785 protein-coding genes, 4 tRNA genes, 1 other RNA gene, 7 pseudogenes, 1 riboswitch and 3 other annotated features (1 of these 801 only partly in view) are annotated in these 922746 nt (G+C 38.4%); of the genes and pseudogenes, 177 read left to right on the forward strand and 620 right to left on the reverse strand.

Annotated elements, in window-relative coordinates:
* The 11 genes and pseudogenes from BR73_RS0119645 to BR73_RS0119695 form a co-directional block, all read right to left on the reverse strand.
* Positions 1 to 304 (reverse strand): annotated as a pseudogene (locus tag BR73_RS0119645) (Holliday junction resolvase RecU); the annotation flags it as partial.
* Positions 305 to 612: 308 nt separating this feature from the next.
* Positions 613 to 2430 (reverse strand): DUF927 domain-containing protein, encoded by a 1818-nt coding sequence (locus BR73_RS26850; protein ID WP_051685420.1) that lies wholly within the window; start codon positions 2428 to 2430, stop codon positions 613 to 615.
* Positions 2427 to 2906, reverse strand: coding sequence for a CHC2 zinc finger domain-containing protein (locus BR73_RS0119655; RefSeq protein WP_033166911.1), 480 nt, complete (start codon positions 2904 to 2906; stop codon positions 2427 to 2429). The genes BR73_RS26850 and BR73_RS0119655 overlap by 4 nt, the downstream gene beginning before the upstream one ends.
* 10 nt (positions 2907 to 2916) lie before the next feature.
* Positions 2917 to 3522: a hypothetical protein gene (locus BR73_RS0119660; protein WP_033166912.1), complete on the reverse strand. Its 606-nt coding sequence runs from the start codon at positions 3520 to 3522 to the stop codon at positions 2917 to 2919.
* A complete protein-coding gene (locus BR73_RS0119665; protein ID WP_033167673.1) occupies positions 3506 to 4159 on the reverse strand; it encodes an AAA family ATPase in 654 nt (217 codons plus the stop codon). The genes BR73_RS0119660 and BR73_RS0119665 overlap by 17 nt, the downstream gene beginning before the upstream one ends.
* Complete coding sequence (locus BR73_RS0119670) at positions 4159 to 4755, reverse strand: hypothetical protein (protein WP_033167674.1); 597 nt, start codon at positions 4753 to 4755, stop codon at positions 4159 to 4161. Before BR73_RS0119670 ends, BR73_RS0119665 begins: the two co-directional genes overlap by 1 nt.
* A 10-nt stretch (positions 4756 to 4765) precedes the next feature.
* Entirely contained in the window at positions 4766 to 5380 is a 615-nt protein-coding gene (locus BR73_RS0119675; protein ID WP_051685421.1) for a hypothetical protein, read from the reverse strand.
* 9 nt (positions 5381 to 5389) lie between these two features.
* Positions 5390 to 5890: a siphovirus Gp157 family protein gene (locus BR73_RS0119680; protein ID WP_033167675.1), complete on the reverse strand. Its 501-nt coding sequence runs from the start codon at positions 5888 to 5890 to the stop codon at positions 5390 to 5392.
* Positions 5891 to 5968: 78 nt separating this feature from the next.
* Positions 5969 to 6346: an AbrB/MazE/SpoVT family DNA-binding domain-containing protein gene (locus BR73_RS0119685; protein WP_051685422.1), complete on the reverse strand. Its 378-nt coding sequence runs from the start codon at positions 6344 to 6346 to the stop codon at positions 5969 to 5971.
* Positions 6347 to 6395: 49 nt separating this feature from the next.
* On the reverse strand, positions 6396 to 6692 hold the full coding sequence (locus tag BR73_RS0119690) for a hypothetical protein (RefSeq protein ID WP_033167676.1): 297 nt from the start codon (positions 6690 to 6692) through the stop codon (positions 6396 to 6398).
* A 105-nt stretch (positions 6693 to 6797) separates the two neighbouring features.
* Positions 6798 to 7037, reverse strand: a complete 240-nt coding sequence (locus tag BR73_RS0119695; protein ID WP_033167677.1) for a hypothetical protein — start codon at positions 7035 to 7037, stop codon at positions 6798 to 6800.
* Between the two features lie 267 nt (positions 7038 to 7304).
* Between BR73_RS0119695 and BR73_RS0119700 the strand changes: the two genes are divergently transcribed.
* Positions 7305 to 7658 carry a DUF2513 domain-containing protein gene (locus tag BR73_RS0119700; RefSeq protein ID WP_033167678.1) on the forward strand — a complete coding sequence of 118 codons (354 nt, stop codon included), beginning with the start codon at positions 7305 to 7307 and terminating at the stop codon, positions 7656 to 7658.
* Here the strand turns inward: BR73_RS0119700 and BR73_RS0119705 are convergent.
* The 5 genes from BR73_RS0119705 to BR73_RS0119715 are packed head-to-tail and all read right to left on the reverse strand — an operon-like array spanning position 7655 to position 9158.
* On the reverse strand, positions 7655 to 7906 hold the full coding sequence (locus BR73_RS0119705; RefSeq protein ID WP_033167679.1) for a hypothetical protein: 252 nt from the start codon (positions 7904 to 7906) through the stop codon (positions 7655 to 7657). The two genes, BR73_RS0119700 and BR73_RS0119705, sit on opposite strands and share 4 nt — an antisense overlap.
* 13 nt (positions 7907 to 7919) lie before the next feature.
* The gene (locus BR73_RS28860) at positions 7920 to 8081 is read right to left on the reverse strand and encodes a hypothetical protein (protein ID WP_156034855.1); all 162 of its coding nucleotides are present in this window, start codon (positions 8079 to 8081) and stop codon (positions 7920 to 7922) included.
* Positions 8082 to 8123: 42 nt separating this feature from the next.
* Positions 8124 to 8294, reverse strand: a complete 171-nt coding sequence (locus tag BR73_RS28865) for a hypothetical protein (protein WP_156034857.1) — start codon at positions 8292 to 8294, stop codon at positions 8124 to 8126.
* 58 nt (positions 8295 to 8352) lie between these two features.
* Positions 8353 to 8976 (reverse strand): BRO family protein, encoded by a 624-nt coding sequence (locus BR73_RS0119710; protein WP_207642003.1) that lies wholly within the window; start codon positions 8974 to 8976, stop codon positions 8353 to 8355.
* Positions 8973 to 9158 (reverse strand): helix-turn-helix domain-containing protein, encoded by a 186-nt coding sequence (locus tag BR73_RS0119715; protein ID WP_033167680.1) that lies wholly within the window; start codon positions 9156 to 9158, stop codon positions 8973 to 8975. Before BR73_RS0119715 ends, BR73_RS0119710 begins: the two co-directional genes overlap by 4 nt.
* Positions 9159 to 9376: 218 nt before the next feature.
* On the opposite strand from BR73_RS0119715, the gene BR73_RS27675 reads away from it, so the two are divergent.
* The 4 genes and pseudogenes from BR73_RS27675 to BR73_RS27685 all read left to right on the forward strand — a co-directional run.
* Positions 9377 to 10024: a helix-turn-helix transcriptional regulator gene (locus tag BR73_RS27675; protein ID WP_051685423.1), complete on the forward strand. Its 648-nt coding sequence runs from the start codon at positions 9377 to 9379 to the stop codon at positions 10022 to 10024.
* A 3-nt stretch (positions 10025 to 10027) separates the two neighbouring features.
* Positions 10028 to 10708 (forward strand): ImmA/IrrE family metallo-endopeptidase, encoded by a 681-nt coding sequence (locus tag BR73_RS27680; protein WP_051685424.1) that lies wholly within the window; start codon positions 10028 to 10030, stop codon positions 10706 to 10708.
* 19 nt (positions 10709 to 10727) lie between these two features.
* Positions 10728 to 12311, forward strand: a complete 1584-nt coding sequence (locus tag BR73_RS0119730; protein WP_033167681.1) for a recombinase family protein — start codon at positions 10728 to 10730, stop codon at positions 12309 to 12311.
* Between the two features lie 26 nt (positions 12312 to 12337).
* A pseudogene (locus BR73_RS27685) lies at positions 12338 to 13045 on the forward strand (asparagine synthase); the annotation flags it as partial.
* A 229-nt stretch (positions 13046 to 13274) separates the two neighbouring features.
* Here BR73_RS27685 and BR73_RS0119740 read toward each other — a convergent pair.
* The 8 genes from BR73_RS0119740 to BR73_RS0119775 all read right to left on the reverse strand — a co-directional run bounded on the left by BR73_RS0119740 (position 13275) and on the right by BR73_RS0119775 (position 26410).
* A complete protein-coding gene (locus BR73_RS0119740) occupies positions 13275 to 14972 on the reverse strand; it encodes a methyl-accepting chemotaxis protein (protein ID WP_051685426.1) in 1698 nt (565 codons plus the stop codon).
* A gap of 171 nt (positions 14973 to 15143) precedes the next feature.
* Entirely contained in the window at positions 15144 to 16067 is a 924-nt protein-coding gene (locus BR73_RS0119745) for a MetQ/NlpA family ABC transporter substrate-binding protein (RefSeq protein ID WP_033167682.1), read from the reverse strand.
* A gap of 3 nt (positions 16068 to 16070) precedes the next feature.
* The gene (locus BR73_RS0119750) at positions 16071 to 16718 is read right to left on the reverse strand and encodes a methionine ABC transporter permease (protein WP_033168741.1); all 648 of its coding nucleotides are present in this window, start codon (positions 16716 to 16718) and stop codon (positions 16071 to 16073) included.
* A 68-nt stretch (positions 16719 to 16786) separates the two neighbouring features.
* Complete coding sequence (locus BR73_RS0119755) at positions 16787 to 17602, reverse strand: ATP-binding cassette domain-containing protein (protein WP_051685427.1); 816 nt, start codon at positions 17600 to 17602, stop codon at positions 16787 to 16789.
* Between the two features lie 645 nt (positions 17603 to 18247).
* Positions 18248 to 21787: a pyruvate:ferredoxin (flavodoxin) oxidoreductase gene (gene nifJ / locus BR73_RS0119760; RefSeq protein ID WP_033167683.1), complete on the reverse strand. Its 3540-nt coding sequence runs from the start codon at positions 21785 to 21787 to the stop codon at positions 18248 to 18250.
* A gap of 51 nt (positions 21788 to 21838) precedes the next feature.
* Entirely contained in the window at positions 21839 to 22033 is a 195-nt protein-coding gene (locus BR73_RS0119765; RefSeq protein WP_033167684.1) for a DUF3787 domain-containing protein, read from the reverse strand.
* 276 nt (positions 22034 to 22309) lie between these two features.
* Positions 22310 to 25246, reverse strand: a complete 2937-nt coding sequence (locus tag BR73_RS0119770) for an ABC transporter substrate binding protein (RefSeq protein WP_051685428.1) — start codon at positions 25244 to 25246, stop codon at positions 22310 to 22312.
* A 405-nt stretch (positions 25247 to 25651) separates the two neighbouring features.
* Positions 25652 to 26410, reverse strand: a complete 759-nt coding sequence (locus BR73_RS0119775; protein WP_033168744.1) for a tRNA threonylcarbamoyladenosine dehydratase — start codon at positions 26408 to 26410, stop codon at positions 25652 to 25654.
* 1338 nt (positions 26411 to 27748) lie between these two features.
* Here BR73_RS0119775 and BR73_RS0119780 point away from each other — a divergent pair.
* Positions 27749 to 28201 (forward strand): VOC family protein, encoded by a 453-nt coding sequence (locus BR73_RS0119780; RefSeq protein ID WP_033167685.1) that lies wholly within the window; start codon positions 27749 to 27751, stop codon positions 28199 to 28201.
* Positions 28202 to 28864: 663 nt separating this feature from the next.
* On the opposite strand, the gene BR73_RS27690 is transcribed toward BR73_RS0119780, so the two are convergent.
* The 10 genes from BR73_RS27690 to mltG form a co-directional block, all read right to left on the reverse strand.
* Positions 28865 to 29488 carry a DUF3793 family protein gene (locus BR73_RS27690; RefSeq protein ID WP_051685429.1) on the reverse strand — a complete coding sequence of 208 codons (624 nt, stop codon included), beginning with the start codon at positions 29486 to 29488 and terminating at the stop codon, positions 28865 to 28867.
* Positions 29489 to 29664: 176 nt separating this feature from the next.
* Positions 29665 to 30192, reverse strand: coding sequence for a peptide-methionine (S)-S-oxide reductase MsrA (gene msrA / locus BR73_RS0119790; RefSeq protein ID WP_033168746.1), 528 nt, complete (start codon positions 30190 to 30192; stop codon positions 29665 to 29667).
* 94 nt (positions 30193 to 30286) lie between these two features.
* On the reverse strand, positions 30287 to 30979 hold the full coding sequence (locus tag BR73_RS0119795) for a GntR family transcriptional regulator (protein ID WP_033167686.1): 693 nt from the start codon (positions 30977 to 30979) through the stop codon (positions 30287 to 30289).
* Between the two features lie 9 nt (positions 30980 to 30988).
* Complete coding sequence (locus BR73_RS0119800; RefSeq protein ID WP_033168747.1) at positions 30989 to 32587, reverse strand: mannitol dehydrogenase family protein; 1599 nt, start codon at positions 32585 to 32587, stop codon at positions 30989 to 30991.
* A gap of 33 nt (positions 32588 to 32620) precedes the next feature.
* The gene (gene uxuA / locus BR73_RS0119805; protein ID WP_033167687.1) at positions 32621 to 33688 is read right to left on the reverse strand and encodes a mannonate dehydratase; all 1068 of its coding nucleotides are present in this window, start codon (positions 33686 to 33688) and stop codon (positions 32621 to 32623) included.
* Between the two features lie 187 nt (positions 33689 to 33875).
* Positions 33876 to 35255 carry an exosporium glycoprotein BclB-related protein gene (locus tag BR73_RS0119810; RefSeq protein ID WP_051685430.1) on the reverse strand — a complete coding sequence of 460 codons (1380 nt, stop codon included), beginning with the start codon at positions 35253 to 35255 and terminating at the stop codon, positions 33876 to 33878.
* Between the two features lie 175 nt (positions 35256 to 35430).
* Complete coding sequence (locus BR73_RS29680; protein ID WP_051685431.1) at positions 35431 to 37764, reverse strand: collagen-like protein; 2334 nt, start codon at positions 37762 to 37764, stop codon at positions 35431 to 35433.
* 125 nt (positions 37765 to 37889) lie between these two features.
* Positions 37890 to 39650, reverse strand: a complete 1761-nt coding sequence (locus tag BR73_RS0119820; RefSeq protein ID WP_033167688.1) for a methyl-accepting chemotaxis protein — start codon at positions 39648 to 39650, stop codon at positions 37890 to 37892.
* Positions 39651 to 39807: 157 nt separating this feature from the next.
* Positions 39808 to 40350: a DUF2318 domain-containing protein gene (locus BR73_RS0119825; RefSeq protein ID WP_051685432.1), complete on the reverse strand. Its 543-nt coding sequence runs from the start codon at positions 40348 to 40350 to the stop codon at positions 39808 to 39810.
* A gap of 56 nt (positions 40351 to 40406) precedes the next feature.
* Complete coding sequence (mltG, locus tag BR73_RS27695) at positions 40407 to 41750, reverse strand: endolytic transglycosylase MltG (RefSeq protein WP_051685433.1); 1344 nt, start codon at positions 41748 to 41750, stop codon at positions 40407 to 40409.
* A 191-nt stretch (positions 41751 to 41941) separates the two neighbouring features.
* Between mltG and BR73_RS0119835 the strand changes: the two genes are divergently transcribed.
* Complete coding sequence (locus BR73_RS0119835; RefSeq protein ID WP_347463477.1) at positions 41942 to 43105, forward strand: S8 family peptidase; 1164 nt, start codon at positions 41942 to 41944, stop codon at positions 43103 to 43105.
* Between the two features lie 252 nt (positions 43106 to 43357).
* Here the strand turns inward: BR73_RS0119835 and BR73_RS0119840 are convergent, their stop codons facing one another.
* From BR73_RS0119840 to BR73_RS0119855, 4 genes are all read right to left on the reverse strand, one after another.
* On the reverse strand, positions 43358 to 43912 hold the full coding sequence (locus BR73_RS0119840; RefSeq protein WP_033167689.1) for a rubrerythrin family protein: 555 nt from the start codon (positions 43910 to 43912) through the stop codon (positions 43358 to 43360).
* 219 nt (positions 43913 to 44131) lie between these two features.
* Positions 44132 to 44977, reverse strand: coding sequence for a 2-oxoacid:ferredoxin oxidoreductase subunit beta (locus BR73_RS0119845; protein ID WP_033167690.1), 846 nt, complete (start codon positions 44975 to 44977; stop codon positions 44132 to 44134).
* Position 44978: 1 nt separating this feature from the next.
* The gene (locus BR73_RS0119850) at positions 44979 to 46640 is read right to left on the reverse strand and encodes a 2-oxoacid:acceptor oxidoreductase subunit alpha (protein WP_033167691.1); all 1662 of its coding nucleotides are present in this window, start codon (positions 46638 to 46640) and stop codon (positions 44979 to 44981) included.
* Between the two features lie 324 nt (positions 46641 to 46964).
* Positions 46965 to 47483, reverse strand: a complete 519-nt coding sequence (locus tag BR73_RS0119855; RefSeq protein WP_242860734.1) for a hydrolase — start codon at positions 47481 to 47483, stop codon at positions 46965 to 46967.
* Between the two features lie 309 nt (positions 47484 to 47792).
* Here BR73_RS0119855 and BR73_RS0119860 point away from each other — a divergent pair, with 309 nt between their 5' ends.
* Entirely contained in the window at positions 47793 to 48002 is a 210-nt protein-coding gene (locus BR73_RS0119860; RefSeq protein WP_033167693.1) for a hypothetical protein, read from the forward strand.
* Between the two features lie 68 nt (positions 48003 to 48070).
* On the opposite strand, the gene BR73_RS0119865 is transcribed toward BR73_RS0119860, so the two are convergent.
* Complete coding sequence (locus tag BR73_RS0119865; RefSeq protein WP_033167694.1) at positions 48071 to 48304, reverse strand: hypothetical protein; 234 nt, start codon at positions 48302 to 48304, stop codon at positions 48071 to 48073.
* Between the two features lie 376 nt (positions 48305 to 48680).
* Here BR73_RS0119865 and aroC point away from each other — a divergent pair, with 376 nt between their 5' ends.
* From aroC to BR73_RS0119900, 7 genes are all read left to right on the forward strand, one after another.
* Entirely contained in the window at positions 48681 to 49781 is a 1101-nt protein-coding gene (gene aroC, locus BR73_RS0119870) for a chorismate synthase (RefSeq protein ID WP_033167695.1), read from the forward strand.
* 86 nt (positions 49782 to 49867) lie between these two features.
* Positions 49868 to 50407, forward strand: a complete 540-nt coding sequence (locus BR73_RS0119875) for a biotin transporter BioY (protein WP_033168753.1) — start codon at positions 49868 to 49870, stop codon at positions 50405 to 50407.
* 256 nt (positions 50408 to 50663) lie between these two features.
* A complete protein-coding gene (locus BR73_RS0119880; protein ID WP_033167696.1) occupies positions 50664 to 51203 on the forward strand; it encodes a cupin domain-containing protein in 540 nt (179 codons plus the stop codon).
* Positions 51204 to 51290: 87 nt separating this feature from the next.
* Positions 51291 to 52370 (forward strand): spermidine/putrescine ABC transporter ATP-binding protein, encoded by a 1080-nt coding sequence (potA, locus tag BR73_RS0119885; RefSeq protein ID WP_033167697.1) that lies wholly within the window; start codon positions 51291 to 51293, stop codon positions 52368 to 52370.
* Positions 52360 to 53175: an ABC transporter permease gene (locus BR73_RS0119890; RefSeq protein WP_033167698.1), complete on the forward strand. Its 816-nt coding sequence runs from the start codon at positions 52360 to 52362 to the stop codon at positions 53173 to 53175. The genes potA and BR73_RS0119890 overlap by 11 nt, the downstream gene beginning before the upstream one ends.
* Entirely contained in the window at positions 53172 to 53966 is a 795-nt protein-coding gene (locus BR73_RS0119895) for an ABC transporter permease (RefSeq protein WP_033167699.1), read from the forward strand. The genes BR73_RS0119890 and BR73_RS0119895 overlap by 4 nt, the downstream gene beginning before the upstream one ends.
* Before the next feature lie 146 nt (positions 53967 to 54112).
* Positions 54113 to 55192 carry an ABC transporter substrate-binding protein gene (locus BR73_RS0119900; protein ID WP_033167700.1) on the forward strand — a complete coding sequence of 360 codons (1080 nt, stop codon included), beginning with the start codon at positions 54113 to 54115 and terminating at the stop codon, positions 55190 to 55192.
* A 580-nt stretch (positions 55193 to 55772) separates the two neighbouring features.
* On the opposite strand, the gene BR73_RS0119905 is transcribed toward BR73_RS0119900, so the two are convergent.
* The 3 genes from BR73_RS0119905 to BR73_RS0119915 all read right to left on the reverse strand — a co-directional run bounded on the left by BR73_RS0119905 (position 55773) and on the right by BR73_RS0119915 (position 58964).
* Entirely contained in the window at positions 55773 to 56732 is a 960-nt protein-coding gene (locus tag BR73_RS0119905) for a D-2-hydroxyacid dehydrogenase (protein WP_033167701.1), read from the reverse strand.
* A 29-nt stretch (positions 56733 to 56761) separates the two neighbouring features.
* Positions 56762 to 57772, reverse strand: a complete 1011-nt coding sequence (gene trpS, locus BR73_RS0119910) for a tryptophan--tRNA ligase (RefSeq protein ID WP_033167702.1) — start codon at positions 57770 to 57772, stop codon at positions 56762 to 56764.
* Positions 57773 to 58048: 276 nt separating this feature from the next.
* Positions 58049 to 58298: a binding site (T-box leader), on the reverse strand.
* Positions 58299 to 58343: 45 nt separating this feature from the next.
* Positions 58344 to 58964 carry an HAD family hydrolase gene (locus BR73_RS0119915; protein ID WP_033167703.1) on the reverse strand — a complete coding sequence of 207 codons (621 nt, stop codon included), beginning with the start codon at positions 58962 to 58964 and terminating at the stop codon, positions 58344 to 58346.
* A gap of 261 nt (positions 58965 to 59225) precedes the next feature.
* On the opposite strand from BR73_RS0119915, the gene BR73_RS0119920 reads away from it, so the two are divergent.
* The 4 genes from BR73_RS0119920 (at position 59226) to BR73_RS0119935 (ending at position 62934) form a co-directional block, all read left to right on the forward strand.
* Complete coding sequence (locus tag BR73_RS0119920; protein ID WP_033167704.1) at positions 59226 to 59705, forward strand: S-ribosylhomocysteine lyase; 480 nt, start codon at positions 59226 to 59228, stop codon at positions 59703 to 59705.
* A 153-nt stretch (positions 59706 to 59858) separates the two neighbouring features.
* Positions 59859 to 61568 (forward strand): methyl-accepting chemotaxis protein, encoded by a 1710-nt coding sequence (locus BR73_RS0119925; RefSeq protein WP_033167705.1) that lies wholly within the window; start codon positions 59859 to 59861, stop codon positions 61566 to 61568.
* A 166-nt stretch (positions 61569 to 61734) separates the two neighbouring features.
* Positions 61735 to 62640, forward strand: a complete 906-nt coding sequence (locus tag BR73_RS0119930; RefSeq protein WP_156034859.1) for a hypothetical protein — start codon at positions 61735 to 61737, stop codon at positions 62638 to 62640.
* An 18-nt stretch (positions 62641 to 62658) separates the two neighbouring features.
* On the forward strand, positions 62659 to 62934 hold the full coding sequence (locus tag BR73_RS0119935) for a hypothetical protein (RefSeq protein ID WP_051685435.1): 276 nt from the start codon (positions 62659 to 62661) through the stop codon (positions 62932 to 62934).
* Between the two features lie 65 nt (positions 62935 to 62999).
* On the opposite strand, the gene BR73_RS0119940 is transcribed toward BR73_RS0119935, so the two are convergent.
* From BR73_RS0119940 to BR73_RS0119955, 4 genes are all read right to left on the reverse strand, one after another.
* Positions 63000 to 63500: a GNAT family N-acetyltransferase gene (locus BR73_RS0119940; protein WP_033167708.1), complete on the reverse strand. Its 501-nt coding sequence runs from the start codon at positions 63498 to 63500 to the stop codon at positions 63000 to 63002.
* A gap of 112 nt (positions 63501 to 63612) precedes the next feature.
* The gene (locus BR73_RS27700) at positions 63613 to 65187 is read right to left on the reverse strand and encodes a L,D-transpeptidase family protein (protein WP_051685436.1); all 1575 of its coding nucleotides are present in this window, start codon (positions 65185 to 65187) and stop codon (positions 63613 to 63615) included.
* Positions 65188 to 65368: 181 nt separating this feature from the next.
* Entirely contained in the window at positions 65369 to 67102 is a 1734-nt protein-coding gene (locus BR73_RS0119950) for an ABC transporter ATP-binding protein (RefSeq protein WP_033168755.1), read from the reverse strand.
* Between the two features lie 72 nt (positions 67103 to 67174).
* A complete protein-coding gene (locus tag BR73_RS0119955) occupies positions 67175 to 68929 on the reverse strand; it encodes an ABC transporter ATP-binding protein (RefSeq protein ID WP_033167709.1) in 1755 nt (584 codons plus the stop codon).
* Between the two features lie 581 nt (positions 68930 to 69510).
* On the opposite strand from BR73_RS0119955, the gene BR73_RS0119960 reads away from it, so the two are divergent.
* Together BR73_RS0119960 and BR73_RS0119965 are read left to right on the forward strand one after the other, a co-directional pair.
* Positions 69511 to 72312: a cation-translocating P-type ATPase gene (locus BR73_RS0119960; protein ID WP_033167710.1), complete on the forward strand. Its 2802-nt coding sequence runs from the start codon at positions 69511 to 69513 to the stop codon at positions 72310 to 72312.
* Between the two features lie 108 nt (positions 72313 to 72420).
* The gene (locus BR73_RS0119965; RefSeq protein ID WP_033167711.1) at positions 72421 to 72624 is read left to right on the forward strand and encodes a hypothetical protein; all 204 of its coding nucleotides are present in this window, start codon (positions 72421 to 72423) and stop codon (positions 72622 to 72624) included.
* A gap of 102 nt (positions 72625 to 72726) precedes the next feature.
* Here BR73_RS0119965 and eno read toward each other — a convergent pair whose 3' ends face one another.
* Positions 72727 to 74034 carry a phosphopyruvate hydratase gene (gene eno / locus BR73_RS0119970; protein ID WP_033167712.1) on the reverse strand — a complete coding sequence of 436 codons (1308 nt, stop codon included), beginning with the start codon at positions 74032 to 74034 and terminating at the stop codon, positions 72727 to 72729.
* A 358-nt stretch (positions 74035 to 74392) separates the two neighbouring features.
* Here eno and BR73_RS0119975 point away from each other — a divergent pair, with 358 nt between their 5' ends.
* Positions 74393 to 75901: a carboxypeptidase M32 gene (locus BR73_RS0119975; RefSeq protein ID WP_033167713.1), complete on the forward strand. Its 1509-nt coding sequence runs from the start codon at positions 74393 to 74395 to the stop codon at positions 75899 to 75901.
* A 497-nt stretch (positions 75902 to 76398) separates the two neighbouring features.
* Positions 76399 to 77775 (forward strand): argininosuccinate lyase, encoded by a 1377-nt coding sequence (gene argH / locus BR73_RS0119980; protein WP_033167714.1) that lies wholly within the window; start codon positions 76399 to 76401, stop codon positions 77773 to 77775.
* A 370-nt stretch (positions 77776 to 78145) separates the two neighbouring features.
* Here the strand turns inward: argH and BR73_RS0119985 are convergent, their stop codons facing one another.
* The 14 genes from BR73_RS0119985 to pgmB form a co-directional block, all read right to left on the reverse strand.
* On the reverse strand, positions 78146 to 78781 hold the full coding sequence (locus BR73_RS0119985; protein WP_033167715.1) for an SdpI family protein: 636 nt from the start codon (positions 78779 to 78781) through the stop codon (positions 78146 to 78148).
* A complete protein-coding gene (locus tag BR73_RS0119990) occupies positions 78774 to 79058 on the reverse strand; it encodes an autorepressor SdpR family transcription factor (RefSeq protein ID WP_033167716.1) in 285 nt (94 codons plus the stop codon). The genes BR73_RS0119985 and BR73_RS0119990 overlap by 8 nt, the downstream gene beginning before the upstream one ends.
* A gap of 117 nt (positions 79059 to 79175) precedes the next feature.
* Positions 79176 to 80780 (reverse strand): hypothetical protein, encoded by a 1605-nt coding sequence (locus BR73_RS0119995; protein ID WP_033167717.1) that lies wholly within the window; start codon positions 80778 to 80780, stop codon positions 79176 to 79178.
* A gap of 12 nt (positions 80781 to 80792) precedes the next feature.
* Complete coding sequence (locus BR73_RS0120000) at positions 80793 to 81503, reverse strand: ABC transporter ATP-binding protein (protein WP_033167718.1); 711 nt, start codon at positions 81501 to 81503, stop codon at positions 80793 to 80795.
* A 213-nt stretch (positions 81504 to 81716) separates the two neighbouring features.
* A complete protein-coding gene (locus BR73_RS0120005; RefSeq protein WP_051685437.1) occupies positions 81717 to 83030 on the reverse strand; it encodes a S8 family peptidase in 1314 nt (437 codons plus the stop codon).
* A 266-nt stretch (positions 83031 to 83296) separates the two neighbouring features.
* The gene (locus BR73_RS27705) at positions 83297 to 83632 is read right to left on the reverse strand and encodes a DUF1653 domain-containing protein (RefSeq protein WP_051685438.1); all 336 of its coding nucleotides are present in this window, start codon (positions 83630 to 83632) and stop codon (positions 83297 to 83299) included.
* Between the two features lie 183 nt (positions 83633 to 83815).
* The gene (locus BR73_RS27710; RefSeq protein WP_051685439.1) at positions 83816 to 85105 is read right to left on the reverse strand and encodes an LCP family protein; all 1290 of its coding nucleotides are present in this window, start codon (positions 85103 to 85105) and stop codon (positions 83816 to 83818) included.
* Positions 85106 to 85801: 696 nt separating this feature from the next.
* Positions 85802 to 86074, reverse strand: coding sequence for a metal-sensing transcriptional repressor (locus BR73_RS0120020; protein ID WP_033168759.1), 273 nt, complete (start codon positions 86072 to 86074; stop codon positions 85802 to 85804).
* Between the two features lie 13 nt (positions 86075 to 86087).
* On the reverse strand, positions 86088 to 86306 hold the full coding sequence (locus BR73_RS0120025; protein ID WP_242860735.1) for a cation transporter: 219 nt from the start codon (positions 86304 to 86306) through the stop codon (positions 86088 to 86090).
* Between the two features lie 211 nt (positions 86307 to 86517).
* Complete coding sequence (locus BR73_RS0120030; protein ID WP_033167720.1) at positions 86518 to 88800, reverse strand: heavy metal translocating P-type ATPase; 2283 nt, start codon at positions 88798 to 88800, stop codon at positions 86518 to 86520.
* Positions 88801 to 89230: 430 nt separating this feature from the next.
* Positions 89231 to 91288 (reverse strand): methyl-accepting chemotaxis protein, encoded by a 2058-nt coding sequence (locus BR73_RS0120035; RefSeq protein ID WP_033167721.1) that lies wholly within the window; start codon positions 91286 to 91288, stop codon positions 89231 to 89233.
* Positions 91289 to 91306: 18 nt separating this feature from the next.
* Positions 91307 to 91942 carry a discoidin domain-containing protein gene (locus BR73_RS0120040; RefSeq protein ID WP_033167722.1) on the reverse strand — a complete coding sequence of 212 codons (636 nt, stop codon included), beginning with the start codon at positions 91940 to 91942 and terminating at the stop codon, positions 91307 to 91309.
* 24 nt (positions 91943 to 91966) lie between these two features.
* Positions 91967 to 93529: a glycosyl hydrolase family 28 protein gene (locus tag BR73_RS0120045; RefSeq protein WP_033167723.1), complete on the reverse strand. Its 1563-nt coding sequence runs from the start codon at positions 93527 to 93529 to the stop codon at positions 91967 to 91969.
* Between the two features lie 448 nt (positions 93530 to 93977).
* Positions 93978 to 94628, reverse strand: coding sequence for a beta-phosphoglucomutase (pgmB, locus tag BR73_RS0120050; RefSeq protein WP_033167724.1), 651 nt, complete (start codon positions 94626 to 94628; stop codon positions 93978 to 93980).
* Between the two features lie 313 nt (positions 94629 to 94941).
* On the opposite strand from pgmB, the gene BR73_RS0120055 reads away from it, so the two are divergent.
* The gene (locus BR73_RS0120055; RefSeq protein ID WP_033168760.1) at positions 94942 to 95958 is read left to right on the forward strand and encodes a LacI family DNA-binding transcriptional regulator; all 1017 of its coding nucleotides are present in this window, start codon (positions 94942 to 94944) and stop codon (positions 95956 to 95958) included.
* A gap of 143 nt (positions 95959 to 96101) precedes the next feature.
* Here BR73_RS0120055 and BR73_RS0120060 read toward each other — a convergent pair whose 3' ends face one another.
* From BR73_RS0120060 to BR73_RS0120135, 16 genes are all read right to left on the reverse strand, one after another.
* Positions 96102 to 98273, reverse strand: a complete 2172-nt coding sequence (locus tag BR73_RS0120060; RefSeq protein ID WP_033167725.1) for a glycosyl hydrolase family 65 protein — start codon at positions 98271 to 98273, stop codon at positions 96102 to 96104.
* A 48-nt stretch (positions 98274 to 98321) separates the two neighbouring features.
* A complete protein-coding gene (locus BR73_RS0120065; protein WP_033167726.1) occupies positions 98322 to 100616 on the reverse strand; it encodes a glycosyl hydrolase family 65 protein in 2295 nt (764 codons plus the stop codon).
* A 3-nt stretch (positions 100617 to 100619) separates the two neighbouring features.
* Positions 100620 to 101498 (reverse strand): carbohydrate ABC transporter permease, encoded by an 879-nt coding sequence (locus tag BR73_RS0120070; protein WP_033167727.1) that lies wholly within the window; start codon positions 101496 to 101498, stop codon positions 100620 to 100622.
* An 11-nt stretch (positions 101499 to 101509) separates the two neighbouring features.
* A complete protein-coding gene (locus tag BR73_RS0120075) occupies positions 101510 to 102421 on the reverse strand; it encodes a sugar ABC transporter permease (protein ID WP_242860736.1) in 912 nt (303 codons plus the stop codon).
* Between the two features lie 91 nt (positions 102422 to 102512).
* Positions 102513 to 103988, reverse strand: a complete 1476-nt coding sequence (locus BR73_RS0120080) for an extracellular solute-binding protein (protein WP_033167728.1) — start codon at positions 103986 to 103988, stop codon at positions 102513 to 102515.
* A 349-nt stretch (positions 103989 to 104337) separates the two neighbouring features.
* Positions 104338 to 105168, reverse strand: a complete 831-nt coding sequence (locus tag BR73_RS0120085) for an undecaprenyl-diphosphate phosphatase (RefSeq protein ID WP_033167729.1) — start codon at positions 105166 to 105168, stop codon at positions 104338 to 104340.
* Positions 105169 to 105435: 267 nt separating this feature from the next.
* Complete coding sequence (locus BR73_RS26855; RefSeq protein WP_081848806.1) at positions 105436 to 107877, reverse strand: DNA internalization-related competence protein ComEC/Rec2; 2442 nt, start codon at positions 107875 to 107877, stop codon at positions 105436 to 105438.
* A 93-nt stretch (positions 107878 to 107970) separates the two neighbouring features.
* Positions 107971 to 109059, reverse strand: coding sequence for a GerMN domain-containing protein (locus tag BR73_RS0120095; RefSeq protein ID WP_033167730.1), 1089 nt, complete (start codon positions 109057 to 109059; stop codon positions 107971 to 107973).
* Between the two features lie 79 nt (positions 109060 to 109138).
* Positions 109139 to 110617, reverse strand: coding sequence for a HAMP domain-containing sensor histidine kinase (locus BR73_RS0120100; protein WP_051685440.1), 1479 nt, complete (start codon positions 110615 to 110617; stop codon positions 109139 to 109141).
* Complete coding sequence (locus tag BR73_RS0120105) at positions 110574 to 111260, reverse strand: response regulator transcription factor (RefSeq protein WP_033167732.1); 687 nt, start codon at positions 111258 to 111260, stop codon at positions 110574 to 110576. The genes BR73_RS0120100 and BR73_RS0120105 overlap by 44 nt, the downstream gene beginning before the upstream one ends.
* A gap of 42 nt (positions 111261 to 111302) precedes the next feature.
* On the reverse strand, positions 111303 to 112016 hold the full coding sequence (locus tag BR73_RS0120110) for a helix-hairpin-helix domain-containing protein (protein WP_051685441.1): 714 nt from the start codon (positions 112014 to 112016) through the stop codon (positions 111303 to 111305).
* Between the two features lie 135 nt (positions 112017 to 112151).
* Positions 112152 to 112592 (reverse strand): DMT family transporter, encoded by a 441-nt coding sequence (locus tag BR73_RS0120115; RefSeq protein ID WP_033167733.1) that lies wholly within the window; start codon positions 112590 to 112592, stop codon positions 112152 to 112154.
* 331 nt (positions 112593 to 112923) lie between these two features.
* Positions 112924 to 114102, reverse strand: a complete 1179-nt coding sequence (locus BR73_RS0120120; protein WP_081848807.1) for an aspartate aminotransferase family protein — start codon at positions 114100 to 114102, stop codon at positions 112924 to 112926.
* 289 nt (positions 114103 to 114391) lie between these two features.
* Complete coding sequence (argB, locus tag BR73_RS0120125; RefSeq protein WP_033167735.1) at positions 114392 to 115300, reverse strand: acetylglutamate kinase; 909 nt, start codon at positions 115298 to 115300, stop codon at positions 114392 to 114394.
* Positions 115301 to 115527: 227 nt separating this feature from the next.
* Positions 115528 to 116748 (reverse strand): bifunctional glutamate N-acetyltransferase/amino-acid acetyltransferase ArgJ, encoded by a 1221-nt coding sequence (argJ, locus tag BR73_RS0120130; protein WP_033168764.1) that lies wholly within the window; start codon positions 116746 to 116748, stop codon positions 115528 to 115530.
* Between the two features lie 194 nt (positions 116749 to 116942).
* Positions 116943 to 117545 carry a Maf family protein gene (locus tag BR73_RS0120135; protein WP_033167736.1) on the reverse strand — a complete coding sequence of 201 codons (603 nt, stop codon included), beginning with the start codon at positions 117543 to 117545 and terminating at the stop codon, positions 116943 to 116945.
* Between the two features lie 533 nt (positions 117546 to 118078).
* Between BR73_RS0120135 and BR73_RS0120140 the strand changes: the two genes are divergently transcribed.
* The 4 genes from BR73_RS0120140 to BR73_RS0120155 all read left to right on the forward strand — a co-directional run bounded on the left by BR73_RS0120140 (position 118079) and on the right by BR73_RS0120155 (position 121844).
* On the forward strand, positions 118079 to 119287 hold the full coding sequence (locus BR73_RS0120140; RefSeq protein WP_033167737.1) for an argininosuccinate synthase: 1209 nt from the start codon (positions 118079 to 118081) through the stop codon (positions 119285 to 119287).
* Between the two features lie 253 nt (positions 119288 to 119540).
* A complete protein-coding gene (locus tag BR73_RS0120145) occupies positions 119541 to 119861 on the forward strand; it encodes a putative heavy metal-binding protein (protein WP_033167738.1) in 321 nt (106 codons plus the stop codon).
* Positions 119862 to 120108: 247 nt separating this feature from the next.
* Complete coding sequence (locus tag BR73_RS0120150; protein WP_033167739.1) at positions 120109 to 121014, forward strand: diguanylate cyclase; 906 nt, start codon at positions 120109 to 120111, stop codon at positions 121012 to 121014.
* Between the two features lie 23 nt (positions 121015 to 121037).
* Positions 121038 to 121844: a Cof-type HAD-IIB family hydrolase gene (locus BR73_RS0120155; RefSeq protein WP_033167740.1), complete on the forward strand. Its 807-nt coding sequence runs from the start codon at positions 121038 to 121040 to the stop codon at positions 121842 to 121844.
* A 435-nt stretch (positions 121845 to 122279) separates the two neighbouring features.
* On the opposite strand, the gene pflA is transcribed toward BR73_RS0120155, so the two are convergent.
* The 4 genes from pflA to BR73_RS0120175 all read right to left on the reverse strand — a co-directional run bounded on the left by pflA (position 122280) and on the right by BR73_RS0120175 (position 127057).
* Positions 122280 to 123071, reverse strand: coding sequence for a pyruvate formate-lyase-activating protein (gene pflA / locus BR73_RS0120160; RefSeq protein ID WP_242860737.1), 792 nt, complete (start codon positions 123069 to 123071; stop codon positions 122280 to 122282).
* A 332-nt stretch (positions 123072 to 123403) separates the two neighbouring features.
* Positions 123404 to 125629, reverse strand: a complete 2226-nt coding sequence (pflB, locus tag BR73_RS0120165) for a formate C-acetyltransferase (protein WP_033167741.1) — start codon at positions 125627 to 125629, stop codon at positions 123404 to 123406.
* Positions 125630 to 125811: 182 nt separating this feature from the next.
* Entirely contained in the window at positions 125812 to 126534 is a 723-nt protein-coding gene (locus tag BR73_RS0120170) for an amino acid ABC transporter ATP-binding protein (RefSeq protein WP_033167742.1), read from the reverse strand.
* On the reverse strand, positions 126521 to 127057 hold the full coding sequence (locus BR73_RS0120175) for an amino acid ABC transporter permease (RefSeq protein WP_081848808.1): 537 nt from the start codon (positions 127055 to 127057) through the stop codon (positions 126521 to 126523). Before BR73_RS0120175 ends, BR73_RS0120170 begins: the two co-directional genes overlap by 14 nt.
* Positions 127058 to 127080: 23 nt before the next feature.
* Between BR73_RS0120175 and BR73_RS28435 the strand changes: the two genes are divergently transcribed.
* Positions 127081 to 128507, forward strand: a protein-coding gene (locus BR73_RS28435; RefSeq protein WP_242860624.1) for an IS3 family transposase whose coding sequence is annotated in 2 segments (ribosomal slippage) — positions 127081 to 127606 and positions 127606 to 128507 — 1428 coding nt in all. Because the reading frame shifts where the segments join, the coding sequence is not laid out codon by codon here.
* A 54-nt stretch (positions 128508 to 128561) separates the two neighbouring features.
* Here BR73_RS28435 and BR73_RS0120190 read toward each other — a convergent pair.
* The 3 genes from BR73_RS0120190 to BR73_RS0120200 all read right to left on the reverse strand — a co-directional run bounded on the left by BR73_RS0120190 (position 128562) and on the right by BR73_RS0120200 (position 130710).
* Positions 128562 to 128783, reverse strand: a complete 222-nt coding sequence (locus tag BR73_RS0120190) for a hypothetical protein (RefSeq protein WP_033167743.1) — start codon at positions 128781 to 128783, stop codon at positions 128562 to 128564.
* 252 nt (positions 128784 to 129035) lie between these two features.
* Complete coding sequence (locus BR73_RS0120195; protein WP_033167744.1) at positions 129036 to 129788, reverse strand: transporter substrate-binding domain-containing protein; 753 nt, start codon at positions 129786 to 129788, stop codon at positions 129036 to 129038.
* 289 nt (positions 129789 to 130077) lie between these two features.
* Complete coding sequence (locus BR73_RS0120200; RefSeq protein WP_033167745.1) at positions 130078 to 130710, reverse strand: histidine phosphatase family protein; 633 nt, start codon at positions 130708 to 130710, stop codon at positions 130078 to 130080.
* 429 nt (positions 130711 to 131139) lie between these two features.
* Between BR73_RS0120200 and BR73_RS29480 the strand changes: the two genes are divergently transcribed.
* Positions 131140 to 131781, forward strand: a complete 642-nt coding sequence (locus BR73_RS29480) for a hypothetical protein (RefSeq protein WP_033167746.1) — start codon at positions 131140 to 131142, stop codon at positions 131779 to 131781.
* Positions 131782 to 131971: 190 nt separating this feature from the next.
* Here the strand turns inward: BR73_RS29480 and rlmH are convergent, their stop codons facing one another.
* The 10 genes from rlmH to BR73_RS0120255 form a co-directional block, all read right to left on the reverse strand.
* Entirely contained in the window at positions 131972 to 132451 is a 480-nt protein-coding gene (gene rlmH, locus BR73_RS0120210) for a 23S rRNA (pseudouridine(1915)-N(3))-methyltransferase RlmH (protein ID WP_033167747.1), read from the reverse strand.
* A 21-nt stretch (positions 132452 to 132472) separates the two neighbouring features.
* Complete coding sequence (locus BR73_RS0120215; protein ID WP_033167748.1) at positions 132473 to 133048, reverse strand: histidine phosphatase family protein; 576 nt, start codon at positions 133046 to 133048, stop codon at positions 132473 to 132475.
* A 114-nt stretch (positions 133049 to 133162) separates the two neighbouring features.
* On the reverse strand, positions 133163 to 133588 hold the full coding sequence (locus tag BR73_RS0120220) for a threonine/serine exporter family protein (protein WP_347463478.1): 426 nt from the start codon (positions 133586 to 133588) through the stop codon (positions 133163 to 133165).
* Positions 133585 to 134361 (reverse strand): threonine/serine exporter family protein, encoded by a 777-nt coding sequence (locus BR73_RS0120225; RefSeq protein ID WP_033167749.1) that lies wholly within the window; start codon positions 134359 to 134361, stop codon positions 133585 to 133587. Before BR73_RS0120225 ends, BR73_RS0120220 begins: the two co-directional genes overlap by 4 nt.
* 207 nt (positions 134362 to 134568) lie before the next feature.
* The gene (locus tag BR73_RS0120230) at positions 134569 to 134907 is read right to left on the reverse strand and encodes a PH domain-containing protein (RefSeq protein ID WP_033167750.1); all 339 of its coding nucleotides are present in this window, start codon (positions 134905 to 134907) and stop codon (positions 134569 to 134571) included.
* A gap of 24 nt (positions 134908 to 134931) precedes the next feature.
* On the reverse strand, positions 134932 to 135684 hold the full coding sequence (locus tag BR73_RS0120235; RefSeq protein ID WP_033167751.1) for a DUF4352 domain-containing protein: 753 nt from the start codon (positions 135682 to 135684) through the stop codon (positions 134932 to 134934).
* 174 nt (positions 135685 to 135858) lie between these two features.
* Entirely contained in the window at positions 135859 to 137388 is a 1530-nt protein-coding gene (locus BR73_RS0120240; protein ID WP_081848893.1) for a HAMP domain-containing sensor histidine kinase, read from the reverse strand.
* Positions 137389 to 137434: 46 nt separating this feature from the next.
* Positions 137435 to 138109, reverse strand: coding sequence for a response regulator transcription factor (locus BR73_RS0120245; RefSeq protein WP_033167752.1), 675 nt, complete (start codon positions 138107 to 138109; stop codon positions 137435 to 137437).
* A 239-nt stretch (positions 138110 to 138348) separates the two neighbouring features.
* A complete protein-coding gene (locus tag BR73_RS0120250) occupies positions 138349 to 139074 on the reverse strand; it encodes a peptidylprolyl isomerase (RefSeq protein WP_081848809.1) in 726 nt (241 codons plus the stop codon).
* Between the two features lie 120 nt (positions 139075 to 139194).
* Positions 139195 to 139842, reverse strand: a complete 648-nt coding sequence (locus BR73_RS0120255; protein ID WP_033163886.1) for a flavodoxin family protein — start codon at positions 139840 to 139842, stop codon at positions 139195 to 139197.
* A gap of 270 nt (positions 139843 to 140112) precedes the next feature.
* On the opposite strand from BR73_RS0120255, the gene BR73_RS0120260 reads away from it, so the two are divergent.
* Both BR73_RS0120260 and BR73_RS0120265 read left to right on the forward strand, forming a co-directional pair.
* Positions 140113 to 141045 (forward strand): phosphodiester glycosidase family protein, encoded by a 933-nt coding sequence (locus BR73_RS0120260; RefSeq protein WP_051684851.1) that lies wholly within the window; start codon positions 140113 to 140115, stop codon positions 141043 to 141045.
* 222 nt (positions 141046 to 141267) lie between these two features.
* Positions 141268 to 142305, forward strand: coding sequence for a bifunctional glycosyltransferase family 2/GtrA family protein (locus tag BR73_RS0120265; protein WP_033167753.1), 1038 nt, complete (start codon positions 141268 to 141270; stop codon positions 142303 to 142305).
* Here the strand turns inward: BR73_RS0120265 and BR73_RS26860 are convergent.
* Positions 142302 to 142790: a DUF3783 domain-containing protein gene (locus BR73_RS26860; protein WP_035297802.1), complete on the reverse strand. Its 489-nt coding sequence runs from the start codon at positions 142788 to 142790 to the stop codon at positions 142302 to 142304. The genes BR73_RS0120265 and BR73_RS26860 overlap by 4 nt on opposite strands.
* Positions 142791 to 143043: 253 nt before the next feature.
* Between BR73_RS26860 and BR73_RS27715 the strand changes: the two genes are divergently transcribed.
* Positions 143044 to 143520, forward strand: a complete 477-nt coding sequence (locus BR73_RS27715; protein WP_051685442.1) for a peptidoglycan-binding domain-containing protein — start codon at positions 143044 to 143046, stop codon at positions 143518 to 143520.
* Between the two features lie 156 nt (positions 143521 to 143676).
* Here the strand turns inward: BR73_RS27715 and BR73_RS0120285 are convergent, their stop codons facing one another.
* On the reverse strand, positions 143677 to 144774 hold the full coding sequence (locus tag BR73_RS0120285) for a hypothetical protein (protein ID WP_033167754.1): 1098 nt from the start codon (positions 144772 to 144774) through the stop codon (positions 143677 to 143679).
* 192 nt (positions 144775 to 144966) lie between these two features.
* Between BR73_RS0120285 and BR73_RS29200 the strand changes: the two genes are divergently transcribed.
* From BR73_RS29200 to BR73_RS27720, 3 genes are all read left to right on the forward strand, one after another.
* Complete coding sequence (locus tag BR73_RS29200) at positions 144967 to 145548, forward strand: DUF3862 domain-containing protein (protein WP_197032707.1); 582 nt, start codon at positions 144967 to 144969, stop codon at positions 145546 to 145548.
* Between the two features lie 356 nt (positions 145549 to 145904).
* Positions 145905 to 146360, forward strand: coding sequence for a hypothetical protein (locus BR73_RS0120295; protein WP_033167755.1), 456 nt, complete (start codon positions 145905 to 145907; stop codon positions 146358 to 146360).
* 886 nt (positions 146361 to 147246) lie between these two features.
* A complete protein-coding gene (locus BR73_RS27720) occupies positions 147247 to 149217 on the forward strand; it encodes a S8 family peptidase (RefSeq protein ID WP_051685443.1) in 1971 nt (656 codons plus the stop codon).
* A gap of 356 nt (positions 149218 to 149573) precedes the next feature.
* Here BR73_RS27720 and ssrA read toward each other — a convergent pair.
* The 4 genes from ssrA to BR73_RS0120320 all read right to left on the reverse strand — a co-directional run bounded on the left by ssrA (position 149574) and on the right by BR73_RS0120320 (position 153782).
* Positions 149574 to 149934: a transfer-messenger RNA gene (gene ssrA / locus BR73_RS28440) on the reverse strand.
* 257 nt (positions 149935 to 150191) lie between these two features.
* The gene (locus BR73_RS0120310) at positions 150192 to 151166 is read right to left on the reverse strand and encodes a hypothetical protein (protein WP_051685444.1); all 975 of its coding nucleotides are present in this window, start codon (positions 151164 to 151166) and stop codon (positions 150192 to 150194) included.
* Positions 151167 to 151514: 348 nt separating this feature from the next.
* Positions 151515 to 153395, reverse strand: a complete 1881-nt coding sequence (locus tag BR73_RS27725) for an HD domain-containing phosphohydrolase (RefSeq protein WP_197032708.1) — start codon at positions 153393 to 153395, stop codon at positions 151515 to 151517.
* Between the two features lie 117 nt (positions 153396 to 153512).
* Complete coding sequence (locus BR73_RS0120320) at positions 153513 to 153782, reverse strand: hypothetical protein (protein ID WP_033167757.1); 270 nt, start codon at positions 153780 to 153782, stop codon at positions 153513 to 153515.
* Between the two features lie 446 nt (positions 153783 to 154228).
* Between BR73_RS0120320 and BR73_RS0120325 the strand changes: the two genes are divergently transcribed.
* Both BR73_RS0120325 and BR73_RS0120330 read left to right on the forward strand, forming a co-directional pair.
* The gene (locus BR73_RS0120325; protein WP_033167758.1) at positions 154229 to 154648 is read left to right on the forward strand and encodes a hypothetical protein; all 420 of its coding nucleotides are present in this window, start codon (positions 154229 to 154231) and stop codon (positions 154646 to 154648) included.
* 204 nt (positions 154649 to 154852) lie between these two features.
* Positions 154853 to 155194, forward strand: coding sequence for a hypothetical protein (locus BR73_RS0120330; RefSeq protein WP_033167759.1), 342 nt, complete (start codon positions 154853 to 154855; stop codon positions 155192 to 155194).
* Between the two features lie 259 nt (positions 155195 to 155453).
* Here BR73_RS0120330 and smpB read toward each other — a convergent pair whose 3' ends face one another.
* From smpB to BR73_RS0120415, 15 genes are all read right to left on the reverse strand, one after another.
* Positions 155454 to 155921 (reverse strand): SsrA-binding protein SmpB, encoded by a 468-nt coding sequence (gene smpB, locus BR73_RS0120340; protein ID WP_033167761.1) that lies wholly within the window; start codon positions 155919 to 155921, stop codon positions 155454 to 155456.
* A 134-nt stretch (positions 155922 to 156055) separates the two neighbouring features.
* The gene (gene rnr, locus BR73_RS0120345; RefSeq protein WP_033167762.1) at positions 156056 to 158182 is read right to left on the reverse strand and encodes a ribonuclease R; all 2127 of its coding nucleotides are present in this window, start codon (positions 158180 to 158182) and stop codon (positions 156056 to 156058) included.
* A 537-nt stretch (positions 158183 to 158719) separates the two neighbouring features.
* A complete protein-coding gene (gene secG / locus BR73_RS0120350; RefSeq protein ID WP_033167763.1) occupies positions 158720 to 158956 on the reverse strand; it encodes a preprotein translocase subunit SecG in 237 nt (78 codons plus the stop codon).
* Positions 158957 to 159044: 88 nt separating this feature from the next.
* Positions 159045 to 160589: a 2,3-bisphosphoglycerate-independent phosphoglycerate mutase gene (gene gpmI / locus BR73_RS0120355; protein ID WP_033167764.1), complete on the reverse strand. Its 1545-nt coding sequence runs from the start codon at positions 160587 to 160589 to the stop codon at positions 159045 to 159047.
* 200 nt (positions 160590 to 160789) lie between these two features.
* Positions 160790 to 161536: a triose-phosphate isomerase gene (gene tpiA, locus BR73_RS0120360; protein ID WP_033167765.1), complete on the reverse strand. Its 747-nt coding sequence runs from the start codon at positions 161534 to 161536 to the stop codon at positions 160790 to 160792.
* A gap of 105 nt (positions 161537 to 161641) precedes the next feature.
* Positions 161642 to 162838, reverse strand: a complete 1197-nt coding sequence (locus BR73_RS0120365) for a phosphoglycerate kinase (protein WP_033167766.1) — start codon at positions 162836 to 162838, stop codon at positions 161642 to 161644.
* Between the two features lie 239 nt (positions 162839 to 163077).
* The gene (gene gap, locus BR73_RS0120370) at positions 163078 to 164091 is read right to left on the reverse strand and encodes a type I glyceraldehyde-3-phosphate dehydrogenase (protein WP_033167767.1); all 1014 of its coding nucleotides are present in this window, start codon (positions 164089 to 164091) and stop codon (positions 163078 to 163080) included.
* A 416-nt stretch (positions 164092 to 164507) separates the two neighbouring features.
* Complete coding sequence (locus BR73_RS0120375) at positions 164508 to 164813, reverse strand: spore coat protein (RefSeq protein ID WP_081848811.1); 306 nt, start codon at positions 164811 to 164813, stop codon at positions 164508 to 164510.
* Positions 164814 to 164824: 11 nt separating this feature from the next.
* The gene (locus tag BR73_RS0120380; RefSeq protein WP_033167768.1) at positions 164825 to 165010 is read right to left on the reverse strand and encodes a hypothetical protein; all 186 of its coding nucleotides are present in this window, start codon (positions 165008 to 165010) and stop codon (positions 164825 to 164827) included.
* A gap of 181 nt (positions 165011 to 165191) precedes the next feature.
* The gene (gene glgA, locus BR73_RS0120385; protein WP_033167769.1) at positions 165192 to 166634 is read right to left on the reverse strand and encodes a glycogen synthase GlgA; all 1443 of its coding nucleotides are present in this window, start codon (positions 166632 to 166634) and stop codon (positions 165192 to 165194) included.
* A 214-nt stretch (positions 166635 to 166848) separates the two neighbouring features.
* Positions 166849 to 167652, reverse strand: coding sequence for a sporulation transcription factor Spo0A (spo0A, locus tag BR73_RS0120390; RefSeq protein ID WP_033167770.1), 804 nt, complete (start codon positions 167650 to 167652; stop codon positions 166849 to 166851).
* 481 nt (positions 167653 to 168133) lie between these two features.
* Entirely contained in the window at positions 168134 to 169423 is a 1290-nt protein-coding gene (spoIVB, locus tag BR73_RS0120395) for a SpoIVB peptidase (RefSeq protein ID WP_033167771.1), read from the reverse strand.
* Between the two features lie 370 nt (positions 169424 to 169793).
* Positions 169794 to 171476: a DNA repair protein RecN gene (gene recN, locus BR73_RS0120400; RefSeq protein WP_033167772.1), complete on the reverse strand. Its 1683-nt coding sequence runs from the start codon at positions 171474 to 171476 to the stop codon at positions 169794 to 169796.
* Between the two features lie 587 nt (positions 171477 to 172063).
* Entirely contained in the window at positions 172064 to 175921 is a 3858-nt protein-coding gene (locus BR73_RS27730; RefSeq protein ID WP_051685446.1) for an Ig-like domain-containing protein, read from the reverse strand.
* Positions 175922 to 176115: 194 nt separating this feature from the next.
* The gene (locus BR73_RS0120415) at positions 176116 to 176625 is read right to left on the reverse strand and encodes a YcxB family protein (protein WP_033167773.1); all 510 of its coding nucleotides are present in this window, start codon (positions 176623 to 176625) and stop codon (positions 176116 to 176118) included.
* 357 nt (positions 176626 to 176982) lie between these two features.
* Here BR73_RS0120415 and BR73_RS0120420 point away from each other — a divergent pair, with 357 nt between their 5' ends.
* Positions 176983 to 178272, forward strand: coding sequence for a LysM peptidoglycan-binding domain-containing protein (locus BR73_RS0120420; protein ID WP_033167774.1), 1290 nt, complete (start codon positions 176983 to 176985; stop codon positions 178270 to 178272).
* Between the two features lie 249 nt (positions 178273 to 178521).
* On the opposite strand, the gene BR73_RS0120425 is transcribed toward BR73_RS0120420, so the two are convergent.
* The 18 genes from BR73_RS0120425 to spoIIIAA all read right to left on the reverse strand — a co-directional run bounded on the left by BR73_RS0120425 (position 178522) and on the right by spoIIIAA (position 193364).
* Positions 178522 to 179250 (reverse strand): YebC/PmpR family DNA-binding transcriptional regulator, encoded by a 729-nt coding sequence (locus BR73_RS0120425; RefSeq protein ID WP_033167775.1) that lies wholly within the window; start codon positions 179248 to 179250, stop codon positions 178522 to 178524.
* 114 nt (positions 179251 to 179364) lie between these two features.
* Positions 179365 to 179826, reverse strand: coding sequence for an arginine repressor (gene argR, locus BR73_RS0120430; RefSeq protein ID WP_033167776.1), 462 nt, complete (start codon positions 179824 to 179826; stop codon positions 179365 to 179367).
* Positions 179823 to 180716, reverse strand: coding sequence for an NAD(+)/NADH kinase (locus tag BR73_RS0120435; RefSeq protein WP_033167777.1), 894 nt, complete (start codon positions 180714 to 180716; stop codon positions 179823 to 179825). Before BR73_RS0120435 ends, argR begins: the two co-directional genes overlap by 4 nt.
* 73 nt (positions 180717 to 180789) lie before the next feature.
* Positions 180790 to 181605, reverse strand: coding sequence for a TlyA family RNA methyltransferase (locus BR73_RS0120440; RefSeq protein ID WP_033167778.1), 816 nt, complete (start codon positions 181603 to 181605; stop codon positions 180790 to 180792).
* Between the two features lie 156 nt (positions 181606 to 181761).
* Positions 181762 to 183672: a 1-deoxy-D-xylulose-5-phosphate synthase gene (dxs, locus tag BR73_RS0120445; protein ID WP_081848813.1), complete on the reverse strand. Its 1911-nt coding sequence runs from the start codon at positions 183670 to 183672 to the stop codon at positions 181762 to 181764.
* A 33-nt stretch (positions 183673 to 183705) separates the two neighbouring features.
* On the reverse strand, positions 183706 to 184620 hold the full coding sequence (locus BR73_RS0120450; RefSeq protein WP_033167779.1) for a polyprenyl synthetase family protein: 915 nt from the start codon (positions 184618 to 184620) through the stop codon (positions 183706 to 183708).
* Positions 184621 to 184664: 44 nt separating this feature from the next.
* Entirely contained in the window at positions 184665 to 184949 is a 285-nt protein-coding gene (gene xseB / locus BR73_RS0120455; RefSeq protein ID WP_347463479.1) for an exodeoxyribonuclease VII small subunit, read from the reverse strand.
* A 138-nt stretch (positions 184950 to 185087) separates the two neighbouring features.
* A complete protein-coding gene (gene xseA, locus BR73_RS0120460) occupies positions 185088 to 186323 on the reverse strand; it encodes an exodeoxyribonuclease VII large subunit (protein WP_347463480.1) in 1236 nt (411 codons plus the stop codon).
* A 79-nt stretch (positions 186324 to 186402) separates the two neighbouring features.
* Positions 186403 to 186807, reverse strand: coding sequence for a transcription antitermination factor NusB (nusB, locus tag BR73_RS0120465; protein ID WP_033167781.1), 405 nt, complete (start codon positions 186805 to 186807; stop codon positions 186403 to 186405).
* A 96-nt stretch (positions 186808 to 186903) separates the two neighbouring features.
* Entirely contained in the window at positions 186904 to 187290 is a 387-nt protein-coding gene (locus BR73_RS0120470) for an Asp23/Gls24 family envelope stress response protein (RefSeq protein ID WP_033167782.1), read from the reverse strand.
* A 228-nt stretch (positions 187291 to 187518) separates the two neighbouring features.
* Positions 187519 to 188346 (reverse strand): SpoIIIAH-like family protein, encoded by an 828-nt coding sequence (locus tag BR73_RS0120475; protein WP_033167783.1) that lies wholly within the window; start codon positions 188344 to 188346, stop codon positions 187519 to 187521.
* 21 nt (positions 188347 to 188367) lie between these two features.
* Complete coding sequence (locus tag BR73_RS0120480) at positions 188368 to 188967, reverse strand: hypothetical protein (protein WP_033167784.1); 600 nt, start codon at positions 188965 to 188967, stop codon at positions 188368 to 188370.
* 160 nt (positions 188968 to 189127) lie between these two features.
* A complete protein-coding gene (locus BR73_RS0120485; RefSeq protein ID WP_033167785.1) occupies positions 189128 to 189766 on the reverse strand; it encodes a stage III sporulation protein AF in 639 nt (212 codons plus the stop codon).
* A 51-nt stretch (positions 189767 to 189817) separates the two neighbouring features.
* Positions 189818 to 190975 (reverse strand): stage III sporulation protein AE, encoded by a 1158-nt coding sequence (locus BR73_RS0120490; protein ID WP_051685447.1) that lies wholly within the window; start codon positions 190973 to 190975, stop codon positions 189818 to 189820.
* A gap of 33 nt (positions 190976 to 191008) precedes the next feature.
* Positions 191009 to 191392 carry a SpoIIIAC/SpoIIIAD family protein gene (locus BR73_RS0120495; protein WP_033167786.1) on the reverse strand — a complete coding sequence of 128 codons (384 nt, stop codon included), beginning with the start codon at positions 191390 to 191392 and terminating at the stop codon, positions 191009 to 191011.
* A 15-nt stretch (positions 191393 to 191407) separates the two neighbouring features.
* The gene (spoIIIAC, locus tag BR73_RS0120500) at positions 191408 to 191602 is read right to left on the reverse strand and encodes a stage III sporulation protein AC (protein WP_033167787.1); all 195 of its coding nucleotides are present in this window, start codon (positions 191600 to 191602) and stop codon (positions 191408 to 191410) included.
* 118 nt (positions 191603 to 191720) lie between these two features.
* Entirely contained in the window at positions 191721 to 192251 is a 531-nt protein-coding gene (locus BR73_RS0120505; protein ID WP_033167788.1) for a stage III sporulation protein AB, read from the reverse strand.
* Between the two features lie 147 nt (positions 192252 to 192398).
* Positions 192399 to 193364: a stage III sporulation protein AA gene (gene spoIIIAA, locus BR73_RS0120510; RefSeq protein WP_033167789.1), complete on the reverse strand. Its 966-nt coding sequence runs from the start codon at positions 193362 to 193364 to the stop codon at positions 192399 to 192401.
* A 382-nt stretch (positions 193365 to 193746) separates the two neighbouring features.
* On the opposite strand from spoIIIAA, the gene BR73_RS0120515 reads away from it, so the two are divergent.
* Positions 193747 to 194535, forward strand: a complete 789-nt coding sequence (locus tag BR73_RS0120515) for a shikimate dehydrogenase (RefSeq protein WP_033168783.1) — start codon at positions 193747 to 193749, stop codon at positions 194533 to 194535.
* Between the two features lie 236 nt (positions 194536 to 194771).
* Here BR73_RS0120515 and BR73_RS0120520 read toward each other — a convergent pair whose 3' ends face one another.
* The 6 genes from BR73_RS0120520 to leuB form a co-directional block, all read right to left on the reverse strand.
* The gene (locus tag BR73_RS0120520; RefSeq protein ID WP_033167790.1) at positions 194772 to 196373 is read right to left on the reverse strand and encodes an MBL fold metallo-hydrolase; all 1602 of its coding nucleotides are present in this window, start codon (positions 196371 to 196373) and stop codon (positions 194772 to 194774) included.
* A gap of 133 nt (positions 196374 to 196506) precedes the next feature.
* Positions 196507 to 197379, reverse strand: coding sequence for a DegV family protein (locus BR73_RS0120525; protein ID WP_033167791.1), 873 nt, complete (start codon positions 197377 to 197379; stop codon positions 196507 to 196509).
* Between the two features lie 396 nt (positions 197380 to 197775).
* Complete coding sequence (locus BR73_RS0120530) at positions 197776 to 199734, reverse strand: alpha-L-arabinofuranosidase C-terminal domain-containing protein (protein WP_051685448.1); 1959 nt, start codon at positions 199732 to 199734, stop codon at positions 197776 to 197778.
* A 399-nt stretch (positions 199735 to 200133) separates the two neighbouring features.
* Positions 200134 to 200616, reverse strand: a complete 483-nt coding sequence (leuD, locus tag BR73_RS0120535) for a 3-isopropylmalate dehydratase small subunit (protein ID WP_033167792.1) — start codon at positions 200614 to 200616, stop codon at positions 200134 to 200136.
* 57 nt (positions 200617 to 200673) lie between these two features.
* Positions 200674 to 201939, reverse strand: a complete 1266-nt coding sequence (gene leuC, locus BR73_RS0120540) for a 3-isopropylmalate dehydratase large subunit (RefSeq protein WP_033167793.1) — start codon at positions 201937 to 201939, stop codon at positions 200674 to 200676.
* A gap of 174 nt (positions 201940 to 202113) precedes the next feature.
* Positions 202114 to 203199 carry a 3-isopropylmalate dehydrogenase gene (gene leuB, locus BR73_RS0120545; protein ID WP_033167794.1) on the reverse strand — a complete coding sequence of 362 codons (1086 nt, stop codon included), beginning with the start codon at positions 203197 to 203199 and terminating at the stop codon, positions 202114 to 202116.
* 370 nt (positions 203200 to 203569) lie between these two features.
* Between leuB and BR73_RS0120550 the strand changes: the two genes are divergently transcribed.
* Both BR73_RS0120550 and BR73_RS0120555 read left to right on the forward strand, forming a co-directional pair.
* The gene (locus BR73_RS0120550) at positions 203570 to 204478 is read left to right on the forward strand and encodes a LysR family transcriptional regulator (protein WP_033167795.1); all 909 of its coding nucleotides are present in this window, start codon (positions 203570 to 203572) and stop codon (positions 204476 to 204478) included.
* A gap of 73 nt (positions 204479 to 204551) precedes the next feature.
* On the forward strand, positions 204552 to 205043 hold the full coding sequence (locus tag BR73_RS0120555; protein WP_033167796.1) for a hypothetical protein: 492 nt from the start codon (positions 204552 to 204554) through the stop codon (positions 205041 to 205043).
* A 138-nt stretch (positions 205044 to 205181) separates the two neighbouring features.
* Here BR73_RS0120555 and mutY read toward each other — a convergent pair whose 3' ends face one another.
* The 9 genes from mutY to BR73_RS0120600 all read right to left on the reverse strand — a co-directional run bounded on the left by mutY (position 205182) and on the right by BR73_RS0120600 (position 216066).
* A complete protein-coding gene (mutY, locus tag BR73_RS0120560) occupies positions 205182 to 206276 on the reverse strand; it encodes an A/G-specific adenine glycosylase (RefSeq protein WP_033167797.1) in 1095 nt (364 codons plus the stop codon).
* 160 nt (positions 206277 to 206436) lie between these two features.
* Positions 206437 to 207447: a ketol-acid reductoisomerase gene (gene ilvC / locus BR73_RS0120565; RefSeq protein WP_033167798.1), complete on the reverse strand. Its 1011-nt coding sequence runs from the start codon at positions 207445 to 207447 to the stop codon at positions 206437 to 206439.
* Positions 207448 to 207529: 82 nt separating this feature from the next.
* Positions 207530 to 208036, reverse strand: coding sequence for an acetolactate synthase small subunit (gene ilvN / locus BR73_RS0120570; protein ID WP_033167799.1), 507 nt, complete (start codon positions 208034 to 208036; stop codon positions 207530 to 207532).
* 208 nt (positions 208037 to 208244) lie between these two features.
* Complete coding sequence (locus BR73_RS0120575) at positions 208245 to 209207, reverse strand: glycosyltransferase family 2 protein (protein WP_197032709.1); 963 nt, start codon at positions 209205 to 209207, stop codon at positions 208245 to 208247.
* 116 nt (positions 209208 to 209323) lie between these two features.
* Entirely contained in the window at positions 209324 to 210328 is a 1005-nt protein-coding gene (locus tag BR73_RS0120580) for a glycosyltransferase family 2 protein (protein WP_033167800.1), read from the reverse strand.
* Positions 210329 to 210638: 310 nt separating this feature from the next.
* Entirely contained in the window at positions 210639 to 211913 is a 1275-nt protein-coding gene (locus tag BR73_RS0120585; RefSeq protein WP_033167801.1) for a trypsin-like peptidase domain-containing protein, read from the reverse strand.
* Positions 211914 to 212128: 215 nt separating this feature from the next.
* Entirely contained in the window at positions 212129 to 213256 is a 1128-nt protein-coding gene (gene pheA, locus BR73_RS0120590) for a prephenate dehydratase (protein ID WP_033167802.1), read from the reverse strand.
* 59 nt (positions 213257 to 213315) lie between these two features.
* Entirely contained in the window at positions 213316 to 214863 is a 1548-nt protein-coding gene (locus BR73_RS27735) for a Mur ligase family protein (protein ID WP_051685450.1), read from the reverse strand.
* Complete coding sequence (locus BR73_RS0120600) at positions 214864 to 216066, reverse strand: class I SAM-dependent rRNA methyltransferase (RefSeq protein WP_033167803.1); 1203 nt, start codon at positions 216064 to 216066, stop codon at positions 214864 to 214866.
* A gap of 684 nt (positions 216067 to 216750) precedes the next feature.
* Here BR73_RS0120600 and BR73_RS27740 point away from each other — a divergent pair.
* Positions 216751 to 217941 carry a GNAT family N-acetyltransferase gene (locus BR73_RS27740; RefSeq protein ID WP_051685451.1) on the forward strand — a complete coding sequence of 397 codons (1191 nt, stop codon included), beginning with the start codon at positions 216751 to 216753 and terminating at the stop codon, positions 217939 to 217941.
* Positions 217942 to 218061: 120 nt separating this feature from the next.
* Here BR73_RS27740 and BR73_RS0120610 read toward each other — a convergent pair whose 3' ends face one another.
* The 6 genes from BR73_RS0120610 to BR73_RS0120635 all read right to left on the reverse strand — a co-directional run bounded on the left by BR73_RS0120610 (position 218062) and on the right by BR73_RS0120635 (position 224454).
* On the reverse strand, positions 218062 to 218511 hold the full coding sequence (locus tag BR73_RS0120610; protein WP_033167804.1) for a hypothetical protein: 450 nt from the start codon (positions 218509 to 218511) through the stop codon (positions 218062 to 218064).
* Positions 218512 to 218586: 75 nt separating this feature from the next.
* A complete protein-coding gene (locus BR73_RS0120615; protein ID WP_033168788.1) occupies positions 218587 to 219360 on the reverse strand; it encodes a TIGR03915 family putative DNA repair protein in 774 nt (257 codons plus the stop codon).
* Positions 219361 to 219513: 153 nt separating this feature from the next.
* On the reverse strand, positions 219514 to 221031 hold the full coding sequence (locus tag BR73_RS0120620; protein ID WP_033167805.1) for a putative DNA modification/repair radical SAM protein: 1518 nt from the start codon (positions 221029 to 221031) through the stop codon (positions 219514 to 219516).
* Positions 221032 to 221116: 85 nt separating this feature from the next.
* The gene (locus tag BR73_RS0120625; RefSeq protein ID WP_156034863.1) at positions 221117 to 222268 is read right to left on the reverse strand and encodes an ABC transporter permease; all 1152 of its coding nucleotides are present in this window, start codon (positions 222266 to 222268) and stop codon (positions 221117 to 221119) included.
* Between the two features lie 25 nt (positions 222269 to 222293).
* Positions 222294 to 223409, reverse strand: coding sequence for an ABC transporter permease (locus BR73_RS0120630; protein ID WP_033167807.1), 1116 nt, complete (start codon positions 223407 to 223409; stop codon positions 222294 to 222296).
* A gap of 94 nt (positions 223410 to 223503) precedes the next feature.
* Positions 223504 to 224454 (reverse strand): ABC transporter ATP-binding protein, encoded by a 951-nt coding sequence (locus BR73_RS0120635; protein WP_242860738.1) that lies wholly within the window; start codon positions 224452 to 224454, stop codon positions 223504 to 223506.
* A gap of 145 nt (positions 224455 to 224599) precedes the next feature.
* On the opposite strand from BR73_RS0120635, the gene BR73_RS29485 reads away from it, so the two are divergent.
* A complete protein-coding gene (locus BR73_RS29485) occupies positions 224600 to 225697 on the forward strand; it encodes a histidine kinase (RefSeq protein WP_033167808.1) in 1098 nt (365 codons plus the stop codon).
* A gap of 60 nt (positions 225698 to 225757) precedes the next feature.
* Positions 225758 to 226381 carry a response regulator transcription factor gene (locus tag BR73_RS0120645; protein ID WP_033167809.1) on the forward strand — a complete coding sequence of 208 codons (624 nt, stop codon included), beginning with the start codon at positions 225758 to 225760 and terminating at the stop codon, positions 226379 to 226381.
* A gap of 416 nt (positions 226382 to 226797) precedes the next feature.
* Here the strand turns inward: BR73_RS0120645 and BR73_RS0120650 are convergent, their stop codons facing one another.
* From BR73_RS0120650 to BR73_RS0120700, 12 genes and pseudogenes are all read right to left on the reverse strand, one after another.
* A complete protein-coding gene (locus BR73_RS0120650; protein WP_033167810.1) occupies positions 226798 to 227139 on the reverse strand; it encodes a hypothetical protein in 342 nt (113 codons plus the stop codon).
* Positions 227140 to 227156: 17 nt separating this feature from the next.
* Positions 227157 to 227912: pseudogene (locus BR73_RS29490) on the reverse strand (oligopeptide/dipeptide ABC transporter ATP-binding protein); the annotation flags it as partial.
* Positions 227913 to 228410: 498 nt separating this feature from the next.
* Positions 228411 to 228707: pseudogene (locus tag BR73_RS29495) on the reverse strand (ATP-binding cassette domain-containing protein); the annotation flags it as partial.
* Entirely contained in the window at positions 228697 to 229692 is a 996-nt protein-coding gene (locus tag BR73_RS0120660) for an ABC transporter ATP-binding protein (protein ID WP_033167812.1), read from the reverse strand. The gene BR73_RS0120660 and the pseudogene BR73_RS29495, both read right to left, overlap by 11 nt.
* 11 nt (positions 229693 to 229703) lie before the next feature.
* Complete coding sequence (locus BR73_RS0120665) at positions 229704 to 231530, reverse strand: ABC transporter permease subunit (RefSeq protein WP_081848816.1); 1827 nt, start codon at positions 231528 to 231530, stop codon at positions 229704 to 229706.
* A 14-nt stretch (positions 231531 to 231544) separates the two neighbouring features.
* Positions 231545 to 232531 carry an ABC transporter permease gene (locus tag BR73_RS0120670; protein ID WP_033167813.1) on the reverse strand — a complete coding sequence of 329 codons (987 nt, stop codon included), beginning with the start codon at positions 232529 to 232531 and terminating at the stop codon, positions 231545 to 231547.
* Positions 232532 to 232787: 256 nt separating this feature from the next.
* Positions 232788 to 234710 (reverse strand): ABC transporter substrate-binding protein, encoded by a 1923-nt coding sequence (locus BR73_RS0120675; RefSeq protein WP_033167814.1) that lies wholly within the window; start codon positions 234708 to 234710, stop codon positions 232788 to 232790.
* An 830-nt stretch (positions 234711 to 235540) separates the two neighbouring features.
* Positions 235541 to 235738: a hypothetical protein gene (locus BR73_RS0120680; RefSeq protein ID WP_033167815.1), complete on the reverse strand. Its 198-nt coding sequence runs from the start codon at positions 235736 to 235738 to the stop codon at positions 235541 to 235543.
* Positions 235739 to 235964: 226 nt separating this feature from the next.
* Complete coding sequence (locus tag BR73_RS0120685; protein ID WP_033167816.1) at positions 235965 to 236174, reverse strand: cold-shock protein; 210 nt, start codon at positions 236172 to 236174, stop codon at positions 235965 to 235967.
* Between the two features lie 299 nt (positions 236175 to 236473).
* On the reverse strand, positions 236474 to 237757 hold the full coding sequence (locus tag BR73_RS0120690; protein WP_033167817.1) for a LysM peptidoglycan-binding domain-containing protein: 1284 nt from the start codon (positions 237755 to 237757) through the stop codon (positions 236474 to 236476).
* A 598-nt stretch (positions 237758 to 238355) separates the two neighbouring features.
* A tRNA-Thr gene (locus tag BR73_RS0120695) sits at positions 238356 to 238428 on the reverse strand.
* 10 nt (positions 238429 to 238438) lie between these two features.
* Positions 238439 to 238512: transfer RNA gene (locus BR73_RS0120700), tRNA-Pro, on the reverse strand.
* 160 nt (positions 238513 to 238672) lie between these two features.
* On the opposite strand from BR73_RS0120700, the gene BR73_RS0120705 reads away from it, so the two are divergent.
* A complete protein-coding gene (locus tag BR73_RS0120705) occupies positions 238673 to 239971 on the forward strand; it encodes a LysM peptidoglycan-binding domain-containing protein (protein WP_033167818.1) in 1299 nt (432 codons plus the stop codon).
* 9 nt (positions 239972 to 239980) lie between these two features.
* On the opposite strand, the gene BR73_RS0120710 is transcribed toward BR73_RS0120705, so the two are convergent.
* On the reverse strand, positions 239981 to 240913 hold the full coding sequence (locus tag BR73_RS0120710; protein ID WP_033167819.1) for a DegV family protein: 933 nt from the start codon (positions 240911 to 240913) through the stop codon (positions 239981 to 239983).
* A gap of 706 nt (positions 240914 to 241619) precedes the next feature.
* Between BR73_RS0120710 and BR73_RS0120715 the strand changes: the two genes are divergently transcribed.
* Both BR73_RS0120715 and BR73_RS0120720 read left to right on the forward strand, forming a co-directional pair.
* Complete coding sequence (locus tag BR73_RS0120715; RefSeq protein WP_081848819.1) at positions 241620 to 242312, forward strand: ATP-binding cassette domain-containing protein; 693 nt, start codon at positions 241620 to 241622, stop codon at positions 242310 to 242312.
* Complete coding sequence (locus BR73_RS0120720) at positions 242309 to 242557, forward strand: hypothetical protein (RefSeq protein ID WP_156034865.1); 249 nt, start codon at positions 242309 to 242311, stop codon at positions 242555 to 242557. The genes BR73_RS0120715 and BR73_RS0120720 overlap by 4 nt, the downstream gene beginning before the upstream one ends.
* Positions 242558 to 242689: 132 nt before the next feature.
* On the opposite strand, the gene BR73_RS0120725 is transcribed toward BR73_RS0120720, so the two are convergent.
* Positions 242690 to 242872 (reverse strand): hypothetical protein, encoded by a 183-nt coding sequence (locus BR73_RS0120725; RefSeq protein ID WP_156034867.1) that lies wholly within the window; start codon positions 242870 to 242872, stop codon positions 242690 to 242692.
* 415 nt (positions 242873 to 243287) lie between these two features.
* Between BR73_RS0120725 and BR73_RS0120730 the strand changes: the two genes are divergently transcribed.
* From BR73_RS0120730 to BR73_RS0120735, 3 genes are read left to right on the forward strand one after another with little or no spacing between them, the layout of a single operon-like run.
* On the forward strand, positions 243288 to 244904 hold the full coding sequence (locus tag BR73_RS0120730) for a recombinase family protein (RefSeq protein ID WP_033167822.1): 1617 nt from the start codon (positions 243288 to 243290) through the stop codon (positions 244902 to 244904).
* A 37-nt stretch (positions 244905 to 244941) separates the two neighbouring features.
* Positions 244942 to 245115 (forward strand): sulfonate/nitrate/taurine transporter ATP-binding protein, encoded by a 174-nt coding sequence (locus tag BR73_RS28445; RefSeq protein WP_081848820.1) that lies wholly within the window; start codon positions 244942 to 244944, stop codon positions 245113 to 245115.
* Complete coding sequence (locus BR73_RS0120735) at positions 245096 to 245908, forward strand: ABC transporter permease (protein WP_033167823.1); 813 nt, start codon at positions 245096 to 245098, stop codon at positions 245906 to 245908. Before BR73_RS28445 ends, BR73_RS0120735 begins: the two co-directional genes overlap by 20 nt.
* Here BR73_RS0120735 and BR73_RS0120740 read toward each other — a convergent pair.
* The 12 genes from BR73_RS0120740 to BR73_RS0120795 all read right to left on the reverse strand — a co-directional run bounded on the left by BR73_RS0120740 (position 245905) and on the right by BR73_RS0120795 (position 259439).
* Positions 245905 to 246663, reverse strand: coding sequence for an ABC transporter permease (locus tag BR73_RS0120740; RefSeq protein WP_033167824.1), 759 nt, complete (start codon positions 246661 to 246663; stop codon positions 245905 to 245907). The two genes, BR73_RS0120735 and BR73_RS0120740, sit on opposite strands and share 4 nt — an antisense overlap.
* 21 nt (positions 246664 to 246684) lie before the next feature.
* Positions 246685 to 247437 carry an ATP-binding cassette domain-containing protein gene (locus BR73_RS0120745; protein ID WP_033168792.1) on the reverse strand — a complete coding sequence of 251 codons (753 nt, stop codon included), beginning with the start codon at positions 247435 to 247437 and terminating at the stop codon, positions 246685 to 246687.
* A 101-nt stretch (positions 247438 to 247538) separates the two neighbouring features.
* A complete protein-coding gene (locus BR73_RS0120750) occupies positions 247539 to 248477 on the reverse strand; it encodes a MetQ/NlpA family ABC transporter substrate-binding protein (RefSeq protein WP_033167825.1) in 939 nt (312 codons plus the stop codon).
* Positions 248467 to 249060 carry a UbiX family flavin prenyltransferase gene (locus BR73_RS0120755; protein ID WP_033167826.1) on the reverse strand — a complete coding sequence of 198 codons (594 nt, stop codon included), beginning with the start codon at positions 249058 to 249060 and terminating at the stop codon, positions 248467 to 248469. The genes BR73_RS0120750 and BR73_RS0120755 overlap by 11 nt, the downstream gene beginning before the upstream one ends.
* 150 nt (positions 249061 to 249210) lie before the next feature.
* On the reverse strand, positions 249211 to 250092 hold the full coding sequence (locus tag BR73_RS0120760; protein WP_197032710.1) for a 4-hydroxybenzoate octaprenyltransferase: 882 nt from the start codon (positions 250090 to 250092) through the stop codon (positions 249211 to 249213).
* Positions 250079 to 251770, reverse strand: a complete 1692-nt coding sequence (locus tag BR73_RS0120765; RefSeq protein WP_033168794.1) for a menaquinone biosynthesis decarboxylase — start codon at positions 251768 to 251770, stop codon at positions 250079 to 250081. The genes BR73_RS0120760 and BR73_RS0120765 overlap by 14 nt, the downstream gene beginning before the upstream one ends.
* A 375-nt stretch (positions 251771 to 252145) precedes the next feature.
* On the reverse strand, positions 252146 to 252586 hold the full coding sequence (locus tag BR73_RS0120770; protein ID WP_033167827.1) for a hypothetical protein: 441 nt from the start codon (positions 252584 to 252586) through the stop codon (positions 252146 to 252148).
* Positions 252587 to 252872: 286 nt separating this feature from the next.
* The gene (locus tag BR73_RS27750; RefSeq protein ID WP_051685452.1) at positions 252873 to 253967 is read right to left on the reverse strand and encodes a hypothetical protein; all 1095 of its coding nucleotides are present in this window, start codon (positions 253965 to 253967) and stop codon (positions 252873 to 252875) included.
* Between the two features lie 995 nt (positions 253968 to 254962).
* Entirely contained in the window at positions 254963 to 255169 is a 207-nt protein-coding gene (locus BR73_RS0120780; protein WP_033167828.1) for a PC4/YdbC family ssDNA-binding protein, read from the reverse strand.
* Between the two features lie 211 nt (positions 255170 to 255380).
* Positions 255381 to 256217, reverse strand: coding sequence for a DegV family protein (locus BR73_RS0120785; protein ID WP_033167829.1), 837 nt, complete (start codon positions 256215 to 256217; stop codon positions 255381 to 255383).
* A 541-nt stretch (positions 256218 to 256758) separates the two neighbouring features.
* Positions 256759 to 258825: a molecular chaperone HtpG gene (gene htpG, locus BR73_RS0120790; RefSeq protein ID WP_347463683.1), complete on the reverse strand. Its 2067-nt coding sequence runs from the start codon at positions 258823 to 258825 to the stop codon at positions 256759 to 256761.
* A 116-nt stretch (positions 258826 to 258941) separates the two neighbouring features.
* Positions 258942 to 259439 carry a DUF5721 family protein gene (locus tag BR73_RS0120795; RefSeq protein WP_033167831.1) on the reverse strand — a complete coding sequence of 166 codons (498 nt, stop codon included), beginning with the start codon at positions 259437 to 259439 and terminating at the stop codon, positions 258942 to 258944.
* A 131-nt stretch (positions 259440 to 259570) separates the two neighbouring features.
* Here BR73_RS0120795 and BR73_RS0120800 point away from each other — a divergent pair, with 131 nt between their 5' ends.
* Entirely contained in the window at positions 259571 to 259756 is a 186-nt protein-coding gene (locus tag BR73_RS0120800) for a hypothetical protein (RefSeq protein WP_033167832.1), read from the forward strand.
* Between the two features lie 201 nt (positions 259757 to 259957).
* Here the strand turns inward: BR73_RS0120800 and BR73_RS0120805 are convergent, their stop codons facing one another.
* The gene (locus BR73_RS0120805) at positions 259958 to 261829 is read right to left on the reverse strand and encodes an alpha-amylase family glycosyl hydrolase (protein WP_051685453.1); all 1872 of its coding nucleotides are present in this window, start codon (positions 261827 to 261829) and stop codon (positions 259958 to 259960) included.
* 372 nt (positions 261830 to 262201) lie between these two features.
* Here BR73_RS0120805 and BR73_RS0120810 point away from each other — a divergent pair, with 372 nt between their 5' ends.
* A complete protein-coding gene (locus tag BR73_RS0120810) occupies positions 262202 to 262495 on the forward strand; it encodes a hypothetical protein (RefSeq protein WP_033167833.1) in 294 nt (97 codons plus the stop codon).
* A gap of 89 nt (positions 262496 to 262584) precedes the next feature.
* Here the strand turns inward: BR73_RS0120810 and BR73_RS0120815 are convergent, their stop codons facing one another.
* The 5 genes from BR73_RS0120815 to BR73_RS0120835 form a co-directional block, all read right to left on the reverse strand.
* Positions 262585 to 264378, reverse strand: a complete 1794-nt coding sequence (locus tag BR73_RS0120815; protein WP_033167834.1) for an ABC transporter ATP-binding protein — start codon at positions 264376 to 264378, stop codon at positions 262585 to 262587.
* Positions 264371 to 266194, reverse strand: a complete 1824-nt coding sequence (locus tag BR73_RS0120820) for an ABC transporter ATP-binding protein (protein WP_051685454.1) — start codon at positions 266192 to 266194, stop codon at positions 264371 to 264373. The genes BR73_RS0120815 and BR73_RS0120820 overlap by 8 nt, the downstream gene beginning before the upstream one ends.
* Positions 266194 to 267300: a metalloregulator ArsR/SmtB family transcription factor gene (locus tag BR73_RS0120825; RefSeq protein ID WP_033167835.1), complete on the reverse strand. Its 1107-nt coding sequence runs from the start codon at positions 267298 to 267300 to the stop codon at positions 266194 to 266196. Before BR73_RS0120825 ends, BR73_RS0120820 begins: the two co-directional genes overlap by 1 nt.
* Positions 267301 to 268028: 728 nt before the next feature.
* On the reverse strand, positions 268029 to 269243 hold the full coding sequence (locus tag BR73_RS0120830) for an ABC transporter permease subunit (RefSeq protein ID WP_033167836.1): 1215 nt from the start codon (positions 269241 to 269243) through the stop codon (positions 268029 to 268031).
* Positions 269243 to 270148: an ABC transporter ATP-binding protein gene (locus BR73_RS0120835; protein WP_033167837.1), complete on the reverse strand. Its 906-nt coding sequence runs from the start codon at positions 270146 to 270148 to the stop codon at positions 269243 to 269245. Before BR73_RS0120835 ends, BR73_RS0120830 begins: the two co-directional genes overlap by 1 nt.
* 495 nt (positions 270149 to 270643) lie before the next feature.
* On the opposite strand from BR73_RS0120835, the gene BR73_RS0120840 reads away from it, so the two are divergent.
* Positions 270644 to 272278 carry an ATP-binding cassette domain-containing protein gene (locus tag BR73_RS0120840; protein ID WP_033167838.1) on the forward strand — a complete coding sequence of 545 codons (1635 nt, stop codon included), beginning with the start codon at positions 270644 to 270646 and terminating at the stop codon, positions 272276 to 272278.
* A gap of 140 nt (positions 272279 to 272418) precedes the next feature.
* Here BR73_RS0120840 and BR73_RS0120845 read toward each other — a convergent pair whose 3' ends face one another.
* A complete protein-coding gene (locus BR73_RS0120845) occupies positions 272419 to 273009 on the reverse strand; it encodes a zinc dependent phospholipase C family protein (protein ID WP_033167839.1) in 591 nt (196 codons plus the stop codon).
* Positions 273010 to 273415: 406 nt separating this feature from the next.
* On the opposite strand from BR73_RS0120845, the gene BR73_RS0120850 reads away from it, so the two are divergent.
* Positions 273416 to 274780 carry a hemolysin family protein gene (locus tag BR73_RS0120850; protein WP_081848823.1) on the forward strand — a complete coding sequence of 455 codons (1365 nt, stop codon included), beginning with the start codon at positions 273416 to 273418 and terminating at the stop codon, positions 274778 to 274780.
* A gap of 29 nt (positions 274781 to 274809) precedes the next feature.
* Here BR73_RS0120850 and BR73_RS0120855 read toward each other — a convergent pair whose 3' ends face one another.
* The 18 genes from BR73_RS0120855 to BR73_RS0120935 all read right to left on the reverse strand — a co-directional run bounded on the left by BR73_RS0120855 (position 274810) and on the right by BR73_RS0120935 (position 290575).
* Positions 274810 to 275766, reverse strand: a complete 957-nt coding sequence (locus tag BR73_RS0120855) for a hypothetical protein (RefSeq protein ID WP_033167840.1) — start codon at positions 275764 to 275766, stop codon at positions 274810 to 274812.
* Positions 275753 to 276268, reverse strand: coding sequence for a hypothetical protein (locus BR73_RS0120860; RefSeq protein WP_033167841.1), 516 nt, complete (start codon positions 276266 to 276268; stop codon positions 275753 to 275755). Before BR73_RS0120860 ends, BR73_RS0120855 begins: the two co-directional genes overlap by 14 nt.
* Before the next feature lie 17 nt (positions 276269 to 276285).
* Complete coding sequence (locus BR73_RS0120865; protein ID WP_033167842.1) at positions 276286 to 276681, reverse strand: hypothetical protein; 396 nt, start codon at positions 276679 to 276681, stop codon at positions 276286 to 276288.
* A gap of 2 nt (positions 276682 to 276683) precedes the next feature.
* The gene (locus tag BR73_RS0120870) at positions 276684 to 277133 is read right to left on the reverse strand and encodes a hypothetical protein (RefSeq protein ID WP_033167843.1); all 450 of its coding nucleotides are present in this window, start codon (positions 277131 to 277133) and stop codon (positions 276684 to 276686) included.
* 162 nt (positions 277134 to 277295) lie between these two features.
* Positions 277296 to 277418 carry a hypothetical protein gene (locus BR73_RS29685; protein ID WP_278248543.1) on the reverse strand — a complete coding sequence of 41 codons (123 nt, stop codon included), beginning with the start codon at positions 277416 to 277418 and terminating at the stop codon, positions 277296 to 277298.
* A gap of 742 nt (positions 277419 to 278160) precedes the next feature.
* A complete protein-coding gene (locus tag BR73_RS0120875) occupies positions 278161 to 280185 on the reverse strand; it encodes a hypothetical protein (RefSeq protein WP_033167844.1) in 2025 nt (674 codons plus the stop codon).
* Positions 280178 to 282001, reverse strand: a complete 1824-nt coding sequence (locus tag BR73_RS0120880; protein WP_033167845.1) for an ATPase, T2SS/T4P/T4SS family — start codon at positions 281999 to 282001, stop codon at positions 280178 to 280180. The genes BR73_RS0120875 and BR73_RS0120880 overlap by 8 nt, the downstream gene beginning before the upstream one ends.
* Positions 281991 to 282806 carry a hypothetical protein gene (locus tag BR73_RS0120885; protein ID WP_033167846.1) on the reverse strand — a complete coding sequence of 272 codons (816 nt, stop codon included), beginning with the start codon at positions 282804 to 282806 and terminating at the stop codon, positions 281991 to 281993. Before BR73_RS0120885 ends, BR73_RS0120880 begins: the two co-directional genes overlap by 11 nt.
* Positions 282806 to 283462, reverse strand: a complete 657-nt coding sequence (locus tag BR73_RS0120890; RefSeq protein ID WP_033167847.1) for a hypothetical protein — start codon at positions 283460 to 283462, stop codon at positions 282806 to 282808. The genes BR73_RS0120885 and BR73_RS0120890 overlap by 1 nt, the downstream gene beginning before the upstream one ends.
* Positions 283452 to 284420: an SAF domain-containing protein gene (locus tag BR73_RS0120895; RefSeq protein ID WP_033167848.1), complete on the reverse strand. Its 969-nt coding sequence runs from the start codon at positions 284418 to 284420 to the stop codon at positions 283452 to 283454. Before BR73_RS0120895 ends, BR73_RS0120890 begins: the two co-directional genes overlap by 11 nt.
* Positions 284413 to 285342 carry a hypothetical protein gene (locus BR73_RS0120900; protein WP_033167849.1) on the reverse strand — a complete coding sequence of 310 codons (930 nt, stop codon included), beginning with the start codon at positions 285340 to 285342 and terminating at the stop codon, positions 284413 to 284415. Before BR73_RS0120900 ends, BR73_RS0120895 begins: the two co-directional genes overlap by 8 nt.
* 411 nt (positions 285343 to 285753) lie before the next feature.
* Positions 285754 to 285906, reverse strand: coding sequence for a hypothetical protein (locus tag BR73_RS29205; protein WP_033167850.1), 153 nt, complete (start codon positions 285904 to 285906; stop codon positions 285754 to 285756).
* A 52-nt stretch (positions 285907 to 285958) separates the two neighbouring features.
* Positions 285959 to 286636 (reverse strand): orotate phosphoribosyltransferase, encoded by a 678-nt coding sequence (gene pyrE, locus BR73_RS0120910; RefSeq protein WP_033167851.1) that lies wholly within the window; start codon positions 286634 to 286636, stop codon positions 285959 to 285961.
* Positions 286637 to 286772: 136 nt separating this feature from the next.
* The gene (locus tag BR73_RS0120915; protein WP_033167852.1) at positions 286773 to 287681 is read right to left on the reverse strand and encodes a dihydroorotate dehydrogenase; all 909 of its coding nucleotides are present in this window, start codon (positions 287679 to 287681) and stop codon (positions 286773 to 286775) included.
* 185 nt (positions 287682 to 287866) lie between these two features.
* A complete protein-coding gene (locus BR73_RS0120920; RefSeq protein ID WP_033167853.1) occupies positions 287867 to 288628 on the reverse strand; it encodes a dihydroorotate dehydrogenase electron transfer subunit in 762 nt (253 codons plus the stop codon).
* Between the two features lie 170 nt (positions 288629 to 288798).
* Positions 288799 to 289305 (reverse strand): GNAT family N-acetyltransferase, encoded by a 507-nt coding sequence (locus BR73_RS0120925; protein ID WP_051685455.1) that lies wholly within the window; start codon positions 289303 to 289305, stop codon positions 288799 to 288801.
* Positions 289306 to 289422: 117 nt separating this feature from the next.
* The gene (locus tag BR73_RS0120930; RefSeq protein ID WP_051685456.1) at positions 289423 to 289725 is read right to left on the reverse strand and encodes a DUF2087 domain-containing protein; all 303 of its coding nucleotides are present in this window, start codon (positions 289723 to 289725) and stop codon (positions 289423 to 289425) included.
* Positions 289726 to 289816: 91 nt separating this feature from the next.
* A complete protein-coding gene (locus tag BR73_RS0120935) occupies positions 289817 to 290575 on the reverse strand; it encodes a DUF2087 domain-containing protein (protein WP_033167854.1) in 759 nt (252 codons plus the stop codon).
* 600 nt (positions 290576 to 291175) lie between these two features.
* Between BR73_RS0120935 and BR73_RS0120940 the strand changes: the two genes are divergently transcribed.
* Positions 291176 to 291700, forward strand: a complete 525-nt coding sequence (locus BR73_RS0120940; RefSeq protein ID WP_033167855.1) for a peptidylprolyl isomerase — start codon at positions 291176 to 291178, stop codon at positions 291698 to 291700.
* A gap of 17 nt (positions 291701 to 291717) precedes the next feature.
* Positions 291718 to 293508, forward strand: coding sequence for an aminopeptidase P family protein (locus tag BR73_RS0120945; protein ID WP_033167856.1), 1791 nt, complete (start codon positions 291718 to 291720; stop codon positions 293506 to 293508).
* Between the two features lie 240 nt (positions 293509 to 293748).
* On the opposite strand, the gene BR73_RS0120950 is transcribed toward BR73_RS0120945, so the two are convergent.
* A complete protein-coding gene (locus tag BR73_RS0120950) occupies positions 293749 to 294138 on the reverse strand; it encodes an ATP-binding protein (protein WP_033167857.1) in 390 nt (129 codons plus the stop codon).
* 147 nt (positions 294139 to 294285) lie between these two features.
* Positions 294286 to 294549: a binding site (T-box leader), on the forward strand.
* Positions 294550 to 294701: 152 nt separating this feature from the next.
* Here BR73_RS0120950 and BR73_RS0120955 point away from each other — a divergent pair.
* From BR73_RS0120955 to BR73_RS0120965, 3 genes are all read left to right on the forward strand, one after another.
* Positions 294702 to 295838 carry a PLP-dependent aspartate aminotransferase family protein gene (locus tag BR73_RS0120955; protein WP_033167858.1) on the forward strand — a complete coding sequence of 379 codons (1137 nt, stop codon included), beginning with the start codon at positions 294702 to 294704 and terminating at the stop codon, positions 295836 to 295838.
* 123 nt (positions 295839 to 295961) lie between these two features.
* A complete protein-coding gene (locus BR73_RS0120960) occupies positions 295962 to 297137 on the forward strand; it encodes a MalY/PatB family protein (protein WP_033167859.1) in 1176 nt (391 codons plus the stop codon).
* Between the two features lie 251 nt (positions 297138 to 297388).
* The gene (locus tag BR73_RS0120965) at positions 297389 to 298027 is read left to right on the forward strand and encodes an alpha/beta hydrolase (protein ID WP_033167860.1); all 639 of its coding nucleotides are present in this window, start codon (positions 297389 to 297391) and stop codon (positions 298025 to 298027) included.
* Between the two features lie 477 nt (positions 298028 to 298504).
* Here BR73_RS0120965 and pyrF read toward each other — a convergent pair whose 3' ends face one another.
* Genes pyrF through BR73_RS0120980 form a run of 3 tightly spaced genes read right to left on the reverse strand, consistent with a single transcriptional unit; the run spans position 298505 to position 301145 of the window.
* On the reverse strand, positions 298505 to 299443 hold the full coding sequence (gene pyrF, locus BR73_RS0120970; RefSeq protein WP_033167861.1) for an orotidine-5'-phosphate decarboxylase: 939 nt from the start codon (positions 299441 to 299443) through the stop codon (positions 298505 to 298507).
* A 20-nt stretch (positions 299444 to 299463) separates the two neighbouring features.
* A complete protein-coding gene (locus tag BR73_RS0120975; RefSeq protein ID WP_033167862.1) occupies positions 299464 to 300738 on the reverse strand; it encodes a dihydroorotase in 1275 nt (424 codons plus the stop codon).
* An 11-nt stretch (positions 300739 to 300749) separates the two neighbouring features.
* Positions 300750 to 301145, reverse strand: coding sequence for an NUDIX domain-containing protein (locus BR73_RS0120980; RefSeq protein WP_033167863.1), 396 nt, complete (start codon positions 301143 to 301145; stop codon positions 300750 to 300752).
* Positions 301146 to 301329: 184 nt separating this feature from the next.
* Here BR73_RS0120980 and BR73_RS0120985 point away from each other — a divergent pair, with 184 nt between their 5' ends.
* Positions 301330 to 301527: a hypothetical protein gene (locus BR73_RS0120985; protein ID WP_033167864.1), complete on the forward strand. Its 198-nt coding sequence runs from the start codon at positions 301330 to 301332 to the stop codon at positions 301525 to 301527.
* Positions 301528 to 302101: 574 nt separating this feature from the next.
* On the opposite strand, the gene BR73_RS0120990 is transcribed toward BR73_RS0120985, so the two are convergent.
* From BR73_RS0120990 to BR73_RS0121010, 5 genes are all read right to left on the reverse strand, one after another.
* On the reverse strand, positions 302102 to 302758 hold the full coding sequence (locus BR73_RS0120990; protein ID WP_197032711.1) for a DUF3298 and DUF4163 domain-containing protein: 657 nt from the start codon (positions 302756 to 302758) through the stop codon (positions 302102 to 302104).
* Positions 302759 to 302806: 48 nt separating this feature from the next.
* Complete coding sequence (locus BR73_RS0120995; protein ID WP_033167865.1) at positions 302807 to 303649, reverse strand: sugar phosphate isomerase/epimerase family protein; 843 nt, start codon at positions 303647 to 303649, stop codon at positions 302807 to 302809.
* A 296-nt stretch (positions 303650 to 303945) separates the two neighbouring features.
* The gene (locus tag BR73_RS0121000; protein WP_033168802.1) at positions 303946 to 305016 is read right to left on the reverse strand and encodes a Gfo/Idh/MocA family oxidoreductase; all 1071 of its coding nucleotides are present in this window, start codon (positions 305014 to 305016) and stop codon (positions 303946 to 303948) included.
* On the reverse strand, positions 305009 to 306181 hold the full coding sequence (locus tag BR73_RS0121005) for a Gfo/Idh/MocA family oxidoreductase (RefSeq protein ID WP_033167866.1): 1173 nt from the start codon (positions 306179 to 306181) through the stop codon (positions 305009 to 305011). The genes BR73_RS0121000 and BR73_RS0121005 overlap by 8 nt, the downstream gene beginning before the upstream one ends.
* Positions 306182 to 306419: 238 nt before the next feature.
* Positions 306420 to 307178 carry a sugar phosphate isomerase/epimerase gene (locus BR73_RS0121010; protein ID WP_033167867.1) on the reverse strand — a complete coding sequence of 253 codons (759 nt, stop codon included), beginning with the start codon at positions 307176 to 307178 and terminating at the stop codon, positions 306420 to 306422.
* Between the two features lie 208 nt (positions 307179 to 307386).
* Here BR73_RS0121010 and BR73_RS0121015 point away from each other — a divergent pair, with 208 nt between their 5' ends.
* Together BR73_RS0121015 and BR73_RS27755 are read left to right on the forward strand one after the other, a co-directional pair.
* Entirely contained in the window at positions 307387 to 308229 is an 843-nt protein-coding gene (locus BR73_RS0121015) for an AraC family transcriptional regulator (protein ID WP_051685458.1), read from the forward strand.
* A 159-nt stretch (positions 308230 to 308388) separates the two neighbouring features.
* The gene (locus tag BR73_RS27755; RefSeq protein WP_197032712.1) at positions 308389 to 310185 is read left to right on the forward strand and encodes a glycosyltransferase family 2 protein; all 1797 of its coding nucleotides are present in this window, start codon (positions 308389 to 308391) and stop codon (positions 310183 to 310185) included.
* A 124-nt stretch (positions 310186 to 310309) separates the two neighbouring features.
* On the opposite strand, the gene BR73_RS0121025 is transcribed toward BR73_RS27755, so the two are convergent.
* From BR73_RS0121025 to BR73_RS0121050, 6 genes are all read right to left on the reverse strand, one after another.
* Positions 310310 to 310888 carry a hypothetical protein gene (locus BR73_RS0121025; protein ID WP_033167868.1) on the reverse strand — a complete coding sequence of 193 codons (579 nt, stop codon included), beginning with the start codon at positions 310886 to 310888 and terminating at the stop codon, positions 310310 to 310312.
* Positions 310889 to 310973: 85 nt separating this feature from the next.
* Positions 310974 to 311546 carry a dTDP-4-dehydrorhamnose 3,5-epimerase gene (gene rfbC / locus BR73_RS0121030; protein ID WP_033167869.1) on the reverse strand — a complete coding sequence of 191 codons (573 nt, stop codon included), beginning with the start codon at positions 311544 to 311546 and terminating at the stop codon, positions 310974 to 310976.
* Positions 311547 to 311810: 264 nt separating this feature from the next.
* Entirely contained in the window at positions 311811 to 312323 is a 513-nt protein-coding gene (locus BR73_RS0121035; protein WP_033167870.1) for an AAA family ATPase, read from the reverse strand.
* A gap of 292 nt (positions 312324 to 312615) precedes the next feature.
* Positions 312616 to 312888, reverse strand: a complete 273-nt coding sequence (locus BR73_RS0121040) for a CD3324 family protein (RefSeq protein ID WP_033167871.1) — start codon at positions 312886 to 312888, stop codon at positions 312616 to 312618.
* Between the two features lie 308 nt (positions 312889 to 313196).
* On the reverse strand, positions 313197 to 314933 hold the full coding sequence (locus BR73_RS0121045; protein ID WP_051685460.1) for a methyl-accepting chemotaxis protein: 1737 nt from the start codon (positions 314931 to 314933) through the stop codon (positions 313197 to 313199).
* A gap of 195 nt (positions 314934 to 315128) precedes the next feature.
* The gene (locus BR73_RS0121050) at positions 315129 to 315647 is read right to left on the reverse strand and encodes a hypothetical protein (RefSeq protein ID WP_033167872.1); all 519 of its coding nucleotides are present in this window, start codon (positions 315645 to 315647) and stop codon (positions 315129 to 315131) included.
* A gap of 466 nt (positions 315648 to 316113) precedes the next feature.
* On the opposite strand from BR73_RS0121050, the gene BR73_RS0121055 reads away from it, so the two are divergent.
* Entirely contained in the window at positions 316114 to 317082 is a 969-nt protein-coding gene (locus BR73_RS0121055; RefSeq protein ID WP_033167873.1) for a hypothetical protein, read from the forward strand.
* A 182-nt stretch (positions 317083 to 317264) separates the two neighbouring features.
* On the opposite strand, the gene BR73_RS0121060 is transcribed toward BR73_RS0121055, so the two are convergent.
* The gene (locus tag BR73_RS0121060; RefSeq protein ID WP_033167874.1) at positions 317265 to 318287 is read right to left on the reverse strand and encodes an acyltransferase; all 1023 of its coding nucleotides are present in this window, start codon (positions 318285 to 318287) and stop codon (positions 317265 to 317267) included.
* A 226-nt stretch (positions 318288 to 318513) separates the two neighbouring features.
* On the opposite strand from BR73_RS0121060, the gene BR73_RS26870 reads away from it, so the two are divergent.
* Complete coding sequence (locus BR73_RS26870; RefSeq protein ID WP_051685461.1) at positions 318514 to 318942, forward strand: hypothetical protein; 429 nt, start codon at positions 318514 to 318516, stop codon at positions 318940 to 318942.
* A gap of 642 nt (positions 318943 to 319584) precedes the next feature.
* Here BR73_RS26870 and BR73_RS0121070 read toward each other — a convergent pair.
* From BR73_RS0121070 to BR73_RS0121085, 4 genes are all read right to left on the reverse strand, one after another.
* Positions 319585 to 320457 (reverse strand): GyrI-like domain-containing protein, encoded by an 873-nt coding sequence (locus BR73_RS0121070; protein WP_033167875.1) that lies wholly within the window; start codon positions 320455 to 320457, stop codon positions 319585 to 319587.
* Positions 320458 to 321080: 623 nt separating this feature from the next.
* Positions 321081 to 321152 (reverse strand) — tRNA-Gly (locus tag BR73_RS0121075).
* A gap of 90 nt (positions 321153 to 321242) precedes the next feature.
* Positions 321243 to 321662 (reverse strand): hypothetical protein, encoded by a 420-nt coding sequence (locus tag BR73_RS0121080; protein WP_033167876.1) that lies wholly within the window; start codon positions 321660 to 321662, stop codon positions 321243 to 321245.
* Positions 321663 to 321809: 147 nt separating this feature from the next.
* A complete protein-coding gene (locus BR73_RS0121085; protein ID WP_033168806.1) occupies positions 321810 to 323021 on the reverse strand; it encodes an HDOD domain-containing protein in 1212 nt (403 codons plus the stop codon).
* Positions 323022 to 323790: 769 nt separating this feature from the next.
* On the opposite strand from BR73_RS0121085, the gene BR73_RS0121090 reads away from it, so the two are divergent.
* Positions 323791 to 324078 carry a hypothetical protein gene (locus tag BR73_RS0121090; RefSeq protein WP_033167877.1) on the forward strand — a complete coding sequence of 96 codons (288 nt, stop codon included), beginning with the start codon at positions 323791 to 323793 and terminating at the stop codon, positions 324076 to 324078.
* Between the two features lie 126 nt (positions 324079 to 324204).
* Here the strand turns inward: BR73_RS0121090 and BR73_RS0121095 are convergent, their stop codons facing one another.
* On the reverse strand, positions 324205 to 325032 hold the full coding sequence (locus BR73_RS0121095; protein WP_033167878.1) for an AraC family transcriptional regulator: 828 nt from the start codon (positions 325030 to 325032) through the stop codon (positions 324205 to 324207).
* Positions 325033 to 325424: 392 nt separating this feature from the next.
* On the opposite strand from BR73_RS0121095, the gene BR73_RS0121100 reads away from it, so the two are divergent.
* On the forward strand, positions 325425 to 327428 hold the full coding sequence (locus BR73_RS0121100; RefSeq protein WP_033167879.1) for a beta-galactosidase: 2004 nt from the start codon (positions 325425 to 325427) through the stop codon (positions 327426 to 327428).
* 197 nt (positions 327429 to 327625) lie between these two features.
* On the opposite strand, the gene BR73_RS0121105 is transcribed toward BR73_RS0121100, so the two are convergent.
* Positions 327626 to 328405, reverse strand: a complete 780-nt coding sequence (locus BR73_RS0121105; protein WP_033167880.1) for an AAC(3) family N-acetyltransferase — start codon at positions 328403 to 328405, stop codon at positions 327626 to 327628.
* 386 nt (positions 328406 to 328791) lie between these two features.
* Here BR73_RS0121105 and BR73_RS0121110 point away from each other — a divergent pair, with 386 nt between their 5' ends.
* A complete protein-coding gene (locus BR73_RS0121110) occupies positions 328792 to 329253 on the forward strand; it encodes a GyrI-like domain-containing protein (RefSeq protein WP_033167881.1) in 462 nt (153 codons plus the stop codon).
* A 59-nt stretch (positions 329254 to 329312) separates the two neighbouring features.
* Here BR73_RS0121110 and BR73_RS0121115 read toward each other — a convergent pair whose 3' ends face one another.
* Positions 329313 to 330140: an AraC family transcriptional regulator gene (locus BR73_RS0121115; protein ID WP_033167882.1), complete on the reverse strand. Its 828-nt coding sequence runs from the start codon at positions 330138 to 330140 to the stop codon at positions 329313 to 329315.
* Positions 330141 to 330545: 405 nt separating this feature from the next.
* Between BR73_RS0121115 and galE the strand changes: the two genes are divergently transcribed.
* A complete protein-coding gene (galE, locus tag BR73_RS0121120; protein WP_033167883.1) occupies positions 330546 to 331544 on the forward strand; it encodes a UDP-glucose 4-epimerase GalE in 999 nt (332 codons plus the stop codon).
* 233 nt (positions 331545 to 331777) lie between these two features.
* Here the strand turns inward: galE and BR73_RS0121125 are convergent, their stop codons facing one another.
* The 3 genes from BR73_RS0121125 to BR73_RS0121135 all read right to left on the reverse strand — a co-directional run bounded on the left by BR73_RS0121125 (position 331778) and on the right by BR73_RS0121135 (position 333748).
* Entirely contained in the window at positions 331778 to 332287 is a 510-nt protein-coding gene (locus BR73_RS0121125; protein ID WP_033167884.1) for a GNAT family N-acetyltransferase, read from the reverse strand.
* A gap of 90 nt (positions 332288 to 332377) precedes the next feature.
* A complete protein-coding gene (locus BR73_RS0121130; protein WP_033167885.1) occupies positions 332378 to 333139 on the reverse strand; it encodes a GH25 family lysozyme in 762 nt (253 codons plus the stop codon).
* 189 nt (positions 333140 to 333328) lie between these two features.
* Positions 333329 to 333748, reverse strand: a complete 420-nt coding sequence (locus BR73_RS0121135; protein WP_033167886.1) for a GNAT family N-acetyltransferase — start codon at positions 333746 to 333748, stop codon at positions 333329 to 333331.
* 280 nt (positions 333749 to 334028) lie between these two features.
* Here BR73_RS0121135 and BR73_RS0121140 point away from each other — a divergent pair, with 280 nt between their 5' ends.
* Both BR73_RS0121140 and BR73_RS0121145 read left to right on the forward strand, forming a co-directional pair.
* Positions 334029 to 334244 (forward strand): CsbD family protein, encoded by a 216-nt coding sequence (locus BR73_RS0121140; protein ID WP_033167887.1) that lies wholly within the window; start codon positions 334029 to 334031, stop codon positions 334242 to 334244.
* 44 nt (positions 334245 to 334288) lie between these two features.
* Positions 334289 to 334540 carry a GlsB/YeaQ/YmgE family stress response membrane protein gene (locus BR73_RS0121145; protein ID WP_033167888.1) on the forward strand — a complete coding sequence of 84 codons (252 nt, stop codon included), beginning with the start codon at positions 334289 to 334291 and terminating at the stop codon, positions 334538 to 334540.
* Between the two features lie 231 nt (positions 334541 to 334771).
* On the opposite strand, the gene BR73_RS0121150 is transcribed toward BR73_RS0121145, so the two are convergent.
* From BR73_RS0121150 to BR73_RS0121175, 7 genes are all read right to left on the reverse strand, one after another.
* The gene (locus BR73_RS0121150; protein WP_033167889.1) at positions 334772 to 335476 is read right to left on the reverse strand and encodes a CPBP family intramembrane glutamic endopeptidase; all 705 of its coding nucleotides are present in this window, start codon (positions 335474 to 335476) and stop codon (positions 334772 to 334774) included.
* A gap of 28 nt (positions 335477 to 335504) precedes the next feature.
* Positions 335505 to 336299: a helix-turn-helix transcriptional regulator gene (locus BR73_RS0121155; RefSeq protein ID WP_051685462.1), complete on the reverse strand. Its 795-nt coding sequence runs from the start codon at positions 336297 to 336299 to the stop codon at positions 335505 to 335507.
* Positions 336300 to 336618: 319 nt separating this feature from the next.
* Complete coding sequence (locus BR73_RS0121160; RefSeq protein WP_033167890.1) at positions 336619 to 337695, reverse strand: hypothetical protein; 1077 nt, start codon at positions 337693 to 337695, stop codon at positions 336619 to 336621.
* A gap of 109 nt (positions 337696 to 337804) precedes the next feature.
* Positions 337805 to 338605, reverse strand: coding sequence for a helix-turn-helix domain-containing protein (locus tag BR73_RS0121165; protein ID WP_033167891.1), 801 nt, complete (start codon positions 338603 to 338605; stop codon positions 337805 to 337807).
* 114 nt (positions 338606 to 338719) lie between these two features.
* On the reverse strand, positions 338720 to 339373 hold the full coding sequence (locus BR73_RS29500) for a peptide transporter (RefSeq protein WP_347463685.1): 654 nt from the start codon (positions 339371 to 339373) through the stop codon (positions 338720 to 338722).
* Positions 339304 to 339546 (reverse strand): hypothetical protein, encoded by a 243-nt coding sequence (locus BR73_RS29505; protein ID WP_278248544.1) that lies wholly within the window; start codon positions 339544 to 339546, stop codon positions 339304 to 339306. The genes BR73_RS29500 and BR73_RS29505 overlap by 70 nt, the downstream gene beginning before the upstream one ends.
* 159 nt (positions 339547 to 339705) lie before the next feature.
* Positions 339706 to 340563 carry a carbon-nitrogen hydrolase family protein gene (locus BR73_RS0121175; protein ID WP_033167892.1) on the reverse strand — a complete coding sequence of 286 codons (858 nt, stop codon included), beginning with the start codon at positions 340561 to 340563 and terminating at the stop codon, positions 339706 to 339708.
* Between the two features lie 296 nt (positions 340564 to 340859).
* On the opposite strand from BR73_RS0121175, the gene BR73_RS27760 reads away from it, so the two are divergent.
* Entirely contained in the window at positions 340860 to 341567 is a 708-nt protein-coding gene (locus BR73_RS27760; RefSeq protein ID WP_051685463.1) for a DUF5780 domain-containing protein, read from the forward strand.
* A 40-nt stretch (positions 341568 to 341607) separates the two neighbouring features.
* On the opposite strand, the gene BR73_RS28870 is transcribed toward BR73_RS27760, so the two are convergent.
* The 15 genes from BR73_RS28870 to BR73_RS0121245 form a co-directional block, all read right to left on the reverse strand.
* Positions 341608 to 341748: a hypothetical protein gene (locus BR73_RS28870; protein WP_156034871.1), complete on the reverse strand. Its 141-nt coding sequence runs from the start codon at positions 341746 to 341748 to the stop codon at positions 341608 to 341610.
* A 22-nt stretch (positions 341749 to 341770) separates the two neighbouring features.
* Positions 341771 to 342526, reverse strand: coding sequence for a hypothetical protein (locus tag BR73_RS0121185; RefSeq protein ID WP_033167893.1), 756 nt, complete (start codon positions 342524 to 342526; stop codon positions 341771 to 341773).
* A gap of 424 nt (positions 342527 to 342950) precedes the next feature.
* Positions 342951 to 344672: a S8 family peptidase gene (locus tag BR73_RS0121195; protein ID WP_033167895.1), complete on the reverse strand. Its 1722-nt coding sequence runs from the start codon at positions 344670 to 344672 to the stop codon at positions 342951 to 342953.
* 303 nt (positions 344673 to 344975) lie between these two features.
* Positions 344976 to 345494, reverse strand: coding sequence for an NUDIX hydrolase (locus BR73_RS0121200; protein WP_347463687.1), 519 nt, complete (start codon positions 345492 to 345494; stop codon positions 344976 to 344978).
* 226 nt (positions 345495 to 345720) lie between these two features.
* Complete coding sequence (locus tag BR73_RS0121205) at positions 345721 to 347925, reverse strand: DEAD/DEAH box helicase (protein WP_033167897.1); 2205 nt, start codon at positions 347923 to 347925, stop codon at positions 345721 to 345723.
* Positions 347925 to 349241 (reverse strand): ATP-binding protein, encoded by a 1317-nt coding sequence (locus BR73_RS0121210; RefSeq protein ID WP_156034873.1) that lies wholly within the window; start codon positions 349239 to 349241, stop codon positions 347925 to 347927. Before BR73_RS0121210 ends, BR73_RS0121205 begins: the two co-directional genes overlap by 1 nt.
* Positions 349242 to 349243: 2 nt before the next feature.
* Positions 349244 to 350947, reverse strand: coding sequence for a TerB N-terminal domain-containing protein (locus BR73_RS0121215; RefSeq protein ID WP_033167899.1), 1704 nt, complete (start codon positions 350945 to 350947; stop codon positions 349244 to 349246).
* 122 nt (positions 350948 to 351069) lie between these two features.
* Positions 351070 to 351630: an XRE family transcriptional regulator gene (locus BR73_RS27765; RefSeq protein ID WP_051685464.1), complete on the reverse strand. Its 561-nt coding sequence runs from the start codon at positions 351628 to 351630 to the stop codon at positions 351070 to 351072.
* A 382-nt stretch (positions 351631 to 352012) separates the two neighbouring features.
* A complete protein-coding gene (locus tag BR73_RS0121225; protein ID WP_033167900.1) occupies positions 352013 to 353317 on the reverse strand; it encodes an MFS transporter in 1305 nt (434 codons plus the stop codon).
* On the reverse strand, positions 353314 to 354606 hold the full coding sequence (locus BR73_RS0121230) for a radical SAM protein (RefSeq protein ID WP_033167901.1): 1293 nt from the start codon (positions 354604 to 354606) through the stop codon (positions 353314 to 353316). The genes BR73_RS0121225 and BR73_RS0121230 overlap by 4 nt, the downstream gene beginning before the upstream one ends.
* Positions 354607 to 354745: 139 nt before the next feature.
* Positions 354746 to 354874 (reverse strand): hypothetical protein, encoded by a 129-nt coding sequence (locus BR73_RS29690; RefSeq protein ID WP_278248545.1) that lies wholly within the window; start codon positions 354872 to 354874, stop codon positions 354746 to 354748.
* A 106-nt stretch (positions 354875 to 354980) separates the two neighbouring features.
* A complete protein-coding gene (locus tag BR73_RS28875) occupies positions 354981 to 355139 on the reverse strand; it encodes a hypothetical protein (RefSeq protein WP_156034875.1) in 159 nt (52 codons plus the stop codon).
* Positions 355136 to 355738 (reverse strand): hypothetical protein, encoded by a 603-nt coding sequence (locus BR73_RS0121235; protein ID WP_033167902.1) that lies wholly within the window; start codon positions 355736 to 355738, stop codon positions 355136 to 355138. The genes BR73_RS28875 and BR73_RS0121235 overlap by 4 nt, the downstream gene beginning before the upstream one ends.
* 16 nt (positions 355739 to 355754) lie before the next feature.
* Positions 355755 to 357023: a pitrilysin family protein gene (locus BR73_RS0121240; protein WP_033167903.1), complete on the reverse strand. Its 1269-nt coding sequence runs from the start codon at positions 357021 to 357023 to the stop codon at positions 355755 to 355757.
* Between the two features lie 423 nt (positions 357024 to 357446).
* Positions 357447 to 359210 (reverse strand): 5'-nucleotidase C-terminal domain-containing protein, encoded by a 1764-nt coding sequence (locus tag BR73_RS0121245; protein WP_051685465.1) that lies wholly within the window; start codon positions 359208 to 359210, stop codon positions 357447 to 357449.
* 544 nt (positions 359211 to 359754) lie between these two features.
* Between BR73_RS0121245 and BR73_RS0121250 the strand changes: the two genes are divergently transcribed.
* Entirely contained in the window at positions 359755 to 360642 is an 888-nt protein-coding gene (locus BR73_RS0121250; RefSeq protein WP_051685466.1) for a substrate-binding domain-containing protein, read from the forward strand.
* Between the two features lie 293 nt (positions 360643 to 360935).
* Here the strand turns inward: BR73_RS0121250 and BR73_RS0121255 are convergent, their stop codons facing one another.
* The 6 genes from BR73_RS0121255 to BR73_RS0121280 all read right to left on the reverse strand — a co-directional run bounded on the left by BR73_RS0121255 (position 360936) and on the right by BR73_RS0121280 (position 366553).
* The gene (locus tag BR73_RS0121255) at positions 360936 to 361766 is read right to left on the reverse strand and encodes a GNAT family N-acetyltransferase (protein WP_033167905.1); all 831 of its coding nucleotides are present in this window, start codon (positions 361764 to 361766) and stop codon (positions 360936 to 360938) included.
* A 65-nt stretch (positions 361767 to 361831) separates the two neighbouring features.
* On the reverse strand, positions 361832 to 362623 hold the full coding sequence (locus BR73_RS0121260) for a hypothetical protein (RefSeq protein ID WP_033167906.1): 792 nt from the start codon (positions 362621 to 362623) through the stop codon (positions 361832 to 361834).
* A gap of 169 nt (positions 362624 to 362792) precedes the next feature.
* Positions 362793 to 364223 (reverse strand): AraC family transcriptional regulator, encoded by a 1431-nt coding sequence (locus tag BR73_RS27770; protein ID WP_051685467.1) that lies wholly within the window; start codon positions 364221 to 364223, stop codon positions 362793 to 362795.
* 452 nt (positions 364224 to 364675) lie between these two features.
* Positions 364676 to 364747: transfer RNA gene (locus BR73_RS0121270), tRNA-Gly, on the reverse strand.
* Between the two features lie 133 nt (positions 364748 to 364880).
* Positions 364881 to 365645, reverse strand: coding sequence for a nitroreductase family protein (locus BR73_RS0121275; RefSeq protein WP_051685468.1), 765 nt, complete (start codon positions 365643 to 365645; stop codon positions 364881 to 364883).
* A gap of 17 nt (positions 365646 to 365662) precedes the next feature.
* The gene (locus tag BR73_RS0121280) at positions 365663 to 366553 is read right to left on the reverse strand and encodes an AraC family transcriptional regulator (protein ID WP_033167907.1); all 891 of its coding nucleotides are present in this window, start codon (positions 366551 to 366553) and stop codon (positions 365663 to 365665) included.
* Positions 366554 to 367026: 473 nt separating this feature from the next.
* On the opposite strand from BR73_RS0121280, the gene BR73_RS0121285 reads away from it, so the two are divergent.
* The 3 genes from BR73_RS0121285 to rsgA all read left to right on the forward strand — a co-directional run bounded on the left by BR73_RS0121285 (position 367027) and on the right by rsgA (position 372310).
* Positions 367027 to 368784: an ABC transporter ATP-binding protein gene (locus tag BR73_RS0121285; RefSeq protein ID WP_033167908.1), complete on the forward strand. Its 1758-nt coding sequence runs from the start codon at positions 367027 to 367029 to the stop codon at positions 368782 to 368784.
* Complete coding sequence (locus BR73_RS0121290) at positions 368784 to 370583, forward strand: ABC transporter ATP-binding protein (protein ID WP_033167909.1); 1800 nt, start codon at positions 368784 to 368786, stop codon at positions 370581 to 370583. Before BR73_RS0121285 ends, BR73_RS0121290 begins: the two co-directional genes overlap by 1 nt.
* A gap of 662 nt (positions 370584 to 371245) precedes the next feature.
* On the forward strand, positions 371246 to 372310 hold the full coding sequence (gene rsgA / locus BR73_RS0121295; protein WP_033167910.1) for a ribosome small subunit-dependent GTPase A: 1065 nt from the start codon (positions 371246 to 371248) through the stop codon (positions 372308 to 372310).
* Between the two features lie 616 nt (positions 372311 to 372926).
* Here rsgA and BR73_RS0121300 read toward each other — a convergent pair.
* The 3 genes from BR73_RS0121300 to BR73_RS0121310 form a co-directional block, all read right to left on the reverse strand.
* A complete protein-coding gene (locus BR73_RS0121300; protein ID WP_033167911.1) occupies positions 372927 to 373877 on the reverse strand; it encodes an L-lactate dehydrogenase in 951 nt (316 codons plus the stop codon).
* 30 nt (positions 373878 to 373907) lie between these two features.
* Entirely contained in the window at positions 373908 to 375911 is a 2004-nt protein-coding gene (locus BR73_RS0121305; RefSeq protein ID WP_033167912.1) for a diguanylate cyclase, read from the reverse strand.
* A gap of 265 nt (positions 375912 to 376176) precedes the next feature.
* Positions 376177 to 379983, reverse strand: a complete 3807-nt coding sequence (locus BR73_RS0121310) for a phosphoribosylformylglycinamidine synthase (RefSeq protein ID WP_033167913.1) — start codon at positions 379981 to 379983, stop codon at positions 376177 to 376179.
* Positions 379984 to 380432: 449 nt separating this feature from the next.
* Here BR73_RS0121310 and BR73_RS0121315 point away from each other — a divergent pair, with 449 nt between their 5' ends.
* Both BR73_RS0121315 and BR73_RS0121320 read left to right on the forward strand, forming a co-directional pair.
* On the forward strand, positions 380433 to 380927 hold the full coding sequence (locus tag BR73_RS0121315) for a sigma-70 family RNA polymerase sigma factor (RefSeq protein ID WP_033167914.1): 495 nt from the start codon (positions 380433 to 380435) through the stop codon (positions 380925 to 380927).
* A 141-nt stretch (positions 380928 to 381068) separates the two neighbouring features.
* Positions 381069 to 382049 carry a DUF3298 and DUF4163 domain-containing protein gene (locus tag BR73_RS0121320; protein ID WP_051685469.1) on the forward strand — a complete coding sequence of 327 codons (981 nt, stop codon included), beginning with the start codon at positions 381069 to 381071 and terminating at the stop codon, positions 382047 to 382049.
* Positions 382050 to 382493: 444 nt separating this feature from the next.
* Here the strand turns inward: BR73_RS0121320 and BR73_RS0121325 are convergent, their stop codons facing one another.
* The 6 genes from BR73_RS0121325 to BR73_RS0121350 form a co-directional block, all read right to left on the reverse strand.
* On the reverse strand, positions 382494 to 384224 hold the full coding sequence (locus BR73_RS0121325) for an ABC transporter ATP-binding protein (protein ID WP_033167915.1): 1731 nt from the start codon (positions 384222 to 384224) through the stop codon (positions 382494 to 382496).
* Position 384225: 1 nt separating this feature from the next.
* A complete protein-coding gene (locus BR73_RS0121330; protein ID WP_033167916.1) occupies positions 384226 to 385992 on the reverse strand; it encodes an ABC transporter ATP-binding protein in 1767 nt (588 codons plus the stop codon).
* A 292-nt stretch (positions 385993 to 386284) separates the two neighbouring features.
* Positions 386285 to 386905, reverse strand: a complete 621-nt coding sequence (locus tag BR73_RS0121335) for a TetR/AcrR family transcriptional regulator (RefSeq protein ID WP_033167917.1) — start codon at positions 386903 to 386905, stop codon at positions 386285 to 386287.
* A 370-nt stretch (positions 386906 to 387275) separates the two neighbouring features.
* Positions 387276 to 388571: an MFS transporter gene (locus BR73_RS0121340; protein WP_081848826.1), complete on the reverse strand. Its 1296-nt coding sequence runs from the start codon at positions 388569 to 388571 to the stop codon at positions 387276 to 387278.
* Positions 388568 to 389398 (reverse strand): zinc dependent phospholipase C family protein, encoded by an 831-nt coding sequence (locus BR73_RS0121345; protein ID WP_033167918.1) that lies wholly within the window; start codon positions 389396 to 389398, stop codon positions 388568 to 388570. Before BR73_RS0121345 ends, BR73_RS0121340 begins: the two co-directional genes overlap by 4 nt.
* 446 nt (positions 389399 to 389844) lie before the next feature.
* Complete coding sequence (locus BR73_RS0121350) at positions 389845 to 391245, reverse strand: PLP-dependent aminotransferase family protein (protein ID WP_242860740.1); 1401 nt, start codon at positions 391243 to 391245, stop codon at positions 389845 to 389847.
* Positions 391246 to 391312: 67 nt separating this feature from the next.
* Between BR73_RS0121350 and BR73_RS0121355 the strand changes: the two genes are divergently transcribed.
* Positions 391313 to 392563, forward strand: coding sequence for a diaminopimelate decarboxylase (locus BR73_RS0121355; protein ID WP_033167920.1), 1251 nt, complete (start codon positions 391313 to 391315; stop codon positions 392561 to 392563).
* Here BR73_RS0121355 and BR73_RS0121360 read toward each other — a convergent pair.
* The 4 genes from BR73_RS0121360 to BR73_RS0121375 form a co-directional block, all read right to left on the reverse strand.
* Positions 392560 to 393129: a GNAT family protein gene (locus BR73_RS0121360; RefSeq protein WP_033167921.1), complete on the reverse strand. Its 570-nt coding sequence runs from the start codon at positions 393127 to 393129 to the stop codon at positions 392560 to 392562. The genes BR73_RS0121355 and BR73_RS0121360 overlap by 4 nt on opposite strands.
* Before the next feature lie 91 nt (positions 393130 to 393220).
* On the reverse strand, positions 393221 to 393655 hold the full coding sequence (locus BR73_RS0121365) for a VOC family protein (protein ID WP_033167922.1): 435 nt from the start codon (positions 393653 to 393655) through the stop codon (positions 393221 to 393223).
* Positions 393656 to 393951: 296 nt separating this feature from the next.
* On the reverse strand, positions 393952 to 394503 hold the full coding sequence (locus BR73_RS0121370; RefSeq protein ID WP_033168815.1) for a GNAT family N-acetyltransferase: 552 nt from the start codon (positions 394501 to 394503) through the stop codon (positions 393952 to 393954).
* A 237-nt stretch (positions 394504 to 394740) separates the two neighbouring features.
* Positions 394741 to 396210 (reverse strand): alpha-L-fucosidase, encoded by a 1470-nt coding sequence (locus tag BR73_RS0121375; RefSeq protein WP_033167923.1) that lies wholly within the window; start codon positions 396208 to 396210, stop codon positions 394741 to 394743.
* Positions 396211 to 396352: 142 nt separating this feature from the next.
* Between BR73_RS0121375 and BR73_RS0121380 the strand changes: the two genes are divergently transcribed.
* Positions 396353 to 397222 carry an AraC family transcriptional regulator gene (locus BR73_RS0121380; RefSeq protein ID WP_033167924.1) on the forward strand — a complete coding sequence of 290 codons (870 nt, stop codon included), beginning with the start codon at positions 396353 to 396355 and terminating at the stop codon, positions 397220 to 397222.
* 70 nt (positions 397223 to 397292) lie between these two features.
* Here the strand turns inward: BR73_RS0121380 and BR73_RS0121385 are convergent, their stop codons facing one another.
* Positions 397293 to 397832: a nitroreductase family protein gene (locus BR73_RS0121385; protein ID WP_033167925.1), complete on the reverse strand. Its 540-nt coding sequence runs from the start codon at positions 397830 to 397832 to the stop codon at positions 397293 to 397295.
* A 217-nt stretch (positions 397833 to 398049) separates the two neighbouring features.
* Between BR73_RS0121385 and BR73_RS0121390 the strand changes: the two genes are divergently transcribed.
* Positions 398050 to 398439 (forward strand): helix-turn-helix domain-containing protein, encoded by a 390-nt coding sequence (locus tag BR73_RS0121390; RefSeq protein WP_033167926.1) that lies wholly within the window; start codon positions 398050 to 398052, stop codon positions 398437 to 398439.
* A gap of 62 nt (positions 398440 to 398501) precedes the next feature.
* Positions 398502 to 399068 carry a cysteine hydrolase family protein gene (locus BR73_RS0121395; protein ID WP_033167927.1) on the forward strand — a complete coding sequence of 189 codons (567 nt, stop codon included), beginning with the start codon at positions 398502 to 398504 and terminating at the stop codon, positions 399066 to 399068.
* A gap of 187 nt (positions 399069 to 399255) precedes the next feature.
* Here the strand turns inward: BR73_RS0121395 and BR73_RS0121400 are convergent, their stop codons facing one another.
* The 4 genes from BR73_RS0121400 to BR73_RS27775 all read right to left on the reverse strand — a co-directional run bounded on the left by BR73_RS0121400 (position 399256) and on the right by BR73_RS27775 (position 401800).
* Positions 399256 to 400425, reverse strand: a complete 1170-nt coding sequence (locus BR73_RS0121400; protein WP_033167928.1) for a pectin acetylesterase-family hydrolase — start codon at positions 400423 to 400425, stop codon at positions 399256 to 399258.
* An 84-nt stretch (positions 400426 to 400509) separates the two neighbouring features.
* Positions 400510 to 400941 (reverse strand): GNAT family N-acetyltransferase, encoded by a 432-nt coding sequence (locus BR73_RS0121405; protein ID WP_033167929.1) that lies wholly within the window; start codon positions 400939 to 400941, stop codon positions 400510 to 400512.
* Between the two features lie 83 nt (positions 400942 to 401024).
* Complete coding sequence (locus BR73_RS0121410; RefSeq protein WP_033167930.1) at positions 401025 to 401348, reverse strand: hypothetical protein; 324 nt, start codon at positions 401346 to 401348, stop codon at positions 401025 to 401027.
* A gap of 2 nt (positions 401349 to 401350) precedes the next feature.
* Complete coding sequence (locus BR73_RS27775) at positions 401351 to 401800, reverse strand: helix-turn-helix transcriptional regulator (RefSeq protein ID WP_051685470.1); 450 nt, start codon at positions 401798 to 401800, stop codon at positions 401351 to 401353.
* A gap of 379 nt (positions 401801 to 402179) precedes the next feature.
* On the opposite strand from BR73_RS27775, the gene BR73_RS0121420 reads away from it, so the two are divergent.
* Positions 402180 to 402563, forward strand: a complete 384-nt coding sequence (locus BR73_RS0121420) for a VOC family protein (RefSeq protein ID WP_033167931.1) — start codon at positions 402180 to 402182, stop codon at positions 402561 to 402563.
* A 59-nt stretch (positions 402564 to 402622) separates the two neighbouring features.
* On the opposite strand, the gene BR73_RS0121425 is transcribed toward BR73_RS0121420, so the two are convergent.
* Together BR73_RS0121425 and BR73_RS0121430 are read right to left on the reverse strand one after the other, a co-directional pair.
* Entirely contained in the window at positions 402623 to 403129 is a 507-nt protein-coding gene (locus tag BR73_RS0121425; protein ID WP_081848827.1) for a GNAT family protein, read from the reverse strand.
* 129 nt (positions 403130 to 403258) lie between these two features.
* A complete protein-coding gene (locus BR73_RS0121430) occupies positions 403259 to 405268 on the reverse strand; it encodes a bifunctional diguanylate cyclase/phosphodiesterase (protein WP_156034877.1) in 2010 nt (669 codons plus the stop codon).
* 273 nt (positions 405269 to 405541) lie between these two features.
* On the opposite strand from BR73_RS0121430, the gene BR73_RS0121435 reads away from it, so the two are divergent.
* Together BR73_RS0121435 and BR73_RS0121440 are read left to right on the forward strand one after the other, a co-directional pair.
* Positions 405542 to 406696, forward strand: a complete 1155-nt coding sequence (locus BR73_RS0121435) for a PLP-dependent aspartate aminotransferase family protein (protein ID WP_033167932.1) — start codon at positions 405542 to 405544, stop codon at positions 406694 to 406696.
* A gap of 429 nt (positions 406697 to 407125) precedes the next feature.
* Positions 407126 to 408037, forward strand: coding sequence for a cysteine synthase family protein (locus BR73_RS0121440; RefSeq protein WP_033167933.1), 912 nt, complete (start codon positions 407126 to 407128; stop codon positions 408035 to 408037).
* 190 nt (positions 408038 to 408227) lie between these two features.
* Here the strand turns inward: BR73_RS0121440 and BR73_RS0121445 are convergent, their stop codons facing one another.
* From BR73_RS0121445 to BR73_RS0121460, 4 genes are all read right to left on the reverse strand, one after another.
* Positions 408228 to 409280, reverse strand: a complete 1053-nt coding sequence (locus BR73_RS0121445) for a trifunctional transcriptional activator/DNA repair protein Ada/methylated-DNA--[protein]-cysteine S-methyltransferase (protein ID WP_033167934.1) — start codon at positions 409278 to 409280, stop codon at positions 408228 to 408230.
* Between the two features lie 178 nt (positions 409281 to 409458).
* Positions 409459 to 409791, reverse strand: coding sequence for a GIY-YIG nuclease family protein (locus BR73_RS0121450; RefSeq protein WP_033168819.1), 333 nt, complete (start codon positions 409789 to 409791; stop codon positions 409459 to 409461).
* A 20-nt stretch (positions 409792 to 409811) separates the two neighbouring features.
* Entirely contained in the window at positions 409812 to 410414 is a 603-nt protein-coding gene (locus BR73_RS0121455) for a helix-turn-helix domain-containing protein (RefSeq protein ID WP_033167935.1), read from the reverse strand.
* A 66-nt stretch (positions 410415 to 410480) separates the two neighbouring features.
* Positions 410481 to 411416 (reverse strand): helix-turn-helix domain-containing GNAT family N-acetyltransferase, encoded by a 936-nt coding sequence (locus tag BR73_RS0121460; protein WP_033167936.1) that lies wholly within the window; start codon positions 411414 to 411416, stop codon positions 410481 to 410483.
* Between the two features lie 168 nt (positions 411417 to 411584).
* Between BR73_RS0121460 and BR73_RS0121465 the strand changes: the two genes are divergently transcribed.
* Positions 411585 to 412685 (forward strand): DNA alkylation repair protein, encoded by a 1101-nt coding sequence (locus BR73_RS0121465; protein WP_033167937.1) that lies wholly within the window; start codon positions 411585 to 411587, stop codon positions 412683 to 412685.
* A gap of 54 nt (positions 412686 to 412739) precedes the next feature.
* Here BR73_RS0121465 and BR73_RS0121470 read toward each other — a convergent pair whose 3' ends face one another.
* The 3 genes from BR73_RS0121470 to BR73_RS0121480 all read right to left on the reverse strand — a co-directional run bounded on the left by BR73_RS0121470 (position 412740) and on the right by BR73_RS0121480 (position 415250).
* Positions 412740 to 413192, reverse strand: a complete 453-nt coding sequence (locus BR73_RS0121470) for a chemotaxis protein CheX (RefSeq protein ID WP_033167938.1) — start codon at positions 413190 to 413192, stop codon at positions 412740 to 412742.
* 4 nt (positions 413193 to 413196) lie between these two features.
* Positions 413197 to 413610 (reverse strand): hemerythrin family protein, encoded by a 414-nt coding sequence (locus tag BR73_RS0121475; RefSeq protein WP_033167939.1) that lies wholly within the window; start codon positions 413608 to 413610, stop codon positions 413197 to 413199.
* Positions 413611 to 413834: 224 nt separating this feature from the next.
* Complete coding sequence (locus tag BR73_RS0121480; RefSeq protein WP_033167940.1) at positions 413835 to 415250, reverse strand: PLP-dependent aminotransferase family protein; 1416 nt, start codon at positions 415248 to 415250, stop codon at positions 413835 to 413837.
* Positions 415251 to 415360: 110 nt separating this feature from the next.
* Between BR73_RS0121480 and BR73_RS0121485 the strand changes: the two genes are divergently transcribed.
* Positions 415361 to 416278 carry an EamA family transporter gene (locus BR73_RS0121485; RefSeq protein ID WP_033167941.1) on the forward strand — a complete coding sequence of 306 codons (918 nt, stop codon included), beginning with the start codon at positions 415361 to 415363 and terminating at the stop codon, positions 416276 to 416278.
* On the opposite strand, the gene BR73_RS0121490 is transcribed toward BR73_RS0121485, so the two are convergent.
* The 11 genes from BR73_RS0121490 to BR73_RS0121540 all read right to left on the reverse strand — a co-directional run bounded on the left by BR73_RS0121490 (position 416266) and on the right by BR73_RS0121540 (position 426525).
* Positions 416266 to 417162, reverse strand: a complete 897-nt coding sequence (locus BR73_RS0121490; RefSeq protein WP_033167942.1) for a GNAT family N-acetyltransferase — start codon at positions 417160 to 417162, stop codon at positions 416266 to 416268. The genes BR73_RS0121485 and BR73_RS0121490 overlap by 13 nt on opposite strands.
* A gap of 212 nt (positions 417163 to 417374) precedes the next feature.
* Complete coding sequence (locus BR73_RS0121495) at positions 417375 to 417827, reverse strand: GNAT family N-acetyltransferase (RefSeq protein ID WP_033167943.1); 453 nt, start codon at positions 417825 to 417827, stop codon at positions 417375 to 417377.
* Positions 417828 to 417871: 44 nt separating this feature from the next.
* Positions 417872 to 418408 carry a GNAT family N-acetyltransferase gene (locus tag BR73_RS0121500; protein ID WP_242860741.1) on the reverse strand — a complete coding sequence of 179 codons (537 nt, stop codon included), beginning with the start codon at positions 418406 to 418408 and terminating at the stop codon, positions 417872 to 417874.
* Positions 418409 to 418503: 95 nt separating this feature from the next.
* On the reverse strand, positions 418504 to 419337 hold the full coding sequence (locus BR73_RS27780; RefSeq protein ID WP_051685473.1) for a class I SAM-dependent methyltransferase: 834 nt from the start codon (positions 419335 to 419337) through the stop codon (positions 418504 to 418506).
* A gap of 367 nt (positions 419338 to 419704) precedes the next feature.
* Positions 419705 to 420511 carry an ABC transporter ATP-binding protein gene (locus tag BR73_RS0121510; RefSeq protein ID WP_033167944.1) on the reverse strand — a complete coding sequence of 269 codons (807 nt, stop codon included), beginning with the start codon at positions 420509 to 420511 and terminating at the stop codon, positions 419705 to 419707.
* Positions 420508 to 421536, reverse strand: coding sequence for an iron chelate uptake ABC transporter family permease subunit (locus BR73_RS0121515; RefSeq protein WP_033167945.1), 1029 nt, complete (start codon positions 421534 to 421536; stop codon positions 420508 to 420510). The genes BR73_RS0121510 and BR73_RS0121515 overlap by 4 nt, the downstream gene beginning before the upstream one ends.
* The gene (locus BR73_RS0121520) at positions 421533 to 422531 is read right to left on the reverse strand and encodes an iron ABC transporter permease (RefSeq protein WP_033167946.1); all 999 of its coding nucleotides are present in this window, start codon (positions 422529 to 422531) and stop codon (positions 421533 to 421535) included. Before BR73_RS0121520 ends, BR73_RS0121515 begins: the two co-directional genes overlap by 4 nt.
* On the reverse strand, positions 422528 to 423619 hold the full coding sequence (locus tag BR73_RS0121525) for an iron-siderophore ABC transporter substrate-binding protein (RefSeq protein WP_033167947.1): 1092 nt from the start codon (positions 423617 to 423619) through the stop codon (positions 422528 to 422530). The genes BR73_RS0121520 and BR73_RS0121525 overlap by 4 nt, the downstream gene beginning before the upstream one ends.
* Positions 423620 to 424034: 415 nt before the next feature.
* On the reverse strand, positions 424035 to 425183 hold the full coding sequence (locus BR73_RS0121530) for a hypothetical protein (protein ID WP_033167948.1): 1149 nt from the start codon (positions 425181 to 425183) through the stop codon (positions 424035 to 424037).
* 140 nt (positions 425184 to 425323) lie between these two features.
* On the reverse strand, positions 425324 to 425785 hold the full coding sequence (locus BR73_RS0121535) for a GNAT family N-acetyltransferase (protein ID WP_033167949.1): 462 nt from the start codon (positions 425783 to 425785) through the stop codon (positions 425324 to 425326).
* A 173-nt stretch (positions 425786 to 425958) separates the two neighbouring features.
* The gene (locus BR73_RS0121540) at positions 425959 to 426525 is read right to left on the reverse strand and encodes a rhomboid family intramembrane serine protease (protein ID WP_033167950.1); all 567 of its coding nucleotides are present in this window, start codon (positions 426523 to 426525) and stop codon (positions 425959 to 425961) included.
* A 242-nt stretch (positions 426526 to 426767) separates the two neighbouring features.
* Here BR73_RS0121540 and BR73_RS0121545 point away from each other — a divergent pair, with 242 nt between their 5' ends.
* The 6 genes from BR73_RS0121545 to BR73_RS0121570 all read left to right on the forward strand — a co-directional run bounded on the left by BR73_RS0121545 (position 426768) and on the right by BR73_RS0121570 (position 432666).
* Positions 426768 to 427184 carry an HTH domain-containing protein gene (locus tag BR73_RS0121545; RefSeq protein ID WP_033167951.1) on the forward strand — a complete coding sequence of 139 codons (417 nt, stop codon included), beginning with the start codon at positions 426768 to 426770 and terminating at the stop codon, positions 427182 to 427184.
* 11 nt (positions 427185 to 427195) lie between these two features.
* Positions 427196 to 428212, forward strand: a complete 1017-nt coding sequence (locus BR73_RS0121550) for an IS3 family transposase (protein WP_033166643.1) — start codon at positions 427196 to 427198, stop codon at positions 428210 to 428212.
* Between the two features lie 698 nt (positions 428213 to 428910).
* Entirely contained in the window at positions 428911 to 429843 is a 933-nt protein-coding gene (locus tag BR73_RS0121555; protein WP_033167952.1) for a zinc ABC transporter substrate-binding protein, read from the forward strand.
* 26 nt (positions 429844 to 429869) lie between these two features.
* Entirely contained in the window at positions 429870 to 430628 is a 759-nt protein-coding gene (locus BR73_RS0121560) for a metal ABC transporter ATP-binding protein (RefSeq protein WP_033167953.1), read from the forward strand.
* Positions 430629 to 430640: 12 nt separating this feature from the next.
* On the forward strand, positions 430641 to 431564 hold the full coding sequence (locus BR73_RS0121565; RefSeq protein WP_033167954.1) for an iron chelate uptake ABC transporter family permease subunit: 924 nt from the start codon (positions 430641 to 430643) through the stop codon (positions 431562 to 431564).
* Positions 431548 to 432666 carry a metal ABC transporter permease gene (locus tag BR73_RS0121570; protein WP_033167955.1) on the forward strand — a complete coding sequence of 373 codons (1119 nt, stop codon included), beginning with the start codon at positions 431548 to 431550 and terminating at the stop codon, positions 432664 to 432666. The genes BR73_RS0121565 and BR73_RS0121570 overlap by 17 nt, the downstream gene beginning before the upstream one ends.
* A 293-nt stretch (positions 432667 to 432959) precedes the next feature.
* Here BR73_RS0121570 and BR73_RS0121575 read toward each other — a convergent pair whose 3' ends face one another.
* Both BR73_RS0121575 and BR73_RS0121580 read right to left on the reverse strand, forming a co-directional pair.
* Positions 432960 to 436202: an ABC transporter permease gene (locus BR73_RS0121575; protein ID WP_242860742.1), complete on the reverse strand. Its 3243-nt coding sequence runs from the start codon at positions 436200 to 436202 to the stop codon at positions 432960 to 432962.
* A gap of 5 nt (positions 436203 to 436207) precedes the next feature.
* Positions 436208 to 436909: an ABC transporter ATP-binding protein gene (locus tag BR73_RS0121580; protein ID WP_033167956.1), complete on the reverse strand. Its 702-nt coding sequence runs from the start codon at positions 436907 to 436909 to the stop codon at positions 436208 to 436210.
* A gap of 170 nt (positions 436910 to 437079) precedes the next feature.
* Between BR73_RS0121580 and BR73_RS0121585 the strand changes: the two genes are divergently transcribed.
* A complete protein-coding gene (locus BR73_RS0121585) occupies positions 437080 to 437652 on the forward strand; it encodes a TetR-like C-terminal domain-containing protein (RefSeq protein ID WP_033167957.1) in 573 nt (190 codons plus the stop codon).
* A 121-nt stretch (positions 437653 to 437773) separates the two neighbouring features.
* Here BR73_RS0121585 and BR73_RS0121590 read toward each other — a convergent pair whose 3' ends face one another.
* Positions 437774 to 439144 (reverse strand): DEAD/DEAH box helicase, encoded by a 1371-nt coding sequence (locus BR73_RS0121590; RefSeq protein WP_033167958.1) that lies wholly within the window; start codon positions 439142 to 439144, stop codon positions 437774 to 437776.
* 346 nt (positions 439145 to 439490) lie between these two features.
* Here BR73_RS0121590 and rsmH point away from each other — a divergent pair, with 346 nt between their 5' ends.
* On the forward strand, positions 439491 to 440540 hold the full coding sequence (gene rsmH, locus BR73_RS0121595) for a 16S rRNA (cytosine(1402)-N(4))-methyltransferase RsmH (protein WP_033167959.1): 1050 nt from the start codon (positions 439491 to 439493) through the stop codon (positions 440538 to 440540).
* A 118-nt stretch (positions 440541 to 440658) separates the two neighbouring features.
* On the opposite strand, the gene BR73_RS0121600 is transcribed toward rsmH, so the two are convergent.
* The 5 genes from BR73_RS0121600 to BR73_RS0121620 form a co-directional block, all read right to left on the reverse strand.
* A complete protein-coding gene (locus BR73_RS0121600; protein ID WP_033167960.1) occupies positions 440659 to 442101 on the reverse strand; it encodes a DEAD/DEAH box helicase in 1443 nt (480 codons plus the stop codon).
* A gap of 67 nt (positions 442102 to 442168) precedes the next feature.
* Positions 442169 to 442399 (reverse strand): hypothetical protein, encoded by a 231-nt coding sequence (locus tag BR73_RS0121605; RefSeq protein WP_033167961.1) that lies wholly within the window; start codon positions 442397 to 442399, stop codon positions 442169 to 442171.
* Positions 442400 to 442730: 331 nt separating this feature from the next.
* On the reverse strand, positions 442731 to 443093 hold the full coding sequence (locus tag BR73_RS0121610; RefSeq protein ID WP_033167962.1) for a VOC family protein: 363 nt from the start codon (positions 443091 to 443093) through the stop codon (positions 442731 to 442733).
* A gap of 22 nt (positions 443094 to 443115) precedes the next feature.
* Entirely contained in the window at positions 443116 to 444261 is a 1146-nt protein-coding gene (locus BR73_RS0121615) for an MFS transporter (RefSeq protein ID WP_033167963.1), read from the reverse strand.
* A 22-nt stretch (positions 444262 to 444283) separates the two neighbouring features.
* The gene (locus tag BR73_RS0121620) at positions 444284 to 444727 is read right to left on the reverse strand and encodes a MarR family winged helix-turn-helix transcriptional regulator (RefSeq protein ID WP_033167964.1); all 444 of its coding nucleotides are present in this window, start codon (positions 444725 to 444727) and stop codon (positions 444284 to 444286) included.
* 204 nt (positions 444728 to 444931) lie between these two features.
* Between BR73_RS0121620 and BR73_RS0121625 the strand changes: the two genes are divergently transcribed.
* Entirely contained in the window at positions 444932 to 445906 is a 975-nt protein-coding gene (locus BR73_RS0121625) for a glycoside hydrolase family 43 protein (RefSeq protein WP_033167965.1), read from the forward strand.
* Between the two features lie 168 nt (positions 445907 to 446074).
* Here BR73_RS0121625 and BR73_RS0121630 read toward each other — a convergent pair whose 3' ends face one another.
* The 4 genes from BR73_RS0121630 to BR73_RS0121645 all read right to left on the reverse strand — a co-directional run bounded on the left by BR73_RS0121630 (position 446075) and on the right by BR73_RS0121645 (position 452130).
* On the reverse strand, positions 446075 to 448387 hold the full coding sequence (locus BR73_RS0121630; protein ID WP_051685612.1) for a glycoside hydrolase family 31 protein: 2313 nt from the start codon (positions 448385 to 448387) through the stop codon (positions 446075 to 446077).
* A gap of 277 nt (positions 448388 to 448664) precedes the next feature.
* Positions 448665 to 450260: an extracellular solute-binding protein gene (locus BR73_RS0121635; protein WP_051685474.1), complete on the reverse strand. Its 1596-nt coding sequence runs from the start codon at positions 450258 to 450260 to the stop codon at positions 448665 to 448667.
* 15 nt (positions 450261 to 450275) lie between these two features.
* On the reverse strand, positions 450276 to 451178 hold the full coding sequence (locus BR73_RS0121640) for a carbohydrate ABC transporter permease (RefSeq protein ID WP_197032713.1): 903 nt from the start codon (positions 451176 to 451178) through the stop codon (positions 450276 to 450278).
* Between the two features lie 13 nt (positions 451179 to 451191).
* A complete protein-coding gene (locus BR73_RS0121645; RefSeq protein ID WP_033167966.1) occupies positions 451192 to 452130 on the reverse strand; it encodes an ABC transporter permease subunit in 939 nt (312 codons plus the stop codon).
* A gap of 217 nt (positions 452131 to 452347) precedes the next feature.
* On the opposite strand from BR73_RS0121645, the gene BR73_RS27785 reads away from it, so the two are divergent.
* The gene (locus BR73_RS27785) at positions 452348 to 454042 is read left to right on the forward strand and encodes a histidine kinase (RefSeq protein ID WP_051685475.1); all 1695 of its coding nucleotides are present in this window, start codon (positions 452348 to 452350) and stop codon (positions 454040 to 454042) included.
* Positions 454043 to 454155: 113 nt separating this feature from the next.
* The gene (locus BR73_RS0121655) at positions 454156 to 455781 is read left to right on the forward strand and encodes a response regulator (protein WP_033167967.1); all 1626 of its coding nucleotides are present in this window, start codon (positions 454156 to 454158) and stop codon (positions 455779 to 455781) included.
* Positions 455782 to 455966: 185 nt separating this feature from the next.
* Here the strand turns inward: BR73_RS0121655 and BR73_RS0121660 are convergent, their stop codons facing one another.
* Positions 455967 to 456293 carry a helix-turn-helix domain-containing protein gene (locus tag BR73_RS0121660; protein WP_033167968.1) on the reverse strand — a complete coding sequence of 109 codons (327 nt, stop codon included), beginning with the start codon at positions 456291 to 456293 and terminating at the stop codon, positions 455967 to 455969.
* Between the two features lie 212 nt (positions 456294 to 456505).
* Here BR73_RS0121660 and BR73_RS0121665 point away from each other — a divergent pair, with 212 nt between their 5' ends.
* Together BR73_RS0121665 and BR73_RS0121670 are read left to right on the forward strand one after the other, a co-directional pair.
* A complete protein-coding gene (locus tag BR73_RS0121665) occupies positions 456506 to 456826 on the forward strand; it encodes a dimethylsulfonioproprionate lyase family protein (RefSeq protein ID WP_033167969.1) in 321 nt (106 codons plus the stop codon).
* 68 nt (positions 456827 to 456894) lie between these two features.
* Entirely contained in the window at positions 456895 to 457275 is a 381-nt protein-coding gene (locus tag BR73_RS0121670; RefSeq protein ID WP_033167970.1) for a VOC family protein, read from the forward strand.
* Here BR73_RS0121670 and BR73_RS0121675 read toward each other — a convergent pair.
* From BR73_RS0121675 to sigI, 6 genes are all read right to left on the reverse strand, one after another.
* Positions 457236 to 457742 carry an AraC family transcriptional regulator gene (locus BR73_RS0121675; protein WP_051685476.1) on the reverse strand — a complete coding sequence of 169 codons (507 nt, stop codon included), beginning with the start codon at positions 457740 to 457742 and terminating at the stop codon, positions 457236 to 457238. The genes BR73_RS0121670 and BR73_RS0121675 overlap by 40 nt on opposite strands.
* A gap of 130 nt (positions 457743 to 457872) precedes the next feature.
* Complete coding sequence (locus tag BR73_RS0121680; protein WP_033167971.1) at positions 457873 to 459270, reverse strand: FtsW/RodA/SpoVE family cell cycle protein; 1398 nt, start codon at positions 459268 to 459270, stop codon at positions 457873 to 457875.
* Positions 459257 to 459604: a helix-turn-helix transcriptional regulator gene (locus tag BR73_RS0121685; protein WP_033167972.1), complete on the reverse strand. Its 348-nt coding sequence runs from the start codon at positions 459602 to 459604 to the stop codon at positions 459257 to 459259. Before BR73_RS0121685 ends, BR73_RS0121680 begins: the two co-directional genes overlap by 14 nt.
* 428 nt (positions 459605 to 460032) lie before the next feature.
* Positions 460033 to 461043: a sensor domain-containing diguanylate cyclase gene (locus tag BR73_RS0121690; protein WP_033167973.1), complete on the reverse strand. Its 1011-nt coding sequence runs from the start codon at positions 461041 to 461043 to the stop codon at positions 460033 to 460035.
* 373 nt (positions 461044 to 461416) lie between these two features.
* Positions 461417 to 462949: an anti-sigma factor domain-containing protein gene (locus BR73_RS0121695; protein ID WP_033167974.1), complete on the reverse strand. Its 1533-nt coding sequence runs from the start codon at positions 462947 to 462949 to the stop codon at positions 461417 to 461419.
* Entirely contained in the window at positions 462946 to 463683 is a 738-nt protein-coding gene (sigI, locus tag BR73_RS0121700) for an RNA polymerase sigma-I factor (RefSeq protein WP_081848830.1), read from the reverse strand. The genes BR73_RS0121695 and sigI overlap by 4 nt, the downstream gene beginning before the upstream one ends.
* Before the next feature lie 246 nt (positions 463684 to 463929).
* Between sigI and BR73_RS28880 the strand changes: the two genes are divergently transcribed.
* Positions 463930 to 464082 (forward strand): hypothetical protein, encoded by a 153-nt coding sequence (locus BR73_RS28880; protein WP_156034879.1) that lies wholly within the window; start codon positions 463930 to 463932, stop codon positions 464080 to 464082.
* A 2-nt stretch (positions 464083 to 464084) separates the two neighbouring features.
* On the opposite strand, the gene BR73_RS0121705 is transcribed toward BR73_RS28880, so the two are convergent.
* The 11 genes from BR73_RS0121705 to BR73_RS0121755 form a co-directional block, all read right to left on the reverse strand.
* Complete coding sequence (locus tag BR73_RS0121705; RefSeq protein WP_156034881.1) at positions 464085 to 464693, reverse strand: hypothetical protein; 609 nt, start codon at positions 464691 to 464693, stop codon at positions 464085 to 464087.
* A 558-nt stretch (positions 464694 to 465251) separates the two neighbouring features.
* On the reverse strand, positions 465252 to 465599 hold the full coding sequence (locus BR73_RS0121715; RefSeq protein ID WP_051685478.1) for an MGMT family protein: 348 nt from the start codon (positions 465597 to 465599) through the stop codon (positions 465252 to 465254).
* A 133-nt stretch (positions 465600 to 465732) separates the two neighbouring features.
* Positions 465733 to 467094, reverse strand: a complete 1362-nt coding sequence (locus tag BR73_RS0121720; protein WP_156034883.1) for a hypothetical protein — start codon at positions 467092 to 467094, stop codon at positions 465733 to 465735.
* 32 nt (positions 467095 to 467126) lie between these two features.
* Positions 467127 to 468545, reverse strand: a complete 1419-nt coding sequence (locus BR73_RS0121725; RefSeq protein WP_051685479.1) for a dicarboxylate/amino acid:cation symporter — start codon at positions 468543 to 468545, stop codon at positions 467127 to 467129.
* A 150-nt stretch (positions 468546 to 468695) separates the two neighbouring features.
* Complete coding sequence (locus tag BR73_RS0121730) at positions 468696 to 470504, reverse strand: hypothetical protein (RefSeq protein ID WP_033167978.1); 1809 nt, start codon at positions 470502 to 470504, stop codon at positions 468696 to 468698.
* A gap of 635 nt (positions 470505 to 471139) precedes the next feature.
* On the reverse strand, positions 471140 to 471475 hold the full coding sequence (locus BR73_RS0121735) for a cupin domain-containing protein (RefSeq protein ID WP_033167979.1): 336 nt from the start codon (positions 471473 to 471475) through the stop codon (positions 471140 to 471142).
* A complete protein-coding gene (locus BR73_RS29695; protein WP_278248546.1) occupies positions 471468 to 471593 on the reverse strand; it encodes a hypothetical protein in 126 nt (41 codons plus the stop codon). The genes BR73_RS0121735 and BR73_RS29695 overlap by 8 nt, the downstream gene beginning before the upstream one ends.
* A 250-nt stretch (positions 471594 to 471843) precedes the next feature.
* Positions 471844 to 472428, reverse strand: a complete 585-nt coding sequence (locus BR73_RS0121740) for a hypothetical protein (RefSeq protein ID WP_033168831.1) — start codon at positions 472426 to 472428, stop codon at positions 471844 to 471846.
* 194 nt (positions 472429 to 472622) lie between these two features.
* Positions 472623 to 473009 carry a VOC family protein gene (locus BR73_RS0121745; RefSeq protein WP_033167980.1) on the reverse strand — a complete coding sequence of 129 codons (387 nt, stop codon included), beginning with the start codon at positions 473007 to 473009 and terminating at the stop codon, positions 472623 to 472625.
* A gap of 562 nt (positions 473010 to 473571) precedes the next feature.
* The gene (locus BR73_RS0121750; RefSeq protein ID WP_051685481.1) at positions 473572 to 475986 is read right to left on the reverse strand and encodes a hypothetical protein; all 2415 of its coding nucleotides are present in this window, start codon (positions 475984 to 475986) and stop codon (positions 473572 to 473574) included.
* 317 nt (positions 475987 to 476303) lie between these two features.
* Positions 476304 to 478364, reverse strand: a complete 2061-nt coding sequence (locus tag BR73_RS0121755; protein ID WP_033167981.1) for a glycoside hydrolase family 31 protein — start codon at positions 478362 to 478364, stop codon at positions 476304 to 476306.
* 299 nt (positions 478365 to 478663) lie between these two features.
* On the opposite strand from BR73_RS0121755, the gene BR73_RS0121760 reads away from it, so the two are divergent.
* On the forward strand, positions 478664 to 479536 hold the full coding sequence (locus BR73_RS0121760) for an AraC family transcriptional regulator (protein WP_033167982.1): 873 nt from the start codon (positions 478664 to 478666) through the stop codon (positions 479534 to 479536).
* A 79-nt stretch (positions 479537 to 479615) separates the two neighbouring features.
* Here BR73_RS0121760 and BR73_RS0121765 read toward each other — a convergent pair whose 3' ends face one another.
* From BR73_RS0121765 to BR73_RS0121780, 4 genes are all read right to left on the reverse strand, one after another.
* Positions 479616 to 480980, reverse strand: coding sequence for an FAD-binding oxidoreductase (locus tag BR73_RS0121765; protein ID WP_033167983.1), 1365 nt, complete (start codon positions 480978 to 480980; stop codon positions 479616 to 479618).
* 261 nt (positions 480981 to 481241) lie between these two features.
* The gene (locus BR73_RS0121770) at positions 481242 to 482366 is read right to left on the reverse strand and encodes a cysteine desulfurase family protein (RefSeq protein ID WP_033167984.1); all 1125 of its coding nucleotides are present in this window, start codon (positions 482364 to 482366) and stop codon (positions 481242 to 481244) included.
* A 115-nt stretch (positions 482367 to 482481) separates the two neighbouring features.
* Complete coding sequence (locus tag BR73_RS27790) at positions 482482 to 483156, reverse strand: NAD(P)H-dependent oxidoreductase (RefSeq protein ID WP_051685482.1); 675 nt, start codon at positions 483154 to 483156, stop codon at positions 482482 to 482484.
* Positions 483156 to 483725 (reverse strand): NAD(P)H-dependent oxidoreductase, encoded by a 570-nt coding sequence (locus BR73_RS0121780; protein WP_033167985.1) that lies wholly within the window; start codon positions 483723 to 483725, stop codon positions 483156 to 483158. Before BR73_RS0121780 ends, BR73_RS27790 begins: the two co-directional genes overlap by 1 nt.
* 141 nt (positions 483726 to 483866) lie before the next feature.
* On the opposite strand from BR73_RS0121780, the gene BR73_RS0121785 reads away from it, so the two are divergent.
* Positions 483867 to 484457 (forward strand): TetR/AcrR family transcriptional regulator, encoded by a 591-nt coding sequence (locus BR73_RS0121785; protein ID WP_033167986.1) that lies wholly within the window; start codon positions 483867 to 483869, stop codon positions 484455 to 484457.
* Between the two features lie 112 nt (positions 484458 to 484569).
* Here the strand turns inward: BR73_RS0121785 and BR73_RS0121790 are convergent, their stop codons facing one another.
* From BR73_RS0121790 to BR73_RS0121855, 14 genes are all read right to left on the reverse strand, one after another.
* Positions 484570 to 485814, reverse strand: a complete 1245-nt coding sequence (locus BR73_RS0121790; RefSeq protein WP_033167987.1) for an RICIN domain-containing protein — start codon at positions 485812 to 485814, stop codon at positions 484570 to 484572.
* A gap of 358 nt (positions 485815 to 486172) precedes the next feature.
* Positions 486173 to 486721, reverse strand: a complete 549-nt coding sequence (locus BR73_RS0121795; RefSeq protein ID WP_033167988.1) for an NAD(P)H-dependent oxidoreductase — start codon at positions 486719 to 486721, stop codon at positions 486173 to 486175.
* A 120-nt stretch (positions 486722 to 486841) separates the two neighbouring features.
* On the reverse strand, positions 486842 to 487255 hold the full coding sequence (locus BR73_RS0121800; RefSeq protein ID WP_033167989.1) for an Rrf2 family transcriptional regulator: 414 nt from the start codon (positions 487253 to 487255) through the stop codon (positions 486842 to 486844).
* 334 nt (positions 487256 to 487589) lie between these two features.
* A complete protein-coding gene (ltrA, locus tag BR73_RS0121805; RefSeq protein ID WP_035297454.1) occupies positions 487590 to 488870 on the reverse strand; it encodes a group II intron reverse transcriptase/maturase in 1281 nt (426 codons plus the stop codon).
* Between the two features lie 574 nt (positions 488871 to 489444).
* A complete protein-coding gene (locus tag BR73_RS0121810; RefSeq protein ID WP_033167990.1) occupies positions 489445 to 489837 on the reverse strand; it encodes a hypothetical protein in 393 nt (130 codons plus the stop codon).
* A gap of 109 nt (positions 489838 to 489946) precedes the next feature.
* Entirely contained in the window at positions 489947 to 490540 is a 594-nt protein-coding gene (locus BR73_RS0121815) for a DUF5105 domain-containing protein (RefSeq protein ID WP_033167991.1), read from the reverse strand.
* Between the two features lie 139 nt (positions 490541 to 490679).
* A complete protein-coding gene (locus BR73_RS0121820; RefSeq protein ID WP_033167992.1) occupies positions 490680 to 493289 on the reverse strand; it encodes a LuxR C-terminal-related transcriptional regulator in 2610 nt (869 codons plus the stop codon).
* Between the two features lie 324 nt (positions 493290 to 493613).
* A complete protein-coding gene (locus BR73_RS0121825; RefSeq protein WP_347463487.1) occupies positions 493614 to 494015 on the reverse strand; it encodes a MarR family transcriptional regulator in 402 nt (133 codons plus the stop codon).
* Positions 494016 to 494316: 301 nt separating this feature from the next.
* Entirely contained in the window at positions 494317 to 494949 is a 633-nt protein-coding gene (locus BR73_RS0121830) for a type 1 glutamine amidotransferase family protein (RefSeq protein WP_033167993.1), read from the reverse strand.
* Positions 494950 to 495116: 167 nt separating this feature from the next.
* On the reverse strand, positions 495117 to 496079 hold the full coding sequence (locus BR73_RS0121835) for a WYL domain-containing protein (RefSeq protein WP_033167994.1): 963 nt from the start codon (positions 496077 to 496079) through the stop codon (positions 495117 to 495119).
* 211 nt (positions 496080 to 496290) lie between these two features.
* The gene (locus BR73_RS0121840; RefSeq protein WP_033167995.1) at positions 496291 to 497658 is read right to left on the reverse strand and encodes an MATE family efflux transporter; all 1368 of its coding nucleotides are present in this window, start codon (positions 497656 to 497658) and stop codon (positions 496291 to 496293) included.
* Positions 497659 to 498238: 580 nt separating this feature from the next.
* Positions 498239 to 499249 carry a carbohydrate-binding protein gene (locus BR73_RS0121845; RefSeq protein ID WP_033167996.1) on the reverse strand — a complete coding sequence of 337 codons (1011 nt, stop codon included), beginning with the start codon at positions 499247 to 499249 and terminating at the stop codon, positions 498239 to 498241.
* Between the two features lie 257 nt (positions 499250 to 499506).
* The gene (locus BR73_RS0121850; protein ID WP_033167997.1) at positions 499507 to 500064 is read right to left on the reverse strand and encodes a sigma-70 family RNA polymerase sigma factor; all 558 of its coding nucleotides are present in this window, start codon (positions 500062 to 500064) and stop codon (positions 499507 to 499509) included.
* 246 nt (positions 500065 to 500310) lie between these two features.
* Complete coding sequence (locus tag BR73_RS0121855; protein WP_033167998.1) at positions 500311 to 501594, reverse strand: 4Fe-4S dicluster domain-containing protein; 1284 nt, start codon at positions 501592 to 501594, stop codon at positions 500311 to 500313.
* 1152 nt (positions 501595 to 502746) lie between these two features.
* Between BR73_RS0121855 and BR73_RS0121860 the strand changes: the two genes are divergently transcribed.
* Complete coding sequence (locus BR73_RS0121860; protein ID WP_033167999.1) at positions 502747 to 504423, forward strand: carbohydrate-binding domain-containing protein; 1677 nt, start codon at positions 502747 to 502749, stop codon at positions 504421 to 504423.
* Between the two features lie 197 nt (positions 504424 to 504620).
* On the opposite strand, the gene BR73_RS0121865 is transcribed toward BR73_RS0121860, so the two are convergent.
* The 10 genes from BR73_RS0121865 to BR73_RS0121910 form a co-directional block, all read right to left on the reverse strand.
* Positions 504621 to 505697 (reverse strand): glycosyltransferase family 2 protein, encoded by a 1077-nt coding sequence (locus tag BR73_RS0121865; RefSeq protein WP_033168000.1) that lies wholly within the window; start codon positions 505695 to 505697, stop codon positions 504621 to 504623.
* A 4-nt stretch (positions 505698 to 505701) separates the two neighbouring features.
* Positions 505702 to 509199, reverse strand: coding sequence for an amino acid adenylation domain-containing protein (locus BR73_RS27795; RefSeq protein ID WP_051685483.1), 3498 nt, complete (start codon positions 509197 to 509199; stop codon positions 505702 to 505704).
* 17 nt (positions 509200 to 509216) lie between these two features.
* A complete protein-coding gene (locus BR73_RS0121875) occupies positions 509217 to 510962 on the reverse strand; it encodes an ABC transporter ATP-binding protein (RefSeq protein ID WP_033168001.1) in 1746 nt (581 codons plus the stop codon).
* The gene (locus BR73_RS27800; protein WP_051685484.1) at positions 510949 to 512706 is read right to left on the reverse strand and encodes an ABC transporter ATP-binding protein; all 1758 of its coding nucleotides are present in this window, start codon (positions 512704 to 512706) and stop codon (positions 510949 to 510951) included. Before BR73_RS27800 ends, BR73_RS0121875 begins: the two co-directional genes overlap by 14 nt.
* A gap of 340 nt (positions 512707 to 513046) precedes the next feature.
* Positions 513047 to 513472, reverse strand: coding sequence for a hypothetical protein (locus tag BR73_RS0121885; RefSeq protein ID WP_033168002.1), 426 nt, complete (start codon positions 513470 to 513472; stop codon positions 513047 to 513049).
* On the reverse strand, positions 513473 to 514435 hold the full coding sequence (locus BR73_RS0121890; RefSeq protein ID WP_033168003.1) for a hypothetical protein: 963 nt from the start codon (positions 514433 to 514435) through the stop codon (positions 513473 to 513475). It lies immediately after the preceding gene.
* Between the two features lie 10 nt (positions 514436 to 514445).
* Positions 514446 to 515387, reverse strand: coding sequence for a BtrH N-terminal domain-containing protein (locus tag BR73_RS0121895; protein WP_033168004.1), 942 nt, complete (start codon positions 515385 to 515387; stop codon positions 514446 to 514448).
* Entirely contained in the window at positions 515384 to 516589 is a 1206-nt protein-coding gene (locus BR73_RS0121900) for a phenylacetate--CoA ligase family protein (RefSeq protein ID WP_033168005.1), read from the reverse strand. The genes BR73_RS0121895 and BR73_RS0121900 overlap by 4 nt, the downstream gene beginning before the upstream one ends.
* Positions 516583 to 516888 (reverse strand): acyl carrier protein, encoded by a 306-nt coding sequence (locus BR73_RS0121905; RefSeq protein WP_033168006.1) that lies wholly within the window; start codon positions 516886 to 516888, stop codon positions 516583 to 516585. Before BR73_RS0121905 ends, BR73_RS0121900 begins: the two co-directional genes overlap by 7 nt.
* A gap of 49 nt (positions 516889 to 516937) precedes the next feature.
* On the reverse strand, positions 516938 to 518443 hold the full coding sequence (locus BR73_RS0121910) for a class I adenylate-forming enzyme family protein (RefSeq protein ID WP_033168007.1): 1506 nt from the start codon (positions 518441 to 518443) through the stop codon (positions 516938 to 516940).
* A 635-nt stretch (positions 518444 to 519078) separates the two neighbouring features.
* Here BR73_RS0121910 and BR73_RS0121920 point away from each other — a divergent pair.
* Positions 519079 to 519657 (forward strand): hypothetical protein, encoded by a 579-nt coding sequence (locus tag BR73_RS0121920; RefSeq protein ID WP_033168009.1) that lies wholly within the window; start codon positions 519079 to 519081, stop codon positions 519655 to 519657.
* A gap of 166 nt (positions 519658 to 519823) precedes the next feature.
* On the opposite strand, the gene BR73_RS0121925 is transcribed toward BR73_RS0121920, so the two are convergent.
* The 6 genes from BR73_RS0121925 to BR73_RS0121945 form a co-directional block, all read right to left on the reverse strand.
* The gene (locus BR73_RS0121925) at positions 519824 to 520588 is read right to left on the reverse strand and encodes an ABC transporter permease (RefSeq protein ID WP_033168010.1); all 765 of its coding nucleotides are present in this window, start codon (positions 520586 to 520588) and stop codon (positions 519824 to 519826) included.
* Complete coding sequence (locus BR73_RS0121930; protein WP_033168011.1) at positions 520589 to 521350, reverse strand: ATP-binding cassette domain-containing protein; 762 nt, start codon at positions 521348 to 521350, stop codon at positions 520589 to 520591.
* Between the two features lie 264 nt (positions 521351 to 521614).
* Positions 521615 to 521803 (reverse strand): cysteine-rich KTR domain-containing protein, encoded by a 189-nt coding sequence (locus tag BR73_RS28450; protein ID WP_081848834.1) that lies wholly within the window; start codon positions 521801 to 521803, stop codon positions 521615 to 521617.
* A gap of 25 nt (positions 521804 to 521828) precedes the next feature.
* Positions 521829 to 522179 (reverse strand): DUF1048 domain-containing protein, encoded by a 351-nt coding sequence (locus BR73_RS0121935; RefSeq protein WP_033168012.1) that lies wholly within the window; start codon positions 522177 to 522179, stop codon positions 521829 to 521831.
* 132 nt (positions 522180 to 522311) lie between these two features.
* Entirely contained in the window at positions 522312 to 522659 is a 348-nt protein-coding gene (locus BR73_RS0121940; protein ID WP_033168013.1) for a DUF1048 domain-containing protein, read from the reverse strand.
* On the reverse strand, positions 522656 to 522982 hold the full coding sequence (locus BR73_RS0121945) for a PadR family transcriptional regulator (RefSeq protein WP_033168014.1): 327 nt from the start codon (positions 522980 to 522982) through the stop codon (positions 522656 to 522658). Before BR73_RS0121945 ends, BR73_RS0121940 begins: the two co-directional genes overlap by 4 nt.
* 804 nt (positions 522983 to 523786) lie before the next feature.
* On the opposite strand from BR73_RS0121945, the gene BR73_RS0121950 reads away from it, so the two are divergent.
* Together BR73_RS0121950 and BR73_RS0121955 are read left to right on the forward strand one after the other, a co-directional pair.
* Complete coding sequence (locus BR73_RS0121950; RefSeq protein ID WP_033168015.1) at positions 523787 to 524371, forward strand: TetR-like C-terminal domain-containing protein; 585 nt, start codon at positions 523787 to 523789, stop codon at positions 524369 to 524371.
* A 123-nt stretch (positions 524372 to 524494) separates the two neighbouring features.
* Positions 524495 to 526270 (forward strand): oleate hydratase, encoded by a 1776-nt coding sequence (locus BR73_RS0121955; RefSeq protein WP_033168016.1) that lies wholly within the window; start codon positions 524495 to 524497, stop codon positions 526268 to 526270.
* Between the two features lie 110 nt (positions 526271 to 526380).
* On the opposite strand, the gene BR73_RS0121960 is transcribed toward BR73_RS0121955, so the two are convergent.
* From BR73_RS0121960 to BR73_RS27815, 13 genes are all read right to left on the reverse strand, one after another.
* Positions 526381 to 527085, reverse strand: coding sequence for an SMI1/KNR4 family protein (locus tag BR73_RS0121960; RefSeq protein ID WP_033168017.1), 705 nt, complete (start codon positions 527083 to 527085; stop codon positions 526381 to 526383).
* A 42-nt stretch (positions 527086 to 527127) separates the two neighbouring features.
* Complete coding sequence (locus tag BR73_RS0121965) at positions 527128 to 527583, reverse strand: MarR family transcriptional regulator (protein WP_033168018.1); 456 nt, start codon at positions 527581 to 527583, stop codon at positions 527128 to 527130.
* Positions 527584 to 527654: 71 nt separating this feature from the next.
* The gene (locus BR73_RS0121970; RefSeq protein WP_033168019.1) at positions 527655 to 529091 is read right to left on the reverse strand and encodes a DHA2 family efflux MFS transporter permease subunit; all 1437 of its coding nucleotides are present in this window, start codon (positions 529089 to 529091) and stop codon (positions 527655 to 527657) included.
* 167 nt (positions 529092 to 529258) lie between these two features.
* On the reverse strand, positions 529259 to 529858 hold the full coding sequence (locus BR73_RS27805; RefSeq protein ID WP_051685485.1) for a MarR family transcriptional regulator: 600 nt from the start codon (positions 529856 to 529858) through the stop codon (positions 529259 to 529261).
* A 406-nt stretch (positions 529859 to 530264) separates the two neighbouring features.
* Entirely contained in the window at positions 530265 to 530717 is a 453-nt protein-coding gene (locus BR73_RS0121980; protein WP_033168020.1) for a chemotaxis protein CheX, read from the reverse strand.
* Between the two features lie 357 nt (positions 530718 to 531074).
* Positions 531075 to 532730 (reverse strand): chitobiase/beta-hexosaminidase C-terminal domain-containing protein, encoded by a 1656-nt coding sequence (locus tag BR73_RS28455; protein ID WP_033168021.1) that lies wholly within the window; start codon positions 532728 to 532730, stop codon positions 531075 to 531077.
* 76 nt (positions 532731 to 532806) lie between these two features.
* Positions 532807 to 534765, reverse strand: a complete 1959-nt coding sequence (locus BR73_RS0121990; protein ID WP_033168022.1) for a glycosyl hydrolase family 18 protein — start codon at positions 534763 to 534765, stop codon at positions 532807 to 532809.
* Between the two features lie 942 nt (positions 534766 to 535707).
* Positions 535708 to 538140 carry a hypothetical protein gene (locus BR73_RS0121995; protein ID WP_051685486.1) on the reverse strand — a complete coding sequence of 811 codons (2433 nt, stop codon included), beginning with the start codon at positions 538138 to 538140 and terminating at the stop codon, positions 535708 to 535710.
* 74 nt (positions 538141 to 538214) lie between these two features.
* Positions 538215 to 544331, reverse strand: a complete 6117-nt coding sequence (locus tag BR73_RS0122000; protein ID WP_033168023.1) for a glucoamylase family protein — start codon at positions 544329 to 544331, stop codon at positions 538215 to 538217.
* Positions 544332 to 544624: 293 nt separating this feature from the next.
* The gene (locus BR73_RS28885) at positions 544625 to 544786 is read right to left on the reverse strand and encodes a hypothetical protein (RefSeq protein WP_156034885.1); all 162 of its coding nucleotides are present in this window, start codon (positions 544784 to 544786) and stop codon (positions 544625 to 544627) included.
* A gap of 183 nt (positions 544787 to 544969) precedes the next feature.
* A complete protein-coding gene (locus BR73_RS0122005) occupies positions 544970 to 545977 on the reverse strand; it encodes a MerR family transcriptional regulator (protein WP_033168024.1) in 1008 nt (335 codons plus the stop codon).
* A gap of 104 nt (positions 545978 to 546081) precedes the next feature.
* Entirely contained in the window at positions 546082 to 546831 is a 750-nt protein-coding gene (arr, locus tag BR73_RS29820) for an NAD(+)--rifampin ADP-ribosyltransferase (RefSeq protein ID WP_033168025.1), read from the reverse strand.
* Positions 546832 to 547030: 199 nt separating this feature from the next.
* The gene (locus BR73_RS27815) at positions 547031 to 548359 is read right to left on the reverse strand and encodes an FRG domain-containing protein (protein WP_051685487.1); all 1329 of its coding nucleotides are present in this window, start codon (positions 548357 to 548359) and stop codon (positions 547031 to 547033) included.
* Positions 548360 to 549046: 687 nt separating this feature from the next.
* Here BR73_RS27815 and BR73_RS0122020 point away from each other — a divergent pair.
* Complete coding sequence (locus tag BR73_RS0122020) at positions 549047 to 549463, forward strand: HTH domain-containing protein (RefSeq protein WP_033164931.1); 417 nt, start codon at positions 549047 to 549049, stop codon at positions 549461 to 549463.
* 11 nt (positions 549464 to 549474) lie between these two features.
* Complete coding sequence (locus BR73_RS0122025; RefSeq protein ID WP_033166643.1) at positions 549475 to 550491, forward strand: IS3 family transposase; 1017 nt, start codon at positions 549475 to 549477, stop codon at positions 550489 to 550491.
* 323 nt (positions 550492 to 550814) lie between these two features.
* Here the strand turns inward: BR73_RS0122025 and BR73_RS27820 are convergent, their stop codons facing one another.
* From BR73_RS27820 to BR73_RS28460, 5 genes are all read right to left on the reverse strand, one after another.
* Positions 550815 to 552281 (reverse strand): AraC family transcriptional regulator, encoded by a 1467-nt coding sequence (locus BR73_RS27820; RefSeq protein WP_051685488.1) that lies wholly within the window; start codon positions 552279 to 552281, stop codon positions 550815 to 550817.
* 621 nt (positions 552282 to 552902) lie between these two features.
* Positions 552903 to 553439, reverse strand: coding sequence for a MerR family transcriptional regulator (locus tag BR73_RS0122035; protein WP_033168026.1), 537 nt, complete (start codon positions 553437 to 553439; stop codon positions 552903 to 552905).
* A 72-nt stretch (positions 553440 to 553511) separates the two neighbouring features.
* On the reverse strand, positions 553512 to 554732 hold the full coding sequence (locus tag BR73_RS0122040; RefSeq protein ID WP_033168027.1) for an MFS transporter: 1221 nt from the start codon (positions 554730 to 554732) through the stop codon (positions 553512 to 553514).
* Between the two features lie 155 nt (positions 554733 to 554887).
* Positions 554888 to 555814 carry an acetylxylan esterase gene (locus tag BR73_RS0122045; RefSeq protein WP_033168028.1) on the reverse strand — a complete coding sequence of 309 codons (927 nt, stop codon included), beginning with the start codon at positions 555812 to 555814 and terminating at the stop codon, positions 554888 to 554890.
* A gap of 48 nt (positions 555815 to 555862) precedes the next feature.
* Positions 555863 to 556582: a helix-turn-helix transcriptional regulator gene (locus tag BR73_RS28460; protein ID WP_081848837.1), complete on the reverse strand. Its 720-nt coding sequence runs from the start codon at positions 556580 to 556582 to the stop codon at positions 555863 to 555865.
* 201 nt (positions 556583 to 556783) lie between these two features.
* On the opposite strand from BR73_RS28460, the gene BR73_RS0122055 reads away from it, so the two are divergent.
* From BR73_RS0122055 to BR73_RS0122075, 5 genes are all read left to right on the forward strand, one after another.
* The gene (locus BR73_RS0122055) at positions 556784 to 557305 is read left to right on the forward strand and encodes a PadR family transcriptional regulator (RefSeq protein WP_033168029.1); all 522 of its coding nucleotides are present in this window, start codon (positions 556784 to 556786) and stop codon (positions 557303 to 557305) included.
* 71 nt (positions 557306 to 557376) lie between these two features.
* A complete protein-coding gene (locus tag BR73_RS0122060) occupies positions 557377 to 557961 on the forward strand; it encodes a flavodoxin family protein (protein ID WP_033168030.1) in 585 nt (194 codons plus the stop codon).
* Complete coding sequence (locus BR73_RS0122065; RefSeq protein WP_033168031.1) at positions 557958 to 558464, forward strand: flavodoxin family protein; 507 nt, start codon at positions 557958 to 557960, stop codon at positions 558462 to 558464. The genes BR73_RS0122060 and BR73_RS0122065 overlap by 4 nt, the downstream gene beginning before the upstream one ends.
* Positions 558461 to 559111 (forward strand): NAD(P)H-dependent oxidoreductase, encoded by a 651-nt coding sequence (locus BR73_RS0122070; RefSeq protein WP_033168032.1) that lies wholly within the window; start codon positions 558461 to 558463, stop codon positions 559109 to 559111. The genes BR73_RS0122065 and BR73_RS0122070 overlap by 4 nt, the downstream gene beginning before the upstream one ends.
* Positions 559108 to 559560, forward strand: a complete 453-nt coding sequence (locus BR73_RS0122075) for a DUF4345 domain-containing protein (RefSeq protein ID WP_033168033.1) — start codon at positions 559108 to 559110, stop codon at positions 559558 to 559560. Before BR73_RS0122070 ends, BR73_RS0122075 begins: the two co-directional genes overlap by 4 nt.
* Positions 559561 to 559923: 363 nt before the next feature.
* Here BR73_RS0122075 and BR73_RS0122080 read toward each other — a convergent pair whose 3' ends face one another.
* From BR73_RS0122080 to BR73_RS0122105, 6 genes are all read right to left on the reverse strand, one after another.
* Positions 559924 to 560781, reverse strand: coding sequence for a nitroreductase family protein (locus BR73_RS0122080; protein ID WP_033168034.1), 858 nt, complete (start codon positions 560779 to 560781; stop codon positions 559924 to 559926).
* A 354-nt stretch (positions 560782 to 561135) separates the two neighbouring features.
* Positions 561136 to 562137, reverse strand: a complete 1002-nt coding sequence (locus BR73_RS0122085; protein ID WP_033168035.1) for an NADP-dependent oxidoreductase — start codon at positions 562135 to 562137, stop codon at positions 561136 to 561138.
* Positions 562138 to 562511: 374 nt separating this feature from the next.
* Positions 562512 to 563321 (reverse strand): nitroreductase family protein, encoded by an 810-nt coding sequence (locus BR73_RS0122090; protein ID WP_033168036.1) that lies wholly within the window; start codon positions 563319 to 563321, stop codon positions 562512 to 562514.
* 647 nt (positions 563322 to 563968) lie between these two features.
* On the reverse strand, positions 563969 to 564547 hold the full coding sequence (locus tag BR73_RS0122095; protein ID WP_033168037.1) for a TetR/AcrR family transcriptional regulator: 579 nt from the start codon (positions 564545 to 564547) through the stop codon (positions 563969 to 563971).
* Positions 564548 to 565061: 514 nt separating this feature from the next.
* On the reverse strand, positions 565062 to 566462 hold the full coding sequence (locus BR73_RS27825) for an AraC family transcriptional regulator (RefSeq protein ID WP_051685489.1): 1401 nt from the start codon (positions 566460 to 566462) through the stop codon (positions 565062 to 565064).
* Positions 566463 to 566616: 154 nt separating this feature from the next.
* Positions 566617 to 567195 carry a TetR/AcrR family transcriptional regulator gene (locus BR73_RS0122105; RefSeq protein ID WP_033168038.1) on the reverse strand — a complete coding sequence of 193 codons (579 nt, stop codon included), beginning with the start codon at positions 567193 to 567195 and terminating at the stop codon, positions 566617 to 566619.
* Positions 567196 to 567348: 153 nt separating this feature from the next.
* On the opposite strand from BR73_RS0122105, the gene BR73_RS0122110 reads away from it, so the two are divergent.
* Positions 567349 to 568500, forward strand: a complete 1152-nt coding sequence (locus tag BR73_RS0122110; RefSeq protein WP_033168039.1) for an alpha/beta hydrolase — start codon at positions 567349 to 567351, stop codon at positions 568498 to 568500.
* Between the two features lie 374 nt (positions 568501 to 568874).
* Here the strand turns inward: BR73_RS0122110 and BR73_RS0122115 are convergent, their stop codons facing one another.
* The 8 genes from BR73_RS0122115 to fliB form a co-directional block, all read right to left on the reverse strand.
* Entirely contained in the window at positions 568875 to 569240 is a 366-nt protein-coding gene (locus tag BR73_RS0122115) for a rhodanese-like domain-containing protein (RefSeq protein ID WP_033168040.1), read from the reverse strand.
* Between the two features lie 3 nt (positions 569241 to 569243).
* A complete protein-coding gene (locus BR73_RS0122120; protein WP_033168041.1) occupies positions 569244 to 569768 on the reverse strand; it encodes a MarR family transcriptional regulator in 525 nt (174 codons plus the stop codon).
* Between the two features lie 355 nt (positions 569769 to 570123).
* The gene (locus BR73_RS0122125; RefSeq protein WP_033168042.1) at positions 570124 to 570879 is read right to left on the reverse strand and encodes an alpha/beta hydrolase-fold protein; all 756 of its coding nucleotides are present in this window, start codon (positions 570877 to 570879) and stop codon (positions 570124 to 570126) included.
* 113 nt (positions 570880 to 570992) lie between these two features.
* On the reverse strand, positions 570993 to 571304 hold the full coding sequence (locus BR73_RS0122130; RefSeq protein ID WP_033168043.1) for a hypothetical protein: 312 nt from the start codon (positions 571302 to 571304) through the stop codon (positions 570993 to 570995).
* Between the two features lie 537 nt (positions 571305 to 571841).
* Positions 571842 to 572414: a suppressor of fused domain protein gene (locus BR73_RS0122140; RefSeq protein ID WP_033168045.1), complete on the reverse strand. Its 573-nt coding sequence runs from the start codon at positions 572412 to 572414 to the stop codon at positions 571842 to 571844.
* A gap of 527 nt (positions 572415 to 572941) precedes the next feature.
* Positions 572942 to 573469 (reverse strand): hypothetical protein, encoded by a 528-nt coding sequence (locus BR73_RS0122145; RefSeq protein ID WP_033168046.1) that lies wholly within the window; start codon positions 573467 to 573469, stop codon positions 572942 to 572944.
* A 12-nt stretch (positions 573470 to 573481) separates the two neighbouring features.
* Positions 573482 to 574084 carry a TetR/AcrR family transcriptional regulator gene (locus tag BR73_RS0122150; protein WP_033168047.1) on the reverse strand — a complete coding sequence of 201 codons (603 nt, stop codon included), beginning with the start codon at positions 574082 to 574084 and terminating at the stop codon, positions 573482 to 573484.
* A 456-nt stretch (positions 574085 to 574540) separates the two neighbouring features.
* Positions 574541 to 575674 (reverse strand): flagellin lysine-N-methylase, encoded by a 1134-nt coding sequence (gene fliB / locus BR73_RS0122155; protein WP_051685490.1) that lies wholly within the window; start codon positions 575672 to 575674, stop codon positions 574541 to 574543.
* A 380-nt stretch (positions 575675 to 576054) separates the two neighbouring features.
* Here fliB and BR73_RS0122160 point away from each other — a divergent pair, with 380 nt between their 5' ends.
* Positions 576055 to 576936 (forward strand): hypothetical protein, encoded by an 882-nt coding sequence (locus tag BR73_RS0122160; RefSeq protein WP_033168048.1) that lies wholly within the window; start codon positions 576055 to 576057, stop codon positions 576934 to 576936.
* 174 nt (positions 576937 to 577110) lie between these two features.
* Here BR73_RS0122160 and rlmD read toward each other — a convergent pair whose 3' ends face one another.
* The 6 genes from rlmD to BR73_RS0122190 all read right to left on the reverse strand — a co-directional run bounded on the left by rlmD (position 577111) and on the right by BR73_RS0122190 (position 585575).
* Complete coding sequence (gene rlmD / locus BR73_RS28465) at positions 577111 to 578967, reverse strand: 23S rRNA (uracil(1939)-C(5))-methyltransferase RlmD (protein ID WP_081848839.1); 1857 nt, start codon at positions 578965 to 578967, stop codon at positions 577111 to 577113.
* 40 nt (positions 578968 to 579007) lie between these two features.
* Entirely contained in the window at positions 579008 to 579955 is a 948-nt protein-coding gene (locus BR73_RS0122170; protein ID WP_033168049.1) for a radical SAM protein, read from the reverse strand.
* Positions 579956 to 580385: 430 nt separating this feature from the next.
* Positions 580386 to 582947: a CoA-disulfide reductase gene (locus BR73_RS0122175; protein ID WP_033168050.1), complete on the reverse strand. Its 2562-nt coding sequence runs from the start codon at positions 582945 to 582947 to the stop codon at positions 580386 to 580388.
* Between the two features lie 474 nt (positions 582948 to 583421).
* Positions 583422 to 583718 (reverse strand): metalloregulator ArsR/SmtB family transcription factor, encoded by a 297-nt coding sequence (locus BR73_RS0122180; RefSeq protein ID WP_033168051.1) that lies wholly within the window; start codon positions 583716 to 583718, stop codon positions 583422 to 583424.
* A gap of 292 nt (positions 583719 to 584010) precedes the next feature.
* Entirely contained in the window at positions 584011 to 584754 is a 744-nt protein-coding gene (locus BR73_RS0122185; protein WP_033168052.1) for a nitroreductase family protein, read from the reverse strand.
* Positions 584755 to 584978: 224 nt separating this feature from the next.
* Positions 584979 to 585575 (reverse strand): class I SAM-dependent methyltransferase, encoded by a 597-nt coding sequence (locus BR73_RS0122190; RefSeq protein ID WP_033168053.1) that lies wholly within the window; start codon positions 585573 to 585575, stop codon positions 584979 to 584981.
* Positions 585576 to 585774: 199 nt separating this feature from the next.
* Here BR73_RS0122190 and BR73_RS0122195 point away from each other — a divergent pair, with 199 nt between their 5' ends.
* Both BR73_RS0122195 and BR73_RS0122200 read left to right on the forward strand, forming a co-directional pair.
* Positions 585775 to 586359: a hypothetical protein gene (locus BR73_RS0122195; RefSeq protein ID WP_033168054.1), complete on the forward strand. Its 585-nt coding sequence runs from the start codon at positions 585775 to 585777 to the stop codon at positions 586357 to 586359.
* Between the two features lie 134 nt (positions 586360 to 586493).
* A complete protein-coding gene (locus BR73_RS0122200; RefSeq protein WP_033168055.1) occupies positions 586494 to 586814 on the forward strand; it encodes a YerC/YecD family TrpR-related protein in 321 nt (106 codons plus the stop codon).
* 48 nt (positions 586815 to 586862) lie between these two features.
* On the opposite strand, the gene BR73_RS0122205 is transcribed toward BR73_RS0122200, so the two are convergent.
* Positions 586863 to 587471, reverse strand: a complete 609-nt coding sequence (locus BR73_RS0122205) for a DUF1836 domain-containing protein (protein ID WP_033168056.1) — start codon at positions 587469 to 587471, stop codon at positions 586863 to 586865.
* A 111-nt stretch (positions 587472 to 587582) separates the two neighbouring features.
* On the opposite strand from BR73_RS0122205, the gene BR73_RS0122210 reads away from it, so the two are divergent.
* From BR73_RS0122210 to BR73_RS0122225, 6 genes are all read left to right on the forward strand, one after another.
* Positions 587583 to 587801 (forward strand): DUF6774 domain-containing protein, encoded by a 219-nt coding sequence (locus BR73_RS0122210; RefSeq protein WP_033168057.1) that lies wholly within the window; start codon positions 587583 to 587585, stop codon positions 587799 to 587801.
* A gap of 206 nt (positions 587802 to 588007) precedes the next feature.
* Positions 588008 to 590305, forward strand: a complete 2298-nt coding sequence (locus tag BR73_RS0122215) for a UvrD-helicase domain-containing protein (RefSeq protein WP_033168058.1) — start codon at positions 588008 to 588010, stop codon at positions 590303 to 590305.
* A gap of 91 nt (positions 590306 to 590396) precedes the next feature.
* Positions 590397 to 590717, forward strand: coding sequence for a DUF4366 domain-containing protein (locus BR73_RS0122220; protein ID WP_347463488.1), 321 nt, complete (start codon positions 590397 to 590399; stop codon positions 590715 to 590717).
* A gap of 201 nt (positions 590718 to 590918) precedes the next feature.
* Positions 590919 to 591062: a hypothetical protein gene (locus BR73_RS28890; protein WP_156034893.1), complete on the forward strand. Its 144-nt coding sequence runs from the start codon at positions 590919 to 590921 to the stop codon at positions 591060 to 591062.
* 275 nt (positions 591063 to 591337) lie between these two features.
* Positions 591338 to 591478: a hypothetical protein gene (locus BR73_RS28895; protein ID WP_156034895.1), complete on the forward strand. Its 141-nt coding sequence runs from the start codon at positions 591338 to 591340 to the stop codon at positions 591476 to 591478.
* Positions 591479 to 591495: 17 nt separating this feature from the next.
* Positions 591496 to 592908 carry a PhoH family protein gene (locus tag BR73_RS0122225; protein WP_033168059.1) on the forward strand — a complete coding sequence of 471 codons (1413 nt, stop codon included), beginning with the start codon at positions 591496 to 591498 and terminating at the stop codon, positions 592906 to 592908.
* 15 nt (positions 592909 to 592923) lie between these two features.
* Here BR73_RS0122225 and BR73_RS0122230 read toward each other — a convergent pair whose 3' ends face one another.
* The 7 genes from BR73_RS0122230 to BR73_RS0122265 form a co-directional block, all read right to left on the reverse strand.
* Positions 592924 to 593580 (reverse strand): NAD(P)H-dependent oxidoreductase, encoded by a 657-nt coding sequence (locus BR73_RS0122230; protein ID WP_033168060.1) that lies wholly within the window; start codon positions 593578 to 593580, stop codon positions 592924 to 592926.
* Positions 593577 to 594116 (reverse strand): NAD(P)H-dependent oxidoreductase, encoded by a 540-nt coding sequence (locus BR73_RS0122235; RefSeq protein WP_033168061.1) that lies wholly within the window; start codon positions 594114 to 594116, stop codon positions 593577 to 593579. Before BR73_RS0122235 ends, BR73_RS0122230 begins: the two co-directional genes overlap by 4 nt.
* Before the next feature lie 28 nt (positions 594117 to 594144).
* The gene (locus BR73_RS0122240) at positions 594145 to 594531 is read right to left on the reverse strand and encodes an FMN-binding protein (protein WP_033168062.1); all 387 of its coding nucleotides are present in this window, start codon (positions 594529 to 594531) and stop codon (positions 594145 to 594147) included.
* Positions 594528 to 594953 (reverse strand): flavodoxin domain-containing protein, encoded by a 426-nt coding sequence (locus tag BR73_RS0122245; protein ID WP_033168063.1) that lies wholly within the window; start codon positions 594951 to 594953, stop codon positions 594528 to 594530. Before BR73_RS0122245 ends, BR73_RS0122240 begins: the two co-directional genes overlap by 4 nt.
* Positions 594950 to 595531, reverse strand: a complete 582-nt coding sequence (locus BR73_RS0122250; protein ID WP_033168064.1) for a TetR/AcrR family transcriptional regulator — start codon at positions 595529 to 595531, stop codon at positions 594950 to 594952. Before BR73_RS0122250 ends, BR73_RS0122245 begins: the two co-directional genes overlap by 4 nt.
* A 530-nt stretch (positions 595532 to 596061) precedes the next feature.
* Positions 596062 to 597273: an SH3 domain-containing C40 family peptidase gene (locus BR73_RS0122260; protein WP_051685491.1), complete on the reverse strand. Its 1212-nt coding sequence runs from the start codon at positions 597271 to 597273 to the stop codon at positions 596062 to 596064.
* Between the two features lie 331 nt (positions 597274 to 597604).
* Positions 597605 to 598768 carry an SH3 domain-containing C40 family peptidase gene (locus tag BR73_RS0122265; protein WP_051685492.1) on the reverse strand — a complete coding sequence of 388 codons (1164 nt, stop codon included), beginning with the start codon at positions 598766 to 598768 and terminating at the stop codon, positions 597605 to 597607.
* Positions 598769 to 599235: 467 nt separating this feature from the next.
* Between BR73_RS0122265 and BR73_RS0122270 the strand changes: the two genes are divergently transcribed.
* Positions 599236 to 600747, forward strand: a complete 1512-nt coding sequence (locus BR73_RS0122270) for an arylsulfotransferase family protein (protein WP_051685493.1) — start codon at positions 599236 to 599238, stop codon at positions 600745 to 600747.
* A gap of 242 nt (positions 600748 to 600989) precedes the next feature.
* On the opposite strand, the gene BR73_RS0122275 is transcribed toward BR73_RS0122270, so the two are convergent.
* The 14 genes from BR73_RS0122275 to BR73_RS0122345 form a co-directional block, all read right to left on the reverse strand.
* Positions 600990 to 601757 carry a SagB/ThcOx family dehydrogenase gene (locus BR73_RS0122275; RefSeq protein WP_033168066.1) on the reverse strand — a complete coding sequence of 256 codons (768 nt, stop codon included), beginning with the start codon at positions 601755 to 601757 and terminating at the stop codon, positions 600990 to 600992.
* A gap of 314 nt (positions 601758 to 602071) precedes the next feature.
* Entirely contained in the window at positions 602072 to 603064 is a 993-nt protein-coding gene (locus tag BR73_RS0122280; RefSeq protein WP_033168067.1) for an ABC transporter substrate-binding protein, read from the reverse strand.
* Between the two features lie 151 nt (positions 603065 to 603215).
* The gene (locus tag BR73_RS0122285) at positions 603216 to 604982 is read right to left on the reverse strand and encodes an ABC transporter ATP-binding protein (RefSeq protein WP_033168068.1); all 1767 of its coding nucleotides are present in this window, start codon (positions 604980 to 604982) and stop codon (positions 603216 to 603218) included.
* Entirely contained in the window at positions 604969 to 606771 is a 1803-nt protein-coding gene (locus BR73_RS0122290; protein ID WP_051685494.1) for an ABC transporter ATP-binding protein, read from the reverse strand. The genes BR73_RS0122285 and BR73_RS0122290 overlap by 14 nt, the downstream gene beginning before the upstream one ends.
* Before the next feature lie 155 nt (positions 606772 to 606926).
* Positions 606927 to 607931, reverse strand: coding sequence for a radical SAM protein (locus BR73_RS0122295; RefSeq protein WP_033168069.1), 1005 nt, complete (start codon positions 607929 to 607931; stop codon positions 606927 to 606929).
* Positions 607932 to 608207 (reverse strand): PqqD family protein, encoded by a 276-nt coding sequence (locus BR73_RS0122300; protein ID WP_033168070.1) that lies wholly within the window; start codon positions 608205 to 608207, stop codon positions 607932 to 607934. It lies immediately after the preceding gene.
* A gap of 862 nt (positions 608208 to 609069) precedes the next feature.
* On the reverse strand, positions 609070 to 609336 hold the full coding sequence (locus BR73_RS29825) for an ABC transporter substrate-binding protein (protein WP_051685495.1): 267 nt from the start codon (positions 609334 to 609336) through the stop codon (positions 609070 to 609072).
* Between the two features lie 722 nt (positions 609337 to 610058).
* Complete coding sequence (locus BR73_RS0122310) at positions 610059 to 610868, reverse strand: nucleoside phosphorylase (RefSeq protein ID WP_242860745.1); 810 nt, start codon at positions 610866 to 610868, stop codon at positions 610059 to 610061.
* A 596-nt stretch (positions 610869 to 611464) separates the two neighbouring features.
* Complete coding sequence (locus BR73_RS0122320; protein ID WP_033168072.1) at positions 611465 to 611779, reverse strand: hypothetical protein; 315 nt, start codon at positions 611777 to 611779, stop codon at positions 611465 to 611467.
* 239 nt (positions 611780 to 612018) lie between these two features.
* Entirely contained in the window at positions 612019 to 613551 is a 1533-nt protein-coding gene (locus BR73_RS0122325) for a DUF5605 domain-containing protein (RefSeq protein ID WP_081848844.1), read from the reverse strand.
* Between the two features lie 751 nt (positions 613552 to 614302).
* Positions 614303 to 615778 carry a cellulase family glycosylhydrolase gene (locus BR73_RS0122330; RefSeq protein ID WP_051685496.1) on the reverse strand — a complete coding sequence of 492 codons (1476 nt, stop codon included), beginning with the start codon at positions 615776 to 615778 and terminating at the stop codon, positions 614303 to 614305.
* A 609-nt stretch (positions 615779 to 616387) separates the two neighbouring features.
* Positions 616388 to 618058, reverse strand: a complete 1671-nt coding sequence (locus BR73_RS0122335; protein WP_033168073.1) for a hypothetical protein — start codon at positions 618056 to 618058, stop codon at positions 616388 to 616390.
* Between the two features lie 272 nt (positions 618059 to 618330).
* Complete coding sequence (locus BR73_RS0122340; protein ID WP_033168074.1) at positions 618331 to 619308, reverse strand: dipeptidase; 978 nt, start codon at positions 619306 to 619308, stop codon at positions 618331 to 618333.
* 191 nt (positions 619309 to 619499) lie between these two features.
* The gene (locus BR73_RS0122345; RefSeq protein ID WP_033168075.1) at positions 619500 to 620324 is read right to left on the reverse strand and encodes a C40 family peptidase; all 825 of its coding nucleotides are present in this window, start codon (positions 620322 to 620324) and stop codon (positions 619500 to 619502) included.
* Positions 620325 to 620554: 230 nt separating this feature from the next.
* Between BR73_RS0122345 and BR73_RS0122350 the strand changes: the two genes are divergently transcribed.
* On the forward strand, positions 620555 to 621121 hold the full coding sequence (locus tag BR73_RS0122350; protein WP_033168076.1) for a hydrolase: 567 nt from the start codon (positions 620555 to 620557) through the stop codon (positions 621119 to 621121).
* A 277-nt stretch (positions 621122 to 621398) separates the two neighbouring features.
* Here BR73_RS0122350 and BR73_RS0122355 read toward each other — a convergent pair whose 3' ends face one another.
* Positions 621399 to 624050 carry an alpha-L-rhamnosidase gene (locus BR73_RS0122355; RefSeq protein WP_033168077.1) on the reverse strand — a complete coding sequence of 884 codons (2652 nt, stop codon included), beginning with the start codon at positions 624048 to 624050 and terminating at the stop codon, positions 621399 to 621401.
* Between the two features lie 264 nt (positions 624051 to 624314).
* Here BR73_RS0122355 and BR73_RS0122360 point away from each other — a divergent pair, with 264 nt between their 5' ends.
* A complete protein-coding gene (locus BR73_RS0122360; protein WP_033168078.1) occupies positions 624315 to 625214 on the forward strand; it encodes an AraC family transcriptional regulator in 900 nt (299 codons plus the stop codon).
* 375 nt (positions 625215 to 625589) lie between these two features.
* Here BR73_RS0122360 and BR73_RS29515 read toward each other — a convergent pair whose 3' ends face one another.
* Both BR73_RS29515 and BR73_RS0122375 read right to left on the reverse strand, forming a co-directional pair.
* Complete coding sequence (locus BR73_RS29515) at positions 625590 to 627128, reverse strand: M23 family metallopeptidase (RefSeq protein ID WP_242860746.1); 1539 nt, start codon at positions 627126 to 627128, stop codon at positions 625590 to 625592.
* 203 nt (positions 627129 to 627331) lie between these two features.
* The gene (locus BR73_RS0122375; protein ID WP_347463489.1) at positions 627332 to 628666 is read right to left on the reverse strand and encodes an MATE family efflux transporter; all 1335 of its coding nucleotides are present in this window, start codon (positions 628664 to 628666) and stop codon (positions 627332 to 627334) included.
* Positions 628667 to 629186: 520 nt separating this feature from the next.
* Here BR73_RS0122375 and BR73_RS0122380 point away from each other — a divergent pair.
* Positions 629187 to 629957: a MerR family transcriptional regulator gene (locus BR73_RS0122380; RefSeq protein ID WP_033168079.1), complete on the forward strand. Its 771-nt coding sequence runs from the start codon at positions 629187 to 629189 to the stop codon at positions 629955 to 629957.
* A 121-nt stretch (positions 629958 to 630078) separates the two neighbouring features.
* On the opposite strand, the gene BR73_RS0122385 is transcribed toward BR73_RS0122380, so the two are convergent.
* The 6 genes from BR73_RS0122385 to BR73_RS0122405 form a co-directional block, all read right to left on the reverse strand.
* Complete coding sequence (locus BR73_RS0122385; protein WP_033168080.1) at positions 630079 to 630867, reverse strand: epoxyqueuosine reductase; 789 nt, start codon at positions 630865 to 630867, stop codon at positions 630079 to 630081.
* A 50-nt stretch (positions 630868 to 630917) separates the two neighbouring features.
* Positions 630918 to 631211: a hypothetical protein gene (locus BR73_RS0122390; protein ID WP_197032714.1), complete on the reverse strand. Its 294-nt coding sequence runs from the start codon at positions 631209 to 631211 to the stop codon at positions 630918 to 630920.
* Positions 631156 to 631314 (reverse strand): hypothetical protein, encoded by a 159-nt coding sequence (locus BR73_RS28900; RefSeq protein ID WP_156034901.1) that lies wholly within the window; start codon positions 631312 to 631314, stop codon positions 631156 to 631158. Before BR73_RS28900 ends, BR73_RS0122390 begins: the two co-directional genes overlap by 56 nt.
* A 226-nt stretch (positions 631315 to 631540) precedes the next feature.
* Positions 631541 to 633403, reverse strand: a complete 1863-nt coding sequence (locus BR73_RS0122395) for an ABC transporter ATP-binding protein (protein WP_033168082.1) — start codon at positions 633401 to 633403, stop codon at positions 631541 to 631543.
* The gene (locus tag BR73_RS0122400) at positions 633396 to 635636 is read right to left on the reverse strand and encodes an ABC transporter ATP-binding protein (RefSeq protein ID WP_033168083.1); all 2241 of its coding nucleotides are present in this window, start codon (positions 635634 to 635636) and stop codon (positions 633396 to 633398) included. Before BR73_RS0122400 ends, BR73_RS0122395 begins: the two co-directional genes overlap by 8 nt.
* 37 nt (positions 635637 to 635673) lie before the next feature.
* The gene (locus BR73_RS0122405) at positions 635674 to 636189 is read right to left on the reverse strand and encodes a MarR family transcriptional regulator (protein WP_033168084.1); all 516 of its coding nucleotides are present in this window, start codon (positions 636187 to 636189) and stop codon (positions 635674 to 635676) included.
* 346 nt (positions 636190 to 636535) lie between these two features.
* On the opposite strand from BR73_RS0122405, the gene BR73_RS0122410 reads away from it, so the two are divergent.
* On the forward strand, positions 636536 to 636736 hold the full coding sequence (locus BR73_RS0122410; protein WP_033168085.1) for a helix-turn-helix transcriptional regulator: 201 nt from the start codon (positions 636536 to 636538) through the stop codon (positions 636734 to 636736).
* A complete protein-coding gene (locus tag BR73_RS0122415) occupies positions 636733 to 637293 on the forward strand; it encodes a hypothetical protein (RefSeq protein WP_033168086.1) in 561 nt (186 codons plus the stop codon). The genes BR73_RS0122410 and BR73_RS0122415 overlap by 4 nt, the downstream gene beginning before the upstream one ends.
* A gap of 211 nt (positions 637294 to 637504) precedes the next feature.
* Here BR73_RS0122415 and BR73_RS0122420 read toward each other — a convergent pair whose 3' ends face one another.
* The 9 genes and pseudogenes from BR73_RS0122420 to BR73_RS0122455 all read right to left on the reverse strand — a co-directional run bounded on the left by BR73_RS0122420 (position 637505) and on the right by BR73_RS0122455 (position 647577).
* On the reverse strand, positions 637505 to 639994 hold the full coding sequence (locus BR73_RS0122420; RefSeq protein WP_033168087.1) for a homocysteine S-methyltransferase family protein: 2490 nt from the start codon (positions 639992 to 639994) through the stop codon (positions 637505 to 637507).
* 67 nt (positions 639995 to 640061) lie between these two features.
* Positions 640062 to 640463, reverse strand: a complete 402-nt coding sequence (locus BR73_RS0122425; protein ID WP_033168088.1) for a hypothetical protein — start codon at positions 640461 to 640463, stop codon at positions 640062 to 640064.
* 45 nt (positions 640464 to 640508) lie between these two features.
* A complete protein-coding gene (locus BR73_RS0122430; RefSeq protein ID WP_033168089.1) occupies positions 640509 to 642311 on the reverse strand; it encodes a bifunctional homocysteine S-methyltransferase/methylenetetrahydrofolate reductase in 1803 nt (600 codons plus the stop codon).
* Positions 642312 to 642697: 386 nt separating this feature from the next.
* Complete coding sequence (locus tag BR73_RS0122435) at positions 642698 to 643030, reverse strand: DUF2500 domain-containing protein (protein WP_051685615.1); 333 nt, start codon at positions 643028 to 643030, stop codon at positions 642698 to 642700.
* Between the two features lie 385 nt (positions 643031 to 643415).
* Positions 643416 to 643844 carry a hypothetical protein gene (locus tag BR73_RS0122440; RefSeq protein WP_033168091.1) on the reverse strand — a complete coding sequence of 143 codons (429 nt, stop codon included), beginning with the start codon at positions 643842 to 643844 and terminating at the stop codon, positions 643416 to 643418.
* Positions 643845 to 643922: 78 nt separating this feature from the next.
* Positions 643923 to 644525 (reverse strand): annotated as a pseudogene (locus tag BR73_RS0122445) (response regulator transcription factor); the annotation flags it as partial.
* Positions 644526 to 644789: 264 nt separating this feature from the next.
* Positions 644790 to 644933: a hypothetical protein gene (locus BR73_RS29210; protein ID WP_197032715.1), complete on the reverse strand. Its 144-nt coding sequence runs from the start codon at positions 644931 to 644933 to the stop codon at positions 644790 to 644792.
* Positions 644934 to 645470: 537 nt separating this feature from the next.
* Positions 645471 to 646682, reverse strand: coding sequence for a GNAT family N-acetyltransferase (locus tag BR73_RS0122450; protein WP_033168092.1), 1212 nt, complete (start codon positions 646680 to 646682; stop codon positions 645471 to 645473).
* Between the two features lie 82 nt (positions 646683 to 646764).
* Positions 646765 to 647577, reverse strand: a complete 813-nt coding sequence (locus tag BR73_RS0122455) for a MerR family transcriptional regulator (protein WP_033168093.1) — start codon at positions 647575 to 647577, stop codon at positions 646765 to 646767.
* A gap of 176 nt (positions 647578 to 647753) precedes the next feature.
* Between BR73_RS0122455 and BR73_RS0122460 the strand changes: the two genes are divergently transcribed.
* Complete coding sequence (locus BR73_RS0122460; protein ID WP_051685498.1) at positions 647754 to 648452, forward strand: YitT family protein; 699 nt, start codon at positions 647754 to 647756, stop codon at positions 648450 to 648452.
* 187 nt (positions 648453 to 648639) lie between these two features.
* Here the strand turns inward: BR73_RS0122460 and BR73_RS27835 are convergent, their stop codons facing one another.
* From BR73_RS27835 to thiW, 8 genes and pseudogenes are all read right to left on the reverse strand, one after another.
* Positions 648640 to 650061: a GDSL-type esterase/lipase family protein gene (locus BR73_RS27835; RefSeq protein WP_051685499.1), complete on the reverse strand. Its 1422-nt coding sequence runs from the start codon at positions 650059 to 650061 to the stop codon at positions 648640 to 648642.
* Between the two features lie 62 nt (positions 650062 to 650123).
* Positions 650124 to 651326: an MBOAT family O-acyltransferase gene (locus tag BR73_RS0122470; protein WP_347463496.1), complete on the reverse strand. Its 1203-nt coding sequence runs from the start codon at positions 651324 to 651326 to the stop codon at positions 650124 to 650126.
* A gap of 784 nt (positions 651327 to 652110) precedes the next feature.
* A pseudogene (locus BR73_RS29520) lies at positions 652111 to 652282 on the reverse strand (IS30 family transposase); the annotation flags it as partial.
* A gap of 2 nt (positions 652283 to 652284) precedes the next feature.
* Positions 652285 to 653070 carry a bifunctional hydroxymethylpyrimidine kinase/phosphomethylpyrimidine kinase gene (thiD, locus tag BR73_RS0122475; protein WP_033168095.1) on the reverse strand — a complete coding sequence of 262 codons (786 nt, stop codon included), beginning with the start codon at positions 653068 to 653070 and terminating at the stop codon, positions 652285 to 652287.
* A 32-nt stretch (positions 653071 to 653102) separates the two neighbouring features.
* A complete protein-coding gene (gene thiE, locus BR73_RS0122480; protein ID WP_033168096.1) occupies positions 653103 to 653747 on the reverse strand; it encodes a thiamine phosphate synthase in 645 nt (214 codons plus the stop codon).
* 3 nt (positions 653748 to 653750) lie between these two features.
* Positions 653751 to 654599 carry a hydroxyethylthiazole kinase gene (gene thiM, locus BR73_RS0122485; protein ID WP_051685500.1) on the reverse strand — a complete coding sequence of 283 codons (849 nt, stop codon included), beginning with the start codon at positions 654597 to 654599 and terminating at the stop codon, positions 653751 to 653753.
* A gap of 26 nt (positions 654600 to 654625) precedes the next feature.
* Positions 654626 to 655927, reverse strand: a complete 1302-nt coding sequence (gene thiC / locus BR73_RS0122490) for a phosphomethylpyrimidine synthase ThiC (RefSeq protein ID WP_033168097.1) — start codon at positions 655925 to 655927, stop codon at positions 654626 to 654628.
* Between the two features lie 30 nt (positions 655928 to 655957).
* On the reverse strand, positions 655958 to 656458 hold the full coding sequence (gene thiW, locus BR73_RS0122495) for an energy coupling factor transporter S component ThiW (protein WP_033168860.1): 501 nt from the start codon (positions 656456 to 656458) through the stop codon (positions 655958 to 655960).
* A 79-nt stretch (positions 656459 to 656537) separates the two neighbouring features.
* Positions 656538 to 656639, reverse strand: a riboswitch (TPP riboswitch).
* A gap of 214 nt (positions 656640 to 656853) precedes the next feature.
* Between thiW and BR73_RS0122500 the strand changes: the two genes are divergently transcribed.
* Complete coding sequence (locus BR73_RS0122500; RefSeq protein WP_033165108.1) at positions 656854 to 658227, forward strand: transposase; 1374 nt, start codon at positions 656854 to 656856, stop codon at positions 658225 to 658227.
* A gap of 192 nt (positions 658228 to 658419) precedes the next feature.
* On the opposite strand, the gene BR73_RS0122505 is transcribed toward BR73_RS0122500, so the two are convergent.
* From BR73_RS0122505 to BR73_RS0122550, 10 genes are all read right to left on the reverse strand, one after another.
* Positions 658420 to 659385, reverse strand: coding sequence for a helix-turn-helix transcriptional regulator (locus tag BR73_RS0122505; protein WP_033168098.1), 966 nt, complete (start codon positions 659383 to 659385; stop codon positions 658420 to 658422).
* A gap of 369 nt (positions 659386 to 659754) precedes the next feature.
* The gene (locus BR73_RS0122510) at positions 659755 to 660315 is read right to left on the reverse strand and encodes a histidine phosphatase family protein (protein WP_033168099.1); all 561 of its coding nucleotides are present in this window, start codon (positions 660313 to 660315) and stop codon (positions 659755 to 659757) included.
* A gap of 158 nt (positions 660316 to 660473) precedes the next feature.
* Positions 660474 to 660872 (reverse strand): hypothetical protein, encoded by a 399-nt coding sequence (locus tag BR73_RS0122515; protein ID WP_033168100.1) that lies wholly within the window; start codon positions 660870 to 660872, stop codon positions 660474 to 660476.
* 84 nt (positions 660873 to 660956) lie between these two features.
* On the reverse strand, positions 660957 to 662501 hold the full coding sequence (locus tag BR73_RS0122520) for a hypothetical protein (RefSeq protein ID WP_033168101.1): 1545 nt from the start codon (positions 662499 to 662501) through the stop codon (positions 660957 to 660959).
* Between the two features lie 353 nt (positions 662502 to 662854).
* Complete coding sequence (locus BR73_RS0122525; protein ID WP_033168102.1) at positions 662855 to 663865, reverse strand: GGGtGRT protein; 1011 nt, start codon at positions 663863 to 663865, stop codon at positions 662855 to 662857.
* A 19-nt stretch (positions 663866 to 663884) separates the two neighbouring features.
* The gene (locus tag BR73_RS0122530; RefSeq protein ID WP_033168103.1) at positions 663885 to 664577 is read right to left on the reverse strand and encodes a nitrogen fixation protein NifU; all 693 of its coding nucleotides are present in this window, start codon (positions 664575 to 664577) and stop codon (positions 663885 to 663887) included.
* A 282-nt stretch (positions 664578 to 664859) separates the two neighbouring features.
* Positions 664860 to 665453: a DNA-3-methyladenine glycosylase gene (locus BR73_RS0122535; RefSeq protein WP_033168104.1), complete on the reverse strand. Its 594-nt coding sequence runs from the start codon at positions 665451 to 665453 to the stop codon at positions 664860 to 664862.
* Between the two features lie 354 nt (positions 665454 to 665807).
* Positions 665808 to 666635: a carbohydrate ABC transporter permease gene (locus tag BR73_RS0122540; RefSeq protein WP_033168105.1), complete on the reverse strand. Its 828-nt coding sequence runs from the start codon at positions 666633 to 666635 to the stop codon at positions 665808 to 665810.
* Positions 666636 to 666646: 11 nt separating this feature from the next.
* Positions 666647 to 667534, reverse strand: a complete 888-nt coding sequence (locus BR73_RS0122545) for a sugar ABC transporter permease (RefSeq protein ID WP_033168106.1) — start codon at positions 667532 to 667534, stop codon at positions 666647 to 666649.
* Positions 667535 to 667825: 291 nt separating this feature from the next.
* Complete coding sequence (locus BR73_RS0122550) at positions 667826 to 669160, reverse strand: extracellular solute-binding protein (RefSeq protein WP_033168107.1); 1335 nt, start codon at positions 669158 to 669160, stop codon at positions 667826 to 667828.
* 511 nt (positions 669161 to 669671) lie between these two features.
* Here BR73_RS0122550 and BR73_RS0122555 point away from each other — a divergent pair.
* A complete protein-coding gene (locus BR73_RS0122555; protein WP_033168108.1) occupies positions 669672 to 670526 on the forward strand; it encodes an AraC family transcriptional regulator in 855 nt (284 codons plus the stop codon).
* Between the two features lie 12 nt (positions 670527 to 670538).
* On the opposite strand, the gene BR73_RS0122560 is transcribed toward BR73_RS0122555, so the two are convergent.
* Both BR73_RS0122560 and BR73_RS27840 read right to left on the reverse strand, forming a co-directional pair.
* On the reverse strand, positions 670539 to 671333 hold the full coding sequence (locus BR73_RS0122560; RefSeq protein ID WP_033168109.1) for a class I SAM-dependent methyltransferase: 795 nt from the start codon (positions 671331 to 671333) through the stop codon (positions 670539 to 670541).
* Positions 671334 to 671503: 170 nt separating this feature from the next.
* The gene (locus tag BR73_RS27840) at positions 671504 to 679258 is read right to left on the reverse strand and encodes an Ig-like domain-containing protein (protein WP_051685501.1); all 7755 of its coding nucleotides are present in this window, start codon (positions 679256 to 679258) and stop codon (positions 671504 to 671506) included.
* Positions 679259 to 679846: 588 nt separating this feature from the next.
* Here BR73_RS27840 and BR73_RS0122570 point away from each other — a divergent pair.
* A complete protein-coding gene (locus BR73_RS0122570; protein WP_033168110.1) occupies positions 679847 to 681586 on the forward strand; it encodes a cache domain-containing protein in 1740 nt (579 codons plus the stop codon).
* Between the two features lie 163 nt (positions 681587 to 681749).
* A complete protein-coding gene (locus tag BR73_RS0122575; protein WP_033168111.1) occupies positions 681750 to 682523 on the forward strand; it encodes a hypothetical protein in 774 nt (257 codons plus the stop codon).
* Positions 682524 to 682885: 362 nt separating this feature from the next.
* Here the strand turns inward: BR73_RS0122575 and BR73_RS0122580 are convergent, their stop codons facing one another.
* Both BR73_RS0122580 and BR73_RS0122585 read right to left on the reverse strand, forming a co-directional pair.
* Entirely contained in the window at positions 682886 to 683065 is a 180-nt protein-coding gene (locus tag BR73_RS0122580) for a 4Fe-4S dicluster domain-containing protein (protein WP_033168112.1), read from the reverse strand.
* 23 nt (positions 683066 to 683088) lie between these two features.
* The gene (locus BR73_RS0122585; RefSeq protein WP_033168113.1) at positions 683089 to 683460 is read right to left on the reverse strand and encodes a pyridoxamine 5'-phosphate oxidase family protein; all 372 of its coding nucleotides are present in this window, start codon (positions 683458 to 683460) and stop codon (positions 683089 to 683091) included.
* 375 nt (positions 683461 to 683835) lie between these two features.
* Here BR73_RS0122585 and BR73_RS0122590 point away from each other — a divergent pair, with 375 nt between their 5' ends.
* Entirely contained in the window at positions 683836 to 684339 is a 504-nt protein-coding gene (locus tag BR73_RS0122590; protein WP_033168114.1) for an Rrf2 family transcriptional regulator, read from the forward strand.
* Between the two features lie 57 nt (positions 684340 to 684396).
* On the opposite strand, the pseudogene BR73_RS0122595 reads toward BR73_RS0122590, so the two are convergent.
* The 3 genes and pseudogenes from BR73_RS0122595 to BR73_RS0122605 form a co-directional block, all read right to left on the reverse strand.
* Positions 684397 to 686262, reverse strand: a pseudogene (locus BR73_RS0122595) (thioredoxin domain-containing protein); the annotation flags it as partial.
* Between the two features lie 27 nt (positions 686263 to 686289).
* The gene (locus tag BR73_RS29830; protein ID WP_084719487.1) at positions 686290 to 686451 is read right to left on the reverse strand and encodes a DUF255 domain-containing protein; all 162 of its coding nucleotides are present in this window, start codon (positions 686449 to 686451) and stop codon (positions 686290 to 686292) included.
* A 397-nt stretch (positions 686452 to 686848) separates the two neighbouring features.
* Positions 686849 to 687697 (reverse strand): transglutaminase-like domain-containing protein, encoded by an 849-nt coding sequence (locus BR73_RS0122605; RefSeq protein ID WP_033168116.1) that lies wholly within the window; start codon positions 687695 to 687697, stop codon positions 686849 to 686851.
* A gap of 385 nt (positions 687698 to 688082) precedes the next feature.
* Between BR73_RS0122605 and BR73_RS0122610 the strand changes: the two genes are divergently transcribed.
* The 3 genes from BR73_RS0122610 to BR73_RS0122620 all read left to right on the forward strand — a co-directional run bounded on the left by BR73_RS0122610 (position 688083) and on the right by BR73_RS0122620 (position 690503).
* On the forward strand, positions 688083 to 688613 hold the full coding sequence (locus tag BR73_RS0122610) for a GNAT family N-acetyltransferase (RefSeq protein ID WP_051685502.1): 531 nt from the start codon (positions 688083 to 688085) through the stop codon (positions 688611 to 688613).
* A 516-nt stretch (positions 688614 to 689129) separates the two neighbouring features.
* Positions 689130 to 689642 (forward strand): GyrI-like domain-containing protein, encoded by a 513-nt coding sequence (locus BR73_RS0122615; RefSeq protein WP_033168117.1) that lies wholly within the window; start codon positions 689130 to 689132, stop codon positions 689640 to 689642.
* A 15-nt stretch (positions 689643 to 689657) separates the two neighbouring features.
* The gene (locus BR73_RS0122620; protein WP_051685503.1) at positions 689658 to 690503 is read left to right on the forward strand and encodes a GyrI-like domain-containing protein; all 846 of its coding nucleotides are present in this window, start codon (positions 689658 to 689660) and stop codon (positions 690501 to 690503) included.
* 92 nt (positions 690504 to 690595) lie between these two features.
* Here BR73_RS0122620 and BR73_RS0122625 read toward each other — a convergent pair whose 3' ends face one another.
* From BR73_RS0122625 to BR73_RS0122725, 22 genes are all read right to left on the reverse strand, one after another.
* Positions 690596 to 690862, reverse strand: coding sequence for a CD3324 family protein (locus tag BR73_RS0122625; RefSeq protein ID WP_033168118.1), 267 nt, complete (start codon positions 690860 to 690862; stop codon positions 690596 to 690598).
* A 223-nt stretch (positions 690863 to 691085) separates the two neighbouring features.
* A complete protein-coding gene (locus BR73_RS0122630) occupies positions 691086 to 691412 on the reverse strand; it encodes a glutaredoxin (protein ID WP_033168119.1) in 327 nt (108 codons plus the stop codon).
* A 71-nt stretch (positions 691413 to 691483) separates the two neighbouring features.
* Positions 691484 to 692278 carry a GNAT family N-acetyltransferase gene (locus tag BR73_RS0122635; protein ID WP_033168120.1) on the reverse strand — a complete coding sequence of 265 codons (795 nt, stop codon included), beginning with the start codon at positions 692276 to 692278 and terminating at the stop codon, positions 691484 to 691486.
* 373 nt (positions 692279 to 692651) lie between these two features.
* A complete protein-coding gene (locus BR73_RS0122640; protein WP_197032716.1) occupies positions 692652 to 693467 on the reverse strand; it encodes a metal ABC transporter permease in 816 nt (271 codons plus the stop codon).
* Positions 693464 to 694147 carry a metal ABC transporter ATP-binding protein gene (locus BR73_RS0122645; protein ID WP_033168865.1) on the reverse strand — a complete coding sequence of 228 codons (684 nt, stop codon included), beginning with the start codon at positions 694145 to 694147 and terminating at the stop codon, positions 693464 to 693466. Before BR73_RS0122645 ends, BR73_RS0122640 begins: the two co-directional genes overlap by 4 nt.
* A 240-nt stretch (positions 694148 to 694387) precedes the next feature.
* Complete coding sequence (locus BR73_RS0122650) at positions 694388 to 695365, reverse strand: metal ABC transporter substrate-binding protein (protein ID WP_033168122.1); 978 nt, start codon at positions 695363 to 695365, stop codon at positions 694388 to 694390.
* Between the two features lie 27 nt (positions 695366 to 695392).
* Positions 695393 to 695542, reverse strand: a complete 150-nt coding sequence (rpmG, locus tag BR73_RS0122655; protein WP_033168123.1) for a 50S ribosomal protein L33 — start codon at positions 695540 to 695542, stop codon at positions 695393 to 695395.
* Positions 695543 to 696465: 923 nt separating this feature from the next.
* Positions 696466 to 696699 carry an Imm74 family immunity protein gene (locus tag BR73_RS0122660; protein WP_033168124.1) on the reverse strand — a complete coding sequence of 78 codons (234 nt, stop codon included), beginning with the start codon at positions 696697 to 696699 and terminating at the stop codon, positions 696466 to 696468.
* Positions 696700 to 696822: 123 nt separating this feature from the next.
* Positions 696823 to 697266: a pre-toxin TG domain-containing protein gene (locus BR73_RS29525; protein ID WP_347463690.1), complete on the reverse strand. Its 444-nt coding sequence runs from the start codon at positions 697264 to 697266 to the stop codon at positions 696823 to 696825.
* Between the two features lie 11 nt (positions 697267 to 697277).
* Positions 697278 to 697421, reverse strand: coding sequence for a hypothetical protein (locus tag BR73_RS28910; protein ID WP_156034903.1), 144 nt, complete (start codon positions 697419 to 697421; stop codon positions 697278 to 697280).
* A gap of 435 nt (positions 697422 to 697856) precedes the next feature.
* Positions 697857 to 698330 carry a hypothetical protein gene (locus tag BR73_RS0122670; RefSeq protein ID WP_033168125.1) on the reverse strand — a complete coding sequence of 158 codons (474 nt, stop codon included), beginning with the start codon at positions 698328 to 698330 and terminating at the stop codon, positions 697857 to 697859.
* A gap of 12 nt (positions 698331 to 698342) precedes the next feature.
* The gene (locus BR73_RS27845) at positions 698343 to 699884 is read right to left on the reverse strand and encodes a pre-toxin TG domain-containing protein (protein ID WP_051685505.1); all 1542 of its coding nucleotides are present in this window, start codon (positions 699882 to 699884) and stop codon (positions 698343 to 698345) included.
* Positions 699878 to 700099 carry a hypothetical protein gene (locus BR73_RS0122680; RefSeq protein ID WP_033168126.1) on the reverse strand — a complete coding sequence of 74 codons (222 nt, stop codon included), beginning with the start codon at positions 700097 to 700099 and terminating at the stop codon, positions 699878 to 699880. Before BR73_RS0122680 ends, BR73_RS27845 begins: the two co-directional genes overlap by 7 nt.
* Positions 700071 to 700268, reverse strand: a complete 198-nt coding sequence (locus tag BR73_RS0122685; RefSeq protein WP_033168127.1) for a hypothetical protein — start codon at positions 700266 to 700268, stop codon at positions 700071 to 700073. Before BR73_RS0122685 ends, BR73_RS0122680 begins: the two co-directional genes overlap by 29 nt.
* A 424-nt stretch (positions 700269 to 700692) precedes the next feature.
* A complete protein-coding gene (locus tag BR73_RS0122690; RefSeq protein WP_033168128.1) occupies positions 700693 to 701220 on the reverse strand; it encodes a hypothetical protein in 528 nt (175 codons plus the stop codon).
* A 1-nt stretch (position 701221) separates the two neighbouring features.
* The gene (locus BR73_RS0122695) at positions 701222 to 701482 is read right to left on the reverse strand and encodes a hypothetical protein (protein ID WP_033168129.1); all 261 of its coding nucleotides are present in this window, start codon (positions 701480 to 701482) and stop codon (positions 701222 to 701224) included.
* Between the two features lie 21 nt (positions 701483 to 701503).
* Positions 701504 to 702928, reverse strand: coding sequence for a pre-toxin TG domain-containing protein (locus tag BR73_RS27850; protein ID WP_051685506.1), 1425 nt, complete (start codon positions 702926 to 702928; stop codon positions 701504 to 701506).
* The gene (locus BR73_RS0122705; protein ID WP_033168130.1) at positions 702922 to 703233 is read right to left on the reverse strand and encodes a hypothetical protein; all 312 of its coding nucleotides are present in this window, start codon (positions 703231 to 703233) and stop codon (positions 702922 to 702924) included. The genes BR73_RS27850 and BR73_RS0122705 overlap by 7 nt, the downstream gene beginning before the upstream one ends.
* The gene (locus tag BR73_RS0122710; RefSeq protein ID WP_033168131.1) at positions 703223 to 703867 is read right to left on the reverse strand and encodes a DUF5081 family protein; all 645 of its coding nucleotides are present in this window, start codon (positions 703865 to 703867) and stop codon (positions 703223 to 703225) included. The genes BR73_RS0122705 and BR73_RS0122710 overlap by 11 nt, the downstream gene beginning before the upstream one ends.
* A gap of 1 nt (position 703868) precedes the next feature.
* The gene (locus BR73_RS0122715) at positions 703869 to 704225 is read right to left on the reverse strand and encodes a hypothetical protein (RefSeq protein WP_033168132.1); all 357 of its coding nucleotides are present in this window, start codon (positions 704223 to 704225) and stop codon (positions 703869 to 703871) included.
* 34 nt (positions 704226 to 704259) lie between these two features.
* The gene (locus tag BR73_RS0122720) at positions 704260 to 704706 is read right to left on the reverse strand and encodes a hypothetical protein (protein WP_033168133.1); all 447 of its coding nucleotides are present in this window, start codon (positions 704704 to 704706) and stop codon (positions 704260 to 704262) included.
* A gap of 161 nt (positions 704707 to 704867) precedes the next feature.
* The gene (locus BR73_RS0122725) at positions 704868 to 705167 is read right to left on the reverse strand and encodes a WXG100 family type VII secretion target (RefSeq protein ID WP_033168134.1); all 300 of its coding nucleotides are present in this window, start codon (positions 705165 to 705167) and stop codon (positions 704868 to 704870) included.
* A gap of 305 nt (positions 705168 to 705472) precedes the next feature.
* Here BR73_RS0122725 and BR73_RS26890 point away from each other — a divergent pair, with 305 nt between their 5' ends.
* On the forward strand, positions 705473 to 705730 hold the full coding sequence (locus BR73_RS26890) for a hypothetical protein (RefSeq protein WP_033168135.1): 258 nt from the start codon (positions 705473 to 705475) through the stop codon (positions 705728 to 705730).
* 244 nt (positions 705731 to 705974) lie between these two features.
* Here BR73_RS26890 and BR73_RS0122735 read toward each other — a convergent pair whose 3' ends face one another.
* The 3 genes from BR73_RS0122735 to BR73_RS0122745 form a co-directional block, all read right to left on the reverse strand.
* Positions 705975 to 706841 (reverse strand): TIGR03943 family protein, encoded by an 867-nt coding sequence (locus BR73_RS0122735; protein WP_033168136.1) that lies wholly within the window; start codon positions 706839 to 706841, stop codon positions 705975 to 705977.
* A gap of 59 nt (positions 706842 to 706900) precedes the next feature.
* Positions 706901 to 708469, reverse strand: a complete 1569-nt coding sequence (locus BR73_RS0122740) for a permease (protein ID WP_033168137.1) — start codon at positions 708467 to 708469, stop codon at positions 706901 to 706903.
* A 69-nt stretch (positions 708470 to 708538) separates the two neighbouring features.
* A complete protein-coding gene (locus BR73_RS0122745; protein WP_033168138.1) occupies positions 708539 to 709522 on the reverse strand; it encodes a CobW family GTP-binding protein in 984 nt (327 codons plus the stop codon).
* A 922-nt stretch (positions 709523 to 710444) separates the two neighbouring features.
* Between BR73_RS0122745 and BR73_RS0122750 the strand changes: the two genes are divergently transcribed.
* From BR73_RS0122750 to BR73_RS0122765, 4 genes are all read left to right on the forward strand, one after another.
* Entirely contained in the window at positions 710445 to 710870 is a 426-nt protein-coding gene (locus BR73_RS0122750; protein WP_033168139.1) for a Fur family transcriptional regulator, read from the forward strand.
* A gap of 223 nt (positions 710871 to 711093) precedes the next feature.
* The gene (locus BR73_RS0122755; RefSeq protein WP_033168140.1) at positions 711094 to 711801 is read left to right on the forward strand and encodes a YjbE family putative metal transport protein; all 708 of its coding nucleotides are present in this window, start codon (positions 711094 to 711096) and stop codon (positions 711799 to 711801) included.
* Positions 711802 to 711899: 98 nt separating this feature from the next.
* Positions 711900 to 712103 (forward strand): hypothetical protein, encoded by a 204-nt coding sequence (locus BR73_RS0122760; RefSeq protein WP_033168141.1) that lies wholly within the window; start codon positions 711900 to 711902, stop codon positions 712101 to 712103.
* 615 nt (positions 712104 to 712718) lie between these two features.
* Positions 712719 to 713216, forward strand: a complete 498-nt coding sequence (locus BR73_RS0122765; RefSeq protein ID WP_033168142.1) for a GAF domain-containing protein — start codon at positions 712719 to 712721, stop codon at positions 713214 to 713216.
* A 468-nt stretch (positions 713217 to 713684) separates the two neighbouring features.
* On the opposite strand, the gene BR73_RS0122770 is transcribed toward BR73_RS0122765, so the two are convergent.
* The 3 genes from BR73_RS0122770 to BR73_RS0122780 all read right to left on the reverse strand — a co-directional run bounded on the left by BR73_RS0122770 (position 713685) and on the right by BR73_RS0122780 (position 718896).
* Positions 713685 to 714353, reverse strand: a complete 669-nt coding sequence (locus BR73_RS0122770; RefSeq protein ID WP_033168143.1) for a UDP-N-acetylglucosamine pyrophosphorylase — start codon at positions 714351 to 714353, stop codon at positions 713685 to 713687.
* 93 nt (positions 714354 to 714446) lie between these two features.
* Positions 714447 to 716549, reverse strand: a complete 2103-nt coding sequence (locus tag BR73_RS0122775) for a DNA topoisomerase (RefSeq protein ID WP_033168144.1) — start codon at positions 716547 to 716549, stop codon at positions 714447 to 714449.
* Positions 716550 to 717867: 1318 nt separating this feature from the next.
* On the reverse strand, positions 717868 to 718896 hold the full coding sequence (locus BR73_RS0122780) for a D-alanyl-D-alanine carboxypeptidase family protein (protein ID WP_051685507.1): 1029 nt from the start codon (positions 718894 to 718896) through the stop codon (positions 717868 to 717870).
* A 373-nt stretch (positions 718897 to 719269) separates the two neighbouring features.
* On the opposite strand from BR73_RS0122780, the gene BR73_RS0122785 reads away from it, so the two are divergent.
* The 4 genes from BR73_RS0122785 (at position 719270) to catA (ending at position 722848) form a co-directional block, all read left to right on the forward strand.
* Positions 719270 to 720154, forward strand: a complete 885-nt coding sequence (locus tag BR73_RS0122785) for a DegV family protein (protein WP_033168145.1) — start codon at positions 719270 to 719272, stop codon at positions 720152 to 720154.
* 416 nt (positions 720155 to 720570) lie between these two features.
* Positions 720571 to 721449 carry an AraC family transcriptional regulator gene (locus BR73_RS0122790; RefSeq protein ID WP_033168146.1) on the forward strand — a complete coding sequence of 293 codons (879 nt, stop codon included), beginning with the start codon at positions 720571 to 720573 and terminating at the stop codon, positions 721447 to 721449.
* 186 nt (positions 721450 to 721635) lie between these two features.
* A complete protein-coding gene (locus BR73_RS0122795; protein WP_033168147.1) occupies positions 721636 to 722064 on the forward strand; it encodes a GNAT family N-acetyltransferase in 429 nt (142 codons plus the stop codon).
* A gap of 136 nt (positions 722065 to 722200) precedes the next feature.
* A complete protein-coding gene (gene catA / locus BR73_RS0122800; protein WP_033168148.1) occupies positions 722201 to 722848 on the forward strand; it encodes a type A chloramphenicol O-acetyltransferase in 648 nt (215 codons plus the stop codon).
* 453 nt (positions 722849 to 723301) lie between these two features.
* On the opposite strand, the gene glyA is transcribed toward catA, so the two are convergent.
* Together glyA and BR73_RS0122810 are read right to left on the reverse strand one after the other, a co-directional pair.
* Positions 723302 to 724543, reverse strand: coding sequence for a serine hydroxymethyltransferase (glyA, locus tag BR73_RS0122805; protein WP_033168149.1), 1242 nt, complete (start codon positions 724541 to 724543; stop codon positions 723302 to 723304).
* Positions 724544 to 724707: 164 nt separating this feature from the next.
* On the reverse strand, positions 724708 to 725331 hold the full coding sequence (locus tag BR73_RS0122810) for a TetR/AcrR family transcriptional regulator (protein ID WP_033168150.1): 624 nt from the start codon (positions 725329 to 725331) through the stop codon (positions 724708 to 724710).
* Between the two features lie 233 nt (positions 725332 to 725564).
* Between BR73_RS0122810 and BR73_RS0122815 the strand changes: the two genes are divergently transcribed.
* Entirely contained in the window at positions 725565 to 727823 is a 2259-nt protein-coding gene (locus tag BR73_RS0122815; RefSeq protein WP_033168151.1) for a glycoside hydrolase family 3 C-terminal domain-containing protein, read from the forward strand.
* 588 nt (positions 727824 to 728411) lie between these two features.
* Here BR73_RS0122815 and BR73_RS0122820 read toward each other — a convergent pair.
* The gene (locus BR73_RS0122820) at positions 728412 to 729341 is read right to left on the reverse strand and encodes an alpha/beta hydrolase (RefSeq protein ID WP_033168152.1); all 930 of its coding nucleotides are present in this window, start codon (positions 729339 to 729341) and stop codon (positions 728412 to 728414) included.
* 253 nt (positions 729342 to 729594) lie between these two features.
* Here BR73_RS0122820 and BR73_RS0122825 point away from each other — a divergent pair, with 253 nt between their 5' ends.
* Complete coding sequence (locus BR73_RS0122825) at positions 729595 to 730116, forward strand: hypothetical protein (RefSeq protein WP_033168153.1); 522 nt, start codon at positions 729595 to 729597, stop codon at positions 730114 to 730116.
* Here the strand turns inward: BR73_RS0122825 and BR73_RS0122830 are convergent.
* The 8 genes from BR73_RS0122830 to BR73_RS0122865 form a co-directional block, all read right to left on the reverse strand.
* Positions 730054 to 730779 (reverse strand): DUF434 domain-containing protein, encoded by a 726-nt coding sequence (locus tag BR73_RS0122830; RefSeq protein WP_033168154.1) that lies wholly within the window; start codon positions 730777 to 730779, stop codon positions 730054 to 730056. The genes BR73_RS0122825 and BR73_RS0122830 overlap by 63 nt on opposite strands.
* A 21-nt stretch (positions 730780 to 730800) precedes the next feature.
* Positions 730801 to 731031 carry a helix-turn-helix transcriptional regulator gene (locus tag BR73_RS29215; RefSeq protein ID WP_051685508.1) on the reverse strand — a complete coding sequence of 77 codons (231 nt, stop codon included), beginning with the start codon at positions 731029 to 731031 and terminating at the stop codon, positions 730801 to 730803.
* A gap of 620 nt (positions 731032 to 731651) precedes the next feature.
* Complete coding sequence (locus tag BR73_RS0122840; protein ID WP_051685509.1) at positions 731652 to 733484, reverse strand: carbohydrate-binding domain-containing protein; 1833 nt, start codon at positions 733482 to 733484, stop codon at positions 731652 to 731654.
* Positions 733485 to 733529: 45 nt separating this feature from the next.
* Entirely contained in the window at positions 733530 to 734195 is a 666-nt protein-coding gene (locus BR73_RS0122845) for a DUF4956 domain-containing protein (RefSeq protein WP_033168155.1), read from the reverse strand.
* The gene (locus tag BR73_RS0122850) at positions 734188 to 734919 is read right to left on the reverse strand and encodes a polyphosphate polymerase domain-containing protein (RefSeq protein ID WP_033168156.1); all 732 of its coding nucleotides are present in this window, start codon (positions 734917 to 734919) and stop codon (positions 734188 to 734190) included. Before BR73_RS0122850 ends, BR73_RS0122845 begins: the two co-directional genes overlap by 8 nt.
* A gap of 359 nt (positions 734920 to 735278) precedes the next feature.
* Positions 735279 to 736523 (reverse strand): HAMP domain-containing sensor histidine kinase, encoded by a 1245-nt coding sequence (locus BR73_RS0122855; protein ID WP_033168157.1) that lies wholly within the window; start codon positions 736521 to 736523, stop codon positions 735279 to 735281.
* Complete coding sequence (locus tag BR73_RS0122860; RefSeq protein WP_033168871.1) at positions 736516 to 737205, reverse strand: response regulator transcription factor; 690 nt, start codon at positions 737203 to 737205, stop codon at positions 736516 to 736518. The genes BR73_RS0122855 and BR73_RS0122860 overlap by 8 nt, the downstream gene beginning before the upstream one ends.
* 531 nt (positions 737206 to 737736) lie before the next feature.
* Complete coding sequence (locus BR73_RS0122865; RefSeq protein ID WP_033168158.1) at positions 737737 to 738393, reverse strand: GTP pyrophosphokinase family protein; 657 nt, start codon at positions 738391 to 738393, stop codon at positions 737737 to 737739.
* A 223-nt stretch (positions 738394 to 738616) separates the two neighbouring features.
* Positions 738617 to 738867 (forward strand) — a binding site (T-box leader).
* Positions 738868 to 738969: 102 nt separating this feature from the next.
* On the opposite strand from BR73_RS0122865, the gene BR73_RS0122870 reads away from it, so the two are divergent.
* Positions 738970 to 740346 carry a TrpB-like pyridoxal phosphate-dependent enzyme gene (locus tag BR73_RS0122870; RefSeq protein ID WP_033168159.1) on the forward strand — a complete coding sequence of 459 codons (1377 nt, stop codon included), beginning with the start codon at positions 738970 to 738972 and terminating at the stop codon, positions 740344 to 740346.
* Positions 740347 to 740722: 376 nt separating this feature from the next.
* On the opposite strand, the gene BR73_RS0122875 is transcribed toward BR73_RS0122870, so the two are convergent.
* From BR73_RS0122875 to gltB, 5 genes are all read right to left on the reverse strand, one after another.
* Complete coding sequence (locus BR73_RS0122875) at positions 740723 to 741202, reverse strand: hypothetical protein (RefSeq protein ID WP_197032717.1); 480 nt, start codon at positions 741200 to 741202, stop codon at positions 740723 to 740725.
* A 235-nt stretch (positions 741203 to 741437) separates the two neighbouring features.
* Complete coding sequence (locus tag BR73_RS0122880) at positions 741438 to 742616, reverse strand: hypothetical protein (RefSeq protein WP_033168161.1); 1179 nt, start codon at positions 742614 to 742616, stop codon at positions 741438 to 741440.
* A gap of 949 nt (positions 742617 to 743565) precedes the next feature.
* The gene (gene ltrA / locus BR73_RS0122885) at positions 743566 to 744846 is read right to left on the reverse strand and encodes a group II intron reverse transcriptase/maturase (RefSeq protein ID WP_035297454.1); all 1281 of its coding nucleotides are present in this window, start codon (positions 744844 to 744846) and stop codon (positions 743566 to 743568) included.
* A gap of 525 nt (positions 744847 to 745371) precedes the next feature.
* On the reverse strand, positions 745372 to 746856 hold the full coding sequence (locus BR73_RS0122890; protein WP_033168162.1) for a glutamate synthase subunit beta: 1485 nt from the start codon (positions 746854 to 746856) through the stop codon (positions 745372 to 745374).
* Positions 746857 to 746869: 13 nt separating this feature from the next.
* Complete coding sequence (gene gltB, locus BR73_RS0122895) at positions 746870 to 751429, reverse strand: glutamate synthase large subunit (protein ID WP_033168163.1); 4560 nt, start codon at positions 751427 to 751429, stop codon at positions 746870 to 746872.
* Between the two features lie 693 nt (positions 751430 to 752122).
* On the opposite strand from gltB, the gene BR73_RS0122900 reads away from it, so the two are divergent.
* Entirely contained in the window at positions 752123 to 754057 is a 1935-nt protein-coding gene (locus BR73_RS0122900) for a flagellar hook-length control protein FliK (protein ID WP_033168164.1), read from the forward strand.
* A gap of 515 nt (positions 754058 to 754572) precedes the next feature.
* Here the strand turns inward: BR73_RS0122900 and BR73_RS27855 are convergent.
* Positions 754573 to 755604: a TraX family protein gene (locus BR73_RS27855; RefSeq protein ID WP_051685510.1), complete on the reverse strand. Its 1032-nt coding sequence runs from the start codon at positions 755602 to 755604 to the stop codon at positions 754573 to 754575.
* A 381-nt stretch (positions 755605 to 755985) separates the two neighbouring features.
* Between BR73_RS27855 and BR73_RS0122915 the strand changes: the two genes are divergently transcribed.
* Entirely contained in the window at positions 755986 to 757269 is a 1284-nt protein-coding gene (locus BR73_RS0122915; protein ID WP_033168165.1) for a LysM peptidoglycan-binding domain-containing protein, read from the forward strand.
* 839 nt (positions 757270 to 758108) lie between these two features.
* On the opposite strand, the gene gatB is transcribed toward BR73_RS0122915, so the two are convergent.
* The 15 genes from gatB to BR73_RS0122995 all read right to left on the reverse strand — a co-directional run bounded on the left by gatB (position 758109) and on the right by BR73_RS0122995 (position 775111).
* Positions 758109 to 759539, reverse strand: a complete 1431-nt coding sequence (gene gatB, locus BR73_RS0122925) for an Asp-tRNA(Asn)/Glu-tRNA(Gln) amidotransferase subunit GatB (protein WP_033168167.1) — start codon at positions 759537 to 759539, stop codon at positions 758109 to 758111.
* A complete protein-coding gene (gene gatA / locus BR73_RS0122930; RefSeq protein WP_033168168.1) occupies positions 759536 to 760987 on the reverse strand; it encodes an Asp-tRNA(Asn)/Glu-tRNA(Gln) amidotransferase subunit GatA in 1452 nt (483 codons plus the stop codon). The genes gatB and gatA overlap by 4 nt, the downstream gene beginning before the upstream one ends.
* Before the next feature lie 61 nt (positions 760988 to 761048).
* Positions 761049 to 761336 carry an Asp-tRNA(Asn)/Glu-tRNA(Gln) amidotransferase subunit GatC gene (gatC, locus tag BR73_RS0122935; RefSeq protein WP_033168169.1) on the reverse strand — a complete coding sequence of 96 codons (288 nt, stop codon included), beginning with the start codon at positions 761334 to 761336 and terminating at the stop codon, positions 761049 to 761051.
* Between the two features lie 48 nt (positions 761337 to 761384).
* A complete protein-coding gene (gene aspS, locus BR73_RS0122940; protein ID WP_033168170.1) occupies positions 761385 to 762722 on the reverse strand; it encodes an aspartate--tRNA(Asn) ligase in 1338 nt (445 codons plus the stop codon).
* Positions 762723 to 763300: 578 nt separating this feature from the next.
* Complete coding sequence (locus tag BR73_RS0122945) at positions 763301 to 764308, reverse strand: S66 peptidase family protein (protein ID WP_033168171.1); 1008 nt, start codon at positions 764306 to 764308, stop codon at positions 763301 to 763303.
* Positions 764305 to 765519: an LL-diaminopimelate aminotransferase gene (locus BR73_RS0122950; RefSeq protein WP_033168172.1), complete on the reverse strand. Its 1215-nt coding sequence runs from the start codon at positions 765517 to 765519 to the stop codon at positions 764305 to 764307. The genes BR73_RS0122945 and BR73_RS0122950 overlap by 4 nt, the downstream gene beginning before the upstream one ends.
* Before the next feature lie 423 nt (positions 765520 to 765942).
* Complete coding sequence (gene dapF / locus BR73_RS0122955; protein WP_033168173.1) at positions 765943 to 766773, reverse strand: diaminopimelate epimerase; 831 nt, start codon at positions 766771 to 766773, stop codon at positions 765943 to 765945.
* A gap of 281 nt (positions 766774 to 767054) precedes the next feature.
* Entirely contained in the window at positions 767055 to 767597 is a 543-nt protein-coding gene (locus tag BR73_RS0122960) for an ANTAR domain-containing protein (RefSeq protein WP_156034907.1), read from the reverse strand.
* Between the two features lie 35 nt (positions 767598 to 767632).
* Positions 767633 to 768964 carry a type I glutamate--ammonia ligase gene (glnA, locus tag BR73_RS0122965; protein ID WP_033168875.1) on the reverse strand — a complete coding sequence of 444 codons (1332 nt, stop codon included), beginning with the start codon at positions 768962 to 768964 and terminating at the stop codon, positions 767633 to 767635.
* Positions 768965 to 769163: 199 nt separating this feature from the next.
* A complete protein-coding gene (locus BR73_RS0122970; protein WP_033168174.1) occupies positions 769164 to 770195 on the reverse strand; it encodes an HD-GYP domain-containing protein in 1032 nt (343 codons plus the stop codon).
* Between the two features lie 226 nt (positions 770196 to 770421).
* On the reverse strand, positions 770422 to 771216 hold the full coding sequence (locus tag BR73_RS0122975) for an ABC transporter ATP-binding protein (RefSeq protein WP_033168175.1): 795 nt from the start codon (positions 771214 to 771216) through the stop codon (positions 770422 to 770424).
* The gene (locus BR73_RS0122980) at positions 771216 to 772142 is read right to left on the reverse strand and encodes an ABC transporter permease (RefSeq protein ID WP_033168176.1); all 927 of its coding nucleotides are present in this window, start codon (positions 772140 to 772142) and stop codon (positions 771216 to 771218) included. The genes BR73_RS0122975 and BR73_RS0122980 overlap by 1 nt, the downstream gene beginning before the upstream one ends.
* 144 nt (positions 772143 to 772286) lie before the next feature.
* Complete coding sequence (locus BR73_RS0122985) at positions 772287 to 773291, reverse strand: ABC transporter substrate-binding protein (RefSeq protein WP_051685511.1); 1005 nt, start codon at positions 773289 to 773291, stop codon at positions 772287 to 772289.
* A 274-nt stretch (positions 773292 to 773565) separates the two neighbouring features.
* Positions 773566 to 774369: an OmpA family protein gene (locus tag BR73_RS0122990; protein WP_051685512.1), complete on the reverse strand. Its 804-nt coding sequence runs from the start codon at positions 774367 to 774369 to the stop codon at positions 773566 to 773568.
* Positions 774332 to 775111: a flagellar motor protein gene (locus BR73_RS0122995; RefSeq protein ID WP_033168177.1), complete on the reverse strand. Its 780-nt coding sequence runs from the start codon at positions 775109 to 775111 to the stop codon at positions 774332 to 774334. The genes BR73_RS0122990 and BR73_RS0122995 overlap by 38 nt, the downstream gene beginning before the upstream one ends.
* A gap of 645 nt (positions 775112 to 775756) precedes the next feature.
* Between BR73_RS0122995 and cax the strand changes: the two genes are divergently transcribed.
* The 4 genes from cax to BR73_RS27860 all read left to right on the forward strand — a co-directional run bounded on the left by cax (position 775757) and on the right by BR73_RS27860 (position 779733).
* Positions 775757 to 776803, forward strand: coding sequence for a calcium/proton exchanger (cax, locus tag BR73_RS0123000; RefSeq protein WP_033168878.1), 1047 nt, complete (start codon positions 775757 to 775759; stop codon positions 776801 to 776803).
* A 193-nt stretch (positions 776804 to 776996) separates the two neighbouring features.
* The gene (locus BR73_RS0123005; RefSeq protein WP_156034909.1) at positions 776997 to 777311 is read left to right on the forward strand and encodes a hypothetical protein; all 315 of its coding nucleotides are present in this window, start codon (positions 776997 to 776999) and stop codon (positions 777309 to 777311) included.
* Positions 777312 to 777387: 76 nt separating this feature from the next.
* Positions 777388 to 777570 (forward strand): hypothetical protein, encoded by a 183-nt coding sequence (locus BR73_RS0123010; protein ID WP_033168179.1) that lies wholly within the window; start codon positions 777388 to 777390, stop codon positions 777568 to 777570.
* A gap of 354 nt (positions 777571 to 777924) precedes the next feature.
* The gene (locus BR73_RS27860; protein WP_051685513.1) at positions 777925 to 779733 is read left to right on the forward strand and encodes a trypsin-like peptidase domain-containing protein; all 1809 of its coding nucleotides are present in this window, start codon (positions 777925 to 777927) and stop codon (positions 779731 to 779733) included.
* Positions 779734 to 779863: 130 nt separating this feature from the next.
* On the opposite strand, the gene BR73_RS0123025 is transcribed toward BR73_RS27860, so the two are convergent.
* From BR73_RS0123025 to BR73_RS28915, 19 genes are all read right to left on the reverse strand, one after another.
* Positions 779864 to 780364, reverse strand: a complete 501-nt coding sequence (locus BR73_RS0123025) for a hypothetical protein (RefSeq protein WP_242860748.1) — start codon at positions 780362 to 780364, stop codon at positions 779864 to 779866.
* A gap of 200 nt (positions 780365 to 780564) precedes the next feature.
* On the reverse strand, positions 780565 to 781152 hold the full coding sequence (locus BR73_RS0123030; RefSeq protein WP_033168181.1) for a GNAT family N-acetyltransferase: 588 nt from the start codon (positions 781150 to 781152) through the stop codon (positions 780565 to 780567).
* A gap of 171 nt (positions 781153 to 781323) precedes the next feature.
* A complete protein-coding gene (locus BR73_RS0123035) occupies positions 781324 to 781935 on the reverse strand; it encodes a flavodoxin family protein (RefSeq protein ID WP_051685514.1) in 612 nt (203 codons plus the stop codon).
* 179 nt (positions 781936 to 782114) lie between these two features.
* Positions 782115 to 782882 carry a hypothetical protein gene (locus BR73_RS0123040; protein ID WP_033168182.1) on the reverse strand — a complete coding sequence of 256 codons (768 nt, stop codon included), beginning with the start codon at positions 782880 to 782882 and terminating at the stop codon, positions 782115 to 782117.
* 161 nt (positions 782883 to 783043) lie between these two features.
* Positions 783044 to 783562, reverse strand: a complete 519-nt coding sequence (locus tag BR73_RS0123045; RefSeq protein ID WP_033168183.1) for a VanZ family protein — start codon at positions 783560 to 783562, stop codon at positions 783044 to 783046.
* Between the two features lie 206 nt (positions 783563 to 783768).
* Positions 783769 to 784608: a hypothetical protein gene (locus tag BR73_RS0123050; RefSeq protein WP_033168184.1), complete on the reverse strand. Its 840-nt coding sequence runs from the start codon at positions 784606 to 784608 to the stop codon at positions 783769 to 783771.
* A 176-nt stretch (positions 784609 to 784784) separates the two neighbouring features.
* Entirely contained in the window at positions 784785 to 785291 is a 507-nt protein-coding gene (locus tag BR73_RS0123055) for a GNAT family N-acetyltransferase (protein ID WP_033168185.1), read from the reverse strand.
* A gap of 241 nt (positions 785292 to 785532) precedes the next feature.
* Positions 785533 to 786360: a class I SAM-dependent methyltransferase gene (locus BR73_RS0123060; protein WP_033168186.1), complete on the reverse strand. Its 828-nt coding sequence runs from the start codon at positions 786358 to 786360 to the stop codon at positions 785533 to 785535.
* 136 nt (positions 786361 to 786496) lie between these two features.
* Complete coding sequence (locus BR73_RS0123065) at positions 786497 to 786877, reverse strand: GNAT family N-acetyltransferase (protein ID WP_033168187.1); 381 nt, start codon at positions 786875 to 786877, stop codon at positions 786497 to 786499.
* A gap of 82 nt (positions 786878 to 786959) precedes the next feature.
* Positions 786960 to 787451: a GrpB family protein gene (locus BR73_RS26895; RefSeq protein ID WP_197032734.1), complete on the reverse strand. Its 492-nt coding sequence runs from the start codon at positions 787449 to 787451 to the stop codon at positions 786960 to 786962.
* Between the two features lie 408 nt (positions 787452 to 787859).
* Positions 787860 to 788534, reverse strand: coding sequence for an HAD family hydrolase (locus BR73_RS0123075; protein ID WP_033168188.1), 675 nt, complete (start codon positions 788532 to 788534; stop codon positions 787860 to 787862).
* A 136-nt stretch (positions 788535 to 788670) separates the two neighbouring features.
* Positions 788671 to 789375, reverse strand: a complete 705-nt coding sequence (locus BR73_RS0123080; protein ID WP_033168189.1) for a DUF5710 domain-containing protein — start codon at positions 789373 to 789375, stop codon at positions 788671 to 788673.
* 218 nt (positions 789376 to 789593) lie between these two features.
* Positions 789594 to 790178 (reverse strand): hypothetical protein, encoded by a 585-nt coding sequence (locus BR73_RS0123085; protein ID WP_197032718.1) that lies wholly within the window; start codon positions 790176 to 790178, stop codon positions 789594 to 789596.
* Positions 790179 to 790434: 256 nt separating this feature from the next.
* Positions 790435 to 791955: a hypothetical protein gene (locus BR73_RS0123090; RefSeq protein ID WP_033168190.1), complete on the reverse strand. Its 1521-nt coding sequence runs from the start codon at positions 791953 to 791955 to the stop codon at positions 790435 to 790437.
* Positions 791948 to 792358: a hypothetical protein gene (locus BR73_RS0123095; RefSeq protein ID WP_033168191.1), complete on the reverse strand. Its 411-nt coding sequence runs from the start codon at positions 792356 to 792358 to the stop codon at positions 791948 to 791950. Before BR73_RS0123095 ends, BR73_RS0123090 begins: the two co-directional genes overlap by 8 nt.
* A 219-nt stretch (positions 792359 to 792577) precedes the next feature.
* The gene (locus tag BR73_RS27865) at positions 792578 to 793963 is read right to left on the reverse strand and encodes a caspase family protein (protein WP_051685516.1); all 1386 of its coding nucleotides are present in this window, start codon (positions 793961 to 793963) and stop codon (positions 792578 to 792580) included.
* Complete coding sequence (locus BR73_RS0123105; RefSeq protein WP_033168192.1) at positions 793960 to 794157, reverse strand: hypothetical protein; 198 nt, start codon at positions 794155 to 794157, stop codon at positions 793960 to 793962. Before BR73_RS0123105 ends, BR73_RS27865 begins: the two co-directional genes overlap by 4 nt.
* Positions 794158 to 794206: 49 nt before the next feature.
* Positions 794207 to 794485: a hypothetical protein gene (locus tag BR73_RS0123110; protein WP_033168193.1), complete on the reverse strand. Its 279-nt coding sequence runs from the start codon at positions 794483 to 794485 to the stop codon at positions 794207 to 794209.
* Positions 794486 to 794932: 447 nt separating this feature from the next.
* The gene (locus BR73_RS28915) at positions 794933 to 795202 is read right to left on the reverse strand and encodes a hypothetical protein (protein WP_156034913.1); all 270 of its coding nucleotides are present in this window, start codon (positions 795200 to 795202) and stop codon (positions 794933 to 794935) included.
* A 37-nt stretch (positions 795203 to 795239) separates the two neighbouring features.
* On the opposite strand from BR73_RS28915, the gene BR73_RS0123115 reads away from it, so the two are divergent.
* The gene (locus tag BR73_RS0123115; RefSeq protein WP_033168194.1) at positions 795240 to 796598 is read left to right on the forward strand and encodes an MATE family efflux transporter; all 1359 of its coding nucleotides are present in this window, start codon (positions 795240 to 795242) and stop codon (positions 796596 to 796598) included.
* 310 nt (positions 796599 to 796908) lie between these two features.
* On the opposite strand, the gene BR73_RS0123120 is transcribed toward BR73_RS0123115, so the two are convergent.
* Positions 796909 to 797424 carry a ferritin gene (locus BR73_RS0123120; protein WP_033168195.1) on the reverse strand — a complete coding sequence of 172 codons (516 nt, stop codon included), beginning with the start codon at positions 797422 to 797424 and terminating at the stop codon, positions 796909 to 796911.
* Between the two features lie 422 nt (positions 797425 to 797846).
* Here BR73_RS0123120 and BR73_RS27870 point away from each other — a divergent pair, with 422 nt between their 5' ends.
* Positions 797847 to 798230: a helix-turn-helix transcriptional regulator gene (locus tag BR73_RS27870; RefSeq protein WP_051685517.1), complete on the forward strand. Its 384-nt coding sequence runs from the start codon at positions 797847 to 797849 to the stop codon at positions 798228 to 798230.
* Positions 798231 to 798328: 98 nt separating this feature from the next.
* Here BR73_RS27870 and BR73_RS0123130 read toward each other — a convergent pair whose 3' ends face one another.
* A complete protein-coding gene (locus BR73_RS0123130; RefSeq protein ID WP_033168196.1) occupies positions 798329 to 798544 on the reverse strand; it encodes a hypothetical protein in 216 nt (71 codons plus the stop codon).
* A 305-nt stretch (positions 798545 to 798849) separates the two neighbouring features.
* Here BR73_RS0123130 and BR73_RS0123135 point away from each other — a divergent pair, with 305 nt between their 5' ends.
* Genes BR73_RS0123135 through BR73_RS0123145 form a run of 3 tightly spaced genes read left to right on the forward strand, consistent with a single transcriptional unit; the run spans position 798850 to position 800896 of the window.
* On the forward strand, positions 798850 to 799548 hold the full coding sequence (locus tag BR73_RS0123135) for an MBL fold metallo-hydrolase (RefSeq protein ID WP_033168197.1): 699 nt from the start codon (positions 798850 to 798852) through the stop codon (positions 799546 to 799548).
* A 40-nt stretch (positions 799549 to 799588) separates the two neighbouring features.
* Positions 799589 to 799957 carry a VOC family protein gene (locus BR73_RS0123140; RefSeq protein WP_033168198.1) on the forward strand — a complete coding sequence of 123 codons (369 nt, stop codon included), beginning with the start codon at positions 799589 to 799591 and terminating at the stop codon, positions 799955 to 799957.
* Positions 799958 to 800011: 54 nt separating this feature from the next.
* Complete coding sequence (locus tag BR73_RS0123145) at positions 800012 to 800896, forward strand: LysR family transcriptional regulator (RefSeq protein ID WP_033168199.1); 885 nt, start codon at positions 800012 to 800014, stop codon at positions 800894 to 800896.
* Between the two features lie 157 nt (positions 800897 to 801053).
* Here BR73_RS0123145 and BR73_RS0123150 read toward each other — a convergent pair whose 3' ends face one another.
* The 3 genes from BR73_RS0123150 to BR73_RS0123160 form a co-directional block, all read right to left on the reverse strand.
* Positions 801054 to 801266 carry a hypothetical protein gene (locus BR73_RS0123150; RefSeq protein ID WP_033168200.1) on the reverse strand — a complete coding sequence of 71 codons (213 nt, stop codon included), beginning with the start codon at positions 801264 to 801266 and terminating at the stop codon, positions 801054 to 801056.
* A gap of 79 nt (positions 801267 to 801345) precedes the next feature.
* A complete protein-coding gene (locus tag BR73_RS0123155; RefSeq protein ID WP_033168201.1) occupies positions 801346 to 802260 on the reverse strand; it encodes a DUF1848 domain-containing protein in 915 nt (304 codons plus the stop codon).
* A 100-nt stretch (positions 802261 to 802360) separates the two neighbouring features.
* The gene (locus BR73_RS0123160) at positions 802361 to 804553 is read right to left on the reverse strand and encodes an alpha-galactosidase (RefSeq protein ID WP_033168202.1); all 2193 of its coding nucleotides are present in this window, start codon (positions 804551 to 804553) and stop codon (positions 802361 to 802363) included.
* A 561-nt stretch (positions 804554 to 805114) separates the two neighbouring features.
* Here BR73_RS0123160 and BR73_RS0123165 point away from each other — a divergent pair.
* Together BR73_RS0123165 and BR73_RS0123170 are read left to right on the forward strand one after the other, a co-directional pair.
* Positions 805115 to 806059, forward strand: coding sequence for a M14 family metallopeptidase (locus tag BR73_RS0123165; RefSeq protein ID WP_033168203.1), 945 nt, complete (start codon positions 805115 to 805117; stop codon positions 806057 to 806059).
* On the forward strand, positions 806056 to 806991 hold the full coding sequence (locus BR73_RS0123170; RefSeq protein WP_033168204.1) for a M14 family metallopeptidase: 936 nt from the start codon (positions 806056 to 806058) through the stop codon (positions 806989 to 806991). The genes BR73_RS0123165 and BR73_RS0123170 overlap by 4 nt, the downstream gene beginning before the upstream one ends.
* Positions 806992 to 807326: 335 nt before the next feature.
* On the opposite strand, the gene BR73_RS0123175 is transcribed toward BR73_RS0123170, so the two are convergent.
* The 3 genes from BR73_RS0123175 to BR73_RS28485 form a co-directional block, all read right to left on the reverse strand.
* Positions 807327 to 809117, reverse strand: a complete 1791-nt coding sequence (locus BR73_RS0123175) for a cytochrome c oxidase subunit IV (protein WP_033168205.1) — start codon at positions 809115 to 809117, stop codon at positions 807327 to 807329.
* A gap of 138 nt (positions 809118 to 809255) precedes the next feature.
* Positions 809256 to 810212, reverse strand: a complete 957-nt coding sequence (locus tag BR73_RS0123180) for a carbohydrate ABC transporter permease (RefSeq protein ID WP_051685518.1) — start codon at positions 810210 to 810212, stop codon at positions 809256 to 809258.
* 11 nt (positions 810213 to 810223) lie between these two features.
* Positions 810224 to 811675 (reverse strand): ABC transporter permease subunit, encoded by a 1452-nt coding sequence (locus BR73_RS28485; RefSeq protein WP_033168206.1) that lies wholly within the window; start codon positions 811673 to 811675, stop codon positions 810224 to 810226.
* Positions 811676 to 812581: 906 nt separating this feature from the next.
* Between BR73_RS28485 and BR73_RS0123190 the strand changes: the two genes are divergently transcribed.
* Positions 812582 to 813721, forward strand: coding sequence for a peptidylprolyl isomerase (locus tag BR73_RS0123190; protein WP_033168207.1), 1140 nt, complete (start codon positions 812582 to 812584; stop codon positions 813719 to 813721).
* 385 nt (positions 813722 to 814106) lie between these two features.
* Positions 814107 to 814640, forward strand: coding sequence for a BsuPI-related putative proteinase inhibitor (locus tag BR73_RS26900; RefSeq protein ID WP_033168209.1), 534 nt, complete (start codon positions 814107 to 814109; stop codon positions 814638 to 814640).
* Positions 814641 to 814950: 310 nt separating this feature from the next.
* Here the strand turns inward: BR73_RS26900 and BR73_RS0123205 are convergent, their stop codons facing one another.
* The 4 genes from BR73_RS0123205 to BR73_RS0123220 form a co-directional block, all read right to left on the reverse strand.
* The gene (locus BR73_RS0123205; RefSeq protein ID WP_033168210.1) at positions 814951 to 816471 is read right to left on the reverse strand and encodes a response regulator transcription factor; all 1521 of its coding nucleotides are present in this window, start codon (positions 816469 to 816471) and stop codon (positions 814951 to 814953) included.
* 130 nt (positions 816472 to 816601) lie between these two features.
* The gene (locus BR73_RS27880) at positions 816602 to 818254 is read right to left on the reverse strand and encodes a histidine kinase (protein WP_051685519.1); all 1653 of its coding nucleotides are present in this window, start codon (positions 818252 to 818254) and stop codon (positions 816602 to 816604) included.
* A 160-nt stretch (positions 818255 to 818414) separates the two neighbouring features.
* Positions 818415 to 820700 carry a glycoside hydrolase family 95 protein gene (locus tag BR73_RS0123215; RefSeq protein WP_051685520.1) on the reverse strand — a complete coding sequence of 762 codons (2286 nt, stop codon included), beginning with the start codon at positions 820698 to 820700 and terminating at the stop codon, positions 818415 to 818417.
* A 154-nt stretch (positions 820701 to 820854) separates the two neighbouring features.
* Positions 820855 to 821916 carry an aromatic acid exporter family protein gene (locus BR73_RS0123220; protein ID WP_051685521.1) on the reverse strand — a complete coding sequence of 354 codons (1062 nt, stop codon included), beginning with the start codon at positions 821914 to 821916 and terminating at the stop codon, positions 820855 to 820857.
* Positions 821917 to 822042: 126 nt separating this feature from the next.
* On the opposite strand from BR73_RS0123220, the gene BR73_RS0123225 reads away from it, so the two are divergent.
* The gene (locus BR73_RS0123225) at positions 822043 to 822234 is read left to right on the forward strand and encodes a hypothetical protein (protein ID WP_033168211.1); all 192 of its coding nucleotides are present in this window, start codon (positions 822043 to 822045) and stop codon (positions 822232 to 822234) included.
* Positions 822235 to 822515: 281 nt separating this feature from the next.
* On the opposite strand, the gene yicI is transcribed toward BR73_RS0123225, so the two are convergent.
* Complete coding sequence (gene yicI / locus BR73_RS0123230) at positions 822516 to 824879, reverse strand: alpha-xylosidase (protein WP_033168212.1); 2364 nt, start codon at positions 824877 to 824879, stop codon at positions 822516 to 822518.
* 237 nt (positions 824880 to 825116) lie between these two features.
* Positions 825117 to 827750 (reverse strand): EAL domain-containing protein, encoded by a 2634-nt coding sequence (locus BR73_RS28490; RefSeq protein ID WP_081848850.1) that lies wholly within the window; start codon positions 827748 to 827750, stop codon positions 825117 to 825119.
* A gap of 347 nt (positions 827751 to 828097) precedes the next feature.
* On the opposite strand from BR73_RS28490, the gene BR73_RS0123240 reads away from it, so the two are divergent.
* Positions 828098 to 829813 (forward strand): S8 family peptidase, encoded by a 1716-nt coding sequence (locus tag BR73_RS0123240; RefSeq protein ID WP_033168213.1) that lies wholly within the window; start codon positions 828098 to 828100, stop codon positions 829811 to 829813.
* Positions 829814 to 830892: 1079 nt separating this feature from the next.
* Here BR73_RS0123240 and carB read toward each other — a convergent pair.
* On the reverse strand, positions 830893 to 834093 hold the full coding sequence (gene carB / locus BR73_RS0123245) for a carbamoyl-phosphate synthase large subunit (protein ID WP_033168214.1): 3201 nt from the start codon (positions 834091 to 834093) through the stop codon (positions 830893 to 830895).
* Positions 834081 to 835229: a carbamoyl phosphate synthase small subunit gene (locus tag BR73_RS0123250; protein ID WP_033168215.1), complete on the reverse strand. Its 1149-nt coding sequence runs from the start codon at positions 835227 to 835229 to the stop codon at positions 834081 to 834083. The genes carB and BR73_RS0123250 overlap by 13 nt, the downstream gene beginning before the upstream one ends.
* Before the next feature lie 1740 nt (positions 835230 to 836969).
* Between BR73_RS0123250 and BR73_RS0123255 the strand changes: the two genes are divergently transcribed.
* A complete protein-coding gene (locus BR73_RS0123255; protein WP_051685522.1) occupies positions 836970 to 837332 on the forward strand; it encodes a hypothetical protein in 363 nt (120 codons plus the stop codon).
* 447 nt (positions 837333 to 837779) lie between these two features.
* Here BR73_RS0123255 and BR73_RS0123260 read toward each other — a convergent pair whose 3' ends face one another.
* The 4 genes from BR73_RS0123260 to BR73_RS0123275 all read right to left on the reverse strand — a co-directional run bounded on the left by BR73_RS0123260 (position 837780) and on the right by BR73_RS0123275 (position 842108).
* Positions 837780 to 838559 carry an ABC-2 family transporter protein gene (locus BR73_RS0123260; RefSeq protein WP_033168216.1) on the reverse strand — a complete coding sequence of 260 codons (780 nt, stop codon included), beginning with the start codon at positions 838557 to 838559 and terminating at the stop codon, positions 837780 to 837782.
* A gap of 4 nt (positions 838560 to 838563) precedes the next feature.
* On the reverse strand, positions 838564 to 839361 hold the full coding sequence (locus BR73_RS0123265) for a hypothetical protein (RefSeq protein ID WP_033168217.1): 798 nt from the start codon (positions 839359 to 839361) through the stop codon (positions 838564 to 838566).
* Positions 839358 to 840341 carry an ATP-binding cassette domain-containing protein gene (locus tag BR73_RS0123270; RefSeq protein WP_033168218.1) on the reverse strand — a complete coding sequence of 328 codons (984 nt, stop codon included), beginning with the start codon at positions 840339 to 840341 and terminating at the stop codon, positions 839358 to 839360. The genes BR73_RS0123265 and BR73_RS0123270 overlap by 4 nt, the downstream gene beginning before the upstream one ends.
* Positions 840342 to 840878: 537 nt before the next feature.
* Positions 840879 to 842108: a peptidoglycan-binding domain-containing protein gene (locus tag BR73_RS0123275; RefSeq protein ID WP_033168891.1), complete on the reverse strand. Its 1230-nt coding sequence runs from the start codon at positions 842106 to 842108 to the stop codon at positions 840879 to 840881.
* A 304-nt stretch (positions 842109 to 842412) separates the two neighbouring features.
* On the opposite strand from BR73_RS0123275, the gene BR73_RS0123280 reads away from it, so the two are divergent.
* Positions 842413 to 842967, forward strand: a complete 555-nt coding sequence (locus BR73_RS0123280; protein WP_033168219.1) for a DUF3877 family protein — start codon at positions 842413 to 842415, stop codon at positions 842965 to 842967.
* A gap of 169 nt (positions 842968 to 843136) precedes the next feature.
* On the opposite strand, the gene thpR is transcribed toward BR73_RS0123280, so the two are convergent.
* The 23 genes from thpR to BR73_RS0123395 all read right to left on the reverse strand — a co-directional run bounded on the left by thpR (position 843137) and on the right by BR73_RS0123395 (position 869826).
* Entirely contained in the window at positions 843137 to 843697 is a 561-nt protein-coding gene (gene thpR / locus BR73_RS0123285; RefSeq protein ID WP_051685523.1) for an RNA 2',3'-cyclic phosphodiesterase, read from the reverse strand.
* A 153-nt stretch (positions 843698 to 843850) separates the two neighbouring features.
* Positions 843851 to 844540: an MgtC/SapB family protein gene (locus BR73_RS0123290; RefSeq protein WP_051685524.1), complete on the reverse strand. Its 690-nt coding sequence runs from the start codon at positions 844538 to 844540 to the stop codon at positions 843851 to 843853.
* A 409-nt stretch (positions 844541 to 844949) separates the two neighbouring features.
* On the reverse strand, positions 844950 to 846020 hold the full coding sequence (locus BR73_RS0123295) for a branched-chain amino acid aminotransferase (protein ID WP_033168220.1): 1071 nt from the start codon (positions 846018 to 846020) through the stop codon (positions 844950 to 844952).
* A gap of 144 nt (positions 846021 to 846164) precedes the next feature.
* Positions 846165 to 847064, reverse strand: a complete 900-nt coding sequence (locus BR73_RS0123300; protein ID WP_242860749.1) for a DegV family protein — start codon at positions 847062 to 847064, stop codon at positions 846165 to 846167.
* A gap of 138 nt (positions 847065 to 847202) precedes the next feature.
* A complete protein-coding gene (locus BR73_RS0123305; RefSeq protein ID WP_033168221.1) occupies positions 847203 to 847691 on the reverse strand; it encodes a dihydrofolate reductase in 489 nt (162 codons plus the stop codon).
* Between the two features lie 458 nt (positions 847692 to 848149).
* A complete protein-coding gene (gene ltrA, locus BR73_RS0123310) occupies positions 848150 to 849562 on the reverse strand; it encodes a group II intron reverse transcriptase/maturase (RefSeq protein ID WP_033164476.1) in 1413 nt (470 codons plus the stop codon).
* A gap of 463 nt (positions 849563 to 850025) precedes the next feature.
* Positions 850026 to 850304 (reverse strand): hypothetical protein, encoded by a 279-nt coding sequence (locus BR73_RS0123315; protein WP_033168222.1) that lies wholly within the window; start codon positions 850302 to 850304, stop codon positions 850026 to 850028.
* 17 nt (positions 850305 to 850321) lie between these two features.
* Complete coding sequence (locus BR73_RS0123320; protein WP_033168223.1) at positions 850322 to 850591, reverse strand: hypothetical protein; 270 nt, start codon at positions 850589 to 850591, stop codon at positions 850322 to 850324.
* Between the two features lie 21 nt (positions 850592 to 850612).
* On the reverse strand, positions 850613 to 852247 hold the full coding sequence (locus BR73_RS0123325) for an Mbeg1-like protein (protein WP_033168224.1): 1635 nt from the start codon (positions 852245 to 852247) through the stop codon (positions 850613 to 850615).
* A 16-nt stretch (positions 852248 to 852263) separates the two neighbouring features.
* Positions 852264 to 853049 (reverse strand): hypothetical protein, encoded by a 786-nt coding sequence (locus BR73_RS0123330; RefSeq protein WP_033168225.1) that lies wholly within the window; start codon positions 853047 to 853049, stop codon positions 852264 to 852266.
* A gap of 225 nt (positions 853050 to 853274) precedes the next feature.
* A complete protein-coding gene (locus tag BR73_RS0123335) occupies positions 853275 to 854906 on the reverse strand; it encodes an Mbeg1-like protein (RefSeq protein WP_033168226.1) in 1632 nt (543 codons plus the stop codon).
* 17 nt (positions 854907 to 854923) lie between these two features.
* On the reverse strand, positions 854924 to 855688 hold the full coding sequence (locus tag BR73_RS0123340) for a hypothetical protein (protein WP_033168227.1): 765 nt from the start codon (positions 855686 to 855688) through the stop codon (positions 854924 to 854926).
* 203 nt (positions 855689 to 855891) lie between these two features.
* On the reverse strand, positions 855892 to 856350 hold the full coding sequence (locus BR73_RS0123345; RefSeq protein ID WP_033168228.1) for a hypothetical protein: 459 nt from the start codon (positions 856348 to 856350) through the stop codon (positions 855892 to 855894).
* 229 nt (positions 856351 to 856579) lie between these two features.
* Positions 856580 to 857413: a thymidylate synthase gene (gene thyA, locus BR73_RS0123350; protein WP_033168229.1), complete on the reverse strand. Its 834-nt coding sequence runs from the start codon at positions 857411 to 857413 to the stop codon at positions 856580 to 856582.
* 110 nt (positions 857414 to 857523) lie between these two features.
* A complete protein-coding gene (locus tag BR73_RS0123355) occupies positions 857524 to 859902 on the reverse strand; it encodes a ribonucleoside triphosphate reductase (protein WP_033168230.1) in 2379 nt (792 codons plus the stop codon).
* A gap of 755 nt (positions 859903 to 860657) precedes the next feature.
* Positions 860658 to 861902, reverse strand: coding sequence for a GTPase HflX (gene hflX / locus BR73_RS0123360; protein WP_033168231.1), 1245 nt, complete (start codon positions 861900 to 861902; stop codon positions 860658 to 860660).
* Between the two features lie 49 nt (positions 861903 to 861951).
* Entirely contained in the window at positions 861952 to 863199 is a 1248-nt protein-coding gene (locus BR73_RS0123365; protein WP_033168232.1) for a tetratricopeptide repeat protein, read from the reverse strand.
* Between the two features lie 227 nt (positions 863200 to 863426).
* Entirely contained in the window at positions 863427 to 864506 is a 1080-nt protein-coding gene (locus BR73_RS0123370; RefSeq protein WP_033168233.1) for a Gfo/Idh/MocA family oxidoreductase, read from the reverse strand.
* 27 nt (positions 864507 to 864533) lie between these two features.
* A complete protein-coding gene (locus tag BR73_RS0123375; RefSeq protein WP_033168234.1) occupies positions 864534 to 865589 on the reverse strand; it encodes a Gfo/Idh/MocA family oxidoreductase in 1056 nt (351 codons plus the stop codon).
* 135 nt (positions 865590 to 865724) lie between these two features.
* Positions 865725 to 866693: a sugar phosphate isomerase/epimerase gene (locus BR73_RS0123380; RefSeq protein ID WP_033168235.1), complete on the reverse strand. Its 969-nt coding sequence runs from the start codon at positions 866691 to 866693 to the stop codon at positions 865725 to 865727.
* Positions 866694 to 866845: 152 nt separating this feature from the next.
* Positions 866846 to 867673, reverse strand: a complete 828-nt coding sequence (locus BR73_RS0123385) for an AraC family transcriptional regulator (protein ID WP_033168236.1) — start codon at positions 867671 to 867673, stop codon at positions 866846 to 866848.
* 217 nt (positions 867674 to 867890) lie between these two features.
* Positions 867891 to 868352, reverse strand: coding sequence for a GNAT family N-acetyltransferase (locus BR73_RS0123390; protein ID WP_033168237.1), 462 nt, complete (start codon positions 868350 to 868352; stop codon positions 867891 to 867893).
* Positions 868353 to 868527: 175 nt separating this feature from the next.
* Positions 868528 to 869826: an L-serine ammonia-lyase, iron-sulfur-dependent, subunit alpha gene (locus BR73_RS0123395; protein ID WP_033168238.1), complete on the reverse strand. Its 1299-nt coding sequence runs from the start codon at positions 869824 to 869826 to the stop codon at positions 868528 to 868530.
* Between the two features lie 1043 nt (positions 869827 to 870869).
* On the opposite strand from BR73_RS0123395, the gene BR73_RS0123400 reads away from it, so the two are divergent.
* The gene (locus BR73_RS0123400; protein ID WP_033168239.1) at positions 870870 to 871493 is read left to right on the forward strand and encodes a DUF6273 domain-containing protein; all 624 of its coding nucleotides are present in this window, start codon (positions 870870 to 870872) and stop codon (positions 871491 to 871493) included.
* A gap of 303 nt (positions 871494 to 871796) precedes the next feature.
* Here the strand turns inward: BR73_RS0123400 and BR73_RS0123405 are convergent, their stop codons facing one another.
* From BR73_RS0123405 to BR73_RS0123445, 9 genes are all read right to left on the reverse strand, one after another.
* Complete coding sequence (locus tag BR73_RS0123405; RefSeq protein ID WP_033168240.1) at positions 871797 to 872207, reverse strand: hypothetical protein; 411 nt, start codon at positions 872205 to 872207, stop codon at positions 871797 to 871799.
* Between the two features lie 15 nt (positions 872208 to 872222).
* Entirely contained in the window at positions 872223 to 874913 is a 2691-nt protein-coding gene (locus BR73_RS0123410; RefSeq protein ID WP_033168241.1) for a cellobiose phosphorylase, read from the reverse strand.
* Between the two features lie 29 nt (positions 874914 to 874942).
* Positions 874943 to 877036, reverse strand: a complete 2094-nt coding sequence (locus BR73_RS0123415) for a methyl-accepting chemotaxis protein (protein ID WP_033168242.1) — start codon at positions 877034 to 877036, stop codon at positions 874943 to 874945.
* A gap of 89 nt (positions 877037 to 877125) precedes the next feature.
* A complete protein-coding gene (locus BR73_RS0123420; RefSeq protein WP_033168243.1) occupies positions 877126 to 878586 on the reverse strand; it encodes a response regulator in 1461 nt (486 codons plus the stop codon).
* A 129-nt stretch (positions 878587 to 878715) separates the two neighbouring features.
* The gene (locus BR73_RS0123425; RefSeq protein WP_033168244.1) at positions 878716 to 880500 is read right to left on the reverse strand and encodes a sensor histidine kinase; all 1785 of its coding nucleotides are present in this window, start codon (positions 880498 to 880500) and stop codon (positions 878716 to 878718) included.
* Positions 880501 to 880658: 158 nt separating this feature from the next.
* Positions 880659 to 882353, reverse strand: coding sequence for an extracellular solute-binding protein (locus tag BR73_RS0123430; protein ID WP_033168245.1), 1695 nt, complete (start codon positions 882351 to 882353; stop codon positions 880659 to 880661).
* Positions 882354 to 882378: 25 nt separating this feature from the next.
* Positions 882379 to 883287: a carbohydrate ABC transporter permease gene (locus tag BR73_RS0123435; protein ID WP_033168246.1), complete on the reverse strand. Its 909-nt coding sequence runs from the start codon at positions 883285 to 883287 to the stop codon at positions 882379 to 882381.
* Positions 883288 to 883358: 71 nt separating this feature from the next.
* The gene (locus tag BR73_RS0123440) at positions 883359 to 884297 is read right to left on the reverse strand and encodes an ABC transporter permease subunit (protein WP_033168247.1); all 939 of its coding nucleotides are present in this window, start codon (positions 884295 to 884297) and stop codon (positions 883359 to 883361) included.
* 157 nt (positions 884298 to 884454) lie between these two features.
* Positions 884455 to 885474, reverse strand: coding sequence for a peptidylprolyl isomerase (locus tag BR73_RS0123445; RefSeq protein ID WP_033168248.1), 1020 nt, complete (start codon positions 885472 to 885474; stop codon positions 884455 to 884457).
* A gap of 649 nt (positions 885475 to 886123) precedes the next feature.
* Here BR73_RS0123445 and BR73_RS0123450 point away from each other — a divergent pair.
* Both BR73_RS0123450 and BR73_RS0123455 read left to right on the forward strand, forming a co-directional pair.
* Positions 886124 to 886717 carry a glycoside hydrolase family 11 protein gene (locus tag BR73_RS0123450; protein WP_242860767.1) on the forward strand — a complete coding sequence of 198 codons (594 nt, stop codon included), beginning with the start codon at positions 886124 to 886126 and terminating at the stop codon, positions 886715 to 886717.
* Positions 886718 to 886902: 185 nt separating this feature from the next.
* Entirely contained in the window at positions 886903 to 887739 is an 837-nt protein-coding gene (locus BR73_RS0123455) for an SUMF1/EgtB/PvdO family nonheme iron enzyme (RefSeq protein WP_033168250.1), read from the forward strand.
* 211 nt (positions 887740 to 887950) lie between these two features.
* Here BR73_RS0123455 and ppk1 read toward each other — a convergent pair whose 3' ends face one another.
* The 4 genes from ppk1 to BR73_RS0123475 all read right to left on the reverse strand — a co-directional run bounded on the left by ppk1 (position 887951) and on the right by BR73_RS0123475 (position 893551).
* A complete protein-coding gene (gene ppk1 / locus BR73_RS0123460) occupies positions 887951 to 890071 on the reverse strand; it encodes a polyphosphate kinase 1 (protein ID WP_033168251.1) in 2121 nt (706 codons plus the stop codon).
* Positions 890052 to 890978, reverse strand: coding sequence for a hypothetical protein (locus BR73_RS0123465; RefSeq protein WP_033168252.1), 927 nt, complete (start codon positions 890976 to 890978; stop codon positions 890052 to 890054). Before BR73_RS0123465 ends, ppk1 begins: the two co-directional genes overlap by 20 nt.
* A 150-nt stretch (positions 890979 to 891128) precedes the next feature.
* Positions 891129 to 891677 (reverse strand): DUF5662 family protein, encoded by a 549-nt coding sequence (locus BR73_RS0123470; protein ID WP_033168895.1) that lies wholly within the window; start codon positions 891675 to 891677, stop codon positions 891129 to 891131.
* A 404-nt stretch (positions 891678 to 892081) separates the two neighbouring features.
* Positions 892082 to 893551 (reverse strand): amino acid permease, encoded by a 1470-nt coding sequence (locus BR73_RS0123475; protein WP_033168253.1) that lies wholly within the window; start codon positions 893549 to 893551, stop codon positions 892082 to 892084.
* Between the two features lie 238 nt (positions 893552 to 893789).
* Here BR73_RS0123475 and BR73_RS0123480 point away from each other — a divergent pair, with 238 nt between their 5' ends.
* Together BR73_RS0123480 and BR73_RS0123485 are read left to right on the forward strand one after the other, a co-directional pair.
* The gene (locus tag BR73_RS0123480) at positions 893790 to 894452 is read left to right on the forward strand and encodes a hypothetical protein (protein WP_033168254.1); all 663 of its coding nucleotides are present in this window, start codon (positions 893790 to 893792) and stop codon (positions 894450 to 894452) included.
* 256 nt (positions 894453 to 894708) lie between these two features.
* Entirely contained in the window at positions 894709 to 896073 is a 1365-nt protein-coding gene (locus BR73_RS0123485) for an MATE family efflux transporter (RefSeq protein ID WP_051685525.1), read from the forward strand.
* Between the two features lie 41 nt (positions 896074 to 896114).
* On the opposite strand, the gene BR73_RS0123490 is transcribed toward BR73_RS0123485, so the two are convergent.
* From BR73_RS0123490 to BR73_RS0123505, 4 genes are all read right to left on the reverse strand, one after another.
* Positions 896115 to 897731 (reverse strand): nitrite/sulfite reductase, encoded by a 1617-nt coding sequence (locus tag BR73_RS0123490; RefSeq protein ID WP_033168255.1) that lies wholly within the window; start codon positions 897729 to 897731, stop codon positions 896115 to 896117.
* A 136-nt stretch (positions 897732 to 897867) separates the two neighbouring features.
* Positions 897868 to 899034 carry an MFS transporter gene (locus tag BR73_RS0123495; RefSeq protein ID WP_033168256.1) on the reverse strand — a complete coding sequence of 389 codons (1167 nt, stop codon included), beginning with the start codon at positions 899032 to 899034 and terminating at the stop codon, positions 897868 to 897870.
* Between the two features lie 126 nt (positions 899035 to 899160).
* Positions 899161 to 900180: an ROK family protein gene (locus BR73_RS0123500; RefSeq protein ID WP_033168257.1), complete on the reverse strand. Its 1020-nt coding sequence runs from the start codon at positions 900178 to 900180 to the stop codon at positions 899161 to 899163.
* 359 nt (positions 900181 to 900539) lie between these two features.
* Positions 900540 to 900887: a hypothetical protein gene (locus BR73_RS0123505; protein WP_033168258.1), complete on the reverse strand. Its 348-nt coding sequence runs from the start codon at positions 900885 to 900887 to the stop codon at positions 900540 to 900542.
* A gap of 223 nt (positions 900888 to 901110) precedes the next feature.
* Between BR73_RS0123505 and BR73_RS0123510 the strand changes: the two genes are divergently transcribed.
* Positions 901111 to 901506 carry a hypothetical protein gene (locus BR73_RS0123510; protein WP_033168259.1) on the forward strand — a complete coding sequence of 132 codons (396 nt, stop codon included), beginning with the start codon at positions 901111 to 901113 and terminating at the stop codon, positions 901504 to 901506.
* A 185-nt stretch (positions 901507 to 901691) separates the two neighbouring features.
* Positions 901692 to 902336, forward strand: a complete 645-nt coding sequence (locus BR73_RS0123515; protein ID WP_051685526.1) for a S8 family serine peptidase — start codon at positions 901692 to 901694, stop codon at positions 902334 to 902336.
* 34 nt (positions 902337 to 902370) lie between these two features.
* Here BR73_RS0123515 and BR73_RS0123520 read toward each other — a convergent pair whose 3' ends face one another.
* The 17 genes from BR73_RS0123520 to BR73_RS0123605 form a co-directional block, all read right to left on the reverse strand.
* Positions 902371 to 903957: a recombinase family protein gene (locus BR73_RS0123520; protein WP_033168260.1), complete on the reverse strand. Its 1587-nt coding sequence runs from the start codon at positions 903955 to 903957 to the stop codon at positions 902371 to 902373.
* A gap of 701 nt (positions 903958 to 904658) precedes the next feature.
* Positions 904659 to 905936, reverse strand: coding sequence for an S-methyl-5-thioribose kinase (mtnK, locus tag BR73_RS0123525; protein ID WP_081848855.1), 1278 nt, complete (start codon positions 905934 to 905936; stop codon positions 904659 to 904661).
* Between the two features lie 25 nt (positions 905937 to 905961).
* On the reverse strand, positions 905962 to 906348 hold the full coding sequence (gene panD, locus BR73_RS0123530) for an aspartate 1-decarboxylase (RefSeq protein WP_033168261.1): 387 nt from the start codon (positions 906346 to 906348) through the stop codon (positions 905962 to 905964).
* Positions 906323 to 909451 carry a non-ribosomal peptide synthetase gene (locus BR73_RS0123535; protein ID WP_033168262.1) on the reverse strand — a complete coding sequence of 1043 codons (3129 nt, stop codon included), beginning with the start codon at positions 909449 to 909451 and terminating at the stop codon, positions 906323 to 906325. Before BR73_RS0123535 ends, panD begins: the two co-directional genes overlap by 26 nt.
* Before the next feature lie 9 nt (positions 909452 to 909460).
* Positions 909461 to 910267, reverse strand: a complete 807-nt coding sequence (locus BR73_RS0123540) for a sugar phosphate nucleotidyltransferase (protein WP_033168263.1) — start codon at positions 910265 to 910267, stop codon at positions 909461 to 909463.
* Between the two features lie 47 nt (positions 910268 to 910314).
* Positions 910315 to 911004: an ABC transporter permease gene (locus BR73_RS0123545; protein WP_033168264.1), complete on the reverse strand. Its 690-nt coding sequence runs from the start codon at positions 911002 to 911004 to the stop codon at positions 910315 to 910317.
* Complete coding sequence (locus BR73_RS0123550; protein WP_033168265.1) at positions 911001 to 911732, reverse strand: ABC transporter ATP-binding protein; 732 nt, start codon at positions 911730 to 911732, stop codon at positions 911001 to 911003. The genes BR73_RS0123545 and BR73_RS0123550 overlap by 4 nt, the downstream gene beginning before the upstream one ends.
* A 55-nt stretch (positions 911733 to 911787) precedes the next feature.
* Complete coding sequence (locus tag BR73_RS0123555; RefSeq protein ID WP_033168266.1) at positions 911788 to 913476, reverse strand: radical SAM protein; 1689 nt, start codon at positions 913474 to 913476, stop codon at positions 911788 to 911790.
* Positions 913477 to 913486: 10 nt separating this feature from the next.
* Positions 913487 to 914377, reverse strand: coding sequence for a radical SAM protein (locus tag BR73_RS0123560; protein ID WP_033168267.1), 891 nt, complete (start codon positions 914375 to 914377; stop codon positions 913487 to 913489).
* On the reverse strand, positions 914349 to 916532 hold the full coding sequence (locus BR73_RS27885) for a DUF6365 family protein (RefSeq protein WP_051685527.1): 2184 nt from the start codon (positions 916530 to 916532) through the stop codon (positions 914349 to 914351). The genes BR73_RS0123560 and BR73_RS27885 overlap by 29 nt, the downstream gene beginning before the upstream one ends.
* A gap of 28 nt (positions 916533 to 916560) precedes the next feature.
* Positions 916561 to 917205, reverse strand: coding sequence for a hypothetical protein (locus BR73_RS0123575; RefSeq protein WP_033168268.1), 645 nt, complete (start codon positions 917203 to 917205; stop codon positions 916561 to 916563).
* 21 nt (positions 917206 to 917226) lie between these two features.
* Positions 917227 to 917586: an Os1348 family NHLP clan protein gene (locus BR73_RS0123580; RefSeq protein WP_242860750.1), complete on the reverse strand. Its 360-nt coding sequence runs from the start codon at positions 917584 to 917586 to the stop codon at positions 917227 to 917229.
* A gap of 21 nt (positions 917587 to 917607) precedes the next feature.
* Entirely contained in the window at positions 917608 to 919284 is a 1677-nt protein-coding gene (locus BR73_RS0123585; protein ID WP_033168269.1) for a radical SAM protein, read from the reverse strand.
* A 2-nt stretch (positions 919285 to 919286) separates the two neighbouring features.
* On the reverse strand, positions 919287 to 920528 hold the full coding sequence (locus tag BR73_RS0123590; RefSeq protein ID WP_033168902.1) for a DUF6365 family protein: 1242 nt from the start codon (positions 920526 to 920528) through the stop codon (positions 919287 to 919289).
* Positions 920529 to 920629: 101 nt separating this feature from the next.
* On the reverse strand, positions 920630 to 921547 hold the full coding sequence (locus BR73_RS0123595) for a radical SAM protein (RefSeq protein ID WP_347463530.1): 918 nt from the start codon (positions 921545 to 921547) through the stop codon (positions 920630 to 920632).
* On the reverse strand, positions 921529 to 922437 hold the full coding sequence (locus tag BR73_RS0123600) for a radical SAM protein (RefSeq protein WP_033168271.1): 909 nt from the start codon (positions 922435 to 922437) through the stop codon (positions 921529 to 921531). The genes BR73_RS0123595 and BR73_RS0123600 overlap by 19 nt, the downstream gene beginning before the upstream one ends.
* A 19-nt stretch (positions 922438 to 922456) precedes the next feature.
* On the reverse strand, positions 922457 to 922746 hold the 3' portion of the coding sequence (locus BR73_RS0123605; RefSeq protein ID WP_051685528.1) for a radical SAM/SPASM domain-containing protein. It continues 631 nt past the right edge of the window; only the last 290 of its 921 coding nucleotides appear in the window; its start codon lies beyond the right edge, outside the window; it ends in the stop codon at positions 922457 to 922459.

A 922746-nucleotide genomic window follows, 5' to 3' on the forward strand; every position in this document is an offset into this window, starting at 1 on the left:
CCAATGAAATAATCCTTATTCCCTTGCTGGTATTCATTGCAAATAACCCTTCATGGTTTCCACATTTCTGCCAGAGCGTCATTGCATTGTATTGATTTTCTTCAATCCTGGACAAAGGAAAGATATCATTCTTACAGTCTTTACAATCAAATATATAAGTCTCTCCTGCTCTGGCTGCTATTACATCAAAAGGCTGTCCATTCTTGTTATCCTGTAACTTATGTACCCAGAAACCATGTTTTGAAAGAGTCTGTACAAATGAATGCTCAAAATCTGTTCCAGCTTTTTTATTATTTAATTTCAAGATGCCTCCTATTGAGTTCCCCCAGTTCCCAATATTTTTTCTTTTGGGGTACCAATTGGGGAACCGATAAAATATAGTAAAATCAATGGGTTGCGGTACTGGTTCCCCCGGTTCCCCACATTTTTAACTTTTCTATATAAAGGTTAGTGTGTGTATGTATTTATTGACACACACCCAGAGTATTATAGACGTGCATTTCCTTGGGAACTTGGGAACTGGGAACCGCTGTTAATTCAAATGGTAATTCCATCTGTTCATTAACCGGTACAAATTCAGTATTTTCAATGACTCCTCACTTTCTTCGTCATTCATTTTATGACATTGAATCTTGATTTTTTACCGTTAACCTTCTTGCTTTTCTCCATTCTGGTTCCCCCACGATCATTATCTTTTAATAATAGACCGTTCCGATCCGCCCAGGTAAGAAAAGATTTACTGGAGAAGTTGCCCCTATCGCACATACTTTTAAAGACATTTGGCTCTATGTATACATATCCACGCTCAATAAATCCCCATACTTCACCTTTATAGCTGCCATATATGTCTGGGACGAAATTATTGTGATGAATTGCTATATCCGACATGATAAAACTATAGGCCCGCTCTTCCTCTGATACCTCTTCTTTATTTTTTAGAATATTAAAGCATGTATCAAAATCAAGATACCTGTCATCCTCAAAGATTTGCTCTGTTGCAATTTTGTCAGCTGTAAGAAGAATAGACATAGGTAAGATCTGTTTATCCTCTTTTTCAATTCCCAGCTCTATGGCCTTTGCATAAATACGATCCTGGAAATTTTTCTGTATAGCCTTTAGCTCCTTTGGGTCCATGTCGGTTATAATTTCTATAAACTCTTTGCCAGCATAACCATAATGTTCTTTTACGGTACTTACCACGGCAGCTGACTCTGATATGTTGCCAAAGATACTTCCTTCTTCGCTTTCAAATTCGATTATTCGATTGATGGCTCCTCCTTGCATCGTTTCGCTGATTAAAGAGCGTTCCGAGTTCGTAAGGATAACATTCTTCCAGTATCTCTGTCTCTGCAGCCCTATATTGACATTAGAACGCTCCTTACCGCCGCCGGAACATAAACTATATACATATCCAGAAAAATCGTCTTTCATTTTCTTCTGGATCTCTGAAAAATCATCAATGGCTAAAGGTAAATGATTAAGAAAGTCCAACCTTGCCTCCAGAGCTATTTCATTTGCCTTTGATTTTATCCAATACTTACCCTCTGTCGGATCCGCCCAAACCGAAGTCGCAACCATTAAAGCTACTGTTTTTCCCTTACCGGTCTTACCATGAGTGTTAATAATAAAGGGCAAAGCATTAAATTTATGTAATAAAGGACTTGCAAAAGCTCCTGCCAAATAAATCTTAGGCTCTAATCGATCACTCTGCCTAATTTTATGCATCAATTCCAGCCATTTCGTGTAGGATCCATTGCTCTGAATGCTCTTAAAAGCACCGGATAGGTTATCCTCATTATCAAAAATTACGCTCTCATCATATGGAATAAAATTATTATTGAGCCAGCCTAATTTTGAAGTAGATAACTGTTCTGGTATAGCAGAATCATTCATGCTTTCAATGTCAGCCAAATACTGTACAAGCGCCCTGGCATTCTCACTGGTGACTCTGACCCCATATTTTGATAATCCAGTAATCCGGTTACTGGAGGACATGACTTCTTTATCTACGATGATTTCTTTCCACCGGTTTCGGACTTTAAAAGCAAGTATCGTTTTAATATATCCGGTCTCTGCATTGATCAGCGATTTTACTGGTAGAATGGGATGGCTGCAGGCTGTCTTTTCTCCAAAGTTCGTAAGAATGGTAATGCCTTCTTCGTTCGCGGTCCAGCCACCGGCATACATTTGAGGATACTCCCCTTCAAAGTCCGTATAATTACCTCCGATTTTAAGTGTAAAGCTACGTTTAGATTTAGCAAAAGCCTTGTACTTTATATCAAATAACTGCTTTACTCCAAGCGACTTTGCTTTGGCCATAAGATCAACTGTAAGCGTTGCATGCAGAATCGGATCTTTTTCTTCATAGAGTTCAAAGAAAATTTCATCATTTAGGATAGTCTCTTTATTAAGTTCTGCTATATTAATCATTTATCCAACTCCAATACAGTTTCTAATAGGTATTCCTGATACTGCAATTTATTAACACAGGAGCACCAAAGGTCCGAAAATGGATGTTCAGCAGCAATTATATTGCGATAAGCTGTAATATGTAACTGAATGCTGCGCATCCTCATGGCATTCGAATGCCTTACTTGTTCTGCTTCATTCCTTGCTTTTCTTGCCTTATTTGCAATTACAGTAGTCCGCCAAGACGGCTTATCAGCGCCTCCAAGCAATTCAAAAGCTGTACGGAAATTACACCCATTCAGATGCATTTCCATATCAAAGATATCTCCTTTGGCTCCGCAACCAAAACAATAAAATGAATCATTATATATCTTCATGGAAGCAGTTTTTTCAATATGGAACGGGCATGATATAAACCCGTTCCTATTTACAATAAGTCCGTTACGATGCAGAACTTCCTTCATTGTAACCGTTGCTTTTAGCTCATCCCTGGTCAAATAATCACCCCTAAGACATAAATGGTAGTTCTTCTTCCAGCCCATTTGGAATATTCATAAATCCATCGCCTATAGTACTTGGAGTGTATCCGGGACCATAACCATTATCCTGGCTTTCAGGAAGAAGCTTATCTTCAGGAATATCCACACCATTGCGAATTGATTCTATGCTGCGGAACTGAACACATTTTGTAGCGAACTTTTTTTCACAATAAGAATTCAAATACTGCTCGCGGCCAAAAACACCGCCGATAAGCTTTCCTTTAAAGCAGGCAGCAAAATTGTTTCCCCATGCAACCTTAAAGCCAGAATTTGAGTTTTCGGCAGATGTTATAAAGGTTTTAAATCCCTTACTTGTGTTTCCATCGTTATCCTTAACGAGCTGATAAACAACACATCCCCACTTCTTGTTTTCCCTGGTATCAGATTTGTACTGCTGTGCAAAGTAATCCTTCTGATCACCTTCTGCAATATCAAGGCTGATTTCCAGCATTTCTTTACCAGCCTTTGATGTAGTTTCCTTTACCTGCATTATCTTGCAGATATGCCCTCCAAGCTTCAGGGGAATAAAATCCCCATAAGCCTGGACATTATCATAATCATTTGGTTTCTGCATTATTTGTATCCTCCTTGTCAAGTTCGTAATATTCCCTAATAGAATCATCTACGAATTTTAAATCATTATCTATTTCCAGTGTTTCAAACATTCCCATAGGGGATTTGCTTACTGCCCCGGCATCTGATTGTGTAATGAATTTATGAACATTATTTTCACTTACACATCTTAGGACGATTGTAAACATTCCCTCTACGCACACCTTTTCATCCAGAAGCTTTCCAATGGTTTTAGGCCGGATATCTCCGAAGTCGTTTATATCCTCATGCATAATAAAATAAACTATTCTGTCTGCCGGCAGTTTCCGGATAACAAACTGAATCAAGTTCCAGAAGTAATCCCCCAAGTCGTTGTAGAGGCTAAATACTGCATTTCCTCCCCCAGTCGAACTGTGCTTGCTCATAAAATGGTTGGTAATGAGGTAGCCAGCATCATCAATTACAAAGCTCTTGAAAGCCTTATTAAACAACTGCTTCATGATTTGCTGGTAATCATCTGTAACCACCTTAGGAATCTTTGATTTAAAGGGAAGTGGTTTACCAAGAACATTAATCAGGGCTAAACCTTCATTAAAATTCCTAAGACTTGCGCTTTTTCCACTGCCCGACTTCCCTATAATTAATACAGGTAATCCCATTATTTATTCGCCTCCTGTTCAAAGTCGATGGCAGAAAGTACTGCTATCAAGGTGTTGTCGGTTTTAGCAGCCTCACCAAGCAGTAATAAAGTTGTGGTAGCATTTCGCCAGAAGAACATACCCTGACTCATACCCGTACAGGGTCCTGCCGGCAGGCTCTCCTGGTCATAATCAATCTCACTAAGATCAATCAGATTCATAAGATTCATATCCATCAGAATAAGTCTTTTGTCAGCATTAACCTGTAACAAGCTATATAAACTGTGCTTCTTGTCCAATAACACATCAGTGACAGTTACGGGATATTTTGCTTCACGCTGAAGGATATTTATATGGGCATGGTTGTGTATATCCATTTCAAGCTGTGGCATTGGACGCTCTTTGCTTACTGAGAATAACGTCCCTTCTTCCGGAAGTGTACCAGCCAGCTCCATAATAACGGCTTTGACTTTATTCGGAATAAAGTTTACATCAAGCCAAACACCCCATTTACCCCCAAAAATCACATATCCTTCATCAATATAACCAATCCGGACACCACCGCCCTTATAGGCAGTGGTCATAAGCTTTCTTAAATGTGATGAATTAATAAACATATGTACCTCCTTAATAAAAATCTTCATCGTCAGATTCAGCTATTGGAGTTTTGCTTATAGCTGAACATAACTTGTTAATAGTCTGTTTGTCAGGTGTGAATCCATATCTCTGATACCGCAACATTCTCTCAAATGTTGATTTCGGGTAAGGGATTTGATCATCAATAATTAATAATTTTAGAAATAGATGTTCAAAGAAGTTATCATCATAAACAGCAGTATATTCTTCTTTGTCCTCCCCTTCTCCAAATGGAAAATCACTGGAGTGGATTATCTCTTTGAAGTATGCAAATTTGGTTATGGTAAAATCAAACTGATTCAGGATCTCTTCTGGTGAACCAAAAATTTTATGACATAACTCAATTGAGAACCCTTGCTTTATAGCTTTATAAGCTTTTACATTATCATTTTGATAAAATAATTCGTAATCTGGGTTATGATTAAAACAACCAACCGCGTCGTCATAGTCTTTTTGATTCCTAAAATAAATATCTATATCCTTTACCGGTTTTCCATTCAGTAGGTCTTTAAAACACCCTCCAGCAGCAAAACCTTTGTGCCCATTTAATAATTGATCAAGCATATGTAAGGCTTTAAGTTTTTTAGTGCAGTGCCTATGCAGCATATGTACCTCCTAACGTATACGCAGGCTTTCGCCTCGTGGTTCAAGATGTGCCCAGGCAACCTTCTGTTTTTCAAGCAGCTCTCTGATTTTCTCGTTGTTTGGTAATGGATCCTGTGGAATAAGATACTCAGCCGGAATGGTATTAACATCTAAGGCATCAATCTTAAGCGGCTGCTTACCACCGTTTTTCTGGATGCCAAAACTAAATAAAGTAGTCTTGAACTTGGTTTTGCCAATCTGCTTCATATTAGCTTCAAGAGTGTCTTTAAGAGACTGCGCTCTGTTCTCAAAGGTATTCAGCCTAGAACGTAAACGGTCTATTTCAGTCTGTATTGTATCCGCATCATACTTAAGAGTTTTATAAAGCTTGGCATATCCGTCTGCTTTATCCTCAAATTCCCCCTCTATAGACTCAAGGGTATCTAATATAGTCTGCTCGTCCATTTCCTCATCGTAGAGCATATTTAGAACGGCATCATAATTCTCTGTTATCTGGTATAAACTGCTCATTATCTTCCTCCTGTTCTTTTTTAGATAACTGCACTTCACGGATTAAGAACTGGTCATAATTATCAGGAACATACTCCATCAGACCAGCGCCTCCTGTTTAATGGCAGCACTAACTTTCTCCGCACACTTACGGCAGAGCTTATGTCCATCCACCTCAATCAGATCTTCTGTCTCCTCACACCATTCACAACCAAACTTCCGGATGCAGATTATGTTTCCATCTATGGAAATGTCCATAGCTTGTCCAATACTCCAGTCATTGGTACGGCGGATTTCTTTAGGAATCGTAAATCTACCTAACTCGTCAGTACGTCTACCTCTTCCCTTACTTAGCTTTAATACTCCATTTTCAAAGGTCATATCAAGGTAATCTCTGTTTTCAATACCTGCAGCTCTTCTAATCTCTATCGGGATAACGATTCTTCCCACTTCATCAATTTTTCTTACATATTGCATACTTGCATTCCTCCTAGTTCTGCCTTATAATAAGGCTATGGTTTATTTGTTATCTGGACCTTTCGGTATTCGCAGTACCAAGGGTCCTTTTTTCTTGCAGCTCCTTAATTCTCTCTGAAAGCCTTATCTGCCTTGTAAGCAATCGACCGTAATCCGGATATTCGATTTCTTGTTCCTTGAGACACAATATGTAACCTTGAGCAATTCCGTGGTTATGATAAGCTTTCTTAAGTTCTAATTCCGTAGACTCTTCATTAAGGTTTTTAATTTCTTCCTGAAGACTTTCTATCTTTTTGATGATTTCTTGAATGGCTGTTTTTCTTGACCATACGACTATTTCGTTCATGGTTTCCTCCTTTCTTGTTACAATATGGGCACACATAACCTGTTTTCGGTATCTCCTGCCAAATACTTATATTCCAATAGCCTCCGCAGGTACAACAACGGGACCTCATGAGTCTGCCTCTACAACTTCCAGCTGATCTCTAAACATATCATATGTACCATCGGTATTAAGATTTATGTCGCCTACCGGAGCAGTAACATTATCAAATTTAACACTAAACACATCCCAATTAGAGCCATTGTTAAATTCTGAATTCCGCATAATTACTCCAACGATACCTTTTTTTAACCAGGTTCTCTCTTCATATCCCGGCCTGATAACCTTAACCTTTTCTCCTATTTTCATAGTTGCTCTTCCTCCTTTCCCAAGATTTTATATGTAACGGCCTATATAGCCATATACAACTAATTTTCCTTGATGAATCCTATGACTTGTCCGTCATTTATAACAGTTGCTTTGCCTTTCTTTTCATAATTATCCAGGCAATCTTCTATAGTAACCGTTTCACTGTTCAAGTTTTTTCCTCCTTTATTCTTGTTTTAGTTCCATTTTTCTCCTATAATATAAGTACCGGCTGGCACCGGAATATACTATGAAAGGAGAATGCTCCTTATGAAGTTTAATCCTGATTGTGTTCGTGACATATTGCTTACTGCGGAAGAAAACACAGGCTACCATAAAGAAATGGTGTACGAATCACCTGGTGATTTTTCTTTACTGTCTAAGTATAATCATGATGAAATTATGTATCACTTATCACAATGTAAAGACAGTGGCTTGATTGACGGAATTGAAAATATATGGGGTGAATTTAAGATTAATGATCTTACTCCCCTGGGCCATGATGTCATTGCCAAAATAAGAGAAGATAAAACTTGGAAGAAAATATTAAAAGGCACAATTTCTTCAATCCCTACTCTTATAACAATTGCAGCTGAGGTATATTCCGCTCTACCACATAATTAGTAATCATCCTGGCCATTCCTTTTATAGGACTGGTCAGATTTCTTTTCTCCCTTGCTGTCATATTCTACAAAATGAACTGTAGTATCTACATCAGCTTGAATTGACCAACTTCCTGGTATGCAAGTAATACGGAATCCTGTACAATCTTTACCGAATTCTTTTCCATTAATCTTGAAAATCTTCTTCTCAACATCAACTTCAATTGTTTTTAGCTCCTGCGGAATAATTAATTGCTCTTGTCTTTTCATTCTCTCACCTCCTTTAATCCTTCTTTTCATTGGATCCACCGCCGACTAACAAAGGTATTAGTAAGGCAATTAACGGCCATGCAGACCCTGTTGTAATAACTGTCACTGTAACGGCCAATGAAACTCCCAGCCATGCAGCCCCCTGGACCTTATATGTATTGTCTTGTTTAAACATGCGTTTCTCCTTTCACTTTGAAGCTTGTCCCTCGTATACCGCCTAAGCGGTTTTATCATCAGATAATCGTTCTTTTACTCCGCTGTAATACTGTCTGGCAGCTATAGCACCACACCTTTTTAGAATTTTTTTCTGTTCCTCTGGTGATACAATAAAGTCATCCTTAATAATAATATGGGTATTCCCGTCATAATAATCCTTCACCACTGCCATATCTTATCACCTCCCATGCTATATCTTATGTGTACCTGGTTGTACTTCTTGACGGGTATTACCCTGTTTTCTTGTTATTTAATCCATTGTAAATACTCTGGCTCACTGATAAATCCATACCATATTTATCTGTTAAGCTCATGAGATTTACTGTGTCCTCCAGAATTGGTTGCCTGTCCACTAACATTTCAGGAGTCATGCTATCCTTCTTGATCATCTTAGGGTAACCATACATATTGGAAACTGCTTTATTGGCTATGGTATTTGCCTTGATGAAATCTACCTGTACCGGTTTCCTTAATGCCTGATTGAGTTTTCCCATTGCTTCTTTCTGATGTTCTTTGTCTAGCATCCGGAATACCTGGAATCCTTCAATACCAGAGGACTGACGGAGACTTTTTAGCATTTCATAAACCCACCGTTTAAACTCTTTAGCCTCTTTCTTCCGGCTTTCAAATACGGCTTCATAAATGCCATATTCATTTACAATAAGCATTATCTGCGGACCACCAGTAGTAGGAAGGGTGTCCTTTGAAACGACATCCTTTGGGAGTCTTTCATTTATCCTTTTGGCTGCTAAATCGAGCGCTGCCGCTACATCAGCAAGAACTGCCCACCATTCCCCATCCTTTTCTACAAAGCGGATTTTATGGTTTGACCAGAGTTCCGTTTTTATTTTCAATTTGCTCCCTCCTGAATAGTCCTACATTTAGTTTCGAACGCTTTTATATCGTCATCACTCACGCGATATTCCCTGCCTATTTTTAATGCAGGAAGTTTCTTTTTACGAATCCAATCCCAGACCGTTATTACCTGGACAGAATATCGTTCAGCAACTTCATCACAGGAATACAATTTTCCCATAAAATTACTCTCCTTTCTTAAAAAATACTTGCTTATACCTCGGTTTAGTGATATACTATGTTTGCCAAACGAGTTATATCATCAAACCGAACTATAGTTGCGATTAATCTATTTGTTAGCTCATTATCACGAGCTATGCTTGAAGTATAGCACAGCATACCGAGCTAGTCAATAGTTTATTTCGTGTTGCCGAGATTTTTTTTTAGAGAGGAACCTTTATGTACGAAATATTCGAAAAGCTATGCGCTAAGCGCGGTATTACACCTTATAAATTCTGTAAGGATTCGGGCGTGAACTCATCCACTATAAGTACTTGGAAGAAAAATGAATCACTAGCAAGACCCGATTTAGCTAAAAAAGTATGCGACTATTTTGGCATAACATTGGACTACTTAATGGGAAGTAGTTTCGTTGAAGAGATGGGACACGTAATTCAAGAAGAACGAATTAATCAGGGGATTTCACAGGGAGAGCTGGCCCAACTCGTCGGAATTCCTGATACAGACTTATATAATTACGAAGTCTTAGACGAACCTATCAGAGAAGATATATTTGATGACATAGCATCTGCACTAGGTACTGATTATTTTACCCTGTTAGCAAAATACGATTTGTATGATGACTATATCCCCCCTCAATTTGATGGGGATATTGCAAAGTTTGAGGCTTTTAAAAAAGCGCGCGATAAAGATGCTATGAATGAAGATCTATCTAAAGTTGTTGCTAAGAATGATACCGAGCGTAGGCTGATAATGCTCTGTAGAAAAGCTGGAGATGTATCTGATGATGATAAAGACGATATCGTAAATTTATTCGAATCCACTATAGACTTATATCTTAAGGCTAAAGGAATAAAAAAGGAGTAAGTATTGAGAAAACCTGACTTCGCAAGATGCACAAAAGAAGCTACTAAGCTATTACATAAGCAGGATATATCAAATCGTATATTAAATATACGTAATTTAAATTATGATAAGAATATTTTATTTGATTCTATTCAGAACTATAGTGACTTGACAAATACTCCTCTATCACGTTTTGTATCCTCTGAAAACCAAGCACTGCGAGATGGATGTACTATATATGATAATAAAGCTAATTATTATATAGTTCTGTATAATGATGATATTAGACATTCAAAACATCGAAACTGGACACTCGCTCATGAAATTGGGCACATATATTTGGGGCATACATACGACGGAGATATCGAAGAAATCGAAGCTCATTTTTTTGCATCTCAGCTCTTCATGCCTGATTACACCCTATATATGACTGCGAGTCAGCATAGAAGAATTACCGCTGAGGATATAGTAGAAATATTTGGTGTTTCTATTAGTGCTGCTGAGAAACGTATTAAAACAATGAATAGAATGTATGGAGTTTCCGTATATGAGAAATCTCACGAAATATGGTTGGCCCAAAAAGAACGTATTGATATCTATTATGAATGTAAAAGAAAAGGGTTAGAATATAGAAATGTTCTAGAGTTACTATTATGTCAGAAAAAATACATAAATCAACCGTTTTGTATAGACTCATTAAGATAATCAAGGGGGAGAAATTAATATGCAAAATTATGTGATGTATCTAAGGAAATCCAGAGCAGACGTTGAAGCTGAATCACATGGAGAGGGCGAAACTCTTCTTCGACACGAAAAGATGTTACTTGAATTGTCAAAAAAAATGAAGTTGAATATAACAAAGATATACCGTGAAATTGTATCCGGAGATTCTATTGCCTCTCGTCCAGATATGCAAAAGTTACTGTCTGAGGTTGAATCTGGAATCTGGGCCGGCGTACTTGTAGTAGAGGTGGAGCGATTGGCTCGTGGAGATACCATTGACCAGGGTATTGTTGCACAGGCATTTAAAGTTTCTAACACAAAGATTATTACCCCTCTTAAGACCTATGATCCAAATAATGAATTCGATGAAGAATACTTTGAGTTTGGTTTATTCATGTCGCGCCGAGAATATAAGACCATTAACCGCAGACTTCAAGGAGGACGCGTAGCCGCCGCAAAAGAAGGCAAATTTGTAGGATCAAGACCAGCTTATGGGTATAAAATAGCAAAGATACTAGGGGATAAAGGAAATACTCTGGAAGTCATTCCTGAACAAGCCAATATCGTAAAGCTGATATTTTCACTATACACAGAAGGAATAATAGATGAATTCGATGAGAAAAGACGTTTAGGTATAGAACAGATAGCTCGAACACTAAACGAGATGCATATACCTCCTTCAAGAAAAGACTATTGGGTAAAATCCACAATACGAGACATATTAATTAACCCAGTATACGCAGGTAAAATAAGGTGGAATTGGCGTGCAAACCAAAAACAAATAATTAACGGAGAGCCGGTAGTTAGCCGCCCCCGGAATGAAGAATATGTACTTGTGAATGGATTACATGAAGCAATTGTAAGTGAAGAAGTGTTCGCTAGAGCGCAAGAATTTATTGCTATGGCCCCTCCTGCACCCGTTGGATATAAAAATCAGATAAAAAACCCATTCGCAGGAATTATTGTCTGCGGGATATGCGGTCGTAAAACAGTTCTTCGAAAAGGTTCAACGGTTGGAAATCATAGAAAAAAAGATTATATCGTTTGTCATGCAAGAGGTTGCAAAAATGTAGGATCAGCATTTAATTACATTGAAGATAAGATACTTGGCACCATAAAATCTTGGTACGATCGATATACAGTAGAATTGGATCAGCAAAAAATAGAACCTGATATAAATCGAACTGTTATAGAAAAATCCTTGAAATCAATAAATGAAGAAATAGCTACGTTGAACAAGCAGCAGATAAACATTTTTGATCTCTTGGAGCAAGGAGTGTATTCCACTGAACAGTTTCTGGAAAGATCGCAAAACTTATCAGAACGAATAAATAGTGCTAATGAATCAAAGATATCAATAGAATCTAAACTTTCCCGATATATTGAAATGGAGACTGCATCAAATCAATTAATGCCAAAAATAAGACATCTTCTTGATGTTTATGAATCTTTGCCAAGTGCAGCGCAAAAGAATGAATTGCTTAAGGAGATTGTAGAAAAAATTGAATATACCAAGGACAAAGCTGGATCACCTGAAGACTTCCAAATCGTGATGTATCCAAAGCTTCCTGTAAAGATTAATTAAATTATGTCTATGGCTGTTATCTTGTATGTGCGGATGAAATCTTTGGCGGATACCCCTGGTTCCACAGCAAAGAAGCCTTTGAAACTGCAGCCTTCCCCTGGTCCAGAAATATCGAGCCCAGAAAACAGCTCTTACAGGATGACCTGCTTCAACTATTAAATCTGGAGGATTATATCAATAAGACCTATGAAGCCTCCGTTGCAGAAACACCAAGACTCTCATCAGATAATGCAGAGGAAAGCAGACGAAGGGAAATCTCATATCTAAATATAAAATGGTTTATGGCAACACTGCTGGATCGTATGGACAGAACCAGTATGTTCTCTGGTTTGGAGGCCAGAGTCCCTCTTGCGGATCATCGAATACTGGATTATGTGTGGAATGTGCCCTGGGACATAAAATGCAAAGACGGTGTAGTAAAGCATCTGCTGCGCGAAGCCGCCAAAGGACTGCTGCCGGATGAGGTATTATACCGCAGAAAGAGTCCTTATCCCAAAACCTACAATCCCCATTATGAAGCAATTCTTGCAGAAAGATTAACGGAAGTACTGAATAATCCCTCCTCTCCGGTTAACCGGCTTATTGACAGAAAGAAAGTGGAGGCTTTCCTTTCGACCCCTTCTGATTATGGTAAACCCTGGTTTGGTCAATTAATGGCTGGCCCTCAGATGCTGGCTTACTTACTGCAGATAAATTACTGGCTTGATAAGTATAAAATCGAACTTGAAATCTGAGCTTTATAAATTCAATTAAGTTAGTAAGTACCCTCCTAAACCCCAGGAATTAAATAAGCTTTGCACTTCAAGTACTTCAACAGCTCAAATACTGCCTAAATTATCCGTACAGGTATAATAAAATACCCTGCAGGCCGGACATTTTTATGAAAACTGTTCCAGCTTACAGGGTATTCTTTTTTCTCTCAATTTCTATCTATAGCCTGTTATGGCTATATCCTTATCTTAACTATTTAATTTTAAAGAAACCAACATGTTCATTTAATTTTGCTGCACTTTCTTCATTCAGCTTCGCCTGCTGCAGTACCTCTGAAGTCTTCTCTGCTATGGAGGAGGATTTTTCTGCAATATCTGTTGCTCCCTTCGCTCCTTCATTTGTAGCTAAGGTCACTTCATCAATAGCTGTTTTTATATATTGAATGGATTCCTTTAAAATCTGAGTGGAGTCTTTTATTTCAGCTACCATAGCCTTTACAGTACCGGCATCAACATCATACTGCTCACCTATACGAACAGTATTTTCATAATCCTTAATTACCTGATTATCAACAAAGGACAGTATATTCTGAGAGTCAACAACCAGTTCATTTACGGCATCAGCAACTAAGGTTGTAATATTTTCAATCTTAGATACAGCAGATTTTGAATCTTCTGCCAATATACGTATCTGTTCGGCAACTACCGCAAACCCTTTTCCAGCCTCCCCTGCTCTTGCTGATTCAATAGAGGCATTCAATGCCAGCAGGTTCGTCTGTGACGTTATGGATAGTATGGTTTGAGACAAGGATTTGATTTCTTCAATGGCTTTCGTTTTTTCTATGGACTGGCGCAGCCTCTTATTAGCACCTTCATAGGCAGTTACTGCTGTTTGCTGGGAAGACAGGGCAGCTTGCTTTAGATCGTCTGCTCTTCCTTTGATCTCGTTTGACAGGGTTATTCCATTGTCTAACTTTCCTGCAACGTTTGATATCTCCTTCTCTATTTCTGTAGCAGTATAGCCAATTTCCTGAACAGAAGCTGCTGTTTCTTCCATTCCTGCTGAAAGTTCTTCTGTCGTAGCGGAGATATTTTCAATATCTTCATATACATTATTTGAACTTGCCACCATATAGTCAATTGATTCTTTTATTTTACTGCTCTCAGTATGAATACTCTCCATCATTCGGCTGATATTTTTCTGCATTTGCAAAAAGGATCTGTTAATATCACCGGACTCATCTCTTCTAAGAATCTGTTTGCCTGAAAAGATACCGGTCAGATCACCGTTCTCAATTCTTGCCATGCTCTCTTTGATCTTAACAAATCCTTTGGATATGATTTCTCCAAGTACATAGGATACGATTAATCCCAGAACCAGCATTACTCCCAGGATAGCCAGGATATGAATTGATTTCTGTAATATATGTTCATTGAGATCCTGTGCAAATACACCACAGTACCACATTCCTACTACCTGATTGTTTTCATCATATAAAGGCACATAATAGGCATAGGCTTTTTTCTCTAATACCAGGGCTTCCCCTTTATATTCCGTATTTTCTCTTATAACCTTTTGTGCTACATTATCAGAAGCCTTGGTACCTACTACCCTGTTGCCGTTCTTATCGGTTATGGTGGTGGTCACCCTTGTGTCTCCTGCAAAAACCGTGTACATATTATCTGTCTTTCCGGAGATTGCATCCAGTATTTCCGTGTTGTCATTCATAAGGGTTTCCCCTTTATAAAGGTCATCTCCCTCCACATGCCAGTTACCGGAGATCTTACTGTCCAGAAGCATCAAGCCCAGGGCAGAGTTACCTGACAGTTTATCATAAATCTCTTCTACTATTACATCTTTTACGGTCATTCGAAAAAACACACCGACAAAAATAATAAAACTTAGTAATACTGCTGCAGAAGCAACTGATATTTTATATCGTATCTTCATAGTTAATTTGCGCGGATTGACAGCGCTTATCCTTTCAAAAGTTCGTAGTAACTATCTCATTATACCTTTTTATTTTTGACAAAACAATCCTAAAAATGATAAAACCAGCCGGAATATTCAGGAAATATTCCGGCTGGTTCTACAAAATATTTATGAAATTAATCTTGCGTTTTAGAATACAGGTACTACAGCACCCTGCCACTGCTCTTCAATGAACTTCTTGGTTTCTTCTGATGTAACTGCTTTTATTAACGCTTTGGTCTTATCAGATTCTTCATTGCCTTCTTTTACAACGATTACGTTTGCATAAGTCTTGGCAGCATCTGAAGAAGCATCCTCAACTAAAAGTGCATCTTTTGCGGCAGAAAGGCCTTCTGTCAGAGCATAGTTACCATTGATAACGGATAAATCAACATCCTGAAGTACTTTCGCTGTCTGAGCTGCTTCAATTTCATAGAACTGTAAGTTCTTAGGATTCTCTGTAATATCTTTAACGGTTGCTTCAAGTCCAATATTTTCTTTTAACTTGATTAGACCTGCTTTTTCTAATAATAATAAAGCTCTTGCTTCATTTGTTGTATCATTAGGAACTGCAATCTGTGCTTTATCAGGTAAAGCATCTAATGACTTTGTCTTGCCTGGATATAAACCAAGTGGTTCAAAATGAATGTTGGAAACTGCTACTAAATGTGTTCCATTTTTGGAATTGAAATCATCCAGATAAGGTACATGCTGGAAGAAGTTCGCATCAAGGCTGCCGTCTTCTGTGGCTGAATTAGGCTGAATGTAATCTGTATACTCTACTACTTTAATAGAATATCCCTGCTCAGCTAAAGCATTTTTGACTGCGTCAGAATTTAAGATGGTAGCGTGTGGCTCAACAGTTGCCCCTACGATAATTTCTGTTAACTCAGCCGGTGTAGCTTCTGCTTCTGTAGTAGGTTCTGCTGCTTCCGTTGCTTCTGCCTGGGTAGGTTCTGCTGTAGCATTATCAGAAGAGCCGGTAGTATTATTCTTTGTTCCGCAGCCTGCTAAAAGAGCTCCCGCCAGTAACAGACTTAAAGCAAATGCAGATAGTTTTTTCACTTTTTTCATAAATCAATTCTCTCCTTTTCCTCTTTTATCAATCTTCTTTGATATTGAATGCCCTATGCTCTGGATTATCTGTACCATAATTACCAGTAGTATTATGGTAACAATCATGACATCGGGCTGATATCTGTAGTAGCCATATCTTAATGCGATATCACCAAGCCCCCTGCCGCCAACGACTCCGGCCATAGCTGTGTAGCCTACTAAAGTGATGGTGGCAAGTGATGCTCCCATGATCAGGGAAGGTCTTGCTTCCGGCAGCAGCACTTTATAAATTATCTGTCTGGTGTTGGCTCCCATTGCCTTTGCTGCTTCTATAACTCCTCCATCTACTTCTCTTAAGGAACTTTCAACCATTCTGGCAACAAAAGGTGTTGCTGCTATTATTAATGGAACAGTTGCTGCTTTGGGTCCTATTGTTGTTCCTGCAATCTGCCTTGTAACCGGCATTACAAAAACCAGTAAAATGATGAAGGGGATGGATCTGCCTATATTAATGATAAAACCTAAAAACCCATTTAAAGCCGGAATGGGATAAATACCGCCCTTCCTTGTTACCTCTGTCACTATCCCGATAGGAATCCCCAGTATGTATGCAACTGCAATGGAGGTAAATGTCATGAATAAAGTCTCCAGGACACCTTGCCCTATCATTGTTCCATAATCGGTATATAAGGTTCTTAACGTATTTCCAAATTGTATGATAAAATCCTGAAATTGCATTATTCTTCCCCTCCCCCTAGTAACTGTGCAACTATTTTTGAAGAGGTATCGCCAAATACTGCCTGGGTATTACCGATTGCTACAATTTCTGACTTATCCAGTACTGCAACCTTGTTACATATCTTTTGTACCACATTCATCTCATGTGTTATCATAACAATTGTTACACCAGTCTCTTCATTTATTTTTTTCAACAGTTTTAAAATGGATTCTGTTGTTCTGCTGTCAAGTGCGGAGGTTGCTTCATCACACAACAGAATAGACGGGCTGGTGGCCAGGGCTCTGGCTATTGCTACTCTCTGTCTTTGTCCGCCGCTTAATTTAGCAGGATATTCGTATTTCTTCTCCTCTAAATCTACCAGCTTTAACAGTTCATCTACTCTGCGTTCTATTTCTTTTTTCTTTAGTGTTCTCTTCTTAAAATATCCAAGCTTCTTATAATCCTTATCAGCCATACCCGGAATCTTAAACTCATTAATACCTGTGATTTCAAGGCCAAAGGATATATTTCTTGCAACATTTTTCTGCATTAGCAGATTAAAGTTTTGAAATATCATTCCAATATTTTTTCGAAGGGAATTTAATTCTCTTCCTTTTTTTCTTGTAATCTCTACCCCATCGATTACTATGGTTCCCTTTGTCGGCCTCTCTAATAGGTTCAGACAACGGATAAATGTACTTTTTCCTGCTCCGCTCATACCGATTATTCCAAATATATCTCCATCCTCAATATCCAGACTGATATTTTTCAGAACGGTCAGCTTCTTATTCTTCGCTATGGAAAATTCTTTTGTAAGCTGTTTTACCTGAATCATACCTTCACCTTTGTAGTTGAAATTCATTTCATACTTATCTGATATGATTTATATGAATAATTTATACTACCTTTCTATAGATTTGTCAAGCGCTTTTTTTACTAATTAATCAAATTTTCATCACATGCTTTAATACTGCAAAAAGTTACAACATATGCAGTTATACTATACCATTATGCCTTCTGTCAAGGTTTCTGGTTTATAATTATTCATTATTTTGAGCACATTTGATTCCATTTTTACATGTGCATAAGCACAATACAGGTAAATACAAGATTCAGTTAAATTCAAGATCATATCCGAAAATAAACAGTAAATTTTTCCTTGTTATTTATAAAAACCGATGTTTCAGCTGCTGCATTTTGCAATTGCTGAAACATCGGTTTTTATCCTTTTATTATATAAGTAGATTTCGTTTTATTGCTTTCTCTCATAAAAGCTTCAAAAACTTATTCCAGCCAGGGTGTGTCTGAAAACCCATTGTACCGTTCTGAAGACCCCACTTTGCGGTATTCTGCATTGCAATTTTGGGAACGTAACACCACTACGTCCCCAAAATCGCGCCTTGCTGTTTTTCGCAAATTACCTCCCACAAAGTGGAACAGCCCGGCACAGGCAGTTTTCAGACAGACCCAAATATAACAATTAAATCTTGGTCAGTTCTGACATATTCTTATAGATTTCATATCGTTCCTTGGCCTGTTCCTCTGCTTTCTGGAATAATTCCTCTGCTATCTCGGGATATGCCTTAGCCAGGGAGCTGTAACGAACCTGTCCCATTATAAATTCTCTGAAACTGCCTGTTGGTGCTTTGGAATCCAGGATAAAAGGATTTTTATTATCTTTTTTCAGGTCGGGGTTATAACGGTACAAATGCCAGTAACCGGCTTTTACTGCTTCCTTAATGGTGGCCATACTCTTACCCATACCTACTTTCATACCATGGCTGATACAGGGTGAATAAGCAATAATCAGTGAAGGTCCTTTATAACTTTCAGCTTCTCTTACCGCCTTATATAACTGGTTATTATCGGCATTGATACCTACCTGTGCAACATATACGTTGCCATAAGTCATCATCATTCTGCCAAGATCCTTCTTACCGGATTTCTTACCGGAAGCAGCGAACTTGGCTACTGCTGCTGCAGGTGTGGATTTGGAAGCCTGCCCGCCGGTATTGGAGTATACTTCTGTATCAAAGACCAGTACATTGATATCTTCACCGGAAGACAGCACCTGATCAAGACCGCCATAGCCGATATCATAAGCCCAGCCATCGCCTCCTACGATCCAGTGAGATCTTTTAACAAGATAATCCTTCTTTTCCAGAATCTCATCAATAATTTTTTTCTTATCTTCATCCGGCGTTTTATATTCTGTGAGTGCGTTTACAAGCTTTTCACTGGCAGATTTACTGATTTCTCCGTCCTGCTTATAATGAATCCAGTCGTTGATAAGCTCTTTTACATTTTCCTCAAGGCCAGTTTCCAGTAGTTCCTTCATAAGTCCTTCCAGCTTGGCACGTATCTGCCTGTTACCAAGGTACATACCAAAACCGTATTCCGCATTATCCTCAAAGAGAGAATTTGCCCAGGCAGGACCTTTTCCTTCCCTGTTAGCTGTATAGGCAGTACTTGGTGCTGAAGCACCCCAAATTGAAGAACAGCCTGTAGCATTGGCAATCATCATTCTGTCTCCGAAGAGCTGGGTGATCAATTTAATATACGGTGTTTCACCACAGCCTGCACAGGCTCCGGAAAATTCCATCAAAGGCTGCTTAAACTGGCTTTCTTTAAATGTGTTTCCATAAGACAGATTGTTTTTATGGCCTACTTCATAAAAAGCATATTTCCAGTTCGGCACCTGAACCTCTGTCTGGGAATCAATAGGTTTCATTACCAGTGCCTTTTCCTTAGCCGGGCAAATATCTGCGCAGTTTCCGCAGCCCGTACAATCCATGGTGCTGACCTGAATGCGGAATCTGTAATTTTCATATCCTTTACCGGTGGCTTTTAAAGCAACATAATGTTCAGGTGCATTCTGCATTTCCTCCTCTGTCATCAGGAAGGGTCTTATAACCGCATGAGGGCATACATAGGAGCATTGATTACACTGAATGCAATTTTCACTGATCCACTCCGGTACATTAACTGCAATTCCACGTTTTTCAAAAGCAGTGGAGCCATTGGGGAAGGTACCGTCTTCTCTTCCTTTAAAAGCACTGACAGGAAGCTCATTTCCTTTTAACTCCTGCATTGGACGCATGATATTTTTAACGAATTCAGGTTCATCCACAGGATTTGCAACCTTATCGGAAGCATTCTTCCAGTGTTCCGGTACCTTTACTTCATGAACCCCTTTTACACCCCGGTCAATCGCTTCATGGTTCATGGCAACAACCTGCTCACCCTTCTTTCCATAGGAATAGGCGGCGGCTGCCTTTAATTCTTTCGTAAATACATCTTCCGGCAGGATGTCGATGAGCTTAAAGAAGGCTCCCTGCATGATCATGTTAATACGATTTCCAAGTCCGATTTCACCGGCAATGCTTACGGCATCTATAGTATAGAAGCGGATATTTTTCTCAGCCAGATCTCTTTTAAGCCCTGCAGGCAGCATCTCCTCCAGTTCATCGTCCTTCCATTTACAGTTCAGTACGAATATTCCACCGGGTTTGATATCGCTTAGCATATCATATTTATTTACATAGGATTGATTATGACATGCCACATAATCCGCATGGACCACCAGATAGGTAGACTTTATCTTAGTCTTTCCAAATCTTAAGTGAGACATGGTAATACCGCCTGACTTTTTGGAATCATAATCAAAATAAGCCTGTACATTATAGTCTGTTGAGTTACCGATTATCATAATTGCCTGCTTGTTTGCACCTACCGTACCATCTGAACCCAGACCCCAGAATTTACATGCTTTTCTGTCAGAAGGTTCTGTAGAAAATCTTTTCACTTCCGGAAGAGAGGTGTCCGTCACATCATCGGTAATTCCGATGGTAAAATGGTCTTTTGGTGAAGCCTGCTTCAGATTCTCATAAACTGCAGTGATATCAGCAGGGGTCGTATCTTTAGAACCCAGACCGAATCTGCCTCCGATGATTTCAGGCTTAGTCTTGCTGTCTGCCAGGCTTGCACTGATATCCAGGTATAATGGCTCATACAGAGCTCCTGGCTCTTTTGTTCTTTCCAGAACCGCAACCTTTTTTGCAGTTGAAGGAAGACAGCTTAGGAAGTGCTTTGCACTAAAAGGACGGAATAGATGAACCTTTATAAGTCCATACTTCTCTCCATTTTTATTGTGATAATCTATAGTTTCTTCAATTGTTTGGGTTACTGAGCCCATAGCTATTATTACATATTCTGCATCTGCTGCACCATAATAATCAAAGAGACCATATTTTCGTCCGGTAAGCTCACCCATTTTGCCCAGATATTCTTCTACAATGGGTACAATATTCTCATAATATTGATTGGCGGACTCTCTTCCCTGAAAATAAATATCCGGGTTCTGGGCTGTTCCCCTGGTAACCGGATGATTGGGAGATAAGGCTCTGTCTCTGAATTCCTTTAAAGCCTTGTAATCAAGGAGGGAAGCGTAGTCCTCATAATCAAGTGCCTCTACCTTCTGTATTTCATGAGAGGTACGAAAACCATCAAAAAAGTGTACAAAAGGGAGACGCCCTTTTATCGCTGACAGATGAGCTACAGGTGCCAGATCCATTACTTCCTGAACAGAACCGCTTGCTAACATTGGACACCCTGTCTGCCTTACTGCCATAACATCCTGATGATCACCAAAAATACTAAGCGCATGTGTGGCAATGGCTCTTGCACTTACATGAAAAACACCCGGCAATAATTCGCCTGCTGCTTTATACATATTTGGTATCATAAGTAATAATCCCTGGGATGCTGTGAAGGTTGTTGTTAAGGCACCGGCCTGAAGGGATCCATGGAAAGCACCGGCAGCACCGGCTTCCGATTGCATTTCCACTACGTTTACTTCCTGCCCGAAAATATTCTTTCTTCCCTTTGCTGACCAGTCATCGGTAACCTCTGCCATACTGGTGGAGGGAGTTATGGGATAGATTGCTGCTACATCGGTAAAAGCATAAGCTGCATAAGCTGCTGCTGAATTACCATCCATCGTCATTATTGTTTTAGCCATTTATAACCTCTTTCCTGAATTTAGTAATCCTCAATGCTCTGTTTTGATAATTTATAACTGGCTTCCGTTGTCTACCCAGTTCTTTGCCTTTTCCACCTCATACTCTGAGGGAATTGATACCTGGCTGTGTTTGACAATTTTCTCTTCATTTGCCCATGCAGCTGTTTCTTCACTGTTGGTTGCGCTGATCGTATCAAGTCTCTTATTCTTTTCCGAATTTAAAGAGTTTTCTTTCCTGTCCTGCATTTGGTTCTCCTTTACAATGTATTTTTTAATAAATCAGGTGTGTAGGAACACTTAAATAATTCTGTAAAAAGTTTCCTCACAACCTGGTTAAAAACTTATATAGCAATACAGTTATAAATTAACCAAATACCTTGAAAATATACAATGTTAACCATTTCCTCTTTAAAAAAATGTATTAGTAAGTTCTTTGACATAACAAAAAAACTGCTGCCATTTTCCGATAATAAATCAGTCCATTTGCAGCAGTTGTAAAACTACTATTTCATTATGAAATTACTATAATAAAATTCTGCTTAAGAAATTGTCATTATAAATTTCTTCAACTTCCTGGCAAGAAACAGGTTTACTGAATATGTAACCCTGAATCAAGTCGCATCCGCCTTCTTTTAAACGGTAATACTGATAAGGCTCTTCAATCCCTTCAGCAGTAATTATCAGATTCAGACTATGAACAAGGCTGATAAGACTGCTTATAACCCTGCTGTTGTCCATATTAATAAACTTCTCGCAAAGAGATTTATCCAGTTTGATTTTGTCAACAGGAATAAAGGTAAGATAGTTAAGGGAAGAATAACCGGTTCCGAAGTCATCCATTGCAATCTTAAGTCCCATTTCCTTCAGCTGGTTAAGAAAAGCAAGTGTATTATCTGTTTCCTCCATTAAAATGCTTTCTGTAATTTCGATTTCTATGTATTTGGGATTAATGTTATACATTTTAAGTGTATTACTCAAAAATGATATGTATTCTTTATCATTTAACTGTTTACCTGAGAAATTAATGGCAACAGGCTTTAAGGGATACCCTTTATGCCTCCATTCTGCCATTTGCCGGATTACTTCCTTTGTGACCCATCTTCCTATATCAATTATTAAACCGCTCAATTCAGCAATTTCAATGAACCGGGCAGGGGATAAGTTCCTGTTCTTCAGCCTGAGCAGAGCTTCAAATTCGTCAATTTCTCCGGTGTCAACATTTATCTGTGGCTGATATAGTAATTTAAATCCGTCTTCTTTGAGTGCTCCTCTTAAGATATCTTCTATTTCTGCTTTGCTTCTGATATCTTCAAATATGCTGTCACTATAGAACATGCAACTGCCTTTTCCGTTGTCCTTCACATAATACATTGCAGTATCAACATTGATAAGCAGCCGCTCCATATCCCTGCTGTCTTTGGGAAAGAAGGTAATACCGGCACTAAAGCTTACAAGATGTTCTTTACCAAGCAAACTAATCGGTTCATTAAATAACTTCCTAAGCTTATTCAGATAGACCTCTACAGCTTCTTCACTCTTCACACCGGTAATCAGTATAAGGAATTCATCTCCGCCGAAACGATATGCCTTTAAACTATCGTCTACAAGGCTGTTGATTCTATCCGCTATGACAGTTAACAGCCTGTCACCGTTTAAATGTCCCAGGGTATCATTTATTGTCTTGAAATTATCAATATCCAGTAAAAGGACTGCTCCATTGGAATTGTCTTTTAAATGGCCCTCCAGCTTCTCCATAAAGCTCATACGGTTAGGCAGTTTCGTAAGATAATCATTTCCTGCCAGGTACTTGATATATTCCTCCTGCTCCTTTATCTTTGTAATATCAATTAGTAAACCATTTAAGGACATTACATTCCCTTGCAGGTCAAATACACCTTTACCGCTTAACATTACCCAGATTTTTTCATTATTTGCATTATGTAAGGATAATTCAATATATATCTTATCGGTTTCTCCGTTTAAATATCTGTTATACTCTGATAGTACAAGATTCTTACCTTCCTGGCACAGCATATTATCAAGAAGGATATCGATATCCTTAATCTCTGCCAGCTTTGGATTCAATGGATACAAAAACTCTTCGGTAATTAATAAGGTTCTTAAGGTTACATCATACTCCCATACTGCACAGCCTGTACTGTCAACTGCAATACCATACTTCTGATTCAGGATTTCCATCTCTTCCATATGTTTTTGTGATATCTCATACTGAAGTCTTAATTCCTCCTCCGAAGCAGTTAATTCCTCATAAGTCTGCACCAATTCCTCATGACTCTCCTGCAGGATCTTGTCCATTCTCCTTCTTCTGATATTATCTGAGGTCAATAGAATAATAACCAACGCTGACAGTGAAAAAATTAAGACTATATTTCCGGTGAGAACCGGATGTAGTTCTATAAAGGATTGTTTACGCCCTATAATCTGTGTATCAGCCGGAAGTAACCTCATGGGTATATCGAATTTTTTTAAAACATTATAATCGATTATATAATTATTAGGACTTTCGTGAATGATTGGGATTGAGTCTATGGGAGTACCTCCAAAGACTTTTGTAAGAAGTTTGGCTGCGATTGCGCCTGAATCATAATAGGAAATCATTTTACCGCCCAGGATGCCTTCACCGATTCCTCCCACTTCCGCACGCAGTATGGGAACTCTTGCCGCTCTGCTTAATGCTCTGGAAGCTTCAGGTATTGTTAAATTGGCACCTGTCTTATCAGTGTACATACTTAAATACAGAAGTATTGTGTCATCATCAATCCTGCTGACTTGATTCTCCACTTCTGCAAAGGTGTAGTCCGAAACATTGATATGTTCAAATTTCAATTCCGGGAATTGATCCTCCAAAGAATAATACTGTACTTTGTCACCAATACCGGTCAGGGTATCATCCACAATAGCCACTATCCTCCTGGCAGCTTTATTAAGTGAAATACCCAGTTGTATATTTTCTTTGATAGACAGCTCTTCCACCACACCGGTTATGTATGGAATATCTTCTGCTTCTTTTACCCTGTTTGTATCATTTACGCCCAGAAATACAATTGGGATATCTGCAAACAGTTCCTCCTGATAATCTATAGCAAACTGCAGGGCATAGTCATCCCCCACTATAATACCATCATAAGGAGGCAAATGTTCTATTTTGTATTTTATCAGGTCATGGAATAATTGTCTGCTATTATACGAAACAAAACGTTTTGAATCCATAAATTCCAGATCCACATTGTATTCCTCTGTACTTAAAACAGAACGAATTCCTTCAATCTGATCAGGTACACTTAGAAAATTCTCATTATAAGAGCTAATATACAGAATATTCCTCTTCTCCTCATTCCCGGCAGCCAAGAAAACAGGTGATTTCCCAGATAAATTAATGGGTGCAAAAGTCAGCAGTAAGCAGATTATAATACCTAAGAACGTCCTTATCTTATGCATAAATTCCCCTTCAATCCAATTCCATATAATGTAATTTTACTTATTATAACACATATTGACTGATTTCGCTATAGTTAACAACAATTTTCTTATAAAGCAAATAACTATGTTTAATTGTTTAAATTCATTTTACAATTCAGACAATTTAAGTGATTTCTGCAAATTTGATAGACATATTATTTCTGGTTCAACTGTGAATTCACCATTGCTGTAAATAACATTTCAGATTATTTTTCTATAGATCCATCTATTGAAGTGATATGAGAAGACCTCTCTTCGATAACATTTCAAATTATGTTTCTGTTAGTATTCCGAAATCTTCCCACTCCTAAGAAAAAGATAACCATAAAAAAACTGCAGTACACCCAAAGGGCATACTGCAGTTAAATTATCTTAACAGTTATATTATCTTATTCCGGTCAAATCTTTTATAATTTCTCCCGCTATTATCAGTCCGGCAACAGAAGGTACAAAAGCATTACTTCCTGGAATCTGCCTTCTGTCCGTGCATTTGCGCTGTGCTCCGGGAGGACATATACAGTTGCTTCTGCAGCTGATAGACATATCCTCCAACGGTTTTCTTGCAGGTTCTTTGGAATAAACAACCTTCAGCTTCTTAACACCTCTTACCTTTAACTCTTTTCTCATTACTTTGGCAAGGGGGCAGACGCTGGTCTTATATATATCTGTTACTTCAAATCTGGTTGGATCCAGCTTATTTCCGGCTCCCATACAACTTATAATAGGAACATTACATTTTTGTGCTCTTAATACCAGTTCAATCTTTCCGGTAACGGTATCTATTGCATCTACAACATAAGTGTATTCAGAAAAATCATATTGATCAGCTACTTCAGGTGTGTAAAAGGTCTGATGTGTATGTACCACTGCCTGAGGATTGATCTCCAATATCCTGTCTTTCATTACTTCAACTTTGTATTTACCAACCGTTTTTCTTGTCGCAATTATCTGCCGGTTTATATTCGTTAAGCATACTTTATCATCATCAAATAAATCAAAGGTTCCTACGCCGCTTCTGGCAAGTGCTTCTGCTGTGTATCCGCCCACACCGCCTATACCAAATATAGCAACTCGTGCATTCTGTAATTTCTCCATGCCCTCATTGCCAAATAAAAGTTCTGTTCTCGAAAATTGATTTAACATTTCCTGCTCCGTTCTTTCAAAACTAATGTCTTTATTAGCCTGAATTATGATAACATCAAAAATCTGAACTGTCAATTGTGGCTTTCAAATCTTTTGAGGTTAGAATATTTCAGGGATTGATTGTGTCTGACGGTTTTCTTTGGCAATGGACGATGATTACGGCTTCTAGTTAGCCATTTCTCGTTCAGAGTTCCAAATGACACTAAAATGCCAGTAACTGTTCCCGGAAGGCAAGATTATACCAAACTCGCTGTCAGGTTTTCTATATGTAAGGCTGTGCGCTCAAACATGGTATAATCTTGCCTGGTCACAGTTTCTGTCATTTAAGTGTCATTAAGGAACTCTTCAATAGAAAATGGCTAACTAGAAGCCGAAATCATCTGGGTATTGATATTGGATAATTGTTTACATTATTGAGATAAATCTGTAGATTTGAGCGCTTATAAGTGCAGATGTATGTTTAGCAATACTGGAAACACTTCTATGTAAATAGGATTTCCTTTTTATTATAAGCTCTGTTAGATAATATCAGTTGATATTATGTTATTAAATGATTTAAATGATATCAAATGGCATTGAACATATGTTCTTATCATGATATAATAGAATCTGCAGATTCTACTATGCAATCTTTACCAGTAATTAATTTGGATATATCTGCTTTATGGGGTATTCCATTAACAAATATCAAGTTCTCAAAGAATCATACATTGTTAATAATAGCTTCAATGACGATATTCCATTGACAAATATCAAGTTCTCAAAGAATCATACATTGTTAGTAATAGCTTTATGACGCTATTCCATTAACAAATATCAAGTTCTCAAAGAATCATACATTGTTAGTAATAGCTTCAATGACGATATTCCATTGACAAATATCAAGTTCTCAAAGAATCATACATTGTTAGTAATAGCTTTATGACGCTATTCCATTAACAAATATCAAGTTCTCAAAGAATCATGCATTGTAGTAATAGCTTCAATGACGATATTCCATTGACAAATATCAAGTTCTCTATGGACTTTGTGTTAGACATGTAAGAATTAAAAACGGGGAAGGCATAAGAATTGGTTTTATCAAATTAATCATATGAACTCACTGCATAGTAACCTCAAAAGCGGATTAGCGTTTTAAAGGTGTAGCAACTAACTATATAACCAATTATTTTTATTGGTTTTAATGGCTGAAAAAATTAAACAAGATAAAGATTTATTTAGAAAGAGAACTCTCGTCTAGATAGTGTAAGTGAACCAATTGAAGTACGGACAAAAACAATTCAAAGATAGACCGCTTAGGTAATGATTATTAATATTCTTATATTCGAGGAGGTACATATGCATTTAGGTTCAGTTTATCTGATAGTAAAGGATTATAATAAGTCAATTCAGTTTTATGAAAAGATATTAGAAATGCCGGTAAGTGTTCAGAATATGCAAAGGTTTGCTCAGTTTCATTTCGACGGACAAAACATTTCAATATTAAATGGTTACTTTGATGCCTTGAATCCAGGTTTAACAGTACGCAAAGGGGAATATGTAGAAGAATTTGATAACTTAGTTTCAATTGCAGATGCTGATAATACACATAAGTTTGTATTAAATCTCTGGTCAGAAAATTTAGAAAAAGAGAGAAATAGAATAGAGCAATTGCATATAAGTGACAAACTGACCAAAATTAAATATATTAACAATGTAAGCCCCTATTATTATTTTCAACTAACAGACCCAGATGGAAATATTATCGAAATTACTGGTCAATATTCACCTAAAAAAGGAGAATTCGTTTAATAATATAATTTATTATCTTATTAGAAAATTAGCAAGTTTGACTGTAATTCAGCCAAATAGAACTCATAAAAATACAGGTGGCATAAAATGAAATAACGAATTCCTTGATTACAATCCACAAGAAAATACCAATACTTTCTTCCAAATGCGCAATAATAAATGGTTTATATCTTATAAAGTTTTATCAGCATATTTTTTAGTATAATCTTAAGTTTATCAGGATGGCTAATGTTCATCCGCCTAAAATTATATGTATTTATATCATTATCTAACAGGGCTCTCAATTAAATATCTAAATAAAATATAATAAAAGAGTAGAACTAAAAAATCCCACTCCAGCTAAGACACAAAACCTAGATTAATTTTTTCTATAAAAAGCTTACTTCAATACGAGTACAGGAAAATAGCACAAACCAGAAAGAACGAATGCGCCTATGGAAAGGCATTAGAAGTCCTTTTCTCTGAATATTTTGTGCTATATTATAAAGCAGATTGTCTGAGCGAAGCGAGTTATCTGGTTTATAATATGCCAGACACAAAATAATCAGAGAATTAGGACTTCTTATGCCTTGGAATTGAAGCATGAGTTTTTTCTGGTTTGTGCTGTTTTCCGTCCCCTTGTGACAAACTGCCCTTTATAGTTATAATCCTCATTTTTTATTCTCAACTTATCATCTCTTTTAAAGGTCTTCCAGCATAAAACAGCTCCATCGCTTCTTTTCGTATTTTTGTAAACCGATCAAATACTCTGATAGCTTCCTCTGCATTGTGATACACTTTCCAATAGCCACACATTACATAGTTCTCACCATTGTTTTTAATATACTCTTCAACATCAGTTACCGGATAACCCAGCATAATTCCTATTTCATGTGGGAAATCCTCATTCTGTCCTGATTCTCTGCATTTGCGGTAACTGCCGTATCGTTCGCCCAGGCGGGTTAGTGCCTTGTGAAGATAAGGACAGCCGCTTCCATAGCCGTTTAAGGCTAAAAGAGGATTTTCGATATTATTCTGTATTACCTCCAGCAGCATTTGTTTATCATATATTATAATATAGATGGCTTTTTCACATTCGCACAGCACTCTTGCATTGCAGCCAAATCCTTCGCATTCTTTGATTAGCGCTTTAAAAAAATTTACCCGGCTGTCTATATAGCACTTTCGAAAGCAGACCAGATTAGAGGGTTTTGACTTTAACAAGGCAGGCATGCAGCAATTAGCTAATGAAAATGCCACATAGGAACCGGTTCTGTCTTCTCCTTTTAAAAAAATGTCCTCACTCATATTTAATCTCCTGCTTAAGCAACAAAATGATTTATTGATAATGATTCTCATAACACATTGTATCCTTTGACAACTAATTTTGTCAATTGTGCTTTTGAGAACAATTATCATTAAGTTTCATTATTAGGATTTGAGCTTTTGCAGAATTTTATGAATGCTTTATGATATTTTATGAATTAATTCTGTTTTACTGCCTGTCTTGCTTTTTCGAATTTATCAGGTCTTATATGGCAATAGCCGGTAGGATTCTTGTCCAGATACTTCTGATGATATTCTTCTGCCAGATAGTAATTTCTTATGGGTTGTACTTCTATTGCAATTGGTTTCTCATATTGTTTCTGAAGTTCAAGCAGGGATGCTTTAATTACCGGTACATCTTCTTCTGTTTCATAATAGATTCCGGTTCGATACTGAGAGCCTTCATCTTCACCTTGTTTATTTACTGACGTAGGGTTTATAACATCATAGTATAATTTCAAAATAAAATCCAAATCGATTATTTCTGTATCATAGACTACTTTAACTGTTTCTGCATGTCCGGTATTTTTATGGCAGACTTCCTCATAAGAGGGATTCTCTGTATTACCGTTAGCGTAACCTACATTGGTTTCTAATACTCCTTGTACACTTGAGAGGTATTTTTCAGTTCCCCAGAAACAACCTCCCGCAAGGTATATTACCTTTTGTTTTGATGTATTTGACATACCGCTACCTTCTTTCCTAATGTAATATTCCGATATAATGTTTGAATTTAAACTGCCGGACAGAATTTCATCCGGCAGTTTTTTGCAGTACCTATTATAACACAGAAGGCTGGTTTTTAAAATAATCCCCATAGTTTTTTCGCAATTCTTCTTCATCCAGCTGATAGCGTGATAAATGTTTTGTTATGATCTCTCTTGCAACCTGACTGTCTTTCCTTTTGATGGAATCTACCAAATTCTTGTGGTCTGCCAGTATTTTTGAATCCCTGACAACGGATAAGCTCAATCGCCTCACTCTGTCAAAATGAGTCATCATTCCAGTCAGCAGGTTGTAAGTAAATTGCTTATTACAGATGGTAAACAATAGCTCATGAAATTCATTATCCAGTTTCAGCTGCTTATCCTCATAGTTTTTTCCCTGATACATCTCCAGCAGCCTGATATTTTCCTCCAGCAATAGAATGTCTTTGGAACTTGCCAGTTCACATGCTTCTTCCACTATTGCACTTTCTAAGAGCAATCGTACAGACCTTGCTTCTTCTACCAATTGATGATTAATGAGAGAAATACAGCTGCCTTTTTGCGGATATATTTCAACCAGCTTAATCTTACTAAGTTCGATTAATGCTTCTCTTATCGGTGTTCTGCTGATTCCAAGCTCCTTTGCCAATTCATTTTCACTAACCAGGCTGCCCGGAACCAAATTCAACGATACAATGTTATACCGTATTACTCTTAAAGCATAATCACTTGCTGTCTCCCTGTTATTTCTCTCTAATATTATCATGCAGACTCCTTAGCTTAGAATATCTTTTAATGTATTACGAACCGCGCCGGGTCCTTTCATCATTTTACCAAAATACTCTTCTACCTGTCTACCCAAACCTGCTTCATAAAGATCTACTCCAAAGATGTCTTCTCTTCTTAGAACTCCGCTTATCTGACTGTGAATATCCCCTGTCCCACCTAATTTTATGTTACGGAATACAGGAGTAAGTGATGCAAGGATTGGATCCGGACTTAAGGTATATGCCTCTCCCTTATCATCAAGTTCCGTTAAATAGCGGCACCAGCCTGCAAGGACCAATGGAATAAGGCTCAAGGATACCTGCCCGTCTTTCTTAAGGTACGCTTTAATTGTTTCTCCAAAGCGTATACTTAGTTTTAAGGATGTATCCGTAGCAATTCTTTGAGGTGAGTCGGGAATAAAAGGGTTAGGCAGGCGTTTTGTAAGTACTTCCTCAAGAAACTGTTCCGGCTTTATAATTCCCGGATTTTCTACTACCGGAAGTCCTTCTTTATAGCCTAATCGGTATACAAGTGCTTTCAAATCCTCGTCCTTCATTTCGTCACTGATTTTATTATACCCCAGCAGGCATCCAAATATAGCCAATGCGGTATGGAGAGGATTCAGACAGGTACATACCTTCATTCGTTCAACTTTATCAACCGTTTCACGACTGGTAAATATAATTCCGCCTTTATCAAGGGCAAGCCTTTCTCCGGCAAAATCATCTTCTATTACCAGGTATTGAGGTTCTTCTGCATTGACGAAAGGCGCACAGTAGGTATTCCTTGAGGTTATATAGGTCTGCAGGTCTTCCAGTCCGGTAGCCTTTAAATGCTCTTCTACCTCCGATGCTGGCCTTGGCGTAATCTTATCAATCATGGACCATGGGTATGTAACTTTATCCGTCATGAAAGCTAAAAACTGAGGCTCCGCTTTACCGCCCTCAATCCACTTTTTAGTAATACATGTTACAGCTTCCTTTAATTTCGTTCCATTGTGAGAGCAGTTGTCCATACTAACCAGAGTAAGTGGTAAGCCCCCAGCCCTGAATCTCTCATAACATAATGCCGTAAGCTTTCCCATATAGCTTATGGGACAAACAGGTCCATGCTCAAAATCTGCTAATATATCCTGCGTAAATTCTCTGCTTTGGTCTACCAGGCTGTAGCCCTTTTCCGTGATGGTAAATGAAGCTATTTTCAGTGTCGGAGCTTTAAAGATCTCAGTCAGCCTGTTCCAATCCTGTGAGTTACTGTTCATACAAAGAGATTCAGCTACACTGGCAATTACCGTCTTTTCAATACTTCCATCCGGGCACAGAGTGGCCAGGATACTAAGATTATCATACTGTCTGTAAGCTTTTTCAATAATTTCATAATCGAAACCTTCCGCAACGATAATACCGGTCTTTAGTATTCCCTCATCTAACAGCTTCTGACTGACTGCTGCCGGAAAAGCCCTGAATATATTGCCGCCTCCAAAATGTATCCATTCCGGACCCTTAGCTGTTTCTGCCAGCATTCTTTCAATATTAAATTGTGGCAGACGGTATCCTTCCCGTTTCCATTCATCCCTATTTTTTAAACCTTCGTAGGATAATCTCATAATACCTTTTTCCTCCATATAATCGGAATCAACTTATGCCTTTTCCTTTGCAATAGCTTCAAAAAGCCCATTTAAATAGCAAGTACCAAGTGCTCTGTCATATAGACCATACCCGGGCATGGATACTTCTCCCCAGATTGCTCTTCCATGGTCTGAACGGACCGGTCCGTCAAATCCGGATTCATATAGAGTCTTTGTTATGGCATACATATCAAGAGAGCCATCACTGGATAAGTGTGCTGCTTCATCGAATTTGCCAGGTGCCAGATGCTTGATGTTTCTTAAATGTGCAAAATGAATTCTTCCTTTAGCTGCCTTTATTATATCACAAATATCATTATTGATATTAGATCCTAGGGAGCCGGTGCAGAGTGTTATTCCATTAAACTCCTCATCTACTGCATTTAGCAGTCTCAGAATTGCCTCCTTGCCGGTAACGATTCGAGGCAGGTTAAATACGGGCCATGCAGGATCATCCGGATGAATCGCCATATGTATTCCGTACTGCTTGCATACAGGCTTAATACGATTTAAGAAGTATACAAGATTCTCAAACAGGATATCATTATCCACATGCTTATACTCTTCAAAGAGTTCTTTAACCCTTTCAAGTCTTTCAGGCTCCCAGCCTGGCAGAATAAAACCATTGCTGCTCTTATCCAATTCAGAAAACATTTTAGCAGGGTCGATAGTATCTATCATTTCCTGATCGTAGGATAATACAGTTGAGCCGTCCTCCCTTAATTTTGCAAGTTCAGAACGGGTCCAGTCGAATACAGGCATAAAATTATAGCATATCATCTTTATACCGCATTCTCCAAGATTCTTCAGGGTCTCAATATAGTTATCAATATAATAATCACGGTTAGCATTACCGGTTTTAATAGAATCATGAATATTTACACTTTCAATTCCTATTATCTTCAAACCGCTCTTTTCAACTTCCTCCTGTAAATCCCTTATCCTTTCGATGGGCCATATCTCTCCGGCAGGAATATCATATAAAGTTGTTATAACACCTTCAACTCCGGGTATCTGCCGTATTTGCTCCAGGGTAACAGAATCATATTTTTTGCCAAACCAACGTAAGGTCATTATCATTATAAAATCCTCCTTTTCATCTTGTATACTAGTATAACAGTATGGTTGCTAGCTGTCAATCTCACAATCGTTTCTACATCAAAGGTCATTGTATAATAAAGAAGGAGATATCCACCTGGATGAATTAATTTCTCAATCCCTCGGCAGATATCTCCTTCCTTATCTAATAGGAGGTCTTTATTCTACTTTAGATAATTCCAAGTCCAGCACTTGCATAACCAACTATACTGGTTGCAATTCCTGTTCCTGATACTACTGAAGCAGAGAAAATAAGAAGTAATCTTGTGCCTGCAGTTACCGGTATTGCTAATCCTGAGGTAATTCCACTTACTCTGTCACCGATGGAGATAATACCGGTTAAGGTAGGAGCAAGCTGAACTACAGCTCCGGGTATTGGTGTGAAGGCATTGTTAACTGCAACTGTTCTATAAAGCTGAGCTGTTATCTGAACAGACGTACCAATTAGACTGATTGCGGCATCCACACTAAAGTATGCTGCTAAGGAACTAATTGTGCCGTTTCTTGGTACAGAGAAAGCAAAATTATTAATGTTTGTTGTATCAATTACACCATTCAGTATTTGAATTCCAGTAGCTGAACTTCCAAAGCCTACTGCGGCTGTCGTTCCAACTAAACCACCGAGAATAGTAGTTAAGGCAACTACATTACCAGACGCATAAGGAATAATTGCAGCACCACCAGGTGTTCCAGCTGCTCCTGTTGCCCCAGTAGCTCCTGTGGCTCCGGTGGCTCCGGTTGCTCCAGCGGGTCCTTGCGGTCCTGTGGCTCCCGTGGCTCCAGTGGCTCCGGCAGGTCCCTGCGGTCCTGTGGCTCCCGTTGCTCCAGCGGGTCCTTGCGGTCCTGTGGCTCCCGTTGCTCCAGTGGCTCCGGCAGGTCCCTGCGGTCCTGTGGCTCCTGTGGCTCCTGTGGCTCCAGCTGCTCCGGCGGGTCCTGTGGCTCCTGTGGCTCCAGTGGCTCCAGCTGCTCCGGCGGGTCCTGTTGCTCCGGTGGCTCCCGTTGCTCCTGTGGCTCCGGTGGCTCCGGCAGGTCCTTGCGGTCCTGTGGCTCCAGTGGCTCCAGCTGCTCCAGCAGGTCCTTGCGGTCCCGTGGCTCCTGTTGCTCCGGTAGCTCCGGTGGCTCCGGTGGCTCCGGTCGGTCCTTGTGGTCCCGTGGCTCCTACTGGTCCTTGTGGTCCTGTAGCTCCTACTGGTCCTTGCGGTCCTGTTGCTCCTGTAGCTCCCGTGGCTCCCGTGGCTCCGGTGGCTCCGGTGGCTCCGGTGGCTCCGGTCGGTCCTTGTGGTCCCGTGGCTCCTATTGGGCCTTGTGGTCCTACTGGGCCTTGCGGGCCTCTAGGTCCTGTAGCTCCTTGCGGTCCTTGTGGGCCTTGCGGGCCTCTTGGTCCGGGCGGTCCAGGAGGTCCGGGCGGTCCGGGCGGTCCGGGTGGTTCGGGTGGACAGTGGTTTGGCTTACAACATGGATTCCATGGATTATAGTTCATAGCACTTACAATAGTGTCGTCTTGGCTGTCAGTAAAGGATTTGTTTTTTGACGAATCTTTACTACTCATGCAAAAACTCCTTTCTATATAAATCAGGATTTTGAAATCCTAATTTAATATATGACAGATATTGCTATATGTTCATTAATTAAGACATTTTTCGATATATTAAATTTGACAAAATCTTATTTTTTCCTATTTAAATAAAAAGAAAAGGCGTCCTCTGAACCGGACGCCTTTTAATTTATGATAATTTAAGGATAGTAAGTGATGCAACTACACTTCCTGGCGCAAGATCCGGGAATGTGATGGAAATAAATGAGTCATTTGTTACTGTTATTGTTGCTGGTACAGTAGTTACCTGAACAATAGCTGTTATTTCCACCCTGATAGTAGTCGCGGTATCACCTGTTGTACCTCCGGGAACGGGTAAACCGTTAAGATTAATAGAAACAGAAGTGAGTGTTCCTAATACATTTGCTTCGAATATAACCAGATAATCGCCTGCCTCCGTTAATACTGTATCAGTAGTATTGGGAAGTAGAATACCAACAGGCGTACTCGGAACATTACCACTATCAAATACAAACTCTGCACCACCAGCAATAGTTCTGTCAGAATTGGTACTATAGCGGAAAACATAAGAATTGATACCTGCGGGACCAATTGGGCCTTGCGGACCTTGTGGACCTTGTGGGCCTTGAGGACCTGTGGCTCCCGTTGGACCTTGCGGGCCTGTAGCTCCTGCCGGACCTGCTACACCTTGCGGGCCTGCCGGACCTGCTTCTCCCTGAGGGCCTGCGGGACCTGTTGCTCCTGCCGGACCTTGGGGACCTGTGGCTCCCGTGGCTCCTGCCGGACCTGCTTCTCCCTGTTCTCCCTGGGGACCTGCGGGACCTGTGGCTCCTGCCGGACCTTGGGGACCTGTGGCTCCCGTGGCTCCTGCCGGACCTGCTTCTCCCTGTTCTCCCTGGGGACCTGCGGGACCTGTTGCTCCTGCCGGACCTTGAGCACCTGTGGCTCCTGTAGCTCCCGTGGCTCCTGCCGGACCTGCTACTCCCTGCTCTCCCTGGGGACCTTGGGGACCTGTTGCTCCTGCCGGACCTTGAGCACCTGTGGCTCCCGTGGCTCCTGCCGGACCTGCTACTCCCTGCTCTCCCTGGGGACCTGCGGGACCTGTTGCTCCTGCCGGACCTTGGGGACCTGTGGCTCCCGTGGCTCCCGTGGCTCCTGCCGGACCTGCTTCACCCTGCTCTCCCTGGGGACCTGCGGGACCTGTTGCTCCTGCCGGACCCTGTGCTCCGGTTGCTCCCGTTGTTCCTGCCGGACCTGCTACTCCCTGTTCTCCCTGGGGACCTGCGGGACCTGTTGCTCCTGCCGGACCTTGGGCTCCCGTTGCTCCGGTTGCTCCGGGCGGGCCTGCTACTCCCTGTTCTCCCTGGGGACCGATAGGACCTGTAGCTCCTGTGGCTCCTGTTTCACCTTGGGGACCTGCCGGACCTTGTAAACCTTGAGGACCCTGTGGCCCTGTAGCTCCTGCGGGACCCTGTGCTCCGGTTGCTCCCGTTGTTCCTGCCGGACCTGCTACTCCTTGTTCACCCTGAGGACCTGCGGGACCTGTTGCTCCTGCCGGACCTTGGGCTCCTGTTGCTCCGGTTGCTCCGGGCGGGCCTGCTACTCCCTGTTCTCCCTGGGGACCAATAGGACCTGTAGCTCCTGTGGCTCCTGTTTCACCTTGGGGACCTGCCGGACCTTGTAAACCTTGAGGACCCTGTGGACCTGTGGCTCCTGCCGGACCTTGGGCTCCTGTGGCTCCGGTTGCTCCGGGCGGGCCTGCTACTCCCTGCTCTCCCTGAGGGCCAATAGGACCTGTGGCTCCCGTGGCTCCTGTTTCTCCCTGAGGGCCTGCCGGACCTTGTAAACCTTGTGGGCCTTGTGGACCTGTAGCTCCTGCCGGACCTTGTGGGCCTGTAGCTCCCGTTGTTCCTGCCGGACCTGCCGGGCCTGCTTCTCCTTGAAGACCTTGTGGTCCAGTAGCTCCTGCCGGGCCTTGTGCTCCTGCCGGACCTGCTTCTCCTTGGGGACCTTCAGGACCTGCTTCTCCTTGTACTCCCTGGGGTCCCTGCGGACCTGTGGCTCCTGTTGCTCCCGTTAAACCAATAGGTCCCTGTTCACCTTGAGGACCAGTAGGTCCAATCTCTCCTGGTGCTCCTGCTGGACCTGTTGATCCGGTTGCTCCGGTAGCTCCTGCGGGACCTTGTTGTCCAGGGGGGCCTGCGGGTCCTGCGGGTCCTCTAGGTCCTGTTGGTCCCATTGGACCTTGCGGGCCTGATGGGCCTTGTGGGCCGGTCTGTCCGGGAGGTCCGGGAGGTCCAGGAGGTCCGGGAGGTCCGGGAGGAGGCGGACAAGGTTTCGGTGGGGATGGAGGCGGCGGACAAGGCTGGCCCTGCCCGTTAAAGTCACCGGGTCGACCATTATTCCAGCCATTGTTATAATTAGCTACTGAAATATTAGATTTATCATCCCTTTGACGCCTTCCTGATTTATCGAACTCAGATGAATTAAAACCAGCGTTCATGCATAAAGCTCCTTTCCTGCATTATGTCCAATTGCCAGGTAACCCTGACAATTAGTATAAAGGAAGCTTTCTATGCTTCCTACCATATAAATATGATAGATACGCTGTTTTGTTCCAGTTTTTTGCTATGCCAGTGAATATTCCTTTATATACTTTTCCAGTTTGTCCGCCTGCATAATAAATTCCTCACTCATAGCTGCACTCTCCTGAGCGGCAGCTGCATTTTTTTCTATTATGGGAGTAATATCTTTCAGGAACACATGTGTCTTTTGTAACTCATTCTGAACTGCTTTTGTATTATGTGCCAGTTTTTCCATTACATAATTTGTCTCCTCAGAAACTTTTACGATACGCTCAAAGTTCCCTGCCGTATTGTTCGCCATCTGGGACCCATAATGAATCGCACTGACTGTACTGTTAATCAACCCTGAAGTTGACTGCACTGCCTGGGTACATCTGGCTGCAAGTTTACCTATCTCAGATGCTACAACCCCAAATCCTCTTCCGTTTTCCCCTGCCCTGGAGGCTTCAATGGAAGCATTTAAGGATAAGAGATTTGTCTGTTCTGCAATCTGTTCAATCACCGAAATGACCTGTGAGATTTCACCTGATCTCTGTTCAATGCTTCCCATGGCTTCCAGTACTTTTCTCATACTGTTGTTACCTTCCCTTGCAGCAGTTACCGCTGTTTCAGAAAGGCCTGTTACATTTTTCGTCTGGTCCGTATTTATATTAATCATATCAACAATTGCTTCTACTTCGCCTACCAGATTATTTATCCGGTTATTCTGCTCTACACTTCCGTCTGCTACTGTCTTTGCCGTCACTGCGATCTGGGCGGACCCTAAGGAAATTCCCTCAGCAGCAGTTGATATCGCCTCAATTACATTTTTAAGGGATAATATCGTATTTTCAAGAGATGATTTAATGGGAGTAAAATTACCTTCATATTCTATGCCTACAGAAACCGCCAGGTTTTTTTGCTCCAATTCTCTTACTACATATGTTATGTTGTTAATATAATTTTTAAGCTTGTCTATGGTTTGTGTAATTCCCTGACACAGACTGCCCATTTCATCCGTAGATGAATATTGGAGATCTACCTCTAAATTACCTGCTGCCATTTCATTCATAACGACCATAATATTATCAACGGGATGAATAATACTTTTTATTGTCTTAGACAGTATTCTCATACAGCTTAAGACGCCGACAATTAAGAGCAGTAAGAATAAAACAATACTTACGACTACTTTTATGTTTATACTGTTCATATAATGCTTGGCATATGTGGCTGTAAAAGCTTCCAGCTCTTCTAACTCTTCCACCATATGACTGTGAATGGGGACGTAATCATTTTTATAAATGCTATAGATTTTCTTCTGGTCGAATTCTCTGGCACTGGAAAGAATCTGTTCTCTGTAACGTGTTCCTTTTCCTAATTCTAACTGTAAGCTTTCTAAGATCTTCTTCTGCTCTCCATTATTTATTGCAGGAATGATGGACAAGTCTGTTATGTACGCTTCCAGTAAATCATATTGCTGTTCAGATTCTTCAATATATTTACCGCAAAGTTCTTTATTCTGTGTAATATAGCTGCGGTAAATATTATTTTCAATGATTTTCATAGAAACCTGAGCTTTTATTACTTTCTCTTCGGTTTGATAGATCTGTGAATGAAACTCATTGGTCATGTTTCTTAAGGACATAATATTAACCAGCGAGACAATGACCATTAATAACATTACTGCCCCCATACAGCCAAAGGTGAACTTGAGCCTTCTGCCGATAGGCATATTATATATCTGATTTATAATATTTTTAATAGATTTAAACCTAACTTTCTTTTTCATGTTAACATACTTCTTTTCCTTTGTATTTTTCATACATCCTCCATTAACCTGTCATCTGTTAAGCTAAATCTATCAATCTCGTGTAAACCCATTATGGCGGGATTGTAAATTCTATGTAAAACAAAAGGACTGCTTTCGACAGAATCACCTGTCAAGCAGTCCTTCTAAAAATAAAATCCTTTACAAATTCTTAATATTGTTTCCAATTCTGGAATCGTATGGAATTCTCCTCTACTAATGCGGAAGAGATAATAATTTCACCATTGCTCTCGGTTCTTTGTTCTTCAAGGATGGGGACCGGGTTACAGCCGCCACGTTCCTGGGCTATTTTGTCTGTAGGGAAGACATTCTTACAGTTCTGACATTGGAAGTTGTCACCTTTTTGTTCAAAATAGGCATAAGGGCTGCCGTTACACACCTGACAAGTGTTAAAGGCAGTTCTAATGGTTCCGTCACTTGCTTTGACTGCAAATAAACCTACTGTCAAACCACCGGCTTCTGTTTCAAAAAAAGATGCTTTGTCCGTTATTTTTGACGTATCAATAACAATGTCACTATTATCGTTGAGAGTTATTCCAGCGCTTTGTACTTCTTCCCCTTTGTCAGTATCAGCTCCCTTTGATCCGTTCTTTACTACAAAGACAATGAGCAGAAACAACAAAACTGCACCGATTGCAACTGTAGTTATGTTTTTAATAGATAACTGTTTCTTTTTAATAATTTTCTCCTCCACTCCATAAAATGATACCTTATAATACCATTACTTTGTGGAGTTTGTATGGAGATATCTTATTGATTATGATACTCCTTGGAAAAGTAATAATTTTTTTGCTCATCACTATGGAAATAAAGATAATCGGTCTGAGGCGGGTTAAGTGCCGCATTGATTGCTTCTCTGCCCGGATTACAGATTGGTCCTGCGGGCAAAGCCGGGCATTTATAGGTATTGTAAAAGCTGTTGTAACGGTTGATATCCCCGTCTATATATGGTTTTATATATTTTTCCACGTAATGGATACTCGCATCTAATTGCAGTTTCTTGTTTATCTTTAACCGGTTATGAATTACGGAGGATATGTTGTATTTTGTTTCTTTATCCTTTCCCTCTTTTTCCACCAGTGAAGCAATGGTCAGCACCTGGTTCACAGTCAACCCAAGCTCCGCTGCCTTTTGCCTATCAGCTTCTGTTATTTTTCCGTTTCCATTCTGTAAAAACCTGCCTATGGCATCTTCTCCTTTGCTCAATCGGTAGAACTCATAGGTATCAGGATATAAATATCCTTCCAGCAGGTAACAACGGTCAGGGTTATCCTCCAGCCCAGCAATTAAAGAATAATTTCTAAAATCATACTCCTCCATAGCTCTATACAATACTTTCTCTGAGGCACACACTCCTTTCCTGACCAGAAGCGTAAATACCTGAGGCACTGAATAACCTTCCGGTATGGTTACTTTTACTGTCCTCCCCAGATTGCTTACTTTGGAGGCTTCAACAAGGCTGGTGACTTTGTCATATGGATTGTATACTATAACTCCGCTTAATGCAGTGGTATCATACCCTTTTGTCTGCATATCAGATACTTTATAGGATTTAACACCTTGAGTTTTTAAAAGAACCCATTTAAGAGCTGCCATATGTACCATAACTGCTTTACTTTCCTTGGAGATATACATGGGCGAAGCCATGGTCTTTTTTATCCCTTTTGCCTTGGAGGAGGAATAGTAGTAAAAAGTACTGCTGTCCAGGGTAAAAATTATTTTCTTTTTATTCACAGTATTAGTAACAGTTGCCTTTTTTGTTGCTTTATTATAGGTGAATTTAAGGTCTGCTATCTGTGCCGTTGTTTTCTTCAAAGGAATCATGATGTTCCCTTTGTCAGTGGTTTCTATTCTCCCGTCAGTATCCTTGGAGAAATCCCATAAGGTATAGATGCCTTTTGCATCTGCAGTAAGGATTCCGTACTGTTTCTCTATTACAGTCCTGGTCTGGCTATTGGTCTCAGCCTCAGTGGCAGGCTCTGTCTCTTCCGTTACTGAGGTTTCTGTGGCAGCAATTGTCTGGGTTCTTAAAAATCCTGTTATTAACAGAGCCGGAATTATTATGAGTGCAGCCAGCTTCTTTATTTTTCTCATTAACTTACCTCTTTCTTTCATAAGACATGTCAGCCTTTAGATATTTAAGGCTTTTGTTATACCATATAATTACATTTCCCTCTATATTTTAAACCTTTGACAGAAAAATGCAATGGTTTAATTGATATTCGTCATAAAGACAAGAGGAATCCTCATAAAATTACTAAGACTGTAAGGAAAGAATGGCTGCTATGAATAAACAGGAAAGAGTACAGATAATTGTACGCTGCAGTGATTACGAGAACAATTACAATGAAATTGCTTCAATGGGTAAGCTCAAATATAAATTGCCTATGATTGACTCTTATGTTGTTGAGGTGGCACCGGATGCTTTAAGTAATCTCCAATCAGAGAATCACCTTTGGAGTTATGAACTGGATACACACATAACCGCTCAAATGAACCGTGTAGCCGATATCATAGATTTAAACTGGGCACACGAAAGAAATATTACAGGTGAAAATGTAGGAGTTGCAGTTGTAGATACCGGCATCTGTATGCACAAAGATTTTACAGAAGGGAAAAATAGAATAAAAGCTTTTCATGATTTGATTCACGGGAGAATTGAGCCTTATGACGATAACGGCCACGGCAGTCATGTCTCAGGAATTATAGGCGGCAGCGGCTTTTTATCAAATGGTAAATATACAGGCATAGCCCCGAAATGTGATCTGATCGGAATAAAAGTACTGGATCAGAAAGGTGACGGTAATATTTCGGATGTACTGGCAGGATTACAGTGGATAATTGATAATAAAGTAAAACACAATATAAGAGTCGTAAATATTTCAGTTGGTACAACGACAAAAGACAATGCCGATGAAAATTCGCTGTTGGTTAAGGGTGTAAATGCTGTGTGGGATGCGGGTATTGTAGTGGTGGTAGCTGCCGGTAACAATGGTCCCAGTCCCATGTCCATTTCAACTCCCGGTATCAGCCGAAAGGTAATTACCGTTGGCTCTTCCGATGACAGAATAACCGTTGAACTCTTTGGAAACAAAACCATGGATTATTCAGGAAGGGGTCCTACAGCCTCCTGTGTGAAAAAGCCAGATATCGTGGCACCCGGATCTAATATTGTATCCTGTGGTACCATGAAGAATTACCAAAGATACAGATACAATGTTCTTAATAATCCCAGAAATGATTATACTAACCTAATGTATACAGTTAAGAGCGGCACCTCCATGGCTACCCCCATTGTTACCGGTGCTATCGCTCTTTTACTTTCTGTATATCCGTCTTTAAGCAACAAAGACGTTAAACTGAAACTGCGGGACTGCGCCATTGACCTTGGTTATCCCTGGTCTAAGCAGGGCTGGGGTCTGTTAAATATAAAAAGACTTCTCCAATAACAGGTATGGCAGAATCTACCATGTATTAAGCAGACACGTTCTTTCATAACATTGTCTCTCTTAATTCATGGTAAGTTCTGCCATACTCTTGGTTTATATGCATAATTGCTTTACGGGGCCGAGGGTTCCACTCTGCGGAATAGGATTGCTTGTGACAATAAGGCATTATTTCAAGCTCTTATCACAGTTACATTCCTAAGGTGCAACAGGACAACTGTAAAACAGGGCGTTCTGCTTTGTGAAATAGCCGGATCAGAACCTCTTGTATAATTCCTGTTTGGCACCGCATACTGGACATTTATCAGGTGCACCGTCAAGGACTGTATGTCCGCAGATTGGACAGACATATACAGATTCCAGTTTGATATCCTGTCCGCCTTTTGCAGCGTCCTGAGCCTGTTTGAACAGTTCTGCGTGTATTTTTTCTGCTTCCAGCGCTAAATGGAAGGATCTTTGTGCTCCCTTTTCTTCCTGAAATTCTGCTGCATTCAGATACACTGGATACATTTGATCCACCTCATGAAGCTCTCCATTAATTGCTCCCTGCAGATTATCCACTGTTTTTCCTGTTCCGAATACTGCTCCGGCAACTACGGTAGCATCAGCAGTATCTCCTCCAATCTCCTTGAAGTGATTATTTGCATGTACCCTTTCTGCATAAGCTATGGCCTCAAACAGCTTAGCTATGTTAGGAAAGCCCTCTTTCTCAGCCATGGTTCCCCAGGTCAAATACCTCATATGGGCCATGCTCTCTCCACCGTAAGCGGAATGAAGAAAATCACTTGTCATTGCATTTTTAACTGCCATTTCTAACCTCCTTAGGAATTTATTTAAAAAGTAGGTCTACTCCTAAGCTTATCATAATCCCTGCTGAAATCTCATATAAATTCTGCATAATATCCATGCCGGTTTCACCAGAGAATTCTGCTAAGCTTAGGTGTATCCCTGCTTTTTTTACTGAACACACTATCTAACCACAGTATTACAATTTATATAATTAACCATATTCTATAAGTTAAACGAGCTTTATACAAATCGGTTGATTAAGGCCTCAATAACTTTTGTATTCCTCTCCTGTTCAATTAAAGTCTTGCCGTCTTTTAAAAGGTTATGCTTTCTATGAAAATCCAGTTTATCTTCTCTATAGATTATACCGGTGGGAATTCTTTCTTCGCCTTCCATTGCAGTCATAATTGCCGCTGCTTTATTAGTGGGGTCGTATTCTTCTCCCAGTGGTGAAACTTTACTCTTGTAGTAAGCAAAGGTATTGATCTTATTAAAGCTGATACACGGCTGCAGAATATCCACAAATGCATAGCCAGGATAAGAAATGGCTTCCTTCATAAGGGTTACCAGCTGTTTTGCATCACCGCTGAAACCTCTGGCTACAAAACCTGCACCGGCAGCTATTGCCATTAATACAGGATTTAAAGGAGTATTCATACTTCCATCCGTCTGTACTTCAGTAACATGACCTTCCTTACTGGTAGGGGATGCCTGGCCTTTGGTAAGTCCATAGATTTGATTATCATGTACAAAATGTGTAATATTTACATTTCTTCTTATGTTATGTATGAAGTGGTTTCCTCCTTCACCATAGGAGTCACCGTCTCCGGAATCCACGATAACTGTTAGTTTTTCATTGGCTATCTTGGCAGCAACTGCAGCCGGTAAAGCCCTTCCGTGAAGTCCGCAGAAACTGTTAGCGCTGATATACTGAGGTGTTTTTGCTGCCTGACCGATTCCGGCTACCATCAGTACATCTTTTGGATCTTTATCAAGCTCTTCCAAGGCCGTTTTTAAACTATTTAAAATGGCAAAATTGCCGCAGCCGGGGCACCAGGCTGTTTCGTAGGTTGTAAATTTTCCCATATCAGTCAAGACCTCCTTCCAGTACCTGTGATTCTATCTCTTCACCGGAAATCTGTCTGCCGTCATATTTTAATATACTCCTGTCACAGCTGATGCCGGTCTGTTCCCTGATAAGGGATGCCAGCTGTCCGGTGGCATTCTGTTCCACATTTATTAAGGTTCTTCCTTTGGAATACTTTTCAAGATTCTTTTTGGGCAGGGGATAGATATCACCGAATACCAATGCACCATAACTTCCTTTTCCCGACCGGTTTAAGCGGTTAACGGCTTCGCTTATAGGACCATAGGTAGAACCCCAGCCAAGGAGCAGTACCTTGCAGTCTTCTTCACCGATAAATTCCGGTTCCTGTAATTCCAGGGTCAGTCCTTTTAGCTTCCTCATTCTCTTATCCATCATATTATTTCTGACATCAGCAGATTCTGTTATCCAGCCTCTTTCATCATGTTCGTCACTGTCTGCTGTTACCAGATGTTCGGTTAATCCGGGTATAAGTCTTGGAGAGATACCGTCCTCTGTAATACGATAACGTAAATACTCCCCTTCTGCTTCTTTTGCAGGTTCTGTCAGTGTAATATCATCAAGGCTATAGGGTTTTACGCAAGCTGTAGTGTCACCAAGATATTGATCACTTAAAAGGATTACAGGTATCTGATATTTTTCCGCCAGATTCAGCGCTCTGATTGTTTGATAGAAGGAATCTTCATGATTTCTAAGGGCTATAACCATACGAGGGAACTCACCCTGTGCTGCAGAGATTACAAATTTTAGATCACTCTGCTCGGTTCTGGTGGGAAGCCCTGTTGCAGGCCCCGGCCTTTGTACATCTATTACTACCAGGGGAATCTCTGCTATACCGGAAAAGCCTAAAGCCTCCACTTTTAAACAGAAACCTCCGCCACTGGTACCAGTCATTGCTCTGGCTCCCGCATAGGAAGCACCAAGGGCCATATTGATTGCCGCAATTTCATCCTCTGCCTGCTCTACCAGGACCCCTGAGACATTACCGATAAAAGCCAGATATTCCATTACTGCTGTGGAAGGTGACATGGGATAAGCCGAATAGAATTTAAGTCCGCCGGCAACTGCTCCCAGTCCTACTGCCTTACTGCCGGAAATCAGCATATAATCTTTAAAGGGTCCTTCCAAATGTTCAAAGACAGGTTCAACGCTGTCATATCCAATCTGGATTGCCTTTAGATTAACTTCTAAAAAATCTTTCTTTATGACTCGTGGCATAACTTCTTCCACGTATGTAAACGGTTCACCAAAAAGCTTTAATATAGCACCAATAGCAATACTGCCTGATGCCCTTAGATTTCCAAGCTCCTTTGCCTTCTTATCCATATCCAGCTTGATTATTCTGTCGTCAGTGTATTCCAAGCTGCTGTCACACAGGATAAATCCCTTCTCAGTTAGTTTATCTTTATGCAGATGAATGGTTTCATCATTTAATGCAATAATACCATCAATTCTGTCACTGTGAGAATTGATCTTCTCGGTTCCAAAACGGATCATAGAAAAATTGTGGCCGCCGCGTACACGGGACATAAAATCCCTGGTGGTGTAAATATAATAACCGGAGTGCTTTAATAGCTTCTCCAGAATTGCAACAGTGGTGTCAATACCCTGACCTGCTGCACCGCCTACTAATAAATTGTACATAGTTCTCCTCCTTTTCTAAAATCTGACTATATTATACTTCATTTTCATTTGAATTTCAATAATAATTATCATTTTCTTTATTATTATTTATAAACAGGTATTTTCTCATGCAATTATCTCATATCATTCCAAGTCATGCATTTTAGAGAGACTTTTAATTGCTTTTTCCCGTAAAAACTGAAATGTTTCACTATAAGAATTATTATACGGATAAAATAAGTGTTCCTATCATCCTTATGCTGCACAAAGATGAAGCTGCTTCTGATGAAATTCAAAAAAGAAATTCCGATTATTTATATTAGTAAGAAAAGGAGATTATTCCATTTATTTTATCAGGGCGGAGATGGCTTTAAAGGTATCACTGCCAGCCTTTCTTGTTAATTCGAATAATAGGGATTCATAAGTAGCAACCATGATACCTTCATATTCATAACGTTTTAGTGCAGCTGCTTTATCTTCGGTTTTTCTTGATCCGATACAATTTGTAACGGCAATTACATTATAACCGGCTGCCCTTAAATCTATGGCCGTTTGTTGTACACAGATATGCGCCTCTGCACCGCACAAAATTATATTCTTCTTTTGCAGTTTATCTATCTCTTCTTTTATTCTGCTGTCCTCATAGCAGCTGAAACTTATTTTATCCAGATAATGAAAGTTATCCACCATGTCCCGGATTTCCGGTATTGTCATACCCAAACCTCTGGTATACTGCTGTGTTATGATAAAGGGGATTTGAAGCAGCTTAAAGCCCTCCAGCAAGAGCTTAACATTTCTTACACACTCTTCACTATCCTTAATCACAGGAAGCAGCTTTTCCTGTATATCAACAATTAATGCCATTGATTCTTCCGCCAATATTCTCATATATAACCATACCTTTCTATTAGCCTGCAATCTTTGGGAGGCAGGCACAAATTTTAATCTTTATCATAAATTACCCATATTATAACAATAGGGAACTACTGAGACAACTTAAACTTTACAAGCCTTTCTCTACATTCTGGGCTTAATCTTCAGTATCTCTGTAAAAGACAATGCAATTCTGTAATTTTCTGTCGGAAAAACACAACAATTTCTTCTATAAATATAGGAAATAGGGCAAGCTCAGATTCATATGATACATTGTAATAACAAATAGGAGGCTCTTACATGAGTGATTTAACAGCAACTAACTGCGGTTCCGGATGTGGCAATAATAGTTCATGGATTCTTATTCTCCTTTTACTTTGCTGCTGTGGCGGTGGTAACGGATTCTTTGGTGGCGGCTTTGGTAACAATGGATGCGGATGCGGCAATGACGGATGCGGCTCAATCATTTGGATCATCTTAATCCTTTGCTTATGCGGAAACTCCTTCTAATTATTCTTTATCAGTTAGAAGCTACATCAAACAGAAAAAAAGCTGCCTTACGGCAGCTTTTTTTCGTTCTATCTTCGATTCCAGTCCTGTCTTCCATTATGCCTGTTCTGTCTTACTCGTTCATAACAGTCCGGATCTATTTCATAAACTGAATTTCCATCTATAACCAAATCTCTTGATGATTTTTCAACCCTCTCATTCTTCTTGTCTATATATGAATAACCCGGATTAATCCCGTTATCCTGCATACTTTTTGCCTTTTGGTTGTCATTACCTCTGTTTGCATAATAATAATTTGGCATAGTAACCTCCTTGTAAATTATACTATTACATAAGTTGAATTTAGCCTTTCCATATCAGGCTTCCTTCACTTTGTATAGAACGCCCTAAAACAGCTGGGATTATAAATCTTAGATTTTATAAGAATTTAAAGATGGTTTAAGAATAAAAGACGTTCCTCCTGGTACCTCAGGTAAATTATTCTCAAGCTATTTTTTTACCAATCATTACAATATATGAATTGTATTTTTAAAATGTCCTCAAAAGATATTGATTAACAAATAGTTTTCTTATATACTTATATAAATTCATTCAAGTTTTTTACGTTAACGTGTAAAACTCTTAAGCAAGTAAAGCTTTATAAGAAATAAAAAAATATAAATCGGAAAGAGGTTTTATATGGCAGGTTCAACGTTTGGATCAATGTTTCGCATAACTACCTGGGGAGAGTCCCACGGTTCAGGAATAGGTGTTGTTATAGATGGCTGCCCTGCAGGGCTTCCTCTTGAGGAAGAAACTATTCAGGCTTTTCTTGACAGAAGACGCCCGGGTCAGACCAAATATGCTACTCCAAGAAATGAAGCAGATACGGTTAAGATATTGTCCGGTGTCTTTGAAGGAAAAACTACAGGTACTCCAATATCCCTTGCTGTTCTCAATACGAATCAGATCTCCATGGATTACTCTGAAATAGCCGGCTTTTACCGTCCAGGTCATTCAGATTATACTTATGATTCCAAGTATGGCTTCCGGGACTATAGAGGCGGCGGCAGATCCTCCGGAAGAGAAACGATCGGCAGAGTTGCTGCTGGAGCAATTGCTTCTGCTATTCTGAAGGAGCTTGGTATCAGCCTTTGCGCCTATACCAAATCAATCGGTAATATTAACATTGATTATACCAAATGCAACAGAGATAACATTCCTTTAAGTCCTTTCTTTATGCCAGACCTTGAAGCCTCTGTTGCCGCTGAGGCTCTCATGCAGGAGAAGATGGAGGAACAGAATTCCATAGGCGGTGTAATTGAATGTATAATCTCCGGTGTTCCGGCTGGTATAGGAGAACCGGTCTTTGACAAGTTAGATGCTAACCTTGGAAAAGCTATCCTATCCATAGGTGCCATAAAAGCAATTGAATTCGGTTCAGGTTTCTCGGCTGCTCAAAAAACCGGTGCACAGAACAATGACCCCTTTATATACACGGAGGATGGAAAAATCAGCAAATTAACCAATAATGCAGGTGGTATCCTCGGTGGTATAAGCGATGGTTCGGAAATCGTATTCCGGGCTGCCGTAAAACCTACAGCCTCTATTGCACAGACTCAGAGAACGATTAATAAAGCCGGTGAGAATATCAGTATAAATATTAAAGGCCGCCACGATCCGGTTATTGTTCCCAGAGCTGTCGTTGTTGTAGAATCCATGGCAGCTGTTACCTTAGTAGACATGCTGTTTGTAAGTATTACTTCCAGAATGGATTCTATTATTAAATTTTTCAGGTAACAGCAGGGAGAGTAATGAGTGAAAGCAAAGCACTTTCAGTCCTCTTGATTTTGTACGCGTGGAAGAACACGCAGATGGGAGTAATTATGAAAAGAAAATTCCTGACAACTCAGGAAATGGTTCAAATCGCGCTTTTTACTGCGATCCTTGCGGTACTGTCCCAGATATCTTTTATGCTTCCGGGAGGTATACCGGTCACCCTTCAGACCTTTGGTATTGTTCTTATTGGTACCATCCTTGGTAAAAAATCAGGTTTCCTGTCCGTATTCCTTTATCTTCTTATCGGTACGATTGGTATTCCTGTATTTGCTAACTTTGGCGGAGGTATCGACGCATTGGTCGGACCTACCGGCGGTTATCTGTTCGGTTTCCTTCCCATGGTCTTTCTCACTGGTCTTGGAAGCAGGAAATCCTACCATTTAGGTATCTTCTTTAGCATCATAGGTTTGCTGATTTGCCATGTTATGGGGCTTCTGTTCTATTATCAGATAACGGGCACCTGGTTATTGCCTTCCGTTCCTTTAATGCTGGCAAAAGATCTGGTAACTACAGTTGTTGCCGTTAGCCTCGGAAGAGAAATTTATAAGATACTTTCCCGTATGTCCATGGGATTAAACAGATCCTAATATTTCGGACATTTATACATTGATTTTTGCATTTATAAAATACACTTATTTAAGAGCTTCCTAAACCTCTGATATACAGTTTGCCGTTTTTATGCATACAGTATTTGTAAGGGTTTAGGAAGCTTTTTTCTGTTACTATTCATTTTCCTGTATAAAAATAAATAAGCCATTGACAGGACATTAATTCTGTGTATAATAATGATTATGCTGTTTAGCAACACTAAACTTTGAGTTTAATTTTATTAAGGAGCACAGGATGAAAATCGGTGAAAAAATCAAGGAACTTCGAGTACAAAAGAATCTGACCCAAGAAGAATTAGCAGACCGGGCGGAGCTCTCAAAGGGTTTTATTTCCCAGTTGGAAAGAGATTTGACCAGTCCCTCCATAGCTACCTTAGTTGATATTTTACAGTGTCTTGGAACCAATCTGGAAGAGTTCTTTTCCGATACCTCAACAGAACAGGTAGTATTTAAGAAAAGTGATTATTTTGAGAAAATTGATCCGGAACTTAAGAACTGTATCCAATGGATCATCCCAAATGCGCAAAAGAACATGCTGGAACCCATTCTCCTGACCTTGGAACCCGGCGGCTCTACTTATCCCGACAATCCCCACGAAGGTGAAGAATTCGGATATGTATTAAACGGCAGTATTGTTCTTCATATAGGGAACAAAACCTATAAAGCAAAAAAGGGCGAATCCTTTTATTATAAAGCTGGCAAGAATCATTATATCTCTGCTTCCGATAAGCAAGGCGCCAGTCTATTGTGGATATCCACACCACCAAGCTTTTAACTTAAAATCATACCAAAACGATGTATGGTTTTATCAAACTGGTGTGAAACGTACTTTACTTTTACAATAAACTCAGGAGGATTTATCATGTCTGGCGATAAACTTATTGATTTGATAGGCATAACCAAGAAATTTGACAACAATGTTGTTCTGGACAATCTGGATCTTTATATAAAGGAAAATGAATTCTTAACTCTGTTAGGCCCAAGCGGCTGCGGTAAGACCACTACTCTTCGTATTATTGGAGGCTTCGAAAATCCCGACAGCGGTAAAGTCCTTTTTGACGGAAAAGATATTACCAAACTGCCTCCCAATGAAAGACAGTTAAATACCGTATTTCAGAAGTATGCTCTTTTCCCTCATATGTCTATTTCAGAAAACATTGCTTTTGGATTAAAAATAAAGAAGAAAAGCAAAGCCTACATACAGGATAAGATAAAATACGCCTTAAAGCTGGTTAACCTTGAAGGTTTTGAGAATCGTACCCCTGATTCCTTAAGCGGCGGCCAGCAACAGCGTATAGCCATAGCCAGAGCAATCGTAAATGAACCAAAGGTACTTCTCCTGGATGAACCCTTAGGCGCATTGGACTTAAAACTGCGCCAGGATATGCAATACGAACTTATTCGACTTAAGAATGAGCTTGGAATAACCTTTATCTATGTTACTCACGACCAGGAGGAAGCCCTGACCATGTCTGATACAATTGTAGTCATGAACCAGGGTTATATCCAGCAGGTGGGTACTCCTGAAATGATATACAACGAGCCCAAGAATGCCTTTGTAGCAGACTTTATCGGTGAAAGTAATATTATCTCCTCAACAATGATAGAGGATGGACTTGTAAGTATACTCGGTTCCAAATTCGCCTGTGTGGATAAAGGCTTTGGAAAGAATCAGCCCGTAGACGTGGTTATCAGACCGGAGGATATCGATCTTGTCAAAGAAACAGAAGGAATTCTTAACGGTGTGGTTACTTCCCTGATCTTTAAGGGTGTACATTATGAAATGGAAGTTCTTGCATGCGGACATGAGTGGCTGGTTCACAGTACAGATCTATGCCCTGTGGGGAGTAACGTAGGCATTAAAGTAGATCCCTTTGATATTCATATTATGAACAAACCTCAATCTGAGGATGAGGAGGCAGTGACACCGGATGAAAACTAAGAAATGGCTCTCCTATCCATATGCACTTTGGATGGGTATATTTGTGATTGTTCCGCTATTTATCATAATATACTATGGATTTACCGCCAAAGAGGGAGGTCTTACCTTAAGTAATCTGGCTCTGATTATGGATCCAATTAATCTGAAAGCCCTGTGGCTTTCCCTTGAGCTGTCCATTATCAGTACAGTGATATGCCTTATCCTTGCTTATCCTCTCTCCCTGATACTCCATGGGATGAAATTAAAGAATAATTCCTTTATTATTATGATATTTATACTTCCTATGTGGATGAACTTTCTGCTCAGGACACTGGCCTGGCAGAATATACTGGAGAAGACGGGTGTTATCAATACCCTGCTTAAGTTTTTCCATCTGCCTGCACTGGATTTGATCAATACGCCGGGAGCAATTATATTCGGTATGGTTTATAATTTTCTCCCCTTTATGATACTGCCTATTTATAATTCCCTTGCAAAGATAAGTGATGATTATGTCAATGCAGCCAGAGATTTAGGTGCTAATTCTTTTGTAACTTTTATAAAAATCATACTGCCTATGACTTTGCCCGGTGTAGTCAGCGGTATTACCATGGTTTTTGTTCCTTCTCTCACCACCTTTGTTATTTCAGATATCCTGGGCGGCAGTAAGGTAGTGTTAATTGGAAATATTATAGAACAGCAATTTAAGACGGTTAATAACTGGCATACCGGTTCCGGTCTTTCTCTGGTGCTTATGGTGTTCATCTTCTTAAGTATGGCTGTGCTTGCCAAATATGACAAAGAATCGGAGGGCACGAAGATATGATAAAGAAATTTCTGTCCCGATTTTATTTAGGGCTCATACTATTATTTTTATATGCACCAATCTTTATATTAATAGTTTTATCCTTTAACAAATCAAAATCCCGTTCCAAATGGGGCGGCTTTACCTTAAGCTGGTATAACAGTCTGTTTCAGGATCAAGCTATTATGGAGGCACTGACAAACACTTTGATTATAGCCTTTCTATCTGCCCTGATAGCTGCCATAATCGGCACATGCGCCTGTCTTGCCATCAATAACATGAAAAAGGTACCAAGAACAATCTTACTTGGTATCTCCAACATTCCCATGATGAATGCAGATATCGTAACCGGTATTTCGTTAATGCTTTTGTTTATTGCATTAAGCTATCCCTTAAGTTTTTCCAGTGTGTTACTTTCCCATATAACCTTTAATATTCCTTATGTAATATTAAGTGTTATGCCAAGGCTTGCCAGACAGAATGTCAGTCTGTACGAAGCCGCACTGGATCTTGGAGCTACCAAGTCCTATGCCTTCTTTAAAATTATACTTCCGGATATATTCCCCGGAATATTTTCAGGCTTCTTATTAGCCTTTACCATGTCACTGGACGATTTTGTAATCACCTATTTTACCAATGGCGCCGGTGTTGATACCTTGTCCACCATTATATATACGGAAGTACGCAAGGGCATCAAACCGGAAATGTATGCGTTGTCTACTCTGCTGTTTGTAAGTATTCTGATTCTGCTGGTTTTAATCAACCGAAGAAATGACAGGGATAATACAGGAAAGACTCTTGGCAAGGCATAATAATTGCTGCCAATCAATATATCGCATCAGTGAAGAAAAGAGTGAAAGAAAATTATAAATTGAAAGGATGCCACATTGAGATTCTTTCACTCCTTATTATTGTGGCAATATCGCGGCCAGCCTGCGATATGCAATGGTCATAAACTATGAAAAGAATGCTAGCACTACTGCTTTTATGCACACTGATCCTAACAGGAACTGCTACTCTGACCGGCTGTTCAAGCGGAAGTGGGGAGAAGATTTATGTTTACAACTGGGGCGAATACATTGATCCCGATGTAGTGGACCTCTTTGAGAAGGAAACGGGAATCAAGGTTGTATTGAAATATTTTGAACAGAATGAGGATATGTATCCGGTAATCAAAAACGGCTCCGTTAAATACGATGTCGTATGTCCTTCTGACTATATGATTCAAAAGATGATTGAGGAAGATCTACTTGCTGAAATCAATTATGACAATGTTCCCAATATCTCCAATATCGATCCTGCTTATCTAAAAAGTGCTGCAGAGTTCGATCCCGGAAATAAATACAGCGTACCTTATTGCTGGGGAACAGTAGGTCTATTGTATAACAAAACCATGATTAAGGAACCCATTGACAGCTGGGCAGCTCTCTTTGACAAAGATTTCATTGAGCGAAATGGTTACAACGGTGACATCCTTATGATAAACAGTGTAAGAGATGCATTTGCCATTGCTTTAAGTTACCTCGGTTACTCCATAAATACTACAGATGAAGCTCAGTTAGAGGAAGCAAAAGCATTGTTGCAATCACAGAAACCAATGGTTGATGCTTATGTAGTAGATCAGGTAAGAGATAAAATGATTGGCGGAGACAATCCAATTGGTGTAATCTACTCCGGGGAAGCTATCTTTACCCAAAGAGAGAATCCGGATCTGGAATATGTTGTTCCCAAAGAAGGCTCCAATGTATGGATCGACGGCTGGGTAATACCCAAGAACGCACCAAATAAAGAATATGCAGAGAAATGGATTAACTTTATGTGTGAACCGGAAATCGCATTAAAGAATTTCGAATATATAACATACTCCACACCAAACAAAGCCGCCAGAGAATTAATCCAGGACGAAGATATCAAAAACAGTGCAGTGGCATTCCCTCCTTCCGATATACTGGACCGCTGCTCCACCTATCATTATCTTGGTGAAGATATGGACGCTCTCTACATTCAGAAATGGAATGAAGTAAAATCTACCCAGTAGGTAAAAATTAATAACGGATCCCCTAACCTACTCCCAATTAATAAAGATTCTATAATAAATGTTTGAAGTATATTTGTTGACACACTCCCACTATTGACACAAAGCCTAAATAAAAAGGGCAAATGAATGAAAAATATCACATTCATTTGTCCTTTCTTTATTTACAGATATAGATACTTCATAATTTAATTCAACAAATATATTATTCCCATAATATGGATTCATCGTCTATCCGCTTTTCAAAAGATTTTAAATCAACAAATATATTATTCCCATTCGATTTCAGGCAAATTGCGCAAACCAGAAGAATGAATGCGCCTATGGAAAGGTATTAGAAGTACTTTTCTCTGGATATTTTGTGCTATCTTCTAAAACAGATTGTTTGAGCGAAGCGAGTTATCTGTTTTAGAAGATGTCAAGCACAAAAAATCCAGAGAATTAGGACTTCTTATACCTTGAAATCGAAGCATGAGTTCTTCTGGTTTGCGCAATTTAGCCGTCCCCTTGTGACAGACCACCCTTTTGCCATTCAAATTATTCCAAACACAGGAATCACAAAGAAAAACTTCAATTGAGTTATTTATTCCTTTACAATATTCCTATCCTCACCCTTTAAGAATGCCTTCATATTCTCATATACTTCAGCCACACATCTTCTCCTGGCCTCTACCGTAGCCCAGGCTATATGCGGAGTTATTATGAGCTTTTTGCTGTCCTGAATAGCAAGCAGAGGATTATCCGCCGCCATCGGCTCCTGTCTTAATACATCAAGCCCCGCACCTGCAATCCGGTCATTCGATAACGCTTTACAGAGGGCAGCTTCGTCAATAATAGGTCCTCTGCCAAGATTTAATAATATTGCACTAGGTTTCATCTTATTAAGGGCTTCTTCTCCAATTAGATTTTCCGTATCCTTATTTAACGGTGCATGAATTGATATAATATCAGATTCCTTTAGCAAAGTATCAAAATCAACTCTCTCATATTCCCCATTCAGATTCCTGCCGGAGGTTGAGTAATAGATTACCCTGCAGCCGAAAGCTTTGGCAATGGAGGCAACTCCTTTTCCGATATTGCCCAAGCCTATTATACCCCAGGTCTTTTCATATAGTTCATTGAACTTCTCATCGAAACAGCTGAAAATATCACTGCTTACATATCCGCCGGATTTGACAAAGTTATCATAATGACATAATTTCTCATAAAGGTAAAATAAAAGAGCAAAGGTATGCTGTACTACAGACTGTGTTGAATATCCCTTTACATTTGCTACTGCTATACCCCTGCTGTTCACATAAGGAAAATCAACAATATTGGTTCCGGTACCTGTAATACATATCAGCTTTAGATTAACAGCAGCTTTTAGATTCTCTTCATTCATTGGAATCTTGTTCACCACAAGGATGTCTGCTTCCTTAATTCTCTCACTATTAAGCAAAGGTTCACTTTTATTATATTTTGTTACCTCTCCTAAGGTTTCAAAGACCGATAAATCAACGTCATCTCCTAAGGTATCTGTTTCCAAAAAAATTATATTCATATACAAACAGCCTTTCCTTCAAATAAAAGTTATCGTACTCTTTCAGGCAAGCCAATTTTTTTCTGTACCTTACGAAGTGTTTTCGTTGCGAAATAGTTGGCTTTATCGCTGTTTTCTTTTATAATTCCGTCTATATAGGCTTTATCCTTTGACAGTTCATCCATTCTCTGATGGATTGGCACCAATACACTGTTAACGGCTTCCCCTACTGCAAGTTTGAACTCTCCATAACCTTTGCCGTCAAATTCTCTTTCAACTTCTCCAGACGTTTTATTCGTAACTGAGGAATAGATATCAATAAGATTCTTGATTCCTGGTTTCTCATCGGTATAACGTATTTCATTGTCAGAATCGGTAACTGCTCTCTTAAACTTACGAATAACTGTATCCGGGTCGTCCATAAGATAAATGGTAGCATTAACATTCTCATCGGATTTGGACATTTTCTTATCCGGCTCCTGAAGGCTCATGATTTTGGCACCTACTTTACCGATATAAGGCTCAGGAATGGTAAATACCTCTCCGTATACCCCATTGAAACGTTCAGCAATATCTCTTGTTATTTCAAGATGCTGTTTCTGGTCTGCACCTACAGGTACAACATCTGTCTGGAACAACAGGATATCTGCTGCCATAAGAACAGGATAAGTAAAGAGGCCGGCATTAATATTGTCGGCGTGTTTTGCTGACTTATCTTTAAACTGTGTCATACGGTTTAATTCTCCCATATAAGTAAAGCAGTTTAAGATCCAGCTTAGCTCTGCATGACCGGACACATGTGACTGATAGTAAATACAGTTCTTAACGGGATCCAGACCGGCAGCAATATAAAGGCTTAGAAGCGTTCTCGCTCTCTTACGAAGCTCTGCCGGGTCCTGTCTTACTGTTAAGGAATGCAAATCAACCACACAGTTAAAACACTGGTAACTATCATCATTGTTCAAATCAATCCAATTCTTTAGAGCTCCCATATAATTTCCCAGGGTAATATTCCCCGTTGCCTGCATTCCGCTAAATAGTACTTTCTTTCCGTCTAACATTAATATTTACCTCCGCTTACTTTTCATTCTCTAAAAATTTCTTACTGCTATAGAACAAGAGTCCGACTTTCCTGACTCATGCGCTGAAACCCTGTCATCATAGCACAACATTTCCTTATGTGTGCATGTGCTCTTCACCCGGCAGTCCTTTTTACGTAATAGGCGCTATTTCTATTACCAGGTGCTACTCCTATTACCAGGTGCTACTCCTATTACCAGGATGTTATTTCTTTTACAAAAAAAGACCTCTGTCACAGAATACTACTCTCGTAATATCACTGGGACAAAAGTCATGTTCACTTCTGCGGTACCACCCGGTTTGGCGCACTAGCGCCCGCTCAATCCATATACAAAAATATATGCTTCATTGATAACGGCTGAAGACCCCGTCGGGCATTACTTGGAATCGTTCCTTTCCTCCCGAGCCTATAAGTCCATTCATACAGATTCTGCTGCTGTCTTCCACCCTGCGACAGCTCTCTGATAACAGATGCTTCTGCTTACTACTCTTAATCATCGGCTTTTCTTTTTCTGTATTCAGTATACTCCATGGAGCAAACGAAAGTCAATATTAAATATTATTCAACAGCTCAGCAAAACTATCGATAGCTTTGTCGTAGCCCTTTACGTCACCGAAACCATATCTGGCATAGATAAACGGTATCCCCGCTTTCTGTGCAGCTGCATAATCTCCCTCAGTATCACCTAAATATACCGGTGACTGCAAGTTATTTCTCTCGATTACAAGCCTTATGTTGTCAGCTTTTAATTTACCGCTTCTGCCTGGATATTCGAAATCCTCAAAGATATCCCACAGTTTATGAGCATTCAGAAAACACTGGATATATCCCTCCTCACAATTGCTTACGATAAAGAGCTTATAGCTCTTCTTAAGCTCTTTTAAGGTACTGATTAATCCAGGGTACAATATACCTCCGTCCTTCTCAAGGTAAGGACATTGTTTGATAACGCTCTCTCTCATAATAGCAAGGGCTGTCTCTGTCTTGGCACCAGGAAGCAGCTTGACTGCTATTTCTTCTAAAGGCCGTCCATATAGAGCTTTTAAATTATCAGCTGTTATAACATCCTTAACCTCACCATATTTTGCAGCTTCAGCCTGCCATACTACTGCTGCTCCGTCTGTTGCATCCCATAGTGTTCCATCTAAATCAAATATTATACTGTCCGCCATAATGCTCTCCTTCAAACTGTTACTGCCTCTCTAGTGAGAAAGGCCTTTCTTGTGTAGTAAAATGCGTTGGATTTCAAATCATTTTATTTAAGCAATATCACAAGCAGGCTTATGACATGCATGAGGTTGTTCTTATGCTTTTATTATATCTGATAAATCCTTTGTAGTATACTACTTTTCGTAAAGAAAATTTTTTACTTTTAACTGCATCCTATCTATGTTATAATAAGTCAAAATTTATTAACTGAAGGAGAGAGTATTATGGAGCAAATTGCAAGCTTTACCATAGACCACCTAAGGTTGCTGCCGGGTATTTACGTATCAAGAAAAGACAAAGCAGGTGACACGGCCCTTACCACATTTGACATACGTATGACCAGACCCAATTATGAGCCGGTTATGAATACTGCTGAGATCCATACCATCGAGCATCTGGGTGCAACATTTTTAAGAAATCATCCTGAATATAAGGATAATACGATTTATTTTGGACCTATGGGCTGTCGTACAGGCTTCTACCTGATACTGGCAGGGGATTATACTTCGAAAGATGTTGTCCCTTTGATTACAGAAATGTATACTTTCATACGGGATTTTACCGGTGAGGTTCCCGGAGCCGCTGCATTTAACTGCGGTAACTACCTTGATATGAACTTGAATATGGCAAAATATCTTGCCGATAAATTTGTAAAAGAAATACTAGATGGAATAGATGAGGATCATCTAAACTATCCCCATTAATGAGGACGGGGTTTTTATTACCCCTCCTTTTTTTTATTATGAACTTTCGTTAATTAACTCATTAAATTCTATACTTCTTACAGCCATGATAAAATTCAGAGTGAATTATAAAATGCTTCTATTTATAACGACTCACACACCGGAGGTAACAACTTGCTAAAGACAATCAAAAGTAAACTAATTTTTCTTATTATAGGTATTCTCATAATGCTTATAATCCTCAGTGCCTATTTTATATATGTGATGAATTCAATGAATGACAAATCTCTTATAATGAATGAAGAGCTGCTACCCGGGATTATCATCTCCGAAGATCTCAATACCATGACCTCTAACTACAGGATTCAGGAATATAATCATATCCTTAATGACGTACTATCCTCAAAACTCGAAGTGGAAAAAGATTTAAATGCAAGAAAAGATCAGATCAATGAGAAATTAGAAGAATATAAAAAGTATATCAGAACTTCCAATTATGAAATACTATACAATCAGATAATAACAAGCTGGCAAAGCTATATAGCCCTCCATGATAAAGCCATAAGCTATAGCAGAAATCAGGATACTGCTTCTGCCTTGGAACTTATGAATAATGATTCAAAAACAGCCTTTGACACAATCTCCGCTCTTTTGTCAAAGTTAGTTGATTATAATAAAACTGCTGCCACAAAAGAAACGAAATCCAGTAATGATTTATACCAAAGCGCAGCAAGAAACAGTATAATCGTAATTCTCGCACTATCCGTCATTAGCCTTGTGATGGTTTTCTTCATTATCCGGTCAATTCTTAAACCTCTGAATATCTTAAAAAGAGAATTAAATACTCTTGCCGAGCAAGGTGGAGATTTGACCCAGACAATACATATTAAAACCAAAGATGAAATCAACCAGCTGGCCATCAGCATAAATAAATTCATCGGGAATATCAGGGGAATCATTGAGAATGTCAGTCACTATTCTGCCGGTACCGATAATCTGGTAGCCGAGGTTCAGACAAATATGTTATCCTTAAGCAGTACCATTGAAGATATCTCAGCAACTACGGAGGAATTGTCAGCCGGAATGGAGGAAACAGCTGCCTCCAGTGAAGAAATGACCAGCTCTGCTATGGAAATAGAAAATACCGTTCATGCTATAGCCTCCAAAACTGCTGAAGGCGCTGAGAAAGTAAATGAAATCAGCCGCCGGGCAGCTGATGTAAAGTCCCGAATCAGACTCTCACAGGAGGAAACCTATAACCTGTTAGAAGAGGTCAATGGCAAACTAAGACTTTCCATCGAGGAATCCAAGATTGTACAGCAGATCAATGTATTATCAGAGTCTATTATGCAGATTACAAATCAGACCAACCTCCTGGCATTAAATGCCGCCATCGAAGCTGCCAGGGCCGGGGAAGCCGGGAAAGGCTTTTCCGTGGTTGCCGAGGAGATACGAAAGCTGGCGGAGGAATCCAAAAATGCGGTAGAAGAAATACAAGGTATTACAGATAAGGTGACCCTGTCCGTTGATAATCTGGCAGTGAACTCCAAGTCTCTACTGACCTTTATGGATACAAATGTACGCAATGATTATACTTCCTTTCTGGATATTATGGAGAAGTACAGTGAAGATGCTTCTTTTGTTGATACTTTAGTTAAGAATTTCTACCAGGCTGCCAGTAACCTTTCAGAAAACGTAAGCCATATGCTCGAAACCATTGACGGTGTATCCGCAGCCGCCAGTGAAGGTGCCGAGGGCACTGCTGAAATAGCTAACAAGGTAACCGATATAAATAGTATGTCTGCTGAAGTTCTGAATAAAGTAAATGATTCCAGAAACAACATGCAAAGATTACAGCAGGAAATCTCTAAGTTTACCACCTAGAGTCTGCTTAAAACACTTATGCCGCACTGGGCGTTCCATAGCTTTTTGTTACCTCTTTTTTGTTCTCTGCTTGTCTTAAATAGCATCCCCTGTGGTTATATTTTTCCTGTATTTGAATATAGTATAATGATAAATAAGAAATGGAGAAGCTATGGAAGGTTACGGTATGACTAATTCTTTTAACAACGAGGATGCTGATAAGGTTAACAATCCAAATACAGCAGGCAGTGCATCATCTCCTGAAAATAATACCATTAACTCTGTTGGGAATTACAATACCGGAAATCATGGTAGCGGATATCCATACGGATATTTTAACGGAGCTGTAAACCCTGCTGCATCCGGTTTTAAGAATACATCCGCTTATAATAATAACTCCGCCGGTAATAATGCATCAGATGATATTTCTGCTGACGATGGTGCATATGACAGTAATAATGCTTATAACAATGGCTTTGATTTTACATATCAGGATAATCCTGAAAGCACAGAAAGCAGTTCACAAGCCGGGGCTGCTGACTTTGATTCTACTGCTTCTAATGAACCCCACGAATCTGGTTCTGAAGAACTGCCGCCTAACGAAAATAATTTAAAGCATATGTTAGATATCATGAAGGCTGCATTTCCGCATCTTGATAATGAAACACAGGAATCCGCAAGTCTGATTATACAGACCACTGAGCTAATGGACACCCTGCAGTCAGTCAGAAGCAAAGACCGTGTTTCTGCATTTAGCTTTCAAAGGCAGAACATTGATATTGTTGCATTATTGAACAGCATCCGAAAGGTATGTTATGCAAGAGAGAGACAGATTATTGACAGTATTCTGAACTTTATGAATATGAAAAATATGTTTGAAACCTACTCTGCTCTTTCCAGTATGATGGCTTCCCAGGCTGAGACTACAGAGAACAATACTGAAAATAATACTAACAACACTGAATCAAACAATGGTTTCGGTTCAGGTTTAAATCCTAATATGATGGAGCTTCTTAGTACAATGCTGTCACCGGAGCAAAAGAGTACCTTTGATAACTTAAGTATGATGTTTAATATGATGCAGGAAAATTAATTTTATGGAGGAATAAGTGTGAATAATTTAAATTGGATGAATCACCCGGCAATGAAAAACATTGATCCCAGAAAACTGGCTATACTAGTTGATCTTTCCAAAGAAGCTGAGGGCAAATCCCAGGATAAGGTTGTTCCTCTGCTGGTAAAAGCTAATACCCAGCTAAAGGCAATGAATTTAACGTTTACCAAAGAAGAGAATGACCTGTTAGTGGATATACTGACACAAGACATGTCCCCTGCCGATAAGCAAAAAGTAGAAATGATTAAAAAAATGTCTAAAAACTTCCGCTAAGCTTGTAAAAGCCTGAAGAAGCAAGGAATCTAGCCCTTGCTTCTTCAGGCTTTTTATTTATTCATCTATGCTGTTGCTATCAGATCTTTTACCATTATGCTCTGGCCGCTATCGCTTGCCAGGGAGCTATATCCATGCTTATCATATAATGCAACTGCTCCCTTATTGTGAAGAAAAACATTCAATACTATCTTCTCTATCCCTTTATTTTTCGCATAATCCTCCAGAAAATTCATTATCTTATCGCCATAACCCTTTCTGCGGTACTTATTATAAACTTCCAGATCATAAATATAAACAACTTGATAACCTGAGATTTCTCTTTGTCCATACCATACAAAACCAACTTCCATACTTTGATCAATCATTACTTCCATATGATAATCTTCACGAATCCTTCCCTCTGGCAGAAGGTGGTCAATATTGTCCTTAGCAATTGTATAGGCCTCTTCTTTGGTCATGCAGCCCGTTGCAAACATCTCTTCTGCATATTGCTCCGGTATGGCTTTTTTGTATTTCTTTAATTCTTCACTTGTAATTGCTCTTGTGCCTGTTATTTCACTCATAAAATAACCCCTCCTGTTCAGGAATCCATAATTCATTTTCACACTATACCAGTTTTTACCAGTAAAGTCAATTGCAATGGGTTCCTCTTTCAAGAGGGGTTATTCATATTATTTAGTTTGTGACGGAGCTAAGTGAAGCTGCTGCCGTCAGATAATAATAACAGGTAACAGAAATCTCCCTGCCCTCCGGCAAATCCATGCTGTAAGTTATTTCATAAGTCTTATCATCGATATAGGTAATGCCTACCATTAACTGATCTGTGCACTCCGTGCCGTCTTCCCTGTAAGCTTTTACATTAGAAAGCGAAGAGATATCCTCCATCGTGGTATTTGCTGGTAAATCATATCTGTTAGCAGCACCTTCTATACGTACACCTTCAAAATAAGTATACTGAACAGTCTCTTTCGTAACATTACCATATTTATCGGCTACTTCATAATTTACAAAGTATGCATAGTCTTCAATTGGCTGGACTGTAATCTTGATATCCTTATTTGTAAGGGCTGTATAATTATCAGCTACTGAGACACCTTCTTTTGCCAGCTTAAGAATCTCTTTATCACCTGCCGCAAGCTGTTCTTTTGTAATTGTACGATGATTGACACCTGTTAATACCGGCGCTTCATTATCTACAAAGACAGTAGCAACAGCTTTGGCCGTTTTTTTGTTTTCTGCCTTTACACTGTAAGCAAGTTTATAGGAGCCATCATCTGCTTTGGTAATTGTTACTTTTATATCCTTGGCAGGAAGCTTCTTAACGGAAAGAAATGCTGATACTCCTTTTAATGCATAAGCTCTGTTAATAACGGTATCCGTACCTTCAATTTTGTCGGCAATGCCTTTGATTACAGGGGCATCTTTGCTCTGTTTCACTGTAATGGTCGCAGTTTTTGTTGTTTCTTTTCCCAGCAGATCTTTTATCGTATAGCTGACTTTATACTTTCCGGCTGTATAGGTGTCAATCTTTCCAACAGCCTTAATATCCTCTGTTATATCTGTCCCTGTAGTGGAAACAGCCTTAATTCCCTCATAAAGATCAACCTTGGAGCCCCATTCAACAGATTTACTCTTAACACCAGTGATAACCGGACCTTTCTTGTTATAAGGGTTGTTGACATTCGGATCTGTAGGGTCCCAGCCGGTACCGACAGGAAGTTTTGCAGCAACGGGTTTGCCTAAAGGTCCCGGATCCTTCCCATTATAAATCTCAACAGTAGTACCTATAGGACAATTATCATAGATCCATTTCGCATCCTCAACGGTTAAGCGTACGCAGCCATGAGAAGCTGTTGTACCCAGTTTGTTATACTGGGTTGCTGAAAGTGTAGATGCATCCATTTTGTAATACCAAACGGAATGGAATAAAATACCTCTTACGATTCTTGTTGAATACTGCCCCCAAACATCTCCCATAAGAAGTTTCCATCTGTACTTAACCGGAGTCTTAAAGACACCTAAAGGAGTATCAGCTCCTACCGAGCATACCATTGCTCGTACAGGTACCGTATATTTTCCATTTTCATCTTTTCCGTATACTGTAACAACATTCTGTTGTTTATTAACCTTTATATAGTACGGATAATCCACTTTCGCTTCCGCCCGTACTCCGTTTGTAAAAAGACCTATTAAAAGTGATGCAATGCTTAAGATAACAATCTTTCGTATTGTTTTCAATGAATATGTCATTAACTACCTCATTCCTCCATATGTCTCATACGCATCAATAAAAATAGATGCGAAAGATTAGCATAATTTTAAGCGGTTCTAACTCCTTTCCTTTAATCGACTGCCATTAATTGGCACAATCGGGTACTGCTAACATAAGCAAATTTTGTGTTAATCATATGGCAAAACTGTTTCAAATCTATTAAGACGAAAACTGGGATTGGTACAGGTTATAGTAGAATCCTTTTTCTGCAAGAAGCTCCTTATGATTTCCCTGTTCTACTATGTTACCGTTATTCAGTACAAGTATTGTATCAGCTTCTTTTATGGTAGATAAACGATGTGCAATTACGAAGCTTGTTCTTCCCTCCATCATCTTTAAGAAAGCTTCCTGAATCTTGATTTCGGTTCTGGTATCAATACTGCTGGTTGCTTCATCCAGAATCAGCATAGGAGGATCTATGATAAGTACTCTGGCTATCGTAAGCAGCTGTTTCTGACCCTGGGAAAGGTTTCTTCCATCCTCTTCAATTACCGTATCATAGCCTTCAGGCAGCCTCATTATAAATCCATGTGCTTTTACTGCTTTGGCAGCTTCTACAATTTCCTCCTGGGTTACATCCGTACGCCCATATGCTATATTTTCTGCAATGGTGCCACTGGTAAGCCAACTCTCCTGTAATACCATACCAATTGATTTTCGGAGATTATCCTTATCCATATGGCTGATGTCCTTACCGTCAATAAAGATCTTCCCGCTGTTTAATTCATAAAAACGCATTAAAAGATTGACCAGTGTGGTCTTACCGGAGCCTGTAGGTCCCACAATTGCAACCATGCTGCCCTTTTCCACCTTCAGATTAAAATTCTGGATTAAGGGAACTTCTTTCTTATAGGAGAAATACACATTGTTGAATTCCACATTCCCCTGGCAATCCTTTAATTCAACCACCGGTTCCTTTGCAGTAACCTCCTCTTCCTCATCCATAAGTGCAAAAATTCTGTCAGCAGAAGCAAAAGCAGCCTGTATCTGTGATGCCACTGCCGTAATTTCATTAATAGGTTTCGCAAATTGGTTTGAGTAAGTCAAGAAACTTGCAATATTACCCACAGACAGATTACCTGCAAGACTTAAGAGTCCACCCATTACGGTTACCATGACATAGGCAATATTATTTACAAGTCTTGTGGTAGGATTGGTTAAGGAAGAGTACCACTGAGCCTTCTGTCCGGCTTCATAAAGACTGCTGTTCATAGCTCCGAAGTTCTCCATGGCTTTGTTTTCATATCCAAAAGCAATAACCAGTTTCTGATTCTCTATGATTTCTTCTGCATATCCGTTAAGCTCCCCTGTCAGTCTGGACTGCCTGGCGAACATCTGCCTGGAATGCTTTGCAATAAAAGAGGCAATAAAGAAACATAAGGGTGTTACTATTATAATTGCCAGGGTAATTACCGGACTTATAATCATCATAAAGATAAAACTTCCGATGATTATTACCACAGAAGTCATAATCTGTGTTATTCCCTGAAATAAGCCGTCCGTAATGGCATCGATGTCATTGGTAAGCCTGCTGATTACATCTCCATGGGAATGTCTGTCGTAATAGTTGACAGGTAATCTGTTCAGCTTATAGAAGGCATCTTTACGCAAATCCCTCACAGTATTGTTCGCTGCTATATTACTGATTACAGACATCAGCCATTGGAAGAAACTGCTGATAACATATAAAATTACCAGAACCAGCAGTATATTACGCAGACCGCCAAAATCAACGGTTCCGGTTCCCATAATATTATCGATTGCCTTTCCCATTAGCAGCGGCGTAAATACCGCCATGGTATTGCCAAATAATGAGAAAAGAAACGCAACTACCAGAAGCTTCTTACTTTTACCGATATAGCCCCATAATCTTTTTATTGTTGTTTTCTTCAAATTAATAACCATGCCTTTCTCACAGCCGGTAAACTTTGAACCACAGGTGCAAAGTTCCTTGTGAAATGTTTTTTACTCATTAACCCCTGCCACTTCCTGTGAGCGGCAGATTTCCTGGTATACTTCACAGGTTCTCAACAGTTCCTCATGAGTTCCCAGTCCAACAGTTTCACCTTCATTGAGTACCAGTATGGAATCACAATTTCTCAGAGTGCTTGCTCGCTGGGATATTATGATTACCGTGGTATCTTTTGCTTTTTCCTTCAGAGCTTTTCGAAGAGCTGCATCAGTAGCATAATCCAATGCACTGAAACTGTCGTCCAATATCAGTATTTCCGGTTTCTTTACCAAGGCTCTGGCTATGGCAAGTCTCTGTCTCTGTCCGCCTGAGACATTTACTCCACCTCTTCTGATGGGTGTATCATACCCTTCCGGAAGCTTGTTAATAAATTCCTCTGCCTGGGCAATGGCAGCTGCCTTTTTAAGCTCTTCTAAAGGAGCATTCTCCTTACCCCAACGAAGGTTATCCGCGATAGTTCCAGTTATTAATACCGATTTTTGCGGCACCAGGCCGATGATTTCCCGCAATTTGTTAAGATTATAGTTCTTTACTTCTTTGCCGAAGACTTTTACGCTGCCCTTCTGATTATCATAGAATCTCGGTATAAGGTTGATCACCGTAGACTTACCGGAACCGGTACCTCCGATAACACCAAAGGATTCCCCTTTCATGATACGAAAGGATATATCTGCCAGAGCATAACTGCTTGTATCTTTTATATTATCCGAATTCTCTTTATATGCAAAAAACACAGAATTAAATTCTACTGCCGGTATACTTTCATCAACTACCAGCTCCTGGGTCTTTTCAGGATTTGTTATGCTGGTCTGAGTTCCAAGAACCTCATTTATTCTTCCTGCACTGGCATAGGCCTTTGTAAAGATTACAACCAGATTGGAGATAACAATCATTGCAGCTAATATCTGCGTCACATAACCTACAATTGCAATTACCTCACCGGTTTCCATTAGCCCATTATTTACCCTTACGGCTCCAGCCCATATGATAGCCACAATGGCAAAATTAAGTACAACACTTGTCAGAGGATTCAGCATGGCAGATATTTTTCCTACTTTAACGGCATTAACGGCATATTCATTGTTAATCCTGTCAAAGCGCTCTTTCTCCCTGTCCTTTCTGGCAAAAGCTCTGATAACCCTGACGCCGCTTAAATTCTCCCTTAATTTCAAAGATATCTCATCCAGTTTCTTCTGTACGTTTCCATATAAAGGTATGGATTTTTTCATGGTATAATACAGGATCAGTATGAACACCGGTATTACAATAAGTAAGATAAGCGATAAGCTCACATCCAGTACAAAGGACATTATAAGCCCGCCGATGCACAGAAAGGGTGCACGGATTACCAGCCTTATAAACATTGCCACTGCCAGCTGAATCTGGTTTACATCATTGGTTATACGGTTTACCAAAGAAGAGGTTCCGAATTTATCCTGTTCCTTTCCTGAGAGTGTTTCCATATGCTTAAATAATGCATTTCTTATATCAGTACCCATACCCTGGGACACTAAGGACGCACTGTACTGACAAATAAGAGCGCAAACTACTCCGACTATTGCAGTTATGAGCATGATCATGCCCATTTTCCATACATAAGCTTTATCTCCGTTTTTAAGACCCACATCAATAACCTTGGACATAAAAAAAGGAAGAAGCAGCTCTAAGATTGCTTCCATTAATTTAAAAGCAGGTCCTATTATGAGAAGCTTTTTGTACGGCCTGAAAAAATGTTTGATATTTCCCATATACTACCTCATTTCTTTGTTCTCGCTATGGTGTGTTTGAATGCCGCAAATTGGGACAATCAGAAAGATACAAGGAGTTACAACACACCTTAAGTTGGCATATACAGCATATTATGCAGGAACCATATTATCGTAGTTCTAATATTCTGCCAACTAATGATTGCTTTTAAACAAACATAAGCTAAATTATACCATTCTTTTATGTTAATGTTAATAGAAACGCGTAGATTTATCATATAAAAGCATGAAATACTCTCACTTATAATCCTGACTAATTTATGTATGAATAACTGAATAGCTACTATAGCCATTGCTCCCCTTATAAATCCATGTAATCACAAACAGTTTTTTCCATAGAAATAAAAGTAAGAAGCTTATCATATAATTAATTTGACACAGAGTATAAATAAGCTGTATTTCATCTTTTTGACCTCTCTGCTTCCTTCCCCCCTTTGATTCTGTATGTATTAAAGTACTCAGATGGAAGCTTTGCAGGGAATGAATTTCAGCTTATAGAAGTAATTGAGAAAGGAGCAAAATCCCCATGTCCATAATTCGGGATATGCAATAGGTGTTAAAAAATGACGACCAATTGGCACAGTATTACAAAAGAAGCGGTCCTGCGGGAATTGGACTCTGGACTTTCAGGACTGTCAAAAAAAGAAGCTTTGAAAAGACAAAAAAAATATGGCCTTAACGTTCTTGAAGCAAAAAAGAAAAAACCACTGTTCTTACGCTTCATCAGCCAGTTCAAGGATTTTATGATCTTAACCTTGATTTTTGCCGCACTGATTTCTTTTTTTGTATCCTTATTGCATGGTGAACTGGATTTCGTAGAACCGGCAATCATCATTTTTATTATCACCTTAAATGCCATACTGGGGGTTTTACAGGAAAGCAAAGCAGAAAAATCTCTGGAAGCTCTCCAAAAAATGTCCGCACCTACAGCACTTGTTATGCGAGATGACCTTCTGGAAAGTGTGGATGCCAAGGAACTGGTTCCCGGTGATCTTATATATCTTGAAACTGGTCATTTCGTTCCGGCAGATGCAAGGCTTTTAACCTCCGTAAATCTTAAAATTGATGAAGCTTCCCTTACCGGGGAATCCCATCCTATTGAAAAAGATGCAGAGGTACTTCTAAAAGAAGATATTTTGCCGGCTGAGCGTATTAATATGGTAGCCGCAACAGGTATTGTTACCTATGGAAGAGGTACTGCTGTGGTTACGGCAACAGGTATGCATACAGAGGTGGGACATATTGCAAAGCTTATTATGGAGGATGAGACTCCTCTGACCCCCCTTCAGAAAAGACTCGCTTCAACGGGAAAGACCCTTGGTATCGCCGCCCTGGTTATCTGTATTATTATTTTCTTTATCGGTATCTTAAAGAGCAGGCCGGTATTTGAGATGTTCATGACCTCCGTTAGCCTGGCGGTCGCCGCAATCCCGGAAGGCCTGCCTGCAATCGTAACCATCATGTTATCCCTGGGTGTACAGCGTATGGCTAGAAAAAATGCAGTTATCCGTAAGCTTCCCGCAGTGGAGACTCTGGGCAGTGCTACTGTTATCTGTTCTGATAAAACAGGTACCCTTACTCAGAATAAGATGACAGTAACTGAAATCTGCACTTCAAAAGGAAAAGAACTGCCGGATAGCCCAGGCGGCAAACAGCTGCTTACTCTGGCAAGTCTCTGTAATGATACCATCTTACAGATAACCGGTAAAGGAAAGCACCAGTCCGTATCCGTAACCGGAGAGCCTACAGAAAATGCCCTGGTAATGGCAGCCCACCAAACAGGACTCATAAAAGCTCAGTTAGACCTCACACATCCAAGAGTATTTGAAATCCCCTTTGATTCAGTCAGAAAGCAGATGACGACTGTACATAAAATGCCTGACGGAGGTTACAGACAGATTACAAAAGGTGCCTTCGATATCCTTCTGTCAGAATGCAGCAATGTGGATAAGGGGAAAGAACTTCCCTTGACACAGGTATTAAAGGATCAGCTGATACGCCTTAATGAAAGTATGACCGGCAAAGCTTTACGCGTAATCGCTGTAGCCTACAAAGATTATCCCGCCGGCAGCTCCCTGCCTGAAAGACTTAAAACCTACAGTGTATCAGGAAAAAATAAGCAGCAGAACTTAGAACAGGGTCTTACCTTTGCAGGCCTGATCGGAATGATTGATCCGCCAAGACCGGAAGTCAGGGATGCGGTTTACACCTGCCAGCTGGCCGGAATAACTCCCGTAATGATAACCGGAGATCATGTCAGCACTGCCTGCGCCATTGCAAAAGACCTGGGTATATTATCAAAGGAGGCACCCCTTCCCAAATTAAGAGCAGCAGAATTTACCGGAAATCTCTCCTCCTCCCCTTCTGCCTTTCAATCAGGTGCTATGACAGGGGCGGAGCTCTCCAGGCTGTCTCAGGAGGAATTAATTGAAAAAATAAGGGATTACCGGGTTTTTGCCAGGGTATCACCAGAACATAAGGTTCGAATCGTTAAGGCTTTCCAGGCAAGGGGTGAAGTAGTTGCCATGACTGGTGACGGAGTCAATGATGCTCCTGCCTTAAAAGCAGCTGATATAGGCTGTGCTATGGGTATCTCCGGTACAGACGTGGCAAAAAATGCAGCAGATATGATTCTGACCGATGACAACTTTGCTACCATTGTCTCTGCGGTGAAAGAAGGCAGAGGAATTTATGATAATATCATAAAATCCGTACATTTCCTCTTATCCTGTAACGTTGGTGAAATCCTAACCATTTTTGCCGCTATCCTCTTTGGTCTTCCTTCTCCCTTAGTGGCAGTTCAGCTGCTGTGGGTTAATCTGGTTACAGATTCATTACCGGCAATATCGCTTGGAGTAGAGCCTGCAGATAAGGATATTATGAAGAAGAAACCAATACCGCCAGATAAAGGTATGTTCGCAGATGGTCTTGCCTTTAAGATTATAACGGAAGGTATCTTAATCGGCACTCTGGCACTTCTTGCTTTTATAATCGGTATTCGTTTCTTTGACAGTGCCAGCCTCCCGGGCGGTGTCATAAAAGGAACAAAAACTGTTGAATTAGCAGCGATGACAACTCCCTATATCGGAAGAACCATGGCATTTGCAGTATTAAGTCTGTCACAGCTGTTCCATTCCTTTAACATGAGAAGTGAGCATTCCCTTACAAAGATTGGCCTGTTCTCCAATATGAAACTGCTGCTTTCTTTCTTTATCTGTGCTTTCCTGCAGATAATTGTTATTTCAGTAAAACCTCTGGCTGATATTTTTAAGGTAGTGCCTTTGACCCCGGCACAATGGTCTCTGGTCCTGGTATTGTCATTTCTTCCAATTGTTGTGGTAGAAATACAAAAGGGTAGAAAATAAGGTAGTAAATATTACACAGGGTGATTGAAATATGTAGGATGAACGGTTATAATGTCATTAAATGAAGGAAGTATACAATTATTTCTTAAGATAAGAAGGGTGATAATTATGGATGCATACGAATTGCGTAAAAGAAGAGATCTTGCTCCCTATGATGACAGTATGCTATTTATCAGTACCATCTACGACCATCTCATTTATACCATGGATGTAGATTTATGCCCCAGGGATGCACATAAGTTAGTAAGCGGTAACATAATCAAGGGGGTTCGCTGTAATGTAAGTCAGGTTTACTCCGTTCCCTTAAAGTAATGCTTCTATCAATAAAAAGAGAGGCTGCTGCATATAAATGTAACGTGGTAAGAAACTTCTTACCGCTACATTGCTTAATTGCAGCAGCCCCTCTTATTCTATTTATATCTGAAAGCACTTCTTTCCGGGATATACACTGATATCGCCTAACTGTTCTTCTATTCTTAGCAGCCTGTTATATTTTGCAACCCTGTCACTTCTTGATGGTGCTCCTGTCTTGATCTGCCCGGCATTGGTTGCCACTGCGATATCTGCCAGGGTAACGTCTTCTGTTTCACCGGAACGATGGGATACGATTGCTGTCCATTTGTTATTTTTGGCCATTTCAATGGCCTCCAATGTCTCTGTTAAGGTTCCGATCTGATTGAATTTTATAAGAACAGAATTAGAGATGTTTCTGTCGATACCTTTTTCGATTCTTTTGGTATTGGTAACGAATAAATCATCACCTACCAGCTGTATACGGCTTCCAAGTCTTTTCGTCAGCTTCTCCCAGCCATTAAAATCTTCTTCTGCAAGACCGTCTTCAATGGACATAATAGGGTATCTGTTGCATAAGTCCTCCAAATAGTCAATCATGGTATCAACACTTTTATATTCTCCTGCTTTCCAGAAGAGGTACTCTCCTTCCCGGCCTGCTTTTTTTGCTTCTTCGTACATTTCGGTAGAAGCAACATCCATAGCAATGCAGAAATCCTTACCTGACTCATAACCGGCTTCCCCTATTGCCCTTACGATATAATTCAGGGCCTCTTCATCACTGCCGAACTTAGGTGCGAATCCGCCCTCATCTCCTACTGCTGTGACAAAGCCCTGGCTCTTTAATAATTTCTTCAAGGTGTGAAACACTGTTGTGCTCCACTCAAGTCCCTCTGAGAAACATTTCGCACCGATTGGCATAATCATAAATTCCTGTATATTTAAACTGGAATCCGCATGCTTTCCGCCATTAATAATATTCATCATGGGAACCGGCAGCACCTTGGCATTGACGCCGCCGATGTACTGGTAGAGAGGAAGATGTAAGGACTGGGCAGCTGCTTTGGCAGTTGCCAGGGAAGCACCAAGAATAGCATTAGCACCTAATTTCCCCTTGTTGTCTGTGCCGTCAGCTTCAATCATCTTACGGTCAATTTCTACCTGGTTAAGGGCATTCATACCTGTTATTTCTTTTGCTATAACTTTATTTACATTGTCCACTGCTTTTTTTACACCGTTGCCTAAGTATCTCTTTTTGTCGTTATCCCTGAGTTCCACTGCTTCAAAAGCTCCTGTAGAGGCTCCTGAGGGTACTGCCGCTCTGCCAAGGCTTCCGTCTGCTAAGAGCACCTCAACCTCTACTGTAGGATTTCCTCTGGAATCCAGTATTTCCCTTCCTATTACTTTCTCAATCTCAAAATGCTTCTTCATAACTAACTCCTTTCCAATATATTGATTCTTGTTTTTACTAAAAAACTTAATCAAACTTACATCTCTCACAGCTCTCTGAGGTATTTTAAAAAATTGATGTACTGTAACGAACATTCTGAACGCTACAATAATTTTAAACACACTCTGCTATTATCTGTTACTTTACGGTTGATAATTCAATACCGTACTTATTCGCACCTGAATATATTTTATTTTGCACGGTAATCATATGATATACGAAATTGGTGCCGTCTATTCCAGATTATCCCTTTCTTATATGTTTTATACAGAATACCAGTTGAACTTAATAATAATTATGTTATACTGGAAAATATTAATAGTTAAAGGAGATGTTATTATGAGTCAGGCATATGATAAATTAAGCTTATATATTGAAAAACAAATGGCCTTTCGTCAGGCCCTTACCTTATTTGAGTGGGATAATGAAACCCTGGCACCAGAAAGTGCAGCAGAGAACACCTCAAAAGCAATTGGCGTTATATCCACTGAATACTTCAAAACCCTAATAAATGATGAAGTAAAAGACCTGCTGAAGGTCCTCTCAGAAGAAGCCGAATGGAGTAAACTTGACTTCAATCAGAAAGCAATCGTAAAAAATTTAAAGAAATCCTACGAACAGATGGAGTCCATTCCTCCGGAAGAATACAGAGCCTACAGCGAGCTAACCGCAATGGCTCCCGGAATCTGGTCAAGGGCTAAGAAAAATAAAGCTTTTGAGGAATTTGCCCCTACACTGGATGAAATCATCAAATATCAGAAAAAATTCGCTTCTTATCGTAAAAAAGGTGATGAAAAACTTTATGATATCCTGCTTAACGACTATGAAGAAGGCTTTTCCATGGATAAACTGGATATCTTCTTTAATAAAATTAAAGAATCCCTGGTACCCCTTATGAAAAAGGTTGAAGAGAAAAAGGACCTTATTGATAAATCCTATAATTATAAGGAGTTCGATAAAGAGAAACAGTTAGAGTTCGCCAGATTTATCAGCGCTTATGTAGGATATGATTATTCAAGGGGTGTTCTTGCAGAAAGTGCCCATCCCTTTACCACCAACCTTCATAATAAAGATGTCCGTATAACCACCCATATTCATTCCAACAACCTTGAGAGTTCCATTTTTTCCGTAATCCATGAAAGCGGACATGGTATTTATGAAATGAACATAGCGGATGATATCTCCTTAACTCCTGTAGGCGGCGGCAGTTCCATGGGAATTCATGAGTCTCAGTCCCGCTTCTTTGAAAATATGCTGGGAAGAAGCAAAGCCTTCTGGACTCCCGTTTATCCCAAACTGCAAGAGACCTTTCCCGAGCAATTAAAGGATATATCCTTGGATCAGTTCATAGCCGGAATCAATAAATCCGAAACGGGTCTTATTCGTACAGAAGCAGATGAATTATCCTATTCATTGCATGTAATTATCCGTTATGAAATCGAAAAAATGATATTTGAAGGAGATATATCGGTTAACGAATTACCTGCAATCTGGAATAAAAAATACAAGGAATACTTAGGAATAGAACCTTCCCACGACGGAGAAGGAATCCTGCAGGATATCCACTGGGCCGGCGGAAGCTTCGGCTACTTCCCTTCCTATGCATTAGGAAGTGCCATCTCCGCCCAGATATACAGTCATATGGAAAAAGAAATTCCTGTAGAAGAAACCTTACGCCTTGGAAACTTAAAGCCTATTCTTGATTTCTTAAAGGAACATATCCACAAGTACGGAGCTACAAAAAATACCTCTGAGCTTCTGACTGATATGATGCAGGAAGACCTGAATGCTGATTATTTTGTTGCATATCTTACCGATAAATATACTAAGCTGTATCAATTAGATTAAATAAAGCTCTTATTGTTGATTGAAATAAAACACAATAATTCATTAGACAGGAGTGCTGCTGTACAGACAAAAAATGTAAAGCAGCACTCCTGAATTCTATTTTTGATCTATCTTTCACTCTATCAAGATCACAAATTGCTACTTTATCACAGGTAACGTTATACCCAGACAGTTATATTTCAACAATTATCCATTCCAGAGTATTTTTATGCACCAGCACTTCCATATGTAAATAACAGGTGCTGAATTGAGTGAACTTTACGTAAAGTAGTACAGGATAATGACCAATAATTTTCACCAAATTAATCAAGGTAAGCTACTGATTGGCGCTTAATTCATTTATAAGTATATTGCTAATCTTAAAGGCATTACTACTATTTTTTAGTACACACTAAATTTTTCAGTACAACCCTTGAATCGCCCTTGTATATTTATAATATTTATTGTATAATTAATTAAAATTATCAAATACAAATAAAGAAAGACGAGGTACTACCATGAAGCTCTGGGGCGGACGTTTTACAAAAGAAACAAATGAATTGGTCCATAATTTCAACGCATCCCTCTCCTTTGACAGCAAGTTCTATAAAGAAGACATAGAAGGCAGTATAGCCCATATAACCATGCTGGCCAAACAGGGAATCCTTAGTGAACTGGAAAAGGATACTATTATAAAAGAATTAGAAATTATAAAGCTTGAAATAAAAGAGGGAAAACTACTTTTTGATGAATCAAAAGAAGATATTCACAGCTTCGTAGAATCAATCCTTATAGATCGAACCGGCGATATCGGTAAGAAACTCCATACCGGCAGAAGCCGTAATGATCAGGTTGCCCTTGATATGAAGTTATACACCAGGAAGGAATTGTTAAGTATCAAGGAACTTACAAAAGAACTCTTAAATGTACTTCTAAAGCTTATGAAAGAGCACCTTGATACTTATATGCCTGGTTTTACCCACCTTCAGAAAGCACAGCCCGTTACCTTAGCTCATCATGCAGGGGCATATTTTGAAATGTTTAAAAGGGATTATCTGCGACTGACAGACATAATCGAACGACTTAATTATTCACCTTTAGGAGCAGGGGCACTGGCCGGAACTACCTATCCTCTGGACCGGGAATATTCCGCAGAACTCCTGGGTTTTAGTGGTGCAACCAATAACAGTATGGACTCGGTTTCAGACAGGGATTATCTGATAGAGAGTTTAAGTGCCTTCTCTATTATTATGATGCATCTAAGCCGTTTCTGTGAGGAAATCATTATATGGAATTCTAATGAATACCAGTTTATTGAGCTGGACGATGCCTATTCTACCGGAAGCAGCATAATGCCTCAGAAGAAAAACCCTGATATTGCCGAACTTATAAGAGGTAAGACCGGAAGGGTATACGGAAGCCTGGTATCCCTGCTGACCACTATGAAAGGGCTTCCCCTTGCTTATAATAAAGACATGCAGGAGGACAAGGAACTGACTTTTGACGCCATCGATACGGTAAAAGGCTGCATAAAGCTGTTTACAGATATGCTGCAGACTACAGTCTTTAACCGGGATAAAATGGCCTCAAGTGCCAAAGGCGGATTTACCAATGCAACAGATGCGGCTGATTACCTTGTTAATCATGGTGTTCCTTTCCGAGATGCCCATGGTATAATCGGTCAGCTGGTAATATACTGTATAAGCAAAGGGGTCTCACTGGATGACTTAAGCCTGGAGGAATTCAAAGCTATTTCACCGGTATTTGAAGCTGATATCTATGATGCCATATCTTTAAAGACCTGTGTAGAAAAGCGTAACACAAAAGGTGCACCGGGTACGGAAGCTATGAAGGACGCTATCTTATTCAATGAAAATTTTTTAAACAGCCTCTAATCATACATCATAGTTTAATTTGCAGAACTGTAATTAAGTAGCTGCAAGAAAGTATTAATCCGAAACAAATAGGAATCTGTAGCCTAGTATAAACCTGTTGATAAGTATGGACTAAAATATTAATATAATAAAAAAGCAGTTGAAAATGTATACAGTGCGCTGCCTCCCATAAATTAGGTCTTAGACCTAACTTACAGGAGCGCATCACACAATACACCTCAACTGCTCTTTTTTTAGTATCTTGTAGTTCATTCTCAAATATTTTTATTCCATAAAATTCTCGATATAACAAAAATTCAGTGCATTAAACTGCTGGTTATTTGAAGCAAGTGGTATGATACAGAGGAAAATGATATATAGATATAACTCGCTAAGCTCTAAAGTTCTTCCTGTACAGTATATAAGAATAGATATTCACCGCAATAATACCTATCAGCAGCACCCATATAACAAGGTTACTGTACAGGGGAGTGTCAATTACTCCCATGGGGAGCATTAACAACCCAATAATAAAAAAGAAATAACCGCCCACCTTATGCGTTTTTCTCCAGATAGTTGGGTCAGACAAGGCCCAGGGGTTTTTTATTCCAACAAAGAAATTACTCTTTACCTTCGGCAGATAATTCCCCATCGCAATAAAGGCTATACCGATTATAACTGATAACAGCAATTTATCATTTATCCCCAGATCCAAAGCAGTTACTACTGTCGCCCAGGATAGAAAGACGAACAAAAGAACAATAACCGCCCTCATTAGACCATATGTTTTAGCATCGTAATTCTTTCTTCTTGGATCAATAATAGGAAGCAGATAGAATAAACCGTTAGCAAGTGCCGGTACAGCTCCGATAAGAAACATCTTATTCTTACCTGCGGTACCGTCTACCTCCCAGCTGCTGTTCCAATGAATTGGAACTCTGTCAGGAAGTTTATGATACACTGCCAGAATTCCTGCAAAGGATACCAGTGTAATAATCCATAATATTATCTGTCCTTTTTTACTCATTGCTCTTCTCTTCCTCTCCGTCACTCTTTGTTATATCAAAAAACCATCTTACTACATCCTGAAATACAGTTGTATTCAAAGAATATACAATATTTTGTCCCTTTCTCTCATCGCATATCAAATCTGCATTTTTAAGTATAGAAAGATGATGGCTTATGGAAGGTTTGCTGATATTAAAATAATCTGCAATCTCTCCCGCATTCATATCCCTTTTTGCCAATAACTCCAGTATTTTTCGCCTGGTTGAGTCGGACAGGGCTTTAAACACATCATTCATTGCAACCTCTTTTCATGATACATTTGATTTCCTTCATCTATCGTTTAACACTTAATGTTCTTCAAGGCGGTACCGGAGCAAGTTTTCTTCTGCTAATAATCAGACAGGCAATAGAGTCTAGTTACTCCCTAACAGCATAAGCTTCTTCTGACCTGTTTTCTGAAGTGAGGTATATAGAATACCCGTTATGATAAATATCAGTACCGAAGAAATACCCATTGCAGCCAGTGAGTTTATGCCAGGCAGGAAAAAAGCTGTAACCACCGGAAGCATCACTAATCCCCCCCCAGTGAACATAGTAACCATAACAGCTATACCCTGCTTTACTACAGCAATTTCTGTATTCCAGTCAAGCTTAGGCAATAGCAGATTAAAATATATACCGGCTACTGAGGTATAAAAGCTTATTGCTACCGGCAGTATCAGCAGTGCTAAAACTTCTGATAATCCCAGCTTTAAGCCAATTGCCAGCAGTATTCCGTCAAGAATACAAAAAGGTATTGTCATTACCAGATTTAAGGCTATCTTACTATTAAAGATAGTTTTGGCTGTAACCGGCAATGATTTTATCAGCCATAGATTCTTTCCTTCAAGAGATAAGGAGCTTGCACTGATACAAGTCGTTGCAATACAAAAAGCAATAAACTGAGGAAGAAAATGTTTAAGGTAATTAATAGAACCTTCCATTCCAAGAAGCCCCTCCAACTGCTCGGGCCTTAAAAATAGCTGTGCAATACTTATTACCGTTAACAACACCGGTCCAAAACCGGTATTCAGGACATAATTTACAGATGCAAAATATCTCTTAAGTTCCTTCATAAACAAGGCCTGAAAGGGTGTCCCACCCTTTATCTTACCGGTTTTATAACCTCTGGAGGGAGCTTTTTTAAGGAGCAGCGTATTCAATCTCAGAAAATATTTTGTGAATACCAGTAAAAATAAGATAAGACTTCCAACTGAAACAAATAAAAACAACAGCAGATATACCAGGTCCTTCTCCCATATTCCCTTCTCATAAAAAACTGCCGGTGGATAAACACTGCTGATGTTCCCAGCTGCTGCTGCCAGAGCAGATCTGTTTCCCGAAGAATTCAGAGAAAAAGAAGCCACCATAAATCCAATTAGTGCAGCAAATATTAATATTATGTTTATAACCTTGCTCTTTCGAAATCCCTGTGCTATAAAGGCTATTATCGTACCTACTGCCGCTGCACCGGTGATAGGCAGGAAAGGTAAAAGAAGTGCTCCCCCAAGGTTCATAAGTAAAGATATGCCATCCCATCCTGTCAACATACAATAGGCAACTCCTGCCGGTCCCATAATTATAAGTACTGTCGGCAGATTTATCAGGTAGAGTAAAAGCAATCTGCTGATAACCACTGTAGTGAATTTAAACGGCAGCGACATAACAAAATCAAAATCCTTAAAATCAAAAAGTATACCTCTGATCTTATATATACTGGTAAAGAAAATAGCGGCAGAAGCTGTTAATGCAGCCAGTTCCATAAGCATATCAACTCTTCCTGCCATCTGTAATCCATATCCCATTCCATAACTGTAGGAAAAGGAGAACAGGCATAAGAGCAGGAAGGCAGCAGGTATTATGAACTTAAAAGCCTTGCTTGTATTCTTCTTGTTTTTACCTATTTTAGCAAAGGACAGATCAAAGACATTAGGAAACTGGGTTAAGACTAGCCTTATTAAAATCTTAAATTCTCGCATAATAAGCCCTCCTTATTCCTTGGTCATTTCCAGAAATACCTCTTCTAAACTGCTCGTTCCTTTTACCTCTTCTGTATTTCCACTGGCTATTAGCTTTCCGCCTTTTATTACCGCTATGTTATTACACAGTTTTTCAGCTACTTCCAGAACGTGAGTGGAGAAGAAGATTGCACTGCCTTCCTCACAAAGATCTTTCATAAGCTTTTTTAGGGTATGGGCTGCTTTAGGGTCCAGCCCTACAAAGGGTTCATCCAAAAGCAGCAGCTTAGGTTTATGAAGAAAAGCAGATATTAGTACCAGCTTTTGCTTCATACCGTGGGAATAAGAACCGATGGAATCGCCTAAAACGGATAACAGTTCAAACTCCTCTCCATATTCTTCAATACGCTTAACTCGTAATTCCTTGGGAACTTCATAGACATCACCTATGAACTTTAAATAACCTTCTCCCGTCAGATGTTCGTAAATATCCGGGTTATCCGGTATATATGCCATCTTTTTCTTACAGGTATAAGCATCCTTCCTTATGGATATACCATCTATAATTATATCTCCGTCTTCAAAGTCTAAAATCCCTGAAATAGCCTTAAGTGTAGTTGTCTTACCTGCTCCGTTATGCCCTATGAAACCGTAGATATCACCGGAATTAACGGTAAGGGAAAGATCCTCTACAGCCTTCTTCGATCCATTATAGCTTTTACTGAAATTAATAATCTGAAGCATTATATATAGTCTCCTTTCAGATAAAATAGATATTTAGATAATTATCTAAATATCTATTTTATCATACACCAGAATTTCCTTCAAGTCAACTATATCTTCCACTGTAATACTTATGCCAGTAATTATAGAATAGGGTATATAGATATTGCTATATCAGCACAAAAAAATCCGGCAATTTCTTGCCGGATTTTCTTTAATAAATAGATAAAAGAGTTACTTGATTGCCTCTAAACTCTTGGCAACGTTTAATCTTCCGCCTGTCACAGTCAGGTTATTCAAGCTGGTAACGGCATCTACATTGTTTAATATAGCTGCTTTTAGCTGTGCAGTGGTAAGAGATGTTTTATAAGATTTGAGTAATGCTGCCGCTCCTGCAACATGCGGCGTGGCCATTGAAGTGCCACTAAGGGTTGCATAACTGCTTCCCTTATATGTACTATAGATAGCATCCCCCGGTGCGCCTAAGTCAACGCTTGTCTTTCCGTAATTGCTGTAGCTTGCTCTGGCATCTGTACTGGTAGTAGCTGCTACTGCAATAATATTAGCTGAAGTATAGCTTGCAGGATAGGAAGCAGAGCTGTCATTATTGGTTCCATTATTTCCTGCAGCTGCTACAAACAAACCACTGTAAGCATCAATAACACTTTTCAGACTTGAGCTGTAACCGCCGCCGCCCCAGCTGTTATTCAGGATAGCAAATCCCATTTTCTTAGCATAATTGATTGCCAATATGGCATCAGAGGTGTAACCACCGCCGGTTGAATCAAGGAACTTCAAGGCAGCAATCTGTGTATTCCATGTAACGCCAACAACACCGGTTCCGTTATTACCAACAGCGCCGATGGTTCCTGCTACATGTGTTCCATGTCCATTATCATCTAATGGATTATTATTGTTGCTTACAAAATTCCAGCCGTATACATCATCTACATATCCGTTGTTGTCATCATCTATTCCATTTCCCGCAATTTCACCAGGATTTACCCATATATTAGAAGCGAGATCCGGATGTGTGTACTGAACACCGGAATCGATGACACCAACTACAACATTTTTTGCCCCTGTATGGGTATCCCATGCATTAGGCGCACTGATTTTCGTCAATCCATAGAGTTTGGAATAACTGGGATCATTAGGAACCGTTCCAATTGCGGTTACATAGTAGTCCGGCTCTGCATAGACAACAGAAGAATCACTTCTTACTGCGTTAATTGCATCAATTACACCTTCAGCAGACTTATCCTTAACAGAATACAGCACAATTTCATATTGACTGTCCTCAGAGGATAAATTACGCTCAAAAGTTAATCCCTCTTTCTCCTGCATTACCATGTAGTCGGCGCCCTTCTTTAATGCAACTATGATCCTGTCCTTCGCATAAGGATTCGCATAATTGCTGGGACTATAGATGTCACTCCACAAACTGTCTGCCTTAGCGGAGTTCCTGATACCAAACAGCGCAGTTAGGACAAATACGAATATGAGCCCTACCGTACTGAACAATTTAAATATTTTGTTATGAAACATCTACAACTCTCCTTTCAAAAATTATTTATAATTCCCTCGTTATAAGTCTTAATCGATTAAGTAAATATGCAGTTAGCGCCAAACCGGAAGAACTTGTCTTCGACTTTGATTTTAATTATATTTATTCTGATAGTCAAACAAAATCGTATTGCAGAATTCGTTAGCATATTCCATATAAATACTATTAATTTATTTTTTTCTGCCACTATATGTAACTGTTTCGGTTTTATTATATAATAAACACGAAATATTCATGTTCTACTCTCTCACCCTAGATTACTTACTTCAAAGCACCCATCCACTTCATTCCAACTACGAATTTGATATAAATCTTCCCTTTCAGAATGTCTTATCCTTAAACTCGATATATCTGTATTACTCATAATATTTTCCATACTCTCTCCGATTTTTTTAAATCTCTTTACTTTTCCTTGTTCTGTATCTTTCTCTCCAAAGAACATATCCTTCGGACGCAGCCAAAAACCAAAGGGCTCATACATTTGCCGGTAAAATACCAGTGTTTCATTTGCATCATCAGTTGCCAGTCCTAAAACTTCATAATAGTTGCCTTTAAAGTGTCTGTATATACCTGTTTTACTCATAGAATCCCTCCGCCTGTGTTATATACCAGCTAATATGCTTTATCCGCTTTATATACTTTGACTATATAATTACTGAATTGAATAACCTCATTATTAATCTAAAAATACCGTTATAACCTTTCTATTATCTGAAACGTTACAACGGTATTTCATTGACATTAAAACACACTATTTATTTATTTATTATTCTGTAGGGGTTACTGAAGTGCTATCACTGGTCCCTGCAGTGCCATTATCTGCGGTATCACTGCTGTCACTTCCATAGATAAACTCATGGATTTCCGCTCTGGTTGCTTCCCAATCCGTAGGAACCAATACATCCACATTATATTTTCCTATCTGTACACGTTGTGAGCCGTAATTACCATCAGAAGGTATTCTATAATTCTCAAGTTCTTTTAATTTTAAGCTAACACCTAATTGCAGGTAATTATTAAATTCTGAATTGGTTATGTCAGTGTCAATATCAACCTGTGTAAGAAACTTATCCATTAGGCCTACTAAACTAAATACATCCATATCCTTCACTTTGTCAAAAATACTGTTAAGAACTGCTCTTTGTCTTTGTGTTCTTCCGAAGTCATTATTTTCTGTACCTGTTGATACCTTACGAACTCTGCAGTAACCTAGCGCCTGATTACCGTTCATAGTTTGTGTACCTTCATGAACATTACGGTATGCAGGATTTGAAATATAATTGGTAGTGTTTAGGTAATATGCCTCCTTGGAAGTAAGAGTTACATCTACTCCACCGACCAGATCGACTATTTTCTCGAAAGCTTCAAAATTAACTTTTACATATCCATCGATATCAATTCCGAAGTCTCTGCTGATTGTCTGATATAAAAGCTCCATTCCACCAATTGCGTAGGTGGCATTAATCTTATTATTATCATGTCCCGGTATCTCAACGTATAAATCTCTCATTATTGAAGTGAGCTTTACGGATTTATCCTTTGTATTCATGGAAGCTATCATCAGGGAGTCTGTATTGGAAGCACCACCGATCTCTTCTACACCAATAAGAAGAATGTTTATAACGTCTTTTTCTACTTTAACCGGTGCCTGAGTAGGTACTACATTGGTATTTGTACCATTATCCACTGGTTGATTGATATCTTCGTAATCCAGTTTATTATAGATATAATTACCAGCAATAGTAAATAAGAGCTTTTGTCCCCCCGGTGTCAGTACCAATAATAAAAGTGCTAACATAATAGTTGAAAATACTATTGCAAATATCTTAAGTCCTTTTGGAAATTTTCCCTTTTTCGGTATATTATTTGTGGTATCCGTATCGTTATCCTCCATCTCCGTACTGATCTGCTGTGCCAAAGAAGCTTTTATTTCCTGCATAAAATCATCTTCCTCATTATAACTGGCTGCAGCGTTCAGCCCCCCGGAATAATTATCCCAATTGTTATTTGTAGAAATCTTTTTCCCCTGATTGCCGGCTTTCTCCTGATTATCCATCCCTACGCTCCTGTATGAAACAAAATGATATTCTGCTTTCAAGGAAATGAAAACGGAATATTTAGATTAGTTAAGTTTTTTGTAAATCTCGAACAATTATATCACAGCTTTTTGTAAAAAGAAAATGGATTTTTTAAATTTAAGAATAACTTAATGAATACGTATTATATTCATTATAATTTGTTGTTTTCTTAAGAATCATGCAAGAAATTTGCTGTTAAATAATAATAGAATTGTAAAAGAAAAATTTTATTGCACAATGGGACGGCAAGGTGGATAAATAGAAGAATTCATGCTTCAATTCCAATGTATAAGAAGTCCTAATTCTCGGATGATCTTGTGCTTGACATATTATCAAACGGATAACTCGCTGCGCTCAAACAATCCGTTTGATAATATAGCACAAAATCATCCGAGAAAAGGTCTTCTAATACATTTCCATAGGCGCATTCATTCTTCTATTTATCCACCTTGCCTGTACTCGAAAATAAAAGCATCAGCTCGTCTAATAAAACTTATGATCTGAGTGAGCAACTAATAACAATCGATATATGACAGATATGAATTATACCACCTGATACGGGATTCTAATTATTCATGGCTGATTAAAGTATATTGTTCTCTGAGAATCAGGGTCATTCAATATAGAATAATCCTATTGAATGACCCTGTTATTTACTGCATTAATGATATCTTCTACTTTGATAGTTTATCGAGTAATTTTACGATTTCTTCAATTTTTTCATCCTTATCTTCTTCGGAACCTGTATCAAAGCTGTCTTTGACGCAGCTCTTTAAGTGGGATTGGATGATTTCATTATTTACCTTTTGCAGGATAGCCTGGGTAGCCGACAGCTGGTTTGAGATATCTATACAATATCTGTCGTCTTCCACCATCTTTAAAAGGCCGTCTATCTGCCCCCTGGCAGTTTTTAACAGACGTGTAATCTTATCTTTATCAGCTTTCATAACAACCTCTTTCTTATCTGCCAAAAAGTCCTTTTTTCTCTGCTACGGAAACTACTTCATAGCCTGCTTCTGTTACAGCATTAATGAATACATCATCGCTGATATCGGAAGAAAATTCAATTACGGCTTCTTTCTTTCCAAGATTAACCTTTGCATTTACTCCATTAATGGCACTTAATGCTTTCTCTACTCTTGCCTGGCAATGACCGCAGGACATACCTTCAATTTTCATGACTTTTTTCATTCTTATACCAATGCCGCATACCCTTTGGCTTAGGAACCCAAAGGCGGCTTACCTTTCTGAATTTATATTTATCCCAATTATAAAAACTTTATAAGTTGAATTCTGGTTATTTACTATTCAATTACTACTTAATTTCCTACTATTTAGACATATAATAAAATGTGATAGCTTAAATACCAAAGCCTTCAGTTTATTTATTTTAAACAATCTTTCTTCTCTTAGGCTTAAAGAAACGAAGCCTTAAAGCATTGGTTACAACACAAACGGAACTTAAGCTCATAGCTGCTGCCGCAAACATAGGATTTAGTTTCCATTCAAGTATACCATAAAATACACCTGCTGCCAATGGTATGCCAATAGTATTGTAGAAAAATGCCCAGAAAAGATTCTCTTTGATATTCTTAATGGTTGCTTTACTAAGCTCAATGGCAGTAACTGCATCCAGCAGATCACTTTTCATTAATACGATATCCGCTGATTCAATGGCGATATCCGTACCGGCACCAATCGCGATACCTACATCCGCTCTTGCAAGGGCAGGAGCATCGTTGATACCATCGCCTATCATGGCTACTTTTTTACCTTTTTCCTGAAGTTTTCTGACTTCACTTTCTTTGTCCTGAGGAAGTACCTCTGCAACTACTCGGTCTATATGAAGCTGTTTTCTGATTGCTTCAGCGGTCTTCTTATTATCACCGGTCAGCATTACAACATCAATGCCCAGAGCTTTTAATTCCTCTATGGCTGCCTTACTGGTAGGTTTCACAACATCGGCTACTGCAATAACTCCCAGAAGTGCATTGTCCTTTGCAAAATAAAGAGGTGTTTTACCGTTTTCAGAAAAAGCATCTGCCTTCTGTTCAAGCTTAGATGTGTCAATTCCCTGCTCCTTCATTAAAGCAAGGTTTCCGGAGTAATAATCTTCTCCGCCTATTTTAGCCAATATGCCTCTTCCTGATACAGCTTTGAATTCATTGACGTCCTCATATCTAATGCCTTTTTCTTTGGCTTTCTCCAGGATAGCTTCTGCTAATGGATGTTCCGAGGGCTTCTCAATGGCTGCTGCTGCCTGTAACAGCTCTTCTTCCGTAATTCCTGCTGCCGTAACAATATCTGTTACTCTTGGTTTACCTTCTGTTATGGTACCGGTTTTATCAAGAATTACCGTATTGACCTTATGAGCTATTTCCAGTGCTTCTGCGGATTTGATCAATATTCCGTTAGTGGCACCTTTTCCGGTGCCTACCATGATAGCAACAGGTGTTGCAAGGCCAAGGGCACAGGGGCAGGATATAACCAGCACTGCAATACCTATGGATAATGCAAACTCAAAGGTCGCACCGGTTAACAGCCAGATAATAGTAGCCAGAACTGCAATACTGATTACTACCGGAACAAAGATTCCGCTGATCTTATCGGCCAGCTTGGCAATTGGTGCCTTTGAGGAATTGGCATCCTCCACAAGCTGGATAATCTGTGCCAGTGTAGTGTCATTTCCAACTTTTTCTGCCCGGAATTTAAAGAAACCGGTCTTATTTATGGTAGCACCGATAACCTTATCGCCGGGAAGCTTCTCTACAGGTATGCTCTCACCGGTGAGGGCTGACTGGTCAATTGCTGTACTGCCTTCTGTGATAATACCGTCTACCGGCACGCTCTGCCCCGGACGAACAGCCAGGATATCCCCGATCACTACCTCTTCAATGGGAATTTCTTTCTCTTCCCCATTTCTTATGACCATTGCTGTCTTAGGTGACAAATCCATCAGTTTACTGATAGCCTCAGAAGTCTTGCCTTTCGATCTTGCTTCAAGGAATTTACCGAGGGTTATAAGGGTTAAGATAGTTGCTGCTGACTCAAAATAAAGATCCATGGAGTATTTCATAACTGCATCCATATCCATATGTCCAAGGCCATAGCCAATCATAAATATGGCGAACACTCCGTACACTACCGCTGCACCGGAGCCAATGGCAATGAGGGAGTCCATATTGGGGTGTCCCTTAAAGAGCGTCTTAAAGCCTACCTGGAAATACTTCCTGTTAACATACAGGATAGGCAGGGTCAGCAGAAACTGTATAAATGCAAAGGTTACTGCATTCTTATCTCCATGGAGAAAACCTGGCAGAGGAAACTTAAACATATGTCCCATTGCAATGTAAAGCAAAGGTATCAGAAAGATTGCAGATACAATGATACGGAATTTCATTTCCTTTAGTTCTGACTGCACTCTGTTCTCAGTTTTCTCGGTGCCTGCCGCCTCCTGTCCTTTTACAAACAAGGAAGCATGATAGCCTGCATTCTCAACAGACTGGATTATGGTATTTTCGTTGGTGACCTCCTTATCGTAGTCTACCAGCATGCTGTTACCAAGAAGATTAACAACTACAGAGCTTACCCCCTGCACATTCTTAACACTCTTCTCAACTGCCGCTGAGCAGGCCGAACAGGTCATTCCCGTAACAGTGAATTTTTGACTCATAATAAAACCTCTCCTGTCGCAGGTTGCTGCGATGTCCTTTCTTTTTATTATTCCCGGAATCTTGTAAAGCATGATATAGAAAGCAATGGCTTTTATAATTCATTTTAATTCCCGGTAAAATTCTACTACCACACCCCCGTGGGGTGTCTACAGGATAAAAATACATCATTCTTCTCCATCTGTCAAGTACTTATATGAGAAATAATATCAATTCCCAGAAAATTTGTATCCATATGAGTACAGAAAATTATATAAACAGAAGAACGAATCCACGCCTATGAAAAAAAGCATTAGAAGGCCTTTTTCTCTGGACATTTTTGCTATATTACAGGACAGAATGTTTGAGGGAGTTATCTGTTCTATAATACGTTAAAAGCAAAATTTTCAGTGAATAAGGACTTCTTATGCCTTGAAATTGGAGATGAGTTTTTTAGGAAAGTCTAAACATCTTAACAGAGCTTTCCATTCTTACAGCTTCTTTGTTAAGTTCTTCTACGGTGTTCTTCAAATCCTCCACTGCTTTTAACTGTTCATTTGCGGTATCCCCTAACTGTGCAGAAGCGGCTGAGGTCTCTTCAAGGGTAGCTGAAATACTTTCCACAGCACCTAGTGTCTCACTTTTCAGTTCACCAATTCTTGCAAGGCCTGTTGTGATCTCATTTAAGCTTTCTGTAAGCCTGGTTACATGGGACCGGATACCACGAAAACCTTCTGTTGTCTCCTTAAGGGTTCTTTCCTGCTTCAATACAATATCATCTGCTTTTGTGGCCACTCTGGCTGTATCCGCAGTACTCTTTTGTATTCCGGCAACGATAGCGGCGATTCTGCCCGCCTCTAAGGAAGACTGGTCTGAAAGCTTTCTTATCTCATCTGCCACAATAGAAAAACCCTTTCCGTAGGCGCCGGCTCTGGCCGCTTCTATTGAGGCATTTAAAGAGAGCAGTCTTGTTTGCTCTGCTATCTCATTGATAGCTTCTACTATGTTAATAATAGCAGCTGACTGTTTCTCCAGAGCCGTTATATTGTTGATGACTGCTCTGGTAATCTCAGAGGTGTCTCTTTGCTTTCGATTCAGCGCCTCCATATTTTCAAGGCCTTTTCTTAAAGTATCCTCTGTTTCTCCTGCAACCGCCTGGATATTTCCTGCGTTTTTTTCCTGTGTACCAATAAGCCCTGCCAGGTCAGACATAGTGATAAAGCAATTCTGGGCATCCTTTGCCAGGGAGGATATACCCTCTTCAATTTCCGTTGTTGTCAAAGCAATGTCTTTCGTTGCATTTACCAGTATTTCAGAAGACCTGGATACCTTTGAGGACATTTCTGTTGTCTGTCTGCTTATCCTTAATATATCCCGGATCAAGGTCCTCATTCCCTCAAACATAGAATTAATGCTCTGTGCCAAAAGCCTGAACTCATCTTTTCTCTTTAATCTAAGTTCCTGGCTTAGGTTGCCTGTAGCTGCTGCATCCAGAATATAATTGGTTTTTCCAATCGCTGCACTGATACTGCCTGAAATAGAAATTCCTACAAACAGTGCTATTACTACTGCCAATATCATAATCAATATGGTTACTATCTTCACAGCATTTGCCTGCTCTGTCACCAGGTTTTCAGGTATTAAAGCAAAGACCAGGGAGCTGCTTACTGCTGATTTTGTATAAACAAACAGGTATTTACTCTCCTTGTATATTACATAATCGGCTGCTGAGGCCTCCTTGCCCTTAAGAGCCTGCTTATAATAGGCACTTTGAGTTATAACTTCAGCGGCTTTCTCTTCTCCGTTCGCTATGCATTTTCCATCCGCAGTTACGAAACCGGAAATACTTCCGCTGCCAAAATCTGATTTCTTTAAGATGCCGGTAAAAAAACTTCTGTCCACATCAATAACCACGTAACCAACCTGCTTATATGCAGAGTTTGTAATTTTCTTAATATATGAAATACCGTAATCCGAAGTATTAACTTTTAAAACAGTATCAAGGTACGGATGTGTTCCAATCCAGTTCAGTTCCTTTCCATCACCCGTAATAACCGCGTGGTCCTCTGAGGCCAGAAATTCCGAATACAAACTGTCCTTTAATGTCCCTGCTGTTGATACCGGGTGCCCGTAGTCTGCGAATACCGTGATATCTGCAATGGACTTATCAGCTGCCACAGCTGCCAGTATCTTCTTCTGAATTTCTTTATACCTGCTGATTTCATCTGTCGGTTTACCGGAATAATATTTGGAGTAATACTTCTGAGTGGTTTCATCGGTAATGATATCGATTGCTTTGCTGGAAATATTGGTTAAACCCAGATCAAAATACTCTCCCATCATGTTAAGGCTTACTTTACTGGAATTAATGTAATTGGATACCATACCTCTGGATGCCAGCCAAAAGCTTACTACTCCCAATATTATTATAAACACAACGGGTATCAAAAAACCTAGCACCAGACGTTTTCTGATACTGTAGTTAACTCTGTTCTTCCTTTGTGCTTTCACGTTATCTCCCTCTGTGCTTTATTTCTGGTAGACTTCAAATTCCGCCAGCTGACCTCCGCCGGATCCGGTATTTTCTGTAAAAACAAGCTGTACATATCTGGCTTCTGCATTATCAAAGAACAATTGGGCTTCGTTACCCATATCCGGATCAAAGGTATATTGCTTTGCTTCTGCCAGAGGTGTGAAATTTTCTCCGTCATCACTGATATTGACAGCTATGGTCTGGGTTCTTTTCCCCCATACCGCCATAGGGCTTAGAGCTAATCTGATTGCCTGAAACTTCTCTTTCTTTTCTAAATCCACTGTAAGGTAATTGGGGTAATCCGGTTTACCCTCCCAGTAAGACACTCCTACTGCTATTCCATCCGTTGTTTTTCTGGGTGTATATACATCCGCAAAGCTGCTGGCTTTTACTTTCTTTTTTAGAGCTATATTGGTGCCTTCCGGAAGTACCAATGCATATTCCGCTTTCTTAAAATCCGGATGCTCCATACTCTCGGTCTGTTGTATAGTGTTTATTACGGTAATATTTGCCGGGGTTAATTCCTTTGACGGCTCTTTTATACTGTCAGGTGCAAAACCAATCAGGTAGATATTGACTGCCAATAACAGAACTATTACTACAGGACGTATAATCTTCATCTTATTAACCATACCTTTCTAGATTCCTATGAACCTCTACCGAATTATCAGATTTTCTGTGGTAGCAGCGTCTATCTCAAATTTTCCCTGTTCAAAATCAAGAATTTTCTCACCCAGGATTTCAAGATTAGTAATGGAAATATTGCTGATCTTATGTTTTTCATCAAAGCCTTCTATTCTGGAAGGGCTGAACTTACCGGAAAGCACCTTTACATTATCAATAGTTACTCCGTCTATTACTCCTCTTTCTTTGGTTGACGTCCAATTAGAGGTCTTTGGTATATGCAGGTCTATGAGATAAGGCATCTCATCCCCATCTCCTGAGCCCATCTGTGCATTTTCTACGGTAATATTCTGAAAGGTAATAGCTTTCACTGCTGCATCATCTGCATTATGTACCGATATAACAGGCTTATGGTAATTGTTCAGGATAGTAATGCCATCAAATTTGATATCTGTAATGGATACCCCCTCCACCTGTCCTTTGTTGGTCTCGTAACCGATTTCCATAGACTGGGCAAAATCGGTCCAGAGCTGCATATTCTGAAAGGTTATATTGGAAGAGCTTCCTTCATAATTCTTAACCACCAGTGAATCATCCCAGCTTCTTACAAAGCAATTGGATATCTGATAATTTGTACAAGACTGCAGTGTTATTCCATCACCATTAGGTCTTGAGGAAATGATCCTTATACCATCGATAATTCCATTGGCAGAACTTTTTGCAGAACAAACCCAGGCATTGGGGTTTAAGACAATAATATCTTCCAAGGTTACCCCATCACAGTTATCGAATTTTAAAGGAACATAAGCCGTCTTTCCCATCCAGCCCTCAAAACCGGAGCCGTCTAAGATACCTCTGCCGGCAACTTTAACATTCTTTGCATAATTGGCATTGATAATGCCGTGAACAACTGCACCTCCTGCCAGGTATAACGTCTGGTTATCCTCTAAGATGATATTTTCTATATTCCATTCCCCAGGTCCTATGTATTTGATGGTATCCGTGCTCTTTGTGGGAGCCTCTGTATCTATAGGATTAGCAAAGATATGAAGGGCACGCTCCGGTGAGTCATTATAGGTAACTGTATAATTACCCGGTTCTGTCACAGTAAAGGTAACCGTTCCTTCCTGTTTGTTTACCACCGGTGTTATATTACTGCTTAAAGGACTTATTTTTGCTGATTGCAGCTCCATCGCTTTAAGAGTGACCTGAATTTCAACAGCACCTTCAAAATCAAAATAGGTTATAGGTGTTCTGGACTGAGGCGGCATATAATTCTGATACCATACTCTGGAATGATTCACATTGGTATCATATACATAACAGTCATTGCCATTAACCTTTACCTGTGTATCGGTACAATGCAGCAGAGCATAATTTCTCTCCTTTTCGCTGGCACTGACCAGGTCCTCTGCTGTTGCATCTTTTAAGGATTCAGGTCCGTCATAAAGTACCAGCTTTGTATTCTCGTAATTCATCATCTTACTGACCTCTAAACTTCTGTCTCTTAAGTTTTTTCCTGCCACTCCGGCTGTAACAACCAATACAAGGATTAGAAACCATTGAATCAGTGTTATTGCTTTCTTCTTATCCATCTGGACACCCCTAAGGAAGATTCTCTCTCCCTGCCACAAAATTTCGCCGAAAGATTATGTGTGGCACCTTTTCTCAGATTTTCTTTCAGCTAAACCTTCTATTTTTTAACCTGTTGAGCTTTTTGCTGTTTGAGAGCATTTAAATTATTTAAGCTATTTATCTTGCCAAAGTTTTTTATCTTGTTGAGCTTTTTTATCTTGTTGAGCTTTTTACCTTGCTGAGCGTTTTATTTTGCAAGCTTTTTACCTTGCCGAGCTTTTTATTTTTCCGAGCTTTTATTTTTCCGAGCTTTTATTTTTCTGAGCTTTTATTTTTCTGAGCTTTTATTTTTCCGAGCTTTTTTGTAGCTTTTTCTTTTATAGCTTTTATTTTATAGCTTTTATTTTATAGCTTTTATTTTGTAGCTTTTCTCTTTCTGCAAACATTTCCTTCTCCTACAGCAGTCTGTTAAGCCTCAAGAATTGCTTTCCAGTCTATCTCTGCCTCAAGACCTGTTGCTTCATAATCTGCCCGTAACTGCTCGTATTCACTTCCCACGCCAAGAGTCTTCATATGAGCTGCTTTACCAGCTACGATACCAGCCAGGGAATCCTCAACCACCAGACAGTCCTCATATTTCAGTCCCAGCTTATTGGCAGCTACTTCAAAGACCTCCGGATCAGGTTTGGACCTTGTAATATCAAGCCCGCAGCTTACCTTGTCTATGTACTTCATTAGTCCGGTCTTCTCAAGAATAAGTGGAGCATTTTTACTTACGGAACCTATACCAATAAGGATTCCCTTGCTTTTAAGCATCTTAAGGCATTCTGTCACTCCCGGAAGAATTGCTCTTTCATCCAGTTCCTCTAGCAGTTCCTTGTAGTAATTATTCTTTCTCTCTGCAAGCTCTTCTTTCATTTCCTTACTGTAGATCTTACTGCCCTTGCTTAATACCACCTCCAAGGATTCCATTCTGCTGACACCCTTTTGTTTCTTATTATCTTCTCTGGTAAATTTATCTATACCAAGTTCCACGGCCAGCATCTTCCAGGCTTTAAAATGAAGCTCATCGGTTGATACCAATACACCGTCTAAATCAAAAATTACTCCTTTTATCATAATTTCGTCTCCTTTATTCCTTTTGTATTTATATGACAAATTCCTATACATCCTTGAAAATCTTTTGATTTCTCCTCATTATGAGTTATGCATATAACTTCTTAAAATTTCTTCTTTCAGAGTCTTTATATATTTTTCCTGCATAATCATGACCTTTTCTAATCACAGCTTCTTCTATGATATTGTGCTTTTTAAGCCTGGCAGCAGAACTCAAAGGTGTGCAATTTATTTAATCTGTACATTTCCGGTCAGGTATGTTAAACTGTTTGTACTTTGGTTTAACATTAAACTTGTGATAGAAAGGAACATGAAAATGACCACGATTAAAGATATTGCACAGGCCGTTGGGGTAAGCTGCACCACTGTCTCCAATGTAATTCACGGAAAGACGGGACGTGTATCAGCAGAAACTATTACCCTTATAAACGAAGCCATAGATAAGCTGGGTTATGTTCCGAATATGTCTGCTCGCGCACTGGTGTCCAGCTCTTCTAAAGTTATCGGAATGATCAGCCACCTGACTTCGAATAAAAAAGAAAGTATCGTAGAAGACCCTTTTCATTCCGCCTTTATCGGTTCTATTGAAAAAACCCTGAGAGAAAACGGTTATTATTTAATGCTTCGTACAGTGGAAACCACCTCAGACCTGATGAATTTTCTACATAACTGGAATGTAGACGGGCTCTTTTGTACCGGTGTATTCCAGGATGAATTTTTCGAGGCACTAACCAGTCTTAAGATACCCGTTGTATTAATAGACAGTTATGTATCACATCCCAACATTTGCAATGTAGGTCTTGAAGATTATGATGGAGGCTATACTGCCACCAGATACCTCATTGACAAAGGCCACAAAGACATTGCTTTTGCTTCCCCTACTATCAAAGAGAAAGGTGTTGTGTACGAACGTTTCCTGGGTTATAAAGATGCTTTGAAGGAAGCCTCCATTCCTTTTCGCAAAAGCCTTATCTTTGAACAGGAACTTGATACTGCTACCACTGTTGAACTTGGCAGGCAGCTTGCTGTCCGGAAAGACATTACAGCAGTTTTTGCAACTGCGGATATTCTGGCTGCCGGTATTATGGCAGGTCTTAGACAAGCCGGTAAAATCATTCCTGAAGATATTTCCGTAATGGGGTTTGATGATATTAATCTTTGCCAGCTCACGTCGCCAATGCTTACGACCATCCATCAGGATGCTCCTTTAAAAGGAAAACTGGCAGTTTATTTCCTTATGGATAAGCTTGATAACAAACCTCTCCCTAACAATGAAGTGATTTTGCCAATTCATCTGGTAGAACGGGAGAGCGTCAAATCACTCTATAATTAATCAGAAGGGGATGTTTATAAACGCATCCCCTTAATTTGACTCTTTAATTTTCTTTACCATCCAGCTTTATAAAGCGCCTCTAACTTAACTTTTTCCTCATCAATAAAATATAAATAATAAACACTATCTCAAACCGTTTGCATCTAAGCTTTTATCTTCTCCACTTCAGCTTTATCCTTCGTTACAGTAACCTGATACAGCTCTCCCAGATAATTGACCTTAAACCTTAAATGATTCCAAGTTTTAGGAAGCCTTGGTTCCGCTTTCAGCTCCCCGTTCTCAAGCTTAAGTCCTGCAAATCCTTCCACTGCCGTCATATAAGCTCCTCCGCTGGCAGCAGGATGGGTGCCTCCGATATATATTAACCCGGCCCACTGTTTACCTCCGTCACCCAAATCTGCTTTGGCTGATTTTAAGAAGAAAGGATATGCCTGATCCGGCATATTGCACTTACAGGCAACCATGGAGTACATACAGGCGCTTAAGGAAGAACCATGCTCCGTTCTCGGCTCATAATAAGCCCAGTTCTTATAAAGGGTTTCCATATCATACTCAGCTGAAAATAAATTCATCATGGTCACAACATCTGCCTGTTTAATTACCTTGGTATGGGATGCCACACCATAAGCTCCTCCCCAGTATTCCTTCTCATGGAGCAGTCTTCCTTTTACCTCAGCAACGGACACCTCTTCCAACTGTTCATATCCGTCAAATTGCTCTATAATACCAGTTTTCTCATCCGGCTGCGGTATGTAAAGACGAAGGGCTGCATCACGAAACTTTTCTAAAAGCTTTGATTTCTCAGATTCTGCAACTGTATCCTCTGCATCTTCTTCCAGCAGTTTTATGGCAGCCTCAAAAGTAAGCTTTGCCATTCGGTTGGTATAGGCATTGTTATTGACCCGCTCATGGTATTCATCCGGGCCGATAACATCGTAAAGCTCATACTTCTCACTCTTGACCCTTTTAATCAAAAGACTGTAGTAGAATTTGGCACATTCTATAATTACCTCTGCTCCGCCTTCTCTTAGCAGCTCCTTATTGCCGGTAAATTGTATATAGCGCATAATACCGTAAACTACGGCTGCAGATATATGAATCTGTTTATCTTTAAAATAGGTTCGCATGGGACGTCCGGTAAATACGTCTGTCACATTATAGTCAGAGCAGGCATCATAACCGCCCTCCTGACTTTCCCAGGCGTAAAAGGCACCGTCAAAGCCATAACCTGCGGCTTTTGCTTTCGCTCCTTTTAAGGTATCAATTCGATATTTCAGCAAGGTTTTTGCTACTTCCGGTTCTGTAAAAAGGAAGAAATCCAGCATAAACATTTCCGTATCCCAGAACACTGCCCCCTTATAAGTCTGCCCTGATAAGCCCCTGGCTGCAATAGAAAGACTTTTAGAATGTCCTGGTGCAATGCTGTGCAGATGATATAAAGAATAATTCAGGGCCTCCATAGCCTCGTCATCACCGTCTATCTCTACTTCTGATCTGCTCCACTTCTTTTCCCAATTATCCTTATGTTCGTTAAACAGTGCTTCATATCCTTTGGCCTTTGCCGCCAATACCAGCTGCTTTCCTTTTTCCTGATACGCAGCTGTATCCTGACTGGTATAGACTGATATATATTTAAAGAAGGTATAACTCTTCTCTGCTGCAACCTGCAGTTTTAGATGCCTTAAGACTGTCCTGTCCATCTCTTTTATGGATTGTTCTGCAATATTAGAAATGTCCAAGGCTTCATAAACTGCTACCTTATCCTGTTTTTCATGGGTTGTTGCTACTGTACAGATAAGGTCTCCGGTAAATCCTGTAATCACACTGTCATAATGTGGACCGTTAATATCCCATACCTCACCATCAATACCGGTCATAATCTCAATTTCACCGTTAAAGGAAGGTATTAACGTTAGTTTTAAAGCAATAAGATGTTTATCTGCCATACTGGCAAATCGCTCTGTTTTTAAGGCCACCTTGCCTTTTGCTGTCTCAAAGACAGTTTCTCTGCGAAAGATACCATGCCTGTAATCTAGTTCCATCTTATGAGCTTTATGTTCTTTTCCCGAAAGACAGTATTCCTTGCCTTCTATAAGGAGACGTGTATATAACCCATTGGGTGCGTTTAAGGGTTCCCGCCAGCCGTTTCCCACCTGGTCATAGATTCCGGAAAGATTGACTGCGGGAAATTGATCCTTCCTTGATTCCTCCAAAGTCCCCCGAATTCCCATATAACCATTGCCGATTAAGAATTTGTTTCCAAGTCCCGTTGCTTTCTCCGGTTGATATCCAAGTTCTTCAATATTCCAGTTCATTTATTATTTATCACTCCTTCCCTGGTACAGCCCTATAGCACCAAGCTATTAATGTATAATAGGAACCGTTACTTCTTTTTGCCCAATGACATGTTCCTTCTCATAGATCAATACTTTAAGACCGGTATCGGAATCTGAGGAAATCTTAATATTTTCCCTGTCGATTGCTACGGCTACCACTTCCTCTTTCACACGGATCTTAAAGGAATATCCCTGCCACTGTTCCGGTAAAGAAGGAGCAAACGCCAGTTCTTTTCCATCTGACCGCATACCGCCAAAACCATATACAATGTTCATCCAGGCTGCTGCTATGGATGTAGTATGTAACCCTTCTCCGGTATTCCTGTTATAGTTATCCAGATCCATTCTGGTTGCGAAGCCAAAGAATTTATAAGCCTCTTCCGCTTTCTTTAACTGGGCTGCCAATATGGAATGAACAGAGGGTGAAAGTGAGCTTTCATGGATACATCTGGGCTCATAATAATCATAATTGCTTCGTAATTGTGCTTCTGTAAAATCCCTGTTATATAATAGCATCAACATCAGTACATCCGGCTGTTTTAACATGTCATTGCGATATATCCTGTCGTAGGTCCAATGATGGTACAGCGGGAATTCTTCGATAGGTATTTTATCAATATCCACATGAGGCAGGTTAAAATATCCTTCATGCTGTTCAAAAATCTCTGTCTCTGTCTGATAGGGAATATACATATGCTCTGCTATTTTGCGGAAGTTCTCAATTTCATCTTCCGTAAGCCTTCTGTCTCCGGTTATGTCCCCATACTTATCCGGTGCTGTTAAGGAGCATCTGTTTAATACATCCAGGGTATATTCAAGGGTTTTCTTTCCCATATAATTGGTGTAGCAATTATTATTAACCATCATCTGGAACTCATCGGGTCCCATAACTCCATAGAAGCCGTAACGGGTACCATCACCACTCCAGTCACCTCTGGTGGCAAGCATCCTGCTGACCTCTATCAGTACGGGCAGCCCCTTATCAAAGATAAATTCATCATCCCCGGTTATATTCGCGTAATGCCAGAAACCGTAGGCAACAGCTGTAGAAGCCTGGAGCTGAAGGCTTGCATGCTGCCAGAGGGAGCAGCATTCTCTGCCGGTTATGGTTGCTATGGGATAAAAAGCACCTTTACAATCAAGTGCTTTGGCACGCTCCATTGCTTCCTTTAAGGTAAGGTATCTGAATTCCAGCAGATGCTTCGCTGCCTGTGTATTGTTAAAGATATAGAAAGGAAGACAATAGGCCTCTGTATCCCAGAAGGTATTTCCGCTGTAAGCTTCGCCAGTCAGTCCTTTGGCACCGATAATTGTTCCTTTATCCGCACCGTGATAGGTCTGGTGCATCTGGAAGATGCAATATCTGATACCCTGCTGGTTTAATTCATCGCCTAGAATTTCAATATCTGATTCCTGCCAGGTCTTACGCCACCAGTTAAGGTTATCCTCTTCCAGTATGCTGATATCAAGTGCTTTCAGTATAGATGGGTTCTCTGCACATTTCTTTTGAAAAGCTTCTTTGTCAGTCTCTTCTGTTGCTTTTCTGGTAATATTTCTGATAAGCTTAGTGAATTCAAAAGCTTTTCCCTGCTCTAAGGCAATTACAAACTTTCTTACGAGCTTCTTCTCTTCTTCATAATCTTCTTTGCTTTGATATTCACAGAGGAATCTGCAGCTGGTTAAGAGTGCCTGATCCGTACTAACGGTATTCCCTAACATACTAAGGGACTCTTCTTCTGCTGTTTTTGACACCACATTCCACATGGAACGTCCGGTCATATGGTGAATCTGTGTAAAATCGATACCGGAAAAAAGATTGATTTCCCCTGAAAAATTAAGAGGTGTAACAGTTATCTTTTGAACCGCAGTTTCTGCTTCTTTCATGGATAAGAAACGTTTAAACTCCAGCTTTAATTCCTTACCGGAGGCCAGCACCCAGACAAAGGATCTATTCAGGACACCACTCTTAAGGTCCAGTTCTCTGTAAAACTCTCTAATTTCAGAGGTATTAAGATCCAGCGTCTCACCTTCTGCTTCAAGCCTTGTATATAACCAGTCCGCTGAATTTACGATAAACTCCGTTCTGTCAATAATTCCTTTATACCCTGATTTCTCTAGCTGCGCTGCTTCATAAATTCCGTTAAAATAATTTCCGATAAGACTGTTTCCGGAATAACCCTCCTCAAAACTGCCTCTGGTTCCCATATATTCGTTCCCCAGGGAAAACACGGATTCGGACACCAGGGCATACTCCTTGTTGAAGCCCTCCTCAATTATTTTCCATGGATGTACTTTATAATAAATATCTGCTGATTTTGCCATACTCTACCCCTTTAATGCTCCTGCTGCTGCACCTTCTGTTATTTGTTTCTGGAATAATGTGAATAAAATGATAGGAGGAATAATTGAAAATGCTACTGCCCTCAGTACTTCCACATCTGTTGCATTAGAAGTTCTGAACAGGAACAGTCTTACCATAACCGTTTCCAATCCCGAACCGTTTAACACCAGATAAGGCAGAAGGAAATCAGACCAGGCAGCATTGATTGCAAAGATAACCACTACCATAACAATGGACTTTGACAGCGGAACTACGATACTGGCAAAGGTTCTCAGATAACCGCATCCGTCTAACTTGGCTGCCTCAATGATTTCTTTTGGCAGACTTTCAAAGAATTGTTTAAATAATATGACATAAAAGGCATTGGCTCCAAAAGACAGCCAAAGCGGTAAAAAGGATTGATTCAATCCGATTCTGTTTATGTTGACAAACAAAGCCACGACACTGGTAGTGGTTGGAATCAGTAAGCTCCACATTACCAGGCCAAAGATAAGCTTATGACCCTTTGGTTTTAAGATTCCAAGTGCATAAGCAATGAGTCCATTAAAGATGACTGCGCATAAGACACTTCCTCCTACGGAGATAAAGGAATTAATATAATATCTCGCAAATTTCAAATCATTCCAGGTCTTTGCATAGGCACTGAAATCAAATACAGAGGGCAGAATCGTCGCGCTTCTTCTGAATTCTTTAATATCCTTAAAGCTGGCAAGAAATACCCAGACCGGCGGAAATAAGGACGTTATTACAATACCGAAGCATATCAGATAAATTATGATGATAAGTGCTCTGGTGCGTTTGGAATGAAGGTCATAAAAACGGACAACACCGTCTTCTTTCTTTCTGTAGTTATCAAAAAACATTCAAACACCCCCTAATCTTCTTTGGTTGCGGTAAGCTTAAAGTACAGACCGCTTAAAATGATAAGTACAATGCTCATCATAACAGACAGAGCTGCTGCCATCGGATAATTGAAATCCCTGAAAGCATAATTGTATACCAGCTGCATAATAGAAATACTTGCATTATTAGGACCGCCATTGGTCATAACCAGCGGTTCATAAATAATCTGGAATACTGCAATAATCTGAAGAATCAGCATAGTCTTGCCCAAAGCAAAGATACTGGGAATGGTAATAAAACGCATACGGTTCAGTATTCCCGCACCATCTATAGTTGCTGCTTCATAAAGCTCCGGATTGATATTGGATATACCGGCCATATAGATTAAGGCAGTAGCTCCTGCACCTTTCCAGGTCATAGCTGCAACAATCAACGGAATGGTCCATTTAGGATTGGTAAGCCATACCTGTGGAGCAACTCCGATTTTGTCCAATAAGATATTTAAAACACCTGTGTTACCGGGACGGAAAAAGAATCCCCACATCAAAACAGTTGCAAGACCCGGCATAATATTAGGTAAATATACACCCACTCTGAAAAAGCTCTTAAAATGAGTTGTTTCGGTGATTAAGGATGCCATAATAATCGGTACCACAAAACCAATTAACAGTGACCATAAAATATAGATAAATGTGTTGGAAAAAGCTGCAAGAAAATCAGGATGCCTGATTACCTTACCATAATTCTCAAAGCCTACAAACTCAATTAAACGAATTCCTTTTGCAGTATAAAGGGAGAGTCGGATACTTTCTATCAATGGCTCCCACACAAAAAATGCAAATAAGAGGATTGTCGGCAGCATTATAAGCCATCCTGTCACATCTTTTTTCTTGATTCCAGCTCCTGGTGTTTTCTTTGCCATATCATTTTTCGTTCCAGCCACGTTATCTGCCCTCCTTATGTTATTAATGTCTTATCGCAGCTGATGGGCATCTTACACAAGATCCCCATCAGCTTTGTTTAAGTTATGTTTACTATTTATTTACATTTTCATCAAGTAATTTCTGATAGTTATCATTAGCAGTCTGCATAAGGGAAGCTACATCTGCATTCTTGTCTGTGATAACCGCCTGAAGCACTTTGGTAAGTTCAGAATATAAATCCTGAGCAGAACCGGGCTCTTCCAGTCTTAAATTACCATCCGTTTTAATGATATTGAAATAATCATTGAACAGATTCATATCAACGTTATTGAATTCATTGGTTACAGCAGCTTCTGCATCCAGTACCTTCTGGTCAACCCAGCAAGGGAAACGAGGGATTACAGGTACATTGTTATCAATCTTATTCTGAGCATCAGCTTTCATACCGGCAATGGCAGCATCTGTTGCAACAGGTGCTTTACCCATGATCTCAAGGTAATCAAGAGCAGCATTGATCTGTTCAGGTGTAGCATCCTTTGAGAACATGTAAGGAGTACCGCCGGATAAGGAATACTGTCCTCCGGGACCCGCAGGCATAGGCACTATGGCAAGTTTATCTGCTGGAAGGCCATTAACCTGTGTAGGCTGATTTACTGCATCGTTGGCAGCTATGTACATAGCAGCTGTTCCTGTTCCTAAGTTTACAAAACCAGTTCCCCAATCTTCATTGGTAGGATCGGGAGTAAGTACGTCATATTCCCATTTCAAGGACTTTACATATTCCATAGCTGCAATGGCTTCAGGAGAATTTACATTTGCTACGAATTTACCGTCTTTTTCAAGTGTTAAAGTTGCACCGAAGTTCCAGGCAATATTACTGAAATGCCAGCCGCCTGCATTATCCTTTGCTAAAAGGCAAAGGCCGGCCTGACCTGTCTTCTCTTTGATGATCTTAGCTGTCTGGGCAAGTTCTTCCCAAGTCTTGGGATATTTAGGATATCCGTTCTCATCTACTAAACCGGCTTCTTCAAAAAGCTCGATATTAACCATCATACCAAGTGCATAACCATCACGGGGAATTCCATAGATCTTTCCATCTTTGGATAACAGCTCGCGGATGGAGGGATTCATTGCTGTATCCCAGCCTCTTGCTTTTAACTCTTCTGTGATATCTGCTACGAAACCACCGTTAATTAATTTCTGGGGTTCTGTATACCAGGTCTCAAAAATAGTAGGCAGGTTGCCTGATTCTGCAAGAGAAACAAAGGTATCAGTTGCATATTTGTAATAAGCGGGTACTACCTCTACATTAGGATGTGTCTCGTTAAAAGTCTTAACATATCCTTCATGAAGCTTAATATCATCTGTTAAAGTGTCCTCCGGCCAGATGCCAAGCTTAAGTTCAAAGTTCTCGGCAGGAGCTTCTGTTGCTGCTGCTTCTGTAGCTGTTGCTTCTTTTGTTGCTTCCGGAGTGTTGTTGTCAGAACTGGTGTCTGTTGTGTTGTTATCTTTCTTACAGCCAGCTAACATGGTTGCAACCAGTAAAAAACACAGGAGCAAACTTACAAGTCTTTTCGTTTTTTTCATAAATGTTCCCCTTCCTTATTGTAGGTTCTTATATAGTTTTACGTTAAACTTGTTATGTAAAAAAATAGTACGTTGTTGGTTTAACGTTAAACTCATTATAGCAGTTGTGTATTTTGTTGTCAATAGGTTTTATTTATATTTTACTGTTGTGTATATTGCCCTGCAAAGGGTATTTTTTTCTAAAAACATCTGCAGCAGAAAGAATTCATGTCTTCTATTTCGTCACTCTAACATGATAAATCGTCCCATATTTTATTGTTACAAAATTCTATTGTTACAAAAAAAGAAACGATACTTCTGTACCGTTTCTTTGCCTATACCTATATTCCAGAATCATTAACTTTTTATATTAGTGAATTACCAGGAAATATGCCAATACCAGAATACCTAATACAATACGGTAAATACCAAAGGCTTTAAAGTCATGCTTCTTGATATATCCCATAAGGAATTTGATTGCGATTATGGATACCACGAAAGCTGACAGCATTCCCAGGACAAGTACTAAAATCTCATTTCCGGAAAAGTCAAATCCAAACTTTATCATTTTTATTAAGCTTGCCCCAAACATAACGGGAATAGCCAGGAAAAATGTGAACTCAGCTGCTATTTCTCTGGATACACCAATTAAAATTGCACCAAGTATGGTAGCCCCTGATCTGGAGGTTCCGGGGATTAAAGCCAGAACCTGAAATAAACCTATGATAATAGCAGTCTGATAAGTTATCTGATGCAAGCTGGTAATTTTAAAATTACCCTTTTTGTTCCTGTTTTCAATAAAAATAAAAAGGATACCATAAACAATCAGAGTTACTGCAACTGTTACATAATTGTAGAACATTCTGTCAATATCATCATCCCAAAGGGTGCCAATAACACCGGCAGGTATAATAGCAACCACTATCTTAAACCACATATTCATAATATCCATTTTAATGATGGATTTATTTTTATCCTTTAGTTGAAAAGGGAAGATCTTATTCCAATATAGAACCAAAACTGCAAAAATAGCTCCAAGCTGGATTACCACCCTGAACATTTCCATAAATTCATAACTTACATTAAGCGGCATGACCTTCTCAACCAATATCATATGCCCAGTACTACTGATAGGAAGCCATTCTGTAATTCCTTCCACAATTCCATAAAATATAACTTTTAATATTTCTAAAAAATCCATTTCTTTACCTTGCCTTCCTCCTTTTTTTCGTGCCATTTTAAATGGTATACCCTATTAAAAGTATTCTGTCAGATAAATGAAATCCAGGATGCTCACATAATGAAACAGGCAGAAATATGACTCACTGCCGGTTCTGCGATTATCTAACAGAATTACGATAAGGTATATTATAACATAAATGGCAGTTTACTAACAGGAAAAAGTTCTTAATAAATTCTTATATTTCACGGTACTGACATTTATTCATGAAATCTTCTATATAATTATTTACCGAAGCCACTCCTCCAGCTTCATACTTTTGCCATCTGTTATAATAGTAATGGCTCCGCTATCAGTAGTTTTTAGTATCTGGCTGCCACTCTCCTTTAGTCTTGTAACGGTTTCTGCATGGGGATGTCCATAAGAATTATCCATTCCACTAGAGATAATCGAGTATAATGGTGATACTACCTTGAGAAATTCACTGCTTGTAGAATACTTAGAGCCATGATGAGCAACTTTTAGAACCTCATAACCGTTTAAAGCAGTTACCGTTGAACCGGCTTCAGTAAAATGTTCAATAATCCGCTCCTCTCCTTCTCCCTCCAAATCACCGGTAAGCAGCAGATCAAATTCACCGTACTTCAGGCTTAATACAACAGAATGACTGTTTTTATCTGCACCTGATTCAAAATCCTTATCCGGCCATAGGCATTTGATACTTACGCCTTTAAGGCTTAAGGTGCCTCCTGTATTTAATACAGCTATCCTTACCCCTAAATTACCTGCTTTCTTAATAAGGTTAGCGTAGGTTTCATCCTTTAGATCTACTCCCGGTAATAATAGATTCTTTATTCGTATACTCCCCTTATAATCCTCCTCTAAGAATTCTAAGACTCCTGAGTAATGGTCTGCGTCACCATGGGTGACAATGGCATAATCGATTACACTGACTCCCTGATATTTTAAGAATGGTTCCAACCGGTATTTTGACAGCTTCTTTACGCTGGAACTTCCTCCGTCTATCATAATTGTTGTCTTACCCGGCAGCTGAATTACGATTCCATCTCCCTGTCCCACATCCAGAAAGGTCACCTGAAGATTGTTTGCCGGTTGTGGAATTAATAATAATAGCATAGGTATCATAAGGAGCAGACTTATTCTTCGTCCTTTTTGCTTGTTGCATCTGATAAAGAGTGTTAGCAGAAGGAGAAAGGAAGCTATGGTTATCACCCCCGGTCTTCCTGTCAGAATGCTTTTCCCTGGCAAACTTGCACCTATACTGCACACAGCTTCATAAAATACCAGGATATAATTAACCCCTCCCATAAGAAATACACCGGCAGGAATACTGACACAACCTATTAGTACGGCAAGGAAAGCAAGAATTGTTAACAGGGAGGATACCGGGATAATTAAGAGATTGATTATGGGAGAATAAACAGGAATTTCATAAAAGAACCATAAAAGCACCGGTAAAAGAATAAGCTGTGCACTTAAACTGGATAATAGCGTCTGAATTAATATGTTATTCCAAAGGTAAAACATAGTTTCTTCATAAATTCTCCTTAAGTTCTCACGAGAGGATAGCTTCAGATTCGGTGATAGCTTTTTCTGCTCCGCCTTTTTCTCTTTTAATAATGCCTTACAGAAAGCTGGATAAACGGTACCAATACCAATAACTGCTCCAAAAGATAGCAGGAAACCAGCACTGGTTATATCCAGTGGGCTTTGCAGAAGAATTATCAGGGCACTGGCTGCCATTCCGGATAAAAGGTCATAGGTTCTGCCGGCAAGAACTGCTGCCATGTATACCGTCATCATAACAACCGCTCTATTGGTCGATACACTAAAGCCTGTTAATATTCCATAAGAATATAAGAAAAATAAAGATATTGCCGTGGCTGGAAAGAGCGGCATATGTATTTTTCGAAAGATTTTATAAAGAGTGAGGCCCAACAAGGATATATGCAGGCCTGAAATTGCCAGTATGTGGGAGATGCCATTTTCACGGTATAATTCTTTTATGTCCTCCTCCAGATAGCTGGTATCACCTAACATCATAGCTGTAAGTACACCTGCATTTTTCTCTGGTAATAATTTATAATAAGTATCTGTCAGCTGTTTTCTGATAGTGTAAAGAGTTTGATAATAAGAATTGGTTTTTACGCCGGATATGACTGCAGAGTCTGCATAGAATTTATAATCATAATTTTTAGATTGATAATAAAGATATTCATTGAATTGACCGGGATTAGAGGCTTTGGTAAATTTTATCAGCGTACCGGCGATATAGACTTTGTTTCCGATTATATATTTCTTTCCTTCATCTGTATATACCAGTAGTTTAAGATTTGTATAATTGTTATTACCTAAGGAAAGTTGGGATTTCTTTAGGGTTATTCTTGTATAGTTATCATTTTCCTCTACAAGGCTTATAACCCCTTCTGCTATAGCATTGGTTTTAAGGGTAAATTCCTTATCCGCCGGAGGTGCTTTTATTTGTTGGTCCATGCGCAGATATCCTGTGGCGAACAAAACCGGCAGCAACAGAAGAAAATAATAATTATAGAAACGCTGTTTTGGTGCTTTCTTATGGAACAACCACCACAGTACTGTTATCATTAAAACTATGCTTCCTCCATACACTAAGGGCAGGGATAATTGAAACATTCCAATCCCTGCCAGGTATGATGCTAAAAGCCAGACTAACGGCCTCTTCGTATTCATTATTTATACCCATTGCATATCACAGGCCTGCCTGCGATACTGCCACAAATAATAAGAAGTGAAAGAATCCTGGCGTGACATCCTTTCAATTTATTATTTTCTTTCACTCCTATCCTCTTCCAATAAATCCAGATTCCTCTCAAAGCCTCCGTCAAAGGCAATATCGTCCTGAAAGATCTTTTTGGGAGATCCGTTTATTGTAAATTGTACTTTGTTTATAGTTGATAATTCGTCCAGGGAATTAACTACAGAATATAATACTACCTCTGGGTTCACTCCCGGAACCTTATCCAGAAATTTTTCATTGAAATCCACATAACATATTCCATCTTTGGTAGTTACCTTAAGCAACTCTGTTCCAGCAGGAAGACTTTTTTTCATGGTAGGATCAACGGGCTCGTTTGGTATTTCCGGTCCATTAAGCAGCTGGTCAATAATGGCTTTTTCGATTGGCGGTATGTTCTCTGTATATATAATAGTACGGTTGGAAGCTACTAAGCCGTCTCCCGCTGCATTGGCATAATATATGGTTACATTAATGTTTTCCGCACCGCTGCCATCAATAAAATCATCTGCTTTCATAAAATTAATGGGTTTTCCATTTGTTCCATATAGCGGTGACCCGTCAACATAAAAAGCAATATCTTCTACTCCCTTTATCTGACACAGAGTTTTGATTATACACGCTCTGGTTAGAACTTCTGTAATACCCGTCAAATTATTATAAGCAGCATTAAAATAAAGGCTGAGTCCTCCACTGTCACTAAAGGTCGCTTTTATCCTCAGTCCTTCCGGTATTGCCCTCTTTAGGGTTATATCGTCAGACTCCGTTGACAATACCTCTAAAAACTCTTTTACAAGATTATCCTTGGTATTTTCAGTAGGTGTATATTTAACAGGAACTATTTTGGTCTCTGATTTATCAATGTAGTATACAAAAGGCCCCTCTTCCTCCGCAGTCTTATTCTTGTCCTCCTGTCCTTCACTGCATCCGGCCAGCAGTAATACAACCAGAAACAGAAAGAACAAAGGATGTTTTCTCCACGTTCTGCTGAAAGGGTTTGACCTGGTTCTGCCTCTTCCGGCCTTGACATTCCACTTTGCGGGATAAGTTACGTGATACCGTAAGGCTTGATTTTCAGCTATTCTATTTTCAAGTGATCTTTCTTTGAATATATTCATCTTTTTACCTGCTCTGCAAATGCTCTGACACTGCCTTCTAATGTTAATATGATGATGATTCCTGGAAGGCTGGTCTTTCTTATGCAATATAGTTTATTGGAATACGTACAGTAAAGGTGGTGCCTTCATTTTCTTTGCTATAGACCTTAATGGCCCCCTTATGCATATGGACAGCATTCTTTGTAATCGCAAGTCCTAAACCTGTACCACCGGTACCTCTTGACCTTGCCTTATCTACACGATAGAAACGGTCAAAAATGGAGTCCTGGGCTTCCTCTGGAATTCCAATTCCTGAGTCTGATACCTTTACGTAGAAATATTTATGGTCAGCATTTAAGGATACTCTTACCCAGCCATCTTCCACATTGTACTTCACCGCATTCTCAATGAGATTAGAGAAAGCCAGGGATAATTTTACTTCATCCACTTCGGCAATTACCGGACGGTAACTCTCATAAATCAACTCAATATTACTATTCTTTGCTATTGGACGAAGCCGCTTTAACACCACTTCCAGTAAATCATTGATTTTAATAGCATTGATATTCATATCACTGGCAGCTTTATCAAGTTTGACAAGGGCCAGCAAATCATTGATAATCTTATTCTCTCGTTCTATCTCTTCCGCAATATCCACCAGAAATTCTTTATATAGTTCAGGAGAAGCACCTTCCTGCATTAGAAGGGAATCGGCCAGAACCTTTACAGAAGTCAGCGGAGTCTTCAATTCGTGGGATACATTAGACACAAATTCCTGTCTGGAATTTTCAAGATTCTTAATTCTCTGAAGCATCTGATTCAAGGACTGGGAGATCTGCTGTACCTCATAAAACCCGTCCACCTTGACTTCATCATCCATATACCCTTCTGTCAGGTGCCCGATTGCTTTCTTTAGATTCAGGAAAGGTTTCGTAAAGACACCGGAATAAAAAAATGCATATACCAGAATTAATGTGATAGTCGTAACAAAAAGAACTGTTGTTTTTCTATACAATACCGTATGAATACTCTGGACATTTTTTGTAGAAAAGTTCATCAGAACAACACCTACGCTCTCCTTAGAGGTTGTATTCTCTTTGGCAGAGGAATAGGTGATAGGCACTATCATTTCTATATAATAATCCCCGTTACTGCGGTAGATGCTATTGCTGCTTTTTAAGCACTTTATTACATCTTCTGAAATAATTATATTGCCATCTTCTATTCCGTAGGTGTCCTTTAATATATTCAGTTTACTGTCAATTACCATGATACGGCCTTCATAGAGGCTTGCAATACGCAATATCTCTGTATTCACTTCTGCCAGCGTAGAATCCGTTAAATAACCGGAAGACGTCAAAAGATTCGCTAAAGAACTGCCCTGACTCTGCATTTCCGATTTCTTTTGCTCCAAAGCTGTCTTGTCATAGGTATTTAAGATCTCCCAGGAGAAGAACAATAAAGGGATAACTCCTATAATAAAAAGTGCAAGGAGTGCATGCACTCTCATGCTTTTAATAAACCAGAATTTTTCTTTAATTTTGGAAAAAATAGCCAACACCCCATTTTGTATGTACATATTTAGGTTCGCTTGGATTATCCTCTATCTTCTCACGAAGTCTTCTAATATGCACATCCACTGTTCTGACATCTCCGGGATAATCATATCCCCATACGGTATTCAGTAAGTTTTCCCTGCTGTAGACTTTGTTGGGATTGAAGATTAATAGCTCCAGCAAATCAAACTCTTTAGCAGTTAAATTTACTTCTTTGTTATTTACATATACCCTTCTGCTCTCGCAGTCTATCTTTAAATCGCCGAATACTACCACCTTCGCCTGAACTTCCGCGTTCTGCTTGGTGCTGCGGCGCATAATGGCTTTTATTCTGGCCTTGACTTCAAGTATATTAAAGGGTTTCGTAATATAATCATCTGCTCCGTATTCCAGACCAAGAATTTTATCCATATCATCACCTTTGGCTGTAAGCATGATAATCGGCATGCTTGAGAACTCTCTGATCTGCTGACATACTTCAAACCCGGTCATAACAGGCAGCATGACATCCAAAAGTACCACATCATACTCCTTCTTCTTCGCTGCTTCCAGAGCTTCCTCCCCATCATAAGCACAGTCAACTTCCATGCCGTCCTGCTCAAGGCTGAAGCGGATTCCCTTTACAATTAATTTCTCATCATCAACAACAAGTACTTTTTTTCCCACGCTTATCACCTATTCCAATCACATTTTCCAAAAGGCTTATGCCTATTTTGCTTCTATCATATCCTTGATTTTATTATAAACTGCATCTTTTATTCCTTCGATTTGCTTCAATTCTTCAATACTTTGAAACTCACCGTGGTTTGTCCTATAGTCTATGATACTGCCGGCCTTGACCTCGCCTATTCCGGGCAGGGTGCACAGCTCACTTTTTGTTGCAGTATTAATATTTACTTTGCCTGTCTTATTGGTATCTTCTCCTGCATTATCTGGGCTGGCAGTACTATTTCTGCCTGTAAGGGTAACCTTCTCGCTACCTTTTTGAACTTCTTCCCTGGTAGGAATGTATATCTGCTGTCCATCTTCAACATTTGCTGCCTGATTGACATAATTCTCATCCGCCTCTTTCGTAAAACCTCCGGCTGACTGAACCAGCTCATATACTCTGGTAGCTTTTGTTGCTTCATAAACTCCAGGATTCCTTACAGCACCGCATAAATGCACGTAATAAATCTGTGTTTCCTGCTGTGGAGCACTCTCCTGTTCCTGTATTTCTTCTGCAGCTTCCCCGGTTTCTTTCTGAGTTTCTGCCTGTAAGTCTGTTTGGGATTCTGGTGAACTGCCCTCTGCTAAATTAATCGGAGTGCCTAGAGTACTGCTCTGCTGATTGCTTCCTGCTCTCTGACAACTGTAGATAACTCCGGTCAGAATAAGAAAAACAGCGATAAGACCTGCTTTTATATACTTTTTGTATTTCATGTTTACACCTTTCCTTTCAGGAAAGGCCTACAAACTGTATCCTCAATACATCTGCATGTTATCATTCTACCTAATTACCAATTGGATTACAATAGGTATTTTGAAAAGAATAAAAGTTTAAGAAAATCGTAAAAATTACTCCCATTTAAAGGTTAAAATACCACCAATTACAAGGATTACACCAATCAGCTTCCTCCACTGAAAGTCCACCTTATCAGCTCCGAATATTCCAAGAAGTTCAATAAGATATGCTACAATGAGCTGGGAGGTGACAATTACCATAATTGCTTTTGCCGGTCCAAGAGTACCGACACTCTTTATAACGGTAAAAGTGATAAAAGCTCCGATGGCACCTCCCAGAAGCATATATTTGCTGTCAATTTTAAACAGTCCTGAAAAGCTCCCCTCTCGTCCTGTTACATACCAGGCAATCATGCAGACTATAAATGCAGTAAACTGAACAAAGCTTGAAGCCACCCATACGCTTGTCTGTTTGGTTACACCGGTATTAAATACTCCTTGAATACTCATAAGAGCACCTGAAATAATCGCCATTAAGAATCCGAATAATCCCATATCGCTAATTCTTCCTTTCCTTTATCCATACTGCTTCTATCAGAAAAACAGTAAATTTTAAGAAGTGTTTAAAAAAAGGACTGCTGCAAAATGAATGTAAGGCGGAAATAAGCCTCTTGGCTTTCCTTTATTGCACTAACTGAAAGACATGTTACCAATTTTGTGTGCTAAAAACGAATTGTTTTTATTAGTTATAGCACACGAAATTGGTAATGTGTCTTTCAGCCGGTGTGTGAAGAAAAGCCAAAAGGCTTCTTACCGCAACATTGTTAAGAATGCAACAGCCCTTTTGCTATTAATTAGTCTTTACCGATATGGGATTATTTACACATTATTCAATGATTTTTTTCAGGATATCGATCATCTCATCAATCTGTTCTGTTGTTATAATTAAAGGTGGAACAAATCTCAATACATTATTGCCTGCTGAAAAGAGTATCAGATGTTCCTCCATTGCTTTGGCAATAATCTCTTTGACAGGATAATGAAACTCAAGTCCCTGTAAGAGTCCTTTACCTCTTCTCTCCTTGATTCCTTCATAGGACTTAACAAGTTCCTCAAGTTTCTCTTCCAGATACACGGATACTTCCTTCACATGATGAAGCAGATCAAGTTTCTCGTACTGGTCGAATACCGCATTAACAGCTGCTGCAGTAAAAGGATTACCGCCATAAGTAGTACCATGATCTCCCGGTTCAAATGCAGAAGCAGCCTTTTCATTTGCTGCAAAAGCTCCCACGGGGACACCGCAGCCAAGAGCCTTCGCGCTGGTTAAAATATCAGGCTTTACGCCATACCCCTGCCAGGCAAACATTTCTCCGGTTCTACCCATACCACATTGAATTTCATCAAAGATCAGCAGAATATCCTTTTCATCACAGAGCTTTCTGATAAACTGCAGATACTCTGAACCGGCGGGATTTACACCACCTTCTCCCTGAATGGGCTCCAGCAGGATTGCACAGGTTTTATCGTTAATTTTACTCTTTATATCCTCTATGGAATTCAGGTCAGCAAATACTACTCCGCCAATGAGAGGTTCAAAAGCTTCTCTGTACTTAGGCTGACCTGTTACAGATAATGCCCCCATGCTCCTGCCGTGAAAAGAATTGTTCAGGGCTATAATCTGACTATCGCCTGTACCGTGCTTCTTATAATAATATTTTCTGGCCAGCTTTATAGCCCCTTCAATGGCTTCTGTACCGCTGTTGGTAAAGAACACTCTGTCCATTCCCGAGGCTTTGGCTAACTTATCTGCTGCTGTAATTGACGGTACATTGTAGAAATAATTCGAGGTATGCAGCAGCTTATCAATCTGGTTCTTCAATACAGTATTGTATTCTTCATTTCCGTAGCCAAGAGCAAATACTGCAATTCCGGCACCAAAATCCAGATATCTCTTTCCGTTAATATCATACAGATAAACACCTTCTCCTTTATCCAGAATAATCTTATATCTGGAATAAGTGTGCATTAACAGTTCTTCGGCTTCCTTAATGTAATCCTCCATCTTATCCTCCATCCCTGCATCTGAATTTTGTGCATATGTATTTTGTACATCTGAATTTTGTCATTTAATTTTGGTTCATTAAATTTTGTGCATTAAATTTTGTACATTAAGCTTTGTGTATTAAACTTTGTGCATTAAACTTTGTGCTTAAACTTTGTGCTTAAACTTTGTGCTTAAACTTTGTGCTTAAACTTTGTGCTTAAACATTGTTTCATCTGAATTCTTGCCCAGGAATTCCCAGCACAAATTTGCGGTTGAAAGTGTATTTCTTTCAAGCTTACTTTTGGTTTTATTTCGACATTTCATGTTCAAACAATATACTTTCATTGTTAATAATCGCAGTTCCTATTCCCCTGTTGGTAAAGAACTCCAGAAGCAGACAGTGTTCCATTCTTCCGTCCAGTATATGTACTCTGGATACTCCGCCCCTTACTGCGTCAATGCAATTCTTTAATTTGGGAAGCATTCCGCCTCCTATAAAACCCTCCTGAATAAGTTCATCTGCTTTTTCAAGGGTCAGTACGGAGATTAGTGTATCTTTATCAGCCGGATCTGTATAGACGCCTTCTATATCAGTAAGGAATGCCAGTTTCTCAGCTCCAATAGCTGTTGCAACGGCACAGGCCGCATCATCTGCATTGATATTATAAGCATGGTAATCATCATCCAGCCCAATAGGTGCAATAACAGGTATGAAATTGTTATCAATAAGGGTATTGATTAAGTCAGCTGAAACTTCCGTAATATTTCCCACAAATCCGATGTCCTGACCGTTTACATATCTCTTTTCCACTTTCAGGGTGGAGCCGTCTTTACCGGTTATACCAACCGCTTTAACTCCAAGCTTTTCAATCATCTGAACCAGGTTCTTATTTACCTTGCCAAGGACCATTTCCGCAACTTCCATTGTCTGCTCATCTGTAACACGCAAGCCTTCTACAAAAGTGGATTCATGTCCCAGCAGGCTCACCCACTTTGAAATTTCCTTTCCGCCACCGTGAACGATGATAGGCTGCATTCCGATAAGCTTCAGCAGAGCCACATCCTTTATCACATTTAACTGAAGCTCTTCATCAAGCATTGCACTGCCGCCGTACTTAACTACAACCTTCTTTTTATTAAATTTCTGTATATAGGGAAGCGCTTCAATGAGGGTCTGCGCTTTTATAAGTATCTGATCCATGGGTTCCATATGCATATTCCTTTCTGATGAAAGCCTCTGTCTGCTTTCGTTTTATGATACGTTTCTTCTAAGATACAATCTTCGCAATTATTTATTTCAGGACATATTATAACCTTTACTGTTATTTATTGCAGGACATATTATAGCCTTTACTGTTATTTATTGCAGGACATATTATAGCCTTTACTGTTATTTATTGCACCATATATTATAACCTTTACCGTTATTTATTGCAGGACATATTATGAACGGTAATCTGCGTTTATTTTGATGTAACCGTCTGTAAGATCACAGCCCCAGGCTGTGGCTTCACAAGAGCCGCTCTTAATATTTGCAATGGCTTTCACTTCCTTTTGCTTTAATATTTCAGTCGCGGTCTCTTCACTGTAATCTGTTGCCATTCCATTTTCGACGAGTTTAAGAGTACCGGCAGAGCTTTCTATAAAAAGATCAACTTTATCCGGATCAAAAGTTACTCCTGCATACCCCATAGCACAAAGGATTCTGCCCCAGTTGGCATCGTTACCGTATACGGCGGTCTTTACAAGGTTAGAGGTTATAATGGATTTGCTTAGGATTACTGCCTGGTCTTTGCTGTCAGCACCCTTAACCGTACATTCAAATAATTTGGTAGCACCTTCACCATCAGCTGCCATCATTTTTGATAATTCAGTGGTCACCTTACGAAGTGCCTGAGTAAAAAGCTTATAATTACCATCTTCTGCTGTGATTTCCTTATTCCCTGCAAGGCCGTTGGCTAATATAATTAGAGAGTCATTTGTAGAGGTATCCCTGTCAACGGACACCATATTAAAACTGTCCTTTACATCCTCTCTGATGGCTGTTAACAGCAGCTCCTTGCTGATGGCAAGGTCAGTGGTAATAACACCAAGCATGGTCGCCATGTTAGGATGGATCATACCTGAACCTTTTGCCATCCCCCCTAAGGTGACGGTTATCCCATCAATAACAAAAGACACTGCATACTGCTTTGCAAAAGTATCCGTAGTCATTATAGCTTCTGCCGCTAAATCACCATACTCTGTCTCTTCACCCATATTAGCCGCTAAAAGCTTGCAGCCCTCACCGATTATATCAATGGGAAGCTGTTTACCGATAACACCTGTTGAGGCAGTTAAGACTTCTTCTTTCTTAAGCCCAAGCTCCTCTGCCATAAAAACAGCCATTTTTTCATTGTTCAAGGTTCCTAATTCACCGGTACAGGCATTGGCTACACCGCTGTTCAATACCACTGCACGACCTTTCCCAAATTTCTCCACGATATTAATATCCCAGATGACGGGAGCTGCCTTAACCAGGTTCGTAGTGAAAGTTCCGGCGGCATTTGCAGATACAGTACTGTACACCAGTGCCATATCTTTTTTCTTCTTCTTAATACCTGCATAGATACCCGCTGCTTTATATCCTTTGGGAGCAGTTACTCCTCCTTTTATAATTTCCATAACTTCCTCCATTCCCACATATCTCTTCCATGTGATGTCCTTAAGCATTTTCTCCTTACCCTGCATTAGTCTGTTGGAAGAATATAAATGCATAATATAAATATGAAAGCTTCCTAAAGCCTTCATCTCAGGAATTATATCCTGTAACTGATTTATAATTATACACATCTATAAATTATTATGCAATACCTAACTTAAAAATTATTTACGATATCAATACCTTCCTTTAAAAGCTCATGATAGATTTTAGAAATAGGCAGTCCGACTATGTTATAATATTCACCCTCAATTCCTTCAATATGAATTGCAAAGCTACCCTGAATCCCATAGGCACCGGCTTTATCAAAGGCTTCTCCAGTTGCCAGGTAATTATCAATCTCCTTGTCTGTTAACTCTGCAACCTTTACTATGCTTCTCTGATGAAAGATCAATTGCTTTCTTTCTCCTTCTGCTTCCTTTATGATAACAGAAACACCTGTATAAACTTCATGGGCTCTGCCAGAAAGATTTCTCAACATCCGGAATGCATCCTCTTTATCTTTCGGTTTTCCCAAAGGTATACCCTCTAAAAATACAAGTGTATCTGCACTTAATATAAGAACTTTTCCATAATCTGCTGTTATTTCCTGCTCAATAGCTGCCGCCTTAATGGCAGCAAGATCTTCCACCAGTAATGCTGGATCTTTCTCATCAGACTCTTCTGAAACATTGCTCACGATCACTTCAAAATCTACCCCAGCCTGTGTTAATATTTCTTTTCTTCTTGGTGAACCGGATGCCAGTATAATCTTATACATAGAAACCTCTTTTCTGATTATTCATCTTATTATTCTGTTTGTAACTTTTTTTGCCAATTATATCACCGGCTCAATAGTTTGTCCATTCGATACATTCATGAAGGCTCTCTTAAGCACCTATCATTATCGCAGTTCTTACACTTTACCTTCTTATTGTTTTAAATAAGTATTATCCCCCACGCTTCCACATAGTTTCAGGCGAATTGAAGAAAGCAGAAAGAACGAATGCGCCTATGGAAAGGTATTAGAAGTCCTTTTCTCTGAAGGTTTTGTGCTATAATCTAAAACAGATTGTCTGAGCGAAGCGAGTTATCTGTTTTAGATTATGACCAGCACAAAGACTTCAGAGAATTAGGACTTCTTATGCCTTGGAATTGAAGCATGAGTTCTTTCTGCTTTCTTCAATTCACCGTCCCCATGTTAAAAAACTCCCCTTCTTAACTCAAATATTTTTCTTCAAAATACTATTGCATAATTTAACATTTTGATGTATATTTATAATAATTTAATTCAAAAAACAGGAGGACACATATATGAAAGAGAAAGTAATATTAGCTTATTCCGGAGGTCTTGACACCACTGTAATTATACCCTGGTTAAAAGAGAACTATGATTATGATGTTGTATGCGTATGCATAGATGTAGGACAGGGTAACGAACTTGACGGCCTGGAGGAAAGAGCGAAAGCTTCCGGTGCTGTAAAGCTCTACATTGAAGATGTGGTAGAAGAATTTGTAGATGACTTTGTTATTCCCTGTGTAAAAGCCGGTGCTGTATATGAAAACAAGTATTTATTAGGAACTTCCATGGCAAGGCCCGTTATTGCAAAACGCCTTGTTGAAATAGCCAGAATAGAGAATGCTACTGCTATCTGTCATGGAGCTACCGGTAAGGGTAATGATCAGGTTCGTTTTGAACTTGGTATTAAAGCTTTGGCCCCTGACCTTAAAATTATCGCGCCTTGGCGAATCTGGGATATTTCCTCCCGTGAAGAGGAAATTGAATATTGCAAAAACCACGGCATCGATCTTCCCTTCTCCGCTGATAACAGCTACAGCCGTGACAGAAATCTCTGGCATATCAGCCACGAAGGCTTAGAACTTGAGGATCCTGCCAACGCTCCCGACTATGACCACCTTCTGGTACTTGGGGTATCACCTGAGAAAGCACCTGATACCGGTGAAACAGTAAGCATCTCCTTTGAAAAAGGTATTCCTGCCGCATTAAACGGCAAAGCATTAAAGGCTTCTGAGATCATTGAAAAGCTTAATGAGATTGGCGGAAAACATGGAATAGGGATTGTAGATATCGTTGAAAACAGGGTTGTAGGCATGAAGTCCCGCGGTGTATATGAAACACCTGGCGGAACAATCTTAATGGAAGCCCATACTGCTTTAGAGGAGCTTATTTTAGACAGGGATACTCTGGCTTATAAAAAGGGAATCGGCGATAAATATGCGGATGTGGTATACGAAGGAAAATGGTTTACACCTTTAAGAGAAGCTTTGCAAGCCTTCATAGACTCCACCCAGGAGTACGTTACCGGAGAAGTAAAGCTCAAACTCTATAAAGGAAATATCATTAAACAGGGAACTACTTCAGAGTACTCACTTTATAATGAAAGCATCGCTTCCTTTACGACCGGAGAACTTTACAACCATAAAGATGCCGAAGGCTTTATTAATCTCTTCGGTCTCTCTTTAAAAGTACGTGCTATGAAACAGCAGAATATTAAGGAATAATTTATTTTAATACAATATTAATATATCTCTCATAATGCTCTAAAGATCATACTATATTATTAACAGTATAAAAAATGCCAGTGAGGTTAATCTTATTTTTAATTAATCATTCTGGTACACCCTGGGTCAGGTTTGACAATAAGTTATCAGTCAATCCCTGGTTGGGTTATTTATTTAAGAGCATGAGTGAAAGAGAGACCCTTTCACTCCCTCGATTTTGTTCGCATGCCAATGCATGCAGATGGGAGAGAATATGATTATAACTACTACTAATACTGTCGAAGGAAGAACAATTACAGAGTACAAAGGAATTGTATTCGGAGAAGTAATTTCCGGTGTTAACTTTATTAAAGATTTTGCAGCAGGACTCTCTAATTTCTTTGGTGGTCGTTCTTCAACTTATGAGGATGAGCTGATTCAGGCACGCCAGAATGCTTTAAGAGAAATGGAGGATCGTGCCAGAAGCTTAGGTGCTGATGCTGTAGTTGCAGTTGATGTTGACTATGAAGTTTTAGGCGCTGATAATGGAATGCTGATGGTTACCGTTTCCGGTACTGCTGTTAAGTTAAATTAGTACACACGACTTCCGGTTCATGGGCTGCCTTAGAAAGCCGCATTGCTTGCGGTAATCCAAGGCAGCCTTTATTATAAAATCCCCTTCAAAAAGCCTTAAATTGACTAATAATTTGCTGATTCCTTAAAACCCTCAACATTTTTCTTATTTTATATTATATTAAGTTGAAATTTTCACCAAAATGCTTTAATATTAAATTAGTTACTGGTTCCAGTACTGCTATTTCGATTCTGCAAGGAGATTTATTATGGAGAAAGATACCATCTTGGTAGTTGATGACAGTGAGATAATATGTACAATAATAAAGGATATACTTGAATCCCCGTCATTGCACATATCTATTGCCCATTCTGGTGAGGAAAGTATATCTATTGCTAAGAATATCCGACCTACATTGATATTACTGGATATCATGATGACTGGTATAGATGGTTATGAAACCTGCAAAATCCTTAAAAGCTTTCAGGAAACCAAAGATATACCAATTATTTTTATAACCGGAAATAACGATTCCGAGTCAGTACTTCATGGCTTCGAAGTAGGTGCAGCAGATTACGTCTCCAAACCCTTTATTCCGGAAGAGTTGAAAGCTCGTGTCAAAGTTCATATGCAGAATGTAAAAAGCCAGCGAGAACTTCAGCATTTAATGAAGGAACTCAAAGAAATGGCCATAACAGATTATCTGACGAAGCTCTATAACCGGAGATATTTTATGGAGGAGCTTCATAATTATGTAGAGTCTGATAATTCTGAGTTTGCCTTAATTCTGTTTGATGTAGATAATTTTAAGACGATTAATGATACCTACGGCCACACCGCCGGTGATATGGTTTTAGTGAGTATCTCTAATATATTCAGACTTATTCTCAGGGAAGAAGATACCGCAAGCAGATGGGGTGGGGAAGAATTCCTTGTATTCCTTCAGGATATAAGTATGAATGATGCTTTGAAAATTGCGGATAAGCTTCGCAGGGAGGTTGAAAGATATACATTTGTTTTTGAAGGAGTATACTTCCACTGCACGATTACCGGCGGAATTATACAATATGACAGAACACTTTCTGTTGAAAGAAATATAACCTGCGCTGATCAGGCATTATACCAGGGTAAATCTTTGGGTAAGAATCTATGCATCAGCTATCAGCCTGCTTAGGCATATGTTAGAAAGGACTTCAAATGGCTTACGAAATATTGGTTCTTGATATTGACGGAACATTGACCAATTCAAAAAAAGAAATCTCTGATAAGACCTATCAGTCCATTATGACTGTACAGGAAAGAGGACATAAGGTTGTACTGGCATCCGGAAGACCAACACCCGGTATTCTGCCCCTGGCTAAGAAGCTTAGGCTGGCTGAATATGGGGGTTATATTTTATCCTTTAATGGTGCCAAAATAATAGACTGTTCAAATGGGGAGATTATATTCCAGCAGGTTTTAGACCGGGATTATCTTCCTTTTCTTCATAATAAGGCAAAAGAAAATAACGTTGGTATACTTTCCTATGAAGGCGACTGTGTTATCACAGACTCACCAATTGACAAATATATGGAGATCGAATCACGAATAAACGGTATTCCCATTAAACAAATCGATGATTTTCCTTCCTATATACAATTTGATATAAACAAATGTCTGATGACCGGAGATCCAGACATCTTACGGCAAATAGAGCCAGGGTTAAAGGAACATTTTAATGATTTATTAAATATCTACCGTTCAGAACCTTTCTTCCTGGAAATTATGCCAAAGAATATTGATAAAGCCTTTTCTCTCGGTAAGCTTCTGGATCATCTTGGTCTTTCCAGAGAGCAAATGATAAGCTGTGGTGATGGTTTTAATGATATCTCAATGATTGAGTATGCAGGAATGGGCGTAGCCATGGCAAATGCCCAAGAAATCGTTAAGAGCAAGGCAGATTATATCACCTTATCCAATGATGAAGACGGCATAGCTCATGTAATTGAAGAATTTATGTTATAAGAATTTATGCTTATAAGAACTTATGTTTATAAGAAGTTATGCTTATAAGAAATTTATGTTTACAAGAATTTATGTTTACAAGAAATTTATGTTTATAAGAACTTATATTTATAAGGACTTATGTTTATTAGAACTTATGTTTATAAGAATTTATGTTTATAAGAACTTATATTTATAAGAACTTATATTTACAAAAATTTATGTTTACAAGAACTTATATTTATAAGAACTTATGTTTACAAAAATTTATGTTTACAAGAACTTACGTTTATAAAAATTTCATGTTTACAAATTTTAATATAAAATAAAAAAAAGCTCCATGACCTTCTCTTTGTGAAATCTATCACAAGTCAGGTCATGGAGCTTATCAGTTTGATTGATTTGTTATAAAGCTCCATGTCTATTAAACCTTTCTTACAAATGTATTTAAAACCTTTAATTGGCAAGAGGTATTCCTGTTGACCTAAAAATTTCTTTTACTTCTTCTACAAGCTTTTTATCTGGCTCATTGGTGTCAAACAGCTTATATTCATACCCAAGCTCTTTCCACTTATACTCTCCCATTTTATGAAAAGGAAGTAACTCAATCTTTGAAACATTAGTGTAACTCTTTAAATGCTCCGCAAGTGCTCTTATGGACTCAATATTATCCGTAAGTCCCGGCACCAATACATAACGTACCCAGGTATTAATTCCGATTTCTTTGGTATACTCAAGAAATTTAAGGGTGGGGGCTAAATCTACACCTGTTACTTTATTATAAACTGTTGGGTCAAAATTCTTTATATCCAGCAGCACCAGATCGGAATACTTAAGTACTTCCTTTACTTTCTCGGTAAATATATAACCTGAGGTATCGATAGCTACTGAAATTCCCTCTTCCTTGCACCTCTTACTCATTTCCAGTATGAAGTCTGCCTGAAGCAGGGGTTCTCCGCCAGTAAAAGTGACTCCTCCTCCTGAAAAGGCCATATAGGATTTGTATCTCCTGATCTCATTCATAAGATTATCCGGTTTATAGATTGTTCCCGTCCCCGTATCCCAGGTATCCGGGTTATGACAGAACTGGCAACGCAATGGACATCCTTGCATAAAAACAACAAAGCGGACTCCTGGTCCATCCACTGTTCCGCAACTTTCTACGGAATGCACACGCCCTGTAATTTCTTTTATTTTTTTGCTATTATCATTTGTTTTGTTCGTATCTGCACTCATATTTATTACCATGCCTTTCTCCTAATCTGCCAGTTTGAACCACAGGTACAAATTAAATTTACATATAAAATTCTTTATTAAAGCTTTTTTTCAGATATCAAATATGTTTATGATATTCCTGTATTCATTTTTCGTGAATTTATCATTGAATATCTAAAATAACACATTTTCCATATACATGATAGGGGGCTTGAGACTATTATTTAATCACAAAGTCCGTCCTTAGACAATCCTTGCATTTAAATAACAGAAACAAGCCCCTCATACATTGTATGAATGATGGTCTAAGACCACAGTTACTCATTTTAACAGATAAATGTTAATTGGAAATCAGTTATCTCTGATTACCTCTCGTGGAAAGTACGATTGATTACATCTAACTGCTGCTCTTTGCTCAGCTTGATGAAGTTAACGGCATAACCGGAAACACGGATAGTAAGCTGAGGATACTTTTCAGGATGATCCATAGCATCTAATAATGTCTCTCTGTCAAATACGTTAACATTGATATGGTGACCTTTATCGAAGAAATATCCATCTAATAAACCTACAAGGTTTGTTACTCTTTCATCTGACTCCTTACCTAATGCCTTAGGTACAATAGAGAAGGTATAGGAAATACCATCTTCTGCATGCTTATAAGGAAGCTTTGCAACAGATGCCATGGATGCAACAGCACCTTTCTTATCTCTTCCGTGCATAGGGTTAGCACCGGGAGCAAAAGGCTCTCCAGCTTTTCTTCCATCAGGAGTATTACCTGTCTTCTTACCGTAAACAACGTTAGAAGTAATTGTTAATACAGAAAGAGTATGCTTTGCATCACGGTAAGTCTTGAATTTACGAAGTTTATTCATAAATTTCTCAACTATATCAACTGCTATCTGATCTACACGGTCATCGTTGTTACCGTATGCAGGATATTCGCCTTCGATCTCATAATCTACTGCAAGACCCTCTTCATTACGGATAATCTTAACCTTAGCGTGCTTTACTGCGGATAAGGAGTCTGCTACTACAGAAAGTCCTGCAATACCGCAAGCTTCCGTACGTAAAATTGAGATATCATGAAGAGCCATCTGTAAACGCTCATAGTTGTATTTATCATGCATATAGTGAATTACATTTAAGGTATTGATATATAATTCAGCAAGCCATTCCATTGTCTGGTCGAATTTACTGATTAACTCATCATACTCTAAATAATCACCGCGTACAGGCTCAAACATAGGTCCTACCTGTTCACCGGTCTTCTCATCTTTACCACCGTTGATAGCATAAAGTAATGCTTTGGCAAGGTTTGCACGAGCTCCGAAAAACTGCATCTGCTTACCTACTCTCATGGCAGAAACACAGCAGGCAATTGCATAATCATCGCCCCATACATCTCTCATGATGTCATCGCTCTCATACTGGATAGAACTTGTGTCAATGGAAACCTTGGCACAGAAATCCTTAAAGCCCTGAGGTAAGAAGGTTGACCAAAGTACAGTAAGATTGGGTTCGGGAGCGGGTCCTAAGTTGTATAAGGTATGAAGAACACGGAAACTGCTCTTTGTTACAAGAGTACGTCCGTCAACACCCATACCACCGATTGCTTCAGTTACCCAGGTAGGATCTCCTGAGAATAAATCATTGTAAGCAGGTGTACGTAAGAAACGAACCATACGTAACTTCATAACGAAATGATCCATGATTTCCTGAATCTCTTCTTCTGTGATCAGACCATTCTGTAAATCACGCTCATAGTAGATATCAAGGAAGGTCGTTACACGGCCAAGGCTCATTGCAGCGCCGTCCTGCTCCTTAACAGCTCCAAGATAAGCAAAATAGGTCCACTGAGTAGCCTCAAGGGAATTTTTTGCAGGGTTGCTGATATCAAACCCGTATCTTGCAGCCATTGCCTTTAATTCTTTTAATGCTTTGATCTGCTCTGAGATTTCTTCTCTTAACAGGATTTCAGGGGATTCCAGAGTATTTCTCTCAAGGAGTTTCTTCTGGTCAACTTTCTCCTGAATAAGGAAATCCACACCATAAAGAGCAACTCTTCTGTAATCTCCGATAATACGACCTCTGCCGTATGCATCGGGAAGACCTGTAATAATACCGGTATGTCTTGCTTTCTTCATAGAATCAGTATAAGCTGCGAATACACCGTCATTATGAGTCTTTCTTAAGTTGGTGTAAACCTCTTCTGTTCTTGAATCCAGTGTGTATCCATAGGACTCAAGGGCACTTTTTACAACACGAATACCACCGTTAGGCATGATTCCTCTTTTTAAAGGCTTATCTGTCTGAAAACCTACGATAACTTCGTTGTCTTTATCCAGGTATCCTGCATCAAAAGTGGTAATAGTGGAAGGTCTTGATGTTTCTGCATCTACAATACCTTTCTCTGTCTCCACCTTCATTAATTCCAGAACTTTATCCCAAAGTTTCTTGGTTTTCTCGGTTGCTCCTGCTAGGAAGGAACCGTCTCCTTCGTAGGGTGTATAATTATGTTGAATGAAGCTTCTGACGTTAACGTCTGTCGTCCAGCTTCCGGGCGTAAAACCATTCCATTCTTCTCTCATGAATGTCCTCCTGACTCTCTTCTCAGTATTGATATATATCTTGTAGTTAATCAATTCTTTTTTAATTAATACATCAATATATAGTAAATACTAAAGAATACATTCTGTCTTGTCAATACTTTTAATGAGTAATTTTATCATTTAGAAGTATGTGCTATGAAAAACGATAAAAGTAACTGATATTACAGCACTTTAGATAAAAATTCTTTCAGCCTTGGATTAGCAGGATTTTGGAAAAAGGCCTGAGGTTCATTTTGCTCCATAATAGAACCCTGATCCATAAAAAGAACTCTGGTTCCTACCTCTCTGGCAAAACCCATCTCATGGGTTACCACTACCATAGTCATTCCATCCTCTGCCAGTTCCTTCATCAATTCCAGTACCTCGCCTACCATTTCCGGGTCAAGGGCAGAAGTAGGCTCATCAAAGAGCATAACATCCGGGTTCATTGCCAGGGCTCTGGCTATGGCAATTCTCTGTTTCTGTCCTCCTGAAAGCTGCTTGGGAAAGCTGTTTGCTTTTTCGGGCAATCCGACACGCTTAAGGAGTTCCTGCGCCCTCTGCTCCGCTTCTTCTTTTCCCATTATCCCCAGTTTAACCGGTGCCAGGGTTATATTCTCTTTAACCGTCTTATGGGGAAAGAGATTAAACTGCTGAAAAACCATCCCCATTTTTCTACGCAGTACGTTAATATCGTTTTTAGGATCCAGGATGTTCTGTCCCTCAAACCAGATTTCACCGCTGTTTGGTGTCTCGAGGAGGTTAAGGCATCGCAAGAAGGTAGATTTACCGGAACCGGAAGGTCCTATAACAACAACCTTTTCTCCTTTTTGAATCGTTTCGGAGAGATTATTAAGGACCACCTGAGAGCCAAATTGTTTCGTAAGATTCTTAATTTCTATCACCTTGTGCCATCCTCCTTTCAAATAAATTCAATAACTTAGTCAACCCTAATACGATTATCAGATAAAATACTGCCGCAATAAATAATGGTGGTAATAAATCCCAGGTTCTGGAGCCTATATAGGAGGCTGCCTTTGTCAGATCTGTTATTGCGATCATACTTGCTACTGAGGTTTCTTTGATCAATACAATGAATTCATTACCAAGTGCCGGCAGAATGTTTTTAATTGCCTGGGGCATAATGATCATAAACATGGTCTGGCTGCTGTTAAGGCCTAAGGAACGTCCTGCCTCGTACTGCCCCTTATCAATGGATTCGATACCTGCTCTGACAATTTCAGCAACATAAGCTCCGGAGTTAATACCAAAACAGATACCGGCTACCAATATTTCATTGGTGTTTCTTGCAGTGAAAATCAGGTTATAAATAATTAATAACTGTAATAATACAGGTGTTCCCCGAATAATGGTAATATAAAGGTTGCAGAGTTTGAACCGACCCCCAAAAGTTAGACCAAAAATCAAACGATTGGGAGGTCGGTTTTTTCATGGCAAAACATAGCTTTGAATTCAAGAAAAAAATTGTAACGGAGTATTTGGAAGGAAATGGAGGTACCCCTTATCTTTCAAACAAATATGGGCTAGGATCCAACACACAGCTACGTAAGTGGATTAGCGCATATCATGAATACGGTGATGAAGGATTAATGCGCTCCAGAAAAAATCAAACATATTCTTTTGAATTTAAACTTCATGTGGTAGAGTTGTATTTATCAAGTGAAGTCTCTTTTCAGGAGTTAACCTTATCACAAGGAATTAATAATCCAGCACTTCCTGCCAAATGGGTAAATGATTTCAGAATTGCTGGACCTGATGCTCTGAGACCTAAGAAGAAAGGTCGTAAGAAATCGTTGGATTCAAATAATAAGAAAAAACAAGTACAGTCTGTACCAGACATTCCCCCTGTAGATACAAGCGCTGAGCATGTAAAACAGCTTGAAGATGAATTATTAAAATTACGAATAGAGAATGCCTATTTAAAAGAATTGAGGAGGCTGCGTTTAGAGGAGGAAGCTCTTCAGAAAAAACAGCGAGAATCATCCACAGCCTCCGAGGAGATTTCAAATTAAAAGATATTCTCGAAGTTGTTGGATTTTCAAAAGCAACTTACATGTACTGGCAAAAAAGAAGATTTGACAAAGTTAATCCTAGTAAAGAACTTGAAGAAAAAATCATGGAAATCCATTCGTTTCATAAAGACTTTGGTTACAGACGTATGCTAGGGGAGCTTCGCAGACAAGGATACTCTGTGAACAAGAAGCGTGTTCAACGGATTATGCAGAAACTATCCTTACAAGTTACATCTTTTACCAGAAAAAGCCGCAAGTATAGTTCCTATAAAGGTAAAGTAGGTAAGATGGCTCCGAATCGATTGCGCAGACGCTTTGATACAAAAATCCCACATCAAAAAATCACAACAGACACTACTGAGTTCAAATATTATGATGTGGATTCTAAAGGTCGTATGATTATCAAAAAGTTGTATTTAGATCCATTTATGGATTTGTGTAATAGAGAAATTATAAGCTATGGTGTATCTCCAACACCATCTGCTAAAAATATAATGGATGCTATGAATGCTGCGATAGAAATCACATCGGATTGTCCATATCGTAGAACATTTCATTCAGATCAAGGCTGGGGTTATCAGATGAAGGTATATGTTAACACATTACAAGAACATCGAATCTTTCAAAGTATGTCCAGAAAAGGAAATTGCCATGATAATTCAGTTATGGAAAACTTCTTTGGAATAATGAAACAGGAAATGTATTATGGAGTAGTTTATTACAATTATGACGAGCTTAAAGGAGCGATAGATAACTATATAGAGTATTACAACAAGCAACGAATAAAAGAGAAACTAGGATGGATGAGTCCTGTTGAATACAGACTCAGCCTCTTGGCAGCATAAAAGAAAAATGCGAAGTGGAAAATCCACTTCGCAATAAAGTCTAACTTTTAGGGGTCACATCAGTTTGCTGACCCAGCCAAGCCCTTTTTTATTCACGGTAGAAAACCGCAGTATAGCCACCAATACACCAAGAAATGCTCCAATTAATATAGCCAGCAGGGAAATAAGCAGTGTATTTCCCAAGCCTTGCAGATAAAACATATATCTCTGCTCGGTTATAAAGGCATTATAATAGCTTTGACCAATATTATTTAACCAATCCAAAATTACATTCAATGTTCCTTCTCCTTCTAAAACTGACAATAAATACACCTTGCATTATTTTATACATTTTTAAGCGTGTAAGGTGTTTACTGTACAGTGAAAAAATATGCATCATCACATGACACTTTCGCGAAATGCAGTAACAAAATATTCTTTATAACAGATAATTAGCAGCAGGCAAATTTCTTGTCTGCTGCTAATTACTAATTATGTCTTATTCAAACAAAGTCTCTGGCTTTCCAAAACTTTTGCTCTGATTGCCGTTTACTTCGTATGGTTTGCAGTAAACTCATCAATTTTACCTTCTTCAATGAGCTTGTCAATTACTTCATTGATTTTATCAAGAAGTTCTTTGTTACCTTTTTTAACTGCAATAGCATATTTGTCTTCAAATAATACATCATAGGTACCGTCAGTTTTTGTAATAATCGCTAATGTATCATTTGCTGCAACCAGCTCTTCTGCCGGATACTGGTCCATTACGATGCAGTCGATCTTGTTATTCTTAAGATCTTCTGCTGCCTGAGCAAATTTGGTGTATCTCTTAATCTCCTTAGGAGTTACATTTTCCGGCTCAGACACATAAAAATCTGCAATGTTACCCTGCTGAACACCTATAACCTTATCATTTAAATCCTCGGTGCTGCTAACTGCAGGTGTTGCTTTATTCACTACGATTACTTCCGTAGAATTAACATATTCATTGGAAAAATCCATTATTTCTTTTCTTTCATCATTAACGGATACTCCGGCGGCTACAAAATCAACCTTTCCCTGCTGTACTGCTAACAGAGCACCGTCAAAATCCATATTCTTAATCTCCAGCTCTTTTCCCAAAGCATCAGCTATGGCCTGTGAAATATCCATATCAATACCGACTACCTTGTCACCCTCCATATATTCATAAGGAGCAAATCCTGCCTCTGTACCTACAATCAGCTTATCATCTGACTTGCTGCATCCTGCCAGTGAAATCACCGTAGCTGCTGCCAGTAGTAAACATACAACTTTTTTCATAATACAACTCTCTCCTATCCGTGTCTTAAGACACTTTGAATTTTGAATAAGAAGCCTTTCTTATTCAAACAGGCACCTAACATGTATGTATTCATAAAAAATACGTCAAGGGAAGAAGAAACTCAGTCTTCATTGACGAATGATAGATACCTAATATTTATTTATGAAAACTAATATTAATGCTAGTATTGTATCATGTTTTTATAAAAATTCAAGTATTTTTATTCGATTTTAAAGAGTATTTTTTCTGTATTTTACATTATTTTCTTGTTTCCATAGAGAATGAAACTTATTTCAAGAAATTTATGCGAAGCAGATCATCTTCACCTTCCAGATGGGCGTAATCATTGAAACGCTGAAGGTAAAAACGTTTTCTCTCTTTATTGTAAAACAGATGGGTAATACTGGTATTCTCCAGAGAAGCTGCAAGCAGTAGCTTCTTGCTCATATCAAGACTTAAGAGCCCGGACACCAGTGCTCTTATTACACCTCCATGTGTTACGACAGCAATATTCTTTTTATCCATGTCAGTTATTTCATTTATGGTTCTCATAGCCCGTTTAAACACTTCTCTGCCGCATTCACCTCCGGGATACGGAATATCCTCTTCCAATAATTGCTGCTCTCTCTTAAAGTCAGCAAATTCCAGATCGATTTCCCCATCAGATTTCCCCTCTAAATAACCAAAGGAAATTTCTTTGATATCTTCTCTTATATGATGCTCCTGCCCCAGATATTTATTTATAATCTCCGCTGTCTGTACTGCACGAATTAAATTACTGGAATAAAGGGCATCAATATTGTATTTTTCCATACGTTTTCCCAACAGCTCAGCTTGTCTTCTGCCCTCTGCTGCCAGCTCAACGTCTACATTGCATAATGGGCTGTTTTGTCTGCCATGACGTATTAAGTATATATTCATAATAACTCCTATCTTATGCTTTTTGCACGTTTTATGTTATTTCTGCCACCACTTTATACTGACAAATTATATTCATTATGAAAGTGCGGCCTTTCATGATTTCTATTAATCTATTAAGTTGTTATTTTAATCAATTATCCTATCTAACTCAATCTTACTTCTCATTAAAAATGATTGAATAGTATACTATGAGAGAAATCCATCATTTCATCTTTTTTGTCATTTAATATGATAACGTATACAACACTCTTTTGTAAATCATTATTATGTAAATAACTTAAATATATCCCTATTTTGCTCTAATACAAATAATTTTTAATCACTACCTCATATATTTTCCAATGAATTTTATTGGGTATCTTTAATATATTTTACATTTTTGTTATAATATGTATATTAGAGATAATTATTAAATGACAGGAGGTTTTTATGAAGAAATTTAGCAACTGCTTAGTTTTTATTCTTATATTATCAACAATGCTTCTCACTTTTTCTGGTTGTGTAAACAACGAAGAGAATTATTCTGATAAACCAGTAATATACCTGTATCCGGAAGAACCCACAGAAGTATCAGTTAAATTAGATTATAACGGAGAGCTTACCTGTACCTATCCGGATTATGATAGTGGATGGGAAGTGACTGCATATTCTGACGGCCGTTTAATTAACCGTAAGGATGGAAATGAATATTCTTACTTGTTCTGGGAAGGTAAGAGCAAGATTAAATATGATATGTCTAAAGGTTTTGTTGTTAAAGGTGAAGATACTGCAGAATTTTTAAGAGAAAAATTAGAATATATGGGTCTGACCCCAAAAGAGTATAATGAGTTTATTGTTTACTGGCTTCCCCAGATGAAGGAAAACCCATATAATCTAATAACTTTTCAGAATACGATATACACAGACAATGCCAAATTAGATATTAAACCTGAACCCGATAGTATCTTAAGAGTTTTTATGGCTTTTAAACCCCTTGCTAAGCCTGTTACCGTTAGAGAGCAGATTCTTGAGCCTTTTGTACGGCAGGGATTTACTGTAATAGAATGGGGCGGAACAATTATTCGAAATTAGATGGTTGCTTGAATATTATGATAGTCAGATTACATTTATATTATCCGATTAAATCAAACGTCTTAATATTGCCTGTAAGAAACAATCTACTTTAATTCATATTGAAATTTAATTTTATAATATTACAAATGCCTTAAATTTATAATAGTATATATAGACAAAAATAGAGCAGAGTCAATCAGACTCTGCTCTATTTATGATAAGGCTCACCAGCAGCTATCCGGTAAGCTCTGTATATCTGCTCTAATAGTATTACTCTCATTAATTGATGGGGAAAAGTCATTTTAGAAAAACTAATCAGAGTATCCGCTCTTTTTATCACTTCATCGCTTAAGCCGAGAGAACCTCCTATGATAAAGGTCAGATGACTCTTACCGTTTAATTTAAGCTTCTCCAGTTGATTGGAAAAGTCTACCGAATCATACATTTTTCCTTCAATTGCAAGGGCCAGGCAATATGTCCCTTCTTTTACCTGTTTTAATATTTTTTCACCTTCGGTATTCTTGATGCGAAGCTCTTCAGCTTCACTTGCACCATCAGGTGTTTTTTCATCAGGTAACTCAATGATCTCCAATTTTGTGTAACGGCTGAGCCTTTTGGAGTATTCTGAAACTGCCTGGGTAAAATAATTCTCTTTGAGCTTTCCTACACATATAAGTGTTATTTTCATTCATTCTTCCTACTTAAAAATTTACTCACTAAAGTTAGGTTCTATTGTTTCTTCTACCAAATCTTCATTGATAAACTGATACAATACACCATTTTTTACTCTTCTGATTTTCTCTCCGGTAAACCCTCTGTTCTTTAGTTCTTTTTGGAAATTATATAACATGAAACCATGAAATACTATCAATACATTATCCTGTGACCAGTCAATCTTATCAAGAAATGCATTTATACGCCTTCTGGTACCTTCTCTGGTCTCCGGCTGACTTTTTGACTTAAAATACCAGGCTAACCTGCCGCATACATGCCAGATTTCAAAAGGCAGCTTAATTCGTTCAGTATGAATAAAGGGAGCATTATCAACTTCTCTTAAAAGCTTATCAATATGTAAATGACCGCTGTACACTTCCTTAGCTGTAGTTATTGCCCTTGGCAGATCGCTTACATAACAGATATCCCATTTGCATCCATACATTTCTACTTTGTTCTTTATAACCCTTGACCGCTCATAATGTTCTGACCACTGACGAAACTCCTCCGAAGTCATCATTTTCTTATGGGGACAGTTTACCTTAAAATGCCTTAATAAACCAATTCTCATTTGCTATACTCCTGCTACTCTCTATTACACTCCTACAATAACTATTCTATCGGCTTTTCCCTGTGAATGCAAGGACTAATTGATTTCCAGTGCATATTTGACTGTATGCTTCCTCTATTTATTCTTCTGAAATATCCGAAAGATAGTGTCCATAATAAAGATTGCCAGAGCAATCATTCCTGCTATTTGAATTGTTTCATTCATATAGTGTCCGGCTTCCGTATTATTATTGGTAATCAGATTATAAACAATTCGATACATACCAACTCCCGGCACTAAAGGAAGGATTCCTGCAATGAGAAATAATGTTACAGGAGTCTTCATAAGTCTGGCAAAGCTATGAGATATGAGCGCTACCATAAGTGCAGCAAAGAACATCCTGCCCACAACCGTCAGACCTGTTGGTTCCAGTATCAGATAAACAAACCAGCCAATAGCCCCTACAAGCCCTGCAAAACCCAGGAATTTTCTTGGAACACCAATTATTACTGCAAAAGCTACAACAGCTATAAAAGCACCTACTACCTGAATAAACATCATAGGTTTATACCTCCTGCCAGTACTGAATACAATGCAATACCGATACCAATTCCAACAGCACTGGAGGCAGCCAATACAAAGGATTCAATAGCTCTTGCTCCTCCTGACATATAATCTCCCTGAAGTGTATCCCTGATGGCATTGGTAATAGCTACTCCCGGAAGCAAGGGCATTATGGAGCCGCCAATAAGGGCATCCAACTGTATTGCTCCGCTGAGATAGTGCAGAAACAACATACTGTTTAGTGCAATAAGCACAGATGCCGTCAGATTCTTTATAAAGGTGTTTATTTTAAGTTTCATGGTTAAAATGGTGACCAGAACAATAAAGCCTCCATTTACCCCAGCTATAACACTGTTAAGCAAGTCACCTCCCAGCAATATGGTAAAAGCTGAGGAACCTACTATGGTGCAGGGATAGATCAGATAATTGCTATATTGATTTCTTGTCTTTATACTTTTCAGTTCCAGATAAGCTTCTTCTACTGACATCACTCCGGAGCAAAGGTTTCTCGATACATTATTTGTCTCAAAGATATAGGATATATTAGTTACACGATTGTCCACTCTTTTCACCAGGCTGATTCCATCAATTCCTGTGTCATCAAGACATAAAAAAATACCTGTAGGTGTGACAAAGGCTTCTGTCCTCTCAAGCCCTGATATCTTAAGAATCCTGCTCATAGTATCTTCCACTCTGTAGGTCTCTGCTCCGCTTACTAACATTATCTCTCCTGCCAGCATGGCAGTATCCGCTAATAACTTATAATTCATGGTATATAGAAGCTCCGTTCTTTCATCTTAATAAAAATGCCTGCTATTTATCTTTATTATCTTCACTCTTCACTTACAAATTCAATTTATAGTGTTTAGTAAGTAATATTTTTATTTTATATCAGAAATATAAATCTGTACATTAGATAAGGACAAGCTGCATTGTCAGCTCGTCCTTTATTTATCTCTTAATGTCTTTATTAAGAATTATATTTCCATTGTGTGTAATGCTCTTCTTTTACGCCTGGCTTCTTCAGATGCAGTTAAAAGGAAGTCCTTAATTTCTGAAGTCCTCTTAATATGCAGGATCTTAAGTTCAGGATGTGTTGTATCTCCTGTGTAACAAGTAAGGGAGCCAAGACCATAGATTCTTTCCCAAAAACTTTTTGTGAGTTTAACATCCTGGACCTTATACATAAATGCATCATCAACTGTAATACTTAAAAATCCGCTTGTTATGGTTATCTTGTCATCAGTGATTGTATAAGAGGTAAAGGATAAAGGAAGTCCGAATAACTTCGAACGCTTCTTTTCTGTATAAATCATTGCTTTGCTCCTTTAAGGATTTCATTATTCGTTCAAATCTATAATTGCTTTTTGCCCATTAAGTGAAATACTTAGAGTGAGTCCGTCGGTTTTCAAATTTTCAGGCACATCAAATAATAAAACTGCATCATCGGATTTACCGCTTTTCAGAGTGAGATTCAAGTATTTCAAATCCGTATCCAGTAAAGTTACCATAGGGGAATAAGACTTTCCGTCCTTCGTGCTCAGCTTATAGGCAATATGTATCTTTTCCAGATTGACTTTCACTGAACTCTTGGATTTATTCGATACCTTAAAGTTTACAGCAAGTAGCTTATTGCCTGAGGTCGGTGTAAGGGTAAAGTACGCGTCTCTCTGTGCATAACTTGATTGCAGTTTGAAGTCGGTATACTTAAGCTGGTATTTATTATCACTGATAATTTTGTAAAATTCCTCATAGCTTAAATTGCTTTTTTCAGTTTCAGTATTTTTTGTACCTGTACTATTACCGGTAGTAACAGCACCTTTATTTGTATCCTGCTTGTCTGTGGCAGTTTTTGCTGTGTTTTCTTCTTTTGTTGTATTGCTTTCGTTTATAACAGTCCCATTTTTTTGCTCCTCTTTCGTATCCTCCGGATAAATCAGAGCTTCCTTATAATTGTCAGTATATCTTAACACGGAACCTGCCATATATTCCGCAATAACATCACTTTGCTGATCTGATAAATCAGTCATTTTCGCACAGCCTGTAAACATCATTCCACAAAACAAGGTAAGTATTAAAAGTGGTTTTTTCATCTTTGGCTCCCATCTGCGTATTATAGCACGCTTATAAAATCAGGGGGAGTGAAAGTCATTTCTTTCACTCTTCATCCTCCGTAGTAAGTATATGTGAATATATAATACCACTATTTACAAAAATGGGCAATGCCAAAATTAAAAACTCTTGCTTTTTTGTGACGAAAGTCCCTGTTACACATTCGTATCCAGTTCAAACCAGAATTCTACGCCGTTTTCATGATTGATTGCACCGCATTTTCTGTTATGGGAATCCATTATAGCTTTTACGATGGACAGTCCGATGCCGCTGCCGCCGTATTCCCTGGTTCTGGCTTTATCTACCTTATAGAACTTGATCCAGATATTTTCAATATCCTCCTCCGGTATAGGAGTACCGGTATTAAAGACGGCCACTCTTACCACCTCTCCCATTTGGATGAACTTAACTTCTATTATTCGTGGACCATCCACATGATTCAAGGCATTGCTGATGTAATTAGTAAGTACTTCTTCTATCATATATTCATCAGCCCATACATATAAAGACTCCGTCTCTTCAAAATGCATGGTGGCTTTTTTCTGTTCCAGCAGTATTTCTGTGGAATGAATCACCGATTTAACCAAGGCTGTCAGATCAAAACGTTCAATATTTGGCTGGTTATTACCAAATTCAATCTGATTTAAGGATAACAGTTTCTTTACCATGCTATTCATCTTCTGTGCTTCATCAATGATAACCTCGCAATAGAAATCCTTACTTTCCTGATCTTCACTGATATTATCCTTAAGACCTTCTGCATATCCCTGTATCAAGGCTATTGGTGTCTTTAATTCATGGGTTACATTGGATAAAAAGTCTTTACGCATCTCATCTATCTGAACCTTGTTCTGTATATCAGAAAGCAGCTCATTATTGGCACTCTTTAGTTCTGAAATCGTACTTTCCAGCTTCTCCGATAATACATTAATACTGCCCCCTAATTCACCTAATTCATCCTCTGTGTCAACCTCGTACTTAACATTGAAATCTAAGTCACTCATCTTCTTTGCGATTCCTGCCAGCTGAAGAATTGGACCGGTGAATTTCTTGCTTATCCAAAGCATTACAAGAATTGATATAATTACTGCAATTACACCTACATAAGCAAGGAATTGATTGGCAACCGCCACACTTTCTCTCATGGTCTCCAGATTAGTTTCGATATAAATAAAGCTCTTACCTTCCGTATGGCCAAGAAGCCTTAAATAATTTGTGTTGACTCTTGCATCATACTCTTTGAAAACGAAATACTCCCCCATATCCTTAACAATTTCATTATCCGTCATTAATTTGGAATAAACTTTTGCCATTAACTGGCCATAACGTTCTTTATTGGCAAGGGATGCATTTTTTGCGGAGTACCACTCCTTATTTTCATACCATATATATGTTTCGGTATTTATAACAAACACATTTATATTGCGGTACTCTGTAACCTTTTCCATGTTAAGATTATCTTGGGCAGTCAGATTATTCGTATCAATGGTTTCATAAACAGCTTTTATGTCCTTATAGGTTTTTCCAAGGCTGGCAACCTTACTGTTTATATAATATTCCTGTAAAAAGGATCGGTTTAATACCCATAGTATTCCTATGGTAGCTGTAATCAGTATTGCAAGGGTCAGAGTAAGTTTTATTCTGATAGATTTTAAATTCATGGATTTTATTATTTTTTGTTTCATAAGCCGATCATTCCAGTCTTTTAATTTTATATCGAAGCTATCATGGTTAATCGATTTCAAATTTATAACCCATTCCCCAAATTGTCTTTATATATTCTCCCTTTTCACCCATTTTGCTTCTCAGTTTCTTAACATGGGTATCAATGGTTCTGGCATCTCCAAAATAATCATAATTCCATACATTATTCAGTATTCTCTCTCTGGATAATGCTACGCCCTGATTCCTGATAAAATAACTCAGAAGTTCAAATTCTTTAGAACTCAGATCGATTGCTTCGTTATCTATCTTTACCATATGGGCAGCCTTATCAAGTACGATACCTCCTACCTCCACGATACCTTCTTCTAAGGCATTGGTCCTTCTAAGGATAGCCTCAACTCTTGCTACCAGGATTTTGGGACTGAAGGGCTTTGAGATATATTCATCAACACCAAGCTCAAAGCCTAATAACTCGTCCTTCTCATCGCTCTTAGCCGTAAGCATTATAATTGGTACCTGGGAATACTGTCTGATTTCCCTGCACACCTGCCAGCCATCCATTTTGGGCATCATGACATCCAATATGATCAGAGAAATGTCTTTAATGTTAAAGAACATATCAACAGCCTGTTCACCATTTTCTGCTTCATATACCTCATAATTTTTCTTACTCAAAAAGTCCTTAACAAGTTTACGCATTCTGCTTTCATCGTCAACTACCAAAACCTTCAATTTATCCATGGTTACCTCTCTTCTGAATATTAGCCGGACGCCTTATTCGTCTATCACTTTTATATTATTCTTTCGCCTGTCTTTCACTGAAAATACCTTTCCGCCGCGCTTACCTTCCCACCTTGTATGTATTACCTTCGTCAAAGACAGATTATCCGCTGTTTGTGGCTTAATTATAACAGATATTTATGAAAAAAGTATGTTTTTCCTCCTAAAAAAGACTGCCAAAACCGGCAGTCTTTTTTATATTATTTACCATATTCAGATACAATAATCTTTTCAATTATTACATCCGAAACAGGTTTATCATTTTCATCTGTGGCTGTTCCGGCAATTGCATCCAGAACCTCAAGTCCTTCATATACTTGTCCGAAAACCGTATGAGCACGGTAAAGCCAGGGTGTTCCTCCATTCTTAGAATAACCCTCAATGGCATCATCATTATAAGCAGTGCCCATCTGCTGTGTAATGGAGGCTAAAGTTGCCTCATCATAAGTGTCCTTCGCCTGAACGATAAAGAACTGGCTTCCGTTGGTATTAGCACCGCTGTTAGCCATACAGAGTGCTCCGCGGTAGGGCTGCAGGTTGTCTGAGAACTCATCTTCAAAGTTCTCTCCCCAGATGCTCTCACCGGCCATCCCGGTTCCGGTAGGATCCCCTCCCTGAATCATAAAGTTATCCATAACCCTATGGAAGGTTAAACCATCATAATATCCGTCTTTTGCATGAGTTATAAAATTTTCCACTGACTTTGGTGCTTCTTCATTAAAAAACTTCACGTGAATGGAACCAAAGCCTTCTATTACTAATTCAGCTACTGTCTCGCCTTTTTTGGGTTCAGCCAACTGTTCTTTATAACCTGTTACAGCTGAGCCTCCTCCTGCTGTATTCCCTTTTCTTAAAGCAAATCCGACTGCAACTGCTCCAATGATGACTATTAAGGCAACTAAAATAGTGATGTGACTCTTCTTCATATTGTACTTATTCCTTTCTCCTTCTCTTTTCCAAACAAACTATATAAGACAATTACTGCTCAAATATTCATGATACCACAGGAAAACAACATCGTCAAACAAGACCTTATCTGCAAAACCCTATTTGGTTGTCAGCTGTTTGCCTAATTCAAAAGCAGCTTTTAAATCCAGGGGGAATTGCTCTTTCCGAACCTTCTCTTTTTCTTCTACCGAGAAGCGGCTGGCATTGTATTTATCATAATCCTTGAACTGATAGGTGTTACAGGATAACAGTATTTGAGATTCTGCTTTTAAAAGCCCTCCGATAATTTTCTGATTTCTTTCAGCGATCACTTTATAGCCCAGACTATCATATTGTTCCAGTGGTACATTCATGGTATAGATAAAGGCTGAGGGAATACTTTCCTTTAAGATTTCTCTCTCTCCTTTATTATAGGACAGAATAGGGAAAAGCAGTCTTTCTAAAAAAGATCTGACTTCACCGGTTACATCTGAAAAATAAATAGGTGAGCCGATTAGTAGCGCATCACATTTTAATATTTCTTCTAATACCTCTTTCAGATCATCTTTTATTACACAAAGGCCTTTACAGTCTTTTCCTTTCTTCTTACAGGCAAAACAGCTGACACAGCCGGTAAATTCCATATCATAGAGGTTATAGATTTTAGTCTTTGCACCGTTCTCTTTTGCTCCCTCCAATGCACTTTTTAACATTTCAGCTGTATTCCCATGTTTTCTGGGGCTCCCATTAATTGCTATAACTTTCATATTCACTCTTCCTCCTTGTTTTCCTTTTATATTACTTTTAACCTGTACTTCAGATATTACCAATCAGCTAAAGTTAATCTTCTTAAGTGTAGGATTAAATAGTTTCTTCTCTTTGTATGGTATATTTTTACTCATTTTATAATTTCCCGTATCTGCCTGTCAAGCTTTATTGGAGGATCAACCCACAGATTTATCACAGTTTGCTAACAGACTGAACATAATATTCCTCTATACTGAGGTTATCTATTTTAATTGAAAGGAGCTGCTGCTTTGCAAACGAAAAAAACAACCAGGAAAGCTACTAAGAAACCCTTCATAATTCTTATTCTTGCATTAATACTTATTGCCTTACTGCTTTATATGGCAGCCGACCGTTATCTTATCAAACATGTAAAAGTTGAAAACGCTCTTGATACCACAGACACAGGGACAGAGGATTCCCGGACAGATTATACCGCAGATGACTGGAATTATTCCAGTGATACGGTATCAATTCAGATAAAAAAAGTATCTGCCGGAACCGGTGCAGATACCATTACCTATTATACGGCAGACGTAATCCTAAAAGCTTCAACAAGTTTAAAATCTGCCTTTGCGGATAACAAATTCGGCCAGAATATAATCGAATACACCTCTGAAATCGCAGAGGCCAATAATGCCATCTTTGCTATAAACGGTGATTACTATGGTTTCAGAGAGGATGGAATCATCATAAGAAATGGAAAAATATTTCGGGATAGCCCCGCAAGAACAGGTCTGGCCTTTTATTCTGACGGTACTATGAAAATATATGATGAGACATCCACTACTGCACAGGAATTAGTGGATGCCGGAGTAATGCAGACCCTGTCCTTCGGGCCTGCTCTTGTTACAGATAGTATGGCTGTCTCGAATCTTGGTAAAGTGGAAATTGATACAAACTTTGGCAACCATTCCATACAAGGCTCCAATCCCAGAACCGGTGTAGGTATTATCAGCCCTAACCACTATGTATTTGTTGTAGTGGATGGACGCAGCAGTGGCTACAGTAAAGGCATGTCCCTGGAGGAATTTGCAGATCTCTTTGTAAGCCTTAACTGCACCGAGGCTTATAACCTGGACGGGGGCGGCTCCTCTACCATGTACTTTATGGGCAGGGTTGTTAATAATCCTCTTGGTAAAGGTAAAGAGCGCGGTGTCAGTGATATTCTCTATATCGGCTAACTTAAATGGTTCGATATGAAGGATTTTCATACAGAAAAACTCCAAAGTGTATAGGGGAAGGGTTATAACTCCTTTAAGATTGTTTTATATGTCAAAAACAACATTATGTTAGGAAGCGTGAAAGAAAATATAGAATTGAAAGGCTGCCACACTAAGATTCTTTCACTCTTTTAACTTGTGGCAGTATCGCTTTCTTTCCAGCGGTATCAGTGGGTGATAAATATGCTTGAAGTGGTAATTCCAGCTTATGAACCAGACGATAAATTATTAATGCTTATAGATTCTTTAAAAAATTCACTGGGAAATACCTGTGATTTTGCTATTCTCCTTATCAATGACGGAAGTTCTTCGGAATATGACATTATTTTTACAGAAGCTTCAAAAAAAGGCTGCCATATCCTTACGCACAAGATAAATCAAGGAAAAGGTGCAGCACTTAAAACCGCCTTTTCTTATCTTCAGAACAGCGGGTATAAAGGTGAGATTGTATGTGCAGACTGTGACGGGCAGCATCGGCCTTCTGACATACTAAAGGTAGCTGCCGCTCTAAAAAACGGCGGCAAGCTTCTTGTACTTGGCTGCAGAGATTTTATAGGAAAAATACCTTTAAAAAGCAGAATCGGAAACAGGCTTACCAGCCTTTTATATACCATGATATCCGGTCAGAATCTAAAGGACACCCAAACCGGATTGCGAGCCTTCTCCTCGGAGCTTCTCCCCTGGCTGCTTCAGATTAACGGTAATCGGTATGAGTATGAAATGAACCAGCTTCTGGAGGCAAAAGCATCGGATATTGTCCTCAGTTGTATTCCCATTGAAACAATCTATGAGAATAGAAATGAGGGTACACATTTTCATCCCGTAAAGGATTCCCTGCGCATCTATCTGCCTATCTTTAAATACCTGATGTCCTCACTTCTGGCGGGAGCAATTGACTTCCTCCTTCTCTTCTTATTTATGAAGATAACAAATAATTTATTATTCTCTGTGGTAATATCGAGAATGATAAGTTCGGTCATCAACTTTCTCTGTAACAAACAGCTGGTATTTAATAAAAGTAAGGTATCTTTGAGTGAAAGCTTAATAAAATACTATTTACTGGCAGGCTTTATATTACTATGTAACTATTGTCTGATACGCTTTCTTACCTATGGGTTATCACTGCCGCTTACTCTTAGCAAGATAATGACAGAAATACTTCTTTTCCTGTTAGGGTATAAAATACAGAAATCCTATATTTTCAGAAAGAATAAAATTTAATTCTTATTATGCATTGTATCATATTCACTTTTCAGTTCTTCATAAAGCTTAAAGGCGTTCCAAAACCGATTAGTATCTGTAAGGACCGCTTTTAAGCAGCTCTTTAGCACGCCTGCTTTTCTTAAAGCCTGTAGCACCTGTTCCATTCTGGCGCCGGAAAGTCCGGCCATTACTATCATCTCACCGGCCAAATCATTATATGATATATTTGCTTCTGACGCAGTTGGTTCTGTAGTTTTGCTTTCTAAAGAATTTGGTTCTGCCTCATTATTTTCTAAGTCCTTATTATTTTCTATGTCCTCATTATTTTCTATGTCCTTATTCCTTCTTTCCATATCTTTCATCCCGGCAAGATATCCAATACTCTGGCTGTAATCTTCGCTGGTAACTGCTTTTACTGTTATATTCATGGGCAGAAGGGCTTTACCGATTCTTAGTCTGCTTTCTCTTGAGGTTATATTAAATAGTAATACTGTTTCTTTCATGATAGGTCTCTTTTCTATGTTTTGTTGTTAATTGTACTGGGTTAACTACGCTGCTGGCTATCCCTGTAAGAATATAGTGTCCTTTTTTGCAATATAAGGAAATTATATTGTAATATTTCCCAAATATATTATAATTAGTATATAAACCGAAAGAATACTTAAAGTTGCTTTGGCAAACTAGAACTCCAGTGTCCTTTTTCAAGATTCTTTCATCAGATTAAATACCGATTTTGTGGTGGAATGTGAGGAAAAAATGAAAAAAATTAAAAAATTATTATCTCAATTTATGCTCATTATCTGTTTAAGTACTTTTATAACACCAGGAGCAGCAGAGTTTACAAACCTGCCCATTGTTGTAACTGCTCAGGCGGCTTATAACAAAGCTACCATTTACGATGTCCAGGAAGCCTTAAACAATGCGGGCTATGATTGTGGTACTCCGGATGGTGTAGTTGGTAAGAACACGAAAGCTTCCATCAGGAAATATCAAAAAGATAACGATCTTAAAGTTACAGGAACAGTTAATAAGACCCTTTTGAAGATGTTAGGTGTTACTGTTACAAAAAGTACTTCCTCCAGCAATACAAAAACAGAAGCAACGGTGTATATCACAAGAACCGGATCTAAATACCATAGCTCTGGATGCCGGTATTTAAGGCAATCCAAAATTTCAATTTCTCTATCAGAAGCCAAGAAGAATTATGACCCATGTTCTGTATGTAAGCCGTAAGATATTATATACATTGATTATATGTTATCAGGACAATCTGATGACCTTAGTATTAAAACTACATATTTTGTAGAACCAATTCTAAAACTAATAACTCCCTTTCCATTATTAATATGGAGAAGGGAGTTATTTATTTCTTCAAGTTTAGAGCTGTCATTATCCAGCAACAACAGCACGATCATGAAAAATCTCATCGACAAATTGCAGCAGCTCAATCATATTCTCAACAAGACCATGGTCTATTGATCTCCATCTATATTGATATCCACAAAATAATGGACATATTTTAAATTCATCATTGGTGATATATGCCCTTGGTCTTTTTCCTGTTTTATCCGTCTGTGTGCAATATCCGCAATTATCACACTTTTTTGAGGTGTTTAGTACAAAGCGCTTTACTTTATCATTCATACGGCTATATGCTATTAAGACCTGATCAAAGTAAGGAATACGAAGGGCTATGAGTGGTTGATTCATCCTTGTTTCTTCATAGATAATCTCGATTCCGCCATGTGTTCGCTCTGCCCATGCAGATTTTAATTTTTCTTCTTTACTGCTGTAATTTTTAACATAATTCAGAGAGATACTATTTTGACCATCAATTCTTATATAGCCCTCTCTTTGAAAGAACTCCATTAATTCCTCAAAAGCTTCCCCTTCATCAAACATGCCTTTGTAAACTTCTTGCGTCCAGGGCGTAGCAGGATCAAACACTCCTCTCGAAAATAAAAGCCAGTCCTTATCACTTTCACTTGTATTCTGTTTTGAAATATTGGCTAAAAGTCTTAAACCGTCCACTTCGATGGGAAATAAAAAGATATACTCATTCTCTGTCATATTAGTATTTATACCAAATTTCTCGAGTTGTTTCCTAGCGGATATTTTTAATTCCATATCACTTCTATTGATAGAAAACGTATTATCGCTGATTTGTTTGGATAAGCAAATTTGATGCAATAATGCAATAAATTGTTCTACTTTTTTTATACCTCCTCTAATATTTACTACCAGTTGAGGATTTGTTTTATGATATTCCCAATCGTTAAAAGAATCATCCGGAAGATTTCTTAGTCCCAGCAAAGAAGGATCATTGTACAATCTTTCATAAATTTCTTTGATAAATAAATAAGCGCTCTTTTGCTCTTCTTCTGTAGCTTCAGATAAAAATACAGGAGTAAAAGGCGGATATGTAACCAGAAAGGAACAGACGCTTCTTTGTGCTAAATTATCGAACTTTTTATTTATCAAATTCATTATCTAATCTCCTTCTTATGTTTTCTATAGAAGTTTCCTTAACAATCTTGAAATTTTTTCCATTATAGCATAAAAAAATGTCGACTGCAAGGTCCCATAAAAGAGTACATTGCAATTATTATAAGACTCTGTTGCCAATTTAATCCTCATATGTCATACTGTAGGTAATTACTTACATAGGAGGAGTATTTTTTGAATAATTACTGTAGTTATTGTGGGGAGCCATTAGCTGAGGGGAGTTTCTGCCCAAATTGCGGGAAGCCCATAGCAAATCAAAAAAAAGTCGACAATACAGAATACCAGGAACCTTCTCAGTGCATCCGAGCAAATATAAATGAATATCAGCTTGATAATAAAGGTTCTGTTGCTGGAAAATCTTTTTTTGTTTTCTTGTTAATAATACTGTGTGGAATTTTATTTAGTATTATATATATGAATTTTGGCTCTGATATTAATCAGATGTTTAAATCTGAATCTACGCCCTCTAGTACCTCTAGCACCTCTAGTACCTCTAGTACCTCTAGTACCTCTATGGAGTCTAATGATTTAGAATATATAACATTAGATGAATATACTTCCATTAAAAATGGTATGACCTATGATGAGGTTGTTAAACTAATTGGAAGCGAAGGAACCTCTATGAGTGAATCCTCAGTTGGTAATGTTTCAATTAAGATAATTTCCTGGTACGGAAATGGATTTGATGGGTCAAATGCAAATGTTACATTTACTAATAATAAAGTAACAGGTAAAGCTCAAATTGGTCTAGAATAAGATGATTTTCTGGTTTTGTTCGATACGATCTCAAGTTTTGAAATTAAGAGTTTAAGTATAAGCTTACAAAAATTTATGTCAGATTACCCGGAGGTTTAACTCTCCGGGTTTCTTTTATATGATTCTTTATAAACAGTAAATTTAATAGCTATGTAATATGGGATTCATTAATGTATCTCCCCCTCAAGTTTCTCTATACGCTGTCTTAAGTCCTTTACCGCTTCCCTAATATCAGCATACTAAATCAATATATCTTTAGTCAATCTCTCACTCATTATTATAGGTATTTTTTACTATATTTTTCCCATTATTTGTATTGTAAAATTATGTTATAAAATAATGAAAGGCGGTATATTATGAAAAAGTTTATTAAAAGTTTAATAGCTATCATGTGTGCAGTGGTTTTATTTTCTGCTCCATCAGTAACAGCATCGGCTGCATCAGCTTCATCTGTTCCCGCTTTGGTACTTGACGTCGAAGGCATTAGAGTTTATGAGTACCAACCGGAACCATTCTTTTTAGAAGCAGGATACTCTACTCAGATTAAAGATACTACTACTAGTGATGGTTGGTTTAAGGTGCCTGCTGGTAAAAAACTATCTATACGCCTTTATTTTGACGATAATAGCAACCAGTATTACAATGTTTTGATTCGCAGTAAGACACTAGGTACCATTTTATATACAGGTGTACAATCAGAAAAATATCCACTTTTCGAATGCCCTGTTCAATCTTACGATGATGACTTTCTCATCAACGTTTATGCTGTAACAAATAATTACATTTTGCGTTACAGTACTACCCTTTATTAAATACAAGATATAAAGCGATGTTACATTTGGCCAGTAGGAAAACCTACTGGCCATTACTTAATTATGGATACATCGATTACCAACTGATGTTGATAGTTGGTTGTCAGAAAAGCGCGTTATTTAGCAAGAAGTGTTTAATACTTATCATATGCTTTAAATCCTAACACTTTAAAGCTTATTACTCACAGATTGATGTTGATTTTATTATATAAGTGAAAACAAGTCATCTAGAATCGGTATACCTTCTACATTTTGAATCCACACTTCTTCTTTATAAAAATCCTAAGAAACACCACATAAATATCAAATATATGCTTTTCTTCTATGTACTCTAGATATTCATATCTTCCTTCATAGATAGCCATGCTTTGCGAATATCCTCATAAAGCGAAGCATTTAGAATCTCATTTTTATATTTTAATGAATTTTCTTTTGTTTGATTATATTATAATTATGTCTTGAATAATCTAGTTCATAGAATTTGCTCATGATTTCCCCTTATCACTTAAACCATTAATTTTGGAACCTCAATAAAATGCTTTTCATTCAAACATTATCGTTCTATGATATGATAATTTTATCATATAAGAAATAATAAAGATAATTAGAGAAAGTTATGTGTCTGATAAATTCATTATATATTCAAAAGGATTAAATAAACTTACAAATATATTATGAATATATAAATTAAATTACAATATATTACGAAAAGCTTAAATTAACTATAAATAGTTGACTACAGCAGTAAATATATGTAAAATTAATATTGCAAGGGAATATTTACCAATTTATTGTCTGCAAGTTTTAAAAATTCAATAGAAAGGAGGATTAATTACAAATAAGTATTCAGAACCTATTAATAGATAAACAAGAGAGGGGAAATATAATGAATAAGAAAAAAGTCATAGCAATAGCAGCTATATGCAGTATTATAGCAACACCGTTTAATACATATGGCAAAGGTATTTCAGAACAAACCGATAAGCAATATTTAGTTTTACGATATGAAAATTCAAACTATAAGGTTCATACATTTGATTTGAGCTATTCTGAGATGTCAAAAATGAAAAAAGATAAAAATAATTTGGTAATTGAAGAAGACAGTTATGTATATGGCAGTCAGCAAGAATTATCAAATATTGAGGTAAGCCATGAAAGTAGTACAAATGATTTAACTCTAAAAGATTCCGAAACGGAATGGAATTTGCAAATGATAAATGCAGATTCTGTTGTAAGGACTCCGGAATCAAAAGTAAAGGTCGCACTTATAGATTCGGGAATTGATTATACCGATGATATAGACGTTTATAAAAGAAAAAACTTCATTCCGGGGGAAGATAACGTATCTGTTTTATATGAAGACAGCAGCGGTCATGGTACAAGCATCTCTGGTATCATGGCAGCAAAAGATAATGATGAAGGGATAACGGGTATAAATCCAAATATAGAATTATATTCTGCCAGAGTGCTTGATCATGAGAATAAAGCTCCGATTAGCCGAGTGATTGATGCAATATATTGGGCAATTGAAGAGAATGTAAATATCATTAATATTAGTTTTGGTACCACTACGAACTCTGAAGCATTAAGGCATGCAATTCAAGATGCCTATAATGCAGGTATCCTGATTGTTGCAGCAGCAGGTAATAATGGTACAATTGAATATCCGGCGGCATATGATGAAGTTGTCGCTGTTGGTGCTGTAAACAGTAAAGGTGAGCGTAGTGACGGCAGTGCTACGGGAGCAGAACTTGAATTAATGGCACCAGGTGAGCAAATTCTATCTACCGGAGCATTTGGAGGGGTCTCAGTTTCTGAAGGAACCAGCATGGCAGCACCCCATGTCGTTGGAGTAGCATCAATACTATGGGAGAAAGATTTATCTTCCTCAAGAGATTTTATACGTAAATTACTTGATGTTAGTGCCAATAAATACGGAGATAGTAACGAATACGGTTACGGTCTTATTGATTTAGGGTATGCCTTGGAGGTCTACGATGACTTTAAAAGTTCATACAATAGTGTACAAGCCAGTAGTATAAATGATGATAATAACTATAACATTGAAAATAATTGTGAGATTACTGTATTCGAAGATATTGATTATGTTACCGGAAGCTGGGCTACAAGTAAACATGAAGAGCTGGCGGGAACTGGAAATATTTTAACCGCAGCTGCTTTGGCAGTAGTTAAACTGGGTGCCGCTGCACCGGATAAAGCCATATATAATATTCAAGGAATGGGAGTATATCCCCAATGGCATGGGTTTACCAGCTGGACTGATGCAAGCGGAACGAAACAATATTGTAACTACATGGCTTCCTATATTTTACTAACCAGGGTGGCACTTGGCTTCCCGAAAGATTATACAAATTCAAATACCTTTACGGCACCGGCTAAACCTTCTTACATGTCACAGGCAGACTATAATAATATTAATGGTAAAGCAACAGCTACTACATTTTGTGGTGTTTTATGGAAAGAAGTACTTGGAAGTAATGGAGTAACTGATAGAAATAAAAGATTATTTATGTATGGTACAGCTTTGCACACAGCTACAGATTTATTTTCACATAGTACTTATCTGCCTGATACCACTTATATTAATCATGATTCAGGAGCAGATACCTGGACATATATTGCTAATAGGTCAAAGTGTGCGACTGAAATGGCTAGAGCACTGATTACCCGAATATCCGGCTATACAGCAGGTGATGTTTCGGATTTTGCTCAGGCAATAAGAGGCACATATGATGGTACTTTTAAAATACCAACTTATGCCACCAAGGCAAATGCAATCAATAGTACTTATTATAATAGTAACAAAGCACTCTTTGATTCAATTAGTAACTATTAAATAACAAATTGATTATAATAAGCCGAAAAGGATTGATTAATTCCATTCCTTTTCGGCTTATTCTACTTTTTAGCTTTAATTTACTTTATAAAAATCCTCTGAAAGCTGAAACCCCTTAAACTCAAAGTTAGAACCCGGAAGGAATACAAAAAATAATAAAAGATGAATGAAAATGTTTAGAGAAGCTGAGCTATACTATAATGAATTTGGTAACTTATGTGCTCCATTTTATTATAAAACTAAAGAAGGATTAGCATTAAGAATGATATAATAGACTTTCTGAAAATAATTAGTTAATAAAGCAACACGAAATGCAAAATAAAAAAATAAAAACCCCAGTAAACACTGAGGTTTTAGAATGGAGCTGAGGGGAATCGAACCCCTGTCCGAAAGCCCATCCATTGCAGCATCTCCCATTACAGTCAATCTTTTATGCAGGTCTTACCTGCTGTTCCCTCCGCCAAGCGCCGGTTGACAGGCTCATGACTTTGGTAGCTTCATGTTTCTTTTATCTTCTCAAAGCTTTGAAGACAAAGTGCCTTGCTAATTTGATGCCGAGGTCTTAAGCCGCAAGAAACTTAAGTTCGACAGCTGCCATTAGGCAGCGTACGCTAAATTATCGTCTGCGTTTAATTTTATTTCTAAGTTGATGACGCGGTCCTAGTCCGCGAATGGCTTCCGCAACTTCAAAACCCCCGTCGAAACCAGTACAACCCCGAATATTCGGAATAATTTGGTTTGCAGACATGCGATTTAATGAATATTACATACATAGTATAACCACTAATTGTGTCTAAAATGTGTCTAAAAAAAATTAATATAATATTTAAACTCTATTCAAAGTATATACATATATGAACGATATAATAACTATTGTAGACACAAGAGAATTCTTGGTTAAATAATTTTTTTCATAAAAGGGGACTGTAGCAGTGAAATCCATCCGGGTATTGCTACAGTCCCTCCTCCTTTATTCAGCCGCAACTGCTTTTACAGGAGGCACAATCGTTACAGCTGCTCTTTGGTGTTACAGCCATATTTTCTATTTCAAATTCATAATCCTTATAAGAGCAATTGTATATATTCTTACCGTAAAGGATACATCCCTTATCTGAAAATTCTATTTTTATTGGTACAATATCTTCTTCACTGTCATTTATCAAGCTAATCTTGTAATAAGGTTCAATAATTTCTATGCTGTTATCCTTCTTTTGTCGCACCTTAATACGATCTGTAGAGGTAATAAGTGATTTAATACTGCCATCTATGTTAAAATTAAGCGAATTAATATCACCATTGATTCCATTTGCATTCATATCAAAACAGGCTATTTTACCTATTGGAGTACTTCGAAATAAGGGATACGCAGGTTCCAGAGATTTAATACTTCCCTCTGGATAAAAGGCTATACCAAAACGCACTTTAACATTAATACCTCCAACAGGTACTGACAATGTTTCTTTTGGCCAGAGTGTCAGACTCTTTATATTACCCTTTTTATAGAAATGCAAGCTGATAAACTTTTTCTCCACATAACCATGATCCATCTTAAGGGTTATTGGCTGTGCCAATCCATATTCATTCTCTTCTGTCCAATAACCTGTAATTTTACCGTTTAACGGGAAAATACGCTTTATTTCACCGCTTTCATAAAAGGTAATAAGCTCTGCCAGTATCTCACCTGCCGTTGTATGAATCAACGTCTGCTCTTCCAAGGCTAATCGCCTTAAATTACCTTTTTCATAAAAGGATATAGATTTGATATACTTTTTACGGGTACCCTCGTTTGTGTATTGAGGTATAAATTCACCGTAAGGAGTGTGCAGAATATTTTTTTCCTCAAAGGAGCATTCCATTAGCTTTCCGTTCTTGTAGTAATCCGGTGTTGTTATTCCTGTCAGACAACCATATTGGGTGTCGTACATTACAATATCCTTATTCATACTCATCCTATAACCCTCCCTCTTTTATTCACAGCTATAACGCTTATGTTGATTATGAGATATGATACATATACCTTTTTCTATCCAGCTTTATATCAACTTTTTTATAAAACAGGTTTACTTCAATAACCAGCCTTTCGCCACACAAACCTTTATTAAGACTAACAATACCATTTCAGCAAACATGATTCAATATTGCATAACGTAAAGAATAATGTAACATTACTTATTATATTTAGCTATATTTTTAAAAAACTGAAATAAGTCCAACCATCCAAAAGTTAGAAATGCTGTAAAACCAGACATCCATACTCTTTTATAGATTGAACTTATATTCAACTTATTCCGTATATTTTATGATATTATTTTTGAACTTATCGAATGGATTGGCATCCTGCTTCTGATATCCTGTGTTTCGAAATACTCTATAAAGGCATCTACTATTTCAGCATCAAATTGAGTCCCTTTGTTTGCAATAAGTTCTTTCAATGCATCGTCGACAGACATAACAGCTCGGTATGCCCTATTACTGGTCATAGCATCAAATGCATCTGCAACACATACGATTTTAGCAAGGAAATGTATATCATCTCCCTTTAAACCTCTGGGATAACCTTTACCGTCAACCCGTTCATGGTGTTCATAGATGATACGCCTGCTGCTGTCTAAGAAATCCAGATTTGACAAGAGCTGATATCCAATTTCCGGATGCTCCTTAATCTTCTCATACTCCTCCTGGGTTAAACGTTCTTTCTTATGAAGAATATACTCAGGAACACCAATCTTTCCGATATCATGAAGAATACTGCCGAACTGAAGATCACTCTTCTCCTGTTCTCCTATTTTTAAGGCATCACCTATCATCATGGAATAGATCATAACCCGTTCACAATGTCCTCCGGTATAAAGATCCTTTTCTTCAATTACATTGGCCAGTACTTTAACCGTCTCGAAGTAACTATTCTTATTTTTTGCAAATAAGGTTTCCAGTTCCTCGTTGATGGATATGGTTTCTTCATAAAGGGATTCTATTTCATCTTTGTGTTCTGATATCTCTTTATTCTTATTCTCAAGATTTTGCTCTGCCTGGTATCTTTCCTGCAAAAGTTCTTTTATCTGTCCTTGCATTTTCACGAACTGGTCTGCCAGCAGCTGCAGTTCATCGTTGGTTTTTACTGCTATTTCGTGATCAAAATCACCTGTTCCTATCTTTTTAGCTCCTTCTGTGAGGATTTCTACAGGTTTGATCATTTTTCTGGATTCGTATACCCCAAAAATTGCAGCAACAAAAGCTCCGAATATATTAATCATTATGATTCGAAGTATATAATTCTTTATTAACTTTTCATTTCTGCTATTGTTATAAATTACTTCTACGACATTTATTTCATTACCGCCTGTGGAGCCATTGATTTTATATGGAATATATTGATAGAATACCTTCTGTCCGTTTTCTTTTTTGGTAACCTTTACCGTACTCATCGTCTGCATAGCCTGTTTAAAATATACACTATGGTCGCTGTCAATTACGATATTCTTACCATCACGTGTTTTTTTATAAGATACTCCGAGATAGTTATATAATAGAATTCTATCAACATCTACATTCTCCGCCTGTATCTGTTCATAGAAATTTTCAAAACTGATTCCCTTCATAAGACTTTCATCCTGAACAATTGGTGCACCATATTCAAAGATATAATTACCGTCTTTAGAGGGCAAATAGCAATATTTTGTCATAATACCATCAACTAGAGATAAATCGATACGGGATGCAACGAATTTACCTTCCTTACGAATCTTACCAAGAAAGTCAACAAAGCTGTTATTACCATTAAAATTAAGTCCCATATCCTGTTTATCAGTCGATGATATTATTATATTATCATAATTTATAATATAGAGATCAAAATCATTTTCACCTGTCTGAAAATTTTCCAGAGGAAAATTGATATCTCCCTTTTTCTCATATTCTTTCATTACATTATTCAGAACCTGCTTCGCCTCTTCATCCATAGGCTTTTCAATCAGATAATTAATATAATCTGTATTACTCAGATTATTCAGCAGCCTCTGACCAATCATATTCTGCTGCTCGGTGAATTCATTTTTTAGAAATGTGGTGTTAATAACCAATTCCACAATTGAAGAAATACATGAAACAATAATTACTGATGCAAATAACAATCCACCTATTTTATAGCGGAATTTCATTGGTCTTTTTATCCTGCCCACTTTATCTAACTCCATCTTCTGTAATGTACTATAGCTCCAATGCGTTGTCCGTTAGTTGTTTATACTACAATCATACACAATCATTAAAGTTTTGCAATAGAATATTACGATTTTTATTTATGTTCTTCGTATTCTTTCTTCTTTTTCACCTATTATGAATACTACTTTTACCAAACGGATTCCATTCGGTAAATCCTGTCTGTTCCGCATGGCTTGATGTGCTTTATCTATAAGCTGTTTTTTGGTATCTTCCGGATACTTGTCATCAAATTCGTATATGTATTCCTTCGGAATATTTTTTAAAGCAGCTTCTACCAGCGAACCACCTCTTTGGAGATAGTCATGTAACGCTTCTTTCACTATTTTTTCGTAATCCTGATATTTCATAAATTTTACTCCTTTCTGCATGCTTTAACATGCGTATAAAATCTGGGCGAATATAAAATTGCAGTTCATACTATTATATGCAGTTTAATATATAACTTGCATCGTTATCTTATTGCACTCACATCTGACCCTCATAACACTTTAGTCAGAAAATCAAGCGCCTTAAGGAAACAAGCAGGCTGTAACACTTAAGGAAACAGCCAGGTTGTTTCTGTGATTTTTCTATTAAACTGGAACTTTTTCTTCTTCTTGTATATAAATTATAATATAATGATTATAAATATAATTTGCTTATTGTAATTATCTATATAAGTCAGACGATTTCTCTCCCTACTAATATAAGGGTGAAAGCTTTCTTCTGTTTATATATAAATATAATTAACAATAAACTGCATTAATATGATAATTACATTTATATGATAAGTATAATTATATGAGGCAAGTATGTGAATAATGACAAACAAACCGGATTTTATTCAAAAGAAGACTTAAGAAACATTCTTAGATTATATCTGACACAGTATTCCACGTGGATGAGATTTTATATTGTAAGTCTTGCTGCCGCTATAAATGATCAGGAAGTAATTGAAAACCGACTGTTAGAAATTCCTATTGATATAGCAGGTATTTTCCGCATTTATTATGGCGACCAGACAGCAGCACAGATTGAGGATCTTTTAAGAGGTCACATCAGGCTGACGATGGATCTGGTTAAAGCCACTATTACCGGAGATTCAAATTCTTTTAACCATTCCGCCCCCAATGGATGGATAATACCAAAGCCTTGTCTTCAGAGCTGGCATCTATTAATAATAAGTGGAATGAGAATCAGTTTGAAAATCTGTTTGGTAATCTTTTATCCATGACCCTGGATGAAGCAAATAAACGAAAAAACAAACAATATGCAGATGATGTCTATCAATATGACAATATAGAATATTTTGTACTTATGATTGCAGATGTGCTATGGAATGGCTTTATGGTATTTTATTCATCACAACAAAATATAAAATGACATATACTATTCTATAACATGTCGATTATGACAACATTATGTACGGAGGTAGCTTATGGATGGAGTTAAAGAGTTTATCAATCATACCTGTTCTGACTTAAACGTTAAATTAACAGTCAGAGAGAGAGAGACTCCCGGTTGTACCTTTCGCATAGAGGAGTTCTGCCTGCTTATCGGCGAGTGTAAAAAAGTATGTTTTGGTAATGAATTAAATCCGTTTCTTGACTGCATCTATGCTTGCTATTGTAACTTTGGGCAATGTGCAAAAACCGAATTAGCTGTTAGAAAAATAGGCTGTGAAGTAGATAAATTCATTAATCTCACACCGAAAATCCTCTTCCTCAATGCCGGTCCTTCAATTGTAATATCATCATTATACTGGTATCATGCCTGCTAATCAGGAAATTTTTATATGCCAGGATGCATCTGAAAACTGCTTGTGCCGGGCTGGAGGTTCCACTTTATGGGTGGCAAGGTGCAATTCTGGGGACGTAGCGGAATTACGCTCCCAAAATTACAATGCAGAATACCACCTAATTGGGCTTTCAAAACGGTACAAAAAGTTTCAGACGCGCCTGCTGATAAGGCAGATGAAATATTCTGCCTCTCCCCATGTTTTTCTAAATTAATTATTCTCTTATGAAGCAATAAAACTATTAATTAAGGTTTTTTATCTTAAAGTCTTTCTCAGCTTCTCTTCTTTGATCTTTTTTAGCTATGTCTTCTCTCTTATCGTAGAGTTTTTTACCTCTTGCAAGTCCAATTTCAACCTTTACGAGGCTCCCTTTTAAGTACACGGTAAGCGGAACAACGGTATAACCTTTTTGTGCCACTTTTCCCATTATCTTATTGATTTCATAATTATGAAGCAGCAGCTTCTTCACACGAAGAGGGTCTTTATTAAAAATATTTCCTTTTTCATATGGACTGATATGCATACCGTAAATATAAACCTCTCCGTTCTCAATCCTGATAAAAGATTCCTTCACACTGCATTTACCCATTCTTAAGGATTTAACTTCTGTACCATGAAGAACAATGCCTGCCTCAAAAGTATCCTCTATAAAAAAGTCAAATCTGGCTTTCTTATTATTGGCAATCATCTTTATAGCATCTTTTCCCATACAACCTCTTTCTGAATAAATAATTTCATTAAATAAATGTACCTCTTCAAGTGTAAGCTATCCGAAAATTCTCACTTACACTTGAAAGGCCTGAACCCTAAGTTAAATATTCTATATAACTTAATTATTGTAATTTATTCTTCTACCAGTTCAAAATCTATAACCTTCTGTAATTTATCAGTAGCTGTGACCCTGACTTTAACTTTCTGTCCCAGCTTGTAGCTCTTTCTGGTGTGCTCCCCAGTCATGGTATAACGTTCTTCATCATAAATGTAGAAATCATCCTCCATGTCAGTAACCCTGACAAGACCTTCTACCGTATTAGGGAGTTCCACATACATACCCCAATTTGTAATACCTGAAATAACCCCTTCAAACTCTTCCCCAATCCGGTCACTCATATACTCTACTTTTTTAAGCTTTAATACATCTCTTTCTGCGTCATCGGCACGGCGTTCTGTTATGCTTGCCTGCCTTGAAACATCCGGAAGAATTTTATGATAGTGGTTATAACGTTTCTCACTTAATCCTCCTTTTAAATTCTCCTTTATAATGCGATGGATCTGTAAATCAGGATATCGTCTGATCGGTGAGGTGAAATGACTGTAGTATTTTGTTGCTAATCCAAAATGCCCATCACTGTCAGGTGTATATTTAGCTCTCTTCATGGAACGAAGGGTCAGTCTGCTGATTAGCGCTTCTTCAGGTGTACCTTCTACTTTTCTCAATAATTTCTGTAATTCTTTCGGATGGATTTCCTCCTGCCCTATACGAATGCTATAGCCAAAATTATTGATAAAGATACCTAGTTCCTTTATTTTCTCAGAATCCGGATTTTCATGGCTTCTGTATACAAAGGGAATCTCCTGCCAGAAATAATCCTCTGCAACGGTTTCGTTGGCAATTAACATAAAGTCTTCTATTATTCTGGTTGCTTTGTTTCTGTCATACGGTTTAATCTCTATGGGATGTCCTTCCTGATTTAAAATTATCTTACTTTCCGGAAAATCAAAATCTATGGAACCTCTTTTACTTCGCTTTTCCCTTAATATTTCAGCAAGTTCCTCCATAAGCAGAAACATGGGAACCAGTTTTTCATATTCCTTCATTTCAGCTTCATCTTTTTCTTCCAGAATCTTTTTTACACTGGTATAGGTCATTCGCCGGTCTACACATATTACCGACTCTGTTATTTCATGACCGATTACAGTCCCTTTATCGTCAATATCCATTATACAGCTTAAGGCTAATCTGTCAGTACCGGCATTTAAGGAGCAGATACCATTTGATAATTTGTGAGGCAGCATGGGGATGACTCTGTCCACCAGGTATACACTTGTTCCCCTGCTTAATGCTTCTTTATCCAGTGGCGTATTTTCTCTGACATAATGTGATACGTCTGCTATATGAACACCCAAACGATAGATATCACCTTCTTTTGATATGGTTATAGCATCATCCAGATCCTTTGCATCCTCTCCGTCTATGGTTACTGTCTGCAGCTTACGAAGATCCTTCCTGCCTCTTATCTCCTCCTCAGAGATTTCTTCCTCTGTCGTTTCCACCTGCTTCATAACTTCCTCTGGAAATTCCAGAGGCAGATTATAGGCTGCAATAACGGATTTTATATCAACTCCGGGATCATTGATATGCCCCAGGATTTCAACAACTCTTCCTTCTGGATTCTTATCCTTATCTCCGAAATTCGTTAATTTAACTATTACCTTATGTCCGTTTACTGCACCTTTGGTATGCTCTTTCTGAATAAAAATATCTTTTCCGAACTTGGTGTTATCAGGTATAACAAAGCCATAATTCTTACTTTTCTCAAAGGTTCCTACTACTGTTGTATTACTTCTCTCCAGTATTCGGATGACTTCTCCCTCCATACGCTTTCCTGTTCGGCTCTCGCGTACAGTAACAAGCACTTTATCATTATGAAGTGCACCTTTGGTGGCATTCTCCGGTATAAAAATATCCTCTGCTTCACCTTCTACAATTACAAAACCAAAGCCTCTTTGTGTACCTGTAAAAACACCTGTTTTTGTATTATTATCCGAAATTCGGTATTTACCTGCATTGTCTGCTTCTATTTTACCATCTGCTATAAGAGCTTCTACGACTTCACGAAAATCACTCTTCTCATTTCTTGGTACTTGAAGAATTGCAGCCATATCTTTTACTTTCATTGGCTGATATTCTTTGCTGCTTATAAACTCAAGCAGTACTTTTTTTCTTTCTTCCAATATTATTTTATCCATATATCCTCTTTCTGTCTGCCGGACCTTCACCGTTTAGTTACAAATAGTATACCATAATTCTCCTGTGTTTAATACATCTTTATTAGCCTTGCAGACTTATGTTTGTCTGTTATTTTATTTATATTTTATTAGTTTCTTATCTTATAAGATATTATATACCCATTTTTTGATGGCATCTTTTACATGGTTAACCTGGGTATTTATTTCTTGAATCAGATACAATAAAATTTTGAACAGCTTCCAGGCTTTAAATTAATTGCATTGAAACCGGGTTAAAATAATTTATATTAATAATTTGCTGCAAGTAATATTAGAATGTTTCAGAAAAATCATTCTGCTCTTCTGATCCTTTGATTTAATCATATTATTCTATAATAAAATGATACACTGCCAAAAATCTTATCTTATTTTCAAAATCCCCACGCCATTCCTGCATTTACAAAGCCTTGGCACAGGGAGAACTTACAGAAAAAAACACCCCTGAAATCCTATGCTTCTGGATCCAGGGATGCTTCTCATATCTGATTCTAAAACTTATTAAAGAACATTTAAAACGATAGCAAGAACGATAAATGCTGCACCAAGTATGATGGTAGCCTTTAATAAACCGCCTTCTTTCGATCTGCTTCTGTTCTTACCCCAATAAGTATCTGCTAAGCCACTGATGGAACCGGAAAGTCCGGCAGACTTACCTTCCTGTGCTAATACACATACAGATAAGGAAAGGCATACAAGCACAAATATAACAGTGATTATTATTTTTAATACTTCCATTAAGACACCTCCTAACGCACTGTTTTGATTATAACACAGGCTGCCCTAAAAGACAAGCGTAAGCTTTAATTCTTATGGGTATGCCCTGCTATTTCTTTATCAGTAAGGATTTACCGGTCATTTCAACAGGTTTTGTTAATCCCAGCATTTCTATCAAAGTAGGTGCAATATCCGCTAAACAGCCACCTTCTCTTAATCCATATTCCTTATCATAATTCACAAGAACAAAAGGAACGGGGTTGGTGGTATGTGCGGTAAAAGGCTCGCCTGTCTCATAATCGATAAGCTGTTCTACATTACCATGATCCGCGCATACAAACATCTGACCGTCTACTTTTATAAGAGCATCATACACCTGTCCAACGCAGACATCAATAGCTTCAACAGCTTTCACTGCCGCTTCTACGATACCTGTATGTCCAACCATATCCGGGTTTGCAAAATTTACGATTATCACGTCATATTTTAATGATTCAATTGCTTCCACAAGGTTCTTAGCTACTGAAAAAGCACTCATCTCAGGCTGCAGGTCATAGGTTGCAACCTTGGGAGAATTAACAAGAATCCTCTCTTCCCCTTCGTTGGGAACTTCAACACCACCGTTAAAGAAAAAGGTTACATGGGCATATTTCTCTGTCTCAGCCATTCTAAGCTGCTTTAAGTTGTTCTCGGCTAAAAACTCGCCAAAGGTATGATCTATAGCTACCTTATGGAAGGCAACAAGCTTATGCTCAATGGTTACATCATATTCTGTAAAGCAAAGGTAAGTTAAAGGTATTCTGCCTGCAGGTCTTTCAAAGCCCTTAAAGTCATCATCACAGAAAGCTCTGGTTATCTCTCTTGCACGGTCAGGTCTGAAGTTAAAGAAGATAACAGAATCATTTTCTTTAATAACAGCTACCGGCTTGCCATTTTCCTTCACAACCGTAGGTAATACAAATTCATCATTGATTTCTTTGTCATAAGAAGCCTGCACTGCCTCTGATGCACTTGCAGCTTCTTCTCCTTCTCCGCAGGCAAGAGCACGGTAGGCTTTTTCTACACGGTCCCAACGGTTATCACGGTCCATTACATAGTAACGACCCATTACTGAAGCCACCTTACCGATACCCAGTTCTTTCATCTTCTCTTCCAGTGCTATTACAAAACCTTTTCCAGAGGTAGGAGGGGTATCTCTTCCGTCTAAGAAAGCGTGTACATAAACATTCTTAACGCCTTCTCTTTTTGCCATTTCAAGCAATCCGTATACATGTGTAATATGGCTGTGAACGCCACCGTCTGAAAGCAGTCCGTATAAATGCAGATCTGAATTGTTCTCTCTGCAGTTCTCCATGGCTTTCTTTAAAGCTTCATTCTGAAAGAAATCTCCATCAGCGATTTCTTTTGTTATTCTGGTTAATTCCTGGTATATAATTCTGCCGGCACCCATGTTTAAATGTCCAACTTCTGAATTTCCCATCTGTCCTTCCGGAAGTCCAACCGCCATACCACTGGCGTAGCCCTTTTCCCAGGGATACTCAGAAAGCAGTTTATCCATTACAGGAGTTTTTGCTAATTTTACTGCATTACCTTCGGTCTTGTCATTTAATCCATAGCCGTCTAATATCATTAATACTGTAGGTTTTTTACTCATATGAACACTCCTTTTCCTGGAGCTCACGAAAGATGTTTCACATCTGTTTGGTTAGAATAAATTGTGAGCCTCATATCACTTCATTATGTCTGGCAGTTTTAACTGCGAATTCTTACATAAGATTATTCACCTTATGTAAGACAGTTTTACAATAACATTATAAATGAAACTTTAGATTATGAAAAGCATTTTCATTTATATTATTTATAATTAACAATTTTTCCGAAATCAGGCTTTAAGCTTGCGCCGCCAACTAATCCGCCGTCGATATCAGGCTGTGCAAATAACTCTGCTGCAGATTCTGCTGTAACACTACCGCCGTACTGTATACGGATGGCTGCTGCTGTATCTGTATCATAGATTTCAGCGATGCACTCACGAATAGCTTTGCATACTTCCTGTGCCTGAGCAGAGGTTGCTACTTTGCCGGTTCCAATAGCCCAGATAGGCTCATATGCAATTACAGCTGTTTTTGCCTGGTCAGGAGTTACATTTAAGAAAGCGATCTTAATCTGCTGACGGATAAAGTCAATAGTTACGCCCTGCTCTCTCTGGGTAAGGGATTCTCCGCAGCAGACAATAGGTGTAATGCCATGCTCGAAAGCTTTCAATACTTTCTTATTTACTGTTACATCTGATTCTGCGAAATACTCTCTTCTCTCGGAATGTCCGATAATTACATAATGAACACCGATATCATCGAGCATTCCAGGTGCGATTTCTCCTGTATAGGCTCCGTTTTCCTCAAAATGCATATTCTCAGCACCAATCTGTATATTGGAACCCTTTGCTGCTTCTACTGCTGTTGTTAAGGAAATAGCAGGAACACAGAATACCACGTCTGCTTCCTCTGTTGCTACAAGGGGTTTTAACTGATTGATAAGAGTTACGGTCTCACTGGTAGTCTTATTCATTTTCCAGTTACCGGCTATAATTTTTCTACGCATTTCATTTCTCCTTTTCCTTAAGAAAAGGGACTGTCAGGCATCGAAGCTGTCAGTCCCTGATATATTAATTACTGCTGTGATTTTATGCTATTAATCAAGTACTAATTATTTATCGTTAGCTGCTGCTACACCAGGAAGTTCTTTTCCTTCCAGGAATTCAAGTGAAGCACCGCCGCCTGTTGATATATGAGTCATCTTATCACCAAAGCCTAAGATATTAACAGCTGCTGCTGAATCGCCACCACCGATGATGGTTGTTGCATCGATTTCTGCAAGTGCTTTTGCAACTGCGATAGTACCGTTGGCAAAATTAGACATTTCAAAAACGCCCATAGGTCCGTTCCATACTACAGTCTTTGCTTCTTTTACAGCATCTGCATAAAGTTTGCTGGTTTTCTCACCGATATCAAGACCTAACCAGCCTTCTTCGATTCCTTCTTCACCGGTTACAGTTTTGAATTCTGCATCATTAGAGAAAGATTTCGCAGCGATGGTATCTACAGGAATTAATAATTTAACACCTTTCTGAGCTGCTTTCTCAATCATTTCTTTTGCATAATCAAGGTAATCAGCTTCTAACATAGAGCTTCCGATTTCTTCTCCCTTTGCCTTCATGAAGGTAAAGGCCATACCTCCACCGATGATAAGAGTATCCACTTTATCAAGAAGGTTATTGATAACAGAAATCTTACTGGAAACTTTGGAGCCTCCAAGGATTGCAACAAAAGGTCTTTCAGGGTTGTTAACTGCATTACCAAGGAAATCGATTTCTTTCTGCATTAAGTATCCAACTACTGCAGTATCAACATATTTTGTGATACCAACGTTGGAGCAATGTGCTCTATGGGCAGTACCAAAGGCATCGTTTACAAATATATCTGTGATAGAAGCAAGATCTTCGCTGAAGGCATCTACATTCTTTGTCTCTTCTGCTCTATAACGTGTATTCTCAAGAAGAACCACTTCACCATCCTGCATTTCAGCAACAGCTTTTTTTGCATTCTCGCCTACTACTGTAGCATCAGCTGCAAATTTTACAGGCTGTCCTAAGAGCTCTGCAAGTCTTACAGCTACAGGAGCCAAGGATAACTCAGGCTTAGGCTCACCCTTAGGTTTACCCAGGTGGGAGCAAAGAATAACCTTGCCGCCGTCTTTTATTAATTTCTGAATAGTGGGAAGTGCGGCAACCAGACGGTTTTCATCTGTTATTTTGCCTTCCTGTAAAGGTACATTGAAATCACAACGTACTAATACTCTTTTGCCTTTAACGTTAATATCATCTACTGACTTTTTATTTAACATAATAGACTCCTTTCAATATGTTCATGAAAATGTTAATATAATTAAATTTTCTTATAAAAAATGAGACCGATCTTTATAGAAAAGCAGAGGGTTCGGTTAACGTTCCTCGACTTTGCCTACAAAGACCGGACCCATTAAGGATCAATATAATTATAAACTATAATAAATTCCTTATCCTGTAACAATCAAGGATAAAACTATTGATGAATTATACAGTTAGTAATAATCGTAAACTATTATTATGCTAACTCAGCAAAGAATTTGATTGTTCTAACCATCTGGCTGGTGTAGGAATTCTCATTGTCATACCAGGAAACAACTTTAACTAAAGTCTTGTCCCCATCAAGAGGAGTAACCTTTGTCTGAGTTGCATCGAATAAAGAACCTTCACTTATACCGATGATATCGGAAGATACTAATTCTTCTTCTGTGTAACCGAAAGATGCGCTGGCAGCTGCTTTCATAGCTTTGTTAACATCATCTTTTGTTACTTTGCTCTTTGTAACAGCAACTAATTCTGTGATAGAACCAGTAGGGGTAGGTACACGCTGAGCTGCACCGTCTAATTTACCGGATAACTCAGGAATAACAAGACCGATAGCTTTAGCAGCACCAGTGGAGTTAGGAACGATATTTTCAGCAGCTGCACGAGCTCTTCTTAAATCTCCCTTAGGATGAGGACCATCTAATGTCATCTGGTCACCAGTATAGGAGTGAATTGTTGTCATGAAGCCTTTTTCAATTTCAGATAAGTCATTTAATGTTTTAGCCATAGGAGCTAAGCAGTTTGTAGTACAGGAAGCTGCAGAAATGATTGTATCTGCTGCTGTTAAAGTATTCTCGTTAACACCGAATACGATTGTAGGAAGATCATCACCTGCGGGAGCAGAGATTACAACCTTCTTAGCACCTGCATCGATATGTGCCTGAGATTTAGCTTTTGATACATAGAAACCAGTACACTCAAGTACTACATCTACACCGATCTCTCCCCAAGGAAGGTCTGCTGCGTTTTTCTCAGCATAGATTTTGATCTCTTTACCATCTACTACGATAGAAGACTCTTTTGCTTCAACTTTATCAGCTAAAGCGTATCTTCCCTGTGCTGTATCATATTTTAATAAGTGTGCAAGCATTTTAGGATTTGTTAAGTCGTTGATAGCTACGATTTCATATCCTTCTGCTCCAAACATCTGTCTGAATGCAAGACGTCCAATACGTCCGAAACCATTAATTGCTACTTTTACTGCCATGATTATATTCCTCCTAATTGTTAATTTTATAATATGCTGCCATATGTTCCATAACAATAGTCTTATGTAGGAGCGACAGCTATTAACCAGCATGATTGACAAAATTTTCTCAAACACTATATTATTTTACCTTTTTTATAGGAAAATATCAAGTACAAAATATAAATTCAAATAAGATTAATAGATACTTCATAAAAAGATTACAGAGACAAAAATCTTTGTGCATTTTATCAGTAATATTTTTCCATTTATATTTATTCACTGCTGAAATCTATACAACATTACAAAATGAGGAATCCGGACATGGGAGTATACTGCAGGATGCAGTATGTTTTCATGGACTCCCTGCCGAATTCGTTTCTATAACATTTGATACGATATTTCTTCGTAATTGAGGATTACACCTTGTCAGGCTGTTATCTCATACCCTGAGCTGCCTGTCCTTGTGCAGATTGTCCGCTTTGAGAGGACTGTGCTGTCTGATTAGCAATATTTCTCAGGTTTGTTATCTCATCCTCTGTTGCTTTTTGTGAGGGAGGATAATAATTTTTGTTTTTTGCTATTGTATATAGCTCATGCTGGCAGGTTTCTGCATCATTTCTCATCTGCTGTAATGTCTGTCTGAGTTCCTGATCCTCTGCCTGTGAAATCATATCACCAAGACTTTTTAAACCTGCATTAATTGAACTAAGAGCGTCTGTTACCATTGCTTGTTCCTGCATATTGAAACCTCCTATTTAAGAAATTGAATTAGTTTCTGTCTTTTTTGCTCAGATGCCTGCACTTCTTTCTGGAAAAACTGTTTCACATTAGGATCTGTGCACTGCTCGGCATAGGTCTGGTATTTCTGTTTATCAGCTTCTCCGAAGACTAAAAGGTGTCTTAAATTCTGAACATCAAGTTTAGATAAGTTACTCATTCATATTTCCTCCTTATACGTAATATTCTCAGATAACAGCCATAATTTTTGCTTTATTATCTAGATTTATTATTGCTTAGAGGTCTCTTTCTTATGCAGGAAAAAAAGAGTATATATTTTTATATTTTATATTTTTAAAATAAAACTATCTTAGTTATTATTTTTTGGGCAATATTAATGTTTACTGAATCATATTATCATACAGTTCTTCATAGAGAGCAGCAGAATTCTTCCAGGAATAATCCATAGTCATTCCACGGTCAACTATTTTGTTCCATTCTCTTTTTTTATTGTAGAAGATATGTTTGGCATAATTTATAACAGACAGCATTTCGTGTGCATTGTAATTGTGAAAACTAAATCCTGTCCCTGTATTATCAAACTCATTGTAAGGTATTACAGTATCCTTAAGTCCGCCTGTTTCCCTCACAATGGGTACAGTTCCGTAGCGTAAGCTGATTAACTGGCTTAAGCCGCATGGTTCGAACAGAGATGGCATCAAAAATGCATCACAAGCCGCATAAACTCTGTGGGCTCTCTCCTCTGAGAAGAAAATACTGGCAGATACCCGGTCACCGTATTTCCAGGCATAATGGCGGAAAAGGTTTTCATATTTAGCTTCTCCGGTACCCACCACAACTAATTGAGCATCTTCCGAGCAGATACTATCTATTACGCAGTCAATCAGATCCAATCCCTTCTGATCAGTCAGTCTGGAAACAATTCCTATCATAAATTTCTTCGGATTCACTTCTAATCCCAATTCTTCCTGAAGTGCTTTCTTATTCTTCCACTTTTCTTTTCTGAAAGTTTTGCTGTTATATTGTATTGGTATCAGCTTATCTGCAGCCGGATTATATTCTTCGTAATCTATACCGTTTATGATGCCCTCCAGGGAATTATTCCTTGCCCGCATCAGGCCATCCAGTCCCTCTCCGTAATAGGGGGTTTTTATTTCCTCTGCATAAGTCTTACTGACAGTTGTCACCTTATCTGCGTAGGTGATGCCGCCTTTTAGATAATTAGCATCTCCGTAGGCCTCCAGTTTATCCGGCGTAAAATAATAGTCGGATAGTCCGGTTACATCTTTCACGGTTTTTACATCCCATACTCCCTGGAATTTCAGATTATGTATTGTCATTATTGATTTAATACCACTAAAGAATTCATCTCCTGAAAATAAGTCTTTTAAATAGACAGGTATCAGACCAGTCTGCCAGTCATGACAGTGTATTACATCCGGTTTGAATTCAATTATCGGAAGAATTGATAAAGCAGCTTTTGAAAAAAATGCAAACTTTTCGATATCTTCGTAAATGTTCCCATAAGGTGTATTACCACAAAAATAATATTCATTATCGATAAAATAGTAATGGATTCCGCCTTCATATATCTCCAACAATCCCACATACTTGTTTCTCCAGGATAAATCCATATTAAAATTGCATTTAAACTCCATTTTTTCTTTCAGTACATCTGGTATTGTTTTGTAATTTGGCATTACAACACGTATATCGTATTCATCTTTATTAATGTATTTGGGTAAGGCCCCTACAACATCTGCAAGACCACCTGTCTTAAGAAATGGAACACATTCAGAAGCTGCAAATAATATTTTTTTCATTTTTACCTCGCATTCTGCCAATAAGGACAGCACAAAATTTGAAATATAAGCTACATCAATAAATCCATTCTATGTTTTTATGTATTAATTATACATGATTTTCCTTTGTTAGTGAAGTTTTTTCATTAAAAAACTGCTTCAGTAAAACGAACGCTTAGCGCTCGTACCCCTTTTACTGAAGCAGTGTAATTCTAACAGCAATGTCTGATAGCTGTTATGCTCTTAATTTATATTCCAGTCTGATTTTGTCAGCGATTAAGGCTACAAACTCAGAATTGGTCGGCTTTCCTTTGCCGTTACTAACAGTATAACCAAATAGTTCATCTATGGTGTCCATTTTTCCTCTGCTCCATGCAACTTCTATAGCATGTCTTATAGCTCTTTCTACTCTGCTGGGCGTTGTCTTATGACGTTTTGCAATGGACGGATATAACAGCTTTGTAATGGAATTTAACATTTCACTGTCATTTACAGACATCATAATAGCATCTCTAAGATACTGATATCCTTTAATGTGGGCAGGCACCCCTATTTCATGAATTATATTTGTTACATCGGATTCCAGATTTCTTTCCTTGTAATCATCCTTACTCTCGTAAGTGCTTACACGGTGATTTTCAAATACTTTCGTATTATGTAAATCGCCTCTGATCTGTTTGATTCTCGTAAGAACCATATTGTTATCAAAGGGTTTCATAATATAGTAACTTGCACCTAATTCAAATGCATTCTCAGTTACACCTTCCTGCCCGATTGCAGTAATCACAATAAATGCCGGTATACTTTTATAACTTTCATCCAACCTGATCTTTTCCATAACACCCAAACCATCCAATTTAGGCATTATCAAATCCAAAAGAACTACATCCGGCTTCTTATCCCGTATAACATCCAGTGCGTCGATACCATTGTCAGCTGTTCCTACTACTTCAATATCTGAGTCTCCCTTTAAGATTTCTTCTAACAGCTTAACGATTCTTTCATTGTCATCCACAATTGCTACATTGATTTTACCCACTTTGTTTTCCTCCCAAAATATTCCTTTTGCTTAAAAAAATTGTCTGACTTGAATACTTATTTACCTCCTTTGTATAATCACCTGCTAAAAAATAGTTCATCCGTACCATATTATAACTCTAATTGGCTTTCAAGTCAATATTTTCCATATTTTTTAACAAAATCTCGACTTTTTCTATAGAATTAAGTATTCAACTTTAAATATACAGCCTTTTACATATTACGTTACGGATGAAGCAAGTCAATTCGTAGAATCCGCGAAGAATGAAATGTAAATTATTGACATATCCATATTATATACATATATTTCCATATTATCAATTCTTTCTTATCGCAATTTACGACATGGGTGCTTTTGTTTTGTGTATATAAGAAATATTATATTTCTTTTTACATAATAAGAATTCTTTTTAAGAAATTCTATTGTTAAATACTGTAGCATTTTATTGCTATAGTTGCAATAGGTCGATTGCAGCTTTATTTTATTTATCTTCCAGATTATTAAGCATATTTTCGATAAATGTCCCGTAACCTTTGGTTGAATCCTGTATGAAGACGTGAGTTACAGCTCCTATTATCTTGCCATTCTGTATGATAGGACTGCCGCTCATCCCTTGCACGATTCCACCGGTTTTGTCAATTAAAGCTTTATCTGTTATGCTTATTACCATTCCTTTATTAGGACTCTGGCTGTTAAGATCTATTTTGTCAATATTTATTTTATATTCTTTTACTTCATTTTCTACACAGGAAAATATGGTTGCAGGTCCAAGTTTAATCTCCTGCTTTAACCCCACTGGTATTGCATCATAGGACTTTGCTTTGACGAATCCCGTACCAATTCTACCAAAGATACCTTGATTTGAGTTCTTCAGAATATCACCTATTTTATCCTCTGAATTTTGCTTGATCAACCCTATCAATTCTCCGGGAACCCCTTGTTTTCCTTTGATGATAGTCATAATGTCGGCATTATATAAATAACCTCGTTCAATTTCCATCAGAAGACTGGTATCTATATCTGTAATTCCATGCCCTAAGGCACCAAACTGACCGTCCGGTGTGATAAAGGTAAGTGTACCTATACCTTGTGTATTATCTCTTATCCAGGCTCCTATCTTATACTCTCCATCCGGGGTTTTTACAGGTGTAACTTTGTATTCTGTAAGTTTATCATCACGCCGTAAGGTAATCTTTACATCCTTTCCGTCACTATGCTGTATTTCCTCAATTAATTCTTCTTTGTTATGGATTACGGTGCTGTTTACTTTAGTTATATAATCGCCGGTTTTTAGCTTATTCAGGGAAGGTTCATAATTTAAACCATCGGCTCCGTTTATTACACCAGTACCAAGAACCATAACACCATCGGTTTCAATATAAATACCTATAGGATTCCCACAAGGAATTACTTCTTTCTGATCTATGACACCTATGGTAACTTCCTTGAAATTCCAAAATCCAAATAATTTCAGATTGACTTTGTAACTGCCTGCCTCACTGGAATTAATCGTAAAGGGCTTGCTTAAGTTCAGTTTAATCTGATCTCCCGGAACAGTTTTATTATTTACACTTAGAACATCTACATCTCCGTAAGTTACACTGCCTTCCATTGGTAACTTAAAATTAAATTCTTCATCTTCCCCCACCAGGATTTTGATAGAATCCGGTACGCTGTTGTCAATATACCGATAGGTAAAATAACCCAATACCATTATATTAATACACAAAACCAGAATAAGGATTTTACGATAAATAGATCTTCTATGCATGATTTCAGCTCCCTCTACGCTTTTTCGCGTAAATATTCAAATTTTATATAAACAGATATCTATCATACGAATATACATGTTTAGACAGCAGTTAAAGAAATACCCTTTTATTTTATGCAATAGAGTTTATCAGGCTTTTAGAACAAAGGGTCTTATTGCCGGGATTCCAGTGCCGATACGGTGTCACCATAGTGATCCTCTTCTTTCACTCTTCATGCACAAACCGTCCGGCAGGTCTTTATCCAATAGAGGAAAATGTCCTATTATCAAAACACCATTTTCTATCACATAAAAAAGGATATACACTAAAAAGTGTATATCCTTAAAATAACTGCCTTATGTTAGTATGTGTAGTAAATAAATTTTCAAACTATCTTTTTTTGTTTTTTTTCGCTAATGTAATCATTTCCTTTGCACTGTCTAGAACTGTTTTGGTTATTTCTGCACCACCGAGTATTCTGGCAATTTCTTCAATGGATTGCTGTTCTTTTAACTGTCGTATGCCGGTTCTTGTAGTCTGTCCATCTGTCTGTTTTTCAATAATAAAATGACTATCGGCCATGGAGGCAATCTGGGCCAGATGGGTGATACAGATTATCTGATGACTGAAGGATATCTCTGATAATTTCTCCGATACCTTTTGGGCTGTTCTTCCGCTGATACCGGTATCTATCTCATCAAAAATCAATGTATCTATCTCATCCTTATCTGCAAATACTGATTTTATGGCAAGCATTATTCTCGATAATTCTCCTCCGGAAGCAACTTTTGACAGAGTCTTCATTTCTTCACCAGGATTAACAGATATGAGGTATTCTGCGTCATCAAAGCCGTCTTTTGTATAATTTTCCTTCTGGCTTAGTTCAATGGCAAACTGAACATCAAGAAAATTCAGATCAAGCAAAGCATTTTTGATCTTAGCCGCCAACACTTTTGCGTTTTTCTTTCGTATTTCTGATAATTTAACGCAAAGGCTATGTACTTCTCTTTCTTGTTCTGCTATCTGTCTGTTAAGCTCCTCAAGTGTTACCTCGTAATTATAGTACTGCTCCAGCTTAAGCTCGCCTTCTTCTAATACCTTCAATATATCAGTTATAGAATTCCCATATTTTGCCTTCAGATGATTTATCAGATTTAAACGCTCTTCCACTGCTGTAAAATCTTCTTCCTGATTGTTTAAATCCGATTGATATTCAGAAAGATTACGATTAAAATCATTAACAAGTGCTTCTACATCAAGTAGTTGATTATATATACCTTCCAGATTCTTATCATATTCAATCAGCTTAGATAGTTGTTTGACGCTTCTTCCTATCATTTCTCCTGCTGACCCTGCTGACTGATAGCCCATATAATCATAAACCTGCCCGATTCCTTCTGCTATTATTCTGGCATTTGAAAGCTTCTTATATTCACTTGTTAATAGTTCGTCTTCTCCTTGCTTTAATTTTGCTTCCGTAATCTCTTTTATCTCATATTCAAGATAGGATATTTCACGAAGACGCTTGTCCTCATCAATCATTAATTCCGAAAGTTTGTTTTTCAATTCTGTCAGCTGTAAAAATTCCTTGGATAGCTTTTGTTTTAACAGGAAAACTTCCTCTTTGGCATAGCGGTCTATAATATCAAGATAATTCTCTTTGTAGAGCAAGGATTGATGTTCGTGCTGGCCATGGATATCTATCAGTAATGCTGCTATTTCTTTTAAACTCTGGCTCGTAACTATCTCTCCATTAATTTTGCTGATACTTTTCCCGTTGGTAATCTTACGGGTTATCAGTATCTGTCTGTCTTCAAAGGGCAGATCAAGCTCTTTCATTCTGTTCTCCACCGCCTTACTGCCGGTTTCAAAAAGAAGTTCAACCATGGCATAGTCCGCACCGCGCCTTATTATGTCTTTACTGATCTTTCCTCCTAAGCATACATTAATAGAGCCAATAATAATGGACTTTCCTGCTCCGGTTTCTCCTGTAAGTATATTTAGCCCATCCTTCAAGGTTATATCTACTTCATCAATAATTGCAAAATTCTTTACATGTAAATTGAACAGCAAGCTTTCTCCTCCTAAAGGTTAAGTGATATTTATGATAAATTATTTAATTGCGCCATACAAAACATATGTTCTTTTTCTCATAATAACATAACATAAAATTTTGCGCAAGTAATTTATCCTGGTTGTTGGGTAATTAATTGTAGCTGTAAGTTTGAGATTATAGAATGTTTTCTCGAATTTGCTTCAAAGCAGCCAGAATTTTAGAAAAACGGTATCAAAACAGCAAAAATATGAATTGTAATAAGAAATAATAAGTATTGTAATGAGATTTATAGTAAGAATTGTAATAACAAATAGATTGTTAAACGAGAAAAAAGAGGTAGAACAAAGAAACATGAAGTAATCTACTTAGGTAAAAAAAATCTTATCTCAAACTACAGCCCTGCATAAACTGTAATTTTATATGCTTTGTGTTATATCTGATATTCAATTAGCTGTATAGTACTGGGGACAATAATAACTAAGAGTATGTAAAAGAAGAAAAATCAAAAGAAATAGAACTGATGCATTTAGATTAATTTATATTTACCACCAGATACGGAAAAGCAATCCGCATCTGATGGTCAAAATAATTCATTTATTATTCATTACTTTATCTTTGTAACTGTTAGCTTACAAGTTAACCTTCTACCATTAACATTGGCTATAATTGTAGTAGTGCCTGTTCTTCTGGTGCTTACTTTTCCATTTGTTACAACAGCTATATCAGAATTTACAACATCCCAGGAAACATTACTACTGATACCGAGTACATACAAGGTATAATCCGAATATTGCTCCAGTACCAGATTAGTTGTATTTAATCCAACTACTGTTACTTTCGTAGTAGCGGTTTTTCCTGACTCTGTCATAACCGTTAAATTTGCAATACCAGGGCGTTTAGCTGTTAATTTACCGGAAGTGGTAACATCTGCTACCGATTTATTATCACTGGCCCATTTTACTGTATCCGTTGAGGTAGCGGGATTTAATGCTTTTTCCAGGATGGCTGTTTCACCAACTACCATGGTCAAATTTTGATTCATAATTGTAACACTGTTGGAAGGAACTCTCGGTTGTACAATAACATAACTGATTGCATATTTACCGCTGCTGTCTTTTGCAGATGCCTTAATTGTTACGTTACCGGCTTTTAAGGCGGTTACCTTACCGGCAGAATCTACAATTGCAACTGATTCATCACTGGACTTCCAGGTAACTGTTCTGTATGTTGAGTTATTCGGCTTAACTGTAGCTTTTAAGGTAAAGCTTTTACCAACAACAGTCGTTACTGCAGTTCTGTTAAGGGTTACCGAAGTAACAGACCTTACAACCCGTATCGAAGAGGTAGCAGTAACACCACTGCCGTCAAGTGCTGTTACTGTAATAGTAGCAGTACCGATAGCTTTGCCGGTAATCTTACCCTTTTGGTCCACTGTAACAACTTTCGTATTGCTGGATTTCCATTTAACTTTTGGATTAGTTGCTGCATTGGTCTTTACAGTAGCCACTAAGTTATAACTCTTTTTAAGTCCAAGTTTATAACTGGTTTTATTTAATTTAATACTGGTTACCTTTTCTATTACAGTAACTGTACAAAATGCCGTAAATTTACCATCGGAGGTCTTAGCAGTTATAACTGCAGTACCACCTTTGATACCTTTAATTCTGCCGCTGCTTGTTACAGTAGCTACACTTGTCTTAGAGCTTGCCCATATTACCGTAACTTCGCTGGCTGCGGCACTAGGCTTAATGGTTGCTTTCAAGTCAAAGGTATCACCAATTACAACGGTTTTCTCCGTATAATTCAATTGAAGCCCTGTAGCTTCAGCTTTTACCGTAACATTACAGTATAAAATTGTACCTGTTGATGTAGTAGCCGTAATCATCGTCTTGCCGGCTGCTTTTGCTGTTATGGTACCTTTCTCATTCACAGAAGCTATTGTAGCATCCAGTGAAGCCCAGGTTAAGGTATAGTCTGTTGCCGTAGCCGGAGTAGGTGTTACTGTTATGGTATATGTCTTACCAACATATAGTTCCAGACTTGTTACGTCAAATGCCAGCCCTGTCGCTTTTTCTTTTACTGTTATTGTACAGGTGGACATATAAAGACCATCTGCGGTTTTTAATATAATTACTGCTGTTCCTGCTTTTACAGCTGTAATATTTCCGTTAGAGTCCACATTTACTACACTTGAATCAGAAGTACTCCACGTAACTGCCGTATTGGTTGCATTGGTAGGAGTAATAACATACGATAGTTTCGTTTTCTCTCCAGTGTACATTACCTTACTGGACTCATCTAATTTAATGCCGGATGCAGAAACACCTACCGTCAGATTACATACTGCTGTTACAGATGGATTATCTACAGAGGTTGCAATAATAGATGTAGTTCCCGGAGCAACTAATGTAATTAAGCCTTTATCATTAACTGTAGCCACACTTGGATTGGTAGACTTCCAGGTTACTCCCTGTTCTGTGGCAGTGGAAGGATTAACAGTTGCATTTAACTGATAAGTTTTTGCTGACTGCATGAGATTTAAGGAAGTTGCTGACAAGGTTATACTTGACACACTTTCTTTAACCGTAACTTTACTATAGCCAATAATATAATTTTCTGTATTAATTGCAGTAATAATAACAGTTCCAGCCACACCTTTGGCAGCAATGTTTGCATATGTAGAACTGCTTTCGGCGATTTCAACGATTTCAGGATTTGAGCTGGTCCATTTTATCGGAATGCTTCTTGTACTGTTGTTATCAAATTCTGCTTTCAGGGTCTTAAAACCGGTTTTGTCCAATATAACAGTTTCAGGATTTATAGTTAATTTTGTTACTGTATTTTCAACATGAACAAGACAATATGCCTGCTTAACAACGCCGTCAATGGTAATGGTTGCTACAATATATGCATTTCCTTTAGAGACACCCTTTATCAACCCATTTTCAACGGTAGCATACTTGGAGCCGTCATTGCTTGAGGAAAACGGAAGTGCGGGATTCAAAACACTTGTCCACACAACACTTGACTGATCCGTTGTTGTTGTCGCCAGTAACTGAAGTTCACCGGCAGTATAAATATATGCTTCTGTCATATTAAGAGATATACCATCCACTACCGTTAAATTTGTAGTGTATATCTCAGAGGATCCTGAAGTATTATTCTTTACAGTAATTACACTGGTACCGCTTTTCTTGGCATATATAGTTCCGTTGCTTATTCCTGCAATATCATTTTTACTGCTGGTGATTGTATAATCAGAATTTCCTTTAATACCGGCTGCATTAGCCATATCATAGGTATCATTAACATTCATTACTAAATAGGCAGGTACTTTAGGTCTGAAATCCACATAGATTTTTACATATGGAACGGCTACAGAATCTTGATTGTCAAGACTAATATCACTTGGTATATACATCGAATCCGTAAAACCCATAAGAACATATTCACCTACCTGGGCATTTGCAACAGTAAGAGTACCAAAATCCGTTGAACCTGTTGCAGGAGTTGTATAATAATTAATAACTCCTGTAGTTTGTGTAATAATACTAAGGCCTGTACTTGACTTCTTATACACTCTCCAGGTTAAATTTGCCGGATCTTTCGCATTTGTCTTAAAAGTAACGGACTGATCTGTAATTTGCTCTACCTTGCTGCTTAGTGTTGTGTCAGTCAGTTTTCCGGCTTTGGGAGTTATAACTATTTTAAATGTTTTTTTCATGGGCGACTGTGAAACATCTGCAGCAACATTATTCGTACTGACAGTTATTATCGCAACTCCTGCACCCACGGGTTTAACAATTCCTTTTGAATCAACTTCTGCAACATTTTTGTCAGAACTACTGTATTTTAAACTGGCATTATCAGACTGTAATCCACTGAGTCCATTATCCACCGGTGAATAGACCAATTTAATCTGTTGTGTAGTAGCTAAGTCTTTAAATAACATTACACTTCGATCAATTTGTACCGCACTACCTGAATTTAAAGCATTTACAAAATCAGTACGGTCAATATCAAAACCAACTTCAACATTAAGATACAGCGAGTAGTTTATGTTGTTTTTCTCAAATGTGACCATTACCTGAGCATATCCCGGACCCACACGTTCGAGTTTTGCCTGCAGTTTATTTGTACTGATATCTTTTATATGAATAATACTTGAATTATTCGCTGAATTTCCAGATGTAACATCAGTATTATTTACGAACCAGTGTATATTACTGGCATCTGACATATCTACCCCGGATGCACCGCTTATCTGTATATTACTGGTATCTGTTGTCAAGGGTAATTTCGAGTAGGATTCAAATACAGTACCATTTACTGTAAAATAATAGCCAGTTGCAGCTTCGATTCTTGTGGTACTATTTGGTTGGAAAATTGCTGTAAAAGCAATTAACAAACAGCATAATATGGCTATACACCTACGTTTTTTTTTCATACTTTGTTGATTCATTAAAGTCCTCCCTGTCTTGCTGCTCCATTCTACTTTCTTTTAGATATATCGGTTAAATACAAACTTCCATTTAGTTGTATTTGATTTAAATTTAATGGTATCTTTTGTCATTCCTGTGTCATTTATTGCAACACCCATGGTTATATATTCCTATATCCAAATGCTATAAATTAATTTTAATATTCATTCTTCCACTACTTAATTGGCATCTTATCGAATTTATCATTTATATATACTAAAAACTCTTCGTATGTTCCTTTACGAAAACCATTCTTATCCAGCCTAATCCCCGATCCATTTTTAAAAACAAAAATATAGTCATCTCCGTTCTCAAAATATTCTTTTACCTGATCCCACTGGTATTGAGCTTTTATATTTCCATCTTCTACATCAATGCAATTAGTCAATCTTATGATACGTTCCCATTCACTTTTTCCCTGTGCGGCAGCATTTGCTTTATATTGCTTCACAAACAGAACTCTGGTTTGGAAAAAACTACGGTAAATGCAATAGGCAATCAACACGAAATAAAAAGGGATTAACAAATAGTCTCTGCTCAGTAACGCCTGTACCATCGTAATTGTAATAAAAAAGGTCAGAACATTCCATATTAAGTTCAGCTTATTTTTCTTTGCAGGATTCTTAGCCCAGCTAATATAACGTTCCTTTGACATTGTATAACAATTCTCAAATAAAATTTCCATACGTCCTCACTGTAATCAAATATTAGGTTTACGGGTTATATATAAGTATAGCTATGTTTTACCTTCAGCTTATAAAAGCTAAGTATTATAACCTTCCAATTTTATACCCGAAGGAGTAAAACAAAAATAAAAACTTATTATAATTGCATTCATTTATTATATATTATACGACAAATTAATTCAAATTAAATCAATAGTCTTTTCTCTATGACAATGGTACCCCGGCTGATGTGGCCTTAACTTTTACCCAATTTTCTATATAGGATTATGAACAAAAGCTATTTTCTGCTAATGATTATTATAATTTATAAATAATATCATATAATATAGCAATTAAATATATAGGATTACTACTTTATGGATATACATGTGGTTCAAGAAGGGGATAGTCTTTATACAATTGCTGAAAAATATGGTGTTGACGTCACTAGAATAGCAATAGATAATGGCTTGGTTTACCCAGTTAACCTTGTAATAGGTCAGACAATTGTAATAACATATCCAAAGCAGTCACATACTGTACAACAAGGCGATACTTTACTAAGTATAGCTAATTCATACAGTATCACACCTATGGAAATATTAAGAAACAACTCCTTTCTTTCAGATAGAGAATACCTTTATATAGGTGAAACCTTGGTGATAAGTTATAACACAATTAAAGGTATTACCACCAATGGCTTTACCTATCCTTTTCTTAGACGGGATACATTAATAAAAACACTGCCTAATTTGACTTATCTATCTATTTTTAATTATACAGCAACAGAAAATGGCGAAATAATTGAGTACCAGGAAGATACAGAAATCATTAAATTAACCAATGACTATGGTGTTATTCCATTAATGATGCTTACTACATTAACACCAGCAGGAGTAACAAATACAGAAACCGCTTATAGAATACTTTTAAATGAAGAACTCCAAGAGATAACGATTAATAATTCTATCGAGATAATGAAAAGCAAAGGCTATAAAGGTATTAATATTGTTTTTAATTATCTGAATGAGGATAATGAATTTCTATATCAAAACTTTGTACAAAAAATTTATAATCGTATACAACCGGAAGGCTTTCTCTTTTTTATAACAATAAATATTAATATTCAAATAGTAGAGGGGATAATAAAAGTTGAACAAATAGATTATGCAAGATTAAGCCAAAATGTTAATGGTTTAATCTTTGTAAAATTTAAATTTGGTTTTGATTACGGCCCACCTGACCCAGTAACTAATATAACCAATTTAAGGGCATTGATGAATTATGTATCGGCCTCTGTATCATCTGATAAATTAATTATCGGAATACAGAGTATCGGTTATGATTGGCAGTTACCATATATACCAAACAAATCAAGTGCAGTATCTCTAAGTTTGGATGCGGTCTTAAATTTAGCTTATCAGGTTGGAACAAGTATTCAATTTGATAACGTTTCACAAACACCTTATTTTTACTATAATCAGTTTAGTTTTGATTATCCCTTCCAACATATTGTTTGGTTTATCGACGCAAGAACGATTTATGCTGTAGAGAACTTAATACTGGAATATAGCCTTAATGGCTGTGGCATATGGAATATTATGATTTATAATGCTCAACTATGGACAATGATAAATGCTATTTTCGATATAATTAAATTAAAATAGTCTGATCCATTTGCTGGTAAGAAAGACTAGGGATGTAGTTTGAAAGACTATAGAAATTAGTATCTGTTATGTATTTTGCAATAATCGGTCTAAGTGCACATACAGAAAAAACCCACTCCCACTGCTATAAAATGTGGCTTAACAGTTAAGGAGGGGGTTTTAGTACAGCACCTTAAGCCTACTAGTAAACATCGCTTACAAATATAATTGGACAAAATATCCAGCTCATTGTAATTCTACTATTCAGCTTCACTCATCCCAGTTATGATATACTTCCTGGACATCGTCATCTTCATCTAATAAATCAAGTGTACGATTCATCATTTTAATATCCTGGTCATCGTTAAGCTCTACCCAGGTCTGAGGAATCATGGTTACTTCTGCCTGTGCCATAGGAATACCGGCATTTTCAAGGGCTTCTCTTACTGCACTGAAGCTGTCTTCGTCTGAAAGAATCTCATAGCTGTCTTCTTCTTCATTAAAATCTGAAGCACCTGCATCAAGGGCCAGCATCATCAGATCATCCGCTTCTTTATCATACTCTTCTTTATCAATGATTATCTGTCCTCTTCTGTCGAACATAAAAGATACACAGCCAGGGGTTCCAACATTACCATTTCCTTTTGTGAAAGCATTTCTTACGTTTGAGGCAGTACGGTTCTTATTATCAGTAAGAGCTTCAACGATAATAGCAGTTCCGTTAGGACCATAGCCTTCATAAGTCACAAATTCATAATTAACGGAATTAGCATCTCCTGCTGCTTTCTTTATACTTCTGTCAATGGTATCATTGGGCATATTATTGGCTTTTGCTTTGGCAATAATATCTTTTAATCTGCTGTTTGAGTTAGGATCTGCTCCGCCTTCTTTTACTGCTACTGCTATTTCTCTTCCCAATTTAGTAAAAATCTTACCTTTAACAGCATCATTCTTTTCTTTTTTATGCTTAATATTTGCAAACTTGGAATGTCCTGACATACGTATTTCTCCTTTTTTATACCGTCAGTCCAAAAAAGACCGTAAAAAATGAATCCCTTTTACGGACTGACAAGGTTACTGAATTATATTTATTTTACCATGGAAATTTTCCATTTACAAGGATTTCGAATTAATTAGTTTATTAAGCTTTTCCATAACCCCTATGGTTTCTTCCGTAGTCTTGATAACACACATTAACGTATCATCACCTGCTATACACCCCATTATTCCCTGAATATGAAGTGCATCCAGAGCAGCTGCTACCGCCATAGCCATTCCTGATACCGTCTTGATTACGATAATATTCTGAGCCATATCCATGGAAAGAAAACCTTCTCTTAATACTCTTACATATTTCTCGCTCATTCCGGTTTCTGTGTTATTTAGTACAATATATTTCTGTCTTCCGTCATCCACAGCAACTTTCGTCAGCTTTAGCTCTCTGATGTCACGTGAAATGGTTGCCTGAGTCACGTTATATCCAGCCTGGGTCAACAGATCCGCTAAATCTTCTTGTGTTTCTATATCATTTTTACTAATGAGCTCAATAATTTTGCTCTGTCTGCCAACTTTCATCCCTTTTCTCCGCCTTGTCCGATTTTTTTTCTCAGAACTTCAAAAAATTCTACGTGATTAATCTTTACCATTCTTGTTTTTTCATGGGCTTTTGTAATATGAATACTGCTTCCTGCCTTTAGCTCTCCTGCCGGTCTTCCATCCAGTACAGCAACTGCACCTTCTTCATTGGGCTGTTTATTCTCATTGATCTGAATTCTGACTGAATCTCCAGATGAGACAATTATACTTCTTGCTCCCAGGGTATGAGGACAAATCGGGGTTATTACCAGTATGTCAGCATCAGGTTTTACCACTGGTCCTCCGGAAGATAGGCTATAACCTGTTGAACCGGTAGGGGTAGACACAATAACACCGTCTCCGCGGTAACTGTCTGCCAGCTCGCCGTTGACATAAATGCCTATGTTAATAATTCTTGAAAAATTGCTTCGAGATATTACAATATCATTAAGTACTATACCAAGACTTTCTACATTTTCACCTTCTACCAGGCTTCCATGAAGCATAATTCTTTCTTCTATAGAATAATTATCTTCAAAAAGGCTGTCTAAGGCAGTCCATATCTGCTGCTTTTCGATTTCAGCCAGAAATCCCAGTGTCCCCAGATTGATTCCCAGGATTGGAATCCCTAAGCCGCATACAGAATCAGCTGCCTGAATTATTGTACCATCCCCGCCTAATACGATGATACAATCAACATCTTCTTCTATTTCTTCCGAAAAGGTTTGTCCCATATTACTGCTACTGCTGTTAATTGTATAACTGCAGTTTTCTTTCCTGTCAACACACACACAATCCTTCTGATGCAGTGTCATATATTTCACAATCTCATTGGTCAGCTCTAAATCCGCATCTTTGTTACGATTGGTTATCAGACAAAATTTATTCATGAAAGCTCCTGTACTTACATTGCTGTGGTTATTTATACAATGATACCGACATTGTAACATAAAGCCGGTCTATTTACAAGTTTAAACTATTATGAGACTTTTCTACTATTTCATCAATCCGGCCCAGTTCTTCATTATCCTCTGAAGTTACTATATTTTCAGCCTTTTTAAGATGAAGCAGATACTCGATATTTCCCTCAGGACCCTTAATGGGAGAATAGTCCAGATTAAGGATTGTAAATCCTATGGATTTTGCATATTCAATCACTTTTATGATTACTTCCCGGTGAACCTCCCGATCTCTGACAACTCCCTTTTTCCCCACCTTTTCACGTCCTGCTTCAAATTGAGGCTTTATAAGACACATTACCTCTCCATTATACTTCAGCAGATTCCTAACAGGCTCTAAGACCAGCGTAAGGGATATAAAGGCTACATCTATTGAGATAAAATCCATTTCTTCTTTTATATCTTCTGCAGTGACGTGTCGGATATTCGTCTTCTCCATGGACACAACCCTTTCGTCCTGCCTTAATTTCCAGGCTAACTGATTGGTGCCCACATCTACGGCAAAAACCCTCACTGCTCCATTTTGCAGCATACAGTCAGTAAAACCACCGGTAGAAGAGCCCACATCCATACATACCCTGCCTTCCATCTGTAACCCGAAGGAGGCTATGGCTTTTTCAAGTTTTAAACCGCCTCGGCTGACATATTTAAGCGTCATACCTCTTACTTCTATATTTACTGTATCCGGAAAAGAAGAGCCAGCCTTATCCTCTCTTATCCCATCCACAAATACATTTCCCGCCATTATAATTGCTTTGGCCTTTTCTCTGGATTCCGCCAGATTCCTGTTCACTAATAAAACGTCTAAACGTTCTTTCACTTTAACCCCTTTCGTGAATATCAAATCTTCGATTTGATATTCCTGAATTCGTAGTTGAAAAAACAGCCATTTGTTTTTCAACCTGACTCCCATCTGTTTTCGGTGTCACACCTGCAAAATAGGATAACTAAATCAGCTTTATATTTTTACTTCTAATTATTCTATATTATTAACAAAGTTCCTGATACGGTTCACCAGAGATGCTGCATCAAACTCAAATTTTTCCTTCAGCACACCAACATCTCCCTGTTCAATAAACTGGTCAGGCAATGATATATTCAGCAGTCTTATATCCCTTAATTCCCGATCTACTAAATAGCCAGCCACCATTTCACCAATGCCGCCTCTTCGGACATTTTCTTCCATTGTCACCCATATGCCATGGTTCTCAGCCATTTCTTGCAGCATATCCATATCAAAGGGTTTAAGAAAACGTATATTTACAAATGTTATTTCCAAACCTTCTTTTATCAAAGTCTTGGATACTTCATCTCCTGTCTCCACCATACTTCCGGCAGCAAGAATTAATATACGTTTATTTTTTGCTTCTGTACTTTCAGCCTCCTGAATACTGTTATACAAAATCTCACTTTTACCATATACAAGGGGAGCATTATATTCCTTTAAGCCTTCATATGCTTTTCCTCTTGGATAACGTATGGCAACCGGACCGTTAAAGTCATATGCAAAATCAAGCATATCCTTTAATTCTTTACCATTTTTGGGAGCCATTACGGTTAGATTTGGAATATGTGTCAAATAAGAGATATCAAATATTCCCTGATGTGTCTCCCCGTCATTTCCCACCAGGCCGGCACGGTCTATGGCGAATATCACAGGAAGAGAACCAATACAGACATCATGCACGATCTGATCATAAGCCCTTTGTAAAAAGGTGGAGTAAATTGCGACCACCGGCTTCATACCACCGGAAGCAAGGCCTGCAGCAAAAGTAACCGCATGCTCTTCTGCAATCCCAACATCAAAAAAGCGGTCCGGATATTTCTTTTTGAACTGATTTAGACCAGTGCCGCTTGGCATAGCTGCTGTAATTGCGACCACATCCTCATGCTTCTCACCAAGTTCCAGAACTGCCTCTGAAAATACTTCTGTGTATGCAGCTCCTTTTTTAGCTTTAATATTTTTACCGGTTTTAACATCAAAGGCTTCCACACCATGGAACTGGCTGGGATTCTTCTCAGCCGGCTTATATCCTCTTCCTTTTTGTGTAACCACATGTACAATAACCGCCTTCCTGGCTTTTGAGGCACTGGAAAGGGCCATCTGTAACTCGCTCAGGTTATGGCCGTCTATCGGTCCTATATAGGTAAGGCCCATATCTTCAAACAGCATACCGGGAATCACCAGGCGTTTGATGGAGTCCTTTGATTTTCTCACTTTATCAGCGATTATATGTCCCACACCCGGAACATTGTTAAGCGCTTTTTCTACTTTGTGCTTTAAATTAATATATTTATCCCCTGTACGCAATTTACCAAGGTAATTAGCCATCCCTCCTACATTTTCAGAGATGGACATCTTATTATCATTTAGTATTATTGTAAGATTCGATTTCAAGGCAGCAGCATTATTCAAAGCTTCAAAGGCCATACCACCGGATAAGGCTCCGTCGCCAATTACTGCCACAACTCTTTCGTTTGTGCCTTTTATATCCCTCGCCTGTACTAATCCCATAGCAGCAGAAATGGAGGTTGAGCTGTGTCCGGTATCAAAACTGTCACAACAGCTTTCTTTTCTTTTAGGAAAACCACTTAAGCCTTCAAAGGTTCGAAGGCTTTTGAATTCATTCTTTCTGCCTGTTAAAAGCTTATGGGTATATGCCTGATGTCCCACATCCCATATAAGTTTATCTTTTGGAAAATCCAGATACAGGTGAAGGGCCATGGTCAATTCCACGGTTCCTAAATTGGAGGCCAGATGACCCCCGGTCTTACTTATGTTCTCAATTAAATAGTCCCTTATTTCCTCCGCCAGTATATTGTAATCCGACGGTTTTATTTTCTTTATATCGTTGGCTTCATTTATAAGCTCCAGCGCACCTGCCACTGTTTCACCTTCTTTTCATATTTAACATAATAATTAGAACTCCCTGTTTACAAGGCTTATCAGCAACTCCTCCAAAAAAGCAGAGTCCCAGTTTAAGTTTTTAAGGATAAGGAGCCCCTCTTTCGTAAGTGCTTCTACTTCTTCACGGCTTTTATCTATACCCAGAAGGCTGACATAGGTTAATTTGTTATTCTTCTCATCGCTGAGAACCGGTTTTCCCAGAACTTCTGTTGTAGATGTAACATCCAGGATGTCATCCTCAATCTGAAACGCAAGGCCGATAATACCTCCAAGCTGCTCCATCTTATCAATTTCCACATCCGCCGCTCCGGCTAATACAGCACCTATCGTCAGGGAAGCCTCCAGTAATGCTCCGGTTTTCAGTTGGTACATATAGTCAAGGCGTCTCTTTAATTCCTCTTTTGTGGCTCCGGTCAGTCTTTCTGAGAAACCTTCCATATCAACTACCTGACCACCTAACATGCCATGTATTCCGGATTTCTTTCCAAGTATCGACACTGCTCTTGCTATTCTCTCTAAATATTTTCCTTTTTGGAAAGCTCTGCAGGCTGTTTCAAAAGCATAATTGAGTAATGCATCTCCCGCAAGTATTCCTAAGGCCTCCCCGTAAACAGCATGAGTAGTCTTCCTTCCTCTTCGGTATTCGTCATTATCCATTGCCGGCAGATCGTCATGTACCAGGGAGTAGGTATGGATCAGCTCAATGGCTGTCATAAAAGGCTCTACGATTTCTCTGTCGTCACCCTCAAACATATTATAAGCTGACAGCATTAACATCGGCCTTAAACGTTTCCCTCCGGCAAGTACGCTATAACTCATTGCCTCATAAATCTTCCTCTGTGGTTCATTGCCTTCAGGCAGAAATAAGTTAATTACCCGGTCAATATATGCCTTATGTTCCTGACGTACTCCGCTAAATACTTCCATTCTCTATACTTTCCTCCCACTTCTGCCCTTTTATGCATTTCTTTTTATTCTTCTTTGGCGTCGCTTAATACAATAAGCTGCTTTTCCACTCTGTCTATGGATTCGTTACAGCTTTTTAATAATTTCATTCCCTCCTGATATAAAGAAAAGGAATCTTCAAGAGAGATATCCTCTGATTCCAGTTTCCTTATAATATCATTCAGTTCAAGAAAAGACTGTTCAAGATTGTTTTCTTTTTCTTTCATATTAATAACCATGCCTTTCTCACAACCTGCAAGCAGAAAGCTACAGGCAGAATTTTGCGTGCGGAATATACTTAATTCACACATTCCTCTTCCCAAGGAAGCAATGACCCCCGCTTCCTTAATGTATGTAAGACTTTCGTTACTAAAACAGCTATATTACCTGTTATTATAGTTCGCAGGCCTGATAACTGATTGATTTCGTATGATAAGGTTACAGGATTATCAATTACCCGGTCTCATAACTTCTTTTAATTCAGAAACCTCTGCAATGATATCTCCATCTGTAACACTGATTCTTAATACATCTCCAGCTGTTGTTTTCTTTATGCTGTTTACAATCCGGTTATCCTTATTCACTACAAGGGAATACCCTTTATTCAGTTTCTTAAGAGGTGATAATCCTTCTAATTTCTCTATATAAATCTCTAATATATGTCTTCTGGCAGTTACTTTACGATTAATTAGCTGCAAAAGCGTTTGTTCACTGTCTATAAGCTGCTGCCGCTTCTGCCTGATCTGATATATGGGACTTAAATGCTCCAGTCTTATATTAAGGCTTTCCAGCTCCTTGCGGTAAAGAGATACCTTCATCCCCATACTCCTGTTAAGAGTATTCTTGAGCTTATCCATTTCATTTAATAAAACCCGCAAATCCGGTACAGCAAGTTCTGCTGCCGCAGAAGGTGTTGGTGCCCTTAAATCCGAAACAAAATCCGCAATCGTTATATCTGTTTCATGACCAACAGCAGATATTATGGGTACACTGCATTGATAGATGGCTCTTGCCACAACTTCTTCATTAAAGGCCCATAAGTCTTCAATGGAACCACCGCCGCGGCCGACAATAATTGTATCTACACCTTTCTTTTCCAAGGCCTTAATACCTGCTGCAATTGTTCTGGCTGCTCCTTCTCCCTGAACCTGCGCAGGATAGAGATACAGCTGAACATATGGATTACGTCTTCCGGCTATGTTTATAATGTCCTGTATGGCAGCTCCCGTTCTGGCTGTAACAATTCCTATGGCTTTCGGATAAGCAGGAATCTGTTTCTTATGTTCTGCCAGAAACAATCCTTCCTTATCAAGCATCGCTTTTAATTGTTCATACTTTTGATAGAGGAGACCCAGTCCTTCTTCAATTATTTCCTTCGCATAAAGCTGATATTTTCCATCTCTTTCATAGACGCTTACCTGACCTAAGACTATAACGCTCTGACCTTCTTTTAAGATAAAGGCAAGTCCGCCTCTCTGTCCGGCAAACATAACACAGGCCATTTGTCCTCCCGTGTCCTTTAAAGTAAAGTAGATATGCCCCGAGCTGTGGTATTTACAATTGGAGACCTCACCTTTTACATAGATATTGCTTAGATTGTAGTCTTTGATAAAGAGGTTCTTAATATAGGTATTTACCTGGGTTATGGTATAGATATTGCTCATAATATCTCCTATCTGTGCCATAGTACTTCCTGAATACCAAATAGCTATGCTATTTGATATGCAGAAAACAGATACACCTGTAGCTATTTATGGATCTGCTTTACAGTTCTTTGGCCAACTTAGCCAGCACTCCGTTTACAAAGGCTCCTGAGGAATCTCCGCCAAAGAGTTTGGCAATCTCTACTGCTTCATTAATGGCAACCTTGGTTGGTACATCATCATCAAACTTAATTTCAAACACTGCAAGTCTTAATATCGTAAGATCCACCTTACCCATACGGCTTAATTTCCATCCGCTGGAGATTTCACTCAGTAATACATCTATTTCCGGCAGTTTGAGAAGTATTTTTCCGAATCGCTCTTTTAAATATATCAGATCCTCCTCCTTAGGTTCTTCTAAGGATTCAAAATACAAATCTATCTGCTCCGTCATTTCATTTTCCTCGTGGAAATCCTTACGGAACAGCATTCGGAACAAATGCTCCCTTATTTCTCTTCTATTCATCTGTAACCAACCTTTCTTCACTGCACATTAACGCATAAACAACCCTTAAATAGGATATATCTAAGGGCTGCATAGGATTCATACTATTATTTTGTATTATTTATTCTTATCGATATTAACGTCGGATATTCTTACATTCACTTCTGATACGGATAAGCCTGTCATATTCTCAATGGCGGACTTTACTTTCTCCTGTACCTGTCTGGATGTCTGAGGTATGCTATATCCGTAATTTAGTGCCAGGGACAAATCAACTGCTACAGAATCTGCGCTGACATCGATCTTTACTCCCTTGGAATAGCCTTTCATGCCCAGCTTGCTTACCAGTTCCCTGGTGGTATTACCACTCATGGAAGCGACTCCTTCTACTTCGGTTGCAGCAAGTGCAGCTATAGTGGCAACTACTTCATCTGCTATCTGAACTTCACCGACATTGCTGTCAGCATGTATTTGATAAGTGTTTCTATTTTCTTCTTTTACCAACTTTATTACCTCCTAAGTCTAAGGCATAAGCCTCTTATACAAACTATCCCTATAAGCTATTATACCAAAAATATGCCTATTTGCAAATCCTTTTATGCATCTTTTTACCTTTACAATATTATTGCCCTTACCAAAAACTTCATTCAGCAAGTTAAACGAAATGAAAAAAGCTGCTTATCTTTTCAGATAAACAGCCCTTTCTTTTATGTAGTCATTATTCCGTAACTATTATTCATTTGCAATTGCCGGGTTAACAAAAATCTGACTTGCTTTCATCTTGGTCTGGGATTTAACAACATCCATAATCTGAGCCAGATCCTGTTCTGTTATTTTCTCAGCATTTACAACGACATCTACTCTCTTATCCTGCATGTATACTAAGGTATCACTGAAACCTTTTGCTTCCAGCATAATCTCTGAAGCTGTTTCAATGTCTCTGATTCTTTCGATTTCCATTAATTCATTTACAGCAACCTGCTTATTTTCTTCTGATAAATTCTCTGCTTTAATAATATCCATACAGGTTTCATAATTCTCAGATCTGGTATTCTCTCTCTTTATTTTGGTTGCAGAGAAAAAGTCAGAGGAAGTAATCGTACTTACAAGAACTGCTTCTCCGGGAGTGCTGGTTTCTTCCTTGTCGCCTTTTGCATCAGCGGTTTCTTCTGTATTGCTGTCTGCTTTGGCAGTATCAGAAACTTTGGTGTCATCTTTGCTGTCAGCTGTTTCTTTTGAATCTTCAGCAGTTGCATCATCAGCCTTTGCAGTATCCTCTGCTTTTGCTTCATCCACTGTTGCATCATCGGCTGTCTGAGTGTCTTCATCTGATAAATCAAGTGCTGAATCGGATAGTAAGTTTCCCTGATCATCCAGTGAAAGGAAATCGCTGTCGGATATGTCATCTCCCATAGTTGCTTCTGTTGTGTCATAATCATTGGTATCACTTAGATTAAAGGAATCATCATTGTTACTGCTAAAATTCAGATACCCTGCAATTATTATCATGATTGCCAGTGCCGCAATTATGATATTATTTTTCCTGAATAAATTTTTCATGCTAACCTCCTTGAAGAATCTTTATGAATTCATTTTCATTACTTTAACTTTATGTGACGGAACGCCAAATAATACCTGTACAGCTTCGATTATTTCACTTTGAATTACTGCGCTGCCGCCTCCCTGGGCAATTATAAGTATTCCTTCCAGTTCAGGCTCAATTTCCTTTAGTATATAAGGTCTTGCTACTCCATCACTGCCTTCCACCATAATGGTGGTATCATTTTGATCTGTTTTAGTACTATTCCTGCTTCCGCCCTCCCCGTCTGCTTCATTCACGCTTTCATTGGTATTTGCCTCGTCCTTTAAGATAATTTCTTCTTTGGAGCCCTTTAGTGTAATCATCACTTCCACTGCGCCGATACCTTCAACCTTCATCAACACATTCTTTAGGCGCTCTTCCAGATCCGTCACATAAAGTTTCGTTTCATCTTTGGTGCCAGCCGTTACCGTATTAACAACGGCAGTCCCACTGTTTTCTGTAGTCTTTTTTGTACTTTTATCAAAAGAAGGTAGGTTAGGGATTGATAATAACACCAGAAATATTCCTGCCATCAGTAACATTACAAGCCTTGCAGGTCCTATTTCCTTCAATGTGATTTTTTTCTTTTCTTTTTCCATACTCCGGCTCCCGGCATACCGCAAGCTGATTTTTGCGGAAGTGCTTTATTAGGGGTGGCTCCCATCTGGGTGCATGTTTACTGGTACCTTATCATAATCTCACTGCTCTGTTACTGTATTAAAAGCAGCCTTAGTATAAAAGGAGATAAGCTGTGAGTCACTACTCCCGTATACTAATATTTATATTATCAGCATCTAAATTATAGAAGTCTGACAGAATTTTTTTTGCTTTGATTTCAACAGGACTTATAAAATCCATAACAGCCTCTGTTGATGTATTGTCCTTTTTTACATTTATTTCATTTATCTCCACGCGGTCAATTTTAATTGTCTCCTTTTCCTTTGCTTTGTTAACAGCTGACTTGTACACCCCCTTTACCTTAAGACCTTTCAGGCTGCCGTAGCTGCTGGAAGCCGCATCCTCCTCCAGTATGATTTCAATACTTTCTGTTTCCACATCTTCTTCATCTAACAGTTCATTTATTTTATCCGTTATCTTTGCCTTCACCTGCGTAAGAATCTCCTCCTGCCTGCTGCCTTCAATTTCTCCGAATTTTTCATTGATATCCTGTACCTCTCCGGCCTGGGCGGTTAAAGAATTGGTTGTAAAATAATAGTCAAGGGTATTATCCAGCTGAAATATCTTAAGTAAAGGTGATATCACCAGGATTACAAGGATAATACCGGAGATGAGGTTAATATATTTTTTGTAGGAACTCTTCCCCATAAGATTGGTAATCACACTGATCAGAACCATAAATATGACAATATCCTTAATCCAGGAATATATAAAATCCACACTTACCTCCTTTCCACCTTTCAGGCCATACTTAAATATGTTTCCAGGAAACTATGTAGTGGTAGCTGCAACGATTGTAATTGTTATTACAAAAAGGATTGCTCCTACTAAAACCGTCTGTAACAGCAGCAGACAGGCATCTGCCGAAGCAGAGATGCACTTAAGCATACGCTTGTCCGATATTGGCTGGACCGCAGCACTGCTAACCTTATAAATCAAAGTCATAACAGCCAGTTTAATAACCGGCACTGTGCAAAGAGATACGATGACCACTACTCCCGCCACTCCGATTGCATTCTTTAGCAGGATTCCTGCTCCGATAACACTTTCTGCCGCACCACTGAATATATCACCTACTCCGGGTATGGATTCAGCCGCCTTTAACACCATGGATTTCTTAATCTTATCCGATACAGGCGTTATGAGCCCCTGTACTGTATTAAATCCTATAACGACTCCTAAGAGTGTTTTTAACCCCCAGTTTATTATAGTTTCCAGCAGTTCCGTAAATTTTGACAGCATGTCTTCTTTAGATAGATTATTTGCCATTGTAACTACCAGATATATGTTAATCAGGGGAATAATTATCTTTACCAATAAAACATTTACAAAAGTTATCAATACTAAAGTTGTCTGATAATACACCATGGAAGTGCCTGCTCCGGTACTGAAGGCAACTGCCATAAAATACGCCGGAACCATCGCTTTCATAAAGTCCAGCAGGGAAGAGATGGTTTGTGCTGCCATTGTAGAAGCCGTAATAAACGAGCCGGTCAACACAGAGAACAACAACAGGTATGCCACATAAAATCCGGTTTCTGCCACCTGCATATTCTGAAAAGCATATGAAAAATTCGTAAACACCGCTGCTATAACCGCAATGGATATCAAGCCTGTAAAGGTACTCAGATTTGATTTGACCTCCCCTGATACTACCTCTTTCAGATCATCCAATATCCCCGTAATGGAAAAGGTTCTTTTCCCGGAAATCAAATCCGTAACATACTCCATAAAATCAAAGTTATTATCTTCCGATAGTGCCTGGTCGATTACTGACTGTATCTGGGTATAGTCAATATCCTTCTGATTAAGTCCTGAGGTCTCATCTTTTTCCGCAGCAGATGCCACCATTGGAAACTGCAGCAACACCATAAACGCTATATATATAAGTACTTTTTTTAAAAGTCCATCTTTCTTACGTTTCGTCATAAGCCCTCCTCACCGGGGCACCTCATAGTAACTTCAGGAGGTAAGAAATTTATTGATGGTATCAAGCAATGCCAGTAAAATTGGCATTCCTGTTGCCAGTATAGTCAGTTTACCCACAAGTTCTATCTGATTCGCCACGGCAGTATGTCCAAAATCTTTGCAAAGGTCAGATGTAAACTCACATATGTATGTAATACCAATAATTTTTATAAGTATCCCCAAATAAGAATCATTCAGATTAATATAACTTTGAATCTTTTTGATAGTACTTATAATAAGCTCCAGCCTGCTTACTCCCAGATAGAATATCAGTATACAGCCTGCCAGACTAATATAAACCGAATACTCGGACTTATAGTTCTTAAAGATAATTGCCAGCAATACTACACTGATTCCAACTAAGGCTATCTGTAACATCCCACTCTCCCTTTCCTATAATGTGAACAGATTCTGAATGGTCTTAAACAAGTCAGAGATATAAGGCACAATCCAGAACAAAACCAGGATAAGACCTGCCAGGGTGGTTAGAAAAGCCTGTTCATCCCTTCCCGATTGCTTTAGTATCTGATTTAAGACTGAAACCAGAATACCTACCGCAGCGATTTTAAATATCAGGTTGATGTCCATGTTAACTCCCATCTGTGTGTCGTGGCACACGTATATTTCAGAAATTTGAAAAACATCCCTAACAACTTTTTGTTTTTCATCTCCTCTATCCATTAATACGTAGTTGATTACTCAAGAATTAAAGCATAATAATCGTTATAAAAATCCCCCCCAGAATACCAAGAGTGTTATACATATAGGTTTTTTCCTTCACACCTTTTGAGAGTTCTTTAATCTCCTCTTCAATCTGAGACAGATATAGATCAATGGTATTCAGCTGCATCTCTTTATCAAGATATCCCAGATTTTCACCGAAGCCGGATAAATTCTGCAGATCTTTTTTACTAAGGGAGGTGTTCTCAAGCCCCTTCGTTACAGCTTCCTTCCATATTTCACAAAAGGAAACCCCGCCATATTCACTCAGTTTTTCCGCTGCCATGGTAAGAAATTTCTTATATCTGCCATCATGTCTGACTGACAGAGCTTGTACTGCTTCCGGCAGCGGTGAGTTAGCATACCTTATGTCACCGCGGAGCAGGGTTACGATTCTTCTTAATTCTTTCAAATCCTGGATTCTTCCCTTTAACTCACTGCTGAAATACAATCCCATTCCTGTTGAAGAAGAAAGTATCAGAACACAGCCAAGAATCTTAATAAAGGTTATAATCATTGTTGGCTCCCATCTGCATGCTTTAGCATGCGTAAAATCAAGGGGAGTGAAAATGCTTTTCTTTCACTCATGGCTCCCATCTGCGTGCTCTCTGCACGCGTATAATCAAGGGGAGTGAAAATATTTTTTCACTCATATTCTCCCTACTTACTTTGTCAGTAAATCGCAGGTATAAATCGGTCTGCCATTTTTGTCATAGACCTCTTCCAGATGTCCCACACTGCCTTTATTGCTGAGAAGTATATACCGTTCAAATAATTTGTTCTCAATAAGTTTTTTCAGTAAAGGTTTATTCTTAATATCCTCCATGGAATTACCATGCACCGTAGCAATCAGTTTACAGCCGCAGTTTATTACATACTCAATGGCTTCAATATCTTCTGCAGAACCGACTTCATCCACTGCAATCACTCTGGGTGACATGGCCCTTATGAGCATAAGCATTCCCTTCGCTTTGGGACAGCAGTCAAGTACATCAGTGCGAATACCAAGATCGTTCTGAGGCACTCCCATATAACAGGCTCCTATTTCAGATCTTTCATCTACCACGCCTACCGTCAGTCCCTCCCTTCCCTCGAAACCATCTGAAATCAATCGTATGATATCTCTCAGTAAGGTAGTCTTACCACAGCAAGGAGGCGATATTATCAGGGTATGACAGCAGTTTCCCTCCTCCATAAGCAAGGGAATAACCTTCTCGCCACAGCCCTTTATCTGGTGGGAAAGACGGATATTAATAAAAGAAATATGCTTGATGCTTTTAATACGGTTTTCCTCCAGGACTGCTTTCCCTGCAATTCCGACTCTATGCCCTCCGGTTATGGTTATAAACCCCTGCTTTAATTCCTCTTCAAAAGCATAGAGGGAGTAATTACTGATATATTCCATGGTCTCCTTCAGTTCATTTCTGGTAAGTATGTAACTGTTATCCCCCGAAAGAGACAGCTCTGACTGCTCATTCAGGAAATATTCCGTATTACCGTACACCACCAAAAGCGGAGCATTCACACGAAGCCTGATTTCCTGAAGCAGCTCATATTCCAGATCAGCTTTTGCCAAAATGTTCCGAAGCTTAATGGAAAAGATTTTTAACAGCTCTTCTTTTTTATTCATTGCATTCTTTTTCCCTGTAAGATAATACTATAAACTTTCAGGTACTCGTCCTCCTCCTTAAAACAATATATGTACCCTTGAAAAATTTATGACCTTATATTTTAACTTGCAAAATAGATTTTTATATATTATTCTTATGATTAAATTAATAACTGCCTGAATTTATAGAAATGCTGCGTTAATAGGCCTACCGGTGTTAACCTTAATTATCAAAAAGAATAATACCTTCCATAATCTGAGAAAATATCAGATTTGTAAGCAGATAGACATGCCCTGGGAGCTAGCGCATAATAAAAAGGTGATTTCCGCTTGATAGAAACAGGCAAATATGCGAATGGTGCTTATTATATACGTGTACTAAGGCACACAGATGGGAGTTCATATGAAATACGGATTAATCGGAGAAAAACTGGGTCATAGCTATTCCAAACCCATTCATGAGAAGCTGGTAACCTTTCATGACATAAAGGACTACAGCTACGAAATCAGACCTGTTGCAAAAGAAGAGTTTCATGATTTTATGACAGCAAAGGAATTTACAGGTATTAATGTCACAATTCCTTATAAGACAGAGGTAATTCCCTATTTACATAAAATAGATGCACATGCAGAAAAAATTGGTGCTGTTAATACAATAGTAAATAAAGAGGGAAAACTTTACGGTTATAACACAGATTTTTATGGTTTTCTTTATACGCTCCTTTATCATAATTTTGCAGTGAAGGATAAAAAGGTCCTGGTACTTGGCAACGGCGGAGCTGCCAAAGCAATCCTCGCAGTACTTCATTATCTGAAAGCCTCACAGATAATTATTGTCAAACACCGGGAAGGAGTTAACTGTATCTCTTATGAGGAGGCCGCTCTAAAGCATGGGGATGCCTCCTTTATCATCAACACCAGTCCTGTGGGGATGTATCCCTGTACAGATGCTTCGCCTTTGGAGCTTACACCCTACAAAAGCCTGGAAGGTGTTATAGATATTATATACAATCCCTTGGAAACCAAATTATTGGCACAGGCAGCCAAGCTTTCTATACCGGCAGTCAACGGTCTTGAAATGCTGGTAGCCCAGGCAAAACGCGCCGTGGAAATCTTTCTTGATTCCACTATTGCCGACGAAGCCATACAGCAGATACATGAAGAACTTATTATGGAACTGCAAAAGAATTAGAACAGAAGATATTACAGAAGTACTAAAAAAGTACTGATGAATTATGAAAATATAGCTTTAAAAAGCCCCTTGACTTTTCTTAATACACTGCCTGAAAGACATATTAAAGATTTTGTGTGCTATAAGCAAGATGTTTTATACGATTTTAGCACACAAAATTAATAATATGTCTTGCAGCCGGTGTATGGAGGAAAGTCATGGGGCTTCTTATAATTGCAACAGCGCCTTTTTTTCTTTTATCTCCATTTATCCAGCAGGGAATTCAAAGCATCCGTCAATTTAGAAAGTTCCTTGGCAGAACGTTTCTCGCTTTGGCGCACAACAGCCATCAACCTGTTAGCTGCATCCAAAAGACGTGCATAAGCTTTGGAGGTTTCCGTACCGCCTTTTTCGGACCTGGGTGTAATTCTGATTCCCTCATTCTTCTCAAGCCATGTGCCACTTTTTAAATCAAAAGAGTCACCGCTGTATGGTGCCGTACTTTCCATTCCATATTCTTTATGAAGAATAGCTGCAAATGCATCACAGGTTTCAGCTTCACCATGTGTAACAAAGACTCTGTCCGGTTTCTTTTCAAAGGAATTGATCCATTTTAAGAGGCCTGTCTTATCCGCATGCCCGCTGGTACCGTTAAGCCGTCTGATTTCTGCATTCACTTTGATATGTTCACCAAATAGCTTTACTTCACTGGCGCCATCTATGATGATCCTGCCAAGACTTCCCTCGGACTGATGCCCCACAAATAACACGGTACTCTCAGGCCGCCAAAGATTATGCTTTAGATGATGCCTGATTCTGCCTGCATCACACATACCGCTGGCAGATATGATTACTTTAATGTCTTTATCAAAATTGATTGCCTTGGAATCCTCTGCAGTAACAGCCGTTATAAGCCCAGGAAATGTAATAGGATTTATACCTTTCTCAACCAACTCCATAGCCTGGGTATCATAGTATCCCAGAACATTCTCCGTAAAAATTTCCGTTGCTTCATTTGCCAGGGGGCTGTCCACATAAACCTTAAAATCCTTGTGTCCCTTCAGAAGATTCTCCATTTTTATCTGCCTGATAAAATACAGCAATACCTGGGTGCGTCCCACCGCAAACGCCGGTATTACAACATTCCCCCCTCTGTCAAAGGTAGTCTGAAGTATATCCGTAAGTTCTTTTACATAATCAGGTGCCGCTCCATGGTCTCTTGTACCATAAGTAGATTCCATTACTACATAATCAGCCTCTTTGATATATACAGGATCGTTAATAAGAGGTTGATTAATATTACCGATGTCACCGGAAAATACAAGCTTCTTTGTTATCCCTCCTTCTGTAATCCATATTTCTATACTTGCAGAGCCCAAAAGATGTCCGCTGTCAACAAACCGGAATTCGATTCCTTCAGAGAGTTTGGTTTTTTCCTCATAAGGATGTGCTACAAAGGAAGCTATGGTCTTTCTTGCATCCTCCGTTGTATAAATAGGCTCAACTGGTTTTTCGCCTTTTCTGACACCCTTTCTATTCTTCCATTCAGCTTCAAACATCTGTATATGTGCACTGTCTAAGAGCATAATCTCACATAATGCTTTTGTGGCTCCTGTGGAATGGATATGTCCCTGAAAACCGTCCTTATATAATAACGGAAGCCGGCCGGCATGATCCATATGTGCATGAGTCAGAAGTACCTCATGGATTTCTCTGGAAGAAACGGGTATGGGTTGGTTTACAAAAAAATCTCTGCCCTGTTCCAGACCAAAATCAATTAATATATTCTTTCCGCAAGCTTCTAATAAATAACAGCTGCCGGTAACCTCATGAGCAGCTCCGATAAATGTTAGTTTCATAAGCAACCTCCTGTCTTCTTGTGTGCTGTCGGTTCACTTAAAATGTTCCAGACAATACAGTAGCATTCCCAATGGAATATACATCATACATGACAAGGGTGAAAATTATGCCTTCATCCTATGTACTGTTTTTTTATCTTTTTGTTCCAAAAAAGAATAATGCAATAGTTCCTGGACCAGAATGACTTCCGACAACTGGACCGATATTATTAATTACGATATTCTTAACGGGATATTTTTCTTTAATAAGGCTGCTTAAATATTCTGCATCCTCTAAAGCATCTCCATGACCGATAAAAATAACCTGAGCTTCCGGGTTGGTAATAGTATTCTCCAGATGTTCGAACAGGGAATTGATTGATTTCTTTCTGCCTCTTATTTTTTCCATGGGGATTAAACGTCCCTCATCATCTACATGAAGAACGGGTTTGATATTTAAGGCTGTTCCTATACCGGCACTCAGAGCACTTACTCTTCCGCCTCTTTTCAGATGAAACAGATCGTCCACCGTAAACCAATGGCATAATGTAAGTATATTGTTATCCAGCCAGGCACAGAGTTCTTCCAGGTTCATTCCATCCTCTTTAAGTTTTGCCGCTGTATAGACACAGAGCCCTTCACCGGCAGATGCACATTTGGAATCAAAGCATTTAATAACAGCCTCAGGATATTTCTCTTGCAGCTCTTCTTTTGCTATTAGCGAAGAATTATAGGTTCCGCTCAAGGCAGAGGAAAATGCGATATATAATATGTCCTTGCCTTCTTTGATAACCGGTTCGAACACGGATAAAAAGGTATCCGTATTTATTAAAGAGGTAACCGATTTGCTCCCCAGCTTTAATTTATCATAAAATTCCTTTGGTGCTAATTCCCTTCCATCCGGATAATGAACAAATGCTTTTCCATCAATCTCAAAGCTCATAGGAATAGATAAAATCCCAAGCTCATCAATCATCCCCTGTGCTAAATCTGCTGTTCCGTCTGTTACTATAATATAGTCTCTCATAATGACCTGCCTCTTACCACTGTATAATGCGTATGGCATCCTTTCCCACTCTATTTTCTCCAGCCAGGAGTAAACTACCGGTTTGAAAAATTATCAGGTATGTTAAGACAACCTAACTTTATAGTATTATTTTACCACCATTATTAAGGTATGACAAGTTTGATTCCTATTATGCTAAAGGCTGTCAGTATCAGCGGAAATAGCAGGTGCTGAATTAAGTGAAATATGTGCAAGGCAGTACTAGTGACAGACTTCCTCAAATGCTCATATATATCCCACCAGACTGACTGCAGTTATATGAAATTGAGAGTCTGCTACAGGAGGCAATTTCTCGCAAAAAAAGCCTGTGGCTTCTTTACCGGAAGGTAAAGAAGCACACAAGCTTTCACATTAATTTTATAAGCGTATTACCGTTAGTGAATAAGGCTTTAATTCCAGTCTGACCGCACCATTAACTACTTGCAATCCGGTTGAGACAGGTACCACTTTATCCGGCTCTTCTATTGTATTTCTGTCACCCGGATCAGCAGTGGATAATGTGACAACGGATGCTTGCGGCTTTACTGAAGCTCCGGCCTGTATAACAACTTCTGTCTCTCTGGATTCAGTTCCGGTATTAACAAGCTTAATAATATGCTCTCTGGATTCATCATCATAGCAGACAGTTGCATATAAATCATTCCAGTCACCATCTTTGGCAAATTTAAGAGTCCTGTTTCCCATATTATTGCCGTAGAGCTTCTGCACATAATAGCTTGGGGTGCCGTAAGCTTTCTGATCATCGAACCAGATAAGATCCGGAGACCATTGAGTGTAGTTGATTCTTGCAAAAAGAGGTGCATATGCAGCCAGAGACACTACATCTCCGTTGCGTTCCAGACCGGTCATAAAAGCTGCCTCTGCCAAAGCCGCTTCCATCGTGCTGACTTCCGGTCTGTTCATACCATTCCCAAGGTGAGCAGCGTATTCACCGGCAAAAACCTTGACAGTTCTTGGGTATTCATCATAAAAGTCATCATTCTCAAGAAACCACTTAGGCGGCATATAATAATGCTCGTCTATAACTGCTGTGAAATTGCTGTTCTCTTCTGCTTTCTCTCTAACCCATTTCCAGGCTGCATTGTAAGTGTCAGTATTTACATTAGGTCCTGCAGAGCTTACTAACATAAGGTCCGGATAATATTTGTGAATTTTTTTCTCAAAACACTCGTAACGATAGAAATAATCTACTTCACTGGTTTCCCACTGTTCATTGCCGATTCCCAGATATTCCAGGTTAAAAGGCTCTTTATGTCCCATTTCGATTCTTAAACTTCCCCATCTCGTACTTGCATCACCATTGGCAAATTCAATTAAATCCAGGGCATCCTGTATAAACTCATTAAATTCTTCCGAATCAGAAGCTACTTTCTGGGTTGACTGATATTGGCAGGCCAGTCCTACATTCTGAATGGGAATCGCTTTTGCTCCTAAATATTCACTGAGGAGAAAATATTCATAATATCCAAGTCCGAGTGTCTGGTTATAGTGTGAGTAGGTACTTGTAAAATCATTTTCTTTATTATTGTCATGTACCGCCCAACGGTTCCAGTTGTTTCTTCTATGGATACGCGGACCGACGCTTTCTTTCCACTGGTATCGGTTAGTCAGTTCGTTTCCTTCCACGATACAGCCTCCGGGGAAACGCAGAAAGCCAGGGGTAATGTCTTTTAAATATTGTACCAGATCTGGTCTGAATAAGCCAAGAACGGCGTCCGAAGGCATAAGAGAAAAGAAATCGAATTCTGCCTTTCCTGCTTTTGTAAGGTACACAACAAACTCACCATTTCTTACATCTTCATCGGATTTCAAAGAAAGTGAATACAAAGTCCATTCTTCCTGCACTCCGGCGGTTGTTAAGGCTGAGGCATATACTTTTCCCTGTTGTTTTACCTGAGCCTCTATATTTCCCTGGTATTCTTTTCCTCTGGCATAAAAAGTCAGGTTATACTCTACACCTTTTCTTAAGGTAACACCATCAAATGCTTTATTCGTAAAACCCTGGTTATCACCGCTGGTGGTTACGGTAAGATAATGGGGATTTATTTTGCTGACAGGACTTTCTTCCGAGATTGAAAGGGCCGCTGTATCTTCAGGATATGCTTTCCAACCATATAATCCATCAAAGTTCTGATAATAGGCATCCTTATCACCTCTGCTGTCTAAGAATTCAAAATTGGGGTTTTCCAGCAGTTCTGCATATAATCCCCCATCTGCTCCGTAATTGATATCCTCAAAAAAGAGACCAATCATACCTTTATTAATGTCCACGCCCTTTTCACCGGTTATGGTTAATGAGCTTTTATGCTTACTCATGTACGACCTCCTGAAAATATAATTTCTTTCTCATCTAACATAACCTTTATAGAGCTTTATGTCAATATATAATGAAGTATTTAATTATTAAATAACATAAACAATTGGGCACAACATGCAATATAGTATTTTGCATTACTCTCAAATAAAACAGGAAGCATTCTGTTAGAATTCCCTTAAGAGGTAATCTGAATACTGCCTGTACCGATCCGGGTGCTCCATTTTTAAGACTGTCGTGGGTTTCGGATTCCAGAGTAATATTACATTCATAAAATCCAAACCCAGAATACTTAAAAATGGAGCGGCCAGAACGGAGCAGCAGGTTTTCAGAAGTCCTAACTTAGAGGGGGTAACAAGATGCTTCCTGACAAAGATTCGCTTCTCAAATATTGAGTATAACTACATATTAATATAATTTATCAAGCCTTCAGCCTTAATGATTTTCTGCATGAATTCAGGAAATGGCTGGCCTTTATACTCTGTCTTTTTGGTAAGGTCATATATCTTACCGCTGTCAAAATCAATTTCCACTTCATCACCGGCTTCGATTTCGGCTGCTGCTTCTTTACATTCTATAATAGGCAGACCGATATTTATAGCATTACGATAAAAGATTCTGGCGAAGCTTTCAGCTATTACGCAGCTGATACCTGAAGCTTTTATGGCGATAGGTGCATGCTCTCTGGAGGAACCACAGCCAAAATTCTTATTCGCTACTATAATATCTCCTTTTTCTACTCTTTTTACGAAATCCGGATCTATATCTTCCATACATTTTTGTGCCAGTTCTGCCGGACTGGTGGAATTTAAATATCTGGCAGGTATGATTACGTCTGTATCAACATTATCGCCGTATTTGTGAACACTACCATGTGCTTTCATTTCATACTCCTTTTTCGGGTAATATTTAGTTTACCTGTCTGCTTACGATCTGAATAATTATAAACCTAATTCTTCCGGCCCTGAGATTTTACCGGTAATGGCACTGGCCGCTGCAACTGCCGGGCTTGCAAGATAGATTTCTGATTCCACATGCCCCATCCTGCCGACAAAATTACGATTCGTAGTTGCTACCGCACGTTCTCCCTGAGCAAGAATTCCCATATGTCCTCCAAGACAAGGACCACAGGTTGGAGTACTGACTGCTGCTCCTGCTTTAATAAAAATTGACAGAAGACCTTCTTCCATTGCCTGAAGATAGATAGCCTGGGTTGCCGGGAATACAATCAGCCTCATGCCTTTTTTTACTTTCCTGTCCTTAAGGACTTTGGCTGCAGCCCTTAAATCATCAATTCTTCCATTGGTACAGGAACCGATAATAACCTGATGAATCTCAACTTCTCCTACTTCATCAATGGTTCTGGTATTCTCAGGCAAATGAGGAAACGCGACAGTAGGTCGTATATCAGACAAATTGATGTGATATGTTTTCTCATACTCTGCATCTGAATCAGCTTCATACACTTTGTATTCTTTTACCGAATGCTCCTTCATATAGCTGATGGTCTGTTCATCCACAGGAAAGATGCCATTCTTGGCTCCTGCTTCGATAGCCATATTTGCCATGGTAAAACGGTCATCCATGGTAAGCTTCTTAATACCATCCCCCGTAAACTCCATTGATTTATAAAGGGCTCCGTCTACTCCGATTAGTCCGATGATATGAAGTATTATATCCTTTCCGCTCACCCACTTCTGGGGACAGCCTGTCAGTTGAAATTTTATGGCTGCCGGTACTTTAAACCAAGCTTTACCCGTTGCCATGCCGGCTGCCATATCGGTGCTTCCCACACCGGTGGAAAAAGCTCCGAGAGCGCCGTAGGTACAGGTGTGAGAGTCAGCGCCGATTACAGCTTCCCCAGCAACAACCAAGCCCTTTTCCGGCAGGAGCGCGTGTTCTATTCCCATTTCACCGATTTCAAAATAATTGGTGATATCATGCTCTAATGCAAATTCTCTCAGACATTTGCAATTCTGAGCCGATTTAATATCTTTATTGGGGGTGAAATGATCTGGTACCAATGCTATCTTGTCTTTATGAAATACTTGCTTTTTATTTATTCTTTCCATTTCCTGAATAGCTACCGGGGCTGTAATATCATTTCCCAATACCATGTCAAGATCCGCCTCTATTAATTGCCCTGCCTCCACTTTCTCTAATCCCGCATGGGCTGCCAGAATCTTCTGGGTCATAGTCATTCCCATTTTCATTTCTCCTTTCACCTGTTCGACAGGTATCAAAACCTGCTACAGTAATTCGTTTGTTTATGTACTATAAAGAATTGAACATAATTTTTTGCCTTGTATATTTAAAAAATAAAGTAATTTTTATGCCTGGCAGAAGTACAAAAGCTAGTCTTCAATCTTTCAATCAAAAATCTATCTGATTACTTCTGCTATTAAGTCACCCATTTTATCCGTTCCCACAAGGGTATTTCCGTCTGACATAATGTCAATTGTTCTATAGCCGTCTTTTAAGACTTTTTGCACTGCCTCTTCTATTTGCTTTGCTTCTTCTTCCAGATCAAAGGAATACCTTAAGAGCATTGCTGCTGACAGAATGGTCGCAACCGGATTGGCTTTATTCTGACCGGCAATATCCGGCGCAGAGCCATGACTTGGCTCGTATAATCCAAGCTTTGTCCTGCCAAGGCTTGCAGAGGGCAGCATTCCGATGGAGCCGGTCACCATGCTGGCTTCGTCAGATAAGATATCTCCAAACATGTTCTCAGTAAGAATAACGTCAAACTGTCCGGGATCCTTCACTAACTGCATGGCACAATTATCAACCAGCATATCACTTAATTCTACGTCCGGATAATCTTTGCTGACTTCTTTTACAACCTGTCTCCAGAGTCTGGAGGAATCAATGACATTTGCCTTATCTACACTGCAAAGCTTCTTTCTCCGCTTTCTGGCTGTCTCAAATCCCCATAAAGCTATACGCCTTATTTCTTCTTCATCATAGGTCAGGGTATCATAGGCCTTTCTCAATCCCACTTCCACTACAGTCTTCCTCTCGCCGAAATAAAGCCCGCCGGTTAATTCCCTTACCACAATCAGGTCAAAGCCATCCCCGATAATACTTTCCTTTAGCGGACAGGCATCTTTCAAATCCTCAAACAGCAGTGCCGGTCTTAAATTGGCATATAGGTTCAATCCCTTTCGAATCTTTAACAATCCTGCTTCCGGTCTTAATTCCGGCGGCAGACTGTACCAGTTGGATACTCCTACATTACCGCCCACAGCCCCAAGCAGAACTGCATCACTGTTCCTTGCAGCTTCCAGTGCTTCATCCGTTAAAGGTACACCGTGCACATCAATAGAGGCTCCTCCCATTAAGAGTTCTGTGAAGTTAAATTTATGACCATAGATCTTTCCAATCTTAGCAAGAACCTTTCTGGCTTCTCTGACTATTTCCGGCCCTATGCCGTCTCCCGGAATCACCGCTATGTTGCAATCCATAACTACCTCTTTCCTGAATATTACTATTTCAATTTTTATTATCCCTTTTAGCTTAGAGCATGGCCGAAAGCTTCTTCCACCTTAATTTAGGCTTAACTTTGCGGTATTCTTTGTTCAAATTGGAACGTAGCACTGCTGCCTATCCAACTTTGTCCCCCGTATCCCACAAACCTTAACATCTAAACCGGCGATAACAGTTTTCATATACACTCAAATTAATTAATGGTATTTTAACACAGGTCTTGCTATAATAGAAATACATAATGCGAATACTTACTATAACTTTTAGTTATATAAGTATTTTTTAAACCAGAGCGTTATTGAAGTATCATATAACCCGCAAATGTAATAAACGTAAGGAGGCAACACTTTGGACACTAATCTGACCTTATATCGAATATTTAATTCTGTGGCAGGTACGGGAAATATATCCCGCTCCGCAAAAGAACTCTATATCAGCCAGCCCGCTGTCAGCAAAGCCATACAGACCTTGGAGGAAAGTCTGAATATGACTCTTTTCATCCGCTCTTCAAGAGGTGTAAGACTCACCGGTGAAGGCAGTGTACTGTATGAATACACAAAATCCGCTTTTGATACCCTAAAACAGGCGGAGTTAACCCTTTCCCGTATTCAGGGCCTTGGCATGGGACACATAAGGATTGGAGTAAGCACCACACTGTGCAAATATATCCTGCTGCCTTATCTGAAGCAGTTTGTAATTCAGTATCCTCATATCAAAATAACCATAGAATGCCAGTCAACCTATAAAACTATCGACCTCCTGCGGTCAGGTAAAATAGATGTCGGATTAATCGGTAAGCCTGACAGCTTAAAAGATATGGATTTTTATGAAGTAAGACAGATAGAGGACATTTTTGTTGGCACCAAAACTTATTTAAATAATTTAAGCCTGCAGCTTCAGGAACCCTCCGTCTCTACATTAGATATACTTAAAAATGCCAATGTCATGCTTTTGGACGAGAAAAATATTACCCGCCTCTATGTTGAGGATTACTTCTCCCGTAATAATATAAAAACAAACCAGCTTTTAGAAGTAAGTAATATGGATCTGTTGATCGAATTTGCAAAAATCGGACTTGGAATTTCCTGTGTTATCAAAGAATTTATTGAGGAGGAATTATCAAGAGGAGAATTAATTAATCTGCCTCTAAATCCTCCCCTAAAAAAAAGATCAGTAGGTTTTGCCTACAGTAAAGACTCCTACCTGCCTGATTCACTGAAGCATTTTATTGACTTCTATAAGACCTTGGAGAATTGAATTCCAGTACAGTAGAGTCAGACGGTGCATCGGCTGCATATACTAATATAAATATAGATAGAAAGAACCTCCTATGACTAAATATAATTTCTACTCCGGAACAATTATTTCAATAGAGGACATTCTTCTGGATTCTAGGGATAGCTTAGGCTGTAATAAGCTGTTTACCATTGAGGATCTGGATAGAAACATTATTACCTTCTTAATAACACCTACCACTTATTTTATTGATAATACAACTGCTGTTGAAGGTGATTTTATTACGGGTTTTTATGATGCAAATGCACCGGTTCCCTTAATCTACCCTCCAAGATTTCGTGCTCTTTTCGTAGCTGTCAACCTTGAAGACACCAATGTTAAGGTGGATTATTTCGACAGGAATCTATTAAGCAGCGACGGAACCCTTAAGCTTAATATTGCATCAGATACAACTGTGGTTCTTGAAAACGGCCAGCTTTTTTATCAGCGTCCCTCCAATCATTATCTTATAGTTCTCTACGGCCCCACTACGAGAAGTATACCTGCTATGACGACCCCTTATAGAATTATTGTCCTATGCCGGTAATATAGCTTTTTTCCGTTCAGGGTTTTAAATTCCACTAAAATGGCGGCAGTTGTACCTGACAGTTGAAAGATACCAAACCTTCTGTTAAACGCTTTGATAATTGTTTCCTTCAACCGGGCACAAGTTGCCGCCACTGACTCATAATTCTATTTCAGGTATAAATTTTTTATAATAATCAAAAGCCGAAGGTAAGGAGTATATTTCTTTTATTTCCAGAGGTGATGCCCAAACGGCCTGAGGTTTGTCATTTTCACTGGCAGCTTCATAATTATTTTTTTCTGCTGCGTAATCCTTAAGTCTTATTCTATATCCGGTCATATGCCATTCCACATGGGAGAAAATATGTTTACTGTCTCCTAATGGGACAAGTTCTTCCACCAGATATCCTTCTCCTTCCAGATACTCGCACACTCCATCAGGCGATAATTTGCCTTCTGTTCCTGGCAGTTCATACAAACCTGCCAATAATCCTTTTCCAGGTCTTTTAAACAATACATATTTATTGCCCTGCTCTATAAGAAAAATAGTTCTTTCTACAATCTGTCTCGGTTTTTTATCCTTTTTCACCGGAATTCTGTCTTCCGTATGATTCTTAAAGGCATTGCACAGATGCATCAATGGGCATTTATCGCACAGAGGTTTTCCAACCGGAATACATACGGTAGCTCCAAGCTCCATGATAGCCTGGTTAAAATCCCCCGGTCTGTTCTTTGGCATAATTTCACGTAAATCATTCTCTAACCGATTCTTCACCTTTGTCTCAGTAATATCATCAAAGCTTCCTGCTACCCGCATCATTACCCTGAGTACATTACCGTCAACAGCAGGTTCCGGTATCTGAAAGGCAATAGAGGAGATTGCACCGGCAGTATAGCTCCCGATTCCAGGTAGTCTTAATAATTCGTGATAATCCCCGGGTAATTCCCCTCCATAATCAGAGGTTAATATCCTGGCGGTCTTTTGCAGATTTCTGGCACGATTGTAATAACCGAGTCCCTCCCAAAGCTTAAGCAGCTTCTCCTCTGAAATCTCTGCAAGAGAGGTAATGTCAGGGAGAGCATTAATAAATCTTTCAAAATATGCTTTTACTGCTTCAACTCTGGTCTGCTGAAGCATAATTTCCGATATCCATACATAATAAGGTTTCGGATTCTCTCTCCAGGGAAGTATCCTGGCATTTAATTGATACCAGTCCAATAAGTAATCTATGGTCTGGGAATAATCATATTTCATCACTCTGTAACCTTTCTAAATGCGGTTCTATACAATCTTACTTAAAAGTACTTCATGTGCCTGCTCTGGCAGATTCATTTTCCTTTTGCAGGCTTCATTTTTTCTATCATATAAAAAACGCGCCGGAAAATAACTCCGGCACGTTTGTCTTACTGAGTGATTAGTTGTTGATTAACTTATCCTTATTGGTCCAGCTCATCATCTTACGAAGTTCTGATCCTACCGTCTCTAACTGATGCTCTGATTCTCTTCTTCTCATAGCAAGGAAATTAGTACATCCGATCTGGTTTTCAAGGAGCCAGTTTCTTGCAAAAACACCTTCCTGAATATCTTTTAATACCTGTCTCATGGCGTTCTTGGTATCTTCTGTTATGATCTTTGGCCCAGTGATATAATCTCCGTACTCTGCAGTATTGGAAATAGAGTATCTCATTCCGGCAAAACCGCTCTCATTAATCAAGTCAACAATCAGCTTCATTTCATGTATACATTCAAAGTAGGCACTTTCCGGTTCATAACCTGCTTCTACTAATACTTCAAAACCAGTTTTCATAAGCTGTGTAACACCACCGCAAAGTACAGCCTGCTCACCGAAAAGGTCCGTTTCCGTCTCTTCTCTGAAGGTGGTCTGAAGAACACCCGCTCTGGCACCGCCAATTGCAAGGGCATATGCAAGTCCCATATCATGAGCCTTACCTGTTGCATCCTGAGCTACAGCTATAAGGCAAGGAACTCCCTGGCCTTCCTGATACTGGCTTCTTACCGTATGTCCTGGTCCTTTTGGTGCTATCATAATAACATCAACATCAGAAGGAGGTACTATCTGTCCGAAATGTATTGAAAAACCATGAGCAAACATAAGTACATTTCCTGCCTCCAGGTTAGGTTCAACAGATTCCTTGTAAAGCTTTGCCTGTTTCTCATCATTGATAAGAATCATGATTATGTCGGCTTTTTTAGCTGCTTCTGCTGCTGTATATACTTCAAATCCTGCTGCTTCTGCTTTCTTCCAGGATTTACTACCCTCATAGAGACCCACAATGACATGTACACCGGATTCCTTTGCATTTAGTGCATGAGCATGTCCCTGGCTTCCGTAGCCGATTATAGCTACTGTCTTGCCTTCAAGTAACGATAAGTTGCAATCTTCCTGGTAAAAAATCTTTGCCATATCTTTTTATCCTCCTAATGAAAATATATTATTATTGAAAAAGTGTAACAACACATAAGTGCAACAACACTTTGGAATAATACTAGTCATCCAGATAGTCAGCTATATCTCCCGAACCTCTGGCTAATCCCGTAATACCGGTGCGAACCATTTCTTTAATTGTAAAGCCTTCCAATAATTTAATAAAGGCATCTATCTTGGCTTGATTTCCCGTAAGCTCAATCATCAGGGATTCCATAGCAACATCTACTATTTTGGCACGGAAGATATCAGCTACCGCTATCACCGCCTGTCTCTCTTCTATAGATGCAAGAACCTTTACAAGGATCAATTCTCTGCAAACGGACTCTTCCGGCAATAGTTCTCTTACTTCTCTGACATCCTCAAGCTTTAAGAGCTGCTTTCCTATCTGCTCCAGAATCTGGTCATCTCCGTTTACTACAACTGTCATTCGGGAATACAAAGGATCCTGGGTCACGCCTACTGTAAGGCTGTCTATATTATAACCTCTTCTGCTGAATAAACCGGAGACACGACTTAGTACTCCTGCTGTATTATCCACCAGTATTGACAATACCATCTTCTTCATATTTGCCTCGCATTCCGCCGTCATAGACGGCATAATATCCAAACCGCTTTACAGCAGTAACTTGATACAGCAGCATACTGTATATAAATTGTCTACATTGTAACAATATGAAAATCAAATGTCAATAAAGAAAACCTTAAAAACAGAATTCTACACGAAAACACAGCTAGTAAGAACTGTAAAATCAAGACCTTTTTCCTTACAGACTCTATAATATCAGCATTAATGCAGCATTCCTGACAAAACCGCTTTTTAAAAAACCATAACGGAAACAAAGGAGTCTTCTTACAGCCCAATTTCTTTTCAGCAATTCTGCCATTGCATAAACTTTCATTTTTTTATCGTCAGACAAGGATTCTTTGTATATTTCATAAAATTCCTGTGCCTGCGCTACATTGGAAACAATTACCTTCTTTTGCTCTTTGAGTGTTGCCATCCTCTTCTTCACATATCCGGTAAATTCTTGATTTCCCACTACATTTCCGCCATGCTGTCTATAATAGATAGTCGGATGAGGCAGATAAACAATATGACCGAAAGCAGCACCAAGAATTCCTATCCACCAATCATGATATCTGGCATGTACAGGTAACACTGTAAGTTTTTTCACAAGTGCAGTATTAAACATCATAGTACAGCCGATAAGCTTATTCTCCATAAGAATATTTCCAAAACCAAGCTTTGCGGTATTTAAATGATTGCTCTTATGAAAAGAGGGTGATATTGCACCCAGGTGCTCATCAGCTATTATAGCATCTGTAAATATCACCAAAGGAAGCTTGCAGGAATATTTTTTCTCAAACCTTTTCATTGCCTTTAGTGACTTTTCAATTTTATCCGGCATCCAGACATCATCCTGGTCACAGAACATAAAATATTGATTTACTGCTTCTGTCCCCTCAAAGGACTCCTCCTTGTACCCGGCTGCAAACCTGACACCTTCTAAAAAATTCAGGGTTACTCCTTTATTGGAGGTATTAACAATATAATGAATGCGCTCAGTGTCTTCCTCCACCTGGCTTTTTACTATTTCCGCAGTATTATCGCTGGAACCGTCGTCGAAAATCCAAAGCACCCAATCTTTGTGAGTACTCTCTCTGATGGACATAATCTGTTCCCTGATATATGCCTCTCCGTTATATGCCGCCATTATGATATGAACTCTGTCCAAATCCAGCTCCCATCTGCGTGTTTTGCACGCGTTACAAAATCCTCTAACCTCAATCTGTGTCATAGCATAACTCAGACAGAATGTTATAAAATATCTCTTATATACCATTAAACCCATTATTTACTGTCAAAATAACTGGGGTTCATACTGATTTTCTTAATTATAGAACGGGGGAGCTTTTTATAATTCTTCCCTGCAAGATATCCCATATATTTATAGCCACTCTCTGCAATCAGACTTGGAAGCAGGTAAAATCTGCCGCTTTTTAATAAATAAGCAGAGGTCTTGAGCACCATTTTCTTTCCTTCATTCTCAGATTTAATTCCGGAAAACACTTCTGGAAAATCAGTTTGTGAAACTGCAAGGTCAAAGTTTCTTTTAAACTGTTCCTTACAGGTGTAGCTATGGGAATGATATACCTTAGCCTCCGATGTATAAGCTATGGAGTACCCTGCTTTTATAATTCCGGCAGCCATTATCATATCTTCGTTGAAAATAGTTTTTTTAACAAACCCGCCAAGTCCTTCATAGACTTCTCTTCGGTAAGCCGCACAGACATTAGAACAGAAATAGGTTTTAATACCAAGCTCCGGAAGATCAGAAAGGCTTTTTGTGGAGCTTACTTCGGGATAATTAAACTTTCTCGTGTAGCTTTCAATAATCCCGGCATCTTCTCCAGGCAGTTGTCTGCCATAAGCCGCTGCTATTTTAGGGTCTGAAAAAGCAGCTTTCATATTACTGATAAGATGTGTATCACTTGGAACAGCATCCTGTGTCATGAACATCAACAGGTCAGCAGTTGATAAAGATGCCCCGTAGGCCCTGGTTGCTCCGTGATCGAAATCTTTCTTGCTGACTTCTATAAAGTCAATGTGAAAATTGCTGTCCTCCAGTTCCATCGCATAAGTAATATATTCCTGGCCCGGTTGATTTCTTCTGTTATCTCTGTCTTTTTCCTCTTCCACCGTCTGCAACAGAATAATTCTGTCAGGCTTGTCCTTCTGCTTCTTAATACGTTCAATAAGATGTTTGAATTTTATATCCGGTTTATATACCGGAATAATAAGGTCCAGTTTCAAAGTTCCTGCTTCTTCCTCTATCTTAATATCTGTGTTTTCCATGTCAGATATATCCTTTCTACCTGTACTTAAATCTAATTACTTATATCATTATTGTGCTTAAATCTGACTGCTTTATAAGCAATTCTATGCTTAAGTCTGACTGCCTGCTTTATACTGCTTTACTGTGCTTTAGTCTGACTGCTTTATATTGCATTTCTTTTCTTATGTAATTGATATATATCATACTCATCTATTGTTTCATTTGTCAAGGAATTACCTGTTTACTTTTAATAAATAATTAAGTACAAAAAAAGAAGCTGTCAGAATTCTGGTGAATCAAACAGCTTCTAGTTCTTATTTTAATCAATTATTAGTTTTCCGGCTTGGTACCTAACGTAATATCCAGGGTTTTCTCTTCATATTTACCATTTACAAGTGATTGTACCTTAATAGTACCAGTAGAGCCTGCCTTGGAATAACTTAAAGCCTTCTGCAGATCTTCCATGGAGCTTACAGTAACATTGTTAAGGCCAACGATAATATCTCCTACCTGTAAGCCTGCTTTAGCAGCGGCAGAGTTATCTTCTATCTCACTTACATAAACACCTGTCGGCATATTAAAGCTTTCAGCATAGTCCCCTGTGTTCTTACCAAGTATACCAAGATAAGCACTCTGAGTACTGTCAGTAGTAGTACCGTTTACCAGTTCATTGATTACCGGAATAGCATCACTGATGGGAATGGAATAACCAACACTTTCTACGCTTTCATCCACATATTTAACAGAATTGATTCCGATTACTTCACCTTTGGAATTTAACAGAGCTCCTCCGCTGTTTCCGGGATTGATGGCAGCATCTGTCTGGATTAATTTAAAGGTAATATTATCAACGGTCACTTCTCTATCCAAACCACTGATATATCCAACGGTTACGGATTGACCATAGCCTAAGGCATTTCCGATTGCTATAGCCATTTCACCAAGCTTTAAGGAAGAAGAATCACCTAAGGTTGCTACCTTAATATTATCAATTGTTCCTTCAGGAAGATCACTAACCTTTACAGAAACCACTGCAAGATCAGAACCTGGTGCAGTACCTTTTATTGTAGCTGAGGCTGTTTTACCATCGTTGAATACAATTTCAACTGCAGTAGCTCCTTCTACTACGTGATTATTAGTGGCTATTAATATCTCGTTATTATTCTGTCCAATAATGATACCGGAACCGCTGCCTTCTTCCTGCTGATTGTACTGTCTGCCAAAGAAATCAGAAGTAACCTGGTTGATGGTGGAATTAATAGCCACTATAGAGGGCATTACATTTTCAACTACAGTTGATACCTCACTGGAGGTATTAGAACCGGAGGTACTACTTGTTTCTATGGTTGTTACCCCATCAGCACCAGTACTGTTATCGGTTGCTACAGAACCTTCTTTTACAGCATTATTGCTGCCTGATGTCAATGTATAGTATCCCTGGAAAGCAGCTCCTGCTACCAGCCCGAATACCAAAGCAGAAGCTACCAGTTTCACAAACCCTTTTCCTCTGCCTTTTTTCTTTTTCACTTTTTTAGGAATATCTTCTGTGAAGACTCCCTGACCTTCAATAATTTTATTGTCATTCTCATAGTTAAATTCACTCATAGCTATTCTCCTTTCAACTTCTGCAATCTATTTTATATGTTGTTTTCTTTGTTATGAGTAAAGTTTAACATTAAAATATGTTTTATTTGTGTAGAGAAATTGAAAAAAATATGAATTACATAAGTTATTCTAACCTTTACCAACCCTAAAAATAGCTGATAAATCCTTTTGCTTTAATGGAAAAGCTGAACAAGCATTACTTATGTAATTATCCTTTAATAATTACCTAGTATCTTAAGACTTATGGCTTCTTCGTTGATTCCAAAAAGTGCATTTCTAACACCCGGGTCCTTTAGATTTCCTTCAAAATCAACAAAGAAGCGGTATTCAAAGTTCTTTCCCTCTAAAGGTCTTGATTCAATCTTCGTCATGTTCAGATTATTATAAATAAAATGAGAAAGCATGTTATACAACGTGCCGCTTTCATGTGGTAATTCAAAACAGATGCTGAGTTTTCTTGCATTTTTCTTATATTTTTTCTCTTTACCTATTATGATGAAACGGGTTGAATTACTGCTTTCATGGTTTACCTGTTCTTTTAATATCTTTAAGCCATAAACCTCCGCTGTCTGTTTCCCCGCAAGTGCTGCCTGGGTAATATCACCGTCAGCCAATACCTTTTTCGCTCCGTCAGAGGTGCTGGCACATTCCGTAGGTATCATCTGGGGATTTGCTGTAAGGAATTTCTGACACTGCATAAGTCCCTGGGGATGGGAGTACACTTTCCTGATGTCCTTAAGGTCTGCATTCCTTAAACCCAGTAGCGCATGGTCGACCTTTAATATATATTCTCCCATAATAGAAATGTCATACTCCACCAGAAGATCATAAATATCAGTAATTCCTCCCGTTGAAGTATTTTCAATAGGCAGAACACCATAGTCACAGATACCGTTGCTTACTTTCTCCATAACCTCTTTGAAAGTACCTGCATTTTCCTCTGCCGCCTCCGGTCCGAAATACTCTCTGAAGGCCTGTTCCGTATATGAACCTTTTGCTCCGAAGCAAATGACTTTTGTTTCAGGGGTTACGTCTATATCCTCTATTTCCGTAAAAGGAATGTCGCTGTCCTTTTCACTGATCAGACTATATTGCATTTTTCTGCTCATGGACATTATCTGTGTAAAAAGCTCCTCTACCCCATGCCTGTTAAATTCATTGCCGGCAAGAGCTTTCAGTGCTGTAAGCTTTGCTACTTCACGCTCCTTGTCATAGACCTTTTTACCTGTCTGAATCTTATACTCCGCCACATCCTGTGTCAGTTGCATGCGGTATTCAAACAAACGTACCATTTCCTTATCCACTCTGTCAATTTCATTTCTGCTATCCTGCAAATCGATCATAGGAACCTCCGTTTATTTATATTTCAATTCTTTTGTATTTAAAACCATTGATTAAAGTATTAACCAAATGTTTTATTAACCTCTTCTCTCACTTCATTTAAAAATGACAAGGACCCAAAGGCTATGATAGCGTAATCCTCTGAATTTAATTTATTCGCTGCAGCCTCTGAACTTATAAGCCCTAAAGCACTATGGATGTCACCTGCATCCTCAGCCAGATAACCAAGTTTTAATGCTTCCTCCTGTAGCTGTTTTGAAGGCAGGCCTCTTGGGCCAGGCGGGGTTATGCAAAAAATCATACTGCTGCAATCAGCTGTATGACGCAATACCGCTTGATAATCCTTATCTTTGAACACTCCCATAATATAATAAAGCACCTTTCCCTGTAAATAGGTCCTTATATTTTTGCCAAGGGCAAGGGCTGCGTCAGCATTGTGAGCTCCATCCAGTATAATAACAGGTTCGTCTTTTATACGTTCAAACCTGCCTGGCCAGGATGCATCCTGTAAACCTTCACGTATGTGGTTTATATTTATAGTATAACCGTTACCGTTTAAGGCTTCAATTGCTAAAATTGCTGTTACAGCATTATACACCTGATTTACTCCAAGCAGTTTTATTGAAAGTTCTTTATTCTCTTTATAATCAAATTCAGTACCTTCCATACCCATTCTGCGGATATTAATTGCAGAAAAGTCTGCTATGGTCAGATCTGCCTTTTGAGACTGACTGACCTGCTTAATCACTTCTTCCGCTTCAAGTTCCTGCTGGTAGGATACAACGGGTATTCCCGGTTTGATAATACCAGCTTTATGGCCTGCAATCTCCCCCAAGCTATTCCCCAGATACTCCAGATGATCCATACTGATAGAGGTAAGAACGGCACACTTTGCAGTAGGTATTATGTTGGTGGCATCAAGGCTCCCTCCCATACCTGTTTCCAGTACAGCAATATCACATTTCTTCCTTCGAAAATATATAAATGCCAGTGCAGTCTCAATTTCAAAAGAGGTAGGGTGAGCCATTCCTGCCTTTACCATTCTGGCGCAAGCCTCCTGAATCTGTTCCATACAGAAGGTATAATCCTCTTTTTCTATAGAGGTTACCTGAACTTTAGTTCCTGTCTCCGGTTGTATAGAGGTTGTCTGAACTCTACTTCCTGTTTCCGGTTCATTAGAGGTTGTCTGTACTCTGGTTCCTGTCTCCGGTTCATTAGAGGTTGTCTGTACTCTGGCTTCTGTTTCCGGTTCATTAGAGGTTGTCTGTACTCTGGCTCCTGTTTCCAATTGATTATGCTCCGGCAGGAGTGTCCAGGATGCATGGTTATTCTTAGACACCTCTTGAACTGTAAGCAATTGTATAATTTCTTCATAGGCAAATACTGCTGGAGAAGAAAAACGTCCGGTTAAATATCCTGCCTTTGCCAGAATCGTTGCTATATAGGTGCTTACTGAACCTTTACCGTTGGTGCCGGCAACATGAACAAAGGCCATGTCTTTTTCAGGCGAACCAAGTTCCTTAAGAAGCTGACCAATTACCGTAAGACCAGGCTTACTGCCTATTCTCTTTGTATTTTCCAAAAATTCCAAAGCACCATCATAGTTCATTTATTTTTCCTCACATACCTGGAATATATAAAATTTTAAGTAATAGGATTCATCAGCAGCCCAAAGTATAGGGTGATCGGGAGCCTGGGTACGGTATTCAACCTGACGAAGCCTCTTTCTGGCACTCTTAGCCGCTTGTCCGATGGTCTCAGCAAAGAGCTCAGGTGTCATGAAATGAGAACAGGAACAGGTAGCCAGATATCCTCCGTCCTTTATAAGCTTTAAAGCACGAAGATTAATTTCCCTATATCCTTTCACTGCATTCTTTACAGAGTTTCTGGACTTAGTAAATGCAGGAGGGTCAAGGATTACTACATCAAACTTTTTCCCTTCCTGTTCGAGTCTTGGAAGCAGCTCAAAGACATCTTCACAGATAAAATGTACTCTGTCACTCAATCCGTTAAGTGCTGCATTTTCCTCTGCCTGGCTGACCCCCAAAGCGGAAGCGTCAACTCCGGTAACACTGGCTGCTCCTGCAATTCCTGCATTTAAAGCAAAAGATCCTGTATGGGTAAAGCAGTCTAATACCTCCGCCTCAACGCACAGCTTCTTGATTGCTTCCCTGTTGTATTTCTGGTCCAGAAAGAAGCCTGTCTTCTGTCCTTCTGCGACATCCACCAAATATTTAACACCATTCTCAACAATTTCAACTTTTGTGTCAAAGGCCTCTCCAATAAAGCCTTTAACTCTTTCCATCCCTTCATTGTCACGAACTTTTGCATCACTTCTTTCGTAAATTCCTCTTATTTCAACTCCATCTGCTTTTAAAATTGCAGTTAATTCCTCCAATATATCAGATTTTAACCTGTCAATTCCTAATGCTAATGATTGTACCACCAGTATGTCAGAGAACTTATCAATTACTAATCCCGGTAGAAAATCCGCCTCTCCGAATATCAGACGGCAACTGCTTGTGTCCACTACTTTTTTTCTATATTCCCAGGCTGCTTTAACACGCATTTTAATGAAGTCCCTATTTATCTCTTCATCTTTTATTCTGGATAAAATACGAACTGTTATCTTGGATTTCCTATTTATAAATCCACAGCCCATATAATATCCGTCAAAGTCATGCACATGTACCAGATCTCCGTCAGTAAATTCACCCTCTATAGTATTTATCTCATTATCAAAAACCCACATTCCACCGGCTTTTAATGTTCTTCCTTCGCCTTTTTTCAAGGTTACAATTGCCTTTTCCATGTATTTCTCCTGTCTTTTGCTTTTGTCAACAATTATAACATAGTAATGAAGAAAGTCAAAGTGTCTGTGGGGAAGTAGGTTGGGTAAGTTTGAGGTCGTGGCGGTGTACGATGATTTGGTTTAATGATTATTAATCATAACACTGATACATTCACTATGGATTTTAATTAGTCCAATTTTAGCTTACAAGGAGCCTATTAAGATTTGAATACTTTGAATAGTTTTAATTATTTGAGTTTTAATTATTTGAGTTTTAACTATTTGAGTTTTAACTATTTGTATTAGCTTTTTAAGGATTATGAATTATACTTTCGCCTTTAACGCTATCAATAAATGTTATTATATGATATAATACTAAAGATATAAACGTGAAAAGCTCTATTTCCATGGGATTTCAGGTAAATAACACAAATCAGAAAGAACGAATGTGCCTATGGAAAGGTATTAGAAGTCCTTTTCTCTATATATTTTGTGCTGTATTATAAAATAGATTGTCTGTGCGCAGCGAGTTATCTGTTTTATAATATGCCTAGCGCAAAACGTGCAGAGAATTAGGACTTCTTATATCTTGGAATTGAAACTTGAGTTTTTTCTGAATTGCCTGATTTACCGTCCCTTGTGATAAACTGACGTTCTGACCGACGTTCTTGACTGACTTTATGAATAACTCGGAGGTTCTACATTATGCTCAAAGGTATAATTTTTGATATGGATGGTGTTATTATTGACAGTGAGCCTTCTCATGCAATGGCAGCTTTAGATGCTTTGAAGACTCTCAATGTTTCTGCAACTCTTGATTATCCTTATGGTTTTATAGGCTCTACTACAGAACATATGTTGAAAACTATGATTAAGGACTTTGATTTAGATATTTCTGTAGATGCTTTGCATATGCTTTACAAGGACTGTTTAGCTTCCCGCATAAATACAGAGGGTTATATTCCTGTTCCTTTTGTGCAGCAGCTTATTAAACATTTGCATCAGAAAGGGTTTTTACTGGCTATTGCTTCCTCGTCTACACCGGAAGAAATTCAGGCCGTCACAAAAGCACTCGATATTTATCCTTACTTTACCAAGCTTGTCAGTGGCGCTACTGTAGCTAATCCTAAACCTGCACCGGATGTTTTTCTTAAAGCCGTTAATGAGCTGGGGTTAAGATTAGACGAGTGTATCATTATTGAAGATTCTTTTAATGGTGTTAAGGCAGCTTGTACGGCAAGAATTCCGGTTATTGGCTATGTTAATCCGAATTCCGGTAATCAAGATCTTAGTAAAGCTCAAATACTAATTGAAGGCTTTGAGGAGATTGATGCGCCATTTCTTAACAGGGTTTATCAGAGATATCATAATATTCCCCTTACTATAACAGATAGTAACAGACTTTTAATAAAGGAAATACCTCTTGAAGATATTCCTCTTTTATTAGATATTTACCGCAATCCTTCTGTTAATGAATTTTTGCCTGAAATACAGGCAGCTGCTCTTAACAGTCTTGAAGATATTACGGAAAAGCATAAAGCTTATATTGGTTCCATGTATCACTTCTATGGTTTTGGTTTATGGGGTGTTTATTTAAAGGAATCTGGTCGTTTAATAGGACAATGTGGTTTTGAACAGCATTCGATTGAAGGTGAAGATGTAATTGAACTTGGGTTTTTATTGGACAGTAAATATCACGGTAGTGGCTACGGAATAGAAGCAGTTACGGCAGTAATTAATTATGCTTTCAGCAGCCTGGATATTAACTTAATCAGCGCTTTGACCAATCCACTTAATCAGGCTTCCATTTGTCTATTGTTAAAGGCAGGATTTCAATATGTAAAAACAATTTTAAAAGATAAAGAAGAGTATAGCTTGTATACCTTAGCCAAATAGAATAACCAAATCCATAAATTTTTTATCGGAGATGATTTAAGAAATAAATTAATGGAACTGTCATAAAACAGTTCCATTAATTATAAAAATTAAATCCCAAAGTTTAATGCATCTCAACTGTTATCTCGTTGTACCGTTGGTTGTTGTTCCATTTGTGGTACCATTGGTTGTTCCATTTAATGCATCCCCAACATCATCTGCTGCATCTTTCGCACCGTTTTTAATATCATCAGCTGCATTATTTACATCATTTCCTATGGTATTACCTGTACCGTTTGTTGTTCCTGTAGTACCATTGGTTGTTCCGTTTGTTGTTCCTGTAGTACCATTAGTTGTTCCAGTTGTACCATTTGTGGTACCGTTGGTCGTTCCGTTTGTACCATTAGTTGTTCCGTTATTATAATCAGTAGTTGTGTCATTGGTGCCATTACCGGTATCATTGTAATCTGTAGTGCCGTTTTTAGTTCCTTTGGTTGCAGAATTATTATTGTCATCAGTAGTAGCACAACCTGTAAAGGTTAATAATGTGAGACAGCATATTGAAAATAACAGGCATAAACTTTTTTTCATGATAGTCCTCCTATAAAATGATTTAATTTTACGCATTTAGTATCTCACATACGCTTGAAATTATTCCTTTACAAATTATTCAAACTCTGTCATATTACTCCTAAACCGCATTGGCAGGTTATTTCTTTGCAAATTTTTATTTTCACGTTCTTTGATTGATATTGTTCGAAAGAAGGCTTTCCACATACTATCAATACTTTCTTCTCTTTCAGAAACATTTTTTATCCTGTCTACATCTAACATGGAACCATCGGTATAAAACCACTCTTTGTTTTCTCCATGTACGATTGCTGTGTTCCTATTTTCATCATATATTATAAAGTTTTCCTGACATAATCTGTCACTAAAATGAGGTGCTAATATGCGTATTACATCATTTTTAGGAGCTAGTTTAGCAACCAAAATCCCTTCTTCTATTTCTTGAAATCGCAGAAAGCCTTTTAAATGGTGAGCTTCATTGGATACATTACGAGTCAGTTCAAAAATTCTCATAACATATTTATTATGAAGCTGATCTACAATCCCTTTTCCAACAGAAAAACCTACTATTAAGAATCGATAGATATCATCTCCTCTGGACAGTTCACAGGAACAGGCTGCACTGCAGATTAATTCATAAGCTTCTGACGATATTTTTTCATAAACCGCTTTAATGACCTTTGCAATTTTTTCTTCAGAATTTTTTACAACTATATATTCTGTGAATAATTCCATATCCCCTTGATTATCACCTGAGAGTATACGGATTTCATTATTTGCATGTCCGTTTCTGCTGCTCCAGGCTTCATATACAGCTGTTAATATGCCTTCTAAACTATCTTCGCAATGGTATACTTTCTTTTCACTCATAATTACACGCAATGTATATCGTTGTTTTACCAGCGATACCGCCACAAATAAAAACGGTGAAAGAAGCTTGTGTGGCAACCTTTCAAAATTAATTTTTCTTTCACACTCAAATAGCTGGTACTTTACATAGTAATGAATATTCGTCCCAGCCTATCATCCTAACCCGGAAAGAAAATTCTCTTGTGACAGACTTCGAAAATCTGCATTGGCAGATGTAAAATCCGCATTATCAAATAGTGATAACTGTTTATAAGCAGATGCCGCTTCAATTCCTGCAGGAAGTTTTTCTTTTACCTGTAAGAGCATGCTGGTTATATAATTCTCTTCTATCTTAACCGGGTACATCATCCTGCCGTTGCAGGTGATAAAATATAAGGCCCGCTTTAAGACTACACCTATCTTTTTAAGGTCATCAAAGGTCAGATTCGCTGATTTTCTAGCCCTGACAATTCTCTGGGCAGACTTAACTCCAACTCCAGGAATTCTAAGAAGAGTATAATAATCTGCTTTGTTCACCTCCACCGGAAACTGCTCCAGATGCCCCAGAGCCCAATTACATTTGGGATCCATAAGTGTATTAAAATTAGGCCTGTTCTCTGAGAGCAGTTCCGATGCCTGAAAACCATAGAACCGAAGAAGCCAGTCAGCCTGATACAAACGATGTTCTCTTAACAGAGGCGGTCCCTGGGTCAGGGCAGGCAGGTTACTGTCATCATTTATACTAATATAGGCAGAGTAAAATACTCTTTTTAAATCGAACTTCTGATATAAGGCTTCAGCTACAGAAATAATCTGATAATCACTTTCCGGTGTTGCTCCGATTATCATCTGGGTGCTTTGTCCAGCCGGAACAAACCCTCTGTTGACAGTCGGAGGTTTTATCAGACCAAAGGAGGTTTTAGAATTATCTGCTGATACAATATCACTTATATCAGGTAAAACGATATTTGAGGTCGTTTGGGCCTTTGCTGCTGTTGAAAGATATCTCCCGCTATCATAACCTTCCTCTTCTGTAAATGGTATCCTGTTAAATACCGGCATCCCTCTATTCTCAAGTCTGCCTATTTGTATCTGTTTCATTGGTTTTAATATATTCTTACGGGTCTTATTAGGCGCAAGCATCTTAAGGCTGTCCGCTGTTGGAAGCTCCAGATTAACGCTCATTCTATCTGCATACCAGCCGGTCATCTCTACTATAACCGGATCTGCACCCGGTACTGCCTTACAATGGATATAACCGTTAAAGTGATACTCCTCCCGAAGCATTCTTAATGTTTTGAGCATCTGCTCCATGGTATAATTGGGGCTCTTCAACACTCCTGCACTTAAAAAAAGACCTTCAATATAATTTCTTCTATAAAATTCTATGGTTAGATTGCATATCTCCTCAGGTGTAAAGGTTGCACGCAATACATCATTGGATGCTCTGTTCATACAATATTTGCAATCAAAGATACACTCATTGGTAAGCAATATTTTCAGAAGTGAAATACACCGACCATCAGCTGAAAAGGTATGACAAATACCGCAGGCTATAGAGTTTCCAATTCCTGTACCGCTGCCATTTCTGTCTACTCCGCTGGAAGTACAAGCCACGTCATATTTTGCTGCATCTGAAAGTATTTCAAGCTTCTTCTGCACTGTCATATTTTCCTGTATTACGATACTCATGGCTACCTCCACAAACATTTGTTTGTATCAGTTTAACATAGATTAAATCATTTTTCAAGAGTTTTACGAACAAATGTTCACCATTTTATACTCTCTCACTTTTATTCTTATTTATAACCAGGGCTACTGAAAAATATGCTGCTGCAAGTAAAGCATTCATGCCAAGCATGGCTGTAATATTTTTTATACTTTTCCAGTCAGAAACAAAAAAATCGTTTACAGTATAATTAACCTTACTCAACCAATAAACTGGTGTAAATTCTGCTGAAAAAACAGCCATATCCTTCATATTTGTTATATCCGCTCCAAAATCCCCATTTAATAAAGCAATGAAAGCAGTAAGTAAGATAATTAAAATTACATTGATTTCATAACGAAAGGCCAATGCCGTTATGATATAGCATATTCCGAGGATACATAGCGAATAGATCAGAAAATTAATAAGGTATATTGCCAGATTCCATTCCAGTATTATATCCGGTTTAATCAGAAACATTATTAAAAATATAATAACATTACATACCACTACAAATAAAGTATTATCCTTTAACAGTTTAAAATTATTATTAAGTGATGAAAGGGGGGCTAAATCGTGCCTTTTTCTGACACCTGGTTCACCGTAGTAACTACTGATTCTGCCAATCACAAAAAACATTATAAAAATAAGCAAATAGGCAGCATCTTTTATATACCTGTTGAGAAAAAGGTTATTCTGATACCGAAGATCCTCTTTTTCTAATATTACTGATGTTTCATTTCCCAAAGCGCGATCAAGCTCCTGCACCAAATCCACAGGGGATATTTCCTTATTTGCTGCCAAAATCTTTCCTGCTGCAGCCAGATAACCATTTAATAAATCCTTTAAAGGCAGATACTCTACATTACCGGTTCCCGCAATATTAACAGAAGGATTTCTGCCCTCCATAAAATGCCTCTGATAATCCTCCGGAATATCTACCACATAGTCATATTGTATAGATGAAAGGTAATCCAAATAAGAGATATCCGAATTGGAAATAACAAGCTCTGAATATCTGCTTAAATACTTTATCAGTCCTGTAGTTACAGTGCTCCCCATATCTCTATTGATAATTAATATATCAGCCCTTATACCGGCTGAATTTCTGCCGCTGGTATTGTTATACTCTCTATACAGTATAAATACTACAAAAAGAATCAGTAAAAGAACAGGTATCAATATGGATTTTCTCAAAAGCTTTACATATACCTTTGACACAGCAGTTATTTCCTTTCTGATTTCTTTAGTTTTTATATCTTCTGAATCTGATAAAAAGCCAAACTCCAACTGACAGTATATAAACTGACAGTAATACAGCATCCTGTATAAACAAGTATACTCCATTACGCGATACCAATGCATACAGCATTTCTGTAATTAGTGCAGGCGGATTAATGAGTTTTAAATAAGGAAGCCTCTGACTGACAAGGAAACGGATGGCAGCTGGTATGCTGAAAGCACCCATGAGCATGAATAAAAGCAAGAGGTTAAGCAGGACATCTTTTACTTTTAAATTTACAATTCTTATGGTTCCAACCAAGGCGCCGGTAAGAATACCCGCCAGCGAACCAATTGCAACAACAGCCATAAATAACTCAAGCTTTATATTAAATGGGTTACTCCAGGTTTGAATAATAAAAAAGGAAAACGTCATTATACAAACAGTATGCAATATAAATGCAGCTGCCAGATGTATCAGAAGCAATCTTCCGCTGGAAAAAGGACTTAACCGCAGTCTCTTGCCGATATGGGAAACGTCAGCCAAAAGCTCCTTTATTTCAGCGAATCCCCATCTGGCTCCAATAATACAAAAAATTGCTGTGATATAAAGAAATGACAGGTACCTATAATCCTGTACCATTACAGTACCAGTTAAATCATTGACATAGTCTGTATTTAGATTCTTTTCATTATTATCCTTCTTATCAGTCTGTTGAATTTCTTCTTGGCTAAAGCTGATTCTAAGACCTTCTGATTGCAAGGCACTATCAAGATACCCCTTTATAGCTGCCTGCTTTCTCCCCTTCTCATTAACATGGAGCTCTAACACTTTGTCCAAAACCAGATAACCGTCTATTTGCTTCTGTTGTAATAGAATATCAAGCTTCTCCCTCTCTCCATATGTGATATGAAAGGTAACACTGTTTTTTAGAAAATCCGGAATCGGTTCATCATAAGGTGTTACTATACCTATTTTTATTATCTCTCTGTTACTTTCCTCCGGTATGGATGAGAAAGTCAGATTAACAATTCCCATTAAAAGCAGCGGTAATAAACATGAAAAGAACGGTATTCTCTTCCGTCTGCACAATAATATAATTCTGGATCTGAAAAGCTCCAGATACCTGAAAACATCCATGACTACCTCTTATTCCTGCACTTGTCCGAGGAGCAAAGCATAATTATTGCACTTTGCTGTATACTCATCTGCCGTGCATTGGACTTTTGTATACTTAATCTTTTAATTCCTTACCGGTTATCTCCAGATATACATCGTTTAGGGTAGGGATTTCAGTATATATCCTGCCAAAGGGAATCTTCTCTTCCTGCAGAAAATCCAATAATGCTATAAGATTATTTCTGCCTTTCTTTGCCTTCACGGTTAAAAATTGCTTATCATAACCAGCATCTGATACATTGGGCAGCTTTTGAATACTCCTAAGCTGTTCCTCTTCCAGGGAATACGCTTCAACTGTTATTTTTTCACCTAAAGAAATCATATCTTTTAATTCTTCTTTTGTACCGTGTGCTATTGCCCTGCCTTTGTCCAGCATGGTAATATCTGTACAGATCTGTTCAACCTCTTCCATATCCTGTGAGATATAAATTATCGTTGTACCGTTCCGATTAAGTTCCAGGATAGAATCCATTATTTTCTTCCTGCTGTGGGGATCACTGCCTTCTAAAGGTTCATCCAGTATAAGAAGCTTAGGCTTATGAACGATCCCGCAGGCAAAATTCAAGCGTTTGAGCAGACCAGGACTGAGCTTCTTTGGATAAAGCTTTATAAAATCCTCCAATCCAAGGAATTCAATGGTTTCTCTGGTCAGTTCTTTTACTTTTTGCCTGTCCCCGGAATACAGTCCACAAAAATATTCTATATTTTCAGCCAGAGTGAGCTCCGCAAATATTGCTGCTTCTTCCAGCACAACACCGATGTTGCTTTTAATATCATATGCATCCTTTTCAAGGCCTTTTCCCCATATGAGGATGGAGCCTTTATCATATTTCTTAAAACCCAGCAGGCAATCTACCAGGGTTGTCTTGCCGCAGCCAGCCGGACCAAGAATTCCATGTATCTGCCCTTCCTCCACAAACAAATTAAGATAATCCAAGGCTATAACTCTGTCATATCTTTTCACCAGATTCTTTACTTCTATCACCATAAAAACACCTGCGTCCATTCTTTTTCTTTCCCTCATTATACGTTAATCAATTGGGCGGTGCAATATGAATTGCTTTTTATTTCTCCTTTTGTTATTATATAGAAAACCAGCTTAGATAATGAGAACGATATACTTGATGAAACTGCTAAAGGAGAAGACTGACATGCCATACCTTTATGACAAAGTAATATTGGCTATAACCTGCCTGTTTTTATATCTGGCATGTTTTCCTTCTGCCTACTCACCGGCTCATGTGATAATCTTTGTCATACTGGCCTCTATAAGCACCTATACAGATAATCAACGCATTAAGCTGGCTTTATTTTTGCTGGCTTTGGGACTTTGTCAGTACTGGCCGCCCAGCCTGTTATTAATGCCTGTCATTTATTATGAAATAATATATGGGATATATAGCAGTCTCATCATATTTCTGCTGATACCATTGATTACAAATTTTCAGAACTATAATATGAAAGGTCTTGCGTTTCTTTTGCTTTTATTTACACTGGCCACCTTTTTGAAACACAAGACACAAAAATACTGTCTTATGAAGGCTGATTATAATGATCAGCGAGATACCTCAAAGGAATTGGCACTTTTACAGGAAGAAAGAAATCAGAGTCTTTTAGAGAATCAGGATTACGAGGTAAATATGGCTACCTTAAATGAAAGGAACCGTATTTCGAAAGAGATTCATGATAATGTTGGTCATATACTCTCACGAGCACTTCTTCAGATTGGTGCCCTACTGCTGATAACAAAAGATGAAACACAAAAAGAAGGTCTCTCTGCCTTAAAGACTTCACTCTCCCAGGGAATGGACAGTATACGCTTAAGTATTCATAATATGTATGACGAATCTATAGATTTATATGCATCAATAGAAACTTTGTTAAAGGATTTCACTTTCTGTACTGTTGATTTCGATTACGATATACGAAATAATCCTGATATTAAGTTAAAATATGCCTTTATTGCAATTATCAAAGAATCCTTGTCTAATATTATTAAACATTCTAATGCTACAAAAGTACAGATCAGCTTAAGAGAACATCCTGCCATTTATCAACTTATAATATCGGATAACGGGCAGTTAGACGAGGATAAACGCCATCGATTTAAGGCATATGATAAATCACCCAATTATTATGATGGTATGGGTCTGCAAAATATTACTGACAGAGTAAAAGGCTTCCAGGGTAATATGAATGTAACCGTTGAAAATGGTTTTAAGATTTTTATCAGTATTCCAAAGCAGTAATTAAAAACTACATTTTTAATGTGGTATCAATGATATAAAAAGAAATGAGGTATTTATTAAATGAAAATCTTGATAATCGACGACGACAAACTTGTCTGCTCATCCTTAAAAATCATATTATCCTCTGACAGCAATATTACGGTCTGTGGAAACGGATTCAACGGGGAGGAGGCTATACAGCTGTATCAGGAGACAAATCCAGACATTCTGCTTATGGATATCCGAATGGAACCCATGTCAGGTCTTGAGGCTGGCGAAAAAATACTTGCAGACTACCCAGAAGCTAAAATATTATACCTCACTACTTTTCTTGATGATGATTATATTATAAAAGCATTGAATATAGGAGCCAAAGGCTATATGCTAAAACAGGATTTTGAAAGCATACTTCCTTCACTCCATGCAGTTTACAAAGGTCAGAACGTATATGGAAATGAAATTATAACGAAACTGCCCGAATTATTGCAGCAGTCAAATAGCAAGACTAATTATGTGAATTATGGAATAACAGACAAAGAATATGAAATTATCTGCAAAATAGCTGACGGGCTTTCAAATAAAGAAATAGCAGAATTATTATATTTAAGCGAAGGGACTGTCAGAAACTATATCAGTCTGATTCTCGAGAAGCTTTCATTAAGAGATCGTACTCAGATAGCAATATTTTATTACAAGAACAACTAGGGCATTTATGAAAACTGCCTTTACCAGGTTGACCCTTTCAATTTGTGGTTTAATTTTACAGGCATAGAAGTTTTGATTCATTGGGTAAGGGTAGCTGCTGTAGCAAGCTTCAAATACACAGAATACCGAAAGCTAGCTGTTGGAATTATAGTAAATAACTTCAGACGTATCTTATTAAAAAAATATACCTGGATTCTGATTTATCCCAATAAGTGATTTTAAAGCTTGACTCATGGGGTAATTCATTCAATCCAGGTATACCTTTTTTATGTTTAAGTTTTTGTTTTAAATAGTGTATGTTTTATTGTTTTTTCTATTGATTTTTGTCCGTTATAATCTATAAATCTCCCATTTCTCGTATCAGTCCAAAAGCAAATAGTATCTAGAAGTTAATAAACTATATTAAATCTTTAACCTTAAAAGAAAACCCAGGATATTAATGCGAACAGACCCAAAATCAACAGTGTTACCGGTGCAAAAATCAGAAACGCTGACAATAGCATGGCCGTAAAATCATATTTCTCCAGATCCATGCCTTTGCTTTTCTCTGCATTCTTTTTACTTTTTTTGTCCGATACTTCTTCTTCCCAGTTTTCATATTCAGACTCATCTGCAGTATTTTCTATTTTCTCACCGGAATCACTGTCTATAGAAATGTCCGGTGCATCTGGTGTGTCAGAAGAACTATTTCCTATAGCTTTTTCATTCTTCTCCTTCAGCCAGTTCATTGCTCTCTCTGTTTTTTTCTGAAATAACACCAGATCACCCTCTTTTCTTATGAATTTACTATTTTATGATGGCAAGCCACGAAATGACCAGGTCTTACCTCTTCAAAATCAGGAACTACTTTCTTACAGATATCTGTTGCGTAACGGCAGCGTGTATGGAACTTACATCCTGTAGGCGGTTTTATAGGGCTTGGAATATCACCCTCAAGAATAATAGCCTCTTTCTTGTTTTCCACATCTGTTGTAGGAATAGCGGATAATAACGCTTCAGTATATGGATGTGTGGGATGTGCAAACAACTCTTCCGTAGAAGCAAGCTCCACAATATTTCCAAGATACATAACGCCTACACGATCACTGATATATTTGATAACACTTAAATCATGTGATATGAAAAGGTATGTCAGATTTTCCTGCTCTTTTAAGTCCAGTAACAGGTTGATGATCTGTGACTGAATGGAAACGTCAAGGGCTGATACAGCCTCATCACAAACAACAAATTTAGGCTTTAGGGCAAGTGAACGTGCTATACCGATACGCTGGCGCTGACCTCCTGAAAACTGATGGGGATAACGGTGGATGAAATAAGGTGCAAGACCGCATTTCTCCATAACTTCCATTACATAGTTCTGTAGTTTTTCATCATTCCTGTCAAAGTATTTATGCGCAAGAAGACCCTCAGAAATAATCTGTCCTACAGTCATACGGGGATTTAAGGAAGAATAAGGATCTTGGAAAATGAGCTGTAGATCTTTGCGAAGTTTACGGCTCTCCTCTTCATTTAACTTTGCTAAGTTAATACCTTTATCTCTGTATACTTCATACTTGGCGAAATCCGGATTGCTCTCATATTTTTTCATGAGCTTATAAATCTCATTTCGGATTTCTTCCAGCTCTCTCTCTTTAATCTTTATAATTTCTTCCTTTTTCTTAATCTGAAGTAATACATTCTCTGTACCTGCTGCAATCTGCTCTTGAGTTTTTCCTTTTTCCTTTAATGTGGAACGTAATCCTTCATAAGCTATTCTGGTATCGTTTAACTTTTCATTCAGCTTACGGTATTCAACACCTGCTTTGTATTCTCTTACAAGAACCTCAGAAATAGGAGCCATGTCATCGGCTACAAAGAATCCGCCTACTAGCTGTACAATGTCAAGAAAACTATCTCTTGCATTTTTCTCTGCTTCTAAAAGCTGTGTTCTCATAGCATATTTAGCATCACCGTCAGGCAGTGCATCATACTGTTTCTTAACAGCAGCAGCCTTTTCATTCAGTACAAAATACTCTTTCTTTCTGTCAACCAGACTCTTAAGAATATCCAATACATACTGAGGGGCTATTTCATCTACATCTCTTCCATAGTACATGGTACGGCCATCGGTCTGGTTATACAGCTGTAAAAGAGTACGGCCAAGGGTAGATTTACCACAACCGCTCTCTCCTACCAGTCCTAAGGTTTCACCTTCATAAATGTCAACGGTTATGTCATCATTGGCTCTTACATAAAGCTTTTCCTTTTGAACCATGCTCTTTTTTATAGGAAAGTACTGTTTTAAGTTCTGTACTCTGATTAATACTTTTTTGTCCTTATTTTCCATTTGCCCTTACTCCTTTCTCCGGATAGAAACAACGAACGGGATGCCCTTTTTCCACATCAACCAATGCAGGTTCTTCATTACGGCATTTATCCGTTGCATACTTACATCTGGGGGCAAATTTACAGCCCTTTGGAAGATCTAAGGGATGAGGTACCGCACCTGGGATAGCTTCCAAGCGGACACCGGTAGGTGTATCCAATCTGGGAATGGAATACATTAACCCTTCCGTATATGGATGTGAATATTTGTTGTCCTTTCCAAAGATAACTTTGGCAGGAGCCATCTCTACAACCTGGCCGCAATACATAACAGCAACATCATCTGCCATCTCATTAATAACACCAAGGTCATGGGTAATAAAAAGAATGGAAGTTCCGTTTTCTTTCTTTAAAGCATTCATAAGCTTTAAGATCTGCGCCTGAATAGTAACATCCAGAGCAGTTGTAGGCTCATCGGCAATAAGAAGTTTAGGTTTGCAGGCAAGTGCCATAGCTATCATAACACGCTGTCTCATACCACCGGATAGCTGATGAGGATACTGTTTTGCTACCGCTTCAGGGTTTGGTATGTTAACCTGTTTCAGCATTTCCACCACTTTTTCAGCAGCTTGCTTCTTACTCATACCCTGATGGATGATGAAAGGTTCAGATACCTGTTTTTCCACAGTAAATACCGGATTTAAGGAAGTCATAGGCTCCTGGAAAATAACCGAAATATCATTACCTCTGATTTTCGCCATATCTTTTACAGATACATCTGCTAAGTCTTTATCATTAAAAATCACTTCACCGCTGTCTATATAACCATTACCGTCTAACAGCTTTATAATGCTCATGGCAGATACGCTCTTACCGCTGCCGCTTTCACCAACGACACCAAGTGTCTTACCAGCTTCAACCTTATAAGAAACGCCGTTAACTGCCTTAATTGTACCTTTTTTGGTTTTAAAAAATGTGTGTAAATCTCTTAATTCCAGTAATGCCATTGTAGTTCCTCCTAACGTTCCTGAGATTTCGGATCGATTGCATCACGCAGTCCATCACCGGTTAAGTTAATACAAATTACACAGATGCCAAGTATGATGGAAGTAAATACCCATCTCCACCAGAAGCTCTGTATAACAATACTATTATTACTACCATAGAGCATATTTCCCCAGGTAGGTTGAGGTGCCGGTACGCCGAATCCTAAATAGGACAATGTTGCCTCTGTTAACATACAAGTAGCAAAATCCAGGGTTGCAGTAACTATAATTACAGAAACCACGTTGGGCAGTATATGTTTAAATACGATGGATAACTGCTTAACACCTACTGCCTTAGCCGCCGTAACGAATTCTTTCTCACGTTCAGAAAGCACCTGGGCACGAACCAGACGTGAAAGGCTTGGCCATTGTAAAAGACCCAAAATAACCATCATCAGATATATTCGCTGGGTTGAGGTAAGTGAATTACCTAATAAAGCAGAAAGTATCATGGCAAAAGGTAAAAAGGGAAGACCGGAAACGATTTCCACGATACGCTGTAAAACAATATCAAGTTTGCCACCGAAGAAACCGGAAATTCCACCAATAACAACACCAATAATTGTAGAAATAACAACGGATAATGCTCCGATTGTCATAGACATCTTTCCACCATTAATTAATCTGTTCAAGATATCTCTACCCAATTCATCAGATCCAAGGAAATAACCCTTTAATCCCCAGGTTAATACCTTACCACTGTCAGTAATTGCATAATTCTGATAAGACCCGGTATATACTTTAACGATATTACTCTTGCTAACGGATGCCGGAACGTCTGACTGCTTAAAGTTGTTAAAGCCCCAAGCTACAACCTTACCGCTTTCAGTAACAGCTGTATAGTGGTATCTTCCGCCTTCTATTGAGACAAGCTTTTCAGATACTTCCGGTATTTTCCCCTCTCCTCTTTCAGAAAGGTTACCCCAGACGAATACTTTACCCTCGCTGTTTACTGCAGCCATTGTAGATGCGGTTGTTGCAATATCTACAACTGTACCCATATTCTCAGGAAGACTTGTATAGCTGTTTGTCTGTCTTCCAAGATATACTGCCTGACCATCTTTTGTAAGTCCTAAAAGAGCGTCAGAAGTAGCTGCAATTTTAACAATCTGTCCCTGATAGGCATGACTGTTTTTATAATCATTGTTTGCATCATTTCCAAAGAAATAAGTCTGTCCGTCATCTGTTAAAACCAGGGAGCACTGATAACCGGCAACAATATCTACCACATTACCCAGTCCCTGTATTTCTTCAGGCACTTCACATTGCTTCTGTCTGTCACTGCCCCAGGCAAAAACCTGACCTTCTTCATTCAATGCCAGTATATGGTCAAAGCCTGCAGATACGCGTTTAATCTTTCCCATACCTGTAGGAACATATTTTAAATTAAGGGTATTTGTAATCTTGGTCTTACCCCACATATATAACTGGCCGTCTGTGGAAACTGCCACCGTATAAGTAGGTCCTACAGAAATCTCAGCTACTTTACCCTGTAGAGATGAAGGTACATCCATCAGGTCTCTTCCCGGAGCAACATTCTGCTGACTGGTTTCCGTATAAGATAAATCAAGCTTTACAAATAATGGTCCGATAATAACCGTTGCAAATATTAATAAAAATACGATTAAACCTGTCATAGAAAGCTTATTGCTCGTAAAATTCTTAATAATAGTCTTTATAGGACCCTGCATCTGTTCTTCTTCTAATATTGATAATTTCTTCTCACCTGTGCCAAAGGCCTTAATGAATAGAAGCTGTAAGAAACTTCTTCTCTTTTTCGGCGTTTTATTATTTTCCATATGTGCGCCTCCTTCTATCGATTAACCCTGACACGGGGATCTACAAAACCATAACTTAAATCTATAATTAAGTTACCAACTAATGCGACAACCATATAAAACATCTGCACCGCAAGGGCAACATTATAATCCTGATTACGCAAAGCATCCATATAAAATTTACCCATACCGTTAAGATTAAACATTTCCTCAATAACTAATGAACCTGAGAAAATGCTGATGAACCAGCCGATAATTAAAGTAATAACCGGCAGTAAGGCATTTCTCCAGGCATGAGAATAGATAACAACCTTCTCTTTAAGACCTTTTGCTCTCGCTGTTCTGATATAATCCATACGCAAAGATTCAATCATGGCTGCACGAACATATCTTGTCATACCACCTAATGATCCAATGGTCATTACAATCAAAGGCAATGTCAGATAATGCATTCTGTCTAAAAAGAACGCCAGACCTGTGCCTTTAAAATTCGGTGTGTTCATACCACTGACAGGGAACCATCCCAATGTTACAGAGAATAAAAAGATACCGACCAGTGTTATAATAAATACAGGTAAACTGTATCCGACTATGGTAAGTACCTGTACTGCATTATCAAAAACAGAATTACGTTTTACTGCACAAATAATTCCTAAAGGAATTGATATTCCCAGGGCTAGTACTACTGCAAAAATATTGATAAAAATGGTGTTTCCCATAGGAGCTTTCACTATTTCAATAACCGGTTTCTTATATCTTACAGAATTACCGAAGTCACCTTGTACTACCCCTCCTATCCATTTACCGTATTTCACGATTATGGGGTCATCAAGGCCCATCTGCTCTCTTAACTGCTCGTATCTCATTTGATACTGTTCCGGTTTCAACTTACTCTTCATGGGCTCCAACTCTGCTCTTGCCGGATCTCCGGGTATCAGATTATATAAAAAGAACATAACAAGAGACATGATAAAAAATACAAATACCATGTAAAGCACTCTTTTACCAATATACTTTAACATCCTTATTTCCTCCTACTTAATAACTTGTCTAAAAAAGACACGAAAACCGCTTCTATGAATTCTTATTATTTGCCTATCATGACTAAATAGGCTTCTTCACTGAGTTTAGATAACAGTGCGAGGCCTAAGCCCAGTGAAGAACCCTATTTATAAAGAAAGACTTCCTAGATGAGCCATGCAATCATCTTTTTTCATGAGAAATAGGGTATGAAACATACCCTATTTCATCAGCAATATAAATTACACTTGAACTTTCTTATTCTTCAACATAAGCTTTCATAAGAGCATATGACATATCCCAGATACCATTAGGATTATAGTTCTTTAACTTAGCGTTATAGAAATCATGGTAAGTATTGGAATACAGAGGAAGATCAGGTAATAAATAGTTCCATCTTTCGATGAAGGAAACAAATTTGCTTTCGAAAGTTGTTTTATCAGTAGGATCAACTAATACCATATCTTTTGCAAGCTTGGATAATTCTTCATCTGTAATGAAGTTAGTGTTATCACCAGCTTTGATACGCTCAGGATCACTTGTATAAGTTGCTGCCATATCATAGATAGGTGTAAATCCTGTTCCTAAGTTGAACATGTTGTAAGTAGGAACGGAGTATTTCTTATCAGTTGAACCATCTCTGTATAAGTAGCTTAATAACTCAGTAAAGGTCATTACTGTCTGATTGATCTGGATACCAGCAGCAGCTACATCAGGGTTGTTCTGTAATTTTACTACTAAAAGGTCAGAAACTGCATTCTGCTCGGAAGAAGCCCACTCAAGAATAAGAGGCATATAGGTTCCGTCATCAAGTTTCTTGTAACGAACACCTGAAGTATAATCTTTACCATCTTTGTCATATACCCAGCCGCCTTCTTCTAATACCTTAACAGCATTATCAAGACTGTAAGCATATGCATTTAACTTCTCATCAAGTGTATCCTTTGTATCCTGGTACATCCACATAGCAGGTCCGTAAGGTCCGTTTACAACAGAACCGAAACCGCCTGTGAAAGCTTTAGCGAAATCATTACGATCTAACAGCTGTGCTACAGCCTGACGAACTTCTACGAACTGTGTAGGTCCGAAATCACAAACGAACTGTAATTTTCCGTATCCGTTACGGTCATAGGATGTATAAGCAAATCCGCCCTTGTCAACTAAGTCAAGACCAGCATTGATTTCATCACCACTTGCCATACCGTTTAACAAATCAACAGAACCAGTCTTTAACTCATCAAGAGCTGTTTCAGTTGTAACTTTTTTGTAGATAATAGTTTTGATAAGAGGTTTTAAACCTTCTTCATCACCAACAAATTTAGGGTTAACTTCAATAACAGCTTCTTTAGAAGACTCATTAAAGCTTACTGCATTGTAAGGTCCGCATGTAATTGCAGGTATTGTAGTTCTGGCAGCATTGATTTTTGCTTCATAATTTTCTAATGTAAAGTTATCGGAAAGATATGCACCTTTTCCGTCATCAGCGATTGTAACCTGATCATCTGTATAGAAAGAAAGCTTTGTAGGCTGAACAGATACTAAACCTAACTCATAGAAGTAAGGAAGGTTTGCTGCATCAATGGTTACAGCAAATGTATCATCACTAATTAAATTAACACCGGAGAATTCTTTTGTCTTACCGGATGAATAATCAGCAAAGCCTTTGAAATACATACCAACGATAGTATTGTTAGCTCCCATATCAGAAACTAATTTGGAAGACCATAAAAGCAGGTTAGCTACATAGTCTTTTGCTGTAATTGGTGTTCCATCGTTCCAAACAAGTCCGCTGTTAATTGTCCATGTATATGTCTTGGAACCATCTTCATTATCAGTAACTTTGCTGTCTTTTACAACAGTTGTATCAACAATGAACTCACCTGCGCTAGTTACTGCTACAGTTGAATATCCATTAGTCATCTGATAAATATCATTATCAGCTGCACCATTCTGGAAGAAAGGAATGAATTCACCGCTTAAGTCAGTTGTACTACCGATGATAATCTGTCCTGTAGGTTCTGTGGGGGTTGCAGGAGCCTCTGTTGCTGCAGGCTCTTCTGTTGTTTCAGTAGGTGTTGCTGTAGGCTCTGTTGAGATTCCGGTGTCATTGTTGCTCTTGCATCCTGCAAGTGTAAATACCATGACAACGGTCAGCAATAATGCTAACACTCTTTTTTGCATAAAATTTCCTCCTTAATATATTGTTGATATTAGTCTGATATAAACACTCGAATTTTGCTATGTATTTCTCCGCTTTAATGCGGTGAACCATTAAATCATTAAACTATTATACAAAAAAAGCCTTTCTTCATTGACATTCAATGATTTAGAAAAGCAACCTTGCAAATATTCATATTAGACAATATCTTTAACGACTTTAAGCCGTCATCACAAGTTGTATTATATAATACAATTAATCTATTGTCAATAAATCTTTATAAACAGTGAGTTTATCTATAATTATGCAGGGGTTATATTGTATTTAGTGCTTTTCCGCCCTTGTTAAATGCAAAAAAATACAATTTATCTGATAACTTATTTATTTTCTACAAGATTAAACATGCAATCTTTTTAAGTACAAGTTACACTATCCTGTTATTATGTACAAATTCCCAGCTTATAATTGGCAAAATAACGAAACTTTTTATAGGTATAATGTCTTATAGCTATTTACAATTGTAAATTTTATTATATTATGGTTTGATATTTTGTAAAAAATGTTATATTTCCTAGATATATAGGATAGGTAATAATTAAATTATCTTCCATCATGAAAAAAAGCACTCCCTATTTCAGTGCTTAATCTCCTATTTGTTTCTTATCCTTTTGCTTCTATAGGCTATCGTCAGGCTGGAAATGGATTAAGGGTATAATCGGTCTAACAGGTAGCAAAAATGAGAATTTACAATCTACTCGGACTGATTTATATAATAAGGCACAAGCTCTTTACAAGAATATACTCTCTACTCCACCAAAAGCAAAGGAGCAGTGGCAAGTCCGCCCCCTCCTTTTTATCCTATCCTCTTTTCCAAAGCATCCGTCTTTCTATTTAGTATTTCATGCACATGTTCAACTTCATCTAAAATCATACCATCCATTGCTTTTAGCTCCGCCGTGTCTTTCATCTGCTGTCTCTTTAACTCCTTTAACGTCTTCTCAAAATCCATTATCTTGTCAAGTATCAGATCAAGTTTTTCTGCATCAGTCATTTTATTTCCCCCATAAATTTTACTAATTCAAATCTTACCATCATAGCATGAATTTTTCAAGGGAGCTATTACATTTATACGAAATATTTAGGATATTAAACACAAAAACTTCTAGGAAAGCAAAAAACAGGGCCGATTTACTCGGCCCTGTAAAACTTACTATTATAGATACAAATTATATATGGATAAAACAACAGTACATCTAATAATCTGTTTTTTTTCAGATTTACGCTACGCAAACATTTGCAGCTTTAACCTTTCGACTACTAGGATCTCTTTCAATGTCAAAAGTGACTCTTTGACCTTCTTCAAGACTCTTAAACCCATTTGAAGTGATTGCAGAAAAATGCACAAATACATCTTCTCCACCATTTTCATCAGTAATAAATCCAAACCCTTTTTGTGCGTTAAACCATTTTACAATACCGTTATTCATTTACGATACCTCCATTATAATATTTGTATCAAAGTAAATAAAAAAATTGACCCTATACACAAACCAGTTAAAAGAACGACTTGTATGTATATTAGGCCAACTCTGTTAAATTCATTGATTATGTTTTACATACTATCACAGTTAATCCCCAAAGTCAACCATTATTATTTAAATAGATTTATTCTACGATTCATTTCTTACTACCGGCTACCAAGGCTGTCTTTGACTTGTCCAAATTATCACACTGAGTATTACAGTCAGACGTATGTAATCATTTATAAATAATCACTCTTAATTTACTAATCCACTTGTAATTTAACAATATTAAACTGTGAATTAATAACCAACCACAGTTGTGGGTTATAAATATTTATATTCCAGATTCCCGAGCCATGTAGATTGAAATTAACTATTAAACTTAGAACTGCATTTATACTTCTTGCATCTATAAACCAGACAATATGCTGTGTATCTCCACTAGTATATCTAAAAAATGGTGTTTGAGATAATGTGTCGAATTCAATCTTTGCACCATATGTACTGGCTAAATTAATAGCGCCATCGTAGGAAAGAACATTAATATTTGATAAACCTGGTAAAAAAGGCAACTCCCAGTCATAACCAATCGTTGGGATTCCTATAATTATTTTTTCCGGAGTAATAATAGTATTTATGTAATTTAAAAATATCTCCAAATCATTAATCGAAATTATTGGAGTTGGTGGGTTTACATTTGTTGCCCATTGATAATTCATAAATATAATATTTTGTGATAATTGATCTAATATAGAATAATCCACTCTTTCAAAGCTAGCATCAGCTCCAATATTACTAAGATTAGGGTCAACTGTTACAAATACTAAATATCCCTCACTATTTAAACGTTCGGTAATAAGAGTAAAAAATGAATTATAATATTGTATATTACTTACATTAATATATTGAAAAGAAATATTGACTCCTCTATAGCCCTTTATCCTTAGGATGCTTAAAAGATTCTGTATATAACTATTTTGAAAATCTGGATTTAATAATAAGTCAATTTCATTTACAATATTCGCCTTACCAGTTATCGTTAAAGTAGTTAGTAACAAAAGTGGGACAACACCATATGATTTGATAATTTCAATAATCTGAGAGTCATCTGAATAAGAAATTATATCTCCTTCTCTTGTTGCTGTATAATTTACGATTGAAAGGTAAGTAAGGTATGGTAAAGTTTTTGTTAGAACACTTTTATCAATACTGGGAGTGGTGTTTCCATGCAAAGTAATATTACCTTTTTTATTATAACTTATAATAATTGTTTCCCCAGGATAAATATATTTTCTATCTGAAAGAAACGGATTATTCATAAGTAGTTGCATGGTTGAGATATTAAACGCTTCTGCTATACCTATTAGACTGTCTCCTTCTTCAACTGTATAAACAACCTCTGGAATCGCTATAACAAGCGCTTGCCCTTCTACTAAACTATACGTATTTTCCAAACCATTATCTAAAATCAACATTTCTTCTGTAATACCATAATAACCAGCTATCGACTGTAATGTCTCACCTTGCTGTACAACATGTATCTCCATAAAAGCCTCAAATAATCGTTTATTTAAATATATGACTATTCTTTTTATAAAATCCATATTACTCATTGCAAAGTTTAAAAATTAATATTCGAAAGACATCTAACTTTTTAACTTGTTATGGTCAGCCACTCCTCTGATTTTCCGATTTTATTATTTATAACTGTGACTTCATTTATGATTTAGTGTCATATTTTTCATTTTCCCCCATACGGTATTAATGTAAAACATATCAATACTTTTGTTTTTCCATGTTGGTTGGTCAGTATCCCGAACCTACTGACCACCACTCTGTTAATCAAGGAGCTCTTTTTTCTTTCCAGTAACCATTCCAGGTCAGAACTGTTACATACGCAGCATTTGTATCTTTAACTATGATTGGGTAATAATTATATATTTTATGTAAGCAACCGGAAAACAAATGCACTATAGTATATCAGTACTTTTTTTTCAATTTTAGTATTATTTTGATAGTTTGATAATGCATTCATTTTATATCTAGTTACCAAATAGTTATCTCAGTATGAAAAAAGCACCCTTACGGATGCCTTAAATTCATTATTCATTGTCTACAATCATTGATTTTACAGTATTTCTTATAAGCTGGAAATGGGACTCGAACCCACGACTTCCTCATTACGAGTGAGGTACTCTACCAACTGAGTTATTCCAGCACATAAAAAATCGAGGTGACGGGATTCGAACCCACGGCCTCTGCGTCCCGAACGCAGCGCTCTACCAATCTGAGCCACACCTCGTTTTTAATATTTATGAATTAATCTCGCCAAATTATTATGCTACTTTCCAAGGAAAAAGTCAAGTAAAAAAATTCTTTTATATATAATAATTGGTATTATTTTATGAATGAGTTTATACTAACAGAATATATATTATTAGAGTAATTTAATGAGGTTGCCTATGGAGATTTATCTGGTTAAGCAAGGTGATACCATTTATTCAATAGCAGAAGCATATAAAATATCCCCTGAAACCCTAATAAGAAATAATGGTATAATCAACTACGATAATCTGGTAATCGGACAGACTATTGTTATCGTATATCCAGAGGAAACCTACACCGTAAAGGAGGGCGACACTTTATTTGACATAGCAGCCGCAAATAATGTTACTCCCCTTGAGTTATTAAGGAACAATCCTGATTTGTCCGGCCGCCGTCTTTTATATCCGGGGGAAGAATTAGTTATACGATACAATAATACCAACGGACGGCTGAAAACCAACGGATATGCTTATCCTTTCATTGATTTTACTGTACTGATAAAAACACTTCCCTACCTGAGTTTCTTAACTATTTTTACATATCAGTTATCTTCAACCGGCCTTCTTTCAGGCTATGATGATGCCGATATTATTAATTACGCTAAAATTTATGGTGTAGCACCGATTATGTTTCTAAATACAACTGACAGAACAATTGCAGCTGAACCGACTTCTTTTTTTTCCAGAAGTATTTCCTATGAAGTATTAAATTCCCTGATAACTATTATAATAGATAAAATAGAAGAAACAGGATATTCCGGTGTCAATCTATTTCTTGAAAACATTACACTTGATAACTACCCGATAATTGTTGACAATATAAAAGTCCTTTCATCCCGTATGAAGGAAAAAGGACTTATTACAATGTTTACACTTACTCCTGAAATCTTTAATCTGCCCTCCGGCATTACTTATCTTGATATTGATTATTCAGACCTTGCACAAGCTGTTGATTATATTATCCTGGCATCTTATAACTGGGGCTATACATTTGGTCCCCCTGCTGCTGTCACACCAATCGAAACAGTAACACAGAATCTTGATTACGCTACCTCTGTTATTCCCTCCAGAGAGATTTTTATTGGTGTCCCAATAATCGGGTATGACTGGAAATTATCCAGTGACGGTAACTATACCGTAGCAAATGCGCTCAATTCAGATGCCGCTATTATGCTTGCTACTGATGTTGGGGCAATTATAGAATTCGATACTGCCTCAATGGCTCCGTTTTTTACATATACCAGCAGAGACAATAACACTGATGTAAATCATATTGTCTGGTTCAAAGATGCCAGAAGCATCCAAACCCTCTATGGTTATACCCAGGAATATATGCTTGCCGGGGCAGCCGTTTGGAATATAATGCACTTTTTCCAACAGATGTGGTTTATCATAAATACCCAGTATCAGATTATCGGTCCCCATGATGAATTCTAACCTGTTCTGTTAGCTGTTTCTATTCTCTCCCCAGAAGCATATACCAATGGCTCCAGGACCGGAATGTGCTCCTATGCTGGGACTTATGACATTAATAATAACCTTGGCATCCTTCACTGCTTCTTTTATTAACCTGGCGACATACTCAGCTTCTTCCGCCGCATCGCCATGAACCACACAAATGGGTAAACCGGCGGAGCCTTCTATGGTGGCAGTATTTTCTGCACCAGCGGTGCTCTCTGCCATGGTGGTGTTATCCACCTCACCCATTTGCTTAACCATATTTGCAACAATGGTGGATAAGGACTTTTTACGACCTCTTACAGTTCCCGCAGGCACTAATTTTCCTTCGTCATTCACTACAAGTACCGGCTTGATATTTATCATGCTTCCGACAAAAGCTGATACCTTAGAAATTCGACCTCCGCGCTGAAGGTGAAACAGATCATTTACTGTAAATTGAACACAGAAGTTACTTAAATGCTGTAAAAGCCAGTCTGCTATCTCATCAATTCCTTTTCCGGCTTCCTTCAGTTCCACTGCTTTCATAACCATTAAGCCCTGTCCCAGAGAGGCATTCAAGGAATCCACAACTATAATCTTAGCATCTGTATATTCTTCGCACAATTCTCTGGCACCCGCTGCCACATTACTGCAGCCGCCGCTTAAGGCAGACGAAAAACTAATATGTAATACTTCTTTACCTTCTGTTATAAGCTTAAGAAAAGTAGAATGTATGACAGCAGGATTACTTGCCATTGTCGTAGGCATTAACCCACCCCGCATACTATCATAAAATTCTTTTGGCGTCAGGTTTACTTCATCACCGTATACTGTATTATTCAATTCATAATAATGGGGGATGATTACTATCCCCTTTTCACTTATGTAATCAGGCAGTAAATCACTGTTTGAGTCAGTTGTTATAACAAAATCCTTCATCCTTCATCTCCCTTATTGTTTTTATGTAAACTTATAGATACATTATACCTGATAGCTTACACGGTTGTACAGCTTTTAATTGTGAATCTAAAATATCTGTTTATACTATTTTTATAAATTTAATAATTGATTTATATATATTGATTTAAACCTTATCCTTTTAACGCTGGAATCATATAAAATCATAAACATATCCTAATGAACAATAATAAACGCAGCATTATGATATCAATGCTCAAAAAGATAATACACCTTTAAAAGTTAATTCTTGCAAAAAAAGAATAATAAATCCTTAATCTCTATCTTTTAAATACTTCAAATATGAATTAAATAGTCAAAAACCTCAGCAATCTTATGAAAACAGGCGAATTATGCAAAACAGAAAGAACGAATGCGCCTATGGAAAGGTATAAGAAGTCCTAATTCTCTGAATAGTTTGTGCTATAATGTAAAACAGATTGTTTGAGCGTAGCGAGTTATCTGTTTTACATTATGACAAGCACAAAATATTCAGAGAATTAGGACTTCTTATACCTTGGAATTGAAGCATGAGTTCTTTCTGTTTTGCACAATTTGCCGTCCCCTTGTGACCTCCCCCTATCCTTCCCCTATCCTTCCCCTAAATAAAATATGGGAAAATGTCTTTTTTTTTCACACCATTCGTCATATTCTCATATAATACATTATAAATAAACCGGAGGAGCCTATGGGAGAAATCTTAAGAATTAATAACGTCGTATACACTTACCATAGTTTAGAAGGAGAAACTCTGGCCTTAAAAGATATTTCCTTCCACGTTGATGACGGCGAATTCCTAGCCATTGTTGGACCAAGCGGATGCGGTAAATCGACTTTACTCTCATTGATTGCAGGACTTATAACACCTGACACTGGTGAGATTTTAATAGATGGAAAAGATTTAAAAGCATCCGGAAAAAATATCGGATATATGCTGCAGAAAGATCATTTACTGGAATGGAGATCCACTCAAAAAAATCTTACACTAGGACTCGAAATACAAAATAAGCTAACAGAAAACAGTTATGTTATGATAAATGAGATGCTTTCTACTTACGGATTGATAACCTTCAAAAATTCTAAACCCTCTTCTTTATCCGGCGGAATGAGACAACGCGCCGCTTTGATTCGCACTCTTCTGCTGGAACCCGATATACTTCTTTTGGATGAACCCTTTTCAGCTTTGGACTATCAAACCCGCATCGAAGTATCAGATGATATCTGGGGAATTATCAGAAAGGAGCATAAAACTGCCATTCTTATTACCCACGACATATCAGATGCAATGATTACGGAATTTCTACCAATTATTTTCTACATAATTCACCATATTTTGCAATCTGCATATACTAATAAAAAAGTAAAGGAGAATTGTGAATGAATTCAGACAGAGACAAAAATAAAGATGTGCAACAATCAGACTGCTGTGGCGGCTGGTCAAACAATCCTTGGGGCAGAGATCCCTGGCGTACTGGCCCATGGGGTCCTGGTCCCGGAAAACCTCCTTGGGGAGCCGGTTCCTGGGGTCCTGGTCCTTGGGGCAACGGCCCTTGGGGTCCTGGTCCTGGAAAAGGTCCTTGGGGTCCTGGTCCTTGGGGTCCTGGTCCGAGAAGAAGACCCTGGTAATAATTTTCACTATACAATAAATATCCGGTACTGGGAACTGTTCATCATTTTGCTTGAAGCAGTCCTAAGTACCGGATATTTTCCAGACATAACTATTTTTGTCATATAATGTTCTTTAATTTTAAGAAGATTCTACCTTGTTTCCTCTTCCTTTATCAGCTCTTCCAGATACTTAATAAGCTGAGGATATAACTCCTGTTGTTCTTTTTTCTCTCTGTTCCCGATCCACCGTATAAGAAGCTCTGCAATAAGTTCATTGGCGGTGTCTTCCGACAAACTGTAACCCTCATTCGGATAATTCACAATTATGTTCATACTGGCTCCCATTGCCTGCTGCAGCTGTACAGATGTAGCACTGCCACAAATAAGGGTGTGAATTATGTATTTCAATATTTCACACTACTCAATCTAATGTCTTTATCACAGGCTATTCATTACCACTTCCAATTATGATGTATTGAAAGAGCAGTCATGTAATTCAGCAAAAAGGATATACATACATTAGGGTGTGTCTGAAAACTGCTTGTACCGGGCTGGAGGTTCCGCTTTGTGGGAGGCAAGACGAAATTTTGGCGGAAAGGTGCTATATTCCCAAAATTGTAACGCAGAATACCCCAAAATGGGGTCTTCAGAACGGTACAATGAGTTTTCAGACACACCCTGGGTACTGGAATAGATAACAGGAGTATATGATTACCAGTCGTGGGAAATGCATAGATAGGAGGATATCATGAATATAGCCATTTACAGCAGGAAATCCAAATTTACTGAAAAAGGGGAATCCATAGACAACCAGGTTCAATACTGTAAAACATATGGTGATTCACATCTCCTTCATATTCCTGATAAAAATTATATTATCTATGAAGATGAAGGCTTCTCAGCAGCTACTTCCATGCGTCCTAAGTTTCAGCAGCTGCTTCAGGATATAAATGCGAATAAGATACAAATGCTTATGTGCTACCGTCTGGACCGCATTACCAGAAAAGTCTCTGATTTCTCCAAAACCCTGGAGTTGTTAGAACAAAAAAAGGTTGGGTTTATCTCAGCAACGGAGAATTTTGATACCTCAACTCCTATGGGAAAAGCCATGATATACATTGCTTCAGTATTTGCCCAGCTCGAACGGGAAACTACGGCAGAACGGGTACGTGACAATATGCTTGCTTTATCAAAAACCGGAAGATGGCTTGGAGGCCTGACCCCAATGGGATATACCTCCAAAGAAATCATCTACCTTGACTCTGAATTCAGAGAGAAAAAATTATACCAGCTTATCCCAGTAGAAAAAGACCTAAAAACTGTAGCTTTACTATTTGATAAATATCTGGAACTCGGAAGTCTTTCTGCAGTTGAGAACTACTGCCTTGTACATGGCATTACTACACAAAAAGGAGGCTGTTTTTACAAAAGCAGCATTGCCAATATTTTAGCGAATCCTACATATTGTACAGGTGATACAGCCTCTTATGACTACTTTTCCTCCCTTGGCTGCTGTATTACTTTTTCCCGGGAGGAATTCAACGGACGAAACGGAATACTCTGCTACAACAGAACCAGTCAGCAGAATAAGACTTCCCGTAACAAACGACCACCTAACCAGTGGGTGGTTGCTTTAGGTAAACATAAAGGACTTATTTCAGGTAATACCTTTATCCGTACTCAGAATTTATTGAAGAAAAACAGTGAAAAAGCTTCCCCCAGGAAAGACACCTCCTCTTATGCTCTTCTATCAGGAAAAATACGTTGCACAAATTGCGGCTCTGCCATGAGAGTGAAAAATATACGAAAAGCCGGTGATAAGATCTACTACAGTTATGCGTGTGAACAAAAGATTTTTTCCAAAAAGTTAAATTGCAATAGCACGAACTTGAACGGAAAATTTTTTGATGACTATTTACTTGACCTCATAAGCACCATACTTCTGGAAGCAGTGAATTATAGCAAACTTCTTAGGATTTTACAGGATAAAAGAACAAATCTAAAGAAAGAAGACTTAGAATACAGGCAAAGGCTGGATTCTTTAAGCAATGAGAAAAAAGACACTGAGAAAGAAATTGAGACAATTATTACACGGCTTGCCACCGATTCCTCTCCTCTTCTGCATAAATATATGCTTCCCAAATTAGAGGAATTAGATTTAAGACTTAGAGAGCTTCAGATAAAAATAGACTCTATGGCACCTATATGTCAAGAAGTATACGATTTCCCCTCTTCAAAGAGCTTTCCTGAATTCTTGCATACAATAATTATGACCTCCGAGCTTTCTCAAAAAAAAGCATTGATTAACACTCTTGTAAAAAATATTACCTGGGATGGCCACCAGGCTTCTGTCACCTTAGTATAATTTCAGCATTTTGGTAATAACAGGTGAAGCTGTTTCCATGGCTGACCGTATAATCATCCTGAGCAACCGGCCAGGCACTGTTAAACGTGAAATTCCCGTGGAGCTTACCCTTGATGAGCGAACTCCCTTTAAAGCCAGAAGTGCGCCGGAATTCAAGGAGTATTTTAATATGATCTGGAAGGAGTTAAGCTATGGCAAAATCAATAGTTAAACCTGCTTTCTCTTCTTCCCACCAGGCATTTCTCAGACAATATCACAGACGTAAGCGTATCATACGCTGCCTGCAGTTACTGATCATTGCATTTTTTCTGGCTTTCTGGGAGATAGCCACCCGTATCGGACTGGTGGATTCCTTTATATTTAGCAGTCCCTCCAGGGTGGCAGGGACTTTTCTTGATATGTCATCTGATGGGAGTGTATTCTATCATACAGGTATAACCCTACTGGAGACTTTTGTAAGTTTTGCATTGGTAAATATTCTGGGAATCTTCATAGCCATCCTGTTATGGTGGAATGAAAATCTGGCAAAAGTTCTGGAACCTTATCTGGTGGTATTGAACAGTCTTCCAAAATCTGCATTGGCTCCTGTCTTTATTGTCTGGCTTGGCAATAATGTAAAGACGATTATCGTAGCTGCCGTTTCTGTCGCAGTCTTTAGCACCATCATCACTTTATACACTAATTTTATCAACACCGAGGAAGATAAGAAAAAGCTTATCTTAACCTTAGGGGGCAGCAAAATGGATATCCTGCTCAAAGTGGTTATCCCTGGAAATATCCCGCAGATTATCAGTATTATGAAAGTTAATATCGGCTTATCCCTGGTTGGTGTTATTATCGGTGAATTCTTAGCTGCCAAAGCAGGTCTTGGTTATCTTATAATTTACGGAAGCCAGGTCTTTAAACTGGATTATGTAATTATGTCTATTGTAATCCTCTGTATTCTGGCAACCTTTCTATACCAGCTGCTTTCTTATTTTGAGAAAAGATACCACCGTAATTAAAGGCTGGCTTCTTTCATCCAGGGACACACTTTACGAATCAGCACATCCATCGCGATAAATAATAAAAAACCCACGAAGGAGATTACCAAAATCCCTAAATACATCTGAATATAATTAATTCTTGACCAGGCGTCCAGAATATAATATCCCATTCCATATTCTGTTCCATAACCTTCAATAAAAATCAGGATTGATACCGCCGTTCCCAAAGATACTCGAATACTGGTAAATAACTGCGGCAGTATTGCCGGCACTGTAATATGCCTTATTATCTGCAGACGACTTCCACCGGAGCATATAACTGCCTGGTAAAGTGCTTTGTCAATATGTAAAACACTGTCCCTGACAGAAACAATAACCTGAAATACAATGATACAGAATATAATAACTACCTTAGAACCGTCCCTCATTCCCCACAGCAGCATTGCAATAGGAAGAAGGGCGGTTTTTGGTATGGGGTAACTGAAATAAATCAAAGGGTACAGATACGCATTTGCTCTCCTTGAGTAAGCCATCAAAATACCGGTTGGGACCCCCACCGCCAATGACAGGAACAGCCCATAAAATATTCTTCGCAGACTATAAAATATGTGATAAAATATACCATCTGAAAATACAGAACCAAAATTGGCATATACCTTAAGTGGATTTGGTATGACTGCCATATCTAACAGAAATGAAAAAAACAGCCATATAACATTTAGTACCAAAAAACCTTTCAAAAAAGTCAGGCACTGTTTTGCTAATGATTTCATGGATTTCCCTCCGTATACAGTTTAAAACTGCAGTAACTGCCTGAGACTTTCTTTTTTCAGCGAAAGCTCTGTCTGTTCCCGGATAATCTGTCCAAAGTATGGATTATCCTCCAGATGCTTTATATTGCCGCTGACTGTATCCATTACTGCAATTTTATTTCCAAGATACAGAGCTTCCTCTATATTATGGGTTACCAGAAATACCGTAGGGCGATATTTCTTCCAAAGTGACAGATACAGGTCCTTTGCTTCATCACCGGTTACAGCATCCAGGCTTGAAAAAGGTTCGTCCATCAGCAGCAGTTCCGGTTTTAACAAGAAAGCTCTGGCAATAGCTGTTCTCTGAGCCTGACCTCCACTGATTTCACCCGGAAAACGTGACCATAAATTATTAATATGCAGCGCTTCTCCGATTTCCTCCAATGCCTTATTGTACTGCTCACCTTCTGCCTCTTTCTTAATCTTAAGCGGCAGGAGGCAATTTTCCCTGACAGTTTTCCAGGGCAGCAAACCGCTGCCCTGAGGTATAATTCCGATTCTGTGGGTTTTGGGAGACAGAACAGTCCTTTGCCCTTCTTTTTCTATAAATGCACCGCCGGACAAAAGAGGAAGAATCCCTGCCAGAGCATTGATAAGTGTTGACTTACCACAGCCTGATGGTCCCAGTAAGGCCAGGCATTCTCCGTCTTCGATTCTCAGGTTAAGATCCTTTACAACGGTTTTCATATCTTTTTTTGCTTTATAACCAAGAGAGACATGCTCTAATAATAACATTTTCTCCTCATTTCCGGATAACCAACCTTTAATTGGATATTTCATCCCTTACTGATATAACGGATAAATGAATTTCATTAATAAAATGTGTATTGCATGATTTATTGATACACATCAAATACTAACTGGTCGTAACTTAAGTCCTTACTGCATAAGCCCTTCTCCGCCGCCCAGGCTATGGCAGCCTCCAGGTTTTCTTTTACAGGAAGTGTACTGGTACGGTATTTACTTATTTCAATCTGACCTTTCATTTCCTCGGGATAACCGGCAGCTTTTATAACCGCATCCTCATATTCCTTTACGTCCGTTTCATTAATATAATCAACAGCTTCATTATAGGCTTTGTAGAGATTGCTGATTGCTTCTTCCTTCTCTCCCAGGGCGGTCTTGGTAAAGGCAGAAACCGCCGGATACAGTCCGTAAGAATTAGCACTTCCCAAATAAACTGCTCCGTCATTTATGGCAAGGGTTGCAAATGGCTCCGGTATCAGCACCAGATCTATTTTATCATTTCTTAGCATTTCCAATCTGTCGGGTATTCTGGGAATTGCTTCTTTCACCACATCTTCCGGTGACAGCTGATTGCTTTTAAGGATGGTATCCAGGGTATATTCAATAAGTGTATTTTGTGATATGGCAATGCTTTTGCCTTTTATGCCATTTATATCTGTAATGCCTGTATTTTTACCGGCCAGAAGTTTAAAATCACCATCGGTGATACCAGTTATACGTACATCAAAGCCGGCATTCTGGTACATACATACACCTATAAAATCCGTTAATACGCCATCCAGTTCTCCCGCGGTGAATGCAGCATCCCTGTCCTTGGCCGCTGTAAACATTTCCAGATCCAGTTTAAAACCATATTTTTTATCCAGGCCTTTTTCTGTAATCAGTTCAAAGGGAATAACATCCAGTGATGACATCATGCCTACTTTAAGTACCACCGCTGCCTCCTCATTTCCCTGATTCTTTTGTTTACCGCAGCCGGTTAATGCAATTGCAATTATAAGAAAGCTAATAAACAGCTTATTTTTCATCTTTGTTTCTTCCTTCCCATCTTTTATAACAAGTATTTTCTATCCTCAAATTATCAAGAACCTTTCCCACAACGAAATCCACTGCCTCCTCAAGAGTTTGAGGGTGATTATAAAACCCAGGCATTGCCGGCAGTATGGCAGCACCAAGCTTGGATAATTCATAGAGATTCTTTAAATGATTTGTTGAAAAAGGCGTTTCTCTTGGTACCAGAAGAAGTTTTCTGTCTTCCTTCAGCATGACATCTGCCGCTCTGGTTAACAAGGTCTTTGTTATACCATTAGAGATTTCTGCGGCTGTAGACATGGAACAGGGTATTACCACCATGGATTCACATTTAAAAGAACCGCTGGCAATAGGGGAGAATAGATTATCGTTATTTTCAAGGATTATATTCTCATTCACCTTTTGCCATTCCTGTACCTGTTCCCGGAGACTTTTACCAATTTCATATTCATAGACCTGACTTCCGTGCTCAGAGGCAACCAGATGAAGTTCATACTCCCCTGACAGCAATTCTTCTACCAGGCGTTTAAAATAGATGGAGCCGCTGGCTCCGGTTATACCAATAATTAATCTTCTCATAACAGCCTCCTGTCCTGTCAGATTTTTCGTATATGTATACATAAACTCATTATTATTTACATATTTAATTATTTCTTACCATAACTCATTTGCACCTTGCCGCATTCCAATTATAATGGAAGACTTCGGCTCTTTGCTCTGACTTACCCCTTACAGAAATGCATCTGCCAGGCCAAATATAAGAAAAACAATGCTTACGATCTGATTAACACTATAAGAAGCAATATTAACATTAACCAGGTTATCAGGTGACACCATCCTGTATTCAGCAACGAACAATGCTGCTATCACTGCGATTCCTGTATAATAAATTACTGAAAGGTTAGGTGACAGGATGCCGACGGCAATCAGGCAGAATAGGGTTACCGTATGAAGAAAGGCTGATATCCACAAAGCATATTTCACACCGAACTGAACCGGTACCGAATGCAGCTTGTTGGCTTTATCAAAATCGTAATCCTGACAGCCATATATAATATCAAAGCCTGCTACCCATAAGGTATTGGCTGCTCCCAGGAACAGCGGCACCCAGGTAAGGCTGCCTGTAACAGCAAGCCAGGCTCCAACCGGCGCGCAGGCACATGTTACACCAAGTATAAAATGACAAAGGAAAGTAAATCTTTTGCAATAGGAGTATCCAATCAGAAGTATCAGAGCAATCGGTGATAGCAGCAGGCATAGAGTATTTAAGCGATATGCACCATATAGCATTATCAGGAAACAGACGCTGGTAAGTAATACTACCTCTTTTTTGTTTATCTCACCTTTTGGCAGCTGACGGCTCTTCGTTCTTGGGTTCCTGGCATCTATTTCAGCATCTATGACACGATTGATGGCATTGGCACCGGTTCTTGCCCCCATGAAGCAGACCAGTATAAAAAATACGGTTTTAAAGTCTGGGATTCCTTTCGACGCCAGTACCATTGATACCATAGCAAAACTTAAAGAGAAAATCGTATGGGAGAACATAACCAGTTTTCCGTATTGCTTTAATTTCTCTACAACCTTATGAATTATCCTAATCAAGCCCATATTCTTTCCATCTTTCACTCACCAGATCAATAATTTCCTGTGACATGGTAATGTCTTCCGGCCAGTCTCTGGTAAGTCCTTCCTCTTTCCATTTTTTTGTTGCATCAATACCGAATTTATTCTCTAAAGCGATCAGATCTCTTTTCGCATCTATATTATTAAATAATTTCCACATTACCAGGGAGAAGTTGGAAATATCCACACTATCGTCCACTGCAATGACAAATTTGTCATTCTTATCTTTTAGCTGCTCCATTAACAGATCCTTTGCTTCACCAGGGTATTTTTTGCTAACCTGAATAACCTGAAAACTTTCTTTTCCCGTTGTATCTCTTTCTGTAGTTGCATCCACACCCAGTCTGGTACCATATAGGGCTTTATCTGAGGAATGGTCAAGTGCATCCAGAGGCCCTTCGGATAAGAGCAGGTCATTAAGACTCCCTACATTTCTAAGAACTGCCTGTCCTACTTCCTTCAGATTCTGCACATCTACATTTTCATTTACAATAACCACAAGCTTGGTATACATCATCTGTCCCATGCCCCATACTGCATTCATTACCTTCCTGGCACAGCCGGGGTATGCAGAACGGACAGAAAGTATGGCACAATTATGAAATACACCTTCTAAGGGAAGGTTAATATCCTTAAGCTCCGGAATCTGCATTTTCAGGATAGGAAGAAAGATTCTTTCAGTAGCCTTTGCCATATAACAATCTTCCATGGGAGGCTTTCCCACTACAGTAGCAGGATAGATTGCTGCTTTTCTGTGAGTGATGCAGGTTACATGAAACCTCGGATAGTAATCAGCCAGGGAGTAATAACCTGTATGATCACCAAAGGGCCCCTCAAGTACCAGCTCCTCTGTGGTATCAACATAACCCTCCAGCACAATTTCCGCGTTTGCCGGTACATATATATCGTTGGTAATGCATTTTACCATGGTGACATTGGATTTCCGAAGCCAGCCTGCCAGCATCATTTCATCCAGCATTTTCGGCAAAGGTGCAGTCGCCGCATAGGTAATAGCCGGATCACAGCCAAGTGCTACGGATACGGGCATTCGCTCTCCCTTCGCCTTATATCCTCCATAGATTTCCGAACCGTCTTTATGTTTATGCCAGTGCATCCCCGTGGTCTTCTCATCTAATATCTGCAATCGGTACATACCCACGTTCTGCTGCTTTGTATTCCTGTCCTTGGTAAAAACTAAAGGCAGGGTAAAAAACCTCCCTGCATCCAAAGGCCAGCATTTTAGCACCGGCAAATTATATAAATTCACTTCTTTTTCTATAATCTGTTGGCATTTTCCTCTTCCCGGCCTTTTAAGGGGCAGAGCGTAGAGAAGCCTGAATAATCTTGGAATACTTCTTATCAATCCCTTTAGGGTGAGGTAATTACGAAGTTCCAGATATTCTTTGATTTCGTCCCCGATTTCATCCAAGTCTTCTGCCTCTAAGGCCATACTCATCCTTTTAAAGGTTCCCATGGCATTTATCAGCAGCGGATAGGGAGAATTTTTTACCTTTTCGAATAAAAGTGCGCTTCCGTATTCTTTTGAAATTCTGTCTGCTATTTCTGTAATTTCCAGCTCAGAGGAAACCTCCGCCTTGATACGTTTCAGCTCACCTTTTTTCTCCAGGGCTTTTATAAATCCTTGTAAATCCTTATGTGACATCTTTTCTACCTGCATTCCGTTAATCTTTTCACATTGCATCAGTTAAACAGCTCTAACATACCTACTATAACAGAAGATTTCTGATATGACAAGAATTTTTAAGAAAGCAATGACACTTAAAATGAGCCTATGGGAAGGTGTGTATTTTGCCGTACCCTTGTGAAAATCTGACCTTTTAATATACAAATCAAATATTCGCATGATTTTTTTTGTTCAACTGCCGACGAAGATAGATGAGATTGCCTTGACGAGATGCCTCGGGACATAGTGGAAACAGATCATATGTTTACTATAATAGAATTAATTATATTTACAAATAGCATCTAATAGTTTAGATAAAAATAACGTATAAATGTGCAGCAAATTTGACTATAATTATTCACTGTTTTTTATCAAGCCTATGAAATAATTATAATCAAAACCACTCAGAGTATATTTGAAATTATTCTTATACACATTTCCATCATAATTCAAATAAAAACTTTCTTTCATTATTGATGAACTATTGTTAAAGGTACCATATATACCTATTCGAAAATTCCAAGTATCAAGATTACTAAAATACAAAAATCCTTGTTTTAGCTTCTGAGATTCTAGATAATTTATTATTTCGTTAATAGTATTCCTATCATTTATAGTTATCGTTTGACCTTTCCACTCTGCGATAGTAATAGATGTGACATCATCTGTTTTTATATTTACCAATTTTTCATCCTTGCTTGCTAAGATAAATGCACAAATTAATATTATAGCTATTAAAACAATAAAAAAAATAATTAAATAATTTCTTTTCATTTTAATATTTGCTAGTTTCATAAAATTCAAATTCCTTTCGCTCGACTTACGCACAAACCATTATTTTATCCAATCAGTATATGCATGGTTTGATTTTTTGTTAGGCAGTCAGATGTGTTCCTTCAATTTCCTTAGGCTTCCATTTTACACCTAGTTGTGTTTTGACCTTATTTACTTGAAAAAGAACCTTAGCCTTTATGCTTTCATCCTTACTTGGCTCAAGCAAATTTGCCTACAATACATTCCAAATTGAATTGTAGGCAAATTATATATAATTTATTTTATGACTTTCCTACAAAAATAATTCTTAATTTACCATCCAAACAAGACCGGTTGTCCAATCATTATTTATGATAGCCGCATAATCACCCCAATTATCATGTGCTTGGTAATATTCACCACTATATGAATATGCAGTCACCCAATGATTCCCATACGGACTTCCCAGTATACTTACTATTCCTAAAACTGCTGGCCATCCCTTATCAATTGAATCTTTAGCCCATGTATCAACTAATATTAATTCTGACGAACTTTGAATATGACTAAGTGAATAATAATCCATAAAATCTCCTATACCATAGTTTAAATCACTAGGGTAAGTACCGCTTCCATCATCACCAATAAAGGATTTTAATTTTGTTATTAGAGTACCTGCACTTGTTGAACTTCTTGTTCTTACACTTGATGGAACAAAGGTATCATCAATATAATCATCTAAATACGCAAGCATAACAGCTGTTGCATATGTCCCACAAGTATTATCTGTATTGGTCCAAGTAGCGTATCTCACAAACCTAGAAGAAGAAATCCCTGTCCAAGTTTTTGCTGAAGTGGCTGTTGCACTAATAGATGAAGATGTGGTTAAGCTTGCCTGTAATGACTGCTCTTTATTCTGCTCCTTACTAAGCATATTATCATTCTTTTCAATTAACTCATCCGTAACATTCAAATCAACAGATTTACCCGATTTTGAATCAATGTGCTGATTATTCTTTTCAACAACATAATTTCCTGGCCCAGCATAAATTAATCCAGAGTCGCTATAATCTTTATAAGGATATGAATTTCCAGTATGTAAATTACATTCAGATATTATTGCATTTTGACTGGTAACAATAGTATAACCACCTTCGTTAAAAACTGCAAGAACATAGTTTGGCTCTCCATTAACATCATATAACTGGATAACTTTTTTTATAGTTACATTAGAATTAGTCAGAGCAAATACATTATCTTGAATCATAAATTCCAATTCACTATTAATAACTGTGTTATTAATAGATTTAGTTGTATCTTTGTTGATTAGTAGATTGTTATTACCTTTCGCTAAAGCTGGAGTTGTAAATAATAATGAACTTAACATAACACATAAAACTATAATCTTATTGCTATTTCTCATACTTACCTCCTTTGTATAACACAAAAATTCACAGTTACATTACATACATGCACGTATTAGTATAATAATACACATAATTCCATTATATGTCAATTTTTATTGTATTACTATGGAATTAGTATAATAGTCTCATTTATTAGTACTGTAAAATGATTAATATTAATCCAAAACACCAATATGGAAATTTAGGTGAAAGAGGTATGTTATCGGGAACTATCATTAGACTTTCAATGTTAACTGCTTTTCTTCTTTCTTTGAAAAAACCGAAAAGAGCTAGAATACTTGATTTCCCTTGGATTTTTCTGTGTTGAATTGTTAGAAGCTACGCGTGTTCTGTAGTTGAGAAATAAAAAACAGACCTAAGACAGGGTGAGATGCTCCCTTCTTGGTAGACAAGTGGAACAATAAAACTGGTCACTTAGTAGGGATCGTATATTTATGGGAAGAAGAAAAAATTTTTCTTTTAAATTAAATAAATATTGTTCAAAGATGTTTAGCAAGAAAAAACACTGCAACATATGAAGCTAAATGTTTATGTATTAATCGTAACCGTGTGTGTGAATGGATTTTGATATACCAATCTTTAGGCACGGCTGATCACATTACAACATCTAAAAATACAGTTTATTCTTCCGGTTTAAAACAGAATGTAGTATTGGATTATCTTGATGGGGAGGGCACTTATTCTGATAAAGCAACTACGATACTGGATTTTGAAGTATAATGTTCAGAAGAGTTAAAAACTTATGGAATTATTTCATCCCAATAAAGAAGAGCATTTCTCAACCATATTCCATCCGTTATATTGATGGTTGGATAATTAAAATTCTTCTTTTCATAAGTACTTTCTCCTCTTTTTTATATTTTCGACATTACCTTAAGCATAGCAATCTATCCACCTCTTAACAATACCAATTATCAACATATTTTCAAGTTAGCTGACATAATAAAAGACGCTATACAATATTTCTGCACAACGCCTTATTTATTAATTTCTACAGTATTTCTTTTAGCTTCTCAATTTCTTCCTTCGTCAACGTTACCCCTTTTCCCATCTTCTCATGACCGGGAGCCCAATCACGAATATCATACTTGGGAGCTGCCTCATTCCAGCTGATGAGATTTAATTCTTTTCTCCATCCCTTTGCGTTTTCTGATAATACACCTATTTCTTTTATGATTTCATATTTAATATCAGCCATAATATCCTTTCCACCAACACACTTTATCACTAGCTGCGTGGTCTGATCTGAAATGGGTAAAAAACAGACCTGCGACGGGCCGGTTTAATGCCCTGTTTAGGTGTAAAATTTTAGATGCTTTCGCATGATTTTCTATTTCATTTTCTACTGTCGACGAGGATAAACGGGTTTGCATCAAGGATAAGACGGGGTGCCCGGTGACAAGTAGTTCTTAATAACACACAATTACGCCGCCGTCGCCAGCATACATGGTGCTGACACCTGCTGTTTCCACGATAATACAATCTTTAAAGGATACTCTCCTTAAGAGCTCTTCTTTCACATACTGGGCTCTTCCGTAATTATTGCAGTGGGCGATTCCCAATATCCTGTCTTGGGGATTCTTAACATCTTTTTCCACGGCTTCAACCATTACCCCCAGCGCTTTCTGAATACCTCTGGCCTGGTCCAGCTTGGTGATTGTACCTTCCGGTGTAGCCATCATAACAGGTTTGATATTTAAAACACTGGTTATGACCGCTTTAAGGCCCGTAAGCCTGCCGCTCTTTCTTAAGGTGTCCAGATTCTCCAGTACAAATTTAGTACTTAAGCCATCCCTGAATTTATGAACGGCTTCGACAACTTCATGAAAGGGCTTGCCTGCACTTGCCAGCTCTCTGATCTTATGTGCTATAAGGGTCTGCCCAACGGAGGCGGAGCAGGAATTAAAAATCTCTATATTTTTAGCTGTGTTCTCTTCCAAATACAGATTTTTACCTACTTCCGCACTGTTAAAAGAGCCGCTTAAATTAGCTGATAGGGTTACCACATAAATATCCTCATCTCCTCCATATAATTTCATATATGCTTCGGGAGAAGGGCAGGAGGATTTCGGACTAACAGGAGATTCTCTGACCATTTTTAAAAAATTAGCCTGATCAAAGGTCTCATCATCCACGATTCTGGTCTCACCTACCTGCAGTTCCAAAGGTACTAAATGAAAGTGGCCGTCTTTTCTCATTTCTTCGGTTAAATCTGTACAACTGTCTACAATTATCTTATACGACATATGGTCATCCTCCATAAATTTCTGTTGCTTTCCAAAATTAAAACAGTATTTTCACTGTAAAAATATTTCAATTTAGTTTCCATAATATCGGTTATGTCAACCACATCCCTTTATTACAAATACCACTTAACGTAGTTTTGATTACTACTAATTGTAGCACATTATATAATAATTTTAAAGAGGTTTTCTATAAATTTTCTATAAAATTCTGATTGCTTTCATATAGTAAACATTGGAAGAACATGATTGCCCGGTCTATGTCTGAAAACTGCTTGTACCGGTCTGGAGGTTCCAGTTTATAGGAAGCAAGGTGCTATTTCAGGGACATAGTGTTGTTATACTCCCAAGAATGCAGGGCAGAGTACTTCAAAGCAGAGCCTTCAGGACGGTACACAATGAGTTTTCAGACACACCCCAAACTGAGTCCTGTTAATTATATGAGCCCTGTTAATTATACAAACAAAAAACAGTTTCTAAATTTCAGAAACTGTTTTTTATATTTACTATTTATTGTAATTATTCCTTTTTAGGATTCATATTATTAGTTCTTAGTCAGAATCTCCATGATCTCATTGCTTCTGGTAATAAAATTGGTCATTGCTTCACCGTCAAGTGGCTTATGGCTTAACAATGCTAGATCATAGAGCTGGGAACAGAACAGAGGCACATACTGACTGTCTTCCTTCTCAAAGATATACTGTACCAGTTTGTTTCCAGCATTTAACACCAGGGTTTCACTGCTGCCAAACATATTAGGATCCATTCCGTACATATTATACATCTTCATCATTTCCTGCATTCTGCGGCTTTCTTCTGATAATGTTATCATAGAAGAAACCTTCTCGTTCTTAAGCTTAACTACCTTAACCTCGAGCTTTTCTTTATTTAATACTTTTCGGAACAGGGCCGTAAGCTTCTCATTTTCGTCCTTTAAAGCCTCTTCCGTTGAGCCCTCTTCTTTAAAGCTGTCTGTGATATCAGCATCTATACGCTGGAATTTGTAATCCTTCTCGGTCTGCTCTAACTGAGTGATAAAAGGCTGGTCAATGTTATGGGTAAGGATAAGAGCATCAATGCCTTCCTGTTTGAACATATTGATGTACTGACTCTGCTGCTGTTCGTTTGTAACGTAGTAGACAATGTCTTTCTTTTCTTCCTTATCTGCATCACTACCGTCAGCATTCTCGGATGCTTTTACTTCTTCTGTGGTCTCTGAAGCCTCAGCAGAAGCAGTAGCTTCGCCTTTCGCTGCCTTTACATATTCAGGCAGAGTAACATACTTGCCTTCAAGATTCTTAAAGATAATGAAATCCTTCATTTTATCCCTGAATTTGTCATCCTTTAAGCATCCAAACTTAATGAAAGGACTGATATCATCCCAGAATTTTTCGTAGCTTTCACGCTCTACCTTATACATACCGGATAATTTATCCGCAACCTTTTTGGAGATATACTCTGAGATTTTCTTTACAAAACCATCATTCTGAAGTGCACTTCTGGATACATTAAGAGGCAGATCAGGACAATCGATAGCACCTTTTAACAGCATCAGGAATTCCGGTATTACCTCTTTGATATTATCTGCAATAAATACCTGATTGCTGAACAATTTGATGGTTCCTTCCAAAGTATCATACTCTGTATTTAATTTAGGGAAATATAGAATTCCCTTTAAGTTAAAAGGATAGTCCATATTTAAATGAATCCAGAACAAAGGCTCCTTGTAATCATGGAAAACAGTGCGGTAGAACTCTTTGTATTCTTCCTCTGTCACATCATTGGGATGCTTGGTCCAGAGAGGGGTTGTATTATTAATAGGCTTAGGGCCCTTTGGCTTTTTCTCTTCGGTTTCTGCTTTGTCTTCGGTTTCTGCTTTGTCTTCAGTTACATTACCGTCTTCATCCACTGCAGCATCGATTACATCATCTTCTGCTGCTTCGTTTTCTTCTTCAATTTCTTCCTCTGGCTCTTCTTTTGCATTGGCATTTTTGAAGTAGATCTCAACAGGCATAAAAGAACAGTATTTCTCAATAACCTCTTTTGCACGATACTCATTGGAGAATTCATAGCTCTCTTCATTTAAGAACAAGGTGATTTCTGTTCCTCTGCTCTCCTTCTCCCCTTCTTCCATAGCAAATTCGGTACCGCCTTCAGATTCCCAATGAACGCTTACAGCACCTTCCTGCCAGGAAAGTGTATCAATTGTAACTTTATCTGCAACCATGAAAGCACTATAAAAACCAAGACCGAAATGTCCGATAATCTGCTCCTCATTGGTTTTGTCCTTGTATTTGTTCAGGAAATCTGTGGCTCCTGAAAAAGCTATCTGATTGATATATTCCTTTACTTCATCAGAAGTCATACCAATACCGTTATCAATAAACTTTATGGTCTTCTCTTCCGGATTAACAATTACTTCTATCTTGAATTTATTGTCCTCAGGAAGCTTCGCCTCTCCCATAAGTTCTAACTTCTTTAATTTTGTTATAGCATCACTACCGTTAGATATCAGTTCGCGAAAGAAGATATCATGGTCAGAATACAGCCATTTCTTAATGATAGGAAATATATTTTCCGAATTGATTGACAGACTTCCATGTTCATTCATCATAATAATCGCTCCTTTTCTTTATCTCTCATATAAGCATAATATTAATACGCTTGTATGTATTTGTCAAGACAAAATTAGCACTCATTTAAAGTGAGTGCTAACAAAAATTTATTTTATTCCTCTTCCGCTGCAATACCTTCTTTTTTTAGGAACTTCTTCACATTTTCATCCCAGAAATGATCAAGTGTCTTGTCCAGTGTAAAGGTTCCAATGGAGGTTCCCGTTACAATGGTCAGGTTTTCTTTTTCATAACGAATATTCAGGAATAATCCGTTAATGTCCTCTTTGTTTAAGGCAACACCGGACTGTGCAAGGAGCTTTTCCGTATTCTCCGGGGATAAGAGCATTACGATTTTTATAAACAAAGGAAGCTTATTTCCTTTCACCACCGAAAAGACATAGGGCTTTATATCTGCCCATTTGGCATATTTTTTCAGCTGCAGTTCTTCTTTTTCTTCTTCCGTATAAAAAGATTGATTGATTTTACCATCTATGGAAAAATGTGCATAGGTAATTACCTCCGCTTCTGAAACCATAAAATTGTCAAATACCTTTTGAATAAGCAGACTTCCCATAAAACTTTTAACATCCAGTATTTTTAATGATACCAAGTATATTTCCTCCTAACCTACAGATACTAATCTCAAATAGAACAACCAAATAATTCTTTACTTTATCCCAACGTAACCGTCAGAGTTTTCTGACGAACCCGGAAATACAATTCAGTAAGGAGGGTATTTGTATGTATTTTGACCATTCCAAACGAAGCTATTACCGTTTTCCAAACAGAAACAGCGTTACTGATTTTGAAACTCAAAGTCCGATGTACTTCCCGGACAAACATTCTGAGCTTCTGGATCAATTTTCAGACCTTTACTTTAATCCATCGGATACAACTGAGAATGACACCCGGGACAGGTATTCCTGATACTGGCAATACCAGATCCTTAAATAAGCTGAAACCATCAGTTTGCCAGGCGTTATTCTTTGAGCATGTCCGGTCTGAAAGTCCTCTTTGCGGTATAAATACTATCACGAATCAAACAAATCTATCAATAAAAATAATTAAACTCCAGCCACCGCAAAGCAGGACTATCAGAACAGTGGACATTATTATAGCCATTTCTTATTATATTTTTAATACTTTACGTGTAACATATATCTTAATACTTCTTCCCTCCAGCGAAAAGTTATCTGTTTTGGCTTCTACAACAATTTCCTGCTCACCGGAAACCCTGCAGTAACCTTCGGCAGTTGACAGAAATAATACCCATTCTTCTCCTTCTCTGGCTTTTGGCAGATGAAATTCCTGCATATCCTGGTGAAAATTAAAAGCAAGATAAAAAGTGTCATCATACAGATTTCTGTCAGCAGCAGCATATGCACCGCATAACATAATACCTAATTGCCTGCTGTAATGATCATAATCAGGATACCAGGGACTTGTTCCATGATAAGAAAGATCCGGCATTCCACAGGCAATATAATCCATTTGCCGAAAGGGCTCCTTTCTTTGGAAGACAGGATGTGTCCTTCGAATCTTTATTAGTGTTTTAACCCACTGGGTAATATCCTGCTCCTCTGATACTTTCTCCCAATTAAGCCACGAAATGCTGTTATCCTGGCAGTAAGGGTTATTATTCCCCTCCTGGGAATTACAAAATTCATCCCCCGCTAACATAAGAGGTGTTCCCTGGCATAAAAGCAGCAGAACAAAGGCATTTCTCATTTGCTTACGGCGAAGTGCAAGTACATTTTTACCGCCCTTTCCTTCTTTTCCACAGTTCCAGCTGTAATTATAAGCCTGCCCATCCCTGTTATTCTCTCCGTTGGCTTCATTGTGCTTCCTGTCATAGGAAAATACATCCCACAGGGTAAAACCATCATGGTTCGTCAGGTATTTGACAGTTCCGGCCTCCTCTGAAAGAGAAGTAAATTGCCCGGCAAAATCTTTTACCTGCTCTTCATCTCCTCTTAGTAATCGTTTTGCCGTATTGCTGAAATTCTGATTACATTCACCGTAATTGATATAGGTTTTATTTTTCTCAGGGGGAATCTTATAATCCCAGCCTTCTGATATTATTTTAGTTTTCCCCAGTGAAGGATCTGAAGAAATAATCGATACCGGTACAGAACCATTTGATAGTCTGAAGCCATCAATGTGGTATTCATTCACCCAGTACTTCAGACACTCCAAGACAACAATGGTATTGGTACCGGGAGCGAAGTTCATATCAAGCATAACCTCAATACCATTGTCGTGTAGAGCCTTGACCATATATTTTAGTTCCTTATCCGGCTCCTCCTTTTGATAGGCATAGGCAGTCTTGGGTGCAAAATATATGTTGTCTTCTGTATATCCCCAATAGTTTATCTTATCATAAATCCCTTTACTCTCCAGGGATTCTTCAAATTCATATACAGGAAGCAGAAGGCAGCAGTTAATACCCAGTTCATTTAGATAGGAAATCTTCTCTGTTATTCCATAGAAGGTACCGGGACAGCCTACCATTGAACTTGCATCCATGGTAAAGCCACGAACATGGAGCTTGTACATTATGGACTCCTGGAAAGTCCGTTCTAAGGGTTTGTCCCCTTCCCAATCAAAAGGAGAACAGCTTATACCACCAAGCAGTTTCTTTCTCTCAGCCTTTTTCTGTCCGAAATCTTCTCTTCCATAAAGCAGGGTCGCGCATGGATCTAATAATTCTCCCCTTCTGCTTTCATAAAGGTAGCCCAGCTTCTTAAGCCAGTCTTCCTGATCCGGGAAGAACTTCTTAAACTGTTTTGTTTTAATAAATACAGAAAAAATATTACCGCTTCTATACGCATTGGTTAACCGAAGGGAGAACAGCTGTTTTCCGGTAACTCTGTTGTACAGATTCAATCTGCATTCCTTTTCATCAGGCAGATAAAGTGCGAAATTGATACCATCCTTCAATAACGTAACACCCAGTCTTTCTGTCACTCTTGCTGCTGTGCTCCCATCCTTCTCTTTCATCCTTTAAACCTCCCAGCCCCATCTGCCCGTTTCACTATTCTGTATTGCCCTGACCAAAGATCAAATCAATTTCTCCTGGTTAAGCTCAAGTATTCCCTTTCTAAAACAGGTACATACTTTTAAACCATCTAAAAATCAGCAGCACCACGTAAATCCTTCGATTTTCCCACTATTAAGCATAATTATAGCATTTTCCCTTATTCAAATCAAGCTTACCGAAATCTCCTTTTTCAGCCGAATCCCCTTGCACAGGTATATAAATATTGTTAAACTAAGGTTATATTACCTAGCCGTTCTGACTCTCCCTAATTTGTGTGTGGAAACTTACTGATTCTATCAATAAAATAATATTTTATGAAGGAGGTAATCCTATTGTATTCCGATTTAAGAAAGTTATCGAATCTATTCCTGGCTTTTTCTTTGTTAAGCCTTGCAGGTTCAGCCTTTTCTTTTATAATGCTTTTTGATTACTGGCAGCTAAGACAGACAGATTTCAGACCTTTCTTTTATATATGCAGTTTCCTTTCTGCTGTTGTACCACTTATTTTTATATGTCTGACGGTTATGGTTAGGAAGATGGTAAAAGAATTGGTTACCGAAAATCACTACATAACAGAACAACTAAGGACGCTGGAAGCCAAAATGGAACAACTGGCTGAACATTAATATATTTATCAAAAGGACTGCTGGAATTATGAGCAATAAATATCGCTTAGAATCCGGCAGTCCTTTTTCAATTCGTAATCACAATTTATTTATACCTGGTAATTCACAGCCTGAGAACGGAACAGCTTGTAGTACATACTTTCTTCCTTCTCCATTAATTTTGAATGGCTGTCAAAGTCTGTTATGTGTCCCCCATCCAATACCAGCACCTTATCGCAGAATACACTGCTGGACATACGGTGTGATATATAAATCGCGGTCTTATCACCTACCAGCTGGTTAAAGTTCTCATAGATTTCAGCTTCTGCCAGCGGATCTAATGCACTGGTAGGTTCATCTAATATAATCATTGAGGCATCTTTATAGAGCGCTCTTGCAATAGCGACCTTTTGACTCTGACCGCCGGACATTTCTATGCCCTCCTGATCGTAGACTTTGCCAAATAAAGTGTCCATTCCCTTTGGAAGTTCTGCTATTTTATCTTTTAATCCCACCTGATTCAGGAGCTCATTAACTTTATCACGATATTTCTTTCCATCCTCGCTTTCTTCCCCGCCTTTTACATTTTCAAAGATTGAGAACGCAAATAGTTTATAATCCTGAAATACAGCCGCTAATCCTTTCATATAACTGGAGAATTCATATTCATAAATATCGTGTCCGTTCACATAGATAGTCCCGCTGGTGGGCTGGTAAAGCCTGCAAAGGAGTTTAACAATGGTTGACTTACCGGCTCCATTTAAACCAACAATGGATATCTTCTCTCCTTTTTTAATTTCAAAGGATATATTTTTTAATACCATATTATCTGACTTGGGATAATGGAAGCTGATATTTTCAAAGCGCAGGGATTCTACCTTCCCTTCAAAAGGCAGGCTGCCTTCTTTTTTCTCTTCGTCGGGCAGGGACATAAATTCCATAAAGGGCTGCAGGTAACCAAGCATCTGGATTACTGTCATAATATTCTTACCTAGGTTTGTGGCTGCTGTGGTAAAATTGATAGCTGCAGATACATACATGGTAAAGGAACCAATTCCTATTCTTCCGCCAAGAGTATCGGAAATAACTCGAATACCCACATAACCATAAGCAATAGCAGCCTGAAGGTCATTGATGATACCGGTAAATCCAAGAAATATACCTTGTTTCTTCTGATAGGTTTTGGACCAGTTATAAATCTTTCCGTTAAACTCCATCACCCTGTCCGTCAGCATTTTATTCATATCGTAAATACGTATATCTTTCTGTAATTTATCAATAAAGCACAAGTCCATATAATAGCCATATCTTCTGTTGATAGGAATAAGCTCCTGATAGAATTTTAACTGGTATTTCGAGAAGAAATTCTGCATAACAACAGCTATTGCGATTGTAAGTACCAGTAATAATACAAACAGAGGACTTAAGGTGAACATAACTGCCAGAAGCCCAAGAATGGTTACCGTATTCTTAAGCACTTCGGTTACACTTCGTATAAGATTCTCCAGTGCGCTCATCGTACGGCAGGCAAACATAGCTCTTTCCTTTAAATCCAGATAATAAGGATCCTCCAGACAGGCAAATTCAACTTTCATAATTTTATCAGCCATAGCCTGGTTGAGCTTCTCTTTCATGTAAATATTACGAACTTCCAGAATACGTTTTATTAACTTATTCAAAAAGAAAAAAAGCACATTTGACAATACAATTAACATTCCATATCGTATCAGGTTATCTTTGTTTCTTCCGCCAACCAGCTCATCCACCAAAAATTTTGGAAGTATGACATTTATTAATATCTGTCCTGTTTCCGTTAAAGACTGAAGCAATAGCAGAAAGATATAAGAAGGTGATATCTTAAAGCAAACACTGATAAATTTCTTTAAGGTCTTAATATTATTCACTTACAGCCACCTCCTCGTTGTAATATTTACCCTGAATCATAAACATATTATAATACTCGCCTTTAGCGTTCATGAGCTCCTCATGGTTACCATATTCCTTAAGACCGTCACCATCAAAAAGAGCAATTTTATCGCAGAATTTTGTACTGGCTAATCGGTGAGAAATGTAAACTGCTGTTTTTCCTTTCACCAGGTCGCTGAAATTCTCATAAATTTCGGCTTCTGCCAGTGCATCCAGAGCTGCAGTAGGTTCATCCATAATAACCATTCTTGCATCCTTATACAGCGCTCTTGCAATGGCTAATTTCTGGCTCTCGCCACCGGAGAACTCCACACCGTCTTCTTCAATTACTTTTAACATTGTCTGTTCAATTCCTTTTGGCAGACTGTCAATTTTCTTTTTAAGTCCCACCTTTTCCAGCACCTTACGTACTCTGTCTTCCTTTCCGTCAAGAGAAGAACAGGCAATATTCTCTTTAATGGTATATGCCAAGACGTTAACATCCTGAAATACTGCTGAAAACATGGCATAAAGATCTTTTTTATTAAAATCGGAAATCGGAATTCCGTTTATTCTTATCTCACCCTCCGTTACCGGAAATAACCCGGTCATTAACTTTACAAGAGTGGTTTTACCGGCTCCGTTAATACCTACAATAGCTAATTTCTCACCTTGATTAATCGTAAAATTCAGATGCTTAAAGATATACTTATCTGTACCCGGATAGCAAAAACTAACATTGTCAAATACAATCTCAAGGGTCTCTCCTGGTTTAAGTCTTTTAGCGCTTTCTGATTTTTCTTTTAAATTCTTATCACCCATATCCGTATCAAGAAAAGTATAAAAATCATGTACATACTGACCTTCATTCAGGATAAAGGTAAACTGCTCAGATACTTGATTAAGCATTACAGTAAGAGATGTAACTGCTGTCAAATACATGGAAAAATCTGCGATAGGCATACCATTAGCGGTTTTGTAGATTAAGACGGCATAGGTAAGTCCGTTACTGATCAGGAAAGTAAATACTTCCAACAAACCAAGAGAAAACTCTCTGTTCTTAATGCTTTTTTGAATCTTTAAAAAACCCTTGACTTCCTTACTATAATTCTCATTAATTCTGTCCTGAAAACGATATAGTCTGATATCCTTTCCATAACCAAAATCATGAGTGGTATTATAATAATACTGCATCCTTCTTTCTGCATGGGCAACATCTTCTTTTCTTCGGTAGTTATATTTATGAACACTTCTTCTTACCCAGATGCCAATAGCAATATTAAATAAGAGCCCAAGCAAGATCCATATATTCAGTCTGCCGATAACAACCAGTAATCCCAGCGCAGTCAAAAGTACCGGTCCCACTTCAAATAATTTATGATATACCCCTTCCACTCCGTTATCATTTGAACTGTTAGCCTGTAAAGCTCTTTCATTCTTCTCAAAGAATTTGGCATCCTCCATATGCTGATAATCTATACTTACCAGCTTATCAAAGTTATCTCTTAAATAATCGAGTCTTAAATAGGTAATAGCAGGATAAGCAATGGAATTGGTGAAAGTTCTTACAAATCCGAAGGCTGCCATTAATCCTAAGAATATTAAGACAATCTTAAGTATGCCTTCTATTGTGCCGTCTCCGCCGGTTACTTCCGTCAAGAGATATTTAGGTAATAATACCGCAAAGAAAGGATAGATGCCTCCTGCCAGCGTATATATTAAAAAATAAAAATAGAGTTTCTTATTTGTTGCAGTCACATTGGTTAACATTCTTCTGAGTGTGCTGCCAATAGGATATTTTAAGTTCTCCTCCATTACTGTCCTTCCCCTTTCCTGTCCATGCTTAAAGCCTCAAGCCCCAGCTGCTTCACTGCCTCGCCTAATTCGGTGAATTTTTCAGGATGAATTTCATAGAATATTTTTTTGGCTTTTTCCACATCAACTGTTACACATACAAATCCCTCTTGCAGCAGCAGATTAATATGATGAGATACAGTAGCTGGTGTAAGACCTAAAACATCTGCGATTTCCTGTATATACATCTTCTTCCCTGACAACATATGGATTATTTTAAGCCTTGTAGCATCTCCTAAGGCTTTTAGGGCACTTAAAATCTTTGAATCACTTAAAGCAACTTTCTTATTTGTATTGCTAAGCTGAAAGACATAGATACCTACATCCGCAGCAACATCTTTCTCCTCCTCGTCTCTCCAGTCCACCGCAATCTGGTTATAAGGCAGAATGCAGGGTTGCACAACCATACGGTTGCATTTACCGAATTTAATGTAACCTAAATCATTAAAATTACTTTCTAGATAGGATTTATCCTGCAAAGATACGATTGCTTCTTCATACTCTTTTTCTACAATGGGATAATACTCCTGCAGTATTTTAATACTTTCTGCTATAAACTGCTGCGCTCTTGTCAATAGTGTATAACGTTCAGAGTATATTGTTATCATTTTCATCTTTATACTGTCTTCGGTTTCCAAGTCCTTTAAAAACGCTATTAGTTCAGATAAACTTCCTATCCTGACATCGCTGTATTCACCAATTACAGATTTTGCCCAGTCCTGGAGTCCCTCTAACATGATGGCATCCATCTCTTCTTTTGTCATACCCATATGCAGCTTCTTCTGACTGGTAAGATTAACCAGAATAGGTCTTGCTCTGTTATCTTTCTCAAGAGAGGTGATTTCAAACAACAGTTTAATATCAGGATATTTTTCAAGGATAGGCAAAACCCCTTCCAAAACCTTCTCTTTGTACTCATAAACATTTTTTAATATTACTGCAAACTCCTTTGCTATCGGAGTAATATTTGTTTCTTTTTCCTTATTACCAAGAGTATCTACGATAGTATTTACCAGTTCGTAGTCCCAGTTAGGTTCTGTGAGCAATTTATATTCTTTTATTTCCATTATTTTTCCTCCCACTTTGTTTTTTACCAATTTATCATACCAAAAGACATTCGTCAATATCATTAGACAAATATCTAATATAAATAATAGATGTTTATCTAATATTTTATTATTTAGTATTTATTGATACTTTTAATTTAATACATTTTATTACTTGACAATGATGCTACATTTCTTAATTTTCAATGCGTCTATCGTAATAATCACCACTAATAGATGCTATTAAAACTGGTTTATTGAATTTTTTGACTTACTAAGAAGAATAGATTATTATTAGATTCTCATCTAATATGTTTGTTCTATATTTAATAAAACCAATAGCCAAGCTGGTTCTGACTATAAATTGAAATAGCTTATCAGCAATACTGTAAAGAAATATTCATATCCGCAATACCGAAAAAAATATTCATGTTATTCTTATATCACAGCTGAATTACCTGATAAACGCAATGATAGCCCTATAAATCCCTGTATGTATATAAATTTTTATTATGATTCATCAGCGAGAATCTGAACAATCATTATAAATCCAACTTATACTGCAGTGAGTTTATAGGACTATACAATTTAAAATAAAGCTTATTTAATACGTAAATTATGGTTGTTAGCTTCAGGTAAATATTTTCCTGTTTACCACCATCTCCCGATAAAGCCTTTCGTAAGACTAAGGGCCAATAACCTAATGCTGCTAATTTAGACAAAAACCTCTACAAACAAAATAACTCTCCCTATATTTGAATATCCCTCTTTTTAAACACCCAAAGTGATGCTCCCAGGAAAAGAATTACCGATAGAATTGATATAATGATAACCGTCTGTCCCGTAAATAAGAAAGAGGAAGTTCTAAGCACCGCTCGTCCGGTAATAATATCATCAACATTAGAATAGTGTAGGAAAATGAACGGTGATATTTTTCGATAGGTTGCTGATAAGCTGTAAACAATGTTAGCTCCCAATATGGTACAGATCAGAACTGTCATTGCGATAACACTGGACTTAGAAATAGTAGAAATCAAAAGTATAAAGGTTACCATCACTATCAGAAACAAAAACTGTAGTAACAATGCTTTAAGCAAATACTGCCATAAAGGTATATAATAACCACTGCCGGTTATCTCTGTTAAATACTTTTGCCCGTTACTAAAGATATATTCGTACTTAAGACCTACTAAAACCGGCCTGTTAAAACCTCCAAAACCTTTTACCAGACCAACACCTATAAAAAACAGAAACTGCGTTATCATTATCAGTAAAGCTGAACTGAGTACCATGACCAGAAACTTGCTGAGCAGTACTTTTATTCGGGAAACCGGCTGAATAAGCAGAAACTTAAGAGTGCCCGGATTATATTCGCTTGAGACATTATCACCGTTAAACATAATCAAACCAAAGCCTAAGAAGCTTGCAGCAATCATCGTTATACTAAGTACATAGTAATTAATTCCTGTATTATAGTTAGAGTCATCTAACGGAATATTATTATCAAGATGCATCTGAAGCTTTTCAATTTCCCTGGCCTGATACTTCTTAGAAGCCGAATCCTCTGTCTCGTTCAGGGTTTTCTTCTGCTCTTCAATCTGCTGCTTAAGATTATCACGCCAGTCCGTACCTTCCGCTGCAGTAAGTGAAGCTTTGGCAGCAGCAATCTGCTCTTTCAGACTTTCCAAATAACTGTTGCCTTGTACTTCATAGAGTTGTTTTTCCTCCTCTGATAAGCTTGTATCGGTTTGCAGGCTAGCAAGATAGCTTTCCTGATTCTTAAGCTCGGCAGTAAGATTTTCAAGCTGCGCTTCCGGGCTGCTGTATCGCAAATAATTCTTTTCAGCAGTTTCGTTTACTACTACCAAAATGGCACACAATATGATAAACAATCCCCATATTATATAGGTCTTTTTCTTGGTAAACAGCTTAATTACTTCATTAACAAAAAGTCCTCCAAACATTAACGGATACCTCCTTTTATCAATTCCAGATATCTCTCTTCTAATTCTTTTAAGTGCCTGGAGAAAGTCTGGACATCAATTCCTGCGTTAATGATATCCTTTAAGACATCACCGGATTTTCTTCCTTCCAGTTCTAGGGTGTATCCATCTTCCACTTCTTTTACATTCCTGATTCCCTTTATGGTAAGAAGTAAGCTACGGTTTTCTTCCGTTTTCTCTGCTTCCAGGATATACACATATGTCTGATGCACGGTTGTCATGCTCTCAACGGAAGTTATTACACCACTCTCAATAAAAGCAACCGTATCACATAACTGTTGAATTTCTCCTAATATATGTGAGGAAACGAACACCGCCATTCCTTTGTCTCTGGCAAGCCTTTTAAGTATATTACGGAGTTCAATAATTCCGTTGGGATCCAGACCATTGGTAGGCTCGTCCAGGATAAGGAGCTTTGGTTCCGATAAAAGGGCTGCTGCCAGTCCAAGGCGTTGTTTCATACCCAATGAATATTTCTTCATTTTATCCTTTATACGTTCTGATAAACCTACCAGCTCCACCACTTCTGCTATACGTTCCTTTGAGATTTTTCTGATTCGTGCTATCTGTGCCAGATTTTCATATCCTGACAGATAACTGTACAGCTCCGGTGATTCTACCACGGCACCTACATATGCCAGGGCTTTTTCTCTTTCTGCCTTTAAATTATTTCCCATGATAGTGATGCTTCCGGTATCCATAGAAATCAAGTCTACCAGCATTTTTATTGTTGTTGTCTTTCCTGAACCATTCGGGCCTAAAAATCCAAATATTTCACCTTCCTGTACCGAAAATGAAATTCCCTTTATAATAGGCCTTTTACCCAGTCGTTTATATAGATTCTCTACTTTTAATACTGTTTCCAAATAATCCTCCAATCTAAAATCAGTTTGGAATAAAACTGATTAATTACTGAACACCTTACAACATATAAATACTTGTCCTTATATGTTTCCTCTTAATTCTATCCATTATATGGAATTTATTCAATTTATTTTATCTTACACTTTCCTTACATTTAAATAAACAGGTTTTAAGAACTTTCAATATGCCAATAATTTCAGGAACCATCCAAAGAAGTGTATCAATATCTAATACCAGCTTAAAATACAAGAATGAAAATGCCTGCCTATAACAAATGAAAATGACTGCCTGTAGCAAATGAAAATGTCTGCTTGTAAGAAAATGCTTGCAAAATAATGATTATACGATAAAATAGAAGTGAATGTGCAAAACACAGTGACCGAAGCTTCAGTTGAAAGGAAATATTTCACAGAGAAAGGATGCCACATACTGCTTCTTTCAACTAATATAAATTGTGGCAATATCCCTGTTCCAGTTGGGATATGCGAGGATTAAAAATGATTCAGGCAAGTAACATTACTTTAAGGCTTGGAAAAAGAGCTTTATTTGAAGATGTAAATATCAAATTCACAGAAGGAAACTGTTATGGTTTAATAGGTGCCAACGGTGCCGGTAAATCTACTTTCCTTAAGATTCTTTCCGGACAGTTAGAGCCTACAAAGGGGGATGTAATCATCACTCCCGGACAGCGTCTTTCCTTCCTGCAGCAGGACCACTTTAAATATGACCAGTATGATGTATTAAATACTGTAATTATGGGTAATCAGGTTCTGTATGACATCATGAAAGAAAAAGATGCCATCTATGCGAAAGAAGATTTTACAGAAGAAGATGGTATCAGGGCTAGTGAACTGGAGGGAGAATTCGCAACCCTTAACGGTTGGGAAGCTGAATCCGATGCTGCTACTCTGTTAAACGGATTAGGAATTGAAACAGAGCTTCATTATAAGATGATGAGCGAATTAAACGGTAACCAGAAGGTAAAAGTTCTCCTTGCGCAGGCATTATTTGGAAACCCTGATATCCTGCTGTTAGATGAGCCTACCAACCATTTGGACATGGAAGCGATCAGATGGCTGGAGGAGTTCCTTATTCAGTTTGAAAATACTGTAATTGTGGTATCCCATGACCGTTATTTCTTAAATAAAGTCTGCACACATACTGCTGATATCGACTATGCAAAGATTCAGCTTTATGCAGGTAACTATGATTTCTGGTATGAATCCAGCCAGTTAATGGTTAAGCAGATGAAAGAAGCAAATAAGAAGAAAGAAGATAAGATCAAGGAATTACAGGAATTTATCCAGAGATTCAGCGCGAATGCCTCCAAGTCCAAGCAGGCTACTTCCCGTAAGAAGGCTCTTGAGAAAATTGAACTGGATGATATACGTCCCTCCAGCCGTAAATATCCATATATTGATTTCAGACCATTCCGTGAAATCGGAAATGAAGTTCTGACAGTAACAAATCTATCAAAGACCATAGACGGCGTAAAGGTACTGGATAATATTTCTTTTACCATTACCCATGATGATAAAGCTGCTTTTGTTGGTCCAAATACACTAGCAACAACAACACTTTTCCGTATACTTGCAGGGGAACTGGAGCCTGATGAAGGAACCTACAAATGGGGTATTACCACCAGCCAGTCCTATTTTCCGAAAGATAATACAAAAGAGTTTGCCTCAGAGGATATTATTGTTGACTGGCTTATGCCTTTTTCTCCTGAGAAAGATGTTACCTATGTAAGAGGTTTCCTCGGAAGAATGCTCTTTGCAGGTGAAGAAGGAGTTAAGAAGGTTAATGTCCTCTCCGGTGGAGAACGTGTTAGAGTAATGCTCTCTAAAATGATGATTCTTGGTTCTAACGTGCTTATCATGGATGAACCTACCAACCATTTAGATATGGAGTCCATAACTGCATTAAATAATGGTCTGATGAAATTCTCCGGAGTTATCCTTTTTACTTCCCAGGACCATCAGTTTGTTCAGACCATAGCTAACCGTATCTTTGAAATTACTCCTAATGGTCTTATCGATAAGGTTACAACCTACGATGAGTATCTGGATAACGATGAATTCGCAAGAAAAAGACAGGTTATGCAGATTGACCGTGAGGACGACAATAACTAAAAAGATTGCTTAAATTGACGGCTCTGAACTGGCTGTATTTGATAAGCATGGGCAGCAATAACAAAAATAAGTGCTTGAAAAAGTCCCGGAATAAATGTTGTTAACACATTTATTCCGGGACTTTATTGTATATCTTTCTATTATGCCGCTTCTATCTGAGTCAGGGCTTTCAAATTCATTTCAAAGATCTGCAGAATTCCATCTACTACTTTATGACATAATTCTACGATGTAAACACAGTCTACAGCAACTTTCTTAGCTACCTTTAAATATTCAGCATGCATTTCCTTAATAAACTTCAATATTTCTTCCACCGTAGCAAATAAGAAATTCTTTGCTCGGGCTTTCACAGCATCCTCGCTTTTAACATACTCTTTTAATGCTGTTATAAGTTTTTTCTCATATCCACAGTGTGCTTTGATACTTCCAGTAAATATGCTGTTATGCGGATACGTAAAATAATCAGCTATATAATGAGTTACAACACCTAAATGTCTTGTAAAATACCTGTTGATTCCTTTGTGAACTTGAAATTCATCGGTTATCTTAATAATTTCCTCTGTCAGTATATCAAAGGTCTCTTCTATGGTATGTCTTTTGGTAAGAAAAGATGGCTTAATATCCGGTAATATGCTGCCGTAGTAAAATGCTTTCCTATGTTGAAAAAGCTCATCGATGTTCATACTGTTTAATAAATATCCAGCCAAAGAGATATGTGATTTTTTTCTCATTAACGTCTCCTGTCATAAAACTGACTAATAAGCTTCCAGGTGTCCATTTTCATTCGATCCAATTCGACAGAACTTTAAACACCATAAGTGATTTTACACCGGATTTTCATTCTGCACAATAGTTATTTTGATATTATAACAAAATCTTAACACTTATTAAGAAAATAGTCCTATTTGCCACGTAATCTCTTCCATATCTGGTGTTTATATTGACATTCCCCTTCTTTTCATGTAAAATTTACCTTGTTTATTTATTTTTCCAATTGTAACTTATAACCAATTTATTTTATTGACCCGGCATTTTTTATTGTATAATTTTATATAATTTCTATATATGATAAGAATAATTTCAATTATACGAATTGATTTGAGCATAATGCCGCCTTACAGAATAGGAGATGATTATTTGGACTCGAGTGAAGTCACGCGTATGATAATATTAGGTATTTTATTACTGCTATCCATATTTTTTTCGTCAGCAAGAACTGCTTTTACTACTGTTAACAAGCTGCGCATCCGCAGTCTTTCTGAAGAAGGTAATAAGAAAGCCAGACTGGTGAATGATTTACTGGAGAAACCGGCTAGAATGCAGAATACAATACTTATAGGCAATGTAATTATTAACCTGTCCATATCATCACTAGCTACCTCTCTTGCCCTTGATCATTTTACACCTGTCGGCGTTGTGATAATAATAGCTGCACTTATCTTTGTTATGTTGATATTTGCAAGAATGATCCCTAATACACTGGCCGAAATGGATTCCGAGAAATTTGTCCTTCGTTTTGGCCGGCTGCTTTTGCTCTTTATCAGAATTATGTCTCCACTTACCTTTCTGGTCACAAGAATATCTTCTCTCATCCTAATGATTTTTCATGTCAACACACGTGAGAAGGCCTCTGTTATCACAGAGGATGAACTTCGTTCCATTGTTGAGGTAAGCCATGAAGAAGGTGTTATCGAGATGGAAGAGAAACAGATGATTACCAATGTAGTGGATTTCGGTGATTCCATGGCAAAAGATGTTATGGTTCCCCGTGTGGATATGGTATTTGCAGAAGTTTCCCTATCCTATGATGAATTAGTGGAGCTTTTTTCCAAGGATAAGTACACACGAATGCCCGTCTACAGTGAATCCAGGGATAATGTAATAGGTATACTGAATTTAAAAGATATTTTCTTTTACCAGGGCAGTAAAGAAGAATTTCAGATAAAAGATATCATGAGAGAACCTTACTTTACTTATGAATACAAGAAAACCACAGAACTGTTAAAGGAAATGCGTAAAAACTATGTATCCCTGGCCATCGTCCTCGATGAATACGGCACGACTACCGGTCTTATCACACTGGAGGATCTGCTGGAAGAAATCGTTGGAGAAATTCGTGATGAATATGATGCGGATGAAGAAGACAGTATTCGCAAGATATCTGATACTGAATATATTGTAGATGGAAATACGAAACTGGATGAGATAAATGACGCTCTGGATCTTGAACTTGAATCAGATGACTATGATTCTATAGCAGGACATTTAATATATCTTTTGGACCATCTGCCGGAAGTCGGCGAGAGTATTACAGAAGACAATATTATCTACACGGTTGATGCCGTCATGAAGAATCGAATCGATAAAGTACATATTGTACTTATACCGGAAAATTCTGATTCAGCAGACAGCATGAACACTCTATCTGATAATTCACCCCAGGAGAATTCTGATAGTATTCCTGTAGCAGAAAGCAATCTTGAACATATCACTCAAGAATAAATCCTATCTTTAAATATATTATTGGTCTATTATGGAATGCACTTATTGCAGGGGAATGCCCCCTCTTTAGCGCATTCCTCTTTTGTATAATAGGGTATGCCCTTATCGGTTAATACCTCCTCGCAATTCTCTCTGTGATAATACTTTTTCCCCAGCTTTCCTGTTATGTAGAATACCTTAGCTTTCGATATCCTTGCTCCACCAAAGACATAGCGGTTATAGGTATCAAGGGCAGCTGCATTATACGGGTAGCCCTGAAAGAGTACAAAAAGACTTACATCGTCTATTGTTCTGTCCCAATCTGTTCTATCAATCTCAGGCAGCCAGAACTCATAGGTTATTCCAAAATCCGAAGCAATACTGTTGTAGTAATTGATATAGAGGTTCATATTCTTACTGATTGACTGAGTAATCGTCTTTCTTCGTATCCTTTCAAAGACGTCATCATCCTTTAGGAAGCTGCATTCAGTCAAAGCTCTGATATCTCTATAATCTCCCGCCCAGATTTCCATGCTTTCCTTCTCAAACAGTATAATTTCATCTCCCATAGTAAACTTTATAACATAAAAGTCATCTTCATATACATAGTAAAGCTTCTCACTCCATCTTTTATCAAGCTTCTGCTCACTACCCGATAAAATCTCTGCGGTATAGTATATATAAAATCCGTCTCTGTCTGTAACCAATATTACAGGTATGTATCTGTTAAGCTGCTCTTCCTGAAAAGACTGACCCATTACCCCAAAATTAGCATACAGAGAGGAGAAGAACTGCTCCACTGCCTTTTCCTTATTAGTAAACAGCTTACGGCTGCTGTCAGCTTCTACCAAATAGAAACATCCGTCATCCACTGCATTATCAAGAGCCGTATTATAGGCATTGGTCTTCTCTGCCACTGCTCCCAGCTGTTGAAACCGAATATCCAGTATACTAAAGACTAATATTTCAATTACAAGAAAAACAAGGCAAAGATCACTCAACTTCATCTCGAATCATTCCCCCATAGGTAACCAGTATGGAAACCTCACTGTTATTTCCTCTGGATAGAGAAGAAGCTATTCTTCCTGCCATGGTCTTATTACGGTTTACTACCTTAATGGATATGTAGTCCCCCTGTGTAAAATAATAATCTTTTCCTTCATCAAAAGCCTTATAAATTTCCTCTTCATAGGTATTATAAAAATAACTATCGACCTTATCCAAGACTGTATCCGTGATTTCATCATAAGCAGGAGCAACTCTTTTATGAGCATGTAAAATCTCCAGATTATACAGATTACCGGTTTTATCTATTCGTTCAATGTAATCTTTATACATATTCTGTGTTAATACTCCTGACATTCTTATATTGTCTGTAAGGCGTATGGTTTCCTGGGTTACATACAGCTGACTGATAGAATCCTGTTTCTGAGCCATATAGAGCAGCGGTGCTATAAACAATAATATAACTCCTGCAAATATGGCAACTACTTTTCCAAAAGCGTCCATTCAACTGCCTCCTGTCCTTATTTCTCCATGTGGGTATAGCTTATCTCTGTTATATGCTTATTACCGTCCAAGGTATATTCCTTAAGATAAACTCCCTCTTTAATAACCGTATAATCAAAAAAATCCGGTTGAAATATTTCCTTTGTGTAGGCCGTTCCGTCAATTACCAGGTTAATCTCCATATCGCCAAGTAAAGTACCAATAATTTCTCCTTTAGTGGCTGTCAGCTTACTGTCATCTACCGAAGTATTCTGCAATTCCTGCTCTCTGATAATATTCTGTCTGAATACAGAAGCTTTAAGCAGCCGTATACTGTTATTGACCTGCTCAGAACCTAGCACTAATAAACTGACAGCCATACAGAACAAAATTACATTTGTCCCCATGGTGAGGAATTTATTTAACTGTTCCATAATTACTTCTGTATAAAGGAAATACCGATAATAGTTGAATTAGAATCCCTTAATATAGCACCTGTAAATTGGGCTTTCTGATTGATGTAAAAATTACTGGTGATAGTTTGTGTGTCCTTAACAGAGGCAGAGCTTACTTCCCCAATTTTACTGTCTGAATCAGAGAGCAGACGATTATAATAAACAACAGATTTCTTCGTTGTAACCTTGACTGCGATATCTTCATTTTTAAATTTATTTATTGCATTGATAACCTCACTACCTGTAACATCCAATCCGTCATACATGACCTTGTCAGATTCAGCAAATTCCTTGTTCATACGACTGATCTGCCCTGTGCCATTTGTTGCAGCTGCATTAGCCTCCCTGCTTATGTAAAAACCCAATCCTACTACTAAACAAGTAATGATCACTCCTGCCGCCAGTATTAAACCTTTTAATGCATTTTCCATTTTAATTTCTCCTTTTTTCGTTTTCTATTTTTGCTTCTATTTTTTGTTCTATTTCGCTTCTGTTTTGCTTCTACTTCTGCTTCTGCATTTGGTTCTATACTTTTATTACTGCTTATCTGCTATTGCTTTTCTGTTATTGCTTTTCCGTTTTGCTTTTCAGTTTTACATTTCTGTTTTACATTTCTGTTTTACATTTCTGTTTTGCTTATCTGTTTTGCTTATCTGTTTTGCATTTCTGTTTTGTATTTCTGTTTTGTATTTCTGTTTCGCATTTCTGTTTTTCATTTCTGTTTCTCATTTCTGTTTTTCATTTCTGTTTCTCATTTCTGTTTCACATTTCCGTTTCACATTTCTGTTTCTCATTTCTGTTTCTCATTTTTGTTTCTCATTTCTGTTTCGCATTTCCGTTTCGCATTTCTGTTTGCTATTTATTTTGCTTCTACTTTGCTTTTATGCTCTTATTTTTGCTTACTGTTTTTGCTTCCATTTTTACTTTCAATTTTTACTTCTTTTGCTTGCATTTTTTATTCCTCTTTTTTGTTCTATTTATAATGCCCCATAACAGTGGACACATTATTTAGTGGATACCTGTCCTTCAGACATTCTTACTAGATATATCCTTAATTATTGACACTGTTCATCTATTGTTCCCTTTTTCTCGGACACATCCTTTAATTAATGTTTAATCCAAATGGCTGATTCCATTGCTATGTGACTACCAAAATGCTAAAAGTCTTGTTTCCATAGGATTTCAGGCAAATTGTATAAAAAAGAAAGAACGAATGCGCCTATGAAAAGGTATTAGAAGTCCTTTTCTCTGGATATTTTGCGCTATATGATAAAGCAGATTGTCTGAGCGAAGCGAGTTATCTGCTTTACCATATGTCAAGCGCAAAATCTCCAGAGAATTAGGACTTCTTATACCTTGTAATCGAAGCATGAGTTTTTTCTTTTTTATACAATTTGCCGTCCCCCTTCCAACCCCCTGACCTTTAACACTTAACGCTTAACACATTAACAAAGAAATCTACCCACCAATCCCATTTATCTGTTCCATATAGACTTTATACATCCTAAGTCCTTCTGTAACAAAAGGAAGAATCAGATACAGACCCACCGTCAGAATAAAAGGTACAAAAGCAATAGTTTTACCCAATATAGATTTATCCTGTATGGCGATTTCATTGTCTAGAGCTCTTTTATCAATATAGTTATTCCTTTCCTGCTCCACATCCTCAAAAGCTTTGTAAACTCCAAGCTTATCACTGCTCTGTAATCCATCAACTATTTTACAAAAAGGTCTGAAAGGTTCCTTCTCCTTTAATTCCTCAAGAGCTTCTCTTTCGTCGATGCTTAACTTTCTGCTGCATTCTCTGACAGAACTTTGAAAGATATAAGAAAATTCCTCCATCCATTCTATTATAATTTCCGTATCTGCTCTCTTGATATTACGAAGAATCACTATTATGGATTGAAAGGAAAATACCTCATCCTCCATATCCCGCTGCCTTACTTTCTTTAGCAGTAACAGTCTAAAACTTGGAATATAGTAAAACCCCCAGGCTGCCAGAAATACTGCCAGAAGCTCATACCACTTAAAATACTCCTTTTCAATGGCCTTTAATCTTGCATAAATGTCCTCAGAAGCCATTCTTTGAAGGTATTTCTCTTTAATTTTCGCCTCTTTCTCAACTATCCTGGTAATCTCCTCAGATGTAATATTACTGCCAAGAAATTTATTGGTATAATTTATTACCGCCAACGACAAAGCCATAGCTTTTTCTTCTGATATGGCACTGTCTGAATAGTTAATATTCCTGGTCAGCTCCAATTTCCTGTTAGCTCCATGAATATAAAAAGATAATAAGCTACAGATTAGAAAGCCAGCAATACTAAAAAGCACGCTCTTTAAGATAAACTGCCTGACCCCAAGATTCTCACCATGCAGTCTTAAGAATTCTTGTTTCTTTAGCAGCTTCCCATAATTTTTATATTGGTATGAATCAAGAATCTGCCTGATACTTTTCCTGTTCTCTAAAGCTTCTAATAAAACTGCCTCTCGTTGAGACGGTTTTCTTTCTTCTCTGAGAGCCATCAGCAATTGATAAGAAAAGAAAGTAATGAGAAATATTACAGCCATTAATAGAATTCCTGCTGTTCCCCTGTAAAAGTTAATAAGCTGCGGTAAACTTATAACAGCCCAGTTCTCAATAGCTTTTAAGAACAGCACAGGAAGTACCGTTACAAAGGTAAGACCGGAGAAAAGATATTGAATTTTGCTTCGTTTTAATATTTCCATATGGATTTCCTGTCTTAAATGAGCAATATTGACCAGCAGCAATGATCTTCCTTCTTCAGTCTTTGTATCTCCATATGTATTGATTATCAGACAAAGTGCCAGAAAGGTTTTTATGAATTTATCGGGAACATAACTAAGATACTCCTCCTTCTTCCTTTCACTTTCAGAGGAAGTAAGTATATCATAAATACAGCCGGCATGAAGTTTCAATGGTTTATCTGTATTCTGCATAGCTTCATAGATAGCTTCATCAAGTATCCCGTGGCTCTGATAATATTCTCTTACCTCACAAAGAAATATATCAAACTGTTCCAGCAGCTTCTTCCTCTCTCTTCCCTCTTCCCAGAATACGATACTGTTACCTGCAACATATAAATAAAATATGGATAACCATAGATAATACCAGGTCCCTCCAAAAAGAAGCAGTATCGCCAACATTACAACAACGATGCACCAGAGCTTAACTGTTACTTTTACAGCTTTTTTCTCTATTAACCTTACTTCACCGGGATAGAGAATAGCGTATCTTTCCGTCAGACTTTTTATAAAAGCCCTTATAAAAATTATTCTGCTCAGTAAATCGTAAAGTATATACCAATAGTCCCTGCTGACTTTTGTTCTATCTTTCAGAAAGATGCTATAGGTCCCTCTGTATTCAATTTGCTTTCTTAGCAGAAACATCAGAAAAAGTATAAGCAGTACAAAAATACCCAAAAGTCCCGCTGCCAAACGAATCATAAAAATATTATCCATTCTGTAAGGTTCCTCCTCCCTTTATAAATTCTCTGTATTCCTGTCTTTCTGATTCCCGCAGATTATAAAGGATATGCTCCTGGCTTTTATCAGAAAAGCCTTGCTGCATGACATACCTGCCTTCTATAAAGGACAGGATATCCCTTGTTTCAAATGTCACCGGACTTGTCCTTCTTTTATAATATTCCTGGGTTGCTTCTATCAGTCCGCCGGGTAAGTCCTTCTTATAATAAGGGATTATCTCGGTTATTCTTGAGATATAGCGGTGACCGTTTTTATTCTCCATATGAATGTCAATATTTATGGCATTGGCTGCCTGATATTCCGCCAGGTCTTCCTTGTGAAAACCTCCCTCTCTAAGCTGTGCAATCTTAAAATAAGAAATTAAATCTTGTGTGGTCTCTGCATGATGAGAAAATAGTGTCATTTTCGAAATCTGAGCGATTTCAATAAGGTAATTGGCAGTTTCATGTGATGCAACCTCACCTAATATAAGTACTGTGCCGTCAGTTTTCTTCATAACATTTAAAATATCCTGTCCTGAAACTTCAGGGCTATCTCTTAATGACAGTATGTTACGTTTTGGATAGGCTTTATTTAGATTAAGCTCATATACCTGCTCATAGACACGAATTGGGTAGCTTTCTTCAATATACTGTATCAGTAGTTTTAACAAGGTTGTTTTACCGCTCCCCATTTCTCCTGTAATGGCAATGGATAAGCATCCTTTAACCATCCATTTAAGAAGTTCAATTACCTGATCCGATCCTTTCTCCTTTAGAACCTTACTTATATCCATAGCAGTTATATTGTCGTGTTTCCGAACAAAGAATGCCCAGCCTACTGATATGGGCGGGCGGAATACTACTACCCTTGAACCGTCCTTCATGTCATTTACAAGATACCCTCTGGTTTCGCTTAAGAAACCGGGGTTATTATGCCTGTATATACTTTTGCATACACGTATAAGTTCTCTTTCCGAAGGAAAGCGCAGAAAATCAAGTCTTATAGTTCTTCCTTTGAAGAAAATCCACACATCAAGCAGACTCTCTTCCGCTTTTATACCAGAATCATACTTATCTTTATCTTCTATCTTTTTAACAGCCAGCCCTCCTTCAAAGAAAGCTGCCCTTCCTGGAATATTCCCTGACAGATTTCCTGCTGAAATACCTGCTGAAACACCATCGAGCTTCATCTCCCTTAACCTGTCTATTATACCAAACCCTCTGTACTGCTGATATACTCTCTGGGCTATTATATCTATCTTATCCTCAAAAGACAGGTAAGTTATTTCTTTAAAATATGCCTTTTCCAAATCAACATTGGTAATGATATATGCTGTATCCAGGTGATTCTTTTCAAGAAACATTTTAAGCCCGTCTTTCCTGTATTCTTTATAATACAGCTGCAGCAATATCTCGAATTTATCCTGTCCAGACAGCTTATCTGCATTATTAAAAGGAATGACTTTCTCTACGTTCTCTTCGTTCAGCATTACTTTATGCAGAAGAATTTCTTTGATGTAATCCTTAATATATGCCTTCGCTTCCTCATCACCTTCCGCAGATTTCTTAAGGCACTTCTTTATAAGCTTCTTAATATTTTCTCGCTTCATAGTTTCTTTCTGGTTAAGGTTTAAGCTCCTGAAATCTTTATCAAGGATTCCCGCAAATACACCATCTACTGCCTTTACGATTTCTTCGACAGAGTAATTGTCAGGCCGCTTTTCTTCTTTCCTGTCCGGTTTCAGGCTTAAAGCTGCAAATACGACCATCCCTGTAATCAGCAGAAGGATAATAAAAAAGTTAAGTAACATAACCTTTACCTCCCTTGTCCTGCTCCTTAAGCAGTACTTCTGTCAGTTTAAAAACCCTCTGAAAGAAAGCTTTCCTTTCCCCGGTTTTGCTTAAGGACATATGTTTTAAATAAAAGTTTATTAAATCTCTGTCAGAAACTGCATCCATATAGGCTGTTAAATGTGGAATAGCATACAGTCTGCCTTTAAAATCTTTATAATGCTTTTCCAGAGTTCTCAGGTTATATGCGGAACTGCTGTGATAATTGTTAAGTATAAATATTGTCTTTTCCAGAGGAAATTGATACTCCTTAAGGGTATTCCTTATTACCGATATATTCTGGTTCAAAGTCACAGCAAGTATATCTGCTTCTTTCCACAGATGCTGTGATAATCTGTTTTTTCCAAAGGATGTGTCTGTGAGTATTAAATCATATTCTTTCTCTAAACTGTTATAAATAAAGGGCAGATATTTTAACAGTTCCTCCTGTTCCCCTCCATAATGATTTCTGGTACCGCATAACAAATCAATCCCGCCCTTACCAAGGCTCATGATATAATCCTTCATGATTTGCACTGCTTCAGTTCCAGCCGTCTGGTTATGAGTCCTAATAAGCCTTATCAATGAATCTAAGCCGATATTCTGATATATTTCATTCGTCTGATTGCTGCCAAGGAGAATTTCTTCCAGCTCTCTGTTGCCATAATGTGTCTGAGTCAGAAGTACCTTTTTCTTACTTCGATATGCTGCCGTCAGGGCTATTGCTGCCAGAGATGAGGTTGTACCTGTCTGTCCGGTTACCGGGCTCCAAAATACCACATGCATTAAATCCCTCCTTTTCTTATTTTCTTAGTGGCTTCCTTTATTGCTTTTAAATCTCTAAGGTTTATTTCAAAAAGCAGCTCTCTGAGCAGCAACTTAATCCCCGGCGAAAGCTTCTTATAATTATAGCTATGGTAATACTGCAGTACACTGCAAGCTTCACTGTCCGTTTCTTCCAGGTATAAATAATAGTTCTTCTTCCCCCTAAGCCCTTTGTGTTCCAGCAGCATAGGAAGATACATTTCATTTATTCCTTTCACAATGTCCCTGACCAACAGGTAATAGTCCTGATCTTCTTTGCTAAATCTCTTTAAGGCCTCAAGATTATGTAATCGTGTATCTGTAACCAGGAAACGATAATCAGTATGTGTTATATCCTTATGGTTTAGATTCATTCCAAAGTCTATCAGTATATAATCATACTCATCATGAACTTTTTCTATATTTGTGTCTTTACACAGCTCCAGCCTTTCAGAGCAGTATAATATATCTTCTTCCATTCCTTTTGCTGCTGGTATACAATAACTTAACGCTTTACAGGGGGAATTATCCACAAGCAATACTTTTTTATCCAGAGCGCTCAAAAATACCGCCAGGTAAAATATCAGATCGTAACTGTAGATTCCAGCAAAACCTAATGTTTTTATCTCATTCTGCATATTCTACCTCGTAGCTGCCATCTGTCTGATATTCCTCTCTACCATTGTCTCCCTCCAGATAATCTATCCCCTCTGAAGTGCTCTCCTTTCCCGTTATGTACTGGTAAGCATCTGCAGCTTCCTTGTTATTCCTATTATTATCCGTAGCTTCGTACTGGGTACTGAGATAATTTTCATAATAGGTTTCCAGTCTTTCTTCCAACCCTGCGCGCTTTCCTTCACTCAGGTAATCTCTGGCTGCTTCCAATACATTAGGATCTTGCTGTATCAGACTTAGCACATCTTCATTAGGGGTATAGGTAACAAAGGAAGGCTCCTGATAGGAGGCTGCAATATATTTTGTGGTATATAAATAAGTACCTGACTTTAGAAAACAATCTACCAAAGCAGAAGACATCAGATGTATTTCATCCGGCGACAGCTTCAGATATAGATATCCCTTCACCGTATCAATCCGGCTGATGCAGCTCTTGCTGACAACGATGTAATCTTCACCGTTTGGATAACGCAGACGAATGTCAGTATAATCCCCTTCTTTTATATTCTCCCCTGCCAGATTAAGAGAGAACTCCACTTCTCTTATACTGTCACCCATGGCTTCCTCCGCTATCATATTTTTAAGAATATGCGTCCCTGCCGGGATATCTACAAGTGCTTTATGCCCTATATCAGTTTCAGACATAAAATTCTTCTTATCCTGTCCTGATAAAGTCTCAGTAACTGTCACCGTTGTTCCGGTTATTATATCTCCGGCTTTAATCTCAGCAGATGCCACATAAACCGTTACAGTATACTGCTGTAAAACCTCCGACATTATTTCAATCCGGTGTTCATAAATACTCTTTACCTTTAAATATCCGGTAAAGATACCTGCAGGCAATATAACGCATAAAAGTCCTGCTGCAATGTGTTTTGCAATTTCCTTCACGGAAAGAGGCCTTTTTAATCTTTTACTCATTCACTAATCCTTTCTGTCTGTTATCTAATTCTTCGTGAATTACAAATACCGCCCGTTTTACTGCCCTGATAAACTCATAATTCGGGTTGTCTTTCTTGCAGCCGTAATTGCGGGTCATAAATTCTACGATTGCACCTTGCTGTACGGCCTGATTATATTCCATGTTATAGGGGATTGGGATTATTTTTGAGGTTTGAATAGGATATTTTCCCGAAAGCGTATCTGATTTTAAAGAATTGTAGTTAAACTCACTTAACAGAATAATACTCTTTGAAAGTAAGGAGGAATAATTTCGAAAAAACTGGTCAATCAGATCTTCTTCCTGTATCAGATTTACTACTACAAGATCTGCTTTATCCAATATGATTTTAGAACTCATATGATTAATATTAGAAGTGTCAATAAAGGTGTAACCTGCAAAAATCTCACTTGCCCATAGAATTTTCAGGATATTTTCATTCAGGATATAGTCAAAGACAAATTCATTGATTTGATTCCCAATTGGGATATAATATAAAGAATTAATCAGAATTTCAAAAGAAGCTTCTTTTATAAGTTTCTCATCTTCTTTCAAGGTAAGATAAGTGTGTCTGCCTATTGAATCTCTTAACACCCAATGTTCGTTATCAGGTTTTTCCTCAGCATCCACATCTGTGTAGTTAAAATACCTGTTGTATCTATTTCTTGACAGTTGATTGATTACATGCTCAAGCCCTTTATATCTGCTAACATTAACAGTGTTTCTGTTCTTCCTTTTCTCTTGTCTGTGAATGAGCATATCTGCCAGTGTATTTTTTTGATAATGATTTTCTAGTAATATTGTTTTAACAGAATTCTCAAAGGCCATAGCAATACTGACACAGGCCAAATTGCTGGTTACACCATTACTCCCCTTGGCGCTGCTCCAAAAAGCAATTTTCATGTTAACCTCCATTCACAGTCTTTTGGTTTTCCAACCCACCTCTTTCTTGCATATCAGTATTCGATTTCCTGCTCGCTGATAGCTATCATATCTCTGGATGTTATAAGCTGGTTTTCAGTATAACAGAACAAAATAACCTTATTTTATGGCATATAAATTAAACGGTACGCCTAAATACAACCGTTTTGGTTAACTCATATTATCTATCACCTCGCTTGAAGGAATGCATTTGATGAAAATAGAAAAAAAGATGTAAAACTTAGAATTTAAGATATTCTTAATAATAAATGAAATTTTTGTAAATGTAAAGTGCTTTTTTAGAAATTTTTGAAAAAAGACCTCCCGCTGGCTCGTACCATGGAGGTCTTTCCAGAGTGCATTTGATTCCTTATGCTTTTAAACTCTGCTAATTTAAAATAGAATCTCTGATTTTTTCCTTAGTAATCTGCTGCCGTTAACAATCACTAGGACACCGCTGGTAATACCAGTGACTATGAGAAGAATTCCAATTACAATATTTCCTACACCTACTGATTTCATGGTAGTATAGATTTTTTCACTCATATCCGACTCCTGACCGCTGCCTTTTGCAGCCCTTTCCTTATGCTTACATTACTTAACAGCTGGCTCCATATTGCTTATAATATGCATCAATAGCATTTTTTAGAGCATCATCTATTATGATATTTCCATTATAAGGCTTATTGTATAAATGTTCAACTACTTCTTCCATGGTTACAATAGAAGTTGTCTTAATTCCATACACTTCTTCAATCTCAGCAAGAGCACTTTTCTCACCCTGTCCTCTTTCCATTCGGTCTACCGAAACTACCAGGCCCAGCACAGATACCTCGCCTTGAGCTTTTAATATAGGCATTGTTTCACCTATAGAAGTCCCTGCTGTGGTAACATCTTCAATAATAATAACTTTGTCCTTATCATAGATAGGGCTTCCAAGCAGTATTCCTGTATCTCCGTGATCTTTTACTTCCTTTCGGTTGGAACAATAGCGAATATCTGTATGATAGAATTCACTGATTGCCATAGAGGCTGCCACACTCAGCGGTATTCCCTTATAAGCTGGTCCGAAAAGAACATCGAAATCAAGCCCAAAAGCTGATTCGATTGCCCTTGCATAATACTCCCCTAATTTTCTTAACTGTGAACCGGTACGATAAAAGCCTGCATTAATAAAAAAGGGGGTCTTACGTCCGCTTTTTGTTGTGAAATCACCAAATTTTAATACACCACAGTCTACCATAAATTCTATAAATTCCTGCTTATATTTTTCCATTTATCCTCCATTCAGCCGTCAACGGCGGCAAAAAAATCACGTGTATTCTTCACTTTATCATATCATGGGTTTGTATAGCTCAGCACATTTTATAGCTTCGATTTTCCTATGTTCATTTCTAATCCTAAACCTAAGCTTATCTGTTAAGACAGCCAATGATTTCCTTTACATCGGAAATCCCCTGTTGTTCCAGGAACTCACTGATACCCTCTATTACTTCTATGGTAGCTGTAGGATTTCTGAAGTTAGCCGTACCAACTGCAACTGCTGTCGCACCTGCCATAAGGAATTCAACAGCATCCTCACTGTTCATAATTCCACCCATTCCAATAACAGGTATCTTAACTGTTCTTGCAACCTGATTTACCATTCGCAGGGCTACAGGCTTTACTGCTGGTCCGGACAAACCACCGGTCTCATTGGCTAATACGAACTTTCTCTTATAAATGTCAACCTTGGTACCTGTTAAGGTGTTAATTAATGAAAGGGCATCTGCTCCACCTGCTTCTGCTGCTTTGGCCATTTCCCTGATATCCGTAACATTGGGGCTAAGCTTCATAATTACAGGTTGTTTGGCATATTTCTTCACTTCCCTTGTAATATCCTCTACTGCAAGACAATTCTGTCCGAAAGCGATTCCGCCTTCTTTGACATTGGGGCAGGAAATATTGATTTCCAGCATATCAACCTCAGTGTCACCAAGCCTTTCCACAACTTTTATATAATCCTCTGTGGTTTTACCGCATACATTTACGATTACCCTGGTATCATATTGTTTCAGAAAAGGAAGGTCTCTTTTTATGAACATCTCAACACCGGGATTCTGAAGACCGATGGCATTGAGCATTCCGCTGCCGGTCTCTGCAATTCTGGGTACCGGATTGCCGGTCCAGGGCTCATAAGAAACACCTTTTGTTGTCACCGCTCCAAGTTTGTTCAAATCAACAAAATCAGCAAATTCCATTCCTGAGCCAAAGGTACCTGAAGCTGTGGTTACGGGGTTCTTCCATTCCACACCTGCTATGATTACTTTTGTATCTGACATAATTATCTCCCATCTGTGTGCCATAACACATATAAACCAGGATATCTTTTGTTTCCTATCCCAGGTCTGTACTTTCACATCATACACATTTAAACTGCAAGAAAGCTATCTTTAAACTCCAAAACCCATGTAAATGCAAGCAAGCAACGTTAAACTTCAACTAAAGCAATCTGTAGCAGAATATGCTACAATTCAATTTCACTGCTTGCAAATACCGGTCCCTCTTTGCAGATCCGTGTATTCTGTACATTGGTGTGATGATCCTTTTCTTTCGTCTTACATACACATGCAAGACATGCCCCAATACCACAGGCCATCCTTTCTTCCAGAGATAAATAGCATTCAATGCCCTGTTCTTCTGCATAGGCTTTGACCCCTTTTAACATAGGCGTGGGACCACAGGCATAAATAACGTCTGCTTTTAAGCCATATCGTCTGATGGCATCTATTACATTGCCTTTTACTCCATAGCTGCCATCCTCTGTTGATAGATATACTTCTCCGTAAGGCTGAAAATTATCATTCATAAAGGTAATATCCCGATATCCTAAGACAATGCTTTTCTCGCACCCCAGCTGTTTAGCCAGCTCAAGCATGGGAGGAATACCAATTCCGCCTCCAATTAAAATGGCTTTCTTCTTCTCCAAGGGAAATCCATTGCCAAGAGGACCCAATACCTGAAGGGTATCACCCTTTTTAAGCGTTGAAAATTCCTCCGTTCCTTTCCCCGACACACGGTAAACTAACCGCAGTGAGCCTTCCCCTGCATTGATCTCGCAGATGCTTATAGGCCTTGGAAGCAGCCTGTCCTCATTGTTACAATACAGGGATAAGAATTGTCCGGGCTTTGCCTGTGCCGCAATTTCTGCATCCTTTAACCACATACTGAATATCCCAGGTGCTATCTGCACCTGGGATGTTATTAGGGCTCGTTTCTGAATTGCCATGGTTTTCTCCCATCTGTGCCATTTTTTAATCCCATACATTATATACGAAATCAAATATAAGCACAAGTACCATTTTTCACGAGAATATTAACCCATAAAGGAATTACTTGTAAATAAACAAATTAGTTGCTGTAATATAAAGGAGTTTAACCACCTTATATTTATATAATCTATAGTTCCTTCCTCATAAGTATAATTTTATATTTATCCTTACTGGTTTCAACTCCTGTAGGCTTAAAACTATTTTTTATCCAGAATTGCTCACTTTCCCGGTTCCCTTTTATATATCCAAGCTGAACATACATATAACCTTCTTTTTTTAAATAATTAAGAAACTCTGTAATTATCTCTGTTCCGGTTCCCCTCCCCTGATACTCTTTATTCATCATGAACCAACCAATAAATACGGTGTGAATATCAGGATATCCAACAACAAAATCCATCAATGCAATTAAATGATTCTCACTATAAAAACCAATAAATAATTTATCCTCAAGCGCCTTGTTTGGGGGTAGCTCCGTAAAAACATCTTTTATATTTGCAAATGTTGGCTTGGTCTTTAGATAATGATAATAGGTTGGATTTCGTCTGCAAACTTCGTATATACATGAAATATCTTCTTCTGAAAATTGTTTAACAAGGAAATGAGAAGACATCTTATTTAATTTTAAATTCAATTAATTGATCCTCTCTATTCTTTATTTCTTTTATTGTTTCGACTATAATATACCTTTATAGTTCTTCGTTCAGTTGACAGGATTGGTACTAACTTTAACTATAACACTGTTTCAGTTTTATTTTTCTTTCCAGTAAACACTTCCATCCCTTGCCCTCAATAAGAACTTCATATCTACAAGTCCTCTGCGAAGCAGGAAAAAATCTTCAAAGGTATGCCACCTCTTTATAATTTCATTGACTTCTTTTTCCGTATACTTAACCTCTTCTTCAAATTTTTCACTGAGGTAATAAAGCACCGCAATTTTACGATCCTTTTTAGCCGGCCATGATTTGATTCTCTGTTTATCATCCAGGAACTGACTAATAATCTCTCTGTAATTATCCGGTATTTCTAATTTATTATTTATTTTATTTTCCATGTTATCTCCTTTCGTGGATATAAAATTTCTGATTTTGTATTACTGAATTTGTAGTTGAAGCAATTCACTGCAGCATTTTCAGATTATTAAATTATCCCTGGGTTAACCAATATTCCCTGCAGTCATCTGTCCTGCCCATAAAACCGTATTCTATCATGTATCTTCTAAGAGTCGGATAATCATCATAGATATCTTTTAATATCTGATTAAGCTCTTTTTCCTTATAATGCTTTCCTTCTGAAAAGGATTCACTTATCTTTTTTAATATCACGATCTTTTTCTTTTCTTTAGCAGGAAAATGCTTTAGCTTTAGAGGATTCAGAGAAGAGAAGGCCGTTTCCAGTATCTTCTCCTTTTCCTCCTCCGTCGTAATATACCTGTCATCCACCATTTTTGCTTTAGAGTGAATTGGTACCAGTCTGTCTCCGCCCGTATTATGTTCCAGGGCCAGCTCGTACACTGCCAGAAACATTTTAGCCTGCTTTGCTTTTTCTCTGAACATAAATTTCTGATGCCTTACAGTAGAAGGTGTAACCCCCAGCTGTTTAGCAATTTCGTTATCACTAAGTCCTGCTTCTAACAGGGTTAATATCTGCTTCTGATTATCCGTTAAGGTCAGATATTTGCTGTCAGACTTCATAAGAAGCTCAAACGGTTTCCCATGCTCCATGTGAACATGAAGCATAGCTCCTTTTTCTGCCTCATAAAAACGTTCACCGATAGGATATACTTCCCCCTTGTAAAACTCCTTTTTGCAATAACTGCAAATATATTTCCCCTCCTCCTCTTCCACGTAAGCATATCCCTGCTTCATCTCATTTATATTAAAATCCTTATTTTTACCTTCCATAACCAATTCCTTTCTCACCAGACATATAAGCTTGCAACCTTGCCTGACATTGCGGCTTAAGAAATATATGAAATAAACCTCTCTTTTTTCCATCTGATATTTGTTCATACATCAAGTTTACTTAAAACGCTTTATATTTGTTCATACATCAAGTTTACTTAAAACGCTTTATATTTGTTCATACAACTAGTTTACTTAAAACGCTGCCATAAATCTCGAATTATTCATTCCCATAATTCACACAATATCTGAGACAGATTGAGGATGATTGAGGATATATCCTTACAACTTTCTTTATTTATGAAGAATCCGGCTTATTCCCACTGTCTTTATATCATTATATTATTTGCCATATTTATAAACATATATTATTATTGTTTATTTTATTTGTCAACTGTTTTCAATTCATTTCATTCAATTTATCAATTTTTTATCACTGTGTTATTACTATTTTGAAATACCAAACAACTGATATGATTTCATAAAATTTGTCACAATTGTTATACTGGATGGGTGATGGTTTATTTTCATTAGACACCCCATTTAAACTATGATATAATTATCTTTTGTAAATATCAGATTACAGAAAGGGTATATAAAATGGCAGAAAAGAATCCTATCGTAACTATTGAAATGGAAAATGGCGGTCTTATCAAACTGGAGTTATATCCTGATATCGCTCCAAATACAGTAAAGAACTTTATATCTTTAGTTCAGAAAAACTACTATGACGGGCTGATCTTTCACAGAGTTATCCGTGGTTTTATGATTCAGGGCGGCGATCCGGAAGGAACCGGCATGGGTGGTCCCGGATATTCTATCAAAGGAGAATTTTCATACAACCAATTTGAAAACAATCTAAAGCATTCTGCAGGAGTTATTTCCATGGCAAGATCTCAGATGCCAAACTCAGCAGGTTCCCAGTTCTTCATTATGCATAAGGACAGCCCTCATCTGGACGGTTCCTACGCTGCTTTCGGTAAAGTTACAGAAGGTCTTGAGGTAGTAAACGCGATTGCTGATGAAAGAACCGACTATTCCGACAGACCCTTAAATCCTCAGGTTATGAAAAAAGTAACCGTTGAATTATTCGGAGAAGAATACGGCGAACCTGAAAAAATGTAATGACAGGAGGCTATTCTATGGTAACAGAAAGATTACAGCATTTAAGAGCCTTAATGGCGAAGAACGGCATTCAGGCTTATCTGCTTCCCACCTCTGATTTCCACGAATCAGAGTATGTAGGAGACTACTTTAAGTCAAGAAAATATTTATCAGGTTTTACCGGCTCAGCAGGAAGTGTGGTCGTTACACTGGAGACCGCAGGTCTTTGGACCGACGGAAGATATTTTATCCAGGCTGCAAGAGAACTGGCTGACTCCGGTATAACTCTTTATAAAATGGGTGAAGAAGGAGTTCCAACACTGGAAGAGTTCCTTGTTGATTCCTTAAAAGAAGGGGATGTCTTAGGTTTTGACGGCAGAGTCGTTAATGCCAGACTTGGTCTTCGTCTGAGTGAAAAATTATCCTCCAGGAAAATTTCAATATCCTATGAAAAAGATCTGGTAGATGAGATTTGGACTGACCGCCCCGCTCTGCCTACTACCCCTGCTTTTCTGCTAGAGGAAAAATACTCCGGCAAATCCACTGCTTTAAAGCTGGAAGCCGTAAGAAGTGAAATGCAGAAAAAGCAGGCTAAGTATCACATCATAACCTCACTGGATGATATCGCCTGGCTGTTCAATATCCGCGGCGGTGATATTGCTTATAATCCTGTGGTACTCTCCTATGCGGTTATTGACAGTGAGAAAGCATATCTGTTTCTGGATGAACGTAAACTTTCAGCAGAAATCAAAAAGGAACTTGAAAACGCCGGCGTAGAGATAAAGGATTATTTTGAAATTTATGAATTCGTTAAAACATTGCCTAAAACTGAAAAAATCTTATTGGATACAGCAAAAGTCAATTACGCAATTTATAAAAACCTCGGCACTGATGCTGATATTATTGATGCCACAAATCCTACGGTATTATTTAAAGCGGTTAAGAATCCCGTCGAGCTTGAAAATCTGCGTAAGGCTCATATTAAAGACGGTGTAGCCGTAACCAAGTTTATCTATTGGTTAAAACAGAATATTGGTAAGACTGAGATTACCGAAGTCAGCGCCAGTGATTTCCTGGAAGCCAAAAGACGTGAGCAGGAAGGCTGCATTGATTTAAGCTTTGATACCATCAGTGCTTACAACGCCAATGCTGCCATGATGCACTACAAAGCTACGGAAGAAAGTCATGCGGTATTAAAACCGGAAGGAATTCTCTTAGTAGACTCCGGCGGTCAGTATTATGAAGGAACTACCGATATAACCAGAACCATTGTCCTTGGAGAAATCAGCGATGAAATCAAAAAGCATTTTACAGCTGTTTTGAGAAGTATGCTTAACCTTTCTGATGCCAGATTTCTACATGGCTGTATCGGACTGAACCTGGATATTCTTGCGAGAGGACCAATCTGGGACATGGATCTGGATTATAAATGCGGTACCGGTCATGGTGTAGGATATCTCCTGAATGTTCATGAAGCTCCTAACGGTTTCCGTTGGAAGAAGGTACCTGAAAGAGATGACGGCTGTGTTCTGGAAGAAGGTATGGTTACCACAGATGAACCCGGTGTCTATATCGAAGGAAGCCATGGTATCCGTACGGAAAACGAATTGATCTGCCATAAAGGCGTTAAGAACGAATATGGCCAATTCATGTATTTCGAGCATCTGACCTTTGCTCCTATAGACCTGGAGGCTGTGGATACTTCTTATATGACCGGCAGGGAGATAGACAGTCTGAACCGCTATCACAAAGATGTATATGAAAAACTGTCTCCTTATCTGACGGACGAGGAGAATCTCTGGTTAAAAGAAGCAACCAGAGCAATCTAAAACACATAAACATAAATTAACCCAATCTGTGCTTAAGCTTACTAATGGCAGGCTCAAGCACAGGCTAGGTTAATTTTATCAACTAATTTAAATAATAAACCAGTATTCTTTATAAAACCACCACCGGAAATAACATCTCCTGAGAAAAAGTTTGAAAATGATAATTGAAGGTATACTTTTTAATAATTAATTGTGTAATTACAAGTAAAATAGATTCGCTTGGTATTAAATCATATAGACTTACCATCCAAACCAGAATACTACACCTCCCTCTTTATTGTATACACCATAGGTTAAACTCAGACTCTTTAATATCTTTCCAACAATGGACAATCCCAGTCCTGTCCCTTTTGATTTACTTCGGGATTTGTCTGATTTCACAAAAGGCTCCCAAATATCCTTTAACTCTTCCTCTGGAATATGACTTCCGCTGTTATAAAATTCCAGTGTATTATTTATAATCTTAATACTTATCTCCCCGCCTTCTTCTGTGTAAGTCAAAGCATTTGTAAAGAAATTATCAAGTACTTTCTCTATCAGCATAAAATCGGTTTTAATAACCGCATCACCCTCTGAATTTATTGCTATATTTCTTTCAGAACATTGCTGAGTGTAGCGGTTAATTAACAAACCACATACCTCTTTAATGTAATAAGACAATAAAAATAACATCACTCATTTTACCATAAAAATGAATATTTATAAGAATTATTCTGCTAAAAGATTTATACATTGACAAATACTCTGCCGTCTGCTATACTCAAATCAATTTCATAGCAAAACGCTAGGAATGAGAGAGTATGTAAAACAATGCCTAACAGAGAGCTTTTGGCTGGTGGAAAAAAGCAGGTTAGATTTGCAGAAAATGGCTCAGGAGCGGCGCGCCGAACCGTTATAACGCTTAGGCCGCGACAGGTTTGCCTGTTACAGCAAAGAAGTATAAATATCTCCCTCTGGTGGCAGATGTCGTACTTGATAAGTTCTTTTGCTGTGAGGCATAGATGAATTGAAGTGGTAACACGGGCTATGCTCGTCTTCTTATTGGAAGGCGGGTTTTTTTTATACTCAGAATTAATAATAAATAATTCCTAAAGCAGCTAATAAACTTTTCCCCTGGCAGGCTTAACGCCGATAACTACAACGGCCAGCATTTATATTAGCCGCATCAGAATAAATACTCAGGAGGTCACAAAATGGATTTTACTACCCGCTGCATACATGGAGCAGTTGACAAAACACAAGTTACAGGTGCCGTAACTATCCCCATCTATCAATCAGCTACCTTCGCTCATCCAGGCGTCGGACAAAGTACTGGTTATGATTATTCCAGGCTTCAGAATCCTACCAGAGAACACCTGGAGAAAATTATCGCCAATCTGGAAGACGGGATTGATGCCATTGCTTTTAGTACCGGAATGGCTGCTGAGACTGCATTGATGGAACTCTTCTCCATAGGTGACCACATTATTGCATCAGAGGATTTATATGGAGGTACCATACGTCTGTTTGAGCATATCAACAAGAAAAACGGACTTACCTTTGATTATCTGGACACTTCTGATCTTACAAAGCTGCGTTCTCTCATACGAAAGGAAACCAAGGCTATTTATATTGAAACTCCTACTAATCCCATGATGCAGGTAACGGATATTCAGGCTGTTTCTAAAATTGCCAAAGAACACAATCTGCTATTGATTGTAGACAATACCTTTCTGACTCCTTATTACCAGCGTCCATTGACACTGGGTGCAGATATTGTAATTCACAGCGGTACCAAATATTTAAGCGGACACAATGATACACTATCCGGCTTTTTGGTCACAAACCGGGCTGACTTATCTGAAAAGCTTCGTTTTATCTATAAGACTACCGGTGCCTGTCTCTCTCCTTTTGACAGCTGGCTGATAATAAGAGGAATTAAAACACTTGCGGTGAGAATGGACCGCCAGTCTCAAAACGCCCTTGAGATAGCGCAGTTCCTTGAAAGTCATACTAAAGTCAAAAAGGTATTTTATATCGGCCTTAAAGACCATCCGGGTTATGAAACCTCTATTAAGCAGACCAGCGGTTTTGGCTCCATGATTAGCTTTGAAGTGGATTCAGAAGCTACGGCAAAACAGGTTCTTGAGCGGGTATCTGTCATACTCTTTGCTGAGAGCCTTGGCGGTACTGAAACTCTGATAACCTATCCCATGGTTCAGACCCATGCAGATGTACCACTGGAGGAACGTATAGCAAGAGGCATTAACGGCTCTCTGCTTCGTATGTCCATAGGGCTTGAAAATGTTCAGGATCTGATTCAGGATTTAAGTGATGCTTTAGCTGAATAAGATAAAGGTATGAATGTATCGATTGTATTTGATTATTATTACTCTGCTCCCTATAGTGCTTCCTTGTAAAAGCATTATATTCAACTTATATTTTATCATTGTACAATAAGGAGAAAATAACCTATGCCGTATGACTTTGACCAATTAATTGACCGTAAGAATACGAATTCTTTAAAATATGATTTTGCAAAAGAGCGTGGAAAAAGGGACGATCTGCTGCCTATGTGGGTTGCAGATATGGATTTTTCCACTCCCCCGGAGGTAACCGAAGCCCTGATAGATGCTGCGAGACACGGAATCTTTGGATATTCTGATGTTAAGGAGGATTACTTTCAAGTTCTGAAAAGCTGGTTTGCCTCCCATTATAACTGGAACATTGAGAGGAAATGGCTTGTGAAAACTCCCGGTGTAGTATTTGCCCTAGCCATGGCAGTACGCTCCCTTACCAAAGAAGGAGATTCCATCCTGATACAGAGACCGGTTTATTATCCTTTCTCTGAGGCTATCTTAAGCAATAACCGAAAGCTCATTAATAATCCTCTCATTTATGAGAATGGCACTTATAGTATTGATTATGCAGATTTTGAACGTAAGATCATTGACAATCAGGTTAAACTGTTTATTTTATGCAATCCTCACAACCCAGTGGGCAGAGTACTAACAGAAGAAGAGCTTACCCTTATGGGAGATATCTGTGTAAAACATGGAGTTTTAGTGGTTTCCGATGAAATCCATGCGGATTTTATTCATCCCGGACACAGCCATGTTCCATTTGCCTCTATCAAAGAGGAATATGCTAATATTTCGGTTACCTGTACCGCGCCAAGCAAGACCTTTAACCTGGCAGGATTACAGGTTTCCAACGTATTTATACCCAATCCTGCTCTGAAGAAAAAGTTCAAAACAGAAATCAACAAGTCCGGCTACAGTCAGCTAAACACTATGGGGCTTATTGCCTGCAAAGCTGCTTACCAGTATGGTGAGGAATGGTTAGAAGAACTTAAAGCATATATTTATGATAACATCCTTACAGCCAGGGATTTTATTGAAAAGGAAATTCCTGCTCTGAAGGTGGTTGATACAGAAGGCACCTACCTGTTCTGGGTAGATTTTAATGAACTTGGTATGGAGGAAGCTGATCTGGAGGACTTTATAACCGAGAAAGCCGGACTGTGGCTGGATGGAGGTACTATGTTCGGTCCTGAGGGAAAGGGTTTTCAACGTTTTAATCTGGCCTGCCCGAAATCAACTCTTTTAAGAGCTTTAAACCAGCTAAGGGATGCTATTAATTCGTTATAGTATAGATTTATTAAGCTATGTTTTAAATCAATGTTGGAATTTGATATATTTTTGGAGGTATGCTATAAAACTTTATGGTTCAATGTAATGTGGCCCATGCTTATACAAAGATAACTGATTTTAAAGAAAGAGAACCAATATTTGTTTAGTTATATACATTATACTAAAACTAATGTTATGATTAACATTATGTCATAGGGGTTAGATAAAATGAAGTTAACAGCATTTATAAATTGGGGAGGGCTTTTTTCATGCGAGGATTGATTTTGTATGGTGCAAACTGCACTCTTGATGTGTGGGATACACTGAAATGTGAATTAGCAGTACATAACATTACATTTGTAGAATATCCACATAATATTACAGAAAAAGCAAACAACGTTTCAGATATTACTAATTGGATATATGCAACTTATGGAAATGAGAAGTTCGATTTTATTCTCGGACATAGTATGGGAGGAATTATTGGATTAGAATTGGTTGCAGATTTCGAGTTAAGATGTGACAAAGTAATTCTTATCGACTCCAATTTGAAACCTGCAAATAACTTTTATCGAAACTTGATGCTTCCTTCCAATATGGAACGATATGGTGAAAAAATCATTTCTATGATAAAGGGAGAGGCAAGATACTATAGTGATAGTTTAAAAAAGGCATTGCAAGAGAAGTTTGATTATACAGATTATATTAGGAAAATAAATTCTAAAGTTTATGGAATATATGGGGACAGAGGGCAAAAATACTATGCCAATAGAATCAGTGATTTGTGTCTTGATGATGATATTGTTTCAAAAATAGACTTTAGGTTTGTTGAAAATTCCTGTCATATGCCAATGGTTGAAAATCACGAGGCGTTAGCAGATATCATAGAGAGCATTTTAGTCGAATGATAAAATTGTTAATATTATCTTTATTTTGGCCAAATTATTCATAAAATGTGTATTAAGGGAAGCATATCGGAATGGCTTCTCTTAAAAATCGATATATTATCAACACTATTCTAAAACATAGCCATTTATTAAGATAGAAACCAAAACAGAAGCTTCCCAATACTCATGTCACCTCATGGCTGACGAGTATTGGGAAGCTTCTGCTTCATTATCAATTATAAGGATTTTATTATCGTTCTTTATAAATTAATCTGAATCTTATTAGTTTGCAAAACACCGACCTGCATTGTATTGAGTGCATAACATCGACCTGAATTGCGACATCCTGCATCATAGCAACCTGCTTCGCATCGAACTGCATTGCAACCTGTATAACATCAACCTGTATTGCAACCTACATAAAATCGACCTGCATTGTATCGACCTACATGGTGTTAACTTGTATATTATCAACCTGTATCAGCTATCAGCTTTTTATTATTTTATAACTCCGCCTTTCATCAAAGCGGCATTTATATCTTCTTTCATATCTATTACTGCCTGTCTGGATGCATCTGCAAAGTTCTCAGCACCGAACTTCTCATAACCCTTCTGCTTATAAGCAGCAATAATTCCTCTGGAGGAATTGACGATTGCCCCCAGTCCATCTGCATTAAAGTAGTGGACTAAATCTTCCGCTTTACCACCCTGTGCTCCATAACCCGGAACCAGAATATAGGTCTTTGGCATAAGCTTGCGGAGTATTTTCCCCATCTCCGGATAAGTAGCACCAACTACTGCACCAATATAACTGTAGCTGTTTCCCATATGCTTACTTCCCCACTGATCTACTTTTTCACCTACCAGCTCATATAGAGGTCTGCCGTCAATCTGCTTGTCCTGGAATTCTCCGCTGGAGGGATTTGAGGTCTTAACCAGAATAAACAAACCTTTATTCTCTTCCTTGCATACCTCGATAAAGGGATCAACTCCGTCTGAACCAAGATAAGGATTTACCGTAGCAAAGTCCTCATTGAAACCACTGTAGGTATTGCTTCCTACCTTTACCTTGCCAAGATGTCCAACTGCATAGGCTGCAGAGGTGGAACCGATATCTCCTCGTTTGATATCGCCGATAACTACCAGTCCTTTTTCCTTGCAGTAATCAATGGTTTTCTTATACGCTATCATACCTTCAATCCCAAACTGTTCATACATGGCAATCTGAGGTTTTACTGCAGGAATCAAATCATAAGTTGCATCCACTATTCCTTTGTTAAACTGCCAGATAGCTTCTGCTGCTCCTTCCAGAGTCTCGCCTTTTTCCTTGTAGGCTTTGCTCTTAACCTGTTCCGGGATATAATCCAGCATGGGGTCTAATCCTACAACAATAGGGGCTTGGGTTTTCTGAATCTTCTCTATTAGCTGGTTAATCATATCTGCCTCCGCAATGTATATTAATCTTGGTAAACTACCTTTCCGTCTACCAGTGTATATTTAATTCTGCCTTTTACTTTTCTGCCCTGAAAGGGGGTATTCTTACCCAATGAAACGAACTCCTCTTTCTCAATTGCATACCAGCTGCTTGTATCCGCTATAACAAGGTCAGCAGCCTTTCCGGTACCTAAGCTTCCTTTATCCATTCCAAGGACACTTGCCGGGTTAACTGTAAGTTTTTTTACAAGTTCTAAAGGCGTGAGGATACCGCTCTCTACCAATTCCGTAAAGGAGAGCGCAAATGCTGTTTCAAGGCCCACAATTCCAAAGGGTGAATCCAGGAAAGACTTTTCTTTCTCCTCTTTGCTATGTGGCGCATGGTCTGTCGCAATAACGTCCAGAATTCCCTGTTTAAGGGCATCCTTTAAAGCAGCAACATCTTCTCTGCTTCTTAAAGGAGGATTCATTTTATAATTACTGTCATTACCCGGAATATCTTCATCAGCAAGGGTAAAATGATGAGGACACACTTCCCCGGTAACCGGAAGTCCCTCTTCTTTCGCCCATTTCAAAAAAGCTACGCTGTCCCTGGTGGAACAATGACATAGGTGAAGTCTGGCTCCTGTTTCTTTCGCCAGCAGAATGTCCCTTATGGCAATAATGTCTTCCACTCCATTGGTGATACCGGGCAAATCAAGCTCCCTGGCTTTATTTCCGGCGTTGATAACACCTCTGCCCACCAGATCTTTATCTTCACAATGAGCAAATACTGGTATTCCAGCTTTTTTTGCTGCCAGCATTCCATCTTTGTATACGGTTATTTTCATAACAGATTTACCGTCTTCACTGATAGCTGCCGCACCGGCTTCTTTCATTCCTTTAATATCTGCCAGTTGGTCTCCTGCCTGACCAATCGTAACGGCACCAATAGGAAGTATATGAACTACCGCTTCCTCTTTGGCTTTGTGGTTAACCCACTCCACCATGTCCCTGCTGTCGATGGCAGGTTTTGTATTGGGCATGGGGCAGATAGTGGTAAATCCACCTCTCGCTGCTGACATTGCTCCTGTTTTTATGGTTTCCTTGTATTCAAATCCCGGTTCCCTTAAATGGACATGCAGATCAATAAAACCCGGCATTACAAACAAACCTTCCGCCATAATAACTTCATCCGCCTGAATATTGATATGTTCACTGATTTCTTTTATAATTCCGTCTTCCACCAGAATATCCCGTATACCATCCGTGTTGGTGGAAGGGTCCAGTACATGGCCTTTCTTAATTAGTAATGACACTCTGTTCTCCTTTACAGTTCTGCTTTGGCAACATCCTCTAATACAGCCTTGTTCTTTACATAGGTCTCAATATCTTCTTTGGAAACCCATTGATAATCATGAAGCTCCTCAGAAAGTACCACTTCTTCACTGGTGCTTAATAAATGGAAGCAGATGCCTATATTGCATACATCTCCCAGCATAAAGGACCAGGTGTAGAGAATGCGGTTGATATGGGCATTCACTCCGGTATTCTCATAAACGATTCGAAGGACACCTTTCTCCGGACTTTCTCCGAATTCCAGCTCGCCGTCCAGAAATTCCCACTGGTAGGGATCCATTATACGGTCATCATACCATTTCTCAGCCAGCAGATACTTATTTTCATATTGAACAATACCTTTTACAAGTATTCTATATTTATCCATATATTATCCTCCTGCATTTATGCTTCTTACAAGCCATCTTTTCATTATTATAACTTAACAAACTCTCAAATACAACCTGGTTTTCGACGGTTTTCATCCAGAAAAAGGATTGTATATTTAAGCATTTACTGCAAAACCTATCCTTATACCATTTATTAGGTTATCAAACAGAAAGGATGATTGTATGGATAATTTCGGAGTATTCAATATGCTGCCTCCTTCACTGGCAGTATTTCTTACCAACGATCTGGTTGCACGGGATACCTTTTTAGGACTTAATGAATTAGATCAGCAGAACTTTATGGATTATGCAAGAGAATTTCAATCAAAAGAAGAGATGGAACGTTATCTTTATCACCGCAACGAAGATGATTTTCGCTAAATAGTTAACAGATATTCAAAGGACGTGTACTCACAAGTAAAGAGGAAGGAAGACATTCTACGATAACACTCATGCATGCTGCAAACTCCCTTGAGGAACTGCACAAATATAAAGTGTGAAAGGTCTTTCATTGACGCTGCCTCTTATTTGGGAATACATGCCCTTTCTATTTGTAACATTTTCGTAATACATATTTAAATACTTGTTAATATTTCCTCTCTACCCAGAACTTACAGCTATCCTTTCCCCCTCCCCTATGCTATAATCATAAGTGTTCAGAAGGAAAGCGCTACCTTCTAAACAACGTTCATGAACAGGAGCTGATAAACACCCGTCCCTTAAGGACACCAATTATAAGGAGGATAAGTGAATGTGTTTCAATTATTACAACTTTGATTGTACTCAGTTACTGGAATTTATCAAAAAATATTTAAACTGCAGATAAAATAAAAACAAACTATTGCTGAAATACGTAAAGATAACTCATACTATAAGTCTTAACTCATAATACAAATAAGATACAAACAAGAAGGGCTGTTCCCAAATTCCTAAGAATTTTGAAACAACCCTTCTTTTAGATTTTTACCGGTATCAAAAAAGTCTGAATCCCACTGGAATAAGGAGCTATCTCATATAGCTGATAAAAGATCACTACCCCTTCCGGCACAACGTAGAAATTTTTTTCATTAAAATTTTCTTTTACCAAATCGTTTACATCATCAAAATAGTAGGCATCTTCTTCTTTTACCTTTTTAACAATCTGGCTGTTGATCTCCGTGATGATGTAATTTACATAGTCCTTTCTTCCGGGAAAGAAATCCGCCAGGTCCATTCTTCTGCCAGTCCGTAAATTCCAGGTATCAGCGCTTCTGGTAGTCATTCCATGGGCTCCGCCGGTATATTCATAGCGGTCAAAATACAGGCTTAGAATATACTTGTCATTATTAGTCACGGTATATACCGTTAATACTTCATATATCCTGACAGGAAAATCATTGGCTGTGGCATATTCATAGTCATCAATAGCCATCTGGAATAACTTCATCACATGATATTTCTTATATAACTCTGCTTCGGCTCTGTAATATACACTGAGTTTGTTGGTAAAATTCTTGAACCGTTCCGAGCTGAACTGCGGATATTTAATATCATAAGTAAGCAGTTTCTGCCCTTTGTAACTTAGTTCTCCCTTCAGCTGGAACGCCTTTACATAAACACTGTCTATAGCCAATTTCATTCACCATAAGATAGCTTTGTGATAATATATGCTGTTACTCCTCTAGGAGTTCAATATTTTCATAAGAGCTTCATGAGCAGTGTGGAAGGCCATTTCACTGTTGGTCATCCTGCGGGCAAAGGTACTTTCTTCTAACTGTTTTAGCATTGTAAATTCTGCCAGATGGGGTTCCAGACTTAAAAATCCCTTATACCCGCTAATATCCAGGTCTGTTAAGATTTCCCTGACCTTTCCATCTCCCATGCCAGCCGGTCTTACTCCCCCGGTTTCAAATACAGCATCCTTAATATGTATATAGGAAATATAAGGTTTTAAAAGCTCATAAGCTTTTAAGGTATCTTCTTTGCATTGCACAAAATTAGCAAAATCAAAAACTGCCTTAAAGTTATCATCATGTAAAGCCAGAAATAGCTCCTTACATCTTTCTGCTGTATCCCCATAGATACCTTTCTCATTTTCATGAAGCAATACCACTCTGTGACTCTTTCCGTAATTTTTTAACTCTCCCAGACGGTCTATCACTGCATTTTTATAATCTTCCGGTCTTTCCTCCTCCAGGAAGAAACTGAACATTCTTATATTAGAAGTCTCAAAGAGATGTGCAGTCTCCACTACACGTTTAAAACGTTCCAGATGTTCTTGAAAAGGGGCTTTGATGGAAATTTTTCCTATAGGTGAGCCAATAGCGGATACTTTAATTCCCTCACTGTCCAGATATTTTTTAATTTCCTTAATTTCCTCTATGGTGAAATCAGCCACATTCTTTCCTTCCACACTTCGCAGCTCCAGATACTCCATTCCCAGCTGCTTTAACAAGGCTACCTGTTCTTGTAAGCTGTCACTGATTTCATCTGCAAAACCTGTTATTCTACTTTCTCTTAACATAATTACTCCTTTCCTGTAACTAGTACATGGGCGGTTTCTGCATAGTTAATTGCAGGATATTTTTTCTGTAGTGCTGTTTCAAAAATGCAGGCATAATTGTGCTTAATGTCAAATTCTTGGAATAGTACTATCGAGAAAATAAACATGCTTACCTATGCAGAACTAATCAATGCTGTACCAATACTCCATTGCATAAATTTAACTTAATTCAGTACACGCTATTTACGCAAATCACAACTAATGCAGCGTCCTGCAAATACCCGATCAGGCTTGCAGGATAAATTTTCTGTGTAATATCACAGGATTACCTCTATACCGGTTCTGGCAGATTCATAGACTGCCAGCATAAGCTCAATGGTAGCTTTCGTTTCCTTAAGCCCTATTGGAGGCGTCTTTTCAGACAGGAGGCTCCTGTAATAATCCGTTATACAATCCATATGGCCTGCTCCCCAATAACTCTTACCGAAGAAGGTTGGTTTTATCTTCTTTTCTTCTGGTGAAGCAGATGTTTTATTGGTCAGCTCAGATTCCTGCATTTCGGAAACTTGTATTTCCTCCCCTGAGAAATCAGTGCATACTACTCTCATCTCTTCAATTCTTACATTCATATTTTCACAATGTAATTCTATTATTGGAGGCATATTGGTACAATAAGCCGTAGTAGCATAAAAACAACCTGTTATTCCATCTTCATATCGAATATAAGCTTCCATCATATCTTCAACTTCAATAATATTCTTCAAATGATGGTTAGCCATAACAGCCTCTGCCGAAACAGGCTTTCCAAGGAACAATGTCAGCAGATCCAGGGAATGTACCGCCTGATTTATGAGAGCACCTCCGCCCTCTGTCTTTAGGGTTCCTCTCCAATCGCTTTCAGTATAATATTCCCGTTCTCTGCACCAGCTGACAATTGCTCTGCCTCCTTTTACCCTGCCTGGAATTCCGAGAGAGAATAGTTTCATTGCGGCAAGGGTTCCAGGATTATACCGGTTCTGAAAACACAATCCCAGTCTACCTTCTGAGCTTTTTACTGCTTCTTTCAGAATAATGTAATCCTCATGATTCATAACCGGAGGTTTTTCCATAAATACATGTTTTCCCTGTCTCAAGGCTTCTGCTGCCATGGGGACATGAAGATAGTGAGGGGTGCAGATATGAACTATCTCCGGTTTTACTCTATCTAACAGTTCTTCCATAGATGAGCAAGCTTCTGCCCCATACTTATCTCCAAGGCTCACCGCCCGCTCAAGGCAGGTATCTGCTACACCGGCAAGTCTGATACCTGACTGACTGGCAATGCAGGCAGCATGCACCTCCGCAATATTTCCGCAGCCGATAATTGCTGCCTTTTTAATTTCAGCCATTATTATTACCATAGCTGCCACTGGTATCAAAGGTTATATCCTTAACCTTCTCCTTTTGGACAGTTGCCTTTCTCCTCTTATTTAATTCCTCCAGGAATAAATCCTCATCAATCGGCAACGTTACCGGCTTTTTCAGCCAGGAGGAGAGATGCATGGCATTGGACAACATCAATCCTCTGATACCTTCTCTTCCGTCTGCTACCAGGGGAGCGCCGGATAAAATTCTTTCAGCAAAAGCCTTTAACACCCCTTTGTGCTGAGGATTGTCTCCCGTTATCTCTTCCTCCCTGTAAGCTCCCTCCGGTTTCTTAAAGCCTTCTGCCGCAGTAAAGCAATATTCCCTCTCACTTACCTCGAGTTCATAGATGGTAAGCTTATCATTTTCACTTACCAGTTTTCCCTTTTCCAAGGTAATTTCCAGTCGATTGGTTCCCGGAGCATCACCAGTTGTTGTAATAAATACTCCCGTTGCTCCGTTTTCAAGGGTAAAGTAGGCTGTCACATCATCCTCCACCTCGATATTATGCCATTTGCCATTATGGCAGAAAGCCTGAACTTCCTTTGGCAAACCACAGATCCATTGGAGCAGATCTAAATTGTGTGGGCATTGGTTTAACAGTACGCCACCGCCTTCCCCATCCCAGGTTGCCCTCCATTCCCCGGAATCGTAATAAGCCTGTGTGCGATACCAATCCGTTATGATCCAGTTCACCCTTTTGATTTCACCAAGGCTCTTATTATCAACCAGTTCCTTCATCCGGCGGTATACCGGATTGGTCCTCTGATTGAACATCACGGCAAACACCAGGTTATATTTATCTGCCTCCTCATTCATCCTTCTAACCTGTTTTGTATAAACACCGGCAGGCTTTTCGCATAATGCATGGAGACCATGATGAAAAGCACTTATCACAAGGTCCGGATGCTGGTAGTGAGGCGTTGCCACCAATACTGCATCGCACAAACCGGAAGCAATTAGTTTCTCTCCTTCTTCGTAGATTTTAACAGCCTCTCCAAGTTCTGTGACAGCCCATTCCCTTCGGCTTTCCTTTCGGTCAGCTACTGCTGTAAGCACAAGCCCGGGAATTTCTCCCCCAGCAATGGACTTTGCATGTGCGCTTCCCATATTTCCGATTCCGATTATACCCATTCTAACCTTATCCATCTACCTACCTGTCAGGCGTTATCGTTTACAGTTTATTCCTTTTACATAATTTCGAATAAACTATAAAAGCCTGATTTCCCTTCTTCTATCATTTAAATACCTTGCACCTCTCAGTTCTGGCTTATACTACAGAATTTGCGGTGGAATGTATGTTATAAAACCCATTTTTCTTGTAACAAAGGCTGCCATTGATTCCATCTTGCAAATATAAAAACTACACTATACATAAGGCTTGGCCTTAACGATATCCAAGCCGGCTTACATTGTCATAGCTTTGCTTTAAACAGTCAAAAGGACTTGTTTGACAGCTATCCTGCTCTACTAAAATATATTTACAGTTGGTTTCTTCAAGCCCACGGAGGATACTCTCAAAATTCAGGTTCCCTTCCATAACCGGTGCAATAACAGAAACCCCGTCTGAAACCGCCATATCCTTTAAATGGACACAGGGTACCCTGTTTTTCAGTTTCCTTATCCATTGAACAGGATCCGCTCCTGCTGCCTGCACCCAGTATGTATCCAGAGTAATTCCCATCTCTTCCTCGGTAAAACTGCTTAATAACTGTTCCAGTATTGTTACTCCATTAATTTTCTCAAACTCAAAATTATGATTATGATACATAAAGAGCTTACCGGCTGCTGCTATTTTCCTGGCAGGTTCCTTAAAATCCTCGAGAAAGTAAGGAAGCCAGCAGGCATTACGGTATTTTCCCGGCATGGAGCCAAGTCCGATATAGGAACAGCCATATATATCATGCTCCTTTATGAGCTTCTCCGTGTCATACAGGATTCTGTTAACATCAATATGAGTCAGTACAATCTTAAGCCCATGGCTGTCACAGATTTCCCGGATCCTTTCCGGTCTGATTTCCTTTCCGACGGCTGATAATTGAACCGTACGATAACCGATATCCGCAATCTTTTTTGCTGTTCTGTTAAAATCCTCCTCTGTCTGAATAAAATCCCTTACCGTATATAACTGTGCTCCCAATTCCATCTTTCTTACCCCTCTCTCCTTTGCTATATGTCTAAATTCTAACGTATCAAACCATATTACTCCATTGCAGAAAGGGATATTTATATTGCAAATATAGCGGTCATTAGATATAATCAGCTTAATTATACTTTCAACGATTCACTTAATAGAAGTACCGGATGCTTTACTTCTTTACACTAGGGATGGATATAAAGGAGAACAATAACCTATGGCTTCACTGGCACAGATTACAACTGAACATGTAATATTCGGCTACAGCAATACCGTACAATCTAATACGGATTATGCCCTCCATTGCCATAATTTTTATGAAATTTATTACTATATGGAAGGGGATGTAGATTATCTGGTGGAAGGGATACCTTATAAACTCTCTCCCCACAGCCTTCTGCTTTTAGCACCAAATGTTTTTCACGGAGTCAGGGTAAATTCAGGAAAACCCTACATCCGCATCGCTCTGCATTTCTTTCCCGAGGCACTCTCCCTTGAAAGACGGGCTATGCTCCTGTCAATTTTTCCCAGTGCATCCAAGGCAGATGCAAAAGAGGTATTTTATACTGATAATGTAAAGGAGAAGATTTTCCCTCAAATGGAGGCACTAATTGACTGTGCAAGTCTTTCTGAATCCCTTAAAAATTCTCTGCTGCCAGTATATCTGGAGGCATTGCTGTCAAGAATTCTGTCTCTAAGTAAACAAAATGAAATACATAGAAAAAGTGATGGCTCAGAAACCCTTCAAAATGTTATTAACTATCTCAACAGACATTATACAGACCGTATAACTCTGGACCTGATTGCAGACAAATTCTGTATCAGCAAACATCATCTTAACAAGGTATTTCGAAAAGCTACAGGTACTACGCTTTGCGATTATCTTACCTATAAACGTATCATTTATGCAAAGCAGCTGCTTATGGGCGGGCATAGTGCGGAGGAAGCAGCAGGAAAATCCGGTTATACAGACTACTCTGCCTTTTACCGGGCATACCTGAAAATAACCGGTAACAGTCCTGTAAAAGACCGGGGAGCCCTGCCTTCTCTGATTCGTTAGAGAGAAATTTACACCAACTCATACCTGGCTGAACCTTCCTCCTTACGGAAGAAGAAATATCCTGGAGCTGGTTCTTGCTGTCGATTGGAGTATCAATCTATGATTATCTGAATACCTTAATAAATGAAGCTCTCTTCTTATGAAGGAATCAGTATTGCCATGGGAAAGAAGAAAACCGTAAGTTTATGTATGATTGTGAAAGATGAGGAATGGATACTGGAGCAGTGCCTTGGCAGTGTGTCAGGAATTGTAGATGAGATTATAATCGGTGATACCGGATCTGTGGATAATTCCAAAGAAATTGCTGCCAGATACGGTGCAACTGTTTTCGATATAAAATGGGAAGACGATTTCGCTGCCGCCAGAAATCAGACACTTGAGAGAGCCACCTGTGACTGGATTCTTTTATTGGATGCAGATGAACTCTTTCGCAAGGAAGATACAGAAAGATTCTATGCTCTTTTAGACAGCGAAGAATATGATGGGTATCATTTTACCTTGTATAATTATTATTCCACAGAGAACACAAAGGACTATTCTGTCCATTACGCCTTCCGCATGGTCAGGAATACCGGAGATTACTACTTTGAAGGACGAATACACGAGCAAATCAATAATAGAAACGGAAACTTTGACTCCTCCCGCTTTACTCTGGCTGAGATTACCTTGCTCCATTACGGATATACCGATACGGTTATTCAGCAAAAGGAGAAACATAACCGGAATATGCCCTTAATAAAAAAGCAATTGGAGGATAATCCAGAAGATCCCTACTATCTCTTCAATCTGGGAAATGAATATATGGCTCAGGGTGATTGTAATAGTGCCCTGCCCTGTTACCTGAAGGCACACGAGAAGAAAGCCCACTCACAGGCTTATTTTCCACATGTTTATTACCGGATAATTCTGTGCTATATAACACTGGGTGACAGTGCCAATGCTCTATTCTTTGCAGAGGAAGGGCTTATGGCATATCCCTCCTGTACAGATATTGAGTATTTAAGAGGCAGTATCTATAAATCAAATCATCGAAATTTACTTGCTGTAAGATCTTTAGAGCGCTGCCTTGCCATGGGAGAAGCCCCAAATACTCTCAAATTCTCTTCCGGTTGCGGAACCTACAGGGCACTTATAGCTTTAGGTGAAATCTATTTCGAAGAAGAAATTTATCAGGACGCGCTGGATTACTATACAGAAGCCTTGTCATACCCGGAAGCTCCTGATATATTACTCCCCCTGGCCAGGTGTCTGTATCCGCAGTGCAAAGACCGCCAGGAGTTCTTTGACAAGCTGCTCGCTTACATACCAGCTAGCAGTCTCGAAGGAAAATATCTTAGAGCCGCAGATATTCTCATTGAATTAAGACTGTATGACTTGTCCCATTATGCGTTGTCTTTGGGGAATTTTACAGAAAACAATAGCAGGGAGCTTCTTTTGGCATCCGGAAAGCTTTCGTTTTATCTGCATCTATATGATAATGCAATCGATACTTTTTCTGCTCTTTTTACAATGACAGCTTTCACCCCGACACCTGCAGCAGATACAGAGGAAATAGCTGCCTATTACCTTTTATCCCTTATACTCACAACCAGGGAGGTTACAGACAGAATCCATACCTTACTGGATAACATGCCAGAACAAATTAAAAGCACTTCACTCTTTGTTTTAGAGCAATTAAATCCTTCCGAATTTCATATTGAAACTTCAAATTCTTATCATTATAGCTTTCTCTATAAACTCCTGGAAATGCTTATTAAAGCTGGTGAAAATGCCTATGCCGATAAGTTGGTTGCAGCACTTAATAAGCTTAATGTCCTTGATACCTATACGAAACTGGGTGAAATTTATTCCAAACAGGATTACAGGGAGGAAGCTGTTAATGCTATTCTTTTGTCAGTCAGGCAGTATAATTTCATTGATAAGAACAGTGCAAGTCTGTTGATTCGTTATCTTTAACCTAACCGGCTTCTATCCTGTAGACCCTTTGCTTTTTCCAAATATACAGGCTAAATTATTGTTTCTGGATTTACAGACGAAAGTTTTTAGATTCTGATTTCCTGAGGTATTGTTAAAATAATATCTAACTCCTTATATACTCATAATAGATCATGTCGTGATCTATACCTGCGTCAGACTGGGAACTAATCATACCATTAAATATATCCTTCCAGGTTACTGTATCATCATTTACAAGAACGTAATAGATGTACCTGGAATATAGGGCAGAGGTACTTTCTGGTACCCCTTCATATTTCATCAGGAATTTATATTCTTTTGATAGCTTCTGCCCATCTTCCACTCCTTCAATCGTGTATTTATTATCGTCATAACTTAGATCTTTAATAAAAAGCATAGGGTAATGGTCCTTAACCGTCTTATAATATTCCTCTGAATATTGCGATGGTTCTCCCAGTGTATAGTAATAAGCCAGGCTTACTGAGGCGTTTTCTCCCTTATCCGTTTTTTTTACAAAATCCTCCCATAACGATTGTCCGGAAGTAATATCCCCGTCTTCAAAAACAATAAATTCTCCTTTTTTCACACTATCAAGGCTATAGGTATCTGAAATCAGGTTATCAGACTCCTCTAATGTATCTTTAGAACAAGCTGCTAACATAAATGAAAGAATTAGTAATAAAGCTGTAAGAGATTTTCTCATTAATCCCGCCTCCATTTCATCTCTTAAATATTTAGTTCTAAACCGGTAATCCAAAAACAGATTGCACCCTTCCTCTTATGTCCAGTTAAATACTTTTAGGTTTCAATACTATTCCCTTGTTAAAGGCTGGATGGCTGTTATCTCTTTCAGAGGTGATTACCTGCATATCCCCGGTAACAGGCCATTCCACTCCTATTGCAGGATCATTCCAGGGGATACCGCTTTCGTCCTCGGGATGATAATAATCCGATAACTTGTAAGCGAACTCAGCGGTTTCTGATAGCACCAGGAAGCCATGAGCGAATCCCTCCGGTATATAGAACATGTTTTTCTTCTCTGCCGACAAGGTAACGCCAAACCATTTACCATAGGTTTGAGAACCTTCACGGATATCAACCACCACGTCAAAAACTTCTCCATGTACTACCCTTACCAGTTTCCCCTGCTGATAGGTTTTTTGAAAATGCAGTCCCCTAAGCACACCTTTTACGGACACTGACTGGTTATCCTGAACAAATTCCATGGTAAGACCTGCTTCTGAGAAATCTTTATAGTTATAGGTTTCCATAGAATAACCTCTTTCATCAAGAAAAACTTTGGGTTCTACAACATAAAGACCTTCTATGTTTGAACATTTTTCGAATTTGAATTGTCCCATGTATATGCCTCCTGAATAAATACATTTTATCTAGTCGTAATGATACAAGTATATCATAAAATAAAGTAAATAAAAAATTAATATTGTATAAAATATCCAGATACAACTTACCTCTACATAGCAAAAGAAGAATTGTATAGGTATTAGATAATTCCATTAATTGAATATCAGTAAAATTAAACCGTTATTACACCATTTTTGTATCATTGAGTATACTTCATTAAGACCGTTGGTTCTGTTAAATATCTGGATACAACATCTTAGTCAGGTAAATAATGTCTGCATAATTATTTCTGCACACTCCTCGGAGGTTTGTATATGTGTTTCCACCCTGCAGCTATACTCAATATTTTCAGCCATAATTTCATATTGCTCCTGGGACTGTAATTTATGCCGGTTACCACGTTCAAGATTCCGTTTTCTGCAAATTTCCAGCGGACAGTAAACTTCGACCACCTCTAAAGGATTATCCTTTAATATATTTTTCATTTGTTCGTAATGAGGCTGCAGTTCCGGCTGTTCCACCAGAATTCCGTCAATAATAACATTTTTCCCAAGGTCGGAAAATAATTTCGCTGTATGATACATTAGAACAATTACCTCCCCAAGATATTTCCAATAATTATCACGCAGATATTTTTCTCCAATCATCTCTTGAAATAAATCGTTCGCTACAACATAGAAAAAAGTATCTTCTCTTTCTTGCAATGCTTCGACTATTGAGGTTTTACCTGAACTTGTGACACCATTTAAAAATATTATTCTTCCTTTTCTCATCATGTTCCTCCATTAATTTTCTTAATTTATACCTTTCTATGGCAGGCTCTAACACTGCTTAACCTAAGATAATCCCAAGGATATACTAATTATAAGTGCTTTTCTTACATACTCCCATCACTATTTTGCTCTGCGGCTTTAGCAGATATATCAATTATAAGTGCTTTTCTTACCCATGTCATTCTCATGAACAGTTAGATATAACAAAAAGAAGTCTCTGCGCTAAAAACTAATCTTTAACACAGCGGACTTCTTCTTTCTTTTATACTATTTTCTTTTATACTATTTTCTTTTATACTATTTTCATTTGATAAATAATTCTATAAATACTCTTTTCAGAAAGATAAAATCTTATTGCTAGCTCTGAAATTTTTACGCCTTGCAGATATTGAAAAAATATTTCAGTATTTCTATCTTTCAATTCCTGCCTATAGCCACTTTTCATTCCCCAATTCAGCTTATTATCTTGCTTTGCCGGGATATAGATATTTCTTCCACTTATATACTTTTGGATTTCTGCCAGCAAATCTGCCGGTAATATTGCTTCTGCTTTTATATAACTCATCTTTTCTCCTTTCAATTTGAAAATAAAAAAGAGAAAACTAAGCAGTCAGAATATTACTATGTATTTGGCTATCGTACTTAAAGGCAGACCCTTCTTAAATATTTTACCATGTCATATATCTCCTTCCATATATGAGTATTGTAATATTTATTAATAACTACGTCAACACACTTAAATATGAAATGATTAGTAGGGCTTAGTTATAAAACGATTAGTAAATGAATTTGAAATCTGTTTGTACCGGGCTTGGTTTCCGGTATTTCATCCGCTTTCTTCCTATATAAGTTTAAGCATATATAAGTCTAAACTTATATATGTTTAAACTTAAGAACTGCCTGACTTAAATTATATACGGATTTCGCACTTTCATCCAGCGCTGCTCTTAATACTTCCGTTTCCTTTAATAATATTTCACTGTTCTCTGCTACAGATTGCGTGTTCTTAGAACTTTCACCAATAATTTCTGTAACACCTTCAATGGTACTGACAATATAAGAAACGGTTTGCTGAAGCTCTACAGCAGTCTGTCTGAAATCGTTCATGATTCCATGTATTGTTCTGGCATCCGTATCATATAACTCTCCTGTTTCTACCATTTTACTGTAATCTACCATTACCTGGCTATCGACAAATTCCAGCATACGGTTCGAATCATCTGCCAGATGTTTTACAGATTCAATTACAGAAGCACTTATTACCTGTATCTGATTAGCTGTTTCCTGAGATCTGTGTGCCAGATGGCCGATCTCATCTGCTACTACTGCAAAGCCTTTCCCCTGTTCCCCTGCTCTTGCTGCTTCTATTGATGCATTTAAAGCAAGAAGATTCGTTTGAGAGGTGATATCTAAGATTGTATTTGTCAGTAGATTGATCTGTTCTACTTCTTTGGATTTTTCAATGGTTACTTTAAAATTCTCTGAGATTTCCTGTAAAATGTTTCTGGTTGAGTTCTGCGCCTGTAAAGAGGATTCCTTTAATGAGGTTGCACGGGCACTGATTTCTCCTGCTAATGTTACACCTTTATCCGTCTTATCAGACATATTCACCAACAGGTTTCCAATATCTGCTGCGGAGTTATTCACTGACTCAATATTAGCAGAAGTTTCTTCCATACCCGCTGACATCTCTTCCATGGAAGCAGAATTGTCTGCTACACTGTCTATCACATGGTTCAGTCCCAATTCAAAGCTTTTAAAGTTTGTGTTTATGGAGGCAGATACTTTATTAATATCAGCAATGATATGCTGTAAGGTAACAATAAAGCCATTCATTCCCTGGGCTAATTGGCCAATCTCATCCTCATTCTTAAAATAAACACGTTTTGTTAAGTCACCTTCTCCAGCTTCAATAGCTTTTGTGATCCCTAGCAGAGATTGTTCTGTTCTTTTTAAAGGATTTACCAATATATTGCGGATAAGAAACCATGAAAGGATTAGCATTACAATATAAATAGCTGCTATGGCTAAAGTAAAGGCATCCGAGAAACCTTTGGAGGCTTCCAGGACTTTTATCTGAGCATTAACGGTATCTTTTAAATCAGAGCTTAAATATCTCAGATCATCGAACATAACGGAAGTAATCGGTGACATATTGCTGTTAAATATCTGATTGGCACCCTCGTTATCATTCTGATTAGAAAGTTCTAACGCCTGTTCCATATAACGGTTATATTCTGTGAACTGATTATTCAGTTCTGTAATTTTATCAATATACTCTGTATTTTTAAAGCGAGCTGAGATATCTTCCAGGGATGTCTTGATTACATCACAGCTTGAAACGATATATCCTGCAAATAATTCTTTGGTTTCCTTATCTTCAGCTGCAAATTGCTTCATTGCGATACTGTCTACAGCCAGCATATACTGGTAGGTATTGTCAAAAGCTAATATATCTTCCATTGTACCTGTAATAATCTTGTTAGATTTCTGATAGGTACTGTTTTGATTGTACCAGTTTACTGCCAAGGACAAAACCGAAATAGTGAAGATAAGTCCAATTATGAGCAACACTTTAAAACCAACTTTTGCATTTTTATGCTTTTTCATTTGTTATTTCCCCCGTTTTAACTAGTATGTATATTTTTCCCTTTACCTTATTATAACATTTCAGGAAATTCATGTAAACCAAATTTCGACATAAAAACACAACAAAGTTATTACCAATGCTATTAAAAAAATGGGCAGAAGTACTTAAGATGTACTCCTCCCCAGTATTTTTATAATAGAGCTTTCTTGATTGATTTAAATTATTTCGTTTTTAACTGTCCTATATAAAACAATAGAACTTATAACATCTGCACAATATATAAATTGAAGAACCCCATGAATTACAGCTTGTTTCAAGCTTATTTTATTTTCTCTTAATCCGTTTATAATACTACTTATTCCTATCAATCCACTTAGTATAATAGTCATTCCGTCAAGAATCATTAAAATAAAAGTTACTCCTATAGTAAATATTGTAATCATGCATAATAAACCAAATATAAATATGAGTAGATATGCTGGTATATGTAATAATTTTATAATCATATTAATTCGGAGTAATTCTGTTACATTTTTCTTTTTAAACCCCGGAACCAATATAGCTGGTACAGAAAGCAATGATAAAATAAATAATACGATAATTATAAATACAAGTAAAAAAGGATTGTTATAAAAAACTGTATCCATTAAAAAACCTGTAAATATACATATTATAGCAAATACGATGAAATAAGGGAAAAGAATAATCCCTAAAAATGGAATGTATTTTCTCACAATAGTTTCTCCTTTAAATTAATTTAACTTGAATTTCAATGTATCGTAATTTGAAACTTTAGCTAATTATATCAAGCAAAAGTATATAATTCCTACAATAGGAAGTCAATCAATATTAATTTTGCACTATCTGTTCTATCTACACCTATGCACAGTTGATTTTGTAAAAACAGAAGTATGTCATAGGCCTGATATTTCGCTGAAACAAAGAATAAAGAATTAGTAGAAACCTTAGAATCCATAGTAAATCTTAAAACCTTATCAGGATAGGGAGAAATGCACTGTCTATCATTTGTCTGCATCTATTTTATTGAAAAATTTATCATGATAATATTGATGCTATTATATGTAAGTGATATGATAAAGAAGTTTAGTAGAATTTTCAGCAAATTCCAATTTAAAGAGCTGATTAGCTTGGTACTGGTTTCCATATATGAACTTATATTAATGGAGGATTGTAGATAATATGATTACTACTCAGCAAATAATTGAATACCTATCAGAAAATGTTACTGATCCTGTACCTAAATTTATTATGCAAAAAGAAATCTATAAAGAACCGGTTGATAGCCCCGGCTACCAAAATGCATTTAATCAAATTCATCACTCCAAATGGTATCGTGAGCTTGCGGAAGAACAATGGCAAGACGGCTCGTGGGGCAGATTCCATTCACAGGATACAAAAGCGGCAAATAAGCAAAAATTTGTTACTACTGAGTCTGCTCTCAGAAGAGCACTTCAGTTAGGTCTTTCCAAGGACGAACCGATTATTGCAAAGTGCATCAAAAAGATGGAACAATATGTGCGCGGAGAAGAATCCTGGACAGATAGGATAGAGATGCACAAGGACGGAGGAAAAAGTCATCTTTATTGTCGTCCTTTTCTCACAGCGGCTAACATTAGTTTATTTGACCCCGAAAACCTCGTAGTAAAGCCTATCCGCGAAATTTTTGTCAAAACACTTAAAATATCGCTATCTAAGGGATATTTCGATGAAGAGGCATGGATTGAGGAGAACAGGAATTACAGGGGACCAGGCTTAGACGGGTGGAATATATATCCCTTAATGATATTACAAAGTGCTGAGTGCATGTCAGAAGAATTACAAAGACAGTATTTAGATTATATTTGGCATAGAAAAGGCGGTCTTTATTATCTGCCGAGCTTTCCTGCTGCTGAAAAGAAATACGCTGAAGATAAAAATTTTCATTTATGGCTTTATCTACTTGAATGTTTATGTGGCTTTTCATTGTTTTCAGAATTTATGCAAGATGATGTTCTTCCACATTTATTAAGCGAAATCGACCGTATTATTTGTGAAGATGTCCTTCTGACTCCTGCGGGTAATGTTCGTTACAGCGAAAGTTGGCGTGATAAAAGCAATTTAAAGACGGACGTGATCTTACGGATTGCGAGAATTATTGTCAGATGTTAACTATGGCGGGTGTGTCTACAGGCTTTAGATACATAAAAAATTGGAAAACCCCATAAATAAGGTTTCCCAATCAATTAAGTTAAGCACGGGACGGGCCTCGAACTTTATCACTATTTGCAAACCTATAAAATAAAGGCGGAACGCACACTATCTACTAAGTGGGATGTGCAAAATTTTACCCTCTATGATTTTAACCCTAAAAAGGTAGTATATAATCTTTGAAGATGCATCTTTTTACTTATAAATAATCCCAATTGTAATAACCAATAAACAACTAATGCCGATATCAAAGGTCTTATTAATCCCATTATAATACTTTCCGGTAAGACTTTATTAAAAATAAACCCTTCTATCAAAAAATGAATTAAATAAATTGGCATTGTTACTTTTCCAATTTCCTGTATATATCTTATATCCTTAAGAAGTTTTGATACTTGAAATAGAATTACAATAAAACTCATTTCAATCCAAATACTATAATTAGTCCAATACGTATTACCCTTTTCATTCAAAATCATATATATTAAGAGAAACACAATAATTATATTTATTATTATTTTTATTATTTTTTTATATTTAAAAGCCCATAAATTTTTATTTTCAAATAAATTTATTTTTCTCAATAGTAATCCTAATGTAAAGAAACCGATCCAATTAAATATATTTAAATATGTTAAAAGATATATTAATTCAGGCCGGACATTCGTTGATTCTAAAACCGAATATGGTCCTATATTTCCAGCAACTAAATACACATTTATTAGTGTACATAGGAGTAATATCACCTGAATTCCACTCTTTTTGGGTAATATTTGAAATATACATAGTAGTAAAATATATATCGTTAAGAAATACAGGTAAGTACCAAATCCTAAAAGCCATAGCATTATTTCTTTCAAGTTAAAATATAAACCTGTTGACGTAAATCTTGTGCAATAAATTGCCAACCCCCAAATAATCCACGGAATCACTATAGTTTTAAGTTTTGCTTTTAGCAGTTGAAATACATTCTCATATTTTTCTTTTCTAAAATAATAACCTGATATAATAAAGAAAATTATGACACCACATCTCCCAAAAGAATTAAATACTTTTACCACGGTATCATTGGGAATCAGTGTATATACAGAGTGGGCCATTACAACAGCTAAGATAGCAAAGAATCTTAGTACATAAAAAGTATTATTTACATCTTTTGCCTGCATCCTAGTTACCCCTTATTCTTTCTTTCGTTTAAGCTTATTACCAACCCTGTTAAATAATTCCATAATCAATTCTTTTTTATATGGATTAGAATGGAATACATAATGTCTATAATTACTATATTTAACAGGGTTACAATACTACTAATACTTTGAGAGGTGACATAGTGTCCAGAGGGATAATAATTTTCGGTGCAATGGGTACAGGAAAACAACACTTGGCGCAGAGTTGGCACAACAGTTAAATTTTCAACATTTTGATTTAGATGATTATCATTATCAGTGGGATACGGAAATTCCATATACGGTATCGTATACAAAGGAACAAAAAACAGAACGCTTGATAAACGATATATCGCAATTCCCCCATTTTGTAATGTCGGGTCAGATGTTGAGTATCCCCAAAACTTTTAATCCGCTATTTGATTTGGCAGTTTTTGTAACCGTGCCTACAGAAATATGTGTTGAACGATATCGTTTGCGTGCTTTAAAGCGTTGGGGAAATAGAGCTCTCTTAGGTGGGGATATGTATGAATTTAATCTAAATAGCTTAATTCTTGCTGAACAATATGATACAGGCGAACCACCATCCGTATGCTTAAAACGGGATGAACAATGGCTGATGGAGCTGCATTGTCCTGTTTTGTATATAGGCTGAACAAAGGCAGTTACTGAAAATGCAATATGGCTTTCAAAGCAATATTTATCTATGCAATCACCTTAATAACACATTATATTAGAAACCAAAAAACAGGAAAGCTAAATTTAACTAGCTTTCCTGCCCTCTTTCATTAAAGCATGAGACGGGATTCGAATCTATTCCTCGAAAAATACTGATAGGAAGGGAATTTCCAACACATCTGATTCTTACGTACTCAAGTGGGAACTCAAGATTGATTTATATTTGTGAAAGATTATGAAGTAACTTGAAGCAAACGACGCAACTCTTTATGTATATGCCATACATTATCCCCGAAGTTACTTACTAAGGAAATAATGAGACCTTCATCATCACAAGATGATTCAAAGCTTACACCTAGATCACTACCTTGAAAATATGGAATATTAACTGGACTTATCCAAAATCTATAACCGTATTCATTAGTACTAACCTTTGATGACAAAATTTCTGAAACTATTGATTTATGTACTATATCTCCATTCTTAAGGTGAGTCCAGAAAGTATCAATATCATCAACTGTTGTGAATGCGCATCCAGCTATAAATAATCTTTCGTTCGTGATTGATAACAACTATGAAGTAAATATATATGCGCATTATGCTTATACTGCGTATATAGTTACTTTTTCTTGATTGGAATCCAAATTTCAAACGTATATTCTTCGCTTTGCGAATCTCCTGGCGGATAAATTTCTATTGATGTCTTCATTGACTGTTCATATCCACTTGACGGAAGCCATTCAGTGAAAATTTTCGTATAAAGCGCTCCAATACCACTTGGCATAGTACCTTTGCCTTTGAACTTTACCCATGTTCCAGCCGGTATTTCAAAATAGTCAAATCCTGGATACTCACCGCCTGCGTCCTCTGCACCAATTGACATAACCAAGTCACCGTTTTCTAAATTATGAGCTAGACCGATCTGCCAAAGGGGCGCTCGATACAGATGATGTTTGCATGCAAGTATTTGGTCAGGCGATCCACCTAATTTTTCATCAGGTATGTCTATGAATTTTTCCCATGCATTCGTCCAAGCATCCTTGGCTTGAATAACAGTATACGAAAACCCCACGCACTTAATAGTACTTATTTCTTCGATTTGATAATCCATGTTGACAACTCCTTTAATTGTAATTTGAAAGTCGATACATGGATACATTCTTAGTGTAACACCTTTTGCAAATGCTTCTTTTGGTGACACACCATGCATCTCTCGAAATGCACGAGCAAATGATTCTGGAGAGTTATAACCATATTTAAGAGCAATATCAATAACTTTGACATTTCCGTTTTGTAATTCCAAGGCGGCTAGCGACAGCCTCCTGTTACGTACATATTCTGTAAGTGATATACCTACTACGTATGAAAATATTCTTCCAAATTGATATACATCACAGCAAACTATTTTTGCTACATCGGTAAGATTAAAGTCATCGGTAATATGCTCTTCGATATAATTTATAACTTCTGTCATTCGATTCAAAAATTCCATATCATACCGTCCTTTCGTAATAAGGATACAATAACTAAAAAATAATAACCTTACATTTTTAAAACAAATCTGCAAGGTTATTGTTAATAGGTCTTTCTAGCTATATTTGATTATATAAAAAATATTCAATTCGCCATTGTAATTAACTGAGACAAACATAATGGTACAAATCTTTAAATCTTAATAATAACTCAATATTTCTAACATCAACTATTATATCACCCAATATCACACATGGCAACATATACCAATAATGCTTATATTGCAAAATTGTTCTTTAATATGAAGTCAACCTGTTTCAGACACCTACATACTGAACAATAAAGGTAAAGAGGAAACTAACAAGAACAAGTGTAAATGCTCTTTCAGACATGAATGAATGGACTTGGCATACTCAAGGATACTCAAAACTCCCTAAACGAAAAAACGCCAGAAGCCTCTTAAATAAAGGACTTCTGACGAATTAAGAAGAACGCGAGACGGGATTCGAACAATTCCTGCACACACAAATACTGATAAATAGGAGGTTTGTGGCTTCTGTTATTTATCTGCACACATGTTTTTCAAGTAACAAAAAATCGCTAATCCTTAATTTTATAAAGATTAGCGATACTTTTCAATTAAGCGCGAGACGGGATTCGAACCCGCGACCCTCGCCTTGGCAAGGCGATACTCCACCACTGAGCCACTCGCGCATGTTTGTATTCATTTTAGTACTTTTTAATACTATGTACCGAACACAAACAATATTATAGTACAAACTTAATTCAATGTCAACAACTTTTTTAGTCTCTTTCAAGAAATCTCATTTTGCTGGTTGGAACCGGTTTCTCACCTATCTGATATTCATCTACCTGTAAAGTTTTTCTCATCTCTCCACTTAGAGAATCTGCACAGGATCTACAGAACCTACCATATTTGATGCTTTCACCACATATCTCACAATTGATAAATATTGGTGAATTATCGGCAATAATAAGACGTCCTTCTTTTAAATAATTTCTGATTCTTATAACTCGCACTCCGGTTTCTTTTGAGACCTCCATAATTGTAGCAAGAGGATGTTCATATATGTAATTTTTCACTGTCTGAAACTCATTTTCGTCCTCTTTTTTACAATTCTCACAGATGCACTTTCCTATACCTGTATAAAGAAACATATTGCCGCATCTTAAGCAACTCTGTAATCCGCCGTCTTTTGCCATGAGACAATCCCCCTATCTTATTAAGTTCTTGGCGGGGCCGCTATGCACTGTAATATGACATATTCTGCATAGTCTGATAATTATATTAGCATATTCTCTTTCCAAAGTAAACGTTAAGATAGTACTACAATAATAATTATAATTATCTCAATCTGTTAACGACCGCTGCCATTTAAGAGCTTCCAGATAAAGCCTCATATACTTTTCTGCTGATAACATGGGATATTCGGATTCTTTTTTCAGCTGATTCCATTTTGCCTGTTCCAGTGCAAGTACGATATTAAGATACCATCTTAACTGATTGTTTTTTCCGGTTAAAGCTTCCCACACATTATGGGATAAAGGTAATCCTTCCAAGGCCTTGTCCATACTGGTATTCATGAGAATATCAATTGCTGAGAACATCCCGCTGATAAAGTAATCAGACTCTCCTTTTATACGAAGCTCTTTTGCAATCAAGGATAGCATTTTCCCCCTGACCATGGAATTTTTAACGAGTTCTGCATTCTCCGTGCATTGCACTCCTCTTAACATCATAAGGTATATCCAGCGTTTTAAATCATCTATCCCTAAAAACGTCAACCCCTGTTTAATATTACTAATGCGATACTTGGAGCCATAATACACCGAATTCGCCATTTTCAAGAATTTATACGAGAGCCCCACATCCTGTTGAATGATTTCAGCTATACTTCCATAATCAATGGGGTCTAAATGAAGTTCATTCATAACACGCACCAGATTGACATTAAGAACTCCGATATCTTTTAGATTCTCCATAACCGGTTTGCTGAAATAATATCCTTGAAACAGCTTAAATCCCATGTCCATAGCACGTTGATGTTCTTCTCTGGTCTCCACCTTTTCAGCCAGAAAAATGATACGTTTCCCAAATTGATCTATCATTTGTTGAATTCCTTTACCCTGTATGGCAGGAAATTCAACCTTTATTATATCAGCCAATTCAATAAGCGGTATATATTCTTTTGAGTACTGCTCCAGTATGAAATCATCCAACGCCAATATGTAGCCCTTCTCCTTTAGTTTGCGGCAAGCTTCCAAGACCTTCTCATTGGGTTCAACCTTTTCTAGTATTTCAATTACAACCTTATCCTTGGGTAACACATATACCAGATCACTTAAGATAAGATTCTGTGAAAAATTAATAAATCCTCTCTTCTGCTCCGTAAGTTCCTGAAACCCAAATACCATAAAGGTATTATTAATCAGGTTCGTTGTCGCCTGGTCATCATCAGTACCTTCAAAATAATTATTTCTGCTCTGTCTGTAAAGAAGTTCATATCCATACACTTTCATATTACGGTTGAAAATCGGCTGTCTGGCAATAAATACGTCCATATACCCTCCCATTGCATGTGAAATAAAATTTTGCTTATAACCTTTTTTAATATTTCCAGCTTCCCCAAAGCATTCCATGTCTATCCAATTTTTTTCAATTTGTATGTACCACTATTATATACTATATTACGAAAAATGTAGATAGAAAATTGCAATCTTCGTATATTTTCGTATATTTTAATATATTATGTTGTTTTTAGTTGAATTATGGCACATGTCATCAAGCAATAACTGTGACTGAGATTAAGGTATCCAACATGTCTATATCAAATATATATTGTTGAGATTTTTTAGGTATAGAACGGTAGTTGGCTAGATTTTTTTGTAGTACAATATATCAACACATATTTTTTATTTTGATAAGTATTTAGATTACGTCTAATAATAGTGAACTGTGTAAATGGGAGGTTATATGTATATTAAACAATTAACAAAAGATGAAAAAGAAGCGTTAGAATCCAGGCGAGCTAAAATCAAGACATATCAAGAAAATGAAATTTGCTTTTCTTGCACTTTCAACTATTTCCATGGCTAAAAGGAGAGACTATAGGATATCATAATTTTACAAAAGAAGAAGGAATCCTCATGGATTATAAAGAAGAAGCTGAACTATATACAGTTAAGTTGAAAGATATGTTAAGTGGAATATTACATTAATTTTTCACATTGCCTGCTCTTTGCCTTAAGCCATATATAAACCTTATAACCCTTATATGTCACTTGATTTTCGAACATATGTTTGTTATAATGTTTGAAGGAGGTGTTTTAAATGCCATTTAACGATTCGTCCAAGGATAACAAGTCAACTCAATTAATTTCCGGTCAGCCGATTAGTGTTGCTGCAGTCTTCAATCCCTTAGGTGATCTTAAGCCTCTATATATTTCTATAACTGATTTATACAGTAATACCTGTAAGGTAAAGATTGACTGTATCAAATATAGAAAAGAGATACGTGGCGGATTCTCCTTTTGCTGTGGCTATACAATAGGTTCTATCCAGAAGGAATTACTACTGACTTATTATGTGAAAGATCATATGTGGCGTCTGGAGGATTAACGTATTTCATTCATAAGATAAGCTCAAGGGTTTCCATACCTTGTATTAATATAAATATAAACCGGGCATAAAAAACGCTATACACAGGATAAATGCTGTATAGCGCTGCCCATTTCTATAAATCCTTTACTGCATAAGATTTCTAAACTCCGAGGGGCTAAGGTTCACCAGTTTACGAAAAATAGTACAGAAATAACTAACATCCTGAAATCCTGTCATTATTGCAATTTCTTTTATCTGCATATCCCGATGCTGGATTATCAATTCCTTGCTCTTTCTTATTCTTACCATATTAATATATTCCGTAACTGTATGAGAAGTTATGTTTTTAAAAGAGTGGCAAAGGTGTTGAGGTGTGATTCCTGCAACCTCGGCTAATTCTGTCAAGGTCAGAGGTTTATTATAATATTCTTCAATATACTGCAATACTGGTTTTAATCTGTTATATTTATTTGAAATACTGTTATCCGTTTTATCTGCTATAAATTCCAGTAAATCCATCAGAATCTCATATGCCATTCGTGAAGCTTCGGTTTTTTTAGCCGGATTACCCATGTTTTCAGCTTCATATATTCTTACGATTTTATCAGATACTCCATGGGGTTTCGTAATGAAATAAACCCCAGAGTTCTTTATCTTTGCTGTTTGCTGAATAAATTTTTCAACATTTTCCCCTCCAAAGATTACCCAGTCTACTTCCCATGATTCACTTATTGCAGAGTATTCATGAGCTTCTTCTGGAAACAGGAGCATTCCCTGGTTTTCTGATACTGTAAATGTACGCTTGCCTATCTTTAATTCACCGCTTCCATGCCGGCACTGTATCCATTGATAATAAGGAAAACCATTGGGACGGTTTATGTGTTCCTGCTCATAACTGCATCCCACCCCGATAATATAATAAGGCAGCGATGTATCAAATTCTGTTATCATGGGAAATACCATTTTCTTCATAGATGCTTCTCCTTGCGTATACTTACTCCTATTTACTAATCTAATGCTGACTTTCGTTAATCATATCATTACTTTAAATCGAAATAAAAAAATATTTTCCAACGACTTCTTTTATGATTAAATGTATAGCAAACTGTTATATGAAAACCAATCTAATTTTTATATATATACCAAACTGTTATATGTAAACCAATCTAACTTTTATATATATACCAATCTAACTTTTATATGTATACCACTCTAACTTATGCATAGATACAATCTTAATATTCTCACATCCTAATTAAAATACTCTGATTGATATAGTATTTATTAAATGATAACATATTAATATAGTAATACTGGAATCAATATTATATATCATTAAAATTATAAATGAAAGGATTTTTGTGATGAACAAGTTATTATATGGCGTTGCGTACTATGATGAATATATGCCCTATGAAAGATTACAGGAAGATATTAAGATGATGAAAGCGGCTGGTATTAATGTGGTGAGAATTGCTGAGTCCACCTGGAGTACCTTAGAACCTCAGGAGGGAATCTTTCATTTCCATCATATAGACCGTGTCCTTGCTGCCATGGAAGCTGCTGATATTAAGGTTATAATCGGAACTCCAACCTATGCAGTTCCAACCTGGATGGTCAAGGCGCATCCTGACGTGCTGGCCATTACTCCTCAGGGTCAGAACAAATATGGTCCCAGACAGAATATGGATATCACAAATCCTACTTATCTTTACTATTCAGAACGAGTTATCCGAAAATTAATGGAGCATGTAAAGGATCATCCCAGTGTCATTGGATATCAGGTCGATAATGAAACCAAACACTATAATGCCTGTGGCCCCAATGTCCAGCACCGATTCATAAAATATCTAAAAACTAAATTTGATAATATTGAAGACCTTAATAAAGCCTATGGCTTTGACTATTGGAGTAACCGCATAAACGACTGGAACGACTTCCCAGATGTGACTGCCACTATTAACGGAAGTTTATCTTCTGAATTTGCAAGATTTCAAAGAAGTCTTGTCACGGAATTCTTAGGCTGGCAAGCTGAGATAATACGTGAGTATAAAAGAGACGAACAGTTTATTACCCACAATTTTGACTTTGCCTGGAGAGGTCATTCCTATGGCATCCAGACTGATGTGAATCATTTCGACGCTGCAAGATCACTTGATATTGCCGGTGTAGACATCTATCATCCTTCACAGGAAGAGCTTACCGGCAGAGAGATTTCCTTTGGTGGAGATGTTGCCCGCTCTATGAAACGGGATAACTATTTTGTTATTGAAACTGAAGCACAGGCTTTTGCAGGCTGGGTTCCTTTTCCCGGGCAGCTTAAACTACAAGCTTTCAGCCACCTGGCCTCTGGCGCGAATATGGTGGCATACTGGCACTGGCATTCTCTTCATAACGCAATTGAAACCTACTGGAAAGGTTTATTAAGTCATGACTTTCAACCAAATCCAGCTTATGAAGAAGCAAAAATAATCGGAAAGGCATTTGATAGACTAAGTTCGAAACTGATTAACCTTAAAAAGCAAAACAAGGTTGCCGTGCTTTTCAGCAATGAGTCCCTTACTGCCCTCAATTCCTTTTCAGGCTTTAACGAAGGATTGGAATATAATACAGTGCTTCGTCGAATGTATGATGCCTTATATAATCTGAATGTGCCTTGCGATTTTATCGACCCTTCCAGCGAGACGATCGAGGATTATTCTCTCATATTGGTACCGGCTTTATACTCCGCTCCGGATAGTCTTCTTAATCGCCTGAATGCATATGTAGAAAATGGGGGAAATATTGTTTATGGCTTAAGAAGTGGGTTTACTGATGATAATGTCAAGGTCAGAGCTTCTAAGCAGCCAGGTATAATAGAAAAAGCTTGTGGTATATCCTATTCTCAGTTTGTTTCAGCCAAAAATATTACCTTAAAGGATTATACCTATCAAATAGATAGTACTGAGACAAATGTTCAGACAATTATTGAGCTGCTGACACCTGAAACTGCCAAAGTACTTGCTCGTTATGATCATCCCTACTGGGGAGAATATGCAGCGATTACGCAGAATCAATATGGTACGGGAACTGCCACTTATATCGGCTGTCTGCCTGGAGCAGATCTAATGGAAGCAATATTAAAGCCTATCCTTTCCAATGCCGGTGTCTGGGACAAGGACCAGGAGCTTCACTTCCCCTTAATCACCAAATCCGGTATGAACCAGGAAGGCAAAAAACTTCATTACTACTTTAACTATTCTATGGAATCCCATTCCTTTGAATATCCTTATGGTTCAGGAACAGAACTGCTTTCAGAGTTAACCATTCCTGCAAATGCACATATACTTCTTGAACCTTGGGGAATCCGTATTATAGAAGAAAACTGATAAAAACCTGGAAACCTGGAGATGCACACAATCTTTTCAAGAACTTTTCAAAAATAGGACATAATTAAAGGCTATACTTAGAGCATAAGTTAGCACACCTTATAAATAAAACTTTTTTCATAAAGGCCAGCAGGTTTTATTTGCTGGCCCCTCCTCTTTTCACTGGTATCATTGTCAGTGCAGCTTAAATAAACTGATTATAAATACCATCCCTCCGGTATAGCTTTCTTGTCCCCGAAAAGATCTGGATTACGTTTCAGATAGGAACTTGTTAAATCCGCCATAGCTGCAGCATCTCCCAGTATACTATCCGCATCTCCTATTTTCCCTTTCTTTATAATACCTTTATGCCAAAAAGGTGCTTCCAGCTTTCCATAGTTTTGTGAAACGTCTCCAATTACAGGATTATGATGGCGGTACATGGGACGGTCAACCTGGCCTTCAGGTGTAACTATTTTAAGCAGCTGGTATTTATTATCAAGGCGCAGGGGTATATTATTCCACTCTTCAACACTATGAATGAATGTATTACGCCTTAAATCACAACCCAAAAAGAGTATCTTTGCCTTTCTGTCATACAGCTTTCCCCAACAGCCCTCTCTGGGACAAGGAGTATCTAATTGTTCTTCTCCGGAGGTATAAATTTCAGCATCTTTGCCAAGAGCAGCTACCGAGTGGGTAGGATGCAACGAACGAATAACTCCTGGACGTTTTAAAAAGAGGTTAGTAAGTATACCAACGCAGGAGGGCTCTGTTTTTGGATCATATACACAATATTCTTCATTGATCTTGTCCCATGTGTGAGTAGGAAAAATTAGAAGCCCCTGCTGCATGTACTCAATAAAGGCATCAAGTACCGTCTCTGCACCACCCTCAACTTCACCGATAGCTTTCATAGAGGAATGCACCAGTAAGGTATCGTCTTTTTTTATTCCTATAGCAGTAAGACCATTTATAATATCATATTTCGTATACATTCTTTACTCCTTTACAATTCTCTTTGTGTTCTGGAATTTATTATCAGCTATTATGAAACAAACTTATTCTTATACTAACTTTTACAACTATATACTATTCCGCTTACCATCAGATTTAAATAGAAAATATAGCTGCCATACTTATCCCTAATATCTTAACATACCAAATACCTCCAATCAATGGATATCATGGTAATTAATCCGTTATAAATAATAAATACTACAAAATTATAGTTTATCTGAATGCAATATCTTTCAATATTATTGAGAAGCTAGTGAATTTATTGTAAAAATTACAATTATAAAAAAATCCTTTGCAATAAATTTTATATCATTATAGGATGATAAATGACATCGATGTACGAAAATGAAAGGAAATAAAATTATTGAACATTGAAAATATCCCCTGCACTAAAGTTGCTTATATAAGGCAGGTAGGACCCTATGGTGATAACAATAGACAGTCTATGGACAGACTGAAAGCCTGGGCAGAAGGTATGGATTTATTAAATGAGGACTCCGTCCTGTTAGGAATTGCTTATGATAATCCGGCTATTGTTGAAAGTAATAAATGCCGGTATGATACCTGTTTGATTATATCGGAGAATTTTGTTATAAAGGATACCTGCGTACAGGAGGGCCATGTACAAGGCGGAAAATATGCCGTATTTCAGATAGCACATACGGCAGAGGCTATAGAAAAAGCTTGGAATACAATTTATTCAGCCATTAGCTCAGAAGACTGCCAGTTGGACGAAAGCAGACCAATTATGGAAAGGTACAGTTTTAAGCTGTTAAAAGACCATTATTGTGAGATTTGTGTACCTATTTATTCACTAAAAGCCTGATTTTCTTAAGGATGAAGGAACTGGAGATATTGCACTGCAATTTCTCAGTTCCTTTTCCTTCATAAAGTATTGTTTTTAATATATGTTGTAGGTGAAATCCCCTTAATCTTCTTAAATGCCTTGGAAAAGTAAAGATTGTCATTAAAGCCTACAGAGTATCCCACTGCTCCAACGGACAGGTCAGAATTCTTTAGCAGATGGCAGGCTTGTTCAATTCGATACTCCAGAATATACTCTTCCGGTGATTTATGATAATGCTTTTTAAAAACCCGGTATAGCTGGCTTCTGCTGATACCGATATAATCTGCAATTCCCTGAACCGTTAATTCTTCTGCATAGTTATATTCAATATATTCTGAAGCTTTTTGTGTGTAGAGCATTACAGTATCATGACGTTCTTTTATGGAAGCATGTTCTGCGAGAAACCCTAAAGCAAGCAATAAATGCCCTGCCATTTTAATTTTATCCGAATCCGTGTTTCCTTTTGCATTATATATCTCCAGCAGGAGCTTTTCAAAGCTCTCATCCATATTGGTGTGGATCACCGGATTCTCTTCTGAAAAATCAGTTTTACCAAGTATGATTCTCGCATCATTTCCATGAAATCCAACCCAATAATACTCCCAGGGTTCTTCTTTGTCGGCGCAGTAGGATATCTCCGCATAAGGATAAATCATAAATGTACTGCCGGCTGCTATCTCGTAACTCCTTTTACCGGCAGTATATACTCCCTTCCCTGAAACCACATAATGCAGCAGATAAAAATTCCGAATTCCAGGTCCCCATTTATGAAGACTTGTACATTGCTCTCTGCCCACATTGTTCACACGTATAGAAAGCGATTCATTGCCGGTGGAAACAAATGATATTTTAGAATTATTGCTCATATCTCTCCCACTCCTTCGATTTATATTATAGATTATAACTCCCAGCGTTTTTACATGCAACATAATTACATATAATTGCAACATTGAATACTGGATTAAACCAGATATTCACAGTATGATAAGAGTACAGTAAATCGATTTACAGTAAAGCTAAAAACAATTAAAAGAATTCAACTATAGCTTTGGAATATCAGATCAATTTTCTGATATCATAACAGTGGTTAGTTTGGAAAAAAGGACTTTTTTTCGACTACAGATTCAGGATATCATTTCTAGAATCAACCTTCGCGCTGGCGATTAAGTTAAAAAAGGGAATGTTTTCCAATCACACATTCAGGAATATCATTTCTAAACTTTTAGATTATATATTCAATAGCCTTATATAATGATAAGAAGGAGAACCCTATGAATATTACAATTACAGGAGGCGCCGGTTTTATCGGTTCCCATACATGTGTTGAATTGCTTAACAATGGATATAACGTAAATATCATTGATAATTTCAGTAATGCCGAGGAGACTGTACCAGATAAGCTAAAGCAGATTACCGGCAAAGAGGTACAGGTATTTAAATGTGATCTTCAGAATATGGAACACTTAGATTCTATTTTTTCTCAAATAAAAACAGATGCGGTAATACATTTTGCTGCCTTTAAATCTGTACCGGAATCAGTGCAATACCCCCTAATGTATTACCGCAACAATATCGTAGGGACTTTGAATCTACTGGAGGTCATGGTAAGGCACCAGGTAGCAAAGCTGGTGTTCAGCTCTTCTGCTACTGTTTATGGTACCGGTAACTCCGTGCCTTATCACGAAGCTATGCCCACCTCAGCTACGAATCCTTATGGATGGTCCAAGGTAATGCTTGAGCAAATCCTTAAAGATTATGCTGCCGCAAATAACGATATGAAAATAGCAATACTAAGATACTTCAACCCTGTTGGAGCTCATCCAAGCGGATTAATTGGAGAGAGGCCAAAGGGTATTCCAAATAACCTTATGCCGTATTTGTGTCAGACAGCTGCCGGAGAACTCCCCTACTTCAAAGTATATGGTACCGATTATCCCACTGCGGACGGTACAGGAATACGGGATTATATTCATATCAGTGATCTTGCCTGCGGACATAGAAAAGCCCTTGAAAAGCTTGAGGAAATAACAGGTGCAGAAATTTACAACCTTGGTTCAGGCCAGGGAACATCGGTTCTTGAACTATTAGATAGCTTCGAAAAAGAGTGCGGAATAGAAATAAAACGAATGACCTTTGACAGACGTCCCGGCGATATCAGCGAAAGTTATGCTGATCCCGGTAAAGCTGAACGGGAACTTGACTGGAAAGTAAATCACACACTAGATGAAATGTGTAAAGACAGCTGGAACTTTATGAAGAAAAACAACTAATGCAACATTACTTCATATTCCAGACTTGAGATGATCTTTCCTATAGGCCTGTTAGCATGTTACGCATAAACCCGTGGCACGCTGCTAGCACTACACACACTGCCTCTCTCGTGGGAGCTCGTCAGAGTTCAAACAAAAGCATATTAAAATTCCATAAAATGCCTAAAGAAAAGATTTGTGTCTTTCTTGTGCATTTTATGGAATCATAAATACCTATACTAATTTCTAGTCAATTAATCCAAATGTAAACGATATATATTTGATGGATAAACCAAATCAGTACCTGATTTTTTAAAACTGCTCCCTCTCTCAAAGTGCATACCGCATTTCTCCAAGACAAGTCCGGACGAAGAATTCTCTATTGCATGTTCTGCCATAAAATCGTGTATCCCCAGCCTGTATGCAAATTTTATAATGGCCTTTGCCATCTCGGTTGCATATCCCTTACCCTGCTCTTCTTTTACAACACAATAACCAAAACCCCATAACTCATTCGTATCTTCCGGACCGATACTGCAGGTTCCAACAAATTGACCATCCTCCAAAAATACCATAAAAGGGTAATCCGACCATTTATGTATATTATTAAAAAGTCCTCTTAACTCTTCCACATTTTTATAATACGGATCTTGCAGATACTTCCCCTGCTCTGCATCTCCCCATATGGAAAATGCCAGTTCTGCATCTTCTTGTGTCATACTTCTTAGTATTAATCGTTCTGTTTTTATGGTTGACGTAATCATCTAATTTTTCTCCTGTTTATATTATTTATAATTACAACATTATAGAGACCTTCTCCCATAAAAAAATACCTCTCGACACATTTTTACTTCTTACTCCATTCTAATACATAGACCTTTCAATTCTTCTATCTTTCCGGCATAAACATTCATGTCAATATATCTTTCAGAGCCTTTATACCCCTCCAATATGGCTTTATCCGTGTATTGCCAGAATGTCCATTTTCCACTTAAATCAAGCTGTGGATTATAATAAACATTCCTTATCCAAAGCGGATATTCTGTAAATTCGCCTTTTATATAGATATTATAAGATTTAAGTGTAGCATAGATTATTGGTTTAACACCATAATGTTCATATAATTTGTCCAGAAGTAAAGTAAGTTTCTTGACAGTTTCTCCTTTATCCGGCATATGCCTCTCCTTATTACCATAGAATTCAATGTCCACTACGGGTGGAAGCATTCCATGGGTTAAAGGTACTGAGGCTATATAATTTTCTGCCTGTGTTATTCCGCTGCTGTCAAAACTAAAAAAATGATAAGCTCCGAAGATTAACTTTGTTCTGCTTACTCCCACCCAATTAGCATGAAATTGCTTATCCTTGTATTTACTGCCTTCTGTTGCCTTAATAAAAGCAAAATCAATATTTTGTTCAGCCAGCTTGTCCCAATCAATTTCTCCCTGATAACTGGATACATCAACTCCCCTGACAGGGTATTTACTTTCTGAAGGGTGGTTTATAACAAGAACTCTTTTGTATATTAATATACCTAATAGCAATAGCAGGGAAATTGATAGTACTAAAAACATTGCTATAAACTTTACGTTTATATGAAGTAATATTTTTCTCATAATGTTCCTCACAAATTATTACAATCTATAATAACACTTAAAGCACAATATTCCAATATATTCCTTGGTGTATTTTAGAGTTTAACTATAATTCACCTATACTCTGGTTGTATTTATATATTTCATCTATCGGAGTTTCCAATAGCATTTTTGTATCTTGCAACGGATTCTTCTCCATCAACATCTTCTCTACAGCGCTTTTATAAGGAACATTTCCATCGGCTGTTCAAACCCCGGAATATCAAGCACAAGGCAACCACAATCTTTATATCCGATTTTTCGATAAAAATGCTGAGATTCCTCATTGACCATGGTAGAAGTCATGCAGACTTTGTATCCCCGGTCTGCCATTTCACTTTCCCAGAAATCCATAGCCAGCTTGCCATACCCCTTTTTATGATGAGTGAACTCTATAAAAATAAGATTTAAGAATGGTGTATTATCCCAGAAAAGATTGTAACGCAGTATACCAATGGGTTTACCGTCTTCCAATATAACATAACCTCTTTTCTCAGCAACTTTTTTGTAAAACTCTGTTTCAGGCAAATGCCTGTCTAACGTATACCAATATCCTTTATCTTCTTCCTCCACATAGCGCATCTGAAACATAATAAGCCTCCTCCGTTTATCTCCAAGGTATGTGTTAACTGCTTTTATTCTAGCATAAATAATAAAGAAAAGATTACCATAAATAATTTAAAACAAAGTTGGCACAACCCTATAGTTCTGATAAGCTAATGTTTACAAATTGATTAATAATTATCAAATAAATAGATTATGTCATTTTTTTCATTGCAATATTTAGTTAATTGTAGTAAAATTAGATAAAGATTTTATCAAATTCAATTTTATAATCTTTAAAATTCTATAGATAAGGAGAATAAAAATTATGAAAAATAATAGGAAACTTGATAAAGTAAAAGGTACAATTAAAGAAGGTACAGGAAAAATAATTGGTTCAGAACAACTTGAATTAGAAGGAAAACTTCAAAAAAAGCGTGGTGAGCTATCGGAAGCAGCTTCAGAATTAGGAGAATCCCTCAAAGAAAAAGCCTCGGAAAAATTAAACGAACTTATTGATAAGCTTGATAAAAAAGAAAAGTAAAATTAATTTTTGCGTACTTAACTTTGTACAGAAAGGATAAAATTATGGGAATATTAAGTTGGATTATAATAGGTGGTATAGCCGGCTGGTTAGCCAGTATCTTTACGGGAAATGATAAAAAAATGGGCCTGGGAAGTAATATCTTAGTTGGTATCCTGGGCGGCTTTATTGGAGGCTTTTTAATTAATATAATTGGTGGTAACGGTGTAACAGGCTTTAATTTATGGAGCCTACTCGTGTCCTTCATCGGATCAGTCGTTTTACTAATTATTATTAATGCAGTTTCAAGAAAGTAGCTATGCTATCCCTGTCTGTTTAAAATAAAAACCCTGAATCTATTATTACCTTAAGAAATTGATAATAGAACGTTCGATATCGGATTCGATTATACATACATAAATCCATGAAATTCTGTCAAGGCAGTCATAGATCGTTAATACCTTTCAGGATTTCATGGATTGTATTCTGTTTCACAATTCTGACGAGCAACTTTACAATTCTAATACTTGATCTGAAATGTTAGCAAACTATACCATCAAATTATTACCCCAATTCATAAAACCATGAAACAGCGTATTACCTGCTATATTATTATATTTTCGATGTATCATATTAAATACTACATGATAGATAAATGTAAATATCAAAAGAGTAATATTTCCCGAAATAAATTCCAGGACATTTTTATTATTTACAGCCATCTGAAAGGGTATATGCATAATGCTGAACATAAATGCTACAACAATAGTAGCTAACCCATCCCTTTTAATCAACCCGTACATACGAGTCTGCAAATACCCCCTAAAGGCAAGCTCCTCCATAAAAGCTATTATTACAAAATAGTAAAAGATATTATAAAGTATTTTCGAGATTTGAGCAAAATGATAACCTCCTGCAATACCAGGTATAATATTATTGAAAAGAATGAAGAAAAGACCAAGTACCAACCCTAACAGTAGAGATTGCTTCAACTTTTTATACGATAGACCCAAGCTATTGATTTTCTGCCTTCTTACGAGAACCAGTCCGATGCATATGACAACCAATACGATATTACATATGATACCCAAATATATTCCCTGCTCCACATAAACTCTTCCCATAAAGTAATAGCTAAACATAAGAATTAAATAATAAATTACTGCAATAATGCCATCTGTTTTTGTATATTCAGATGTGCTTTCATTATAGTTTGAATCTACCGCAAAAAATTGCTTTATACGAATAAGCATACGCCACTCCTTATTATCACTGTTAAATTCATTTACCGAAATATGTATATATTTTTAGCAGCCCTTTCCATACATCGGGATATTCCTTAAGAATAGCAGACTTAATTTCGTCAGCTGATACATGATTCTTAAGCAGAAATTCTATAGTTCCTTTTGCTGACGTTTTACCAATTGCTATATGCCCGGCAGCTGCGTCCCCCAATGCAATTCGCTGGGCTATGGCATTTGCACCAATGGAATAAACACCTATTGCCATAGCACCGGCAGAAAAATATCCAACCGAAAAGGCACCTAATGCCAGTATACCAAGTGCTATACTTCCAACTGATATAATACCAGCTGCAAACACCGCAATTGATAGAAGACCAAGAGCCAGCACTCCTATGCTGATAACTCCGCAGGATAATACTCCCAATGAAATAATACCGGAAGAGATAATACCTATACTAATGACCCCCTTTGCTTTATAAAACCCTCGTCCCAGGTTAATATGTATAAGAGGTAGGTTCCCAATCATCCGCCCGCTTTTATATTCATACCGATATGGCTCCTTTGAACTTATGATAGTATCCATCTTGGCATTTAGTTCTTCATAATTTATTGAACTATCCGGAACAATAAATTCTCTGCCGACCAGTTCATCCAGACTGATACCAAAGATGTCACTTAGAACAACCAGCTTATCCATTTCTGGTGTTGTCTGATTCAATTCCCACTTTGAAATTGTCTGCCTGGTTACCCCCGTTCTATTACCTAATTCCTCCTGTGACAGACCTTTTCCTTTTCGTAAATACATAAGTCTGCTGCCAAACTGTTCTGTCATAATAGCTCCTCCTTTATTAACCCAGTGTAATATCAACCCTCAAAGAAGTCTACCAATCACAGTTTGAAATGTGTCAACTAAACTTAACATTGCTTTATTTATAAGGGTTTTAAGCCTGTTGGTAACACTGATTTTATTCTTTCAAAAATTCGGGTAATACTTTCAAAATAATAGAGCAGAATATTGATACTGCCAATTTAATTATATGCTTGGTTCATTTTATTACAAGTAAATTAATTCGTCTATTAAATTTAGCCATAAGGACATAAATAAATAATATCCCCGGCAACATAACTACCAGGGATATTATATACTTTATTCACTTCAACGATTTTTTAATGATTTCCATAATCAAATAAATCTCTTCTTCTTTTGTAATTACAAATCTAAGACACCTTGAATCTTCTGTTACAAAGTTACTGTAACTCAGATTACACAAGGGAACTCCCTGAAACATCTCTATATTGCTCTGGTTATGGCATTTGCCGCAACAAACACAGCCAAAATAATTTATATTATCATCTATACTTTGGGGTAAACTTTTTCTTCTGGAAATCAGGTCTTTGGCAATATCATAGGATAAAGGCAAACGTATATTTAAAGTATCGGTATTTAATCCGAATTTACATATTGTCCTTTTGTTTTGCTTAAAGGTCACAGTTTTATTGGGGAATACAAAGGGATTAATTGATATATCAGCAGTTAATTTGTATTCACCCTGTAGTACCTGAACCAGCTTCTTCCACAGCTCACACATTGGACCGAGAGTATTTAGAATACTTTCCTGCAATAACCGAGTGTCTGGCTTACCTTTAAAGATAAAATAATAATCTGCCAGCATAAACGCAACATTTTTAGGTATTTCTTTTTGCTTTTCCTGTTTTGCCAGGTTGTCCGCAAGATATTTTAGAGTTTCCAGCAGATAGGCTCCATTTTCATAATATATCTGAAAGTGACTGCAGCGTTTATAATCACTTACTTCTTTGTCCGCTTTGTAATATTCAATATAAAAGCCGTATTTTTCAAACATAGAAAACGGCAATAGAACAGATTTTTTAAATGAGGCTTTAAACAATGTCTTATCAACCTTTAAACTGGTCTGCTCCCCATGAGTGCACAATTCACCTTCAGAAGCTATTGCATACAGGCAATCTAGCGTATAGGTAAGATTATGATAATTTTCAAGATCATCAGACATAATGCCAATCTTGGTTTTCACACTCAAAGCTGTTGAAGTTTCGTAGGAGCGCCAGTCTGCATATATCCTTTTAAGCAGATCATTATATTCCTTGAATCCCTTGTGAACAGAGTCACTTATCTTAATATTTGCATTTATTTTTATATCATAATCGCAGATATTACGATAATAAAAGGTTGCTTGGCTTTCAATAGACATATCTATTCTCCTTTTTTCAGTGTGGTTAATTAAATTAAGTTTTTATACTTTAGATGCTGACTTATTCTTATTATACAAGTTGACGCGACGTCAAAGTCAAGTACAAGTCTTACTTACAATCCTTAATTTTATTATGTAAGGAAATAAATAAATCATCATATTGTAATTTATTCCCTTCAAACCTGGTTACACCAGAATATAAATATACCGGAATCTCCATTCCCTCATAAGTAATCGGCTGGCCGTTCATTTTCAAGACGTTGGCTGCAATGTCTGAGGCATAATTAATATCCTTACTGTTCGTTAACATCGCAAATTCATCCCCTCCGATACGAAAGGCAACATCTTCGTCTCCTGCCGCTTTTTCCATTCGTTTTAATACTTCCAATATAGCTAAATCTCCTGCTTTACTTGATATCTCATTGATCGGTGTTAACGATTTGATATCACAGCATACAAAATAACACTCTCTCCTGCCGCTAAATAAGTCATACAGTTCGGTTATATCTACATGTTTCCTTCCATTCATATATACATCTCCAATCTCAATAGGTAATAAAAGCCTGGGACAAAGGTCTGTAAACCTTGCCCCTCTCCGAAACACTGACGGCTTACACCGCCAAACCTGTTCAAAGGCACGGGTAAATGCTTCAGGTGAACTGTAACAGTATTTTAAGGCAATATTCAGTATACTTTCTTCCTGATTACAAGCCAAATCTCTTGAGGCTTTTGTAATCCGTCGTTTAATTACATACTCCTTAACACTGTAACCATTCACATACTTGAAAACTTTCTGGAGGTATGATTTTGAACAGTAGCAGGCCTTCGCCACATCTTCAGCTGTTATATTTTCCTGTATATTATTTTCGATATACTCCAACGCAGCCCCCAAAAGCTCTAGATTGTTCACAAGCATCCTCCTTATTCTGTTCGGTACCGTATACCTACTATATCATAGAGCTGGAATTACTTCTTGATATTTTGACTTCACTTTATGGATGACTGCGGTTGTAGCTTCCCATTTTTATATGGTAAGATTATATATTAGAATAGCCTGTTGAATTTCCAGCAGATACTTTTTGAAATTATAACCGGCAAAATATTTACTGCTTATAGCTTCCTTAGATACCTCTTCTCCACGGTAAAAGGGCGGACAGGGATTTAAGATGGCATTGCTATTAGCCATTTTCATAATCTCCACTGTAATCTGATAATCCTTAAAATCCGGATATATTTCTGAAGGAATTGAATCCGTACAAATAATATCCACACCTTTTACAGCTTCTTCAAGCTCCGTAAAATTACTCACTCCTTCCATTTCATAACCTAGTGGACAGCATTGCCTGAGCTTAAGCCCAAATGCATCAGCCCCTTCTTTCCAGGCACCGCCGATATTTCCTTTAGCGCCTACAAATAAATATCTGTCATTTCTGAAATCATTTCTTATTTTGGATAAGGCATATAAATCCGACAGAATCTCACAGGGATGATTGACTTCTGTCATTGCGTTAATTACAGGAAATTCCGCATACTTGGCTATTTCCTCTATGACTCCAAGTTTACTATGCCGCACAACAACGGCATCCGCCCAATTGTTAAGATAGCCTGTTACATCTTCAAGTTTTTCTTTTTTATCCAGAGTTTCGGAAATAAGATAGTTTGTCCCCCTAACAGGTATATGCCCTTTTCAAAGGTTACTCTTGTACGGATACTTGAAGCAGGAAAGAACATAATTACGGTCTTGTCACTAAGAAAGTTCTTGTACTTACCTTTCTGTAAATCCTCTGCAATACTAAATATCTCCAGCAAATTCTCTGTTGTATAGTCAGTAAGTCTGATAGTATTTCTCATAAGCTCTCCCTGGTACTTATATATACCTTTATTTTATTGTTCTAAAACAGTATTATCTCGTTTAGGCAATTTACTTTCAATATACTTTCAATCAAGTTTCTAAACGATAAATCCCCTGACATACGGAGGATTTTTCTTTGCATCTTAACCCCACTAAAATTAAACAAGATGTTTATAAGCTTTCGGTTTTCTGTATTTTCCCAGATCTTCACGTTCTCTGTATTCTCTGATAGCCTCAATGTCAAAAACAGCATACACAATTCCATCATAAAGAGCCTCTGCAATAATAATGGTGTTGTCAATAATCCCTCCGTTTTTATCCCATACCATTGGATGGAAGGCACAGGAATTACCTGCATATTCTCCAGGTGGATTTGCCATTGCTATACCTACCATGTTTTGCATCGCTTCAACAGATAATTCTTGTAATCTTGGTTTCATTCCATCACAGTCATTAGGCATTAAAATTAATTCAGCTCCCTGAAGCATTAATTCCCTTGCGCTTTCCGGGTGTTCTCTGTCATAGCAGATCATTACACCGATGGATATTCCGTCAAACTGGCATACGTGAAACGCCTCTCCGCTTTCAAGATATTGCTCCCAGTCAAAATCACAGGTATGAACTTTTGAATATTTTAATTTAACGGTTCCATCTCTATCAATTATGAAGGCTGAATTCTGCGGATATTTTTTGCCTTTTGTAAATCCGGTAATTTCAACCCCAATATTCAACTCCCGGGCTGTATCACAGATTCTCTTTATGTACTCACTGTCATCCTCTAATGCATCTTCGCACCACTTTAGAAATTCCGTATTCTTCTCAATTTCTTCTACCGGCCTTAATTTACTACAGATTTCAGGTGCAGAATAAGATGTGAGCCAGCATTCCGGGAAAAGCACAAAGTCAGCTCCGTTTTCTTTTGCTTCCCGTATACACTGAATTGCCAGTCTGGTATTCTCTTCTTTATCCGTTTGTGCTACATTATGCTGTATAATTGCTACCTTAAAGTTCTTCATACGCAATACTACTCCTTTATTATGTATTTATTCTTTATCCCTATGAAGCAATCAGACATTGTTGATTTATAAAATTATATGAATTAATTTTATACGATAAAATCAGGTATGTAAATATATTCCGAAGGAATTATCGTAGTTTCAGAACTAGCCGGTTTATTAGAAATAGTTTAAAACCAGCTATAATCCGACTTAATCTTAAATTAGATAATTCCTTTCTCTATTTACTTCCAGAATTATCAATGTTAATATTATCCTGTCCTAAGGGACTAATACAATTACGGGAGAGAAATCAAATGAAAAAAGTGTTTGCATTACTATCACTGGCTGTTGTTTTAGGATTTACAGGCTGTTCAGCGGGAGGAAACCAGGCTGCCAGCGGCACTACTGTATCCAAAGAGGATTATGACAAATTAAAAGAAGATCTGGACACGGCCAATAGCAAAACAAAGGAACTTGAAAGCGAAGTTGCTGCATTAAAGGAGCAACTTGAAACAGCACAGGTAGATAAAGGAAATCAGGAAGAAGCCAAAACAGAAGCTCCTGTTGAGGAGGGCCTTAGTGCGAAAGAGCTGGAAGCTAAACTTAAAGAGCAGCCTATATATGTTGTTTCAACCGAATATTTCGTACAGTCAGATGAATACAAAGCATTGTATCCTGACATGTTAAATGCAGTTTTTAAAAATGTCTCCGGAAAAGAAATAAAAAATGTTACCATAGCTTTCGCTGGCTGGGACGACAACAAGATGCCTGTCAAAATTGTTGGCCAGTTTGATTTTGATAATGGTAGTTATATACAGCAGGTAGCCTATGATGATGTAAATATGGTGGACGGAGCTGAATTCGGCAAAGATACCGGTTATTCCTTAAGTGAAAAAAGTGACACTATCAAAACTGTTAAAGCAATCGTGACTGAATATACAGACTTTGATGGTAACACCTGGGAGAACCCCTACTATAATAATTGGATTTCCGTTTATGAAAATAAAAAACTTGGGAAATAATATAGTTCTGCTGCTTATTAAGTAATACATATACCTGGAGTTAACAAAGGACTGTGAAGCTTGGCTTCATAGTCCTGTTATTCTCACAGAACCTCAGCATATTTTTCTTCTCTTTACCTGAAAAAAATAATAAAAATATACCATTACATAAAAATACTGCTCCATAAAATATACCATCCATTTCAGCTTACCTCCTTCATCAGTTATTTCATCTGGCTTCTGATATCAGTTTCGTATTCCAGGCAATAATTATAACTCTTTTCCATAAAAGCTAATATAGAGTTATTTTCAAATAACTCAAATAGAGTTTCAAGTATAGGTTTCTCATCAATCTTCATTGTATAAAAATAGTCATATGCACATCCTCCAGCAAAATAAGGATTAATGGAATATAACCTTTTGTCATGCCGCATGATGGTATCCACGGCCATTTCACTCAAGATCCATGTCAAATGCGGCATCTCATATTCCTTTTTATCATCATGGAAATAAGAATTCCATACATGAAACCATACAAAATGAATGATTTCATGGAGCGCCATACCCAGTGCCCCTCTCTCACTATTTAGATAATAGATGTCAAAAGTATTACTCTCTAAAAATCTTGGGCATATAGGATTTAATGTAATATTTCCTACCATATGATTAAATTTATCGGATAGCTGTAACCCAAAAGCCTCCTCCAACGCCTCCTGAATATTAATCGCATTTGCATCCCAGTAATTCTGATAACGGATTATCTTCTCAGTCGTTTCATTGGTTTCAAGTATGCCACCAAGTATTTCTCTTAAGTATTCTCTTTTATTATGACTTGTTAGCATATTGAATTTATTTTTATCTATCTGAGGGAATTCCATATATAAAGGCTCAGTCCAAAAATCACTTTGAGCCCCCTCGTGAAATAGTAGTATGCTATCTATACTGTATTCTAAACTCGGGTTTTTATAAACTAATTTCATTAAATTTGCTCCTTGGGTTTAATAAGAAGGACAACCTAAAGCCACCGATTACTAATAGAAAATGAACGTTATATTTTTATCAACTTATTCATTAACGAACCAAGTAACATATATACTGCTTATTCATATAATATTACTATTAATAAATACATTTCGAGGCATAAATGGAGTCAAATAATCAAAATGAGAAACATCAAAGATATGATTATTATGTAAAATATAATAAGTATATTAAGGATTTATATGCTCAAACACGTTGCCCTGCAACTTGTCCAATTGATCAAAGCCAATGCACACTGACTGCGGGTCATTGGGGAAAGCATAAATGCCCTCAAGGTCATGAATGGCTATAATATTGCTTAGTTTGTAACTCCTCTGTAATATAGCGAAATTATTACAGGGAGTTTTTTACATGTGACCTCTATCAATCAATGTGGCTAAAGCTTTCATAAATATCTAAGACTCCATATCCCCACTCTTTATTAGGATATGCTCTGCTGTTACTGCTAATCTTGTTAACCCCCCTAAGTAAATACTGTTTAACATCAATCCCCGTAAAGAAGGGTTTATTTTTTTTCACAATAGACCATTCTAAAATCATAGCAGCAACACCTACTGTTTCAGCAGCTGCTATACTTGTTCCTGTTTTAAGCTCATAACTGTTACCTAGTGTTGGGCAAAGGATTGAAACCCCAGGTGCAGCTAAGTCTGGCTTTATAGATTTATTTCTTGTGTTACCTCTGCCTGCACTGCTTAGTATACTATTGTTTTGATGATTATAAGCAGTAACAGAAATAGGAATTGGTGTATCACTCGGAGAGGTTAATGTCGTCTCTGGATCTTTTCCTTCTAATTCTGTTAGTTCACTAATTTGAGTTGATTCTTTTAAAAATCCACTCATTGGAATCCAAATATGAAAACCTGATTGAACATTCTCTCCGTTACCATATATATCAAGATACCAATGTCCTGGTGCTGGATTTTCAAAGCTGACAAGTATTAACGGATCACCTGTATGTGGCTCAATATTATAATATTCAACAATAACTGTTGTATTTTCAAAATAAAATTTCTTTACTGACCTGTTTAAATTTTCAGGAATTTTATTTAGCATATCACCTGACGGAGATCGTATAGCTATTGAATAACTAGCCGGTGCCTCGCCCCAGATTTCCATACTAAAATTTTTTTCTTTTTCAGCAATTCTTAATGCGATTGTATTTTTATATTCATTTAATTCACCTGTCATTTCTGCTTTTCCAAAGTAATGGTGTCCCGCCAGGTTCTCCTGCCCGGTTGCTACTACAATCGCTACTCCATTCCTCGAGGAAAGGTCCGCAATCATCAGATTAAGTTTATTTAGCCCATCGTGGGAACCTTGATTCGTACCAATAGCGACACATATAGCTATTGGCCTGTTTAATTGTCTGGCCGTATTAAATAAATACTGCATCCCAAACATAATATCATCTTCCTGATAACAAATTATGTTTTTAGGCATTGGATATATATGCTCCTGCGTAGTTTTTGCTGGTTTAAGCTTCACTATCACATATTCTGCAAGCGGTGATACACCACGAAATAATTCTGTCTCCGTGCCTCCTGCAATACCAGCAATACTAGTGCCATGACCAATTTCATCAGTAGAAGGTACAATTGATAGAGGTTTCTCATTTTGAAGTGCTAAATTTATTTCTTCCTTTGTATATTCTGTACCGTAATAAAAAATCTTCTCAGATGCTTGCAAGTTTTCAATTGTTTGATCCCAGATAGATACTATCCTTGATGTTTTATCCGCATATTGAAATACAGGATTTGTGTACTCTACTCCAGTATCAATAAAACCCAACAAGACACCTTGACCTCTTAAATCAAAAGAAGGAATATTTTGAATTCGGTCAACCTTCATTGCTTCTAAGTTTGACTGGTCTAGTAATCCAAACAACCTGGGGAGAGCCGGATATCTATAATCTACTGGATTTTCTTTTGCTTTATCTATAGGTAAGTAAATTACTGCATCTCTGTCATTAATTTTGTTTACAACACCATTAACAGACTCCGCATACTGCATATTATAAATATTAGGCTCAATAAATAGGTTTATATAGTCATTGCTTATTATTTTCTTCCTATTTTCTTCTGTCATTTGATGCCCTCACTATATACTAACTAATATATAGTATGGCATTTAGAGTAATATGTGTATCACCTTTTACATCACATATCAAATTAAGAATGCTATATATCATTTTATTACTACAGCCACTGCTTATAGATTTTAATTAAGCTCCCCAATATGCTTTTCTCTTATCAATTATAGTAAAACCATATTTCTCATACAAATTATCATAGTCATTCATCAAGTAAATATTTTTAAATCCCAGCTCTACTACATATGTTATTGCATTTATTAGAATTTCGTATGTAGCTAATTAATCTTTCGATACGGCTATATTAAGCACTCTAACTTTAGTTCATAACCGGGTTTTGTTATATATTCCAAATAATGAACATCTCCATTAAAGTTCAGATAAGCTTCAAAGCGCTTTATTAAATTTGGATTCGTTATAAGATTTAGTGCCTTCTCTTTTTCAACCCAGATGGTTTCTGATGTTTCATCTGAAACCTGCAATTCACCACTGATATATTTACATACAAAACCGAACATCACTTTTGTCGGAATTAATCCATATCCATTGTAGCCCTGGTATGTACCAGTATTTGATGAAACACATATTAATTTCCCTACTTCTACTTCAACTCCCGATTCCTCCCTGATTTCTCGTTTTAATGCTTCTATCAGATTTTCACCAACCTCAACTTGCCCTCCTGGAACTGTGTATGTACCATCTTTTCTGCTTTTTACCAACAGAATCTCATTCTTTTCATTTTCTATAACCCCATCTACTGCAACAATATGTGTAGGAAATTGCTTGATTAATACTCTCCTTCGTATAGGATTTTCTATTGCTTCTTATTTGTGATATTGGACATCAATAAAAGGCGTAAATAATTTATTCGTTTAAGGGTATTGATTTATTCACACCAAGGTTGATATGTATATTATAGCATAAACTGGAAATATAGAAGTGCTTAAAGACTACTTCCCAAATATAGAAGCTCAAATGCCTTCTGACTCCTAGATATAAATGCTAAGTCATAGCCATCAAAGATAATTCTCGATTTAATGCTCATTATAACATCCCATCCTTAAGTCCTTCAAAATCAAGATAATCTTCAATGAATTGTTTACGAAGGAGCTCAGGAGGAACGAACTCGTTATACTTTCCGTCAATTTGCACCTTATCAGGTAATGGCAAGTCATAAAGATTAAGCTCACTATGAAGAATATCCAATATGATGTTACTTAGTTCCTCTTTTGTTCCCTCGAAAATAACCTCAAGATAAACACAGGTGATCCAGGGAAGTTTGCTCTTTATTTTTCTGTGCCGTAATGCATAGTTCAAGGTTATTAATTGCCTTGTTCCTACCCAGGGGAAGACCGCATATTTTCTGTCTGATAACGGGGTCACGAGATTATCCAATATTCCGCTGTTGCGGGCAATGTATTGAATTTCCGTTAATCTATCCTGGCAGCGGACACTTAAATAAGGATATTTATCGTTCTCTTTTAGAACGCTGCGCACTTTACGGACAAGAACGGTATGAAGCTCGGCGTTAAAGTCCACATTCCAGTCCACCACAGATACACCCGGAACCTTTTTTACAAAGATAACCTTCGACTTCTCATTAACATCCACCGTCTCCCATGCTATACCCGCCAACGCAAAACGGGTACCAACGGGGTAGACTTTATCCACTGTACCTATGGTACGGTTTTCATCTTTTACAAGCAGATATTCCGGTGCCAGGAATACGGTCAGGAATTTATGACTGTTTACAATCTTTTCACCTTCACGGCCAATTACCAGACCACCATGTTCGGTACGCTGCACTTGATCCATGCTGATCATATGGGAGAGCAGATATTTATAATCCTCCTGAGGAATGTTTTTGAAACATCCCAGGGTCAGAATCGACTGGGCAAGTCCTGCCGGAGACATCTCACCGTTGCTTTTTAAGCAGCTCATTGTCTGGTGATACAAAAGATTATAGGCATAACGGGCGGGGGGAATGGGCTCCATCCAGTGATCTTTTATATAAAGCTCGATGATACCGATAGTCCGTATAAATTCCCAGTTAATAGGTCCGAGGATATCTGCGGAATTTATTCTTATACTCTCTACAAAGGTAAAAAGCAGTTGAGGAACCTGTCCGCGTCTTCCGCACCGGCCTAAACGCTGTGCGAAGCTGGAGACGTTGAGCGGTGCACCAACCTGAACAGCTTGGTCAAGAGAACCTATATCAATTCCAAGCTCCAGTGTAACAGTAGCACCTGTCACAATCTTTTCATCGGCAGATTTCATTTCATCCTCTGTATTTTCCCGCAGCAGAGCCGAAACATTACCGTGGTGGACACGATAAACATCAGGGGCTTTATTCTTCAAAGCTATTTCTCGTAGATGAGCAAGGACAAATTCTGTCTCCTCTCTGCTGTTTGTGAAGATTATCGTCTTTTTGTCCAGGGTTTGTCTGAAAAGATATTCATAATGCTCTCTGTCGCCTATATCCCCGGAGTTGACATCGATAACCTTACCGCTTCCGTCTCTTGTTATCAGGTCCCGTTCTTCCGCATAATTTACAAAGCGTTCGATATGAAGCCTTATACGCTTCTTTCCTTCTTCCACAATGGGAGCAGCGCAATCCCGCCCTGTCCCCATATTCAGCCAGTTCTGAGCCAGTGAAACATCTCCCAAAGTAGCAGATAAGCCAATCCGTCTCGGATTTACATTTGTCAGTTGTTTTAGCCGCTCAAGAACACAGAGCAGCTGCAAGCCTCTGACATCCCGCATGAAGTAATGTACTTCGTCGATGATAACAAACCGCAGATCAGAGAACAAGGACAGGCAGGCGCTGCGTTTATTGGTAATCAGGCTTTCTAAGGACTCCGGTGTAATTTGCAGCAGCCCTTCCGGATTTTTAATAAGCTTGTTCTTTTGTGTCTGCGAAGCATCGCCATGCCATTTTGTAACGGGAATGTTGGAATCAAGAAGCATCTGTTCCAACCGTTTAAACTGGTCATTTATCAACGCCTTGAGAGGTGATATGTACATAACCCCCACTGACCCTGATGGTTTATTATATAATTCAGTAAGCACCGGCAGAAAGGCTGCCTCGGTCTTACCGGAGGCAGTTCCGGAAGACAGCAGCAGATTGTCGTCGGTGTCAAAGATAACCTCACAGGCAGCCACCTGGTTACCGCGTAGTTCTTCCCACTTGTTTTGATAAATAAACTCTTGAATAAATGGCGCAAGCCTGCTAAAAACATCCATACTCATTATACCTCAAATTCCTGGAACTCGCTGTGTATGACTTCATCCGATATACCGCCTTTTGCCATCTCAAAGCTATTGTCGCCTAAAATCTCAGAAACACTCTTCTGCGGATTCTGATGCAGGATATTGATTAATTCGATAAAATCGCGGATGATTTCACGGGGCGTAATATGTGTCTGGGCACCGACACGGTTATATTCTACCGTTAAGAAATAGACCAATTCCTCATGGGATAAGGTTGAAGAGTAATTATAAAGCTGCGCATGAATATTCATAAGCTTCTCCACCAGCACATACATCTCCTCCTGTGACAGCATCTGCAGCCGGATGATGGGTGCTGACAGATCCTTAACATCTGCGGTAGCAAAATGTCCCTCCGCCAAACGTGAACGCAGAGCTTCATAGCTGAATACACCTTTATATTTGTCCTCAATACATTGAGGTGTTCCTCCCATAAGGAAACCGATATGGCTTGCTTTTCCTTGCAACACATCATTATACATTGTAAGGATCTTCTCATAATTGTTTGCTCTGGTGATGGAGTTTGGTATTTTAAAAATATTGACCAGTTCGTCTATAACCACAAGCATCCCTTTATACCCGGCTCCTACCAGGAATGCAGCGAATATCTTCAAAAAGTCATACCAAGTCTCATCATTAACAATGAAATTGATACCCAAATCCTCTTTTGCTTCTTTCCGGGTGGGATATTCTCCCCTAAACCACTTGAGCACATTTGATTTCAGCGCCGTATCGTCCTGCTTGTAAGCCTTCCAATAAGTGACCACAGCCTTTGCAAATTCAAAGCCATTTACCATTCCTTCAAGGGAACCTGCCACTGCATATATTTGCCTTTCGACCTGGTCGTCAAATTCCTCTTCACTGACAGCAGACTGTGCCTTCACATTTGCCTGAATACCGGAAATCCATTTCTCAAGTATTAAAGGAAGAGCCCCGCCATCAGGTTTTGATTTGGTAGAAAGATTCTGAATCAACTCTTTATAGGTAGCCAATCCCTGGCCTTTCGTGCCGGCGAACCTGCGTTCCGGTGAAAGGTCTGCATCCACAACCACAAACCCCTTCGCTGTGGCATAATTTCTGATTGTCTGAAGCAGAAAGCTCTTACCGCTGCCGTATTTGCCAACAATGAAACGGAAAGATGCACTGCCCTCCTCAATCATTTCAATATCATGCAGTATGGCAGCAATCTCCTGGGTCCTGCCTACCGTGATGTATTCGAGGCCTACTCTCGGCACAACTCCGCCCTTTAAGGCGTTTATTAATATGTTTGCTATTCTGTTCGGTACTTGACTTGCCATACTCATCCTACCAATTCCTTTACTTGTTCTTTATAGTCATCATATAAAGCGAAATCATCATCTAAAAGGTTATCACCAATGAAATCTATCGCCTTTTCATTAATTCCATCGACCAGAACCTCCAGCATGATTCCGCACTCATCAGCATACTTCTTTAACTCCATCTCACCCTGCAGCACTACAGACAATGCTTTAATTTCAACATCGGACAATTGATACCTTAAGCTCTCCCAAGGACCATTTATGTGAGCCTGTTCGGCTTCAGACGGTGGTATAGAAGGCTTGTCCTCCATAACAATATCAAATAAACTAAGCTGTTTCGGAACAGGGATTACCGGAATAATCTCTTTTTCCTGCTCCGGTACGATTAATTTTTCCTGTGTGAGCAGCGCTTCCTCTTTGATTCGGGACAATGCAGCCTTATCTACAATTACCACTGTTTTCGTTGCTTCTTTGTAGAATTCCTCCACCGAGTTGTTTATCATTACTTCAAGGGATAAATCTGCTTCCTTTAATTTGGTGAGGGCTTCATGGGCAACCGTATTGATATTTGCCGAAAGCTTGAACTTATATTTCGTAGCTTTTCTTAAAGCAGCTTCCATCTGCTTCATAATATATCCAATCAGCTGACGACCATTTTCAGAGGTGATGACTTTACTGAAGGCCCATTTATTACCGCTGCATATATAAATTTCATTTTCTGACAGCACGATCCGTCTGTCCGCCTGTTTCATCCAGGGGTAAAATAATGCGTCCTTAAATGGCTTCCATTCCGTCATTTTCTTAGTAGCCTGAAATATCGATTCCTCGAAACTGATTCCGCTGTCTCTGAACTTTTGCTTGAGCCTGTTGATTACAAAGTAGAAACAGTCTTTGATCAGCTGCACTTTATCCTCTGTAAAATAGGTTGATTTCCTTATATCATACTTTGCTATAGAACAGAGCAAATCAAAATTGTCCTCTGTATCCGTCATTTTGGGATAATACTCCTCAAGGTTGTTCGCCGCAAGGAATTCCTTGAAGGAATGAGGAAGTTCGTAATAGATATGATAATCCTTCAGCCATCTTAGCATATATCTGTCGATAGATTTATTATAAACACCGAAAGCCCTCCAGAAAGACATCAGTTGATCTAGCCCTTCCTGTGGGTCCTTCACTCCGATATTGCTTAACAACTCGTAGATATAAAGAAACACATAAGACAAAGAGATATCAGTTACCTTCCCTTTTCTGACTTCTGTTCGCCAGGTAAAATAAGTCCGGAGCTGTTCATATCCCATCAGCTGATAATATGGGAAGTATTGCGAAAATTGTGCACTTTCAGAATAATCATCTGTAAAATCTTTCATAAATATCCCTTGTTTATAAAAGATTCTCGCATTGTCAAATTGAACCCGTCTGTCAAAAAATCTGCTACGGTCATAGGAGGAACCCTGTGTTCTTGCAATCTCTCTCATCCGGCCAAACAGATCCCGTTTTTCATCCTTTTCCGGTTCTTCAATTTTCTGAGATTTCAATATAAATCTGCCAACCCCCGGCATAGGAGACGAATCATATTCAATCTCATAAAACGAGCCTTCATCAAAGGAAACAGCTTCACCGGTTTTCGTTTGAGACAACTCTTTCGCAGCTTTTTCTTCCTGAAACTGCTTGCGTCCGGGGATTTTAAATGAATCATATTTCTTATTTATATCAAATTCGTCCATAATTCCTCCCTGGAAAGTTGTTTTTAATAAGCTTCTTACTTGATTTACTTCCTCTGCACAAAATATAATTAATCAGCAATAACTATTAACCATGATGAAACAATACGTTCAAAAAATAAAAGTTATCCGACAACCTTTCCGAATACTCTAAAATCATCATACTCCTGTATTGAGATAGGTTCGTAATCAGGATTTAAAGATATCAGAGTTCCCTTCCCAAGCTTTTTTAAATAAGTATTATTGTTCAGGCAGAAGATTCCGATCTCTCCTTCCTCCAGAACAGGCTGCTCATGGATAAAGATAATCTGTTGATCTACAAAGCGGGGCATCATGCTATTTCCGCTCACCCTTACTGCATAATCGGCTAAACTTGGAACTGTATTGTCAACCTCAATCATGCTGTAAGAACCATCCTCAAGGTAATTACCGTAGCCAGCAGAAACCGGTATGTCATATAAGCGTAACAGCCTTTTATCAACGAAAGCCTGTCGTATATCCTTCACCTGGCAGATATCGCAAATAGCGAAAAACGCCTCTATGGTGGGTTTGGATATTCCGCTCTCCCACTTACTGATTGTATATGTTTTTACGTCAAAACCTTTTTCTTTTAAGAGTTCAACCATCTGCGCACGTGATATCTTTGCTGTCTCTCGGACTTCAAATAATTTTTTTCCCAAGTTCATGTTGAACACCTCCAATATAATTATTATATAGTGTTTTTTATGAAATACAATAATAAAATTGCAGTTTCTGCAACAAATCAGTATTTCAAGTGCAGATTTTGCAATGGAGCTATATAATAATTTTTTTTGTTACAAGATAATAACAGCCAGATGAACCTGCATCAAAAAATCGCCAGAAGCCACAAATAAAAGACTTCTGACGAAAAAACTTAGCCAATATGTACTTATTATTTTTGATTAACTATAAACACATCCATTGTTATGTATAGCACCATCCTATTTAAACGGCCTGCTTCTTCCTCCTGTTCCATATTAATTGTTCATCATTTATTAAGGTTTTTACAACTTCATTCCATTTATCCGTGCAGAAAATTACTTTATATTAAGGGATATCAGTATTAATAATTTCATTGATTTCAGTAGCCTTTCCCTCTTTAGCGTGCTTTTCCTCTGATACAAGTGAAAACCAAAATAAAAATGCAGTAATTAAAATAGAGAAAGAAGTTAATAAAATAGTTATATAACTTGGCGTATGGTCAAGTAAGGACCCAAATAGCATTTGCCCAAGAGGCACTGCACTCATTGCTGCCATGGTCTGTACTGAATTTACCCTTCCATACAATTCCATAGGCGTTTCCTTTTGCTTCATTGTAGTTATAGAAATATTGATTATTCCTATAGCTGCAACTGCTAACACACCTGTAACTACCAGTAATGTAAAAGGTATTGTAATTCCTGAAAATAAACCCGTAAACATCTTACTGGTACTAAGCGCAGCAAAGGCCATTAATCCTCCCACCAGATATAATCCCATATAAAAAATCTTTGATAATTCCATCTTTTTTAGAACTCTGCTTGCGATCAAAGGCCCAATAAGCGTAGCTGCTACAAATATCGTCTGCTGTATCCCAATCTGAACATCATTCACTTTAAGTACCATTTTTGCAAGATAAACATAACCTATACTCATCATTGGATTAAGGGTAAAATTTATGACAAATGCACATATCAGAATTTTTCTGAGTAATTTGTGTTTTACTATGTATGTTACTCCTTCTCCAAAATCCTTTTTAAACACCGCAAAAGTAAACTTCATATCCCCTCTGACCAGCTTTGGCAGTTTTACAAAAAATTCCATAATCGAAGAACAGAAAAAACTAACGGCATTTAGTAATAGAATAATAGGCAGCCCTAACATTCCATAAAGTGCTCCTGCAAGCATAGGAGAAAAAATACTGGCTGTACTCATTATTATTGAAGAAAGTGCATTGGCATCCACAAGTTCTTCCTTTTTCATTATGGAAGGTAAAACTGAGTTGATTGCGGGGTTGTATATTGATGATATAATTGATAACATTATAACGCCGATGTAGATATATATAAGTCTGATCCCAGAAGTAATTGATAAAATATAGAAAACCAGTGACACAAATCCACTTAATATATCCAGACATACTATAATTTTTTTTCTATCAAGCCTGTCTATAAATACACCCGATATTGGCCCCAAAATTAGTTTTGGTATAACTGATACAGCCAGAACAGACGCAAATTTCCCTCCGGAACCAGTAATGGAAAGTACATATAAGGATAATGCAAAGCTCTGCATACCTGAACCTATCGCTGAAATACATTGACCGCTCATCAGCAAAACGAAACTTTTATTTTTTAATAGTTTTATATTCATAGTATATCAACCTGTTGGATTCTATTATGCTTTAAGTCGCTATAATAGTGTAGTAAGCTCCGTTCCTCCATACTTATCCCTTCACCGTCATTTCCAATGCAAGTACTATTATCTTTAAATCTTTTAAATTTACATGAAGCAGCACACATAGGAAGCTTGATGCAATTGACGCACCTCGCATTGTCTAAGACCGATACTGTTTTCATTTTATAATATAAGCTCTGGTCATTTATAATAAATCTGCCATCTTCACTAATATATCCTAAATGATACCCTTCTTCTGCCGCATGGGTACATGGGATTACCGTACAATCCGGGGCTATTGAAAAACCGTTTATTACACATGCAGGACATACCTGATAGGTATTTTCTGTATTCGAATAATTATAGGTTTTATCTATTGCCTTTTTAAGAAGCCCATATAAATTAATTTTCTTCTTAGCCTGAAATAAATTACTTAATGCTATTTCTATTCTGTTTCTATGTTGTTCTGGAATAATATCAAATAATTCTTCTATATATTCAATATTTTCAATATCTACATTGATTCTTAATACGATTGTAAAATCCGGGTTCCTGTTCAACAAATTAATAATATTTTCTTTAATTACTTTATACGTTCCCTTTCCATCACTCAAGGGTCTTTTCTGATTGTGATATTCTTCCGTACCATCAAGGGTAATTTGTGCTTTTGTAATATTTAGATCCTTTAATTTATTTATTATCTCATCGTTAAGTAAATAACCGTTAGTAGTAATGTGTGCATTATATATACAGTTATTCCTGCTACAGATACTCTTAAACTGCTCTGTCAATTCAGTAATTCTGTCAAATTCCATCAAAGGCTCCCCTCCAAACCAGGAGACACCTAAATAACTGGCTTTCGGCGCAATATTCTCAACGTATTTTACTATTTTTTCCGCCGTAACGTCATCCATAATGCTCTTCTTATGTTCTTCATAACAATAAACACACCTAAAATTGCAATCCATGGTGGGAAGTATGCTTATACTGTAAACCCGGTTGTTAAACCTTACACTATTTTCTCTGAACTTTATAATTTCAAGTTCATCTGTACTGTCTTTAATAATCATTTGCTTACGAATCATTTTCTTAAGTAATACAGCATCTTCTGTAGTGTATACACCTTGATTCAGATTATCAAGTAACCAAATAATATGGTCATGATTCTTACTATCATAAACTACATAATTCCTCGATAAATAGTTATATATCATTTTCTTACTGTCATCAACTGTAATATTACTATTGTATTTTGATAATTTCAAAATTCTCCCCTCCGATCCTTATTAACCTTTTTATGTTTAACAGCTTTATCTGTTTGATTAGTATAAGCATTCCCATTATTGAATTAGGGAAGTGCAAGTCAGAAATAACTTCACTTCCCTATTACTTATGTAACCTTTTTTAGCAGCAAGCTGCTACTCCATCTCCAGCTATAGGGGAGATATCCTTAAGACCAGCCTCTTCCTCCTGCTCAATATTAAGAGTTTCTTCATTTACTACTTCTTTTACTACTTCCTTATCTTTATCCATACTTATCACCTCCTGTTACCAATATTACTTTAATGGGTATTTCTCCCAATAAGCCGATTGTAATTGCTGTTATAACCTCTAACAGTATCCTCTAAATAGGTACTCATCAATTGTCTGTGCCTATGCCGATATCATATATCTCATAGCCAACTCCCGGTCTTTCCTCAGGCGAATCAACATCTACATTCGTATTTGTTATTTCAATTTCTACCTCTTTCTTGATGTCATCTGATATAATCTTCTTTCCAACCTTTTCTTCCATCATTCTTCCTCCTTCCCATTTTGATTTAGTTCCATGCTATAGGGTGCCAAAACACTGATAAACCCATAGGTCTCCGTGGCATCTTCATTCTCAAGACTCTGGTACTTTGCAAATAATTCTTCCAGATCTTTTTTAAATCCCATCATCGTTTCATCATCTGTTTTAATAAAATATGCCTTAATTTTGTATGTCTTATCACCATAATGGTTTATATTTTTAATAACCTGTCTTGTCAATGATGAAAAGTGCTGCGCAGACAGCTCAATGTCTCTCTCTCTGTTATTGTTATCATTTACATTATTATCTTTAAGATAGTTTAGTATATCTATATCCTTTGAAGCCAACATATAAACCTTTTCCATCTTGCCGTCATTCACAGACATGCTTTTTATAGAAACCAATCCGGCATTTATCAGTCTGTTGATATAGAGCTGAAGAGAAAATACCGGTATGTCTAGCTCTCTTGATAATTCTCTCGCTGTTTTGCTGGTGGCGAGCAGACTCAGTATTATATCCAGTGCGTTTCCTTTTAAGATATCTTCCTTCAGACTATCTTTTTCATCTACCATTGACATCTCATATATACAAGATATATCATTCAATACAATCATCCTCCAGTCAGTTGATATTTAAAATCGGTACCAGTTTGTCTATGTTGCAATTTCCTATTACTGCGACAGAAAGATTATCACTTTTTATTATTTCTGCAGCAGTACGATTAAGACTTTCCAGTTCAACTTTCTCTAAATTACGCAATTCCTGTTCCAGAGAATAGAGATGTCCAAAGGATCCACATTTTCCCAGGAATTTTAATTGCGATGTTAGATTACCTAATTCAAGAAGCCTTGATGTTCTTAGTATCCGTTTTGCCCTCTCCAGCTCCGTTTTGTTAAAACCGGATTCTTTTGCTTTTTGAAATTCGTCTATTGCCAATTTTACAACTTCTTCTACTGATTCCTGTGCACATACTGAGGTAAATGAAAAAGTTCCCTTGTTTTCATAAAAGCTTGTAAAAGTTCCCAGATTATAGGCTAGTCCTTTCTTGACTCTTATTTCCTTGACAAGTCTGGACTCCAGACTTGTATCGCCCATAATCTTTGACATGACATCAATATTTATCCTTTCTTTTTCCGTGTAACCGCCTGTCCTAAAACCTACAGCAATAACGGTATTTTTACCTCCTCCACTATTGAAATAAATTCCCGGTTCACTTTCCACTATCTCGTTATATTCCCTTGTACTAGTATCTTTCCAATCTGCAAAGTTCTCTTCTACTATTTTAAGCACATCCTGATACTCAAGTTCACCGACAATCACTAGTGTAGAATTTTCCGGTGTATATGCCATTTTTATAATATTTTCCAAACTTTCATTTTTACAATTTTTTACGTTCTCGATATTCCCAACTATGATCCTGCCAACATCCATATCCCCCCACAAAGCCTGCCCAATCCGTTCCTTAATCTGTCCAAAGGAGGAGTAAAAGGATATTGCCTCCTGTACGACAACTTTTTTTTCATTCTCTAATAAATCTTCAGGAAATGATTTATTCTCAATTACTATACTGGCAAGTGTTTTGATACACTTCTCAAGTGTATCTGACAACCCTGTAAAATAAAATGATGTATTTTCTTTTGTAGTGCCTGCATTATAGATAACCCCCTCTGAAGTTACCTCTCGCATCAGTTCTTGAAATCTGGCATTTCCATGATTGTCCATATTAATCATTAGATGCTCCAGCAAATGAGACTGACCACTCGTACTTGCATCTTCATATTTACTGCCCTGCCGTACCCATATACCACATGCTATGGTCTTTATGTTCGGTATCCTATGTATTACAATTCGCAGGCCATTTTCAAGATAGACATTCAGAATATCATACATTGAAATCTCTCCTATATCTCCGTCAACTAAATATAATCTTACCGTCACATATATACCAATTGACGTGATCTATAATTTAACCACCAAATTGATCTTATATAACTATTATATTCGTCTCACTGGATAAATATGACAAGCTATTAATATTTATTCTATAAAAATATTTTTAATATTCTGATATACGCCACATATACTGCATCTTAATAAACAGGAACTGTTATAATGATTTATGTCTAATACTATATCTGATTTATTTTATTTTATCTTTGCCCTTACAACCTTATAAAAAAAATCGCTAACCCTTGGTTACCCTTGGATTAGCGAGTATTATTTACGATTTAACATTATTCAACCCTAACCCCATATCATGTAACAAACCAAAAGGGAAAGGTAGATATTTTATACTTATGTATCGTGGTAACTTTATTGATAAATTCTTATTTTATCTCCAATATAAATTAAGTCAGGATTTTTAATGTTATCTTTATTCCATTGATAAATCGTATTCCAGGAAGATGCCTTTCCTAAGAAATTATAAGCTATTTTACTTAAGTTATCCCCTTTTTTAACAATATATGTAGTGTATTTCTTAGTCTCAGTCTTAGAATCCTTTGTTAAAGGTTCCTTTTTATCAGATGCTTTTACTTCTGCTTCTCCTACTATCTGAGTGTTATCAGCTACGGTAATTCTTCCTTGCTTTTGAATCGTGATAACGCCTGTCTTTTTGATATAGTTCATAATAATTTCTTCCATGGCATTATATTCATTTAGCGTCGGAAATTTACTAAACATTGTATAGTTATCACCGCCTGCTGCCATAAAATCATTTGTGGCCATGGTATAGGTTGCCTTTAGATTAAGTTTTTTGCCATTTACCTTAATATTGACTGCCCGGCTCCCAACGGCTTTTGAGATATCGATTTGGAAAGTTACACCTGATACCTGTGGGAATCCTCCCAGTGACTCCGGATAGGAAGCAACACCAACCTCCAATGCATCTTTTAGCGCCTGCCCGGTTATTTCTTTTGTTACGACATAATTGCCAAATGGAAATACTGTTACCAAGTCTTTTCTGGTAATGGCACCGGTCTGAATAGAGGCGCGAATTCCCCCACCATTGGTAATGGCAATATCCGCACCTGTTGCATCCCGAAATGCATCCGTTACAAAATCACCCAGGTTCGTTTCACCAGTTCTAACAAAATCTCTTTCTCCGACTAAATCTACGGCAGTTTCTCCAACTTTTTCAGAGAGAATTTTATCCTGCTCAGAAACAACTTGCGCTGTATATTCATCTACCACAACATCTGTACCTTTAAACTGTTCCGGCGTAATTAAAGTTGGTGTTATATTTCCCTGCTTATCAATCAAAACCACACCGATGTTTTTAATATATTCACCAGTACTGACTATTAAAGTATCCCGAACCTTTAGACCCTCTGATAACATCGTATGACTGTGGCCGTCTACTATTAAGTCAATCCCATCTACCTGCTCCGCAATCTTTTTTGTTGTAAATTCACTGCTGGTATCTAAACCAATATGTGTTAAGGCTATTATTATTTCTGCACCTTCTTGCTTAAGCTTCGTAACTTCTTCTTCGGCTACTGTTATTGGATTCTCAAATGTAATTCCTTCCACATTCTTAGGATTAGTTTTGTAAGCCGTCTCTGGAGTAGATAATCCAAAAATACCATATTTAATACCGTTTTTTTCAATAATGGTGCTTTCATCAAACAATTTTTTTCCGGTAACTGTATCCACTGTATTAGCTGAAATCAAATCATATTTCATTAATTTCTCCAGTGACTTTAAATGGTCATAACCGTAATTAAAGTCATGATTACCAGGCACCATTGCATCATATCCAGCCAGGTTCATGATATTAACGATGCTTTCTCCTTTATCCAGTGTTGCAATGGGCAGTCCATGTAAAGTATCTCCTGCATCCATTAAAATAACTTCTGCTCCACGTTCTTCGTACAGTTTTTTTAAAGCGCTGACAGAAGTAAATCCCATATATCCGCTATTTTCATCCGGAACTGCTCTGCCGTGTGTATCGTTTGTATGTATTACTACAGTATAACCCGTTAAATCCGTCTTCGCTGATTCTTTTGCTGCCACCGGACTAGATGCTGTTAATATAATAGCTAGTGCCAAAATTAGTCCTAAAAATTTCTTTCTCAATAATTTTCCCTCCATTAACGATAAATTTTACGGTATCAGACCACTATAAAGTTTGTCTTTACTAAAATCTTAAAAGATATGAATTTTTCAATCTACCATATTATAGTAAAATTTTTGCAAACTTTATTAGCCTCATAACAATTTATCCGTGGATGGAGGAAAAGATGCTAAAGAATCGCCAAAAATAAGGATTACAGCCAAAAGCTGAAGTCTGCAAACCTGATTGTATCAGGTCGTATCCTTATAATTGATTTGAATTATCTCTATTTAGAGATCTAGTTAACCCATGTATGTTGATGTTTTTTTTATAAGTGTTATGCTTCAAAGGACAGAGTTTTTATATTAGTGGAGAAATTAAATATGCTCATACCACGTTTGTATTTCAGGCTCCTTATAAAGTGTTTGAAAAGATACAGCTCCATAATAAATTTACCTGAAACATATCGTTTTCCCCTAATACAATTATAGATAGGGAATAGATTAGCTATTAACGAATATATTAAATAAAATACTCTATATTTTTTACTATTAAAAGAGGTTAATCATGTATGTAAGAAATAAATATACAAATATGCTTATAAGACTATCTAACTTAGAGGATTACGATATCTACTATATATCCAAGGACAAGATCAGTAATTTCTGGTTTATCATTAATCAAGGAATCAATGATATGGCTAATTTAGTAGGTGCCAGTTTTATTTGGGATGCTCCTGAGGAAAGATCTGTAGATAAACAAATAGAAATAATAACTAATGCCGCGAATAACGGTGCAGATGCTATGCTAATAGCTGCTCTCGATCCTGTAGGAGTATCCAGTGCAATAAAATATGCAAAATCCTTAGGTGTAAAAATTATATATCTAGATACTCCTTCAACTGAGGAAGGCATTGTAACACTAGCAACTAATGATTACATTGCTGGTGTTACTGCTGGTGAAAATATGATTATTGAATTGGCAGCCGCCGGATATAGACAAGGCACAATAGGAATAGTTAGCGATTCCATAATGAGTACAAATACCAGAGAAAGAGTTAATGGTTTTCGTAGCGTATTAGCTACTAATAGAAATTTCAAACTGCTTAATACTCAATTTGGTCCTAACACAGAAAGTGCATTAATAATAGCAGATAGTTATATTGCTAATAACCCGGATTTAGTTGGAATATATGGTACCAATGAGGATACAACTATCGGTGTTGGGTATGCAATCAGTAAAAGTAGCATCCCAATAGTTGGAATAGGATTTGATTTTCCACCTGAAACTGAGAAATTGCTTGAGAATGGAAGCTTAAAAGCGGTTATGGTACAAAATCCATACACCATGGGATATCTTGGAATGGCACAAACCATAGCCGCTTTAAAGGGGTTTGACACAGGACCACACTATATTAATACTGGGGTATCCGTCCGAACAAAGTATACAAATTAATGTTTATATGCGCCTAGCCTTTTATGCGATTTCTATCCGTCGGACCAGAGGTTTGTCTACAGCTTCCTTCAGATTCCACCTCACGATGAACACTCTTGCTGTTAAGCTATACATTTCCCACTACCTTGGTATGTTCGAGACTTACACCCGTTAGAACGCGCCCATGGTGCGCAAAAAATAGGAAGTCCTATAAAAGGGCTTCCCAGGCAAATTCCCATAACCAGATACACTTACATGCCCTAGAACAATCTCCTTTATCAATAACATAATGCTGAGGGAGGAGTACAACTTAATCAGCACACGTAAGTATGTTCTGCAAAATAAGCAATCTCAGCAAAACCATTTCTTTCATATAATTTTTTTGCGCCAGAATTTGATTTCGCTATTCGAAGTCTTATCTTATCAATGGATTTGTTTGAACTCATAGTTCTAATACAATGTGCTAATATGTAAGTTCCGTAGCCACGATTTTGGTATCTTGGTCTTACAACCAAATCAGTAATATAGTTTTCTTGAAAAATATATGCACCTACCAATTCGCCACTTAACCAAAACGAATAGATTTGATTATGTTTATTCAAAGTATCGAGTTTTTGTTGAAATTGCTTTTCATTTAAAGCATAGCTGTTTGTCTCCCAATCATTATCCACATGCAACTGATAATATGCAGTATCAAATAAATCAATAAATTCCTTTAACCTGCTATTATCAAAATTTCTTTCTACTAAATTGCAGTTGCAGTTTGTTAATTGTGGTAAGTTTTTATCCTGATATTCAAGGTGGTATCCTTCCATATCTGATTGAAAACCTAAAGTTCTTACTAATTCAATTATTTTGGAATTATTCCCCCAAGTATTAAAGCATACCTCTTTTGTTATATTTTCAGAAATGTATTCATTAGCTTTTAGCTTTATTAATTCTAAAACCTCTTCTATGCTATCTTCATTAAGGAAATAAGAATAAAAAATACAACAATCTTCGTTGTCAACTTTTATGAATGCACCTTTATTTTCTACTGTATTTAAAGAATATAACACTTCAACATTTTGAATGGAATTGGCTACATATTCCTTTGCATGGGGGGATATTTTTTCTATTAATTTTAATATTTCTTCTTCAGACATTATGTCAATCATTCCTTTTCAATTCCGGTAGATTTTATTAAGCGTGAGTAGATTCTATTTGATTACTATTTGGTTATTTTAGTTAATTCAGGATTTATCATCCCAAGATTATCATCAAGTGTAAGTATATAACTAGGAATTTTACTATTTCGATTATATATGTAAAAATCAAGAAGGCTACCATGAGTTGTATATGAGTTGCTATAATATGGCCGCTCTGATTTATCATAATAGATAGCTGACGAACTCCTATAACTTCCCGCTATTAAAGAATTTACAGTAATAAGTTTAGAAATTAATTTTCCATTTTTACCATAACTAAAATCCATTACTACTAATTTTTCTATTTCGTCACCACTATATATACCTGTTGATGTGTAATTTATAAGCCTTTGCTTTTTATTTATAAATCTATATGTTTTTTCTTCCTTATAGTTTGCAATTTCTACAGAATAAGGATTAAATTTTGTATCATTCCTAATGGGCATAAGTGAAAACTTATCATAAGTAAATTTTTTTTGAGTAGCATAGGAATCTATTTCAAATCCGAATGGATTGCTATAATAATATGAAATTCCACAACCTTTTTTTGTTTTTTCATCAAAATACAATTCGACGGCTAATTTGCCTTCATCATCATAACCTTTATAAAAGGTATTTTTATTGTTAAACCCATACTTTTGCAAAAATTTACTTTCAGTAGTAGTCACTATTTTATTTGTATTTTTATCCCAGTAATCTATGCTTGTTTCAGCGCTAACTTTTTTACAATAAATTATTACTGAACTTAATAATACTACAATTAAAAAAGATAAATTTACTTTTAGAATTTTATGAAACCATGTTTTGCTATTCATTATAACCTCCCTTTGTTAAACAAAATCCATCACAAGCTCAATTTATCCATAATAAGCAGAATATACTGGTTAAAAGGACAGAAATTGTTTAAAATATTGCGTATCACACATTTACTTCGCTTAATGCTTATACTGCAGTGTGATACAATTCATAAATACAATCAACAGTTTAAATGTCTTTATAATTCTCAATAATGTTGCATATCCGTAAATACACTTTAGAAAACTGCCTCATAATACAAGCAATTTCTTTGCGTTTCGCAGCATCCTGTAAAACTTCGTAGCTTATGTTAAATTCGCCACCTGCTTCTTTTAACTGGTTTTCTAAATCGTTCAATGCCCTGTATTCCTTATCAAGTAGCGGTGTGATGCTAGCTAATTCTGGATTCATTTGTATAGCACGGTCGGTTGTATATCGTTTGGAAAAAATATTTGTGGCTATGATACAGATATAGACACAATAATACCGCCAGCCTGCAATACTGTTTGATGCTTCAAAGTCTTTTTTTGACATTAGATAAAAATCACTTTCCAGCATATTCGCCCACTGTTCAAAAGCATCATTGCCGAAAAACACATCGTTGCTTTTGTTAGGCAGCGTCCTTATCAATCGAGGTGCGTCCATTAACGCTTTTTTATATGATTCCGAAATCGCCGGAAACGCTTCTTTCTTCCCCTCGATAAATACAAATACATAAGGCAAGCCATCGTCCAATGTAAAGGGCATAAGGTTTGTGGCTTCTTCCGGCAAACGATAAAAACACTCACCATCATTTTCGTAACCGATAACTACAGATACTTCTTCGGTTGGCCACGGTTCGCCGCCTGAAAACGGCGTATGGTAAAAGCCTTTGCCGAGGACAGGGATACCTTTATCGATATACTCAATGATTTTAGTTTTGCATTTTTCCTTGTCTTTCTTCCACTCTTCGGCATCAATATATGAAAAATTATAGCCGATTGCGTCAAAGACTCGTTTTATTAACTCGTAATCAAACTTTGCGTGTGAGAAACAAACTTGCCATTTGTTCTTATCTGTGCCGTACACCTGCACATAGCAATCGCCCGAAACAGCGGAGAAGAACCAATAATCATACTGTTCGTCCTCACCCAGGCACTCCATTAAAAATTTCATGCAGCCGTTAAAAACATAATTCTGCCCTTTTTCAGGGTACTGTAATTGATGAATAGGTATGTTGTCAATCAGTTTACGTGACATGTCAAATCCTCCTTGAATAGTTACATTGATAGTCAGCGGTTGAAAGAGTTTTAATCTACCTCCTTGTTTTCGCACGCTTGAAGGGGATATGCCGTGAAACCTTATGAAAGCCTTTGAAAAACTCTCTTGTGTATCGTATTGATAGCGCATAGCAACATCAATGATTTTGCTATTTCCATGCAGTAATTCTTGCCCGGCCAAGCTTAAACGTCTGTTGCGAATATAATCGCCAATCGTCATCCCCGTCACCAAATGAAAAATACGTTGAAAATTTGAATTTGAAGAAAACACTTTTTTTGATACATCGTCAATACTTATTTCATTGGTTAGGTTATTTTCAATATAATGTATCGCTTTCGATAGGCTTGTTATCCAGTCCACAGTTTATCTACCTCCTTCGTCAATGTTACAATAATCCCGAAGAGAAAGTCATGTTTTAAAATGCTCAATGTTGTCCGGTATTTAAAATAAACAGCATTACCTAATATAAATAATCTTCAGTTCGCATTTGTTAATAAAAACAAATCTTTCGACTCCATACAAATTCCTATTAATACACATTTCAAATAAAATGATAACATACTAAATAAAATAAATAAACATATCAGTAATATGCGTACACCAAATACCAAAGTGTATATTCTGCACTTCCTCAAAAATGTATACTTTCATTAGGGTATTAATAATGTAATACCTTTTTTACTTGAAAAGAACTTGAACATAATGAATAAGGTTCTGAAAAAGAGTGATGAAAAGAACGTAAAATAGCAGTGCACATATGGTGTGCATATTAGCGCAACAAAAAAATCCCTTGAAAATCAAGGGATTTCGTAAGCGCGAGACGGGATTCGAACCCGCGACCCTCGCCTTGGCAAGGCGATACTCCACCACTGAGCCACTCGCGCATTTACTATTGTATGTGTGAGGGTTTTGTTATTTATTTTACCGCCTCAGCACATACAGTAGTATACTATATAGGAAATATAATGTCAATACTAATTTAATAAATTTTTTATTTAATATATTTATTATATGAAATTAAGACATTTTAACACTAATGATGTAATCATTCTTCTTTAGATTCTGGCTGCTGATATTGTTCATATATACCGGTCTGGCATCCAGCCACATCTCTTCTGCTGCTATGAGAAGATGTGAAAGACAGATTCCCATATCAATAAGTCTGGTTTCCTTCATAACATTTTTCATCAGTATGTTTCTGGTAGAAAACAGATGTATACGGTTATTATATACAACCATTCTCCAGGGCTGACTGTTTAATACGGAGGGTGACAGTCTGGCAGCGGATATCATCGTACGGACATTCTTATCCACTTCTTCCTTAAATACGGCAATGTCCTTAATCGCTAATCTCCTTGCCTTCTCATTCTGCCTGTATACCTCATTCTCCGCTTCTCCAAAAGCAAGGGTTATAACCTGCTCATAACCCTCCGCCACCGTCTCACTCTTTAGATTCAGATTAGCGATATAACAGCAGCCAAGTCCTCTTGCTGTAATATAAAGAGCTATCTGCTCCATTACATAACCGGCATTTAATTGATAATCCGATTCCGTTGTGGAATACAACACAAGATAATGAGGAGCCTTAACCGTAAGAATCCCTGGCTGCAGGCGCTTTAGTCCAGCCAGCTCCACTATCTTATATTTTACTTTTATATCCTCAGACAGCATAGGTATACTTTCTGCAAAGTTAGCAATATGGTCAAGTACCTTCTGATCTATTTTATCCATACTGTATTTACGGACAGATTTCCTGGCAAAAATTGCTTCGTAAAGATTCATAGCAGACTCCTTATACCCTAATTAGGGCAGCTCATCTCCTCTGATTCGCCTCTTAATTTCTCCATGGCGTATCTTTTATAGTACAGCGGAGATATTCCATAGTATTTCTTAAACAGTTTGCTGAAATGATAGACATCCTCATATCCAACCCGGTTGGCAATGCTCTTAATGCTCTCGCCTTCCGAAGACAGAAGGATATCTCTTGCCTTTTCAAGCCTTATCTTAATCAGATAGTTAATTGGTGATTCCCCTGTTTCTTCCTTAAATATCTTGGAGATATATACAGGGCTTAAGTACATATTATGGGCAATCTGATCAAGAGATATTTTGGTCTCGTAATTTTCATTCAGGTAGTTAATGATCTTCTTAACTGCATAACTTTTGTTGTAGGACTCAAAATTTAAGCCCTTCTGGCTGGTAGCGGCTTCTGTAATATCCCTGATTATATGAAGCATAATCTGAATCATATGGGCTTTCAGCATAAAATACTTACCTGCCTTACAGCTTTCGTTTTCAGAAATCATCTCATAGCAGTGTTTGGATATATCCTGCTTTGTCTCCGATGATGTATGAAGTATATGCCCTCCGTCTTTAAATATCAGAGAATTGGGCGGCATATTCTTAAACTGAAAGCCTGTGAAACCGGCAAAGAATTCTACTGTTGGTTCCTTTGGATTTACTAGGATGTTCTGATGCTTTACACCTGGGTTACACATAATAACATCCCCTGCTTCTACATCATATACTGTTCCTTCCACCAGATATTTGCCTTTTCCTGATAATATATATGTCAGTTCGGTAAAATCATGCTCATGGTAACTGCTTTCCTTAACCATCTTCTGCTTACTGACAAATAATATCGTCGGGTTTAAGTCGTAGTAGGTTATATCAAACTGGTGCTGGCACATAGAATTCCTCCTTCTCTGATTTATACTCTCCCCCAGGGTGCGTCTGAAGACTTCTTGAGCCGGACTGTGCTTCCACTTTGTTCTTTCAGTAGCAATATGAAATGCAATGGGGGATTGCATTTTCTATATTGCAGCAAGTCATAAATTCAAGTGAGGCACTCAGAACGGTGCAACGAGTTTCAAACACGCTCTAGCCTCTATTGTAATAAAGCTACTTAACGTTTCGTAAATTCATTTGGTTGCATCTCTTTCATTATATCATCTTTTTTGGATTTGAAAAACCTTTTTTCATATTTTTATGGTTTTGCAATTTTTGTCGATATAATTGACCTTATATAACAATTGACATGCTTTTCATAACAAAGTACATTTTATTTTTGTGGTCTGATACTATAATAGAACAGAATCTTAAAATACAGATGCTGCGCCATATCATAAAATACAGGCCGGCATAAGAGTGGAGGCTAAATATTATGACAGCAATGCAATGGGTTTTTTCATTTTTGAAAAAACACCGCTTTCGACTGATGACAGCATTGTTATTAGTTACCGTATCCTGTCTTTTGACCATCGTCAATCCTTACATATCCGGTATCATCGTGGATGACGTTATCAAAGGCGGGAACACAGGAATACTTCCTGAACTGGTACTGCTTCTCATCGGTACTACTGTAGTAAGATCTCTTGTAAAATATCGATTTCTTGTGATATTTGAGACTACTTCGCAGAACATGCTTTACAATATGCGTGATTATGTATACCGCAGATTCCTGGAAGAAGACTTTACCTTTTATAATAAGAACAGGACCGGTGATCTGATGTCAAGACAAACCGGTGATATGGATGCTATCAGGCACTTCGTTGCCTATGTAATTTATTCTGTTTATGAGAATTCGCTGTTGTTTATCATAGCTCTGGTGATGATTTTTACAGTTGATTACAGGCTTGCCCTGTGTATGATTGCTGTTGTTCCCATCACAGTATTATTAACCCGCAAACAGCTGACTTCTGTTAAGGCTGCCTTTCATAACATCAGACAGCGCTTTTCAAGCCTTAACACCTTTGTGCAGGAAAATGTCAGCGGTAACCGTGTAGTTAAGGCCTTTGCCAAAGAAGATTACGAAATACAGAAATTTAACAAGGAGAATGATGGCTACCGTGATGCAGAGCTTGCAGCTGCTGGTATCTGGAAAAAGTATGTGCCTATTTTCGAATTCCTTGCCAACTTTCTGACGGTAATTCTTTACCTGGTGGGCGGTATCATGGTTATCAAAGGTTATATTTCCTTAGGAAAGATGGTAACTGTCAGCGGATACCTCTGGATGCTTAATAACCCTTTGAGAATGGCAGGCTGGCTGGCTAACGATTACCAGCGTTTTGTCACTTCCGCAGAGAAGATCTACTCCACGATTAAAGAGGAACCAGGCATTAAGACCCCCTGCAAAGGACAGAAATCCAAACGCTTCGAAGGCATTCTGGAATTCAAAAATGTCCATTACAAAGCAGAAGATGATGTTATCTTAACGGATATTAATTTTAAAGTAAAACCCGGTCAGACCGTAGGTATTATCGGTGCTACCGGTGCAGGTAAATCCACCCTTATGAACCTTTTATGCCGTTTCTATGATGTTACCGATGGGGAAATTACTGTTGATGGTATTAATCTTAAGGACATGGACTTATACCAGCTTCGCAGCAATATCGGTATGGCAATGCAGGATGTATTCCTGTTCTCTGATACCATTGAAGGCAATATTGCCTACGGTAATCCCAACTGTACCCTGGAGGAAGTGAAAGAAGCAGCCAAGGTTGCCAATGCTCATGACTTTATTATGAATATGGCTGACGGCTATGACACCATTGTCGGTGAAAGAGGTATGGGTCTCTCCGGCGGACAGAAACAGCGTATTTCCTTAGCAAGAGCCCTGCTTAAGAACCCTTCCATCGTTATTCTTGATGATACTACCTCCGCCGTGGATATGGAAACTGAAACACAGATTCAGCAGCAGTTAGGTTCCCTGTCCGATAAAACAGTATTTATCATTGCCCACCGTATTTCCTCCATTAAAGATGCCGACCTCATTCTGGTATTGGATAACGGTAAGATAATAGAATCCGGCAATCATGATTCTCTCATCGATAAGAAGGGCTATTATTATACAGTATTCAACCACCAATACGGTGAGTTCGACCAGTTTGCAGGCGGAAACTATAAGGAGGTGTACAATTAATGGCCCGTAATAAATACGATATTGACGAAACCCTCCAGAGCGAATTCAGCTTTGAACAATTAAAACGACTTTATTCCTATATTAAGCCCCATCGTAAGGAAATGTATTTCACAATCCTTTTAATGGTTATATCCAGTGCCCTTGGTATGTTCACACCAAGAATCCTGATGATGATCATGGATGATTATATCCCCAATGAGAATATCAGGGGAGTTATTATGATCAGTATCGTTTTGATGCTGCTAAACCTTATAGTGGTGGTAATTCTCCGATTAAAGATTCAGATTACTACAAAACTTGGTCAGAACATCATCCATAAAATCAGAAGTGATATTTTTAACCACCTACAGGAACTGCCCTTCTCCTATTATGATGACCGTCCTCACGGCAAGATTCAGGTTAGGGTCGTAAATTACGTTAACAGCTTAAGTGATCTGCTTTCAAACGGTATCATAAATACCATTACCGATTTGTTCAGTTTGATCTTCATCGTAATATTTATGCTGTCCATTAATATCAGGCTGACAATTGTATGTTTACTGGGTCTTCCCGTACTAATGGCAGTAATCTTCTTTATAAAGAAGAAACAGCGTATTGCCTGGCAGATTTCCAGTAACAAGTCCTCTAACTTAAATGCTTATATTGCAGAGAGTATTAACGGTATCCGTGTTACCCAGAGCTTTGTCAGAGAAGAGGAAAACATTAAGATCTTCAATAGCTTGAGCGGTAAATACAGCGATGCCTGGATGAAAGCAGTTAAATACAACTTTCTCTTATGGCCCGCCATTGATAATATCTCAACCCTTACCATGGCTGCTGTTTATATCCTTGGTGTAAGCTGGATTACAGGAGATGTAAGCGGTGTAACCGTCGGTGTTCTGATTGCCTTTACCGGATATATCGGACGCTTCTGGGCACCTGTTAACACACTGGCAAGCTTTTATAATTCTCTCCTTACTGCTATCTCCTATCTGGAGAGAATCTTTGAAACCATTGACGAGCCGGTACTGGTAAAGGACAAAGAAGGTGCCGTGGAAATGCCTCCCATCAAAGGAACCGTGGATTTTAAAGATGTTGTTTTCAGTTACGAGGAAGGTATTCCGATCTTAAACGGAATCAATTTTACTGCCAAGCAGGGTGAATCCTTTGCCATAGTAGGCCCTACCGGTGCAGGTAAGACTACCATCATTAATCTTATCAGCCGATTCTATAACCTGGATTCCGGAAGTATTCTGATAGATGGTGTGGATATTAATGATGTTACCATTAAATCCTTAAGAAAACAGATGGGTGTCATGCTTCAGGACAGCTTCATTTTCTCAGGAACCATTATGGATAATATCCGTTATGGTAATATGGAAGCTACCAATGAACAGGTTATGGAGGCAGCTAAGACAGTATGTGCTCATGACTTTATCATGGGTCTGGAGAAAGGCTATGAAACAGAAGTAAATGAACGCGGCAGCCGCCTTTCTGCCGGCCAGCGTCAGCTTATATCCTTTGCAAGAGCACTCTTGGCAGATCCTAAGATTCTGATTCTGGATGAAGCTACTTCAAGTATTGACACAGAAACTGAGATTCTTTTGCAGGAAGGCCTTGCAAAACTCTTAAAGGGTCGTACCTCCTTTATCATTGCACACCGTCTTTCCACCATAAAGAATTCCGACTGTATTCTCTATGTAGATAAAGGTAAGATCCTTGAAATGGGTAACCATGATAAACTGATGGAAAATGACGGCTACTACCACAAGCTTTTCGTTTCCCAGTATGATTTCTTGAATAAAGCTGCAGATATATAAATAGAGGCAATATAAAACCTGCTAAATATTTTGATTTGTAAGCTGCCGGTCTTACTTCCCACTTTTAAGATATATTTATTACGAAGCTATTGGCATTGAAGCTAATGTATTTTTAACTAATGCATTTTAAAGCTAATGTATCTTAAGCTAATGTATCTTAAGCTAATATATCTTAAGCTACTGTATTTTAAAGCTGGTGCGAAGTAAGATTGGCCGCTTTACTTTAGGCAAAAATCATTATACTCATTTTATTCCTAGGATTATTATTTTTCCTGTAGTAAAATAAATTCGTTAAATGAAACCTTAGCATATCACATCACAATTAGTTTCACTAAGAAAGGAGACGTTCTATCATGAATCTGACTTATATGGTGTTTAGAAATGGAATTGAATATGGGCAGAGAAAAGAATTAAAGGAACCTCTCTGCATTTCTACCCTTTTGTGAAATGTTCAAATAAAATCCTGCACGCAAACGGCGTGCTTTTTTTATGCCTTAAATCACCTGATACTACACCATCTAAGTTCGCTTTTATTCTTTTATAGCCTCATTCTTGGAGTATTTTTTTCAAATTGATATTCCAGAATTCGTAGCTGAAAACAGTCTTTTAATTTTTCAGCCTAACGATTAACAATCTATTTTATTTATTCAGGAGGATCTTAGATGATTTCATTAGAAATTTACGGTTATACCGATTACTTTAGCAAACAGATAACCGAAAAAGAAAAAGAGCTGGGTCTTATCCCTGCAAGAATAATATCCATTCAGAAGGAAACCTATAAGCTGATATCTGAATGTGGTGAAAACAATGGCAAATTAAAAGGCTCTGTATTTTATCAGGACATCGAGCTAAAGACATATCCGGCTGTGGGAGATTTCGTGCTTATTAAGGCAAACAACCAGGGCGAGGATATCATATACCGCGTCCTTGACAGACGCTCCAGTTTCTCCAGAGCCAACCCCTCCCTACCCTCTAAAATATCCGGTGCCAGCGCTCAGATGGTTGCCACTAATTTCGACTATGTGTTTGTCATGGCCTCCCTAAACCATGACTTTAACTTACGAAGGCTGGAAAGGTATCTGGCTGCGGCCTGGTATAGCGGCGGCATACCCGTTGTAATACTAACCAAAGCAGACCTTTGTGAAGATTATGAGGAGAAACTTGTCCAGACAGAGGCTATTGCGCCGGGTATTGGTGTCCATGCTATAAGCAGCCATACAGGTCAAGGGCTGGAGGAACTGAACCAGTATCTAAAACCCGGTAAGACCCTTGTATTCATGGGCTCCTCCGGTATCGGAAAATCCTCTCTGGTTAACAGTCTGGCCGGGGAAGAACTTATGAAGGTTAATATCATCCGCGAGGACGACAGCAAAGGTCATCACACCACCACATACCGCCAGTTATTTGCCCTTGAAAGTGGTGCTTTGATTATTGATACCCCCGGTATGCGAGAACTCGGTATCTGGTCAGCAGACGAAGGCGTAAGCGAAGTATTCTCCGACATTGAGGAGCTGATAGCAAGCTGCCGTTTCCATGACTGCAGTCACAAAACAGAGCCCGGCTGTGCTGTCAAGAAAGCCTTAGCAGAGGGAACTCTTACGAAATCCAGATTTCAATCCTATTTAAAACTTGAAAAGGAAGCAAGATATACTGCAAAAAAAGCTGCAATGTTTGAGAAAAGACTTCAAAATAATTTAAGCAACTCTAAGAAAAGAAACAGCAGATAATTATTGATTTAAGTGTCTAATTCAATTTTTCATTAAGCCGGAAATTTAACTACCTGAGAAATTTTTCTTTAGGAAATAGTGACAAATCTTCTTAGATAGGGAACTATAATACTTTCAAGCGCACTTTCATTCTTACTATTTCATGCAAATGAATAGAGCGTAGATAGAAATAAGACAATGAATCAATATCCGCAATAACAAAAAAGAGCCGATCTGAAATTTATGAATATTCCTCCATAAGGTAAGCAATTTTTAACTTCCTGCCTTAAGGAGAGTAATAATTCATCCATCTGAAATCGGTTCTTTTTTTTGAGACTTTTCTTGGGTTTTTCCGGGTTTATCTTGAGTCTTTTTTGGGACTTTTCTTGAGGCTTTATCTTGGGGCTTTTCTCGAGGTTTTTCTTTGGCTTTTTCTTGGCTTTTTCTTGACCTTATCTTGGCCTTTTTCTTGCCCTTATCTTGACCTTATCTTGACCTTATCTTGACCTTATCTTGCCCTTATCTTGACCTTATCTTGCCCTTATCTTGACCTTATCTTGACCTTATCTTGACCTTATCTTGACCTTATCTTGACCTTATCTTGACCTTATCTTAATCTATAATCCGAATTATTTAATTACAGTGATAATATCTTACTGGTGTATTCTCTGATGACACCTACAGATTTCTTGAACTTCTCAAGTTCTTCTTCTGTCAGATGTACTTCCACTACATCACTGACACCACTGCGGTTAAGAATAGAGGGAACGCCGCAGAATACGTCATGTTCTCCAAATTCACCTTCTAACAGGGTGGATACCGGAATAATCTTATTTTCATCATTTAAGACTGCCTTTATTATTCCTGCCGCTGTAGTTGCAATACCATAGCAGGTGGTACCTTTGATATTAAGGATATCAAAGCCTACCCGGGTTACTTTATATACAATCTCATCCAGATTGATTTCATCATATTCCTTATTATCGGAAAGAATATCATTAATCCTCTTACCGCCTACTGTTACATGGGACCAGGGGCACATCTGGCTGTCTCCGTGCTCACCCATAGTATAACCCTGTACGCTTCTTGGATCCACATTAAAAAGCTCTCCGATAAAATGCTTTAATCTCGCGGAATCCATGGCTGTACCGGTTCCAATAACCTGATTCTTAGGAAGTCCGGAGATTTTATATACATAATGTGCGATAATATCTACCGGATTGGACACAACAATAAAATGTCCCTTAAAGCCAGCTTCCATAATAGGCGTAACAATGGACTTGGCAATTTTTGCTGACAGCTCCAGTGTATCCAGTCTTGTCTGTCCGGCTTTTGGAGGTGCTCCGGCTGTGATAACAACAATATCTGCATCTCCACAGTCCTCATAGGTTCCTTGGGTAACTTTGACATTACGGTTTAAATATTCTACGCAGTGGCACAGGTCCATTACCTCTCCTCTGGCTTTATCCTTATTAATATCTATAATCATTACCTCATCACATACTCCCTGTGTTATAAGACTGAAAGCTGTGGATGAGCCAACCATTCCTGCTCCAACGATTACTACCTTGCTTCTGTTAATTGTCATTTAAAACTCCTTTCTTATCCTGCCTGACTGCTATTCTTTAAGACATTCGATTCTGTTACGGCCATTTCTCTTGGCCTGATATAGCAGTTTGTCTGCAATACCTACCAGTTCTTTGATACTTTCTCCCTGATAGCAGGCAAGACCAATGCTTATTGTAACACGAAGTTCCTTATTTTCAAATACATAATTGCTTATACATTCTTTTATTCTCTCAGCCACTTCTACAGCACTGCTGGCACCTTTTATACCACTAAGTATAATCATAAATTCTTCACCGCCATAACGGCCGGCAAAGTCACTGCTTCTTAAACAGCTCTGGATAATCTCTGAAATTCTAATCAGCACCTGATCCCCCAGCTGATGCCCATAGGTATCATTTACACTTTTAAAATGATCGATGTCTAACATCATAACTGCCAGACCTGTAGGTTCTTGCTGCTGCCGTACTATTTCTCTGTCCAGTATTTCCAGTATGTACTCATGGTTATGCAGGCTGGTGAGGCTGTCTTTCACTGCTTTTTCCTTAAATAACTCATTGCTGATTACCAGTTCTTCATTGATTCTTTCTATTTCTGCTTTTTTTCTTGCTAAGAGCTCCTCTTCTTTTTTGCGGTCAGTGATATCTCTAGCTACAAATACGAAACCAAAAGCTTCCTTTGCTTCATCTCTGAGGGCAGAGGCTTTTACTTCTGCATACCTGAGTTCACCATCCTTTTTATGATATCTTAGCTGCATTTGATTAATTTCATTGTTTAAGTAGCTTTTATTGGACTTATTCCATTGCCTTTCACTGCCCTTTTCTAAAAAGGCAAATATATACTCTGGAAGTTCTTCCTCTGATATATCGTACCCCAGAAAGTTCTTTATACTTTTACTGCAATAGCTTAACCTGCCTTTCATATCGGTAACCAATACCAGATCAGGTATGGAATCCATTAATTTACTGAACATTTCTTCGCTTTCCTTAAGCCTCGCTACCGTTTCCTTATGGCGCTTCATTTCCAGCTTCAGTTCTTCCATTGCCCGAATGTCCTGAGCAATAATCAGATATCCAAGCTCCAGTCCGTTGTCGGTTCCTTTAATGGGAACTATGGTCATGTTAACTGGTATAGTTTCACCCTGTTTCGTCTTAATGCTTATATTGTAGTGTTTCTTTCTATGAGGTGAGCTCCCCTTTACCCAGGTTCTGAATTGCTTCTGCTCATCGCCTAAGAGCTTTTCAAATTTGCTGCTGACAAGGTCTTCTGTCTCATATCCCAGTACCAGCTGTGCCTGCCGGTTTATCTGTATAATTTTCCCCTCTAAGTCAATGAGGAATTCGTAATCCATGGTTTCCTTAAATAATTCCTTAATGATTAATTCGTTAGGCGTCAGAAGAAAATTATACTTTCTGATTGCATGGTTTATGCCCAGTATCATAATAACACTGAATATCTGCGTACTATTCAAAAAACCCTCTACATACCGTGGTATTACGAATTCACCAATCAGAGCCAGAATATAGGTAATCACCCCTGTTGTTACGATTACATATACCTGTTTCTTTACAATAATATGAGGCGTTTTATGCTTCCATACCAGAAGCCGGAGCATGCCGATTAAAGTATAGAGGTAATTATAAACCGGATTGCTCAGGTTAAAGAAATGATAAAGGCCCCTTGGCCAGCTCCCTCCAAGAGGAAACACAAATACAGTGAGAACACAGTAGAAAAAAGCCGGAGAAAATAACAGGATACATTTAATCGGGCTGTATATGAGCCTGTCATCTGTAATTACCAAAATCATAAAGAGCAACAGAGCCGGAAAGAAACACCATCCCAAAGCCGATAGCTTGTTCCAGAAACTAAAAACATAAAGGTTATCCGTTACTACATAGGCAATGGAATAAGCAAATGCCCAAATTGCCAGGGCGGCTGTAAGCAGCTGAAAAGCTTTTCCTAACCCTGAATTTTTATTAAGCGTATAGGTGGATATCCCCACAGACAGATAAATAACCCCAGCAATCATTGATAGAAACGACAATACATATTCCATTTTAATCCGTCCTCGGCTCTGAATTTTTACGAAAATCTTAAGATTACTATAACAGAATTAATAATGGTAATCAATTCGTAACAGCTGAAAATCGAGCTATCCTGACCTATTATTTTTATCAATGAATCGTTCCGGCTAATCCTTTCTATATCTGAAAGCATTAAAAAGGCTTCACTTCCATAAAAGCATAAAAATCACCCCGGGTCAGCACATTTGCCGGGGTGATCTGTAATACAATTTAACATATGTTTCTAAGCTTATAAAGTTATTTGAAATACTCAACACCGGATTCAAAGATATACTGGTCCCGGTTGCCGGTAATATTTACAGCAACTCCTTTACCTTTTCTTTCCGAATGCGTCATCTTACCAAGAACTCTTCCATCAGGACTTGTGATACCCTCTATGGCGTAATAAGAACCATTGGGATTGAACTCCTCGCTCATTGCAGGATTTCCGCTTAAATCCACATACTGGGTAGCAACCTGTCCTGCTGCAAATAGCTTACTTATCCATTCCTGGTTTGCAACAAATCTTCCTTCCCCATGAGAGGTAGGGATTGCATAGGTTCCGCCAAGTTCTGCCCTCTTAAGCCAGGGTGATTTATTGGATACAACTTTTGTATATACATACTTGGAAACATGGCGTCCGATATGATTGGTAGTTAACGTAGGGGAATCCTCCTTTTGAGGAGTAATCTCACCGTAAGGCACCAGCCCCAGTTTGATAATAGCCTGGAAGCCGTTACAGATACCAAGTGCCAGACCATCTCTTTTCTTTAAGAGATCATCAACTGCTTCCTTTAATTTTGCATTCTGAAAGGCAGTGGCAATAAACTTACCGGAACCATCGGGTTCATCACCTGCTGAAAATCCGCCGGGGAACATGATTATCTGCGCTTCCTTCACTGCCTTAACGAATCTGTCAACTGATTCCTCAATACTTCCCGGTGTAAGGTTACGGAATACTACAATATCTGCTGTAGCACCTGCCGCCTCAAAAGCCAGGGCAGAATCGTATTCACAATTGGTCCCCGGAAATACAGGAATAAATACTCTGGGTTTTGCTATTTTTTCTTTTGTATAATAGATAGTCTTCTTTTCTTCGTAAATACCTGTATCAATTAAGGTCTCCTTCACTCCGGAGGAGGTAGGAAATACTTTTTCCAAAGAATTTTCCCAGCTGTGCTGTGCTTCTTTCAGTTCCACCTTAGCTTCTTTATAAGTAAATGTCTTATCAGCCGTAACTTCACCTACATAGAGAAAGTTTAATTCAGAGGTCCTTATGGCTGCCAGACCTTCCTCTTTCACTTCCAGAAGCAGGGCACCATATGCCGGCGCAAAAAGCTCCTCTTCTGTCAGTTCCTTCTGAAAAGCAATACCGAATTTGTTTCCAAAAGCCATCTTACTTGCTGCCTCAGCTATACCAAAAGCTCCGGGAGCGTATGCTGCTGACACAAGTCCTTTGTTCATAAGTTCATGAACCTTTTCATAGGAGGCCTTGATTGACTCATAAGCCGGCAGATCGTAGTCGTCCTTCTCTGCCAGGACTGCGATTAAGTAAGAGCCTGCTTCTTTTATTTCTCCGGTAATAACCTGAGAAGCTTTTGTTATTGCTACGGCAAAGGATACAAGGGTAGGAGGTACATCAATGTCCTGGAAGGTTCCGGACATACTGTCTTTGCCGCCAATAGAAGCAAGCCCTAAGCTTAACTGAGCTTCATAAGCTCCCAGTAATGCTGCCAGAGGTTCTCCCCAGCGTTTGGCATCGTCTCCCAGTCTCTTAAAATATTCCTGGAAGGTGAAATAAATAGTTTTATAATCTCCGCCGGATGCAACTATCTTTGCAACAGAGGAGAGGATGGCATACACCGCACCATGATATGGGCTCCAGCTGGATAAGAAGGGATCAAAACCATAGCTCATCAAGGTAACGGTATCGCATTCGCCTTTTAAGGAGGGAAGCTTTGCCGCCATGGTCTGTACCGGTGTGGTCTGGTATTTACCGCCATAGGGCATCGTAACCGTTGCAGTTCCGATAGAGCTGTCGAACATCTCTACCAGTCCCTTTTTGGAGCAGCTGTTAAGGTCACTCAATACCTTAAGCAGCTTAGTTCTAAAGGAAAAACTCTCAGCTGTCCTGGAACCCTCTGACTTTCTGTCATAAAAGCTGCTGCCTTTTTTAAAATAATTATCCTGGACTTCAGGAGGTGTTACCACAACCTCTGTTTCCTGATGAGCACCGTTGGTATTTAGAAACTCTCTGGATATATTAACAATCTCCTTGCCTCTCCATACCATAACAAGTCTGGGCTCTTCCGTGACTTCCGCCACAAGAGTTGCTTCCAGGTTCTCTTCCTCTGCATACTGAAGCAGTGCTTCTACATCTCCTGCATCCGCTACCAGTGCCATTCTCTCCTGGGACTCGGATATCGCAAGCTCTGTACCATCAAGTCCGGCATATTTCTTAGGGACCTTGTCCAGATCAATAAACAATCCGTCTGCCAGTTCTCCGATTGCAACCGCCACACCGCCGGCCCCAAAATCATTGCATTTCTTAATCAGCCTGCTGACTTCCTCCCTGCGGAAAAGTCTTTGAAGCTTTCTTTCGGTAGGTGCATTTCCTTTCTGAACTTCCGCTCCGCAGGTTTCAATGGAGGCTTCCGTATGCACCTTGGAAGAGCCTGTAGCACCGCCGCAGCCATCTCTTCCGGTTCTTCCTCCCAGAAGGATTATCCTGTCACCCGGTTCGGAGGACATTCGCATAACGTTCTTTCTGGGAGCAGCCCCCATTACAGCACCGATTTCCATTCTCTTTGCCACATAACCCGGATGATAGATTTCATCAACCAGTCCGGTAGCAAGTCCTATCTGATTACCGTAAGAGCTGTAGCCGCTTGCCGCGCCGGTTACGATCTTTCTCTGAGGGAGCTTTCCCTTAAGCGTATCTTCAATAGCCACTCTCGGGTCTGCTGCACCGGTAACTCTCATTGCCTGATAGACGTAACCTCTGCCGGATAAGGGATCTCTTATGGCACCGCCCAGGCAGGTGGCAGCACCACCAAAGGGTTCTATCTCAGTGGGATGGTTATGGGTCTCATTCTTAAAGAATACCAGCCACTCCTCATTCTTTCCTTCAATTTCAACGGGAACAATAATGGAGCAGGCATTGATTTCCTCACTTTCCTCCATTTCCTTAAGCTTCCCCTGGCTCTTCAGCTTTTTCATAGCCATAAGGGCTATATCCATCAAGGACATATATTTATCCTCTCTGCCCTGATACAATTCCTTATGATCTTTTTGATATCTTAGAAATGATTCTTCAAGAGGTTTTTTAAAATACCCGTCTTCAATCTTTACCTTGGTAAGCTCTGTAAGAAAGGTTGTATGTCTGCAGTGATCAGACCAATAGGTGTCGAGAACTTTGATTTCCGTAAGAGAGGGATCTCTTTTCTCCTCTGATGCAAAATACTTCTGTACATGAAGAAAATCCTTGATGGTCATGGCAAGGTTAAGGGATTTATAAAAGTCCTTTAGCTCCTCACTGTTCATACCGGTAAAACCTGCCAGAACAGCTACATCCTCCGGTTCATTATAAGTGGTTTCAAGAGTTTGAGGTTTCGAAAGCTTTGCTTCCCTGGAGTCTACGGGATTGATGCAATAGGCTTTGATTTTCTGGAATTCTTCTTCCGTCAGATTACCGGATAATACATAGGTGGTTGCACAGTTAATTACCGGAGCTTCCTTGGGAGACAATAATTTCACACATTGAACGGCAGAATCTGCTCTCTGATCGAACTGACCGGGAAGATATTCTACAGAAAATACGAAATCCTTCTCTTCCTTCGGAAATTCTTCGGTGAACAGAAGGTCTACGGGAGGTTCAGAAAATACCGTACCTAAAGCTCTCTCTATGGTCTCCTCGCTGATATTCTCAAGGTCATATCGGTTCAATACCCGAACCTGTTTTAAACTTCCTATTGCAAGGTAATTTTCTATCTCTTCCAGTAATTCCTGTGCTCTAACGGCATATGCCGGTTTCTTCTCTACATAAATTCTTCTGACGCTGCTCATGTTGTTCCTCCATTCCCATCTTTGCTCACGTTTTCCTTCAACTGTCACTGAATGCTACTCTAAGGCTGCTGCTGATATTTAACCTATATGCTGCTTTTCTATTTTCCAAAACGGCAGGATTTTCTCCGTCATACCTCTGTTACAGGGATATCATAATTCTACTGCCATAAAATCTTACCTCATTATAACACAGCTGTTTTTATAATTGAAATTAATATATATTAAAGTGTTAATAAGCCTGCCTAATGTTTACATGAAAAAAATTCATCTTATACTATTTATTATAAAACTTTTTGCCTTCATAATACGTCTTATAAATAGAAGACAACACATGCATGCCCGTTACTTCAAATAATAACACGTTTCCGCTTTTAGAGCCAGTGGTGAGTACAGACAATCTGATTTTCCACAACCCTGAATTTCTCTGAACAGCGGATTGAGAGGATACTATGAAACTCCATATCACCTATGAAGAATTAGCTGAGTTTATCCTTCATAATCAGGACAATTATTACAGACTGGCCTTTAGCTATGTAAGAAGCAGAGAAGATGCTCTGGACATTGTACAGGAGTCCATTGTCAGGGCCTTTTCCTCCCGAAGAGCCTTAAAGGAGGCTTCTTATGTAAAGTCCTGGTTCTATCGGATAGTCATAAACACTTCCCTGGATTTTATAAGAAAAAATAAGAAATATGCTTATCTGGATGAGGCTGAATGGGAGCATTTAGATTATCATACGGAGGACTCTTATGAAGACCTGGATCTTCATAAGGCCTTGGAGAGATTATCTCCTGAGAGCCGTATTATTATTATCCTGCGATACTTTGAAGATTTAAAACTGCAGGAAATCGCGCTGATTCTTGGAAAAAATGAAAACACAGTGAAAACGAAGCTCTATGCCGCTCTGAAAAAGCTTAAAATGGAATTGAAGGCGGAGGAAACTTGAAGGACAAAACCATAGCTTTCATTAAAGTAAATAACCTTGCGCTTAAGTAGACAGATGGAGTCAGGTTATAATAAAAATTGTTTATTTAACTACGGATTCAGAAATATCGTTGAAGATTTGCCATTCACGAAAGGAGTAAATATGAAAAATAGTAGTAATGTCTGCAGTAACAGCAATATAAATAGAAAAGACGTACCAATTCAGGAAAATAACAAAAACAATATCAGTAACATCTTACCAGAGGAACCTATGAGGAAATTGAAAGAGTCTTATGAAGGTCAGGACATCCCCAGGGAGTTAGATTCTCTCGTAAGAAAGACCCTCAGACTTGAAAAGAAAAAGTTCCGCTGCAGAAAATGGATAAGCCAGCTCTCCACCGGTCTGGTTTCAACTGTTGCCTCTGCAGCCGCACTGCTTATCATAACCGTAAATGTCAGCCCTGCAGCTGCCAAAGCTATGGCAGAGGTTCCTGCCATAGGCGGCTTTGTAAAAGTAGTAACCTTCCGGGAATATAGCTACAAGGATGAACATCATGAAGCCCAGGTTAATATTCCTCAGGTTAGAGGACTGTCGGATAAAGAGCTTGAGGATATGCTGAATAAGAAATACCTTGAAGAAAATACCAGGTTGTACGAAGAGTTCCTGGATAAAATTGGTACAGATGATTTAAAAAATGCCAACACTGCTCTTTTCTCAGATTACAAGGTTATTCTTGATACGGATTCACTTCTGGTATTAGCCAGTGAAAAGACAGAAATAGCTGCCTCAGGAAGTGAAAGCATCCATTACGATACAATTGATAAAAAAAATCAGCTGGTATTGACACTGTCAAGTCTGTTTAAGGATAGTGGATATATCAATAAAATAAGCGAAAACATAATCTCCCAGATGAAGGAACAGATGAAAGGTGAGGATGGCAAGACTTATTTTCTGGAGGATGGTTCGGAGGATGATTTTAAGACTATCACCTCAGATCAGAACTTCTATATTAATAAAGCTGGAAAACTGGTGATTTCCTTTAACGAATATGATATTGCACCGGGATATATGGGAATTGTGGAGTTCGTAATACCTACAGAAGTAATAAAAGATCTGTTGGTCAGCGATTACTATATTCACTAGTAAGATGTCTTAACCAAATTTCTTATTTTTTGAGATTTATTTTACAGTATAATTCATTTATGCTTCATGACTAATTAAAAATCCAGGAAACACTGTTAAGGTAAGAGGTTCAGCCTTTACAGTGTTTCCTGGATTATATTTAAGTTCGTCGTTTATTTTTCTGCTATGTGCTTGTTTAGCCTTTACAGTGTTTCATGGATTTTATAATATAATAACAGCTCAATAGCTTCAGAACATTTAATAGGGAACGGTCCTTTAGAACCATTAATAGTTCTAAGACACTTAAAGGGTTAAGATACTTAGCCTGAACCCAGCAGCTTTTAACAGGCTTAACAAATGAGACTCTATTGCTATAACTACAACCATAGAGCCTCTTCTGACAGGGCTGCTTCATTAAGTAAATTTCGTAATTCTAACTAGTTCTACAGTTTAAAATAATAACTGCTACAACTTCCAGCCCATAGCTTCTTCTCTCATTCCGACAAATCTGGCATATAAGCCGTCCTGGAATAAAAGCTGTTTATGGGTACCTCTCTGCGTAATCCTTCCGTCCTCTAAAACCAGTATCTGCTCCGCATTCTGAACTGTCTTAAGTCGATGGGCAATCATAATGATCGTCTTATTCTTTGTCATTTCTGCAATCGCTTCCTGCAGTCTGCTCTCATTCTCCGGATCCACATTTGCTGTTGCTTCGTCCAGAATTACAATAGGTGCGTCTTTTAGTATTGCCCTGGCAATAGAGATTCTCTGCTTCTCGCCACCGGACATGCTGGCTCCGCCTTCTCCTACCATTGTATTGTATCCTTCAGGAAGTGACATGATAAAATCATGGCATCTTGCCTTTCTGGCTGCTTTTTGTACCTCCTCAAAGGTAGCCTCTGGTTTACCAAACTTAATATTATTCAGTACAGTATCATTAAACAGATATACCTTCTGGAATACCATGCTGAAATTAGACAGCAGACTGTCTAAGGTATACTCCCTGATATCCTTTCCTCCTAAGGTAATGGAACCTTCTTCTACGTCCCAGAACCTGGAAATAAGATTGCACAGTGTGGATTTTCCACCGCCGGAGGGGCCTACTATAGCGGTAGTGGTACCGGTGGGTATGGTAAAGGATACATCCTTAAGAATCTTACGCTTCTCATATGAAAAACCTATATGCTTTCCTACTATGGTAAAGTCGGCAGGTCTTATGCTCTTACCCTTGCCGTCCATGATAGGTGTGTTTCCGATTTCATCTACTCTGTCAATGGCTATATCTACAGAACGCAGCAGTGAGGACATGCTTCCGGCAGTTTCTAGCTGACTATATATCAGGAATACTGATATAAGCATTAACAGACAGGTTATAAGTTCCATTGTCCCGGACAAATAGAATCCAATGGATGCAATTGCTATCAGTATACTGACGAATTTAAGCAGGATGCTCTGCAGGAACATAAACGGTATAAACGCAAGCTCTAAACGGACGTTATTTTTCTCGCACTCTGCTATTGCTCTCTCTAAGGTGTGGCTTGCTGATTCCCCCAGATTAAAGGCTCTTACTACACTGATTCCCTGTACATACTCAAGAATTGCTCCCACCAGAGTGGTCTGGGCTGCTACTCTGGCTGGAGAAATCTTTCTGGATTTCTTTTGCATGAGAGAATTTCCGCCTATAAATAAGAGGATTCCTCCCAGAATAATCAGTCCAATACGCCAATCAAATACAAGCAGCATTGCAGTTATTACTGCGGAATGGACATAGCCATGTATAATCTTATCCATAACTCTTGGAGCGATATCCTGTACATCCTCCATGGTAGAGGTTATCGCTGCCGTTATCTTTCCCAGACTGTTATCGTTAAAATATCCCATGGGTATATATTTCATTCGATCACCCATTTCTGAGCGTTTATCCGCACACATATAGAAACTACCCTGTGCCTGAGCCATGGTTGCCCGCTGTCTGGTTAATATAGCACCTGCCATACTTGCAAGCATGATACCAAAAGAAGTCCAGGCCGTTCCTGCCGTAACATTTCCTTCTGTTATGGCTCTTAACACTACTGCCATAGCTAATATCTGAAATGCCTGAAAGACAGAATTGATAAATGCCAGAAGGATTCCCTTCTTCATCAAGCTGCCTCTCTTACCGGCAAAGGCAAAAAATTTGCGAATGGTTCCAATCATTTTATTGTCCTCCTTCTATTCTGTCTTTGGAGCTGATATGTGCTTGCCACAGCTCACTGTATAAAGGATTTGATTGTAACAGTTCCTCATGAGTTCCAGCACCGGCTACCTGACCGCTTTTAATAACAGCTATCTGGTCGGAATCTGTAATGGTTGACAGGCGATGAGCAATAACAATCAGTGTCTTTCCTTCAACCAGCCTGGCAACTGCCTTCTGGATAACTGCTTCATTTTCCGGATCGGTATAAGCAGTTGCTTCATCCAGAATAATAATCGGAGCATTTTTTAACATGGCACGGGCAATGGTTATACGTTGTCTTTCGCCGCCGGAGAGATGACCGCCTGCACCACCTGCGATGGTATCATAACCGTTCTCAAGGCCCAGAATAAATTCATGGCAGCCGGAAGCCTTTGCAGCCTCTATGACCTGTTCATCTGTTGCCTTCGGATTTCCTAGTCTTATATTATCAAGGATACTTTGGTCAAATAAATAATTATCCTGGGCAACATAAGCAATCAGTTCCATCAGTTGCGCCTGAGGTATGTTATTCAGATTTACACTGCCAATGGTTATAGAACCGGTGGTGACATCCCAAAAGGAAGCAATCAGCTTAGCTATAGTTGATTTTCCTCCTCCGGAGGGGCCAACTAATGCCGTAACCGTACCGGCAGGAAGTGAGAGATTCACTCCATGAAGTACCTCTTTTTCTTTGTAACCAAAGGTAACGTTGTTCAGCTTGATATCAAGTCCCTTTAAGGAAGCTCTGTTTTCCGGACGTTCCTGTTCTTTTACCTCCAGTACCTCTCCTATCTCGCCGACGATAATACCTATTTTGGCAAGATCATCTGTATAATACATAGCCGATAAAAGTGGTGACATAATACCAAGGGCCAGGATCATTATAGTGATGAAATCACCGGCTGTCAGGGAACCGCCGCGGTAAAAGATACAGCCTGCCGGAAGCACTCCGATGAGCACTGCCGGCCAGATTCCAATTCCCATGGAAAAATACAGCTGCACTTCCTTCATCCAGTCCAACCCATAATTGGCATTGTGGCGAACTGCATCGGTAAATTTATTATAGGAAGAGGCGGACTGCCCAAAAGCTTTAATTACTTCAATACCGTTTATGTATTCTACTGCTGTAGCATTCATGTGCTGTCCAACTCTTACATATTCAGCAAAACGTGGCTCATAGTCCTTCATCATTCCCATATAACACACTGCACCAACAGGAAGAGTTATCAGGGATATCAATGCCATACGCCAGTCAATTGCAAAGAGATAGATTACAATGGCGATGGGTATCAGCAGATTGGATGTCATTTCCGGCAGTACATGTGCCAGGGTTGGTTCTATGCTGTCTACCTTTTCTACCATAATGTTCTTGAATTTACCGGAAGGTGTGTCAAGAACGTACCCCATAGGAACCCGTTTCAGTTTCTTGCCGATACGTCTTCTGATTTCTGAGATAACGGCAAAGGTCGCCTTATGTGACATGGTTGTTGAAATATTGTGAAAAACAGCCTTTCCTAAGAATCCAAGCGCCATTACACCACCCCAGATAAGATAAACACGGTACTCCTTATTCTCCTCCAGCAACAGGAGTATCATCCGGGACACCGCATAATAGGGCACCATGCCGGCACCGACACCTAATATGGCAAGCACTACTGACAGCACATATTCTTTCCTGTGCTCCCCTGCATATTCTGCCAGCCTTGCAGTGGTTCCCGGCTTTTTACTTTGTAATTTTTCCTTTGACATAAATTATCCTCCTTAAACTGTTAGAATTCTCTAACATTCACATCAAAAAAATAGAGGGGCTAAACGAATCATACCCCTTGTAATACCTACAGCACGATACCCTGCCTTTTCAGAATCCCTCAAGCATGTGTTGAAAAAGCTTGTATCGGGATTAGTGTCCACTTTGGAGGAGGTTATTTACGTGCGACTGCAAGACGAGTATCGGGGATATAAAGGTGCAGTATCTCCGAAATCGCAACGCATACTCCAAAGTGAGGCAATCAGAACGGTACAGTGAGTTTTCAGGCACACCCTAGGAAAAGCCCAGCAGGTTCTTCCAGCCTGCGGCAAAAAAATCGGTGAGCTTATCCACATAAGTCCAGGCTTCTTCTTTTGGCATATCATGCACTACTATTTCAAAAAAACCGGATAAATAAGCGCTGGCCAGCATATGATTCAGATCATCCGGCATAACGGGAGCTGTTCTTCCCATATTCTCCAAACATGAGAAAAAGGTATAGGAACTGTTAACTTCAACTTCGGCAAGACGATGCAGGTAATCTTCATAGGAAGTACCTTCGCTGCAGCAGATAATCAACTTAAAGGCATCAAAATGTTCATAGACATAATGAAAACACTCTATTACATCGGCCTTGGTGATCTCCTTCATTTCAGTTATCTTTCTTTCCGGCGGCAGTTCTGCAAAATAATCATGTCCCTTTAAATAAATCTCATAGAGTCGTTCTGCAGGTTCTTTCACAAGGGCGTTAAACAAAGAGAGCTTATCGGGAAAATAACCATAAAATGCTCCGGTAGTCACTCCGGCTGCCTTCACAATAGATCGCAGAGAGGAATTCTGAAATCCCACTCTTAAGAATTCTTCTCTGGCCGCCTGTAATATACGCTCTTTGGTTGATTGTTCCTGTTCTGTCATTCTACTGCCTCCTTGAATATAACACCGTTATATAACAGCGTTATATTATCATCTTACTTGTTATGTGTCAAGTCTCTATTACACGGTTTCACTTATAATTCCTCTTTTGATAATCTTTCATCATTATGATTCATATATATATGAGATTAATTTTTATAGCTCTTCCTTGGATTAGTTTTTTCAACTATATTTAAATATATAAATGTAATTATTTCAGGCATTCTTTCATTTTATGTATCTCAATTTTTAGTATCCAGTTACTAAAGGAATCAAATTATTTTAGATATCAATTAGTTCAGACATCCAATTAGTTCAGGCTGCTTTACCCCTTTGTAAAGCAGCCTGTTATCGAATGTATATGCCTGACCTTTCAGATTTTTTGCTCCTGAAGGCATATATCCTCATCTATTGTATTATCATTATCACTGGTATTACTGCGCATAGAGATTGCCTTACGAAACAGAAGTATTCCGATTACAAACAAGATTGCAATGGCACCAACACCTTTATTGATACTTCCTGTCAGCTGTGATATTACGCTTACCAAAGCTGTCCCAAGAAAAGATGCCCCTTTTCCGCAGATATCCATAATACCGAAATATTCCCCGGCTTTCTCTGCCGGAATGATCTTGGCAAAGTAGGATCTGGACAGCGCCTGAATACCCCCCTGAAACATCCCCACTAAAACAGCCAGAATCCAAAAATGCAGCTGCTGATTCATGAATACGGCAAAGATGGTGATTCCTAAGTAAGCCATAATACAGACTGTTATCAGCTTGTCAGAGGAAATTCTTGCAGACAGTCTTCCAAAGAGGATACAACAGGGAAACGCCACAAACTGGGTAAGCAACAAAGCCAGCAGCAGTCCTGTGCTGTCAAGCCCAAGAGCTTTGCCATAAGCTGTTGCCATATCAATAATTGTATATACACCATCAATATAAAAAAAGAAGGCCAGAAGAAACCAGAAAATCTCTGCTTCTTTCCGTATGTTCTTAATAGTTCTGAATAAGCTTTTAAAGCTGTCTGCCACAGCATGTTTTCTCCTAGGCGCACTATGCACCTGCTTGTATTTCTTAAGAAAGGGAAGGGAGTTAAGAACCCACCAAAGAGCTACCAGCCCAAAGGATATTGCCATGGACTGCTGCAGGGTAAGTCCGAGAGAATCACCTCCCATAACCAGACCCAAGCAGGCTATAAAAGGAATACAGCTTCCAATATACCCCCAGGCAAATCCCTGTGCTGATACCGTATCCATCCGTTCTTCTGTGGTAATATCCGGCAGCATGGAATCATAGAATATCAGACTAGAAGAATATGCCACCTTTGCTAATACAAAAACTATCAGAAACATCAGCCAGGCAGTCGCTAGTCCCAGCGCAACACAGCTTATTGCCCCAAGCAGTATGGAACCTAAAAAAATGGGTTTTTTCAAGCCTTCACTGTCTGAAATGGTTCCAAGTGCTGGTCCTGATAAGGCGACCAGTAAGGTAGCAATAGAAACTGCATATCCCCAAAAGGCAAGGTAGCTGACAGAAGATAAATTCTGCTGTTCAGCCAGGTAGTCAAAATAAATAGGAATAATAGTTGAAACCAAAAGAGTGAAAGCAGAGTTTCCTACGTCATAGAGGACCCAACTCTTTTCCAGTCTGGTCAATTTTATCTTCATGCCAGTCTCTCCTCCTTCAACATCGCTTCATCCTTAGACCCGAAGGTAAGGCGGTACCTGTTATCCAGAGGTTGCTTCTGCCTAATATAATCATCGTATTCTGTAATAAGCCGGATAGATTCCCCAACAGCTGTAACATACAACCGCTTTAACATTTCCGTGCTGTCTTCACAGTTCAGGTTGGGCTTTCTGTTAATAACCAGCCCTTGCATTTCTTTATAATTCCCAGTCACCGCCAGAATTCCATAGATAACCAGGCGTTTATACAGCCTTGGTGCTAACAGCATCTGATTGTAATGTTTCATGGATTCCAGGGATAGGATTATTTCTTCCGTTGAAATATCCTGAAAGAATTCTGATATCACTGTACTGTTTCTCTCAGAGGGAAGAATGTGCTCTGTCAGGGACTTGCTTATGGGATTGTATCCATCCCTTTGAAGCAATTCTCTGTCAAACTCCGCTTCAATTTCCGTATGGCTGACTCCGCTTCTTTCAATCTTCTCATCAATATAGCCGTGGCATTGGCTATCCAGAACAAAATGGCAGATAAATCCGAAAATATAAGCCAGATGAGCTTCCTTCTTTTCTTTTGCTCTGATGATATTTCCAGCTCCTTCAAAGAAATACTTTCCCGGCTCCTCGTGCATGCCAAACCCGGTCTGATTCACGCGGTTTGCAAAAAAAGGCTTATAATAAAACAGAATATCCGGTCCATGAAGACCTATATCGTACAGCTCTATATGTTTATTTATTATATTCCGTAATCCTTCAGGTAAAGAAAGTGCCACTTCTTTACCTAATCTGTAATGAGCATAAGTTGACGGCATAAGGGAACACCTCCTCAGACTAATCGTCTTTCCTTGTGATTATTTTCATCTGAGGTAACTATACTAAAATAATGTTAAGTTTCTTATATCCCTTATGATAAATTAAGGTAAATCTCATCTTTTAGCTTATTATTAACTACCTGATAATATTAGATTAAAGCATACAAGGAAACACTTACTTTTCTCATAAATTTATACATCTGTTTTTTTTTATGGATTAGTTCCTTTTATGCATTTGCTCCGTTAAACATTATTCCTTTTATAGTTTAGTTTCTTTTATTCATTAGTTTCTTTTATTCATTAGTTCCTTCTATTCATTTGCTCCTTCCATACCTTAGTTCCTTTTATTCATTTGCTCCTTCTGTACATTAGTTCCTTTTATTCATTTGCTACTTTTATTCATTAGTTCCTTTTATATATTTGTTCCTTTTATACATTTTCTCCTTTTATGCATTTGCTCCTTTTATACACTTGTCCATCCCTTCCTTTAACAACTTGACGGCTCTTATCAATTCCTTATCCTCACAGTTACAAACACATAGCCGTATTCCTTCACTCTCTCCAAAACCAGGCAAATAGCTGTTCTTAATACTGTTTACCAGAATACCTTGCTTTTTTAATCTGTTTACCACTGCTTCTGCTGTATTCTTTTCTGTTTGAACGAAGGCATAAATTCCGGAATCCGGAACATGATAATAAACTTCTTCCCCAAAAGTACTATGACAGATTTCTTTTAGTACCTGCATTTTCTTCTGGTAGAATTTTTTGGTTCTTGCTACATGTGATTTGTACATGCTGCTCTTTAAATAGATTTCCAGCGCTCCCTGTGTCAGTATCGGAGTGTTAAGGTCCATACTTTGCTTATAACGTAAGAACTCTTCTTTTAAGGCCTCCGGTACAATTGCCATCCCAAGACGTAATCCCGGAAGAAGAGTTTTAGAAAAGCTTCGAATATGGATAATTTTATCTTTCTCACCTATGGCATAGAAGGAATCTTCTTTCTCATCTGTTTCCAGATCTGCCAGATAATCATCCTCTACCAGATAAACATCGTAACGGGAAGCCAGCTTTAAAATCTTAAGTTTCTCTTCCCTTTTGTAACTGAAACCTGTGGGATTCATAAACCGGGGCATGGTATAAAAAAACTTGATATCACCTGTCCGAAATTGTGCCTCAAGCTCCTCCAGATCAAGGCCTTCACCGGTACGTTTAATTCCCGCAATTGGCACCTTATTACAGAACAAGGCCTGCAGCATAACAGAATAGGTGGGCTGCTCTACTAACACCTTCTTCCCTCTGCACGGAAAGGTCATGGCAGCCAGGATATACAAGGCCTGCTGTGCACCGTTCGTGATGCAGATATCCTGTGGTTTTGTAAAGATATGAAAGTTCATTAAATGCTTTGCCAGAACTACTCTTAGTTCCTCCATCCCCTGAGAGGGTGCATATTCCAGTAAACTATTCTTATAAATGGTGATTGATTTCTCCATACAATGATAGAAGTCCTTATAGGGATTAATACTGTCCGGAGGTCTTACCGTACTAAGATCTGTCGCTGTATTGTTGTCTTGTAATCTGTTTATTACTTTTACCACATAATAACCGCTTCTGGCAGCGGAATATATCAAATGCTCTTCCTCTAATAGTCTGTAGGCTTTTATTACCGTATCTGTATTACAGCTTTTCTCAGTGGCCACTGAGTGAATGGAGGCAAGCTTCTCTCCTGGCTTTAATACACCTTTTAAAATGTTCTCACGGATGGACTCTGCTAATTTTTGATATTTATACATTCCTTTGTTTACCTGCTTTTCTTCTAATCTATACCGGTACAGTTTAGTATTTTTCACCTTGTAATCCAAGTATAATTTTAATAAGATGACTATATCATAAAACTGCAAAGGAGAGAATATAGTTATGAAAACTTTTCCGCTGAACTTACAGGAATTGCAACAGATTGTAAAAGAGTATCCTACCCCTTTTTATATCTATGAAGAGGCTGCCATTGTAAATAATATCAGAAAGCTTAAAGCTGCTTTTTCCTGGAATAAGGGCTTTCGTGAATATTTTGCTGTAAAATCCACACCAAATCCATATATCTTAGAACTCTTTAAGTCGGAAGGCTGCGGGGTGGACTGTGCTTCTGAAACAGAATTAATGCTTGCAGATTCCTGCTCCTTTTACGGAGAGGACATTATGTTTACCTCCAACGTTACCTCAGCGGCTGAATTTAAGAGAGCCGCAAAGCTTCAATCCATTATAAATCTGGATGACCTTTCACATATTGACTATTTAATGGAATATGTCAGTCTTCCGGAACTTATCTGTTTTCGTTTAAATCCCGGCGGGCAGATTTACTATAAGGACAAACTGATTGTTGATTTTGAAGATCACAAATTTGGCTTTACGGCAGAGCAATTTATAAACGGTGTGAAATATTTAAAGGAAAAGGGAGTGAAGCGCTTCGGACTTCATTGTCAATTCGGCAGCCACCGAAACGAAGCTGATTATTTCGAAGAAAATACCAGAAATCTATTTGAGAAGGTAGTTACTATTTCTAAAAGTGCAGGAATTCAGCTTGAATTTATCAATCTTGCCGGAGGGGTTGGAATACCCTATGATGAGACAGCACCTGAGACTGATATTTATGCGGTAAGTGCTTCCATACGAAAAGCTTATGATGAGATACTGGGTGCTGCCGGATTGACACCTATACCCTTATATCTTGAATTGGGTATATTCATGACCGGACCCTATGGTTATTTCGTTTCCTCCGTACTGCATATTAAAAAGGCCTCCAAAACCTTCCTGGGGCTGGATGCCTCTACTAACAGTTTTATGAGTCCTTCCAGATATACTAATTACCACTATATTACGGTAGCAGGTAAAGAGCTTAAAAAGCCTGACTGCTCTTATGTTATTACCGGGGCATTATGCGAGAACAGAGACCGGTTTGCCGCAGACAGGCTGCTCCCTCCTGTTGACAAAGGAGATATTCTTATATTTCATGATGCTGGTGCTTATACCTATTCACATGGAAATAACTTCAACGGTAGGCTCCGTCCGGCAGAGCTTCTTCTATGTAAAGATAACTCACTGAAACTCATTCGTAAGGCTGAAACTGCAAAGGATTATTTTGCAACCCTTGATTACCCTATCAAATATTAGGATTTAGAAAGCCGCATCTGGTTTTCCCAATCTGTTTTTAAGATACCATAACGCAGTTCATTAACCCAGCTGCCTTCTTTAAAACGTTCCTTACGAAGTTCGCCTTCTTTCTGCATTCCGAGTTTTCTCATTACATTTTCGGAATGCTGATTATTGGCGTTACAGCTTGCACACAACCGGTGCAGCCCGATGTGGCAAAAACCAATCTCTGTTAATATACCGGCTGCTTCCGAGGCATATCCGCTGCCCCAGAAGTCAGGTAACAAAAAATAACCAATTTCACCACAGCCGCCTTGAGAATTCTGCCGGTATACTTCAATATCGGCAGTACCGATAAAGTTTCCTTCTTTGGAAAGGTATATACCGTATGCATACAATTCACGTTTTTCCGTAAGTTTATTGCTTCGGAGAATTTCTTCAAAATAAGGTGTTAATTCTTCTCTGCTGGTAACCCTGTCCAATAAAGCATATTTCATCACTTTTTCATTTGAATAAACAGAATAGATGTTTTCAAAATCCATTTCTGTAAATTCCTTTAGAACTAAGCGGTTACTTTTATAGCTCATAATGTCCTCTTTCTTAAAATGCGTAAGCTTTCTTTCCTGCTAATAACCCTTCGCACCTTGGCGTACAATATTTATTAATACTAATCATTCCCTAGAAATCTTCCTTTACTTCAAATACAGGATCCCACGAGGACCAGGCAGCTTCCAATAAGTTTCCGGCATTGTCTTTGAAATAAAAATATTTGGCTTCCCCATCCCCTAATACCTGAATGTCTTGTGCCTCAACACCATTGTCAATAAGCTTTTTATGGGTATATGCAATATCCGGACAATTCATTGCCATTACCGGATAATCCTTTCCATTTCTCAGCAGGGCAAGGGGCTTATAATCCGCTGTTTCCACTAATAGCAATGCTATTGCATTAGTATCGGGATAATGTAAGACTGCAATGTAAGAACCTCTGTCTTCAAATTTATTCATTAGTTTCAATCCAAGATTCTCTGTATACCACTGGATGGATTCATCAATTTTAGTTGTCGGCAGATAGGTATAGCCTATCCGAGAAAATAAATATTGTTCTTTCATAGTTATATCCTCCGTCGTTTAATTTTTCCCTGGTTAAAAAGTATCTGTAAAATAGAATTATAGCATGTATTATCGGTAATGTTCAATTGCAATTTAATTACATAATTTGATTATATAAGTCAGCAAATTTTATTATTTAAATTAGCAAATTTTATTATTTAAATCAGAAAACACCTAGTGGCTGCTGCAAAATTACACCATGAGTTTTCAGGCACACTCTAATATCAAAAACCCTCACTAATATAGAATACCCCTTTGATTGGAGTTTTCCCGTCTCCAATCAAAGGGGGTATTTTTTACTCTTCCTTTAATCTTCCCATTACTACAGTATTATAATATTTTCCGTCAGATAAAAGCTTATCATTCCGCAGGATGCCTTCCACTAAAAACCCAGATTTCTGGTATAAGATTATGGCTTTTTCATTGGTTTCCAATACATTGAGAGTAATCTTTTTAATATTATTACTGTCTGCCCAGGCAAGGGTTTCCTGCATTAGGCTTTTACCAATGCCATAACCCCAATATTCCTTCAGAATACAGATTCCAAATTCCACCTTGTGAGAAAGACGTTTTAAGGTACTTCCTTCACATCTGCAGAATCCGGCAAGCTTGCCTTCTTCTGTTTCGGCTACAAGAAACAGGTGATTCGCTGCTTTTGAATCATTTTCTATAATTACTCTAAAGTCTTCTTTACCAAGGTATCCTTCTCCCGGTTCCCTGTCCAGATTCTCAGTTTCACCATCAATCTGAAGCCTGATTACCGAAAGTTCCTCTGCATCTTCTTCTTTTGCAGAACGGATATGATAATTTAAGCCGTTTATCTGATACTGTTTCTTTTCAATCTTCATCTTTACACCCATTTCGTATCCCAGACCTGCCGTGATGCTGCCGTATTTGGAAAAAGGTGACCTATAGGGGCAGTCTCAAATTGAACTTTTCTTTCATTCATTCTGTCATCATGTCTTTGCAGCATCACAAATAAGTATTTAATAAGGTCTTAAATTAAGCCTGGAATGAGTACCTTTTATTTTTCTCTTGGCATAACTATTGCTACATTATAAAACAGGAGATAAAAGATTACAATATCAGTCTATTAATATCTTAAAGGCTACGGGTTTATCACTTGCAGCTGTCTGGGTATTGATGTAGAGAGCCTCTTCTTCTCTTATCCATTGAGGTTTCTCTTCATATCCGAGTATGGATATATCCTTTATTACACCATGAAAATTGGGCAGTTTTGATGCATTCTTCTCACCAAGTGCATGAATGGATATCTTACCGTCCTTCGGGAAATTCAAGACATAAGCATAGAGATAACTGCCCCGGACTGTAAACCTGATGTCTTCTTTTGTAAAGACCTTCTCTTTGGAATCTGTAAACTGTCCTTCTTCAATCTGGGTTGGTCCTTCCCCTGATATTCTCCATAACTTACTGTCATAGATACCTTCTCCGTTTATCTTTAACCAGTCACCGATTTCTGTAAGAATCGCTTTATCTTCCTCTGGTATGGAGCCATCTGCTCTGGGTCCGATATTTAATAACAGGCAGCCGTTTTTACTGACGATATCGATGAGGTCACAGATAATATCCCTGGCTTTTTTATAACTGTTATTTTCTGTATATCCCCAGGAATTCAGAGCAACCGCTGTATCTGTCTGCCAGAAGTACGGCTTTTGTTCTGCGAACTGTCCTCTCTCTATATCCACTACGGCACATCCGAACATAAAGGCATCGTGTTTATAATTAATTACTACCTGCTCGCCCCATTCAATGGCTCTGTTATAGTAATAGGCTGCAAATTTCTTTAAATAAGGCTTAGCGGCACTGTGCTGTATCCACCAGTCAAAATATATAATTTTTGGCCTGTACCTGTCTACTATCTCACAGGTACGAAGAAGCCAGTCATTAAGAAACTCCTCTGTAGGTGGGGCACTAAAAAGATCATGGTGGTCCGGTTCCGGCATGGAAGGCCAATAGAAGTCTCCGCAAACCAATGGCTCTTTGATATCACTGTCAAATTCCTTACCATGACTCATAAAGAACCAGTGCTCAATGCGGTGAGAGGATGCTCCTAATACTATCTCTTCTTTTTCCAGTGCAGTTTTCAGGTCACCTAATACATCCTTTTCTGGTCCCATCTCAGCAGCATTATAATGGGATATCTCACTTTTATACATCTGGAACCCATCATGATGTTCCGCTACCGGCACAACATACTTTGCCCCGGAGGCTTTAAAAAGGTCCGCCCATTCACCGGCATCAAACTTTTCTGCTTTAAACATGGGAATAAAATCTTTATAGCCGAAATCCTTATGCTCACCGTATGTCTTCACATGATGTTCGAATTCTTTGGAACCCTGAATATACATGTTTCTGGAATACCACTCGCTGCTAAAAGCCGGCACACTGTAAATTCCCCAATGAATGAAAATACCGAATTTAGCCTTTCTATACCATTCGGGAAGCTCATAACCGGACAGGGAATCCCAGTTATCCTGAAACCGCCCTGTCTTTATAACTCTTTCAATTTCTTCTCTGTATTTTATTCTATCCATAGATACCTCGCTTTCCAACCAAGGTGACTAAAATCTCCGTTCTTTTCACTCCTGGCATTTGCTGTTACTGCTCTCATTATATCAAATGTTACTATCCAAATCAGTTGACAATTAAGACAATTTGGTATACAATCCAGACATTATGAAGGAATATAACATACTGGAATTTGCAAGAATTGATTTTCCCTTTTGGGTTGACAAGGGAGTTCATACAAAGCCATATTCTCCCCATACCCACAATTTCATAGAGCTGGAGATTATCTTAAGCGGAAGTGCAGACCATATCGTGGAGGGCAGAACCTATCATATTAAGAGAGGGGATGTTCTTGTTATAATGCCTTCCTATGTTCATGAAATACAGAATGTAGATAATCTTGAGATATACAATTATAAATTCGATCTGGATAAATTGCTGCTGTTAGAAGAAGATTTAGAACAGCTGTCCGGTTTTCAGGCACTGTTTATCCTGCAGCCCTTTGATAAATACCAGCACGACTACACCAGTTTTATGATGTTGGAGGAAGAGAAGCTCTCTGTGGTTCATATATTAAGCGAGCTCATCTTAAATGAATGGCAGGAAAAAAAGGCAGGCTATAAGCTTTCCATTAAATCCTACCTTCTTACCCTTATTACTTTTCTGTCCAGAAATTATTCACCCAGCCTGACCGGAGCTTCCGCTAAAACACCACAGATTATTCATACGGTTAATTATATCCATGAAAATCTGACTGAAAAGATAACTCTGGGTGATCTGGCAGCCATGGCCTGCCTTTCCGAGCGGCAGTTCACTCGAATTTTTCGCGACGTATATGGTGTCTCACCCATTGACTATGTTATAAAATGCAGGCTGATACTGGCTTCCCGCCTATTAAAAAATACCAAGCTCCCGTTAACTGAGGTAAGCCATCGCAGCGGCTTCGGAGACAAAGTATCCTTTTCAAGACTATTCACAAAGAAATATGGTGTTACACCCGGAAAATACCGTAATTACAGTAATTCCGCCAAAACATAATGACATAATACATTCATCCCCTATAAATCTTTTTACTTATAACTTTCACCAACTCTTTATTACAGTCAGATTACCAGCTTTCATACCTTACCATATCCTCTAATTTTCTTCTTGGTCTCCCTCCCGGAGCTTCGTCACCGTAGCCAAGTGGAATAATTCCGCAGACATATTTATCATTGGGAATATTAAGAATTGGCCTTATATCTGCTTGCTTGAACCAGGCAGTCCAGCAGGCAGACAAACCTGTATGCTCTGCTTCCAGTAAGATATGTTCGATTGCAGCAGCTGTATCCCTGATAATTTGTTTCAATTCCGGTTCAGGGCTGTTCTCGTCCAGGTATAAATTCTTTGTGTCCTCCAGACGGCATGCTATGTCAGCCACACAAACGATAAAAACAGGAGCCTTCAGCATCCACCTTTGATTATGATCAGCTGCTGCAAGCTCTTCTTTTAATCCTTTTTCTCTTACAATAATAAAATGCCAGGGCTGTGTATTGCTGCCGGAGGGAGCGAGTCTGGCACTTTCCAGAATCTGTGTCAACTTCTCCGTTTCTACTTCTTTCTCCAGGTATTTTCGGATACTTCTTCTGTTTTCTATTTCTTTTATCATTACTGCTCTCCTTTTCATATTTTTAAGCTTAGAATAAGATAACTACATATTTTATATTACTTCGTACTACAATCACCAAATATGAGGTCCTTATATTACTGTTGGTAAAAATATAAACTTATGTAATTAAGTATTGCTTGACAAACTTCTCCTTACTTGTCAGTATAAGATATATATTACTAAAGTCAAGAATATTAGCATATATAAAGGAGTCTCCATGGAAATCAGAACAAGCTACACCTGTCCTTTGGAAATCGTTCATGACATTATAAAAGGAAAATGGAAGACCATTATTCTGTTTCAGCTAAAGTACGGCAATGCCGCTTTAACCAAATTAGAGCATGACATCGCCGGAATTAATCAAAAGATGCTTTTACAGCAGTTAAAAGAATTACAGGAATTCGGACTGGTTGGAAAACAAAGCTTTGATGGTTATCCTCTTCACGTGGAATATTTTCTTACACCTGACAAAGGCAGAAAGATATTACAGGCTATTGATATAATGCAGGAAATTGGAATCGAATATATGGTTGAACATGGTATGACAGATGTACTTGACCAAAAAGGTATCCCGTATACAAAGTACTTATCTGATACCCACAAATAAGTGGGTAATTTACAGCCTCAGGTTTTCAGCTTATAATACAGAAAAAAGCCGGAGGTAAAGAAATGAATTCAGCACTTATTCTTATTGATATACAGAATGATTATTTTGAAGGCGGCAGAAGTGAATTGTTTCAGCCCAAAGCTGCAGCTGATAATGCTGCCAAAGCACTATCACTCTTCAGAGAGCTAAAAAAACCTCTCTTTCACATTCAGCATGTAAGCATTCAGGAAAATGCAACTTTTTTTCTGCCGGATAGCTATGGTGTCCAAATACATTCAAGTGTATCGCCCCTTAAGGAGGAAGCAGTTATAATAAAACACGCTCCCAATGCCTTTCTAAATACCACATTGGCTGAGGAACTCCATAAGCTTGGCATTACCCACCTTGTTATATGCGGAATGATGAGTCATATGTGTATTGATACCACTGTAAGAAATGCAAAAGATCACGGATTTCATGTAACAGTTCTTGAGGACGCCTGTACCACAAAGGATCTTGTCTGGAAGGAAAATGTAATTTCTGCTCATACTGTACACAATACTATCATGGCATCCCTGAATGGAATTTTTGCTCAGGTTATCATAACAGAAGAACTGAAGGAACATTTATGGTCTTTTAATAAATCATAATACGATAAGATTAATAAACGAATATAAAATGCTCCCTCTTTAAGAAGCAGTTTTTGATTCCTGTTTCCACAGAAGAGGGAGCATACTATTCAACTTTTAACTACTGGTATTTATGATATCTTTTTGGAAATATTTATTAAATTCACTAATGGTATGCCCTTACTTTTATGAAAAAAGACCTTTTCTCTTACCTCATAAAGCGGCTTCCCACATTCCTGTAATCCTCAAACTCTACTGCCCGGCAGAGCCACTCACTAAGACTTATCCCCTCCTCCTCTGCTTCATAGAAATCCTTGGAAACACTTAGGGTATGAGGTGTAGTTCCTGTTTTTTCATCTACCCCGTAATCTGTTATAAAGTAGTGGTAATTACTGAATTCTTTAGATAAATCTGCTGCGGAGGCCAACATTTGACCACTCCAGATATCTTTATATTCCGAATCTGCCATTTCTTCATCATTTAGCCTTTTCTGGAAATTCAGTAATAGATTATCATATAGTGTATTGGATTGCAGATATGTTATATTAGGGTATTTATCAGCATTATATTGAAAAACTGCTTTAATAATATCAGCTTCTGGCTTGAAATGGAAATTACCTTGAACCTCCGCATTCCAATAAGAATCCATGATGTTTTCCCATTTTTCTGTTTGGATATAGGAGCTGTCCGTATATTCATAAATCCTGGCTTCAGGCTCACCTTCAGCAATATAAGGTGTCCAGAAGGCTGCACCAAAGCCTCCCGCACTTTCACCGCATACGAATATTTTGTCCGGTGTGTCTGCATTCCCTTGAAACCACTTAAGAGCAGCTAACACATTATTTCTTCCGTTATGGAAGGACTTATAGGTTTTCCCTTTACTTTCATATTCAACAACATTATTGCCGATATGAAAATCCCCCGTGGTATATGGAATATAAAGATAATTCCAATTGCCAAAAGGATTCTTATCATTCTCTTCCTCCAGAATGCCTTTCATCGTATTGAGTTTGTAAAAAGGAATATTGGAAAAGTAAGTAAGTCCTCCACCCTTAAACATTGTAGCCAGACTAATGGGATTTGCTGTTGAGTCTTCATCCCAATTCATACCTCCACCGGAAAAGTAAATTATCCAGTTATTTTCCTTATCCGTACTCTTTCCTTTTTTTGTAAGGATGTAATACTCTGAACCATCCGCTGAAGTAACGGAGTTTCCCAAATCAATCCTATTCCATTTACCGAATTTGGTTTGCTTAAAATCACTGATGCGAGTGGGTCTTTCAATAACAAACATCAACACTGCTCCAGCCAGTAAAGTGATTGCTGCCAGTAATACGGCAAAGCAAATCCCAATTATTCGAATAGTCTTCTTATTCATTCCACTCTTCCACCCTGTTTCTATTTTTGCTTATGTACTTTTTACCAAAAACCCTGATTTGAAATTTCATATACGGTGGAATGATTAGCCGTTAAATATCTCCATGAAATGTTCCGGCTGTGATAACGGGCGAAAACCGAATTTCTCGTAAAAGGTATGGGCATCTTTTGTTGCCAGGCACCAGCGTCTTAAATTCTTAAGCTCCGGGTGCTTAAATACACACTTAAGGAACCATTCTCCCAGCCCTTTATGCCTGTAATTTTCATCTATTATCACATCACACAGATATGCAAAGGTTGCATAATCTGTAACAACCCTCACCAGACCTATCTGCTTATTGTCCTCAAATAAAGAAAAACAAAGTGAATTCTCCAAGGATTTTCTAACAATCTCACCTGGCCGTTTCTCTGCCCAATAGGTCTGTTTCAGTAATTGGCATACTGCCTGTATATCCAGTTTGCTCCTGTCCGATGTAACATAATAGCTGTCCTTCTTAAATTCGATTTCCTGTCCCATATTGTTCTCCTGTCTGTATTTAATACTGCCATTTGTTATACTGTATTATTTAAACTATTATTTAAACTGTTATTTAAACTGTATTATTTAAACTGTATACTTTTTATGGACTCTATTCTTATCAGCTTCTGGATGCCTGATTTCTCAACCTCTAATTGCACCCAATCTTCATCGATATCCTGAATGATACAATGTTTGGCTGTAATGTCGTAATCCGCAGCATCACTCTCTAAAGTAATCTTTCCACGTTTACCGATATTTTTCTCAAGTATTTCTTTCAAAGATGTTTTTTCACTATTAACAATATTATTCTCTTTCAGGGTACGTTTGAGTTTCTCAACCTGCGTATTCAGATTGCAGCACCAGACGAAGGCTATCAGACCAAATATATATCCTAAGTATTCCATGGCTATTTCCCCTCCCTCACATACTTAATAGAAAGTATTGAAGACACTGGCAGCAGCTTATTTTCTGTTTGCTTCCCCTTCGTATACTCTACGTTGATCCATTGCCCGTCAAAGTCTTTAATCACACAATTTGAATTCACCAGATCATAGTCAGCAGCCTCACTGTAAAATGTAAGACGTACCTTCTTCCCTTTCAGTCCATACAATAACCTGGTAATGGCATTACCGCTTTCTTTTTTTGTTTCTGTCTTTTCACAATTGTCCTTTAAAAGATAATCACAGCTTACACCTAATATTTCAGCCAGATAAACAATTTTATCCATTTCCGGATAAGATTGCTCTGATTCCCATCTCGATATGGATTGTCTGGTAACAGACATTAATTCTGCCAATTGCTCCTGTGTCATATTTTTTGCTTTTCGTGCATCTGCTATTTTACTTCCTAATCCCATCTTGGTACCTCCATTGTTTTTTCCTCTTTATCCTAAGCCATTTGCAGTAATGTCTCTACCAATTATGAGTTTCTTTATGTTACATTATGGTTGCATTACATGTTACATGGGTATCAAATGCTCCATTTATCTATAATAGCAAACTTATTTCATAAACTCAAAAGCAAATTCTTAAGGTTAATCTTTCTTTACAAATCATGGAGATATTATGATATAATTAAAATATATTGAAAGTTATTTTTATCTTATTCATTATATAACCCGCCATAAACTTCGATAGTATGAATTTATCACACCTAAAAATTGATTCATTTAATTTATATCATAGCAATAACACATTAGCAACCAAAAATAATTACTTTTCTATAGGAGGTTTTCTTTGAAAATAGAACATATTGCCATCTATGTAAAGGATTTAGAAAGCAGCAGAAACTTCTTCCAGCAATTCTTCGGTGGAATATCCAATGACGGATACCACAACCCCAATACCGGTCTTCGCACTTACTTTCTTACCTTTGAAGACGGTGCAAGACTGGAACTTATGAACCGCCCGGATATGGCTTCCGATGAGAAAATGCCAATACAAACCGGATATGCCCATCTTGCTTTCTGTGTCGGAAACCGAGAGAAAGTTGATGAACTTACTGAAAAACTTAGAAATTCTGGTTATCAGGTTATCAACGGTCCCCGTACTACAGGTGACGGCTATTATGAAAGCTGTGTTCTGGACGGAGAAAACAATCAGATTGAAATAACTATCTAAGAATATTTTATAAATCGCTGCCCTGCAGACTTTTAAGACTGCAGGGTACCTTTCATCTCTTATTCTAAGTTGAAGCTTTTATAGAATACCTCTTTCTTAAGCTCCATAAAGACCAGATCGTGACTTTCACCTTCCGGGTCAGTCCAGAAATTCTCTACGGTCTTAACTTCCTGAAAGCCCAGCTTTTTATACAGCTTATATGCTCTTTCATTATCTTTTAATGTATCGATTTCTATAATATCCAGCTGAAATTTCTCACATAGATATTTCATAAAAGCTACTAAGGTCTCCTGCCCCAGCCCTTTTCCCTGAAGGCTTATGTCGCATATTTTAATACCGATACCACAGCTTTTCCTTTTCATATCCAGGTTACCATAGGTTAATTCCCCTATGGGCTTATGATTTTTTCTGTCTTCTACTACATATCTTCTCTTTTCCCGGAAAGGATTCGTATCCCTGATTTCTGCTGCAAAGGCTTCTTCCATTTCTGATACGCTGACACCCATTCCCTTTTTAAAACCTACATCCTTCATCAAAGCGCCATTGTTCCACCACTCCGTAAACATAATGGCATCTGCATTTCCAAAGCTCTGATTGCAATACGTCCTTCTTCATATACAATACTCATTTTGTAACCTCTTTCCTGAGAATTGGTTCTCCCTGAACCTTTTGAGTTTCTATATAGTATCATATGATTAGCAGTTGAATTTATTTATGTAATCCTTCAAAGCTTCCGTCTTCATTGGTCTGCTGATAAAATATCCCTGTACATAGTCACACTTAAGCTTTTCTAACAGGCGAATCTGCTTCTCCTCTTCTATTCCTTCCGCAACTACTGAAATACCTAAGTTATGAGCAAGGTTTATAATGCTTCCTATAATCTCCAGGTTCTTATTTTCAATTAAATCAATAAAGGACTTGTCAATCTTCAGGGTATCTATAGGGAGTTTTCTTAAGTAGCTGAGAGACGAATAACCGGTGCCAAAATCATCCAACGAAATGTGGATGTCTCTGCATCTTAGAATCTCTAAGGTTGCCATGATACTTTCTACAGAAGAGATCAATATGGATTCGGTAATTTCGATTTCAAGATATTTGGGCTCCAGATCAGCTTCTTTAAGAGCATTATCTATCACCTCAATAATATTTGGGTCTTCCAGCTGTTTCACCGACAGGTTGACCGAGAGCAGTCCTTCAAACTGATGTTTCTCCTGCAAATCTCGAAAATTTTTACAGGCAGTTCGAATAATCCATTCTCCCAAAGGAATAATGAGCCCGAGTTCCTCTGCTACTCTTATAAATCTATCGGGGCTTACAAAACCAAGGCTAGGTGAGTTCCACCTGGTCAATACTTCAAATCCCCGGATAGTCTTTTCCTCCAGATTATAGATAGGTTGATAGACCAGAAAGAATTCTTCCTTCTGAAGAGCTGTTTTCAGCTCTGCTTCAAAATTGACTTTGTCGATAATTTCCTTTTTCATTACCCCTTCAAAGAACTGTATATTGTTCTTTCCATATTCTTTCGCTTTGTACATAGCTGTGTCCGCATTACGCATGAGCTCAATAACACCTTTTCCATCCTCCGGATAGGCAGCTACACCAAAGCTTGCACTGGTCTTAATTTCGTTGTTACACACATTAAAGGGCTTAAGAAAATCCTGCCGAATATTTTCGATGTAATAATATGCTTCTTCCCAGTTAAGCTCACGTGAAATTATCAGTGCAAATTCGTCACCACCGATTCTTCCAATCATATCCTCTTTATGTAAGCTGGCTTTAAAACGTTCAGCTGCTTTTTCTACAAACAAATCTCCGATATGATGTCCCATGGTATCGTTTATTTTCTTAAAGAAATCGATGTCTATGAAAACAATATAGAAACTTTTCTCTTCTGTTTCTGACTTTTTAATAAGTTCCTGTATTCTTTCTATAACAGCCATTCTATTAGGCAGATTGCTTACCACATCATAATGGGCCAGATGAAATAATTTATCTTCGTTTTCCTGTAATTTAATATTCTTCTGGTTTAATTCGTTGTATTTACAGCTAAGCTCAGTATGGGTTACCGCTATTCTCTCATACATTATTTCAAGCTCTTCTCTTTGCTTTAGTTCTGTCATATACAATCTGTTCATACGGCTGTAATGAGCCTGGTTAATAAGATGAGCTATAGGAGCTATAATTACCACCAGTGCAAACAGGATAAGCTGCAGGATAAAATAGCTTGTCCCAAACTCGTAGGGTGTAGCAGCAAGCAGCAGAGAATAATACATTCCTATAAAGAAAATAGACGCAGTAACATAGTTTAACATAACCCTGGTCAATCTGACGGAAGAAATAATAATATTGATAAAGGCAATGGTCCAAATTGCCGGTCCAACATAAGCATAAGCTCTAATGACAACAAATATAAGCACTACTGAAAATAAAATGGATATCCAATGGGTGATAATCCTTGTCCTGACATTAACATATTGAGATAGAATAAAGCAAAAACACAGGAATAACATAAATGCACTATCCGCGACAGCACTTTTAAGGGGATAGTGCAGTATAAAATTAACCACAGAACCTACTATTAATACGGGGATTCCATAATAACAACCAATGTAATTTTCCATTCTCTCAATGGTATCCATATCGTTGGATTCATTGATAACCTTAATGATACCTGGTATGGTCTTAGGCATTTTTTTGTCTTTCACGATAACACCTCAAAAATGACATTTTCCAAATTTTTATTCCATTATAAACCATTTTTCACAAATTTCAAAGGTTAGTGTGAAATTTTTTACATTTACTAAATGTGAAATTTTTTGTATTACTAAATTAATTCTATGCTCTATGACATTATCTTAAGATTCCGGTAATAAAATGTAACACAGAATTACTTATATTCATATATTTATAATATGAATTAGTACTGTCTCTGGGTATTGCAGTGATTCTAACTACATATAAGGAAAGGAATATACAATATGGCTGAACATTTTATTAACACCAAACTCATACATGGCGGCGTAGACGGTGATAAACAGACAGGAGCTGTCAGTGTCCCCATATACCAGACGGCAACCTATCGTCAGAAAGAACTGGGGGGAGATGTCCCTTATGAATACTCAAGAACCGGTAATCCCACCCGGGAAGCCTTAGAGAAGCTGATAGCGGAATTGGAGGAAGGAACTGCCGGTTTTGCCTTCGCTTCCGGTATGGCAGCTATAACGACCATTCTATTGTTATTCAAAAGCGGTGATAAGATTCTGATTTCAAGCAATGTTTACGGCGGTACCTTCCGCGTTCTGGATAAAGTCTTTCAGCAATTCGGGCTTCAATACAAAATAGTTGATACTTCTGATTCCCTGCTCCTGGAGAAAGAACTGACAGAGGAAGTAAAGGCAGTATTTATTGAAAGCCCTGCCAACCCTCTTCTCAGCATTACAGATATTGCAGCGGTTTCAGAACTTGCCCGTAAGAAAGGTGCACTTACCATCGTAGACAATACCTTCATGACTCCATATCTGCAAAAACCTCTTACCTTAGGCGCCGATATTGTGGTACACAGTGCCACCAAGTATCTGGGCGGCCACAGTGATCTGGTTGCAGGCCTTGCTGTAACAGGCAGTGAGGAACTTGCAAAACGCATTGCTTTTTTACAAAATGCTGCAGGCGGAATCTTAGAACCCTTTGATTCCTGGCTGCTGATCCGGGGTATCAAGACTCTCTCCGTCCGGCTTGACAGACATTTGGATAATGCCTCCTATATTGCCGAATATCTTAGGAATCATAAGGCCGTCGAGAAAGTTTTTTATCCTGGGTTCACTGATTTTGCAGGGTATGAGATTCACAAAAAACAGTCCTCCGGGGCCGGGGCGATAATATCCTTTCTTTTGGCAAAGGATTATGACATCCGGAAATTCTACAAAAACCTTGACCTTATCATCTTAGGTGAAAGTCTGGGCGGAGTAGAATCTCTGGCCTGCCATCCGGCTTCCATGACTCACGCTTCCATTCCTGCAGACCTGCGCCAGAAATTAGGAATAAGTGATAATCTGATAAGGCTCTCAATTGGTATAGAAGATAAGAGAGATTTAGTGAAAGACCTTGATAATGCTCTTACAGAAGCAGCACAGTAGTCAGAGCTTATATAGAACGCCTTACTCGCAGCTGCTGTTAGCTTATAACTACTGCTGGCTTAATAAATACTGCTTTCTCAATAATAATTTTTTTTCAGCACTCTGTAAGAACAACTATTTTGCCAGTAGATATAACTTTACTAATTGCAACGACTTTGCAGGTAGTAACTACTTTGCTAATTGTAACGACTTTGCTAATTGTAACGACTTTGCAGGTAGTAACTACTATGCTAATAGTAACTACTTTGCTAAAAGTAACTACTTTGCTAATTGCAACTATTTTGCTAATGTCTACTCAAGCTAACAGCTATCTAAAATGAAAGAAAGGAGCTTCCACCTTATTTGTTGTGGAGAACTGTATAAATAGAGTTATTCAATATCTCTGACCAGTTGATTAACGCAAGCTCAATTTTTACAGTTGTTATGTAAATGAAATATTATAATGATATTCGCCAGCTTATTGGTAACACACCTCTTGTTCTATTAAATAATATGAATTTTCCAAACAACCTCCGCATCTTTGCAAAGCTGGAGCTATTAAATCCCGGCGGAAGTGTAAAAGACCGTATGGGTATGGCGCTTATAAAGGATGCGGAACAGCGTGGCATCTTAAAACCCGGTTCTGTTATTATAGAAGCCACGGCAGGAAATGCGGGAATTGGTCTGGCTCTTGCGGCCCTTGGCAAAGGCTACCGGGTAATCTTTGCCGTTCCGGAAAAATTCTCATTGGAAAAGCAAGCCATCATGCGGGCCTATGGAGCAGAGATTATTCATACACCCCTGGAAAAAGGAATGCAGGGTGCCTTTGAGAAGGTAGAAGAATTAAAAAGAGAAATAGAAAATCCGGTTCTTTTAAATCAGTTTGCCAATCCTGAGAATCCCAAAGCCCATTATCATACTACCGGCCCTGAGATTTATGGGGATCTGGATGGCAGAATCGATTATCTTATAGGTGGTGCCGGAAGCGGCGGAACTTTAAGTGGGGCAGCCAGATTCCTGAAAGAACAGCTCCCTGCCCTTAAATGTATTCTGGCAGATCCTGTGGGTTCAACCATGGGAGGAGGTGAAGCAGGCTGCTATTCTATAGAAGGTATTGGAAATACTTTTATGCCGGAAACCATGGATATGACCTTAATTGATGAAGTAATCAAGGTAAGGGACGAAGAAGCTGTCCAGGAGGTACGCCTTTTGGCTGCACGAGAAGGAATATTAGCTGGTTTTTCCTCCGGCGCAGCATTAACAGCCGTCAGAAAAGCAGCCGGCCACCTGCCAGAAGGAAGTAACGTGGTGGTTATCCTTCCTGACAGAGGAGACCGCTACTTCAGCAAGGATATATATTAAGGCAAAACTGTGAGAAGTTACCTGGTACCTGGCACCTCTGATGCACTGCCCAAAAGTTATGTACCGGTTTTGTGTGCTATAAGCGAATTATTTTTGTACGCTTATAGCACACATTACTGATAATATGCCTAAAAAGTGTGGGGAGGAAATCCAGGTAGCAATACCCTTTTTAAATGCATCAGCCTTTCTTTCATGCTTTGTAATGCTGCTCATGTTGCAGCATCCACCTTTTTCGCTCCAGACCGCCTCCATATCCGCCTAAGTCACCACCGGTCTGTATAACTCTGTGGCAGGGTATAATAATAGCCAGCTGATTAGCACCATTTGCATTCCCTACAGCCCGCACTGCTTTGGGATTCCCTAGAGCCTGTGCTATATCTTTATAAGAAATTACTTCTCCTGGTGCTATTTTCCTCAGCATATCCCAGACCTTCTTTTGAAAATCTGAGCCAAAAACAATAACGGGAGTTGTAAACTCTTTTAACTTTCCGGAAAAATAAAGGCTTAATTCAGCTTCAATCTGCTTCGATATTTCAGTCTTGCCCGGAATAATACGAGCATTTAACCTTAATCTGAGTCTTTCTATCTCCCTTTCCAATCCTCTTCGGTCTACAAATTCCAATAAATACAGATATTCGTCATCTGCCATGCTGAGCATTGGTCCTAAGGGTGTATCTATCCAGCAGGCATGAAGTACTTTTATTTCACCTGCTTTCTTTGGTGGTATCCCCATAATCTTTGAAAAGGCATCATGAAAACCGCTGGAGGAGTCATAACCTGTATCAAGCTGTGTATTAATAATCTTTTCCCCGCTCCGTATGGATTTCATCGCAAGACCCATTCTTCTGGCTCTTGCATATTGTACAAAGGTCATACCGAAAATTTTTTTAAACTGCCTTCTGGCAGTAGCTCCATGAATACCAAGGGCAGCAAAGTCAGAATCTTTCCAACGTTTTTCCGGATTTTCCTCCACCTGTTCTACCATATTCTGAATCAGGGGAGAGATTTCCTGGGGGTAAGAAAGAGGATGACATTTCTTACAAGGGCGAAAACCTGCATGCAATGCTTCGCTGGCGGATTCATAGAAGATACAGTTCTCATACCTGGGTTTTCTTGCAGGGCAGGTAGCATGGCAGAATACACCTGTGGTTTTAATTCCCACAAAGAATATACCGTCATACTCCGAGTTTCTCTCTACCAACGCTGTATAATATTTTCTTTTGACAGTCTCATCTATTACCATAATTAAACCTCACTTTCCGGTTAACTTAATGCTGTTTATCAGTATGGCTTCAAATTTCTGAAAGGATATATGCCGGCAGCTGAATTGGCTGCCTTTTATCAGTAATTTGAGAAGCAATTTCTAACTTATATTATAAGCATTTATGAGAAGCTGTCCTACGAAAAATGAACATGCATTTTTATGCCTGCTGTTTCTCCAGCCAGATCTTAAGCAATATCTCCAAATCATCTGCAAATTCCTTATCTGTCTGTGTCTCACCCTGTTTCAGCTCTTCTAATACTTCAAAAGAAAATGTCTTAGCTCCATATTGTTTCCACTCAGGGAGCATGGAGGGTTCCGGGCAGGAATTTGTAGAGAAGAAGAATTCGAATCTGTTTTTCTGCCCCTCCATATCCCTTGCAGCTCTTAACCAGGTTTTGTTATTTGCATTGCATTTGATGCAATAGATACCGCCTGTTGCTTTTTTACTCTTATATTGTTCTATTAATTCTTTTCTTTTCGATTTATCCACTGTTTTGCTTCCTTTCAGTTCTATATAAACCATAATCCGTGCCGGCTGCAGTAATAATACAGCCTTGCATTGTCCCTATGCTGTAGTTTTCCCCCGCCTAATTTAGGCAGTCTTACGCTGGCCTGCTGCTCCGGATATAGTTTCACCAACAGAGTCCTGTCTGACATCACATATGCCACAAAGGAGAGATAATGGTCTTTCTTCATTTCGTGAGAAAAAGTTATATAATATTCGTCTTCTGTTTCTTCTATATAAGCCTGATGCATTTCATCCGCCGGTTTTGCCGTAAGCGCTTTCAGTCTTCGTCCACAGCAGGAAATACTGGCATCTCCCGTATTGCTGATTATATTGTTGCATACCGGGCAAACATAGAAGCTGGTACGTTTAAAATTCCCCGTATCAATGGCATTGGAAACCAGGTCACCTTCTAAGATTTTTTCGATATCTACCTGAAACAGATCTGATAATTCTCTAAGCAGGGATATATCCGGGCATCCCAAGCCTCGCTCCCATTTCGATATTGTCTTGTCACTGAGATTTAACCTGTCTCCAATCTGCTTTTGGGTCATACCCTTTTCTTTACGAAGACGGAGCAACAGACTTCCCACTTTCTGACTGTCCAATTACCTTACCTCCAATTTACTATTATAAATACCTGTGAAAGAAGCCGCAATAAACGCTCCGTAGAGTTACAGCTTCAACTCATATTTCTGCTCAATCAGGGTTTTCCCCCAGGAATTATTTTCAAATTCTTCTACCAGCTTAAAGCCTGCTTTTTTATACATACTGACTGCCGTCTCCTGTTCTCTGGTAGTGTCAAGGAACACCTTCTTATAGTTTTTATCCTTACAGAATTGTAAGGCCTGTGCCAACAGCCGTCTGCCTAATCCAATACTCCTGTAAGAAGGATGTAGGATAAACCATCTAAGCTGTGCCAATTCCTCTGAGTGTCCTACAATGGCAATAGCTCCTATAACCTCCCCCTGTGCTTCTGCCAGCCAGATTCTGTCCTTCTCTGTACTATAGCTTAGAAGAAAATCATAAAAAGTCTTGCAGACATACCCTTCAAATACATGATTGTACCCACATTCCTTTTCATATAACCAGCCATGGAGCTCAATGAGCCGTCCTACATCACCAGGTCTTAACTCACAGCGCAGGTTAATCTTCTCTTCCTTTCTGATAACCTGTCCGCTGGAAAGCACTTCTTCAATGTTTTCCATGCTCTTGATTAATCTCTCCTGTTCCTCTTTATGCAATTCAGAAACCATGCTCGTAATATGCTTGTCAGATAATCCATTAAGCTTGTCCAGAGTTTCTTTCCCATGTTCCGTCAGATACAGATAGAACAGTCTCCCATCTTCTTTTGACTGTACCCTGTAGGTTAGACCTTGCTTTTCAAATCGTTTTATAATCCGGCTGAGATATCCGGAATCAATACTTAGTTCCTGAATTAACTGTTTCGCTGTACAATCTTTCGTATGGGCTATATCAAACAGCACACAGGCTTCAGACAAAGAGAAGTCGCTGTTTAGCATATGCTGATCCAACAGCCCCAGAATATTGGTGTAGAAACGATTGAATTTTCGTATGGTATGGATAAATGGAGTATGTACGGATTCCATGGAATACCTCCTGTATTTTTGATTTATGCTTATTATAAATATATTATCTGACTAAGTCAACTATTTTTATTTAAAACCTGACTTACTGTTGTCATATTTGAATGGTTATACTTTACATATAAGTCAAAGAGATTTTCATAAATAAACTGTTTTTGTGGGAGGTAAATTATGGGTGAAGCTTTTAAGGATATTTATACCGGAGAGTTTCTGCGGGATTTTAGTGATAAAGTAAGTTCAGTGTATGGGAAATTTCAAGGAGAGGAGTTTACAGCCGCTGTACTCGCTGATTCCTGGGAGAATCTGGCTCTGCGGAGCAGAATGCTGCGGATAGTTAATATATTAGGCCGATTTTTACCCTCAGATTATAAAGAAGCGTTAGAGATATTATACAGACTTGTTGACGACTGTGAAGGCTTTCCATACCTGTTCTTTCCGGACTTTGTGGCAACCTTCGGTTTACAAGAGGAAAATTGGGAGGTATCCCTGAGAGCCTTAGAGTGTTTCACGAAACATTCTTCTTCGGAATTCGCTATCAGGCCTTTTATCCTGAAAGATACTGAACGGACAATGAAGTATATGCTTAAATGGTCAACCAGTTCCAATGAACATGTCAGACGTCTGTCCAGTGAGGGCTGCAGGCCTCGTCTTCCCTGGAGCATGGATCTTCCTGTATTTAAGAAAAATCCAGCTCTGGTGCTTCAAGTGCTGGAGAATCTGAAAGCAGATTCTTCACTCTATGTTCGCAAAAGTGTTGCTAATAATCTTAATGATATCGCAAAGGATCATCCTGATGTGGTGTTAGCCGTTGCAAGGAAATGGATTGGAAAAAATCCGGAAACAGATTGGATTCTAAGACATGGCTGTCGTACCCTTATACGAAAAGCTGTCCCCGAAGCACTGGCTCTATTCGGTTATGCAGATACCACTGATACTGAACCCCTGGTTTTAAATGCCATGTTTAAGGTATTTCCGAAACAGCTCTCTGTCGGTGATATCTGTCAGTTTAAATACTCCCTTGATATCAACAGGAAAAATCCTGTTCATATCCGTTTGGAGTATGGAATCGATTTTGTGAAATCCAAAGGTAAAACCTCAAGAAAAATCTTTCTGTTGTCTGATAAAACAGTGCCCGGCAATTCCCATTTAGAAGGCTCACATAACCACAGCTTTGCCGATCTTACCACCAGAAAGCACTATCCCGGTTTGCACAATATTGCTCTGTTGATTAATGGCATGGAGGTAGCTGCAGCTACATTATTGCTACAATAAAAGGGGCTTTTTCAAGCCCCTTTTACCATTTATTATCAAATTAGCTGACACACCTTATGCGGCTGGATTCAGCCTGATATCAAGGTATACATCACCTACAGAAGTTGATATGCAGCAGGCTGTACGAAGAGAATATTCCTTGTTATTTTCCTCCGGTTTACCAAGTGCAGGGGGAAGTATATCACAATTCAGATTTTTTTCTGCCAGCATAGTAAGAACATTTCCGCTTATAATATTTGCGATTTCAGATATGGCAGAGGTCACAAAATCATCAACGGAATCCATCTCCATACCGCTCATGATATTTACCATTCCAAGGGAAGTTGCGTGGGGAAAACGGTAAATTACTTCCCCTGTCAGTTCACCAATAACTCCAATTGAAATATCAAGTTCATTATCGCTTTGAAAACTTTCAGCGGGATGGTCAGATATATCCGATAAATCTAGCATCAACTGAAATACATTACGTGTAGCTTCTAAAAAAGGACTGTAGAGATTATCATTCATGTAGTCAGACCCCCTTTTCCAATGCATATGCAGCGATTCGCTGATCTTCAGCGGCAACATGGTTAATCAGCCAGGCTAAGAGCTTGCCTGCAAATTGCTGCATCAGCTGCTCGTTATATCCGCTTTTTTCGTAGTCCTTTGTAAACTGCACTACATAGTTCACCATATCTGTATGTATCTGTTTGTGTGCTTCATAACCCGGATAACCGATTCTTAACTGATATTCTTCCTCATCTCTGAAATGTTCTACTACATAACCATTCATAAACGCAAGAGTTTCATTGACCTGCTGTACTTTCTCATCCCAGGAAGCGGCAGACCGCAGTGTCTGCATAAATATCTGCACACGACGGAATAATTCTATATGCTGTGCATCAACCACATCCACTCCCAGCTCGTACTTGTCTTTCCAAAGCATATGGTGTAAGTCCTTTCTTGTCGAATTATACTAATATTAGTTAATGTATTATATAGTTTGTTCTGCTATTTTTCAAGTAAATTTTATATAAAATCAGACTAATGCCACCTTATTACTTTTGGTATTATAGGTACTTGGCACAGAACTGTAAGTACTAAAAATTCTTAGATTAAATAAGGCAAAACATAAGGCAAAACTATCAGCAGAAGAAGATACTGCCATAGCTATAATCCCGGTGATCCGTCAAATGAGCCGTAACTTTTAATAAATTCACTTAAAACCCTTACATTTTCTGAAATAGCTTTGATGGCTAAATGTCCATAGCCCAGCATTAGTTTATCTGAATGGAGTCCTTTCGTAAGACAATATTCTTCTACCGGATATGCTCTAATCCCTAAAGCCTGGCTTTTATGGATGAAATCCTTTTCAAAGCGCTTTCCTTCTATCTGCAGAACCAGGTGTAGTCCTGCCCTATCTCCCAGTAACTGTTCTTTCCCCTGGAAATTCTGTGCCAGGCTTTGTGTTAATATATTCCTTTTCTCGCTGTACAAACGACTGAGCTTCTGGACATAGTTATCCAGCTTTCTCTGATAGAGAAATTCTGCTAAAGCAGCCTGCTCGGTAATTGGATTCTGTACATCAAAATATTTTCTTGTATGAAGCCATTTCTTCTTTAAATTTGGTGGAAGAAGGACAAAACCTATCCTAAGAGCCGGATACATAATTTTACTAAAGGTTCCCGTATATATCACCCATTCCGAATCCATAGAGTAAAGAGGTGATATCGGTGATCCGGTATAACGGAATTCACTGTCGTAATCATCCTCAATGATATAGGTTCCCTGTTCTCCTGCATATCGAATCAACTCTGCTCTCCGCCTGGCTGGCAATATTCCTCCCAAGGGAAACTGATGGGAGGGCGTTACATAAATAGCTGAATAGCTCCGTCTGTCCAGCAGCTCCGTAATAAGCCCATTGTTATCTGCTGGAAAGCCTGTATAAGCAGCTCCTCTTAGCTTCAGTAACTCAATAATCGCTTTATGACAGGGATCTTCCACTGCAAAGGGCATCCCCTCCATATAAAGCATATGTACAAGAATATTGATGGCTTGGGTGGTACCGGTAGTAATAAATATGTTATCTGGTTCTACCGTAATCCCTCTCATACGAAACAGCCACTGGCCGATTTCTTCCCGAAGCGGCCCATAACCTGCCGTATTATAATATCCAAAATCTCTTTCCAGCAGTTTATTCTGTGATCTATCAAGCATTTGTTTCCAGACATAATAAGGAAATGTACTTACATCCGGTTGTCCTGTCTTAAAGTCAACAGAAAAGCTTTCTGCCGGTTCATCTATATCACTGTCTTTAACCTTTTGCCTGACTTTCTTTAAGCACAGACCTTCTCTTACCCTGGTAGGAGCCCCCTGTCTGCTTACTACATACCCTTCTGCTATCAGCATATCATAGGCTTCCGAAACAGTACTTCTGGATACTGATAGATCCTTCGCAAGATAACGGCTGGAAGGTAAAGCTTCCCCTGCCGTTAATCTGTTATCCAATATCAGAGTCCTGATATGGTGAAAAAGCTGCCTGGATAATGATAGCTCACTTTGCTTCATCAACTCAATGTCCCACATATGCCCTCCAACTGGTCTGAATTTTTCCCGCCATACTGGATATTGAAGCAATCCAGTTTCAATGCTAGTATTATAGCACTTAATATCAGTTCAGTAAAGGAGCGATACACATGGGAAACTATAAAGGACACTTCTATTTATTTCTGTCATTTACCCTGGCAGGTACTTCTATTATAGCAGGTAAATTTCTTACCTCATTAGGTACCTTTACCATTACTTCCGTATGCCTGTTTCTGGTATTACTTATTTTAATACCTTTTTACCACTTCCGGATTTTGAACTATCTGAAAACCCTAAACCGAAATGACTGGATATTGATTTGCCTTCAGGCTGTCTTTGGTATCTTTCTATTCCGTGCATTTTTATTGTCGGGTCTTAAGATTACGAGTTCTCTGGAAGCCGGTATCTTAATAAGCTGTTCACCAGTAATAATCAGTATCTTAGCACATTTTTTATTAAAAGAAAAAGCCAGCGCTAAAACCTTTCTGGGTGTTAGCTTGGCTTTTATCGGAATCTTACTGCTGCAAGGAATAAATACCGGACTCACTACCTCCCATCTACCTGGTAATCTGCTGGTTTTATGCGCAGCTGCAAGCGAATCGGTTTTTAATATCCTGTCACGTATCTATAGCCGGAATAAATCCCATGAAGATAAGCTGTTTGATCCTCTTCTTCAGACGATGCTGGTATCTGCTATTGCTCTTATACTGTGTCTGTTGCCGGCTTTAAGGGAGCAGCCTTTGAAAAGCTTAGCTGCACTGGATGTTAAAGGATGGTGGTCCATTATCTGGTATGGCTTTATTGTAACTTTACTCTCCTACGTTCTATGGTATGCTGGGATAAAGAGATGTAATTCTTATACCGCCGCAGCATTTTCCTGCGTTATGCCTCTGACCTCCATGTTATTATCTTTTATCATTTTTGGGGAAGCTATTACAGGAATTCAGTGGGTGGGAAGCGGAATGATTCTATTTGGGGTAATGTTTATTACCACTTTCACAAAAAGACCAGGTCATTATTCCTCATAGAGGTAAAGTTCATAGGCTGTTACTCCTTCTGTCTGTTTAAAACCTTCCTGCAGATAAAGCTCTTTCGCCCTTTCATTATCAGCATTAACGCAGAGTACAGCCTTTTTATATTCTAAACAATCTGCAAATTGAAGGGCTGCTCTAAGCAGCTGCCTGCCAAGACCTTTCCCCTGATAGGCAGGAAGAACTGCAATGGGTCCGATATATATGGCCGGGGCACTATCATATTCATCATTTTCTCCTCTGATAAGCCCTACAGGTTTATCCCCTTTAAGAATAAGCATATGACCTCCTTCAAGGTACTCCGGCTGCTCCATATTCTTCTGAACCATTTCAGGTGTTATAGGTGCTGAGTTACCCTTCAACCGGGCAAATGCTTCGTTTCTGATTATACACCATTCCTCAAGGTCACCGGGTTCCATAGCTCTGATTGAATATCCTTCTGGCAGGCTGATGGCAGAAATTTCTTTCATATCATTGACTAAGAGAAATATATATCTATCTACAGTAAAATGCAGTTCCTCAACATACTCTGCCATTTCCTTATTAACAAAAGGAATGAATATGGATACTTTTTTTAGTTCTTTCGCCTCTTTCAGCACTTCCTCTAATAAGGAAGAATAGATTGCGATATCCTGTATTTCCGAATGAAAAATTCTAAATCGTCCGCTTCCCCCTCTTTTGTGATAATCATCCATAATTAATGAAGCTGCGGCAACGATTCTGCCCTCTTCTTTCACAACAAAAGTTGGATTCTCTTCATCGGCTTTAAAGTCCTTGAGATGATGGTCATAAAGAAATGAATCATCTACTTCATTTCTATGCTTGATACAATATGAGCTGAATTCCTTAATATCACTCGTATTTAAGCTTTCTGCTTTCATATAAGCCCTTTCCGTATATCTTGTTTGTTCCTTTTGTGTATTTATTTATTGATTTCTTTATTTCTTTTATAAATACACTTTATTTATGTATAGACTTTATTTATGTATACCCTTTATTATTTCATAGCAGAATTTATCATTTATGATTGCAGAATTTATCATTTATGATAGCTTTGCAATTTGATAATAATTTCTCCTTTCCACTACAGATTTTACAATACCTTTTTCATGCATATACTTGTCTCTAAGCCAACATACGGCTCATAATTCGGAGTAATCTCATATCCTGAGCTTTGATACAAACCTATGGCCTCCTGCTGTTGATTCCCGGTTTCAAGTACAACATAGCGATACCCCTGGCTAAGAGCTTCTGTCTCCAGCCTCTTCACTATTATTCTTGATAATCCAAGTCCTCTGAATTCCTTACTGACATATATCCTTTTTATCTCTACCGTATTGTCATCAAATTTTTTAAAGGCTCCACAGCCTGCCGGTATATTATCTGCATAAATAACGGCTACATCTTTGATCATATCCACTCTATTATGCTTATCATACTGCTTTTGGCTTTCTCCATACCGGCTCACAAGGTCTTTATCCAATAATTTAATAAGCTTTATAAAATCAGTATTTGTGTTGTCTGTCATTATAATTTCTATATTCATTCTGTTTCTTCTCCTTACTCTCTTCCGGTAAATTCTTTCTAATTTCAACTTTTAGTAATACAATAGGTCAGTTTTGTATAGCTTACCTCTTCTCCGTTTTTTATACCTTTTTGATTTGGTTCTTTCTGAATACAAAGCATCCCGCTTTTCTCCATTACCTTTATGGAGGCAATATTCTTCTCTGTGCAGGTTGCAAGTATTTTGCTTATGTGGGTGGTCTGAAAAGTATTATGAATAATCCGATTTACGGCTTCACTCATATACCCTTTGCCCCAATAAGCCTTATTGGAAATCCATCCGATTTCTGCGGTTGTTAAATCACTTTTACTTATAACAAGAGAAACATTCCCTATCACCTTTCGGGAGGACTTTAGCTGTATCGCATATTCTCTCCACATTGGAATCTCCTGCATTGCCGCTGCTTCACATTCCTTGATAAAGGTTCTTATAGCTTCACTGGTTTTTGGCCAGTGGATCATATACTTTCCGGTTTCTTCATCCGTACCGTATTCGCATATATCCTCGTAATCATTTACTTCTATGGGTCTTATCATTAAACGTTCTGTTGCTATTTCCTTCAACCTCTGCTCCTTTTCTTCCTGTACAGTTGTTAAATATAAGTTACTACAGCAAATTGTACCTGCTAAATTTATAAGCTATATAAGGACACTATTTATTAAGCTTCATTATGCTGCTTTTTCCTGGCAAGGTACAAAGAAAAGTTTAAATAAGAACTAACATATCCGCCGAATTCCATAATAACATTTCTGATGTCTGTCATCATACTCTCTGCGTCCTGTTTTTCCAGTCCGTCCAGGATGGCTGCAAAGGAAGGTACTGACACCATAGTCTTTATGTACATATCTGCATCATTTTTGGTTTCTTGCTTATACTCCAGTTTGTCCGTTACAGTAAATAAACCCGAGGCTTCTATTTCCCTCCTTCGTTCATCCTCTTGGTATACTCCGTCATGTTCTTTTCTTTGTGGTGCATCTGCTTTTATATAAGAATCATCTTTATAGCCATTAATAACTTCATTTATTTTGTCCTGCCGCTTAAGTGCCATGGGTGAATTATCTTCACTGGGACTGTACCAGAATAGTACAAGATATCCCTCCTCCTTTAAGAGACTATGACATTTTTCATATTTTATGGAGGGCTCCAGCCAGTGAAAAGCCTGGGCACAGTAAATCATATCGTAGATGACCTTGCTGTTATTCTGCCATTCTTCAAAAGCTATAACATCAATTTGTACCTTCTCATAAGCGGAACATTTCTTCCTTAATATTTCCGCCATATCTTCCCCTATTTCAATGGCCTGTACATGAAAACCCTTTTCGGCAAATTGTACGGTTGCTTTCCCTGTACCTGCTCCCAGCTCCAGAAGCCTGTCACTGTTATTGAGACCTGTCCTGAGAATAATATCTTCAATCAACTGCTCCGGATAACTGGGGCGTATTTCTTCATAGGTTACTGCTATGCCCTTATAGGGTTCTAGTTTTCCATCCATACAAATACCTCCTGAATTTTTCTGCATCTAACTTGTATTATAAAATTTATTGGATTGAATTTCAAAGATTATTTATTTTCCCAGTTTGATTTTCGCTTATAAATATTAACTGCTGCGAGGTCACGATAATGATTGTCTTCTATAAACCCATCAAGTAAAAGTCGGGGTGTGTCTGAAAACGGAATATTGAAAGGTGCAAATTGGTATGTACCCTATCCTGGATTTATAGTGTGACGTAAATAAATTTTCCTATTAAAAAAGGCATAAATACCTTTTGTATTCAGCCTTTTAAAATAAGTATATAATTTTCATCAAGCCAAGTGTAATAAATCCTGCACTTGATCTGATACTTAATGTTTTATGAAATCTACGCATTTACCACATGATATCTTCCTTTCGGAACGATAAAAGGTGAGCCTGATACCGGGTCTTTAATAACAGCACAATCCAATCCGAAAACCTGCTTCATTAATTCCTCTGAAATCACCTCGGAAGGTTCTCCCTGGGCAATAAGGTTACCTTTTTGTACTGCAAAGATATAATCCGCATAACGGGCAGAAAGATTGATATCATGTAATACCATTACTATTGTAGTACCTCTTTTACGGTTCAGATCCGTTAGGAGATCCAGTATTTCAACCTGGTAAGTAATATCCAGGAAAGTTGTAGGTTCATCCAGCAGTAAAATATCTGTCTGCTGTGCAAGAGCCATGGCAATCCATACTCTCTGGCGCTGTCCTCCGGATAATTCATCTACACTGCGGTTTGCCAGTTCCGTAATTCCCATGATTTCCAAAGCTTCTTCTACTGCTTCATAATCCTTTTTGCCAAGGCCTTTTAAGAAGTTCTGGTAAGGATAACGACCTCTGGAAACAAGATCTGATACAGTGATGCCTTCCGGTACCACCGGTGATTGAGGAAGCAGTCCCAGAACCCTTGCCAGTTGTTTTGGGGGTATCTCACTTATCTGTTTTCCGTCCAGTACCACTTCACCGGACACAGGTTTTATAAGCCTTGCCAGGGTCTTCAGCAGTGTGGATTTACCGCAGGCATTGGCACCAATGATTACACTGATTTTATTATTCGGTATAACCACATCTACGTCATTGATAATAATTTTTTTGTCATATCCGGCAACAATTTTATTAGCCGAAAATTTAGGTGATTGTTTCATGCTGCTCCTCCCGTTCGATTCATACGTATCAGTAGATAAATTAGATAGGGTGCACCAAGAATTCCCGTTATGATTCCTACAGGAAAGCGGATATCAAAAGCATACTGCCCTATAATATCTGCCAGAAGCACAAGAACTGCTCCGGTCAATCCGGCGGTAACGGTATTAGAGGAGCCTGCCAGTTTACTTGCGATTGGCCCTGAAAGAAATGCCACAAAGGCAATAGGACCGGTAACCGCTGTTGCATACGCAATTAAAAATACAGCTGATAAAACCAGCAGCAGTCTGCTGATATCAGTTCTTAAGCCCAGGGTTATGGCTGACTGCTCTCCCAGCTCCAGAATTTTAAGCATTTTACTAAGAAGCACCAGTAAGCAGCCAAATATCAATACAACCATAAATAAACCCGGAATATTCTTCATCTGCATTCCGTTGAGACTTCCGTTGAGCCATCTGATCGCCGCAGGCACATCATACTGATTGGCTCTTAAGAGCAGATAAGAAATTGCTGCATTTAGCATAGCCTGGATTCCGATACCGATAAGTATCAGTCTTCCGCCGGAAAAGCTTCCACCTCTGGACAGCATGTAGATTAAGAAAGCAACGCTTAATCCGGATACTACAGCAGAAATAGATACAACAGCTCCGCTGACATTAAGGACCAGAATACAGAAAACCGCGGCAACACTGGAACCAGAGGTTACACCAATGATATCCGGACTTGCCAGAGGGTTTCTTAGCATGGTCTGAAAAGTATTTCCTGCCATACCAAATGCCATACCTGCTAAAAGTCCTGCCAGCATACGAGGCAGCCTTATGGTTTCAATTGCAAAGGTAGCACCTTTAATCTCCTCTCCTAATAAAACGCGAAGGATTATTTCCGGTGAATAATTCGTATTTCCAAGATAAAGCATTATACTGCAAAGGATTGCCGTAATAAGCGCCAATATCACCGTTACAGTGATAAAACGGACTCTTCTTTTATGAAAACCCAATTGTACAATATTTAAGTTATTATTTGTCATAATGAACGCACCTTCGCTCTCATAGCAATCAGAATCAGAATAGGTGCACCGAAAAATGCCGTAACAATTCCAGCTTCCAGTTCTCCGGGTTGTCCTATAAGCCTTCCTATAATATCTGATACCGTTAAAAGAATTGCTCCGCCTAAGGCTGACATAGGTACAACGAATTTCATATCAGGACCGCAAAGCATTCTCATAATATGAGGAATCATAAGACCGACAAATCCTATGGGACCTGCAAGAGCAGTCGTTGCACCACACAACAGTACGCCGGCTAAGGCACCTATGATTCTGATCAATCCGGTCTTTACACCTAATCCCGTTGCCACATCGTCCCCTAAGGCAAGAGCATTTAAAGCAGATGCTGAGAGCACTCCTATGGCTAAGCCAATAACAAGAAAAGGAGATACCGACAGGATTCCTTCCCAGGTAGCTCCGCTTACACTGCCCACCTGCCAGAAACGGTAAGCATTCATAACATCAGTCCTTGGCAGAATTACCGCACTGACTAAGGAAGATAAAGCAGCACTGGTTGCTGCACCTGCCAGCGCAAGCTTAATAGGAGTAGCACCTCCAGAACCCATAGAACCTATCCTGTAGACAAAAACAGCAGTTACTGCAGCTCCTGCCAGTGCAAACCAGATATATTGGTTAGCCGAACTGATATGGAAAAAAGCAATTCCGCTTACAACAAACAGGGAGGCTCCGGTATTAACACCTAAAATACTGGGATCTGCAATAGGATTACGGGTAATCGCCTGCATCAGAGCGCCGGAGACCCCAAGGGAGGCTCCGGCGATAATACTGAATACAGTTCTGGGAATACGTTCACGGATTACCAGTGATTCAAAAGATCCGCTGTTTGGATGAAGAAGGGCTGCAATTACTTCAGACAGCCCTATATTTCTTGAACCAAGTGCCAGGGAAGCGAAAACAGACAACGCAAGTCCTGCAGCGCCGGCAAATATCAGTATTATTATTTTCTCACGTTTCATTGCACTTTATCAGCTGCCTCTCCGATTAACTTTAAGTACTCATCAATAGTTGCAGGAATAGAAAGGGCGCTGGGTGTACCAGAAGCAGCCAGGGGAGTACCGTCCTGAATTAATACTACAGAACCTCTCTGTATTGCCGGAACAGTTCCAAGAAGAGAATCTGCCTGCATAGCTTTTAATAATGCATCATCACCATAGGCAACTATAATATCTACATCTGAAAGAACGTCTGCATTTTCAGCACTGATTTCAAGTGCAAAGGTTGCCTGTCCTTCTGCCAGTTTCTTAACACTTTCAGGCTCTGCCAAACCTAAATCATTGAGGTAAGCAGCACGGGGATCTGTTGAAGTGTAAATATAGAATTTACCAAGATCTGTAGGGCTGAAGTAGAAGAAGGCTGCTGTCTTTTCTGCTATCTGAGGATATGCAGCTGTCTTATCAGCTATTAACTGGTTAAGATCAGCTACTAACTTCTCGCCTTCTGTTTTCATGCCCATTCCTGCTGCATCCATGGTTATCTGGTCACGCCACAGTGTCTGCCATGCAAGTGTAGGATAAGCAACAACAGGTGCTATTTCACTTAACAGATTATATTCTTCTTCTGTAATTCCTGAATATGCTGCAAGAATCACGTCAGGCTGTACATCGCTGATGGCTTCATAGTTCAAACCATCTGTATCATTAAAAAGAACGGGATTTTCTTCGCCCAGATTCTTAAAGCCTTCACCAGTCCAGGGTAATAACCTGCTGCCATCTGTCACTCCGTAATTAGCTTCTGAAACACCAACGGGAACCACTCCTAAAGCTAAAGGAACATCTTGATTTCCCCAGGAAATTGTTGCAATACGTTCGGGCTTGCTCTCAATAACAGTCTCACCGAAAGCATGCTTTATTGTTATAGGATATTCAACCGTAGTTTCATTAGCTGCTTCTGTTGGTTCTGCAGCCTCTGTTGCCTCAGCTGTGGGTTCCTTAGTTGTCTCAGCTTCACTATTGCTTCCGGATGTATTATTGGATTTACCGGAGCAGGCTGTTAGTGTCATAACCAGTGCTATAGCTATAATAGAACTCAGTTTTTTTAATTTCATATTCTAACTCCTCTTTCTTTTCGTTATGTACCGTCTCGCTCATGTTAGTCATTTCTAACTTTGTTAGGTTATCAAAGGAGTCCTTATTTGTCAAGTGTCCGGAAATTGGCGAAAGTATCATAAAATTCAACTTTTGGCAAATATGATTTTACCTTTACTCTATAGAATTGCAGTAAATAAGCCTTTCTTCCTGTACCCTTATATAATTGTAAAACTGACTCATATCAATTTATTGAGAAATATTATCATTTTCATAATTCATTATCCCAACTCTTCTGGCATTCTCCGCTTCATATCCTTACAAATATTGTCTTCCAACTTTATTTCCTCCTATAAAAAATCCATGAATTACAGAAAAGACCGGAAATAGGTCCCCTCCATAATTCATGGATTATTATTAAGCTTTTAAAGATAATTAACTACTCTTTGATGATACTTCTTTCCTTTGCACAACCCGGTTAATTTCATCGACAAAGGTACGGACATCATCAAAACCAGCCCTATTCATCTGAAAAAATAATTTACCGTGACATACATACTTTTTTCTGTCTCCGTAACTATAACGTGTTTTGGCAAGACAGAGGCCGTAGCAGCCTACACACTCCTCTAAGTCATTGTACATCCGCTGGGCAAATTCCTCATTTTCTGCCTGCAGGCTGCTTAAGGTTTCCTCCATAAAATCAGCTTTTCTATGCCAGGTCTCCGGCTTTCCTTTGGTAATCAGATACCACTGCAGGGAATGTTTAAACAATTCATTGCCAAGATAAATGGCATAGGAAAATCCATACTCCGAAGAAACATAAGTTATTTTATTACCGTTTTTTTCAATGCTTCTTTTAAATTTAAGATTCTTTTCAGCTTTAAAATAGTCATCGATACCAAGGATACACTTTTGTATTTCCTCCGGCAGCCTGGCGATACATGCTTCCATGGTAAGCTTTTCACCTGGAGTTCCCCACTGATTCGTAGTAATGGCAATGGGCAGTTCCTTCCCCTGGCGGATTATCTCACAATCCCCCTCGTACTCCGTAACAGCTATGGACTTTATCAAAAGGTTTACAAACTTATCACAGGCTATCTTTATTGTAAAGCCTTCATCGTTTTTTTCACGAAATTCTGCCGCTTTCATATACTTTTCTTTTTGGGAATAATATCGTTCTTCCCCCTGGATGAGAATCTGCATTTCTTTTAGATCATATGTTACAGACAAATCAGTAAATACCTTCATAGGCATTTGATTATGATAAAAGAAAACTTTTCTGGCAGGTTTTACGATATCATCCATTCTACGGTTGTCCGAACACAATGTACCAAAGTTGATACGCCCCTTTCCTACAAGAAGATAAAGACCGGGCTCATCTAGTTGGATGTTCATATCGATCCGCAAAGGCAGTTTATAAGTTCCAGGTAATACAATATAAGAATTAACAGATAAATGCTCTGCATCAAAACGCTGTGATGGAATTGCATGTTTCGTTCTAACTTTGAGCATGTCCTCCACCTGCTCACATTCAACACGTCCTTTTGCTATAATATCCCCCAAATTTATCCTATGCTTAACCATGCCGCAACCTCCCGCTTTTTTAAACTGCTTACACTAATTTATTATGTTAGAGCTATTCTTATCCATAACTACAAGCTTGGCACCTATAGCATATACGGAGACTTTGTGCAACTTATCCCGTTTTCATTGTTTCTTAAATTTTATAAAGGCTTTTCCATAATAAAATTAGTTAAAAGGATTCCTTTCCGCTCAACCTGCTGCTCCTTTATCACTCTAAATCCGAACTTTTCAAAGAAAGGTCTGGCTGTAATGGAAGCATGTGTAACCATTTTCCTCACACCCCGTTCCCTGATGTGCTTTTCAAGCTCATTACATATACATGTTGCAACACCCTTCCCCTGAAAATCCTTATGCACAAACAAACGGTCTAAATAACCGGTGTTATCTACATCTCCAAAGCCTAATAGCATGCCCTTCTCTACAACTACTATAGAATAGTGTTCCAGAAAGGAACGGTTCCAGGCTCCTTTATCAATATTGCCTGAAGCCCATGCGTTTACCTGTTCCTCCGTGTAATGTTTTGTATTGATATGATGAACTGTATCATAAAATAGATCTGCTATTTCTTCAATGTCTGTTTCTTTATATTTCCTGATATCCATAATACCTCGCTTATTAATTTAAAATTTCTTTCGCACATTTACTCTCAAAATCTATGTAGTATTGTGCATGTTAAATTATTTTATGGCTATTTTCAATATTATAAGGCAGTTTTTGGTAATTATCAATATAAAACCTTGAAAGCCCTGCAGTTCTATCTCAGCCTGCTGTACCCTTACAATCTTCTGCGGGTCAAACCAAAGCCAGCACCGCAGATTCCACCCAAAATATGAGCTGCATGTGCAATTCCGTCTTTAGACCCGATGCTTAATACTTCCCCTCCGAGATAAACAATAAGTACCAATATCAGCGTCAAAGGAATCTTTCCATCCTTTACACCTGCAGCTGATGAGAGAACTATCATCATAAATACAACTCCGCTTGCTCCAAGCAATACGCTGCCCGGAAATAATACGATGTAAAACAATCCTGATATAAATGCTGTAATTAAAATCATAGTCAAAAAAGCCTTAGGTTTATATTTTTCTTCCAGCATGGGACCCAATACCAGAAACAGCACCATGTTCCCGCTGTAATGACTCCAGTTGGCATGCCCCAGCACATGGCCGAATAGCCTGAAATAGGTAAAAGGATCCAATAATGAAGTGCGATGTGCAGAAAACAGTAAATTCGTAGTAAAGCCTCCTGTCATATAACCAAGAATCAGTACTGCCAGGGATATAAAAGCAAAGGTAAGGGTTACCGGAGAATTGTATTGAAATTTATCAAATATTTTTTTCATAACTTTTCTTATCCTTTCATTTCTATCTATATATTATCATTCTTAACTTTTCTTATCCTTTCATTTCTATCTATATTTATAATGTACCCATAACCGTGGACACTTTATTTAGTGAAGACCTGTCTTTCAGACATCCTTACTAAATATATCCTTAATTATGGACACTGTGCATTTATTGTTTCCTTTTTCTTGGACACATCCCTTTGTTCATGGTATTCTTAATTCAGATCAGGAGGAATATCATGAGCAGAAAGCAGTTTACCGATGAGCAAATGCAGCTACTACGTCAGAATCCATATACTCACAGCGTTACTAGGACTCGATTATCCTTTACCAAAAAGTTTAAAGAAATCTTCCACGCTGAATACCAAGCAGGAGAATTTCCGAGGCAGATTCTAATAGATCATGGTTATGATCCTGAACTCCTTGGCAACCGGATAGGGAGCATTGCTAACCGCATTCAGGAACAATACAAAAAGCACGGTGGGTTTCACCAAGGTTACGCTTCTCACAGATTGATAAAATCAAATACATCGACATCGGATAAACCCACATCTGAAAAAGATGAATTAATGCAGCTCAGGCATGAAGTTGATTATCTGAAACAGGAAGTTGAGTTTTTAAAAAAAATTTCCTCAATCAGAACTACAAAGAAGTAGGTGCTTGGCTTATGAACGATTCTTCCTGTGTTTTCGAAATCATCTACAGTACGATGCAGCTAAGCAATAATTCTCTTTCTGTTAAGGAGCTTTGCTCCATAGCAAATGTGTCGCGGAGTGGTTTTTATGCCTGGGTAAAAGCAGCTCCCACTCGTGAACTTCAGGAACAAAAGGATCACGAAGATTTCGATCTGATCCTGCTTGCCTACAAGATGCATGGCTATACCAAAGGAGCCAGAGGCATCTATATGGCATTAATACATATGGATCCGCCGGTAATCATGAATCTTAAAAAGATTCGAAGGTTGATGGATAAATTTCATCTCTCCTGTCCTTACCGTGGCCCTAATCCTTATAAAAGAATGGCGAAGGCTCTAAAAACCAGCTCTGTCGCAGATAACCTTCTTCAGCGTGAGTTCGAATGTTATGGTCAAAGAATGGTTTTGTTAACTGATATAACCTATCTCCCCTATAACAGAACCTTTGCTTATCTATCTACTATCCTGGATGCTTTCACCAAGCAGATACTTTCCTATGTGCTGAGTGACTCTCTGGAAGTGGATTTCGTAGTTGAAACAATTAACAAACTGGTTGATGATCATGGAATTTCACTACATGCAGAAACCATTGTCCACAGTGATCAAGGTTGTCACTACACTAGCCACAGTTTTATAAATATCCTTTATGACAAAAAGCTTCGGCAATCAATGTCACGTCGCGGCAACTGTTGGGATAATGCCCCACAGGAAAGCTTCTTCGGACATATGAAGGATCACATCAAAGCAAAACTTATTGGATGCACCGAGTTTGCCGAAGTCCAAGTCATCATTGATAACTACATGGATTTTTACAACAATCGGCGCTATCAATGGAATCTTGCAAAGCTTGCACCGAATGAATTTTACAAATTTGTTACCACTGGCGAATATCCATTGGATGTTTTAAACGTGCCTGCCTTGCCGTCTATAGCTAAGAAACCGGAGGAACTTGGAGTCAAAGCAGAACTAAAAGATACTAAAAACCAATAAATTTCATAGAATACCATGGCATCATAGGGGCTGTATCTAAAACTGTGGATACTCCCCACAATACAGTGTATAAAATCAAGGTACTAGTTAAGTGAAAGTGTCCAAAAATTAGGTGCCTTTCTTTTTTTAAATGTCCTTGACAAGGGGTACAGTTCAATTATCATTCTTAACTTTTCTTATCCTTTCATTTCTATCTATATTATCATTCTTAACTTTCTTCATCAATAAGAATTGTAACATTATTTCCAGTTTGTAATATATTAGTTGCATAAAACTTTTTTAGTGTTATCTAACTTATACGTCCATAAGCTCAGGCAATTAAGGGATATTGACCAATTTGTAATTGATAACAATAATCACTTGCATTTTTACTATTTTAGGTTTATAATAATTTAAAGTTAGGAATACCTAAATATCGACTTGATATTTAAAATAAGATAAGAAGAAAAGCATTAATCTAATAACAACGACAGCAACCTAATTATCATCGTCAATTTTACTACTTCTTTTTAATTAACTACTTTTTTATTAATTACTTTTTTATTAACTTAATGCAAAGTACTATGGTACGCACTAATAAAAAGAACAACAGGATATGTCAGATTTTATATGAAACAAAAGCGGTTGACATATTACTTCACCACAAAATACCCACTAAAATATAAACATTTAAAACAATCAAAGAATGGAGGATTTGTATGCTTAAGAATTTCAGAAATTTACTTGTTTTAAGTCTCGCTATCACTTTATTCCTGACGGGATGCCAGAAAGCAGAAAAAAATGAAACTAATGATACGTTAAAAATTGTAGCAACTACTACCATGCTGGCAGATCTGGCTGAGGTTATCGGCGGTGACCATGTTACGGTAAACGGACTGATGGGACCAGGTATTGACCCCCATCTCTACCAGGCAAGCGCAGGTGATGTTACCCTGATGCAAAAAGCGGATGTTGTAGTATATAACGGTCTGCACCTGGAGGGTAAAATGGGTGAAATCTTTGAATCCCTGACAGACCGGGGCAGCATTGTAATCCGTATTGAAGACGGATTTTCAGAAGATGAGCTGCTCTCCTGGGAAAATGATCCTTCCATCCATGACCCCCATATCTGGTTTGATGTTTCTCTTTGGAAAGCTGCAGCTAAAACCGTAGCTGATAAGCTATCAGAAGCAGACAGTGCTCACAAAGAGGATTATTTAAATAACTTAGAGGAGTATCTGGTGGAATTAGATGACCTGGATACATACATCAAGGATAGAGTATCTGAAGTTCCTAAGGAGCAAAGAGTTCTGGTAACTGCACATGATGCTTTTAATTACTTTGGCAGGGCTTATGGTTTTGAGGTAAAAGGCTTACAGGGAATCAGTACCGACGCTGAAGCTGGCACCGCTGATGTAAGTAAACTGGCAGACTTTATTACGGAACGTAAGATCAAAGCTATTTTCGTAGAATCTTCCGTACCACCCAAAACAATCGAAGCCTTACAGGCAGCCGTGAAAGCCAAGGGTTTTGATGTAAGCATCGGCGGTGAATTATATTCTGATTCCTTAGGCGGGAAAGACTCTGGTGCTGACACCTATCTTTTAACGGTAAAAGCAAATATAGATACCATTGCAGATGCATTAAAATAAAAATTATTTAATAGGAGGTTACAACTATGGAATTTAACAAATCTGATATTGCAGTTCATATAGAAGACTTAACCGTTGCTTATGATGCTAAACCAGTTTTATGGGACATCGACTTAAATATCCCACAGGGCAAATTAATGGCAGTTATCGGCCCTAACGGCGCGGGAAAGACCACTCTGCTTAAGGCTATGCTGGGACTTTTGATTCCGGTATCCGGATCCGTTCGATTTTTTGAAGAAACAGAAAACAGTCTTCGCAAGCTTAAGAATAAGGTTGCTTATGTACCTCAGAGCGGCAGTGTGGACTGGGACTTTCCGGCAACAGTATTAGATATTGTACTGATGGGCTGCTATGGCAGACTGGGGTTTTTTAAACGCCCGGGTAAGAAGGATAAAGAAAATGCCTTGCAGTGCCTGCAAAAAGTAGGTATGGAGGAGTATGCCGCAAGGCAGATCAGCCAGCTATCCGGCGGACAGCAGCAAAGAGTCTTCTTAGCCAGAGCCTTAATGCAGACCGCAGACATTTACTTTATGGATGAACCCTTTAAAGGTGTGGATGTCCAGACAGAGAAAGCTATCGTGGTACTGCTAAAGGAACTGAAAGCTTCCGGCAAGACTGTAGTCGTGGTACATCATGACCTGCAGACTGTGCCAGAGTATTTTGACTGGGTTACCCTGATTAATATCAAGGTGATAGCCAGCGGACCTGTTGAGGAGGTCTTCCACGAACAGAACCTGAAAAAAGCTTACCGCAGTTCCGGCAACCTGTTAAAAAGTGCAGTTTAGGGAGGTATCGTTATGGAAAATCTAATCTATCTGCTGAAAGACTATACTTTTCAGACAGTTGCCCTTGGTTCTGCAATTCTGGGTCTGATCAGCGGAGTTTTAGGAAGCTTTGCTGTACTTAGAAAACAAAGTCTCTTAGGTGACGGTGTATCCCATGCGGCACTTCCCGGCGTCGTGCTGGCCTTTATACTGACCGGTTCCAAAGACACGGAAGTCCTTCTCTTAGGTGCTCTGATATTCGGACTCCTGGCAACCTTATTTATGCTAAGTATCGTAAAACATACGAGAATTAAATTTGACAGTGCCCTTGCGCTGGTTATGTCTGTATTCTTTGGTCTTGGTCTTGTACTGTTAACCTATGTACAAAAGATACCCAATTCCAACCAGGCCGGACTTAAGAGGTTTATCTTCGGGCAGGCCTCCACTTTATTGAAAAGGGATGTTTACTTCATGGTAATCTGCGGGATAATCCTGCTTGCTGTTATCCTTTTATTCTGGAAGGAATTTAAATTATTTATCTTTGACAGCGAATATGCCAGAAGCCTTGGCTTTCCCGCTCAGAAATTAAATCTTCTGCTTTCCTTTTTGATTGTTATGGCAATAATTATCGGCCTTCAGACCGTAGGTGTTATCCTTATGAGTGCCATGCTGATTGCGCCGGCTGTAGCAGCAAGACAATGGACCAATAAATTCTGGGTTATGGTAGCACTGTCAGCACTCTTTGGCGCAATATCCGGTATCTCGGGTACGGTAGGAAGTTCTCTTACCTCTAAACTTCCAACAGGCCCTGCAATTGTTGTCATCGTAAGTACCATTGTCATATTCAGTGTTCTCTTTGCGCCGGGAAGGGGAATCCTCCAGAAGTTATTACACCGGAGGAAGTTAAAGCAGTTTCTAATAAACAGAGGAGGTGATTCTGATGTCCCCGCAATTTGAAATCCAACTAATCGCAGTAATTGTTGCCATAGCCTGCTCCCTGCCGGGAGTCTTCCTGGTACTCAGGAAAATGTCTATGATGTCTGATTCCATTACCCACACCATCCTGCTTGGAATCGTCCTGGCTTTCTTCCTGACTCACGACTTATCTTCTCCCCTGTTAATTGCTGGTGCAGCTTTAGTAGGACTTGCAACAGTATGGTTTACAGAGACCTTGAATCGAACGAAGCTTCTGTCAGAAGATGCAGCCATTGGTATCGTATTTCCTTTTCTCTTCTCTATTGCAATTATACTGATTACCAGATATGCAGGCTCCGTCCATCTGGATACAGATTCTGTGCTTTTAGGAGAACTTGCTTTCGCTCCCTTTAACCGAATGACGATATTCGGCTATGATATCGGTGCTAAGGCGATATACAGTACTCTTACATTATTAATTATAAACCTGATTTTCATAATTACTTTCTTTAAAGAGCTGAAGGTGGTAACCTTCGACCCTATGCTGGCTGCCGTACTTGGAATTTCACCAACTCTTATACATTATGGTCTTATGATGGTGGTATCCATGACCACTGTGGGAGCCTTTGAAGCCGTTGGTTCTGTACTGGTAGTTGCCTTTATGATTGGGCCTCCGGTAACGGCCTATCTCCTGACAGATAATTTAAAGCATATGCTTCTTTTAAGCGGAGGAATAGGTGCTCTGAACGGAATTCTGGGCTTCAACCTTGCGGTACTCTTTGATGTATCCATATCAGGCAGCATGGCGGTTATGACAGGTATTGTATTCCTGACTGTATTTATAACAGCACCGAAAAGAGGGCTTATAAGTTCCCTTAGAAGACGCAGCAGACAGCGATTAGATTTCAGCAAAAAGACCCTTCTGTTTCATTTATACAATCATGAAGGCAGCAAAGATGAATCTCAGGAAGCCGGTATCTTTACATTATCCGTTCATTTTCACTGGGATGAGGCTTTAACGGATAGAATTGTTAAACTGTTAATGAAGGAAGGTAATATTATTGTTGAGAAGGATGTTATTAAACTGACGGCTCAAGGCAGGTCGGTTAGTCAATCCGAATATGAAGCACTTTTCTCAGATTAGGTTTTAAAGCACTTACTCGCTGATCTTATAATTAATATCTCTGATATTTTAATTTACCTTAAAAGCTTTTGATATAAAATGGCTGTATACTTTCCTCCGCATAGCAGGTCAGTATACAGCCATTAATGATTACTTTTTATAAAATAATAATAGTTTATGCATTCTTATAGCTTTGTTACTATAATACTGTACCTTAAATATGAGGCTTATTTAAAGTACAGCATTTCTTGTTTCAGATAATTTTTTCAGATTATACCATTTCCTATATGCATATTATTAATACAGAAGATAGCTTATTCCACAGATTTCAGTGATTCCAGCATCTCAATCGTCTTAAGCTTAAAATAAGTTACCATCTGCATTATCAGTGAAAATACCATGGTAATCAGCCAGGATAAGCCATAACTGATCCAACTGATTTCTCTTGATAATATCATTTGGTCTCTCTCTACGATTCCAACAATAAAATCATGAAGATAGATTCCCATTACCAGGCCAACACAGGCACTGATAATTGTGAGCATTATGGCCTCTCGATAGATATAACCATTGGCCTCCTGATCCGTAAAACCAAGTACCTTAAGGGTCGCTATTTCTCGTAATCTCTCACTGATATTAATAGAGGTCAGGTTGTAAAGAACAATGATTGCCAGCAGCGATGCTACCACCACTATCAGCAGAATGATACTGTCCAGGCTGTCATTGCTTTCGATGGCTTTCTCCAATACATCACCGGTATAAATCACATTCATTACAAAGCCGCTGTCTATGAGATGCTCAGATAAAGTATCTTTATCCCCTGTAAAATCAGACACAATGGTATTATAGGTTGGTGCTTCACCAAAAATCTTATCATACAGTTCATTGCTCATATAGATATAATGAGAGGTATAGTTTTCTGTTACTGCACTGACAGTCAGGGAAAATACGTTATTATCAGTATCTTTCACTGATAAGGTATCTCCTTTGCCAAGCTTCAGTACCTCTGCTAATTTCTGAGTTATTACAACTCCGCTGTCGCTAAGAGTAATTTCAGCTCCGCTTTTTGTATCTCTTAGGTTAAAGTATTCAGAAAATCCTTCCTGATTCTCCGGTACAATAACATAAGAATCCAGAACCTTTCCTTTCGCCTTACGTTTGGAGCCGTCTGCATTATCAACTCTTCCTTTACTGCTTTGGAATGCTGTCTGTCTTATCAGCAGGGGATTATTTACCTGTTCTTTGGACAGCAGTTCTTGCAGTTCTCCAGAAATACTCTTCGTATCATCCTTCAGGAGCATCATGTTGCCATAGCGCAGTATTTCACCGTATTGCCTTTGCGCCACTCCCTGCATGCTATCCCTTAAGCCAAAACCGACAAGTAACAAAGCTGTACATCCAGCTACACCCACAATAGTCATTAAGGCTCGTTTCTTGTATCTGAATATATTACGCATGGTAACTTTCCAGGTAAAAGAAAGACGTTTCCAGATTGGAGTGATTCGCTCTAACAGAATTGTTTTTCCTTTGGCCAGAGGAACCGGACGCAGCAGGGCTGCCGGCTTCTGTTTTAATTCTTTATTACAGGAAACAACCGTAACCAGGGTCATCAGCACTATTGCCACTCCTAATATCTGAATAAATGACACCAGATCATATTTTAATATAAGCGAGGGCAGTATATACTGATAATTGGAATAAATTAGAGGCGGAATAATACTGCAGCCTGCATAAAATCCCACTATTGAACCCAGACCCGTAGCTGAGAGGATATAGAACAGGTAGGTAGAAATAATCTTGCCATCACTGTATCCAAGTGAGGTCAATGTCCCCAGTTCACTGCGTTCTTCTGCTATCATACGTGTCATGGAGTTAGAGGTCATAAGCATTCCAAGCAATATAAAGAAGAAAGGGAATACTGCGGCAACTGAGTTGACCACATCAATATCAGTTTTTAAGCTAGTGTAACCTACTGCGGCATCTCTGTCCTGTATATACCATTTGGGCCTTTCCAGTTTGGAAAGTTCTTCTCTGGCATCTTTGATCTTGCCCTCAGCATCTGCCATTTCTGTATTGAACTTGTCAAGATTTTCATTATATTCCGCATAGCCATCAGCCAGCTTCTTCTCGTTATCTTCTATTTCTGCTTTTCCTTTGGCAATTTCTTTCTCAGCTTTTTGAATCTCTGCCTGAAAGGTTTCAATACCCTTATTCAGCTCCTTCTCTTTTGCAGCTAAAGTATCAATAGAGCCTCTTAAAGCTAACATACCATTATAGCCTTCCGTATATTGCCGGATGGATGCATTAAGCTGTTCTGCTTCGGGACTACCTTCCGGGAGCAGTGCTGCCTGCCCTTTTAGCTGAGTAAGTGCAGTTTCCAGCTCTGCTATTTTGGCATTCAATCCCTTCCGGTTTGTTCCGCTTTGGGTAAGTGCTGCGTCAATCTCCTTCCAGCCGTCAGCTATCTGGACCCTGGCGGCAGCAAATTCACGATTCTGCTTCTCCTTGTTATTCTTTAGCGTCTGCTCGTTTTCTTTAAGCTCGCTCTTTCCGTCTTCCAGTTTTTTTGCGTTATCGTCCAGTTCTGTCTTAGCATCATTAAGCTTTGTTTCTCCTTTCGCTTTTTCTGAGCTCAATTTATCTTCATTTTCTTTAATTTCAGCATCTGCTTCATTATAAATCTCATTATAACGGGCAGTTTCTCTCTCTGCCTTTATACTCACCAGCTGCTCCTGAAGCTTCTCTGCTGCCTCATCATAAGCATCTGAATAGGCAATAGTATCCTTGGCGCCTGCTGCTGTCAGATAGATTTCCGTATAGACATCCATGGTAAAATTACTGCTGTTTATAAATATAAAGGAAGATAGTTTACCGTCTCCATTTGTAGTGCTTCCATATTCCTCTGCCAGATAGAGCACTGATTCAGCGGTTCCTACTACTGTGAACTCTTTGTTCTTAAGCTTGTCACTGACATCATCGGTTATTACAAGCTTATCTCCGATTTTATACGACTTGCTGTCTGTTATACACTCCGTATCCTTCTGAGGCATTCTTCCTTCAACCAGTTTTACCTTATTTACTGATTCCAGACCATGAAGCCTAACAGTCAGACCGCTTGCTGTCTGACCACTTACAGTCTGGACAGCTGTAGTTTGACTACCTGTAGTCTGCCCGTCGGTAGTCTTAACTCCTGTAGTCTGATTGTTTGTAGTCTTACCATTTCCGGCCTGGCTACCTGCGGTCAGACTACTCGTAGTCTGGCTATCCGTAGTCATCTCCTGTGCCAGGACATCCAAAGAGTACGCAGGTATTACAGCCTCTGCATTACTAAGGGCTTTCAGAGCCACCACATCCTCCTCTGTAAGTCCCATGGAACTGACAATTTTAAAATCCATTAGATTATAATCTCTGTAATACTTATCAGCAACGGCTGACATATCCGGTGCACTTGCCTGTATCCCTGCAAAAAAACCGACACCTACCATAACCATAATAAGCAGTGATATATATCTTCCGAAAGATTTCTTTATTTTTACCAGCGAATTTTTATACAGCAAGCCAATCACCACACAATCTCATCCGCTTTTTTCGGATTTTCATTAACTATTACTTCTTTCACAGTGCCGTTTTTGATTTTTATTACCTTATCCGCAACCTCAGCTATTACGGCATTGTGCGTAATCAGGACAGTAGTCATATCCATCTCTTTACAGTTTTTTTGCAGCAGCTCTATTATAAGCTGCCCCGTCACACTGTCTAAGGCTCCTGTAGGCTCATCACACAACAGCAGTTTTGGATTTTTAGCAATAGCTCTGGCTATGGCCACCCTTTGCTGCTCGCCTCCGGATAATTGGGACGGAAAGTTACTCAATCGCTCTCCTAACCCCACTTGATTAAGTACTGTGCCAGGGTCCAAAGAATCCGGGCATATCTGACAGGCAAGCTCAACATTTTCAAGTGCTGTGAGATTTCCCATAAGATTATAGAACTGGAATACGAAACCGATATCCCTGCGTCTGTAATTAACCAGTTCCTTCTTACTGTATTTATGAATTTCCTTACCATCTACCTTAATACTGCCGCCGCTTGGACTGTCCATGCCTCCCAGTAAATTCAATACGGTAGTTTTTCCGGCTCCAGAGGGACCAAGTATAACTACCAGTTCACCTTTTTCTATTGTAAAAGAACAATCAGCGACTGCAGAAATCTTCACATCACCGATTACATATTCTTTTTTGATATTTTCAAATTCTATGAGTGCCATTTATACCTCCATTTTAGTAAACACTGTGTTGACAATCAGACTCGGATACATTATATTGACATTGTGAAACAATTACAATAATCAAAACCTTTATATATGAAAGTTTTTCAACATAAAACCAGGATATGTTTAGAAGTTTATAATAATTTTACTTGTTGGAGGTGCTGCTAATGGAGGCTAAGAAAACAGACAGACGTGTAAAGTATACCAGAATGGTAATTAAGAACAGCCTGATAAAGTTTCTGAAGCAAAAACCCATAACTAAGATTTCTGTGAAAGAAATCTGCGAAAATGCTGATGTTAACCGGGCTACTTTTTATGCACACTATCTGGATCAATATGATTTGCTCCGGAAAATCGAAGAAGAGGTAATCGATAACATTAACCAGTTTTTAAGCGGCTGTAACTTTAAAGAGGATACCCTTGTCACTGTGGAAGCCACAGAAAAGATTCTGGACTATGTCAAAGATAACGCAGAGCTCTTTGACCTTTTGCTGAATACTAACGGGGATATCCGGTTTCAGCAGGAATTTATCAATATTATCGGGAAACAGCATTTCATCCCTATGATCGGAAATGAGTCCATAGACCGGGAAGATGCTGAATATATCTTTCATTTTCTGGCGTGCGGTGCTATCGGTGTTATTCAAATGTGGTTAAAGGAAGGTATGAAAAAGTCCTCCAGAGAAATAGCGGATTTAATACTTAATACTGCTATCAACGGCAAAGCCTCTTATACCTGATAACCGTATAAACAGACAAAATAAGGGCCCTAACAGCTTGTTTCACTTCTCAGCTTCTTCAATGGAAGGTTGTTCTGGAAATATTATTTTCTGCTATTAGGATACCCTTTAAGTTTTTTTATTATTTATCTCGTCTCTTACCCTGTTTAGGAAATTTATTATAGGCTCTTTTCTCTTTCAAAGTGCCATCTGCTGTCATACGATACTTCTTCTTAGGTGCTGTATCTGCCTGTTTTTCTTCTGTTCTTAATGATTTGTTTGAAGTATTGGCTCCCCTGCCGCTTTTTGCTGTAGCTTCCTTTTGTGTGTTTTCTTTTCTTCTGGGCTGTGTTTTCTTTTCAGAAGGAAAATTATTCATTAACGGGTATGGATGCTCCTTTACTTCAATTAAGTGTTTCCTTATCAATTTTTCTATTTGTGCCAGCAGTTCCTTCTCATCAAAATCACAAAAGGATATGGCCGTTCCTGCAAGTCCTGCCCGGCCTGTACGTCCGATGCGGTGCACATAGGTCTCAGGTACTTCCGGCAGGTCAAGATTAATTACATGGGACAGCTCATCAATATCAATTCCTCTGGCTGCAATATCTGTGGCAACCAGTACACGAAGCTGTTTGTTCTTGAAATCACTCAAGGCACGCTGACGTGCTCCCTGGGATTTATCACCATGGATTGCCTGGGCAGCGATTTTTTTCTTAGCCAACTGGCGGACGATATAATCAGCGCCGTGTTTGGTGCGGGTAAATACAAGGACGGAGGATATGGAACTATCCTTTAGTAGATGTACTATCAAATCCTTTTTATTTTTCTTATCCACGTAATAAAGATATTGTTCTATGGTATCAACAGTTGAAGATACCGGAGTAATCTCTACCTTGGCAGGATTTTTCAGCAGGGAACGGGATAGATTGGCGATATCAGAAGGCATGGTAGCGGAAAATAGCAAGGTCTGCTTATTTGCAGGAGTTTTGGCTATGACCTTCTTTACATCATTTATGAAGCCCATATCTAACATACGGTCTGCTTCATCCAGAATAAACATCTTGATATGCTGCAGCGTTATCTGCTGCTGATTCATTAAATCAAGCAGTCTTCCAGGGGTTGCTACCAGGATATCTACTCCCTCCTTCAGGGCTTCCTCCTGGGGTTTTTGTGAGACTCCGCCAAAGATTACACAGGTTTTAAGATCTGTATATTTACCATAGGTGGTAAAGCTTTCATAAATTTGAATAGCCAGCTCTCTGGTAGGGGTTAATACAAGTGCTCTTATTTCTCTTTTCTTTGAACGTGGCTGTTTATCCTGGCAGAGCAATTGCAGTGTCGGTATGGCAAAGGCAGCTGTCTTGCCGGTTCCGGTCTGCGCACAGCCCAGCAGATCACTGCCATTTAGTACAATTGGAATAGCTTTCTCCTGAATTGGTGTCGGTATTTCATAGTTTTCCTTTTCTAAGGCTTTTAATATATCAGGTATTATATTTAATTCTTTAAATTGCATGGTCGCTCCTATTTCAGTTAACATTATTAAACACAGACCACCATTATATCACACAATAGCAATAATAGCATCTAAACAATGTTTTTCTCCATTGTTTTTAAATCAGCGCTGTGGGAGGCAATCTGCACCTGTTTATAATTTGCTTTTATGAAGTACATTTGGTATCATATAATCTATATAATTTTACAAACAGACAGCATAATATACCATATACAAGCAGCAAAGAATGCAGCCTGTTTTCCCGCTAAGGGTTGTGGTCAGTCTGTGTAGTCACCGCGGTACTGCCATCTGTTGCGACAGAATATTTAACTTATATAGAAGAATGGAGAAAAAATTGGAGAACTCAATGGATAATCAAGAGCAAAAACATCAACGACGCATTCGATATAAAGGAACTCACCCTAAGAAATTCAGTGAAAAATACAAAGAATTGAATCCGGAAAACTATGGGGATACCATAGAAAAAGTAATTTCTAAAGGCAATACACCTGCCGGTATGCACCGCTCCATCTGCGTGGAGGAAATTCTGGAAATTCTAAAAATTGCTCCCGGTGAAACAGGGTTGGACGCTACCTTAGGATACGGCGGTCACACCTTGGAAATGCTTAAACGCCTGGAATCCAAAGGGCATCTTTATGCAACAGATGTAGATACAATAGAGCTTCCCCGTACCAGAGCACGCCTGGAGCAGTTAGGTTATGGTCCTGAAATCCTGACCATAAAGCAAATGAACTTTTCCGCTATCGATCAGGTGGTGACTCTCTCCGGTCCCTTAGATTTTGTACTGGCTGATTTAGGTGTCTCTTCCATGCAGATTGACAATCCTGACCGAGGGTTTTCCTTTAAGTCCGAGGGCCCCTTAGACCTGCGTCTCAATCCCAGCAATGGTATTTCTGCCGCTGAACGACTAAAGACCATCACACAAAGCGAACTAGAGGGATTACTTTTTGAGAATTCAGATGAACCGAATGCAGCTGCTATTGCCAAAGCTGTCGTTACTGAAATCAAAAAAGGAAATGATATATCAACGACAAGTAAGCTTACACAGATTATTAAAGATACGCTTAAGTTCCTGCCGGAAAGTACCCGTGAGGAAGAAGTTAAGAAAGCTTGCAGAAGATGTTTTCAGGCACTTCGAATCGATGTCAACAATGAATTTGAAGTATTATATGACTTTTTGGAAAAGCTTCCGGCAGCACTTGCTCCTGGTGGACGGGTAGCCATACTTACCTTTCATTCAGGAGAAGACAGACTGGTTAAAAAATCCTTTAAACAGCTGCTCCGTGCCGGTGTCTACCGTGAAATTGCTCCTGATGCCATACGTCCTTCAGCAGAAGAATGTAATGCCAACAGCCGTGCCCGCTCTGCAAAACTACGCTGGGCTATAAAAGCTTAAGTACCGGTTCAGATTATTGAAATATTCAATGTCCCCTTGATTCATTAAACTACCCCTTCTATTCGATGAAAGGCTATACCCATATTCATCAATAAAAGGGGGCTTTAATAAATATTGGCTATTTTACCTTAAGAACCTTTAATTGCTTACCGCCTATCATGGTATTTTGCATTGCCTCCAAGACCAGCGGACCTTTTCCATTAAGTATTTCTACATAGGTAAGTGTATCCTGAATAGTAATAATCCCGATATCGTCAGCTGTAATGCCATCCAGATTAGAAATAACCCCAACAAAATTCGTTGCTCTGAGTTTCTTTTTCTTACCGCCATAGAATTTAAGCTTCATTATATCCCTATTGAGATTATCACTCTTCATTACCTTGATAACCGGAGCTGCTTTTTGTTTCTTATCAAAAGCAGGTTTCATAAGGGCAACTTCCTCTTTTGCCGGTCTGACCGCCTGGGTAATCTCAAATCCAATGAAATTCTCGATATCTTTTAAATACCTGTCTTCCGCTGTTGTTACAAAGGAAATGGCTTTTCCCATCTGACCTGCTCGTCCGGTTCTTCCGGTGCGGTGAACATAGACTTCTCTTTCAAGTGGCAGGTCATAATTTATGACTAAGGATATATTCTCTACATCAATTCCTCTGGCCGCCAGATCTGTAGCAACCAGATAGCTGAACTCTCCTCTTTTAAAGCGGTTCATGGAAGACAGGCGCTCCTCCTGCTCCATCCCGCCATGAATCTTATGGCAGGGATATCCCATAGCAGTCAGGTGATAACATACCAAATCCACCTGCTCTTTGGTTCTGCAAAATATAATACAGCTGTCCGGATTCTCTATAATCGTAACATCTCTCAGTAATTCAAATTTATCCTCATTGTCCGTATAATAAAGTGAATGCTTTATTTCCTTTGCTGGAGTGTCTGACTTACTGATATCAATATAATCAGGATTTCTTAAGTACTTTGATGTTATATTCAGGATTTCTTCTGGTATTGTTGCAGAAAACATCATTGTTACACGTTCAGTCCTGAGCTCTTTCAGGATACTTTCAACCTGTTCTAAAAATCCCATATCCAGCATTCTGTCAGCTTCGTCGATTACTAAATAACTTATCTTGTTTAAGGGCAGGGTTCCTTTTCTGATATGATCCAGAACACGACCGGGGGTTCCTGCAACAACATGGGACTTCTGCTTTAGTTCTGTCTTCTCTATGGAGAAGGAATGTCTGCCGTAGATTGCCGTAGCTTTGATTCTCTTAAATCTGCCGATGTTGGTAAAGTCCTCTTTCACCTGAACCGCCAGCTCTCTGGTCGGTGTCAGAATAAGAGCCTGGGGTTTATTTTCAAGCCACTGAATCTGCTCACATATGGGTATCGCATATGCTGCCGTTTTCCCGCTGCCTGTTTGTGCTTTTACCAGCAGATCATTATTTTCCAAGGCTTTTGGTATCACCTGCTGCTGAACCTCGGTAGGTATATTATATTCAAGTCCGCTCAATGCCTTTTTTATTTCTTCACTTAACCTAAAATCCTGAAAACTTTTAACTCCCATTAATTAACCTCTTTTATCTTTCGCAGCTTAATTTTTCCTTCTCTGTTAACCACGTCCATACTTCCTACTATTGCCCTGCAAAGGAATTGCCTCCTGCTGCCAAAGCCTCTGCCAGGATTCTTATGGCCTTAGGCCCTACCCCATGTAATCTTAACAGTTCTTTCTCAGAAACCTTTGTAAGTTGTGAAAGCTTTGTATAACCTGCCTCTGTAAGAGCATTTAAAGCAGGCCTTCCGATATTAGGGAAATCACAGTCCGGTGTAAGGTTCTGTGCTGTCTCATATGATTCTTGCTTCATTGTACCTCCTTTTAAATACTGGTGCCTTAGCATAAAGTTAGAATTATTCTCTCACTTTGTAGTATTCCGGTTTTATATGAATTATATTATCCTGTCATTTGAAGGTTATGTCAACATATGTCTACTCAAAAAATGCTGCTGTATTTAAATCCATATGCAAAAAAAGCTGCACAGCCTCCCTCCACACATCTGCACATCTTAAAGATATATTGCTGTGTTTGATACATATTAACATATCTTCAAAAACACCAACAATCAATGCAGACAGTGATACCAGGAAACCCTACAGCTTCTCTCAGCTATTTATTCTTATACAGCCAGAATACCCTTACTATGACATTTCTACTAATTGAACTTCATAACCTTCCGAATCCTTAATAAAGATAAACCTTGTGTGCGGATTGGGCGCAATTGGGCCTCTTAGTATAGGTATGTTCCGACTCTTCAGATATTCCATGGTGTCCTCCAAGGATTCAACTGCTAAACCTATGGATATATCAGAATAAAGCACTTTCTTCTCGTTTGCAGTAGTTTGCAGCAATTCAATTTTAGGTTGATTTTCCTCACCCAACATAGCCATTTCTATCCCATTTCCGCTATGACGACTAATAACCGGCAGACCTAAGACCCCATTATAAAAAGATAAAGCTTCTTCTAAATTTACAACCGGCAGTGTAACCCAACAAAAATTCATATTTGTCTCCCATCTGCGTGCATCAGCACACTTTTCTATTTCCGAGGAAATATATAATTCCAGCAATAACAATAAACAAAGAAAAATACAGGTACATACGGCTGTAACCGGCAGCTGTCGCAATTACACCGCCTGCCACGGAGCCAAATCCTATCCCTCCGTCAAACCCCGTAAAGAAGGTAGCATTAGCTGCCCCCAGTCTTTCCTTCGGTGCCCGCAGGACTGCCAGCGTCTGCAGACAGGAAAGCACAGCTCCGAATCCCAGACCATATAGAGCGGCACTCATCAAAAATACAGGCAGTGTTCCTGCATTTGATAAAAGGAGCATTGCTATGATTAGTAATATTAGGCCGGGATAGATAACAATATTTACTCCCAAACGGTCCGTCAATTTTCCGCAAATAGGTCTGGACAGCAGCAGAACCACAGCATATACGGTGAAAAACATGCCGATGTTCTGAATTCCCCTTTCAGAAGCATAGAGGGATAAAAAACCTGTAATGGAACCATAGGTGGCGCAGGTAAAAAATATAACAACTGAAGGAAAGACAGAAGCCTTCTCATAAGCTGCCGCTTTTACCCTCACCTCACTTTTCTCTGCTTTTATACTGTTTCTTATAAACAGTGATAAAATCAATACTATAATCCCAAGTACAGCTGACAATAAGGCAATCCTGGTAAATCCATATCGGGCAAGTATGGATAAGCCGATACCAGGTGCCAGAGCCATTGCCAGACTGCTGGATAAGCTGAAAAACCCCATTCCTTCACCAAAACGGCTTTTTGGTATAACATCGGAGGCAATCGTACTGCTGGAGGTGCTTGCCATACCCCATCCTATACCATGTATAAATCGAAATACCAGAATTATACCAATCACAGGAAACCAGGTATAAGCTATGGTTACCAGGATAATAATACACAGGCCAATTATAAAAATGCCCTTTCTTCCCATCTTATCAAGAATAATCCCTGCTACCGGACGAATCATCAGGGATGCTACGGTAGAGGCTCCGATGATCCAGCCTAATAAAGCATCCCCTCCTCCTAAGGATTTAACATAAACGGGCAATGTGGGTAAAAGCATTTGAAATCCGCAGAATAAAAGAAGGTTTACTATTGAAATAATAATAAAATCTTTTGTCCATAATGTTTGTTGTTCTTTCACAAAGAATCTCCTCTAATTCCAATCAGTCCGTATTAGAGACTAAGTCCATTTTCTCATCTGTTACATTTTTCAGTATTTTATTTAGAAGTATCAGTATTTGTTCTACTTCTGCCTCTGATAAGTTTTTTGTTGTTATGTTTACCAGTTCATGAAAGGTATTTTGCAAGCTGGGAGCAATCTCCCTTCCCGCCTCTGTTAAATATAATCTATCAATACGTCTGTCTTTTTCATCCTTTTCCTTACGTATATAACCACTTTGTATCAAATATTTTACAGCCTTTGCTGTAGTAGATTTGCCAACAAGCAGGAATTCACTTAATTCCTTCTGGCTAATACCTTCATTTTTAGAGATTACATAAAAAAAATCATGCTGACCGCTTTGTATTGATATATCTTTTAGTTTTGCATTTATAATACTTTGAAGATTTCTATAAATAGCTGCATTTAATTTTCCTATACTCTCCAGCTTTCTTCACTCCTTTCTCATTAGTTTCCTTTGCAACTATCTCATCATACCATTAATTAGTTTCTTATGCAACTATTATTTACAGAAAAAAAAGACTGAAATAGAAAATCGCAATAAGTGATAAACGAACAGCAAGTTTTGGGAAGATATGATATGACTATTTTGATAAAATCATTATAGTAAAATCATAATGGGGGGCAAAAAATGAAGTATATTCCCAAACCTAAACAACCTTTAGTCACACATATTTATACAGCCGATCCGTCCGCTCACGTTTTCGAAGATAAACTCTATATCTATCCCTCTCACGACCTTGAACATAACGAACCGGATAATGATAATGGTGACCAATACAAGATGGAGGATTACCACGTTTTATCCATGGAGAACATAGCTTCTCCCTGCACTGATCATGGCGAAGCACTCCATCTAAAAGATATTCCCTGGGCCAGCCAGCAATTATGGGCTCCTGATGCTGCCTACAAAGACGGTATCTATTATTTATTTCTTCCGGCCAAAGATAAAGATGGCATATTCCGAATAGGGGTTGCAACCAGTACAAGTCCTGACGGTCCTTTCCATGCAGAGACAACCTATATACCCGGAAGCTTTAGTATCGATCCCGCTGTTTTCACTGATGAGGATCAAAAGACTTATTTGTATTTTGGCGGTCTTTGGGGCGGTCAGCTGGAAAAATGGCAGACGGGGGAATTTCTTGCAGATGCCATAGCTCCCTCCGGCAATTCACCAGCCTTAGGACCAATGGTCGCTGAGCTAAGCGATGATCTGCTTTCCTTTAAGAATAAGCCTCAGGAAATTATAATCCTGGATGAACACGGAAACAGGATAACGGCAGAGGATGAAGACAGGCGGTATTTTGAAGGCCCCTGGATGCATAAGTACAACGGAATTTATTACCTGTCCTACTCAACCGGTACCACTCATTACATTGTCTATGCTATCAGTGATAATCCCCAGGGTCCCTTTACCTATCAGGGAAGAATCTTAGAACCTGTTGTTGGTTGGACGACACACCATTCCATTGTTCAGTTCGGCGATAAATGGTATCTGTTCTACCATGACAGTTCCTTATCCGGCGGAGTTAATCATAAGCGCTGTGTCAAATATGCAGAGTTAAAATACAACACGGACGGTACAATTCAAAAGATAATGCCTTAAAAATAACAATTTTTCTGTACAGATACAGCTTTTTGCTGGTGCGGCTAAATAAAAGCTAAACCGGCAACTGGCTGAGCTGTACAAGCCTCAGCCATAGAACCAAAAACAGCTATAAGAAAAGGAGCTTGACTTAGTACCCTTTATCTTTTGCCGGGTAGAGCCATTGCGCTATACTTCAGTGTTATTACTTAATTTAATCTCCACTTTTCTTCCTTCAAAGGGTATCTCTCTTTCTATACCATTAACCTTTAGGATAAACGAGCTGTAAAGTTTCTCATATCCTCTGTATGAAAGCTCTGCCGTAAAAATTCCTTCTTTTGTAATTGAAAATTCATATTGGTTATACACACCTTCAATATAATCAAAACTCTCTCCGTCATCCTGGTAATGGGTATATACGCCATCCCCACAATAGATATCAAGAATCAGTGCTGTAATTTCCTTTTCCCCTACATATTCCTGAGGCGGATAGTTGGGGATGATAGAACCTTCCTTAACGTAGAGGGGGCAAACCTCAAGAGGTGCATCTGCAATGAGATATCCTGCTCCTTCTACTACATTGCCAGTCCAGTAATCTATCCAATTTCCTTCTGGCAGATATACCATACGGTTAAGAGCTCCCTGCATAACCACCGGTGCAACCAGAAGACTTTCACCTACCAGGAACTGGTCGTTGCATTCACGGACTCTTAAATCAGTTTCATAATGAAGTACAAGAGGTCTTAGGACAGGAAGTCCGCTTTGCTCCCCTGCCACAAATAAATCATAGAAATATGGCAGTAGCTTATATCTTAACTCTACATATCTACGGTAAATATCCATGGTCTTCTTGCCAAACTGCCAGGGTTCCTGATAGAAGCTGCCTTTATTGGAATGGTTTCTGAACAGCGGGGAAAAGCATCCCACCTGAACCCACCTGGTTAAGAGTTCGGCTGTAGTATCTGAACCAAAACCTCCAACATCCGTACCCACAAAACTCATACCGCTTAAGCCTAAATTACACAATTGGGGAACTGCCATTTGTAAATGTGCCCAAATGCTGTGGTTATCCCCTGTCCAGGCTGTAGTATATTTCTGGCTTCCGCTATAACAGGCTCTGGTAATGACAAAAGGTCTTCTTTTATCATACTTCTTTAGACCTTCATAGGTTGCCCTGGACATAAGGTGCCCATAAACGTTATGCATTTCACCATGGGTTGCTTTTCTCTTTTCATCGGAAAATACGATATCCTCAGGAATTTCACCTTGAAAGCTGGCAGGTTCGTTCATATCATTCCATACTCCTCGAACTCCGTAATCCAACAGAAACTTCTGGTTATCTGCCCACCACTCTCTCACCTTTTCATTTCCAAAGTCCGGATAAACAGAATCACCGGGCCATACCTGATTCACATAGATTTCACCTTCCGGTGTTTTCACAAAATAATCCTTTTCCACACCTTCGTCGTAAACCTTGTAACCTTCTTCCGCTTTCACTCCGGGATCAATAATCGTAACTATCTTAAATCCATCTTTCCCTAAATCCTGAAGCATTTTCTTAGGCGCATCATAGGAAGTTTTATTCCAGGTAAAGACCTTATATTTTTCCATATAATCAATGTCCAGATGGATGGTATCACAGGGAATGTGATTGTCTCTTAGGTCTTTCGCCAGTTTTCTGACATCGCTTTCCGTTTCATAGCCCCATCTGGACTGATGATACCCAAGGCTCCACAGCTGTGGCCTGTTAACCCTGCCGGTAAGGGCGGTGTAGCCTTTTATTATGTCCTTCATTTCTTCCCCGGTAAAGAAGTAATAGTCAAGGTTTCCCCGGTCAGCTGCAAAATAAAAATATTCACTGCTTTCCTTTCCCATATCCCAGTAAGAACGGTTGGTGTTATCAAAAAATATACCATAGACACTATTAGCCTTTACCGTAATCAGAAAAGGTATGGTTTTGTATAAAGTCTTATAACTGTCTACCTGAGGTGTGGGGTCATCTGTATTCCACATTTCATAATCGTAGCCTCTTTTATTTAAAAACCCGGTCTTGTCTCCAAGCCCGTAGAAATATTCATCACCTTCCAGTTCTTTTATCACCTGAAGCTTATGGTTATTCACTTCATTCTTAAGCTGATGTCCTTCTTTTGCCATCAGTTCAATTAACTCTTCACTAAGTACAAGCCGAAGCTTACGCTCACCGCGGTAGTCCCTGCATAAAATACTTCCGTCTGCTTTATAAAAGTCCACCATAAAATCCTCATAAACTTTGATGGTAACTTTCGCCGTACTTATAACCAGGCAATCCCCTGCCATGGCCGCGCTAAATCCTGTATCCCATAATACTGGCTCCTCAATGGCTTTTGACTTTCCATTATCCTCAAATTTTGAGAACACATGTATTATGAGGTCACTTATAATAGAAATTGTACCCCTGCCATTTTCAAATACGATTTCTACATCTTGCTGTTTTGCTTCAAAATTTACTATTTTTCCAAACATTCTGAACTCCGCTTCTTTTATAGGCATCTTCTCTTGATGTGATACATTAATTAATATTATCTGGGATGTGTCTGAAAACTGCTTGAGTGGGACATTCAGAACCGTGCCATGAGTTTTCAGACAAGCCTTAATATGCCGGCAAGTTATATGAAAGATATCGGCTTGCCGGCACATCAATTGTATTTATTATGCAGTATTTTCTTAAGAACACTTAACTACAGCAAGGCTTTTACAGCTGCAGTTAGACTGACAGGTAAGAATTTTTATTTCAATTTATTTATTTTGCATTTGCCTGATAGGTTTCAAATGCATCCATCTGTATTTTCATGAAATCATCATAGCCCATCTGTTTTAAGGTATCAATGTAAGTATCCCATTCTTCTTCCACTCCGCCTTCTGTTACCCATTTGGCCTGCATGGTAGTTACATAAGAATTGATATCCATATAAAGTGTTGATAAATCATTTAATTGCTCATTGGTATAACTTACATTGGGATATGCCGGTTTTGCATACTGGCTTAAATCTTTATCAAGCTCAAGCTTCAGTCCGTCACCACTGTCTGCAGGTAATTTAACTTTATCATTAAAACCATCCGCTATATATTTCGGACCAAAGTCACGAAGAGAATTAACCCATGCAAAGGTATCTGCGGAATCTCCATTGGTAGGAGGAAGCAGGGAGTAGGTATCTCCCTCTTTTTCAACACCTACACCAAAGGAGCCATAGAAGGTTTGAATGGAGGCATCTTCTGTATAGAACTGATCCATCCAGCGAAGAAGTGCTCCGGGATCTTCGCAGTTATTGGTAATCATGAATTCGTTTCTGCTGTAATTCCAGTGCTCTGGATCAGAAGAGATATAACGCTCTCCGTCAGGTCCCTGTAAGGCTGTCAAAGCTGTATACTGTGAAGAGTTGGGACCAAAAGTTGCATCGGCTGTCCAACCAGGCGCTGAACCGATTAAAGCTGTTTCATTCATAAGCTTTGCATCTCTCATGGAGGTATCCTGTGTAAACACTTCCGGATCGATCAAGCCCTCACTATAAGCTTTATGCATCCATTTAATACCTTCACGGTAGGAGTCGAGGGTGGGCAGGTAAGCCGGCTGTCCGTCTTTGATGGACATTAAATAAGTATTATCTGCACCAATGGTCATACCAAAAGGAAGCAGGAAGAACATTGTAGTATCGGCATAACCCTGTCCATAAGGAATTTCATCGTTGGGATCACCGTTTCCGTTGGCATCCTGGTCCTTGAACGCCTTTAATACATTATAGTATTCCTCATATGTCTGAGGCATTGAGAGGCCTAAGTTATCAAGCCAGGTCTGATTGATGAACATCTGGTTTGCTACTATCGGTCTGCAGGGTTTTTTACTGGGAAGTCCGTATATATGTCCGTCAGAGGAAGTTGCAAGTGCCTTCATTGTCGGATCTTTTTCCAGAATTGCCTTGAAGTTAGGCATGTTTTCATTAATATAATCATCCAAAGCAATAAAGGAATTCTGGTTTGAGGCGATTTCAGCCGCAGAAAAACAGATGGAACCTAAAAATGCATCAGGTAAATCACCGCCTGCCATTAATACCGCTTTTTTATCCCCCCAGTCAGAATTAAGAATAGTTTCCCATTGAATCTTAATACCGGCATTTTCAGCAGCAGTATCTACAAAGCCTTCATGATAGGCTTCACCCCAGTCTGCCCAACGCACTGTAGCCACCTTAAAAGAATTCTGCTCTGCTGTTTCATTTCCTTTGCCCTGGCTTTCCTGAGAGGTCGGATTAGCGTTATTATCTCCTCCCTTTCCCCCGCAGCCTGTTAATGAGACTGCTAACATTGCTGCCATAACTATGGCACTCACTGCTTTCTTAAACATAACTATCTCCTCCAATTATTCTTTAATGGCACCTATCATAACCCCTTGATTAAAGTACTTTTGCAGAAAAGGATATAAGCACATAATCGGAATGGTTGAGATTACAATTGATGCATATTTCATCATATCAGACAGTCTTCGAAGCTCAGATGCCATTTCCCCTGTAGCAGCTCCAAGGAGTGACTGATTAGATATCAGTATTCTTCGCAGTAACAGCTGTAATGGTTGTAAGTTCGAGCTCTGCAAGTAAATCAAAGCATTAAACCAGGAATTCCAAATGCCTACTGCCGTCCATAATCCAATTACGGCAATAATTGCCTTGGATAAGGGTATTGCAAACCGAAAGAAATATCTTATGGTACCACAGCCGTCAATCTGTGCAGATTCCCATAGTCCTTCCGGTAAGCTTGAATTAAAAAATGTTCTTGCCACAATTATATTATAAGTAGATACCGAAAAAGGTACTATCATAACCCAGAAGGAATCCAATAAATTAAAGTCCTTTACTACCAGATAAATGGGTATCAGACCGCCGCTGATAAACATTGGTATAATATAGAATAAATTAATCCATTTTCTTCCCACCATATCTTTTCGGGACATGGCATATCCGGCGGTAATATTAACTAATAATGCAACCAGTGTACCTGTTAAGGTATAAATTATCGTATTACCATAACTGCGCCAGATAGCTGCCTGTTTAAACAATTCCCGGTATCCGTCCAGTATCCACTTCTTCGGCCAGACCCATACATTTCCGTTGGCAACATCTGCCGGATTACTAAAGGATGCTATGATAATAAACCATAAAGGATAAATAACTGCCAATATCATCAAAACCGCAATGGCGTGGATAGCAAAGTCAACTATTCTGTCCTGACGGCTCTTTTTCATTCTAACGGGTTTCTGTCTGCTCATGAAAAACCCCTCCTTATATCAAACCGGTATCTGTAGTTTTCTTTGAAAACCAGTTAACCACTAAGAGTACCGCCAAATTTACTACCGTATTAAACAAACCGATTGCAGTCGACAGGCTGTATTGAAAGCTCTGCATGCCAACTTTATAGACATAAGTAGAAATAATCTCACTGCCCATGGAGTTCTGGGTATTTTGCAGCAGCAATACTTTCTCAAACCCTACACTTAAAATACCGCCTGCTCTTAAGATTAACAGTATCATGGCAGTGGATAGAATCAGCGGAATATCGATATAACGGATTTTCTGCATCGTAGATGCACCGTCAATGGTAGCAGCTTCGTAATATGTAGGATCTATGGCAGACAAAGCCGCCAGATATATAATACTGTCCCAGCCTAAATGCTGCCAGATATCGCTCCATACATAAACATGCTTAAAAGCCGATACGCTTGCCATGAAATTTGGTAACTCTACTCCAAACAGCCTGAAAAAGTTTGCTATGATTCCGCTGCTGGGTGACAAAAAGATCAGTATCAGACCGCACATAACCATGGTGGAAATAAAGTGCGGAAGGTAGGTTGTTACCTGAAACACCTTTTTAAACTTCTGGTTTCTGATCTGGTTGCATAACAATGCCAAAGCAATCGGCAGCGGAAACCCGACAATAATTCCATAAAGGCTGATAGATAATGTATTTTTGAGTGTTAGTGCAAACTGGTACGAATTGAAAAACTTTATAAAATGCTTGAAGCCTACCCAGGGACTCCCCATAATCCCCAGTGCCGGTGAATAATCTTTAAAGGCAATTATAAGACCATACATCGGTAAATACGCAAAGCAGAACAAAAGAACAGCAGACGGAAATAAAAGTATATATAGCGGAATACTCTTCTTTAACCCTCTGCCCAAAGAAACTCTTGCCCCTTTGGTACTATTTGATATTTTTTTCATTTTGCGTCCTCCTTTAGTGGGAATTTTATCACATTTATACAAGGGTCTATAGAACAATTCCGACTTTACCCTAGCACTATTTCGTCTTCCTGGGAAATTTGCTAGTATCTAAGAGTCTATTCTTGTATAATAGTGATAAACTAGTACTACAGGGTAGTACTAAATGGTAACCTGACTTTACACCTCCAATCATAAAATTACCATTACAGGAGCTTAAATGGGAAAAAAAAGATACAGATCCAGTTATTCACTGGAGCATTATATAAAAGTATTAATCAGTTTGTCCATTCCGATTATTGTTATTAACATTATGGTTAGCTTTTTCTCCATTATCACTACCAGGCAGCAAAATGTAACTCATATATCCAATACCATAACTTTATACCAGAATGAGACGGTTCGAAAAACCGTAGCCGTAGAGCACTTTGTCCGTTGGACAGCCATCCATGAGCCACTGGTAGAGACCCTGGAGACCAGTACCGATTTCGGTGAACGCATGGATGCCATCTCTACCTTTCGTACCAGAGTAAGTGACAATCAATATGCGACAGGCAGGGAATATCAGTATTTCCTGTATTTGAAGGAGCAGGACCTTTTCTTTAACAGTTCTGCCCTTAACCTCTCCTATTCTGATTATCTTATCTGCAAGAAAGAATTTCTCAAAAAAATCGAAAGCGGTGAGACCTTAAAAAACAGCAGCGACTGGAAGATATTAAAAATACGTAAGAATTATTACTTCTACTATATTATAACTTATAATAACCGTACTTTTATTTCACTGATTTCCGCCAGAGATATTCTGACCCCTCTTGAAGATGTAAAGCTTGGTGCCAATGGCTATATGCTTATGAAGGATGCAAACCATACCATCCTCGCCAACACGGATTCCAAAAAGAAGCACAGCCCGGGAAATCCACTTTTTTTAAGCCGCTTATATTTTGGCAATGAAGAATCGAATCTGCCTTTTACTTTAAATATTTATGTTGATAACTGGTCCTATGAGCGGATTATTATTATACAGATTTTTGTCATTATCATGGCTTTTATTGTAGCTTTAACTTTGTTTGTATTTCTGTTTTATATGCAGCAAAAGGTGATTAAGCCAATTCGGAATTTCTCCTTAAATCTCTCTAAGATCAATGAAGGTTCCAATCTGCTGGACTTGCAGGATGGCAATATCATTGAGCTGGAGCAGGCCAGCATGCAGTTTAAGAATCTGATGCGGGAAATAACCAAATTAAAAATCACCTTATATGAAGAGGAGCTGGAGAAGAAACGCATTCAAATAGGTTTCTTACAGCAGCAGATAAAACCCCATTTCTATTTAAACTGCCTGACTACCATATACAGTATGGCTCAGACAAAGAATTATAAAGAGATTGAGTCCATGGCACTTTTTACCTCCAAATATCTGCGCTACCTGTTCCAGACAAATAAGGATTTTATAAAGCTGGAATATGAACTTAATCATGTTAATGATTATTTAAATATACAAAGCCTAAGGTACGGTTCTGCCTTTTCCTATCAATGTAATATAGAAGCCGGAGCAGATGAGGCTGTCATACCTCCTCTTATCCTTATGACCTTTATTGAGAACACCATTAAGCACTGCGTATCTCTTACCATCACCCTGAAGATTACATTAACGGTACAAAAATGCAGGAGATTGGAGAAAGACTGCCTGAAAATCCTTCTGAAAGACTCCGGTCCGGGGTTTAGCAATGAGGCACTCAATGTATTAAACAGCCGCCACTCCCTTGCCGGTGAAGATGGTACCAGAATTGGAATCAGTAATACCAAAGAAAGACTCACCTTTTTATATGGTGAAGAGTATGAGTTGAAATTCTCCAATAATATAGATATGGGTGCATGCATAGAGCTTTTACTGCCTTTTCATACAGAAAATAAATAGAGGAGGATTATATAAGTTGAATGAAGTACTATACCGCTTCCGATATAAAAATGCCTGATTTAAGGTATTTCTAATCCCGGAAAGACAGGATTCAACTATATAGAAAGAATTTTATGAATATATTACTTGTTGACGACGACCGCTTTGTATTGGGGGCCCTGCTTCAAAATATGGATTGGAAGGCTTTGGGCCTTCATGAGGTCTACACTGCCTCTAATATAAGCCAGGCCAAAGAAGTAATCAGGGAAAACTCCGTACAGATTCTGATTACAGATATCGACATGCCCCAGGGAACCGGTATTGATCTCCTCACCTGGGTACGGGAAGAAAATTATGATATTCAGACTATCTTTCTGACCAACTATGCTGATTTTACTTTTGCACAAAAAGCAGTGGAACTGCAAAGTCTGGAATATTATTTAAAGCCCATTGAATTTGACAAGCTCGCCCTAATTGTTAAAAAAGCAGTAATAAAAGTAGAAGCAGGTTATCAGGCAAAAAAAGCAGCTAATATTACTACCATGTGGGAGGATATCAAGGTAAATATTTCAGAGCATTTCTGGAGTGCTTATCTAAAACGTGAAGCAGCTTATACGGAAGAGGAACTGAAAGCACGTCTGACTAAAAATCATTTACCCTATAAAATGACGGACAAATTTATTCTTATTCTCTTTGACCTGTTTACCATTAAATTAACCGCTAAAAATGAAATAACATTTTCTTATCCGGATGCTAAAAAGCTGAGGATGGGCTTTGAAAATTCTTTCCAGGAAACCTTTGAGAAAGTATTATCTCCTCACGACATTCTTTTAGAGTTAGATCCTGTCAATGGAAGTTTTCTTGCCATTATTAACTCCACGGACAGTACAACGGAAGAATTGCTGCCCAGATTATCCGATTACTGTACAAGACTCATACGGCTGGTGAATAAAAAATATGATGCCTCCCTTAGCAGTTATATAGGACTCCCTGCTTCCTTCCAGGAGTTTCACAGCGGACTGAAGCAATTACAAGCCATGAATGAAAATATCATAGCTTGTAAGGATAAGGTCTTTTTATTGGGTGACTACATACCGGTGCAGGCCGAGTACTCCTTACCCAACCTGAAGCTTTTGGATGAATATCTGCAATTGGAAAAACGTGAATTATTTACTTCCTACTGTAAAGAGTACCTGACCACGCTGGCTCAATCTGATAAATTGAACTACACAGTTTTAGCCAGTTTCCAGATTGATGTCATACAGCTTATCTATTCTTTCTTAAAAGAGAAAGGAATATTGGCTCATAAACTGATACAGGGCAAAACCAATGACACCTTGCTGGAGCTGTCTTCTAAATCCATTGAAAACATGTTACTCTACATTACCTATCTGGTAAATACTGCTCTGGATTATGCCGCCTTCTCAGCTTCTGAAAAGTCAGTAGCCTCTATTATCTGTGAGTTTATTGACATACATTTTGCAGAGGATATTAACCGTAACAGCCTGGCTGAAATTGTATACCTGGATCCGGACTACACTGCCAGACTCTTTAAAAAAGAAACTGGGACTTCCCTGGTTAATTACATTATAAAAAAACGTATTGAAACGGCAAAGGATCTGCTTATCAACACGGTACTGTCAGTTAATCTTATATCGGATAAAGTAGGGTATGGCAATTATTCTTATTTTACAAAACTCTTTAAGAAAGAAACGGGCTTTACACCGGTAGATTTTCGCAGAATGAAGAGGCTAACTTAATTCTCCTGTGTTATTACTTCAACTTATACTTAACCAGAAAACAGTTAAAGTAAAAACCAGATCTAATAGCATTTTCTGCAAGCTATGAGTACTGCTCATGGCTTGCAGCTTCAGTTCACCTCTCTCCATAACGGCTTATATACCTAGATTTTATCCTTCAGGTAATTTACTCTTCTATAGAGATGTCATGCCCCTCCATGCTGTTTCATATGTTCAACTCCCCATAAATTCATGGAATCCAAAATTGGTTTTAATGAGTTGCCTAACTCTGTCAGGGAATATTCCACTTTTGGCGGAACTTCCGGGTAAACTTTTCTATCTATAATTCCATCCTGCTCTAATTGCTTAAGCTGTTGGGTCAGCATCTTCTGGCTTATGCCATTGATTTCTTTGCTAAGCTCCGAGAACCTTTGGGTCCCGTCATTCATCAGATTTCTTATGATTAATACCTTCCATTTGTGACCGATTAGATTAACAGTGTGTTCAATGGGACAGGATTTATTACAGGGCATATGCAAACCTCTTTCTATCAATAATTATTACTTACCTTTCATAATCATTACTTACCATTTGGTCAGTAATCAACTAAAAAGTGCCTTCTTGTCAAAAGAAAACATTTATACTATGATAATTTTACAGTAAATCATTAGTAAATACAAGCGCTTGTAATTTGAACCTGATGAATGCTGTCTATTTGAGAATACTTTAGTTAGGAGTAATATATATGCAGAAAATTAATATAGAAGATATTTTAGAATTTGCAATGGATAAAAGTGCCAGAAAAGGAATCTTCAAAGAAGGTCAGCTGGATACCGGTCTCCTGCTTTATGCTCCCGGTCAGTCGACACCTGATCATAAACATACTGATATTGACGAAGTATTTTATGTAATCTCCGGAAGCGGTACAATAACCATAAATAATGAACCTGTGTCAGTGAAAGAAAAGGATATTATTTATTCTCCTCATGACGAGCTTCATGGTTTTCAGAATACAACTTCCTCCAATTGGGTGGTCTTACAGATTAAAATAGCTTTGCCGAATTAGTTTTATATTAACTTTTTAATCTCTTCAATACAAATTATAGTTTAATCAAAGGAAAGGATGAAGGAATAATGTTTACACATATTGACCATGTTGCGATATCTGTAAAAGACAGAAAGAAATCCATTGAATTTTATGAAGAAAACTTTGGCTTCAAACAATACTTTGAACATGATGTACCGGGTGTTCCTGCACTTGAGAAAGTTGTCTATCTTAAGCTGGGTAGTACCGTATTAGAGCTTGAACATTGGACCAATAACAAAGTGAACGCAGGATGTCACTTCTGCTTAATCAGCGATGATTTTGATGGAGATTATAACAGACTTGTGGAGGCAGGTATACCCGTTATATCTGAACCTCATCTCCCCAGTCCCAGAGTCCCAGAGGAAAAAGGCTGGAAAAGGGTGCTATTTCAAGGGCCAGACGGTGAACATATCGAATTCAGAGGATAACCTGATGGAGTAGCTGCAAAGATGGTAAATACCGGGATAATATCATGATTTCCAGTCTCAATTCTCAGTAACTTCTTAGATCCCATTTTAGATTTTCCTCCATAGATTTGAATTTGAAAGATAATACGGTCATATTCTTCATACATGCCGGTTTTTCTGGTAACGGAAGGGGGTATTCCATGAAAACTCTGATAAGCTCTTGTAAAAGCCTCCGGTGAATCATAATTCAATGAAAGCGCCAAATCTATGATCTTTCTATCTGTATGAATTAGTTCGTGTGCTGCAATTGTCATACGTCTGTAACGTACATATTCTGAAAGTGTTACACCTGTTGAGAGCTGAAATAGCTGTTGAAATTTTGAAAGCGAACAGCAGCAAATTTTTGCCGCTGCTTCATAATTAACCTCTTCTTTTAAATGTGTTTCAATATATCCGATTGCTTTGTTTAATTGATCTATCCATTCCAATGTCATCACCTCTATGCTATTTTAACATAATTTACAAAAAATACCTTGCAGATAACTTAAATTTCTGCAAGGTATTTTATATTAATAATGTTTACAGGATTATGAATGGCTTATTAATATGATGAACCCTTCAGTCTGCTCTATATTTATTGAAATCTATAGTAAGACATCTGTCTTCCCATTTGATAAGATTTCCTTTTGGGTTTTGGAGTCTGTAATCCGATACAATAAAATCACTGCGAAATACTGACAGCATAATGCCAATCAGAAATAAATGAATACATAAGGCTGCATTACCATAAGAAATCAGCGGCAGTGTAATAGGTGATACTAACATAAAGCCTAAATTCCAAGCAATGTAGTTACAAGTTTCAAAGGTTAGTGTTAACATTACTGCAAGGGAAACTAAAAATCCCAACAAACTTTTTTGTTTGAAGGTCAGCTGGAAACCTCTTATAAGAAAGACAGCAAACACAACAAATAGTACACAGAAAAATAGCCACCCCCAATTAATTATAAGATAAGTCAGCAGATAATCGGAATGAATCGATGGCAGCGGAAATGAGGAATGGCTGTATACTTCCGGAATTACCCCTTTTCCAACAAATCTGGCATTGTGAAGCAATTCTCTTATCATTACACCAAAGTATCCTTTTCCATAAGCATCCATTCCAGGATTCATTACTATCTGTAAATGGTTGATAATAAAATAGCTGTATTGTAAAAAAACTACTACAACAGCTGCTATACTTGTTAAAACTTCTATTATATAACCCACCTTTTTATTAACTGGATACCATCCTTTGTAAATAGCAGTACAGGTAAGTATTATAGCAGTAGCAAAGAAGAATGCTGCATTTCCTATGGAAGAAGTTTTGTATGTAAGAAATGTTAATCCCAGTATTACAAGATTTAGAAGGAAAAGCCCGATATAACCATACTTTCTTGTTGCAAATATAATTCCAGTTAACGTAAGTGGCAGTACAAGTGAAATGCAGGAAAGACTGAATGTGAATAAAGTCGAAATGAAAAAATACGGTCTCCCATTTATTTCAGGTGCTACCATCAGCATACCAACTGATATGGTTACAGTTGCAATCAAGAGTACTTTGGAATACCTTCCTAACAAGGTAAAGTCTCCGTAATAAGCCAGAAACAGAATACCGATACCAAGAACAGCCGCCACTATCTGCTTGGGAAGATTGACAGGATAAGCACTGTCATGCACTAAGAAGGTCTGAATCACTAAACCTATCAGAAGCATGGAAATTGTAAATATTATCATACTTATTTGAGACTTTGGCCTGTGTATACGATCAAGCTGCGTACCTACATCCACAGGATCCCCCATATCCAGAATAGTCTTATATACCGCAGTCTCTTCTGAATCCCCCTGTCTCAGATAATTATCTATTTGATCCGTCATATGAGCTTCCAATTCTCTGGCTACTGGCTCATGAACCCGCTTCCACCTGATCTGCTTACAGACTTCCTCTTTGAATTCTTTTATTTTGTCAATTGATTCCAAAGCTTATACCTCCGTTTAGTATATTATTTACCGCATTGGTATATAAGTTCCATTCCTCTTTTTTTGCAGCAAGCTGCTTCTTCCCCTTTTTAGTTATATGATAGTATTTTCTAACCCTTAAGCTATCGGCACTGTCATCATAGGCCTCCACCATTCCTTCACGCTCCAATCCATGCAATATGGGATATAGGGTACCTGCTTTCAACTCAAAGGTTTTATTGGATTGCTGATGCAATTCTTCTATCATCTGATAACCATACATATCTTTCTTTTCCAAAAGTTTTAATATTAGCATGGTTGTACTTCCTGAGAGCAAACTTTTATCAATCGCCATTATTGACCTCCTTATATATAGATTATCTATACATATAATATATAGATAATCTATATATGTCAAGTCATAATTTCCAATTTTATTCTTTCAATAATAAATCAATGTCCTTTATATGTAATAAACTATGTTAATCAGTTTATTCCTTTTTAAATATTTTCACCTAGATTTCTATCCTGGAATCGTCAAAATAATTATTTAATAGAGATTATTAATTAAATTAGTATGAAAAAATAGGCTAGCATAAAGATATGAGTTTAGCATAAAATATGGGCTTAACATGAAATATGAATATAGCATGAAATATGAACTTAGCATGAAATATGGGCTTAGCATGAAATATAAACTTAGCATGAAATATGAGTTTAGCATAAAAATAAAAAAAGACGTAAGTTACTCACCTACGTCTAAATTCCATCTATTCTACTATTTTATCGCACATTTGTTGGTCCCTTGTGCTCTCTTTTCACTTCGTACATGGATTTATCAGCCTTTTCAATTAAGACCTCAAGTTCTATGCCATCTTCACTAAAAAGAGCATATCCGATACTGGCTCTTAGATTTATATTCTGGCCTTCAAATTCGAAGGGTTTTGTAATTTCACAATCAATTTGATGAATCATCTCTACAATATCATTTTTATCCGATACATTAGAAGCAATAATTCCAAATTCGTCTCCACCAAGCCTGGATACCAAGTCCATTTCCCGTAATGAAGTGTTGATTCGAGCAGCCGTTTCTCTGATAGCCGCATCACCAGCCCGATGTCCGAGCTTATCATTGATTTCTTTTAATCCATCCATATCAAGAGTTATAATTCCAAAATTCTCGTGGTTGTTTGTTGCCTTTGTTAATTTCTGGCGTAAGCGGTCATAGAACAGGGCTCTATTTGATATTCCTGTCAGACTGTCATGTGTTGCCTTAAATAACAACTCACTTTCTTCATTTCTCATTGCACTAAACATCTCAGCAGCAATAAGTCCTGACATAAGCTCCAATATCTTAATATCTTCCTCCTTGAAATGCCCTGCTTTTGCTGAAAGCACCTTTATTATACCAACGACTTCACCTCTGCAGATTAGAGGCACTACAATCATTGAATTCAGACCAATCTGCCTGCATGCAATTTTATTAACCCTGTTATCCAACTCTATGTCGTTGCTAATTAAAGGAATTCTTGCCCTAATGCATTCTCCCGAAAGGCTATTATCTATTTTCAAACGCAAGCCCAGGAATTTCTCAGCCATTCCGGAGGCTGCGCTATAGACGAGTTCCTTATCCTCAATTAATTCTACGGAAGCACCGTCAGCATATGTAATCTGCTGTGTTCTCTGTGTTACTAAATCCATTATACACCCCAGATCCATTCCTTGCTGGGCTACTTCAGTCTGTACACTAATAATTTCCAACAGTTTTTCATTATTTATACTGTTTAGGTTCAAAATTTTGCAACCGTCCTTTCTAAAATACTTCTTGCTGACAAATTTTAAACCCCTTAAATTGATGTTAATTTCCCCGATATTGTACCTACCGATAGAGCATCTTTCATGATAGGTTTACTCCTTATTAAACATTAATTCGATGCTTGCTGTCAATACTTTTACACTTACTTGTATTATTTAACTTATTTACCAAGCTCTAGTTATTGTTACAAACACGAAAATAAATATTCTCTGTATTTAATACAGCAAAAGAGAGACCAAAAGTCTTACAAAATGCTGACTTGTGTCCCTCTTTTGCTATAAAAGCCTTTACAATTTGAACTGTGTTACATGAAGCAAGATAGGTTCTTCTATAATAAACTGTTCTTTAAAACTATTTATTATTTTTATTATTCTTTGCCTTATCATCCTTCTCAGTATTTGAATATGAAGAATTGTTGCTTTGAGAATCATTTACCGAATTAGAATTCTTCAATTGGTTATTCTCTTTATTTCCGTTATTTGTTTTAGTTTTCTCACTCTTACTTTGGTCTTGCTTTTCTTGGTCCTGTTTTTCTTGGCCTTGTTTTTCTTGCTTTTGCTCTTTGGCTTCTGAATCTTCTTTTCCTGTCTTGTTCTGGTTATTTGTATTGATTTTTTCTTTCTGAGTTTTATCTTCTTTCTGAGTTTTATCTGCTTTCTGGGTTTTAGCTGCTTCTTTTTTCTCTGCTGCTTTATTGTTCTTCTTATCTGCTTTATCAGCCTTTTCTTTTACTTTATCTTCTTTATCCTTCTTAGCTTTATCCGGTTCTTTCGTCTTTGTTGCATTTACAGTTCCTGTACTTTCATTGTTCTCAGAGATAACGGATTGGCCAGTTGCGCCATCTGTTGATTCATTGGTTGATTCATTTTGTGTAGTTGTATCTGAAGCTTCTGCTTTTTTATACTTCTTGATTTCTTTCATTATGTCCTTAACAGGTTTCTTTAACCATTCTTCAATTACAATACTACCTGGATCCGCTGCACTTTCCTTCAGCTTTTCAACCAGATTCAGTTTACCAGGGGTTACTCCCAGCTCTCTTGCTTCCTTAACACGCTGGAGTCCCACACTTGAAACTTCTACTTCTACATTTTCCTTTACAAAAGCTTTCACTGTTTCTTTTATTTCCTTAACCAGTTCATCGGATAATTTTGCATTACCGCTTGATACTGTAATTACAATCCCGCCTTTTACAGAGATTGCAGAACCAGTAACTGTTTTTACTTCTGTGTCAGTATTATTTTCTGTGATATTATTATTTTCTATGACATTATTATCTTCTTTGCCATTATTATTATCTTCTATGTCACTGTTATCTTCCGTTTTATTGTTATCTACTATGCCATCATTGTCTTTTATTTCGATTGCAGAGCCTGTAACCGTCTCTACATTTCCTCCTGTGAAATATCCTTCTTTAGAAATCTGTTCTACAGTTGCAAGTATGGCATTTTCAATAGACTTATACTTTAGACCTTCAATGTTAATCTCATCTAATATTGTTTGTCCGTCATCATTTACTGCCTTTACATTTATTACCTTGTCAAAGCGGTTCAGTGTGTACTCAATAGATGGATTCACGTCAAGGCTGACATAGGAATATGGAGAGGCATATGCCCATATCCCTGTACCCGTACCTAAAAGCAAAAATGCAACACAGGCTGCGCAAAATGCCAGCTTTCTTGATATATGTAGTTTATTCATTAGTTTCTCCTCTTTTCTTTCTTTTAGCAGTAAGCCAGATAATCTGCTTATTTTATGCTGGTAAACTGCATCAAGCTGAATCTCCTGGCCCACTGTGTATTCTTTGTTCCTGATTCTCAAAACGCTGCCATCATCAGACAGAACTGCTGCAAATTTACCTTTTATTTCAACTACTACTGATTTCATTGTTTCTTCTCCTCTCTGATGTAACGCAAATATTCTGCAAGTTCATGATATTCTCCGGATAATATCACTATGGCTGCTATTATATATTTTCGGTGGCGTTCAATAATTTTTCGGGGTACCTTTGAATTTTTCTCAAGTAATTTTACAGGTAATAATTTTGTTTTATTTAATTCCTGAAGGATCATGGGATTTTCCATACAAAAATTAATGACTTTCCCACAGGCAAGTCGGGTTTTTTCTGCTTTGGGGGAACTTTTTGTCAGATCATAAAAAGTAAAACCATATTCCTTTAAATTTTCATTAACCCCTGTAATTTCCAACCCCAGACTTTCCTGCCTGACAGCCTCCATGGATTTTTTTGTTACTGCGTTTTGATAGGTCTTGTCCTCTTCCTCCTCGGAATTCATATAAAAAATAACCGGACTTACAATTATCTCAGACTTGTATTTGTTCTGTTGTCTTGTATAATCAATTAATCTTCTTTGAATTACTAATTTGGCAAAACTTAAAAAACTCCCTTTATCCAGGTTGTACTCTTTCACTGCCTGCACAAATGCTGTTAATGCAATTGACCATTCATCATCGCTTTTTGTAATGTAATGACCTGTGTATTTAGAGGCTGTATTTAAAATAAAGCTTTCATGTTGTTTAATAAAAGAATTTAATATGTTTTCATTTTGAGATGCTTCAATTGCAAGGTTATTTAATTCACTCAGGATTATCCCTCCCTTTATACAACTTAAAACTACTTTATTTAATCAGTTTTTTCTGCTTTATGACGGAATATACTTACCATTTTCATACCACTTTATGTCAGGCAGCTATGATATTCTATTAAGGCTGCCATTAACAGATTTAAACTGAGTTGTATTTATCCCTACTATTACTTTATTCGACAAGTATTTTAATTTTTTTGGGGTAGCTGCAGATTATTTTTGATTTATAGAAAGAATACCTAAGAAAACAAAAGAGGAGTGAATTTGTACTATGCTAAAAAGCTTCTTCGAACCGAAGAAGCTTTTTCTAATATAAACTACTTAATTGACTATGCCTCCCTTGGCAGAGATGGACTGCTGGCAGCGAGTCACGTATCTTTACGTAATATGCCGGCTTCTGTCACAGTCATTTTATAAGCTCAATGCAGGATTTTCATCATTTCCTTGATATCCTCAGAGATCATGTTACGTTTTGACTTTTCAATGAGTATATTGCCACCGGTCATTATATAAGATGGAAATACCCTTACTTGTCCATAGTAATATTGCAGTCCTCTTATCTTATAAGTTGAGCCCGAGGGGATAACCCTTTTGTTTGTCTTTCTCTTTGCAATTTCATTAAAGGCAGTTTTAGCCACATCACCCATTAGCATAATAACTTTTATATTGGGAAAGAGCTCTATTTCTTTCTCCAGCAAGGGTAAATGCTGACTTATTAATTCCCTTGGAACTGTATATTGTTGTTTTGGTATTTTAACAGCTGTTGTAATGTAGATTCCCAAATCAAGAATTTCTGAAATGCTATTCACTGGTATTCCGGCAGCCCAAAACAGCTCACGTGTCGTTCTCATATAATCCGGATCTGTACTATTACCATAAAAACCATCCTCAGGATTTATAGGAGGAACCTCATTGATCATAATACATTCTATTTTGTCCGAATCAATCTGAACATCGGGAAGCTGAAGCATTTTGTGATACTCTTCCGGTAAGGTATCAAGCAAATATTCTTTTACATTAATCAGCATGTTATTTTCCTCCTTTTAATTCATATCTTTAAACAGTATAGCAGGGATAATATGACGATAGTATGTCATATAAAAAGTTTTTTACAAATAAATACTGCAGCAGAAAAATCCATGTCCCTCAGGCATAAATAGAATCAAATGACCTTTAGATATTTTATCTTATCTTAAAAATAGGAGTTGATTCAAAACAAAGGTATTTGTTTGAATCAACTCCTAATAATTTTGAGCCATATGAACTTTTAAAGTCTTATAAACCTTTAAAAGTTTTACTAAATTTCAGTTTCCTATTAAATATGCAGAGCCTTGTTGTATTTTCAGGGCCTTTTTGCATTTTCATAATTTTTTTACATTTTTCAGAGCTCTTTTGCACTTTCAGAATCTTTTTACATTTTTCAGAGCCTTTTTGTATTTTCTGAATCTTTTTGCATTTTTCAGAGCTTTTTTGAATTTTCTGAATCTTTTTGCATTTTTCAGAGCCTCTTTGTATTTTCTGAATCTTTTTGCATATTTTCAAAGCCTATTTGATTTCATTCTATCTACAAATTTCAACAAAGCCTCTTATATTGGATTGCCTACATCTTCGTCCGGATCATACATCATCCATTGACATTTCTTCATGTCAATGCATCCGTTACTCAGAAAGGTAACTCCCTCCTGTTCGAGTATGGTGCGTTGGAGCTGCTCTCCTCCAAAGACGTGATCAGGCGCCATTTTACCTGCTTTGTTAACAACTCTGTGGCAGGGTAACTTAAGCTCAAAGGGAACCATCCTCATTGCATAACCAACAATCCGTGGTGCACCGGGCCGTCCGGCCATCCAGGCTATCTGCCCGTAAGTAACGACTTTTCCCTCCGGAATATCTGCTACAATCTCATAAATTTTCTGATACAATTCTGAATGAATCATTATTACTTCCTTTATCGCATAAACTTATTCATTTATATTTGTCAAATTGATTTATTTACTTATGAGACCAGTGTACCCTATTGAATAGAATTACGCCAGAGTAATTTTAGTTATTTTAACTTTTAGCGTCAGCTTAAGAGTTAACCTTTCTCTTATTTGAATGAAAAAGAACACTATAGCCTAAAACCCCGGTTCCTGCAACAATAAGCCCTAACAGAATTAACAGACCTGGTACAAGTCCATGATTTTCTGTTGTAAAGCCTACGGAAAGTGCCTGCAGAAAACTATCTGCTGCTTTGGGACCAACTTCGATTTCCTGGCGGGTGATCTCATTTCCCTCATAGAGAACAACTATATGATGTACACCTGCTGACAGATCTTCCGGAATAGCGAGCTGTGCTTCAAAGGATCCCTCTGCTGAAGACTCAACAAATCCAAGCTGTCTGGGTTCTGATTGAATAACAAGCTCCAGATTCTGTACATTACCGGCAAATCCGGTACCGGAGACAATAACTGAACTTCCCGCATGTAAAATACTTCCTGAGGCCTCTTTTATTTCCAGAGAACCTTTTGTATTTACAGCGGCTGCAAGTACATCATCTGATATTTCGGATGCTTCTGTTGTTTCATTATCAGCTACCACAGGTTGTTGTTCAGTTTCTGGAACATCCGCTTTAGACTGACTGGTTTCAGCCTCTGATTCAGACCTGTCAGTTTCATCTGTTCCTATACTTTCTGTATCACCTGAAGCTGTAGTTTCAGCCTCTGTGTTACTTTCATTCTGTGCTGTGTTGCTTGTATTATCTGTTTCAGCTTTATTGTCCTTAACTGTTTTATCTGTGTTTGAAGAAGCACTGTTTGAGGAGGTATTACCTGAGCCAGAACTGCCTGAGGTACTATTACCTGAGGTAGGACTGCTTTTAGAAGTACTTTCTGATGTTGTACTGTCGGCTTTATCTGTCCCTGATTTACTGCTGTTTTTAGCAGTACTTCCCGTTTTGCTGCTGGTCTGGCTGGTAGTTTTATCTGTGCTGCCGGTTGTGGTATTTGAAGATTTCGAGTCATTGTTCTTACCAGAAGCATTATCTTTTGAACTACCGGTCTTTGTCTCCTCTGATTTTGCACTGTCTGTTTTATCCGTGCCGGTACTTCCGGTATTTCCAGATGCTCCGCCTCCGTTATTTCCGGAGGTTTCAGTAGCCCCGGTATTGCCGGAAGAACTATTGGCGCTGGGAGTTGTAGTAGGATTTTTGCTTCCCGCAGGCCCATCCGGTGTATCTCCTTTTGTTTCGTCATAACCGGGCCAGGGAACAGGTACTCCTGTGGCATCATCAAAACCATCCAAGTCACAGTCCTCTAAGGGAGCTGCGTAAGCAACATGATAATTTCCCGGGACTACAAGCACTAATGCAAAAACCAATGCACCTGAAAAAATTAACTTCGTTATCTTCTTCACCATACGTCTGCCAACGTACTCACTGCGAATATCTTTCATAGGATCATACTCTCCTTTCCTGCTGCCGCTATCTATAACCGGCATCCTGCGCCGATGGGTATACCATTATCAGGCTCTGAATCACTTATGGCAGCTTCCTGTTCCTTGCCCTTTAACTCCTCTGCTTCATAAGCCTCAATATCGTTAAAGATGTTGTCGTTAATACCATTTTCCTGTCTACCTACAATAGCAGAAGCCACCATTGCACCAGTGATATTGGTAGCAGTTCGCCCTGTATCAGCTATTGCTGAAATAGGAATACTAAGCACGATAAGCTCCAATGGCAGCCCTAAAGCAGTCAGAACACTTGCTGTTGTAATCGTAGCTGTTCCAGGCACTCCTGCTGTTCCAAGAGATACGAACAAGCTCACAACTGCTAAAAGAATATAATCCTTTACCTCATAATTGATTCCAAGTCCGTTAATACCATAGATGGCAACAAGAACCGGCCATATTCCAGCACATCCTGGCATTCCTATGGTAGTACCAAGAGGTGCGGTAAAATTCGCGACCTTAGGATCTATACCAATTTTCTTCACTAATATTCCCGTTGATATAGGTAGGGTTCCTGCACTGGACTGGGTGGAAAATCCAACCACCTGAGCCGGCAATACCTTGCGGAAGAACTTTAGAGGGCTGAGTTTTGCAAAGGCTTTTAATAACACCGCATTTATAACCCAGGTATCCAAAGCGAAAGCAATGAAGGATACAATAAGGAGTACCAACAGAGACCACATAATTCCTGATCTGCTGACGCCATTTCCGGTCGCTGTGGCGATTAACGCTAATACTGCATAAGGTGTCAGGCTGATAATAAAATCTACTGCTTTAAAGATAATTTCTTTAACAGCTTCAACAAAGCTTTTAAAAATCGCTACCTTTTCACGGTTTTTATTCGCTACTAATACATAGGAAACTGCAATCAGTACAGCAAATAAGATCATGGGAATCGTATTTTCTTCGGCAATGTCACTGACAACATTACGGGGGAAGAAGCCTATAAGCACCTGGGTAAAAGGAACAACCTTACCTTCAAAATTCTGTGCATCGATTCCTTCCAGGGAAAGATAGGAATTTCTTCCGATACCAAAGGTCAATCCCAGTCCAAGTGACAGTAATATGGCAAGTAACGTAGTGGTGAGCAGCCATACAATGGAACGCAAACCTATGCCTTTTAGCTGGGCAGTAGACCCCAGGGAGGTAATACTGCTGAGGATTGATATTATAATTAATGGACTTACAATGGCAGTCAGCGTACTGACATAAATCTTACCAATGGGCATTACCCAGGAGGTATGACCGGAAAAAATTATTCCTATTATGATTCCTGCCGCTAAAGAGCCTAAAATAATTGCAGTGAAATTTACTTTCTTTTTCTGCAGCTTATAGATTATTATAAAAAGTACAAATACAACCGCTAGCGCTGCTGCTGATAACCAGTCTATATTCATTTCAATTAGTTCCTTTCCCGTCTGTGTAAGCCTAAATTACATGTCTTACATTAATGAAATATCAGGATATGCTTTGAGGCACCTCCTGATATTTCTTTACGACCAGTTTTATTTATTCTTCTTTGCCTGGGCTATATCTGTGTGGACAGATTATTTCTTTACTGTAAAATTAACAGTGAAGGAGGAGGAAATATTATTGCTGCCGGTAACTGTTACAGTTGCCTTATAAGTTCCAGCCTTAAGTCCGGTAACGGGCTTAACGGTAAAGGAATCACTTTCATTTAAGGTCAGGCTGCTAATTGAGGTCTTTGAAAGCTTGAAATATTTACTTCCGTTTCCTGATAAGGATACCTTAAGCTTTCCTGTAGGTCCTCCGATATTTTTCACTGCTACAGTATAAGCTTTTTGATTTTTGTAGCCAACCTTCGCGGCTGTGAAAGTGTATTTACCGGATTTTGAAAGGGATATACCATATTTATCAGGTTTTAATACATTATCAAGAGCTGCCACAGCTTCACTGGCGAAATCCACCTTGCTAAGTCCATCAATGCTGCCTTCTGCAGTTAATGCATTAGAAGTTTTTAAAACCCATGCAAGTTCCAGCATATACTCAGTATAAGTTCCATCATTTGCAGCATTCTTATGAAGCCACTGTTTTGTTACAGGTTCTGCTTTATCCTTGTTATAGCTGATTAAGAATGGTAACTGAAGACGAATGGCATTTTTATCAGTTCCTTCACTCCAAGGTGTTGTTGAAGTAAGCGCTCCGTTTAAATCACCATTAGGATAGTAAGTGATACTATTGTTCTGCTTGGAATTGTTCTCTGTCGTAAAGTTTCCAAGATATTTTGCAAGTTCACCGTAAAGGTAGCTTATATTTCCGTTTCCTGTAGTGGTGTTAACACTATTTCTGGAATTGAAAGCACTTGAGGAAGCTGTTACTTTATTAATCTCATCTCCGGTGCCAAAGGTTAACTGATTACCCAGTGTGGTATCATATACATAAACTTTCTCATAGCCGTATTCTTTCGCTTTTCTTGCAACACTTCCGATGATAGCCTGTGTATTATGGCACCAGGAAGCACCAAAGAATATGATGTGATCGCCAGGGGAATTTAACAGATTGATCAGTTCAGCGAAGTTCACCTGATGCAGTGCAAATCCACTTTTGTCTGCATTTGTAAAGATTTCTGTTGTTGCAGCTCCTGTTCTGTTTCCCAAGGGATCTGCAACTCCGCTGTTATAATTAAAATAAGTTGCAGAAGCATTATATACTCTTTGAAAGAAATCAAAGTCTGTTCTTACACTGGAAGGAACTACTGTGCCTTTGCTTTTACCGTCTCTAAAAACTTTGGCTATACTTGCTGCAGTGGCATTTCCGTTATATTCATCCGTGTCTTTAAAACTGAAATATGCTGTAATTTTGTCAGTACTCTCGCTGTTATAAGAAAACAGTAAGGTATCATCCACGGTGTAGCTCTTTATGGGTTCTTCCGCAGGAAGTAAGGCTGTTATTCTGGTCCATAATTCATTCACAGATGTTCCATTAGCTGTCTTAAAAACAGTATTGCTCTTAGTTATATCAAGCTGGTAACCATCGATAAAGGGATCAAAGTGATAAATCTTTGTTATTCCATCTTTTTTAGCCTGTTTATTAATACTGCTTAGGATATCCTGACTGGTAGTCAGTTTAGGACTGCCAAAAACAATATAGTAGTTTCCTTTGCTGCTTAGGATATCAAGTAAGCGTTCCTGGGTTACTGACTCAAATACATGCCCTGTTCCTATGCCTTCATAGGAATCAGCAATATAGTCTCCGGTGGTTCCTCCATTAACCTTACTCCAGGAATATGGCTCAGGGGCTGCTGTTTTTGCAGCTGCCACCGTACTAAGCAAAACTGTAAATGCAAGTGCAAATGTTATAATGCCCGCAGTTGCTTTTTTTAAGATTGATTTCATAAATGTCCTCCCTTGATATGATGCTTTTTACCTCGCTGTGTAAATTGTTGAAATGTTCATCTTTTAATTCATACTAGTCTTATATGAATTATATGTATTGAATTTATGTTTTGTATAGTAGCATAGGAAATTATAAAAGTCAACTATAAAAATAAAAATTTTGGTATAAATAATAAATTATGGAATTAGACAATCTGTTTTCTGTTTAATATCGAAAAACCCGGTGTAAGATACCGTATTTTTCTTACTTTTATCTCCAAAAACAAGAGCAATCAGAAGATAATTTCTATTGCCGGTAGAATAAAAGATCTTAGAATTAAAAAAACTCCTTACTATGGCGGACAGTTTTTAATCGTTAAACCGTCCGTTATAGGAAAGAGCACTTCCTTCTTTATGTCCTTTTTTACTTATTTTGTTGACTCGCTTAATTTATTATAAATATAGCTGAAGCACAGTCCTTCTCCCATTATCAGGGCAAGAACCTTGGTAATAGAATTTACCTGGATCAAATCCACCATTGGCAGTACCTTAAAAAATTCATGAAATCCATCGTCGTAACCACCTATTATAAGACCTGATAGAATGGCTAATACGGTAATAGGTAATGCTCTTGGCAGCAGAATAAGGAATTTCTATTAGGCTTTTGTTCCGTATCTGTCCTTTTGATCAAAATATGTCATATCCGCATATCCTGCATAGATTTTTCCGGAATGTTTCCTATCTTTTGGGATAAAATATCTATCACCCTTTGTATATGTATTTTTTACTCCATCAATTGTTAACTCTATTTTCCCCTCCAGAACGATGCCCCATTGACTTTCATGGGAATGCTCTGACAGTTCAACATCTTCAGAGAATTCCATAAATATTATCTGATGATCCGCTGCCTGTGACAGGTATGCTTCCAAGCCTTTGATTGGAATATCTGCCTTGGGGAGATTTAAAATTGGTTCAGGAAAAATTTTAGACATTTTTTACCCTCCTATCTTCTGTTTTTACCGGGTCTTTAAACTCCCTGATCAGTTTGGGAAAATCCGGTCCGGTGTATTTCATCTGAGCATTCTGTATTGCTTCTAAAGAAAATTGCATTGTTCCACCTCCACCTTTTATAATTAACAATTTTATCAGGTTTTATTATCAAAAGCAAAGCTGATTGATATACGATTTAAAGGGGCTGCTGCATTTTAAACAATGTTGCGGTCAGAAGCCTTTTGGCTCTTGCCGATTTTCATTTATTGTGCAGCAGTCCCTTTATTGAGGAAGATTTATTGAATTTTTATGAGGATGATTTTATTGAATTAAGGATGATTAACGGGTATTATTTAAATACCATAAATAATTACTTCTGAAGCTCTTGAACTCCGGAAACCTTACTTGTTGCGTCCATGGTAAAGGAATCCTTTGCTTCCTGGCTGGTAAAATAGATATTCCCCTGTACTTCATTGTCTACAAGCTGAAAATTCTGAGCATCTACGATTACATCACCTACAAATTTTCCATGCTGTAAGCTTGCATTTGGACTCTTAATTGTGAGTTTTGGTACCGTAAGCGTATATCTAGCAGTAATATTTCTATCTGCGTCCTGTGAGTACAAAGCTACTTTACGTTGAACAATATCTTTACCGCTGTCATCTTTCTTACCATTGGTAAATTCACCGTCTATAACAAGATCCTTGTCAAATGTAAGATCTTTTGTAGGACATATGATCCAGGTACCATCTGCACTAATGGCCTTTTCAAAGCCCTCTGTGGTATCAACAATTGATGCGGAAGAGGTTCCGTCTGTTTCATCTCCGCCACCGGTCTCAGATTGACCTGAATTTGTTTTCATACATCCGGTTAGCAGAAATACCAGCATGGTACTCATTAATACATAACTTATAGAACGGCTGAAAATATTTTTTTTCTTAACTTGATTACTCATTAACATCTTTTCATTTTCCTCTCATTTAATATGATCCGATGGACTTTTATTCACCTTTTTTTAAGTATCTGCCAAGTAAAGAAATTTTATACATATGTTTTAAACATTTAAAATCAGCTCCCTGATACCTTTCTTCTCTCTATTAAGCCATCCTATTTATCCCCTCGTATTTTGAAAGGTAAAGCATGTGCGGTTTAACTCTCATATAATTCTAAAGGTAATCCGTCAGGATCTTGAAAGAAAGTACATTTCTTACCGGTTATCGTATCAATTCTTACCGGTTCTACCTGGACACCCCTGTCATTTAGCTTTCTGACTGCCAGTTCAATATCATCAACTGCAAAAGCAAGATGCCTTAACCCCGCAGCTTCTGGATAACTGGGCCTTTGGGGCGGATTCGGAAAAGAGAACAGTTCAATAAGGTAGGTCCCGTTAAGTGAAAGATCAAGTTTATAGGAATCTCTTTCTTCCCGGTATACTTCCCTTATAATCTGAAGCCCTAATACTTCTGTATAAAAAGTCTTGGATTTAGCGTAATCACTACAAATAATAGCTATATGATGTACATTCTTTAATTTCATATATTCTCCTTCTTAATTACTGTGGTCTGACTAACAACTTGTTTTATACCTTAACTGTCCTTCTTACATCTCACTTGTTGTATAGCTTGCTCAACACCTTAATTTCACTTATATTGAAGTCATATAATACTTTTCATTTTCTTTTACCATTGAGATACTATACTCTATCCCATTATTTATGTATGCTACAATATTACCAGAAGGGGCATATCCTAAAACTTTAGCAGTTTCCCAAATCAGATTTTCTCTTGGCAGTCAATCTGCTCCTCTAAAACAGTTCAAATGGAATTAGCCACTTCAATAACCGATATATCCTAAGCCTAAGCACTTCTTCAGTTGTTTTTTTGTCAACTGTTTTACGAAATACTTCATACTCATCTGTATTTTGCGAATTTAACCAATAGGTTGTCTATATTTTGATTCATTATAACACATGTCTTCTACACTGGCCAATCTATTACATCATGATAAAAAGCCTTTCATAAAGCAAAGTAAAATATACGTTGCTTTATGAAAGACTCAAGTGAAATTTATTAACTTGTATTTCTCTTTTATTGATTTGTTATTTTTCTATTATATCACCATATACCAAACCTCTGGTTCCGGTAGCAACATAGATCCTTCCGTATACCCTCGGATCACCGGATATGGATCTGATATCACCAAACTGATGCTCATCGTCGTTAATACGTATCCAGGATACACCTTCATCGTGAGATTTATAAAAGCCATACTCCTTATTGATGGTTCCGCTTGTATATAATGTGTTTACATCACTTCCCGGTGCTGCTTTGCCAATACCTATGCGCTTAATATAATCACCGTCTTTAGACACTCTTTTACCTTGAAACTGATTTGTTTCAGGGTTATAGATAAGCTTCCATAGACCCTCCTGGTTCATTGAAAGCCATATGATTCCTTCCTTCCCTGGTTCAACTCTGATTTCATAATCCTGTCTGCTGTCAATACCGGCTAAATTAACTTCCGGAAAACCTGTGGGTACTTCCTTCTGATGAAATGTGGCACCGCCATCCGTACTTACATAAAAACCTCTGCCAGCCTTTACTTCACTAAAGCCGTAGAAAATATCAGGATTTACACGATCAGCCATAACTTTAAAGGGAAGTTTATCGAGATTAGTACCCTCGCCTTCCAGATTGTATATTTCAGCTTTAGCCCAGTGTTTTCCAAAGTCTCTGGTATAAACAATTCTCGATGCATAAATTGGAATTCCAATAGTCCAAAGGATTGTAGCACCATCTGCAGATACCGCTGTCCAGCCGGAAGTTACATTGGGATTCTTCAGGGCAAGAAGCTGCTGATCCAGCTCCTCATTTAACCCAACAGGGTCTGCTAATTGCTCCCAGGTATTTCCCTGGTTGAAGGATACAATCAGACCTCCTTTGGTTTTACCTTTCCAGTTGCCTCTGGGTGTTACTACTAAAAGATTGGGATTACTATCCGGATAATCCGCATTCATAGCAGTAATCCATCTGTCCTTCTTGTAATCTTCAAAGGTATTTCTGGCTGGTTTATCAAGATCTGTAAATACAAAACCACCATAATCCCCAATAATATCAATTAGCTTAACCTCCCCTGACGGCGGTGAATAGATATTCAGATGAACTGTTTCTTCCATACCTGCATCACAGCAGGACCAGTTGACACTCTTCTCTTCCTCTGCATTCTTTAAATCTTTGGTCATAAAAACACCTGCACCAGTATTAAAGACTGCCATATTACTGTCAAATGGATTTATTTTAACATCCGCCATCCAATGTATAAGCGATTCATTTCCGTTATATTCTGGTTTTTGATAAGACACATTAAAATCAATCTTCCCTATTTCAAGTCCGGAAAGAACCGGGGTCCAGGTCAGCCCATAATCCGTGGAACGGTAAATGGTATCCGGTGATGCCAGAATGGTAGAACAGATCAAGGTACCGGGATTACTGCTATCTGCACAGATTCCTCCCATTCCATACCCGACTCTTCTTCCGGTAGACTCTTTCTCCTGAAAGGAGGGGTCAATAATATTAGCAGGGGTTATATCCAATGCCTCAACCACTTCTCCTGCCGGGTTTAATTCATAACGATAAAGTGCACCGTCATACCCTTTTCCCGTATCACAGCCATAACTGTCCCAGTTAGACCACCCGATATTATAGGCAGTATAGGTAATATAAAGATACTTATCAATAAATGCAGCCCTTTGCCCTACATAACCCGGGTAATCAGACGGGCCTTCTGTAACAGGGGCCGGTTCATTATGCAGCGGATTAAAGGTCTCCCCGCCATCGTTACTGATATAGACACTTTGCCCCCTGACATTATTACCGGGAGAGCCACCTTCCCCGCTGGTAGCTACGATAATTCTTTTTGACGGCCCACCTTCACCGTTAATAGGAGCAATTTCAACAAAAGAAATATTCTTTTCCGGTGTTCTGCCGGGATAGGTTATATCAAGCTTCTCCCATGTTTTACAACGGTCCTTCGTCTTCCACAACCCATTTTTCATGGTTCCCATATAGAGAATATTAGAATCTTTTGGATCTACCACAAGTCTTTCTCCGGTAGAACGCCCGGGTGCGTTCCCATGTATGGCTACGGAATTGCCCATTTCATCAACAGGCACCTCAAGATATTCAAAATGCTTTCCATAATCCCTGGAAAAAGCTATTTTATGTGTTGGATATAGCCCTACCATTGCGTACAGATACCCCGGATTATTTCGGTCAAGTGCAATTGACAGGGGGTAAGTCTTCCAGACTTCTGTGTCCGTTGCAGAATCTATTAAGGAGATCCAGCAGTCCTTCTTAAAATCATATCTGTATATTCCGCCTATATCCGTCCTGCAATATAAAATGTCAGGTACCACAGGATGGAATACAAAACCGGTAACAAATCCACCACCGGGTACACTAACAGACTTATAGATATACTTCTCTCTTAGATTATTCCTTACATTCTCAGGCATATTTTTCTCCTTAATCCTCTTATGAAAACCTCTCTATAGCATCCTTTTCACCCGATATTTGCAATTAAACAATTAAACTATTAAAGTTGTAAGTTAAGATTTTCAAACCTCAAAAAACCCTGCATCCATAGAATGTCAGGCAAATTACACAGAACAGAAAGAACGAATGCGCCTATGGAAAGGTATTAGAAGTCCGGACTTCTTATACCTTGGAATTGAAGCATGAGTTTTTTCTGTTCTGCGTAATTTGCCGTCCCCTTGCGAAAAACTCACTTTTAATTACCTTCATATTAGTATCAATTGAAACGCCAAGTTTATCAATAAATAGGATAAGCTTTCTCACTTCTGATAAATAAGGGTATCTCATTTACAGGTGCATCCACGATAACATATTGACCACCTTCCACGTTCTCTCCTGTTTTTGTATTTCTCCAGTTCTGGTTCTTAGGAAGATATACCTTTACCTGCCTTTGACCAAGTTCAAAAACAGGTGCCACTAAAATATCCGCTCCGAACATATATTGTGTTTCAACGTTCCAGCATACCTCATCCTCCGGAAATTCATAGAACATGGTTCGCATAACCGGGGTACCCTTTTCATGGGCTTCCTTCATGCAATTTCTAATATAGGGACGAAGTCTTTCTCTCATCTCAATATAAGCTTTCATAATAAGATAGTTCTCTTCTCCATAACTCCAGATTTCATTGTCCGTTCCGGTCATCATCTGTGTTACTCCATCAATTACTGCCTGCTCCGGCTCATGGTGAGGTACTCTTTCTCCATGAAGACGAAATACCGGTGAGAACACGCCAAAGGCAAACCAGCGCAGTAACAGTTCCTGGAAATCCCTATCCTTTATATAACCGCCTAAAAAGCCGCCAATATCCGTTGTCCACCAGGGAATGCCTGCTATTCCCATATTCAGTCCTATTTGCAGCTGCTCTCTCATTGCTCTGAAGGTAGAAGAAACATCCCCTGACCATACCAGTGCCCCGTATTTGGAACTTCCTGCCCAGGCAGAGCGGACTAAGTTACAGATGTTTTCCTGTCCTTCTGCTGTCATACCATCATAATAACCCTTTGAATACATCAACGGATAGATATTGGAGCATTGTAACGCACTTCCCTGCTGATATCGGTACAGGTCGAAATCATAAGGACCAAATTCCGGCTCCGCTTCATCCAGCCAGAAGATACGGACACCTTTGTCATAATAATTCTTTTTGCATACCTGCCATACATAATCTCTTGCTTCTTTATTGGTGGCATCAAAGAATACTGTTTCACCCATCCAGTTCATATTGATATTCAAACCTCTGTCAGCAGAAATGAGATATCCTTCCTGCGCCATGGTTTCATAGTTTTCGGAACGGCTGTCAATAGTAGGCCATACAGAAACCATAAGTTCTATTCCCATTGACTTTAATTCTGCTATCATACCTTCCGGATCCGGCCAGTCCCTGGGTTCGAATTTGAAGTCTCCCTGCCTGGTCCAGTGAAAGAAATCAATTACAATGACATCTACCGGTATTCCGCGTTTTTTATATTCTCTGGCCACAGTAAGCAGTTCTTCCTGATTGCGATATCTGAGCTTACACTGCCAGAAGCCCATGCCATATTCCGGCATCATGGGAACTTTTCCTACTGCTTCGGCATACTGTTCTTCAATCTGTGCCGGAGTATCACCTGCCGTAATAAAGTAATCCAGCTTCTTCGTACTATAACTGATCCACTCTGTCCGGTTGGTTCCAAAGGTTACTGTGCCGATGCCTGGATTGTTCCATAACAATCCATAACCTCTGCTGGATATCATAAAGGGTACACTGGCCTGGCAATTTCTATGGGCAAGTTCCAGGGTTGCTCCTTTTTTATTCAGGATTTTGTCCTGATATTGTCCCATGCCATAGATTTTCTCATCGTCATAGGCTTCAAAGCGAAGTGTGAGCTTATAATCACTGGTGCCGGTAATTGGTTTCATTTCTCTTCCCGAAATATTTAGAGGAACACAATACCTGTCAATACGGTTTCTGTCTCTGTGATATTCTTCTGTAAGTACCTCTCCTTTACTGTTTGCAAAGGAAAGCCATCCTTCTCCATTGAAGGAGGCGGTTATTTCACCATTTTTTATGGAAGCAATCTGGCATTTTACACCTTCTTTGCCTTCTTCTTCACTCCATGGTTCCTTTAATATAACCTCTTTTATGATTATTTCTGCCTTGCTTCCCTTAGGCTCATCGGTTAGTGCCCAATCGTTCAGGTCCATTGCGGCATCCTTTGTCATACGAACCCTTAAGGAATTAGTCCCCCATGGCTCAATCCATATAATCTCCCTGCCTGATTTTGCGATTAATCTGTTTCCTTCACTGGTAAATTTCATAATATCCCCTTTCGTGAATATCAAACATTGTTTTGATATTCCTGTATTCTTGGTTGAAAAAACAGCCCTTTTGTTTTTTCAACCTATCCTCCATAAGTGCCCTGGTGTACACAGCAAAGACATAAAAGTCATCAGCTTTCCTAAGTTATCCTTCATGATTTACCATGACCAAAGCATTTGAACTGTTGTTAAATGTAAATCTATGCTATAATTGTATTATATTAATTTTATGTACTCATTTCTTTAATTAAATTGTTATTTACTAACACAATATTGCTAATTCAGAAGGAGCATGTCTTATGAAATCCAGAGTATTTCTAAAGGAAAAAGCTGTACATGGAACAGCCTTGATGCCAATAGCTATTCATCATCTAAGCTATGGACAGAACACAGACAATTTCTTCTATCTGCATTGGCACGATGAATTCGAATTTGTTGCAGTCTTAGCAGGTGCGATGATCTATACCATAGAAGACAAGGAATACACTGTGATGGCCGGAGAAGGTTTATTTATTCATTCCAATAAACTGCATGCTGCCAGAGCTTATATGGGACTACCTTGCGAAGCCTGTGTAGTACTATTCCATCCGGGGTTATTCGGAGGTACACATAGTCCTACCTATTCTAAATTCCTTCAACCTTTTTTAAAAGGTGAACTAAACTTATCCCCCAGCATAACACCTGCCGAGGAATGGCAGCAAACAATTCTTCGTCTTATATTAGAAATGGATTCTTTTAGAAAAGAGAATTTAATTGAAAAAGAGCTGCTTATCAAGAGCCGGATATTTGAGATGTGGCATTTGTGTTATCAGCATGCAGAAGCTGTACAGAATTTAAAGGATAAGAACAATTACAAATTAGAGAGACTGCAGCCGGTCATCGACTATATACATAACAATTACCGGGAAGAAATATCCCTGGAGTCCCTGACAGGGCTGCTCCCTATGAGTGAGGGGCAATTCTGCCATACTTTTAAGGAAGTTATGGGAATGCCACCCATAGCCTATGTTATCCGGCACAGAATTCTGCAAAGCTGCAGCCTGTTAACCCAGACGGACTGGAAAATCTCAGAGGTTGCCAGAATTACGGGTTTTAACAATATCAGCTATTTTAATCGGGAATTCAAAAAAGCCATTGGGTGCTCTCCGGGGGAATATAGAAAAGAAAGCTGATTACTAAGCCTGCCAGATTTGTTGTGAAAATAATTACAAAAAGCTGCACTTTAAGGTATGCAGCTTAAACAATCTAATCTCAATCAATATTCTTTTCTCCGCACAGATGGGCGGGAGGAATGCTTTGGACGAAATTAAAAATATTTTCCGGATCATAGCGTTCCTTAACCTGCATGAGCCGTTTAAAATTACCACCGTAATATTCCTCGCCGTAATTTTTAATGCTTAAATCAGGTACATTTACATAGGAGCCGGTTATATAGGGCTGTAATCGTAAACGTGTCTCTTCAACCAGCTTAATATTCTTTTTTGTTTCACATTCATTTTTCCAGGAGGCATCCCATTCCATATAGTATCTGGTATTACGCCAGAAAAAGGCTGTATCCTGAGGTGGTATCTGGTTCATTACACCACCTGAGTTAAGAAAAAAGAAATTAGATTCATCACCTGTTGCTTCTTCAAGGAAATTACGAATTGCGTCAATTCCCGCTTCCGGAAGGGAGCTTTCAACCCATGTGGACGACCAAGTAGAATTCTGTGTATCAAAAAGTGGTTCATTGGGTGCCCAGAAATCTATTGCCTCTAATAGAGTAACCTCATCTACCAACACCTTAATAGGGCATCCGGTATTGATTAATGGTAATATTAATTGCTCCAATTCAGCTGCTGGTCCAAGGAAAATCCCCTGAGACCGAAGCAGACCATTTGTTTTGGAATATGCCTCTAATATGGTACCCAGCCTTACATCAACACAGGGAGACCATCTTTGCCAGACATCAATAACTTCATTTAATTGCTCCCAGGGCCAAATAATCTGGAATATTCCAACCTTAGCAGGGGCAGTTCTTACTCTGAAGGTGTAGGAGGTTATTATACCAAAATTACCTCCCCCTCCTCCCCGGATAGCCCAGAAGAGGTCCGCATTTTCCCAGGGATTCACCTCCAGAATATTGCCATAGGCATCTACCAGGGTTGCAGACAGAATATTATCGGAAATCAATCCAGCAGTACGTTGTATAGCCGTAATTCCTCCGCCGGTACTGATTCCTCCTATACCAACCGTAGAACTATCACCAAAAGGAGCCAGTATTCCTTCCCTTGCCAGCATTCTAACAAGCTGGCCAACTCGTATACCAGCCTGTACTTTGGCTATATTATTTTTCTTATCAAGCGTAACACTTCTCATATGGCTGGTATCTATTACAATTCCGCCATTTGTCTGAGAAAAATCTTTCGCAAGGGCATGCCTGCCGCTTCTCATCCTTATAGGTACCTTATTCTCACGAGCCCATTTAACGGCATTTGACACATCTTCTATCTTCTGTGCAAATACAAACACAATGGGAAAAGCATTGGTGAATGGATTCCAATTCATACGAGCCTGCTGGTACTCTGGATCATCTGGATATACTACCATTCCTGTTAGTTTTGTATTATGATTCATTCAGTCACCCTCAGTTTTAGATTAGCCATATCTATGCTTATATTACTTATTAATATAGCTATATTATATTATGTACTTATAATTATAGGGTTACATTCATTCGACATAATTCTTAACTCCAACCGCCTGCTGTAACATTTATTATTAACTATTTTAAAATCAGTGTTAAATATAAGACCAGAACACAGAATAATAAAAACTGGTGGCAGCTCTATAAATCCTTAAAAATTAAATTTCATCTCATCTTCTATAACCTTGGGTCTATTCTTTCGCAGCATGAATCCTCTTCAGGCGGCTAATAACCATATCCAATTCTTCTTTCGTAGTATACCTTCCAAGGCTGAACCTTACAGCTCCCCTTGCTATTTCATAAGGAATATTCATTGCCTTTAGAACCGGAGAGATGGATACCTGTCCAGAATGGCATGCTGATCCGGTAGAGGCAGCAAGCTCCTCTCCCAACTGAGCTAACAGTTCTCCTCCGTTATAACCGATAAAGCTTATATTTAAGGTGTTCGGCAGCCTGTTCTCCCAATCTCCATTCAATTTTATCCCGTCTCCGAACAAACCCTTGAGTTCTGTATAAAAATATTCTGTCAATGCTTTTATCTTTGAATCCTTAAGCGCAGTTTCTGCAAGTTCACAAGCTTTCCCTAAAGCAACGTCAAATATGACATTCTCAGTACCTGCACGTCTGCCATGTTCATGTCCGGCTCCATGGATAAGGGGTTCAATGGTAATTCCTTTTCTCGTATATAAAGCACCTGTTCCTTTGGGTGCATAAAGCTTATGTCCTGCAACTGTCAGAAAATCAATTCCAAGCTCCTCTGCATCCACAGGAACCTTGCCAACAGATTGGGAAGCATCCGTATGAAAAAGAACACCATGCCTATGGCAGATTTCTGCAATCTCCTTCACAGGCTGGATTACACCAGTTTCATTATTGGAATGCATTATAGTAACCAGTAAAGTTTCTTCCGTTATTAATTTCTCCAGCTTCGATATGTCAACTCTGCCGTCCTCGTTAACCGGTAAATAGGATATCCGATAACCGTTTCTCTCCAAATAATTACAGGGGTTCAAAACTGCGGGATGTTCTATAGATGAGGTTATAATGTGATTGCCCTTATGACGATAGGTATAAGCCACCCCTTTGATAACTGTATTATTGGATTCACTGCCGCCGCTGGTAAAGGTTATTTCATCAGGCGTGCAATTGATCAGCTTCGCCACCTGACATCGTGCCTGCTCCACTGCACTTTTGTTGACCACTCCCAGGCTATGACTGCTGGAAGGATTCCCATAATTCTCATATATAAAAGGAAGCATAGCATCAGCAACTTCTTTATCAATTGGAGTAGTAGCATTATAGTCCAAATAAATCATAAGTACTTATCCTCTCTGGTGTTCAATTTTTTTACCCTTATTATAGCATTACAAACTTCGAATAGTCAAAAAAAGAACCTTCTTCTCCAAAAGGTCCTTTATGTAAATATTCACTTTATGCTTCCGGCCATACTCTCCTGCTCAAAGCTTTTCTGGATATTTTAGCTTCTTTCATCCAGTGCCGGCTGGCTGCAGCCGTAAAGATAAGCTTCGGCAAGGATGGGTTTGTCATAATATTACTTTGCTCTGTATCCACCTGACCTTCCAGATCAGCTGCCAATATAGTTAAAGCCTTGTAGATGCCTAGTTTCAACTTGCTTTTTAAAGGTATCACTTCCATGGTTTCCCTTATGAATTCCCCTGCTCCTATACCAATACCAAATCTCCAGTTAAAACCGATTCGCGCTGAATAGTGGCCCATGATTTGCAGTGCATTGATATTTTGTTTTCCCTCGATAAAACCGTTATTTATTATGGAATATATCTTTGGTACATTCATATCCTTCGGACAGGGATATTTTATAAGATACTCCTCGAATGCATACATAAATTCCAGCAGGCTGGAAGGAATCGAATCTACATAGAGAGGGAACACAAATACAATTGCATTCATTGTTCTCATTAATTCAAAATCTTCTTCTTTCCTATTCTTCCTGTACCACTCCACAACGCTGAGCTCATGACTTTGGAGCTTTTCCTTATCAAGCATTTCTATTACTTTATCAATCAATCCTTTGGAGGCACTATTCTTTCCTCTGGGGCTGCCGTTTATAAAACATACTTTATTCATCACTGCTCACACTCCTTTAGATAGCTGCAGAGAGAATTCAACCTGTCTGTAACGTCTGATTCTCTTCTGCTGATGTAGGTGCCTGATTTCTTTGCCTGTAAATTCAATGCATTAGCTTTGCAGAGAGACTGAAAAGTCTCTGCCTCTTCTTTGGTAATATCCTCTCCGTATCCAAAGGCAATATAACCTGGATATTTCTTATACCGTGGAGCGTGATGCTGTTCACCTTTTATCTTCTTAAAAAATGGCAGGATATTGGGTATCATCCGGTCCAGTGTTCTTCGTATAGCAGGTGTGTAACAACCATATCTTACGGGAGATACAAATATTGCAATATCACTTCCGATATAGGCTTTGTTTATGTCACTGCTGATATCCTTGAATACACATTCCCCCGGAGTTTTAATCCAGCAGCCAAAGCAGCCTACACAATTATGCATATCATCCGTCTGTACATCAAATGTAGTAACACTATGATTATACTTATTAAGATACCCCTTTAATTCTTCTTTCACCTTCCTCCCAAGCTGACTGGTATCTGAGGCATCACTTATAACTAAAACCTTCATTTTTCTTGCCCTCCTTAATGTTTACGCTGTCTACATAGCACAATCATACCTCACAATGTTTACACTGTCAACTTTTTATGTTATAATTTTATAAATTTGTGAAAGGTTCATAAAATATTGTGATAGTAAGAGGTATGGAAGTTGCAAAAAGAACATTATCATCATGGTGATTTAAAAAAAGAAATGATCATAAAAGGTATACAATTATTAAATGAAGAAAATTATGAGGACTTTTCCTTACGAAAAATTGCTGCCAGGTGCGGTGTATCCCACTCTGCGCCTTATAAACATTTTAAAAATAAAGATGAATTAATCCTAGCTATTATTCAGGAGGTATCCGACAGCTTTAAAAAAGCGCTGGAAGAAGCTGTACAAAAATATCCGGAGGAGGCAGAAAATCAGATCATAGAACTTGGAAAGTGTTATGTGCGATTTATGGTAGAGAACCCGGATTATATGCGCTTTATCTTTATTAATCCAAGTCACAAAAGCATCAACAAGGTACCGGTGCCTGATAATGAAACAAATCCTTATCTGATTTTTCAAAAAAGCGCTCTGGGTTATCTTAAATGGCTTAAGGCAAATCCACAGGACCAGGCAGTCGATATTCTTACCATGTGGAGCCTGGTTCATGGTTATTCCATGCTGCTGGTGAACGGTAATGTAGATATTCCTGAAAACTATCTGGAGGTAATAGATAAGATCTTAAGAGAGAAGCTGCGCTTTCATTAACTGTAACAGGACATGTACGAAAAAAGAGTTACTATACGCTTATCATTAACTTCACTTTGCTGGAAGTTTTTGATTAACCATATGTAACTCTTTTTACAGCTTTAGGATTTACTTAATTTACTTTTGTCAGATACCATTTCTGTGCATCCGTTCCGTTATCATTCCATTGCTGCACCACACCTCCATCGGCTGTGGAGGAATTAGACACATCCATGGCTAATCCACTGGCTTTGGATATCAGTTTGTAATATCCTCCGCCTACATCTACGATTTTCCACCGCTGAGCATCATTACCATTGTCATAACACTGCTGAAGCTGTACTCCCTGGGCAGTGGAAGCATAAGGCACATCCAGGCACTTACCACTGTGAACTGCGGTTAGTTTATAATACCCTCCTCCCATATCATCAATGCGAAATTTCTGGTTATTCGCTCCCTTATAGGTCCACTGGTGCATTTTGGCTCCGTCATCATAGGATACGTCCTTTACATCCAGTACTTTACCACTGCATTTTGCAGCCAAGGTATAGATTCCTCCGCTTACTATAGTCGGTGAAGCTTGTGCCTTATATACTCTGACATAATCAACCAGCATCTGGGCAGGAAATGCAGTCTGGTTGTTAGGGCTTCCCGGCCAGTTTCCACCTACTGCAAGATTCAGAAGGAGGAAGAAGGATTTCTGAAATTCCTCTGTTCCTCCCGCATTGTTCTGTATGTAGAATTCATTAAACTGTACACCGTCAACAAACCATCTGATATAACTGGAGTCCCATTCAATGGAATAGGTGTGAAACTGGGAAAAATCCAAAGAGCCGGATACCTGCCCGTAATCAGCCTGCCCATTGGAATCCCAGTGAACAGTACCGTTGACATACGCATTGCTATTAACACGTTCCATAATGTCAATTTCACCGCATTTCGGCCAGCCGACACTGGTAATATTATCTCCCAGCATCCAGAAAGCAGGCCATAAGCCTTGTCCGGAGGGCAGCTTTATCCTGGCTTCAATTTTACCGTAAGTAAAACTCTTTAGATTCTGGGTCTTAATTCTGGCAGAGGTATAATTCATACCACCATAGGATTCCTTCTGAGCGGTTATGATGAGATTACCACCGGATACCGATAGATTTTGCGAACGGTTGGTATAATACTGCAGTTCGTTGTTTCCCCAACCTCCGCTGCCTGTCCCAATTTCAGCCGTCCAATTAGAGGTACTAAGACTGCTTCCGTTAAACTCATCACTCCACACAAGAGACCAGTTTGTAGCCGCCTTTGCCGGAACTGACATAGAAGGCAGCCAGGATACCAGTAAAATTAAAACCAGTAACACACTTAATAACTTCCCTTTCCTTAACATATCTAATCTCCTTATCATTTATTATTTCAGATCATGCCGCGCGAATCATGATCATGAAACCCCTTCGTTTCGGAAAATGGCAGTTCTTTCAATTTAAGAATATTATAGTATAATTTAAGTAATTTGTAAATATTTTACTTATTCAGTTTTGTCCATATTGCATTGTCCATATTGCTGACACTTTCCAATTCCTACTGTGTCAGCCAGTCAATTAAATGGCTCGCTTAGCTTCTTTGTAATACAGAGCTTTTAATTCCGGGCTATATTTTGTCTGGACATAAAAAATCTCCTTAAGTAGATTATGGTTATTTACCTTATCTACCTAAGGAGTATCTCTTAACTGGCTATTCAGATGGTATTAAAATTTATTAATCCAGGCAATAAATGCGTCTACGTAAGTTTTTAAGAAGTCTTTTGTGCCTTCATTTGTAAGGTTGCCACCTTCATCCAACAATGCGGTAACATTACCAATGTATGCTTCCGGCTGCTGCAAAGGATAGACATCAAGGAATGTAAGGGTCTGTCTAAGGTGATGGTTTGCTCCAAAGCCAGAAATACCTCCCATAGACACACTGACTATTCCTGCAGGTTTACCAGCCCAGACACTTTGCCCATAAGGTCTGGAGGCAACATCCAAAACATTCTTTAAAACAGCTGGTACAGAACGGTTATATTCAGGTGTAAAAAACAGATATGCATCAGATGACTTGACCTCTTCTCTTAAGTTGCTCCAGGATACCGGTGGATTAGCTTCCAGGTCTTCATTAAATAAATCTATTCCATTTATATCAATGAATTTAGCCTCATATCCTTCAGGTATTATTGATGCTACATAATTTGCAATTGCTCTGTTAAAAGATCCTTTTCTCAAACTTCCTACAATAATGCCGATTGTTTTTTTGCTCATAATAATTCCTCCTATTAAATTCATTTTGATTGTATTTTCCCATTAAGGAAAGTTAATAACATTAGTATCTTGATAACTAAGATAAATATCTATAAGTAATATAGATGATGATGACCTGACTCAGATATTGCCTAAGCCCTCTAAAATATCAGATAGATGCATAGTTCCCAATTCCTCTTGAAAGCCGGATTGAACTTTATGATTAATACTCTCTAATACACATCCTATTCTTGCGCCTACCGGACAGTCTGAATTGGTATCTGTATGGATTGCAAACAAATCCTGCCGGTTTTCTACTGCTTTAAAGATTTCCAAAAGTGTAATCTCTTCCGGGGGTTTCATAAGCCCGGTAACACCAACTTTTGTTTTTGTCTGGATGAGTCCTGACTTCTTCAAATCACTCATCAGCCGTCTTACAAGAGCCGGATTAGTATTCACACTGCCTGCAATATAATCCGAGGTTATTCCATCCTCCTGTTTTAAAGCAATAAGGCTTAATATATGAATGCCTACAGCATATTTTGTTGAGTACATAATCATCATCTCCTCTATTTGTTACTATTATAGTTACAAATAAACCATTTGTCAATAATAAAATTTAATTATTTTAAATTAAATTTTATTCAACCAAAAATCGTGAACTATTCTTTTCATTTTGCCTTCTTTATTATTCCCTCTTATAATAAAACAATCCCAATAGGAATTTTAAATCCACCAAATACAATAAAGCCATAAAAGTATAAAACTTTTTACTACAAATAAATCATAAAGCATTCTATAATCGAGTAGGAGAAATTTCTCTTAACAGAGAAATTTCGACCTCTCACACCACCGTGCGTACCGTTCGGTACACGGCGGTTCAATCAACTTAACAAGTAACACACCTTTCGATGTAATAGTCCAACATTGAGATTAGTCCAAACTGGGCTAATCTCTCATTATTTATTGCTTGGCTTATATCTGAACTTCGACATACTCTTGCAAATCCCTTTGCATAAGAGGTTCGTCTTGCCGCCCATTTAGGTATTCCCAGTTTTATTAGATTCTTTGCTCTATTCTTTGGTGTTTTCCAGTGTTTCCATATGCACATGCGAAGCCTATATCTAATAGTTCCATCAAAATTCTTGCATAGTTTCTTCATACTACCGATTTTGAAGTAATTTATCCAACCTCGAATCAACTGATTTAGCTTCTCTATTTTGTGCTTATTGTTAACTCCCCAACTTCGGCAAGTAAATTTCTTCATTTTTGCCTTGAACTTTGCAACTGAACTAGCGTGTGGTTTAGCTTTATACTGTTTGGCAAATGTGTCATAGTAAAATCCAAATCCCAGATACTTTATTCCTTTTGGTTTATCCACCTTGCTCTTGCTAACATTTACCTTCAATCCAAGCTTCTCTTCTATGAACTTTGAAATGCTTTTCATTACTCTGCTAGCTGCCAGTTCGCTTCCGACCATAATAATACAGTCGTCTGCATATCTGACAAAATCCAATCCTCTTGATTCCATTTCCTTATCCAGTTCATTTAACATGATGTTTGCTAAAAGTGGTGAAATATTTCCACCTTGAGGTGTTCCTACAATAGAATCCTCGTATTCATCATCTATAATCACTCCGCTAACTAAGAACTTTCGAACTATCGAGATAACATCTCCATCTTTGATTGTTCTTCCTATTATTGTCATCAGCTTGTCATGATTTACTGTGTCAAAGAACTTTTCCAGGTCAATGTCCACTATCCAACTGTGCCCATCGTTCATCATTTCCAGCGCTGTAAGCACCGCCTGCTGGGCACAACGACTCGGTCTGAATCCGTAGCTGTGGTCATGAAACTGTTCCTCGAATATCGGAGTGAGTACCTGTGCTACTGCTTGTTGAACAAATCTGTCCGTTACTGTTGGTACTCCCAGTTTCCTGACTCCTCCTTCTGGTTTTGGTATCTCTACACGCCTTACTGGTTGCGGTTTATACTTTCGTGTCCGCAATTGTTCTTTAATTGTTTCGCCATTCTTCAAAAGGTATTCACCAAGTTCTGTGTACTCCATTCCGTCCACACCCTCTGCTCCTTTGTTTCGTATGACTTGCAGATACGCCTTATTGAGATTATCTTTGGCTAATATCTGCTCCATTAGACTATTTGTGTCCATGCGTTGTTTCCTTTCTGTCCCGTTCGTTTCCACCATCTTTGACGTCATCGACAGATGTTGTGTTTACTACAAGTCGGAACCTACTTCAACTGATTGATTGTTCGTCCCTTTGCTCCGTTTCCATTACAGAAACTTCCTCGCTACTACGGACTATGCTGACTTCTCACAGTTCGTTGTTACTCGGCAAATGATACCGCTGTGAGACCTCCCCGATTAAGGTGCGAGCTCTTTCCTCTCATCTATCCGCCACATTTACTCCTACTTCCAGCAACTTTTGGACTTCATCTTCTTTTGCAAACTTATCCGTATTTCAGAGCCTTATATGTGATTTCTGTCCGTCGGACCAAGAGTTTGCCTACAACTTCCTTCAGATTCCACCTCACGGTGGACACCCTTGTTGTTCAGCTATGTGCTTCCACGTTGCCTAGGCGCACTTGGGACTTTCACCCATTAGAGCCCGCCCATGGCGGGCAAACAAAAAGAGGAGCTACTGAACATAATTCAGTACTCCTCTAATTAACTTTATGATTTGGGCTGTAAAGGAATAAAATATTGCCTGGTAAACTGGGTTAAATTATGCTGGTTCTGCAGTGTTTTTTACTTTTGGCTTTACAAAGAAAGCTAAAATAGCTGCAATTATAAAGAAAAATGTAAAAGTTAGAGATATAGGTGCCAAAACTGCGGGAATAATTGCCGAAGCCAGAAATATTACAGAAGTAATTTTTCCTAATTTACTCATTAAGAATACTGATATCAGGGAAACAATACCACAAACAATTAAGGCATATGAACAACTCTTTAATTCTTCCATATCTTTAAGGGCCTGAGCTACATCCGGGTCTGAACTATATTCTTCCACGGCTGCAATTTCAGTTTTATATGTATCAAAATCTGACAACCATTTTACACCTAATCCTATGGATGCTAATGTACCTATAATAACTAATATTATTGTTGCTACTCTCATACTTCCTCCTACTATACTCCTATTATTTAGAACTAAAATTAATAAGTATTTTCATCCCAGCAAACTTCCTTATTCCTCCAGACACAATCATAATTGTCAATCTCAAAATTTATTCACTCAGCATTTCATCAAGGTTTCCGGTAATGTTACTCATAAAAGTATCGTCATCCTGGATCACCCAGATTTTCTTACCCTTGTCTTTCTTTAATGTAATTTCAAATTCATTTGTTACTACAGGTGCTTCCGGATCAGACATCCCCTCCTCCAGATAACCCATCATCTTCTCTTCCAAATCATCATCTGACATCTCCTCCTCTGAGAGAGCAGTATCATAAGCTTCATCAAAGATTTTTCCATACATCTCTTCAAAGACTGATTGCAGATCCAGATTTGTTAATTTTACTTCGACAGTTGCTGTATCTCCTGCTTCTTCAGAGGAGACAATTTCATAATTTAATTTAGAAAAAATAAGGGTAATTAATTTTTCTTCCTGTGGATCTTCAAATTTAAAATTACCTGTATCCGAATTGCAATATTTCTCTGCCTCTTTCAAATCTGCTTTACTTAATGCTGTAAAGAATCCCTTAACACTTTCATCAGCTGCAGGAAATTCCGTTTTCTTACAAGCTGCCATAGAAAAAACCAATGTAATCATCATTATCAGGATGAGTAAACATCTGGATGGACGTATACTTTTTTTCATTCGTACTTCTCCTTTTGTTTTATTTCGATTGTATAATATATATTTCTACAATTTTTTCAACTATTTAATTATAAAGAAAAAAGCCTCACATTCAACCTATCAAAAGTTAGGTAAAAAGTAGGGCTTTTCATTCTAGATGCTAATTGATTATCTGAAGACGTCTGGCCTTGACTACTGCCTGGGTGCGCTTATTAACTCCAAGTTTAGAGAACATATTATTAATATGCCATTTGACAGTCCCGGTTGTTATAAAAAGTATCTCAGCAATCTCATCATTAGACAGACCATCTGCAATAAGTTTCAGTATCTCTAATTCTCTTTTCCTAAGAGGGTTTGTAAGAGAATTCATTTTATTTACACCGCTGCTGCATATTCTGTCTATAAAATCCGGTGCTGTATCTCTTACCATAAAAACCAGCTCCAGAAGTTCGCTTCCTTCATCAAGAAATAATCTTTCATAACCTTCAGGAGCTGCAAGTGCTACAGCTTCCCTCAAACAATCCAAGGCTCTGCCTTCCATCCCCAGGTGCTTTTTTACTAAAGCTGACAGTAGCAGCACAGTAATCAACTCTCCAAATCGACCTTCTCCCCTTAATATTTCTTCCTTTTCAGTAAGGGCTTTCTGGGCTGTAAGATAATCTTTTTGCAAGATCAAAGCTCTTAAATAGGTAAAGTAAGGATTTATGTCCGATAAACCCGATATCTTATCAAAGGTATTTTGCGTTTCCTTCAACCACCTAAAAACCTTTTCATAATTACCTTCCCTCTGGCACAGCTCCATTTCCAAGGCATCAAAAAATAAAGAAATTCTAGAGATCTTGAAATCTTTGTAATAGGCTTTCAGACGATAGACCATCTCAAAAGCCTTTTCTTTCTCTCCGGTATTATAAAGCGCCAGAACTAAATACCACTCTCCCAGTCCGCCCCAATGAGCGAATCCCAACTTACGGTAAACTGCAATACCTTCCTCCAGATACTTTTGAGCTTCTTCTAATTTATTGAAATTATAAAACAGCATTCCTACCGGAAGATATACAATTTTATCCATTGGTGAGTAGTTTCCGGCACGATTCGTAAATCTTTCAAGGGTTTTTTCACATAAGGCCAGAGCCTCTCTGCCTTTTCCCATACAATTAAGATAAAATGCTACATCGTGAAGAGAAGTCACTTCCAGAATATGATATCCCTTTTTGCAAGCGCCTTCATGAACTTTTGCATGCAAAGCAGCCGCAGTGCTGGTATGTCCATTTAAAGCATTTGCGTGTCCCAAAGCGGTTAATGCAACATAATAGAAAAAATCCTTTTTCCCCTCAACAAATGCTATTGCTTCTTCTGCATCCATTAGGGCCTTCACTTTTTCTTCATTATTTAACAAGTACGGTGCAGATGCCTTTACCATTCCTGTGACTCTCAGACTGTTACTGTTATCTTTTCGGTTAATTAAATTAGATAATATTTTACTTGCTTCATCGACTTCCCCTGTAAACAACATGCACCAGGCCTTATATAATTCCAGAATTCCATCCTTTTCCTTCCTGATCAAATCTGTATTCAGTAAAGTAAGAAGGTTTTTCAGCTCTCCCTTACGAAACAGCTCAATTGCCCTGTCTTTAACCAAGCATGCGGCGGCTTCTCCGTCCTTCGCCTGTAATGCATACTCTAAAGCAGCTTCGGTATATCCGTTCTTTTTACACCATAAACTAGCTGTTCTGCAGATTTCAATCTTCCCAGTCTCTTCTTGGTTCTTTCTTAAAAATTCTGAAAAAAGGTGATGGTATCTGTACCAGGTATTGGTATCATCCAATGAGATGATAAAGAGATTTTCTTTTTCTAACTGCTGTATAATAGCTCTGCAGTGTTTCATCCCCGTTACAGCTTCGCATAGCTCCTCGTTAAATTCCTTTAATATACAGGTCTTATTCAGAAAAGTACGTAGCTGCTCCTCTTGATTTTTAAAAACCTCATCCATCAGGTACTCTGTTATGAAGCGATTATTACTACTAAATTCTTTTATTAAGGCTTCTTCCCTGTTCCTTTCCATATTCGTTAAGGACAGGCCAATCAGTTGCATTCCGGCAACCCAGCCTTCTGTTTGTTTTTCGATAATTTCTAAGGATTCTTCCTTCAGGGTCAGTTTAAAATATCTGCTAAAAAATCCATTGATCTCTGCTCTTGTAAATTTCAAATCCCTGGCATTCAGCTCCGTTATTTTATCTTCGACTCTGCATTTTGAAAAAGCAAGAGCCGGTTCCCTGCGAGTAATTATAACAAACTGCATGGAGCCCCCATTCATCAGATTTTGCACCAGTTCATTGATATAATTATTATGAATGACATGGTAGTCATCCAAAACCAGTACTATAGCCTCTTGAAGCTGTTCCAGCTCTCGTGCCATATATAAGCTTACTGTCTTAACAGCAGGCAGGTTTGTAGCCAACATCAGATTCTCTATGGTTGAACCAAAGCTTTTACTTATCTTTCTGACCGCCTCAAGCAGATAACAAATAAACTTTGAGGGCTCATTATCGTACTCATCCAAAGACAGCCAGGTATACTTACAGTTCAACCGGTTAAGCCACCCTGAAACTAATGTCGTTTTACCATATCCCGCCGGTGCGGAAACCAGAAAAACTCTATGTTCTTTCTTCAGGCCCTCATCTAACCTATTATTTAGAATATCTCTGCAAATATGATTCTGTCTGACAGACGGCATATGCAGCTTGGTATCCAAAAATATTTTTTTATCCATGTTTCCCCTTGTGATTGTGATAAACATCCCTACTACCCATTTGTATTATACGCATTCTATTATCCCTGTTTTAATTTAAAATATATTTTGAGTATAAACTCTTCCCCGACGTCAATGTCAAGACCCACTTTTACTATAATTATATATACTCTTTGCCTCCTGCTTCCTTTTCCCTCCTTCCGTTGGTAGAATCTTATCCTTCCCAAAGTGATTATTCAAATTCAAATAATATATAAAATAATTCACTAAAAGTAAATCAAAATGCCAGATGGCATCACAGCAGCGCTTCACCAATGACAAGAAAATAGCTTTTGATATAAATCTTTATTCTATATTTGTTATAATTCTTCGCAGCATATTCTCAAACTCAGTTACCTCATTTTCCGAAAAACCTCTATAGAATAACTCATTCATCCGGTCCGTTACCTTATCATATTCCTCCTTGTAAAGCCTTGCTTTCTCTGTAATGGACACGTAAACCTGCCGACGGTTTTTTGGGTCTGCGGTTCTAACTACCAGTCCGCTTTCTTCCATTCTATCCAGCATACTGGTGAGAGTTGTTTTGGCAAGTGATGTAAGATGCCCAATTTCGCTTATAGTAAGCTTTTCATTCTCCCATAACACATATAATATTCTTCCCTGTGCACCGTTAAATGCATCTATGCCACTTTCTTTCAGCATTTTTTTAAAGACTCTTCCCTGAAGCTGCTTGATTTGGGATATCAAAAATCCCCCGTATGTTTTAATATTATCCACCTCCATACCATGTAGTATAGTTTTATATAGTATTATTGTCAAATATATTAAATATTTATATTTATTCCCTTTACTCTGGTAATTCCACTATCTGTGTGGTACCAGGCAAAGCATCAGCTGTTACTAGTTCAGCGTTATAAAAACGAGCTGGAAATATATTTCCAACCCGTTTATTACTTCTAACTATTTTATTACATAACCTTTAATTATAAACTACAATCCATATTATCTAATCTGCAATGACAGCCTTTATAAGAGACTATTCTTTTCATTATAAATAGATTGTATCCATCAGCTTCAAATAATATTTGGCTTCCTTCGTCTTATAGAGCTTATACCAGGCATCCAGAGTTTCATTAGAGAACACCTCTAAAGCTTTCAGAACATGAAGAGAAAATTCCAACGGTGCTATCCCTGAAGCAGTTATCAGCTTTCCATCAGTTACGGCAGTTTCCTGCCTATAGTACTGTTCTCCCTTATAAACTGGGCAGACACTTTTAAGGTAATCCAGGTCATTGCCTGTATGACAGTTAGAATCCAGCAGGCCTATCCGGGCAAGACCTACTGTGGCGCCGCAGATTCCAGCAACAATAATCCCTTTCTCTAAACATTCTCCTGCTATTTTTAAAATAGGCTCATGTACTGATTCTGTCCAGGTATCTCCGCCTGGTAAAATCAAAGCATCTGTGTTTTCAAGCTTCAAAGCATCAGCTTCTATATCCGGCAATATCTTAAACCCTCCCATTGTAGTAACAGGAGTCCTTTTCGTTCCGACAGTAATAATTTTTGTTGGAGCTATACCTTTCTTATAATATCTGCCCGAATTCAATTCTGCTGTTATATAACCAACTTCCCAATCTGCCATTGTATCAAATACATAAAGAAACACTATGTTTTTCCTCATACCCAAGATCTCCTTTTTATTATTTAAGCATTCCTAAAACATTCGTCACATCCACGGGTAATTTTCATCCATACTCTTTTTTCTGGTTAATTAAACCTCCAGGATTAGCAGCAATGTTCTTCCTTATAATAAAACAGCTTCACTGACAACCACTGTCAGTGAAGCTATTATTTTTGATAATATTCCATTAATTCCGATGCAATCGATACAAGCTTTTCCTTTAAACTCTGCGGCTCAATCACTTGTACGGCTTTTCCATAAGAAAGAAGAAGATAAGGCACATATCCCTGAACTGCTCTTTCATCCAGTAAAAAAACCGCTTGGTTTGGACTGCGCTCTATCACGTGATGACCCAAAAACCAATGAATACATAAATCCTCCAGAGCTTCTGACCTGCCGCCTATAATAACAGTTACTAGCTCTGCTTTACTTTCTGAATCCTGCAGTAAATTTTGCAGAAAGAATTGCCTGACGGAAAAACTATCCGGCCTTTTAAACCTCACCTGTGTACGGTGTATCCGGGTAATCCGGTCAACTCGAAAACTTCTGATTTTCTTTCGCAGCTGGCAGAAACCAACCGTATACCATTTGTTGTTCCAGTAAAGCATTCCATAAGGATCAATTACTCTTATAACCGGTTGTTCTTCTCGTCCTGAACGGTATTCAATTTCTTCCGAATACTCATTTGCAACAGCAAATTCCAGTTCTTCCAGAGTCTTTTTGACAGACGGGTCAATATCACGATTGATTACCTCGAAACCGGTCATGTGGCGATTTAGTATATTTTCCTGTTCTCTATTTAAATACATTTTTAACTTTTGAGTTGCTTTATTTAAAGCTTCACTGAATGGGTATCCCGCTTCGTTTGCAAATACAGCCCCATGAAGCAATGCCTTTTGCTCTTCAAGATTGAAAACTAACGGTGCCTGAATAAAATTATTCAGTAAAGTATATCCGCCGTTCTGTCCTGAATCCGAAATAATCGGTACTCCGCTTTCACAAAGTGAATCAATATAACGATACACAGTTCGTATATTTATCTCTAATTTTTCCGCTATTTGCTTCGCTGTTATTTTAGTTCCCGAATTTAACATCCATAATATCGCCAGCATATTTCCGTTCTTCGCCAATCAACCGCCTCCTTTCTTACCAATCAAAAATAAGCTTTTTTCACTCTGTCCTTCTGCCATCTTTTATGTATCTTCCCTGTAACCCATAGATATACCCTTATCAATACTATAAAAACATGTTCCGGACAGACCCAAAGCAAGCCGCACCGAAATGCAAACGCTGGGAAGGGAATCCCAGCGATGTGCTATTCAATCTATTCATAACCTTATATCAGACTTTAATATATTTCCACTTCCCACTATGTACTCTGGTCAGATACATAATCGATCTTGAGCAGAAGTCAAAGAATATACCAATCATAACCGCAGTTAATCCTATACCAAACAAATGAATAAGTGCAAAGGACAGGATAACCCTAAAGGCCCAAAGTCCTACAAAGGAGGTAATCATTACATACTTGATATCTCCCGCGGCCTTTAAGGTTGCTGAACATAAATTTAGTATAGCAAGCAACGGCTCAATTACTCCAAAAGTACAGACAATACCAATGGACTCCTTAATTACAAGAGGATTACTGGTATACATACCTGCAAGATATTTTGAGAATATAATCATAAAAATACCAATGACAAAACCCACAATCATTGTAATCTTTAAGCTTTCACGGGAATAGATTTCGGCTTTCTCATAATTCTTCTCTCCAAGACTTTGTCCTACAAGGGTTGTATTTGCAATCGCAAAACCAAATATCGGGAAGAATGCCAGTGCATTTATATTTATTCCAATCTGATAGGCAGCCATAGCAACGGTTCCTAAGGGAACGATAATGATCTGCAGCATAAGAAACCCACCCTGCATTACCGCCTGCTCAATGAAACCAGGAACTCCTATCTTAATAATTCGCTTAATCATTTCCGGCCTGACTGTATAGTCATCTTTCAGGCTTAGATTCAGCTTAAGCCCTTTGTAATTATATAGAACAAAAACTCTGACCACTACACCTACGATTCTTGAAACAGTTACTGCTATAGCTGAACCCACGATACCATATGCAGGTATATGCAGAAAAGGTACACCAAATATCAAAGCTGTATTTAATATGATATTTAAAACATTTACCCCGGCAGTAATTATCATTGGAGTCTTTGTATCACCTGCTCCTCTCATGGCTCCGGATACAATGATATCCAGTACAAGAAAAGGCAGATTAATAAGTACAATATTAAAATAACTGATTCCTGCTGCGAAAACCTCAGGCTCTGCTTTTCCAAAGAACAGGCTCAATAAAGGCAAGGAAAACACCCTGCCCATCACTGCCAGAAGCACCCCGACAATGACTGCCATATACCCCGATTGTATTAATGCGCTTTTTGCCTCATTATTTTTACCTTCACCGGTTACTCTTGCAATGATAACCGTTGTACCAATTGACAGACCAGAAAAAACTGTTTGCAGGAATCCCATCAGCATATTTACCATACCTACAGCAGCAACTGCAAAGATACCTATCTTCCCCATAAAGATAGTAGATACCATTCCTACCATCATCTCAAGTATCTGTTCGGTAATAGAAGGCCATGCAAGTGAGATTATCTCTTTGTCTGCTCTTTTATCCAGTCGAAACCACTTCTTGTTCATTTTCTACCTCTTTTATCCGTATCTGATTTTACGCAACGCATACAATTATAAATCAAATATCAATAGGTGGCAATCTGAAAATCTTCAAAAAAGGTCTGGTAGAGTAAAAATAGTTGATTAATCAAGTAAAACTGATATAACCTTCCAAAAATAGCCTATATAACGTTTTAAGATATAAAGCTTGCAATATTCTGTTTATTACATTTCAAAACAAGTCCATGAAATATTTTAAAAGGGATAAAGCTTTATAGTAGCTTACGTATTACAGTTCATGACATGTCCAAGCAATATTTTAATATGGTTAAGGTTTTACAGTATCTTATGTATTACAGTTCATGACATGTCCAAGTAATATTTTAATATGGTTAAGGTTTTACAGTATCTTATGTATTACAGTTCATGACATGTCCAAATAATATTTTAATATGGTTAAGGCTTTACAGTATCTTATGTATTTCAGTTCATGACATTTCTAGGTAAATTTTAAAAGGCTGCTAAAATTACTTAGCAGCCTCCTTAAAAATTTCATTAAATACTTTTGCCATTGCGCAGGAAAGGCACAACAGCTATGTTTACTATCCTATTTCTTACCGCCGTAACTCTTATAGGTAGCGTAAACTACGTCTGCATATACATTTGCCAGAATTGGACGTCCATAAGAATCTGTAGCTCCCGGATACCAGTAATCTCCTCCGTTGTAATGTAATAATCCATTATATATGTTGCCGAACTTCGTAATCTTTTCATCTAAAATTAAAGCACCCATACATACCTGGTCTTGTTCACTGCTGTGATTATAGGAACGGCCAAATTTTGAGCTGAATTGAGATAAATATGCATTACGGGTGTTTGGTTCCACCTGCATCAATCCGTCGCCAGCTGATGGACTGCCTGGCAGGCCTGCTCCAAAGCTGCTTTCTTTCTTGATAACAGCGCACAGTAACAAAGCAAAATCTCCGCCTTTACCAAATTTATTATCTACATTCATTGTATATGTCCATATATTACTTGGAACTTCAGAAGGCTTCGTTACGGAAGTATTCGGTGTTCCGGTATAAATCTTAACCGATGACATTTTGTCATTAACCGTATCTCCAACCCAGGAAGAACTTGAAGTATAGGTCCATTTTGTTCCGCCGAAATTATCATTCTGATATACCTCCACAGTCCAACCGCTTGGAACCTTGAGAGAGGACATCCAGTCATTGGGAATTCCATTTGCATTCAACTGTGACAGTGTGTAATTGCCGACTCCCAGGGTTACAGCTTTTCCACCATAATTTATATCGGCGTAGAAAGTAACTCCGTTTGATGCCGGTGGTGGTGTTGGTGTCGGTGTAGTTCCACCGCCGCCTTTTGACCATAAGGCCGGAACATTGGATGGCTCCCAGCCTACAAGGGAAGTATGTGCCTGAAGGCAGGTATAGGTACTTCCGCTATATGTTACGGTGTCATTTACCGCATAGGCAGTATTGGGAGCCCAGGCTCCTCTGGCGGCAGCGCTTACTGGTGTAGCCAGGTAAAATGTTGTAATCAACAAAGCAAAGGCTACCACAAGTAAGGCTTTAACATAAAACTTTTTTTTAGTCATTTTTTGACCTCCTTTATAATTTATTTAACTGTGACTTTCTTAATGACCAGCCACAGGTGTAACTTAACTGTACTAATTTATTCCCTCTAATCAAACGCACAGCAATTATTTGTGGACCCCCGCATGCTTTTATGTATCTCAATTGAATGACTCAAATTTTGGACAGTTGAGCATTGCTTATAATATAAAAACGTTTCAATTTAAGAAATTCCTACCAATTTTTCACTTTTAATTTATTTTTTTTGATTTAATTTCTCTCATCTTATTTCTTTCATTTCTCTCATATCATTCATTCCTCTCATTTCAATTAATTTTCTTACTTTTTGCTTCGCCCTCATTATTCGAGTATCAACATGTTTTGCTGTCATTCCCAAGGCTTTACCGATTTCCTTATAGGATAAGCCCTGTACGTATTTCATAAGCAATACTAATCTGCTTGTTTCATCAAGTTCTGCTATGCACTTTAACATATACATAAAGTCCTCCTGACGGATTACCTGTATCTCAACAGATAAATCCTCGGACTTCAGTTCATACTCCATATCTTCCAGGGAAACTGACGACAGATGTTTATTTTTACGTATAATATCTATGCATTTGTTCTTTACAATGATAATGATCCTCTTACGAAAATCTCCGTAATTTAACGTCAGCATTTTATCTTTATGTTTTATTACTGACAGAAAAGCGTCCTGAACTGCATCCTCAGCCATCGCTGGATTCTTCGTGATTCTTAAAGCTATATTGATACAATCAAAACGCAATTCCTCATATAATTCTTCCAACCTTTTCTTTTCCTGGTCATTTTCAAACATTGCTTCCCCTCCTATGTTAATATTAATAAAAAACCCTTGATTAATATGGGTAATTTTGTAAACATTTACAATTTTGATTATACAGTAGTATGAAGCTTCTGCCAATAAGATAAGTTTCCTAGCATGAACTCTGAATTTCCTTATATTCTGCAAGTAAATAAGGACGTGAAATATACCACTCACGTCCTCAATTTTTTACATAATTCTATTGTAGATTTCCAATGATTTAGCTATCTTGGAGTTATCTTAAGACTTTTTATCAATTTTCTTTGACAGCAATTTATCCAGATAAATAGATTTAAACTGTTTACTTGCCATCATTTGCTTTAAAGGCGGTAATTTGAAAATAACTCCAAATACGGCTGCCATTGCACGATGATTAGCAAATGCCTGGTTATCAAATACGAGATTCTGAAGGGTTCCTTTCTCAATTGCCTGTAATACAAATCTATGGGTACTATTTACCGGTGTAATAACCCGAACCTCTCTTTGTACTAATTCTATGACATTTTTAGGACAGCTTCGTACACAGACACCACAGCCAAGGCAAACCTCCTTATCTACCTCTGCAACCTTCTTCCCCTCTTTGTTGTTTGACATGGTGATTGCTAATACCGGACATACCTTTTTGCATTTTCCGCAGCCTACACACTCATGGGAAATCTTAGGCACATAGTTGGTAGTAGCCACCGGCTGCATTGGACTGAATTTTCTTGCCGCCTGTAAGGCTTCACAACAGCAGCCGCAGCAATTGCAAATGAATGCCGGAGCTTCACGAACATTTTCACCTATCTGAACAAGGTTAGCTTCATAAGAACGTTCCAGTACCTCCATGGCCTCTTTCCGGTCAATTAATCTTGCATGGTGTCCATTCTCTGCAAGAGAACGGGCTACATTTCCAAAGGTGAGGCAAACATCCAAAGGAGCATCTATTTCACAGGGGTGGCCTGCATGGAGCATCTTATGTCTGCAATAACAGGTTCCAAGGCCTATATGAGTGGCATCCTCAATAATATGGCTAGCTCTTTCATAATCCAGGATGTGAATTGTGTTGTCATTAGTCAAAACCGGCTCCTGCACATAAACTCTTCCAAGATGGGTCTCTGTTGCAAAGAATAAATCCTTAACGAAGTCTTCTTCTACATTCATATATTGATAATACAACTCACTTAAATACTTCTGATCAATATCACCTCTTGTACGCATTAGCGCAAACTCAATAAAGCCTGCCATTGGCGGAGGCATCACAAATTGGCGCACTCCTCTGTAAAAGGAATCCACCAGTAACGCCTTCTCACATAAATGTTCTAAAAAAGCTTCCGCTTTCCCTTCACTGGTATTCCAGATTTTTGCCGCTTTTTTTGCTGTAAATGGGCGAACTGGCAAGCGTGCGACCCACTTGGCTTCCTTTTCCGTATATAGAACTTGCAGAATTTTATACAGACTGTCCGTTGGCGGAGCCCCTTGCGTAAACCAATTAATTCTTTCTTCTAAGTTCTTATAGGCATCTTTACTGGTAATATGTCCCATGATTATTCCTTCCTACTATCTAGTTTTTATAACCTTATTATGTTAATATCAAGTTATATCATTGCTTAGGTAGTTTCAATTTAATCTCTTCGTTTTTGTATCTTCATTTATGCTTCTTTATTTTGCATTTTCATTTTGCATTTTCATTTTGCATCTTCATTTTGCATCTTCATTTTGGACCTTCATTTTGTATCTTTATTTTGCATCTTCATTTTGCATCTTCATATTTGTATCTTTATTTATGTATCTTCTTTTTTGTATCTTCATTTATGCTTCTTTATTTTTACATCTGATTTTTCTTTATTTTTATATCTGCATTTTTCTTTATTTTTACATCTGCATTTTTACATCTGCATTTTATATCTTCATTTTTTGTATCTTTAACTATGCATCTTCACTTTGGTATTCCACTTTTGCAATTCTTCATTTAAATCTTCTCTTTTATTTCTTGTATCTTCGTTTTAGCTTTATACAATTCTTTTTTATGAATCTCCTTTTTTTATAAGCTCCTTTCTTTACATATCAATCAGTACAGGCCAACATAACACTACCTTATCTTCCAGATGGAGTAACTTTATTACTTGGGATTTTTATATTATACTATATATCGAAATTAATTTATAGAAATTTTTTACATTTAAAAATATGGAGCAACCGAACTTAGCTTTTCATATACATTCCGCTTAGGTTGCACCGGCACTTTTAACAAGCTGCCACCACAATCTTATATCCCAATTTACTATATTTTTCAAATCACAAGCTTTTTAATACATGTAAATTCTTCGCCGTTTCTCCCCTTCAATAAACCCAATTTATTCTGACAAAAGATTCACAACATGTTGTAGAAGGCTTTATATGGTGTAAATTCTGATTTTACCAATCTTTCATAGCTTTATAAGCTTTTAAAGGCTACTATTATATTAGTCTAACGTACAAAATAAGTCCTTATTTTGTAAATTTTTTTCTGTTTTTATAAAATAATGATGCAACAATCATAAAACCTATATCATTTTTGTTAAATTATTCACATTTTTGTAAGCAAATTTTTACTTTACATCAAAATTTTTTAGCTGTAATATTATGGCGTATTAGAAATAAATGGAAGTCGACTCCACGCAAACCATTGATTAATGCACAGAAAAGGAGAGTATAATGATTAAAAATGCAAAAAGAACGCTGATTTCTCTTGCTGTTGTTATTGTTATGGTAATCTCTGTTATACCAAAGGGTACTGTTACAGCAGCTTCCTCAGATTATTCTCATCTTATTGGTAATTCTGATGTGAAAAAACCTTCTGTCGGAGGTAAATTACAGGTACTAGATAAAAACGGTATAAAGACACTATGCGGTGAAGACGGTAATCCGATTCAGTTAAGGGGTATGAGTACCCATGGGTTACAGTGGTTCCCTGAGGTTGTCAATAATAATGCATTTTCAGCTCTTGCCAATGACTGGGCAGCAAATGTAATACGCCTTGCCATGTATATAGGGGAAGATGGATATGCAACCAATCCATCGGTCAAACAGAAAGTTATAAAAGGAATAGACTATGCAATTGCAAATGATCTTTATGTGATCGTAGACTGGCATATGATTAATCCCGGAAATCCAAATAACAGTATCTATTCAGGAGCACAAAGCTTCTTCAATGAAATCTCTGATCTGTATCCGAATAATAAAAACATTATTTATGAATTATGCAATGAACCTAACGGTGAAAATGGAGGCGTATCTAATGATGCAGCCGGATGGTCTCAGGTAAAAGCATATGCGGCTCCTATCGTTCAACTGTTAAGAAATAAAGGCAATGAAAATCTTATTATCGTTGGTTCTCCCTTCTGGAGTCAAAGACCTGATTTAGCCGCAGATAATCCAATTGCCGATAAAAACACAATGTATTCTGTTCATTTCTATAGCGGTACCAATCCGGTATCAAATGTTGATACAGATAGAAATAATGCCATGAGTAACGTAAGATATGCTCTGAACCATGGGGTTGGAGTATTTGCTACAGAATGGGGAACCAGTCTTTCCACAGGTACTACCGGACCTTATCTGGCAAAAGCTGATGCCTGGTTGGATTTCCTCAATGCAAATAACATAAGCTGGTGTAATTTCTCCCTCTGCAACAAGGACGAAGTAGCCTCTGCATTGAAAAGTACAGCAAGCTTTGACCCTGGTTCTGATAAGGTATGGTCAGAAAGTGAATTGACTGCCTCAGGTCAATATGTACGTGCCCGTATTAAAGGGGTTTATTATGCCACACCGGAAGATCCCAAACCCAATAAACCACAGCCACCCTTAGATTTTTCATCCGGATTTTGGGATTTTAACGACGGTACAACACAAGGCTTTGGTATCAATGGGGACAGCCCCATTACTTCCATTCTGATTCAAAATGCTAATAATGCCTTAGAACTTCGCGGGCTTAATACCTATGGCAGCAATGATTTATCAGAAGGTAACTTTTGGGCAAATGCACGTCTTTCAGCTGATGTCTGGGGGCAGTCTATTAATATATATGGGTTGACAAAACTTACTATGGACGTTATCTCTCCCTCACCCACCAATGTATCAATAGCTGCAATTCCGCAAAGCAACACCCATGGATGGGCAAATCCTGCAAGAGCGGTGCTTATCAGTTCAAATAATTTTGCAGCTCAGGCAGACGGTACATATAAAGCAACCTTGACTATTTCTGTTGATGATAGTCCCAACTTTAAAACCATAGCTGCCGATTCTAATGATAGTATCGTAAGAAATATGATATTATTTATAGGAGCAGGCTCCGATAACATTTCTTTAGATAATATAAAATTCACGAAATAAGCTTGTATATATAAAATTTACGAAATAAGCTTGTGTATATAAAATGAGGCTCTTTCACCTGAGTTGTCTGAATAATGATTCTTTAATACAGAACTCTTCTTCCAGGAAAGGGCCTCATAATATATTCTTAAACTGCTCCGCATACAGCTTCCATAAGCTGTCCTGGCAGTCATGACAGTCAGATATATATCGGGTTATTAGCCATAGAAATCAATAGTCTTCGGAAAGTATAGTATTTTGGCTTTTACATTCGTCATTAATTGGATAAAGATATCTAAATCTGAATCCTCGATATAGTCAAATACAGTCAGCTTAATAGCTTCATCCCCGGCGTATTTGCTGATTGCTGATTTTATCTCTTCCTTCTTTTTAACATCATCGTAGCATATCTCTATTGAGCTTAAAGTATGATCCACTTCTAACTTCTTGTAATTATGGGCGATACTATGGAATAATTCATAAATCTCCTGGTCCGATAAGCCCAAAAAACCAGGATATTTTTTTATAAACACGGAAGTATTATAGTCAACCTCTTCGATTTTACCTTTTTCTACGGTATCTTCTTCCTTAGAACCATGAAACTGATGAATAACTGTCCCTTTGGTATTGATAGCAATCTTCATTCCTTTCTGACACATACGGTATACAAACTCAATATCCTCTATACCCCATTTTTTCAGTTCTTCATCAAAGCCGTCTGTTAAATCAATCCATTTCTTCGGCACTGCCAGGTTGCAGGTTAATGCAAATAGAAAGGGCACCTTCATACTATCAGCATTGTAGGAAAGGCTTTCAAAGATCTGATGTCTAAAATCCACTCCTGTTTGATAAGACCTTAAAAGTTTTTTATCGAATACAGATTTGTTCAATACTATTTGCTCATCAATTGGTTGATTAAGCAGCAATCGCATTCCAACAACCGCCATATCGCTGCTTTGTTCAAAAAAGCGATCCAGCTTTATTAAATAATCAGGTCTGACCAGAATATCTCCGTCTATAAAAACTACAATGTCACCAGTTACGTTTTTCAGCCCATAGTTCCTTGCCCTTGCTCTGGAAGAATTCTCATTTCTTGGCAAATATGTATAAATAAAAGGATATTTCTTATGTTCGGATATTACAGCCTGAAAGGTATCATCCAGGGAACCATCATCAACAATTATTACTTCATAGGATATTGCTTCAGTGGTTTCGATATAATCCAACGCCCTTAAGGTATTGATAACCAGTCTTCTATTTTGATAGGTTGGAATTACAAAACTATACTTTCTCAAAGCCTCACCCTCCAAACTCTCTGTTAAGCAGCCTATAAATTTCATCCAGAAGTTTATATTCCACATCTTTTACCAGCATAATTTCATTCGAAACGTTTTTAATTGCCTTCTTTTGTTCTGTTGTCAATTCCTGCAGTTTAAACTCCTGAAGGACCTGACCCAGAAACTGCTTTCGCATTTCATCAAACTTTAAAACCAGCTGATAATATTCTTCCTTCTTCCTTTCCAATTCAGAACCTAAGTTATATTTTTCCACAAGGTAGCTCAATCTGACATATAAGCATTTCTTATGTTCTGCCAGTAAATGCAGCGCCCGGTAGTCCACATGAAATTCACCCTGTAAGATGTTGCGAAGCTCATTTACTAATTTCTCATAGACATCCATACCAAAAGTAACCCGGTTCACGTCATATTCAAAGTTATATAATCGGTATTCATCCGGCTTACTGTGTATATAATCATATAAATCCTCCATGAATTTACGTTTGGAAAATGGAAATTGCCGCTCCGGGGATTTTAATTTAATTAACTGCACCGCTGACCAGGCGCACCACGGCGCATAATTTAAATAATGCACCTTACTGCTTTGAAAGGATTTATTCAGTTCATCATAATCAAATAATAACTCCGTAAATAATCTGGATTTGTCAAATCCAACACCTTTTACCTGCCTTGTCTCATCATCATACCCATATACAATAGAAGCATGGACATAATGATTTCTCTTATAATCGTGCTTGTTACTTAGCTCATATTCATCCAGATTAAGGATAAGGTAATACCCTAACTGTATTTTCTCCTTTATAAAATCAACGATGCTTTCGACCTCCTGCAGCAAATGATATCCCAGGCAAATGACATCTGCAATATCCGCATAAGAGTCCCGTGGTTCCAAATAGTTGATTTCCAGGAAACCACTGGCATCTTTATAGGAAAATATCTGAATATAATTAGAATAAAACCATCCCTTATAATTCTCATTCGATAATATTGCACATAGAGGTAAACTCCTGTGGAGATAGGTAGTAATTTCATTCTGGGCTGCTGCAGGCAGTTCTGCTTTTGCTTTATACTCTCCGATATTATATTCTGTTATAACCGCCTTCCCCTTTATTTCTTTGAGATTCTCCAGTTCCTTCATATTATACATATTCTCAACCAGCTCGAATTGATTATTTATTGCTTCTCCTCTGTAATTCAGAATATTCTTTATACTGCCTCCCTGAAACATTTCAGTTACTTCCAGATCAATTCCATTATCCTTTGCCCTGGTACAGGCTAATACTGCAAGCAGGGAATCCCCTCCTAAGTCAAAGAAATTATCCTGCAGGCTTACCTGCGGTACCTGTAACAGCTCCTCCCATATTTCTACCAGGGTTTCCTCTTCTTTTGTGGAGGGTGCCTGATAATCCGCGCCTGTCCGCATTTTACCGACAGGGTCCGGAAGTGCTTTTTTATCAAGCTTACCATTATGATTCGTAGGAATACTGTCCAGTTGAACATAAAAGGCAGGTATCATGTAATTGGGCAGTTTATCTGTAAGAAATGTTCTTAATTCTCCAACAGACATTTCCCTTTTTGCCGTAATATATGCTGTTATGGCCTTTTTACCCTCCAAATCCTTCAAAACAACTGCTACCTGATTAATATCCTCATGTTTGCATAAACTGGTTTCAATTTCTCCCAGTTCGATTCGAAAACCTCTGATTTTGACCTGTTGATCAATACGTCCCAGATACTCAATATTACCGTCTGGCATCCATCTTGCAAGATCTCCGGACCGGTATAATCTGCCTTCCCCATAAGGATTTTTTATGAATTTCTCCTTTGTCATTTCAGTAAGATTCAGATACCCTCTTGCCAGCCCTTCACCCGATACGCATAACTCTCCAGGGACCCCAATACCGCATAAATGCATCTGATTCATAATATAAACCCCTAAGGTGGGTATTGCAGTACCGATATCACTTATGCCTTTTTCAATTTCTAAACTGCCAATCTCTTTGTAGGTTACATGTACAGTTGTTTCTGTTATTCCATACATGTTAACTATCTTTGCATCCGGGTGAGTGTCTTTCCATTGTTTTAAACGTTTCGGTGACAGGGCTTCTCCTCCGAATATTAAATATCTTATGTGGTCTTTCTCCTTCCAGCTGTTTAAACTCATTAAATTATAGAAAGACGAAGGAACCTGGTTCAATACGGTTACCTTTTCCTTTGCTATAAGGTCAAGAAACTGCTGTCCGTTCTTTGCCGTCTCTTTAGGTACTACTACCAGTTTTCCGCCATATAAGGTTGCCCCGTACATTTCCCAGACTGAGAAGTCAAAGCAGAAGGAGTGGAACATAGTCCAAACGTCAGAGCTGTTAAAGTCAAACTGAAATTTACTGTTAAACAATAAACGCACCAGGTTTCTATGTTCAATCATAACTCCTTTGGGATTACCGGTAGTTCCCGAAGTATAAATTACATATAAAATATCCTCCGACCTATTAACGGGTATAGGATTATGTTCTACACCTTTTGCAAATTCTTCATCGCCCAAATTCACCACCGGAACCTCAAGACCTCTTGTTTCCGCCTGATAAGCCAATACCGCCTTCGGTTTACAATCCTTCAGGATGTAATCAATTCTATCCGTAGGATACTCCGTATTAATTGGAACATAGGCCCCTCCTGATTTAATAATTCCATAGATACCTACGATCATTTCTATGCTTCGTTCAGCCAATATGGCTACAAAATCACAAGACTTAACCCCCATAGCACGTAATTTTTCTGCTACTGCATTTGCTCTGTTATTTAGCTCACCATAGGTTATACTTTCATTTTCATACACAACTGCGGTATTATGCGGCGTTCTTTCTGCCTGATCTTCAAAAAATTCTACAATGGTTTTCTTCGGATAATCTGCCGCACTCTTGTTAAATTCCTGCAATATCAGCTTCTTTTCTTCCGATGTTATAAAATCAATATCAAGAACTCTGCATTTGTCATCTCCTGCTATGTAATTGACAATATTGCAGTAATGTTTTTCTAATCGTATTATGGAACTGTCCTCCCATAAGTTTTTATCATATAACAGGGTTGTCTTTTTGCCTGTAATAATAAAGGCCAGGTCCACTCCTATCTCTCCCTGATAAGGATTATAGAGAATAGCTGTAACCTTTTCTGCATTATGAATCAGCCCTTCGGCCCTCCCCTGCACCTCCCACATTCTGTCACTATCCTCCATAGAGAAGGAAATCACCTCACTGGCATCCTCCCTGTATAAGCCGCAGGTAATGCAATCCTGTCTGGTGTACTGAAACAGTAAGATCATAAAAGCCGCAAACCCGTTCCTGGGATTGGGTAAACTGCATTCTATTTTTCGTTCTGCTATATCCGGTTCCAGTTCCCTGTTTCTGGCATGGTCTGTCAATATGTTTGTCTCTGTCACTTCAATTAAAGCATTCTGATCTGCTAATTTAAAATAATCTTCCCATCTCAATTTATTTTCCATCTATATTTACTGCCCCCTCAATTTACTGCATATTGGCTTTGAAAGATATCTTTGTATTCCTCATTCTCTTTCCATAAGACGTCCAGAGAAGCATCGCCAACAATTCTTCCGTCTTTTAAGACAATTCCCCGGTCTAACTTAAGAATAGAAGATAATCTGTGTGCAATAACAATAACTGTCCTTCCTTGCGATATTCTTTCAATGGTTTCATTAATTATTTTCTCCGATTGATAATCCAATGCGGAAGTAGCTTCATCGAAAATTATGATTTTAGGGTTCTTAAGCATAATTCGTGCTATATTTAATCGTTGCCTCTGACCACCGGACAAAATTGAACCTTTCTCCCCCACAACCGTGTCATAGCCATGTTCCAGCTGTGCAACTACCTCTTTAAAACCTGCATATTCACATGCCAGTTCAATTTCTTCCATGTCAGCCTCCGGTTTTGCCAGTTTTAGATTCTCTAATATGGACATATTAAAAATAGTGCTTTCCTGCATTACAACACCAATACAGTTATGGATATCTTCCTCCTTCACAAACTTCAGTTCCTGTCCGTCAATACAAAGTCTGCCTTCACTTGGAGAATAGAGACAGGATAGTAATTTAACCAAGGTACTTTTCCCGCACCCGCTTTTCCCAATAATCGCAATGCGTTCCCCTCCTTTTATCTCTAAATTAATATTTGAAAGGGTATCCCTCCTTTGGTTCTTATAACGAAAGGACATGTTTTGAAATGAAATATCATAATCGGTGCACAATAAGGATTCTTTCTTAGCTTTTTTTACATCTGTGCTATGAAGCATAGCTGCAACTCTTTTTAACAGAGGATAATCTCTGGCGAATATCATATTATAATTGTTCAACCGGTTTATGCTCACCATCAGTTGTTCGTAATATACCTTAAATACCAGCAACTCACCTACTGTCATCCACCCCTTAAATATAAAAATTGCTCCTACAAAATATATACTCAGATTCACCAGAAAGGTATCTTTAAAAGCTATGAAGCATTCATTTCCAAACCAGTACATCCATTTTGTAAAATTGCTCTTACATAAGGATTTCCAGTGCTTTACAAAATAAATCTGGTCATTCTTCTGAATGTTTAAGGCTCTTACCTCTTTCCATCCCCGCAAATCATTCACCAGCCATTTTTCATAACCGCTCCAGGCCTGTCGATATTCCTCGGCTGCATCACCCACTTTATTACCCATAATTACTGTTATTTTAAATACCAGAGGCAAAATAAGGATTCCAAACAATGTTAATATCCAATTCAAATAAAGAAGAATAAAAACAATTACTGCAATTGTCCCCATCTCTACAAAACGCCCAACAATCTGCTGCTTGATAAAATCCTCTAAAACGATAACATCATTATCCACACGGTTTTTTAGTTCACCAATATCATTTTCTTCGTAATATTCGGTTTTCTGTCCTGTTATGTAATGCCATAGTTTTGCTATTACTTTATAGGTTATATTGTAATAGAAACTGTTTTCTTTTTTCTTAATCACAAGCTGGGTCAAGGTCTCAAAGATATATACCAGCACCATTCCAATGCAGATAAACCATAAAACCTCAAGCTTTCCGTTCAATATGACATCATCGATTAAATACTTTTTAAATATTGGTTCGGTTAAACCAAAGAGAATAATCAGTACCTTACCGACTCCCAAAAATGCAAAATCTCTCTTTCCGGTCACCAGGAAAGACTTTAAGGCCTTTACGATTTCAATTAGCTGCTTATAAGATTTCATATGATTGCCAATTCTCCCGTGAAAAATATTGCTTCTCAAATAACCTTTTATACTCATCACAGTTTTTCAGCAATACGGAATTATGATCAAAACCTGCTAACTTTCCCGCTTTAATGACTGCGACTTTATCCGTCTCCAAAATGGTCGTTAATCTATGTGCAATAATTAAGGTAGTCCTGTTTTTGCTCAGATGATTCCAGGCATTTAAGACTTCCTTTTCCGTACTGGTATCCAATGCAGAAGTGGCTTCATCAAATATTAATATCTTTGGGTCTTTTAACAATATTCTTGCTATTGCCAATCGCTGACGCTGGCCACCCGACAGATTAAAACCCTCCGCGCCAATTACCGTATCCAACCCTTTTGGAAGCATTGAAATAACACTCCACAGATTTACTTCCTTAAGCACACCTATCATCTGCTGCTCCGTTGCTCTTTTGTTACCAAGTCTTAAGTTGTACCTGATACTTTCCTCAAAAATAAGTGTTTCCTGCTGTACATAACCGATGGAATTTCTAAGTGATCTTAAAGATATTTCACGAATATCCTGGCTGTCTATCGATATTTTGCCGGAGTATGAATCATAAAAGCGGAGCAGCAGATTAACCATCGTTGTCTTGCCGGAACCACTTGCTCCTACTATTGCAATTTTTTGCCCCCGTAATACAGTTAGATTAATGTCATTCAGTACCTCCTTCTCACTGTTATAGGAGAAGCCGACATTTTCAAATTGAATGGTCCCTTCTGTAAGCCTTAACGGATTTCGACGGTATCCGTCCTCCTCTTCTCCCTCAGCTAAAAGCAAGGCCACATTGGATACACCTACCAGATTTCCTTGCGCCGCAACTGATTTCTGGGCAGCAGCGGTTAAACTCATCTTAAGCAATGCAAAGAACCACAGGATTGCCATCATGTTACCTAAAGTAATATCTCCCTGGGTCACCAGATAACCACCATACACATAGATACAAAGATTTGCTAACATGCAGATTCCTGAATTAACCCGTTCTGATAATAGTTCAAACCAACTGATTTGCGCTTTTTCTCTTATTAACCCGGCTCGTCCCTGCAAAAATACTCTATTTATCTCTTTTGCTGCGTTTAACATATGGATTTCTCTGATACCCGAAAGTATTTCATAAACCCAGCTGATATGCTTTCCATACTCTCTTCGGTATGCCTCTGTCTTTCCATTGACTAACCGGCCGAATCCTACAGCAATAAAGGTGGTGACAGGTACAATTACAAACATTAAGATCGCAATTTTATAATGAATCAGGAGCACAAAAATCACACAGGCTATAATTTGAACATAATTTATGACAATATTAAAATAGTTCACATTAATTACTGTCATAATATCATCTACATCCTTATTAATTACAGCTGCCAGATCACCAATTAATTTGCTTTGGTAGTTTGCCGCTTTTATATGCTGCATTTTTTGAAAAACCTTCAGTCTTATATCAAATAAAAAACGGTTAGATAAATAAGCAACTGCCAGTACCTGAACCAGTACTATTCCCATTTGAAACACGTAGATAGCAAGGTTCGCTATAATTAGCATTACATAAAAGTTTTTATTCTGATAAACAAAAACTTCATCTACCATAACAGAAAACAACAAAGGAAATACCATATAAGAAACGTTTAATACAATCATGGAAATAAACGTATTTATGAAAGGCATTTTAAATTCTATAGCAAAACGTAATATATTTCTGACAAGCTCCTTTTTATCCAAGCTACAACCTCTTTCATTTGTTCAATCCTTCCTTGGCTCCATCTTTCATTGGTTTTATTTATTATTTGTTCCTGCTTTCATTGGTTTTATCTTTATTCGTTCTATCTTTCATCCATTCCTGCTTTCATTGGTTTCATTTTTATTCGTTCCATTTTTTATTCGTTCTTGCTTTCATTCTTCTCAGCTTTCATTCGTTCCATCTTTCATTCGTTCTTGCTTTCATTCTTCTCAGCTTTCATTCGTTCCATCTTTTATTCGTTCCTGCTTTCATTCGTTTCAGCTTCATTCGTTCCAGCTTTCGTTTTCATTCGTTATATCTTTCATTTAGAATTTTATTATTTTAAAATACATAGTTCCTTCCATACATTATGATTACGAACACCTTCTTAACGGAATTTATATTAGATGTCCCTTTATCACCTGGCTGTAATATGAGTTCACAGACTCCCCCCTCATTATAGAGAATCTCTTTTATAACAGCTTTATAACGCACCTTATCTGCACTTACATACCATTTTATATTGTTTTCCTTTACGATATCAGGTACCAGATCTGCCTCAACCGTGATTCGTATTTCACTGCTGTTAGAGGAATCAATGCTTACAACCCCATCGGCCATTAGATATCTGCCGGTATAGGTATGACTCGCAAGCACAAAAGTACAGATTATTGCAATTACAAACAGTATGAATAAAAAGGTTACTTTCTTTACGCAGATTTGAAATAATCTGTTTTTTATTTTTCTATAAAAAATGCCTTTTCTCAATTAATTCACCTTTTCCAGAAAGCTCAGCATTTCCTTTGCCACGGCTTCTTCCCCATCCGCTACCATTCGAATCATATCTGCAATTCTGCTTCTCTGATCTCTTTCCGGATTGTCCATAGCCGCAACGATGGTTCTTCTAATTCTTCTCCATTCCCAGCCGTTTTTTGCGGTTTTGTCACTCATAGCTTCCAATTCCTTAAATCCAAATCTGTTATATAACGCAGTTAATGTTTCCGAAAAGTTCAATCTTCTGGAGCCGATATCCGTTATTTGATATATTATTGGCGCTATCCAGATCATATCTTCGTATCCTGCCATTTCTGCCTTTAAATCCACCTCACCCTGAAAGGTGTCAGCAAATGCCCGAATACCATTGATTCCGCTTACAGTTCCCTCCTGCTTCAGTATAATATCTGCCGCTTCTTTTAATATTTTGCACAAGTCTGCCTCTTGACTGGCTGCTCCTGCTTCAGGCAGGATACACTGGGTTTCTGCTATTTCAAAATATTCATAAGGAAATACATTAATATTGCTGTTAACATAGGGGTCCAGACAGCCATACCCCTCTTTTGTCAGACTGACTACCAGACAGTAATGCTGTAAATGATATTTTTTATATACATCTTTCCAAGGTGCGTAATAACCATCCATTTTTATAATTACCGGCTTCCCTTCTTCAAGCGCAGCCTGTAATACCTGTTTTTGCACCCTGGCATCTCCCGGTATCTCTTTCGTGTCAATACCTGCATACTCCTTCAGACATTCCCAGGTATGATAGATTCCGCCTCCGATACGGCATCCAAGAAGATTTGTTTTATGTTCTTTAGGAAGCATGGTAAATCCCCAGTTCCTTGCAAACATCAGGGCATATTCTCTTTCCCAGGTTAACATTAAGGTTGCCAGCACATTCTCAATGCAATTATAATTCTCTTTACTGATAAATTTAAATTCCAGGTTAACCATAGCCCCTCCGCTAATTCAGTTTCTGATTCATGGAAATTGCCAGCTCTTCTTCCCTGTCAGCCAGCTGCAATACACCAGTTGCAAATTCATGAACTGCCTCTATGCTGCGTTCACCTCTGGCAATACATACCAGTATTTCCCTGGTGCTTTCCCATCTTTCTCCGATGAGATTCATTTCCCCGGACCACTCCTCCATAAAAGGTTTATTGTAATTAACTGCAAGATAATGCAGCAGCTTAGCGTAATTTTTTCTTCGAAAAAACACCTCTGCCAGCTGCATGAAGAGGGGACAGTTATATATCAGCATTTCAAAATTCTCAAGCTCCTTTGTGAGATCCAGATTGTCAGCGATTTCATTTGCAAAACCACGCATATTGTTAAATGCATGATGCTCTTTTTTCATTAGTTTTTTTACTGCCTTACCCACCAATACTTCCGGTACAATAACCGGTTCCTCCACACAGCAGGAAGTGATACACTTTGCTTTTGACAGGTAAAATAGTTCTTTCTTAAAAATATTAATTTTACGATTCCAATAGGGATCGATGACCCCAATAGTTCCCTCATCCAACTGCTCCACGGCAATGATGAAATGTTTCAAATGAAGCTTTTGATAAACATTCGTCCAAGGCACATAATATCCATCCAGCCATAAAACTACCGGACTATCCTTTTGCAGACTGGAGGTTAACAGGGTATACTGCTTATCCATAGCTGAGGTAAAATGATATTTAGATTGAATGCCATGGTTTATCTCCAGATTCCTCCAGGCATTATATTCTCCTGCTTCTATCCGATTACCGATCTTTGTTCCATCACCGGAATAGTAAGAAAAATCCCAGGCATCCGCAAACATTAACATATGTTCCCGATGATAACTGGTGGCTAAGCATTCAAGCACATCTTCAAGGCAATTATAGGTATCCGTATGCTGTGGTTTGAACGTATTCATGGCATCCTTCCTTCCGATTCTTTTATGTGTGAGAAAAAAATTTTCATTTTACCAGATTGTAGAGGGGAAATTACACTGACATACTCATAATGAACCCTAACATCTTTTCCAAGACCGCTTTTGATATGTTTGGTCATTATCTCTGACATCTCTTCCCTAAACTCTTGTCCCTTTTGAATCAGGACAAGAAATTCCTTTAAACCTGTCTGCTCCACACGGAAGCCATCCACGCAATCTCCATAGCGCTCAATTAGTTTATAGATACCTCTCTTAAAAAACAGTTCACCTAATACATCCTCTGTGCCAACAATAATATCCGCTGTTCTCCCGCCAAACAAGGTTATGATCTGGGAGGTCTCCCCGCATTCACACTGTTCCATGGTTACCTTTCCATAATCCTGGATATTATATCTTACCAGCGGCATTAATTTATTATAGAAACTTGTTATAGTTATCTCACCAATCTCAGGATCCTCGAATTGCTGCTTTGGTTTTCTGGTCTCAACATAAAATAAATTATTCTGGACATGAAGCTTCCCGCAGGGACATTCATATGCAATGCACCAGCTTTCAATAATTCCGTAATGATTAATGGTCTTTGCACCAAATACTTTTTCTACGAATTCCCGCTGTTCTTTTGATGCATATTCACCTGCTAATTCCAGAAACTTAATACTTCCATAGGAATACTCTGCTTCACCTGCTTCAATCAGTTTTGCATATCTTTCAAAGCTGGAAATAGGACCGGACAACCATCTTGGATTTTGCTCCATTAACCGCTTGAAGCATTTAATCATATTGTTCTTCTCGAAGTTCAGCAGATTTCCGACTTTCCGATATGTACTTTTATCATAGAGATAAATATAATTATTGATATCTGCCTCTTTATCCCATTGATGCCTTCTTTTCCAGACATTAATGCCCGCAGTGGTCCGTTCCGCACTTGTTTTTACGCAATTAACCGGCTTTCCGGTAGACCCGCTGGTAAATTCGCTGAATTGGGGCAAGTCAAGTTTTGACAGGTATTCATTATAATGTTCTCTGATGTCTTGTTTCGTTATAACCGGTAATTTATAGAATATATCTTCTATGTCACTTTCTAAATTAATCTTGCTTTTTTGAAATAGCTCATGATAATAGTCATTCTTCACATCCAGGAATTTTAGCAGCTTACGTATTTCTTTTTCCTTTTGGGTTAACACCTTGAATCACCTGTTACCGTCTTTTCAATAAATCCTTTCAATAATCCATAATTTTGCACAAGCTCGACCAGAGAATCTTCATTTTCAATGGTAATAGCAAATTCCTCTTCAATTCTGCTGATTAATCGTAACACCTGAATGGAATCAAATAATAAATCATTGATAAGATCTGTCTCCTCTTCAATATCCTCCAAATCAATTCCGATTCTCATAGTACTTAAAATAATCGTTTTCAATCTTTCATCAACTGTATTCATTCTTATACCATAAATATTGCAGGTAAGCTGCAATAATGCCATAAATTAATAGGCTTTAGTCCCCTATACCTGGCAACCCCTTCTATATTTTTTATACTTCCTCAAAAACCTGTTTTCGCATAATTTTGTTACTCAATGTTTTCTTAAGTTCCTTTACCTGATATATCTTCCCCGGAACCTTATAATCTTCTAACGCTTTTTTACAGTGCTTCAGAACCTGAAAGAGATTTAATGCTTCCTCCCCGTCAGAGACAACATAAGCAATAATCTCCTCACCCACCAGTTCGTCTGCTTCTCCTCTGACCAGCACTTCTTTCATTCCCGGATACCCCATCAGGACAGCCTCTATTTCTTCAGGATAGATATTCTTACCACTCTTGATAATCATATTATCCTTTCTGCCTTTTACATATAGATAGCCCTCCGCATCCAGCCAGCCCAAATCCCCTGTAAGCAAATATCCGTCAGCCAATACCGCCTTTGTCTTCTCTTCATTCTTGTAGTATCCCATCATAACATTCGGTCCTTTTACGCAAATTTCCCCTTGCTCAAAGGCCTTTGCTTCTCTTTGGTCAACCCTTATCTTAACTTCTACTCCTTTTATGGGAACACCGCTGGAGCCCTCTTTGGACAATAACTCCTCCCGCTTAATATAAGTCACTCTTGGCGCGGCTTCTGTAAGTCCGTAGGAATATATTAAATCCACTTCAGGAAATTTCTCCGCTAATTCTCTTATTTTATGGATAGCCATGCTTGCACCGTAAAAATTAATGATGCGCAGGGATTTCATATCGAAATTATTAAATTCACTATGGGTTATCATAGCAGTTAAGATAGTGGGAACACCGAACAGGACGGTAATCTTAAACTTGGAGATTGCCTCCATTATGTTGGCTGCCGTAATAAATCCTGTCTGTATATGGAGTAAGCAGCCGTTATGTATCGATACCAGCAGCTCTCCTGTAATGCTTGAGGAGTGATTGATATTCTTCATCAGTAATATCTTCTCCTCACTGGTCAGAGATAAATATTCTGAGATTGCTTTTACATTACTTATGATATTGTTGTTTGAGAGCATAATACCTTTCGGAAGATTCGTAGTACCGGAAGAAAATAAAATAATACCGGGGCTGTTGCCTCTGTAATATGGCTTGTCTGTTAATACAGGTTTATAATCAACCGTCTCTATTGTTACAGAACTGCCAGTATCCTCTATGTAAAATACTTTTTCCAGATGATTTACCGACTCTTCTAAGGCAAGCTCTATTTTGTTCTTATATTTCTTCAAGGTAAGAATGCACCTGATTTCATAATGCTCAATAATACTTTTCAGTTTGCTTTCTCCCATATTCATATACAATGGAATAATGGTCCCCCCTGCTTTGTTGATTGCAAAGAAGCTTTCCACAAACTCCATACTGTTGTCCATTGCCAGGAGGATATTATTATCTGCTGTCCCTTTGTATTTTTTTAATTCGTCCGTTATGAGCTCAACCATATTGCTTAATTCCGAATAGGCTTTTGTGCTGCCATTACATATAACCGCTGGCTTGTTACCCCACTTTCTTACCGCATCCTCTAATAGGTCATAGATCATTATCTATCCTCCTCACAATATCTTTGCTTGAAATGGTTAATCCTGATTTGGTTGCCAGTCATATATCCTGTAGAATTGTAAATACCCTTTACGATAAGTTATACAATTCTTAGCTGTATATTTTTTCCTTTTATAATTCTATCTTTATCTCCACTATTTGTCAAATATATTTTGTTTTATTATCCCTTTATGTGGCAAATTATGTATTTTAAGTAAGGAATTTATCATACATTCTACTTATGGAACTTTCTTATTTACATAAAAAAGCTTAAATTTCCGCTAAGCTTAATCATAAACGATATAGAGGGACTTTAATGTCATTTTTCCTTGTTAAATGATAAAAACAAAAAATAATTACATAAATTACAAATATATACTATAATTTACTTATGCTATACTGTTATCTTAATATAATGAGGAGGGATTAGAATGGCTAAAGCCTATAGGTCGAAATATCCTGAAATCCGAAAAAATATGGTGTGCCTGACAGTCTTCGCAAGGAATGGGATAATAGTAATTATAAATCTCTTAATGATCCGAGCGTTACATATTATGATTACTATCTGCAAGAAGTTGAACGCGATGCCCGTGCATTTGCAGCAGTATCCAGACCATCCAATTAAGGAGTATATCTAATGAAACCATACATTTTTATTGTCATACTGGCAGTAGTCGTTATTATTGCTTGTTTGGTGGGAACCAATATTATTGCCGAGAACAATAAAGCTAAAAATGGAGAAAAAGAATTGAAAGAATACAATAAAACCCTGGAACTGGTTAAAGATATCAATCAAAACAGCGATTTCGGCGGATTAGAGCTTCTGGGTTTCTCAAGCAAAACAGGAAAAGACCAGCAATCTGAAGGAGCTTCTGATATTCTTCCTGACTTTGCGGAAGAAGCTAAAAATGGTGTTGAAGGGATTTATTTTAATTATCCCTATGATAGTAATGACTACCGCCTTGCAAAGATCAGTCTAACAACAATACCATATCATATTTATGGTATAACCATAGGACAAACCCTAAATGATGTAACACCTCTTTTGAAAGAAAAGGGGTTTACCGAACATGAGAAATCCTCCGAAGCTGACTCTGATTTTTTCTTATATCGGCAACATCATGTAAGTATTTCCCTAAAGATTAGTAAAGATACCGGAACCATCAGTACAATCATTGTTTCAGTTTATGATAAGCTGGATAATAGGGTTTATTAATAATAAAGGCAGAGAGGTTATGGAATAAATATAGTACTCCACCTCTCCGCCATTTTATTGTATTTTTCTAGTGACTTAACTGTTATTTTCTATTCCTTAGATCTTTTTCGGCAATTCCAAAATAAAAATAAATCTCAGGTCATCATCCAGGACCGGTATTAAAACATTACAGTCTTTTATAAATTCTTATCGCAAAGATATAAGCAACAACAATTATTGCCAAACACCAAGCAAGGGCTGCCCAGATATCATTTCCTACCGGCTGATTTTCCAGTAAATTACGGATAGCTTCTACGATAGGTGTTACAGGCTGATTTTCAGCAAAAGCACGTATTACAGAAGGCATAGTATCTGTTGGTACAAAGGCAGAACTGACAAACGGCAAAAATATGATTGGATATGAGAATGCTCCTGCCCCATCCGGTGTTTTGGCCGCAAGCCCTGCTATAACAGCAATCCAGGTTAAAGCCATCGTAAAAATTCCCAGAATTCCAAATACCCCCAGCCATTCCAAGATGCCTGCCATAGAACGGAAGCCCATAAGCAATGCAGCAAGTATAATCACTAATACTGATATACCATTTGAAATCAATGATGTTAATACATGCCCCCATAGAACAGTAGAACGGGCAATGGGCATAGAGTGAAAACGCTCGAAGATACCACGCTCTTTATCAGTAAATAAACGGTAAGCTACATAAGCTATTCCACTGCCGATAGCCATTAACATTATACCTGGTAATAAATAATTGACATAATTTCCTGTACCTGTCTCGATTGCACCTCCAAATACATAAACGAATAATAGCATCATTGCAATGGGTGTGATACAAACTGTAATTATTGTGTCCATACTTCTGAAAATATGGCGCATAGAACGACCAAACATAACACTCATATCTTTAAAAAAATATTTGCTTCCGGATTCCATTTATTTCTCCTCCTTTTTACCGATAATTGATAAAAATATTTCTTCTAAAGCAGGTTGTTTTTCAACATATTCAACTTTTACAGGCGGAAACATTTTTTTTAGGCCCTCCAGTGTATCCATAGCAATGATTTTTCCTCCATGAAGAATAGCGATTTTATCAGCAAGCTGTTCGGCTTCCTCTAAATATTGCGTTGTTAGGAATACTGTAGTCCCTGCTGCTGATAGCTCCTTGATAAGCTTCCAGACTTCCAGGCGTGCTTCTGGGTCAAGACCTGTTGTTGGCTCATCCAGGAATATAACCTTTGGATTTCCCACAAGGCTCATTGCAATATCGATTCTTCTCTTCATACCTCCGGAGTAAGTACCTACTCTGCGGTCTGCTGCCTTCGACATATCAAAACGCATAATCAACTCCTCTGCTATCTGCTTTGGATATTTCAGATGTCTAAGTCTTGCAATCATTTGAAGATTCTCACGACCAGTCAAAATATCATCAATAGCGGCATACTGGCCGGTAAGACTGATAAGTCCTCTAATTGCCTTTGAACTTTTTTCAATATTAAAACCGCCTATATTTACACTTCCTGCATCTGCTTTTAGCAAAGTAGCCATAATTCTTATCAGCGTTGTTTTTCCAGCACCATTGGAACCCAGTAATGAAAAGATACTTCCCTGCTCAACCTCCAAGTCCACTCCTTTTAGTACTTCTACCGTTTTGTAACTTTTTTTGACCCCTTTAATTTGAATAATATTTTTATCCATTTTCTTTCCTCCTCGTATTATTAGCATATTTTTTTTACCAATTTTATGGTATAAGCTATACTTGTATTAGATACTGTAGACTGGTTAAACCTCCTACCAGTTGATGGTTTTCAAGGTATCCGACCACAGTCTCTTTGTTCATTTATTAATAAGCTAAATACCGCCTGGCTCCTTATGCAGCCAGGACATGATAAGCAATAAGCCCCCTGCCCCTTGGCTTATGGTAATAAAAAGAGAGCCGACAACAGTGATTTCACTCACATATTATCGGCTCTGCGTCTTAGCGTCTGGCTCTTTGATAACTGAGATATTTAATTGTTTTACATTGATTATTGTTTCCTGCTTACACTTGGGACAAAATAGCGGGAAGTTTTCAAGCATGGTATCATTACGTATCTTAAGTCTTGTTTTGCTGCCGCAGACAGGGCATAATATCCACTCGTATTTATACATTTTGCACCCCTTGCAATATTCTCTTCTACTTTGTTTTATCTATTGCTTTTTTCATTGCTTTGCTAACTTCCTGGTTAACCGATTCCTGATAGATGTCTGCATAAGTTTTTGAATCTTTGATTAGATCGTCGCAAAAAGCTGCCACATCATTTCCCGTCACTTCGAGCACGCCTTTCCCCATGGCTGCACCTTCTGTAAAAAGATCAATAATCCCCGATAGCAAACCTGTCCCTTCATTTATCTCTACAGGGCCAACCTTAAACAAATATTTCTGAATCTCTTTATATACAATCTGATAATCCTGGGGAAGCGCTTTGACACGGTTCATGTGCGCCTTCCATTCCCTTTTACCTTCAATAATTTCTTGTATACTCATATAATTAACCAATCCTTTCTTAAAGCTTGCAAACTTTGGGCTGCAGGCAAAAATTTACGTATAAAATGTCCTTCTTTTCGTATGAAATTTGCTTTTTTTCATATAAAGTATCCTGTATTTCACACAATCCTTCTATTTACCTAACTTTTTAGTAATAGTATTATTAAGCTGCTGGCGCCACTTGTCACGATAGGATTTTGCTTCTCCTTCACCGACCAATGCGTAACAGAAACCCTTGATATCCTCTCCTAAAACCTCCTGAACACTCTGACCGTCTGCCGCCGTTTCTTCGAGCAGTCCAAGCACTCCCTCAAGAATTGGCATAAGATTGCGGCCGGAGAAATCGGAGTGTGTCCAAAGATTTGTTTTAACTTTTTCCCATGCTGCTTGAAAATCAATGGGCAGCTTTGCAGCTCGTTCTTCAAATATTTTCATTTCTTTCGTCATGTCACTTCCTGTGATTTTCTCCCAAAAATTCATTGTTCTTTCTCCTTTAGCTCATTAATTCTTGATGATACAAAATTCCATCTTTCCCAAAATTTTCTCAGTTCCTCCCGTCCCGCATCATTGAGGGTGAAAAACTTTCGGGGTGGACCCATATCGGATGGTTTCTTTTCTATATCTACAAGCTTATTCTTCTCAAGCCTCACCAAAATGGTGTAAACTGTCCCATCTACAACATCCGAAAATCCCAGTGCATTCAGCCGCTTTGTGATTTCGTAACCATAGATTTCCTCGTGGCTGATGATTTCAAGAACACAGCCTTCCAGTACACCCTTTAACATTTCTGTGATATTTTCCAATTTAATCACCTCCAGTATTCAGGTTTCAGGTTTCAGGTTTCAGGTTTCAGGTTTCAGGTTTCAGGTTTCAGGTTTCAGGTTTCAAGGTTTCAAGGTTTCAAGGTTTCAAAGTTTCAAAGTTTCAAGGTTTCAAGGTTTCAAGGTTTCAAGGTTTCAAGGTTTCAAGGTTTCAAGGTTTCAAGGTTTCAAGGTTTCAAGGTCTCAAGGTTTCAAGGTTTCAAGGTTTCAAGGTTTCAAGGTTTCAAGGTTTCAAGGTTTCAAGGTTTCAAGGTCTCAAGGTCTCAAGGTCTCAAGGTCTCAAGGTCTCAAGGTCTCAAGGTCTCAAGGTCTTCATGTTTCAGTATTCTTTACTCTGTTATTTTGATATTCTATAATAATCATTACAACTATCAAACAATACCGAAATACAGAATTGCGTATCACTACTATTCAGTAATACAGATATTCAGTATTACTTATTACTACTATATAGTATCACATATTAGTGGTATTGTCAACATGCTATATTTAACTACAAACAAAGATAATATAAAAACTGATTTACCTCAAAAATAAAAACACCCCACAGTTTGCAGCTTATTAAAATACCCTGGTACATGCAGGCACGCTGCCAAACATTAAGCATGAACATCCCTTTGAGCCAAAAGGAAAATGCCTCAATTTAACCAAAAATTTTTATTTTTCTATTTCCACCTTAATTCCGATGGTAGATTTTAGCAATTTATGGTATGATAACTATTAGAGTAATTACTCTAATAGAATTTATTTAGTATTAGTCAGACACCACCAAGGAGGTTTCTTAGAATGTCACAGATAACAAAGAGAGCCTTAGAAGACTCCCTCAAAAAACTACTGCTTCAAAAACCACTAAGCAAAATCACCATTTCTGACATTGCAAATGATTGTGGCATTAATCGCATGACCTTTTATTATCATTTCAAGGATATTTATGATTTAATTGAATGGATCTGTATAGAAGAAACGGCAAGAGCAATTAACGGTAAAAAAACATATGAGACCTGGCAGCAGGGTTTTTTGCAAACCTTTCAAATGGTTCTTGAGAACAAGCCATTTATTTCAAATGTTTATCATTCTATCAGCAGAGAGAAAATTGAAGACTACTTCTATGCAATAACTTATGATTTGCTGATTGGAGTTATTGAAGAAAAAGCAGCCGGCATGAAGGTTTCGGAGGCAGACAAAAAGTTCATAGCAAATTTTTATAATTTTGCCTTTGTAGGCCTGCTTATGGACTGGATCAAAAAGGATATGAAGGAAAATCCACAATTAATTATAGATCAACTTAGCACTTTGATTCATGGAGAAGTATCACGAGCATTAGAAAAGTATCAAAATAAGAAAACTTATCAAATCCATAAAAATGATTAAAATATATACAGTATTGCCTACATGATGTAAATCTTATCAATGTCAGATGATTGATTATTGTAGTAATTTCAGCAAATAGTACAATAGTGAGTGAAAGAAATCATAAAACTGGAGGTAATCACTATGTATTATTCTAAAGGAAATTATGAATCACTTGCCCGACCGGAAAAACCCAAAGGTGTAGAATCTAAATCAGCTTATTTAATCGGTTCAGGTCTCGCTTCACTTGCTGCCGCAGCTTTTCTTGTTCGTGACGGACAGATGGAAGGCAAAAGAATCCATATCTTAGAGAAGGATTCTCTCGCAGGTGGTGCCTGCGATGGATATGAATATGACAACACCGGATTTGTGATTCGCGGTGGTCGTGAGGTGGATAATCGCTATGAGTGCCTGTGGGACTTATTCCATTCCATTCCTTCCTTGGAAGTCGAGAATGCCAGTGTGTTGGATGAGTTCTATTGGCTCAACAAGCATGACCCAAACAGCTCTCTCATGCGCGCAACAGTAAACCGCGGCGAAGACGCCCATACTGACGGTAAATTTGGTTTATCCGACAAGGGCACCCAAGAAATCATGAGGCTGTTTTTTACCCCGGATGAAGCTCTGTATAACAGACGTATTTCTGAAGTATTCAGCGAGGAGGTTCTGAATTCGAATTTCTGGTTGTACTGGCGTACGATGTTCGCTTTTGAAAACTGGCATAGTGCTCTGGAAATGAAGTTGTATATTAAACGTTTCGTTCATCATATTGGCGGTATGCCTGATTTCACAGCGGTACGTTTTACAAAGCTGAACCAGTACGAATCCATGATCCTGCCATTAATCAGGTATTTAGATGCCCATAACGTTCAGTTCCATTACGGCACCAAGGTGGAGAACATACAATTTGACACCAAAACCGATAAGAAAGTCGCTACCCGTATAGATATTATCAGGGATAATCAGAAGGATCATATCGATTTGACCGAAGACGATCTGGTGTTTATCACCAACGGTGGTTGCGTTGAGAATTCCTCTATCGGTAACCAAAACACTCCCGCTGCTTTCAATCATGAGCTCAAACAAGGCGGCGGCTGGGATATGTGGCGTAAAATAGCGGCTCAGGATCCGTCTTTCGGGCACCCGGATAAATTCTGCTATGATGCAGAGCAAAGTAATTGGATGTCTGCAACTGTGACGACCTTAGACAACCGCATTCCTCCTTATATTCAGAACATCTGCAAACGTGATCCCTTCAGCGGTAAAGTCGTTACCGGCGGTATCGTAACCGTTAAGGACTCCAACTGGCTGCTCAGCTGGACCTTTAACCGCCAGCCTCATTTCCGTAATCAGCCCAAGGATCAGTTGGTTGGCTGGATTTATGGTTTATTTACCGACAAGCCCGGCAACTATATCAAAAAGCCTATGCGTGATTGCACCGGTAAGGAGATCTGCATGGAGTGGCTGTACCACCTCGGTGTTCCGGAAAATCAAATTGAGGATATGGCAGAGAACAGTGCTAACACCGTGCCTTGTATGATGCCCTATATAACTGCCTTCTTCATGCCCCGCGAGGCCGGTGACCGCCCTGCCGTTATTCCGGCTGGCAGCGTTAACTTTGCTTTCCTTGGTCAATTTGCTGAAACAACACGTGATACAATCTTTACTATAGAATACTCTGTCCGTACAGCTATGGAAAGTGTCTACACACTTTTAAATATTGACCGTGGTGTACCAGAAGTATGGAGCAGCACTTACGATATTCGTGATCTCCTCAATGCAACCTCAACCTTAAGTGATGGTAAGAAGCTTACAGATATCAATCTTGATCCTAATGTTAAGGCAGCCCTTGGAGAAGCACTTAAGAAGATTGCAGGCACAGATATTGAAAAGTTATTGAAAGAATATCATTTGATTTAGTTATAAGGTCAAGACAGAATCTAAACTAATGAAACTTTGCTTCTTAATATAAAAAGGCTGGCTCTTAATTTAGGAGAGCCAGCTTCTTCTTTCTCTATACCACTTGAGTCCTATACTTGAAATCCAATAACAATCCATTCATCAACATAACGCCAGAAACTAATATTATATTTAGGTTGAGTTTTGGCTGACCAAAATGTAGCATTATTTTCTTCACAGTTGGCAACATCAATTACTACATATGAGCCCATACCATTGCTAAAGAAACCAAAAGATGTGTTCAAGTCAATTTGCATAGGTTCCTCTAACTCATCGATAATACTCCACTCCAGATCATCATTCCCCAAATATGTGACTGATGCGATGGGTACCAATCCCATTGATTCACTGGCATAATAATAAAATCCGTTATGAACATTTTGGTAGAAGCTTTTCAGTGAAACAGGAACCTTATCCCAGCGTTTCTCTAATTCGCTATTCTCAAACTCATCTAGTGGATTTCTACCTTCATAATATAAAACATCGCCATTAGGATTTCTAACTGTATACAGGATGGAATATATATTGTTACATTTCATAACTTCGATTTCCTCAAGAAATTCAGATAAGTAGGCTATTGTATTATGCAGTTCAGTACCTATATATTTTCTCCAAAGATTTAAAAGCGCTTCTTTTCTATCATTTATATTCTCCTTGTTGAATATTTCACGCCAAACTTCTGGTATTAAGCCTTCTTTAATATTTCTAACTTCCTTACCAGATACCAGGCAAATTTCTTCATTATATTCTCTTAAATAATTTAATTTTTGTTCCATATGATCAATCCCTTCTTTTCTAAAGGTGCAAAATACTATCCTCTATATATGCGAATTTTGGCCGACATTTTCATAAACTTTTTTCAAAAATCCTAAAAAAAGTGATTTTTCATCTTCTGAAAGACCAGCCAGTAAGGCATCTGATATCTCATTCAACATATACATTGTATCTTTCATCACATCCGTGGCTTTTTCAGTAAGGACGAGGTGCATGGTCCGACCATCCTTTATTCCTGAACCCCTGACAATAAAACCATTCTTTACCAGACTGTTTAACAAACTGGTAACAGAAGGCCCTGAAATCTGCATTGCCTCACTTAAATACTTTCGACTAATTTCATGACCTGTTCTTTGACCGCCTTGTATATGTCCCAAAAGGCGGACTTGAGGTTCTGTGACATGATAATAGGTGAGTTTTTGATCAATTTGGTATCGTAGAGCGTGAGCAATATTCTTTATATAAAAATCATGATTTGGGATACGTGTGTTATTGTCCATGGTGCACTCCCTTTCAATTAGGTTTATCTCTACTTATTGTATCCCAAAAGTAATATAGTGTCTACTGTCTACTACTCTACTCCTTCTTCTAAAGAAATTGATTTGGGCATAAGCCATACAAGGCAAAGACCAATTACAACTATGGCAGCTACAATTAAAACGCAGTATTCCATAGCCCTGCTATCACCTACTGTACTCTGAAGATGAAAGAAAAGTGTTACAACGACAGCAGAGCCTATTGCTGAAGCCAGTTGCTGAATAGCACTCAATGAACCACTTGCACTGCCGGCTTCATCCTGAGCAAGATCACCGAGAGCTACATCGTAAATACTGCTGAAACAAGCCCCCATACCTGCACCAATAATCATAATAGCCGGCGCCATCATTAGTGCTGTAGCCGTAGCTCCTTTTAAAAAGAGGGTAATCCAGAGTACAAAAGCACCAAACAGTGTTAAGCCAAGTCCGATCACGACAATTTTACGCCCCATTTTATTTAAAAGTGGTCGGCATACAGTCGAAGAAATGACAATACCAATTGCCATTGGGCAAAGACCCAGTGCAGCTTCATAAGCAGACAAATGCAGTACCATTTGGAAAAACAGAGAAATAACATATGACAGGCCACTTACTGCTGCAAAAAATGCAAGACCTAACAGCATACCAGAGGTAAATCCTTTATTCTTGAATAATTCCGGCTTAATGAGCGGGTTAGAAGCATGTATTTGTCTAAATGCAAATGCACCTAGAAACAAAATTCCTGCTAACAGGCTGATAACAGGTACTATCGTCCAACCTGCCACTGGACCTTCATTCAATCCATAAATTAATCCCAACATAGAAATTCCAAGCAATAAAGTCCCTATGCCATCCAACTTTTCCTCTGAGTTAGGCTGATCATGGGGTAATAATTTAATTGCAGCAACCAATCCTATAAGACCAAGAATTATGTTAATAAGAAACATAGGTCTCCAGCCAAGACCTCCGATATTCGCCTGAATGATAAATCCAGCCAGAATAGGGCCAAAAACGGAGGATATGCTCATAATCGGTCCAAATACACTGACAGCACGAGGAAACTGCTCACGTGAAAATGTCGCCATTAGGATGCTCATCCCCTGTGGTATCAGCAATGCGCCAAAACCACCCTGTATCAAACGACCCATGATAATCATAGTCGGATTGACAGAGAATCCGCAAAAAGCCGATGCCAGTGTAAATCCAATAATTCCAATTAAATATAAACGCCTCTTTCCATACCTGTCGCCCAGACGTCCTCCAATAACCAGTAACACTCCCATAGCCAAAGCATAAGCTGCAGTGAGCCATTTAATCAATAGTTCTCCGCCACCAATACTTTGCACAATGGAGGGAGCGGCTATATTGGTAATGGTTGAATCCATAAGGTCAAGAACATCCGCAATTATAACGACCATTAGAATCATTCTTAAACGAGGCGTCAGACGTGATGGGTCAGAAGCTTTTAGTGAGTTTGAATTTGAATTTTTCATAAGATTCTCCTAATTTGATAAGTTTGATAGGTAGAATTCTACCTATTTTAGTTAAATAATGTACCAACTAAAATATAGTCAGCATCTTAATTGGTACAAACACTTCTCAGATAAGCTATTGGTATAACAGTAAAATAATGTTTTTCTTTCTTACCCACATAAAGGACTTAAAATCTGAAGTTCTTTCTCCATTCTCCCCTCGGGCCTCCATGCTGTCTTCCCTTATGGCCATGATGTGAGAATCCTTCGGAATCCATTTCAGGGAAAGCACCCCCAAACGGCATCTCTCTTCCTGAAAATTCATCCCCATTTTTCGTGAGAACATCTTCCATGGAAAGAATCAGCTTGTTCAAAAGCTCAGAAAGCTGTGTTTTATCTTCTTCAGACAGACCCGCACACCAGGTTTCAGCCGCCTTCTGCCTTGGATTGATTAACTCTTTTTCGAACTCTCGCCCTTTTTCGGTTAAATATACATTAATGACCCGCTTGTCATTTTCATTTTGACGACGTTCTACATACCCATTCTTTTCAAGCTTCATAACAAGTTCTCCAAGTAAAGAAGGGCGGATATCCAACTTTTCTGTAATTTCCGTTTGTGTCATGCCATCCTTTTCTGCTAAGATTTTCAGAACAATCCCTTGTGCACGACCAATATTATTTTGAGCATCCGGATTTTTAAAATGGTGCTCGCTGTGAATCAGCCTGTGAACCAAATTTGTGCAACTTCGTATTTGTTGTAACAGTGTATCAGAGATATTTTCATTCATACAGGTTAACTCCTTTCGTTTTTTAAGGTACCTTATAATCAAAAGTATAAATCTGAATTTCATTATTGTCAAGATGTTTTTTAAGGTACCTTATATTATTTTTCTAATATAATTGAATGAATAAAAATCTCTGCTTTTTATGATTAATTGCTAGTAAGCATATATTTGATAAATTGAACTTGCTCAATATAATTAAACAATTTAATAAGAAAATCATTATCACTTTAATACTTTTATTATTTATTACCATAATATATCTATAAACGACAAAAAAATATGTATCTGTCTAATAAAAAATAATTTATTAGATAAACAGATGCATCCATATAATATTTTATATCCTTATATCAGTATCAATTTCCATACGGTATGCTGCAACATTTTTCTTATTTAAACTTACCTGATCTTATATATTCAACCCAATATTAAGTTCTATTTTCCCAAGATCAGTCTCAAAATCAATGGCAATAGTTTCAAACCCGTTAATCTCAGCATTTTCAAAAATAACTCTGGGAGGATTAATCTTTGCTGCTACCCCAAAGGAAGACAGTTTTGTTGCCGAAGCTCCAGCTATCATGCTGGATATTTCACCTATTGCACTTTTAGCCATATCATCCATAAAAGTAATACTCATACCCATCATCATAATTGATGCTAATTTTTTTGCAGTATCCAGAGGCATTGAAAGAGCTATATCCCCCTGTACTGCCCCTTGAAAGCATATAATTGTAGATACGTCTAAATTCACGTGCATCTTATTTTTCTTTTGAATATTACATCTTTTAATATTATTTACACCGAATTGTTCCAAAGTAACATTGAAAGTTTCTAAAATAGTATTTATATACTTAACATCCATAATAGCACAAAATCTCCTTTTAGCCTGCCGCATCCCTAAGTTTCACGGTTAGTTAATTTAAGTTATTAACTGTTCCTACTATGATTAATACTCCTAATTTGGCTTATTTATTATATTTCGACATTTCATGAGATTAATATTACAAATCACAGACTATATACCTATGAAAATAGGATGATAGAACTAGCTTAATTCATAATAAACCACTAAATATTATTTAATCAAAAATAACAAAGCCCATGCCCCTCTCTGGCATTGACAGAAATGGGTATAAGCTTTGCTATTATGATTTATCTAATATACTTTTAAATAATTAAACGAAAACCTTTTGTAATATACCTGAAATCACATTATCAGTTACGGAAGAGTCTTTAATTTAGCACTGACTGAATTTGCAAATTCATAATTGTTACTGGCATCCCAATTAATTGACCAGGTCATTGCTCCGCGAAGTGTCGGATATGTCCTTGGTGGTTTGTAGGAACCGCCGCCGGTACCGGTTGTCAGACAATCAAGGGCAGAATTCACAACACTGGGTGATACATAGCCGCTTCCGGCTCCTCTTGTGGAAGCAGGCAGTCCAAGTCCAACCTGGTCAGGACGAAGTCCATTCTCCAGCTGAATGGCTGCCAGAGCTGTCAGGAAGTCAACACTTCCCTGGTAATATACCTTTCCATCCTGCCCTAACATACTTCCTGAGTTATAATACTGTGTATTCACTACCGTCAGTATATCCTTGATATTTAAAGCCACCTGAAAATAACCGGAGTTTACAGACTGCATATCAAGAGTCTGAGGAGCCATTGTAATGATTAATCCTACTCCTGCCTTTGAGGAAAGCTGGCGAAGTGCAGAGGTCATGTAGGTTGCATCAATACCATTCTCTAAATCAATATCAACACCGTCAAAACCGTATTTTACCATAAGTGCATATACACTGTTGGCAAAATTAGTGGCTGCAGAGGCATTGTTTACACTTACCGTACCGGTTTCACCGCCTACGGAAATAATTACCTTCTGACCCTTTGTCTTGGCTGCTGCGATATCACTGATAAACTGCTGCTCTGTATAACCTCCCAGCTTGGAAGCAAGGCTGGAATCCAGTGCGAAGGTGACTTCACCGGCATTGCCTGTTGCTGATGCAAATGCCACTGCTATAATGTTATAGGTCTGAGGTACATCGCTGATTTTTAAACATTTTGCTCCATTATCAAAGTTCTGCCAGTATCCTGTCAGAATATGAGCAGGAAGCCCGGTTTGGTTCTTTGATATGGTATAAACTGCCGTAGCAACAGCTGAATCCTTCAAACCTGAGGCTGTTGCATAAGCCTTTACAGTAGTTGTTGCTGTAAGTGCTATGGCACCGGTATAAACCTTGGAGGAGGCTGTCGGGTTGGTGCCATCTGTTGTATAGCGAATGGTTGCATTGCTTGTGGAACAGGTTAATGTCACATTCAGATTCCCGTAATAAGTTCCTGCTGCCGGTGTGAATACCGGAGCTGAAACGGTATCCGGCTTATTAATGGTATATGTGGCAGAAGCTGTCTGCGAGTCATTCATACCGGAGGCAAAGGCTTTTGCTTTTACTGTGGCAGTAGCCGAAATGGTTATTGCACCTGTATAGGCAGTGGAAGATGCCGTAGGTTCATTACCATCTAAAGTATAACGGATGGTGCTTCCGGCCGTAGAGCAGGTAATCGTCACGCTCTGAGAGGCTGTATAAGTCCCGCCTGCCGGACTAAGTACCGGTGTTGCCACTGTCTGAGTCTCCCCGCCGTTGTACAATCCCCAAAGTGCCGGTACAACCGGCGGCTCCCAGCCGGTCAGTGCTGTATGTGCCTGTATACACTTGTAGTTACTTCCGCTGTAAGAAACAATATCATTGACTTTATATGCTGTTCCTGCCTGCCAGGCGGGATAAGCTGCTTTTACAACAGCATTGGATGAAAGGGAAAATACCATCACCAGCATGATTATAATAGCTGTTGCTTTTACCAATTTAATACTCTTCATATAATCTCCTCCTATAAGTTAAGCCCAAAGCCTACTTTTCTGATTGTTAGGAATCTTCTTATTTCATACAGTATAATTATTGAACCAGTCTCCATAATGCCGGGACAATATCGGGAGTCCATACGGATAAGGCTGTATGCGCCTGAATACACTGATATGTCTTTCCATTATAGGTTACCAGATCCAGGACCTTATAAGCGGTGCCGGCTGCCCAGGCATTTGTCTGAACAGAGCTGATTGTATAAGTCTGGGTAACGGTTGCAGAATCAGACATGCCGCTTACAAATGCCTTTGCCTTTATAGTAGTGGTAACACTTACTGTAAGAGCAGATGAATATAAAGCAGAGTTAGCGGCAGGTTCAGTTCCGTCGGTAGTATAACGGATTTGTGCTCCGGAAGTGGCACAGGAAATAGTAACTGCCTGAGCACTTGAATATGTCCCTCCAGCCGGGCTAAATACCGGGGAGGCCACTGTCTGACCAGTGCTTATCGTATAAACAGCTGTTGCCGTTGCAGAATTATTCATACCGCTCTTAAAGGCTTTTGCCTTAATGGTTGTTGTGGCACTTACCATAAGCGGTGAAGAATACAGAGAAGACGAAGCCACAGGTTCTGACCCGTCTGTGGTATAACGGATCTCTGCACCGGAGGTGGCAGCGGTTATCGTTACAGTCTGCGCACTGGTATAAATACCGGCTGCCGGCTGAAAGACCGGGGTTGCAACAGTCTGTGTAGTATTTCCGATTAGTTTCTGATGGGCAAGGGTAGTTAATTCATAGTCACTGGTATCCCCAGAGATTTCCCACAGAATCAATCCGCCATATCCATTGCTGTTAATATAATCACATCTTGCACTTAAGGAAGTGGTGTCCTCATAACTAAGAACAATTCCCTGAGCAGCGTTATATAACCAGGGGGTTTTGGTATAGGTATCATCACGGTATTTCACATAACCACCCTGGTTCTCCATGGTCTTTAAGGTGAAATACGGATACTGCCCTCCGGGTGATTGAGGGTTATCCCAAGTGCCTGTTGCTGCACCTGTGGCTGTTCCATACATACCGTTTACTCCTCCGGTAACACCCTTCCAGCCTCTGGAATAATACGGGGTTCCAACATACAATTTTTCAGCGGGTACCTTATAAACCTGCTGCAAGGTCTTCATAGCAGCGTCGGTATTATACTTATTCTTAATATCAACCGGTGCAGTCGCTGAGGGGTCATTGGGATTTGCATAGAGGGGCGACTGATGATTCGTTGTAGTCTCCCAGGCTCCGTGCATATCATAAGTCATAACATTTAACCAGTCGAGATATTGTGCATATACATCCGGTTCCTGCAGTGCAAGCTTGTCATAACCGGAGGGTACTGCAATTGTCAGGAGCTTACCGCTTAAACCATTGTTGTTATAAGCCTGGCGTATTTCACGAAGAAGGGAAGTAAAATTCTGTTTATCCTCCGGTCCTCCCGGGCAGCCTCTGTCATACTGGTCATTGGGGTCTGCCGTTCTGTTAACGCCGGGGTATTCCCAGTCCAGATCGATTCCGTCAATAAAAGGATACTTTTTCAGAAAATCTACTATACTTTGAATGAATACTGCTCTGCCAGAGGATGTCAAGGCCATTGCATGGAAGTTCTGCCCTCTTGTCCAGCCGCCGACAGAGATAATTACTTTTACATTGGGATAAAGGTTCTTGTAATACTTATACTCTCCGAAATGTCCTCTCAGCTGGTTGGCATCCCACCCTTCCGAATGCTCCATCATCTTATCAAAATCAGCAAAAGTATCCGTAGATGCCAGCTTAAAGGAGGAATCCACTTCAAAAAAGGCGTGGTTAATAACCGTTACCTTATCCCAGGGAATCATGCCGACTGTCATAGAGCGGTGGGCACTGTTATAAATTCCCCAGTTAGGGAAATAAGCAACAATGTTTTTCCCCCCAGCAGCCTTTACAGTGCCGGTTCCTGCCGGTATCATTGTTACCAATAATGCCAGTGACAATAATACCCCAATTATCTTTTTTAACTGTTTCATAAATTAACCCCTTTCTCTTTTTTATATACTCATCTTGGCAATTCATAACACCCCGATATGACCTGCTTCTCAAACTCCAGGCCAGATCCCCCCTTCCTATCGAGTATTGGTTATTATGAACTGTCAGGTAAGCCGAAAGAAAAATATTATTCCATGAAAAAGAAACCTATCTGATATACCTTGTAAATTATTTAAACAGGCAGTATCACAGGATATTTTATTATTGCAAATTCGTCTTTGAATAGGATTGAAATACAAATAGAATCTCTACGAGCAGGAAATAAGAAGACCTGCAGCTAAGCTTCCATATTAATTAACCGTATATCCGTTTTATGAGAGTCCTTCTACATGCAAAATCTCTCTTGAGGATCTGTCTTATCAACAAGGTTAAGAAGTATAATAACTGCTGCCGGCCCAGGAAAGTATCGAAAAATATATTTTTTAGATTAATTTTATTATAATATGTTTACAATCAAATGTAATTGTATTATTTTGCTTTTTTTATTCATTTTTTGGCATTTTTTAATGTAATATATCATTATTAGGTATTATTACTTAGATACATTATTAGAGTATCATTTCTTAGATTTCATTTCTTAGATATCATTACTTAGATTTCATTTCTTAGATATCATTTCTTAGATTTCATTTCTTAGATATCATTACTTAGATTTCATTTCTTAGATATCATTTCTTAGATTTCATTTCTTAGATTTCATTTCTTAGATTTCATTTCTTAGATTTCATTTCTTAGATTTCATTTCTTAGCTATCATTACTTAGCTATTATTACTATTACGATTGCTCTAAACAAAATCTTTTTTACTGCCCCTTGCGCCTGGCTAGGATTCCCTGCCCAACCATGGATTTCAGTAAGACTTCCATACATCCTGCTTTCACAGCTGGATGTATGGAAGGATATCAGATATAACAAAACAGGGAATTATACAATAATCAGATGCTTTTCTCCATCATCCTTTAAAAAAACTCTGTTACCCTGAATTAAGCTGCCATCTGCTGTGATTGTTTCCGTTGTCAGTATTCCCTTGCTTCTGCTCTCAACCCTGATTTCATAAAGGGAATTTCCATACTTATATTCAACGGTGTATTCACCGAAACTTGACGGCGTGGCCGGATCGATAATCAACTCCTCTCCCTCTTTCCGAATGCCCAGAAACCAGCATAACAACCCCTGGTACATCCAGCCTGCAGACCCGGTATACCAGCTCCAGCCTCCTCTGCCGGTATAAGGCGGACTAAGGGAGATATCGGCTGTCATTACATAAGGTTCTTTCTCATACCTGAGTGCATCTTTTCTGTTCTGGGTAATGTTAATGGGATTAAGTATGGAGAACAGGCTTTGAGCCATGTTACAGTCATGCAGCATGGAGGTGGCAATTGCCAGCCAAACTGCCGCATGGGTATACTGCCCTCCGTTTTCCCGTATGCCGGGGATATAATTTTTGATATAACCCGGATTTTTACTGGTCTTATTAAAGGGTGGTGCTAAAAGTAAGGAAAGAGCTTCCTCCTCCATTACTAAATACCGCCATGCCGACTGCATTGCAGTTTTTGCACGTTCTGTTTTTGCCCCCTTTGATATTACGCTCCAAGACTGACTGATGGAATCCAGTCTGCATTCATCGTTTTCCTTTGAGCCAAGTTTCGAGCCGTCATCATAAAAAGCCCGAAGATACCACTCTCCATCCCAGGCATGTTCTTCGATGTTTTGAAGCAGTAGCTCCCGTTTCTGTTCCAGTTCCAGACCATAGGCTGTGTCATTTTCCTGATTGCATAAAGGTATAAAATCACCCAATACAGTATATAAGAACCAGGCCAGCCAGACACTTTCTCCCTTCCCCAGCATTCCTACCTCATTCATACCGTCATTCCAGTCTCCGCCTCCCATAAGAGGAAGCCCATGTTCTCCGAAACAGGTCCGCTCTATGGTTTTTTTACAATGTTCGTATACACTTTCGGAAAGCTCAGAGATTTCCGGCGTAAACATTACATCATGCTGGTCTTCTCTTAGTACCGGTCCTTTTATATATTGTACCTTCTCCTTTAAAATCCCAGTATCTCCGGTACTTCGAATATAAGCGGCTGTGCAATAAGGCAGCCACAGCAAATCGTCGGATATTCTTGTTCTTACCCCTATTCCCATAGGGGGATGCCACCAATGCTGAACATCCCCTTCCTCAAACTGTCTGCTGCAGGCAATTAGTATTTGCTTTCGTAAAATACTCGAATCCGTGAAGAGAAGTGAAAGGGTATCCTGAAGCTGATCCCGGTAGCCATAAGCTCCTCCGCATTGATAAAAACCGGCTCTTGCATTAATACGGCAGGATACCGACTGATAGAGCAGCCATCCGTTCACCAGGATATCTGTTGCCCTGTCCTTTGTCTTTACCTGAACTGCCCCAAGTAACCTGTCCCAGTAAGCCTTCACCTTATCAAGCTCATTTCCGGCAGCTGTTATATCTTTGTATTTATATCTTATTTGTTTTATTTCGTTCAGGTCACTGCTCTGACCGATTCCAAACACTACCGTTTTGCTTTCCCCGGGTTGTATTGCAACAGATACCTGGATTGCTCCGCAGGAATCATAGCATACACCAGTATTACAGGACAGTTTGACTTCCGCTCCCTTGGGTTCTCTAATATTGCCCTTCTGCCCCAGAAACTCCTGCCTGTCGCCGGTATAGCCGACAATCATCTCACTGGAAAACAAATAGGAAAAGCTGTTCCCAAAATTCAGGGTATAGATGTTCTTTGCGTATAAATACTCATGCTCATTGTCATAAGTGGTCAGAATATAAGGATTGGTATTCTCCCTCTGTGTACCTAAGACCCATTCCACATAATAGGTAAGGCTTAAATACTTTACTTTGTCTGAATTATTTTTCAGCTTGAGATTCCATAACTTAAGTGATTCGTCCAAAGGAGTAAAAACTGTCAGTTCCTGGTCTATAAGCCCTTCTTCATGTAGGAATCTGCTGTATCCAAAACCATGCCTTACCCGGTAAGTTCCCCTGTCAGCTCTCCCCAGGGACATTGGTGTCATCACCTCACCGGTTACTTCATCCAGAATATAGATTGCCTCAGAGGCTCTGTCACTTACAGGGTCATTGGACCAGGGTGTAAGTTTATTCTCCCTGCTGTTGATACTCCAGGTAAAGCCTGCACCGGATTCTGATATCTGGAAACCAAAGTTCTTATTAGAGATAACATTAATCCAGGGTGCCGGGGGCCTGTTATTACCCTCCAGCAGAATTTCATACTCCCTGCCCTCACAGGCAAATGCTCCGAAGCCGTTAAAAAACTCATAGTTCTCTTTTTCTTTCTCCTCTATCGTTGGTGCATATGCTGTATCCAAAGCCTCTTCCTCCTTAAACCAAAAGCTCCCTTGTATACCACGAGCCGATTTGTCCTAGCTGCCCATATAGAAATTTATTCTTCCAGTAACTCAAACATATTTTCTTTCAGATGGGTAAAGTAAATACCCGTTTTTTCTGAAAATACAACACTTGCAACCGTATACAGCAGATCAATCTCTGCCGGTATCATTTCATAGGTATGCAGCATAAAAAAACTCGGCTTCTCGCTTCCTGAATCATAGATCCGAAGAGAGCTTGTTATATCATTTATTAAGATATCCACTTCCTGAAAATAACCATGCTTGGAATCCAGCAGTATAACCAGATCTACCATAATACGGTTAATTCTCAGATATTCGTAAGCCTTTAAGACGTCCTTTACAATTTTTTCTTCTGCATTGGAACGAACCAATAACAGCAGAATGGGATTATCACCGGATATGCCGAATTTCCATAAGAAGCTCTGATTCTTAAAGTTTCGCCTTATATTTTCAACCGGACCTCTGTAAGCTTTGGCAGTATAGAAAATAGGGCTGATCAGATCCTGAAATGCGTTCAGCTGAAGGTTCGTAATTTCCAGATACTTTAATTCCAGCTCCTTCTGAAGACGGAATTTCTCCAGAATATCATCCACCCGGTAGCTTAGATTAAATTCCCCGGCGATTTTTACTGCCTCCTCTTTGCTGCCACATACTCCGGTTATAAATGATATACAGGCGGTTTCACCCGGCCCTATGCATAGCTGTGCCCGCAGGCTCATAATCGGATCATTGCAAAAGCCGGAATTATTGAAAAAAGCAATACTGCTAACAACGGAATCCGGATTCTCCAGGGTATTGTTTCTTCCGATAAAACGCTTTCTGTCATTTTCGTACTCTACCTTTTTACAAAGCTTCGCTCCTGTTCTGACCATATGCATAAGATAAGGATTATCGTCCTCTTTCTTTCGCCTTCTTTTAGAGAGGAAGATTTCCTGTTCTTCCAGATACTCACTTTCCAAAAAGAGCTTATTAAAAGCAGGATGGCTTAATTCTGCCGGATGGGTATCATCCACCACCTCCAGGTAACTGGTCACCTCCAAACGTTTTTCCTCATTACTGTGATTGGTAAAGGTAACCTTTCGGATTTCAAAATCCCGGTCCGCATCCAGGCTCACAATCATATGGGTTGTGATATCCCCATCCCTGCGTTTGTATTCTGCCTGGTTCGGCGAGAATATCACCTGATAATCCTCCGGCTCTGTTCTGGTGGGATGATAAGTGGTGCTCCAAACCCTTCCCTTATTCATATCCTTGATATAAATATAATTACCTGTATTTGCATAAATATCAGATCGGAAGCGATATAGCATCCTGTCTTCATATTTACTAAAACCATCTCCATCAGAGGTAATCATCAGTGAATACTTGCCGTTTGACAGATAATTTACAAGGGGTGGATTCATGGCTACACTGTTCACATATCGGTTACTGTAAGTAACTTCTTTAAACAGTGGTTTACCAATTTTTATGGTGTATCCATGCTTGGCAATGGAAATCAGATGGGACTGGCGTTTTTCCTCCAGCAGGACTTCTGTTGCTTTTATCATCATCTCTGCGTGAAATCTCTCCCGTAGAATTCCCTCATTGAGATAGTTATTAATGGCAGCCAGATTCATCCCCTGATGATGTGCCATATAGGATTTCACAATACAATAAGGTGTCATATCCACGGAATTCGGTACGTTAAAATCCACCGCCTCATAAAAACCGTAATCGCTGAAAGCTCCTAATTCCTTCAACCGCCTGAGATTCGTCATACATTCTTCTTCAGCGATATCCAGCGCCAGCATGGTTGCATAAGGAGCAACCACCAGGGAATTCCTGCGGACCGGCTGAAGTCTTATCTTCGGAACACCGAAGGCCTGGTACTGGTAATTGGAATTTAAATCAAAACGGTAATACTGGGATTCAGATATTCCCCAGGGTATCCTGGTTTCCTCCGCATACTTTCTATGCTGAAGCACTGCTGCCCTTGAGGTCTGTGCATAAACAGAGCCTTCATACTCCTTAAATACGATATTCGGCATCAGATATTCAAACATGGTACCGCTCCAGGATACAAAGCACGGAATTCCCCCTACGAGCGTCAGCGGCCTTCCAAGTTTATACCAATGCTTTAGTGGAACTTCCCCTTTCGCTATCGCAAGAAGACTTGTAAGTGCACATTCTGATGCCATAAGGTCATAACAGCCTTCATCCAGCATATGAGAGGATACGTGGTATCCGATATGAAAGAGAGCTCTCTTATCATTAAATAAACAGTGGAAATCAACATTTGTCAAAAGGTATTCTATTTTATTACTGAGTACATTAATACGGTTAAGCATGTTATTGGCAAATTTATTGTCCTTCGCTGCAATGCAGCGAAGGGTAGAACAGGAAGAAAAGCTCTCTTCCTTCAGCTTTAACCCGGAGGCTTCATTGACTATGCTGTCAATGGTACTCATTAACTGCCTGGTATAGCGGTAATCTCCAGGTGGAACAAGCTCCTTATCGTTTAAATCTTCCCAGATATCCGCAATATCCTCCACCAGCTCACTTATACTTGTATATCTGTCCTTAAGCTCGTAACCGGCAGTAGCACCTGTTCTTTGCTGGATTTCCTCGTTGCTTCTTCTTAGCGCAACTTTTAGTTCAGATAATAAACAGTCCGGATAAACCGGCTTATCGGCCTGTTCCAGCAAACCATTCTTCAAGGCAACCAGGTGTCCGAAAAAGTTACCGCTGTCTACCGTTGATATATAGGCAGGATTAAGTACCTCCAAGGTTTCGACGTGATACCAATTATAGAGATGCCCTTTCCATTTCTCCAATTTATAGACCGTTTCCATCAGATGTTCTGCGGCCTCCAGGGTAGAGCTCAGAGTTTCAAACCCCAAATCCCTGGCTGAGAGAATAGCCAGAAATTGAAGACCGATGTTGGTAGGCGAGGTTTTGTCACTGATTTTTGGAACCATCCCAATCTGACAATTATCCGGGCAGAGCCAGTTATTTTTCCCCGTAGAAAGGTCCTTAAAGAACTGCCAGGTTCTGCGTGCAGTATCCAGCACCATTTCCTTATCCTGTGCATTATCCCCCTGATGTGCTTTCTTCTCCGGCTGACTGATCCGATAAGAGAGCTCAAAAGCAAAGCTCCAGTCAAGAAGCAGAATTATTGCCAGAATAATTCCCGCCGGATTTAATAATCCCGCAAATAAAATTATCAAAAGCACAAATACCGGCAGAAAATTACTCCACATGGTAAGGAAATATCCTTTTCTGGTATTGATAATAGAGCTGTCCACTGCTTCCGCTGTATTCCAGCGAAGCAGATTTTTTTTGCTGATACAGATCCGGTAGAGAGTCCTTACAATTGCATCCGATGCAACATAAGCTCTGTAGGGAGTGATTGTAAACTCCAGAAAGGTCCTCTCTGCCATGGTTACAAGCTCCTTCAAAAAATCTTTATAGATAAGAGCAAGGTTCGGCCGGAGAAATTTCTGGGTAATTACTGCAATCAATAAAATAATCAAACTAAATACATCGCTAAAGAAAACAAAGGGAATAAAAAGGTAAAATGCTTCTCCCATCCATGCCAGATTCAGCAAAATAAACAGTATCTTACTCAGAGGCACCAGACTTCGTCTCAGGTTATCAAAGATCTTCCATTTTGACAGCGGGCTTAAACCTCTTCCGTCCCCAGTTTTCCTTATAAACAGCCAGGGCAGGAGCTGCCAGTCTCCTCGCAGCCATCTGTGTTCTCTTTTGGTAAAGGATAAAACGCTGTTGGGAAAGGTGTCCATAATCTTAGCTGCACTGGAAAAAGCTGTTCGTGCGTAGCAGCTTTCAAAAAGGTCATGGCTAAGAATCCGATTCTCCGGTACCTTATTATGAAGCAGCTCGTGAAAAGCTTTTATATCATAAACACCTTTTCCGGTATAGATACCTTCACCGAAGATATCCTGGTAAATGTCTGATATTACAGTTCCGTAATGGTCAAGTCCAGATTCCCCGCCAAAGATTTTTGTAAACCTGCTGCCGTTCTTACCTACGATATGATTCCTTACCGAGGGCTGAATGATGACATAACCCTCCTTTACCTTCCTGCCTGAGGTATCAAGAATTGGTTTATTCAAAGGATGGTCAATGAGTCCAACCAGCTTTGCAGCATTGTCACGAAGCAGATTCGTATCAGCATCAAGTGTAATCACATACCGGAAGGTGGTAAGCAGCTCCTTATCACAATAAATTGAAGTAAAGGTGGTATTCTCCTTACCCGCTCCAATTAAAAGGTTATTAAACTCCTCCAGCTTTCCTCTCTTGCGCTCCCATCCCATATAGCAGTTCTCCGCTTCATTCCATTTCCGGCAGCGAAAGAACAGGGAAAAGCGCTGCCGCTCCGATGGATAACGCTCATTCAGCTCCTTCATCCGTGCAACAAGAGCATTCTGGATTACCTCATCCTTTTGCATTACCTCTTCCTGAGAATCCTCAAAATCAAGCAGCAAGGCGAAGAAAAGATTGGGCTGCCCATTTGCCAGATAATGCTTCTCAAGCCGTTCCATATACGTAAGGCCCTGTTCCTTGTTTGAGACTATGACCGGCATGACTACAAAGGTTCTTGCCTCCTCTGGTATTTCCTTCAGATAGTCCAGGGAAGGAATCTTCCTGACCTTTATTCTTCGGGTAAAAATAAAATTTATAATCTCTATTGAAATTCCTATAAGCAACGGCATAACCACCAACAGGGTAATAATCTGGCGGCTGACGCTTGTAAGTCCGCCAAGTTCCCGGAATGCATAGAGCAGGCAGACACTCAGTGCAAGAGTTACTAGGAACAGGGAAAGAAAATAAAGGAAACCTTTAAAATTCCTCCTTTTCCTGATAGCAGTGGGGATTGGTTTATCTAATATCTTTGCTTTCAAAAGCGGATAACCCTTACCCAAAAGATAGGCACCCACGTGATGTGAACAATGCAGATCCTCTCTTCCCTGAACTGCCAGTTCCAGGCAATCCTTTGCTATCTTCTCTTCCAGCAGTCGATAACGGTGTGATAATTTTACAATAACCCCGCGATACATACCTCTGGCTTCTAAATCCATCTTTGAATAGACACCCTCAGGGTCCTGGGACAAAATCTGCTCCAGACAGGAATAATTCTGAAAGAATTTTTCCTCATCCACTTCATTGATATCCCTCAGACTGACAATTAAAGTACGTATTTTAGACTCAAGGAAGGCTTCTACCCTTCCTTCCTCCAGGATTAAATCGGAAATTTTCACCTGTTTTTCCAAGGAAGCAAAATGATATTCCAGGTATCTTTGAAGGGAAGTCTCATCAAAGGAGATATTTTTCAGCAGGTACATTACATGTGCATGGAAAGAGTAATTCAGCTTCAGATTCTCTTCTATATCACAAAGCAATGCCGCTATATCAGCTGCAGCTTGATTGTCTTCTAATTTATCCCTTAAAAAATCTTCTGCCTTCGACTTCACATCGATGATAGAAAGAATTTCATCTGCAATTACAATGATTTCTTCAAGAAGACAAAAGCCCAGTACTTCCGGTAAAACCCAGATTTCCTTGTCTGTAAGCGGTAGTTTTTGCTGATAAGCTGTTAACATAACGGAAATATTTTCTTCACTTAAATGGCCGCCGGAAAGAGCAACCATCCTCTTGGCCACAATATAAATGCGGGGAAAATTATGATATTCCTTTCCCTTTAGGACCGGCAACACAGCATAGCTCGTTCCGGAGGTACGCACTTTTTTAATTTCCCGGTACATCATCTGAAAATTGTCAAAGAGCCAGCGTGCTGCCGGAATCAATGCAATGATATCCGTGGATAAGGCAGAAATTCTGTTCCTGATTTTATTCAGTTTTTTATAGGCAATCTGGTTGTAATCGTTAAGAACAAAGCTGTAACCGGTTAGTTTGACCTGACTATGGTCTTCTGCCAGCTTAAGCATCTGCTGCTCCCAATCCTTTGGTCCCGTGTTATCTCCTTCTCCCAGGGAATAGGCTGGGAAATTCACTTTCTTACCAAAATGATTAAATCGGTTATAAAGCATTAATAGAACAAAACAGATTAATGCAACCAGTATCAATAAAATAACCTGCCGTAACGGCGAATGTATATAAAAATTAATTCCATACAATAAGACCAGCAATGAAAGCTCCTCCTTAATTAAGAAATCTTCAGACAAGATGCTTGTCTTCTCACAGATCCTCTGTTTTTTCAAAAAAATAGCACAATATTTTATTATAGCATTTATTTAAGATTTTATTTATTTTCTGCCAGATATATAAAATTTATGCAGTGTAAGTCGTACTGAAGTCGTTGCAAAAAAAATATCTCCAACCACAGTAACACGTGATTGAAGATATTTCGAAATATTTTGAAGTTATTTTTGAATTTATTTTGGTGATATTTATAATATAAATAATATGTTTTATACTTTTCCTATTGAGATATTTTATCGGATCTTGTAAATTCCAGGCCTATATTTTTATGCTTTTTTTCAACTTTACCTGATCCAATCTTTTTTTCGGCTTGTAAGTAACCGCCTTTGGTTTTTTTCTCTTCTATAAATTTTTTCATTTTTTCCATATCGTTTATTGACATTTTGTATCCACCTTTCAATTCTAAACCAATTTTTACATGCTTTAGCAACACAACAGGTTACTGTCATTTATGCAAAGCAGTAATGGAGCACAGCATTTAATAATATATTATCCAGCTAAAATCTATTATCACACAAACTTCTTATAGTTTCAACACAATTTGGTATTGACATAGTTAGGTTATTTACTTTTCTCTGATTGGCAGCAAAAGATCAAGTTGTAAATAACTCATTTCTGCATTGTGCTTTTGGATAAAATTATAAAGATTCAAGGTTTCTTCAAAACCTTGTCCATTACCTGTCTCGGCCGATTCCCATCTGGGAGATGCCCAGTCATTCTCGTATCTATCACTTGCATTAACCCATTCCTTCAGCCTCCGCCAATCCTGGAAGTCCCATGCCCTTAACACATGAGCAGCATATAATCCACCGATGAACTCTCTTTTTACTAACGGTGCAGGTATTTCCATATTGTCGGGAACGGACACCCACGCTTCATGCCCATTCAAATTTTCTCCTGATTTTCCTGAGCCTTCTATGTAGTCAAAATCGAAACCTCTTGCGTCGGGCTTAATTTTTAGCAGCCCGCTCTCTTTTATAAACTTATTCACTAAGTCCGATGCTTTGTCTACACAGTCTTCACCCGTAGCAAAACCGGCGGCCACAGTCATTGGCGGCAAGTATACAATCCGTACATCCTTATCCTCCAGTTTCATTAATTCTTCATTTGCTTTGTTCAATTCTTCCATTGATAAACTCTCCCTCGTTTCTTTGATTTGATTATCAGAAAAAGAAAGAGAGCTTATAACGGAGAATACAGCTTCATCACCGAGGAGCTTTAAATTAACATCAGCTTTTTCATTGATTTCCTCAATAAAACGCATTAATATGGATTTAACAGTAGACAGCGCGGTAATTTCGCCGTCTATTTCACTTATGTTTTGCCTGAAAATCTCAACAGCTTCCGCTGCATCATTATTGTTAAGTATACTTACAATTTGCTTTACGGGAACCCGCAGCTTACGCAATACAATGATTTGCCGCAAACGGCTTATGCCCGTTTCATCATAGAGCCGGTAAGCATAATCTTCTTTTCGCAGACTTTGAATTAATCCTACCTGCTCATAATAACGTAACATTCTTGTAGAAATCCCATAATCTCTTGACACCTGGCTGATTGTTTGTAATTCCATATCATAACCTCGTTTCTTTTTTATTTTTATTATAAAGTGCGACACGGTGTCAGAGTCAAAGGTTTCCAATAATATTTAGAGTAATCAATCTGTAAGAAATGCCTTCAATTAATAATTTCACCTTTATTATTGGCCAACCTTTCACGCCAATTACGAAGTTCTTCTGGTGTCTGTCGCAACCATTCTGTTACTTCACCGACAATTTTCAGGGGTTCTTGAGAACGATAGGAATGTGTGGGATTGCCGGGAAATTTCTTGTCTGTTACATTGGGATCATTTTCAAATTCACCCAGTGGTTCAACAACATAAACACGTTCTCTTCCATCTCCTCTTGCCAAAGCGGCAGCAAGTCCGGCTCCGTTTAATATGGCTGTGAAATAGATATGATTCATTTTAAGTTCAGGCTTATAATTAGAAATTCCACCTGGTGTAAGCATATCACCAATCTGCAAATCCGCTTTTGTCCCATGATAAAAGGGCCCTTTGTCATTGTGTTTTAACTTACTGGATTTGGATAAATCCTCATTTCTCCGAGCCTCCTCAAAATCCCCTAAGTCGTGATAGCATTGGGCAATATTTGAATATAATGATGGCAGCGCACTAATAACAGTTATTTCATTTACCTTTAATGCAAGCTGCAAAGCCTCTTCTAACCATTTTAATCTATCTGAGACATTTTTTTGGTGCCGGCTGACATAATAAGCAGCAAAAAATCTTTCAAAATCGTCTGTTGCTTCCGTCCAGGCTTTCTGAAACAATAGAGCTGCTTCTTCCGCTTTTTTGTTTTCTTCCATAATCATCCCCTGGAGGCAGAGCTTGATAATATTATTATTCGGATCGAATTGAGCATTCATCTTATTTACCTCTTTCTTATTAAAACATTTAATTATTTCAAACATTATAACACATCATAATTAAAATAATTCATAAGCAGGAATATGGATACCGCTACAATTTTACTGTTTATTATATCTTGCTTAACTATTGCCTTTGATGAACTGAACAGATTGGGTTGTGTCAAAATCCTAAGCCTACCTGACTCAATCTAATACCCTACAATTCGTTCGTATGATTTTTTATGTAATCCGCAACATCATCGATTTCTGGATATATTCTTGCTTTATTTATTCCCAAGGAGTTCAATTGCTTCTGTATTTTATCTTTTGAGCCAATAACACAGACTATCTTTTTGCCATCTATATCTTTTGCTCTCAAATCTGTTATGGAATTCCTTGTTTCAGTTCCATAGATTTCCTCCAATAAACCGCAAATGATAAATGCACCTTCCTGCCTGTCAATTCTCCTGTTATTACGGGATGGAATAACAACAACACTTTTGCTTAGATCTTCAGGCAGAACTTCATCCTTGAAGCCGGGCCGTTCTAATCGTACTTCTTGAACCAGGCGTGTTATCCTTTTGTTAAAGGTATCCAAAGTCAAGGTTTTATCCTTGGATGCGAAATAAAAATCTCTCTGTACCGTATTTGTAAAAAGCGGTAATGAAGCTAATAATGCCACCGTATCACTTTGCGGATACTTGATATTATCTTTATCTATTGAAAAAAGGATTACCTCTCCTGAGTAGGTATCACGGCTTTCACATGCAAAATATAAGGCAATCAGCGGATTTTGTGTAATATCCAATAATCTCGTGGGTAATCCATAATGCTGCATTTCAGCCAATGTCTCCAGGTGATTTTTCATGCGGGAAAAATCATCCGGGCAATTGATCTGTAATTCCTGATACATCTTTTTTTCATTATGCAGCCATTCTTCCTTACGAAAAATTGATGGCAACAATCTATAAGATATGTCACTATGTCCTCTGAAAAAGACTTTTTTCTCCGGCATTCTGATCTCATCCAGTAAATCCACATAATTTGATATAGACCTTATGACTCGCAAATCAACCGTATTAAAATCAAAAATGATACCTCCGGAAATTCTTAGATCCAAATCACTGCTTAAAAAATTCCCGGTAAACTCATATAGATACTTCTTCCAGGACTCAAACATCCCCTGGGTTCTTTGACTGCGCTCTTCGTATGTGGGTATCGTTCGATAAATATAATATACAATTGCAAACATACTATAATAATTCAATTGTTTTATATCCAAAGCTTCTTTCTCTAAAACAGCTAAAAGTCTCTTTTTGGCTTCCACTATGGTTTTAGGATATATTCGCTTAAACAGGCTTGCCAATGGTGAATTTATCTTGGCTAATTCAAAAGCAATTTCTTCCCTCTTTAATTGCGGTCTGTTAAACACTGAATTCATATCGCAATATCCTTCAGCCATTAATTTTTCAAAACAAATCTTTTTTAACGCTTCCTGTACAATGACATTATTACTCAGATCTTCATCAAAAAAGAAGAAAGGCATTCTTTTACTCCCCTTGCACTTTTATTTTTTTATTTTCTTATAATTCGTATAATAACATATACTTTTCCAAGTTCTCGTTAAGCATATATCCTCCATCCATTATATACCAGAATTTAACAAGTTTCAAAGGATTAAGCTGTTTTTCTACAGAAAAATATCCGACTGTTTTCTATAGAAAAAGAGCTGTTACATTAAATAGTACTGCTAAAAGATGGCCCCTGACTTTTCTTTACACACCGACCTCAAAATACCAGTCAATTTCATGCTGTAATCGGACAGAATTGTTCGATTTTAGCACACGAAGTCGGCAATCTGTCTTCCAGACAGAGCAGTAAAGGAAAGCCATCGGGAGTCTTACAGCCTTACAATTAATATGCAACAGCTCTCATGCTTACTTTTATAATTTCTTTATTATCTTTACTTAATAACTTTATTTGATATCTTTATCTTCATTTCTGTATTTGATATCTTTATTTGATTTTTCTATATCTTTATCTGATTTCTTTATCTATAATCTTTATCTATAATGTACCCATAACCGTGGACACTTTATTTAGTGAAGACCTGTCTTTCAGACATCCTTACTAAATATATCCTTAATTATGGACACTGTGCATTTATTGTTTCCTTTTTCTTGGACACATCCTTTTGTTCATGGTATTCTTAATTCAGATCAGGAGGAATATCATGAGCAGAAAGCAGTTTACCGATGAGCAAATGCAGCTACTACGTCAGAATCCATATACTCACAGCGTTACTAGGACTCGATTATCCTTTACCAAAAAGTTTAAAGAAATCTTCCACGCTGAATACCAAGCAGGAGAATTTCCGAGGCAGATTCTAATAGATCATGGTTATGATCCTGAACTCCTTGGCAACCGGATAGGGGGCATTGCTAACCGCATTCAGGAACAATACAAAAAGCACGGTGGGTTTCACCAAGGTTACGCTTCTCACAGATTGATAAAATCAAATACATCGACATCGGATAAACCCACATCTGAAAAAGATGAATTAATGCAGCTCAGGCATGAAGTTGATTATCTGAAACAGGAAGTTGAGTTTTTAAAAAAAATTTCCTCAATCAGAACTACAAAGAAGTAGGTGCTTGGCTTATGAACGATTCTTCCTGTGTTTTCGAAATCATCTACAGTACGATGCAGCTAAGCAATAATTCTCTTTCTGTTAAGGAGCTTTGCTCCATAGCAAATGTGTCGCGGAGTGGTTTTTATGCCTGGGTAAAAGCAGCTCCCACTCGTGAACTTCAGGAACAAAAGGATCACGAAGATTTCGATCTGATCCTGCTTGCCTACAAGATGCATGGCTATACCAAAGGAGCCAGAGGCATCTATATGGCATTAATACATATGGATCCGCCGGTAATCATGAATCTTAAAAAGATTCGAAGGTTGATGGATAAATTTCATCTCTCCTGTCCTTACCGTGGCCCTAATCCTTATAAAAGAATGGCGAAGGCTCTAAAAACCAGCTCTGTCGCAGATAACCTTCTTCAGCGTGAGTTCGAATGTTATGGTCAAAGAATGGTTTTGTTAACTGATATAACCTATCTCCCCTATAACAGAACCTTTGCTTATCTATCTACTATCCTGGATGCTTTCACCAAGCAGATACTTTCCTATGTGCTGAGTGACTCTCTGGAAGTGGATTTCGTAGTTGAAACAATTAACAAACTGGTTGATGATCATGGAATTTCACTACATGCAGAAACCATTGTCCACAGTGATCAAGGTTGTCACTACACTAGCCACAGTTTTATAAATATCCTTTATGACAAAAAGCTTCGGCAATCAATGTCACGTCGCGGCAACTGTTGGGATAATGCCCCACAGGAAAGCTTCTTCGGACATATGAAGGATCACATCAAAGCAAAACTTATTGGATGCACCGAGTTTGCCGAAGTCCAAGTCATCATTGATAACTACATGGATTTTTACAACAATCGGCGCTATCAATGGAATCTTGCAAAGCTTGCACCGAATGAGTTTTACAAATTTGTTACCACTGGCGAATATCCATTGGATGTTTTAAACGTGCCTGCCTTGCCGTCTATAGCTAAGAAACCGGAGGAACTTGGAGTCAAAGCAGAACTAAAAGATACTAAAAACCAATAAATTTCATAGAATACCATGGCATCATAGGGGCTGTATCTAAAACTGTGGATACTCCCCACAATACAGTGTATAAAATCAAGGTACTAGTTAAGTGAAAGTGTCCAAAAATTAGGTGCCTTTCTTTTTTTAAATGTCCTTGACAAGGGGTACAGTTCACTTTTATTTGATTTCTTTTATTTGATATGTTTATTTCATTTCCCTATTTCATATCTTTTTCTGATATCGTTATCTTGTTAATTATAACGCATAATGATATGAAATTTGCTCTGCTTTCTTACAATGCATTGGTTAAGCATCCCAAAGGCTTCTTTTTCAAAAACTTATTAAAATTCCGCGCTAAACATATAAGCGGTGCTGTATTTGTCACAACCCTCTGGAAATACTTCTGCTGTCCAGTATTTATCCGGATATGGAATCAGTACTCCTTGGCCAAGCATAATATTTCTGGTGACATCATACATGGCATCACTGTCATACCCTTCCCTTGCGTGCATTGCCTCCATATCACCAGTGAAGGTGGCATATGCAAACTGGGATATATAGGGCAGACCCGCCTTGCCATTGTTATGGGGAACGAAATCGAAAAAGAGAAAACCATCCGGCACAGGGGTTTCCGCCTTCATAAACCGTCCCCAGACACCATGCCAAGGACCAACATCCACACCTAACCCATTATGATGCATGAACAAAACATCATAGGAAAAGTCTGATTTATACTCGTCCATACTGTCCAGCACGCCAAATATTTTCTTACGGGCTTCCAGACTATTCATTTCCTCGCCTTCCCATCCAATAAAGCGCATGGCTGGCGTCTTCCTGTATTCAAAACTTTCTACTGCGAAATCCTTTTGCTGCCTTGCAACCATATCCGGCATAAACAACGCCCACTGAACTCCTGCATCACAATCTTTCAGGAAATTAATGTAGCCAAACAACTCTACACTATCCGTACCGGAAGGGCCGGTTTTATTTCCTGCAATCTGCTCCCGTATTCCACGTTCCTTCATGGTTGAAAAATCATTAAATACTTTTTCTACTACCTCTTTCAGCCTCTTGTCGGCAGCCTGCCCAGACAGCTCCTCATCAAATCGATCCAATGCTTTGAACACCGCCTGGTTAACCACACCGGAAGGCTCTAATACCGACAGATATGTCCGAAGCTGGGCATTCTGCTCTTTGAACCGTGCAAATACACCTTGTATTAAGATTTGCTCATTTTCTGTGAGTTTTTCATCACTCCATTGAGAATCATCCAGTATCCATTCGGTCAGTGCATCAAAAACGCCGGGATTTTGACCTCTTGCTTTTGCTGCCCAGGTAACAATACTTTTGTATTTCTCCATATCAGTCAATTTCTCGCCATTTTCCCCCTGCACGTCGCACCAGTAAAACTCGTCAATCAGATTACGTGACATTTCAAATCCTCCTTGAATGGTAATGTTAATGGAAAGCGGCTGAAACAGTTTTACCTTACCCGGCTGCACTTTTGATGGCGGTATCCCGTGAAACCTTGTAAATGCTTTGGAGAAGCTCTCCTGGGTATCATATTGATATCGCATAGCTACATCAATTATTCTGCTGTCTGGCTGCAGTAAATCGAAAGCTGCCAAACTCAAACGTCTGTTACGAATATACTCCCCGACTGTCATACCGATTACAACATGAAAAATAAGTTGAAAATGTGAGCTGGATGTAAAGGCCTGGTGTGATACATCCTCAATGTTAATATCGTCGGTCAAGTGATTTTCAATGTAATTAATAGCTCTCGTTAAGCTTTGTATCCAATTCATAAGCCGCCTCCTTTCCAATGAGAATTATATAAAATCAGTAATCGAAAAGTCATGTCTTAAAATACGATGTTGTGTCAGCACAAACTTCATCTATTTCAGCTGCTTCATTTTTGTTAATTGCTTTGTATATTTTAAAGTACATTAGACCTCCATGAAATATATGAGGGTTGATATATAGTCACCCCATCGGAATCAACCTCCCCATTTTTATACAGAAGTTACAACAAAACAATTGCAAAAATCAACATATTACTGATCTATCCTTACTTATTTTATTATCACAGATACTCTCCCTTTTGTAATTAGCTGAACTTGGTAGCTTACATTCAGTATACATTTGTTTGAATAATGTACCTGTAAAAAATAAAGCACTTAATCGTATCCATTATATACCAGTTATTTGGAGATATCAAAGTGATTATTATTTTTTCTACAGTAAAATGCACCCATTTACCACTGAGTGCATTCCAATTATAATCTATTTTGTTCTATTAAGCCAAAAAAACTGATTCTGTATGATGTGAAGCAACAAAAAAGATGCCGCTTGAACCTGGTGGGACCTTGGTGGCAGAGTATATTTGCATGAAAATACACAGTTACAACAAGTCTTAATCTTACAGGTTACTTTTTGTTCAAGTTTCTATAATGCTCTCTTTGATGGTGTATTTCGTCATCATCAAATCCAAGTAACTCCAGAAGATTTTGATGTTGCAAGGGCGAATGCTTTTCAAATTGGGAATGCCATTCCTCCGCCGTTTCTCTTTTTATGCCTGCCGAATTCAATATTGTCAGCCATGTGCTTTCATCAAGACTCCTTAAATTTTTATACAAAATACTGTTTTCTAATAATTTAATAATTATATTCTGTTGCTTTTTTACTACTTCTATTTCTTTATTCAGCTCTCCCAGCCTCTTCAAAAGCAGTGCGGTAACCTCCAAATTTGCTGCATTTAAAAGATTTGCGATTTCAGCCAACGGAACTCCAGCTTCCCTAAAAAGCATAATTTTACTTAGTCGTTCTGTATCTGCATCACTATACAACCGGTACCCTGCCTTATTCCTTGCAGATGGTTTGAGAAGATCTATTGACTCATAATATAATAACGTACTCCTGGAAATCCCGAATTTGGCTGCAATTTTGCTTATAGATAATTCCATAATTACCTCATCTTTTCTTTATTTAAGTATATTCTGAAACTTTTACCAGGTTAACAGTCGTTTATCTAATCCTTAAACTGAAGCAACAGTACTCTGTCTATTAAGTTTGGATAAAACAAGACCCAGAATTATAATTATAATTCCGCAGAATATCAACAATTGTCCATATTTAAACCAATCTAACAATACTCCGAATATGAGCATTGCGAGCGGATAGGTGAAATTACCCACTGAGCCTATTATGCCGAAGACCCCTCCTGCCATTTCATTCTCAACATTTTTCTGCAGAATCGCGCGATAGCAAGTGCTAATGCCAACAACCGCGGAGCTCATTAAAAAGAATATGAAAAAGTATGGAATAATATCATGGACACCCGAATTGCTGAGAATGCCGAATGCCATATAGATCAGACCGATAAAGCAGATGCCTCCGTACATGAATTTCTTTTCCTTGTTATTTATGCTTATCAAACTTAGTAAAAAACCTGTTAAAATAACACCTATCCCATAAAAGGATTCTATGTATCCCAGGTTTTGTGCCCCGTTCCCCTTCAAAGTTATGGCAAATACCGGCATTATTACCTGGACTGAACCCACAAAAAAGTGCAAAATGGCAACTACTGACACAATTGAAATTATACTCCTTTTACTGAAAACATATATAAAACTATCAAAAATGTTTTCTTTGATCTTTTTCTTAAAATGAGCTTCTTTCAATTCAGGTTTAATGGCAAGCATAGATGCAAGAATGGAAGCTATAAAAAAAGATAAAGCATTAAATGAAAAGACAAAACCATACCCCCACCATGCTGCACAAATCCCCCCCAGCAAAGGCCCTGCAACAAGTGCAATGCCGCCTAAAAACTGACTTTTTGCATTAGCTTCGGTCAGCTCTTCCTTATTCACAATCTGTGGAATTACTGCCTGGACTGTAGGATCAAAGAATGCAGAGCATATGGAAAGTACTACTTCTGCAGCTATGATTATATGCAGATTCAACACTCCTGTATAATATGATACAACTACCGCAGTTACAACAAGTCCCCTGATAATATCGGTACTGACCAGAAGTGTTTTTCTGCTAAAAAAGTCAATAATACCCGCCGAAAGAAAACCTGCCACGATTGCGGGAGCCATGGAGGAAAACAGCACAAGACCCATCATCGAAGGTGAGTGTGTGGTCTGAAGAACCCAGTAAGCAAGCGCAAGCGCATAGAATTTATCACCTATTTGCGATATGAGCTGTCCGCCTAATAAAAGATAAAGATTTTTATTGATATTAATATTTTTCATATTGACCTCCTAATTATTATTGCAAAAAAATCTTGCATATACAACTATAAACCATGAAGTAATAGACAGGTCAATACGCAATTACAGCAACCATTACAGCAATTCTTATTTCTACTTAATATGATACTATTCCATACATTTCTTTTATAACATCGTTAAGCATACATACGAACCCAAGATAATAAAAGCATTACAAATTCTCTTGAATATCTATGCTCTAAATTATCAAAATAATTATACGAACAAGTACCAGGTAATAATTCAGATAAAGATTTTATAGCTTTGGCAGGACAGATATTGTCTTTTCCACCTGCAGTTAGCAATACCGGACAATTTAATCTTTTAACATGAGAAATAGTGTCTACAAATCCCAAAGCTCGCCATCCGCCCTCTATATTATCAACAGAACAAAGCGGTTGGTAGTTATAAGTAATAGCTCCCACACTCTTTGCCATAGGCAAATTAGTAAGGAAAGGTACATCTGCCGCTACACATCTTACTCCTTTATCTTTAAAAATCGAACCTAATAGCAAAGAGCATCCTCCGCCTTGACTTGTTCCAAAAAATGAAATCCTATCTTCTATTACTTCAATTTGTGCCATTGCCCACTTTATTGCTAAAATACAGTTCACAAGCCATTGTTTATATCCTTTTTCGGCATAGCTTATTACCGTGTCAGCCAATACAGGCCAAGTATTATCTTGTTGTTTGCTTTTATCCGGTCCATTTGGCGTAGCATATCCTAGTGGCGAAATGTGAAGAACATTATATCCTTGTGATACCAGTTCTGGGTGAGTACTAATTTCTGCACCATATCCAGGAGTATGGATCAGTAATGGTGCTGGTCCAGACATTACTGGTTGCCAGTATCCATAAAACTCATCCATACTTTCAGGTTTGAATTTTACATATCTAAACTCGTTTTTTACATGTCTAATCCCAAAACTGAAGGAAAATCCATTGTCAGAAAGAACTTCAACATCACATTTTATTGAGTCCGCCATTTTCCATATAGATTCCACCCATTTATCCACCTCTTCAGGTATTGGATAATTTTTATATTCTTCAAATTTTGAATCCATTGTCTATCTCCTTTTTTTACTTGATAATTGTATTCTTTTGCCATCCATTTAATTTTTACCTACAATTTCCTTTGCCGTAATATTTAATCTATCATTTTCAGATTCATAATCTCTTAAAATATGAAGCGCTTTTTCATTAAGAGCACCATATAAAACAGCAGCTTCAACTTGAGGATAGATATATTCTGCGTACGGTAGCATAATCCTGATTAATCTATAATCAAGATCACCTTCAAGGATTTTTTGAAATATTATTGAAATTGAATTTCCGTCAAGAAACGGAATTAATCGTTCAAGCAAATTTTCATTGATTGTGTCATATGTTGCGTTTTCCAGCAGTTTGACAACTGCATCATCATTTATGTATTCCGCAAGTGAAACAATGCTTGAAATATCTATTCCATGTTTTGCAAGACCTTTTGCCATCTTATCAAGTAAACTGGGCTTTAGCAACGGTGCGATATTTACAATATCAGATATGCATTGCTTATCCAATTCACTGCATAAATCTTGCCCCTCCACAGCGCTTTCAAGAATGGCGGCTTCCTTTTCAGTTGGATGACCGGAACTAATAAGTTCATCAAGAGTGATGCCGAAAACATCTGCAACTTCAATTAAAATAGATATATCGGGGAAACTGTCTCCACACTCATATTTTGATATTGCCTGCCGGGTCAGGTTAAGTCGTTCAGCAAGTTCAGTTTGTGTCATGTCTGTTTTCTTACGAAGCCTTGAAATATATGCACCAAATTTTTTTATATCAAACATAAAAGATACCTCCTTATATTCAGAATATCTTTTATACAAAGGCAAATCAAGCAAAGGATAGTTGCTATTATTGCTCTCCCTTTAACAGACAAGGAGATAATTCGCTTTTGATTTACCAAATTTTAATTGACAAGCAAGTGTATTGTTGTTACAATTTCAATATATCAATTCGATATATAAATAAACGTTATGGAGATGCTTATGTTAGAATATATAATTTTAGGGATGCTTATGCAAAAAGAAATGAGCGGATATGATTTGAAACAATGGATGTCAGAGTGTACCTCTTACTTTTTTGATGCAAGCTTCGGTAGCATATACCCTGCTCTGAAAAGAATGGAGCAAAAAGGTTATATTATTTATCGTGAATCAGTAGAGGACGGTAAATTCAAAAAACTGTATTCTATTTCCGATCTGGGAAAAGAATATTTTCTTCACTGGCTTGAGCAGCCTATTGAGTTCGTAAAAGCAAACCATAATTATTTGGTTAATATTTATTTCTATAAGTACTTATCTACTGATGTTGCAATTAAAAATCTGAAAGAATTTGTTAAAGTTTTAGAACAACATCTGAATCAACTGAATGGGCAAAAAGAATATGCGGAAAATAATTATAATATAAAACATAATTTTGCGTATTCTACTGTTACTTGTGGCGTTCATTATTTTCAAGCAATAATTATTTGGTGCAATGAATTGATTTTTCATTTAGAGAATAGTTGAATGTATGTTTTTATTGCCTATGGTATCGAATCGATATATATAAAAATGATATAAATTAAGGAGAAATCAATATGAAAATTTTAACCATTTTAGGGAGTCCCCAAAAAGCAGGAAAAACAGCAACGGTATTGAAATTTGTTGAAGAAAAGCTCACAGCAAAGGGGGATGAGATTATTCGGGTAAATGCTGCAGAAAAACAAATCAGTGGTTGCCGAGGTTGCTATGCCTGTATGAAGGCACAAGATTCACCAGGTTGTGTTCTTCAAGACGATATGTATGATGTTTATTCAAAAATGATTTCAGCCGACGCAATCATAATAGCTTCTCCTATATATTGTTATGAATTAACTTCACAAATCAAGCCTTTGTTAGATAGAAGCTTTGCACTTATGTACACACCATTACTCGATGAAAAAACCGTTGCAGGTTTAATTACCTGTATGGGTGAAGAAAATGGCAATGCCGATCTCGTAACAAAAGCTTTTCATAGGATGTTCGACTCCTCACAAAAAAGTATATTCCAAACAAAATTAGCAGGAACATATGTTGTTTCAAACAGCCGTGCAGAAGACTTTGAAAGTAGGGCAAAAGCTGTAGCAGGCAAACTTGCTGATGATATTTTGTCTACGCTCCAAAACAGGAGGATTACAGTATGAAATTATATATACACGATTTGTCTGAACAGGATTTTAAAGATATTGTTCAAGTACAAAATTGCGATACGGTTATTTCTTCAAAAGACAAGGTCCAGAGTTGTTTAGGGTGTTATGGTTGTTGGCTGAAAACACCAACAAAATGTGTGATAGGTGATAAATATAGTGATTTAGGGAATATGTTTGCTTGCTGTGATGACATCATTATTATTAGCCGCTGCTATTACGGTGGTTTTAGCCCTTTTGTAAAAAGCATCGTTGATAGAAGTCTATCCTACTTACTGCCTTATCTTGAAGTGCATGACGGAGTTAGCCGTCATAAAATGAGATACAAAAAAAGAATAAATGCAATCCAGACATATTTTTATGGCGAGGACATAACACAAGAAGAAAAAGAAACTGCGGAACAAATTCTATTAAACAATAGCCATCAATTTAACATAAAAAATAAGCCGATTGCAAAGTTCTGTACATCGGTAAGTGAATTGAAAGGATTGAAATTATGAGACTCTCTTTCGTTAATGCAAGCCCTAAGCCTAATGAAAGCACATCAGGGCTGCTCTTACAATATTTAAAAACCAAGCTATCGTCAAATGCTCAAATTGAGGAATTCCAGATTAGCACTCAGGAACTTTCTACTGAGAAAATCGAAAAAATTTTAGACGTTGATGCGGTTATTTTTGCATTGCCAATATACATGGATTCCTTACCGTCCCACCTCTTATATTCATTGTTTCAGATTCAAAACTATGCAAGAGGCAAGTCCATCAAAAAACCTGTTATCTATACAATTGTCAACGGCGGTTTTTACGAGGGTGAACATTCAAAGCTTGCAATTGATATGATGAAGCATTGGTGTAAGAAAACGGGACTTACATGGGGCCAGGCTCTTGGAAGCGGTGCCGGTGATATGTATGGCTCCCTTCCAAAACTGCCAATAGGAAAAGGGCCAAGCATAAATTTAGGGAAAGCACTTGATGAAATTGCAAAAACAATCAATGGCTTAAATAGCGGTAATAATATAATTGTATCTCCCAATATACCACGCTTCGCTTGGAAAATGGGGGCCTTAATGTTAGTGTGGAATAAACGAGCCAAAGCAAATGGTTTATCTAAAAAGGATTTATATTATAAGGGACGTGAATTAGTATGAAAAAAGATAATATCGCATACAACAGCTTAAAGAAAAAAAATATATCCAAGCGTATCATGCAAGTGATACTTGGGTTAACAAGTATTTTATCAATTTATACAGCTTATTTGGGAATCGCTTATGGAGCAGTTAACTGGTACTATGGATTTGCTGATAGCCAGGAATATTCAAAGAGTCTTCTTATGCTGGACAGCAATATACGGTTTTATAGTGGCCTATGGTTAGGCATTGGCATAGTTTTACTTTGGATAATCCCAAGGATCGAACATGAAAAGACATTGCTTCGGGTCATAGCAATATTCTTTTTCCTTGGAGGAATAGGGCGTTTAATTTCCATACTAACTTGTGGCATACCTTCATCTGTCTATTTTATTTATGTACTTCTCGAATTGAGTTTCCCACTCCTGACACTATGGCAGAAGCGTATCTTTAATTTATATTACCATTAATCAGCAGTTGTCTAAATATATTAGGTAATTCTTCCTTAGTATAGCATCGTTCAAACTGCTCATATATACAAATTGATTTACGTACCTCATTTAATTCTAACTTGTTATAAATAAAACCGACTTCATATAATCGTTTACGGAAGGATTAATCACTCCAATATACATTCTTCCTTTGTTATCGATAATACTAATAATATATTTTGCTGGTTTCTTAAGAAGCATTTTTGATTACCTTGGATTCTGAAATTTTCAAATTATTAATGTCGCACCATTCACATAGAAGTATGAACTATTTACTGGAGTAAAATAGTCACATATCAAAATCAAACGGTCACTTGCGTATTTGTCAATCCTTTGTAACTCTCATTTCATAGTATTACTTTTTTCTATCTTCCATGATATTATATAGTTTGTATTTGCAGGTATATGTATTTTTACATTTTCCAATTTTTCAAAGTGCCCTGCTAATCCACGTTCTAAGGCTGTCTGATGGAAATGGCTTAAAGCAATTCCAAGATCCACTTTTTTAATCATTTTGTCCTCGTCACTTGCATTACTTTTGTGTGTCTCAAAAAAATGATACGCGTCTTGTTTTTTTACTACTCTCCATGGCTGTGCATTGGTAGCAGAAGGTGCAAGTCGAAGCATCTCCAATGCATTAACATATTCATTTGCATCTTTCCTTGAAAATGCATTTCCAAAAGAATCCTGAAAGAAAATTTCTTCCCATGGCTTCCGTTTATCCGACTTCATTGTTTTCCTCATCAGGCTTTCTGTAATGCTCTTTTTACCGGTTGCATATCCAATCGGTGAAATTGCTGGAAATAGTTCATCTTTTTGAATATCCATAGCTTTTTCGAATTGCTCTCTACTAAAAGTAGCGGCAAGCCATACGGTGGCAAGACCCATATTAGTAGCAATCAGTACAAGATTTTCAAACTGATAGCCGGCAGCCACAAGTCCTAACTCTGTTTTATCAGTCGTTACACCTAAAAATGTATTAGCACCTTTTATCACTCCGTAGGTGCCTAGTTTTTCACCATTTGAAACTGTATCTTTTTCAATAAGAAGAACTCGAACATTTTCTCCAAATGGATTTGTTAACTGGCTTATCTCATTCACTAATTTTTCTTTGTCAATTTTTGAAAGTTTTTTTGAATCATAAGTTCTTGTACTAACTCTCTTTTTAATCGTTTCTTCTATTGGAATATTTATCTTCATTTTTCTTCCTCACTTTTTTATTTTTGATATACTCACAGGGAAATACCTTTGCGTTCTTGAGCTTTTTACTACTTTTAAACACAAAAAACTTTCAAGCTCATTCAAATTAGTCCTAAATCCATTTCTCTGTAACTCTGCTATCACGATTTCTACCTTGCTTGCAACAAATTTTGCAATTACCAACAAACATGTTTGTATTCTATCTTCAGTTTGAATGATTTATTCTGTTATTCATTGGACGAATCCTGCTCACTGGGATTCATTATTTCTAATGATGGTGCTACCTCCTTATGTGACATAATTTATATGTGACATAATTTAATTGAAATATATATCAACTCTAACATCTGTTTATTAAAATCTGATAACGACTTTTCCTTTTGTATGACCTTGCGCTACGAGATTCAGTGCTTTATTAATGTCTTCAATTCGAAATTCAGTCGGGTCCACCGCTGGTACAATCCTATTATCTTCAATGATTTTCTTAAGCTTCTCTAATTGCGCTCCGTCACTTCGAACAAAAATGAAGCGATATTGAACACCTTTTTTCCTCGCTTTATTATCATATTTAGCCCCAGCAACAGCAAAGAGCTTTTGTTTCCAACCAAGAATTTTATGATCTACTGCAAAACGCTTGTTAGGACCGGTACGCAGAGAAAGAAGCCTACCTCCCTGCTTAAGAATTGAAAGTTCATGATCAAATTCATCTGGTCCTAGTGCGTCAATCACATAATCTATGTCGCTAAGTAACTCCCAATAATTTTCTGTTGTGTAATCAATATATTGGTCTGCGCCTATCTCGATTGTCCGCTCACGTGCCTGCGAATTTCCACTGACAATCACCTTAAGTCCCATTGCCTTAGCAATAGGAATGGCCATTTGTCCAAATGACCCTGAGCCTCCTGGAATAAAAATAGTTTCTCCTGCTTCGGCTTCCAATTCTTCATGTAAGCCTTGATAAGCAGTCAATCCCGTTAATGGTGCAGCAGCCCCAGTCACAAAATCAAGATTGCCTGGCAAATGTCCGATAGCATCTACATCAATTGCAGCATATTCAGCAAAAGCACCGATTTTCGCTAGTGGCAAGCGCAAGTATATTGCATCTCCTACTTTAAAACCTTTCACCTTTTTACCTGTTTTTTCAATCACACCGGTTAGCTCATTTCCCAGAGTCAACGGAAACTCATAATCCTGAATCAGCTTTACACTGCCGGTAATAATAAGCATTTCCAATGGATTAACTGCCGCCACTTTAACCTTAACTAAAACTTCATTATCATTGATTTCAGGTATCGGAATGTCGTTTACTTCTGCCGCAATGCTTTTTGAATATTTTGCAATCTGTGCTGCTTTCATAATATAAACCTCCTATTTTTGATTTAGCCTAAATTTTGATAAGTATGGACTTTACCCATTTTATTTACTGACTAATCTCTTTGTACATGTTAGTTAATAAGAATGTCTCACGCCCATTACTATCTTCTATATCAATTAATTATAAACATCTTCTCTTATTTAGAATGATCGTTCTACTTTATGCAAAAGATTATACACTTATTAAGTCAAGGAAAAAATAAGCTATGATATGCCATTTTTTCTTTACTCGCCGATATTTTTACAAATACACGCAGCCCTAAAAGTGAATTGTGCAAAACTTCTCCTAATACTTCATCATCATATCTACAGGAAAATACATAAATATATTTCTATATAGCAGGTTGATTATTATATTATTTTTCTTTATAAAACGAAAAAGATAAAGGTTGTCTTTCTGTAAATCTTTTATAACTATACTTAGGATATCCCACCATTACAACTCCTGTTATTTTCTTATTTTCGGGAACATTAAAAATCTGATTCATAGGTGAATTTTCACTACATGCGCAAATCTCAAATATACCTGCCCAGCATGATCCAAGTCCAAGCCATGGTGCATATAATTCTAGATAAGACAAGGAGAGAACTGAATTTTCCCTTCCTTTGTAAAAATCTTTATCCGCTAATGTTACAATAATACTAGGTGCATTTCTTAAAATAGTATCCACTTTATTTTCTCTATATCCATTCACCATACCTCCCAGTCTCATGCTCCATGTTGGTTCATTCTCAAACCAATTTACACAACCTTCTACCGCTGACTCAATTATGTTTTTATCGTCTATGATTAGATAAGATATGCCTTGTGCGTTGCTGGCTGTTGGAGCCAAATGAGCAACATCAACAAGTTGTATTAATTTTTCCCTTTCGACTGGTTTGTCTTTATAAGAGCGAATTGAACGTCTTGAACGCATAAAATTCTTTGCCTCTTCTGCACTCAGATTAGGAACTCCTTCTTTTTTGCTCTGTGAAGCCAGTGGTGATTTTGAATGATCTATTGCTTCCTGTGGACATACAGCTACACAATGTCCACAGAAAAGACAGGCTTGCGGTAAAACTTCCTGGAGACCAGTACTCTCCATTTTTAATACTCCTGTGGGACATTCCTCCACACATAATCCACACGCTACACATTTTTCTTGATCTACGGTTATCAGACTCATAATCAATTTCTCCTTTTCATTTTTATTCTATTAATAAACCCTAACACTGTCGTTATATTTTATTCGCTGCAGTGATAGGTATTTATCCATCTATTTCCGATTCGACCTTACAAAGAACTCAGGTTCTACAAATATCTGTTCTACTTTCGGTAAGCTAATATCAAGCACTTCTTTTAACACATCTTCTTGCATTTTATACAGGATTACAGTCAGCTCCTCGTCGCTAATCTGATTCACAATAAGTTGATAATTCATCCCCGATAATTAAATAATGTACTCATATACAATATCATACTATATTCTATTTTCTAAAATATATGACTGTTCATTCTAAATAAATGAAATATATAAACGAGCTTCAAGCTCGCTTATATTAACTTCGGTAAAAGCAGTATTTACAGGTTCTTCAAACATAGCTTTTGAATCATAGCAATCAGCTTCTCTAAATTATCTGCCTCATTTGATCATTTCTACCATGGAAAACAAAACTGCATACAAATTATAATTATTAAATTTTGTAATTTGTGCTGCTTTGATAATTTATATCTCCATACTCTTTGCTTAATAATAACTAATAACCTGCTATATAATCAGTTATATGCTATCGCTTTTTTCCAGATCAAATCTTCAAGTTGACCCCAGAAAATTTAGTCACTTAATAAATCAAGAAAAAAATTGGCTATTTTATGCATTCTTTCTTTACTTGCCGGGGTTTTTACGAGTACTCGCAATCCTATAAGAGAATTGTGTAAAATTTCTGCTAAAAGTTCATTATCATATTTTGGTGAAAACTCACCATCTTCCTGACCCTTCTTTATAATTTCTGCAATAAAATTTTCTGCATGACTGAATGCATTTTCTGTCTTCTCTAATACCTCTTGATCCCAAGGTCCAAACTCGGTAGTAGCATTCACAAAAAGACATCCATAATGCTTATTTTCATTTCCCTCAATGATGTAATCAAAGATATATTGTATGGCCTGATATGACGTTTTTGCTCTAAGTGTTTCGGCCTTAAATTTAGCTGTACTAAATTCACCATAATGATCAATTACTTTTAAATACAGCGCATGCTTATCACCAAATGTGTCATAAATGCTTTTTCTGTGAATACCCATATGTTCCACAAGGTCACTCATAGAGGTTTTTTCATACCCCTGTTGCCAAAATACTTCCATGGCTTTCTGTAAAACTGTATTTTCTTCAAATTCTTTACTGCGTCCCATAGAATTGCCTCCTTGTATAAACTAAAATAACATTTCTAGAATGCTCAGTCAAGAATTATTTTCAGAAGACAAAGAAGAACACATTTCTTCTTTTTCTTTCACCTTCCTCACCACCTTTCGTTTTATGCTTACCTTTCAATTAATTATCTGAAACACAAACAGACCGTTCATATTCAAAAAGCTTGAAAATAAGCGGTCTGTACGACTTCTAATTATTTAATTGAATGAAAAAAAATTTTGTTTTTCTAATGAACTTATAAACTGTAGCTTCATGTGTTCCTAGACACCATATCAAGAGCACCGACACATTCAACCCATCTGAAACCGCCTTTTTTCTCTTTTTTCGGTCGCTCTGTGAGAATTGATAAAATCGCTCAAAGTGCCTAAAATCAAGGAGTTTCAGGTATCTTTCCGATGTAGTAGTATTACAGTCTCCACATGCCTTGAACGGTCGAAAAAGATGCCGGTTTAGCCTGGTGAAACCTTGGTGAAAATTTTTATTTCAAACTGTGAATCAAAGAACACAAGCAGCATCATAATAACATTGCCCAACTTTTCTGACAAGTCCGGCCAGTTCAACACGGAAATCTTTGTTTAAAAGTGCTTTACGGTTTGCATCAAAGAAATAACCCCCCTGAAATTCAACAAGTCTTTGAAGTGCCTCATCTTCTTTTTTATAAGCCTGTTTAAGGCTTTCAATCATAATTTGCATATCAGGGCAATACCCTAAAGCGCGGTTTAGATATTCTTGAATATAATACATATTGGTACCAACAGAAACCACACAACTACCATAGGTATCCAAAGGACCAGCCAGCATATCTTCATTTTTAAAATACTCGTCGCACAATAATGACTCAGCCCATTGTTCAAAAGCATTTTTTCCAAAATATATATTATCATTGGGTGCCAATGAAGCCCAAACAGGTATGTTTAGAATTGATAATCGTATACTTTCTGCAATATCTGATATCTTTGCTTTTCTTTTCAAAAAAATCAATGCTTCAGAACGATCAAGACCGTTTTTCTTCGAAAAATAATTTTCCGATGTTACCAAATCCGTTGGAATATCTTCTTTGGGCTCATCTGTGAATTGCGACCACCCAATTAATATCTCACCGTTTTCATCATAACCGCAGATTATTGAACAAACAGGGGGGCCAACAATGCCAAATGTTAAAACAGGTAAACCTTTATCTATAGATTCAACTATTTTTTGTATACATTCGCGTTTCATTCTTACTATATCGTCTTTATAAAAATATTCATATGAATATCCACAAGAATCAAATGCTGCTCTAATAGGCAATTGAGTATCCTTACATACATTTGAATATGAATCGTTATATTGCCATTTTGGCTCAATCCATATCTGTGAAAATAGGTCCCCTGTGACGCCAGCAAAAAAAAGAAAATCCATTTCATTTTTTTCATTAAGCGCTCCCATCACAGAGCCCATACAACTGGGAAACATATAATTTTCAGCTGGGTTTTCGTACAATTTTAATACATTTGGTATTAATCTTCTGGACATGGTGAATCCTCCCTTGACATTAATTTGTATTGTGAGAGGGCTGAAACATTTGAGACATTTATGGTCTGAGACCACCTCAGACGGAGTAATACCATGAAAACGTGAAAATGCTTTTGTAAAGCTTTCGGGAGTTTCATATCCGTATTTTAAAGCAATTTCTATTATTTTGCTCTTTGAGTATAATAAATCTTCTCCGGCAAGTGATAATTTTCTGTTTCGCATATATTCGCTGACGGAGAATCCCGTCACTATACGAAATACTTTATTGAAATAATCACTTGATGAAAACACATGGTTTGACACATCATCAATGCTGATATTTTCCAACAAATGTATTTCCATATAATCTATTGCTTTTTGAGTATCTTTAATCCAATCCATGTTAGCCACCTCACAGTACAATTATAGTGAAATATCTAATAATTTTCCTGTCTTTTTTCGGTTTTATCTGTCCAAAATCAATCCTCAAACAAATGGTTTTTACTCTTGACAAGCAGCCGTCTCCACGTACTCCGTCTGCACTACTTATCCCACCTTAAATTCCGATAGTCTTACATGGTCCTGCTACAAGTAATTTAACCAACTGTTCTGCAATAAAATTTGATGAATATTTCATATCATTATTTAACCACCATTTTATGGCTGACATATACAATGAAGCGATTAACTCTAAAAATAAATCTCTTGAAATTAAAATATGACCTGTAAAACTAATGTCAAGTTTCTCAATTAAAGCGTTTTCAAACTTTTTGCTTATTTCTGACATTTCTTTATCATTCAGAATTATTTTATAAAGCAAAGCATCATTTTCAACTGTCTTAAGAATAGAACTTATATTTTGGACAAAGCTATCATATTCAAGCTTCCCATCAATGATATGTGCTTCTGGAGCTACCATTTGCAGTATATTTTGTATTGCTTCCTCCATTGTTTGGTGCAAAAGATCATATTTATCGGTGTAATGAAGATAGAAGGTTGAACGGTTAATCATTGCCATATCTGCAATATTATTTATTGTTATTCCGTTAAAGCCCTTTACATCTATCAGTTTTACAAAAGCATCCCTTATTAGCTTGCGTGTCTTTATTATCCGCAAATCATTTTCAATAGACATTTTTATTCCACCTATCTATTATTTCGTGCAATAATCAACAATTATAGCAACTTCGTTGCATAAGCTGCAAATTCTATTTTATCAATCATTGAATATAAAATCTGGCTTTATTATACTACTTCTTGTAAAAACAAGAAAGGAGTTTTCAATATAATGAAAAAGTGGACAACAAAAGATTTTCCAGTAGGACTTTATAATCTACACCCAGACCCGAGCGTCAATTTTCAAATGAATCGATTTTACAATTGGACGAACGATAAAACTATGCTGGATGAAATGCGCAGAGCCAGTAATACAATCCATTCATATAATGACTTGATTAAGTCATTTATTGAGCTTGGTGAAAATTCTCTTCAAAAAAATGAAAAGTTAAAGGCCTCCTATTATTTTCGTGGCGCTGAGTTTTATTTAGCTGAATCTGATCCACGCAAACAAAATTTACGCAAAGGATTTATATCTCTTGTGAGTGATTTTTATGGCATCACGGAAAATCAGCACTATATGATTCCATATCAGAATGGGTATCTCTCAGCTTACCGTTTATCACCGGAAAATCCGAAAGACACAGTTGTTTTTTTTGGCGGTTTCGACAGCTATGTAGAAGAACTTTTTTTGATGACTATGATATTTAAAGATGCAGGATATGATGTTATCTGTTTTGACGGGCCAGGTCAGGGTACTGCATTGGAGGATTATAAAATACCAATGACACATGAATGGGAAAAGCCTGTAAAATCAATTCTTGATTATTTCAGGTTGAATGAGGTCACTTTAATTGGTATGTCACTTGGCGGCTATTTATCATTAAGGGCTGCGGCATATGAAAAAAGAGTTAAAAAAGTGATTGCATATGACATTTTAACGGACTTTTTTGATGTGCTGACGCATCAAATCGACCCTGTTTTTAGAGATACCTTAAAAGACATGATAACTCAAGAAAAAATGGAAGAGGTTAACACGGTACTGAATAAGCTCACGGAAAAAAGTTTGATGTTTGAATGGGGAATCATGCAGGGAATGCATATAACCGGTAGTAAATCTCCTTATGAATTTTTTCATAGAATGATTTCTTATAATACAGCGGCCTTTTCACATTTAATAACACAAGATGTACTTCTTCTTGCAGGACAGAATGATCATTATGTTCCGATAAAACAGTTTACAGATCAGATTTTAACGCTGACAAAGGTACACTCTCTCACCGCACGTATGTTTACACCAGAGGAAACAGCAGATACCCATTGCCAGATAGGAAATCTGGGGCTGGAGGCGGATGTCATGCTTAACTGGATAGAACAGATATAGCTGCCCGTATTTAGGTGCATCATCCCGTGGTCTACCCTTTGTCATCTATAAAAACGATTAAAAATCGGGCCAAAATTTAACTTTTTTGCCCCGATTTTTTGCTCATTTTTTTGCTCACAAATTACAACATCTTCTGGGAAAACCGTCTTACTTCCCATTTTGACCACAATACCTCATCAGAATTATACTCTCAACGTGCTTTCTCCTTCTTCAACCCATAGCCTTTATTTTTAACAATCCTTATTATATTTCACAGTATTTTCCATTAGGTTGAAACAAGCCCTATAGAGTAAAGCCTGATTTCCATAAACCGTTTTAAAGAGCAACTAACTTTTGTTAATTACTCTTTCTAAATAAATTATAATTCTTCATTCTTATTCTAATGTTTCAATAGGAAGGTTCATTCCTTTCCAACCCTCAAGTGCTCCTGCAAGCTCATAAGCTTCAAAACCTTCTGATAATAAAATAAGTAATGCTGTTTTTCCAAGCGTGGTACCACCAGTCCAGTCATATACTACATACGTTTTGCTTTTATCTAATTCATCTAAATGGTTTCCTAATTCTTTTGCAGGTATTGCAATAGCACCTTTTATTTGGTCTTTTTTTACCTGTGACGGAGCGTTGCGAACGTCTAATATGACATATGGCGAATCTTCTTTTTCAATGTTTTCTAACACAGTAAAATGATTTATATATAAGCTAAGGTATGTTTCTAATAATTCGATTTTTTTTGTTTGCATCTTTTATTTCTCCATTTCTTGGGTATATTTTTGAGTGCTAGCATTAACTTTTTTTAATAAACTTGAGAGTTGCTGAATTTCTTCACTAGACAGGCTACCAAGTAAATTATTAACGATGCTAAAGTTTTCAGGTAAAAATTTCTCTAAAACATGATTTCCTGTTTCAGAAAGTTGGACAGATAATGAACGTTTATCTGTAGTGGAAGTACTTTTTAAAATCCAACCCTTCCGCTCCATTGCTTTTAATAATTTACTAACTGTTGCACGAGTAGCTCCCAATTTCTCTGAAATAACTGAAGGCAACAATGTTTGGTTTGGAGCATGATATAAAAACATCAAAATAATAAATCTTGATTCACTTAAATTGTTCTTATCAAGGAGATAATCATATTGTTTTTGCATATTACGATATGTCCATTGAAAATCAATGAATAATTTGACAATATCTGAATTTAATTCCGAATAAACATCTTTCATCAACTGTAACCGGTGGTTATCAGGACGATCAGCAAAGGTAAAGTTATCCATAAATAACCTCCTATAAAATAATTAGCCAGCTAACTATTTAGATAATAACATAATAAATTTTAAATGTCAATTTAGAAAATTACCATAGAGCTGACAGAAAAATATCACTTATAAAACAATCATTTCTTTGCACAAATGCTCACTAAAAAAACATTAAAACTCCGTCAGTATACTATAGCTGATACCTGTGCTTTTTCTAAGACAGCTCGTTTCCCCATTATCCCATATCGTTCTAATTAAAAAATCAAACAGACCACTCATCTTCAAAAGGCTTGAAAATAAGCGGTCCGTACTACTTTTAATTATTTAATTGAATGATAAAGACTTTTTCAAGTCATTTTTGCTTATTAGTGTGCTATAATATTTTTTCCAAGTCGTGGTCAATCTCCTCGAATTTCCTATACTCATGCGGGATATTCAACGAATCCAAATATAAATGTAAAATTTCATTATCACAAAATAATATGTCAGCTGTGCCGATATGAATATCAATTTTTAGTTTGACTCTAATGTTTTCCGCATTTTGCCGTACTAAGCATAAAATATTGTTTTCCTCCAAATACCATTCTTCTCTCATCATATCTTCGTATAACTCAATGGCTTTTTCCGGTGATACCCCCACAGTACGGTATTCTTTGTGATAGAGATGGTGATAGGTTCCTGCGTAAGAGGTTACGGAACCAAACAGCTCAAGGTGCTTAACTGCATAATAAAACGCCATGTTGCCACCCATCGAAAATCCTGACAGCATTCTGTTCTCGCAGGTGGCATCTGTTCTGTACTGTCCGTCGATATGGGGAATCAGCTCCTTAATAAGGATGGATTCAATTTGCAATAAGGCATCGAAATAATTGTCTTCCGACGAAATTGCGTTGACAAAAACAGTAATGGCCCTTCTGCTTTTATAAACTTTTTCCAGCGACCATATCTCGGAAGATTCGTTGCCCGTCCATCCGTGAATGTGGTACGCAACTGGATATTTTTCGTCGCAGTCATTGTAGCCGGGCGGAAGATATATATTATAGCCTATTTCATGATTTAATACTTGGCTGTAAAATGTTTTATGAGTAACATATTGAGGTGATTCTGCTGGTGGGTTCACAAAGTTCATTCAACACTCCTCCGATTCCGACTAATATAAATTATATCATTGACCTTAAGAAAACAATTACACTTTAGAAAATATTTCTACCAACCGTTCTTCAAAGAATATCTAGTTGAGAATTAAGGAAAAACAAGTCTACAATTTTCCAACTCATCGGTATCTTTTTCTGAAATATATATTTCTGCTGACAGGGATAAATCATTCTCTATAATTTTTTCCTCTCTGAAAAGCTTAATAATCATGGGGTAGGTGCATATTGCCGATTCTGTTTTAAGCCAAAGTCCCAAAGTATTATTTTTCAGATAGTCATATCCGTTATCTTGAACCAAACCGTTGGATATTTCTTCTATACGGTCTGGAACAAGGTAACGTAAATCTAAATCTGCATTTTCAAGTTTCTCAGGATGTAGCTTAATAATAATGGTTTGCATATCGTATCTCCTTTTTCTATAAATTTCTTTTAATTAACAGTTTAGTTAAACGGTTTGTATTTAAGATTCATATATTTTTTTGCAATACTAGTAAACAAATCGCACATACCCTTTTCAAGCACCTTTTTGGCTAAATTACTTTAATTCGATGATTCGAGACCAAGAACTTCATACGATCAAAAAGGATGCCAATTGAAGCTGGTAACCACTTGGCGGAAATATGTGGGCACAATTAAAGCCACAAATGCTCTTAGTAGTAAAGATAATTCCCTATATACTGTAATAAACTCATGGGTAATACTTATATTACTCCCGCTGTATCATGAATACTCCACCAAAAATAAAAGCTTGTAATTTGGTAAAATATATTAATACTCTTTAATCGGCTTGGATGATATAAAGCAAGGATATAACTGAATTTGGATAGAGCAGAGTTCGTGAAAGCTTGAATTTGCGTATTCTCCACTTCAGTTCCCCCATCATTTTCATCTTCTGGAGACAGCTGGTTTTTCATTCTTCTAGTATTTAAAACAGTAATTACAATATGGACTTTCGCTCAATGTCAAATATCTGTATTTTCTTTTGCTCGAATAATTTCTCAAGCATCTCTGTTCCTTTTTCCTGTGCAAATAAATACTCGTTCTCCGATATTGGAACCGCCAGCAACCACGCTACTTTTTTATCGGGGAATTCAAGTGTCTTAATATCTCCCCATAAAAAAGGTGCTACAAAGAGCACATGCTTCATCTGACTATCAGGAAAATACATCTCTATAATATCCCGAAATATTTTTCCATGGGAAACAGAAAACTTCGAGTTAATAATATAAAATGCACAAGTAGCCAACAAATTAGGATATTGATTAAACTTAGCCGCACATGCTCCAACGATTTCAACGCGAAGTGGCGTTCCATCAATGTTATAGTCAATTGAATGATCGGATAGCCCAATCGTTGAATAAGATACTATATCTTCGTCCGGTCTAACCGCAGTTAGCAAATCAACGCTACTCACATTCACATCATCCCAATATTTTGAAACATTCGGTTTCCCCCCAAATGCCTGAAGGGCAGATTTTGCTATTACCTTATTTTCATTCGAAATCCCCATAAAACCTCCCAGTTCACCCGCATTATAATTGTATTTTCAGTTAAATGCAAAGCATTATTTTACACACCTTGTGAATTTATTATAATTATAGCAAATTATGTAATATTATCAAAGAAATACTTTCGATTTTTTCTATTTATTCCAGCCATTGTTCAGCCTGATGGCCTCCACCCCCACACCAACTTAGATTATCCAGCTCTCAAAGATCATCGTTGATATAACCTGCAGCAGACAGCGCGTGATCTAAAAAAAGGCATCAGAATTTTTGGCTCCAATGCCTTTGGCTTAACCTCCGTAAAATTTGTGTTTTTAGGGTGTCATTTTCAAAATACCGAATGTCATCTATAAAAATCCTAAAAAATCGGGCCTAAAATTCACTTTTTAGCCCTGATTTCAGATAATTTTTTGCTCTAAAACCACAATATCTTGTAGTAAAACCGTCTTATTTTCCCTTTTGATTACAGTAAGTCATCCTTATTATCATCTCGACATGCGTTTTACTAATTCCAAAAGCAACATACAGAATTCTAATAAGATTTAGATTCACTAAAAATGCGTTTATATTGTTTTGAAACTCTCTTTATAAATAAAAAGATATTTAGAATCGCAATGCTTCCAAATATAATTCTAAATGGAATATCTGAAGTCTGTAGCCCAGTCGTTATTCCATTGAGATCTCCTCCTCCGTCAATAAACAATGATAGTACGGATATATAAATCGGGTCAAGTAGCATAAAACATAATATGATATAGTAGAAAGTAATCAACAACGCTCTGCTTTTTAGTTGATAAACAATTGGTGATAACGCTAATATGTACCCGATTAATATAGTCACAATACTGCTTAGCCCATTAAATAAAGCCAATCTTATTCCGTCAAGTCCTTTGTCGGTAACAATCTGGATACCCCAAATTCCCACAACCCGTATTCTCTCAAAAACGTCAAACGATAATGCTAATAATAAATGTGTTCCTTCATGAACGAGATAATAACAGATAATAGCTATGAAAATACCTGTCCATTGTTTCATTGACTTTAACATTCTACTTTTCATATCAATCTCCTTTTATTTTAGGTATAATCCAAAAAACTCCTGGATATGCTTTTGAATTAGTTTTAAAGCCTCCTCCAATTTTTCTGTGCTTGTGTCATATCGAAAAAGAAGTAGAAAGACAGGCGAATAAAAGTGTAGTGCCATTATCTCAGGATTGGTGCCGCCTATTCTTCCCTCATGAATTAACTGCCTAAAAACTTCGGTTTGATAACGCAATGTTTTTTCGATAAACATCTCAGTAAACATGGTATTTAATTCCACGCTCTTGTATTGTTCAATGATCATCATCTTACGGAATTTTGACAATATCTCATCCGTCAGATAAAAAGAAAAAAGTCTGCAGTAAATCTTCTGTATAAGATCTATGGAAAAATTGGTATCATCAGATACTTCCTGCCCAGCGGTATTAATCAGTTCCTGCTGAAATTGATTTATCCGCTCAGCAGATATATGAATAATTGTATCAAATATCGCTTGTTTATTTTTATAATGCTTATATATTGCACTTTCTCGTATTCCAATGGCTTTGGTAATATCTCTTACAGATACGCTACTATAACCATGTACGGAAAAAAGAGATAGTGCCTCGCTCAAAATTCTTTCTTTTGTCGACATATAATTCTCCTTTTGGCAAATCGGTGAACAGTTGTTAACCATAATTATAGTTAACGACTGTTCACCTGTCAATATAAATCTTTAAATATTTTCATTAATATACAGTAAAAGCCTTGAAACTATTTTCAAGGCTTGTTTTATAAACTACTATTTAATATTAATCTCAATATTTATCTTATAATTCAATGTACATTTTCGAGTTAATAACCGTCTCATCATGCCGTGAGGAGCTAATAAAGATGACCATTGAACCTAGTAGGGCCTTGGCGACAAGATACCTTTCAAAAAAACTTCTCATGAGTCCTTCTTTTTAAAAAGAATTTAACTTATCAAATAGTAGTGAAGATCATTACTATAATCTGGTTTTTAATGAATAACTGCAATTCTTCTCCCTATGCACTAAATATTATATTGACATGTTCTTTAAGATGGCTCGGTGATATCAGATTATTCACCTTATTCCGCTCCAATAAGCAAAGCCAAATATCCCCATTCCCATATTAAATTTTCAAAGCTTTTATCCAGATATTCACAGATATCTTCTTGGTCATATCCCATCATTCGTGAAATAACAACAATATAATTACGAACCACCGTATAAGGCAGTTTTTCTTGTTCATCAAGTAACCAACTTAGAAAAATTGAGTGCCTAATTATCGCATATTCCATAGCAATCCACTGAATCATAACAACTATACTATCCAAATCCGATTCTGGCATCAGACCATTTGAGAATATTTCTACAACAAGGTAATTTCGAAATAACTTTTCATAAGAAGAAAACAGCTTTTCGAATTTCTGTAATTGTACGGTCATTTTACGCTTATCATAATCTCTCGATAAGTTTTCCGCTATCACAGCTATTGGTTCCAGATAGCTGGTATATAGCCCTTGTTTTCGATAATTTTCAGCTATGTCTAAAAAAAGTTCATTATTTTCTTCAAAAGTATCTAAACTTATAAATTGCATGTTATCTATGGTATCTGATAATTCTTTTAAAACAGTTTTGTCCTTATATTTGTCTATCTCTTTTTTTAATACAGTTTCGTTTTGATGAATATCCAGAAGAATATAAAAAATCATCATCAAACTTTTTGAGATAGAAAATTGCTTATTTTGGATAATAGTAATCATTATAGTTCGAAGCTGTAACAAAATGTCTTCATCCATATCAAACATATTCGTAAAACAAATTTTATCCTGCTGATTTATCAAATCCACAACTTCTGGGCAGCAGGATACCAAAGAATATTCTTTTCTATCTGCAAATTCGTGTATCTGCCTTGGAAAAATCGCACAGGTTTCAGACAAAACTTCATCTCCAAAATTCAATACTAGTTTGCAAAGTTTCTGTTCATTTAAGAAAGGACACTGCTTCTGTTCATTCAATGCAATGACACGTGCGCCATCTTTTTGTTTTACATATTGATCTAGATAACTATTGTTTCGCTTTGTTAAGCTTAAGTGATTCCATTTTATATAAGTATCATCATCTACTACAATCTTCCACTCTTGGCAACAAGTAAACGAACACTTATCTGCAATGCAGGTAAAAGTGTCATAGTAGTCCGTTTTGATTTCTTTCTTCATATTCATCTCCTAAAACTGGCAAAGTCATTTTGTATACTACTTATTTTGTCAGTGCTTCCTATAAATCTAAATCTAGTATATAACTATTTAATTGTTTTTTCAAATACCCCATTGACTGTGATTGTTCCAATAATTGCTCATTTCGTTCTCATTTTCCCAAGCCTGTGTAGTATCCTTCTTCAAAATCTCAACATATTATGGTTGTGGTCTCAGTGTTCTCTTTATCATTGTGACCAATACGTACCATCAGAATCACCGTTTTTTCGTAGTTTTTAGTATAATCCTTAACTTGAAAAAACTATTTAAGAGTATTATAATTTTAAATTATTAATATCATAGTAATGTTTAAAAAAAGGATGTAGGAAAAGGAATTAAGTAGAATGAAAAATAAAGCAAATATTAACGTAAGCGCCTTACGGTTACCTGTGTTAGCCGTCGGCCTGCTATTATTCATGTTTATCGTTAGTCTGTTAATGGGTTCAAAAACCTTTTTTGCTGCACAGTCAGAAAAAGAATTGGAGGAAATTACAACCCTGGAAAAAGATAAGGTCTATGATTACGATTTAAACAGTGATGGTAAACCGGAGAAAATACAATATAAGCTAACTTTAGATGATGAAAAATTTACAGTTACTTTAAAGCTGTATATTAATGATAAGCTGTGTATGTCCAGAAAGGATCATGGTTTTTCCTATACCCTTCAGCTTGTTGATTTGGATAAGAGCGATAATTATCTGGATTTATACGGGTATGGAACCATGGAATCAGATTGTATCAGTTATTCCTTCTTTGCAAGGTATGATGAAAATAATCAATATCACGCGACAAAATTTAGTCCCAAAGAATTAACAAATAATTTTACTTCAACTCGTTATTCCTTGGGAGCCTTAGACGGAGATGGTAAGTTTGATTTAATGATAGATACTCCTATCTTCTCTGAGGCAATTGGCTGCTATATCTGCTATGTACCATTTCAATTAAAGGATAATGTGATTTCTTGCGTTCCAGCGAAAACCTATGCTTTTAACAAGTTCTCCAAGGAATATCAGTATAAAGCAGCTAAAAGTTTCTCTGTATATGCTACAGTCGGTTCAAAGAAGGTGGCTTATACTGTAAAAAAGGGAGAGATGGTTACCTTTCATTCACTTTATGTAACAAAATCAGGAAAAGCTTATTTTAGAATTGTAAATACTAAGGGAACGACCGGCTGGATTAAATCAACACAGGAGAATCTATTTATAGAATATCCGGCTTGGGGTTGATGGATATTTTTACCACAATAATAGTTACCAATTCCTATCAGAAATGATAACTGATATATATTATTTCTGATAGGGTGATATCGAATATTCTAATTTATCATTTTTGTTCATAACCAGGAAATTTTCTAATTCAAATTTTTATCTAACTCCTAATATAATATAAAGCATAAATATTTACACATCAATATCCACTGTTATCTCAACATTATAGCTTGCCGAATTTTTTCGAGTTAATAACACGCACGTCTCAACGTGATTCGTCCAAGGAAACATATCCACTGGTGCCAGTTTTTTAGCCTTATACCCTTTCTTCGTCAAATACGCTACATCCCGCTCTAATGTAAGCGGATTGCAAGATATATACACCACTCTCTCTGGCTTTAATACTGCCAGTGAATCCAGGAACCTCTCATCACTTCCGGCTCTGGGAGGATCCATGAATACTACATCTATCTTCTCTTCCTGAGCTGCCAGTTGGGAGATAAACTCACTGGCATCTTTTTGATAGAATTGAATATTTGAAACCTGATTTCTCTTAGCATTCACCTTAGCATCTGCTACTGCATCCTTATTCAGCTCCACACCGATAACTTTATCCGCTTTATCCGATGCGATGAGTCCGATTGTTCCTGTTCCGCAATAGGCATCCAATACCGTTTCCTTACCGGTCAGTCCTGCCATTTCAATAGCTTTTCGGTAAAGTATCTCTGTCTGCTGAGGGTTTACCTGATAGAAGGATTTCGGAGAGATACGGAACACTTTATCACAGAGGGAATCTTCTATAAACCCTTTTCCGTAAATAACCTGCTCTTTTTCTCCCAGTACCATACTGGTATTCTTATCATTTACATTTACAACGATAGTAGATATTTCAGGATGAAGTTTTCTTAAGGCTTTTACAAAGTTATTCTTAGACGGGAAAATCGGTGAGCCAATTACAAGCACCACCATGATTTCTTTGCTGTGATACCCTGTTCGTATCAGGACATGTCGTAACAGGCCATATCCTGTGTCCTCATCATAAGTTTTTATCTTAAAGGATTTTAATAAACCTCTGATAGATGCAATGATTTCATCTGCCTTTTCATTATGGATAAGACAACTTTCGATGGCAATAACACGGTGGGTTCCTTCCTCGTAAACACCGGAGACTGCATTGCCTCTGCGGTCATGGTCAAAGACTACATGTACCTTGTTTCTGTAATGCCTGGGATCTTCCATGCCGATAATCGGTTCAACCGGGCAATAACTCTTGAGTAGTTCACTTACATACCCCTGTTTGTCTTTCAAATGCTCTTTGTAGCTTTTTTCCTGAATTCTACAGCTACCGCAATCTCTTCTATGAGGACAGGAACCATCAGGTGATTTCCTAGAATTTTTCTCTTCATAGGATCTGCTGCTTTCTTTTCTGTTCCTGTCCCTGCTTGTATCTTTGCCTGTCAGCTTTTGCTTTTTGTTTCCAAACTCTTTTTTATTAACCTGTAAATTGCTTTTGCTCTCGGAGTATCTAGTACCTTTTCCTATTCCTCGTGTACCTTTATTGCTTGAATCTCTATTCTCTGCGTTTCTATTTTCCCAAATTCTATTTTCCGAACTTCTATTTTCTGAACTTCTATTTTCCCAACTTCCATTTTCTGGTTTTCCACTTTCTGAGCTTCTATTTTCATTAAATTTATTTACTGTATACCTTTTTTCATTTCCTCTGGATTCATTGCTCTTATTCTCTGTATATCTATTTTCTTTACCTCTAGCCGCTGTACCTTTATACTCCGAATAGGAAGCACCTTTACTTCTTACAGCTGCATCTTTATTCTCTGAATATCCAGTCCCTTTTCTATTTCCACCGGCTCCTTGTAATCCATCTTTCTTGGAAATATTTTTCTGAGTATTATTATCACTTCTATACGCTGCCCTGTACTCTGTTTCTGCGTTTTTTCTTCCTTCATTATATTTACGCTGACTATTCCTCTGCTCGGACTGCTTTTTCTCAGACTTTACCTTCTTCTCATTACTATTGCTATACGGTTTCATTTTCGTTCCTTCCATTAAGGTTATTCTATCGTCAATCAGTTTAAATGCCCTGAGAATCAAATTCCGGAATGAAGCTTTCCAGAGCGGTATCTCCTTCTTGTATAAATCCGTTCTCTACTCCGATTTCCAGTGCGTAATCTATTAGTTCGTCGTATTCCTTCTGTGTTACCTTTCGGTCAAGTTCCGGGTATGATTTCACCTGTTCCAATGGGGTATACTGATTCATAATACTGAGATAAATAGTATCTCCATAAGTCTCATACAGATATTTTATCACCTTCTTGGAGTCCTTAAGGCCTCCTGGCAATAACAGATGCCTCACAATGACACCTCTTGTCATAATGTCCTCCGTAAATTGTGCTTCTCCAGTCTGCCGTACCATCTCAGCAATGGCTTTTGACGCTGCTTCAAAGTAATCGCTGCTAAAGGAATAACGTTTTGAAAGATTTTGTCCACAATATTTGAAATCCGGAAGGAAAATATCCACATTTCCTTCCAGCAATTGAACAGTATCCACACTTTCATAACCGCTGCTATTGTATACAATTGGAATATCCAATCCCTTTTCCCTGGCAAGTCTTATGGATTTTACTATGGATGGTACATAATGGCTGGGTGTTACCAGATTGATATTATGCGCTTTCTGTCCCTGCAATTCCAGAAATATTTCAGCCAGGCGTTCAGTGGTTATTTCTTTTCCGGCCTGGTTTCTTGAGATATTATAATTCTGACAGTAAACACAGCCTAAGGAGCAGCCGGTGAAAAAAACTGTTCCGGAACCGTTGGTTCCTGATATACAGGGCTCTTCCCAGTGATGCAGGGCTGCTCTTGCTGCCGTTATAGAAGCCCCTGCTCTGCAAAAGCCCAGCGTCCCGTTCAGTCTGTTAACATGACACTTTCTTGGACAGAGAGTACAGTCCTTATAATACGCTTCTTCTGCCGCAGATCTTACATTATATAATTTTGTCTCATTATCTGAAGTTCCCATACCAGTTCCCCTTGCATACCACATCTGCCTGTAATGTGGCACTTCTACAAATCAGGGTGTGAATTATATATTTCATAATACACACTATTCTTTATTATAAATTATACCCACAGTTTTCTGGATTTTCTCCCAGTAATAGGATATTTATTATTTTATCTATTTTTATACTAATCAGCTTTACTTGAATTTAAAATTTCCCAGTAAATATAGATTTCTTTCTTTAATCAAGCTTTTATCCTATTTTAATTCAAGCTACAATTTAGCTTTCTAACACTTACAAGCTGCTTTTACATTACTTCCTGCAAAACATGCAGAGTTTATTTTACCTTATTCGAGGAATAATTACAATGAAAAAAAGTTGCTGCAATCAGTTATTGAATTTTACTGTAATCTTGAGTAAATTCATTAACCTATGCAGCAACTTTTGCCTTTAAATAAACAAGTTTACATTTGACTCTTCTGCTTCTCCAAGATAGTAGCCTACACCACCAATCTTAATGCCGTCTATCAGCTCCTCCTGCTTTAGTCCCATCACATCCATAGACATCTGACAGGCTACAATTTCCACTCCGCCTGCAATAGCTGTTTCAATAAGGCTTTCAAGAGAATCCACATTCTTATCCTTCATTACCTTACGAATCATCTGTGCTCCCATTCCCATCATATTCATATTTGAGAGCTTGAGTTTCCTGCTTCCTCTTGGCATCATTCTGCCAAACATGGTATCCATGAAACCTTTTTTCACCTTAATCTTCTTTGGCTTCCTTAAAATATTCAGTCCCCAGAAGGTAAAGAACATGGTTACTTTTCTTCCCATAGAGGCAGCTCCGTTTGCTATGATAAAGGAAGCAATAGCTTTATCCAAATCTCCGCTGAATACTACCATGGTCTTATTATTTTTCTCAGTGGATATTGGGTTTTGCCTTTCTGCCTTTATAGGCTCTCCTTTACGAATTACAGCAACAACCTTTCCCTGTTCTTTCTTTCGTATCAGAAGCTGATTACCGGTATTTTTACACCAGGCTTTAATATCCTCATAAAACCCTGGGTCAGAGGCAGTCGCTTTGATTACTTCCCCATCCCTTAACTTATCAACCGCCTGCTTTACTCTAAGAAGCGGTCCCGGGCAGCATAAACCTGTAGCATCCAGTGTTTCATTAACTATTATGTCCTCTTCATTTACCTGTGCTTCCACTTCTGCTGTGTCTGCTTTAGTTCTGTTAACATAACTTTTACTATCGATAATACCCTTGCTATGTTTAATAATATTGCCAATGCCATCATCGGCCTTGTGATCTTCTAAGTCTGCTGCCTTTACTTCTGTTCTTTCCGGCTCCCTATCTTCATTAGAATTGTACAAGTAGTCTTTGGCACTGACATAACCTCCCGTAATGTTCTGCACCTGGTATCCATGCTGTGTCAGTATTCTATCAGCGATATAGCCCCTTAAACCTACCTGGCAATATACAACTATCTTCTGCTCCTTATCCAATTCATCCAACCTGCTTCGCAGATTGTTAAGGGGAAGATTAATTGCACCCTCTACATGACCTAGTTCATATTCTTCTTCATTCCTTACATCTATCAGGAGATATTCCTCTTCACTGCCTAATACCTCCTCCCAGGTGGTGAGATGACTGTAACCTTTCAGCACATTTTCTGCTGCATAACCTGCCATATTAACAGGATCTTTTGCAGAAGAATAAGGGGGTGCATAAGATAATTCCAATTTCGTAAGATCCGAAATACTTCCCTTCATGCCCATAACTGCTGCTATGACATCTATCCGCTTATCCACTCCCTCGTAACCAATTGCCTGGGCTCCGAGTATTTTACCCTCCAGATCGAATAACAGCTTTAAGGATATATTAAATGCTCCCGGATAGTAGGAGGCATGGGACATAGGATGCAGATGCACCATTCTATAATCCAAACCAGCAGCCTTAAGACTTCTTTCATTGGCTCCCGTTCTTGCTGCAGTCATTCCAAAGATCTTAATAATAGAAGTACCCAGAAAGCCATCAAAGTGAGAAGGGATACCGGCAATATTATCGGCTGCAATCCTTCCCTGCTTATTGGCCGGTCCTGCCAAGGCTACCGCTGCTGCCTCTCCGGTCACAAAATCTACGCCTTCAATGGCATCACCTACAGCATAAATATCTTTCACATTGGTTTCCATATGACTATTTACCTTGATATGTCCTCTTTCACCAAGCGTTATTCCGCCTTCACGAAGAAAATCCGTATCCGGTCTTACACCCATGGCAAGGATAACCAGTTCCGCTTCAAGACTCCTGCCGCTCTTAAGCTGTACCTTAATCTCCTGGGGTGTATCAGTAAAAGCAACTATACCGTCATTTAGCTGAAGCTGGATGCCATTCTGCTCAAGCTCTCTTTCCGCTGCAACTGCCATATCCCCATCAAATGGAGCAAGAATATGAGGTGCTGCTTCCACCAGAGTTACTGCAATTCCTCTTTCTCTAAGGTTTTCCGCCATTTCTACACCTACAAAACCACCTCCGATTACGATTGCTCTTTGCGGTTTTTTTTCGTCTACATAAGCTTTTATCTTATCGGTATCCGGAACATTGCGAAGAGTATGGATACGGCTGCTGTTTATCCCCTCAATACCGGGTTTGAATGCCTTTGCTCCAGGAGACAGGATAAGGCTGTCAAAGCTTTCTTCATATTCTCCCCTATCCCTACTCTTAACAGTAACACTCTTTTTCTCTATATCTACTGCAATCACTTCACTGTGTATTCGAATGTCAATTCCAAAACGAGCTTTCATAGTTTCCGGTGTCTGAACCAGAAGATTCTCCCTCTCCTTAATGGTCTCACCGATATAATAAGGAAGCCCGCAATTAGCATAAGAGATATAGCCATCACGTTCGAACAGAATAATCTCAACGTTTTCATCGAGCCTTCTTAGTCTTGCCGCAGCAGATGCACCTCCGGCAACTCCACCTATAATCAGTACTTTTTTACTCATAAAAACCTCTTTTCTAACTATCCTCTTTCTCTAGATATTTATAAAACTGTTGTCGAATAAATGTTTATAATCTTTATCTTATCTAGATAGCACAAGTCACACCGCAAGCAAGCTGACAGAAGGACGATTCCTGCATCTATTCCAATTCGATTTAACTTCTATTTTCTTTTGTCTTGCTTTTTTTGCTTTTTTTGCTTTTTTGCTTTTTGCTTTTTTGCTTTTTGCTTTTTTTGCTTCTGCCTCACTTCCGACCTGCTTCTGTTTTCTTCTGTTTTCTTCTGTCTTGCTTCTGTCTTTCTTCTGCCTTTCTTCCGACTTAATTCTTTTTTGCTTCTGTCTTCTTTCTGTGTATCTTCTGTTTTACTTCTGTCTTGTTTGTGTCTCTCTGTCGTTTGCTTTTGTCTCTCTCCGTTTTGCTTTTGTCTCTCTCCATTTTGCTTTGATGTCTTTCTTCTGCCTTGCTTCTGTTTACTTCTATTTTCTACTGCCCGTATTACTTGTAATTATCCGAACCAGTTCTCCGATTCTCTCATCTTTTATCCGATAGTATATTTCCAGACCTTCTCTTCGACCTTCTATAATCCCGGCAGATTTTAATTTCTGTAGATGCTGGGATACTGTGGACTGGGGGGTCTTTAAACAGGACTGCATAAAGCTTACATTGCATTCCCCTTTCTCCAGCAGACCATTTACCATGCAAAGACGAACCGGATGGGCAAGAACCTTCAAAATCTCAGCAGCCTCCGTATAATTATCAATGTTATTATCCATTTGAACCTCTTTTCCATTACTGCATAATCAAAGTAAGTGTCTCAACTACATTTCTATATTCATATATTACGATATAATAATATATGTGTCAATAAGAAAATTATTTAATTAGAAGCAACGAAATAAAATGAGCTTTGAAATAAATTTAAGCGCTGTCTCACACATATAACCGTTACAGTATACTCCACTACTGCTCTTATATGTTTAAAATCCGATATCGCTATACTCATTTCGAAGCTCATTTCATAAAGTACTACTATATAAAAAAGTCTGCTGCTTATTCCTATCACTACTAAAGTTTTACTGTGGCAAGATGTATAAATCCCTTAGGCACTGCTATCTCTTCAAAGGTAATGTTTCTCTCCAGCGCTCTGTTTTCTAATGCCAGCTCCAGATGACACATGGCTATGCCTGCATCTATGGTATTTAATCTGGCCATCAGATGCTCGTTTACAAACCCTGTGTGTCTTCTGCATACAAGAATTTCTTTCTCCTTACAGATAAAATACCAGGTCTGAGTATTCCTGGCTGAGGGAGCAAGCCTTGCAGCTTCAAGTGCCTCCTCATATCCGCTGCCTTCCCGGATTTCCTCTAAAGTCTTACGCTTAAATTCCGCCTTACTGCTTCTATGTACTTCTTCTTTGGGATTCCCAAAAGCCAGCATTATGACAAAATCAAGTCCGTCGACCGCTTCCGGCAGAGCCACCGAGGGTTTTGCCATTCCAAGCCAGCAGCTGCCAAGATTATTGGCAGATAAATAGAGATCCATCTGCTGAAGCATATAGCCTGCATTTAAAAGAAAGTTATCTTTCTTCTCAGAGTAGATGCCAACATAATGAGGTGCTTTAATTGCCATCAGGCTTTTGACCTCTTCATAACTGTAAACATTGAATTTCACTCTGATATCCGGAATCAAAGGGCTGACTTCTTCTCCAAACTGTTTTATTTGCTGTAATAAAACACTATCCAACGGATTCATATCATATTTTCGTACAGATTTTCTCTTTTCAATTACTTCATATAGACCTTTTCTCATTTTCATTATCTCCTTTTTTCATAGTAAATGTCTCTTTCAATATTCAGTTATTTAGTCCCTTTACTCTATTATGCTAAATCTTATTGTTTTACTCTTCCTGCTGTAATAAGAACCGTTTATTTACTGCTATTCTTACTGAATAAATTTGAAAATAATTTATTCTATCTATGTATATTATGTTCCTTCTTAATTAATTTTATATTTATTGAAGTTGTTTAAGTCCCTTACCTGATAACTGCAACAAAAATAACGGCAAACTCCGTTTCATAGATTTTAACAGGATACATTCCGGCGTTTCCGATAAATTTCGTTATATCTTCCGGCTTGTCCGGATATATCCTGATCCGTCTGGTACCAATCTCTATGTATTCTGCCTGGGACTTATCTATTGACAGAACGAATCTTCCCCTGCCGGTAAGCAGACTGGCTGCTTTGGCAATAGCCTGTTCTTTCTCCTTAACATGCATAAAGGTAAGAGAGGAATAGATGACATCGAATTTCTTTGGGAATTCATAGGTCATAAAATCACCGCAGACAAGCTTAACATTGGTATAACACCTTAGGTTCTCTCCCGCTCTTTTCACTGTCTTTGGTGAGAGGTCAATTCCCCATAATTCCTTACAATAACTACAGGTTCGTATTGCAAGCCGTCCTGTCCCCACACCGATTTCCAGAACTGTTTTACTTAGCTCCAGCTGCAGATCTTCCAGGAACAGATGTCCATCCCATTTGTCCATGTATTGTCTTAGAGGAAGCGTATCATTAACCGGATCATTATTTTCTTCTACTAACAAATCATAATGTCTAATTACATCATTCATAAATACTATCCTTTCTAATAATATATTTCATCTGGAAGCCATGCCTTGTCTTCCTGACATCCAGATATCATTTCAATTGACAATATAGGAAACATGTTCCATAATATTTATACTAATTACACTGACGGATAAAGGAGGGAATAACATCTACCTCCCTAATAATCGTACGTGAGCAAAAGCACGCAGATAGGAGCAAGATATGGATACAGCAATAGGTAATGTAACAATGGGGGAGCTGATAGTATATACAATACCAATTTTACTCCCGATTTTATTTGCTATTTATTGTATTTATCGGTTGATATCTATTCATAAAATCAAACGTATTACACAAGATGAAATAATCAATCAATTTGTATTATATAATGAAAATATAATCCTTTCCCTTAATCATACCCTGGGGCTACCAATACCGGAAAACACCTTGTGTACGATATATGTTTCTGCTGAACGCTATGAAATCAAAGCTGATAACCAATCCTTCTATCTAAGCAGGGATAAAATAACAGCTGTTGATCTGAAAACCGAGGCGGAGGTTCAAAACAGCTACTTAGCAAGCGCGGGCAATTATCTGAAATCCTATGGCCCCTTAGGTGAATTGATAATTAATAGAACAGGTAATTCAATAGCTTCGGTGGATATTTCATATCTTATATTTACTTATACGAAAGAAAATGCTATCGACTATATTGCATTCAACACCACTGCAATATTAGAAGCACTTCAGCTCGTTGAGGAGTATAATACAAGGCATGATAGAAAACCGAAAGAAATATATCTATGATAATTACGCTTATCGTCTGAAAACATAGTATTTTTCAGCACTCATGGCTGAAAAATAATGCTTTACTTTAAAACTGCGTAGTGTTAAAATTATACTATTATAGTATTAAGAATATTTTAGCAGGAGATGAAAAATTGAGCAAAAATATAAGAACCCATGCTGTGGATTATTTATTCGAAGCTATCTTGAGCTTGAAAAGCCAGGAAGAATGCTATACTTTCTTTGAAGATATTTGCACAGTAAATGAATTGCTGTCCCTGTCACAGCGTTTTGAGGTTGCCAGAATGCTGCGTGACCATAAGACCTACTTAGAAATTGCGGAAAAAACAGGTGCATCAACTGCTACAATCAGCAGAGTGAATCGTTCCCTTAATTATGGTAAGGACGGTTACGATATGGTGTTTTCAAGAATTTCGGATTTTAAAGAGGATAACGACGAACCCAGCGACGTATAAAGAGATAAAAGTCTGATTTGTAAGGATTATTCCTAAGCAGTCAGACTTTTATTGTTTCTTCTCCGTTTCCTTTGCCATATCATCTATTAATTTCTCAATCATCTGTTTCTTTAAATACACATCAAAACCTAAAAAGCAGATAAAGGAAAAGACATTCAGGAATTCCTTGTCCTCCTGGGATTTCACCTCCGAAAAGGTTTCCTGGGATTTGCGGTACTTTCTGATAACATCCTTAAGAAGATTATCCATCTGTTCTTCTTCATATCGGAATACTTCTTTATAGATTTCTTCTAATCCGATTCCTGAAGACCCACCATAGTACTTCTCGGTAAGCGGACCGAACATCTGCTGGATATCGTTAATACTGAGGATATTCTTAAAATAATAAATAAATATCAGCATCAGCATATGCTCCTTGGTATATTTCTTCTTATTGGGAGCCGGCAGCAGATCATTCTTTGTATAGTTATTGATCATGGTCTTTGTTAAGAGCTTGTCCTCGTTATAGCGCTTGGAGGATTTCAGATGCTCATCCATAAAGGTCGTGACCTGATCCATGTATAAATCAATGTTAGGAATATCATCCGGATCAATGTAATCCAGTTTCTTCATTCCCTGTATCAGGGTCTTTAAATACTTGTCATCCCTAAAGTCCATTGTAATCACCTCTTCTTCCATTATATAGTATCGAAAACTTGATGTAAACAAATATTTTCAGGAACACCCTTTCACGAATACTTCATATACTGATAAGAGGTGATTTTTTTGATGTGTCCGGAAGAATTAGCCGCTTTTGCTGCTTCTCTTGCCATTGCTATTTCAAAAGACAAATCTACGGATGAATTAGATCTGATAGCCGTACTCTTATCACAGGTCAGCAGTACCCTTGCAACTATTTCCATACAAAAAAGTAATCTGCAACCGAATTCCTCTGACAATGAAAGCTCTGCTGTGATTGCCGGACAGCAGAATAATCCTATCAGGTAATGAGAGGTATTCCTTGTCTATCCCCCTATTCCATGGTATAATTAAACATATGTTTGCCTGTGAGCTTAAGCTTTGGGTTGTACAGCGACTGTCTGCACAACCTTTTGCTATAAGAAAATGTCAGCGCGAAAGAAGTAGACTAGCTCTCTTATTGTACTTTATTAGGGCATTGAGAGATTTTAATTATACAGGAAAGGTGATTTATAATGAGCATTTACGATACCTTAAACACAGAACAACGAAAGGCTGTTGAGCACTTTAAAGGGCCGCTGCTGATACTGGCAGGTGCCGGTTCCGGCAAGACCCGCGTGTTAACCCACCGAATAGCTTATCTGATGGAACACAGAGGCGTCAATCCCTGGAATATCCTGGCCCTGACCTTTACCAACAAGGCTGCCGGTGAAATGAGGGAACGTGTAGATAATATCGTAGGTTACGGTTCTGAAAATATCTGGGTTAGTACCTTCCATTCCACCTGCGTAAGAATACTTAGAAGATGGATTGATGTGCTGGGTTATGATAAGGGTTTTACCATTTATGACAGTGATGACCAGAAGACCCTGATGAGAGAAGTGTGTAAATTCCTGCAGATCGATACTAAGAATATGAAGGAAAGGTCTCTCTTATCCATTATCTCCTCTGCCAAAGATGAACTTATAACACCGGAAGAATATGAGCTGCGTGCGGTAGGTGATTTTAACAGGCAGAATTATGCAGCTGTATATAAAGAATATCAGAAGCGTTTAAAGGCTAACAATGCCCTGGACTTTGATGATCTGATCTTTAAGACCATTGAACTCTTTCAGACCAGCAAGGAGGCCCTTACTTATTTCCAGCGGCGTTTTCAGTACATTATGGTGGACGAGTATCAGGATACCAATACAGCACAGTTCAGACTGATTAAGCTTTTAGCAGACGGGATAAATGATGACGGACGCAGAGAGCATAATCTATGCGTTGTAGGCGATGATGACCAGTCCATTTATAAATTCCGCGGTGCCAATATTTATAATATCCTTAACTTTGAGAAAGAATATCCGGAAGCCCAGGTTATCAAGCTGGAACAGAATTATCGCTCTACAAAGAAGATTCTTGAGGCAGCCAACGAAGTTATTGCCAATAATGCCGGAAGAAAGGATAAAGCCCTCTGGACAGACAATGCTGATGGGGATGCTGTACGCTTTACCCAATTTGACAGAGACCTGGAAGAAGCGGAAAACATTGTTACTGAAATAGCCAGTATTGTTCAGTCAGGGGAAGCAGCTTATCAGGATTTTGCCATTCTCTACCGAACCAATGCACAATCCCGTATCTTCGAAGAAAAGCTGGTAGTCAGAAATATTCCTTATAAGATAATCGGAAGTATTAACTTCTATGCCCGTAAAGAAGTTAAGGACCTGCTCTCTTATTTAAAGACCATAGATAACGGCCTGGACAGCCTGGCTGTGAAACGTATCATCAATGTACCCAAGAGAGGTATTGGTCTTGCAACCATAGACAAGGTAGATGTTTATGCGGCAAATAACGGTATCAGCTTCTATGAGGCATTGCGACAGGCAGAATACATACCGGGGCTTGGCAGAACTGCTGCCAAGATTTCTCCTTTTGTAAGCCTTATTGAAATCTTAAAATCCAAAATTGCACGTCCTGATTATTCCATCAGTGATCTTTTGGAGGAAATCATTGAAGCTACAGGTTATGTCGAGGATCTTAAGGGTCAGGAACTGGAAAATGAAGAGGACCGCCTGGATATCATCGGCGAGTTAAAGAGTAAAATTGTTGCCTTTGAAGACAATGCTCTGGAACCCCCTTCCTTAAGTGATTTCCTGGAAGAGGTTGCACTGGTATCAGATATTGACAACCTGTCTGCTGATAGTAACGTGGTAGTGCTCATGACTCTCCACAGTGCGAAAGGACTTGAGTTCCCCTATGTATATCTGTGTGGTATGGAGGATGGTCTCTTTCCAAGCTATATGTCCATTCATGCAGAAGATCCGGAGACAGAAATTGAAGAAGAGAGACGCCTCTGCTATGTAGGTATTACAAGAGCAATGAAACGTCTGTCCTTAAGTGCCTGCTCTCAGCGTATGTTACGTGGAGAGACACAGTTTAACAGACCCTCAAGATTTATTCGTGAAATACCGAGATATCTCCTTACCATGGAGCAGAATCCGTTTAACTCAAGTCCGTTCCGCAGCAATTCCCATAGCAGCCTGGTACCGGAATTCAATAAAAAGGCAACGGGTTCAGCAGGAAAAGCATTTTCAGACAGTGTATTTGACAAACCTAAAACCTTTGCTCAGGCTCCCAGAGAGTTTGGCGGCAGCAATCTTGGCACCATTGATTACGGCATCGGTGATACGGTATCTCATATCAAGTTCGGAGTAGGCCTTGTTACAAATATTAACAATGCTGGTAAGGATTACGAAGTAACTGTAGATTTTTCCGGTGCAGGAACCAAAAAAATGCTTGCTTCTTTTGCTAAATTGAAGAAATTATCTTAATTACATGCATTTTCCAGTTTTTCTATAGTAAAATCTGTATCTTTGTGGTATAATACAAGGGAATAAACTTTACATGAAAGGACGTGCTATTATGAATACAAAGATGGAAGATTTATTTAACTCAGTAAATGACCTGTTACACAAAAAAGAAGAAAAGAAATCCGGCAACTGCATTCTTACTATATTAGCAGTGATTGGAGCTGTAGCTGCTGTTGCAGGTATAGCATATGCCGTATACAGATATTTCACACCTGATTATCTTGAAGATTTTGATGATGATTTCGACGATGATTTTGATGATGACGACGATGATGATGATTCTTGTGGCTGCGGCTGCGGATGTAAAACTGACGCAGGTGACAATGCTACTAAAGTAACTGATCAGCCTGAAACTGAAACAACAACTGAGTAATTAAACATAGACTGACACTACAGAAGGAAAACGACTGTGCTGTCAGTCTTTTTTCTGACAAGCTCTGCCCCCTGTCTCCTGTTTACATATTTCACATGTACACTTTACAATTCTCTGATTGAAGTAACTGCAATTATAGAGTATAAATAAATCAGATACCATTAAACCTGTTTATTTCAAACAATCAAGGAGGTATAGCCTATGTTTATGCTTCATGGCATTGTAAAACCAATTCTTTTAATCATTTCATTTCTGTACAGTATTGGTATGTTCATGTTCTACGCCAAGCGTCAGAATTTTTCCAGAAAATATATAACCCTTGCAAAACGACATTATGTATCATAAGAAGCTTACTGCTATTGTACTGGCAGTAAGCTTTCTTTTTACTTGCCTATTTTTATCCATTTGAATTGTAGGCAGGAACTATCTACCTGCATTCTGGATAGGTTCTCAGGTAATCGGTCAATTACCTGCTGCCCAGATAAGAAGTGAGCAATGACTCTTATATCACTTGAAACCGGCTTCTATTACAGACTTTTAGTGGTTGTGACTTCTAGTGTGTGTCAGAAAACTGTTTGCGTCTTGCCGGAGGTTCCACTTTGTAGAAGGCAAAGAGCGTTTTGGGGGACATAGTGGTTTATGTTCCCAAAATTGCAGGCAGAATACCGCAAAGCTGGGGTATTCTGGATACCATGAGTTTTCCGGCACGACTGGAGATACCGGTCAAAATTACCGTTAACTTTGCAATGCATTTAAACTAACCTTATGGAGGGTTCCTATGACAAAAACTTATGTTTTAGACACCAATGTATTGATCCAATCCCCCTATGCCCTTGGTTCCTTTGAGGATAATAAAGTTGTACTTCCCATCGCTGTCCTGGAGGAGCTGGATAGGCTTAAAAACGATGACGGAGAACGAGGTGCTAATGCAAGACAATCTATTCGCTACTTGGAGCAGTTAAGACAGACCGGCAACCTTTTTGAAGGTGTTAGCCTTCCTTCAGGAGGAACTTTAAAAATAGAAGCTAATTTCGTACAGGTGGATCTGCCCTTTACCTATGCCCTGGACTCTAACGATAACCGTATCCTTAAAGTCTGCAAAGGTCTGGCAGAAAAAGGAGAAGCTGTTATTCTGGTTACCAAAGATATTCTTGTACGGTTAAAAGCACAAAAGATAGGAATTACAGCGGAGGATTTCACAACAGAACAGTCTCCTTTGCTCAAAGAACAGTATAGTGGCAGGCTTCACGTCTATGCTTCTGATAAAGCCATGAGTGAATTCAAGAAAAAAGGGATTGCCCCTGATCAAATATATCAGCGTACCGCTTGTGACAATCCAATCACTGATGGAGATGACACTGCTCTGGCAGCCTCTTTCCGCCAGGAGGTTAAGCCAATCCATAACCAGTTCTTTATCATACACTCTGAGACCAGTGAGAAGAAAACCTTGCTGGGAAGATATAATGGCAAGCTAATTGTACCCTTAAGAAGCCTGAAGGAAGAGCCCTTTGGTGTTAAGCCGGCAAATGTGGGGCAGCGTTTTCTGCAGGAGGCTCTATTGGAGGATGCAGATACTGCTCCATTAGTGATTGTAAAAGGTCCGGCAGGTACTGCGAAGACTTTCTACTCTCTGGCTGTGGGTCTTGAGTGTATTTTTGAAACAGACAGGAAAAGTTACCGAAGAATACTGATTACAAGGCCTAATGTACAGTTTGATGAGGATATCGGATTTCTACCCGGTACTGAACAGGAGAAAATAGCACCTTATCTGAGACCTGTTATTGATAATCTTGAAATATTGGTGGATAGGAATGAAAAGGAACGCTATAAAAATGAAAAAGAACTGCGCAGTAAAATTGATGAATTATTCTCACGCGGAATCATTATGGCAGAAGCGATGAATTTCATCAGAGGACGCTCTATTACCCACACCTACCTTATAATTGATGAAGCCCAGAACCTTACTCCCAAGCAGGTTAAAGGTATTGTAACAAGAGTCGGTAAAGGTACAAAAGTCATACTTTTAGGCGATCCCGGACAGATTGACCATCCACTCCTGGATGAGCGCACCAACGGTCTTAGTTATGTATCTGAGAAAATGAAGGGAAGTCCGTTGTGTTATCAGCTAACCATGCAGACGGAAGAATGTGAGCGTTCGGCACTGGCAATGGATGCTGCAAAGCGGATGTAATCTCCCCCCGCTTATTTAGTCTTCTAACAAATATGGGCTTTTTTGATTAATATCAATACCACGCTTTTTAAGATCCTTTTTCATCCATCGATTCATCCCTGCAGCCATTATACGATATATAATGACGGGTACATGAAACTGCGCCTTAAGATAATCCTCCTTAGGCGTGTTTTCGTCCCTGCTGATATGCTCTGCGAAAATATGAAACTGCCTGATAACAGTTTTCCCATTAAGAAGCTTCTCTAAAGGCTGTCCATTCAGCATTGCACCTAAGCCCATAACAAATCCGCCTCTATATTTGATATTACATTTCAGTCCAAATATCTCCAGCAGGGCTAATCCGCTTTCGTGAGTATGGGCATAAGGCATTCCGCCTTGAATGATTCCGTACAGACTCTGCCCGTGCAAGACAGCTTTGTGAGCTGACAGCTCTTCTAAAAGGGTCAGAGTCTCTGCCGGATAAGTATTTACGTAACAGGGTCCACCCAGTATCAAAGTATCTGCTGCGTTCACAGCCTGCATTAGTTGTACCTTATCCTTAAGGCTTGGGTAAAGGTGAAGCAGCTCTGTATGGTGTCCTCTGGCTGTAAGGTAGTCTGCACATTTTTGCAGTAGCAACGAACTGGTTCCTTGGGTTCTGGGACTTAGATTAATTAAAAGTATATTTCTCATGCCTTTAATACCTCCTCTGTAATTTGCTTTTTCATATCAGTAGTAAGTATAGAATTCATAAGAAAAGCTTTTCCCACCCCTCTGGTTATCCTAAGATTTTCATGATGGAGTTTTTGAAAGGCCTGCTCTTCTTCCGTCAGTAAAGAGTCTGTGGAACCTAATACAAAGAACTTAAACTTCCTTCCCTGCATGCCACCCTTAACCAGCTCTTTGTTCTCTATGTAATAAAAGCGCTCCATTATTAGAGCAAATTTATCAAATAATCTTTTTATCGGAAATGAATAGCTTCCAAACACGATGGGTGTCACAAAAAGAATAACATCAGATTGTATTACTTTAGGAAATATCCAATCACCGTCATCCCGGACTACACATTTGCCATAAGTCTTATAGGTACATCCTCCGCAATTAGTACAGGGCTTAATCGTTACACCCTCCAAGGAAATATGCTCGACCTGGTGGCCTTTACCGGTCATCTCCTTCACAAGGTCTTCACCAATGTAATTCATCTTACCATCAGAAATAATAGTTATCATGTATTCTCCTTTTTGCAGCAGTTATGTACTAATTTCCGTATCCCTTTTTTAGTGCTTTGCTGACAGCGCTTTTTATTGCCTCGCTGGATAAAGTAGCACCACTTACAGCATCCACCTTGTAGCTGTTTTGCTGGAGCATCTCTGTAATTATTGATTCAGCTTTACTGCCCAGTCCATTTTTATGTTTAAGTATCCGTATATTTATAAGCTTGTTTTCATTTACTGTTACACTTACCTTAACATATACCAGACCTGCATCAACTTCACCAAGGTATACTCCATCAGCTACTTCAGACATATCCACTTCTTCATATTCCATGGCCGTAAGGCTTTTTTTTGAACTGTTGACCAAACTGATATAAAGCCCAAGTCCAATTGCGATCAAAATTAGTAGTATTAGTCCTATCTTTTTCATTTTACTGCTCCTTGTGTTATGCTTACTGCAAAATTGACTGCTTCTGTAATATCTGTTTTATTGGGATGCCCCATTTTCATGAATAAAAAGCTCCCTTGACATAGGATTTCATCAATTACCGGAATGCCTTTGCCCTCGAGAATGCTTCTTACTGAATCCTGACCTTGCTTCTTAGCGGTACAGGAGGTTATAAGTACTGCTTTCCTGACTTTGTTACCTTCTACGTTTTGTACAAATTCCAATAATTCCGGAAGGCTGCTGCCGCCATAAATACCTCCCACAATAAATAAAAAGTCTGTCTCCTTTATCACCGGTCTAGAAGCGATATTGTAAGGAATAATATCTAATGCCTTACCAATAGCCTCTGCTATTTTCTTTGAATGCCTGGTCTTAGTCGCATAGATGATTCGATTCTCGCTCACTGTAATACTCCTTTTAGTATAATATTTAGTTGGACTTTGAACAATTCTTCAGCCTCTTTCATTGTCAGCTCCCGTTGTCTTGAAATCATCAGATGAAAACCAAGAAAAGAACTCCAGATTGCAAACGCGGCCTTCTCTGTGTCCATTTCTTTTATAAGTCCTGTATTAATACCATCCTGTAATCTCTTACTTAAGTGTTTGATCCATCCAGGCTGTTCTGACTTTCTTCGGCTGTATTTGTGCAAAACTATTAGGTTGTACTTTTCCGGTTCTTCAAATGCAAGTTTTAAGATTCGTTTGAATACCGTTTCAATTTCTGCCGCAACGTCTTTTGATTCATCCAGTAATTCCTTGATCTGTCCCTGGAGCCAATTTGTCTCTGCTGCTTCTATGGCATCAATTATTTCCTGCTTATCTTTAAAATGATGATATACAACACCTGTTGAGTATTTCATCTGATTAATTATTTTACGTATGGACAATTCTTCAAAGCCTTCTTTCATCCCTATCTCCAAGGCTGTATCCAGGATTGCCTGACGTACACTTTCACTTCTCATTTTCTGTTCTTCTCTAGCCATCTTTAGCCCCTTAATCATTACTTATTTTTCTAAATAGTTTTCAACAACAATGGTTTTTATAGAGTGATGCTTTACGTTATTTTTCATTACAGTATTTGTTTCATAGTAGTTTTCTTTCAAAACAACGACATTATAACAACGTTTTTTAATAGCGCTGTCTAGTATCAGATGTTTTTTATAACTGTGTTTCTTTATAACAATTTTAATTACTGTTATAACTGCTTTTTTAACTGCTTTTTATCACTGCTCTTTTTGTAACTGCTCTTTTTGTAACTGCTCTTTTTGTAACTGCTCTTAATAATTGTTTTTATAGCTTTAGCAAAATTTTTTAATAACAGTGTTTTTTTTAATAACAGTGTTATGATTATATTATCAATTCCTTTAGCAGATGTCAAGTACTGGATTATCTTCGTGCTAAGTTTAATTATTTTTGGTCATATGATCTAACCTGAATATAAAGAAACGGAACAAATATTATTAATATTTGTTCCGTTTCTTTATATTCATTTATTAAATTAAATTCAATTAAATTAAAGGTATCTAACAGCTTTAACAGGTGTTCTGTAATCATAATCTGAGATTCTGATACCTGTTGAAGGAGAACTTGCACTGATTACTTTACCATTCCCCATATAGATACCAACGTGATTTATAACACCGTCTTTGGCATAAAATATCAAATCGCCAGCAATCATATTATCAAGAGAGACTCTCGTTCCACCTGTTGCCTGAACCCTTGAGGTTCTTGGAATTGATATACCGAATTTCTTAAAAATTGCCTGGGTAAAACCTGAACAATCTGCTCCATTGGTCAAGCTGGTTCCTCCCCATACATAAGGATTACCAAGAAATTGTACTGCATAATCTACAATCTTACTTCCTAAATCGAAATTACTGCCTGTTGTTTCTTTGGTAGCAGAGCTATTTCCTGTACCTGTATTATTCTGCGATTGATTGCTTGCAATTTCAAGCTGTCGCAGTCTTTCTTTTTCCAGTGATACTGCACGAGCTTCCATACGCTTTATTTCTGCCTCAACAGAGTCTGCTGCCTGATTCTGCCTTTCCTCTTCAAAAGAAATTGCTTCTTCTTCCAGTCGCTGTATTTCCTCTTCAATTGAGACAGCTTCTTCATAGCTGGTTTGGAGCTTAACAAAGTCCGTTGATACATATCCATATGTATTTTCATCTAACTGAACCTTAGCCCATCCTTCCAGTTCTTTCGTAACCTTCAGGTCATCGCCTTTGGCTATTAATGCCACGACTGCTGAGTTTGTAGATGCTTTCTCTCTAACCTTTAGAGTTTTTGTATTTACCACTGCCACTCTGGTTCCAACTTTTTTCGCTATGTTCAGTGCCTTTTCACCTGTTACAAGATATTTACTTTGTATGTATCCTGTAACTGATCCTGATTTAATTTTATACCAAGCTCCTTTTTGATCAAGGATAGTTGCAGCTGCATTATCATATAATTTACCGACAACTTCGCCTTCTTCATTTGCTTTGTTCCATATATTCGCATAGTCAGCTACCTGGGCAAAAGACAGCTTCTTCTGAATGGTCAAATCTTGCAGCAGATTATTTACTACTTTTTCGTCTGAAGATTCTGCATTATCATAAAAATCCTCTAAAACAACCGCTATCCCTGCCATTGGCATTTCTTCAGCCTGAACTACCATTGTCTTGCCTGTAAGTGTTATTACTCCTAACATTAAAAATGTTGCCAGCCTTTTTACTTTGGTCATTTATCCTCCATAAATTCAGTTATTACATTTTTGTTACAAAATTATTCTATCAACTGCCAATGACTGTTTCAATATGAAATTGTTGGGTAAAAACTGTAAAAATCATATCCTGAGCGAACCTGATTATTTATCTGTATAACAAAAAAGCCGCCTATAAAAGCCGTAAAACTAAAACCGTATAACATAAGCCGCATAACATAAGCCGCATAACATAAGCCGCATAACATAAGCCGCATAACATAAGCCGCATAACATAAGCCGCATAACAAAGCAGCTGTAAAACCAAATAGTTTTACAGCTGCTTCTTTTATAAATTAATGTATGTTTTGTTTTAATTATATCTTACAGCCTTAACAGGTGTTCTATAGTTATAACTTGTAATTCTTATTCCTGTTGAAGGAGAGCTTGCACTAATAACTTGTCCACCGCCAATATAGATAGCTACGTGATTTATTGTACCGCCCCTGGCATAGAATACTAAATCGCCAGCCCTGAGGTTATCAAGAGATACTCTTGTTCCGCTCGTTGCCTGTGATCTGGAGGTTCTAGGAATACTTATTCCAAACTTTCTAAATACAGACTGGGTAAAACCTGAGCAATCGGCTCCGTTTGTTAAGCTGGTTCCGCCCCATACATAAGGATTACCTACAAACTGTACTGCATAATCAGCTATACTGTTACCGCTTGAGGAGTAATTACTATTGCTAGCAGAATTACTATTATTATTACTACTACTACTTGAGCCTTTGCTCGTAGAGTTGCTTCCGTTACTTGAAGAACTGCTGTTGCTTTGATTTTGGCTCTGTGACTGATTTTCTGCCTGGCTGCTTGCCTGCTCTTCCGCAAGGCGCTGACGTTCTTCTTCTATTGAAATTGCTTCTTCATAAGTTGTTTGAAGCTTAACATAATCTGTAGAAACATAACCATATGTATTTTCATCTACCTGGACTTTAGCCCATCCTTCCAGTTCCTTCGTTACCTTAAGATCATCACCAATGGCTATTAAGGTTAATACTGTAGAATCTGTGGAAGCTTTTTTTCTTACTTTTAGGGTTGTTGTATCAACAACTGCTACTTTGTTCCCTACTTTTTTTGCAATGGATACTGCTTTTTCACCTGTAACCAGGTAATCTCCATTTATGTACCCTGTAACCGATCCTGACTTAATTTTGTACCAGCCATTTTTCTCACTTATGATCGTTGCAGCAGCATTATCATATAGCTTACCGATTATCTTACCTTCTTCACTTGCTTTACTTCTTATATTAACATAATTATCTACCTGTGCAAAAGCCAGATTATTTTGTATGGATATTTCTTCCATAAGTTTTTTTACTGCAGTTTCGTCAGAGTTTTCAGCATTAACATAAAAATCATCGAGTACAACAGCTATTCCGGCCATTGGCATCTCTTCCGCTTGTACCATTGTTGCCCGGCCTAAAGCTGCCAGAGTTCCAACAATTAAAAACGTTGCTATTTTTTTAAATTTAAACATGTATCCTCCAATTCCAGACATTTATTACAAGAGTATTAAATTTATTACGAATTTATTATAACACATTCCAAAAGGATTACAATATGAAAATTATTCCACTACGGCAGTATCCTCTTTCATCCTTCTGTTTCGGTACCAAAAAGTACTGGATTGGCTGTTTTCGCTCACAATATATCGAAATAAGTCATATATTATTATGCAAGTTGTTTACACTTGGTGTATACAAATTTAAAAAAGCTCTTGTTTAGATAAATATAAAAACTGTTTATGCCGGGCTGCATGTAGCACTTCGAAGGATACAAGGCTTGATTTTTGGATGTAATGGAGTTATATTTCCTGAATTACAACAAAGGATACCGGAAACTGTAGCATTCCAAACGGTACAATGAGTTTTCAAACTGCCCTGGCTTTACGAAAACACATCAACATATTTTAAAGGAATCATATTGGGGGAGAGGATAGTAGAAATGGATGATCTGAATGATTACGATGAAAAGAACTCCTTAATAGTCAAAGAGAATTCTAAAGAACAGGTGTGGAATTTTGTTTCTGCCCCTGAACTGCATCCAATGAAAGTAACTGTAAATGTAGCTAAGCCGGGTACGGCACCTGGTTCCGTCTTCGTAGCACCGTATACAATATATGGAGCTGCCATGATAGGTCAGACAGGTGCATTGATTATGGATCAGAAGGGTAATCCTATATGGTTTCAGCCCCTATGCAGTAAATATATACAGAATACTGATTTTAGAGTACAGTCATATCATGGATACCCGGTGCTCACCATGTGGCAGGGTACCATATCCGGTACCCAGTCTTCTGAACTTGATCTGCCCGCAGGAGATCCGGAACCTGGCGCTTATTATAATATATTAGATCAGCATTACAATATCATCAAACAAATATCAGCAAGGAATGGGTTTACTTCTGATTTGCATGAATTTACTATTACAAAGCGCAACACCGCATTATTTACAGCGATAAAACAAGTACCAGCTGATCTCACTCCCTATGGTGGTCCGAAAGATGGTTATTTTGATGATTACTCCATTCAGGAGGTTGATTTAGAAACGGGAAAGCTTCTGTTCTTCTGGAATGCACTCTCCCATATTAACCCTGCAGACTCCATGCTGCCTGCATCCTCAGCATCAGAAAGCAATAATATCTGGGATTGTTATCATCTTAATTCCATAGACGAGGGTTCCGATAATTCTCTGCTCATTAGCATGCGTAATATGTGGGCCATTTATAAACTTAATAAAGAGAACGGGGACATTATCTGGCAGTTAGGCGGGAAACAAAGCGACTTTACGATCTCTCCTGATGCTACTTTTTCCTGGCAGCATGATGCGCGTTATAGATCTGACAACAGAATTAGCATGTTTAATGATGCCTGCTGTGCCTCGCCAACCTCTCCGCCACAATGCCAATCCCACGGTTTAATCCTGGAGCTTGATTTCTGCAATATGACTGCTAATGCAGTCAGAGAATACTTCCACGATCCTGCTCTATACGTACCAAGTCAGGGAAATGTGCAAAAGCTTCCCAATGGGAATCAGTTTATCGGTTGGGGGGAGGAACCATATCTCTCTGAATATGCGGAAGAAGGAAATACAATAACCGAACCCTGGCTGAACTTCTTATATGATGTACGTTTTCCCAATGAGAATATGTCTTACCGTGCTTTTAAGAACAGGTGGATAGGTCTTCCCTTATATCCACCAAGTATAGCCATTGTCAGAAGCTATGATATGGTGGAGGTATTTGCTTCCTGGAATGGTTCAACAGAGACAGCCGCATGGCAGGTACTTGCAGGACCAACTCCCTATTGTCTGTCAATCATAATAGAAAGTACTCCACGAACCGGTTTTGAAACGAAAATATGCCTTAAATCTGATGGACCCTATTATCAGGTAAATGCCTTAGATTCCTGTGGTTTTGTTATCGGTACATCTATGCTTGTTAATTTGGAAGACTAATCTATTACAGAGTTCTACAGAAGTTCTACAGATTAATAATAAAATATAACCATGCATATCCAGTTCCTATCTGGATTAATGCATGGTTATATTTATAGGCTACTGAATTGACACAAGTCCTATTTTTCTTGTATGCTAAATACCTTACTATTAAAGTTATACATAACCATCCTAAACTATTTGTGCATTGCTACTTGGTAAATTTGCAGAACCATATAATATACTTCTTCTTATATTGATAACTATTTACTTTTCTGTCTGCCTACGGCTGCAAGGTAAATTATAAATTCCTTCTCTCCATCTAATTGAAACAGATGATCCACTGCTTCCTGATCATATATGCCGATTGCACAAACGCCCATAGCTAAAGATTCACCTGCTAAATATAAATTCTGGCATACATGTCCGATATCTATTAAAATTTTCTTATGCGCTGTAATATCATATTTCCACTCAGAGCGATAAGGAGTTGTACTCCAGGCAAAGGTTACGGATGCTTTCTTGGCAAAGTGGGGTACAAATGGCTGCTCCAGTGTGATTTTATCTAATTTCGTGTCGACATCCTCTAAAGCAAACATAAATAACAGCTTATGCTCAACCGGTAGATACCTATATAATCCTTTCTCAAGACCTGTCACATTCATTATAAATAAATAGGTTTCAAAGGAGTGCGTTGCCCCACTGCAGGGAACTGTTCTAAAAGTACTTCCACCAGATTTATTTTTCCCGGTTATGCCTTGGGTTGCCCATAAAAGATAAGATAATTCTTCAAGGCTGATTGATTCTTCGCTATAAAGTCTTGTACTTCTTCTATCCTTTATACATTCATAAATATCTCGTTTTTTCAGGATATCAGTCTTAACAGCCGGCAGATTTATCAGCATGGCGTTCGAAGAATATTGCTTAAATTCTTCCGGTTGCGGCACACCCTTCATTTTATCTGTTGTTATGTTCTTAAAGTCATTGAAATTGGATTTTAGGAATTTTCTCTGTTGTTCATATGTTCCCATTTATATTCTCCTTCGTTCTTTTAGCACAATTTCTCTGTGGAGCTTAATTCATTATATCAAATTGAGAGAAAATTTCCGTGTCTTATGTTACGGTTCAGTTTATTTTATAATGATTGCAGGTATTATATTCTATTAATGTTTTATGATTTTTTATGCTGTTTTTATTGAATATTAAGAATGAAATATATTATTTGATTCCCTGCTTAACGAACTAATTTATTCTTAATCCACTTCAATTCAATGGTGCTGTTAGACACAACAAAAAGAGGAAGCTACGTTATAGGCAGCTTCCTCAACTTTTAACATTTTTATAATTATTTCGCTTTTTCAGCATAAGTTATATCAACTAAATCCGTATAGGGTGCTCTCTTCTCTATAACCCCTGCATCCTCTAAGATATCCTGTAGCAGCGTAAAACTCTCTTCCTGAAAAACCGTATTCTCTTTCCAGGACTGCTGATCGTAGTATCTCTTGACGATTGTAGTTAAAGTATCCAGGTCTGTTTCCTTAAATTGAGGCTGAATGATTTTTGCGATTTCCTCCGGTGTATGGGAATTCACATAATCCAGTCCCTTCTGAACTGCCTTTGTAAATTTCTGAATTACTTCCGGATTCTTCTCAATATAACTTTTTTTCGCAGAATAGGCAGTGTAGGGAACCTTGCCGCTCTCAATACCAAGAGAAGCTGCAACTTTTCCGGTCCCTTCCTTTTCCAGTGCTGTAGCAGCCGGTTCAAATTCGATAGTATAATCTCCTGTTCCTGCTGCAAATGCCTGTGCTGTTAAACCAAAGTCAATATTCTGTACAATGTTGAGATCTTTCTTTGGGTCAATACCATTTTTCTTGAGGATATATTCAAATACCATTTCCGGCATGCCGCCGGCACGCCCGCCTACAACTGTCTTTCCCTTTACATTATCCCAGGTGAAAGTCTCATTCTTATCTTTTGTAACCAGAAAATTACCGGCTCGCTGCGTTAGCTGTGCAAAGTTTACGACATAATCGTCTTTTCCTTCGTTATACACATAAACTGTTGCCTCCGGTCCCATAAATCCGATATCTGCATCTCCTGAAAGTACCGCAGTCATTGTCTTATCAGCACCAAGTCCGTTTACCAATGTCACATCAAGGCCTTCACCTTTAAAATATCCCTGTTCAATTGCTACATATTGAGGTGCATAAAATATAGAATGTGCTACTTCATTTACCTGAACCTTTATCAGATTCCCACTACTTTTGCCGCAACCGGATAAAAGCACTGCCATAAGAACGAAAATGGCCAGTGCTGCTAATCCCTTTTTCTTCATTTCATGTCTCCTTGAAACTAAGCTTTACAATATGTATATTGGGAAGTAAAAGTTTTTGTGCATGTCTTATCTATTAAAATTGCTTATTATTTTAATACCATTTTATATATTGGATTGTAATATCTATCTTCATTCAACAAATTCGGTTAGGTTAAGTATACTGTTCCGATTGTGCTAGCCACATTTTTTTATATTCATCACAGGTATTTAACAACTCCATATGTTTTCCTATTCCTACTACCTTCCCCTTTTTCATGACAATAATCTTATCAGAAATTCTTGCAGCCCCTAATCTATGCGTAACAATAAAACTCATTTTTCCACGAATCAACTTCTGAAATTTAGTATACAATACTGCTTCCTCAATTGGATCAATTGCAGAAGTAGGTTCGTCTAATAAAAGTAAATCTTTGTCTCGATACCCGCCTCTTGCTATAGCAATTTTTTGCCATTGACCTCCTGATAAATCAATTCCACCAAATTCCCTAGATAACATTGTTTTAATTCCTTCTGGATAAATACCTTTGGGAATCTCCATTTCCAAATCATTTAGGATAAAATCTACATTTTTGTCACTGTCCAAATTACTAATTTTTATATTATCTTCAAGAGATAAATCATATTTCCCATAATTTTGAAAAACCGCTGATGTATTATAGAATAATTCAAATGGATTATATTTATTTGATTCTACTCCATTATAAAAAATTTTACCATCAGTCGGAGAATAAATTCCAGCTAGCAATCGTACTAAGGTTGTTTTTCCCGATCCATTTTCTCCTACCACTGCTATACTTTCCCCTCTACCCACTTTTAAATTAACGTTATTCAAAGCTATATTAGAACTATTTGGATAAGAAAAACATACATTTTCAAGAATTATTGAATCATGATATTTTAAAGAAATTCCCTCTTTTGTAATGGGCATCACTTCTCTAAATTTAAAATAATTTCTTATTTTACCAGTTACCTGTGCTACTCCTCCTACTAAGCTACTTACTATTTCCTCCATCATAAAAAAAAGACTATCCAACGATGTAAAAATTGCCGCAAAGTATCCAATACTGATTTCTTTCTTTAAGACAGATATATATAAGATAATTAATATAGATATATAGCCACCTAGAGATAAAAATTTGGTTCCTAATTCACGAATATCTGTTATGAATGTAATCTTCCACATTGCCTCATTGCGAATATTAATTGCCTCATTTAACTTCTTTAAAAAAAATTGAAATGTTCCAAGTAATCTTGTTTCTTTGAAAAACTTTCTTCCTGTTAAGTAATCATTATATGTTTGAATTTTTCTATTTAAGGGTGCTAATTTATCTTCCAAATCTGTAAATAGCTTTGCTTTTGAAATTTCAGATATAAGTACTGGTAAAAATATTAATAATAATATAATTATCAGTACAGGCTTTGCTTTATATAAATATGCCCCAACTACAACTAGACTTGGTAAATAATTTAGCAGTAACATAAGAACTGTATCAACAAGTTTTCTTACCTGCCCAGTACCTTGATATGCTTTTTCAATTTGGTCCAATAATTCTTTATCCTCAAAGGATATTGCTTTAATTAAACCTATGTGATTGTTCAATCTATTTGTTAATTTATGTATTACTTTCATATGATGATATTCATACAAATAATTACCTAAATCAGCCATGACTTGAATAATGCATTTTACCACAAACATAATAAATATAGTTCGTAGTACACTATATACAGATATTTGACTTGATGATATCTTTGCTATTTGATCAAAAAGCACCTGCATTAAAATAATTGGGAATGAATTTAGAATCCCTTGAATAAATGCAACGAAATAAATTGTAAGAAATAATCCTTTTGAAACAGTAAATACTTCTTTTACACTTTTAATAATAAATCTATAACAATTATTAATTGCCTTCATTATACCAACTCCTTTGGGTTTCAAACATAGATGCATAGAGTCCATTTTTTTTCATTAATTCTAAGTGGCTTCCTTGCTCCTCAATTGTTCCATTATTAATGACTATTATTTCATCTGCTATTCTAGCAGCTCCCAGTCTGTGAGTTATAAATATTGCAAACTTCTCTTTTATAATTTCATAAAATATCTTATATAGTTCATATTCACTTACCGGATCAAGCGCAGCAGTCGGTTCGTCTAGTATATATATAGGAGCATTGTTAACTAGTGAACGTAAAATAGCTATTTTTTGCCATTCACCGCCAGATAGATCTATGCTTCCTTCCTCTAATTTCCCAACTTTAGTATCTATTCCGTTTTTTAAGTTAATTAACAAATTATCCATTCCAAGATTTTTCATAATTGTTTCCAGTTGAATATTGCTTGCCTCTTTAAATAATCCTTTTCCATAGTAAGAAAGAATAATGTTTTCCCTAATGGATATTTCATATCTGGCAAAATCCTGATATACTATTGAAAAATATGCCTTCAATTTTGGTTTCTCTATATCACGGATATCTTTTTGATTAATCAGTATTATACCTGTATAGTTATCATATAGACCCGTCAACAATTTAATTATAGTTGTTTTTCCTGCCCCATTTAACCCTACAAATGCATATTTTTTTAATCCATCAAGAATAACTGTAAAATTATCTAATATTTTCTTATTGGTTCCTGGATAGCAGAAACTTACATTAATAAATTCAATACTATTCAATGTTTCTTCCTGTCCCATACTTGCTGTTAAATTAGTTATTCCCTGCTCTTCATTTAACTGTGAAAATGCTGTTACATCCTTTAAATATAGCCTGCTCTTCTCCAATTCCATCATCACCAAGGCAAACTTCCATGAAATGCTAGTAATAAAACTTGTTATACCTTTTATAAGAGCTATAAAAAGTCCTGTTGACATCTCTCCTTGTTTTACCGGTATTACTAATATAAATGTAATTAGAGAAGTTATTAATAAAATACCAATATTTCCAATATGTACTCTTGAAAATATTTTTCGATTTGCTAACATTTCAACTTTAATTGCCTTCAAAAATTGATCAGACCACTTTCTATTTATAAACTCATTATATTGAAAAAGTGTCCTCTCCTCAAAATTATCTCTAGATGAGATTAATTTTCTGAAATACTTTGCTCTTCTAAAGTATTCACTTGAAGTTTCAAAGGCATCATAATCTTCTTGTCCATTTTTTATTGATATAAAAAAGAAAGGTATTAAAAGAGCTAATATAATAATAGCGATAATGTAATTTTTAGAACCAATAATTATGAGTAAGCCAAGTGCTTGTATAACAAATACTAAAAGATCCAATATATTATTTATTCCTTTTATCCATCTTTCAGAGGGATCATCTCCTATTCTCTCCATCAATTCCCACGTTTCTGGATTTTCAATATAAGAATAGGCTAGAGCTCCCTTTTTTTCAGTAAAGGTTATTGTTAAGGTTTCGTTAATTTTTAATGATAATTTCAAATGAATAAACTTATATATTGCATTAGTTAACCAATTTAATCCAATAGTAATCAATAAAGCAAGAAAATTTAGCTTTATATTTTTAATACTATTTTGGCTAATTAAATTATTAATAAAAGAGCTTGTTACTAATACCATTATACTAGCTAAACAGGCGCTTAATATTTTTAGAAAAGCCATACCAATTGTATTTATTTTAGAAATCTTGTAAGAAATGATTATGTAATCATACATTTTATAAGTTTTATTTATTAGCTTCATATTTGCTCCTGTCTTATTTTGTTTACAGCTTTAAATATAAAATAGTTTCCTCTTATTAACTAAAATAAAGATGCTTTATTAAGCACCTTTATTTTAGTTAATCAAAAATTAAATGGTCTTATTTTTTATTATTTTCCTTCATTAATATTTGTCTTTTATAACTCAAGAATATTCTGCCTAGCAATTGCTAGGCATTGATCTAAAGATGAACAACCAAATAAATCACCATCCTCTGATAATGCCATACCAGGACATTTTACACATTTATCATTTATATTACAATTAGTACATAATAAAAAATCTTTCTTTCGTAAAGAATTCAAATATTTTTTTTGCTTTGAATTATTCCAAATGCTAACTAAAGTATCATTAAATATATTACCATATTTGTATAGTAGTGAAATGCAAGGATATACATTGCCAAAGCAATCAATATGTATATTATTTCTAACAGCTCCACAAATATAATCATCTGATTTAAATTTGTTACTTGTTACATTATCTAAATCTTTTATAATTTTATTTAAATCAGTACCTGATATATTAAATTTGCGTGTTTTCGTATCACCATTTATTTTACTTGTAATAGCAGTACTATAATTAAATCTAAACCCATTTTCATTGCAAAAATCTTTTATTTCTATATATGAATTATAATTATAATCCATAATTGGAACTTTAATTTCTAGCTGAATATTATATTGTTTAATTAACAATATATTTTTAATAATATTATTTAGTGAATCTTTAATACAAGTAATTTTGTCGTTAATTTCTGAATCAAGAGAAAAGACAGTCGTTGATATTTCCGTTATGTACAATTCCGATAATTTCTTAATAATTTCCTCATTCATGAGAGAGAGGTTAGTAAACAATGTAACTCGAAATCCTATTTTTCTTGCATATTCAATAATATTCATTATATCTTTAAGTAAAAATATCTCTCCACCTGTTAAAGTCAAATCCAATACTCCTAATGCTTTTAATTCATCTAGAATTTTAATTACATCTGCTGCTTTCATTTCTTTGTTATGTTCTGCTATATAACAATGAATGCATTTGAAATTACATTTAGTAATTAATTCAATAGATGCTGAATATGGTAACCCCTTTTCATAAGTCAAGCTATTTAATGAAGAAATTTGATTTTCACTGTCCATCTATAGTACCTCTTTATTCTTCAATTCAATTAATCCTTTTGTTTGTAAATCATTATATAGTTCTATAATATCACATCTTACTATTTCTTCTTTGACTGTATATTGGCTAGTGATCTTTTTTATCATGGTGTCAATAGAATCTTTATTACATATTGAATTCCATACAAAAACAGCTACATCATTTAATAAAAACATCCTTTTTGTATGCTCATCAATAATATATAATGTACCATCTATTATTTGCCATGATAGTGCTTTGCTTATTATAAATTCCATTGTATATACCTAAAATTTCTACAGATTTTACTATAATGAGATTTAGTATTTTACTTTATAGTTTTTCTAAGTTCATAAAGCCTAGAATGAATTGCATAAAAAAGGTGCATAGTAATGCACCTTTTAATTATTAATAAATCGAAGTATTGTTTTTTCCTCTACAAGGAGCACACATAATAACTATTTCAGGCTTTGTTACCTTAACTTCCTTTACTTCTGGTTTAACATAATTCATGACATTTCCCTCCCTTCTTTTGTTATATATATAAATTAATATTAATTTATATCTTGTCCATTATATCTATGTATTTATAAAACCTTTATCGTTTCATATTATACCTTATTTTCCCTTATATGTAAATATATAACTTGGTTTTTTTTGTAATACACGTTATTCTATTATATCATTAAAGACTGTTAACTTTACTACTCCTCTATATTTACCAACGTTTTCAACATATTCATAATCTTTATATTCCCATAGGTACGAATACATACTATTTACTTATATCTTATTATTATTATATTAGTCTAATTACACGATATTAGCATCTTCGGATGTGTTGCACAGCGCCAACTTATAAAGAGGGAGGGTTGGTTCCCCGTATCGCCGATAAGACAACACAAAAAGATACTTATTTTATTCAATATCTTTTTACATTCACCTCTTATACATTATCATTTAATTTTATACATCATTTTGTGGGCATTTTAAGTACTTGACATTACCCGTTTGGATTTAACAGATCTCTGGTTATCTAGCATACTATTCATCATTTACTTTAATCTGATGGTAATTGGTTATTATTATGACTAATAATCTTATTAACCCAATTGCATACCAATACAATAGACTCAAAATTTACATTATACCCTGGCGTCCCCCTGCTCGCCCGCCGACTAGTGTCTTTCCCTTCACATTATCCCAGGTGAAAGTCTCATTCTTATCCTTTGTAACCAGAAAATTACCGGCTCGCTGCGTTAGCTGTGCAAAGTTTACGACATAATCACCTTTTCCTTCGTTATACACATAAACTGTTGCCTCCGGTCCCATAAATCCGATATCTGCATCTCCTGAAAGTACCGCAGTCATTGTCTTATCAGCACAAAGTCCGTTTACCAATGTCACATCAAGGCCTTCACCTTTAAAATATCCCTGCTCAATTGCTACATATTGAGGTGCATAAAAAATAGAATGTGCTACTTCATTTACCTGAACCTTTATCAGATCCCCACTACTTTTGCCTCAACCGGATAAAAGCACTGCTGTAAATACAAATACAGCCAGTGCTACTAATCCCTTTTTCTTCATTTCATGTCTCCTTGAAACTAAGCTGTTACAATATGTATATTGGGAAGTAAAAGTTTTTGTGCATGCTTATCTATTAAAATTGCTTTATTATTCTAATCTTTGAATTGAACTGAATCACTTATAAATGTTCTTACTATGATTGCGCAACACCACCTTATAAGGGAGAGTATATCCCCATCGTGCCGATAGGACAAGTTGAATATCTTTTTCTTCAAATGCAACTTTTTCAATTGAATCAGATAAATACATTATCATTCAGCCATGTTACAAACTCTTCAGAATCAAAACTAAGTGCCAAAGAATCCCCTTCCTCATTTTGTGATCTCCTGATGGGTGGATGTTTATGTTCGTTTGCGACAAGTTCAATAAGTATGTTAATATTTACTATTTCCCCAAATTAATTTACCTCTTTTTTGACATGAAAAACAGACTACTATATTGGCTAGTCTGCTTGTATCATTTCATTTAAAATTGGTATATCATTACCTCTGCATATTGGCATAATTATGCTAAAGTATACTCATACAACGAATAATGTTTTATAATTCCATGCATGTCTTTAAAGATAATTCAACCAGCCCTCTCTTAATTTCTTCTCTGCTAGTCCATTGACGCGAATCCCATTCGACACCGCTTAAATCGTCACCGTCAAATAAAATTTGTCCTAAGACCACGTTACGGAATCTTGATACCGCAAAAAATGCAGCAGCTTCCATCTCCACTGTAACACACCCCTCCGAAACTCGAAGTGCAATTTTATCTTCAGTTTCTCTGTAAAATGCATCAGTAGTCCATGTCTTTGCCTTAATATACGGGATTTTTTCATTGTTAAACATTTTCTCAATAGTGCTTATTGCATGTTTATTGCATTCTATTTCTCTCCCAGGCTCTACATAGTGATAGGAAACGCCCTCATCTCGAACCGCTGAATATGGTACAATTAAATGACCTACCTGAATGCCTTTTTGTAAGACTCCAGCAGCACCACAAACTATAAACTTTTTAAATCCCATAGCAATGAGTTCTTCCAATAAAGCAGCAGAGCCTGCAGCACCTAAGAACCCTTGAACAATTGCAATGGATTTCCCATTATATCTCGTTTCATATATAGGTAAATTAACCGTAGCGGAGTAGAATGTTGCAGCCTGCTTTAATCTATTGGACTGTAGCATTTCGTCGATTATATCACCAAAGAAAGTTATAACACAGTATTCTGAAACATCAGTTTTAAGCGTCAATTTAATTGGGTCAATTTTAGCTTTTGGATTTGGATCATATTCCAATATGGGAAATTCCTTTTTTAATACATTTTTCTTTTCTTCCTTTATCTTTTTTTCCATTTTTTCCATTGATAACATTTCCTCTCAAAATATACATATTTGTAATATCTTAAATGTCATCTTTAATCATATTGGCTACTACCATAGCCTGATCACCTCCCATACTCTGATGGGACAAATAAAAAACTCTCGCCCCAAAAACGAATTTAATTCGCATCGGGACGAGAGTTAATACTCTCGTTACGGTCTGTACATCAGACTCTTACCACCCATTTCGCCATACAAGCATATGCGCCCTTATTCACAGCAGGGACCCGTCATACTCTACTCGTTTCCTTTCGGTATGATACTCAGGAGTGATGTTCTGTAAATTTCTACTTATATCGGGTTCACACTGTCTCCGATTCACTGTAACTTTCAAAATAAACTTACTTTCTCCGTCAATGTATTTAAATAAGTATATCATAATGCTTCCATAAATCAACCGTAAATTGTAAGTTTCTAGATATAACCTGTAATCATCCACTCTAGCCCTTCTATAGCTATGTCTTATTCTTACATGAAAACAAGCAAAAATGAATAATAGAACATTCTTAGATATATAGTTTTATTTCACAGAATTAACATCATTCCTAATAATTACTACCAATTTTAAATTAATTAGTTTATTTTCCCAAAAATTCATCAAGCAAATTGAAAAACAATTCAAATGCTTCATTTTCTGAAGATGAATGAAATTCAATGATATTGCACCATGATTGTGAAAAAGTAATCTGATACTTTTTCACCACAAACTCTTGAAAAGAACCATTTGAAGGGCTAAACCAATTTTTACTTCCATCAATTTCTTTATTTGTACCTTCTCGTCCGGTTACATATCCAAATATGAAGTTTGATAAATGAGCAAGGGTTCTTCTGTTTCCAAAATACAATACAGTTTTTTTACGTATTTCATATAAAAATTCAACTAAATCATCCATAAATCACCTCCGATGTAATCGTATTATTAGAATAGTGAATTAAGGGTAGAGCTATAATTAATATCTCTACCCTTAATTAATAACAACCAGTAATACTGTAAAAAGGATATGTTTCAACAATTCGAGCTACGGAACAGCAGTTTAAATAGCATTAAATCTATAACTCTCATAGGTCGTCCAGTTGGGTGTAGATTATCGTATATGAATCCTTATAAAGAATAACCTGAAATTAACCCAAATCATATCTCATGCTTTAAAATCTGCACAGCTATATATTGTGTACCCGGTAATTCGATACGAAATCTTCCTTTCTTTATTCCTTTCTCTTCCATAGTCATATTCCAGGTATCTAAAACTCTGACTTCATATTCCGTTTCCTCATCAAAGTAAAAATCTCTGAAGGATGGCCTCATAAAACTATAATAGTATAAGTAATACTGTCCTCTATATGTCACGTCCTGGGGAACTGCACATACTTCGTCCCAACTGCACTGTTCATATGGTTTAAGTCCGATGCCCGGAGTCTGCTTCATAGTCTGATAAAGAAACTGGAATCGTTTGTGGCTTTCTCCGTGAAGCTCACCGCCATGGGACCACCACAAGATTTCTTCCTCATGTAAATAGGTTTCACCATGTCCTGCATAACCGCCACGGCAAACTGCCTCCCAGAATCTTCTGAGCATTTCTTCACCGGTTATATTCCCCCACCCATATTGAATATTACCTTCGTAGGCTATCTCATCAAGCACGACTGGCTTCTTATAACGTATCCTCCATTCATCCACCAGTTCAGAGCTCTTATATAGGTCCTGTCTCTGAATGCTGCAATGAGTAACCCATGGACGGCTGTAATCATAAAAGGCTATACAATTATGTATGGACCTTAAATGTCCGTAAGGATCCTTATCACAGAGGATTCTTGCATAGCTTTCCCAATCCTTTAGATTTTTTTCTCTCATTAAATCATATTCATTGGCTAAAGACCACCAAATGTTTCTATATGCTGAAAACCTTGCTGTTATATATTCCCAGTACAGCCTGTCTTCCTCCTTACTCATACAGGAGAACCCCCAGCGATCATAAGGATGCATAACAATCAAGTCCGCCTCAACACCCAATTCCTGCAGTCTTAAGATGCATTTTTCAATGTGCTGAAAATGTTCCGACTGAAACCTTTTGAAATCCCACTCATTTCCTTCTGCCCTGCCATTGTATTGCCCAAAATTCTCTTTATTTAGCAGGGTAGAATCCATGGGTTTGCCTGCATAAGGATAAGAACGAGGTTCACCCAGGTTATAGTCATAATGTTTTGGAAAAATACAGAATCTGATTTTGTTAAAAGAGTATTTCTTTAAATTCTTTAAGGTCTGCTCAATTAAATCATCTGATTGTAATTCCCACACATAACAGGTTGTTCCGATGGAGTAATAAGGTGTTCCGTCTTCGTAAGCAAAATGCCAGGTATTCGCAACTCTTACCGGTCCATGATTGTTTTCTCCTGCCGGATATACCTTAAATCTCCCTTTTCTTATCTCCAGATCAAAATTAGCAGTCAGCTCAAAGGAATATTCCCCTTCAAAGGAAGGCATAAACCTAACCCTGTACAATCCATTTCCATCATAGAAGCCTTCAGCCCTAACAGTTTCATTTGTACCTTGGAAAACAGCCTTTAGCTGATAATCTATAAAAGGATTCTTGTCTGATGGTCCCTGGCAAATTACTTCAAGTATACCCCATTTTTCTACCGAATTGCCATATGTTATACGCCCCATAATAATACCTTTCCTTCTCTTTTCTTTCGTTTCTGTAAAAATATTGTATACCTAATTTCAGAGATCTGCACTGGCAGTTTTAATGATTAGCCGGTATTTTATTAGTGGAATATTCTAAGTGAAAATCTTTATGATAAGGTAACAGTTTCTATGCAGAATGGAAACATTTATTTTATCTTCATAAGTGAAAACTTTTTATAAGGTGGCATGACTATATGAAATGGAGACTTTGATTATTTGATAGTTTTTCTAAATTTAAATTATAATTATTTGATGACATTTTCTATTTAAAATGAAAATTGATTATCTGGTGGCATTCTCTATTTAAATTAAAATTCTGATTATCTGGTGGCATTCTCTATTTAAAATGAAAATTCTGATTATCTGGTGGCATTTTTTTATTATAGGATGGCATTTTCATTACTAAAAATAAGCCTGTGCCAGACTCTGGTGCTGATGTACTGTCAAAATTGTGACATCCTTAAGTTCGTCATTACCTAACATCATACAGTTTTTTTTACAATAGATCGTAATTTACACTACATAAAAAGGAACCAAACTCCTGGTTTAGTTCCCTTTTAACTTGAATTATATCTGACAAAGTTTAGCACAACCGAGACAGCGTTTGAAATTTAATCCCCTTGTTACTTAGGTTACATCTGACTCCTGCTTGTACGAAATGTTCTAAACAGTGTAATGAAATTTCAGACACAATCTATAACAATCTATCTCACTAACAACCGCAACTCAGTTATTTAAGTGTATACGAAAAATTAGTAACCGCTGTTCCTGAGCCCTGTAAGCTAAAAGTAACTGTTCCACCTGCGCTAATGGTACTATTGTAGGACATGGGAGTAATAATAATCTTATCACCAGACACTGTCTGCTGTGCATTCCAGATACTGCTTATGTTAAAATCTGCTTTGTTCACAGTCAGGCTCCAACCATTGATGGCTGTACTGGAGGAATTTGAAATAGTGAAATTCATTATATAACCTGAATTCCAAGAATTAACTGTAGTACTTAATGCCATTATCCCTGTACCCGGTGTGGGTGTTGGTGTCGTAGTTGGTGTTGGTATTACAGAATCTCCTGCCCCTTTTACAAGTGCGGTTACTATAGACGGAAATACCCATGTAAGAGTACTTCTGTTAAATATACCAAAGGTTTCACTTTGATTGGGCACAGAATAGTTATTATCCCACCATATAAGTGGTATTTTCCTGCTTTTTGCTGCTTTAGCGAAATATTCTGCCAATGCAATTCTTGAACTTTCATTGCTTTTGTTAATAGAACCGCATTCCCCGATAACAACGGCAATTCCTTTACTTATGAACTTGTTATATACTGCATCTAATTCACTGTCTAAAGAGGCTTTGTCGCTATCGCTTCCCCAGGAAGAGGTTCCGTTAATATCCATAGCAAAAAAATAGGGTGAGTACATATGCAGCGATACAATACAGTTTTTATCATTATTCGGTATTACCAGATCATCCACTGCCGCAGTAACGGAAGAAGCTGCATATGTCGGTACCAATATAAATCTGTATGTATTATTACCACCTGTCGTACGTATAGCATTTACTGCTGTTAAATTATATGCATTTACGATAGCACGAGCCTGAGAAGTACCACCGGACCATTCTGTTGGATCCCCAACCACTCTTGGTTCGTTCATTGTCTCAAAAATTAAATGCTCATCATAATTCTTGAATCGTGTAGCAATCTGGGTCCAGACCTTTTGCAGAATTGCAGTATTTGTACTTTGGTTTGCTGCATTTGGTATCAGCCAGTTATTTTCATGATGAAGATTGATAATTACATACATACCATTGTCAATACCGTAATTAACAACTTCCTGTACCCTGTCCATCCAGGCAGAATTAATTGTATAATTCGGTGCCGGACCAAACTTTGTATCCCAGGTTACCGGTATACGTATCGTATTAAAACCGGCTTTTTTAATCTCATCTACCATTGCTTTTGTAGTAACCGGATTCCCCCAGGCAGTTTCGTAATCGGTTACAGTCGGGTTATTGATTGTAATATTCGTACAGTCAAGTGAATTACCTAAATTCCAACCCAATTTCATATCCTTTGTCAGTTCCAGCGCAGTAATTGTTTCTAACCTGCTGGCAGCCTTTAAAATGTTAGGCTTATACACCCCCATACTGGTTAACAGCACCAGTACTAATAAAATAACGCCTACTTTCTTTAAAGCTTTCATTATAACCTCCTTATTGTATAATTTATACAGTTACTATTAGATTTTAACATATTTTTCTATATAATCAACAAAATTAATGGATATTTTTTACTTTTCATTTGTAATTACCTGCATTTCTGATTAATCCTGTCATTTAACGATAATAGATTATTCCAGTACATATTTTAGATATCATACTTAGCTCTTTATTACTATAACTTCACTTTTATATATTTCTAAAATAATCTATATTCTTCAGATTACTACCTTCACTGGTGCAGAATTTATTATGACATATTATAGTATCCTCAAAAACTATATAAAAGTGGTATAACAGCATGCTTTCCGAATAATAATAAATACCATGCATTCAGCCTTTATGCTCCATAGCACTGCTTTTTTAACTGTATTCTATCTTAGTCATGTTATTTAATAATTCCTGATTTTTTTTCATTCTCTAATTTAACCGGCTGTTCATTATACAGTATAGCAGTACTGGTGATATCCGTTAGATCCATCACGAAATCTTTCCTGCTGACTGTGAAAAATAATATTACTGCAACCAACAATAAAAGAGTCACCCTCTTAACTTTTCGAGGTATAAACCACACCTCCCTAACAAAACCAACCCTAGATGGTTTGCTCCCACTCTCCACTAGCCTGATATTCCGCAAGTCTTTTTACTGCTCTTTCCACAATATACTCAGGATATCCATAAGCCTTTAACAGCTTAAGTGCGTTGCCTGTATAAGAGATTCCTTTCAGTAGTTTATAATCAAATGTTAACTCACCTTCTATGACCCGCTCCGTGAAATAATAATTATCATATGTTCCCTCTAACAGCCTTGCCAGCTCAATGTCATGAGTTGCTGCCAAACAAATGGTATTCCCTTCTCCAAGACTTCCCAATATCTCTGTGGATGCTGCAATTCTCTCCGGCGTATTGGTTCCCCTGAAGACTTCATCAATGCAGCAGAGTACTCTTTCTTTCTTGGTAGCCTCCAGTATCCTTTTTAAGGATTTTATCTCTGCAAGAAAATAACTGTCCCTGTTTTCAATACTGTCCCTTAAAGCCATTGATGTATAGACCTGGCAGAAATATCCCCGGTATATGCGGGAAGTAGACAAGTAAAGGGTCTGTGAAAGAATTCCATTTAGAGCAACTGCCTTTAGAAAGGTGGATTTACCGGAAGCATTACTGCCGGTAAGAACGATTCCCTTCCTTGCCCTTATGGAGTTAGGAACAGGCTCCAAGACACCTGGATGATATAGTTCTTCTATTATCAATCCCTCAAAATCTTTTGTCCCTTCCTTCTTTAATTCCGGTATTGAATAATAGGGAAGCAGCAGCTTATAATTAGCAACTGCTGTCATTGCATCCAGAAAACCTAAGATTTCAAACAGCCTTCTGGCTTTAGGAAAATTTTTTCTGACTCTGGTGGTAATACTTCCTGTTGCCAGAACATCTGCATGGGTTAGTATACAGATATAATCAAGTACCAGTTCATAAGCATCGGCTACAATTCCTGTTCCTGAGGCCAGAAATACTGATTGTAACCTGACGCCGCGAAAGCACTTAAGAATCTCCCGTAACTCAGGTAGGTAAGGTTTAAGCTCCGGTGAATTTATTTTTATAATTTTATCAGCTGCCTTTAGCATCTTTGAGAAATTCTTAAGATACCACCTGCCGGAATCCGGTATTCTCCATACAGCTTTATAATAGGTATATAACGACACAAACAATGCCAGCACGCTCAGACATCCCCCAACCCAGGGATTTATAAATAAAGCTGTGATTGCTATCAGCGTAAATCCCAAAATACACATATGAAAAAGTGCCGGAATATGCAGGGCTGTCGTACAATGAAGCAGCATTTCATAAGCGGATGCACCATACACCTTACCCAAACGAAAAAATACCTTCTGAAGATTTAAGCGAAGGTCTCTGTCCTCCTTGAGTTTTTCTGACATCTGATGCCGCTCAGCTAAGTGCTTCTCCTCTGTCTCAGGTTTTCGAAGCAGCGCATAGAGATACTCCGCTCCGCAATTTGACTGCGTTATATTCATATCGTTATAAATACGATCCAGCTCCAGGTCATTCCAGGTTATATCATCTATCCCTTCAGCTGAAAACTCTGTCCGGTGATAACAGGCTATAGCTTCCTCTTCCTGTCTCCAGTTATCAGTTCCTTTCTCTTTCCCAAAAGAGCTTTCACGGTACCGGTACATCCGTCTCTTCTGTAAGCTTTGAGCCGTAAATGTAATCGCTGCTACCATAACAATAAATAGTAATATCTCCATATAATTCCCCTTTTAAATCACATCTCATTTGGTGTGTTAATAAACTACTGTACCGGATTAAGCGTCCCGTCTTTAACAGGATAAAAAACTATCCAGATTAGATTTTCTTCAGTACTTGAAATTTACACAATACAACCATCTAAACTGTAGGTCCTTCCATATATTTCTATATTCTACCTTATAGCTATTCATATGTAAATAAAAGGTACAAAAAAGGAGTTCTGTAACATTTCAGAATATTACAGAACTCCTTTAACTTTGTAGCTATATTTTTATAATAACTCCTTATATACCCTTAACACATTTTTATAAAATACAGCCTCTATCTCATTATTACTTAATCCTGCCTTTTGAAGGCTATCAGCCAGCAAGGGTAAAAAGGAACAATCAATTAATTCATCATGTCCCGGTATCCCGTCAAAGTCCGAGCCAAGACCGATACATTCGTATCCACCGACATTTCGGATGTGAAGAATATGTTTTACGATTGCGGAAACCGTGCCTGCACTTTCATCCTCTCCTAAAAAGAAAGGATAGAAATTCATCCCTGTGACCCCTCCCCTTAAAGCCAGTTTTCTTATCATATCATCCGAAAGATTTCTGACATGAGGACAAATGCTGCGGGCATTGGAATGACTTGCCACAAAAGGCTTCGTGGTATGTCTTAACACCTGATAGAAACCAGCATCCGATAAATGGGATACATCGATTATCATTCCGATATTCTCCATTTCATGTATAAATTCAAGTCCAAAATCTGTCAGTCCCTGTGTGGTATTTGGAGTATACCAGTCTGTTTCTTGTCCTCTCATGGTTACATTTGGATAACCAATCCCATTCATGTGGTTCCAGGTCAATGTAAGCATCCTCACACCAAGTCTGTAGTAATTTCTTAAATGGGCCAGGCTTCCTTTCGTAACTCCGCCTTCTTCTATGGTCAATAAAGCCGACAGCTTACCCTCATTGCTGTTTCGTTCAATATCTTCATATCGGAATACCGGTGCTATGTAGTCTGCATTTACCTGTAACTGCCGGTAATATAAATCAATAAGCTCCAGACAATAACTTAGAGCATCTTCTCTTTCCGAAAGATTAACGAACATAGCAAAATTCTGAAGGAGATAATCGCCCTTTTTCATCTTTTCAAGATCTATATGTAACTCACTTTTCGCCAGTGTATCATTTCTGCCTTCTGCCATTCTGGCAAATAACTCAGATATGGTATCACAATGCATATCAATTATTTTCATATTAATAACCAAGCCTTTCTGCTATTTAAATGTATATTACTTTTAAACTCCACACTTATTCCAATTATATATATAATGGTTGTTTGCTATACAGCCTATAAGATTGACATGCACAATGCATCTTTTGCCGGAAGTATTCAATATATACCACATCAGCACTTTCAGACTTCCATACATATCCGCTTTATTTTCTAAGGGAAAATACTTCCCACTTCCTTTAACCGCTGTGCAAGATCTTCACGGTATAATATATCCTTTGGATTCAGGCTGTTAATTACCACTCCGTCACTTCCGTTCCTTGCTGTAGAATGAATATAACGTTCATCCCCCAGGTAAATAGCAACATGACCTGAAAAATACAACAAATCAGCAGGTTTTTTATTTTCCGGCGGAATGGCTCTTACCGGATAACCTGGTTCAATGGATGCATCCCGGTAAATGGTAATTCCATTTAATTGATAAGCCATAAAGCTTAAGCCGGAACAGTCTACTCCTAAAGGAGACTTTCCACCCCACCTGTACTGGCAGCCCAGATATGTTTTCGCTGCCTGAACTATATCATAACGCAAATTATCTTCTTTTTCTACATTAAAATCTGTTATGTAATCACCGAGAAATGCTTCTTTGATATAACCCGTTTCACCGTTGCATAACCCCACTTTTACATACCCCTGAGGGTCAGGTGAGGCGAGGACTGACAAAAGTGCTCCTTTGCATACTGTTAAAATCAGATATCCTCTAACATTAGGTGCAGCTAAAATATCAGCAAAGGGATGTATTACTAACTTTTTAAACTCCTTTTTCCACCTGGAAACCAGGCAATCCTCCATTATCAGTTCTCTGTTATCCACGTAACCCTGGTAACCATACTGAGTTCTTATGTAACTCCAGCCCTTCTCTTTTTCCTCTAAAATAAATACAGGTCTTCCGTAGAAATCTTCGTCCTGCAGCTCTCCTCTTCGGTGAGGGTCTTTTCGCAAGGAGCCAATGGCTGTATTTATGACAGCTTCACACATTAATATCAAACCTCGATCAATTCAACTGCTTATGCTATCATATTCGCGATTTATTTTCTTCATTCAAGAATTAATAACTCTAGGACATTTGACAATAAAAGTTGAAAGTGCTATATTCATATTTAAATAATGGGATATATGATAGAACCTTATTAAAATCAAATAATTCTCAAATGATATTATATTCCGTTTTATTATGTATTAACGACAGCAGACTGAAAGGAGCACATATGAGTTATATACCGACGCCGGAACAGGCCTATGAGATTTTAAAGGAATACAACAAAGACGACTTTCACCTGAAACACGGCAGAATCGTAGCCGGAGTGATGGAGTATTTAGCCAAAGAATACGATCCTGAAAATACGGCTTATTGGAAAACTGTAGGAATGTTACATGATTTAGACTTTGAACTTTATCCTGAGGAGCATTGCATCAAGCTTCAGGAAATAATGAAGGAACTGGATATTGACGAAAGCGTAATCCATGCAGCTGCAAGCCACGGTTATCTGCTTACTGTAGATATCGAACCGGTACGTTATATGGAGAAGGTATTATATGCCGTGGACGAGCTTACCGGTCTTATTGGTGCCGTTGCTCTGATGAGACCTTCAAAAAGCGTATCCGATCTGGAAGTAAAATCTGTTATGAAGAAATATAAGAATGCCAATTTTGCAGCCGGCTGCAGCCGAGAGGTTATTAACCGAGGTGCCCAGATGATGGGAATAGAACTCAATGAATTAATTGATAAAACTATACATGCCATGAGAAGCCTTATGCTCGAAATGGAAATATGATTATTTTAAATCCAGTGATTTTAAAATCCAATGAATGAATTAATAAAGATTGTAATTTAAGCTCTGCTGGTCTCCCCAAGGGAGGCTGTGTGTGGTACTCCCAGCATTCCATGGTTTTTATACAACATGCAGGCCCTAATATTATTTATACCCGATATATGTAATAAGAAAATTTATATCCCCCCTACAAAGCCAGTTTTCCATTAAATCTTTGAAGGGGGTACATTTTAAATTTATTACTATTTTATTTTCTTCTTTATTTATTTACGATTCAGCATTACTGAGCTGTTACCTTTTGCTTTACTTCGTATTTACCTGCTTTCAGAATTATTCTAGATTCCATATCCTCTTTCCGGTAACTTACTCCTGCATCCGAGAGCTTTAAGCCGTTAATTGTTATATCCGAAATCTCCGTATCCGCCAAAACTAACTCTGCCTCCGCATTAAAAGGAATTATAAACTGATAACGCAGGCCATCCTCCTCGTAACACCATCCACTCTCATAATGTCCTGCTGCCGTATCCAATTCAGCTCTTGCATAGGATAGCAGCTTATTGGGCTTGGGTGCGAGTCTTATTTTCCTATAACCAGGATATTTTTCAAGGGGATTGATTCCGCACATATTACGATACATCCATTCAGCAATGGAACCGTAAGTATAGTGATTCAAAGAGTTCATACCCAGTTCACCAAATTTACCGTTCGGAAGTAAGGAGTTCCATCTCTCCCAGATCGTTGTGGCACCAAGCTTTACCTCATAGAGCCAGCTTGGAAATTCCTCATTTAATAAAAGCTTGTAAGCCAGTTCATTGTAGCCGTTTTCGGATAATACCCTGCAAAAATAAGGAGTTCCAACGAAACCGGTCTTAAGGTAATACTTATTGGCTTCCAGATTCATAACCAATGCTTCCAGGATTCTAGGTCTGTAATTCTCCGGAACCAGATCCATAAAGAGTGCGAGAATATATGCTGTCTGGGTATCTGCGGCAAGACGTCCTCTGGGTGTCAGGAATTCGGCGCAGAATGCTGCTCTGACCTCTCCAGCCAGCTTACCATATTCTTCTGCAAGGTCATTCCTGCCAAGTACTGCAGCTGCTTTTGCCAATATATCAGAAGAATAGGCATAATAAGCTGTTGCAATTAAGTCTGTAGGAGTTCCTCCAAAAGGATTGAAGTCCCCCTGTCCATCCAGTGCAAGCCAGTCACCAAAATGAAAACCTGTGTTCCATAACCTGCTGCCATCATCCTGCTTTCTGATGTATTCCACATAAGAAATCATACTATTTAGTTGTTCTTTTAAGACTTCCTTATCACCATAATGAAGATACAGATTCCAGGGTATTACCGTTGCAGCCTCTGACCAGGCAGAGGAACCACCGGATAAAAAGCTGTTCTCACCTTCATTACCTAAATCAAAGGTAGGAACAGTATGGGGAACAATTCCACCTAAGGCTTCCTGTTCTCTTGCTAGGTCATAAAGGAATTTCCGGAAAAAGGCATCGCAGTCCATATTCATGCAGGCAGTTCCGGAAAACATCTGTGCATCTCCCGTCCAACCCATTCTTTCATCTCTTTGAGGACAATCTGTAGGTACATCCAGGAAGTTACCTTTCTGTCCCCATAATGCATTCTGGAAAAGACGGTTGACCATTGGGTTAGAAGTCTCAATATTTCCGGTTCTTAAAAGGTCAGAGTATACTACACATCCTGTAAAATCCTCTTTTTTGATCTCACTCGTAAAACCTTCTACTTTGACATAACGAAATCCATAGAAAGTGAAATGAGGCTGTACCTCTGCCTTATGACCGTCACTTATATATTCAAACTCAGCTTTGGCTGTTCTGAGATTCTCTCTGTAAAAGCATCCATCCTGCAATTCTTCTCCATATTGGAGCTTTATTCTTGTGCCTTTAGGTGCCTCCACCTGGAAGCTTAACCACCCTACCATATTCTGCCCCATATCCAGTACAGTTTCACCGGTAGGGGTTGTAATTACCTTTACCGGAGTAAGCTTTTCTTTGATTCTAACAGGGATGCTTCTTCTGGCGGACAGTAAGCTGCTATCAATTTCAATGGGTTTAACTCTGCTCCAATCTTCATCGGATACCTGTGTGGTTGACCAGCCATTTATCTTCTTTCTGGCATCCTGGAGCTCTCCATCATAGATACTGCTCTCCATTACATGGGAACCCGTTGCCCTCCAGGTATTATCTGTTCTTATTCTTTCAGTACTGCCATCCTCATAGGTAAGTTTAAGCTCACAAAGCAATGCAAATTCATTTCCATAGATACCTTCTGTTTTCCCCAGAAAACCAAAGCGCCCTTTATACCAGCCATTTCCAAGGAGTACCCCAATGACATTGTCACCTTTTTCTAACAGCTCCGTTACATCGAAGGTCTGATATTGGATCCAATTATTATAACTGTTGCAATAAGGGGTAAGATATTCATCTCCTACTCTGCTTCCATTTAACTCAGCTTCATAAAGACCCAGACCACATATATAGAGTCTGGCTTTCTTAACCTCTCCCTTAACCTGAAAGTTTTTTCTGATATAGGGATGGGAAACTTCCTCTTTCCAGTCAGGTGTAATCCAGATGCCACTCCAGGGGTTGGAAAGCTTTGAGGTTTCAAACCAGGCAGTATTACTGCTGACTTCCCCGCAATCTGTCCATACATGGACTCTCCAATAATATCTGGTCTCCGGCAGCAAGGTAATATCCGGTGTATAACCAATACTGTCGATTGTCTCCTCCCTGCCGCTATCGTGCACAAGGTCTGAGAATTCTTTGTCTAAAGCAATTTCAATTCGGCAGGCAGTCTGAACTGTAGCTTCCTCAGTTTCTGTTATCCAGCTTAAAATCGGCTTGTCCAGTACATATCCTAAAGGATTGACAATACGGTTACATTTCATTGCGCTTATCTTCATTTTATTTTCCTCCCTTATAATAATTGTAGGTAGAAGTCTCTCATCAATCAGATATAATGATTGTTGGTACTGCATTCTCTAATTTTTAAGATATATTAGCTGTCAGAATAAATTCTCTGATTTCTCAAATATAATGATTGTCAGTACTGAATTCTCACAACTTTCAGATATAATCAATAATAGAAACTTCAGTTATATTTATATTATACTTATTTTTATTTTCAATTTCCTTGGGCTATATTATAATAAGATGGGGTGAATTTTATGAATGATAATAAATTCTACCGGGATACCGGTGAAAGCTTTTTTACTAACGGAAATTCCATTTACATTAACTATATCAATGAAAACACAGAACCACACCTGCATGTACATGATTTTATCGAGATATCCTATGTTGCTTCCGGAACAGGAATTCATATCATAGGCGATAAACAATATGATGTCCGAAAGGGAGATTTATTTCTGATAAACTATCATATACCTCACGAGTTCCGCTCTTTTCCTGCTCCTATGGCTCCTTTGATGGTGTATAACTGTGTCTTTAAACCGGACTTTATCGATGTGAATCTTTTGGATTATAAAGAATTTACCGATGTAATCCACTATCTTTCCTTTCGTTCCATTTTTGCTCTGGAGTCAGAAAATATAGAAGATATCAAAATCCTTGGGGTTGAAAATAACTCACTGGAAGCAATATATAAAAAAATGCTTGGGGAGTTCACTGATAAAGAAGAGGGATATATAGAACTTCTGCGTGTGTATCTTATTGAACTTCTTATTAAGATCTTCCGCTCCTACAAAAATTCCGGAACCAGTACGACAACTATGATGTCCCACCATGCGAAAATGATAGAACAGTCCATCCAGTATCTGAAACTTAATTATTCTGTAAATACCAAACTCACCGATCTGGCAGCACAGTCTTTCTTAAGTCCAAATTATTTTTGTAAGCTTTTTAAAGATTATGCCGGTATGACCATTTCAGAATATGTACAAAGACTGCGTATAGAAGAAGCTTGTAATTTGTTAATGGCTACAGAGGATAAGGTTATCGTAATAGCACAGAAAGTTGGATATAACGATATCAAGCATTTTAATGAAGTGTTCAAACGACTAACTGGTATGACCCCACGGGAATACAAGAAACAGGTACGTATTTAATGAGCAGATATTCGACCATTATAATAATGTTATTATTTTATACAATTATCGAATCTATATAATATTCGATAATTGTCGTATATCAAAATCTAATTCGTACTTCCATTCAACCGGAATGTATAAATGAACTTCAGATTTCCTATTACTAGCTTAGAACAACAAACAGACAGTGTACGAGCTGCTGACAACAAAAGGGTTGTATCTCCTCCAGTGAACATATCACAGAGGGAGCATACAGCCCTTTTTGTTACCGGGGAAGCGCTTTATTAAGTGTTGCTATAAAAACTTAGTTGCTGCCGGAGTGAATCAGGTAGTTAGTCTTTTCCTCCTGAATAAAAAATGACAAAAAGACCACTTCTTTAGTCAGCATTTCTGTTATTCCCCGGTACCATCTGACGGTTCACCAGTGGGTTGTTCAGTAGGTGCAGGGGAAGACTGCTGACCTGTTCCACCATTTTCATTTATCGGCTCTCCCATATCTTCGTCAGTATTATGGGGTGTTATATTATACTTATCTCTATTCTTTTCAAAATCCTCTGCTGCTGGATCTTTTATATCATAAACCCTTACCCATTCCTTGGAATCAGCGACTTTTTCCGTTTCAGAACGGTTTCGGTACAGGAACTTTACAAGTTCATAACAGTCTATCCATATCTCATTATTTCCCTCTTTCTGGGATTCATCAAAAATCAACTGTAAACCAAAATGAAGATGGGGCGTATCTATGTTATTGACATTCTCCGTAGTACTGTAACCGGTTCTGCCAAGATATCCTATAACATCACCTGCCTGAACGACACTGCCTGTGGCCAACTCTTTGTTATATGGGTAGTTCTTTCTAAGATGCGCATAATAGTAATAACGCTTACCGTCAAAACTTCGGATGCCAATACGCCAGCCTCCATAACGATTCCATCCCAAAGCTTCTACATATCCAGACTCCACGGCAATAACCGGCGTTCCCACCTGTCCCATCATATCATGGCCCAAATGTCTTCGTTTATATCCATATGTACGCGATACACCAAAATCATCATAATCACTGTAAGGGAAATATTTAGCCAGAGGAAGATAAGCTTTTAGACCATACTTTTTCTCCCATACGGTGCCTTCAGCACTTTCCTGCTGCTTTGTACTGTCTTCCTGACCTGTACTGTTCTCTTTTCCTGTACTCACCTGTGTATTATTTCCTTTTTCTGTATTATTTCCTTTTGCTGAATCATTTCCTTTTGCTGAATTTTCAGTCTTCGTTGTATCAGTTCCCTGTGCTGTATTATTTTCCTTCGTTGTGTCAGTCCCTTGCTTTGTATTATTTTCTTTCGTTGTATCAGTCCCTTGCTTTGTATTATTTTCTTTCGTTGCTTCATTCCCTTGCGTTGTATCCGTTCCTTGTGCAGCATCAGTTCCTTGTGTGTTACTATTATTCTGTTCCGTACTACTGACATTCACTGATTCTATCTCATAGTCTCCTACAAATCCTCCAAGAACTGCTGTATAGACCTCCAGATAATAAGGATAATACTTCATATCCTGAGTTAATGCTGCCATTGTAGTCTCGCCGCTTTTCAGCTTTTCGGCAAGACTATCTATATCCTTATCCTTGTATTTCGAAAAATCCCCTCCATACCTGGTTCCCAGATATGCTAAGAGCTCTATCCAGTTTAATTTCACACTTTCTGACTGAGAAGCTACATCCAGGTCATAGGCTCTGCCCATAGCTTTCGCCGTAACATCAAAATCCACCCATTTTATGTATTTCTTCTCTGTATTCTCCTCTGAAAGAAAGCGCGGAAGAAAGGTTTCTTTCATAAAGTTTCCGATTCCGCCGCCTTTACCGCCGCCGAATACCATACCCCCTATTAATACAAGAAGCAGAACTGCTTCTATGATAATACCATACTTTATTTTTTTCATAAAAAGAAAACCCTCATCCATAAACTGTAGTAACATTTTATGTCATGAGGATTTTACTTAGCACTTTAAACCGCAAAAACCTTATTAAATTCTTTCTCACCCACCAGCTCCCCTCATGCAGAATCTGCTTGCAAAGGGATTAATGCCACAAACTCAGGTGAGAATCAAACTTATAGAATACTTGCTAAACTTTAACTCCGGTATCAGTGTATATAAGCGTGTTTTACCCATTTGCCTCTGACAAATCGCAAGGTAAAACAGATTGCCCGGAACAGCCAGTCTATTGTCATGGCAACCCAGACTCCCAATACTCCCATTTTAAGCCCTTTTACCAGCAGATAACTGAAAGCAATTCTCCATACCCACATGGATACTATGGAAATGATCATGGTAGTTCTTACATCGTTTGCTGCTCTTAATGCATTGGGCAGTGCAAAAGACAGCGGCCAAACAATACAGCAGCAGATGCTGTGATAAAGAATAAGCATAAGCGTTGTCTCTTCTGCCGCAGGTGATAATTTAAATACCCATACAATAGGTTCTCTAAGAAGAATAATTCCGATATTTAATCCGCACATGATAAGGTAGCAGGCCTTCATAAGCTTCTTGGTATAGTTCTTTGCTTCTTTGATATTACCGGCTCCGATACAACGTCCGACTACCGTGATCATTGCAAGCCCCATTGCACTTCCTGGGATCAGGGCAAATCCGGCAATGGTACCGGCTGCCGCATTGGCAGCTATCGCAACGGGGCCAAGGCTTGCCGTCAGTCCCTGTACCATAATCTTTCCTATCTGAAAGATACTGTTTTCAAGACCATTTGGCACACCGATATTTAGAATTCTTTTTATCATCTGAAAATCAATTCCCGTTCGGAGAATATTATTCATATGTATGGGATTCTTCTTATTACAGATCAGGATAAACATAATGATCGCTGATACCGCTCTGGCAGTAAGGGTAGGAACTGCAACGCCCTCTACTCCCATATCCAGAAGAAAAATCATAATATAAATTCCCACAGCGTTAATAATATTCATCAGAAGGGAAACATACATGGAAACCTTGGAATTACCCATTGCACGAAACAGCGCTGCACAGGAATTATAGACTGCCAGAAAAGGAAAGGAAAATGCCGTAATAAAGAAATAAATCTTAGCACTATCCATTATTGCCGCTTCCTGCTTGCCATATATCATAATCAGAATATTCTCATTTCCAATTAACGAGATAAGCATTATAACCAGTGAAATCATCAGAGTAGTAATTATAAGCTGGCTTCCTGCTTTACTGGCATTATCATTTTCTTTACGTCCCATGTATTGGGAAGATACTACCGCACCACCCGTAGCCAGGGAGGAAAATAGCGTAATGAGAAGAACATTAAGGGTATCTACCAGTGAGACTCCTGATATACCGGCTTCTCCCGTTGCTCTTGATACCATAATAATTCCGACAAGTCCTACAGACACTGCCAAAATCTGCTCAATAATCAGTGGTAAGATCAGCTGGAATAGCTGCTTTCTGGTAAACATCATAATAATCGTAGCCTTTCTGTATTAAGGTGCCATAGCACGTCTCGTTTTACCTCTGTTCTAAAAACTGCAATCTTCAGATTGCCCTTTAAAACAGAAACTCCCGATCATAATCCAGGAGGGTTCCATTGTCAGGTGACTTATATAGTGTAAATCTTCCGTTAAAAGCATGTAAATTTCATTATGACCCTTTCTGTAATAAATTACAATATGATTTCGACAAAAATTCATGTAGTATCTTATGCAAAAAAAATTTTATATTTCCTATTGACATTCACATTACGTAAAGGTTTATGATAAATTCATGGTTGATGATTACTGCATCCGGAGCCGTCCCTCTTCAACCTGTGTGCACACATAAAACAAATAGCCTTACAGGCTGAAAATCAGGTTTCAGCAACGAACGAAATAAAGAGTAGCATATAACTGTATAATTGATCCTTGCAGACCTCAGGAAAGGCATAGCAGATATCAATTTGTAACAGCCAGCAAATCAGCCTCAAAGGGCGGAACAGGAGAAAACATGGAATATACCATACTAAAATTAAGTCAGATGGCAGGTGTCAGCACCAGAACATTAAGACATTATGACAGCATAGGTCTGTTAAAGCCCCTGCGAACCAACTCCTCCGGTTACCGTATATACGGCCAGAAAGAAATCGCTCTGCTGCAGCAGATACTTTTCTACCGGGAGCTGGGATTTGGCCTTGAAGAAATACGTTCCATTGTCCTTAGCCCTGGCTTTGACAACCTTACAGCCTTACAGGAACACCGCAGGAAACTTAAACAGGAAAGAGAACGGCTGGATATTCTCATATCCACCGTCGATAAAACCATTGATTCAGTAACAGGGAGGAAGACCATGACAGACAGAGATAAATTCGAAGGATTTAAGAAGGACCTTGTAGCAGCAAATGAAGCGAAATACGGGAAAGAAATCAGAGAAAAATATGGAGATGAGACCATCGATAAGTCCAATCAACGAATGTTGAAGCTGACCAAAGAGGAGTATGACAGATGGGAGGAATTAAGCAGGCTTATTCACATTACACTGAAAGAGGCTTATGAAACCAAAGACCCCTCCGGTGAAAAAGCCCAGGAAACAGCTCGCCTTCACAGAGAATGGCTGACCTTAAGCTGGGGGCATTATAACAAAGAAGCCCATGCAGGATTAGGTGATATGTATGCAGCAGATGACCGTTTTAAGGCTTATTATGATAAGGAGCAGGATGGACTTGCTGAATTCTTAAGAGATGCTATCCATGTATACACAGCTGATTTAAAGGATGAATAATCGTTGAATAAATTTATACAAACCACTTTTTATTAAGATACAGCTTCGGCTGTTCTCAAGAAAAGTGGTTTGTATTAAATATTTTATGTAATAAACTCTAAATCTTCTTATATTCCATCTGTTACATTAATGGTATGCCGTGTTCACAGGGAACACTGATGTTGCATTTGGCACAGCCGTAGCGGGGTTTAAATAAAGGTTGTATTACATGATCAAGATAATGCGCGCAAATGCCGTTATCTTTACCTTTCCTGTCTATTGCGGCAGGTGGACATTTCTTAATACAGGCACCGCATTTCCCCTTTGTCAGAAAAGGACAGTACTCATCATATCTGGAATATGGTCTGGTGGTTGGTTCCAATTGAAGGTTTGTAATTACGCTTCCAATCCGGCCGGTAGTACCTTTCTTTGTAATCAAAGCTCTATGTAAGCCAAAGGTTCCAAGGCCGGCAGCAAATGCTGCATGCCTTTCAGACCAGTTGCTTATCCTGTTTACGATTTTATAGCGGCTATCCATGGCCGGTGCTATGGAACTTCCACCATACTCCTCAAACAACTCCAGCAAAAACAAGCGGACCTCTCTGTTATACACCTCACCATCAATACGGGCAGATACCCATTCTTCTGAGGGGAGTCCCCCACCTCTGTTGGAATCGATAATCTCCTTTGTAAAGGGAAGAAAATACACCACCACAGACTTTGCTGTTTCAAGCCATTCATGAGGTGTCAAAAAGTCCGGTCCAACAATTCCTTCTTTCTTAAACTCTGTAAATAACTCATCATCTGCAGAAGCAATCCCTATAAGAGGCGTTTCATACATTTTGATATGCTTGTGAGCCTCCAGACTATTTCTTCTATCATTTTTAATAAATTCAGAAAGTTTGCTTTGAATATCAGTACCCAAAAGCATAGCTTATCTCCCTTTCTTTGCCATCAAAGCATAAAGAGTGACCCATTTATTTACCTTGCTGGTTTTCCGGCTTTAAAGCTTGGAATGGTTTTTGATTTTCCCAATATATACTTACCCTCTTCTGCCTTCTTCTCCTCGAGGCGTTCCCATGCCTTGTCACACCGTTTGCTCTTCCCGGCTCCCAGTATCGTAAGTGCATACAAGGTGTTTTGTATACCGACTTTAACGGCATCCATAGGGTAGAAGGTATTACCCATCTCATTAACTACGGTACCGAGGCTGGTGTCTTTATTCTTCTGACTCTGTTTCTTCCTTGTAGTAATGATTATTATAAGTATTACCACTATTATTACCAATACCTTGCTTTACAGGAGACATAAGTATCCCAAGTAAAACACCGCCTAAAAAGCAAGTAGTTCCCATCAAAAATACCGTTAATTTTTTCATATGCGTATCCTTTCTGAAATGATTATTTTTTATTAATCTTACCACATTATTACAAGAAACTCTATTCTATTTTATATAACTCTACTCCATAATTACAATTCACATAATAGAACACCCTCTGCCTTAAATTCAGATACCTTTTAAGCAGAGGGTGTTTATAGAACCATTAAATTAATATTAATCTATATTACAATTTATAGCTAGCAGTATACTGATCCTTTATAATTTAAGCAGTCTCTTCAAACTGTGAATTATAAAGTCCTGCATAGAAGCCCTGTTTCTTTAACAACTCTTCATGGCTGCCCTGTTCCACGATATCTCCGTCCTTCATAACAAGGATAAGGTCAGCATCTTTGATGGTTGAAAGCCTGTGGGCAATGATAAAGCTGGTTCTGCCTTTCATAAGGTTATCCATAGCCTTCTGGATTCTGACTTCGGTTCTGGTATCTACGGAGCTTGTAGCTTCATCCAGAATCAGGATCTTGGGATCTGCCAGGATAGCTCTTGCTATGGTCAAGAGCTGCTTCTGACCCTGGGAGACATTGCTGGCTTCTTCATTTAATACCATCTGATAGCCATCGGGAAGGGTTGATATAAAATGATGGGCATGTGCCGCTTTTGCAGCTGCAATAACCTCTTCATCCGTTGCATCTTCTTTACCGTAACGGATATTCTCCATTATACTTCCGTTAAATAGCCAGGTATCCTGTAATACCATACCAAACATCTTACGCAGTTCTCCACGGTTGAAGTCTTTAATGTTGTGACCGTCAATCAGTATCTCGCCGGAATTTACATCATAGAAACGCATTAGCAGTTTTACCATAGTAGTCTTACCGGCTCCGGTGGGACCTACAATTGCAATCTTCTGTCCTTTTTCGATTTCAGCAGAGAAATTATTGATAACGATCTTATCAGGGTTATAGCCGAATTTAACATTCTTAAATTCTACTCTGCTCTCAACAATCTCAGGATTAACGGGATTAGGAACGGTCTGATCTTCTTCCTCTTCTTCCAAGAACTCAAATACTCTTTCCGCTGCAGCTGCTGTCTGCTGTAGCTGAGTGGAAATCTGGGCAATCTGGGAAATAGGCTGGTTAAAGCTTCTTACATATTGAATAAAGGACTGGATATCACCGACTTCGATGGTTTTCTTGATTGTCAGATAACCACCCAGGATTGCAACGGCTACATAACCGATATTTCCCACAAAGCCCATAATAGGCATCATCATACCGGATAAGAACTGAGACTTCCAGGCAGAACCGTATAAGGTGCTGTTGGACTTTTCAAATTCTTCGATTACCTGTTTCTCACCATTAAAAGCCTTAACAATGTTGTGACCGGAATACACTTCCTCTACCTGGCCATTCACATGACCCAGATATTCCTGCTGTGACTTGAAGTATTTCTGAGATTTCTTCATGATAAAGGCTATCAGCACTGAAGAAACCGGAAGTGTAAGTACAGCAACAATTGTCATTCTGCCGCTGATGGTTATCATCATAATTGTAATACCAATAATTTGGGTTATTGCGGTAATTACCGTAGTAATACTCTGATTTAAGCTCTGGCTTAAGGTATCGACATCATTTGTTACTCTGGATAACACTTCACCATGGGTCTTGGTCTCAAAGTAGTTCATTGGCATGCGGTTTATCTTGGTTGATATTTCAGTTCGCAGCCTGTAGGTAACCTTCTGGGTTACGCCTGACATGATATATCCCTGGATAAAGTTAAATACTGAACTTGCAATATACAATATAAGTAATACGATAAGCGCTTTGCCTATCTTGGTAAAATCAATTTCGCCGGTTCCCCGAAGCTTTGCTGAATAACCTGTAAAAATATCTGTAGTGATATTACCCAGACGCTTCGGTCCTACGATAAAGAATACCGCACTGCCCGCTGCAAACAGCATTGCAAGTATAATGCTTATTTTATAAACAGATATATATTTTACCAGCTTTGATACGGAGCCTTTAAAATCCTTGGGTTTCTCAACTGGCCCGCCAAAAGGACCGCCGCCCATAGGTCCTCTGCCGCCTCTGTGCGGACGTGCTGCCTGTTTATTTCTCTCATCACTCATATGCCAATTCCTCCTTTGACAGCTGTGATAATGCAATCTGATTGTAAACCTCGCAATTTCTCAGCAGCTCCTGATGAGTACCTTTTCCTACGATCTTGCCCTCATCCAGAACGATTATCTGATCTGCATGAAGAATCGTGGATATTCTCTGAGCAACAATAAGAATGGTCTTATTCTTGATTTCCTCATTCAAAGCCTTACGAAGTGCCACATCTGTCTTGTAATCAAGAGCAGAGAAGCTGTCATCAAAGATAAAGACATCGGGATCCTTGGCAATTGCTCTTGCAATGGAAAGTCTTTGCTTCTGACCGCCTGAGACATTATTACCGCCCTGGGATATAGCTGTTTCATACTTTTCCGGTTTTTCTTCAATGAAATCTATCGCCTGTGCAATACGCGCAGCTTTCTTTATTTCCTCTTCCCCGGCATCCTGCTTACCGTATTTGATATTGGATTCAATGGTTCCGGTGAACAGTACCCCCTTCTGGGGAACAAAACCTATCTTCTCACGCAGATCATGCTGTGTCAGATCTCTTACATCAACACCATCCACCAGAATATTTCCCCCGGTTACATCATAGAATCTCGGTATCAAATGAACCAGAGTGGACTTACCGCTACCAGTACTTCCGATAAATGCAGTTGTCTTACCGGGTTCTGCCGTAAAGCTGATGTCCTCCAATACATTATCCTCTGCACCAGGATATTTAAAACAGACGGAATTAAATTCCACATAACCTTTTTTGTCCGCCTTAAATGCTTTGGACGAAGCAGGATCATGGATGGTAACCTCAGACTCCAGTACTTCCAGGATACGTCCGGCTGCAACGGTTGCCCTTGGCAGCATTATAGATATCATAGTGAACATCAGGAAGGAGAAGATTATCTGCATGGTATACTGTAGGAATGCCATCAAATCACCGACCTGCATATTTCCGTCACTGATTCCATGAGCACCGCTCCATAGAATAAGTACAGATACACCGTTCATGACAAACATCATAACAGGCATCATAAAGGCCATGGATCTGTTTACAAATAGGTTCGTAGCGGTCAGATCTTTATTGGCAATATCAAAACGCTTTTCCTCTGTCCGCTCTTTATGGAACGCCCGGATAACCGGAAGTCCTGTAAGGATTTCCCTGGTTACCAGATTCAGCCTATCCACCAGTTTCTGTATTGCTTTAAACTTAGGCATGGCTACTGCAAACAGGATCCCCACTACCATGATAATAATAAGTACGGCAAGTGCAATGATCCAGGTCATGGATACATTGGTATTCAATACCTTGATTACACCTCCGATTGCAAGAATCGGCGAATAAAATACAATACGGATTAAGAATACCAGCATCATCTGTATCTGCTGAATATCATTGGTACTTCTTGTTATCAGGGAAGCAGTGGAAAAATGGTCGAATTCCGAGTTGGAAAAACCAACCACCTTACGGAATACCTTACCCCTGAGTTCCATACCAAGGCCTGCTGCTATTCTGGCTGAGAAGAAACCTACCAGTACAGTAGCAATCATGGCAATTAGAGCAAAGCCTAACATCTTAAGTCCCGCAAAAAGAATATACTGTGTCTGTAACTTATCTGTATCTATTCCTAAAGCTTTATACTCTTCCTTTACTACCTTGGTAGCTGCCTGAACCCGCATGGAATCAGACAAGGCCGCAAAAGACGTTTTTATTGGTTCAAGTATCTGTACTGTCTGCTCTTTGGGCAAAGATACGATCATCTGTAACAAGGTCCCATTCTTAAGCTCGTCAGGAACGACAGTTTTCAGCTGTTCCTTTATTAGTTCAGATTTTTCCGTTTCCTGGCTTAATGTACCTGCCAGCAGCATAGAATCTGCCAGGATATTATTTAAATGCTCAATATTTTCTTTATCATTTAACACATATATATTTTCGTTGGATAGTTCCGGGTATTTTTTCAAATAATCCTTATATTCAGTGTCAGAAACAGAATCCTTTGTTACTAATGTATAAGAATCCATTACATCCTTTTGTCCGTTCTCATCCAGAAAATATAGATAAACCTTCATATGGCTTTCCAGTATGGCTTCCGGGGCGGCATTCTCGATTCCTCCTCCCTGTATACCTACATCCACGATTTTAGAGGTATAAGTAGGAAGGGACAAATCACAATAAGCCTGCAATCCCAGAAGGGCAATTACCACAAGCATGATAGCCCAGGAGGATCTTAACAGTTTTAATAATTTAAACATGGGTGCTCCTTTCTAATATGTTCTTACTTTGTTGCCATTAGAAATCATCCGTTTTATCTGATTCCCCCAACACCTCGACCATGGCATCATATAACTTGTTAAGCATTTCAATTAAGCTTCTCGTGTTATTTTCTCCCATTTTCAGAATGGTATTATCCGTAAATATCCGCAGTTGTGATATTGACTCCTGGATAATCTCATGCCCTCTGTCCGTCAGGCATATATATACAACGCGACGGTCTTTGGTATCAGTTATTCTCATTACATAACCTTTTTCTTCTAAAGCTTTCAGCATTTTAGACGTGGCCGACTTGGTAGAATGAACCATTTTACTAAGTTCACCGACACGTACTCCCAGCTCGTTAGTCTCGGCTTCCTTCGCTCCGCAATGCTTTCCGCCGTGATGTATTGCACCTAACATCATAAATTCAGCCGGATACAGACTTCTATTCCCATGAAGTCTTCCCATCAGCTTGCGTACTTTATTCAAGGTGGTAATGAACTCCTGACTTATGGTTCCTTCATAATCCTCATCTTCCCGTTTATCTGCCATTATTACGATTCCTCCTTAAGAACTCCCCAGTACCGAGCTCTTATATTCTTTTGCACTCATTTTGTTGAGTACCTCAACTATTGAGATGCTCAACCAATATTATAGTTCTTTTTTCCATGAAGTCAATAGAACTTTTGAAAAACAGCATTTTACATAAATGGACTAAGAAAACTCCTTTTATTGTTTTAAATTTGCACAATTTATCTGGTTGTTTCATATGGTTCTTCTGAATTATACCTCCCATCCATACCGGTCATACCTGTCAAATTACAAGTGTCAGAATCTTAATGCAATATATATTTGACATTTTGCAATTTATACTATATAATCTGTGTCAGGTGATGAAATGAAAAATAAAAAAATGAAACTGGCGCGGATTGAAAAGGATATGTCACAGGAAGACCTGGCTATAGCCGTTGGCGTTACCAGACAGACAATAGGATTAATTGAAAGCGGAAAATATAATCCCACTCTGAACCTATGTATTGCGATTTGCCGCGCAACAGGTAAAACTTTGAATGATTTATTCTGGGAGGATGTAGAATGAAGTGGTTAAATTCCAAGTATCTTGCAGACAAACTGGCTGCTGATTTGCACCAAGATGAACGAATTACAAGAAATACTCAGCAGGCCAGTGTGTGGGCAGTACTGGCAGCCTATACCTATCTGATAATTGAAATAATATATAAAGTAATTACCACGAAGAGTGTGGATGATTGCGGATGGGCAATCGGTCTGCTCTTAATAATCAGTGTAGTTCTTCTTATAGCTGAAAAAGGTTATATAGAGGCAATGCTTCCCCGTAGCTTAAACAGAAAACTGCTGCCTACGAATACCTCCGGAAGAAAAACGAGAAGCCTTCATTACGTATTAAATTCCCTCTGGCTGTCAGCAGGTATCGTTATTGTATCCGCTGTCTTTCATTATGGCTTTGGGGTACAGGATGCACAGTTTGAAGGAGTTTCTGCTCTTAAGGGCGCTGTTCAGATGTTTATTCCCTTTTTTATATTCAGTCTTATCTTTAATTGGATAATGGGAGAGCATGCTGTTAAAAAATATAATAAGCAATGTGATGAGCTGGAGGAAGATTCTGATATTAGTTAGAGTGATTGATTTGTAACTTAATTATTTATAAACGCAGCTGGAAAAATAACTTGTATTTTTCCAGCTTTTTGTTTAAGGATATTAGTAAGGTACCTTCCGTATACCTAGAAATCAGGAAATAAAAGGAGCTGGTGCAAATTAAACAAGATTCCGGTAAGAAGCTCCTTTTCAGGTGCATGAAAGACCTTACCTAAGCTTTGCAATCTTACTCTTACAATTTCAATAGTCTTTTTATAACCGTTACAGTTTCTCCGGCATCTGCTGCAAAGCCGTCTGCACCTATCTCATCAGCGTAACTTTGCGTAATTACCGCACCTCCAATAATTACCTTTGCTTTTAGTCCTGCTTCTTGTTTTAAAGCTATAACGCGTTTCATTTCAAGCATGGTGGTGGTCATCAGGGCGGATAATGCAATAATATCCGCCTCCTGCTCTCTGGCTGTTTCTATGATTTTTTCCGATGGCACATCCTTGCCCAGATCAATAACCTGAAATCCGTAGTTCTTAAGCATCAATACCACCAGATTCTTACCGATATCATGTACATCTCCGGAAACTGTTGCTATAACCACCGTTGCCAGCTTCTTCTCCTCCTGGCCGTCTTTTAATAGCGGCTCCAGATAATCAATTGCGGTTTTCATGGCTTCTGCCGACGAAATCAGCTGGGGAAGAAAATAAATCTGCTTGTCAAAGAGCCTGCCAACTTCATTTATACCCGGTATCAACAGCTCATCCAGTACAAAGGAAGGTTTAACCTCTTCTTTCAGAACCTCCTTAACACGTGCTACAATCTCTCTTTTATTTCCTTTTATTACTGCGTCATAAACATCCTGATAGGTTTTATTCCCCTCAATAACCTTCGGGCTTCCTGCGCCTTCCTCCTGATTTAAGGAAGTATCTGCTCCGGACTTCTTAAGAGTTTCTTCTTTTCTGGTTACAACAGAGGATGGTCTTTCCGTTACTCTTTTGATATACCTGATGTCTGACTCTTCTTTGGCTGCAAGGAGATCTGCTGCAAAGGCTGTGTTCATTAACAGCTCCTGAGAGGGATTTGCTATTGCCATAGTAAGTCCTTCTCTGATAGCAAGTGCCAGAAAAGTACTGTTTACATACTGTCTCTCAGGGAGTCCGAAGGATATATTGGACAACCCCACAACCGTAGCCAGTCCAAGCTCTTCCTTGCAGTAACGGATGGTCTCAAGGGTCTGCAGTGCTGCGTCACGATTGGCTCCTACGGTATTTACAAGCCCGTCTACGATAATATCGTCTTTTTCAAGACCATTTCTTTCTGCTGCTTCTGCAATAGTACGGATAATATCTTTCTTCTCCTCCAGATCCTTCGGTAAACCTTTATCTGATAGAGGAAGCAGTATAAACATAGCTCCGTATTTATGGGCAAGGGGTATTAGTTTCTCAAACTTCTCCTTTTCCAGGGATATGGAGTTAATAAGGGCACGTCCCGGATAGATTCTCAGAGCGGCTTCCATTACACTGATATGGCTCGTATCTATGCTTAGGGGCAGCCCTGAGAAACCTGTTAACTCATAGATTGCTTCGAGCATGGCTTCTTTCTCATCAATGCCGTTCATCCCCATATTTACATCCAGAATATCCGCACCGTCTTCTTCCTGCTGCCTTGCAAAGTCCGTAACCATCTGGTAGTTACCCTGCCTTAATTCTTCCTGAAGGGCTTTCTTACCGGTCGGGTTGATTCTTTCACCGATTACAAGGAATTTCCCGTTATCCTTAATCTTAAGTGCTTTACGTTCTGTTGTGAGAATCCTTACTTTTTCAGGAGTAAGTTCCGGCACCGGAAGCTCACTGACGGAAGCCTTTAACATAGCTAAATGCTCCGGTGTAGTTCCGCAGCAGCCACCGATAATACCTGCTCCTGCCTCCACAAGTCCTCTGGTTTCTTCTGCAAATTCTTTCCCTTCCATAGAAAAGACCGTTTCATCATTTACAAGCTTTGGCAGACCTGCGTTGGGCTTTGCAATAATAGGAACGGAAGAATACTTTTTCATTTCACTTACGATATCCTTCATGCCTTCCGGACCGGTGGAGCAATTCACACCTACGGCATCCGCTCCCATCTTTTGAAGCACGGTAATTGCCGTTACCGGGTCCGTGCCGTAAAGGGTTCTGTTATTCTCGTTAAAGGTAAGGGTTATCATAACAGGTAAGTCACAGGTTTCTTTTACTGCCAAAAGAGCAGCTCTGCATTCCTGCAGACTCATCATAGTCTCTATCACAAAAAGGTCAGCACCGGCTAATAACAGATAAGCGATCTGCTCCTTATATACCTCAACCAATTCTTCAAAACGAAGAGTTCCCACCGGGTATAACTGCTGCCCGGTCATGGTAAGGTCACCGGCGATATAGACTTTTCTGTCAGCAGCCGCTTCTGTTACTGCCCGCTTGGACAGTCTCACAAGTTCCTGATTAATCTCTGCTATTCTGTCTGCAAGGCCGTATTCGGTAAGCTTTATTCGGTTACCCGTAAAAGTAGGCGCATAAAGAATATCCGTTCCGGCTTCGATATAGGCTTTTTGCAGGTCAATCAGAACACCAGGGTTCTTAAGTATCCATTCTTCCGGGCATACACCGGTAGGCATCCCGGCTTTTTGCATATTGCTGCCTGTTGCTCCGTCTAAGAGTACGATTTTCTGCTTTGTCAGCTCTCTGAATTCTTTTCTTGTCATGGTAACCTCTTTCCTGAATCTATCGTTGCGTTTTGGTTTTCTCCCAACTTATATATTCCTGCTTCGTTTATATCTTTCCGACCAGCCAGGTCTTTGCCTTTTCATAATCATCTATAAAGGAACAGGCAAAGGTAGCTTTGGCTCTCTGTTCTTTCAATCTGCTTTTGATAAGATGTTTTATCTTCTTACAGGTTCCGACAAAAACTACCTTGCGCAGTTTGTTCAATTCTATCAGCCGATTAAGTATATCTTCTGCCATGTCTTCCTCTATAACAGTCTGGTTAATATTAACCGCTACCAGACCGGTAGAAGAGGGGCGCTTTAAAACTTCCAAATCCTTATGAAACTTCTCCATTACCAGTTCCTTGTGCCCATAAAGAGCATCCAGCTGCTCAAACCAGATTTCTCCCCCTTTATAGGCCATGGCAAAGGACTCCCTTACAATCGGCTTATCATCAATATCCCTCATAATTTTACCTTAGACCTTATCTTCTATCTATTGTTTATTTATACGCTATACAATCTTTATTTTTTCCATGAGGCTTACCCGGTTAAAGGGAAGCATAAAATAATAACCGTCTGCAAAAGGACTTATATCCCTGATTATTTCACTTGCAATATCTGCTGCTACCCACTCTGCCTCTTCTTTCTCCATATCCGGTCGGTATCTTTCCACTACCCAGTCGGGTACATTGATACCGGATATCTCATTCTTGATAAAATTCGCATTGGTGTAGCTTACAAGAGGCATGATTCCGCATAAGATTTTAGTATTTACCCTTTTCTTGATTTCTTCCAAACGCCGCATGTCTTCCTCTGAATAAACAGGCTGTGTAAGAAAATATCCGGCACCGGCTTCAATCTTCTTCTCCATCCTCTCAACTACCTTCTCAATGGGACCTCGTCCATAATTCAGTGCTCCTCCATAATAAAGAAGTTCCTCAGGAAAATGTTCTCTGTTCATTTCCTTTACATAATTCATGAGCTGAATGGAGTTATAGTCAAACACACCGGTAGTAGACTGTCTGTGTTCACTGGGAATAGGATCTCCGGTTACAATCAGAATATTGCGTATTCCTCCTAAATAAGCTCCAAGCAAAGTGGAACGCATGGCGATCATATTTTTATCCCTGCAGCATACATGGGGCATAACAGGTAAACCTGTTTCATTATGCAGCTTTAGAGCCATCAAAATGGAATCCACTCTGCTTCTTCCCATAGGAGAATCGGCAATGGTTATGATATCTGTACCTGTTTCTTTTAATTTAAGAGCACAGGCTATAACCTTTTCATCCTTTGCATCAAAGGGTGGATCCAGCTCCACTGCGACTACTTTCCTGTTTGTTTTAAAGAGCTCATAGAAATCATTGGTTCTGACTTCAACTTTGGTCTCCTTTAATTCTGCCAGGTCTTTTCTGACTCCCCTGTAGTCTTCTCTTAACAGAAGACGCTCTGACATATTCTGAATATATTCAGGTGTGGTACCGCAGCAGCCGCCGATAATATCGACACCCAGATCACATATTCGCTGAAGATTCTCTCTAAAGTACCCTTCATTATCCATAAAGACCAGCCGGTTCTTAAACTGTTCCGGATAGCCGGCATTGGGTATTGCAGCAATGAATTTCTTCTCCGGGAAGGGCAGACGTTTTAGTATCTGGTTCATATGTCCGGAACCGATACCACAGTTGAAGCCTCCTGCCTCAATTTCCTCCATCTTTTCAATGGTCTCAAGGATTGTTCTGGCACTGATTCCCTTAGTGGTAAAACCATTCTTATTAAGACAGAAATTCGTAATGATAAAAGCGTCCGGTTTCTTCTCTTTAATATATGCGGTTACATTTTTTAAGTAATAGAAATCCGAAAAAGTCTCAAAAAGAAATACTTCTCCACCTGCTTCTAAAAAGGCATCACACATCTCCAGATATTCTGCAAGTATATCCTCTTCCGTTCTGGTACCATTTTCAGGTATTGGTCCTATATCACAGGCGATATAGATATCCTGTGCAGCTGTTAATCCTTCCGCTTTCGCTTCCTTCACAGCCCTTTGGGCCAGACGATAGGCATTCTTAATTAACTCTCTCTGTTCTTCTCCAAACTGTGACAGGGTTTGCTTATTGGCCGCAAAGGTATTGGTTCTGATTAACACCGCACCGGCTTTGATATACGCTTTATGGATATCTGCAATTATGTCTTCCTTCTTAATATTCCCGTATTCTGATACAGCATTATCATTGTTCAGCAGCCTGGAATAATAGGTCCCCATGGCTCCATCTGTAATCAATTTGTGTTCTTTTAGGTACTCCCTTAACTCCATGGTTTTATCCTCTCTGATTGAAGTAGAATACTGATGGTATATTTATTCAGATTTCTTTTCGTTTAATTTCTTTTCTTCTGTATAATGTCATTTCTTTTTTTGTATAGTTTCATTTCTTATATCTAATTTGATTTCCTCTATGTAATTTCATTTCTTATATCATAATCAGAAATGAATGACTTGTCTACAAGAATTATTTTTCAGATAATAAAAAAGAAAGGATACTGCTTGAAGTTGCAATAAACCTTTCCGTCCTTTAGACTTATCGATTCTTTTAAAAAACCTTCGTATTTTTATTCATTGCTCAGGTATCTTTGAAACCTCATTACACACTTTCCAGATTACAAAATGCCCTCTGTGCATAGAATTATCACAGGCTTCTGATCCTACAAGGTTATATCCCTGGTATATTCTAAATACCTGGTTCCCTGGAATTTCAATTTGCCGTAATCCCCTTCTGCCAACATTCCGTATTCTCTTCCACTTACCGAGAACTCCATTCTGTCACCGCTCTCCACTTCGAAGGTAGCATAATACCAGGTACTTGAGCTTGAAGAAGCAAAGTCGTCCATTGTGTTATTGCTACTATGAGAAACACTGGTTCGTTTGGCAACTACTTTAGCTTCTACAGTAAGAACAGGTGAATTACTATTTTTGATACCCTGTCTGATTGCAGATATTATCCCAAATAAAATAATTCCAAATACCAACAGAAACATAATTGTAAAAATCCCCGGAAAAGTATTTCCTCCGAAGCCATTTCCGAAACCATTTCCAAAACTATCGCTAAACCCAGTATTAAACCCACCCATAAAAATCCTCTTTTCCACCAAACGATAATTATAATTTCGCTTGATTATAGAACGACATCTTTCATCATTTACTTATTTTCTTCGCTTTTATTATAGCAAAACCGAAATCCGGCTGTCAAATAATTCTAAGTAGCAGTCTTCAGGATGTATCTTTTTCAATCTATGATATGAAGTACTTTATAAGATAAATTTATACTGTAGTATATGTTTCATTTATTAATCTGTTTCACTAAAAAAGAGTACCACGCATTCTCACAAAGCAGGGTACCCTTATTATTCTCATAAAATAGTATTAGATATAACGCTTACACTCATTGATATTATTTTCTTCCAGGGTTAACAATCTTTGTCCTAATTCTTTGATTTCACTGTCTGCACCGTTATATTTACGGTTATTTTTTATGATATCAATTACACCCATGGTACTGCCCTGCATAAGCATCCCTGCAATATGGGAGGCTGATTTATCCGTTAAGGTCTTAACATTGATCATCACATCAGCTGAAACCTTCTGAAACATAGAAATATCTTTTTCTTCTTTGTTTCTTTGTTTCAGATACTCTTCCGCTTTCCTCTCGATGGACTCATATTCTCTGAACTGAGAGTTTAAAGTACTGGTAAACTCCTTATCTTCCGCAATATTGATCAATTGTCCCAAAGTATCTGTACCCATTTTAGCATTTTGATAAATATAATTTAAATATTCTTCATTCGCATCCATTGTATTACCTCCTTGGAGATAATATTCACCGAATACTTTTCTTTTATACGGTTTGATAACGTCTTAGAAGATATTACATTATCTGTCAGCCATACGGTAACCAACACCCATTTCAGTAAGAATATACTGAGGTTCACCGGGATTTTTTTCAATTTTTCTTCGAATATTTGCCATGTTTACACGAAGTGTACGGCTTTCATTGGCATAGGGTCCCCAGATTTCCTTGATAATATAATCATGGGTTAATACTTTGCCGGGATGTCTTGCTAAAAGTGCAAGTATTTTATATTCAATAGGTGTCAGATGAATGTTTTGCTTTTCCAGATAAACACTTCTTTTCTCATAATCGATTTCCAGTTCTGCAATCTTAACAATACCCGATTCTTTTTTCATTTCCTCACTGCTTCTTATTCCATGGCGCAAAGCTGTTCTGATACGTGCCAGCAATTCAGGGGTTCTAAAAGGTTTTACGATGTAATCGTCAGCTTCCAGATCAAGAGCCTCCACCTTCTCTCTTTCATGCCCTCTTGCGGATACTACCACAACAGGCACCTTAGACCAGGTTCGTATATTTTTCAGCACTTCCAGACCGTCCATATCCGGCAGCCCCAGATCCAGGAGAATGAGATCCGGAATATAGGAAGCATTCATCTGAATTGCTTCTCTGCCTCCTGTACTTCGTTAAGAAGATATAAAGAAATGAAATATTATGTAATTTTCTATACCGTAAATAGCGACTGATGCCAAATGAATACAAACGGTAAGAAGCCTCTTAGCTTTCCTGTAATGCACTGCCTGAAAGACCTGTTGCCGATTTGGGTGCATAAACGAACAATTTTTGAACGATTTAGCAACTAAATAAGCAATGTGTCTGTCAGCCGGTGTGTAGAGGAAAGCCAAGAGGCTTCTTACCGCAACATTTTTTAAAATAACAGCTTCTTTAACTCATCTTTTCTGATTCTGAGGACCAATGCCCTCTCTTACCACATTATGAGTCTGATTCTGGTTTTCTGGTTTTTCTTTATGAGTTGACTGATTAAATTTTTCTTTTTCCTTGCGCTGCTGCTGTTTTTCAGTATCCTTCTGCATGTCTTCCCCATTTCTGCGCTTTTTGATCTTTGAAAAGCGCTGACTATAAATTACTGAGATTAACTGTGTTTGTCCACACACTCTGCTCAATCTGTTTAGTAGTACAAAACCAATCTTAGCTCCAACAAAAAAATATGGAATAATAAAATTGCATTTTCAGATAGTATCTGCAGCTGAAAGTATTTTATGTACATAAGATTGTAAGGTAAGTATTCATCGCATCAGGTTCATAAATCTGCTTTTTATTATGAAGCCTTGAATTCACCTTTTTGTTGTTTTGGTAATATTCAAGTTTTATTCAAATAAAAATATTCACAATCTTTTCAATAACCATTCATATTAAGTACATTTATGAACAGTATACTACTTATATAGCAATAAACAAGGTTCCCCACCTTGCTGACATAATCTTTTTTTTCATATGAGGCCAGACGGTTAAACCGGCTGGCCTTCCTCCTTTTCTATCTGTAGTTATCCCTTCCGTAAAGTCTTAAATAATTTACATATAGATAAGATTTCTGTTAGCTCATGTATCTGTTAAAAATAATCAGAGAAATAAGGTGTCTGTTGTTCAATGGCATCCTCTAACATATCTACAGTGTCAGGGCTGCAACTTAAACGTCCGATTTTATGCAGATAATCCGGACGTTTATATCCAAGGAGCATGGTTGTCATTGTTTGTATATCTATCTTATCGCTGCTTTTTTCTGAGGTTCTAAGAATTTCACCCTTTCCTTCTGCTGAAATGTGCAGCGTAAAAGTTCCCTGGTTCCAGGATAAAAGCGGATCATCCAGGGTAAAGGTCCATTTCCTGTCAGCAGTATCTGCCTTAAAAGGATAAAGGGCTATGAACATTTCAATATCTACAATACGTGCCATAAAATAAGGTGAAATGGTCTCCTTAATATCTGCATCCTCCAGTAGAAAAGCCAGGGGTTCATCGGTATGGATATTCCCGGTAACCTTTGAAATCATGGAAAAATGAGCACTGATAAAATTCCAGAGTCCGCTTCTTGCTTCTTCATGGACAAATATCATATCCTTTATATGAAAGATCTCATCTGCTATCCAGTAGAGCACATAACCGTCCGGCTCACCCTCCTCGTTGTAATAGATGGCTGCCATCAGATCATCTGTATCCCATAGCCAATACTCGTTCCAGGCAAGATCTCCCCGAAGCATCGCACCATGGGTCTGAAGTGCAAAACGCTCATAAGCTTCTCTGACCTGCTCACTCTCCGCAGGGACTCTCTCAATCTCACCGGATACCCTTTTATTTTTGGGCAGCTGATAATCATTTATTTCAAAGGTGATCTTATCCGAAATGATTTCCCAGCCTTTCCTTCTATAATAAGGAATGGAATAGGGATATAAATAAGAAATTGACTGCTTACGGTTTCGCATATTCTCAAGGGCCTGGCATAATAGCTTATGCATGAGTCCCTGACCGGAATATTCCGGATAGGTGCCTACTCCTGTAAGACCACCCATATCGTAGGTCTTATTAAAGATTCTGACCTGAAAAGGGTACACTGCTACCTGTGATATTAATTTATCATCATCAAACCATCCCAGCACATCCGCTTGCTCAAGAATGGGAGATTTGGCTCTTATAATCTCTTTCTCTTCCCAGCCTATCTGATGGAGTTCTCTGTCAGTAACCTGAAAGACATAACGAAGGAGCTGATTATACTGTTCCAGATGCTCTAAGCCCACTTTTCTCATTTTTAGCTGTTTTCTTCTACTCATAATCTCCTCTTATCTCGCTTATTAGCGACAAATAACAATTCCAATTCATATGCAGTGTTCCGTCGCAACTTAGTAATGTTATTCAAACTGACTCTAATATTTGTATCTGAATTTCTGTGAGAAATTCTTCTTCCTTCATAGTTTCCCGATTATCTATTACATATATTTCAAAGGGATCACCGGATATGTTAAAACCCTGAGACTTACTATATGCTATCATCTTACTTATGCGTTCCGTACTCTGCAGGTAATCTCCCCTGTAACAGCAGGACAGATATCTTCCCTCCGGAAGCATAAAATCATAGTTCTCCTCTGTACGCTCCAGAATAAAGAAAATGCTGCGGTATACATTTACCAGGCCTTTTTCCAGATCCTCAAGAGACATTACCGCACCAATGGACTGATTTCCAAAATCTCTTATTTTATTTTCATGCTTTCTGTGAAGCTTCTTTACTGCAAAATCCATTTCTTCATCTCTGGTGATATATTCATTCAGTCTTACACAGGGACGGGGCGGCAGCTCCTTTACTACATATTCTCCTGCTGTAATACTGGCAGCAGACTTTAAAGCCTCTATACGGTCTTTCATTATCTGTTTTCTTTCCCTGAGTTTTTTTAACTGCTCTTTGACATACTCCTGTTCTTCATAGAGTAAGGCAATGGTATTATCTATACTTTGATGATCCAGATATTCCTTAATCTGCTTCATGGAGAAATCCAACTGACGAAGATCCGATATAATATTTAACTTGTAGATATCTTTAAGACTATAAAGACGATATCCGTTTATATCTCTTTTCGGCTTTAAGATTCCAATTCTTTCATAATATCTTAGAGAATCCACTCCGATTCCATATAGTTTTGAGATTTCGTTTATTTTATAGTAATCTTTCATGGTTACCCCATTCTGACATTGATTTTTAGACACTTTGTCAGTAAAATAAAGCTCTTGACATTAGTATTATACCAGAGTTTAAAATGGAATGGTAGGGATTAATTCAACTTATGGATAAAAACCCCAGAAAAACACCTGAACAATAATTTCCAGGTAAATTTGAAAGGTTGACTGTTATGTTAGGAAAAAGATTTATTACGAAATTTATAGATAATAATAAAGGACTTTTGACATTAAAAGCCTTTGGAGCCATATTGCTGGGTACTGCAATAGGTTCCTTCGGCATTTATAATATACACCAGCAAGCAAATATCACAGAGGGCGGCGTAATCGGGCTGATCCTGTTGTTAAATAACCAGCTTGGTCTCTCTCCGTCACTGCTGACCCCTATCCTTGATATCCTTTGCTATGCAATTGCCTTTCGTTATCTCGGCAAAGATTTTATTAAGGTATCCTTTATCTCAACCCTAAGCCTGGCAGGTTTCTTCAGGCTGTGGGAACAGTTCCCGCCTGTACTTCCCAATCTGTCGCCTTATCCCCTTGTTGCAGCCATAGCAGGTGGTATCTTTGTGGGAACAGGTGTCGGCCTGATTATAAGACAGGGTGGTTCCAGTGGAGGCGATGATGCCCTGGCACTTATCATTTCAAAATTTACCCGCTGCAGATTATCAAAAGCATACCTGGCTACTGATATTGTAGTATTGAGCTTATCCCTGCTTTATATTCCGCTGCAAAGGCTTGTTTACTCCCTTGTAACGGTAGTTATCTCATCCTTGCTTATTGAGTCCGTCCAGAAGGTCGGCCGTAAAAAAGAGAAATCAGCGGAAGACTATTCATCTGAGGAAATTCCTTTACCGGATTCCATTGAGCCTTAAATTTCCTGGGGGTTCTTCACCTCCCATCCGCTTGGATTTGTTTATTATGAAAGATTTTATTCTATTAGAAAAAGGCTGATACGGCTTTTAACTGTATAAGATAAGCTTTACTTCAGACTATCTTATTATAGTTAACCAGCTGCAACAGCCTTAATTTTATAAAGGGGGTATATCCTTTTTATTCTAGTTATTTAACGACGCCATGGTTTAATAGAAATTCTGTCCATATCTTATAATAGGCTGCTTTCAGATGAATATTGTCAAAGGTATATTTTTCAGGAATACCACCGGTCTTATCTGTAATAGCTTCGTTCACATCAATATAGAAAGTAGTCTTATTATCAGCCAGCGTTGCAATTCCGTTATTCCTGTCTTTGATGTTCTTATTATTAAAGATAGGGTCGGAGTCGGATTTTTTCTTGGTTACATTCATAATACCTTCAATATAGATTATGGCATCTGGCTGAAGCTTCCGGATTTCTTCAATTACCTTTTTATACTCCGCAACAAAGGTCTTGGTGGTTCCTGTTCCTAATTCATTAATTCCAAGCATAATATAGATCTTGCCGTATTTCTGTTTTGCCAAAGCCTTGTCTACAGTAAGCTTCTTTCCATTTATTTCGGCAATTTCTTTTTCAAAGATATCATAAATCGTAAGACCTACATCTGCAAAATAAGTCGGCTCCGTCCAGCCGGAATATTCTGATAGTCCTACTGTTCTGGAATCACCGATAAAAAGTGCGTCCTTGAAGTAACTTTTTTCCACGGTCTCATATTCAACGTCTGTTTTTGTACCCGAACCCGAATTGTTGCCTTTGCCGGTACTGCCGTCTTTACCTGCATTCTTACCGGTATCGTTATTTTTATCCGTATCGCTGCCTTTTACCGGTTTCTCGCCTTTGCTGCCTTTATCGGTACTTCCGTTGTTAGCGTCTGGATTGTTAGTGTTGTTATCCGTAGTACTGTCTTTATCCGGAACACTACCTATCCCGGGGTTACTGCCTTTTTCTGTACTGTCTTTGCCGGTACTTCCGGAAATGTCGTTACCAGTACTGCCATCGTTTCCGGTAGTATGTGTATCTGTACCATTACCAGTATTATTATTTTTTCCGGAATCCTTATTAGAATCCATCGGTTCATTAGTTCCCTTCTTGCCAGAATCTATGGCTGTACCGGAAGCTGCCTCTGAGGTACCTTTATCCGGCTCATTACCTTGAGAATTGTTGCCGGCAGAAGGCTTGTTATTTCCTTCTCCGGGTGTTTTTCCAGGTCCAGGTCTGTCAACCTTGCTATTATCAGCCGGATTGCTTGTATCCTCTTCATTCCCCATAGGGTTCTTTGTATCAGCACCTGTTTTTCCGGAATCAGCGGTTAGCTGCTTACCATCTTCTGAGGCTTCTTTTGGATTACCGCCAACGATATTCCATGGATAATTTCCATCTTTTATTCCTTCAAACACAACTGCAAGCTGCGGCACCTTTAATATATCAACAGAGTAATCAGCATATACGCTGTTCTTGCCGGCATATCCAAGGAGACTGAGAAGCAGTGTACTGGCTGCTACCGCAAACAGGAAATGATATCTTTTCAAATTCCTAAAATGTTTCATAATTTCACTCACATTCTTCCGCCAGAGGGCGGTATATAATCAAACGTCAAGAAGCTTACTGATTAAAACTGGAAATACAGGAAGGGATTATTTATTCCGTTGGCTAAAAGATATACAGAGTACCAGAAGACCAGGAACAAAAAGGCTGTGCAGAAGATACTGTTTTGAAATTTCTCAAACAATCTCTTACCAAAGGGGAAGCAGAAAAAAAATCCTACTATAAACAACCATTTGTATTGTCCGAGATACTTCATAAAATCTCCGGCGTTCACATTTATGCCAGGTACAATTCCGAACATTCTGCCAAAATAAATACCCGCATCCCTTAAATTGCTGATAGCAAATAATGTCCAGGTAAGGGGAATCGCGAGAAGCATATAGATTCTTGCTATAACCCTTGAATTGTCCAGTATTCTCTTAAAAAACAACTTTTCCAGCAGTATCAATAGAAAAAGCACCAGACCCCATAATACGAAATTCCAACTGGCTCCATGCCATAAACCGGTCAAAAGCCATACTACCAGCATGTTTAAGGCAAGGCGTCCGGTTCCTCTTCTGTTTCCACCAAGGGGAATGTACACGTAATTTCTAAACCATGCTCCCAGAGTCATATGCCATCTGCGCCAGAACTCTGTCATAGATTTGGACATATAGGGATGGTTGAAGTTCTCCGGTAAATGAAAGCCCAGCATTCTTCCTATTCCAATGGCCATCAGGGAGTAACCCTGAAAATCAAAATAAAGCTGCAGGCTGTAACCGAAGGAGCCAAGCCAGGCAAGAGGTGTCGATATACTTTCAAAACCAATGGTCTGTATATCATTCCAGAGTATGCCGATACGGTTTGCAATGAGTACTTTCATACCAAGTCCGACCACAAAAAGCTTTAAGCCCTTTTCAAATTTGAACAGGCCATACCTTCTCTCCTCCAGCTGTTCTACCATGTCACCGTAAGCTGCGATAGGTCCGGAAACCAATTTAGGGAACATCACCAGGTAAGTGGCAAAGCGGAACAGGTTATGGTTTTCCTTACAATCCCCTCGATAAATGTCAATTACATAAGATACTGCCTGGAAGGTATAGAAACTGATTCCTAATGGCAGTCCCAATTGCAGGGAGGCAATACCCGTACCATGTGTTAAGGCTCTAAGAGGTACATTTATGTTTTCAATAGCAAAATTTATGTATTTGAAGAAGAACAATATTCCAAAGTTAAAAAGCAGTGCTGCTATAAGCCATATCCTGGAATATACTTTATTACGCTTCATTTCTCTGACCGCTAAAAAATTGACCAGGATTGAAATAAGAATCAGAACGAGATATTTTAAATCTCCCCAAGCGTAAAAACACAGGCTCCCGAGAAAGAGAACAGCATTCCGAAACCTGGCAGGCATAACATAATAAATTATTAAAAACAACGGTAAAAATCTAAAAATAAATTCCAGACTGCTAAAAACCACTGCTTTGTCCTCCCTCTTGTTGTCATTATATGGTCCATGCCATATTAGATATTCCTATATAAAAATAGGCTACGAGAATGTATTATAAACTATTTTAAAAATAATACCATTAAGTAAGCTTTAATTAATTTTACAATTTAGTAAACAAACTTACAAAAAACTTAACAATTTCGACATCTTCGTAGTTATATGTAAATATATGTATTTTATCTGCTGTTTCTTTACTGTTTTGTTATATTTTACGCAGATTTAACATACTTCCAGAATTCTTTAGTTGTACCTTTATGCATACCGTTTTATCCTCTTAACCAAAAAAAAGGCTGCCTGAAACTCGCAGCTTATAATACAGCTTCTGGTAAATTCTCAGGCAACCTGTTTTCAATTATGAGTATTTTTACAGATAATCAATTTTTTTCATTTATCAAATCTTTTCTTTTATTGAATCTTTTCATTTATCAAATCTTTTTATTTATTGAATCTTTTCTTTTATTGAATCTTTTCATTTATTGAATCTTTTCATTTATAATTTTTTTCATTTCGCAAATTTCAATAATAAGTTGGACTAATTATCTTGTTATATAAAACACCTTATTTAAACTGCACAAATTAGATTCAATTGATCTTCATATAGTTCCTCAGGAATTTTGTAAATGAAGAAACTTTCCAGGGAGAGTATTCATCCATTCCTCTATGAAGGTGATATCATTAAGGCTATACATTATCCGCTTTCCTTTTGGAATAAAACTGTGTATCAAGCCATTATACACTATAACGACAGATTCCAGATATGGTTTAGCGGTCCGTTTCCCTGCCCCAGCTTAAGATTTGCTCTGATTGCACCGGTTACATACTCCTTGGCAGCGGTAATGCTATCTCTTATTACCATTCCTTTTGCCAGATTACAGGCAATGGCTGAGGATAAGGTGCAGCCTGTTCCGTGAGTATTTGGATTGTTGATTCTCTCCTGCCTGAACCAGCATACTTCACCCTCCTTATACAGCAGGTCGTCACAGCATTCCTGCAGATGTCCCCCTTTTATCAAAATATATCCGTCATACCTGCTGCCAATCTTTTGTGCAGCAGCCAGCATATCACTTTTGGTCCGGATGCAGATACCACTGACGGCAGAGGCTTCGTACAGATTTGGGGTAAAGATATGGGCCAGGGGAAGGAGTTCTTCAATTAAGGTAGATACTGCCTCTTCCTTCAAAAGACTTTTTCCGCTAGTGGAGACCATTACCGGATCTAATACGATATTTCTCAACTGGTATTCTTTCAGCTTCCTGGCCAGGCTCTTCATGATTTCTGCATTATACAGCATTCCAATTTTAACTGCATCCGGAAAGATGTCTTCACAGATGAGGCTTAACTGTTCCCCTACAAACTGAGGACTGACTTCATATATCCCGGAAACACCAAGGGTATTTTGTGCCGTTAGGGCTGTAATTACACTCATGCCATATTGTCCGTGGGCAGTAATGGTCTTTAAGTCTGCCTGTATTCCCGCTCCTCCGCTGCAGTCGGAACCTGCAATGGTAAGTACTTTTTGCATAAGTCGTCTGTCTCCTTCCCTTCCTTAACTAATCAAGAAGATGCTATTATCTGTTTTGCAAGCCTTTTCATTTTTGCTGCGGCCTGCATAATATCCCTGCTGCCAAGAATCGCAGATATAACAGCCACACTGCTTATACCGGTACCTGATAATTGGAAAATATTTTTACTGTTGATTCCTCCGATGGCTGTCACCGGTATGGTTACCTCATGACATATGTCCTTTAAGGTTTCAAAGGTCAGCAGACTTGCATCGGTTTTCGTAGAAGAACCAAATACTGCACCTGCCCCCAGATAATCCGCCCCTTTTTCCTCTGCTTCTGCTGCCTCACGGACATTATGAGCTGACATACCGATTATCTTATTCTTTCCGAGGATTCTTCTTGCTTCAGTAATATCCCCATCCTTCTGCCCCAGATGTACACCAGCGGCATCCACTGCCGCCGCTACATCAATTCTGTCATTTATGATAAGGGGAATCCGGTAACTGTCCGTCACTTTTTTTACTTCCAGAGCTTCTGCGGTAAAAGCATCAAAGGAAAGTTCTTTCTCTCTCAGCTGTACCATGGTTACTCCCGCTCTGACGGCAGCTTCTACCTGCTCTGCCAATTGCTTCTCCCCCAGCCAGGTTCTGTCTGTAACCAGGTATAAAAGCATTTTATCCCTTAGCCTGTCCATAATCTAATATCCTTTCTGTTCTTCTCTCAGCAGAACGCGTGCTTTCAGTATCTCTTCCTCCATGTTACTTATGGAATCCATTAGATGAATTTTCAAGGAAGCCGTCCCCTCATTCCTCTCCATGATTTTCTCATAAGCAATTTCTCCGCCTATTCCCATGGCTGCGGCTCCTGTAATTGCAGCCCTTAAAGGTTCCTCCGGAAAAACAGCACAAAAAGCACCGATAACAGCACTAAGCATACAGCCGGTTCCTGCTATTTTACACATGGCTTCATGTCCGTTACGGAGATAAAAGACCCTTTCTTTCTCTGCAAGAATATCCGTTTCTCCCGTAAGAACAATGACTGCTCCGGTCCTTCCAGCAAGTCCTTTTGCTGCCTTAGAGGCTTCCTTTTGATTATTTCCTGTCCCGCTGTGCTCTTTGACTGCATCCACTCCTTTTGAGCTGCCGGTTCCTTTATATAAAATCTGTATTTCGGAAGCATTTCCTCTGATAACGCTAAATTCTATTTCCTCCAGTAACCGAAAAGCTGCCTTTAAGCGGTAAGCAGAAGCTCCCACTCCCACGGGATCCAAAAGTACAGGGAGTCGCAGTGCATTTGCCTGTTTACCGGCTCTGATCATAGCCGATAGCCTGTTGTCATTTAAGGTTCCCAGATTGATTACCAGAGCATCACAGCCTGCCGTAATTTCCTCTGCCTCCTCCGAAAAATCTGCCATTACCGGATATGCACCACAGGCCAGCAATATATTAGCGCAGTCGTTTGCGGTAACATAGTTGGTGATACAGTGTACATGAGGTGCTCTCTCCCGTAATTTCCTGAAACTTCCCTCAAAAATAGTATGTACCATTATTTCCTTCCTTTAAAAAAGTAGTCCTAAAGTATTTCTACCTTTTCTCCGTTTAATATTTTGTTGGTGGTTCTCATTGCACACATTTTGCCGCACATGGAACAGCTGTGCTTATCTGATGGCGGTGCACTTTCAAAATATTCCCTGGCTTTCTTTGAATCAAGAGCACAGGCAAACATTTCCTCCCAGTCAATTCTTCTTCTGGCATCGCTCATCCGGTTATCCTGCTCTCTTGCTCCCGGTATACCTTTGGCAATATCCGCCGCATGAGCAGCAATTTTGGCTGCCATGATTCCTTCCTTTACATCGGACAGGTCCGGAAGCCTTAAGTGCTCCGCAGGAGTAACATAGCAGAGAAAATCCGCACCGTTTGCAGCCGCTATGGCACCTCCGATAGCCGATGTAATGTGATCATAGCCAGGTGCAATATCCGTTACCAAAGGGCCCAGAACATAAAACGGTGCACCATGGCATAAACGTTTTTGAAGGGTCATATTGGCAGCAATTTCATTTATTGCCATATGTCCCGGTCCCTCCACCAGTACCTGTACGTCCTTTTCCCAGGCTCTTAAGGTCAGCTGCCCCAATTCAATTAATTCTCCCAGCTGTCCGGCGTCCGTACTGTCATGAATGCTTCCCGGACGGAGCGCATCCCCCAGACTGATGGTAACATCATATTCTCTTAACAGCTCCAGGACTTCATCGTAATATTCATAAAAGGGATTCTCATTTCCTGTCATCTCCATCCATGCAAACAACAGGGACCCTCCCCTGGATACGATATTGGTCAAACGGTGGGAGGCTTTAAAGATTTCAACTGCCCTCTTATTGATTCCCGCATGGATGGTCATAAAATCCACACCCTGTTTGGCATGTGCTTCCACCACCTTCAGAAAATCCTTTGCTGAAATATCCATTAGATCTTTCTCCAGATAACCTATTGCATCATACATGGGAACTGTTCCGATCATAGCCTTTGAGTAATCAATCAGCTGCCTGCGAAAGGTATTGGTCTTGCCATAGTTGCTTAAATCCATAATAGCCTCTGCACCAAACTCCAGGGAAAACCTGACTTTTTCAAATTCCTTTTCATAATCCGCGCAATCTCCTGAGACTCCCAGGTTGACATTTATTTTTGTCTTTAAGCCTTCCCCGATTCCTTCCGGGCTCAGCGAAGTATGCAGCCTGTTAGCTGGAATAACAATACGTCCTGCAGAAATCCGCTCCATGAGCAGTTCAGTATTCATCCCTTCCTTTTTAGACACTATTTCCATTTCTTTTGTAAGTATCTTCTTTTTGGCTGCTTCCATCTGTGTATGATAATTCATTTTTATTACCTTCTTTCTTATTTTCAGCTTTTAAAGTTGTTCGTTGTGAAGAATTTTTTGTAATATACCGCTTCTGCTTAAGGATAACAGGAGTACGACGGATATTATTGCACCGGCGAAGGAACTGATACTAAAGGGTATTACGAAAGCGTAAATAGCACCTTTACCGGATAAAAACATCGCTGCAACCGGATAGGCTAAAAGAGCTCCAAGAATTCCGGTACCCACAACCTCTCCCAAAAAGGCTGCTCCAAGCTTTTTTGTGTATTTATAGAGTATTCCGCAGAGTAAAGCCCCGCACATGCTCCCGGGGAAAGCCAGGATACTTCCCGTTCCCATGATGTTACGAACCACTGAGGTAACAAAAGCCATGGAAACTGCGTATACCGGCCCCAGCACTACTCCGGCAATCACATTAAGGAAATGCTGCACTGGAAAAACCTTGGAGGCACCAACAGGAATATAGAAGGTTGAGCATACTACTCCCAAAGCGGTTAAAACCCCTGCCAATGATAACTTTTTTACTGACATATGTAATTTATCCTTTCTATTTTTTAAATAAATAAGGCCAAAAAAGGGATATACCCGCAGGTATATCCCATAAATACGATTCATCCATGTTATACTTCCCTACGTTGGCATTATCCAAATCAGGTACGGTCGAAACTATTGTTTCCTCTCAGCCTGCACACAAGCTCCCGAAATTATTTATTTAGTTTAATTATAGTATCCATAATCTGTAATGTCAATTGTATTACGGAAACCTTTCTCTTAAAATGTATTATTAAGTTACTCAAACTTCGCACTTGAATAAGTGCCTATGCACCTTGAAAATTCAATAATAACTGGCATAAAAATAGCATGAAACCGCTGGTTTTGTTATAATTAAGTTACCACACAAAATCAAACAATCGGAGGTTCATGCTATGACAAAAAGTATAACACAAAACAACCAGAATGATAACCAGATTTCTGCATCAATCAGAAAGTTTTTTACAAGATTTCATCTTTCATCGGCTCTCAAGGCTGCTAACGCATATAAAACGAAAGGATTTCCTGTAACCGAGATTTATCAGTATCTATTTCTTTTGATTTTTTCAAATAGAAGCATGTATATGAACATGTTGACAGGACGAAATACTCCGACCTTTGCCAAGGATACTGTCTATCGTTTTATGAAGATGATTCATATCAACTGGATTCGCTTCACATCGGTGCTTTGTTCCAGAATCATCAGGGATGCCATTCTTCCTTTGAATGATGAGAACAGGGTAAATGTCCTGATTATTGATGACTCGATGTTTGAGCGAAGCCGTTCAAAGAAGGTAGAACTTCTTGCTAAAGTATATGACCATGCGAAACATGCGTACCGTTACGGATTTCGTATGCTGACACTCGGGTGGTCAGATGGAAGCACATTTCTGCCAATTAACAGCATTCTTCTGACTTCCGAGAAACAGAAAAAACGTATCAATGAAGCAGCAATACTGGATAAAAGAACAGCGGGATATAAACGTCGTAAACTTTCTATGACCAAGGGTACGAAAGCCATGTTGAAGCTGTTGGAATCTGCCAAAATAGCATCCATTCCAGCAAAATATGTCCTGTTTGATAGTTGGTTTACATCCCCTAGCACAATACATGCCGTGAAGGAAATCGGTTATGATGTTGTGGCGATGGTTAAGAGGACACCAAAAATGTTCTTCCGCTATAATGGTACAGATATATCCTTGCCGAAAATCTATAATCAGAATAAGAAGCGTCGTGGTAAATCGCGATTCCTATTGTCTGTTATGGTAGATGTTATCAAAGACGGAGAAACCGTACCTGCTAAAGTAATTTATGTCCGGAATAAAAACAATCGTAAGGAATATCTCTGCATAATCTCCACCGACATAACGATTGATGAGGATGAAATCATCCGCATTTACGGAAAACGATGGGATATCGAAGTATTCTTTAAAATTTGTAAAAGTTATCTTAGACTCAGCAAAGAATGTCATTCACTTTCTTATGACGCAATGACTGCCCATGTAGCGGTTGTTTTCACCAGATATATGATGTTATCCGTTGAGAATCGGGAAACAAAGGATGAACGTTCTCTAGGTGAGTTATTCTTATACTTTTCTGACGAATTGTCTGATATCACATGGATTCAGGCCTTTCAAGTGATGCTTCAAATGTTCAGAGCACTGCTTGTAAATGATTGTGAGCTATCAGACGAAAAAATCTGTGAACTCACGGATGCATTCATGAGTGCGATTCCATCGGTACTAAAGGAACGCTTACTAGCAGCGTAAAACGAGCTGAACATTGACAACTTAATTACTGCCAGGTATTGAATTTTCAAGGTGCATAGCTAAAATCCATGTGCGAAGTTTGAGTAAGTTAGTTTATATTCACATTCTATTATTGATTCTTGTCTCATCCCAATAATTTCTACCGATATCTTATCAATACTAGTTTCAAAGATTGAATCAAATTTAATTCGTTTACTTCCGTACTGGTCTGATATACTTGAAAAAACGTTCCGGATCGTGATACATATAAATTATTCTGCCGGGGGAAGTATCAAAACAATAGCCGGTGCCTGCAAAGTCAAAGGTTGACATAGCCGTTTCTATCTTTTCCTCCACACTGCGATTTTCCTGTTCGTAATCGAAGGGACCATGTTCAAAGACAATATACTCGGCTTCAGGAACATCAATCATAAGCATTTGCGGCGGTACTTCACCTTGATAATCAGCGGGAAGACGAACACCATAACACTCTGTACGCGGTATACCCCAATCGCAGAGCCTGCCCTCCGGGTCATTGATGTACGCCATAATCTGGCCGCTGCCGCTGTTAACTTCGCTCCCGCCATCGTCATCTAATTTACCCTTGATACTATCCAGCAAGCCGCAGATTGTTTCGCAATCCTGTCCCGGAATCAGACTTTGCTTTTGCCAAAAATCCCAATATCCATTGCTTTCATAGTTCTTAATATGAAGATACTTATGTGCTGGAATGGTTACAAAATAAATTTTAACATCATCTTTAGATTTTATCATACCAATCTCTCCAAATCCATAAAAGTAGCGGTCGAAAGGGGTAATTTTTGTACGAAGAAGGACAGGCTCAGGTTTTTTGCGGTATTCACTTGGTGTTATACCGTAGGTTCCCTTAAAAGCTCTTGTAAAAGCCTCGTGGGATGAAAAGCCATAATCAAAAGCAAGATCCAAAAGGCTTTTATCACTGTCTCTCACTTCTTTGAGCGCAAAGGCCAGTTTTCTAAGCCGAAGATATTCCCGAAACTGCATACCCGATATTTCCTTGAATTTTCTGGTAGTGTGAAATTCAGAATAACCCAGCTTGCGGGATAGAAACCGCAATGTCAGTGCCTCATTGTGACGCTGTCTAATACACTCGTCTATTTCATCAACAATTATTTGAATCTGCCTGTGCCATTCGTACATTTGGCCTTTCACCTCGTTTCAACTGCTCTGCTTTTATTATAATGATACGGAGCGATGACTGCTTGATTTTACTTGCTAATCTCTTACTAACAGTCAATTTCTTGATGCGTTGTTGTCTGACGATAAAAACCAGTCAATTAAAGTCAGACTTAAAGCGATTGTTTTCCAATTAAGCTTATGGTTTCTTTATTAGTGGTGCTTCCTTAAGCATGACTCATTCCTCTTAAACACTATCCATTCATTAATATAAGTTTTATATGATATAAATTAAATGTAGTTCTTTTTTCTTGATAATGACAGATTATATATATAATGGGAATTTCGATATCGCTATCAACTGTTAAATAAGATAACAATAAGAGTGTGAACTTAGCAAAAGGAATAGATACATTGTTCCTGTCCTATTTCATATTTGCATTCTACAATTTCGGCTGGTTTCATTTCTTCAATATAAGCCAAGGTTCTTAAGGACATCCCATGCCCGACAAGAATTACTTTATCATATTCTGCATATTTATCAGCAACTCTTCTCATCCTTATTCTCATATCGTTAACCGTTTCCCATAACTTTCTAGTTCCTAATGGATAAACACCTTTACATTTAACGAATTCTTCTGTTAGGCGAAAAGCTTCTTCAGATGTAGTATATTTATTTGATAAATCGGGAAGCCATTCATGTAAATCAAGTTCTACCTTGACCACAATACTAGTGTTTCTCGAAATAATCTGAGCTGTTTGTAAAGCCCTAGTATATGGGGACGAAATAATTAGTTCAGCAGTTTTTAGTCTCTCATCCTTAGCCGTTTCCTCTGCTTGTGCTATGCCTTTCTCAGACAATGGGGCTAAGTCTCTTCCAAAGCCAAAAAAATGATGTTCCATTAATTCACCATAGTCAGCCTCGCCATGTCTTATTAAGTAAAAAGTTGCCACTATAACACCTCCGAAAATACGTATATATCATTAGTTCATATCGCCACCTACAGCAAATCTCTATTTCTTAATACTATCATCTCTAATAAATATAATGGGAAGTTCATATCCTCCCCTATAAAATTTGGAATTTTTCTTTGTAGAGCACTTATTTTATGCTAGCAAATTTCTTTATTATCATTCAAAAATTGTGTAAGTGCTTTGATTTTATCTTCCACATTTTTCATGCGATCACTTATCAAATTTTGACATAATGGATTTCTTTCCTTAATTAGTTCTAGTTCTCTTCTTTTTCGGGATATGTTATCACTATTTTTTTCAATTAAACTGAATTTCAATGTTATGCTTGGATTATCAATCGTTTTGTATGTAAAACCAAAATATTCCGGTTTCTTTTTTAACTCATATAGATGTGATGCACATCGTACTAAAACAAAAACTGACTCACCGATATAAAGAACCTTATATTTGTTGTTTTGCTCAATACTAACGGCATAAATGCCTGCACCTATTGCTTGGATTAAATCATCCTGAAAAAATTCAACTTTGATATTCATATTTATCACCACTTTCTTTGACAAAATCAAATAGTCTATTACTTATATTTTTCATTCCTTAATAAACATAATGAAAAGTTAAATTTACATATAAAACTTAAATTCTTCAAAACACAATTTTATCTGTTCGGTGTATTTTTCTATCCCCTTTTGAACATCATGTATGAAAAAATTTATTTTTTCATTTTGTGATACCGTCAATTTTTTGTCCACAAAATATGAATTGAAGCTATCGGGATTATATTGATTTATTTCATCTTCATCTATTCCGACATTGTAAGCTAATGTGGTTGTAGATAGCTGTAACTGTTTTATTGTATCCAGTTCCCATGTTGTTAATAAATTTTCGAATATTGCAATAGACTTATCACATTCTAACTTTAATTCGTATGCCGTAGTTATGTACTGCATAAAAAGTTCTTTTGGTTCGTCAATGGGTGGGAATTCTTGTAACATATTGTATTGCCTTTTAATTAGGTAAAACAAATTATGAAGAGAATATTTTTTTACTTGCGATATCTCTTCTTTTTTCTTTTTTCGCAATCCGATAGAATAGATAAAGAAACAGAAAAAAACAATAATTCCGGCAGAGCATATGTATGTAATGATTTCTTTAATGCGGTGTATATCCAAAGTAAAATTAAAGGATAAAAGTTCTTTCAGGGGTACATAGGAGTTACTTAGTATTAGACCGATTATACAAGCAAGCATACCGATTATGCACCATATAATATAAAATCGTGTTCTTTTCATATAATTCTCTCCAACGTGCATTGATAGCCGTTTTTCTAGTTTACCTAAATTGGCCTTCATATCTGTTTCAGTCAAACTAATCACTAAGGTTTGTGCCAAATGATTACGCACGGCCGTAATTTTGGATAAGTAAACTCCCGCGAATCGAAATATCTTGCACTTAATCTTTGACTTTTGTGATTTGCTACCCTTTACCCGTATAAAGACTTGTTCATATGTATTGTATAGTGCTAATCCATATACAATGGGAAGATTAAGAAGAAGCAATAGAATAGGCAGTAAGAGCTCCTTTAATGCAGCCACATTTATAATTTCATTCGGTGTTTTGATAATATGCGCAACAGTATTTATGATTACCACTACACAAAAGATTACAATAATCCAGTCGAAGAAACGTTTAACTTGTTGGTGATTTTTTTCTTTTGCTGATATCGCATATAAAATTCCAATAAATACAGTAATTGGTACAGCAATGATCTCCGTGACTAATCCAAATGTCCAAAAGTTCAGTATAAACTCGATGATAACAATTAACGCTATGTTTTCTTTTATTAGTTGTGCAAAGAAACGGTTATCTTTTGCCTTTTCTATTGTTTTAATAAATAACGGTAACTCTAAAAACAAGACCCAAAAAATTGTATCTTTTAGTAAAGAAGTATCCCAAAAACCCATTGCATATAACCCATATGTCACTAATCCGAAATAGCTTAAAAAGACAATATAAAATACAACAAATTTGCGACAGAATAATATTGGAAATACTGATGTTAAAAATTGGCGAACAGGTTTTGTAAAAACCGAGATAGCAACAGCAAGCATAACCCATATTCCAACTGCAATTTCACGATTATTAAAGACTTCTTGCAATTCACTCACTAATTCCCTCCTCCACTAATATTAATGATATTAGTCTAAATTGAACATAATTTTAACCTCTCCAACTTCCCATTATTGCTAATACATGTAGTCTAAATATACCACTATATGGATAATACTTCAAATTATATAATTTATAATATTACTTTTTTTACAATCTTAAATTAAGTAACGACAAAATTATATAAGGTTATCTTATGAATACAATTACAGAATACAATCTCAAATCCTAAACCCCATCCCGTACTATAAAAAAACTGCCCACCAGTCTATCCGTAGTGGACAAACCGTGGGCAGTGAACAAGTTTTTAACAAAACTTGATTATATTAAATTTAAATAAATAGCAAAATCCTTAGAATTTACCTGCATCAGCAGCCTGCTGAATGGCTACTGCAACCGCTACTGTGGCTCCAACCATAGGATTGTTACCCATTCCGATAAGACCCATCATCTCAACGTGAGCGGGAACGGAAGAAGAACCTGCGAACTGAGCGTCAGAGTGCATTCTACCCATAGTATCTGTCATACCATAGGAAGCAGGACCTGCTGCCATGTTATCAGGATGAAGTGTTCTACCTGTACCGCCACCAGAAGCTACGGAGAAGTATTTCTTACCCTGCTCAAGACATTCTTTTTTGTAAGTACCTGCTACTGGATGCTGGAATCTTGTAGGATTAGTGGAGTTACCAGTAATGGAAACGTCTACACCTTCCTTGTGCATGATTGCAACACCTTCAGTTACGTCGTTTGCACCATAGCAGTTAACTTTTGCTCTGTCTCCATTGGAGTAGGATTTACGGTATACTTCCTTCACCTCTCCTGTATAGTAATCCATCTGTGTCTCTACGAAAGTAAAGCCGTTGATTCTGGAGATAATCTGAGCTGCATCTTTACCAAGACCGTTTAAGATAACTCTTAAAGGCTGTTTTCTTACCTTGTTCGCGGAGAGTGCGATACCGATAGCACCTTCAGCTGCTGCGAAAGACTCATGACCAGCAAGGAATGCGAAACATTCTGTGCCTTCTTCTAATAACATCTTTCCTAAGTTACCGTGTCCTAAACCAACTTTTCTCTGGTCAGCAACAGAACCGGGGATACAGAAGGCCTGAAGTCCTTCACCGATTGCAGCGGCAGCATCTGCTGCTTTTCTGCAGTCTTTTTTGATAGCGATTGCAGCACCTACAATATAAGACCAACAGGCATTTTCGAAACAGATATTCTGAATACCCTTTACCTGGTTGTATACATCAAGACCGGCTGCTTTTGTAATCTGCTCTGCTTCTTCGATGGAAGCTATTCCATAGCTGTTTAATACAGCATTGATTTTATCTATTCTTCTTTCATATGATTCAAATAAAGCCATTTTATGTATCCTCCTTCGGTTATTCTTTTCTGGGGTCGATGATCTTCACAGCATCCGCAACACGTCCATACTGTCCTTTGGACTTCTCATAAGCGGTTGTAGGGTCTTCACCTTTTTTGATGAAATCTGTCATTTTGCCCAGATTCACGTACTGATAACCGATTATCTGATCTTCATCATCCAGAGCGATTCCGGTTACATAGCCTTCTGCCATTTCAAGGTAACGGGGACCTTTCTTTAAAGTACCATACATAGTACCAACCTGGCTTCTTAAACCTTTTCCTAAGTCTTCAAGTCCGGCTCCGATTGGAAGTCCTCCTTCAGAGAAAGCGCTCTGAGTTCTACCATAAGCGATCTGTAAGAAAAGCTCTCTCATAGCTGTATTGATAGCATCACAAACAAGGTCTGTGTTAAGTGCTTCTAAAACAGTTCTTCCGGGAAGTATTTCAGCTGCCATAGCTGCTGAATGTGTCATTCCTGAACATCCGATGGTCTCTACCAGAGCTTCCTGGATAATACCGTCTTTTACGTTCAGGGTCAATTTACAGGCTCCCTGCTGAGGTGCACACCAGCCAACACCGTGTGTTAAACCGGAAATATCCTTCACTTCTCTGGCCTGTACCCATTTTGCTTCTTCAGGGATTGGTGCTGCACCGTGGTTAACGCCTTGCGCAACCGGACACATCATTTCTACTTCATGTGAATAAATCATGTCTAGACTCCTTTCAATGTACATCAATTTTGCAGTATCTACTATCTAGTCGCGGATATGGGGCTATTAATGCCTCATAAATGCGGTAATACCGCCTTGCAGGCAGGCTTGTATCCCCTGCCTTCTATGCTTTTGTAAGCAGACAGTATGTTATTATTTTAACACCGCACTTATTCTCTCATAAAAAGTCAAATTAGTCCATAGTTTTTGAGAAAAAATTATTAACAACCTACTTATCTCTTACAGGGATTTTATGCCATTTAAGGAATCTTTCAGAATTGTTTACTTTACTTTAACAGATACATAAGGATTATTCTTAATGGTAAAACGCCAGAGATAATCTTTCGCTTCCCCTGCATAATCAATATTGATCCGTTTGGAGGTTTCTATTTCGATTTTCTCTGATTTTTTCGGTTCTTCAAGGTATAATTTACTGTTACACAGATCCAGACCATAATGTTCCTTGGTAATCCCCATTCCCTGACACAATTTACCGGGTCCGTTAAGGAGCATTTTGAATTTGGTATTTTTTCTTCTTTTTTCCATGATATCAATGCCTTCCAGCGGTTCAAGCGCACGAAGGAGTACCACCTCCGGTATATTTTCTTTATTGGCTACAATATTCATACAATTATACATTCCGTATATCAGAAAAATGTAGGCATATCCTCCTTCGTTGTATTGGATATTGCACCTGCCGTCTCTTTTACCTTTATATGAATGGGCTGCTGCATCGATTACTCCCATATAACTTTCTGTCTCAACGATGATCCCTTTGGTTATACCCTCTTCCGATTCATGGACCAGTACTTTTCCAAGAAGAGCCTTTCCAAGATTTATACCGTCCTGTCTATAAAATTCACGTGATAATTTCATATCCGTATTACTCCTTATGGCTCATGTTTATCCTAGTACTGCCTTGTAAATTTCATTTATTCAGGACCCCGCTATGCCATTAATTCCTGCTAATACATATTTTCTACTACATATTTGCTACTGCATTCCTGCTAGTAATACTTTCTATTTAATATTTTCCAACCGTAGAGTTACTGCTGCATACTTTTTACAGAATACTTGTTACTGCGTGCTGCTACTGCATACTTTCTACTTCATTGGAGCTGCCGGAAGCGCTGCTCCTCATTCCTCCGGCCAAGTAGAAGCAGTTTTCCGCCTCACCTCAAGTTATCCATATAAAGTATAGCTAACTCCAATTGTTATTTCAATGATTATTTATCCTTTTACAGCTCCTGCCGTTAGTCCTTCCACAATCTGATTGCTGAAACAGCAATATACCAGAATGGAGGGAACCACAGCTATTACAATAGCAGCAAACATCTGTGTATAGTTTGTTGAATAAGGTCCTACAAAATACGTTAACGTCACAGAAAGTGTTTTCTTGGCTGCATCGGAAATGAACACCATTGCTAAGAGAAGTTCGTTCCAGTTACTTACAAAGGTCATAAGACCGGTAACAAACAGACCTGTCTTAGACAAAGGCAGGGCAATCTTAAAAAAACTGCCATAAATAGAACAGCCGTCAATACAAGCCGCTTCAAACATATCCCCTGGCATACCACGGAAGAAATTTACCAGAATATAGATCGTCATCGGTAAAGAGAAAGTTACATAGGGGAGTATTAAAGAAAGAAGGCTGTTCGTCAGCCGCCAGCTAGAAAAGGCAACAAACAGCGGTATTAACACACAATGCACCGGTATCATCATTCCAATGAGAAAATATCCCATAGCTGAATTGGCGAACTTCCATCTCATACGCCCGATGGCAAAGGCAGCCATAGCTCCAATAAGCATGCTTGCTGCCAGTGTAATGACACAGACTATTACAGAATTTAATGTTGCAAGTCCTAATTTTCCCGCTGTCCAGGCTACCCTGTAATTATCCCATTGTAATGTCTTTGGGATTTGAAAGGGACTGCTGAATATTTCCGCATTTGTCTTAAAAGAAACCAATATGACCCATAACAACGGTGTTATGTAGATTACAGCCAATAGTCCAAGAAATATATATATGAACAGGAAACTTACTTTAAACTTTCTCACCTGCTAACCTCCTACATTTCATAATCTTCTGTCTTAAGACATTTACTGATAATAAATGTTACAATGATACATAAGACCAAAAGCACAACCCCTATGGCACTGGCATAACCGTATTTAAAATATTGAAACCCCTGGTTATACAGATGGGTGGCAAGCACATCCGTCCGATGGTTCGGCCCTCCCTGGGTCATGTTATATACCAGATCAAAGAATTTCAGGGAACCAATACAGTTCAGAGACAGAGAGGTGGCTATCATAGGCTTGATTAAAGGTAGGGTAACATGGCAAAAACTTTTGAACCTGCCGGCACCGTCTATATAAGACGCCTCATAAAGCGAACCGGAAATTCCTGCAATCTGCGCCATATATAACATCATGGTAGTCCCCACATACTGCCACAGGGCAACAAAAGCAATTACCCACATGGGCAGAACGATATACCCTTTCGTATCCATCAGCCAAAGAGGCCCTTTTATACCTATCAGGCTGAGCAGTTGATTGATACCCATCTTCGGGTTAAAGAGAAAGGACCAGAGAAGTCCCAGCGCTGCGGAAGATAATACTGCAGGCAGATAATAGATGTTTTTAAACAGATTTCTACCTCTCTTCACATTGGTAAGCAGTGCAGCCAGCAGTAAACCCATAAATTGCTGACTGACAGCAGAAAACAGCATAAAGAAAATGGAGTTCTTTAAGGCTGTCCTCATGGTGGCATCTTCCGTAAACAACTTTTTAAAATTATCAAACCCTGTAAATTCAGCACCGGTTAAAGCATTCCAGTTACAAAGAGAATAATAAAGTGCCTGGCAAATCGGCACTAAGAGAACAGCTGTAAATAAAATAAATGCAGGTGCAACAAACAGAATAATTGCTGTCTTATTACGATATATTTTGTCCATAGGTACCTCCCTGGCAATTTTTACTTAACTTCGTTGATACGAACCCCAGGGGCTGCGTAAACGAATGTTACAAGAATGCGCAAAAAGAATGTCGCAAGAAGTCCTTGGCTTTTCTGTCATGAACGGTCTGAAAGACAAATTGCCAATTCTGTGTACTGAAAGCGAACAGTTTTTTTACGGTTATAGTACACAGAAATGGGTAATGTGCCTTTCAGTTGTTGTGTGAAAGAAAACCATGGGACTTCTTACAGCAGCCTTGTGAAATAAACAGTCTCCTTTTTACCCTTCGTTCTATTTTTTATTACGGACATTCTCGGTATAGAAAGTTTGAACCTGTTCAAAAGCCTGTTCAGGGGTCAGACTGCCCAGGAACAGATCGACCATTGCATTATCAAATACATCTCCAGCCTCCACCGATACCAGGGATTCATTATAAAAGCCCAGCGTTCCGGTTGATTTAGACAGGATATCCATTACATAGCCAAGCTGTGCCGGTGCTTTTTCCTTATCATATGCCACGTCGATTACCGGAATCTTACCAGCGATTTCAGCTGTGTATTTTTGTGCTGTCTCATCAGTAAAATATTTCATTAATGCCAGGCAGGCTTCCTGGTTCTTCGTGGTAGCACTCATTACAAGGTTGTCTGTCTTAACGATCATACGGTTAGGATCTGCTCCGCCTTCTATGCCGGGGAAGCTGAATACACCACATTTTGCCTCGAATTCCGGGTTATTTCCGTTAATCTGTCCAATTGCCCAGGAACCCTGAACCAGCATGGCAGCTTCTCCGTTATAAAAGGCAGCCGTTGCCTGATCATTGGAATCCCCTGCTGCAGTTTCCTGAAAATACTTGGATAGCTCTACCAGTTTATTGCCTGCATCAAGAAAGGTCTTGTCAGTCCAGTCAAGGGTTCCTTCATTCACACCCTTCAAATTATCCGGTCCGCCCTCACGGTCACAAAGATAACCCGCAATCATGGACAGGCACCAGGCTGTTCCGGCCGAACAGGAAATCGGTGTATATCCGGCTTCTTTCAGCTTCTTGCAGGCTTCAATCCACTGATCATAGTTTGCAGGTACCTCTACGCCCGCTTTTTGAAACATTTCCGTATTATAGAATACCAATGCTGCTGCAAAGTTGGTAGGCACTGCATAAATCTTTCCGTCATAGGTCATACGCTCAAAGATACCTTCTGTAAAATTACTATACCAATCCTTTTCACTGGTTTTAAGAATATCCGTTAAATCCGCTGCAACACCGGCCTCTACATATTGGGTAAGATTTGGACCGGGACTACATATAAACACATCAGGACAGTTCTTGGAGGCAATCAAGGCATTCAGTTTGGTATCATATTCCTCCAGATTTGTGGTAACAGCCGTTACATGGTATTTATCCTTGTAATCCTCATTGAACCTGTTAATAACATCAGCATAACCCAGGGAAATCAAATCCTCTGTTGCTGTCAGATCATCCCAGAACATCCATTTGATCTCCTGTACTTTCCCATTTGAAGCATTTGCGGCCTTATCTCCTCCGTTAGCGTTATTACCTCCGCACCCCGCGAAGGAACCGCATACCATTACCGCTGTGAGAAGTACTGCAAGAACTTTTTTCTTAAACATAAATACATAACCTCCTACTCATTATTAATTGTGGTAAGTAAACCCAATATTCAGCCTAACCTTTAAGCAATGAGTAAAGTATAGCAAAGCAATTACCCATTTTCTTCCAAATAATTGCTCATCTACTCCTAATTCTTGCTATAAACATGAGTACGATATAAAACCTTATTTACTCCGCGTTATCTATAGTGCTTATACTAACTTGATTTTCCTTGTAAGAAATATACAAAATAACCTTTCTTTCTTATAGTACAAAGGTATATACTAGTTATATACTCTATTATGACTCTAAAAAAATCGCAATTTTTAAGAAACCTACTTCCTGTTCTGTACAGACGCCCAACTTTTTGTTTACCATACATATTTTTAAGTAGTGTTACTTGCTGCCTGGCTAGCAATCCCGCAGCAGAAAACCACCATGGAGTTTTAAACAATGAAAGAATTTTCAGATACTCTTAGTTAAACAAAAACTTTATTTAAACTATATAGTAAGGAGAGCGAGGTTATAATCATGATAGAAACCTTGAATGGAATAAAAGAAACCGTTAATTTTAAGACCAATACGACCATAAGGCTTTATGCCAATGAGGACTGTGAAGCCTATCCCAGCCATTGGCATGCTCCTCTGGAAATCATCATGCCCATTGAAAACAGTTACCGGGTCACCTGCTGTAAGACTTTGTTTACTTTACGAGAAGGTGATATCCTGATCATTACTCCGGGAGCCGTTCACAGTATGGAAGCGGAGATTGGAAAAAGACTTATATTTCAGGCAGATTTTACTCTTCTTCACGGAATAAAAGAATTAGAAGCAACTTTGTCCATTATTTCTCCTGCTCTTTTGATAATTCCCGAGGATAAAAAAGAAGCCCATAATAGCATCAAAGAGCTTCTTTACGAAATTTCCGAAGAATATTTTAATGATATGTCTCTCAGTGAAGCTTCTATTTACGCGAAGCTCCTTGAGATCTTTGTACGTATAGGCAGAAGTTATTCTCCTAATCTGAATTGCTTTAACAGCAGGCTTAATAAGCAGCGGGAATATACCGAACGTTTTCTGTATATCTGCAGCTATATCAGTGAACATTGTGCGGAAGACATAAGCCTTGATAAGGCTGCAGCATTATCTGGCTTCAGCAAATATCACTTCAGCCGCCTGTTCAAACAGTTCACCAATGTCTCTTATTACAAGTACCTGAATAAAAAGCGCATCGAAGCAGCTGAAAAATTATTGGCTGATAATGAATTAACCATTACAGAAGTATCCCTGCGGTGCGGTTTTTCAAGTCTCTCAGCATTTATTCGTATGTTCCGGCTGGTGAAGGACTGCACTCCCACGGAGTTTAAAACCATGTATACCTCTTAGTGGGCTATAACTCTAAATCTTTCTGCTTACCAAAAGATAAGACAGCGGAATACCTTTATGATTCAATTCCTGAAAGGATTCCGAGATATCATAATCAAATTCCTTCAGTTTGGTTATGTTCATCCCATTTTGAATTATTCCATTCATGATATCTGACAGCGTATGTGAATAACTGTAGAAAGTCTTTGATTCATAATCTTTCCCACACATATATCCCATACCGTTATTCTCAATCCAGGGATCTTCTTTAAAATAGGAGTTCACAATTTTTTCAGGCATACTTTCGTTGAAGTTCTCTTCTCCATATACACCAAACATACCTGTTACCGGATGCATCTCATTGATAAATAATAGCCCTTTGGGTTTCAGACAGGCTGCTGCTTTTTCAAAAAATGTCCTTAAATCACGAAACCAGGCCAAAGCCCCTATGGTTATAAAAATATAGTCAAAGCTGTTATTATAACTTTCGTTGATATCTCGTATATCTGTTGCGATAAAAGTACAGTTTAAGCTTAATTCCCCGGCTTTCTTATTGGCAAAGGCAATCATATTTTCTGCAATATCAAAGCCTGTACCACTAGAAACCCCCAGCTTCATAAGTCCCATCAATTCCCTTCCGTTATTGCAGCAGAACTGTGCAATTGACTTACCCTTAAAATCATACTGGGTAAGTTCCTCTGCCAGCACTCCTTCTATAAATGGAAGGTTCTCATTTGCCAGGCGGGAATCAATATCATCTCCCCAGCCTTCCTTGTGATTATTAAAAGCCTCTTCCCAGGCCTCTTTATTATTTATGGTATAATCCATTATAAATTCCTCCCTGTTTAACAATTGTATAGCTTAACTTATATTACCACACTTGGTGCCACCTGTTTAGTTTCAGGAATTCTTTAAATAAATTAATACACAAATCAAATATTGATTTATAGGATTTGCAATACATGAGAAAAGGGCCGCCTGTTGGCGGCCCAAAAACTTTATTTAACTGTTACTTTGATTTTTTGTGTATGTTTTCCGTAGGTTATCACCACATAATCCGTACCTTTTGATACTGCTTTGGCTCTGCCGGTGGTCTTATTGATATCAACTATGGATTTTTTTGCAGTGGAATAAGTTATGCTGTTTGCAGTGTATCCATAACCTTTTACAGCAAAGGTAAATATTTCACCTTTCTTCATGGAATTCGTTTTCAGTACTACCTCTATATACGCCTGCTTTACTGTTACTTTTTTGGTAAAGGTCTTTGTTATGCCGCCAATGGCCGCAGTAACTGTTATGGTAGCAGCTCCAATACCTTTGGCAGTTATTTTACCTTTGGAGTCTACTGTGACTGCTTTTATATTGCTTGACTTATAGCTTATGCTCTCTGTAACCGCTCCATTAGCAATTGCTGCCTTTACCGCCTCCGGAATTTCCAGCTTAACTGTTGTGGTATTTCCGGTATTCCCGCCAAAATACAGCGTTGATGATGGAACTGCAGCCTTTAGCTCCTCTAATTCACTCTCTAAAGAAAGCTTATCTTCTAAAACAATCACATAATCAGAGGCATGAACAAACTGAAAAGAGGTGTTTCCTTTTGCATCGACTTTGTTTATGGATTGAAGTTTTAGAGTCTTAGTCAGCGGGTCGTAATAATACAGACTTGCAAATTTACCAGCGTTACTCTCCTTCAGCTGAATCTTTAGTGCTGCCTGGAAGCCAAATTCACCGCTATGAGCAAGCTGTAAGGGAACATAAGGTTTCTCACCAGCTGTTTCCTGAATAAGTGTACCCGGTATTGCAGCTTTATTCAGAAGTATTTTAAGATTAACGGCTGCCAGGTTCTTACCCGTTATATCCTTTCCGTTAATAATCCAGCTATAACCGTCATATTTCAGTTCCACACTGATATCTTTTCCTTTAATAGCTGACAGGGCTTCTTTGGGAAGAACGGAATCACTTCCTGGCTGGATTACGATATTTTCTTTCTGCCCTTCCTCTGCTGCCTGTCTCAGGTATTTTGCAATATCCTCCCAGCCTTTTATATTATCTGCGCCTTGGATTCCTGGTTCTGTTGCCGGACCAGGTGTTTCTGTAGGAATCACTGTAACCGTTGGTGTGGGTTCTGCTGAAGGTGTTGCAGTTATCCCAGGTGTTACTGTAGGTGTTGGCGTCCCTGTAATTACAGGTGTTACTGTAGGCGACACCGTAGCTGTCGGGGTTACTGTTACTGTAGGGGCTATGGTTGGGGCTACAGTTGGTGTGCTTGTCGGGGTTGGTTCTGCTGTCGTTGTCGGTGTTGCTGTCGGCGTTGCTGTTGCTGTCGGTGTTACTGTTGCTGTCGGTGTTGCTGTTGCTGTCGGTGTTGCTGTTGCTGTCGGTGTTGCTGTTGCTGTCGGTGTAGTACCTGCTTCTGATACCTGCCTGATAATAATTGCGTTCAACCTGGAGGTATTTCCCGTAGCAAAATACATGGAAAGCTGCCCATCGGTCACAATTACATTGCTTACACTTCCAATATTATAGGTATTTGCCGCATTGCTTACTGTAAATACAGAGGCAGCGTTATCTACGGTTACCTTCACACTGCTTTTGTTTGCGGAACCAGAAGAAAAGTCAATTTTATAAGTACCATTAGGAAGGTCAACCAGGAAAGTTTGCCCATCAGGAAGTACGAAATCTGTATAAACTTTGGCAGGAAGTATTCCCTTTTGTGTAAACACCTCCGTACGACCTTCAATTATTGCAGCACTATTACTAAAACCATAACCTTTGGCTGCTGAATACTCAATTCCCAGCTGCTCTGCCGTCTTTTTAGCACCTTTTGCATTTACGGTAACTCCGGTCCATCCGATTTCAACATTACCGGTACTGATACCAAAGTCAAATCTCCATAATGCCTTATAGTCTACATATACGGTAATAGCAGCTGTCCCAGAGTAGTCTGCAATAGTTCCGGTAACTGTTATATTGCCCACGGTCTTAAGTGATTCAGCCGCTGCCTCTATATTCCAGATAACAGGCACGCTTAATTTATCACCTGATTTGAAGTTTGCATTTACCGCTGTGGGAAGCAGGGCCTTTAATTCGGCTTCCGTACTGTTAAGTGCCGCTTCAACACTTTGGATTTCATCAAGGCTTACAATGTAATCCTCTTTAACCTCTACCTTCATCTTTACAGTTCTGGTACCGAACTTTCCGTCAGAAGTCTTTAACTCTGCCGTTGTTCCCTTTGCTTCATAAATACCAGTACGTGATTTATCAACTCCTGTAGTATCCCAGGTAACTGCTGCTTCCTCTGCCGTACCGTTTAAGAAATGGAAGGTTACCTTTGCGGGGAGAACGATGGAGGTTTCATTTTTTACAAGATAATGGGTATAATAAGGTTCTGTCTCACTGGTCTTTGTATATCCCGCAAATTCATATCCTGTAATAATATTCGGTATTACCGTTACGGTTTTCGTAATTTTAAGTGTATAACCATTTATAGTTGCTATTACCTGATAGGTCCCCGGCTCTTTCAGGTTCAACTCTGTAACATCCCAGGTAACGCCGGCTTCTGTTTCTTTGTCATTTGAGTCTATTACCTTTATGGCTGCCGGTAATAGTGCCGCCACTCCGCCTGCGGGCACAGGGGTATCTTCTACTAAGTCCTCAAGTTCAAAGTCTACTATTGAAGTCAAATCCACTGCAGTCTTAACCTCCAAGGGTAATGACAGATAAGAGGACTTTCCTTTTATTACTGCTGCTACGCAATACTGATAAGCAGTATCGGAAGCCGCCGTCAGATCCTTATAGGTAAGAGTATCTTTATCCACCGTATCAAGGAGTTCAAAAGCCCCCTGCTGTCCTGTTCTTCGCAGTATCTGATAGCCTTCTGTCTCATAACCATAGATACTATCGGAAGCTGGCGTAAAGTTAAATTCTACGGAATGGATACCAGCTTCCTTTAAGCTCAGCTTTGCAGTCTGCACTCCTTCTGTCAATAAATAGTCCAGATTAGCCGGCTGGTTATAGCCAACATTCTGCCAGGCGATACCCATACGGTAAGCATCATTTTCCATAAGGCAGGGAATAACATAATCCGTATAGATGGTTGAAGTATATATCCTGATCTTACTGTTATCCGCAGAGGCTCTTGCTATGATTTCTTCTCTCCAGTCACCCAGAATATCTGCTACCAGCCCCAGATTACCTTTCGTACCGTTGCTGGTATAAACCTCCGTACTTTCAAAGAGTTTTTCCGATATGCTGTCTGTATAATTCCATTTAGTAATGTTGGTACTGATGGGTACATAAGCACTGTTGTTAAAGCTATGGTTCTGTAATTCGCTTAACAAATCTCCATCCCAGAAAAGTGAAAAGTTCACATCCGGTGTTCCATTGGATATCTTAATAAAATTCTCCAGGGTTGACAGGGAAGAATAAAGTCCTCCGTCCGTACCGTCCCAGGCAGGATTTGCCCACATTTCCGCCCCTTCATAGCGGGGATCCACATCTGCTGCTACACCACGTCCGGTATCTACACCGGTAAAATACCCCCATAACACTTCGCCGGTTTCCGCATCATGTATCTCTACCTGGTATTTGGCATTGGAATGCTCATGTACAGAGAAGATTTCAAGTCCAGGATTGGAAGGAATCCAGTCGGATACATGCATGGCATCTCCATGTCCTAAACCGGTGGCATATTTTAAGCTTCCGTTATGGTCTACGATCAGGGCACCATATATAATCTCATCTTTCCCGTCATGATCCAGGTCATTTATGGAAAGTCCATGATTACCCTGGGCTTCTGTTTCACCATATATACTTGCCGGATAATCATTGGTATCAAATTTCCATCGCAGCTGAAGCTTATCGCCGATTCCGTCGTTATTGGTATCCACAAAATCAAAAGCAGTCAGGCAGGATCTGGTATAGTATCCACGGCAGAACACAGCACTGGGCTTCTCACCATCCAGATAAGCAACTGCTGATAAGAATCGGTCTACACGATTGCCATAAGCATCTCCCCAGTAGGAAACATCCCCTCTTACAGGTATATATTCCGTGGTATCAATAATCCTTCCGGTTTCACCGTCAAAGATTGTCAGATATTCCGGTCCGTTTAAGATATAACCGGAGGTATTCCTATAATCATTGGAACTGCTGACAGAAGAGGTAGGTAATGCTGAAGCATTTACAACTCCTACATATCCGGTTTCAGTAAGGACATCGTTCACATTCTGGTAAGAGGTGCTGCCGTCGGCAGTTTTACAAATCAGCTCTGCACTGCCGTCACCGTCAAAATCCCATACCTGATACTGGGTATAATGGGCACCGGAACGAATATTAACTCCCAGGTCAATTCTCCACATTAGAAGGGCTTCTCCTGTAGCAGGATTGATATCGTAAGCATCCAGTATGGTAGTACCGGTATAACCGGCTCCGGAGTTATCCCTGGCATTGGAAGGATACCATTTGACTATAAGTTCATAAGCACCGTCTTTATCCAAATCTCCTACGGACATATCATTGGCTGTGTAGGTACAGCTTGTTCCGTCGGGCATTATCTGGTCTTCTGGTTTATCTAGCTGCATTTCTATGAAATAATTGTCCCAGACAGCCGTTGCTATCGCTTCTATGCCTGATGATGTACCATCGGAACTTCCTGTTACTTTATATACATCACCGGAAGTACCTGACGCATCCACACAATTTGTTACAGAAAGACCGGAGATTAATATCTCATTATTTTTATAGACTGTAAAGGTAGTATTCTCTGTATCACTCTCTAAAAGTCTCCAGCTTAAATATACCCCTGAGGTCAGTTCATTCCCTTCTGTATCCTTTGTGGTTACATTGATTTCACCACCCTTATCTCCTGACAGATCTACTGCTACCAGACCTCTGTCAGAGAGCACCTCTGCTTTCTGTCTGATAAGGGAATCTGTTATGGGAGTCTGCAAGGCATCGGATTTCTCCCCTACACCGCCTTTTCCTACCGCTTCCACTTTGTAGTAATAGTGAATATTGGTATCCAGGTCACTGTCAGTATCTGTATAAGAAGGTGCCGCTGCTTCTCCTACTTTCTGAAAGCCGGTAAAACCTTTGGCTCCTTCAGCTTTGTCAGAGCGGTAGATGTTATAGGAAATTGCACCATTTACTGCCTCCCAGGAAATTACGATATTCCCTTCTGCTGCTGAAACACAGGTCAGATTAACCGGTTTAGCCGGAGGTGGTGAATTAGAGTCTGTCATTTCGATGGTTAAGACAGAGCTGGCTGCCGATTCTGTACCATCAGCTGTTACAGCCGTTACATAATACTGTCTGGTCTCACCGATGTTGGCCACCATTGCCCTTGCGTCCAGAGATTCCCTGTCGGCTGCCGTAATGGACTTAACAACAGTAAAGTTTAAGTCAGTGGAAGCTTTCTGATATACCTTATAGGAAACAGCTTCGCTTACTTCACCAAAGCTTATGAGGAAGGTAGCATTCCGCTCGGTAAATTCAAGTTCTGAATAGGATACATTGGCCGGTGCCAGTAATAAAGGTGTAATTTCCATACCATTTATATAAGCATTGGTACCTCCTACTCCTAAATTCAACATCCCATCCGTAACCCTGACCACAGCACTCAAGGTACCGATTGACTGCCTTGCAGAAATTGTTCCAATAGCTGCTCCTTCTGATGTGTAGGAAGCTTTAATGGTACTGGCGGTAGACAGCAGATCACCTGCATATATTTTCAGTTCATAATCACCATTCGGTAATTTTACCGTAAATTCACCTGCTCCCAGACAGAAATCATCCGTCATGGCATTGGAATCGGCATTGCCGTTATTTCCGCGGTACCGGCCTCCATTGGGCGCGGTAATCCAGCCGTATCCCAGTGTCTCAGAATAGAGCTGGGTGCTGGTTACCTGATTCCAGCCCGCGAGTACCGGGTCAGAGGCCACATTGTCAAAGTCGTATCTATACTGTGCAGATTTGGTGGTTACGGCGAATTTCTCTGAGAACTCACCTAATCCGAACTCATTAAAAGCTCTGACAGCGTACACATAGGTTCTTCCGCCCACGCAGTTTTTATCTGTATATTTAACCGTAGAACTTACAGAATACTTTTGTGCCGTTGAAAAGTCCACATTGTCTATGGTCTCACCCTCCGTAAGTTCCTTTCGGTAGATATAGTACAGCTCCGCACCTTCCGCACTGTTCCAGTTAAAGCTTACACTGGTTGCTCCTACCGTAGTAACCGTCGTTCCGGTAACTGCTGCCGGAAGGGTGGTGGGAGCATTAAGCTCTACCGCTCCCTTCAATGCATCAAGCTGTGCATCGGTACTGTAGCTTCCAATCAGCTTTGCCACACATTGGGCAAACTTATATGCGCCATAATACTGGAGATGGGTAGAATCTGAAACACCACCGGCATAAGCGCCCTCATAATCGCCGGCTGCCAGATGCAGGAATAAAGACTTGCTGCCCTCCACACCAATACTTTCACACAAGGCCAGGGAAGCACCCGTTAAGTCCAGTACCGGAACTCCCTGGGCTGCGCCTAAGGTTAACATAGCCTGCCTGTAACTTTCAAAGTCACTGTTAAAGGTTCCGTCGGCCTTCGGGCTGTACCTGGCTACCGGGGTTACAAGGACAGGGGTAGCTCCTCTCTGTCTGGTCCCGTCTATGTAATACTGTAAAGCCTCCGGGAACTCTGCCGGTGACACATAACGATTTGGCCTGGAGGTTGTGGCATCATTATGTCCCCATTGCACCAGTACGTAATCACCGGGATTTACGTCCTCCAGGAGGTCATCCAGTTTCCCTTCGTCTATAAAGGACTTGGAGCTCCTGCCGCCGATTGCCCTGTTTTCAATTACAACGTTTTCGGTTTCATAGGTCTGGGCCTGGCTGTAGTTACAGTCAGCTGTTTCATATTCGCCTACAAAGCTGCCAAAGAATTTGTGCATTACCTGACCCCAGCCGGTCTGAGGATAATAATATGCATCATAGGTCTGCACTGTTGAATCGGAGGCAATAAATATTGTCGGTTTCGCTACTGTTCCATTGGTTGCCTGCCTGATTACGGATACCTTACTTACATATACCTTACCAGGAACTGCTGAAGCTTCCTGGGTGGCACTGCTGGCTGCCAGGAATTTCAGATTCAGCTGTCCGTCCACCAGTACCGCAGTTATGGTTGATGTTACCGAACCTCCCGGAACTACCGTAATACCGGAGGCTTTTGTTATATCCTCTGCCTCCAGATATGCAGTATAGGCTGTATCTGTTGGATTTACCAGAGTGATGCCTATATTGTAATCAGCATTCTCAAGATCCATACTGAATTCCGAAGTATTTTCATAGGTGTATACACCATAACCGCTGCTTTCTGTTTCTGTCCACACCTTCCCCGATATTTCCAGTACGTCTGCACTGATTGCTCCTCCTGACACAGTATTTACATATCCGGCAGCTTCAGTATATACCGGAACTCTTGGGTTATATACCCCGCTAACCCAGCCCGCTGCTTCATTTGGATATGCCACATCCTGAAAACCAACTCCTGTATCGGGTGTATAAACACTATCCTTTGTTATATCTGTGCCAAAGTTGTATTCGGCAATTAATTGTTCCTCTGCATAATGCGCATAGCCTGACGTGTTCCCACCGATTTCCTGTGCAGCTACCGGCAAACCGGTACCGGCTGCATTTCCTGCAGTCATGGTTACAGCCAATAGTATGGCAAGCACTCTGCGTTTTCGCTTTTTCATCCCTTTACCTCCAATCATAATTCTTACCTACAGGCAGCAGCTTAAAGCTTTGCTGCCCTCCGTAAACAAACCCCAAAAAGTTCCTTTCTAAAATTTACAAATCCTATATTAAATCGGATATGTAATATTTTCCATTCAATTTTTATAAAATACTGTTCACTTTCAACTTTGAATAGTGCATATTTTTATAATTCTAAACTTATATCAATTTTTAGCTTGTTTGTTTTTGTTATTTTTTTGACACTTAAATAAAGTAATTATACAATTTCGCTTAAAATACCATTCAAAAAACCAAAAATCCATTTTAAGTTGAAAAATGGATGAAATATACTTCACGGAATACTATTTACAAATCTCATTTATGATTTTTACTTGTAATTTTTGAATAAGATAACTATAATTAATTGAGCTATGGATACTTATACAAGAACTACACGAACTTCATCCCATGATTTTGATCTTGAAGAAATATATGAATCTTTGCTTACAGTTATCTTTTGAGTTTCCAGACTTATCAGGCTCTATAGCCGGGCATGTCCAGATTAACCGATTATAACGAATGACAGAAATGAAAATGGAGGCTTACAAATGAAAAAGACAGACACCAAAGACTTGTTGTTAAAGGACAAGCTGCTTAAGGGAGTTAAGAATATTTTAATTGTAACAGTTGTTGCATTATTCGTAACAGCCGGAATTGCATTACAGATATCCTACGACACAGCCATAAAGGAGAAGGAACAGGGCTTCGATGTGGAAATCAAAACCGCCGTTGATAATCTTATCAGCACCCTTTCAGTTAACTATGCACGTTATGAGAACGGTGAGATAACGGAGGCAGAAGCTTTGGCAACAGCCGAACAGTTAGTCAGGGACAGTCGTTATAATAATGGCAATGGATACTTTTGGGCTGATATGGCTGACGGCTTGTGCGTTGTTCATATGAATCCTGAATACGAAGGTACCATGAGGTTTGAAGCGGAAGACAAAAAAGGTACTTATTACATACAAAATCTTATTAAAGCAGGGGACAACGGGACCTCTTATACAGAATTTTATTTCACCAAACCGGAAAAAGACGGCATCTTTAAGAAAAGAGCTTACACCGAAAAGTTTGAACCATACGGCTGGTATATCAGCACCGGGAATTATTACGATGATATTAACCGTGAAGTATTTAAGCTCCGAGGCCAGCAGGCTGTTTCCAGTGCTTTGCTGATCCTTATAAGTATTGCCTGTGTTTTTGTCGGTACAAGAAAGACCAGCAAAGTTATAACTGGTATCATACAGCCTCTGACACTGGTGACCAGACGACTTCATCAATTGTCTGAAGGTGATGTCCATTCCGCCGGAACGGAAAATATTACAACGAAAGATGAGACCGGGATTCTGGCAGCTGCCGAAAACAGCCTGATCACACAAATGTACTCTATTGTGGAAGACATCACCAGGAATCTCTCAAAAATTTCTTCCGGTGATTTAAGAATTCAGACCGCAGGAAATTATCAGGGCGATTTTATACCTATAAAGAACTCTATCAATGACATTACTTCCTTCCTAAACGAAGCACTGCTCTCCATCAATCAGGCCTCCAGCCAGGTAAAGAGCGGTTCCGTACAGGTTTCCGATATGTCAAAGACACTGGCGGAGGGAGCTAGTGACCAGGCCGGAGTTATTGAGGAGCTGTCCGCTTCCCTGGATGAAATCTCTGCTCATGTAGAGAAAAATACTAAAAGTGTGGACAGAGCTGCGGAATACATAGAAAAGATTATAGATAAAGCGGAAGAAGGTAATGGCCGCATGCAGAACTTACGGACTGCCATGGATAATATCGAACTTGCTTCTGGAAAAATCAGCTCCATTAACAAAGCAGTAGGTGCAATCGCTGCCAGAACCAATCTCCTGGCACTGAATGCTTCCATTGAATCAGCCCGTTTAGGTGCAGAGGGTAAAGGGTTCGCTGTTGTAGCCGAAGAAATGCGCCTGTTAGCAATGCAGTCGGCAGATGCTGTAAACGAAACAGAAAAACTTATCAATACCTCCATTGCAGCAGTTGAAGAAGGTTCAAAAACTACACTTGAAACCGCTTCCTCCTTAAATGATATCAACACCATGATCGACCGTTTTAGAGATATAATGAAAGAAATAGATGGTCAGAGCAGGAAACAAAACAACGAGATTATGCAAATAACCCAAGGCATCAACCAGATATCTGCTATCGTTCAAAATAATGTTGCCGCAGCGGAAGAATGCTCTGCCTTCAGCGAAGATCTAAATACACAGGCAGCTTTATTATTTGAAAATGTAGATAAATTTATTGTGGTAACCTAAGCCATGTCTGAACAATCGTTACTCGTTCCAAATGCAGTGTTTAACCACCCATAAAGTGTGATCCGGTCCGGCACAAAAAAGCTACAGGCACACCCTACAGTTATTCAGCAGTATCCGTATAAAAGGAATCATTACAAATTGGATAATCCGGAAAGAGGTAATTATGAAAACCTATGAAGCAATTGATGTAATCAGTAAAGCTATGATAGCAGATGGACTATGTGAAGCAATTCTTGTTAAAGGCTCCATTGGACGGGGAGATGATGATGAGTTCTCTGACGTAGATATGTATGCGGTTGTTAAAGAGGAACACCTGCAGACCTTTCTGGCAAATAGAATGGAATATCTGGAGAGCTATCTGCCGGTTTTATATGCCAGCCATGTGAATTTTGTTGCAGAACAGATTGTTGCAATCTTTAACAACGGTCTCCATTTCGATTTATATACCGTTACAGCAAACACTCTTCCTCATAGTGACAAAGCCAGGATCATTTACGATCCAGCGGATAAATTCAGTTCCTATGAACCTGAATTTCGTATTATCTCTGTGGAAGAGCTGGTTGAATACTTTAACGAGGCCATGTATTACTTTATAGAGGGCGATGCAGCCTTCAGGCGCGGAAATTATCCCTGGGCACAGCATATTATGTCCAGTACCATCAGCTATAGTGCTATTTTACTCCGCTATCTTTATGACAAGGATTATGCTTATTTAGGGCTTAAGAAAATAAATGAAATCATTCCTGCCGAACAATTTGAGTGGCTTTGTGGCGCAGCTTCGGGAATGAATAAAGAAAGCGCTAACAAAATCATGGATTGTCTCATCAAGATACTGGATTATATCATTGATAACTATCCTACAGAAATATCAGAGAAGTTTAATCTTAAATTTTATTACTGGATAAAAGAAAATACCGGAATATCACTATTCCGGTAAGATTTGAGAATTTTTATTACTTTTATTACTATCTAGCTAACATTTAAAATAAAGTCGCATAATATTAAAATTTTGTTAATCTCCAAATTATGTAATATAGAAATCGTATCGACATCAAAATTATAAATATCGATTATATTAACATCAAAATTATGAATATTTAACTCATATTAGCATAAAAATTATGAATATCGTAATCTTATTAACATCATAATTATGAATATCGTAACCATATTAACCATCATAATTATATTAACATATAACTATATCAATATCTTAACTATATCAAAAGCTGCTATTTTAAAGCTTCGCTTCACATTAAATTTGTTGAAGTGATACTTTGAAATAGCAGCTTTTATTCTCTATTCTTGTTCCAGGATACATTTCTTAGGACAGGCAAACTGACAGGCTCCGCAATCTACACAGGCAGTAATATCAACCCTCCGCTTTCTATTCTCCCCCTCTTTGATACATCCTACCAGGCATACTCTCTGGCAGGTGCCGCATCCAATACATTCATTCTTATAAATAATTCTGGGCATACTGCCCTCCTTAAAACGATTCTTTACAGTGTCTGTTTGCAGGCTTCTACTGTAATTTCCAATACTCTGGTAAGGAAAGGATATTTCTCCTTCATTCTGCCAAAGTCCTCTCCTTCTTTCAGAAATTTAGCTGTTCCTTCCAGTAAGAAGCCTGTCCCCATATACTGATATCCCATTACTTCCTTGCTGCCCAGTGCGAGCTTAACCCTGGGATTACTCTTTATATTATTCTCTGTATGAAGCATAGCAGCTGCAGGAATAAGAATTCTATTATCTTCTGTTATGACCAAATAACTGTTCCAGGTATTTACTACATGTGCTTCATTATCTGCACAGGTTACTATGGATACCACTCCTTCATGATTTAATACTTCTAAAAATTTTTCTGAAAACATTTGATTATCCTCCATTCGATTTCTTGAATTGATGTTAAAATAAATTTAGATTGGTTATTTATGTAATTCCTGGTGGTATGCTATTACCGACAACTGCTGAAAGATATATTGAATCAAATCGCAGATACACATAATCGTCGATAACTATTATCTTTAATTATATTATAATGTTTCTGCTCATTTGTCAATCTATTATTTTTAGTTTTATTTTTATTTGCTGACAACTTGAGATGTTGAGATGTTTTTAACAGCTTCAAATATGAAATCAAATTTATATACTATCCATTTTATTTATAAGTGTCTCTTGAAGGAATGTTCTGATTAGGCTATTATTATATGGTATAAAGTGCGCGGGACGCACGGATTGGAGATAATATGAAATTTTCTGTTGGTGTAGAGTATGCAATGCATTGCTTATTATATATGGTTAATTCGGAAGCTGGAAAGTCCGTCGGTATAAAAGATCTGGCAGCTTTTCAGGGAATCTCTGAAACCTATTTGTCCAAGGTCTTTACGAAATTAAGTAAAGGAGGCATTATAAAATCAATTCCAGGTGTCAACGGAGGTTATGCATTAGCACGTCCGGCAGAAGAAATAACCTTCTGGCATGTGGTCGAGGCGGTTGAAGGAAACGAGTCTTTCTTTCAATGTGCGGAAATCAGGCAGAACAACATTCTGCTGGATAAAGATAATCTGCCCGACACACACACACAATGTCCCTGCTTAATCAAAGTGGTTATGCTGGAGGCCGAAAACGAAATGAAGAAGTATCTAAGTACCAAGACTATTGCCTGGCTCTATAACGAAGTATACCATAAGATACTTCCCAAAGAATTTGAGACGGCTACCCTAGAATGGTTTAATAATACGAAAAAATAATGAATGGAGCAGCACAAACGGAAGGATATATGCTCCTGTTTGAACTGCTCCTTTGTTTTATAACTCCATAAGTTCCTTCAGCGCAGAAATATCATAAACCGGCCTTTGGCAGCTTCTGTTCTGACATAGATAATAAGCTGTCCTGTCTTCTACCGGATAATCTTTGGTAAAAGGAATCAGCTCACCAAGCTGCTCGTCATTCTCTGTACTCTTTACCACAACACTTAAACCGGGAAGATAATGACGGTTTAATAACTCCTCTAAAGCTGATGTATCTCCGTCTTTTGTGACACATACCAGCTCTTTGCCGGGCTGTATGAAATCAAGCATAGCTGAGAGTGTGAAACTGTGTGACAAGGGATGATCAATAACCCCGGAAAGATACTTTATCTGAAGCTCAGCTGAATTTATGAATTCCGTATCTCCAGTCAGATCCCCAAGCTTCTTTAATGCAAATGCTGCCGCAGAATTACCGGAGGGTATAGCATTATCATCTACTGCTTTGGGCCGGTAGATCAGACTTTCACTGTCTTTCGCACTTAAATAAAATCCGCCTTCCTTTTCATCAAAGAAGAAAGCAAGCATTGTCTTTGCATAACTGACTGCAAGCTTAAGATACTGAATATCAAAAGAAGCTTCATATAAGGTTAGCAATGCAAGACAATAAAATGCATAATCCTCAAGATGTCCCTCTCCTTTACTGCTGCCGTCTCTGTAACGTACTTTTAGACGCCCTTTCTGAGATAGATGCTCTTCAATAAAGGCAACCCCTTTTTCAGCCATTGAAAGATATTTTTTTTCTTTTAATACTCTGTAGGCTTTGGCGCAGGCTGTTATCATAAGACCATTCCAGGAGGTGAGAATCTTATCATCCTTGTGAAGCTCAGTCCTTCCCAAACGGTACTTATAAATCTGGGGGGTCAGAGCATCAATTCTTTCCTCCAGAATGGTCTCAATGTTACCAAGTTCTAGTGCAGGGATTCTATTCGGAATGTTCTTTCCTTCAAAATTACCTTTTTCTGTTATATCAAAGTGTTCATTAAAGTACTTTCCATTATCCTTACCCAGTAACTTTACTGCTTCCTCAGGCAAAAAGGTATAATACTTCCCTTCCTCTCCTTCACTGTCTGCATCCTGGGCACAGAAGAAACCGCCTTGGCTGCTTCTAAGCTCCCGTTCCACATAAAGCAGAATTCTTTCTGCAATATCACCGTAATGTCTCTTTCCAGTCAGCTGCAGGCATTCCAGATAGGAAAGGGTCAGCAGGGCATTGTCATACAGCATCTTTTCAAAATGAGGCACCAAAAAGACTGAGTCTGTAGAATATCTGGAGAAACCGTATCCTATATGATCAAATATTCCGCCCCGATACATAGCATCCAGTGTCTTTTCTACTATAGTGAGTACTTCTTTCTCTTTGTAATAATGGTAATATTTAAGCAGGAACATCAGATTGTGAGGTGTGGGGAATTTAGGCGCTCTGCCAAAACCACCATTGGTTTTATCAAAATACTTCCTAAAAGCTGCTGCACCGGAGTCTGTCAGCTCTCTCAGGTCTACTTCTGATTTTATTTGTTCCTTCTGTTGCATGGCCTCCATAATTTCATCACCGGATTTTAACAGCTCTTCTTTTGAGTTGTCCCATGCTTTTTTGACCGCTCTTAGCAGATCTGTAAATCCGGGCATATTATACCTGGAGTGCTTTGGAAAATAAGTTCCCGCATAAAAAGGCTTCTGATCCGGAGCCATAAATATACTTAGCGGCCACCCTCCTTCTCCAGTAAGACTTATACAAGCTGTCATATATACATTATCAATGTCCGGTCGTTCTTCTCTGTCCACTTTTATTGCTACAAAATTCTCATTGAGGTATTCGGCAATTTCCTTATCTTCAAAGGACTCATGTGCCATTACATGGCACCAGTGGCAGGTAGATTTCTATAACCAACGTTAAGAATACCCAATAGATAAGAAAATTGGCTTATCTTCTGCTTTTGCTTTCGTAAATGCTTGTTCACACCAAGGCCACCAATCAACTGGATTATAAGCGTGTTGAAGTAGATAAGGACTTTTTTCATGTATTAATCTATTGGGTATCTTGCTAGTTGTCATAGGGCATCACCTCCTTAAATAAAGATTTAACCTTATTATACCCAAACAAAAGGTGACTATGTAAGCCACTTAGCCACTAATTTTTATTTGAACTTACTCTCAATCATCAAACAAGTAAATCGCCATGGACGGTTATTTCCTACGCTTTCTTGAATATCCTAAAAAAATCTGTCTTACCAATTTATCTTCTAAAAGCTTATTTTATATTCCAGGGTATTGTATTTCCTTGCTCCAAAATTCCGGGCCCGAAAGGTGTTGTTTCTCCTGTTTCTGGATTGGTAGGCTGGTCTACTTGAAATAAAAAACCGCTCTTTCCATATCTGCCGATTATGTACAAAAAGAAAGCTACTATGAAATAACTCAAAGTAGCAAAGTGTGTTATGTATTTCAGAACCTTTTATACTATCTGCAAAAATTGCTCTTCTGAAACAGTTATGATATGTTGCTCTTTCAATTTATCTAAATAATCTACCCAATCTTTTGTATATTCATCAGGGTTTATTTTAATAGCATATTCGCAATATGCTATTTCACGGCCTTTCGTATCAAAACCCAAAGGCGCCAAAAAATAAACCTTTTGATTCCCTATTAAGTCTGTTCCAAAGGTATTGATGGACCAAAATTTAATGTAAAATAGGTTTTTCGCCATATACTGCTTGTACCAATCAGGCTGATCTTTTGGTGCTCCGCAAACATATATTTCATCTCGTCCTAATAAATGTCTGGCTTCCAAAGGTGAAAGTGCAACACCATTTTTATCGGTAAAATAGGCATTGTTATTCGGATCGAAAAGCACCCATTTATTCATTTCATTAATATAGACCATAGAAACAACATGGGTGTCAACATCATTTGGGCTATATGGCTTACAATGGATAGTTCGTGCAATTAACCCCGAAGCGAGACAGCACTCCGTGAATACAATCGCTATATGATAGCAAAATATGCCGGGTAAGCGACCTTTGCCGAAGGAGTAATTTAATATAGAAACAGAGTCTTTTGATATATCAACCTCTCCACCACCGCCGCAATGAGGTACATTGTCATATACCCATTGCATCAAATTTATAGCTTTTGAAAAGCAATTGCCACCACCTGCAATTTCTAAAACATGATATTTGCTGCGTAATAATTCAAAACCAGGATTTTTAACATCATGCTCAATTATAAAATTATCACAGCTTGATTGCGAAAAATTGTCAAATACCCTTAATGCACCTGTGAGCAATAAATATTCGCTGTTCATTTTATTTCACTCCTAAAGTTAATTTAAATAAATTCAAAAATATGTAAATATTATAAATATTATATATGGAAAAATCAAGTAATTAGCAAATCCGTGATACACATTTTGTTTGAACCGGTTTTTATCTGCTCTGGATTATATGCGTTTTGCAGGGAAAACAGAGATAAAAGTATAGCACGTAATGTTATGGAAAGAGCACCGATCGTATTCGAATATTACTGTTTTTGACACAGGATAGTATATATGATAATATGAAAATCGGTAAAATAATGAAGAAAGGAGCTGATGCTATGTTTATTAATATTATTGAGGTGAGAACGTATTAAATTATATTAGCCGATTTACCAAGGTTAATTTACTTCTCTCTCAGCATGAGGAGTTAAATATGAATTTATCAAAACCTTTTGAGACAAAACGAATGAATTTTCGTTTATTAGATATAAATGATACAGAAGTGGTTTGCAGGCAATTTTCTGATGCAGATATGTGCAGATACTTTAGTGAACCTCCCTGCAATATGCAGGAGGCAAAAGAAATAATTGAACATTACCAGAATCCGGAGGGAAAAGATAATCTGCGGTATGGTATGTTTGATAAATTAAGTAATGCCTTTATCGGAACATGTGGTTATCATTACTGGGATAAAGAACTTAAACAGGTTGAGATTGGATATGATATATGGAAGGACTATTGGAAACAGGGTTATATGTCCGAGGCTTTACCGGTACTCCTTGCTATTTGTTTTACACAACTTGGTGTTGATTGTATCTATATCCTTACACACCCTGAAAATTATGCTTCTCAGGCTACTGTCAAAAGGTTTGGTTTTAAAGAATGCAGTTTCCGCAGATTTTCAGATGATGATCAAATATGTATGGAATTGCTGTCCTCTGAATGGAAGTCTGATAACAAGTAATTTAAAGCCGCTTATCAATGTGATATGATTCCTTTAAAGTAGATAGATTAAATATAAAAAATCTGTTACTTTGAGGAATCATATCACTAGAAATAAGCGGCTTTCTCTTTATCCTCATCATAGGCATGACCCGAATGCTGTTGCGAAGATCTTCTGTTGTAACGTTTATCAATTAATGAGAATCTTTTCTTATATATTATTGATGTGGCTTTAAAATATGGCCACAATTCTCCGGAAGCATGCACTTTGTTAGTCTCAGAAAGTATCCACGTATTACCTTTCAGATTTCATAGTTCCATGTAAACTTCCATTTATGTTTCATGTATATTACGAGTTCCAGTTACTATATTGTGACAATTTAAGTATGGTAAAAAACATCAAAATATTTGTCCTTATTGTTATATAATAGTACTGTAACTTATGTAGCGCTATTATAAGTCTATTACTTCGTTGCAAATCTAAAAGTTGATAATTATATATTGCTGCTAATTTAAAAGCATAGAAGGGACCTGATAAATGATAAAGGTAAGAATTGAACAAAAGCCAGCTTTTCAAGTAATTGGAAGAAAAATATGGATCTCCGGCCAGGAGAATGAAATCTTCGGTGAATTCTGGCAACATTCCAGGGAGAACGGTCTGGTAAACAGATTAAAGGAGTTGTATCATCAAAAACAAAATCCAATACTAAACAGTGCTGTCCTTGGAATTTCCTGTGTGGAAAAAGATCCTTCCCTGCGAAGCTTCTATTTCTACATAGCTGCTGAAGCAGATGACCCTGCTACAATCCTTTCTCATAATCCAGATCTGGAACTATATACTGTAGCTGCAAGTGAATGGGCAGTATTTGATAATAGAGGAAATCTTCCTGAAGCACTGATTGCTGCTGAAATGTATGCTTTTATGGAATGGCTGCCGGCTTCAGACTTTATCCACGCAAACGCACCTGAAATGGAGCTTTATCCTCCTGCCCCTGACAGTAATACTCATAATGACTATGTTGAATTCTGGCTGCCAATTAGAAAAAAATAAAGTAAGGAAACTCTTATGGATTATATTGATAGTATTCAAAAAACCATTGATTATATTGAAGCTAACCTAAAGGAAGAACTTGATATCAACAGAGCTATCAGTGAATCCGGCTATTCTCTTACGCATTTTTATCGCATAATCCAGTCCTTTAGCGGTATCTCTCTAAAGGATTATATTCGTAACCGCAGGCTAAGCGAAGCCGCGGTTGCTCTGCGTATGTCCGATACCCGAATAATTGATATTGCTATGGAATACGATTTTCAATCCCAGGAGGTCTTTACCAGAGCCTTTCTCAGATTGTTTGGTATTACTCCCGGTCAATACCGCAAGAGCCGGGAATCTATTACCCTTTATGAGAAACTGAATGCCCGTCAGCTATTTATGAGCTTAAACGGACTGTCCATAGAACCCACTATTATTCTCGAGAAGATATTTCAGTTAGTCGGTATTACAAGAACCGTACATCCCGGCTCAGCTGATATCAGTCAACTCTGGAGAGAGTTTCATCATAGCAGTAATTCAATAATAACCCCTTTGAATTCTGACAAATTAATAGGTTTATGCGAATACATGCCGGATATAACGGATGATAGTGAATTTTCCTATATGGCTTGCATAGAAGTCTTAAGTACTGACAACCTTCCCATGGGCATGAATGCCAAAATAATTCCATGTACAAAATACGCCGTATTTACTCATTCCGGAACAGTGGATAGGCTAAAAGAGACTTATGATAAAATATACGGTGTCTGGCTCCCTTTAACAGGCAGCCAGCTGGCAGAGGCTGATACACTGGAGATATATACTTTACAATCTTCAAACAACTATAAGTTGGATATTTATATACCTTTGAGATACTAGGCTCACTTTCACAGTTGCAAAAAGCTGCTGTTTCCTATCCATAAAAGTTGCAACTGCAACCTATAATTAGGATATGAAACAACAGCCTTCTGTCAGTTTTTATTATAAATAATTCTTTTAATGGTATCATAAGAAAGATGATATTCCTCCATTAGTTCCTGAATGGAAGAACCTTCAGCTTTTTTTTGTCTTATTTCTTCATTTCTAATCTGTAGTTCTTTTCTTATGGTAGTCCTGCTGCCCCATTTACAGCGGCTCTCCTTCGGCAGGGGAATGTAGATCAGTCCGCCTCCAAAGTATTTCTGTATTTCTTCTAATACATGATCCGGTAGGATTTCTTTTCCGTTTATATATGACATGGCTTTCGCTCCTTCTGATTGTTTTTATCAGAGAGCAGCACATTTCATATTCATATCTGCGATTCGTTTATGGCTCTATGCAAGGAATCGCTGCACTGACATGTCCTGTGCTGCATAGAGCATTTTTGGTGATTGGTTTGATTTTTTTATATATAAGAGATATTCTAACATTTATTACTCCTCATCTATTAAGCTGTCCCCAGGTTAATTTATAGCTTTATTTTTAGCACTGACCTTTCTTATCAATAGAACAGAAATCAGCAGCAGGAGTTACTGCTTCCTCTATTGCGACAGGCAGTTCTACATAGTTACCGATGTCAAAGGTCTTCTCACCATTTTCCAATACGAAAAACGGTATACCGATTCTTCCGGCCTCTTTCACTTCCTTAAACAGCTCGTCATTATCACGATATGCCAGAAATTCCTTAAGAGTAGCTGTATCACCGGTTATATTCTTATATTCCAGCTCAATATCAGGAAGTGCTGTTAAATCCTTTTTGGCTTTTACACAATCAGGACAGATTTCAGTTCCATATATGGTTACTTTCATATTTACCTCACATTCTGCCGTCTGCAACGGCATAAAACCATGTTCAATCTGTTGCTGATTCTATTTTAACCCTACTCCCTCATTATGTCAATCTGCGTATCTGCATCAGGCTGAAATCCAAGACTTTTATACAAATGTATTGCATTGACATTACATTCATCCGCAGCAAGAAAAGCTCTTACCGCACCATGGGACTTACAGTGGGATAAGGCCTGCTTTATTAGCCTTCTCCCTATTCCTTTGTTCTGGTAATCAGGATGCACCGCAACTTCTCTAATCCAGGCGACCGGTCCTTTCTGGCTGTTGATTCCGTAGACTCCTGTAAAACATACTCCAACGATTTCCTTTTCATCGTTCCTTTCAAGCACGACTGCTTTGTGTATAATATCTTCCGTCTTTGTTAGCCATTCTTCAATCCATTCCTGTGTCTGTCCAGTAAATCCTCTGCTTTGTCCCTTGCAGGACATAGTTACTTCAGCGGCTTTAAGACTCTCTTCCACCTTCAGAAACTCCCCATGGGAGTGTTCATTATTAATATCTGATAAATCTGACTTTGTATAATCCCTGAACTTATCTCTGACTATGTACCCTGCCTGCGTAAAAGTATCAACCCATTCCTCCGGTATAAATTCCAGATAAAAGTTATGTTCTTCTCTGGTTGCTTCTATCACTTTCTGTGGAGATACCGCTGCCCAGTGATAATGCCTGCTATCTGCCTCACGGTTAAACCCGCCGATTAATATCAATTCTTCTGTTTCGATTAACAGCTCATAATCTGCAATATCTTCAAATTCCGTATACGTAAGAGAATGATGCAGATAGTTCCCAAGTGCTTCTTTTACTTTAATAAATGCTTCTTCTTTCATGGTTATGCCTCCCTTTTTTTATCTTAGCTTTATTGGAACTTGAACAGAAAGGGTGTTCCTGCTGCTCTTATCGGATTTTACAGGCAAGCCTGTAAATCCTCACTCTGCTTTCATTATATCAGGTAAAGGGCATAATAAAAGTTTAAAAACACTTATAACTATTTTTACTAATCATTTATGGTTACATAGTATAACTATATTACACACTTGCAAGTATTTTCTTTAATCTCATAATAGCAAAGGAATCTGCTGAATATTCTTTCTCTCCGTATATTCCCATAATAGTATTAAAACCATTCTTATTCCTGCCTTAAAAAACGCCATAAGTCAGTTATTACACTTAACTTACGGCGTATTATAGTTTGAATCTTTGTTATTCAGTCTTTTGAAAGGTTCTGATCACAGCCTTTAAGATAACAATTATCAAAAAGCTTGCAACTCCGGTTAGTACAATAGTTCCGCCGGGTTTTAATTTCCAGTAATAGGACAAGGTAAGTCCGGTTACCGTAAAAAAAACTGCAAATATTACTGAGAAAATAAGTGTCAGTCTATAGCTTCTGCCAACCTGCATTCCGCAGGCTACAGGTATAACAAGCAGAGATGACACTACCAGCGCACCAACGGTTCTGGAAGCAATGGATATGGTCAGCGCTGTGAGAAGAGTAAATATAAAATTCACTGTCTTAACCGGCACTCCCGCAATTCTTGCCGTTCGCTGATCAAACCCGATAAAGAAAAGTTCCTTATACAATAATAGAAAGGCTGCCAGTACAGATATGCTTACAACCACTACCATTCTAAGCTCCAGATCGCTAATGGCTACAATACTTCCGAAAAGAAAGCTGTTAAAATTACCGCTGCTTTTGGTAAATCCGGACAGTACACCAGCTAGTCCAATGCCTGTTGACATTATAATGGCAATTGCCATTTCTGAATATCTTGGTATCTTTTTCTGTATAAATTCAATACTTAAGGCAGCTACGATGCAGGCACCGGTTGCTCCAAGTATAGGATTGATGCCAAGCAGTATACCTATTGCTACACCTGCCAGAGAGGTATGGGATAAGGCATCCCCTATCATGGATTTTCTCTGAAGCACGATGGTCATTCCGATACAGGGTGCAATAATGGCTAATAATACCCCTACCAGAAAAGCTCTTTGCATAAATGAATATTGTAGAATGCTCACGCTCTCACCTCTTTTGTATCCAGCTCCGCCAATCTGCCGTCCTCTAATTTTAGAATTCGGTTAACTCCGCTGCATTCGCTCAAAGAGCCATGGGTTACCATCAGGATGGTCAGCCCCTCCTGATTCAGTTCCTGAAGTATCTGATACAGCTGTTTCATGGATTTCATATCTATACCTGTTGTGGGTTCATCCAGAATCAGTATCTCCGGATTAACCACCAGGGCTCTCGCTAACATAACTCTTTGCTGCTGGCCTCCGGACAATTCTCCGATCATTGACTTACCAAAGCACTCCATCTGAAGCTTTTGAAGTGCTGCCTGGACCTGCTGTTTATGTGCCTTCCCCGGAAAGCGGAATCTGCCAATCTGCCTGTAGAGATTTGCCATTACGATTTCTTCCACTGTTGCGGGAAAATTCTGATTGGCATAAGTACCGTTCTGAGATACATATCCCAGCTTACCGCTTCGGATATATTTCTCACTGTCCTGACCCATAATCTGTATCTTCCCCCTTATGGGCCTTAATTCTGAGAGAAGAAGCTTAAGCAGTGTACTTTTTCCCGTACCGTTTTCTCCCGTTAGAAGGGCATAATCCCCCTGCTCTATAACAGTTGAAGCCTCTTTTATAATCAAATCCCTGCCATATGCAAATTCTACATTTTGAATATCTATTGCCTGCATCTTGACCTCTGCTGCAAATACCCTTGATTTCTGGTATTTCTGCCTTCTTAATTTGTAAGTATATAAGATATATCTTTTTGCTTGAAATACTGGAATCTTATGCCCTGAAAGGAGATAAAAAGAGTAATTCAAGCCATATATACTTTTAACGAGTTTGTTTATCATAAATAATTACATTTCATCTCAAAAAGAATGGGAGCTGTTGCACGCAACTGCTCCTACTCTTTAAGTATCTATCTGTTACTGCAAAGCTTTAACCAGGCTTGCAAGATTCTGTTCCATTACGGTAAAATAATCCGCTCCGTTCTTAATATCCTCTTCTGACAGACCTTCCAAAGGATTCAGTACATCCGTCGTGGCACCTATTTCCTTGGCAATGGTTTCTGCCACTTTGGGACTTACAAGTTCTTCAAAGAAAATAACCTTAACCTCATTCTCTTTCGCGAACTGTATAACCTCTTCCATCTTAGCGGGGTCAGGCTCTGAATCCGGAGATAAGCCTTCAATACCTACCTGATTCAGACCATAAGCACTGCAAAGATAACCAAAGGCCTCATGTGCTACTATAATATCCTTATTTTCAAAACCTGTCAAGGTTTCCTTGAATTTTTGATCCAGTTCATCAAGTTTCGCTGCATAGGTTTCATAGTTTGCAGTATAATAATCTTTGTTATCGGGATCAGCTTCTATGAACGCATTTTTGATATTTTCCATTTCAGCCTTGGCATTTAACGGATTCAGCCAAACATGGGGATCCATACCTTCTTCCTCACCATGTTCCTCTTCTTCCTCTTCACTGTGTTCTTCTTCACCGTCTTCATGACCGTGTCCTTCCATCAGTGTAATTCCAGAAGCTGCCTCAACGGTAACAAGGTCTTTATTACCGAGACTGTCAAGTACTGTATCCACCCAGTGTTCCATACCGGCTCCGTTATAGACAAAGACCTCGGCTTCCTCAAGATTCGCAATATCAGAAGCTGCCGGCTCCCAATCGTGAGGTTCAATTCCCGCAGGAACCATATCAATTACGGTTACCTTATCGCCTCCAATTTTCATGGCAAAATCATATATGGGATAAAAACTCGCCACAACCTTGAGCTTATCCTCCGTGGTTGTCACTTTACCCTCTGTCTCTTTGTCTATGTTCTTATTGCTGCAGCCGGCAGCCAAAACAGAAACCATTAATACTGCTGTTAAAATATGAAAGATTCTTTTCATTGTAGCACCTCCTGTAAAGTCAATCAATTATTTTGTCTCCCTATGCAGGGTATATTTATGCAAACGGGGACAGTATTTCATGACTTCCATCCTTTCCGGGTGCTTTTGCTTGTTCTTTGTGATTACATAATTACGGTCATGACATTCCGTGCATTCCAGTACAATTCTTACTCTCATATACTATCCTTTCCAAAAGCGAACTATTTGCATTTGCGTTTATTGAATTTATAATACCATATAATCTGCATTTGTCAATATCTCTTTAGGAGAAAATTTTTTCATATGATTCAATTCTTAGCAAAACCCTTTATTTTATCCATGGTTTTACTACCAGCTTTTTAAACAATGCAAATTTCTTTACCCCTGTAACACTTCTTCATTTGTGTAAAAAAACTATTAGCTATCAACTGATTGATAGCTAATAGTTTTTTTACACAATACTTATGGCTACAAGAGTACGTTTATATGAGATTATTGGAACTACACCTAAAAATATGATTGCATACCCACATTAAATTTTTCACTTAAGTCTCTTAATTCATATCATGGATGACATTGCTTCATGAGAGCCATGATTCTGAATTAAGAGACAGGATTAGTTAGTTTGAAGTCTTAAAGTATAACAATAATATAATTAAAACATTTTTAGGTTATACTCTTCTTGAAAAACACGATTAAATCTTTCAATATCATTCCATACCTTATTATTTACAAAACCACTTGGATAAATTATCCCTTGTTTGAATTCTTTCATTCTATTTTCAACTTCTAACTTAATATTAGGTAAAATAGTTAGATTGAAATAACAAAAGGCTACAAGAGAAGTATCATTCTCCTCTGTAACCCTTGCATTACAATTTAATAAATTTCACCATAAACCACTACATCCAGCTATTTTACAATTAGATACTTGTCTGGAATACGTAATTCTAACTCTTTTTAATTTCTTCAAGGAAAACATCCATATTTGTATCAGAATAGCACTTATGATCGCGTGATAAACTAATATATTTATCTGAACCCATCTGCATGTTTAGATACTGAATTAAGAGACAGGGATTTAGGTAGTTGGAAGTCCTAAAGTATAACCATAATAAATTTTACTCAAATATTATTTGAACCGTATTTTCATTAGTATTTTTCTTAACTTCCTGAATAATATTTTCTATTTGAGTATCTAAAACTTCTTCTTTCTCATGTGGAGCTTCCCAAACTTTCATTGTATCTCTATATACTACAAATTTTTTACCTACTAACATTTCTCCCTCTGCTTTTATTACATATCCATTTTCCAGATCAAATTTAATATAATTCATACTTCCTGTTATCTTCATCTTTTTACCTCTCAAAAATAATTGTTTCTATTCCAGTTTTAGGGTCAATAGTTGTTATTTTTGTAACATTAACATTATTTATTAGTCTTGGCAATTCAATATTCTCCCATATATTACCTTCTCTTAATTCTGATCCAATACTGCTCTTATTTCACCAGATACCTGTTCTGCATATGCACCAGAAGCCAAATCCCACACTTCCATTGTACTTGGATTACTAAAATCCCATTCTGGCATAGAAATATTTTTTGCTTCAATTTCAGCCAGGATATCTGCGGCAAACATTTTCGCTAAAGCCCCACCGCCTTTTGCAATTGCCGCTCCATATCCTAAGGTTACCAGACTTACTACCCCTGATACTACCTTGAAAGCTTGTTCATCACCCGTTAGATAATCTCCCGTTATAAGGGTTTTACCCGTTGCTGCCTCAATAATAGGAATTATGACAGTCATCTTGCTTAACGATTCTAATAGTTCCTTCCAGAAGGGTGCGTCCTTTTTATGGGCAAATTCTTTTAATACCAGGCTGTCCAGATACTCCTGTAAAGTTACTTTACTTGGGTCTATTTTATCATTATTTACGCCTCCCCCCGCTGCAAAGCTATTGCCAGTATCATGTCCTGTTCTATCATATCGATAACAGCATTTACTGCAAACTGATACGCTTTACTATAAAGATTAATAAGTGTCTGGGTGTGATTGTAACAGCGTGAATAAAACACCGGTACTTCTTCTTTTGCTTTTACTTCCTTTTTAAAATCTCTCCATCAAGCAATTTCAGCGAGAAACATTTTTTCTTCGCAGATATTTTCATTGTCTGTCATTACATCAGTATAGGACAAAGTAAGCAACTTACAATAGCTTATCTCTGTTGCATTGAGATTTTACTTCGGTTACCTTGTGGAAAATAAATGATTATAAATCAACTTTTTTACATAATAAAACGCACCTTTCGCAACAAATTTTTTCGCTACAAAAAGTACGTTTATACAAGCGTATTGGAACTACACCTAAAATCTAATTGTATACCCAGTAATTTCTCACTAAAGTCTCTTAATTCATATCATGTTATATTATTTTATGAGAGCCATGATACAGAATTAAGAGACAAAAGACAGGGATCTAGGTAGTTGTAAGTTCTAAAGTATATCCATAATTTAAATTATACTAATCTTATATTTTTTTTGATAATATTGATTAAAATTTTCAATATTTTTCCATGGATTATTTTTTTTCATTCCATTCCAAAACTCAATGCTATTTTCTAGTTCCTTCTGATTTACACTAATTGACTTTTTAATTTTTCGTCCAACTTCTTCTTTATTAATCCAAAAAGTTGCTTTGCCTCTTTCTTCCTGATAAATACACGCATCAAAATACAATATTGCAATATAAACATCACTGGCATTGCCACTAAGTAATTTGTCCAAAGTATTCTTAAATATTATTTCTATATTATCAATATATTCTTTTTGCTTATAAAAACAATTCATAAGTACTGAATTTATATCTGTTGGAAAAATATCTGATGTAAACTCTGAAACTACAATTTCATAATCTTGTTCTCCACGAATTAATTTTATCACTTCATTCTTTTCTATCGCACTAAGTATTAGCAAATTATAATCCATTCTTATTCTCCTTTATTTAACTTCTATTCTTGTAACTGTCGTATCTTTAAGTGGTATAGTATCTGTAATTGCTTCTGGTACTCCACCAGATGTATTCCCCCCAGGTATCCACAATTTGTTAGCACCTGTTTCATTTCCACTAGGAATGCGAATATTTAACCCAGAAACATTATCTGTATCAATTCTTATAAGACCTCCGCCATCACTGAAATACCCATTTGGAAATCCTAATTCTTTTTCTATTATAGAAATATTTCCATTAGCTCTTGTAATCACATCATCACAATAATTCTTTGGCATAACAAATAATGTATTATCATCAGGAACTCCCACAAATCCATTAGTTTCAGAGTATCGACTATATGCCCAATCTGTTTGAATAACTGATACTCCATCATCGAATTGTGCTAAATGAGTATCAATATAATCTTGGTTCAAATATGTTGATGGTTCTGGTCTACTACCCTTTGGAATATTTACAATATCATCAATTTGAGACTGCGTTAATCCAGATTTTAAACCACCCTTAATTGTATTATCAACCTCATCCACCCCAGTAACCTTAATTCCGTTCTTAAGCAATGCTTTATCCGCAATCACTCCCGTCGTAGATCCTAACACTATCGCCAGAGCAACTGTCACCGCAGAAGGCACACCTGCTTTATCACAAACGATCACGGTTGACCCTGACACCGCTTCAGCCAGGATATCTGCGGCAAACATTTTGGCTAAAGCCATTCCCCCGCCTTTCGCAATTGCCGCTCCATATCCTAAGGTCACCAGGCTTACTGCCCCTGATACTACCTTAAATGCTCGTTCATCACCCGTTAGATAATCTCCTGTTATAAGGGTTTTACCCGTTGCTGCCTCAATAATGGGAATAACGACCGTCATTTCGCTTAACGATTCTAATAGTTCCTTCCAGAAAGGAGCATCCTTTTTATGGGCAAATTCTTTTAATACCAGGCTGTCCAGATACTCCTGTAAAGTTACTTTACTTGGGTCTATTTTATCATTATTTACCAGATCTTCATAGTCTTTTGCAAATAATTCCGCAAAATCATCTACTTTCTGATAATTGGTGAGACTGTTATTCTTATTGCGGCTGCCTATAAAATCCTCCAGGTTTAGAGAGGTCATATCCCCCCCAACCTCATCATACATTCCGGCTCCTACATACATACTTGTATGTTCCTGTAACCCTATGGTATTATCTGTCTTTGCATCTCTCATATCAATGGCAGCCATCAGATCCACGGCATTATTAAACCCTTTATAAAGTGGATTTTCCAGATATTCATCAATATCATACAATACATCACTGGTATAGCTTAACAACGCACTTCTATGTTCTACGAATTCATCTATCCGCTGCCCTTGAGAAGAGAAGCCTGCTCCCAGGGAATGGGAGTCCAGTTCTCCTTCGATATCCTTGCAAAGCTCATCCAGATCAGCGAAGTCAAAGAGGAGGTTTGCAGAATATCCCATGGTAATATTAGCTCTCTCCAGCCAGGTGTATTTCTCAATTATTTCTCTTCCCAGTTGTCTTACCATTTCGCATCCCCCCGCTGTAATGCTCTTGCCAGTATCATATCCTGTTCTATCATGTCTATAACAGCATTTACTGCAAACTGATACGCTTTACTATAAAGATTAATCAGTGTCTGGGTGTGATTGTAACAGCGTGAGTAAAACACCAGCATTTCTTCTTTTGCTTTTCCTTCATATAAAACCTCTCCCTCAAGCAGATTCAGGGAATTTTCTATCAATTTGATTGCTTTGTTTATAAAAACAATTCATCAATACTGAATTTATATCTGTTGGAAAAATGTCTTGTGTAAATTCTGAAACTACAATTTCATAATCTTCTACTACACGTAATAATTTTAACACTTCATTCTTTTCTATTACGCTATGTATAAGCAAATTATAATCCATTCTCGTACTCCTTTATTTAACTTCTCTTTGATTTCACCTGTTTCTCTATCCAGGTATTTTTCCTTAGAGATATTCTGTATAGGACATCTTCTATTAACTCCTGCAGGAAACTAAACTTCTCATATTTCCCTTTGTTTTGAATTTTACTTCGGTCTCCTCATGGAGAATAATTGATTTTGAAACCACTATTTTAATTTGCATAATAAAACGCACCTTTCGCAACAAATTTTTTGCTACAAAAAGTACGTTTATATGAACTTATTGGAACTACAACTAAAAATCCGATCGTATACCTAAGGCAATTTTTTTGCTAAAGTCTCTGAATTCGTACCGTGGATGACGACACTTCATGAGAGCCATGATATTAAATTAAGAGACAGGGATTTAGGTAGGTCCTAAAGTATAACCATAATTTAATTAAAAATTATTTTATTTCCAATATAACATTTGAATTTTTTTCAAATGCTGGCATGGTTATTTCATATAGAACACTACCCTTAATTAAGAGGTCTCTGGAAATAACTACTGTACCATTTGATATTTTTGCAAATTTTTCTTCCAGTTTGCAATAAACATTTTTTACTTGTTCTTTTTCCAATTTACTATCAACGTCAAACAAATTTTCTTTATTTAAAATATCATATCCTTTAGTTGATTCAATCATTCCAGTATTAATATCAAATTCTTTGTTTAAAATTGGGTAAATATCCAACTCGATAATATTAATATCTCGTTTCCAATTAATATGTTCTAGCAAAAAAATTATTTCTTCTCGCTCATTAAGTGAAAATACATTCTCTATGTTTCTCCATCTTTCTTTATTAGGAATTAAAATAATATCTTTAGCTTTAATCATAGGTATAATCTGGAGAATTATAAAACTATCATGATTAATGTATTTTACCCGCTTCCATGACATTTCAATCATGGCCCCATCTGGCAAAACAACCATATTAATTCTCCTCCATTTTAATATTACTAGGGATTGTCTTAGTAAGTAAGAACTCATAAATATTTTTTAAGATTTCTTTCTTTTTATTTTCATCAATAATTTCATTATCGTGAGGTGGTTCCCACTTCGTAATTATTTTATTACTAAGTACAAAATACGACTCTCTGAAGTCCATTTCTACTTTCATTTTTTTCCCTTCATCAAAATATTCCAAACAATAAAAATGAGGCACCTCAATTTTGTATTTTTTTTCTTTTTGCATACTTAATCCATCCTTTCATTTTCACTGCATTAACTCTGTAAAAATATTGGTTACATTAGAATTTTCCTTTAATGCAGGATACTCAATAGTATTGAAAATACTTCCTTCCCAAGAATTTTTAACAAAGCCATACGTATTTCCACTAGCATTCTGAGCATATCGTGTTGACAGTCTAGCCCAAACATTAACTGCTTCTTCTTGTGTTAACGGACTACCTTGCTCAAATAGTTTTAAATCGTCTAAATATTTTCCACCAGATGTCATTTCTAATGTTGTTTTTCCATTAACCTTCGCAAATTCTTCTGCCAAAGCTCTATTACCTTGCCCTGAATAAAATGTGGCGGAATTTGGAGTTGTTGAAACATCTAATTCTTCAACTAAATCCATGTAGTAATCAAATGCCTCAGAATTACTGCCACTCTTTATTGAATCAACTTCATCCACCCCAGTAACCTTAATTCCGTTCTTAAGCAATGCTTTATCCGCAATCACTCCCGTAGTAGATCCTAACACTATCGCCAAAGCAACTGTCACCGCAGAAGGCACACCTGCTTTATCACAAACGATCACGGTTGACCCTGACACCGCTTCAGCCAGGATATCTGCGGCAAACATTTTGGCTAAAGCCATTCCCCCGCCTTTCGCAATTGCCGCTCCATATCCTAAGGTCACCAGGCTTACTGCCCCTGATACTACCTTAAATGCTCGTTCATCACCCGTTAGATAATCTCCTGTTATAAGGGTTTTACCCGTTGCTGCCTCAATAATGGGAATTACGACAGTCATCTCGCTTAACGATTCTAATAGTTCCTTCCAGAAGGGGGCGTCCTTTTTATGGGCAAATTCTTTTAATACCAGGCTGTCCAGATACTCCTGTAAATTTACTTTACTTGGGTCTATTTTATCATTATTTACCAGATCTTCATAGTCTTTTGCAAATAATTCCGCAAAATCATCTACTTTCTGATAATTGGTGAGACTGTTATTCTTATTGCGGCTGCCTATAAAATCCTCCAGGTTTAGAGAGGTCATATCCCCCCCAACCTCATCATACATTCCGGCTCCTACATACATACTTGTATGTTCCTGTAACCCTATGGTATTATCTGTCTTTGCATCTCTCATATCAATGGCAGCCATCAGATCCACGGCATTATTAAACCCTTTATAAAGTGGATTTTCCAGATATTCATCAATATCATACAATACATCACTGGTATAGCTTAACAACGCACTTCTATGTTCTACGAATTCATCTATCCGTTGCCCTTGAGAAGAGAAGCCTGCTCCCAGGGAATGGGAGTCCAGTTCGCCTTCGATATCCTTGCAAAGCTCATCCAGATCAGCGAAGTCAAAGAGGAGGTTTGCAGAATATCCCATGGTAATATTAGCTCTCTCCAGCCAGGTGTATTTCTCAATTATTTCTCTTCCCAGTTGTCTTACCATTTCGCATCCCCCCGCTGTAATGCTCTTGCCAGTATCATATCCTGTTCTATCATGTCTATAACAGCATTTACTGCAAACTGATACGCTTTACTATAAAGATTAATCAGTGTCTGGGTGTGATTGTAACAGCGTGAGTAAAACACCAGCATTTCTTCTTTTGCTTTTCCTTCATATAAAACCTCTCCTTCAAGCAGATTTGAGGAATTTACTATTTGTTTCATTGCCTCTCCCAATTCAGAGACCATTAACAGAAGCTTGTCAAACTCCTGAATCATTTCAAAGGAAATCTTAATGTTAGCAGCCATTATATACTCCCTCCTTACTGTTTATCTGAAATAACTTCAGCAGCAACTGTCTGAATTGCAGTGACCCTCCCCGCTTCATCCGCTTGGAGGCAGGCTCATAGAGATATCCCTGGTTCTCTTTCTGGTATAAAATATAGGTACCGCCGGATTTATTCCGCTCAAATTCCTGTAGGAAAGTGATATTCCTTAACTCCGGACTTTCTAAATCCTGGTACCATTCTTCAAATTCCGTCTTTTCTGCTATTCTCTCCCTGGAATCCTCTTCTGCCAGAAAGGGAATATTTCTCATATATTCATATAAGAACAATTCTTTTTTTAAAACAGTCATTTCATAACCCTTATCTGTCTTGCATAAACATATAATATTTTTTTTATCTTTAGCAAAGGCGATATTCATCTGATTCATTATCAGATACCGCTGTGATTCCTTGTAGTCTTCTAATACCTTTACCGCAAGACAAAAGCTTTCCGTCGGTTTCTTATCCTCTAAAAATTTATTCTCTGTCAGCCGTGTCAGAGTATTCTCTATGTATTCTTTTGATATTTCCTGAGGTGCACTGAAATTGGTGCCAAATATGCGCTTTCCATCTAATACACTGTTAAAACAGATAAGTTCCTCTTCTTTGAACAGCATCCTATATCCTCTCCAATTCCTGGTAAGATTTGCAGTTACCGGTAAACTGATTCATATTTTTATTGTGTTCCTGCAAGGTTTCCAGGGCTACCTCACAGGTGTTTCCACTGACTTTCGCAGTTTTAACTTTTCCAATGGATGGGATTTTCTCACCGATTAATTGTCCGTGATATTGCAGCACCAGATGCAGGTAGCTTTGAAATTCCTCTTTGCTCTTACCTTTCCACTGATCTGTAACCTGCAGCATAGCAAGAAATTCTTTGCCTAACTGAAATGCCTTCTCTATGTTTTCATTCATTTGAGATGTGTTTTTTTCGAGCTCTGCGAATCTATCACTGTCTAACACTAATTTTTCCATCGTTACTACCTCCTAACTTAATAAAAAAGACTCTTTATTTCTTTGCTGCTTTCGCACTTTGTGCTGCCGCTCTTTCTCTTTCTTCTCTTTCCTGTTCTTCCCGAATACGCTGCCTTCTCCTTTCATCCTCAAGCCTGCACTGTTCGGCATAATATTCATACATACTTTGAGCTGACGCTAATTTATTGCGAAAAGATGCTATCATATTCTTATAATAATCCAATAAATCTGTAGTATCCTTCTGGTAGATAATAAATTTATTATCATACATGCTAACTAACTCCCCAGCTAAGTTATTCTTATCGACGGTCCCTTTCATTATCTTAAATTCCATGTCACAGCCTGTTTTTAAATTATTATAGAGAGCTTCCGCTTTTGGAATTTTCTTATTTAAATATTTGACTAATTTACTGTATTCATCTCTTTTTCGTTCATTGTCCGAGGTATGAAAAAAATCACCAACAGAATCCCAGAAATACATTTTATTCCTCCTTCATTCCTATCTCTGTTATTATCCGCTCTATTTCATTTTGCTTTTTCCAAGCATATACATTCTTATTTTAAATTCTGAAAAAAGCTGCAGTAGGAAAGGATTCTATGTTGCCATCTCCTTCCTGCTGCAGCCTCTTTACGACTTAATTCTTATAATTTTAGCCTGTCAGCGATTGCCTTATCTGTCTCCTCCAAGGTAGTTGCAGTTTGCGTTAACTGCGTTTGAATTCCTGTAAGAATCTGAGGCATCGTCTTGTCCAGAACCGGCCATAAGTCGTTAGTAAAGCCGCTGATAAATGCAGATTGAGCAGCACCTTCCCAATTTGTTGCAATTTCATTGATTTTTGCATTTAATGCATTTGCATCTGCTGTCATTGCGTCCTGTTTCTGTTTGATAAAATTCGCTGCCTCTCTTAGTTCTTCTGGTGTAATTCTAATGGTTCCTGCCATTTTTTTATCCCCTTTCAATTTGTATGATTTATGTTAATTCTCTTTATTTAAGAGAATTAATATCTCATTAATCTAATTCACGATATTTTTATCTGTGTTTTATATACCATAACTTAACTTTTGTTTAAGTTTTTGTATGAGTTTTATTTAATTTATGTTTTTTACTTACAGAAACAATATGACATTTATTTTTGTTTTTAGTATCTTTTTAGGGATTTCTAAAAAATTTATATACTTTCTATATAAACTTCTTTTACTGAAACCGAACTTTTTTACAGAAGTAAAAACTTAAAGAAAATAAAAGATTGAATGAAATTATTAGTCAGGGTTATGCTCCTATCTATCAGAAAAGACTACATAATCAACTTAGCATACTATTGAACTTTGCTGTAAAATATTACGGACTGACAGAGAATCCCGGCAGAAAGGCAGGTAGTATGGGAAAGCTTGAAGCAGAAAGTTTTTATTTCTGGACACATGAAGAATTTAAACAGTTTATCATGAATAAATCCTGGCCAGACATTAATGCAGCCATTAATATATTATACTGGACAGGCATTTGAGCAGGTGAGTTATTGGCTCTTATGGCAGCAGACATCAACCTGGAAGAGAAAGCCCTTCCCATAAATAAATCATTGCAAAGGATAGACTAAAAAGACATTATAACAGCTCCCACCTATACCCCAGTAAACACGGTGAGGTTGCAGAGAAATTAAACACCTTAGAATCAAACCAGAATCAAGAAAAAATAGACTAAGAGCCTAAACCCTTTATTATACTGGTGGGTCTAGGCTCTTTATAACTTAATTAATAATAGTAATATACATACTCTTCCTTCGGTGCAGTAGCTTTCTCAACCTCTATATCAGTAAGATAAGGAACCTTCATACCATTATATTCATACTCCCCAATGGTACCGGTAACCGTCAGCCATTCATTTTCCTTAAGACCACCGGCAAGGTCACTTTCGCTTATCAGACCATATCCGGTTAAATCCACCGCACAACAGGTCATAATATATCTGCCTGCCAGAAACTGATTCTCCTTAAGTCCTTCCAAAGGAAATACCTGGGCTGTAAACTGATACCGTTTACCTTTAAAGTCCTCCAGATAATCATAAAGATCATAATACCAGGCGGCATATTCTTCATCACTTATTAGTACTGCACCATTTTCGGCTTTTACCGCATATTTTTGTGATTTATCTTCCGGTTCTGCAGGTTGGACAATTTCTGTATTGCCAAAACTATCGATACCTTCTTCTGCATCATTTGTATCTGCCTCGGTCACCTCCGCATCAGTACTGGAGTCCTCTTCATCTGAAAGCTCCTGCCCGGCACTTTTATTATTGGCATCTCTTCCAATACTGCTCTGCGCTATGGCAATATTACCGTTACCGCCTTGAATCACCGGAAAAAGTAATGCCAGTACAATGGGAACGGCATATAACCCATATTGTGAGACAGAAGAATTATGACGTCCCCTCTTTCTCTCCATCAAAAGACTGATGGCAAAAACCAACAGAACTACCACTGATAACCATAATCCCGGTAAATACCTGGGATGAACATAATAATATATCTTACCTGAAATCAATTCGTAAAGAAGTAATCCAGTAAGTGCCAAAAGAATCACAATCTTGCAGATATTATCAATATTTTTATTGCCTTTCATTAAACCTCCTAACTGTGCAAAGCTGCACCTTCAGCTTCTATTAATACACCAAATGTTACTTACAGAATAATATTAATCAATGAATAGGCCAGAAAGCCTACAACTGCCATTAACAGACAAAGCTGTACCAAGAATTTCTTTGTCAGAGCTTCCGATAGAATAATGATATTCTTAAAATCCAGCATTGGTCCTAAGGTCATAAAGGACAATACCGCAGGAAGGGTGAACTGTCCGTAAAAACTTCTTCCGATAAATGCATTTGTAGTGGAGCAGGTAGACATAAAAGCGGCAGCTATGAACATAATTCCAAACTGTATCAGCATATTTCCGCTAATCAGAGACTTGATTACCTGAGGTACAAAGGTAAGGCTGACAGAAGATACTAAGGCACCTATAATTACGTATTGAAATACACGAAAGAACTCTACCTGTGCTCCCTTAAGTACCGCAGAGGCTTTTCTTAACCCCCTGTTGTTGCTGTCATAGACCATATCAATTCCCATACCGGTAAGACTGCTATCAGCCTTAACAACATCACTGTTCTTAATATCAAGAAGTTTTAGAATAATTCCTATTACCAGGGCAATAAATACACCGGCAAGAATTCTTATCAGTATTATGAGCTTTTTCTCCGGAAAAGCATACATAACAGATAATAAAACTACCGGATTAACTGCGGCAGAAGCCAGCCAGAAGGTTATTACCTGGGGCAGCGGTGTCCCTTTCTTAAGCAGACCCGTAACAAGAGGTGCCAGTCCGCAATCGCAGACAGGAAAACAAAAACCTGCCAGTGCCGCTATACCAAAAGATTTTACAGTATTGCCGGAAATCTGTCTGATAATCCAGCCGGTTGGAACAACTAACTGCAAAAAGGAGGATAGGAAAGCACCTAATAATATAAAAGGAATCGCCTGAATTAAAATGCTGAGAAAGGATAGTGATACCTTTTGTAGATTATCATAAACCACGGAGAGGGAAGCTGTGGGCAGAAAACAAAGAATACCAAGAACCACCATAAGAATCAGCATACCAGGTGTCACAGTCTTCTTATAATTTTCAAAAGGCGTAAAGATACGTAGCAACCGGGAATCCTCATGAATGCTGTTAAGAAAGACTGTACCTGTACCCTTATTGACTTTCTTCACATTATTCTGAATGTTCTTTCTCTCTTCCTTACTCAAAGAATCATGACGATTAATCACTACATAATCGCTGTTCAGCATATGCGGCTGCAATAGCCCTGCCATATTGTGATAATAGCTGTTGAATTTATCTGCTTCACTGATGAAAAGCACATTTCTGAGCTTTAAACCGCCTTTTAACTTAATATCCAGAAGTGTTTGAATATTCCAGGTTCCGTTATACTCTATGATTATGTAATCCAGATCTTTCTTACTGATAAGCTTAAGCAGATAATCCCCTGTTAACCTGGAGGGGTCTTCTATAATTATCAGGCTGATATTCTTCTTTTTCAAGAGCTTCTCATCGTATTCAATTTCACCTTCTTCACAAACCAGTAACCCGATATTCTCATATTCTTCAAAGGTTTTACTGGTAATCAATTCATTAATGAAAGTGGTCTTACCGCTTTCCAGGAAGCCGGAAACCACATCAATATCAATTGCCATAAACTAAAATCCTCTTTTCCGATATCCCTTCCGGAGATATTCTAATAGACATCTCGCAGGATAATTCCCTTAATTTTTCACACCAAATAAACGGTTCAGCTTCTCTTTGTCCAATTTACTGCCAATCACATTGAATCTTCCTATATAATCGGGAGAACTGTCATTCATGGTAACTTCACCTGGGACATAATCAAATTGCACCCACTTTTCACCCTCAGTCTCAACAATCCCTTTGGCACGAACAATCTCCATATCCAGACTGTCAAAGCTATATAAAATCTCCGAGATTTTACTCTTCTTAAAGATTTGTGAAGTCTCGTGACCCCAGACAGAAAATACCTCCTCCGCTTTGTGACCGGACATAATATATCCGGCATTGGCACCAGAGATTCCGGGAGAACTTAAGCTTTTTACATTTCTGGACTTCTGAGGTTCTCTTTCAAAAATACCGCTGCTGCCCTCTTCTGCAAGTTTTAAAATTGCCTTCCCCTCAAGGCGCTCCCAGTCCGTAGTAATAATACCAGCCACCTTATTAGCCTTCCTTATTTCAGCAGTAATAGCATCAATTTTCTCTCTGTCAGCCTGTGCTGTTCTGCTAAAAATAATTGTTCCTGCACTGGTAAGCTGGTCTTTGTAGAATTCCGAAAAGTTCTTTAAATACATTTTAAATTTCGTAATATCAATAACCGTCAGGCAGATATTTAGCACAGCTTTTCCATCCTTAAGGAACGGTGAACACCCTTTGATAACGTCTGACAGCTTACTGACGCCGGAGGGTTCAATAAGTATCCTGTCGGGTTTATAACGGGTTAAGACTTCCTTAAGCCCTCCGGTAAAATCACCGGCGATACTGCAGCAAATACAACCTGCATTTAACTCCGTAATCTGAAGGTCGTAATCCCTCATGATTCTGCCATCAATACCAACAGCTCCAAACTCATTCTCAATCAAAGCAATCTTCTCCCCTGTTAAGGCTTCATCCAATAGCTTCTTAATCAAGGTAGTCTTACCTGCTCCTAAAAAACCCGAGAAAATATCAATTTTAACCGGCATACAAACTCCTTTACTCTGAACTAAATCATCATGTATCAATGTAACATTTTTTACTAACAAGATATTTCACTTTTAATATGTATAAAAATTTTTCCATCCATATACAAAAACATAAAATTTGTTTAATTACTATTCATCCGTAAAACATTTATATTTCAATAGAGCAGCAACTAAATATCGTAGACGCATAATTAAACCCAAATATAAATCTAATTCCAAATGCAAATGCAATACATTCGCTTTAACTATACAATCATTATATTCTCTTGTCAATAAAATAAGGACAATCAACTGCTCATTAGCTGAAAATTTACATCATTTTTCATTGAAGAATTAAAGGTAATTGGCTTTAATTCAGAGCTGCATTGCTAATTGAATTAATGAGCCAGGATTATCAAGATTATTAAAAATATAAACCGAAACTATATCAATAATTATGGTTTAAAATTATTACGAGAATTATTATCAAATTAGAAGTAAATTTATATCTTATAATTATTCCTTAATATTATACTTTATAAATATACCTTGATCATATGCAATTAAATTATTTGTTTTCATAAAGCATTATTAAATCAATTCAAAAAATAATGAAACAAACAATAAATAAAAAAAACAAAACCGAAACAAAATAACAAAAAATAACGAAGACAAACATAATAAAACAATAAAAATAAGTTTAACCTTCCGGGAACAGTTACTGAGGCTTTAGCGGAATAAGGGTTCACGAAAACCAAACGAAGAAACAGAAACTCGCTTCATTGTCCGCTGCCTCAGTTCCATTTACCTCATAATTCTCCCTCATTTCCTGATAATGCTTGACATTTTCAACGCAGTAAACTATGATTTTACTAAAAGTACGAAATTATAAATCATAGTAATAATACAAATTTGTATAAAGATAAAAAAGGAGAGGTGCATTGTGAACAACAATATACTAAAATCCGCCGATTTAAAGCAGACAAAGAAAAGAAACCTTATCCTTTCTGTGCTGGAATCTGCGCAAACTGCCCTGACTGTAGAGGAAATTGCGGAATTAGCCTCAAAGGATCTGAAGATAAATATCTCCACCATTTACAGGGCTCTGAATACTTTAGCTGAAAAAGACATTGTAATCAAGACTCTGTATCAGGATGGCAAAACCTATTTTGAAATTAACAACCATACCCACAGACATTCCCTTATCTGTACCAAATGCAATAAAAAGGTTAATATCGATATCTGCCCCCTTGAGCCTATTGAAAGCAACCTGGCAGCCAAGACAGGTTACACCATAACCGGACATAATCTTGAGATATACGGCATATGTCCTGATTGCCAGGAGAAACCTGTACTTGAGACTTTATAATGCCATGCAGCAGCATTTCCTCTAAATAAAAATAAAATTAGACGTATTTTATAAAAGACTGTAACCAATCTTTGTTGTATCTGTGTTGTACAATACACCAAAGCTGCGGTACAGTCTTAATTTATGTCTTCTAGCAGGCAATGAATTATCTTTTGTAACCTACTCCCCTTTCCTGAATACTATAAAAGGACTTGAAAAAATTAGCTAAAGGGAGGATCTATTTATGTCTGCTTTTATCGTTACAATGTTAAATATTCTGCATATAGCACTGCTTAATATTATATTAAGCTTTGATAATATTAGTGTTATAGCCTTTGTCTCTGAGAAATTAAGCAGTGATAACCGTAAGAAGGCTTATTTATCCGGCTTTACGTTATCTTTGCTCTTCTCAATCCTCTTCACCTCTTTGATTAGTGTTATAATGGAGGTCAAATGGCTGCCCATTCAGCCACTGGGAGGTTTTCTGCTTATGAAAATTACCTATGATATGCTAAAACCTGAGAAAGAAGGCATAGATAATGAGGAAGGTGAGTATAAACTCTATCAGGATCTAAAGCTTTCTAAAGCGATTGTTAAAATTACTTTTATAAGCCTTTCTTTAAGTTTTGACAACATACTAGCCATCGCAGGAGCTGCAGACGGAAATATTCGTATTATTTCATTGGGTTTACTGCTTAGTCTTCCAATATTGTTGCTAAGCTGCAGGCTATTTATGAATCTGATGAAACGCCACGTAATAATCCTGTACCTGTGCGGTGCTGTCTTAATTCATACGTCTCTGGAAATGATTTTCTCATATCCTCTGCTCCTTACTCTGATTCCCGGTCTATTAACAAATATCCTGTCCTTGTCAGCCTCATTAGCAATTGTAATATACGGGATTTATAAATGGAAAAAAATGAAAGCCACCGGAATTAAACATACGGCATAAATCTGTCTCATTCTCGAGATACTAATAAAGTACCTATGTAAATCAAGTTTGGAAAACTACCGATGTTAACAGGCTGTTAGAAAGGCATGGTAATTACTATGGAACTAAACTATACAGACGGACCAAAAATACCTTTAGGTCTTGGAATGGCTCTGGCACAGAATCTGAATGCCATGAATTATTTTGCTTCACTTGACAATACAGGCAAACAGCAGGTTATTGACGGAACCCACAGTGTCCGTTCCAAGTCAGAAATGAAACAGTATGTATCCAACCTTACAGAAGGTAATAGTTTTCGTTAATTCAACCAGTTGAAACATGTAGTAAATTGGGATATACTTTATTAAGTTATCCCAATTTATTATTATAATACATATAACGCTTTTATTTATAACCAATCATAGTATTATAGGTATTATAAAATTTTATCCTTTAAGGTATATTGAATACTTCTTGAACTGTTCTGAATCACCCGCATTGCAGAAAAGTACAAGCAGCATTTAAATAATCGCAAGTAGTTACTGGATGCAACAAAAGCTAACTCAAGAAGTTTGTACATCAATAGTTTTCACTTCAAAAAGCTTCAAAGAGGTTTCACATCAAAAGCTTGTATAACATAAGCTTGTACATCATAAGCTTGTACATCAAAAGCTTGTACAACATAAGCTTACACATTGAAAGCTTACACATTGAAAGCTTACACATTAAAGGCTTGCACATTGAAAGCTTGCACATTAAAAACTTGAATAAAAGCTTGTACATCAATAGCTTACCCATTATAAGCTTTCACATTATAAGCTTGCACATCATAAGCTTGCACATCATAAGCTTGCACATCATAAGCTTACACAACAGAAGTTAACTGACTAAAATTATTAGAATAAGCAATCAGCTGTTTATTCAGAAATGAGGGTTTTATGGTTGAATTAACCAACGATTATCCAAAGGATAAAAAAGAATTATATGAGCTTGTCAATGGACAGTTAAGAGCTCTGCTTGATAATGAACCTGATGTAATACCCGGTCTCGCCAATGCCTCTGCCCTTTTAATGACTGCGTTAACAGACATTAACTGGTCGGGGTTCTACCTGATGAAAAGAGGCGAACTACTTCTTGGTCCTTTTCAGGGAAAAACAGCTTGCATACATATCGCAATTGGCAGAGGTGTATGCGGAACAGCTGTCCTAAAGGATGAAACTCAGCTGGTTTACGATGTTCATGAATTTCCCGGACATATTGCCTGTGACAGTGCTTCCCGTTCAGAAATCGTAATACCAATTCATTATAAAGGCAGTATAGTAGGTGTACTTGATATAGACAGCCCTTCAGTGGGAAGTTTTGATGAACAGGATAAAGAGGGTCTTACAGTCTTTGTAAATACTCTGGAAACCCTCCTGGACTGGAAAGATAATTAAATTACAGGGGTTTTATAAACTCATTAATTATCTGACACGGTTAAGGCCTTAACTATTAAAAATCACGGAGTAGTTTAAAACCTCATTAGTTATCTGACACGCCCTTGAGTGTGCCTGATAACTGAATTGCTGGACTGGTGTTCTTCTTTCGGGAGGAGGCAACTTGTGAGAAGAGCTGCAATTCAAAAGATGTTGCAGGGATAAACCTCTTTTTTATCCTCCACACACTGACCCAAAGACACCTTACCAATTTGTGTGCTATAATCGTACAAAAATTGTTCGCTTTAAGCACACAAAATCGGCAGCATATCTTACAGGCAGTCCATTAATTACAAGAAATTCAAGAGGCTTCTTACCGCTTTACCTTTATTTTGCAACAGCCCCTTTGCGGTGCTGATTTCCAAAATCACAACACAGTATGCACCAAAGTGGTACAATCAGGGCATATGTTCTGACATGTCCTATTCATTAATTAAGTTTAGCCACTTCACCCTGCTTTTTATAAATAGCTCCTGCCGGAACAAAACCTCTAACCATAGACAAAGGATACACATGGGAACTCTTACCGATTACAGTTCCTGGGTTTAGAACACTGTTGCAGCCAATCTCAACATTATCTCCAAGCATTGCTCCCATTTTCTTAAGTCCTGTCTCAAGTTTTTCACCCTGATTACTGATGGTAACTAGAGTCTTATCAGATTTTACATTAGAGGTAATTGCTCCTGCACCCATATGTGCTTTGTAACCCAGCACAGAATCACCCACATAATTGTAATGCGGTACCTGCACTTTATTAAAAAGGATTACATTCTTAAGTTCAGTGGAATTCCCAACCACTGCCCCTTCACCTACTATTGCATTACCTCTGATATAAGCGCCATGTCTGATCTCAGCCTCTTTCCCAATAATAGCCGGCCCTCCGATATAGGCTGTAGGCGCTACATTAGCAGATTTAGCAATCCACACATCTTCTCCAATTCTTTTATATTCATCACTATCCAGCTGCTCTCCCAGCTTCTTAATAAAGCTGCCGATAGCAGGCAGTACTTCCCAGGGGTAGGTAACGCCTGCAAAGATATCTGCTGCAATTGTCTGTGTTAAATCATAATTCTTTTCAATGGTAAGTTCTTCCCACATAATAATTTCATTCCTTTCTCATGGCCTGCAGACCTGGATGTTCAGCCACATTTTATGAAATATACCTGCATACCTAAGACCTGCAATCTCTTTTTATTTCTTGCTTTTATAATAAACTGATACCTCATCAAAGTATTGCTTCAGGCCATACTGGTTTGATAATCCTTTTACTCCATTGGTCATGCGAGCTACAAATCCCTCTAACTTACCCATGTATTCTTCTTCGGAAATCTCTCCGCCTGAAACCATGGTAAGCCCCTTCTCCCAGCTGGCAGTAAGCTCTGCATTGAGGAGGGATTTTATGGAGGAATTAACAACATCATAAATCATTTCACCTAAAAGACTGGGGGTTATGATCTGCGTCTTTTTATTCAGTGCCAGATAATCAATCTTAACAAGCTTATTAAGGATTTCCGCTCTGGTGGCACTGGTGCCGATACCGCTTCCTTTAATCTGGGCTCTTAATTCTTCATCTTCAATTAACTGACCTGCATTTTCCATTGCCAGAATCATAGAACCGGAATTATATCTTTTGGGCGGTGCGGTCTCCCCTTCTCTTATGGTCATGGCTTTTACCGGCAGGAACATGCCTTTCTTAAGGTTTTTTACAGCCTCCATAAAATCAGCACCATAATCCGTATCTTCACTGTCCTCTTTCTCGTTCTTCCCTTGATTAGCGTCGGCCTGCTGCTCTTTTCTCTTATCAAAGGAATTGGCCGCCACTTTAAGATACCCTTCCTCCAGTAAGACCTTAAAGCTTGAAAAGAAGCTTTCCTGTTTCTGTTTGGTGGTAAGGCTTATCTTCTGATAAACCGCAGGAGGAAAAAAGATACTTAAGAATCTCCTTGCAATTATCTCATAGACCTTTCCGGCAGTAGGGTTTAAGGAATTCAGCGCCTGAAAGCCCTGGCCTGTGGGGATGATGGCATAATGGTCCGTAATCTGTTTATCGTTTACATATCTGGTCTTTGCAATATTCTTAAAGCTTCCTTTTTCAAGGATCTCGGCTGCATAATCTCTTACCATAGCATAGTTTCTAAGACCACCGATATTTTTATGGATCTCCTTTGCAACAGCCGTAGACAGAACCCTGGCATCGGTTCTTGGATAAGTAACCAGCTTCTTTTCATACAGTTCCTGGGTGATCTTAAGGGTTTCATCAGGGCTTATCTTAAACATCCTGGCACAATCATTCTGAAGCTCCGCCAGATTATAGAGCAGAGGAGCATTCTTATTCTCCTTCTTTTTCTCAATGGAGGTTATTTCGGCATTTACTGTTTCAGCTTCAGTGATGGTATCTGTAAAAACCGTCTTATTATTCTCCTGTCGTTCCTCTAAGGCAGGCGTTCTATCAAGCAGTTCTTCTATCAGTTTAACGGCACTTTCTTTTTCTCTGAAACCGTTCTCTTTATATAATAAGGAGGAGTTAAAATATTTAGAACCTTCTACTGCACGAAATTCACCGTCAAAGGTCTTTCCGGAGGTTTCAAGAGTATTCAAAACTCTGTAAAAAGGCGTTTTAACAAAGTCCCTTATCTCTCTTTCTCTTCTTACGACCATTCCAAGTACACAGGTCATAACCCTGCCCACAGAAATGGCGGCACGTTTTTCTCCTTGCAGATAATTAGATACACTTTGCCCATATTTTAAAGTAAGGACTCTGGAGAAATTAATACCCATCAGATAATCCTCTTTGGCTCTTAAATAGGCAGAAGCAGACAGGTTATTATAAGCACTAAGAGGCTTAGCTTCTCTGATGCCCCTTAGGATTTCATCCTCTGTCTGGGAATCTATCCATACTCTTCGTTTTTCTTTGTTTACCGGAACTTCTGCCAGCTGGTCTACCAATCGGTATATGTATTCTCCTTCACGTCCGGAGTCAGTACAGACATAGATACAGTCAACATCCTGACGGTTTAACAGACCCTTTACTACGGCGAACTGTTTTGCCACAGCCGGTATGACCTCATAGCGGTAATCTTTCGGCATAAAGGGCAGTGTCTCCAGACTCCAGCGTTTCAGCGAAGCGTCATAGCTTTCGGGATAACTCATGGTAACCAGATGACCCACGCACCAGGTTACCAGAGATTTATCCGATTCCATATAGCCGTCTCTCTTTTTAAAGTCTTCCTTCAGGGCTTTGGCGAATTCCTGGGCTACACTGGGTTTCTCTGAAATATATAAATTCTTAGACATATTGCTCCAACTTTCTTTCGGGATCAGTAACTGCCGGTATACTTATGAAACACGGCAGTTGGTTTGGAAATGAAATTCCGTCCCTTTATCATAACATATTTGCAACTTGATGGAAAGGAAAAATGGGGGTGGGGGCGATTGGTGCGGGGAAATTTGGTCTTTGGCGGCGGACGATGAGTTTGCCTTCCCTTTAGCCCTTTTCTTGTTCAGAGCACCAAATTCCACTAAAATAGCAGCAACTGTTCCTGGCAGGTAAAATAATACCAAACTCGCTGGACAGTTATCGTTATGTACAGTTGTGAGCTCAGACAGTGGTATTATTTTACCTAGTCACAGCTGCTGCTATTTAAGTGTCATTAGGTACTCTTCAATAGAAAATTGCCAAAGGGAAGGCAAACTCATCTGGGTATAGGGAAAGACATAATTTAGGACACGTATCTGAACAGATTAACCTGTATTAATTAAAAGAGGTTGGGGGTATAAGATAAATAAGAATTTATATATTGAATATGCATAAAATTATTGCATTATAATGCACTATATATCAACTACTATATATGAGCTTCTTGAAATACTTTATTAGTGCAGTTCACTCTCGGTTATATGTAAAATGACTTTTGACCTCAGCATCAATAAATAAATATTGATATATATGAGTGAGTATACCTGTAAAAACTTATTAAGTAATAGTATTTTAGTGCCCTATAAAGATTAAACTGTTTCAAAACGGGGTAACCGGGAAAACTTCTGCTATAACCATTTCTGACATGGGTAATATATTATATTGAAAGAAATATTCTCCTTCATCAGACAACATAAAAATAATCTGATCTATGGTTTCCATAACCTCTTTTTTACAAGAGCATAAATCCCAAAAATAAGTTAACTATTTTTACATCTTTTTCAAATACAGAGTATAATAGCAGAATCATCAGTACCATATGCTCTCTTAGCATGTTATAAAAAATCATTTTCCTTTCAATAAGCAGGCAATTTACACAAAATAGAAAGACCAATGCGCCTATGGAAAGGTATTAGAAGTCCTTTTCTCTGAAGCTTTTGTGCTATAAGGTAAAACAGATTGTCTGAGTACACATAGTGTACTCATGCGAAGCGAGTTATCTGTTTTACCTTATGTCAAGCACAAAAGCTTCAGAGAATTAGGACTTCTTATACCTTGGAATTGAAGCATGGGGCTTTCTGTTTTGTGTAAATTGCCGTCCTACTGAAACCAACTCCCTTTTGCCACCATATAATAAGGGACCAGCCGCAATACTCCATTGCTGCTGTCCCTTATTACACACTGCCATCCGGCCGTTTAACTAATTTTCTTTCTTCCGTATTCCAGTAGCTTCAGGGAATCCTGCCACCTTCCGGCACTGGAGGAATGCATTACTACTGATAATACCTTTGCGTTACCTTCTCCGGCAGCTGAGATAAGACACCGTCCGGCTATACTGGTAGTACCTGTCTTAAGCCCGATGACATGGGAATCATACCACATGCTGTCTTTATTAATGAGGGCATTGGTATTCCATAAGGACAGGGTTCTTCCGTTTTGCATGGTTATCGTTGAGGTTCTTTCTTTTGTTATCTTCATTATCGTCTTGCTTTTTAAGGCCTGCAATCCGATTAACGCCATGTCATATGCGGTTGAATACTGTCCGATGGCATCATAGCCATCCGGTGAGATGAAGCAGGAATTGTAGGCTCCAAGTTTCTCGGCTTTTGCATTCATAAGTTCTGTGAATTTCCTGATAGCTTTCATTTCACCTGCAGTTTTATCTTTTAGTGCTTTCCTTCCTACATATACTGCAATGGCATAAGCAGCATCATTTCCGGAAGGTATCAGCATGGCCTCCAGCAGATTGTAGACCTTTAACTTGTCACCGGATCTTAATCCTGCTCTGGAAGAATCATAGGGTATCATGCTGACTTCTTTTCCTACCTTGACCATTTCACTTTGCTTACACCATTCAAGAGCTACCAGGGCTGTCAGAACCTTTGCCGTACTCGCCGGGAATATTGGGGTTGTAGCATTCTTATGATATAGGATAGCTCCGCTGTTTGCATCAATTAATATCGCTGCCTCAGCATCTATTGTGATATCTGGATTTCTGATAGCCAGCGCTTCCTGTACCTCACTGCTGCACTCCAATTCCGGTATATATGACATATAATCTACGGAAGTGCTGTCATATATTAACGGAAGTCCGTCTTCTGCTTTTGCATAGGCTGCCTGCACCCCGAAATAGCTGTTGCTAATAAATGGTATGGCATTACTGAGATTATGAACCATAAGAGTAAGGCATACTAAAGTTATAATAATATTTGTTGTCTTTTTCATTACAAACTCCTACTGTATACCGAACTGTTTAAGTTGCGGCATAATTCAGGATGCGAATTAATTTTTCACTTATCGCATTTATCCTGTTATTGCTCCTGCTTTTGTGCCTGTAAGCTGAAGTTCATTTTCCTATCCAGATATATACATAATGGAAAAGGTTAAACTTCTTCAGCTATTTAGTAACTACTGCATGTAACAAACAACTCAATTAATGCATTTGTGTAAAGTCTGATTTATTGATGAAAATAAGTGTCAAACAATACACTACTCTTAATATTCTCCAAAAGCGGTAAAATTATTAATATTCTTACTCTGTACTTTTCACCTGACTTTCGTTATAATAATTCTATTAATTACTTTTAAGGAGAAATATATGGCCAGCTATCATATATTCAGCGATTCTTCCTGCGATACTCCCATAGAACTGCTGAATCTGCATCATATAACATTAATACCATTTTATGTGACTTTTGATTTAGAACGTTATTTTAAAGAAAATGTGGAAATCAGCAATGAAGAATTCTACCAACGGCTGTCCCGGGATAAAATCTTTCCAAAAACTTCTCTTCCTTCTGTTATGGATTACTGCCATGCCTTTGAAAAAGAAATTTTAAACGGAAATGATATACTATGTCTTTGCCTGACTCAGAAATTCAGCGGTTCTTATCAGTCAGCCGTTAATGCCAGAGAACTTACTCTTGAGAAATATCCTGAGGCTGACATACAGGTGGTGGATTCCATCCAGGCTACCGGCGGTCAGGGAATTCTTTTAATGCAGGCAGCTTATCTGAAAGAGGCGGGCTATTCTTTAACTGATACGGTAAAGCGTCTGGAAGAGATAAAATCCACCGCAAGGATTATGTTTACTGTGGATACACTTGAGTATCTTGCGAAAGGCGGACGTATCGGAAAAGCCGCTTCCCTGGCAGGTACTATGTTAAATATAAAACCTATGATTCAATTAAGGGATGCGGAACTGATTCCTTATTCCAACGTAAGAGGCCGCAAGAAATCTCTGGATCGAATACTGAATATGACAGAGGAATACTTTAGCGAGAATAATGCACGGTATGAGGATTACGATTTCTGCCTGGCTAATGCCACAACTACGGAAGATACCAAAGCTGTACAATCTCAACTGGAGAATCTTATAGGCAGAAAGATTACATACCCTATGTTTCAGATAGGCGTTACAATTGGAACCTATACTGGTCCCGGAGCAGTGGGTGTCTGTTTTGTAAGGAAATTTGACAGATAGATACAAAACAAATAAAGAGGTTATAATTTTCCGCCGCAATCTCAGAACTAAATATAAACAGTATAATTTTAAAGGATACCCCAAAATGTTAGATAATAAGCTGACATTTTGGGGTATTATACTTTAACCTGGCACATAAATTCAATCTATGTACCTTGTTAATTTGATTCTACAGGTATTAACAAGTGATTTGGTATTCATATAGATTCAATCTATATACCTTGTTAATTCATTACCTGACTCGATGCCTGACAATAATAATCCAAAAAGCCGGAATCCAAGTGATACCAGACAAAGCATCATAAAAGTTTAAGAATAGCTCACTTTGAGAATATTCACCCTAAACCTGGATAAGGCAAGAACCATCAAGTTTATCGGATAACAGAATGTTATAATAAGGTCATGGAGGAGAGCTAATGACACATAAAGAAATTCAAACCGCCTTAGATTATATAGAAGCAAACATATACGAAAAACTGACTTTAGATGAGGTTTCGCAAACAATCGGATTTTCAAAGTTTTATTTTCACAGGTGCTTTCAAAAAGAAGTTGGACTTTCTTTATATGATTATATCAGGAGACGAAGGTTGGCTTGTGCTGCAAGCCTGCTTTTAAATACAAATATATCTGTACTTGATATCGCTTTAACCTTCCAATTTGAATCCCATGAAGCATTTACAAGAGCATTTAAAAGTATCTATAATTTACCACCAGGAAGATACCGGACAGCAATTAAGAACTTAACGAAAGGAATATTAGATATGAAAACACAAAATAACATTAAAGATTGGATTATAACAGGAACAGCTCCTGATAAATATCATATTGGCCTGGATTCTGCTATTTACCATTTAGGTACCAAATCTGCTACAATTAAATCCATCACCAGCGAATATACAAATGATGAATATGGTACCATCATGCAGCAAATAAATGCTGCTAAATATTTAGGCAGGAGAATGCGATTTTCCGGATTTGTAAGAACTCTTGATGTGGAAGGTTGGTGTGCATTATGGTTTCGAATAGACAATGCCTTATCAACCACACTGAAACTTGATAATATGCAAAACCGGCCCATTAAAGGAACAACTGAATGGAATCATTATACCTGTGTATTAGATGTACCAGAAAATAGTGCAATTCTTAATATCGGAATGCTGTTGCAGGGAAAAGGACAAGCCTGGGTTGATAATGTTAGTTTTGAAGAAGTTGATTACAGTGTTCCAGTAACTGAATTTACCATTGAAACAACGTTCCCAGATCATGTTTTAAATCCATCATTTGAGGAATTATAAACTATTTTATAATAAAAGAACAGCTTCGGCTGTTCTTTTACCGTTCTCTGGGATTCCCTGCCCAGCGATGCATTTCGGTGCGGCTTGATTCCAGCCTGTTCGGAATATAATAAATATACTGGTGTTTATTTATTATCTGCTATCTGCTATAATAAAAAACTAAGAATATATGTAAGGAGATTAGTTTTGATTCGAATATTACAGGAAACAGATATAGATAGAATTGCAGAAATTTGGTTGAATACTAATATTAGTGCTCACAACTTCATTGAAAAAAAATACTGGGAAGATAATTTAGAAGCAGTGAAAGAAATGTTTCCACAATCGGAAGTATATGTTTATGAAGATGAAAACACTGGTAAAATACAAGGCTTTATTGGAATGAGCGATAATTATATCGCAGGAATTTTTGTTAGTGCTGATGCACAATCCTGTGGTATCGGCAAACAGTTGCTAGACTTCGTTAAGACGATTAAAAGCCAATTATTCCTGAGCGTATATCAAAAAAATATACGAGCGTTAAAATTCTACCAGCGCGGTAATTTTAATATTCAGAGTGAAAAGATTGATGAAAACACCGGAGAAAAAGAATACTTCATGATATGGGAACGGTAAAATTTATTTTGGCAGTTTTATATACTGCAGTATTTATACACTGGAAATTAGTATAGCATAAGGCGGTGAATTAATATGGTGAAAACAAGCAATGCTGCCTTCTAAACTTATATTATAATTTTAGGAGGCAAAGAAGATGAAATTTATTGAAATAGATATGAAACAATGGGTAAGAAAGGAACATTATGAGCATTACAGCAACAACGTTAGTTGTTCCTATAGCCTCACAATTGATATTGATGTTACTGACTTGCTAACCAGACTTAAAGCAAGGGAATTAAAAAGTTATCCGGCGCAAATATATATGCTGTCAACAGTAGCTAATCAATTTTCTGAGTTCAGAATGTCAACAAATGAACAAAATCATTTAGGGTATTGGGACATAATCCATCCGATGTATACGGTTCTAAATACGAAAACGGAAACATTTTCTGCTGTGTGGACCCAATATAATAAGTGCTTTCATAGATTTTATGAAGCATGCCTGGATGACATGGCTCAGTATACGAGTGGTGTTCTTTTTCCTCAGAAAAATATTCCCCCGGCTGTTTTTAACATTTCCAGTCTCCCTTGGCTGGATTTTACTGCCTTCAATCTGAATGTCTTTTCGGGTGAAGCCTATCTCCTGCCGATTTTAACAATTGGCAGATATAGAAACGAGCACGGGAAAACCTACATGCCCCTTGCAATACAATGCCACCATGCAGCTTGTGATGGTTTTCATGTTGGCAAATTTGTAGAGGCCCTTCGCTATATGGCAGCAAATTCGGAAGAATGGTTATAAAAGCTCCTTCAGCTTAAGTTTTCTTCCAATACCAGGCGACACTTATACCTAATCGCCATTTACTATATTTCTAAGACTAAGCTTTCGAGCATTAGTTAATTTAAAAAAATAATTCAAGTGTCAAAATCCTTATTACCACAAGATTTCAGGCTAATTGTACAAGCCAGAAAGAACGAATGTGCCTATGGAAAGGTATTAGAAGTCCTTTTCTCTGGATGTTTTATGCTATATTAGAAAGCAGATTGTTTGAGCGCAGCGAGTTATCTGTTTTCTAATATGTCAAGCATAAAATGTCCAGAGAATTAGGACTTCTTATACCTTGTAATCGAAACATGAGTTTTTTCTGGCTTGTACAATTTGCCGTCCCCTTGCCAAAAACCGACCTTCAACTAATATAATACCTTAGCAGCCAATTTCCCCAAATGCCACCGATATACTGCCCTATAAAGATTCCTATTTATACAGCGGATATTTGTCCGTCAGCGTCTTTACAAGTTCCATCGCCTGTGCTTTATTCTTCTCCACATCTGCAATCAGCAAGCTGATGGCTTCCGCAATAACCTCCATATCTGCTGCTATCATCCCTCTTGTAGTAACAGCCGGAGTTCCAAGACGGATACCGCTGGTTACAAAAGGTGAGGCAGGATCATTGGGTATAGTATTCTTATTGCAGGTAATATTAGCAGCATCTAAAAGCTTCTCTGCCTCTTTACCGGTAACTCCCTTATTCTGAAGATCCACTAACATCAGATGGTTGTCCGTTCCGCCGGAAACAATATTAAAACCTCTGTCTGTCAGACCTTTTGAGAGGGCTTGTGCATTCTCTATAATATTTGCTGCATAGGATTTAAAGGCAGGGTCGAGAGCTTCTTTAAAGCAGACAGCTTTCGCTGCAATCACATGCATTAAAGGGCCTCCCTGAATTCCTGGAAATACTGCTTTATTAAGCTTATATTCCTCTGCAAATTCAATACTTGAGAGAATCATACCGCCTCTGGGACCTCTGAGGGTCTTGTGGGTGGTAGTGGTTGTAACATGAGCATAAGGAATGGGGGATTCATGAAGTCCTGCTGCTACCAGACCTGCAATATGGGCCATATCCACCATCAAGAGAGCTCCTGCTGCATCAGCAATCTCCCTGAAACGCTTGAAATCAATCTTTCTGGCATAAGCACTGGCTCCGGCCACGATTAATTTAGGCTTTACGGAAAGGGCAATTTTCTCCAGTTCTTCATAATCAATGACGCCTTCATCATTTACACCATAAGGAACGATATTAAAGTAGCTGCCGGACATATTCACCGGGCTGCCATGGGTTAAATGTCCACCATGGGCAAGGTTCATACCCATAATGGTATCACCGGGTTTCACAAGGGCAAAAAATACAGCCATATTAGCCTGAGCACCGGAATGAGGCTGAACATTGGCATAAGTACAGCCGAATAACTGCTTTGCACGTTCTATGGCAAGATTCTCAGCAATATCAACAAATTCACAGCCGCCGTAATATCTCTTACCGGGATAACCTTCTGCATATTTATTCGTAAGAGGACTTCCCATTGCAGCCATTACTGCTTTGCTTACGAAATTCTCAGACGCTATCAGTTCAATATGATCTTCCTGTCTTCCGATTTCCTTGGTTATAGCTTCAGCAAGCTCAGGATCATAACCCAAAACTTCTTCAAATGAATACATCTCACTACCTCCGTTGGTATTTTTACAGTATTATAACACAGTAATACTGTTATTAAAAGTGATAATTCGACCTTATTTCAATAAGCTGTACTTATTAAACCGAATATTTATTCAATAATATTCTAACCGGGTCAGGAGAGTCCTGAGAGTATTATTCCTGTTATTTAAGCTTTAATACCTAACAGAATAAGCCTTACAGCTTCCTTCAGCAATTCTTCGCAATAACCGTGTTCCTCCAGATAATGTTCTCTTCTGGGTATAATTCTCTGGGCGATGCCAAGGGCTGTATTAAGCAGGACATCTATCTTAAATTCAGCATCCTTCACTGCTTTTATACTTCCATCCTTCATTCCTTCCAGAAAATACTGGTACATGACCGTATCTTTATTTTTGTTGAATTGTATATACTCATCGGCCTCTTCCGAAGCCGGATAATCATCGGTAAAGTACTGATCAAATTCATCCAGGAACCGAACCTTATCTCTGTTCTCTATTAGTTTAGAAGTAAAGAGAAGCATAGTCTCTTCCAATTTTTCATAACCGTTATTCAGACTGTTAAGCCTCTCACTCTCCGTATCTGTAAGTTCCCGCAAACCAGTAAGAATGTCTTTTGCTATATAAAACGCTATGATTTCTTTCCCGGTGAAATGTCTGTAGAGGGTACTTCTTCCAATCCCTGCCCTTACAGCAATATCTTTCATTTCAGTGGCTCGCAAACCTCTGGTCAGAAACAGTTCCCTGGAAACATCCAGTATGTTTTCATCCATTTTGTCCAATATTCTAGGCATTGTGTTCTCCGTTCTCTGACTATTTATTAGTCCTTCCTTTTATGCACTACATTATAGGTGTGCGGTATATAATTGTCAATAACTCCGTGTCTTTGCGGAAGGCAATTAGGTAGCCAGCAATTTAATCTCACACTTCTTACTTGACTTCTCCTTTGATAAATGCTATATTCAGATTATATCGGGACACGTGTCCCTCATCACCTTAAAACATATATTTGTAAAAGGAGAATCTTATGGATGTTGAAAAGCTATTATCAGAACTGACACTTGAGGAAAAAGCAGCTTTATGTTCCGGAGCAGATTTCTGGCACTCAAAAAGTATTGAACGTTTACAGATTCCTGCTGTTATGGTTACGGACGGACCTCATGGCCTTAGAAAGCAGGCAGAGGAGTCCGATCATCTGGGACTTGCAGACAGTATAAAAGCAATCTGTTTTCCTACTGCCTCTGCCCTTGCCTGCTCATTCGATACAGAACTGGCCAGGCATATCGGTGAAGCCTTAGGTGATGAATGCCAGGCGGAATCCGTATCAACTCTGCTGGGCCCAGGAGTCAATATGAAGCGCTCTCCTCTTTGCGGCCGTAATTTCGAATATTATTCTGAAGATCCATACCTTACCGGTAAGATGGCGGCTGCTTTTGTAACCGGTGTACAAAGCAAAGGCATCGGAACCAGTGTGAAACATTTTGCTGTAAACAATCAGGAATACCGCAGAATGAGCATTAATGCCATAGCAGATGAAAGAACCTTAAGAGAGATCTATCTGGCTGCCTTTGAAACTATCGTAAAAGAGGCAAAGCCCACAACACTGATGTGTTCTTACAACCGTATCAACGGAACCTATGCTTGTGAAAATGATTGGCTCCTGAACAAGGTCTTGCGAGAGGAATGGGGTTTTGATGGTCTGGTTATGACCGACTGGGGAGCAATGAATGACAGGGTTAAGGCCTTAAAGGCGGGCCTTGATCTGGAAATGCCAAGCAGCAACGGAATCAGGGACCGGGAAATTGTAGAGGCTGTTAAATCCGGTGAATTATCAGAGGAAATACTGAATACCTCTGTTAGAAGAGTCCTTAAACTTATTAAACATTATTATGATAACAAAAAAGAGAATGCCAGTTACGACAAAGAGGCTCACCACGCTCTCGCCAGAAAGGCGGCGGCAGAAAGTGCTGTCTTGTTAAAGAATGAATCCATCCTGCCTTTAAAATCAGATATAAAAGCTGCTTTTATCGGTAAATTTGCTCAGGTACCCCGTTATCAGGGTGGCGGTTCCAGTCACATCAACAGCTATCAGGTTACCAGTGCACTGGAGGCAGTAAAAGAAATTAGTCAGATAACTTATGCCCAAGGTTATGATACCAAAGAAGATAAAACAGATGAAACCCTCTTACAGGAGGCGGTAAAAGCAGCCAGAGAAGCCGAAGTTGCTGTCATTTTCGCGGGACTTCCCGATTCCTTTGAAAGTGAAGGGTACGACAGGGTACACATGGATTTACCGGAATGCCAGAATTATCTGATTCAGGAGATTGCAAAAGTACAGAAAAATCTTGTGGTTGTCCTGCATAACGGTTCCCCTGTCAGAATGCCCTGGTTATCCGATGTCAAAGGCTTGATTTCACTCTATCTGGGAGGCCAGGCGGTAGGCGGTGCAGCAATTGACCTGCTTTATGGCTTCGTTAACCCAAGCGGTAAACTGGCAGAAAGTTATCCCTTGTCCTTAAAGCATAATCCCTCTTATCTTAATTTCCCCGGCACCGAAAAAGAAGTGGTATACAATGAAGGAGTATTCATTGGCTATCGTTACTATGATACCAAAGACCTGGAGGTCTTATATCCATTTGGTTATGGCTTAAGCTATACTACTTTTGAATACAGTGAATTAAGAATCACTCCCGATTCAAACCTTTCAGATACTGATTCCATTACAGTTACTCTTAAGGTTAAAAATACAGGTAAAGTCTTTGGCAAAGAAACGGTACAGCTATATATTCAGGATAAGGCTTCTTCTGTGAAACGTCCTGATAAGGAGCTGAAGGGATTTGTAAAAACAGCTTTGGCTCCCGGTGAAGAAAAGGATGTTTCCTTTACCCTTGACAGCCGTGCTTTTGCTTATTACAGCGAAGCGCTGGGGGATTGGTATGTTGAGACCGGCAATTTCACTATTATGGTTGGAGCCTCCTCACGTGATATCAGGCTTTATAAAGACATCTTCCTAACCGGTACAAAGAAACTTCCCTTTATTGCCGACGAAACCACTACCCTTTCAGATATACGGAAATATGTTCCCAATGGATCGGAAATTATATCCCGCTACAGCGGACGCCTTATGCCTGCACTGGAAGGCAGTGCTGAGGAATCTCTTGGTGAAGGCACTGCTGAGATGCTGCGGCAAATGGTTGAAGGAACGCCTCTTCATTGCACCTTATCCTTTGGCGGAAATATAACGGCAGAAGAAATTCAGGCACTCCTGAAGGAAATAAATAATTAATTAAATAAGATTATGAATTCAATTTCTGTTCGTGTATTTTTACAACTTTAAATAAATAAAAAAAGGACCTGCTGCCGGATTCTGATATTCTCTTTCTTACGTTAAACAGTTTTACATTTCTACTGTCTGCCGCATTGAGAGTATATCCCATTCACAACTTCCGGTAGGAGGTCTTTGCTTTTTCCCTCTTTACACTCTATTCACAGGCTTTGCATTCTTCTAATAATCACACTAGCTCCCATTACAGGGACTGTTAAACAATGATGTTGTTAGAAGCCTCCTGGCTCCTTCACAAACCGGCTGAAAGATACATAACTAATTTTGGATTCTAATCACACAAAAATTGTTCGCTCTTAGCACAAAATCTACAACTTTTCTTTCAGACAGTAATTACAGAAAAGCCAGGAGGCTTTACAAGGCTTTGCATTAATTTTCCAACAGCTCCTGCCATAAATCAGGGTGTAAACTATGCTTTCGTTCTTATAACTCACACCACTACCGTAACTGCCGTAGCATACCGCATCTCCTTGTAGATGTCACACAGGCACAAATCAGGTGTGAATCATGTATTTCAATACTTCACACTACTTATGCATGTTTATCAAGCCATGTAAGTATCTCTTCCGTTACTTCCTCCCGGTTACTTTCATTTAACAGCTCATGCCTGGCTTCGTTATAAAGCTTTAAGGTTATATCCTTCACCCCTGCTCTCTTATAGATCTTACTTAAGTTCGTGACCCCTTTGCCGCACTTACCAACAGGGTCTCTGTCTCCGGCAATAAGAAGCAAAGGAAGTTCCGAAGGCATTTTCTTTCTGTTCTTCCTTTTTTCAATATCCTTAAGGCCTTTTAAGAAGTCATAATAAAAACCGCAGGTAAATACTGCACCGCAAAAAGGATCTGCCACATACTTATCCACTTCTGCTTCATCCCTGCTTAGCCAGTCAAACTCCGTCCGATTAGGACTGAACAATTTATTAAAATTGCCAAACATAAGACTGTTCATCCGCTCACTTTTTGCTCTTCTTCCCTTTTTCTTTGCTTCCAGAGAAGCTATGGCGATTCCGGTATTTAACACAAACCCCTGATTACCGTTTGAACCGGATAATATCAGACCTTTCAATTCTTTTCCGTACTGCATGGAGTATTTTTGTGCTGCAAAAGAACCCATGCTGTGCCCAAATAAAAATAATGGCAAAGAAGGGTGATGCTTACGTATAATTACACTTAACTGATGCATGTCATATACCAGCCATCGAAAACCATCTCTTTCCGCAAGATGTCCAAGCTCTTCTACACTTCCTGCGGTTTTGCCATGTCCTCTGTGGTTATGGATATACACCTTATACCCATGCTCTGCAAGAGTATTTGCAAAACGCTCATACCTTTCAGCAGTTTCTGCCATTCCATGAGCTATCTGTACAATTCCTTTTATCTCTACAGAAGCCTCCGGACTAACACGATATCCATGGATGCGAATCCCATCCATTGCCTGAAAAGAAAATTCCTCCCGTTTCATAGAACTCCCATCTGTGTGCTTTCGCCCACGAATAAATCTAACTCAGATTCAATCCTGAGTATTTGATCTTTCCACTGACTATTCGTAATCTTATCTTTATTGTTACCTATTGTTAACTTTCTGTCAATACAAACTAAAAAAGTGCCTCAATAATTATGAAATAAATTGCAAAAAAAGGTCTACACTATAAACAGGTGATTCCACAGATCATAAATATAAAGAAGCTGTATTAGAAGATTGGAGGTGTACAGATATGAAATATCTTCATTCGAATTTATGGAGAGATATCAATTGCGGCGATGAAACCAGGCGCCTTAACGCTTTATCGAAATGGAATGAAAATATAAAATTATATCAGTCAGAATATCTGAAAGCCAATAGTCATCTGACAAAGGCATTTATAAGATCTTATGAGAGCAATTTTGGATTTCATCATTATCTTATTAACGATATCCTGTTATCTGACGGTAGTAAATATATGAAATATAATCGTTCAGATATCAAGAGCATCAATCAATGTCAGATAATACTCTTCGATCTGGTAGACACCTGGCAGCTTACCTATAAAGGTTTAAGTTACATGAATTTGAACTGCAGTGGTACTGCCCTTAATTCCCTTAACAATACCAGGCAGATTGAGTACAGCGAGCTGATGGTCTTTCAGGATGATATACTTTCTCATGAAATCCTGCTGACCGGAGGTTCTATCCTTTTACTTCATTTCACCTGGGTCTCCGTCAAGAAAATCCACCATCCACAAATCACTGATTCCTGAAATTACCATACTGTTTAGATTAACCCAATAGGTTGCGTAATCCAGTATAATAGAATCAGAAGTGGCTACACACTCTTTGGTCTTTAATATTTTATCAACCTCATTTATTACAAAGACCTGAGTACTAAAATTGAACTTTTCTAACTCCTCCTGTATCAATACCTTTAATCTGCCGGAATTGGAAACAGGTGCATCAAGGTAAAAGATAACTTCTTTTACTTCCTCTTTTTCAAAGAATCCACCTAACAGTCTAAGAGCAGTAATTGTCTTATCAATAGGATGATAGGTGCCTCTGAGTCCTGCCAGATCCCTGATAGTTCCATCAAGGCACCGAAACACAGGCGAACCGGACAAAATTACTTCCAGGGTTATTAAGATATTAAATCCGTCAATATGGAGTACCCGTTCTCTTAAATCGGTTATTTCCCTGGATTTTCGTAAGTTTATGGCATCTTCTGTAGCTGCCCAGCGAAGCAGTGCCATACGCTGCCTCTCGGATAGTAAATAATGATTTCCCACAAAAACAGATACACCTGAAACCGGATACCCCTGATTTATCAGGTAACGGATATCCTTGCCTGCACTGGTTAGTTTGCTAAATGCCTCTGCACCAAATTCCTTTTCGTCACTGTCCTTATATCCACGTCTGGTTTGTCTTGCCATAAGTTACTTCCTTTTGCTTCTTTATCTTGTTGTCATTACCTCATTCCCCATATCAGCCCTGATCAATTCATCAAGTCTTATGTCAAAAATATCTGCCAGCTTAATCAGATAATAAAGATGGGGCAATACCTTACCGCTTACCCATTTCCCTACAAGTTCTGCCGGTACTTCCATAAGAATTGCTAACTGGCTAAGTGTAAGATTCTTTTGTTTTAGTAAATAACTAATGTTATCACCAATCGTAAGCTCCATTGTAATCCTCCCTCGGTTACCAGGGTGTGTTTTAAACTCATTTAGCCAGTCTGACTGTATCACTTTCTGGTATACTGGATTGCACATTTTCCAGATCATAGCATGACTATATACCCAGAAAAGCGCTTTGTCTCCTACAAAGCGCAACCCCAGACTGTTGCAAGCAGTTTTCAAATACACCCTAAGTATCAGATTAATATTTTTACAGTATCACGTAATGAAATTATACCTCATAATTTATGCATAGCCTATAGTTTTTTGTCAATTATTTGTAATAATTTTCTATTCTTATTGGGTGTTTTTCGAATTAATTCTACAAGCATAGAATTAATCAAACAAAATATATCAAAAACTTTGTCTGATTCACCTGAGCAATTTTCTTTTGGATTCTTTATAGTATAACAAAAAAGAGCAGGTACTTATTGCTCTTTTTTTGTTATACTATTATTTTTATTTTATATTCAGTATCGTGTATGACTTCACTTGATCCATATATTTCTTTGTTACTGCTGCAACTTCATTTATTTATAAAAATTATCTTTTGACTGCAACAACTTCCGTTATTCTATAAGTTATTTCTTGTAACTGCTGCAACTTCGAGCGCTCTATCAAGCATTTACCTATTTTCTGGTACCGCCGCCAAAACCTCCCTGGCCTCCCATTCCCTGCTGTCCGTTACTGGTAACAACAGTAGAAAGTGTAATATCAGCCGTCTGTTCGCCGCTGGTTAATGTATAGGTTGCATCTTTCGTCAATTCAGGAAGGCTTAAGACAATTGACTGATAATCCTTTGTGGGGGTGAAGGAGGCAACTACTTTACCGCTTGAATCTTTTAAGGTCACTTCTGTTCCTGCTGAACTGACACTTGTTAAATTATAAAGGATAGAATACTGAGTTGAGGTATCGGAAAATCCCTGGGCCATTCCAGAACTTCCGGCAACATATACATTACCTCCGCTTATATCTGCGGTACCATTGTAATCCAGTGCGCCATCGCCATTACCCGTAGGACCGTAAACATATAAAGTACCACCGGTTATATATAAGTCTCCGTTGCTGTCAATACCATCACCAGCGGCATCCACCGTAATAGTACCGCCGTTTATTAAGATGTAGCAATTGGTGTCGACCTGATCCATACCACCTCCACCGCCGAAATTTCCACCGCCGAAGTTACCGGGATTCTGAGGTCTTTCCTGTCCGTTATTTTCCTGACCATTAGCGTTCTGGGAATTTTCTGTTGCTTCTGAGGTAGCATCTGTACTGTCTGCTTTGGCAGAAGTATTTGTGGTTCCTGAGGTATCCGTAGTTCCGGCGGTATCCGTTGTATTATTCTGAGGCCCTCTGCCCGCTGGCGCGGTTCCAGTACTTGCGGTATCCCCGGAGGCTGTGCTTCCGTTATCATCTGTGGAGCCGGGATCAGGGAAAGAACCATTCTCCGGAGGAGTCATATTTTCACCGCCCTGAGGGAAGCCATTCTGTGTTCCGTCTGTTTCACTGGTATCATTAGAACCGCTTGCAGCATTCATGCCATCATCCGAGGCTGTAATATTAATTACACCATCATCTATAATGATTACTGTTCCTTCAATACCTTCCTGGCATTTAACAACTGTTATGGTACCGCCAGCAATATATACATAACCTTTCGTCGTATCATCTGCATTCTTTGACTGAATACCATTTCCGGTATCTGAGCTTAAGGTAAAGGTACCAGCTTTGATTTTTACTGCATCCTTACCGTTAATGGCATCTTTTACTGCTGTAATATTATAGACACCACCTGTTACCACAACATCGTCCTTGGATACAATTCCATGTTTATAACTGGCTGTAAGGTTAAGGGTCCCTGTGCCGTTAAAGGTCAGATCTGCTTTACTGAAGATTACACCATCTACTGTATTATCATCTGTCTGTACATATTCTGTACCGTCTGTCAGGGTATTAACAGTGCCTTCCTCCTGCGTAATAAACACCTTGTCCCCGCTCTTGATATAAATAGCTGCAGAAGTGGAGTTATGAATGGTCACTCCATTTAATACCAGCTGTACTTTCTCTGTATCAGCAGCCTCCACAACAATCTGCCCTTCTGCTAAAGTTCCGCTGATTACATAGGTGCCTTCACTGTTTATATTGATGGTATTATCCTTCACCTCTGCACCGGAACCTGATACAGTAGAGGCATTATCTTTTAATGTAATATTTATAGCGGTGCTCTCTTCATATCCAACTTCCAGATCTCTTGCCGTAAATTCCTTGTCCACTTCTATCTGTGAGGTGGTTTCAATACCAGTCTGAATAGCGGTAGTAGTCGAGGAGGGATTTTCTGCCTCTTGTGTTGTTGTGGTCGTAGTTGAACTATCCTCTGTTTTACTCGTATTAGAACTGCTGCAGCCGGTTATTACCATTGCTGTTATGGTTGCTGCTGCAATTATATAATTTAGTTTTCTCATAGTGACTCCTTCCTGAATATCCAATTTAAGTGCGAATATTCTCTGCTATAATTCTTCTGTGCCAAAGGATGCCTTTTTACAGGAAATCTCTAAGTTGCCGTTACGGCAGCGAAGTTCATCAATAAATGCTTTTTCCTGAGCCGGATTTTTTAATCCGATACGATAACTTAATTTATAAAGGCTTCCCATATTTGCTGTTTTTACCATAACCAGCTCAGATCTGTTTGTATATTTTTCAAATAGATCATCAAATACTCCGGAATAATCCAGTCCTTCGGGTATGGTTATGTTTAGATCCTTATCCTGCTGCTTTGTCTCACCAAAACCGGTAAAGTTGTATAAACAGATGACGATTACGATTATCAGGACAAAGAGCCCTGCTGCTGTAAGATAACCGGTTCCGGTAGCCAGACCAATTGCCATTGCCATAAAGATACTTGTAATTTCCTTTGCATGACCCGGGATTGAGCGGAAACGGACCAGACTGAAAGCTCCCATAACCGCAACGCCGGTACCTAAGTTACCATTGACCAGCATAATTACCATTTGAACAATTGCCGGCATTAAGGCAATTGTCATTACAAAGCCTTTGCTGCTGTTACTGAATTTACTGTGAACCCAGGCAACAATTCCTCCCAGTATAATTGAACACGCTGTGCAAAGCAGAAAAGACTGTATTGTAAATGTTCCTGTTAAAACAGAATTAAGCATATTTTATTCCTCCCATTCTTTCGTATATATTTCTATTTGTAAGCTGCTCATAACCTCTGCCGTATTTGGAAAAAGAGGTCGGATAAATCTTCAGTTCATCCAGTATATGAGTCAACCAGAGGGGCATTGTTCCGGGTATTTTAATTTCCATTAACCGATAACCTTCGGGCAGTAAAGCGTTGCCATAATTCCCGGCTTCAAGAAACAATGTATCTTCTCTCCAGAGAATGTTCGTGTCAAAGGTAACCCGTAATTCAGAGTCCTCAACTCCATACATGGCAACTCTGTCATATGAAATATACATGGCAGGAGCAATATCATTGTAAAACTGAAGAAACCAGTCTATTTCCCTGATGATCTGAGAATTTTCTTCCGTGGATTTCTTATGATATAAGTAATTTTCAGCCTTATTAAGTTCAAGCTTTTCGCGTCTTTTATAGACAACACCTTTATATTTTTTCTTTAGTTCTATAAATACCATATCTCCTTCCTGTGGAGTACCGTAGCTTCTAAGCCTAAGCTTTTCTTTATAAACCGGTTTCTCCATGGAGGTTCTTACCAGCTGATAAGATGGGGTGTCAAAATAAATATTACAGATTGTTGTGTTACCATATGCATCTACGTTTAATTTATCTTGAAGCCTTGCTCTCAGCTGTTTGTATTCCATCTCACTCAGTAAGTATTTCTTCTCGTAACGTTTAAAGGTTCCCTGAAACTGACTCATAAATATCCCTCCTGCCTTTTGTTCTCTTTTCTTATTTTGTTCTAACTGATAAACTAATTGTAACCTGCCAACTTAAAATGAACTTTAAATTAGACTTTAAATTTACTTTAAATTTACAGAAGTTGGAGGAAAAATTTACATAATCTTAATCGCTGTATTATATACGTTAAATCCCGGAGGAATGAGCCTCCGGGATTTAACAAGGTTCTAAAAGTTCAGACTGTAACATTACTTATCCCTTATTTCAGACTATAAAAAGAGCGGAATCCATTACCTCATACAATGATAATGATTCCGCTCTTTTTATTATTAAATATCTGCTACCGGCAAACCAAGATAAAAATATTTCTCCTGCAATCTTATCCTATGGTTGCAGAAAAGCACACTTCATTTCCATTTTCACATCTGGCAGAGATCTTTCCATGATGTACCTCCACAATAGATTTCGCAATGGATAAACCAATACCATAACCGCCGGTATCCCTGGACCTGGAGGAATCAGCCCGATAGAAGCGGTCAAAAAGCTTATTTAGATTTTCCTTTGTCAAGGCATCAGCTGGCATATCCGTGGTGTTAAATACCTCCAGCTTTACCCCTTTCTTATAGGGGGTAAGGCTTACTTTGATTCTGCCACCTGCTGCCGAATACTTTAAGGCATTATCCACAAGGGTTGATACTAACTGCTGGATACTGTTCTCTTCACCATAAAGCTTCAGCCCCTCTTCCACCTCTAACAGGAAAGTCTTATTCTGGGTTTCGGCAACTGCCTTAAAGGAGCCGGCGGTTTCTTTGACAGTTCTGCTGATATCAAATTCCGCAAAACCGGTCTTCATAGTACCCTCATCCATTTTCGATAACATCAGAAGATTCTTTACCAGTTTATCAAGTCTTGTTATTTGATTTCTTATGCTCATAATCCATTCGCTCTCTCCACCGGTAAGTTCCAGGACATCTGCATTGGCAGAGATAATGGCAAGAGGCGTCTTGATTTCATGTCCCGCATCGGTTATGAACTGCTTCTGTTTCTCCATACTTTCGATAATCGGATTCAAGGCTTTTCTGGAAAAAATTGAAACCAATATAAACATTAGCAGCAAGGTGCCAAGGGCTACAGCGATGGAAATAAAGAGAAAAAAGCTCATGGTCTGCAGGGAATTGCTGCAGTCTATAAAGATAACCAGGTATCCGCTGTCCTGTGCAACCATTACATATTTATAGGATTCCTTAAATCCGCTCTTTTTACCCTTTTGAAAGGCTTCCTCTGCATATTCTCTGGCATCACTTGAGGAGATTGCCCTGATATGGCTGGTATCGATCTGGCTGGCTGTTCCTTCTGTACTGAGTCTTACGGTAAAATATCTGGTTTCAAAGGGTGTCTCTTCGCTTAACCGGAAGCCGAAATCAAAATTCTCACCTGGTGGTTTTCCTTTATCAAATTTAGGAAAGTTTCCCTGATTTTCCGATAAGATCTTTAGAGCACCATCTATCTTATGATTCATCTGATAGATATTAACGGCATTGATGGTACCGATCAGCAAAAGGATAACTAAAAATAAGGAAACCATAGTAATGGTAATAAATTTCTTTTGCAGCTCCCTAATCATTCTCTGCCTCCTCACAGACCTCCAATTGATAACCTACTCCCCTTACTGCTTTTATTTTAACATTTGCCTCAAGGGAATCCAGTTTCTTTCGAAGGTAGGAAATGTATACCCACACAACATTAATCTCTGCCTGTGCATCGTATCCCCAGATTCTTTCCATAAACTGCTCAGTGGAAATCAGACGCTTTGGATTAACCATAAGCATCTCCATCATCTGATACTCTTTATTGCCCAGCCTTAAAGAAGCCTTATCATTTGTCAGTTCATAGTTTTCTTTATTCAGGGACACATTGCCTACACCAATGATGTTAGGGGTGAATTCAGATTTTCTCCTGCCCATTGCACGGATTCTTGCCAGTAATTCTCCCATGGCAAAGGGTTTACTCAAATAATCATCTGCTCCTAAATCAAGTCCCGTGATCCGGTCTTCGATTTCAGCCTTTGCCGTAAGCATTAGGATAGGGGTATGAATCCCTTTGTCCCTGAGCTTTTTTAATACTTCAAGGCCGCTTAACTTCGGCATCATGATGTCTAATATAATAATATCGTAATTCTCAGATAATCCGTAATCCAGGGCATCAGCGCCATCATATACTGGATCAACTGAATAATTATTGTGTTTTAGTATGGCAACCAGAGCGTTGGACAGTTCTTTTTCATCTTCTGCTAAAAGTATTCTCATATTTTCACCCATTGCATATCGCTTGCATGCCTGCGATACTGCCACAATTCATACAGTTTGGAAATTTAATATTGTGGCACCTTTCTATCGTCAAATTTTCTTTCATCTCATACTAATACCATGCATACTGTAAACTTGTCTGCGGTAATGCTATATAATAAGTGTAAATGTCATTTATTCACACTGGCTGCCCCCACTGCATGCCGTATCTGTCCTCAGACGCGGAACTGCCACTAATCAGGGTTTGAATTATGCTTATTTATACCTCATACTATGTTCTTACAAATTTACTTTATATTATAATCTTACGCTGCTATCAATACATTTTTCCAGCCTGTGCTCTAATAACTGTAACTACTTACCAGCTTGTATATGATGCGAATTATATAAATTCTGCATCTGATGCTCTAACAACTTTAGATTGTTTACCAGTACCAATGCAGAATTATAATCATTTTTCATTTATTGTCTCAACAGCTTTTTGCATCAAGACGGTACATAATTATATAACTTTCCTTTTGTCTTTTCATACTACTGATTCATGGTATTTACCTTTATCATATCCAGAATGGTTTGAAAATTTAAATCGGTTGATGCCATCTCATCGGCACAACGCTTTAACTCTGCTGTTATCATATCCGGGCAGGTTATGTCCTTTTTATACTTCATCTGATGCTCCAGACTTGCCCAGCAATCCATTGCTATGGTCCTTATCTGAAGCTCACAATATACCTCTTGAATATGATCTTCTAAATGAAGAGGAACCTTAAGGATCAGATGATAGCTTCGATATCCATTGGGCTTGGGATTTCTGATATAGTCCTTCTCCTCAATCACTTCAAAGTCTTCCTGATTCTTTAACATTTCAACAATCCAGTAGATATCATCGAGAAAGGTACAGATGATACGAATACCTGCTGCATCAAATATTTGCGTAAGCGCATTGTTTACGGTAACTGTCAGTTCCTTTCGCTTAAGCTTCTCTTTCATACTTTCTGCTGATTTTATTCTTGCCTTGCAGTGCTCAATTGGATCATTTAAGCCTTTTGTAAGTTTATATTTTCGGATAATCTCAAGTCTTGAAAGAACTTCTATAATAGCCCCTTCCAAAAATACATAAGATTCCTGATAGAATTCCTGCTCCGGTGTTAGTGTATCACATTGAATATTGTATTTATACTGCTGCATGGTATCCCTCCGTTCAATAGGAATGTCTTTTGCTATGGAAAGTATACCATCTTAACCTTAAAACTACTTAAAGGCCTTTTAGGATTCGCTTTATTTTATCATTTTTACAGTCTTTCAACCAGTAAAATAGGTGTTGACACATTTATTTCTTACTAATAATTATTCTATTATAATAATAATATTTACAATTGACAAATCCTAATACCAAGGATATACTGAGTGTAACAAACCGTTGATTAAGAGTAGTAAGCAGGATATTCTGTTTAAAGAGAGCCGCAGGTGGTGGAATTGCGGTAGCAAGGATTTTGCTGAATGGACTTAAGAGGGCAGGAAGAAAGGCTGCGGCTGAGTAATGCCTGACGAGATCTTCACTCGTTACCAAGGAAGCATATATAGGCTGTATATGGAATAAGAGGATGCCATTGTGCATCAAAATGGGTGGTACCGCAGAAGTTTCAGACTTTTGTCCCAGTATATTTATACTGTGGCAGAGGTCTTTTTTTATTGCAATATAGGAAGACAGTGTACACCCGGCAAAGCCAAAATAATTATTTTATCTCGAAAGGAGCAAATATTATGGCAAAAATACCACACAGAATCTATCTTACCGAGGAGCAAATGCCCACCAGCTGGTACAATCTTCGCGCTGACATGAAAGAACTGCCGGAACCCATGTTAAATCCTGCCACAAATCAACCCGCTACAGTGGAGGACCTCTATCCTGTCTTCTGCGAAAAACTTGCAAAACAGGAAATGGACAACACCACCCGCTATATTGATATCCCCGAAGAGATCCAGGAGTTTTATAAGATGTACCGGCCTTCTCCTTTAATACGGGCTTACAACCTGGAGAAATACCTTGGTACTCCTGCAAAGATATATTATAAATTCGAAGGAAATAATACATCCGGAAGCCATAAATTAAATTCTGCAGTTGCACAGGCTTATTACGCCAAAGAACAGGGGTTGACCAGTCTGACTACGGAAACCGGTGCCGGACAATGGGGTACCGCCTTATCAGAAGCCTGCGCCTACTACAACATTCCGCTGACAGTATATATGGTAAAGTGCTCCTATGAACAGAAGCCTTTCAGACGAGCAATCATTGAAACTTTTGACGGCAGGATCTACCCAAGCCCCAGTGATACCACCAATGCCGGTCGTGCTATTCTGGCGGTTGATCCTGACACCACAGGAAGTCTTGGCTGTGCAATCTCAGAGGCTGTGGAAAAAGCAGTTACGACTCCCGGCTGCCGTTATGTCTTAGGTTCCGTGTTAAATCAGGTATTGCTCCATCAATCCATTATCGGATTGGAATCCAAGAAAGCAATGGAACTGATTGATGAGTATCCGGATATCGTAATCGGCTGTGCCGGCGGTGGCTCCAATCTTGGCGGTCTTATTGCCCCTTTCATGCAGGATAAATTAAACGGAAAAGCCAATCCCAGGATAATTGCTGTAGAACCTGCTTCCTGCCCTTCCTTTACCAGAGGTAAATATGCCTATGACTTCTGTGACACAGGTAAAATCACACCACTAGCTAAGATGTATACTCTGGGAAGCGGTTTTGTTCCCTCTGCCAACCATGCGGGAGGCTTAAGATATCACGGCATGTCTCCTATTTTATCCAAATTGTATCATGACGGTTATATGGAGGCAGTTTCTGTGGAGCAGACTAAGGTATTCGAAGCCGCTACCCTCTTTGCCAAGCAGGAGACTATCCTGCCGGCACCGGAATCTTCTCATGCAATTCTTGGTGCGATTAATGAAGCGCTAAAATGCAAAGAGACGGGAGAAGCTAAGACGATATTGTTCGGACTTACCGGTACGGGATATTTTGATATGACAGCCTATAATGCTTATATGAGTGGAAAGATGACGGATTATATACCGACAGACGAGGATCTGGCTATTGGTTTTAATGGATTACCAAAGATACCTGGGATACAGTAGTTGTAGTATGGTGGAACGACTTGCTTTTATGTGGTAGTTTATCCTTGTTATGTAACATACTCAAAGTGGAAGGATTTGAAGCGAATACCCTACAAGGAATAGTTATTTTACTGTAAGTTATTCAACTGGGCAGAGCTTATACCTATATGATAATTTGTTCTCATTAAAAGTATAACAAAAACGGAAATTTTCAACATATTAATCCATTGGGTAAAAGAAAATACAATCCTTAAACCCTTGCTTTAGCTATGTCTCTCCTACTACTAGGGCAGACTAGGACTTTAACCATTAAGATTGTACCATGCTGGCTACACATCAAAAAAAGCCTGTAAACAAGCTTGTTCACAGGCTATTTTTGATGTAAATTACAAACTTTTTAAGGCGTCACAGTAATCTCAATATCATCCAGCTTATCTCTAAACCAGCCTTCAGTACTCCCTTGATTATTAATAGCAATATTATAATGCGCATCTAAAATATATGTGCCGGTTTCTTCCACCACAAAGTTAAAATTTCTTGAAATTTTTTCATTTTTCTTAAACTCTTGAGATTCTAACGCGCTAGGTTCAACATGTGTCAATCTATTCTCTATATTTTGAAAGTCAACACAGGGCATATTCCCATTTGAATAAAGGGTGACAGTTTTACCGCATTTATTGGTAATAGTCAATGTGAAAGATACCGTATCGCCAACCCTATAATCAGTTTTATCAAGCTCAATAGAAATCGGAAACTCTTCGGGCGTATACTGTTCTTCTGCTCCGTTCTTTATTTTTAGATAAAAAGCCATCATTAATAAAGGTACCAATACCAGGCAAGCCATTAAAGCAACTTTCATTTTTGTTGATGTTTTCATTTTCATTTGTCCTTTCAACTCGCATTCAACTACATTTTAAAGTAAAAACATTGAAATGTCAAAAAAATTAAAGAAATAAAATTGTCCAAATTGTTTATAACGTGCGAAGGATTTCTCAACAAGTTAATAAAATAACAAAATAGGACTAGTTTGAAATGAGCAATGAGTAAAAGAAAACCTACTCTGGCGCATGGCGTGCTTGATATTTAGATAAATTGTAGGTTGAAAATCTATTTCATTTATACAAACTAATACCAAAAGCGGAGTTAATATTATATGCGTACGAAGCCCACGCTTGGTTATTACTATCTGCAAAGGTTGCTATTCCATATAAAGTTGTAGTATTATTATTTCCAATTTTTGTCCACAAAGGCCCTCCACTATCACCAGCTTGTTGCAAATTGCTAGCAACAACTTGATTGGTAAAAGTCTGTCCATCATATGTACCGGTCGCTGATCCAGAGACTAAGGTACCGGTATTATAACCACTAGTTATGCCTCTCTTATAAGTGTTCTGACCTGCTACCATAGGGATTGTCCATATTTGTGAAAAATCTGAAGAAGCAATGGGTGTAAAACCGCTAGCATAAGGTACAAATGCCGCATCTATAGTTCCCGAGAATTGCCTTAAAGAAGTTGTTCCTATTTGTGAACCACTTGAGTTATACATTTTTTGGTTTACTGATGTTCCGTGTCCGGCCGTAACTACTCCATACTGGCCAGTGCTCGCTTTATATGCATTATATCCTACAGTCATATGAGCAGCTCCTGAAGATTTGTCTGAAATATTTGTTCCTGGAGCAGCCGATGCAGTAGATTTAATACCTGATACTTCTTCAAAAAACAGGTTATTAACAGGTAACTCTAAAATGTTTTCGCTCAGGTATTTGATAATTTCTTCTTTTCTTGACATGTCTAACAAACCAATTTTTAAACCATTATTAATTTCGTCTGTCATTGTGGAAGCAATATCAAAATCATTCATAACTAAATCAAGCATATCTTGAATAGCAAGCAACATTTTCAATGAAACATTTGCTTGTTCATATACTACTCTACTGTCTTCAGCTGCAAATATTGATTTATATTTCTTCGTATTACTTTCACCAACAAATTTTATATGCAGTATGTTTTTATCATCAATAAAAGCACCGGCATATTCATCGGGAAGAATTTCTTCGTATTTTTGAACAATATCAGAATCCTCAAAAGCAAACATGTCTTTTCTGTTTGAAACCTCAAAATCTTCTTTAAAACTTTGCATCATACTAGAATAAAGACTTACACAATAACTATTTGCATCAAGCGAGTCGCTCAATGTTGATTTGTTTTCTGCCGCGGATACGGTAAAGATAGGCAAGATAAAAACAATGGAAAAAAACAAAGCCAATATACTTTTTTTCGTAAATTTCATTAAAAATTCCTTTCGTTAAGTGATTTTAGTATAACGATTAATTAATACTTATTTGGCACAAATACTCTAGCGGATTATTCATATGGATTTCAAAGTATGTTGGATATAGTAAATTTTCAAATGTATTAATAATTGAATAACTTTAGGGTTGTTTATGATTGATGCGAAAAAGAGAGATTCCTATATCATTATGGGATTTTGAGCTCAGAGATGTAAAACTGAAAATCTACATCTTTATTATATTTTGAATTATTCGATAAGGCTCTGACATTATGCGTTGCAGAAGCACTTTTCCTCTCGTGCCTTTTAAAATATTGTAACCGTATTTGTCAAGAATCCCAGGCTTCCCCTAGAACAGGGTGCTCTCCAATTATCGTATAGTACTAAAGAAAAATTTTATACTAAAATCCGAATACACATACAGTATGCATAATAGTATCAACATAACTTTCAAACGACGGGTTAAGTATGATAGAATATGATTTTTGTGCCGCAGATAATGTTTTATCAATCATTATGGTGACAAAATAATTTTTTTACAGTACTTTGCAGTAATATTTAACTGTTGACCCTTGTCCGCATTGTACTTACATGCGGTTAGAAATACTGCTTTCTATCACTCCCTTTCTTAAATAAAAATTTGATTAATTTTCATAAAATCATGCAGGCAGAATTTAACCATAAAAGCAAGTTCATTGTTTTTTTGATTTTCTAGATATTCATTAGTACGCCTGATTTTATGAGGTAAATATTACCAATTAAAGCTTATATCAAATATTTTACTTTGTCAAGAAATATTTTCCATATATATTGTGCTTTTCTTCTGCTTGGCGTAAGGACAGGAACACTAGTCATCACTAAATCGAGTAGGAGAAATTTCTCTTAACAGAGAAATTTCGACCTCTCACACCACCGTGCGTACCGTTCGGTACACGGCGGTTCAATCAACTTAACAAGTAACACACCTTTCGATGTAATAGTCCAACATTGAGATTAGTCCAAACTGGGCTAATCTCTCATTATTTATTGCTTGGCTTATATCTGAACTTCGACATACTCTTGCAAATCCCTTTGCATAAGAGGTTCGTCTTGCCGCCCATTTAGGTATTCCCAGTTTTATTAGATTCTTTGCTCTATTCTTTGGTGTTTTCCAGTGTTTCCATATGCACATGCGAAGCCTATATCTAATAGTTCCATCAAAATTCTTGCATAGTTTCTTCATACTACCGATTTTGAAGTAATTTATCCAACCTCGAATCAACTGATTTAGCTTCTCTATTTTGTGCTTATTGTTAACTCCCCAACTTCGGCAAGTAAATTTCTTCATTTTTGCCTTGAACTTTGCAACTGAACTAGCGTGTGGTTTAGCTTTATACTGTTTGGCAAATGTGTCATAGTAAAATCCAAATCCCAGATACTTTATTCCTTTTGGTTTATCCACCTTGCTCTTGCTAACATTTACCTTCAATCCAAGCTTCTCTTCTATGAACTTTGAAATGCTTTTCATTACTCTGCTAGCTGCCAGTTCGCTTCCGACCATAATAATACAGTCGTCTGCATATCTGACAAAATCCAATCCTCTTGATTCCATTTCCTTATCCAGTTCATTTAACATGATGTTTGCTAAAAGTGGTGAAATATTTCCACCTTGAGGTGTTCCTACAATAGAATCCTCGTATTCATCATCTATAATCACTCCGCTAACTAAGAACTTTCGAACTATCGAGATAACATCTCCATCTTTGATTGTTCTTCCTATTATTGTCATCAGCTTGTCATGATTTACTGTGTCAAAGAACTTTTCCAGGTCAATGTCCACTATCCAACTGTGCCCATCGTTCATCATTTCCAGCGCTGTAAGCACCGCCTGCTGGGCACAACGACTCGGTCTGAATCCGTAGCTGTGGTCATGAAACTGTTCCTCGAATATCGGAGTGAGTACCTGTGCTACTGCTTGTTGAACAAATCTGTCCGTTACTGTTGGTACTCCCAGTTTCCTGACTCCTCCTTCTGGTTTTGGTATCTCTACACGCCTTACTGGTTGCGGTTTATACTTTCGTGTCCGCAATTGTTCTTTAATTGTTTCGCCATTCTTCAAAAGGTATTCACCAAGTTCTGTGTACTCCATTCCGTCCACACCCTCTGCTCCTTTGTTTCGTATGACTTGCAGATACGCCTTATTGAGATTATCTTTGGCTAATATCTGCTCCATTAGACTATTTGTGTCCATGCGTTGTTTCCTTTCTGTCCCGTTCGTTTCCACCATCTTTGACGTCATCGACAGATGTTGTGTTTACTACAAGTCGGAACCTACTTCAACTGATTGATTGTTCGTCCCTTTGCTCCGTTTCCATTACAGAAACTTCCTCGCTACTACGGACTATGCTGACTTCTCACAGTTCGTTGTTACTCGGCAAATGATACCGCTGTGAGACCTCCCCGATTAAGGTGCGAGCTCTTTCCTCTCATCTATCCGCCACATTTACTCCTACTTCCAGCAACTTTTGGACTTCATCTTCTTTTGCAAACTTATCCGTATTTCAGAGCCTTATATGTGATTTCTGTCCGTCGGACCAAGAGTTTGCCTACAACTTCCTTCAGATTCCACCTCACGGTGGACACCCTTGTTGTTCAGCTATGTGCTTCCACGTTGCCTAGGCGCACTTGGGACTTTCACCCATTAGAGCCCGCCCATGGCGGGCAAACAAAAGGAGTGATGCCTCATAAAACAGCATCACTCCCATACTTTCTTATCTTACAGATTACTATATCCCATGAGACTTTCATCCACAGCCATAGCAACTTCTCTGCCTTCTCTGATTGCCCATACTACAAGACTCTGTCCTCTGTGCATATCACCGGTTACAAATATCTTCTCCTGACTGGTCTTATATTTGCCTTCCTCTGTAGCAACATTGGTTCTCGCATTCAACTCGACACCAAAGGCTTTTGCCACATATTCTTCTGTTCCGAGGAAACCTGCCGCAATAAATACATAATCTGCATTTACTTCATATTCACTGCCCGGAACCTCTTCCATCTGAAACCTCTTTGCTTCAGCATTGAATTTGCTGCAAAGCTTCACGATCTTAACTTTAATCAGATTGCCGTCCTTATCTGCGATAAATTCTTTCACCGTTGACTCATAAACTCTCGGGTCATTGCCGTATACTGCAATGGCTTCCTCCTGACCATAGTCGGTCTTTAATACCTTTGGCCATTCGGGCCAGGGATTGTCTTCCCGTCTGGTTTCCGGGGGCTTAGGCATCATTTCGATCTGAAGAACGGATTTGGCTCCCTGTCTTACACTGGTACCAACACAGTCGTTACCGGTATCACCGCCGCCGATTACGATTACATTCTTACCTTTGGTGTTGATACAGGCACCGTCTTCGAAATTAGAATCCAGCAGACTCTTAGTAACACCCTTTAAGAAATCCACAGCAAAATGGATTCCCTTTGCTTCCCTTCCGGGAGCTTTGATATCTCTGGGCTTTGAGGCACCGCATGCCAAGATGATGCTGTCGTATTCCTTCTTTAATTGCGATACCTTTATATCTTTACCTACATCAGCTCCTGTTATAAAGGTTACCCCTTCTTCTTTCATGAGGTTTACTTTACGGTCAATAACGTGTTTCTCCAGCTTCATATTGGGGATACCATACATCAGCAATCCGCCAATACGGTCGGAGCGTTCAAATACGGTTACCTGATGACCGCGTTTATTCAACTGGTCTGCCGCTGCAAGGCCGGAAGGACCGGAGCCGATTACGGCAACTTTCTTACCGGTTCTTACCTTGGGGGGCTGGGCAGTTATAAAGCCAGCTTTGTAACCGTTCTCTATAATACTTAACTCATTTTCCTTGATTGCTACCGGAGTGGTCGCCACATTACAGGTGCAGGCCGGCTCGCAGGGAGCCGGACATACACGCCCGGTAAATTCAGGAAAGTTATTTGTCTTAAACAAGCGGTTTAACGCCTGATTCATATTTCCGTTGTATAACAGATCATTCCATTCCGGTACAAGGTTATTTAACGGACAACCGGAGGTCATTCCATTTAGGATAACTCCCGACTGGCAGAAAGGAACACCGCAGTCCATACATCTTGCTCCCTGTATCCTTTGCTCCTCCTTTGGCAGAGGAATGTGGAATTCGTCAAAATTCTTGATTCGTTCTTCGGGAGCCAGTCCTTTACTCAGCTTTCTGTCATATTCCATAAATCCTGTTGGTTTTCCCATTGCTTCCTACCTCCTAGCTCCTGGTGTTGGCAAAGAATGCCTCTATCTGTGCCTGTTCGCTGCTTAAGCCCTTTTCCTCCATCTGGACGATGGTCATAAGCATACGGCTGTAATCATAAGGAATAATCTTCTTGAACTTAGGCAGATAATCCATGAAGTTCTCTAAGATATCCTTGCCCTTTAAGGAGCCGGTTTTCTCTACATGTTCCGTAATCATGCTCTTTAATTCCAGAACATCATACTTCTCAGTTACTGCTTCCATAGATACCATTTCCTTGTTAAGCTTCTTATATAAATTGCTGCCTTCATCCAGTACGTAAGCAATACCGCCGCTCATACCTGCTGCAAAGTTCTTACCGGTAGTACCAAGTACTACAACTCTTCCACCAGTCATATATTCACAGCCATGATCGCCTACACCTTCAACAACAGCGCTGGCTCCGGAATTACGTACACAGAAACGTTCTCCTGCAACACCGTTTATAAATACCTTACCGCTGGTAGCACCGTAAAGTGCAACATTACCGATAATAATGTTCTTATCAGCCGCGAATTTCGTTCCCTTGGGAGGATATACTACCAGCTTTCCGCCGGAGAGTCCTTTTCCGAAATAATCGTTACTGTCACCGGATAATTCAAGGGTTAGCCCCTTCGGAATGAACGCTCCGAAACTCTGCCCGCCGCTGCCCTGGCATTTGATAACATAAGTATCCTCTTCCAGAGTAGTGCCGTGTGCTTTTGTAATTTCCGAACCTAAGATGGTTCCAAAAGTACGATCGATATTGGATACTTCCACTTCAACGGTCTTGGATTGCCCGGCAGCGATGGCACTCTTAAGTTTCTTTAAAAGGATTCTCTCATCAATGGTCTTTTCCAGTTCAAAATTATATACCTTGCTGGGATCAAAATGACCTTTTTCGCTGTCCCCGGCAAAAGGATTATTAAGAATCTTGGAAAGGTCAATTCTTGCTGCTCTTCCGGTCATTGCGTTTTCTTTTTCTTTTAACAGCTCGCTTCTTCCTACCAGGTCCTCAAGTTTACGCACACCAAGCCTTGCCATATATTCTCTTACTTCTTCTGCTATAAAACGCATGAAGTTAATTACATACTCAGGTTTACCTTTAAAATTCTTACGCAGTTCCGGATTCTGGGTAGCAACACCTACAGGACAGGTATCCAGATTACATACACGCATCATGACACAGCCTAAGGTTACCAGGGGAGCAGTTGCAAAACCGAATTCCTCTGCTCCAAGAAGTGCTGCAATAACAACATCTCTTCCTGACATAAGCTTACCGTCAGTCTCTACCATTACCCTGGAGCGAAGTCCGTTCATAATAAGTGTCTGATGGGTCTCAGCAAGACCTAACTCCCAGGGAAGTCCGGCATTGTGAATGGAATTTCTGGGTGCAGCACCTGTACCACCGTCAAATCCGGAAATCAGGATAACCTGTGCACCTGCTTTGGCAACACCTGCCGCAACGGTTCCGACACCTGCTTCTGAAACCAGTTTGACAGAGATTCTTGCATCTTTATTGGAGTTCTTCAGGTCGTAAATTAACTGTGCCAAATCCTCAATGGAATAGATATCATGATGAGGTGGCGGTGAAATCAGACCTACACCGGGCGTTGAATGTCTTGTTTTGGCAACCCAGGGATATACTTTCTCAGCCGGCAGCTGACCGCCTTCACCGGGTTTTGCTCCCTGTGCCATCTTTATCTGGATTTCCTTTGCGCTTACCAGGTACTGGCTGGTTACACCGAAGCGTCCGGAAGCTACCTGTTTGATGGCAGAACATTTATTGAGCCCGTCTTTTGAGATATTCAGACGTTCTAAGCTCTCACCGCCTTCACCGCTGTTGGATTTACCGGATAACATATTCATTGCAATAGCCAAGGTCTCATGTGCTTCCTGTGAAATGGAACCATAGGACATGGCACCGGTCTTAAAGCGCTTTACAATGGAATCAACACTTTCTACTTCTTCAATGGGAATGCCTGCTTCCGGGAAGTTAAAATCTAAAAGACCTCTTAGGTTGATGCCTTCCTCTTCCTTCTCAATAAGCTTCGTGTATTCCTTAAAGGATTCATAGTCACCATTTCTGGTTGCCTTCTGAAGCAGGTGTATGGTCTGGGGATTATACAAATGCTCTTCTTTACCGCTTCTTAATTTGTGATTACCACTGTTGTCAAGGGTCAGATCCGCATTAAGTCCAAGGGGATCGAAAGCTTTGGTATGAAGCTCATCTACCTGTCTTTCAATATCCTTTATGGAAATACCTTCGATTCGGCTCACCGTATCGGTAAAATACCTGTCAATTACATTCCTGCAGATTCCAATTGCTTCAAATATCTTGGAACCCTGATAGGACTGAATTGTTGAAATACCCATTTTGGAGGCTATCTTTACAATTCCCTTTAAAATTGCCTTATTGTAGTCATTTACCGCTGCATAGTAATCTTTATCCAGCATATTGTTGGCAATAAGCTGCTTAATGGATTCCTGGGCAAGATAAGGATTAACCGCACAGGCTCCATAGCCTAAAAGAGTTGCAAAATGATGAACTTCTCTGGGTTCCGCACTTTCTAATATCATAGCAACTGCTGTTCTCTTCTTGGTTCTTACCAGATGCTGCTGCATAGCAGATACCGCTAACAGAGAAGGAATAGCTACATGGTTCTCATCCACACCCCTGTCGGATAGGATCAGTATATTGGCCCCTTCTTTATATGCACGGTCAGCTTCTACGAATATATGATCAATCGCTCTCTCTAAAGAGGTATTTTTATAATAAATTATTGGAATGGTTTCCACCTTAAAGCCCGGTATCTTCATGGACTTGATCTTTAAGAGATCGGTGCTTGTCAGGATGGGGTTGTGAATCTTAAGTACTTTGCAATTTTCTGCACATTCCTCCAGAAGATTTCCGTCTTCTCCAATGTAAACATCTGTAGAAGTTACGATTTCTTCCCTGATAGCATCAATAGGAGGATTGGTTACCTGAGCAAAGAGCTGTCTGAAATAACTGAACAGCGGAGGGTTGCTCTTTGACAGAATAGGCAGGGGGCTGTCAGCACCCATGGCTGCTACCGGTTCTGCACCGGTTCTTGCCATAGGAAGGATTGTAGTCCTGTAATCTTCATAAGTATAGCCAAATGCTTTCTGAAGCCTTGCTCTTTCCTCATCATCATATTCCCATACTTTTTTGTTGGGTATGTGAAGATCTTTCAGCTTCACCAGATTGCTGTCCAGCCATTCTCCATAAGGACTTCCGCTGGCATAGCTGTTCTTCAGATCTTCGTCATCAATAACGCAGCCCTTTACGGTATCTACCAAGAGCATTTTACCGGGACGAAGCCTTTCCTTCTTCACAATTTTCTCAGGTGCGATGTCCAGAACACCAACCTCTGAGGATAAAACCAGATGGTCATCCTCGGTGATATAATAACGGGAAGGTCTTAAACCGTTACGGTCAAGTACTGCTCCCATAATATCTCCGTCACTGAACAGGATGGAAGCCGGTCCGTCCCAGGGTTCCATCATAGTAGCATAATATTGATAGAAATCCTTCTTTTCCTGGCTCATATTCTGATCGTTGGTCCAGGGTTCCGGGATGGTTATCATAACCGCAAGCGGCAGATCCATACCGCTCATAATAAGGAATTCCAGTGCATTATCAAGCATGGCGGAGTCGGAACCTTCTGCATTGATTACCGGAAGTATCTTATGAAGTTCTTTGTTCAGGTATTTGGACTGCATGGTCTCTTCCCTTGCAAGCATCTTATCTACATTTCCTCTGATGGTATTGATTTCACCATTGTGAACGATAAGCCTGTTGGGATGGGCTCTCTGCCAGCTTGGATTTGTATTGGTACTAAAACGAGAATGAACAATGGCAATAGCAGATTCATATACTTTATCCTGAAGATCGATAAAAAACATACGAAGCTGGTTGACCAGGAACATTCCTTTATATACAATGGTACGGCTGGATAAGGATACAACGTAGGTGTTGTCATTGCTCTGCTCAAATACTCTTCTTGCAATGTAGAGTCTGCGGTCAAAGTCCAAGCCCTTCTTAACACCTGATGGTCTCTTGACGAATCCCTGCATGATACATGGCATACATTCAACAGCTTGTGTTCCAAGAATTTTGGGATCGATGGGAACTTTTCTCCATCCTAAAAATTCCATCCCTTCTTTTTCCACAATAATCTCAAACATCTTCTTTGCCTGATTTCTGGAAAGCTCATCCTGTGGAAAAAAGAACATACCGATTCCGTAATTACGTTCTCCTCCCAAGCTGATGTTAAGAGCTTCTGCTTCTTTCTGGAAGAATTTATGGGATATCTGAAGCAGGATACCTACACCGTCACCGGTCTTTCCTTCCGCATCCTTACCGGCACGGTGTTCCAGATTCTCAACAATCTTCAATGCATTGGCTACTGTTTCATGAGTCTTAACACCCTTGATATTAACAACTGCACCTATACCGCAGTTATCATGTTCAAATCTGGGGTCATATAAGCCCTCACATGTACGTTTAGTTTCTTCTACGCCATATCTGTCCATTCGCACGCCTCTTTTCTAATAAAATAATTACGACCGGTAAAAATAATAAATAATGAAGTAATATATTTATTACTTTACCAGCTGCCCGAACAATCAGATAACCGATTATTCAGCGCGGTGAAGTGAATGCATTTCCTTATTCTTACCATTCATATCTGTCAAAAATTATAATAATAAGCATTTCACAGAATAAATATTCATGGTATAATAATATTCCCATATTTCAACATACAAAAAAAGACATTCTCAAAGGCCAGGCCTCTAAGAACATCTTTGTTCTGTAACAGATTATAATATACGCCGCATAAAAAATCAATCTTTTTTTTCATTTTAATTTATTTTATAAGTTTTTTTATCGAATAAACGTTATTTAATTAAGTGGCATTTTGAATTTGAAGTTTTCAGCCGATATAAAATAAGAAAATATAACTTCATCAAGTATATTTATATAGAATTTTTTCCATATATGGTAAATTATTTATAGCTTGTATTGCTAACGCCGGTTGTTTATTCCACTTTTGAAACTGCAAGGTTCGCTATTAGGGGTAGTAATGGTACATTTTCAAATTCCAATCCAGTATTTCAATGCAAGGCGGCTAGAACAGTATTTTTCATATACGCTCCAGGTAAGCACTATATAATTAATCTTTAATTTTTGTTAAGCTTACAAAGTACAGAAAAGGAGGCTCTCATATGATAAACAGCAGTATAACACAAACTGGTACTCTCAAATCAAATACCCTGTCTTCCCCTGCCTCCTCCCAGGGATCCCATAACGTATCCTCCGGCGATGGTAAAGGCTCATCCACCGCCTATGGCTTAGAAAAAGGAAATGTCATAAAAGGTGAAGTAATCGACCTTAAAAATAATGAAGTCACTGTAAAGCTGGCAGACGGTCAGGTCTTAAAAGCAAAACTCCAGGCAGATAACAGCACCCTTTCAATAGGCAGTAAGGTTACTTTTCGGGTGGAAGATGCCACCTCACAATCGCTGACCTTAAAAATTATTCCCGAAAGCTCTGCTTCCTATCTCTCAGCCACCATAGACAAAGCATTGGAAGCAGCTAATCTGGGAAAGACTATTCGGAATAGAAGTCTGGTAAGCGAACTTCTCACCGCCCGTATGTCAATAGATAAGAATACTCTTAACCTTTTTGCGAAACAGCTGGCACAATTCCCAGATGTTTCTGTTAAGACTCTTCTGTTCCTGCAGCGTAATCAACTCCCGATTAACGGAGCCAGCATTGAGCTAGCAGAAGGATTTCTTCATTCTGACGGTAAAATGATCGAAAACCTTTCTACACTCTCCGGCAGTATAAATCAGTTCCTGGGTTCTTCCGGCGACATAAATGCCAAACAGGAACTGCTGCGAATATTACTCGGACCAGCCTCTCAGACTCCTGGGGTGGCGGAAGCCCTGGCAAAAGAAAACCTGCTGCAAGGTAATCCCATTGCCTCAAATGCGGCAGGTACTCAGGAACATATTCAAACCGGCAATATAGCAGCGAACACTGGAAATATCCTGTTTAGCGACTTATTGAACCTCTCTGAAAGAACCGAACTGGCTGAAAGTCTTAAGACACTTCCCGCTAACTTAATCTCTCCGGAGGTAATCAACAGTGTTCTAAATGGTACCATAGACACTCCTCATGCCACTGAACTGGCGAAATTACTGAAAGATTATTCCCTGCTTGACCCGCTTAATGTAAAGCAGCCGGCAGCTGATATTATGGATAAACTGCTAACAGTCTCTGCTTCAGATAACAATGCACTGCTAAAAGAACTGTTGCCTGCCCAGGACAGAGGAAATCTTCTGATTATGATAAAGAATCTGCCTGGAACAGATAATCTTCCTGTTTCCATCAGTAACGGTATTACTGACGGAAATATATCCGCCAGGGACCTTTTAACCTTTTTGGCTCCATCTCTTACAGAAGAAATAGATACCCTGCCTGCCGGATCCAGCGAGAAGCTGCTCTCATCCAAAGAGTTTCATACCTTACTGAATTCTAAGTTATTATCCGACTGGACGCTGACCCCGGAGGACTTAAACAAACCCTCCCCCTTAAGTTCTCATTACGAAAGCCTTTTAAAGCAGCTAAACGAAATAAATTCGTTAGCAGAGCGAGGAATGTTTCATGAAATGCCCTCTCTTACTGCACAGCTTTCCCATATGACGGACACGGTGCAGTATATGAATATGTTCCAGAACATGTTTTCATTTTTACAGCTGCCTGTAAAGTTAAAGAATCAGTTCACTGACAGTGAGCTATATGTATATTCAAACAAGAAATCAGAGCTGGATATCACAAAGGGTGTGAAAATAGTTCTGCACCTTAATATGGAACATCTTGGCCCCCTTGATGTATCCGTTGAGCTGACAAATAATCACCTTAAGAATACTTTCTATCTGGAGAACAAAGATATACTTCATTTGTTATCCACACATATGGAAATACTGGAAAAGAAGCTGAGTACGAAAGGTTATCAGGTATCCACCGAATTTTATGACAGAGCAAAATCCCCATCTCCTTCAGAAGACATCCTTTCCGGTAATCTTCATTCCAACACAGAAACCTCTGAGGAGAACTCACAGGAGAAGAGGTATCATTTTGATATTAGGGCTTAAGGTCAATCTGTGTTAGCAACAAGAAGAATATTTGCACAAAAGCTAGATTTGCACAAAAGCTAGATTCGAAAAACAATCAAGGGTGTGTCTGATAACTCATTGCAGTTTTTAGACACACCCTTGGTAATTTGTATACCTTTTAATTTATTTAGATTATTGCCTTACTTTGATTGACCCTTACTTTAATTGACCCTTACTTTGATTGACCCTTACTCAGATGGTTGCCTTACTGAGATTGATACCTTACTGGATTAATGCCTTATTAGATTGATGTCTTACTAGATTGACTCCTTACTAGATTGACGCTTTACTCAGATTGATGCCTTACTAGATTGATGTCTTACTAGATTGATTCCTTACTCAGATTGATTCCTTACTAGATTGACTTCTTACTCAGATTGATGCCTTACTAGATTGATGTCTTACTAGATTGACTTCTTACTCAGATTGATATCTAACTAGATTGACTTCTTACTCAGATTGATATCTAACTAGATTGATGTCTTATCTATTACTTATATAATCTTCATTATCCTGCATATGATATACAGAATAAATAAATGAACGGGATAAAATGCATAAAAAACATATTTTAACCGTAATCCTCTTTCACCGTTATACTTAGCAATGGGTATCAGCGTAAAAAATGCTGTTATTTCATCCAGTGTCATAATATTTAATACAATACAACCTGCCAGCGCAGACCTGAAAGGATTTCTTCTATATACATAGAACACTGCAATGGTTAGTATGCCAAAAGCAGAATAATCAGTACGTAATAAGTTTGCCACCTGCATTCCAAGGGCAAGAACCGCTAAGTCAGCAAACAGGGCATCAAAACTTTTATGAGACTTTCTTCCTGCAAGATAGATTATCAGCAGAAGGATTGCACCAATTAAAGCCATTACAATAAAACGGGTATCATTATAGTAAATCCAAAAATCAGGAAGCGATTTTCCCGTTGCAGCAAAAACGATACCATTCACCATATAGAGACCACTGTTTACTACCGTTGCAACTATATATCCACCACCGGCTACACCAATTACAGATATTACCGGCAGCCATTTCTTGTCATTCAATTTTTCTGAAATTCCCTGGAACCCATACATTACTACAAAACCAATTAAGAGTGTAAAAAATACATTTTGATATCCCGTATAAAAGACCTGTCCACTAAAAGCCAAATCAAAAGGAATCTCAGATATCAGACAGAAAAGGGCCAGTCTTATAACATACTTCAGCTTGTTTCTGGTATGTATAAATCCCTCTACCAGCAAAAAGCAGAATAAAGGAAATCCCAACCTGCCTATCATTCTCATAATAAAATATACTGCACTCATAGTTTGATAGTAAGTATCCTGAGATGCTGCTGAACCCATCATAAAAAAGTTCACAGATACCAAAATATTACTTATAACAGTTGCTGCAATATGATCTATCAGCATTACAAAAATTGCAATCAATTTTAAAGTGCTGCCTGGAATTCCTCTTCTTTTCTCTTTCGTAACTATGGTTTCTGATAAATCACCAGTCACATTTTCCATTTTTACCTCCTGAACGATTTGAAATATAACATATTATGGAAATATGTTCTTTCAGTATAACATTAAAATAACCTTAATTCAATGTTTTTCCCAATCCATCAACAAAAGTAACAAGAATAAATTTGATTGTGAACCATAAGTTTGTAGTGCAATCTAACACCATTTAATTTTAAGGCTTTATTGCCTGCATGCAAATAAGAAAAATAAACAAATGGGATAGCTGTTGTATTTCAGTCCGAAAAAATATGTATCCTGTAAACCAGCTTCCGCTGCTGTTCAAAAAAGAAAATTCACTAATACCCTTCTATAAATGTAATAAAATTATAATAACTTCTACCTATTATAAATATAATATAAAAACCACATTATGGTGGAGTGTACATGTATATTTACATCGTTCAGCCCGGTGATACAATAACTTCAATTGCAAATGCTTATGGGGTTTCTCCTGAAAGGCTTGCGCTGGAAAATGACCTCTCAGAACCGGATAATCTGACCCTGGGGGAAGCACTTTTAATATTGCAGCCTTCTATAACTTATATTGTTCAAAGGGGTGATACCCTTGAAAGCATCTCCCTTTCTCAACAAACGGATATACTGGAACTACTCCGCAATAATCCATGGATATCTGACAGAGGACTTTATATAGGGGAAGAAATCGTAATACGTTATGCCGATACCAGAACAGCAACCATTGAAATAAATGGATTTACCTATCCCTTTATTGATAAGGAAGTATTAATTAAGGCTTTGCCCTATCTTACCTACTTATCGGTTTACGCCTATCAGGTCACCCGAAATGGCAGCCTTATCGGAATTGATGATAGTGAAGTCGTCAGATTAGCAAGAAGCTACGGCGTTGCCCCAATCATGTTTATTACTGCCACACCGGAAGGAAACAGCGTTGATACAGAAATTGCTCATATCTTAATAACCAATATGGAGGTACAGAAGGCCTTTATAGACAATCTCCTTATAACACTGGGAAACAAAGGTTATTACGGAATAAATATAGATACCCCTTATATACAACCGCTGGATAGGCAGCCCTATGTTGAATTTATAAATACAGTAACAAAACGGCTTAACCAGGAAGGATACCTGGTATCCATAACAATCGCTCCAAGTACCTTTGAAGCAGCAACCGGAATTACCTATGAAGGTGTGGATTACATCGGATTAAGCAGAGCAGCCAATTCTGTATTGTATCAGTTGACCTATGAGTGGAAGGCTCCTTCTACCCTTCCAATCAGTGTGCTCCCCTTCGATGCCGTACTTAACACCATTAATAAAGCAGTAATACAGCTTACTCCACAAAAGAGTATTCTGGGCTTTACAATTATCGGATACCTTTGGGAATTTCCCTATTTTGCAGCAATTACAGCGGCAAATTTTATAAATTATTTTTCGGCAATAGAACTGGCCAATGACACAGGTTCTGTCATACAGTTTAACGACCCTTCCCAAACCTCATATTTTCGTTATATAGAAGATAACAAAGAGTATATAGCATGGTTTAAAGATATCAGAACTCTGCGGTTATTCTTATCCTATGCTCAAAATCTAGGTATGCAGGGTTTCTCAGTGTGGAATGTAATGTACTTTATAACAAATACCTGGCTATTAATAAATTCACAGTATGATATCAAAAAATTAATGATATAGAGAAAATTCTAGTTTATATAATAAATAGAAATAGCTATAAAAAGAAATAGAAAAGTTGAAGATATGGATAAGTTATAATTCCAGAAAAGTTATTGTTACTAAAAAGTTATAGCTATTGATAAGTTATAGCACTAAATGGTTACAGCTTACTGATAAGTTATAGCCTCTGATTTGTTACAACTACTGTTATGTTATATCCACTGATTTGTTACAACTTACTGTTATGTTATATCCACTGATTTTTACAGCTTACTGATATGTTATAACCACTTGTTGGTTACAGCTACTGAAAGAATATAGCCACTGAAGGTCTACAGATACGAAAAGGTTATAACAGAAAGTCTACAGATACTGAAGTTATAGTCACTGAGTGGATACATAAACTAAAAGAAGTCAATTAAAATTACAATATAAAATATCATGGTAACAATAATAATCCAGAAGAGATGTATAACCCTAAATTTTTATACCAATTACATATTATTTATAATGATATTTTTAATATTAACTCAAACGTAAAAGCCACTAAAATCATTGTTTCACTACGATTTCAGGCAAATTGTACAAAACAGAAGAACGAAGGCGCCTATGGAAAGGTATTAGAAGTCCTTTTCTCTGGATATTTTGCGCTATATGATAAATCAGATTGTTTGAGCGAAGCGAGTTATCTGTTTTATCATATGTCAAGCGCAAAATATCCAGAGAATTAGGACTTCTTATACCTTGGAATTGAAGCATGAGTTTTTCTGTTTTGTGCAATTTGCCGTCCCCTTGTAAAAAACCACCCTTCAAATCATTACATATCTCATAACCAGCCTATTATAAAATTAGCTCTATCACTAAGCCAGTATCTCTTTCAAAATCTTATTGATCATTCCCGGATCTGCCTTCCCTTTCATTTCCTTCATAGTCTGCCCAACCAGGAAACCAAGAGCTTTTTCTTTACCGCTCTTATAATCATTAACAGACGCAGGATTTTCTGCTACAATTCTTTCAATAGTAGACTTAAGGAGACCCTCATCGCTAACCATGGAAAGACCCTTTTCCTCTACATATTTAACAGGATCGATATCCTCTTTAAATATTTTCTCGAATACTTCCTTGGCAACGGTTCTATTGATCTTATTATCACCGATGAGCTTAATAAGACCTGCCAGATTCTCAGCACGAAAGGCAATGTCCTCCGGTTCTTTCTCTTCTTCCTTTAAAAGACGCATGGTCTCTACCATGAGCCAGTTGGATACTTCCTTTGGCTTGCCGCATAGGCTAACGGTCTCTTCAAAGAGATCTGCCAGATGTTTGGAGCCGGTAATAATTCCTGCGTCATATGCCGGAATGTCATATTCCTTCTCATAACGAAGCATCTTCTCATCGCGAAGTTCAGGCTGACGGTTCTTAATTTCTCCCAGCCATTCATCGCTGATCAGAATAGGAACCAGGTCCGGTTCAGGAAAATAACGATAATCCTGCGCATCTTCCTTGGAACGCATGGCAAAGCTGGTATCCTTATTATCATCCCAACGTCTGGTTTCCTGAACTACTACCTTTCCATATTCCAGCATTTCAATCTGGCGTTTTCTCTCTCCTTCAATAGCTCTTGCAATGGCCTTAAAGGAGTTCATATTCTTCATTTCGGTTCTGGTTCCGAATTCTTTGGCGCCTACTTCTCTTACAGACAGATTGATATCTGCTCTTAAAGAGCCCTCCTGCATCTTACAGTCTGAAACCCCAAGATACTGCAGGATTAATTTAAGTTTCTCAAGATATGCAATTACTTCTTCTGCCGATCTCATATCCGGGTCACTTACAATTTCAATAAGGGGTACACCGCAACGGTTGTAATCTACAAGTGTACAGTCCTCCCATGGATCATGAATTAATTTACCGGCATCTTCTTCCATATGGATTTCATGGATACCCACTACCTTCTTACCGGCTGAGGTCTCGATCTCAATACCGCCGTCATGGCAGATAGGAAGATAGAGCTGGGATACCTGATAAGCCTTAGGAAGATCGGGATAGAAATAATTCTTACGGTCAAATTTGCAATCCTGATTGATGCCACAGCCTGTTGCAAGGCCTGCAGCAATTGCAAATTCAACTACCTTTTTATTTAACACAGGAAGGGTACCCGGCATACCGGTACACACCGGACAGCAATGGGTATTCGGATCTCCTCCGAACTGGGTGGTACAGCCGCAGAATATTTTAGTCTTAGTTGCCAGCTCTACATGGACTTCCAGACCTATGACAGTTTCGTATGTTTTCATAGAGCCACTTCCTTTCTGCTTTGTTCAAAACGGTAGGCTGCTTTTAAGATATCCTTTTCGCCAAAATGCTTACCGATTAACTGAAGACCGACAGGCAGCCCCCTGCTGTCTGCGCCACAGGGAAGGCTGATAGCCGGAAGCCCTGTTAAGTTAACGGATACCGTATAGATATCTCCAAGGTACATCTGCAGGGGATCTGCCAGGCTTCCACCGATTTTAGGTGCTGTAGTGGGCGCTGTTGGCCCCAGTAGGATGTCATATTTTTCAAAAGCTTTATCAAAGCCTTCTTTGATAAATGCTTTTACTCTTAACGCTTTGTTGTAATAAGCATCATAGTAGCCGGAGCTTAATACAAAGGCACCGATCATCATTCTGCGCTTTACTTCATTGCCGAAGCCTTCACTTCTGGTCTTCTTATATACCTCCTGAAGTCCATCAAAATCAGGTGTGCGATATCCATATTTGATACCATCATATCTTGAAAGGTTTGAACTGGCTTCTGCAGAAGCGATTACATAATAAGCCGGTATGGCATAATCCACTGCCTCTAGGTTGAATTCTTCAAGAATCGCTCCCTGCTTCTCCAATTCCTTCGCTGCTGCTAAAATGTTTTCTTTAACCTCATCAGAAAGACCGTTACCTAAATACCCTCTGGGAATACCTATTTTCATCCCCTTGACATCTCCGTCCAATGCTTTCAGATATTCATAACTCTTTGTGGGTACGCTGGTAGAATCCTTACTGTCATGACCTGAAATAATATCAAGGGCTGCTGCGCAGTCGGCTACATTCTTACCAATAGGTCCTATCTGATCCAAAGAAGAAGCATATGCTATCAGACCGTAACGGGATACGGTACCGTAAGTCGGCTTAATACCCGTAACGCCGCAAAAGGAACTGGGCTGGCGAATAGAGCCGCCGGTATCAGACCCCAGAGCATAAAAGGCTTCATCTGCCGCTACCGCTGCTGCCGAACCACCGCTGGAGCCGCCGGGCACGTAATCTGTATTTCTGGGATTTTTGGTAATTCCAAAATAGGAGGTCTCTGTGGTGCTTCCCATTGCGAATTCATCCATATTTGTCTTTCCGATTATTACAGCTCCCTGTGCCTTTAGCCGCTCTACTACTGTTGCATTATAAGGCGGAAGAAAGTTATGCAGAATCTTGGAACTGCAGGTGGTTTTGATTCCTTTGGTGCAGATATTATCTTTCACTGCAACAGGCACCCCCGCCAAAGGAGCATTGTCAAGTTCGCCGCTGTCTATTCGTTTCTGAACCTCTGCCGCTTCTGCAAGGGCACTTTCCTCCAGAACGGAAACATAACAGTTATATTCTGAGTCCTTCTCTTTGATTCTGTCTATCTGGAGCTTTACCGCTTCGGATACGGAGATTTCTTTCTCTTTGATTTTTTTCCCTAATTCCAGGGCCGATAATTTGGTAATATCCATATTGTCCTCTTTCCTGAATACTCAATCTTTGATTGGATATTCATTAATCCGGTTTGCACGTTTATTCCACTGTCTTAGGAACCATAAAGCAGCCATCTTTTTTAGCAGGTGCATTTTGTAAGAGACTGTCTCTGTCCGGTCCGTTTAATACTTCATCTTCACGAAATACATTATGGATGGGGAATACATGGGACAGGGGTTGTATCCCCTCTGTGTCCAGCTCATTCATAGTGGTCATATACTCTAATATGCTGCCTAAGTCAACCTTCGCTTTTTCTTTTTCTTCCTGTGTCAGTTCAAGCTTTGCAAGGGCTGCCACGTAATCTATGGTCTTATCTGTAACTTCCATTATTTCCTCCTGTCTGACTATACCTTTTATAAGGGCTTCTTTTTACTATTAAGGTTCCAATCTTGATACATCTCTTGGGAAAAGAGTAGTCTCTCTTACGTTCTGCTCATCTAAAAGCTTCATGGTAAGTCGCTCCAAACCGATTCCAAGTCCTCCGTGAGGCGGCATTCCATGCTTGAATATCATCAGGTAATTAGTGAATTCCTCCGGGTCCATACCTCTCTTCACCATCTTATCTACCTGCTCTTCATAGTTGTGGATTCTCTGTCCACCGGTGGTCACTTCCATGCCTTTGAATAACAGGTCAAAACTTAAGGTAAATTTATTATCTGCCGGGTCATCCATCGCATAAAAAGGTCTCTTCTTAGAGGGGTAATGAGTTACGAAGACAAAATCACTATTGTGCTCCTCTTTAAAATACTTACCAATAAGAATTTCTTCTTCCGGTTCCAGATCATAGGGGTTCTTGATCTTACGGTCATATTTTTCTGCAACCAGCTGCTTTGCTTCATCAAAACGCACGGCAGGGATATTGTCTGCTGCCGGCAGTTTCACATCTAATAATTTCAACTCTTTGGCATATTCTTTCTTTAAGAATTCAAAGGTATAGGTAAGCATAGCTGCTTCCATATCCATAATATCTTCAAAACCGTCTATATAACCCATTTCAAAATCAAGGCTGGTATATTCATTCAAATGCCTTGTAGTGTTATGCTTTTCCGCACGAAAAACCGGTGCTGCTTCAAATACTCTGTCATAGATTCCAACCATGGTCTGTTTGTAGAACTGAGGGCTCTGTGCCAGGAAAGCTTTCTTACCGAAGTATTCAAGCTTGAATACATTGGCACCGCCTTCTGCATTACCGGCAACAATCTTTGGAGTCCTTACTTCCGTAAAATGATTCTGGAACATAAAGTCACGAAATCCTCTTACTAACCCCTCCTGAATCTTAAATATGGCTCTTTCTCTGACATTTCTTAATGCAATGGGCCTTAAGGATAATTTTGTCTCCAAAGAAGTATTTAACTTCCATTTACTGATCGGCAACGGCATGGTAGAATCTTTTGCAGGTTCAGATAGTACCCTGATGTTAGTAAGACGGACTTCAAATCCGTTGGGAGCCCTGTCTTCTGTTGCTGCAATTCCTTTTACTTCGATGGTCATTCCTTCTTTTAAGGCTTTATCCTCAAGTCCCTTTACCTTACTGTCGATTACACACTGTACAAGTCCTTCATATTTACGCAGTACCACAAAGGAGATCTCTCCCATATCTCTGACTGTATGAACGAACCCTCTTAAAACAACCTCTTTACCAAACCAGTCTCCGGTAAGTATATCACTAATTTCTAATACATCCTTTTCCTTGATTCCTTTAACAAATTCCATGATGTTCCTCCTCTGAAACAAAAAAATAAGTCCCGGATAATTATGTGTAAAAACACATAATTATCCGGGACGGGAATTCAACAGCGGCTGCAAAAAAGGCAATCGTCTTACGTTAAGAGTTAACCCGCGGTACCACCCGCGTTGAAAGCATCAGCTTTCCTCTCAAGCACATAACGCGTGCCGCGCATAAACCTACTGCAAGTTCGTCTATTAACATACACCAGATACTGGTGTCATCTGCTAAATCAACTCTGCTTCTTCAGCTCACGAGCTCCAGAGTGTTCCTTCCAATAGCTATCACCAAAGGCATGCTCTCAGTCGGTGGCACACCATTCCTGTCTTTAAGTGAAATCCCTAAAGGTCAGTCTCTATCTCAGCCTTTATAAATATACAAGAATTACTTTTAAGCTATATTATCACAGAAAATATTATCTGACAAGGGGTAAAATTACTTTTTCACGCTAAATTATTAAATCAATTATAATTGGTTATGATTAGGCTTGCACCCATTGTAAATTTTTATACTTTGGAAACCAACAATCAGTTTATAAAATTGCAAAGTAATTCCACATAGTATTCTATCGGTATTCCATGATTAATTTCCCCTTACCCTCCTTATATTCAAAAGTTCCCATGCTCCCATTAATCACCGTAAAGCTTGGAGCTTTATGTCCAATATCAGCCTCCAGGATAACAGGAATATCCTTTAACACGGAAGTCACAGCTTCTTCATAGGTTATTCCATAATTCTCTTCATAGAAAGCGGGTCTTCCGAAGATAAAACCTTTGGCATACTTAAACCAGCCAGCCTCTTTTAACTGCCACAAGCCACGCATCAGGCTGTCACTGTTAAGGGCAAAGCTTTCCAGATACCAGAGGATTCCCTCCTCCTTATACTTTTCCACAAAAGCAGCAGTCTGGTCAAAACGGGTGCCGCACAGATTCAGGAGTACATCCAGACAGCCGCCTAACAGACGGCCGGTCAAAGGTACTCCTTCTTCTCCCGACACTTGTTTTAAAGCAACAGGTTTTGTCAGGACATAACCTTCCAGACCAGTGGGCTGATCATAGAAACCGTCTTCATACAGCTCATAGCTGTTCTGTACAATTCTCTCACCAGTTATAATCTTTATGTTATCCCTAAGGCTTTTATGCCAGTCTTTCATACCAAAATCATTGAAATTACCGCCATACACAGCAGCAATATCGCAAAGGGTTGTTATGGTAAAGGTAAGTCCGGTATTATCAGAATACCCCTGATACCATACAGGGTGTTTGCTGATACTGTCAAAGTCAAAGAAGGACAGCATTTCCATAAGAAAATCTCCGCCTTTGGCCCCGATGATCCATTTTACATCCTTTTTCTGTATAAATGCCTCCAGTTCTTCTGCTCTGGCTTTTCCATCACCACTTCTGCCCTTTATGCTGCTACGTATAAGAGCTCCCTCAAGAACCTGAAAGCCCATGTCTTTCAGGTTCCTGATTCCGTTATTCAACCGGTTGAAATCTGTTTCCTTACGGTTGCCGTCGGAGGGAGCTGTTATTGCTATATAATCATTTTGTTTTAAGAATTCCGGGTAAATCATAATTTCTTAATACGCTCTATGGCTTCTACGGTATTCTCATAGGTACCAAAAGCAGTCAGACGGAAGTATCCCTCACCGCTGGGTCCGAAGCCTGAACCGGGAGTACCAACAACATTGGCGGTATTCAGCAGATAATCAAAGAACTCCCAGGAGGTCACCTTATCAGGTGTCTTAAGCCAGATATAAGGCGCATTTACACCACCGGACACACTGTAGCCGGCGCTTTCAAGGCCTTCCTTGATAACCTTTGCATTGTTCATGTAATAAGCTATCTGTTCCTTGGTTTGTTTCTTTCCTTCTGCGCTGTATACTGCAGCACCGGCAGCCTGAATAATATAGGGTGCTCCGTTGAATTTGGTTCCGTGACGTCTTGCCCACAAGCTGTTAAGCATAACCTCGCCTGCCTTTAACTCCTTGGGAATTACGGTAAAGCCAAGTCTGGTTCCGGTAAAGCCGGCATTTTTGGAGAAGCTTCTAAGCTCAATGGCACAGGTCTTTGCTCCTTCACACTCATAGATCGTATGAGGTACATCCTCCTCTGAAATATAGGCTTCATAAGCAGCATCATAGATGATTACAGCACCGATACGATTGGCATAATCTACCCAGTCCTGTAGTACGGACTTACTTACAGTAGAGCCTGTAGGATTGTTCGGATAACACAGATAGATAATATCAGGATCTTCTTTCGGGAATTCAGGTACGAAGTTATTCTCACTGGTGCAGGGCATATAGATAACATTGGTCCATCTGCCTGTATCTGCAAGATAATCTCCTGTTCTGCCAGCCATTACATTGGAATCTACATATACCGGATATACGGGATCGCATACGGCAATTTTATTATCCTGGGAAAAGATCTCCTGAATATTGGCGGAATCGCTTTTCGCTCCGTCACTTACAAAAATTTCATCCAGGGCGATTGTCACACCTCTTGATTTATAGTCATTTTCCGCTATAAGACCACGAAGGAAATCATATCCAAGATCCGGTGCATACCCCTTAAAGCTTTCTTTGCTTCCCATTTCATCTGTAGCCTTATGGAGGGCATCGATTACGGCCGGTGCCAGCGGAAGAGTTACATCACCAATACCTAAACGGATTATTTTCTTATCCGGATTGGCATCACCGAAGGCTTTCACTTTCTTTGCAATATCGGAAAATAAATAGCTTCCCGGCAGTTTTAAATAATTATCATTAATTTTAAACATCTTTATACCACCTGCGCGTTGCGACGCGCAATTAAATCAATAGTTGAATACGCATTTTTTATTCAACCTTGCTTTTTTATATTAAATAAGCTGTTATACAGCCTTTCTTGCTACATACAATTGTTACAGAAATAATTATAGTTAACTTCTCATTACTTAAGGTGTGTCTGACAGCTGCTTGTGCCGGGCTGGAGGTACCACTTTGTGGGAGGCAATTTGCGAAACAGCAAGGCGTCATTTTGGGTGACATAGTGGTGTTACATTTCCAAAATTGCAACGCAATATACCGCTAAGTGGGGCCTTCAGAACGGTACAAGGAGTTTTCAGACAAACCCAGTATGCCTCTGACAACCCTTTCATAGCTTTCAAATTCTATAGCTTACAAATTCCTTAGCTTACAAATTCTATAGCTTACAATTTAGATCAAAGCAGTTCACCGTCAAATACGGTAACAGCAGGGCCGGTCATAAATATTCTGTTCTTTTCTCTGTCATAACGAATAGTCAGTTCACCGCCCAGCAGCTTAACCTTTACCTCATCCTCTGTAAGTCCGTTAAGAATGCAGGCATAAACACTGGCACAAGCTCCGGTACCGCAGGCCAGGGTCTCACCTGAACCTCTTTCCCATACTCTCATATCAATATTTTTTCTGTCAATTACGTGGATAAATTCTGTATTGGTTCTCTGGGGAAACCATTCATGATGCTCGAATAACGGGCCAATTTTCTCAATTTCAATCTTCTTTGTATCCTCGACAAATACAATAGCATGAGGATTTCCCATGGATACACAGGTTATACGGTAATCTGTATCTCCTACGTGAATAGGTTTATCAATTACACTATCCTCCTGACTTTTTACAGGTACCAGTGAGGGCTCTGTAATCGGATTTCCCATATCAACAGTTACCTCTGTAACTTTACCGTCTATTGTCGTAAGTGACAGGTACTTGATACCGGCACCGGTCTCTATGGAAATCTCTTTTTCCTGGGTTAAGCCATAATCATACACATACTTTGCCACACAACGAATACCATTTCCGCACATACCGGAGGAAGAGCCGTCAGCATTATACATATCCATCATAAAATCCGCTTTATCGGAAGCTTTAATGAGTATCAGACCATCAGAGCCGATACCGAAATGCCTGTCACTGACAGCAATGGCCAAGGCAGACGGATCAGTTACTTTTTCTCTCAGGCAGTTCACATAGACATAATCATTTCCGCAACCATGCATTTTTGTAAATTTCATAAATACCTCCGTTAACACTTATAATTTCATTCTACCCGCTGAAAGGCTCTTGTTTTTGAATATAACTTAAAACCTTCAGCATACAGATATGATGTTAACTACTATTTTAAATAACATTTCCTGACGAAAATACTTCAAAAATGCTATATGTATTGCATATAATGCTGTTACCTCACCCTGAATGGCTTGTCCCTCAGATTATAAAGGCTCAGATTATAAATGAAAAGGGGTTATGGTAATTAAGGATACACAAGCACTCCTATTTTACCATAGCCCCTATCCTACATCAAGCTTAGAATCATTTCAGCCATTTCAACCATATTGGTACCGCTGTCCATGCTGTTCTTTTGAATATATCTATGTGCTTCTTCTTCTGTCATATTGTTTCGTTCCATCAATACAAGCTTGGCTTTGTTAATGACTTCCTTCTCTGCATCTGTTCTGGGCTTCGGTTTATCCTTCTCTTTTTTCCTGCGTCTTGAATAATTATAAAACATCATTTGAAGGGTATTCACAAGGTCGGTCATTTTAATTGGCATGCTAAGACAGACAATATTATTGTCTGTACATTCTTCCAATTTGTTGGGGGAGGCTATGAGAAGCATCTCAAAACCTTTGGGCAGATATCCGTTTAACTGGCTGTAATGCATGTCAGAGAAGCGGTAACCACATATTACAATACCGTCATCCAACTCATTTGCTATGGTTACAACCTGCGCCCCGGTGGTGCAGGTTGCATTGACATCGTATCCATTTCGTACCAGTGCATTTTTTATGCTCACGGTATCTTCCATCTTAGGGAAAGCTATAATTATACTGGGCACATTCGATCACCTCCACGCTTTTTATGCATAAATATTTAAATGCGGTGTAAGTATTGATCAGTCTCCCACTTTGACACCTGTACAGCGTATTGGTTCCACTCGGAATATTTTGCTTCCAGATACTTCTTCGTCGTATGTTCTCCAAGAACTCCTTTTATCAGATCATCCTGTTCCAGAGCAGTTAAGGCTTCTTTTAAACTGGAGGGCAGGCTCTTAATATTTTTCTCAATTTTCTCTGCTTCGCTCATTTCAAAAATATTCTGATCCACACTGTCAGGAGGTGTCAGCTTATTCCTAATACCATCAAGGCCTGCAGCCAGGCAGACAGCCAGTGCCAGATAAGGATTTGCCGCAGAATCAGGGCATCTGAGCTCTACTCTTGCATTGCTTCCTCTTGCTGCCGGTATACGGATTAGAGGACTTCTGTTGGTGGCACTCCAGGCAATGTATACAGGTGCTTCATAACCGGGGGTAAGTCTCTTATAGGAGTTTACCAAAGGATTCGTAATAGAAGCCATACCGGGCATATGCTGCATAATACCTGCTATAAACTGATATGCCTCTGTACTAAGACCAAGCTTGCCGTTGGGGTCATCAAAGAGATTCCTGCCATCCTTCTCAATTGACATATTAATATGCATTCCTGAACCGTTTACACCAAATTTGGGCTTTGGCATAAAAGTAGCATGAAGTCCATGTCTTTTGGCTACGGTTCTAACCACCAGCTTAAAAGTCATGATATTATCTGCTGTCTTCATGGCATGATCGTATTTAAAATCAATTTCGTGCTGAGCCGGTGCAACCTCATGATGTGAGGCTTCTATGGTAAATCCCATGTCTTCAAGGGTTAAGACCATCTCACGTCTTGCATTCTCACCATTATCCAAAGGTCCCACATCAAAATAACCACCTTTTTCCATGGTATCAAGACTTGGTTCACCGTTATCCAGGGTGTTAAATAAGAAAAATTCACATTCAGGTCCTACCTGGAAGGTATATCCCAATTCCTTCGCTTCTTCCACTACTTTCTTAAGAATATATCTGGGATCTCCTTCAAAGGGAGTACCATCCGGCCTGTAGACATCACATATAAATCTGGCTACTTTTCCCTGCTGGGGTCGCCAGGGAAATATCTCAAAGGTATCAAGATCCGGGTACAGATACATATCAGATTCCTCAATACGTACAAATCCCTCAATGGAAGAGCCGTCAAACATGCACTTATTATCCAGCACTTTATCAAGCTGACTGGTAGTAACGGCCACATTCTTCAGATTACCGAAAATATCAGTGAACTGAAGCCTGATAAATTCCACGTCTTCCTCCTTTACCATCCTGATTATATCCTGCTTTGAAAAACGATTCATATAATCCTCTCCCTTTATATTATTAATTTCATAGTTACCAGCTTCATTTGAGTGCTGCAAAATTATACCAAACAGTCTGTATATCGAAAAATAAGCGAAAATGTCCTTCCAAAGAACATCTTCGCCTTTTGCTTCTATCATGATATCAGTCCTAATATTATTTGTCAATATAATAAAAATTATACTTTAACCTTAAGCTTTAGATTACCAGCTTGGTTATACAATAGTTTAAATACCTGGACTCATTTTTAAGATCTAACACTTCTTTTGTATCTATGGTTCTTATTACCGGTCTTAGTATACAATCAGAATAATTTTTCAGGACAATTGCCTGTATCCCATTATTCAACTCTACGCAGGAACCTATTGGATATATGGTAACGCATCTAATAAAGGCATCAATCACCATATTATCATAGAGAAGATTGCCATTTCCCATTAGGTATTCAACAGCTTCGGAAGGAGCAAAGGCATCTCTGTAAGCCCTGTCCGAGGTCATGGCATCGTAAGTGTCTGCTACTGCCAGTATCCGGGCATAAAGAGTTATCTCATTTCCTTTTAAGCCTCTTGGATATCCTGAACCGTCATACCTCTCATGATGCTGCAACACACCTGCCCTGGTAACACTGGTAAGTTCCTGAGCGCTTAAAAGCATGGCATAACCATATTCCGGATGTTTCTTAAGAGCCTCGTATTCATCGTCTGTTAACTTTTCCTTCTTATCCAGAAGTTCTTGTGGAATTTGCTTCTTTCCGATGTCATGAAGTATCCCTGCTGTACCAAGGTAATTCAGATCCTCTGCAGGCAGATTCAGCTTAATGCCAACACTGACTGCCAGTATTGCTACATTGACACAGTGAAGATAAGTATACTCATGATGCCCCCATAAATGACGCATATTCAGTTCCACATCTTTATTGGAAATAACACTGCCAACGATTTCTTTAATCATAGGAAGCATTTCTGTTATACTTCCATTGCTGTTAACAATTTCCTCCAGCCTGGTAGCAGCCCGGAGCTTAAGTCCTTCATCTACGATGTCTTCTATAACGATTCCTTCTGAAATGTCATCTTCGATGTATAACCCTGTGTAACCAAGAGTCTTTAATCTGGCTAAAATACTTTCTGTTAACTCCAGGTTCTCTCTTAATAATATAATCCCTTGATTGCCATAAATCGGTTTAGCAAGAACATCACCGGGTGCAACTCTATCTATGGAAATAAATCTCATACTCCATATCCTCCAATTACGTTACGTCCTGATAAGGTGAACTCAGTAGAATACAGCTCAGCTTATACTGCCTTGTAATATCCGTCCTGTTAAATCAGACTGTTATAAAAAACCAACCATCAGTTTATAATTATAACATATTATGTCGAATATGAGTAGATTTTCTTTTTACCAGATATTTCTTAAAAGAGTTACCAAATATGATCCAGAGTTCTTTAAAAATACTCTAGGATAACAACATCCTGTCGTTGCTGAATTCACTTCCGCTTACACTCTCAAACTTCTCCAGCAGATCTTTTACCTGAAGTTTTTTCTTTTCTTCTCCTGAGATATCAAAGATTATCCTGCCTTCATGCATCATGATCAAACGGTTTCCATACTGAATTGCATGCTTCATATTATGTGTGATCATAAAAGCTGTCAGTGCATTCTCTTTTATAATATTGTCCGTCAGTTCCAGTACTTTCTGGGCTGTTTTGGGGTCCAGGGCCGCTGTATGCTCATCCAGGAGCAGGAGCTTCGGATTCTTAAGTGTTGACATCAATAAGGTCAGTGCCTGTCTCTGACCGCCTGAAAGAAGACCGACCTTTGAGGTGAGCCTGCTTTCAAGTCCCAGATCCAGTTTCTTAAGCTGTTCTGCAAACAGCTCTTTTTCTGCTTTGGAGATCCCCCAGCCTAATCCTCTTTTCTTACCTCTGCGGTATGCAAGAGCAAGATTCTCCTCAATTTCCATATGCGCCGCTGTGCCCATCATTGGATCCTGAAAGACTCTTCCCAGATAGGCAGCTCTTTTATATTCAGGCATCCTGGTTATATCAATGCCATCCAGTTTTATATTTCCGCTGTCCGAATAATATACACCTGCTATCATATTAAGCATAGTCGATTTGCCCGCACCATTACCGCCTATAACCGTAACAAAATCCGATTTCTCAAGTTCCAGATTGAGCCCCTTAAAGACATTCTTTTCATTAATGGTATAGGCATTAAAGGTTTTATATAACTCATTAATCTCAAGCATTATTCTGCCTCCTTTACTATCCTGACCTTTTCCTTCTTGAAAACAGGTATGGCCAAAGCTGCTGCAACCAGTACGGCAGTTAATAACTTCTGATAATTGGTATTAAAACCGAGGAATAATACCGTTGCAATAATAATTCGGTAGATAACAGACCCTACAACAATGGAGATCAGTCTGACTGCAAAAGAGCGCACTTTCTTAAATACTACCTCTCCCACTACAATAGAAGCAAGTCCGATAACAATGGCACCTACACCCATTGATACATCCGCAAAGCCCTGGGTCTGTGCAACCAGTCCGCCAGAGAGGGCAATGAGTCCATTTCCTACCATAAGGCCAAGAATCTTCAATGCATCTGTATTAGCTCCCTGGGCCCGCACCATTGCTTCATTATTGCCGGTAGCACGAAGAGCACAGCCGGTTTCGGTTCCAAGAAACCAGTACAAAAAGATAATTACCAGTACTACAAAAATCAATCCCAGCCCCATAGTAATTAGTATCTGGAGCAGATTATAGCTGATGCCTGTTTTTTCTGAGAACAGCTCCAGCGCCATTGATAAGATTGTCTTCTTAGCCAGTAAAGGAGTATTTGCTTTTCCCATTATGCCAAGGTTGACAGAATACAGAGCTATCATGGTAAGAATTCCGGAAAGTATTGGGGGGATTCTTAATTTGGTATGTAAGAATCCCGTAATAGCACCTGCTGCCATACCTGCTGCAATTGATATCAGAAGACTTACTACCGGATGAAGCCCCAGACCAGCGATACAGACCGCGCTTACACTGCCTCCCAATGCAAAGCTGCCTTCACTTGTCAGATCGGGAAAATCCAATATTCGAAATGACACGTATACACCTATAGCAAGGACCGCCCACGCAAGCCCCTGAGAGGTACCTCCAAGTACTGATAAAATATATGATTCCATTTAATTTCTTAACCTTCCCTTCCTGCTGCTTTATACTTCTGAGAAATGAAAAGTCTGCCCCAGCGGCCTGCCATAGTAGCACCCCCGGGACAGCCTTTAGATTGTATGGACAATTACAGAAATAATCTGATAGTCAAACTTATGTTAATTGCTCTGCAGTTCCTCCGGTATTATGATTCCCAGCTGCTTTGCTACTTCAGAATTAATCTGAAGTGTACATTTCTCATCCGGCAGGTATTCTATAGGCATGTCTGCTGTTGTAGCAGTACCCTCCAGTATTTTAACTGCCTGCTTGCCGGTTAATATACCCAGTTCATAATAATCGATACCATAGGTAGCCAGTCCGCCATTGTCTACCATTCCGCCTTCACCGCAGATTACCGGTAAATTATTCGCATTGGCAACCTGTGCTACAGTGGACATGGAGGAGGCAATAAGGTTATCTGTGGGAGCATAGACAGCATCAACTTTTCCTACCAGTGACTGAACTACCTGCTGTATCTCATTGGAATTGGATACCGTTGAATCAATTACTTCAATTCCAAGTTCCTTACCTGCTGCTTTTGCAAGATCAGCCTGTACCACGGAATTCACTTCGCTGGAAGAATAAAGTACCGCAATCTTCTTCGCATCAGGTACCAGCTGTTTTAACAGTTCTATCTGCTTTTTAACAGGTGTCAGGTCTGAGGTACCGGATACATTACCGCCTGGCGCTTTATTTGAGGCTACCAGGCCTGCACTTGCAGGGTCAGTTACCGCAGTTACCAATACCGGAATGTCCTTTGTAGCATTTACTACTGCCTGTGCAGATGGTGTTGCTATGGAAAGTATCAGATCAGGCTTGTCATTTACCTGTTTCGTTGCAATGGTACCTGCCGTTGACATATCCCCTTGTGCTACCTGATAATCCAATTCCAGATTCTTACCTTCTACATAACCGGCTTCTGCAAGGGCATCTACAAAACCTTTATACGAAGCATCCAATGCATCATGTTCTACTAACTGATTGATACCGATTCGGTATACTTTTCCCTCTGCTTCTGAATCACTGCTGCCTGTGGTAGTGCTGTTATCCTTCACTCCGCAGCCTGTGAGTGCCAATACGACCATAGAGGCCGATAATAACCCTGCTAATAATCTTCTTTTCATGTTCTCCTCCTGCTGTATATCAGTTTAAAGCGATTTCACTTTAAAGTTGTGTAGTTTAACACTTTTACTCGTTAAAGTGTACAATGGAAATGGTGATTTGTCAATACTATTTTACGATTACATGTATTGATTTCCTAATTATAACAACCTGATTTATAGCATAGTCATTCCAGTATTTTACTCTCCCAAAGTACATTTTAAGGCAGAAAAGAAGGCTCTGTAATTCCTTACCTTTACAGATTAAGGAATTACAGAGCCTTCTGCTATGATTTTATTATTGATTATTTTCTTCGGAATCTCCATTATTATTAAACAATATAGTTATACTGATTCTTCTGTTCTTTGCTCTGCCTTCTTTGGTATTGTTGGAGGCTATGGGATCATTTTCACCATATCCGCTGGCTACCATTCTTTTGGGATCAATACCATATTCATTTTCCATATATTCTACAACATTTGCAGCTCTTTGAGCTGACAGCTGCCAGTTAGAGGTAAATATTCCACGGTTGATAGGTACGTTGTCCGTATGTCCGCCAATTTGAATCTTATTATCTACCTGCTTTAAGAGCTGTGCAATAATGTCCAGATTTTTCTTCATATTACTTTTGATATCTGCCTGTCCGCTGTCAAACAATACATCGTTGGAGAGGGTTATTACAATTCCGCTATCCATAATGCTGATACTTAAGCTGTCTTTGAATTCTCCGTTTCCTACAGCATCATAAAGCCACTCTTTCAGCTGGGTATATTCATCTTTGCTGACTTCTGTTATATCTTCTATTCCGGTTCCTTTCCCTTCACCGGCTTCCGTTTCTGTACCGTTACCATTTCCGTTTCCGGGATCTATTGTCTGACCGCCGTTTAAGACACCGCCGCCCTGAGGTATGATAGAGCCACCCTGGGCATTGCTTCCAAAAGCATCTCTTAAGGATGCTGCAATGTCCTCATACTTGTCCTGGTCTGCGCTGCTGATAGAATAGAATAAAACGAACAAAATCATTAACAAAGTTATTAAGTCCGAATATGTCAGAAGCCATCTCTCACTGTTCTCTGACTTCTTCTCCTTCTTTTTCATCATCTAAGTATCCCTTCAGCCTTTCTACGATTAATGCCGGATTACCGCCTTCCTGAATCATCAGAATTCCATCCATCATCATATTCTTAGTAACCAGTTCATCTGTATCAATTTCCTTTAGTTTCGTAGCTATAGGAAGCCAAAGAAGGTTGGCTGTACCAACACCGTACATGGTCGCAATAAACGCAATGGCAATAGACTCACCCAGTGCTGCCGTATCACCGGACAGATTACCCAATACGTGTACCAACCCCATAACGGTACCAAGTACTCCCAGGGTTGGTGCATAACCGCCGGCTGCTTCAAAAACCGCAATCCCTTTGGAATGCCTGAATTCCATGTTGTCAAGTTTTGTTTCCAGGATCTTCTTTATGATTTCAGGATCTGTTCCGTCCATTACAAGCTGTAATCCGTCTTTGATAAAGGGATCGTATTGATTATTCTGCAGCTCTGTTTCCAAAGATAAGAGACCGTTGCTTCTTGCAAGATTTGCGATTCTATAGAAGATTTCTATGATTTCTTTTCTGTTTTCTTTCTTATTACGAAAAGCTATTCCCAGAACCTTAGGTATATTCTTGAGCACCGATACCGGAAAGGAAACTCCTACAACTCCGATGGTACCACCGATAACAATCATGGCCGGTGTAAGACTGAGCAATGCACCGACATGCCCTCCGTCTAATACAAAGGCACCTATTAACATACCGAATGCGAAAATTATACTAATTATCATTGCTATATCCATAATTTCGACTCCTTTTTTGACCTGTTATTGTAATCAATAATCTGAAACCTCTCTTTTCGCCCTCCATCACCGCTCTGACCCTATCGATTATTAGAAAAGTGAATTCCTTGATTTCCTAAAGGTAATTTTATCACCTATTTTATACAAAATATACTGTAAATCGATTCTTTTTGTCAAGATGAATTTTGTCCCTGAATCCTTGTAAAATCAGCTGATTCCTTGATTTGTGCGGTGTTTGAAAAAAACCATTAGGATTAATTGACTATACGGCCTTCTGCCAGTTAAATCAGAATTAAGTCAATTCACGAAAACTCCTCCTGGGTATTGCCAGTTTTTCCAATATGTAAAGAACCTAATCTACTGAAAATGGCTGCTTCAGTATTACTAAATATACAAATTTGCACAGCTTGGATTTAAGCTTCTTTGGTGATATCCTACAGTATATTTCTGGTTTTCTATTAATATTGACTCATTGATTTTATAAATGCACAGGAGTATAATTCAGGGTACATTTGGTATGTCAGGCAGAATAATTAGTGGCACAGGGTGAAGATACCAATGTTGAGAGCAGAGAAATATGATACGGAAAGGATGCCAGCGTCTCTTTTGCTCTTAGTATACAATGGCACTACTGGATTTTTACATATGAAATATTTAAAATTCCTTTTACTCTGTGTTCCTTTTTCCATATTAGGCTATTATTTAAAATGGAATTCTACCCTAACCTTTTTTCTGATATGCTTATCCATTGTTCCCTTAGCCGGTTTGCTGGGTACTGCGACAGAAGAAATAGCCGCTTACACAGGTCCCAAATTTGGAGGTTTCTTAAATGCAACCTTTGGAAATGCCACTGAATTAATTATCAGTTTCTTTGCCATTAGAGCAGGACTCTTTGAAGTGGTGAAGGCTTCCCTGGTAGGTTCCATCCTTGGAAACATTCTCCTGGTACTGGGCTGCAGCATCTTAGCCGGAGGTTTAAAACACAAGGAATTAAAGTATGATTCCCAGCTTGGTACGTTTACTGCCACCATGCTGCTCTTTGCAGTTATTGGACTGTCCATTCCTGCAGTTTTTACATACCATGTATCAGAAACACTTGTTTCCTCTAAATATGAAAGCTTTAGTATCATTACAAGTATTATCATGCTTATCATCTATGTTCTGGGAATGATTTATTCCTTCAGGACTCAGAAAGACTTATACGGAGTGGAACATGCGGAAGATTTCGATTCCAAATGGAGCCTGAAATTAAGTGTTATCATACTGGCGATCTGTACCGTATTTATTGCATTTGAGTCAGAGCTTCTGGTCGAAACCATAGAGCCCATGACCTCCTCTGCCGGCATTTCTGAAATGTTCATCGGTATAATCCTTATTCCGATTGTAGGAAATGCTGCCGAACATAGTACCGCCATTATAATGGCTCTTAAGAATAAGATGGATATAGCCATAGAAATAGCTGTAGGTTCCAGCCTTCAAATCGCACTTTTTGTTATCCCGGTATCAGTACTTATCAGCCTCATATATACACCTATGAGTATTGTTTTAAAACCGGTAGAGCTGTTTCTGCTCTTCTCCAGTGTATTAGTGGCAAACCAGGTGGTCAAATCCGGAAGATCAAATTGGATGGAAGGCCTGAAACTGGTATCTATATATATCATCGCAGCGGTTGGTTTCTTTATTATAGGATAAGTGTGAAGAAGACACATTTTCACGCAGAATATTCAATAGGAAAACGAAGGTCTTATTCCGTACTTTCTGGAATTGATTCTGATACCGGAAATGTGGTATCATAATAAAGCCTGCCAAGGCATATCGTTGAATGCCAATCAGAAATAAGAAATTGATTCGTAAACAGAAAGGATTAAGAGGAATGACTGAAGAAATGAACAACTTAAACACCGATTTGAAAGAACTCTTTGTTGAAAACAAGCTTGATGAACTCACTGAAAAACTAGACAGTACAGAGAAAGAAACTGTCCTTACTATAACAAATTATAATTATGGAATTATTAAAGGCTATCTTGATACGGAAAAATTCGACCTGCTCCGTCAGTATGTGCGTTTTGTGGCATTTTCAAGTTTTCTCTGCGAATATGCTGGAAACAAACAGCTTGTAGAAGCTTCTGTTTATCAGTCCATGGAGGACAGCTTTAAGACAATCCTTTCATTTATACAAAAAAGCAGGGAAAACAACTAGTGTGTATCTGATAACTGAATAAATTTCCTGTCAATGCACATCATACTTACTATTCTGACAGGAAAGGAGTAAATCAGTGGCACAGAAAAAAAATAATATCAAAGCTCATACCGACAGCCAGAAGGATGGGTTATCAGGCTATAATACTTTAGATAAGATCAATCTGGATTATGATTATAATACAGAGTACGGTGACGGAGATGTTCCTGATATCGACAAACCTGCTCAAACAGGTGATAAAATGAACGATTGCAAATAAACAATGAGATTTCCTTACATGTAGGAATTTTTCATTGAAGGGTTCTTAATACCACAAAACGGCGGCAGTTGTGCCTGGTTGAAAGGATACCATTGTCTGGGTGCTTTACAGCGAGTTTGGTATTCTGTCACCTGTCCAGGTACAGCTTGCCGCCCTTCTAATGGAATATGGTACTCGGAACCGGTAACGGTCCAAGTATAAGTATAACTCCACCATCTCTGACATATTAATAGTAATGTCCTTCATGGTCTTACTGTGGGCTGTTATTACTATATACTTGCCCTGTAATAGCAAATAATGTATAATAAAGTCATTCAAACATAATAGTAACATACCATTAAGAAGGAGTACATAATGAAACAGATTAAGAAAACAGCTCTGATTATAATGACAGCTGCTGCTCTTGCACTATCCCCGGCTGCCATTCCCGGTATTCCCATCGTTAGTTATGCCGAAGCTGCTGCCGTTAAATTAAGCACCACCAATGCGACTGTATATACAGGAAGTACCCTTACTTTAAAAATAAGCGGAACCTCTTCAAAAGTTACCTGGACTACCAGCAGCAAAAAGATTGCAACTGTATCCAGTAAAGGTGTGGTAACCGGTGTTAAGGCAGGTACTACGACCGTAACTGCTACAGTAGGCGGAAAAAAATACAACTGCAAGGTAACCGTAAGAAAACCTTTCCTAAATAAAACCACCTTAAAGCTTCAGAAGGGAAACACCGCTACACTTAAGCTTACCGGTGCCAAAGGAACCGTTACCTGGACCAGTTCCTCTAAAAAAGTTGCAACAGTAAGTTCAAAAGGACTTGTAACAGCCAAAGCTGCCGGTACCACGACTATCACTGCCAAGGACAAAAACGGAACCTACACCTGTAAAGTAACCATCATCAATTCAAAACTCACAGTCAGCACCTCAGAGATTTCCTTAAATCAGAAGAGCTATGTGACAATCACCGTTAAGAATTCCTCAGATGATGAGCAAATACTCTACACTGTCGGAGATAAAAGCTTAATAACCTGTGAATGGGGTGACTGGCCGGTCGGCCAGGACAGTTTAAAACTCTATCTTAAACCAACCTCTACCAAAACAGGTTCAACCACCATAACCCTTAAAACCGAAGATGGTCTGGGTGAAGCAACCCTCAAAGTAACCGTAGGAAAAGATACACGTTCGGACAAGGATGTACCAAAGGCATCTGTAATAGCAGAAAAATGCTCACCATCCGTTGTACAGATAACAACTGACCTGGGCCTTGGTTCCGGCTTCTTTATTGAGAAAGGCATACTTGCTACAAATTACCATGTTATAGAAGATGCCTCCTCTATAACCGTTAAACTAACTACTGGAAAAGAGTATAAAGTCACTACTATCCTTGGCTATGACAAAGAGAAAGACCTGGCACTCTTAAGTGTACCTAACGCAGGAACCCCACTGACTCTTAGCAGATATGCTCCAAAAACCGGAGAAACTGCCTATGCAATCGGAAATCCATTGGGACTTGATAACACCTTTAGTACTGGAATCATATCAAACAGTTCAAGAGTAATAGACAATGTAAACTATATTCAGACTGATACCGCCATCTCCCCCGGAAACAGCGGCGGCCCTCTTTTAAATGAATTCGGTGAAGTAATAGGAATAAACACCATGCAGACAAAAGAAGGACAGAATCTGAACTTTGCAGTAAACATAACCGAACTCTATACGCTTGATACTTCTTCTCCCATATCAGTGGGCAGCATTACGGTACCCAAAGAAGATGTGGATTACGAAAAGGTAACCATTGTAGAAGATACCGCCAAAAGCGGAAACATCGCCACAGCACAGGAAGTAACAAACGGATATTTTATAACTGGAAGTATCGATACCTCCGTAGTCGCCAATGGCCTGGATTCCTACAAAATAACTCTTACCAAAAAATCCAGGGTAAGCTTGTTAGGCAGAACCACAACGGATTATGACACAGACATGGATAACATGTATATGGTAATATCCGATTCAACCGGAAACCCTATCCTGTTAGGCTATGAAGATGAAAGTGGTTTTTATGATATCTTTGCAGACCTTGATGCAGGAACTTACTACATACAAATATTCACATTACCTTATAAAATATCGGTACCACTGCCATATATTCTCTACTACAACGTTTATTAATAAATAACATAGCAATCATACAAGAAAGCTGCTGTAGATCGATAACTACTCCTCTTATGTAAGGAAGGTTTATCTGATTTCAGCAGCTTTCTTCAGACTCTAACTTATCTCTTATTAATGAGATGTTTTACTAATTTGTAATATTACGGTATTTACTAATTGTTTCATCACTCCAGATATGAGCTTCAATATATCGTTCCGGACCGTATTTCCCATCATCATTCCAATCCTGTGGCAATCCATACTTCTCAATAATGTTTAGTATTTCATCATAAGTATATAGCTTTTTACGATATTCCTTGCCATCATTAATTGTAGGACTAAAGGTAGGCATTGAATCACCATAAGTAAATGATATCGTCTTTAAGTTAAATTCTTCAATCGGAATTTTCACATAAGCACTATCTTCAAACCAGGTACTTAACCATGGGCTATGTCCGATCACCATATAATGTGGTGATTTCCTGTTTATAATTCCTCCTTTTTTTTCAAACTCTGACCGGATTATATTCTCGCAATTATGCCTGTACTCTACGTACTTATCATGCCTTTGTGCGCTTTGGGAATTCGGTTTTGATACTTTGATCTTTTCAAGAGTAGATTTTGCCTCATCAATAGATAATTCTGACAAATTGACAAATGGTCCGATGGTTTTATCGAAATAGTGATATAAATAAATTTACAACACCTCCTATTATAAAAATCTAATATATAACTGAAGGAACAGTTATCCAGCATTCTGATCAGCCAAAGTTTTTCAGCACGCCTTGGCAAACCTCAACAGCAGATAGGAAGCTTTAATGCTACATTTGTTTATTCTTAAACTGTACCCTATAGCTTCTTCCTCATAACAAGTCCTTGTTCCGTTTCTAAAACCACTTGAAATCCCGACTTGTTATACAGCTCAAAATATCCTCCAAAATCCGATGATTGATAACTAAATTCTTTGTACGGGTATGCCTCCACGAAGTGGAATCCATCTTGAGCCGCATCCTGACATACACGCTCCAATAGCAGCGTGGCAATACCTTGTCTTTTCTTTTCCGATGCAATCATAAAACAGAATACGGATTTCACCTTTATATCGGTGTCCGATTCCTCTAAAGGCACATATGACATAAATCTTTGCCAGCTGGCGCATTTCAAGCAATCTGATTTCGTATTGGCGTTGCACCATCCAACCACCTTACCGTCACTATAAGCAAGATAACCTTGAAGGTTATTGCCTTTCACATATTGAAAAGCTAGTTCTCTTCTTTTCTCTGCGGTTGAAAAGTCTCTGCTCTTATAATCTTCGTTACACCAACACACACAATAGCATTTATGTTCCTCCACGTTATCATCGTGTGGTGTTATATCAAAAAAATTCACATACTCTTCTGCAAGGTCTGGGGTCAGCTTGCGTATCTCAATATCCATTTATTCCCTCCACTGATATCAATAAATTGTATCTCATTATTATTTTTATGATGATTCCTATTTATAAAATGTTTGCTGCAGAAATTGTAGTGTCGCATTCTCCATCTCTTTACGCTCCTGCATGTACTCCTGTAGGTGCAGACGTTCGGAACGAAAAGTAAGCTTATCAACTTAAGTGATTTCTTTTGAGTCATCGGTAAAAGAAAATGATTCACAGTCGAGGTTATTATCACACAAGCGGTTAAGTAAGAGGGCCGCTTCATGGGCTTTCTTTATGGCTGTTCTATCTTTTTCAACAGGGGTATTGTTTGTATCAAGGGAATACACAGTTGCAATGCAGGGACGTTTGACATTCATAAATTTCATTATGGTCAGTGCGTTTTGGGTTGGGATTACTTCCGTACCTTTTTCTGCTCCTACCAGGAGTATTACTCCATTTTTCTGTTTTACAGCCTTCTGTTCTTTACGAAAATATGCAGCTGCAAAAAGCGTTTGAAAACGGCTTGCAATATTAAGGAGTGGGCCACTTAATGACGAAAACCATATTGGTGATGCAAGAACAACATTCTCACACTCATCTAAAAATGGATATATTTCCTGCATCTCATCCTCAATACAACATCCACTGTTTGTCCAACAATATCGACAGTCTCTACAGGGTGAAATGTTACCAGAGCATGAAATAGTCTTCACTTCTCCTTTTAGAAATTTCTGAAATTCATCAATAAGCGTTGAGGTATCTCCATTTTTCTTAGTTGAGCCGTTTATAATCAATGTTTTCATTTGGTTCTCCTTGTTAAAAAGCAAATATCAAAATCTTATACATCAGGAAGTTATTTCGTACTGTGCGAATCTGTATATGAACCTTCTGGTTCATTATAAGCATACCAATCCGGTTCCGGTAACTCAAGCTCTCGCAATATGCCATTAAGGAAACTCTCTATGATTCGCTGATATTTTCATCAGCCTGCTGGAGCGAGGAAAAGTGTTGGTATACCGCTGAACGACATAGACTGATCGTAATCCCCGTAAGAGTATTTATCCAATGTAGGATAATCCTCCTCGAAGTCAATCACACCGTCTGCGATTTTTTGCGTTTTTAATATCGTTCCCTCCAATATAGATACATCAATATTATATACCCCCATATGACACTCATAACGCACAAAACTGCCAGAACCATTGGTATACAAACTGGAATGGCTGCCGTTAAGTTCCCCACAATTAATCAGTTTACCATTAACGACCGTATAGACCGTATACTTGTAAGCAGCCTCACAGCCACCCGTCTTTAATATAAATTCTGGAGCTCCATCCTGGTTCATATCATATAAGCAATACGCGCAATTCGTAAGATAAACGCCGTGATTATGGTCGTTGGTGTCATCGCCTAATGTTGCTGTACCAGCAGCTATCCCCTGTAAAAGTAATATTATATAATTACGTGTAACATCATCATACTGTTTAAAATATTTTAAAAATTCATCCTGATTTTCTGTTGTGAGAGAGCGACATTCGGGTAAAAGTCCTGAAAGTTTCCATTTTTCAATAAAAGCTTGAAACTCATCATTAACAGAGGTATCTTTCACCGTGTCTGATGGCAATATAATCTGTGTCGTTTCACTCCTGGTGAGAAGTGATTCTTCTGATAATAATCTTTGTTTGTATCCACATACTGATAATATTAATATCAATACCATTAGCAAGAAAAAAAAATTTCGCTTTTTCATAAAGATACCCCATTTTAAATATTACAATTTGTATTTTCATATTGCATTGTTAATGACTTTTTATATAACAATTTTATATAACAAACTTCCCCTATAGCATTTAATTACCGTGTGAAGAAGGGATTTGATTTACTGAACTTTAATTGCAAAAAGCCAAAGGATTACAAATTAGTAATTAAAATAATTGCCAGGAGCAATATCATTAAAACAGTTCCGATTACTGCAATTACATTAATAAATTTATGAGCTTTAACTCTATTATCAAATATTTTGACAATTACCTTAAATATCAAAAAACCTATAATCCCTCCCAACGTATTATTGATGATATCTGTAATATCAGAAGCTCCTACAGCAAATATATATTGCAGTACTTCACATATCAAACTTATAATAAAAAATATTGAAAACTTTTTCGCAGTGGACCATTTCGAAAATATTATCTCTACGTAAATACCTAGAGGCATAAAAATTACCATATTCATAATAATTTCAGAAAAATCAATTTTTCCGTTTACTATTAATGATTCATTAAATGGGATTAAATTTATATTTCGAAGGTATCCTATATTACGAAACGGCAGTTCTAATTTAAATACAATAATTTCAAACACAGCAATTAAATATATGATAAATAATATATTTGTTAACCTTTTAGTTTTATTTATTTCATGTTTCATTTCTTCCTTTCAATCCTCCTATTTTATGTACACTATTATTCATTCATGTTATGACGTTTTTTTGCTTTCGAAACATCCTATTGTAAGGACTTTATCATATCCCGGAGGTCCTCTATTTCTACCCAAGTATGTATTTATTTCTTTATTAAAAGCTTTTATCTTTATTTTCTAAGAACATAACAAAGAAATATAATAGGAAGTTCGTATTATATTTGCCATTTGCCCAAATATTTACCAAAATATTTCCCGACACTTTCTGTGTTATACCCGTCCTCCCCACGCCAAAACTCAGCATATGTCCAATCGTTCTTGCTTGCTGTCCTCCTGTCATAAAACATAGGTTTCAGAACTTCTATACATGCTAAGATTTCGATAATAATAGATCTTTCATCCTTGCTTGATTTGAGGTCAGGAACATCATTAAGTTTGTCACGCAATAAGCTTGGAGAATCGCCAGGATTGCATGAAGCGATTGTACTTAATATACTTTTTAATATCTCAATATCCGTTTCTGTTGGTTCGGGAATACACTCTTTGGCGAACTGCTCTAAATCAAAGAGTGTATAAATCAAATTACCATGTCGAACGCCGCCCCAATTTATACGTTCAAAATTCAGCACATTTAAATCCTCATTTATATAACACTCATGTCCAACAACTCCATAATTCAGATTTTGACAAACCTTGCAGGTGTATGATGTATGCACAACTTTACCATCTTTATATGAATGGCCTGATTCAACGGGTGTATATTTGTGTGGAGTGAACAGTTTTGCAATGTTATATGAGCCTATCCCAGATCGCCAGTCAAGCCGACGTGTTGATAAACTACTCAAAAACGCTTTCGAAACTTGATCCAGTGTAATGGCATTAACAATATCAATAATCCTGTTAACACAATCATCGTGTGAGATGGACAAAGGGTCGAACATTAACCCCTTTTCTTTCGCATATGCGAAATCACTAAGGGCGGTGGTTTTATCATCTTTCCATCCTGAACTTGACCAATACGTTTTGAATAAAATACCTTTAGCTTTTTTATCCAATACAAATTGCCCCTTTCGAATATATAATAAATAATTGCATTTCTTTTATTCTTATAACGAGCTGCTTAATAAATATAATGGGAAGTTTAGAATCCCATGCAAATTGGAATTGTTCACTTAGATTTGATTCGCTTTTTGAAAGAATACGAATTGAGGACTATGCTCATTTTGTGGGGTTAAGCATTAGAATAATGTATTAAATCAAGTTCAAAATTGTTTCGCTTAAATCCATTTTCTTCTACATGTGTTTGTTTTAATCCAATTTTCATCAATACCGCTGCACTTGCTGGATTTTCAGATACTACCTCTGCTTTAAAAATTGCATTTGGGTATTCATTCAAAACATAATGCATTATTACACTCGCTGCTTCGCTTGCATAACCACACCCCCAGTGAACTCTAGATATTTGATAATAAAGCCCATAAACAAAATTTGCTTTATCCATACAAATGCAACCAACCATACCAATAGCTTTATTATTTAGCAGAATAACAAAGCGGTCTATGAAGTCTTTGTCTGTCCGATTTATCTGATGTTCAATTAAGTTAATACATTCATCAATGGTGGTCAATAAAGGTGTAAATGTATATTTTATTACTTCAAAATCGCTCCATAGTTCAAAGAAATCGTTTGCATATTTAACATCAAACCCAACCAATTCAAGCCGTTTTGTTTTCAGCATACTACACCTCCAAATATAATAATTTTACTTCGCAATAACAAACAATAGCGAATTAGCAACTCCTGACAAATTCTGATTTGTTTATTCTTTATAACCTTAATAAATATAATGGGAAGTAACAGTATATCTATAGATTTGAATTTGCTTAATCAGCACTTTTACTCCCTACGAATTGGAAGTTGTCGTTATGTTTTCGTTCGTTGTTTATAAAGATTGCGAGCTAAGCAATGTTAGATTATAATTATTTTCTGCCCATATATAATTGGAAAATGAAATCTATTTTATGGTGATTGCCGTGTTCTATGATTGCTTCTTTTATCCCAGCATAAAGTATCTTTCTATTACTGTCTGGTAAGCCTCTATGGTCAGACATAGTTTCAAGCCAAGTAATGTATTCATCTGCATTAAATGTTTTATAACCATCATAAAATTTCATTGATACATCCTTGAAACCATAAGTCCTTAAATCCTCAAATCTAAAGGAATTGTAAATTTCGGATGGCTTTTCAAAATCTTCTTTTGTTTTTTTTATTGGTCTTGTATCTGATGTGTAATAACTATAATAATGTTTTTCATAGATAGCTTGTATTTCATCATATAGCTCATCGCCATTAGCAGCAATAGCATTATAACGAAACAAGGCAATTGTTCCTCCATCTTTTAATAAGCGAAATGCTTTTTGACACCCTATTTCGGCATCTATCCAATGAAAAGCTGTCGCAGAATATATTAAATCAAAGCTACTTTCTTGTAATACAGCGTCTTCAAAAGAAGAAACGACAACATTAAATCCTTTATGACCACTAAATCTTTTCAAAAGAAAGTCTGCCATATTTGAACCTATCTCAATAGCGGTTACGTCATATCCTGCATCAAGAAAAGGATGAGTGGCTTTTCCTGTTCCTGCCCCTATTTCAATGGCGCCTTTTCCCGTCAGAGCATTGGAATAATTTATAACATCTTCAAAAATCTCTTGTGGATATTCTGGTCGCATTTTATCATAATTTTCGACTATATCGTTAAAATGTAATCTTTTATTGCGTTCCCAACCCGTTTCAATAATAGTCATTTTTAACCTCCTCTAATATATATATAATATTCTGTTCGCAGTTGCTAACAACAGCGAACCATTCAACTGCCCGACAAATCTAATTTGTCTATTTCTTCGCCCGCTTTGACAGATGAATTTCTCCATCATTTGTATATCAAAGTTTGTCATATACTGATTGAGCAATGAAATTATTTTTGCCCGTTAGAAGCTCATATTTATGAAGTGGATACTTCTTGCTACAGTAGTCTTCAGCAAAGATTATCATTGCACTTGCAATACCTCTTTTTCTGTATTCCATCTTAACATATAACTCTGTGATTTCAGGCATATATTCATCATAACAAAATGATTTTTTCAACTGAATACAAACAAATCCCCCAAGCAAACCATTATCATCTGCTACAATGACAACTTCCTGCTGATTGTTTAAAAGAGAATCTTTTATATTCTCAAGAGTTGTCTCACCTTTACCATTAAACTCACTATTTAAGATGTCTAATTGCTCTGCATCATTCACCGTTGCCAAACGTACCATAATTCCCTCCATCATATATTCTGATTTGTTTATTCTTTATAACATTTATAAATATAATGGGAAGTTCGTTTAAAAAAATATATTAACCCATTGGGTAATATCTATTAGGAAATTCTCTTCTTGCCTGCTCTGTATATTTTTGAATAAATTGCCCTTTTTCCTCTGTATAGCCATCTCTATCATACAAAAATTGGTCTTTTAACCTCATCTTTAATTTTTCATACTCTCTTGCCACATCTGGATACAAAATAAGAAAATCTCTAAAATATAACTCCCCCCAATCTTCATAATTCCGAACGTGGATATGTACTGCTTGTCCTTCAAATCCACGTGGTGTATAACCTTTTATAAATGTGATAATATCACTCTTAGCTGCATTAACAACGTATCCTTCGTCTAACATCTTTTCAGTTATTGCCTCTATATCAATATCTTCTATAACTTCAAGCAAAACATCAACAGTAGGTTTTGCAATCAAACCAGGAATAGACGTACTTCCAATATGGCTTATTCTTATAATATGATTTCCGAAAACGGATTGCAGATAATCTTTTTCGTGTATATAATATTCGATCTATTTAGGATCGTGTTCCTTTAGAATAATTGGAAACAATTTAGCAAGTTTGTCTTCTGAAACATTTGACCAGTCTTCTCTCATAATTACATTCCATCCTTTCGTACAAACATAAATAATCTATTTTACCATTGGATTAATATCACTGCTTATAAATATAATGGGAAGTTTTGAAGTCGCTGTAAATTGGAGTTTGATGAGCGCTTTACATGCTTCAATCATCATTCAGAGAAATCTACCTCTTCCCTTTTCAAGAGATAATCCACTTCATTTATCTATGTATTTTTCCTGTAGTTCAATTTGAATTTTCTGCATTTCTTTGAATCCGAAGCTTACTGCTTCAGCCTCCATTTAGAACTAAAACTCCATTCAGTTCGTTATCACCGAAACAAAATCAACTTTAATAGCCTACATATCCACAAAATTCAGCACTTCAAGCGGTTTTTCCACTTGGAAGAAGTCATGCTTTCGCTTTGAAGGTTGTGTTGTTCCTTCCTGTAGATACCAAGCTGCTTGAACCGCCTCCATCCCAAGTTTTCTAGCAGTTTCCAACTCATCACTACCTCCGTCTCCAACATATATACATTCTTCTGCTTTCACAGAAAAGCCATCCATACATCTTTGAAAAATCTCCTCTTCTGGTTTTTGAATTCCCTGTTCATATGAAAGATAAACAGCGTCAAAATATGGAAATAGTTCACTTTTTCGGATTACATCAGCTTCCTCTGAAAAACAATTACTAATTAATCCGACCAAAAATCCCTTGTTTTTCAATGCTGAAAGCATTGGAATAATTTCAGAATGTAAATGTCTAAAACATTCTTCCTTTGCCGCAATACGTTTTTCTACGATTTTCTTTAAAAGTAATTCGGAGTAACAATGATTCTCTTTAAGAATTATTTCCAAAGTTTCTTCCAATGTTAATTTACCTATAGTACGTTCATGTTCAGTCGGACGCCAAAGTGCCTGAAATTTATATTCTGGAACTCCTGCGTCCTCCGCCATCTGTGTTCCAAAATATAGTGGACTATGATAGTGCGTAATTAAAGTTTCAAACATATCAAAAATTACTACTTGTATCATTGTTTTTCCTTCCTACAAATCCATGTTTGTCTATTTCTCTCTTTTTCACTCCATAAATATAATGGGAAGTTAATTTTAATCTAGAATCATATTTGTGTAACAGCTAACTGTAATATAATCTTCAAAAAACTGGTGACTACAAGCTGCAAATATCGACGCTTTGCCCCGGAATGCTGACTCTGAATAGTCCATTTATTAGCTTTTGCGTAATGTTGAGGCTCTCTCTATTTTCAATACCTGTCCGCATATGAGCCAACATCATATCTAAAGAACTGCTAACCTCATCATAATATGGTAGTTGAGCTTGTAGAAGCACACTGAATTGATTATTGATTTTAGAATAACTGGTTAGTTTACTGTTTACATAACAGAGCTTTTTATAAAATGATTCCGCTGGGACTTCATGTAAAAAATTATCACCTTGAATACTCTTACAAAATTTGCAATGATTAATATAATAATTGGAATCGATTGTTTTGGAGTATGAAGGAAAATAGGCAAATTCTTCTTTCATGTAAGATGCCAGTATGTCCGGCATTTCCTCAACGTAAGAAAACAGTTGAACATTTGAATCAATTTTATACCCGTTTTCCTTCGAAAAGCTTTCATCTGAGGCTAAACACACAACATCTATTTCTCGCTTGCATTTCCAGCAAATGCGCTTCATATTTAATATATATAAATGGTCACAAATAACATTATGGGAGCTAATCCACTTTGACAATCCCGATAATTTTGCTACATCATCAGTGAACCAAGTTTTTGCAATCGGGTTCCATTTGGCTCCATTTGCCTTTGCCAAATCTTTTTCTACATATGGAACATGAAGCCGTACAATCATTATCAATTTTCCCTCCTTAGTTATATAGGTTTATACGGATAAACGGAGATTGTATTATAAATATAATGGGAAAGTTTAATCTGCCTCACAACTTAAGTCAGTATGAATAACCTATCCTTTGCTAGCAGATTAGGAAAGGATAGCTATAACCCTCAAAACTGCTTAGTGAACATAGTCATATATGTGTCATTATAAGAAGTTTAATTTCTTAAGCTTTATTATATATCAATTTGCTCCTCTGCAAATTTATCCCCCTCTGAATAAAATTCAATATGAACAGTCATATTTTTAATGTCCACTTCATAATAGATACCTAATACATATCCACAGACATGCTCTGGTAAAGTCACTCCATCTGCAGACCATACCCCATCTGTTAACCTTGTTAAAGCAATTAATCGATTTCTATCATCTAGTTTCTCTGTTTCGGGGCGAGCGGCCTTTTTCATTTCAATTGCAATCAAATTATCTTGCCATTTATGATGACCTCTACTGTGCAAAATAAGATCACAGTTAATCGGTACAATTTTAAAATCGTCATTAATTATTGTTTTAACTTTCCCTCCGTTTCGATTATATTCCACGTCAACAAAATAATTTCTATAACGATTCAACCTTTTAAACCCCTTTTTAATTACACTGTTTATAGCGACCATCAAGGCGCCACAAAGAGTTCGCTCTGCGACTTCTGTTGCAAATAAATCAGTGTTTTGGGAAAGAAATTTAGCATTGGCCTCATGGAATAGCAATACCATTTCATCACGAGTTATTGGTGTATATATACCTTTCCTTGGCTGATTCAATGTTTTCACTCCTTCTTGTATGTATAATAAAGGAAAATAAGGATAACAGGAATACTCTTTATTTGGTAGTTATTTGATTAGCTTGTATTGAACTTCTACGTAATCCCCACTTATATATGTTCCGATCGCACATTCTGCTTTTCATAAATATAATGGGAAGTTGCAAATTACAAAAGCAAACCTATTTATATTATTTACTCACTAGCTTTCTAACCTTAAAGCATGCAGAAATCGAAAACGTTCTTTCTTTTTTGGGTTATCTTCCATAAAAATAGCTGCTGAATATCATTGAATTGTCTTCATCTGAGAAAGGATTACCTTGATAAGAAGACAACAACAATTGTTTCACGTCCAATTTCTTAGTAAAGTCTATTTTAATCATTTTATCTGTGATGTTAATTGAATGAAGAAAAGAACCGAAAGAACACTGATTAACCTTAGTGATATCCCCATCACAAATGACTGGAATAAATAAACTTTCGCTCTGTACGCAACCTTTACAATAACCATTGTTAAAAAAATTGCAACCCCTTACACCATAATATGCGAATCCGCATTGTAAGCTACTTAGTCCAACTTTATATGAGGATTGTATTCCGATGATTTGCTTTGCTAAAGCTTGAAGATGTAATTCTGATAAAGTTTCCACCTCAAGATTCACATTATCTCTACAAGCAAAGTAAAGATTATCTCCTATATTATAAATATAAGGACCAAGGTCTTGTACTGTCTCCCACAGATCTTTTGTAGCGAATAGCGGGAAACATAGAAACCACGGATTTTCTTTTTTAATTTTAACAGCTTTAACTAAATCATTTAAGCGCGGTAAATAATCCTTATTCTTAATATTTGTGGCATTTAGGCGATCAATGTTATATTTACTTGCCCTTTGCATAGAAACTTCGATGTTAATGAAACCGCACAAATCAGTGATGGCTTTGCAGTATGGCAAAAACTGTTCTTCGTAATTTGTGGGAGTTATTTTGACAATTGATTCTTGTGATTTGCTGAGTAAATCTATAATTCGAATAAATCTCCATGCTGGGTGTTGTGATTTCCATTTAGTCTCCATTTCTTTATCATCTGTAGGGAAGATTGTAAATGGAATAAGCCTATCAACAGATAGAGCTATTTCACATACTATTAAAAACTCAAACGAGCGTGATTCACCAATCTGTTCAGTGAAATATATGTATGCAGCCCAATAATTCGGTGGTAAACTATTGGGATTGATTGTAGCAGAAAATGGTATAGAGTAGTTGACAAAAGCAAAGGCAGCCTCTTGATATTTTGCCATCCCTTCAATAATATCTAACGTTGTAAAGATATAGTCATTGCCACACAAATTAATTATTGGGTGAAAATCTTGCGAGGTAATATTAACGTGTGATTGGCTAAATACTTCTTCGTCAGAAATCTCAAGCAATTTGATTTGTTTATAAGCTAGAGTAGTTATAAATATTTTAACTATTTGTTCGAGTGTAGTTAAATTTTCTGTATCTGCCATTAATGCAAAGGGCACCGCGGCGTAATTATTTTGCTTGGTAGCAGCTAACCAACAAGAAATAATTTCAACATAATAATAATCATTTACACCAAATATAAGCTGACCATATGGAGTGAATAAGAATTGCCAGTGATGCATAGTTTCATGAAAGGCAATAATTTCAGACTCAATCTTTGTGTGATCATATTCTTCAAAATCCAATTTTAATAGCCTTTGGTCAGAATCATACACTCCTTCAGCATTTGAATAGCTACGATTATTTTCAGTCATTGTTTGCACTTCCTGAATCATCTTTTGCTAGGAGTGTAACAATACTATCAACTATTTTACTTTGTTCCTCGTTGGAAAGAGAAAAATTAAGCCTTATTCTTGTCTTTTTTCCATTGTGATACAAATCAATTTTGGTTACATTATTCTTTTTCAAATAGTTAATAAGTGTAAAAAAGCTACATTTTATTATATCGTATAGAGCGTTAATTCCGACACCATTTAATACGGTAAATACAATAACAGCAATATCCTCACCAGAGCTATACTTATAATCCGGAAGAGAGCGTACAAACTCAACACAATGACTGGTATTTACTTCATTATTAAGTAAATAAATGTCATTATCCTTAAAATATGTATGGTCTAATTCTATTTGGATTTTTGTTTCTGATTTGTTAATCATGTTTTATCTTGTATGATGTATTTAGTAACAAATACATCAATACTCTCCTTTCTATTTCAACCTTGGTATAATCAATAGTAACACTATAACCATGTGAAGTTCTATTAATAAATATGATGGGCAGTTCAATTCCTATAAAATAGCTTGTCTAATATAGATAATGAACAGTTCATTAAGCATCTGATTATGATGAAAGATTTTCGTTTGACATTTATACTATTATCCTATCGAGATGATTTGTTGAAATTCAACGGTCTTTCCGCTTATTATTGATGAACTGATATAGGTTCCAGTCAGATTACATCCTCTGTCACCAATAAGTAATTGTACGTCCTTTGGTTGAACGCTGGCAATCGGCATCGAAATGGTCACATTGTATTCACCACACGGCAAAGCGTCTTTATCCTGTGTAAAGTGCTCACTACAAAAACTTCCACCCGGCCGAACTTGTGCTTTAGATTGAGCAGAATATTGTAAATCAGTATTCTTCAACCCTATCATAAGATTCGTATTTAATGGCAAGCTAGTTATCCCCTGGATTTTGCAACCATCTGAATCAATACTCGGTTCACATAAGCTAAATGTAACATTTATTTCTTTGCCCGAAGGCTCCAATGCAATTTTAGATGGGTCATGGTAGAACTCTCCCATCACAACGGCTTTATTTTCGTACATCCAGCGATAGTGTTTAAACTCAAACCCAAACTCAAATATCTGATGCAAAATATAGGCTTCAAATTCTGCTTTGTCGCTAAAGTGGATACCGCCTGGCTTTTCACTTTTTTGATGGTGATAGATTCTATAGATTGCTGAAATAGGGTGCTGGTAATGGTTAGATAAGTATATTAGAGTATCTGCTGTACTATTATCCCTTATCACTTGATAAATATCTTCATTTATCTGATCTTCCGACATTATGTTGAAAAAGAAATCATCGGTAAGGGAGGTGCTTTCCCAAGGATTCTGTGTTCCCCCGCTTCGAATTAATACATCAGAACGAACTTGCTTAAATAAATCTTCAATCTTGACATTAGGCTTATCAATGTGATGGAGTAGACAAGCTGTAAATACACTATTCTCATCTGGCGAAGATGATCCAATCGCAACTGTGTTAGGTGCTGTTGCAAAGGAGATAAATGTACCACGTCCAGATTTTATTTCAGCCAATCCTCCGCTTAGAACATCCTTTGTAAACGACGGTGATGTTCTGCAAGCATCCAGAATGATGATGTTTGATTTCTGTGGGTTTTCATACATGTAGTCTACAATAATCCTTATCGGAACTAAGCCCGTGTTTATAAGAATTGACTTATTTGGTGTTGGGTTACAGTCAATTGGAACAATATAGTTTTCGCCATCGATTTGAACACCATGTCCAGAATAGTAAAGAAGGACTGTCGAGTATGAAACTGCTTCAACGAGAAACTTACCAATTAAGTCAAACAAATCAGTACGAGTAAAATCATGCGCAGTAAAAGTGTCAAATCCAAGTGCCTTCAAAGTTTTCTCCACATCTGAGCCATCTTTCTTACATGAAGGTAGTTGATTACAAAACTGATACTTATCATTGGATACTACAAGAGCAAGTCCTCTGTGTATGTTCACTCTTTCTCCTCCTTATTCATGTAGGACATAAGGATGTTGATAACATTGCCACCATCCGTGTCATATTTATCAGCAAGCCGCCACGCTTCACGTTGCAATAACGGTAATCCTTTATCAAACGGCATTTTCCCTATTTCTTTTAGTTTCCCAGACATTTCTTGGTATATTGCGTTCTCAATTTCATACTTATTCATAACTACTCCTCCACATAAAAGATAATAAACAAAATTAAGTACATATGGTTTATCCGTAATATTGATTTATCAATTCCATTCTAAATTTCCAATAAGTAACCGTGTTTTGTTTTTCGTTCTCACGAGCAGTTCTCATCAGTTCGTTATTCGTAAATATCATGCCATGTGTTCGTAAATCATTGAAATCTGCTTTAGATATTGTAGGGTGGAATGAATCTAAACCAGACCCAACGTCTTTTGTAATAATGACATAATTCGAACCGTTATCTAAAATTATGTCATTTTCATTTATAATATAGTTTTCATGTCCTAATCTAATAATAGCCATTTGTTTTTCACCTCAAATTTTAAAATAAAGCAGTTTTTCGTGTTCATAGGGAGAACAATGTTCAGTGGCCGATTTATTTATAAAGCTATTTACTCGTTGCTTAATTGCTCAAATCTAACATCTCTTTAAGCACGTTAAGCGCAGTTCAGCTAACTTCCCATTATTGCTAATATACGTAGTCTAAATATACCACTATATGGATAATATTTCAAATTATATAATATAATTTTCGATTAAAACTTCCTCCGTTATGACATTATCTTTCACTTATCATTCCTTCCTCTTATTCTTCACTAATAACTCATCCTTTCCAGTAATCAAATCCCGTGATCATCGAAATCCAAAGAAAATCCGGCTTCCTCTTTGGGAGTTTTGTCTCGGAAAGGTTCCAGCATCCACTTAGGCTGCAAGGAATGCGCCAAGTTCCGAAAAAGCCATGTCTGAGCGTCAAAAAACCTCCGCAACCACAACCCAAAATCGCGAGTTTGGCTTTATCGGAACTGCCCTAAGCAATCCATGCAGCCTTAGTGGATGCTGGGTTCTTGTCCGAACAAAACGCACAAAGAGGAAGCCGGATTTTCGCCCCCTTTCCACAACCTCCACCCTCCCCATAACCCTCACCCCCCCCTCCAATCCAAGTATCCAAATCCTCCTCCCCCCTTTTTCTCCCTTGACCTTCCCCCTCAAAAGGCGTATAATACCTTTTTGCACGGTCACATTAGTCTCCGTTAGAATAACTTACAGGTGATAAACAATGAAGTTTAAGTTTCTGAATCAAAACATGGAACAGCGCCGAGAACTTATTTTAAATGGAAATGTCTTCTCAACAATCCTGCTCCTTTCAATACCCGCACTAATGATGGGCGTGGTACAATCTCTGATACCCGTTATAGATGGTCTGTTTCTAAATAATCTTGCAGGTACGACAGCCGCCAGCGCTGTAACCTACGCAACTCCTATCGTCAATATGACCTCCGCCCTCTCACAGGGATTAAGTGTAGCCGGAATGGCAATTATCGGACAGTCAAATGGCCGGGGTGATTATAAAGCCAGCAGACGTATAACAATACAATTAGTAGTCTTCGCTTTCATACTGGGCTTTGTATTGGCTCCCCTGTTAGCAGGCCTTGCCTTTCCCATATCCTCCCATGTTGACAAGGAAATTGCACACTATGTATTCCTCTATATCTCTTTGAATGCACTTGTTCTGCCGTTCTCATTTCTGGAATCCATATATAACGCAATAAAAAATGCCAGCGGTAAACCTGAGGATGCTTTTATCCGTATGATCATCATGCTGGTACTCAAAGTACTCTTTAATACCCTGTTCGTAGCTGTATTCTCCTGGGGCTTGATTGGTTCTGTAATGGCTTCCTTAGCCTCTAATATCATTATAACCCTATGGATGTTCTATGAACTCTTTGTTAAGAAATCAGGGGACAGACTGGACTTAAAAGGCTTTCATTTTGAGAAAACTACTATCCGCCAGCTTTTACTCATCGGTTTTCCTTCCATGCTCTCAAGTCTGATGCTGAACTTAGGTTTCTTTCTGATCAACAATGAGGTCGAAAAATATGGAGCAGTTGTTTTAAATGGCCAGGGTATTGCCAATAATATAACCTCCGTTTGCTTTATTCTCCCCTCCTCTTTTGGTTCTGCCGTAACCACCATGGTCAGTATGAACATCGGAGCCAGACAAAGCAAAAGGGCAAAGTATTCCTGCTTAATAGGCTGTATCATCAGTGCCATTACAGCTACAATCTTGATAGCCGTAGTCGTACCACTGTCCTCCCACATCACTGTCCTGTTTACTCGCGAACCGGAAGTCCTGGCAATCGCCAATAAAGCTCTACATATATACACATATTCTGTCATTGGCTTTGGAATCTGTATGGTAGAACAGGGAGCCTTTATAGGACTGGGTAAGACAAAGATTACACTGGTGCTTAGTATCCTGCGTGTATGGCTGCTGCGATATATCTTTATTCTGGCTACTGAGCAGCATTTAAGCTATTATTCTGTATTCTGGGGAAACCTTTTCTCTAACTATGCAGCTGCACTTATAACAACAATCCTGATTCTGCGGGTGAAATGGAAGTCAGATTTACACTAGCTCCCATTATATGCCCCATCTGCCTGCAGATGTGACACTGCCGCAGTTCGGTGTGTAAATTTTGCTTCTTAATAATTAGCAGCAACGATGCATATTTAACTCGCTTGCGCTACAACTCAAATGAGAAATATAGAATGTCCTTTATTTTAAAGTTCTGTAGAATTATTCATTAATCTAATAAAAGTTGCTTCTAAATCAATATAATACAAAAAACCGGCAACTTTCTATATGACCTGCTCACTGCCATAGGCATGAGAGACATATAGGAAAATTGCCGGTTTTTCAAAATTCAATATTATTAAATTTAAAATTAATCTAAAACAAGTGAAGGTGCTGCATAAACTCTTGACTTTAATTCATTATCCAGCATATACAGTCCTTTTGGATCTCCTGCAAAAAGTTCAAATTTCTTGATATTGTCCTCTGCATTCTTCTCTTCCTCACCCTGCTCTTTGATGAACCAGTCAAGGAACTGCATGGTACGGAAATCTTTATTACGATAAGCTGCTTCATATATGGTATTAATAGAGGCAGTTACAAATTGCTCATGCTCCAATGCCTGAGTTAAAGGCTCCTTAAAATCCTTGTAGCCGCCTTCCGGTCCTGCTATCTCAGTTAAGGCTACCTGCTCTCCGTTGTTTAAAAGATATTTTCGGAATAATAATGCATGATCTCTTTCCTCCTGCATCTGGACGAAAAACCAGTTCTCAAATCCATCCAGGCTCTGATCTGCATAGTAATTAGCCATATCCATATACAAATACGCAGAAAAGAATTCCTTATTTACCTGTTCATTTAAAAGTTTTGATACTTCCGGGTTTAACATATGCCATCATCCTCTCTAATATATTCTTCTCAATTATGTACATTCTTCCTCTGATATATACTTTAGGTGTATTTGAAACACTTATCAGTATTAAGTCACAACACAGGTTTGTACACAGTTAGATTATAACATATTTGCTCCCAATTGGAAATGATGTAAAGAAGTTTTTGGCAGTTAAATATTTAGCATACATATATTTATAATAAAGCATAAAACAGAATCAACTTTATTGAGGGGTTATAGAGTTTTCAGCTGCCTTATGCTTTATTATAAATATATGGCTGAAATATCCAGTAAATTATGTTTTTATTGTAGCATATATTTACGGCTTTGTCAAATTATATTGGAATAATTCCAGTATTAATAGAACACCATTTTAAATATTAATATTTATGATACTATTTATTGGAGAGGTGATTTCTATGGATATTGGTAAAAAAATTAAAACCCTGAGGCTTTCCAAACCCCTCACCCAGAATGAACTGGCTAATATACTTGGGGTGAGTAAATCTACTATGTCTAACTATGAAAGAAATATCAGCACCCCGGATCCTGATATTTTATTAAAATTGGCGACTTACTTTGATGTTACAGTTGATTATTTATTTAATGTAAAACAAGATAAATCAAAGGATCTTATAAAAGAGGGTTCTGCTTATCATTCCGATAAATCCTTAACCAGAGATGAATGGAATACATTAAGCTACTACAGAAGGCTTAGTGATGAGCAGAAAGATTACATTAAGGGTCATATGATACAGTTATATCAGAAAAATACAACTTCTGATAAAACTGAAAAAGGTTGAATCAGGTACTGTTGCTTTGTTACAGCACCTGATTTACCTTTATTATTACTGTTACAGCCGTTATTATATTTGCCGCTTTTATAACTATTTCATTGCTTTTATTTTCTCTGGTACAATTCAATCATGGCATCATCAAATTCTCTCGCTAATTCGATTACCTCAACACTATCAAATGAACCATCATACATATTTAATAACCTGTGAATCTCCTGACGCTTTTTCTCAATATCAAAATATCTTAGATTAGAACCGCTCACAACACTCTCTTCCGGATTACTATACTTATTCTTGTAAAGCCTGCTCTTAGCTTCCATAATTTTATCCTCCTCCAACCGTATCTCATAACCCCTTAATTGCCCTCTATTTCGTGTGAATACTGTCGAACAACGATATTAAATTTAGTACAATCCGATACCATTTCTTGCTTCCCAAGCAAATGATACAACTTAATAATATACAAGATTTACTTTTTTTTCAAGTCTTTTCAATAAAAATCAACATTAATTTACATATAATTTTATTTCCTAAATAACCTGGCTATTTTCATCCATAAGGCTGTACAAATGTTTGCATATGAGTTAGAATATCATTATTAATGCAGTGAAATAAGGAGGTGCCTATGCTTATTACTTATATTCATCACAGTTGTTTTAGCATTGAAACAGAAGAATCAATTTTTCTCTTTGATTATTATAAAGGTAATATCCCCAATTTTACGAAAGAAAAACCCCTTTTTGTCTTCTCCAGCCATTTCCATCAGGATCATTTCAGCCCTGTTATTTTTGAATTGTCAGAGAAATATCCTGACGTTACCTATATTTTATCAAAAGATATCCGTTTAAAAGAACTGAACAGAGATAAATATAATATTATTACAATCGGAAAAAATGAATCCATAACCATGAAAGATTCCCTTAAAGTTGATACTCTTCGCTCAACAGATGAAGGTGTAGCTTTTCTTATAAGTGAGAAGGGTAAAACACTTTACCATGCAGGTGACTTAAACTGGTGGGTCTGGAAGGATGATACTACTTCCGAATATAATAATATGACAAAGAATTTTAAAGATGAAATAAATAAAATATCCGGCAAAGAAATTGACCTGGCTTTTTTGCCCCTGGATCCCAGACAGGAGGAACTATACAGTCTTGGTTTTGATTATTTTATGCAGAATACCAGGACTTCAGTGGCTTTTCCCATGCATTTCTGGCTTGATTACAGCGTCATTGAAAAGTTTAAGAATTCAGAAGAGGCTTCTATCTACAGAGATAAGATTATAGATATTTCATTTGAAGGGCAGACTTTCCAGATAGATTAAAATTTATTTGCTCTTTGGCAGAACAATAATGGAGGATTATATGAAATTTACATTTGCACACAATAACATTAATGTATTGGATTTAGAGAAATCTTTAAAATTTTATAACGAAGCTCTGGGCTTGACTGAAACCAGACGTCATGAACCGGAAGACGGAAGCTTTATCATCGTTTATCTTGGCGATAAAACCACCCCCCATTTATTAGAACTTACCTGGTTAAGCGATTGGGATCATCCTTATGATTTAGGAGATAACGAATTCCATCTGGCATTTGTAACCGATGATTTTGATGGTGCTTACAAAAAGCACAAGGAAATGGGCTGCATCTGCTTTGAAAACCCTACAATGGGTATCTATTTCATCAATGATCCCGATGGTTATTGGCTGGAGGTTATTCCTTCCAGGTAAATAAAGCTATACCAGGAATTACAAAATAAAATTACCAATGAGAGGAGGTAATACATGGATATTAATTACGAGCTATATAAGGTATTCTATTATGTAGCCAAAACCTTAAGCTTCTCCGAGGCTGCTGCCTCCCTGTATATATCCCAGTCCGCTGTAAGCCAGTCTATTAAAGTATTGGAGGGAAATCTGAATCAGACCCTTTTCCTACGAAGCACAAAAAAGGTCTCCTTAACCAAAGAAGGAGAACTTCTATATAAACACATTGAGCCGGCTATAAATTTAATCAGCAGAGGTGAAAATCAGCTTCTTGAGGCTTCCTCATTAGGCGAGAGCCAGCTGCGCTTAGGTGCCAGTGATACTATTTGCCGTTATTATCTTGTACCCTTTTTAGAAGACTTTCATCGAAAATATCCGAGAATTCATATTAAGGTTACAAACGGGACTTCCTTCCAGTGTGCCAAAATGTTAGAAAATAATGAAGTAGACATTATTGTTACGAACTCACCGAACTCTTCCCTGATAAATAGTATGCATATAGAAACTGTTCTGGAATTTAATGACACTTTTATCGTAAACAAGGACTTCTATCCGGTGAAAGATGAACCTCTTACCTTGGAGGAGCTGCTTAAATACCCGATTCTGATGCTTACGAAACATTCTACCACCAGCGAATTCCTGCATAATCTGTTCTTACAGCATTCACTGGATCTGGTTCCGGCAGTGGAATTAAGCAGTAATGACCTATTGATAGATCTGGCTAAAATCGGTCTCGGAGTCGCTTTTATTCCCGACTTCTGCTACAAAAGAGACCCGGAGAACAAACTGGAACCTATCGAATTAAAGGAAACGCTGCCCTCCAGAAAACTGGTGGCTGCCTATAATGATAATATCCCTCTCTCAAATGCCGCAAGATATTTTATTGAACAGCTTACAAGCTAAATCCCATATAAGAGATGAAAAAAGGGTTGTTGCAAAAGGAATGAAGGACTTTGTAAGTCTGATTCCTATAATGCAGCAACTCTTTATTTTAGTTTTTATTACCAATAATTTATTTTGCTGATTAATTTCTTTTATTGCTTTTTTGCTTTCGCTGACCTTAATTTCCTTTGCTGCTTAAGGGATTGCTTCTCTCCTCAAAAAATGCACCGTTATCCGGATTGCATTCCGACTGAGGTTCATAGGCTGCTTTGTGTACCATAGCTGAACCAACATAAATATCCCTTGTTTTCTTGTATTTCTCTTCTAACTCTTCTTTTGTGTTGTTAGAGGTTGCTTTTAAATTGTTTTGCTTTTCATTGGGTGAACTCATAAGATACATCCTTTCTCTATCTTAGTTACAAGGTCAGTATTCCCAATTACTAATCCGGTATCCGGCAAATATACATGAATTAAATCCTTTTCATAAGCTTTTCCGTAATCTTATCCTCTTCCCTAAGGCTTCCAATCAGTAATTCATTCCTGCTGTTATGAGTTTCCAGATTTCTCTCTGCAGTTCTTAGTCCACTATTAGCATAACAATAGAGGCAACCATTGGAACAGGTATTATAAGCTCCAATATCAATGCTCTCCATGCAACCGCAACCTGCCCTTTGACCGATAGTTTTTCGTATTTTAATTTCCCGGCCCAAGAGTACTTCTATCAGTTTCGGATCTATACAACTGGCTCTTTGAATACCGGATACCTTCTGAAGGATATCCTCACAACAACTTTTAACGATAATTCCATATTTACCAGCAATGGCTTCTAATTCTGCACTTAGACCAAGCATTTCATTATCTGTTATCCTTCGTAAGACACCGGACTCTTCCTGCTTTTTTATTTTTTGATAAATATCCACAAAACTGATATTACACACCGTAGTATATCCACATAAACGGCGGCACATATCCTCAAAAACCTGACGGTGAAAATCAAAGGTGTACTTCTCATTTAAAATTATCGGATCATAACGCCATATGACCTTTTCTGTACCAATCATACGGGATAATTCTATAAAGGTATCTATAATATCTTTTTTATCCCGTAAGTTAAGTTCCAGCTCTCTCTCATAGGGTGTTACAGTAAATTGAAAATAGAAGGGATAAACATTATGAAGCAGCAGCGGTAGCTTAGGAAGCATCGGCGCAGGGTCTTTTGACCAGAAAACAAAACAGTCCACCGTATCATGGTTCAGATTAATTCTGCTGACCTGATTCGCGTTCATAGGATTTCTGACACAGACATAACCTTCTTCCAGCCGGTTAAAAAACCAATCGGAATAAAATCTTGGAATATCTGTCCTCCTGGAGGCACTGATAACCATGTTTATAACTCCCCTTTCTTTGATCCTTCTGATAAAAGTCTAATAAATTGCTTGAGCGTCAAGTTCCGGTTTCACAATAAGACGGGACGGTAACTTAAAGCTATTTAGCCTTAAAAACATACACTTTGCTCTTAAAATCTCCCCAGCATAAATCTCCCGGAACATTTAAGCCATAGTTCATTAACTGGGAGCCTCTTAAGACCTCCTCAGTGCCTTCCAGTTCATATTCCAATTCACTGTCAAGACCATTCAGCTTAAAACGGAACAACGCATCATTAGGAGTATTCAGGACGCGGTAGAAGAAAACAACCGCTTCCTTCTTATCCTCTGCTACAAACATCCAGGCTGTGTGATTCCCCTTAAAAGGGCTTAACAGGCGGTAGAAATCACCATATTGAATAAGTCCTCTCAGCTTCTTATAAGCAGCGACCTGGTTCTTTACAATCTCCTTTTCTTCATCGGACATCTTTGTTACATCCAACTCATAACCAAAGTTACCTGCCATGGCAGCATCTCCCCTGAAATGAATGGAGGTCTCTCTTCCGGTCTGATGGTTCGGCACAGCAGATACATGAGCTGTCATCGCACTTGCAGGGTAAACAAGGCTGGTACCATACTGAATCTTAAGCCGCTCAACTCCGTCTGTATCATCACTTGTCCAATTCTGAGGCATATAGTGAAGGATTCCCGGATCAAAACGTCCGCCGCCTCCGGAGCAGCTCTCAAATAGAATCTCAGGGAACTTAGAAGTAATCTCCTCCATTACCCGGTATAAACCAAGGATATAGCGGTGAGCAGTCTCCATCTGGTGTTCCGCTGTAAGTTTTGCAGATCCGATTTCAGACATATTTCTGTTCATATCCCATTTCACATAGGAAATCTCCGCACTGTTCAAGATGTCAGACAGCATATCAATAACAGCCTCCTGCACATCAGCTCTGGAATAATCCAGTATCAGCTGATTTCTGCCAAGATTTCTAAATCTGTCAGGAACGTGAAGGCACCAGTCCGGATGTCCACGGTAAAGCTCAGAATCCGGGGATATCATTTCCGGCTCGAACCACAGTCCGAATTTCATACCTTCTGCTTTAATGGCTTTTGCCAGAGAATCTAAGCCTCCCGGAAGCTTCTCTTTATTTACAAACCAGTCACCAAGACTTGAGTTATCGGAATTTCTCTTACCAAACCAGCCATCATCCAATACCAGTAATTCAATTCCTAATGCTGATGCATCTTTTGCCAGTGCAGTCAGTTTTTCTTCTGCGAAGTCAAAATAAGTCGCTTCCCAGTTATTTATAACTACCGGACGTAAGGCATTACGATATTTTCCCCTTGCCAGACGGTTACGATACAATCTGTGATAGGTTCTTGACATTTCACCGATACCTTCTGAGGAATACACCATAACAGCTTCAGGAGTCTGGAATTCTTCCCCGCTTCCCAACACCCAGGTAAAATCAAAAGGATTGATTCCCATAGCCACTCTGGCAGTCTTATACTGGTCTACTTCAACACTTGCAAGAAAATTTCCGCTATATATCAGGCTGAAACCATATGCTTCTCCAATTGCTTCACCTGCATCCTTTGATACCAGTGCCATAAAGGGATTCTCTGAATGTCCGCTGGCTCCCCTGCGGCTTTCAATAGACTGGGTTCCGTTAACAAGTCCTCTCCTTACCGCATGACGCTCTCTTGCCCAAGCTCCGGATAAGGTTATCAGATCAAAATCCTGATGGTCAAAATCCATGCTCATACTTAAAGCACGAAGTAATTTTAAAGAGGTCTGTCCCTCATTTACAAAGCGGGCAGACCGAATAACCGCGTCATATCCTGCTATAACGGAATATGATAAGATTACCTTAAGTCCAATCAGCTCATCTTTCAAGGTAATCTGAAGGGTCTCTGCCTCCTCCTCTGCTTCGGTATATACGGCTGGAAGACCTTTCAGTCCCGGTTTGCCTTTCAGAATTTCATAGGAAGCATAGGTTAAATCCGTAATTCTGGTACCATTCTCCAATTGAACCTGATAAGCCGGCATACGAAGGTCCGTATTACCATAGGAAGGGTATTCCGCCGGTATCGTATCCAGGGAATACCAGTCATCACCGTTTACGGTAGCATTAAAGGAGGCTCTTCCTGAGGCTTTAACCATAGCTTGCACTGACGGACTGTCTATTTTATTGCCCCAATAAATATGGGATAGATATTTATCCTTTTGAACCTGTAAAATATATGTGGATTTTTCTGTCTGCAGTATAAAACTGCTGCTCTTCTGCTCAAACTGTATATTCATATTTTCCTCTATTCCGCCGCCAGCTGCGGCACATATTCCGATGAAAGAAGCTTAAAATGGCATCTCTGTTCATTTTATAGTATTCTTTTGCATTACAAAGCTACTTCTTCTTTATTATTAATTTTATTCATAATTCATGTATTAAAAAATCCTGCTTTCAAAAATTTCAGGAGAATTGTACAAAAGAGAAAGTACGAATGTGCCTATGGAAAGGTATTAGAAGTCCTTTTCTCTGAAGATTTTGTGCTATAATGTAAAACAGATTGTCTGAGTACACATAGTGTACTCATGCGTAGCGAGTTATCTGTTTTACATTATGACAAGCACAAAATCTTCAGAGAATTAGGACTTCTTATACCTTGGAATTGAAGCATGAGTGCTTTCTCTTTTGTACAATTCTCCGTCCCCTTGCAAACCCCCATCTTTTCAAACACTATTACACCATATTGTACCCAAATATATCTATAACCTCAAGTATTATTTTCAGCAATTACCGTTCTTGTTTTTCTTACAGAAAAATGTTATGATTAGTTGAAAAAACTGCGGAAAGGATGTGGTTTTATGATAAAGTCCGTATTTTCTATCGACTTACCGGTATTAGAAAGTATGAACATATGGAAAAACCGTATTGAACCTCTAAATAAGACCGGTGCAGAGAAAAGAATCTGTATCGTCTCCGGAATTCACGGCGATGAATTGGAAGGTCAGTATATCTGTTACGAAATCATACGGCGAATCAAAGCCAACATTCATTTACTTCATGGAATCATTGATATATATCCCTGTCTAAACCCCCTGGGAATTGAGTCTCTTACACGTGGAATACCAGCCTTTGATTTGGATCTGAATCGTTGTTTTCCCGGAAATAAAAACGGTGATATGGCAGAAAATGCTGCTCAGGCAATCGTAGAAGATATCCTGGGATCTGAACTCTGTGTTGACCTGCATTCCTCTAATATATTTCTTCGTGAGATCCCACAGGTTCGAATGATTGAAGAGAATGCCAAAATGCTTTTGCCCTATGCCAAGCTTTTGAACCTTGACTTTGTTTGGGTGCATCCTTCTGCTACCGTACAGAATGCCACATTGACCCATGCACTCAATACCAGCGGAGTTCCTACCATCGCTGTTGAAATGGGTACCGGTATGCGCATAACAAAGCAGTTTGGGGATCAAATCACAGAAGGTATCTTTTGTCTCCTGAAAGAGCTTGGAATGTGGGAGGGTGAAGTTATAACCCCTAAGACACCGATTATCTCCACAGAAGGCGGAAGTGAAGTAACCATGGTTCATGCGGAAGCCTCCGGAATCTTTCTGCCTGAGGTAGAGCACTGGATGGGTATAAAGAAAGGTGAAGTTATCGGAGACATCGTAGACAGTCTGACCGGTGAGATCAACCAGCATATTCTTGCTCCCTGTGATGGTATGGTATTTACCTTAAGGGAATATCCCGTAGTAAATGAAGGCTCTTTGATAGTCCGTATATTAGGAGGTAATTTTACATGATAAAAGACACAGTATACTCCATCAAGACTCCTTTTCGCGGTGAACTGAGCATTCCCTCCTATCATTTCGGGAAAGGTGAGAAATCTGCCTGCATCGTGGGACCAACCCGCGGTAATGAAGTACAGCAGCTCTACATCTGCTCTCAGATCGTTAAAATCCTTGATAAGCTGGAGAAGGCCGGTGCTATCGTAAATAATAATGAAATTATGGTGATACCTTCTGTAAATCACTACTCCATCAATGTAGAAAAACGCTTCTGGGCTATGGATAACACTGATATTAACCGTATGTTTCCAGGTGACGCAGAAGGTGAAACCACCAGACGAATTGCTGACGGTATCTTCAAAGCTGTAAAAGGTTATAATTACGGCATACAGTTTGCAAGCTTTCATACCCCCGGTGATTTTATTCCCCATGTCAGAATGATGGAAACCGGGTATCAGAATACCAGCCTTGCCAATCTGTTCGGACTTCCTTATGTAGTGACCAGAAAACCACGCCCTATTGATACTGCCACCTTAAATTATAACTGGCAGATGAACGGAACAAATGCCTTTAGCGTATATACTTCCGCTACGGATTATATAGATGAGAAATCGGCTAATCAGGCTGTTTCCTCTGTGCTTCGTTTCCTCACCCGAATGGGGATTATCAAATATAACTGCCATAACGGCTTTATAGCAACTACCCTGGAGGAAGAAAGCCTGATGTCTATCAGAGCAGACGTATCCGGTATCTACAAAAGGTTCAAAGAACCTGGCGAAGAAGTAGCTTTTGGAGACCTTCTGGCAGAAGTGGTCGATCCTATCGAGGGGGAAGTCATCTCACAGATTATCGCCCCAAGTGAGGGTATCATATTCTTTGCCCACAGAAAACCTCTTGTCATCGAAAATTGTACAGTTTATAAGCTGATACGACGACTTCATGAGTAATTGAAGCCAAATACAAAGATGCGATGTCGTCTATCGATTACAACCTGGAATGGAGGATATTTCAGAGTTTTTATGTAGCTTGGTTCATGATGAACTATCTCCAGAAGAAACTACCAATGCCTTTAGACATCTAAAAAAAGAGTGTGCCTCATTGTCCGAAATGTTGTAATATTATGTGGTCTTTAAATATAAATTTTAACTTAGTAACATAGGTTTGGTTTACAACGGACACGGAAATCCCGTGCCTTTCGTCTGTATAATTAATTAATTTGTCTGCAGTCTGAAACGGGCAGTTCACCATGGTGAACTGCCCGTTAATTAGCAATTTGCAATTATTAGTTTGCTGCTTTTGCTTTATCTTCTGCTGCTTTTCTTAAAGTTGCTTCATTCATACACCAGGCGATACACTCATCATAGCCATATTCTTTTGCTTTTGACTGTAATTCAGCTACGATAGTATCAAATTCAGCATCGGTCTTAGCATAAATTGCATTCCAGGAATATGTCTTGATAGCTTCTTTTACCTGGTTCCAGGTAGTACTGAGTTCATCACTCTTAGCACCTGTAGCATAGTTTGTTCCGATTGCTATAGAGAATCTGCCATCATTTAAGTACTCATCAGCACTGAGATATCCGGTATACTTCTTCCACTCCTGTTCAGCATTGGTAGTCTCTTTCTTTAATGTACTACCCCAGAACAGATAGTTAAAGGGTTCTCCATTACCATCAGGGTTAATGCTGTCAAGTGCCCAGGTAGTGTTATTCATCTTGAATCCACCATCATCAAAAGTTCCGCTGTAACCATCTGTCATTTCAGTCTTCGTATCTGCTTTGCAGGCTGCACCTAAATCTGTAAGGTATGCATAACCCTGATCATCATAATCCCAGGCAACGCCTTTGGGACCATAGTTGTAAGTCATAACACCTTCTGGAGTACTAAGCCAGTTAATGATAGCCATGCAAAGTTCAGGATACTGTGAATTTGCACCGATAGACCAAACTCTGTTACCACCGTAAACATTAAGGCCGTAGCTGAGTACTTTCATATCTTTAGCTGTAAGTGGATACATACCTTTTCCATCGGCGGTATGTGCATCTGTATTGTATAATGCCTGACCAAGGAAATTAAAAATATTAAATACAGCAGATCCATCTCTGTAAGCATCGCTGGCTTCATCATAAGTCTGGGTCATGGAATCAGGATCCAGTAAGCCCTTTTGATATAACTGGTTGTAGAACTTAAGACTTCTTATATACATACTGTTATCATCCAAAATAGGCTGTGCAGTCTGTGTATTTACATCATATAAGGTAAATCCGAATTCATCATATCCGTATAAAGCACCAAGTGCCTTAACATACATAACCATATCGCCGTCCCAGTCTTTGAATAAAGACATAGCATAAGTCTTTTGTCCGGAATCGGATGTAGGGTTTTCTTTTACCATTTGCTCAAGTACAGGTATAAAATCTTCTAAGGTATTTACTTCAGGATAACCTAATTTTGAATATAAATCCCATCTGATATCAGGATGATAGAAGAAGGATTCATGTTCATCAGAGGAAGAACCAACGTTGTGACCGAAACCGTATACGGCTCCGCCGGAGATATCCTTGTTCTTCTGAAGGGCTACCTGCATGTTTTCGTTAATATAAGGACCATAATCCTGTAAAATCTCATCTTCATTCCAGTCTAAGAGTAAGCCTGCCTTAATTGCCTGTTTATACTCATCTCCATCCTGTCCGAAGATAACGATATCGCCAAGTTCACCGGATTCCATACGGGTAGAGAATACACCATCACCGGAAGGAATAATGTTAAGCTTAACATTAAACTTATCTTTCATAACCTGAGCAAACCATCCGATCTGCTCTCCTGAATAGTTAGCCAACTGGCTGTATACGGTTAATTCTACTGTTTCTTTGGGAATAATGTCTGCTAAAAGATCCTCAGCGGATTCTTCCGGTTCTGCTGTTGCTGCATCAGTAGCTTCCGGTGTTTCTGTTGCTGCATTATTTCCGCTGCTGTTCTTTACGTTCTTATTACCAGACCCGCAACCCCATAGTCCCCAGCACATAAGTGTTACAATAAGCAAAAGTGATATTAATCTCCTTGCTCTTTTCATAATAATACCCTCCTTTTTATTTATCTTAAAATCGGCGCTATTAAGTTGAATAAGTGATACCGCTATTTAATAAAGCTTTTACCTGTTATAAGGTAAACACAATACAACTTAATAAACCCGAATTCTAACGAAAGATAATCAGCCTTTTACCGCTCCAATCATAATACCCTTTTCAAAATATCTTTGAAGGAAGGGGTATACCAGAAGGATTGGTATAATAGATACCATGGCTACCGTAAATTTAATGGTTCTTGTATTTAACGCCTGCTGTACCATATCAGAAGTAATACCGCTTCCGGATTTCATCAGTGCCGCAAGATTAGAGGACTGGTTCAGGTACACATAAAGTCTGTATTGCAGTGTATATAACTTAGGTGCGCCTGACATTAATATCATGGAATCCGTAAAGGAATTCCAATGCCCTAAGGCACCAAATATTGCTATGGTAGCAAGAATCGGTTTACAGAGAGGGAAGATAATAACTTTGAATCTGGAAATATATCCAGCACCATCAATAGAAGCACTTTCCTCAAGCTCTGCAGGTATGGATTCTATATACGTCTTAACCAGTATGATATTGTAAGGTGCTACAATACTGGGAATGATATATCCTAAGAAGGAATTGGTAAGTCCTAACATGGACATATTCAGATACCAGGGTATCAAGCCGGCATTAAAATACATGGTAACAACCAGCAGACGATACCATACCTTTCTGCCCCACATTTCGGTTTTCGTTACCAGATAGCCTACAAATGCAGAGGCTAATACCATGATAAGGGTACCGATGAGAGTTCTTGCTATGGATACCATGATAGAGCTTCCTAAATTGCTTACACTGGTAAGAGCAAGATAATTGTCAAAATGAATGCCTTTTGGCAGGAAGGTAATACGTCCGGCCTTTATCAGTTCATTATCACTAATGGTATTGATAAACAAATAATAAAAAGGGAAAAAGCAAATAATCGTAAAAATTGAAAAGAACGCATAATTAAAGATATTAAATACAATATCTCCGGGAGAAGATGGGATTCTCTTTTTTACTTTTCGTATTTTTGCTGTACTTATCCCCGTGTCCTTGCCTGTATATCCCATTTTCGCACCTCCTATATAATGCTTTCTTTACGTATCAACTTGGAAAGTCCGTTTGCCATAAACAGCAATATGATACTAATGATTGACTTCACCATACCGACAACAGTTGCCAGCGGAATATTTCCGGTATCACTGCTTCCAAGTCCCAGTAAATATACATAGAGGTCAAGCACCTCTATATTCGATTTATTGGCGGAGTTCTTGAAAACAAAATATTGATCCATACCATTGCTTAGAATACCTGCTATGGCAAGCATTAACAATACAAAGAAGGTAGGTAAGAGACCGGGTACCGTTATGTACCACATTTTCTTGAATCTTCCGGCACCGTCTACCGTTGCCGCTTCGTATAACTGCTGATCGATTCCGGATATGGCAGCCAGATAGATAATAGCTCCCCATCCAAGGCCTTTCCATAAGCTCCAGGCTAACATCTTCAGCCAGATGTGATCTCCGCTTAACAGGAAATTTACGCCTTCCTTCAGAACACCCATATCAACTAATACGGTATTAATAAAGCCTTCCGTTGAAAACAATGCAAAAGCAAAAGCATATACCAATACCCAGCTGATGAAATTAGGTATGGTTGTCAGCGTCTGCACCAGCTTACGATATCTGGTAGCCTTGATTTCTGACAGGAATATCGCAAAGGCCATGGGGAAGATGGAAGTTGCAAGGCCCAGACCACTCATTGCAAGTGTATTTTTTAATACTCTTAAGATATCATTTCTGGTTGCGGAATTCTCAAAGAGATATCGAAACCATTTAAAACCAACAAAATTTTCTGCGCTTAAACCAAGTCCCGGTTTGTAGTCATATAATCCATAGCGCCAGCCCCATAAAGGGAGATAGGAAAATACCATACATAATATAAGGAAAGGAAGCATAAGAAGGAACAGATAATACTTTGGTTCCATGGTATATTTTTCTTCCTTGGAAGGTCTTGGTAACAAATAGATGGCAGCCAGTGAAAGTATCAGACATGCCACAGATAAACAGGCCAGTATGATCAATCCCATAGGAAGAACCGGATCTACCTTTTTAAGATTAGTGCTTTCAAGTAACTGATTATAAGCTAAGAAAATTCCCCCAAAACCAATTAAGCTTATAAAAGAACCTAAAGCTGTTAAACGGGCTGACAGTCTCTTTAATTTAAGTTGTCCAAGACTGATTGCTCCTCCGGCACTGCAGGCAAAATACCCAAGACAAGATAACAGTGCTGACAGAAATAATAAGGTTAAAGTCCCCTGCTCCACCCAGCCTCTCATTAAGGCTCTTTTAAATCCCGAAAAAGCAGTTGAGTAAACCAATCCTGATGTAAAAAGGGACAGGTTATCATTAATCAGTCCGCTTATTCTGGCAGGATTCAGTGCGGGCACAAACAAGCTCAACGCCAGTAAGATAACCAGTATTCTAATAATATTTATTAACAGTCCTATGCCAGTTAATTTCTTCTGCCCCATAATTTTTCCTCCATTGTTTATTAACTTAACTTATTGTAAACTTTCTGCATAAAAGATACCACCCAAATATATTGATATTAAATACCCCAATTTTTATACTTAAAACCTGGCTGCTTTTAAGTAACTTTTAAGGTGATTTTCTTAACCTTAATATCATAAGATACTTGCTTTAAAAACAAGTACCTCAGCCTCAGATTAAACGGACCTGTTGGGCAGGATAAGCTTTCAGAGGAGACGCATAAACCAGGAATAACTGGCTGCCTCCAGGCTTTTTCGGTGGCTTTTGGGGTAACTTAAATGACAGTTCCTTTGGGGAGGATGCACCAGCTCTTATGCTGGTAAAAAGAAAGGCTATGAGGTTTTATTCTACTGGTTCCTTCACCTTTAAACATGTTACAGCTACTTATCAGTTAAGCAAAACCCTTAAGTTTCGTGGTACCCCTCCATAGTATACTAACAGTTCCATGCTTTTAAGTTTTTGCACCACAGATTCTACATAATCTACATACTCTACATACTCTATATACTCTACAGACTCCTCCTTCCTTCAGCCGGAAAGAATCAGCTGTGTTCCTCTTTCGTAAATTCAGTCATTTCTTATGTTCCTATCATACCCTGTTTTTGGACAGACCTCCTTGCAAAAGGTACTGTAAGTTCCAGTATTTTTCCTACCATATATTTCTTGTAAAATCCAATTATAGTATACCGAACTCTCTGGCAAAATGCTAAAAAGCTCTTATTTGTGTGAAATAGCAGACTGTTTTTATATAGATTTCACAGAATTTTCATATAATTTATCCAAAAACCTATTCAATGAACTTGACTTATATGGAAAAAGTATTAAAATGATATTATGTGTCTTTTTCTACAATCGTCACATGAATCACATATAATGGAGGAAGTACAGTGAAGAAATCAAAAAAGATCATTACCAGACTGTTAGTTATGGCTTTAACAGCGGGAATGATATTCGCTGCAGGATGCAGCAAAAAAACAGACTCTACCTTAGTGGTAACAGTTAACGATGAAAAGCTTACAATGCAGGATATGATGTATTTCATTTATGCTTTGGAAGCTCAGGGGCAGATGTATGCACAATACTACCCTACCTATTGGGATATGGAATATTCCGAAGGTGTCACCATGAGGGATCAGATGAAGACAAGTGTTATGGATGTTGCCGTTATGTGGGAAATTCTTTATCAGAAATCGAAAGATGCAGGTAATACTCTTACTGACGAAGAAAAGACAAACATTGAAACAGAAGTTGAATCTATCATAACTTCATTAAAGGATGATGAAGAGCGTCTCAAACTTACAGGTTTTACAAAAGAAAATCTGATAAAAGCACAAGAGAAATTACAGCTGGCGGACAAGTATTACCAGACCGTTCTTGATTCACTTGAAGTGAAAGAAGATGAAATAAAAGCTGGTATTGACAAAGAAACTTACAGACAATATGATACAGAGTATTTATATGCAGCAACCTCTAAATACAATGAAAGCTATCAGTTAGAGGAGCTTACCGATGAAGAAAAAGCTGCTGCAAAGGATGCCATAGAACAAGCCCTGAAAGATGTACAGGCAGGTAAAGCATTTGCCGATATCGCTAAAGATAATGAAGCTTTAACTACTACCACTCTTAACTTTGTTAAAGATGATGGAACTGCTGAAGCTGAATATCAGGAAGCTGCCATGAAACTGAAGAACGATGAAGTAACCGATGGAATTATTGAAACTTCTAAAGGTTATTACATTATTAAGATGACAGATAACAATAGCACCGAAAGTTATGATGCAGCTGTTACAGAAGCCATCAGCAATGCTAAGACGGAAGCTTTTACAGATAAGTATGAGAATGAAATCAAAAAAGAATACACAATAACTGTTAACGATAAAGTATGGGATACCGTTGTAATGGGACAGACTACAATTCCTGAAGCAGAGAGAATTACTTCTACTCCTACACCGGAAGAAGCTACTTCTACTCCTGAGGCAACTGCAACTCCTGAAGCTACCGCTACCCCTACAGAGAGCGGTAAATAATTCCGGACTTTAAATAATTTACGTTATAAAAGCCTTTTTTCACTGTAAGTTGATTACTTACTTTAGAAAAAGGCTTTTATTTTTTATTTTCAGGAACTATTTTTCCTATTAATCGTCTAATCTATATAACAGGTAATATTCCTAATTAGCCTGGGATTGAATACTCAAGCGGCATCTGTCAATTTCCTTTTATCCTGTTAGACCTTGAGGCAAATGGAAGTAAATAAGAGCGTAAGAAACTCTCTTAAGCAACAAGCTTTTGTAAGAACTGCCTTTACAAACCAGAAAAGGATAAAGGAAGCGCAGAAAAAGGAACTGATAGCCAAGCTACTTTCACTTATCATTATTATGTACGTGTGCAAAAGCACGCAGATTGGAGATTATTATGAAAAATAAAAGGAATATTCTTGGTATATTAATATTAGCTTTAGTGCTCTTTACCGTATCATTAACTACTGTACAAGCAGCTGGACAGTATAAGAAGAACAACACAAACAAAAGTCAGGATTCCAAAAACAATTCAAAGGCTACAAAGAAAGAGGATAAGAAGGCTGCTAAGAAGAAGGTTACCATTAAACCTGAAGCTGTTCTGAATAAGGACTCTCTTGATTTTAAGATTATTATCAAGAATCCTACCAAAAAAGATGTTACCATTGAAAGCAGCTCGGGACAGGTATTTGATTTTGAAGTATTAGATGCAAAAAAACAGCCTTTGTACCGCTGGTCAGCAGACAAGAGCTTTATCGCAGTTCTTACCACTACTGAAATAAAAGCAAAGGATAAGCTGGAATTAGGTGATTCTTTAACCGGTGAAGTGTTCCAGGAAATTAAGGATAAAGCAGTTTATGTGAAAGCCTATATAACCGGTACTGCTGATTTCGTAAATCAGGACGGATATCTGGTAAAGATTAAGAAATAAATTACATTGATTTGAAGGGCAGGATGAGTTTATTCAAAAGGGGACGGTGAATTGCACCAAAAAGAAAGAACTCATGCTTCAATTCCAAGGTATAAGAAGTCCTAATTCTCTGGATGTTTTGTGCTTGACATCTTATAAAGTAGATAACTCGCTGCGCTCAAACAATCTGCTTTATAAGATAGCACAAAATATCCAGAGAAAAGGACTTCTAATACCTTTCCATAGGCGCATTCGTTCTTTCTTTTTGGTGCAATTCACCTGACATTTTTTCTATTCTTCTGTTCTTCCGTTCTTCTATTCTTCTATTCTTTTATTCCTCTGTTCTTTTAAATTCTTTTGGACTTATGCCTACATATTTTTTAAATTTAGAATAGAAATAGTCTATATTGCTGTAACCTACCTGCTCTGAAATCTGGTATACCTTAAGGTCTGTTTCCTGCAGCAGTCTCTTCGCGTTCTTTATTCGGATGGCATCCAGAACGTTGTTAAAGTTCTCTCCTATTTCTTTTTTAAAGATTTTTCCGAGATAGGCACTATTGTAATTAAAAAGTTTGGCTATACTCTCAAGCTTTAGATCCTGTCCGTAATTCTTCTCCATATATGCTATCATTCTTTTTATTACATTTTCAGAAGCGACAACACAGATTACTTTTGAGATTTCATCACAGAAATTATAGAGATTATTAAGTAAGACCGATAAGCTTTCGGCTTTTTTCATCCGGTCTGCATATTTCTGATACTCATCCTTAAATTGCTCCCGGTATTTATCATACTTTTTTTCCAAAATATGATGAAGATAGGAAATGCATTGGGTTATCTGAACCTTGATATCCCATTCCTTGATCAGCCGTCCGCGATACAGTTCTTCCTTCTCCCTGATAGCTTCTTTCAGTGCTCCCATATCTCCGATTTCTATAAAATTTAGTAACAGCTCCGGAAACTCTTTATCTTCCGTTATACCACTGGCCTTTAAGGTTTCTATCCCCACCGCTTCCATTTCTTTAAAGGAAAACTGATACTCTGAGAGCAGCTTCGCACTTTCATAAGAAAAATGAAGATCCTGCCAGTAGGTAACACTATGTCCCACTGCTATAAAGAAGCCTTCCGTAAAACGTTTCTTAACCTTTTCATTGCTTATAAGAAGCTGTTTTTTTACTTCTTCATAACCTAGTCCTTTGCAGATCAGTACCAGCTTGTCGTCCATAATGACCTTATCGACATGCTCCATATCCCATAACATCAGGTCGATTTTATCCTGGGAAATTCCGTTCTCTTCGTTGCTTTCCCTGTCCTTTAGGATTGCTGCACAGAAACTGTTGTATTTAAAGTCCATGCCATATAGCTTAATTTCCCGCTTCAGGGCTTCTCTGTCCGAGGTATGCAATAAAAGATGGGACAGCACCTGCTGCCTTGCCTTTAATTCACTGAGGGTATAGTAATCATCCAAATGCTTCTTGGCATCCAGCTCTGCCAGTAATTCTTTCACATTCTCCAATAACTCATCTTCATCTATAGGTTTTAGTAAATATGCACGAACCCCCAGAGATACGGCTGACTTTGCAAACTCAAAATCCGAATAACCAGTAAGGATTATAAACTTTCCTTCAAAGCCTGCTTTCTTTGCCTCACGAATCAACTCTATTCCACTCATACCAGGCATTTTAACATCTACCAGCACCAGATCAGGGGAATATTCCAGTACCTTTTTTAATCCGTCCTTCCCATCATAACCTTCCGCACATACCTCAAAGTTGTAATCTTCCCAATCGATAAGGCACTTAATGCCGTCTCTTACAATCATTTCATCGTCTATAATCATAACCTGGTACATTTAGCCCCTCCTCAACCTAACTATATAAGTTGGATTATGCTTATTTCCTCCAAGGTAGATACTGCAATTACTTTTTAATCCTTGAATAGGAATAAAGAATACCCTGTACTTATATCATCTAAATATTGTATCAGCTCATATCCTTCGGAAGTTGAATGGTAATTTTGGTTCCCTTATTTTCTTCACTTTCAATCAGCAGTCCGTATTTGTCACCATACAAGAGTTTGATTCTCTGATTTACATTATTTAGTCCTATGCTGCTCCTGGTAAGCCTTGCGTAATCATTAAGACTGTCTTTTATTTCTTCCAGGGTCTCCCCGGTCATCCCAATACCGTCATCTTCTACAATAATATATAAACTGTCTGTCATACTTACATCAATTTTAATCCCACCTTCACCCTCTTTGGCTTCCAGTCCATGTATAAATGCATTTTCAACAATTGGCTGAATAATAAGAGGCATGATCTTAAGCTGCTCCACATCACAGTAGAGATTAATATGAAAATGTATTCTCTCACCGAAACGATACTGCTGTATCTTTAAATAATATTCCACCAGCTCAAGCTCTGATTTTAAGGTAACCAGCGTATCTCCCGCCTGTATATTCCTGCGCATTATCTTAGCCAGCATTTTTACCAGCTCTTCAATATCCTTCTCACCGTTGCATCTTGCTTTCATTCTGATAGTTTCCAGGGTATTGTAGAGGAAATGGGGATTTATCTGACTTGCTAACATTTTAAACTCTACCTCTTTTTGCCTGCTGTTAAGCTTTTCCTTCTGTACCTGTTCCTCATAAATGGTAGTTATCAAATGCTGAAGGCTATTAATCATTGTATTCAGGTCCTTGTATAAATCAGCGATTTCATCATTTCCATTCACTTTAGAGAGATTGAAATCTCCGGCAGCAGCCTTATGAATCTGCACCTTAAAGTTGTTTAAACGCTTACTGAAATTACCGGCGTAAAGTGCTATGATACCAATGGAAAGAGTTGTGGGAAGCAGCCAATATAGCCAGGACCAGCTGCTCCCTTTATATTCAGCATAGATATCCTTATATTCCCGTTTACTGATTAAAGTAAATTGATTCTCAGTATTGTCAAGATTTAATTCTTCTTTTAAGACTGTGGACTTTTTGGTATCAATACTACTTTCGGATTTTGTCTTTGTGAATATAACTTCACCGTCCAGGAGAATCTGATAAGCAGAATTACCCGCCAGACAAATATCCTCCAGGAACTCGGTATCGGTTATAACAGAGAGAATTCCATTCTCATGATTGCCACCTGACTGTACAGCAACGGATAAAGTCAGATAAGACGATTCTTCCGCTTTTAAAAACGTAAACTGAACCTTATCTTTTATGTCCGAGTTTATGGGCAGGATACTCTCCTTAGGCAAATCCACTCCAGCAGCCCAGGCAGTATAATGAGAAGTGTTATCCCTTCCAATCAGCTGGATTCCCTTAAGCTCTGCAAAAACCTTGAAGTATTTTTCATATTCCTTTTGGGCCTCTTTTTGACTTACACCGCTCATATCCGTTTCACTTAACAGCTTCAGTAACTCATTATAAGGCTGGAGATAGTTTCTTACAGCTTCCTTTACCAGCAGCAGCTCTGCACTCTGGCTTTCCCTTTCTTTCGTCAGTGCCTGTCTGCGGGTATTTCTGGAATAGAAGAAACTGCTGCAAACCAGAGGAATCATTATGCTTAATAAAAAGACAAGGAGCATTCTTTCTCTAATTTTCAGATGCTTTGAAAAAAATAACTTCAGCTTTTCCCTCATTATCTTACCCGCGCTTTCAGGGGTTGCCGGTTATAAGGTTCAAGATATATCAACTATGTAAGCTGATTCTGGACTTGCTTTACTTTTGCATAGTCGGACTTATAAACTTACAGATAACCGGCAGCCCCTATTCTAGTTTTTATACTTAAATTTATACTTATTACGTAACTGTAACAAAATAGATTCTATCCTTTAACATATGAAAGATTACTTTATTATTTTCCGTGTAATAATCCACTTCATTGCCCCAGCCATCTCTGATACAGTAGTTTCTTCCTGCCTTCTTGATTACACAGTTACGGTCTTTTACACAGATAATCCTTGCTTTGGTAAGCATCCCTTCTTCCCATTCCATGTCAACGGTAAAGCCTCCCCTTGCTCTCAAGCCACTTATTTTACCGCCCTTCCAGCCTGATGGCAGGGCCGGAAGAAAATTAAGCTCACTGTAATAGCTCTGCAGCAGCATCTCTAAAATTGCAGCTGTTCCGCCGAAATTACCGTCTATCTGAAAAATCTTAGGCGGATGAAGATCCAACAGTGTCTCAGTTGCAAAGTCTCCAATTAAAGCCCTGATATGTTCCCAGGCTAAGTCACCTTCTCCAAATCTCGCATAAAGGCAGGCAACCCAGGCACGGCTCCACCCTGTATAGCCGCCTCCTGCACTTAATCTAAGCTCCAGAGATTTTCTTGCGGCTGCAAATAATTCAGGTGTCCGCTCCCTGTCAATCTGTTCTCCGGGGAATACACCAAAGAGATGGGATACATGCCTATGGTTTGGTTCAATTTCTTCAAACTCCTGATTCCATTCCAGCAGCTGACCCTTACTGCCTATCTGCAAAGGAGGCAGATTATCCATTATCTCTTTCCAGAGCTTAACCTTATCCCTGTCCGTCTTAAGAATTTCAGCAGCTTCTATACAATGGCTTAATAAATCCATAACCATTTCAACATCTACCGTCGAGGAGATACATATGGTAACCGGCAGGCTTCCGCCTCCGGCAAACCGATTCTCCGGAGACTGGGAAGGCATTATCTGATAAATGCCATTCTTGTCTTTTACTAAAAAGTCTTCATAAAAGGCTGCTACCTCTTTCATAAAAGGATAACCTCTGTCTTCTAAGAATTCCATGTCCTGTCCATACTCATAATGCCACCACATATGCTGAGCCAGCCAGGCAGATACACCAACCCAGACCGACCAGCCATAGGTTTCCGGTGTGGCACAGCCCCATACATCCGAGGATAAGGGCAGCCAGATACCATTGCAGCCGAACAGCTTCTTTGCGGCTTCTCTTCCATAAGGTATCATTTTCTCCAAATATACAATCAAGGATTCCGTATAATCTTCTAAATGACCATTTTCAGCCGGCCAGTAGTTCATCTGTAAATTTACATCATAATGATAATCGCAATCCCAGGCTGGTGCCAGTTCTTCATTCCACTTTCCCTGAAGGTTTGCCGGCAGTTCACCATTTGCACAGGAGGCACATAATAAATATCTTCCGTAGTTAAAGTAAAGCAATGGAAGTGTCAAATCCTCCCTGCCTTCTCTGTAGGCTTTGATTCTATCGTTGGTAGGCATATCGGGTTCTTCTGCATAGATGTTTAAATGCAGTCTTCCGTAATTCTTCTCATGCTCCACCATATTCTCCTTATAGAGTCTCTCCCAGGATTTCACTGGCATGGGATGTCTTCTGCACTCCTCTAAGGGCAGCTCATTCTTTACATCAGTTCCAATATTGATAAATACAAGAATCTCCTTGGCATCCTCTACTCTGAGTCTGTCATTATCAAGGGGGAATACTTTACCTCCTCTGATCTTAAGATCCGCTTTTACGCAGAATTTCATGCCTCCTTTGAAAGCTCCATGCATGATAATAGTAGCATTCCCTGAATCAAAAGATACATCACAATTGGGATCTTGTATACGATCAAGCCAGAAAGTGCCGCATACTTTATCCTCTCTGGCATATATTCTGACTATGATACAATCTTCTATTAAATGACCAATAACCGTTCTGGAAATATTCCTTCCATCGGCATCATAGGTTACCTTAACTCTTGCTCTTTCTAAATTCAGTTCCCTTTTATAATTAGCAGCCTCCCCCTGATCCAGTGAGAAATAAAAATCCCCGGCCGGCTGATAGGAGTCTTCTTTTGTAGGCCTGTCGCTGATTCCCCCATTGCCCCCCCAGGCTTCGTTGGCGAGAATAGTAGCCTCCTCATAGTTCTCTTCCATTAAAAGTTCCCTCACTTTAGGAAGATATGCACTACGGTCTTCATTTTTTCTATCCTTATTCCTGCCTATACACAGCCACTCATGATTTAAGGCAATTCGTTCTGTCTCAATACCGCCAAGGACCATACCAGCCAGCCGCCCTGTTCCTATAGGCAGGCCGTTCTGCCACTCAGCAGCAGGAGATGTATACCACAATCTATGATTCAATGCCCTTCCTCCAATCGTCTTACATGCTCTCATATTTCGGAATATGCTCCCAAGCTACACGAACATATTTTCCATTAAGTGCATTATAATCCCTCACAGTACGAATAAATACCCTAATTTATTAATAAAAAACACCCAAATTTTTATACCGTAATTATTTTGTCTTTCCACTTCTCTTCCAGAACCGTTCTATCTGTTTCTCAGTGACACTGTCTACAAAATCTCTTTTTATGATTAAAAAGCTCTCAATATTATTCATGATACCATAAAGTATTGCTCTGTTCTCAAATTCTTCTCTGGTTGCAGGCACTGGTTCTTCTTTAAATAACTCCTTCATCCGATTGAGTTCCTTGATTAACTCTCTTGCATTATTGGATTCACGGAACTGCTCTTTGATCTTGTCCATCATATAAGCAAGGGGGTTGGCTTGCTTTGGAATAAGCTTAAGCTGTTTCATATCTGCCAGGGTCTGCTTTAACATCAGGACCTGCTCTTTTCTCATGGTAAAATAGCCTATATAGTATCTGGTATCTGTAAGCAGGGTATTATTCATATTTTCGTAGGCCTGTTTCTGGGCAAGATTAAGATGCTCCTCCAGACTTGACAGCATATGGTCAAGTTCCTGCATTTTCTCCCTGTCAGGAGCCATATCATCGTCTTCCTGCCCGCTTTTGTTTTTTACTCTTAATACAGCTGCCATGTTCTTAAGTATATCTTTTACTTCTTCCTCTACAAGTACTATGTCTTTTAGCACCGCACCTGTGTTATCCGGCATATAGAGATTTAAGATTACACCAATTATAATTCCAATACCTAAAATCGCCACTTCATTTCCGATAAACCCCAGACTCATATTCTGTTCTATCAGGAAATGACTGACCAATACCGAACACATAGGAATACCTTCTGTTATGTGAAAGAGATAACTGGCTGTCACAAAGAACAGGAGAAATAAGCCGAAGGTAACGGGATGATACCCCAGGCTCTGAAAGATTATCAGAGCGATGAGAACTGCTGTGGCAAATGCCGCGAATCTTTTTATTGCCACTTTTAAGGTTTCTTTTTTGGTATCCTGTATACTTAACAGGGTTATAATGCCGGCGGAGGCACTATAGGAAAGCCCCAGTAAATCTGCCAGGATGATGGCAAGACAGCTGCCGGCTGCTATTTTAATTATTTTTAACCAGGTACTGGTGTTTATGGTTCGCTTTTTCAATGGTTAGTCCTCTCTTACTGTTGTTATGAGAACAGTTTTAGCAAAAGTAAGGGGGTTTGTCAAGCAGACCTTTGAAGGATGTATGGATTACAGGACTGGGGATTAAGTAATTGAAAATGGGAGGCTGTGGACACGGACGATGAAGAGGACGTTCTGTTTATACGTTTTGCTTTCGAGAACCCTTACTACACTAAAGTACCGGCAGTTGTAACTGGACAGATAAAACAGTGCCAAACTCGCTGTGACCTTGTGGTAATATTAGATTACCGCGCTCAAACAGTGGCACTGTTTTATCTAGTTACAACTGCCGGTACTTAAGTTTCATAAGGAACCTCTCAAGGCAAAACTACTAAACAGAACGTCCTCTTCATCTGGGTATTGTATTCTTCTAATTTCATAAAATACGCCTATGGAAAGGTATTAGAAGTATGAGTCTTTCTATTTTATGCAATTTTACTGTCCCATTGCGAAAAACTAGTTTTCTGCCACTTTAATCCTAATAGCTTCTTATATAATTATTCAGAATAATCTAAATAAAATTCCCTTTCTCACCATCGCATAGTCATTTGGTGTGAAAGGGGATTTCATTTCATAAGTTATTAAATTTTAAAGGTTACTTCTGTTTGACCTGCTTTCAGGTTTCCTAAATTAATATAGGTTCCGCTCTCGGCTGTTTCCACTGTTCCAGCTGAAAGTTCGTTTATGGCTTGTATGTTGTTAAGATACAGCTTTGCGGTGGTACCTTTTGAGGAGCTGTTAAGAAGGACGGTTACTTTTGTGCCTTCTTTTTTAGCTTCTACTGTCAGACAGCTTTCTCCTTTTTGGTTGTATACTTCCGTTTTGGCAGAGTTGTTTTCTTTTAAGGAGTAGAGTTTTAAGGTCACTTCTTTTTCGTAGTCGTATACAGGTCTCTCTGCATCGTCTTTTACAGCCAGGATGGTGTTTTCTCTAACCAGGCAGGGTATGCTCAGGTATCCGTGCTGTTCTCTGATCCATCTGCCACCGATTACTTCTTCGCCGGTGATGTAATTTGTCCAGGTTCCTTCCGGCAGGTAATATTCTGCCTGGCCTTCGGGATTGAAGATGGGAGCTACCAGTAAGCGGTCACCGAACATGTACTGTTTATCCAGATAGCCGCAGGCAGGATCATTTTCAAACTCCAGTACCATACTTCGCATTACGGGTACTCCTGTTCTGCTGGTCTGCACGGAATTGGCGTACAGGTAAGGCATGAGGGAGGCTTTTAATTTGGTGAAGTATCTTGCTACTTCTACGGATTCCTCGTCGTAAGCCCAGGGTACACGATAGGAGGTGCTTCCGTGGAGCCTGGAGTGGGAGGACATTAATCCAAAGGCTACCCATCTCTTGTATACATCCGGGGTTGAAGTGTCTTCAAAGCCTCCGATGTCATGGCTCCAATAACCGAAACCAGACATGGTCAGGGACAAGCCGCCTCTTAAACTCTCGGACATGGACTCAAAATTGGACCAGCAATCGCCGCCCCAGTGTACGGGGAATTTCTGTCCGCCTGCTGTTGCACTTCTTGCAAAGACTACTGCTTCTTCCTTTCCTTTTTTTCTGGCAAGGAGATCAAAGACTGTTTGATTATATAGCTGGGTGTAATAGTTGTGCATGGCCTTGGGATCTGCTCCGTTGTAATATACCACGTCTTCTGTGGGTATACGCTCACCGAAATCAGTCTTAAAGCAATCCACGCCCATATCTACAAGTTCTTCTAATTTTCCGGCGAACCAGTCACAGGCTGCAGGGTTGGTAAAGTCCACAATTGCCATTCCGGGCTGCCACATATCCCACTGCCATACATCACCATTCTTTCTCTTAATGAAATAACCGTTCTTCATGCCTTCTGCAAAGAGTACGGAATCCTGGGCGATATAGGAATTGATCCATACGCAGATCTTTAAACCTTTGGCTTTTAGCCGTTTTAACATCCCAACGGGATCCGGGAATACTTCTTTATCCCATTTAAAATCCGTCCAGTGGAAGCCTTTCATCCAGAAGCAGTCGAAATGGAATACGCTTAAGGGTATCCCTCTTTCCTCCATTCCATCTACAAAGCTGGTTACAGTTGCTTCATCATACTGAGTGGTAAAGGAAGTGGAAAGCCATAGTCCAAAGCTCCAGGTAGGAGGCAGGGAGGGTTTGCCGGTTAAGTCTGTATAACGAACCAGCGCTTCTTTCATAGTGGGTCCGTTAAAGAAAATATAATCCAGACTTTCTCCTTCTACGCTAAAGCCAACCTTCTTAACCTGCTCAGAACCTACTTCATAGGATACTTTGGAAGGACTGTTAACAAATACACCATAACCTCTGTTGGATAAGTAAAAAGGTATGTTCTTATAGGATTGCTCACAGGAGGTTCCTCCGTCTTCATTCCATATGTCAACGAATTGTCCGTTTTTTACGAAAGGTGTAAAACGTTCTCCCAGACCATATATTAATTCGCCTACGGAAAGACTCAGCTGCTCTCTCATGTAAGCACCTTTGCTGTCAACTTCATAGGCTAACCCTTTAAAGTCTGTTCTTACATAAGCAAGATCCTTAAAAGCACTTGAAGTAAGCTTATACTCACCACGGTAATATGTCAGTTCTGCGCTCTCTTTGTTAATATGGAGTCTTAAGGAACCGCTTGAAATATCATAGCTGTTCTCATCTTCCTTAATATCCAGCTGCAGATTATCGTCAGTATTTATTTCAAAATCCGGACCATGATTTACAACCCCCATGTAATGGAAGGTCTGTACTCTCAGAACTTCCTTCCCGGGTGCGGAAATCTTAATCGTAAGATTGGGACCTCCTAAGGTATCGCCTCTATGTCTTATTTTATGGGTGGAGGCACTAAAGGTAATACTGTTACCGGTTCTGCCGGTTTCAAAAAACTGAGCCGGGCTGAATATTTCGGTGCCGGGCTGGGAAAGCCACTGTCCATTACTGAATTTCATCTTAACCTCTTTCTGCAGAAATACTCCGCTTTTATAATTTGTTTACCCGTTAAACTATAAAAATCAAAAAAAATCCTTAAGCTCTTGCGGTTATTAACTGCTTTTATATTTTCTGTTGTAGGTGCAGGAAAAACCCTCCATCAAATATTCCTTATACGTTTAAGTATATCTTTTTTGAGGAGGGTTTTCAATCATAATTTTTAGCCATAAATTACATCAAAAATTGTATATCCGTATTTAATTTGATAGAGTAGTTATCAGCTTCTCAAATTCCGCTACGGGAATAGGTTTGGAGTACAGATAGCCCTGAGCCATATCACAAAGTACGCTTTTTAAGAAATCCGACTGGTTCTGAGTCTCTACACCTTCTGACAGTACTTTCATGTTAAGCTGTTTTGCCATGCTGATAATACTGGATACAATAATCTGCTCTTCTCTCTGCATGTTGTCGTGTCCGAAGAATTCTTTATCCAGCTTAATAACGTCTGTTGCCATATCCTTTAACAGATTCAGGGAAGAATAACCCGCACCGAAATCATCAATGGATACTCCGAATCCAAGTCTTCTAAGCTCCTTCATGGCCGATATGGCTGCTTCCGTATTATTAAGGAAGATACTCTCTGTAAGTTCCATTTCCAATAAACTATAGGGTATGCCATAGGAATCAACCAGCTTTCTGATATCCTCCACAAAGTGCTCATCATGGAGATGTACCCTGGATACATTTACAGAAATAGGTATGGGGGTTATCCCCTGTTCCATCCAATTTTTTATAATTTTACATACTTCTTCATATATATAGAAATCCAGATTTACTACAAATCCATTATTTTCAAATATAGGTATGAAATCTCCCGGCATAATTATTATGCCGTTTCGAATCCAGCGCACCAACGCTTCTGCACCAACCAGGCTGCTATCCGTCAGGTTGACCTTAGGCTGTAAATATACTACAAATTCCCTGTCTCTTAAAGCCTGTTCCATGGTATTGTTTATTTCCGCTTCCCGCTGCAGGTTCAGCTGCATGTTGATATCAAAAAAACAATAAGAGGAGGTGGACGCATTCTTAATAGTCTTACGTGCTATATTGGCGTTGTCTATGGCAACGGTTATATCTTCGCCGGGATTGATAAAAGCAATTCCACTGGCTACAATAAACTTGGTACTGGGATATTTACTCTTTTGCAGCGTATTGAATTTCTCGTGAATGTCATTGATAAAATCAATAATTTCCTGCTCTTCCTTAAAAGGAAGGCATATTACAAAATTATCTTCTGCATTTCTTGCAATACCTTCTTTCTGGATGTCTCCGCCGGATATAATATATGCAAACTCACATAATATCCTGTCTCCGGTTTCGTAACCAAGGGTATTGTTCAAATATTTAAACTTCGTAATATCCAGATAGATAATGGCACATCTGCTGCCGGAATTAAGTACGATATGATTAACATCCTTCTTAAATTTATGAAGGGTGGGCAGCCCTGTCAAAGCATCATAATTCTTCATTATATATAACTGCCTGCTGGCACGTTCGGAAGCACGCAGTTTCAGCAAATAGGAGGATATTATTTTAGTAATGGTAAGGAAGGAATCCAGTTCATAGTCGCTCCAGTCCCTGCTCTTGGTAAGATCATGAACGCTGACACAGCCTTTTAAGGTATCATTCTCAAAAATTGCACATTGGAGTAAGGCTTTGACACCGATCTTTTTTAGTACCTCTTCCTGTTCAGAGGCATTTGATATATCCGGTACAGAATATACTCCGCTTTCACTAAAATTAAACTGATGCTCCTTAAGATATCTGCTGAAATCTTCTTTTTCTTCTGTACTGGCTTCCATTCTGTCATTGGAGCAGAAATAAGTCAGTTTGTAATCTGAAGCGTCTGAGACATATTCAAAGATACAGATCTGATTGCAGTCAAATTGTGTTCTGACTTTATTGAGCAGCAGATTAATGGCGCTGTTAACATCCTTTGTCCTTGACATGATGTCAAAGGCAAAAGCAGTCATTTCCTTGTCAAAATTACTGCTGCCAAACCCTTTTGTTCGGTTTATTTTGTATTTATCAAAACATTCTTCATCTAAGTATTGATCAGGCTTTGGTATTTCAGAGTAATAACGTCCATAACTTGACTGTCTCTTATCATTCTGATTCTCTCTATTATATAAAAGGGCTGCATCAGCCTTTAAAAATAACTCATGAAAATTGTTTCCGTCTGTTGGATAAGTTGAGATTCCAATACTGCAGGAAATCTTATAATTTTTATTCTCCCCGGTATAGGTATTGGCAAAAACAGAATATATTATCTTAGCTTTTTCTTTTAACAATTCAAGATTCGATACATTTTTTATGAATATAAGAAATTCATCCCCGCCTATTCGGCTAGCGATGTCCGTATCATAGAAATTCTTACGAAGAGCATCGGCTATATTAACCAGCACCGTATCACCAAATAGATAGCCAAGACTTTCATTGACTGCATCAAAATTATCAATATCCACAATCATTAGTCCATGGCATTGTCCGGGTACGGAGGTCCTTAAAAATTCCTCGATCACCTGTCTGCTGTGTTCCTTATTATATAGTCCGGTCAGGGTATCCTGCTTCTCCTGGGCAAGCTTCATGTTTTTTTCTATCATTCTTCGCTCTTTCCGGTGCATCAGCTCCTGTTTGATTTCCTCCCAGCTACTGCCGTCAATAAGTACAGAATAAATTGTTTTATCGTAGATAAATTCGATATAATTGTCCTTTTGCACATAGTTGGCAATAACTCCCTCCGGTAAGGGAATGCTGGCGAAAAAGTCCATCAATTGTTCTTTTGTATAGAGATACCTTTTGCTGAAGGCATTATTATTTAAGTCAGACATATATTATTCTTACCATCCATGTTGTATATTCCTGTCATCCCTGATCATTTCTTGTACAATTGTACACATTATATCATGCTTTTGCCCGTTCCACAACCGCTAAATCACAACCAAAAATGCAAATACCATATATATTTTCGATAAATTTTGTAAGTTTTTGCATATATTGTCACCTTTTTTCTAATTATAAGAATTTTAATCGTTTTAACTAGAATGGATAGATGCTTCTTTATAGTATCCCCTGAAATATCCTTTATTCCCTTACTGTTTCCCATTAAATATTCCACGAATATTAATCTTATTTATTCATATATTTAGTTAGTAAAACTATTTCCGGAGTTGAGACCATGGACCAGGATTGCAGGCAATATATCATTAGTGATGACTACGCTGACTTCATTGTGGAAAATGGTTCTCCGCTAAGTCGGTTTTCCGCTATAGAAAACACCTGCCAGACCCCCCTTACAAACAGTCACACCGCTGTATTTGTACCCATAGCTAATGTTCCAGAAAACATAATTCAATCCTATGGTTACAGTGTATTTCCGAGTTGTTTCGGACTTATGGACACAGGAAGCCTGGAAGCCTCCGGTATTACAAGAACACGTAATATTCCGGCTTTTAATTTAAGAGGTAACGGCATTCTTATAGGAATTATTGATACCGGCATTGATTATACCCATGAAGCATTTCGAAACGCAGATGGTACTACAAGAATTGTATCCATCTGGGATCAGACCATCCAGACAGGTTCTCCTCCCCAGGGATTTCTATTTGGCAGTGAATACACAAGAGAGCAGATTAACCAAGCCTTGTCAGATCCCAATCCACTGACTGTTGTTCCAAGTGTGGACGAGGACGGGCATGGAACTTTCTTAGCTGGAATTGCTGCCGGTAATCCCAATGATGCACAGAATTTTTCCGGGGTCGTACCGGAATCCGGGATTATTGTTGTTAAGCTTAAACAGGCTAAAACATATCTGCGGCAATTTTTTCGTATTCCCGATGGCCCAATCTGTTATTCAGAGACTGATATTATCTTCGGTGTTAATTACCTTATGGCAATAGCCAGAAACCTTGGGCTTCCTATCTCTATATGTATCGGCTTCGGCACTTCCCAGGGTGCCCATGATGAAAGAGGTATCTTAAGCAGTTATCTGTCACTGCTGGCAGATTACAGCGGAGTTGCAATAACCATAGCCGGCGGAAATGAAGGAAATACCGGGCATCATTTTCATGGTAATGTTCAGAATACAACGGATTTTATTACGGTTGATCTTCGAGTCGCCAGTAATGTTGCCGGTTTTTCAATGGAGCTATGGGGAGATGCTCCAAGTACCTTCTCTGTTGATATTTTATCCCCTACCGGCGAATATATACCACGAATCCCTGCGCGCATCGGTGAGACCAGAGTTATACGGTTTATTTTTGAGAAAACTGTTATTTTTATTGATTATCAGCTGGTGGAATCCCAAACCGGTGACCAGTTGATTCTTATGCGTTTTTCAGAACCAACAGAAGGGATCTGGCGATTTCGTGTTTATTCCAGCAGTGATTTGCAGTCCAATTTTCATATCTGGCTTCCCATCTCACAATTTCTTCCAGTGGAAACCGCTTTTGTTGAACCAAATCCCTATACTACTTTGACTTCACCTGGCAATACGATTATTCCTATTATAGTAACAGCCTACAACTATACCAATAACAGCCTTTACTTAAATGCCAGCAGGGGTTTCACTAGAACCAACGGCATCAATCCGGATCTTGCCGCACCGGGGGTTAATCTTATTGGCCCTGCCCCCGGAAATCAATATACCACCAAATCCGGTACCAGTGTTGCTGCCGCTCACACTACAGGTGTGGCAGCTATGGCTCTTCAGTGGGGTATAACAGAGGGTTATTATACACAGCTTGACAGCGTGGAAATTAAGAATCTTATGCTTAGAGGCGCAAAAAGGGATCCTAATCTGACTTATCCAAACAGGGATTGGGGTTATGGAATTCTTGATATTTATAACTCCTTTAACAGTTTACGTGGAGAAACTGTACCTGGTAGTGTTTAGTGACGAATAATTGATTTTGGATGAAAATTTCTAGATAGGGTTTGTTGGCAAAGGATTGGGGTTTCACAAGGGGACGGAAAATTACACAAAACAGAAAACTCATGCTTCGATTCCAAGGCATAAGAAGGCCTAATTCTCTGAAGATTTTGTGCTTGGCATATTCTAAAACAGATAACTCGCTTTGCTCAAACAATCTGTTTTAGAATATAGCACAAAATCTTCAGAGAAAAGGCCTTCTAATGCCTTTCCATAGGCGCATTCGTTCTTCTGTTTTGTGTAATTTTCCTGTTCTTCTATGTAAGCGCCGCCTCTCGATCTCACTTGTGTGGTATTATTTTTACCAAAAGAAAGTAGTTAATGATATTTATAGTACAATAGACAGTTTTATTTATAGTAGTGTGGAATACACATGTGGATTTGATTCTTAAAGTAATTCATATGCTGGAACTAACTTAAGAAGAGTTCCATGCTCACTTCTTTTTAATAATGAAAGCAGCATAATATCTTTCATTATTAGCAAAGTTTGTCATGGAACTCTTTTTTATTGTATTTTGATTTATATTTATTTATATTGATTTATATTGATTTATATCGTTTTAATTCGTAACTTTTTAACTATTTATTCAAATTTCCTAGATTAGATATGGACTTGTATCTATTACGTAGATACAAGTCCAGTAGTATATTTTTATAGTAATATGAATTTGAATATCAGTTTTTTATTGCAATTTTATTTCTAATGTTGTGATACTTCGGGTCAAAAGGTAAAATCCATAAATTCATCTCTTGAATATTTACATGTAAATAGTATTGAATACTTCTTACTGGCTTTAGGATACACTTTTTACATTTCACTCAATCCCATTTTATAATCACTTTTTGACCCCCATATCATAATATCAGATTATATTATATATTGGTTCCTTTATGGTTATATATAGGGTTATTGAATATTGGTTCTTTTATTGGTTTATATATAAGGTTATTGAATATTGGTTCTTTTATTGGTTTATTTATAAGATTATTGAATATTAGTTTGTATATTCTTGTATATTGATTAATTTCAACTAATAGGCTACCTACAGCTTTGCGATGTCTATCAGTGTTATATTATCCAGATCTGCATTTTCAAGGCTGGTTACTAGAGCTCCTGCTGTGTCTAATGAAGTGAGGCAGGTTACGCCATTTTCAATGGAGGTTCTGCGGATTAAGAAACCGTCTCTTGATTTATCTCTGCCCTGGGTTGGTGTATCGATAACCAGATCAATTTCGTGTCCCATTATCAGGTCAATGATAGTGGGTGCTTCCTTATCCAGTTTATTAACCGGGATTGCTTTAACTCCATTGTCATTTAAGTATTTGGCTGTACTTCTGGTGGCATAGATTTCATATCCAAGCTTCTTGAATCTTCCGGCTACTATGACAGCTTCCGGCTTATCTGCGTCTTTTACTGTCATTATCATTTTCTTATGCTTTGGCAGATTGATTCCGGCTCCAAGAAATGCCTTATACAGTGCTTCGTTAAAGGTCTTGGCTATACCAAGGCACTCACCGGTGGATTTCATCTCCGGTCCTAAGCTGATATCTGCACCGTACAGTTTTTCAAAGGAGAAGACCGGCATCTTTATCGCAATATATCCGGCATTGGGTGCAAGACCTGTTCCAAAGCCCAGATCCTTTAATTTATTTCCTAAGATAACCTGGGATGCCAGTTCTACAATTGGTATTCCTGTTACCTTGCTGATGTAAGGTACGGTACGGCTGGAACGGGGATTTACTTCTATTACATATACCTCTTCCTTATATACAATGAACTGTATATTTATAAGTCCGATTACATGAAGTGACTTTGCAAGTCTTCTGGTATATTCTACAATTACCTCTTGTATCTTTTCGGTTACATTCTGGGCCGGATATACGGAGATACTGTCTCCGGAATGGATTCCTGCACGTTCTACATGCTCCATAATTCCTGGTATCAGGATTTCTTCTCCGTCGCATACCGCATCAACTTCCACTTCTTTTCCCATAAGGTACTTATCCACCAGAATAGGATGCTCCTGTACATTCAGGTTGATGATATCCATAAATTCTCTGATATCCTCATCACATATTGCTATCTGCATTCCCTGTCCGCCCAGTACATAGGAAGGTCTTACTAATACCGGATATCCTAATTCATTGGCTACTTTGATTGCTTCTTCTGTGGTGAATACTGTCTTTCCGGCAGGTCTTGGTATGGAGCATTCTTCCAGGATGGCATCAAATAATTCCCTGTCTTCTGCCGCATCAACGTCTTCTGCACTGGTTCCGAGGATTGGTACTCCCATTTTAAGGAGGGCTTCTGTTAATTTGATTGCTGTCTGTCCGCCAAACTGAACAACTGCACCGTCAGGTTTCTCTAAGTCAACAATGCTTTCCACATCTTCCGGTGTAAGGGGTTCGAAGTAAAGCTTGTCGGCAATATCAAAGTCTGTACTTACAGTCTCCGGGTTGTTATTTACAATAATGGTCTCATAACCGGCTTTGGACAATGCCCATACACTGTGTACGGAGCAGTAATCGAATTCGATTCCCTGTCCGATTCGAATAGGGCCGGAACCTAATACCATTACTTTCTTTCTGTCTCTGGTTTCTTCTACTTCGTTTGTGCTGGCATAGCAGGAATAATAGTAAGGAGTACTGGCTTCAAATTCCGCAGCGCAGGTATCAACCATTTTATAGGCAGGGAGTATCTTATATTCTTCCTTACGAAGTTTCTTAATTTCCTCCAGGCTTTTTCCTGTTAGGTCTGCAATTACACGGTCAGGATATTCCAGTCTCTTGGCTTCCGTTAATAGCTCAGGAGTCAGGGGTTTGGTCTTAAGTTCCTCTTCCATTTCAACCAGGATAGCTATTTTATCTAAGAACCATCTGTCAATTCTGGTAATTGCAAAGATTTCATCATAAGAGATTCCTCTTCTGATAGCCTCTGCTACTACAAACAGACGACGGTCATCAATGCGGTGTAAGTATTCTATGATCTCTTCTTTGGAATACTGCCCGTAATTGCCGTAATTTAAGCTGTAGATATTCAGTTCCAGGGATCGTAAGGCTTTCATCAGTGCACCTTCAAAATTAGTGCAGATACTCATAACCTCTCCAGTAGCTTTCATCTGGGTAGTAAGGGTTCTCTTTGCCATTATGAATTTGTCAAAAGGCCATTTGGGAATCTTTACGACCACATAATCAAGTGCGGGTTCAAAGCTTGCAAAAGTCTTACCGGTGATAGCATTAGGGATTTCATCCAGATTATAGCCTAAGGCGATTTTAGCAGCTACCTTGGCAATAGGGTATCCCGTAGCCTTGGAGGCTAATGCGGAAGAACGGCTTACCCTGGGATTTACTTCGATTACACAATACTCAAAGGTATCGGGATGGAGGGCATATTGAACGTTACAGCCTCCTGTGATTTTCAGTTCTGTGATAATATTAAGAGCAGAGGTTCTTAACATCTGATATTCTTTATCGGATAAGGTCTGGGAAGGAGCTACTACAATACTGTCTCCGGTATGAACACCTACAGGATCGAGATTCTCCATGTTGCAGACGGTAATGCAGTTACCTTGCTTATCTCTCATTACTTCGTATTCTATTTCTTTCCAGCCGGCAATACTTCTTTCGATCAGGCACTGTCCAACACGGCTTAATCTTAAACCATTAGAACAGATTTCTTTTAATGCTTCCGGGTCTGCTGCGATACCGCCGCCGCTGCCGCCAAGGGTGTAAGCGGGTCTTACAACTACCGGGTAACCAATGGTTTCAGCAAAAGCTAAAGCAGCCTCTACATCTGTTACAACGGTACTGGGAGCGCAGGGTTCACCGATCTTTTCCATGGTAGTTTTAAATTCCAGACGATCTTCTGCTTTTTTGATAGTCTCAGAAGTGGTTCCGATAAGGTGGATGCCATTGTCTTTTAAGAAACCGGACTCTTCTAATTCCATGGCAATATTTAACGCTGCCTGACCTCCTAAGGTAGGTAGCACACTGTCTGGCTGCTCTAACAAGAGAATCTTCTTTACCATATCCGGTGTCAGCGGTTCAATATATACTTTATCTGCAATATCCTTATCTGTCATAATGGTCGCAGGGTTGGAATTCACCAGTACTACTTCAATGCCTTCTTCTTTTAAGGAACGGCAGGCCTGTGTACCGGCATAGTCAAACTCAGCCGCCTGACCGATGACAATAGGACCGGAACCGATAACCAGAACTTTCTTAATATCCATTATTTTTGGCATACCTGCACCTCCATCATGTTAATAAACTCGTCAAAAAGGAATTCGGAATCCTGAGGACCTGCACAGGCCTCGGGATGAAACTGTACGGTAAATATGTTCTTGCCAAGATAGTGATAACCTTCTATGGTTCCGTCGTTGGCATTTACAAAATACTTCTCGGCCACCTCTGTTTTTAAGGTACCGTCTTCTACCACATATCCGTGATTCTGAGAAGAGATATACACTCTTCCGGTCTTAAGATCCTTCACCGGGTGATTGGCACCTCTGTGTCCGTATTTCATTTTCTTGGTATCTCCGCCGCAGGCCAGAGCCATCAGCTGATGTCCAAGACAGATTGCAAAGATTGGAACCTCACTGTTATACATCTTTTTGATTTCTTCAATAATTTCCACACATTCCTTGGGGTCTCCCGGTCCGTTGGAGAGCATGATGCCGTCAGGCTTATCTGCTAAGATTTCCTCTGCTGTTGTCAGTGCCGGATAGATGGTTACGTCACATCCTCTTTTTAAGAGGCAGTCCTTTATATTATCCTTAGAACCGTAATCCAGTAAAGCCACTTTAAAATGCCCTGTCTTGTAGGGATTAACCTTTAATCCGCTTCTTGCCAGATCAGCTTCCCCAGGCCTGAACTCGTCTGCCTTATAGCTGGTCTTTTCGGCACAGGTTACTTTATTTACGACACCAGTTACTTTATGGGCTTTTAATTCCTTGATTACTTCTTCTACCTTCACATCTTCTCTGCAAGTAATCATACCGTTCATCGTTCCCTTTTCCCTTAGGATCTTTGTCAGGGCTCTGGTATCTATTCCTGCTATTCCCGGTATATCATTCTTTTTTAAGAAATATTCGATTGTATCCTCACTGCGGAAGTTACTGGGTCTCCTGGCGATTTCCCTTACAATATAGCCATCTGCCCAGGGCTTTTTCGATTCCATATCCTCATAACAGATTCCGTAATTTCCTATCAGCGGGTAGGTCATAACGACTGCCTGTCCTGCATAGGAGGGATCTGTGAGAATTTCCAAATAACCAGTCATAGATGTATTAAATACAATTTCACTGATTACATCCCTTGTCGAGCCAATACTTGTTCCTGCAAATATATTGCCGTCCTCCAGTATTAAGAAAGCTTTCATAACTTCCACCTGTTCCTTTCAATGTCGTACACTTAACAGTTCCCTTGGGCTGCCGTTGTTGCCTTTATACCTGATTTTGCCCGAAAAAAAAGAGTAGAATACATTATTTTTACCTACTACTCTCCCCATTAAGCTCACTGATACCCAAATTGTTAGTATTCTATCACATCCCTTTTAGAAAAACAAGAATTTTTTTTATTAGTTTTTTGAAGGAGATTTATAAGGAGCTGTTATTTATTTTTATTCATTATTTTATATAATTATACATTAAAGTTTAAAAATAATCAAGGGGATAGTTTTTAAGATTTGAAAAGATTTTAGAGTAGGATTTGGGTTGTGGGGGCGGACGATGATTAGCGGGACTGTTTATTCGTTTTGCTGTTCGAGAACCCTTATTCTACTAAAGTTCCGGTAACTGTTCATGGCAGGTCAAATAGTGCCAAACTCGCTGACAGGCTGTGGTAGTGCTCCTTTGTTGAGCTCAGACAGTGGCACTATCTGACCTATTCACAGTTACCGGAACTTAAGTGTCATAAGGAACCTCTCAATGCAAAACTCATAAACAGTCCCGCCAATCATCTGCGCTTTTTCACAGAGCTGATTTACTATTTTTATATCTTCTTTTTGGACATGCATTTTTGGTTATTATTTTTTCATATTTATTTTTTATGCACAATCCATAGGGAATCTGTGAGGCTAATAACTGTTTATGGAGTTTAAACAAGATGTGTATTATAATAAAATAATTAGTTCAACTAGTTATTGTAGTTTGGGATTTGCTTTTTTATTTATCTTAAATAGCTCTACGAGAAAGATAGATATGAAATCCATTCCAACTGCGTCTGGGTAATGTAGACCGTCCGGATAGAAAAAGATACAATTTCTGACCATGCCTATTAAGCGTACTATATTGAGAATTTATATTGTAAGCGTTTGAAACTCCACCTAATGAATCAGCTATTACGTTTATTTGAAATACTTATGAGATAAATTGATAAATCTTTTTTAATCATGCAATCAGACAATTTACTTCCAAATATTATCTCAATATGTAGTAAATATCATTATTTTCATAATAGGGAATGTCTAAGTGTACTGCAATACATTAAATGTTAGAGTCCAATAAATCATATTCTGATAGCTTAGGCTTCTGTGATGATATCTTGAGCCAGTAATACCCATATAACCTATTAACTCAAATGTTTAATTTGATACTAAACTTTAAGAAGAAAAATTTTCCAATTTGATGTATCATTTATATTACAAGTAATTCGTATTTGGTAGCAAATCTGAAATTGATTTATAACTATTACTTTATGTAAGCGTCTGAATACAGGATAACTAATAGGAAACTAAATCAGGCAAAATTAAAGATTAGCTGTGATGGTCTAGAATGGACGCTCAGAGGCTTGATTTGAAAGTGATGGTAATGGAAAATGACAGAGACATTTAGGAAAATTTTGGGGTTATAGCTTCGCATTTTAATCTGAATTAGAATAACATGATTCAAAAAATCATTGCATATGAAATGGTCATAACTTCACAATTGTTGTCAACTACAAATGAAAGATTATATATATTCATAATACAGAAAATAAATGGGTTGACGCCTTAATCAATGTAATAAACTGGTCTATAGAAAACAATATTGATATTCTTACTTTATCGCATCAGAAAATAACTAATATTAATCGGGCAAGATTTGATAAAGCCGTAAATAGAGCTATCGATAAAGGAATCGTGACAACTTTTATACATTACGATAACCCAAACAATATACTACCTGATGGTTTATTTGCTAATACAAATGAAGCCAGAGAACCAGATATAAATATTTTTCATTACGACTATAATGGATTCGCTAACGGGAATCCTCCATACCTTTCCATATCTTCAACATCACCTGTTGTTGCTGGTTTTGTAGCTATACTTAAAAGTATAAATAATAATCTTTTACCATCTGAATACAAAGACATACTTATTAAGACAAGCAAATCAATAAGCTATAATGATAGAGCCTTAAATAGACAAAGCGTTCAAGTAAAACGTGTCGCTGATATTGGAATTGCAGTTAAATATCTTACAGAGAACGTCAGAGGATAGGCATTATGCAAAGGTATTCTGCTTTGCATACTTTGACAAAGACGAATTAAAGGTCTTAAAAACCCTATTATAAACATTGAGCTATAAGCATATCTAGGTAGGAGCACTAAAAATTACTTTTTGTACTTGTTCAAAACAAAAAAATAAACACTTAATTAACAGTTTAACCCCCCCAGTTTCAATCAGTTAGCAGGCGATTTGTACAAAGGAGAAAGCCCCATGCGCCTACGGAAATGTATTAGAAGTCCTTTTCTCTGAAGCTTCTGTGCTATATCCACAAACAGATTGTTTGAGCGCAGCGAGTTATCTGTTTGCGGATATGTCAAGCACAGAAGCTTCAGAGAATTAGGACTTCTTATACATTGGAGTCGAAGCATGGAGCTTACTCCTTTGTGCAAATCGCCGTCCCCTTGTGAAAACCTGTCCTTTTAAGTCTTAAGTTCCCCCCTACATTCCCATACTTTCGTATTTTCTAATTCCCCGATAGAATACAAATCGGGCTGCCAAAAAGAATACTATACACATACCAATCAAAAGCAAAGTATAGCTTATAACATGTTCTCCCCGTACTATGTAGGCTGGTATCAGTCCTATAAAACCATAAGGGATAATAAATAACAGGATTACCTGCACTCCTTTTGGGTATATATTTATGGGGTATCTTGCATATTGCCCTATGCTGCTTATGGTAAAAGGTATACTGGTTCTTCCACCTGAGTCATACCAGAATATCAGACTGTTGCTAAGGAGGTAGACTGACATCAGGATGACCGTACCGCAGACTATCAGGAAGAAGCATAACAGTATTGTAAGGAGGTCGTATTTTCCCAATGCATTAAGGGAAATATTCAGGCTTACAACACCAAATAGGAACACTCCTATTCCCTGTAAGCCCATTCCATAGGACAGTACTTGATAGAGCGGTGATACGGGGCGGGTTAATATTGAATCGAATTGTCCGTTAAATACCATTCCCGGCATTTGCCAGATTCCTTCAAAGAGTATGCTGTTAAGCCCTTCTGCAATAAATAGAAATGACATGATCAGATAGATTTCATGTTCCTGCCACCCTGCGATACTTGGGATATTTTTATAGATTACAAAGGGGATTGCCATGATTAATATACGTGTCAGTATTCCTGAGATCAGCATCATCCAGAAATTAAAGGTATATTCCATTTCCGTTTTGATATACTGCTCTTTGAGCTTTAAAAATATTCTTAGCATCTTCTCATCCTCCTGCTACATTTAAGTTCTTTCGTACAAGTCCATATATTATATTGTGCAGAAGAACAAATACCATTATCCATAGAATTTGAAGCAGGAACATGATGGATAGGCTTACCGGAAGTTCCTGTCCCAGCAATAATGCTGTGGGCATCTGCACCATATAGGGAAACGGCGTCATATAACTGATATTTCTAAGCCATTCCGGGAACATGGCAAGGGGAAGTACGGCTCCTGAAAAGAACTCAAAGAGTGCGATTCTTGTCCAGGTAATACCTAAATATCCTGTACTGAAAAAGCATAAAAGGCTGAACACATCCACCAGCAGTATACGAAGCAGTATGGATAATATAAAGCAGGGTATAAAAAGCAATACTGTATTCGGTGTTGGTATTATCATATATTTGCCAAAGATAAGGAAACCTGAAACTACAATTATCAGATTTACAGCACTTTGCAGTAAAAGTACCCCCGTCATTTCAGATACATATTGAGACAAAAAAGAAACCGGACGGATACAACGGGCAACTACGGTTCCACTCCTGATTTCCCTTGCCAGAGTATTCTCTGAGGACCAGCTAAGCAGGTTATTCAGGGAGAATGCTATTAAGATATATGCAAACATCTCTTCTTTTTTTATTCCGCCTATCGCCGTACCTGCCTGCTGACCATATAAGGCCTGCCACAGCAGGTATTGACCGGCCAGCAAAACTACCGGTGTAAATAGATTCATAATAAAGCTGGTTTTATAATATAAATGACTCTGCATTGACATTCCTGTCAGTTTTAAGAATGCTTTCACCCTACATTAGCCTCCTTAGAAAAAATCCGGGAAACCACTTCGTCTATATCCGGCTCTTGTATGGTAATATCCTCGATCTCAAAAGCTTTGGATATTGCACTTAGTACCTGTTCTGAAGTATATTGTTCCGTGTGATACATGATTTTCGTTGTTCTGCCTTCTGCTTCGACTCTGGCTTGCGGTAATAGCAGCTTTATCTCACTTTTTTGATTGCCGGCTACCTTTACCATCTTTTCTTTTACATAGCTGTGCTTTAGATTGTCTAATGTGCCGTCGTAGAATACTTTTCCTTTGGAAAGCACGATTGCATCCTCACAGATTTCATCAATATCATCCAAATCATGGCTTGTGAGAAAGATACTGATTCCTTTTTCTTTATTCATCTGCCGCAGGAAGGTACGTATTGTGTGCTTCACATTAATATCCAATCCTATGGTTGGTTCATCCAGATAAAGTATCTTGGGATTATGTAAAAATACCATTCCAATATCTGATTTCATTCGCTGACCAAGTGACAGCTTCCTTGCCGGTGATGACAGAATCGGTGCTAAATCCAGCAGCTCCACTACCATCTCAAAGTTCTTCCGAAACTCCTTCTTATCCAGTTTGTATAAAGTCTGAATGGCATTATAGCTCTCAATTACAGGTATATCAATCCATAGATTTGATTTCTGGCCAAATACTACCCCTATGTTTCTAAGATACTCCTGGCCGCTGCGTCTTGGGTCCTTTCCATATACTTTGAGCTCACCGGCTGTAGGCGTCAGTATGCCAATCATCATCTTAATAAGTGTTGATTTACCGGCACCGTTTTCTCCGATACATGCCAGGGCTTGTCCTTCTGCAACGTGAAAGGAGACGTTATCAACTGCTGCTTTCTCAACCCATTCCGAGTGAAACAGATTTTTGAATGCTCCCTTTAATCCGGGTTCTTTCACATTTGTACGATATGTCTTGCTTATGTTGTTTATTTCAATCATCTAAGTTTGTCTCCTTTGTATAAAAATACGATATATTACACTTCTTATCAATATTAACTTGATGTTAGTATATAACAGTGGATACAAAAAGTTTAACACGTTAAAGGCCTCATGGAAAGGTGTGCTATTTCCTGTTTCAGGTTGAAAATTTTATAATGGAGTTATTTCTTCGGTATCTATAGGTATGTATGGGTAATTGTTATTTTTGTTACGAATTGTTTTATTTCGAATTATTATTTTTATTACAAATTATTATTTTTATTACAAATTATTATTAAATCTCATACAAATTCCAGCCTCTTAAAATTAGCGCGTTATTAAAATTATCATATTCATCTCGACTTGTCAAATATTTTTTGTGCAATATTACAATAATTTGAGATAATTTATATTTCTAATGAACTAAATCCTTGATTTGAGTAACTTTATTAATATAACTTAAGTAAGCCGGACAATATCTACCGGAAAGTATTGGATAAACACCGGAGGTTATCCTTTCTACTTTTTCCAGGCAGGTAATGTCAGGCTTTTGATAAACTAATTTAATTCTGCTATTCTTGTTACTGCCACATAAATACCCGATATTCTGTACCAGGTTGGCAGATCTACTATTCCGTTTGCAGGAAGTCCAAAGGTCTGCTGAAATGCTCTGACAGCGGCTTCTGTCTGTGGGCCGAAAACTCCGTCTACGGCTACCGTGGGTACTACTGTGTAGACCTGTGATATGGCATTTAGCTGCTCCTGCATCTGACGAACACTGTCTCCTCTTGAGCCGATTGAAAGATTGGCCCCCGGCCAGGAAGAAGGTACACCGGATACCTGGTTCGCAGAGTTTATATAGATGCTGGAACCATAGAAATTACGTAATATCTGTATGGCTGTCATTCCCTGATCGCCTAAGGCTTTTGAACCCCACTGTGTCATCCATCCCGGACAAGTCACGTTTCTGCCGTCGCAATACTGGGTTAGAATCGGCTGCTTTACATTAGGACGTGACAGGTAATTATTAAATACCTGATCCACTGCCTGTGATATGGTATCATATATATTTCTGCCCCTCATCCATTTATGGTCAAAGGCTGTGGAGGAGGTTATGGTAAAGGTATACCCCCTGTTACGATACCATTCTGTATATACTCTGTTAAGAGTAAAGGACATAATTGCAAGAATATTTGCGGTAATAGTAGAAGCCGGCCAGGTTGCATATATTTCACTGGAGGCTACATTTTTAATATAATCACTGTATCGCTCATAATAATTGGAGGCACTGGTATCTGAGGGCGGTCCGTCATGAACGATGACAAATTCCGGTACCACTACCCCCGGCAGTACGATTTCTCCGCTTTCGCTGGTGGGCTTTATCTCGGCTTCCGCAATCTTAGGAGGATAATCACCAAAAAGGGTATGGGGTGGTATGACATAGCGCTGAGCTCCCTGCACCGCTCTTACCGTAATAGGCTGAATTGCCGTAACATCCGGCAATATTTCCGCACCATCCACATCAATGCTGTCAAACCCTTCAGCGGTTACATTAACATTATATAAAGAGTAAGGCTGGGCTTCTTGTGCCGGGTCCAGACTATAATCTATGGGCGGCGCTTGAAGGTCTATTACGGGTGTTCTCCCCAACCCATCCGTCGTTAGTTCCTCAACAGTAGATTCCGGATCTCCGGTATAGGTTATTCTTACCCTGGCATTGGGTACCGGCCGAAATCCCTGCTCTGTTGTTACATTTGCCTGAAACTTTCCAAAGCTCTCCGTTCCCATCTGTGCGGGATATATCCTTTGCTGTTTATAATCATAATAACTCATTGTCCACACTTATTTTTCTATAGGATTACTTCAATATATGCTTCCATAAGCACGATAATGATTGATATAAATAATTTTTATGCCGATGATTCTTTTCAATTGATACTACTGACCTTCCTGTTATACTTTTTATGTTTTCTAATTAATTGCTAAAAAGCTTTATCGCTGAGGTTTCTGCCAGTGGTATTAGATTTGACATATAACGGGTAATATTATAGAATAACCTAAGAATTCTGGATTATATAAATAAGAGGTGCATATGACAGCTAATATAAACGGATATGAGAATCTATTGAAAAATATTAAATCAACCATATACGAAGGAATCTTAAAACTAGGAATTGTAAAAGGTGAAAGTTTTGGTATATATTATGAACTCGACCTGTTAAATTATCTGTTAGGTACAGATTATGCCAATGCTGAAGGCATGTTAGAGAACTTGAAGAATTTTACGGATTTTTCTAATATGCAGCTGATTCCGATGACAATCCGAAGGGAAGGCTCCCGCTTTCGTTTTATCGCTTCCGGTGAAGGAGTAGCGCATATAAGCAAAGATACCTCCTCTACGGATTTCTTAAAGAGTCTGATCGATCTGGTGAACACCCGCAAATTTGATTTGGAACAGGTCCAGAAAGTGTTTGAAGCTTCCGGACAGCCTTATTCCTGTAAAGAAGTAGATAACCCTGAATTTGAATACGTTTTTTCTTTTTCCGATAAGGACTTCGATCCTTTTTTCTATTGTTTTCATATCGGTCAGGGTCACAGCCATTACCACCGTTTGCTGGAATTCAGCTACCGGAAGCTATTTTCCTAATACTGTTTTGTGCTAATTCCGCTTCCTGTGAGCACCTGATATTTGCCCTGAGGCATGGTAGGGGAATTAGGGGGTAGGGGCCCCATAAGCAAGTTGCTACACCTGCCTGGGATAACGTAGCAGTGTAAATTGAAGGTGCTGAATTGATTTAATTTTGAGCAAGGTAGTACTAGAGCTTATTGAGGCTGGTTTCAAAGAGGCTGGTATAGGTAAGTATGCCCTCCACTCTATGGGAGTTCATAAGATGGATGGTATCTACCGGAACAATCAGCTTCGGTGCTTTTTGAGCCAGCTCTTCTATACTGATATCTTTGTTTAAGCGGATTCCTCTGCCAAGTGTTAAATGAGCCTTAAATTTCTGTTCTTCCACCGGAAATTCCCGTTTTTTAAGACACCAGGTAATTTTCTCATAGAGGTTTATTAATTCCTGGGATTCCTTAATACCAACCCATAAAATGTCCCCTGTTCCTGTCTTAAACCTTCCAAGCCCTTCGGTCTCCACTACGAAAGGTTCCACCCTGCTTAACCTTACTCCCTCCTCCAGGGCCTCTTCTACCAGTTCACGTTTCCTTGTTTCACCAATAAAGGCTAAGGTCAAATGGAAATTTTCTTTACGAGTAAAGTTACCTTTCGCTGAATTCTTCTTTATAAATCTGCCATACTCATATAGACTTTCCTTTTGATTCTCCGAAAAATCGATTGCTGCAAAAAGTCGATAGAATTTATCCATATTACTCCTTTCCTGAATATCAGAGCTTCCAGATGATATTCCAGATTTTGTAGTTTAAAACTCATTTGCTTTTTAACCTGTTCGTCTATTCAGTCCAACTTCATGGGCATAAATAAACCGACTTCCGTAAATCCCAAATGCAACGGTCATAGACTATATCTCATCTACTGTTAAAACATCTTCCAGTCCGCTGAGTAACAACAGAATTTTTTCGTGGTCATGCTTTTCCTGCTGCTTTATAGTGATAAACAGCCCTACTGTGTCCTCTGAATTTCTTGTTTTGCTGATTTCTACATCAGAGATTGACATATTGTTGGTTCGAATTACTTCAAATACACGGCTTATGGCATTTACAGTGGTAACCTGCACATAGACCTCAACCAGCTTGGTTCTGGACATGGTATAAACATCAAAGCGATGTAAAACAGTGTTGCATATATAGATAAACACACATGCAATAATTGCACCTTCATAGAAACCGATACCGATTGCCAGCCCCATACAGGCAGATGCCCAAAGCCCTGCTGCTGTGGTCAGTCCCTTGACCTGTTGTTTTCCCGTTATTAATATAGTTCCCGCACCCAGAAAACCTATTCCGCTGATTACCTGTGCACCAAGCCTGGTGGGATCTGTTGTGTAATTCCGTATTTCCATCATATACTGACTTGTGATCATTACAAGGGCTGCACCGATGCAGACCAATATATGCGTTCTAAGTCCGGCAGGTCTTCGCTTTCTGCCTCTCTCATATCCGATTAAACCGCCAAAGAGAATTGCCAGCGTCAGCCTGGCTATAATGGAAAGTGTATTTATTTCCTGTAGTGAAGCAAGAATTTCTTTCATATTTACACCTCTTGTATATCTCTGGCATACCAGTGATACCGCCACAATTTAATAAGAGTGAAAGATCCATAATGTGGCAACCTTTCATAATAAATTTTCTATCACTCTTCCCTGGATTTGTTTTATACTGCTTGCTCCATATGGAACCTTCCGCTTTATTAGCAAATCCTTGGGATGTATAACAGTACTACCTACCGGAATTTCCAACACAGAATACTGCAATATGGTGTAGTCATCCATAGTGCATCGTGTTTTAGTCATTCCCTGGCAGGATACCGCTTTTCAAATAGTATTCCGCTTTTCTGATATCACAATTAAATTTTGCTGCGGTATTATATGAAATAGCTGCCCAAAGGAAGCCGGTATAGCATTAGCTTTCTGGGCAGCCGTTTGCAGCTGTTCTCGTATATTATTTAACCTGGACTGTCCAGTTAAAGGTATCTTCTAATTTACCAAGCTGTATTCCGGTAATGGTATCATAGATTTTCTGACTGTACTCCCCGATGCCGCCGTCTTTTACCTGCATGATCTTATCTTCCCATCTTAACTGTCCTACAGGTGAGATTACTGCGGCTGTGCCACTGCCAAATACTTCCTCCAGTGTACCGTTATCATAAGCCTCTTTGATCTCATTGATATCAATCTTTCTTTCTTCTACGGTAAGCCCCCACTCTTTACAGAGCTGAATTACAGATGCTCTGGTTACGCCGGGAAGTATGCTGCCATTTAATGCAGGGGTTACAATCTTTCCGCCAATTTTAAAGAAGATATTCATGGCTCCTACTTCTTCAATATATTTTCTCTCTACGCCATCCAGCCAGAGTACCTGTGAATAACCTTCTTCATGGGCCTTTACCTGAGATCTTAAGGAAGCTACATAATTGGCTCCGGTTTTGGCTTCTCCGATTCCACCCTTTACTGCTCTAACATATTCATCTTCTATCCATATCTTTACTGGATTTAAGCCTTCCGGATAATATGCTCCTACCGGTGACAGTATTATAAGGAATTTGTACGTATCGGAAGGTCTTACTCCTAAAAATGGGTCAGTAGCTATTATAAATGGTCTGATATACAGGGAAGTTCCGGGCTTTGTAGGAATCCAGCTCTCATCAAGTTTAACCACCTCTTTGATTGCCTGCAGAAAGTCTTCTTCCGGAATCTCCGGTATACAGATTCTTACATTTGTATTGTTCGCTCTTTCGATGTTCTTCTCCGGACGGAACAGAAGGATTCTTCCATCCTCTGTTTTATATGCCTTTAACCCTTCAAACATCTCCTGTCCATAATGAAATACCATGGCAGAGGGTTCAAGACTAATTGGTTGATAAGGTTCAATTCTCGCATCATGCCAGCCTTTGCCAGTTTCGTAATCCATCACAAACATATGATCCGTAAATATGGTACCGAATTTTAGCGGATTATCATTACCTGGCAGTTCTTTGGGAGTTGTGGTTTTTTCTATTCTGATATTTAACATGATACGTTCCTCTTTCCTTCTCATTTTTTGTATAGGTTTTATATTAGCCTTTCAGCTTAGGTTTTTCAAGTCTTTTTTTTATTTCTTTCTATTTAATCCCATATAAATGAATACCGGCTTGCTGTATGGTGCATTATTTCCATTTTATCTGTCTTCGTAGTTACAAAGTGCCAGCTTGCTGATTTCTGCTGTATTTTTGTTAAAAAAGAATATCCCTACGCCTCCAAGTCCCAAATGACTGCCCAGTACTCCGCCAATTTTCTGGATAATGAACTGAGTACCCCCGAGTCTTTCCTGTATCATCTTCTTAAGTTCCAGTGCTGCTTCTTCGTCATCTGCATGACTGATTCCAATAACCTTATCCTTAAGATCGCCTGCTCGTTCCGCTAGCATATTTACAACTTCCGTATAGGTTTTCTTTTTGCCTCTGATTTTTTCCACAACCTCCATCCGCCCATCCTCTACATCAAGTATGGGATGAAGATCCAGAATACTTCCCAATATACCCTGGGCTTTGCTTATCCTACCACCTTTTATAAGCCAGTTTAAATCTGCTATGGTAAAGATGTGCTCCACATGCTTTATCAGTTCCTTCATATACGCCAGAGCCTCTTCGAATTTACAGGTGCTGGTTTTGATATATTCACAGGTTTCCATAAGGATTAACCCTGTAGCGATGGAGCCGCCTTTGGAATCCACCACCTCCATATGTGTCTGGGGGTATTCCTCTTGCACTTCTGAAAGTATGGACGCTGCCAATTGGCAGGTTCCGGACATAGCTGCAGAAAATGCAAGGTAGATAAAGTCAAAGCCCTTTTTCGCGTACTGACGGAAGGTATTGTATATGGTGTCCGGTGCAGGCTGAGAAGTCATAGGTACTATACCCTTCTTCATTGCTGCATAAACTCCGTCCACATCAATCGTCTCGCCATCCAGATACTCTTTGTCTTCCAGTAGTATTTTAAGGGGCAAAACTTTAATGTCATTTTCTGCAATATATGTCTCAGGCAGATCACAGGTACTGTCAATAATTAATTTAATCATAACTATCATACTTCTTTCCGGATATTATATGTGGTTTTTAATACCACTACATATAATTATAGCATACTATTAAGGCTTTGCAATGGCTATGCCGAATGCTTTCACAGGCAGATACCTGAGGGATGAGGGTTTATGATGCTACTGTTTCTTTACATATTTATAAAAAGCATATTCAATATCATAATAAGTTCGTTCCTCTGACTCAGCTTCAACCTGCCATTCCGGCATTTCATCCAGATTCGGAAAATAAGTATCCCCATGATAAGCGTAATCTATCTTTGTTACATGGGCAACATCACATAGATGAAGCATCTGCTTGTAAATAGTTCCTCCCCCAATAACATATACATCTTCTGATTTATAGTCTTTTACTGCTTCCAGGGCTTCTTCAATACTGTGTACAACTACAGCATCTTTGATTTCAATATCCTTAGACGTGATGACAACATTAAGCCTGTTCTTTAAAGGCTTACCTGCGGGAAAAGTCTCCAAGGTATTCCTGCCCATGATAACAGCCTTTCCGGAGGTTTCATCCCTGAAAAACCTCATATCTTCCGGAATACTGATCAAGAGCTGATTCTGATAACCAATAGCCCAGTTCTTGTCTACTGCAACAATTAAATTCATATAATATTCTACCTTTCTAAACTCTTATGTTAGATAAAATGTGTGAAAGTCTTTTATTTCACACTAGCTCTCCTTGTATACCACCTCTGCCGGCAGATGCGGCACTGCCATAAATCGGGGGTAAATTAAGTCTCTCAATTACTCAAACCCATCTATCCCAATAGCAAAAAGCTACAGGGATAGCTTTATACTAATTATAACAGAACATTTGAAAAGAAACAAAATATATAATACATTATCCTATAAGGAGGAGGATGCTACTTCTTATATTCTTTTTCAAGAGAGAATAAACCAACAGATAAATCAGAATAAACCGATGAAATAAACCAGATAACAGCCATTTCCTTATTTAAAAAAATGTCATGATCATTAATCATCAATCGGGTAGGAGGTAGATAATTATTTTATCTACCGACCTCCCACACCACCGTACGTACGGTTCCGTATACGGCGGTTCTTTAGTTTTCATAAACTATCAGATAATAGTCAAGCATGGATGTATATCCTAGCTTGGCTATTATTTTATTAGAAAATATCTGGTTCAGCACTTGCGCCATGCGCCAGTACCCTTTTCTACTACAGGCAAGTTCTTTGGCTCTCCAATGCTCACATCCTATGGCTCTAAGCATTCTGTACTTTGTCTTGATTTTCTTCCACTGTTTCCAATAGACCGCTCGTATTCTGCGTCTAGCCCATTCATCTATGCCTTTTAGAAGATTCTTCATATCTGCGAGTTTAAAGTACTCTATCCATCCTCTCACAAACTGTTGGTATTTATCTTCTCTCGCTGTGTTGCTCATGCCATTGTTTCGGTCTGTCAGATTTCGTATTGCGTCTTTCATCTTTGTTACGGATTTCGGATGTACTCTAAATCTGCATTTACCTCTATATCTATAGAATGTATATCCAAGATATTTAACTTTACTGATGTGCGCGACTTGCGTTTTCTTCCTATTCACTTTCAGAAATAGCCTTTTCTCAATGAATGGTATGATGTTTTCCAAGGTTCTTTCTGCACTCTTTTTGCTTTTACAGAAAATCATGCAATCATCTGCGTATCGGACAAACCTATGTCCTCTGCTTTCAAGTTCCTTGTCCAACTCATTTAGCATGATATTACTTAGCAATGGACTTAATGGTCCACCTTGTGGCATGCCGACCTCTGTTTTCTTAAACACCCCTTTTGTTATCACTCCAGCATTGAGGTATTTATGTATCAAAGAGATAACTCTGCCATCTTTGATGGTTCTTCCCAATACCTCAATCAGCTTACTCTGGCATACGGTATCAAAGAACTTTTCCAAATCCATATCAACCACATATACGTAGCCTTCGTTTACATTCTTTTGGCATTGTTTCAGTGCATCATGTGCACCTTTTTTCGGCTGAAAACCAAAACTGTTTTCTGAGAACTGCTCCTCGTAGATAGGCGTTAGTTCTTGTATGATTGCTTGTTGGATAACTCGGTCAACCACGGTTGGAACTCCAAGCTTTCTGAACTCACCTTTTGTTTCTTTTGGTATTTCTACCCTTCGAACTGGGTTTGGCTTAAATCTGCCTCCCTTTATCTCTTGAATTAAGGTGTCTTGGTTTTCCTTTAAGTAGGGCAGAAGTTCATCCACCTGCATTCCATCCGTTCCACCTGCTCCTTTATTTGATTTCACTCGCTTATATGCCTTGTTGAGGTTATCTTTTCGCAAAATCAATTCCAAGAGATTATTCATCCAATAGTTTGTGATGATACCGCTCTTTTCAGTAATCTTCCCGTAGTCGAACACTTCTGCATCCTCTTTCTGTTCCGCAGATACCATTTGCAGATAGTCTTCCATATGAAGTTGTCTGTTCTTAAATCTACTATCAGTTACTTTCATTGCTTGTACCTCCTAAAGTTCAGTCCTTCCCATATCATTTGCAACTGAAATGGTACTATGACCTCGGCTGACTTCTCGTCATTCGTTGTTACTACAAGTTTCATACTCTGTTTTCACTTGCTGACGAGATCTCCCTGGGTACCACACGTTTCTTTCTCTCCATCCATCTGCCACATTTACTACAGTTAATTCCGAGTAGTTATTGGACTTTAACTTGTATTGCAGTCTTATCCTTAACTGTAGCCTGATGTGATTTCTGTTCGTCAGACCAGAGATTTGCCTCCACCTTCCTTCAGATTCGCAGTCACCCACGACACCCTTGGTCTTGGCTGTGTCTTTCCCACTACTAGGGCAGACTAGGGACTTTCACCCATTAGAAACGTGCGCCGCCAGGCGCACAATAAAAAACGCCACCACCCTGAATACTGGGTTGCAGCGTTTAATCCCGTACAATTCACTTTTATTATAAATCATCTTTCTCTGCAACATCATCAATAAAATTTATGGTCTTTGTATAGATCTCATTGATAATCGGCGTAAGTTGTTTTATTACATCATTTGCCTTCTCAACCTTTTCAGCCATTACATTATTGATAGCAATATCAACAATACCCTTCTGGGTTAGATTCTCTATGATCGCTTTATATTTTTTTATGATTTCTTCTATTTCATCCGTACCTTCTGAAAGCTCACGCGCCATTGTTATAAACTCACTGTCAACAATTACAACATTACTTGCCATAATATTATCTCCTTCTACTACATTTCATTTGCCAGCTTATTATCTGCGGTTTCAAAGGTACTTGAGGCGTAATTTAAATCCTTGATCAGGTCCTCTATGTATTCTTCCAGCTTTTTTGCTACCTTCGTAAAAGACTTGCCGGTGGTCAGCATGGCCTCTGCTGCCAAACCCGAGCTCTGATGCATCGCATATGATTTATTTGAATATTTTTGGATTCTATTTTTCAGCTCCGTCAGATCACTAACAGCATCCTTTATATTCGAATAATTTACTATTAATTCTTCCATCGTTTCTCTCCCTCCGATCGGCTAATCCAATAACTCCGCGACAGCGTTTAATTCATCTGTTTTTGTATTCAGAAATTTTGCAAAGCTGTCATCCAATTCCTGCACTTCTTCAAATATTCCCATCACTTTATTGATAAAGCCAATTCCAGCATCCAGGACAGAACCAGCTAAACTAAAAGCAACAGTCTGAATGGGTGAAAGAAGCAATCTGCCATACCACTTTTCCTGTAAGTATTTCTTATTCCAAATCCTCATATCGAAAAATTCTTCCGAAATGATGAGAGAATAGGCTTTTTTTAACTCCTCTAATATTCCGGCACTATAATCTCTAATCTTACCTGCAGCCTCGTCTACCAATTTATCTCTAGCAGCCTTGTTTGTTATTAATGTTATTGCATATTTGGCCAAATCTTTGACTTTGGAAACTTCTTTTTTTAATGCTTCCTTAAATTCTTCAAACTTTTTTGCAACTATTTTTTTTGCTTCTGCTACTAATTCACCTACCTTTTCGGCAGTACTTTCAATATATTCGACTAAACACTCTAATCCAACAGACGCTAATATAACAGCAGTTGAAGTAGCAATCACTTTAGCTGCAATTGTTAGGGTACCAATTGGATTTGACAGCACAGCTATAGCAGCGGCAGCCACCATTTCTTTACCTAATGTTGTAAGCTTTTTATCATCAACGAACAAGCTCTTGATCTCTTCTCCGTGAAGTAAGAAATATTCAAGGTCTTTTTTCATCGAGTTACCTATGGCAGAGGGCATTCTGTCAATTAACTTAGAGATCTTCCCCATAAACCAGGCTAATTTATCCATTTTACCATTTACGACATTTCCATGTTCATCATATTCCAGGCTTCGTGTATCATGTCTGGCAATTAAATAGTATGAATATTCCTTACGTTCATCTTGAAGATATTTTGAGGTATCACTATAATCTTTTATATCGGTTGTAACAAATTCCACACCCGGAACCGGAAATAGCAGATTACCTACAGCACTCCATTGATAATGCTTCATTATTCCAGACACAGCGTCAATCTCTTTTTTATTACTTTCCAAGAATTCTTTTGAAAAACCAGGTCCATCAAAATTAACACTTTGTTTAATTTTATCACTAAAATCATTAGCGGCTTTAATAGTAAAGTAATCAGAGAGATTTCCTCCCAAAGAATGTCCTGTGGAGGCCACATACGTATACTTATCCAAATATCCGTTGTTTTTAATTTCTGCTATGAATTTATCAACTATTTCATGCTGCAAAGTCTTTGTACTATTCAGCAATCCGATATCAGCATCAATCCAATCAAGTTTCAATTGATTATTTATATTTGGTTCTTCACTTCCACGAAATGCTACGATTGCTTCATTATTAGAGGTCTCGATAATACATCCATAAAATCCATTATCATCATTCGTATCATGAATCTGTGTGATTTTCCAGGAATCCAAATCAATCGATATATCGCCTTCTTTTATTTTATCCTCCAGATTTGCTTGTATCTTTATATCTTTTGTACTATTTATTATTTGCCTAATGGAAAATGGTGGTTTTTCATTTTTTATTTCTACCAGATAATTATATCCATAACTCAAATCCATATATGCTATCTGCGTTGCATCTCTTAGTTCTTTATCCGTATATCCCATCTTTACCTCCTATACGCTATTGAGTTACATTACTTTCTTCCAATGTTTCTAACATCTCTTGGACTGAATAATTTACCACACCATCCTTTATTCCATTATTTAATGAATATTTCAAATTATTCTCTTTCAATATCGTACTGGAAGGATATACTGTACTTTTAAAATAATCTTTGGTTTTTTTATACCCTTCTTCATCATAAAAATAAAACTTAGCATAAATACTAATTCCAGGATATATTTCATTCTCCTTTTCTAATACCTTTACGATCTTATCTAATGTTTCTTTATTCATTGCATCATTTTCATTCAAAATCACATATATGCCAAACTCGCAGTTTGGAATCAACTCTAAATACTCTTTAACTGTTGTATCAAGTGAAGTTACTTCTGGCACAATCGACATTTCTTCTTCTGTAGCCGGCCCTGCTTCTGCTTTACAGAATGCCTCCAGCCCATTTACGTCAAACTCTTTTATTATCTCTTGTGCAAAGTCGTTCCAGACTTTTGCTGTATAATAACTACTTTTATAAGAACCATCTAATTTTCCATCTTTATCTGCAAATACTGTAAAGCGTATTTCCTGATTACTCACTGGTGATACATATGCTTTATATTCCGTATCAAAGTTCGAGCCTTGTAGCCAAAAAACTTTAAACTCTTCACCTATTTCAACTTTTAGATTATCCTCTATTTTATTTTCAATTTTATCTTTTGCCATTTTACATCCTGTTAATCCAGCCATTGACATTGATATCGCCATAATTAAAATCCCCACTTTCATATATTTTTTTATAATTATCACAATTCTCTCCTTTCGAATTACAGCTTTTTATAGATGTATATTTTTTATGATTATCACAATCCTATCCTTTCGAATTACAGTTTTATTGATGTATATCCACCGGAACCGGAAACAGCAGATTGCGAGTGATTTATTTGATGTTTTGGGATTCTATTTTTCAACTCCGTCAAATCATATTACTAACAGTATCCTTAATTCCTCCATTGTTTCTCTCCCTCCAACCAGCTAGTCCAATAAATCTGCCACAGCGTTCAATTCATCTGCTTTTGTATTCAGAAATTTTGCAAAGCTGTCATCCAATTCCTGCACCTCTTCAAATACTCCCGTCACTTTATTGATAAAGCCAATTCCAGCATCCAGGAAAGAACCGGCTAAACTAAAAGCAACAGCCTGAATGGGTGAAAGAAGCAATCTGCCATACCACTTTTCCTGTAAGTATTTCTTGTTCCAAATCCTCATATCGAAAAATTCCTCTGATATGATAAGAGAATAGGCTTTTTTTAACTCCTCTAATATTCCGGCACTATAATCTCTAATCTTGCCTGCAACCTCGTTTACCAATTTATCTCTGGCTGCTTTATTTGTCAGTAATGTTATGGCATATTTGGCAAGGTCTTTGATTTTGGAAACTTCTTTTTTTAAAAAGTCCTTAAATTCTGCAAACTTTTTTGCAGCCATTTTTACTGCATTTGATACCAATTCTCCTACCTTTTCCACAGTACTTTCAATGAATTCGATTAGACTTTCTAGACCAACAGCTGCTAATACGACAGCCGCTGCAGTAACAATCACTTTAGCCGCAATTGCTATGGTACCAATTGGATTTAACAGCACAGCAACAGCTGCGGCAGCCACCAGACTTTTCCCCAATGTTGTAAGACCTTTATCATCAACGAACAGACTCTTGATTTCTTCTCCATGTAGCAGGAAATAGGTAAGGGAATCTTTCAGCGAGTTACCTATGGCAGAGGGCATTCTGTCAATTAACTTAGAGATCTTCCCCATAAACCAGGCTAAATTATCCATTTTACCATTTACAAGATTTCCATGTTCGTCATATTTCAGGCTTCTTGTATCATGTCTGCAAATTAAGTTATACAAGTATTCCTTATCAAAGTCATTCTGTAAATAAGTTGAGGTATCACTATAATTTTTTATATCGGTTGTAACAAATTCCACACCCGGAACCGGAAATAGCAGATTACCTACAGCACTCCATTGATAATGCTTCATAATTTCTGACATAACGTTAATTTCCTTTTTATTATCTTCCAGGAATTCTTTTGAAAAACCAGGTCCGTCAAAATTAACACTTTGTTTAATTTTATCACTAAAATCATTAGCGGCTTTAATAGTAAAGTAGTCAGAGAGATTTCCTCCCAAAGAATGTCCTGTGGAGGCTACATATGTATACTTATCCAAATATCCGTTGTCTTTAATAGCTGATAGGAACACATCAACTTCTGCCTGCTGTGGAGTCCGGTTATTATTCAGTAATCCTATATCTGCATTTATCCAATCATATTCGAACTGAGCATCTGTTGTTGATTCACTTCCACGAAAAGCTACGATAGCTTCATTCTCTGAAGTCTCAATAATGCATCCATAAAAACCATTGTCCTTATTCGTATCATGAATCTGGGTGATTTTCCATGAGTCCAAATCAATAGATATATCCCCTTCTTTAATTTTATTCTCTAGTTGTGCCCGCTTTTTCAAATTTATCGTGTTATTTATAATTTGCTTAATGGTATAAGGCGGTTTGACCCTCAATCGTACAAGCTCTTTATAACCCTCATTCAAGTCCATATATGCAATCTGCGTTGCATCTCTTAGTTCTTTATCCGTATATCCCATTGGTATCACCTCATTCACTATTGAATAACGTTATTATCTTCTAAAGATTTCAACATCTCATCTACGGATTCATTTACCTTATTATCTTTTATCCCATTCAGGCATGAATACTTTAAACCATAATCTTTTAATATCGTATCAGAAAGCATGACTGTTTTTTCATAATAAGCTTTACTCTTGGAATATCCCTCTTCATCAAAAAAGTAAAAAATACCGTAAATACTTATACCTGGATATACTTCATTCTCATGTTCTAATACTTTTACTATCTTATTTAACGTTTCTTTCTTCATGGCATCACTTTCATTCAAAATTACATCTATGCTAAAATGGAAGTTTGGATTCGTCTCTATGTACTCTTTTACTGTCATATCCAGGGAGGTAACTTCTGTTGTAGTATTCCCTGCTGATGCTTTACAAATTGCCTCTATTCCATTAGCATCAAATGCCTTAATTATCTCTTGGGCAAAGTCATTCCAAAGCTTTGCTGTATAATAACTAATTTTATAAGAACCATCTGGATTGCCATACTTATCAGTATACACAGTAAAACTAATGTCAGGATTACTAGCCAAGGATACCTCGGCTTCATATTCCGTATCAAAGTTCGAGCCTTGCAGCCAAAAAACTTTAAACTCTTCACCTATTTCAACTTTTAGATTATCCTCAATTTTATTTTCGATTTTATCTTTTGCTATTTTACATCCAGTTAATCCTGCCATCGACATTGTAATTGCCATAACTAAAATCCCCACTTTCATATATTTTTTTATATTTATCACAGTTTCTCTCCTTTCGAATTACAATTTCTTACCGATGTATATCTCATCTTGTACCTCATATGCACTATTGACTTACATTACTTTCTCCCAATGTTTCAAACATCTCTTGGACTGAATAATTTTCCATACCATCCTTCATTCCATTATTTAATGAATATTTCAAATTATTCTCTTTCAATACCGTACTGGAAGTATAATACCTGTTATATTTTGTTTCTTTCTGATTCTCTTCTTTCTGATTCTCTTCTTGCTGCCTCTCTTCTTTCAGCCTCTCTTCTTTCTTCTTCCTGGATACGAATTATTTCTGATCTGCATTGCCTGATAATCTCATTTTGTTCCTCTATCTCTTCTTGTACCTTATGTATCGCAGAGTTAACCTCTGCATCTGCATCATCAAATTTAGATAACATATTATACCGAAAAGTATCATCAACATTTTCTTGAACTTTATCATTTAAGCTACGAACGAGTGGCAATCTTGATTCCATCATCAATAAATCCTTTGCTGTTTTGCGTTTCTTCTCAATTTGACCCTGCGTTATATCTGCACCATTGGATACTTCACTCTTCATCGAATTTAAATTATCCAATTCATCTTTCAAAGAAGCTATCTTACGCTGTGCCTCTTCGATTCTACATTCATACCAATATATACCTGCCATAACCTTCCTCCTTTTAAAATTATTGTTTTACTGCATCATTATTAAACTAAAACATCTCAAATTATATTTACTATAAAAATACTTAAAGCAAACAAATTAAAACAAACTTTTTATCTGCTACTTCTCTAATACTAATATGACATAATTATAACGTATTAGGATATTTCTGTCAAAAATCTTCCATATTTTTGATATTCATTGGGGTGATTTTGCGCAAAAAAAGAAGCGGCTAAACCGCCACTTCAATTTTCTCTTTAAAATCATGTGTCTGATACTCTTTTACCTGAAAGCTGTCAACAGTAAATTTATAGAAATCTTTAATGTCACCGTCAATTTCTACAATAGGTGCAGCTTTTGGTTCCCTTTTTATCAGTTCCTCTACTATTGGTATATGCCTGTCATAAATATGTGTATCTGCAATAACATGGATGAATTCACCGGCTTCAAAACCACTTACCTGAGCCATCATTGCAAGTAAAGCTGAATATTGAAACTCATTGAAGCCACATCCAGCTGTAAGCATATCCTGGCTCCTTTGATTCAGCATTCCGTTTAATTTATTCCCTGTGACATTAAACGTCATAGAATATGCACATGGAGCCAAAGCCATTTCGTTCAGATCACTGTGATTGTATAAATTGGTAATGATTCTTCTTGAGGATGGGTTATGCTTTAGATCAAATAACACTCTATCCACCTGATCAAATAAACCCTCTTTATATTTATGTTTTACACCTAACTGATAACCATAGGCTTTTCCTATGCTTCCTTCTTCATTGGCCCATGCATCCCAGATATGGCTGCTTAACTCATTGACATTATTGGATTTTTTCTGCCACATCCATAAAATCTCGTCTATTGCAGACTTCCAAGCTGTTTTCCGTATCGTTGTCAAAGGGAATTCTTCCTGTAAATTATATCTATGAACAACACCGAACTTTTTAATCGTATACGCAGGTGTACCGTCTTCCCAACGGGGACGAACATTCATCCCTTTATCCCATACACCATTTTCTAATATATCCTTACAGGTTGCTATAAAATATTTATCTGCTAAACTCATTGGTTTCCCTCCTTCTCTATTTTATCGTTGTACTCTACAATAACCTAAAAGCCCGGTATTGATAATTATTAACCCTTGCTTCCTTATCAATACCGGGCTTATAGCATATCTTACTTAATGAATACTTCTTCTGTATATCGTTTGATATTAGAAGCATTAACGTACTTATTTACTTTGTCCTCTTCCAATACAACAAGTGTGGGTGCCTGCATGATTCCGTATTTTCTGGCAAGCTCTGGATTCTCTTCCGCATCCACTGTCATATAGGAGAAATCCTTTAAATATTCCTTGGCAATCTTACAATTAGGACAGGTCTTTGTCGTAAAGAGCATTGCTTTCTTTTCTTTTGATACAGCAACTTCTTCTTTTAATACCTCACTGCTGCTTATTACAGTTCGAAAGCCTGTCATTTTTCTGGATTTATTTACTTCATAGACCTTACGGTTCTTATACTCCTGTGATTTTCCTTCATTCCAGTTCTGAACAGGTCTGTAATATCCGGTGATACGGGAATATACTTCCGCTGACTGTCCGCAATGAGGACAGGTAAACTGCTCACCGCTTAAGTAACCGTGGTCACGGCAGATAGAATAGGTGGGTGAAAGGGTATAATAAGGCAGTTTGTAATTCTCCGCAATGGTCTTGACCAGCTTGGCGGCTGCCTGCCAGTCGGGAAGCTTCTCCCCTAAAAAGGCATGGAATACAGTTCCTGAGGTATAAAGTGTCTGAAGCTCATCCTGTATATCCAGGGCTTCAAAAACATCTTCTGAAAATCCTACCGGTAAGTGGGAACTGTTGGTGTAATAAGGTGTATCTCCTTCATTTCCCGCTGTTTTAATCTCCGGATAATGCTTCTTATCGTGTTTTGCAAGACGGTAGCTGGTGGATTCAGCCGGTGTTGCCTCCAGATTAAAGAGGCTGCCGTACTTCTCCTGGTAATCGGATAAACGCTCTCTCATATGATTTAATACCTTAACACTGAAGGCTTGTGTCTCTTCATTTGTCATATCCTTTCCCAGCCAGGTTGCATTGAGTCCGACTTCGTTCATTCCAAGCAGGCCGATGGTTGAGAAATGGTTGTCAAAGGTGCCAAGATAGCGTTTGGTATAAGGGTAAAGTCCTTCATTTAAAAGCTTTGTTATAACGCCACGTTTCACATGGAGGGAACGAGCGGAGATATCCATCATTCTGTCCAGCCGCAGGAAGAAATCCTTCTCAGAATCAGCCAGATATGCTATACGGGGCATATTAATAGTTACTACACCAATGGAGCCGGTACTTTCACCGGAACCGAAGAAACCTCCGGTTTTCTTTCTGAGTTCTCTTAAATCCAGACGAAGTCTGCAGCACATGGAGCGAACATCACTGGGTTCCATATCACTGTTGATATAATTTGAGAAATAAGGTGTTCCGTATTTTGCTGTCATTTCAAAAAGAAGACGATTGTTCTCAGAATCAGACCAGTCAAAATCTCTTGTTATGGAATAGGTGGGAATAGGATACTGGAAGCCTCTGCCGTTGGCATCACCTTCAATCATTATTTCAATGAAAGCTTTATTCACCATATCCATTTCTTTCTTACAGTCTTTATAGCAGAAATCTGTTTCCTTACCGCCTACGATACAGGGCAGCTCTGCAAGATCTGCCGGCACTGTCCAATCCAGCGTAATGTTGGAAAAGGGTGCCTGGGTTCCCCAGCGGCTGGGGGTATTTACTCCGTAAATAAAGGATTGTATACATTGTTTTACTTCCTTATAGGACAGGTCATCTATTTTAACAAAAGGAGCCAGATAGGTATCAAAGGAGGAGAAAGCCTGTGCTCCGGCCCATTCATTCTGCATGATACCAAGGAAATTGACCATCTGATTACAGAGGGTGGACAGATGGCTTGCAGGGGAGGAGGTAATCTTTCCAGGTATTCCTCCAAGGCCTTCCTTAATTAACTGTTTTAAGGACCAGCCGGCACAGTAACCGGTGAGCATGGACAGGTCATGTAAATGAATATCTGCATTTCTGTGAGCTGCTGCTACTTCTTCATCATAAATTTCAGACAGCCAGTAATTTGCTGTAACCGAACCGGAATTATGCAGAATTAGTCCTCCTACGGAATAGGTAACTGTGGAGTTCTCTTTTACACGCCAGTCCTCTTCTTTTACATAACTGTTAACGATTTCTTTATAATCCAGGATGGTGGATTTCATATTACGGATTTTTTCCCTGTTCTTACGATAAAGGATATAGGCTTTGGCTACATCAGTATAGCCTGTCTGTTCAAGGACATGTTCCACACTGTCCTGTACATCTTCCACTGTAATCTTATCTTCCTTTATCTTCTGCTGGAAATCTGCTGTTACTCTGAGTGTCAGCAAATTTATGATATCACCCGTATAGAATTTTTCCGTTGCCGTAAAGGCCTTTTCAATTGCTCCGGATATTTTAGCCAGATTAAAATCGGCTATTTCTCCATCTCTTTTTACAACCTGAATCATAATTTTCCCCCTTTTATTATCATTCCAATCCGTAACTATCTGCTGATACTTCGTCTAAATAACAAGTCTGCATAAGATACTGCACCAAAAAAAATATTCCTGTTACATGCTTATCTACTTGCAGCTGATATACTTGCACGAATCTGTTTGTGGATTACAAAATTTGTGAATTACATATTTCTCATTCACGCTTCCCCCAGAATACAATGTGATACTATAATAACAGTCTTTGGCCTTCTTGCCACAGCTGCCACACAGTATCACGTAGTTGGTTCCGTATCAGTCAATTTAGGATTATTGATTTGTAAATATGTATTTTCTTCGACCATTTTATGGTTATCACAGCGTTAAACCGCTTGGTAAAATAATAGCAAACTTCTCCTCGCCAGTCAATAAAAAAATACTATATATATTATTTTGATATAACAACCAAACTATATATAGTATTTTTATATAGTGCCTTTTGCCTATTTATTTTCATGATATCAGACACTTTTATAATTAAATTTTAGTTATATATTATTTTAGTAAATTGCTTCTGTTACTCTAATTTCTTATAATATTTTAGTTATTCAGACAATTAATAAGGGAAATCTAAAAACTGTAGTGTGTCTTAAAACTGCCCGTATCGATCTGGAGATTCCAATATACAGGAGATAGGACCTATCCGTAATTCATAATGAAGATTAAGTTCTCAAAATGACACCCAGACATAGCTGTTATCTGCTTCTTAAATGCACACCTTTAGAACATCCTTAAAACATCCCTATCACGTCTCTGGGTACATAAGCTTTGATATATATTCCTTCTTCTCTGTAATCCTCTAACAGCAGCTGTCCGTACTTACGGATTATCTGAATCCGTCCTGCCTCCTGATAGGAAAATACCCTCTCTATCAAGACCTTGCTCTCTCTTAAGAGTTCCTCTATCACATTCAGCAGCTGGTCAAGGCCTTTTTCTTCTCTGGCAGATATCTTCAAGGTTCTGTCTGCTTTAAAGTCCTTGATAATAATATCCGTCTCCAGCAGGTCCTGTTTATTAAACAAGGTTACAACTGTCTTATCTTTGATGCCCAGATTCCGTAAGGTTTCATAAACTACATGCATGTGCTTATAGGCCGATGGATTGGAACTGTCAACCACGTGGAGGATCATATCGGCATATTTCGCTTCTTCCAGAGTGCTTCGAAAAGCTTCAATCAGATGATGGGGAAGTTTTCTTATAAAACCTACAGTATCTGTCAAGAGCACCTGTTCTCCGCTTGGAAGTACAATGTTTCTGGTGGTGGGATCTAAGGTAGCAAACAGCATATCTTCTTCCAGAACACCAGCTCCTGTCAGGTGGTTCAAGAGAGTTGATTTGCCTGCGTTGGTATAACCGACGATAGCAATTACCGGAATGGGATTTTTACTTCTCAATTCCCTGGTTGTTTCTCTGGCTTGTTTGACATCCGTAAGTTCTCTGTTTAACTGAGATATCCTGTCTCTTATTAATCTTCTGTCCACCTCTAATTTCTTCTCACCGGGTCCTCTGGTACCGATACCGCCTCCCAAACGGGATAAGGAATTTCTCATACCGACAAGACGGGTAGCACGGTATTTTAACTGCGCAAGCTCTACCTGAATCTTTCCTTCCTTGGTAACCGCATGCTGTGCAAAGATATCCAGAATCAGCATGGTACGATCCATTACTTTCATCTGCAGAGCATCTTCAAGATTCTTTAACTGGGCAGGTGACAACTCGTCATCGCAAACTACACCCGTAGCTCCCAGTTCCTCTGCCAACAGCCTTACCTCTTCTATCTTTCCTTTACCGATATAGGTTCCGGGGTGTACGCTTTCCCGGTTCTGGATTACTATCTGAAGGGTTTCTGCTCCGGCAGTCTTTGCAAGCTCTTTCAGTTCCTCCAGACAATCCCTCGTATCATCTCCCGGACCTGTTTCCACACCAACTAAGATCAGGCGTTCTTCCTGCTCTTTTATATCATACAATTCGCTCATGGTCGTCTCCCATTCTGGACTGATTATTTTAATAGTTTTGCTATATAGATTATTCTGTTTCTTTCTTTATAATAACAGAGTCTGCAAGCCTGCTCTTTAGGAATATCGCTTCTTTCTTGGCTGCTTCATCCTCCGGATAGACTTTTAAATAAGCTTCCACAAGCTTATAAGCCTCTTCAAAGCGGTCCAGATGCTCATATACAATAATCTGATTTCTTTTAAGCTCCTGATTTACCGATATGTCATTTACCTTGATACCATCTTCAATATAAACCAGTGCTTCATCATAATTCTTAAGTTTCATAAGACATTCTGCTGCCTGATTATACGCCCTGCCATTATCGGAACCGCCATCGGTTTCAAGATATTTACCATAATTCGTTACTGCATTTTCATAATCCTTCTGCTGCTCATAGATACTTCCCAGATAATAATAGCTCTCTGTAAATCCATTGCCAAAAGCTTCTCCAAACATCTGTATGGCAGTTTCAAAATCACCCTTGTAATAAGTTATCTTAGCCATATTAAACTTATCTTCCTCGGTTGTACCGTTTATGGCTGCTGCCTGGTTCAATACTTCCCCTGCACCTTCCTTATCCTCCATATCAAGGAGCAGAAAATATTTCGCAAGATAATAATCATAATTTGAAGCTTTCAGCTTGATTGCTTTATTATAATCAGCCAGACTCTTCTCATACTCACCCATCTTATGGTAAATATCACCTCTATTGATATAAGCCTGGGCATTACTCTTGTTATTTTCTATGATTTCTGTAAAGGTTTTTGCTGCTTCTTTATATAATCCGGATTTCTCCTGAGCTTTACCCTTATAAGATAAAATGTCCTGATTCATATCCTCTAATTCATTTATTTTAAGAGCTTTATTAAAATTTTCTATGGCAGAGGCATAATCATAGGCTCGATAGTATGCTATGCCTTCACCTCTGTAGGCTCTTTTGTTATTTTTTCTTACTACTCCGTTGTCTTTATCAAGAATACTTCGCTCAAAATTAATAATGGCATCCTCATATCTTTTAAGCTGTATTAAGTTCATAGCATAACTGATATAATAATCCGCTCTTTCTTTATTGCCATCTATAGCTTTGGAAAAACTTTCGTCCGCTTTTTCATAATTACCGCTGTTAAAATACGCCTGTCCCTCTTTATAATAATCTCCCGGGGATTTGCCGCCGCACCCGGTTAGAAGCAATACCGGTATAACTATTATTATAGCCAGTAATTTCCCCGATATATGAAAAGGCAGCCGTGCCCGTTGTATTCCCTTATTATATTTCATCTTTCCTCCCATCTGCGTGACCTGGCACGCATACAAATTAAGGGGGAATGAACCCCCGGCAGTACTCTCACCTCTTTAAAATTATCTAAAATGTACCCTCATTTGTCAAGTGAATATAACAGAAAAAGGATGGCCCAAATGTGAAATTTTCATACATTTGACCACCCGACAGAAGCATCAGGGAGGATACAGCAGGTGTCTGCCGCAGCCTCCCTTTGTTTTCTATGTTAATTAAAATATACCGTCTTACCAGTTCTGCCTGCTTCATAGATAGCTTCCAATACCTGTGTTACAACAAGTGCCTGTTCCGGTTTTACCACCAGTTCTTCCCCTTTTGTAATGGCATTATAGAAGATTCTCTGTTCTACATCAGAGTCATTCTCTGTCTTACCGTCAAAGAATGCTACACCGCCGGAACCCAGATCCGGTTTCTCAACACACTGTTTATTATATTGTACCCTATTAATTCTAAGGCCTTCCTTCATGTCCGCTCCGGCCCTGGTTCCGCAAAGACTGACTTTTGCTTCATCCACTTCCAGTGTATTAAGGGCCCAGGAGGCTTCCAGATGAATCGTTGCACCGTTCTTCATTTTGATAAAACCGAAAGCAGAATCTTCTACTGTAAAGATTTCCGGATCCCATTCACCAAAGGCATTGCCCTGTTCCTTCTGTTCTGCCAGCTTACGGTACACAGAACCTGTTACGGATTCTACCTCATAGTTATTCATCATCCAGAGGGTTAAATCAAGTGCATGGGTTCCGATATCGATTAAAGGTCCTCCCCCCTGCTCTTCTTCATTTAAGAATACGCCCCAGGTAGGTACCGCTCTTCTTCTGACAGCGTGAGCTCTTGCATAATAGATTTCACCAAGATCATCATTGCTGCAGGCTCTCTTAAGGTAAGTGGAATCTGCACGGTATCTGTTCTGATAGCCGATAGTAAGAATTTTTCCTGTATTATTAGCAGTTTCCACCATTTTCTTTGCATCCTCATAAGTCTTTGCCATAGGCTTCTCACACATTACATGCTTATCTGCTTCCATGGCATCGATGGATATGGATGAGTGGGACTTATTAGGAGTCAGGACATATACTGCCTGAATTTCCTTTTCCTTTAATAATTCCTTATAATCTGTATATACTTTGGAATCAGCTGTACCGAATTCCGTCTTAGCTTTTTCTGCTCTCTCTAGCTGCAGATCACAAAAAGCAATGATCTCAAAGTTTCCGTTTCTTTTAATAGCCGGCAGATGTTTACCGTTGGCAATTCCGCCGCAGCCAATAATACCTATCTTTAATTTATCCATTGTTTTCCCCGCTTTCAATCTCTAGGTCTATTCAAAATCCACAACCTGCTGTTTCTCTGCAGATTCAAAGATTGCTTCCATCAGCCTCATAACTCTTGCAACTTCAGGCAGCTTAATATTTATTTCTTCTTCGCCCCGAATGGCCTTAATTACATTTCGGTAGAAGTCTCTGATATCACTCTTTACGACGGGAAGTTCCGTCTTAGCTATGGTGTCTTCTCTTCTGGGAGCCATCGTCTTTGTGAGTCCTGCTGCAGTCTTAACGGGAACTACGTCCTTCTCATTCTGGCCTTTTGCACTTACGATCTCACCTTTTAAGCTCCAGTCTTCAATGATTGCTGTACCATTGGCACCAAGCATATACCATCTGGGCAGGTTGACAAAATTACTGGTGCCTACTTCAATGATAACCTCCACTCCGTTTTCAAACAGCAGGCTGGTGGTAAAGCCGTCATCCACCAGCTGGTTGGTAACATGGGTAATGGTTGCGTATACCTTGTTAAGCTTAACCCCCTTCAGCATAAGAAGTATCTGATCCAGCAGATGTACCCCCCAGTCCAGAACCATTCCGCCGCCCTGTTCCTTAAGCTGTCTCCAGTCTCCCGGAATTCCTCTGGAACCATGAACACGTGACTCAATACGGAATACCTCTCCCAGAAGATTGTCATTATATATCTTCTTCATGGTAAGGAAATCCTCATCCCAGCGCCTGTTCTGATGTACTGTGAATAATTTTCCTGTTTCCTCCGATGCTGCTATCATTTCCTTAAGATCTTCTGAGTTAAGGGTTACGGGTTTTTCACTCACCACATGCTTACCGGCTTTCATTGCAGCTATGGCAAGCGGTTTATGAAGGTCATTCGGTGTTGCAATCAGGCATAATTCAACCTCTTCATCTGCTAAAAGTTCTTCAAAGCTGGCATATACTCTGATTTTTTTCTCTTTTGCGTATTCCTGTCTTTCTTCCTTGATATCATATATTCCAGCTAATGTAAGACCATCGATGGATTCTATCAGCTCTCTGTGCCAGTCTCCCATTCCGCCAAGGCCTACAATAGCAATCTTCATATCTTCCTGTAACATACAATTCCTCTTTCTGGATTCTGGAACTGATATAGTACTGTAAGTAAAGCCTATATACACTTCCTATTCAAGTCTCCTTAATATTGTCTCTGACAGATCTGGTATATTGAACCCTTCACTAGCACTACCCTTTTGTTATGCCCAGAACATCTGTCCGCGGTCTTCAAATATCAGGACATTCTGAAGGAAGCTGATTGCTTTGGAAAGGCCTTCCTTTCCTGTCATCAGGCTGTCTTCATGCTCGATACTGATTGCATAATCATAACCGGCCAGTCTTAACTCGGAAATCATTGCTTTCCAGTATTCCTCTCCATGTCCATATCCAACAGAACGGAAAATCCAGGAACGATTGATTTCATCACCGTAATGAGTGGTATCAAGGACACCGTTTACATTGCAGTTAATAGGGTCAATCTTGGTATCCTTGGCATGGAAATGGAAGATAGCGCCTTGTTTGCCAAGCTCTCTGATTGCCGCACAAGGATCCATACCCTGCCAGATTAAATGACTGGGATCGAAGTTGGCACCGATTTCAGGTCCAACTGCTTCTCTTAAACGAAGAAGTGTTTTTGTGTTATATACGCAAAAGCCCGGATGAAGTTCCAAGGCTATCTTTATGCCGTGTTCTTTCGCAAAAGCGGCCTTTTTCTTCCAATATGGTATAAGTATCTCATTCCACTGATATTCCAGGGCATGCATATAGTCCTCCGGCCAGGAGCAGGTCACCCAGTTAGGTGTCTTATCCTCAGGACTTCCGCCAGGGCAGCCGGAAAAAGTATTTACTACAGGAACTCCCAGTTTCTCAGCCAGAAGAATCGCGTTGGTGAGATCCTCATCAAATTTATCAGCAATCTCCTTAACAGGATGAACCATATTACCGTGAGCGCTTAATGCACTGATCTGTAACTCATATTTTGCTATTGTTGCTTTGAATTCTTCGTATTTTGCCTCATCCTTCAGTAACAGTTCCGCATCACAATGAGCTTTTCCGGGATGTCCGCCGCATCCGATTTCAATCATTTGAACTCCTTTGCCATGCAGGAATTCACAAGCCTTATCCAGCGTCAAATCTCCCAGTACTACTGTAAATGTTCCTAATTTCATAAGTTACCTCCTTTACCTTCTAAGCAAATGTCACTTTGTAACATCATGTATAAAAGCTTTCCTTCGACTTCTATGTTGATACTACAATCATATTATTTCCCAGCATAAATTTCTATAGATGTATTGCTGAATAGTCATATTATTTTGCTATATCATACTTTTGACGGTGGAAATCCGTAATACTTACGGAACAGTCTTCCAAAATTATTATAATCAGAAAACCCTACCTTTACCGCAACTTCCGAAATAGAATTTTCTTTTTCTTTAATCAGTTCATATGCTTTCTTAAGACGAACCTCGTTTATATAATTTATAGGGCTTTTCCCCATACTTTCCTTAAAGAGGTGACAGAACCGGTATTCACTTAAATGTATCAAATCAGCTAATTCCCTGTTGGTGACAGGCTCACTGTAATTCTCCTGTATATACTGCACTACCGTATTTATCCTGCCAAGATTATATAGCCTCAACGTATTCTCCCTGGCTGAAAGGCTTTCTGTTACATAATTACGGAACAGATACGTTATCAGCTCATAAAGCTTACCCTTAATTGCCAGTTTATAGCCATGGTTACGCTCCATGTCTTCTTTGCAGATCGATGTGAGAAGTTCCTGAACTCTGTCATCCTCTTCTATCAGACTTTGAAAGATAACGTTATAATCGGCTATCTCTTTTGAAAAAGCACTCATTTCAAAAATAATGACCAATGCATCAAATTCTTTGTCTTCACTAATTCCCTGGTGCAGCACATTACTGTTAAAGATTACAAGGCTGCCTTCCTTTACCGTAATGTTTTTTCTGTCATAAACAAAGTAACCGGTACCTTTTAATACATAATGCAGCTCAAGATGCTCATGCCAGTGAGTTTGAAAATATACACCCGGACTGCGTATCTGGTTCTTAAACATCTGCACCGGGAATTCTTCGTCTTTGATGATTTTCTTTTCATATAAACTTAAATCACGTATCTTCGCTCCCATAATACCACAAACCTTTTCCCTCAGATTTTCATTTTGTATATTTCGGATCTTTGTTCCTGTACAAGGGCTGAATTTCCTGCAAACAAATGATGTCCCACTTTTCGGTCAGTAAAGGCGCAATGGGCCTTTCAACACGCCCTGGAACACACACCTTGATTATTGTGCCTGGTACAGGTTCACTTAATACCACCTAAATAACAGATAATAATACACGAAACTAATGAATACCTTGCACCATAATCAGACATGGATTTTCTTTTCCCCATAAATCCGGTAAACATTCCAAGGGACGAAATCCCATTGAAAAATAGTATTTCCTGGTTATGGCATAATTAGCATCCGGATGGGATTCATCCAGGGTTTTTACCTGAAGATATTCATACCCTTTATTTTTACACCAGGCATAGCAGGCATTATACAATTCCTTACCGATACCCTTCCTGTGATGTTCTTTTTTTATTCCCATTACATGAATTTCTGCGGTATAACTGTTATTTTCTTTCACAGTGAGAAAGCCGGCAACTCCGGTTTCTGTAAACGCAGCAAAAAAAGGCATCTGAACTGAATCCTCTATGTATTCTCTGGTAGATTCGGGTATGCCAAACCACTCCGGAAGATCATAAAGCACTTCCTCTGCAATTATCTTCTTACTCATAACTTCTTCAATTAAACGTATCATCCTGTACCTTCCGTTCTCTTCTATATTTACTCTGTAAAAGTTAAGTACGATTCTGGTTTTACCTTTGATAAATTTACCTTATTTCCAATTATATATGAGGAATAATAGTAAGCATTTTTGTAAAGTATTTCTTCTTATGTATAAGAAAACCTGTGAATATGGCTTATTACACGTTTTAATCACAAGCTAGCATAAGCTTCATTATCTCACTGTCGGTGTCTTTCATTCCCTTTGTAGCTAATATTCCAATATTATTCAGGGTATTTTCTATCCCTTTTGTAACAATTCCTTCACCGGCATAAAATTCCTGACCGTTTCTATACATATCATATCCCAGGATACCGGCTTCCACTGCCATGGCAATCTTAGCTGCACAGGAGGATTTGGCTCCGTCGCAAATAGTTCCGGAAAGAATAGCCACTCCGTTAACAACTGCATGGGCTATCTCTTCAAAACCGCCTCCCTGGAGATATGCTATTCCTGCACCACTTCCGCAGCCTGCGCTTATTACACCGCAATAGGCAGACAGTCTTCCGATCTTACTCTTCTGATACATTGTCATTAAATCCGACAAAACCACTGCACGGAGGATTTTTTCTTCTGATGCTTTCATCTCTCTTCCATAGACTACCACCGGAACTGAAGCTGTAATTCCCTGATTTCCACTGCCGGATATAATGACCACCGGCATACTGCAGCCGCTCATTCTTGCATCGGAACCCGCTGCCGCCATAGCCTTGGCTTTATTGCGTATATCCTCTCTGCCGGTCTGCATAAGTACAGAACCGATATTCGCACCGTATTTACCTCTCAAGCCTTCCTCGGCAATTGCCATATTATATGCAATCTGCCTTTCAATCAGCTCTCTCACATCCTCAATTCTTACAGTATCGGCAAAAGTAATGATATCCTCCGCAGTCAGCAATTCCTTCTTATCTCCATCCCCTGCCGCCGCAGGCACAGCATTAATTGATGTTTCCCGGGATTGCTCCAATAATATCTCGCCGTTCTTCTCTATGAATACCAGATTTGTATGATAATCTGTTATACGTACCCTGACCCGGTCACACCCTCTATACACAGAGATCAGGATTTCGAATACCCGGGAGGTGTCTGCTTCTTTTACCTCAATTGGGCAGCTTTCTATAAATTCAGCTATCTTTTCCTGCTCCTCCTCTGTAATTTCCTCCAGTATTTCCAGCTTTTTGTGAGGGCAGTCTGCTATTATTCCGGCAGCCACCGCTCCTTTTATACCTCTTAAACCTCCGGTATTGGGAACATAAACACTTTTCGCATTTTTAATGATATTTCCGCTTAATTCTACCTCTATCCTTTCGGGTGCTCCGGAAAGTGTATTTCCTGCAACTGCTGCTGCATAAGCAATGGCTATGGGCTCCGTACATCCCATAGCCGGCACCAGTTCCTCTTGCAGAATTTTTAGATATGCGCTGTATTTTACTTCATCCAGTCCCATTTCCTTCCTCCTGTAATAACTGTAATGTTACAAGCCCATAGGATATGGGCTTTTCTTTCTTAATACCCTAATCATATACTATTTTAGGCATTGAGACAATTGGATATCGGAATATCAGTAAAAAAACAGGTAACTGTCGTTAATTGGAGCGTTTTATTGTTTTTCGAAAGGGGACGGCAAATTAGGCAGACCAGAATGAACTCATGCTTCAATTCCAAGGTATAAGAAGTCCTAATTCTCTGGAGATTTTATGCTTGGCATATTCTAAAACAGATAACTCGCTGCGCTCAGACAATCTGTTTTAGAATATAGCATAAAATCTCCAGAGAAAAGGTCTTCTAATACCTTTCCATAGGCGCATTCGTTCTTTCTGGTCTGCCTAATTTGCCTGAAATCTTATGGAAGTTATATTTTTGGTACTTAATTGAATCATATGAATAACAATAATATCATAATGCTGATATAGAATGTATAAATAGTGAGAATTTTTTGTGTAAATTTAATCTAGTAAATAATACTAGAAAAGGGAACCTACTTCTTTTAAAGTTTAAAATTACCAAACAATAAACACAAAAGAAGGAGTTCCCTTATTGAAGGCTTTCATAAAAATCTCAAAAGAAGAACCAAACGGAAAGAACAGTTCCCAAATGAGGATTCCTTGGAGGGTTATGTCTGCAGCTTTTGTAGTGATTACAATCAACGTTTCGGTACAAGAATTCATAAAGGTTTTGCTCAGGTATCGGCTGAACTAAACGATTTGTTTGATTAGTAAATAGCACAGGAGTGGTCTGCCTGGTTGAAATACTTTACATAAAAATCTTGACACTACCAATGTATACCAAGCTCATTACTATAGATGTATATATGTGTGTGTATATATAGTTCAGTATTATATTTTACTTGCTTATTGAAAGAGATAATTGATATATGGTATTCTTTATTTATTCAGAATTATAAAATCAGAATTTGACGAGAAGATTTGACTGCTTACTTTTGCAGGCACATTAAACAGAACTACAGTATATTGTACAAGGAGAAAAATAATGAAGGAGTTTACTATCGGCTCCATTGTGCCCTTTGGTGGTTATGATTGGCGTATTCTTGATATACAAGGCAATGCAGCTTTGATTATAACTGAAGGCATGATTGGACAATACCCCTATAATAATTGCGCTGGAGATGTGACATGGGCTGACTGCTCGCTGAGAAAATATCTTAACGGTGAGTTTTATAACAATTTTACTATGGCTGAACAGTCAAGGATTCTTCCGGTATTGAACAAAAACCAGGACAATCAGTGGTATGGTTCCAGCGGTGGGGAAGATACTCAGGATTATATTTTTCTTCTGAGCATCGAAGAAGTTGTGTGCAAATATTTCGGTGACAGCAGTAAAAACCTTGAAAACCGTAGCACCAAACAGCGATACTGGTTTCAAAGGAAAGACAAGAATAACACCAGGCGAAGTTCCACCTTTGATGGGTATGTATGGTGGTGGTGGCTTCGGTCACCTGGGCGTGACAATAGAAGAGCCGTATACATCCACGGCGACGGTAATATAGGTATTCAGGGAAATGGTACCTTCCGCTACAGCAGCAACACGATTCATCCTTTAACAGGCGATAACAGTGGTGGTGTTCGCCCCGCTTTATGGCTGCGCATGGAATAGTAATCCCGGAACACTTTTAGAGGTTCGATTATATTGTAATTTTTATGAAATCAATTAAAGGTGAAAATTAAGAATGTGCAGCTATAGTATTCTGTTGCTTTGCAGTTGAAGTAAAACAATGCTCTGGGAATTGATTGGGTAAACCGATAAATCTTATTTTGTAGCATAGATTTTTGAAAGGCACGAATATCATCGTGCCTTTCTTTTAATACCTTGTTTTTGTTTCGTGCAAAGCTTATAAATTTTTGTACATTCAAATTATCATGACGATTATTATTGAAATGCTTTTAATCTATCAACAATCTACTGCAGATATAGTTCCTTCAGATTGCGGATCTGCTCCTCTGTCAGTTTTACTACGGGTGAATTACGGTCGGAGGTATCCTGGTTTTCTACGATTAAGACAGTTGCTTCTTTATCAAGGGTATGGGTATGCCATACTCCCCTCTTCACGTTATACAGCTTCAAGGGTTCCATTTTGACGGCATCCATATGGTTTATGGCCTCGCCAAGACCGCCGGTAAACAGTGTACAGCTCCCTTTTAGCAGGATAAATACTTCATCGGATTCGTTATGCTGCTGCATGGTCTTTAAGTTCTGTACCTCGAGTTCTTCACAATACCGGAGTATTGCAACCCGCCAGCTCATGTAATCAATCATAGGCTTATAGCCTTCTCCCTCATAAGCCGTTATATCTACATATTGCTTCTCCAATTTATTTCTCCCCTTTTATACCAGCTCTACTTCTATTACATGGGTAATATCTTCCTTTAGTTTTCTGATATCTTCCTTCAGCAGCATGATCTTATCCTGAACTTTTGGAAGTTCTGAGCCATTTAAAGAAACATTTGCCACTTTATATTCGCCGTATTCCTTTGCATTCCTGTTATAGTAGCACACGGTGAATTTCCTGCCATGTAACTGAAAGGATACTTCGGCTTTGTTCTCAGCAGAAAACTGTTTCTTTAGCAGCTTTGGCTCCAGTATCAGATTACCGTAATAGCCTTTTACTCCGAACATTTCATTGAATACGGTAAGAAGCAGCCAGCTGGCTGAGCCTGTGAGGTAATGATAAAGTCCTCTGCCGTTTTCTCCTATGTATTCCGGAATGCCTGGGTATATTCTGCTTTTTTCAAAATCACTTAAATGACTGTAAAGGCTGCTGATTACCTTATATCCCTCTTTTACAAAACCTCTTCCGTATAAGGCATTGGCATACATTACTGCCATATGGGCAAATACCGCGCCGTTTTCTTTGCTTCCATAGGCAAAGCCGAACATTCGTCCCAGGTCTGTCTTCACCTCATGAAAATCTGTATTTAATCTGTATCCGCCTATGTCCGCTGAGTACAGGTATCTATCTGCTGCTTCCGTTATCCCTTTTACCTGGTTCTCTGTTGCAGTTCCTGACATTATGGCAAACACCTGGCCTGTAAGCATCATTCGCACTCCAAGGTCATGCTCCCCTTCTACTCTTCTTCCGCTGTTATCATAGTAGCTGTTATACCAGGAATAACCTTTCTTATCTGTTATCCATTCTGTGTTTCTGATATGCTCCTTAATCCAGTTTCCCATTGCCTCCAGGTATTTTGCCAGTTCCTTCAGAGTAATTTCCTGTTTTTCTCCGTTTACGCTGTGTCTTACAGAATCACAATACCGGTATAATATGTCCTTCTTGGCAGCTGCATCTTCATAGACTGCAACCTCGTCTGTAAGCAGGGGGATTAGTTCTTTCAGAAGGGTTACCTTATCCCTTCCATTGGCAGCAAGATAGCTTAACAGTTCTGACAGCTGATTCAGATTCTGACCGTAGAGGCTGGTAAAAGCTACGCTTTCGCCCCGCTCTTTTGCCATATCAAGGGCATCATTCCAGTCTGCTCCCCGGAGTCGCATATGGTTATGCTCACCAACATCATAAAAGGCTGTTAAGAGCTGCACCAATATATGCTCAAGGATTGTTCCCCGGTATTCTGCACCGTCATTATTTCTTAGTACATTTCCATTTTCTGTTTTCCATTCTGTATCCTTTTCTTCCCCTCTGACTGCCTGAAGATCCTTAAAGTATGTATTCTCCTGAAATAACAGGTCTAAATCACCGGTCTGCATCAGATACAGCCTTGTAGTCAGGAAAGGCCATACACCATGATCCATCCATACACGGGTTATATTATTTCTGTCCGCGATAAATTCACCGGGTTTTGTTCCAATTATAGTGGCATTGCTTCCATCTATCCTCACTCCCGCGTAATTAGAGTAGAGCATATCTCTGACACCTTCCGGATTCATGATCAGCAGCGCCAGACAATCCTGCCACAAATCCCTCCAGCCTCTGCCGCCTTTGCCATAATCATGGTGGGGCAGAAAGGAACAGCCATAGATTCTTCTTAGCATAGGCTGAAAATTCACCCACTGCATCCAGGCATCAAAATCCGGCATGCCGGTGCTGTAACTGATATTGAGCTTATCAAGCCAGCTCTTTCTGGTCTCAGAAAGAGCTTCTAAGCAGCGGCTTTTATCCAGGTAAGGTCTGGCATTTGTAAGGAAATCTTCTTTATCCTTACCATATCCCATAACCAGGATAAAAGTTTTTTCTTCGCCTTGTTTCAAAGAACAGGTCTTAAAGGCTATCCCTCCAAGGGTTTCATAGCCGTCTTTCGTGAATCCGGCGCTTACCCCTTTCTTTCCTTCCTGTAAAGCTCTGGGATTCGTAAAGGAACCGCCTTCCCCGATAAATTCTTCTGTTACGGGATAGAAGCTTTCCGGTAGTTCTCCTTCTTCTGCACCACCTATTACACCATATACCACTTCGTTTTTACGATGACCTCTCTCATCAAAAGTCAGCGTCGGATCTAACAGAATTCCTTCAGGTGTGGTTATTGTTCTGTGTAAGAGGGAGGTTACATGCCTGTGATCTCTGATATTATCCGCGGAGCGTCCATATAAAGGTGTGGCTGCAACAGCTGTAAAGGTAATGTCCTCCCGTGCCCTTAAGGTAACCAGCATTATCTCTACGGTACCCTTTAGAGGCACGAATGAGGTTATATCTGCTTCAATTCCATACTCCACAGAGCTTCTGGTGACCTTATGCCACATCATGCCTGCTGTCAGCGTAGTTTTCTCTTTACCCTCACGAAAGAGTTTTCCTTCCTGCCAGGCTGATACACCTGTAGCCGACCACAGGCCTTTCCCCTTAATATCCACCCAGAAATTTCTGGTACTTCTGCTGTTATGAAGGTCTTCGCTGCTTACTGGTGCCAGCAGAAAACTATTCTGCCCCAGTTTATTGTCTCCGCCAAGGGTAGGGGTGACACTTGCCATTACACCGCTTTCATTTGCCAGAGGAAAATAAAGATAGCCTGTCAGCTCCGGGTCATTTAACTGAAAGGTCCCATGGTTATCCAGATATTTATATCCACTCATTTCTGCTCCAATCTGTCTTAGAGTAATCTCTAAACTGTTCTTACTTCTACGGTTTTCTCTTCGACCTGAAAAGCGCCTACGGATTGCTTTAATTCGGCGACCATACCGCTTAATCGGTCTGCCGTGACTCTTAGGTCTTTTACATAAAGCATCTGATTTACTGCCGTAGCACCTAGTTCTTCTGTAGCTGCAGCACTCTGTCTGGCGGCTGTTGCAATACCCTCCACTGCTGCTAAGGCTTCCTCTTTGGAGGCTCTTATGACTGAAATACCTGAAAGGATATCAAGGAGATTACTGTCTAAATGCTCCACCTTCCGATTAATGTCATAGAAGACTTCAATTGTATTCGTAAGGGCAGACTTCTGTGAATTTACAGCTTCCTTTGCTGTATGCGCTGTTGCTACGGTTTTCCTGGTACGCAGGTCTATTTCGTTTATAATATTGCTTATCTGTGCAGCCGCCTCATGGGATTTGGCCGCCAGTTTGCGGATTTCATCGGCTACTACTAAAAAACCTCTGCCTTCACTGCCTGCTCTGGCAGCTTCTATGGAGGCATTTAGGGACAGCAGATTGGTCTGTTCGGCAATTTCATTAATGGACAGGATAATTTCACCTACCGCCTGGGATTTAACTGCCAGGGTCGTTATATCATCTATGATTTTCCCGGTAATTTCCCTGGTATCTTCTGCCCTTTCTGAAAGCTGTCCAACAATTGACCTTCCTTGTTCTGCAATCTCTCTTGCCTCTCTGGTCAGAGCTTTCATCTTGTCCGTCTTCTCTCCTACCATTTCAATCTGTTCCGACAGGGTTCCTATTCTCTCAGAACAGATTCTCGTATCTTCCGCCTGGTCCTCCGCACCTGCTTCCAGTTCAAGCACCGTCTTTTCTATTTCTCCGGCGGCTGTTATGAGAAGTTCGGATTTTTCTGTTATCTCACCTGCTGAGAGGGTCACGGCTTCACTTACCCCCATCATACGAAGGATCAGGTTCTTCATCCCCTGAATCATGGTATTAATCCCCTCTGCCAACTGGCTGAACTCGTCACTCCTCCTGACACTGGCTGATACAGACAGATTCCCCTCTGCGGTCTTTAACAATACTTCATTGGTGCCTTTAATGGCTGCACCGATTCCTTTTGCCGTTCTGGTACCAATCAGCAGGGCTATGAAACTTCCCGCTATTACAAAAATAACGGTCAGCACCAATTGTTCTTTAGAGGCCCCGGTAATGGTCTTCTCCGGTATAAGCGCGCATACCTGCATCTCACCCTCAAGTACCGGCATATACAGGTAAAGGTAGCTTTCTCCCTTATAGCTGATATATCTGCTTCCGCCTTCCAAAGTCTTACTCTTTTTCCCGGCCTTTGCAGAAGGTTCCAGGCTGTCTTTATAAAATTCCGTATCCTGAAACTTAAAATTCTCTTTATAATCCCCCTCCAGGATTTCTCTGCCGTCCTTTGTTATATAACCAACAACAGCACCTTCTCCAAAATCAGTATTTTTTATGGCATTAAGGAAGAACTCTTTCTTTAAATCAATTACAACAAGCCCTGTCTTTTTATTTGAAGTATTATAAAGATAGTAGCTTAAAGCAGTACCGTAGCCCTCTCCTTCTGTTTTAACCACACTGTCAAAAAAGGTATGATAACCGCTCCATTTATAACGTGCCTTGCTGTCAAGAAACGCCTTACCTTCCTCAGATTCCTTAAAGCCTGTATACAGCTTATCCGGCAGTGTTCCTCTGGTAGATGTTCCTTTTCCATAATCACCGAATAAATAAATATCTGCTACCACAGAGCTGTTAACAACATTGGAACTTACAACATTCTGAATGGTCTTATACTGCTCCAGTTCTTTTACAGGGTCTTCCTTATATGCACCTGAATAGTATTTTCGAATTACATCATTGGTGATAATCTGGTTCGCCATACTGTTAACAGATTCAAAACCCATGTTAAAGTAGCTCTCCAACATGGCTAAAGCAGCATTGCCGGATTGTTCACAGCTTTTTTTTAGTTCCTCTGAGGATTTTAAGTAGGAAACTGCCCCTAAAAGGATAATGAACATAACAGGAATCAGAATTATTCCGTTCAGCTTTCTTGAGATTTTATCTTTTCGTATCATACTCACCCTTCTCTACCCTATACCCTGGTATAATGTTCACTTAATTGCTGTGAAGCATTGCATCAGTTATATGGACGGAAACACTGCATTTACGGGAGAGTTTTTCTCTTACCCACCTGGGCATTCTTTCTGTATTCGGATGGGGATACTCCCGTTACTGCCTTAAATAGTTTCGTAAAATGCTTTTCATTTTCGTAACCGATCCGGCTGCTGATATCCAGTATCTTCTCATCAGTTTCTTCCAATAGCCTTTTGGCTTCACTAAGCCTGATATTCTTAATATAGTTAATGAAATTCATACCTGTGTATTCCTTAAAGCAATAGGAAAAAAGTGAATAATTCATGGATATATAGTTTGATACCACCGCCATGTTAAGATCTTTGCTGTAATTCTCCTGGATAAATACCAGCGCCTTTTGTATCTTCTGCTTATTCTTGTAATTATCGAATTCCGTTAATATCTTTTCATTGATTTTTTCAACCCACGCTGTTAAAGCCTCGTAATATACGCAGGCATTATCATAATCATAGACATTTCTGAGCAACACGATTTCTTCTGCCATATCACCTACGAGATTCTTATAGGTATCACAGATACCCTCTACAATACGGTTCATGATATGCTTAAAGCTGTCCGGATCGATACCTCCCTGTTTCGTCTTATAGAGTATCTTTGAGAGGAATTTATTGGCCTCCTCCAGCTTCTCCGTTCCGGCAAGCTGTACAAACTGCGCTATCATCTCCTCAGAAACAATATCTTTACCTTCTTCGTTCTTTTCATATTCCGCTATAAAGTTACCTGTTGCAAAGGCATTCTTTCTTGCCTTTAACGCCTCCAGATAAGCCACTCTAAGTTCAGAAAGACTTCCATGGATCTTGCTGATTCCAACATAATAATCTTTTAGCACCTGGGTAAGGAGCTGTTCCTTTTCCGATTTTTGCACAATAAAAATACTCTGCCCGGACACATCATTCAGAAGGAGTACACCCTCCTTTTGGATATTTTCTGCAGATTTATAGTTGGTACAGATAACCACATAATCTTCCTTTAAGAAATATTCAGCATATTCTTTAACAATAGAATCAATCTCGCTTTGACTGATGTTTTCATTTAAAATCATGTATTTCAGCTGAGACAGGCTGATTTTCTCCACTTCTTTTTTCTTATGGGATTCACTTTGGAGCTCTTCCTCCAATTTTTCCAGTACGGAGGTAATCTTCTGACGCTCAATTGGTTTTAACAGGTATTCCCTTGCACCGTAACGCAGCAGCTCCACTGCATAAGAAAAGTCATCATAACCGCTGATTACCACAACCTTTGGTGCGTGGGGCAGATCCTTGATCTCCTTCACCAGAGTGATACCATCTTTTTTTGGCATGCGGATATCCGTAATCATTACATCTATCTTCGTATTTTTAATAATTTCTAATGCTTCTTCCCCATTTTTACATTGTATGATCTCATCGATTGGTACCGGTGAACGTTCTGCTATGGCAGCTATTCCCTGCCGTATCATTTTCTCATCTTCTACAATTAACAGTTTTTGCATGACAACTCCCATCTGTGTGTCTTGGCACACATACAAATCAGGACGCGGATATTGTTCTCTTCGTCCTGTGTGATCTCCCTCAAAGCTCACATCATTCTAAACGAGGCAGTGAGCACCTTCGTGCGCAAATCACACCAGAGGAATCTTCACACATACCTTGGTATAACAATCCTTCATGGAAGCAATGCTGATACCATACTCATCTCCAAAACTGATTTTTATACGATCCTGTACATTCTTAAGTCCAATACCATTACCGGAGCTGCCGGTTGCTTCAATTTCACCTTCAATTTTCTTTTGAAGCCTGATGGTCTCTTCCTCCGTCATACCTTTTCCGGAATCAGTTATTTCAATCACACAATAATTGTCATAGATTATTCCCTTTACATATATACTGGTGTCCTCTGCCATTTCCTCAATACCGTGATAGATTGCATTCTCTATGATAGGCTGAAGAGACATCTTAGGAATCTCCTGATCGTAAATAGGTTCCGGTATATTAAGACTCAGATAGATTTCATAATCAAATCTCAGATTGATAAGTGCCAGATAGTTTTTAATATAATCTATTTCTTCTCTTACCGTAACATTCTTAGAAACCCACTTCATACTGTAACGAAGCAGTTTACCAAGAGCTGTAACCGCATCTGCAATGGGATATTTCTCTTCCACTTCTGCCATCATCTTAATAGATTCCAATACATTATAGATAAAATGGGCATTAATCTGATTCTGGAGAGCCCGGATTTCTGAATCTTTCACCAACAGCTCTCTTTTGATATTATCGCCCATAAGCTGATTTATCCGGTCGAGCATCTTGTTAATCTGGAGTCCCAGTTCTCCAAATTCGTCAGAGCCATATTCCTGAATCCTGATATCCAGGTCACCTTTTTGTACACAGTGAACAGCATCCATAATCTCGTAGAACCGCTTTAAAATCAATCTGACCATATGGTTGCAAAGTACCTGTAAAAGTACTGAAAGTACTATGAAGCTGCTCCAGAAAATGTTTCGAAATACGATAACGGAAGCGTACTCCTCTCTTAAGCTTACAATTCGAAAGATCATTCCGGATAACTCCTTCACCGGTTTGTAACACACCAATACAGGCTCTCCGTTTAAGGTCATTTCTTTATAATAGGTGGCATCATACTCTTTGGGTCTGCTTAACATTACCTCTTCTTTGTAATTCAACCACCTGCTGTAATAATCATTGTCGTAGAAGTAGTTTCCGGTATTGTCTACAAAGCAGGTCCATTCTGTGTCCGTAGGAGAATACATCTGCGGGAACAGCAGCTCCATTTTCGTAGATACTTCGATGATTGCTTTCTTATCACCGCTAAAATTCTTTTCTGTAACCAGAGCTACCAGGTGAAGTTTTCCGGAGGAGGAATAGGAGGGAAACAGATCATCCTCATAATCGAACTGCCAGGTTCCGGATTCCTGCAGCTCCTTTCCCCATTTCAGCCTCTTGAGCCGATCCGTCTGATACAGTACCGGCATCATCTCAGGCATATTGCTAAAGGGTGCATATACCCGCACCTGGTAAAGATAGGGATTCGAATTCACAATCTTCTCCAGGGATTTAATCTCTGTGTGGTAAAAATTAAGCAGCTCCTGGGTCTTGAATTTTTCCCCGGCAGAGAATCTCTCCACATATGCCCAGAAATTCTGACTGTTAAGCATTACCTGTGTGGACATCTGGCACATTTCCACATTCTTTTGAATCTGCTCATAATTCTGGGTGAAATTAATCTCCGCATTCTTTATCTTTTCTTTGATCCTGGATTCCTTATAATTGTCAAAAAAAAGTGAGGACAGAATGGCAAGAGGCAGAATAATAATTGCCATAGTCAGTAAACCGATTTTGTAGTTAAGTTTTAAGGATGAAAAATAACGTTTAAGTGCTTTCAACTGCTTCTACCTGACCTTTGTCTTTTATTCATTCTGCCGCTTTTATTGTATAAATTTTCTGTAATTTCGAGATATATTATTATTTGTTATGGTAATTATAGATAATACTACGGGAAAAAACAACCTGATTTTTCATCAGGCTGTTTTTTCATTCTATATTATTTTAAACCTAATTTAGCTTTGGCTTTATTCATTAATTCAGTTTTGGTATCCAGTACTTTACTGATTCCAAAATCTTCTCTCTTCTTAATAAAGTCATTCCAGATAGAGTCAAATTCCTGTTCAGAGCCTGCTAATAATAATTTAGGAAGAACAATACCCCATTCATTGTCAACCTTGGACTGGATATCCGCTTCATCAGAGCCGGTAGCAAGAGTTACATCATACTGGGAAGTGGTCATAACATAAGGATATGTCCAGCGTTCCATCTGTCCAAGAGGTTCAGGAGTCTCAACTGCCCATTTTAATGCCATAGCATTATCCTGGAACATCCAGTATGCGGAATCTGCACCATATTGTTTGTCATAAGCTGCTCTGTCTTTTGTCAGAAGTTCTCTTACTTCTGGTTTCATGGTTGCAACATCATTAACATAATCCCAGGTTACACCTTCTACACCTAACCAGGTCATCAGCTGTCCGTGCTCACTCATTAAATAAGAGCACAACTGAATAGCACGATCAGGATTCTCACAATTCTTGGAAATCATAGTTACAGTCCAGCCGTTGATACCTGTTCCGGGAAGGGTATAAGCATCACCCTTACTGTTCTTAGGACCATCAACTGCAATATAAATGCTGTTAGGATCGTTTGCATAGAGAATCTTCTCCTGCTCTGCAAGGTCTGTTCTCTGGTAAAGCATACAGAAATAACGTCCCTGTGCAATCTTTTCTTCCATCTGAGCTCTCTTGTCAATGAAGATATCATCAGCAAGATAACCTTCTGCACCTAATTCTCTGAAAGCTTTTAACCATCTTACAAGTTCAGGATCTGTATATCTGTCATAGAATTTTCCATCTTTTTCATAAGGTATAGCTAAGAAGTTGCTTAAATACTGGTCAAAGGAAGTATTACCGGTTGCTCCGAACTCATGAGCACCTACAGGAATCAATGTCTGTCCGTTAACTTCAGGATATTTCTCTTTTGCAGCCTTTACAGCAGCTTTGAAACCTTCAGGTGTAGTCATATCAGGACTTCCGATTGCTTCATAGATGTCTTTTCTTACTAAGAAAGTCTGGTTGGAGGAAATATTGTCATATTTCTCATAATCAGCAGGTGAGAAGGAGGAGTTAGGATATCCATAGATATGTCCGTCTTCCTGTGTAAACCAGCCAACACGACCGGAGTCTGCTACTTCGAACCAGTAAGGATCATATTCTTTTGCCAGTTCGTCAAGAGCATATACCATGCCGTCTTCGATCATATCGCCTACCTGTGGCTCCCACCAGCCAAGTGTTACAAGGTCAGGAAGGGAATCGGATGCGATAAGGGAATTGAGTTTCTCTGCTTCATTACCGGCAGGTACTACGAATTCAATGTTAACGCCGGTTTCTTCAGTGATTGTTTTGGATATCAGGTTCTCTCCCCAGGGAGTTGTGAACCAGGAAAAGTTAATATACCAGGTTAAATCTACTTTTTCTGACGCATGCTGCTGCCAGCCGGGTACAACCTCAGCTGTATTATCTGTACCTGTCTCTGCAGGTGCTTCTGTTGCAGTTGCTTCCGGAGTAGTTGTTTCACCGGTAGCGTCATTCCCCTTGGTTGCTTCTGAATTGTTTTTGCCACACGCTGCAAGACCGAGTACCAATACTAATACCAGTACAAGAGAAAGCAGTTTTCTGTAACTTTTTTTCATCTTACATCCTCCATTTTTATTTACTTTATTCCTTAACTGCGCCTACCATCATTCCTTTTACGAAATACTTCTGAAGGAAGGGGTATACACAGCATATAGGCAGTGTTGTGATTACCATGGCCGCCAGCTTAATTGAAGTAGAGGTGGTATCAGACGCCGTAATATTGGAAGCAGAAATAGAACCTGCTACCTGGCTGGACTGTACCTGGGCAACCATTCGGTAAAGATAGGTCTGGATAGGCTCTAAGTCTACCCTGTTTGTCATATACATTAATCCGCCCCAGTAGTCATTCCACTGGCCAACACCTGCAAAAAGTGCGATAGTTGCCAGAACCGGTTTGGACAGAGGAAGTATAATCCTCATAAAGATCTTCCAGTCTCCCGCTCCGTCAATCTTAGCAGACTCCTCTAAAGAAGCAGGTATTTCACGGAAGAAGTTAATAAATATAAGCAGGTTAAAGAAGTTAAAGGCTGCGGGTATAATGTATACCAGGAAGTTGTTTAATAAATGCAGCTGTTTAAACAGGATAAAGGTTGGAATCATACCGCCTGCAAAGAACATGGTTATGGTACCCATAGCCATATAATATTTTCTTCCTATCAGATTACTTTTAGACAAAGGATAAGCTACCATAGCTGTAAAGAATACGTTAATGGCAGTACCCAGCAGGGTCTTTCCGACGGTTATCTTAAAGGCCTGTAATACACTGCTGTCTGCAAATACGGTAAGGTAATTCTCCAGGGAGAATTTTCTGGGCCACCAGTAGATTCCTCCCATCATGGCATCCTTTGCGTCGTTAAAGGAATTTACGACTACATACCAGATTGGGTAGATACATAGGAAACATAATATAATCATAAAGGTGGTATTTAAGGTATCAAAGATAAAAGTTCCTCTGGAACGTTTTATATGCGTGCTTTTTACAGTTTTCATATCAGTTATGGCATCCTTTCTTTCTATAAGGTTTCTTATCGGATAGTTGTGTCAATGTTAATAAAACAACATTAATACAGCGATCTTCCGAGAAGTTTCTTGCATGTCTTGTTAGCAAAGAGCAGCAGGAACAATGCAATTACTGACTTGAACAATCCTACGGCAGTTGCATAGGAATACTTTCCAAGAGACATACCTACCTGATACACATAGGTATCAATAACCTGGCTTCTTGATATATTCACCTGGTTCTTTAAAATCAATATCTGATCAAAATTAGAATTTAAAAGTCCTGATATCTGTAAGATAAGCATAATGGCTATGGTTCCGGTTATAGAAGGCAGGGTTACATAGAAGATTTTCTGCAGTTTTCCCGCACCATCTACGGTAGCTGCTTCATAAATCTGCTGATCTACACTGGTAATGGCTGCAAGGTACAAAATTGCTGACCAGCCAAGTTCCTTCCATATATCCGAGATCAGCGCCACGCCCCAGAAGTATTTGGGATTTCCTAAAAAGGATACCGGTTCCTTCATTAAGTGAAAGGTTACTAAAAAGTCATTGATAACACCTTCTTTTGACAACCAGGTAGTCAATATACCGCCCAGTACAACCCAGGAAAGGAAGTGAGGCAGATAAGATATGGTTTGTGTAACTTTCTTAAATTTAATTCCCCTGATTTCATTAATTAATAGTGCAAATATAATAGGCAGAGGAAAACCGATAAAGAGCTTTAGCAAGCTTATGCCTATTGTATTGATCATTACATCCGAGAAATTGGAATCCTGAAAGAACTCTTTGAAATACTGGAGTCCTACCCAGGGTGCTTCTGCAATGGATTTCGTAATCTTAAATTTCTTAAAAGCAATGATGATACCGCCCATTGGTACATAGTTGAATACCAGCATCCAGATAAGCCCCGGAAGTACCATGAACTGCAGATACCTCTGATTCCACCATCTCCCCAAGTTTCCTTTTTGTTTTACTCCTGCTCCTCTTTTTACAGACATTTCTTAGCCCTCCGCATACCGCTTAAAATCCAGCAGTGCTGCCACAGTAGAAAGAGTGAAAGATATTCCATGTGGCATCCTTTCTGACTTGTATTTTCTTTCACTCAGATTATTTATCAATGTATCCCAAACAGTGATATGGCTTTTCAGACATTCCCTAAGGGTTTATAAACTTTTTCAGGTCCTTGTTCAATTCTATGGAATGCTCTGCCTTTAGGGACTGATACCCTGCTTCCGCAGCCTCATTTCTTTCCTTGTTATATTCTTCCTCCACAGCCTCATTAAAAGCCTCCTCGGAGGTATCCGAATTGAGCTTCAGAAGATAGTATCCGTTTACGGTTTCAATTACTTCGCTTACTTCTCCTTCTTTCATGGAGATAACGGTATCTTCCAGTACCTTCTCTTCCCCAAAGGTATCTTTCCCTGCTGTAAATGTAAGTTCTCCTGACCTTATTCCAGCTTCCTCTCCCAGTTCTTGAAAGCTTTCTGTCAAAGCTTTCGACTTCAGTGTTGAAAGAAGTTCCTTCTCCTCTTTCTGCCCGAAGAGATAGGTGATCTTAAATTGCCTGTAATCCTTCTGGTCCATTCTGCTTCGTATTGCTTCTTTGTCAATGTTCGATTTATCTATGTAAATATTGTAATATTTGGCGGTTAATGCAAGCTTTTCCTGTATGGCTGTAACGCTCTCAATTGAAAGTCCATAGGAACTTAAGGTTTCCTCACCGAAATTTTTCTGAATGCTTTCTGCTCTTCTTCGGCACTCTGACTTTTCCTCCTCTGTCAGGGTATATCCTTCTTCTATGGCCATTTCATAAAATAGCTGGTATTTTATTGCATTGTCAACGGCTGCATCGGTAAGTTCCCTGGCCAGTTCTTTTGCCTTTTTGTCTCCGGAACCCTTCCCGTCCTCCTTCATATAAGAGGTATAAAGTTCCTCCTGCATATTGGCTAACAAAACATGATACATCATTTCATTAAGATAAATAGCAGTCTTATCAAAAGTAAAAGCAACTGTAGATTTATAATTCAGATCCTTCTGACAGCCGCCTAGTAATACTGCCATTATGATAAACAGGAACAGGACTGCTGTTTTATGTTTTAAGTAAGATTTCCTGCCATCCAATTTCTTTTCGATTGTCCGGAGCTCATCCTTTATTTTTATTCCGTTACGGTTCATTTGTCCTCCTTCTGTCTGAAACGGCTGTTCTATGATTCTAGTATAGCAGACATTATAAAATGAAAAAGATACAAGATTTTTAAAAAGGTGTTATTTTTTTAGATAGCAGGTGATACCTGAAAAATTCCGGACACCCTTGCAAAACATACATTTTTTGGGATTTCCTTTAAAGATAAGACTCATATGGTTTAAGATTGAATAGAACAACCGAAAAGAAGCAATAGAAAAAATAAAAAATATTGTATTTACAAATATTATCATATTTGATATAATGAAGTCCTCAATATTAGTTTTTTGACTAAACTATATCTTGCATACACTATGCCCTACATCTAATCAAAAGTTTTTTCTAGTTTCTGGCTTCATCGTCGACCCCCATTTGAACATAATTGTAATACATTTTCCACGAAAAAGGTACAGGCAGATACACTTATTAAAGTTCTTCAAAGATTTCAGACAGCAAGTAAGACCTATGAGTCTGGTTACTGGACCCGGGACGGTTCTTGCAGAGAAGCTGCAGATTAACAGAGAAAGGAGGAAGGTATAGATATTCAAACAGTATGTAGGTAAGTAAAAACAAAACTATATTTTTGGAGGGGTAATTATGAGTAAATCATTTAAAAAAGTTCTATCATTCTTCTTTGCATTTATGCTGGGTTTTACAGGTTTATTTACAATCAATGCCAGTGCTGCCACTGATTACTGGCAGAATTGGACAGACGGCGGCGGTACTGTTAACGCTGTCAATGGTTCAGGCGGCAATTTCAGCGTAAGCTGGACAAATTGCGGTAATTTTGTTGTAGGAAAGGGATGGAACAGCGGAAATGCTTCAAGGGTTGTAAATTACAATGCCGGTGCCTTTTCCCCTTCCGGTAACGGATATCTGACCTTTTATGGCTGGACCCGGAATTCCCTTATTGAGTATTATGTTGTGGACAGCTGGGGTACCTATAGACCTACCGGCACCTACAAGGGAACTGTTAACAGTGACGGCGCAAACTATGATATCTATACAAACATGCGCTACAATGCTCCCTCTATTGACGGTATCCAGACCTTTCAGCAATTCTGGAGTGTACGGCAATCTAAAAGAGCTATCGGCAGTAATGTTCAGATAAACTTTCGTAATCATGTAAATGCCTGGTCCGGTAAAGGGATGAATCTGGGCAGCAGCTGGTCTTATCAGTCAATGTGTGTGGAAGGTTACCAGAGCAGCGGTTATGCCAATGTAACTGTCTGGTAATTGCAGAATCTCGTTCCTTAGCGTTACTCTGCTTTCTTTCAGCAAAAGCATGACCTATGGATACGGTCCGGTATTATAACTAAGAACTATTAAATACTTACCTACATACTGTTTGGATGTTTCTTCCCCCCCCCTGCTTATATCCTCAAATGATCAAAGTAAATTGTTATCTGAAAGGGAATTAAATGAAAAAAAGTTTATTACTTGTACTTTTTCTTATATTTTTTATACAGAACAGCGGCTGCTCCAGCAAATCTCCTGAAGAGCTGGTATTTGTACAGGGCGGCAATTTTGTTAATTCACACTCCTCTTTTTATGGAGAGACAACAGAAATAGAGGATTTTTATATCGGAAAACAGGAAGTCACCCAGAAGGAATGGTCTGCGGTAATGGGACAAAATCCCTCTGAGTTCAAGGGTGATAACCTGCCAGTTGAAACAGTCAGTTGGTATGAAGCAATTGAATACTGCAATAAAAGAAGTGATAAGGAAGGTAAAAAGCAATATTATAATATCAACAAAGAGCAGATTGACACAAATAACACCAATGAATTCGATGACGTAAAATGGATTGTTACAATCAATCAGGATGCTGATGGTTACCGTCTTCCTACCGAAGCCGAATGGGAATACGCTGCCGGCGGCGGCCAGCAGAGCAAAAACTATCTTTATAGCGGAAGCGGCATTGCAGAAGAAGTTGGCTGGTATTGGAGAAATTCAGGAAAGGACCTCTTATCCGGAGACTGGAGCTGGCCAGCCATATCTGCAAACAATAGCAGCACAAAAGCAGTAGGCAGCTGTAAACCAAATGAATTGGGGCTTTATGATATGTCAGGAAATGTGCGGGAATGGTGTTTTGACTGGTACGGTGAGGGGGATGCTAACAGCAGTTCTTCCAGGGTAACAAAGGGGGGTGGATGGATTGGCGATGTAAGCTGTCTGGAGCCCTCTTTCAGAGGTAAATTCGAAGCCAACGGGAAAGGCTCCGACCAGGGACTTCGTATCTGCCGGAATGCAGAATGAAAACCAGCTGATTTCCCGGCTGTGTCTGAAAACTGCTCGTTGCCGGACCAACAGTTCCACTTCGTGAGAGGAAAGGTACGATTTTGGGGACGTAGCGGTGTTACGTTCCCCAAATTATAACACTGAATACCGCAAAGCGGGGCATTCAGTACGGTGCAATGAGTTTTCAGACATGACCAGGGTTTTGGTGCGGGTAGATCAATTGAAATATTTATTTTGGTGTTCTTCTTATTTTTCGGAAGAATTTAAGGATAGATTCTTTGGAAGCTGCGTTCTTACTGTCCTCCCGCATTGCTTCTTCGATAAATAGCTGCTGTGAATCGATGGGCTCCGCTTCAATGTCGATCTTTCTGTAAGTGCCGTCCTTACCAAGTATCCTTGCTTTTACGGAATCGCTGAACATAACCTCCAGAATATGCTGAATTCTTTCTTTTATATCCTCATCCAATATAGGGCAGGCAATTTCAACTCTTCTCTGGGTGTTTCTGGTCATCATATCTGCAGAGGAAATATACAGCCTGGCATCTTTCCCCAAGCCAAAACTGTAGATTCTGCAATGCTCCAGGAATCGTCCTACAATACTATACACAGTTATATTATCCGTTTTTCCCTTTATTTCGGGAAGCAGGCAGCAGATTCCTCTGATTATAAGCTTAATCTTCACCCCTGCCTGAGATGCTTCTGATAACTTATTAATAATTATCTTATCCGTCAGGGAATTGGATTTCATTACAATACTGGCAGCTTCTCCTCTTCTTGCCTTCTCTATTTCGTCATCAATGAGAGCAATGAGATTATTCTTGAAAGAATAAGGAGCCACAAAGAGGTTGTTGTAATTCCCTTTTAAGTTACTAATGGACATATTCTTAAAGAATTCATTGGCTTCCTGCCCGATTATCTGATTAGCTGTCATGAGGGAAAGATCTGTATACAGTTTAGCGGTCTTCTCGTTATAATTTCCCGTTCCTATCTGTGTGATATAAAAGATACGGTTTCTGTCTCTTCTGGTAATGAGACAGATCTTACTGTGTACCTTAAAGCCTTCAAATCCGTAAATAACATTACAGCCTGCCTCTTCAAGACGCTCTGCCCACTCTATGTTATTCTTCTCATCGAACCTTGCCTTTAACTCCATAAGAACCGTTACTTCTTTGTTATTCTCTGCAGCGTTGCAAAGGTAATCAATGATTCTTGAATTTCTGGACAAACGATAAATGGTTATTTTAATCGAGATTACAGATGGGTCCTGGGCACTTTCTCTAAGAAGCTGAAGAAAGGGTTCCATCTGGTCATAGGGATAGAACAGCAGGATATCCTTACGTTTTAACTGCACCGAAATATTTTCATGGCTGTTTAACAGGGAAGGGTATTGTGGTTTAAACACCGGATAGCTTAGCTGCTTTAACAGGGCTGAGGGTAAATGGCCCTGCAGGTCAAATACAAATCCAAGTACTAAGGGAGCTACACTTGTAAATACCTGTTCTTTCGTCAGATTCAGTTTAGAAAGCAGAAAGCTGCTCAGACTCTTGCTTAAGTGTCCCTGAACCTCCAGCCTTACCGGTGAAAGCCTGGCTCTTTTCTTAATGACCTTCTTCATTCTCTCCCGGAAATCGTCATCTACCTCAAAGACTTCATCCTCAGGACTGATATCTGCATTTCTTGTAACAGATATGACTGCTGCGCAATCCACCTTGTACATGCCGAACACTTCTGCTATGTGTTCTAATACAATCTTCTCCATCAGTATGTAGCTGTTTTCTGTACCAGGAAGCATAAAATAAGCAGGTAAGGACTGAGATATGGGAATAAGTCCAAACTTCGTGGATTCCCCTGTAAACTCACATATAATATAGATTCCCTTATTTACAAGATGAGGGAATGGATGCCTGGAGTCAATCACCTGAGGGGACAGTATGGGTTTGATATCCTCTTCAAAGATTTTATCCAGTTGTTTTTTCTCACTTTTTTTCAGTTCACCGCTCTCCAGATTACGTATTCCAAATTCTCGGAGCTTCTCTTCCACCGTCTGAAATACCCGATCCCGCTCTTTATACAAGGGTACTGCAGCCTGAAATATGAGCTCCAGCTGCTGTTTTGCCGTAAGTCCGGTCTTATCGTCCACATTATTATCCATATACATAAGGTCGGTAAGACTGCCTACCCTTATCATAAAGAATTCATCCAGATTGCTGGTAAAGATGGATACGAATTTCAACCGTTCATAAAGAGGCACAGTCTCCTCCTCTGCTTCCTCCAACACACGTCTGTTAAAGCGAAGCCACGACAGTTCCCTATTCTGCATAAAGGGTTCATCATTTTCCAGATGGGGCATACACATTCTCCTTTATTATTCTTTCGTATAGATATCCTTCTCTGACACCATAACGACTGACAAATATTTCTTTTGCACTGTAGAAATCAGCTATGGTATCCACTGCAATCAGCCCCGGGATTATGGTATGGATTCTATCCGGGATTACCTGCAATACCGGTGATATGGTCTGCTTTCTGCTATTTTTTATTGTATCGAGGATTTCTTTTATGTCAGAGGTTTTTATTATGATATTTTCTTTACCATAGCCATAAATCTGATTGCTCAGCTTGGCGGCCGCACGCATGGTACCGCCTACACCACAGATAAAAGGTGCTGTTTCTTCTTTTAATTCCAGGGACTTTAATGTCTCCTTTATATGTTCTCTTATTAATTCTCTCTCTTCTTCTTTGGGAATAATCTTTTTTACATAATTTACATAAAGATTTAAAGAACCAACAGGCATACTGGTTGCATATTGAATCTGTCTGTCCTGAAAGGACACCAGCTCAGTACTTCCGCCGCCGATATCTACCAACACGCCGGAGCTTTCCGGAAATACCTTTATAGCCCCTTTAAAGTCAAGAGTAGCTTCTTCCTCACCGGATATTAATTCTACATCCAGACCGGTTATTTCTTTGATTGTCTGGATTACTTCTTTGGTATTTACTATATTTCTAAGGGAAGCCGTTGCAAATATATTTAACTCTTCCTCTTTGATTCCAAAATTACTGATATAATGCTTATACTCATTTAATATATCACAGGCCCGCTTTATTCCTGCGGTGCTAAGCCTCTCTTTTTTGATATAGTTAACAAGGCCCGCCATGGTTTTCTTTTCAAAGATTGACTTTAAACCCATTTCACTTGTTTCATAAATACATAGTCTCATAGTGTTGGAGCCTAAATCCACAATTGCATACAGCATATCATTTCCTCCTGTCTGCCCGGGTACAACCTACTGGCATTGTATCCCGACAATGTTTTAAATATGTAAAGTATTTATTAAGACAATGTAAAATTCTACAAAATACTGCATTTTACTTCTACATTATAATTTTGCTTCCATAACATCATTTTACTTTATAATATCATAACCTTGTTTCAGAACTTTGGATTTAATGTATTGAAAGGTTTCCTCTTCTCCTTTTTCCATTAACATTACCAATAGTTTTTCTAAGAGCTTTTCTGTTTCCGGGTGTATTAAATAGTGCTGTCTTGAAGTATTAAAATAATCATAGGCATCTCTGTCGGTATATGCCTCTTTGTTGTAGATTCTGCTGGCTGCTACCCTGTCGCAGAACATCTCTACAACGTAATTTACCGGCATCCTCATTCCGGACATGGGAGCCCCCTCATTTACACTGTAATCAATCCAATATTCCAGATGGTGTTTGTTTCTGCCTTTATGATGAAGCCATGCCAGACTGTAGCCTCGGTCTTCTCGTTCTGCATTGTTTGGACTTCTATTTCCCTGAAAATACTTTGCACCTACCAGAAATTCTACAGGGCTGTATTTGGACATATCGTGTAACAATCCCTGCCTGTAAAGCCCTGCTCTGAAACAATATCTCATCACCAGATATTTATGATGATTAATTGTTCTTAAATGCTGTAACCACTTCATTCTGCCTGCCATACCTGCTTTCCGGCCCTTTCCCTCATGTTTGGGTTTTATTATATTCTTCCCTTTCAGTTAATGCAACCATTTCGCCGTAAAAAGTCAAATTTTGTGGTACTGGCTGGTGACGCGGAGGATATTCTATGGCGGGGAACGATGACTCGCTTCAAGGTCTCTGTCATGAAAGGTTGTGCGCTCAGCCAGTGGTGGATTTATACCTATGTTACGTAAAGACATCTTAGGACACAGTTCCAATTACCATTATACCATGGTGGATTTATACCCATGTTACGTAAAGACCCCTGGCAAGCTGCTAGCACCGAAGGTACTGCCTTGCTCGGGGGAGCCCGGCAGTGCTCTGGTGCAACTACTGTCATTTAAGTGTCATAGGAATTCCTTCAATAGAAGGTCTATTTTTTTCTGTTACTGTTATCTTTCTGACGTTCTCTCCTATAAGCTTTTAGGTTGGTAAGTTCCTTGGAGGCCTCCATACTTAGCCGGTTGTTCAGGTGATTTGATTCGATGTTACTTTTTGTTTCCTTCCGGAACTGTTTTACGATCAGATAGGCTACACCGTAGAATATAACGATTGCAATTCCTGCTATTAGTCCTGTTCCCTGACCTTTGATAAAGGGCATGCTTATTATGGCAACGATTAGACATAGAAGTACAAACAAGGAGGAATATGGAAATCCTCTTAACCGTAGCCTGTCTTCCGGTTTTCCGTGATTTCTTCGGAATCGGATGTGGGTTGCCATTATCATGGAATAGGTAAACAGGGCAGAGAAGCCGCCGGCACTGATTAGGAACAGATATACCTGAGGAAGCAGTAATCCTACATATAAGCCAAGCAGCATGGCTGCACCGGAGAATAAGATTCCCTTATAGGGTACTTCTTTCACTTCTTTTAGAAATGGCGGTGCCCATCCGTCATCTGCCAGTGACCTTATCATTCTTCCCAGTCCGAACATGGAAGCTAACATTGTGGATAGGATGGCAGTTATTAATACAATATTCAGGACTGTGCCTGCCCAGGTAAATCCGTAGCGGTTAAGCACTGCTACCATTGGGCTTACATCTTCTCTTATTTCTCCTGTTGGTATCAGGAAAAGGGTGGTACCTACTGACAGTATATATAAAGCTAACAGTATTACCACTGTTCGGTGGATTGCTTTTGGTACTGTTTTTCTGGGTTCTCTTGCTTCTGAAGCTGCAAGGCCGATTATCTCAAAGCCTGCATAGGCAAACATGATTATTAGCAGACTTCCTGCAAGCCCTCTGAAACCGTCCGCAAAAAATGCCTCATTTGTAATTGCCGGAGTATCAAAAACGGCAGCTGCACCATTTGTTGTTACGCCCCTTACAATTCCCAATATAAGTAATACACCCATTATAATAAATGCTACTACCGTCAGCATTTTTATAGCTGCAAGTCCGCTCTCTAATTTACTTAGTCTGCTTGCACCCAGTAGATTAATCAGTGTTACTCCTATTATTATGGTACTTCCCAATATAGTAGTAGAAACCTCCGGAAACCAGTTTTTAACCAGTAATGATATTGCGGTTGCTTCACTGGACATGGCAAGTACCATTCCTGTCCAGTATACCCAGCCTGTTATAAATCCTGCTCCTGGTCCATAGGCATCGGCGGCAAATCCTCGAAAGGAACCAACGCCCGGATTATTCACAGTCATTTCAGACAACGCAAATAATATAAAATAAACAAGTACACCACCCAATATATAAGAAAGGATTATTGAAGGACCTGCAGAGTGTATTGCCACAGAAGATCCTAAAAAGAAGGAACCGCCGATTACGGAACCCACTGCCATCATTGTCAGCTGCCAGGCTGATAATCCTTTTTCATGCTTTTCACCCATGTTAACCTCCATTCTTATGTTTGAAGAAAATTGCGCCAGCATTAAATTTTACTATTAGTATCCCACAGAAGTTTTATTATATTAGCTGACTTTTGATTTTCCTTTTTAGCATGAGATTTTATAATTGAAAACTGCTATAATTTAGTAATTATATTGTTTATATTCAGAAGATGTTATACTATAATAATAGTCATACAATCAGGTTATTTTACTTAGATTTCACAGTAAGGAGATGTTTATGAAGTTTATGAGATTTATATCATTAATAAATTTTTTTATTATTCTTTCACTGGTTTTGCTTTCAGGCTGCAGCAGAGAAAACACAAAAAGCAATATTAACTATGAAACCCAAACTATCAGAGAGGATATATTATTTGATACTCATAATGATGATTTTATATTTATCAAAGGAGAGGATATCAATTCAGAGGGTAGCAACGCATTTATGGAATTTGATATGGACAAAAACGATGGTACAAGGGAAATGTTCATGATACGGGCAGATGTTAAAAGCGGTACTGAGATTATGTACTACAATGATAAGGCTGCGGTTAATCTATTACATGCGCTTAAGAACAATCCATTAGAAAATATAAATGCATTTAAGGAAGGAACTCTCCCGAGGGAAGATTATTATTATCAGGTTAGCTTCTATGATCTGGATGAAGATGGTCAGAAAGAAATAATACTCTCTATTGGCAACATGCTTGATGAAGAAGTCAGTATTATCTTTAAAACTACCGATTCTTTAGATACCCCGGCAAAATATATCGGTGCTGCCTACGGCGGGCAAAGTATGTATATAGCTTCTAATTACCATATTTATGCACCCTATGGCACTGAGGATCAGATAAAGGATTACATGTATTTTAATGAGAAACTGTATAAAGCTGTAGACTAATCTTCTGCTCATGATTCAAATCCTATGTTAAACTTAAGAGGGATATCCACTCAGTCCTTATACTGTTCATAAGGACTGAGTGTGATAACCCCCCCAGGTTCACTGCTAACTATCATCAAGCTTCTCTAAAGGTTTCATTTTGCAATAAATTATGCTACAATTGTCAGGAAAACCAACAAAGCAATAGCAGACAGCTCGAATTATAAGTACTGTCAAATGTAATGTGACAGTACCCCTTGCAGAAAGAAGAATAGTTTTGAAGAAGCAAAATGATTTTACAAAAGGCAGTGTTATAAGAAATATTTTAAGACTTTCCCTTCCAATGACCGTGGCTCAGTTGATCAATGTTTTATACAGTGTAATTGACCGTGTTTATATCGGTTTGATTCCTGAAAATGCCACGCTTTCCATGACGGGCATCGGTCTAACCCTCCCAATTCTTACTATTATTATCGCTTTTTCCAATCTCTTTGGTATGGGAGGTGCTCCTTTATGTTCCATCGCCAGAGGCAAAGGAAATAATGAAGAAGCAGAAAAAATTATGGGTAATTCCTTTTCACTGCTTCTCATATTTTCCCTTTTGTTAACCCTTTTAGGTTATATATTAAAAGAACCTTTACTTTATCTCTTTGGCGCAAGTAAAGAGACCTTTCCCTATGCCAATGACTTTATCAGTATCTATCTGATAGGTAACCTGTTCGTTATGATCAGTCTAGGCATGAATAGCTTTATTAACTCTCAAGGCTTTCCTGGAATTGGTATGGCTACTGTCCTGTTAGGAGCAGTTGCAAATATTATCCTTGACCCAATCTTTATCTTTGTATTTCATATGGGAGTTAAAGGCGCTGCACTTGCTACTGTTATCTCCCAGTTCTTATCCGCCTTCTGGGTATTCCGTTTCCTTACCGGAAATATGGCCATACTTCGGCTTAAATGGTGTAACCTGAAACTGAAGGCCTCTATTGTGAAACAGATTACGGCTCTTGGCCTCTCAGGGTTTATGATGGCTATTACCAACAGCATCGTCCAGATCGTCTGTAATAAGAGCCTTCAATTTTACGGTGGTGATCTATACGTTGGTGTTATGACCGTACTTAATTCCATCAGAGAAATCATATCCATGCCCGTATCCGGCTTAACAAACGGTTCACAACCTGTTATTGGATTTAATTACGGTGCCGGTGAGTATCACCGTGTCCGAAAGGCTATCCGTTTCATGTCTGCTGCCTGTATTGCTTACACCCTGGCAGCCTGGGGGGTATTACATACTTTTCCCCATTTTTTCATACAGATCTTCAACCACAATGAAAACCTAATAAAAGCAGCAGAAACAGCCGTGCGGATTTACTTTTTCGGTTTCTTTATGATGTCGTTGCAGTTTGCCGGACAGTCTGTCTTTGTAGCCTTAGGCAAAGCTAAGTATGCGGTATTCTTTTCAATCCTTCGTAAAATTGTTATTGTTGTACCACTGACAATACTGCTGCCAAGAATTCTGACAACCGGAACGGACGGAGTCTTCCTCGCGGAACCTGTATCTAATTTCATTGGTGGCAGTGCCTGCTTTCTTACTATGTTAACAGTGGTAAAAAGAGAATTAAAGACAAAAGAAATAGCTGTCTGACACTGGGTCAGGCAGCTATTTCTCATATCCTTACATTTATATTAAATCTTATACTCATCTATTAATTTCATAAAATCCTCTTCTTTATCCTTGGCATAATCAGCATACTCCATGTCCAGATTCTCTAATGTAGTAGCAAGCTTACCAAGAAAGGCCGGGATATCACTTTTTTTCATACTACCAACGGGCTTTCCAAGATGACAGGCACCTTCTAAAGATGAACCGCAGATATGCAGATCAAAAGCGTCTACAGGTTCATTATCCACCCTTCTCTTAATACCGGTAAAACCCAATGGACTTATCTGATGTCTTGCACAGGAATTCAAGCAACCGGATACAGAAAGCTGTGGCAGCCTGTCTGGGTTTATTCCTTCTGCTTTCATATAATCCAGAGCAGAGTGAATCAGTTCCTGACTTGCTATCATGCCAACCTGGCAGGAGGGTGTTCCCACACAGGATATACTTCTGGAAAGTGATGTGACCATGTTAGTATTGGAAAGCTTATCAAGCAGTATCTCTGCCTGCTTTTTTGTAAGATTTCTTACAAAAAGGCTTTCATCCATGGACAAACGGATATCCGGAGCAATATTATGATTTTCCGCCTCTAGGATCTCTTCAATGAAATCTCTAAGTACTTTAAAATCAGATATTTCAAATTGTCCGCAGATAGGATGGATTCTCACCGCAAACAGACTTTCCTGCTTCTGCTCAAAAATAACCTCACCTTTATCAGTAAATATAACTTCCTGGCCTGTTTTAGCATCCTTCTCTATCTTTATATCACAGGCAGCAAACTCCTCTGCGAATTCTACAAAGCCACTGTCGCCTTCTACTTCTTTTAATTTATTATAAAAGGCTTCCAAAAAGGCTTCTTCACCGATTCTTACCGGTACGTAACGAAGTCTTGCTTTTGCTTTATTCTGATAATCGCCTTCAGCCATAAACAGCCTGATTGCTGCCTCAACATAATGGAGAGCCTTGGATGGCTCAATCAGTTCTTTCAGTTCAATACCAATAGCCGGATTGTTACCAAGTCCGCCGGCCAGATATACTTTAAAATAAGGCTTACCCTCTTTTACGACTGCCAGAAAACCTAAGTCCGTGGAGGTACAGCCAGCATTATCCCTGCCGCCGTTAGAGTAGGCTATCTTAAATTTCCTTGGTAACCGATACTCGGTTATATGCTCCATTAAATATTCCCCGGTACAGACAGCAAAAGGGGTAACATCAAAAGCTTCACCCTTTTCCACCCCGGAGAGAGGTGACAGAGCAACGTTTCTGGGGAAATTACCACCGCCTCCTCTTGTATATAAACCATTTCGAATGGATTCCTCCATTATCTCACATACTTCATCAAGAGTCAGGTCATGCAGCTGAATCGCCTGCCTGGTAGTCAGATGAAGCTTCTCTATACCGAACTTTTCTGCTAAACGAAGAATCAAATCAGAATACTCTCTGCTCAGTATTCCTGAGGACACACGAAGACGAAGCATGAACTGCTCACCGCCCTTTTGTGCATAAACGCCCATTCCTCCTGAGATACCCTTAAATTCAGCAACCGTTAGTTCTTTTCGAAGGAAGCTTTCACCTTTTTCCTTAAAACCTTTTATTTCACTGATTAGTTTTTCTTTATATTCCAGTGTCTGCACTTTGCTCATATCAGAAAATTCCTTTCTGCCTGTGCCGTATTATTCCCTGCGGTACATTGCCTGTCTATGCTGCCTGAAGCACCATATGTAATTGTATACCGTCCTATTGTAAGTCAAACCATGGAAAAAATCAAGGTTTAACAAGTTAACTTACTAGAGTGCTTTTTGAACTTCTCTCTGATAGAATTACCATCATTATCAAGAATACCAGCAATACAAAAGGATATAAAAGAAACGTTACCGAGTTGGCAATTGCACCAAATAGCGGTGGCATAAAGGTTGAACCAATATAAGCACAGGCCATCTGCATTCCCATCATGGACTGAGAGGCTGCTTTACCAAAACGTCTCGGGGTTTCGTGAATCATACCCGGATAAATAGGAGCACAACCAAATCCCATAAGCAGCAAACCGCCCATCAGTGTGTAATCTCCAAAAGGCAGTATCAGCAAGATGATACCAAGAAGTATAATTCCTTCTCCCATACGTATCATGGTGTTACTCTTCACCTTCATGGTAATAAAACCACCAAGGAATCTTCCTGCCGTTATACCAAGATAAAAAAGTGATACCCATTTAGCCGCAGTCTCCGGTGAAACCTCCTTGGTATACACCAGGAAGCTGCTGCCCCATAAACCGGCGGTTGCCTCAATAGCACAATAAGCAAAGAAAGCAAATAAGGCGGAAAGTACACCTTTTTGTTTTAGTATTTCACTCTTTTTTAGCTCCTTCTGACCTTCTTCCTCAATATCTTTATTTTCCTCCTTGACCTTCTTCCACAAGGGCAAGGAAAGGAACAATATTACCGAAAGGCTTAACTGTAAGATTCCGATAGTTTTATACCCCAAATCCCATCTTCCGCCCTGTTTGAGAAAAGATGCCATAATGACAGGTCCAAGGGTAGCACCTACTCCCCAGAAACAATGGAGCCAACTCATATGATTGGCTTTATAATGTAATGCAACAAAATTGTTAAGTGCTGCATCTACAGAACCTGCTCCCAGTCCTAAAGGAATTGCTAAAAGGCATAACCAGATAAAGCTGTCAGAGTAAGCAAACCCAAGTAAAGCACCAGCTGTCATGATAACACTGATGGCTGTAACAAGTCCGGTTCCAAGCTTCTTAATAACAACCCCACTGAAGAAACTGGAGACAATGGTTCCACCTGATACTATCATAGTTACAATGCCGGCATAGGATACAGGCACATTAAGTCCCGGATGAATTGCCGGCCAGGCAGATCCAAGTAAGGAGTCCGGAAGCCCCAGACTGATAAATGCAAGATATATAATAATTAACAGTAATATTGTCATTCTAACCTCTTTCCTGAAAGTCCATGATGTAGATTCTTAATTATGCAATACCTAATACCCAGTATTAATAATATTTCATATTCACAGGACACTCTTATTAATTTAAACAATTTATAGCTTAATTGTTTACAAGCCTTTTCTGGACAGTACATACTTATCCACCGAATGCTCCAATATAAATCTAATCATACCCTGTTCAAAATCCTCTTCGAATTTTTGTGATATCACCAGAAAAATATCGAACTTTCCAAAAAGAAGCTTTTCTGCAACTTCTTTAATTCCCGCAGCATCCTCTTCCTGAAAGAAGTCACCATACAAGACTATCTGCTCCGGTGCTATGACACAGGATAAAGCTGCCACAAGCCTGCCAACAGCTTCCCCTATTTCTTCCCGGTTATCATAGTCAAGCTTAATCCAATCCACTCCAATAGGAAGACCTGCGATCTCACCTGCAAAGCTTTTATTTCCTGTATAAACTTCACCGTTTAGAACAATCCCGGCACCGGGCTGATAAAGCCTTGGAAAATAAATTCCTGCAACATTCATCATACCTCCGGGTGCTTTGTAGTGGTAATAACCGTTTACTGCCCCATTGATATCATTGATAAAGATAACCGGTATTTTGTATTTCTCCCTATAATGCTTCATAAAGACATCACCAGTTAAGTTTCTGTAGTCATTAATGGTTACAACTCCGTCCTCTTCTTCCCCTGGCAATCCAAAGCCGATTATTGATATATGGGAAACCTTTTCTCTTCCCCTGTCTATAAGTTCCTCAAAGCTTTCCAGCTGAATATCCTCTATAAAGGCTTCTTCTTTATAAACGATCTCACCTGCAAGATTAACTACCGCCAGATGAATACAGTTCTGATTCTCTTTCTGATGACCATAGATAACAATACCATAGCTATAATTTACATTATAATGATATAAAAGTGAGGGTCTGCCTCCGTTAGAGGGTACCATTTCCCCTTCCTGTACTTCTCCATTCTTTACCATATCCGTTAGAATGGAGTTGACAGTTACTACACTTAACCCCGTCTTTAGAGATAACTCCTGCTTCGTTGCTTTTCTTAAGGTCTTTAAATGTTCCCTAACAAGATCTTTATTAACTTCTTTCATCAACAGGGTATTTCCGATTAACATAAAACACCTCCTAATACTGATTGTAAATGATTAATTTTTACAATTACTTTTTAAAAGTTCTTTAATAAGTAATTTTATTATAATGAGTACTAAGAACTCTGTCAATCTTAATTTCTTTAAGCTATTCGTACAAAAACTCTTATACTAACTGTACTGACATACTGCTTCTAAAGCAGTACATCTCATACAGCTATATAAGAGTTTAATATCAGCTTTTTTCAATATATCAAGTGTTGTTATAGGCGCCAAAAGCCAGTTTATATTAATGACAGAAATCTACATTAAATTGAAAGCTTCATGCTTCCAGAGTAAGGTATAAGAATTCCTAGTACTCTGTTATTTTTTCTATAATGTATCTTTTATCGGATATTAAAAATCAGTGGTGCCACAACCAATATAAGGCCTGCTAATGCCATGCATACAAAAAAGACTCTGTTGTCTGCAGCTAGTCTTATATCCTCCTGCAATCCTCTACCCCATTTCAGTGATAACTTCGTCTCATTATCCCTGACATCGCTTCTTATACTCAGCCCACCGAGCACGGAAAGCCCTCCAATAACGAGCAACAGCATACCTGCATATTCAATAATACGCATATAGCTATAGTCATAATATCTGCTAATTAGATAACAAATCCCCATTACTATTCCAAATAAAAGAGAAAAAATTATTACTCGAACTAAAATAGTAAATAATAATCGCTTCAACACCATTACCTCCTAGTCATCTGTATTTGTATTTTACACAGTACATTTCAACTTATGTATATTATACCTCAGCTGTATTAATCTGTAAAATTATAATACCATTAGAGTTTTGTAGATTATAAGGGTTTTTATATAGCTTCTTCAAGTAGAATTTACATCTCCGGATACACCATTCAAACAGCTAAGCCATATACTATACTATCAACATAATCAGAGGTAACACATGAACCGAAATTATTCCAAGGAACATGTAACAGAGCTGGAGACTTTACCTGAAACATATACGGTTGATATGGCTGTTAAAAATAAAGATGTGGTTTTAAGTGCCGTAAGACCTCATAATACTGAACGATTCTATGGTTTTCTATCTAATATAGACAAGGGTATACCAGATAAAATAAGAATAACCGCATTTGAATCCGATAATGCGGATATATCAACCAAAAGCATCCTCCAATATGACGGCAGCTCAATTATTTATACCGTCTTCCATAAAGATTCCACAACCTATTACGGAGATAAAATTATTGCCAGCTGCCGTAACAATAATGATATTTTTGATTATTATCTCACTACTGTAGATTCACAGATGGTGCCTGTATATTGGCTGAGCATTTAAAGAGCACGATTTAATAATCTTTTAATTGCAACCTGCAGGATACATCACCCACAAGCAGTGTATCAGGGTGTAATATCCCGCAGGCTGTATTCCAGAAATTAACAAATTCGTTCTTTCTCTGAAAAGGGAAAGTAAGATAAACCTGCGTGCATATATTAAATTAATTAAATCTGGAAGGTTAGACTATGGCTGACGGAAAAGCAGACAATCAATTAAATCTTGCCCTGGATGTTCCAGAGCAGGTAAGAGATAGGACATTGGATCTAAACGTGGGTTTCATACCGGAAGTGAAACTATGGGAACTTATCGTTAAATTCAGTGGTAATATTTCACGAATCGCAGAAGAACTAGGTGCTGTGGTGGTGCCCCTTCAGAATGAGTATGCCATTATAACCATTCAGCAGGAGCTGATACCAAGATTATCAGAATATCAGGAAATAGAATTTATAGAAAAGCCAAAGCGTCTCTTTAATTCTGTTAATCAGGGCAGAAGTATCTCCTGTATCAATCCACTTCAGACCGCCCAGTTCAATCTCTTTGGCACCGGTGTTATTGTTGCGGTTATCGATTCCGGTATCGACTATGCCCACCCTGATTTTAGAAATCCTGATGGCTCCACCAGAATACTGGAATTATGGGATCAGACCATTGAAGGTGCTCCTCCGGAAGGTTATGCCATTGGTACCTTATATACCAGGGAAAAAATCAATGAAGCCTTAAATGCACCGGACCAGGCAGCAAGGCTTGCTATTGTTCCCAGTGTGGATTTATCAGGCCACGGGACACATGTGAAGTGGTTGAAGGCGAAAATCTGCAGCATTAATTATTGAGGTAATTTCCAAACTGGTAACCTGTATATCATAGTTAAAATCTCCAATGTATAATTATTTCCTGATTCTTCTCAATATCCTTTTCTCCGATTTCAATATAATCTACAAATTCATTAATAATCTCATGATCCAATTTATCAAAATTTGCAAACTTACGAATCAGATCCTCTTTCCTCTCATTGGCAGTATCATCTGAAACCATTGATTGAATTACTCCCTCCAAATCTTTTATCATTGATTTAAGCTCCTCTGCCTCTTGTGTAAGAGAGTTTTTTAAATCCGTATACTCGTCTTCCGATATGACCTGATTTACTTTGTCAATATATAAAGCAGTTAAAGCTTTTTTTGCTTTTGATAGCCTATCCTCCATTGCGGAAAGTTCAGATTGCTTACGTTTTATTAATTTGCTGTTGTCTGGATTGAACGTAAAAAATTCTTCAAGCTGCTCCTGCTGCAGCTGGGTTTGTATTATGCCTTTTAATTTTTCCTCTAATAAAGAAATCAGCTTTCGGTAACTAACGGAATGAGAGGTACACTGTTTCTTCATCGTCCTAAGATAGAGCTGGCAGTAAAGACTCACATATTTTTTATTACCATTACACCTGCACATTGTACTTCCACAGTCCTTGCACTTGACTTTTCCTGCCAGAAGATTAATTTGCTTCTGCCCCTGCTCGTCAATGGAGCATGCATATTTTCTGCTTTTTTTTAATCTCTGTACCAGTTCAAATGTATCCTTATCTATAATGGGCTCGTGACAGCCAGGTACTATAATCCATTCTGATTCCGGCACCGTAACTACTTTTTTACTCTTGTAACTGACTTTTTTCTCTCTCCCCTGAACCATATCCCCTATATACATTCGATTACTGAGTAACCTTTGTATGGTAGTTGTTCCCCAAATATTTTTTTCACCATATTTAGCCTGTTTTGAAACGTTCTGATATGTAAACCCTTTCATTTTCTTATAATTGCTGGGAGTTGGAATTCCTTCCTCATATAACTTATTACATATCTGTCTGTTTCCAAGTCCCTGCACTGCATAACTGAAGATTTTTCTTACGACCCTTGCAGCTTCTTCATCAATAATAAGCTTATGCTTATCCTCCGGAGACTTTCTATACCCATATGAGGCAAATGATCCCATGAATTCCCCCTGTTCCATCTTACTCTTAAAAACGCTTCGTATATTTTCAGAAAGATCCTCACTGTACCATTCGTTTACCAGCCCATTTATTTGCCTTGCTTTTTTATTTCCCTTCACTTCGGTATCTGCATTGTCCACTACACCTATAAACCGGATTCCAATAAGGGGAAATAGTCCATGAATATACTTTTCGACTAATTCCATATCACGTGTAAACCGGGCCTGCGTCTTACAAATTACAACTTTAAAACAGCCAGCTTTTGCATCTCTGATAAGCCTTTTAAAATCAGGTCTTTCCCCATCAAGGCCAGAGTAATCATCATCTGAATAAATATCATATATGGAGAATTGTTGGGCTATAGCATAGTTAATCAGAAGTAGTTTTTGATTCTGGATACTTGCACTTTCATCACCTTGGCTTATTTTGTATTCATCTTCCTTAGACAGCCTGCAATAAATGGCAGCTTTATCCACATTTACACCTCCCCTAAAATCAACCAAATGACAACTCTGTGGACTGGTGTATATACCAAAAATACTGGCATATATGTTGGATATATCCCATCACCTATCACCCCAATCCATTCTGCTGTCTATTTTTAAGAATTCTAATAATAATCTGTTTTACAGCTTTTTCCTTCTCCTCTTGTGTACTGGTTTTATAAACATCCTTTACTACAAGCATGAAAGTCCTCCTTCTTATGGGTGTATTCTTAGTAAATATATTTGAATTACAATTTGTCCTATTCGTTAAAAGGTAATTGCTTACTTTTAATAATATCGATCGTAAAAAACAATAGTCAATTAAGCATAAGATTAAAAAAAACTAAACATTGACCTATGCTTAATTGATTATTGTTAGATAAACTGCTGAAAGTATAACTTGCAGCACCCAGCAGCTATAAATCACATATGCACATAAAATGCATTCTGTTAAAAGGGGACAGGTTCCATAGTTTCCTTTCTCTATCTTTTGGTAAGCAGGAAATCTTCGATTTTTAACAAAAAAAATCCACCCAGCCTTTCGCCAAGTGGATAAAGAACTTATTTTATTTAGTTTATGTGGATCTCGTCTGAAATAGATTCAGACCATGGAAATGATATTGCATATCTCTCAATCATTATTGCTGTTTAATAAAAATACTAGGTTTAAATTCCTCTGTCAGTGCTTTTCATCATGACCGCAGACTATCTATAAATTCATTATTTATGGCACTAACTGTTTTATTAAAAATTACCTTGGAAGTAACTTTCCCGATAGTTTCGAGATAATCTGCGCCTGAAAGATACTTTGCACGTTTAAAAATAAGTTCTTTCGCCAGATAAATACACCGTCTCTCTTCATATACCCGCTTTTGCTCATTTTCAATGGAGGTGATATCCTTAACCTTGGCTACACCAACAACTCTGCGTATCAGCTCAAGTCCTGCTGAACCTGCCGTGTTCTCCAGTACTTTCCTTAAATAATAGCTTCTAAAATCCGGGTTCCTTGCCATAACATCCGTTACATATAATTCATACAATTGATTGAATTTATCTTTAAATAGATCAATTATATTTTTTATGGTATTTAGGCACCACCCGCAGAATTCATACCTTTTATTATTATCCTCTATTGTAGCATCACCATGACACCATGCAAAAAAAATATTAGCAATAATATTTCCTATATCAAATCCCATAGGTCCGTAAAATGTAAATTCCGGATCAAAAATATATGTATGGTCTTGATTAACAAAAATGGAGCCTGTATGTAAATCTCCATGAATCAATGCCTGGGCATTATTCATAAACTCATATTTTAACTTAGCCACTTCTGTATGCAGCCTCCTGTCATCATATATCTCCCGCTTAATAAAAGCATCGTTTCTGGGGAATATACTGTTACAGCCGGACAGATTAAGGTATGGCTCTGTAAAGACCAGATTTTCAGAAATCTCGCATAGCTCCGGATTCACATATTCACAAACCAAATTCTTTTTTTCTTTGTGATCCATTACCAAGTCTGAGGTTCTAAGTAAACAATTCGAGAGATAAGTTGTTATATGATCAGCAAAATGAGGATAGGTATTGTGCTCCAGTAATCCTGTCCTCATCATATCATGGTATTTCATATCTTCCATGACAATAATACACATAACCGGATCATATAAATATACTTTTGGAACAAATCCTTCTACTAAGTGGTTTTGCAGGCTTAGTATCCTGGCTTCTATCATTCCGCGTTTTGTTGATATACCCAAATCCGGTTTAATTCTTGTTTCAGGTCCCGCCTGTTTCACTATAAAAGAATGATTTGTTTCTTCGTCAAATACACGAAAAACATAATTTAAATTACCATCACCAATCTCTAAACAACGTAATACAGATGCTGATGGAAAGAAATCCAGTTTTTCTCTAATATATTCCGGTACATCCATCTCCGTCAATAAAAAATATGTATTAAAACGCATTCTCTCACCCTCTTCATTGAATTGTTTATATTTCACAGTCACCATGTATTTCTTTGTTCTCTATTTGAATCATTTCATTTTTTTTATTCACCATGACAATTTTGGGTACATATTTTTTCGCTTCAATATCCTCCATTAAACAGTAGGTCATTATGATGACACGGTCTCCATTTACAGCCAAACGGGCTGCTGCTCCATTGAGCCCAATAATCCCGCTGCCGGTCTTTCCTTCAATTACATAGGTTTCAAACCGGTTTCCGTTATCTATATTTACAACCTGGACCTTTTCATATTCATTGATATCAGCGGCCTGCATCAGAGCCTTATCGATAGTAATACTTCCAACATAGTTAAGTTCCGCTGATGTAACTATTGCACGGTGAATCTTACTTTTTAACATAAATATCTGCATATGCATCCTCCAATTGCTTAATGGTATAGCTGCTGTTCCTTAGAACTACATCTACAATCCAGCAATATTTATCTGCCAACAACTGTATCTTTTTACGCGAATAGAACTCCTCCCTATACAATATTTCAAAATGAATGTTATCCTGCTTTGAAGTTCCTACCATGGAAAACGGTAGAAGTTCAGGGTTCTTACTATAATCATGGAGCAGGATTTCTTGTTTCCCATTATCAAAAACTAATAAATACTCTTGCATATAGTTAAAAGCAATTTCAAAAAAAGAGCCTTTACATAAATCCTCAAAATCCATATACTCCATAATGTTTCCTACATCAATTCCTCCATATCTTAAAACCCAGATAAATTTTTCTTTTTGCTGCAGAAGGTATTCTTCAATGGTTAATGACTCTTGCAGCCGGAACCGAAAAGGTATAGTATCCGTAAAAAGCCCCAAAAGACGCTGCTCTACTGCCTTCTTATCCCGCCCCATTGAATAAGTCCCTATAATAAAATCCTGTTTTTTCTCCTCACAATATACCAACAGAGCCAGAGCAATAAAAAACAGGTGGTATTCTGTAATTCCCATTCGGTTGCATAATACCTTGACTTCATTTTTATTGGCTATTTGAAAAAGGATAGAATCTACTCTTTTCGTCTGCTGGTAATCTTCCCGGTCCGGCTGGAATTTAACTGAACCCGGTCGGTTCCTTAACTGTTTTCTCCAAAAGGAAATGCTCTCGTTTTCCTTTTTTTGATTTTTATTTAAAAAATATTCCTTTTCGCTAAATGGTTTCCCTATACTCTTATCATCATAATAAAGGGAACATAATTCCTTCACCAGAATCCGGATGGATACATAATCCACTATCAGATGATGAATATTCAATAGAATAATCTGACGCCTATTTTCATCCTCAAAAAGTACCATCTGATACAATTCAGGAGACAGGACGTCAAAATCTTTTACATAATCTTCAATGCAAACAGAGTCTATATTATCTACATATTCCTGCTGTACCTTATAAGCCTTGTACTCATCTACAAGGATTATATAAGAATTTTCCTGCTTATTAAAATGTGCTCTTAGCATTTCATGATTCTGCAGCACCTGGTTAAATGCCTTCTGCAATCGTTTATAATCCATCGTACAGCTTAATTCCAATGTATAAACCATGTTGTATAATGGAAGGGGTCCTCTTTCGTTATTTCTTCCTGATCTGCTTTTCAGTTCTTCTTTTATTAAGATTTTTTGAAAAGAATTTGCCACCCATTTATGATTGCTGTCCATCTTCTTAGGAGGCTCCAGCTTATTATTATGTATATGCTGTGTCAGCAGCCCCGCCAAATAACCGAGGTTGTGTTGTCCTACCAGCTCGTGTAATTCCAAAGCTACATTCCATTCCTCTTCTAATAAAATATTCAATTCAAAGGCAGTCAGGGAATCTCCCCCCAGATTTACAAACTGGTCTTCATATGTAACTACTCTTAACCCAAGTACTTTAGCGCAACACTCCAATAATTTAGTTCCAACCTGCCGGTCTATAACCATTTCATTTTCACCTGGCACAATACACTGTACTCCAGTATGGAAATCCGGTAAATTATGCTTGTCCAGCTTACCATTGACATTGTAAGTAAATGAGTCAATCTGAATATAATAAGTTGGAACCATATAATACGGTAGCTGCTTTCTCAGTCTATGATCTATCGCAGCAACAGTAATTGTATCCTGCACGGTATAATAGGCCACCAGGCAGTCTGTTCCATTATCCTGGACCAGTAGAACCTTTGCTTTTAGAACCTTTGAGATTTGCTCCATTGTATACTCTATCTCTGCTAATTCTATACGAAAACCACGTATTTTAATTTGATCATCTATGCGTCCGTGGCATTCAATATTTCCATCCTGTCTTATACAGGCTAAATCACCACTTTTATAAAGACGTTCACCTCGATTTTGTGGATTCCTAAGAAAGCTTTGTTCATTTAGCTGTGGCTGATTAAGATAACCTTCCTGAGAAACCCCGATACCTCCTATATATAACTCACCTGTCTCATAATATTCACATGGAGTCAAATTGTCTTTCAATACATAAAGCTGAAAGTTTTTTAAGGCTCTGCCTATGGGGATATTTTTCCCTTTTGCAATATCCTCCCGGGTTATTTCATGATAAGCACAATAGACACATATTTCTGACGGACCATAGTAGTTAAAGATTCTGGTTTCGCCCCCTTTTGCCTCCATAACGCGTTTTGCCAGAGCGGAGGTAATCGGTTCTCCTACACTTACAATAATATGGGGGTAAGCAGGCATATCCAGGTGTTTTTCGTAATAGGACACCTGTAATTCTAATCTTGTCGGCGTGAAATCACAGCAATAGATATCATTTTGCTGAAAGAAATCCGTTAACAATCTGAGTGAAAATTTAGCTTCATCCGGCACCAGAACCAGCTCATTTCCATATAAAAGTGATGTATACATCTGCCCCACTGATACATCAAATACAAAGGGAGAAATCATTCCAATCCTTTTCTTTCCCTGTTCACACTGCAATTGAATACTCATCTCCGCAGACAGGTTAAGAACAGCCTTGTCCTCAATTCTCATTCCTTTTGGTTTTCCGGTGGAACCCGAAGTATAAATTATATAGGGATACCGTGCCGGGAGAAGTTCTGAAACCATTATGGCAGAATCCAGAGTATTATCCTGGCTGTCATAAATTCTTCTTCCCATCGCTTCCAGCTCAGCAAACTTTAGGATCTGTGCATTCACATCTCCTTCTTTCTCATCTGCTATTACAAAATGGGCATCACTGTCTTCCAGCATTATTTGAATTCTTGAAGCAGGATATATCTTATCCAAAGGTAGATAGGTACAGCCTGCTTTTAAAATGGCAAGAATACTAATGACATATTGGGCAGACTTCTCCAGATAGATTCCAATTACCATCCCAGGTCTGGTATAGGAGCGCAAAGAAGCCGCCACCTGGTCGGTTATTGTATTAAGTTCCTTATAGGTATAAGATTTATCCTTGTACGTCAATGCCTTCTCAGCTGCAAACTGGCCGGCAATGCTGCAAAATCTGTTTATGATATTATTATTCATCCTAATCCTTTACATAACTATATTATGGCCTGTTTTACTGCCATATTGATTCCACAACAAAGTTGCATCCTGAACACATGAGATATCAATACATTTTCCAGCTTCAAAGAAATATGCATTAACATTAAGATTCTCTTCAATGGCCTTTACCATAATATCGTATATTTTTAACTCGTGATTTTTCACGGTATGGCTCTTTCGATAAAGCTCAACCTCCCGCATCAGTAAATCCAGAAATGAGTCTTCCCAGATCAATACATTCCAGGTATTATTTTCCGAGGGGTTATCCGGCTTATCTTCCAGCCGGATAATTTTATGGTTTTTATCTATCATGACTGGCCCAAGATTTTTCGAGTTATCCGTAGGGAACACTCCAAGGGTCAGGTCCGACTTTTTTTCACAGTGAAATTCATATAGTTCTTCAAAGCAATTTAACGGGTAGACAATTGTATCCGGAAACTTCATAAAAATCGTATGCCCTCTTATAAAGGGTTCTGCTGCAGCAATTCCCAGAGGCAAACCATACTCAGTATCCAGATGCTTTTGCATAACAAAGGAAAATTTCATATCAGAAGATGGTCCGCCAATATCCGATAATATTTTCATCAGTATTTCTTTATCAAAATTTATGGTACATACCACATTTTTAATTCCACCGCTATGTAATACGTTCACTGCATTTTCTATTAAAAGATTTACTTCATTCTCCTGCCCTTCATTCTGAATTAAAACAGGGAGTAACTCCTTTATCAGCTTGAATGGCTTCATCCTCATTCCTTTACCGCCAGCCGGAATAAATCCCATAACGTTTTTCATATGCATCTGCCTCTCAAATTTCTTCTAATATACAAAAACCTCAATAATTAATATCTTTTCTTTCCAATGAAAGCGATGATACCGGATAGCCCTAATAACCATATAACCAGCATTATGGATTCTCTCCATAAAATCCCCTGTGAATTACTTAACCCATTCATAATCTCTACAACTTCCACACTGGGCAAAATTACAAATATGGAATAGGTCCATTGAGGTAAGGAGGGATAAACCGAAACAATCAGGAATAATAAAACCATGACAACTGCGCTTACTGCCGAACCCGTTTTAGAGGAACTGATGAGTAATCCAATAATAGCACCAATCTCAATAAATACGATACCTCCCACCAGCATCGGTACAAGTAATTTTAACAATGTCAGCTGGATTCCCTCATTAATTATGTAAACAAGACTCTGAGAAAATAATGAAGCAGCTAAGATTGGAATACACTTAGACATCAATATCTGACGGAAATTTAAAGGGGTACATAACAGTGCATCAAAGGTTTTGGATTCTCTTTCTTCAATCAAATTAGGTCCTGTCAGCATAATACCCACCATAACCTGAGCAAATAAAATCCAAACACATAACAGTAAAAACTCAACTCCAGTTTCCCTCATGGCATAACCAATGATTTTTGACATGAAGATAGGCAGTATTACAACCGCTAAAATTGCTGGATTTAAAACAAGCTCCTTTAATTCATTTCGTGTCTGTTTTAATATAATCGTCAACTTAACTCACCTCCTGTTATCTCACTATATATGTCTGCAAGTGTCACATTCTCATCTGCTTTCAGCGTCCGATATTCCTGAATGATTTCCTCCAGTCCACCATGTTTAGCCAATTTTCCTTTATACATAATACCTATGGAATGGCATAACCGTTCTACTTCATTCATATCATGGGTCGTTATAACAATTGTTGTGCCTTCCCGGTTGAGGTTTTGAACATATTTTCTTATTAATTCCTGCGTATTGGGATCTAATCCGCTGGTTGGTTCATCAAGGAATAATACTTTTGGTCTATGCAATACAGCCCTTGCGATAATTACTCTCTGCTTCCAGCCTTTTGATAAACTTTCTACTTTGATATCCCGTTTATCCGTTAATTGCAAGTCCTCCATTACTTCCTGAATTCGAGCCTCCTTGACACCATAAATATCAGCAAAATTTTTCAGATTGCCTTTTATGGAAGATTTCCGATAAAGATTGGGCAGCTCAAATACAACTCCGATTTGCTGATGCAATTCCTTTTTGTCTTTTATTACATTAAGTCCATTAATTGTAATCTCACCTGAGGTAGGCTGTAATAATGAGATCATCATTCGTAACGTGGTAGTCTTTCCCGCACCATTTGGCCCGATTAAACCAAATATTTCACCCTCTTTAATGGTATAGGAAACATCATCAACCGCGACGGTCTTTTTGAAGCTTTTTGTTACTTGTTTTACTTCTATCATAAGCTAATCCTGCTCCTTTCACAGTAAACGATATCATGGCTCATACCACATAATTCTACAAATCCTTTAAGTCCTTTAAGTCATTCAGCCCTAAATACCCTTTGTTAGCATAATAAAGCATCTCATTCATTACTTTACCTAACAGTAATTTTCTGATTCTCTGTATTCTCTTTTCTGTTTCCTGAAATATAGCGTTACCATCACGCCCACTGATTTCGGAATAGCTGTATACTCTCATGGTATTATTATAATTTCCGGGATTCTCGCCGTGTGCTAACAAGGCTTTGTCTTGTTTTATGATCTCATCAAGGTCTTTTTCTTTTTTTATCGATATATTATACTTTTCAGGATAGCGGTACATAATACTTCCCGGCATGGGTATGTAATGATTGGTTGTAAAAAAACTGATGTTTTTTAAGTTCCTTTTAATATATTGATAACTTTCTTCAAAATATTCCTGGGTTTCACCGGGCATACCAATTATTACTTCCAGCTCTGCCCATATACCAATCTGGCTGCACCACTCAAGCACCTGCTCGGCATATGACAAATCGATTTTTTTATTAATCAATCTGACCATATCAGTGCTTCCGCTTTCCATACCAAAAACTAACTTTCTGCAGCCAGCCCGGTACATAAGCTCCAGCAGCTCTCTGTCCGTATTATCAAAGCGGGCACAATCCGACCAATATATCCCCATATGTTCTTCTAGCAAAGCTTCACAAAAACTCCTGACATACCTTTTAGATAAATTGATTGCATTGTTGATAAAATAAAAATACGGTGACTGATACTTCTCTTTTAATTGTTTTATTTCATCTACCACCTGTGGAATCGTGCCAATCACAGGCCTCGGAGCCTCCGGATCACTTTCTGTACAAAAACTGCAATTATAAGGGCAATTATAGTTAAAAATGTAAGGTATGATAAGATATGGCTCATATCCGTCACCTGATTGATGCTTTGTGAGTTTATTTGTAAAAGCAAAAGGATAGCGATACAGTGCTACCATTGTTTCCTCATATGCCTCTTTTTTTATATAATTGACGTAATCTTTTGTTATCAGCCCATCAAAATCCGGCATAACAATTTTGCGGAGAGAAAATTTATTAAATACCAGGTCCTTATTCTGATTAACGTAACATAAGCCGTCAATTAATCTTATACCATCATCTTTCAGGGTCCTTCCGGCCCGTAACCCCTGAATCAGCTTTGTGAGGGATTCTTCTCCCGGCCCGGCGATAATATACCCAAGATAACTGTAAAGGTACCAGAAAAACTCATTGTAAGTCGGCTGATAGTTAACATAGGTAGTAAGGTTAAATCCTCCAAAAATCAACGTTTTATTAAAATATTTCTTAATATAAGCTCCCAGTATCATGGCAAAAAATATCTGGAGGAAGGAAAGACTCGGACCAATGGATATGCCTATAATGTCATAGTCATCCCAATCCACCCCCTTAAGAATATCTTTTGCAAAGCTTTCATACATATCATTTCTGCCGTTTATTACATAATCATATACCGAATCCTTCTCGTAAAACCGGGCTAATTTATCAATATCACCTTTCCCATAGATTTCACTAATCCGGGGACTGAGGTCAACCATATCCAACGGAATATCATGGCTTCGGAGATATCCTGCAATAATTCCTAATGACAGCGGAAGAAGCTTTGCTCCAACCATCCCTATGACAGGCGCCTCACTTGGTATTTGAATTAAACAAAACTTTTTATTTTCCATCGTACACCTACTAAACATCCTTATATAAATCAACGATGCTTTTTTTATTGTGATACTGTATACAGGGGTTACAGTAAATACCGGATCTGAACTTCTCATAGGAATCCTTGTTCCACATTACCTGAAAGGTTTTCTGATACAGATTCCCAACCAAAGGCCTCTGACAAAAATAATCACAGCAGGGATATACATTCCCATTTTTCGAAACCACCGCAATCGGAGCATTGTCATAGGCACATTTTATTTCAGTCGGTCCCTCATATTCGATACCGTTATATTGCAATGACTTTTTTATTTCTCTTAATACAGCCTTAATTTCTTCGGCATTATCTGCAATCCACTTTCCACTTCCAAAGGGGAAACCTACCTTAAAGCGCTTAACCCGGTATCGGATGGCTAAATTCTTTATTTCTTCAATACCGCTTATATTTTCTTTAACCAAAGTACAATTAATTGCCGTATTAACATTGTATTGCATTGCTTCTTCTAAATTTCTTAGCAGAATATCAAAACGGTAATTATCACTGATTCTTTTCATTCCTTCTTCTGTTGCATCATCAACGGAAAAAGAGATGGCATCAATATTTCTCGTTTCATCGAGCTTATTGTAATCAATAGGTACTGATCCATTGGTGACTAATACAATTTTCTTATTCTTAAAAATTTTTATCACTTCATAAAAATCCGAATGCAATAGAGATTCGCCCAGCCCGCACAAGCAAACATATTCAAAATCCTCAAATTTATCGGCCAGCTGAGCTATGTTGGAAAGAGGTAAATCCTCCGGTTTTTTTACCAGCTTTCTTGCCGAGCAATAAACACAATGGAGATTGCATTTTGTTGTTATTTCAAATAATACCATATTGGGTGCATTACGATAATACATGCTCTTTTGCTCCATCCGGCTTTTCCTCCAGCTCCCTGCAATAAATTCTTCTCTTGATAATTACATTTCTGTCAGACTTGCCCATCTGATTCGCAATATAATTTTCTTCCATTGTTACCTCTACCAAATCTCCATGCTCCCGGTCAAGGTATATCTGCCCATGATAATAGGAAGTACCCTTGCGTCCATTTATACCTTTTTTGTCTTCTACATAAACTTTGGATGCATCACAATAGTAATCGAATAGCAGACAGATTTTATCCTTAAGTTTGGTATATCCCTGGAACCGGACATGAAAGGTGGTATTCTGGAAAATGGATGATTGTGCATATTTTCCCATACCAATCTGGACACCAGTTTCATGTTTAAGCTCCGAAGGTACGATATCAACCCATTGATTCACAGTAAATCCACCGTTGCTGCGAGAATAAATATACAAATATGATATAAAATTTTCGAAGCTGACAATATCAAAGGTCTGCATGATAACCAGGTATATTACTGGCAATGCAGGCAGGTCTGCATAGGATTTCTCAATGGACTGAAAACAGCTTTCATAAGTTGCTGCTACATCATCATCAAATTCTTCATCCATTTCCATATAGTCGGAAAGCAGGATATGAGAATTGAATTCCTTCCCTTGGATAAAGGTCCAGTCCATGCTCTCTGCCTTCTTCTTAGGCAGCCTGTTCTTATATTTCATAGACAGCCATTTATAATTGGTAAAAGCAAGGGTCTCAGGAATTACATCCGTAAAGGTTCTTAAATACTCCGATTTCAGTTCTTGAATTTTATATGTATTTCCTTCCTTATTAAGATAATTGTTTTTCATCGTGATAAGATACTTTTTTCTGCTTCCCTGGCAAAACAATTCATGAATACGACATGGTTGATTCAGTAACCTTTCCAGTGCATGATCAATTGTCAGGGACTTTAGTACTTCGTCTGGTGACGGCAATTTTAATATGGATGAAATATAATTGCTTTGAATCTTCTTTAATTTATTTATCTCTTCTTCCTTGTACAGATATGTTCTTAACATTTTAACGATTTGGTTCTTTTTAAACAGGTTCGCCTGTACAAATGTGCTGCAGAAGGGATTACCCTCAAGCAATGGCTTTAAGAATTCATGCCATCCAAATGGAAACAACCGAAATGGATATGCAACCCTTACATCCTTTGCCATTTGGCGATACCAATCCGGCATTTTCTCAAGGATACCTGCCATCTGTGAAAAATCAATATATTTATTATTCTGAAGAACAATCGCCGGGGTATTGTGATATACTGCCTGAGCTAAGGTAGTGGAAATAATATTCGTTGTTACAAATAAATCTGAATATTTCAGGCATGTATTGTATTCATCCGGATCTAAAAATTTATGATACCGATACTGAATATCCGTATTCTTAAAATCTATATCCAGGGGCTGAGGACCTACATGAATGATCGTAATATTACCGGTTAGTTCTTTCAGACATTCCACAATGATTCTTGGAACCCAGCGAATCAGATTCGTTAAGGCCGGCAGCCTGTTTATGTTTAGGGATTCCCAGTTTGAAGTTGTCATAAATACCACTTTTTCATTATTTCTTGTATGGTATTCTTCCAAAAATGTTATACGTGCTTTCTCCTCCGGTTCTTCCAAATCAAACAAATAGGTGCACTTTACTTTACTGCTCTGCTCAAAGCACTTATTAATAGGAGAATACCGAATAACAAAGTCACAGTCTTCTATTAATTTGGGAAGCTCCGCAACATAACCGCCATAATAGTCCTGTATGTAGGTGGTATCTTTAAATTGATAGCTGTCTATACTCCCCACTAATGCACCGCTGGATTTTAATAAATCAATATCCACTCCTGACCAGGATACGGAATACCACATTGTATATACATCGGATATAATAATATAATCTGGATGAAATTCATCCAGAATTTCCTGTGTCTTCTGTCTGTTTTTCTGCTTTGTGCCTACCACGGATTCTGTTTCTGACGGCTTCAGCAGGATATAATTAAAATGCTCCTGCTTTAGAAAGCTCACTCCTTTTGTTGAAGTCAAAAACAATATACTATATTCTCCCTCCGGTAATTTTTTGCAGAATTCATTTGCTATTGTAAATTCTCCGCTTGATAAACTGCCTAAAGTTATAAAAAGTATCCGTTTCATAATCCACCTTTTGTATGACGTATATTTTCTATTGAAAACTCATTTCACTTGGAAAGAGCACATTACCTATACCCTTTAATTTTTCGGCAAATATAACCTCATTGGAGCGGACCAGCCTCTTAAAGAAATTGCGGATAGGCATACAAAAATATGGCTTAAGGTAACTATCCTCCAAATTCTTCAGACTCACATTTCTCTCGGCCTCCAGAATAAGCTCAAAGGAAAAGTCTCTTCCTTTTGTAACATAGCCCAAATCTGCATAAATAATATATGGTATGATAAAATATGCTTTTTGCTCACAGTTCTTTTGCTGCTGAATCATTTGAATAAGAAGCTGTTCCAGCTCATCATCATTTCTCATAACCTCCGGCAGTTCAAGAAGCAGAACAGCCTTGAACATCTGTACCAGCCAATACTCTGAATTAAGCTCTAATGCAAGGTTATATGCCTTAAAAATGATTTCAATCCTTTCACTTCCAATGGTCGTATTTTTCGTCTTGGTGGCAAGTAAAAAATTTAGAAATCCATAGGTAAAGGCCATCCTATAATCATCCTGATGTTTCAAATATTGCTGTCTTAGGTTTTCACAAAGCTTTTCCTGGTTCACGGGAGTATTGCATATCATATTGACGGTTTTGACAATTTCTATGTCTTCTTCTGAAATGTATCTCATTTATCCTCCCTCTAAGAAATCTTATTCCTTCTCGTCTTCATCCAGCAATTCCGCTTCATCAAAGGTTTCCATCTCATCGATATCGACACCCTCATCCGGAGTATATACTGCTGCATCTGCTGAGAAATATTCATCGATATTGTCCGGGCTCAGGTTATCCAGATCTTCCGGGCTTAAGGATTTAATAAGAATTTTCTGTACTTCGCTCAAATCATAGCCAGACAAGGCTTCATCGGGATTATCGATTAACTCATCCTTAAAATCCTCATCTGAAAGCAAACGTATAATCACCATTTTGATCCCTGAATTTTCTTCATAATTCTCTTCGTTTACCGAAGTTTTTTCCAGTTCCTCGCTCCTCTTGTTCTGTTCATCGTTCATGGTAGAATCCTCCTTAATAAGTTATAATTTATCAATCATACGATAGATACTTTCAACCTCTAAAAACTCCTTATTCTGCAGGCTGTTCATATATCGTATTTTTTCTACGTTATTCTCTAATATTTGCTTGTATTGCCTTCCACCTATTTCATGGAATTTATATATTTTGAAATTTCCCAGTGGTTTTCCCTTGTGATTTACAAAATAAGTCCAGCTTTTTTTAAGAATATCTTCATAGCTGATTACATTTCTAACCAGCTTAATTCCATATTTCTCAGGATTCATGCCGATTTTACTTCTTGGTACCACAAAAAACTCGTTGATCGTCATAAAGTTAATCAAATCTTTATTTTTACGGATATAGGATACCGTTTCATGAAACTCCTCTTCACCTTCCTGGGGTAATCCTATAATAACTTCCAAATCCGTCCAGATTCCCAGCTCCTGACACCACTGTAATACCTGTGTTGCATGCTCCAAATCAATTCGTTTATCAATTAAGTCAATCAGCTTCTTACTGGCAGTTTCAAATCCGAAAACCAGTTTCCGGCAGCCTGCCTGTTTTAAAAGCTTTAACCTTTCATAAGTCATTCCGTTAAATCTGGCACAATCTGACCAGCGCAAATCCAAATTACGTTCGATGAGCCTCTTGCAGAATTTTTCCATAAAGGTAACAGATGCATTGACCGCATTGTTAAAGAAGTAAAAATTCTTTGTATTGTATTTTATACTCAGCTTTTCCAAATCATCGACTGACTGCTCCACATCTCCCAGAATAACTTTCTTCCTTACTGTGTCACTCTCAGAGCAAAAGGCACAAGCAAAAGGGCAATGGAAATTAAATATGAAAGGCAATATCAGCACATCTTTATAGGTATTTTTTCTCTGTCGTTTGTGTACATTACTTACATAATGTGTCAGGTAAAAAGGCCATTTAAACAAGTGCATCTCATTTTCATTCTCAATCCTTTTATTATCTCCATTTATGTCAGCCTTCACCTTAAGATAGTAATATGACATATCAAGATTACACCAATCCGGGCAGACAACCCTCGGTTCTTCTTCCTGATTGGATATCACCAGGCCATCCTTTTTATATACCATCCCGTTCATGTCATAAATGTTTTGCTCCAATTCTCCGTTGAGAGTACGTATAAGCTGTAAAGTAATATGCTCCCCAGGGCCTTTCATAACATAAGGGAATTTATTAAGCACCAGTTGTAATAATTCAGAAAATGTATCTTGAAACATCAGCAGATATGTAATATTATTTCCCCCAAGAGTAATCATCTTATTGTATTTTTTCCATATATAGTATCCAATCAGTAAAGCACTGTGAACCTGAAAAAAAGAGAAATCCGCACCGCAGGAAATACCCACCAGATCATAGCTTTCCACAGAAATATTTCCGATTAACTGCTCAATATAAGCGTTAATCTTCTCTTCCAGCTCCGAATCAGCTGTATCCGTTAAATATTCATAAATATTTTGATATTGATATAGAAATGTGAACTGCTCTTCATTGCCTGAATATATATCCGGTAATGACTGTCCCAAATCGGCCAGCTCCACCGCAATCCCGGCATCCTTTAAATATCCTGCCAATATTCCTAAACATAAGGGCGGTAAAAAGGTATATCCATATCTTGTTATCGCTTTTTCTGTTGGTGCTAAAAGAAACAACACATTATCTATCATAGTTACCTTCTTTCCAGGATTTGTCCCACAATTTCATGTATATCAGGCAGCCCGGCAAGAATATGTTCATATTCTGCCAGCCTGTCAAGCAAGTTCCTATATACCTCTTCTCCCTCCAAAAGTGAGTAAATAATATCCTCTGTCTGCCCTATATCATATTGCTCTACCTGATAAAAGGTCTTGAGATATGGGTTATTTAAACAAACACTATGCAGGAAATAAAACCAGCCAACCGGAAACATACGGTATTTGTAACTTCTTTGCAGCTTGCCCAACTGATCGTTGACGAAATCATCTTCGTATAACGGCACTTTGGCATTACCAGCTTCCCTGGTCCTGTTGAACTGGACAGAATTCTGAATGCACACAGAAGGAATCCCTGACAAAACTGCTCTTGCCAATGAAGTTGAGGCAATATTCCTTGAAAGATATAAATCTGTTGCTAAAAGATATTGATCAAAAAGGTCTGGTTGTACGCTATCCATAAAAATAATATGGTCTGATTGGCTTTTATAATAGCTTTCCTTTCCGATGCATAGGATTGTATTATTTTTGGCAAGCTTCTCCACCATATGCCAGAAAATAGTCTGATTTCCATGGACAAACTGTTCTACATCCTTATATTTTCGATAATTGTCCTGCCAGGAAGCATTGGTTAAGAGTATCATTTTCCTGTTTGCCGGAAGCTTTAACTCCCTTTTATACTGCATATTTTTCTTAATATCATATGGCAGTTTACGGTCAATGAGCCGGTAGTGGAACGTATTATCCCTTTTACCATCTAATGGATTCACTATGGGGCAGGGGCACAGGCCGAATCCATACTTCCGGATATCAATCTCTCCAAATTTCCGTGCTTTAAAACCATAGGTATCCATTTGATTTTTTGTTATTGACCAGTCGAAATCGTCAAAGGTACCAATTCTGCCCGAGAAAATCCCCAAATCTTCATAAGTTAATCCATAATGGGTTTCACAGAAATTGTAATTCAAAAAATCAGCTAATATAACAGCTGCCGGCTTCAGCCTTGCTTCAATGTCTTTAAACAGGATTACATTTAGCACTCTGCTTTTAGGAAAGAGTGTTGTGAAACGAAATTTCCATGACTGCATTGTTTTCTGATGAGAAGGAGGAGTTATAAAGTGCGGGTTTATTCCAATTCGCTCCAATCTCTTTGCAAATTCACAGGCAATTGCCAGTTCTCCATATGCCCAATAACTTGTGACAATAAATACAATATTCATCCTTATCCCCATACATATCCCAAGCTTGTTTGCAGACTGTTGCCTTCTGCAATACTGCCCAAATAGAAACTTTTAAAAATTCAATTTCTTCTGTTCTTCTTTCAATTCTCAACTGCTATGAATTCATTCTCACCAAAGAACTCCAGATATTCCTTATATACACCGCCACAATTCTTTGTCCTGGAACACTGGCTGCAGGAAAGTACTCTTTTCTTTGTTTGTTTTTCCATGAAAGTAGCATAATTATCCAGAACAAAATTATGGAATAATAATTTGAATTCATTTTCTTCCCAGTCAATCTGATATTTCTCATAACCCTGAATCATGCAGTCTGGAAACCCTTCCAGGGTAACTGTACAATTTCGGCTTACACAAGCTTCTACCATATCAAAAATTTTCTTTTGAATTTGCGTGTAGGTTGGTACTACACGATTAAAATTCTGATAAGCTTTTCCCACCGGATGCATCGCTGAAATATTTACATGATCGACGCCTAAATCCATTGCATAATTTGCGATTTCAGGCAAACTCTCTATATTTCCTTTATAGGCAACTGTATTCGTTCTTACCTTTGCTCCTAACCTCTTCACGTTCTTAATTCCATCTACCGCCTCTTGAAAGCTTCCGTCCACCTGAGTGATAAGATCATGCTCCTCGGCATTTTTTCCATGCAAAGATATTACAAACAACTTAACCCCATTTTCATAAACCTCTTTCGCATAGGTTTCATCCGATAGTTTACGGGCATTGGTCTGCAGGCTGACCCTGGGATACTCATACTTATTAATTAGCTTTAAGATATCTATAAATTCATCCAATACGGTGGCCTCGCCGCCGTGGATATTTACTGACTCATATCCTTTTCCTGCGTTTTCTTTTAGAAAATTTTCTATCATTTTGTTATTCACACCCTCCTTTTTACCCTGGTGTGAATTCACTACACAGAAAATACAGGAATTATTACATTGATCCGTTAAATGTATACTAATTGATTTCATAACTATTCCATCACCCTCCATAAGTTTTTTACAAGCTCACAATCATAACAGGAGCTCTCCTTATTTATTTTTACAGTTGCTTCCTCCTTCCAAATTGTCTGGATATCCTCTTCATAAATATTGCCTGTCCAATCATTATGGTTAATAAGGTTACAGCAGGCAAAGAGTTTTCCGTCTAATGTAATGGCCGGCTGTACCCTATTCCTGGAGTGACAGCTGATCCGGTGAAAGGGATTGAAAATCACGCCAAGCCTGTTCGCTTCTTTCATTCCTCTTCGTATTTCTTTATTGATTAACTCTTTGTTCAATTCAATGAACCCTGAATCACCAATAGCCAATCCAAAATTCACCGCCTGCAGTCTATATGTTTTAGCAAAAAGCACAATATTGGTAATTTCACTTATATTTTCCTGGACTAAAGTAGTATTGATAATTCCAATAACCGCCGGATATTTTCTTAGATTTTCAAGATTATGTATTAAGTTTTCATAATGATACCCTTTGCAAATACGCTCTAACTGCTCTTTTGTTGTAGCATCAATGGAAAATACAAGCAATTTTACGTTCCCATACCTTGTTAATTCAGTAAAATCTATTTTAACGGCTCCATTGGTAATTATTGTAACCTTGTAATCCTTAATCAGTTCTAAGAGCTGATATAAATACGGATAGCAGAAGGATTCACCCATTCCGCAGATCACAATATTTTCAACCTCTGACAAGTGTTGCAAAATATATGGTACTTTCTCTAAATTCAGGTCTTCAATCTTATCCTTATTACGATTACAATAAATACAATCCAGCTGGCACCTGGTTGTGACCTCAAGGCTGACAGAATTTGGTCCGTTTCTTAGATTATCCGTTACTGGATCTATAAATTTTCTAATAAACTCTATGCTGTACTTATTCATTTACAAACTCCATTCTTCCTCAAATGTGCTTCACAAAGTAATCGTATTTTTCAGGGTTATTCAGTAACTGCTGGCATATTTCACAGCCGGATGCAAACTCCAAACCCATTAATTCGTCCCGGTACGGGCTTTCATTAAAGACTTCGACAATTCCTCTTGGCCCATTATTACCTATAAATTGAAATACATCTTCTTTATGTATCTTATTAACCAGATTTTTGAGTCTTCCTTTGTTTACATTACCTAATGTCAGATAGTTGGTTTCCAATCCCTGACTGGCCTGGCAGCAAGCATAAACATCTCCATTCG

The sequence above is a fragment of the Clostridium sp. KNHs205 genome, assembly GCF_000702945.1.
GTDB lineage: Bacteria > Bacillota > Clostridia > Lachnospirales > Lachnospiraceae > Anaerocolumna.

What these genes read in the sequence shown, in the direction of transcription:
- BR73_RS0122625 (WP_033168118.1), bottom strand. Translation starts at nt 690,862, where the DNA reads ATGTCATATATAAACGGAAAAGAAATCCTACCGGATCATGTATTAGAA.
- BR73_RS28450 (WP_081848834.1), bottom strand. Translation starts at nt 521,803, where the DNA reads ATGTATAAATACGAGTGGATATTATGCCCTGTCTGCGGCAGCAAAACA.
- BR73_RS0121600 (WP_033167960.1), bottom strand. Translation starts at nt 442,101, where the DNA reads ATGGGAGTTAAAAGTTTTCAGGATTTTAGGTTAAGTGAAGAAATAAAA.
- cax (WP_033168878.1), top strand. Translation starts at nt 775,757, where the DNA reads ATGAAATATTTAAAATTCCTTTTACTCTGTGTTCCTTTTTCCATATTA.
- BR73_RS0121570 (WP_033167955.1), top strand. Translation starts at nt 431,548, where the DNA reads ATGTCCCCGCAATTTGAAATCCAACTAATCGCAGTAATTGTTGCCATA.
- BR73_RS0122815 (WP_033168151.1), top strand. Translation starts at nt 725,565, where the DNA reads ATGGATGTTGAAAAGCTATTATCAGAACTGACACTTGAGGAAAAAGCA.
- BR73_RS0120880 (WP_033167845.1), bottom strand. Translation starts at nt 282,001, where the DNA reads ATGTTACTTAACTTTTTTATTATCCTTCTGCTGATTACAGGGATGGTC.
- BR73_RS0122570 (WP_033168110.1), top strand. Translation starts at nt 679,847, where the DNA reads ATGAAAAAGACAGACACCAAAGACTTGTTGTTAAAGGACAAGCTGCTT.
- BR73_RS0119955 (WP_033167709.1), bottom strand. Translation starts at nt 68,929, where the DNA reads ATGGGAAATATCAAACATTTTTTCAGGCCGTACAAAAAGCTTCTCATA.
- BR73_RS27750 (WP_051685452.1), bottom strand. Translation starts at nt 253,967, where the DNA reads ATGAGAAATAGCAATAAGATTATAGTTTTATGTGTTATGTTAAGTTCA.
- BR73_RS0122975 (WP_033168175.1), bottom strand. Translation starts at nt 771,216, where the DNA reads ATGCTTGAGATTAATGAGTTATATAAAACCTTTAATGCCTATACCATT.
- BR73_RS0120715 (WP_081848819.1), top strand. Translation starts at nt 241,620, where the DNA reads ATGGGAGAAATCTTAAGAATTAATAACGTCGTATACACTTACCATAGT.
- uxuA (WP_033167687.1), bottom strand. Translation starts at nt 33,688, where the DNA reads ATGATAATGACCTTACGTTGGTTTGGCAAAAAATATGATTCTGTTACC.
- BR73_RS0123040 (WP_033168182.1), bottom strand. Translation starts at nt 782,882, where the DNA reads ATGAAAAAGCGAAATTTTTTTTTCTTGCTAATGGTATTGATATTAATA.
- leuD (WP_033167792.1), bottom strand. Translation starts at nt 200,616, where the DNA reads ATGAAAGCACATGGTAGTGTTCACAAATACGGCGATAATGTTGATACA.
- BR73_RS0122525 (WP_033168102.1), bottom strand. Translation starts at nt 663,865, where the DNA reads ATGGCTTTATTTGAATCATATGAAAGAAGAATAGATAAAATCAATGCT.
- galE (WP_033167883.1), top strand. Translation starts at nt 330,546, where the DNA reads ATGAATATTACAATTACAGGAGGCGCCGGTTTTATCGGTTCCCATACA.
- BR73_RS0119960 (WP_033167710.1), top strand. Translation starts at nt 69,511, where the DNA reads ATGACGACCAATTGGCACAGTATTACAAAAGAAGCGGTCCTGCGGGAA.
- BR73_RS0122140 (WP_033168045.1), bottom strand. Translation starts at nt 572,414, where the DNA reads ATGGGGATTTCGAATGAAAATAAGGTAATAGCAAAATCTGCCCTTCAG.
- BR73_RS0121755 (WP_033167981.1), bottom strand. Translation starts at nt 478,364, where the DNA reads ATGAAATTTACCAGTGAAGGAAACAGATTAATCGCAAAATCAGGCAGG.
- BR73_RS0122890 (WP_033168162.1), bottom strand. Translation starts at nt 746,856, where the DNA reads ATGGGAAAACCAACAGGATTTATGGAATATGACAGAAAGCTGAGTAAA.
- BR73_RS0120375 (WP_081848811.1), bottom strand. Translation starts at nt 164,813, where the DNA reads ATGCAGGAACAAGCAATGGTAACAGACGCTCTTAGTTCAATTAATGCA.
- BR73_RS0121215 (WP_033167899.1), bottom strand. Translation starts at nt 350,947, where the DNA reads ATGGACGAATTTGATATAAATAAGAAATATGATTCATTTAAAATCCCC.
- BR73_RS0122870 (WP_033168159.1), top strand. Translation starts at nt 738,970, where the DNA reads ATGGCAAAAATACCACACAGAATCTATCTTACCGAGGAGCAAATGCCC.
- BR73_RS0121770 (WP_033167984.1), bottom strand. Translation starts at nt 482,366, where the DNA reads ATGATTTATTTGGACTATAATGCTACTACTCCAATTGATAAAGAAGTT.
- BR73_RS0121560 (WP_033167953.1), top strand. Translation starts at nt 429,870, where the DNA reads ATGGAATTTAACAAATCTGATATTGCAGTTCATATAGAAGACTTAACC.
- BR73_RS28900 (WP_156034901.1), bottom strand. Translation starts at nt 631,314, where the DNA reads ATGAAAAAATTAACGGTATTTTTGATGGGAACTACTTGCTTTTTAGGC.
- BR73_RS0122040 (WP_033168027.1), bottom strand. Translation starts at nt 554,732, where the DNA reads ATGAAAAATATTAATATCAATAAAAATCTTTATCTTTTATTAGGCGGA.
- BR73_RS0122240 (WP_033168062.1), bottom strand. Translation starts at nt 594,531, where the DNA reads ATGAAAAAGATAGGACTAATACTACTAATTTTGATCGCAATTGGACTT.
- glnA (WP_033168875.1), bottom strand. Translation starts at nt 768,964, where the DNA reads ATGAATCGTTTTTCAAAGCAGGATATAATCAGGATGGTAAAGGAGGAA.
- BR73_RS0121990 (WP_033168022.1), bottom strand. Translation starts at nt 534,765, where the DNA reads ATGAAACAGTTAAAAAAGATAATTGGGGTATTATTGTCACTGGCATTA.
- BR73_RS0121095 (WP_033167878.1), bottom strand. Translation starts at nt 325,032, where the DNA reads ATGAAGAAAATGGTATTTCCCATGATAACAGAATTTGATACATCGCTG.
- BR73_RS0121970 (WP_033168019.1), bottom strand. Translation starts at nt 529,091, where the DNA reads ATGAAAAATTCAAATTCAAACTCACTAAAAGCTTCTGACCCATCACGT.
- BR73_RS0121145 (WP_033167888.1), top strand. Translation starts at nt 334,289, where the DNA reads ATGGGAATATTAAGTTGGATTATAATAGGTGGTATAGCCGGCTGGTTA.
- carB (WP_033168214.1), bottom strand. Translation starts at nt 834,093, where the DNA reads ATGCCAAAAATAATGGATATTAAGAAAGTTCTGGTTATCGGTTCCGGT.
- BR73_RS27860 (WP_051685513.1), top strand. Translation starts at nt 777,925, where the DNA reads ATGAAACAGATTAAGAAAACAGCTCTGATTATAATGACAGCTGCTGCT.
- BR73_RS0122405 (WP_033168084.1), bottom strand. Translation starts at nt 636,189, where the DNA reads ATGGCAGATAAACGGGAAGATGAGGATTATGAAGGAACCATAAGTCAG.
- BR73_RS0120600 (WP_033167803.1), bottom strand. Translation starts at nt 216,066, where the DNA reads ATGGAAAAGGCAATTGTAACCTTGAAAAAAGGCGAAGGAAGAACATTA.
- BR73_RS0123325 (WP_033168224.1), bottom strand. Translation starts at nt 852,247, where the DNA reads ATGGGATATACGGATAAAGAACTAAGAGATGCAACGCAGATAGCATAT.
- BR73_RS0120940 (WP_033167855.1), top strand. Translation starts at nt 291,176, where the DNA reads ATGGCAGAAAAGAATCCTATCGTAACTATTGAAATGGAAAATGGCGGT.
- BR73_RS0119930 (WP_156034859.1), top strand. Translation starts at nt 61,735, where the DNA reads ATGACTAATTCTTTTAACAACGAGGATGCTGATAAGGTTAACAATCCA.
- BR73_RS0121580 (WP_033167956.1), bottom strand. Translation starts at nt 436,909, where the DNA reads ATGGCACTCATAGAATTTGAAAATATCAAAAAAGAATATGTAATCGGT.
- BR73_RS27710 (WP_051685439.1), bottom strand. Translation starts at nt 85,105, where the DNA reads ATGGATAATCAGGAGAAAGCCGGCAATCAGGGGAAAAAGATTTCTACA.
- BR73_RS0120515 (WP_033168783.1), top strand. Translation starts at nt 193,747, where the DNA reads ATGAAATACGGATTAATCGGAGAAAAACTGGGTCATAGCTATTCCAAA.
- BR73_RS0120935 (WP_033167854.1), bottom strand. Translation starts at nt 290,575, where the DNA reads ATGGAAGGTAAAAATAAGGATTTTAATATAAATGAGATGAAGCAGGGA.
- BR73_RS0120945 (WP_033167856.1), top strand. Translation starts at nt 291,718, where the DNA reads ATGGTAACAGAAAGATTACAGCATTTAAGAGCCTTAATGGCGAAGAAC.
- BR73_RS0120060 (WP_033167725.1), bottom strand. Translation starts at nt 98,273, where the DNA reads ATGAACTGGAATATTGAAGAACTTGGATATCAACCGGAGAAAGCAACG.
- BR73_RS0120245 (WP_033167752.1), bottom strand. Translation starts at nt 138,109, where the DNA reads ATGGATAAATTGAAGGTTTTGGTAGTTGACGATGAAAGCAGAATGCGT.
- BR73_RS0119745 (WP_033167682.1), bottom strand. Translation starts at nt 16,067, where the DNA reads ATGAAAAAAGTGAAAAAACTATCTGCATTTGCTTTAAGTCTGTTACTG.
- BR73_RS0123515 (WP_051685526.1), top strand. Translation starts at nt 901,692, where the DNA reads ATGGCTGACGGAAAAGCAGACAATCAATTAAATCTTGCCCTGGATGTT.
- yicI (WP_033168212.1), bottom strand. Translation starts at nt 824,879, where the DNA reads ATGAAATTCAGTAATGGACAGTGGCTTTCCCAGCCCGGCACCGAAATA.
- BR73_RS27820 (WP_051685488.1), bottom strand. Translation starts at nt 552,281, where the DNA reads ATGAATTGGATACAAAGCTTAACGAGAGCTATTAATTACATTGAAAAT.
- BR73_RS29480 (WP_033167746.1), top strand. Translation starts at nt 131,140, where the DNA reads ATGAAGAAATTTAGCAACTGCTTAGTTTTTATTCTTATATTATCAACA.
- BR73_RS0121840 (WP_033167995.1), bottom strand. Translation starts at nt 497,658, where the DNA reads ATGAACAAGAAGTGGTTTCGACTGGATAAAAGAGCAGACAAAGAGATA.
- BR73_RS0121980 (WP_033168020.1), bottom strand. Translation starts at nt 530,717, where the DNA reads ATGGATGTTAAGTATATAAATACTATTTTAGAAACTTTCAATGTTACT.
- BR73_RS0123175 (WP_033168205.1), bottom strand. Translation starts at nt 809,117, where the DNA reads ATGAAAAGAGCAAGGAGATTAATATCACTTTTGCTTATTGTAACACTT.
- pheA (WP_033167802.1), bottom strand. Translation starts at nt 213,256, where the DNA reads ATGATCGATTTGCAGGATAGCAGAAATGAAATTGACAGAGTGGATAAG.
- BR73_RS0121055 (WP_033167873.1), top strand. Translation starts at nt 316,114, where the DNA reads ATGATTACTACTCAGCAAATAATTGAATACCTATCAGAAAATGTTACT.
- BR73_RS0122150 (WP_033168047.1), bottom strand. Translation starts at nt 574,084, where the DNA reads ATGTCGACAAAAGAAAGAATTTTGAGCGAGGCACTATCTCTTTTTTCC.
- BR73_RS0122840 (WP_051685509.1), bottom strand. Translation starts at nt 733,484, where the DNA reads ATGAGAAAACTAAATTATATAATTGCAGCAGCAACCATAACAGCAATG.
- BR73_RS0123180 (WP_051685518.1), bottom strand. Translation starts at nt 810,212, where the DNA reads ATGGGATATACAGGCAAGGACACGGGGATAAGTACAGCAAAAATACGA.
- BR73_RS0122045 (WP_033168028.1), bottom strand. Translation starts at nt 555,814, where the DNA reads ATGGATTCAAAATTTGAAGAATATAAAAATTATCCAATACCTGAAGAG.
- BR73_RS0123145 (WP_033168199.1), top strand. Translation starts at nt 800,012, where the DNA reads ATGGATATTAATTACGAGCTATATAAGGTATTCTATTATGTAGCCAAA.
- BR73_RS0121060 (WP_033167874.1), bottom strand. Translation starts at nt 318,287, where the DNA reads ATGCAGGCAAAAGATGTAAATAATACTTTTTATGTACTAAGATTCTTT.
- BR73_RS0121425 (WP_081848827.1), bottom strand. Translation starts at nt 403,129, where the DNA reads ATGTTTACGGAGTGGTGGAACAATGGCGCTTTGATGAAGGATGTAGGT.
- BR73_RS0121925 (WP_033168010.1), bottom strand. Translation starts at nt 520,588, where the DNA reads ATGGAATCCGGAAGCAAATATTTTTTTAAAGATATGAGTGTTATGTTT.
- BR73_RS0123275 (WP_033168891.1), bottom strand. Translation starts at nt 842,108, where the DNA reads ATGGGAACGGAGAGCTTTGGAAAGTTTCAGGCAAATGTAACAACAGAG.
- BR73_RS0119660 (WP_033166912.1), bottom strand. Translation starts at nt 3,522, where the DNA reads ATGCAGAAACCAAATGATTATGATAATGTCCAGGCTTATGGGGATTTT.
- BR73_RS0120680 (WP_033167815.1), bottom strand. Translation starts at nt 235,738, where the DNA reads ATGACTGATGCAGAAAAACTTGATCTGATACTTGACAAGATAATGGAT.
- BR73_RS0122770 (WP_033168143.1), bottom strand. Translation starts at nt 714,353, where the DNA reads ATGTGGGAAGAACTTACCATTGAAAAGAATTATGATTTAACACAGACA.
- BR73_RS0122130 (WP_033168043.1), bottom strand. Translation starts at nt 571,304, where the DNA reads ATGCAAACCATTATTATTAAGCTACATCCTGAGAAACTTGAAAATGCA.
- BR73_RS0120435 (WP_033167777.1), bottom strand. Translation starts at nt 180,716, where the DNA reads ATGAATAAATTTTGTCTGATAACCAATCGTAACAAAGATGCGGATTTA.
- BR73_RS0120480 (WP_033167784.1), bottom strand. Translation starts at nt 188,967, where the DNA reads ATGGAAAAAGAAAAGAAAAAAATCACATTGAAGGAAATAGGACCTGCA.
- thyA (WP_033168229.1), bottom strand. Translation starts at nt 857,413, where the DNA reads ATGAGTTTAGCAGATAAATATTTTATAGCAACCTGTAAGGATATATTA.
- BR73_RS0119880 (WP_033167696.1), top strand. Translation starts at nt 50,664, where the DNA reads ATGAAAATCGGTGAAAAAATCAAGGAACTTCGAGTACAAAAGAATCTG.
- BR73_RS0121685 (WP_033167972.1), bottom strand. Translation starts at nt 459,604, where the DNA reads ATGGCGATTGATAAAAGTTTGCTCTCAGGAAGTACAACCATGCTAATA.
- BR73_RS0123580 (WP_242860750.1), bottom strand. Translation starts at nt 917,586, where the DNA reads ATGAACGATGAACAGAACAAGAGGAGCGAGGAACTGGAAAAAACTTCG.
- BR73_RS0119800 (WP_033168747.1), bottom strand. Translation starts at nt 32,587, where the DNA reads ATGAGATTATCCTACGAAGGTTTAAAAAATAGGGATGAATGGAAACGG.
- BR73_RS0120690 (WP_033167817.1), bottom strand. Translation starts at nt 237,757, where the DNA reads ATGGAGATACATGTTGTACAGCAAGGTGAGACATTACAGTCGATAGCT.
- BR73_RS0122035 (WP_033168026.1), bottom strand. Translation starts at nt 553,439, where the DNA reads ATGGAATTATCTATAAGCAAAATTGCAGCCAAATTCGGGATTTCCAGG.
- BR73_RS0121890 (WP_033168003.1), bottom strand. Translation starts at nt 514,435, where the DNA reads ATGGTTAACCTGGAATTTAAATTTATCAGTAAAGAGAATTATAATTGC.
- BR73_RS0120225 (WP_033167749.1), bottom strand. Translation starts at nt 134,361, where the DNA reads ATGAATTATAAGTTATTAGCGGATACTGCCATGCTGGCAGGAGAGATA.
- BR73_RS0121115 (WP_033167882.1), bottom strand. Translation starts at nt 330,140, where the DNA reads ATGAGCAATAATTCTAAAATATCATTTGTTTCCACCGGCAATGAATCG.
- BR73_RS0122360 (WP_033168078.1), top strand. Translation starts at nt 624,315, where the DNA reads ATGAATGATAATAAATTCTACCGGGATACCGGTGAAAGCTTTTTTACT.
- BR73_RS0122720 (WP_033168133.1), bottom strand. Translation starts at nt 704,706, where the DNA reads ATGTATTTCTGGGATTCTGTTGGTGATTTTTTTCATACCTCGGACAAT.
- BR73_RS0123290 (WP_051685524.1), bottom strand. Translation starts at nt 844,540, where the DNA reads ATGAAAGAAATTCTTGCTTCACTACAGGAAATAAATACACTTTCCATT.
- BR73_RS27805 (WP_051685485.1), bottom strand. Translation starts at nt 529,858, where the DNA reads ATGAATGAAAATATCTCTGATACACTGTTACAACAAATACGAAGTTGC.
- spoIIIAC (WP_033167787.1), bottom strand. Translation starts at nt 191,602, where the DNA reads ATGGACATCAACCTGATATTTAAAATCGCTGCGGTAGGTATTCTGGTT.
- BR73_RS0123535 (WP_033168262.1), bottom strand. Translation starts at nt 909,451, where the DNA reads ATGAATAATAATATCATAAACAGATTTTGCAGCATTGCCGGCCAGTTT.
- BR73_RS28490 (WP_081848850.1), bottom strand. Translation starts at nt 827,750, where the DNA reads ATGTCTGACTTAAATAATAATGCCTTCAGCAAAAGGTATCTCTATACA.
- BR73_RS0120665 (WP_081848816.1), bottom strand. Translation starts at nt 231,530, where the DNA reads ATGGAAAATAATAAAACGCCGAAAAAGAGAAGAAGTTTCTTACAGCTT.
- nusB (WP_033167781.1), bottom strand. Translation starts at nt 186,807, where the DNA reads ATGAATAGAAGAGAAATAAGGGAGCATTTGTTCCGAATGCTGTTCCGT.
- dapF (WP_033168173.1), bottom strand. Translation starts at nt 766,773, where the DNA reads ATGAAATTTACAAAAATGCATGGTTGCGGAAATGATTATGTCTATGTG.
- BR73_RS0123155 (WP_033168201.1), bottom strand. Translation starts at nt 802,260, where the DNA reads ATGGTTATCAGTGCCTCCAGGAGGACAGATATTCCAAGATTTTATTCC.
- BR73_RS0121090 (WP_033167877.1), top strand. Translation starts at nt 323,791, where the DNA reads ATGCCATTTAACGATTCGTCCAAGGATAACAAGTCAACTCAATTAATT.
- BR73_RS0122990 (WP_051685512.1), bottom strand. Translation starts at nt 774,369, where the DNA reads ATGATGAAAAAGAAGGAGAAGAAGTCAGAGAACAGTGAGAGATGGCTT.
- BR73_RS0121355 (WP_033167920.1), top strand. Translation starts at nt 391,313, where the DNA reads ATGAAAACTTTTCCGCTGAACTTACAGGAATTGCAACAGATTGTAAAA.
- mltG (WP_051685433.1), bottom strand. Translation starts at nt 41,750, where the DNA reads ATGAGAAAAATAAAGAAGCTGGCTGCACTCATAATAATTCCGGCTCTG.
- BR73_RS0119895 (WP_033167699.1), top strand. Translation starts at nt 53,172, where the DNA reads ATGATAAAGAAATTTCTGTCCCGATTTTATTTAGGGCTCATACTATTA.
- BR73_RS0121910 (WP_033168007.1), bottom strand. Translation starts at nt 518,443, where the DNA reads ATGATCTATGACCTATTAGAGGATGCGGTAAGAAAGTGGGGTAACAAG.
- BR73_RS0122470 (WP_347463496.1), bottom strand. Translation starts at nt 651,326, where the DNA reads ATGAAGCGTAATAAAGTATATTCCAGGATATGGCTTATAGCAGCACTG.
- BR73_RS0121520 (WP_033167946.1), bottom strand. Translation starts at nt 422,531, where the DNA reads ATGAAACGTGAGAAAATAATAATACTGATATTTGCCGGCGCTGCAGGA.
- BR73_RS0123370 (WP_033168233.1), bottom strand. Translation starts at nt 864,506, where the DNA reads ATGGATAAATTAAAGATAGGTATTATTGGCTGCGGCGGAATTGCCAAC.
- thiC (WP_033168097.1), bottom strand. Translation starts at nt 655,927, where the DNA reads ATGAATTATCATACACAGATGGAAGCAGCCAAAAAGAAGATACTTACA.
- BR73_RS0119915 (WP_033167703.1), bottom strand. Translation starts at nt 58,964, where the DNA reads ATGGCGGACAGTATAATATTTGATTTAGATGGAACACTATGGGATGCA.
- BR73_RS0121545 (WP_033167951.1), top strand. Translation starts at nt 426,768, where the DNA reads ATGAGCAGAAAGCAGTTTACCGATGAGCAAATGCAGCTACTACGTCAG.
- BR73_RS0119795 (WP_033167686.1), bottom strand. Translation starts at nt 30,979, where the DNA reads ATGATAATATTAGAGAGAAATAACAGGGAGACAGCAAGTGATTATGCT.
- BR73_RS0121540 (WP_033167950.1), bottom strand. Translation starts at nt 426,525, where the DNA reads ATGAAAAAAATATTTGATAAATTTCAATACAATTCTCCGGTAACCCTT.
- BR73_RS29210 (WP_197032715.1), bottom strand. Translation starts at nt 644,933, where the DNA reads ATGCAGAAGGATACTGAAAAACAGCAGCAGCGCAAGGAAAAAGAAAAA.
- BR73_RS0121670 (WP_033167970.1), top strand. Translation starts at nt 456,895, where the DNA reads ATGTTTACACATATTGACCATGTTGCGATATCTGTAAAAGACAGAAAG.
- BR73_RS0119750 (WP_033168741.1), bottom strand. Translation starts at nt 16,718, where the DNA reads ATGATAGGGCAAGGTGTCCTGGAGACTTTATTCATGACATTTACCTCC.
- BR73_RS0123560 (WP_033168267.1), bottom strand. Translation starts at nt 914,377, where the DNA reads ATGGAGCAAAAGAGCATGTATTATCGTAATGCACCCAATATGGTATTA.
- BR73_RS0121720 (WP_156034883.1), bottom strand. Translation starts at nt 467,094, where the DNA reads ATGAAAGATATTCGCAGTGAGTACGTTGGCAGACGTATGGTGAAGAAG.
- BR73_RS0123450 (WP_242860767.1), top strand. Translation starts at nt 886,124, where the DNA reads ATGCTGGGTTTTACAGGTTTATTTACAATCAATGCCAGTGCTGCCACT.
- BR73_RS28875 (WP_156034875.1), bottom strand. Translation starts at nt 355,139, where the DNA reads ATGATGGAAGAAAAGGTTGGAAAGAAGATTATATCAGATGACATCAAG.
- BR73_RS0120580 (WP_033167800.1), bottom strand. Translation starts at nt 210,328, where the DNA reads ATGGAAAACACAGATATTAAGATAGAGGAAGAAGCAGGAACTTTGAAA.
- BR73_RS0122295 (WP_033168069.1), bottom strand. Translation starts at nt 607,931, where the DNA reads ATGGACAGTGAAAATCAAATTTCTTCATTAAATAGCTTGACTTATGAA.
- BR73_RS0119995 (WP_033167717.1), bottom strand. Translation starts at nt 80,780, where the DNA reads ATGCGAGAATTTAAGATTTTAATAAGGCTAGTCTTAACCCAGTTTCCT.
- BR73_RS0122670 (WP_033168125.1), bottom strand. Translation starts at nt 698,330, where the DNA reads ATGGATTATAATTTGCTAATACTTAGTGCGATAGAAAAGAATGAAGTG.
- BR73_RS0122430 (WP_033168089.1), bottom strand. Translation starts at nt 642,311, where the DNA reads ATGGAGTTAAGGGAGTACCTAAAAGAACACAAATTGATTACAGATGGA.
- BR73_RS0120725 (WP_156034867.1), bottom strand. Translation starts at nt 242,872, where the DNA reads ATGAACATAATTGTGAATTATCCGAATGAGGGTTACAGTTTGTCGGAA.
- BR73_RS0120630 (WP_033167807.1), bottom strand. Translation starts at nt 223,409, where the DNA reads ATGGATGTTTTCAGGTATCTGGAGCTTTTCAGATCCAGAATTATATTA.
- BR73_RS0122125 (WP_033168042.1), bottom strand. Translation starts at nt 570,879, where the DNA reads ATGAACTTTGTGAACCCACCAGCAGAATCACCTCAATATGTTACTCAT.
- BR73_RS0122340 (WP_033168074.1), bottom strand. Translation starts at nt 619,308, where the DNA reads ATGAAAATAATTGATATGCATTGTGATACCATATCTGAGTTATTTGCC.
- BR73_RS0119770 (WP_051685428.1), bottom strand. Translation starts at nt 25,246, where the DNA reads ATGCATAAGATAAGGACGTTCTTAGGTATTATAATCTGCTTACTGCTG.
- BR73_RS0121490 (WP_033167942.1), bottom strand. Translation starts at nt 417,162, where the DNA reads ATGAAAGCAGAAAGCTTAAATACGAGTGATATTAAGGAATTCAGCTCA.
- BR73_RS0121395 (WP_033167927.1), top strand. Translation starts at nt 398,502, where the DNA reads ATGAATTCAGCACTTATTCTTATTGATATACAGAATGATTATTTTGAA.
- BR73_RS0120685 (WP_033167816.1), bottom strand. Translation starts at nt 236,174, where the DNA reads ATGAATAACGGTATTGTAAAATGGTTTAACGCACAAAAAGGGTTTGGA.
- BR73_RS27775 (WP_051685470.1), bottom strand. Translation starts at nt 401,800, where the DNA reads ATGGGATTAGGAAGTAAAATAGCAGATGCACGAAAAGCAAAAAATATG.
- BR73_RS27850 (WP_051685506.1), bottom strand. Translation starts at nt 702,928, where the DNA reads ATGGTAAGACAACTGGGAAGAGAAATAATTGAGAAATACACCTGGCTG.
- xseA (WP_347463480.1), bottom strand. Translation starts at nt 186,323, where the DNA reads ATGGCACAGATAGGAGATATTATGAGCAATATCTATACCATAACCCAG.
- BR73_RS0119860 (WP_033167693.1), top strand. Translation starts at nt 47,793, where the DNA reads ATGAGTGATTTAACAGCAACTAACTGCGGTTCCGGATGTGGCAATAAT.
- BR73_RS0123355 (WP_033168230.1), bottom strand. Translation starts at nt 859,902, where the DNA reads ATGATTCAGGTTGTAAAAAGAGATGGAGAAATAGCCGATTTTAATCTG.
- rsmH (WP_033167959.1), top strand. Translation starts at nt 439,491, where the DNA reads ATGGATAATCAAGAGCAAAAACATCAACGACGCATTCGATATAAAGGA.
- BR73_RS0121360 (WP_033167921.1), bottom strand. Translation starts at nt 393,129, where the DNA reads ATGAGCTATAAAAGTAACCGCTTAGTTCTAAAGGAATTTACAGAAATG.
- hflX (WP_033168231.1), bottom strand. Translation starts at nt 861,902, where the DNA reads ATGAGCGAATTGTATGATATAAAAGAGCAGGAAGAACGCCTGATCTTA.
- BR73_RS0120710 (WP_033167819.1), bottom strand. Translation starts at nt 240,913, where the DNA reads ATGAAGGATTTTGTTATAACAACTGACTCAAACAGTGATTTACTGCCT.
- BR73_RS0120705 (WP_033167818.1), top strand. Translation starts at nt 238,673, where the DNA reads ATGGAGATTTATCTGGTTAAGCAAGGTGATACCATTTATTCAATAGCA.
- BR73_RS0123110 (WP_033168193.1), bottom strand. Translation starts at nt 794,485, where the DNA reads ATGGCTATTATTAGATTAGGACATGAAAACTATATTATAAATGAAAAT.
- BR73_RS0122055 (WP_033168029.1), top strand. Translation starts at nt 556,784, where the DNA reads ATGTTAGAATATATAATTTTAGGGATGCTTATGCAAAAAGAAATGAGC.
- BR73_RS0120800 (WP_033167832.1), top strand. Translation starts at nt 259,571, where the DNA reads ATGTATTTTGACCATTCCAAACGAAGCTATTACCGTTTTCCAAACAGA.
- BR73_RS0120310 (WP_051685444.1), bottom strand. Translation starts at nt 151,166, where the DNA reads ATGAGTATGAATAAGGATATTGTAATGTACGACACCCAATATGGTTGT.
- BR73_RS0121370 (WP_033168815.1), bottom strand. Translation starts at nt 394,503, where the DNA reads ATGAAGATTGAAAAGAAACAGTATCAGATAAACGGCTTAAATTATCAT.
- BR73_RS0123490 (WP_033168255.1), bottom strand. Translation starts at nt 897,731, where the DNA reads ATGAGCAAAGTGCAGACACTGGAATATAAAGAAAAACTAATCAGTGAA.
- rpmG (WP_033168123.1), bottom strand. Translation starts at nt 695,542, where the DNA reads ATGAGAGTAAGAATTGTACTGGAATGCACGGAATGTCATGACCGTAAT.
- BR73_RS0121405 (WP_033167929.1), bottom strand. Translation starts at nt 400,941, where the DNA reads ATGGGACAGGAAATCGAATTTAAGAAGGACAGCTATTATGTTACATCG.
- BR73_RS0122970 (WP_033168174.1), bottom strand. Translation starts at nt 770,195, where the DNA reads ATGAGATTTATTTCCATAGATAGAGTTGCACCCGGTGATGTTCTTGCT.
- BR73_RS0122900 (WP_033168164.1), top strand. Translation starts at nt 752,123, where the DNA reads ATGATAAACAGCAGTATAACACAAACTGGTACTCTCAAATCAAATACC.
- BR73_RS0123170 (WP_033168204.1), top strand. Translation starts at nt 806,056, where the DNA reads ATGATAAAAGACACAGTATACTCCATCAAGACTCCTTTTCGCGGTGAA.
- BR73_RS0122275 (WP_033168066.1), bottom strand. Translation starts at nt 601,757, where the DNA reads ATGGGAACATATGAACAACAGAGAAAATTCCTAAAATCCAATTTCAAT.
- BR73_RS0122585 (WP_033168113.1), bottom strand. Translation starts at nt 683,460, where the DNA reads ATGTTTTCAGAAAAATTTTTAGAAGTATTAAATCATGAAGGAGTGGTA.
- BR73_RS28485 (WP_033168206.1), bottom strand. Translation starts at nt 811,675, where the DNA reads ATGGGGCAGAAGAAATTAACTGGCATAGGACTGTTAATAAATATTATT.
- argR (WP_033167776.1), bottom strand. Translation starts at nt 179,826, where the DNA reads ATGAAAGTTGGCAGACAGAGCAAAATTATTGAGCTCATTAGTAAAAAT.
- BR73_RS0121310 (WP_033167913.1), bottom strand. Translation starts at nt 379,983, where the DNA reads ATGAGCAGCGTCAGAAGAATTTATGTAGAGAAGAAACCGGCATATGCC.
- BR73_RS0121635 (WP_051685474.1), bottom strand. Translation starts at nt 450,260, where the DNA reads ATGTTTAAGAAAGCAGTGAGTGCCATAGTTATGGCAGCAATGTTAGCA.
- BR73_RS0120885 (WP_033167846.1), bottom strand. Translation starts at nt 282,806, where the DNA reads ATGCATGTGGTATTTTGGAGCCCGGTAACCGGACAGACAGGTACAACC.
- BR73_RS0123495 (WP_033168256.1), bottom strand. Translation starts at nt 899,034, where the DNA reads ATGACAATATTACTGTTAATTATTATATATCTTGCATTTATCAGTCTG.
- BR73_RS0122235 (WP_033168061.1), bottom strand. Translation starts at nt 594,116, where the DNA reads ATGATAACTATTATTTCTGATGGTAAGATGAATTACATTGGTGAAGAC.
- BR73_RS0120235 (WP_033167751.1), bottom strand. Translation starts at nt 135,684, where the DNA reads ATGAAAAAACCACTTTTAATACTTACCTTGTTTTGTGGAATGATGTTT.
- aroC (WP_033167695.1), top strand. Translation starts at nt 48,681, where the DNA reads ATGGCAGGTTCAACGTTTGGATCAATGTTTCGCATAACTACCTGGGGA.
- BR73_RS0120120 (WP_081848807.1), bottom strand. Translation starts at nt 114,102, where the DNA reads ATGGAGGATTACATTAAGGAAGCCGAAGAACTGTTAATGCACACTTAT.
- BR73_RS0119920 (WP_033167704.1), top strand. Translation starts at nt 59,226, where the DNA reads ATGGAGCAAATTGCAAGCTTTACCATAGACCACCTAAGGTTGCTGCCG.
- BR73_RS0123585 (WP_033168269.1), bottom strand. Translation starts at nt 919,284, where the DNA reads ATGATAGATAATGTGTTGTTTCTTTTAGCACCAACAGAAAAAGCGATA.
- glyA (WP_033168149.1), bottom strand. Translation starts at nt 724,543, where the DNA reads ATGTATTCATTTGAAGAAGTTTTGGGTTATGATCCTGAGCTTGCTGAA.
- BR73_RS0122735 (WP_033168136.1), bottom strand. Translation starts at nt 706,841, where the DNA reads ATGAAAGGCAATAAAAATATTGATAATATCTGCAAGATTGTGATTCTT.
- BR73_RS0120450 (WP_033167779.1), bottom strand. Translation starts at nt 184,620, where the DNA reads ATGGAAGTATTTAGCGGAGTACGTCAGGAACATAAGGCATATATTGAC.
- BR73_RS0119685 (WP_051685422.1), bottom strand. Translation starts at nt 6,346, where the DNA reads ATGCAATATGTAAGAAAAATTGATGAAGTGGGAAGAATCGTTATCCCG.
- BR73_RS0120980 (WP_033167863.1), bottom strand. Translation starts at nt 301,145, where the DNA reads ATGGATAAATATAGAATACTTGTAAAAGGTATTGTTCAATATGAAAAT.
- leuC (WP_033167793.1), bottom strand. Translation starts at nt 201,939, where the DNA reads ATGGGAATGACTATGACCCAGAAGATTCTGGCAGCCCATGCGGGATTA.
- BR73_RS0121275 (WP_051685468.1), bottom strand. Translation starts at nt 365,645, where the DNA reads ATGAATCTTTACGAAGCAATTTTTGCCAGGAAATCTGTCCGTAAATAC.
- BR73_RS0122290 (WP_051685494.1), bottom strand. Translation starts at nt 606,771, where the DNA reads ATGAAGCTAATAAATAAAACTTATAAAATGTATGATTACATAATCATT.
- BR73_RS0121225 (WP_033167900.1), bottom strand. Translation starts at nt 353,317, where the DNA reads ATGAATATAAAACTATTAAAAAATAAAAGTTTCGTTTTGCTGATGAGC.
- BR73_RS0123455 (WP_033168250.1), top strand. Translation starts at nt 886,903, where the DNA reads ATGAAAAAAAGTTTATTACTTGTACTTTTTCTTATATTTTTTATACAG.
- BR73_RS0122300 (WP_033168070.1), bottom strand. Translation starts at nt 608,207, where the DNA reads ATGGAATTTATAATAAGCAAAGCACTATCATGGCAAATAATAGATGGT.
- BR73_RS0119740 (WP_051685426.1), bottom strand. Translation starts at nt 14,972, where the DNA reads ATGAAGATACGATATAAAATATCAGTTGCTTCTGCAGCAGTATTACTA.
- pyrE (WP_033167851.1), bottom strand. Translation starts at nt 286,636, where the DNA reads ATGGAAAAATATAAGCAGGAATTTATAGAATTTATGGTAGACTGTGGT.
- BR73_RS0122260 (WP_051685491.1), bottom strand. Translation starts at nt 597,273, where the DNA reads ATGACCAAAGTAAAAAGGCTGGCAACATTTTTAATGTTAGGAGTAATA.
- BR73_RS0122830 (WP_033168154.1), bottom strand. Translation starts at nt 730,779, where the DNA reads ATGGCAAGACAAACCAGACGTGGATATAAGGACAGTGACGAAAAGGAA.
- BR73_RS0121260 (WP_033167906.1), bottom strand. Translation starts at nt 362,623, where the DNA reads ATGAATAGCAAAACATGGTTTCATAAAATTCTAAAAGTAAATTTATCT.
- BR73_RS0120145 (WP_033167738.1), top strand. Translation starts at nt 119,541, where the DNA reads ATGATTATAACTACTACTAATACTGTCGAAGGAAGAACAATTACAGAG.
- BR73_RS27760 (WP_051685463.1), top strand. Translation starts at nt 340,860, where the DNA reads ATGAAAAAAGTGTTTGCATTACTATCACTGGCTGTTGTTTTAGGATTT.
- BR73_RS0122745 (WP_033168138.1), bottom strand. Translation starts at nt 709,522, where the DNA reads ATGCCGGTTAAAATTGATATTTTCTCGGGTTTTTTAGGAGCAGGTAAG.
- BR73_RS0122950 (WP_033168172.1), bottom strand. Translation starts at nt 765,519, where the DNA reads ATGTTTAAAATTAATGATAATTATTTAAAACTGCCGGGAAGCTATTTA.
- BR73_RS0122180 (WP_033168051.1), bottom strand. Translation starts at nt 583,718, where the DNA reads ATGGATAATAACATTGATAATTATACGGAGGCTGCTGAGATTTTGAAG.
- BR73_RS0122380 (WP_033168079.1), top strand. Translation starts at nt 629,187, where the DNA reads ATGGAATATACCATACTAAAATTAAGTCAGATGGCAGGTGTCAGCACC.
- mutY (WP_033167797.1), bottom strand. Translation starts at nt 206,276, where the DNA reads ATGAAATATGATTATTCCCAGACCATAGATTACTTATTGGACTGGTAT.
- BR73_RS0123500 (WP_033168257.1), bottom strand. Translation starts at nt 900,180, where the DNA reads ATGTTAATCGGAAATACCCTGTTGATGAAAGAAGTTAATAAAGATCTT.
- BR73_RS0121320 (WP_051685469.1), top strand. Translation starts at nt 381,069, where the DNA reads ATGAAAAATAGTAGTAATGTCTGCAGTAACAGCAATATAAATAGAAAA.
- mtnK (WP_081848855.1), bottom strand. Translation starts at nt 905,936, where the DNA reads ATGCGTTTTAATACATATTTTTTATTGACGGAGATGGATGTACCGGAA.
- BR73_RS27845 (WP_051685505.1), bottom strand. Translation starts at nt 699,884, where the DNA reads ATGGTAAGACAACTGGGAAGAGAAATAATTGAGAAATACACCTGGCTG.
- BR73_RS27785 (WP_051685475.1), top strand. Translation starts at nt 452,348, where the DNA reads ATGGGAAAAAAAAGATACAGATCCAGTTATTCACTGGAGCATTATATA.
- BR73_RS0122460 (WP_051685498.1), top strand. Translation starts at nt 647,754, where the DNA reads ATGTTAGGAAAAAGATTTATTACGAAATTTATAGATAATAATAAAGGA.
- BR73_RS0121655 (WP_033167967.1), top strand. Translation starts at nt 454,156, where the DNA reads ATGAATATATTACTTGTTGACGACGACCGCTTTGTATTGGGGGCCCTG.
- BR73_RS0122505 (WP_033168098.1), bottom strand. Translation starts at nt 659,385, where the DNA reads ATGTACGAATGGCACAGGCAGATTCAAATAATTGTTGATGAAATAGAC.
- BR73_RS0123590 (WP_033168902.1), bottom strand. Translation starts at nt 920,528, where the DNA reads ATGAATATTGTATTTATTGTCACAAGTTATTGGGCATATGGAGAACTG.
- BR73_RS0122765 (WP_033168142.1), top strand. Translation starts at nt 712,719, where the DNA reads ATGGTTGAATTAACCAACGATTATCCAAAGGATAAAAAAGAATTATAT.
- BR73_RS0120840 (WP_033167838.1), top strand. Translation starts at nt 270,644, where the DNA reads ATGATTCAGGCAAGTAACATTACTTTAAGGCTTGGAAAAAGAGCTTTA.
- BR73_RS0119835 (WP_347463477.1), top strand. Translation starts at nt 41,942, where the DNA reads ATGAATAAACAGGAAAGAGTACAGATAATTGTACGCTGCAGTGATTAC.
- BR73_RS27720 (WP_051685443.1), top strand. Translation starts at nt 147,247, where the DNA reads ATGAATAAGAAAAAAGTCATAGCAATAGCAGCTATATGCAGTATTATA.
- BR73_RS0122095 (WP_033168037.1), bottom strand. Translation starts at nt 564,547, where the DNA reads ATGGGACGCAGTAAAGAATTTGAAGAAAATACAGTTTTACAGAAAGCC.
- eno (WP_033167712.1), bottom strand. Translation starts at nt 74,034, where the DNA reads ATGAAGAAGCATTTTGAGATTGAGAAAGTAATAGGAAGGGAAATACTG.
- BR73_RS0121125 (WP_033167884.1), bottom strand. Translation starts at nt 332,287, where the DNA reads ATGATTACGTCAACCATAAAAACAGAACGATTAATACTAAGAAGTATG.
- BR73_RS0121240 (WP_033167903.1), bottom strand. Translation starts at nt 357,023, where the DNA reads ATGTATGATATTCTGAATGTCTATCTTGAAAATGGCCTGCGAATTGTA.
- BR73_RS0121895 (WP_033168004.1), bottom strand. Translation starts at nt 515,387, where the DNA reads ATGAATACGTTCAAACCACAGCATACGGATACCTATAATTGCCTTGAA.
- BR73_RS0122065 (WP_033168031.1), top strand. Translation starts at nt 557,958, where the DNA reads ATGAAATTATATATACACGATTTGTCTGAACAGGATTTTAAAGATATT.
- secG (WP_033167763.1), bottom strand. Translation starts at nt 158,956, where the DNA reads ATGGAAGTATTAAAAATAATAATCACTGTTATATTTGTGCTTGTATGC.
- BR73_RS29690 (WP_278248545.1), bottom strand. Translation starts at nt 354,874, where the DNA reads ATGGATAAAGATAAGGAAGTAGTAAAAGAAGTAGTAAATGAAGAAACT.
- BR73_RS0122330 (WP_051685496.1), bottom strand. Translation starts at nt 615,778, where the DNA reads ATGAAAGCTTTAAAGAAAGTAGGCGTTATTTTATTAGTACTGGTGCTG.
- pflA (WP_242860737.1), bottom strand. Translation starts at nt 123,071, where the DNA reads ATGGTAATAAATATGAGTGCAGATACGAACAAAACAAATGATAATAGC.
- BR73_RS0122710 (WP_033168131.1), bottom strand. Translation starts at nt 703,867, where the DNA reads ATGCTGTTCAAAGAAGAGGAACTTATCTGTTTTAACAGTGTATTAGAT.
- BR73_RS28865 (WP_156034857.1), bottom strand. Translation starts at nt 8,294, where the DNA reads ATGGCAGTGGTGAAGGATTATTATGACGGGAATACCCATATTATTATT.
- BR73_RS0122375 (WP_347463489.1), bottom strand. Translation starts at nt 628,666, where the DNA reads ATGATGTTTACCAGAAAGCAGCTATTCCAGCTGATCTTACCACTGATT.
- BR73_RS0123440 (WP_033168247.1), bottom strand. Translation starts at nt 884,297, where the DNA reads ATGTCTGTAAAAAGAGGAGCAGGAGTAAAACAAAAAGGAAACTTGGGG.
- BR73_RS0121045 (WP_051685460.1), bottom strand. Translation starts at nt 314,933, where the DNA reads ATGAAAAAGCATAAAAATGCAAAAGTTGGTTTTAAAGTGTTGCTCATA.
- BR73_RS0121305 (WP_033167912.1), bottom strand. Translation starts at nt 375,911, where the DNA reads ATGGAATATGTATTGTCGTTTCTATCAATGATTGCTGGGGTTATTTAT.
- rlmH (WP_033167747.1), bottom strand. Translation starts at nt 132,451, where the DNA reads ATGAAAATAACACTTATATGTGTAGGAAAGCTCAAAGAGAATTATTTT.
- BR73_RS0122715 (WP_033168132.1), bottom strand. Translation starts at nt 704,225, where the DNA reads ATGGAAAAATTAGTGTTAGACAGTGATAGATTCGCAGAGCTCGAAAAA.
- BR73_RS0122455 (WP_033168093.1), bottom strand. Translation starts at nt 647,577, where the DNA reads ATGAAAGATTACTATAAAATAAACGAAATCTCAAAACTATATGGAATC.
- aspS (WP_033168170.1), bottom strand. Translation starts at nt 762,722, where the DNA reads ATGGAATTTGTTAAAGGAATCAAGGAAAAGGATGTATTAGAAATTAGT.
- BR73_RS0121410 (WP_033167930.1), bottom strand. Translation starts at nt 401,348, where the DNA reads ATGGAATACTTAGGATATATATTTGGTCTGATAGCCTTCGTCTGGTGC.
- BR73_RS0123575 (WP_033168268.1), bottom strand. Translation starts at nt 917,205, where the DNA reads ATGAGATACATTTCAGAAGAAGACATAGAAATTGTCAAAACCGTCAAT.
- BR73_RS0121440 (WP_033167933.1), top strand. Translation starts at nt 407,126, where the DNA reads ATGAAATATTATAATGATATTCGCCAGCTTATTGGTAACACACCTCTT.
- BR73_RS0122210 (WP_033168057.1), top strand. Translation starts at nt 587,583, where the DNA reads ATGTGTCCGGAAGAATTAGCCGCTTTTGCTGCTTCTCTTGCCATTGCT.
- BR73_RS0122605 (WP_033168116.1), bottom strand. Translation starts at nt 687,697, where the DNA reads ATGAACAGCGAATATTTATTGCTCACAGGTGCATTAAGGGTATTTGAC.
- BR73_RS0123385 (WP_033168236.1), bottom strand. Translation starts at nt 867,673, where the DNA reads ATGGGAGCGAAGATACGTGATTTAAGTTTATATGAAAAGAAAATCATC.
- BR73_RS0120070 (WP_033167727.1), bottom strand. Translation starts at nt 101,498, where the DNA reads ATGTTTTTTGATAACTACAGAAAGAAAGAAGACGGTGTTGTCCGTTTT.
- BR73_RS0120860 (WP_033167841.1), bottom strand. Translation starts at nt 276,268, where the DNA reads ATGGACGCTTTTGGAAAAGTAGTTGCCATATTTGCAGGAGTTATATTA.
- BR73_RS0123135 (WP_033168197.1), top strand. Translation starts at nt 798,850, where the DNA reads ATGCTTATTACTTATATTCATCACAGTTGTTTTAGCATTGAAACAGAA.
- BR73_RS0120785 (WP_033167829.1), bottom strand. Translation starts at nt 256,217, where the DNA reads ATGTCGTATAAGATAATTGTAGACAGTTGTACAGATTTAACCGAAGAA.
- BR73_RS0121645 (WP_033167966.1), bottom strand. Translation starts at nt 452,130, where the DNA reads ATGAAAAAAATATCAAATAGTACCAAAGGGGCAAGAGTTTCTTTGGGC.
- BR73_RS26850 (WP_051685420.1), bottom strand. Translation starts at nt 2,430, where the DNA reads ATGATTAATATAGCAGAACTTAATAAAGAGACTATCCTAAATGATGAA.
- BR73_RS0123250 (WP_033168215.1), bottom strand. Translation starts at nt 835,229, where the DNA reads ATGAAAGCTTTCTTAATACTGGAGGACGGCAATATATTTGCAGGAACA.
- BR73_RS0123270 (WP_033168218.1), bottom strand. Translation starts at nt 840,341, where the DNA reads ATGATTGAAATAAACAACATAAGCAAGACATATCGTACAAATGTGAAA.
- BR73_RS27740 (WP_051685451.1), top strand. Translation starts at nt 216,751, where the DNA reads ATGCTCAAAGGTATAATTTTTGATATGGATGGTGTTATTATTGACAGT.
- BR73_RS0122580 (WP_033168112.1), bottom strand. Translation starts at nt 683,065, where the DNA reads ATGCCCAGAATTATTTATAAGAATGAATGTATTGGATGCGGCACCTGC.
- BR73_RS0121660 (WP_033167968.1), bottom strand. Translation starts at nt 456,293, where the DNA reads ATGCCCTGTAATAAATCCTGTCCCATTGAACACACTGTTAATCTAATC.
- BR73_RS0119700 (WP_033167678.1), top strand. Translation starts at nt 7,305, where the DNA reads ATGAAGTTTAATCCTGATTGTGTTCGTGACATATTGCTTACTGCGGAA.
- BR73_RS0123055 (WP_033168185.1), bottom strand. Translation starts at nt 785,291, where the DNA reads ATGCTGAAAACAAAACGGCTTGAATTGGTTGGGTTTGATGTTAAATAT.
- BR73_RS0123595 (WP_347463530.1), bottom strand. Translation starts at nt 921,547, where the DNA reads ATGGAGGGTGATGGAATAGTTATGAAATCAATTAGTATACATTTAACG.
- BR73_RS0123335 (WP_033168226.1), bottom strand. Translation starts at nt 854,906, where the DNA reads ATGGGATATACGGATAAAGAACTAAGAGATGCAACGCAGATTGCATAT.
- BR73_RS0120475 (WP_033167783.1), bottom strand. Translation starts at nt 188,346, where the DNA reads ATGAAAAATTTATTCAGGAAAAATAATATCATAATTGCGGCACTGGCA.
- BR73_RS29830 (WP_084719487.1), bottom strand. Translation starts at nt 686,451, where the DNA reads ATGACAACTAGCAAGATACCCAATAGATTAATACATGAAAAAAGTCCT.
- msrA (WP_033168746.1), bottom strand. Translation starts at nt 30,192, where the DNA reads ATGTCAAATACATCAAAACAAAAGGTAATATACCTTGCGGGAGGTTGT.
- thiE (WP_033168096.1), bottom strand. Translation starts at nt 653,747, where the DNA reads ATGGACAGGCTAAGGGATAAAATGCTTTTATACCTGGTTACAGACAGA.
- BR73_RS0121530 (WP_033167948.1), bottom strand. Translation starts at nt 425,183, where the DNA reads ATGGTTAAGCATAGGATAAATTTGGGGGATATTATAGCAAAAGGACGT.
- BR73_RS0122980 (WP_033168176.1), bottom strand. Translation starts at nt 772,142, where the DNA reads ATGGAATCATATATTTTATCAGTACTTGGAGGTACCTCTCAGGGGCTT.
- thiM (WP_051685500.1), bottom strand. Translation starts at nt 654,599, where the DNA reads ATGGTACATACTATTTTTGAGGGAAGTTTCAGGAAATTACGGGAGAGA.
- BR73_RS0119985 (WP_033167715.1), bottom strand. Translation starts at nt 78,781, where the DNA reads ATGAGTAAAAAAGGACAGATAATATTATGGATTATTACACTGGTATCC.
- BR73_RS0121820 (WP_033167992.1), bottom strand. Translation starts at nt 493,289, where the DNA reads ATGGATAAAAAAATATTTTTGGATACCAAGCTGCATATGCCGTCTGTC.
- BR73_RS0121695 (WP_033167974.1), bottom strand. Translation starts at nt 462,949, where the DNA reads ATGAAATCAGTAGTAGTTGAAATAAAAGGTAAATTTGCAGCAGTTCTG.
- BR73_RS0120675 (WP_033167814.1), bottom strand. Translation starts at nt 234,710, where the DNA reads ATGCAAAAAAGAGTGTTAGCATTATTGCTGACCGTTGTCATGGTATTT.
- BR73_RS0120995 (WP_033167865.1), bottom strand. Translation starts at nt 303,649, where the DNA reads ATGTTAAGAGAAAGTAGAATAACAGGTTTTGCAGATGAAATCAGTGAC.
- BR73_RS0121960 (WP_033168017.1), bottom strand. Translation starts at nt 527,085, where the DNA reads ATGGAACAAAAATTAAATTATTTAAGAGAATATAATGAAGAAATTTGC.
- BR73_RS0123320 (WP_033168223.1), bottom strand. Translation starts at nt 850,591, where the DNA reads ATGGAAGAATTAATAGTAAATTATTCGAATATAAAGGATGCTGTTAGT.
- htpG (WP_347463683.1), bottom strand. Translation starts at nt 258,825, where the DNA reads ATGAATGAACATGGAAGTCTGTCAATCAATTCGGAAAATATATTTCCT.
- BR73_RS0121380 (WP_033167924.1), top strand. Translation starts at nt 396,353, where the DNA reads ATGAAGGAATATAACATACTGGAATTTGCAAGAATTGATTTTCCCTTT.
- BR73_RS28890 (WP_156034893.1), top strand. Translation starts at nt 590,919, where the DNA reads ATGTTTATGCTTCATGGCATTGTAAAACCAATTCTTTTAATCATTTCA.
- BR73_RS0121715 (WP_051685478.1), bottom strand. Translation starts at nt 465,599, where the DNA reads ATGATTCATTCAGAATTGTATCAGAAAATTTATGAGATTGTAGCAGAT.
- BR73_RS0121255 (WP_033167905.1), bottom strand. Translation starts at nt 361,766, where the DNA reads ATGTCTGAAGAAGAAATATTAAAATTAATAGAAAAAATATCCCCCCAT.
- BR73_RS0122110 (WP_033168039.1), top strand. Translation starts at nt 567,349, where the DNA reads ATGAAAAAGTGGACAACAAAAGATTTTCCAGTAGGACTTTATAATCTA.
- BR73_RS0123540 (WP_033168263.1), bottom strand. Translation starts at nt 910,267, where the DNA reads ATGAAAAACGTTATGGGATTTATTCCGGCTGGCGGTAAAGGAATGAGG.
- BR73_RS0120095 (WP_033167730.1), bottom strand. Translation starts at nt 109,059, where the DNA reads ATGAATATATTCAAAGAAAGATCACTTGAAAATAGAATAGCTGAAAAT.
- BR73_RS0121465 (WP_033167937.1), top strand. Translation starts at nt 411,585, where the DNA reads ATGGGTGAAGCTTTTAAGGATATTTATACCGGAGAGTTTCTGCGGGAT.
- argJ (WP_033168764.1), bottom strand. Translation starts at nt 116,748, where the DNA reads ATGGAAATTATAAAAGGAGGAGTAACTGCTCCCAAAGGATATAAAGCA.
- BR73_RS0121950 (WP_033168015.1), top strand. Translation starts at nt 523,787, where the DNA reads ATGTCACAGATAACAAAGAGAGCCTTAGAAGACTCCCTCAAAAAACTA.
- BR73_RS0122160 (WP_033168048.1), top strand. Translation starts at nt 576,055, where the DNA reads ATGAAAAATAAAGCAAATATTAACGTAAGCGCCTTACGGTTACCTGTG.
- BR73_RS0121780 (WP_033167985.1), bottom strand. Translation starts at nt 483,725, where the DNA reads ATGAAGGTTTTAGTTATAAGTGATGCCTCAGATACCAGTCAGCTTGGG.
- BR73_RS29505 (WP_278248544.1), bottom strand. Translation starts at nt 339,546, where the DNA reads ATGAGAAATACTATCAGACTTACTGACTATACAACAGAGAATTTGCTG.
- BR73_RS0121435 (WP_033167932.1), top strand. Translation starts at nt 405,542, where the DNA reads ATGGCTGAACATTTTATTAACACCAAACTCATACATGGCGGCGTAGAC.
- ltrA (WP_035297454.1), bottom strand. Translation starts at nt 488,870, where the DNA reads ATGGACACAAATAGTCTAATGGAGCAGATATTAGCCAAAGATAATCTC.
- BR73_RS0121555 (WP_033167952.1), top strand. Translation starts at nt 428,911, where the DNA reads ATGCTTAAGAATTTCAGAAATTTACTTGTTTTAAGTCTCGCTATCACT.
- BR73_RS0121185 (WP_033167893.1), bottom strand. Translation starts at nt 342,526, where the DNA reads ATGAAATTAGTTTATAAAAACCCGAGTTTAGAATACAGTATAGATAGC.
- BR73_RS0120030 (WP_033167720.1), bottom strand. Translation starts at nt 88,800, where the DNA reads ATGAGTCAAAAATTCACTGTTACGGGAATGACCTGTTCGGCCTGCTCA.
- BR73_RS0123550 (WP_033168265.1), bottom strand. Translation starts at nt 911,732, where the DNA reads ATGATAGAAGTAAAACAAGTAACAAAAAGCTTCAAAAAGACCGTCGCG.
- spoIVB (WP_033167771.1), bottom strand. Translation starts at nt 169,423, where the DNA reads ATGCATAGAAGATCTATTTATCGTAAAATCCTTATTCTGGTTTTGTGT.
- BR73_RS0121470 (WP_033167938.1), bottom strand. Translation starts at nt 413,192, where the DNA reads ATGAATGATAATCTCTACAGTCCTTTTTTAGAAGCTACACGTAATGTA.
- BR73_RS0120025 (WP_242860735.1), bottom strand. Translation starts at nt 86,306, where the DNA reads ATGAAAATTGAAGGTATGTCCTGCGGTCATTGCCAGGCAAGAGTAGAG.
- BR73_RS0120635 (WP_242860738.1), bottom strand. Translation starts at nt 224,454, where the DNA reads ATGGACGCAGGTGTTTTTATGGTGATAGAAGTAAAGAATCTGGTGAAA.
- BR73_RS0120250 (WP_081848809.1), bottom strand. Translation starts at nt 139,074, where the DNA reads ATGAAGAAGAGTCACATCACTATTTTAGTTGCCTTAATAGTCATCATT.
- BR73_RS0122915 (WP_033168165.1), top strand. Translation starts at nt 755,986, where the DNA reads ATGTATATTTACATCGTTCAGCCCGGTGATACAATAACTTCAATTGCA.
- BR73_RS0121005 (WP_033167866.1), bottom strand. Translation starts at nt 306,181, where the DNA reads ATGGATAAGGTTAGAATGGGTATAATCGGAATCGGAAATATGGGAAGC.
- BR73_RS27735 (WP_051685450.1), bottom strand. Translation starts at nt 214,863, where the DNA reads ATGAACTATGATGGTGCTTTGGAATTTTTGGAAAATACAAAGAGAATA.
- BR73_RS0123075 (WP_033168188.1), bottom strand. Translation starts at nt 788,534, where the DNA reads ATGATACAAGTAGTAATTTTTGATATGTTTGAAACTTTAATTACGCAC.
- BR73_RS0121070 (WP_033167875.1), bottom strand. Translation starts at nt 320,457, where the DNA reads ATGGAATTTTTGAATCGAATGACAGAAGTTATAAATTATATCGAAGAG.
- catA (WP_033168148.1), top strand. Translation starts at nt 722,201, where the DNA reads ATGAAATTTATTGAAATAGATATGAAACAATGGGTAAGAAAGGAACAT.
- BR73_RS0120735 (WP_033167823.1), top strand. Translation starts at nt 245,096, where the DNA reads ATGGCAAAATCAATAGTTAAACCTGCTTTCTCTTCTTCCCACCAGGCA.
- BR73_RS0119845 (WP_033167690.1), bottom strand. Translation starts at nt 44,977, where the DNA reads ATGGGAAAATTTACAACCTACGAAACAGCCTGGTGCCCCGGCTGCGGC.
- BR73_RS0122685 (WP_033168127.1), bottom strand. Translation starts at nt 700,268, where the DNA reads ATGGATTATAATTTGCTTATACATAGCGTAATAGAAAAGAATGAAGTG.
- BR73_RS0120750 (WP_033167825.1), bottom strand. Translation starts at nt 248,477, where the DNA reads ATGAAAAATAAGCTGTTTATTAGCTTTCTTATAATTGCAATTGCATTA.
- BR73_RS0122440 (WP_033168091.1), bottom strand. Translation starts at nt 643,844, where the DNA reads ATGGATGCGAATGAAGAATATTTAAATTATATTTATCAAAATGCTAAA.
- pflB (WP_033167741.1), bottom strand. Translation starts at nt 125,629, where the DNA reads ATGAGAGAAGAATGGAATGGTTTTACGCCCGGAAGCTGGACGACAGAC.
- BR73_RS0122425 (WP_033168088.1), bottom strand. Translation starts at nt 640,463, where the DNA reads ATGAGGGATATTGATGATAAGCCGATTGTAAGGGAGTCCTTTGCCATG.
- BR73_RS0120240 (WP_081848893.1), bottom strand. Translation starts at nt 137,388, where the DNA reads ATGAAACAAAAAATAATAAAATCCATGAATTTAAAATCTATCAGAATA.
- BR73_RS0121285 (WP_033167908.1), top strand. Translation starts at nt 367,027, where the DNA reads ATGACAGCAATGCAATGGGTTTTTTCATTTTTGAAAAAACACCGCTTT.
- BR73_RS0120960 (WP_033167859.1), top strand. Translation starts at nt 295,962, where the DNA reads ATGCCGTATGACTTTGACCAATTAATTGACCGTAAGAATACGAATTCT.
- BR73_RS0121345 (WP_033167918.1), bottom strand. Translation starts at nt 389,398, where the DNA reads ATGCCGTCAACTTATGCTCATTACAGATTAGGTAAAGAAGTGGCACTT.
- BR73_RS0123240 (WP_033168213.1), top strand. Translation starts at nt 828,098, where the DNA reads ATGGACCAGGATTGCAGGCAATATATCATTAGTGATGACTACGCTGAC.
- BR73_RS0122225 (WP_033168059.1), top strand. Translation starts at nt 591,496, where the DNA reads ATGACAAAAACTTATGTTTTAGACACCAATGTATTGATCCAATCCCCC.
- BR73_RS0121000 (WP_033168802.1), bottom strand. Translation starts at nt 305,016, where the DNA reads ATGGCTGAAATTAAAAAGGCAGCAATTATCGGCTGCGGAAATATTGCG.
- BR73_RS0120265 (WP_033167753.1), top strand. Translation starts at nt 141,268, where the DNA reads ATGCTTGAAGTGGTAATTCCAGCTTATGAACCAGACGATAAATTATTA.
- panD (WP_033168261.1), bottom strand. Translation starts at nt 906,348, where the DNA reads ATGCAGATATTTATGTTAAAAAGTAAGATTCACCGTGCAATAGTTACA.
- BR73_RS0119665 (WP_033167673.1), bottom strand. Translation starts at nt 4,159, where the DNA reads ATGGGATTACCTGTATTAATTATAGGGAAGTCGGGCAGTGGAAAAAGC.
- BR73_RS0121365 (WP_033167922.1), bottom strand. Translation starts at nt 393,655, where the DNA reads ATGAAAGAACAATATTTATTTTCTCGGATAGGCTATACCTATCTGCCG.
- BR73_RS0121210 (WP_156034873.1), bottom strand. Translation starts at nt 349,241, where the DNA reads ATGGCAAGTCAAGTACCGAACAGAATAGCAAACATATTAATAAACGCC.
- BR73_RS0123390 (WP_033168237.1), bottom strand. Translation starts at nt 868,352, where the DNA reads ATGATACGTTTAATTGAAGAAGTTATGAGTAAGAAGATAATTGCAGAG.
- BR73_RS0120870 (WP_033167843.1), bottom strand. Translation starts at nt 277,133, where the DNA reads ATGGAAAATGCATTAAAAGGTTTAATACTGGCGGCAGGAGTGATCATT.
- BR73_RS0122515 (WP_033168100.1), bottom strand. Translation starts at nt 660,872, where the DNA reads ATGAATATCAAAGTTGAATTTTTTCAGGATGATTTAATCCAAGCAATA.
- BR73_RS0122545 (WP_033168106.1), bottom strand. Translation starts at nt 667,534, where the DNA reads ATGGACAAAATATATCGTAATAAGACAGCAATTATTCTGTTTGTTGCA.
- BR73_RS0121790 (WP_033167987.1), bottom strand. Translation starts at nt 485,814, where the DNA reads ATGTTAAGGAAAGGGAAGTTATTAAGTGTGTTACTGGTTTTAATTTTA.
- rfbC (WP_033167869.1), bottom strand. Translation starts at nt 311,546, where the DNA reads ATGGGACAATTCAAATTCGAAAAATGTTCAAACATAGAAGGTCTTTAT.
- BR73_RS0121205 (WP_033167897.1), bottom strand. Translation starts at nt 347,925, where the DNA reads ATGAGTATGGATGTTTTTAGCAGGCTTGCGCCATTTATTCAAGAGTTT.
- BR73_RS0123305 (WP_033168221.1), bottom strand. Translation starts at nt 847,691, where the DNA reads ATGAATTTAATTGTTGCAGTAGACAAGAACTGGGCTATTGGTTATCAG.
- BR73_RS0121040 (WP_033167871.1), bottom strand. Translation starts at nt 312,888, where the DNA reads ATGAGTTATATAAAAGCAGAAGCAATATTACCGGCAGATTTGCTGGCA.
- BR73_RS0123140 (WP_033168198.1), top strand. Translation starts at nt 799,589, where the DNA reads ATGAAATTTACATTTGCACACAATAACATTAATGTATTGGATTTAGAG.
- thiW (WP_033168860.1), bottom strand. Translation starts at nt 656,458, where the DNA reads ATGTCAGTAAAAAAGTTATCATTGGCAGGGGTTTTAACCGCTTTGGGA.
- BR73_RS0121850 (WP_033167997.1), bottom strand. Translation starts at nt 500,064, where the DNA reads ATGTTTGAAAATGACCAGGAAAAGAAAAGGTTGGAAGAATTATATGAG.
- BR73_RS0120505 (WP_033167788.1), bottom strand. Translation starts at nt 192,251, where the DNA reads ATGATTATAACCTTTATTAAGATTCTTGGCTGTGTTCTGATACTTTCT.
- rnr (WP_033167762.1), bottom strand. Translation starts at nt 158,182, where the DNA reads ATGGATAAAATAATATTGGAAGAAAGAAAAAAAGTACTGCTTGAGTTT.
- BR73_RS0121010 (WP_033167867.1), bottom strand. Translation starts at nt 307,178, where the DNA reads ATGGAATTGGGAGCACAGTTATATACGGTAAGGGATTTTATTCAGACA.
- BR73_RS0120740 (WP_033167824.1), bottom strand. Translation starts at nt 246,663, where the DNA reads ATGAAATCATTAGCAAAACAGTGCCTGACTTTTTTGAAAGGTTTTTTG.
- BR73_RS0122215 (WP_033168058.1), top strand. Translation starts at nt 588,008, where the DNA reads ATGAGCATTTACGATACCTTAAACACAGAACAACGAAAGGCTGTTGAG.
- smpB (WP_033167761.1), bottom strand. Translation starts at nt 155,921, where the DNA reads ATGGGAAAAGATGCTATAAAGATGATTGCCAATAATAAGAAAGCCAGA.
- BR73_RS0120865 (WP_033167842.1), bottom strand. Translation starts at nt 276,681, where the DNA reads ATGGAACAGTTAAATAAATTCCTCACCATGGGGACAAATGTAATTTTG.
- thpR (WP_051685523.1), bottom strand. Translation starts at nt 843,697, where the DNA reads ATGGATAAATTCTATCGACTTTTTGCAGCAATCGATTTTTCGGAGAAT.
- BR73_RS0122705 (WP_033168130.1), bottom strand. Translation starts at nt 703,233, where the DNA reads ATGGCTGCTAACATTAAGATTTCCTTTGAAATGATTCAGGAGTTTGAC.
- BR73_RS0122985 (WP_051685511.1), bottom strand. Translation starts at nt 773,291, where the DNA reads ATGAAAAGAAGATTATTAGCAGGGTTATTATCGGCCTCTATGGTCGTA.
- BR73_RS0119810 (WP_051685430.1), bottom strand. Translation starts at nt 35,255, where the DNA reads ATGAGTAGTAAAGATTCGTCAAAAAACAAATCCTTTACTGACAGCCAA.
- BR73_RS0122755 (WP_033168140.1), top strand. Translation starts at nt 711,094, where the DNA reads ATGTCTGCTTTTATCGTTACAATGTTAAATATTCTGCATATAGCACTG.
- BR73_RS0119855 (WP_242860734.1), bottom strand. Translation starts at nt 47,483, where the DNA reads ATGGCATTAATTGTTGATATACAGGAAAAGCTGCTTCCTGTGATTAAG.
- BR73_RS0121920 (WP_033168009.1), top strand. Translation starts at nt 519,079, where the DNA reads ATGAAACCATACATTTTTATTGTCATACTGGCAGTAGTCGTTATTATT.
- BR73_RS0121795 (WP_033167988.1), bottom strand. Translation starts at nt 486,721, where the DNA reads ATGAGCAAAAAAACAATCGGCATTATTGTAGGAAGTTTGAGAAAAGGA.
- BR73_RS0121665 (WP_033167969.1), top strand. Translation starts at nt 456,506, where the DNA reads ATGCAGAAAATTAATATAGAAGATATTTTAGAATTTGCAATGGATAAA.
- BR73_RS0122650 (WP_033168122.1), bottom strand. Translation starts at nt 695,365, where the DNA reads ATGAAAAGAATCTTTCATATTTTAACAGCAGTATTAATGGTTTCTGTT.
- BR73_RS0122860 (WP_033168871.1), bottom strand. Translation starts at nt 737,205, where the DNA reads ATGAGAATACTTTTAGCAGAAGATGAAAAAGAACTGTCCAACGCTCTG.
- BR73_RS0121445 (WP_033167934.1), bottom strand. Translation starts at nt 409,280, where the DNA reads ATGGTAATAGATGAGACTGTCAAAAGAAAATATTATACAGCGTTGGTA.
- BR73_RS0122345 (WP_033168075.1), bottom strand. Translation starts at nt 620,324, where the DNA reads ATGTGTGAAGCTGTCATAAATACAGCCATTGGCTCCTTGCGAAAAGAC.
- BR73_RS0120825 (WP_033167835.1), bottom strand. Translation starts at nt 267,300, where the DNA reads ATGGAAATAAAAGAATATAAATTGCTCACAGAACCTAACTGGGACTAC.
- BR73_RS27835 (WP_051685499.1), bottom strand. Translation starts at nt 650,061, where the DNA reads ATGAAACATTTTAGGAATTTGAAAAGATATCATTTCCTGTTTGCGGTA.
- BR73_RS0120195 (WP_033167744.1), bottom strand. Translation starts at nt 129,788, where the DNA reads ATGAAAAAAGTTGTATGTTTACTACTGGCAGCAGCTACGGTGATTTCA.
- BR73_RS0121930 (WP_033168011.1), bottom strand. Translation starts at nt 521,350, where the DNA reads ATGGATAAAAATATTATTCAAATTAAAGGGGTCAAAAAAAGTTACAAA.
- BR73_RS29215 (WP_051685508.1), bottom strand. Translation starts at nt 731,031, where the DNA reads ATGGAGCTTACGATTGGTGATAACATTAGTTATTTACTAAAACAAAAG.
- BR73_RS0121535 (WP_033167949.1), bottom strand. Translation starts at nt 425,785, where the DNA reads ATGGATATCAGGAAATATAAAGAAACAGACATTGAAGAAATAGCAGAT.
- BR73_RS0119850 (WP_033167691.1), bottom strand. Translation starts at nt 46,640, where the DNA reads ATGTACAATTTATTAGTAGGCGGTGCAGCAGGTCAGGGTATTGACACC.
- BR73_RS0122690 (WP_033168128.1), bottom strand. Translation starts at nt 701,220, where the DNA reads ATGGTTGTTTTGCCAGATGGGGCCATGATTGAAATGTCATGGAAGCGG.
- pgmB (WP_033167724.1), bottom strand. Translation starts at nt 94,628, where the DNA reads ATGATAAAAGGAGTAATTTTTGATTTAGACGGTGTATTGGTATCAACC.
- BR73_RS0121330 (WP_033167916.1), bottom strand. Translation starts at nt 385,992, where the DNA reads ATGTCAAAGGAAAAATTACAAAGTAAAAAGCCGGGAACCACTGCAAGG.
- BR73_RS0121550 (WP_033166643.1), top strand. Translation starts at nt 427,196, where the DNA reads ATGAACGATTCTTCCTGTGTTTTCGAAATCATCTACAGTACGATGCAG.
- BR73_RS0121610 (WP_033167962.1), bottom strand. Translation starts at nt 443,093, where the DNA reads ATGAATTTTTGTTGGGTTACACTGCCGGTTGTAAATTTAGAAGAAGCT.
- BR73_RS0121815 (WP_033167991.1), bottom strand. Translation starts at nt 490,540, where the DNA reads ATGAAAAAAAGTATACGTCCATCCAGATGTTTACTCATCCTGATAATG.
- BR73_RS0121290 (WP_033167909.1), top strand. Translation starts at nt 368,784, where the DNA reads ATGGCCCGTAATAAATACGATATTGACGAAACCCTCCAGAGCGAATTC.
- BR73_RS0120420 (WP_033167774.1), top strand. Translation starts at nt 176,983, where the DNA reads ATGGATATACATGTGGTTCAAGAAGGGGATAGTCTTTATACAATTGCT.
- BR73_RS27885 (WP_051685527.1), bottom strand. Translation starts at nt 916,532, where the DNA reads ATGAAACGGATACTTTTTATAACTTTAGGCAGTTTATCAAGCGGAGAA.
- BR73_RS0122820 (WP_033168152.1), bottom strand. Translation starts at nt 729,341, where the DNA reads ATGAAACGGGAGGAATTTTCTTTTCAGGCAATGGATGGGATTCGCATC.
- BR73_RS0123280 (WP_033168219.1), top strand. Translation starts at nt 842,413, where the DNA reads ATGACAGCTAATATAAACGGATATGAGAATCTATTGAAAAATATTAAA.
- BR73_RS0122115 (WP_033168040.1), bottom strand. Translation starts at nt 569,240, where the DNA reads ATGCAAACAAAAAAAATCGAATTATTAGAAACATACCTTAGCTTATAT.
- BR73_RS0120875 (WP_033167844.1), bottom strand. Translation starts at nt 280,185, where the DNA reads ATGGATAATATTTTTATGATTCGTTTGGCAGCGGGACTTTTGGGTATT.
- BR73_RS27815 (WP_051685487.1), bottom strand. Translation starts at nt 548,359, where the DNA reads ATGCCTTTCTTCTTTTTTGATGAAGATCTGAGTAATAATGTCATTGTA.
- BR73_RS0119715 (WP_033167680.1), bottom strand. Translation starts at nt 9,158, where the DNA reads ATGGGAAAATTGTATTCCTGTGATGAAGTTGCTGAACGATATTCTGTC.
- BR73_RS0122535 (WP_033168104.1), bottom strand. Translation starts at nt 665,453, where the DNA reads ATGAAATTATCACGTGAATTTTATAGACAGGACGGTATAAATCTTGGA.
- BR73_RS0120765 (WP_033168794.1), bottom strand. Translation starts at nt 251,770, where the DNA reads ATGTCACATAAGGATTTACAAGGATTTATAAAAGCCCTGGAGAAAAAA.
- gltB (WP_033168163.1), bottom strand. Translation starts at nt 751,429, where the DNA reads ATGGACAGATATGGCGTAGAAGAAACTAAACGTACATGTGAGGGCTTA.
- BR73_RS0119690 (WP_033167676.1), bottom strand. Translation starts at nt 6,692, where the DNA reads ATGAACGAAATAGTCGTATGGTCAAGAAAAACAGCCATTCAAGAAATC.
- BR73_RS0121400 (WP_033167928.1), bottom strand. Translation starts at nt 400,425, where the DNA reads ATGAATAAGAAGACTATTCGAATAATTGGGATTTGCTTTGCCGTATTA.
- BR73_RS0123420 (WP_033168243.1), bottom strand. Translation starts at nt 878,586, where the DNA reads ATGCAAAAACTGTTAATTGTAGAAGATGAGAAAATGATACGGCAGGGA.
- BR73_RS0121860 (WP_033167999.1), top strand. Translation starts at nt 502,747, where the DNA reads ATGATTAAAAATGCAAAAAGAACGCTGATTTCTCTTGCTGTTGTTATT.
- BR73_RS0123470 (WP_033168895.1), bottom strand. Translation starts at nt 891,677, where the DNA reads ATGAAGTGGTTACAGCATTTAAGAACAATTAATCATCATAAATATCTG.
- BR73_RS0120585 (WP_033167801.1), bottom strand. Translation starts at nt 211,913, where the DNA reads ATGAGTGAATTTAACTATGAGAATGACAATAAAATTATTGAAGGTCAG.
- BR73_RS0120555 (WP_033167796.1), top strand. Translation starts at nt 204,552, where the DNA reads ATGACTAAATATAATTTCTACTCCGGAACAATTATTTCAATAGAGGAC.
- BR73_RS0121845 (WP_033167996.1), bottom strand. Translation starts at nt 499,249, where the DNA reads ATGACTAAAAAAAAGTTTTATGTTAAAGCCTTACTTGTGGTAGCCTTT.
- BR73_RS0121525 (WP_033167947.1), bottom strand. Translation starts at nt 423,619, where the DNA reads ATGAAATTAAAAAAACTGAGTTCTATTATAGCTATAGCACTGGTTATG.
- BR73_RS0119940 (WP_033167708.1), bottom strand. Translation starts at nt 63,500, where the DNA reads ATGAGTGAAATAACAGGCACAAGAGCAATTACAAGTGAAGAATTAAAG.
- BR73_RS0121390 (WP_033167926.1), top strand. Translation starts at nt 398,050, where the DNA reads ATGGAAATCAGAACAAGCTACACCTGTCCTTTGGAAATCGTTCATGAC.
- BR73_RS0121155 (WP_051685462.1), bottom strand. Translation starts at nt 336,299, where the DNA reads ATGACAGAACAGTTTGGCAGCAGACTTATGTATTTACGAAAAGGAAAA.
- arr (WP_033168025.1), bottom strand. Translation starts at nt 546,831, where the DNA reads ATGAATGCTCAATTCGATCCGAATAATAATATTATCAAGCTCTGCCTC.
- BR73_RS0120720 (WP_156034865.1), top strand. Translation starts at nt 242,309, where the DNA reads ATGAATTCAGACAGAGACAAAAATAAAGATGTGCAACAATCAGACTGC.
- BR73_RS28870 (WP_156034871.1), bottom strand. Translation starts at nt 341,748, where the DNA reads ATGGATGGTATATTTTATGGAGCAGTATTTTTATGTAATGGTATATTT.
- BR73_RS0122025 (WP_033166643.1), top strand. Translation starts at nt 549,475, where the DNA reads ATGAACGATTCTTCCTGTGTTTTCGAAATCATCTACAGTACGATGCAG.
- BR73_RS0120855 (WP_033167840.1), bottom strand. Translation starts at nt 275,766, where the DNA reads ATGAAGTTGAGTGATCTTTGCCTTGTTTTTCTTGTAATTGAAATATTA.
- BR73_RS0121025 (WP_033167868.1), bottom strand. Translation starts at nt 310,888, where the DNA reads ATGAGAAAATCTCTTACAGCTTTATTACTAATTCTTTCATTTATGTTA.
- BR73_RS0122695 (WP_033168129.1), bottom strand. Translation starts at nt 701,482, where the DNA reads ATGCAAAAAGAAAAAAAATACAAAATTGAGGTGCCTCATTTTTATTGT.
- BR73_RS0121630 (WP_051685612.1), bottom strand. Translation starts at nt 448,387, where the DNA reads ATGTTTGGAAAAATAGTAAATTTTGAAGCAAAACAGCAAGATGTAGAA.
- BR73_RS0120955 (WP_033167858.1), top strand. Translation starts at nt 294,702, where the DNA reads ATGGATTTTACTACCCGCTGCATACATGGAGCAGTTGACAAAACACAA.
- argB (WP_033167735.1), bottom strand. Translation starts at nt 115,300, where the DNA reads ATGCATATGGAACCCATGGATCAGATACTTATAAAAGCGCAGACCCTC.
- BR73_RS0121515 (WP_033167945.1), bottom strand. Translation starts at nt 421,536, where the DNA reads ATGACAAATAATAACTTAAATATTGTACAATTGGGTTTTCATAAAAGA.
- BR73_RS0120100 (WP_051685440.1), bottom strand. Translation starts at nt 110,617, where the DNA reads ATGTACATACAAAATGGGGTGTTGGCTATTTTTTCCAAAATTAAAGAA.
- BR73_RS0120755 (WP_033167826.1), bottom strand. Translation starts at nt 249,060, where the DNA reads ATGAGAAGATTAATTATTGGTATAACCGGAGCCAGCGGCTCCATCTAT.
- BR73_RS0123480 (WP_033168254.1), top strand. Translation starts at nt 893,790, where the DNA reads ATGAAGTTTATGAGATTTATATCATTAATAAATTTTTTTATTATTCTT.
- BR73_RS0120380 (WP_033167768.1), bottom strand. Translation starts at nt 165,010, where the DNA reads ATGAGTAACTTATCTAAACTTGATGTTCAGAATTTAAGACACCTTTTA.
- BR73_RS0121640 (WP_197032713.1), bottom strand. Translation starts at nt 451,178, where the DNA reads ATGAGCAGACAGAAACCCGTTAGAATGAAAAAGAGCCGTCAGGACAGA.
- BR73_RS0122075 (WP_033168033.1), top strand. Translation starts at nt 559,108, where the DNA reads ATGAAAAAAGATAATATCGCATACAACAGCTTAAAGAAAAAAAATATA.
- BR73_RS0121955 (WP_033168016.1), top strand. Translation starts at nt 524,495, where the DNA reads ATGTATTATTCTAAAGGAAATTATGAATCACTTGCCCGACCGGAAAAA.
- BR73_RS0121940 (WP_033168013.1), bottom strand. Translation starts at nt 522,659, where the DNA reads ATGAATTTTTGGGAGAAAATCACAGGAAGTGACATGACGAAAGAAATG.
- BR73_RS0121705 (WP_156034881.1), bottom strand. Translation starts at nt 464,693, where the DNA reads ATGCTGATTAATGTAAAAGAATATTTGCTTGATACCTTACCGGAAGAG.
- xseB (WP_347463479.1), bottom strand. Translation starts at nt 184,949, where the DNA reads ATGTGTGAATTAAGTATATTCCGCACGCAAAATTCTGCCTGTAGCTTT.
- BR73_RS28460 (WP_081848837.1), bottom strand. Translation starts at nt 556,582, where the DNA reads ATGTTTGATATAAAAAAATTTGGTGCATATATTTCAAGGCTTCGTAAG.
- BR73_RS0120645 (WP_033167809.1), top strand. Translation starts at nt 225,758, where the DNA reads ATGAAAATCTTGATAATCGACGACGACAAACTTGTCTGCTCATCCTTA.
- BR73_RS0122020 (WP_033164931.1), top strand. Translation starts at nt 549,047, where the DNA reads ATGAGCAGAAAGCAGTTTACCGATGAGCAAATGCAGCTACTACGTCAG.
- BR73_RS0120055 (WP_033168760.1), top strand. Translation starts at nt 94,942, where the DNA reads ATGACCACGATTAAAGATATTGCACAGGCCGTTGGGGTAAGCTGCACC.
- BR73_RS0121800 (WP_033167989.1), bottom strand. Translation starts at nt 487,255, where the DNA reads ATGTACTCAACAAAATATGCTGTAGGCATTCATATATTAAGCCTTATT.
- BR73_RS0122420 (WP_033168087.1), bottom strand. Translation starts at nt 639,994, where the DNA reads ATGACAAGAAAAGAATTCAGAGAGCTGACAAAGCAGAAAATCGTACTC.
- BR73_RS0120845 (WP_033167839.1), bottom strand. Translation starts at nt 273,009, where the DNA reads ATGAGAAAAAAATCACATATCTCTTTGGCTGGATATTTATTAAACAGT.
- BR73_RS27755 (WP_197032712.1), top strand. Translation starts at nt 308,389, where the DNA reads ATGGGAAAGAAGAAAACCGTAAGTTTATGTATGATTGTGAAAGATGAG.
- BR73_RS27780 (WP_051685473.1), bottom strand. Translation starts at nt 419,337, where the DNA reads ATGGATGGAAAACTAGAACCCTATAAGGGCATAGCAGTAACCTATGAA.
- BR73_RS0123510 (WP_033168259.1), top strand. Translation starts at nt 901,111, where the DNA reads ATGAACCGAAATTATTCCAAGGAACATGTAACAGAGCTGGAGACTTTA.
- BR73_RS0119820 (WP_033167688.1), bottom strand. Translation starts at nt 39,650, where the DNA reads ATGAAAAATACAAAGGAAAAGAAGTATGTTAACATGAAAAAGAAAGTT.
- BR73_RS0122145 (WP_033168046.1), bottom strand. Translation starts at nt 573,469, where the DNA reads ATGAAAAGTAGAATGTTAAAGTCAATGAAACAATGGACAGGTATTTTC.
- BR73_RS0122530 (WP_033168103.1), bottom strand. Translation starts at nt 664,577, where the DNA reads ATGATTTATTCACATGAAGTAGAAATGATGTGTCCGGTTGCGCAAGGC.
- BR73_RS0122090 (WP_033168036.1), bottom strand. Translation starts at nt 563,321, where the DNA reads ATGAGTCTGATAACCGTAGATCAAGAAAAATGTGTAGCGTGTGGATTA.
- BR73_RS0122195 (WP_033168054.1), top strand. Translation starts at nt 585,775, where the DNA reads ATGGATACAGCAATAGGTAATGTAACAATGGGGGAGCTGATAGTATAT.
- BR73_RS0122660 (WP_033168124.1), bottom strand. Translation starts at nt 696,699, where the DNA reads ATGAAGATAACAGGAAGTATGAATTATATTAAATTTGATCTGGAAAAT.
- BR73_RS0122385 (WP_033168080.1), bottom strand. Translation starts at nt 630,867, where the DNA reads ATGCTTTTGGGTACTGATATTCAAAGCAAACTTTCTGAATTTATTAAA.
- BR73_RS0120140 (WP_033167737.1), top strand. Translation starts at nt 118,079, where the DNA reads ATGAAAGAGAAAGTAATATTAGCTTATTCCGGAGGTCTTGACACCACT.
- BR73_RS0122170 (WP_033168049.1), bottom strand. Translation starts at nt 579,955, where the DNA reads ATGGGAACTTCAGATAATGAGACAAAATTATATAATGTAAGATCTGCG.
- BR73_RS26855 (WP_081848806.1), bottom strand. Translation starts at nt 107,877, where the DNA reads ATGAATACGAAGAGGCCGTTAGTCTGGCTTTTAGCATCATACCTGGCA.
- BR73_RS0121175 (WP_033167892.1), bottom strand. Translation starts at nt 340,563, where the DNA reads ATGAAGAACTTTAAGGTAGCAATTATACAGCATAATGTAGCACAAACG.
- BR73_RS0119905 (WP_033167701.1), bottom strand. Translation starts at nt 56,732, where the DNA reads ATGAATATAATTTTTTTGGAAACAGATACCTTAGGAGATGACGTTGAT.
- BR73_RS0121375 (WP_033167923.1), bottom strand. Translation starts at nt 396,210, where the DNA reads ATGGATAGAATAAAATACAGAGAAGAAATTGAAAGAGTTATAAAGACA.
- BR73_RS0122845 (WP_033168155.1), bottom strand. Translation starts at nt 734,195, where the DNA reads ATGCTTAATTCTGTTTTAACAGGAACATTTACAATACAGTCTTTTCTG.
- BR73_RS0122645 (WP_033168865.1), bottom strand. Translation starts at nt 694,147, where the DNA reads ATGCAGGCAATAGATATTCAAAATGTAGAATTTGCATATGGCAGGGAT.
- BR73_RS29680 (WP_051685431.1), bottom strand. Translation starts at nt 37,764, where the DNA reads ATGAACGCTGGTTTTAATTCATCTGAGTTCGATAAATCAGGAAGGCGT.
- BR73_RS0123395 (WP_033168238.1), bottom strand. Translation starts at nt 869,826, where the DNA reads ATGGGACTGGATGAAGTAAAATACAGCGCATATCTAAAAATTCTGCAA.
- BR73_RS0120920 (WP_033167853.1), bottom strand. Translation starts at nt 288,628, where the DNA reads ATGGCAATTCAGAAACGAGCCCTAATAACATCCCAGGTGCAGATAGCA.
- gap (WP_033167767.1), bottom strand. Translation starts at nt 164,091, where the DNA reads ATGGCAGTAAAAGTAGCAATTAATGGTTTCGGACGTATTGGACGTCTT.
- BR73_RS0122120 (WP_033168041.1), bottom strand. Translation starts at nt 569,768, where the DNA reads ATGGATAACTTTACCTTTGCTGATCGTCCTGATAACCACCGGTTACAG.
- BR73_RS0122555 (WP_033168108.1), top strand. Translation starts at nt 669,672, where the DNA reads ATGATAGAAACCTTGAATGGAATAAAAGAAACCGTTAATTTTAAGACC.
- BR73_RS0120415 (WP_033167773.1), bottom strand. Translation starts at nt 176,625, where the DNA reads ATGGAAATTTTATTTGAGAATTGTTATACAATGTCAAAGGAACGTTAT.
- BR73_RS0123035 (WP_051685514.1), bottom strand. Translation starts at nt 781,935, where the DNA reads ATGAAAACATTGATTATAAACGGCTCAACTAAGAAAAATGGAGATACC.
- BR73_RS0121150 (WP_033167889.1), bottom strand. Translation starts at nt 335,476, where the DNA reads ATGCTTATTCGTATAAAGCAATTTTTTGCGGTAGATTCAAACTATAAT.
- tpiA (WP_033167765.1), bottom strand. Translation starts at nt 161,536, where the DNA reads ATGCGTAGAAAAATTATAGCCGGTAACTGGAAAATGAATAAGACTACC.
- potA (WP_033167697.1), top strand. Translation starts at nt 51,291, where the DNA reads ATGTCTGGCGATAAACTTATTGATTTGATAGGCATAACCAAGAAATTT.
- BR73_RS0123475 (WP_033168253.1), bottom strand. Translation starts at nt 893,551, where the DNA reads ATGGGTGAAAAGCATGAAAAAGGATTATCAGCCTGGCAGCTGACAATG.
- BR73_RS28445 (WP_081848820.1), top strand. Translation starts at nt 244,942, where the DNA reads ATGGCTGACCGTATAATCATCCTGAGCAACCGGCCAGGCACTGTTAAA.
- BR73_RS0121510 (WP_033167944.1), bottom strand. Translation starts at nt 420,511, where the DNA reads ATGAAACAATCACCTAAATTTTCGGCTAATAAAATTGTTGCCGGATAT.
- BR73_RS0121315 (WP_033167914.1), top strand. Translation starts at nt 380,433, where the DNA reads ATGAAACTCCATATCACCTATGAAGAATTAGCTGAGTTTATCCTTCAT.
- BR73_RS0120200 (WP_033167745.1), bottom strand. Translation starts at nt 130,710, where the DNA reads ATGAATATATACTTAATACGTCATGGCAGACAAAACAGCCCATTATGC.
- BR73_RS0121300 (WP_033167911.1), bottom strand. Translation starts at nt 373,877, where the DNA reads ATGACAATTAACAGAAGCAAGGTAGTAATCGTTGGAGCAGGAATGGTT.
- BR73_RS0122230 (WP_033168060.1), bottom strand. Translation starts at nt 593,580, where the DNA reads ATGAGAAATATACTTTTAATTAATCTAAGTCCCAGAACCCAAGGAACC.
- ltrA (WP_035297454.1), bottom strand. Translation starts at nt 744,846, where the DNA reads ATGGACACAAATAGTCTAATGGAGCAGATATTAGCCAAAGATAATCTC.
- BR73_RS29685 (WP_278248543.1), bottom strand. Translation starts at nt 277,418, where the DNA reads ATGAAAAACAGAAATGCGAAACAGAAATACAAAACAGAAATACAAAAC.
- BR73_RS0122780 (WP_051685507.1), bottom strand. Translation starts at nt 718,896, where the DNA reads ATGAAAAAGACAACAAATATTATTATAACTTTAGTATGCCTTACTCTT.
- BR73_RS0123205 (WP_033168210.1), bottom strand. Translation starts at nt 816,471, where the DNA reads ATGTACCAGGTTATGATTATAGACGATGAAATGATTGTAAGAGACGGC.
- BR73_RS0122270 (WP_051685493.1), top strand. Translation starts at nt 599,236, where the DNA reads ATGGATGATCTGAATGATTACGATGAAAAGAACTCCTTAATAGTCAAA.
- BR73_RS0123435 (WP_033168246.1), bottom strand. Translation starts at nt 883,287, where the DNA reads ATGAAAACTGTAAAAAGCACGCATATAAAACGTTCCAGAGGAACTTTT.
- BR73_RS0122435 (WP_051685615.1), bottom strand. Translation starts at nt 643,030, where the DNA reads ATGTTTCTGTTGGTATTTGGAATTATTTTATTTGGGATAATATCTGCA.
- BR73_RS27675 (WP_051685423.1), top strand. Translation starts at nt 9,377, where the DNA reads ATGTACGAAATATTCGAAAAGCTATGCGCTAAGCGCGGTATTACACCT.
- BR73_RS0122205 (WP_033168056.1), bottom strand. Translation starts at nt 587,471, where the DNA reads ATGGACTTTAGGGATGACAAGTATTTAAAGACCCTGATACAGGGAATG.
- BR73_RS0121035 (WP_033167870.1), bottom strand. Translation starts at nt 312,323, where the DNA reads ATGAGAAAAGGAAGAATAATATTTTTAAATGGTGTCACAAGTTCAGGT.
- BR73_RS0123415 (WP_033168242.1), bottom strand. Translation starts at nt 877,036, where the DNA reads ATGATACGAAAAGATAAAATCTCAAGAAAGCTGAACGGAATAATTCTG.
- BR73_RS0122825 (WP_033168153.1), top strand. Translation starts at nt 729,595, where the DNA reads ATGAAATATCTTCATTCGAATTTATGGAGAGATATCAATTGCGGCGAT.
- BR73_RS0122635 (WP_033168120.1), bottom strand. Translation starts at nt 692,278, where the DNA reads ATGAAAGAAGAAGCATTTATTAAAGTAAAAGAAGCACTTGGGAACTAT.
- BR73_RS0122760 (WP_033168141.1), top strand. Translation starts at nt 711,900, where the DNA reads ATGGAACTAAACTATACAGACGGACCAAAAATACCTTTAGGTCTTGGA.
- BR73_RS0121830 (WP_033167993.1), bottom strand. Translation starts at nt 494,949, where the DNA reads ATGAGGAAAAACATAGTGTTTCTTTATGTATTTGATACAATGGCAGAT.
- BR73_RS0120115 (WP_033167733.1), bottom strand. Translation starts at nt 112,592, where the DNA reads ATGGGATTATTCGGATTCTTAATGGCGATTATTTCAGGTGCTCTTATG.
- BR73_RS0123030 (WP_033168181.1), bottom strand. Translation starts at nt 781,152, where the DNA reads ATGGATATTGAGATACGCAAGCTGACCCCAGACCTTGCAGAAGAGTAT.
- BR73_RS0121460 (WP_033167936.1), bottom strand. Translation starts at nt 411,416, where the DNA reads ATGGAATCCGTACATACTCCATTTATCCATACCATACGAAAATTCAAT.
- BR73_RS0122880 (WP_033168161.1), bottom strand. Translation starts at nt 742,616, where the DNA reads ATGAAATTTACGAAAAAAAGTATATTGGCTTTGTTTTTTTCCATTGTT.
- BR73_RS0123115 (WP_033168194.1), top strand. Translation starts at nt 795,240, where the DNA reads ATGAAGTTTAAGTTTCTGAATCAAAACATGGAACAGCGCCGAGAACTT.
- BR73_RS28885 (WP_156034885.1), bottom strand. Translation starts at nt 544,786, where the DNA reads ATGTCAATAAACGATATGGAAAAAATGAAAAAATTTATAGAAGAGAAA.
- BR73_RS0123160 (WP_033168202.1), bottom strand. Translation starts at nt 804,553, where the DNA reads ATGAATATACAGTTTGAGCAGAAGAGCAGCAGTTTTATACTGCAGACA.
- BR73_RS0120285 (WP_033167754.1), bottom strand. Translation starts at nt 144,774, where the DNA reads ATGAATTTGATAAATAAAAAGTTCGATAATTTAGCACAAAGAAGCGTC.
- ilvC (WP_033167798.1), bottom strand. Translation starts at nt 207,447, where the DNA reads ATGGCAAAGATTTTTTACCAGGAAGATTGCAACTTATCGTTACTTGAA.
- BR73_RS0122945 (WP_033168171.1), bottom strand. Translation starts at nt 764,308, where the DNA reads ATGATTTACCCGGAATTCTTAAAACAAAATGATTATATAGCAATAACA.
- BR73_RS0122620 (WP_051685503.1), top strand. Translation starts at nt 689,658, where the DNA reads ATGGATTATATTGATAGTATTCAAAAAACCATTGATTATATTGAAGCT.
- BR73_RS0121935 (WP_033168012.1), bottom strand. Translation starts at nt 522,179, where the DNA reads ATGAGTATACAAGAAATTATTGAAGGTAAAAGGGAATGGAAGGCGCAC.
- BR73_RS0121250 (WP_051685466.1), top strand. Translation starts at nt 359,755, where the DNA reads ATGTATGTAAGAAATAAATATACAAATATGCTTATAAGACTATCTAAC.
- BR73_RS0121855 (WP_033167998.1), bottom strand. Translation starts at nt 501,594, where the DNA reads ATGGGACATATTACCAGTAAAGATGCCTATAAGAACTTAGAAGAAAGA.
- BR73_RS0120830 (WP_033167836.1), bottom strand. Translation starts at nt 269,243, where the DNA reads ATGTTTGGAGGACTTTTTGTTAATGAAGTAATTAAGCTGTTTACCAAG.
- BR73_RS0120220 (WP_347463478.1), bottom strand. Translation starts at nt 133,588, where the DNA reads ATGATGTTTATTCAGGTAGTAGGTGCTTTTATAGCTGTTGTAGCTTTT.
- BR73_RS26860 (WP_035297802.1), bottom strand. Translation starts at nt 142,790, where the DNA reads ATGAAAGAAACAGTATTACTATTTAATATAACCTCAAGAGAAAGCAGA.
- BR73_RS0122500 (WP_033165108.1), top strand. Translation starts at nt 656,854, where the DNA reads ATGACAAAAAGTATAACACAAAACAACCAGAATGATAACCAGATTTCT.
- BR73_RS0121750 (WP_051685481.1), bottom strand. Translation starts at nt 475,986, where the DNA reads ATGCCTGAGAATGTAAGGAATAATCTAAGAGAGAAGTATATCTATAAG.
- BR73_RS0121480 (WP_033167940.1), bottom strand. Translation starts at nt 415,250, where the DNA reads ATGTGGGACATTGAGTTGATGAAGCAAAGTGAGCTATCATTATCCAGG.
- BR73_RS0122005 (WP_033168024.1), bottom strand. Translation starts at nt 545,977, where the DNA reads ATGGAATTACAAACAATCAGCCAGGTGTCAAGAGATTATGGGATTTCT.
- BR73_RS0121725 (WP_051685479.1), bottom strand. Translation starts at nt 468,545, where the DNA reads ATGAATATAGACTGGTTATCAGCAGCAGCGCTAGCGGTTGTATTTGTA.
- BR73_RS0120495 (WP_033167786.1), bottom strand. Translation starts at nt 191,392, where the DNA reads ATGTTACAGATAGCCTTAGTTGGAATCAGTGTAGTATTGCTGGCAATT.
- BR73_RS27705 (WP_051685438.1), bottom strand. Translation starts at nt 83,632, where the DNA reads ATGAGTAAAACAGGTATATACAGACACTTTAAAGGCAACTATTATGAA.
- BR73_RS0121590 (WP_033167958.1), bottom strand. Translation starts at nt 439,144, where the DNA reads ATGCAATTTAAAGAATTAAATATAATACCTGATATATTAAAAGCCTTA.
- BR73_RS0121760 (WP_033167982.1), top strand. Translation starts at nt 478,664, where the DNA reads ATGAAATCCAGAGTATTTCTAAAGGAAAAAGCTGTACATGGAACAGCC.
- BR73_RS29695 (WP_278248546.1), bottom strand. Translation starts at nt 471,593, where the DNA reads ATGCAATTTTCTTTAGAAGCAATACAGAATGCTCAGATGAAATACACC.
- BR73_RS0120930 (WP_051685456.1), bottom strand. Translation starts at nt 289,725, where the DNA reads ATGGAAAATAAAATAAATAATAAATTAGAAATACCGGATAATTACAGA.
- BR73_RS27855 (WP_051685510.1), bottom strand. Translation starts at nt 755,604, where the DNA reads ATGGAAAATGTGACTGGTGATTTATCAGAAACCATAGTTACGAAAGAG.
- BR73_RS0122450 (WP_033168092.1), bottom strand. Translation starts at nt 646,682, where the DNA reads ATGAGTAGAAGAAAACAGCTAAAAATGAGAAAAGTGGGCTTAGAGCAT.
- leuB (WP_033167794.1), bottom strand. Translation starts at nt 203,199, where the DNA reads ATGGATTGCAACATAGCGGTGATTCCGGGAGACGGCATAGGGCCGGAA.
- BR73_RS0122080 (WP_033168034.1), bottom strand. Translation starts at nt 560,781, where the DNA reads ATGAAGATAAATATTCCAATAGAAGAAACGATTAAAAAGAGAGTTAGT.
- BR73_RS0121340 (WP_081848826.1), bottom strand. Translation starts at nt 388,571, where the DNA reads ATGAAGATAAAATTGACCAGACTGGAAAAGAGTTGGGTCCTCTATGAC.
- BR73_RS0123260 (WP_033168216.1), bottom strand. Translation starts at nt 838,559, where the DNA reads ATGCTAAGAATATTTTTAAAGCTCAAAGAGCAGTATATCAAAACGGAA.
- BR73_RS27730 (WP_051685446.1), bottom strand. Translation starts at nt 175,921, where the DNA reads ATGAATCAACAAAGTATGAAAAAAAAACGTAGGTGTATAGCCATATTA.
- gatA (WP_033168168.1), bottom strand. Translation starts at nt 760,987, where the DNA reads ATGGATATTACCAAATTATCGGCCCTGGAATTAGGGAAAAAAATCAAA.
- spoIIIAA (WP_033167789.1), bottom strand. Translation starts at nt 193,364, where the DNA reads ATGAATAAAAAAGAAGAGCTGTTAAAAATCTTTTCCATTAAGCTTCGG.
- BR73_RS0122250 (WP_033168064.1), bottom strand. Translation starts at nt 595,531, where the DNA reads ATGGCTAGAGAAGAACAGAAAATGAGAAGTGAAAGTGTACGTCAGGCA.
- BR73_RS0120615 (WP_033168788.1), bottom strand. Translation starts at nt 219,360, where the DNA reads ATGAGTGAAAAGAAAGTATACCATTGCGAAGATAGTTTAGAAGGCATA.
- BR73_RS0120000 (WP_033167718.1), bottom strand. Translation starts at nt 81,503, where the DNA reads ATGCTTCAGATTATTAATTTCAGTAAAAGCTATAATGGATCGAAGAAG.
- BR73_RS0121195 (WP_033167895.1), bottom strand. Translation starts at nt 344,672, where the DNA reads ATGACAGAAGAAAATAGGAAGAAAATAATAAGCAATGACTATATAAAC.
- BR73_RS0121625 (WP_033167965.1), top strand. Translation starts at nt 444,932, where the DNA reads ATGAAGTATATTCCCAAACCTAAACAACCTTTAGTCACACATATTTAT.
- BR73_RS0121745 (WP_033167980.1), bottom strand. Translation starts at nt 473,009, where the DNA reads ATGAAATTAAAGAATGTACATCATATAGCTATTATTTGTAGTGATTAC.
- BR73_RS0120110 (WP_051685441.1), bottom strand. Translation starts at nt 112,016, where the DNA reads ATGAAATACAAAAAGTATATAAAAGCAGGTCTTATCGCTGTTTTTCTT.
- ppk1 (WP_033168251.1), bottom strand. Translation starts at nt 890,071, where the DNA reads ATGCCCCATCTGGAAAATGATGAACCCTTTATGCAGAATAGGGAACTG.
- BR73_RS0123095 (WP_033168191.1), bottom strand. Translation starts at nt 792,358, where the DNA reads ATGATTAACAAATCAGAAACAAAAATCCAAATAGAATTAGACCATACA.
- BR73_RS0121765 (WP_033167983.1), bottom strand. Translation starts at nt 480,980, where the DNA reads ATGAATCATAATACAAAACTAACAGGAATGGTAGTATATCCAGATGAT.
- BR73_RS0121585 (WP_033167957.1), top strand. Translation starts at nt 437,080, where the DNA reads ATGGAGGCTAAGAAAACAGACAGACGTGTAAAGTATACCAGAATGGTA.
- rsgA (WP_033167910.1), top strand. Translation starts at nt 371,246, where the DNA reads ATGATTTCATTAGAAATTTACGGTTATACCGATTACTTTAGCAAACAG.
- BR73_RS0120620 (WP_033167805.1), bottom strand. Translation starts at nt 221,031, where the DNA reads ATGAGTATCGTAATACAGGAAAATATGACAGTGCAGAAGAAGCTTGAA.
- BR73_RS0122995 (WP_033168177.1), bottom strand. Translation starts at nt 775,111, where the DNA reads ATGGATATAGCAATGATAATTAGTATAATTTTCGCATTCGGTATGTTA.
- BR73_RS0123295 (WP_033168220.1), bottom strand. Translation starts at nt 846,020, where the DNA reads ATGTTAAATATCAGAATAGAAAAAACCACAACTCCCAAAGAACTGCCA.
- BR73_RS0121085 (WP_033168806.1), bottom strand. Translation starts at nt 323,021, where the DNA reads ATGGACGTATTTATTGCCAGACAGCCGATTTTCAACCGTAATATGAAA.
- BR73_RS0119680 (WP_033167675.1), bottom strand. Translation starts at nt 5,890, where the DNA reads ATGAGCAGTTTATACCAGATAACAGAGAATTATGATGCCGTTCTAAAT.
- BR73_RS0122400 (WP_033168083.1), bottom strand. Translation starts at nt 635,636, where the DNA reads ATGTTTAAATTATTAAAACTGTTAAGATCCTCCTGGGCTATCATGCTT.
- BR73_RS0123130 (WP_033168196.1), bottom strand. Translation starts at nt 798,544, where the DNA reads ATGGAAGCTAAGAGCAGGCTTTACAAGAATAAGTATAGTAATCCGGAA.
- BR73_RS0119780 (WP_033167685.1), top strand. Translation starts at nt 27,749, where the DNA reads ATGCATTTAGGTTCAGTTTATCTGATAGTAAAGGATTATAATAAGTCA.
- BR73_RS0122810 (WP_033168150.1), bottom strand. Translation starts at nt 725,331, where the DNA reads ATGCCTAGAATATTGGACAAAATGGATGAAAACATACTGGATGTTTCC.
- BR73_RS0123430 (WP_033168245.1), bottom strand. Translation starts at nt 882,353, where the DNA reads ATGAAAAAAAGTTACAGAAAACTGCTTTCTCTTGTACTGGTATTAGTA.
- BR73_RS28455 (WP_033168021.1), bottom strand. Translation starts at nt 532,730, where the DNA reads ATGAAGAGTATTAAATTGGTAAAAGCAACAGCTATTATAATCATGCTG.
- BR73_RS0122355 (WP_033168077.1), bottom strand. Translation starts at nt 624,050, where the DNA reads ATGAAGATAAGCGCAATGAAATGTAACCGTATTGTCAATCCTTTAGGA.
- BR73_RS0121135 (WP_033167886.1), bottom strand. Translation starts at nt 333,748, where the DNA reads ATGTTTCAGATGCGCTATGTGGAGGAAGAAGATAAAGGATATTGGTAT.
- BR73_RS0121735 (WP_033167979.1), bottom strand. Translation starts at nt 471,475, where the DNA reads ATGTCTAAAATTTTTCCTGAACCAATTTTAAATCTCCCCAAGGCAGAT.
- BR73_RS0121965 (WP_033168018.1), bottom strand. Translation starts at nt 527,583, where the DNA reads ATGGACAATAACACACGTATCCCAAATCATGATTTTTATATAAAGAAT.
- BR73_RS27880 (WP_051685519.1), bottom strand. Translation starts at nt 818,254, where the DNA reads ATGAGGGAAAAGCTGAAGTTATTTTTTTCAAAGCATCTGAAAATTAGA.
- BR73_RS0123090 (WP_033168190.1), bottom strand. Translation starts at nt 791,955, where the DNA reads ATGACTGAAAATAATCGTAGCTATTCAAATGCTGAAGGAGTGTATGAT.
- BR73_RS0120320 (WP_033167757.1), bottom strand. Translation starts at nt 153,782, where the DNA reads ATGAAATATCAGGATTACGAAAAAATAGTGAAAGAAGCGTTACATGAC.
- BR73_RS0123555 (WP_033168266.1), bottom strand. Translation starts at nt 913,476, where the DNA reads ATGGAAAATAAAAAGTTTTGTTTAATTCAAATACCAAGTGAGGCGCCT.
- BR73_RS0122190 (WP_033168053.1), bottom strand. Translation starts at nt 585,575, where the DNA reads ATGAATGATGTAATTAGACATTATGATTTGTTAGTAGAAGAAAATAAT.
- BR73_RS0123400 (WP_033168239.1), top strand. Translation starts at nt 870,870, where the DNA reads ATGAAGGAGTTTACTATCGGCTCCATTGTGCCCTTTGGTGGTTATGAT.
- BR73_RS0123465 (WP_033168252.1), bottom strand. Translation starts at nt 890,978, where the DNA reads ATGCTGTATGCAATTGTGGATTTAGGCTCCAACACTATGAGACTATGT.
- BR73_RS0123600 (WP_033168271.1), bottom strand. Translation starts at nt 922,437, where the DNA reads ATGAATAAGTACAGCATAGAGTTTATTAGAAAATTTATAGATCCAGTA.
- BR73_RS0121105 (WP_033167880.1), bottom strand. Translation starts at nt 328,405, where the DNA reads ATGTATACGAAATATGATATTATAAATGGTCTTACTGCTATAGGAATA.
- BR73_RS0120065 (WP_033167726.1), bottom strand. Translation starts at nt 100,616, where the DNA reads ATGGCAAAATCAGCAGATATTTATTATAAAGTACATCCATGGAAAATA.
- BR73_RS0123120 (WP_033168195.1), bottom strand. Translation starts at nt 797,424, where the DNA reads ATGTTAAACCCGGAAGTATCAAAACTTTTAAATGAACAGGTAAATAAG.
- BR73_RS0122615 (WP_033168117.1), top strand. Translation starts at nt 689,130, where the DNA reads ATGATAAAGGTAAGAATTGAACAAAAGCCAGCTTTTCAAGTAATTGGA.
- BR73_RS27870 (WP_051685517.1), top strand. Translation starts at nt 797,847, where the DNA reads ATGGATATTGGTAAAAAAATTAAAACCCTGAGGCTTTCCAAACCCCTC.
- BR73_RS0122185 (WP_033168052.1), bottom strand. Translation starts at nt 584,754, where the DNA reads ATGAGAAAAGGTCTATATGAAGTAATTGAAAAGAGAAAATCTGTACGA.
- gatC (WP_033168169.1), bottom strand. Translation starts at nt 761,336, where the DNA reads ATGGAAGTTACAGATAAGACCATAGATTACGTGGCAGCCCTTGCAAAG.
- BR73_RS0119755 (WP_051685427.1), bottom strand. Translation starts at nt 17,602, where the DNA reads ATGATTCAGGTAAAACAGCTTACAAAAGAATTTTCCATAGCGAAGAAT.
- BR73_RS0122575 (WP_033168111.1), top strand. Translation starts at nt 681,750, where the DNA reads ATGAAAACCTATGAAGCAATTGATGTAATCAGTAAAGCTATGATAGCA.
- BR73_RS0121740 (WP_033168831.1), bottom strand. Translation starts at nt 472,428, where the DNA reads ATGAGTAATCAAGTTAAGAAAAAAAATATTTTCAGCCGTTCTATAAGT.
- BR73_RS0122395 (WP_033168082.1), bottom strand. Translation starts at nt 633,403, where the DNA reads ATGAGTGATGAGAGAAATAAACAGGCAGCACGTCCGCACAGAGGCGGC.
- BR73_RS29205 (WP_033167850.1), bottom strand. Translation starts at nt 285,906, where the DNA reads ATGAGTGAAAAAATCTATACTACCATGAAATCAGTAGGTGTAGGAAAT.
- pyrF (WP_033167861.1), bottom strand. Translation starts at nt 299,443, where the DNA reads ATGATTAACCAGCTAATAGAGAAGATTCAGAAAACCCAAGCCCCTATT.
- BR73_RS0121495 (WP_033167943.1), bottom strand. Translation starts at nt 417,827, where the DNA reads ATGAATATAGAAATTATAATGACAGACAACACAAATACTGATTTTATA.
- glgA (WP_033167769.1), bottom strand. Translation starts at nt 166,634, where the DNA reads ATGAAAAAAATATTATTTGCAGCTTCTGAATGTGTTCCATTTCTTAAG.
- BR73_RS27715 (WP_051685442.1), top strand. Translation starts at nt 143,044, where the DNA reads ATGAAAAAAATTAAAAAATTATTATCTCAATTTATGCTCATTATCTGT.
- BR73_RS0123315 (WP_033168222.1), bottom strand. Translation starts at nt 850,304, where the DNA reads ATGGCAAGTAATGTTGTAATTGTTGACAGTGAGTTTATAACAATGGCG.
- BR73_RS0120770 (WP_033167827.1), bottom strand. Translation starts at nt 252,586, where the DNA reads ATGAAACTAGCAAATATTAAAATGAAAAGAAATTATTTAATTATTTTT.
- BR73_RS0122070 (WP_033168032.1), top strand. Translation starts at nt 558,461, where the DNA reads ATGAGACTCTCTTTCGTTAATGCAAGCCCTAAGCCTAATGAAAGCACA.
- trpS (WP_033167702.1), bottom strand. Translation starts at nt 57,772, where the DNA reads ATGTTAGACGGAAAGAAAGTACTATTTAGCGGAATGCAGGCAACGGGG.
- BR73_RS0122220 (WP_347463488.1), top strand. Translation starts at nt 590,397, where the DNA reads ATGAATACAAAGATGGAAGATTTATTTAACTCAGTAAATGACCTGTTA.
- BR73_RS0120985 (WP_033167864.1), top strand. Translation starts at nt 301,330, where the DNA reads ATGGATAATTTCGGAGTATTCAATATGCTGCCTCCTTCACTGGCAGTA.
- rlmD (WP_081848839.1), bottom strand. Translation starts at nt 578,967, where the DNA reads ATGAAACCGTATAGCAATAGTAATGAGAAGAAGGTAAAGTCTGAGAAA.
- BR73_RS0123045 (WP_033168183.1), bottom strand. Translation starts at nt 783,562, where the DNA reads ATGAAACATGAAATAAATAAAACTAAAAGGTTAACAAATATATTATTT.
- BR73_RS0122085 (WP_033168035.1), bottom strand. Translation starts at nt 562,137, where the DNA reads ATGAAAGCAGCACAGATTGCAAAATATTCAAAAAGCATTGCGGCAGAA.
- BR73_RS0119730 (WP_033167681.1), top strand. Translation starts at nt 10,728, where the DNA reads ATGCAAAATTATGTGATGTATCTAAGGAAATCCAGAGCAGACGTTGAA.
- BR73_RS0122865 (WP_033168158.1), bottom strand. Translation starts at nt 738,393, where the DNA reads ATGCAGCAGTATAAATACAATATTCAATGTGATACACTAACACCGGAG.
- BR73_RS0120085 (WP_033167729.1), bottom strand. Translation starts at nt 105,168, where the DNA reads ATGGATTTTTTAGAAATATTAAAAGTTATATTTTATGGAATTGTGGAA.
- BR73_RS0120020 (WP_033168759.1), bottom strand. Translation starts at nt 86,074, where the DNA reads ATGAAAGCTGATAAAGATAAGATTACACGTCTGTTAAAAACTGCCAGG.
- BR73_RS0119675 (WP_051685421.1), bottom strand. Translation starts at nt 5,380, where the DNA reads ATGCTGCATAGGCACTGCACTAAAAAACTTAAAGCCTTACATATGCTT.
- BR73_RS0123300 (WP_242860749.1), bottom strand. Translation starts at nt 847,064, where the DNA reads ATGATTAAATTAATTATTGACAGTACCTGTGATCTGCCTGAGACATAT.
- BR73_RS0123060 (WP_033168186.1), bottom strand. Translation starts at nt 786,360, where the DNA reads ATGACTATTATTGAAACGGGTTGGGAACGCAATAAAAGATTACATTTT.
- BR73_RS0123365 (WP_033168232.1), bottom strand. Translation starts at nt 863,199, where the DNA reads ATGAAATATAATAAGGGAATACAACGGGCACGGCTGCCTTTTCATATA.
- BR73_RS0121140 (WP_033167887.1), top strand. Translation starts at nt 334,029, where the DNA reads ATGAAAAATAATAGGAAACTTGATAAAGTAAAAGGTACAATTAAAGAA.
- BR73_RS0120295 (WP_033167755.1), top strand. Translation starts at nt 145,905, where the DNA reads ATGAAAAAGTTTATTAAAAGTTTAATAGCTATCATGTGTGCAGTGGTT.
- BR73_RS0119705 (WP_033167679.1), bottom strand. Translation starts at nt 7,906, where the DNA reads ATGAAAAGACAAGAGCAATTAATTATTCCGCAGGAGCTAAAAACAATT.
- gpmI (WP_033167764.1), bottom strand. Translation starts at nt 160,589, where the DNA reads ATGAGTAAAAAACCTACAGTATTAATGATATTAGACGGCTATGGATTA.
- BR73_RS0121335 (WP_033167917.1), bottom strand. Translation starts at nt 386,905, where the DNA reads ATGACAGAACAGGAACAATCAACCAAAGAGCGTATATTACAGGCGGCC.
- BR73_RS0123375 (WP_033168234.1), bottom strand. Translation starts at nt 865,589, where the DNA reads ATGTTACAGGAAGATATGAAGATTGCTATTGTAGGCCTTGGCGGAATG.
- BR73_RS0121160 (WP_033167890.1), bottom strand. Translation starts at nt 337,695, where the DNA reads ATGTCTATTGAAAGCCAAGCAACCTTTTATTATCGTAATATCTGCGAT.
- BR73_RS0120965 (WP_033167860.1), top strand. Translation starts at nt 297,389, where the DNA reads ATGCGAGGATTGATTTTGTATGGTGCAAACTGCACTCTTGATGTGTGG.
- BR73_RS0122265 (WP_051685492.1), bottom strand. Translation starts at nt 598,768, where the DNA reads ATGTTTAAATTTAAAAAAATAGCAACGTTTTTAATTGTTGGAACTCTG.
- BR73_RS26900 (WP_033168209.1), top strand. Translation starts at nt 814,107, where the DNA reads ATGAAAAATAAAAGGAATATTCTTGGTATATTAATATTAGCTTTAGTG.
- BR73_RS0121605 (WP_033167961.1), bottom strand. Translation starts at nt 442,399, where the DNA reads ATGAAGCAAGAATCATATGAGACAGCACAGAACCTTACACCGGACTGT.
- BR73_RS0123380 (WP_033168235.1), bottom strand. Translation starts at nt 866,693, where the DNA reads ATGAAATTAGGAACATTTACAGTAGTACTGGGAGATTTGACGCTGGAT.
- BR73_RS0123105 (WP_033168192.1), bottom strand. Translation starts at nt 794,157, where the DNA reads ATGAATAAGTATGAAATTGAGAACGCAATATACCAAGAAATGTCTGGG.
- BR73_RS0122725 (WP_033168134.1), bottom strand. Translation starts at nt 705,167, where the DNA reads ATGGCAGGAACCATTAGAATTACACCAGAAGAACTAAGAGAGGCAGCG.
- fliB (WP_051685490.1), bottom strand. Translation starts at nt 575,674, where the DNA reads ATGAAGAAAGAAATCAAAACGGACTACTATGACACTTTTACCTGCATT.
- BR73_RS0120330 (WP_033167759.1), top strand. Translation starts at nt 154,853, where the DNA reads ATGGATGGAGTTAAAGAGTTTATCAATCATACCTGTTCTGACTTAAAC.
- BR73_RS0123410 (WP_033168241.1), bottom strand. Translation starts at nt 874,913, where the DNA reads ATGAGTGGATATAAATATCTGGATAACCATGGGACCTTTCAGTTAAAT.
- BR73_RS0120900 (WP_033167849.1), bottom strand. Translation starts at nt 285,342, where the DNA reads ATGAAAATTGCTTTTTGGAGCAGCGCCAAGGGGAGTAATGGTGTAACC.
- BR73_RS27765 (WP_051685464.1), bottom strand. Translation starts at nt 351,630, where the DNA reads ATGAACTTGGGAAAAAAATTATTTGAAGTCCGAGAGACAGCAAAGATA.
- BR73_RS0123065 (WP_033168187.1), bottom strand. Translation starts at nt 786,877, where the DNA reads ATGGTACGTTTGGCAACGGTGAATGATGCAGAGCAATTAGACATCTTA.
- BR73_RS0122335 (WP_033168073.1), bottom strand. Translation starts at nt 618,058, where the DNA reads ATGGAGATATTACTATTTATTGTTATGGTAGCAGCGATTACATTTACG.
- BR73_RS0122285 (WP_033168068.1), bottom strand. Translation starts at nt 604,982, where the DNA reads ATGAAGGCAATTAATAATTGTTATAGATTTATTATTAAAAGTGTAAAA.
- BR73_RS0122855 (WP_033168157.1), bottom strand. Translation starts at nt 736,523, where the DNA reads ATGATTAGGGAGCTGCAAAAGAAATTTATTACCATTACTATGGTTTCC.
- BR73_RS0119840 (WP_033167689.1), bottom strand. Translation starts at nt 43,912, where the DNA reads ATGGCAGTTAAAAATGCAATGACAAGTGATTTTCTTCATTCCGCTTAC.
- BR73_RS0120780 (WP_033167828.1), bottom strand. Translation starts at nt 255,169, where the DNA reads ATGGCTGATATTAAATATGAAATCATAAAAGAAATAGGTGTATTATCA.
- BR73_RS0122105 (WP_033168038.1), bottom strand. Translation starts at nt 567,195, where the DNA reads ATGTCTATTGAAAATGATTTGCGGATAATAAAGACACGCAAGCTAATA.
- BR73_RS0122320 (WP_033168072.1), bottom strand. Translation starts at nt 611,779, where the DNA reads ATGGATGATTTAGTTGAATTTTTATATGAAATACGTAAAAAAACTGTA.
- BR73_RS0120365 (WP_033167766.1), bottom strand. Translation starts at nt 162,838, where the DNA reads ATGTTAAATAAAAAGTCAGTAGATGATATTAACGTTAAAGGCAAAAGA.
- BR73_RS0121730 (WP_033167978.1), bottom strand. Translation starts at nt 470,504, where the DNA reads ATGAAATCAATCTTAAAAAAAGCAACTGCGGGCATTATAACATTTGCA.
- BR73_RS0122610 (WP_051685502.1), top strand. Translation starts at nt 688,083, where the DNA reads ATGAATTTATCAAAACCTTTTGAGACAAAACGAATGAATTTTCGTTTA.
- BR73_RS0121905 (WP_033168006.1), bottom strand. Translation starts at nt 516,888, where the DNA reads ATGGCATTATTGCAGCTTACCTGCAATATTTATGGTATAAGAATGAAT.
- gatB (WP_033168167.1), bottom strand. Translation starts at nt 759,539, where the DNA reads ATGAAAACATACGAAACTGTCATAGGTCTGGAAGTCCATGTAGAGCTG.
- BR73_RS27825 (WP_051685489.1), bottom strand. Translation starts at nt 566,462, where the DNA reads ATGGATTGGATTAAAGATACTCAAAAAGCAATAGATTATATGGAAATA.
- BR73_RS0120820 (WP_051685454.1), bottom strand. Translation starts at nt 266,194, where the DNA reads ATGGAGGAGAACTTAAAATATCCTATTGGCAGCACACTCAGAAGAATG.
- BR73_RS0121810 (WP_033167990.1), bottom strand. Translation starts at nt 489,837, where the DNA reads ATGAGAGTAGCAACAATAATATTAGTTATTATAGGTACATTAGCATCC.
- BR73_RS0122415 (WP_033168086.1), top strand. Translation starts at nt 636,733, where the DNA reads ATGAAGTGGTTAAATTCCAAGTATCTTGCAGACAAACTGGCTGCTGAT.
- thiD (WP_033168095.1), bottom strand. Translation starts at nt 653,070, where the DNA reads ATGCAAAAAGTACTTACCATTGCAGGTTCCGACTGCAGCGGAGGAGCG.
- BR73_RS0122775 (WP_033168144.1), bottom strand. Translation starts at nt 716,549, where the DNA reads ATGTCTAAGAATTTATATATTTCAGAGAAACCCAGTGTAGCCCAGGAA.
- BR73_RS0120660 (WP_033167812.1), bottom strand. Translation starts at nt 229,692, where the DNA reads ATGGCATTACTGGAATTAAGAGATTTACACACATTTTTTAAAACCAAA.
- BR73_RS0120915 (WP_033167852.1), bottom strand. Translation starts at nt 287,681, where the DNA reads ATGTCAGATACAAAAGTAATCATAGCAGGTGTGGAATGGAAGAACCCC.
- ltrA (WP_033164476.1), bottom strand. Translation starts at nt 849,562, where the DNA reads ATGAAAGTAACTGATAGTAGATTTAAGAACAGACAACTTCATATGGAA.
- BR73_RS29515 (WP_242860746.1), bottom strand. Translation starts at nt 627,128, where the DNA reads ATGAAAAAAATAAAGTATGGTATTATCATAGAAGCAGTTCTGCTTCTT.
- BR73_RS0119865 (WP_033167694.1), bottom strand. Translation starts at nt 48,304, where the DNA reads ATGCCAAATTATTATTATGCAAACAGAGGTAATGACAACCAAAAGGCA.
- BR73_RS27790 (WP_051685482.1), bottom strand. Translation starts at nt 483,156, where the DNA reads ATGAATAAAGTATGTTTTATAAACGGCAGCCCCAGAGGAAAGAATAGT.
- BR73_RS0121280 (WP_033167907.1), bottom strand. Translation starts at nt 366,553, where the DNA reads ATGTGCCAGCACCAGTTTGATATAACCTACTACGACTTAAACCCGACG.
- BR73_RS0121325 (WP_033167915.1), bottom strand. Translation starts at nt 384,224, where the DNA reads ATGATTGGAACCATTCGCAAATTTTTTGCCTTTGCCGGTAAGAGAGGC.
- BR73_RS0121475 (WP_033167939.1), bottom strand. Translation starts at nt 413,610, where the DNA reads ATGCTTTGGAAAGACAAGTACGAGCTGGGAGTGGATGTGGTTGATGCA.
- BR73_RS0120895 (WP_033167848.1), bottom strand. Translation starts at nt 284,420, where the DNA reads ATGAGTAAAAGATTAAAAAGGCCTCTTTCCGTGAAGGAAATTGCAAAA.
- BR73_RS0120610 (WP_033167804.1), bottom strand. Translation starts at nt 218,511, where the DNA reads ATGAAAAAAAGTTTATGCCTGTTATTTTCAATATGCTGTCTCACATTA.
- BR73_RS0119900 (WP_033167700.1), top strand. Translation starts at nt 54,113, where the DNA reads ATGAAAAGAATGCTAGCACTACTGCTTTTATGCACACTGATCCTAACA.
- BR73_RS0121130 (WP_033167885.1), bottom strand. Translation starts at nt 333,139, where the DNA reads ATGAGAAAAATATTACTTCATATAAACGTAAAGTTTATAGCAATGTTT.
- BR73_RS0121385 (WP_033167925.1), bottom strand. Translation starts at nt 397,832, where the DNA reads ATGATAAAAGAAATAGAAAACAGAAGAAGTATCCGAAAATACCTGGAG.
- BR73_RS0122790 (WP_033168146.1), top strand. Translation starts at nt 720,571, where the DNA reads ATGACACATAAAGAAATTCAAACCGCCTTAGATTATATAGAAGCAAAC.
- BR73_RS0120805 (WP_051685453.1), bottom strand. Translation starts at nt 261,829, where the DNA reads ATGAAAGAGAAGGATGGGAGCACAGCAGCAAGAGTGACAGAAAGACTG.
- BR73_RS0123150 (WP_033168200.1), bottom strand. Translation starts at nt 801,266, where the DNA reads ATGAGTTCACCCAATGAAAAGCAAAACAATTTAAAAGCAACCTCTAAC.
- BR73_RS0122590 (WP_033168114.1), top strand. Translation starts at nt 683,836, where the DNA reads ATGAAATTTTCTGTTGGTGTAGAGTATGCAATGCATTGCTTATTATAT.
- BR73_RS0122740 (WP_033168137.1), bottom strand. Translation starts at nt 708,469, where the DNA reads ATGGCAATTGATATTGATGTGGTTTCCGGCTTCCTGGAAAGCGGTAAG.
- ilvN (WP_033167799.1), bottom strand. Translation starts at nt 208,036, where the DNA reads ATGAAGAAGATGGTATTGTCAATACTGGTGGATAATACAGCAGGAGTA.
- nifJ (WP_033167683.1), bottom strand. Translation starts at nt 21,787, where the DNA reads ATGGCTAAAACAATAATGACGATGGATGGTAATTCAGCAGCAGCTTAT.
- BR73_RS0122785 (WP_033168145.1), top strand. Translation starts at nt 719,270, where the DNA reads ATGGCCAGCTATCATATATTCAGCGATTCTTCCTGCGATACTCCCATA.
- BR73_RS27700 (WP_051685436.1), bottom strand. Translation starts at nt 65,187, where the DNA reads ATGACATATTCATTGAAAACAATACGAAAGATTGTTATCTTAAGCATT.
- BR73_RS0122410 (WP_033168085.1), top strand. Translation starts at nt 636,536, where the DNA reads ATGAAAAATAAAAAAATGAAACTGGCGCGGATTGAAAAGGATATGTCA.
- BR73_RS0119775 (WP_033168744.1), bottom strand. Translation starts at nt 26,410, where the DNA reads ATGTTAAATCAATTTTCGAGAACAGAACTTTTATTTGGCAATGAGGGC.
- BR73_RS0122560 (WP_033168109.1), bottom strand. Translation starts at nt 671,333, where the DNA reads ATGGATTATACCATAAATAATAAAGAGGCCTGGGAAGAGGCTTTTAAT.
- BR73_RS0121565 (WP_033167954.1), top strand. Translation starts at nt 430,641, where the DNA reads ATGGAAAATCTAATCTATCTGCTGAAAGACTATACTTTTCAGACAGTT.
- BR73_RS0122280 (WP_033168067.1), bottom strand. Translation starts at nt 603,064, where the DNA reads ATGAAGAAAAAGGGATTAGCAGCACTGGCCATTTTCGTTCTTATGGCA.
- BR73_RS0120215 (WP_033167748.1), bottom strand. Translation starts at nt 133,048, where the DNA reads ATGAGAATTGGTTTATTAAGGCATTTTAAGGTAAACTGTCCCCATAAG.
- BR73_RS0122875 (WP_197032717.1), bottom strand. Translation starts at nt 741,202, where the DNA reads ATGAAAACATCAACAAAAATGAAAGTTGCTTTAATGGCTTGCCTGGTA.
- BR73_RS0120530 (WP_051685448.1), bottom strand. Translation starts at nt 199,734, where the DNA reads ATGAGTAAGCATAAAAGCTCATTAACCATAACCGGTGAAAAGGGCGTG.
- BR73_RS28860 (WP_156034855.1), bottom strand. Translation starts at nt 8,081, where the DNA reads ATGTTTAAACAAGACAATACATATAAGGTCCAGGGGGCTGCATGGCTG.
- BR73_RS27795 (WP_051685483.1), bottom strand. Translation starts at nt 509,199, where the DNA reads ATGGAAAATAAATTGAGATGGGAAGATTATTTTAAATTAGCAGATCAG.
- BR73_RS0122325 (WP_081848844.1), bottom strand. Translation starts at nt 613,551, where the DNA reads ATGGGGCGTATAACATATGGCAATTCGGTAGAAAAATGGGGTATACTT.
- BR73_RS0122175 (WP_033168050.1), bottom strand. Translation starts at nt 582,947, where the DNA reads ATGAGTAAAAAAGTACTGATTATAGGTGGAGTTGCCGGAGGTGCATCT.
- BR73_RS0120760 (WP_197032710.1), bottom strand. Translation starts at nt 250,092, where the DNA reads ATGGGCTTGATTAGGATAATTCATAAGGTTGTAGAGAAATTAAAGCAA.
- BR73_RS0120525 (WP_033167791.1), bottom strand. Translation starts at nt 197,379, where the DNA reads ATGAGAGACTATATTATAGTAACAGACGGAACAGCAGATTTAGCACAG.
- BR73_RS0120490 (WP_051685447.1), bottom strand. Translation starts at nt 190,975, where the DNA reads ATGACGAAACGTAAGAAAGATGGACTTTTAAAAAAAGTACTTATATAT.
- BR73_RS0121080 (WP_033167876.1), bottom strand. Translation starts at nt 321,662, where the DNA reads ATGGCAAAAGACGGCGGATTACAGAGTTGCTTAAGATGCGGCAATATG.
- BR73_RS0122550 (WP_033168107.1), bottom strand. Translation starts at nt 669,160, where the DNA reads ATGTTTAAGAAAAAAGTTCTTGCAGTACTTCTCACAGCGGTAATGGTA.
- BR73_RS0120045 (WP_033167723.1), bottom strand. Translation starts at nt 93,529, where the DNA reads ATGGATAAGAAGAAAGCAATAACACTGATTCAATGGTTTCTAATCCTT.
- BR73_RS0120890 (WP_033167847.1), bottom strand. Translation starts at nt 283,462, where the DNA reads ATGCAGAATGAGATAAAAACATTAGGTTTTGCTGGAATCTACAGTTAC.
- BR73_RS0119990 (WP_033167716.1), bottom strand. Translation starts at nt 79,058, where the DNA reads ATGAATGATGTGTTTAAAGCCCTGTCCGACTCAACCAGGCGAAAAATA.
- BR73_RS0123080 (WP_033168189.1), bottom strand. Translation starts at nt 789,375, where the DNA reads ATGATTGTACGGCTTCATGTTCCATATGTAGAAAAAGATTTGGCAAAG.
- BR73_RS0120730 (WP_033167822.1), top strand. Translation starts at nt 243,288, where the DNA reads ATGAATATAGCCATTTACAGCAGGAAATCCAAATTTACTGAAAAAGGG.
- BR73_RS0122310 (WP_242860745.1), bottom strand. Translation starts at nt 610,868, where the DNA reads ATGGAAAAAATGGAAAAAAAGATAAAGGAAGAAAAGAAAAATGTATTA.
- BR73_RS0119670 (WP_033167674.1), bottom strand. Translation starts at nt 4,755, where the DNA reads ATGTTTATTAATTCATCACATTTAAGAAAGCTTATGACCACTGCCTAT.
- BR73_RS0120155 (WP_033167740.1), top strand. Translation starts at nt 121,038, where the DNA reads ATGGCTTACGAAATATTGGTTCTTGATATTGACGGAACATTGACCAAT.
- BR73_RS0119695 (WP_033167677.1), bottom strand. Translation starts at nt 7,037, where the DNA reads ATGAAAATAGGAGAAAAGGTTAAGGTTATCAGGCCGGGATATGAAGAG.
- BR73_RS0122350 (WP_033168076.1), top strand. Translation starts at nt 620,555, where the DNA reads ATGAGTTATATACCGACGCCGGAACAGGCCTATGAGATTTTAAAGGAA.
- BR73_RS0119965 (WP_033167711.1), top strand. Translation starts at nt 72,421, where the DNA reads ATGGATGCATACGAATTGCGTAAAAGAAGAGATCTTGCTCCCTATGAT.
- BR73_RS0120425 (WP_033167775.1), bottom strand. Translation starts at nt 179,250, where the DNA reads ATGTCAGGACATTCCAAGTTTGCAAATATTAAGCATAAAAAAGAAAAG.
- BR73_RS0120670 (WP_033167813.1), bottom strand. Translation starts at nt 232,531, where the DNA reads ATGTTAAAGTATATTGGTAAAAGAGTGCTTTACATGGTATTTGTATTT.
- BR73_RS0123005 (WP_156034909.1), top strand. Translation starts at nt 776,997, where the DNA reads ATGAACAACTTAAACACCGATTTGAAAGAACTCTTTGTTGAAAACAAG.
- BR73_RS0122060 (WP_033168030.1), top strand. Translation starts at nt 557,377, where the DNA reads ATGAAAATTTTAACCATTTTAGGGAGTCCCCAAAAAGCAGGAAAAACA.
- BR73_RS0121875 (WP_033168001.1), bottom strand. Translation starts at nt 510,962, where the DNA reads ATGAAATCTTATAAGCAGCTAATTGAAATCGTAAAGGCCTTAAAGTCT.
- BR73_RS0122850 (WP_033168156.1), bottom strand. Translation starts at nt 734,919, where the DNA reads ATGAGTCAGTTTCAGGGAACCTTTAAACGTTACGAGAAGAAATACTTA.
- BR73_RS0123165 (WP_033168203.1), top strand. Translation starts at nt 805,115, where the DNA reads ATGATAAAGTCCGTATTTTCTATCGACTTACCGGTATTAGAAAGTATG.
- BR73_RS0120230 (WP_033167750.1), bottom strand. Translation starts at nt 134,907, where the DNA reads ATGATTTATACAGAAAAGAAGCGTTCGAAGTTATTCGGACTTCCTTTA.
- BR73_RS0121100 (WP_033167879.1), top strand. Translation starts at nt 325,425, where the DNA reads ATGAACAAGTTATTATATGGCGTTGCGTACTATGATGAATATATGCCC.
- BR73_RS29485 (WP_033167808.1), top strand. Translation starts at nt 224,600, where the DNA reads ATGCCATACCTTTATGACAAAGTAATATTGGCTATAACCTGCCTGTTT.
- BR73_RS0120080 (WP_033167728.1), bottom strand. Translation starts at nt 103,988, where the DNA reads ATGAAAAAAACGAAAAGACTTGTAAGTTTGCTCCTGTGTTTTTTACTG.
- BR73_RS0123445 (WP_033168248.1), bottom strand. Translation starts at nt 885,474, where the DNA reads ATGAACCGTAACGGAATAAAAATAAAGGATGAGCTCCGGACAATCGAA.
- BR73_RS0119975 (WP_033167713.1), top strand. Translation starts at nt 74,393, where the DNA reads ATGAGTCAGGCATATGATAAATTAAGCTTATATATTGAAAAACAAATG.
- BR73_RS27840 (WP_051685501.1), bottom strand. Translation starts at nt 679,258, where the DNA reads ATGAAAAAGCGAAAACGCAGAGTGCTTGCCATACTATTGGCTGTAACC.
- BR73_RS0120520 (WP_033167790.1), bottom strand. Translation starts at nt 196,373, where the DNA reads ATGAAACTAACATTTATCGGAGCTGCTCATGAGGTTACCGGCAGCTGT.
- BR73_RS0119765 (WP_033167684.1), bottom strand. Translation starts at nt 22,033, where the DNA reads ATGCAGGACAGGAAAGAAAACTCTTTAAATTCGGAAAAGAATAAGAGA.
- BR73_RS0122630 (WP_033168119.1), bottom strand. Translation starts at nt 691,412, where the DNA reads ATGAAAGTAACCATATATGGAACTGAAATCTGTCCTGATTGTGTAAAA.
- BR73_RS0120040 (WP_033167722.1), bottom strand. Translation starts at nt 91,942, where the DNA reads ATGGTTAATAAGATGAAGATTATACGTCCTGTAGTAATAGTTCTGTTA.
- BR73_RS0120005 (WP_051685437.1), bottom strand. Translation starts at nt 83,030, where the DNA reads ATGTTTCATAACAAAATATTTAAATTGTTCAGTACGGTAGGGCTCATA.
- BR73_RS0120150 (WP_033167739.1), top strand. Translation starts at nt 120,109, where the DNA reads ATGGAGAAAGATACCATCTTGGTAGTTGATGACAGTGAGATAATATGT.
- BR73_RS0119875 (WP_033168753.1), top strand. Translation starts at nt 49,868, where the DNA reads ATGAAAAGAAAATTCCTGACAACTCAGGAAATGGTTCAAATCGCGCTT.
- BR73_RS0121485 (WP_033167941.1), top strand. Translation starts at nt 415,361, where the DNA reads ATGGGAAACTATAAAGGACACTTCTATTTATTTCTGTCATTTACCCTG.
- BR73_RS0120135 (WP_033167736.1), bottom strand. Translation starts at nt 117,545, where the DNA reads ATGTATAAGATTATACTGGCATCCGGTTCACCAAGAAGAAAAGAAATA.
- BR73_RS0123345 (WP_033168228.1), bottom strand. Translation starts at nt 856,350, where the DNA reads ATGGCAGGTATATATTGGTATGAATGTAGAATCGAAGAGGCACAGCGT.
- argH (WP_033167714.1), top strand. Translation starts at nt 76,399, where the DNA reads ATGAAGCTCTGGGGCGGACGTTTTACAAAAGAAACAAATGAATTGGTC.
- BR73_RS0121015 (WP_051685458.1), top strand. Translation starts at nt 307,387, where the DNA reads ATGGCTTCACTGGCACAGATTACAACTGAACATGTAATATTCGGCTAC.
- BR73_RS0120255 (WP_033163886.1), bottom strand. Translation starts at nt 139,842, where the DNA reads ATGAAAGTTATAGCAATTAATGGGAGCCCCAGAAAACATGGGAATACA.
- BR73_RS0119890 (WP_033167698.1), top strand. Translation starts at nt 52,360, where the DNA reads ATGAAAACTAAGAAATGGCTCTCCTATCCATATGCACTTTGGATGGGT.
- BR73_RS0120745 (WP_033168792.1), bottom strand. Translation starts at nt 247,437, where the DNA reads ATGTTATTATTAGAGCATGTCTCTCTTGGTTATAAAGCAAAAAAAGAT.
- BR73_RS27690 (WP_051685429.1), bottom strand. Translation starts at nt 29,488, where the DNA reads ATGAGTGAGGACATTTTTTTAAAAGGAGAAGACAGAACCGGTTCCTAT.